Below are 902805 nucleotides of genomic sequence, written 5' to 3'. Positions count from 1 at the left end.
ATGTCAGATATGGATGGTTCAGGCGGGCGGGCGGACCCGGCGGGCCCGGTCAGGGGCTCGCTCGGTCCGGCTGCGGACTGCTCAGGCCCGGGTTTCCTGGTCGCTCACGAGCGTGCCGATCTTCTCACCCTTGACGGCGCGGGCGATATTGCCCTCGGCGAGGAGCTCGAAAACGAGGATCGGCAGCTTGTTGTCGCGGCAGAGCGTGATCGCGGTGGCGTCGGCGACCTTGAGGTCGCGGGAGAGGACCTCGCTGTACTCCAGCGCGTCGAACTTCACCGCGTCCGGGTTCTTCTTCGGGTCGGAGTCGTAGACCCCGTCGACACCGTTCTTGCCCATGAGCAGGGCCTCGGCGTCGATCTCCAGGGCGCGCTGGGCGGCCGTGGTGTCGGTGGAGAAGTAGGGCATGCCCATGCCGGCGCCGAAGATGACGACGCGGCCCTTCTCCAGGTGCCGGACGGCACGCAGCGGGATGTACGGTTCCGCGACCTGGCCCATGGTGATGGCGGTCTGCACGCGGGAGTCGATGCCCTCCTTCTCCAGGAAGTCCTGGAGTGCGAGGCAGTTCATGACGGTTCCGAGCATGCCCATGTAGTCGGACCGGGCCCGGTCCATGCCGCGCTGCTGGAGTTCGGCGCCGCGGAAGAAGTTGCCGCCGCCGATCACGACGGCGATCTCCGCGCCGTCGCGGACCACCGCGGCGATCTCACGCGCGATGGCGTGGACGACGTCGGGGTCGACGCCCAGTCCTCCGCCACCGGAGAAGGCCTCGCCCGACAGCTTCAGCATGAAGCGGCGGCCCTTCTTGTCCTGGTCGCTCTTGTCGTCGGATGCGGTGTGGGGGTCCACGCCCTGATTCATGGAGATCTCCTCGTGCACATACGAAGAAGGCCATTGCCGGTGGGTCCTTGCGGTTCCCTCTACGGCAATGGCCTCCTCGTCAGATCTGCGGTCGCCTCGCGCAAGCGCGGACGACTGCCTCAGACCCTACCGGGGTCCGGTGTCCGTCGCGTACGGACGGACTCAGATGCCGACCTTGATGCGGGTGAAGCGCTTCAGGGTGACACCGGCCTCGTCCAGAACCTTCTGGACGGACTTCTTGTTGTCCAGGGCGTAGGCCTGGCCGAGCAGCGTGGCGTCCTTGAAGAAGCCGTTGACGCGACCCTCGACGATCTTCGCGATGGCAGCCTCGGGCTTGCCCTCCGCGCGGGTGACCTCTTCGGCGATGCGACGCTCGGACTCGACCTTCTCGGCCGGGACGTCCTCGGCGGACAGCCACTGCGGGGCGAACGCGGCGATGTGCTGCGCGACGCCGCGGGCGACCTCGGCGTTCTCCTTGTCGAGCTCGACCAGGACGCCGATCTGGAACGGCAGGTCGGGCATCGTGCGGTGCATGTACGCAGCCACGTAGCCGCCGCTGAACTGCGCGAAGCGGTCCAGGACGATCTTCTCGCCGAGGTTGGCGTTGGCCTCGTCGACGAAGGCGGTGACGGTCTGGCCCGGCTTGATCTCGGACGCGAGCAGCGCCTCGATGTCGGCCGGGGAGGTGGCGGCGACGTGCGCGGCCAGCTCGTTGGCGACGGCCAGGAACTTCTCGCCCTTGGCGACGAAGTCGGTCTCGCACTTCAGCTCGACGATGACACCGGAGGTGTTGTCGTCGGCGATGAGGGAGACGACGGCGCCGTTCTCGGCAGAACGGCCCTCGCGCTTGGCGACGCCCTTCTGACCCTTGATGCGGAGGGCTTCCTGGGCCTTGTCGACGTCACCGTCGGCGTCCACGAGCGCGTTCTTGCAGTCCAGCATGCCGGCGCCGGTGAGCTCGCGGAGCTTCTTGACGTCAGCGGCGGTGTAGTTCGCCATGAGTCTGTGATTCTCTCTCGAAGTCGTAGATCTACGGGTGAACGGCGGAGGCGCCGCGCCCTGGGCGCGGCTCCCCCGCCGTCATCGTCCGTGCTGTGAGTGCCCGGCGCGTGAACGCCGGGCGCTCTCAGTGGGTCAGGCCTGCTCGGCGTCGGCGGCCGGGGCCTCGACAGCCTCGGCGGCCGGGGCGGCAGCGGCCTCGGCCGGGGCGGCCTCGGCGTCGTCGGCCTTCTTCTCGCCCTCGAGCAGGTCGCGCTCCCACTCGGCGAGCGGCTCGGCGGCGGCCTTCTCGCCCGGCTTCGAGTCACCGGTCGCAGCGCCGGAGCGGGCGATGAGGCCCTCGGCGACGGCGTCGGCGATCACGCGGGTGAGCAGGGTGACGGAACGGATCGCGTCGTCGTTGCCCGGGATCTTGTAGTCGACCTCGTCGGGGTCGCAGTTGGTGTCGAGGATCGCGACGACCGGGATGTGGAGCTTGCGCGCCTCACCGACGGCGATGTGCTCCTTCTTGGTGTCGACGATCCAGACGGCGCTGGGAACCTTCGACATCTCGCGGATACCACCGAGGGTCTTCTCCAGCTTGGTCTTCTCGCGGGAGAGGACCAGGAGCTCCTTCTTGGTGAGACCCGAGGCGGCGACGTCCTCGAAGTCGATCGCCTCAAGCTCCTTCAGACGCTGGAGGCGCTTGTAGACGGTGGAGAAGTTGGTGAGCATGCCACCCAGCCAGCGCTGGTTGACGTACGGCATACCAACGCGCGTCGCCTGCTCGGCGATGGCCTCCTGGGCCTGCTTCTTGGTACCGACGAACATGATGGAGCCACCGTGCGCGACGGTCTCCTTCACGAACTCGTAGGCGCGGTCGATGTACGACAGCGACTGCAGCAGGTCGATGATGTAGATGCCGTTGCGCTCCGTGAAGATGAAGCGCTTCATCTTCGGGTTCCAACGGCGGGTCTGGTGACCGAAGTGGACGCCGCTTTCCAGCAGCTCCCGCATCGTGACGACGGCCATGGCCATCTCCTTGGTTTCTCGGTTTGGTTCCTGACGCCCCACCGCGCCCTGCCCCCATGAGGGACCGAGAGACGCTGCCACCTGGCCGTTTCAGCCTGGTGTTGGGGCGTGCGAAGTCGACCCGGTGACCCGGATCGCCACAAGAAGTGTACGGGACCCGGCGGTATGCCGGGTGACGCCGTTGTCCACAGTGCCCCGGCCGTCCACAGGCCGGGGCGGCGGCCCGGGCGTGCGCGGGACGCTGGGTCCCATGACGACCTTGCTGCTCAGCCTGCTCCTGGCCCTGACCCAGGCGACCCTTCCCGGGGTCCGCCCGCTGCCCGCTCCGCTGTCGGTGGCCCGCTGGTGGGACCCGCCGCCGACCCCCTACGCGGCCGGTCACCGCGGTGTGGACCTGTCCGCGCCGGTGGGCGCGGAGCTCCGGGCGGTGGCGGCCGGCCGGGTCCACCACGCCGGGCCCGTCGCCGGGCGCGGAGTGCTCTCGCTGGCCCTGCCGAACGGGCTGCGCACCACCTACGAGCCGGTGCGGCCCCTGGTCGCGGAGGGCGAGCAGGTGGTTGCGGGCCAGGTGGTGGCGGTTCTGACGGACGGCTCGCACTGCCCGGCGTCATGCCTGCACTGGGGCCTCTTGGCGGGCGAGGCGTACCTCAACCCGCTCACCCTCCTCCCGCGCCCGACACCACGCCTCCTACCGGCCGGGCACCCGGCCGACGATTGAGGTACGGGGCCGCGGGTGCTGCCCCTGGGGCCTCAGCCCCGGACGCCCCGCAGGGCCATGGCGACGGCGGCCTCCGTCACGACGGCGGGATCCTCCGCCGCGCCGAGCTCGATCCGCCGCACGGCGGCGTCCACGACCCCCTGCAACAGCATGGCGGCCAGTCGCGGCTCGGCGTGTCCCAGCCCGCCCAGCGCCTCGACGATCATCGCCACCAGCCCGCCGTGGGCCGCGCGGATCTTCTCGCGGGCCCCCGCATCCAGCTCGCTGGCCGAGATGGCCACGACCGCCCGGTGCCGCCGGTCGCCCACCAGCCCCAACTGGCTGCGCACGTAGGCCTCGATCTTCGCCTCCGGCGACTGCGCCTGCTCCATCGCCGCTTCGATCTCGGCGGCCCACACGGGGAAGTCCACGGCGCACAGTTCTTCGACCACGGCGGCACGGGAGCGGAAGTACTCGTACACGGACGACCGGGCGAGCCCGGTCCGCTCCGCGAGGGCGGGGAAGGTCAGCGCCTCCGTCCCGCCTTCGGACAGCAGGGAACGCGCGGCGTCCAAGAGGGCGCCGCGCTGCATCGACCGGTGCTCGGCCACGGAGGCCGCTCGAATCCTGGGCACGCATCCACTCTACGGAGGTAGCGCAAGCTCACCTCCCCACATCTGCCAACTTTGCGCGCAACTGCAAAACGGACTTGGTGTGGATCTGGCTGACCCGGCTCTCGGTGACGCCGAGGACGTTGCCGATCTCGGCCAGGGTGAGGCCCTCGTAGTAGTAGAGGGTCACCACGGTCTTCTCCCGCTCGGGCAGCGTGTTGATGGCCCGCGCCAACAGCCGCCGCAGCTCGCGGTCCTCGGCCACCGCCACCGGGTTGTCGGCGGCGGTGTCCTCCAGGGTGTCCATCAGCGAGAGGCGGTCGCCGCCCTCCCCGCCGACGTGCAGCAGCTCTTCCAGGGCGACCACGTTGGCCAGCGACAACTGGCTGAAGACGGTGTGGAGGTCCTCCACGCCGATCCCCATCTCCCCGGCGACCTCGCTCTCCGTCGGGGTGCGCCGCAGTTGGGCCTCCAGCGTGGCGTAGGCCCGTTCCACGGCGCGCGCCTTCTGCCGGACCGAGCGCGGGATCCAGTCCAGCGCCCGCAGCTCGTCGATCATCGCGCCGCGGATCCGGGTGATCGCGTACGTCTCGAACTTGATCGACCGGTCGATGTCGAACTTCTCGATGGCGTCGATCAGCCCGAAGACCCCGGAGGAGACGAAGTCGGCCTGTTCCACGTTGGGCGGCAGGCCCACGCTGACGCGGCCCGCCACGTACTTCACCAGGGGCGAGTAGTGCAGGATCAGCTGCTCCCGCAGCCGCTCGTCACCCGACTCCTTGTACGAGCGCCACAGCACCTCCAGGGACGAGGGCGCGGTGGACCGCACGCTGCCGCAGGCAGCGGGGGGCACCGCAGCGCGGTCGGACCCTGAGGTGTGCTGGGGCATGCTTCGCCTTTGCCGGAGCCGGATTCCTTGGGAGCGTAGCGTGACGAGATTGTCGCGGTGCGCGAAGAGTACGGGATGGCGCGGGGGCCGGAAGGCGCCCGAACTCGCGCGGGCGCCCCGGGACCGGCGCCTGGCGCTCGGTCCCGGCGACCGCCACCGGGAAGACCGCGTCTCTCATCGCTTTCACTCTTTCACCGGAACACCCCAGGTCAACGACCGCCTCGCCGGGCGGCTCCGGTTTGTGTGCCTCCTCCAGCCGTTTGTCTGCTCAACTGCCAGCCGTCGCCCTGCCGTTCGACGAACCCCAGAGAGTGAAGTTCGTACAGTCTGCCGATGACTTCATCGATGCCGGTGCCGGAGGCAAGTGCCAGCTCGGCCACGTCCGCCGGGCGGCCGGCGGGCAGCGCTTCGAGCACACGGGCGGCGTCCGGGTCCAGCAGGTCCCGGGCGAGCACCGGGCCGCGCCGCTCGGGAGCCAGCTCGCCCATGGCCCCGACCAGTTCGACCACCTCGGCCGCGTCGGTGACGACCACGGCCTCGCCCCGCAGCAGTTCGTGCACCCCGGCGGAGAGCCCGCTGGTGGCGGGCCCGGGGACGCCCATGGTGAACCGCCCCAGGCGCTGCGCCCGCCGGGCCGTGACCAGCGAGCCGCTGCGGTGCGCTGCCTCCACGACGACCGTGCCCCGGGTGAGGGCGGCGATGACCCGGTTGCGCAGGACGAACCGGCTGGGCGTCGGGTGGCTGCCCGGTGGCAGCTCCCCGAGGATCAGCCCCTGCCCGGCGATCCGGCCGAGCAGCCCGGCATGTCCGCGCGGGTAGGCGACGTCCACCCCGCAGGCCAGCACCGCCGCGGTCGCGCCGCCCGAGGCGAGGGCCCCCCGGTGGGCGGCGCCGTCGATCCCGAACGCGGCGCCGGACACCACGACCCAGCCCCGCTCGGCGAGTCCGGCGGCCAGGACCTGGGCCATGTGTGCGCCGTACGGGGTGCAGGCGCGGGCGCCGACCACGGAGACCGAACGCAGTGCCCAGGTGCGGAGGTTCGGCCGGCCCCGCAGCCACAGTCCGACGGGCCGCTCGTCGCCCAGGTCGTCGAGCTGGGTCGGCCACTGCGCCGATCCCGGATGGACGAACCGGCCTCCGGCCCCGGCGGCGTCCGCCAGGTCCCGCTCGGGTTCGGCCAGCTCGGCCCGTCTGCGGTACCCGGCGAGCCGCTCGGGCCCCACCCCGGACAGGACGTCGGGCTCCGCCCCGGGGGCGGTCAGCAGCTGCATCAGCCGCACCGCGCCGAACTCCCGCAGCCACCGCCCGCCGTGCGCATCGCCGGGCTCCAGCACCCGGGTGAGCGCCGCCCGCGCCAGCGTTTCCGCGTCCCCGGAGCCGGTCATGTCCGGGCCCCCGGCAGCGACATCGCCCCGCGGGCGATCCCGGTCCGCAGCTCCAGCGCCACGGCCACGTCCAGCGCCTCGGGCCGGTCCCGCCCCCGCAGGTCGGCCACCGTCCAGGCGACCCGCAACACCCGGTCCAGCCCGCGGGCGGTGAGCAGCCCGCGTTCCAGATCGCGCTCGGCGGGGGCCAGGGCGCCGGGCCCGGCCTGCCACCGGGTGCGCAGTTCCTGCCCGGGCACCTCGGAGTTGAGCCGCCACGGCGTGTCGGCGAGCCGGGCCGCGGCGCGCTCCCGGGCCTGACGCACCCGGTCGGCGACCACCGCGGTGGATTCCCCGCGGCCGCCCTGCCCGAGCAGGTCGCCGCGGGTCACCGGCTCGACCTCCACCCTCAGGTCGACCCGGTCGAGCAACGGCCCGGACAGCCGCGCCTGGTAACGGCGGATCACCGAAGGCGGGCATTCGCAGCCTGCTCCGTGCAGGGTGTGGCGCCCGCACGGGCACGGGTTGGCGGCGAGCACCATCAGGAACCGGGCGGGCAGCCTTACCACTCCGGCGGCGCGGGCGATGACCACGTGCCCCGATTCGAGGGGCTGCCGCAGCGCGTCCAGCGCCCGGCTGTGGAACTCCGCGGCCTCGTCCAAAAAGAGCACGCCGCGGTGGGCCAGGGAGACCGCCCCGGGCCGGGGGATCCCGGTCCCGCCGCCCACCAGCGACTGCATGGTCGCCGAATGGTGCGGCGCGCAGTAGGGCGGCCGGGCGACCAGCGGTTCGCCGGGCGGGAGGATTCCCGCGACCGAGTGGACGGCCGTGACCTCCACGGAATCCTGACGGGTGAGCTGCGGCAGGAGCCAGGGCAGCCGCTCGGCGAGCATGGTCTTGCCCGCTCCGGGCGGTCCGCTGAGGAAGAGGTGGTGCCCTCCGGCGGCCGCCACCTCCAGGGCGCGGCGCGCCGTGTGCTGCCCGGCCACGTCGGCGAGGTCGGGGAAGTCCGTGCCGTCCTCCCGGCCGGGCCGGCCCCGGGCGAGGCCCGTGCCCAGTCCCGCCCCGGGGACGAGCAGTCCGGCCAGCATCGGGTCCGGCCTGCCGGGCGGGTCGCCCGGCTCCTCTTCGGGCACCTCCCCGCCGGTCAGGACCGCGATGAGCTGGCGCAGGCTGCGTACGCCGAGGACCGAGACGTCCGGTACGAGCGCGGCCTCGGCCGCGCACTGCTGCGGCACCACCACCTGCCGGTAGCCGGCCTCCGCCGCTGCGAGGACAGCCGGCAGGATCCCGCGGACCGGGCGCACGCGCCCGTCCAGCCCCAGTTCCCCGATGAGGACGAGGTCGGCGATCGCGCCCGGGTCGACCACCTCGGCGGCCCCGAGCACGGCCGCCGCGACGGCCAGGTCGAAGCCGGCGCCGGATTTCGGTACGGAGGCCGGGCTCAGCCCGACCGTGAGCTTCTTCTGCGGCCAGGCCGCTCCCGAGTTGACCACGGCCGCCCGCACCCGGTCCCGGCTCTCGACCAGGGTCTTGTCCGGCAACCCGACCAGGGTGAAGGCCGCCACGCCGGGCTCCAGGTCGGCCTGTACCTCGACCACCACGCCGTCGACGCCGACCAGGGCCACCGAGCAGGCTCGCGCGAACCCCATCAGGCCACCCCCCTGACGTGTTCCACCTGGGGGGCGCCGCGCCGCGGCACCAGGACCCCGACGAGGTCGATGCGCACCCCGCCCGGGGGTGGTCCACCGTGGTCGGCGAGCCAGCGCCCGGCGAGGGTGCGCAAGCGCTCGGCCTTGGCGGGCCGCACGGCGGCCATCGGATGCTCGAACTCGCCCGCCCGGCGGGTCTTGACCTCGCACACGACGAGGGCGTCCCCGTCCCGGGCGACGATGTCGATCTCGCCGCCGCGGCACCGCCAGTTCCGCGCGATCACGGTCATCCCGGCCTCGGTCAGCCGCCGGGCCGCGAGTTCCTCGCCGTACCGCCCCAATGCCTGCTGTGCCACGCCCTTCGCGTTCATCCGGCACCACCTCCGGCACCGACGGTCCCGCACCCCCGCCCACCGTGTGGATCTTGGTGGACAGTCCGGCCGTTGTGGAAAACCGCCTCACCCTTGCGGGTGAGGCGGTTCGGCCGGTGCCGGCCCTCAGCTGCCGGGCAGTTCGAGATCGCTCTTGTTGAGCTCCTCGATGTTCACGTCCTTGAAGGTCAGCACCCGCACCTGCTTCACGAAGCGGGCCGGCCGGTACATGTCCCAGACCCAGGCGTCGGCCATGGAGACCTCGAAGAACACCTCCCCCTGAACCGAATGCACCTGCATCTCGTAGTCGTTCGTGAGGTAGAAACGGCGTTCCGTCTCGATCACATACTTGAACAGCCCGACGACGTCGCGGTACTCCCGATAGAGCTTCAGCTCCATCTCGGTCTCGTACTTTTCGAGGTCCTCGGCACTCATGGCATGTTCCCCTTCAGCCGTGCGTCCCCCTATTGTGCGCCAGGCCCCTGCGCCCCTAAACGATTTCCGGGGCCAGGGCCACCGGCTCACCCGGAGGACCGTCGTCGAGCAGCGTACGGAGCAGCTCGGCGAGTCTGGTCGGGTACACCGTCTCATGGGCCGCGAGAAGTTCCTCGGAGGTCCACCACCTGGCTCCGGTGACGCTGCGCCGCTCCAGCTCGGTGAGGCCGCCCATCTCGGTCTCGGTCTGGGCGGTCCGGGCGAGGAAGTACCACTCGTCCTGTTCCCAGCGCCGCCCGTCGAAGGGGAAGGAGCAGTAGCGGTGCCACAGCACCGGCCCCAGCTCCACCTCCGTGATCCCGGTCTCCTCCGCCAGCTCGCGCAGTGCGGCCTGCTCCCGGCTCTCGGTCCCCTCCAGTCCGCCGCCGGGGGTGAACCACCAGTCGTCGGAGGGGTCGGCCGGTTCGAAGCCGTGCAGCAGCAGGATCCGGTCCGCCGGGTCCAGCAGGATCACCCGCGACACCTTCCGGCGGCCGTGCCCGACCGCCGGGTCAGCGGACACCGGCCCGCTCCTGTCGCCGGCCGCGGGCGAGGACCCGTGCGACCGGCCCGTACAAGGCCCCCAGCCCCACCAGGACCGCCCCGGCCAGCACCGTCACCACCTGGAGGCGCAGCGGCCCGGGCCGCGAGATCCCGCCGGGCAGGGCGGCGTACGCGGCCGGCCGCTCCAGCATCGTCACGGAGGGCCAGGCCAGGGCGTCGACGCGGGCGCTGACGGCCGATCGGGGCACGGTCCCCTGCCCGGCCTCCTGCAGGTGGGCACGGGAGTCCAGGGAGGCGGCCCGCCGGTCGCCCAGCAGGAAGAGGTTGCCCTCGGGGACCGCCACCTCGAAGGGGGTCCCGGTGGGCGCGGCCTGTCCGGGCGGCATGGCCAGACCCGAATCCGGCTTGGTGGTGTCGGCGTACGGCTCGTCCAGCGGGGTGCCGTTGACCGTCAGCTCGCCGGCCGCTCCGCAGCACTTCACGACGTCGCCGCCGATGCCGACGACCCGCTTGACCATGGGCGAATCGCTCCACAGGGAATCGGTGAAGATGACCACGTCCCCGCGGTGCACGTCGGCGCCGTCGATGCGCTGGGCCAGCAGCCGGTCCCCGGGCCGCACCGTGGGCATCATCGAGTCCGTGGGGACCATGTAGGGCCGGTAGACGACCGCCCCCCACGCGAAGCCGCCCAGGAAGAGCGCAAAGCCGATGGCCACGGCGATTCCCGACAGCACGTTGCCGAGACCGCCGCGGCCATCCTTGCCACTGCGTATTGCTTGTGTTCCGCCCATTGCAGCGCCCCCACACTCCGGGATCGTCGACCTGGGCGGCACCCTACCCGCCGGTACGGCCCCTGGTCAGCTTCTGCCTGCGCCACATGACGAGCGGAACGGCTCCCACGAGCCCCAGCGCGGCCGGGCCGAGCCCGACGGGGGCCAGCCCGGCGGCCCCGAGGCCGAGCGCGGTCGCCGCGGCCTGGTTGCCGATGCCCGGCTGGTCGAAGGTGTCCGGGACCGGCAGGGTGGCCCAGCGGGTGACCGGCCACGCGACCACCACGGCCCGCCCGACGACCTTGTCCACCGGGACGAAGCCCTTGGTGGAGTCCTGCTGGTGGTAGCGGGAGTCCTCGGAGTTCTGCCGGTGGTCACCCATGACCCAGAGCTTGCCCTTGGGCACGGTGATCGGGCCGAACGGGGCGTCGTCGCAGGGGGTGTTGCCGGGGTAGATGTACGGCTCGTCCAGCTCCTTGCCGTTGACGACGACCGGTCCCCCCTTCTTGCACTCGACCGTGTCCCCGCCGATCGCGATGACCCGCTTGATCAGGTCCTTCTCGGAAGCGTCCGGCATCAGGCCGATCTTGCTGAGCACCTGCTGGAAGAGGTTCGGCTCGGGAGTGGGCTGGCCCGACAGCCAGTCCGCGGGGTCGTGGAAGACGACGACCTCGCCGCGCTCCGGCTCGGAGCCGAACCACGGGGTCAGCTTGTCCACCAGGACCCGGTCCCCCATCTGCAGGGTGTTCTGCATCGAGGCCGACGGGATCGAGAACGCCTGGAGCAGGAACGTCTTGATCAGCAGGGCCAGCAGCAGGGCGATGCCGATGAGGAGCGGGAGCTCCTTCCAGAAGGACCGGTGCGCATGCTCCTGGGCATCGCCGTCCTCCTCGGCCTCGCGCTCGACGGCGTCGTCCGGCCGCTCCTCGCCTTCGTCGCGTCCGGACCGTGCGCCTACCGCCACGTCCCCCACATCCACTCCTCACTCGCGATTGCCGCCCGCGCCCAACCCGGCACGGGCCCTCCCCTCCCTTAACGAGCGGGAGTTCCCTAAGGCGCGGGAGACCGAGGACACACTATGCGAACGGTGTGCCCCGACGGCGCCGTCGTCGCCCGCGTCCCTCGCGCCGTGCCTGATCGGGCACCATCCGGAAGGTCGCCGGCTGCTCCAGCTTGGCCCAGTGCCCGTAGGGCCAGGCGATCACGACGGCCTGCCCGACCACCCCGCTCTCGGGGATGGTGCCCTGAAAGCCCTCGTCCAGGTGGAACCGGGAATCGGACGAGTTCGCGCGGTGATCGCCCATCACGAAGAGCCGGCCCTCCGGCACCTGCACGTCGAACGTGATGTCCGAAGGAGTGTTTCCCGCGTTCACGTACGGCTCATCGAGGGGCGAGCCGTTGACGGTGACCCGGCCCCGGCTGTCACAGCATTTGACGGTGTCCCCGCCGACGCCGATGACCCGCTTGATCAGGTCCTGCTCGTCGGCCGAGGGCAGCAGGCCGATGAAGGTGAGTACTTGCTTGATCTGCTTGACGACGATCGGGTCCTTGGGAGGACGGGCCGCCTCGCCCTTGAGCCAGCCGCCGGGGTCCTTGAACACGACGACGTCGCCGCGCTTGATCTCGGAGCCGAACCACGGCGTCAGCTTGTCCACCAGGACGCGGTCGCCGATCCGGATCGTCTGCTCCATCGAGCCCGACGGAATGAAGAAGGCCTGCACCAGGAAGGTCTTCAGGAGCAGGGCGATGCACAGCGCCACGACCACCAGCAGCGGCACCTCGCCGGCCCGGCGCGTGCGGCGGCGCCGGCGCACCTTGCGGGCCGTCCGGCGCCGTTCGGCCCGGCCGCCTTCCAGCCGGCCCCCCACCAGGGGAGCCGGGGTGGGCTCCGGCTCGGGTTCGGGCTCGAAGTCGTCGAAGTCCCAGTCCCGTCCGCCCTTCTTCCGCCCTCGGCTACCCATGGCCACCGCCGACGCCGTCCCAGCGCGAGAGCGGCCAACCGATCCAGTCGGCCCGCCCGATCACGTTCTCCACCGGCACCATCCCCCCGCCCGGTTCCCCCAGGTGGTCCCGGGAGTCCCGGGACTGGGAACGATGATCACCCATGACCCAGAGGGTCCCCAGCGGTACGACGATCCGGAAGGGCACCGTCGAGGGCGCGTCACCGGGATGGAGGTACGGCTCCTCCAGCGGCACGCCGTTGACCGCAACCCGCCCCGCGGCGTCACAGCACACCACGTCGTCGCCGCCGACCCCCACGACCCGCTTCACGAAGTCAGTGTCGGACGGCTCGGCCAGCCCGAGCGCCGAGGCCGCGCCGTGCAGCACGGCGCCGATCGGATTGGCGTCGGGGCGTTCGCGCACGAACGAGCCCGTGCCGTCGAACACCACCACGTCCCCGCGCTGCGGCTGCCCGCCGAAGCGGTAGGCCAGCTTGTTGACCAGCACCCGGTCCCCGACCTGGAGCGTCGGCTCCATGGAGCGGCTCGGGATCAGGAAGGGCTGGACCACGAAGTTGCTGAACAGCAGCAGGAAGACGGTGCAGATCACACCGAGCACTCCGGCGCGGCGCCAGGTGAGGGGCCGCCCGCCGGCCGTCCGCCGGGGCCGGGAGAACGCAAATCGCGGCCTCCCGTCCCCCTCGAGGGGGGACGAGTGGCCGCGCTGCGTGTGAGGTGCTTCGGTGTCCATACGGGTGCGAGCCTATCCGGCCGCCCCCGGACTCCGGGAGTGACCTCAGCGGTCGCGCTTCTCCTTGATCTTCGCGGCCTTGCCGCGGAGCTCACGGAGGTAGTACAGCTTGGCGCGGCGAACGTCACCGCGGGTGACGAGCTCGATCTTCTCGAAGATCGGGGAGTGGACCGGGAAGGTACGCTCCACGCCGACGCTGAAGGAGACCTTGCGCACGGTGAAGGTCTCGGAGACGCCGGCGCCCTGGCGGCGGATGACTACGCCCTTGAACTGCTGGATACGGGAGCGGTTGCCCTCGATCACGCGGACGTGCACGTTGATCGTGTCACCCGGGCGGAAGGCCGGGACGTCGGAGCGGAGCGTGGCGGCGTTGACGCCATCGAGCAGGTGAGACATGTTCTTCGTCTGCTTTCTTCGCATGACGCCACAGGTCGCCAGTGCGGGTTTCCGTAGAGAATTCGGGAGCTGCGGGACCCGGCGGACGACGGTCCCCCTGTGGCAGGGGCGCCCGCGAGCACACAGCAGCCGCCTATTCTTCCACGGCCCGGGCCCTGCGCCAAAATCGGCCGTCGGCGGTCGGCTGCCAGCCCAGGACCGAGAGGATCTCCCGGTCCTTCTTGTCGAAGCCGGCGGCCTCGCAGCGCTCGATCAGGTCGGGGCGGTTCTGCGCGGTCCGGCGGAAGGCCTCGTCCCGACGCCACCGGGCGATCTTCCCGTGGTGTCCGCTGAGCAGGACCTCGGGGATGTCCCGGCCGCGCCACACCGGGGGCTTGGTGTAGACGGGCCCCTCCAGGAGGTTCGCCATCTCGCCCGGCGCGAAGGAGTCGTCGCGGTGCGATTCGGCGTTGCCGAGCACCCCGGGCAGCAGCCGGGCCACGGCCTCGGTGACCACCAGCACGGCGGCCTCGCCGCCCGCCAGGACGTAGTCGCCGATGGAGACCTCGTACACCGGCATGCGCGTGGCGTACTCGTCCATGACCCGGCGGTCGATGCCCTCGTACCGGGCCGGCGTGAAGATCAGCCACGGCCGCTCGGAGAGTTCGACGGCCAGTTCCTGGGTGAAGGGGCGACCACTGGGGGTGGGAACGACCATGACGGGACCGTGCGCGCCCGCCTCGTAGCCGTCGGCCAGCGCGGAGTCCAGAGCCTCGCCCCACGGCCCGGTCTTCATGACCATGCCGGGACCGCCGCCGTACGGGGTGTCGTCCACCGTGTTGTGCCGGTCGTACGTCCACTCCCGCAGGTCGTGCACGTGTACGTCGAGCTGCCCGCGGGCGCGCGCCTTGCCGACGAGGGAGACGTTCAGCGGCTCCAGGTACTCGGGGAAGATCGTGACGACGTCGAGTCGCATCAGGCGTCGTCCCCGGAATCCGCGGCGTCCTCGTCCCTGGTCGAGACGATGACGGCGTCACGCTCGTCGATCAGCCCGGGCGGCGGGGTGATGACGCAGCGCTGCTCCTCCAGGTCGATCTCAGCGACGATCTCCTCCACGAAGGGGATCATCACCTCGGAGCCGTCCGGCCGCTCGACGATGAAGAGGTCCTGGGAGGGCAGGTGAGAGATCTCGGTGATCCGGCCGATCTCGGTGCCGTCCTCCAGCACCACGTCCAGGTCCATCAGCTGGTGGTCGTAGTACTCGTCCTCCTCCTCCGGCAGCTCGGAGGGGTCCACCTCGGCGATCAGGAGGATGTTGCGCAGCGACTCGGCTCCGGTGCGGTCCTTGACGCCCGCGAAGCGGAGCAGCAGCCGCCCGCTGTGCACGCGGCCCGTCTCGATCGTCAGCGGTCCCGCCGTCGCGGGCTCCGTCTTGAGCACGGCGCCGGGACTCAGTCGCAGTTCCGGCTCGTCGGTGCGCACCTCGACGGTGACCTCACCCTTGATGCCGTGGGCGCGGCCGATCCGCGCGACTACCAACTCCACTGTGCTCTTCCCTTACTGCGGCGTGGTTGCTCACATCAATGGTCGCTCCTGCCCGGGGGCAGAAACGACACGGGCCGGGGCGGGCGAACTACGCCCTCCCCGGCCCGTGCCGGTGAATCAACTGCTCAGCGGACCTGGTCCACGTCGACGAGGTCGACGCGGATCCCCCGGCCGCCGATGGCGCCCACGACGGTACGCAGAGCACGTGCGGTGCGGCCGTTGCGGCCGATCACCTTGCCGAGGTCGTCGGGGTGGACCCGGACCTCGAGCACCTGCCCGCGGCGCAGGTTGCGCGAGGCGACCTGCACTTCGTCGGGGTTGTCCACAATGCCCTTTACGAGGTGCTCAAGAGCCTCCTCGAGCATGCTCAGGCCTCGGTCGACTCGGCGGCGGCGTCAGCCTCGTCCGCCTTCTTGTCGGCCTTCTTCTTCTGCGTGATGGCCTCGCCCTTGCCCTCGCCGATGCCCTCGAGGGCCTTGGCGAACTCGTCGAAGGAGCGACGCTTGCTCTCCTTCGTCGCCGGCTGCAGGAGCGGCGCGGGGGCGGGGAGACCCTTGTGGGCCTGCCAGTCACCGGTCAGCTTCAGGATGGCGAGCACAGCCTCGGTGGGCTGGGCGCCGACGGACAGCCAGTACTGCGCACGCTCGGCGTTGACCTCGATGCGCGACGGGTTGTAGGTCGGGTGGTAGATACCGATCTCTTCGATCGCGCGACCGTCCCGGCGGGTGCGGGCGTCGGCGACGACGATGCGGTAGTGCGGCTGGCGAATCTTGCCGAGGCGCTTGAGCTTGATCTTGACTGCCACTGGAGTGGTGTCTCCTGAACTTGACGTGGTTGGGCACATGAGATGCCACGTGGGGTTGCGGTACTCGGGTGCCCGATGGACGCGTCAGCCGGAGGAGAGAGGGGTCCTATGCGACTGTCGAGTACAGCTAGCCATTGTGCCATACGCCTGCGGCGCGCTCAGCCGGGCGGGTAGGACCGGTGCCCGCCGGCGGTACGGCGGTACGGGCCCCGTGCGTGCGCCGTCGGCGGCCGCCCCGGTGGGGGCGGTGGCCCGGCGCCCGCCTCGCGGCGGGGCGGTGACCCCGGCGCCGACGGAGAGGGCGGTCAGGAGGCCACCGCGATGGCCACGTCGGGGATGCGGAAGGGCTTCATGCAGCCACCGCACACGATCGGCGCTTGGGCCAGCACGGAAGGGACCACCCGGACGTTGCGCCCGCAGTCACAGACGGCCTTGACGCGCACGCCGCCACCGGAGGAGCCGTGCCGGGCGGCCGGTCCACGGAAGCTGCGCTTGGTGTCCGCCGCGGTGGCGGCCGTGTGCGCCTTCAGCGCGCGCTGTAGCCGCTCGATGGTGGGACGGTAGCGCCGCTTCGCCTCCGGATTGAGCGTGACCAGGGAGAAGCCACTGCTCGCGTGCGGCTCCTCGGAGTGGTCCAGCCCCATCTCCTCGGCGATCGCGAGGAATCTGCGGTTGTGGTAGCGGCCGGCGCGCGAAGTGTCGCGGACACCGCGGGCGGCGGCGATGCCGTGGACTGCCTCGTGCAGCAGTCGCTCGAAGGAGAGCTCGGCGCCACAGGCGGACGACGACTCTCCGATCAGGGACTCGGGCGCGGCAAGGTCAGGCAGCTCGGGGTGGTACCGCTGAATATCGGCCCACGCCTGCGCCAGCTCTGCGGCGAGAACAGGTGGTGTCGTGCTCACGTCGTGACAACGAGCCGAGGTGCCCGGGTGTTCCGATTCCGGGCCATTCCAAATTTTTTGCACGTACCAGTCAGTTCACTCTGATGCGTCCTGACGAGGACGGGTGCGCCGATCTCAGGAGGAGTCGGTACGTAACGTCGACCAAATCCTCCCGGTCGGCCGATGCGAACCGGCCCCGGCGCGCGGCACGAGCCGCACGCCGGGGCACGGGAGAGCCGGTCGGCCCGGTCAGTACGAGCGCGCGACGATCGCGAGCGTACCGGGGGCGTCGTCCGCCTCCGGGACCGACCCGTCCTCGGCGATCAGGCAGCGCACGGAGACGGCCTGCTCGGCCAGCTTCGCCTCGCCCTCCGGACCGAGGTCCGCCCACGGGATCCGCGCCCAGCCACCGGCGACGGCGGCCTCGGCGGCCTCGCCGATCGTCGTGACGTCGGACGTGCGGGCCAGGCGGCGCTCGCGGGACTCGCGCAGCAGCTGCGCCTGGTCCTCGTCCAGCACCTTGGGCAGCAGGTCGGCGAGGGCGTCGATCTGCACGGGGGTCTTCCCGCCCGGGATCCGGCGGGCGAGCATCGCGGTGCCGGCCTCCAGGTCACGGGGGCCGATCTCGATGCGGACCGGTACGCCCTTGAGCTCCCAGTCCACGGCGCGGCGGCCGAAGGGGGTGTCGACGCGGTCGTCGACCTGCACCCGCAGGCCGGCGGCCTTCAGCTGGGCACCCAGCTCACGGACCTTGGCCACGGCCTCGTCGCCCTTGATCGCCATGACGACGACCTGGACGTGCGCGAGGCGGGGCGGGACCCGCAGGCCGTTGTCGTCGCCGTGGGACATGATCAGGCCGCCGACCATGCGGGTCGAGACGCCCCACGAGGTCTGCCAGACGAGCTCCTGCTTGCCTTCCTTCGACAGGTACTGGGTGTTGAAGGCCTTGGCGAAGTTGGTGCCGAGCTCGTGGCTCGTGCCCAGCTGCAGGGCCTTGCCGTCGCCCATCATGCCCTCGAGGGTGAGGGTGTTGATGGCGCCGGCGAAGCGCTCCTTGGCGGTCTTGCGGCCGAGCACGACGTCGATGCCGAGCACGTTCGTCATGAAGTCGCCGTAGACGTCCGTGTGGATGCGGGCCGCGTAGTCGCGGGCGTCCTCGTACGTGGCGTGGGCGGTGTGGCCCTCCTGCCAGAGGAACTCGCTCGTACGGAGGAACACGCGCGGGCGCATCTCCCAGCGGACCACGTTGGCCCACTGGTTGATCAGCAGGGGCAGGTCGCGGTAGCTCTGGACCCACTTGGAGAAGTAGTCGTTGATGATCGTCTCGGACGTGGGCCGGACGACGACCGGCTCTTCCAGCTCCTTGCCGCCGCCGTGCGTGACGACCGCGAGCTCGGGGGCGAAGCCCTCGACGTGCTCGGCTTCCTTCGTCAGGTACGACTGCGGGATGAACAGCGGGAAGTACGCGTTCTGGGCGCCCGCGTCCTTGATGCGCGCGTCCATCTCCTGCTGCATCCGCTCCCACAGGCCGTAGCCGTACGGTCGGATGACCATGGTGCCTCGGACCGGACCGTTGTCGGCCAGCTCGGCCTTGTTGATCAGATCCTGGTACCAGCGGGGGAAATCCTCCGCCTGCGGGGTGAGAACGGGTGCCTTTGCCATGCCGCGAATCGTACGGCGCCCGGCACACGATGCGTGAATCGGGTGGCGCGCTCCTCTGGACGTCGGGGCGAATGGGGAGTTCTCTGGCAACGGGGGCAAGGGGGCGACACGGAATCAGGAGCGCTCTTTCGATGACACCGACGCCGACGGCCACGCTCGTCGCCCGGGACTGGGCGGAGATCCAGGAACGGATGCTCGTACCGCTGTACGAGGCGGTCTACGACCGGCTGGAGGTCGGGCCGGGCGACCGGCTGCTCGACCTGGACTGCGGAGCCGGGCTGCCCCTGCTGCTGGCGGCCGGGCGGGGAGCCGTGGCCACGGGCGTGGAGGCGGACCCGGCCCGGCGGGCGCTGGCCCGCGAGCGGCTGCTGGAGGTCCTGGCGGCTCCACCGGAGCCGCCGGCCCCGCCCCGCCCGTACGACGCCCTGCTCGCCTTCTCCCCGGCCCCCGCAGCCCTGGACGCGGCCCTGCCCGCGGTCCGCCGCGGCGGAGCGGTGGTCCTGGCGGACTGGGGGCCCGCGGAGCGCTGCACGGTGCCCTCGGTCCTCGGCGGCGGGCCCGCGCCGCGGGACCTGGACGCGCTGGTGGAGCGGGCCGGGCTGCGACCGGACGGTTCCGGGCGGGTGTTCTGCCCGTTCGGGTACGCGGACGTGGACAGCGCGGTGCGCGGACTGCTGTCGACGGGGCTCTACGACGCCGCCGACGCCGCCGACGGCACGGCCGATCCCGTGCTCGCGGAGAAGGAACTGGCCGAGGCGCTTCACCCGTTCGAGCGGTCCGACGGCGCCGTGTGGCTGCCGAACATCTTCCGGTACGTGATCGCCCGGGTGGACTGACGGCCGCGCCTCAGTCGGTGCCGTGCCCCTTCGTCAGCCGTGCGATCCCCGCGGCGGCGTAGGCGGCCGGTTCGTCCAGGGTCTCGTTGGCGAGGAGGGCCTGCGCGAGGGCGTCCAGCTGCGGGCGGTGCTCGCGCAGCAGGCGGCAGGCCTCCAGGTAGCACTCGTCCACGATGCGCCGCATCTCGTGGTCGACCGCGTCGAGGGTGGCGGGGGCGGCCGAGAGTCCGTAGGGGCCCTGCCCGTCGGAGGGGATCGCGGTGAGGCGGCCGATCCGCTCGCTCATGCCCCAGCGGCCGACCATGCCGCGGACGATGGCGGTCACCTGCTCCAGGTCGTTCTCGGCGCCGGTGGTGATGACGTCGTAGACGACGTGCTCGGCCGCCATGCCGCCGAGCGCGCCGATGATGCGGCCGCGCAGGTACGGCTCGGTGTAGGCGTACCGGTCCGCGTCCGGGGTCGAGAGGGTGACGCCCAGCGCGCGGCCGCGGGGCACGATCGTGATCTTGCGGACCGGGTCGGCGCCCGGCTGGAGCATGCCCAGCAGGGCGTGGCCGCTCTCGTGGTAGGCGGTGCGGCGGCGCTCCTCCTCCGGCATGATCAGCGACCTCTCGGCGCCGAGCTGGACCTTCTCCAGGGCGTCCGACAGGTCCGCCCGGGTCACCTGGGTCTGCTGGCGTTTGACGGCCAGCAGCGCGGCCTCGTTCGCCAGGTTGGCTAGGTCCGCTCCGGTCATCCCGGGGGTGGTACGGGCCACGTGTGCCAGGTCGACGCCCTCGGCGAGCGGGATGTCCCGGGTGTGGATGCGCAGGATGGCCTCGCGGCCGGCCCGGTCGGGCGGGGAGACGACCACCATGCGGTCGAAGCGGCCGGGGCGGGTGAGGGCGGGGTCGAGCACGTCCGCGCGGTTGGTGGCCGCGAGGACGATCACGCCCTCCGAGCCGGAGAAGCCGTCCATTTCGGTGAGGATCTGGTTGAGGGTCTGTTCGCGTTCGTCGTGGCCGCCCATGGCAGTGCCGCCGCCGCGGGCCCGTCCGATGGTGTCGATCTCGTCGATGAAGATGATCGCCGGGGCCACCTTGCGCGCCTCGGTGAACAGTTCGCGCACCCGGGAGGCGCCGACCCCGACGATCATTTCGATGAACTCGGAGGCGGAGGCGGAGAAGAAGGGCACCCCGGCCTCGCCCGCGACCGCGCGCGCCAGCAGGGTCTTGCCGGTACCGGGCGGGCCGGAGAGCAGGACTCCGCCGGGCATCCGGGCGCCCATCTTCCGGTACGCCTGCGGGTTCTTGAGGAAGTCGACGACGTCGTTGAGCTCCCCCTCGACCTCGTCGATGCCCGCCACGTCCTCGAAGGTGGTGCGGCGGGCGCCCGTCTCCAGCTCGACCGGCTTGGGCGGGGCCTTGCGGCCCAGCGCGCCCGCGCCGCCCATCCCGGAACCCATCCGGCGGGCGATGACCACCCACAGGAGGACCAGCAGCAGCATCGGGGCGAGGGAGAGCAGCAGGTTCGCGAGGAAGCTGCGCTGCACGACGACCGGGGAAGCCGTGACGGTCACGTTCTGCTTGGTGAGCTCGGCCCACAGCGCGTCGTCGGCGAAGGCGGGGCGCTGGGTGACGAACTTCGTGTAGTCGCCCTTGTCGCCGTCGGGCAGCGGCTGCTTGGCCTTGAGCTCGCCCTGGATGGCATCGCCCTTGGAGTAGATCTTCTCGACGTTGCCCGCGGCGACCTGCTTGCTGAACTCGGTGTACGAGATGGTCGGCTCGTCCCCCTCGTTGAAGAAGGACAGCACGAGGTTGGCCAGCAGGTAGACGATCAGCGCGGTGAGGATCAGCCCCCGCCAGCCGCCGGGCATCCTCCGCTTGGGCGGAGCGGCGGGCGGTGCGCCTTCCGACCGCCAGGGGGTGTCGGCCCTGTCGCGGGGAGGTACGGGGGTGGGGCTGGGCACGGGGCGCCTCCTTCTGCCATCCTCCCGGCCGACCATAAGGGATAAATCGGACCGTCGCCCCGGCGGAGAAACAGGAGGGCCCCGACCGTGCGAACACGGCCGGGGCCCTCCTCACCCACGTGCGCGGGTGCTACTTCATGAACTTCTTGAACTCGTCCGGAAGGTCGAAGTCCCCGCCGTCCTGGCCGCCCGCCGGCAGGCCGAAGGGGTTGCCGGCGGCCGCGGGCTCGATCGCCTGCGGGCCCTGCTCCCGGCGGGCCGCGGCTGCGGCCTCCTCTTCCTTGCGCTTCATCGGGTTGCCGCTCTTGCGCTTGCCCTTGGCCTGCTTGACCTGCTTCTTCTGCCGGCCGGGGCCGCCACCCATCCCGGGCATGCCCGGCATGCCCGGCATGCCGCCGCCCTGGGCCATGCGGGACATCATCTTGCGGGCGTCGAAGAACCGCTCGACCAGCGACTTGACCGCGCTGACCTCGGTGCCGGAGCCCTTGGCGATACGGGCACGGCGCGAGCCGTTGATGATCGTCGGGTCGTGGCGCTCGGCCGGGGTCATCGACTTGATGATCGCGGCGGTGCGGTCGACGTCACGCTCGTCGATGTTGTTGATCTGGTCCTTGATCTGACCCATGCCGGGCAGCATGCCGAGCAGCTTGGAGATGGAGCCCATTTTGCGGACCTGCTCCATCTGGGCCAGGAAGTCGTCGAGCGTGAACTCCTTGGGGCCCTTGGCGAGCTTGGCCGCCATCTTCTCGGCCTCGGCCTGCGAGAAGGTCTTCTCGGCCTGCTCGATGAGGGTGAGCATGTCACCCATGTCGAGGATCCGGCCCGCCATGCGGTCGGGGTGGAAGGCGTCGAACTCGTCGAGCTTCTCGCCGTTCGAGGCGAACATGATCTGCTTGCCGGTGACGTGCGCGATGGAGAGCGCGGCACCGCCTCGGGCGTCACCGTCGAGCTTGGAGAGCACGACGCCGTCGAAGCCGACGCCGTCGCGGAAGGCCTCGGCGGTGTTGACCGCGTCCTGGCCGATCATGGCGTCGACGACGAAGAGGATCTCGTCGGGGCTGACGGCGTCGCGGATGTCCGCGGCCTGCTGCATCAGCTCGGCGTCGATGCCGAGGCGGCCGGCGGTGTCGACGATGACGATGTCGTACTGCTTGGTCCGCGCGTACTCGACGGAGTCCTTCGCGACCTGGACCGGGTCGCCGACGCCGTTGCCCGGCTGGGGCGCGTACACGGCCACGCCGGCGCGCTCGGCGACGACGCTCAGCTGGTTGACGGCGTTGGGGCGCTGGAGGTCGCACGCGACCAGCAGCGGGGCGTGGCCCTGCCCCTTCAGCCAGAGACCGAGCTTTCCGGCGAGGGTGGTCTTACCGGCACCCTGGAGACCGGCCAGCATGATCACGGTGGGGGCGGTCTTGGCGAAGCGCAGCCGCCGGGTCTCGCCGCCGAGGATGGTGACGAGCTCGTCGTTGACGATCTTCAGGACCTGCTGGCCCGGGTTCAGGGCCTTGCTGACCTCTTCACCGCGCGCGCGTTCCTTGACGTTCGCGATGAAGGAGCGGACGACGGGCAGGGCGACGTCGGCCTCGAGGAGAGCGATACGGATTTCCCGGGCCGCTGCGTCGATGTCAGCCTCGGACAGCCGGCCTTTGCCGCGCAGCCCCTTGAAGGTATTCGCCAAGCGGTCGGAGAGCGTATCGAACACGGTGGTCGCGATTCCTCGGGTCGGGGGCGTTGTGGTCGTCCCCCAGGGTATCCGCCCCCGCCGCCCATCCGGCCCTGTGGTCACCTTTCCCCGGGGCTCCGCCCCCCGCACCCCGCCCCTCAAACGCCGGGGAGGCTGGATTTCGCCCGGCCCTGTACCCGCGTGCGGCTTGCAAGACCGGGGCTCCGCCCCGGACCCCGGCCCCCAAACGCCGGGCGGGCTGGATGTGCGCAGCAAATTCCAGCCCCGCCGGCGTTTGAGGCGCGGGGCGCGGGGCCGAGCCCCGGGGAACGGCGGAGGGGTGGGTGGGGGAACGCTCCGCGCAGCGGCCGCCCGCACTACGACAGGGCGGCAGCCACCAGGCCGGCCAGGGCCGCTGCCTCCGCGGGGTCGAGGGGCTTGCCCTCGGGGGTGGTCACGTACAGCGTGTCCACCGCGTTCGCGCCCAGGGTGGAGACGTGTGCGCTGCGGACCCGGACGCCCCGGGACTCCAGTGCCCGGCCGATCCGGTGGAGCAGGCCCACCGCGTCCGGCGCGCGCACCTCCAGGACCGTGGCCAGGGAGGACACGTCCGGGACCACCGTGACCCGGGGCGGCGGCGGGACCACCCCGCGCCGGCGCGGATAGGCCGCCTCGCGGTCCGCCAGCTTCGCCGGGACGTCCAGCGAGCCGTCCAGCGCGCGGACCAGGTCGGTACGGAGCCGGGCGGCCTGCGGCAGCGCGCCGTACTCCGCCGCCACCCGCCAGCGCAGCACCAGGACCTCGCCCAGCCGGTCCGGGAGCTCCATGGAGCGCAGGTCGGCCGCCCGTACGGTGAGCCGGTGCAGGGCCAGGACCCCGGCCACCGCCGGGAGGACCCCTGGCTGGTCGGGGACGGCGACGACGAGGTCCACGCCGACCGCGTCGTCCTCCTGACGGGCCTGGAGCGCCAGGACCGGCTCCCCGGTGCGCAGGGCCTCCACCGCCAGGCGTTCCTGTTCGGTGGTCGCGATCTCCGGCTCTCCGGCCACCGGGGCCGTGCCGCGCAGTACGGCGGCGACCCGCGCGACGAGGTCCGCCACGAGCGATCCCCGCCACGCGCTCCACGCCGCCGGCCCGGTGGCCAGGGCGTCCGCCTCGGTCAGGGCGTGCAGTATTTCCAGCGTGCCCACCGAGCCCACGGCGTCGGCGACCGTGCGGACCGTGGCCGGGTCGTCCAGGTCGCGCCGGGTGGCGGTGTCGATCAGCAGCAGGTGGTGCCGTACGAGCGCCCCGAGCACGACGACGTCGTGCGGGTCGAAGCCGACGCGGGCGGCGACGTCGCGGGCGATGGTCTCCCCCGCCACCGAGTGGTCTCCCGGCCAGCCCTTGCCGATGTCGTGCAGGAGCGCGGCCATCAACAGCAGGTCGGGGCGGCCGACCCGGCGGGTGAGGGCGGAGGCCCGCACCGCCGTCTCGATCAGGTGCCGGTCCACCGTCCAGGTGTGGACGGGATTGCGCTGGGGGCGACAGCGCACCCGCTCCCAGTCCGGGAGCAGCCGGGTGATGAGGCCCTCGGCCTCCAGGGCCTCCCACACGGCCACCGTCGGCTCCCCCGCGCCCAGCAGGGTCAACAGCTGCTCGCGGGCCTCGGCCGGCCAGGGCACCGGGAGCGGTTTCCCCTGCGCCGCGAGCCTGCGTACGGCGTGCAGGGAGACGGGCAGGCCCGCCTGCGCGGCGGCCGCGGCGAACCGCAGGGCGAGTACGGGATCGCGGTCGGGGCGCGCGGCCAGGGCCAGTACGGCCTCGCCGTCGGACTCCACCACGCCCTCGGCCAGGGGGGCCCGCGCGGCCGCCCGGTCCCCGCGGGTGCCGAGCAGTCCGCGCAGCCTGGGCCGGGCGGCGCGCGCCCGCAGGACCCGTCCGACCTCCCGCCAGGTCACGTCCGCGGCGTAGGCGACGACGCGCGCGGCCTCGTACACCTCGCGCAGCAGCGCGTCCGCGTCGAGGAGTCCGAGCTGGGCCGCGACCTGGTCCTGTTCCTGGAGGGAGAGCCGGTCGGTGGCCCGGCCGGTGACCAGGTGCAGGGCGTCCCGGGCGTCCAGGAGCCGCCGCCGGGCCTCGGCGAGGCCCTCGCGCGGGGCGTCGGCCAGCCAGGACGCGGCGACCGCCCGCAGCGCGGTGACGTCGCGCAGGCCCCCGCGGGCCTCCTTGAGGTCGGGTTCGAGCAGGAAGCGCAGTTCCCCGGCCCGCTCAGCCCGCTCGCGGCACAGGGCGTCCAGTTCAGGGAGCCTCTCGGCCGCCTGGTTGCGCCAGTCGGCCAGTACGGAGGTGCGCAGGCCGGCGAGGAGTCCGGCGTCACCGGCGACGGTGCGGGCGTCCAGCAGGCCGAGGTGCACCTTGAGGTCCTCGGCAGCGGTCCGGCGGGCCTCGCCGGGGGTCCGTACCGAGTGGTCGAGGGCGAGGCCGAGGTCCCAGACCGGATACCAGATGCGGTCGGCCAGCGCGCCCAGCGCCCGCGGCTCGGCCTTGCCGTCGTGCAGCAGCACCAGGTCGAGGTCGCTGCGCGGGGAGAGTTCGGCGCGTCCGTAGCCGCCGACGGCCACCAGCGTGGCGCCGCGGACGCCCGTCTCCCGTACGGCGGTCGTGAACAGGTCGTTCAGCCATGTGTCGGTCAGCCCGGCCAGGGCGGAACGGCGCGAAGGCCCGGACTGCGACTCCTCCTGGAGGAGTCGCAGCCGGGCCGCGGCGTATCCGCTGGCTCCCGGGTCGGCCGTGTGGTCCGTGTTCTCTTCGACGCTCGTCACCCGGGAGCTCCCGTCACCTAGAGCGCGTCAGCGCCGCGCTCGCCGGTGCGGACCCGTACGACCGAGTCCACGGGGACGCTCCACACCTTGCCGTCACCGATCTTTCCGGTGGCCGCCGCGCTCACGATCACCCGGATCAGTTCCTCGGCGTCGGAGTCGTCGACCAGTACCTCGATGCGGATCTTGGGGACGAGGTCGACCTGGTACTCGGCACCGCGGTAGACCTCGGTGTGGCCGCGCTGGCGGCCGTAGCCGCTGGCCTCGGTGACGGTCAGGCCCTGCACTCCGAAGGCCTGGAGGGCTTCCTTGATCTCGTCCAGCTTGTGCGGCTTGACGATCGCGGTGATCAGCTTCATGCGTCAACCTTCTTGGTCGCGGCGGAGGGGGCGGGTGCGGCGGTGCTCCGCGAGGCGGCTCCGCCGCCGGCTCCGCTGAAGTCGTAGGCCGTCTCGGCGTGCTCGACCTGGTCGATACCGGCGACCTCGTCGTCCTCGGACACCCGCATCCCGATCGTCTTGTCGAGGAGGAGGGCGAGGAGCGCCGATGCCACCAGAGAGTAGGCGAGGACGGCGAAGACTCCGATGGCCTGCTTGCCGAGCTGTTCCAGACCGCCGCCGTAGAAGAGGCCGGCCACGTCGGACTGGACCCCGCCGGTGGCGAAGAGGCCGACGAGCAGGGAGCCGACCACGCCGCCGACGAGGTGGACGCCGATCACGTCGAGGGAGTCGTCGTAGCCGAACTTGTACTTGAGGCCGACGGCCATGGCGCAGAGCAGACCGGCGATGACACCGATGGCGATCGCGCCGAGCGGGCTGACCGCACCGCCCGAGGGGGTGATGGCGACGAGGCCGGCGACCGCGCCGGAGGCGGCGCCCAGGGTGGTGAAGGAGCCGTGGCGCAGCTTCTCGTAACCGAGCCAGGCGAGCATGGCGGCGGCGGTGGCGACCTGGGTGTTGACGAACATGACCGCGCCGACGCCGTCGTCGTTGCCGAGCCAGGAGCCCGCGTTGAAGCCGAACCAGCCGAACCACAGGAGGCCGGCGCCGAGCATCACGAGGGGGAGGCTGTGCGGGCGCATCGGGTCCTTCTTGAAGCCGACGCGCTTGCCGATGACGAGGATCACGCCGAGGGCGGCGGCGCCGGCGTTGATGTGGACGGCGGTGCCGCCCGCGAAGTCAATGACGCCGAGCTCGAAGAGCCAGCCGCCGGCGCCCCAGACCCAGTGGGCGACGGGGAAGTAGACGACGGTGACCCACAGCGCGGTGAACAGGACCCAGGCGCCGAACTTCACGCGGTCGGCCAGCGCACCGCTGATCAGGGCGGGGGTGATCACGGCGAACATCAGTTGGAAGACGGCGAAGACGTAGACCGGGATGGTGTAGCCGTCCCACAGCTCGGTAATCCCGATGCCGCTGAGGCCGACGTAGTCGGAGTTCCAGCCGATGAGGGAGCCGGAGTCGGTGCCGAAGGCGAGGCTGAAGCCGTAGAGGACCCACAGGATCGTGACGATCCCGAGGCTGATGAAGCTCATCATCAGCATGTTGAGGCTGCTCTTGACGCGGACCATGCCTCCGTAGAAGAAGGCGAGTCCCGGGGTCATCAGCATGACCAGGGCGGAGCAGATGAGCATGAACCCGGTGTTCGCGGCAGACAGCGTCGGGGCGTCTGCCGCGAGGGTCGTGATGGCTGATGCCATCGGCGTCTCCTCGTCGTCGGTACGTTCGCGTGCGGGCGATCGTGAAAACCTGAGCGGCGTAAAAGGGGTGTCCGGCCGGGCTGGGGAGGCTGGCCGGTTAATGACCCCGAGATTCGCGCAGGCCGGTTTCCGGCGGCGCCGCTCGGTGTTTCGCGCCCGTGACGAAGAGGGCGGGCGTGTTACGCGTCAATGAACAGGTGGATCACGAAAGCCGGCCGCGGCAGTACCCGGATGTCCTGGCTGGGGGAGCCTGATCGGGCTTCACGGGGTGACTGCCGCGGCCGGGGCCTCGGGGGTGGCCGGGGGGCCGTCAGACGGCCTCCGCGGCTTCGGGGAGCCGGGAAGCCAGGTGGTCGGTGAGCCGGACCACCTCGGCGACGTCGCCGTACTCACGGGCGGCGGTGTCTACGGTCTTGCGCAGGCGGGTGTTCACCCGTTCGGACCGCACCCTTCCCGCCACGTCGAGCGCGCGGTCGACGAGGGCCGCGGCCTGCTCGGGCTCGCGCTGGAGCAGGTGCACGGTGGCCATGCCGATGAGGTTGAGGGCGTAGGAGCGCTGGTGCTCCTCGTCCTTCTCGAAGAGCTCGACGGCCCGTTCCATGACGGGCTCGGCGAGGGAGGCGTACATGGGGCTGCGCCCGGCCACGTAGGCCAGGTCCCGGTACGAGTGGGAGTTCTCGCCGTTCAGCTCCGCCTCGGAGAAGAAGCGGATCCAGTCGGGTTCGGGCTCGCCCGCGAAGCCGACGTCGGAGAAGGTGTCCTCGGCCATCCGCACGGCCCGCTTGCACCGGCTGGGCTGGCCCATGTTGGCGTACGCGCGGGCCTCCATCGCATACAGCATGGCCTGGGTGCGCGGGCCGGCGCAGTCGCGGCTGCCGTACTGCGCGAGGTGGATGAGTTCCAGGGCGTCCTCGGGGCGCCCCAGGTGGATCATCTGACGGCTCATGCTGGAGAGGATGTACGAGCCGAGCGGCTTATCTCCGCCCTCCTTGGCGGCGTGCAGCGCGAGCACGAAGTACTTCTGCGCGGTGGGGTGCAGGCCGATGTCGTAGCTCATCCAGCCGGCCAGTTCGGCCAGTTCGGCGGCGACCTTGAAGAGCCGCTTCATGACCGGCGCCGGATGGTTCTCCTGGAGCAGGTCGGTGACCTCGTGGAGCTGGCCCACGACGGCCTTGCGGCGCAGTCCCCCGCCGCACTGGGCGTCCCACTGGCGGAACATGACGGTGGTGGCGTCGAGGAGGTCGAGTTCCGGTTCGGAGAGCCGGGGCGGGCGGTGGCCGCCGAGGGCCCCCGTCGGCCCCGCCCCGCGCGGTCCCGGGTCGGCGGCCGGTACCGGGACGAGCCAGCGCTGCATGGGCTCGATGAGGGCGGGGCCGGCGGAGAGGGCGAGCGAGGTCCCGAGGAAGCCGCGGCGCGCCAGCATCAGGTCGCTGCGGGAGAACTCGCCGAGCAGTTCGACGGTCTGCGGGCCGGCCCAGGGCAGGTCGACCCCGGAGACGGAGGGGGTCTGGTGGGCGGTGCGCAGGCCGAGCTGCTCGATGGCGACGACGGAGCCGAAGCGCTCGGAGAACAGCTCGGACAGGATGCGCGGGACGGGTTCGCGGGGCTGTTCACCGTCGAGCCAGCGACGCACCCGGGAGGTGTCCGTGCTGATGTGGTGGGCGCCCATCTGGCGCGCCCGACGGTTGACTTGCCGGGCGAGTTCGCCCTTGGACCAGCCGCTGCGGACGAACCACGAGGTCAGCTGTTCGTTGCGCGCAGCAGCATCCTCGATCGTTCCGCTTGCGCCGTTGCCGCTCACTGGAACGCCCCCATCCGCTCAGCATCTTCCACACGAAACCTTGGCCGGGGCGCCGGGCGCCGCCACGGACCTTCACAGGTCCTTCACATATTGCCTCCGGCATACCCACGGATGGGTCGCCTTCAGGTTTCGCCTACCGAAAGTAATCCTACGATCACCCCTGCGGCGAGGTTGATTCCAGAAACGCCACCATTCGCCACCCCTTCGAATGAACTAGCCACCGGCCAGGCGCGATTCACTTGACACCGAGGTGAAAGCGGATCGGTTGGACTGGAGTGCGCTCGGGGCGCGCGCGGCGAGGAGTGCGCCGGGCGGCATCGGAGGACACCCCGCGGCGGGACGGCCGGCGAAGGTCCCGTCGAGGTCGTCGCACCGGCTTCGTAACCACCGGCACGTCCGACCCGTTGGAGGGGGCATGGGCATGGGCTTCACGATCGGCGGCAGCCGCAGCACCAAGGAGTTCCGCTCCGGCACCCGGCGCCGCGGCCGGACCTCGGAGTGCACGGCGGTGGCGGAGTACACCGGACTGTGGGGGTGGGACGTGGTCCCCGGCGCCCGCGCTGCGGCCCCCGCCCGCGACTGCTCCTGCGGGGACAGGACGTGCCCCGAACCCGGGGCCCATCCCCTGGCCTTCGCCCCCACGGTCCCGGCCGGGGCCACCCTGGACGAGGTCACCGAGGCCTGGAGCGAGTACCCGGGCGCCGCCGTGCTGCTCCCCGTGGGCCGCGCCTTCGACGTCATCGAGGTCTCCGAGGAGGCCGGGCGGCGCGCGCTGGTGCGGCTGGAGCGGATGGGCCTGCCGCTCGGCCCGGTCATCGCCACCGCCGACGGTCGGACGCAGTTCTTCGTGGCCCCGGGAGCGGCTGCCGAACTGCCGCAGTTGCTGTACCGGATGGGCTGGGACGACGCCGACCTCGACCTGCGGGCCCTGGGTCACGGCGCGTTCGTGACGGCCCCGCCCTCGGACCGCGCCGGGCTCGGTCAGGTCGGCTGGCTGCGGCCGCCAGCGCTCGACTCCGCCGGCGGCCCGCCACAGGCCAGGCTCCTGCTGGGGACCCTCGCGTACATCTGCCACCGCTTCCGGCGGTAGTCGCGTTCCGGAGGTACGCCGGAGCCGCACGTGACGGTGCCCCCGCGTTCCGGTGGAACGCGGGGGCACCGGTGTCCGTGCGGGACGGCGGTCAGTCGCCGATCAGGGCGTCCACGAACGCCTCCGGCTCGAAGGGCGCCAGGTCGTCCGGACCCTCACCGAGGCCGATGAGCTTCACCGGTACGCCCAGTTCGCGCTGGACGGCGACGACGATGCCGCCCTTGGCCGTGCCGTCGAGCTTGGTCAGCACGATGCCGGTGATGTCCACGACCTCGGCGAAGACACGGGCCTGGGTCAGGCCGTTCTGCCCGGTGGTGGCGTCCAGGACCAGCAGGATCTCGTCCAGCGGGCCGTGCTTCTCCACGACGCGCTTGACCTTGCCGAGCTCGTCCATCAGGCCGGTCTTGGTGTGCAGGCGGCCCGCGGTGTCGATGAGTACCACGTCGGCGCCCTCGGCGATGCCCTCCTTGACCGCGTCGTAGGCGATCGAGGCCGGGTCGCCGCCCTCGGGGCCGCGTACGGTACGGGCGCCGACGCGCTCGCCCCAGGTCTGGAGCTGGTCGGCGGCGGCGGCGCGGAAGGTGTCGGCCGCGCCGAGCACCACGCTGCGGCCGTCGGCGACGAGCACCCGGGCCAGCTTGCCGGTGGTGGTGGTCTTGCCGGTGCCGTTGACGCCGACGACCATGATCACACCGGGGGTGTCCTCGCCGCTCTCCGTCTTCACGACGCGGTCGAAGTCGGTGCCGACCAGGGTCAGCAGCTCCTCCTTGAGCAGGGCGCGCAGGTCCGCCGGGGTCCGGGTGCCGAGCACCTTGACCCGCTCGCGGAGCCGGTCCACGAGCTCCTGGGTCGGCACGACACCGACGTCGGCGACGAGGAGGGTCTCCTCGATCTCCTCCCAGGTGTCCTCGTCGAGGTGCTCCCGGGAGAGCAGCGTGAGCAGCCCCTTGCCGAGGGAGTTCTGCGACCGGGCCAGGCGGGCGCGCAGCCGGACCAGGCGCCCGGCGGTGGGCTCGGGCACCTCGATCTCGGGCGCGGCCGGGGCCGCGGGCACGGGTTCGGCTACCGGCGCCGGGGCGGGAGCTGCGGCCTCCGGGAGTCCGACCTCCTCGATCGTGCGGCGCGGCTCTTCCGCCGTCTCTACGGCGTCCTCCCCCACCTGCGGCTCGGCAGGCGGGGCAGTGATGGTCGGCGTGCTCGGCGGTGCCGGCGGCGGCAGCTGCTTCTTCTTGCGGCTGCTGACCACGAGCCCGCTGATCACACCGACCGCGACCAGGGCGATGACTACAGCAAGGATGAGGATGTCCATAACCCCACCAGTATCGGACACCGCCGCCCCGGAGCCGGGAACCCGGGCGTGCGGACCGGGACGTAAGCCGCGGTTTGTGGTTTTAGCAGCAAATCCATGATGATGAACGACTTCCCCTCATACCCTCCCCAACGGAGCAATCGCATGCCTGCCGAGCCCGCCGACGGCGCTGCCGAAACCGCGATCGAGACCCGCGGCCTGGAACCCGTCCCGGACAGCGAGCGCGGCGGACGGGTCCGCGAGCTCGTACCCACCTGGGTCGCCGCCAACATCAGCGTGCTGCTGCTGACCATGGGTGCGGGGCTGGTGATCTTCAACGAGCTCAACATCTGGCAGGTGCTCGTCGTCGCGGTGGCCGCACCGGTCGTCTCGTACGGGATCGTCGGCCTGATATCCATCGCGGGCAAGCGCGGCGGCGCCCCGGGCATGGCCCTGTCGCGGGCGGTGTTCGGGCAGCGCGGCAACCTCTTCCCGGGCGCCTTGATCTGGGTGGCCCGCTGGGGCTGGGAGACCATCAACGCGGTCAGCGGCGCCTACGCCGTACTGACCGTGCTCGACCTGCTGTTCGGGGTCCGCAGCAGCACCCCGCTCATCGTCGTCACCCTGCTGTTCTTCGTGGGCTGCACCTTCGTGGTCTCGGGCCTCGGCATCAACGCCCTGCGCGTCTGCTCCACGTGGTCTACGTACCTCTTCGGCGCGTTCAGCGTGCTCGTCCTCGGGTACCTGGTCTTCACGACCGACTGGTCCGCCGTCTTCGACAAGCCGGCCGGCTCCAGCGCGATGATGATCGCGGGCATCGGTACGATCGCGGCCGGCGGCATCAGCTGGGTGCCCTCGGGCCCCGACTTCACCCGCTACCTGCCGCGCACCGCCTCCTCCAAGGGCATGGTCGGCGCGACGATCGGCGGCGCCGGCGTGGTCGTGCTCCCGATGGTCCTGATGGGCGCGGTGATGGCCGTCGGCACGCCGGACCTGGCCACGGCCCAGGACCCGGTGTCCTTCATCGGCGAGCTGCTCCCGACCTGGATCGCGGTCCCGTACCTGCTCATCGCACTCGTCGGCATGCTGCTGATCAACTCGATGTCGATGTACTCGGCCGGGTTCACCGCGCAGACCCTGGGCATCAAGGTCCCGCGGGCCGCCGCCGTCAGCGTCAACGCGATCATCAGCCTGGTCTTCGGGTTCCTGCTGATGGTGGTTGCCACCAGCTTCTTCGGCTCGTTCATCTCCTTCCTGACCCTGCTGGCCGTGGCGTTCTCCGCATGGATCGGCGTCTTCGGCGTGGACATGCTGCACCGCACGACCTACGACGGCCCCGCCCTGCTGGACACCACGCGGACCAGCGCCTACTGGTACAAGGGCGGCTTCGCCTGGCAGGCGATGACCGCTTGGGCCCTCGCGCTCGTCGTGGGCCTGTTGTTCACCAAGGTGGACTGGTTCGCCGGACCGCTCGCCTCCACCTGGATCGGAGAGAACGGCCTGGGCTGGGCGGCGGGGATCCTCACCTCGGCCGCGCTGTACGCCGTACTGCCGCGCACGGCGCCGGTGGAGCCGGTGGAGCCGGCTGCGGCCGGGGAGCGCGAGCCCGCCGGATCCCTGTCCAACTGACGCAACGTCAGCTAACGTCCCCCTGCGCCCGCCCACCCACATCCGGCGAAGGGGTACTCCTCCATGCCCATCACCGTGGCCCGGTTCAATCTCGTCGACCCGAACGGCACCCCCGAGTCCCTCTCCGCCCGCTACAAGGCGGCGCTGGAGATGGCCCGGTACGCGGACGACCGCGGGATCGACACCGTCCAGACCGAGGAGCACCACGGCACCGACAACAACTGGCTGCCCTCCCCCTTCGCCTTCGCGGGCGCGGTCTTCGGCGCGACCCGCCGGATCGCGGTCACCGTCTCGGCGATCATCGGCCCGCTGTACGACCCGCTGAAGGTCGCCGAGGACATCGCCGTCCTCGACCTCTTGAGCGGGGGCCGCCTGGTGACGGTCGCGGGCATCGGCTACCGGCCCGCGGAGTACGAGCAGCACGGCGTGGAGTGGGGCCGGCGCGGCAGGCTCCAGGACGAGCTGCTGGAGACCCTGCTGAAGGCATGGACCGGTGAGCCCTTCGAGTTCCGCGGCCGCACGGTACGGGTCACCCCGACGCCGTTCACCCGGCCGCACCCGCTGCTGCTGGTCGGCGGCAGCTCCGAGGCCGCGGCCCGCCGCGCCGCCCGGCTGGGGCTGCCCTTCTTCCCCAGCGCGCACCTGCCGGAGCTGGAGGCGTACTACACCGCGCGGCTGGCGGAGTACGGCACGGAGGGCTTCTGCATGATGCCGGCGGCCGAGACCCCGCTGCTGCACGTCGCGGAGGACCCGGACCGGGTCTGGGCCGAGCACGGCGAGCGCTTCCTGCACGAGGCGGGCACGTACGCGTCCTGGCAGTCCAAGGACATCCGCAGCGCCGTACGGTCGACCGCGCGCTCGGTGGCGGAGCTGCGCGCGGAGGGCGTGTACCGCATCCTCACCCCGGACGAGGCGGTCGCGTACGGCCGGGCCGCGGGCGAGGCGGGGAACCTGGTCCTGCACCCGCTGTGCGGCGGGATGCCGCTGGACGAGGGCTGGCGGAGCCTGCACCTGCTCTGCGAACAGGTACTGCCCCGGCTCAAGGACTGAGCCGGGGCAGTATCGAGGAGAAGGGGCGTTGGCGGGGGTGGTTACCCCATCTCCTCCAGCGCCTTGCCCTTGGTCTCCGGCACCCACTTGAGGATGAACGGGATCGAGAGCAGGGCGAAGCCGGTGTAGATCATGTACGCGCCGGACAGGTTCCAGTCCGAGAGCGTCGGGAAGCTGACGGTGATGACCCAGTTGGCGATCCACTGGGCGGCGGCGGCCACGCCGAGGGCGGCGGCCCGGATGCGGCCCGGGAACATCTCGCCGAGCAGCACCCAGACGACCACGCCCCAGGAGAGGGCGAAGAAGAGGACGAAGCAGTTGGCGGCGATCAGGGCCACGATGCCCTGGGCGTGCGGCAGGGAGATGTCGTCGCCGACCCCGGACTTGTAACTGAAGGCCCAGGCGGCCAGGCCCAGCGAGATCGACATGCCGACGGAGCCGATGAGGGCGAGCGGCTTGCGGCCGATCCGGTCGACGAAGATCATCGCGATCACCGTGCCGATGATGTTCACGACCGAGGTCTCGAAGGAGTACAGGAACGAGGCGCTCGGGTCGATGCCGACCGACTGCCACAGCGAGGAGCTGTAGTAGAAGATCACGTTGATGCCGACGAGCTGCTGGAAGAGCGAGAGGCCGATACCGACCCAGACGATGGGCAGGAAGCCGAAGCGGCCGCCGAGCAGGTCCTTGAAGGTGGACTTGTGCTCGGAGCGCATCGCGTGCTCGATCTCGGCGACCCGTTCGTCCAGGTCGATCTTCGAACCCTCGACCTCGGTCAGCACCTTCCTGGCCTCGTCGTTGCGGCCGACGGAGATCAGGAAGCGGGGGGACTCCGGGATGACGAAGGACATCAGCCCGTAGAGGGCGGCCGGGACGACCATGACGCCCAGCATCCACTGCCAGGCCTCCAGGCCGGCGATGTTGCCGCGCTGGTCCCCGTCGGCGAGGTTCAGGATGGCCCAGTTCACGAGCTGGGAGACGGCGATGCCGATGACGATGGCGGCCTGCTGGAAGGAGGCGAGGCGGCCGCGGTAGGCGGCCGGGGACACCTCGGCGATGTAGGCGGGGCCGATGACGGAGGCCATGCCGATGCCGATGCCGCCGATCACGCGCCACATGGCGAGGTCCCACAACGCGAACGGGAGGGCCGAACCCAGGGCGCTCGCGGTGAACAGGACGGCGGCGATCTGCATGCAGCGGATTCGGCCGATCCGGTCAGCGATGCGGCCCGCGGTGGCGGCACCGAACGCGCAGCCGATCAGTGCGGCGGCGATCACCTGGGCGAGCGCCGCGGACCCGACGTCGAACCGTTCGCGGATGGCGACGACGGCGCCGTTGATGACGGAACTGTCGTACCCGAAGAGGAAGCCGCCCATCGCCGCGGCCGCGGCGATGAAGATGACGTGGCCGAGGTGCTCGGGGTGCGGCGACGATCCGCCGCCCGGTGCCGAGGCCCGCGATGTGCTGCTGGTCAAGGTGTGCTCCGTGGGGGGTTTTGTCCGTCCTCACAGTGGCGCACAGTTCAAGATCGGGCACCACTCGAAGGCGGGAGACAGCGGAGCGAGCCTATGCGTTCAGTTTCTGAAGTCAATACTTGGCTTGAAGTTCACGTGTCCGGAAGATTGCCGACTTTGGATTCATTTCTTGAATCTACGGGCTCAGCGGAGCCGTTGACTGATGACCTTGGAGACGCCGTCCCCCTGCATCGAGACGCCGTAGAGCGCGTCCGCGACCTCCATCGTCCGCTTCTGGTGCGTGATGACGATCAGCTGTGAGCTCTCCTGGAGCTCCTCCATGATCCGGATGAGCCGCTGCAGATTGGTGTCGTCGAGCGCGGCCTCGACCTCGTCCATCACGTAGAACGGGCTGGGGCGCGCCTTGAAGATGGACACCAGCAGTGCCACGGCGGTCAGCGAGCGCTCGCCGCCGGAGAGCAGCGACAGCCGCTTGACCTTCTTGCCCGGCGGACGGGCCTCCACGTCGACGCCGGTGGTCAGCATGTTGTCGGGGTCGGTGAGGATCAGCCGGCCCTCGCCGCCGGGGAACAGGCGCGAGAACACCCCCTCGAACTCCCGGGCCGTGTCCCGGTAGGCCTCGGTGAAGACCTGCTCGACGCGCTGGTCGACCTCCTTCACGACTTGAAGGAGATCGGCCCTCGTCTTCCGGAGATCCTCCAGCTGCTCGCTGAGGAACTGGTGGCGCTCCTCCAGTGCCGCGAACTCCTCCAGCGCGAGCGGGTTGACCTTGCCGAGCTGCTGGTAGGCGCGCTCGGCGACCTTGAGCCGTTTCTCCTGCTGCGCCCGGACGAAGGGGCCGGGCCGGTTGCGCGGGTCCTGCGGGTCCTCCGGCAACACCTCGCCCTCGGCGGCCGGGGACGGGGGCACCGGCTGGTCGGGGCCGTACTCCGCGACCAGCCCGGCGGGCGCCATGCCGAACTCCTCCAGCGACTTGGCCTCCAGCGCCTCGATGCGCAGCCGCTGTTCGGCTCCGAGCACCTCGCCGCGGTGGACCGAGTCGGTGAGCTTGTCCAGCTCCCCCTTCAGCTCCCGGCCGCGGTTGCGCGCCTCGCCGAGCTCCCGCTCGGCGAGGCCCTTCGCCCGTTCGGCCGCCACCCGCTCCTCGTCGGCCCTGCCGAGCGACACCTCCACGTGCGCGAGGAGCTGCCGGGACCCGTCGGCCACTGCGCGGGCCACCTCCGCCTCGTGGCGCAGCCGGGCCCGGCGCCGCTCGGCGCGGGTCCGGGCCTCGCGTTCCGCACGGGCCGCGCGGTCGAGCGAATCCGCCCGTCCGGCCAGCCCCTTGACCCGCTCCTCAAGGGTCCTCAGCTGCAGCCGGGCTTCCATCTCGGTCTGCCGGGCGTTGGCCCCGTCGGCCGCGAGCCGGTCCCGCCGGGAGCCGTCCGGCTCCTCGTCCACCGGCATCTCCTCGGCGGTCGCGAGCCGCTCGGCGCACTCCTCCACCTCGGCCAGCGCCTGCTCGAGGGCGTCCTGGGCCCTGGCCGCGGCTGCAGCGCTGCGTTCGGCCTCGCCCGCGGCGCCCTTCGCCTGTCCGGCGAGCCGCCCGAGCTGCTGGGCGACCCCGGCCCGGGCCGCTTCCGCGGCGCGCCGCCGCTCGGCGAGCTCCTCGACCAGGGCGGCCGCGTCCCGGCGGCGCGCCTCGGCGGCCGCCCGGGCCCCGGCGAGCTCCTCGCACCGCACCCCCAGCCTGGCCAGCTCGCCCGCGGCCTCGTCGACGGCCGCCTGCACCTCGATCAGGCTGGGCGCCCCGGCGGAGCCACCGTGGGCGAGGTGCGCCCCGAGCACATCGCCGTCGAGGGTCACGGCCACCGCGTCCGGCCGCTCCGCGACCAGGGCCTCGGCCTCGTCGAGGGTTCCGACCACGACGTGGTCCCGCAGCACCCACTCCACGGCCCGCCGCACCTGCGCGTCCCCGCCGACCAGCCCGGCAGCGGGTACGGGGGCGCCTGCCGGTCCGCCGCCCGCGGGCGGCTCCGGAGCGGGCGCCGCGGCGGACGTACCCACGCTGGCCGACAGGTGCGGTGCGGGTGCGCGGGCGGGCAGATCTCCGTCCCGGGAGGGGGCCGGGTGGGGGACCGCTCCCCCGGATCCGGCTGCCCCGACGCCGTCCGCAGGTCCGTCCCCGGCGATGTCGGCGGGTCCGACCGCGGCCTGACCCGGGAGGGCGGGTGCCACCGGGGCGATCAGCAGGGTGGCGCGGCCCGCGTCCGCCTCGCGGAGGTGGCGGATCGCCTCCGCCGCCGCCCCCGGGGAAGCCACCGCCAGCGCGTCGGCGGCCGAGCCCAGTGCGGCGGCCACGGCGACCTCGTACCCCGGGGCCACCGACAGCCGCTGCGCCGCCGGTCCCAGCAGCCCGGCCAGCCGCTCCCGCGCCGCGAGCAGTGCGCCCGTACCGTCCTTGCGGCGCAGCCCCAGCGCCAGCGCGTCCCGGCGCGCCGAGACGGCCGCCCGCGAGCGCTCCGCCCCGGACAGGTCCTCCCGGGCGGCGGACAGTTCCGCCTCCGCCCGCGCCAGCCGTTCCCGCGCGCTCTCGTGGTCCCTGTCGGCCGACGGGTCGTCGAGCCCGCCGACCTCCTCGGCCAGCGCTTCGTACTCCTCCTGCGCGGCGGCGGCCCGGGACTGCGCCGCGTCCCGCGCCGCGACGAGCCGGTCGATCTCGGCCTGCGCCGCGCCCGCACGGGAGCGGGCCGCGCCGAGCCGCCCGGTCAGCCGGGCCAGTCCCTCGCGCCGGTCGGCGATGGCCCGCGCGGCGTCCCGCAGTCGGCGTTCTTCCTCGGCCAGCGCCCGCTCCAGCTCCGCCCGGTGCTCGGACGTGTCCTCCAGCGCCCGCGAGGCCGCCTCCAGAGCCGCCGTCAGTTCCGCCTCCTGCTCGCGGATCCGCGCGGCCTCCCGCTCCAACTCCTCGGGATCGCGGCCGCGCCTCTCCTCTTCGGCCGGAGCCGAGGCGCTCTTGACCCGCGCGTCCGCCAGGGAGGCGGTCCCCCGGACGCGTTCGGCGAGCTGCGACAGCTCGTACCAGGTCTGCTGCGCCCGCTGCAACCGCGGTACGAGCTCCCGTACCGCCTCCTCCAGCTCCGCCTCGCGCCGCACGGCGCCCGCGAGCTGGGCCTCTGCGGCCTCCTTGCGCTCCTTGAGCGCCGCCTCGTCCGCGATCTCCGCGTCGAGGGCGCGCCGCAGTACGACCAGGTCGTCGGCGAGCAGCCGCAGCCGCGCGTCGCGCAGGTCCGCCTGGATCACGGCCGCGCGCCGGGCTACCGCCGCCTGCCGTCCCAGGGGCTTGAGCTGGCGCCGCAGCTCGTCGCCCAAGTCCTGCACGCGCGCGAGGTTGGCCTGCATCGCGTCCAGTTTCCGCAGCGCCTTCTCCTTGCGCTTGCGGTGCTTGAGCACACCGGCCGCCTCCTCGATGAAGGCGCGGCGGCCCATGGGATCGGCGTGCAGTACGGAGTCCAGCTGGCCCTGCCCGACGATGACGTGCATCTCGCGGCCGATGCCGGAGTCGGAGAGCAGTTCCTGGATGTCGAGCAGGCGGCAGGTGTCGCCGTTGATCTGGTACTCGCTGCTGCCGCCGCGGAACATGATCCGGGTGATGGTGACTTCGGCGTAGTCGATGGGCAGCGCGCCGTCGGAGTTGTCGATCGTCAGGGACACCTCCGCCCGTCCGAGCGGCGGACGCCCGGTGGTCCCGGCGAAGATGACGTCTTCCATCTTCCCGCCGCGCAGGGACTTGGCCCCCTGTTCGCCCATGACCCAGGACAGCGCGTCCACCACATTGGACTTGCCGGAGCCGTTGGGGCCCACGACACAGGTGATTCCGGGCTCGAAGCGCAGGGTGGTGGCGGACGCGAAGGATTTGAAGCCACGCAGGGTCAGGGACTTGAGGTGCACGCCGCCGGACTCTACCTTTCGCGTTCGGTTTCGCCCATGAAGGTGGTGGGCACAACTGACGCCAATGGGATCAGGCCCCCCACCTGGCCCTGTGGTCCGTGGCGCGGCGGGCAGGAAAAGGCGGGGGGAGCGGCGGGGGAAGAGGACCGAGGAAAGAAAGAAGGGACGCCGGAACGTCCCTTGCAGATCATGCGGGGCTGGAGTCGAGCAACGAGTGAAGCGCGGGTCAGGTGAGCGCAGGCTCCGCCTGGGGTACGTCGATGTCGATGCTGCCGAGCAGCGAGTCTCCGTCGTGCTGAGCGGCGGCCGCGTTCAGCGCGTCATTTTCGGACTGAATCCGTACGAGCTCGGACTCGAGGTCCTGGACGCGCTGCTGAAGCCGTCGCATCTCGGCGAGGAGTCGCGGGTCGGAACCGCCGACGTAACCGAGAAGCGCCTTTGCCATGATGGATGGTCCTCCACACTGAGTGACCGACCGAAGCGGTGTGGGTCGTGAGGGAATCGCACCCGCGGATGTCCGGCAGCAACTGACAGTCACTGCGCTTGCTACTGCCAACACTGCCAAACAGCTCAGGTGCGCGGGGCTTCCAGCGTCTCACCAAAAAGTTTGACGGTCAACACGATCACGCCCCGTATCGGCGGGCGCCCCGGTCGCCGCAAGGGGTGTGGAGATCATCCTCATCTTCGAGCCTTCCACGGATCGCCCCCGTCGGCAACGCGTCGACGACGAATGCGCAGTTCCGACCGTGTGCGGACGATCAGAGATGTGATGAGTGCATGATCAGCCGATCGGTCATCGCATCCCGAATCCGTCGTAGCCACCGCGCGGTGTGCCCCAGATCTCTGTCACTCCGTCCACCCGGCCGGGCGTGTCGGAGGAGCGCAACCAGTCGAGCAGCCGGTGGCAATTCTCACGTTGACCTTCGGCGACCACCTGCACTCGCCCGTCGTCGAGGTTGAGCGCGAAGCCGACGACCCCACCGATCTCCAGGGCGTTCTCCCTGGTGAACCAGCGGAAGCCCACTCCCTGCACACGGCCGCGCACCCAGGCGGTCAGACGGACGTCTTCATTCATGCGTGAACGCTAACCGGGCGAGCACTTTCGGGACACATCGCCCCCCTGGCCCCATGGCGTACAGTCGCGCAGCAATGAACTCACCCATTTGGGTGGGTAAGGGATGATCTTGACCCGGCAAGGAAGGCACGCTCCGATGGGCCGTCACCGACTCCCCGCCGCGCCGCACAGCGGCGGCAAGCGCGGCACCGCCCTGCGCACCGGCCTGCTGGGCATCTCGGTGGCCGTCGCCCTCGGCACCGCGGCCGTCACCACCGGCATGGTGCCCGTCGGCGGCTCCTTCCCCTATGTGGGTGTCAGCGGTACGGACGCCCCGACCACGGAGGCCGGCGCCAAGGCCTCGACCGTCCCCGACACGGCCCTGCACCAGCCGAACGGCCTCGTGAACCTGTCCGGCCGCACCTCCGCCGGAACCGGAGCGGGCAGCGCGTCCCCGAAGCCGTCGGCCCCGGCCGCCCCGTCGGCGTCCGCTTCCCCGAGCCCCTCGCCGAGCGGCTCCCCGAGCGCCTCGCCCTCGCCGTCCGCATCGGCGTCCGTCTCGCCGTCCGCCGCGCGGAGCACCTCCCCCTCCCCGTCGGCGACGCCGGCCCCGTCGACCAAGGCCCCGTCCACGAAGGCCCCGTCGGCCAAGGCTCCGTCGACCAAGGCCCCGCGCACGAGCCCGGCCTCGCCCACCGCGCCGGCAGCGCCGACCGCCCCGGCACCCACCACGAGCCGGGCCCCGGCCCCGGCGCCGTCGAAGTCGGCCACCCCCGAGCCCCGCCCGCCCCTGGACGGCCACTCCGCGGAGGAGGCCGCCGTCGTCGACCTGGTGAACCAGGAGCGCGCGCTGGCCGGGTGCGGCCCGGTCCGGGCCAATCCGCCGCTCGCCTCGCTGGCCGGGGCCTTCAGCCTGGACATGGCCACCCGCGGCTTCTTCAGCCACGAGGACCCCGAGGGCAACACCCCCTGGGACCGCGCCACCAAGGCCGGCATCTCGGGCCTCGGCGGCGAGAACATAGCCCGCGGCCAGGGTGATGCCGAGGCCGTGATGAAGGCCTGGATGAACAGCCCGGACCACAAGGCGAACATCCTCAACTGCGAGTTCCGCACGCTGGGCGTCGGTGTCCACCTCGCCGCCGGCGGCCCCTGGTGGACCCAGGACTTCGGCTTCTGAGTCGAGCCCGCGAGGGCTCAGACCGCGGCGGCGGCCAGGGCTGCGCGGCCCGCGATGACGATGCGGGTCTGCTCGGTGACGCGGCGGCCGAGGTGCTCGGCGGTCGCGATGTCGGCCTTGTGGACCGCGTCCGCGCCCTCGTCGGAGTTGGTCTGGGCAGCGGCGCCGGCGAAGAAGCCGAGACGGTTCAGGTCGTTCTCGGAGGCCGTGCTGGAGTTCCAGCCCGGCTTCAGACCCAGGTTGACCCAGCTCATGCCGTGCTGCGCGGCCAGGATCTGGAAGAACTGCAGGGTGTGCAGCTTGTCGCCGCTCTTGGACGCGGAGTTCGTGAAGCCGGCCGCCACCTTGTCCTGCCAGGTGTCGCCGAACCAGCGCTTCGAGGAGGCCTCGGCGAAGACGTGGAAGGCGCCGGAGGCGGTGCCCATGTACGTCGGGGACCCGAAGACGATCGCGTCGGAGGCGTCGAGCAGCTCCCACTGGGCGTCGTCGATCTCGTCGACCTTGATCAGGTGGACGGTCGCCCCGGCGTCCACGGCGCCGCTGCGGACCGCCTCGGCAACGACGGCGGTGTGGCCGTAGCCGGAGTGGTAGGCGATCGAGACGACGGGGGTGTGCGTGATTGCGGACAAGGCTGATCTCTCCCTCGGGAAAACCCTCGTCGCGGCACAGGACGTGGCGCGACGAGAGAAAGAGAATCACTAACTTTTAGAAAGCGCAACCCACGAGTTAGCGCTGCTGAGGAGTACGCTCATCCGCATGGAGACCTCCACCTGCGTCGATGCCGCCGAGACAGAACAACCGTTCGATGTCTTCGCGCGTGCCTGCCCGTCCCGGGAAACGCTCGAACACGTCACCGGCCGCTGGGGCAGCCTCACCGTGGGTGCCCTCCGCGAGGGCCCGTGCCGCTTCAACGAGCTGCGCCGCCGGGTGGAGGGCGTGAGCGAGAAGATGCTCGCCCAGACGCTGCACGCGCTGGAGCGCGACGGCATCGTCCACCGCGAGGCGCAGCCCACGAACCCGCCGCGCGTCGACTACGAACTGACCCCGCTCGGCGTCGAGGTCGCGGACCGGCTGCTCGCCCTCATCCACTGCCTGGAAGGGAACATGCCGGCGGTACTGGGCGCCCGGCAGTCCTACGACGCCACGCGCGGCGGCCGCTGACAGCGCGGGCAGAAGTAGCTCGACCGGTTCATCCACGGCCGGCGCCGTATCGGCGTGCCGCAGCGCCGGCAGGGTTCGTCCTCGCGCCCGTAGGCGTCGAGCGAACGGTCGAAGTAGCCCGACTCCCCGTTCACGTTGACGTAGAGGCTGTCGAAGCTGGTGCCGCCGACCGCGAGGGCGGCGTTCATGACGTCCCTGGCATGGCCGAGGAGTTCCGCGCTCCGCTGGCGCGTGAGGCCCGCGGTCGGGCGCTCGTAGTGCAGCCTGGCGCGCCACAGCGCCTCGTCCGCATAGATGTTGCCGACCCCGCTGATCAGGGACTGGTCCAGCAGCGCCCGCTTGATGGTGGTCCGCTTGGCGCGCAGCGCGAGGTGGTAGGCGCCCTCGTCGAACAACGGGTCCAGGGGGTCGCGCGCGATGTGCGCGATCACGTCGGGCAGCCCGTCGGTGCTGCCGGCGGCGACCTCGTGCAGCGAGAGGCCGCCGAAGGTCCGCTGGTCCACGAAGCGCAGCTCCGTCCCGGCGGCGCCCGCGGCGGAGCCGCTGTCGGAATCAGTGAAGCGCACCCGGATCCGCAAGTGCTTCTCGTCGGGGGCGTCCTGCGGCTGCACCAGCAGCTGCCCGCTCATCCCGAGATGCCCGAGCACGGACAGGTCGCGGCCCTCCAGCGGCAGCCACAGGTACTTCCCGCGCCGCTGCGCCGCCCCGATGGTCTCCCCGCGCAGTCGCGCCGCGAAGTCGGCCCCGCCGCCCGGATGACGCCGGACGGCCCGCGGATGCAGGACCTCGACGGCCTCGACGGTCCGCCCCGCCACCCAGCGCTCCAGCCCCCGCCGCACGACTTCGACTTCGGGCAACTCGGGCACGGGGCACCTCCGGTGGGAGTGGATCTGATGCTCCCGGCGAGCGTACCGGCCCGCCCGGAAACGACGACCGCCCGCCCCTGCGAGGCAGGAGCGGGCGGTCACGTCCCGAAGGAAGGGTCAGGCGTCCGGCGCCGAGTCGGCGGGCGTCGGCACCCCGCCGTTCTCGTTCCCGGCCGAAGCCGGGACCCCGGCCGGACCGGCGGTCGCGGCGGCTGCCGCGGCGGCGGTCCGCTCGTCCGCGGCGGCACGGATCCCGCGCCATGCGGACTCCGCGGCCTGCTGTTCCGCTTCCTTCTTGCTGCGGCCGGTGCCGGTGCCGTACGAGACACCACCGACGCGGGCGGCAGCAGTGAAGGTCTTCTCGTGGTCCGGACCGGTCTCGGAGACCAGGTACTCGGGCACGCCAAGGCCTTCGGCCGCCGTGAGTTCCTGGAGACTGGTCTTCCAGTCCAGGCCGGCCCCGAGGTTCGAGGACTTCTCGATGAGCGGGTCGAAGAGCCGGTGAACCAGCTCCGAGGCCGCGTCGAGGCCCTGATCGAGATAGACCGCGCCGATCACCGCTTCAAGGGTGTCGGCGAGGATGGAGGCCTTGTCCCGGCCTCCCGTGCCCTCTTCGCCCCGGCCGAGCCGGATGAAGGAGCCGAGTTCGAGGCCGCGTCCGACCTCCGCCAGTGCACGCGAGTTGACCACCGCGGCCCGAAGCTTGGCCAGCTGGCCTTCGGGGAGATCCGGGTGGGTCGTGTACAGCGTGTCCGTGACCACCAGGCCCAGCACGGAGTCCCCGAGGAACTCCAGGCGTTCGTTGGTGGGCAGACCGCCGTTCTCGTACGCGTACGAGCGGTGGGTCAGCGCACGCACCAGAAGGGCGGACTCGAGTTGATACCCGAGCCGCCCTTCCAGAAGCGTGTGGGACGAGGCCGCGTTGTTACTGTCTGCCTGCTTCTCAGCGTTGGACAGCTCAGACATTGCGCCTCTCACCAGCCGCTCAGACCTCGAGGACCTGGCGCTTGTTGTAGGTGCCGCAGCTCGGGCACGCAATGTGCTGGAGCTTCGGCTCCTGGCAACGCTCGCACGAAACCAGGGTGGGGACCGCAGCCTTCCACTGCGACCGGCGGTGGCGCGTGTTGCTGCGCGACATCTTCCGCTTCGGAACAGCCACGGCTACTTCTCCTGCTTCTCGGCGGCGCCCTGAACTCCGTCAGAGGCAGTGCCGCTCATGTTGTCCTTCTCGCCGTCCTGATCGGTCACGACGAGTCCTTGCAATGCCGCCCAACGGATGTCGACGGCGTCATGGTGGTGGTCCGGGTCGTCGTTCAGGCTGAGCCCGCAATCGGGGCACAGTCCGAGACAGTCCTCCCGGCACACCGGCTGCATGGGCAGTGCGAGCACCACCACATCCCGCAGCACGGGTTCGAGGTCGAACAAACCGTCCTCGAGGAAGAGCGTGTCCTCGTCGTCCTCGGCGTCGTCGGCCGGTTCCGCCTTGGAGCGGCTCCGGTCGTCGGCGTCAGGGTACGAGAACATCTCCTGGAAGTCCGCCTTGAGCTCGCGCTCGACGGACTCCAGACACCTTACGCACTCCCCTACGGCCGACGCACGGGCGGTGCCTGTGACGAGCACCCCTTCCATGACCGACTCCAGGCGGAGGTTGAGCTTCACCGGGGCGCCTTCCGGCACTCCGATGACGCCGACGAGACCGAAGTCCGCCGGTGCCGCGATCTCACGGGACAGCCGCTGCATGGCACCAGGACGCCGGCCCAGCTCGTGCGTGTCGAACACGAGGGGGTTGCGGTGGTCGAGGCGGGTATTCAGGGCCGTTCCTGCTTTCACAGATCGCTGAAGATCAAAGATTCCGCCGCACTAGGGCAGCATGGATCGCGGTGCATACGCGCGACCGAACAGCCAGGATACCCGCAGCGGCGCCCAGCGCCCAATCCGGTCCTAGCGACCCTGTTCGTACTGGCGCAGCTGGTCCAGGTTGATCATGCTCGTGTCGAAGAGGCTGGTCTCGTCGAGCGAGGGCTGCTGGGCCTGCGGCTGCTGGTACGCGGCATAGGGGTCGGGCTGCTGCGCGTCGTAGTGCGCGGCGTAGGCCGCCCCGGTGGAGCCGCCGCCCGCCATGGAGTACGGGTCCGGCTGCTGCTGGTAGCCGCCGTACGGGTCCTGGTAGGAGTAGGCGTCCTGTTGCTGGGCGGCGGGCTGGGCGGGCTGCGGGTAGCCGTACGTGTCGTACACGGGCTCCGCCTGCGCCGGGATCGGCGCCTGCGGGTGCAGCGGCTCCGGCTCCGCCAGGCCCGCCAGGAAGTCCGAGTCGCTCGCCGAGCGGGACTGCTGTCCGCCCGCCGCGTCCTGGGCGGCCATGTGCACGCCCAGGTCGTCCGTCGGGACCCGGCCCAGGAGCTTCTGGCGGCCGCGGCCCACGGCTTCCAGGGTCTTGGAGAGCACCGCCTCGAAGGTCGCCAGCTTGGTGTCCACGTAGGCGTCCGCCTGCTGCCGCTGCGTCTCGGGGTCGTGGCTGCGCTCGGGCGCGTCCATGTCCGGGTAGCCGTGCTCGTCCAGACCCGGGCCGCGGCCCAGGAGCTTCTCCCGGCCCCGGTCCACCGAACCGATGGTCTTGGTCAGCACGACCTCGAAGTTCGCGAGCTTGCTGTCGACGTAGTCGTCGGCCTCGGCCCGGATCTCCTCTGCCTCCCGGCGGGCTTCCTCCAGGATCCGGTCCGCCTCGGCCTGGGAGCGCCGCGCGATCTCGGTGTCGGAGATCAGCGAACCGCGCTGGTTGTGGGCCGCGTCGATGATCCGCTCCGCCTCCCGGCGGGCCTCCTCGACCATCTGCTCGCGGCCGCCGATGAGCTCCTGAGCCTGCGCGAGCGAGCCGGGCAGCGCCTGGCGCACCTCTTCGAGCTGCTCCAGGAGCTCGGCGCGGTTGATCACGCAGGAGGCCGACATGGGCATGGACCGGGCGCCGCCGACGGCCGCGACGATCTCGTCGAGCTTCTTCTGCACGTCCATGGGGGCTCGCACTCTCTCGGCCTCAGGCGGTTCCTGAGACGGACGGGACGACTGTACGGCCACCGGGTGGGCCCCCGACACTGCCTGACGCTCCGTCAGGCGGTCAGCGGTTGCGCAGTCGCTCCCGGAGCGCCGCGTGGACGTTCGCCGGCAGCAGGTGGGCGACGTCGCCGCCCCAGGCCGCGACCTCCTTGACCAGCGTGGAGGACAGGAAGCTGTAGGTGGGGTTGGTCGGGACGAACAGCGTCTCGACGCCCGACAGGCCCATGTTCATCTGGGCCATCTGGAGCTCGTAGTCGAAGTCGCTGACCGCGCGCAGGCCCTTGACGATGGCCGGGATGTCCCGCTGCTTGCAGAAGTCGACGAGCAGCCCGTGGAAGGCCTCGACCTCGATGTTGCCGTAGTCGGCCGTCGCCTCGCGGATCAGCTCGAGCCGCTCTTCGACGGTGAACAGGCCCTGCTTCGACGGGTTGATCATCACGGCGACGTGTACGACGTCGTAGAGCCTGGAGGCGCGTCCGATGATGTCGAGGTGTCCGTTGGTGATGGGGTCGAAGGACCCCGGACAGACGGCGCGTCGCAACTGAACTCCCTCGTTCATGATTCTTCGCTGGTGAAGGCGGCGCGGCCGTACCAAAGGGTGCCCTCGCCGTACTTGCGCGACCGGAGCGGCTCGAAGCCCTCGGGCCACGGGAAGGCGCCGCTCCTGGTACTGCGCTCCACGGTGACGAGCGCATCGTCCGTGATCCAGCCATTGGACCGGAGTGTGAGGAGGATCTCCCGCAGTTCCGCGCTGTCCACGGCGTACGGCGGATCCAGGAAGACGATGTCGTACGGGTCCCCCGCGGCCCGGGCCGCCACGATCTGTTCGGCCTTGCCCGCGCGGAATTCCGCGCCGGGCAGGCCCAGCGTCCGGATGTTGTCCCGGATCGCCTTGGCGGCCTTGGCGTCGGCCTCGACGAGCAGGGTGTGGGCCGCGCCCCGGGAAAGGGATTCCAGGCCGACGGCGCCGGAGCCGCCGTACAGGTCGAGCACCCGGGCCCCTTCGACGCCGTGCAGCGACTCCCAGGTCGAGAAGAGGCCTTCGCGCATCCGGTCCGAGGTCGGCCGGGTGCCGGTGCCGGGGGGCACGGCCAGCCGTCGCCCGCCGGCGCTGCCGGCGATCACGCGGGTCATCTGGGGTCCTTCGGTACGGCGGTAGGGGCATGCCCCGGCGCTGCCGCGGCACTCCAACGATAGGTCGTGCCGCTCAACCCTTCTCCAGGTACTGCTCGCGCTCGGTGTCCAGCAGGGCGTCCAGTGCGGTCCGCAGACCCGGCAGGTGTTCCAGCGCGGGGTCCTCGGCGACGACGCGGGTGGCCTCCTCCCGCGCCTGGGCGATGACCTCCTCGTCCTCGATGACGGCGAGCATGCGCAGCGACGAGCGGACTCCGGACTGGGCCTGACCGAGCACATCGCCCTCGCGGCGCTGTTCCAGGTCGATCCGGGAGAGTTCGAAGCCGTCGAGGGTGGCGGCGACGGCGGCCAGCCGGGACCGGGCGGGGCTGGCCTCGTGCATTTCGCTGACCAGCAGGCACAGACCGGGCGCGGAGCCCCGGCCGACGCGGCCGCGGAGCTGGTGGAGCTGGGAGACGCCGAACCGGTCCGCGTCCATGATCACCATGACCGTGGAGTTGGGGACGTTCACCCCGACCTCGATGACGGTGGTGGCGACCAGCACCTTGACCTCGCCGGCGGCGAACCGGCGCATGACGTCGTCCTTGTCGGCGGGGTCCATCCGGCCGTGCAGCACCTCGACGGCCAGTCCCGCCAGCGGTCCGCGCGTGAGCTGCTCGGCGATCTCCACGACCGCGAGGGGCGGCCTCTTGTCGCCGTCGTCCTCGGCGGACTTCTTCTTGGGATCGTCCTCGCCGTCCCCGATGCGGGGGCAGACCACGTACGCCTGGTGCCCCTTCTCAACCTCCTCGCGGACCCGTTCCCAGGCCCGCGCGAGGAAGTGCGGCTTGTCCTTCGAGGGCACCACGTGGGTGGCGATCGGGGAGCGCCCGGCCGGCAGCTGGTCGAGGACGGAGGTCTCCAGGTCGCCGAAGACGGTCATGGCGACCGTGCGCGGGATCGGGGTCGCCGTCATCACCAGCAGGTGCGGGGGCTGCTTGCCCTTGGACCGCAGCGCGTCGCGCTGCTCCACCCCGAAACGGTGCTGCTCGTCCACGACGACCAGGCCGAGGTCGTGGAACTGCACCTTGTCCTCGATCAGCGCGTGCGTGCCGATCACGATCCCGGCCTCACCGGTGACCAGGTCGAGCAGGGCCTGGCGGCGCGCGGGCATCCCCATGGAGCCGGTGAGCAGCACCACCTTGGTGCCCTGGTCGGAGCCGCCGAGTATGCCCCCCTCGGCGAGCTCGCCCATCATCTCGGTGATGGAGCGGTGGTGCTGCTGGGCGAGCACCTCGGTGGGCGCGAGCATGGCCGCCTGCCCGCCGCTGTCCACGACGGCGAGCATCGCCCGCAGCGCGACCAGGGTCTTGCCCGAGCCGACCTCTCCCTGGAGGAGGCGGTGCATGGGGTGTTCGGTGGCCAGGTCGTCGAAGATCTCCTTCGAGACGGTCTGCTGGCCCTGGGTGAGGGTGAAGGGCAGTTTCGCGTCGAAGGAGTCGAGCAGGCCGCCGGGGAGCGGGCGGCGCGGGACGGCCGGGAGTTGGGAGTCGGCGTGCCGGCGGCGGGCCAGGGCGACCTGGAGGACGAAGGCCTCGTCCCACTTCAGGCGCTGGCGGGCGTCCTCGATGTCGGCCTTGGTGCCCGGGCGGTGGATCTTCAGCAGGGCCTCGGTGAGCGGGACCAGTGCGCGGCCCTCGCGCAGGGCGGGCGGCAGCGGGTCCACGGCGTCCTGGGCGCTCGGCAGCACCGCGTCCACGCACTTGGCGATCTTCCAGGACTCCATCTTCGCGCAGGCGGGGTAGATCGGGATGAGCTGGTTGGCGAAGGCGGTCGCGGCGTCCCGGTCCGAGGCGTCCGCGCCCAGCGGCTCGTAGGCGGGGTGGGAGAGCTGGAGCTTGCGGTTGAACATGCCGACCTTGCCCGCGAACATGGCGCGGGTCCCCGGCAGCAGGTCCTTGTGCGGCTTGTGGACCCCGGCGCCGAAGAAGACCAGCTGGAGGCGGCCGCTGCCGTCGGTGATGGTCACCTCCAGACGCTTGCCCCGGCCCCCGTTGAAGGTCAGGATCCGGGCGTCGGCGACCTGCGCGACAACGGTCACGTGCTCGTCGATCTGGTCGGCGAGCTCGGCCAGCGAGGTCAGCTCACCGCGCTCGGCGTACCGCCGCGGGTAGTGGTGGAGCAGGTCCAGGGCCGTGTGCAGGCCGAGCTGCTCGGCCAGCACCTTGGCGGTGGCGGGACCGAGCGTCTTCTTGAGGTCTTCGTCGAGCGCGGGCACGTGTTCCATTGCACACCATGGCGCTGACAAGCCCGTTATTCCACCCCGATGAGGAGCGGCGCCGAGTACCGGCCGCCCCGGTAGGTGACGGTGTCCACGGCGAGGTGGCCTTGCTGGACGTAGGCCTCCAGGCGCTCGGCGACGGCGTCCGGTACGTCGGGTCCCAGGACCAGGGTGACGAGTTCGCCGCCGGAGCCCAGCATCCGGTCCAGGACGGCTTCGGCGGTCTCGGCCAGGCCCGAGCCGATCACCGCGACGTCCCCGTCGATGAGGCCGAGCACGTCGCCGGCCTGGCAGATGCCGGCCGAGGTGAAGGACTGCCGTTCGGCGAACGCCAGTTCCCCGTACCGGGTGGCGCCGGCGGCCGCCGTCATGGCGACCACGTCCTCGTCGAAGCTGCCCTCCGGGTCGTGCACGGCGAGGGCGGCCAGGCCCTGGACCGCGGACCGGGTGGGGATCACGGCCACCCGTACGCCCTCGGCGCGGGCCTGTTCGGCCGCCGCGGCCGCGGCGGCGCGCAGTTCGGCGCCGCCCGGCAGCAGCACCACCTCGCGGGCGTGGGCCCGGCGAACGGCGTCGAGCAGTTCGGCCACGGCCGGCGGCTCCCCGGGGCGTACGAGGACGGTGGTCGCTCCCGCCTCCCCGCACAGCCCGGCCAGTCCCTCGCCGGGGACGACGGCGACCACGGCCCGCTGGGCGCGCTCGCCCCGTGCCCGGCGGCGCTCGTCCCCGAAGTGGGTGATCCGTATCCGGTAGGGCCGTCCGGCCACGACTCCGGCCTCCACGGCCGCGCCGGGGTCGTCGACGTGGACGTGGACGTTCCACAGTCCGTCGCCGCCGACCACGACCAGGGAGTCGCCGAGTCCGTCGAGGCGTTCGCGCAGTTCGCCGACGGCCGCTTCGGAGGCCTCCAGCAGGTAGATCACCTCGTACGCGGGCCCGTCCTCCTCCTGCGCGCAGGGGTCCGACGACGGCGGGACGGGCACCGCGCGGCCGCGTACCGGTTCGGCGGCCGGTTCCTGGCCGGACAGGGCCTGCCACAGGGCGCCGAAGACGACGACCAGCCCGCAGCCCCCGGCGTCGACCACTCCCGCCCGCCCCAGCGCGGCGAGCTGCCCGGGGGTCTCGGCGAGGGCGGCGCGGGCCCCGTCGTAGGCGGCCCGGGCCACCTCTGTCGCGGTCCCGGCGGCGGCTCCGGCCGCCTCGCCGGCCCGGGCGGCGGCGCCGGCGACGGTGAGCATGGTGCCCTCCACCGGGTGCGCGACGGCCGCGTACGCCTCCTCCGCGGCCCGGGTGAGCGCGCGGGCCAGCAGCCCGCCGGGGCCCCGTCCGGCCTGTCCCGCCGGTTCGGCGGGCTCGTCGCCGAGTACGTCGGCCACTCCGCGCAGCAGCTGCGCCAGGATCGTCCCGGAGTTCCCGCGGGCGCCCACCAGGGCTCCGTGCGCCCAGGCCCGTACGGCCTCGGCCAGGGAGGTCCGCCCTGTGCCGTCGGTCACCTCGGGGAAGGCCTCGGCGAGGCCGCGGTCGGCCGATTCGGCGGTGAGGTAGAGGTTGGTGCCGGTGTCGGCGTCGGCGACCGGGTAGACGTTGATCGCGTCGATGTCCTCGCGGGCCCGGCCCAGGGCGGCCAGGGCCAGCGAGCTCCAGGTGCGCACCGCTTCGGCGTCGAGCTCGTCAGGGGACTGCGGCTGCGGCTCGTGCGGCACCGGGCGTTCCTCCTCGTGCGGGCCAGGGTTCACCGCAGGGTAACGAAGGACCGCCCGTGCTTCGGGACCGCGGGGCGGGGGCAGCGGCGGCCATGGTAGTTTTCTTGGACGGACGCAGTCGTTGTATGCTGCTCCGGTTGCCCGGCGAGAGTCGGGCCATTCCCCCGGCAAACCACTTCAGACCTCTGAATCCGGTGCGCCGGTTTCACTGTAATTGCATCTGAAGTCTTGGAGTGACCTGTGGCTGCCAACTGCGACGTTTGCGCCAAGGGGCCGAGCTTCGGCAACAACATCTCCCACTCGCACCGCCGCACCTCGCGTCGCTGGAACCCGAACATCCAGCGCGTCCGTGCCGTGGTCAATGGGACGCCGAAGCGCCTCAACGCCTGCACCTCGTGCATCAAGGCCGGCAAGGTCTCGCGCTGACGCCTCCCGTCGTAGCGCAGCCCTTTCCGGTTGCCAAAAAGGCCGGTTCACCTCTGGTGAGCCGGCCTTTTGCCTTGTCCGGGGGCCGGGTCGGGGGCCGCTGCGGCGGCCCGGCCGGGCCGTCGCAGCGGGTTCAGCGCCACTGCCAGGCGTGATCCACCGGGCCGATGCCCCCGCCGAGCGCGAAGCCGGTGGCGATGGCGCCCGTGACGTACTCCTTGGCGGCCGTGACCGCCTCCGGGACGGCCAGTCCCTTCGCCAGGCCCGCCGCGATCGCGCTCGCGAGGGTGCAGCCGGTGCCGTGGGTGTGCCGGTTGTCGTGACGCGGGGCGCGCAGCCACCGCTCCTCGGTGCCGTCGGTGAGCAGGTCCACCGCCTCGTGGCCGTGCGCCGCGAGGTGTCCGCCCTTGATCAGCGCCCAGTGCGGCCCGTGCCCGAGGACCGCGTCGGCGGCCCGCCGCATGTCGTCCTCGGTCTCCACCACCACACCCGTCAGCTGGGCCACCTCGTCCAGGTTGGGGGTGGCCACCGTGGCCCGCGGCAGCAGCTCCTTGCGTACGGCGGCCAGCGCCGAAGCGGCGAGCAGTGCGTCCCCGTGCTTGGAGACCCCGACGGGGTCCACGACGGCCGGGGCCCGGGTGTCCGCGAGCAGCGCGGCCACCGTTTCCACCAGGACGGCGGAGGAGAGCATCCCGGTCTTCACGGCCCGGACCCCGATGTCGTCCGCGACGGCCCGGTACTGGGCCGTGACGGCCTCGGCGGGCAGTTCCCAGACCCCGCGTACCCCGAGCGAGTTCTGCGCCGTCACGGCGGTCACCACGCTCATGCCGTGCACCCCGAGCGCCAGCATGGTCTTCAGGTCGGCCTGGATGCCGGCGCCGCCGCCGGAGTCGGATCCGGCGACGGTCAGGCACAGCGGCGGGGCGGTGCTCACAGCGCGCCGTCCTGGGCGGCCGGGTCGGCCCCGAAGTGGTCCCAGCCGCCGGTGCTGGTCCAGGGCGCGCCGTCGACGGTCACCTGGGGCAGCGCGGAGCGGTTGAGCACCTCGCCGATGACCTTCCAGCGGGCGGGGAGCTTCACGTCGGGCGGGAAGGTCGCCACGATCGCGTGGTCCTCTCCCCCGGTGAGCACCCACTGCAGCGGGTCCACGCCGACGGCCTGTCCGATGTCGTGCATCTGGGTCGGGATGTCGACGGCCGCCGAGCGCAGGTCGATCCGTACCTTGCTGGCTTCGGCGATGTGCCCGAGGTCGGCGATCAGGCCGTCGCTGACGTCGGTCATGGCGGTGGCGCCGAGTCCGGCGGCCGCGGGGCCCGCGTGGTACGGCGGCTCGGGGCGTCGGTGCGCCTCGACGAAGGCCCGCGGGGAGCGGAAGCCGCGCGAGAGCACGGCGAAGCCGGCCGCGGACCAGCCGAGCCAGCCGGTGACGGCGACGACGTCGCCGGGCTGGGCGCCGGAGCGCAGGACGGGCTCGTGGTTGCGCAGGTCGCCGAGGGCGGTGATGGCGACGGTGATGACGTCGCCGCGGACGACGTCCCCGCCGACCACGGCCGCGCCGGCGACCTGGCACTCGTCGCGGATGCCGTCCATCAGCTCGGTGGGCCAGGTGACCGGCAGTTCGGCGGGGACGACGAGGCCAAGCAGCAGCGCGGTCGGCACCGCGCCCATGGCGGCGATGTCGGCGAGGTTCTGCGCGGCGGCCTTGCGGCCGACGTCGTAGGCCGTGGACCAGTCGCGCCGGAAGTGCCGGCCCTCCAGCAGGATGTCGGTGCTCGCCACGACCCGCCGGTCGGGGGCGGACACCACCGCGGCGTCGTCGCCCGGTCCGAGCCGGACCGCCGGGGTGGTGGTGAGCCGTGAGGTGAGCTCCCTGATCAGCCCGAACTCCCCCAGCTCGCCGACAGTGCCCTTCATCGCTGTGCCCCTTCTTGCCCAGTCCGCTTGCGGTCGCGAGCCGTCTCAGCTCTGGGTACCGTCAACAGATACGTCAACTTCTGCTCTCCGTACGCCCCGCTGTGCGTGGCGCCGGGCCCGCGGGTCTCCCCGCAGCGCACGGCGACGCGGTACCGTGGCGTCCCTTCTTCCCCCGGCCCGTTCAATCGTGTGGGGCCCACCCGAAGGTTAGGGGAAATGATCCTCGTGGCCGCCCTGGAGGTTCCGTGGTACAGGCGTACATCCTTATCCAGACCGAAGTGGGCAAGGCGTCGTTCGTCGCCGAGTCCATCGGCCAGATCCCGGGAGTGATCCAGGCCGAAGACGTGACGGGCCCGTACGACGTGATCGTGCGCGCCCAGGCCGACACCGTGGACGACCTCGGCCGCATGGTGGTCGCCAAGGTCCAGCAGGTGGAGGGGATCACCCGCACCTTGACCTGCCCGGTGGTCCATCTGTAGCCCCCGTCTACTCTAGGCCGGTGATGTCCCTCCACCGCCGGCCCCTGCGTGTCCGCGCCCTGTCCGCCGTGCCCGCCTCGATGGCCGTCCTGGCCGCCGCGGCGTGCTCCCCGGGCGGATCCGACGAAGCCCGGGTGGACCCACCGCCGACGCCGCCCGCCGCCGTCGCGGGACTCTGTGCGGCACTGCACGAGAAGCTCCCGGAGACGGTGGCCGGCCTGGCGCGGACCAGAACCGAACCGGAGTCCGATCTGACCGCCGCGTGGGGCGGTTCGGCGATCGTACTGCGGTGCGGTATCCCCAAACCCCGCACGATGCTCGATCCGAAGCAGGAGGGCGTCCACGTGAACGGAGTGGCCTGGCTGCTGGAAAAGCTCGACGACGGTTCCGGCGGCGGGTTCCGGTTCACCACCGGGATGCGGCTGGCCTACACCGAGGTCCAGGTCGACAAGGAGCATGCCACGGATGCGGGCATGCTGGTCGGCCTGTCCACGGCGATCACCGCGACCGTGCCCGAGGGCATCTCCTCCTACTGAGTACCGCGCTCCGCCCACCGGGCACCGAGCACACCGCCGCCCGCCGACCGCCTTCGAAGGCGGTCGGCGGGCGGTCGGCTTTTCGGACGACGGTCAGCGCAGGCCGGTGGAGCGGCGCAGGGCCGCCTGGATCAACCTGTCCACCAGCTCCGGGTACTCGATGCCCGTCTTCTGCCACATCAACGGGTACATGGAGATCGGCGTGAAGCCCGGCATCGTGTTGATCTCGTTGATGACGAACTCGCCGTCCTCGGTGAGGAAGAAGTCGGCGCGCACCAGGCCCTCGCAGGACGCGGCCTCGAAGGCCTCGATCGCGAGCCGCTGCACCTCGGCGGTCTGCTCCGGGGTGAGCGGGGCGGGCACGATCCCGGAGGCGGAGTCGATGTACTTCGCCTCGAAGTCGTAGAAGTCGTGGCTGGACACCGGCGGGATCTCGGCGGGGACGCTCGCGCGCGGCCCGTCCTCGAACTCCAGGACCCCGCACTCGATCTCGCGGCCGCGCAGCAGCGCCTCCACGATGATCTTCGGGTCGTGGCGCCGGGCCTCCTTGACCGCGGCGTCCAGACCGGAGGGGTCGTCGACCTTGGTGATGCCGATGGAGGAGCCGGCCCGGGCGGGCTTGATGAACAGCGGCCAGCCGTGCTCGGCGGCGAAGTCCAAGATCTTGCCCGTGGCGGCGTCCCGGTCGGCTTCCCACTCGCGGGGGCGGATGGTCACGTACGGGCCGACGCTCAGCCCGAAGGAGGTGAACACCCGCTTCATGTAGTCCTTGTCCTGGCCGACGGCCGAGGCGAGGACGCCGGAGCCGACGTACGGGATGCCGGAGAGCTCCAGGAGGCCCTGGAGGGTGCCGTCCTCGCCGTAGGGGCCGTGCAGCACGGGGAAGACGACGTCGACCTCGCCCAGTGCCTTCGGAACGGCGCCGGGCTCGGTGTAGACGACCTGGCGGCTGGCCGGGTCGACCGAGAGCACGACGGCGCCGTCCTCGGACTCGGCGAGCTCCTCGACGCTCGGGAGCCTGCGGTCTGCGATGGCCATCCGCGCGGGCTCGTCGGCGGTCAGCGCCCATCGGCCGTCCGTGGTGATGCCGATGGGCAGCACCTCGTACTTGGAGCGGTCGATGGAGCGCAGCACGGCGCCCGCCGTGACGACCGAGATGGCGTGTTCCGAGCTGCGGCCGCCGAACACGACGGCCACGCGGGGCTTGCGGCCCTGCTGCTCAGGGGTCTGGGGGAGGTTCTCGCTGCTCATATCGCCACGAGAGTACCCGCTCATGCGTCCGGAAAGGAGTTAGCGACGTTCCGGTTTGGCGCTGCGGCCCATCAGGTCCTTGAGCGCAACCAGGGTCGGCTTGCCGTGGTGGACGATGTCCACCACCGTGTCGGTGATCGGCATGTCCACCCCGTGGCGGCGCGCCAGATCCGCCACCGACTGGCAGGACTTGACGCCCTCGGCGGTCTGCTTGGTGACCGCGATGGTCTCCTCCAGGGTCATCCCGCGGCCGAGGTTGGTACCGAAGGTGTGGTTCCGGGAGAGCGGCGAGGAGCAGGTGGCGACCAGGTCGCCGAGGCCCGCGAGGCCGGAGAAGGTGAGCGGGTCGGCCCCCATCGCCACGCCGAGGCGGGTGGCTTCGGCGAGTCCGCGGGTGATGAGCGAGCCCTTGGTGTTGTCGCCCAGGCCCATGCCGTCCGCGATGCCGACGGCGAGGCCGATGACGTTCTTGACTGCGCCGCCGAGCTCGCAGCCGGTGACGTCGGTGCTCGTGTACGGGCGGAAGTACGCGGTGTGGCAGGCGGCCTGGAGGCGCTGGGCCACGCCCTCGTCCACGCAGGCGACGACGGAGGCGGCGGGCTGGCGGGCGGCGATCTCGGCGGCCAGGTTGGGGCCGGTGACCACGGCGATGCGCTCTGCGGGGACCTTGGCCACCTCCTCGATGACCTCGCTCATCCGCTTGGCGGTGCCGAGTTCGATGCCCTTCATCAGCGAGACGAGCACGGTGTCGGGGGCCAGTAGGGGCGCCCACGCGGCGAGGTTCTCGCGCAGGGTCTGGGACGGGACGGCGAGGACGGTGAAGTCCGCGCCGGCCGCGGCCTCGGCCGGGTCGGTGGTGGCCCGGAGGTTCGCGGGGAGTTCGACGCCGGGGAAGTAGTCCGGGTTGGTCCGGCCGGTGTTGATGGCGTCGACCACCTGCTGGCGGCGGCCCCACAGGGTCACCTCGCAGCCGGCGTCGGCGAGCACGATGGCGAAGGCCGTGCCCCAGGAGCCTGTTCCGAAGACGGTCGCCTTCACGGGACGTGTCACTTCTTGCCCTCCCCTGCGGCCTTGCGCCGCTGTTCCGCCCTGGCGTTGCGATGGTCGTACGGCTGCTCGGGCGCGGTCTCGCCGCGCACCTCCTCCAGCAACGCGGTGATGGCCGCCATGATGACCTCGGTGACCTCCCGGAGGACCTCCGGGGTGGGTTCCCGGTCGTAGAAGGCGGAGAGGTCCACCGGCGGTCCGGCGAGCACCTGGAGGGTCTTGCGCGGGAAGAGCCGGACCTTGTTCTCCTTGGCGTAGGGCGGCATCGCGAGGTTCGCGCCCCACTGGGCCACCGGGATGACCGGCGCCCTGGTGATCAGCGCCACGCGGGCGGCGCCGGTCTTGCCGGCCATCGGCCACATGTCGGGGTCGCGGGTGAGGGTGCCCTCCGGGTAGAAGGCCACGCATTCGCCCCGCTCGATGGCGTCCACTGCGGCCCGGAACGCGTCCAGGGCGTTGGTGGACTCCCGGTAGACGGGGATCTGTCCGCTGCCGCGCAGGATGGACCCGACCACGGGGACCTTGAAGAGGGCGGCCTTGGCGAGCAATCGGGGCACCCGGCCGGTGTTGTACTGGAAGTGCGCGTACGAGAGCGGGTCCAGATACGAGTTGTGATTGACGGCAGTGATAAAACCGCCCTCGGCCGGAATGTGCTCGATTCCCCGCCAGTCCCGCTTGAAGAGCACTACCAGCGGCGGTTTTGCGATGACCGCCGCCAGGCGGTACCAGAAGCCGATTCTGCGGCGGGACACTCGGACACCTTCCTCTAGGACCGGTGCGCGGCTTGGGCACCTCGTCGGCCGGACAAGTGTCACCCCACGCCCGGTCTCTGTCGAGAACACCGTACGCCCCGCTCACCCCGCCGGACTCCCGGGTTGCCCGGGCGGAGGCGACAATGGGCCGACACATGACCCGGCCATGACCTGACCATGGCCGAAGTACGTGCCGGAGCGCACCGGAGGGAAGGGGTCCGTCACGAACGCCGTCTGGAGCCTGGTGGTCCCGCTCAAGCCCCTGGCGGTGGCGAAGAGCCGTCTCGCCCGGGCGGTGGGCGCCTCTCGTCCGGGCCTCGCCCTGGCCTTCGCCCAGGACACCGTCGAGGGGGCCCTGGCCTGCACGGCGGTCGCGGATGTGGTGGTCGTCACGGACGATGCCGCGGCCGGTGCGGAACTGGCGCGGCTCGGGGCGCGGATCGTCCCGGACGCCCCGGCGGCCGGGCTCAACGCGGCCCTGCACCACGGGGCGCGGACGGTGCGGTCGGGGCGGCCGGGTGCCGCGTTGGCCGCGCTGAACGCCGATCTGCCGGCGCTGCGACCCCGGGAATTGCAACGCGTGCTCGAAAACGCTTCGGTATTTCCGCGGGCATTTCTGGCGGATGCGTCCGGAATCGGGACGACCCTGCTTTCTGCCGCGCCGGACGTGGAATTGACCCCTTCCTTCGGTGGGCCTTCACGGGCCAGGCATTCTGCCTCGGGGGCGGTGGAAATCGCCCTGGCGGACGTCGACAGCGTGCGCCGGGACGTGGACACCGCGGCCGATCTGCGCACCGCTCTCACCCTCGGCGTGGGGCGCCACACCGCCCGATACAGTGCCCGTATGCAGGCGACCGCGTACGCGTACGACTCCCAGACCCGCAGCGGCAGCGTGCTGCTGGACGACGGCACTCCGGTGCCCTTCGAGGCCCCGGCCTTCGACGCGGGCGGCCTGCGGCTGCTGCGGCCCGGGCAGCGGGTCCGGATCGAGACGGACGGCGCGGGTGCGAGCCTGCGGATCACCCTCGTGACGCTGCAGACGTTCTGAAGGGACGGCCGCCCGCGACCTTGACCGGTCGCCGGTGCGGCGGACGCACCGCGGGCCGGCTCCCCCGCACGGGGAAAGCCGGCCCGGCCTGTGTGACGCGTGCCCCTACTTCTTGCGGGCGGTGGTCTTCTTCGCGGTGGCCTTGCGCGTCGCCGTCTTCTTGGCGGGCGCCTTCGTCGCTGCGGTGACCTTCTTGGCCGCCGGCGCGGTCTTCTTGGCCGCGGCGGTGGTCTTCTTCGCGGCGGCGGTGGTCTTCTTGGCCGCGGCGGTGGTCTTCTTGGCGGCCGCGGTGGCCTTCTTGGCCGTGGCGGTGCTCTTCACCGCCGCCTTCTTGGCGGTCGCCGTGGCCTTCTTGGCCACGACCTTCTTTGCGACCGTGGTCTTTGCCGCGGCCTTCTTGGCGGTGGTGGCCTTCTTCGCCGCGGCCTTCTTGACCGTCGCGGAGGCACCACCCGTGAGGCTGCCCTTGGGCGCCTTCTTCACCGACACCTCGCCACCCTTGGGGAGCTTCTTGGTGCCGCTGACCAGGTCTTTGAAGCCCTGGCCGGCACGGAAGCGGGGCACAGAGGTCTTCTTGACCCGGACGCGCTCACCCGTCTGCGGGTTGCGGGCGTAACGGGCCGGACGGTCGACCTTCTCGAACGAGCCGAAGCCCGTGACCGAGACCCGGTCGCCCGCGACGGTAGCGCGGACGATCGCGTCCAGTACCGCGTCGACAGCGTCCGCGGCCTGCTGGCGGCCGCCCAGCTTGTCGGCAATCGCTTCTACGAGCTGCGCCTTGTTCACGTCTTCCCCTTCGGAGACTTCGCCAGAACGAATGTGTTCAAGCTTATTTCGCACGTTAGGCGGATATATACCGCAAATCAAACACGAAACGGGCTAATCACCCTAGTGCCGCAACGCTGTAGGCCGTTACGGAGTTCCTTCGCATCAGTCGCCTTCAGGGAATCGACCCTCGTCGAGGTCCTTCATCAACCTGTCCAGGCGCCTTGCCGCATCGGCGAGATCATGCTTCGCCGCGGCCGTGACGACCAACAGCTTCCGGGACAGCGCCATCCTTACGCCCTCCGGGACTTGCAGTGAGCGCACCCGTGTGTGTGCTTCTTTCAGCCGGTCCGCGACGAGTTCGTAGAGCTCGAGTTGACTGTCGCGTTCCATGCACAGATTGTGCCATCTGGGGCGAGTTGTCGCCTCACGGGGCCTCAACAAACGGCTGTGCCCCCCGCCGGAGGGCGGGGGGCACGGTGTTGTCGATGTGATCACCCGAAGGCGAATAAGCGCTGATCAGGCAGGAATCAGGCCTGAATCGTGCGCGGCTTGAAGGCGGGTCGGGCGCTTTCGTACGTGGCGATGTCCGCTTCGTTCTGAAGGGTGAGCGAGATGTCGTCCAGGCCCTCCAGCAGACGCCAGCGGGCGTTGTCGTCGAGTTCGAACTCCGCGACGACGCCTTCCGCTCGCACCTGGCGGTCGACCAGGTCGACCGTGATCTCGGCGGTCGGGTCGGCCTCCGTCAGCTCCCACAGCCGCTCGACGGTCTCCTGCGGGAGGACGACGGTCAGCAGACCGTTCTTCAGGGAGTTCCCGCGGAAGATGTCGGCGAAGCGGGAGGAGATGACCGTCTTGAAGCCGAAGTTCTGCAGGGCCCAGACGGCATGCTCGCGCGAGGAACCCGTACCGAAGTCGAGGCCGGCGACCAGGACGGTCGCGCCGGCGCGCTCCGGGCGGTTCGTGACGAACTCGGGGTCCTTGCGCCAGGCCTCGAAGAGCCCGTCCTCGAACCCGTCGCGGGTGATCTTCTTCAGCCAGTGGGCCGGGATGATCTGGTCGGTGTCGACGTTGCTGCGGCGCAGCGGGACGGCCCGGCCGGTGTGGGTGGTGAAGGCTTCCATGGTTCAGACTCCGGCGGTCGCGTCGGCGGCGGACAGGTCGGCGGGCGAGGCCAGATGGCCCAGCACCGCGGTGGCGGCGGCCACCTGCGGGGAGACCAGGTGGGTGCGCCCGCCCTTGCCCTGCCGGCCCTCGAAGTTGCGGTTGGAGGTGGACGCGGAGCGTTCACCGGGCGCCAGTTGGTCGGGGTTCATGCCCAGACACATCGAACAGCCCGCGTGCCGCCACTCGGCGCCGGCCTCCTTGAAGACCTTGTCCAGGCCCTCTTCCACGGCCTGCAGGGCGACCCGGACCGAGCCCGGGACGACCAGCATCCGTACGCCGTCGGCGACTTTGCGGCCCTCGACGATGCCGGCGACGGCGCGCAGGTCCTCGATGCGGCCGTTGGTGCAGGAACCTACGAAGACGGTGTCGACCTTGATGTCCCGCAGCGGCTGTCCGGCGGTCAACCCCATGTACTCCAGGGCCTTTTCGGCAGCCAGGCGCTCCGAAGCGTCCTCGTACGAAGCCGGGTCGGGGACGTGCGCCGACAGCGGTGCGCCCTGGCCCGGGTTGGTGCCCCAGGTGACGAAGGGGGACAGCGCGGTGCCGTCGATGACGACCTCCGCGTCGAAGACCGCGTCGTCGTCCGTGCGCAGGGTCTTCCAGTACGCGACCGCCGCGTCCCAGTCCTTGCCCGTGGGGGCGTGGTCACGGCCCTGCAGGTAGTCGAAGGTGGTCTGATCAGGGGCGATCATGCCCGCACGGGCACCGGCCTCGATCGACATGTTGCAGATGGTCATGCGGGCTTCCATCGACAGCTGCTCGATGGCCTCGCCGCGGTACTCCAGGATGTAGCCCTGGCCGCCGCCGGTGCCGATCTTGGCAATGATCGCCAGGATCAGGTCCTTCGCGGTGACGCCCTCGGCCAGTGCGCCGGTGACGGTGATCGCCATCGTCTTCGGGCGGGCCAGCGGCAGCGTCTGGGTGGCCAGCACGTGCTCGACCTGGCTCGTGCCGATGCCGAAGGCCAGCGCGCCGAAGGCGCCGTGCGTGGAGGTGTGCGAGTCGCCGCAGACCACGGTGGTGCCGGGCTGGGTCAGACCCAGCTGCGGTCCCACGACGTGGACGACGCCCTGCTCGACGTCACCCAACGAGTGCAGGCGCACGCCGAACTCGGCGCAGTTCGCCCGCAGCGTCTCCAGCTGGGCGCGCGAGACCGGGTCGGCGATCGGCTTGTCGATGTCGAGGGTGGGGGTGTTGTGGTCCTCGGTCGCGATGGTGAGGTCGAGGCGTCGGACCTTGCGGCCGGCCTGACGCAGTCCTTCGAAGGCCTGCGGGCTGGTCACCTCGTGCAGCAGGTGCAGATCGATGAAGAGGAGGTCGGGCTCGCCTTCGGCGCGCCGGACGACATGGTCGTCCCAGACCTTCTCCGCGAGTGTCCTACCCATCGCTTTCCCTCCGGCCGGCCGGTTGTGCCGGCGCTTCATAGAGATCTCGTGCGCCGTGCCGCCCGTACCCCACGTCCCGGACGACGGCTCGGACCCAGTGGTTCGTGGACCCGCACATACAGACTCGCTGGTTCTTGGAAAAATTGAACTTGCGTTTCACAGTGTGAGACGCGAATATCGTTTCATGGACAACTCTAGCGGCGTCGGCGTTCTCGACAAGGCAGCTCTGGTATTGAGCGCACTGGAGTCCGGTCCGGCCACCCTCGCCGGGCTGGTCGCGGCGACAGGGCTCGCACGACCCACGGCACATCGCCTCGCCGTGGCACTGGAACACCACCGGATGGTGGCGAGGGACATGCAGGGCCGGTTCATCCTCGGACCGCGGCTGGCGGAGCTCGCCGCCGCGGCCGGCGAGGACCGTCTGCTGGCCACGGCGGGACCGGTACTCACCCACCTCCGTGACGTGACGGGCGAGAGCGCGCAGCTCTACCGCCGTCAGGGAGACATGCGCATCTGCGTGGCGGCCGCGGAGCGGCTGTCGGGTCTTCGGGACACCGTCCCGGTGGGCTCGACGCTTCCGATGAAGGCCGGTTCGGCCGCGCAGATCCTGATGGCCTGGGAAGAGCCCGAGCGGCTCCACCGCGGTCTTCAGGGCGCGCGCTTCACGGCGACGGCGCTCTCGGGCGTACGGCGTCGCGGCTGGGCGCAGTCGATCGGCGAGCGGGAGCCCGGTGTGGCTTCCGTCTCGGCGCCGGTGCGCGGGCCGTCGAACCGCGTGGTGGCTTCCGTATCGGTCTCCGGACCGATCGAGCGGCTGACCCGCCACCCGGGTCGGATGCACGCCCAGGCCGTCATCGACGCGGCCGCACGACTCTCGGAGGCCCTGCGCCGCTCCGGCTGAGCCCCTCCCCGGCCGCAGGGCCACTCCCCCGCCCATCTTCCGGGTCCGGGGGCGCGTACGACGCCGCACACGTCCAAACACGCGCCTCCGGGCCCGCACTTACCTGCGCGCCGGTACAACGCGAAAGAGGCCCTCCGCGATGAACGCGGAGGGCCTCTTCGATGCGTACCCCCGACCGGATTCGAACCGGCGCTACCGCCTTGAGAGGGCGGCGTGCTAGGCCGCTACACAACGGGGGCTAGCTGGTGCTGCTTTTACTGCGCTGGGCTACCAGGACTCGAACCTAGAATAAGGGAACCAGAAACCCTCGTGTTGCCAATTACACTATAGCCCAAAGTGGTCTAGACCAGACCAACAGTACCCCCGACCGGATTCGAACCGGCGCTACCGCCTTGAGAGGGCGGCGTGCTAGGCCGCTACACAACGGGGGCCCTAGCGATCCTGCATCAAGACGTCCGGGTGCGACCCTGGAGATCTCGCGGGAAGGATCTGTACCCCCGACCGGATTCGAACCGGCGCTACCGCCTTGAGAGGGCGGCGTGCTAGGCCGCTACACAACGGGGGCAAAGCACTGCGTTACTGCTGCACTGCGCTGGGGTACCAGGACTCGAACCTAGAATAAGGGAACCAGAAACCCTCGTGTTGCCAATTACACTATACCCCACCAAAAGTCAACCCCTTACCGGGGCTTTTCTTCGGGTGGCGCCTCCGTCCGGCCTTTCGGCCCGCTCCGGCGGCGCAGAAAGAACATTACCGGATGCCTGACCGTGCTCCAAAACGGGTATCCCGCGCCAACAGCTGAGGGAGCTGGTCAAGGCCCTCGATGCGGTGCGCGCCCTCGGGCCCGGGGCCCCGACCGCCGTCGCGGTCGATCCAGACGGCCGTCAATCCGGCGTCACGAGCTCCGCGTGCGTCGATCTCCGGCTGGTCCCCCACGTACGCCACCTCGCCGGGCGGCAGCCCGAGCGCCTCGCACGCGGCCAGGAAAGCCCCCGCCTCGGGCTTGCTGACCCCGAGTTCGACGGCACAGACCAGCACCTCGAAGCGGTCGCGCAGCCCGAGGTCGCGCAGCTTCGGGTCCTGGTTGGCGGTGGAGGAGTTGGAGAGCACCCCGTGGCGGTAGTCGGCCGCGAGGGCGTCGAGGGCGGGCACCACGTCGGGGAAGACGGTCCAGGCGGCCTTGTAGTGCTCCACGTACTGGTCGAACCAGGCGTCGGCCTCGTCCGCGGTCATCCCGGGCTCCTCCAGGAACTCCCGTACCCGCTCCTGCCGCTGCCCCTGGAAGGTTCCCTCGCCGGCCGCGAAGCGCGCCCAGTGCCGGTCGGTGATCTCCCGCCACAGCGCGAGCGCCTGCGCGGGGGTCCCGTACCGGCCCGCCAGGCCCGTGGCTTCCACCTGTCGCGCCAGCCCGACGGCATCGGCCCCCGTGTAGTCGAAGAGGGTGTCGTCGATGTCCCACAGCACGGCGCGGATCGGCATGTGCCCGAGCCTATGCCGAAGCGCCCTCCCGTGGGGGCACGACGAAGAAGTCCGTCAGGAAGCAGGTGACCCGGCCGGCCGCGTCCCGCCCCACCCAGGTCGGGTACGCCCCGTCGCCCCAGCCGGACTGGAAGACCGCCACTTGATGGCCCCCGGGGCCGGTGAGCACGTAGGGGCCGGGGTGCCGGTACCCGTCCGCGAGGAACGGGGCGCGCAGCAGCTCCCGGGTGGCCTCGCGGTCGGCGAAGTCCCGCCCGGCGGACGCGTCGTGGAAGGCCCCCACGCCGGCGTCCACGCCGTAGCCGTAGAGCTCGCCCGGCCCCAGGTCGTCCAGGCGCTGCTCGCCGCTGAGCGCGAGCTCCCAGGAGGCCGTCGGCTCCTGCGTGACCACCAGCCGCAGGGCGGCGAGATCCGGGCGGGGGGACCCCTGCGGCGGCGGCCCGTCGGCCGGGGACCAGGTGACGAGGGCGGCTTCCAGCCGGTAGTGACCCGGCGCCACCTCGACGTGGAACGCCGGCGTGGTGTCCAGCCCCAGGTAGGCCATGGGATCGCAGGCCACCAGCCGGCCGGTCGGCAGCCACAGCTCGCCCCCGTCCGCCACCGAAAGGGTTCCGAGGTCTCCCTCCTCGTCACGGAAGGCGTGGCCCGGCGTGAAGTGCCGGTCGAAGTCGGGAGCGGCGAGGGGCATGCGGGGCCTTCCGGATCGTGGGCGGGACGCCGCAGGGGGCGGCGGCCGGGGGTCCGGCCGCCGCCCCCTGCGGGACGGACGGGTGCTGCTGCGGGTGAGGTCCTGTCGTCAAAGCGGCGTCGGGGGCCCGACGGGACTTTGACGAGAGGGCCTAGGCGGAGAGCTTGGCCAGGGCCGCGTCGATGCGGGCCAGCGAGCGCTCCTTGCCCAGGATCTCCAGCGACTCGAAGAGCGGCAGGCCGACCGTGCGGCCGGTCACGGCCACGCGGACCGGGGCCTGAGCCTTGCCGAGCTTGAGGCCGTGGGCCTCACCGGCGGTCAGGACGGCCTGCTTGAGGGACTCGGGGTCGGTCCAGTCCGCCGACTCCAGGCCCGCGCGCGCCGTGGTGAGCAGCGCGGCCGGCTCGCCCTTCATCGCCTTGTCCCACGAGGCCTGGTCCTCGACCGGCTCCTTGAGGAACAGGAAGTCGACGTTGGCCGTGATCTCCGACAGGACGCCCACGCGCGTCTGCGCGTACGGCGCGATGCGCTCCCAGGCCTCGGCGTCGAAGTCCTCGGGGGCCCAGTTGGCGTGCGGGGCCCGCAGCCACGGGGCGCAGCGGTCCGCGAAGACCTTCGGGTCGAGCAGGCGGATGTGGTCGCCGTTGATCGACTCGGCCTTCTTGAGGTCGAAGCGGGCCGGGTTGGCGTTCACGCCGTCGATGTCGAACTTCGACACCATCTCCTCGATCGAGAAGACGTCCTGGTCCTTGGAGAAGGACCAGCCGAGGAGCGAGAGGTAGTTCAGCAGGCCCTCGGGGAGGAAGCCGCGCTCGCGGTACAGGTTGAGCGAAGCCTCGGGGTCGCGCTTGGAGAGCTTCTTGTTGCCCTCGCCCATCACGTAGGGCAGGTGACCGAAGGCGGGGGTGCTCTTGGCGACGCCCAGCTCGATCAGTGCGGCGTAGAGGGCGATCTGGCGCGGGGTCGAGGACAGCAGGTCCTCACCGCGCAGGACGTGCGTGATCTCCATCAGCGCGTCGTCGACCGGGTTGACCAGCGTGTACAGCGGGGCGCCGTTGGCCCGGACGATGCCGAAGTCCGGCACGTTGTCCGGGGTGAAGGTCAGCTCGCCGCGGACGAGGTCGGTGAAGGTGATCGGCTCGTCGGGCATCCGGAAGCGGACGATCGCCGGGCGGTGCTCGCCCTGGTACGCCTCGACCTGCACGGGGGTGAGCTCGCGGCAGTGGCCGTCGTACCCGGAGGGCTTGCCGGCTACGCGGGCGGCCGCGCGGCGGGCGTCGAGCTCTTCGGTGGAGCAGTAGCAGTGGTACGCGTAGCCGCCGTCGAGCAGCTTCTTCGCGACGTCCGCGTAGATGTCCATGCGCTCGGACTGGCGGTACGGGGCGTGCGGGCCGCCGACCTCGGGGCCCTCGTCCCAGGTGAAGCCGAGCCAGCGCAGCGAGTCGAGCAGCTGGTCGTAGGACTCCTCGGAGTCACGGGCCGCGTCGGTGTCCTCGATGCGGAAGACGAACGTACCGCCGTGGTGGCGGGCGAACGCCCAGTTGAAGAGTGCGGTCCGGACCAGGCCCACGTGGGGGTTGCCGGTCGGGGAGGGACAGAAACGTACGCGGACAGGTCCGTTAACCACGCTTGATCACCTTGTTGGTGAGAGTGCCGATGCCTTCGATGGTGACGGCGACCTCGTCGCCGACGTTGAGGGGGCCGACTCCGGCCGGGGTCCCCGTGAGGATGACGTCGCCGGGCAGCAGCGTCATGGCCTCGGAGATGTGGACGATCAGGTCCTCGATGGAGCGGACCATGTCACTGGTACGGCCGAGCTGGCGCTGTTCGCCGTTGACCGTGCACTGGATGGTCAGGTCGCTCGGGTCCAGGTCGGTCTCGATCCAGGGGCCGAGGGGGCAGGCACTGTCGAAGCCCTTGGCCCGGGCCCACTGCTTCTCCCGCTGCTGGACGTCGCGCGCGGTGACGTCGTTGGCGCAGGTGTAGCCGAGGATGACGTCCTTGACGCGCTCCTTCGGGACCTCGCGGCACATGCGGCCGATGACCACGGCGAGCTCCGCCTCGTGGTGGAGGTCCTGGGAGAAGGAGGGGTAGGTGATCGGGTCACCCGGGCCGACCACCGAGGTGGAGGGCTTGAAGAAGGTGATCGGGGCGTCGGGACGGCCTTGATCGTCAAAGATGGCGTTGCCGAGCTCCGCCGCGTGCTCCGCGTAGTTGCGGCCGATGGCCACGACCTTGTTCGGGAGCACGGGCGGCAGCAGCCGGACCTTGCTCATCGGGACCTTCGTGCCCGAGAGCTCGAAGTCCGCGAAGGGGATGCCCTTGATGATGTCGAGCACGAGCGTGGAGTCGTCGCCGGGGGCGCCGTCGCCCTCGACCGCGCCGAACGCGACGTTGCCGTCGATCGAGAACCTGGCGATGCGCACCGGTTGCGTCTGCCCCTCTGTATTTCCGCTGGCTGGAGTCTGCGGACCCCAGGCTAACGCGGCGGGCAGCGGCGCTTCACGTTCCTTTGCGGGGTGGCTACTCCGCGGCGGCGGCGACCGGCACGTTCATCAGGACGGTGCGGCGCGGGTTCGCGGTCTGCGTCGGCAGCTCGACGGCGTGCTCCGGGGTGGCCGGTGCCGCCTGCAGGTCCTCGGCGTCCTTGAGGTGCGCGAGGGTCGTGCGGCGGGGGTTGGCTATGTTGCGGAACATCGTCGTCGTCTTCATCTGAGTTCGGGGTCCTCGGTTCGATCTATGAGTGTCGGCTGTCGCATGCACCAACCCTGGCGCCAACCCTTTAAGGGGCAAGGCTAAACATCTGAATCCCCCGGCGAACCAGGAAGTAATGGCCACGGCTGTGTGAGTTTGCTCACCCCTGACCCGGCATTACCGGCATAACGGACAGCCAATTCCACCCCTCGAAACGGACATTGCGCCACTGAATGCTGCATTCCGCTCCTGATCATCTCGACTGGGACACCTTGGCAGCCCTGTTGTTTGGATGGCGTAAGTCCGATTTCTACCGAATGCAGTCGCACATCGCGTAGCCCATCCATCACAAGACGTAACCGACTCTCCGGGCCGACACTCGCACCTTGTTGGAGATCCGCCACTGTGCTGGAATTCGCGGGACCGCCGCGGGAATGAGCCGGCGCGCAGGTGGCGCGACACCGCGCCGAGCGCGGTGGCAAGGAGAGGAAGACGCGCCGGTCACCGACGACCACCATGGGGCGGCAAGTGCCCCACGACTCGACACCGTCCCACCGGTCGCCCGGCGGGACGCCTGGTCCAGAGGTTGCGACGCTAGTGCAGGGACGATTCAAGAGGGATGGCAGCGCTGCGGCGGAGCAGGAGCCGCGCGGCGGGACCGACCGTGGCTCCTCGCCCCAGCACGCCCAGAACCGCGGGCCGGCTGTCGAAGGCGCAGGCCCCGACACCTCCGCCGCGGTGAAGGCGAAGGGCCGTGGGAAGTCCGTGAAGGCCAGGGTCAAGGCGAAAGCCGGACCCCTCGCGCCTGCCGGACCGGCTGAGCAGGACGAGGCGATACCGAAGGCCCCCAACGGGCCCGGTTCACGCCTCGCCATGCAGAACTGGCGCATCAGCACGCGACTCGTGTCGCTGCTGACCCTGCCGGTCGTCGCCGCCACCACGCTCGGTGGTTTCCGTATCAACGACTCGCTCAACGACATCGCACAGCTGGAGCACATGCAGCTGCTGACGACGATGACGCGACAGGCCACCAACCTGGCCGCCATGCTCCAGGAGGAGCGCGACCTCTCCGCGGGTCCGCTGTCCCTCTCCAAGGGCAAGACCACCAGCAGTGTCGACGTGGTCCGGCAGCAGACCGACACCGCCGCCAAGGCCTTCGCCGCGGCGACCGACAAGGTCGACAGCACGGGCGAGAAGGACGACACGCTCAGGTCGATCCGCAACAACGTCCTGCAGATCGGTCGCCAGCTCACCAACATCGAGACGATCCGCAGCCGCGCCTACATCAACGGCGCCCAGCAGACCGTCAGTGAGTACAACGCGGTCATCGTCTCGCTGCTCTCGCTCTCCCAGGACATGGCGCAGGCCACGTCCAACCCGGAGATGATCAAGCGTACCCGTGCCCTGGCCGCGTTCTCCGCCGCCAAGGAGTACGCCTCCATCCAGCGCGCGATCATCGCCGCCTCGCTCCCCGACACCAACGAGCGCCAGGGCGAGCTGAAGGAGAACGACCGGCTCTACGCCCTCTCCGCCCAGAAGGGCGAGCAGCAGGCGAAGACGACCTTCGGACTCGTCTACCAGGGCCGGACCGAGGAGCTCCTCGCCGGTCTGGGCGACAGCAACTCCGAGATCTCGACCGCCGACGGCTACTCCCGCCGTGTCCTGGCCAGCCAGGACGCGTTCCTCCGGGAGAAGAACCGCTCCTGGCTCGACTGGTACGACGCCGACGGCACCAAGCTCCAGGCCATGAAGGTCATCGAGCTGACCCTGCTCGAGGAGATGGAGCAGAAGGCCCGTGAGCTGAAGAACGAGGCCCAGCAGGACGCCATCATCAACGGTGCCCTGATCCTCCTCGTCCTCGGTGTCTCCCTCGTCGGCGCCTTCGTCATGGCCCGCTCGATGATCCGCTCGCTGCGCCGCCTGCAGGACACCGCGACGCGCGTCGCCCAGGACCGACTGCCCGAGCTCGTCAAGCAGCTGTCCGAGTCCGACCCGCAGGACGTGGACACGTCCGTGGAGTCGGTCGGCGTGCACACCCGCGACGAGATCGGCCAGGTGGCCGCGGCCTTCGACGACGTGCACCGCGAGGCCGTCCGCCTCGCCGCCGAGCAGGCCCTCCTGCGAGGCAACGTCAACGCGATGTTCACCAACCTCTCGCGCCGCTCCCAGGGCCTCATCCAGCGTCAGCTCTCGCTCATCTCCGAACTGGAGTCGCGCGAGGCCGACCCGGACCAGCTCTCCTCGCTCTTCAAGCTCGACCACCTCGCGACCCGCATGCGCCGTAACGGCGAAAACCTCCTCGTCCTCGCGGGCGAGGAGCCGGGCCGCCGGTGGACCCGCCCCGTCCCGCTGGTCGACGTGCTCCGTGCCGCCGCCTCCGAGGTGGAGCAGTACGAGCGCGTCGAGCTGGCCTCGGTGCCCGGCACCGACGTCGCCGGCCGCGTGGTCAACGACCTCGTGCACGTCCTCGCCGAGCTGCTGGAGAACGCCACGTCGTTCTCCTCCCCGCAGACCAAGGTCAAGGTCACCGGCCACGCGCTGCCCGACGGCCGCGTGCTCGTCGAGATCCACGACACCGGTATCGGCCTCTCCCCCGAGGACCTCGCCGCGATCAACGAGCGACTCGCGTCGCCGCCGACCGTGGACGTCTCCGTCTCCCGACGCATGGGTCTGTTCGTGGTCGGCCGCCTGTCCCTGCGACACGGCATCCGCATCCAGCTGCGCCCCTCCGACTCGGGCGGTACGACGGCCCTCGTCATGCTGCCGGTGGACGTCGCCCAGGGCGGCAAGAAGCCGGCTCCGATGCCGGGCCAGGGCGGCCCCGGTGGCGCTCCCGGTGCGCAGGGTGCCGTGGGCGGCGCGGCCGCACGTCCGTCCGTGGGCTCGGGTCCGCAGCGCGGCCAGGTCGCCGGTGGCGGCCAGCGCGCCGCTCTGCCGGGCCGCGACGGCGCCGGCCAGCGTCCGCAGGGCGGTCGCCCGCAGCAGGGTGGTCCCGGTGGCCGTCCGCAGCAGGGTCCGACCACCGCGGGCCAGGGCCAGGGTGCCTTCGGTGCCGGTGCGCCGCTGCCGGCCCGCGGTCCGGTCCCCAGTCCCGGATTCGGTGGTGGCCCGCAGGCCCGTCCGGCTTCCGGTCCGACCGGATACCCGCAGGGCAACGCCTTCGAGCGGCCCCAGCAGCAACAGCCGCAGCAGTCGCAGCAGCAGCAGCCCCAGCAGCCGGCCGCTCCCGCGGCGCCGGCCCAGAACGGCCCCCGGCCGCAGCTGCCGCCGCGCGGTGGCGCTCCCCGTGCGGAGCTCCCCGGGCCGCAGACCACCAGTTGGGGCAGCGACCAGGCGCGCGGTCACGACGAGCTCTCGGGCCCCGGCTCGACGGCCGAGTTCGCCCGCCCGGACTTCAACGCCCCGATGCCCCAGGCGGACGGCGTCGCCAGTACGACCGGACAGTTCGAGCGTCCGGACGTGCGGGGCCCCGTGGACCCGTCCACCACCGGACAGTTCGAGCGCCCGGGCTACCAGCCCCAGCGTCCCGGCGGCCCCGGTGTCGGCGGCTACGCCCCGCAGCAGCCCCAGGCCCAGGCCCCGCAGGCCGGCAACGGGTACGCACCCGTACCGCCCGCGCGTCCCGAGACCCCGCGGCTGCCGCAGGCCCACCGGCCGGAGGCGCTGCCCCCGGCCCAGAGCCCCGGCGAGGCCCGCAGCCCGATCTTCGACACCCTGGAGTCGAACTGGTTCCGCGAGGAGGGGCAGCAGCCCCCCGCGCAGGGACCGGCCACGGCGATCCCCCAGCAGGGCCAGCAGTCCGCTCCGGCGGCCCCGGCGCCGCAGCAGCCGCTGCCGCAGCGCGGCCAGGAGCAGGCGGCCGAGCCCGCCGGCACGGCGACCGGCGCCATGCCGACCGTCAGCTGGAAGTCCTCGCCGAACGACGAGCTGATGCGGCAGGCCGAGCGCGTGCGCCAGCCCGCCGCCGGCGGCATCACGACCTCGGGGCTGCCCCGCCGGGTCCCGCGGGCGAACCTCGTGGCCGGCACTGCGCAGCAGCAGGCCGAGGCGCAGTCGGGTCCGCAGGTCTCGCGGGCGCCGGACGACGTCCGTGGCCGTCTGACCAACCTCCGACGCGGTATCCAGCAGGGCCGTCAGGCCGGCAACAACGGACCGGCGACCGGCAGTTACCACATCGACCCCACTTACCAGCAGGAGCGTTAGTTGAGTTCGATGAGCCAGGCGGCACAGAACCTGAACTGGTTGATCACCAACTTCGTGGACAACACCCCCGGGGTGTCCCACACGGTGGTGGTCTCCGCCGACGGCCTCCTTCTGGCGATGTCCGAAGGATTCCCCCGCGACCGCGCCGATCAGCTGGCGGCCGTGGCCTCCGGACTGACCTCGCTGACCGCCGGTGCCTCCCGTATCTTCGAGGGTGGCGCCGTCAACCAGACCGTGGTCGAGATGGACCGGGGATTCCTCTTCCTCATGTCCGTCTCGGACGGATCCTCGTTGGCCGTACTGGCGCACCCCGAGTGCGACATCGGCCTCGTGGGCTACGAGATGGCTCTTCTGGTGGATCGCGCGGGCAGTGTCCTCACCCCGGACCTGCGCGCCGAACTGCAGGGAAGTCTGCTCGGCTGACTTCCCACTCTCCCGGCCGGACGGTACTACCGGCCGGGAGATCGGGGCCCCGCCCCGGAATCCAGTACTCCCGCCAGGCCGTCATCCCGTCCCCCCACCGGCCGCCCCGTAAGACGGCACGCTGACCACTGCTGTCCAGCCCGGAGGATCAATGACCCCGCCCCCCGCCTACTCCGATTCGTACGGAGACTCGTACTCGGAAGGCGATCAGCCGCTGGTGCGTCCGTACGCGATGACCGGCGGCCGGACCCGGCCCCGCTACCAGCTCGCCATCGAGGCGCTGGTCAGCACCACCGCCGATCCGATGCACCTGTCCGGCCTGCTCCCCGAGCACCAGCGCATCTGCACCCTGTGCCGCGAGGTCAAGTCGGTCGCCGAGGTCTCCGCACTGCTGTCGATGCCGCTCGGTGTCGCCCGGATCCTCGTCGCCGACCTGGCGGAGGCCGGAATGGTGGCCATCCACCAGCCGGGCAATGGAGAGGCCGGCGGCACGCCGGATGTAACGCTGCTCGAAAGGGTGCTCAGTGGCCTTCGGAACATCTAGCGGAGCGGCTCCTGCTCGCTCCACCACCTCCGCGAAGATCGTGGTGGCGGGCGGGTTCGGCGTGGGCAAGACCACGTTCGTCGGAGCCGTGTCGGAGATCAACCCGCTGCGCACCGAAGCCGTGATGACCAGTGCCTCGGCCGGGATCGACGACCTCACCCACACCGGTGACAAGACGACCACCACGGTCGCCATGGACTTCGGCCGCATCACGCTCGACCAGGACCTGATCCTGTACCTCTTCGGTACCCCGGGCCAGGACCGCTTCTGGTTCATGTGGGACGACCTCGTCCGCGGCGCCATCGGCGCGATCGTGCTCGTGGACACGCGCCGCCTCGCCGACTGCTTCCCGGCGGTCGACTACTTCGAGAACAGCGGCCTGCCGTTCGTCGTGGCCCTCAACGGCTTCGAGGGGCACCAGCCCTACACGCCGGAGGAAGTCCGCGAGGCCCTGCAGATCGGCCCCGGTGCTCCGATCATCACCACCGACGCCCGCCACCGCGCGGACGCCAAGAGCGCGCTCATCACGCTCGTCGAGCACGCGCTGATGGCACGGCTCAAGTAACACGGTTTCAGTTGTCGCGCGGGAGGGGCGGGCTGTGTCTTACGACACGGCCCGCCCCTGTCGTTCATAACGTTTCGACAGAGAATTACGGCCACTTGGCAACGGGGTGCGGTCGTCTGGTACCACTGCGCGCACAACTGCCCCCGCTTTTGCCGCAGGACGCTCTTTATGTCCGGTTTATGTAGGGCATAAGCTTCTGGGTGCGGCCGGTTTCAACTGTTTGGAACACGGCCGTTAACCGTGCTGGAATTCAACGAACTAGCTAGTAGCACCGCCGAGAGGTTGTTGGTCGAGTGAGGCGAAGCATCGCAAGCCCCGCGGATGAACCCGCGCGCGGCAACTTCACCCCGCCGCCGCGAGCGGCCGCGTCGCCCGTCGACGTGCCCGTGGACCCGCCCGTGAGCAGCGGGAGCAGCAGCAGGTTCTCGCCCCGCAACTGGCGTGTGCCGACCCGTCTGAACGCCATCCTGCTCGTGCCGGCCCTCGTGGGCCTGGTCATGGGCGGCTTCCAGGTGAAGGGCTCCATCGACACCTGGAACGAGGCCAAGGACGCCGAGAAGATAGCCACGGTCGTCCAGGCGGCCTCGGGCTACAGCCAGGCACTGCTCAACGAGCGTGACCTGACCGCCGAGCCCCTCCTGAACGGCCAGACGAAGGACCCGAAGGTCCTCAAGGCCTACGAGGACACCACCGCGGCCAAGGAGAAGTTCGACAAGGCCGTCCAGGACATGCCGAAGAACCTCGGCCTGGAGCGACGCCTGGACCTCTTCCGCGCGGAGGAGCCCAAGCTGGACGCCGTGCGCGACAAGGCGTACCAGGCGGCCATCGAGAGCCCCAAGAAGGAACTGCCCAAGACGGCCGGGCCCATCCCGACCGAAGAGGGCTACGTGCTGGTCCAGCACTACCTCATGCAGTTCGCGAACGAGCTCGGTCTCGGCACCGGCAACGTGACCTCGTACGGCCGCATGGTCTACGCGATCCAGCTGGCCAAGGCGGCGAACTCGCTGCAGCGCGCCGTCGGTACGCACCTGCTGGTGCGCCCGAGCGCCGACGAGAACACCCGCAAGGCTCAGCTCGTCGCCTTCTCCTCCTACGCCTACCTCGAAGAGATCGCCATCGGCGAGTACGTCGCGGCGGGTACCGAGGACGACGTGAACCGCCTCAAGGCGGTCATGGCCAAGAAGTCCGAAGAGGGCAAGGCCAAGATCGCCGACGCGAAGCACCAGGCCGAGCAGGCCGGTGTCCGCTTCACGCCCCCTCCCACGATCGGCGACTCCGCGCTCGTCGGCATGACCGATGCGATCGCCAACAGCGAGAGCAAGAAGAAGCTCGCCGAGACCGGGGCGACCCCCGCGTTCTGGCAGGCCGCCGCCACCGCGAAGTTCGACGGTTACGACGAGGTCGAGAAGGAACTCCTCGACAAGGCCGTCAAGGACGCCGTCGCGGTCTCCGACGAGGCCCGCACCGACGCGATCGTCAACGGCGCCATCGTGGTCGTGGCCCTGCTCGCCGCCTTCATCCTCGCCGGCATGATGGCCCGCCAGATGGGCCGCGCGATGGCCCGCCTGCGCACCGCCGCCTTCGACATCGCCGAGCAGCGCCTGCCGATGCTCGTCGACCAGCTCTCGCGCACCGATCCCGGCAAGGTGGACACCCGTGTCCTCCCGATCCCCATCGACTCCCAGGACGAGATCGGCGAGGTCGCCCGCGCCTTCGACCAGGTCCACCGGGAAGCGGTACGGCTCGCGGCCGAGCAGGCCCTCCTGCGAGGGAACGTCAACGCGATCTTCACCAACCTCTCCATGCGCAACCAGTCGCTGATCGAGGGCCAGCTGACCCTCATCACCGACCTGGAGAACAACGAGGCCGACCCGGACCAGCTGGAGAACCTCTTCCGCCTGGACCACCTGGCCACCCGCATGCGCCGCAACGGCGAGAACCTCCTCATCCTCGCGGGCGAGGAGCCGGGCCGCCGCTGGGACCAACCGGTCCCGCTCGTCGACGTGCTGCGCGCCGCCTCCTCCGAGGTGGAGCAGTACGAGCGCATCGAGCTCTCCGGCGTCTCGGAGGCCGAGATCCACGGCCAGGCCGTGACCGACCTCGTGCACCTGCTCGCCGAGCTCCTGGAGAACGCCACCACGTTCTCCTCCCCGCAGACCAAGGTCCGCGTCAACGCCACGCGTCTGCCCGACGGCCGCGTGATGGTCGAGATCCACGACAAGGGCATCGGCCTCACCGCCGAGGACTTCGCGGACATCAACCACAAGCTGGCCAACCCGCCGACCGTGGACGCCGCGATCTCGCAGCGCATGGGTCTGTTCGTGGTCGGCCGGCTGGCGGACCGCCACAGCATCCGTGTCCAGCTGCGCCCCTCGGGCGAGGCTGCCGGTACCACCTCGCTGGTCATGCTCCCCGACGCCATCACCCACGGTGGCGGTGGCGAGGGCATTCCGGACGACGACTTCACGGTCTCGCAGATCATCCCGGAGCAGCAGGCCCAGCTGGCTCCCCCGCTGCGCACCGCCGCCGAGCTCGGCTTCGACGACTCGCGGTACGACCAGCAGGGCTCCGACGGCACCGCCGCCGACCCTGTCGGCCGGTCCCTGGGGCAGCAGGAGCGGAGGGCCGCTCTGGCGGCCCAGGTGGGTTACCCGCAGGAACAGCAGCAGTACCCCGCCCAGGACTATCCGGAACCTCAGCCGGAGCACGGGTACCAGGAGTACCAGGGCTACGAGCAGCAGTCCGAGCAGGCCTACGACACCTCCTACGAGGCACAGCAGGCACAGCAGGGCTACGAGGCGTACCCGCAGCAGGACTACGGCTATACGGAAGACGGTTACCCGGACCAGCAGCCGGCCACCCAGGGCTACGACAATGGCTTCGAAGCCCAGCAGGGACAGGCCGAATGGCCCGAACAGAACACGTATCCGGCTGCCTACCAGCAGGATTACGGGACTGAATCGGAATCCCAGGCCGTCCCCGAACCGGCTCCGGAGCGCGTAGGCTTCGACCGTCCGGGTGCCGCTGCCGACACCGGTCACGCGATGACCGGAGCGGGCCTGCCGCGACGCGGCAGCCAGCAGCAGTGGCCGTCCGGGAAGCAGCAAGCGGAGTCCACCGGATCCCTCTTCGAACAGCGGTCGCCGCGTCAGCAGCAGCCCGCCGAAACGGAGCAGGCGCCGGAGGGAACTGAAGGCACCGCTGCCTGGCGTTCGCGCAACGACGAACGCTGGCAGCAGGCCGGAAAGCTCCGTGAGCCGAAGGCGGGCGGGATCACCCCGTCCGGTCTCCCTCGGCGCGTACCCAAGGCCAACCTGGTCGAGGGTGCAGCGGAGACGACCCCGCAGGGCGGCCCCCAGGTCTCCCGCGCTCCGGAGGACGTCCGCGGCAGGTTGAGCAACCTGCGGCGCGGTGTCCAGCAGGGACGCAGCGCGGGTTCTGAGCAGTCAAGTAACAGCTATGACCAGGAGCGTTAGTGTGAGCCCGATGAGCCAGGCGGCACAGAACCTGAACTGGTTGATCACCAACTTCGTGGACAACACCCCCGGGGTGTCCCACACGGTGGTGGTCTCCGCCGACGGCCTTCTTCTGGCGATGTCCGACGGGTTCCCGCGCGACCGCGCCGATCAGCTGGCGGCCGTGGCCTCCGGACTGACCTCGCTGACCGCCGGTGCCTCTCGCATCTTCGAGGGTGGCGCCGTCAACCAGACCGTGGTCGAGATGGACCGGGGGTTCCTCTTCCTCATGTCCGTCTCGGACGGATCGTCCCTCGCGGTGCTCGCGCACCCGGAGTGCGACATCGGCCTCGTGGGCTACGAGATGGCTCTTCTGGTGGATCGCGCGGGCAGTGTCCTCACTCCGGATCTGCGTGCCGAGCTGCAAGGAAGTCTTCTCAACTAGCAGACAGGCAGTGCGTTTCGCGCCATCGCACCATAGGGTGCGGTGGCGCGGTTCCACAGGGAGTACTGCGTTCTTGGAGTCGGAGGAGGAAACGTGACAACACCCGGAGGACATCCTTATGGCGGCGCGCAGCAGCCGCAGGGTGGGCACGACCAGAACCGCTTCAACTTTCCCTCGGCGCCGAGCCGGCCCGTGCCGGAGCAGAACCCCTACCAGCAGCAGCCGTACGGACAGCCCCAGCAGCCCCAGTACCAGATGCCTCAGCAACAGCCTCCGCGCGCCGCGCGGCAGCCGGCGCCGAAGGCCCACAACCCGCTGGTGCGTCCGTACGCGATGACCGGCGGCCGTACTCGGCCGCGCTACCAGCTCGCCATCGAGGCGCTGGTCAGTACCACGGCGGATCCCGCGCGTCTGCAAGGGCAGTTGCCCGAGCACCAGCGCATCTGCCGCCTGTGCCAGGAGATCAAATCCGTCGCGGAGATCTCGGCACTTCTCTCCATTCCTCTTGGTGTCGCCCGCATCCTCGTCGCCGACCTGGCGGAGGCGGGCCTTGTCGCCATTCACCAGCCCGGCGGCGACGAGTCTGCCGGTGGCCAGCCAGACGTGACACTGCTCGAAAGGGTGCTCAGTGGACTTCGCAAGCTCTAACGGCGGAGCGGCTCCTGCTCGCTCCACCACCTCCGCGAAGATCGTGGTGGCGGGCGGCTTCGGCGTGGGCAAGACCACGTTCGTCGGCGCGGTCTCCGAGATCAACCCGCTGCGCACCGAAGCCGTGATGACCAGTGCCTCGGCCGGGATCGACGACCTCACCCACACCGGTGACAAGACGACCACCACGGTCGCCATGGACTTCGGCCGCATCACGCTCGACCAGGACCTGATCCTGTACCTCTTCGGTACCCCGGGCCAGGACCGCTTCTGGTTCATGTGGGACGACCTCGTCCGCGGCGCCATCGGCGCCGTCGTGCTCGTGGACACGCGCCGCCTCGCCGACTGCTTCCCGGCGGTCGACTACTTCGAGAACAGCGGCCTGCCGTTCGTCGTGGCCCTCAACGGCTTCGACGGGAACCAGGCCTACACCCCGGAGGAAGTCCGCGAGGCCCTGCAGATCGGCCCGGACGCCCCGATCATCACCACCGACGCCCGCCACCGCGCGGACGCCAAGAGCGCGCTCATCACGCTCGTCGAGCACGCGCTGATGGCGCGCCTGCGGTAGCAGCCCTGCCACACCCGATAGGCCCCTGTGTCACACGACGCGGGGGCCTTCGCCATGGGGGCGGGGGCACGCGACGGCTTTCCGGTCTCCCCGTCGACCCAGGGGCCCCGCGCGTGCGGCGTCCTCGACGGTGGTACGAGGAAGGCCCCACACCCTGGACGGGTGCGGGGCCTTCTGGGCTCGGGAACTCAGCCCTGCCAGCTGTGCGGGGCGCGGAAGCCGGGCGTGCGCTCCAGGCGGCGCCAGCCGGCCTGGCCGGGCACGCGCGCCGGGGTCTCCTCGGGCGTGGAGGCCGCGCGGGCGAGCAGGATCGCGGTGATCGCGGCCAGCTCCTCGGGCCGGGCGTTGCCCTTTTCGACGCGCAGCAGGGTGTCGGTGGCGGTGCTCATGTGGTGGCAGGTCTCCTTCGCGGTTACTGCGGCGGGTTGCCGTGCTTGCGGGACGGCAGATCGGCGTGCTTGTTGCGGAGCATCGCGAGGGCGCTGACGAGCACCTCGCGGGTCTCGGCGGGGTCGATGACGTCGTCGACGAGGCCGCGCTCGGCCGCGTAGTACGGGTGCATCAGTTCGGCCTTGTACTCCTTGACCATGCGCACGCGCATGGCCTCGGGGTCCTCGGCGTCCGCGATCTGCTTGCGGAAGATGACGTTGGCCGCGCCCTCGGCGCCCATGACGGCGATCTCGTTGGTCGGCCAGGCGTAGGTGATGTCGGCGCCGATGGACTGGGAGTCCATGACGATGTACGCGCCGCCGTAGGCCTTGCGCAGGATCAGCGAGATCCGCGGGACGGTGGCGTTGCAGTACGCGTACAGCAGCTTGGCGCCGTGGCGGATGATGCCGCCGTGCTCCTGGTCGACGCCCGGCAGGAAGCCGGGGACGTCCAGCAGGGTGATGATCGGGATGTTGAAGGCGTCGCACATCTGGACGAAGCGCGCGGCCTTCTCGGAGGCCTCGATGTCCAGGACACCGGCGAGGTGGCCGGGCTGGTTGGCGACGATGCCGACGACCTGGCCGTTCATCCGGGCCAGGGCGCAGATGATGTTGCGGGCCCAGCGCTCGTGGACCTCCAGGACGTCGCCTTCGTCGACGAGCTCCTCGATGACCTTGAGCATGTCGTACGGGCGGTTGCCGTCGGCGGGCACCAGGTCCAGCAGGACCTCGCTGCGGCGGTCGGCCGGGTCGCTCGTCTCGTGGACGGGCGGGTTCTCGCGGTTGTTGGAGGGCAGCATCGAGATGAGGTACCGGACCTCGGAGATGCAGGTCTCCTCGTCGTCGTACGCGAAGTGCGCGACGCCGGAGGTCTCGGCGTGCACGTCGGCGCCGCCGAGGCCGTTCTGGGTGATCTCCTCGCCGGTCACCGCGCGGACCACGTCCGGGCCGGTGATGAACATCTGCGAGGTCTCCCGGACCATGAACACGAAGTCCGTGAGGGCCGGGGAGTACGCGGCGCCACCGGCGCAGGGGCCCAGCATGACCGAGATCTGCGGGATGACGCCCGAGGCCTTGGTGTTGCGCTGGAAGATGCCGCCGTAGCCGGCCAGCGCCGATACGCCCTCCTGGATGCGGGCGCCGGCGCCGTCGTTCAGGGAGACCAGCGGGGCACCGGCCGCGATGGCCATGTCCATGATCTTGTGGATCTTCGTGGCGTGGGCCTCGCCCAGGGCGCCGCCGAAGATGCGGAAGTCGTGCGCGTAGACGAAGACCGTGCGGCCCTCGACCGTGCCCCAGCCGGTGATGACACCGTCGGTGTAGGGCTTCTTGTTCTCCAGGCCGAACCCGGTCGCCCGGTGCCGGCGGAGCTGCTCGACCTCCCGGAAGGAACCTTCGTCGAGCAGCAGCGCGATGCGCTCACGGGCGGTCAGCTTGCCCTTGGCGTGCTGGGTCTCGGTCGCGCGGTCGCTGGGGCCGCGCCTCGCCTGCTCGCGCAGGGAGTGCAGCTCGGCCACGCGCCCGCGGGCGTCCGTCGGCTCGCTCGGGGTCTGGTCCACAACGGTCATGTACCGACCTTACGAAGATCGCGATGAAAAACCTCCGTTCATTTCTCACAGTCTCGGAAGACTTCCGCTGTCCGGCCCGCACAGTACGCCCAGTGGATGTAGGGACTCCGCCAGACGGGGTGCTCGCCCGTTGTGGGACCTTCACAAAATGCCCTGACACACCGGCTAGATGTTGAAATTTGAACGGAATGGGTCTAGCGTCGTTTCCGTTGGAGTCGTTGAAGATTAAACAGAATCTTCAGACCGTGCAGAAACCACCGAGGAGCAAGTCATGGGTCTCTTCACCCGCCGCAGCCAGAACCTGAACGTCCAGGACGGCGCCGCCGTCGCCACCCTGGAAGTGGACCCGGCGCTCGCCGCGCTCACCGGCGACTACGTCATCGACCCCGCCCACAGCAGCATCGGCTTCACCGTCCGCCACGCCATGGTCACCAACGTCCGCGGAACCTTCACCGAGCACGAGGGAAGCCTGCACCTGGACGGCGCCGACCCGGCCCGCTCCACCGCATCCATCGACGTGAAGATCGCCTCCGTCGACACCGGCATCGCCGACCGCGACGGCCACCTGCGCAGCGGCGACTTCTTCGACGCCGAGGCCTTCCCGCTGATGACCTTCCGCTCCACCGAGGCGCGCCAGCTCGGCGGGGACGCGTACCGCATCACCGGTGAGCTGACCATCAAGGACGTCACGCGCCCGCTCTCCATCGACCTGGAGTTCAACGGCTCGGCCACCGACCCCTACGGCAACGAGCGCGTCGGCTTCGAGGGGTCAACCGAGATCCTGCGCTCCGACTGGGGCCTGACGTGGAACGCCGCCCTGGAGGCCGGCGGCGTGATGGTCAGCGACAAGGTGAAGCTGACCTTCGACATCTCGGCCATCAAGCAGGCCTGACGGACGGGCTCCCCCGACGCCCGGCACCGGGGGCGGCCGAACACCGCTCAGAAGCCGCCCCCGCCGTCGAAGCCGCCACCCCCGTCGAAGCCTCCGCCGCCGAAGTCCCCGCCGCCGAAGTCGGACGGGTCGAAGTCGGCCCCGGAGACGTCCCCGCCCTCGAAGCCACTGCCCGTGCCGCCGCCGAAGTCCGCGGCGTAGGCGGGGCTGGACATCATCGAACCGAGCATCGTGCCCACCAGCAGGCCGGGCAGGATGCCGCCGCCGAAGTACCCGCCGGCCCAGGGACCGTACGCCGGGCCGGCGTCGTAGTACGGTCGCGGCCCGCGCTCGGTGTCGACCGTGCGAACCGCCGGGTCCAGGCCGTCGCGCAGCCGTACGGCGTCCGCCGTGCAGACCGGCACGGTACGGGCCGCCCCGCCGGCCGGAGCCCAGGTGGCGTCCTCGCTGCTCGGTCCGTGGCGCGGGTCGAAGAAGCAGGGCGAGCGGCGCTCGGGAAGCGGCCTGCCCTGCCGGCGCGCGTCGAGCGTGGCCAGCGCGAAGCGGCCGTCCTCCAGCGCCTGAGTGACGCCCTTGACCTCGTCGGGCTGCTGGACCGAGGCCATGATCTGCTTGGCCTTCTCGTACGAGTCGAGCCCCTGCTCGTAGTCTCCCCGCATGGCATCGTCGGCGCCGGGCTCGCCGGGGTGGAAGTCGAGCCGTTCGAGCTCCTCGCCGAAGGCCGTGATGTCCTCGTCGACGACCACGGCCAGCCGGGCGATGGCCTCGCGCCGGGTCTCTTCCTTCTTCTTCCGGTTGCGACGGACCAGCACGTACGCACCGCCGCCGCCCACCACGGCCACCGCGCCGAGGGCGATCAGCCCGCCGACCGGGGCGCCCTGGTCGGCGCCGGTCGTACCCCAGGACGCGGGGGCGCCGCCCTTGACCTGGGTCAGGGCCTGGTCCACGAAGTTGTTGAGCTGCGTGTTCGCGTTCACCGGTGCGCCGGTCTTCACGGCCTCGGTGAGGTTGCGTACGGCATTGCGCGGCATGACCGCCTTGTCGGCGCCGGCGTCGAAGCCGTCGCCGAGCCGGACCGCGTAGAGCCCGGTGATCCCGGTCTCGGCCCGGACCGCGCCGAGCACCTTGTCGGCGGGGAACTCGGCGGTGGCCGGCAGCACGGCCACGAACACCGGCTTCCCGGCGTCCTCGATCTTCTTCGCGAGCGCGTCCGCCTGGGCGGTGGACAGCTGCGCCTCGGCCCCGGGAGCCACGTAGACCGGGCCCTTCTCGAGGGCCTCCCCGACAGCGGCGACCCCCTCGGCCGCCGAAGCCGTCGGCGCGGCGACGAGGGCGGTCGTCGCCAGCGCCAGCAGCAGACCGGAGAGCAGCGGTCCGAAGCGCACGGATATCAGCCTGGTCCTCATATCCTTGACGCTACCGGAACCGGTACTTTCCCGTGTGAGCTGGACATAAGGGCCTCACCGGGCGCCGGGCCGAAGTCCGGCGGACGCGGGCCCGGCGTGCTACTCGGGGGGTTCGACGCCCGCGTGCAGCAGGCCGTAGGTGAACGCGTCCTCCAGGGCCTGCCAGGAAGCGGCGATCACGTTCGGGGCCACGCCGACCGTGGACCAATCGCGTTCGCCGTCCGTCGTGGCGATCAGCACGCGGGTCGTGGACTCCGTGCCGTGCGTGCCCTCCAGGATGCGGACCTTGTAGTCGACGAGCTCGAACTTGGCGAGCTGCGGGTAGAACCGCTCCAGCGCCACCCGCAGCGCCCGGTCCAGCGCGTTGACCGGGCCGTTGCCCTCGGCCGTGGCGACGATCCGCTCGCCCCTGGCCCACAGCTTGACCGTGGCCTCGTTGGCGTGGGTGCCGTCCGGGCGGTCCTCGACGATGGCCCGCCACGACTCGATGCGGAAGTACTTGCGGGCGCGGCCCTCGGCCTCGGCGCGCAGCAGCAGCTCGAAGGAGGCGTCGGCCGCCTCGTAGGTGTAGCCCTGGAGCTCCCGCGCCTTGACCCGCTCCACGACCCGGGAGATGAGCGCGCGGTCCCCGCCGAGGTCGACGCCGAGCTCCTTGCCCTTGAGCTCGATGGAGGCGCGGCCGGCCATGTCGGAGACCAGCATCCGCATGGTGTTGCCGACCCGCTCGGGGTCGATGTGCTGGTAGAGGTCCGGGTCGACCTTGATGGCCGAGGCGTGCAGGCCCGCCTTGTGCGCGAAGGCGGAGACGCCGACGTAGGGCTGGTGCGTGGAAGGGGTGAGGTTCACGACCTCGGCGATGGCGTGCGAGATCCGGGTCATCTCGGCGAGCGCCCCGTCGGGGAGCACCGTGCGCCCGTACTTGATCTCCAGGGCGGCGACGACGGGGAAGAGGTTGGCGTTGCCGACGCGCTCGCCGTACCCGTTCGCCGTGCACTGGACGTGGGTGGCGCCCGCGTCCACCGCGGCCAGGGTGTTGGCGACGGCGCAGCCGGTGTCGTCCTGGGCGTGGATGCCCAGGCGGGCGCCGGTGTCGGCGAGGACGGTGGCGACGGTGGCGGTCACCTGGGCGGGCAGCATGCCGCCGTTGGTGTCGCAGAGGATGACCACGTCGGCGCCGGCCTCGTGGGCGGCGCGCACGACGGACTTGGCGTACTCCGGGTTGGCCCGGTAACCGTCGAAGAAGTGCTCGCAGTCGACGAAGACGCGGCGGCCCTGGGCGACCAGGTGGGAGACGGTGTCGCGGACCATCTCCAGGTTCTCGTCGAGGGTGGTGCGCAGGGCGAGTTCGACGTGGCGGTCGTGGGACTTGGCGACGAGCGTGATGACCGGGGCGCCGGATTCCAACAGGGCCCGCACCTGCGGGTCCTGGGCGGCCGAGCCGCCCGCGCGCCGGGTCGCACCGAAAGCGACCAGCTGGGCGTTCTTGAAGGCGATCTCCGCGCGGGCGCGGGAGAAGAACTCGGTGTCCCGGGGGTTGGCGCCGGGCCAACCGCCCTCGATGAAACCCACTCCGAAGTCGTCCAGGTGCCGGGCGATCGTCAGCTTGTCGGCGACGGTGAGGTTGATGCCCTCGCGCTGGGCGCCGTCGCGCAGGGTGGTGTCGAAGACGTGGAAGCTGTCGTCCAGGCCTTCTGACAGCACAGTGGCCGCCTCTGGTGTCGTCGTCATGCTGATCTGACTCCTGTCGGTGAGTGGTTCCGGATATGCCCGGGATCCACTGCCCCCATCATCGCGCGCGGTCCGGTCCCGGCAGGGATGGTCCGGGAAACGAAAAGACCTCTCGCGGGTAGCGAGAGGTCTGCGCGCGGGTCCGAGGCACGGTGGCCGCTTCCGCGAAGTTCTTCCACGGTTCAGCGGCCACTGGGGACCGGCGCGCTGCTGGCGATAATCATGAGCTGAGCAGGCACGCTGGCAGTGTGCCACACCGCTCGCCGCGGATGGACAGGCATCTCACCATGCGGGCAGCGGGCTCGCGCGTGCGTTCGGGGTGCTGAGCACCGTGGGCGGCTGCGGCGCCGTTGCGGGGCTCCGCCCCGAACCCCGCGCCTCAAACGCCGGCGAGGCTGAGATGGGCCAAGCTACGACGGGAGCGACAGGGTGTCCGTCAGGAATTCGCTCACGTGGGCCAGGATGGCCGGGCGGTCCAGGGTCGGCAGGCCCACCGCCAGCTGGATGCTGAATCCGTCGAGCAGGGCCCGGACGCGGGTCGCCACGCGCTCGGCGTCCACCGGGCGGAACTCCCCGCGCGAGATGCCCTCGGCGAGCAACGCGACCAGGTCGCGGTGCCAGGCACCTTCGATGGCCGCCTGCCGGTCGCGCTCCTGGGGGCCCGCGTTCTGGGAGCGGTTCCAGACCTCCAGCCACAGCGTCCAGTGCGGGTCGCGGGCGCGCGTGGGCACGTACAGGTCCACGTACGCCTGCAGGCGCTCGCCCACCGGACCGCGGCGGGCGAGCAGGGCCCGCCGCTCGCCGCCCAGTTCCGCCTCGCTCCACTCCAGCGTCTGCAGCAGCAGCTCGTCCTTGCTGCGGAAGTAGTAGAGGAGGTGGCCGCTGCTCATGCCGACCTCGCGGCCCAGTCCGGCCATGGTCAGGCCTTCCAGGCCGCGCTCGGCGATCGTGGCCATGGCGGCGACGAGTACGTCCTCGCGCGGGGGCGCGTTCTTCCGCGCCGCGCGTACCGGTACTCCACCCGCCACCATGGACCACTCCTCGTCGGTCGGCTGCCGGTCGTCTGCGGATCAGACCTTCGGCTGCTGCTGGGTGATGCAGTGGATACCGCCACCCCCGGCGAAAATCGTACGTGCGTCAACGAGGGTCACGGTCCGCTCGGGGAACAGTCCGCGGAAGATCTCTGCGGCCTCCTCGTCGCGCGGGTCGTCGAACGCGCACAGCACGACCCCGCCGTTGCACAGGTAGTGGTTGATGTACGAGTAGTCCACCCACTCCCCGTCCTCCTCCAGCACGGTCGGCGCCGGGACCTCCACGACCTCCAGTTGCCGCCCGCGGGCGTCGGTGGACGCGCGCAGGATGGCCGCGATGGTCTTGCAACGCTCGTGGTCCGGGTGGGCCGGGTCGGGCTGGGTGTGGACCATGACGACGCCGGGGCGGGCGAAGGCGGCGACGATGTCGACGTGGCCCTGGGTGCCGTAGGTGCCGTAGTCGCCGGCCAGGCCGTACGGCAGCCAGATCGCCTTGGTGGTGCCGAGGTGGGCGTGGATCTCGGCCTCCACCTGCTGGCGGGTCCAGCCGGGGTTGCGGCCCTCGCCCAGCTGGACGGTGTCGGTGAGCAGGACGGTGCCCTCGCCGTCGACGTGGATGGCGCCGCCCTCGTTGACGAGCTCGGTGCTGTACGTGCGGGTGCCGGCCACGTCCGAGACGTGCCGGGCGATCTTCGAGTCGTGCTCCCAGCGGGCCCACTCCTGGGCGCCCCAACCGTTGAAGGTCCAGTCGACGGCGGCGAGCTCGCCGGCGTCGTTGGTGACGAACGTCGGGCCGATGTCGCGCATCCACGCGTCGTCGAGCTCCTGCTCGACCAGCTGGACGTCGTCGCCGACGTGTCCGCGGGCGCTCTCGGCGTCACCGGGCGAGACCACGAGGGTCACCGGCTCGTACGCGCGGACCGCGCGGGCGACGGCGCCCCAGGCGGCGCGGGCCTCGGCGAGCTCCTGCGCGTTGGTGAAGGTCTGGTTGGGGCTGGGCCAGGCCATCCAGGTGCGCTCGTGGGGCGTCCACTCGGCGGGCATCCGGAATCCGGCGTCGACCGGCTTGGCGTGCTGATGGGCGGTCATGGCAGGCAGGTCCTTACGGGCTGTGCTGACTTACAGGAAGTACAGGCGGTTGAGGGAGACCGATTCGGCGGCTTCGGAGCGCAGCGGTTCCCCGTCGAGGGAGACCAGTCCGCTGCGCGCGTCCACATCGACCGCGCCCACCCGGGAGTTGAGCAGGAGGTCCCCGGGGCCGATCCCCCGGGTACCGCGGACGGCGACGCGGCGCCGGCGGGTCGGCATCGCGTCGCTGCCGAGGGCCGCGGCCGCGGTGGAGACGAAGGCGACGGAGATGTCGGCGGCCGTGGCCCCGTACGAGCCGAACTGCGGTCCGAGTACGAGCGGTTCGCAGGTGTCGGTGGCGGCGTTCGGGTCGCCGGTGACGCCGTAGGCGGGGAAGCCGGACTTCAGCACGAGTTGGGGCTTGGCACCGAAGAACTGCGGCCGCCACAGGACGACGTCGGCGAGCTTGCCGACTTCGATGGAGCCGATCTCGTGGGCGAGTCCGTGGGCGATGGCCGGGTTGATGGTGAGCTTGGCGATGTAGCGCAGGACGCGGGCGTTGTCGTCGCCCTCGCCGTCGCCGTCCATCGGGCCGAGCTCGCCCTTCATCTTGGCGGCCATCGCGAAGGTGCGGCGGATGGTCTCGCCCGCGCGGCCCATGCCCTGGGCGTCGGAGGAGGTGATGCCGATGGCCCCGAGGTCGTGGAGGACGTCCTCGGCGCCCATGGTGCCGGCCCGGATCCGGTCGCGGGCCATGGCGGCGTCGCCGGGCAGGTCGGGCTTGAGGTCGTGGACGGAGACGATCATGCCGTAGTGCTCGGCGACCGCGTCCCGGCCGAAGGGCAGCGTGGGATTGGTCGAGGAGCCGATGACGTTCGGCACGCCCGCCATCTTCAGGACGTTGGGGACGTGTCCGCCGCCGCAGCCCTCGATGTGGAAGGCGTGGATGGTCCGGCCGTCCAGGACCCGCAGGGTGTCCTCGACGGAAAGGCACTCGTTCAGGCCGTCGCTGTGCAGGGCGACCTGCACGTCGTGCTCCTCGGCCACCCGCAGTGCCGTGTCCAGGGCCCGGGTGTGCGCGCCCATGTCCTCGTGCACCTTGAAGCCGGACGCGCCGCCCTCGGCGAGCGCCTCGACCAGCGGGGCGGCGTCCGAGGAGGAGCCGCGGGCGAGGAAGCCGATGTTGACCGGCCAGGCGTCGAAGGCGTTGAAGGCGTGCTTCAGCGCCCACGGGGAGTTGACGCCGACGCCCCAGACGGGGCCGAACTCCTGGCCGATGATCGTGGTGACGCCCGCGGCGAGGGAGGCTTCCATGATCCGCGGGGAGAGCAGGTGGACGTGGGTGTCGACGGCTCCGGCGGTGGCGATCAGGCCTTCGCCGGACACGATCGAGGTGCCGGTGCCGACGACCACGTCGACGCCGTCGAGGGTGTCGGGGTTGCCGGCCCGGCCGATCGCGTGGATCCGGCCCTCGCGGATGCCGATCGACACCTTGCGGATCCCGAGGACGGCGTCGATGACCAGCACGTTGCTGATGACCACGTCGCAGGTCTCGCGGACGGCGGCGGCCTTCAGGTGCAGCCCGTCACGGGCCGTCTTGCCGAAACCGGCCAGGAACTCGTCACCCGGCTTCTGGGCGTCGTGCTCCACCCGGACGGTCAGCCCGCAGTCGCCGAGCCGTACCCGGTCCCCGGCGCGGGGGCCGAAGACGGACGCGTACTCGTGCGGATCGACGTGCCGGCTGCCCGGCGCGCAGTGGTCGCTGTGCGGGGTCTTCTTGCTCACGCCCGGTCTCCGTCCTCGTGTGCGGCGGTGACACCGAGGTAGCCGCAGGCCGCCGCGCGGCGCAGGGCCTCGTCCTTGGCTCCGGGTGCGTCCAGCGGCCCGTCGACCAGGCCCGCGAAGCCGATCGCGATCCGGTCTCCGCCGATGGGGACGAGGCCGACCTCGCCCTCGCCGTGGGGGTCGAACCGTACGGACGAGCCCGCCGGCACGCACAGCCGCATCCCGTAGGCCGCGGCCCGGTCGAAGTCGAGCCGCGGGTTCGCCTCGAAGAAGTGGAAGTGCGAGGTCACGCTCACCGGCACGGCGGCGGTGTTGCGGACGTGCAGGTGCAGGACCGGCTCCGGCTGGGGGACCCCGGGGCCGGGGACGACCGCGCCCGGGGCGTCGTCGCCGAGCGGGACCGCGCCCCGGATGGGGGACGGGACCACTGCGAGGCGGGATCCGTCGTCGAAGACGGCCTCCACGTGCACCTCGGCGACCACGTCGGCGACGCCCGGCAGGACGTCGCCCGGGCCCAGCACGCTGCGGGCCTCCTCGATGGCCTCCCCGAGCCGCTTGCCGTCGCGCGCCGCCTCGCAGACCGTGTCCGCGATCAGCGCGGTGGCCTCCGGAACGTTCAGTTTCAGGCCACGGGCCCGCCTGGCCCGGGCCAGCTCCGCAGCACTGCGGAGCAGCAGCCGGTCGCGCTCCGTAGGGGTCAGCCGCACGCCGATCCACCACCTCTTGAGTCGATGGGTTAGAGCATCACTCTAACTCTTCATTTCATTGGAGGGAATCATTGACCTGGGGGCAAGCCTTAAGCCACATTGAGTGTCGCTCAAACAAAGCGCAACCACCCCCCGCCCTGCCAAGGGAGTCCCCCATGCCCATCGAACAGCGCGGAGTCGACACCATCCCCGAGGACGAGCGGACGAGCGGTCCCCGTGACCTGGTCTCGATCCTTCTCGGCTCCAACCTCTGCCTCGGTGTGATCGTCTTCGGCTGGCTGCCCCCGTCCTTCGGACTGGGACTGTGGCCCTCGGTCACCGCCATCGTGACCGGCACGCTCGTCGGCATCGCCTTCACCGCGCCGCTGGCGCTCGTCTCCCTGCGCACCGGGACCAACCTCTCCACCTCCAGCGGCGCGCAGTTCGGCGTCCGCGGCCGGCTCGTGGGCTCGGTGGTGGGTCTGCTGCTCTCGCTCGGCTACACCGCCCTCACCCTGTGGATCGGCGGCGACGTGATGGTGGGCGTCCTTGCGCGGCTCACCGGGCTGCCCGACACCGGCGCCACGCGCGGCCTGATGTACGGCGTACTCGCCGCGTGCACCGTCGTCGCGGCCGTCTTCGGCTACCGGCTGCTGCTGCGCATGAGCAAGATCCTGGCGATCGGCATGGTGGTGCTGCTGGCCATCGGCGTCTTCGCCTACACGGGGGACTTCACCACCGCCGCGCCGCCGGAGACCGCGTACCTGCTCGGCTCCTTCTGGCCGACCTGGATCCTCGCCGCCGTCGCCGCCGGGCTCAGCGGCCCGGTCGCCTTCATCACCCTGCTCGGCGACTACACCCGCTACATCTCCCCGCGTCGGCACGGCTCCCGCAAGGTGCTCTGGGCGACCGGGTTCGGACTGCTCTTCGGCCTCCTGGTCCCGCAGCTGTTCGGCACCTACACGGCGCTCGCCGCCCGGGCCGGAGCCGAGTACGCCGGCCCGCTGGTGGCGGCCTCGCCCTTCTGGTACCTGGTCCCGCTGCTCGCCGCCGCCGCGGCCGGCTCGGTCGGCAACGCCGGGCTGATGCTCTACTCGATGGGCCTCGACCTCGACGCCATCGTGCCCAAGGCCACCCGGACCACGGCCACCCTCGTCGCCGCGGCGGTCGCCACGGCCTTCGTCTTCATCGGCTCCTTCGAGTGGGACGTGCAGTCCGCGATGACCTCGTTCGTGCTGGTGCTGACCGCGATCGGCACCCCGTGGGCCGTGATCACCCTCATCGGGTACGTGCGCTGCCGCGGGCGCTACGACGCCGACGCGCTCCAGGTCTTCAACCGCCGCTCGGTGGGCGGGATCTACTGGTACCGCTGCGGCTGGAACGTCGCCGCCACCGCCTCCTGGGCGATCGGCGCCGGCATCGGCCTGCTCGCCGTGACCACCCCCTTCTACGAGGGCCCGCTGCTCGCCCTCACCGGCGGTGTGGACTGCTCCTTCGTCCTGTCCGGCCTGACGGGCGGACTCGTGTACACCGCCCTCACCGCCCGCCGCTCCCCCGCCCCGATCCCGGTCCCGGCGGTCGCCGGCGCCGCCGAGGAGCCCGCGAACGCCTGAGCACCCCCGATCCCCCCGTACGTACGCAGGCCCGCGTCCCGGACGTTCCGGGGCGCGGGCCTGCGTACGTACGGGGGCCGGTCGGGACTAGCCCAGCGGGTGCATCCAGCCGTGGGTGTCGGCGCTGTGGCCGGTCTGGAGTTCCAGCAGTGCCTTGCGCAGGCGCATGGTGACCTGGCCCGGCTCACCGTCGCCCTGGGTCCAGTTGGCGCGCTCGGACTTGACCGAGCCGACCGGGGTGATGACGGCGGCGGTGCCGCAGGCGAACACCTCGGTGAGGGTGCCGTTCTCGTTGTCGCGCTGCCAGTCCTCGGTGGTCAGGCGGCCCTCTTCGGCGGTGTAGCCGAGGTCGCGGGCGATGGTGAGGAGGGAGTCACGGGTGATGCCGGGAAGGAGCGAGCCGGTGAGCTCCGGGGTGACGATGCGGTCGCCGTACACGAAGTACAGGTTCATCCCGCCCATCTCCTCGATCCAGCGGTGCTCGACGGCGTCGAGCCAGACCACCTGGTCGCAGCCATGCGAGGCCGCCTGGGCCTGCGCGACCAGCGAGGCCGCGTAGTTGCCGCCGGTCTTCGCGGCGCCCGTGCCGCCCTTGACCGCGCGGACGTAGTCCTCGGAGAGCCAGACGGAGACGGGCTTGACGCCACCGGGGAAGTACGCGCCGGCGGGCGAGGCGATGACGATGAAGAGGAACTCGTTCGCCGGGCGGACGCCGAGGCCGACCTCGGAGGCGAACATGAAGGGGCGCAGGTACAGGGAGGCCTCGCCGGAGTCCGGCACCCAGGCGCGGTCCTGCTTGATCAGCGCGTCGCAGGCCTCGATGAAGAGCTCGGTCGGCAGCTCCGGCATGGCCATGCGGCGCGCGGAGGACTGGAAGCGCGCGGCGTTGGCCTCGGGGCGGAAGGTGGCCACGGTGCCGTCGGGCTGGCGGTAGGCCTTGAGGCCCTCGAAGATCGTCTGCGCGTAGTGCAGCGTCATGTTCGCCGGGTCGATCGCGAGCGGCGCGTACGGGACCAGCTCGGCATCGTGCCAGCCGCGACCCTCGGTCCACTTGATCGTCACCATGTGGTCGGTGAAGTGGCGGCCGAAGCCGGGGCTGGCCAGGATCGCCTCGCGCTCCGCATCGGACAGCGGGTTCGAGGAGGGCTTGAGCTCGATCGTGGGCGTCGTCATGAGTGCTTGTCCTTCACCGGTTGTGTATGGCGGACCGCGCTCACGGCGCACTAGGACGTCCGAGCTTCCCCGCATTCCGCGGCCTCGCGTTCGATTATCGCGCGCGGGCAGGCTTCGGAGAAGCGGGGAGAGCGGCCCAGGGGAGATGGTGGCACCCGGGGCCGCACAGGAAAAGCCGCCGGGTCCCTTTGTGACCCGGCGGCTTCCTGAGGTGGAGCTACCGGGTCAGCCGGCTACCCGAGCGGCGAGGGCGTCGCCGATCGCGTCGGTGGAGCGGAAGGTTCCGTCGCGCTCCGCCAGGTCGGCGGAGACCGCGTCCTCGATGCGGACGGCCTGGGCCTCGTAGCCCAGGTGACGCAGCAGGAGGGCGACGGAGAGGATCGTCGCGGTCGGGTCGGCCTTGCCGGTGCCGGCGATGTCCGGGGCCGAGCCGTGGACGGGCTCGAACATGGACGGGAAGGCGCCGGTCGGGTTGATGTTCCCGGAGGCGGCGAGGCCGATTCCGCCGGTCACGGCGGCGGCCAGGTCGGTGAGGATGTCACCGAAGAGGTTGTCCGTGACGATGACGTCGAAGCGCTCGGGCTGGGTGACGAAGAAGATCGTCGCGGCGTCGACGTGCAGGTAGTCGGTGGTGACCTCGGGGTACTCCTGGCCGACCTTGTCGAAGATGTTCTTCCACATGTGGCCCGCGTACACGAGGACGTTGTTCTTGTGGACCAGCGTCAGCTTCTTGCGCGGACGGGCGTTGGCTCGCTCGTACGCGTCACGGACGACGCGCTCGACGCCGTACGCGGTGTTGATGCTGACCTCGGTGGCCACCTCGGCGGGGGTGCCGGTGCGCAGGCTGCCGCCGTTGCCGGTGTACGGGCCCTCGGTGCCCTCGCGGACCACGACGAAGTCGATCTCCGGGCGGCCGGCGAGCGGGGTGGCCGTGTTCGGGAACAGCTTCGACGGGCGCAGGTTGATGAAGTGGTCGAAGGCGAAGCGGAGCTTCAGCAGCAGACCGCGCTCCAGCACGCCGGACGGGACCGAGGGGTCGCCGATCGCGCCCAGCAGGATCGCGTCGTGGTGCTTCAGGGCTTCGAGCTCCGCGTCCGGGAGGGTCTCACCGGTGCGGTGCCAGCGCTGGGCGCCGAGATCGTATTGCTTGGTCTCCAGCTTCACATCCTGGGGCAGGACCGCGGTAAGGACCTTGAGTCCCTGAGCCACGACTTCCTGGCCGATGCCATCACCGGGGATCACTGCGAGATTGATGCTGGTCGACATGACGGAACCGTACTCCGTGTCCCAGCCCTCAGACATTCTGCGTCCATCATGTGGACCAATGTGGACCCAAGTGGACGCAGAACGTCTCGGGCGGCGCAGGTCAGTGGCCGGTCGACCCGCCGTTGTCACGGCGGTCGAGGGCGCGCTGGAGAGCGGCGGCGGCGTTCTTGCGGTCGTCGGCCGAGGCGGAGGTGTGGCGGACGCGGCGGGTGGCGGTGGAAGCGGTCATGGTGATCGACTCCTTGAGATCACGGCGTGGCGGGGCCACGGATGAGGGGTTCCTTCAAGGCGCCGGAAGAGGCGGGGAGCAGTGCGCCGCAGGGGTTGCCTGCCAGGGGCGCACGCTCTCGACCGCCATTCGCCTGATTGGCGAGACGTTCGGCTTCTACAAAGCTAGGCCAGGTCCCGTTGTATGTCTCGGCAATTACTCGGGCTTCCTACTATCTGAGACGCGCAGCCCCCTGGAAAGGCCCGTCCAGAGGGTCCGTTTCAGCCCTTCTCGGAGCGAAGTTCCCTGATCAGGGCACGTACGGCGAGAGTTGAGGCCGATTCCGACGTAGTGACGTATCCCACCTGCCTCACCGGCCCCTCAGGGCCCAAATCGGTGATGTCCACCGCCTCGGTCGCCTCCCTCAGGGACAGCTCGGGCATGATCGCCATCCCGAGCCCGCGGCCGACCATGGTCAGCACCATCGCGTCGTCCTCCGCCTTGACCGTCGCCCGCGGGATCCAGTCCTGGGCCCGCCACCAGGAGCGGGTGTAGGAACCGCAGTTCTCGTCCCAGTCCATCAGCGGCAGGCCCTTCGGGTCCGGGTGCCCGGCCGGGTGGACCAGCCGGTACGCCTCCTGCGCGAGCACCCCGGTCAGCAGGCCGGGGGCCAGGTCCTGCGCGCCGCCCAGCGTGGCGATGCCCAGGTCGGCGCGGCCCGCCGCCACCTCCCCGGCCGCTCCGGCGCCGATCTCGCGCACCACGCGGACCTCGGGGCGGATGCCCGGGTGCCGGGCCGTGAGCCGCTCCAGCGCGGGCGGCAACAGGTGCAGGGCCGCGCTGCGGAACGCGGCGATCCGCAGCACCCCTTCCACCGTGCCCCGGCCCGCGCCCCGGACCTCCGCACCGAGGACCTCGTACATCCGCAGGATCCGGCGGGCGAGGGCGACGGCCCGCTCCCCCGCCGGGGTGGGTGCTGCTCCGGCACGGCCCCGCTCGAAGAGCACCGTGCCGACCTTGGTCTCGCTGCCGCGCACCGAGTGGGAGACGGCCGACTGGGTGAGGCCGAGCGCGGCCGCGGCGGCGGAGAAGCCGCCGCGGTCGGCGACGGCGACCAGGATCCGCAGTTCCTGGGGCAGCAGGTCGGCCGTACTTCCCGCCATCGGCGCTTCCACCTCGTTCTATGAGCGGTGTTCATGGGTGTGGGGCTTCCATGAACGCAACCCCCTGCCCGGGCCGGCCATTCCTTCCTAGCGTCTGTCCCATGACCACGAACACCGCTCACGCCGTCCACCAGATCGCCCGCCCCACCGGCTTCCCCAGCGCCGGGGACTTCGCCTACGTCGCCTCCCCGGTCCCGGAGCCGACGCCCGGCACCGCGCTCGTCGAGAACCTCCTGCTCTCCGTGGACCCATACCACCGGGGCATGATGGACGGCGGCGAGGACGGCTTCGAGCTGAACACCCCGCTGGAGGGCCGCTCGGTGGGCCGGGTGCTCGCCTCCCGCGACCCGGGGCTGCGCGAGGGCGACCTGGTCTTCCACCGCGCGGGCTGGCGGACCCACGCCCTGGTCACCCTCGGCACGGACGGGACGCGGAAGCTGCGCGGCCACGACGGCGTCCCGCTGGAGGCGTACCTGAGCATCCTCGGCGGGACCGGCCTGACCGCGTACGCCGCGCTGACCCGGACCGCCACCCTGCGCGAGGGCGAGGACCTCTTCGTCTCCGCCGCCGCCGGCGGGGTCGGCACGGCCACCGGACACATCGCCCGACTGCTGGGTGCCCGGCGGATCATCGGCAGCGCGGGCTCGGCGGCCAAGGTCCGCCACCTCACCGGCGCACTCGGTTTCGACGCGGCCTTCGACTACCACGACGGGCCGGTCGGCAAGCAGCTCGCGCAGGCCGCCCCGGACGGCATCGACATCTACGTGGACAACGTCGGCGGGGACCACCTGGAGGGGGCGATCGACGCGTTGCGCGACTTCGGGCGGATCGCCTGGGTGGGTGCGATCTCGACGTACCACGGGGACCGCTCGCCGGCCGCGCCCCGCAACCTCTTCGAGGTCGTACACAAGTCCCTGCGCCTGGAAGGCGTATTGGTTCGCAATCACACCAATCTGCAGGATGAGTTGGAGGACTTCCTCGTCCCTCATCTGCGCAGCGGCCGGATCGGTACCGACACCACCGTTGTCCAGGGCTTTGACCGGACGGTGGAGGCCTTCCTGGGCATGCTCCGCGGGGAGAACCTGGGCAAGATGCTGGTCCGGATCGGCAACTGATTCCGGCCACCCTGTTGTTCACCGTTTTCTTACCGCACGGCTGTAGACCTTTGATCCCGGCGCCGCCACTCTTGCCGTCGATGTGCCAGCGGGGCACTTGAGTGGGAGGCGAGGGGCCAGTGACACCGATCAGCCGCAGAGGTTTCGTGGGAATCGGCGCCGGGCTCGTGGCGGGCGCCACCCTGCCCGCGGTCACGCCGACGACGGCGGCCGCGGCCGCTGCGACCGGCACCATCACCGATGTGAAGCACGTGGTGGTCCTGATGCAGGAGAACCGCAGCTTCGACCACTACTTCGGCAGGCTGAAGGGCGTCCGCGGGTTCGGCGACCGCGCCGCCGGCAACATCCCGGGCGGCTGGGGCACGTTCAACCAGCCCAACTGGGGCGGCCGCCAGTACCCGTGGAAGCTGTCGGCCACACCGCCGGCGGGCGGCGCGGACAGCGAGACCCTGGCCCAGTGCACCGGCGACCTCCCGCACAGCTGGACCTCGCAGCACGCCGCCTGGAACAAGGGCCGGATGGACAACTGGGTCACCGGCGTCGGCAACGTCCGCACCCTCGGTCACCTGGACCGGGGGGACATCCCCTTCCACTACGGCCTCGCCGACCACTACACGATCTGCGACGCGTACTTCTGCTCCGCCCTCAGCGCGACCGGCCCGAACCGCACCTTCCTGTGGAGCGGCAAGATCGACGCCACCAGCAAGGACGGCGGCGACGAGTCCGGGCTGACCTGGGAGACGTACGCGGAGGCCCTCCAGCGGGCCGGCATGAGCTGGAAGGTCTACCAGAACGCCCAGGACAACTACGGGGACAACGGGCTCGCCTACTTCAAGCGGTTCACGGACGCCGCCCCCGGCGATCCGCTGTGGGACCGGGGCATGGGCTCGGTCCCCAAGGTCACCGGCTCCACCCCGGACGACATCGCGGCCGCGATACGCGCCGACGTCATGGCGGGCACCCTCCCCCAGGTGTCCTGGGTCGTGGCCAGCGAGGCCTTCTCGGAGCACCCCTACGCCCCGCCCGGCGACGGAGCCCACTTCGTGGACCTGGTCTACCGGGCCCTGGCGGCCGACCCCGAGGTGTTCGACTCCACGGTCCTCTTCCTCAACTACGACGAGAACGACGGATTCTTCGACCACGTCCCACCGCCGGTCGCCCCGCCCGGCACCCCCGGCGAGTACATCGACGGCATCCCGATCGGCCTCGGCTTCCGCGTCCCGATGATCGTGATGTCCCCCTGGACCCGCGGCGGCTGGGTGAGCTCGGAGGTCTTCGACCACACCTCGGTGCTGCGGTTCATGGAGAAGTGGACGGCCGCCCTCGGCACCCCCGCCACCTGTCCGAACATCAGCGCCTGGCGCCGCAAGGTGGTCGGCGACCTGACCGGCGTCTTCGACTTCGGGCGCCCGGTCTACGGGGTCCCCGCGGGCCTCCCGTCCACCGCCAAGGTGATCGGCCAGGCGACCTGTGCCCCGCTCCCCAACCCGACGCCGCAGAACAACGCCCTCCCGGCGCAGGAGCCCGGCACCCGTCCGGCGCGGGCCCTGCCGTACCAGGCGAACGGCAACCTGGACCGCTTCGAGTTCGGGCCGACCGGTCAGATCACGGCCTGGTTCTCGATGACCAACCAGGGCGCCGAGGCGAAGCGGGCGGCGCACTTCTCGATCCACCCGCACCAGCACCGGGACACGACGGCCTGGCAGTACACCGTCGACCCGGGCGGCACCAGCAGCGACTACTTCCACATCGGCCTCGGCCACGGCTCGGGCAAGTACGACATCTCGATGCTCGGGCCGAACCGCTTCCTGCGCCGCTTCATCGGAGACGCGTCGAAGCCGGGCAAGGACATCGAGGTGGCGGCCCGTTTCGCGGTCGAGCCGGGCACCGGCAAGCCGGCGGTCTACTTCAAGATGAAGAACTCCTCCGGCTCCCCCGTCACGTTCACGATCCGCTCGAACGCCTACCGCACGGACGGCCCGTGGACCTACACGGTCCCGGCGAACTCCTCGCGCGAGGACTTCTTCAACGCCGTGGCCTACAGCAAGGGCTGGTACGACTTCACGATCCTCGCCGACTCCGACGGCACCTGGTCGCGCCGCTACACGGGCCACATCGAAACGGGCTCGGCCAGCGTCACGGGGTCGTAGCCGCCCCGACGGGGCCCGGGCCCGGGTCTAGAGGACGTCCCCGTCCCGCCAGTCGAAGTCGAGCCGCCCGGCCGAATCCAGCCGGATCCCGCCGGGCGGCGCCCACACGTAGGTGGAGCCCTCCTCCTCGGGGAGCCTCACCGGCCCGTCCGGCGAGAGGGCCCCCACCTGGCCCGGCCACACCGCCCAGCCGCGTCCGAGGTAGAGCCCGGCCCCTTCCTCCGACGCCGACAGCGCGCCCAGCACGTAGGCCCCCGCCACGACCTGCTCCAGCCGGGCCATGACCTGCCCGCCGAGGCCGCGGCGGCGCGCGTCGGCCCGTACGGCCACGGCCTCGACGTACCCGGTGCGCAGGGCCCGCCCCCGGTGCACGACCCGCCGCATGACCACGCTGCCGTGCGCGACGAGGTCCCCGCCCGCGTCCCGGACCAGCGCGTGCATCCCGCCGAGGGCGTGCTCGAAGTCCTCATCGGCGAAGTCACCGTCGAAGGCCCCATCGAGCAGGGCCCGGATCTCGCGCAGCTCCGTACCGGTCAGCTCCGCCGTGTGTCGTACGCGATTCTCCATCGGACGACCGTACCAACGCGCGCCGGCGGCCCGGTACGGCCGGAAAGGGCCGGAAACAGCCGGGGGTTCGAAACCCGGAGCGCTGCCGGGCGCAGGCCGTCCGTACCGCCCGCGGCCGCGCCCGGACGGACGTGCACCGCGCCGCCGGCGCGGGACCGTCCCGGTGGTCCACCTCGGTAGCGCCCGCACCGCCCAGTCCGCCGCGGGTACGTACGGTGGGCGGGGCCGGGGTGGTCCACCCGCGCCCGGTGCCCGCGGACGGCCGCCGGAGCGGGGGCCGCGGCGCTGCGCGCCGTCCGCGCCGGGTCCGTCGGCTCCAGGTCACACCGGTGGACGATGGTGTTCCGCAGGAGGAATCGACCGGTGACCACCGCCTCCGAAATCGCCCGCGCCCGTGCATACCGGGCGGGAGGTCCGCGTACGGCCCTGGCGGCGGGCGGCGCAGCGGCGTGAAGATCTGCTCCATGTCGCCTGAGACCACACCTGAGACCGCCTCCGGGACCGCTCCTGAGACCGGGCAGTGGACGCCCACCCACGGTGATCCGTACCGCCCGGTGGCCTACCGCCCCGCGCGGATGCCGCAGCCGCAATCCCTGGCGCGCGCCGCCGAGTTGCGGGCCCGGATGGACGAGCGACGGACCGTACGCCGCTTCTCCCCCGACCCCGTGCCCGAGCAGGTGGTCCGGGACGCCATCGCCTGCGCCGCGACCGCTCCCTCCGGGGCGCACCAGCAGCCGTGGACCTTCGTCCTGGTCAAGGACCCGGCCGTGCGGCAGCAGATCCGCGCGGCCGCCGAGCAGGAGGAACAGCTGTCCTACGACGGCCGGCTGGGCGACGAATGGCTCGCCGCCCTGCGTCCCCTCGGCACGGACGCCGTGAAGACCCACCTCACGGACGCCCCGGCGCTGATCGTGGTCTTCCAGCAGCGCTACTGGCTCGGCCCGGACGGCACCAAGCGCAAGCACTACTACGTGGACGAGTCGGTCGGCATCGCGGTCGGCATGCTCCTGTCCGCGCTCCACCTGTCCGGGCTGGCGGCGCTGATCCACACCCCCAGCCCCATGCGCTTCCTCAGCCACGTCCTGAACCGCCCGGAGAACGAGAAGGCCTTCGCCGTCATCCCGGTGGGCTACCCGGCGGACGACTGCGAGGTCCCCGACCTCCTGCGCAAGTCCCTGGACCAGGTCATCGTGGAGGTGTGACGACCTCCCCGGCGGGCGGCTCCGGAGCGGGCCCGGACTGCTGCCCGCCGCCGCCCAGCGCTTCCGCGAGCCGCATCCCGATCCGCACCCGGTCCTCCGGGGTTCCGGCGTCCATGGCGGCCCGCACCTGCCGCAGGATCAGCCAGTCCCGCGCCACCTTGGCCACCCCGAGCACGGCCGCCGTCACGACCACCGCGGTCAGCATGACAGCGCCTCCCCCGCCGGGGCGTCCGGCGCGTAACAGGGCCCGCGCCGCAGGGTGACGAAGGCTCCGCCCATCGCGATCTCACCGGGAAACCACGGCTGGTCCCGCAGCCGCTCGGCGATCCGGTCCGGCCGCTCCGCCAGGCCGCTGCGACGCAGCCGCCGCTCGAGTTCGTCCCGTTCCACGCCGCAGCACCACTCGACGACCACGTCCCCACCCCCGTGGGTGTACACGTTGGCCGATCCGTGCGCGGCTCCGGCTGCGCCCAGCAGCCCCGGACGCCGCAGCAGCCTGCTGTTCAGCCAGTCCTGCGCCATGACCGATCCGGGGTCGCCCCCCGCGCCGGCGCGCCCGCCGAGCTCCGCCGCCTCGACGGGGTGCAGGCGATGACGGTTGCGCCGCCACAGTTGCGTCAGTCCGTCACCGTGTTCCGGCAGCAGCGGGCGCCAGTCCTGGTCGGGGTGCACCACCGCCACCGTTGCCCGGCTCTGCAGTTGGTTCAGCACCCAGCTGCGGCCCATCGGGGCGATGCGCAACCCCGGCACCCCGCGCAGTCCGCCGTAGGCCTCGTCGATGCGCGGCAGCACCGTGGAAAGGACCTGGTCCGCCATGGCCGGATGCAGGACGAGTGCCAGACCGGCGCGGGCCGGCCGGGCGGCGGTGAAGCCGAACAGGGCCCCGTCACGGCGCTCGTGTTCCCGCAGCCCGTCGGCGAGCTCGGCCACCAGGAGCGATTCGAGGGTGCGCTGCGCCTCGTCCTCGGGTTCCGGAACCGGTTGGTGGCGGGTGATCAGGCCGGCTTCGGCCCAGCCGAGGCAGGTGTGGTGCGGCAGGCCGGTGGACTCACGGCAGATCGTGGCGACGCGGTGGCGGTTGTCGGTGCGCTTGGACATACGTCTCCCCGGGCTGCGCCCCGGCTCGGCAGCGTAGAGGTGTGCGTATCTCCCAGTGATGTGACCCCGCCCCGTACGGGAACTCGTCAGAGCCCTGCGCTCCCCCGGGAAGCCGGGCCCGGGTGCTGGAGCGTGTCGCCGTACACGACAACTACAGCCAGGCTAGCAGGAGTTGTCGGTGGGGGAAATGGATACCGCCCCCGCTCCGGACTTGGGGGTACCGGAGCGGGGGCGGGGTTCAGCGGGGGGCCGGGATCAGCCCATGTGCGGGTACGCGTAGTCGGTCGGCGCGACCAGCGTCTCCTTGATCGAGCGGGTGGAGGTCCAGCGCATCAGGTTCGACGCGGCGCCCGCCTTGTCGTTCGTCCCCGAGGCGCGGCCACCGCCGAACGGCTGCTGGCCGACGACGGCGCCGGTGGACTTGTCGTTGATGTAGAAGTTGCCCGCCGCGAAGCGGAGCTTCTCCATCGCGTCCGCGGCCGCGTACCGGTCCGCCGCGATGATCGAGCCGGTGAGGGCGTACGCCGAGACGGACTCCATCTGCGCGAGCATCGCGTGGAAGTCGGCGTCCTCGTAGACGTGCACGGCGAGGATCGGGCCGAAGTACTCGGTCGTGAAGACCTCGTTCTCCGGGTCGGTGCACGCGATGACGGTCGGGCGGACGAAGTAGCCCTCCGAGTCGTCGTAGGTGCCGCCGGCGATGATCTCGCAGGTCGGGTCGGCGATGGCGCGGTCGATCGCGGCCTTGTTCTTCGCGAAGGAACGCTCGTCGATGACGGCGCCGATGAAGTTGGTCAGGTCGCGGACGTCACCCATGGTGATGCCGTCGACCTCGGCCGCGAAGGCCTCCTTGAAGCCGTCGTTCCAGATCGAGGCCGGGACGTAGGCGCGCGAGGACGCGGAGCACTTCTGGCCCTGGAACTCGAAGGAACCGCGGGTCAGGGCGGTCTTCAGGACGGCGCGGTCCGCGGACGGGTGCGCGACGACGAAGTCCTTGCCACCGGTCTCGCCGACCAGGCGCGGGTAGGACTTGTACGTCTCGATGTTGTTGCCGACCGTCTTCCACAGGTACTGGAAGGTCTTGGTCGAGCCGGTGAAGTGGATGCCGGCCAGCTCGGGGTGGTTCAGGGCCACCTCCGACACCGCGATGCCGTCGCCGGTCACCAGGTTGATGACGCCCTTGGGCAGGCCGGCCTCCTCCAGGAGCTCCATGAGGAGGATCGCGGAGTGGGTCTGCGTGGGGGACGGCTTCCACAGGACCACGTTGCCCATGAGGGCGGGGGCGGTCGGCAGGTTGCCCGCGATGGCCGTGAAGTTGAACGGCGTGATCGCGTAGACGAAGCCTTCGAGCGGGCGGTGGTCGCTGCGGTTCCACACGCCGGCGGAGTTCGCGACCGGCTGCTCGGCCAGGATCTGGCGGGCGAAGTGGACGTTGAAGCGCCAGAAGTCGACGAGCTCGCACGGGGTGTCGATCTCGGCCTGCTGGGCGGTCTTCGACTGGCCCAGCATGGTCGAGGCGGCGAGCTTCTCGCGCCACGGACCGGACAGCAGCTCGGCGGCGCGCAGGATGATCGCGGCGCGGTCGTCGAAGGACATCGCGCGCCAGGCCGGGGCGGCGGCGAGGGCGGCGTCGATGGCCTCCTGCGCGTCGGCCTCGGTGGCGTTGGCGTAGGTGCCGAGCACCGACTTGTGGTCGTGCGGCTGGACCACGTCGAAGCGCTCGCCGCCGCCCATCCGCTTGACGCCGTTGATCGTCATCGGGAGGTCGATCGGGTTCTCGGACAGCTGCTTGAGCTGCGCTTCGAGCCGCGCGCGCTCCGGGGTGCCGGGGGCGTACGAGTGGACCGGCTCGTTGACCGGCGCGGGGACCTGGGTCACAGCATCCATGGGGCTGGTAACTCCTTGAGCTAGTGGGGTGCCTAGTTCTTGGTGATCATCGAGCGGAGGAAGAAGAGCAGGTTGGCCGGCTTCTCCGCGAGGCGGCGCATGAAGTAGCCGTACCAGTCCGTCCCGTACGCGGTGTAGACGCGCATCCGGTGGCCCTCGGCGGCGAGCCGCAGGTGCTCCTCGCTGCGGATGCCGTACAGCATCTGGAACTCGTACTCGTCCAGTTTGCGCCCGGCCGTGCGGGCGAGCTCCTGGCCGATGGCGATCAGCCGCGGGTCGTGCGACCCGATCATCGGGTAGCCCTCGCCGTCCATGAGGATCTTCAGGATCCGCACGTACGCCTTGTCGATCTCCGCCTTGTCCAGGTAGGCGACCTCGGCGGGCTCCTTGTAAGCGCCCTTCACGATGCGGACGCGGCTGCCGGCGGCGGCCAGGCGGCGGGCGTCGGCCTCCGTGCGGAAGAGGTACGCCTGGATCACGCAGCCGGTCTGCGGGAAGTCCCGGCGCAGCTCCTCGTGGATGGCGAACATCGAGTCGAGGGTGGTGTGGTCCTCGGCGTCGAGCGTGACGGTGGTGCCGATGGCGGCCGCGGCCTCGACGACCGGGCGGACGTTGGCGAGCGCCAGCTCGTGGCCGCCCTCCAGGGCCTGGCCGAACATCGACAGCTTGACGGACATCTCGGCCTTCTCGCCGAGACCGAGCTCCGCGAGGCGCTCGATGAGCTGGAGGTAGGCGTCCCGGGCGGCGTAGGACTGCTCGACCTCGGTGATGTCCTCGCCGACGACGTCGAGGGTGACCTCCAGGCCGCTCCGCGTGAGCTCCTCGACGATCGGGATGACCTGGTCGACGGTCTCGCCGGGGATGAACCGATTCACCACGGGCTTGGTCACCGGGGCGGCGGAGACGATGCGACGCATCTTGTCGCTGCGCGAAGCGGCGAGGATCACGGGACCCAGCACGGGGGCACCTCCAACGGGTGGCAGAAGAAATGCGCAAGTAAAACCACCGTGAAACCTAAGGATCGCTTTGATCCTCTGCCATCGACAGCTGTCACGCATCCGTGTCCCGGATCTCATACATCTGTCTGAAGGGTCCGCGCCGGGGTGGGAGAATGTCCGCGTGAAGGGCGATTACCAGGACCTGGTGGACGAGATCTCCGCGCTGCTCGGCGCCCCGGCGACCCTGGAGAACCGGGACTTCCGGCTGATCGCCTTCGGCGCCCACGACAGCGACGACGATCTGGCCATGGACCCGGTACGGACCCGCTCGATCCTGACGCGGCAGTCGACGGCGGACGTGCGGTCCTGGTTCGAGGGCTTCGGCATCGCCCGCGCCACCGGGCCGGTCCGGATCCCGGCGGCGCCCGACGCCGGGGTGTTCCGTGGACGGATCTGCCTGCCCGTGCGGTACCGGGGCATCGTGCAGGGCTACGTGTGGCTGCTGGACCAGGAGCCCGGCAAGCCCGGGCCGGAGCCGGCGGCGCTGGACGCGGCCATGGAGGTGGCCCAGCGCATCGGGGTGCTGCTCGCCGAGGAGGCGAAGGCCGGGGCCGACCTGTCGCGGGAGTTCCTGGCGGTGCTCACGGCCGGTCCGGGCTGGCCGCAGGACATGGCGGTGGCCGCACTGCGGGCCGCCCTCGGGCCGGGCGGGGACGGGCTGCACGCGGCGGTCTGCGTGGCGCCGTGGCCCGGAGAGGCTCCGGCATCGGTACCGGGCGCTGCGGCGGTGTGCGTCGTACCGCGGCGGGCCGGGGGCGAGCCGGGCGGCGCAGCCGGGTCCGGTGCGGCAGCGGGACCGGGGTCGGAGCCCGCGGGTGATCCGGCGCTGGCGGTACTGCTCCGGCTGCGCTCGACGGACGCACTGGCTCCGGCCCTGGCGGCGGTGGCCCGGCTGCTGCCGCGCGCGGCGGAGGCGACGGGAACGGGCGGAAGGGCCGCCGGCGGGGCGGGCGCGGGCGGGACGGGCACGGGCGGGGGCATCGGGGCCACCACCACGGCCGTCGCCCGCGGGGTGACCGCCGGCGTCGCCGACCCCGTACGGGGCCTCGCGGACCTGCCCGCCGCCTGGGAGCAGGCCGTCGCCGCCGCCCGGGCGGCCGCGGCCCAGCCCCGCTTCGGCCCGGTCGCCCAGTGGTCGGCGATCGGCCCGTACCGGCTGCTGGCGACGCTCGCCGCCGATCCGGTGGACGACCCCGCGGCGCGCACCCTGCTGACCCCGGCCAACCGCGAACTCGCCCGCACCGCCGAGGTCTTCCTGGACTGCGCGGGCCAGGCGGGCCGCGCGGCGGCCGCCCTGGGCATCCACCGCCAGACCCTCTACTACCGTCTGGCCCGGGTGGAGCAGCTGACCGGCCTCGACCTGGACGAGGGCGAGGACCGCCTGCTGCTCCACATGGCCCTCAAGGCCTCCCGCCTGGCCTGAGCGCCGTCCCTTCGATCAGGCGCGCATCGCCGCGCGCTCGAACCACACGGTGAGCAGGGTCGGTACCAGCGCCACCCAGAACAGCACCTGCGGGACGATCCGTTCGGACCACGGCACGGTCACGATGACCACGGCGGTGAGCGTGCACCACGCCGCCTGCCCAACGATCAGCCATGCCCAGCCGAGCCGCCGGAGCAGCGACCACAGGCTCATCCGGACCCCGCTGCGCATCGCCCGGTAGCGGCGCCAAGCACCGAAGCCCCAGACGGCGGCCATCAGGACGAGCGCGTAGAGCCGGATGCCGAGCGGCCCGGGCAGCGCCGTGGGATCGTCGCCGGTCGGGAAGGTCCGTCCGGCAAGGGCTGCGATCACCAGGCAGAGCAGCGCGAGCCAGCGGGTGCCGCGCAGCATCCGGAACACCGCCCCGTCCAGGCCCTTGCGCAGCCCGTGGTCCTGGGGGTCGACGGCGAGCGCGGTGGCGTACGCATCGGCAGCAGCCGGCAGCTTGGCGCCCGCGCCGGTCAGCGGCGGCGCGGCGGCGTCCCAGTCGGCGTACCCTGCCCGCTGGCTCAGGGCCCAGGCATCCTGGGGGTCGATGCGCAGGGTTTCGGAGACCGCCTGCCGCGCCACGTCCGAGCGGCCGTTCATCGCCGCGGCCTTCCACAGCGCGTAGTGCGCGCCGGCCGCGTCCGGGTCGAGCCGTACGGCGGTCGCCGCCGCGTCGAGCGCCTCGGGCCAGCGCGGCTGCCACGCGCCCAGGGCCTCCGAGAGGCCCGCGTAGCCCTTCCACTTCTGCGGGTCGATCCGGATCGTCTCATAGGCCTCGGCCAGCGCTTCGTCCCGCCGGCCGGTGCGACGCAGCGCGTACGTGCGTATGTGGTGGGCGCTGAAATTCTCCGGGTCGAGCGCCAGAGCTTCGCCGGTGGCGGTGAGCGCCTCCTCGAAATCCCGGACCGACTGGTGGCAGCTGGCGAGGTACACCCAGGCGTTCACGTCGGTCGGGTCCTCGGCGAGCCGCCGGCCGAGCAGCGCGCGGGCGTCGTCGTACCGTTCGAGGTCCATCAGGGCGGACGCCTGCTCGACGAGCGGGTGCAGTGCGGTCACAGCTTCCGTGCCTTCTTCAGATAGGCGAGCAGCTCGTCGTACACGCCGCCCTCGTTGGCGAACATCGCCACGTTGCGGGCGGCCGCGAACCACGGCTCGGTCGACGGCCGGATCGCCTTCGCGGCGCCCAGCACGTCCTTCGTGTTGATCATGCGTATGGTGCCGGTGCGCGCGGAGTCGAGCAGAGCCGTCTCGGCCGCGCTCTCGCAGACGTGTGCGAGGTCGGCGCCGGAGAAGCCTTCTGTGGCCTTGACGATCTTGCCGACGTCGACCGATTCGATGGGGCGGTCCCGCAGGTGGTAGCGGAGGATCGCGTCGCGGGCCGGGCCGTCGGGCGGCAGCACCAATAGGGTGCGGTCGAGCCGCCCGGGGCGGCGCAGCGCGATGTCCACGTCCCAGGGGACGTTGGTCGCGGCGAGCACGAACACCCCGTCGTTGACGTCGTCGACGCCGTCCAGCTCGGTCAGGAGCTGGTTGACGGTGTTGCGCATGCCGTTGTGCTGGGTGCGGCTGCGCTTCGCGCCGAGCGCGTCCAGTTCGTCGAGGAAGACCACGCACGGCGCCTGCCGGCGGGCGGTCTCGAACACTTGGTGCATGTTGCGCTCGGAGTTGCCGACCCACATGTCGAGCACGTCGTTGATCGACACGGAGATGAAGTTCGCGCCGAGTTCACCGGCGACGGCCCGGGCGATGAACGTCTTGCCGCAACCGGGCGGCCCGTACAGGAGCAGCCCACCGCGCAGGCTCTTGCCGTAGAGCTTGCGCAGCTCCGGATTGCGCATGGGCGCGAGGAAGGCGGCCTCCAGGCGGTCCTTGACCTCCTGCATCCCGCCGACGTCCGCGAGGCGCACCGAACCGGGCGCATCGGGCGCCTCCACGTCGTACGCGCTCGCGTCACCGGGGTCCCCACTGCCGTCGACGGCGAGCGGCGCCTCTTTGGTGTCGGGTGACGCGACGAACCGGGGCGGGAGGACGTCCCCGACCTCCTGCTCGGCGGCCGTCCAGTCGAAACCGCCGCCTTGCCGGGCGGGAGCCGCCGGCTGCTCGACGGGCACGGAGGGCGCCGGGCCGCCCAGGGCCCGCGCCATCAGGGCCCGTGCCTGCGGGTCACCGGGTGCGTGGCTGAGCGCGAACGCCGCTTCCGCCACCGCCGCGCCACCGTGCCCGGCGTCGAGCAGCAGCTCGGCGAGGTGCAGCCGCAGGGGTACGTCCGCGGGTGCTGCGGCAACGGCCGTACGCAGGCTGCCGATCAGCGGTGACTCGGCGGGTTCGGGGCGGCCGGAGGTGGCGGGGGCGTCTGGAGTCTCTGGAGTGTCGGGGGTGTTGGGGGTGTCGTCGGGCATGGCGCCACCCTACGAACCCGTCGCGCGCCCGCGTCAACCAGGTTCCGGCCGGCCGGGACCGCTCCTTCGCGGACGGCCCGGGTCGGGGGCGCCGGCGATCGGGCCGGTGTACGGACCGCGCGGTGATCGGCCGTCAGCCGCCCTGGCGCTGACCCCGGCCCCGGCGCTGGCCGTGTTCCAACGCCCGGCCCGTGGCCGCGTCGACGACGATCCGGTCCCCCACCGACCGGCTCAGCACGACCTCGACGGTCAGCGCGTGGAGCATCGCATCGCAGCCCGCGCCCGGTTCCGGGGCGGCGCCGGGCAGGATCCGGCCGAACAGCACCACCGTGCCGACGCTCTCCGGGACGTCCACGGCCACGCCGCCGTCACGGCTCCCGTGACCCGCCGTCACACCGACGGTGGTCGCGTCCGGGGCGCCCCGGAGGCCGAACAGCCGGGCCGTCCCGCCGTCGTTGCCCTCAACGGGCCGGACCGGTGGTGTCACCGCCTCCCCGGGGTCGACGGCGATCCGGGCGAGCGGGGCGTCGCGCGAGGTGCGTGCCAGGCGTCGCGGGGCAGGCGGGACTGCGGACGCGACCTAGGGCCGGGTCATCGCCTCGGCCGCCCGGCGCATGCCCTCGGTGAACTCCTCGGCGGTCGCGGCCGACTCCGGGTCGAAGAGCCACTGGATCATCAGGCCGTTCAGCAGGGCCTGGTAGAAGGCGCCCAGCGTCCGTACGTCCCGCTCGTCGAGCTGGTCCTCCGGGGTCCCGGTGAGCATCGAGATCAGCCCCCGGCGCCCCTCGGCCTGCGAGGCCGCGAGCATGGACCTCAACTCCGGCCGCTGGTCCCGGCCGAGCGCCACCTCCAGGCTGGCCGCCCAGATCGGGCCCGACTTCTCGTGCTGCTCCAGCACGCCCTCCCACAGGGAGCGGAAGCGCTCCAGCGATCCGCCCTCGCCGTCGAGCCCGTTCTGGAATACCGCGCCCCACTCTTCCATCAGGCCGATGAAGGCCTGGGCGAGGAGGGCATCCTTCGAGCCGTAGTGGTAGCCGATGGAGGCCAGGTTGGTCCCCGAGGCGCTGACGATGTCGCGCGCGGTCGTGCGCACGAACCCCTTCTCGACCAGGCACTTCTTGGCGCCTTCGAGCAGATCTTCGCGATGTCCCATGGCGACACGGTAGCAAGACAAGCGTCCCAGACAACAGTTCTAGACAGACGTCATAGACAAGCGTTTAAGACGTGTGTACATTCCTGCTCATGACAACTCCCGCTGCCACAGCGCGACGTGCCGGCCGCCGCGAATGGACCGCCTTCGCCGTCCTCCTGCTGCCCCTGCTCCTGGTCTCGATGGACGTCTCCGTCCTCTACTTCGCCATCCCGGCCATCACCGACCAGCTCGACCCGAGCTCCACCCAGCAGCTCTGGATCTTCGACAGCTACGCCTTCGCCCTCTCCGGCCTGCTGATCACGATGGGCTCGCTCGGCGACCGGATCGGCCGCCGCAAGCTGCTGCTGATCGGCGCGACCGCCTTCGGCCTCGCCTCGATCGGGGCCGGCTACGCCACCAGCGCCGAGATGCTCATCGCGGCCCGCATCCTGCTCGGCATCGGCGGCGCGACCCTGATGCCCTCCACGCTGGCCCTCGTACGGAACCTCTTCCAGGACGACAAGCAGCGCGGGCAGGCCATCGCCATCTGGTCCGGGGCCATGACCGGCGGCATCGCCCTCGGCTCGGTGCTCAGCGGGGTCATGCTGAACCACTTCTACTGGGGCTCCGTCTTCCTCATCAACGTGCCCGCCATGCTGCTCCTGCTGCTCCTGGTCCCGGTCCTGGTACCGGAGTTCAAGGACCCGAACCCCGGCCGCTTCGACCTGGCGAGCGTCCCGCTCTCCATGGCCGCCGTGCTGCCGGTCGTCTACGGACTCAAGGAGATCGCCGCCGAGGGCTTCGAACCCCGCTACCTGGGCTGCCTCGCCCTCGGTCTGGCCTTCGGATACGTCTTCGTCCGCCGCCAGCGCTCCCGTGACGACGCCATGGTGAGCCGGGCACTGTTCCGGGGCCGCGGTTTCGGGGCGGGCATCGCTCTGAACACCATCGCCGCCTTCGCCATGATGGGTTCGGCCTACTTCACCACCCAGTACCTCCAGTCGGTGCTCGGGATGGGCACCCTGGAAGCCGCGCTATGGAGCCTGGCCCCCTCCGTCGTCATCGGCGCCGCGGCCCCGGTCTCCGCCGCCCTGGCCCAGAAAGTGGACCGGGCCTACGTCATCGCCGGCGGGTTCGCCCTCGCCGCCGCCGGGTTCGTCCTGATCAGCCTGGTGGACACCGACTCCCTGTGGCTGATCCTCACCGGCGCCGGGGTACTGGCCTCGGGCATCGTCACCGTGCTGTCCCTGGTGGCCGACATGGCGCTCGCCTCGGCCCCCGCGGCGAAGGCCGGTTCCGCCGCCTCCCTGCTGGAGACCGGGACGGAGTTCGGCGGCGCCCTGGGCATGGCGCTCCTCGGCAGCCTGGGCACCGCGGTCTACCGCAGCGACCTGGCCGGCGCCGAGCCCGCGGTACGGGAGACCCTGGGCGGGGCCGTCGCCACCGCCCACCACATCGGCGGGCCGGCCGGGGAGCAGGTGCTGGCCGTGGCCCGGGAGGCCTTCGTCCACGGAATGCAGTACGCGGCCTGGGGCGGTACGGCGCTGCTGCTCGGGGCGGCCGTGCTCGCCGCGGCCCTGCTCCGCGGGATCGAAGCACCCGCCCCGCCCGCGGCGGAGCCCGCGACCGGGCCCGCAACCGGGCCCGCGGCCGGGCCCTCGGCCGGGCCCTCGGCCGGGCCCTCGACGGGTCCCGAAGTCCGCGTCCACGAGGCGACGCACCACTGAACCGCTCACCGCGGTGCGCAGCCGGCGGAACGCGGAAGGGCCCGGGGGCGTCCCCCGGGCCCTTCCTTCACGTCGTCACCCTGACGGGCTCAGGCGAGGCTGACCGTGCGCGCCGAAACGGCGCCGATCTCGGTGGCGATGTCCGCGAGGACATCTCCCGGAACCGGGGCGTCGACGGTGAGGACGGCGAGCGCCTCGCCGTGCTCCTCGGCCCGCGCGACCTGCATGCCCGCGATGTTCAGACCGCCCTCGCCGAGGACCCGGCCGACGGCGCCGACCACACCGGGGCGGTCGGTGTAGCGCAGCACGACCATGTGGTCGGCGAGCGCCAGGTCCACGTCGTACTCGCCGACGCCGACGATCTTCTGAAGGTGCTTCGGGCCCGCGAGCGTGCCGGAGACCGAGACCTCCTGGCCGTCCGACAGGGTGCCGCGGACGGTCACCACGTTGCGGTGGTCCGGGGACTCCGAGCTGGTGGTCAGTCGGACCTCGACACCGCGCTCCTGCGCGAACAGCGGGGCGTTGACGTAGGAGACCGTCTCGTCGACGACGTCCTCGAAGACACCCTTGAGGGCGGAGAGTTCCAGCACCTTGACGTCGTGCTGGGTGATCTCGCCGCAGACCTCGACGTCGAGGCGGACCGCGACCTCGCCCGCGAGGGCGGTGAAGATGCGGCCGAGCTTCTCGGCGAGCGGCAGACCCGGACGGACGTCCTCGGCGATGACACCGCCCTGGACGTTGACCGCGTCCGGCACGAGCTCACCGGCGAGCGCGAGGCGCACCGACTTGGCGACCGAGACACCGGCCTTCTCCTGGGCCTCGTCCGTGGACGCGCCGAGGTGCGGGGTGCAGACGACCTGGTCGAGCTCGAACAGCGGGGAGTCCGTGCAGGGCTCCTTCGCGTACACGTCGAGGCCGGCGCCGGCGACGCGGCCCTCCTTGATGGCCGTGTACAGCGCGGCCTCGTCGACGATCCCGCCGCGGGCGGCGTTGACGATGCGGACCGACGGCTTCACCTTGTGCAGGGCCTCGTCCCCGATGAGACCGAGGGTCTCGGGGGTCTTGGGCAGGTGCACGGTGATGAAGTCGGCGACCTCCAGGAGCTCGTCCAGCGCCAGCATCTTGACGCCCATCTGGGCGGCGCGCGCGGGCTGTACGTAGGGGTCGTACGCGACGATCTTCATTCCGAAGGCCGACATGCGCTGGGCGACCAGCACGCCGATGCGGCCGAGGCCCACGACGCCGAGGGTCTTCTCGCTGAGCTCGACACCCGTGTACTTGTTCCGCTTCCACTCGCCGTTCTTCAGGGCGGTGTTGGCCTGCGGAATGTTGCGGGCGGTGGCGACGAGCAGGCCGCAGGCGAGCTCGGCCGCGGTCACGATGTTCGAGGTCGGCGCGTTGACGACCATCACGCCGGCCTTGGTGGCGGCGGAGACGTCCACGTTGTCCAGACCGACACCGGCGCGCGCGACGACCCGCAGCTTCTTGGCCACGGCGATGGCCTCGGCGTCGACCTTGGTGGCGGAGCGGACGAGGATCGCGTCCACGTCGACGATCGCGGGCAGCAGCTCGGCGCGGTCCGCGCCGTTGCAGTGCCGGATCTCGAAGTCCGGGCCCAGCGCCTCGACGGTGGCGGGCGACAGCTCTTCGGCGATGAGTACGACAGGTTTCGAGCTCACGTGGGTCCTCACAAGTCCAGTGCGGACGGCCGTCCCGACGGCCGCAGGCGGTGGAGGGGGTAGCCGCGTGGAAGACGCACGACACTGTGGGCCTGACGCGTATGTGTTGAGCAGTGTAGTGGCGCTGACGGGCCGGATTTCCGCCTGTACGGAAGGATCACCCGTCCGTGGTTGGCCGGGGTGGACAAGCCGCGCCCGCGAGGGGCGGATTCCCGGCACCCCGGATCCCTTGCGGCCCGCCCGTTCGGACGAGCGGGTTCCTGCGCCGACGCGCGACGGGGCCGGGACCTCACGCGTCCCGGCCCCACCACCACGAGATCAGCTCTCGTCGCTGTCGACCCAGCTCATCAGCTTGCGCAGCTTCTTGCCGGTGGTCTCCAGCAGGTGCTCCTCGTCGGCCTTCTTGTACTCGTTGTACTTCGGCAGACCGGCCTTGTACTCGGCCATCCAGGTGTTGGCGAACTCGCCGCTCTGGATCTCCGCGAGGACCTTCTTCATCTCGGCCTTGGTGGCGTCGGTGATGACGCGCGGACCGGTGATGTAGTCGCCCCACTCAGCGGTCTCGGAGACCGACCAGCGCATCTTCTCCAGGCCGCCCTCGTACATGAGGTCCACGATGAGCTTCAGCTCGTGCAGGCACTCGAAGTACGCGATCTCCGGCTGGTAGCCGGCCTCGGTCAGGGTCTCGAAACCGGCCTTGACCAGGGCGGAGGCGCCACCGCAGAGGACGGCCTGCTCACCGAACAGGTCGGTCTCGGTCTCCTCGGTGAAGGTGGTCTTGATGACGCCGGCGCGGGTGCCGCCGATGCCGGCCGCGTACGAGAGCGCGAGCGCGAAGGCGGAACCGGTGAAGTCCTGCTCGACGGCGGCGATGCACGGAACGCCGCGGCCCTCCTCGTACTGACGGCGGACCAGGTGGCCCGGGCCCTTGGGGGCGACGAGGGCGACGTCCACGTTGGCCGGGGGCTTGATGAAGCCGTAGCGGACGTTGAAGCCGTGGCCGAAGAAGAGCGCGTCGCCCTCCTGGAGGTGCTCCTTGATGGACTCCTCGTAGATCTCGGCCTGCAGCGGGTCCGGGGTGAGGATCATGATCACGTTCGCCCAGGCGGCGGCCTCGGCCACGGGGACGACCTTCAGACCCTGCTCCTCGGCCTTGGCCTTGGACTTCGAGCCCTCCTTCAGACCGACGACGACGTCGACGCCGGAGTCACGGAGCGACAGCGCGTGGGCGTGGCCCTGGCTGCCGTAACCGATGACCGCGACCTTGCGGCCCTGGATGATGGACAGGTCGGCGTCGTTCTCGTAGAACAGCTCGGCCACTGGGATATCTCCTTGGTGCGCTGGTGTTGCTCCCACCGTACGGCGGGGAACGGAATCTGAGTTTCTCGGTCTCGCTATGCGAGCAGGGCGTGTCTGACCCGGCTCACGTGTCCGCGGCGGCGGGCCGGGCGGGTCAGGCGCTGCGGTCGAGCGCGCGCAGGCTGCGGTCCGTGATGGACCGGCCGCCACGCCCTATGGCGATCGTGCCGGACTGGACGAGCTCCTTGATGCCGAACGGCTCCAGCATCTTGAGCATCGCGCCGAGCTTGTCGGAGCCGCCGGTGGCCTCGATAGTGACGGCCTCCGGGGAGACGTCGACCGTCTTGGCGCGGAAGAGCTGGACGATCTCGACGATCTGCGAACGGGTCTCGTTGTCGGCGCGGACCTTCACCAGGACGAGCTCGCGCTCGATGGCGTTGTGGGACTCCAGCTCGACGATCTTGAGCACGTTGACCAGCTTGTTCAGCTGCTTGGTCACCTGCTCCAGCGGGAGGTCCTCGACGTTGACGACGATGGTGATGCGGGAGATGTCGGGGTGCTCGGTGACACCGACCGCGAGGGAGTCGATGTTGAACCCGCGGCGGGAGAACAGGGCGGCGATCCGGGCGAGGATGCCGGGCGTGTTCTCGACCAGGACGGAGAGCGTGTGCTTGGACATGTGGGGCGTTCTCTCTCTCGGCTCTCTCGGCTCAGTCGTCTTCGTTGTCGCCGAAGTCGGGACGGACGCCCCGGGCTGCCATGACCTCGTCGTTGGAGGTGCCGGCGGCGACCATCGGCCACACCATGGCGTCCTCGTGGACGATGAAGTCGATCACGACGGTACGGTCGTTGATCGCGTTGGCCTCGGCGATGACCTTGTCCAGGTCGGCCGGGTCCTCGCAGCGCAGCGCCACGCAGCCCATGGCCTCCGACAGCTTGACGAAGTCCGGGACGCGCGTGCCCTTGCGGGGCGCGATGGACTCGCCGAGCTGGGAGCCGACCGTGTCGTGACCGGTCTCGTCGGCGTGCAGAACGGTGTTGGAGTACCGCTGGTTGTAGAACAGGGTCTGCCACTGGCGGACCATGCCCAGCGCGCCGTTGTTGATGATCGCGACCTTGATCGGGATGTTGTTCAGGGCGCAGGTGACCAGTTCCTGATTGGTCATCTGGAAGCAGCCGTCACCGTCGATCGCCCAGACCGTGCGCTCGGGCATGCCGACCTTGGCGCCCATCGCGGCCGGGACCGCGTAGCCCATGGTTCCGGCGCCGCCGGAGTTCAGCCAGGTGCGGGGCTCCTCGTACTTGACGAAGTGCGAGGCCCACATCTGGTGCTGGCCGACGCCGGCAGCGAAGATCGTGCTCTTCGGTGCCAGCGCACCGATCCGCTCGATGACCTGCTGCGGGGAGAGGCTGCCGTCGGCGGGCAGGTCGTAGCCCAGCGGGTAGGTGTCGCGCCAGCGGCTGAGGTCGTTCCACCAGGCGGTGTAGTCGCCGGCGTTGCCCTCGGTGTGCTCGGCCTGAACGGCCTGGATCAGGTCGGCGATGACCTCGCGGGCGTCTCCGACGATCGGGACGTCGACCGCGCGGTTCTTGCCGATCTCGGCGGGGTCGATGTCCGCGTGGATGATCTTGGCGAAGGGGGCGAAGCTGTCCAGCTTGCCGGTGACCCGGTCGTCGAAGCGGGTGCCCAGCGCGATCAGCAGGTCCGACTTCTGCAGCGAGGTGACGCCGGTGACGGAGCCGTGCATGCCCGGCATCCCGACGTGCAGCGGGTGGCTGTCGGGGAAGGAGCCCAGCGCCATCAGGGTGGTGCAGACCGGGACGCCGGTCAGCTCGGCGAGGACCTTCAGCTCGGCGGTCGCGCCGGACTTCATGACGCCGCCGCCGACGTACAGGACCGGGCGCTTGGCCTGGCAGATGAGCTTGGCGGCCTCGCGGATCTGCTTGGCGTGCGGCTTGGTGACCGGCCGGTAACCGGGGAGGTCCTGGGAGGGCGGCCACGAGAAGGTGGTCTTCGCCTGCAGGGCGTCCTTGGCGATGTCGACGAGGACGGGACCCGGACGACCGGTGGCCGCGATGTGGAACGCCTCGGCGATCGTCTTCGGGATGTCCTCGGCCCTGGTGACCAGGAAGTTGTGCTTGGTGATCGGCATGGTGATGCCGACGATGTCCGCCTCCTGGAAGGCGTCGGTGCCGATCGCCTTGGAGGAGACCTGACCGGTGATCGCGACGAGCGGAACGGAGTCCATGTGCGCGTCGGCGATCGGGGTGACGAGGTTCGTGGCGCCCGGTCCGGACGTGGCCATACATACGCCGACCTTGCCGGTGGCCTGCGCGTAGCCGGTGGCGGCGTGGCCGGCCCCCTGCTCGTGACGGACCAGGATGTGACGGACCTTCTTGGAGTCCATCATCGGGTCGTACGCAGGGAGGATGGCGCCGCCCGGAATACCGAAGACGGTGTCGCACCCCACCTCTTCGAGAGAGCGGATGAGGGACTGCGCACCCGTGACGTGCTCAACTGCGGCGGACTGCTGTCCGCCGGAACGGGGCCGCGGCTGCGGATGGTGGGCCCCGGTGGCCTGCTCGGTCATCGGCATTCTCTTCTCGAAGCTGAGGGTTTTACGCGGATTCGACTCTGTGCCAGTGCAACAAAAAACCCCTCGTGCCAGGAGGCAAGCGAGGGGAGCGCGTCGGGGGTGTTGAGCGGGGACATGCAAGTCCCAGCTTCAGCCGACGCGCTTTCCAAGTACGAGAATTCGGGTGCGCATGGCATTGACCCTCCCTCTGGCGGGAGGGTGATGTCAAGTAGGTGGGACGGGCGTCTCATTATGTGAGCCTCTGAGGATGGCCATCGAGCCCCCGGGGGACCCGCCGGCCAGTGCGGGTTGGGCCGCTCCGCCCGGTACTGGGAACGTACCGCGCACCAGCGCACGGCGCAGCCTGTACTCGTCGAGCGGGCCGGAAAAAGCCATTCCCTGGCCGTGCGTGCACCCCATCGCGCGCAGCGCCAGGACCTGCTCGGGCAGGTCCACCCCGTCCGCGACGGACCGCATGCCGAGGTCGTTTGCGATCCGCAAGAGACCCGCAGTGATCTTGTGCAGGCGGGCGGACTCGACCACCCCCTCCACCAGGCCCCGGTCCAGCTTGAGCATGTCCACGGGGAGGCGGCGCAGTGCGCTGATCGCCGCGTAGCCGCTGCCGAAGCCGTCCAGGGCGATGCCCACCCCGAGCCGGTGCAGGGCGGCCAGGCGGCGCTCCAGGTCGTCGAAGGGCACCCTGGGGTCGGATACCGCGAGCTCCAGCACCAGGGCCCCGGACGGCAGCCCGTGCCGGGTCAGCAGGGCTTCCACGGAGCCGAGCGGCATGGACCGGTCCAAGAGTCGCTGGGCGGTCATCCGCACGGCCACGGGTACGTCGTGCCCGGCCCGGTGCCGGTCGGCGGCCTGCTCCACGGCCTCCTCCAGCAGCCATCGCCCCAGCTCGGCGGTACGCGAGGCGTCGTGGCCGGCGGCGCCGGGGCCGCCGGCCCCGCCGGCACCGCCCTCGCTGTACTCGGCGACCCGGAGGAACTCCGCCGGGGTGAAGAGGATCCCCTGGGCGGAGCGCCAGCGGGCCTGCGCGGCGACGGCCGACACCTCACCGGTGGCCAGCGAAACCACGGGCTGGTGCAGCAGGGCGAACTCGCCCTCGTGCAGTGCCGTCCGCAGCCGGCCGGCCAGCTCGGCCTTGCGCACGACTTCGGCCTGCATCTGGGGGGCGTACATCTCGACGCGGTCCTTGCCGCCGGCCTTGGCCCGGTACATCGCGAGATCCGCGTTGCGCATCAGGTCCGAAGGGGTGATGCCGGGGTCGGCGAAGGCGGCTCCGATGCTCGCCGCGACCCGGACCTCGCTGCCGCCGATCCGGTACGGCTGGGAGAGGGTGGTGCGCAGCCGGTCGGCGATCTCGCGCACCTGGTACTCGCGGGCGCTGGGGTCGCGGTTGCCGTCGCCCAGGATCAGTGCGGCGAACTCGTCGCCGCCGAGTCGGGCCGCGGTGTCCCCGGCCCGGACCGAGTCCTGGAGCCTGCGCGCGGCTTCGACGAGCAGTTCGTCGCCGGCCTGGTGGCCGATGGTGTCGTTGACCGCCTTGAAGCCGTCGAGGTCGATGAAGAGCACGGCGGTGCTGTGGTCGCCCGCGCGCCGACCGGTCAGGGCCTGGCGGACGCGCCGGGTGAACAGGGCCCGGTTGGGCAGGTCGGTCAGCGGATCGTGTTCGGCGCTGTGCTGGAGCTGGGCCTGGAGCCGGACCCGCTCGGTGACGTCCCGGCTGTTGAGGATGAGCCCGCCCTGGTGGCGGTTGACGGTGGACTCCACGTTGAGCCACTCGCCGCCGCCCGATTTGAAGCGGCATTCGATGCGGGTGGTGGGCTCCTCGGTCGGCGGTGCGGCGAGGAAGCGGCGTACCTCGTGGACCACCCGACCGAGGTCGTCGGGGTGGATCAGGGTGGCGAGCTCGGTGCCGACCAGCTCCTCCGCCTCGCGGCCGTAGACCCCGGCGGCCGCGGGGCTGACGTAGCGCAGGGTTCCGGTGGGCGCGGCGATCATGATGACGTCGCTGGAGCCCTGGACCAGGGAGCGGAAGTGGTTCTCCTTCTGGGCCAGTTCCTGGGTCAGCGCGATGTTGTCGAGGAGCATGATGCCCTGCCGGATGACGAGGGCGAGCACGACCGTGCAGCCGGTGAAGACGACCATCCGGTCCACCTTCCTGCCGTCCACGACGTTGTACAGGATGCCGAGGGTGCACACGGCTGCCGCGAGGTACGGAGTGAGGGCGGGCAGCGAGCCGGTGATCGGGCGGCTGTGCGCCCGGTCCACGCGCGGGCGGCCGGCCGGCTCCGGGCCGGGGTGGAGGCGCCGGGCGCCCCAGGGCGCGTACGCGAGGAGCAGCGAGCCCGCGAACCAGCCTGCGTCGAGCAGCTGTCCGGACTGGTACTCGGCGCTCAGCAGGGGCGAGGTGAACAGGGCGTCGCTGAGCACGGTCAGGGCCAGTGCCGCGATGGCGGTGTTGACGGCGGAGCGGTTGGTCTCGCTGCGCCGGAAGTGCAGGACCAGGACCATCGAGACGAGCGCGATGTCCAGGAGCGGGTAGGCGAGGGAGAGTGCGGCGCGCGGGACGCTGCCGGGGGCGCCGGACTGGGCGGTCCGCGCCGCGTGGGCCAGGGCCAGGCTCCAGGAGAGCGTGAGCAGGGAACCGCCGATGAGCCAGGAGTCGAGTCCGAGGCACACCCAGCCGGCGCGGGTGACCGGGCGTTTGGCGAGGACGAGCAGGCCCACGATGGCGGGCGGGGCGAAGCAGAGGAAGGCGAAGTCGGCGAGCGAGGGTTTCGGTACTTCTTGGCCCAGGATCACCTCGTACCAGCCCCAGACCGCGTTGCCGCCGGCGCCCATGAGGGAGGAGAAGGCGAAGAGCAGCCAGGCGGGGCGTTCGCGGCTGTCGATCGCCCTCGCGTAGGAGTAGCAGGAGACCGCGGCGAGTAAGCCGGCCGCGCTGAGCCCGAAGTCGCCCATGATCTCGGCGACTTCCTCCGAGCCCCAGTTGAGGGCGGCGCCGACGGCGTACCCGCCGCTGACCACCGCGAGGAGCAGCTGCATCGCCAGGCCCTTGCCTCCGCCCGAGACGGACGGCCGGTCCAGGAGGGCCGCCCCGGGGGTACTCACCGGCCCCCCTCGCCAGCTGGTTCCGGTGCAGCCCAGTCTCGGCAGCGTCGCCTCCGGCGGCCGTGCCGCATCGGATCCTTCGTCCATTGGCCGTACATCGCCCGTCGCCCCCCAAAGTGTCCGATCACTCCCCAGCGCCAGACGTTCGTGGCGCAGCCCCTTCTTCCGGACGATACACCACTTTCGTCACTCAGGGACATAGTCGCTCTACTCTCCGTTACCGATCGGGGAGTTGTTCCCACTCAGAGCATTCGGGTGATTGCGGAGCGTGCGCATCACGCACCACACGTCACTCGGTGATCAACACCGTGTGTTCCAGCGGCTCTCCGGCCGCGAACCGGGCGAGCTGGCGGGCCAGCAGGCGCTTGGCCCGCGGCTCGAACGCCGAACTGCTGCCGCCGACATGAGGGGTGATCAGGACGTTCGGAGCGTGCCAGAGCGGGTGGCCCGCGGGCAGCGGCTCCGGGTCGGTGACGTCGAGTGCCGCGCGCAGCCGGCCCGACTCCACCTCCGCCAGCAGGGACTTGGTGTCGACGACGGGACCGCGCGCCACGTTCACGAGCAGGGCGCCGTCCTTCATCCGGCTGAGGAAGTCGGCGCCGACCAGGCCCCGGGTGGCGTCGGTCAGCGGTGTCACGAGGATCACCACGTCGGCCCGGGGCAGGAGCCCGGGCAGGTCGGCGAGGGTGTGCACGGGCCCGCGTCCGGTGGTCCTGGCCGTACGCGCGACCCGTGCGACCGGGCCGCACTCGAAGGCCACCAACCGGTCCTCGATCGCGGAGCCGATCGATCCGTAGCCGATGATCAGAACCGACTTGTCGGCGAGGGCGTCGTAGAACCCGGAACGCCATTCCTCGCGGTCCTGGCCGCGGACCATGCCGGGGATGCCGCGCAGGGAGGCGAGGGTCAGCGCGAGGGCGAGTTCGGCGGTGCTGGCCGTGTGGACCCCCGCGGCGTTGCACAGCCGTACGCCGGGGCGCAGGTCACCGAGGCGGCCCAGCACGTCGTCGATGCCGGCGGTCAGGGTCTGGACGACCCGGACCGCGGGCATCGACGCCAGCGGGCGCACGGTGACCTCGGGGGACTTCATGTAGGGCGTCACGTAGAAGACGCAGTCGGCCGGATCGGCCGGGAAGGCGTCCTCGCCGTCCCAGAGGCGGTACCGGAAGGCGTCGGGGAGGCCCTCGATCTCCTCGGCGGGGAACGGGAGCCAGACATCCGGGGTCATTGCAGTCATGATCACGAGGCTATGCCAAGGCATCCGGATCAAGCCGTTAGTTTGATGGCCGGAGCCGGAGGGGGACGCAGGGGTGGAGCGCAGGGCGATCGGGGCGGGGGCGCTGACGGTGGGCGCCGTCGGCCTCGGCTGTATGCCGATGAGCTGGGCGTACGCGCCTTCGCGGCGGCGGGGGCAGGAGTCTCTGGCCGCCGTGCACACGGCGCTGGACCTGGGGTCGAACCTGCTGGACACGGCCGACGTGTACGGGCCGTTCACCAATGAGCTGCTGCTCGGGCGGGTGCTGCGGGAGCGGCGGTCCGAGGCGTTCGTCTCGGCCAAGGTGGGACTGCGGGCGGGGGACCAGCACGTGGTCGCCGACGGGCGGCCCGGCTATCTGCGGCGGGCCTGCGACGCCTCGCTGCGGCGGCTGCGGACCGATGTCATAGACCTCTACCAGCTGCACCGGGTGGATCCGGACGTGCCCGTGGAGGAGACCTGGGGGGCCATGGCCGAGCTGGTGGGCGCGGGCAAGGTGCGGGCGCTCGGGTACTGCGCGCTGGGCGCCGGGGCCGGGCCCGGGGCCGGGCGGAGCGGGGACCGCGGGTACCGGACGACCCTGCGGCACCTGGAGCGGCTCCAGCAGGTGTTCCCGGTGAGCGCGGTGCAGGCGGAGCTGTCGGTGTGGTCGCCGCAGGCGGCGTGGCAACTGCTGCCGTGGTGCGCGGCGCGCGGGGTGGGGTTCCTGGCGGCGATGCCGCTGGGCAGCGGGTTCCTCACGGGGACCCTCACGCCGGGTGAGGGGTTCGAGCCGCAGGACGTGCGGGCCCGACATCCGCGGTTCACGGCGGAGGCGATGGCGTCGAACCAGGTGCTGCTGGCGGGGCTGCGGCAGGTCGCCCGGCGGCACGGCCCCGGGGTGACGGTCGCGCAGGTGGCCCTGGCGTGGGTGTTGGCGCAGGGGCCGCAGGTGGTTCCGGTGCCGGGGGCCGACCGGGCGCCGTGGGCGGCGGAGAACGCGCGGGCGGCGGAGGTCCGGCTCTCGGCCGGGGACCTGGCCGAGATCGCGGCCCTTCCGGTCGAAGTGGGAGCCTGGGACTGATCCGGCACCGGCGGGGGCCGGGGTCGATCCGGGGACGGTCGGACAACCACTCGATCGAGTGTACGAGTGGTGGAACTTCGTGAACTGCCGGAGCTGTTGAGAGGGATGAAGGGCACGATCGGAGGACCGGAAGGGAGCAGGGCGATGCGATACGGAAGTTCTCCCGGGCAGTCGGGATCCGCGGGCGCGGGCGGGCGGAGCCGGGGTGTGGTGGCGGCGCTCGCGCTGGCCGGCTGCGGCGCCCTGCTGGCGACGGGGTGCGCGCCGGAGGGCGCACCGGGCACGGGGCCGGGCGGCTCCCCACCGAGCACGGCCGCGGCGGGCTCCGGGTCGCCGGGGCCGTCGGGGAGTCCGTCCGCGTCGCCGGAGGCCGTCGGCCCACCGGCGAAGGGGACCGTGACGGTGACCGGCGAGGTGGCCAAGGGTCTGGAGTCGCCGTGGGGCGTGGCCCCGCTGCCGGGCGGGGACCTCCTGGTGGCCTCGCGGGACAAGGGGACGATCAGCAGGGTCGCGACGGGTTCGGGCACGGTGACCCAGATCGGCAAGGTGCCGGGGGTGGCTCCGGGCGGGGAGGGCGGGCTCCTGGGCCTCGCGCTGTCGCCCACCTTCGCGTCGGACCGGCTGGTGTACGTGTACTTCACGACCGAGTCCGACAACCGCATCGCCCGACTGCGGTACGACGAACAGAGACCTCCCGGACAGCAACTGGGGGCTCCGGACACGGTGTTCCGGGGCATTCCCAAGGGCCTCATCCACAACGGCGGCCGGATCGCCTTCGGCCCGGACAAGATGCTCTACGCGGGGACGGGTGAGACCGGTGACACCGGGCTCGCCCAGGACAAGAAGTCGCTGGGCGGCAAGATCTTGCGGATGACCCCGGACGGGGATCCGGTGCACGGCAATCCGGAGGCGGATTCCGTCGTCTACTCCTACGGGCACCGCAATGTGCAGGGCCTCGCCTGGGACAAGGACAAACGGCTGTGGGCGGCCGAGTTCGGCCAGAACACCTGGGACGAGCTGAACCTGATCGAGCCCGGCGCCAACTACGGGTGGCCCGAGGCCGAGGGAAAGGCGGGGAAGCCCGGCTTCCGAGATCCGGTGGCCGTGTGGAAGACCGACGAGGCCTCGCCGAGCGGGATCGCGTGGGCGGAGGGTTCGGTGTGGATGGCCGGGCTGAGGGGCAAGCGGCTGTGGCGGATCCCGCTGGCCGGGACGGAGCTGGTGGCGGATCCCGAGCCCTTCCTGGAGGGCGAGTACGGGCGGCTGCGGACGGTGGTGCCCCTCGGCGGGGACCGGATGCTGCTGGTCACGAGCGAGACGGACGGACGCGGGTCCCCCGAGACGGGCGACGACAGGATCTTGACCCTGACGGTGCGGTAACCAGCGGCTTCCCAGCAGGGGACGAAGGGTGTGGTGGGCACGGTGTTCAACATGATCGACCAGCTGTTCAACCCGGGACGCAAGCACACGGACGAGGAGAAGAAGCGCCTGGAGCTGTCCCGGACCGACGTCAATGACAACGATCCGGGACGGGGTCCGATAGACCTCGACTCCGGCAAGGTGCTCATACGCCTGGACGAGCAGCGTCCGGACGGGGACTGACCGGGGCCGGCGCGGCGAAGAGATGCAGCCGGTGGGCGAGGGCGGCCGCCTCGCCACGGCTGGCGACGCCCAACTTCGCCAGGATGTTCGAGACGTGCACGCTCGCCGTCTTCGGTGAGATGAAGAGCTCCTCGGCGATCTTCCGGTTGGTGCTGCCGGCCGCCACCAGGCGCAGTACGTCCCGCTCGCGATTGGTCAGCCCGAGCGCCTCGACCGGATCGGTCTCCGGGACCGGCGGGGCGGCGGCGCTGTCGGCGTCGGTCAGCGGGAGTCGGGCGCGCTGGGCCAGCAGGGCCAGGTCCTCGCGCAGGGTGCGTGCGCCGATCCGCTCGGCGGTGGCGTAGGCCTCGCGGAGCAGGGCGGCCGCGGGCTCCCGGTCGCCGGCGACCAGCAGGGCCTCCGCGAGCCGGTGGCAGGCCCTGGCCAGCAGGTACGGGCGCTCCAAGGGACGGACGGCCTTCTCGACGGCGGTCCAGTCGGCGAGGGTGTCCCGGGCCTCGGCCCGGAGCAGCTCGGCCCGGACGTACTCGGCGTGGGCGGTCCACACCGGGACCGGGGTGGCGAGCGGGCGGGCGGCGGTGCGCAGCACGTCCAGGGCCGCGTCCCGGCCGGCCTCCGCGGCCGGGAGCCCCCGGGCGTCCGCTTCCGCGGTGGCGGCGGCGAGCAGCAGCGGCCAGGCGTAGCGGTGCTGCCCGAGCGGGAATCCGTAGGCGACGGCAGCGGATGCCTCGGTGCGGACGTCGGCGATCCGGCCCTCCGCCGCAGCCACGCCGATCGCCAGGCGGTAGAGCGGGATCCGCTGCTGGGGCTGGGGGCGGTTTCCGTGGCTGCCGAAGTGGACGTGGGCGGCGGCCAACTGGTGGGCGGCTTCGGTCAACTCGCCGCGGGCCAGGGCCAGGTGGGCCAGCCGTGCGGAGGCGCAGCCGCGCGGGCCTGCGCTCTGGCCGACGAGCAGGGCACGCCGGGCCGCTTCGGCGGCCTCGTCCCAGCGGCCGAGGCTGTACAGGCTCTCGGCCTTGTTCCCGCAGACCCAGGCCTCGCTGTCCATGAGCCGGGATCTGCGGACCAGTTCGGCCCCTTGTTCGGCCAGTTCCACGGCTTCGCGGGACCGGCCCAGACTTTCCAACTGAGAGGTGAGATTGATATGCGCACGCCCTGCCAGCATGGTGAGCCCGAGTTCGGTGGCCCGTTCCCGGACCGCGTGCATCTCGGCCAGACCGCCCGGAGCGTCGCCGGAGTCGGTGAGCAGAGATCCGACCGTGATCCTCGCGTTGAGCTCGGTCTCCGCGGCGCCGACCATCCGCGCGTACTCGACGGCGCGTTCGGCGGCGGCGAGGTTGCCGGGGCCCGGCTTGTGGAACATGCCCCAGTTCGCGGCCCGGACCAGGACCTCGGCGTGCACCTGGGACGGGGGCAGCCCCCGGACGAGGTCCTGCGCCTTGGCTATCTCCTCCCAGCCGTCGCCGCGCCCGAGGCCGGCGATCAGCCGGGAGCGCTCGGTCCAGAACCAGGCGGCCCGCAGCGGGTCGCGGTCGTCCTCCAGCAGGCGCAGCGCCGTCTTCGTGATCTTCAGGGCACGGTCGCGCTCGCCGCCGTAGCGCGCCGCCACGGTGGCCTCGGCCAGCAGGTCGAGCCGCTGGAGCGCGGTGGTGGCCGGGTCGCAGCCGCACGGAGGGTACACCTCGGTGTAGTCCGCCGGGCGGAGCGCCTCGATGACGTCCTCCGGAGCGCTGTCCCACAGGTCCATGGCCCGCTCCAGCAGGCGCAGTTGCTCCGAGTAGGCGTGCCGGCGGCGGGCCGCCACGGAGGCGGCGAGCACGGCGGGCAGCGCTTTGGCGGGATCGTTCGCGTGGTACCAGTAACTGGCCAACCGGATGACCCGCTCCTCGGCCCGGACGAGCGTGCCGTCGGCCTCCATCGCCTCGGCGTAGCGGCGGTTGACGCGGGCCCGCTCCCCGGGCAGCAGGTCGTCGCTGACGGCCTCGCGGACCAGGGAGTGCCGGAAGCGGTAGCCGTCGCCGTCGGGGGTGGCGAGCAGGATGTTGGCCCCGACGGCGGCTCGCAGCGCCTCGATCAGCTCGTCCTCGGTCAGCCCGGCGACGGCGCGCAGCAGCGGGTACTCCACGGTGGAGCCGCCCTCGGCGACGATGCGCACCAACCGCTGGGTCTCGTCGGGGAGCACCTCGACGCGGACGAGGAGCAGGTCGCGCAGGGATTCGGTGAGTCCGGTGCGGCAGCCGCTCTCCCTGCAGGCGACGAGTTCCTCGACGAAGAAGGCGTTGCCGTCCGACCGGTCGAAGACGGAGTCCACGAAGTCCTCGTCGGGCTGTGCGGCGAGGATGCCGGTGAGCTGGCGGCGTACCTCGGCCCGGTTGAAGCGGGACAGCTCGACGCGGTGGACGGTGCGGAGCCGGTCGAGTTCGGCGAGGAGCGGGCGCAGCGGGTGACGCCGGTGCACGTCGTCCGCACGGTAGGTGGCGACGATGACGAGCCGGCCGCTGATGAGGGTGCGGAAGAGGTAGGAGAGCAGGTGCCGGGTGGAGGTGTCCGCCCAGTGCAGGTCCTCCAAGACGAGGACGACGGTGCGGTCGGCGGCGAGGCGCTCCAGCATCCGGGCGGTCAGCTCGAAGAGGCGGGCGGTGCTCTCCTCGTCGTGCGGGCCGCGCGGGGTGTCGCCGAGTTCGGGGAGGATGCGGGCGAGTTCGTCCTCCTGGCCGGCGGCAGCGGCGGCCAGTTCCCCGGGCAGCAGCCGGTGCAGGGTGCGCAGGGCCGTCGAGAACGGGGCGAAGGGAAGACCCTCCGCCCCGATCTCCACACAGCCTCCGACGGCGACGACCGCGCCGCGGCGGTCCGCCTCGCAGAGGAACTCCTCGGTGAGGCGGGTCTTGCCGACTCCGGCCTCTCCCCCGATGAGCATCGCCTGCGGGTCCCGGCCGGCGGCCCGGGTCAATGCGTCGGTGAGCACGGCCAGTTCATCGGCTCGGCCGACGAACACCGGGCTGACAGATCTGGTCTCCACGCCGCCGAGCATCGCACAGACGTCCTGCTCGGCGGCACTCGCCGCCGGTGCGCTCCTCATCACGTGTCAGTTCACGCGGTGTGCGGCGCGGAGCACGCGGAGCGGGCGGCACGGGCCGAGCGGGTGAACCGGCTCCGGAACGATCTCACCCGCCTCCGGTGTTCCTGGTCCGGCGAGGAGGCGCGGTGCGCCCGCCGCGCCGCCCGGGCCGTGCGGTACTCGGCCGCCTCACGGATGAGGTCGGCGCTGCGGGCGGCGGTGGCGATCTCGTACTCGTGCATCTCTGCTCCCTGGTCGCATTGCTCGGGCACCTCGTTCGGTGTGATCCAAGATTCGCGCCCCAGGGGGTACCGGCACATCGGTCGCATGCCGCATCTGTCGGGGACAGGGGGCCTTAGTCCGGGGCGGGGAGCCCCGGGCCGGTCCGTGCGGGACCTAAGGAACTGCCTAGGCGCCGGCTCCGGCCGCCTTGGGAATGGCGAGGAGGAGGTCGAAGTACATGAGGACGAAGAGCAGTACGCCGAGGGCGCCCAGTCCGATGCCCGCCCAGGAGACGGACCGTACCCAGGTGGGGAGGGTGCGCTCGGGGCTGCTGAAGGCCGGAAGGGCCAGCACGAAGGTGGCGATGATCAGGGCGAGGGCGGAGAAGATGCCGTTCACCATCGCGGTGGTGTGCCACGGGTCGACGAACTGGGCGGCGATCTGCGCGTTGGCGTCGGCGGCCTGGGTCAGCTCCAGCCGGGCGGCGACGCTCGCACGCTCGGACACGATGCCCGCGACCCAGCTACCACTGAGGGCGACGACACCGAGGCCCGCGGCGACGATCGCGAAGGCCGCGGATCCGACCTGGCTCGGCTCCCCGTCCTCGGCCTGGTCGTCGGCGAACGCCTCGTCGTCCAGGTCCGTGTCGGTGACCTCGTCGGTGACCGCGGAGTCTGCCTCGGCCGGCAGGGGGGTCTCGGCCTTTTCGAGGTCGGCCGGGGTGGTGTCCGCCTCGGCGGCGTTCGGGGCGGGGGTCTTCGTGGTGTCCATGCGGGGCACCGTAGGCGGCCTGTCTGAGAGTTTTCTGAGAATCCGCTGGTTCCGGCCGTGGGGGGTTCCGCGGTCGGCGGAACCCGCGTGCGGGCGCGCCCGGACGGGGCCCGGAACGGGCTCAGGCGGACCGGGTCGCAGCCCACTCGTGGGAGAGGATCGACCAGACCTCGGTGTCCTGGCGGACTCCGCGGTGGAGGTAGTTCTCCCGCATGACGCCTTCGCGGGTCATCCCCAGGCGCGCGGCCACGGCGAGGCTCTTCTTGTTGCCGGAGGCCGCGTGCCACTCGACGCGGTGCATGCCGCGCTCGCCGAAGGCGTAGTCGATCAGGACCTGGCAGGCCTTGGTGATCAGGCCTCGGCCGGCCGCGGCAGGCTCCAGCCAGCAGCCGATCTCGCAGTTGCCGTAGTGCGCCTCGAACCTGGGGAAGAGGACCCCGCCCACCAGGGTGCCGTCGAGCCGGATGCCGAAGAACCGGGCGCCGTCCTCCCCCGCCGTCACCGCGTACTTGGCGAGCAGGGCCCGGGCGGAGTCGAGGTCGGTGGCCCGGTCGGGGAAGCCGACGTACTGCCCGATGAATTCGCGTCCGCGCTCGATGTGCGCGAAGAACTCATGGGCGTGCCGGGCCTCCAGCGGGAACATCTGGGCGTCTTCGGCCAGGTCCATCGAGAACATGCTCGGTCTTCCTTGGGTCTCGGGCGGCGGGTGGCCGGATCACCGGGAGGTGGCGGCGGGCTCGGCGCTGTCCTCGCTCGTGGCGAGGTCCTCGGCGGGCCGCTGCTTCGGAAGTTTCGCATGCGGTCGGTGTTCGGGGGGCTCGATGCTGATCCGGGGCAGGCGCCGATCGAGCCAGGCGGGCAGCCACCAGTTGGCCCCGCCGAGCATGTGCATCAGGGCCGGGACGAGGAGGGTGCGCAGCACGAAGGCGTCGAGGGCCACGGCCGCGGCGAGCGCGATCCCGAACATCGCGATGATCCGGTCGCCGCTGAGCACGAAGGCCAGGAAGACGGAGATCATGATGACGGCCGCCGAGTTGATGACCCGGCTGGTCTCGGCGAGGCCCACGCGCACGGCCCGCCGGTTGTCGCCCGTCTCCAGCCACTCCTCGTACATCCGGCTGACGAGGAAGACCTGATAGTCCATCGACAGTCCGAAGAGGACGGACACCATGATCACGGGCAGGAAGGGTTCGATGGGGCCGGCGCTGCCCAGGCCCAGCAGCTCGCTCCCCCAGCCCCACTGGAAGATCGCGACCACGACGCCGAAGGAAGAGGCGACGGCGGCGACGTTCATGGCCGCCGCCTTGAGCGGGATGCCGATGGACCGGAAGGCCAGCAACAGGAGTACGCAGCCGAGGGCGATGACCACGCCGACGAAGAGCGGCAGCTTCCCGATGATGACCTCGGCGAAGTCGTCGTAGGCGGCCGTCACACCGCCGACGTGGACCTCCATGGAGTTGCCGTGCCCGGCGGCCGGGATGACGTCCTGGCGGAGCCTGTCGACGAGGTCGCTCGTGGCCCGGGACTGCGGGGCGGAGTCCGGTACGACGGTCAGTACGGCGGTGTCGCCGCTGCGGTTGAGGACGGCGGGGCCGGTGGAGGCGACGCCCTCGGTCGCGCGCAGTGCCTGCGCCAGCTGGTCCACGGCGAGCCGGTCTCCGGCGCCGTCCAGCCGGGCGACGACGGTGAGCGGGCCGTTGGTTCCGGGGCCGAAGCCCTCCGCCAGCAGGTCGTAGGCCTGCCGGGTGGTGGAGGTGGCCGGGTTGTTGCCCTGGTCGGACGTGCCCAGATGGAGGAAGAAGGTGGGCAGTGCCAGCACCAGCATGACCGCGGTGGCGATGACACCCAGCAGCTTGGGGTGCCGCTCGACGAAGACGGACCAGCGGACGGCGAAGCTGGAGGTCTGTTCGGGGCGCGGCCCCTCGGCGGCGAGCTTGCGGCGCTCGCGGCGCGAGAGGGCGCGCACGCCTATGTACGAGAGGAGGGCGGGCAGCAGGGTGACCGAGGCGGCGACCGTCAGGACCACCGTCACGGAGGCCGCTATCGCGACGCCGTTCAGGAAGTTCAGCCGCAGCACCAACATGCCGAGCAGCGCGATGCAGACGGTGGCACCGGCGAAGACGACGGCCCGGCCGGTGGTGGCGACGGCGTTCGCGGCCGCCTCCTCGACCGTGCTGCCCCGCGCCAGGCCCTTGCGGTGCCGGGTGACGATGAACAGCGCGTAGTCGATGCCCACGCCGAGGCCGATGAGGGTGCCGAGCATCGGGGCGAAGTCGGCTACCGGCATCGCGTGGCCGAGCAGGGTGATGCCGAAATAGGCGGTGCCCACGCTGACCAGGGCGGTCGCGATGGGCAGCAGGCTCGCGGCGAGCGAGCCGAAGGCGAGGAAGAGGACCAGGGCCGCTACGGCGACACCGATGACCTCGGCGAGGTGCGCGGTGGGGGCCTCGGTGAGCTGGATGGCGCGGCCGCCCAGTTCGACCTGGAGACCGCCGGCCTCGGTGGTGGGGTTCTTCGCCGCGTCGACGACCGCCCTGGCCTGGGCCTTGGGTACGGAGTCGGCCTGCTGGTCGAAGGTCACCACCGCGTAGGCGGTGCGCCCGTCGGGGCTGATCCGGGCGGCGCTCTCGGGGGCGGGGTCGTAGGGTCCGGCGACCGATCCGACGCCGGGGAGCCCGGCGACGGCCTCCAGTGCCGCGGTCATGCGCTGCTCGATGTCCGGGGTGCGCACGTTCTGCCGGTCCGGGGCCCGCCACACGATGGTGTCGGTGTCGCCGCCCTGGCCGTGGAAGGCCTCGCGCAGGAGGGCGTTCGCCTTGCCGGACTCGGTGCCGGGGACCTCGTAGTCGTTGGAGAACGCCGACCCGGTGGTCACTGCGGCCGCCGCGGTCCCACCGAGCGCGAGCAGCCAGATCAGGACGGCGAGGAGGCGGTGGCGCATGCACCAGCGTGCGATTACAGCCAACGGACGTGCTCCCTGGTGGTTCGGATCTTTACCGGGAGGCAGCCCGTCGCAAAGAACGCATGAACGCGTGGAGGCCCGGCCGAGGGGACCACCGGGGGATCACCCCGGGAAGGTTCGGCGCAGAGGGTCTACACCCTCCACGATCTCAGCGTTTCGTGATCGTTGGCCCCTTTCGTGTGCATCGTCACAGTGCGGGGGACCCGACCTCCAGCTCGGTTTCGGGCTCGTCCACCCGGTAGCCCGGAATCGAGGGCCACCGGACGGTGAGGACGACGGCGTCCTCCTCCGCGTACCAGGAGTGGTCGACGCCGCGCCCCCAGAGCACGTAGTCCCCCTGCTCGGCGAGGACGACGGTGCGCCCGGGGAACTCCAGCCGGAAACGTCCGCTGATCAGCACCAGCAGTGCGGTGCGCTTCTCGGCGGTCGCCCACCGCTCCCGCTCGTCGCCCTTCGGGTGGACTCCCCATTTGATCTCCACGTCCTCGCTGTGGCGGGGATCGGCGGGGTCCTTGAAGTGGCCGAGGAGCCAGCCGCGGTCGGCGGCGGCGTCGGGGGTGGCCTTACCGGTGTAGATGGTGGAGTCGTGGTTCACGAGGTGAGGCTAATGCAGTTGTGGCACCCGCCCGACACTGGTGAGCTGGGACGATGACGATCGATCTTGATGAACTGATGAAGGTGCGCGCCCGCTTCGATGCCGAGGTGCGCGAAGGCGCGCAGGCCGACGCCCCGCACGCGAGGGTGGAGCGGGCGGGTGCCGTCGTACGGCACGTCGCGCCCGCGCTCGGGTGGAACGGCGTGCTCTGGTCGGACCTGGACGAGGGGACGGCGGACGCGGAGATCGCGGCGCAGGTGGCGTTCTTCGCGGGGCGCGGCTGTCCGGAGTTCGAGTGGAAGCTGTACGACTACGACCGGCCCGCGGACCTCGGGGACCGGCTGCGGGCGGCGGGCCTGGTGCCGGAGCCGCCCGAGACCCTGATGGTGGGCCTGGTGTCCGAGCTCGCGAAGCTGCCGGTGGAGCCGCCGGAGGGGATCACCCTGCGGGTGGTGACGGACGAGGAGGGCGTCGACCTGATGATGCAGGTCCACGCCGGAGCCTTCGGGACGGAGCGGCCGCGGATCCGGGAGCAGCTGCTCAGCAAGCTGCGGGAGGAGCCGGAGACGATCGCCGCGGTGCTCGCGATGGCGGGCGGGACCCCGGTGAGCGCGGCCCGGATGGAGATGCGGCCCGGGCTGGCCTTCGCGGGCCTCTGGGGCGGCGGCACGATCCCCGAGTGGCGCGGCCGGGGCATCTACCGCCTGCTGGTCGCCCACCGCGCCCGCCTGGCGGCGCAACTCGGCATCACCTACCTCCAGGTGGACGCGTCGAACGACAGCCGTCCGATCCTGGAGCGGCTCGGCTTCGGGGTCCTGGGCGTGACGGTGCCGTACATGTGGACCGGCGCCGCCTCCTAGGGGTGTCTTGTCGATCGGGGCGGATCAGGGAGCGGTGCCGGGGCCCCAAAATCCGACATGATCGGCAGGATGCCCCCTAGGCCGGTGCTGGAGCAGCGGGCAAGATCACTGCCATGGAACGCATCAGCCCGCCCCTGACCGGGGACGAACGCGAGACCCTCCGAACCTACCTCGACTACCACCGGGCCACCCTCGCCTGGAAGTGCGAAGGCCTCGACGACGAGCAGCTGCGCCTCGCCTCGATGCCCCCGTCCACGCTGTCCCTGCTGGGGCTGGTCCGGCACATGGCCGAGGTCGAAAGGCACTGGTTCCGCCGCGTCCTCGACGGCCAGGACCTCCCGCACCGGTGGTCGGACAGCCACGACTTCCAGGCCGCGTACGACGCCTCGGGATCCAGTCGCGCGGAGGCGTTCACCGCCTGGCAGGAGGAGATCGCCCACGCCCGCCGGATCGAGGCCGCGGCCGAGTCCCTGGACGTGACGGCGTACGTGCCGAGCTGGGAGGAGGAGGCCTCGCTGCGTCTGGTGATGCTCCACCTCATCCACGAGTACGCCCGCCACAACGGCCACGCCGACTTCCTCCGCGAGGGGATCGACGGCACCACCGGCGCCTGACCGGGGGAAAGGCAGCTGCGGGTGCGTGCGGCAGGAGGCTGCTCTAGCGTCGGACGGAGGAGGGGATTCCCTGCCGAGCCGGTCCGGGCCGGGGACCCGGGCCCCTGTGGCCGGTACCCGGCCGCGCGAGCTCGGCGCTGTTCCTGCGCGGATCCGGCACCTACGGGCACCGGGCCGCGCGACGATCCCGGAGAGCAGGTGCGTCCCATGCGCACGTCGACCCGTATCGCAGGTGTCCTCAGCGGCCTGACCCTCGTACTCGGTGGTGCGGCCTTCGCGGCCCCCGCCGCCCACGCGGACGTCTCGGCCTGCATCAACCAGGTCGAGCGGGAGCTGCAGGGCGGCGAAGCTCCGGAGTCCGTCCGGTCGGCGTGTTCCGCCGGGTACTCCGGTGAGCAGGAGCAGTGCGTGAGCGGACTGACCAAGGGCGGTGTGACCAACGGGACCGCGGTGAGCGCCTGCAAGGCGTCCGCCGAGTAGCCGGTCCGGCCACCTCCGCGGTCCGACCACCTCCCCGGTCCGGCCACCTCCGCGACCCGTCCACCTCCGCGACCCGTCCGCTCCACCGGGTGCCGGACGGGCCGGCGGGCCGCAGGACGACTCAGGCCCCCGGCCGCCAGTAGCCCAGCGCGTTCACCCGGTGCTTGGGCAGCGCGAGTTCCTTGCGCAGGTACGCCGTCAGGGCGCGCGTCGTCACCGTGTCGCAGGCCAGCCAGACGTACGCGGCCTCCGGGTCCCCGACCAGCTCGGGAAGGTCGGCGCGCACCCGGTCGGCGAGGTCCGTACCGTTGCGCCGCACCCGGCGGATGTCGTGCCGGCCCGGCTCCACCCGCATCGGCAGCCGCTCGTCCGAGTCGTGCTGCGTCTCGAACCAGATGGTCGCCGGGGTCTTCGGGTACGTGTCCAACAGCGAGTTGATCGCCGGGAGGGACGCGGGGTCCCCGATGACGAGCAGCCGCTCCGGGGCCGGCGCCGGGGCCGTGAATCCGGTGCCCTGGACGGTGGCCTCGACCGTGTCGCCCGGCTTGGCGCCGCGCGCCCAGGCGCTGGCGACCCCGTCGTGCAGGGCGAACTCGAAGCTGAAGGTGCCCGCTTGCGGATCCGCGTCCACCAGCGTGTACGCCCGCTGGTGCGGCTTGCCGGCGCCCTGGAACCAGACGCGCACCCACATCGTCGGGTGCAGCGATTCACCGGCGGCCGCGAGCAGCCCGCCGTCCGTGAAGCTCACGCGGCGGTAGTTCTCCGTGAGGTCTTCCGCTCCCGTGACCGTGAACGTGAAGTCCTTGCCCCGCATGAGTTTGAGGACCACGCCCTCCCAGCCCTTGCCGACAGCCATGTCCAACCCCTCCCCTGGCACCCCTATAGTTAGGTCAGCCTAACCTAAACGCACGTCGGGGAAGAGTGTGAGCAGCGTGAGCAGTGCCAGCAGCGAGAGCGGCGACGCCCGGTCGTACGGAGCGGACCGGGGCGAGCCCCCCGTGGAGACCCCGGAATCCTACGGGGTCTTCCGCGACCGGTGGGGCATCCCCCACCTCCGCGCATCCGACGAACTCCGGCTCGTCCACGCCCAGGGCCGCGTCACCGCCTTCGACCGCGCCTGGCAGTTGGAGGTCGAACGGCACCGCTCCGAGGGCTCCAGCGCCTCCTTCCTCGGCGCGGAAGCCGTCACCTGGGACCGCTTCGCCCGCCAGTCCCGGCTCGCCGACACGGCCCGCCGCTGCTACGAGGCCATGGAGGCCGACGACCCCGGCACCGCCGCCTGGGTGCGCGCGTACGTGGACGGCGTCAACGACGGGCTCGCCGCCGGCGCCGCCCGAGACGAACGCTTCGCGCGCACGGGCCTGACCCCCACCCCTTGGGAGCCGTGGGTCCCGCTGGCCATCTGGATCGCGACGCACATCCTGTTCGCCGGTTTCGCCACCAAGCTGTGGCGCGAGCGCGTGGCCCGCGCCCTCGGCGACGAGGCGGTCACCCTCTTCGCCACCGACGGCCCCGGCACCGCCGGTAGCAACGGCTGGTTGGTGCCGGGCGACCGCACCACCACCGGCTCGGCGATCATCGCGGGCGACCCGCACCGCTTCATCGAGGACCCGGGCGTCTACCAGCAGATACGCCTCTCCTGCCCCGAATACGACGTGCTGGGCCTCGCCGTCCCCGGAGTCCCCGGCCTCGGCCACTTCGGGCACACCGGCACCGCCGCCTGGGCGATCACCAACGCGATGTCCGACTACCAGGACCTGTACGTCGAGCAGTTGCGCCGCGGTGACGACGGCGCCACCTGGGCCCTCGGTGCGGACGGTGCCTGGGAGCCCGTCTCCCGCCACGTCGAGACCATCACCGTGGCCGACGGCGACGACGTCGAGGTGGAGGTCCTGGAGACGCCCCGCGGCCCGGTGATCATCCACGCGGACGGCGACCTCGGCGCCGACCCCGATGCCGAGGCACACGCCGACGGCAGCGCCCAGACCCTCTCCCTGCGCTACCCGCCGAGGGTCCGCCTGGACCTCGGCTTCGCCGCCCTCCCCGCGCTGCTGCGCGCCCGCACCGTCGCCGACATCGACCGCGCCTTCGACGGTTGGGCCGAGCCGGTCAACGTCGTCCACGCCGCCGACTCCGAGGGCGGGCTGCTGCACCGCGTCGCGGGTGCCGTGCCGCTGCGCCACCGCACCAACCGGCTGCGCCCCGTGCCCGCCTGGGACCCGCAGCACACCTGGCAGGGCTGGGCCCCGACCCCGGCGGAGCCGGTACAGGGCTTCGCCGTGATGGCGAACGCGCGCGGGATCGCCTCCCCGCTCGGCGTGGAGTTCGCGCCCCCGCACCGCGCCAACCGCATCCGCGAGCTGCTCAGCGGCTCCGCGGACTGGTCCCCGAAGGCGATGGCCGACGTACACCGGGACACGCACCTGGCCTCGGCCGCACCCCTGCTCGCCCTGCTGCCCGGCTTCGAGGACCTGACGCCGGCGGCGCAGTCCCTGCGGACCCGGCTGCTGGCCTGGGACCGGCACATGGCGGCCGACAGCACCGACGCCACCGTCTTCTCGGCCTTCCGCAGCGCGACCGTACGCCGCTTCGCCGCCGACCCCGTCTTCGAGGGCCTGTGGGGGGCGCCCACCGGCCCGGCGGTCTTCCACCCGTGGCTGTACCTGGTCCCGCGGATCGGCTACGCCCTCGAGGGCCTGCTCACCACCTCCCTCGTCCCCGGACTCGACCGTGCGGCGCACGTCCGGGCCGCCCTGGAGGAGACGGCCGCGGCCCAGACCCCCGACACCCCCTGGTCGCAGGTGCACCGCCTCACCCCCTGGCAGGCCGTGCCCGACCAGGAGGCCACGGACTGGCCCGGCCTCGGCGGCGACCACGACTGCGTGAACGCCACCTCCACCGTCCCCGGATTCACCGACCTCACCGCCCGTGCATCGGCGGCCCGTTACGTCTGGGACCTCGCCCGCCGCGAGGACAGCCTCTGGGCGGTCCCGCTGGGCGCGGACGGCGTTACCGGCTCGCCCCACCACCGCGACCAGCTGCCCCTGTGGGCACGGTGCGAACTCGTCCCCGTCGTCACCGACTGGGCCCAGCTCACCAAGGAATCGGCATGACCTCCGCCATCTCCCTCCGGCAGCCCGTGCACACCCAGGTCATCGAGGGCTTCGGCACCGTCACCATCACGCCCGTCGACCCGGCGGCCGACTCCACGCTCATCCACAGCTGGGTCACGCAGGAGCGGGCCCGCTTCTGGGGCATGGGCGAGGCCAGCCGCGAACTGGTCCAGGAGATCTACGAGGACGTCGACCGCCGCACCACCCATCACGCCTTCATGGTGAGCCGGGACGGCGAGCAGGTCGCGCTGTTCCAGACGTACGACTGCGCCGAGGACCGGGTCAGCGAGTGCTACGACGTCCAGCCCGGGGACGTCGGCATGCACCTGCTGATCGGCCCGACCTCGGGCGCGGCCGAGCGCGGCTTCACCGGCTCCCTGATGACGACCTTCATCGCGTTCGTGTTCTCCGACGACGCCGCGCGGCGCATGGTCGTCGAACCGGACACCCGCAACGCCAAGGCCATCTCCCTCATGGAGCGCACCGGTTTCGTGCTCGGACCGCAGGTCGTGCTCCCGGAGATCGACCTGCCCGAGGTCTACCTCCCGGCCAAGCCGGCGCAGCTGGCCTTCCTCACCGCTCCGGGGGCCGCGCCGGCGGCAGGCTGACCGGAACCGCCCCTTCGACCGGGCGCCCGGCGAACGACGGCCGCCCGTGGGGCGGTTGCGGGAGCCGGGCGCCCGGCGGCATGTCCGGGCACCGGCGTTCGCCACCGGTCGCCGACGGCCAGCCCGGGGCCCGCCCGGGGCCCGCCCGGGGCCCGCTGGGCCGTGGAAGGGTGAACCCCGACGGGGATTCCCCATTCCGATTGACCCCGTGCGCTTCCCGGCAGGAAGCTGATGACCTCTCAAAGCGCGTTGAGGTGGGGGACATTGACCAGTCAGAACCTGCACATCGGTCCGGACGCGGCGGCCGACCGGTACCGTCTGCTCCGCTCGATCGGCCGCGGCGGGGAGGCCGTGCTCTATCTCGCCGAGATCGAACTCGCCGGCGGATCCGAACCCGTGGTCGTCAAAGTGCTCGACTCCAAGACGACCATCACGCCGGACGTCTTCGACCGGATCAGCCAGAAGTGGAACGAGCAGGCCGAGCTGCTGCGGTTCGTCCACCGGCCCGGTGTCGTGGGCGTGCGCGAGCACTTCGAGGGGCCGCCGATCCACCGGCCCGGGGAGTCCTCGACCCTGAGCGGGCGGGCGCTCGTCCTCGTCATGAACCACGTGGACGGGCTCGACCTGCGCGACTGGCGGGCCGAGCGGACGCTGGCCACCGCCGCCGAGCGGCGCGAGGTGATGCGCACCCTGGAGCAGCTGGCCGACGTCCTGGACTGGCTGCACTCGGGGAAGGCCACCCCGTCCGGGCGCCAGGTCGTCCACGGCGACCTCTCCCCCGGCAACGTGATGGTCGACGCGCACGGGCAGGCCACCCTGGTGGACTTCGGCCTCAGCAAGCTGACCGCCGACCACCAGACGGCCGAGGTCTGGTTCACCCCGGGCTACGCGGCGCCCGAGGTCTTCGACGGCAAGCGGACCCCGGGCACGGACCGGTACGCCTTCGGGGCGATCGCGTACTTCCTGCTGAGCGGGGAGTCCCCGCCCGCCACGCCCGAGCAGCTGGCGCAGGCACTGACCGCACTTCCGCAGATCGCCGTGCTGGACGCCGAGCAGCGGGCGCGGATCACCGCGATCTACTCGGCCGACCCGGGAAAGCGGCCGGTGAACCTGGCCGGCTGGATGAAGGACGTCCGTCACGCGGTGGTGTCCACGACCACCGCGACCTCGCAGCGGGCCGCCCAGGAGGCTCCGCCCAGGCCGGCCGCCCCGCCACCGCCCGTGCTCCCGCCGCAGCCCGTCACCGCGCCGTCGGTGGCGGCGCCGCCCCCGTACGCGCCCACGGCGCAGTCCGTGCAGCCCGTGCAGCCCGAGCCGGCCACGGCCGCGGCTCCTGAACCCGCGCCCGCGCCCGTTCCGCAACCGGAGCCGCAGCCGGAGCCGGTGCAGGCCCAGGTGCCCGCCGGGTACGGGCCCACGTACAACCTGACCCCGGCCCCCGCTCCCGTCCCCGAGCCGCCGCGTCCCGCCAAGAAGCGGCGGACCGGGCTGATCCTCGGCTCGGTGGCCGCAGTGCTGGTACTGGCCTCCCTCGCCGTCGTCGGCGTACGGCTCTTGGGCGACAAGGACAAGGAGAACACCGCGGGGGGCGAGAAGCCCGGCGGCGCGAGCGCACCCCAGGCGCCGGCGTCGACCTCCTCGCCGTCGACGCGGGCGACCGAGACCGAATCCGCCGCCCCCACGCCCTCCGAGGCCTCCCCGGGAGGATCCACCGCTCCGGAGGCCTCGTCGAGCCCCGGAACACCGGGTTCGGTGAAGGACAGCAACGTGGCCGACCTGACCGTGCTGTCGTCGGTCGGAGCGGTCCGGCACTTCGAGGTGGGCTCCGCCAAGCTGAACACGAAGGAGTACGGAGCCGCCCTCCTCGGCAGCTGCTACTACGGCGCGACGATCGAGTACGACGTGAACCGCGCCTGGTCCACGCTGGAGTTCACCGTGGGCGTCGACGACGGCTCGACCATGGAACAGGCCCGCGTGACCATCTCCGTGGACGACAAGCCCGCCCTCTTCTCCGAGGCCGTCCACCTGGGCAAGCCGGTCACCAAGTCCCTGGACATCAAGGGGGCCCTGCGCCTGCGCCTGAAGGTGGAAGAGGGCTGCCGCAACAGCGGCAACGCCGTCATCGCCGCCCCGGTCCTCAAGCGCTGACGGCAGCGGCGCCGCGGTCCCCGACGGGAACCCGCTGACCGGCGCCCCCCGTTCGGCCGGGCGCTCGGCGAACGGAACCTGCCCGGTGGGCAGTTCCGCGGCCCGCGCGCCCGGCCGTGCGAGGCGGCCGGACGGGTGGAGCGGGCGGCCCCCGTTGTCAGGGGCGCCGGGCAGAATGGCCCTCATGACAGACGGAACGACCTGGCTCGCCGAACCCCGGTCGATCGCGTTCGGGGGCTACTACGTGGTGCTGGCCCGCGGGCTCACCCCGGACGAACTCGTGGGCCGACTCGTGGAGTCCGTGAACGGCTGGACGTGCAAGGCCGTGGCGGTCGGGGAGCACACCGGGGACGGCCTCCTGGAGTTCATGGACGACACGTACGGCGGCTGCTACGTGGAGATCGGCCTGAGGCTCGGCCGCGCCGGGGACTGGACGTACGCGGTCGCGTACGGCGGCTGGCAGGGCGAGTTCGGCTCCCTGACCCCCCTCTCGCGAGACGGCGCGCACATCTGCGTCCTGCAGTTCGAGGAGGAGAACGGCGAGCCGGTCCCGCCGCTGTTCGAGTACGCGCACGACGGCCGGCTCCTGAGCGCCTGCAATCTGCACCTGGACGGCTCGTGGGGCTCCGAGGAGGTCGAGGGCGACCCGGCGACGGCGCCGCGCCTGCAAGAGCTGCTGACCGCCGCCGGGCTCCCGAACGAGGAGCTGGACGACCGGGAGGTGCAGCGGACCGCGCTGGGGGTCATCGAGCGGTTCTTCGGGCTCTCGCTGCCGAAGGAAGAGATCGTGCACGGCGCCCTGCCGGCCGTCGTGCTGGAATCGGGGTTCCCGAAGCCGGCCGGGGACTGATCCGGCCTCAGCCCACACCGAGGTCGGCGCGCATGGCCGCCCGCATCTCCCGGAGCGGGTCCCAGATCCCCTGCTGTGCCTCCACCGCCGACTCCATCGACTCCCCCGCCTCCGGCGCGCCCCGCTCCAGGCGCTTCACCTGCCCGTAGACGGCCGTCAGGGCGTGGTGGACCACTGTTGCGGGCTCCAGGACCGGGTCGGGGGCGATCATCTGCGCCTCGGAGTACCGGTCGCGGAAGGCGTTCTTCGCGGCGTCGAGCGCGGCCCGATCGGTGTCCTCGACCCCGCGTTCCCGCAGGGTGTGCAGATGCTGGTTGAGTGCGGTGGTGAACTGCCGGGCGTCCCGGTTGAGGTCCGCGTAGCACGTGCGCCGCAGCGCCCGGTTCTCGCGTTTCTCCTCGTGGGCGCGCACGAGTTCGATCTCACGGCGCTTCGTGCGCTCCGCACCCCGCTGGGTGAGCAGCGCGCCGCCCAGCGTGCCCGCGACGCCCGCCACCGCGATGACCATCGCACCGATCTCCACCGGCGCACCCCCCGACTCCACCGACCGCGCGCCCGTCGTGCGCGATCACCCCGTACCCAGTCTGAACGACAGCGGCCCCGCACCGGGACGTCCGGTGCGGGGCCGTCGTACGCGGAGGGACTACTCCGAGACGCCCAGGCGCTCGAGGATGAGTTCCTTGACGCGCGCGGCGTCGGCCTGGCCACGGGTGGTCTTCATGACCGCTCCGACCAGCGCGCCGACAGCGGCGATCTTGCCGCCACGGATCTTGTCCGCGATGGCCGCGTTGCCCGCGATGGCCTCGTCCACGGCCGCGCCGAGCGCGCCCTCGTCCGAGACGACCTTCAGGCCGCGCTGCTCGACGACCTCGTCCGGGGTGCCCTCACCGGCGAGGACGCCTTCGAGGACCTTGCGGGCCAGCTTGTCGTTGAGCGAACCGTCGGCCACCAGGGCCGCGACCCGGGCCACCTGGACCGGGGTGATCGGCAGCTCGTCGACGACGACGCCCTGCTCGTTGGCGTTGCGGGCCAGCTCGCCCATCCACCACTTGCGTGCGGCGGTCGAGTCGGCACCGGCCTCGATGGTGGCGACGATGGAGTCCACCGCGCCCGCGTTGAGGATCGACTGCATGTCGTGCTCGGTGACGTCCCACTCCTCGCGGAGCCGGTTGCGGCGCACGCGCGGCATCTCGGGCAGACCGGCGCGCAGCTCCTCGACCCAGTCGCGGGCCGGGGCGACGGGGACCAGGTCGGGCTCCGGGAAGTAGCGGTAGTCCTCGGCGTTGTCCTTGATGCGGCCGGCCGTGGTGGAGCCGTCCTCCTCGTGGAAGTGCCGGGTCTCCTGCACGATCGAGCCGCCCGACGAGAGCACCGCCGCGTGGCGCTGGATCTCGAAGCGGGCCGCGCGCTCCACGGAACGCAGGGAGTTGACGTTCTTGGTCTCCGAGCGGGTGCCGAACTCGGACTCAGGGGTCGGGCGCAGCGACAGGTTCACGTCGCAGCGCATCTGGCCCTTGTCCATGCGGGCCTCGGAGACGCCGAGCGCCTTGATGACCTCGCGCAGCTCGGCGACGTACGCCTTGGCGACCTCGGGGGCCCGCTCGCCCGCGCCCTCGATGGGCTTGGTGACGATCTCGATGAGCGGGATGCCGGCGCGGTTGTAGTCCAGCAGGGAGTGGGACGCGCCGTGGATACGGCCGGTGGCGCCGCCGACGTGCAGCGACTTGCCGGTGTCCTCCTCCATGTGGGCGCGCTCGATCTCCACGCGGAAGATCTCGCCGTCCTCCAGCTGGACGTCCAGGAAGCCGTTGAAGGCGATGGGCTCGTCGTACTGGGAGGTCTGGAAGTTCTTCGGCATGTCCGGATAGAAGTAGTTCTTCCGGGCGAAGCGGCACCATTCGGCGATCTCGCAGTTCAGCGCGAGGCCGATCTTGATGGCCGACTCGACGCCGATCGCGTTGACGACCGGCAGGGAGCCGGGCAGACCGAGGCAGGTCGGGCAGGTCTGCGAGTTGGGCTCCGCGCCCAGCTCGGTGGAGCAGCCGCAGAACATCTTGGTCTTGGTGCCGAGCTCGACATGGACCTCGAGGCCCATGACGGGGTCGTACGAGGCGAGAGCGTCCTCGTACGAGAGCAGTTCGGTGAAGGTGGTCACGGTGAAACTTTCCCTCTCAGCCCAGCAGGACGTCGTCGTCGCCCAGGCGCTTCAGCTCGCGGTACAGGATCGCGAGGCCGGTGACGATGGCGGCGGCGGACACGGCGGCGTCGACCAGCTTCAGCACGTCGTGCTCGCTGCGGGCCTTCTTGACCTGCTTGATCACGCTGATCGCGCCGAAGGCGGTGGTGCCGATCGACAGATAGGTGCCGGTCTTGGACTTCTTGAAGCCCTTGGCCTTGGTCAGTGCACTGGTGCTCACAGGGACGGTGCCTCCTCAAGCAGCGGGTGACCCCAGCGTGCGACGAAGGCCGCTTCGACGGCGGCACCGACCTTGTAGAGCCGGTCGTCCTTCATCGCCGGGGCGATGATCTGGAGCCCGACCGGGAGACCGTCCTCCGGTGCCAGGCCGCAGGGGAGCGACATGGCGGAGTTGCCGGCCAGGTTGGTCGGGATGGTGCACAGGTCCGCGAGGTACATGGCGAGGGGGTCGTCGGTGCGCTCGCCGATGGGGAAGGCGGTGGTCGGGGTCGTCGGGGAGACGATCACGTCGACCTGCTCGAAGGACTTCTCGAAGTCCTGCGTGATGAGCGTGCGGACCTTCTGGGCGGAGCCGTAGTACGCGTCGTAGTAGCCGGAGCTGAGCGCGTACGTGCCGAGGATGATGCGGCGCTTGACCTCGTCGCCGAAGCCGGCTTCGCGGGTCAGGGCGGTGACGTCCTCGGCGGACTTCGTGCCGTCGTCGCCGACGCGCAGGCCGTAGCGCATGGCGTCGAAGCGGGCCAGGTTGGAGGAGCACTCGGACGGCGCGATCAGGTAGTACGCGGCCATCGCGAGGTCGAAGGAGGGGCAGTCCAGCTCGACGATCTCGGCGCCGAGCTCCTTGAGGAGCTCCACCGACTCGTTGAAGCGCTGGACGACGCCGGCCTGGTAGCCCTCGCCGGCGAACTGCTTGACGACACCGACGCGCATGCCGGCGACGGAGCCGCTCCGGGCCGCCTCGACGACCGGCGGGACCGGCGCGTCGATGGAGGTGGAGTCGAGCGGGTCGTGGCCGGCGATCACCTCGTGCAGCAGGGCCGCGTCCAGGACCGTACGGGCGCAGGGCCCGCCCTGGTCGAGGGAGGAGGAGAAGGCGACCATGCCGTAGCGGGAGACACCGCCGTACGTGGGCTTCACGCCGACCGTGCCCGTGACGGCGGCGGGCTGGCGGATGGAGCCGCCGGTGTCCGTGCCGATCGCGAGCGGGGCCTGGAAGGCGGCGAGGGCCGCCGCGGAGCCGCCGCCGGAGCCGCCGGGGATCCGGGTGAGGTCCCAGGGGTTGCCGGTGGGGCCGTAGGCGCTGTTCTCGGTGGAGGACCCCATGGCGAACTCGTCCATGTTGGTCTTGCCGAGGATGACGACGTCGGCTTCCTTCAGCTTGCGCGTCAGGGTGGCGTCGTAGGGCGGGATCCAGCCTTCGAGGATCTTCGAACCGACGGTCGTCGGGACCCCGACGGTGGTGAAGATGTCCTTGAGGGCGAGGGGTACGCCGGCCAGCGGGCCGAGCTTCTCGCCGGCCTCGCGCTTGGCGTCGACGGCGCGGGCCTGGGCGAGCGCGCCCTCGCGGTCCACGTGCAGGAAGGCGTTGACCTTCTCGTCGGTGGCGTCGATGCGGGCCAGGTGGGCCTCGGTCACCTCGACGGCCGTGAGCTCGCCGGAGGCGATCTTCTCGGCGGTCTGGGCGGCCGTGAGCTTGATGATGTCGACCATGGTTGTTAGTCCTCCCCCAGGATCTGCGGCACCTTGAAACGCTGCTGCTCCTGGGCGGGAGCACCGGAGAGCGCCTGCTCGGGGGTGAGCGACGGACGGACCTCGTCCGCGCGCATGACGTTCGTCAGCGGCAGCGGGTGGGAGGTCGGCGGGACGTCTTGGTCGGCGACCTCGGAAACGCGGGCGACCGCGCCGATGATGTCGCCGAGCTGTCCGGCGAAGTGATCCAGCTCGTTGCTGGACAGCTCAAGGCGCGCCAGCCGAGCGAGGTGGACGACCTCCTCGCGCGTAATGCCAGGCATGCAGCGATCCTCTGGGGGTGGGTGGATGTGTAGTTTCGGTCCCAATCCTATGGGGCCGGGCCCTCGGCCCGCGAAACGGTTTGGACCGGTGCCGGGACGGGACCGGGCGAGGGCCGCTGCACGGGGCCTCCCGGGCGCCGCCCGGACCCGCGCCTCAATCGCCGGCGGGGCTGAAGGCACGGGGCCTCCCGGGCGGCGCCCGGACCCGCGCCTCCATCGCCGGCGGGGCCGAAAGATCCGGGGCTCCGCCCCGAACCCCGCGCCTCAATCGCCGGCGGGGCTGGATGGTGCCGGCGTTTGAGGCGCGGGGGTCCAAGGGCAGGCCCCCGGCGGCGCGGCCGGTCGGGCCGCCGGCGGTCAGACCGCGTCGGCCTCCGCGGCGGCGAGCTCCGCCGTGATGTCCGCCGGGCGGCGCCAGCCGCGCTCGCCGCGGGCCAGCAGCCAGGCGGTGGCCTCCTGCGGCGGCATGGCGGCGGCGACCAGCCAGCCCTGGACGGCGTCGCAGCCCAGGTCCCGCAGCCGCTCCCACGTCTCGTCGTCCTCCACGCCCTCCGCCACGACCAGCAGGCCCAGCGAGTGCGCGAGGTCCACCGTGCACCGGACGATCTCCGCGTCCTGCGTGTCGACCGCCAGCCGGCCGACGAACGACCGGTCGATCTTCAGCTCGCTGACCGGCAGGCGGCGCAGGTGGACGAGCGAGGAGTAGCCGGTGCCGAAGTCGTCCAGGGACATCTTCACGCCGTGACCGGTGAGTCCGGCCATGGTGTCGGCCGCCCGCTGGGGGTCCTCCAGCAGGACGTGTTCCGTTATCTCCAGCTGCAGCCCGCTCGCCGGGACCCCGTGGCGGGCCAGTCGCGCGGCGACCGCGCCCGCGAAGCCCGGGGTGTGGACGTCGCGGGGCGATACGTTGACGGCCACCGGGACCTTGAGGCCCTGGGCCCGCCACCGCGCCACCTGGGCGAGGGCCGTCTCCAGTACGTACTCCGTCAGGTGCGGCATCAGCCCGGAGGTCTCGGCGATCGCGATGAACTCGTCCGGGGACACCCTGCCGCGCTCCGGGTGCACCCATCGCACCAGGGCTTCGAGCCCGGCGACCTGGCCGTCGAAGCGGACCTTCGGCTGGTAGTGGAGTTCCACTTCCCCGGCGTCGAGGGCCCTGCGGAGGTCGCCGAGCAGACCCAGGCGGTCGGGGGTGTTGCTGTCCCGCTTGGACTCGTACACCTCCACGCCCGTGCGGTCGCGCTTGGCCTGGTACATCGCCACGTCCGCGCGCCGCAGCAGCCCCTCCGCGTCGAGCGCGTGGTCGGGGAAGACGGCGAGGCCCGCGCTGGCCTCCAGGACGAGCGTGAGGCCGTCCAGGTCGAGGGGGGAGCTGAGCTCCGCGACCAGGTGACGGGCGATGCGCTGGGCGCTGGTGGTGGAGTCGGCGAAGGGGAGCAGGACGGCGAACTCGTCGCCGCCGAGCCGGGCCGCCTCGGCGTCCTCGGGCAGCGCCTGGCGCAGCCGTTCGGCGATCTGGAGCAGCAGCCGGTCGCCCGCCAGGTGCCCCAGGGTGTCGTTGACCGCCCGGAACCGGTCCAGGTCGATGAGGACCAGGGCGGCCCGGGTGCCGGAACGTTCGGCCTCGTCCAGGGCGGACCAGGCCCGCTCCAGCAGCCACTGCCGGTTGGGCAGCCCGGTCAGCGGGTCCCGCAGCTGTTCCTCGGCACGGGCCCGTGCGATCCACAGGGTGGAGTCCAGTGCGATCAGCGGTACGGCGAACAGCGGCAGCAGGACCGGCTGGCTGATGGCCACGACGCAGATCAGGGGGGCGATGCCGAGCAGCGCCACTGCTACTAAGGCCTGCCGGAGCAGGGCGGTGCGGGCGACGGTGGGCAGCCCGTCCCCGCGCGGGGCCAGCGCGATCCAGAGCAGGAACCGGGTGGCGAGCAGGTAGGCGACGGCGACGAAGACGATCTCGGGGACCGCCTCCAGCCCCCAGGAGGTGGGGAGCCAGGGGGTCTCGACGGAGGGCACCTCGCCGAAGGCGGCGAGGACGAGGGCCCCGGCACCGATGCCGAGGATGTCCACGGAGCCGTGCAGCAGCCCCTGGCGCCAGCGGTGCCGGCGCGCGGCCCCGACCAGGGAGACCACTGCCAGCGAGACCAGTCCGGCGGGGACCCAGCCGTAGAGGATGAGCACGCCGAGGGTGAGGGCCGCGCCCGATCCGGTGCCGCCCCACCAGCGATCGCGGCCGAGGGCGACGAGGTGGCCGACGATGATGCCGGTGAGGAGGGCCAGTGCCCAGCCGACCGGCCCGCCGGGGAACAGCGCATGACGGCCGCTCAGCGCGGAGACGATGCCGATGGTGAGCACCGTGACGGCGAGGCCCACGACGAGGAAGGGCAGCACACCGCGCCGCCCCTGCCCGCCCGCACCGGTGGGGACCGGTCGGGTCTCCGGTGTCCTGGCACCCAGGACACCGGGCCTGCCCGCCCGGCCCGCCCGCATGGACGGGAGTTCCCCGCCGAATTCAGGTGACGGGTCGGCGCTTTCGGTGGGTTTCATGCCCGTACCTCTCACAGCCGGCGATGCCGATGTCACGCGATGGCCCCGATGTCATGCCACCACGGCCGAAATCGCATCCTGCAGCCGTGCACGACAGGCGCACCCCTCAACAGTAGGACGCGCGAGGCTCCCAGGGGCAGCGGTCGGCAGTGGTTGCCCGAATGCGACCCAGCCATCCTCATCAGTACGGTATCCGCCGAACGGGTGAGTTTGGACCGGGGCCCCCCGTCACCCATCCGATGATCCGACAGCTCACCGCCCTGCGACCAGCCTTGTACCGGCCGTTTACCACCGTTCGCCGCGCCTGGCGTGCGCCCGCCCGTACGGCCGCACGCCACGCATCCGTTCGCCTTCGCTACTCCCCCTCGGCGATTCCCCCGCCGGTACTACTGCGTTTCGCCCCCGCCGTCCACCGGGAGCGCGGCCTCCCGTGCCGCGTCCGGCCCCTGCTCCAGCAGTACGGCGAACCCGGCGTCGTCGAGGATCGCGAGCTTGAGCTGAACGGCCTTGTCGTACTTCGAGCCGGGGTTGTCCCCGACCACGACGAAGGAGGTCTTCTTCGACACGGATCCGGTGACCTTGGCGCCGCGGCTCTGCAGGGCCTCCTTCGCGCCGTCCCGCGTGTGGCTCTGCAAAGTTCCGGTGACGACGACGGTCAGCCCCTCCAGCGGCCGCGGCCCCTCCTCCTCGGCGGAACCTTCCTCCTCCATCCGGACCCCGGCCTCCCGCCACTTGCGCAGGATCTCCTGGTGCCAGTCGACGGCGAACCACTCCTTGAGCGAGGCGGCGATGATCGCGCCGACGCCCTCGGTGGCGGTCAGCTCCTCCTCGGTGGCCTGCTCGATGCGCTCGATCGAGCGGAACTCGCGGGCGAGGGCCTCGGCCGCGACCGGTCCCACGTGACGGATCGACAGGCCGTTGATGATGCGGGCGAGCGGGCGGTCCTTGGCGGCGGCGATGTGCTCCAGCATGGCCAGGGCGTTCTTCTTCGGTTCGCCCTTCTGGTTGGCGAAGACCGTGACGATCTTCTCCTCGCCCGTCTTCGGGTCCCGCTTGGGCAGTCCGCTGTCCGGGTCGAGGACGTACGCCTTGATGGGCAGCAGTTGCTCGATGGTCAGGCCGAAGAGGTCGCCCTCGTCCAACAGCGGCGGCTCGGCCGGTTCCAACGGGCCGGTCAGCGCGGCCGCCGCCACCATGCCGAAGTTCTCGATGTCCAGGGACTGCCGGCCGCCCAGGTAGAAGAGCCGCTCGCGCAACTGCGCCGGGCAGGTCTGGGCGTTGGGGCACCGGACGTCGATGTCCCCCTCCTTCATCGGCCGCAGCTCCGTCCCGCACGCGGGACAGCCGGCCGGCATCACGAACTCCCGCTCGGTGCCGTCGCGCAGGTCCACCACCGGGCCGAGGATCTCGGGGATGACGTCGCCCGCCTTGCGCAGGACGACGGTGTCCCCGATGAGGACGCCCTTGGCCTTGACGACTTCCTGGTTGTGCAGGGTGGCGAACTCCACCTCGGAGCCCGCCACCTTCACCGGTTCCACCTGCGCGTACGGGGTTACGCGGCCGGTGCGGCCGACGCCGACCTTGATGTCGATCAGCTTGGTGTTGACCTCTTCGGGCGCGTACTTCCAGGCGATCGCCCAGCGCGGGGCGCGCGCGGTGGAGCCGAGCCGGCCCTGGAGGGAGATCTCGTCGAGCTTGACGACCACGCCGTCGATCTCGTGCTCCACCGAGTGCCGGTTCACGCCGTAGTCCGCGATGAACTCCCGGACCTCGGCGAGCGTGGCGACCACCTTGTTGTGCTGCGCGGTCGGCAGACCCCACTCGTGCAGCAGCTCGTACGCCTGCGACTGGCGCTCGATCTCGAAGCCCTCGCGGGCGCCGATGCCGTGGACGACCATGTGCAGCGGGCGGCTCGCGGTGACCTTGGGGTCCTTCTGCCGCAGCGAACCGGCGGCCGCGTTGCGCGGGTTGGCGAAGGGCTTGCCCTCCGCCTCCACCAGCCGGGCGTTGAGCTCCTCGAACTTCTCCATCGGGAAGTAGACCTCGCCGCGGATCTCGACGAGGGCCGGGATCCGGTCTCCCTTGAGGCGGTCCGGGATCTCGGCGATGGTGCGGACGTTGGGCGTGATGTCCTCACCGGTGCGGCCGTCGCCGCGGGTGGCCGCCCGGGTCAGGCGGCCGTTCTCGTAGGTGAGGTTGACGGCGAGGCCGTCCACCTTGAGCTCGCACAGGTAGTGGTAGTCCGAGGTGTTCACGTCCCGGGCCACCCGCTCGGCCCAGGCCGCCAGTTCCTCGTCGTCGAAGGCGTTGTCGAGGGAGAGCATGCGCTCGCGGTGCTCGACGGAGGCGAAGTCCGTCTCGTACGCCCCGGCCACCTTCTGGGTGGGCGAATCGGGCGTGCGCAGCTCCGGGTACTGCTCCTCCAGTGCCTCCAGCGAGCGCAGCAGCTGGTCGAACTCGGCGTCGCTGACGACCGGCTGGTCGTTCACGTAGTACCGGAAGCGGTGCTCCTCGACCTGCTCCGCCAGCAGCGCGTGCTGATCGCGCACCGCCGTCGGTACTGCCGTGTCCTGCTGTTCGGCTGCCATGCCGTGTCCTCCCGTGGCCCGTCTTCGACCGTCACTCAGGGTTGTCGGCGAGCGACCTCGCCGCCCTGACGCAATGCGCCTGCACCGCGCGGGCGTAGGCGGGCGAAGCGCCCGCCAGACCGCACGACGGGGTGACCACGACGGACTCCGCCAGAGTCCCCGGGGCCAGCCCCAGCCTGCGCCAAAGCTTCCTGACACCCATGACGCTACCGCCCGGGTCCGACAACGGGGCGTCCGTGCCGGGCACCACTCCGGCGAAGAGTTTCGTGCCGCCTTCGACCGCCTCCCCGATGGCGTCGTCCTCGCGCTCGGTGAGCAGGGAGAAATCGAACGACACCCCCGTGGCACCGGCCCTGCGGAGCAGGCCGAAGGGGACCTCGGGCGCGCAGGAGTGCACGACGACCTCCCCGTCGTGGACGGCGAACAGGTCGCGCAGCGCGCCCTCGACCACCTGCCGGTCGACGGCGCGGTAGGTGCGGTAGCCGCTCGCCGAGCGGACCCGGCCGAGCAGGACGGCCGTCAGGGAGGGCTCGTCGAGCTGGAGCACGACGTCGGCGCCGGGGATGCGCTTGCGCACGTCGGCCAGGTGCTCGCGCAGGCCCTCGGCCAGCGATCCGGCCAGGTCCCGGCAGGCCCCCGGGTCCTGGAGCATGGCCTCGCCGCCGTGCAGTTCCAGGGCGGCGGCCAGCGTCCACGGTCCGACGGCCTGGACCTTGAGCTTCCCCGCGTACCCCTGGGTGAACTCCTCGAGCGCGTCGAGGTCCTCCCCCAGCCAGGACCGGGCCCGCTTCGAGTCCCGTCCCGGGCGGTCGCTGATCCGCCAGCCGCTGGGCTCGACGTGGGCGTACATGTCGACGAGCAGTCCGAGGGACCGGCCGATCATGTCCGCGCCGGGCCCGCGGGCGGGCAGCTCGGCGAGGTAGGGGAACTCTTCGAAGGACCCGGTGACGGTCTTCGCTGCCTCGCGGGCGTCGCCGCCGGGCAGCGATCCGACGCCGGTGGCGCCGGCGCTCATCGGCCCGGCCGGACGCTCAGGTCGTTGACCTCGGCGTCGCGGGGCAGGTCGACGGCCATGACGATCGTGGTCGCGACGGACTCGGGGTCGATCCAGGCGGCCGGGTCGTACTCCTTGCCCTCCTGCGAGTGCACCTTGGCCTGCATGGGGCTGGCGGTGCGGCCCGGGTAGACGGAGGTGACGCGGATGCCGTTGGCCCGCTCCTCGCCGCGCAGCGAGTCGGCGAGGGCCTTGAGCCCGTGCTTGGAGGCGGCGTACGCGCTCCAGTCGGCGTGGGCGGTCAGGCCGGCGCCGGAGTTCACGAAGACGACGGTGGCCTTGGAGGCGCGCAGGGTGGGCAGCAGCAGCCGGGTGACCTCGGCGGGGGCGATCAGGTTCACGTTGAGCTGCTGGTGCCAGGTCTTGGGCCGGAGCTCGCCGACCGGTCCGAGGTCGACGATCCCGGCGATGTGCAGCAGGGAGTCGATCCGCTCCGGGATGGCCTGCTTGGAGAACGCCCACGACAGCCGGTCGGGGTCGGCCAGGTCGCCGACGAGGGACGTGGCGCCGGGGTAACGGTCGACGAGCTCGCGGGCCCGGCCGGCGTCCCGGGCGAGGAGGACGAGGTCGTCGCCGCGGGCGTGCAGCCGGGCCGCGACGGCGGCGCCGATGCCGGAACCGGCGCCGGTGATCAAGTGAGTAGCCATACCGCCCATGCTCGCACCCCCGGGCGGGCGCGTGGGCCGAAGGCCGAGGTCAGGTGCCGACGGCCGCCGCTCGGTCCCGCTCGCCGGCCGCCCGGCGCCGGCCGCGCGCCCCTGCCTGACGGCGAGGCCGGAACCCTCGGTGACGGTGGGGCCGGAGGCCTGGACGATCATGGTGTGCGCGAGCGCCGGGCCGGGCCGGCCCGCACGTCGCCCGGGGCTCCCGGTCCGGGCGGCCCGGCCGCGCGCCGGATGCTCAGCCGGCTGCGGCGGCCCGCCGGGACCGTTCGACGACCGCCCGTGCCAGGGCCGCCCGCTGCCCGGTGACCGCGGGCGGGAAGCCGGTGCCGATGACGATGTGCGGGTGCGCGGCGGCGAGCTGTGCCCGCTGGTCGGCACGTGGCCCGGCCCAGCGCTCCAGCGCCTCGTCGCGCACGGCGTCCAGCGCGGCCGCCGGGTCGCCCGCGGGCGGGGTGAACAGGCCGGGGGCCGACCGGGCGTGCTCGCTCCAGCGGTCGGCCCAGAACTCCACGGTCCAGCCGGGCCAGCGCGCGGCCGTGCGTCCGGCGTGGGGCACGATTCCGGTCAGCCACCAGCCGACCCTGCGGGCCCCGGGATCGACATGGACGCCGGCTTCGGCGCGGCCCGCGTACGCGGCGTGGCCGGGGGCGGCCGAGAGCCGGTCGAGGAGCGCCGGGCCCTCGACCACCGGATGGTCGTCGATGTGGGCGAGGACGTGGCAGCGGCCGGATCCGACCGTGACGACGGCGACCATCGGGTCGGCGTCGGCCAGCTCCTCGTCGTCGGCCTCCAGGGGCGGGCCGGGGTACGGGCTGTCGCGTACGTACCCCGGGTCCAGGCCGACGTGGGTGCGCAGGCCGCTCTGGCCGTCGTACGCCCAGCGGATCTCCCATCCGGGCCAGGCGAGCCCGAGGAGCAGCCACCAGGCCGCGCGGGTGCGCATGGCCACCGACGGGCCTTCCTGGGCGAAGACCAGGAGCAGTCTGCGCGAGGAGTCGATCAGGGCGCCCGCTTCGCACATGTCGTCGTCGTACCAGGGGCCTTCCTCGAGCCGGTGGCCGAGGACGAAGGGCAGGACCGCCTCCGGGCCACCGAGCAGGTCGAGATCGAGGCCGACGGCGCCGAAGGAGGAACCCCGGCGCTCGTACCCCTCGGCGCCCGCGATCACGAAGGTGGCCCGGTTGCCCATCAGAGGCCGGCTTCGGCGCGCAGGGCGGCGGCCGTCTTCGAGGCGTCGTAGTCGGCGGGGACGCCCTCGACGAGGATGACCTCTCCCGCGATGTGGTCGGTGCGCAGCGGCAGGATCGCCTGGTAGGCGTCGGAGGCGTACCAGGCGCGGGCGCTGTCGATGTCCGGGAAGCCGATCATGACGACGGTGCCGGGGAAGGGGCCCTCCAGGACCTCGACCTCCTTGCCGTGCACGAGGAAGCGGCCGCCGAAGGGGTCCAGCGTCGACTGCATGGTCTCGATGTAGGTGAGGACGTCCTCGTTCATCGTCTCGGGGCGGATGTGGGCGATGGCGTACGCGGTCATGGTCTGCTCCCCTGTCAGCCGGCCCGTCGCTCCGGGCCCGTTGGTCCGATCCTGTCAGCGCGCGGCCTCGACGGCGATTACTTTGCGGGTCACGCCGGGGCGGGCTGGAAGGTGCGCCGGTAGGCGATCGGGGAGACGCCGAGCGTGGAACGCATGTGCTGGCGCAGGGAGTTGGCCGAGCCGAAGCCGGCGCGGTGGGCGACGAGGTCGACCGGCAGGTCGCTGGACTCCAGCAAGTGGCGGGCCAGTTCGAGGCGTTGCGCGGTGAGCCACTGCACCGGGGTCATGCCGACCTCGTCGCGGAACCGGCGGGTGAAGGTGCGCAGGCTCATCCGGGCGTGCGCGGCCAGTTCGGCGAGGGTGACCGGTTCGGCGAGGCGTTCCAGGGCCCACGCGCGGGTGGCGGTGGTGGTGGCGACGGTGGGCTCGGGGACGGGGCGGTCGATGTACTGGACCTGGCCGCCGTCGCGCCAGGGCGGGACCACGCACAGTCGCGCGGCCCGGTTGGCCACGCCCGTGCCGTGGTCCTGGCGGATCAGGTAGAGGCAGAGGTCGATGCCGGCGGCCACGCCGGCCGAGGTCAGGATGTCGCCGTCGTCGACGAAGAGGACCTCCTCGTCGAGGCGGACGCGCGGGAAGCCCCGCTGGAACTCGGGCGCGTGCAGCCAGTGCGTGGTGGCCGGCCGGCCGTCGAGCAGTCCGGCGGCGGCCAGGACGTACGAGCCAGTGCACAGGGAGACCAGCCGGGTGCCGGGTCGGATCGCCGCGAGGGCGTCGGTCAGCGGCTGCGGCAGGGGGGCGCCGTGCGCGAGCTCGTCCATGGCGTGGGTGGGCGTGACGATCACGGTGTCGGCGGCGGCGAGGGCCTCGGGGCCGGCCGAGACGCCGACGGTGAAGCCCGCGTCGCTGGCCACGGGCAGTCCGTCGGCGGTGCAGACGGTCACCTCGTAGAGCGGGTCCCCGGCCTCGTCGTGGGCGTTGCCGAAGACGCGGGAGGGGATGCCGAGCTCGAACGGAGGGACCCCTTCGAGGGCGAGTACGGCAATTCGGTGCATGGCCAGATCCTGACACATGGTGGCCGTACGGCCAACACTGCGAGGGGCGGCGAGCGGGGAGGGTGAGGTCATCGGCCGGGCCACCGGCCGGCAAGAACCCAGCAAGGAGACAAGTCATGCGTGCCGTCGTCATCAGCAAGTGGGGCGGACCCGAGGTCCTCGTCGAGACCGAGGCCGAGCGTCCGGAGCCCGGTATGGGCGAGGTCCTGGTCCGGGTCCACGCCGCCGGGGTCAACCCGGTGGACTGGAAGACGCGCGAGAGCGGCGCCCTGATCCCCTGGGGCCCGGTGCCGGCGGTCGGCTGGGACGTGTCCGGCACCGTCGAGGCCGTGGGACCGGGCGTGACCCTGTACCGGGTGGGCGACGAGGTCTACGGGATGCCCCGCTTCCCGCAGCAGGCCGGCGCGTACGCCGAGTACGTGACGGCCCCCGCCCGGCACTTCGCCCCCAAGCCGGCTGCGCTGGACCACGTACAGGCCGCGGCGCTGCCGCTGGCCGCGCTGACCGCCTGGCAGGCCCTGGTGGACACCGCGGGGGTGAGCGCCGGACAGCGGGTGCTGGTGCACGCGGCGGCCGGCGGGGTGGGCCACCTGGCGGTGCAGATCGCCAAGGCCCGCGGCGCGTACGTGATCGGCACCGCGAGCGCGGGCAAGCACGCGCTGCTGCGCGAGCTCGGCGCCGACGAGGTGATCGACTACCGCACCACGGACTTCGAGGACGCCGTCGCCGACGTGGACGTGGTGATCGACGCCATCGGCGGGGACTACACGCGGCGCTCGCTGAAGGTCCTCAAGGCCGGCGGCCACCTGGTGACCCTGCCCGGCCCCGACTCCCTCCCGGCCGATCCGCAGGGGGTGCACGCCTCCTGGGTCCTGGTGGAGCCGGACCTGGGCGGCCTGCGGGAGATCGCGGCGCTCGTCGAGCAGGGCCTGCTGAAGCCGCTGGTCGACACGGTGTTGCCGTTGGAGCAGGCCGCGAAGGCCCACGAGATCGGCGAGCAGGGCCGCACCACCGGCAAGATCGTCCTGACGGTCGCCTGAGCGCGGTCCACACCTACCTGACGGCCCCACGCCACAGGAACGGTTCGTCCCGCTCGAACCATGCCTCACGCCGTTCGAAGTCGGGGAGGGCGAGACTCATCGCCCGCCGGAAGGCCGGGCCGTGCCCCGGCTGCTTCACATGGCAGAGTTCGTGGATGAGCACGAAGTCCACCAGGTCGGCGGGCATCTGCAGGACCGCCCAGTGAACCGTGATGAAGCCGTCCGGGGTGCAGGATCCCCACCGCTGGCCGAGGTCGCCCACTGTGATGCCTGTAGGTCGCACCCCGATGCGCAGGGCGACCGCGGGAGCGCGGGGGGCGAGCCACCGCCTTCCCCGATCCGTGTACCACTCGGCGAGGGCCTCCGACCCTGCCGCCGGTGTGCCGTACTGAGGTAGCTCCAGCCACCCCGCACGCAGCCGCACGCGCGCCCCCGGGCCCGCCGGTACCGGCCTGAGCCGGTACCGGCGCCCGAGGTAGGCGAAGCTGCTGCCGCCGACGAGCTCCTTGACCGGCTCGGCGGGACGGGCGTGGCGGCGCCCGACCTCATCCGCCAGCCGCGGCAGCCGGGACCGGACGGCGGCGGCCACCGCTCGTGGGTCCGCGTCCGCCGGGACGGCGAAGAGCACCTCCCCGTCCGGCGTGATCTCGATCCCCAGGGTCCGGCGCCGGGGCCGGGACTCGACGCGCCAGCTCCACCCGTCGGGGAGGGGAAGGGAGGCGATCGCCTGCTGGACTGAGGTACTCACCCGGCATTCCTACCACCCGGCTCGGACAGTGGGACGACACCCGCTCAGCGGTCGTGGCGCGTCGGGTAGCGCAAGAAGTCGTCATGCCGGTGCAACGCGAGCTCGACCAGCAGGTTCGCAATCGGCCCGGTATCAGTCCAGTCGATGTGCAGTTCGGCCTCCAGATAGTTCCGAAGCTCCTTGCGTACCCGTTCCCGGGCATCGGTCAGGGTGGTGAAGTTCGGCGAGCGCACCAGCCCGGCGATCTTCCAGGTCACATCTCGCGCAGCCTGGTAAAGGTCGATTCCATCCGGAACCACCGGGCCGCCTTCGGAGTCCGCCTTCCGGGCCAGCACGGCGTACACCGGCCCCTCGGTCCACCGGTCCAGCCCCGTGCCGGACTCCTGCCCCCCGTCCTGCTCCGAGGCGATGATGTCGCCTGCAAGCACGGAGAGAGCGGCGACGGCCTCCTCGAATTCCGTACCCATCCGCTGGATGACGGCCTCCAAGCGCTGGCTGAACTGCTCGTACTGGCTCAGGCCCGTCTCCAGCCGCGCAGTGATGTGGGTGTGGATCCGGCTGGTGAGGTACGAGATCCGCGCCCGCGGATCGGTGTTGGCGTCGACCCGTTCCATGAAGTCGGGCGCGCTGAGCTCCACCTGCGGGACGCGTTCCACGATCCGGGTCGCCTTGAGGTGCGCGGCGATCAGCGCACGCACCTTGGCCCCGTAGCGGCGTGGGCTGAACTGGTCCCGGCCGTCGAGGTAGCGCACGCGGGCGAGGTACTGCACCTCGCCGAGCAGGCCGGCGAACGCCTCGTACCGGAGCGCGAGCGGCCGGGGCAGTACGGCGTTGAGCGCGTTGAAGAAGTCGCGGGCCAGTTCGTCGAACTCGCCCCGCAGGTACGGGTCCTCCAGAGCGGCGAGCAGGTCCTCGCGCTGCCGCTCGTCGCTGAGATCACCGGCGCCCCGGATGCCCAGGAAGTCGGCGAGCCGCTTGTAAAGATCGGCGAGGAGGGCGTCGGCCGCCGCGTCGGTCTGGAGCCACATCCTGCCCGTGGCCGGCTGCTCCCCGTCGGCGTGGGTGTCGGGGTCCAGGTGGTCGAACGACACGTCCTGGTATCCGAGCACCTCGCGCAGATCCGCCTCCTCGTACTCGGCCATCGACTTCGCCAGTTCGGGTCCTACACCGACGTAGTCGACGACTTGGCCCCACTCCTTCTTCGCGTAGGGGCGGTTGGTACGGGCGATCGCCTGGAGCAGGCCGGCACCGAAGAGCGGGCGGTCGAGGTAGAGGACCTGTTCCACAGGGGCGTCGAAACCGGTGAGCAGCATGGACGTGACCACCAGGAATCCCAGGGGCCGTTCGGTGTCCTTGCCGCCCGGCCGCCGCTGCCCGTCGCCGTGGTCCTCCCCGCCCCCACCGTGCCATGGGTCATGAGCCGAGCCATCCGACCCCGAGTGCACACCGCTGTGTGGCTTCCCGTGCGTCTGGGCCGTCCAGGACGGATCGTCGCCCACGTCGAAGGGGTCGGGCACCGGAACGCCACGCCGGAACCGGTCGATGTTCGCCTTCTGGCTGTTCGGCCGGGTCCACGGGTCCCAGTCCTTGGGGTCCTTGCCCGCTCCGTGCTTCTGTGATTTCGAGATGACCACGGCGGCGTCGATGGAGGCGAGAACGTTCCGGTAGCGGAGAAGGCCGGTGAGGTCGACTTCCCCCTCAAGGACGGGCGCCGGGTCGTGGGCATCGCCGCCCAGCCCGTCCAGGTCCGCCACCAGGCGGCTCAGCGCTTTCGCGATGGCCTCGTGGTACGCCACGGCGGCGCGCCGGGACACGGCCACGACCTGGGCCCCGAACCCGTCCGGCATGGCGCCCGAGGCCCAGTGCCGCACCATGTGGTCGGCCTTCGCGGCGATCACCGAGGGCGATTCGAGGACCTCCTTCCTACGGCCGAACGTCCGCAGCACCCGGCGCCGCTTCTCGGGGTCGCTGGGGACCTGCTTGTCGAAACCAGCGTCCAGCCCAGCCTTCTCGATGACCTCCAAGTCGACCTGGTGGGCCTCGTAGCGGACGGGGACGACGGCGCCGTCGACCTCGGCGTCCCGAAGGGTGTAGGTGTCCGCGAACCCGCCGAAGATGTCCTCGGTGCTCTTGCGGGCCCCGCTGAGGATCGGAGTACCGGTGAAGCCGACCATGGCAGCGTTGGGAAGCATGGCGCGCAGGCGGGCGTGCTGCCAGGCGCTCTGGCCCCGGTGCGCCTCGTCGATCAGGACGACGATGTCGGAGCTCGCGTTCGCCACCCGGTTGTGGAGCCGGTCCTGTCCGTCAGGGGAGTCAGCCAGCACCTCGTCCCGGCCGTCGAAGGCGGTGTCGTCCCGGCGGGCCTTCTGCAGCATGACCAGGACGACGTCCGGTACGTCGACCCCCAGGTAGCTGCGGGCGGATTCCACCGACCCTGGGTGGTAGATCTTCTCGTCGGCAGCGGCCAGACTCTGGCTGATCTGCTGTTCTAGATCCCTCCGGTCGGTTACGACGACGACCTTGTGGCGGGCCAGGTCGCTGCTGCTGCGCAGGTAGCGGACGAGGAAGGCCATGGTGAGGGACTTGCCCGAGCCCTGGGTGTGCCAGGTGACTCCGCCGCGCTGGTCGACGTCCCGGCCCTCGGCGATGGCTCGTCGCCGGTCCCGCAACCGTTTCGCGATCTTGTGTACGGCGCGGAACTGCTGGTAGCGGCCGATCACCTTGACCGTGCGGGGGCCGCGCCCGGCCTCGGTGGTGAAGTCCCTGACCAGGGCCAGCAGGTGCGCCGGGCGGAGCACGCCGCCGACCAGGGTCTCCTGGGCGTGGAGTTCCCGGCGACTCTCGGGCACGGCGGCCTCGGCCCGTACTTTCCCCTGCGGTGCTGGGTACACGGTCCGCCACGGCGCGAAGTGCTCCGGCTCCGCGCTCACGGTGCCGAGCTCGGCGTGGTCCCGGTCGGTGGCCACCAGCACCTGCGCGAAGCGGACGAACTCGGCGACGGCCTCGTCCTCGTCGGCGCCGGCGTAACCGATCACGTCCTCGACGGCCCAGTCGATGGCGAACCGCTTGTCAGCAAGGCTCGCCAGCGGAGCCTTGCACTCTATGACCACCCAGGGCAGGCCGTTGACGAACAGGGCGAGGTCGGGGGTCACGTCAGGGGCCCCGCGCCGCTGCACCTTGAACTGGGAAACCGCGAGCAGGTCATTGCCGGTTCCGGCGTCGCCCAGTTCGGGGAACTCCCCGTTCCAGTCGACCAGTCGGACATGCTCCGGGTCGCCCTTGCTCCACCCGGGGAGCGTGCGCGCGTTGATCCCCTCGCGCAGCATCCGGGTGACGTGGAGGTTACCGGCCACTCCGCGCTCGGCCGGGCCCTGGCCCGGCGCGGTGCCGAGGAGGAGTGCGAGGAGGTGGTCCAGCTGGGCGTCGGTGAGCCAGGTCTCGCAGTCCCGTCCAGGGTTGATACGGGCCACGGCGGCGCGGAACAGGTCGGCGTACACGACCTCCTCGAACGAGTCCCGCCCGGACCGAGCAGGGTCGTTCGCCGGCTCTCCCGCAGGCGCGCCCTCCAGATGGCGCCACCCCATGGCGACCAGCTGACCGATGAGCGGCCCTTCGACCTTGTCGTACTCCGGCTGCGCCATTCCTGGTCTCCCCGCCCCGTGGTCGTACGTCGCCCCACCCCTGTCGCTGTCGAACAGGGGTAGGAGCCACTTTACCTACGGGCTGGACAGGCCCGGGGGGACGCGGAGTTCAGGCCGCGAGGGCGGCGACGGCCGGGGGCGGGGACCCGTCGTCGGCCGCCCGGAGTTCGAACCAGATGGTCTTGCCGCCGACCCCGAACAGGGTCTCGTCCGGACAGCAGCCGCCCCACTGGTCCGCGATGAGTTCGAGTATCACCAGCCCCCGTCCGCCTTCGGCGTCCCCGTCAGGCGCCGGGAACTCCATCGGGAACACCGGACTGCTGTCGGACACACTGACCCTCAGCACGGGGTGCGCCCAGCGCAGCCGTACGGAGGCGGGCCCCTTGGTGTGCCGGACGGAGTTGGTGGCGAGTTCGGAGGTCAAGAGCTCGGCGCGGTCGGCGAGTTCGTCCAGCCCGTGCGCGTCGAGCACGGCACGGAGGGTGGTGCGAGCGATCCAGGGCGCCCGGGGATCGCGGGGGAAGCGGAGCTCGTACTCCCAGGGTTCGGCGTACGGAATCGGCGACGGGGTCGGACTGTGCGCTGGGCTTCCTTCTACTTCCGGTTCCACGCGGGCACCTCCATGTGCGGCGTGACGGGCCATTGCGTCGGCCACGCGTCGCGTTAGCAACGTCCACTCCGTGCCGGTGGCTTGCCGGTGCCGACCCCTTGACGGGCCGGGCATCCGGTGCGCTTCCGGCGACTCGGGCGGTGGGATTGTTGTGGCTTGCCTCACACCGTAGCCACGTTCTGCATAACGGTGCTACCCATCTCGCTTTAACGAGTGAATATTTACGTTCCAGTGGACTGGCACCACCCGCATCGGCAAACTGTGCGCGAGCAAGGAGAGTTGAATGGCCCCCAGGCATGCCCCCACCATCCGCCAACGTCGGTTCGGCGCCGAACTTCGACGGCTTCGCAAGGCCGCAGACATGACGGCGCCCACAGCTGCGAGCCTCCTCGGAACCGACCGCACCGTGATCTCCAACATCGAGGCCGGGCGCTTCGGTATCAGCGAGGAGCGTCTTCGCCGGCTCGCAAGCATCTACGAGTGCGACGACGCCGGCTTGATCGAGGCTCTTGCCTCCATGACGGGTGGACGCAAGGGCGTGTGGTGGGAGGAGTACCGAGGGAAGATCCCTACCGGGTTTCTGGACGTCTCTGAACTTGAGCAGGACGCGATCCGACTGCGAACGGTACAGACGACACATCTCCCAGGCCTGTTTCAGACCGAGGATCACTCCCGAGCGATCTTCGAACTCTTCACCCCGCCTCTACCGCGCCTGGAGGTGGAACTGCGTGTCGCTCATCGTCTGGCCCGCCAGGGCGTGGTGACTGGAGACGGCACCACCCCGTACGTCGGCGTGATCCACGAGGCCGCCCTGCGGATGCAACTCGGCGGCAGAGCGGTGGCTCAGGCTCAGCTCAACCATCTCGCCGAGTCGAGCGAGCGCGCCAACGTGACCTTCCTCGTCATCCCGTTCGCGGCAGAAGGGTTCCCGCTCATGGGGGACTCGTCAGTCCTCTACGCGGAGGCCACCAACCAGCATCTGGACACAGTCCACATGGATTCCCCGACCGGGGCAGTCTTCATCGACGCGCCCACACAGTTGGCTCACTTCCGTACCCGGCTGGACTTGGTGGAGAAAAAGGCGTTGACTCCGAAGGCGTCAAGGGACTTCATCCGTGCGATTGCCAGAGAACTGTAAGAGGTAGCGCTCTTGTCCGAGCTGGTCTGGTTCAAGTCGTCGTACTCCGACGCTGGAGGCAACAACTGCGTCGAGGTGGCAGTCTGCGAGGGCGATGGTGTGGCGATCCGGGACAGCGTCTTCCCCACCCGCGTCATCACGACCAACAGGACTGCACTCGCAGCGCTGATTACCAGTGCCGCGCGGACGAGCAGCTGAGCCGTTCCGGACGTCAGCCCAACGGCACGCGCACTCGGCCACTCAGCAGGTCCTCAACGAGCCCCTGCTGCACCACATGTAGCTTCTCAATCTGCCTTCCCAGAACTTCGACTTGCTTCCTGCTCCACAGCAACGCGTCGGATACGCGCCTTTGCTCATGAACTGGAACGTCCGGCACGGCCAGTCGCTCAATAGCTGCCTGACCGATGTTCTTCATGCTGCCACTCGTACCTGTCGCCGCCGCCTTGATCTGTACACGGACTTCCGAGCTCGCCAAGACGGCCTCGACGTATGCGGCGACCGCAACCGACTCATCAAGCACAAGCCTCAGGGTCTTGTCGCTCATCATGAGTCTGGGTGGCGGTTGATGCGCCACACACGCGAGGCCGACAAGGTCCTCGGTGTTGGCGCGAGTCATCAGCAGGTCTCCCTCCCTGACTTCATACTGCGGGCTGATCAGGGAAGGATCGCGGAGGACCTTGTTCTCACGTGCGACAAAGCGACCGGCTTGCACCGCGCTGACCCTGAGCACCCCCCACTCACCGGGTCCGGCCGGGAAACCTTCAGCAAGAGGGCTCTTGCCAGCCTCGATCCGCTGGAGCCACGACTTGAGCGGGATCCTACGGTTCCCAGGAACGGATGACCGGGCGATCAGAGCACTCTGCACTGTTCGACGCTTGTCACATACACGCTCCAGCACGGCGATGCGACGCTCGATCGCCTCGTAGGCGGCCACGATTCGGCGCTGTTCAGCGAGTGAGATATCCGGCACTGGTAGCCGCCGGATCTGTTCTTGGCCGATGTTCTTCATGCTGCCGCTTGTCCCAGTGGCCAGCGACCGGATCCGCTGCCGGAGAGACGGTTGCGCCAGCACGAGGGCCAAGAAAGCCGGATCAGCTAGCGATTCGTTCACGACGAGGCGCAAGGTCTTGTCACTGAGCATGAGGCGCGGAGGAGGAGCAACGGCAACGCAGGCGAGGCCAACGAGTTCCTCGGTGTTGGCACGCGTCATCAGCAGATCGCCGGGCCGCACCTCGTACAGCGGTTGAATCAGCGACGCGTCGCGAACGGCTTTATTCTCTCTCGCTACGAACCGGCCCCCCTGGATCGCGCTAACCTTGAGCACGCCCCACTCGCCATGGCCAGCAGGAACGTCATCAGCCATTGGGCTCTTGCCGGCCTCGATACGGCAGAGCAGATCGTCGAGTTCGACGAAACTACCGCGCATAGCCAAGCTCCTTCAGCCAAGTGCCGAACTCGCCCGCCGCGCCGATACTCTCCGTCTCAAGGTCCTCGAGCGAGACGGCGTACTTCTTCGCCCACCGCTGTACGGACGCGACCAGTTCGCGGCGGCCCGCGGCGACTGCCGCGTCAAGGCGGGTAAACACGGCGGTGTCCAGCACGGACAGGACCACGCTCTGCGCGCCGCCGTCCTCTTCCTTCGCGAGCTTGGCGGCGGCCTTCAAGGCAGAGAGGAAGCGCGCGTCCAGTGCCGAGCGCTTCTTCGATGCCGCCGTGCGGTCCTTGCGGCAGCGGGCGACCACAGCCTCCAACCGAGCCAGCTCCTCGGGGGCGACCGGGGTTCGCTCCTCCGCGTCCTCTTCGGCGTCCCCATCAGGGTCTGCGGTGGGGGGCTGGGCGGTGGCCAGTTCTTCCACTGCCGTCTTGCAGGCCGCATCAGCCGCAGCCAAGGCCTCATCCGCGCGGGACACCTCGGCCAGGAACTCCGGGATCAGCACCCGGACCACCGGCTCGTCCATCGCGCGGCGGCGATCCGCAGCCGAGACGGAGGTCTTCGTACGGCCCCGGCCACGTCCGGCGCCGGAACCGGTGCTGGGCTCGTCCGTCTCCGGTACGACCGGTTCGATCATCGTCTCTACCGAGTCGACCCAGCCGTCGAGTACGCGCTCGTACCCGCCTGCCGCAAGCGCCTTCAGGTCGTAGCGCGTGACCGTCCACCAGTCGGCCATGATGCCGGCCGTCGTGTACTCGTCCAACACTCCGGGCTTGCCGATGGCCTTGGTGAAGTCGGAAACCAACTGATCACGCAGCTTCATCAGGCGCTGGTTCGCGATCAACGCCGAGAAGTGGGCGCTCTGCTCCGACCACCACTTCTCGTACGTCTCCCGCAGCGCCGCTTCCTTCGCCGCTGTCAGCGCGGGGACTCGGGCAGCCGTCGCCTCCGGGCCCTCCGGGAGGAAGTCGACGTACTCCTCGTCGTCGGCACGCGGAGCGAAGAGCGCCGCCGAGTCGACGCCGTACGCCGCGAACAGCTTCGCCTTCGCCTCGATCTCGGACTTCGGCACCCCGCCGTACAGGTGCGCGCGGACATCCTGGGGCTCCGCGGGCGGGGAGTTGTCCACCCAGCGGCGGATGTTCAGATTGGCGTCGGCGGCGAGCAGGTCCTCGACGCTCACCGCGCGCGAGTAGCCCGGCTCCTCCCGCCAGTGCTTGAAGACCGTCGCGATCTTCTCGACGTGCTCGGGGCCGAGTTCGTTCTGGTTGCGCACGGCCCGGAAGTCGCGGTCCGCGTTGATGAAGAGGACATGCCCCTCCCGCTGGCCGCGCTTGCGGTGCGGAGGCCGCAGGACCAGGATGCAGGCCGGGATGCCCGTCCCGTAGAAGAGGTTGGGGCCGAGACCGATCACGGCCTCGATGCAGTCGTCCTCCAGCAGCTTGACGCGGATGTCCCGCTCCTTGCCGCTGCGGAACAGCACACCGTGCGGCATGACCGTGGCAGCCGTGCCCCGCGCCTCCAGCACGGAGATCATGTGCTGGACGAACATGAGGTCGGCCTTCTTGCCGTTCTCCGGGGTGTCGCCCCACTTCATCCGCCAGCCGTGCTTGTCGTCGGCCTTGGCGACGAGCTCGGCGTCGTAGTTCAGCGAGAACGGCGGGTTCGACAGCACCTTGGTGAAGGTACGCAGGCGCCCGGCCGGGGTCAGGTGCAGGGGCTCGGTCAGGGTGTCGCCGTGTTGGAGATCGAACTCACGGATGCCGTGGAGGACCATGTTCATGCTGGCCATGGACCAGGAGGGGCCGTTCTTGTCCTGACCGTTGATCGACAGGTCGTCCGGCGATCCGCCGTGTTCCTCCACGTGCTCATGCGCCGCGATCAGCATGCCGCCCGATCCCGCGCAGGGGTCGTAGACGCTGTCCCCGGGCTGCGGGTCGACAAGGCGGACCATCATCCGCACGACCTCGCGCGGGGTGTAGAACTCACCACCGCGCTGGCCCGCCGAGTCGGCGAACCGGGCGAGCAGGTACTCGTACGCCGCGCCCAGCATGTCGGGGAACTCGAAGTCCTCGTTGCGCAGGCGGTACAGGCTGAAATGGCGGATGAGCGAGCGCAGCTCGGCGCTCGTGAAGCGCGGCTTGGTGCCGACGATCTCGTTGAAGGAGATGTGCGAGGCCACGCCCGCCAGCCGGCTGTGGCTGCCCTGCAGGGCCACCAGCGCCTGGTCCAGGCTCTCTCCGACCTTGTCGACCAGCATGGAGAGGCCGGGCAGCGGGTGCTCGGGCTGCTCCGGGTTCTCGTGCGGGCCCTTCCACCAGCGGGCCCGGGGCGGGACGTAGAAGACTCGCGGGTACTTGTCCGGGTCGTTGGCCCGCTCCAGAGCCTTCGCCCGGTCTTTGGTCTGCTCCATGGCCTGCTTGTAGACACGCTCCCACTCCGGCTGGAACTCGTCGGAGGAGCGCTTCAGGAACAGCATCCCGAAGATGTAGTCGCGGTACTCCGAGGCGTCCATCCGGCCACGCAGGATGTCCGCGGCCGAGAAGAGGTGCCGTTCCAGCTGGGGCAGTGTGATACGAGCCACGCACCGGTCCTTCGTAAGCCGTGGGAGTTTCGGGAGAACTCCGGCAGCGTAGTCGGGCTGGGGTGCCTGACGGAAACCGTCCGCTCAATGTCGGCGGATGTTCGGCCCGGGCTTCTGCGTCCCGATGCCCAGCGAGGCGAGCAGACGCCACAGGTCGGTGGACGGGTCGCGCTTGAGCGGGTCGCAGCCGTCGGCGTGGCCCGAGCGGCGGTTCCACTGCTCGTACGTCTCAGTACCCGGACCGGGGATCTTGTCGAGGTTGAGGTTCTTCGCGGAGCAGCTGCCGTGCGGGCACATGTCGACAAGCTTGCGCGCGTTGTCGACCGCCGTCTTTTCTTTTCCGATGAGGGACTGTCCGCGCTGGCCCGCCAGTCCCTTGCCCCGGCCGCCCGACTTCGTGTCGTACTCGGCGAAGCCCTCGGCCTTCGGATGCTTGCGCAGCCGGTCCTTGATCACACCGCTGCGGCCCTCCTCCTGGCTGGTGAACTGCTGGAAGTGCAGCAGCAGCCACAGCTCGATGGACGGGTGCGACAGCGCTACCTGCACGCCCTTCTGAGCGGCATCGCGCATGGCGTCACGGATGGCGTCGTCGCGGTTGTCCTCGGTGTCCCGGTCGAAGAGTGCCCACTTCTCGTCCTGCGGGCTCGATGCCTGAGAGATCACGTGGTCGACGACCTGGTCCGGGCGCAGCCCCTTCCTGACGGGGGAGAAGCGCAGGAAGAACTTCTCCCCGGGACCGTCGCGGTAGGTGTCGTTGAGGAGCTTGATGTAGTCGTCCTCGGTCCGCTCCCCCTCGGCCGCGACATAGACGATCCGGGATGACTCATCCGAATAGGAGCCAAGGTCGCGCCGCATCGGCCGAGGCGCATCGTGCCGATTCTTCCGCCGGTTGACGCGCCGGCTCTCCGCGGGTGGTCTGCTCACGCTGTCGTCGTCGCCTTCGACTCCGGTTCCGATTCCGTCTGCTGCGCCAGGCGCCTTTCCAGCACGGAGAGCTGGCGAGCGACCTCACCCGTGGCCAGGCGCGGCACCCCGCCGTAGTGGCCGTGCAGGTACCGGCGCTCCAGGTTCTCGTCGTTGCGTGCCTTGCGGGCGGCGAGGAGCGGGTAGAGGGAGGACTCTCCACTTCCCTCCTTGACCGCGATCCAGACCTGATCCCGGTCGAGGGGGCGCTCCACGACGGACGGGCCGAGCAGGGTGGCGTCATGCGTGGTGAAGACCAGCTGCGCGAGCCCCGGGTTGGCGTCCTCGTCCTGGAAGAGACGGACGACCTCCGCCGCGAGCAGCGGGTGCAGGCTGGAGTCCAGCTCGTCGGCGAGCAGCACGCCACCGCCCTTCCTGGTCAGCATGGTCAGCAGGGGCCCGAGGAAGGCGAACCACGCGTGTGTGCCCAGAGACTCCTGCTTCCAGAAGTCCAGCGGCCGTACGGAGCCGGCCGCGCCACGGTGCAGCAACTGTACGTCCCCGGTTTCGGGGTCGACCTCGACTCCCGTGACACCGAGGTCAGCCGATGTGAGCATCGTGACGAGGCGGTCGCGCATCTCCGCCGCGTGACTGCCGGTCAGCCGCTCACGGGTCCATGCCGTGCGCTCCACCACGTCCTTGCCGGTGGTCACCAGCCAGAGGTTGTCGCGGAACCAGCGGTGGACGGCGGAGAGCTGGGGGTGGTTCAGGGCCGCACCGACGGTCAGGAAGAGGGCGTTCGACCGCGTGGTGGCGACGAGGAGGTCCTTGAGATCCTTGCGGCCGGTCAGTCCGGTGCCCGGGAACCGGAACTCGCCCCCGTCCGCCTCCGGCCTGTCGGCTTCGCGGTCGAACCACACCTGGCGGCGGCCAGCCGGGTACGCGTGGAGCCACTCGCTCTCGACCCGGTCGTCCGAGAGCTCGAAGCCGTAGGTGTACCGGATCTTCTCGTCGCGGCCAAGCAGAAGCTCGACTTCGAAGAGGCTGGTGTCCTCGGATGCTTCGTCGGCGAGTTCGAAGGGCTCCCGCGGGACTCCTGGGCCCCGGTCCCAGTCAGCCAGCGATTCAAGGATCGCGGACCGCATGAAGCGCATGGCACTGAGGATGTTGGACTTGCCCGACGCGTTGGCCCCGAAGATTCCGACCGCGGGAAGCACCGACACGGGCTTGCCGTCCGAGCGGGTGCCCGTTCCCCGACCGGTTCTCTCGTTGAATTCCGTCGCGACGAGCGAGAGCTCTTGCTCGTCTCGGATGGACCGGTGATTAGCCACCCGGAAGCTGAGCAACATGACCGACCTCCCAGTGCGGCGGGCTAGCGATTCGCCGCCTTAGGCGCTTTCGTACGGGTAATCCGTACTGGGCAGCCTAAGACCTACCGCAGCAATGCGCCAGCGTGCCGTCAGGCCACCTTGACGGGGGTCGTGAGGGCGGAGGGGCAAAGCAGGCGGCCCACTCAGACGGTGGCGGCGGCCCGCGTCGTGGTCGCGATGGTGGCCGAGCCGACCACGCGGGTGCCGTCGTAGAGCACGATCGCCTGGCCGGGGGCCACGCCGCGGACCGGCTCGGTGAAGGAGACGCGCAGCTCGCCGTCCACGACCTCGGCGAAGACCTCGGTCTCGCCGCCGTGGGCGCGCAGCTGGGCGGTGTAGGTGCCCGGGGCGGCGGCCACGGCTCCGCACCAGCGGGGGCGGATCGCGGTGAGCGCGGTGACGTCGAGGGCCTCGACGGGGCCGACGGTGACGGTGTTGTTCACCGGGGAGATGTCGAGGACGTAGCGCGGCTTGCCGTCGGGGGCGGGGTGGCCGATGCGCAGGCCCTTGCGCTGGCCGATGGTGAAGCCGAAGGCGCCGTCGTGGGTGCCGACCTTCTCGCCGGTCGCCCCGTCGACGATGTCGCCCTCGGCCTTGCCGAGGCGGTTCGCGAGGAAGCCCTGGGTGTCGCCGTCGGCGATGAAGCAGATGTCGTGGCTGTCGGGCTTCTTCGCGACGGCCAGCCCCCGCTCCTCGGCCTCGGCGCGGATCTCTTCCTTGGTGGTGAGGGTGTCACCGAGCGGGAAGAGGGCGTGGGCGAGCTGCTTCTCGTCGAGGACCCCGAGGACGTACGACTGGTCCTTGGCCATGTCGGAGGCGCGGTGCAGCTCGCGGGAGCCGTCCTCGGTGAGCACGACGGTCGCGTAGTGACCGGTGCAGACGGCGTCGAAGCCGAGCGCGAGGGCCTTGTCGAGCAGCGCCGCGAACTTGATCTTCTCGTTGCAGCGCAGGCACGGGTTCGGGGTGCGCCCGGCCTCGTACTCGGAGATGAAGTCCTCGACGACGTCCTCGCGGAAGCGCTCGGCGAGGTCCCAGACGTAGAACGGGATGCCGATGACGTCGGCGGCCCGGCGGGCGTCGCGGGAGTCCTCGATGGTGCAGCAGCCGCGGGCGCCGGTCCGGAAGGACTGCGGGTTCGCGGAGAGCGCGAGGTGGACGCCGGTCACGTCGTGCCCGGCTTCGACGGCGCGGGCGGCGGCAACGGCGGAGTCCACGCCCCCGGACATGGCGGCCAGGACGCGAAGGGGACGGTCGGTGCGCGGCAGGTTCTCAGTCATAGCACCGTCCAGGGTACGGGGGAACCGAGCGGGGTCACAGCGCGTTGTCGGGGTACGGGGGGTGGATCACATCGTCGAGCAGGGGAACAAGGGCAAGAAGTCGCCGGGGCGGACCCGCAGGGCCGTGCTCTTCGGCGGGCTCGGGGTCTTCGCGGTGGCGGCGGTGGCCGGCCGGGAGGAGATCGGCCGTGCCTGGTGGCTGATACCGGGTGTGGACAAGCCGCGCAAGGAGGGCGAGCTCGACCACGCGGGCGCGAGCTGGACGTCGGCCTCGCCGGCGAACTGGCGCAAGGCGGACCGCCCGGCCGACTACCGGGTGGACCGGATCGTCGTGCACGTCACACAGGGCGGCTTCGAGTCCTCGGTGGACGCCTTCAAGAACCCGTGGCACAAGGCGTCGGCGCACTACATAGTGCGCGGGGACGGGCACGTGGAGCAGATGGTGCGCGAGCTGGACGTGGCCTTCCACGCGGGGAACCGCTCGATGAACGAGCGCAGTGTCGGCATCGAGCACGTGGGCTTCGTGGACCGCCCGCAGGACTTCACGGACGCCATGTACGCGGCTTCGGCCCGGCTCGCGGCCGACGTCTGCCGCCGGTACGACATACCGGCGGACCGCACGCACATAGTCGGCCACTCCGAGGTCCCGGGCGCCGACCACACCGATCCCGGCCGCCACTGGGACTGGAACCGCTACATCGGCCTGGTCCGGGCGGCCCTTGAGGCTCCGGCTCCTAGCTGAGGCCCGCCGTGCGGGCGCGCTCGACCGCCGGGCCGATGGCCGCGGCCAGGGCCGCGACGTCCTCCTTGGTGGAGGTGTGGCCGAGGGAGAAGCGCAGGGTGCCGCGGGCCAGCTGCGGATCGGTCCCGGCGGCCAGCAGGACGTGACTGGGCTGGGCCACGCCGGCGGTGCAGGCGGAGCCGGTGGAGCACTCGATGCCCTGGGCGTCGAGCAGGAGCAGCAGGGAGTCGCCCTCGCAGCCGGGGAAGCTGAAGTGGGCATTGGCGGGAAGGCGCTCGTCGGGGTCTCCCCCGAGGACGGCGTCGGGCACGGCCGCGCGGACGGCGGCGACCAGCTCGTCGCGCAGGGCGCCGATCTCGGTGGCGAACCGCTCGCGCCGTTCGACGGCGAGGACGGCGGCCACGGCGAAGGCGGCGACGGCCGGGACGTCGAGGGTGCCGGAGCGGACGTGCCGCTCCTGGCCGCCGCCGTGCAGGACGGGTACGGGGCTCTGGTCGCGGCCGAGCAGCAGTGCGCCGATGCCGTAGGGGCCGCCGATCTTGTGGCCGCTGACGGTCATGGCTGCGAGGCCGCTGTCGGCGAAGTGGACGTCGAGCTGACCGAGGGCCTGGACGGCGTCGGAGTGCAGCGGGATCCCGGACTCGCGGGCGATGGCGGCCAGTTCGCGGACCGGCATGACGGTCCCGATCTCGTTGTTGGCCCACATGACGGTGGCCAGGGCCACGTCGTCGGGGTTGCGCTCCACGGCCTCGCGGAAGGCGTCGGCGTGGACGCGCCCGTAGCGGTCCACGGGCAGGTACTCGACCTGCGCGCCCTCGTGCTCGGCGAGCCAGTGGACGGCGTCGAGCACGGCGTGGTGCTCGACGGGGCTGGCGATGACCCGGTTCCGGGCGGGGTCGGCGTCGCGGCGGGCCCAGTAGAGGCCCTTGACGGCGAGGTTGTCGGCCTCCGTGCCGCCGGCGGTGAAGACCACCTCGCTGGGGCGGGCGCCGACCGCCTCGGCGAAGGCCTCGCGGGCCTCCTCCACGGTACGGCGGGCCCGGCGGCCGGCGGCGTGCAGGGAGGAGGCGTTCCCCGTGGCGGCGAACTGCGCGGTCATCGCCGCGGCGGCCTCCGGCAGCATCGGGGTGGTGGCGGCGTGGTCGAGGTAGGCCATGATCCCCCGATTCTACGAGTGCGCCGGTGGCCGCTTGCGCCGCGGGACCCCGTGGTGGCCGGCGGGGCACCCCCGGCGCTGCCGGATCCCCCGGCCGGACCCGGGCCGAGGTCAGGTCGGGGCCAAGCCGGAGAGTCCTGGGCCAGCCGGGGTCAGGCCGGTGTCAGGCCGGGCGCAGGGCGCGGGCCAGTTGGCGGGACTGCGCGACGAGGTGGTCCGACGAGTCCCAGACCTCGGCGTCTTCCTCCAGGAAGCCGCCGGCCAGGTTGCGGGTGGTGATGGAGACCCGGAGCGGGCCGGGCGCCGGGCGGCGGCGGACGTGCGTGGTGAGTTCCACGGTCGGGGTCCAGGCCACCAGGCCCATGTCGAAGGCGGTCGGCGGGAGCGCGTCGACGGCCAGGAGCATGGAGAGCGGGTCGGCGTCGCGGCCGTCGGCCAGCTCGAACCAGGCCCGCATCTCGCCCTTGCCGGAGGGCGCGCCGACGGCCCATCCGGCGGTCGCCGGGTCCAGCCGGAGCCGGAGCCGGTCCACGATGGCGGAGCTGCCGGGGATCGGGGCCGGGCCGGCCTCGGGGCCGATGCAGTCCTCGTAGGCGGGGATGGCGGGCGGCACGGCGACGGTGCGCACGTCGTCCGGCAGGGCCGCGAGGTCGCCGTAGGAGGCGAGGACGCGGATGCGTTCGATCTCGGCGCCGCTCTCGTCGTACTGGAACAGCGAGGCCTGGCCGGTGGACAGGGTGCGGCCGACGCGGACGACCTGGGTGCGGATCACGGCGGGGCCGGGCACGGAGGAGGTCAGGTAGTGCGCGGAGACGGTGAACGGGTCCGGGTGCGGGAGGGCCGCCGACAGGGCCCGGCCGACCAGGGCCAGCAGGTATCCGCCGTTCACGGCGGCGATGATCGTCCAGCCGGCGGAGAGTTCCGCGTCGTACACCCCGGGCTCGCCCGCGCGTGCGGTGATGGCGGTGTCGCGGTCGAACTCACTGTCGCCGATGGAGGCCTTGGCAGCTGCGTGTGACATGTAAACGACGGTACACGGGCTTGCTACTAAGCGGTAGCTTTCTTTTGTTACGGCTCTTCGGCCACCGACGAGCGCCTGTTCCAGGCCAGTGGAGCCCGCCAGTGGTAGCGCATGGCGAGGAGGCGCAGGACGAAGGTGGTGACGATCGCGAGGCCGGTGGTGATGCCGTTGAGGGCGTGCATGCTGATGAAGACGGCGACCATCGAGGCGCCGACCAGCGCGGGGACGGCGTACATCTCGCGGTCGCGCAGCAGCGAGGGCACCTCGTTGACCAGCACGTCGCGCAGGACGCCGCCGCCGACGGCCGTGGTCACGCCGAGCGCCGCGGAGGCGGTGAGGCCGAGGCCGTACTCGTAGGCCTTGGTCGTGCCCGTCACGCAGAACAGCCCGAGGCCGGCCGCGTCGAAGACGTTGATGGCGCGGTTGATCCGCTGGACCTCGGGGTGGAGGAAGTAGACGATCGCGGCGGCGACCAGCGGGGTCACGAAGAAGCTGAGCTCGCCGAAGGCGGCGGGGGGCACGGCGCCGATGACGATGTCCCGAAAGAGACCGCCGCCCAGGGCCGTGACGAGCGCGAGGACGGCAATGCCGAAGACGTCGAAGTTCTTGCGGACGGCGAGCAGGGCGCCTGCGGTGGCGAAGACGAAGATGCCGGCGAGGTCCAGGGCATGCTGGATCCCGGGCGGGAAGAGATCGTGGAGCACCGGGCCATTGTCACCTGCGGCGAGCTCGGCGGAATCCGTGGCTCCGCCGACGCCGGGTGTGCCCGGCGTGCCAGGTGTGCCGTGCGGCGCCGTTGCGGTGGCGCTGCCCCCGAACCCCCGCGCCTCACACTCCCCCCACTACCGCGGGGAGGGGCCCCGGGCGGGGCTGCGATGGGGCCGGAGTCGTCCGGTGGGGCCGGAACCGCATCGAAGGCGGTTTCGGCCCCACCGGGTGGTCACTCCGCGGCCTTGGCCACCGCGTCCGCCGCGCCCGGCAGGGGCTGGTCGCCCGGTGCCTGGTCGGGGGCGTTCTCCGGGTGGTGGCAGGCCACCTGGTGGCCCGGCTTCAGCGCCAGCAGCGGCGGCTCCTGCGTCGCGCAGATCTGCGTGGCCTTCCAGCACCGGGTGTGGAAGCGGCAGCCGCTCGGCGGCGAGATCGGCGACGGGACGTCGCCCTTGAGCAGGATGCGGCCGCTCTTGGCACCGCGCCGCCTCGGGTCGGGCACCGGCACGGCCGACATCAGGGCCGTGGTGTACGGGTGCATGGGCGCCCCGTACAGCCCCTTGTTGTCCGCCAGCTCGACGATCTTGCCGAGGTACATCACGGCGATGCGGTCCGAGACGTGCCGGATGACCGACAGGTCGTGCGCGATGATCACGTAGGTGAGGCCGAGCTCGTCCTGGAGGTCGTCCAGCAGGTTCACCACCTGCGCCTGGATCGACACGTCCAGCGCCGAGACGGGCTCGTCCGCGACCACCAGCTTCGGCTTCAGCGCCAGGGCCCGCGCGATGCCGATGCGCTGGCGCTGGCCGCCGGAGAACTCGTGCGGGTAGCGGTTGTAGTGCTCGGGGTTGAGGCCCACGAGCGAGAGCAGTCGCTGGACCTCCGCCTTGAGCCCACCCTCCGGGGTGACCTTCTGGAGCTTGAACGGCGCGCTGACGATGGTGCCCACCGTGTGGCGGGGGTTCAGCGAGCCGTACGGGTCCTGGAAGATCATCTGCACGTCACGGCGCAGCGGGCGCATGCCCGACACCCCGAGGTGCGTGATGTCCTGGCCCTCGAACTCGATGGAGCCGCCGGTCGGCTCCAGCAGCCGCGTGATCAGCCGGCCCATGGTCGACTTCCCGCAGCCGGACTCGCCGACGATGCCGAGGGTCTCCCCGCGCCGGACGTCGAAGTCGAGGCCGTCGACGGCCTTGACCGCGCCCACCTGGCGCCGGATCAGCCCCTTGGTGATCGGGAAGTGCTTCGCCAGGCCGGTGACCTTGAGCAGGACCTCGGGAGAGTCCGTGGCCTGCGCGGGAATGACCGCCGTTTCCGGCTTCTTCGTCTCAGGCGTTTCGGTCACAGCTTCGGCGCAATCTCTTCGGTCCAGATCCGGGTCCGCTCTTCCTGCGACATGTGGCAGGCGGACCAGTGACGGCTGTCGTCCTGGGTGAGCTCGGGCCGGACCGTACGCGTCACGTTGCCCTTGGGCACGTCGGCGTACGGGCAGCGCGGGTTGAAGGCGCAGCCGTCGGGGATGTTGATGAGGCTGGGCGGGGAGCCCTTGACCGGGATGAGGCGTTCGCTCTGCTCCCGGTCGATGCGCGGCATCGAGCCCAGCAGGCCCCAGGTGTAGGGGTGGCGGGGCTCGTAGAACACCTTCTCGGCGGTGCCCCGCTCGACGCACCGGCCGCCGTACATCACGAGGATCTCGTCGGCCATCTCCGCGACCACGCCGAGGTCGTGCGTGATCATGATGACGGCGGAGCCGAACTCCTTCTGCAGATCCCGGATCAGGTCCAGGATCTGCGCCTGCACGGTGACGTCCAGCGCCGTGGTCGGCTCGTCCGCGATCAGCAGGTCGGGGTTGTTGACCAGCGACATCGCGATCATCGCGCGCTGGCGCATGCCGCCGGAGAACTGGTGCGGGTAGTCGTTGACGCGCTTGCCCGGCTCGGGGATGCCCACCCGGTCGAGCATCTCGACGGCCCGCTTGCGCGCCGTCTTCTTGTCCACGTCGTTGTGGACGCGGTACGCCTCCACGATCTGGGAGCCGATCGTGTAGTACGGGTGCAGCGCGCTGAGCGGGTCCTGGAAGATCATCGCCATGTCGCGGCCCCGCAGCCGGCGCACTTCCTCGGGGTCGGCGGAGAGCAGTTCCTTGCCCCCGAGCCAGATCTCGCCGGACATCTCGACCTTGGAGCGGTCGGCGTTGCCCGCCCGGTGCAGGCCCATGACGGCCAGCGAGGTGACCGACTTGCCGGAGCCGGACTCGCCCACGATGCCGAGGGTCCGACCCTTCTCCAGCTGGAAGGAGAGCCCGTCGACGGACTTCACGAGGCCGTCGTCGGTGGGGAAGTGGACCTTGAGGTCGCGTACGTCGAGGAAGGCCTCGGAGGGAGGGCCGTCGCCCGGTCCCGCCGCGAGCGCCGTGGCGGTGGCGGTGTGCGCGGCGCGGTCGGCGGCGGCCTCGCCGGCCTCGTTCCCCTTCGGAGTCGGATCGGTCACGACAGCCTCACCCTCGGGTCGATGATGGCGTAGACGAGGTCCACCACCAGGTTGCACAGCACGATGAAGGCTCCGGCGAAGAGGGTCACCCCGAGGATCTTCGGCAGGTCGTTCACCGCGATGGCGTGGTACGCGTACTCACCGATGCCGTGGTACGAGAAGACCGTCTCGGTGACGATGGCGCCGCCGAGGAGCAGCCCGAAGTCCATGCCGAAGATGGTCACGATCGGGGTCAGCGCGGAGCGCAGCCCGTGGCGGGTGATGACCACCCGTTCGCGCAGGCCCTTGGCGCGCGCGGTGCGGATGTAGTCCTCGCTCATGGTCTCCAGCATTCCGGCCCGGGTGAGCCGGGCGTAGAGCGCGGAGTAGAGGAAGGCCAGTGTGCTCCAGGGCAGGACCAGCCCCTGGAACCAGGCGGCGGGATCCTCGGAGAAGTCCACGTACACGTTGGTGAACACGGGCCAGTTGAAGACGAAGACGGCCAGCGAGAGCGTGCCGGTGAAGAACATCGGCAGCGAGACGCCGGCGAGGGCCACGCCCATCGCGAGCCGGTCGAAGAGCGAGCCCGGGCGCAGGGCCGAAATCACGCCCGTGGTCACACCGGTGATCAGCCAGATGACGGCTGCTCCCAGGGTGAGGGAGGCGGTGATGGGGAGCCGGTTGACGATGTCGGGCCAGACCTCGACGTGGTCCTTGAAGGAGTAGCCGAGGCAGGGGGCGTTGCACTGCGAGGGGTCGGGGCCGTAGTTGAACTCGCGGCCCGCGAAGATGCCCTGCAGGAAGTCCCAGTACTGCGCGTACAGGGGCTGGTCGAAACCGAGGTTCTTCTTGACCGCGGCGATGGACTCGGGCGAGGGGTTCTTGCCCACGTACTGGGTGGCCAGCGAGTCGGCCGTGCCGCCGGCCAGCCGGGGCAGCAGGAAGAAGATCGCGAAGGTGATCGCGCTGACAACGAGCAGCAGGAACACCGCGGCGAACAGCCGCCGGACGATGTACACAAACACGGGGGTCGGCTTCGGCGTCCGCCGGTCCGCCCCGCACCCCGGTCGGGGGCGCGGGACGGACCGGCGCGCGCACTGCTGCCTTCACCTGCCTTCCACGGTTCTGGCAGATCTGGCTGAGAGGGTCGAACTGCCTGAGGACTTGACGTCCGGGGTTACTTCAGGCCGATGTTGAGGTAGTCGTACTGACCGCTCCACGCCGGGTTGGAGACCACGTTGGAGATCTTGGGCGAGCGGTAGTGCAGGACCTTGAAGTAGGTCAGGGGCACGATGACCGCCTGGTCCATGACCTTCTTGTCGATCTCGCCGTAGACCTTCTCGCGGGCGGCGGAGTCGGTGTTGGCGATGTTGTCGTTCAGCATCTTGTTGATCTCGGGGTCGTTCAGCTGCGACAGGTTGGTGTTGCCCGTCTTGCTGATCGCGTCACCGTGGACGACCTGCTGGAGGAAGCCGAAGCCGCTCGGCCAGTCGGCGCCCCACTGCATCATCATGAGGCCGATCTTGTTGTCCTCGGTGAACTTCGGGACGCCCGCGTAGTCGCTGAAGTACTTGCCGGCCGGGAACTGCTCGATCTTGACCGTGATCCCGATCTTCTTCAGGGACGCCTGGATGGCCGTGGCCATGTCGACCTCGCCGGCGCGGTCGTTGCGCGCGGTGATGGTGGTCTCGAAGCCGTTCGGCTGGCCGCAGGCGGTCAGCGCGGCCTTGGCCTTCGCCTCGTCGCCCTTGTCGTCCGGGGTCTTGTAGGTGTTGAAGTCCACGTGACCCGGGATGTCGGTCGGCAGGACGGTGCTGGCGATCGCGCCGCGGATGGGGCCGCCGAAGGCGGTCTGCACCGAGACCTTGTCGATCGCGTACTGGACCGCCTTGCGGCACTCCACGTTGTCGAAGGGGGCCACCTTGGTGTTCATCGCCATGTAGACCAGGCGACCACCCTCGGCGTTGTCGGTGTTGGGGTCCTTCGAGGTCAGCAGCTCGGTCTGGGTCTGCTGGGCCACACCGTTGCCGACGATGTCGATGTGGGTGTTGCCGGCCTTCAGGTTGGAGTCGATCGTCTCCTGGTTGACCTTCAGCTTGACGACGATCTTCTCCGGGAGCTGCTTGCGCAGCGGGTCCGTGGAAGCGTCCCAGTTCGGGTTGCGGACCAGGACGGCCTGCTTGTCGTGCTCGTAGCTCTCGAACATGTACGAGCCCGAGGAGACGATGTTCTTCACGTAGTCCGCGCCGTTGTCCTTCGCCTTCGGCACGGGGGCCGACTGCGGGTTGGCCAGCAGGTAGTCGAACTCGGCGAAGGGCTGCTTCAGCTTGAAGACGATCGTCTGGTCGTCGGGGGTCTCGATGGACTGCAGTCCCGTGTCGGACTTGTCCTTGTACGGGCCCTCGTACGGGGTCTCGTTGTTCTTGAGGTACTGCGCGAGGTAGTTCGGGCCGTTGGAGTGCACGTCACGCGCGAAGTTGCTGCGCTCGACCGCGTACTTGACGTCCTTGGAGGTGACCGTCGAGCCGTCGCTGTACTTGACGCCCTTGCGCAGCTTGTACGTCCAGGTGGCGCCGCCGTCGGTCGGCACGCCGAGGCTCTCGGCGAGGTCCGGGACCACCTTGTTGCCCTCGGCGCCCGGGGCGGGCGCGAAGGTGGTCAGCGGACGGGCGTACAGGCGGCTGAAGTTGAAGACGAAGCCGTAGTACGTGTTGCCGGGGTCGAAGGAGTCGGGGGTGTCGGACGCCTCGTAGACGACCGTCCCGCCCTTCTTGTCCGAGGCGTTGACCACGGCCTTGACGGCGGCGTTGGCGCCGGCCGACTTGTCGTCACCGCCGGTCTTGTCACCACCATTGCAGGCGGAGGCGGTGAGGGCGACGGTGATGGCGGCGGCAAGCACCGCGGCTGTTCTCGACCTGCTTCTCATGGCGGAGTGATGCCCCCTGATTCGGAGTGGTGGTGGGTACTGGCGGAGCCTCGGCCGGGTGCCCGAGGAGCGGGAGGGTCAGCGCGAGCTCTTGGGGTCCAGGGCGTCGCGCAGACCGTCGCCGAGGAGGTTGAAGGCGAGCACGGTGACGAAGATCGCCATGCCCGGGACGACCATGAACATCGGGTCGACCTTGTAGTAGGCGACGGCGGAGCTGAGCATTCCGCCCCATGAGGCCTGCGGCGGCTGGATGCCCACGCCGAGGAAGCTCAGGGAGGCCTCGAAGAGGATGTTGGTCGGGATGAGCAGCGTGGAGTAGACGAGGATCGGCGCCATCAGGTTCGGCAGCAGCTCGCGGAAGACGATGAAGGGGCCGCGGGCTCCGAGGCTGCGGGCCGCGTCGACGAACTCACGCTCGCGCAGCGAGAGGGTCTGGCCGCGCACGATGCGTCCGATGTAGGGCCAGCTGAAGAAGCCGATCACGAAGATCAGCACGCTGATGTGCAGCGGCAGTCCTTCGAGGCCGAAGGCCCCGCCCTGGAGGGCGGCCGAGATGGAGATCGCGAAGAGCAGCAGCGGGAAGGCGAGGAAGGTGTCCATCATGCGGCTGATCACCGTGTCGGCCCAGCCTCCGTAGTACCCGGCGATGACGCCCAGCACGGAGCCGATGAACACCGAGACCACGGTCGATCCGAAGGCGACCAGCAGGGAGACCCAGGAGCCCTCCAGGATGCGGGTGGCGATGTCGCGGCCGAACTTCGGCTCCACGCCCAGCGGATGGTCCCAGCTGATGCCGCCAAAGGAGCCGATGGGGGTGGCCAGGGAGGGATCGATGAGGTCCTGGTGCAGGGCGTCCGGGTCCAGCCCGAACATCCACTGGATCGGCTGCGAGAGCGTGGCCAGGACCACCAGCAGCAGCACGACCAGGCCGCCGGCCATCGCCACCTTGTCGCGCTTGAGTCTGGTCCACGCGATCCGTCCGAGCGAACGTCCCTCGATCGCCTTGCGCGGAACCTCGGAGGTGGCCACGGCTGCGGGTTCGGCCGCGCTGGTGTCCTGCAGTGGTGCCGTCATCGTGGTGGGACCCCTCTCGGCCGACATCGGTCGGCCCATGCCCGCCGCTGCGGCGGCTTGGTTCAATCGGCGTCGCTGGTGGTGCGATTGACACGAAATGTGCCGGAAGTGCACGTGAAGGGCTGGTGTTTGCGAGATGGACCGGCCTTCGGTGGGGTGGAGTCTTCAACGCCCTCTCGAGCGCCCGCCAGACCCCCCGGGGATGTGATGCGCAACCGTGATCTACGCCTACACCTTCCGTTATCCGAACCCCGGGATCTATTGAGCGGTGAAACACCGCCCGTTCGGCACGGAACGGACATGCCGCCCAACTGCCTTTTCGGGCACGGATCTTGGGCGGAACCACCGGATACGCCGAAGGCCGCACCGATGGGGATCGGTGCGGCCTTCGAGAGGGATGCCCCCATGTCCGGACATCACGGAACGCGGATGCCGGGTGCGTACGCCGGGTCGCTGCGCGGGTCGGTAGGCAGGGTCGGTACGCCGGGTCAGTATGCCGGCGCCTGGCCCTCGCGGTCGTAGAAGGGGCGGGTCTGCGCGCGCAGCCACATGGCGACGGGGTCGTGCTCGTCCCCGAGTGCGACCGTGCACACCGGGACGCCCTCGGGGACCACCCCGACCGACTGCCGCATCATCTCCCGTACGGATTCCAGCGCGGGCGCGGAGGCGTCGTACAGGTCGAGCCCCACCGCGAGGTACGGGGAGCCGAGCGCGGGCTGCACCCACGCGCGGCGCAGCGACCGCACCGCCGGGGTGCGGTGCGCGTGCTGGGTCAGCAGCCCGTAGAACTGCGGGAGCTCGATCGCGGGCTCGGAGAGGCGCAGCGGGCCCGCCGGCATCCGGTCCAGGCCGGTGGCGATCCGGCGCAGGTCGGCCCAGGGCACGCCGAGGCCACCGCCCTGGGCGTGCGGGTTGAGCCACAGGCCCCAGCGGTCCGGGTACAGCGCGCGGGCGATGTCCCGCCCGGTGACCACCTCGTAGCCCCGGTTCCAGCCGCTGGCGGCCAGCTCCTGGGGGGAGGTGACGCAGGGCGCGTAGCCGAGGCTCTCGACCTCCATGCCGCCGTACTGGGCGTCCGGGGAGCCCGGCTGCCCCTGCCAGAGCAGCATCCACAGCCGGCCCTCGGCGAGGGCGTGCAGGAGTGACTCGTAACTCTCGTAGCGCCCGGGAGTCACCTGGCGCATCATGTGCTCGACCTGCCCGGCCGCGGCCGTGCCTGACGCACTCACCCGGAACCCCTCTTCGTCCGCCCGTCGCTCCACGCGTGTCCTCCGAACCGGCAGTCGCGCGTGCGGCCAGGAGATGTAACCAGCTTAAGCGGCCCTACGGCAGGTAGAAGGGGCGTACGCGCTCACGAATCCAGTCCGTGACCGGGTCCTGGACGGCGTCCAGCAGGATCAACTGCACGGGCCACGGCGGCGGGACGCGGGTCAGGGCCCGTCCGAGGGCCTCCATCGGCGCGCTCTGCATCTCGGGTTCCCATCCCACCAGGCGGACACCGACGAACAGCTGGGGCTCCCCGCCCTCGACGCTGGCGAGGCAGCGGTGCGCGGCGGCGACCACCCCGGTGGCCCGGAACTCCTCGGTGGCGGCGGCCAGGAAGTCCACCGGATCGTCCTGCCAGTCGGGCTCGAAGAGCCGGACCCGGCCGCCGGTGGCCGGCCCGTCGAGCGCGGTCCGGCCGCTGCGGCAGAGCTCCGCGACGGCGGGCGGCGGGAGCGGTACGCCGACGGCGCCCTCGGGGTTGAGGGCGATGCCGAGCTGCGGGGGCAGGCCGCGGGCGAACTCGACGGCGGGAGCCACCGTGAAGTCCATGCCGGGGCCGACGCAGGCGAGGAACTGGGCCTCGGAGCTGTAGACGGGGACGTACGCCGCCCCGCCGATGTCCATGGTGGGCAGGTCGAGGCCGGCCGCCGTGGGGCCACCACCGCCGGGCAGGGGCACCCACACCTGGCTGCGTCCGAGGACCTCCAGGATCCGCCCGCCGGCGTCCGGCTGCCCGAGCGCCGCCCCGAGCACCTGCTCCAGCTCATTCCCCGGCCAGCCGCTGCCCTGCATCTGCCCCTGCCTCTGTCTTGTTTCCCGCGCGTGTCGCCCCGCAGGGTACCGGGCCCGTGCGCGGCCGCGCCGCCGGGGTTCGGCCGGCGCCGAAAAGACCGGGGCTCCGCCCCGAACCCCGCGCCTCACACGCCGGCGCGGCTTGATTCGGTCCGGGCAGGGCCCGGCAGCGACGCCGCACCCGGCGGGTCATGCGGTGAAGGCGATCCGGGTCACCGTCGCGGCGGAGGCTCGGTCCAGCAGGGTCACCGAGGCGCAGCCCACGGGCGGCCGGCCGGCTTCGGCCTCGCGCAGCAGCCGGGTCACCGCGCCGCGGTGGCGGGCGAAGGCGTAGGCGGAGACGCGGCGGCCGCGCGCGGCCTGTCCGGAGAGGGCCTCCTCGGGGCTGCTGTCCAGCAGCAGCAGGTGCAGCGCCCGGCCCCGGCGGCGCGCGGCGGCCGCGAGCAGGCCGCGCACCCAGGACTGCGTACCGCAGTCGTGGACGACCACGGAGGCCCCGGAGCGCAGGATCCGCCACAGCCCCCAGTAGTGCGCGGCACGCACCAACGGTCGGTACACCGCGTACGGCAGCGGCGCGGGCATGCGGCGCTCCCAGCGCTCACGGGTGTCCTGGGAGTCCACGGCCCCGCCCTCGGCGGCTGCCCGCTTGATCAACGTGCTCTTGCCGCCGCCGGGCAGGCCGGACACCACGACGATGTCCCCGGCCGCGAAGCCGAGCGGGCTGGGGGCGCGCAGGGCCGGTCCGCGCAGGTCGCGTACGAGGCCCAGCCCGGTTCCGGCCGCCTTCTCGCGCCCGCGCGCCCCGCGCTGCGCCGGCACCGCCTCCACGGTTCCCGTCGTCGTCACCACTCCGAATCTCCGCACAGTGTTCGCCTCCCCCGAATCGGGTCACCAGGACCCTTGCCCACTGAGTGTAAAGAGACGGTAATCCGGCGGGCCTGGTTCCGGTCCGACTCTTCGGAGGGCCGTACGAACTTTCGGACCCCGCCGCCCGATCTCGGGCATGGCGTGCAATGATGTGCGCCATCTGGACCAACTGCATACCGGCCGCTTGAATCCGCGCGGGAGAGTCCCGGCACGCCGCAAGGCCGTGCGCGGGCGCCGAAGGAGCAAGAACCTCCCTTGAATCTCTCAGGCCCCGTACCGCGTGGATGAGGCAGATCTGAAAAGCGAGCTGCTGCGCAGCTCCACCCAAGGTGCAAGTCGATGAGAAGAACCGGCGATCGCGCGATCGGCGGAACTCTCGGCGAACCTCTCAGGTTCCGATGACAGATGGGGAGGAACGTCCTCGTCATGTCATGTCGATGCCCTGGGACCCGGGAGCCACACCCATGAGCACTGCCCCCCGCCTGACCGCCCTCGATGCGCTGCACCGCTCGCTCGGTGCGACCATGACCGACTTCGCGGGCTGGGACATGCCGCTGCGGTACGCCAGCGAGCGCGACGAGCACAACGCCGTACGCACCAAGGCCGGTCTCTTCGACCTGTCCCACATGGGCGAGATCACGCTGACCGGCCCGGAGGCCGTCAAGGCCCTCGACTACGCCCTGGTCGGCAACATCTCCACCGTCGGCGTCGGCCGCGCCCGCTACACGCACATCTGTCAGGAGGACGGCGGGATCGTCGACGACCTGATCGTCTACCGCCTCGGCGAGACCGAGTACATGGTCGTCGCCAACGCCTCCAACGCCCAGGTCGTCCTGGACGCCCTGACCGAGCGCGCCGCCGGCTTCGCCGCCGTGGTCCGCGACGACCGCGACGCGTACGCGCTGCTCGCCGTGCAGGGCCCGGAGTCCCCCGGCATCCTGGCTTCCCTGACCGACGCCGACCTGGACGGCCTGAAGTACTACGCCGGCCTGCCGGGCACCGTCGCGGGCGTGCCCGCGCTGATCGCGCGCACCGGCTACACGGGCGAGGACGGCTTCGAGCTGTTCGTCGCCCCCGAGCACGCCGTGGAGCTGTGGCAGGCGCTGACCAAGGCGGGCGAGGGCGTCGGCCTGGTGCCGGCCGGTCTGTCCTGCCGCGACACGCTGCGCCTGGAAGCGGGCATGCCGCTGTACGGGCACGAGCTGACCACCGCCCTCACGCCGTTCGACGCGGGCCTGGGCCGGGTCGTGAAGTTCGAGAAGGAGGGGGACTTCGTCGGCCGCGCCGCGCTGGAGGCCGCCGCCGAGCGCGCCGCCACCGCCCCGCCGCGCAAGCTGGTCGGTCTGATCGCCGAGGGCCGCCGCGTCCCGCGCGCCGGTTTCCCGGTCGTCGCCGACGGTCAGGTCATCGGCGAGGTCACCTCCGGCGCCCCGTCCCCGACGCTGGGCAAGCCGCTCGCGATGGCGTACGTGGACGCGGCGCACGCCGCGCCCGGAACGTCCGGCGTCGGCGTCGACATTCGCGGTACGCATGAGCCGTACGAGGTCGTGGCGCTGCCGTTCTACAAGCGGCAGAAGTAGCCCCACGCACCACGTCCGCCGTCCGGGAACCCGTACGGCGCCGTCTCAGTACCCAAGACCGCAGTTCGTATCCACTCCCCCGCATCCAGGAGAATCAGGTCATGAGCAACCCCCAGCAGCTGCGTTTCAGCAAGGAGCACGAGTGGCTGTCGGCCGCCGAGGACGGCGTCGCGACGGTCGGCATCACGGAGTTCGCGGCCAACGCGCTCGGTGACGTCGTCTACGCCCAGCTCCCCGAGGTCGGCGACACGGTGACCGCGGGCGAGACCTGTGGCGAGCTGGAGTCGACCAAGTCGGTCAGCGACCTGTACTCCCCCGTCACCGGCGAGGTCGTCGAGGCCAACCAGGACGTCGTGGACGACCCGGCGCTCGTCAACACCGCCCCGTTCGAGGGTGGCTGGCTGTTCAAGGTGCGCATCGCGGAGGAGCCGGCCGACCTGCTCTCCGCCGAGGAGTACGCCGCGCTCACCCACTCCGACAACTGACACCCCAGGGGATCCTGATGTCTGTTCTCAACACCCCGCTGCACGAGCTCGACCCGGACGTCGCCGCCGCCGTCGACGCCGAGCTCGTGCGCCAGCAGTCCACCCTGGAAATGATCGCGTCGGAGAACTTCGCTCCGGTCGCCGTCATGGAGGCCCAGGGCTCGGTCCTGACCAACAAGTACGCCGAGGGCTACCCGGGCCGCCGCTACTACGGTGGCTGCGAGCACGTCGACGTCGTCGAGCAGATCGCGATCGACCGCATCAAGGCGCTGTTCGGCGCCGAGGCCGCGAACGTCCAGCCGCACTCCGGGGCGCAGGCCAACGCCGCCGCGATGTTCGCGCTGCTGAAGCCGGGCGACACGATCATGGGCCTCAACCTGGCCCACGGCGGTCACCTGACCCACGGCATGAAGATCAACTTCTCCGGCAAGCTCTACAACGTGGTCCCGTACCACGTCGACGAGACCGGCGAGGTGGACATGGCCGAGGTCGAGCGCCTCGCCAAGGAGTCCAAGCCGCAGCTGATCGTCGCCGGCTGGTCCGCCTACCCGCGCCAGCTGGACTTCGCCGCCTTCCGCCGCATCGCGGACGAGGTCGGCGCGTACCTGATGGTCGACATGGCGCACTTCGCCGGCCTGGTCGCCGCGGGTCTGCACCCGAACCCGGTGCCGCACGCCCACGTCGTGACCACCACCACGCACAAGACCCTCGGCGGTCCGCGCGGCGGTGTCATCCTGTCGACGCAGGAGCTGGCCAAGAAGATCAACTCCGCGGTCTTCCCGGGCCAGCAGGGCGGCCCGCTGGAGCACGTGATCGCGGCCAAGGCGGTCTCCTTCAAGGTCGCGGCCTCGCCCGAGTTCAAGGAGCGCCAGGAGCGCACCCTGGAAGGTGCGAAGATCCTCGCCGCCCGCCTGGTCCAGGACGACGTCAAGGCCGTGGGCGTGGACGTCCTCACCGGTGGCACCGACGTGCACCTGGTCCTGGTCGACCTGCGCAACTCCGAGCTGGACGGTCAGCAGGCCGAGGACCGCCTCCACGAGGTCGGCATCACGGTCAACCGCAACGCCATCCCGAACGACCCGCGGCCGCCGATGGTCACCTCGGGCCTGCGGATCGGTACGCCGGCCCTGGCCACCCGCGGTTTCGACGCCGAGGCCTTCACCGAGGTCGCCGAGATCATCGCGCAGGCGCTGAAGCCCGCGTACGACAGCGAGGCCCTGAAGGCTCGCGTCTCCGCGCTCGCCGCGAAGTTCCCGCTGTACCCGACGCTCTAACCGGCGTCCGGCCAACGGCCACGGAAGGGCCCGGCCTTGTTCCCGCACAGGCCGGGCCCTTCTCATGACCGGGGCCCGGCGCCGCTCGGCCCGGTCGCGGCGGGCGCCCGCCCCCGCCCCCGCGCCTGCCGGCCCGCGCGCCGTACCGCACCGGCGCGCACCTCGCCAGGCGCTCCGCACCGCCCCGGTGGATCACCCGGGACCACGGGCCGACACCCGGCCGACCCGTCCACGTAATCCTTCCCACCTCGTCCGACAGCCGAGACGTTCACTTCGCCGCGTTAAGCTCGTCTGCCGGACAAAATCCGAATAATCCACTTCTCCTCTCCTGCCCCCTCCCACCCCACGAGCAGACAAGGGAGTCCGCCACCGTGGCCATCTCCGTCTTCGATCTCTTCTCCATCGGTATCGGTCCCTCCTCCTCCCACACGGTCGGTCCGATGCGGGCCGCGCGCATGTTCGTGACGCGGCTGAAGAAGGACGGCGTGCTGGCCCAGACCACGTCCGTCCGGGCCGAGCTCTTCGGATCCCTCGGCGCGACCGGCCACGGGCACGGCACCCCCAAGGCGGTGCTGCTCGGTCTGGAGGGCCACTCCCCCCGCACGGTGAACGTCGAGACCGCCGACGACGAGGTCGAGCGCATCCGCAAGAGCGGCCGGCTGCGGCTGCTGGGCGCGGAGATAGGCGATGTGCACGAGATCGCCTTCGACGAGCCGAACCAGCTGATCCTGCACCGCCGCCGCTCCCTGCCGTACCACGCGAACGGCATGACGCTCTTCGCGTACGACAGCGCCGGCACCCCGCTGCTGGAGAAGACCTACTACTCGGTCGGCGGCGGCTTCGTCGTGGACGAGGACGCGGTCGGCGAGGATCGGATCAAGCTCGACGACACGGTGCTGAAGTACCCCTTCCGCTCCGGCGACGAGATGCTGCGCCTCGCGAACGAGACCGGCCTGTCGATCTCCTCCCTGATGCTGGAGAACGAGAAGGCCTGGCGCACGGAGGAGGAGATCCGCGACGGCCTCCTGGAGATCTGGCGCGTCATGCAGTCCTGCGTCTCGCGCGGCATGTCCCGCGAGGGCATCCTCCCCGGCGGCCTGCGGGTCAAGCGCCGGGCCGCCGCCACGGCGCGCCAGCTGCGCACCGAGGGCGACCCGATGCTGCACCGCAGCGAGTGGGCGACGATCTACGCGATGGCGGTCAACGAGGAGAACGCGGCGGGCGGCCGGGTCGTGACCGCGCCGACCAACGGCGCCGCGGGCGTCCTGCCGGCCGTGCTGCACTACTACATGAACTTCGTGCCGGGCGCGGACGAGGACGGCGTGGTCCGCTTCCTCCTCGCCGCGGGCGCGATCGGCATGCTCTTCAAGGAGAACGCCTCGATCTCCGGCGCCGAGGTCGGCTGCCAGGGCGAGGTGGGCTCCGCCTGCTCGATGGCGGCCGGCGCCCTCGCCGAGGTCCTCGGCGGCACCCCGGAGCAGGTCGAGAACGCGGCCGAGATCGGCATGGAGCACAACCTCGGCCTGACCTGCGACCCGGTCGGCGGCCTGGTGCAGATCCCCTGCATCGAGCGCAACGGCATGGCGGCGGTCAAGGCCGTCACCGCGGCCCGGATGGCGATGCGCGGCGACGGCAGCCACAAGGTGTCCCTCGACAAGGTCATCAAGACCATGAAGGAGACCGGCGCCGACATGAAGGTGAAGTACAAGGAGACCGCCCGCGGCGGCCTCGCCGTCAACGTCATCGAGTGCTGACGCGCACCGCGTGACGCGAGAGGGGCCCGGCGCGTGCGCCGGGCCCCTCTCGCGTCCGCGATCCCGGGAACGGGAAGCGAGCGGAACCGCAACCGCGCCGTCCCCCGGGGCGTCCTAGGCAGTGCCACCGGTCCCCGTCTCTCGAGAATCGAGGGGACGTCATGATCCACGCCCGTCTCCGGCAGTTCACGGCCCTGGCAACCGGCGCCCTGCTCGCCGCCTGCCTCTCCTTCGCCGCACCTGCCTCGGCCGCCACCACCGTCGCCACTACTGCCCAGGCCCAGACCCCGCTCGTCGTCAACGCCCGCTGGGCCGGGCACCCCACGTACGACCGCATCGTCATCGACCTCCAGGGCTACGGCCCCGCGGTCACCGTCACCCCCGTCCCGCACCTCGTCTACGACGGGTCCGGCAAGCCCGTGCCGCTGCCCGGAAAGCACTTCCTGGAGATCCGCCTCCACCCCGCCGCCGCGCACGACGACGCGGGGCAGAGCGTCTACCACGGGCCCAAGCTGCAGAAGATCAACCTCAGCAAGCTCAAGGGCATCGCCCTGACCGGCGACTACGAGGGGTACGTGACCTTCGGCGCCGCCTTCGACACCCTGCCGTACTACCGCGCGTTCGCCCTGCACTCGCCGGAGCGGTTCGTCGTGGACATCGCGCACTGAACCGGCCCGTGTCACCTGCGCCAGAACAGGTGGTGCGTGACACCGCTCGGACTGGGCACGACATCGAGGTGGAACCGGTCGAGCAGCTCCTCGGGCGACTCCCAGAGCCTGACCCCGGATCCGAACTCCACCGGCGCGACGGCCACGTGCAGGGTGTCGACGAGGTCGGCGTCGAGGAACTCCCGGATGGTGGTGGCCCCGCCGCCGAGCCGGACGTCCTTGCCCCGCGCGGCTTCCCGCGCCCGGTCCAAGACCGTGGCCGGGTCGGCGTCGACGAAGTGGAAGGTGGTGTCGGAGAGCGTGAACGAAGGGCGCACGTGGTGGGTCATGACGAACACGGGCGTGTGGAACGGGGGCTCCTCACCCCACCAGCCGCGCCACTCCTGGTCGACCCAGGGCCCGCGCTGGGGACCGAACTTGTTGCGGCCCATGATCTCGGCCCCGATGTTGTGCGCGAAGTCCCGGGTGAGGTAGTCGTCGAGACCCCGGCTCCCTCCCGGGTCGGTGCGGTTGGGCCAGCTCGCGGTCGCTCCGGCCCAGGCGAACAGTTCGCCCGGATCCGCGTCGCCGAACGGCCGCGCGAGACTCTGGTGCTCACCGGCACCGAATCCGTCGCGCGACACGCTGAAGTTCTGGACCCTCAGCAGTTGCTCCATGGGCTTCCTCCGGTCTGGTCGTCCACCATGAGACCGCCCCGGCGCGGAGAACTCATCGGTGCTCGGGGTTGGGGAAGTCGAAGCGGCAGCCCGCGTCCCACTGCGAGCGCTGGTTCCCGTACGGCGGGATGCCTCCCGAGCGCTTGAGCAGGGCGGCCAGGTGCATGAGGTTCCAGGACATGAAGGCGGTGTTGCGGTTGGTGAAGTCGTTCTCGGGGCCGCCCGAGCCGGGGTCCAGGTAGGAGGGTCCGGGCCCGGCCTCGCCGATCCAGCCCGCGTCGGCCTGCGGCGGAATCGCGTAACCGAGGTGCTGGAGGCTGTAGAGGACGTTCATGGCACAGTGCTTGACGCCGTCTTCGTTGCCGGTGATCAGCGCGCCGCCGACCCGCCCGTAGTAGGCGTACTGGCCCCGCTCGTTCAGCAGCGAGGAGCAGGCGTAGAGCCGCTCGATGACCTGCTTCATCACGGAGCTGTTGTCGCCGAGCCAGATGGGGCCGCACAGGACGAGGATGTCGGCGTCCATGATCTGGCTGTAGAGGACCGGCCACTGGTCGCTCTCCCAGCCGTGCTCGGTCATGTCGGGCCAGACCCCGGTCGCGATGTCGTGGTCGACGGCGCGGATGAGGGAGGTGCGGGTGCCGGTCCCTTCCATGACCCTGCGGCTCCTGTCGATCAGGCCCTCGGTGTTGCTGGTCTCGGGTGAGCGTTTGAGCGTGCAGTTCACGTAGAGGGCGGTCAGGTCCGAGTAGTCGTATGCGGCAGCCACACCCCCAGCCTCGCCACGTCACCCGGGCGCCGCCAGCGGGCCGCGCCCGTCCGGGGACGGCCCCGCGGACGCGGCCGTACGCAGGAGGCGTCGGGGCCGGCGCCGGCGCAAACCTAGGATGGCGCCATGTCGCTGCCGCACGCCATCCTCACCGCCCTGCTGGAGAAGCCCTCGTCCGGGCTGGAGCTGACCCGGCGGTTCGACAAGTCGATCGGGTACTTCTGGTCGGCGACGCACCAGCAGATCTACCGCGAGCTGGGGCGGCTTGAGGAGTCCGGGCTGATCCGGGAGCTGCCGAGCGAGGTGCCGGTGCGCGGGCAGAAGAAGGAGTACGAGGTGCTGCCCGCCGGCGGCGCGGAGCTGGCCCGATGGGTCGGCGAGAGCCAGGACCCCAAGCCGATGCGCGACCCGCTGCTGCTGCGGATCCGCGCGGCGGGTGTCGTGGGGCCGCAGGGGCTCGGTCCCGAGCTGCGGCGCCATCTGGAGCTGCACCGACGTCAGCTCGCACAGTACGAGGCCATCGAGGAGAAGGACTTCCCGCCGGAGCGGGACGCCGTGGAGGACCGGCTGCGGCGGCTCGTGCTGCACGGCGGGATCGCCCTGGAGACGTTCTGGCTGCACTGGCTGGAGGAGGCCCTGGGCGAGGTCGAGGACATGTCCGGACCGGGGGCCTGACGCGCGGGGCCCGGTGCCCGTGGCCCGGCGCAGAACGCACGCTGCCGCCCCGCTCCGGAGGTCCGGGGCAGGGCGGCAGCGGAGGGACTACTTGTTCAGGGAGGCCCAGAACTCGTCGAAGCTCAGCAGGCCGTCGCCGTTCGCGTCCTTGGCGGCGATCACGGCGTCCGCGACGGGGCCGGTGACGAACGGGTCGCCCATGGCCGCCATGGCCGCCTTGAACTCGTCGGCCGTGACGAAGCCGTCACCGTTCACGTCGAACTTGCCGAACGTCGTCCGTGCGCTCTCGATGTCCGCCACTGGGTCCACTCCTTCTTGATGCCTTGTTGACCGGCTCAGGGTAGCGGCCTGCCCGGTCCGCCCCCGCCCCGGGTCCCGTTCGAGCGGCAGAAACCATTTCAATTACCGACCCGTAATACGGAATCGATAATTCCGACCAAACAAACGAAGATTCCACTTGCCACACTCCGGCACCCCGGCATAACGTACTGACATTGCCGCCACACCAGGAGCGCAGGGCTCCCAGGGACACGTGGCAACAAGGGCGATCAATCAGATGACGATCACGGCTGACGCATCATTCGAAGTTCTGCCCTTCACCCGCACCTGCCGACACATCTGGGAAGACGGCGACCATGTGCTCATCGGCGTGAGCCCCGGAAACAGCTATTTCAGCGCCGACCGCATCGCCGGCCTGGCCCGCTGGGCCACGACCCGGTTCGCACAGGTCGACTTCGTCTACGCGGACCTCCACGTGGACCGGATGTTCGCCGCCTTCGGTCACACCCGGGAGCACGCGGAGAAGCGCGCGGCGAAAGAGATCAAGGCGGTCCGGCGGCGGATCCTCAAGGGCGTGACGGAATCAGGCCCGCCAGAGGCGGAGATACGCGTCCGGGCACTGTCCGAATTCCAGTCGAACCCCGTCTACCAACTACTGCACCGACGCGTCCTGCATTTCCTGGAGACCGACGAAGAATTCCGCAAGGGCTGTGAGGAAATGGTCCTGCATTTCGTCGGATCAAAATTGCCGGAAGGCGTATCGGTCACGGACGAGCAGTTGCGGGTCTGTTTCGATTACATGGCGGCCGAGCTGCCGTTCTTCGTGGACACCCCGAGCATTCTCGACGTGCCGTCCTCGGTGGCGGCCTACCACGTCAGGATGCCGCTGACCGATGTCCTCTTCGCCCGCGGCGGGGGTCTGCGCGCGACCCGCAACCAGGCGTACGCCGTCGTACGGCCCGAGGCCACCGCACCCGGGAACGCCGCGGACCACGCACCGCCCGAAAGGACCGTCGATGGGCGTCGAGCAGCTTGAGGGGCCGGGGACCGGGCAGCGGCCGCTCCTGGACTTCCCGCTCTCCCGGCGCGGTGACGTGCTCCCGCAGGAGTGCGCCTGGCTGCGCGAGAAGGCGCCGGTCGCCCGGGTGGGACTCCGGGACCTGCTGCGGGCCCGGGCCGGCGAGCTCCTCGACGCGCTCGTGGCGGAGGGCGGCCCGGCCGACCTCCGGGCGGGCTTCGCCGACCCCTTCTCGGCGGCGCTGCACTGCCAGGTGCTGGGGGTGCCGTTCGAAGACCGGCGCCGGTTGATGTCGGGCCTGGACGTCGCGTTCATGACCGCGCGCGAACCGTTCGCCGACTCCGCCCTCAACTGGTACAAGGACGTGGGCTACTTCGCCGACCGGCTGCACGACCAGCTCGCCCTGGCCCCCGAGGAGCGTACGGGGCTCCTCGGGAGGTTCGCCGGGCTGAAGGAGGCGGATCCGGAGTCGGCGCACCTGACCGACGAGATGTTCGCGACGGTCGCCGTTTCCCTCTTCGGCGCGGGCGCGGTCTCCACCTCCGCGTTCCTCACGCTCGCGGTGCTCGCGCTGCTCCAACGGCCCGAGCTGATCGGGTACCTGCGCCGGCACCCGGAGCGCATGGCCGGGGCGGTGGAGGAACTGCTGCGCTGGAACCTGTCCGTCGGGGACGGCCTGCCGTGCATCGCCCTGGAGGTGCTGGTCGAGCGGCTGCCCGGACTGCGGCTCGCGGTGCCCTCCGAGAACCTCGTCTGGCGCACGGGTTTCATCAAGCGGCTTCCGGAGCGCCTTCCGGTCGCTTGGTAGTCCGTCGTCCGGCGACCGGACCGCGGTGTCCCGGGAGCTGTGCGAGCTTCCGGGGCACCGCCCCGGCGTTTCTAGCGACCTAGCGGAAGATGCCGGTGTGGCCGAGCGAGTAGCGGCCGGGCTGCGGGTACACGGCGAGTCCGTGCGGTCCGCCGCCCACCGGGATCCGGGCGAGCTGCTGGCCGGTCTGCGTGTCGAGCGCGTAGACCTCGGAGTTGTAACGGCCCGACAGCCACAGCACCTTGCCGTCGGCGGAGACCCCGCCCATGTCGGGGCTGCCGCCGTCCGGCAGCGTCCACTTCTTGGTGAGCTTGTTCTCGGGGAAGTTGAAGACCGAGATGGTGCCCTCGCCCCGGTTGGAGACGTACATCTCCTTGGAGTCGCGGCTCACGTAGAGGCCGTGGCAGCCCTTCCCGGTGGGCAGCAGTTTGGGGGTCTCGAACGTGTCCCCGCCGAGCACCCACATGCCGTGCGCCATCATGTCGGCGACGTAGAAGGTCTTCCCGTCCGGGGAGACCTTGACGTCCTGCGGCATCGCGCCCTCGAACGGCAGTTTCTGCTGGCCGACGACCTCCATGCGCTCGGTGTCGACCTTGAGGAGTTCGCCGGAGAACTCGCAGCTCACGATGAAGTAGCGGCCGTCGGCGGAGAAGTCCGCGTGGTTGACCCCGTAGCAGGTCACGGGCACCGTCTTGACCCGGTCCATCGTGTGCGGGTCGCGGAAGACCAGCTCCTTGTCCATCGAGGCCATGACGATGGCGTACTTGCCGTTCGGCGTGAAGTACAGGTTGTACGGGTCGTGCACCTCCACGGGCTTTCCGGCCTCGCCGGTGGCCGGGTTGATCGGGGTGAGGGTGTGACCGCGGTTGTTGTTGACCCACAGGGTCTTCAGGTCCCAGGAGGGGACCACGTGTTGGGGCTGGACCCCGACCGGGATGGTGTCGATGACCCGGTAGGTCGTCGGGTCGATGACGGACACCGTGTTGGAGTTGGTGTTCGGCACGTAGACGCGGGGCGGGAAGTCCTTGACCACGGGGGAGAGCTTGTTCGGCCGGTTCGCCGCGTAGACGTCGTTCGGATCGAGCACGGGCGGCATGCCGGGCAGACCGGGCGGGACGGCCGGCGCGGCCTTGACGGGCTTGGCCGGGCCCTTGGTGCCGAGCGCCTCGGCGGGTTCCTTGCCGGCCGATCCGCAGCCGGCAAGGGCGGCGAGGACCAGACCTGCCAGCAGCGCGCCGGCAGTCCGGGGAAGGCGGGTGGTCGTCATGGGGTCAGCAGCTCCGTGGTGGTCACCGCGCGCAGGTTGCGGCGCGCGAGTTCTTCGAGGAGGGGAGGCATCGCGTCGACCGTGTCCGCGTAGCCGAAGTGCAGGCTCACCACCGATCCGGGCCGGATCGTCCCGGTGACGGTGCGGATGACGGCCGCGGCACCGGGCGAGGTGAAGTCGAGGGAGTCCACGTCGTACGAAAGGACGTGCGGGTAGCCCGCCCGCTGGGCCAGTTCCTGGACGAGGGGGGTCGCGTACTGGGTTTGGGAGGGCCGGAACCAGGTGCCGATGGAACCGGTGAGCCGCTTGAGCCGCTGGGCGCAGCCGGTGATCTCGGCGTAGGCCTGCGCCTCGGGCATGTCGTTGATCGCGAGGTGGCGCTGGGTGTGGTTGCCGAGCTCGTGACCGCCGTCGAGGATGCGCCGGGCCAGCTCCGGGTGCGCGTCGAGCCAGGATCCGATGGCCAGTACGGTGACCCGCGCGCCCCCCTTCTCGGCCGCGGCCAGCACCGCCCGGGCGAGGGCGGGGTCCCCGTTGCCGTGGAAGGTGAGGGCGACCCGGGGGCGGTCGCGCGGACCGTGGCCGATCTCGACGGGCTGCCCGGCGAACCGGCGCGGGGCGGCGGCCGGAGCCGCCTGCGCCGGGCGGGCCGACCGGGCCGGACCCGGCGGCGGGCCGGAGGGCGCGGTGGCCGGCCGACCCGGCCCGCAGGCGGCGGTGAGGCCAGCCGCGGCGGCGCCGGCCGACCCGAGAGCGGCCGCGCGCAGGGCCACGCGCAGGGCCGCGCGGCGGCCTGGTTGTGAGAGCACCTGCCCATTTAAGGGGCGGATGACCCGGAACGTAATGATTGACCCAATTCAGGACGGTCGTCAAAAGGGGCCAACCGGGTGGCCGGGTCGCTACGTGATCAACGATTCACACAGAGCAGTCGATACTTATTCATGGATTGCGAGGTGAGTGGCCGACCTCACCTAGGATTTAGCTAGAAACTCTTGCGATTTGCACACTTATGTCCAAGTAGGGACTTTTGGCGTTCAGGCCCTCGTCTGCCATAGTCGGAACCATGACTTCCCATTGACCCGAGCGAAGTCTGCACGCCGAGGATCACACCCCCTCAGATCCTCGGCGCACCCATGAAGCCCCCACACCGCCCCACACGGCGCACGGGGGCTTCAGGCGCTCTGGGGGCTTCAGGCGTTCCGGGGGGCGGGCGCTCCGGGAGGGTCAGGGGTTCTGCCGGTCGGCGACCCGCATCTCGAACCAGGTGATCTTCCCGCGCGGCAGCAAGTCCGCGCCCCACCGGTCGGACAGCTTGTCGACGAGGAAGAGGCCCCGGCCGGTGGTGTCCAGCTCGTGGACCGGCATCAGGCAGGGCAGTCCGCGCGAGGGGTCGCGCACCTCCACCCGGATCCAACCGCGGCGCCGCAGCATGCGTAAACCGAAGGAGCGGGCCCCGGTGTGCCGGACCGCATTGCCGACGAGCTCCGAGACCAGCAGGACGGCGTGCTCGGCGATCTGCGGCGAGAGGCCCCAGAGGCGGACCACCACGCACTGGGTGAGCCGGCGCGCGGTGCTCGCCGACTCGGGCATGGACGGCAGTGTCACTTCGGCTTCGGCCGGATTTCCATACAACTCCAGCCCCTTGAGGCCCTGTTCGTCCTCAACGGCCGCCGTGAGCCGTACCGCCGAAGCGCTGCCGCGTTGCCGCGGCTGTTCCACACCCTCCAGGCCCGCCATGCACCCATCATGGACGGCCGACCCTCCCTCCCGGGCCGTTCCACACGAAAACACCCCCCGGATTCAACAACTCCAAGGGGGTGTTCCGTCATATGCGAGAGGCAATCGGAGGGCCGCCGCGCGCACCTTGACCTGCAATGACACGTCACACGAAAGTGACCACGGCGAGTGGATCACTCACTCGCCTTAAGGCTGGCTTAAGGCCTGGCTAATCCACCCACAGGGAGGACCGGGGTCCCCGGCCGAGCTCCCGGCTCAGACGAACTTCGCCTTGCCCGGGCCCTCTTCGACGAAACTGCGCATCCCGCGCTCGCGGTCCTCGGTGGCGAACAGGCCCGCGAACCAATTGCGTTCGATGGTGAGACCGGTGTCGATGTCGGCCTCCAGACCCGCGTCCACACACTCCTTGGCGGCGCGCAGCGCGATCGCCGGACCCTGCGCCAGCTTGGCGGCCCAGGCGTGCGCCTGCTCGTACACCTCGGCGGCGGGCACCACCCGGTCGACCAGGCCGAGGGTCAGCGCCTCGTCGGCCTTGACCATGCGCCCGGTGAAGATCAGGTCCTTGGCCTTGGACGGACCGATCAGCCGGGAGAGCCGCTGGGTGCCGCCCGCGCCCGGGATCAGGCCGAGCAGGATCTCGGGCTGGCCGAGCTTGGCGTTGTCGGCGGCGATCCGGTAGTCGGCGCACAGGGCGAGTTCGCACCCGCCGCCCAGCGCGTAGCCGGTGATGGCCGCGACGACGGGCTTGGGGATCCGGGCGACGGCGGTGAAGGCGTCCTGGAGCGCGCGGGACCGGGCGACCATCGCCGCGTGGTCCATCGTCTGCATCTCCTTGATGTCCGCGCCCGCCGCGAACACCTTCTCGCCGCCGTAGATGATGACCGCGCGGACGTCCGCCCGGTCGGTCGCCTCCACCGCGAGCTCGCGCAGCCGGTCCTGGGTGGCGATGTCCAGGGCGTTCATGGGCGGCCGGTCCAGGCGGATGGTGCCGACGCCTTCGGAGACTTCGAGAGAGAGGGTCATACGGGCCAGGTTAGCGCCGGTTAACGCGGAGTGGCCCGGTGCTGTGGGTCACAGCACCGGGCCACTCCGACCGCGCGGGCGGCGTACTTACTTGATCCACTCCGCCCACGGCATGTTCCAGCCGTTGAGGCCGTTGTCCGGGGCGATCTGCTTGTCCTTCGAGTTCTTCACGACGACCACGTCGCCGATCAGCGACTCGTTGAAGAACCAGGCCGCGGGTGCGTTGGGGTCGCCGCCGCCGCGCTGGTCGCGCAGGCCCACGCAGCCGTGGCTGACGTTCGACGAGCCGAAGGTGCCGGAGGAGGCCCAGTAGTTGCCGTGCACGAAGGTGCCCGACTGCGACAGGCGCATGGCGTGCGGGACGTCGGCGATGTCGTACTCGCCGCCGAAGCCGACGGTCGCGCCGTTCATCCGGGTCACCTCGTACTTCTCGCTGATGACCATCTGACCGTTGTACGTGGTGGTCGACGGGGCGCCCGCGGTGATCGGGACGTTCTTGAGCACCTGGCCGTCACGGACGACCTCCATTTGCTTGGTGCTCGCGTCGACCGTGGAGACCTGGGAGCGGCCGATGGTGAAGGTGACCGTACGGGTCTGCTTGCCGTAGACGCCGGGGCGGCCTTCGACCCCGTCGAGGGCGAGCTTCACGGTGACCTTGGTGCCCGCGGCCCAGTAGTTCTCGGGACGGAAGTCGAGGCGGTCGTTGCCGAACCAGTGGCCCTCGATCTGGACGGCCGGCTCGGCCGTGACCGTGATGGCCTTCTCGACGGCCTCGGGGTTGGTGATTCCCCGGGTGAAGTTGATCGAGACCGGCATCCCCACGCCGACGGTGGCGCCGTCCTCGGGCGTGTAGTGGCCCACGAAGGTGTTGGTCGGGGTCAGGGTGGTGAAGGTGGTGTCCTTGGCGGACTCCCGGCCGGCCTCGTCCTTGGCGACCGCGTGCACCTTGTATTCGGTGGCGGAGGCCAGGTGGCGGGCCGGCTCCCAGGAGGCGCCGTCGTCGGCGATCTTGCCCTCGACCGCGTTGCCCTTGGTGTCCGCCACGGCCACCGTGCTGAGCTTGCCGCCCGTGCTCGATATCTTCAGGACGCCGCTCGTGGCGACCTCCTTGGCCCCGTCGTCGGGCTTGACGCTGACGACCGCCTTGGATGCCTCGGTACCGGTCTTGGCGCCGCCCCCGGCGTTGTCGCCACCGCTGCCGCCGCTGTTGCTGCCGCCACCGCCACCGCACGCGGTGGTGAACAGCAGGGCCGCCCCCAGCAACAGGGCCGGCAGGCCGGTGCGGGCGCGGCCGAGTATCGGCTGCACGTTCACTCGTGTTCTCCCCATGTCCCCCGCGCGCGGACTGTCGCGCGCTTGTTGACAGGTAATCACACGGAGGGATCACGATGAGCCACGGTCTTGTCACCGTTCCGTCCCAACTGCCCGGAGAAGTACTGCGGCGGCCGCCCCGGTGGGCCGGGACGCGGTAGGTGATCAGGCCAATCCCGAGGGGGCGGCCGCCGAGGGGTCAGGCCCGGGGGCCCTTGGAGTGCTTGGAGTGCTTCGGGTTCTTCGGGTTCTTCGGGGGCTTCGGGTTCTTGGAGTGCTGGGGGTGCTTGCCCTTGCCGTGGTCACCCTTCGCGTACTTCGGCGGCTGGGGGTGCTTGCCCTTCCCGTGGTCACCCTTCGCATGCTTCGGCGGCTGGGGGTGCTTGCCCTTGCCGTGGTCGACCGGCTTGTTCCGCAGCGTCACCACGATGCGCTGTTTCGGGGTGCCGATGTCGAGGCGCAGCGGGCCGGTGACCCGGTCGGCGGGCAGGACGTAGCCCGCGGGGACCGCCGTCTCGACCAGGTAGTACCAGCCCTCGGGGAGCGGGCCGAAGGTGCAGACTCCGGTCCGGTCGGTGGTGCAGCCGGGGGCGACCCTGCGGTCGGCGTTGCTGCCGCGCGTCTGCAGGCCCGGGGTGTTGTTGGTCTCCTGCCACAGTTCGAAGACCGCGCCGCGCAGCGGTCGCTCGGTCCTGGCGTCCTGCTTCACGACCCGGATCGAGCCCTCGTACTCCTCGCTCACCGGGGTGTTCGCGACGTCGACGACGATGCCGTCCGCCGCGTCACCCCGGTCCAGGTCGAACCGGGTGGCCGGGTCGGCCGGGGTCGCGTACCCGGTGGGGGCGGCGGTCTCCCGCCAGTAGTAGGTGTGCCCGATCGGCAGCTCCACCGTGCAGGTGCCCCGGGTGTCCGTCGTGCAGGCCCCGTCGAGACGGGTGTCGCCGCCCGCCGGGTCCGTCTGGAGGCCGGTGGAGCCGTTGCTCTCCCGCCAGAGGTCGAACCGCGCGCCCGCCAGCGGGCGGCCGGTGGCCCGGTCGGTCTTGCGCAGCACCACCCGGGCGGTGTCCGGCGGCTCGGGGGTGCGCTCGTTGTCCGCCTCGTACCGGACCCCGGCCGCGGCGTTCTCGGCGGTGAGGGTCAGCTCGTGGACGGTGTCGTCCAGGTCGTAGCCGAGCGGCGCCCGTGTCTCGCGCCAGTAGTACGTACCGGGCTCGGTGGTCCGCTCGCAGATGCCGCTCGCCGGCGTGACGCACTCGGCGACCAGGGTGTCGGCCCGCGGCGCGGTGTCCTGCAACCCGTCGGTCCCGTTCGTCTCGCGCCACAGTTCGAAGTGCGCCCCCTCCAGGGCCGCGCCCGTCCCCGCGTCCCGCTTGAGCACCGAGACCGTGCCGGTCACCGGCCCCGGGCCGCCGCACTCGGGCAGGTCGCCGTTGAAGGGGTAGGCGTGGAACTCCTGACCGCCGCCCCCGGTCGTGCTGCTGCCGTGGGTGACGGAGCCGGTGGTGAAGAAGCGCCCGTTGATGCCGGGCAGGGTGACGGTGGTCTCCGAGGACTGCTGCCCCATGAGGAAGCTGCCCTGGAACTGGCCGCCGCCGGTCAGGTTCACGGTCGTGGCGTCGGGGAAGTTCCACAGCAGCCGGTCGCGGTAGGCGTTGAGGGGGTCGGTGTCCTGGATGCCGCCGCTGTACGTGCTGATCGTGCGGGTGGTGCCCAGGACGTTCACCAGCACGGTGGCCGTGGCCGGGATGCGGGTGAAGCGGACGCCCTGCTGGCCGCCCCCGTTGCCGACGAGGTTCGCGTCGACGTTGAAGACCTGGAGCGCGGAGGAGCCGTCGCCGGTGAAGAGCGTCTCGTAGCCGTTGTTGACGGCCGTCCCGGTGGCCGGGCGGGGCTGCCCGTCGACCCGCGCGTAGCACTGGCTGGCGGCGCTGAGCCGGTCGCGCAGCTCCGCGTACGGGGTGGCGGCGGGGTCGCGGACGGGGCGGCCCGTCACCGTGCCCTCGACGGATCCGGCGTACCGAACGACGCCGCCGTCGGCGAGCAGGCGTTCGCCCGACGCGACGGTGACCGATCCGCCGGTGGTGAGGAAGTCCGCGCCGACGGGCGGGGGCACCCTCGATCCGGCGCCGACGATGCCCACGTTGTAGCGGCTGTCCCCGCCCGCCTGCTTGTCCTGGTCGAAGTCGCCGAGGACGACGAGGCGGCCCTCGGCCTCGGAGGCCCGGCCCCGGACGCGGAAGTCACCCCCGGCGAAGATGGTGATGCCGTTGTCGCGGCCCTGCGGGACGCCGTCGGTGCCGATGGCCGGGTACGGGTCGGGGCAGTCTCCCGGGACGCAGGGCCCCAGCCCCCCGGGGAGCGGAGCTCTGACGACCGCCGTCGGGCGGTCGCCGCCGGGACCCTCCGCGAAGGCCGCGGGCGCGGCGGAGGCCAGTACGGCCCCGATCGCGAGCCCGAGGGTCCAGTTCCTTGCTGACATGACGCTCCGTCCGTTGCCTGCTGCCCTCATGTGCCCTGACAGGCTGGGGGCGGGCTTCGGCGGGGCGCGGCGGGGACACTCTCCGCTACGGCATTTCGATCATAGTGATCACTCTCCCGGGCGGGCGGGCGCCCGAGGCCAGGCGGTGGCAGGTCAGGGCGCTGGCGGGCCGGGCGATGGCGGGTCAGGCGATGGCGGAGCCGGCGACCCAGTCCGCCCAGGACATGTTCCAGCCGCCCAGCCCGTTGTCCGGGGCGACCGTCTTGTCCTGCGAGTTCACGACCTCCACCACGTCCCCGATGAGGGTCCGGTCGAAGAACCAGCCGGCCGGGGTGTCGGAGCCGCCGCCCTTGTCGTCGCGCAGGCCCACGCAGCCGTGGCTCACGTTGGTGGTGCCGAAGGTGTCGGGGCTGGACCAGTAGTTGCCGTGCAGGAAGGTTCCGGAGGAGGTGAGCCGCATGGCGTGCGGGACGTCGGGGATGTCGTACTCGCCGCCGAAGCCGACGGTCTGGCCGTTCATGCGGGTGACGTCGAACATCTCCATCACCACCATCTTGCCGTTGTAGGTGGTGGTCTTGGGCGCCCCGGCGCTGATCGGGACGGTCGACACCAGCTGCCCGCCCCGCCGGACCTCCATGGTGTGCGCGGCCGCGTCCACGGTGGAGATCTGGGAGCGGCCCACGGTGAAGCTGATGGTCTTGTCCTGGATGCCGTACGCGCCGGGCGCGCCCTCGATGTCGCGCAGGTCCATCTTCACGGTGACCTTGGTGCCGGGCTTCCAGTACTCCTTGGGCCGGAAGTCGAGCCGCTCCCGCCCGAACCAGTGGCCGACGACCTGCACGCCCGGATCCGACGTGACGGAAATGGCCCGCTCCACTTCGGCGCGGCGCTCGATCGCCTGACTGAACCGGAAGGAGACGATCATCCCGGTGCCGACGGTCGAGCGGTTCTCGGGCTTGAAGTAGCCGATGAACCGCTCCTCGGGAACGTAGGTGGTGAAGGTGGTGTGGCGGGCCTGACGGCGGTCGTGTCCGTCGAGGGCGACGGCGTCCACGGTGTACTTGGCCGCGAGAGCGAGCCGTCCGAACTCGGGGTCGGGGCTCCAGCTGAGCCCGTCGTCGGCGATGGCGCCGGGGACCTGTTCCTGCTGCGCGTCCTCCACCTTGGTGACGACGACCCGCTCCAGGCGGCCCTCGGGCACGGTGACCGACAGCCTTCCGTCCGCGGGGACCCCCTTCGCGTTGTCGTCGGGGGTGATGCGGATGGCCTCGTCCGGCGAGCGGGGTTTGCCGGGCAGCTGGATCTCGACGGGGGCCTTGCCGTCCTGGGTGCATCCGGCCAGCCCGCCCAGCAGGCCCGCCCATGCCGCCACGGCGGCCAAGCCCGCCCCTGCCCGCCTCGTCAGAAGTGTCACGATCCCTCCAACGACCGGGCGCTGCGGGGGAAACGTGAGCGCGGGCCACGTTCCGGGCAGAACTGTCCGGGCAGAACAGTGTGAAGGACCAGACGGGGGCGGGCCCAGGCCGGGACGCCGGGGCCGCACTCTCCCCTACCCCCGCCGGTACCCAGGAGCCGTGGAGGCGGGCAGTGTCGAGCGCAGCCGAGCAGGAGGCGGTGGAAGCCGTCAGCAATGCCGCGGAAGCGGTGCGGAGCGGCCGGGCCGTGCCCGTACCGCAGATCGACGGCCGAGTGAAGGAGCGGCCGAACGGCCAGGTCAGGGGCCAGGTGTTACGGGTGCACGCGCGCCCGGGGGCACCGGTGTGGCCGGGGTCCTCGCATCCGCTGGGGGCCCGGTTCCATCACGGTCCGGACGGGACGGCGGGCACCAATTTCGCCCTGTGGGCGCAGGGCGCGGAGGCGGTGGAGGTGTGTCTGTTCGACGAGGCCGGCGCCGAGACCCGCTGCACCCTGACGGAGCACACGCACGAGATCTGGCACGGGTTCGTGCCGGGCGTACGCCCGGGGCAGCGGTACGGATTTCGGGTGCACGGCCGCTGGGATCCTTGGACGGGCGCCCGCTACAACCCGGCGAAGCTGCTCCTGGACCCGTACGCGCGGGCCGTGGACGGGGACTTCACGCTGCCCCCGGAGGTGTACGCGCACGTCCGGGACTGGCCGCAGCAGTACATCGCGGACACCGTGCGCGACGACCGGGACTCGGCGCCGTTCGTCCCCAAGGGCGTGGTCGTCCACGACGACGACGACTGGGCGGACGACGTCCGGCCGAAGACGCCGTGGGCCGATTCGGTGATCTACGAGCTGCACGTGCGCGGCTTCACGATGCGCCATCCGGGTATTCCCGAGGAGCTGCGCGGAACCTACGCGGGCCTGGCCCACCCGGCGGCGATCGAGCACCTGACGAGGTTGGGCGTGACGGCGGTCGAGCTGCTGCCGGTGCACCAGTTCGCGCACGAGGACCACCTGCTGCGCCGGGGGCTGCGCAACTACTGGGGCTACAACTCGATCGGCTACTTCGCCCCGCACGCGGCGTACTCGGCGAGCGGGACGGCCGGGCAGCAGGTCGGGGAGTTCAAGCGGATGGTCCGGGCCCTGCACGCGGCCGGGATCGAGGTCATCCTCGACGTGGTCTACAACCACACGGCGGAGGCGGGCGAGCTGGGCCCGACGCTGTCACTGCGCGGGATCGACAACCGGGGCTACTACCGCCTCCAGTCCGACCAGCGGCGCTACGCCGACTACACGGGCTGCGGGAACACCCTGCACGCGGGGCGCCCGCACGTGCTGCGGCTGATCACCGACTCGCTGCGCTACTGGGTCACCGAGATGGGGGTGGACGGCTTCCGCTTCGACCTGGCGGCGGCGCTGGCCCGGTCGATGCACGACGTGGACATGCTGTCGCCGTTCCTCGCGGTGATCGCCCAGGACCCGGTGCTGCGGCGGGTGAAACTCATCGCCGAGCCGTGGGACGTGGGCTCGGGCGGTTACCAGGTGGGGGCGTTCCCCCCGCTGTGGACGGAGTGGAACGACCGTTACCGCGACGCCGTACGGGACTTCTGGCGGGGCGCGCTGCCCGACGTACGGGACCTCGGCTACCGACTGTCGGGCTCCAGCGACCTGTACGCGTGGGGCGGGCGGCGGCCGTACGCGTCGGTGAACTTCGTGACCGCGCACGACGGTTTCACCTTGCGCGACCTGGTGAGTTACGAGCGCAAGCACAACGAGGCGAACGGGGAGGCGAACCGGGACGGGACCCATGACAACCGGTCCTGGAACTGCGGGGCGGAGGGCGAGAGCGACGATCCCCGGATCGGCGTGCTGCGCCGCCGCCAGCTGCGCAACCTGCTCACCACGCTGCTCCTGTCCACGGGCGTGCCGATGCTGGTGGCCGGGGACGAGTTCGGGCGGACGCAGCACGGCAACAACAACGCGTACTGCCAGGACAACGAGACGGGCTGGGTGGACTGGTCGCTGCTGGAGGATCCGGCCTGGCAGTCGCTCTTCGCCCTGGCCTCCCGGCTGATCGGGCTGCGCCACGCCCATCCGGTGCTGCGGCGGCGGGCGTTCTTCTCCGGGCGTTCGCAGGGCGCGGACGGGCTGCGGGACCTGGCCTGGTTCACCCCGGCGGGTGCGGAGATGACGGAGCGGGACTGGTACGCGCCGGCCGCCGCGCTGGGGATGTACCTGTCGGGGCGGGACATCCCGGGCCGTGACGAGCGGGGCCGGCAGGTGACGGACGACAGCTTCCTCGCGCTGTTGCACACCGGGGACCGGCCGGTGGCGTGGGCCTTGCCGGGGGCGCCCTGGGCGGAGTCGTACGAGGTGGTCCTGGACACCTCCCTGGAGGCCCAGGCCGACCCGCCCCGGACCCGGCACCGCGGCGGGCAGACCCTGACGGTCCCGGCGCGGTCGGTGCTGCTGCTGAAGGTGGTGGGCTGAGCGGCGGCCCGGACCGGTCCGTGACTCTGGTTCCGGACGTACCCGACATCCGGAACCAGCCTCCTCGTTCGTACTGCGATGATGTGTTCGACATCGTCTCGGAGGGGGGCCCTGCATGGGCAGAGTCACGACCGCGCTGCAAGAACTGCGCGGGGCGCAGAAGTCGGCGAAGGGGGTGTCGCTCTACTCCCGGTTCCTCAACCGGCCGGCCGGGCGGTACCTGGCCGCCGGTTCGTACGCGCTGGGGCTCACCCCGAACCAGGTGACGCTGATCAGTGCCGCCTTCAGCTTCGCCGCCGTGGCCGCGGTCGCGCTGACCGCTCCCTCGTGGGGGCTGGGGATCGCGGTGTGGGCCGCCCTCGCCGTCGGTTTCGCCTTCGACTCCGCCGACGGGCAGCTCGCCCGGCTGCGCGGCGGCGGCAGCGCGGCCGGCGAATGGCTCGACCACGTGGTGGACGCCGCCAAGCTCACCGCCCTGCACTCCTGCGTGCTGATCGCCTTCTACCGCTTCCCCGACGCGTACGGGACGGGCGCGGACGGTTGGCTGCTGGTGCCGCTGGGCTTCCAGTTCGCCGCGGTGGTGACCTTCTTCGGCGGGCTGCTGACGGAGAAGCTGAAGCCCAAGCCGGCTCCCGGCAGCCCGGCGGCCGCGCCGTCGACCGCGCGCGCGGTGGCCCTGCTGCCCGTGGACTACGGGGTGTTCTGCCTGGTGTTCCTGCTGCTCGGCGGCGGGAAGCTGTTCGTGTGGGCGTACGCGGGACTGGGCGCGGTCGCCGCGCTGTTCCTGCTGGCGTTCCTCGCGAAGTGGTTCCGGGAGCTCAGCGCCGTTCGCCGGTGACCTGGCCCGGCGCGGGGGCCGGTTCGGCGAGCGCGTCCAGTGCCCGGCGCAGCTGGGTGCTGGACGTGTGCACGGTGTAGGGGAAGTAGACGACGTCGACGCCGTGGGCGGCGAAGTCCTTCTCCAGCCGGTCGCCCTTGGGCGTGCCGCGCCAGTCGTCGCCCTTGAAGATGACGTCGAAGCGGACCTGCTTCCAGGTCTCCACCTTGTCGGGGACCGTCTCGACGAAGGCCGCGTCGACGTACTTCACGCTGCGCACGATCTCCAGCCGCTCGACGAGCGGGATCATCGGGCGGCGTCCCTTGGCGAGCTCGGCCATCTCGTCCGAGACGACTCCGGCGACCAGGTAGTCGCACTGGCTCCGGGCGTGCCGAAGGATGTTGAGGTGTCCGATGTGGAACAGATCGTAGGCGCCGGGCGCGTAGCCGACTCGATACGGTCGACGCGCAGGCGCGCCAAGGTCGGACATGTCGTGCTCCGTCATCTTTACCCCCAGCAGCCACACCCCCCGGTGTAGCGGATTAGCAGACAATAGCGTGCACGTTCCGCAGCACGCGGGTGAACGAATAGGGTGACGTGCGCATCATCCAGGGGAAGAGGGGACGCACGGTGTCGAGATCCGGTCAGCGGCGCATGCTGCTGGTTTCCACCAATTACGCTCCGGAGCACGCGGGGATCGGCCCGTATGCGACCCAGATCGCGGAGCACTGGGCGGATCTCGGTCACGAGACCCACGTGCTGGCCGGCATGCCGCACTACCCGGCCTGGTCGCTCGAACCGGAGTACAAGGGTGCGTTCCAGCGCACGGAGCAGCGCGCGGGGGTCACCGTGCACCGGCGTGCGCACACCGTGCCGCCGCGTCAGACCGCCGTGAAGCGGGCCCTTTTTGAAGGATCGATTCTGCTGCACGGCGCCGTGGCCCCGCCGAAGATGCCCAGGCCGGACGCGGTACTCGCCCAGATGCCCAGCCTGGCCGGCGGCGTGCTCGCCGCCCGGCTCGCGGCGCGCTGGAAGGTCCCGTACATCCCGGTGGTCCAGGACCTGATGGGCGCCGCCGCCGCACAGAGCGGGATCAGCGGCGGCGACAAGGCCGCCGCGATCGCCGGCCGCGCCGAGGCCTACGCCCTCAAGCGCGCCACCCTCGTCGGCGTCATCCACGAGACCTTCGTGGACCGGGTCGTCGGCATGGGAGTGGACCCGGCGAAGATCCGCCTCGTCCCCAACTGGTCCCACGTGCCGGTGCCCACCAAGCCGCGCGGCGAGACCCGGCACCACCTCGGCTGGGCCCCCGGCGAGACCGTCGTCCTGCACTCCGGGAACATGGGCCTCAAGCAGGGTCTCGAGGTCCTCGTCGGCGCCGCCCGGCTCGATCCGAGCGTCCGGTTCGTCCTGATGGGCGACGGCAGCCAGCGGGCGGCCCTGTCCGATCTCGCTGCGGATGTACCGAATCTGGACATCATCCCCCCTGCCGCTGACGGCGAGTTCCCGGATATCCTCGCGGCGGCGGACGTTCTCGCGGTCACGCAGCACGCCGCCGTGCTGGACATGAGCGTCCCGTCGAAGCTGACCTCGTACTTCCAGACCGGTCGGCCCGTCGTGGCCTCCGTGGCCGCGGAGGGCGGAACCGCCCAGGAAGTGGAACGCTCGGGCGCAGGGGTGCTCGTACCGCCGGAGGACCCCGAAGCCCTGCTGAAGGCCGTACGGGCCCTGGCCGAGGACCCTGAAGGCGCGGACGCACTGGGAGCGGCCGGACCCCGCCACGTGGCGGCCCACCTGAGCCGCGAAGCGGGCCTGGCCCGCATCGACGCACTGATAGACGAAGCACTTGGGGGACCCCGGCCGTGATCGAGACGAACCGCCCTGCAGCGGCACCGGTCGACGACGAACCCGATCTCCTCAGAGATCAGTTCCGGCAGCTCCTGCGCTACCGCAGGCTCATCGGCGCGGGCATCGGGATCGGCCTGCTGGGCGGCGTCTACCTCGGCATCTCCACGGCCGACACCTACGTCGCGACCGCCGACGTCGTCCTGCGCGCCCCCACCGACGACCCGTTCAACCCGAGCCTCGCCCCGGACAAGGCGATCAACATCGGCTCGGAGCGCCAGGTCGCGCTCAGCTCCTCCATAGCCAACGAGGCGGCGAAGAAGCTCGGCGTGGGCGCGTCCGGCTTCGCCGCCCTGCGCAGCGGGCTCCAGGTCACCAACCCTCCGCAGACCATGGTGCTGCGCTTCACGTACACCGCGGACTCCGCCAAGGAGGCCGCCAAGCGCGCCAACGCGATGACCGAGGCCTACCTGACGAAGCGGCAGGAGGCCCTCGACGCCACCCGCGACAAGATGGTCAAGGGCTACAAGGAGCAGCGCGACCCGATCGCCAAGCAGCTCGACGAGCTGTCGAAGGAGATCGCCCGGATGCCGGCCGGCTCCGGACGCGACGCCGCCAGCTCCTCCAAGACCGACCTGCAGAGCGAGGTCGGCGGCTACAACACCAAGATCACCAAGCTCGAGGCCCTGGACATGACCCCGGGCCGCGTCACCAGCGCGGCGACCGCGCCCACCGCCACCGACGGCCCCGGCATCGTCATGTCGCTCGCGCTCGGTGCGGCCGTCGGCCTCGCACTCGGCCTGCTGGCCGCCTGGGTCCGCCTCGTCTTCGATCCGGCCCCGCGCTCCGAGGGCGATGTGGCCCGGGCCCTGCGCGCACCCGTCCTGGGCTACCTGCCCCGGGACCGGACGGGCGGCGGACCGCTGCTCGCCGCCGGTGAGGCCGATCCCCGGCTCGCCGAGGAGTACCGCTCGGTGGCCTTCCGCCTCGCCTACGACTCCCGCTTCGCCGACCGGCGCCGCCTGCTCGTCGTCGCCCCGCGCGGCAGCAGCGAGACCGCGGCCGCGGTGGCCGTGAACCTGGCCGCCTCCTTCGCGGAGACCGGCAAGGACGTCCTCCTCATCGAGGCCGACCTGCGCACCCCGGTCCTGGCCAGCCAGCTGCCGACGGACGCCGGCGGCAGGCCGCGCTGGAGCCAGACCCCGGGCAGCCCGAACTCGGGCGGCCGTCACTCGGACACCGAATGGCCCGACGGGCGCCAGCTCGTCGTGGACGCCGGGGAGTCCGGCTCCTTCGACCTCATCCCGGGCGAGCGGGCGCGCAACGTCCCGCGCTCGCTGACCTCGGCCCGCGCCACCCGGCTGATCTCCGAGGCCGACTCCCCCAACTCCACGGTCGTCGTGCTCGCTCCGCCCGTGCTCTCCTACGCCGACGCCCTGGCCCTCGTCGACCGCGTCGACGGCGTCCTGGTCGTCTGCGACCCGCGCGCCGTGCACCGCACCGACCTGTCCCGGATCCGCGAGCTGATCAGCGGCGCCGGCGGCACCGTGCTCGGCGCGGTGCTGCACGCACCGCTGCCCGGCGAGAAGCGCGGCCGCGGCAAGGACAAGGCCGGCCCGGCCCCCACCGGCCCCGCCGGGGGTTCCGGGACCTCCCCGAAGCCCGGGCGGTCCGCGCCGCAGCCGATCCCGTACGAAGTGGCCGAGCCCGAACAGCACATCCCCGGTGACGGCACCGACACCGTCGCGCTGCGCACCGTCCGCATGGGCCGCAGATGAGCCGACGCGGCCTCGCCGCCGTCGCCTCGGTCCTGGACCAGGCGGCGTCCAGCGCCACGAACATCCTGGTGCTGGTGCTGGCCGCCCGGCTGTCCTCGGCGTCCGGGTTCGCCGACTTCTCGATGGTGTACGTGACCTTCAGCGTGCTCCTCGGACTGAACATGGCCTACGTCGGCCAGAGCCTGGTGCTGGAGAAGGGCGAGGGGCTCGGCGCCGCGTGCCGCTCGGCGCTGGGCTTCACCGCCGCCGCGTCGGCCGCCGTGGGCGCGCTGCTGCTGGTGGTGGGCCTCGCGCTGGCCGGGGCCGCCGGGACCGCCTTCCTCGCACTGGGCCTCGTACTGCCACTGGTGCTCCTCCAGGACGGCCTGCGGTACTGCTTCTCCGCACTGCGCGCCCCCGAGCGGGCGCTGGCCGCGGACGCGCTGCGGCTGGTGTGCGTGGTCGCGGCGCTGGCCGTGCAGCCCGAAGGGGCCTCGGCGGGGCGGCTGGTGCTGGTGTGGGGCCTGTCCGCACTGCCCGCGCTGGCGGTGGGACTGTGGCTGCTGCGGCCGTACGTACGCGGCTCCCGCACGAACCTGCGGCCGTACCTGCGACGGGGGCACCTGGGGCAGCGGTTCGTGGTCGAGTTCGCGGTGGGCAACGGCTCCAGCCAGCTCGCCGTACTGGGCCTCGGCGTCTTCGCGACGCCGCTGGCCGTCGGCGCGCTGCGGGGTGCGACCACGCTCTTCGGGCCGCTGAACGTGTTGTTCAACTCGGCGAACGCCTTCGGTCCGCCGGTGCTCGGCCGGCTCGGCGGCAAGCGGGCCACGGTGCGGGCCACGGCCGCGCTGGGACTCGTGCTCGCCGCGGTCGGCGCGGGCTGGGCCACGGCCCTGTACCTGTTGCCGGACCGGCTGGGCCGGGAACTGCTCGGCGACACCTGGGCGGGCGCGTCCGCGCTACTGCCGGCCACGGGGGCGCAGTACGCCGTGATGGGGCTGGGCACGTGCGCGCTGCTGACCCTGCGGGTGCTCGCCCCGAAGGCCACGCTGTCGTTGCAGGTGGTCTTCTCGCTGCTGTCCGTGGGGCTGCTGCTCGGCGGGTACGCGGTGTGGGGTGTGGCGGGTGCCGCGTGGGGCCTGGCGGCCGGCTCGGCCCTCAAGGCCCTGGCCGCCTGGTGGCGCGTCGCCCGCCTGCGAGTCCCTGCTGCGCAGGACCGCGAGCCCCTGCCGGCCTCCGCGGCCTGACCGCTGTCCCGGGCTCCGCCCGGACCCGGTCCTCAAACGCCGGACGGGCTGAAAATGCAGCCTCGCCGGCGATTGAGGCGCGGGGGTTCGGGGGCAGCGCCCCCGCAACGGCAGCGCGTCAGCGCAAGGTGGTGGACTTGTCCGTGCGGTGGGTCGCGACCAGCGCAAGGCAGAGGGCCGCGATCGCCACACGCCCCGAGGCCTGCAACAGCGGCCCGCGCAGCAGGATGAACGAGTAGCCCGCGACCAGCGGGACCACCACCGAGATCAGGCTCCCCGGCGGACTCCGCCGCGTGGCCCGCTTCGCGTAGCGCCGGTCGACGCGGGCCGAGGCGTACCCCATGCCCAGCAGCCCCGCCCCCATGCCCAGCGGTCCGAAGTCCAGCCACAGCTCCGCCCAGATCGGGGAGGAGAGGTTGGTGTTGACCGTGCCCATCCACTGGCCGACCATCACGCCCGTGTCCCGCGGCTTGCCGGGCCACACCGCGCGCGGCACCGCGAAGAAGACCGATCCCGCGAGCTGGCGGCCGTAGAAGTGGCCGGGGCCGGAGTTGGAGAAGGTGATGGTGTTCGCGAACATGCCGATCTGGTCGTAGTCCTTGAGGGCCATGGGCTCCAGGAAGGACGTGGTCTCGACCGGCCGGTAGTTCTTCTCGTCGTAGCGGAAGCGGTCCGCGAACGGGAAGATCAGGAGCGCGACGACCACCGCCATGGACAGCGCCACCCGGTACATCGCCGCGCTCACCGGGAAGACGGTGAACAGCAGCGCGAACATGACCGTCAGGAACCAGTACCGAGGGTTCGAGATCGGGTTGTTGACGATCAGGTTGAGACCGGCGAGCGCCGCCCACGTGACGATGATCGACACCTTGCGGCGGGCGAACTTCGAGGTGATCAGCCAGCGGGTGTAAAGGAGCAGCGCGAGCAGTGCCGGTACGGTGCCGAAGCCGCGCAACAGGGCCTGGCCGGCCTGGCCGTCGCCGTTGGAGACGCCCGCCTCCTCGATGCCGGCGATGATCTCCTGGCGGCTGGAGAAGAAGACCGCCGGGCCGCCCAGCTTCATGATGAAGACGGCGCTGCAGAGGAACGACAGGATCGTCAGGAGCTGGAGTCGGCGCCGGTGCGCCATGACGGGCTTCGACTGCTTCTGGGAGCCGCCCGCGCGCCCGGCCGGCCGGTGCCGGGCCAGCAGCACGCCGACGTCGAAGGCCGTGCAGCCGAGCAGGACGAGCCCGATGGCGACGGTCAGGTCGGAGCGCGGGCCGACGACCGGCGTGGGGACCTGGCCGAGCACGGCCTGCGCGAGGGGGGCCACGCCCATGGCCATGTAGACGAAGAGCCAGAACGAGCCCTGCAGCAGCTTGCGGCGGCTGGTGAGCACCATCGCCGAGAGCCGGGCGCCCGCGTACATGGTGAGCAGCAGTTGGAGCCAGAAGGCCGCGTCGCGGACGCCGGCGCCCGTCTGGACGGCGACGAACAGCGGCAGGAAGACGGTGAATCCGAGCGCGAGCGGGACGGACAGTGCGCGCGAGAGGAGCGTGCGCGGGAGGGTGGCCCGGCCCCACAGGCTCTCGTCCTCGAAGGGGGACGGAACGGGCTGCTTCGCGGGCGTCGCGGGGGGCTTGCGTATGTCCGTCGTCACTGCCGCCCCCACCCGATGTGCCTGGTCCGCGGGCAGTCTAGTCTGAGCGGGCCACGCCCGGGGAGGCGGCGGCGCAGGACACATGGGGGCGACAGTTGCGGGATCTTCCTTCCTTCACGCTGGCCGGGTACGACAAGGGCCGCGGGCTGCTGACGCAGGCGCTCTGGTTCGCCGTGATGAACACGCTGTTCATGAGCTGGTTCTGTCCGGCGCGGGTGCGGGTGTCGCTGCTGCGGGCCTTCGGCGCGAAGATCGGCGAGGGCGTGCTGATCCGGCACCGGGTGCGGGTGCTGTGGCCGTGGAAGCTCGACATCGGGGACCACACCTGGATAGGTGAGGGCGCCTGGCTGCTGAACTTGGAGCCGGTGACCATCGGGGCGAACGTGTGCGTCTCGCAGGAAGCCATGCTGTGCACCGGCTCGCACGACCACCGGGCCGCCGACTTCCGCTACCGCAACGCCCCGATCGTGATCGAGGACGGCGCGTGGGTGGCGGTACGGGCGACCGTGCTCGCCGGGGTCACGGTGGGCCGCTGCGCGGTCGCCGGGGCCGGCGCCGTGGTCCACAAGGACCTGCCCGAACTGACCCTGCAGACCCAGGACGGGCACCGCCGCCCGGTGGAGGAGCCCAAGTGAGTGCCGCGATGAGAGTCCTGCACGCCGTCACGCTCCACTCCCCCTCGCACGCCTTCGGCGGACCGGTACGGGTCGCGCTGAACCTGGCGAAGGGGCTGCGGGCCCGGGGCCACGAGGCGCGGCTGCTCGCGCTCGGCGAGGGCTTCGATCCGTGGCCGACCTCCGTGGAGGGCGTTCCGGCGCAGCTGTTCCCGGCCCGCCGGCTGCTGCCCCTCGGCTTCAGCGGGATGACCTCGCCCGCCCTGCTGGCCTCGGCCGGCCGGCTGGTGCGGGACGCCGACGTCGTCCACGTCCACCTGGCCCGGGACCTGGTGACGCTGCCGGTCGCCCTGGCGGCGCTGCGGGCGGGAAAGCCTCTGGTGCTGCAGACCCACGGCATGGTGGACCCGAGCGAGAAGCTACTGGCCAAGGTGCTGGACGCGGTGGCGGTACGCCGGCTGCTGCGCGGCGCGGACGCGGTGCTGTACCTGACCCCGCACGAGCGGGAGGGACTGGACGCGGTGGTCGGCGCGCCGCCCTTGGCACAGGCGGTCCGCCTGGTCAACGGGACCCCGGCGCAAGAGGAACGGCCGCCGCTGAGCGGCCCGCCGCGCATCCTGTACTCGGCGCGCCTCCAGGCCCGCAAGCGGCCGGTGGACTTCGTGGACGCGGCCCCGGCGGTCCTCGCCGCCCACCCGGACGCGCACTTCGTGGTCGCCGGACCGGACGAGGGCGAGCTGGGAGCCGTACGGGAGCGGATCGGGGCGCTGGGCCTGACCGACCGGTTCACGGTCCCGGGGGCGCTCTCCAGCGCGGAGGTCCTGGCCGAGCTGCGCCGCGCCCACGTCTACGTACTGCCGTCGGTGGACGAACCGTTCCCCATGTCGGTGCTGGAAGCCCTCGCGGTGGGCGTCCCCACGGTGGTGACGCACTCCAACGGCCTGGCCCGCGACATCGCCCGCACCGGCGCCGGCCGCGCCGTCGACCCCGGCCCGGATTCCGTCGCCACCGCCGTCCTGGACCTCCTCGACCCGAGCGCCAACCACGGGGCCTCCCGGTCGGCCCGCAAGCTGGCCGCGGAATCCTTCTCCATGGACGCGGTCCTGGACACCCTCCTCCCGGTCTACGAGGGCGTCCGCCACTGAGCACGGCGGCCCACATCGGTACGGTGTGGACCATGCCTTCATCCGCACCGGAATCCCCACTGGAATCCCCGCGAGGTGCGGCCAGGCTGGCGCGGTCCCTGCTGCCTCCGCTGGGTGACCGCTGGCTGCACACCCAGGGCGTCGCGGAGCGGGCCCGGGAGCTGTCCCGATCCGTGCCGGATGCGGACAGGGAGCTGCTGGTCGCGGCGGCATGGCTGCACGACATCGGCTATGCCCCGCAGCTCCGCGACAGCGGCTTCCACCCCCTGGACGGGGCCCGCTACCTGGCATCACTCGGCGCCGACGGACGACTCGTACGCCTGGTCGCCCACCACTCCGGAGCCGCGTACGAGGCCGAGCAGCGCGGCCTGTCGGCCGAGCTCGCCGTGTACGAGCGCGAGGAATCGGCTGCCCTGGACGCGCTGACGTGTGCCGACATGACCACGGGGCCGGCCGGTCAGCGGCTCAGCTTCCCCGAACGCATCGACGAGATCCTGACCCGCTACGCACCGGGCAGCGAGGTCCACACGGCGATCAGCGCAGCTCTCCCGTACCTGGCGGCAGCGGTCGCCCGCGCCGACGCCGGGAGCACGGATCAGCCGATGTAGGGCTCGGACCGGTGGGCGAGCCCGTGATCGATGCGCAGCCGCATCGACGGATGGATCCGCATCCCGTTCAGCTCGTCCGGAGCCAGGAAGGCCACTTCCTTGCTCTCACCGCTCGTTCGACGTTCCCCTCCCACGATGCGCGCCGAAAAGCAGATCGAGAACTGCTGGCGGACCTCTCCGTCGTCATACGCGATGACGTGCCGCGGGTCGGTGTACAGCCCGACGAGCCCGGTCACCTCGATGTCGAACCCGGTCTCTTCGCGCGTCTCGCGTACGGCCGCATCGGCGGCGGACTCCCCCGTGTCCACGCCTCCTCCGGGCAGGGCCCACAGGTCGTTGTCGGTTCTGTGGATCAGCAGGACGCGGCCGTCGTCGTCCAGAGCGACCGCGGTCACGGACGGAACGATGCTGTTCGCCTCGGGCGCGTTCGGGTCGTTGAAGTAGTCCACTCGGGCCATGACCGTCAGCCTAGGTGTATTGATCACGAGCGTTGTTAACGGTGTCGGGTCTTGATCATGGCGAAGACCTCCGGTGTGGTGGAGGTGTCTAGTAGGGCTTGGTCAGGTTGGGGCTGGCGTTGCGTGTCCTAAGGGCTCGGTGTGTCGTTCTAGACGTGTGACGCCGGAGGAAATTGCATCTGTACGTGGCGAGTTGGAGGACTTTGCGGCGGAGGTTTTCGAGCCGTTCGCGCGGAAGGATCAGCGTCGGTGGGGGCGGGTTTACCTGCGGGGCCTGCTCACGGACGGGCAGCGCAAGTCGGTCGAGCCGATGGCCGCCAGGCTGGGCGAGGACGGGAACCGTCAGGCCCTGGCCCACTTCATCACCACCAGCCCGTGGGATCCGGCGCATGTGCGGGCCCGGCTGGCCTGGAAGATGGAAAAGGCGATCCGGCCCACCGTGCTGGTCTTCGATGACACCGGCTTCCTCAAAGACGGCAATGCCTCGGCGTGTGTGTCGCGGCAGTACACCGGCACCGCGGGCAAGGTCACCAACTGCCAGGTGGGAGTCTCGCTGCACCTGGCCTCGGATCACGCCTCGGCGGCGGTCGACTGGCGGCTGTTCCAGCCCGAGACCTGGGACCCCGCCTCGCCGAAGGCAGACCCCGACAAGGTCGCCCGACGCACCGCCTGCCAGATCCCCGACGACATCGGGCACGTGGAGAAATGGCAGCTCGCACTCGACATGCTCGACGAGACCCGTTCCTGGGGCATCGAGGTGCCGGTGGCCATTGCGGACGCCGGTTACGGAGACGCGGCCGCCTTCCGGCACGGCCTGCAGGCCCGGAGCCTGAACTACGTCGTGGGAATCTCCACCACCCTCTCGGCCCAGCCCGGCCACGCGGTGCCCGTGGCTGACCCGTACTCCGGGATCGGGCGCCGGCCGGTGGCGAAGTACCCGGACAAGTCGCAGTCGGTGAAACAGCTGGTCATCGCGGCCGGCCGGAAAACAGCGAAGCCGGTGCAATGGCGTGAGGGCTCCCGGCCCGGCACCGGCCGCAGCGGCTTCAAGCGGATCTACTCGCGGTTCGTGACCCTGCGGATCCGGCCCGCCGGCCGCGAGGTCCGCCAGGCGGCCGACGGCCCGGAGCTGCCCGAGTGCTGGCTCCTGGCCGAATGGCCCGCCGACCAGGCCGAACCCGTCCAGTTCTGGCTGTCCGACCTGCCCGCCGACACCCCGCTGACCACCCTGGTCCGCCTGGCCAAGCTCCGCTGGCGCATCGAGCACGACTACCGCGAGATGAAACAGGCCCTGGGCCTGGCCCACTTCGAGGGCCGCACCTTCAACGGCTGGCACCACCACGTCACCCTCGTCTCCGTCGCGCACGCCTTCTGCACCTTGCAACGACTGGCCAGAGCCCCAAAAGACACGGCGCCGGCCTGAGCCTCTACCGCATCGTTCGCGAGCTACAGACCCTCCTCGCGACATGGACCGGCGTCTGCCCCACCTGCCACCGCGGCATACCCACACCAACACCAACCTGACCAAGCACTACTAGGCTCCACACCACACACGGAGGTCTTCGTGTCCCACCGTAATGCCCGGCTGACCGTGCACGGCAGGCGGATCCTGGTCGAACGTGTTCTGGCCGGGCGTCCGGTCGCGCACGTGGCCGCGGAGATGGGGATATCGCGTCCCACGGCCCACAAGTGGGTCCGCCGCTGGCGTGCCGAGGGCGAAGCGGGCCTTGCGGACCGCTCCAGCAGGCCCCGCACGACGCCGCACCGCACCCCGGCCACGGTCGAGGACCATGTGTGCCGGCTGCGGACCGACCGCAAGCTCGGCCCGGCCCGCATCGGCCCGATCCTGGGCCTGCCCGCCTCCACAGTGCACCGGATCCTCGTCCGGCACCGCCTGAACCGCCTGGCCTGGCTCGACCGGCCCACCGGCGAGCCGGTCCGCCGCTACGAGCGGACCCGGCCCGGTGAACTGGTCCACGTGGACATCAAGAAGCTCGGCAACATCCCCGACGGCGGCGGATGGCGCGTCGTGGGCCGGTCAGCCGGCGACCGCAACCGCCAGGCCACCACCGGCCAGCGCAAGAGCAACACACCGGTGATCGGCTACTCCTACGTCCATTCCGCGGTCGACGACCACTCCCGCCTGGCCTACAGCGAGGTCCTGACCGACGAACGCAAAGAGACCGCCATCGGCTTCTGGGAGCGGGCGAACGCATTCTTCGCCGACCACGCGATCACCGTCGAACGCGTCCTGACCGACAACGGCTCCTGCTACAAGTCGAAGCTGTTCACCCAGACCCTGACCAAGGCCGGGATCACCCACAAACGAACCCGGCCCTACCGGCCGCAGACCAACGGCAAGGTCGAACGCTTCAACCGCACCCTGCTGGACGAGTGGGCCTATCTCCGGCCCTACACCAGCAACACCGAGCGGACAGCAGCCCTGGCAGACTTCCTCCACACCTACAACCACCACCGCTGCCACACCGCACTCGGCGGACACCCACCCATCAGCCGAGTCAACAACGCTGCGGGTCAATACACCTAGGCCGAAGTGCCACGCCCCCAGGCGTAGTCGAAGCTCTTCATGTAGTGCCTGAAGCTCCGGCCACCCGGGATGTAGCGAAAGTGCAGGACCGGATTCTGGCCGGCGGGCGCACCCAGCACGTGAGGGTTGACGAGTACGTCGTCGTCGAATCGGTACAGCGAGTTGTAGAGGATGGTCTCGTGCAGCCGGACCTCCACCCCCGGGGTCGTCATGGCGGGCTCGAGGTAGCGGCGTGTCATGCGCGCCCGGGCCGCGAGATCCGCCCCGATGCCCTCTTCCTCGCCTCGGTGCCGGACCACCTCGGAGGCCGGATTGCCCAGCAAGATGCGTACCTGGGCACCCGCCCGCGCCTTCCTGGAGAGCCGTTCGGCGAGTTCCGGATGTCCGTCGAAGAGGAACAGGCCGGCGTAGACGAGGACCTCGACGTGACTCACGGCGTTGTCGATCAGGGATGACCACAGATCGGCGGGCACGACACCTCGGTGCGGGTAGTACGTCACCAGCTCGGAAGCACTCGCCGTCTCGGTCTGCCGGGCGATCGACGGCCAGAGATAGACCTCGTCCACACCGAGGAAGGTGGCGGTCTTCCATCGATGGGTGCGGTGCGGAGTCCGGTCGGTCGTGATCCAGCGCTCCACTGTCTTGGGATCCACCCCGACCTGCGCAGCAACCGACTGGATGGTGGCGGAGTTCGCCGAAATCGAGGCGCGCAGGCGCTCGTTCGTCATGAAGCCGGCCTTCCCCGTGGGACGTCGGGACGTTTCAACGGTATCCCCGGACGTCCCCGAACGTCCACACAGACCGTGATGCGTCCGCTACCCAGCGCGGTTTCCTGCTCAGTGTCCGGACACCCTCCGGCTCCGCACCCTCCTGGAGTCCGAACCATGAGTCAGACATGCACGAGCACGGCCCGCAAGGCAGTGCTGCCCGAACCCCCGCCGGGCCCGAGTCCACGTCTCCTCGCCCTCGCCGCACGCGGTTGGACCCGCTTCCTTGCAACAGCGGCCACCCGCCACGGCAGCTGGGGGCAGACCAGGTGACCGGTGGCAACTCGTTCGGGCACGAGCAGCACCCGTGGATCGGGCATGCCGTGGAAGACATCGCGTCCAAGGGAAGGGGCCGGTTGATGGCCGTCGTGTGCGAGAGCGTCCTCAATCACGAAGGGCAAGAGCGCTGGGTCCGGCTCGCCTACATCCGGCCCGCCTCCGGCATCGAGTGGTCCACGGCCGTCGGCAACATCTCGCTCGCCCCCTAACTGGAGCGCGCACAGGCATCCGCGGCGTCAGATGACGTCCCGGCGGTGGTCGTCCACCACCGGGATCGCGGCGCCCGGGGTGCGGCGGCGTTTGTAGATGCTCGTGTAGACGGCGAGGCCGATGCCGCCGACCGCCATCATGATCAGGCCGACCAGGTCGAGGTTGACGCTCTCCAGCTCCCAGTCGCTGGCGAAGGTGAGGACGGCCCCCACCACGATCAGGACGATGCATCCGCCGATGCCCATGGGTCCGCCTTCCGCTGTCGGGACTGTGACCGCGCGGGTACCCCGCTTCGGGGTACGAAAACGCCCCCGGGGGCCGGGAGTCCGGTCCTCGGGGGCGTTGTCGGTCGGCTACGCGGGGATCCAGGCGTAGCAGCCCGAGGAGTTGAACTCCGCCGTGCCGGCCGGGATCGTCGCCGTGATCTTGTCGCCCGCCTTGGGCGGGGTCTCGGGGCCCGAGGCGAGGGTGGCGCCGTCCTTGCCCTTGGCCTCCCAGGTGCAGTTCGTGGCCTGGGTGAGCGCCCGGTAGTTGCCCGCCGCGGGCGAGGGCCGGGGGCCTTCGGGGAAGCCCTTCTCCGCCGCGGCGAGGATCGGCTTCTGGTCCGGGCACAGGAGGGTGATCGCGTCCTTGGCGCCCGGGATCTCGCCGGTGATGACGGCTCCGGTCGCCGCGTCCTTGTCGCGCTTCGAGGTGCGCTGCACCCGCTGGCAGGCGTCCTGGCCGCCCTGCAGCACGGACGCCGGGTCCACCTTGTCGGGGACCCGCCCGCTCAGGTACTTCTTCTCCTCCGCCGTGAAACTGCCCGTCTTCGGGGTGATCTTCGCGTCCGGCAGGACGGGGCCGGTCGGCTTCGCGTTCGGGTCGGTCGACGGCTGCGGAGCGTCCGCCGGGTCGGGGGCCGACGACGCGGCCGGGGGCTTCGGCTTGGCGCCGGAGTCGGCCTCGTCCCCGCCCGAACTGCAGGCGGTCAGCGTCAGGGCGGCGGCCAGCAGGACAGCAGCCGCTGCGGAGCGTCGGTACATCGGAAGGCTCCCGTACTCAAGGGGGTGTGCAGCGGGGCCCGGCCACGAAGGGCCGGACCCCGCACGCCGTCAGGCGGTTGTTTCGGTTCTCGTCGCTTACTTCGCGCCGAAGGTGAGGACGAGCTGCGGAGTGCCCTCCGCCGCCGTGGCCTCGGAGGACCAGATCCACAGCGGGTCGGTGCCCGTGCTCGTCAGGCCCAGGCCGTAGCTGGTGCCCAGCGCCGCGGAGACCGCGGCGGTGTCCAGCTCCACGTTGTGGACCGCGGAGCCCTCCGGCACGCCCGCGATGGTGCCGAGCGGGGTGGTGCCGAGGGTGGGCTTGGTGTTGAAGGTCGTACCCGCGCCCGTCCAGTTACCGGTGACCGGGAGCACCTTGACGGTGTCGGTGGTGCCGGAGTTCGCCTGCGTGCTGGTCTTGATCTGCAGCGAGGCGGACTTCAGGACCTGGCCGGCCGGGGCGGCCGGCAGGTTGAAGCGCATGTACGTCTCGTACAGCGAGCCGCTGCCGCGCACCGCGAGCGAGGTGGACGTGCCGTAGACGGTGCTCGGGGCGCCCTGGTTGATGTAGGTGTCCTCGGTCGTCTTGACCGCGGAGACCGTGTCGGTGGGCGCCTTGGCCAGGTCGAAGTGGCTCTTGACCTGGGCCTGGGTGAGCGCCGACGGGTAGACGGCCGTCTCGTCGAGCTGCCCCGCGAAGAAGTTGCTCGTCGGACGGGTCGGCCAGTTGTTGAGGTTGTCACCGCCGACGTGCCAGTAGCCCGCGTAGGTGGTGTTGCTCGTGGCGTTCAGCGAGCCCTTGTTCTGGCCGTCGACGTACAGCGTGATGCCGCCGGGGCCCTGGGTGCCGACCACGTGGTGCCACTGGTTGTCGTTGTACGTCTCGAACAGGCCCGTGGAGACGGTCCGGGCCGAGCCGTTGTAGACGCCGAAGACCAGGCGACCGGTGTTGGTCATGTACAGCTGGCGGTCGTACGAGCCGCTGTTGCGCACGGTGTTGTTGCCGAAGCCGATGAGCTTGCCGCCGCGCGTGGTGTTCGTCTTGAACCAGGTCTCGAGGGTGAACGTGTTGCCGACCGTCTGACGGCGGTCGCTGTACACCTGCTGGCTGGTCCCGTTGAAGCCCATCGCCGTGCTGCCGGCGACGGCGCCGGGCGACTGCTTCAGGGCGGGGGCGTTGAGCTGGACGCCGCTGCGGTTGCCGGACACCGAGGAGTCGGCGACGTAGGGGCTGACCGCGTCGTCGAAGCGCCAGTACAGCTCCGCGCCGTCGGTGCGGACCTGGTTCGGGTAGGACTGGACCGAGGTCGGGACGGTCACCGAGGCGACGGCCGACAGGGCGCTGGTGTTACCGGCGGCGTCGGTCGCGGTCACCCGGTAGGTGTAGCTCTGACCGGCCTTGACCGTGGTGTCGTTCCAGGAGGCCTGGGGGCGCTCCCACTCCAGCGAGCTGGCGGTGACGGTGGCGGCCGGGGTGGCCGAGCCGTTGCGGTAGATGCGGTACGTCAGCTTGCTGTCGTCCGCGTCGTAGCTGGTGCGCCAGCGGACCTGGACCTCTCCGGGCTTGACGCTGGAGGCGCTGGCCACCGGGGTGGTCGGGGCGCCGACGTCGCCCTTGGAGGCGAAGCGGGTCAGGCCCCACTGCGGCTTGCCGTTGATGAGGGTGAACTCACCGCCGACCCACATGTACTTGACGTCGTTCTTCTCGGCCACGGCCATGACGCGCGGGCCGATGCCCTCGGTGCCGTCCATGCCGTCGTTGGCCGTGGGGTGCCAGCCGAGCTTGCCGGGACCGCGCACGAAGCCGTCCACGGGCGCGGGGGCGGCGCCTTCGTGGTTGGTCGGCTGGGCCAGCAGGAAGTTCCGCTTGCCGTCGGGGAACTCCAGCTCGGTGGAGCAGTCGTGCGCGTGCGAGGAGCTGTAGAGCACTCCCTCGTACGGCAGGACGAACTGGGTGGCGCCGAGGCAGCGGTCGCGCCACTTCTCGGTGAAGTCGCTCAGGCGCAGGCCGATGCGGCCGTCGAAGACGCCGCCGCCGGAGCCCTCGTGGCCCGTGTAGAAGCCGGTGTCGTCGGTGGAGATGTCCTTGACGACCGAGTTCGACGGGATGTTGGAGTACGTCTTGGTGACCGCGCCCGTGGTGGCGTTGACCACGGCGAGGGCGTGGCTGTTGGAGCCGTTGACGGTGAAGAAGTCGCCGCCGAGGAGCACGTTCTTGCCGTCGGGGGTGACCTCGACGGCACGGCCCGGCTCGTCGACGTTGGCGACGAAGGGCTTCAGCGCACCGGAGGAGGCGTCCACGGCGGCGAACCGCTCGCGGGTCTGGCCCTCGACGGTGCCGAAGTCGCCACCCGCGTAGAGGGTGTCGTCGGTGACGGCGAGCGCGCGCACGGTGGCGGGGAAGCTCGGGTGGAACGATGCCTTGGGGGAGCAGCTCGCGATGTCGATCGCGGCGAGGCTGGAGACCGGGGTGCCGTTGACGGCGCCGAAGGACCCGCCCGCGTAGAGGGTCTTCTTGTCCTTCGAGACGACCAGCGTACGCACGGTCGCAGTGCCTTCGCCGATGGTGAAGGCCAGCTTGCAGGAGGTGGGATTGCCGGTCGCGGCGTCGAGCGCCACGAAGTTCACGGCGTTCTGCTCCGCGCCTGCCACGCCCTCGGGCGGACGGACGGCCGAGAAGGTACCGCCGGCGAAGACGGTGCCGTTGGCCTGGGCCATCGCCCAGACGACGCCGTTCGTCTGCCAGGTCGGCAGCTCGTCGGCGGTGAATGCCACCGGCGCCGTGATGGCGGACGCCTGAGGCATCAGCACCAGGCCTATGCCGGTGCCCGCACCGGCCAGTGACAGTACGAGGGCGGCAGTCAGCCCTCTGGATCTACGCATGAGCCCCCCAGGGCAATTGCCCGGTTTGATGGCTGGAACTATCCGAACAGCCATATGTACTGGCGCAGACTAGGGCTCAGTTGCAGGCCTGGTCACCTCTCTTGACCCATTGCATACCAACTTGGAATCAACAGGTTCAGCCTGGAGGGTGCACAAGGGACATACGGCAGGTTTACCCCGGCCACACCCCCGTAGAGCTGCGGAGTATGGCCGGAACACGGCAAACCGTAGGGGAAATATAAGGCCTCAGCGGTCGATGCGGACCGTCACGCCCGCCAGTTGGTCCTCGACCTGACGGATATCGGCGTCCACCATGATCTGCGCCAGCTCGGCCACCAGGACCGTCGGCTTCCAGCCAAGCAGGTCATGAGCCTTGGACGCGTCGCCGATGAGGGCGTCGACCTCGCTCGGGCGCTCGTACTTGGGGTCGTAGCGCACGTGCTCGGTCCAGTCGAGACCGGCGTGCGTGAAGGAGGACTCGACGAACTCGCGGACGGTCGCCGCCACCCCGGTGGCGACGACGTAGTCGGTGGGCTCGTCCTGCTGGAGCATCCGCCACATGGCGTCCACGTACTCGGGGGCGTAGCCCCAGTCGCGCACCGCGTCGAGGTTGCCGAGGTAGAGGTGGTCCTGGAGACCGGCCTTGATGCGGGCCACCGCGCGGGTGATCTTGCGGGTCACGAAGGTCTCGCCGCGGCGCGGGGACTCGTGGTTGAAGAGGATCCCGTTGACGGCGAACATGTCGTACGCCTCGCGGTAGTTCACCGTGGTCCAGTACGCGAACACCTTCGCGGCGCCGTACGGGCTGCGCGGGTGGAACGGGGTGGCCTCGTTCTGCGGGGGCGGGGTGGCGCCGAACATCTCGGAGGACGAGGCCTGGTAGATGCGGGTGTCGACACCGCTGGCCCGGATGGCCTCGAGCAGTCGCAGCGCGCCGAGGCCGGTCACGTCGCCCGTGTAGAGCGGGGCGTCGAAGGAGACGCGGACGTGGGACTGGGCGCCGAGGTTGTAGACCTCGTCGGGGCGTATGTCGCGGAGCAGGTTCACGAGGGCGACGCCGTCGGAGAGGTCGGCGTGGTGCAGGACGAAGGACCGGTTGGCGGTCTGCGGGTCCTGGTAGATGTGGTCGACCCGCTCCGTGTTGAAGCTGGAGGACCGCCGCACCAGCCCGTGCACCGTGTAGCCCTTGGAGAGCAGGAGTTCGGCGAGGTACGAGCCGTCCTGTCCGGTGACTCCGGTGATCAGTGCGGTCTTGCCCATGGGGTCCCCTTGCTGGTTGTTTCTGTCGGTCGTGGTGAGGCGGTGCCTCGAGGTGGGTGCGGAGCCGGGCCCTGCGGGGCGGCGCGCGGAAGGGTCGGGTCGCGGGCAGGGGGCTGGATGCGTACCGTACACGGCCGCCCCGGCCGCCCCTTGCGGGGCGCCCGCCGTCTCGTGGTCCTGACGCCGCCCGGCACGCCCCCGGTTCCGGAGCCGGCCGAGATCCCGACCGACCCGACGGCCGGGTGCCGGCCGTCGGCCGCTGCTGGCACCGTTTGGCCCGCCGGATGCGGGTCGACGACGGGTTCTGGGCCGCGGGGCGTGTCCCGCGCGGCCGGGCGCGCGCCGGCCGCCTGGACCGTGAGGTCCGCCGCGGTCGGGGCCGCGCCGGTGGCGCGGGCTCGGGCCGTGGACCCCTGCGGCCCCCGCGGCAGCGGACTGGCATCATCGGCGGTATGACAAGTTCGCTGCCGCTCCTGCCCCCGAACGCCCGCGTCTTCGTCGCGGGCCACCGCGGCCTCGTGGGGTCCGCGGTCGCCCGGCGGCTCACCGCCGACGGCCACGAGGTGCTCACCCGGGGCCGCGCCGACCTCGACCTGCGCGACGCCGCCGCAACCGCCGCGTACCTGAGGGACGTCCGCCCGGACGCCGTGGTGCTGGCCGCCGCCAAGGTCGGCGGGATCATGGCCAACAGCACGTACCCGGTGCAGTTCTTGGAGGAGAACCTGCAGATCCAGCTCAGCGTGATCGGCGGCGCCCACGCCGCCGGCGTGGGCCGGCTGCTGTTCCTGGGCTCGTCCTGCATCTACCCCAAGCTGGCCCCGCAGCCGATCCACGAGGACGCCCTGCTGACCGGCCCGCTGGAGCCGACCAACGAGGCCTACGCCCTCGCCAAGATCGCCGGCATCGTCCAGGTCCAGTCCTACCGCAAGCAGTACGGGGCCTCGTACATCTCCGCCATGCCGACGAACCTCTACGGCCCGGGCGACAACTTCGACCTGGAGTCCTCGCACGTCCTGCCGGCCCTCGTCCGGCGCTTCCACGAGGCCGCCGCCGAAGGCCGTGACGAGGTCACGCTGTGGGGCTCGGGCACCCCGCGCCGGGAGTTCCTGCACGTGGACGACCTGGCCGCGGCCTGCGCCGTGCTGCTGAACACCTACGACGGCGACGAGCCCGTCAACATCGGCTGCGGCGAGGACCTGACCATCAAGGAGCTGGCCGAGACGGTCGCCGAGGTGACCGGCTTCCGCGGGCGGCTCGCCTGGGACACGTCCAAGCCGGACGGGACCCCGCGCAAGCTGCTGGACGTGAGCCGCCTGACGTCGCTCGGATGGAAGCCCGGCATCCCGCTGCGGGACGGCATCGCCGCCACGTACCAGTGGTGGCGCGAGCAGAGCTGATCGCACAGGCGGCCCAGGCCCCTCAGTACGCTCCGCGACCGTCTACGACGGCGCGGAGCGTGCGGCCCATGACGTCGACGTCGCTGGTGAAGGACCAGTTGTCGACGTACTGCAGGTCGAGTTGGATGGTTTCGTCCCAGGACAGGTCGGACCTCCCGCTGATCTGCCACAGTCCCGTCATCCCGGGCCGTACGGTGAGCCGGCGCAGCTCGACCTCGTCGTACTTCGCCACCTCCTCCGGAAGCGGCGGGCGCGGGCCGACCAGCGACATGTTGCCGATCAGTACGTTGATCAGCTGCGGGAGCTCGTCCAGCGAAGTGCGGCGCAACAGCCGGCCCACCCGGGTGACCCGGGGGTCGCGGCGCATCTTGAACATCAGGCCGTCGTTCTCGTTGGACCCGGACAGCTCGGCCTTCAGGGCGTCGGCGTCCACGACCATCGTGCGGAACTTCCACATGACGAACGGGACCCCGTCGCGACCGATCCGCCGCTGACGGTAGAAGGCCGGACCGCGCGAGCCGAACCGTATGGCCAGGACGATCCCCAGGAAGAACGGGGAGAGCAGCAGCAGTCCGGCCGCGGCGCCGACCCGGTCCAGGGCCGACTTGAGCAGGGTCTGCACCCCGCGACTGACGGGCGGCGCGACGCGCAGCACCGCGAGCCCGCCCGCGGACAGGGTCTCCAGCCGCTTGACGGACACCTCCACCAGACCGGGGAAGACGGCGAGTTCGAGGCCCGCGTCGTGCAGGGCCCAGGCGATCCGGCGCAGCCGCTCCCCCGTGATCCGCACGCCGGGGGCCACGAGCACCAGGTCGGCGTGGTGGCTGGCGACGGCGCCGAGCACGGCCGCCGAGTCGCCGTTCGGGGTCTCGGCGGCGCCTCCGTCGAGCCGCGCCGCCACGGGTACGCCGCTGGCGAGGGGCCCGGCACCGACCGGGACCACGCCGACGACGACGTACGGGTGGTCGGTGCGGGCGGCGAGGTGCGCGATGACGTCCTCGGCCGCGTCGGGCTCGCCGACGACCAGGACCCGGCTGACGGCTTGGGCCTCGCGGCGGGCGGCCGAGAGGTGGCGGTAGGTCAGTTTGTGGACGGCGACGGTGATGAGCAGGGCGGGCAGCAGGGCCCCGAGGGCGGACAGTCGGGGGGTGGCCTCTTCGGTCACCACGCGCGCCACGGCCAGCACGCCGATCAGAATCAGCCAGTCGTGCAGGACGGGCAGGACACCGCGGGACTCGCCGAGCGCCCGGGTCGCGTAGCGCCGGCGCAGCGCCTGGACCCCGGTCCACGCCACGGCGGCGGCCAGGGCGCAGTAGACGGGTCGGACCTGCTGCGCGGCGTCGAAAACGAGCCCTACCGGGATGGCGGCGCCGAGGAAATCGGCGGCGATGGCGGCCGGGCGGTACCAACGGGCCTTGTCCCCGAGGCGCCGTGCGGGCGCAAGGGACTCCCGGGCCGCTCGGGCCACTCTTTGCGCAGGAATATGGACATGCCTCATGGGCCCCCCTGGCACGTGGTCTATGACAGTGGCGGGTGCCCATCGCTTCCCCTGGCAACGAACATCTGCCGCACCGGGAAACAGTACGACAAACACCCGTACGGTAAATGCCGTTTGGGTCAACGCAGCCCCTTGTTGCGCAAGTGTTAGCAAGCGGTATCAGGCATTCCGCATGCTGGATGGCCTGGTGAAGCACATGAAGGTGAATGGTCCGGATACCGGATACGTATCTTCGAACAACGAACCTTTTCCGGCCAACCTTTTGACGCGGCCCTGACATCTGCCGTCGTGAGTGGCAATCTTCGACCGTTCATCGCACCAGCCCTGCTCTGCCCGGAGGCCCACCCAGCCATCCGGAACCCCCCTTGCAGAAGGAGTCTGCGTTGAGGTCCACCCCCCAGAGGCGTGCCACCGCGGCCGGCGCTCTCGTTGCTGCGGCAGCCCTGCTCGCCGTCGGCATCCAGACCGGCACCGCAACCGCCGACGCCACCGCGTCACAGGCACCCACGGCCTCCCAGCCCAACCCGGGCGCGGCCAACCGCGCACTCAGCGCCTCGGAGCGTGCGACGCTCCTGGCCGAGGCCAACTCGACCACCGTGCAGGCCGCCAAGGCGCTCGGCCTCGGCAGCGGCGAGAAGCTCGTCGTCCGCGACGTGGTCCAGGACGCGGACGGCACCACGCACACGACCTACGAGCGCACCTACGACGGACTCCCGGTCCTCGGTGGTGACCTCACCGTCCACGCCAAGGACGGCGTCACCAAGAGCGTGACCAAGGCGACCAACCACGAGATCAAGGTCGCCGACACCAGCGCCACCGTCACCCCGGCGGCCGCCGAGAGCCAGGCCGTCTCCGCCGCGAACGCCGAGGGCTCCAAGGAGGCCAAGGCCTCCAAGGGCGCCCGCAAGGTGATCTGGGCGGCCGAAGGCGCGCCGGTCCTCGCGTTCGAGACCGTCGTCGGCGGCCTCCAGCACGACGGCACGCCGAACGAGCTCCACGTGGTGACCAACGCCAAGACCGGCGCCAAGATCACCGAGTGGCAGGCCATCGAGACCGGCACCGGCAACACGATGTACAGCGGCCAGGTGACCCTCGGGACCACCCAGTCGGGCAGCACCTGGAACCTGACCGACGCCGCGCGCGGCAACCACAAGACGTACAACCTGAACCGTGGCACCGGCTCCGGCACCGGCACGCTGTTCTCCGGCCCGGACGACACCTGGGGCAACAACCTGCCGTCCAACCTGGAGACGGCCGGCGCGGACGCGCACTACGGCGCCGCCGTCACGTGGGACTACTACAAGAACGTGCACGGCCGCAACGGCCTGCGCAACGACGGCGTGGCCCCGTACACCCGGGTCCACTACGGCAACGCCTACGTCAACGCGTTCTGGAGCGACTCCTGCTTCTGCATGACGTACGGCGACGGCGAGGGCAACAACAAGCCGCTCACCTCCACCGACGTGGCCGCGCACGAGATGACCCACGGTCTGACCTCGGTCACCGGCAACATGACCTACAGCGGTGAGCCCGGCGGTCTGAACGAGGCGACCTCCGACATCATGGCGGCGGCCGTCGAGTTCTACGCCAACAACCCGCAGGACGTCGGCGACTACCTGGTCGGCGAGAAGATCGACATCAACGGCGACGGCACCCCGCTGCGCTACATGGACAAGCCGAGCAAGGACGGCTCGTCCAAGGACAGCTGGTACTCGGGCCTCGGCGGCATCGACGTCCACTACTCCTCGGGCCCGGCCAACCACTGGTACTACCTGGCTTCCGAGGGCTCGGGCGCCAAGGTCATCAACGGCGTGAGCTACAACTCGCCGACCGCGGACGGCCTGCCCGTCACCGCGATCGGCCGGGACGCCGCCTCGAAGATCTGGTTCCGCGCGCTGACGGTCGGCTACTTCAAGTCGAACACCAACTACGCCGACGCCCGCGTCCAGACCCTGAAGGCCGCCGCCGACCTCTACGGCCAGGGCTCGACGATCTACAACAACGTCGCCAACGCATGGGCCGGCGTCGCCGTCGGATCCCGCATCTCCAACGGCGTCACGGTCACCCCGATCGCCAACCAGAACACCGTCACGGGCAGCGCCGTGAGCCTGCAGGTCCAGGCCACGAGCACGAACCCGGGTGCGCTGAGCTACGCGGCGACCGGCCTGCCGGCCGGCCTGTCGATCAACTCCTCCAACGGCCTGATCTCGGGCACGGCCTCCACCGCGGGCACGTCCAACGTGACCGTCACGGTGACCGACTCGCAGAACCAGACCGGTACCGCGGCGTTCACCTGGACGGTCGGCACCACGCAGCCGAGCGTCTTCGAGAACACCACGGACTACCAGATCGCGGACAACGCGACCGTCGAGTCCCCGATCAACGTGACGCGCACGGGCAACGCCCCGAGCGCCCTCAAGGTGGACGTGAACATCGTCCACACCTACGTCGGTGACCTGGTGGTCGACCTGGTCGCCCCCGACGGCAGCGTCTACAACCTGCGCAACCGCACCGGCGGCAGCGCGGACAACATCGTCCAGCAGTTCACCGTGAACGCCTCCTCCGAGGTCGCCAACGGCACCTGGAAGCTCCGTGTCAGGGACGCCGCCAGCCTGGACACCGGCTACATCAACAGCTGGAAGCTCACCTTCTGACCCCACCGGGGCAGGGTGAACGACGGCTGAGCAGATAGACCACGGGGCCGCCCGGGAGGATTCCTCCCCGGGCGGCCCTGTTCCATTGCGTACGTCAGCCCAGCGTGCGGAAGATGGCGGTGAGGAGGTCTTCCTCCTCGTCTTCCTCGTCGTCGCGGTTCTGGTTCTGGTCGCTCTGGTCGCTCTGGTCGTCGCGCGACTGGTCGTCCCGGCCCGGCCAGGTGCCGGTGCCGCCGTTCCCACCGGTGCCGCCGGTGCTCCCGTTGTCGCCGGTACCGCCGTTGCCGCCGGTGCTCCCGTTGTCGCCGGTGCCGCCGGTGTTGCCGGTGTTGCCGGTGCTGCCGTCGGTCAGGTCCTGGTCGGCCTCGTCGTCCCGGGGCCGGTCGTCCCGGCCCGGCCAGGTGCCGTTCCCACCGTTCCCACCGGTGCCGCCGTTCCCGCCGGTCACCGCGTCCTGCTCGGTCACCGGCTTGAAGTAGACGGAGACGACCTCCACCCGCTTCGCCTTCTCCCCCGGCTTCAGCACCTTCTCCGCCTCGCCGTCACAGCTGCGGTTGTCGAAGAGCACCGCCAGCGACTCGGTCTCGTTGCGCACCTCGATGGCGGGCTCGTCGCGGGAGGTGCGCGTCAGCAGGTAGCAGGTGTCGTTGTCGGCGGGTCGGATCTGGCCCCTTCTCTCGGATCCGGCCGCGTCCAGGTACTGGTAGTGCAGCGTGCCGAGGGCGCGTTCGCCGTGGTCATCGGCCACCGACGGGCCGGCGGTGGGCAGGGCGAGCGCGAGAGCGCCGACGAACACGGCGGCGGTCGAGCGAAGACGCATGGGGGGAGTCCGTTCCTCGGGTTCCGCGGATACCGGTCCGGTGGCATCCTCGGGCAGCGTAGGAGCGGGGCACTCCGCAAAAACGTTTCGGCAGACCCGGCGCGAGCGTGGTTCACCCATGAGGCCGGGCGGCGCGCACCGACGGCGCACCGCCCGGCCCCCGCGAGGTCAGCGCAGGAGCACCCCGCCCCCGGCGTCCGTCTCCACCGGGGCCGCGACCAGGCCCAGTTCCGCGGGGGTCGCCAGCAGCGGGTGTGCGGGCAAGATGCGCACCGTGTAGCCGAAGGCTCCCGTACGGTCGAGGGCGAGCGGGCCCTCGTACACCCAACGACCCTCCAGATCGGGCCCCGCGGCCGGCTTGAGCGGGAAGCTCCGCCCGTCCCGGATCACGTCCTGCGGGTCCACCCGGCCCGCGAAGGCCTGTACCTCCACGTCCTCGGGGGTGAGGGCGTCCAGCGCCACCTGCACGCGCAGGGTGAGGGTGGCACCCAGTTCGGCGGTGCCGCCCACCGGAGCCGCGGCCAGCGTCTCCACGTGCTCGACGGAGACCCGCGGCCAGGCCGCCCGGGCCCGCCCCTTCCACCAGGCGAGGTCACGGGCCGCCCCGGCGTCCAGGGCCCGGTGCGCGAGCGCGGCCGGGGTGTAGAGCCGCTCCACGTACTCCCGGACCATCCGCCCGGCGAGCACCTTCGGCCCCAGCGAGACGAGCGTGCGCCGGACCATCTCGATCCACCGCACCGGGAGTCCGCTGCGCCCGGCCCGGTCGTAGAACCGGGGCGCGACCCGGTTCTCGATCAGCTCGTAGAGGGCGCTCGCCTCCAGGTGGTCGCGCCGGTCCTCGTCCGCGCCGAGCCCGTCGGCGGTCGGGATGGCCCAGCCGAAGTCCGGCTCGAACCACTCGTCCCACCAGCCGTCCAGCACGGACAGGTTGAGGCAGCCGTTCAGCGCGGCCTTCATCCCGCTCGTGCCGCACGCCTCCAGGGGCCGCAGCGGGTTGTTCAGCCAGACGTCGCAGCCCGGGTAGAGCTTCTGCGCCATGGCCATGCCGTAGTCGGGCAGGAAGACGATCCGGTGCCGGACCCGCGGGTCATCCGCGAAGCGGACCAGTTCCTGCACGAGCCGCTTCCCGCCGTCGTCGGCCGGGTGCGCCTTGCCCGCCACCACGATCTGCACCGGCCGCTCCGGGTCCAGCAGCAGCCTGCGCAGCCGGTCCGGGTCGCGCAGCATCAGCGTCAGTCGCTTGTACGAGGGCACGCGCCGGGCGAAGCCGATGGTCAGCACGTCGGGGTCGAGCACGGAGTCGACCCAGCCCAGCTCGGCCGCGGCGGCCCCGCGCTGGCGCCACGAGGCGCGCAGCCGGTCCCGTACCTCCTGCACCAGTTGCTCGCGCAGCACCCGCCGCAGGTCCCACACGTCCTGGTCCGGGATCTCGGCGACCGCGTCCCAGCGCGGGGAGCCGCCGACCGACAGGGCGTCCTCGGTACGGCCCGCGCCGATCTGCCGGGCACCGAGCCGGACCACCTCGGGAGCCACCCAGGTGGGGGCGTGCACCCCGTTGGTCACGGAGGTGATGGGCACGTCGACCGGGTCGAAGCCGGGCCACAGCCCGGCGAACATCTCCCGGCTGACCGCGCCGTGCAGGGTGGACACCCCGTTGGCCCGCTGGGCCAGGCGCAGGCCCATGACGGCCATGTTGAACACGCCGGGGTCGCCGCCGGGGTAGGTCTCGGCGCCCAGTTCCAGGATCCGCTCGACCGGTACGCCGGACAGCTCCCCGCCCTCCCCGAAGTGCCGGGCGACCAGGGCCCGCTCGAAGCGGTCGATCCCGGCCGGGACGGGGGTGTGCGTGGTGAACACGGTTCCGGCGCGCACCGCCTCGACGGCGGCGTCGAAGCCGAGGCCCTGCTCCCGCTCCAGTTCCCTTATGCGTTCGAGCCCGAGGAAGCCGGCGTGCCCCTCGTTGGTGTGGAAGACCTCGGGATCGGGGTGGCCGGTGATCCGGCAGTACGCGCGCACCGCGCGCACGCCGCCGATGCCGAGCAACATCTCCTGGAGCAGCCGGTGGTCGCTGCCGCCGCCGTAGAGCCGGTCGGTCACCTCGCGGGCCGCGGCGTCGTTGTCCTCGACGTCGGAGTCCAGGAGCAGCAGCGGTACGCGGCCGACGCGGGCCTGCCAGACGTGGGCCTGCAGGGTGCGTCCGCCGGGCAGGGTCAGGCAGACGCGGGCGGGGGTGCCGTCGTCCTGGCGGAGCAGGCCGAGCGGGAGTTCGTTGGGGTCGAGGACGGGATAGTGCTCCTGCTGCCAGCCGTCGCGGGAGAGCGACTGGCGGAAGTAGCCGTGGCGGTAGAGCAGGCCCACCCCGATGAGCGGGACGCCGAGGTCGCTGGCGGCCTTCAGGTGGTCCCCGGCGAGGATGCCGAGGCCGCCGGAGTACTGCGGTAGGGCGGCGGTGATGCCGAATTCGGGGGAGAAGTAGGCGATGGCGGCCGGCAGTTCCGCGCCGTTCTCCTGGCTCTGGTACCACCTCCCGCCGTTCACGTAGTCATCGAGGTCGGCCGCGGCGACGGCGAGCCGGCGCAGGAAGCGGCGGTCCGCGGCCAGTTCGGCGAGCCGGGTCGCGGAGACCGCGCCGAGCAGCCGGACGGGATCGCCGCCGGCGGCCTGCCAGCCCTCGGGGTCGACGGATTGGAAGAGTTCACGGGTCTCGGAATGCCACGACCAGCGCAGGTTGCGCGCGAGCTCGGTCAGCTGTAGCAGGGGTTCCGGGAGGACGGGGCGCACGGTGAATCGACGGATAGCCTTCACGTGTTCCACCTTCGCAGGGGATTACGGATCGGAGCGGCCGCACCACGCTGTGCACCCGCGCATCACCCCGGGAAGGCTAGCGGCGCCCGTGCGTTCCGGCCATGGGCCCTCGGGCGGGGCCCGTCGGCCCGTACGGGACCGGTCCTCCTCCAACAGGTCGTCCGGATACGGCCGCAGCACCTCCGGCTGGGCAGCGGGGTCCAACTGCGCGCCGATCAATGCGGGTGGCGCCCGCGCGTCCATGTGGCAGTGTCCCCCGTATGGACGACGAGGTGGGTGCGGCGCGGGACAGCCTAAAAGGGCTGGTGCTCGGGGACGCCTTCGGGCAGAGCTGGTTCGTACGGGACGCCGAGGCCGGTGCGCGGTGGCTGGCCGGGCGCGAGCTGCGTCCGGGGCCGTGGACGTGGACGGACGACGGGGCGATGGGGCTCGTGCTGCACGCGCACCTGGTCCGGTACGGGGAGGTGCGCCCGGCGGAGCTGGCCGCGGCCTTCGCCGCCGAGTACGCGCGGGACGCGTACCGGCAGTACGGGGCCTCGATGCACGAGGTGCTGGAGCGGATCGGGGCCGGGGAGGACTGGCGGGCCGTCACCGGCGGGCAGTTCGGCGGCCAGGGCTCGTGGGGCAACGGGGCGGCGATGCGGGTGGCTCCGCTCGGGGCCTTCTTCCACGGGGACATGGACGCGGTGGTCGAGCAGGCGCGCCGTTCGGCGTTGGCCACGCACGCGCACCCGGAGGCGGTGGCGGGTGCGGTCGCCGTGGCGGTGGCGGCGGCGCTGGCGGCCGCGGGCCGGGGCGGTCCGGCGCCGCGGCGCCCGGAGTTCCTGCGGGAGGTCGCCGATCGGGTGCCGCCGGGGCAGGTGCGGGACCTGCTGCTGACGGCGGCCGCGCTGCCGGCCGCGGCGACCGTGCGGGAGGCCGCGGAGCTGCTCGGTTCGGGCTGGCGGATCTCGGCGCCGGACACGGTGCCGTTCGCGCTGTGGTGCGCCGCCGGGCAGCCGGACGACGTGGCCGAGGCGCTGTGGCGCACGCTGGAGGGCTGGGGCGACCGCGACACCACGTGCGCGATCGTCGGCGGTGTGGTGGCCGCCCGCGCGGGCCTGTCGGGCGTTCCGGCCGACTGGTGGTCGCGGGCCGAACCGGCCCGGATCCCCGACGGAGCCGCGTAGCGGCCTGCGCCCGGCCTAGGCGCGGGCGCGCCGTTCGGTGGGGCTGGTGCCGTACGCCTCGCGGAAGGCGCGGCTGAAGACGGCGGCGCTGCTGAAGCCCCAGCGGGCGGCGATGGCGTGGATGGGCCGGTCGAGCAGTTCGGGCCGGGCGAGGTCGGCGTGGCAGTGTTCCAGCCTGCGTCGGCGGATGGTGGCCGCGACGCCCTCCCCCCGCTCGTGGAACATCAGGTGCAGCCGGCGCACCGAGATGTGGTGGCGGTCGGCAACGGACTGCGGGGTCAGTGCCGGGTCGCCGAGGTTGTGGTCGATGAAGGTGTCGATCCGTTCCAGCAGTGCGCGGGGGCCCGGACCGGCCCCGGGTTCGTCTCCGGTGCGCCCGCCCGCGCCCTCGTGCTGCTCGGCCAGGCAGGCGGCGATCAGGTCGGCCGCGACCCGTCCCAGCCGGTCCAGATCCCTGGGCGCGCATTCGGCTCCGTGCGCTCCCAGGGTGTTCAGGAACCGGCCGACGATCGCCCCCATGCCCGTCTCGCCGGAGATCCGCTGCGCGAGCAGCCGCTGCGCCTCGTCGATCGGCACGGGTGACGCGCTCCCGGGCAGCCGGACCGCGACCGTCGTCTTCGACCGCATCGTTCAATACCCCCGAATCACCGGTCACTCGCGCCTCTCGGCAGGACGGGCCATTGTCTCCCGGCGCGGCCCTCGCCGGCCCTCCGGGCGGGGCTCGCGGGACCCGTGGGGCAGGTGGTTCCCGCGCCGCCCGCGCCCGGGCACCGCAGCGCGTCCGCCCCTACGTCACCTAGTTCCGGCCGACTTGACGGAGAGCCGGCGGATGTCGACCCGGGCCTTGGTATCGGCCGTGCCACTACGTACGAGTAGTTAACCGAGCGCGCGGATTGGGCGGAGCGAGAGTGGGAAGGGCTCCCCGGGTACACGTTCGTACACGCACGGCGCACCCGCCCACAAACCCTCTCCCCGCCACCCGAGTGAACGCGGACAGGAGCGGCCATGCCCGCAGCCCAGCCGTCCACTGAGCGGCTAGAAACAGAGCGAACAGAGCGTGCACTACCAGCCGTGCTCACGGCTGGCCTGTTGTCACCGAGCCCCGCGAACTGCCCCCAGGTGATCCCATCATGATCGGTCGCATTCCCGTGCTGGACGTCCGCCCCGCCGTCGACTGCGGCGCCAGACCCGCAAAGGCGGTCGTGGACGAGGTCTTCGAGATCTCCGCCACCGTGTTCCGCGAAGGACACGACGCCGTCGCCGCCCACCTCGTCCTGCGTGATCCGGGCGGGCGGCTGCGGGTCCCCGTGCCGTTGAGCGAACTCGCCCCCGGTACCGACCGGTGGGGGGCCAAGGTCTCCGTCGAGGTCGAGGGGAGGTGGACGTACACCGTCGAGGCGTGGAGCGATCCGGTGGCCACTTGGCGGGCCCATGCCGCGATCAAGATTCCCGCCGGGATCGACACCGGGCTGATGCTGTGGGAGGGCGCGGAGCTCTACGAGCGGGCCGGGGCCCGGATCCCCAAGCGCGACGGGCGCGAAGCCGTCCTGGCCGCCGCCGCGACCATGCGCGACGAGGACCTGCCCGTCGCCGAACGCTACGGGGCCGCCCTCGACCCGGCCGTGGACGCCGCGTTCGCCAGGCGCCCGTACCGGGAGCTGGTCACCGCCTCCAAGCCCCTGCCGCTGCTGGTGGAGCGCAAGCGGGCCCTCTTCGGCTCCTGGTACGAGATGTTCCCGCGCTCCGAGGGAGCGGTGCTGGAGCCCGGCGAGGCCCCGGTCAGCGGGACCTTCCGGACCGCCGCCGAACGGCTGCCCGCGATCGCGGCGATGGGTTTCGACGTGGTCTACCTGCCGCCCATCCACCCGATCGGGTCCACTTATCGCAAGGGTCCGAACAACACTCTTTCTGCTGGAAGTTGGGACCCGGGGGTGCCGTGGGCCATCGGCTCCACCGAGGGCGGGCACGACGCGGTCCACCCGGAGCTCGGCACCATCGAGGACTTCGACGCCTTCGTCGGGCGCGCGCGCGAACTGGGCATGGAGATCGCGCTGGACTTCGCCCTCCAGTGCTCCCCCGACCACCCGTGGGTGGAGAAGAACCCGCAGTGGTTCCGCCACCGGGCCGACGGGACGATCGCGTACGCCGAGAACCCGCCGAAGAAGTACCAGGACATCTATCCGATCCACTTCGACACCGACATGGCCGGCATCGTCGAGGAGACCTGCCGGATCCTGCGGCACTGGATGGACCACGGGGTGCGCATCTTCCGGGTCGACAACCCGCACACCAAGCCGGTCGTCTTCTGGCAGAAGGTGATCGCGGACATCAACAAGTCCGACCCGGACGTGATCTTCCTGGCCGAGGCGTTCACCCGGCCCGCGATGATGCGGGCGCTGGCCGCCGTCGGCTTCCAGCAGTCGTACACGTACTTCACGTGGCGCAACACCAAGGCCGAGCTGACCGAATACCTGACCGAGCTGGCGGACACCCCCTCCGCCTCGGTCATGCGGCCGAACTTCTTCGTCAACACGCCGGACATCCTGCACGAGTACCTACAGCACGGCGGCCGTCCCGCCTTCGAGGTACGGGCCGTGCTGGCCGCCACCCTCTCGCCCGCCTGGGGGGTCTACGCCGGCTACGAGCTCTGCGAGAACACCCCGGTGCGCGAGGGCAGCGAGGAGTACCAGAACTCCGAGAAGTACGAGTTCCGGCCGCGCGACTGGGCCGCCGCCGACCGCGAGGGCCGCACCATCGCCCCGCTGATCACCGCCCTGAACCGGCTGCGCCGCCGCAACCCCGCGCTCCAGCAGTTGCGCGACATCCACTTCCACTCGACCGACAACGAACAGGTGATCGCCTATTCGAAGCACGCCGGACCCAATTCCGTACTGGTGGTCGTCAACCTCGATCCGCACCACACCCAGGAGGCGACAGTGTCGTTGGACATGCCGGTACTCGGCCTCGACTGGCACGGGTCCCTCGCGGTGCGCGACGAGCTCACCGGCGAGACCTATCACTGGGGCAGGGCGAACTACGTGCGCCTAGAGCCGGGCCGCACGCCCGCGCACGTACTGGCCGCTCTGCGACCGTCCCCGCCCACCGGAGGGTCACCCACCACATGATGATCAACGATCCCGTCCACGACACCTTCGAGGACACCCCCGCCAAGGACCGCGATCCCGACTGGTTCAAGCGGGCGGTGTTCTACGAGGTCCTCGTCCGCTCCTTCCACGACAGCAACGGCGACGGCGTCGGGGACCTCAAGGGGCTCACCAGCAAACTGGACTACCTCCAGTGGCTCGGTGTCGACTGCCTCTGGCTGCCGCCGTTCTTCGCCTCCCCCCTGCGCGACGGGGGTTACGACGTCGCCGACTACACCTCCGTGCTGCCCGAATTCGGCGACCTCGCCGACTTCGTGGAGTTCGTGGACGCCGCACACACCCGCGGCATGCGGGTGATCATCGACTTCGTCATGAACCACACCAGCGATCAGCACGAGTGGTTCCAGCAGTCGCGCAAGGACCCGGACGGCCCGTACGGCGACTACTACATGTGGGCCGACAACGACAAGCAGTACCAGGACGCCCGCATCATCTTCGTCGACACCGAGACCTCCAACTGGACGTACGACCCCGTACGCAAGCAGTACTACTGGCACAGATTCTTCTCCCACCAGCCGGACCTCAACTACGAGAACCCGGCCGTAGTGGAGGAGATCGTCTCCGCCCTGCGCTTCTGGCTCGACCTCGGCATCGACGGGTTCCGTCTCGACGCCGTGCCCTACCTGTACGCCGAGGAGGGCACCAACTGCGAGAACCTGCCCCGCACCCACCAGCTCCTCAAGCGGGTCCGGGCCGAGATCGACGCGCACTACCCGGACACCGTGCTGCTTGCCGAGGCCAACCAGTGGCCCGAGGACGTCGTCGACTACTTCGGCGACTACGAGAAGGGCGGGGACGAGTGCCACATGGCCTTCCACTTCCCCGTCATGCCGCGCATCTTCATGGCCGTGCGAAGAGAGTCCCGCTACCCGGTCTCCGAAATCCTGGCCAAGACCCCGGCGATCCCGGACCGCTGCCAGTGGGGCATCTTCCTGCGCAACCACGACGAGCTCACCCTCGAAATGGTCACGGACGAAGAGCGTGACTACATGTACGCCGAGTACGCCAAGGACCCGCGGATGCGGGCCAACATCGGCATCCGGCGCCGGCTCGCCCCCCTCCTGGACAACGACCGCAACCAGATGGAGCTGTTCACGGCCCTGCTGCTGTCGCTGCCCGGCTCGCCGGTGCTCTACTACGGCGACGAGATCGGCATGGGCGACAACATCTGGCTGGGCGACCGCGACGGCGTCCGCACGCCGATGCAGTGGACCCCGGACCGCAACGCCGGTTTCTCCTCGTGCGATCCGGGCAGGCTGAACCTGCCGGTCATCATGGATCCCGTCTACGGGTACCGGGTCACCAACGTCGAGGCCGCGATGTCCTCGCCCTCCTCGCTGCTGCACTGGACCCGTCGGCTGATCGAGGTCCGCAAGGCGAACCCGGCCTTCGGACTCGGCTCGTACACCGAACTGCCGTCGTCGAACCCGGCGGTGCTCGCGTTCCTGCGCGAACACGGGGACGACCTGGTGCTGTGCGTGCACAACTTCTCGCGCTTCGCGCAGCCCACCGAGCTCGATCTGCGGTCGTTCAACGGACGGGTCCCGGTGGAACTCACGGGTGACGTGCGCTTCCCGCCGATCGGCGAGTGGCCGTACCTGCTGACCCTGGCGGGCCACGGCTTCTACTGGTTCCGGCTGCGGAAGGAACAGCGCGTCGAGCGACGCGCCACGTAGCCGGGAGCCGGTCCAGGGCCGGGTGAGCCGAAGGAGCGCGACCTGTGGGTCAGGTTCAAGGCGCTCCGGAGGCGAACCGAGCCTTCGCACAAGGGGGCGGGCAGCTCGAACGGGTCAATCGCCCGCCCCTGTACGGACCATCCTGACCCGACACTCGCACATGCCGGAGAAGCAACTGCCGCGCATCCGGGACACTCTGCGCATTCTGTGACGGCCCGGGGAAAGGACGCGACGCCATGTCGGAGGCTGCATCCGCCCGGAGCCGGCTGACGGCCGACCGGGCCGCCGGGATCGCTCCACTGGAGCCGATGCTGAAGGCCTGGCTGCCCGCACAGCGCTGGTTCGCGGGCAAGGGCCGCACCATCAGCAGGCTCAGGACCGTCTCGGCGGCCGAACTGCTGCCGCCGGGATCCACCCCCGGACTGCTGCACCTGCTCCTCGACGTCGACGGGGACTGCTACCAACTGCTGCTGGGCATCCGCCCGTCCCTGCCGCCCGCCCTCGCGCCCACCCTGATCGGCCATGCCGAGGACGGACCGTACGCGGGCCGGGCGGTCTACGAGGCGCTGGGCGATCCCCGGCTCGCAGCCATGCTGCTGGAACGGCTGCGCTCCCCCGGGGCCCTCGGCCCGCTGCGCTTCGACCGGGACCCGGCCACGCCGATCCCGGCGGGTCTCACCCCCCGGCCGCTGTCCGGTGAACAGACCAACTCCTCGCTGATTTACGGAGATTCGTTCATCCTGAAGGTGTTCCGCCGGGTCGGCCCCGGGGTCAATCCGGACCTGGAGCTGCCCAGGGCGCTGGCCGCCGCCGGCTGCACCCGGGTCCCGGCCCCCGTCGCCTGGTACGAGGCCGAGCCGCCCGGCAGCGAACCGCTGACGCTGGGCGTGCTCCAGCCGTACCTGCGCGGTTCCGACGACGGTTGGCAGCTCGCGCTGCGCCGGCTCGACGTCGGGGCCGACTTCACCGCCGAGGCGCACGCGCTCGGTCGGGCCACCGCCGAGGTGCACAGCGCGCTGGCCGCGGCGCTGCCCACGGTCGCGCTCGGCCCGGAGCAGACCGCCCGGCTCGCGGCGGGGATGACGGCCCGGCTGGCCGCCACCGCGCGGGAGGTACCGGCGCTGCGGCCCTACGAGGCGGGGCTGCGGGGCGCCTTCGACGCGTTGGCGGCCTCCCGGGGGGCGGGGGTGCCCGCCCAGCGGATCCACGGGGACCTCCATTTGGGTCAGACCCTGCGCACCCTCGACGGCAGCTGGTCGTTGATCGACTTCGAGGGCGAGCCGGCCCGGCCCCTGGCCGACCGGCGCCGTCCCGAACCGGCGGTGCGCGACATCGCCGGGATACTGCGCTCCTTCGACTACGCCGCCCGCTCGCACCGGCCGTTCGCCCCCGCCTGGGCGGACGACTGCCGGGCCGCCTTCTGCGAGGGCTACGCCCGCACCACCGGTCGGGACCCCCGCGAGGACCCCGTACTGCTGCGCGCGTACGAGACCGACAAGGCGGTGTACGAGGCCCGGTACGAGTCCCGGCACCGCCCCGACTGGCTGCACGTCCCGATGGCCGCGATCCGGCGGCTCTCGGAGCCCGTACGGCCCGCCCACCGCGTGCCGCCGACCCCGTCCGCCCCCGGCTCCATCTCCCCCCACCCCCACCCCCGCCCGAAGCCCCCGAGGAGGCCGCTCGCGTGAGCGCCGCACGACAGCCGTCACCGACCGTCCGCGAGGAAGCCGCACCCGTCCCGGCGGCGGCGAAGAAGGCCCGGACGCCCCGGGCCCGCCGCGCCGCCCCTCCGCACGGCGTCCGGCCGGCGCCCGCACTGGCCGCCGACGAACGGGCCCGGCTGCTGGAGGGCCGCCACCACGATCCGCACGCGGTGCTCGGGGCCCGTACCCAGCGGGGCGGGGTGGCCTTCCGGGTGCTGCGCCCCCACGCCAAGGCGGTCACGATCGTCGCCAAGGGGCTGCGGGCCGAGCTCTTCGACGACGGCGACGGACTGTTCTCGGGGCTGCTGCCGCTGACCGGCGTGCCGGAGTACCGGCTGCTGGTCACGTACGACAGCGACGAGATCGAGGTCCACGACCCCTACCGGTTCCTGCCCGCCCTCGGCGAGCTGGACCTGCACCTGATCGGCGAGGGCCGCCACGAGCAGCTGTGGAAGGCGCTCGGTGCCGAGCCGATGGAGCACCAGGGGGTGGCCGGGACCCGCTTCACGGTATGGGCGCCGAACGCCCAGGGGGTCCGGGTCACCGGGGACTTCTCGTACTGGGACTCCGTCGCCTACCCGATGCGCTCGTTGGGCTCGACGGGGGTGTGGGAGCTGTTCCTGCCCGGGGTGGGCGTCGGAACGCTCTACAAGTACGACATCACCCGCCCGGACGGCAGCCACACCCTGCGCGCCGACCCGATGGCCCGGTCGGCGGAGGTCCCCCCGGCGAACGCCTCGGTGGTCACCTCGTCCCGGTACGAGTGGCAGGACGCGGCGTGGATGGCCGGGCGCGGCGCCCGACCCCCGCACCAGGCCCCCTTCTCGGTGTACGAGCTGCACCTGGCGTCCTGGCGGCCCGGGCTGTCCTACCGGCAGCTCGCCGAGCAGCTCCCCGCGTACGTCAAGGATCTGGGCTTCACGCACGTGGAGCTGATGCCGGTCGCCGAGCACCCCTTCGGCGGCTCGTGGGGGTACCAGGTCACCGGCTTCTACGCGCCGACCTCGCGGATGGGCACCCCGGACGACTTCCGCTTCCTCGTGGACGCGCTGCACCGGGCCGGGATCGGGGTGATCGTCGACTGGGTGCCGGCGCACTTCCCGCGCGACGACTGGGCCCTCGCGGAGTTCGACGGGCGGCCGCTGTACGAGCACCAGGACCCGCGGCGGGCCGCGCACCCGGACTGGGGGACGCTGGAGTTCGACTACGGCCGCAAGGAGGTCCGCAACTTCCTCGTCGCCAACGCCGTGTACTGGTGCGAGGAGTTCCACGTGGACGGCCTGCGCGTGGACGCGGTGGCCTCGATGCTCTACCTCGACTACTCGCGCAAGGAGGGCGAGTGGTCGCCCAACGAGCACGGCGGGCGGGAGAACCTGGACGCGGTCGGCTTCCTCCAGGAGATGAACGCGACGGTGTACCGGCGCTGCCCGGGGGTCGTGACGATCGCGGAGGAGTCCACGGCCTGGACGGGGGTGACCCGGCCGACGGACTCGGGCGGGCTCGGCTTCGGCCTGAAGTGGAACATGGGCTGGATGCACGACACCCTGCGCTACATGTCGAAGGAGCCGGTGCACCGCAAGTACCACCACCACGACATGACCTTCGGGATGATCTACGCCTTCAGCGAGAACTACGTGCTGCCGATCTCGCACGACGAGGTGGTGCACGGCAAGGCCTCGCTGGTGTCCAAGATGCCCGGGGACGACTGGTGGCAGAAGCGGGCCGCGCACCGGGCCTACTTGGGCTTCATGTGGGCCCATCCGGGCAAGCAACTGCTCTTCATGGGGCAGGAGTTCGCCCAGGGGTCGGAGTGGTCGGAGGTGTACGGGCCGGACTGGTGGGTGCTGGACGACTCCTATGCGGCGGCCGGCGACCACCGGGGCGTACGGAACCTGGTGCGCGACCTGAACCGCACGTACGCGGTGGCGCCCGCCCTGTGGGAGCGGGACACCGTGCCGGAGGGCTTCGCCTGGGTGGAGGCGGACGCCGCGGAGGACAACGTCTTCGCGTTCCTGCGGTACGCGCAGGACGGCTCGCAGCTCCTGGCGGTGTCGAACTTCTCGCCCGTGGTCCGGCACGGCTACCGGCTCGGGGTGCCCGAGGAGGTGCCGCTGTGGCAGGAGGTGCTCAACACCGACCTGGAGGTCTACGGCGGCAGCGGCATCCACCACACGCAGCCGATGCGGCCGGAGCCGGTGCCGGCGCAGGGCCGACCCGCGAGCCTGCGCATGACCCTCCCGCCGCTGGCGACGGTCTGGTTCCGGCCACAGGGCTGATGCGGCGGGGCTCAGGCCGTGGCGAGCTGCTCCTCCAGCTCCTGGAGGAGCCGGCGCTTGGCCCGGGCCCCGACGATCTGCTGGACGGGCTCGCCGTCACGGAAGACGAGCAGGGTCGGCATGGACAGCACCCCGTACCGGGTGACGGCCCCGGGGTTGCTGTCCGCGTCGATCTGCACGACCTTGAGCCGGTCGGCCTCCTCGGCCGCGATCGAGGAGAGGACGGGGGCGAGCTGGCGGCAGGGGCCGCACCAGTCCGCCGTGAACTCCACGAGGACGGGCCGTCCCCGCTCCCCGAGCACCTCGGCCTCGAAATCCGCGTCGGTCACCTGTGCCACGCCGTGGGCCTTCATGCCACCGTCCCTCTCGTCCGTCCGGTCGTTCATCCGGTCATCTCGCACTTCGGCACGGCCGCTTCGCCGGCCGCCCGTTCCGCGTCGGCCAACTGCCGCCCGAGCTGCTCGCGCACGTCGGCCAGCTGGCCGATCAGGCCGTCCAGCTCGGCGAGCTTGCGCCGGTAGACGGCGAGCGAGGCGGGGCAGGAGTCCCCGGCCGGGTGGCCGGCCCGCAGGCAGTCCACGAAGGGCCGGGTCTCCTCCAGTTCGAAGCCGAAGTCCTGGAGCGTGCGGATCTGGCTCAGCAGCCGCAGGTCGTCCTCGTCGTAGGTCCGGTAGCCGTTTCCGGCCCGCCGCGCGGGGAGCAGCCCGCGCGACTCGTAGTACCTGAGCGTCCGGGTGCTGGTCCCCGCCCGCTCCGCCAGTTCGCCGATGCGCATGGGACGACCGTATTCCTTGACGCCGACGTCAAGGCAAGGGAAGGAAGGGAAGGGAGAAACGGGGGGGCGGGGCCCTCGCCACCCCCGTGGGCGAGGGCCCCTGAAAAGGATCACGCAGGAAATCGCCGATCGGTTCACATTGTGCGAAGAGTGTGAGAGGTATTGCATCGACGGACGTTGGCTGGAACCGTACACACGGAAAAAATCTTCCGGCTCACCGATTACCGGACAGTCGCCCGGAAACCCGACGAAAGGCCTTAACTTCATAGGACGTTCCTACGAGGTATGGGCTTGTTTGTTTGGTCTGTAGGCGCCACAGCCTGGCCACTTCTACGGTGTGCGGTGTGCACTCCAGCCCACCTTTCAATGCCCCCGCCGCGCGTCGCCTGCGCGCGGCCCTGGGCATGGCTCCCGGACATGTCGCCTACGGCCTGCGCGCCCAGTACGGACTCGTCGTCGCGCCCGAGACCGTGATGGCCTGGGAGCGCGGCGAGATATCACCTTCCTCCGCCGAGCTCACGGCGCTCGCGGGCGTCCTGTGGTGTGCGCCCGGCGAACTGCTCGCCGAACCGGTCACCCTGCGGGAGCACCGGGTCGCCCGGGGGCTCGCAGCGGACGACCTGGCCCGTCGGATCGGCCTGGAAACGGGCTCGTACCAGAAGATGGAGGACACCGGGCGCTGGAAGGGCAACGAACGGCAGTCCGCCGCCCTGGCCACGGTGCTGGGTCTGACGCTGGCCCAGTTCGTGACGGCGACCGGCAAGCACGAGGAACTCGCCGACCTGCTGCGCAGTGCGGTGACCACGCGCTGGCAGGCGTACGTGAAGCCGCTGGGCAAGCTGCTGCCGATCCCCAAGCACCACCTGGAGACGGTGCTGGAGCGGCTGCACGGCGACTACCAGTCGCGGATGGTGGCGACGCTCAGCTGGGGCGGCGGCCAGGGCGAGGCCGGCAGCGGGGACGCGGGCCGGGAGTTCCTCGCCGAGATCGTGGACCGGTTCTGGCACCTCGCGGGCGGTGCGGCGTAGGACGAGCGCCCCGGGGTCGCAGGTCCCGCCCGGGTCGTGGTCAGAAGACCGATTCGGCCTCGTACATGCGCTCCTCGGGGACGGTCTTCAGCTCGGTGACCGCCTCGGCGAGCGGGGCCATCACGACGTCGGTGCCGCGCAGGGCGGTCATGTTGCCGAATGCGCCGCGGTGGACGGCCTCGACGGCGTGCCAGCCGAACCGGGTCGCGAGCACCCGGTCGTACGCGGTCGGGGTGCCGCCGCGCTGGACGTGGCCGAGGATGACCGGGCGGGCCTCCTTGCCGAGGCGGTGCTCCAGTTCGATCGCGAGGCGGTTGCCGATGCCGGCGAAGCGCTCGTGACCGTACTGGTCGATCGCGCCCTTCTCGTACGGCATGGAGCCCTCGGCCGGGTGTGCGCCCTCGGCCACGCAGATCACGGCGAACTTCTTGCCGCGGGCGAATCGCTCTTCGACCATCTTCACCAGGGCGTCCACCTCGAAGGGGCGCTCCGGCAGGCAGATGCCGTGCGCACCGCCGGCCATGCCGGACTCCAGCGCGATCCAGCCCGCGTGGCGGCCCATGACCTCGACGACCATCACGCGCTGGTGCGATTCGGCGGTGGTCTTGAGGCGGTCGATGGCCTCGGTGGCGACCATGACGGCGGTGTCGAAACCGAAGGTGCGGTCGGTGGAGGAGATGTCGTTGTCGATGGTCTTCGGTACGCCGACGACCGGCATCCCGGCGTCCGACAGCATCCGGGAGGCGGTCAGGGTGCCTTCGCCGCCGATCGGGATGAGGGCGTCGATGCCGTAGCGCGTCGCCAGCTCCTGGGCGTTCTCGGCGGCTTCGTGGAGACGGGCGCGTTCCATGCGCGCCGAACCGAGGATCGTGCCGCCGCGGGCGAGGATGCCACTGACGGCATTGATGTCGAGGGGGCGGAAGTGACCGTCGAGGAGACCTTTGAAGCCGTCCTCGAAACCGATGACCTCATCTCCGTGCCCTACCAGGGCGCGGTGTACGACCGACCGGATGACAGCGTTGAGGCCCGGACAGTCGCCGCCTGCGGTGAGAACTCCGATACGCATCGTGCCGTGTCTCCTGCCGTACATATGAAGGGCGTAATGGTGCAGCCCGTCCGATTGTTCCACGGGCCCGGGACGCCGCACGTTTTCGGCGACCGCGCCCCGAAGGTCCTGCGGCCCTCCCGGCCAGGCCTTTTCCCCGGGGGCGCCCTATCCATTGACAGAGGTATTGTCAAGAGGTCGAGCCAGAGCGAAGTGACATTCACAGCATGACATTCACAGCATGGGACGGAGAGCGGGCGTGACGCGCAGCGTGTACGTGACCGGTATCGAGCGGGGGGACGGCCGGCAGGTCGTCGAGCTGGGAATCATGGAGCTGCTGACCCGGCAGACGGGCCGGGTCGGCGTCTACCGTCCGCTGCTCCACGACGCACCCGACCGGCTCTTCGACCTCCTCAAGGCCCGCTACCGGATCGATCAGGACGCCGCGGCGGCCTACGGCATGTCCTACCAGGAGGCCTCGGCGATCCTGGCCGAGAAGGGCACCGACGAGCTGGTCTCGCGGCTGGTCGACCGCTACCACCGGGTGGCCCGCGACTACGAGGTCATGCTCGTGCTCGGCACCGACTACGCGGAGACCAACCTCCCCGACGAGCTGGCGCTCAACGCCCGCCTCGCCAACGAGCTGGGCGCGGTCGTCGTGCCCGTGGTGGGCGGTACCAAGCACCACGCCGAGGCCGTGCGCGCCGAGGCCCGCAACGCCTACCGCGCCTACGAGACCCTGGGCTGCCACGTCGTGGCGATGGTCGTGAACCGGGTGGCCGCGGAGGACCGCGACGTCATAGCCGAGCGGCTGGCCGCCCGGCTGCCCGTGCCCTGCTACGTGCTGCCGGACGACAAGTCGCTCTCCGCACCGACCGTCGCCCAGATCACCCGGGCGCTCGGCGGCGAGGTGCTCCTCGGCGACGAGGCCGGGCTGGCCCGCGACGCCCTGGACTTCGTCTTCGGCGGCGCGATGCTGCCGAACTTCCTGAACGCCCTGACCCCCGGCTGCCTGGTCGTCACCCCGGGGGACCGCTCCGACCTGGTCATCGGCGCTCTGGCGGCGCACACCTCCGGCACCCCGCCGATCGCCGGTGTGCTGCTCACCTTGAACGAGCGTCCGACCCCGGACATCTTGACGCTGGCCTCGAAGCTGGCGCCGGGCACGCCCGTGGTGTCGGTGGCCGGCAACAGCTTCCCCACCGCCGCCGAACTCTTCTCGCTGCAGAGCCGGCTGAACTCCGCGACTCCGCGCAAGCTGGAGACCGCGCTCGGCCTGTTCGAGCGGCACGTGGACACCGGCGAGCTGCGCGACCTGCTGTCGGTGGCCCGCTCGGAGCGCGTCACCCCGATGATGTTCGAGCACGAGCTGCTGGAGCGGGCCCGCTCGGACCGCCGCCGCGTCGTGCTGCCCGAGGGCACCGAGGAGCGCGTGCTGCGCGCCGCGGACGTGGTGCTGCGCCGGGGGGTCTGCGACCTGACCCTGCTGGGCGACGAGCAGGCGATCCTGAAGAAGGCCGCCGACCTCGGCGTGGACATCTCCGGCGCGCAGCTCATCGACCCGGCGACCTCCCCGCTGCGGGAAGGTTTCTCCGAGTACTACGCCCAGGTCCGCGCCCACAAGGGGATGACCGTCGAGCTGGCGGGCGACGTGGTCACCGACGTCAACTACTTCGGCACCCTGATGGTCCAGCGGGGCCTGGCCGACGGCATGGTCTCCGGTTCGGTGCACTCCACCGCGGCGACCATCCGCCCGGCCTTCGAGATCATCAAGACGAAGCCGGAGGCGTCCATCGTCTCCTCGGTCTTCTTCATGTGCCTGGCCGACCGGGTCCTGGTCTACGGCGACTGCGCGGTCAACCCGGACCCGAACGCCGAGCAGCTCGCCGACATCGCCGTGCAGTCGGCGACCACCGCGGCCGCCTTCGGCGTCGAGCCGCGGATCGCGATGCTCTCGTACTCCACCGGCACCTCCGGCAGCGGCGCGGACGTCGACAAGGTCCGCAAGGCCACCGAGCTCGTCCGCGAGCAGCGCCCGGACCTGCAGATCGAGGGGCCGATCCAGTACGACGCGGCCGTGGAGCCCTCGGTCGCGGCGACCAAGCTGCCCGGGTCGCAGGTGGCCGGCCGCGCGACGGTGCTGATCTTCCCCGACCTCAACACCGGCAACAACACGTACAAGGCCGTGCAGCGTTCGGCGGGCGCGGTGGCGGTCGGACCGGTGCTCCAGGGTCTGCGCAAGCCGGTCAACGACCTCTCGCGCGGTGCGCTCGTCCAGGACATCGTCACCACCGTGGCCATCACCGCGATCCAGGCGCAGGGCGCGCCGTCGCCCTCGGCCACGGCCACGGCCTGATCCCCCGCCCTCCCCCACCGCCCGCGACAAGGAAAGACCCTCATCGTGACCGCATCGCGCGTACTCGTCCTCAACTCCGGCTCCTCGTCGGTCAAGTACCAGCTCCTCGACATGGCGGACCGGTCCCGGCTCGCCGCCGGCCTGGTGGAGCGCATCGGCGAGGAGACCTCCCGGCTGGTGCACGAGCCGCTCTCGGGTCCGGGCGCGGCCGCCGGCCGACGGGAGCGGCTCGGCCCGATCGCGGACCACGGGGCCGCGCTGAAGGCCGTGGCCGCGGAGCTCGCCGCGGACGGGATGGGCCTGGACTCGCCCGAACTTGCGGCGGTGGGACACCGGGTGGTGCACGGCGGAACGCGGTTCACCACGCCGACCGTGATCGACGACGAGGTGCTGGCGGAGATCCGGAGCCTGATCCCGCTCGCCCCGCTGCACAACCCGGCGAACGTGACGGGCATCGAGGTGGCGCGCTCGCTGCGCGCGGACCTTCCGCAGGTCGCCGTCTTCGACACGGCCTTCCACTCGACGATGCCGGAGCACGTGGCGCGGTACGCGATCGACGCCCAGGTCGCCGACGCGTACTCCATCCGGCGGTACGGCTTCCACGGCACCTCCCACGCCTACGTCTCGCGCGCGACGGCCCGGCTGCTCGGCAAGCCGGTGGAGGACGTGAACGTGATCGTGCTGCACCTCGGCAACGGCGCCTCCGCCTCGGCCGTGCGGGGCGGGGTGTGCGTGGAGACGTCCATGGGCCTGACCCCGCTGGAGGGGCTGGTCATGGGGACCCGTTCGGGCGATGTCGATCCGGCGGTCGTCTTCCACCTGGCGCGGGTGGGCGGCTTCTCGGTGGATGAGATCGATTCGCTCCTGAACAAGAAGAGCGGTCTGCTGGGCATGTGCGGCGACAACGACATGCGCGAGGTGCTGCGGCGCGCGGGCGAGGGCGACGGGGCGGCGAGCCTCGCCTTCGCCGCGTACGTCCACCGGCTGAAGAAGTACATCGGGGCCTACGCGGCGGTGCTCGGGCGGGTGGACGCGGTGACGTTCACGGCCGGGGTCGGCGAGAACGCCCACCAGGTCCGCGAGGCCGCCATCGACGGCCTGGCCGCGCTGGGCCTGGTGCTGGATCCGCAGGCCAACGCCGTGCGCTCCGCCGAGGCGCGGCTGGTCTCGGCGGAGGACGCCCGGGTGGCGGTGGCGGTGGTCCCGACGGATGAAGAACTGGAGATCGCCACCCAGGCGTACGCGCTGGTTACCGAGTAGTCACTTGGACTTTCCACCAGCCGGAATATTCCGCTACGAAACAAACCGATAGGATCCAGTCATGCGCCGTTCCAAAATTGTCTGCACGCTGGGCCCCGCCGTCGACTCGTATGAGCAGCTGAAAGCGCTCATCGAGGCAGGTATGAACGTGGCCCGATTCAACTTCAGCCACGGGTCCCAGGCAGAACACCAGGAGCGGTACGACCGCGTCCGGCAGGTCTCCGAAGACACCGGGCGCGCCGTCGGCGTCCTCGCCGACCTCCAGGGCCCGAAGATCCGTCTGGAGACCTTCGCCGAGGGTCCCGTCGAGCTGGTGCGCGGTGACGAGTTCACCATCACCACCGAGGACGTCCCGGGTGACAAGTCCATCTGCGGCACCACCTACAAGGGCCTCCCGGGCGACGTCGCCAAGGGTGACCAGATCCTGATCAACGACGGGAACGTCGAGCTCCGGGTGACCGAGGTCGAGGGCCCGCGGGTGCGGACCATCGTCATCGAGGGCGGTGTCATCTCGGACCACAAGGGCATCAACCTGCCGGGTGCCGCCGTGAACGTCCCCGCCCTGTCGGAGAAGGACGTCGACGACCTCCGCTTCGCCCTGCGGATGGGCTGCGACATGGTCGCCCTGTCCTTCGTCCGCGACGCCAACGACGTCAAGGACGTCCACAAGGTGATGGACGAGGAGGGCCGCCGGGTCCCCGTCATCGCCAAGGTGGAGAAGCCGCAGGCCGTCGAGAACATGGCGGCCGTGGTCGACGCCTTCGACGCGGTCATGGTGGCCCGCGGTGACCTCGCCGTCGAGTATCCGCTCGAAAAGGTCCCGATGGTCCAGAAGCGGCTCATCGAGATGTGCCGCCGCAACGCCAAGCCGGTGATCGTCGCGACCCAGATGATGGAGTCGATGATCACCAACTCCCGCCCGACGCGCGCGGAGGCCTCCGACGTCGCCAACGCCATCCTCGACGGCGCGGACGCGGTCATGCTGTCGGCCGAGTCCTCGGTCGGCGCCTACCCGATCGAGACCGTCAAGACGATGTCGAAGATCGTCACGGCGGCCGAGGAGGAGCTCCTGTCCAAGGGCCTCCAGCCGCTGGTCCCGGGCAAGAAGCCGCGCACCCAGGGCGGCTCCGTGGCCCGCGCGGCCTGCGAGATCGCCGACTTCCTGGACGGCCAGGCGCTGATCGCCTTCACCCAGTCCGGCGACACCGCCCGCCGCCTGTCGCGCTACCGCGTGACCCAGCCGATCCTGGCCTTCACCACCGACGTCAACACCCGCAACCAGCTCACGCTGAGCTGGGGCGTCGAGTCCTACATCGTCCCGCACGTGGACACCACGGACGCGATGGTCGACCTGGTGGACGGCGAGCTGCTCAAGCTGAACCGCTACAACCAGGGCGACACCATGGTCATCACCGCCGGCTCGCCCCCCGGTGTCCCCGGCACCACGAACATGGTCCGCGTCCACCACCTGGGCGGCGACACCCGCGCCTGACGGTCGCCGGCCCGCTTGAACTCTGCCGCACAGAGACCGAGGGCGGTGCCCCGATCCCGACAGGGATCCGGGGCACCGCCCTCGGTGCGTGGGCAAACGGCCCGCCCCCGCGAAGGGGACGGGCCGTCGCAGCGCGTGCGATCGGGTGCTACTCCGGCGGGCCGATGTAGTTCTTGAGGCCCGGAACGGTGAGCGTGCCGCCGAACTGACCGGCCTGGACGACCTTGACGTCCGTGAAGAACGCGAACGGGACGTTCAGGGGCGGCGGGCTGTTCGGGGTGAACTCGATCGGGATCAGACCGAACAGGTTCCCCTTGAGGCTCTCGGTGTACATCGTCACCGTGCCGCCGCGGATCTTGGACGTGGAGCCCGGACGCGACTTCAGGTGGGCAACGTTCCCCGACTTGCCGACCGTCTGGTACAGGTCCTTGATGTCCAGCGAGTCCGCGGTGAACTTCAGGACCTTCTTGGTCTTGCCGCCGGCCGTCTTCACCTCGACGATGCCGTGGTAGTCCAGGCCGTAGAGGGTCAGCAGGGAGCTGTCGAGGTACCAGGGCTCGTCCGGCAGGAGCGGGACGCCCTGCTCCAGCTCGGCGTCGGCCAGCGCCTTGGCGTCGTAGGTCGGGCACGGGAAGGGCTGCTTCCCGTCCGGGTCCTTCGTCTCCTCGTCCTTGGCCTTGTCCTTGTCCTCGTCCTCGGACTTCTCCTCGTCCTCGGCTTTGGACTTGTCGTCCTTGGCCTTGTCCGCGGCGTCGTCCTTGGCCTTGTCCTCGCCCGTCTCGTTCTTGGGGTCCTTCTCGGTCTTCTTGACCTCCTCGGACAGCTCCTTGACGTCGACACCGGCCTTCTTCGCCGCTTCGCGGATCGCGTCCGCGGACGGGTCAGGGGCCGGGGCCGTCGTGGCGGCGCCCGACGGGGTGGGCGCGGGCGTCGGGGTCGCCTTCGCCGTCGCGTCCTTGAGGGGCCTGCCGAGTTCGTCGACGAGGTCCTTGAGCGCGTCGCCGACGCCCAGCGGGTCCAGCGGGTTCGTGGCCTTGGTCGGGTCCGGAGCCGGCGTGGTGGCCGGGGCCGGGGCCTTCTCGTTCGTCACCGGAGGCTTGGCCGCCGACGGAGACGTGCTCGGCTTCGCCTTCTCCTTCACGGACGCCGATGCCGACGCGGACGGAGAGGGCGTCGCGCTGGGCGACGTGCTCGCCGAAGGCGTCGTCGAGGGCGTGGGCGTGGGCGACGGGGACTTCGACTCGGTCTCCGCAGGTTCGTCGGACCGCGTCACACACGGCCCGGGCGCGAAGGGGATCTCCTTGTCGTCGGCCACGGCCAACTTCGGCGCCATGCCCATCCCGACGAACACGGCCGTCGGCATCGCCGCGAGCGCCATCGTCTTGCCGACGGGTATCTGGATCTTGTTCAGCAGCGACTTCCTGGGCGCCGCGTGGCGCGGCCCCTTCACTACACGGGACTCTGCGCCTGGGACCACGCCCCGCTGCGTCTCGTCACCCCGCACTGTTCCTCCCGCCATCGGCGTGGGCAGTCGTCTCGCTCGCGTGTGCCGTTTCCGTCGTACGGGGACCGGGAACACCCTGGGATCCCTGGGCGCCCATGTCCGCCATCGCGTCCGCCTTGCTCAGGCCTACGACGCCCGGCTGCTGCTCGCCCGCCGGCTGCTCGCCCTCCTCCACCGGCTTCCCCGGCGCCCAGGCCAGGGCGAGGGCGCCGCCGACCATGGAGAAGGCGAAGCCGACGAAGAAGCCACCGAGGTTGGACACCGGGATCGAGACCAGGGCGAGCAGGATCGCGGCCACGCCGGCGAAGACGCGGATGGCTTCCTGGAACCAGAGGGCCAGACCGAGCGTGATGAGCAGTACACCGATAATCAGCGCGCCCGCGCCGCCCGTGGTGGCCATCGCGAGACTGACGTTGCCCAGCCGGAGGTCCGCGTAAGGGAAGTAGGCGATCGGGAAGCCGCCGAGGAGCGTGAACAGCCCGGCCCAGAAGGGACGGCGGCCGCGCCAGGCATGGAAGTGGTAGTACACCACGGTGAGCCAGGCGTCGTCTTCTGCGCGAACGTAAACCGGGGCCTGGGGGTTCATGGACAACAGCTCCCTGGAAACGGTGGTACTTGAGAACTCTGTGGAGCCCGAACGGGCGGGGGCAACGGCTGTCACCACCCGCCCGTCCGGTCAGTCAGTCAGTCAGTCACCGGGACGTATCAGTCCTTGACGTCCTGGTAGCACGGCTGGTCGCCGCCCATCAGGCGCAGCTTCAGGTTGGGCAGCTTGAAGGTGCCCGCCGTGGTCGCCCACGCCTTCTGCTTCACGTTCGTCAGGACGGCCCGGTCGGCGCGCTGCGAGAACGCGTACGGGCTGGAGACCGTACCGGCCTGCGGCTTGGTCTTGTGGCTCGAGTCGCCGACCGCGACACCGATGTCCAGGTTGGTGAACTCGGCGTCGGTGTCGAGCTCGGCCACATCCAGGTAGATGTTGGACGCCTCGGCCGGCGTGCCCTTGTGACCGGTCTTCAGCTGGAGCGTGATCGGGCCCAGCGGAGTCGGGGTGACCAGGGACTGGCACATGTTGGTGATCTTGGCGTTGCTGAAGCCGGAGATGGTGACCGGGTGGTCGACCTCCTTGCCCGTCTTCAGGTCGTGACCCTTGGCGATGCCGCCGTACTGGATCAGGTTTTCACCGTCGAGCTTGTCGGCCGAGACCTTGAAGTCCTGGCCGGAGACGCTGAACGACGCCGCGAGGGCGCCCTGCGCCAGACCCACACCGACCGCGGCCGTGGCCGCGATGCTCGGCACCATGACGAGCGCGAAGCGCTTCCATCTGGTCCCGCCACGAACCTGAGAACTCATTTCGTTCCTCCTTCTCGGACGTACATCTCCGGTCCGGGCCGTGCCCGTCCTGGGATGGGAGAAGTGCTACGTCCTCGGGAAGGAGCGCAGGCGGCCGGGCCGCGGCTGTGCCACGTCCGATACACCGGCGATCACCCCCGAGCGACAACCACTGGGCCACGCGTTCGCGCAACCTGGAGGACAGGCCCCGCCGGTGTGGCAGAGACCCCCCTGTCCCACGGCCGGTGCCACTGCCACAGGCCGACTCGGTGGGGACCCTCCACCGCGGCTCCGAGTGAGCGGCTCTGCGGGAAGGACCGAGCGTCGCCGATCGTGGTCCATTCCAGGCCGGGGCACAAGGGGGTTCGTTACTGGCGGGTAACGGCCAGATAACCTAGGTGCGACCCGCCGCCGTCGGGCAGCAACACAGGGTGTCACCCAGGGCCACGACAGAACGGGCGAATGACGAACACACCGGACAGTTCACGGGGTTCGGCTTACTGCGAGTAACAGCGGCCGCGATTGCCAAGTTTTGGCAAAGCGCGGCCGCTGTTTATCTACGTGTCAACAAATCGCCGGTGGCCCGGCGAGGTACGGGCGGCGCGCGGCGGGCGGCCCCGGAGCGACCCCGGAACGGCCGCTGAGCCGGTCCGGACGCGGCCTAGAAGAGCACCCGCGCGAGCGCCGTACGCGCCGCGGAGACCCGCGGGTCGTCCGCGCCGATGACCTCGAACAGCTCCAGCAGCCGCAGTCGTACGGTGTCCCGGTCCTCACCGAACGTGACGCGGACGGTGTCCACCAGGCGCCCGAAGGCGTCCTCCACGTGGCCGCCGACCAGGTCGAGGTCGGCAGCGGCGATCTGCGCCGCCGGGTCGCGCGGGTTCTCGGCCGCCGCGGTCCGCACCGCCTGCGGGTTCATGTGCTGGACCCGGGCGAGGAGCTCGGCCTGGGCCAGGCCCAGCTTGGCCTCGGTGTTGCCCGGGTCGTCCGCGAGCACGTTCTTGTACGCCTGGACCGCGCCGCCGAGGTCACCGGCGTCGAGCGCGACGACGGCCGCCTCCAGCAGGGCGTCGTGCGGGCCGGCCGGGATCTCGCCCGCGTCCGGGGCGGCCGCGGCGGCCCCCTCCGCATCCGGGTCCACCTCGATGCCGATGATCCCGAAGCGGTCCTCGGCGACCTGGACCAGCTGGGCGAAGGTCTCGCGGATCTGCTGCTCCGGAACCACGCCCTGGAACAGCGGCAGGACCTGACCGGCGACCACGGCGAAGACGGCCGGGATGCCCTGGATCTGGAACTGCTGCATGAGCATTTGGTTGGCGTCGACGTCGATCTTGGCGAGCACGAGGCGACCGTTGGCCTCGGTGATCAGGCGCTCCAGCAGCGGACTGAGCTGCTTGCACGGCTGGCACCACTCGGCCCAGAAGTCCAGGACGACCGGAACTTCTGCGGAGAGCTGGAGCACATCGCGTTCAAAACCGGCCTCGTCTACGTCGATGACGAGCGCCGACGGCGGCACGGCACCGGCGGACGGACCCGCCCCGCCGGACTCGGCGGCCCGGCTCGCCGCTTCGGCGCGGGCCTGCTCGGCCTTGGCCTTGGCCTCACCGGCCGCCTTCACCGCGGCGAGGTCGACGACGCCGCTCATGGACATGTTTCTGGGCTGCATGCGTACATCCTCCCCCGTGTGCGCGCGCCGACGAAAAAGATCGCGTGAATTGGCCGTGCCGCCGTACCGTCGCGATCGTGATGTTGAACGGCGCCGGGTCCCCACCTGGCGCCAGTAGCTCTTCGCGTGGTTGTCGCTCTTACGCTACGAGCCGTAGCGTAACTCCCCCGACGGCTCCCCGCGCCCCTTCCGGCCCCGTGATCTGAACCACAGCGGCCCTTTTGCCTACCGGCGGGTATGGTCTCGGCCATGCGCAACCCCAGCCCCGGCCGCACCGGTCGTCCCCGCAGTGCCGCAGCGGACGCCGCGATCCTCGCCGCGACCCGGGACGCGCTCGTCGAGCTGGGCTGGTCGAAGCTGACGATGGGGGACGTGTCCGCCCGCGCGGGGGTCGCCAAGACCACCCTCTACCGGCGCTGGGCGGGCAAGAACGAGTTGGTCGTGGACGCGGTCGCGGAGCTCTTCGACGCGCTCGAACTCCCGGACCGGGGCTCCCTCGAAGCGGACATCGAAAACGTGGTGCTGCAGTTCGCGGAGCTGCTGCGGCGCCCGGAGGCCCGTACCGCCCTGATGGCGGTCGTCGCCGAGTCCACCCGGGACAAGGCCCTGCGCGACCGGATCCGGTCGGCGATCGTCGACCGGCAGAAACGTCTCGTCGTACTGGGTCGCGAACGGGCCCAGGCCCGCGGCGAACTCCCGTACGAGGAGGACGAGACCCTCACGGGCCGCACCACGGACCTGATCTTCGACGTGATCGCGGGCACGGTGGTGCACCGCGCCCTGGTGAGCTCCGAACCGGTGGACGAGCTCTGGGTGGCCACCTTCACGGCCCTCCTGATGCACGGCCTGCGCGGCCCGGCCGTCGCCTGAGCCCGGGCCGCCGCCCGAGCCCGCCCGGCCGCCCGCCGCCGCCGCGCCGTCAGAAGGTCCGCGCCCCCGAGCGGCGCCGGGATTCCAGGACCTGCTCCGCCAGCGCCGCGGCCCGCGGGTTCTCCCCCGGCCAGGGCCGCCGACGGCCCGGCCAGCTCGCCCAGCGCAGCGCGTCGGCCTCCTCCTCGGGCCGCAGACCGGCCGCGACGAGCGCGCCCCGGGCTGCTTGGGCCCCGGCCGTGCGGTACCCGATGTCGCGGGCGTCCGGCCAGTAGACGCCGCCGTCGGTGATCAGGACCGCGGCCTCGACCTCGTCCAGCCCCAGCTCGATGCCGTCCCGCACCGCCGCCAGGAACTCGGCGGGCAGCCGGTCCTCCCGCGCCAGGTTCAGGATCTCCGTCCCGGCCGGCCCCGGCGGCTCGAAGTCGGCGACGACGTGGGCGTAGTGGCCGCCGCAGCCGCCCTTGTTCATCACCACGCGCGCGCTCACGCCCCGTACGGGCACAGGAAGGCCGGTCATGCCCCCACCGTACGGGGGCACGACCGGCCGCTGCGGGCCTGCTGGCCTACGGGTCTGCGGGACTGGGGCCCAGGGCCTAGAAGCCCGGGGGCTCGGTGTAGGTGCCCCACTCGTCGCGCAGGACGTTGCAGATCTCGCCCATCGTGGCCTCGGCCCGCACCGCGTCCAGCATGGCCGGGATCATGTTCGACCCGTCCCGGGCGGCGTCCAGCATCGCCTTGAGCGCCGCGTCGACCTTGGCGTCGTCGCGGCGGGCCTTGCGGGCCGCCAGCTCCCGCACCTGGACGGTCTCCACCTCGTGGCTGACCCGGAGGATCTCCAGGTCCCCGGTGACCGACCCGTGGTGCACGTTGACGCCGACGACGCGCTTGTCGCCCTTCTCCAGCGACCGCTGGTACTGGAACGCCGACTCGGCGATCTCCCCGGTGAACCAGCCGTCCTCGATGCCGCGCAGGATGCCCGAGGTGATCGGCCCGATCGGGTGCTGCCCGTCGGGGTGGGCGCGCAGGCCGCGCTCCTTGATCTGCTCGAAGATCTTCTCGGCCTCGGCCTCGATGCGGTCGGTGAGCTGCTCCACGAACCAGGAGCCGCCCAGCGGGTCCGCCACGTTGGCGACGCCGGTCTCCTCCATCAGCACCTGCTGCGTGCGCAGGGCGATCTCGGCCGCCTGCTCGCTCGGCAGGGCGAGGGTCTCGTCGAGGGCGTTGGTGTGCAGCGAGTTCGTGCCGCCGAGCACGGCCGCGAGGGCCTCCACGGCGGTGCGCACGACGTTGTTGTACGGCTGCTGCGCGGTCAGCGAGACACCGGCGGTCTGGGTGTGGAAGCGCAGCCACATGGACTTCTCGCTCTTCGCCCCGTAGACCTCCTTCATCCAGCGGGCCCAGATCCGGCGTGCGGCGCGGAACTTGGCGATCTCCTCGAAGAAGTCGAGGTGCGCGTCGAAGAAGAAGGAGAGGCCGGGCGCGAAGGCGTCGACGTCCATCCCGCGCGAGAGGCCCAGCTCGACGTAGCCGAAGCCGTCGGCGAGGGTGTACGCGAGCTCCTGCGCGGCCGTGGCCCCGGCCTCACGGATGTGGTAGCCGGAGACGGACAGCGGCTTGTAGGCCGGGATGCCCTTCGTGCAGTACTCCATGAGGTCGCCGATGAGGCGCAGGTGCGGCTCCGGTTCGAAGAGCCACTCCTTCTGGGCGATGTACTCCTTGAAGATGTCGGTCTGGAGCGTGCCGTTGAGGACGGCGGGGTCCACGCCCTGCCGCTCGGCGGCGACCAGGTACATGCAGAAGGCGGGGACGGCCGGGCCGGAGATCGTCATCGAGGTCGTGACGTCGCCGAGCGGGATGTCCTTGAACAGGACCTCCATGTCGGCGGCGGAGTCGATGGCGACCCCGCAGTGCCCCACCTCGCCCAGGGAGCGGGGGTCGTCGGAGTCGCGCCCCATGAGGGTCGGCATGTCGAACGCGACCGAGAGCCCGCCGCCGCCGGCGGCGAGGATCATCTTGTAGCGCTCGTTGGTCTGCTCGGCGTTCCCGAACCCGGCGAACTGCCGGATGGTCCAGGTCCGCCCGCGGTAGCCGGTGGCGTGGAGCCCGCGGGTGTACGGGTACTCGCCCGGCCACCCGATGCGCTCGAAGCCCTCGTACGCGTCGCCGGGCCGGGGTCCGTAGACCGGCTCGACCTCGTCGCCGGAGAGCGTGGTGAAGTCTGCCTCGCGCTTGCGGGCCTTGTCATAGCGGGCCTGCCAGCGACGGCGGCCTTCCTCGATGGCGTCAGCGTCCATACCCACGAATTTACTAGGACGTCCTAGTAAATGTCGATGGCAAACCCCCGGGGACTCGCCCCGGGGGTGGGTGACGCTCGCCTCGTACGGAGCGGCGATCAGGCCTTGGCGGTCGCGACCGAGTCGTTGACCAGCGGCTCGACCTCGGCGCGGACCGTGCGCTCGACGAAGAAGGCGGCCAACGGAATCGTTCCGCTGAGCATGACCCAGAGCATCTTGCCGAAGGGCCACCTGGCCTTGGAGCTCAGGTCGAAGGCGAAGACCAGATAGATCATGAAGAGCACACCGTGGGCCTGCGAGACCACGAAGGTCAGGTCGGCGCCGGTGTCGAAGCCGTACTTCGCCACCATGCAGGCACAGAGGATCAGGAGCATGACCGCGGTCACGTAGGCCATGGCGCGGTAGCGGGTCAGCACGCTTCGTTTCATGCCGACGAGCCTAGCCGTCCGTTTTGCTCGATCTTGACGCGGCCCCGGGCCCCGGCCGCCGGCCCCGGCTACTCCTGGAAGTCCGCCGCGGCCACCCGCAGCGGGCGCAGCAGCGCGAAGATCTCCCCGCACTCCTCGGCGTCGTAGGCGCCCAGGCCGAAGTCGACGGCCATCAGGTCCTTCGTGGCGGCTTCGACGACCTCGCGGCCCTTCTCCGTGATGGAGGCGAGGGTGCCGCGGCCGTCGTTCGGGTTGGGCCGCTTGGCGACCAGTCCGGACCTCACCAGCCGGTCCACGGTGTTGGTCACCGAGGTCGGGTGGACCATCAGCCTCTCGCCGATCTTGGACATCGGCAGTTCGCCGGCCTTGGAGAAGGTGAGCAGCACCAGTGCCTCGTAGCGGGCGAAGGTCAGCCCGTACGGCTTGACGACCGCGTCGACCTCACCGAGCAGGATCTGGTGCGCGCGCATGATCGAGGTGATCGCGGCCATCGAGGGCACGGGCCCCCAGCGCTGCTGCCAGAGCTCGTCGGCGCGGGCGATGGGGTCGAAGGGAAGGCTGAGCGGCTTGGGCACGCGTCCGACCCTACCGGGAGGTCACTTCACCGCGGGGGCCGTCTCATCCCTCAGTCGTTCCTCCTGCCGGGCGGCCGCCCGGAGTTCGGCCAGGAGCAGCAGCACGACCCCCGTGCCGAGGACCCCGGCGCCGGTGACGACCTCGTGCACCGGGCGGAATTCGGCGGCGAGGCCGGCCAGGGCCATGCCGACCCCCTGGAGGGTCATCAGACCGGTGCTGAGCAGCGTCATCGCCCGGCCGCGCAGCTCGTCGGGTACGGCTTCGACGTACCACTGGTCCAGCCCGAGGGTGTGGGCGTGGGCCAGCCCGGCGAGCAGCAGGGCGGCGAGGACCACGGGCAGGCCCGGCCGGACGGCGAAGAGCAGGAGCGGCAGCAGCCCGGCGGCCGCGAGCGGCACCACGATCCGCGACCGCGTCCGGGCGGTGAGGGCCGAGCCGGCCCAGAGCTCCCCGGCGATGGTGCCGACGGGCAGGGCGCACATCATCAGGCCGAGAGCGGCGGTGCCGACGCCGATGCCGTCCGCGTACGGGGCGAGCAGCGCCTCCGGGGCGACGAGGAAGACGGGCGGCAGCCAGAACAACAGCATCAGCGCACGCAGCCGGCGCCGGCCGAGGACGGCGCGCAGTCCGGCGAGCGGGGAGGTGCGGGCGCCGCTGCGGGCGGGGCGGCTGCGCGTGCCCAGCCGCAGCAGCAGTGCGGAGCCGAGGAAGCCGGCGGCGGTGAGGCCGATGGCCGCGCGCGGCGCGAGCACGGTGAGCAGCAGCCCGCCGAGGCCGAAGCCGATGAGCTGGGCGCTCTGGGCCACCATGCGCAGCAGCGAGCGGCCCAGGACGAAGGCGTCGCCGGTGCCGAGGACGTCGGCGAGGGAGGCGTTGCGCGTGCCCTGGAACAGCGGCGCCACGAAGGCCATCGCGCAGCGCAGTACGAGGAGCACGGCGACGGGCGTGCCCGGCGCCACCATGGCGGCCGCGCAGAACGCGCAGACGAGGTCGCAGGCGACGAGCACCCGGCGGGCAGGACGGCGGTCGGCGATCCCGGCGAGCAGGGTGCCGCCGAGGGCGTACGGGAGGAAGCCGACGGCGAAGGTCAGCGCGCTCATCAGGGGCGAGCCGGTGGTGCGGTAGACGAGGACGGACAGCGAGATCTCGGCGACGACCACGCCGAACACGGACAGCAGGTGGGCGGCGAAGACGGTCCGGAACTCACGGACCCGGAACACGGAGCGGTAGCCCGGTGGCGGTGCGGACCGCCCGGGCGCCTGGGTATCGGCTGGCATGGGCCCAGCCTCCCGGGCCCGGGGCCGGCGCCCCAGAGATTCGGCTGGGGCCGAATGGTGGGGCAGAGTCTTCACGTCGTCGGCACCATCGTCGGCGTCATCGACATCGCGCGGGACGAGGAAGGGGAGGGAGCGCCGGGATGGGGTTGCACCACTATTTCGGGCACGAGGACCTGCTGCGGTGCCGCTTCGCGCTCTCGCCCGCGTGGGAGACGCAGGAGGCGGTCCGCACCCTGAAGCTCGCGGAACGGCAGGGCTACCACCTGCCCTGGCTGCGGCAGATCCGCGCCGCCGCCGCCGGGCTGGACCTGCGGCCGCTGTGGCTGCTGATGCCGCACCGCGGACACAGTGCGGACTTCATCGGCCCGCCGCCCAGCGGACCCGGGGTCTCCTTCGGGGAGGAGATCGCGCTGATCCGCGGGGCGGATCCGGCCGTGGCGCGCGAGGACATCCGCAAGTCGCTGGCCAGTACGCCCGGCGCCCTCGACAGCGACCTGGGCCGGTCCCTGCTGGCCGATCCGGCCCGGGCCGTGCGGGACCTGGCCGATCTGATGGAACGGGCCTGGAGCGTGCTGATCGAGCCGCACTGGCCGCGGCTGCGGGCCCTGCTGGAGGCGGACGTCCTTTTCCACTCGCGCCGCCTCGCCGCCGGCGGTCTCCAGTCCCTCTTCGACGGGCTGCACCCGAGCCTGGCTTGGGACGCCGCCTCCCTCACCCTGACCATCGACCGGCCCACCAGTCACCACGAGCGCGTCCTGGGCGGCCGGGGACTGCTCCTGATGCCGAGCGCCTTCATCTGGCCGGGGATCGCGGGCGGCTTCGACCCGCCCTGGCAGCCCACCATCGTCTACCCGGCCCGCGGCATCGGCGGCCTGTGGACCCCGGCCCAGGAGAACACCCCGGACGTGCTCGCCCAGCTGCTGGGCCGAGCCCGGGCCGAGGTGCTGTGCGCGCTGGAGGAACCGGCCTCCACCACGGCGCTGGCCCACCGGCTCGCCCTCGCCCCCTCCACGGTCTCGGCCCACCTGGGGGTCCTGCGGGCGGCGGGGCTGCTCATCTCCTCGCGCCACGGCCGCCAGGTCCGCTACGAGCGCACCCCGCTGGCGATCGCGCTCACCACGGGCGCCCCCACCCCCTGATCCCGGCCGGCCCGGCCCGCTCGGCCCTGCCGCCCGGTGTCGCACAGCCATGCCAACTGTCCGACATGTCAACATGTGCCGGTATCTCGCTCCGCTGCCCGACCCTTCGTCCCGAGGAAGCCGGATGCCCCCCGCCGCTCGCAGGCCGCGTTTTCGCACCACCGCCCCCGTCCTCGGCCTCCTCGCGCTCCTCGCCGCGGCCCCCGCCTGCGGCGGCGAGCCCGCGCCCGAGCCGGGGACCCCCGCCGCCACGCCCGCGGCGCCCTCCCCCATCGTCGCGGCCGAGGAGTCCCCGTTCTGGGTGGACCCGCACAGCGACGCCGCCCGGCAGGTCGCGGCCTGGGAGGCGGCGGGCCGCAACAGCGACGCCCAGGTGTTGCGCAGGATCGCGGACCGGCCGCTCACCCTGTGGGGACCCGGCGACGACCCCGGCCCCGAGATCCGCCGGGCCAGGGCGGGAGCCCGGGCCACCGGGCGGACCCTGCTGCTCGCCGCGTACAACATCCCCTACCGGGACTGCGGTCAGCACTCGGCCGGCGGCGCCCCCGACGCCCGGGCCTACCGCAGTTGGATCGGCGCCTTCGCCGACAACATCGAGGACACCAAGGCCGTCGTCGTCCTGGAGCCGGACGCCATCGCGCACATCATCGACGGCTGCACCCGACCCGAGCACCACGCCGAGCGCTACCAGCTGCTCTCTGAGGCCGTCGACCGGCTGAAGAAGAACCCCAACACCAAGGTCTATCTGGACGCCGGCAACCCGGCCTGGATCCCCAACCCCATGGACCTGGTCGACCCCCTCTTCAAGGCGGGCCTCGCCCGGGCCGACGGCTTCGCCCTCAACGTCTCCAACTTCCAGCCCGACGCGGCCGCCCGGGCCTACGGCGCCAAGATCTCCCAGGGCACCAGCGGCAAGCACTTCGTCATCGACACCAGCCGCAACGGCGACGGGCCGCTGCCCGGCAACCGCTCCCAGGCCTGGTGCAATCCGCCGGGCCGCGCCCTCGGGGCACCGCCGACCGACCGGACGGGCGACCCGCTCGTGGACGCGTACCTCTGGGTCAAGCGGCCCGGCGAGTCCGACGGGACCTGCCGCGGCGGCCCGTCGGCCGGCACCTGGTGGCCTGACTACGCCCTGGGCCTGGCCCGCCGCGCCAGGCAATGACCGGGGAGTGCACCACGGCCCCGCCCGACCCGACCGGCCGGACCCCTACGGGGCCGCCGGCTGCGGGGCCTTGACCTGGAGCCACTTCGCCACCGAGGGCGTCCCGTCGGCGTCGGTCACGAACAGCATGTACCAGCCGGGCGGCACCAGCGTCGGGTCCTGCGGCACCTCGACCGTGACCGAGTCGTCCGTCCTGGTCAGCCCGAGTTCGATCGAGCGCTGTTCCACGTCCGTGGTGTGCGTGACCGCGCTCGGCCGCATCAGTCGGGCCCGCTCGATCCGCTCCGGGTGCGCGGCGGCGAAGGTGGCCCGCCCCTTCGCGTCGAACTCCTCGGGCCCCTCGCCGAGGACGGGCCGCCGGTCCGCGCCGCGGTAGAGGTACGGGGGCGAGTACACCTCCAGCCGGTGCTCGAACTTGCCGAGCCTGGTGTTGTCCTTGTCGGCGAAGAGCGGGTCCGAGCCGAAGGTCGCCACCCGCCCGTCCGGCAGCAGCAGCGCCTCGGAGTGGTAGTTGCGGCCCACGGTCGGATCGGCGGCGGCCGCGAAGGAGTCGGTGCGCGGGTAGTAGAACTGCGCCTTGTGGATGTCGCTGGCGCTGCGGCCGCGGTAGTCGGCGGAGCCGCCCGTGGTGAAGACCGAGTCGTCCGGCAACAGCACGCTGCTCAGGTAGCGGGTGGCGCGCGGCAGCCGCGCCGAGGACCGGAAGACCGGGTTCTCCTCCTTCAGGTCCACGATCGCGGTCCGGCTGGACGAGAGCTTGGACTCGCCGACCCCGCCACCGCCGAGGACCATCACCTTCTGGTCCTGGGCGGGCGGCAGCAGGAGCGAGGCGGAAGTCTCCAGCCGGTCCGGCTCCGCGAGCCCGCCCACCTTCTTGAACTCGTTGGTCGCAAGGTCCCACACGCCCGGCTCGCGCCCCTTGGTCTTCGGGCCGTAGCCCGCGTTGGAGCCGGTGTAGAGGAGCTTGCCGCCCTGCATGAGGAAGAGCGCGGGATAGGTCGGGAAGTAGTGGAAGGGGGCCTTGGACCACTTCTTCGTCCGCGGGTCGTAGTACTCGTTGTCGCCGGGCACCACGTCGCCCACGTCGTTGAGCCCGGAGACCGCGAGCACCCGCCCGTCCTCCAGGGTCACGAGCGTCGGGTACCAGCGGGCGTCGCTCATCGGGTCGACGCGCAGGTACTTCTCCGCCACCGGGTCGAACTCGTACGCCGACTTGATGCCCTGGAAGTCCTGCTTGTCGGCGCTCAGCCGTTCCGCGAGCCCGTAGACGTTGTCGGCGTCCTTGCCGGTCAGCCCAACCACCTCGTACTGCGCGGCCTCCGTCGTCAGCCCCTCGGCGCCGGGTTTCACCGCCTCCACGAAGACCCGCGACTCGGCGGCGACCACGGTGGTCCGCCACGGCATGACCTGCCCGCCGCGCCCGTAGGTGATCTCGAAGTCCTTCCTGGCCTTCGGCACGACCACGTCGAACTTCGCCTCGTACTCCACCCCGGACGGAGAGCGGAACCGGGTGCCCTTGCGCAGCTTGACGGCCTTGTCGGGGTTCTCGTTCTTGACCCGCATCCGCCCGCCCGCCCGGGTGACCTTCCCGCGGAGGACCTCGTACCGGGCGGTGCCGCCGGCCACCAACAGCCGCCCGTCGGGCAGCTGGCTGTGCCCGGCGCAGAAGAAGTCCTCCGGTGTCGGGATCTTCTTGAAGCTGTCGTCCTTCGGGTCCCACAGGACGGTGTCGAAGGTGCCCTTGTCGAAGTTCTTCTGGTCGTTGCCGCTGCCGGCGATCAGCAGCACCTTGCCCGTGTGCAGCAGGGCCGCGTGCATGGCGTTGATCCGGTACTCCTCGGGGAGCCCGATGAGGCCCCACGACCCGTACTGGATCCGGTAACTGGTCTGCCCGATCTTGTATGCGTGGTACTTGTCCTCGGCGAAGGAGATCGCGGCGGGTGCGTTGAGCGCGACCAGCACCAGCACGGCGCCGGCGCCCAGGGCGGTCTTCTTGAACTTCTTCGACGGCCGGTAGTCCATGCTCAGTTCCCTCCTGTCGCCCGCACGTACGCCGGCTCCTCACCCGGCTCGGAGCCCCCGTTCGCCCCGCCCCCGGATCCCGCCCGGCCGCGCGTCAGGCACCACACGGCGACCGGGGCGAGCGCGATGGCCAGGGCCAGCACCGCCCAGACGCGCATGGCGACGTGCGTGTGGTCGAAGCGGACGGACGCCAGCAGCGAGACGATGAGGACGGCGGCCCAGAAGAGGTGGATGCGGAAGGTCATCAGCCGGTCGGGGCTGGCGTCACCGCCCTTGGGGGTGACGACGAAACGGCCCTCGGTGCGCAGCAGCGCCGAGCCGAGCGACCTGAGGTAGACGGGCGCGCAGACCGCGGACAGGGCCATGCCCGCGACACCGCCGGAGCCGGCCGGTTCGTGGGGCGAGACGTTGTGGCGGCGGTTCCACAGGTAGAGGCCCACCTGGAGGGCGGCCGCGTCGGCGTAGAGCATCAGCCAGACCTTGGAGGAGACCTGGGTGCCGGAGGCGCCGAACCACAGGAAGAGGGCGCAGCTGAGGACGCCGAGCAGCCAGTTCACGGCGGTCATCGGGTAGTAGACGAGCATCAGCGTGTAGTTGAGCCGGCGCCCGGCGGGCATCGTGAAGAGGCCCTTGCGGTACTGCTTGAACAGGGTCTCGTAGGTGCCCCTGGACCAGCGCAGCTGCTGGGTGAAGAGGTCGGTCCAGGAGGCGGGGCCCTCGCCGACGGCCAGCACGTCGGGGGTGTAGACGGAACGCCAGAACCGGCCCGTGGCCGGGTTCCTGCGGCGGTGGAGTTCGAAGCCGGTGGCCATGTCCTCGGTGATGGAATCGTAGAGTCCGCCGATCTGCCGCAGGGCGCCGATCCGTACGGTGTTGTTGGTGCCGACGAACATGGGGGCGCCGTACCGGTTGCCGGCGCGCTGGATCAGGGCGTGGAAGAGGTACTGCTGGGACTCGGCGGCCTTGGTGACGGCCTCCGTGTAGTTGCCGTAGACCTGCGGGCCGACGACGAAGGCGACGTCGGGGTCGCGGAAGAATCCGAGCATCCGCTCCAGGTAGTTCGGGAGCGGGACGTGGTCGGTGTCGACGGAGGCGAAGAACTCGTAGTCGTCGCCGTGCCGCTCCAGCCAGGCGTTGTAGTTGCCGTGCTTGGTCTTCGCCCGGTGGGAGCCCTTCGCCGTGTTCCACTCGGGCACCCCCTTGCGGGTGAAGTGCCGTACGCCGAGCTTCGCGCACAGCGCCCGGGCCTCGGGGTCGTCGCCCTCGTCCAGCAGCCATACGTCCAGCGACCCGTCGTGGCGGACGCGCCGCGCGCCCCGGAGGGTGGCCCGCACCATGGCGAGGGGCTCCTTGCCGGGGACGTAGGTCGTCAGGAACGCGACGCGGGTGCCGGGCTCGGGCGGTACGGGGACGGGGTCGCAGGCGGCCATCGTGGCGTGGGCGATCGACACCACGTTGACCAGCGTGAACAGCATGATCAACGCGATGGAGCAGAGCATCATGGCATCGCAGACGATCAGCCAGCGGGCGGCGCCCTCCCGGACGGTCCAGTGGGTGGGCCAGACCAGGTAGAGCAGCAGTCCGGCCGCGGCCACCGGGGCGAGCGTCATGAGGGCGATCGCCCGTATTCGGGTGCGGACCTCCTCGCGCGAGAGCAGGGAGCGGTACTCCACCCGGTGGACGCCGTCGGGGCCGGGAGCCGGCTGCGCGAACGGACCGGCGAGGCGGCTGTGCGTCTCGTAGTCGAAGCCTTCCGGCGCCACGGTCCCTCCCGGTGCTCGATCCCGAGGCCTGTACCCCCACGAAAGGTGACGAACTCGGTCGTGTCGAACGGGGATCGGCCGACCGGGCGGTCCTTCCTCAGGTCCGGGCCACAGGGCCGTACGGGTGACGCGTGCGGCCGGCGGGGGCGGCGCGGCCAGCGGACGCCCTGTCGGTGAGGCCGGATCAGGGAGCGGTGCCGGCCACCGCGGGCCCGACCTGATCGGCCAGGCACCCCCGGGTCAGCGGGTGCCGCGCCGCAGGCCGTGCCGCACCACGCGCTGGCTCAGGGAGCCGAGGCCTTCCAGCACGGCGGCCAGCCCGGCGAGCTGTTCCAGCGCGGCGAGCGCGCTGCCGGCGCCCCCCGGGTCCACCCCTTCGTACAGCTCGATGCCGATGAACGAGGCGGCCGTGGCCCGGGCCAGCCCGGCCGGGTCGGCGTACCCCTCCAGCGGGGTCGCCGACAGCAGCCGGGTGAGGACCTTCTCCAGCTCCTCGATCCACAGCCCGAGCCCGTCGGCGGTGGCGGCGGCCAGGACGGGCGAGGTCTGCCCGGCGGCCAGCAGCTGCCCGAGCAGGGCGACGTTTCCGGCGGCCCGCTCCTCCTCGTGCATGGCGCGGGCGAACTCCAGCAGTTCGGCGAGGCTGCCCAGGGCGGCGAGCCGGTCGCGGTAGCGGGCCACCCGCTGCTCGGCGCCGTACCGGCAGGCCGCGGCGAGCAGTTCGTCCACGGAGCCGAAGTGGTAGAAGATCAGGCCCTGCCCCACCCCGGCGGTGGCCGCGACGGTGCGGGCGGAGGCCTTGGCGATGCCCTGCTCGGCCACGGTGCGCAGGGCCCCTTCGAGCAGCTTCTCCTTGGTGGCGGCGCTCATGCCCGGACCTCCTCGCGGACCGGGCGCAGGTCGCCGCAGAGCCCGCTCGCCCATCGGTCGCGGGCGTCGACGTACTGCGCGGTGAAGGTGCCCTCGTAGCCGAAGAGCGGTCCGAAGCGGCGGTTGACCACCCGTACCCGGATCCGGAACCGGCCGGTGGCCTCGTCGAAGGACTCGCGGACCTCGGCCTCGCCGCCGATGAGGTCGGGGACGCGGACGTCGAGGGGGCCCTCGCGGAAGCGGTGTTCGCCGGAGCGGATGAGCAGCGAGCCGTCGGGCTCGGCGCTCATGTGGAGGTCGCTGGCGAGGTGCTGGTGCGTGCCCAGGTAGTCCAGGACGCAGTCGCGTTCGGGGCTGTGGACCATCGTGGCGTCGAAGCGGTGGGCTCCGCCGGGCAGCTGGAAGGTCCGTACGAAGGTGACGGTCTCGCGCCCGAAGGAGTCGAGGTAGGGGAGGTTCTCGATGACGAAGGGGACGTTCCGTCCCTCGTGCGGCACCAGGATGTTCCGTACGCCGCCGAGCCGGAGGAAGGGCTTCACGTAAGCGGGGCCGTGCCAGATCCGTTCCATGGTGCCGCGGCCGATGCAGCCCTCGCCGCTCGCGAGCCCCACCGAGAAGCGGCGCTGGATCTGCGGGTGCAGACGATCGAACGCGGCGCCCATGTGGGCCCGGAAGATGGAGGTCACGACGGCTCCAGGGTGCTCAGCAGGCGGGGTGCGCGGGCGGGGGTGCGGCCGGGCGGGGTGCGCAGGCAGCGGCGGGCGGCGGGGGTGCCGGGCAGCGGCGGCAGCAGTAGGGCGGCGGCCAGGACGAGCAGGGCGGCCGGCAGCGGCGCGTACAGCAGGGCGGCCACGGACAGCAGGACGCGCAGGGCGCCCTCGCCGATCGCGCGGGCGAGGGCGAGGGCCGGGGTGGTCCCGCGCTCGCACCACAGCCGCAGCCGGTCGAAGGACCAGGCGGTGGCCCAGCCCATGAGCGGGCGGAACACCAGCCGGTCGGCGAGGGCGCCGAAGCGGCCCCAACGCGGGCGGTAGTCGTAGCCGGTGAGGAAGCGGATCCCGTCGGGGCCCGGGACGTAGCGCCAGTACCCGCTGCCCTCGGCGAGCAGCGACAGCGGGTGCTCCGAGGCGAACCGCAGGGCCGACACCCGGGTGCCGTCGGACCGGTGGCGTTCTCCGGCGGAGATCCCGGTCCCGTCGACGGAGAGGAACGGAAGCACGCGGGTCGCGTACCGGAACCGTTGGGGTTCGCCCTCGGCGCACGGGAGGTAGCCGATGGAGGTGAAGCGCAGGTCCCAGCGCTGGTGCTGCGCCGGATCCTGGCTGCGCTCCCACAGCTCGTCCATGCCGACCCGGATCCGCGTCTCGACGTACAGGCCCATCGCCACCCCCCGTTCCGTGAATTGAGCGATCGCTCAACCGGCACCTTAGGGGAACTTGAGCGATCGCTCAAGACTGTGTGCGACCGGCCGGCCGGGGCAGCCGGGGCATGCGAAAGCGCCCCCGGCCAGCAGGCCGGGGGCGCTTTCGGACATACCAGTGGAACGCGGACCGGTGAGGGCGGCTCAGCCCTCGGCGAGGTGCCGCTCCACCGTCTCGACCTTGGAGGTGATCCCGTCGTGGACCCCGGGGCGGATGTCGGCCTTCAAGATGAAGGAGACGCGCGGCGCCCGCTCCTCGACGACCGCCACCGCGCGCCGGACCACGTCCATGACCTCGTCCCACTCGCCTTCCACGGTGGTGAACATCGCATCGGTGCGGTTCGGCAGCCCGGACTCGCGGACCACCCGGACCGCGTCGGCGACGTACTCGCCGACTTCTTCGCCGACCCCCAGCGGGGTCACCGAGAACGCGACGATCACGCGTCGGCCGCCTGGCGCGCGCGGGCCGCGACGACGCTGTCGGCCTCTTCCCGCTTGAGCAGCTTGTCCCCGTACAGCCCGCCGAAGGGCACCACCGCGAGGGCGAAGAACAGCAGGACCTTCTTGAAGGGCCACTTGGCCCGGTTCCAGACGTCCAGCAGGAAGACCGAGTAGATGAGGAAGAGGATGCCGTGCAGCATGCCCAGCGGCATCTTCAGGTAGTCGATGTCGGTGAGCCAGCTGAGCAGCGTCCCGAAGATCAGCAGGGCCGGGAACGACAGCGCCTCCGGAACGGAGACGAGGCGCAGGCGGTGCAGGGCGGAGGCGGTCTTGATGTCCACGTGGAACCTTCGGGGTGGAGGCCAGGGTCCTTCCCAGTGTCTCAGCCGCTTTACGGGATCTTGACCCGGCCCCTCCCCCGCCACGGCCTCCGCGGGCCGGCCGGGGCCCCGCGCGGTCGCACCCATATCTCCCGGGTGTGGCATATATCAGCCACGAGGCCCTGTTCGGGGTCGCCCGCTGCCGATAACGTCTTCCCGTGGCTCAGTTCCGACTCCAAGGCAGCAAGGTGCTGGCCGTCGACCTGACCGGGGATGCCGTGAAAGCGAAGAACGGCTCCATGGTCGCGTACGACGGGCAGATGGCCTTCAAGAAGATGACCGGCGGCGGCGAAGGCCTCCGCGGCATGGTGACCCGCCGACTGACCGGCGAACAGATGACAGTGATGGAAGTGCAGGGGCACGGCACCTGCTTCTTCGCCGACCGTGCGAGCGAGATCAACCTGGTCAACCTGCGCGGCGAGAAGCTCTACGTCGAGTCCAGCAACCTGCTGTGCACCGACGCCGGTCTGCGCACCGGCACCACCTTCACCGGCCTGCGCGGCGGGGCGTCAGGCAACGGCCTGTTCACCACCACCGTCGAGGGCTCGGGCCAGGCCGCGATCATGTCCGACGGACCGGCCGTGGTGCTGCGCGTGAGCGCCCAGTACCCGCTGTCCGTCGACCCCGGCGCGTACGTCGCGCACACCGGCAACCTCCAGCAGTCCTTCCAGTCCGGTGTGAACTTCCGCACACTCATCGGCGAGGGCTCCGGCGAGGCGTTCCAGATCCGCTTCGAGGGCGAGGGCCTGGTCTACGTGCAGCCCAGCGAGCGCAACACCGTCGGGGGCGACATCTGATGCCGTTCCGCGAGATCAACTCGAAGATGGTCGAGGCCCAGGTGATCCCGGGTCAGAAGATGTACAGCCAGCGCGGCGCCATGCTCGCGTACCGCGGCGAGGTCTCCTTCACCCCGAGCCTGACGGGCGGTCAGGGCGGGGTCATGGGCATGATCGGGCGCCGGGTGGCGAACGAGCAGACCCCGCTGATGGCGGTCGAGGGCAGCGGCACCGTGATGTTCGGCCACGGCGGCCACCACATCCAGGTCATCAACCTGACCGGCGAGACCCTCTACGTCGAGGCCGACCGGCTGCTCGCCTTCGACGGCACCCTCCAGCAGGGCACGATGTTCATGGGCTCCCAGGGCGGGGTCATGGGCATGGTCCGCGGCCAGGTGACCGGCCAGGGCCTCTTCACCACCACCCTCAAGGGCCACGGCTCCGTCGCCGTGATGGCCCACGGCGGGGTCATAGAACTGCCGATCACCCCGCAGCGCCCGATCCACGTGGACCCGCAGGCGTACGTCGCCCACCACGGTGACGTGCGCAACAAGCTCTCCACCGCGCTCGGCTGGCGGGACATGGTGGGGCGCGGCTCGGGCGAGGCGTTCCAGCTGGAGCTGTCCGGCCAGGGCGCGGTGTACGTACAGGCCTCCGAGGAGAAGCTGTGAACTTTGGCCCCGTGACCGGCGGACCGGGCGGCCCGACGGTCTACGACCCGTACACGCTGCCCTCCGACGACAACGTGAACGCGTACACCTTCTGCGTGGAGCTCAAAGGGAGCCAGTGGTTCCTGCAGAAGGGCAAGATGATCTCGTACTACGGGCACATCGAGTTCAACGGCATCGGCAACGGACGCTTCGACCGCCTGCTGCGCACCAGTTTCCACTCGCCGCTGCACGCCAGTGACTGGGTGGTGGCCGAGGGCTCGGGCAAGATGCTGCTGGCCGACCGGGCCTTCGACGTGAACTCGTACGACCTGGACGAGGGCAACCTGACGATCCGTTCGGGCAACCTGCTCGCGTACCAGCCCTCGCTCGCCCTGAAGCAGTCGATCGTCCCGGGCTTCCTGACGCTGATCGGAACCGGGAAGTTCGTGGCAGCGTCCAACGGACCGGTGGTGTTCATGGAACCGCCGCTGCGCGTGGACCCGCAGGCGCTGGTGGGCTGGGCGGACTGCCCCTCGCCGTGCCACCACTACGACCACGGCTACATGACGGGCGTCATGGGCGGACTGCGCTCGCTGACCGGCATAGGGGGCAGCTCGGGCGAGGAGCACCAGTTCGAGTTCGTCGGTGCGGGGACGGTGCTGCTCCAGTCGTCGGAGATGCTGATGGCGGAGCAGGCGATCGGCGCGGTCGGCGCCGGGGCGGCCACGGGCAACGCGCAGGGCGTTCCGGGGGCCGGTCAGGGGCCGATGGGGCAGCTGGGCGTGCCGCGGATGCCGGGACAGCTGGGTGATCTCCAGCGCCGCCTCGGACTGTGACCGCCTGACCTGAGATTTTTGTACGCAATTCAACTTTTTAGGTAGAGTTCATTCATGGAGACCATGGAGACCGAGACGGCCCCCCTCCCCCAGACTCCGTCCGGGGGGACCCACTGGCTGACCGACGCCGAGCAGTGCGCCTGGCGCACCCACCTGGACGTCAGCAGGCTGCTGATGCACCAGCTGGAAAAGGATCTCCAGCCCTTCGGACTCACCAACAACGACTACGAGATCCTCGTGAACCTCTCGGAGTCGCAGGACCACCGGATGCGGATGAGCGATCTCGCGACCGCCACGCTGCAGTCCAAGAGCCGGCTGTCGCACCAGATCACGCGTATGGAGACGGCCGGTCTGGTCCGCCGGGTGAACTGCGAGTCCGACCGCCGCGGCCTGTACGCGGTGCTCACGGACGAGGGCATGGAAACGATGCGACGCGTCGCCCCGCACCACGTGGCGTCCGTCCGCAAGCACTTCATCGACCTGCTGCCGCCGGAGGCCCTGGCGGCGCTGCGCGCCTCGCTGACCCCGGTCGCGGAGCACCTGCGCGACAACCGCGGCAAGGTCTGAGGCCGGGGCCGTCCGGGCAGCGCGGGCCTCACGGGCTCGCCGCGCCCCGGACGGCCATCGGCCCCACAATGGCTGGGAACGCTCGCTGCCGGCCCTGTGTCCGTGGGCCGGCCTGAGGAGGTCCAGCCTATGAAGCGCAACGTGTTCGTCTCAGCGGCCGCGTCCGTGGCCCTGCTGGTCGCGGGCCCCGCGGCGACCGCCGCCGCGGTCTCCGCCGACCTGGCGGGAACCGCCCCCGCGACCGCCGCCGCCAAGGTCGACGTCACGGCCGAGCAGGCCCTCGCCGCCGCCCTGAAGGACTACCCGGGCGTGGTCGAGTCCCTCGACCGGGACGGCAACGTCTGGCACGTGGACGTGATCACCAAGGACGGCAAGGGCCACGCCGAGCTGGAGGTCGACGCCGCCACCGGCAAGGTCTCCCGGCAGAACGTGGACACCGACGAGGACCCCGGCGAGCACAAGGGGCTGCTCGCGGCCAAGATCACCGCGGGGCAGGCCGCCAAGGCCGCCGTGGCCGCGCACCCGGGCACGGCGTGGACCGTCGAATGGGACGCCGGTGACAACGGCCAGGCCCCGTACTGGCACGTCGAGGTCAAGAGCTCCGACGGCACGACGTGGAACGCCTCCGTGGACCCCACGACCGGCAAGGTCACCGCGCAGTCGGACTCCGACTCCGATTCGGACTCGGACGAGAACTCCTGACGCACCCGGGCCGGGCCCCGGCAGCGGCGCCGCACGCGCCCTGCCGGGGCCCGGCCCGGGTGCGAAGGCCCTACGCCTCCGTCAGCGTCGTCAGCAGCGCGTCCGCCGCCGCGTACGGGTCCAGCTCGCCCACGGCCACCCTGGCGGCCAGGGCGTCGAGGTGCGCGTCCCCGTGCACGTCCGCCATCCGCGCCCGCAGCGCCGTCACGGCGATCGTCTCGACCTCCCGGGCCGCCCGGGCCGCCCGGCGCTGGGCCAGCACGCCGCGCTCGTCCATCCACGCCCGGTGCTTCTCCAGCGCCTCGACCAACTCGTCGATGCCCTGGCCGCGGGCCGCGACCGTCTTCACGATCGGCGGCCGCCAGTCGTCCCGGCCCCGGGCTTCGCCCAGGCCCAGCATGTGGTTGAGTTCCCGGGCGGTGGCGTCCGCGCCGTCCCGGTCCGCCTTGTTGACCACGTACACGTCGCCGATCTCCAGGATTCCCGCCTTGGCGGCCTGGATCCCGTCCCCCATCCCGGGGGCCAGCAGCACCACCGAGGTGTCGGCCTGCGAGGCGATCTCCACCTCCGACTGCCCGACCCCGACCGTCTCGACCAGGATCACCTCGCAGCCGGCCGCGTCCAGCACCCGGATCGCCTGCGGGGCGGCCCAGGCGAGCCCGCCCAGGTGGCCGCGGGTGGCCATGGAGCGGATGTAGACCCCCGGGTCCGAGGCGTGGTCCGACATCCGCACCCGGTCGCCGAGCAGCGCCCCGCCCGAGAAGGGCGAGGACGGGTCGACGGCGAGGACGCCGACCCGCTTGCCAGCCTTGCGGTACGCGGACACGAGGGCCGAGGTCGAGGTCGACTTGCCGACGCCCGGCGACCCCGTCAGCCCCACCACGTACGCCCCGCCCGTCAGCGGGGCCAGTGCCGCCATCACCTCGCGCAGCTGCGGGGACGCTCCCTCGACCAGCGAGATCAGCCGGGCCACCGCTCTCGGCCGGCCCTCACGGGCCTGGGCCACCAGCTGGGGGACGTCCACCGTCATACGTGCTGCGCTCCTCGGTTCTCGTACGGGTTCCTGCGGGTTGCCGGGCCCCGCATCGGGGGGCCCGGCGTCCCGGCGCTGCCTACTTGGCGACGCGGACGATCAGCGCGTCGCCCTGACCGCCGCCGCCGCACAGGGCGGCCGCGCCGACGCCGCCGCCGCGGCGCTTCAGCTCCAGCGCCAGGTGCAGCACCACACGGGCACCGGACATGCCGATCGGGTGTCCCAGCGCAATGGCGCCACCGTTGACGTTCACCTTTTCCGGCGTCACGCCGAGGTCCTTCATTGACTGCACGGCGACCGCAGCGAAGGCCTCGTTGATCTCGATGAGGTCCAGGTCGGAGACCTCGAGGCCCTCCTTCTTCAGCGCGTGCAGGATCGCGTTCGACGGCTGCGACTGGAGCGAGTTGTCGGGACCGGCCACGTTGCCGTGGGCGCCGATCTCGGCGATCCACTCCAGGCCGAGCTCCTCGGCCTTCGCCTTGCTCATCACGACCACGGCGGCGGCGCCGTCGCTGATCTGCGAGGAGGTGCCGGCGGTGATCGTGCCGTCCTTGGCGAAGGCCGGACGCAGCTTGCCGAGGGACTCCACGGTGGTCTCGGGACGGATGCCCTCGTCGGTCGAGAAGATCACCGGGTCGCCCTTGCGCTGCGGGATCTCCACAGGGACGATCTCGGCCTCGAAGACACCGTTCTTCTGCGCGGCCGCGGCCCGCTGGTGCGAGGCGGCGGCGAACTCGTCCTGCGGGGCGCGCTCGATGCCCAGGCGGGTGTTGTGCTTCTCGGTGGACTCGCCCATCGCGATGTTCTCGAAGGCGTCGGTGAGACCGTCGTAGGCCATCGCGTCCAGCATCTCGACGGCGCCGTACTTGTAGCCCTCGCGGGTCTTGGGCAGCAGGTGCGGGGCGTTGGTCATGGACTCCTGACCGCCCGCGACCACGATGTCGAACTCACCGGCGCGGATCAGCTGGTCGGCCAGCGCGATCGCGTCCAGGCCCGAGAGGCACACCTTGTTGATCGTGAGCGCGGGCACGTTCATCGGGATGCCGGCCTTGACCGCCGCCTGGCGGGCGGGGATCTGGCCCGCGCCGGCCTGCAGCACCTGGCCCATGATCACGTACTGCACCTGGTCGCCGGAGATCCCGGCCCGGTCCAGCGCGGACTTGATGGCGAAGCCGCCGAGGTCGGCACCCGAGAAGGACTTCAGCGAGCCGAGCAGCCGCCCCATGGGCGTGCGGGCCCCGGCGACGATCACAGAAGTGGTGTTGTTCGATCCGGACATGAGGCACAGCCCCTTGGATGAGGAGTGAACGAGGGTTTACGTGAATGTACTGGGCGGTACCGCAGCGGTCACCGGGCTGCCGGTGTGATCGCGCGCACGTTGCGTGACGACCCCCTTCAGCGGTGCACTATCACCATGCTGACAAGAATCGACCACATCGGGATCGCCTGCTTCGACCTGGACAAGACTGTCGAGTTCTACCGTGCCACGTACGGCTTCGAGGTGTTCCACTCCGAGGTCAACGAGGAGCAGGGTGTCCGCGAGGCCATGTTGAAGATCAACGAGACGTCCGACGGCGGCGCCTCGTACCTCCAGCTCCTGGAGCCCACCCGCGAGGACTCCGCCGTTGGCAAATGGCTGGCCAAGAACGGCGAGGGGGTCCACCACATCGCCTTCGGCACCGAGGACGTCCAGGGGGACTCCGAAGCCATCCGCGGCAAGGGCGTCCGCGTCCTCTACGACCAGCCCCGCACCGGCTCCATGGGCTCCTCCATCACCTTCCTACACCCCAAGGATTGCCACGGCGTCCTCACCGAACTGGTCACCTCGAACCCCGAGCACTGACGGACCACTGATGGCCCGATTCCCCGGCCGGTAGAGTGGCCATGGCTCGGCCGGGGTTCGGTGCGGAGACGGGGTCGGGGCCTGTGACCCCTGCCCCGGTATCTGACACCATTCCCCCGGGGGCGTCGTTCAGCGGGCGAGCGATGCTCATTGGGAGTGAGCTTGCGACCAGGGGACGGATGGGACCGCGCTGTGCGGGGCTACGAAAGCCAGGAGAGCCATCAGGCCGAAGCCGACCATCTCTCGCGCTTCGAGGCCGAGATGGAGCGGCTGAAGAAGGAGCGCGGGAAGGCCGTCCAGCACGCTGAAGACCTGGGATACCAGGTCGAGGTGCTGCGCGCCAAGCTTCACGAGGTACGACGCGCTCTTGCGTCCCGCCCCGCCTACGACGGCGCGGACATGGGGTACCAAGCGGAGCAGCTGCTCCGCAATGCCCAGATCCAGGCCGACCAGATGCGTTCGGACGCCGAGCGCGAGCTCCGTGACGCCCGGGCGCAGACCCAGCGCATCCTCCAGGAGCACGCCGAGCACCAGGCGCGCCTGCAGGCCGAGCTGCACGCCGAGGCCGTCAACCGCCGCCAGCGCCTGGACCAGGAGCTGGGCGAGCGGCGCCAGACCGTCGAGGCCCACGTCAACGAGAACGTGGCCTGGGCCGAGCAGTTGCGCGCCCGCACCGAGTCCCAGGCGCGCCGGCTCATGGAGGAGTCCCGCGCCGAGGCCGAGCAGTCGCTGAACGCCGCCCGCGCCGAAGCCGCCCGGGTCGCCGAGGAGACCCGGCGCCGGATGGCCGCGGACGCCGAGACCGCCCGCGCGGAGGCCGAAGCCACGCTGCTGCGCGCCCGCAAGGAGGCCGAGCGGCTGCTGACCGCCGCGTCCACGCAGGCCCAGGAGGCCAGCGAGCACGCGGAGCGGCTGCGCTCCACCACCACCGCCGAGGCCGAGCACACCCGCCAGCAGACCCTGGACCTGGGTCGGCTGGCCGAATCCCGCGTGCAGGAAGCCGATTCCGCGCTGCGCGTGGCGCGCGCCGAGGCGGAGAAGGTCCTCGCGGAGGCGAAGGAGAGCGCGACCCGGCAGCTGACGTCGGCGGAGTCCGTCAACGAGCAGCGCACCCGCACCGCCAAGGAGCAGGTCGCCCGGCTGGTCGGCGAGGCCACCAAGGAGGCCGAGGCCCTCAAGGCGGAGGCCGAGCAGGTCCTGGCCGACGCCCGTGCGGACGCCGAGCGGCAGCGCACCGAGGCCGGCGAGCAGGCCCGTACGGCCGCGGCCGAGGACATGGCGGCGCAGCTGGCGAAGGCCGCCCGCACCGCCGAGGACGTACTGAACAAGGCCTCGGAGGACGCCCGGGCCACCACCCGGGCCGCGTCCGAGGAGGCCGAGCGGATCCGCCGCGAGGCCGAGACCGAGGCCGACCGGCTGCGCTTGCAGGCGGCGGCCACGGCCGACGAGCTCAAGGGCGCGGCGAAGGACGACACCGAGGAGTACCGGGCCCGTACGGTCGAGCTCCAGTCGGAGGCCCGGCGGCTGCGCGGCGAGGCCGAGCAGCTGCGCGCCGAGGCCGTCGCCGAGGGCGAGCGGATCCGCGGCGAGGCCCGCCGCGAGGCCGTCCAGCAGATCGAGGAGGCGGCCCGGACCGCCGAGGAACTGCTGGGCAAGGCCAAGGCGGACGCGGACGAGCTGCGCGGCGGCGCGACCGCCGAGAGCGAGCGGGTGCGCGCCGAGGCCGTGGAGCGGGCCGGCATGCTGCGCAAGCAGGCCGAGGAGACCCTGGAGCGGACCCGCGCCGAGGCCGAGCGGCTGCGCGCCGAGGCCGAGGAGCAGGCCGAGGGCGTACGGGCCGAGGCGGACGCGGCGGCCGCCGCCCGGCGCCAGGAGACCGAACAGGCGCTGGCCGCCAAGCGGGCGGAGGCCGACGAGGAGCTCGTACGGCTGCACACGGAGGCCGAGACCCGGCTGACGACGGCCGAGCAGACGCTGCGCGACGCCCGCGGTGCGGCGGAGAACATCCGCCGGGAGACCACGGAGGAGAACGACCGGCTGCGCGCCGAGTCGGCGGAGCGGATCCGCACCCTGCAGACGCAGGCGGAGGCCGAGGCCGACCAGCTGCGCACCGAGGCGGCGCAGGACGCCGGCCGGGTGCGCGCCGAGGCCGAGCAGTCCGCCGTGCGGCTGCGCGGTGAGGCCGAGGCCGAGGCGGAGCGGGTGCGCTCCGAGGCCCAGGAGACCGCGGACCGGCTGCGCGCGGAGGCGAAGGCCGCCGCCGAGCGGGTCGCCGAGGAGGCCGCGGAGGCGCTGGCCGCCGCACAGGAGGAGGCCGCCCGGCGCCGCCGGGAGTCCGAGGAGACCCTGGCGTCGGCGCGCACGGATGCGGACAGCGAGCGGGCGCAGGCCCGCGAGCAGAGCGAGGAACTGCTGGCGCAGGCCCGCAAGCGCTCCGAGGAGGCGCAGGCCGAGGCGGTCTGGCTGACCGAGGAGGCCGAGCGGCGCGCGTCGGAGGTCGTGTCGGCGGCGGAGGCCACCGCCCAGCAGGTGCGGGACTCCGTGGCCGGGCTGCACGAGCAGGCCGAGGAGGAGATCGCCGGGCTGCGCAACGCCGCCGAGCACGCGGCGGAGCGTACGAAGACGGAGGCCGAGGAAGAGGCCGGCCGGGTCCGCAGCGACGCCTACGCGGAGCGGGAGCGGGCCACCGAGGACGCCAACCGGGTCCGCAGCGAAGCGCGGGCCGAGACGGACGCGGCGAAGGCACTGGCGGAGCGTACGGTCGCCGAGGCCATCGCCGAGGCGGAGCAGCTGCGCAGCGACACCGCCGAGTACGCGCAGCGGGTGCGTACGGAGGCCACGGACGCGCTGGCCGCCTCCGAGCGGGACGCGTCCCGGACCCGGGCCGACGCCCGGGCCGACGCGAACCGCATCCGCGGCGAGGCCGCGGAGTCCCTGGAGGCCTCGCGCGCCGAGGGCGCCCGGATCACGGCCGAGGCGACGGCGGAGGCCGAGCGGCTCACCGAGGAGACCCGCGCCGCGAACGCGGTCACCGTCGGCGACGCCGAGGCGCAGGCCGAGCGGATCACCGCCGAGGCGGCCGAGGCCGCCGAGGCCGTCCGCACCGAGGCCGCGAACGCCCTGGACGAGGCACGGGCCGAGGGCAACCGGCTGCGGACCGAGGCCGCGGAGCAGGTCGACCGGCTCATCACCGAGGCCGCGGCGGAGGCCGACCGGCTCACCGACGAGACCCGCGCCGCGAACGCGGCGACCGTGGGCGAGGCGACGCTGGAGGCCGAGCGGCTCACCACCGCGGCGACCCGGCTCAAGGCGCAGGCGGCCGAGACCCTCGCGGGCGCCGAGCGCGACGCCGCGCGGATCATGGTCGACTCGCGTGCTGAGGGCGACCGGCTCATCGACGAGACCCGCGTGGCCAACGAGGCCACCGTCGGCGAGGCCGCGGCGGAGGCCGACCGGCTGCGCGCCGAGGCGGCCCAGGTGCTGGACGAAGCCCGTGCGGAGGGCGGCCGGATCGTCGGCGAGGCCACCGCGGAGGCGGAGCGGGTCACGGCCGCGGCGAACGAGACCCTGGCGGGCGCCGAGCGCGATGCCGAGCAGACGCTGGACGAGGCGCGCGCCGAGGCGAACCGGCTGCGCACCGAGGCGGCCGAGCAGGCGGACCGGCTCGTCACCGAGGCCATCTCCGAGACGGAGAAGCTCACCGAGCAGACCCGCAAGGACAACGAGCGCACGGTCGGCGAGGCGGCCGGCGAGGCCGAGCGGCTGCGCGCGGACGCGTCGGAGGCGCTGTCCTCGGCGCAGGAGCACGCGACCCGCACCCGGTCGGAGGCCGAGCGGGTCAAGGCCCGGGCTGCGGCCGAGGCGGAGCGCACCCGCAGCGAGGCCCGTACCGAGTCCGAGCGACTGCTCGACGAGGCGCGCGAGGCGGCCAACAAGCGCCGCACCGAGGCCGCGGAGCAGGTCGACCGGCTCATCACCGAGGCCGCGGCGGAAGCCGACAAGCTCACGACCGATGCGCAGAAGCAGGCCCTCGCCGCCACCACGGCGGCCGAGGAGCAGGCCGACGCGATGGTCGACGCGGCCCGCACGGAGGCCGTGCGGATCACCTCCGAGGCGACCGTCGAGGGCAACTCCATGGTGGAGAAGGCCCGTACGGACGCGAACGAGCTGCTGGTCGGCGCGCGCACGGACGCGGCTGCCATAAGGGAACGGGCGGAGGAGCTGCGCGGCCGCGTCGAGGGCGAGGTCGAGGAGCTGCACGAGCGGGCCCGCCGGGAGTCGGCGGAGCAGATGAAGTCGGCCGGCGAGCGCGTGGACAAGCTGGTGCGCGCGGCGACGGAGCAGAGCGTCGAGGCCGAGGCGAAGGCCAAGGAGCTGGTGTCGGACGCGAGCAGCGAGGCGAGCAAGGTGCGCATCGCTGCGGTCCGCAAGGCGGAGGCGCTCCTCAAGGAGGCTGAGCAGAAGAAGGCGGAGCTGGCCCGGGAGGCCGAGAGCGCGCTCGCGCAGGCCAAGGCGGAGGCGGAGCAGCTCGTCGAGGAGGGCCGCCGCGAGCTGGAGGTCCTGGTGCGCCGTCGCGAGGACATTCAGGCGGAGATCTCCCGTGTCCAGGACGTTCTTGAGGCGTTGGAATCATTCGAGGCGCCTTCGGGCGGCGGAAAGCCGGCGATCGGCAGCCAGGGCACGGGGGGCGTGAAGGCCGGAGTGACTGCGGGATCCACTCGTTCGGGTGGCAAGGCGTCGGAGGGGTAGCCAAATGCTCTGGGGTGTGTGCACCTGATGAAGGTTCAGGCGAACGGGTGACAAGCATTCTGCCGCCTTGCCACTCAAAAGGGGTGTCATTGTCCAGATCAAACGCGGATTGACTCGATGACACGCCGTCTGGGCGCCTAGGATTCCCCTAACACCTCACGTAGCACCTCATCGGTCTCATTCGACAGGAACCCCATGAGCGACACTTCCTCCCCCTTCGGCTTCGAGCTCGTGCGGCGTGGTTACGACCGTGGTCAGGTGGACGACCGCATTACCAAGCTGGTCTCCGACCGCGACAGCGCCCTTGGACGTATCAACTCTCTGGAAAAGCGGATCGAGGAGTTGCACCTCGAAACGCAGAACGCCCAGGCCCAGGTGACCGACGCGGAGCCGTCGTACGCCGGTCTCGGCGCCCGGGTCGAGAAGATCCTGCGCCTGGCCGAGGAGGAGGCGAAGGACCTGCGCGAGGAGGCCCGTCGTGCGGCCGAGCAGCACCGCGAGCTCGCCGAGTCGGCCGCCCAGCAGGTGCGCAACGACGCCGAGTCGTTCGCGGCCGACCGCAAGTCGAAGGCGGAGGACGAGGGCGTCCGCATCGTGGAGAAGGCCAAGGGCGACGCCGCCACCCTGCGCGCCGAGGCCCAGAAGGACGCGGCCTCCAAGCGCGAGGAGGCCGACGCCCTCTTCGAGGAGACCCGCGCCAAGGCCGCCCAGGCCGCCGCGGACTTCGAGACCAACCTGGCCAAGCGCCGCGAGCAGTCCGAGCGCGACCTGGCCTCCCGTCAGGCCAAGGCGGAGAAGCGCCTCGCGGAGATCGAGCACCGCGCCGAGCAGCTGCGCCTGGAGGCCGAGAAACTGCGTACGGACGCGGAGCGCCGGGCCCGCCAGACCGTGGAGACCGCGCAGCGCCAGGCCGAGGACATCGTGGCCGACGCCAACGCCAAGGCGGACCGTATCCGCAGCGAGTCGGAGCGCGAGCTGGCGGCGCTCACCAACCGCCGCGACTCGATCAACGCGCAGCTGACCAACGTCCGCGAGATGCTGGCGACGCTCACCGGTGCGGCCGTCGCGGCGGCCAACCCGATCGTGGACGACGAGCCCGTCACCCGCGGCGTGCCGGCGCAGCAGAGCCGCTGATTACCGGCGGGTAGCACGCAACACCCGTCGTGCGCCCGATCGAGGGCCCTATGTCACCCTTTTGAGGTGGCGTAGGGCCCTCGGGCGTTCTAGCGTGGCCGCATGATCGAGCTCGAGGGCCTTACGAAACGATTCGGCACGACGACTGCCGTGGACCACCTCAGCTTCCAGATCCGACCGGGGGTGGTGACCGGCTTCCTGGGCCCGAACGGCGCGGGCAAGTCCACGACCATGCGCATGATGCTCGACCTCGACAACCCGACCAGCGGCACGGTCCGGGTCTACGGGAAGCACTACCGCGACTTGTCGGAACCCCTGAAGCACGTCGGGGCACTGCTGGACGCGAAGGCCATGCACGGTGGCCGAAGTGCATACAACAACCTTCTCTGCCTGGCCCAGTCGAACCGCATCCCGCGACAGCGGGTCGACGAGGTGCTGGATCTGGTCGGCCTGACGGCCGTGGCGAAGAAGAAGTCCAAAGGTTTTTCGCTCGGAATGAGCCAACGGCTGGGAATCGCCTCTGCATTGCTGGGCGATCCGGAAATCCTGATGTTCGACGAGCCGGTCAACGGCCTGGATCCCGAGGGAATTCTCTGGATCCGCAATCTGATGAAGGGCCTGGCGGCCGAGGGAAGGACGATCTTCGTCTCGTCCCACCTGATGAGCGAAATGGCGCTGACGGCAGATCACCTGGTCGTCATCGGACAGGGAAAGCTGCTGGCTGACCTGCCGATGGCCGATTTCATCCAGCAGAACTCGCGCAGCTACGTACGGCTGCGCACGCCGCAGCAGGAGCGGCTGAAAGACGTCCTGCACGAGGCCGGGATCAACGCCGTCAGCGTTCCCGCCACCGGCACCCTGGAGATCGACGGCGCGAGTGCGGAGCAGCTCGGCGAGCTGGCCGCCCAGCACCAGATCGTGCTCCACGAACTCAGCCCGCAACGGGCTTCACTGGAGGAAGCGTTCATGCGCATGACGGCGGACTCCGTCGAGTACCACGCCCACGCACCGGGCATGGCTGCCGACAACCCGGCCCGGCCGGCCGACGTCCCCGCCTGGGGCGCCGGCTTCCAGGCGACGCGCAAGGCCGGTGAGTGAGCATGGCCTTCACCGCCGTCCTCCAGTCCGAGTGGACCAAGATCCGCACGGTCGCCTCCACCAGCTGGACCCTCGCGCTCGTCTTCCTGGTCACCGTCGGGTTCGCCGCCCTGTTCAGCGCCACGTTCGACCCCGACGGCCTGCCGGCCGCCCAGCGGGCCACCTTCGACCCCACCGCGATGAGTCTGGGGTCGATGCAGCTCGGACAGCTGGCCATGATCGTCTTCGGTGTGCTCGTCGTGAGCACCGAGTACAGCACGGGCATGATCCGCACCTCGCTGGCCGCCGTACCCCGCCGGGAGCACTTCCTGCTCGGCAAGATGGCGGTGGCGACGGGGCTGGCCCTGGTCGTGGGGCTGGCGACCAGCTTCGTCTCGTTCTTCCTCACCCAGGCGCTCCTCGGCGACCTCGGCATCGGCATCGGTGAGGAGCACGTGCTGCGCGCGGTGACCGGCGCCGGGCTGTACCTGGCGCTGCTGGCCCTGTTCTGCATGGGCGTGGCGGCCATGCTGCGCAGCTCCGTCGCCGCCATCAGCGTTCTGGTCCCGTTCTTCCTGATCGTCTCGAACCTGCTCGTCAGTTTCGACGCGACCCGTACGATCGGCCAGTACCTGCCGAGCAACGCCGGCGGGCGGATCATGCAGGTCGTGCCCAACGCCTTCGATGCCCCCGAGACCCCCTACGGCCCGTGGGGCGGCTTCGGGATCATGGTGCTCTGGACGCTGGCCGCGGTACTCGGGGGCTACGCCATCCTCCGCAAGAGGGACGCCTGACCTCCTGCCCGCGTACTACGGGTCATGCCCGGGTCGGTCTCAGGGGCAGCTCAGGGATCCGGCCCGGGACGGAACCGCAGGAACCTCGTTATCCTCTTAATCCTTACGCGGGCGAAAGTCGTCCCGGCCTGGTAAGGGGCAGCAAGATGATCGAGGCAGTCGGCCTGACCAAGCGCTTCGGCGCCAAGACCGCCGTCGACCAGCTGTCCTTCCAGGTCAAGCCGGGTCACGTCACCGGATTCCTGGGGCCCAACGGCTCCGGGAAGTCCACCACCATGCGCATGATCGTCGGCCTGGACCGGCCCACGTCCGGTCATGTCACGATCAACGGCCGGCCCTTCCGGGAGCTGCCGAACGCCCAGCGGCACGTCGGGGCCCTGCTCGACGCCAAGGCCGTGCACGGCGGCCGCCGGGCCCGTACCCACCTGCTGTCCATCGCCCAGCTCTCCGGGATCCCGGAGAAGCGGGTGGACGAGGTACTGGCCGTGGTCGGCCTGCAGGACGCCGCCAAGCAGCGCACGAAGGGCTTCTCGCTCGGCATGGGCCAGCGGCTCGGCATCGCCACCGCCCTGCTCGGCGACCCGCAGGTGCTCCTGTTCGACGAGCCGGTCAACGGGCTCGACCCCGAAGGCATCCTCTGGGTCCGCAACCTCATGCGCCGCCTCGCCTCCGAGGGCCGCACCGTCTTCGTCTCCTCGCACCTGATGAGCGAGATGGCGCTGACCGCCGACCACCTGATCGTGATCGGTCGGGGGCGGCTGCTGGCCGACATGGGTACCCAGGAGTTCATCGCGCACAACTCGGCCGGATTCGCTCGGGTGCGCACGGCCGACACTGATCCCGATGGCTGGGACACGCTGGGTACGGCCCTCGCCAAGGCGGGCGGCCGGGTCCTCCAGGAGCCCGACGGAGCACTGCGCGTGACCGGCCTGGAGCTGTCGCGCATCTCCGACCTCGCGCACGAGGCCGGCGTACGGCTGTGGGAGCTGTCGCCGCACCGGGCCTCGCTGGAAGAGGCGTACATGCGGATGACCCAGGCCACCGTCGAGTACACCTCCACCGACGACCCGCGGGCCGAGCTGTGGGAACCCGAGCCGCCCTCCGTCCCGGCCTGGGAGGAGGAGAGGGAGGCGGCGGCCCCCGAGGTCCCGCAGACCGGCTTCTTCGCGCCCCCGCCGCCCGGGGCGGGCGGGCAGCCCTTCCTGATGCCCAGCAAGCCGGGCGAGCTCGCCGGCGCCGCCAGGGACACCACCGCGCACACCCCCGAGGACACCCGATGACCCCGACGACCACGACGGCGGACCAGCCCGGGAGCTACAGCTCCCCCCTCGCCACGCCGCGGCCGCACCTGGGGCACGCCATGGCCTCGGAGTGGACCAAGCTGGTCTCGCTCCGCTCCACCCTGTGGACGCTGGGCTCGCTCGTGCTGATCGTGGTCGGCGTCGGCCTGACCGTCGTCGCGGAGACCGCGGACGGGGACTACACGGAGATCAACTTCACCACGCCCGCCCTCTTCGGCCTGCTGGTCGGCCAGCTCGCGGTGATCGTCCTCGGGGTGCTGACCATCAGCTCGGAGCACGGCACCGGGCTGGTGCGGACCACGTTCACGGCGGCCCCGGACCGGTACCGGGTGCTCACCGCGAAGTACCTCGTCTTCAGCATGGCGGCCTTCGCCACCACCGCGTTGTCGGTCTTCGTGGTCGGGATCACCGCGGCGGTCGTGCGCGGCGGCACCGCCTCCGGCCCGCACGCGGCCAGCGAGTGGTTCGGGGCGCTGCTCGGCTGCGGCTACGTCACCCTGCTCGGCGTGCTCGCGCTCGCCATCGGCGCGCTCGTGCGGCACTCCGCCGGGGGGATCGCCGTGATGCTGGGCCTGGTCACGCTGCCGCCGGTGATAGGGGCCATGCTCTCCGTCTGGGAGGCCGTCGCGCCCACCGGCCGGATGATCCTGCAGCACAACGTGCCGGTGGCGCTGATGACGCTGTTCGGCCTGCCCGGCGGCGGCGACCTGGGCCCGGATCCGAGCAGCCTCGCGCACGTGACGCTCATCGTGCTGGTCACCGGCAGCGCGGTGGCCGCCTCGTACGTGTTCGTCGGCCGCCGGGACGTCTAGGCCGGGCGTCAGTACCGCGGCGCGTTGCGGGACCGCTGCACCTTCGAGGTGCGGCGGTCCTTCGCGTTCCAGCAGGCCTTGTGCCAGTGCCGGCGGTCGTCCACGCCGCCGTACTCGGGCCAGGCCACCAGGTGCGGGGTGCCGGAGGGGATCTCCTGGTCGCAGCCGGGGCAGCGGTAGCGCTTGCCCGCCGCGCTCGCGCCGGCCACGTGCCGGACCTTCCAGTCCTCGCCCTGGTACTCCTCCGTGCGCTCCAGCCCGTAGCGGTCGAGGCCGGTGCTGGGGCGTTCGTCCGGGGTCTCGCCGCCCCTGGGACGGTTGTTGCGCGGTGACACGTATACCTCACGGATGGGCGGACGGCAGTGACTTTCTCCCAGACTACGCGCAGCGAGGCCGGGTACCCGCAGGGTTGCTGGGGAAGCCGGCCGCGCGAAGAGGAATGGCCCGACAATCCCAATAACTTTCGTGTCAGCCCGTGCCTTTGGCACGTGTCAGACGTTGTTGCCATAGGAAGAACCGGTCCACCTGGGGGAGGCCGCGTCAGCCGCGAGGAGGATAAAGGCGATGCGCGTAGGAGCGTTTGTACTGGCGGCCCAGTTCCCGGGCCAGGGACAGGGAGAGGCACTGCACCGGGCGGTGCGGACCGCCGAGGTGGCCGAGGAGGCCGGGCTCGACTCGGTCTGGCTCGCCGAGCACCACTTCGTCCCGTACGGGGTCTGCCCCTCGGCGGTGACCCTGGCGGCCCTGCTGCTGGGCCGGACCCGACGGCTGCGGGTGGGCACGGCGGTGAGCGTGCTGCCGAGCACGCACCCGGTGGCGCTCGGGGAGCAGGCGGCCCTGCTGCACATGACCTCGGGCGGCCGGTTCACCCTCGGGGTGGGCCGCGGTGGACCGTGGGTCGACCTGGAGGTCTTCGGGGGCGGCCTGGACCGTTACGAGAACGGCTTCCCGGAGGCCCTGGACCTGCTGCGGCGCTGGCTGACGGAGGCGCGGGTGGGCGCCGCCGGCGAGCGGTACGGGTTCCGCGAGGTGGCCGTCGTACCGCGGCCCTCGGAGGCCCTGGACGGCGACGCGGCGGGGCCCGAGGTCATCGTGGCCTGCACCTCGCCGGCGTCGGTGCGGATGGCCGCGGAGCGCGGACTGCCGATGCTCCTCGGAATGCACTGCGGGGACGACACCAAGGCCGAGATGGTCGCACTGTGGCGCAGCACGGCGCTGGCGGCGGGCCACTCGCGCGAGCGCGTCGCTGACGCGGGGCACGTCTCCGCCGGGGTCTGCCAGATCGCGGACCGTACGGCGGACGCGCGCGAGACCCTGCTGAAGGCGATGCCGGGCTGGCTCAAGCAGGGCCTCGACGCGCATGTGACGGTGGACGGTCGGGCGCGCGCGATGCGGGATCCGGTCGCCTACACGGAACTGCTGTGCGACCTGCACCCGGTGGGCACCCCGCAGGTGGCGGCGGACCGGCTGGCGGCCACGTCGGCACGGACGGGCATCACGCGCTTCGCCCTCCTGACGGAGGGCTCGGGCGATCTTGCCGCGACGGAGGAGAACGTACGCCGGCTCGGCGTCGAAGTCCTTCCCCGCCTCGGCTGAGAGCTACCGGCCCCGTCTGGGCCGTTTCCTTCGGATCACGCCCGGGCGGCATGATCCGAAAGAGGCGGCCTGGACACGGCCCGCAGGGCCTAGCAGTCGCGCAGCTCGGGCGACTGGTTGAGCAGCTGACCGCGGATCGAAGTGAACTTGGCCAGCCGGTCGTCCACCGAGGGATCCAGCGGGAACACCGCCACCCGGTGACAGTTCTGGAATGCCAGGCGCACTCCGAAGTGCCGCTGCAGCGCACCGCGTATCGCGTCACTCGCGAGGGCGCGCAGCAGCTGCCCCCGCGCCTGCTCGTCCGGCGGCGGCGTCTGGTTGTCGGCGAACTCTCCGCCGTCCACCTTCAGCTGAGCCACCAGCGAGCTGATCATCTCCCAGGCGAAGGGCAGGGAGGTCCGGACGCAGTCGACGAAAGCGGCTTCGTCGACCTCGCCTCGCTCGGCCTGTTCGAGTAGGGCCGGTGAGACGTCGAGCGACATGGGTTCTCCTCTCGCGACCCCGGCTGTTTGGGTTGCCGGAGTCTTACGGGCAGGGAAGGAGGTCGCGACGCAGCGTGCACGCTCGACAACCTCCCGCTCACCACGGTAGGCGTCCCATCGGTGACGCACCAGGAGAATGCGCATACAACGCGCCATCGGCGAACGGGGCTTTCAGGGGCGAATCGCGTGAAGGCCTTCTCGTCGAGTAGCGTTGCCGACCATGCGTCTCGTCATTGCCCGCTGCTCCGTCGACTACGCGGGCCGGCTCACCGCCCATCTGCCCTCGGCACCCCGTCTGATCCTCGTGAAGGCCGACGGCAGTGTCTCGATCCACGCGGACGACCGAGCGTACAAACCGCTCAACTGGATGTCGCCGCCGTGCACCCTCAAGGAGGGGAGCGGCGATGACACCAACATCTGGACGGTCATCAACAAGGCGGGCGAGAAGCTCATCATCACCATGGAGGAAGTCCTCCACGACTCCTCCCACGAGCTCGGCACCGACCCGGGTCTCATCAAGGACGGCGTCGAGGCACACCTCCAGGAACTCCTCGCGGACCGCATCGAAACGCTGGGCGAGGGCTACACGCTCATCCGGCGCGAGTACATGACGGCGATCGGCCCGGTGGACATCCTGTGCCGGGACGCCTCGGGCGCGACGGTGGCCGTGGAGATCAAGCGCCGCGGCGAGATCGACGGTGTCGAGCAGCTGACCCGTTACCTCGAACTCCTCAACCGCGACCCGCACCTGGCCCCGGTCCGGGGCGTCTTCGCGGCCCAGGAGATCAAGCCGCAGGCGAAGGTCCTGGCGACGGACCGCGGCATGGACTGCGTGGTGCTGGACTACGACGCGCTGCGCGGCATCGAGGACGACAAGCTCCGCCTGTTCTGATCCCCCGCTGCTCCGCGCACGACGGCTCCGTCCCGAGGGACGGAGCCGTCGTCGTTCACCGGTCCGTGACCGGTGAGACGGACGTGGTCGTACCCGTCTGGGTGGTGGTCGTCGTCGGCGTGGGCTCGCCGGTCACCGTCGGGGTGGGCGAGGGGTCCGCGGTGGTCGGCGCGGGCGAAACGGGCGTCGTCGACGGGGACTTCGGCGGCGTCGGGGACGGGCGGCGCGACGGGGTCCGGGCGGGGCTGCGGCCCGGGGTCGGGGCGGCGCTCTGCCCGGGCGCGGAGGTCTCCACCGGTGGGGCCGATACGGGCGGCTCTGGTGCAGGATCGATCCCGCTGTTGACCGTGGTCGTGGCGGACTCCGTGACCGCGGGGGTGGAGGACACCGCCGGTCCCTGCTCCGGCGGCGCGCTGTCCGAGGAGCTCAGCGCGAGGCTCACGACCGTACCCAGCGCCACCACGGCCAGCGCGCCCGCGCCGGCCAGCAGCACGAGCCGGCGACCGCCGGGGCGACGGCCGGGGGCCGGGGCCGGTGTGGTGGCGGGCCGGGGCGCGGCGGGCGGGGCGGGCTTCGGATTCAGCGGGAAGGCGTCCTCGAAGACCTCGGACAGCGTCGTGGGCGCGTCCGAGCGGCCGGTCACCGGAACGACGGGGGTCATCCGGGTCACCGCCTCGGCGGACACCGGAACGACAGGGGCGACCCGGGCCCCGGGAGCCACGGGGGCCACCTTGGTCGTGGGCGCCTCGGAGGCCACGGGGGCCGCCTTGGCCACGGGGGCGGCCTTGGCCAGGGGGGCCGCCTTGGCCAGGGGGGCGGCCTTGGGCGCCGCCGCGGCCGGCGTGGCCACCGTCACGGCCTCCCCGGCCGCGGCAACACCTGACGGCGCCTCCAGTCGCAGCGGGGGCGACGCGGCCGCCCCTGCCGTCTCCCCGTCGACGACGAGCGCCAGCGCCCGCCGCCCCGCGACCGTGCCCCGCTTGTCGGCCAGGGCGCCCCGCAGCCCGATCGAGGTCTCCAGCTCGGCCCGCGCCCGGTCCAGGCGTTCCTCGCACAGGGCCAGCACCCCGAGCTCGTGGTGGAAGTACGCCTGCTCGGCGACCTCTCCGGCCTTGCGCGCGGCCTCCGCTCCCGAGCGCAGCACCCGCTCCCAGGCCTCCCAGTGCAGCGAGGCCGCGAGCGCCGGAGCCGCCGTGCGCGCCAGCAGCACCGCCGCGACCACGTCCGCGCCGGCCAGCGCCGCCAGCACCGCGTCCGCCTCCGCGGCGACCCGCTCCGGGACCACCGAGGCGTGCCCGGTCCACCAGGCGTAGTGCCGGGCGGCCGTACGGGCCTCCTCCGAGGCGGTGTCCCCGTAGCCGACCTCCTCCAGCGCTCGCGCGACGCCCGGCGCCAGCCGGTACCGCGTCCCGACGGGCGTCAGCAGCCCGCAGGCCAGCAGCTCCGCCACCGCCGTGTCGGCGTGGGTGTCCCCCACGAGCGCGGGCAGGTGCGCGTGGTGCGGGAGTTCGCCGCCGAGCGCGCACGCGATCCGCAGGGCCGCGCGCGCCGACTCGCTGACCCGCGAGGCCAGCAGCTCCGCCGGGGCGGCGCCCTCGGCGAGGGTCGGCAGCGGTACGTGCACGGCGTCGCGCGGGCGCTCCTCGAAGACGCCGGGCTCCTCCTCCTCGTCGTCCTCGGCGTGGTGGTTGAGCTCGTCCCGCTGCCGCAGCAGCGCGGCGGCCTGTACGAAGCGCAGGGGCAGCCCCTCGGAGGCGAAGCGCAGGTCCCCCGCCCAGGCGGTCTCCTCGTCCGTCAGCGCTCGTCCGACGCCCGCTTCCAGCAGTTCCAGGCAGTCGGCTTTGCCCAGTCCGCCGAGGAAGACCTCCTCGACGTGCGATTCGTCGGAGGGGGCCCGGGTGTCGGGGGTCGCGGCCAGCAGGTAGGCGCATTCGGGGGTGGCGCGCATGAGCTCGTCGAGGGCGCTCCCGCCCATCTCCAGGTCGTCCAGGAGGACGACGGCGCCTATCTCCCGCACGCGGGCCAGGAGCTCGGCCCGTCCGGGGCGCTGCTGGTCGGCCTCGTACACGGCCGCGTAGAGGGCGTGGAGCAGTTCCCCGGGCTGCTGCTGCCCGTATCCGCTGAGCCGTACGACGCCGTCGGGCGCGAGGCCCTCGCACCGGTCGGCGACCGCGTCGAGCAGTGCGCTGCGGCCGGATCCCGAGGGCCCGGTCAGGCGTACGGACCGGCCCCGGCCCAGCAGCCGCACCAGCCGCTCGCGCTCCTCCTCGCGCTCCAGCAGCGGGCGGGCGGGGGCGGCGGGGCCCGGCAGTACGGGCGGCCGTGCTGCGGCGGCGCGGGCGGCACGGTCGGCCGCGGCGCGCTTGGCGGGTCGGGCCGGCTCGGTGCCGGGGCGCAGCGGTTCGATCTCGCTGCCGTCGACCGGGTTGACGGTCAGTGCGAACCCGCCCGCGGTCAGGCTGACGACCCGTGCGGGCCCGGCCGCCGCGGGCGTCGCGGCGGCGGTGGGCGCCGTGGGCGCGGAGCCGCCCGTGGGCTGCTCGTGCCGTTCGGTCTGCCCGTGTGTACGGTCCATGACCCAGTCCCCCGATCGCGGGCCGCGCGCCTCGCCGTCGTACCGCCCGGCCTTCGCGCACCCGCTGTCGCCACCGGTCCGGTTTCCGCCCGAACCCTAGACCGTGGCCGGTCGTGCGGGAAACCGCAGGGGTGCGATCACCACCGGACCGTTACGTTTCCGCAGGAAAAATGCGGAGGTCAGCGGCCTGCCGGTCAGACGCGGGGCAGGGACTCGGCTTCCAGGCCGCCTTCGATCGCGAGGATCCGGTGCAGCCGGGTCGCGACGAGCAGCCGCTGCATCTGCGGCGGCACGCCGCGCAGGACCAGGCGCCGGCCGGTCCGGCCGGCCCGGCGGTGCGCTCCCATGATCACGCCGAGGCCGGTCGCGTCCCAGGAGTCGAGCCCGGTGAGGTCGAGGACGAGATCGCCCTGGCCGTCGTCGAGGGCGGAGTGGAGGGCCGTACGGGCGTCCGCCGCGCTGCGCACGTCGAGGCGGCCCCCGACAGCGAGTTCGGCGTGGTCGCCCCTGATGTGCATGTGTACTCCCGGCGGTACTGCGTACGTATGGTCCGACTGGTCCGTGGTCGGCAACTCTCACTGCAACTGACTGCCGCGCGGGCAGGGAAGTTGCCGACCGTGAGCGAACCGATACCTAAACCACCCTGACGGGTGAAGGCATTCGAACGGTGATGCTCCGTGGCGGGCCAGTCCTCAGTGCTTGTAGAAGCCCTGGCCGCTCTTGCGGCCGAAGTCCCCGGCGTCCACCATCCGGCGCATGAGCTCCGGCGGGGCGAACTTCTCGTCCTGGGACTCGGTGTAGATGTTGCTGGTGGCGTGCAGCAGGATGTCGACGCCGGTGAGGTCGGCGGTGGCCAGGGGGCCCATCGCGTGACCGAAGCCGAGCTTGCAGGCGATGTCGATGTCCTCGGCGGAGGCCACGCCCGACTCGTACAGCTTGGCGGCCTCGACGACCAGCGCGGAGATCAGACGGGTCGTCACGAAGCCGGCGACGTCGCGGTTGACGACGATGCAGGTCTTGCCGACGGACTCGGCGAACGCGCGGGTGGTGGCGAGGGTTTCGTCGCTCGTCTTGTAGCCGCGCACGAGCTCGCACAGCTGCATCATCGGGACGGGCGAGAAGAAGTGGGCGCCGACGACCCGCTCCGGACGCTCCGTCACGGCCGCGATCTTCGTGATCGGGATGGCGGAGGTGTTGGAGGCGAGGATCGCGTCCTCGCGGACGATCTTGTCCAGGGCGCGGAAGATCTCGTGCTTGATCTCGATCTTCTCGAAGGCCGCCTCCACCACGATGTCGACGTCGGCGACCGCGTCGAGGTCCGTGGTGGTGGTGATGCGCGCGAGCGCCGCCTCGGCGTCCTCGGCCGTCAGCTTCCCCTTGGAGACGAACTTGTCGTAGGAGGCCTTGATTCCGTCCGTGCCACGGGTCAGCGCGGCTTCGGTGACGTCACGGAGCACGACGTCCCAACCCGCCTGAGCGGAGACCTGCGCGATTCCTGAACCCATGAGTCCGGCACCGATGACGGCGAGCTTCCCAGCCACTACACACCCCTCGTTTCCCTACGGCACAGTCACGTAGTCACTCCGGCGGAGACTAGCGCCCGGGCGGTGCGGTGTGACCGTGAAGTAACACGCGTCACGTCTCAGATGACGGACATCACACCAGTACGGCCCAGCAGCCCTGCCCGGCCGTCCAGTTCACGCGCCGTCGGCCACGGCGTACTTCCCGGCCAGTGCGCGCAGCCGCCGCAGCTCCCTGCGGGCGGCGCCCGGCCGGCCGAGTTCGACGGCCATGGCGCCGCGGCCCGCGAGGTAGTGCGCATCCGCCCTGGCCTGCGCGTCCGCCTGCGGCAGCGCGCAGATCTCCCGTTGCAGGAGGCGGAGCCGCTGGAGGAGGTCGCGGGTCGCGGCCAGGGGCACCTGCCCCGGCCCGTGCTCCGCGCGCAGCATGTCCTTCGCGTAATCCCAGACCCGCGCGTCGTGCTCGGCGGCGCCCGGTTCGCCCGGATGGTGCGGGTGCCCGGCCCAGGGAGCGGCGTGCTCGCGCAGCTCGTCGATCCGGTCCAGGGCCTCCTCCAGGCGCCCGGCGGCGACGGCCGCGCGCCCGGCCCCGGCGCACTGCGCCGGTTCCGCGAGGTGGTCCGGGCCCGGTGCGTGCCGGGTCGCGAGGAAACCCGCCAGGAGGTCGATCTGCTGGGCGGCCTCGGCGAGCCGCCAGACGTAGTACGCGTCGGCCATGTGGCCGCTCCCCCGTTCCCGGGGCTCCCGCGGCCCCACCGGACCGTACCCGGGCAGCGGCGACCGCGCCCGGAATTTCCCCGGCGGGCCCGTCTACCCTGGCCGCATGGTGAACCTCACGCGCATCTACACCCGTACTGGCGACAAGGGCACGACCGCCCTGGGCGACATGAGCCGCACCGCCAAGACCGACCTGCGGATCTCCGCGTACGCCGACGCCAACGAGGCCAACGCAGCCATCGGGACGGCGATCGCGCTCGGCGGACTGTCGGCGGACGTGGTGAAGGTCCTGGTCCGCGTGCAGAACGACCTGTTCGACGTCGGTGCGGACCTGTGCACCCCGGTGGTCGAGAACCCGGAGTACCCGCCGCTGCGCGTGGAGCAGTTCTACGTGGACAAGCTGGAGGCGGACTGCGACCTCTTCCTGGAGCAGGTGGAGAAGCTGCGCAGCTTCATCCTCCCCGGCGGCACCCCCGGCGCGGCCCTGCTCCACCAGGCCTGCACCGTGGTCCGGCGCGCCGAGCGGTCGACCTGGGCGGCGCTGGAGGTCCACGGCGAGGTGATGAACCCGCTGACCGCCACCTACCTGAACCGGCTCTCCGACCTCCTGTTCATCCTGGCCCGGGTGGCCAACAAGGAGGTCGGCGACGTGCTGTGGGTGCCGGGCGGCGAGCGCTGAGCGGCGGTCGTGCCGGTCACCCCGGGCCTGCGGCCCGGCCGGCACGACACCCCTGCGGACACTCCCTAACGCTCGGACCGGGCGGGCTCGCGCTCCTCGGCGGCGTCCGGGACGGCCGGGGCCTTGCTCGGCCAGATCGTGTACGCCGCGGCGACCAGGGCGTGGATCCCGACCACCCGCAGGGCGGCGAACTGCCAGCCCTGCAGCGAGCTGACGTCGCCCGTGTCGCCCACGTACCAGATGGCCGCCTGGAGCAGGCCGAGGGCGACGGCCGCGGCGAGGACGGTGCGGGCCCAGAGCTTCCACTCGTGGACGGCCCGCGCCTTTCCGTAGCCGGCGCCGGCCGGCTTGGGACCGCCGGCCAGGCGGTACGCGGCGTGCCCGTCGAGCCACTTGATCGTGTAGTGGCCGTAGGCCACCGTGTAGCCGATGTAGAGCGCCGCGAGACCGTGCTTCCAGTCCGGTTCCGCGCCGTTCTTGAGGTCGACCGTGGTGACGACCAGCAGGACCAGCTCCATCAGCGGCTCGCACAGCAGGACCGCCGCGCCCAGCCGGGGCATCTTCGCGAGGTAGCGCAGGGCCAGACCGGCCGCCAGCAGTACCCAGAAGCCGACCTCGCAGGCGATGATCAGCGCGACGATCATGGGACTCTCCGTCCGTTCGGGTTCTCCGTTCCTCATCCAGGCTCCCGTCCGGCCGGGCCCGATACGTCGTCGTCATTGACCATGTGGGCCTGCATCGTTCGATGTACCCGCACCTCGGCCTCTCCGCCGAGGTGCGGGGCCCGCACACCCTGTTGGATGGGACCGTGATCGAGAAGAGCCTGCGCCCCCACCGTGACGACGTCTTCCTCGCGGTGGTCAGCACGGCCGCGGGCCTGGCCTTCTGGTCGCTCGGCGTCTACAGCAGCCCCGGTCGGGGCTTCCTGCCGGCCTGGGCGGCCCTGGTACCGCTCGTGGCCCTCGGCGCGATGGAGCTGCTGCGCCGCACCAAGCCGAACCTGACCCTGGCCGTCGGCACCGTCGGGGTGATCGCCGACCAGTTCACGGTCGGCAGCCTCGCCACCGTCGTGATCTTCACCGACCTGATGTACGCCGCCGTCGTGTACGGAAAACCGGCCATGGCCCGGCGGCTCCCGGTCTCCACCGGTCTGATCACCATCGTGGTCACCATCGCCTCGCTGGCCTGGCTGCGCACCCCGCAGGCCCTGCTGATCGGCGCGGTCACCGGCATCGTGAGCTTCGGCCCGGCCCTGACCGGCGCCACCCTGCGCAACCACCGCGAGGCCGCCGAGGCGGCCCGGCTGCGCGCCGAGCAGACCGCGCTGCTGGCCGAGATGGACCGCAGCCAGGCCGTGGCCGCCGAGCGCGCCCGGATGGCCCGGGAGCTGCACGACATGGTGGCCAACCACCTGTCCGCCATCGCCATCCACTCCACCGCCGCGCTCTCCATCGACACCGCCGCGACCAGCCGGGACGCGCTCGGGGTGATCCGCGAGAACAGCGTGCAGGGGCTGGCCGAAATGCGTCGCCTGATCGGGCTGCTGCGGGACGCCGGCGGCGACAAGGAACCGGTCGCGGTGCCCTCGCTAGACGGCTTGGAGGCCCTGCTCGGGCAGGCCAGGACCAACGGCTCGGCGAGCGGGCTGACCTTCGTACTGCACGACGAGCGGCCCTCGGGGGAGCCGGCTGCGGCCCCCGTGGAGCTGGCGGCGTACCGGATCGTCCAGGAGTCCTTGACCAATGCCCTCAAGCACGCCGCCCCGGGCACCGTCACGGTCCGCGTGGCGCACGCCGACGGGCTGCTGACCGTAGGGGTGGACTCGCCCTACGGGGACCGCCCCGGGCCGCGCGCGCCCGGATCGGGCGCCGGGCTGATCGGCATGCGGGAGCGGACGGAGCTGCTGGGCGGGGAGTTCACGGCGGGGCGGTCCGGTGCGGTGTGGCAGGTACGGGCAACACTGCCCGCGGAGGAGAAAGCGGTGGAGGCATGACCATTCGGGTGGTGGTGGCGGAGGATCAGCGCGCGGTCCGGGCCGGGCTGGTGCTCATCCTGCGCAGCGCGGGCGACGTGGAGGTGGTGGGCGAGGCGGGCGACGGTGAGGAAGCGGTGCGCCTGGCCCGGGAGCTACGGCCGGATCTCGTCCTCATGGACGTGCAGATGCCCCGGCTCGACGGGGTGTCCGCGACCCGTCAGGTGGTCTCGGAGGGCCTGGCCGACGTCCTGGTGCTGACCACCTTCGACCTCGACGAGTACGTCTTCGGGGCGCTGCGGGCGGGGGCCGCGGGCTTCCTGCTGAAGAACGCGGACGCCGCGGAACTGATCGCGGCGGTACGGACCGTCGCGCGCGGGGAGGGCCTGATCGCCCCGGCGGTGACCAGGCGGCTGATCGCGGAGTTCGCGGCGCCCCGTCCGGCGCGGCCCGCCCCGGCACCGGAGCGGGCCGCGGCGGTCGCCTCCCTCACCCGACGGGAGCGGGAGGTGCTGAGCGCGCTGGGCGAGGGACTGTCGAACGCGGAGATCGCCGAGCGGCTGGAGATGGCGGAGGCGACGGCCAAGACGCACGTCAGCAGGTTGCTGGGCAAGCTGGAGCTGCGCAGCAGACTCCAAGCGGCGGTTCTCGCACAGGAGTTGGGGATATAGGCGGGCAGGCGCGCACCGGTCTGGACCTCTTGACGGTTGGTCCAGACCTTTCTACGCTCGCCGCAACACTGTGGTGAGCGTGCCATGACAAAGCGTGCTCACGGGCGGCGCAGGTCCCACCCCCATGTCGTAGTCGGCCCCACGACCGCGACGGACCTACGGAGGATCACCCTTGAGCACAGCATCCCCACCCCGCACCAGGCGCACCCGGTTCTTCCACCGCGTCGCGGCGATCGCGGCCGCGCTCGCCCTGCCCGTCACCGGCCTCGTCGCGCTGGCCGGACCGGCCCAGGCGGCCGCCTCCGCGACGGCGACGTACACCAAGGTCTCCGACTGGGGATCCGGCTTCGAGGGCAAGTGGGTGGTGAAGAACACCGGCACCACCACCCTCAGCAGCTGGACCGTGGAGTGGGACTACCCGGCGGGCACCTCGGTCACCTCCGCCTGGGACGCCACCGTCACCGGCTCGGGCACCCACTGGACCGCCAAGAACCTCGGCTGGAACGGCACGCTCGCCCCCGGCGCGAGCGCCAGCTTCGGCTTCAACGGCGCCGGCGGCGGCGCCCCGAGCGGCTGCAAGATCAACGGCGCCTCCTGCGATGGCGGCACCCAGCCCGGCGACAATCCCCCCACCGCTCCCGGCGCCCCCACCGCGAGCAACGTCGCCGACACCTCGCTCACCTTGACCTGGACCCCGGCCACCGACGACAAGGGCGTCAAGAACTACGACGTCTACCGGGGCTCCGCCAAGATCGCCACGGTCACCGGGACCAGCTACGCCGACTCCGGCCTGGCCAAGGGCACGACGTACGCGTACAGCGTCACCGCCCGCGACACCGTCGACCAGACGGGCCCCTCCTCCGGCTCCACCACGGTCACCACGACCGGCGGGGTCATCCCCCCGGACCCGGGCGGCAAGGTCAAGCTCGGCTACTTCACCAACTGGGGCGTCTACGGCCGCAACTACCACGTGAAGAACCTGGTCACCTCCGGCACCGCGGGCAAGATCACCCACATCAACTACGCCTTCGGCAACGTCCAGAACGGCCAGTGCACCATCGGTGACGCCTACGCCGACTACGACAAGGCCTACACCGCCGACCAGAGCGTCGACGGCGTCGCCGACACCTGGGACCAACCGTTGCGCGGCAACTTCAACCAGCTGCGCAAGCTGAAGAAGGCCCACCCGAACATCAAGATCCTCTGGTCCTTCGGCGGCTGGACCTGGTCCGGCGGCTTCCCGCAGGCCGCCGCCAACCCGACGGCCTTCGCCCAGTCCTGCTACAACCTGGTCGAGGACCCGCGCTGGGCCGACGTCTTCGACGGCATCGACCTGGACTGGGAGTACCCGAACGCCTGCGGCCTGTCCTGCGACACCAGCGGAGCGGCCGCCTTCAAGAACCTGATGCAGGCGACCCGGGCCAAGTTCGGCGCGAACAACCTGGTCACCGCGGCCATCACCGCCGACGCCTCCAGCGGCGGCAAGATCGACGCGGCCGACTACGGCGGCGCCGCGCAGTACGTCGACTTCTACAACGTCATGACCTACGACTTCTTCGGCGCCTGGGCGGCCCAGGGCCCGACGGCCCCGCACTCCCCGCTCACCTCCTACGCGGGCATCCCCCAGGCCGGCTTCAATTCGGCCGACGCCATCGCCAAGCTCAAGGCCAAGGGCGTCGCCGGCGCCAAGCTCAACCTCGGCATCGGCTTCTACGGCCGCGGCTGGACCGGAGTGACCCAGGCGGCCCCCGGCGGCACCGCCACCGGGCCCGCGCCGGGCACGTACGAGCAGGGCATCGAGGACTACAAGGTGCTCAAGACCAGCTGCCCGGCCACCGGCACCGTCGCCGGCACGGCCTACGCCAAGTGCGGCAGCAACTGGTGGAGCTACGACACCCCCGCCACGATCGCCGGGAAGATGACCTGGGCCAAGCAGCAGGGCCTGCGGGGAGCCTTCTTCTGGGAGTTCAGCGGCGACACCACGAACGGTGAACTCGCGAACGCGATCCACACCGGGCTCCAGTAAGGACCGAAGCCGGGGAGACGGGTCCGCCCCCGTCTCCCCGGCTTCTCGATGTCCTGACTAGGCCACGTTCACCCTTTGCCCCGGAGGCGCTGCCTCCAGCCACGCGAGGAAACCGGTCAGCGCGTCCTCGCTCATCGCCAGCTCCAGGCGGGTCCCCCGGTGGAGACAGCCGAGCACGACGGCGTCGGAGAGCAGGGCCAGCTCCTCCTCACCCTCCGGCGCACGGCGGGCGATGACCTCGATGGAGGACCGCTCCAGCAGCCGGCGCGGGCGCGGGGAGTACGAGAACACGCGGAACCACTCGATCCGGTCACCGCTGTAGCGCGCGACCCCGTACACCCAGCCCTTGCCGGAGATGTCCGGCTCCTCGGACACACCCCAGCGCATGCTGCAGTCGAAGGTGCCGCCGGACCGCTGGATGAGTCTGCGGCGCAGTCCGAAGACAAACAGCCCGATCACCACCAGGATGACGACCAGGCCGCTCACAAGCAGAGCGAGGAGCATCTTCACCGACCTCCTCGCTCATCGAATACACATGAGAAACGGGGGCCCCTCCCAGACGGAGTCTGGGGGAGGACCTGCATCGCCTCAGCCGCGACCCGGTCTGGAAAATTCCAGCACGGACCGCGGCTGAGGTCTGCTGAGTCCCGGAGGTCGCCCCCTGGGACTCAAACGATCAAACTCCGACGGGCGTTCAGCCCGTTACGGCGCGCAGCCGGACATCAGCGCGACGCTCGGCGGCCGCATCGGCCTCCGCCTTCGCGCGCTCCAGTGCCCGCTCCGCACGCTGGACGTCAATCTCGTCCGCGAGCTCGGCGATCTCGGCCAGCAGGGACAGCTTGTTGTCCGCGAACGAGATGAAACCGCCGTGCACCGCGGCGACGACGGTGTTGCCGTCGCTGGTACGGATGGTCACCGGGCCCGATTCCAGCACACCGAGAAGCGGCTGGTGACCGGGCATGACGCCGATGTCGCCGGACGTGGTGCGGGCGACAACAAGGGTGGCCTCGCCGGACCATACATTGCGGTCCGCCGCGACCAGCTCGACGTGCAGCTCAGCAGCCAAGGTGGCTCCTCGGGTCACCACCCGGCGGGTCGGCCGGGTGTTGGGTCAAATTCTAATGGGCGTGGGGAGAGGGACGGGACACACCCGCCCCTCTCCTGCGAGACACCTGCCGGCGAGCCGGCGGGCCTGCGAACCGGATGCGCTCCGTGAGGAGCGCGCCGGATCAGGAGACGCCCAGCTCCTTGGCGTTGGCCTTCAGGTCCTCGATGCCACCGCACAGGAAGAACGCCTGCTCGGGGAAGTGGTCGTAGTCACCGTCGCAGATCGCGTTGAACGCGGTGATCGACTCGTCGAGCGGAACGTCCGAACCGTCCACGCCGGTGAACTGCTTCGCCACGTGGGTGTTCTGCGACAGGAAGCGCTCGACGCGACGGGCACGGTGGACAACGAGCTTGTCCTCCTCGCCCAGCTCGTCGATACCGAGGATCGCGATGATGTCCTGGAGGTCCTTGTACTTCTGCAGGATCCCCTTGACGCGCATCGCCGTGGCGTAGTGGTCCGCCGCGATGTACCGCGGGTCGAGGATGCGGGACGTCGAGTCCAGCGGGTCCACGGCCGGGTAGATGCCCTTCTCGGAGATCGGACGGGAGAGAACCGTCGTCGCGTCGAGGTGGGCGAAGGTGGTCGCCGGCGCCGGGTCGGTCAGGTCGTCCGCGGGGACGTAGATCGCCTGCATCGAGGTGATCGAGTGACCACGGGTCGAGGTGATGCGCTCCTGGAGGAGACCCATCTCGTCGGCCAGGTTCGGCTGGTAACCCACCGCGGAAGGCATGCGGCCGAGCAGGGTCGACACCTCGGAACCCGCCTGGGTGTACCGGAAGATGTTGTCGATGAAGAAGAGCACGTCCTGCTTCTGCACATCGCGGAAGTACTCCGCCATGGTCAGACCGGCGAGCGCGACGCGAAGACGCGTGCCCGGCGGCTCGTCCATCTGGCCGAAGACGAGCGCCGTCTTGTCGATGACGCCGGAGTCGGCCATTTCCTCGATGAGGTCGTTGCCCTCACGGGTACGCTCACCGACGCCCGCGAACACCGACACACCGTCGTGGTTGTTGGCGACGCGGTAGATCATTTCCTGGATCAGAACGGTCTTGCCGACACCGGCACCACCGAACAGACCGATCTTTCCACCCTTGACGTACGGGGTGAGAAGGTCGATGACCTTGACGCCGGTCTCGAACATCTCGGTCTTCGACTCGAGCTCGTCGAAGCGGGGCGCCTTGCGGTGGATCGGCCAGCGCTCGGTGACGTTGGCGTTCTCCTCCGGGTAGTTCAGCACCTCACCGAGGGTGTTGAACACCTTGCCCTTGGTGAAGTCACCGACGGGGACGGTGATGCCCTCGCCCGTGTCGGTCACCGGGGCCTGGCGGACCAGACCGTCGGTCGGCTGCATCGAGATGGTACGGACGACGCCGTCACCCAGGTGCTGCGCGACCTCGAGGGTCAGGGTCTTCAGCGCGCCGTCCTCGGCCGGGTCGGCGACCTGGACCTTGAGGGCGTTGTAGATGTCGGGCATGGCGTCGACGGGGAACTCCACGTCGACGACCGGGCCGATGACCCGGGCGACGCGGCCCGTGGCGGCGGCCGTCTCAACAGTGGTCGTCATTACTTGTCACTCCCCGCGGTCGCGTCAGCCATGGCGCTCGCGCCACCGACGATCTCGCTGATTTCCTGGGTGATTTCGGCCTGGCGGGCCGCGTTGGCAAGCCGGGAGAGGCTCTTGATGAGGTCTCCGGCGTTATCGGTCGCCGCCTTCATCGCGCGGCGGCGGGCGGCGTGCTCGGAAGCGGCCGACTGCAGCAGTGCGTTGTAGATGCGGCTTTCGACGTAGCGCGGCAGAAGGGCGTCGAGGACGTCCTCCGCCGACGGCTCGAAGTCGAACAGCGGAAGGATCTCGCCCTTCGTGCTGGTCTCCTCCGGAGCCTTGTCGAGGCTGAGCGGCAGCATCCGGCCGTCGACCGGGTTCTGCGTCATCATCGACACGAATTCCGTGTAGACGATGTGCAGCTCGTCGACGCCACCCTCGGCCGTCTCCGTCTGGATGGCCTCGATCAGCGGCCCCGCGACGCGCTTGGCGTCGGCGTAGGCCGGGCTGTCGGTGAAGCCGGTCCACGAATCCGCGACCTTGCGCTCGCGGAAGGCGTAGTAGGCCAGACCCTTACGGCCGACGATGTAGGTGTCGACCTCCTTGCCCTCGCCGCGCAGCCGCTCGGTGAGCCGCTCCGCCTGCTTGATGGCGTTGGAGGAGTAGCCGCCGGCCAGACCGCGGTCGCTCGTGATGAGCACGATCGCGGCACGGCTCGGCTGCTCGACCTCGGTCGTCAGGGGGTGCTTGGTGTTCGAACCGGTCGCCACCGCGGTCACCGCACGGGTGAGCTCGGTCGCGTACGGCATCGACGCCGCCACCTTGCGCTGCGCCTTGACGATGCGCGAGGCGGCGATCATCTCCATCGCCTTGGTGATCTTCTTGGTCGCCGTGATGGCACGGATGCGACGCTTGTAGACCCGGAGCTGCGCTCCCATGAGTCAGGTCCCTTCCGTCGTCACTTGGAGACGTTGACGGCCGGTGCGTCCTCGCCCAGGAGCTTGCCGTCCGAGGTCTCGAACTGGCGCTTGAAGCCGGCGATGGCGTCCGCGATGGAGGACAGGGTGTCGTCCGACATCTTGCCGCCGTCCGCGATGGAGGTCAGGAGGTCCTTGCGCTCGCGGCGCAGGTGCTCCAGCAGCTCCGACTCGAAGCGACGGATGTCGCCCACCGGGACGTCGTCCATCTTGCCGGTGGTGCCGGCCCAGACGGAGATGACCTGCTCCTCGACGGGCATCGGCTGGTACTGGCCCTGCTTGAGCAGCTCGACCAGACGCTTGCCGCGCTCCAGCGAAGCCTTCGACGCGGCGTCCAGGTCGGAACCGAAGGCGGCGAACGCCTCCAGCTCGCGGTACTGGGCCAGGTCCAGGCGCAGACGGCCGGAAACCTGCTTCATGGCCTTGTGCTGGGCGGAGCCACCGACGCGGGAGACCGAGATACCGACGTTCAGCGCCGGGCGCTGGCCCGCGTTGAACAGGTCGGACTCGAGGAAGCACTGGCCGTCGGTGATGGAGATGACGTTGGTCGGGATGAACGCCGACACGTCGTTCGCCTTGGTCTCGACGATCGGCAGACCGGTCATCGAACCGGCACCCATGTCGTCGGACAGCTTCGCGCAGCGCTCCAGCAGACGGGAGTGCAGGTAGAAGACGTCACCCGGGTAGGCCTCGCGGCCCGGCGGGCGGCGCAGCAGCAGCGACACGGCGCGGTAGGCGTCGGCCTGCTTCGACAGGTCGTCGAAGATGATCAGGACGTGCTTGCCGGCGTACATCCAGTGCTGGCCGATGGCGGAACCGGTGTACGGCGCCAGGTACTTGAAGCCGGCCGGGTCGGACGCCGGGGCGGCGACGATCGTCGTGTACTCGAGCGCACCGGCGTCTTCCAGGGCGCCGCGAACGGACGCGATGGTCGAGCCCTTCTGGCCGATGGCGACGTAGATGCAGCGAACCTGCTTGTTCACGTCGCCCGAGCGCCAGTTGTCGCGCTGGTTGATGATCGTGTCGACGGCCAGAGCGGTCTTACCCGTCTGACGGTCACCGATGATCAGCTGACGCTGGCCACGGCCGACGGGCACCATGGCGTCGATGGCCTTGTAGCCGGTCTGCATCGGCTCGTGGACCGACTTGCGGACCATGACGCCCGGAGCCTGCAGCTCCAGGGCGCGACGGCCTTCGGTCGCGATCTCGCCGAGACCGTCGATCGGGTTGCCGAGCGGGTCGACGACGCGGCCGAGGTAGCCCTCGCCGACGCCGACCGAGAGCACCTCACCGGTGCGCTGCACCGGCTGGCCCTCCTCGATACCGCTGAACTCGCCGAGGACAACCGCACCGATCTCGCGCTCCTCGAGGTTGAGGGCGAGACCGAGGGTGCCGTCCTCGAACTTCAGCAGCTCGTTCGCCATGGCGGAGGGCAGGCCCTCCACCTTCGCGATGCCGTCGCCGGCAACGCTGACCGTTCCGACCTCCTCGCGCGAGGCCGCGTCCGGCTGGTACGACTGGACAAAGTTCTCCAGTGCGTCCCGGATCTCCTCCGGCCGGATCGTGAGCTCCGCCATCTGGGTTCCCTGCTCTCCTTGTTGGGCCTGAAGCTTCTTAGGGGTCTGGGGGCGACCCCCAGGAATCTTCTGCAAGTTCTGCACGGCCCAACCGGGCCGCTAGGAATGCTTCTGTTCTATTGGTGGCTGGTCAGCCGGCCATGCGGCGCGACGCCTCGGCGAGGCGGTCCGCGATGGTGCCGTCGATGACCTCGTCGCCGACTCGCACCGAGATCCCGCCGAGGACCTCGGGGTCCACGTCGAGGTTCAGGTGCATCTGTCGGCCGTACAGCTTGGCCAGCACCGCGCCAAGACGCGCCTTCTGGACGTCGCTGAGCGGAACCGCGCTGGTCACGGTGGCGACCATGCGGTCACGGCGCTCGGCGGCGAGCTTGGAAAGGGACTCGAGTCCCGCTTCCAGGCTACGTCCACGCGGGTGCGTGACAAGACGGATCACCAGGCGCTCGGTGACGGCGTTCGCCTTGCCGCCGAGCAGGCTGCGCAGCAGCTCGCTCTTGGCGGAGGCGGAGGCCGCACGGTCGGTCAGCGCGGCACGCAGCTCGGTGTTCGAGGAGACGATCCGGCCGAAGCGGAAGATCTCGTCCTCGACGTTGTCGAGCGCGCCCGTCCGCTGGGCCGCCGTGAGGTCGGCGGTGGCCGCCAGCTCCTCCAGCGCGTCCACCAGGTCGCGGGACTGCGACCAGCGGGACCGGACCATGCCGGACACCAGGTCGAGGGTTTCCCCGCCGACCTGGCCGCCGAGCAGCCGACCGGCCAGCTCGGCCTTGGCCTCGCCGGACTGCGCCGGGTCCGTGACGACCCGACGCAGCGAGACCTCACGGTCGAGCAGCGCGGTGACGGCAGCCAGCTCGCCGGCGAGCTTCGCCGCGTCGACGGACGTGTTGTCCGTCAGCGCGTCGAGACGCTCACGCGCGGAGGCCAGCGCCTCGCGGCTCGCTCCGTTCATCGGGCCGCCTCGGCCTTCTCCTCAAGCTCGCTGAGGAAGCGGTCGATGGTGCGGCTCTGCCGGGCGTGGTCCTCGAGGGACTCGCCGACGAGCTTTCCGGCCAGGTCGGTGGCGAGCTTGCCAACGTCCTGACGCAGCGCCTGAGAGGCGGCCTTACGGTCCGCCGCGATCTGGGCGTGGCCGGCAGCGATGATCTCCTCACGCTGCCGCTGGCCCTCTGCGCGCAGTTCTTCCTTGAGCGCAGTGCCCTGCTCCAGCGCTTCCTGGCGCAGGCGCGCGGCCTCGTGCCGGGCTTCGGCGAGCTGGGCCTTGTACTGCTCCAGCACGCTCTGGGCCTCGGTCTGAGCGGCCTCAGCCTTCTCGATACCGCCCTCGATGGCCTCGCGACGCTCGTCCAGAACCTTGTTGATGTTCGGGAGGAGCTTCTTCGCGAGGAAACCGAAGACGATGACGAAGGCGATCAGACCGATGACGAGCTCGGGGATCGGCGGGATGAGGGGGTTTTCCGCCTCTTCGGCCGCGAGCTGAACCAGAGGGTTCACATCAGTGCCTTCCGACTAAAGGGTCTGTTCGCTACCGGGATCAGGAGGTCGGGTAGACGAACGGCATGACCAGACCGATGAGGGCGAGCGCCTCACAGAAGGCGAAGCCGAGGATCTGGTTGGCGCGGATCAGGCCGGCGGCCTCGGGCTGGCGGGCCAGGGCCTGGGTGCCGTTACCGAAGATGATGCCGACGCCGACGCCGGGGCCGATGGCCGCGAGGCCGTAACCGATGGAGCCGAGGTTGCCCTTGATTTCGACGCCAGCAGCGAGGGTCTGGAGAGCGGACATGCCGGTTCTTCCTTCTCTTTCATGGACCGGTGGGGGTTGGCCACCGGACGACTGGTGGTTTGGGGGTGGGGCGGTCAGTGGTGCTCGGCGACGGCGCCCTGGAGGAAGCTGCAGGCCAGCAGCACGAAGACGTAGGCCTGGACAGCCTGGATGAAGAGCTCGAACGCGGTCATCACGATGACCATCACGAAGGACACGCCCGCGTAGGCGATGCCGATGCCGTTCAGCAGGTACCAGCTGGCGATCGTGAAGAGCAGCAGCAGGGTGTGACCCGCGAACATGTTCGCGAAGAGACGGACCGCGTGGGTGAAGGGGCGGACGATCACGTTCGAGAAGAACTCGATCAGCATGACCAGCGGCAGGATCCCGCCGAGCGACTTGTCGTAGCCCGTGAGGTTCTTCAGGCCGCCGACGAAGCCGTGGCGCTTGAAGGTGACCGACATCCACATGACGTAGATGACCAGGGCCAGACCGGCCGGGTACGCGATGACCGAGGTCACCGGGAACTGGGCGAGCGGAATGATCGACCAGAGGTTCAGGATCCAGACGAAGAAGAACGTCGCGACCATGAAGGGGACGTACTTCTCGCCCTCCTTCTTGCCCATCGTTTCGTAGACGATCCCGCGGCGGACGAAGTCGTAGCCGGCTTCGGCGACCATCTGGAGCTTCCCCGGAACCAGCTTCGGCTTGGCGAAGGCGGCCCAGAAGAATCCGACGATGATGACGGACCCGAGCAGGGCCAGGAGCATCGTCTTGTTGAAGTAGACGGCTCCGTCCATGTCGCCGAAGATCGGCTCGAACAGGAACGAGTGCAGGCCAGGAGCCGGGAAACCACAGCCGTCGAAGATGTGGCAATCGGTCTCGAAGGCGAGCACCTGCGTCGGGTCAGCACTCACCGCGGGCTCCTTCAGCGTGGCGCATAGGTACGGCAACCTCGTTGTGTCGGCGCGGCGCACAGCCGCGGTTCGGCACGGGACTGGTCTTACGGATGTGGGGGCGGCTTGCAGGCAGTGAGCCTCGCGATTGAGCAGGCGTCAGCTCAGATGCCTGCGCCCGCGATGCCGCATATGGCACCGGACGATAGCAGCATCTCGAACGCGCACTTATTCCGCCCCTACCGTTCACGACGAGGGCCCCGTGTTTTCAGGCTTCTCACCCTTGCCACGCTTGGTGGTGGACTCGGGCTCGACGTAAAGGATCTTGGCCTTCATGTGCGCGCGCGTCTGCGCGGCGATCCAAGCAAGGGTCGCCGCGACGATGGTGATCGCGAATGCCCTGGGATTGAACAGCGTCGTGTTCTTGAACACGGCGACGAAGACGAAGAGCAGCAGGATCTGGGTCGTGTAGAGCGCCAGACCCATCATCTGGAACAGATGCGGCAGCGATCGTGCCGTCCGCTGCAGGATGACGAATCCGATACCCATGAACAGAATCACGACGACCGTGGCCGCGAGCGCCCCGATCGCTCCCTTACCGCCCGCAACCACGCCACTGATGATGGCGGCGACGACGCCGACGGCAGCGGTGGGTACGGCGGTGTGCAGAAGGGTTCGGGCGTCATCGGACAGCATGGCGCATGGCTCCGCGTGATGGTGGGGGTAACGGGACTCGTACGGGACGAGCGTAAGCCCGGTCCGAGAGAGGACCTCGGGCCAAGGGACCGTCGCACTACGGTCCTTCGGCTCTGTCGCCGGGTTTAGTGAACGGTATCACAAACTATTTGATGAGAGCTTTACCTGTCGGGTGTGCCGACTGTCACACATGAGAGTGACCCTGCCCGTGTGTGCGCGACAGGGGGGCAGCTTGTCTGGTAAAGGCCATCCATGTCCGACATGCGAATCGACCGTCAGCGGGCGGATTCAGCCTTACGCCGGTCGGGAAAGCGCGAACGGGGGCCCACGGCGGTCGCTCCGTTGACGCCGGAGACACCCGCGGCGACGGGCCGTGCGGGCTCCGGCTCCGCGCCTGAGGCATCCTGCGCCGCCGCCTCCGCGGCGGCTTCGGCCGCACGTTCGGCGTGGCGGTAACGCGGCGGAACCAGACCCTCCGCCCAGCGCGGGGCGCGCGGGGTGAAGCGCGGCAGGAGCAGCAGGATCAGTCCGACCGCGCTCAGCGCGACGATCGCCAGCACGATCCACATCGTGGCGGAATGCACGGAATAGGCCACCGTGCCGAAGGCGATCAGTCCCGACCAGAAGTACATGATCATGACCGCACGGCTGTGCGAATGCCCGAGTTCCAGCAGCCGGTGGTGGAGGTGCCCGCGGTCGGCCGCGAAGGGCGACTGGCCCTTCCACGTACGCCGGACGATGGCCAGGACCAGGTCCGCCATCGGGATCGCGATGACCGTCAGCGGCAGGATCAGCGGGATGTAGGCGGGGAGCATCGCGTGCGTCGCGTTGCGCTCACCACCCGCGAAGAGGGCCAGCGCGTCCGGGTCCACCTGCCCGGTCAGGGAGATCGCGGAGGCGGCCAGCACCAGGCCGATGAGCATCGATCCCGAGTCGCCCATGAAGATCCGGGCGGGGTGCATGTTGTGCGGCAGGAAGCCCAGGCACATGCCCATCAAGATCGCGGCGAAGAGGGTCGCGGGCGCGGCCGACTCGATGCCGTAGCCGAACCAGATCCGGTACGCGTAGAGGAAGAGCGCGGCGGCGGCGATGCAGACCATGCCGGCGGCCAGGCCGTCCAGACCGTCGACGAAGTTCACGGCGTTGATGGTGATCACGACGAGGGCGACGGTGAGCAGGTTGCCCTGCCACTGGGTGAGCGGAACCGTCCCGATGCCCGGGACGGGGATCCACAGGATGGTCAGACCCTGCATGACCATCACACCGGCGGAGATCATCTGCGCGCCGAGCTTGATCAGGGCGTCGAGCTCGAACTTGTCGTCGAGGACGCCGACCAGCCAGATCAGCGCCGCGCCGGAGAGCAGCGCGCGCGGCTCGTTCGACAGCTCGAAGACGCCGTTGAGGTTGCGCAGGTGGTCGGCGACCAGCAGGCCCGCGCACAGACCGCCGAACATGGCGATGCCGCCCAGTCGCGGTGTGGGCTCGCGGTGCACGTCGCGGGCGCGGATCTCCGGCATGGCCCCGGCCGCGATCGCGAACTTCCGCACGGGCCCGGTCAGCAGGTAGGTCACCGCGACCGTGACGCAAAGCGTCAGCAGATATTCACGCACGGGCTGCCCCAGATGTATCGCCGGCCATCTCAGCCCCACACATTAGCTGCGATGTCACCTCCATCGAGGACGCGAGGGGGCCGCATCACGGTTCCAGTACACCCTGTTCGTGCCGCTTACTCCCCGTAAGGGGGAAATCCTGCCGTGAGCTCGCCGACCTCCGTACGTGTTTTCACGCCGTCTCCGTCCAGCGCCGCGGCGAACAGCGCCGCGATCCGGACCATCTCCGCCTCCCCCATCCCCTGGGTGGTCACGGCGGCCGTTCCCAGCCGGATGCCGCGCTGGTCCCTGTACGGGAGGGCACAGGTGTCCAGCACGATCCCGGCGGCGGCCATCCGGCCGCGGGCGGTCGGGCCGTCCACGCCCAGCGGCGCCGGATCGGCGGTGATCAGATGGGTGTCGGTGCCGCCCGTCGTGAGGGTGAACCCGTGCTCCTGGAGCTCGCCCGCCAGCACCCGGGCATTGGCGACGACCCGGTGCGCGTACGTGGTGAAGGCCGGCCGGGCCGCCTCGCCGAAGGCCACGGCCTTGGCGGCGATGGTGTGCATCTGGGCCCCGCCCTGGGTGAACGGGAACACCGCCCGGTCGATGCGCTCCGCGTACTCGGCGCCGCACAGCACCATGCCCCCGCGCGGGCCGCGCAGCACCTTGTGCGTGGTCGCGCAGACGACGTCGGCGTACGGGACGGGGCTGGGCGCGGCCCCGCCGGCCACCAGCCCGATCGGATGGGCGGCGTCCACGATGAGGTAGGCGCCGACCTCGTCGGCGATCTCCCGGAAGGCCGAGTACTCGGGGTGGCGGGGGTAGGAGATGGAGCCGCACACGATCGCCTTGGGGCGGTGCGCGTGGGCCAGGCGCTGGACCTGCCGGTAGTCGATGAGCCCCGTCCCGGCGTCGACGCCGTAGCCGACGAAGTCGAACCACCGCCCGGAGAAGTTGGCGGGCGACCCGTGGGTGAGGTGTCCGCCGTACGGGAGACCCATCGCCAGCACGGTGTCCCCCGGCCGCAGCAGGGCGGCGTACGCGGCCAGGACCGCGGAGGAGCCGGAGTGCGGCTGCACGTTGGCGTGCTCGGCCCCGAAGAGCGCCTTGGCCCGCTCCACGGCGGTCCGCTCGGCCAGATCGGCGTACTCGCACCCGCCGTGGTGCCGGGCGCCGGGGTACCCCTCGGCGTACTTGTTGGCGAGTGCGGACCCGAGCGCGGCGAGCACGGCGGTCGAGGTGAAGTTCTCCGCGGCGATCATCTGCAACGTCTCGGACTGCCGCTGCCGCTCCCCGGCCAGTACGTCGGCCATCTGCGGGTCCTGCGCGCGCAGCAGGTCCGTGGGCTGGGTGATGACGCTCATGGCGGCGCTCCAGGGGTACCGGGTACCAGCCACTGTAGGCCCGCGGACCCCACGGTGCCCGGTCAGCGCGCGGCAGCCCCTCCCCGACGCGGCACTCACACCGCTCGGCCCGCGGGGCCTCCCGGGCTTCGTACCGCTGCGCCAGCCTCCGGCCGACGCACGCTCAACGCGCCGCGGTCACACCCGTCAGCGCCGTCACCACGGGATCCAGCGCCTGGTTGATCTCGTCGCCGATGGAGCGGAAGAAGGTGATGGGGGCCCCGTACGGGTCGTACACCTCGTCCGCGTCGGGCGACGGCGCCAGCAGCCAGCCGCGCAGGGCCGCGGCGGCCCGTACGAGCGCCCGCGCCCGCTCCGCCATGCCGTCGTCCAGCGGCGGCAGCGTGGCCGGATCTATCGCCCGCACCAGTCGGGTGAACTCCTTCAGCGTGAAGGTGCGCAGCCCCGCCGAGTGGCCCATCGAGATGACCTGGGCCCGGTGGTCGCGGGTGGCGGTCAGCACCAGGTCGGCGCGTATGACGTGCTCGTCCAGCAGCTCCCGCCCGGTGAACCCGGACGCGTCGGCCCCGAAGTCCGCCAGCACGGCGGCCGCGTTCGCCTCCATCGGGGCGCCCTCGTGGCCCCAGGTGCCGGCGCTCTCCACGATGAGGTCGCCGGTGACGAGGCCGCCGAGGCGGTGCGAGAGGGCATGGCGCGTCAGCCGCTCGGTGATGGGCGAGCGGCACACGTTCCCGGTGCTGACGTGGAGTATGCGGAAAGTGGATCCTCCGGCTACCGCCGGCCGGTACCCCCCTGCTATGCCACGCCCCTCAGGGCTCACGGGGCGACCTCGAGGTCGGGTACGACCTCCCGCAGCTGGTCTGCGGTGAGTGCCCCCTCGCGCAGTAGGACGGGAACCTTCCCGGTGACGTCGACGATCGACGACGGCTGGATGCCGGGCGTCGGGCCGCCGTCCAGGTACACGGACACGGAGTCCCCGAGCATCTCGCGCGCGGCGTCGCAGTCCTCGGGCGCCGGGTGACCGGACAGGTTGGCCGAGGAGACCGCCATCGGGCCGACCTCGGTCAGCAGCTCGATCGCAACGGGGTGCAGGGGCATGCGCACGGCGACGGTGCCCTGGGTGTCCCCGAGGTCCCACGCGAGCGAGGGCTGGTGCTTGGCGACCAGGGTCAGCGCGCCGGGCCAGAAGGCGTCGACGAGCTCCCAGGCCTGCTCGGAGAAGTCCGTGACGAGGCCGTGGAGCGTGTTCGGGGAGCCGATGAGCACCGGGGTGGGCATGCCGCGCCCCCGGCCCTTGGCGGCGAGCAGGTCGTGGACGGCCTCCGGGCTGAAGGCGTCCGCGCCGATCCCGTACAGGGTGTCGGTGGGCAGCACGACGAGCTCTCCGCGGCGCACGGCGGATGCGGCTTCACGCAGACCGGTCTTACGGTCCGTCGCGTCGTTGCAGTCGTATCGCCGGGCCATCAGCGGGCCTCCTCGTGCAGCAGGGGGGTGGCGGGAATCGTCGCGCCCGTCACGGCAGGGCCTTGCGGGCCGTGGCGAAGCGCGGGCGGTTGTTGAGGTCCGGGTGGTCGGCCGCGTCGGCCCAGCCCTGCTCCTCGGCGAAGATCCACGGCACCTGGCCGCCCTGGGTGTCGGCGTGCTCGATGACGACGATGCCGCCGGGCCGCAGCAGCCGGTGGGCGGTCCGCTCGATGCCGCGGATGGTGTCGAGGCCGTCCTCGCCGGAGAAGAGCGCCATCTCCGGATCGTGGTCGCGGGCCTCGGGGGCGACGTACTCCCACTCGGTCAGCGGGATGTACGGCGGGTTGGAGATGACGAGGTCGACCTGGCCGTCGAGCTCGGGCAGGGCGCTCAGGGCGTCGCCCTGGTGGACGGTGACCCGGGAGCCCTCGGCGTTCTTGCGGGTCCACCGCAGGGCGTCCTCGGACAGCTCGACGGCGTGCACGCGCGAGCGCGGCACCTCCTGGGCCATGGCCAGCGCGATGGCGCCGGAGCCGGTGCACAGGTCCACGATGAGCGGCTCGACGACGTCCATCGCGCGCACGGCGTGTATGGCCCAGTCCACGACCGACTCGGTCTCGGGCCGGGGCACGAAGACCCCGGGCCCGACCTGGAGCTCCAGGTACCGGAAGAAGGCGCGGCCGGTGATGTGCTGGAGCGGCTCGCGCGCCTCGCGGCGGGCGACGGCCTCCCAGTAGCGGGCGTCGAAGTCCGCGTCCTTGACGTGGTGCAGTTCCCCCCGTTTGACGCCGTGCACGAAGGCGGCGAGCTCCTCCGCGTCGAAGCGCGGTGAGGGCACGCCGGCGGCGGCCAGCCGCTGGGTGGCCTGGGCCACCTCGGCAAGCAGCAAGTTCACGCTGGTCCTCCGGGCTGCTGTCGTACGGGGGTGATGCGGGGGTCGGGTCAGTGCGCGGCCGCGAGCTTGGCCGCGGAGTCCGTGTCGACGCAGGCCTGGATGACCGCGTCGAGGTCACCGTCGAGCACCTGGTCCAAGTTGTACGCCTTGAAACCGGTCCGGTGGTCCGAGATCCGGTTTTCCGGGTAGTTGTACGTACGGATCTTCTCGGAACGGTCCACGGAGCGCACCTGGCTGCGGCGCACGTCCGAGGCCTCCTGCTCGGCGGCTTCCTGGGCCGCGGCCAGGAGCCGCGAGCGCAGGATGCGCATGGCCTGCTCCTTGTTCTGGAGCTGGCTCTTCTCGTTCTGACAGGAGGCGACCACACCGGTGGGGATGTGCGTGATGCGCACGGCCGAGTCGGTGGTGTTGACGGACTGGCCGCCGGGGCCGGACGAGCGGTACACGTCGATGCGGAGGTCGTTCATGTTGATCTCGACCTCGACCTCCTCGGCCTCCGGGGTGACGAGCACGCCGGCGGCGGAGGTGTGGATGCGGCCCTGGGACTCGGTGGCCGGAACCCGCTGGACGCGGTGCACGCCGCCCTCGTACTTCAGGCGGGCCCAGACGCCCTGGCCGGGCTCGGTGGCGCCGTTGCCGCCCTTGGTGCGCACGGAGACCTGGACGTCCTTGTAGCCGCCGAGCTCGGACTCGGTGGCGTCGATGATCTCGGTCTTCCAGCCCACGCGCTCGGCGTAGCGCAGGTACATGCGCAGCAGGTCGCCGGCGAACAGCGCCGACTCGTCGCCGCCCGCGCCCGCCTTGACCTCGAGGAGCACGTCCTTGTCGTCGCTGGGGTCGCGCGGAACGAGCAGCAGGCGGAGCTTCTCGGTGAGCTCTTCGCGCTGTGCGGTCAGTTCCTTGGCCTCGGCGGCGAAGTCGGGGTCGTCGGCCGCGAACTCCTTGGCCGTCTCGATGTCCTCGGCGGACTGCTTCCAGGCACGGAAGGTCGCGACGATCGGGGTCAGTTCCGCGTAGCGCTTGTTCAGCTTGCGCGCGTTGGCCTGATCCGAGTGGACCGAAGGGTCGGCGAGCTTCTTCTCAAGATCGGCGTGCTCGCCGACCAATTCCTCGACCGCTTCGAACATCGGGGGACTCCTGGGGTGAAAGGTGCGAAGGACTGCGGAGGGGACGTGCCGGAACGACGACAAAGGCGCCGGTCCGGCCGCCCCCGAGTGGACAGGGGGCGGCCGGAGACCGGCGCCTGGGTCGCGCTACTTCTTGGCCGCACCCTTGCCGAAGCGCGCCTCGAAGCGGGCCACGCGGCCACCGGTGTCGAGGATCTTCTGCTTGCCCGTGTAGAACGGGTGGCACTCGGAGCAGACCTCGGCACGGATGGTGCCCTCGGTCAGGGTGCTACGGGTGGTGAACGACGCGCCGCAGGTGCAGCTGACCGCGGTCTCGACGTACTCGGGGTGAACATCGCGCTTCAAGGTGTCTCCTAGATTCGGGAGGGCGCCGGGTCGCAGGAGCCGAATTGCGTACTGCGTGAACCGGGGCCGACAGACCAGTCTGCCAGGACCGGGCCGCCTGTCAAAATTCTGAGGACGCCTCCCTCAACGGCAGGGGGTCGCCATCTATTCCGCACCGGTCCGGGGGCCCTGCGCGCACGGGTCCTACTGGACGATCGACCCTGCGGCGCTCTTGTCCCCGGAGGAGTTCACGGTGGCCTCGGCCGGGATCGGCCGGTCCGCCAGCAGGGCGTCCCAGACCATTTTCGTCTCCTTGGTGAGCGGGGCCACGCGGTTCGGGTCGCGGGGGTCCGTGGTCACCGGCAGCGTGATCATCTGCATGTCCTGGGCGTCGATGCCCTGGAGCCCCTGGGCGAAGCCCATGAGGGACTTCACGTCGCCGAGGGGCTTGTCGGTGGTGATCGCCTTGGTCGCGGAATCGGCGATGCCGAGCAGTTTCTTGGGGTTGTCGAAGACCCCGATGCCCTTCACCTGCTTGATGAGCGCCTTGATGAAGGCCTGCTGGAGCTGTATTCGGCCCAGGTCGCTGCCGTCGCCGACGCTCTTGCGGGTGCGTACGAGGCCGAGTGCCTGCTCCCCGTCGAGCTTGTTGGTGCCGGCCGCGAGGTCGAGGTGGCTGGCACCGTCCTTGATCGGCTTGGTGGTGGTCACCTCGACGCCGCCGAGGTTGTCGATGATCTTCTTGAAGCCGGTGAAGTCGACCTCGATGTAGTGGTCCATGCGGATCCCCGACATCTTCTCGACGGTCTTGACCGCGCAGGCGGCCCCGCCGACGGTGAACGCCTCGTTGAACTGGGTGCGCTGGCCGCCGGGGTCGGTCTTCCCGCCCGACGTCGGGCAGGAGGGCCGGGAAATCATGGTGTCGCGGGGTATCGACACGACGCTGGCCTTCTCGTGGCCCTCGTAGAGGTGGATGATCATCGCCGTGTCGGAGCGGGCGGAGCCGCCGTCGTCCTGGCCGTACTCGCCGTTGGCGCCGCCGCGGGAGTCGGAGCCGAGGACGAGGATGTCCATCGAGCCGTTGTCGACGTTCTGCGGGCGGTCGGTGCCGAGGGCCTGGTCGATGTCGACGGTCTTCAGGTTGCCGTTGAACTTGAAGTAGACGTAGCCGAGGCCGGCTCCCCCCAGCAGGACCACCCCCGCGGCGCTCCAGGCGGCGACGGTGACGGCCCTGCGGCGCCTCGCCGGCTTGCGACGGCGCCGGGCCGCGGCACGGCCGCCGTGGTCCTTGCTCTCCTCGGTCATGCTCTCCTCAGTCCTGTGTCCGGTCCCCTGGTCGTTCGGCCCGCCGTCCACCCCGCGGTTCCTCTGACACAGACGGGCGTACGCCGCGCAGGGTTCCATTCCGGCCCGAACCGCCCCGCGGGGGCGCAGCCGCCCCGCTGGGGCGCCCGTACCCCGAAAACCCGCCCGTACGCGCGACAGCCCCCGCCGCGGGTGCGGCGGGGGCTGTCGCGGTGATGCGCGTGCCGGACGTCAGTCGTCGTTCTTGCCCGACGGGGTCGTCTTCGCGATCTGCATCAGGAACTCGGCGTTCGACTTCGTCTGCTTCATCTTGTCGAGCAGCAGCTCGATCGCCTGCTGCGAGTCGAGCGCGTGCAGCACCCGGCGCAGCTTCCAGACGATGGCGAGCTCCTCCGCGTTGAGGAGGATCTCCTCCTTGCGGGTGCCCGACGGGTCGACGTCGACGGCCGGGAAGATGCGCTTGTCGGCGAGCTTCCGGTCGAGCTTGAGCTCCATGTTGCCGGTGCCCTTGAACTCCTCGAAGATCACCTCGTCCATGCGCGAGCCGGTGTCGACGAGCGCGGTGGCCAGGATGGTCAGCGAGCCGCCGTCCTCGATGTTGCGCGCGGCACCGAAGAAGCGCTTCGGCGGGTACAGCGCGGTCGAGTCGACACCACCGGACAGGATGCGGCCGGAGGCGGGCGCCGCGAGGTTGTACGCGCGGCCCAGACGGGTGATGGAGTCCAGCAGGACGACCACGTCGTGACCCAGCTCGACGAGACGCTTGGCGCGCTCGATGGCCAGCTCGGCGACGGTGGTGTGGTCCTCGGCCGGGCGGTCGAAGGTCGAGGAGATGACCTCGCCCTTGACCGACCGCTGCATGTCGGTGACCTCTTCCGGACGCTCGTCGACCAGGACGACCATCAGGTGGCACTCGGGGTTGTTGGTGGTGATCGCGTTGGCGATCGCCTGCATGATCATGGTCTTACCGGTCTTCGGCGGGGCCACGATCAGGCCTCGCTGACCCTTGCCGATCGGCGACACGAGGTCGATGATGCGGGTGGTCAGCACGCCCGGGTCGGTCTCCAGGCGGAGCCGGTCCTGGGGGTACAGCGGGGTGAGCTTCTGGAACTCCGGTCGGCCGCGGCCGGATTCGGGCGCCATGCCGTTCACCGAGTCCAGACGCACGAGGGCGTTGAACTTCTCGCGGCGCTCGCCGTCCTTGGGCTGGCGCACGGCACCGGTGGTGTGGTCACCCTTGCGCAGGCCGGCCTTGCGGACCTGGGCGAGGGAGACGTACACGTCGTTGGGGCCGGGCAGGTAGCCCGAGGTCCGGATGAACGCGTAGTTGTCCAGGATGTCGAGGATGCCCGCGACGGGGATCAGCACGTCGTCGTCGGCGACCTGCGGCTCGCTCGGCGCGAACTCGTCGCGGCCACGGCGGCCACGGCGGTCGCGGTAGCGGCCGCGACGGCCGCGACGGCCGTCCTCACCGTCGAAGTCGTCCTGGGGACCGTTGTCCTGGCGGTCCTGACGGCCCTGCTGCTGGCCCTGGCTGCGGCCGCCCTGCTGCTGACGGTCGGCGCGCTCCTGACGGCCGCCGCCCTGTCCGCCCTGCGCGCCCTGGCCCTGACCCTGGCCGCCCTGGCCCTGGTCGTCGGCCTTGGCGCCGCGGTCACGGCGGTCGCGCTGACGGTCGGTGCGCTCGGCGCGGTCACCGCGGTCACGGCGGTCGCGACGGCCACGGCCTTCGCCGTCCTGGCCCTGCGCCTGACCGGCGGAGACCGCGGTGGCGGCTTCGGCCTTGGTCTCGGACGGGGCGGTGGCGGCGGGCGCGGTCTCGGTCTTCTGCTCGACCTGTACGGCGACGGGGGCCGAGGCCTCCGGGCTGCCGGAGGGGGCCGTGGCACGACGACGGCGGCGCTCGCCGACCGGGGCGTCGTCTCCCCCACTCTCGGCTGCGCTCGAGCGGGAGGGACCCCCTGCAGGCTGGCCCGGGATCTCGATCTGCGCCTGCACTGCGGGCTTCTCGGCGGGCGCCTCGGCGGCGGCCTCACCCGTGCGGGCCTTGCTGGTGGCGCGGCGCTTCGGCTTGGCCTCGGCGGTGGCTGCGGCAGTGGAGGCGGCGGCCTTGGGGGCACCGCTGCCCGCCTGCGCCTCCTTGATGACCTCGATCAGCTGGCTCTTGCGCATCCGCGCGGTGCCCCTGATCCCGAGGCCCGACGCGACCTGCTGCAGCTCGGCCAGGACCATGCCGTCAAGGCCGGTGCCGGTGCGTCGACGCTTGGGTGCGGCGCCCGCGGCGGGGGCACTGGTGTCGACAGAGGTGTCGGCAGCGCCCATCAGATCGGTGGTGTCGCTCACGAAGGGTCCTTCCCTGGAGCGGACGTCGGCCTGTCTGGCTCGGCGACCGGTTGTGCTGTCCGACAGCAGTCCTTGGTGTGGACCGTGCCGGGGCGGTGGTCCGCCGGTAGAAGTACGGCGGAAGAAACGTGCATGGCTGGTTCCGGCGAGAAGCCCCCGAGCTGAAAGCGTGGGAATGTCACGCCGATTCCGGAGCGTGCTCGAAACTGCTGGAGGTGATCAAAGCAGTCGGGGAGGCTCCCGGAAGAAATGTGGTCCCGAATGGGGACACTGAGCACCGAGCCATGACGGCTTCCGATGCGCACTTGAGACTAACACTACCGGATCCAATAGATATTCCCCCTCTCAATCACCGGCAATCGCGCCCTTCCGTGCGGGCGGCCTGCCCTGGCCACCCGCCCCTGACCGGCTGTGCACTCCGGGAAGGCGGATCTAGCCGCCCTGGGTGCCCAGCGGAAGTACGCTCGCGCCCGCGGCGTCGAGGGCGAGCCGGTTGGCCGCCCACCCCTCGCCCGCGAGCTGCGCGACCTTGTCGGCCGCGCCGTTGTCGACCAGCGCGAGGACCGTGGGTCCCGCGCCGGAGATGACCGCGGGGATCCCGTCCGCCCGCAGCCTGTTGACGAGTGCCACGCTCTCTGGCATCGCCGGGGACCGGTACTCCTGGTGGAGCCGGTCTTCGGTGGCCGGCAGGAGGAGCTCGGGACGCCTGGTCAGGGCTTCCACGAGCAGGCCCGCGCGGCCCGCGTTGGCGGCCGCGTCCACGTGCGGGACGGTGCGCGGCAGCAGGCCGCGCGCCGTCTCCGTGAGGACCGGCTTGGAGGGTACGAAGACCACCGGAACGATGGATTCTGCGGGCTCCATCCGGATCGCCTTGGCGCTGCCGCCGTCCATCCAGGCGAGGGTGAAGCCGCCGAGCAGACAGGCGGCGACGTTGTCCGGGTGCCCCTCGATCTCGGTGGCGAGCTCCAGCAGCGCCGCGTCGTCGAGCTTGGTCTCGCCGCCTATGGTCACGGCGCGGGCGGCGACGATGCCGGCGCAGATGGCGGCGGAGGAGGAGCCGAGTCCACGGCCGTGCGGGATGCGGTTGGCGCAGACGACCTCCAGGCCGCGCGGCTGGCCGCCCAGCAGGTCGAAGGCGGTGCGCATGGAGCGTACGAGCAGGTGGCTCTCGTCCCGCGGGAGGGTGTCGGCGCCCTCACCCGCGATGTCGATGTTCAGGCCGGAGTCGGCCACCCGGACGACTACGTCGTCGTAGAGCCCCAGGGCCAGGCCCAGGGCGTCGAAGCCCGGACCGAGGTTGGCACTGCTGGCGGGGACGCGCACCCGTACGGCGGCGGCGCGGAACGCTGGACCGGCCATCGTCCGATGACACTCCTTGTGACTGTGCGAGATCTTCGCTCTTCGCTGGCTCGCTGCGAATGTACTGGAGAACGTACGACACCCGAAGGCCCTCGGGGCAGCACCGCAGTCATATGCGCGGTGGCGGATGTAGGTACAGCGTATCGAAGGAAGGTTCTCTCGCGACATAGGGCGCACAGGAGGCGCACGATGCGTGTCGCGGACTTCGACCGTCTTCGACCGACTTCAGCCGTATTTTTGTTGCCGTACGGGTGAGTTGCCGGGTTCCGAAGGATCTCGGGAAGGCCCCTGCGGGACCTCACGAGCCCTCCGGAACCCGGCTCACACGGTGGTGCTGCGGTACTGCGGTACTGCGGGTGCCGCTCCATTCCTGCGGTGCGGCTACGGCGCTGCCGTCAGACCAGGCCGAGGCGCACGGCGGCGGCTTCGGCGTCCACCGGAACGGTGACCGGCTGCGGAGCGCCGGCGATCGCCCAGTCGGGGTCCTTCAGGCCGTTGCCGGTGACGGTGCACACGATCTTCTGGCCGGGGTCGACCAGGCCCAGCTCGGCAGCCTTGAGCAGGCCGGCCACCGAGGCGGCCGAGGCCGGCTCGACGAAGACGCCCTCCTGCGAGGCCAACAGCCGGTAGGCGGCGAGGATCTGGCGGTCCGTCACCTCGTCGATGAAGCCGCCCGACTCGTCACGCGCGGCCAGCGCGTAGTCCCAGGAGGCCGGGTTGCCGATCCGGATCGCGGTGGCGATGGTGTGCGGCTCCTTGACGACCTCGCCGCGCACGATGGGCGCGGAACCGGAGGCCTGGAAACCCCACACGCGGGGCGTACGGGTGGACAGGCCGTCGGCCTTGTACTCCTTGAAGCCCTTCCAGTACGCGGTGATGTTGCCCGCGTTGCCGACCGGCAGCACGTGGATGTCGGGGGCGTCACCGAGCGCGTCGACGATCTCGAACGCGGCCGTCTTCTGGCCCTCGATACGCACCGGGTTGACCGAATTGACCAGCGCGACCGGGTAGTTGTCGGAGAGCGCGCGGGCCAGGTTCAGGCAGTCGTCGAAGTTGCCGTCCACCTGCAGGATCTTGGCCCCGTGCACCAGGGCCTGGCCCATCTTGCCGAGCGCGATCTTGCCGCGGGGCACGAGCACCGCGCAGACCATCCCGGCGCGCACCGCGTACGCGGCGGCGGAGGCCGAGGTGTTGCCGGTGGAGGCGCAGATGACCGCCTTCGCGCCCTCTTCCTTGGCCTTGGTGATCGCCATGGTCATGCCGCGGTCCTTGAAGGACCCGGTGGGGTTCGCCCCCTCGACCTTCAGGTGCACCTCGCAACCGGTGCGCTCGGAGAGCACCTGGGCGGGGACGAGGGGAGTGCCACCCTCGCGGAGCGTCACTACGGGAGTCGTGTCCGTCACCGGCAGGCGGTCCCGGTACTCCTCGATGATGCCGCGCCACTGGTGGGTGCGATTGCTGCTCATGGGCCCTTACTCCCCTTCAACACGCATGATGCTGGCGACACCGCGGACGGTGTCCAGCTTCCGCAGCGCCTCGACGGTCCCGGAGAGGGCGGCGTCGGGTGCGCGGTGGGTGACGACGACGAGGGAGGCCTCGGTGCCGCCCCCGTCCTGACGACCTTGCTGCCGTACGGTGTCGATCGACACGCCGTGCTCCGCGAAGGTGGTCGCCACCTGGGCGAGGACGCCCGGCTTGTCCGCCACATCGAGGCTGATGTGGTAGCGGGTGACGACGTCCCCCATGGGGCTGACCGGCAGCTGGGTGTACGCCGACTCGCCGGGCCCCGTTGCCTCGGCGAGCTTGTTGCGGGCGACGGCGACGAGGTCGCCGAGGACCGCGGACGCGGTCGGCGCGCCGCCCGCGCCGGGCCCGTAGAACATGAGCTGCCCGGCGGCCTCCGCCTCGACGAAGACGGCGTTGTACGCCTCGCGGACGGAGGCGAGCGGGTGGCTGAGCGGGATCATCGCCGGGTGGACCCGGGCGGTGACGGACTCGCCGTCGGCGGCGCGCTCCAGGATGGCGAGGAGCTTGATGGTGCAGCCCATGCGCTTGGCGGAGGCGAAGTCGGCGGCGCTGACCTCCGTCATGCCCTCGCGGTACACGTCGTCGAGACGGACGCGGGTGTGGAAGGCGATGCCGGCCAGGATCGCGGCCTTGGCGGCGGCGTCGTAGCCCTCGACGTCGGCGGTCGGGTCGGCCTCGGCGTACCCGAGGGCCGTGGCCTCGTCGAGCGCCTCCTGGTACCCGGCGCCGGTGGAGTCCATCTTGTCGAGGATGAAGTTCGTCGTGCCGTTGACGATGCCCATCACGCGGTTGATCTTGTCGCCCGCGAGCGACTCGCGCATCGGGCGGACCAGCGGAATGGCGCCGGCGACCGCGGCCTCGTAGTAGAGGTCGAGGCCGTGCTGCTCCGCGGCGGCGTGCAGCGCGGCGCCGTCCTGGGCGAGCAGCGCCTTGTTCGCGGAGACCACGGAGATGCCGTGCTCGAAGGCGGTGGTGATGAGGGTGCGGGCGGGCTCGATGCCGCCGATGACCTCGATCGCGATGTCGATGTCACCGCGTTTGAGCAGGGCGGTCGCATCGGTGGTGATCAGCGCCGGGTCGATGCCCTCGCGGACCTTGGAAGGGCGGCGCACGGCCACGCCGGCGAGCTCCACGGGCGCGCCGATCCTCTGCGTGAGGTCGTCGGCGTGCGTCGTCATGATGCGAGCCACCTCTGAGCCGACCACTCCACAGCCCAGCAGCGCCACCTTCAGCGGACGCGTACGCATCATTCGACCTACGCCTTTCGATCTTCCATCAGTCCCCGTGCGGGCGGTTTGCCCGCCGGGTGGAACAAGTCTCACTCAATGGACAGCAGTTTCCATCCTCGGTCCATTGAGTGAGACATCTATTTCATCATCCGAGGTCGAGGCGCAGGAGATCTTCCTCCGTCTCGCGGCGGACGATCACGCGGGCCTGTCCGTCACGCACGGCGACGACGGGCGGGCGCAGCGCGTGGTTGTAGTTGCTGGCCATGGAACGGCAGTACGCGCCGGTGGCCGGGACGGCCAGGAGGTCACCGGGCGCGAGGTCGGCGGGCAGGAACGCGTCCTTCACGACGATGTCGCCGCTCTCGCAGTGCTTGCCGACGACGCGTACGAGCATGGGCTCGGCGGTGGAGGTGCGGGAGACGAGCGCGATGGAGTACTCGGCGTCGTACAGGGCCGTCCGGATGTTGTCGGACATCCCGCCGTCGACGCTCACGTAGGTCCGCAGGCCTTCGAGCGGCTTGATCGTCCCCACCTCGTACAGCGTGAACGCGGTCGGGCCGACGATGGCGCGGCCGGGCTCCACGGAGATCCGCGGGGCGCGCAGTCCGGCGCTCTCGCACTCCCGGGCCACGATCTCGTGCAGGGCCTTGGCGATCTCGTGGGGCTCGCGCGGGTCGTCGTTCGCGGTGTACGCGATGCCGAGGCCGCCGCCGAGGTCGATCTCGGGCAGCTCCACCCCGTGCTCGTCCCGTACCGCGGCCAGCAGCCGCACGACGCGCTTGGCGGAGACCTCGAAGCCGGCCATGTCGAAGATCTGCGAACCGATGTGGGAGTGGACGCCGAGCAGCTCCAGCGAGTCGTGCCCGAGCGCCCGGCGCACGGCCTCGGCGGCGGAGCCGTCGGCGACCGCGATGCCGAACTTCTGGTCCTCGTGCGCGGTGGCGATGAACTCGTGGGTGTGCGCCTCGACGCCGACCGTCACGCGGATCTGGACGGGCTGGCGGACGCCCAGCTCACGGGCGATGTGCGCGACGCGGGCGATCTCCTGGAAGGAGTCGAGCACGATGCGTCCGACGCCGGCCTCGACGGCCCGGCGGATCTCGCCCTCGGACTTGTTGTTCCCGTGGAAGGCGATCCGCGCGGCGGGCATCCCGGCGGCGAGCGCGGTGGTCAGCTCCCCGCCGGAGCACACGTCGACGTTCAGCCCCTCTTCCTTCAGCCACTTCACGACGGCCTTGGAGAGGAACGCCTTGCCGGCGTAGAACACGTCGGCGTCCTTGCCGAAGGCGGTCGCCCAGGCCCGGCAGCGGGCCCGGAAGTCCTCCTCGTCGAGGAAGTAGGCGGGGGTGCCGAACTCCTCGGCGAGCTTGGTGACTTCGATGCCGCCCACGGCGACGACCCCGTCGGCCGAACGCTCGACGGTGCGGGCCCAGACCTTCTCGTCGAGCGCGTTCAGGTCGGCGGGCGGCGGGGAGTAGTGCCCCTCGGGCAGGACGTCGGCGTGGCGGGGCCCGGCGGGGTGCGCGGAACGGCTCATCGGTATCTCTCTTCGCGGGTCACAAGCGTGTCGGTGCGTCTATGCCGAGCAGGGCCAGGCCGCCGGCCAGCACCGTCCCGGCGGCTTCGGCAAGAGCCAGCCGGGCACGGTGGGCGGCCGAGGGTTTCTCGTCGCCCTTGGGCAGGACGCGGTGCTGGAAGTCGAGCAGCGCGTCGGCCAGCTCGACGAGGTGCCGGGCGAGCCGCTCGGGTGCACGGTGGTGCGCGGCGGCTTCGAGGACGAGGGGGTGGTCGGCGAGGACGCGCAGCAGGGCGGGCGCGTCGACCTCACCGGGCTCGGGGCGGAACCCGAGCTGCTCGGCATTGCGCACGAGCGCGTGGGCGCGGGCGTGGGCGTACCGGACCCGGAAGAGCTCGTTGCTCTCCCCCTGGACGAGCAGCGCGTCGCAGAACTCCGGGGTCTCGCGCGGGGGGGTGGTGAGCACGGCCCAGGCGACGGCGTCGGCCCCGTACCGCGCGAGCACGTCCCCGTCGCGGCGGGCGACGGGCGCGACGCTCACGGCCGGACCGGGCTGGACCCCCTGCGCGGCCGCGATCCGCGCGACGGCGGCCCGTACGAGGCGCTCGCGCAGCTCGCCGGACGACGGATCCGGGACCTCGACCGCCGCCGCCGCCCCCGCCACCGGGCGCAGGTCACGGACCAGCTGGGCGGCGGAGACGGAAGCCAGCGAGAAGTTCAGGAACCCGGCCCCGGTGATCTCGACGCGCTCGATCCCGGCTACGGCGCCCAGCCGGCGGGCCAGCACCTCGGCGACCTCGGCCGGCCGTACTCCGGCGCCCTTCGCGATCTGGAAGGCGACGGGAGTGGCGTACTCCCCCACCCCACCGGGCCGGGTCCGCTCGACCACCACCCGCGCGGGCACCGCCCCGCCCAGCTCACCGTCCTCGACGGCGCAGCGCACGGCGCTCACGACGCAACGGGAGAGGTCTGCGGGGGTCACGGGACCCAGCCTAGGGGAGACGCACCGTCATCAGTCGAAGGGTTTCGCCATGTGAACAGAGCGCTGGACGCTCTACTGGAGGGGACCGCCCCTCCCCCTCCCGGCGGGCGTCCCTTTCCTGCCGTCACTGCGGTCGCTGCGGTCACCCCGGTCACTGCGGTCAGCGCGGTCCTTGCGCTCGATCAGCCGGCGCACGACCCGTACCAGCTCGGTGGGCTCGAACGGCTTCGCGAGGAAGGCGTCCACCCCGGCCGCGATCCCGGCCTCCACTTCTTGCTGCGTGCAGGCGCTGACGATGGCGACGGGCACGTCCCTGGTCCGCGGATCGGCCCGCAACTGCGCGGCCGCCCCGAACCCGTCCAACCGCGGCATGACCACATCAAGGGTGATCGCATCGGGACACACCCGGTGCACGATGTCCAGGCACTCGGCACCATCGTTCGCGGTCACGACCTCGAAGCCCTCCAGCTCGAGATTGACCTTGATCAGCTGCCGGATGACCTTGTTGTCGTCGACAACAAGCACCCGACCCGAGACGCCTGGCACAACTCGAGAGTAGGTCCGCCCGGGCCCCCGCGTCCGGGTTTTCGCCACTTCCACCCCCTGCGGGCGAACCACTCCCTCCTCCCCCGCAAAGCAGTTCCTGATCACCCCACGGAAGCTGGTAGTGTTCAACCCGTCGCCGCAACACCAACGACGCGCCCCCGTAGCTCAGGGGATAGAGCAACGGCCTCCGGAGCCGTGTGCGCAGGTTCGAATCCTGCCGGGGGCACTTCGCAGGAAGTGCCAAAGAGACCCTCCAAACAGTGTCATTACTGTTCGGAGGGTCTTCTTGTGTTTCGCACCATGGATACCCGCAGACCAGCATTCGGGGGGACCGACACCGTGGACGACAGGCTTCGCGATTTCGCGAAGGGATCACCGAACTTCGGGGTCCTGTACCAACACCAGCCGCTGCTCTCCCTTTACGGCGCTTCGGCGGAAGCCACGGTATTCACGCACCCGAACTCGTCCCTGGTCCAGGCCGGCCAGTTCGGTGAGGTCCTCGCCGAGGAGCTGATCACCCGCATCGGTATGCGGATCGAGGGCGACCGGCAGGTCGACCGGCTGACCACGCTGACGCGTGCCGGGGTACTCGTCCCCGAGATCCGTGACGATTTCGACCGGCTGCGCCGCGACCGGAACAAGGCCGCGCACAGCCACCTGTTCGACACGGCACGGGCCCTGGCCGCCGTACGCGTCTGCTACAAGCTCGGCCTCTGGTTCCACGACGCCATCGAGGGCCGGCGGACGGTAGCGGAGTTCGTACCGCCCACGGACCCCGGTGACACCGCGCAGGTTACGGACCCTGCCGAGCTGGCCGAGCTGCGGGAGGCCCTCGACGGCCACCGCCAGGCGCTCACTCAGGCCCGGACCCGGCTCGCCGAGTCCAGCGACGCTCTCGAAGCCGAGCGCAGGGCACGGGCCGAGGCCGAGCACCTCATCGCCAGCGCCGACGCGAACAAGAGCGAGCTGCTGGCCCGCGTCGAGCAGCTGACCTCGCAGATCGATGAGCTGCGCACCACTCAGCAGGCGAAGTACGAGGCTGCCCGTCAGCAGCCCCGGCAGGTGGACGCCAAGCGCCGCGAGGCGATCATCCACCGTGCGCAGCGGCCGGCCCCGCTCAACGAGGTACAGGCGCGCGACGCCATCGACGGGATGCTGCGCGCATCCGGCTGGGTCGTGCAGGACCGCGACCGGGTCAACCCGGAAGCGGGTCAGGGCGTGGCGGTCCGCGAGTTCACCCTCGCGACCGGCCGCGCGGACTACGTCCTGTTCGTCGACGGGCACATCGTCGGCGTGGTGGAGGCCAAGCGCGAGGGCGACCACCTGTCCAGCGCCGTCGAGCAGAACGACCGTTACGCGTCCGGAGTCCTGAAGGAGCACCGCCTCGCGGTCTGGCGCGAGGCGGAGCCCTTCGCGTTCCGGTACGCGACGACCGGTACCGAGACGTACTTCATCAATCGCCTCGACCCCGACGCCCGCTCCCGCGAGGTCTTCTCGTTCCACCGGCCCGAGACGGTGGCCGCGTGGATGCGGCGCGCGGAGGAGAACCCGGACGCCCTCACGTTCCGCGCGGCTCTGCGCCAACTGCCCGTGCTGGAGGCCAACGGCCTGCGCCTCGCCCAGATCGACGCGATCACCGGTCTGGAGAAGTCCCTGGGCGAGGACCGCGCACGAGCGCTGATCCAGATGGCGACGGGTGCCGGCAAGACGTTCACGGCCGTGGCGCAGACGTACCGGCTGCTCAAGCACGCCAAGGCGCGCCGGGTCCTGTTCCTCGTGGACCGCAACAACCTGGGCAGGCAGGCGTACGACGAGTTCCGGAAGTTCACGACGCCCGACGACGGCCGCAAGCTCTCCGACATCTACAACGTCGACCGCCTGGGCGCTGCCGGACTCCAGGACACCTCGTCGGTCACCATCTGCACGATCCAGAAGATGTACTCGCTCCTGCGCGGGGAAACCCTCGCCGAGGACGAGCAGGCGGACGAGGCCGCGGACAGCGAGGCGTACGAGGACACGTATGCGACCGACCAGCCGATCGATGTCTCCTACAACCCCGATGTGCCGATCGAGTCCTTCGACCTGATCATCGTGGACGAGTGCCACCGGTCGATCTACGGGCTGTGGCGCGGGGTCCTGGAGTACTTCGACGCGCATCTGGTCGGCCTGACCGCGACGCCCACCCTCCAGACCCTCGGGTTCTTCGGACGCAACCTGGTCTCGGAGTACACCTATCCGCAGGCGGTCGCGGACGGGGTGAACGTCGACTTCGACGTCGTACGGATGCGGACCGATCTGCGCGAGAACGGCGGCGCGAAGATCGAGTCGGGTACGACGGTACGGATCAAGGACCGCAAGACCCGGCGCCAGCGCTACCAGGAGCTGGACGACGACTTCACGTACACGACCGGGCAGATCGGCCGGTCGGTGGTGACGGTGGACGAGATCCGGGCGGTCCTGACGGCGTACCGGGACAACTGGCAGCGCTGGTTCCCGGGCCGGAGCGAGCTGCCGAAGACGCTGATCTTCGCGGTCGGTGAGGACCATGCCGAGGACGTCCTGGCCCAGGTCAAGGAGATCTTCGGGCGTGGGGACGACTTCGCGAAGAAGATCACCTACAAGAGCCGCCAGGCCGGCGAGGACCCGGACGAACTGATCCGCGCCCTGCGGACCTCGCCCCGGATGCGGGTCGCCGTCACCGTCGACATGATCGCGACGGGCACGGACGTGAAGGCCCTGGAGTGCGTCATCTTCCTGCGCGAGGTGCGCAGCGCGGTCCTCTTCGAGCAGATGAAGGGACGCGGCGCCCGGACCATCGACGCGACGGAGCTCCAGGAGGTCACGCCGGACGCGGACGCGTCGGTGCGCAAGGACCGCTTCGTGCTGGTGGACGCGGTGGGCGTGACGGACTCGCCGCTGGTGGACGCCCGACCGCTGGTTCCGGCGGGTGAGCGCCAGGTGTCGCTGGCGAAGCTGCTCGACAAGGCCGGCACGAAGTCCATCAGCGCGAACGAGGCCGAGATCCTGGCGGGCCGGCTGGCGCGCCTGAACCAGCAGCTGACGACTGAGGAACGCGACCAGCTGACTCGGGCTGCGGGCGGGCAGACCCTGTCCGAGATCGCGGGCGCGATCGTCAAGGCGGTCGACCCGGACCGGCAGGAGCGCGCGCTGGACGAGGGCGGCCAGGCGGCGGCCAGGCGGCTGATCGAGAACGCGATCGCGCCGCTGACGGAGCGGCCGGAGCTGCGGCGGCACATCATCGAGATCCGCCGGGACAAGGACTACGTCTTCGACGAGTTCACGCCCGTCGCGGTGACGGATCTGAACGAGATCCCGCGCGAGGAGCGGGCGAAGGAGCAGGTCGACCGCTGGAGCCGACTCCTGAAGGAGGAGCGCGACCGCATCGCGGCGGTCAGCATCGCCCTGACGAGCCCGCGATCGGTCTCCCCGGCGGAGACGTACGCGGCGCTCCAGGAGCTGGCGCTGGAGATCCGCCGTCCGCACTTCGGGTGGACGCCGAAGGCTCTCTGGACGTACTACGAGGACTTGGGCGTGGCAGCCCACTCCCCCGGCCGCGAGGCGGGCGTGCCGGATCTGATCTCCCTGATCCGGTACGAGCTGGGCGTGGACGAGGAGCTGCGGCCGTACCGGGATACCGTGGAGGAGCGCTTCGAGGCGTGGCTGCTGAAGCAGAGCCAGGCCGGGGCGGACTTCTCGGAGGAGCAGCTGTGGTGGCTGCGGTCCATACGGGACGTGGTGGCGAGCGACGTCGGCATCAGTACCAAGGAATTCAACGCGGAGCCCTTCAAGGGGAAGGGTGGGGGCCGCGGTTTCCAGCACGCTTTCCCGGGGCGGGATGTGCGGTCTCTGTTGAGTGAGTTGAATCGAGAATTGGCTTGATTGGGTTGAGTGACGCGGCACTTCCGGCGGGGTGGGTTAGCACGACCCTGGGCGATGTGGCTGAATGGGGTAGTGGTGGAACTCCCAAGAGCGGCGTCTCCCACTACTACGGCGGGGATATCCCGTGGGTGGTCAGCGGTGACCTGAACGACAAGACGATCCATTCAGCCACATCGACCATCACCTCCGATGGCCTGGACTCAAGCTCGGCAAAATGGGTTCCCGAAGGCTCCGTGCTGGTCGCCATGTATGGGGCGACGATCGGCAAACTAGGAATCACCGGGCGGCCGCTAACCACAAATCAGGCCGTAGCGTTTGCAACCCCATACCAGAACCTGATCGATAAGCGGTTCCTGTTCTGGTATCTGCGGTCTCAGCGTGACGCCCTCCGGAAGACCGGAAAAGGCGGAGCCCAGCCGAACATCAGCCAGACGATCCTGAAAGCATGGCCAATCGCGGTACCGCCGCTCGCTGAGCAGCATCACATCGTCGAAGCCCTCGAAGACCACCTCTCCCGCCTCGACGCAGCTGACGCCCTCATCAATTCCTGCGCTGAGCGGGCCAAGACGCTACTTCCCCGGGTAATGCGTTCTGAGCTCTGCAAACCCGGCACACCAATGGTTCGACTGGATGCCGCTGCCGAAGTAAGGCTCGGTCGGCAACGATCCCCGAAGAACCACTCCGGAGAGCAAATGCGCCCCTACCTCCGGGCCGCCAACGTAGGCTGGCAAGGCCTACTGCTCGATGACGTAAAGAGCATGAACTTCACGGACAGAGAAACCGAGGTATACCGACTACGCGCGGGAGACATTATCCTCAGCGAGGCATCCGGGAGCCCCGGAGAAGTAGGAAAGCCGGCCATATGGAGTAACGAGATCGAGGAATGCTGTTTCCAGAACACATTGATCCGCGTCCGACCAAATAGCCACCTTGAGCCTAAATTCCTACTATATTTCCTGCGAAGCGAAGCCCTCAGCGGGAGTTTCCGCAAAGGCGCGCGTGGAGTAGGCATCCACCATCTGGGCGCCGCAAAACTCTCCGCATGGAATGTGCCTCTACCTCCCCGTAAGGAACAAGTTCGAATCGTTGAGAGCCTGGAGGAGAAGGTGTCCAGCCTGGAAAACGCACGTGCACTCCTGCAGGGGCCCAACGGCACATCGGCTCGGGCCAACGCACTGCGCACAGCTCTGCTCGCCCGCGCCTTCAGCGGCAAGCTCGTCTCGCCAGACCCCTCCGACGAGCCCGCCTCCGTGCTGCTCGACCGGATCCGGGCCGAGCGCGAAGCTCAGGGCGGCAAGGTCAAGCGGGGCACCCGTCGGCCCCGTAAGGCGGCCGCACCGCCTCCGGCCCCCGCCTCAACCCCCTCCCCCGCCACCGCCGTTCAGCAGGAGCTTCCGCTGTGACCCCCGCATCCCCCGCCCTGGCGCACGCTCAGACCAACACCCTGGTCGCCAAGCTCTGGAACTACTGCAACGTCCTGCGGGACAACGGCCTGTCCACCATCGAGTACGTCGAGCAGCTCTCGTACCTGCTCTTCCTGAAGATGGCCGACGAGATTGCCTCCGACCCGTTCACCGAGGCCGAGGCCCGGACCGTCGTACCCGCCACGTACGACTGGCAGTCGCTCGCCTCCAAGAAGGGCATCGAGCTCGAAGTCCACTACCGCGAGATCCTGGCCGCGCTCGGCAAGAGCCCTGGCACCACCCTCGGCAGGATCTTCGCCAAGGCGCAGAACCGCATCACCGAGCCCGCTCTCCTCGAAAAGCTCGTGGTCGAGCTGATCGGCAAGGAAGACTGGACGATCCAGGGCACGGACCTCAAGGGCGACGCCTACGAGGGCCTGCTCGCCAAGGGCGCCGAGGACACCAAGACCGGCGCCGGCCAGTACTTCACGCCCCGCGCGCTCATCGACGCCATGGTCGACGTGATGCAGCCCCAGCCGGGTGACACCATCACCGACCCCGCCTGCGGAACCGCCGGCTTCCTCATCGCCGCGCACGCCTACATCCGCAAGCACCACATGCAGAACCTCTCCCGCGAGGAGCGGCTCGCGCTCGGGGACGGCAAGATCTGGGGCAACGAGCTGGTCACCGGCACCGCCCGCCTCGCCGCGATGAACATGCTGCTCCACGGCATCGGAGACGCCGACGGCAAGTCCCTCATCACCGAGGGGGACGCACTCGCCGAACAGCCCAAGCAGCACGCTTCCCTGGTCCTCGCCAACCCGCCCTTCGGCAAGAAGTCCGCGATCACCATCGTCGGCACGGATGGGAAAGCTGACAAGCAGGACATCTCCTACGACCGAGATGACTTCCGCGCCACCACCACCAACAAGCAGCTGAACTTCCTCCAGCACATCATGTCGCTCATGGAGATGGACGGCCGCGCGGCGGTGGTCCTCCCCGACAACGTGCTTTTCGAGGGTGGGGCCGGCGAAAAGATCCGGCGTCGCCTGCTCGAAGACTTCGACCTCCACACGATCCTTCGTCTGCCCACCGGAATCTTCTACGCGGGCGGCGTCAAGGCCAACGTCCTCTTCTTCGAGAAGAAGCCTCCCCGCAGCGGAGGCGCGCACAACACCTCCAAGCTCTGGGTCTACGACTTCCGCACCGCCCAGCACTTCACCCTCAAGCAGCACCCGCTCACTCGCGCTGCCCTGGAGGAGTTCGTCGAGGCCTACCTGCCGGGCAAGGACCGAAGTGAGCGTGTCGAGACCGAGCGCTTCAAGTGCTTCGACTACGACGAACTCATCGCCCGCGACAAGGTGAACCTCGACATCACCTGGATGAAGGACCCGGCCCTCGACGACGCCGACAGCCTGCTGCCGCCCGAGGTGATCGCGCAGGAGATCGTGGAGGACTTGCAGGCCGCGCTCAGCGAGTTCGCCGCGATCGCGGAGGCGCTCGGTGGCGAGATCTCGGCTGATACTGACGAGATCCAGCCAGGCGAAGGCGCGTGACCCGCAACTGAGTTGACCCGTCCCCGTCTCGCCGGAAGTCTTGATCTCGATCAATCAGCGAGACGGGGGCATCCCATGGCAGTTCCGCAGCCACAGACGCGCGAGTTCCAGGCGTTCAAGACCAACATCGAGTACGCCCGGAAGATGGTCCTCGCCGGCCAGAGCCTGGCCGCCTTCCAGTCCCCTGTCTTCGACATCGGCGACTTCTACCGTGCCGCGTGGGTGCAGGCGGTCAGCGCCATCGACCACTGGTTCCACGAGGAGCTGTACCGCCGGGTGGCCGACCTCGCCGCCGCGGACAGTCCTGGCATGCCGTACCAGCTGACGAAGTTCGAGCTGCCGCTGGAGAAGGTCGAGGAGGTCCGGCGGGGCACCACCACACTCGCCGACGCCGTGTCCGAGCACGTCAAGGCGAAGTGGGCCAACGCCTCCCTCCAGAACCCGCGCAAGATCAGCGAGGCGCTGAAGCTGGTCACGGAGGAGAACATCTGGGCCAAGGCTGCGGTCCAGCTCAACGAGTGGAACCACGGCCGCACGGGGATGACGGACCAGACGCTGAAGAAGCAGTACGTCTCCATCACCGACCGCCGCAACAAGATCGCCCATGACGCGGACCTGCTGGACGGCGACCTCAAGCGGCGCCGCCCCATCTCCGACGCCGACGTGACGGACGCGATCGACTGGATCGAGCGGATCGCCCTCGCCATCGCCAAGGTGCTGGGCTGACGCTCAGCCGAGGTCAAGTCAGCTGACTTCTGAGGCGCAGGAGGCCGCAGTTGCTCGCCGTCGCACTGGTGCACAGCACCGCGTTGATGCTGGAACGGTTGCCAGAGAGGCCTCCGGCATGGTTGACGCGGGGCGAGCGCACCTTCGCATACCCACACCACGAGTGGCGGAAGCCTCGCGTCTGGTGTCTCACCTTCTTCACCGATCGGCATCCTCGCTACGAGCAGCGCTCGATCATCGGCGTAGGCACCGTCTTCCCGGGCAGGCGATCGGGAACGTACGAGCGCGCACTGATCGCGCGGGACTTCACCGCACTCGAGCGACCGTTGCGGCTTGTCGATCTTGAGACCCCCATGGGGCCCAGTCGCCGGTTCTTGAAGGACGACGGCCACATGCCGCCGGCGGCGGGGCGCAACTTGCTCAGCGCCGTGCGGAACCTACGGCGGGAATTGGGCGACGTACTGGACGGCTTGGAGGCCGGTCTGGGAGCCCATGCCCCTACGGGGGAGGTCGGCGAGCGGCTGAGCCTTGAGAAGGATGCCGTGGGAACCCTTCTCGAGGCGACCGGAATGGACCGCGATCCCCTCGAAGCGTGGCAGCCGCCGCCGGGTGAGGACGGCCCTCGCTCCCGCTCCGTCCCGTTCCTCGAAGGGCTGCCCTCTCTCCGGCAGATCGAGGACCAGCAGATTGTCCACGACTACATGCGCTTTCCCGGCATGGATGGAGAGGACGCCGTACAGGTGGGCTGGCGCATCTACCGTCGCAGCACCGAGTCGTCCCACCGGCTGTTCGTGTTCAATGCAAACCGCACTCAGGCCGAGGCCGCCATGGGCGTCGACATGATCTACGTGAACGAGCACGCGCACAGCGTGGCGATGGTCCAGTACAAGCGCATGCGACAGAGCGGGCGCAACTGGGTGTATTGGCACGACGGCACCGGCGAGCGCGAGCTGAAGCGGATGGAGGCCGTCGATGCCGAATGCGATCCAGCGTGGAACGAGACCGGCCGCCCCGGCGCGGGGACGCCGGGCGATCCGCGCCTGGTCACCACGCCAAGCATGGTCAAGCTATGCCGGACCACACCCTTCATGATGAACTCCGCCGCGCTCATCCCCGGTATGTACCTCACGCGAGAGCACTTCTCCGAATTGCTACAGCGCCCGGAGGCCACGGGGCCGTCGGGTGGGACACGGATCGTCGAGCACTCAATCCCCCGGTATCTGAACAACACCACCTTCACCACACTGCTCAGGGATGGGTGGCTCGGAACCCGCGGCACCAGTTCGGATTACGTCATTGAACTAATCCGGAGGAGTCTGTCCTCGGAAGGCCCCGGTTCCGTCGTCGTGGGTATACACCGAAGCGAGGTCCCACCCGGTAACCGCCGAATCAACTGAGGACCGCCCACGGCGCGAGTGCGCTGAGCTGGGACGTGGCCACCCTCCGGAGGGGCCTCGGCGCTCGCACGGCGGCATTCCCCTTACGGCAGCCCACGTACGGCCACTGGCTCCGCCGGTGGGAGGTGAAGGGGTGGGCCCTCGGTCAGGGCGAGGACGACCGACAGTCCGCCGGTGGCGTGGTGTGCCGTTCGCACACTGCGGACCGCGCGCCAGGTACCCCAGACGCGGATGTGCTGGCCGGGGCGGACGGCGATCGCCGCGATCTCCCTCGCTGAGGAGGTGGGGACAAGGTCCGGGGCTTTCAGCTCGGACCAGACGGTCTTGCCGATGCCGCCCGCGCGTGCGGTGACGCCCCAGCGGTGGCTGAGGGCGTCCACGAGCCGTAGCCCCCGGCCGCGTTCGTCGTCCGCGGCCGGGTGGCGGAGTTCCGGCCGGCCGGATCCGGCGTCGCTCACCTCCAGGCGCAGCAGCCCGTCCGTCGAGGAGTGCGCGATCCGTACGCCGATCTGGCGGTCGCTGGGTGCGGGTGCGCGCAGGGCGTTGGTCACGAGTTCGGAGAGGACGAGTTCGGCGGTCTGGAGGAGGTCGTCCCCCGCGCCCCAGTCCCCGAGTAGGGCGTGCAGTGCCGCGCGGGCCCTTGGCGCGCTGCGGGGTCGGCGTGAGAGCCGGAAAGTGACGTCGATCAACCCAGTCATGATGCAACCCCCTGAGGGTCGGCGATCCACCAGCGCTAGACGGCCGGTGCCGTGTCCATGAGCATGGTCGAGCACCTCGCCAACTTGCAACGTTGCTAGTAGATTTATGAGCTAGTTTCGCTCCTTCGAGTTACGGCAGACCCCTTAGGCGTCACGCTCTGCTAGAGGTGTTGACATGGAAGCCAAGAGCACCACCACTCCCTCAACGGTCCTTGGGCGCCAACTTGGCGATGAGCTGAGGCGTTTGCGCGAGGCAGCCAACCTGACGACCGCAGATGCGGCCGAAGCGCTCGACTGCACGAAGGGCAAGATCAGCCGCATCGAGAACGGCCGGGTCACGGTTCGACTGCCGGACCTCACCGCCATGCTGCAGGCGTACGGGGCGACCGACGGAGAAGTGCTGCCCCGGCTAAGTACGCTCGCCAAGAAGGCCAACCGCCGCCGTAGGGAGAGCTGGTGGAACCAGTACGGTCCGGTTCTCGCCGACACATATCGCGACTTCATCGCGCTGGAAGCGATCGCCGGATCCATCCGCACTTTCCAGGCGCAGCTCATCCCGGGGCTCCTTCAAACCCCCGACTACGTCCGCGCGGTAACTGTCGCCTCCCAGCAATGGCAAACCGGCGACGAGATCGAGAAGTTCGTTCAGGTACGACTCGCACGACAGGACAGGTTGACTGACGAGTCACCTCTTCAGCTCTGGGCTGTGCTTTCGGAATCCGTACTCCTTCAACAGGTCGGCGGCCCGCACGTGATGCATGCGCAGTTGGAGCACTTGCTGACCGCATCCGAGTTGCCCAACGTCACCGTCCAAGTGCTGCCATTCTCACGCGGGGCGCATGCGAGTATGTTCGGCCCGTACGTAGTGCTGGGGTTCCGCGAGGAGGGGGCACTCGACGTGGTGCTGGCGGACAACCCGACCGGATCCATCTGGTTCGAACGGGAAGCGGAAGTTGCCCGTTACCAAGATCTGTTCGACGCTGCACGCACGTCCGCGCTGTCACCCGTCGAGTCCCGCACTGTCATTCAGCGCAGGGCCAAGGAGCACAGAACATGAACAGCGAACGCCATGGGACGCCGGATCTGACGGGCGCGATGTGGCGCAGCAGCACGTTCAGCGGTGGCAACAACGAGTGCGTCGAGGTCGCCGACAACATCCCCGGCATCGTCCCCGTCCGCGACAGCAAGCGGCCCGCCGGGCCTGTGATCGGGTTCGGGGCCGGCGCCTGGCAGGCGTTCGTCACGCAGGTGCGCTGACCGGGCGGCCCGGGGACAGGATCCGGGCGGGCGCGGGCCCCGGCTCCGCGCGGCCCCGGCCCGGCGTTCACGTCGGTCAGCGCCGCTTGCGTTTTCCGCCGGCACGCTTGGCGGGCTTCTTCCTGCCCGGGGGGCGGGTCGTGCCGCTGGTCTGGAAGGCCCGCCAGGCTCGACGGGCCTGTTCGGCGGTGGTGCGGTCGGGGTGGTGTGAGAGCTGCTCCGCCAGGAAGGCGGACGTATACGGGTCCGCCGCCGTGAGGGCGGTGACCAGGGCCGGGCCGCCGCCGGGCCAGACTGCGGCGGCCTTGTCGTAGGCGGCGTGGACCTCGGCGAACAGTTCGGGCTCCTCCTCGTCCGGAGCCGCCGTCATGCGGTGGTCGAGGGATGCGGCGCTCCGTACGGCTTCGAGCGCGTCGACCAGGTACACCGCGCGGGCCGACAGCGGAACGGCTGAGGGGTCGGGCGCCTGGCTGCGTGCGTGCAGGGTGTGCTCGGCCCAGCCGCCCAGGGCCGGGTCGGCCAGCAGTGCGTACAGGGCCTTGTCGGGTACGGCCGTCGCGTCGAGAGTGGCGAGCAGCGCTCGCCGCCTGGCGGGCTCGTCCTCGGGGCAGGCGGCGGAGATCGCCGCGAACAGAGGGGTCCATCCGTCGGTGCGCTGCGCGGCCAGCCAGTCGCCGACGGCCGGGCGGGCGGCCCGCTTCGGCCACCACTGGGCTGCCGCGACGAGCCGTTCCGCGTCCCAGGCGAGCATCTGCTGCCGAGTGGGGAAGACATCGGCGGCTTCGCCTCCGAGGCCCAGGAGGAGGGCGTCGCGGAGCAGGGCGGAGCCGAGTGGGGTGAGGCTGAGTGCGTCTCCGGTCCGTGCGGTGACACCCAGAGCGGCCAGGCGGTCCATCAGGCGCACGAGGCGGGCAGCGGACGGGATCAGATCCGTACGGTCGGACGCGGTGAGTGCCGGGAGTCCCAGGACCGCGGACAGGGCCTGGGGGTCGGGCAGCTCGTACTCTCCGGTGGCCGGGACGGATACGTCGGGGTAGCTCTCGTAGCCCGGCGGCACGAACCACATGTCGTTCAGGGCGGCCACGCGGGCCACGGACTGCGCCATCCCCGCCTGCTCGCACAGGAGGTAGAGGGTGATCAGGTGCTCACCGTCGTACTCCTCGGCGGTCTCCTCCCCCTCGGCCGACTGCGCCAGTAGGGCACCGAGCAGGTTCAGGGCCAGTCCGGTCAGCTCGGCGGGGCCACCCTCACGCCAGGCCTCGGCCGATGGCCCCGCGCTCAGCGCGCCGCCCTGCTCCCGCACCAGGAAGCCGCTCGCCAGCGCCAGTTCGCGCGTTCGCTCGTCCGCGCCCTGCGGGTCGGCGGCGGCTCGCGCCAGGAGCTGGGGCAGCGGGGCGGAACGCAGCAGCGCGGCCTGTTCCTCCGGGGAGGCCGGCAACGGGGCCGGTGGCAGCGGCGCGAAGGCGTCGCCGTACATCTCCAGGTGCTGACCGGCCATGGCTTCGACGAGGGCGAGGAGAGGAGTAGGAGCGCTGCCGCCGCCCGACGCCAGGTGCGCGAAGGGTCCGCGTAGCAGGGTGTCGAGCCCGGCTGCGGTCCAGCGATCGGCGAGCACGCCCGCCTGCTCGTCGTACCAGTCGGCCCTCTCGTCGTCCGGCTTGCCTACAGGGGCATCGGCGACCAGCAGGCCCTCGCCGGGGCGGGGCCGCACCTGCTGGGCCAGCGCCACGGACTCCAGCCGTGCGGCGAGCAGCGGACGGGCCTGCCGGGAGCGTTCCGCGCACAGCGCCTCCGCGTATGCCGCTTCGGCGAGCGGTCCGTTCGGAGAGGAGGAGGCGGAGGAGGCGAAGCCGAGCGCGGCGTTCCGCTCGGCCTGCGGGCGCGCGGCGAACCCCTCCAGCCAGTCGCGCACAGCCCGGGGATCGGTGGCGTCCACGCCCGCGGCGCGCAGCAGGTTTCCGTACAGCCGCGGCCAGGCGAGGCGGCGGGCGCTCGTCATCGCCTGGGTGAAGCCCTCGGCCAGCTCGTGCACCCGCGACACGAGCCTCGCCTGCCGCTTGGCATTGAGGCGGCCGACCTCGTGGGTGTGGTCGACCAGCGCGACCAGCACGGCGACGAAGCCTGGCAGCTCTTCCTCGGTGGCGCTGACGTACAGCGGGAGCAGGATGTGCAGCAGTTCCTCGGCCAGCTCCTCGGTGGGCTCGGGCAAGCCGGTCCGGCGGCGTGCCTCGCCCAGCGCGAGCAGACCGAGGACGGCCTCGGCCGCCCGCGCGTCCAGCGGAGCGCCTCGCTCTTCGGCCCGGGCGAGGAACGAGTCCAGATCAAGGAGAAGTGGCGTGGCGGTGGTCATCCCGGCAGCCTAGCGACGCGGCACGGCCGCCCGTTCCCATCGGCGAAATCCGGGACGGCGAACGGGACGGCGGCGCGCGAAAGCGCATGTACGCCATCGATGCCATGCACAGCGCCACCGCGACCGCCCCTCAGCTCGCCCGGCCCTGTCACCGTGCTCACCTCCACGCCGATGGACCTGACGGCACTGTGCGGCGGTCGGGTCACCGTCATCGGGGTCTGACCCACGCCTCCTAGCCGGCCGAGGTGAGTGCGGAGGCCAGCGCGCGGGCGCTCGCGGGGACGCCGCGGACCGGCTTGCCGTACACGGGGTGGGTCTGGTCCAGGGTGGGCAGGAGGCTCGGTGCGCGGTCGGTGGGGGCGCGGTCGAGGAGCGTGGTGCCGGTCTCGGCTTCCTGGGTGGGGGCGTAGCCGGCCGTGCGGAGGGCTGACAACGTCTCCTCCGGCGGGGCTGTGGAGATCAGGACGGTGGGGGCGATCCGGCGCAGGCGGAGCTTGGTCAGGCCGCGGCACTGGGCCACCTCGGCGATCAGAGCGGTGTCGTCGGAGCGGATGCAGCAGGCGGAGCGGACGACCTTGAGCTGTCCGTGGGTCCGGGCGGTGTCCTTGATCGTGTAGGCCAGTGGTTGGGGCAGGGGGGTGCCGCGCTCGCTCGCGGTGCTGAGACAGTCGAGGAGTTCGTCCGCGCTCCAGCCGGCGTCCAGGGCCCGGCGGATGGAGGGTGCCGTGATGCGCCAGACCACCGCGTGGCCCTCGGACTCGATGTCGCCGACGGCGGAGAGCAGGTCGGCGAGGGCGGGCGCGGGCGCGCCGGTGACGGTGGCGGTCAGGTCGCTCTGGAACCGGGCCGTGTCGCTGGGGGCGGGCAGGGTGGCGTACAGCGCCTCGCGCAGCGCGGTCACCGTCTGGGCCAGGGCGGGGCGGGTGGTGAGGTCCTCGCCCAGGCCCTCGGAGCCGCGGGCGGCCGGGTCGGCGCCCGCTCCGGGCACGGCGGGGTAGTGGTGGGCGGCGCCCGCCTCCAGCAGGCGGCACAGGGCCCGCCCGACGGGGGTGAGGGCACCGTGGGCGACCACGCCGAGCAGGGCCGCCTCCTCCAGGGTGGCGGCCAGCCGGTCGAGCAGTTCGTCCGCGCCGGTCAGTGTTCCGGTGCCGTCTCCGACCAGGTGGGCGCGCAGGGCGGGCCGGAACCATGCGGCCAGAGCGAGGAGTTCGGCATGTCCCTGCGCCTCCCCGGTGAGGCCTTGTCCGTCGGGGAGGACGGCGAGCGCTCGCAGTACCCCGGTGCGCAGGGTGACCGCCTCCTCGTCCTGCGGGCTGATCAGCGCGACGGGGGTCTCGTCCGGGTCCGGCCAGTGGCTGAGGACCTCGGGGACCACCGCCCAGGCGGCCAGCAGCGGCAGCAGTTTGCCCGCGGGCGGTGCGGCGGCCCAGGCGTCGTAGCGGTCGCTGGGCAGCAGCCGGGCCGAGGGCTTGGGGGCCTTCGAGTTGCGGCGCCCCCGGGCGGCGGGGGCCGGTTCCTCGTCCTGGGGTGCGGCGAGCCCGGCGTTCACGGCGAGGTCGAGCCACAGCCGGGTGTCGGCCTCATCGGCCCCGGCCGCCTTGGCCAGCCGGCGGGTGTCCCGGACTGCGATCCCGCCCGCCTTGCGGATCGCGACCGGCTCGGCGGCCAGCGCCCGCAGGACCAGTTCAGCCCTCCAGACGGCCGCCGCTGCGGCCGTGCCACCCTCGCCCTCCCAGCCGGACGGCAGCGGCGCGGTGGCGGTGAACGGCTCTGGTTCCAGCCTGGGGCGGGGAGCCGCGCCCCCATCGCGGAGCGCGCGGGCGACCTCGTAGGGAAGCTCCACCAGGTCGAGACCGACGGGGACCAGTAGTCCGCGCACGGCCAGCCAGTCGGTGCCCTCGTCGCCGCTGCCGCCCTCCCGGAAGACGTACTTGGCGTCCGGGCCCGCGTACTGCGCCCCGTACCGGCCCACGAAGCAGTGGGTCCGCAGCAGCGGCGGGCCGGGTACCAGGTGGTCCAACAGTTCCAGCGCCCGGACCGGGGCGTCCGCCACCAGTGCCCGCACCCGGGCGGGATCGGCGAGCAGAGCGGTGATCAGCTCCTGGGCCTGGTCGCGGGTGCGGGCCGCGCCCTCGCCGAAGAGGTTCGCGGCGATCCGCTTGACCTCGGGGGCGTTGTAGGCGCTGGTCAGCAGCCGGTCGGCCGTACGCCCGTATCCGTCGAACCCGGCGGCGCGGACGTGCAGCAGTGGTGGGAGCGCCAGTCGGCCCTTGGGCGCGGGGAGCAGCAGCGCGCGCTCCCGCAGTCGGGTGAGTGTGCGTTCCGCCCGCTGCCGCTTCTCCCCCGGCTCGAACCAGGACAGTACGTCCCGCTCAGGCACCAATCGGTCCGCGGGTTCCACCGGGGGAACGGGCTTCCGCTGTTGCCAGGGATACCGGGGCCCGTCCTCGACCTCACCACCGGCTACGGGGCCGTGCCGCTCCAGGGCAAGGGCGGCGATGGAAGCGAGCAATTCCAGTTCTCCGGCGGTGCCCGCCATCAGGCCCTGGCCCACCGACTCGTCGGTGAGCAAGTGTTCGGCGAGCTCGCGGAGGGTGGTGATCCGTCGGTACCCGGCGGCGAGCGGCAGATCCCGCTCCTCCAGCAACGCGGTCAGCCTCTGAGGATCCAGGGGCCCCAGCCATTTCACAAGGGCGGTACGCGTATTCACCCGGCCAGGCTAGCGCCGTCCGGTCACCCCGCGGGGGTGAACCGGGCCCGTCACCTCGCCGCCGCGCAAACGGGCTTCGATGTCCGGAGGGTTCTGCGAATGCGGTCGACGTCTCCCGCCACTGGGCGCCCGAGGCAGGTACATCACCATGACCACCCTGGCGGTTTCCCTGGCTACCGCCAGGCACCGACAAGGTCCTCCGGACCCCAGTGCGCCGCAAGAGGGAGATCGTCCTCGACACCGCAACGGGACACCGCAACCAGCGCCGTGTCCGGCTCGGCACCGGGCACGGCGAGCATGTCCCGTGCCAGGGCGTCGTACTCACGTCGGCCGAACGGCTGCGACTCCAGCCACTTCACCGAGCCGATGAAGTGAACCTGCCCTGCCAAGGGTTCGCGGTCGGCTCCGATCAGGTCGATCTCCGGATTGTTCTGCCGGTTCCACCAGCCCCCGACCGCCTCCGTCTGCGGCCACATCTCGTCGGGCAGCAGCCGCAGCAGCGACTCGCGGACGATCGGCTCGACAGCCCGGCCCCGCCATGTCGTCCACGACCGCTCGATGCGCTCCAGCGCCAGATCACCACGACCGCGCTCGATGAGCGGGATACCGCGTTGCAGGAAAGCCAGCCAGAACCGCAGGTACGGATCAGCGATGCGATAGCGCTTGTTCTTGCTGTCCGCCTTGACCGAGAGCGGCAGGTCAGCGGCCAGGACTCGCTTGGCCAGCAGCGTGTTCAGCAGCGGAGACAGCGTGCCCGAGGGCAGCGCACCGGCACCACCGGCTTGTGCGGCAATGGTGGAGAAGGTCCGCTCGCCATTGCCGACCGCTTCCAGGATCGCGCGCGAGTGGGACGCCTCGGGAAACTCCCCCAGCAGCGACAGTTCGCCCGCCACCAACAGCGGGGCGAGCGGGTTGGACACAGCCTCGCGCAGAAAGTCTCGGCGGCCCATCCCCGGCCGCCAGGACTGAACGATCTCCGGGAACCCACCGGTGATCAGCAGTGCGTCCACCGCTTCCGCCGCGTCAAGGCCGGTCATCGCCTGCACATCGGCCAGATGCAGCGGCTGTACGGTCATCTTGGCCGCCCGGCCGAAGAAGGGGCGACCATAGGACTGCAGCGCCTCCATCACCGACATGTCACTGCCGACCAGGATCAACAGGACGGGCTTGGCGGACAAGTGCCGGTCCCAGACCGTCTGCAGCGCCCCCTCGAACTCCCCGTCCTGTTCGACCAGCCACGGCACCTCGTCGACCACCGCAATGCTCGGTGCATCGTCCGGAATCGCGACTGCGAGGGAGCGAAGTGCCTGGTTCCAGTCAGCGGCCTGCAGCCCGGCCACCAGCTCAGCCCCGGGCAGAGGGGAATGCGCCAGCGTCGCGGCGAAGTCCGCTCGCTCGGCCACCGCGTTGCGTCCCCGGGTCGCCTGGAAGACCACGTACGGAAGCCCGGAACGGTCGCAGAACTCCTGGACCAGACGAGACTTGCCCACCCGGCGCCGGCCCGTCACGATCACAGCCTGACCACGCGTGGCCCCCGTACCGCCGACTACCAGGCCCAGCTGCCGAGCCAGCTGATCCAGGTCGGCAGACCTGCCCTTGAACTCCATCAGCACCCCACCCTCAGCCTTCATGAAACATAGATTCGATATTACGTAGATGGAATCTTACTTAGATTCTAGATGCGTGCGACGCCCTCGTCGGCAGCCCCGCCGAGACGGCGACGAGGGAATCCGCACGCCAGCACCTCGGCCATCGAGGCCCCCACTTTGAGGATTCTGTGACGTTCGGCGCATTTCCGCGTCGTGGGACATGCACGGGACGGCGACCCTGACGATTCATCAGCTGCACATCTGACCTGGGCAAACGTCTGGGTGCGACCCGGCCTTCGGAGCCGTGTGCGCAGGTTCGAATCCTGCCGGGGGCACTCCAGCAGAGACAGCGCGATCACGCCGCTGACCAGCTGAAGTGCCAAGCATGAAGGCCCGAACTCAGTCCCACTGAGTCCGGGCCTTTGTCGTTGTCGCACTGATCGCGGTAGACCTGCGATAGACGCTCGTGCCGCTCGGCGAGCGCTCGGCGCACTCCCCTAGTACGGCTCATGCGATCGGCAGCCTCGCTGGTGGGCGGTGGGTGGGCTGAGCGTCTGACTGGAGTACCGCCGCGGCGAACAGCCACGAATGCTCGGGCCCCCTTAGCAGGCCAGCGCTACCGTCTAGGCCCCGAATTGCCTTCGGAGTGAAGCGGCCCCCTCATGAAGGGGGCCGCTTTCTTCGTGGGCCTTAGGGGTGCGCCAGTGTGTTGAGGTTGGCTGTCACCACTGCCAGGTGATGCGAGGTTGCCCATGCACGCCACTCCGCGCCGGTGCCGGCCTTCCCCCTCTGTCGCATCGCGCACTCCTTGAGTCGTGCGTCGCCCCATGACGTTCGGGCCCCTGTCACGGGCCAGTACGGGGATGCGACCAGATCCGCGCTCAGGGTGAAGAAGTCATCGTTGCCGGGGCGGACCCGCGGATAGACAAAGACCTGCCATTCTTCCGGAGTCGTGTACCGCATGTTGGGGTGCGGAGTTCCACGTGACTTCGTAGGTATACGAGGATGCGTCACACCGAAGTCACCGAAGTCTGGCGCCTTTCCATGGCACCCGCTCACGACGCGCCGCCAGAGCTGCGCCTCGCGCCTCGCCACCGGCGTAGCTTGGCCCCTGGGGAACCCTGTCAAGTTGACCGGGAAGGCGCCGGCGGCAACACACACTCGCGCCGCCATCGCCACGGAGAAAGTGCCTCAAGGGTGGCCAACGCGCGGTCGGCCAATCGGTCTCTCGTGACATTGGAATGCACCGGCCCGGCGTCAATGAGCAGGTCCACCTCTTCCGGTTCGAGGCGGAGCACCTTGAGCAGCCCGCGGATCTGTCCGTGATCCGGCAGGGGTTCAAGGATGTCGTCCGCAACGGACACACGGAGGCAGACGCCGCTCTGGTGCACGACCACCGCTTGTGCGGCCTCGACGAGGACGTCTCGCGGATCCGTGCAACGCACGACCGGGCACATCAGCACACCGCGAAGATCGAGCGACTCACTGAGTCGGGCAATCGGACCACCAACGTCGCCCTCGAGGACTCGTGCTGTCGGTAAGGCGCCGGTATCGACCGTCAGGACCGTGCCGTGCGGCACTGCGTCCATCGCGCGGTTGCAGAAGGTCTCCAGCGCATCCCGCACGTCTGGGTCAGGGATCAACTCCATGACGGGGCGGATGCACGAGCGGACCGCCGGCGTGACGTGCTCGAGGGCCGAGAACTCCCCCACCTTGCCCTTGAGTATCGGAACGTAGGCCAACGGCTTTCCCCCAGCGCACTCAGCACCAAGCCAATGGATGTCTCGCTCACTCCCCTCAGAGTGTGACGAGAAAGCGCCGTCCCAGATAGGGGCATGGACCGGCCAAGAGGCTGGTTCTCGCCAAAGTCGGATGCCGCCCCTCCGCCACGTCCGGCCTTCGTGTCCCGGCGCCGGGAGGGAGGGAGGGAGGGAGGGAGGGAGGGAGGAGGGGGCGGAGGTCGGGTACGGCAGGGTCGTTCTGCAACCGCCAGTGGGCCGGCGGCTCGTGGAGCAGCCGGTACGGCAGCCGCCGGCGCCAGCCCCCTGACCGGCGAGTCGGCCTGGGGGCTGGTGGGGGCGTTACTCCTCCCCGTCGCCCCCCTTGCCTCCCCTGCGGTCAGGGGGGAGGACCGCGACGACCGCGGCGGCGACCCCCAAGGCCGAGCCGGCCGCCGGCGCGATCATGGCGAGTCCGAACGCGACGGCCCCGGCCGCGACGAGCGCCATCGTCTTGCGGGTGGGGCGGCGGCGGCGCTCGCCAACCGGCTGGGTTCGTCGTACTTTCATGTGGACGCCTCCTGGAGTGATGAACGAGGTGTTTCAAGGGCGGCCCCCGCTGCAACGGGTGGCCGCCTGCTCCATGTGCAGGGGCCGAAGCCGCATCTCTAGGCCGTCAAGCGCCCCGCGAGGCCCTGTCCGGCATCCAACGGACCACTTCTTCCTCAGCTCGCCCCGATCAAGCCCCCTCCCCCTACCTGCACCCTCCCGACCTGCCGCATGTCCGATTTGGATGCGATTTTCACTGGTCGGATTCCGTCATCTGATTCCTGCATTGCATCAGCAGAGTACACTACGACTAGCGGTAGTAGATCGACACGGACCAAAAGGAGGGCTGCACGTGACGGAGGTGAACGTCTCGGATCCAGCGGGCGTGAAGTGGGGTCTCGAACCCGGCGACCCGATCGAGCGCAAGCAACTGCACGCCGAGTACGGCGGCCGCACACAGGGGGGCATCGGCCCGTCGGCGAAGACGCCGAACGTCATGGTCTTCACGGACCCGATCGCCGGCGAGAAGCACGGCTACTACGACGGGTGGATGCCGGACGGGCTGTTCCACTACAGCGGGGAAGGGCAGTACGGCGACCAGCGGATGCTGTCCGGCAACGCCAGCATCCTGAACCACCGGGCCGAAGGCCGCGCGCTGCGCGTCTTCCAGGGAGCCCGCGGGGTCGTCACCTACCTCGGCGAGTTCGAGGTGGACAGCTGGTACGAGGCGGACGCTCCGGAGACCGGCGACGGCCCCCTCCGCAAGGTGATCGTCTTCAAGCTGCGGCCGGTGGACACCCCCGTGCAGGAGCCGGAGACGAAGCTGGGCCGGGTGCTGCGCAGCCAGCCCGAGCCCGTCGTGCGCGTCGACATCGAGCAGCAGGAGACCGAGAAGGCCTTCGTCGACCCGAGCCGCGAGCCGTACGAAGCGGAGCGGCGCGAAGCGAAGCTCGTGCTCCAGTTCAGCGACTACCTCCGGTCGAAGGGGCAGCAGGTCCACCGGCACCGGATCCTCCCCGAAGGCGAGACCCGCCCACTGCTGACCGACCTCTACGCGCCGGGGCTCGGCTTGCTCGTCGAGGCGAAGGGGAGCGTCACGCGCGAGAACGTGCGCATGGCCATCGGACAGCTGGCCGACTACAGCCGCTTCGTACGGCCGGTCACGTGCGCAATCCTCCTCCCGTCCCAGCCGCGCAAGGACCTGATCGAGCTCGCCGCGAGCCAGGAGTGCGTGACCCTGTGGCCGGCCGGCAAGTCGTTCGAGAGCAGCAGCCCGGACGTACTGCCGTAGCGCACTGCCCCTGGCCGACCCGTCCGCGGACCCGTCGCGGACCCGTCGCGGACCCGTCCGACGATGTTGCATCACCAAGTGATGAAGCATCATTTATGGTCGTGTCGTGGGTTGAGACCGTTGGCCGACGAGGCCCTCGTCATCGGGCCGGTGCTCGCAGGAAGCTCCCCGCCGAGCCGCCGTCGCCCGGTTCAGACGGCACAGCGCGGCGGGGTGTCAGCCGGGCGGGCGGCCATTACGTGCGGGCCCGGGGGCGGGCGGACAGACTGGGCGCATGCCCGAAAAGGCGCAGCAGCCTGCGGCGGACCCTCCCGAGAGGTCGTTCCTGGACAAGTTGGCGTACATCGCGGCGCCCGGGACCGTCGTCCTCGGACTGCTGTACTACTTCGGCAACCAGTACAACGAGGCCTACTACCGCGCCTTCGGCGTCCCGCTCAGCGACTTGCCCTTCTCCATCCAGGCCGTCCTCGCGCGCAGCCCGGAGGCCCTCTTCTTCCCGGTGTGGATACTGCTCGTCTGCGGACTCGTCGTCCTGCTCGTGCTCGGCCGGCTCGGGCACGCCCTGGCCCGCCCGGAGAACGAGGGGCGGCGTCGTACGGCGTACCGCACGCTGCTGGCGGTGGGCCTGCTCCTGGGAGTGATCGGGGGCTACCCCGTCTTCTTCCGGGACGACCTGCTCACCTTCCTCCCCGCGGGTTTGCTCCGCGGGCTGCTGCCCAGCCTCGTGGTGGCCCTGGGAGCCAGCCTGGCCTTCTTCGCCATCCAGGTGCGCCTCGGTCAGCATGACCCCGGGCGGCGGAGCCCTCCGGTCCGCGACGCCGACCGGTTGTGGCTCGTGGCCGGGGCGTTGCTCCTGGGGATGCTGACGTTGAGCCTGTTCTACGGCGTGTCCCGGTACGCGGCGATGGCGGGCGAGGCGCAGGCGGTGGCGGACGCGAACGGCGGCATGCAGCGGAACCCGGCCGTGGAGGTCCTCTCCCGCCTGCCGCTCGTCCACCACGCCAAGGACATCGAGTTCAAGGACCTGGGGGCCGGGGCCGGGCCCTACCGGTACCAGTACAGGGGTTTTCGCCTCCTGGTGAAGACCCCGACCCGCTTCTACCTCGTCCCCTACTACGGGGGGTACGAGAACACCGTGACCGTGGTGCTCCCGGACGACGACGGCACGGTCCGGGTGCAGATGAAGGGCTCCGTCAGGTGAGCGCGGGCTCGGGCGTGGGGATCCCGGTCTCGTCAGGGGTTTCCGGGGTGCCGGTCTCGTCGGGGGTCGCCGGGGTGCCGGTCTCCTCGGGGGTCTCCGGTGTCCCGTCGGGCTCCGGTGTCGGGGTTTCGGCGGTCGTCTCCGGTGCGGCCTCGACGGCCTCACCGGTCAGCGTCACCGAGAAGACGGGCCCCTCCGCGGTCGGGGCGGTGACCGTCCCCGTCCACGTGCCCGGTACGTGGGCGACGTGACTGACCTGGACGCTGCACGTCTCCTGGGGTTGGAGGGTGACGCCGGTGCAGCCGTCCTTGACGATGGAGAGCTCTCCGCTTTCCGCGGTGGCCGTCAGGGGTTGGACGGTCAGGGGCACCTGCTGGTCGTTGGCGAGCTCCATGGTCCCTCCGGCCGGCTCGTCCAACTGCGCCCTCGGCACGGCGACCGTCGAGCTGCTGCCGGAGCCTGCGCGCGTGCCGGGGAAGACCTTGCCCAGGTCCTCGTTCGCCGTCCCCGTGGGGGACGTTCCGGTGTGCGTGTCGGTGGTCGTGGCGGGTGGGGTCGGGACGGGGTCGGGGTCGGGGTCGGAGCACGCCGACGCCGTCGTGGTCAGGGCCGTCAGCAGTGCCACCGTGGCGAGGCCGCGTCTGATGTCCGGCATCACGGTGTCGGTCCCCTCCGCTCCGGCTCTGGTCGGCTCCCAACGTTGCACGGCAACTCGCCGTCAGCACGGAACCGGGAGCGGTGACACAGGGTTATCACCCGGGCGGCGTGCTGCTGGAGCCCGCGCACCACGGCCTCCGCCCAGGACGGGAAGGCTCAGCGATTGTGGACGTCGACCGTCACCGGAGCCTCCCCCTGGTGCGCGAATCGGAAAAGATCGCTCCAACAACGCGCGTGCGAGCGGTTGTTCGGCGCGACGGGGCCCGCTCGGCGACGTCGGTCCGGGATGCGCGCCGGGGCGGGCGCTTCCGGTGGTCCGTACGAGGGAGGTGGGGCGGGGTCTGTGGGATCCGGGGGGTGGGTAGGGGCGGGGTGCGTGCGTACGTTGGGGGGTGAGGCCGCATGGCGCCGCTGGCCAGGTGCCCTGTGGCGGGCTCTGACGATCGAGAAGGGGCGGCACGGATGCGTGAGCTGGTGGAGACGGCGCGGCGGTGGGTGGCCGAGGGGCGGGTCGGGTATCTGGCCCGGCCCGTGACCGAGCAGGGGTTCGGGCCGCGGGATCCGGCCGGGGCCGTGCTCATCGACGCGCGGGGGGAGTGCGTCGGCACGCTCTACCGCGGGGTCTTCGACGCCGAGCTCGCCGCCGAGGTCGCGGCCCTGCCGGCCGGGGTCACGGCGCGGGTGTGCGAGGTGTCCGTGCGGGCGTCCGAGGCCGTGGCCGCGAGGCTGACCTGCGGCGGGCAGGCCGAGGTGCTGCTGCAGCCGCTCTCGACGATCCCGGCCCAGTGGTGGGAGCTGCTCGGCGACGGGGTCGGGGTGGCGTTGGTGACCCGACTCAACGAGGCTGCGGACCGGGCCGTCAGCGAGGTCGTACGGGCCACGGACGCGCCCGATGACGATGCCGGGCGGCGGGCGGGCGAGCTGCTGGCGACCCGGCGGGCCGGGCGGGACGCGCTGTACGCGGAGTCGGGGCTGGTGCTGGTCGAGGCGTTCCCGTCGGCCCCGTACGTGGTCATCGGTGGCGGCGGTGAGCTCGCCGAGATCATCGAGCGGCAGGCGTTGCTGCTGGGCTGGGAGGCCGTTCTGGTCGCCGGCCCGGAGGAGGCCGGCAAGGTGCTGGAGGAACGCCGGGACGCCGCGTGCCTGGTCATGCTGAGCCACGAGGAGTCGTTCGACGTGCCGACGCTGCGGGTGGCGCTGACCCAGCAGGTGCCGTACGTCGGTGCACTGGGCTCGCGCAAGACCACGGCCCGGCGGCGCGAGGGGCTGCTCGCGGCCGGGGTCAGCGAGGCCCAACTGGCGCGGGTGCACGGACCGATCGGCCTGGACCTCGGCGCCCGCACCCCGGCGGAGACCGCGCTGGCGATCTGCGCCGAGATCCTGGGGGCGCTCGGGGAGCGCAAGGCCGCCGGCGCCCTGCGGGACGCCGACGGCCCCATCAGCTCCTGAAGGAAATGGGGGCCGGAAGGGCCGGAAGAGCCGAAAGGGCCGAAAGGGCCGGAGCGGGCTTCACTTCTCCAGGGCCCGCTTGAGCTGTGTCTTGTTCATGTCCGAGCGGCCGTGGACGTTGCGGCGCCGGGCCTCGGCGTAGAGCTGTTCGTACGTGGGGCCCTGTGCGCCCGAGTGGGAGTGCAGGCCCCCGCGCCGCGACGAGGAGATGTCCTCGACGGATTCCTTGCTAGCGGTCCGGGATTCGCCGGCCCGGGCGCGTTCCTTGTTCACCGTCCGGGCCGCGATCTCCTTCGCCTTCTCCTCGGGCTCGCCGCGCCGCTCCAGGCCTTCCTTGATGTGCTCGTACTGTCGTTCGCGCTTCGGGGACGATCCGCGGGGCATGGCCGGCCTCCTTCTGGTTCGGCGGGTGGGCACACCGGGCGCGTACCCCGGATGGCCCAAGGTATCCAGGGCATAGCAGAGCATTTCGGACTTGAGTGCGGGAACATGGTCGGTATGGACACGACTCTGAGCGTGGACGCGACCCTCGCCGACATCGCATGGTTCCTGGTCGTCGGCATCCTCGTCGCCGGCTTCCTGCTGGGCGGCTTCCTGCTGGGCAAGCGGGTACGGGCCAAGGAACCACCCCCGCCCACCCCCGAGAGTCAGCCGCACCTGCCCGAGGGCGGCGCGGTCTACGAGGTCCGCGAGGAGCGGGACCAGGTGGAGATCCCGGAGGGCGGCCTACGGCCGCACGAGATGCAGGGCTACGGGAACTTCGGCTCCACGACCTCCAGCCATCCCGAAGAGGCCCGCGCCGAAAGGGAGTCCGGCTACAAACTCCCGGAGGGGCCGGGACCGCACCCACAGCCGGGGGCTCCGCCGGACGCAGGACGGGGCGCACACGCCTGACCGGACCGACCCGTCCGCTCCGTCGCACCCACGCACTCCGTCACGCCCACACCGTCACGCCCACACCGCCACACCGTCACGCCCGCACGCCCACACGCCCTCTGACCCGCGCCTCCCGCGCGGGTCAGAGGTCCGTCCGCAGCCGCAGCACCTCCGGCGGCGGGTGTCGGGTCGAGGCGTGCCGGACCTCGGCCGTGAGCGGTGGGTCGAGCGCCCGGAAGGGGACCTCCCCGAGCCCGATCGCCGTGACCGTGGCCAGGGCCGACGGGGCCGCCCCGCGGGCGGCCACTTCGGCCGCCACCTGCGCACGCAGCGCCGCGCTCAGCGGGCTCGACACCAGCGGGCTCTCGTCCCCGACCGGCAGGACGAGCACCAGTGCGAGCGGGCGGCGCGGGGTGCCGGTGTAGCCGACCACCGCCGCGTCCCGGACGTCGGTGTGCCGCAGCTTCTGCCAGCCGCGCCGCCCGGCCGGGTAGGCCTGGTCCAGCCGTTTCACGACGAGGCCCTCGATCCCGCTGGCGGGCAGGGTCTCGTACCAGGTGGCGGCCAGTTCCGGATCGGTCGTCATCGGCACCGGTTGCAGCGGCGGCCCCAGCGGCAGCAGCAGGTCGACGAGGAGGGCCCGGCGGCGCTCGTACGGGCGGCCGCGCAGGTCCAGTCCGGCCAGTTCCAGCACGTCGAAGGCGGCGTACGAGGCGGGCAGGCGCTGCGCGAGTACGGCGGCCCGGGCCGCGGTGGCCGCCGCCCGCCGCTGCACCAGGGCGAAGTCCGTACGCCCCGCGTGCCAGACCACCACCTCACCGTCCAGGACCGTGTCGGCGGGCAGCAGCAGCGCGGCCGCGGCCAGGTCGGGGAAGGCGCTGGTCACGATCCGGCCGGAGCGCGCCTGGAGCGTCACGTCGGTCGCCGTGCGCAGCACGACGAGCCGGTGGCCGTCGAACTTCGGCTCGTACGCCAGTCCCGCCCCGCGCGGCAGGGTGCTTACGGCGGCGGCCAGCGCGACGCGGATCACGGCCGGGTCCCGGGGGGCCCGGGGAGCGGGCGGGCCCGCGCGGGGTCGGTCAGCGGGCCGAAGAGGTCCCCGTCGCGGGCGAGCCTCGGGGCGATGTCGTCGGCGAGGAAGACGAGCCCGGCGGCGGTCCGGCAGGCTTCGACCTCTTCCCAGGACACGGGCGCGGACACGGCCGGCCGGGCCCGCGCGCGCAGGGTGTAGGGGGCCGCGGTGGTCTTGGCAGCGGCGTTCTGACTGTGGTCGACGAACACCTTGCCGGGGCGCAGGGCCTTGGCCATGCGGTGGACGACCAGGTCGGGGAGCTCGCGCTCGGCCTCCTGGGCGAGCCGCTTCGCGTACGCGGAGACCTGATCGGACGGGGTCGGCTCCAGCGGCACGGCCAGGTGCATGCCCTTGGAGCCGGAGGTCTTGGCGTAGGCGTGCAGGCCGTCGGCGGCGAGCCGCCCGCGCAGCCAGAGCGCGGCGGTGCAGCACTCGACGACGGTGGCGGGCGGGCCGGGGTCGAGGTCGAGGACCATGCGGTCGGCGAGGGCGGGGTGGCCGGCGGTCCACTGGGGGGTGTGGAACTCCACGACGAGGTTGGCGGACCACATGAGGGTGGCCATGTCGGCGACGACCACCTGGGCGGCGGAGAGGTCCTCGGAGCGCGGCACGGGGGTGGTCCTCACCCAGTCGGGCGTGCCGGGCGGCGGGTTCTTGGTGAAGAAGAGCTGCCCGTCCGGTCCGTCGGGATAGCGCAGGAAGGACACCGGTCGGTCGTGGATGTGGGCGAGCAGCGGGCCCGCGACGGTGGCGTAGTAGTGCAACACCTCGCCCTTGGTGAAGCCGGTCTCCGGGTACAGGACCTTGTCGAGATTGCTGAGCGCGATGCGACGGCCCTCCACCAATATGATCGGCGTCATACGATGAGACTGCCACGAAACAGGAGGAACCGTGCGATCCATATGGAACGGGGCGATCTCCTTCGGCCTGGTCAGCATCCCGATCAAGCTCGTGAACGCCACCGAGAGCCACTCGATCTCCTTCCGCCAGATCCATGTGAGTGACGGCGGGCGCGTCCGGTACCGCAAGGTGTGCGAGCTGGACGGCGAGGAAGTGCCGAGCGCCGAGATCGGCAAGGGGTACGAGGAGGCCGACGGGTCGATCGTCCCGATCACGGACGAGGACCTGGCGCAGCTGCCGCTGGCGACCGCGAAGACGATCGAGATCATGTCGTTCGTACCGGCGGAAGAGATCGATCCGCTACAGCTGGACGCGGCGTACTACCTCGCGGCGAACGGTGCGACGGCGGCGAAGCCGTACACGCTGCTCCGGGAGGCGCTCAAGCGGAGCCGGAAGGTCGCGATCGCCAAGTACGCGCTGCGGGGGCGGGAGCGGCTGGGCATGCTGCGCGTCGTGGACGACGTGATCGCGATGCACGGGCTGCTCTGGCCGGACGAGATCCGGGCGCCGGAGGGGGTGGCGCCGGAGGTCGCGGTGTCCGTACGGGACGCCGAACTCGACCTGGCGGACGCGCTGATGGCGACGCTGGGAGAGGTGGAGATGGCCTCGCTACACGATGACTACCGGGAGGCCGTGGAGGCGCTGATCGTGGCGAAGTCGGGCGGGGCGTTCGAGCCGACGGAGGCCGTGGTGGAGCCGGCCGGCGGGCAAGTGATCGACCTGATGGCGGCGTTGGAGAAGAGCGTGCGGGCGGCGAAGGCTTCCCGGGGGGAGGCGGGGGCGGCTGGCGGGGCGGAGGCGGAGGCGCAGGTCACGCCGATTCGGCGGAAGGCCGGTGCGGGTGCCGGTGCGGGTGCGGGTGCGGCTGCGGTTGCGCCGAAGGCGGTCGGCGGGAAGAAGTCGACGGCGGCTTCGGCCAAGAAGACGGCGGCTTCGGCTGCGACAAAGAAGAAGGCGACGACCACGGGCAAGGCGGCTGCCGGCAAGTCCACTTCGGGTGCGGCGGCGACCAAGAGCACGACCAAGAGCACGGCGAAGAGCACGGCGAAGAGCACGGCGAAGAAGACCGGTGCGGCGGCTGCGAAGAAGGCTGCGACGCCGCGGAAGCGGACCTCCGCCTGAGCCTGAGCCGGAGTTGTGGCGGGGGCGGGGCGGGCCTGCGGCGCTTTCCCCTACCCGCCCCTTCCCGAAACCGGGGCTCCGCCCCAGACCCCGCGCCTCAAACGCCGGCGAGGCTGGGAAGCGCCCGGAACGCGCGGCGGAAGGGCAAGGGGGGGCCCCGAACGCCGGCGGGGCTGGAAGGCGCCCGGAGCGCGCGGCGGAAGGGCGAGGGTGGGGCGGCTCGAACGCCGGCGGGGCTGGATTACGTGTGCGCGGGGCTCAGAGTGTGGTGGGGGTGAGCCAGGTGGTGGTGTCGCGGGCGCGGGCGAAGAGGGCCTCGGCTTCCGGGGGTTTGAGCGTCGTGGGGGATGCCACGAGGCTCGAGGTCGCCGTCGGGGACTGGAGGATGCGGATGTCGCGCACGGTGGGGGCCGTCTCGACCCGCGCGGCGTCGACCAGCGCCAGCGCCGGGGTGACCTTGGCGGCCAGGGCCGCCGTGGCGAAGGCCGCCGCGCGGCGGATCCAGCGGGGGTCCGGGCGGGGTTCCGTGCGGCCCACCGTGAGCAGGAGGTCGCCGATCACCGCGCGTTGGCGGCGGCCCGGGACCGTACGCACGCAGAAGATCCCCGCCGGGCCGATGAGCAGGTGGTCGATGCGGCCCAAGCCCGGGAGCGGTACGCAGTGCAGGGTCCGCCAGCCTTCGGGTTCCAGGGCGTCGAAGGCGTCGCCCATCCGCTGCTGCGCGGTCAGGTCCTGGCGCAGCCGGTGCCGGGCCCTGGTGCCCGCCGGGCCGTGTTCCAGTTCGCCCAGCAGGGTCTCCCCCGGGCGGTTGGGGGCCAGGTCCGCGTCCGGCGGCAGCACGAGGCGTCGCAGGTCGGAGGCGGTGGGGACCGGGGGCGGGCCGATCGAGACCGTCCCGCTCAAGTAGGGGCGGAGCGCCGCCAGGATCGCCTCGCGGTGGTCGTCCGCGAGGACGCTGATCCGGTTGGCCTGCCGGTCGTACCAGGCCACCGCCTGCCCGTCGGGCAGATTGACGTACAGCCGGCCGCGGCCGGGCCGGCCGCTCGGCAGTACCTTGAGTCCGCGCATCGCCCTCACCCCCGCCGTCCATGGGAGCAGCCGGGGCGCCGCAGGGCAATCCCTCGGATGTGTAACGACTCCGACGGAACGTTGCGACCCCGCTGTTACACGAACGGGGCGCTGCCGCAACGGCCGGGCCCTAGGTTTGACGCACCTGGATGGCCCAGGCCCTGACCGGCACCGAAGGACTTCTCCGTGAGCACCGTCAGCCGCCGCACTCTCGTTCGCGCCGCCGCCGTGACCGCATGCGCCGGAAGTCTGCTGGCCCTGCCCACCGCCGCCGCCCTGGCCGAGGGAGTCCCCGCGGCCTCGTCCGCGCACTCCGCGGCCCCGCAGTCGATCCTCGTCAAGAGCCTCTCGCTCGCGGACGGGGTCTCCACGGCGAAGGTCTACCGCACGGCGAACGGGGGCTACCAGGCCGAGATCCTGGCGGCCGACGGCACCAAGGCGGCCACCTTGACCAGCCGTGACGGGGTCACCGCCTTCGGCGGTCACGGGGACCTGCACGCGGCACTGGACTCCTCCGGGCGGCTGACCTCCTGGGTGGGCGACGTCCCGGCCCAGGGCGGCGACCACACCGTGGCGGGCGACGGTCACAAGACCGGGACCCGCAACGAGACCCGAGACGAGACCCGAGACGACGCCCGCGGCGGGCAGGTCGTCCCGGCCTCCGTTCCGCGGAAGGCGTCCACCGGGGACACCCACGTCGTCGCCGACGGCTCCGGCAGTGGGCGGCGGCTGAGTACGCTGGCGGACGGGCCGGGCGACGGTGTGCTGCTGCTCGGCGCCGCCGGCGGGATCGCAGCCGTCGGCGCCGCGGGGCTGGGCTTCGCGATGCTGCGCCGAGGGCGCACGGACAGCTGACACCGCCGGGTAAAACGGCTGTACCTCCGCATATGGTTGGCGGGATCGACCGTCGGGCTATCGCGGGCAGAAGGGCACAAGGGTTGTGAACAGGTTGCGCTTGCGTATCTCCGCGCGCCCGCTGCTCCCCTTCCTCGCACTGGTCCCGCTGCTGGCGGGCTGCGGGGACACGGGCGGGCTGGTGAGCGCCGGTTCCACGCCGACCGCGAGCGGACCCGTACACCTGTGGCCCGACCGCCGCGGGGCGTCCGTACCGCCCGCCGATCCGGGTGGGGCCCCGCCCGAGTACGTCAAGGGGATCCCGCCGGTCCGCAACCAGGACGTGCACGCCGTCGACCCGGTGGCCCTCGTCCAGGCCGAACTGCGCGCGCATCCGGACACCGAGGTCGGCGCGGACGGGATGCCGGCCCGCACGGTGGCCGCGATCCAGGAGTGCCCGAAGGACGAGGACGTGAAGGAGCCGGAGGCGTGCCCGGTGCTGAAGCCGTACTACCGGGACCTCACGGGCAACGGCAAGGACGAGCTGATCGTCGGCATCGAGTTCCCGGACAAGATGATGTCCGTACGGGTGTACACGGCCGACCCGGACGGGCGGCTCAACCGGATCATGGCGACCACGGAGACCGTCATCACGGTGGAGCTGGCCGGGCGTGACGTGATCCTGCGGGTGCCCAGCGGCAACCGCGGCTACGAGCTGATCACCGCCTGGTCCTGGGACGAGAGGCAGCTCACCATGCTGCCGACGCGCGAGCAGATCGTACGGGTGCCCGGCAATCAGGGGCCTCCGGGCAGCCGGGAGCCCGCTCCCGTGCCGGGCCGGCCGTGAGACCCGTGCGGCTGCCCTCCTGGACGGCCACGCTGACCTGGAAGTCGGCGTGCTTCATCGTGGTGATGTGCTGCTCTCTGGCGGCCGTGCTGGGCGCCCTCGTGCACGTGGAGGTGACCCGGCAGACGGTGGCCACGGCGCGGGAGAAGGCGCTCGCCAAACTGCTGGAGGTCTCGCGCGCGTACGAGGCGGGCGAGCCCCTTCCGCGCGGTTCCTGGCTGGACCCCGTCGGCCTGCCGCCCGAGCTGCGGACGCTCGCCGTCAGCGGGCGCCGGGGCACGCTGGTGGCGGACCACCGGGGCCGCCCGACCATGTGGGCGGCGGGCCCGGCGGACGGCCGCGCCCTGGCGACCACCGTCGACTACGGGCAGAGCGCGCGCACGATCAGCGGGCTGGACAACGCGATCATCGGCTCCTCGCTGCTGGCGATCGGCGGCACGCTGCTGGTCGGCGCCTTTGCGGTGACCCGGGTGACCCGGCGCCTGCACCTGACGGCGGCCGTGGCCCGGCGGATCACCCAGGGCGACCTCGACGCGCGGGTGGACGACTCGCGGACGAGGACCCCCTCGCGGCACCAGGACGAGGTGGCGACGGTGGCCGCGGCGCTGGACACCATGGCCGGGAGCCTGCAGTCGAAGCTGGAGAGCGAGCGGCGGTTCACGGCGGACGTGGCGCACGAGCTGCGCACCCCGCTGACGGGCCTGCAGGCGGCGTCGGAGCTGTTGCCCGAGGGGCGGCCGACGGAGCTGGTGCGCGAGCGGGTACGGACGATGCGGCAGCTGACGGAGGACCTGCTGGAGATCTCCCTGCTGGACTCGGGCAGCGAGGTGGTGGAGAGCGATCTGCACCAGCTGGGGCGGCTGGTACGCCGGGTGGTGCGGGCGTCCGGGACGGACTCGGAGGTGGTGGTCGTCCGCGACGCGCACGTGGAGACGGACCGGCGGAGGCTGGAACGGGTGCTCGGGAACCTGGTGGCCAACGCCCACAAGCACGGGCGGCCACCGGTGGTGCTGACGGTGGACGGGCCGGTGGTGACCGTACGGGACCACGGGGACGGGTTCCCCGAGTACCTGACGGCGCACGGCCCGCAGCGCTTCCGCAGCGGGGGCAAGGGCCACGGGCTGGGGCTGACCATCGCCGTGGGGCAGGCGGGGGTGATCGGGGCGCGGCTGGAGTTCCGGGTGGCGGAGGGCGGCGGCGGGCTGGCGGTCCTGACCCTCCCCCACGAGGTACCGGCGCAGGCGCCGTAGCCCCCTCCGCCCGAAGCACCCGCCGGCGGGACGCGCGGCGGGAAGCGCCGGCGGGGTCCGGTGGGTGCCAGGGACGTCAGGGACGTCAGGGAGGCGGCACCTTCGTCCAGGGCCAGCGGATCTTGGGCTTGGTGCCCGCGGGGCGGAAGTCGTACTTCCACCCCTTCTGCAGGCCGAGCCGCTTGGAGTACCCCGCGGGGACGCGTTCGTACAGCAGCACCGTCGGCGGGCCGCCGTCCGGTGCCGGGACGGGGATCTCGTACCACTTCGGGGGGTGTCCGGTCGGGCCGAGGAGGACGGGGAGGACCCGGCCGTCCATCGGGCCGCCCTCGAACGGGGTCGGTTGGCTTCTCACCCCATCAGTGTCACAGCAGGTGGGCGGCCTCGGACACCACCGGGATCACGCGGCGGGCCAGGACCCCGACCGGGCCGTCCGCCGTTTCCAGGGCGAGGGCGGCCCGGGCGGCCGCGGCCGTCTCCGGGTCCGTGGCGGCGGTGGCCGTCAGCAGGGCGATGAACTGGTCCAGCAGCCAGTCCCGGAGCTGTTCGACCTCGGGCTGCTTGCCCTCGTCGATCCAGATGAGGGAGGCCCCCTCGACGGCCGTGATCCACGTACGGACCATCATGCGCAGCCGGGGGCCGGGGTCCGGTACGCCCAGGTGGAAGAGGATCTGCTCGGCGGCGGCCCGCCGGATGCCGTCGACCGTCGCCGTGGTGCGGGAGGTCTCCACGACGCTGCCGCCCTGCAGGAGGGCGGCGAAACCGGCGTCGTGTTCGTCGACGAAGGCGAGGTAGCGGTCCAGGGCCCGGGACAGACGCCGGGTCAGGGGCCCTTGCTGGGGTTCGGCGAAGCACAGTTCGAGGACGTCGGCGGCCGAGCGGAGGGCGGCCTCGTAGAGCTGCTGCTTGCCGCCCGGGAAGTAGCGGTAGACGAGCGGGCGGGACACCCCGGCGGCCTCGGCGACGTCGTCGAGCGAGACCTCTTCCGGCGCCCGGTGCGCGAACAGCGAGAGGGCGGCGTCGAGGAGTTGGGCCCGCCGCTCCTCGACGCTCAGCCTGCGGTACGCGCGTACGGTCATGTCCGCAGGGTAGCCCCGCGGCCGCCGGACGCGTGGGTGTCCGGACGATCAGCCCCGTTCCGGACCCGCGTCCGTGTTCCGTCCACGTCCATGTCCGCACCCATGTCCGCGTCCACGTCCGCACCCATGTCCATGTCCGCGTCCATGGCCGCGTCCGCGTCCCGGTCGAGTTCGGTCCCCGCCCGAGTGCGCTTCTTGTCCGGCCACGGGTGCGGGGCTCGTCCGGTCCCCAGTGCTGTCCGGTTCCGGTCCCGCCCCGGTGCGGGTCGTGTGCCGGTCACGGCCCCGGGTCGGCCGGTCCCGCCCCGGCCCGGTGAGGGCCAGCCCCAGTGAGGGCCAGACCCTGTGCGGTCCGGTGCCGGCCGACGCGTCCGGCCCGCCGACCCCCGCAGCTACGCCAGCAGCCCCGAGCTCTGCCAGAGCCTGCGACCGACCCCGCGCAGCACACCGATGTCGTCGAGGAAGTCGGTGAGCCGCTTCGCTCCGCTCTGCATGACCTCGCGGCGGTGGCCGCTCGCCTTCACCTGGGCGACGGCCTCACGGCGGTCCAGACCGACGTTGTCGTAGACGGCCGGGTTCACGAAGGCCAGCGAGAAGACGCGGGCGGCCTCGCCGCAGCTGATCCGGGTGAGTTCCTGTTCCCAGCGCGGGGCCGTCAGCATCTGGCGGCGCAGTTCCTCGCGGGCGTACCGGACGTGCCGGGCCTCCTCGATGACGTGGATCCGGGTGACGCCGCGGACCAGCGGCTGGACGCGCTCGTCGGGGAAGGTCAGGCGCTGCATCCAGTCGAGGATCTCCTCGCCGAGGAGGGTGCAGGCGAAGGAGCCGGGGGTGGTGGAGACGGTCTTCAGGATCCGCGCGAGGTTGTGGTTGAGGCGGGAGACCGGGTACTCGGGGGCGCCGGCCTTCTGGATCATGCGGGCGAACATCATCGAGTGGCGGCACTCGTCGGCGATCTCGGTGAGCGCGTAGCGGACGTGCTTGCTGGTCAGGGACTTGTCGTAGATGTGCCGGACCATGAGCTGCATGAGGATGATCTCGAACCAGATGCCGAGCGAGCCGAGCGCCGCCGCCTCGTGGCGGGAGAGGTCGATGCGCTGCTCCTCCCCCATCTTCTTCCACAGCGGGGTGTCGTAGAGGGAGAGGAGTTCCGGCGGCCAGTAGTACTTGCCCTCGATCGCCGGGGCGTCCCAGTCGAGTTCCTTGTCGGGGTCGAAGGAGTGCTTGGCCGAGGATTCGAGCAGTCGCTCGGCTATCTGCTCGCGGTCCTTGAGCAGGCCGAGGGCGTCCCGCAGCGCAGCTCGTTCGGTCACGGTCGTCATGGGTTCGGACACCTCGTCGTCGAGTTACCGGCGGTCACTTCTTATGAGACTGCTTGTCAGCAAGGTCGTCAATCCCTCGCGCACGACTTGTTGACCCCGTGTCTACGAACGTGTGACGCTGCCAACTGTCCGGTCCCACACGGCAGTACGTGAGACGAAGGGGCGTCAGTGTCGACGCACGAGCTCTACACCGGGAACCCGGGCGAGCCGGTCTGGCAGGTTCCCGCCGCCGGCTCCGCCCGCTTCAGCTGGGAGTACGCCGACGGCCGCGAGCGGCTCCTGGCGCTCTACCAGAAGGGCAAGGACAAGCAGTGGGACGGCGCCAAGCGCATCGACTGGGGCATCGAGGTGGACCCCTACGACCCGCTGGGCACCCCCGACGAGGCCCTGCCGCTGTACGGGACGCGGCACTGGGACAAGCTCACCGCGAAGGACCGGGGCGAGCTGCGCCGGCACTACGCCTCCTGGAACTTCAGCCAGTTCCTGCACGGCGAACAGGGCGCGATGGTGTGCGCGGCGCGCATCGTGGAGTCGGTGCCGGACCTGGACGCGAAGTTCTACTCCGCCACGCAGACCATGGACGAGGCCCGGCACGCCGAGGTCTTCGGGCGCTTCCTGCACGACAAGGTCGGGATGCTGTACCCGATCAACGACAGCCTCCAAGGGCTGCTCGGCGACACCCTGCGCGACTCCCGCTGGGACATGCCGTACCTGGGCATGCAGGTGCTCATCGAGGGGCTGGCGCTGGCCGCCTTCGGCATGATCCGCGACACGACCACCAAGCCGCTGCCCAAGCAGCTCCTGGCGTACGTGATGCAGGACGAGGCCCGGCACGTGGCCTTCGGGCGGATGGCGCTGCGCGACTACTACAAGCAGCTGACGGACGCCGAGCTGCGCGAGCGCGAGGAGTTCGTGATCGAGGGCTGCTACCTGATGCGGGACCGGCTGCTCGGGGTGGAGGTGCTGGAGAACTTCGGGATCGCGGCCAAGGAAGCGGCGCTGATCAGTGAGCAGTCGGGGTTCCTGCACCTGTTCCGCAAGCTGTTGTTCAGCAGGATCGTGCCGTGCGTCAAGGACATCGGGCTGTGGGGCGAGCGGTTGCAGCGGGCCTATCTCGACCTCGGCGTCTTCGACCTGGGCGACTCGAACCTGGACCTGCTGATGAGCCAGGACGAGGAGATCGCCGAGGCCCTCGACCGCGAGCGGTTCGCGGCCGAGGAGTCGGCGCGGGTGGCGGAGGTCGAGGCCACCATCGCCGACGGGTCGGCCGCCTCCTGAGTCGTGTCACGGCGCCGCCCCCGACGCGCCCGGGCGGCGGGGGCGGGTGTCAGCCGGTGGCCAGCGCCGCCTCCATCACCGCCCGCGCGATCGGCGCCGCCGCGCCGTTGCCGCTGATGTCACCCCGGTCCGCCGACGCGTCCTCGACCACCACCGCGACCGCCACCCGGGGCAGCGCCGCACCCTCGGCCCTGGCCCAGGAGATGAACCAGGCGTACGGGGTGCCCGCGTTGCCGACCCCGTGCTGAGCGGTGCCCGTCTTGCCGCCGACCACCGCGCCCCGGATCGCGGCGTTGCGGCCCGTCCCGTTCTCTACCACCTTGACCATCAGCTCCTGCAGCCGGACGGCGGTGGCCGGGTTCATCGCCCGGCCCAGGCTGCGCTGGTCGCCGCGCCGGACCTGGGAACCGTCGTTCTGGGTCGTCCGTTCCACCAGGTAGGGGTACTTGAGCTCGCCGCCGTTCGCGACGGCCGCGGCCACCATCGCCATCTGTAGCGGTGTCGCCGTGGTGTTGAACTGTCCGATCGAGGAAAGGGCCAGCTGGTCCTGGCTCATGTCGGTGTCGAAGTTCGACCGGGACACCCACGAGGGCACGCGCAGCCCCCCGTCGTTGAAGCCGAAGCGGCGCGCCGCCTCCACCATCCCGCGCAGCCCGACCTGTACCCCGATCTTCGCCATCACCGTGTTGCAGGACCACTGCACCGCGTCCGCCATCGAGGCGTCCTCGCAGCCGGTGCCCGCGTTCGGCAGCAGGGTGCTGGTCCCGGGCAGCCGGTAGGGGTCGGGGGTCCGGGTCGGCGCGTCCACGTCGGTGACCACGCCCGCGTCGAGGGCGGCCGCAGCCGTCACGATCTTGAAGGTGGAGCCGGGCGGGTACGTCTCGCGCAGCGCCCGGTTGAGCATCGGCCGGGCGGGGTCCGCGTTCAGGGCGGACCAGGCCTCCTTGGCCTTCGTACCCGTACCGGAGAGCGCGGCGGGATCGTACGAGGGGCTGCTGACCAGCGCGAGGATCTTCCCGGTGGCCGGCTCGACGGCGGCCACCGCGCCGCGCTTGCCCGCGAGCCCGGCGTACGCGGCGAGCTGCATGCCGGAACGGACGGTGGTGGCGGCATTCCCGCCGGCGGGGCGGCCGCGGGCCAGTTCGTACCAGAGCGGGAAGGCGGAGAGCCCGGGGTCGGTGCCCGACAGGATCGCGTCCTCGGCGCGCTCGACGAAGCTGGTCCCGTAGGTCTGGGAGGAGAAGCCGGTGACCGGCGCGTAGAGCGGACCGTTCGCGTACGTCCTTTCGTAGCGCAGCAACTGGCCGCTGTCGCGGGAGCCGGTGACGGGGCGCCCGTCGACCAGGATGTCTCCCCGGGGTTCGGCGTAGCGCTCGATGGCGGGGCGTTTGTTGGCCGGGTTCGCGCCGTAGGCGGCGGACTCCCAGACCTGCACGCGGGCGATGTTGACCAGCAGGGCGACCAGCAGGAGGGCGCAGAAGTACGCGCACCAGCGGATGTAGCGGATCACTCGGCCGGCTCCTTCGCGGGGCGGGGGCTGCGGGCGCTGTCGCTGAGCCGGACCAGCAGGGCGACGATGATCCAGTTGGTGACGACGGAGGAGCCGCCCTGCGCGAGGAAGGGCATGGCCATGCCGGTGAGCGGGATCAGGCCGGTGACGCCGCCCGCGATGACGAACACCTGGAGCGCGACGATCGAGGCGAGCCCGGTGGCGAGCAGCCGCCCGAAGGGGTCGCGCAGGGCGAGCCCGGCGCGGAAGCCGCGGGCGACGAGCAGCCCGTAGAGGAGCAGGATCGCGGCGAGGCCGACGAACCCGAGCTCCTCGCCGGCGGTGGCGAGGACGAAGTCCGACTTGGCGGCGAAGCCGATGAGGAAGGACTGGCCGTGGCCGAGGCCGGCGCCGAGCAGGCCGCCGGCACCGAAGGCGAAGAGGGACTGGGCGAGCTGGCCCGGGCCCTCGCCACGTTCGATGGAGGCGAAGGGGTTCAGCCAGTCGTCCACCCGGCCGTGCACGTGCGGTTCGAAGGTCCCGACGGCGTACGCGCCGAGGGCGGCGAGCAGCAGCCCGATCGCGATCCAGCCGATCCGCCCGGTGGCGGTGAACAGCATGATCACGAACAGTCCGAAGAACAGCAGCGAGGTGCCCAGGTCCCGCTCCAGGACCAGCACGCCGACGCTGAGCAGCCAGATCGCCAGGATCGGGCCGAGGACGCGGCCGGGGAGGAGCCGGAGCTTCCAGAAGAGCCGGCGGCCGGTGAGGGCGAGCGCGGTGCGGTTCGCGGCGAGGTAGGCGGCGAAGAACACCGCGAGCAGGATCTTGGCGAACTCCCCCGGCTGGAAGGAGAGCCCGGCGAACCGGATCCAGATGTGCGCGCCGTTGACCGCCGGGAAGAAGACGGGGACCAGCATCAGGGCGAGGGCCACCGCGACGGAGAGGTACGCGTAGCGCTGGAGCACCCGGTGGTCGCCGAGCAGCGCGACGACCAGCACGAAGAGCGCCACGCCCAGGGCGGACCACAGGAGCTGGTCCCCGGCGGTGAGGTGCCCGGGGGTGGTCACGTCGAGGCGCTGGATGAGGACGAGGCCGAGGCCGTTGAGGAGGGCGGCGATGGGGAGCAGGAGGGGATCGGCGTACGGGGCCCGCAGGCGGACGGCGAGGTGCGCGAGCAGGGCGGCGACGCACAGACCGGTGGCGTAGCGGGCGGCGGGGCCGGGGACGTGGCCGGTGGTCGCGAGGCCGACGTAGAGGTGACCGAGGACGGAGATCAGGACGGCTCCGGCGAGGAGGGTCAGCTCGATGCCGCGCCGTTTGGGGGCGCCGGCGCCCGGGGGCGGGGGCGGGGCGGGCTCCGCCACCTTTGCCGTCAGAGCGGTCATACACCGAAACGTAGCAAGCGGGCGGATGATATGTCCGCTTATGTCATAGTGTGCCGAAGAGTCGTCATAAACGGTCGGAAACATCGCACGTCGCACGTGAGGAGCCGAGGCGCATGGGACCTGTGGAATTCATCGTCCTCGCCTTCCCGGAGGAACAGCTGCGGGCCCCGGCGGTCGAGGCCGTGATGGGGCTGCGCAAGACCGGGGTGGTCCGGCTGATCGACGGGATCGTGGCGACGAGGACGGCGTCGGGGGACGTCCTGGCGGCCGAGTTCGACGAGTTCGTGGAGCTGCACGGCCTGCTGACGGGCCGGGACGTGGCGCGGCTGATCGGGCCGGAGGACATCCAGGAGGCGGCGGGGCTGCTGGAACGCGGGAGCTGCGCCCTGCTGCTCGTCGTCGAACACCTGTGGGCCGAGGACGCGGCGATCGCCGTACGGGCCGCGGGCGGCCGGATCGTCGGCTCGGTCCGCATCCCGCCGGACCGGGTGCCTGCGGACCCGCGGGCGGGGGTGGCCTGATGTTCATCCGCCCGATGGGAGTGACGGTCCGCCCGGCGAACCGCCCGCCGGGGCACCCGCTGCTGCGGGGGCTGCTGGCGCGGGCGTCGGGAGCGGCGGAGCCGACGGCCGGCTCGGTGGGGGCCGCGGGGCCGGCGGCTGCGGGCCCGGCCGAACCGCCGCCCGGGGCGCCGCCGGAATTCCCCCAGCCGGCCGAACGGGGGCAGGAGCCGGAGCCGGGGTGGGAGTCGGGGTGGGAGTCGGAGCCGGGGCCCGGGTGGGAGCCGGGGCCGGTGGCGGCGATTGCTCCGGACCACACCGCAGCGGGCGGGCCGGTCCCCTCGACCGGCCTGGTGGCGGAGCTCACCCAGCTGGCCGACCTGGCCCGCGAGGGCCTGCTGACCCCCCAGGAGTTCACGACGGCCAAGGCCCGCCTGCTGCGCGGCTGAGTAGGGCGCGGGCCGGCCCCGCCCTCCGGCCGGGGCTCACCGCCCCGGCCGGAGGGGGGCCAGTGGTTGACTGCCCCGAATGAACCTCGCACCGGGGGACACACCCCCTTTGGACCCCGAACTCCCGCCGGCCTTCATCGACGTGGGGTCGGCCGAGACCTTCCGGGACGAGGACGTGGCCTACGCCGACGCGATCTGGCGCGCCGGCGGCCGGGCCGAACTGCACGTGTGGCCGGGCGCCTTCCACGGCTTCGACGGCCTGGCCCCCGAGGCGGCCCTCAGCCAGGACGCGCGCAACGCCCGCACCCGCTGGCTCCGGCGCATCCTCGCGCAGCCCCCGAAGCAGGAGACGTAGGTCACACGCACCCGTGTCACAGGCGGTCGGGCTGCCTCGTCTCAGGGACGTAGCCAACGACGACGACCACCGAGGAGCACACCATGGACGCGCGACTGAACCTCTTCGCCGGCCCGACCACCGGGAAGGCCCTCAAGCACCTCATGTCGGCGGGCAAGGTGATCAAGGACTCGCCGCTGCCCGCCGCGACCCAGGAGCTGGTGTCGCTGCGGGTGAGCCAGATCAACGGCTGCGCCGTCTGCATCGACATGCACACCAAGGAGGCCACCGCCGCCGGCGAGACCCCGGTACGGCTGCACCTGGTGGCGGCGTGGCGGGAGGCCACGGTCTTCACCGACGCCGAGCGCGCCGCGCTGGAACTGGCGGAGGAAGGGACCCGGACCGCGGACGGGGCCGGCGGAGTGGCCGACGAGGTGTGGGCACGGGCCGCCAAGCACTACGACGAGGAGGAACTCAACGCCCTGGTGCTGCTGATCGCCCTCATGAACCTGGCGAACCGGATCAACGTGATCACCCAGCAGCCGGCCGGCACCTACGTGGCGGGGCAGTTCCGCTGAGCGGTCCGGCAAAGGCTTGCCCTCCCCCGCGCGCCACCTTGATGATCGTTCAAGACCGTCCGGGGGAGGAGAGCCGCATGAGCAAGGTCGAGGAGTTCGAAGATCTGCGGTCGCTGCTGTTCTCGATCGCGTACCGGATTCTGGGCAGTGTGAGCGAGGCCGAGGACGCGGTGCAGGAGACCTGGCTGCGTTTCGACGCCTCGGCGACCCGGCCCGCGTCCACCAAGGCCTTCCTGTCGACGACGGTGACCCGGCTGTCGATCGACGTACTGCGTTCCGCGCGGGTGCGGCGCGAGGAGTACGTCGGGCCGTGGTTCCCCGAGCCCCTGCTCGACGATCCGTACACCGACCCGGCCCGGTCGGTGGAGCTGGCGGACTCGGTGTCGATGGCCGCGCTGCTGCTCCTGGAGCGGCTCAGCCCGCTGGAGCGCTCGGTGTTCGTCCTGCGGGAGGTCTTCGCCTTCGGCTTCGACGAGGTCGCCACCGCGGTGGGCCGGTCCGAGGCCGCCTGCCGACAGCTGCTGGTACGGGCGCGGCAGCACATGGCGGCCGGGCAGCCGCGGTTCCAGGCGGACCGCGAGGAACGACGGGAACTGGCGACGCGGTTCCTGGACGCGATGAAGGACGGCGACGTCGGCGGACTGCAGCAGCTGCTCGCGGCCGACGTCCAACTGGTCGGGGACGGCGGCGGCAAGGCCCCGCAGCTGGCCAGGGCCATCACCGGCGCGGAGAACGTGGCCCGTCTGCTCGCCTCGGTCTTCCCCCAACTGCTGCGGATCGGCGTGACGTCCGAGCCCCACGACGTGAACGGCGAGCCGGGCGCGATCGTCCGCACCCCCGACGGCAAGGTGCTCCACGTCCTGGCCTTCGAGATGCTCGACGGCCGGATCCGGACCATCCGCTCGGTGGTCAACCCCGACAAGCTCGCCCACCTGGGCCCGGTCGCCGACGCCTGGGCGATCAACCGCGAGATCCGCAAGACGCGCCGCGCGTCGAGATGACGCAAGCCCGCGGCTCCGGGGCCGGGGCTCCGCGACCGGGGCGGGGGGCCGGTACGGCACGGGTTCTCCTACGTCGGCGAGAGGATTCCGTCGACCTGGTGAGGAGCCGTCCCAGCAAAACGTTCCCTCGGAATACGTGAATTCTTCCGTGAGCGCGATCAACGGGGTTCTGCTTCCAACGACTGCCGGACTATGTGCTCGACCGGCGGGCTCGACCAGCTGTTTCTTGTAGCTTGCGAGCTCGTTCGGCCGGGTGGTAGTTCGGCCCGACACCTTCGATCAGCAGCAGGTCGCCTTCGATGTGGTCGGTGCGCAGGTGCAGGATGCTCCGGTAGGCGGGAGAGTCGTACCAGGCACGGGCTTCGGTCAGACTGGGGAACTCGATCAGCACCATGCTGCCGGGCCAACTCCCCTCTACGACTTCGGCCGGCGGGCCGTGGATGACGAAGCGGCCGGCGAAGGGGTCGAGAGTCGCCTGGATCCTCTCCAGGTACTCGATGACGTCGGAGTGGTTCCGGCGGCTGCGGAGATGGGCGAAGCCGTAAGCAGGCACCACGGGGCTCCTTCGTTCCTGGGGTGCGTGATGACCGAGAGAACGTAGCTGAGGGCCCTTGGGCGGTGCGATTACCCCGGAGGTAATGGAGGCACTCCTCTTGGGAAGCACCTGACGGGTTGGGAAGCGCCTGACGGGTGACCTGGGTGAAGAAGCTGGGGACAGCGGCAATTTCGTCGTGGATGCGGGTCAGCGAGCTCTCACCCCGGACGGCCGTCGGACGCTAAAGGACAAAAAGCGTGTAGCGATCGGCCGCGCTCCCCCGACCCGGGGCCCGGGCCTGGATGGGCCCGTCTCTCGGTCGTGGCTGGCTGTTCGCGCCCGACAGGGATGGGTGTCTCCGACCGCCCGTCCCTGGAAAGGAAAGCCCGGCCCGTTCTTTTGGGGGGTTCCCGGCGGTCTTCGGTTCTCCGGGGCGGGACGGTCGGTCAAGGGTGGCCGGAGGCCATCGCGAAGCGACGCGACGAAGGAGCGCCCTTGAGGGACCGGCCCGAACCGGAGGGACGATGAGACTGACGGGAAACCCCCATACCCATCCCTGATGCCCCCCGAGAGGCTCCCGCCCCCGAAGCCCCCACCCCACCCCGCCCCACCCCACCCCCAACCGGGTGAGGTCCGGCGACCGGCCGACTCCGCAGGGGGATTTGTCATACCGGGCGTGGCAGCATCGGCCGCCTCGGAGGTGATCCCATGTCACATCGGCCGTCATGTCGACCGCTTCGCGCCGTCTGCGTCGCCGCACTGCTCGTCGTCGCCGGGCCGGTTCCCGGGGCCGGGGCCGAGCCGGGGGTTCCCGAGGGGGAGTCCGTCGGGGTGCTGCTCACCCGCCTACAGGGCCTGTACCAGAAGGCCGAGGAGGCCAGCGAGGCCTACAACGCCACCGACGTGGCCCTCCGGGCCGGCCAAGCCGAGGAGCGGCGGCGCGCCACCGAACTCGGCAAGGCCCGTACGGCGCTCGACTCCGCGCGGGCCCTCGCCGGACGGCTCGCCCGGGAGCAGTACCAGGGCGGCCAAGGGCTGTCCCCGTACGCACGGATGCTGCTCGCCGGGAACCCGCAGGCCGCCCTGGACCAACACCGGCTCGCCGCCCGCGAGGGCGCCCGGCGGGCGGGCGTACTGGCCCGGCTCGCCCGGGGCGAGAAGAAGGCCGACGCGCTCGCCGTCCGGGCCCGCGAGGCCCTGGACACCCGGCAGGCCCTGGCCGCGCAGCAGAAGCTCCACAAGGACGAGGTCGCGGCGCAGCTCAAGGAGGTCGAGCGGCTGCTCGCCGCCCTGACCCCGGACCAGCTCGACCGGCTCGGCGCGCAGGAGGCCGAGAACACCGCCGCCGCGCAGCGGGACCTGGTCGGTTCGGGCCGGCTGCCCGCCCGTACGGGCACCCCCACGGCGGCCGGTGGCGCCGCCCTCACCTACGCGGCGGCCCAGATCGGCAAGCCGTACGTCTGGGGCGCCGAGGGGCCGGGGGCCTTCGACTGCTCCGGGCTGACCTCGCAGGCCTGGGCGCACGCGGGGCGCACCATCCCGCGAACGAGTCAGGAGCAGTGGGCCCAGCTGCCGAAGGTGCCGCTGAACCGGCTGCGCCCCGGGGACCTGGTGGTCTACTTCCCCAAGGCCACCCATGTGGGCCTGTACGTCGGCGACGGCAAGGTGATCCAGGCGCCGCGGCCGGGGGCCCTGGTCAAGGTGTCGCCGATCGCCGCGAACCCGCTGCTGGGCGCCGTCCGGCCGGACCCGGACGGCGCGCCGCTCGCGGAGTTCACCCCGCCCGAACTGCCCGAGCTGCCCAAGCTGCCCAAGGCGGCGACGGGCGGGGCGGGGGCCGATGCCGGCTACTCCGCCGAGGAAGCCCCGGACGCCGCGGACACCGACGACGCCACGGACGCCGCCGACGCCGCGACCTCCGCCAGGTAGTCGGCGGTGTCCTCGGGGTCGTAGAAGTACGCGTCGAAGTCGGCCGGGTTGTCGAAGCCGTTGGCGAATCGATTCGCCACCGGCTGGAGCTGCCCGGCCGCGCCGATCAGGTTCAGTACGTGCTCCGGCGGGACGCCCAGCATCGCGTTCGTCCACTGGGTCACCGGCTTGCCCGTGGTGAACCAGTACTTGTCGAAGGTGGCCTTCATCCAGGCCTCGTCGAACGGCTTGTCCCCGTGCATCAGGATCGACGACAGGTACGAGGCGGCGCACTTCGCGGCCGAGTTCGAGCCCTGACCGGTGATCGGGTCGTTCGCGACGACCACGTCCGCGACGCCCAGCACCAGGCCTCCGCCGGGGAGACGTCCGATCGGGTTGCGGACGATCGGCGCGTAGCGCCCGGCGAGCGTGGCGCCCGCGTCCGTCAGCTCCACCTTCGTCGCCCGGGAGTACTCCCACGGCACGAACTTCTCCATCAGCTCCAGCGTGAGCGCCAGGTGCTCCGCCGGGTCCTTGACGCCGTTGAAGACGTCCAGCGGACCGCCCGGGATGCCCTCCCAGAACAGGATGTCCGCCCGGCCCGAGGTGGTCAGGGTGGGCATGACGAACAGCTCGCCGACGCCCGGGACCAGGTTGCAGCGGACCGCTTCGGTCTCCGGGTGCTCCGGGCGCGGGCCCAGGCCGTGCACGTAGGCGACGGCCAGCGCGCGCTGCGGGGCGTCGTACGGGGAACGCGCCGCGTCCCGCCCGAACATCGAGACGAGCTCGCCCTTGCCGGCGGCGACCAGCACCAGGTCGTACGTGCGGGAGAAGAAGTCGAGGTCGGCGACCGAGGCGCCGTGGATGACGAGCTGCCCGCCCCGCTGCACGAACGTGTCGAGCCAGCCGGCCATCTTCACGCGCTGGTCGACGGACTGCGCGTACCCCTTGAGCCTGCCGAGCCAGTCGATGGCGCGGCCGGCGTCGGGGGTGGCGACGGAGACGCCGAGGCCCTCGATCTTCGGGGCCTGCTGCTCCCAGAAGTTGATCTGGAGGTCGCGCTCGTGCTGTAGGGCCGTGTCGAACATGCACTGGGTGGACATCACCCGCCCGGTGCGGATCTCGTCCGCCGTCCGGTTGGACATGAGGGTGACCTCGTACCCCTTCGACTGGAGTCCGAGGGCGAGCTGGAGACCGGACTGACCGGCTCCCACGACAAGTATCTTGCGCATCTCTCACGCTCTCCGTTCGGGGTGCTCTATTCGGGGGTGGTGTCGAGGGCGTGGCCCACCAGGGCGAGGAGGGATTCGACCACCGTGTCGCGGCGCCGCGCGTCCATGATCACGACGGGTACGTGGGGCGGGACGCTGAGCGCCTCGCGCACGTCCTCGGGCTCGTACGACTGCGAGCCGTCGAAGTGGTTGACGGCGACGGCGTACGGGAGCCCGCAGGTCTCGAAGTAGTCGAGGGCCGGGAAGCAGTCGCGCAGGCGGCGGGTGTCGGCGAGGACGAGACCGCCGATGGCGCCGCGCACCAGGTCGTCCCACATGAACCAGAACCGCTTCTGGCCGGGGGTCCCGTACACGTAGAGGACGAGGTCGTCGTCGAGGGTGACGCGGCCGAAGTCCATGGCGACGGTGGTGGTGTTCTTGTCGGGGGTGCCGGACAGGTCGTCGGTCGGGGCGCTCGCCTGGGTCATCACCGCCTCGGTACGCAGCGGGGTGATCTCGGAGACGGAGGAGACGAAGGTGGTCTTCCCGACGCCGAAACCGCCCGCGACCAGCACCTTGACGGCGACGGGTGCGCGGGAGCGGTCGTACTGCCAGGGCTGGGCCGGCTCGTCGTCCGACTGCGGCAGGGACACCGGATTGTCAGAGACGGCGAAGACCACTGAGCACCCTTTCCAGCAGCGCGCGTTCGGGACGGCCGCTGCCGTGGCCCGTTGCGTAGACGCGGACCCGTCCCTGGTCGGCGAGGTCGCTGACCAGCACCCGGACCACGCCGAGCGGGAGCTTCAGTAGCGCGGCTATCTCGGCGATCGTCCGCATGCGGCGGCAGACCTCGACGATGGCCGGCATCTCGGGCATGCGGTCGGGCTTCTGCGGCTCGGAGACCTTCGTGTCCAGGGTGGCGACGAACGTTTCCACGTGCAGGACCTGCGTGAAGCGGGTGCGGCCGCCCGTGAGGGAGTACGGGCGGACGCGGGCGGGGCGGCGGTCGGCGCCGCGTATCGGCAGCCGCTCGGAGGCCGTACTCCTCACGGGGTGTTCTCCATCGACTGGCGCAGCTCGCTGCGGACTTCGGGGGTCAGGACGTGGCCGGCGCGGCCGACGAACAGGGCCATGTGGTACGCGACGACGCTCATGTCGCAATCGGGGGTGGCGTGCACGCCCAACAGTGAGCCGTCGCTGATCGCCATGACGAAGACCGAGCCGTGCTCCATCGCCACCATGGTCTGCTTGACCGAGCCGCACTCCATGAGGGCGGCGGCGCCGGTGGTGAGGCTGCCGAGGCCGGAGACGATGGTGGCGAGGTCGGCGGACGCGCCGCGCGGGCCCCTGGGCCGCGGCCGGTCGGCCGGTTCGGCCGCGCCCGCACCCGGGTCGGAGGACAGGAGCAGCAGTCCGTCCGAGGAGACGACGGCGACGGAGTTGACGCCGGGCACCTCCTCGACCAGGTCGGTCAGCAGCCACTGCAGGTTGCGGGCCTGAGTGCTCAGTCCGTACGTACTGGGCGCGGTCATGTGCGTGCCTCCTGTGCGGTGTCCCCCCGGTCGGTCTTGCTCTGGCCCTGCCGCTCCGTCGGCCCCTGGTCGAGGGCCTGGTCGAGCGCCGGGTCAGGGGCGTGGTCGGGCCCCTGGTCCTGGGCGAGTTCGGCGGCGACGACGCGCCGTCCGTCCTGGGCTCCCTGGTAGAAGCCTCCGAGCCGGCGCCGCAGCTCCTCGGCGTCGACCCGGCGTGGCGGCTCGGACCGTACGTCGTCACGGGCCGCACGCTTGGCGGGGACGGTGCGCGGGGTCCGCTTGGGCAGGCCCTTGTCGGTGACGGCGCCTTCGCCCTCCGCCTGGTCGGCCGGGTGGCTGCCCTGGCGGGGGAGCCAGTTGCCCTCGGCCGGGGCGTGGGTGTGCGGCTCCGCCTCCGGTTCGGCTTCGGGTACGTCGGCCACGGGCGCGGCGGGGTGCGCCGCGGTCGGGACCTCCCCGGCGGGGTCCGCCGCACCGGGGGCGGCCGGCTCGACGTCGGGGACGACCCGCGCGAGCAGCTGTTCCTCGGGGGTGGGCCCGTCCCCTGCCGGGGGCTCGGCCACGAACACCTGGTCGGCGGGGACCGGCTCCGGCTCCGCCGGGGCCTCGGCGACGACGGCGGGGCCCGCCAGGGCTTCGGCCAGGGTGATCGGGACCGCCGCGACGGCGGGCTCCGTGGCCGGCTCCGGTTCCGGCTCTGGCTCCGGCTCCGTGGCCGGTTCCGGCTCGACGGCGACCGGGACGACCGGCTCCTCGGCGAGGCCTTCGACGGCGACCGCGGCCTCGGCCTTGGTCTCGGCCTTGGTCTCGACCTCGGGCTCGACCTCGGGCTCGACCTCGGGCTCTACTTCCGCAGCCGCCTCCGTGGCGACATCCGCATCCGCATCCGCATCCGCATGCGGGTCCGCATCCGCGCGCGGGTCCGCATCCGCGCGCGGGTCCGCATCCGCGTCCGGGTCCGGAGCGGCATGCGTCCCCCGCCGCCGTGCCGGCAGCGTGTTCTCGTTCGCCTCCGCTATCACTCCCGGCAGCCGCAGCGCGGGCCCGCCCGGCATGGCCAGGGTGTGCACCGGTGAGACCACCGGGGTGGTGGGAAGCAGCGCCACCGGGATGACCACCAGGGCCTCGGTCCCGCCGTGCCGCGGGGTGCGCAGCTCGGCGGTGACCCCGTGCCGTGCCGCGAGCCGTCCGGCCACGTACAGGCCCAGGCCGAGCCCGTGTTCCGCCTCGGTTTCCTCGTCGTAGGCCTCGGGCGTGGACAGCCGGGTGTTCAGCGACTCCAGGCGGTCCTCGGTGATGCCGATGCCCTCGTCCACGACGGACAGCACCACGTCGCCGGCGCCCTCCTGCCAGCAGGACACCTTCACCTTGACCTCCGGCGGGGAGAAGGTGGTCGCGTTCTCCAGCAGCTCGGCCAGTACGTGCGAGATGTCGTCGGCGGCGTGCCCCGCGACCTGGGTGTACGAGGGCAGCACGGCGAGGTCGACGCGCTCGTAGCGCTCGATCTCGCTGACGGCGGCCCGCATCACGTCGACCAGCGGCACCGGCAGGCCCTGCCCGTGTCCGTGTTCCTGCCCGGCGAGGACCAGCAGGTTCTCGTTGTGGCGGCGCATCACGGTCGCGAGGTGGTCCAGCTTGAAGAGGGTCGCCAGCCGGTCGGGGTCCTGTTCCTTGGACTCCAGTTCCTCGATGACCGCGAGCTGGCGCTCCACCAGGCCCAGGGTCCGCAGCGACAGCGAGACGGAGGTCGTCGACATGATGCGCCGGTGCTCCTCCAGCCCCGCCCGCAGCTTCGTCAGCTCCTCTTCCAGCACGTCCCGGCCGGCGGCCAACGCCTCGCTGCGACCGATGATCCGGCGCCGGTCGGCGTCGAGCCCGGCGATCCGGGTGTGCAGGGAGACCGTCTGGTCGCGCACCGCGTTCAGGTGGCGCACGACCTCGGCGAACTCGTCGTTGCGGCCGGTGAACCGCACCGGTTCGACCGAGCCCTCCGGCGTGGCCAGCCGCTCCGCGCCGCGGCGCAGGACCGACAGCGGCCGGGTCAGCGACCGCGCCACGGCGGTCGAGACGCCGACGACGAGCAGGAACAGCACGCCCATGAAAGCGATCACGAGTTCGAGCCGGGTCACGTCGTCGTCGCGCAGCGCGGCCAGGGCGGAGGCCCGTTCACTCGCGAGGGTGGCCTCCACGGTGCGCATGCGGTCGATGCGGGCGGTCAACGCGGTGCCGACGGTGGGCCCGTCCGTCTTGCGGTCGGCGGGCGTCAGCGTGGGCCGGTCGGTGAGCCGTTTGAGGAAGTCGTCGGCCGTCTTGACCTCGGGGCCGGTGACGGTGGCGGCCAGGGTCTGGCGCACGTCGGGCCGCGCGGCCCGCGCGAAGTCGTCGAGGGCGGCCTGCTCGCGTACGCGCGTCCGCTGGGCGGCGGTGGTGAGTTCGTCGACCACGGCCGCGTTGGGGGGCTGGTCGCCGCGGGGGACGGCCAGCGCGGCGAGCAGCAGCCCGCGGGTGGCCGAGGCCTGTTCCACGGCCTGGCTCAGCGGGGCCAGCGGGCGGGTGGTGGTGAGGGCGGCCTCGGCGCGCGGCGGGGTCAGCTCGGCGAGCCGGTCGTTCGGGGCGAGGAGTTCCGCGATGACCCCGGCGTAGGCCTGGTGGACGGCGAGGGCGCTGCCCTTGCCGTCGACGGCCTCGGCGCGGACGGTCCGTACGCGGGCGAGGGCCTGGGCGGTCGCTTCGTCGGCCTCGGCCTGGACCTCGGCGAGCTGCCGGTCGGTCCCGGCGATGCGTTCCTGGACGGGCCCCTTGGCCGCGCCGGGCCGACCCTTGGCGGCGTACTCGACGACCGCGTCACGCTCGTCACCGAGGAGGTGCGTGAGGGTGAGGGTCTGCCGGGTCTGTTCCGCGAGGGTGACCAGGTGCTGGGAGTCGTTCAGTTCCCTCGAGGCGGAGACGACGGCGGGCGCGCCTGCCGCGAGGACGGTGAGGCCGGCGACGGCAACGCCGATGACCAGCCTGCGGCGCACGCGGACGCGGCGTCCTGCGGGGGCCGGGCCGTCGGCGGCGGTGCCGTTCTTCCGAGACCGCTTCTTCTGCACCGGTGCTCGCAATCCTGTACGTGTGCTCTTGATCGTCTACTCGTGTGGCCGAGGTAACGGCCGGTCAACAAGTAAACGCCCCCTGCTCCCTCGTACCGCCTCAGACCTTTGCAGCGTGCTGGGGAGAGAGCCGCACATCGCCCAACCGGCCACCCGAACGAGTGAACATCACGGATGAGTTGCCGACCAACTCGGGCACCCCGTGCCGGGGCGCCTCCATGGACAGGTGGTTGAAAGATCGATACGGGCTTTGGCAGGATGCCCGCCCACACGACCGACCCGCCGGCGCGACCCCCTCTGCCCGCCCCGTGCGGCCGGCGTGCGGAGCCGCCCCGGCGCGGCCGATTTGGTACGGACCTACCCGCGCCCACCGCCTCCCGCGCGGCAGAATGCGGGCATGCGCATCGACCTCGCCTCGGCCCCCGGCCACCAGGAACGCCCCAATGAGGACTGGGTGTCGGCCGCGATCCCCGCTTCGGGAGGCGGCGTCCTGGTGCTCCTGGACGGGGTCACCCCGCCGCGCGGCGACGACGGATGCGTGCACGGAGTGCCCTGGTTCGCGGCCCGCCTCGGCGGCCGATTGACCGAACTGTCCGGATCGCGGCGGGACATGCCGCTCGATCAGGTTCTGGCCGAGTCCGTCCGCGCCACGGCCGACGCCCACCGTGACACCTGTGACCTTTCTCACGTGCGCACCCCGCAGGCGACGGTCGTCGTGGTCCGCTGGGACGCGGAGTACGTGGAACACCTCGTCCTCTCGGACTCCGTACTGCTCCTACAGGCGCCCGACGGCGAGGTGACGGCGGTGCTCGACGACCGACTGGACCGGATCCCGCCGGAGGTGCTGCGCTCGGTGGCCGCGACGGACGCCCTGCGCAACGCGGAGGGCGGCTTCTTCACGGCGGCCGCGGACCCGGCGGTGGCGGCCCGGGCGGTGACGGGGCGCACCCCGCGCGGGCGGGTGCGGGCGCTGGCCGCGCTCACGGACGGGGCGAGCCGGTGGACCGACACCTTCGGGCAGGGCGACTGGGCGGACTGCCTGGCGGTGCTGCGGAAGGAGGGCGCTCAGGGTCTGATCGGCCGGGTGCGCGCCATCGAGTCCGACGCGGCCCGCCCGTCGGCGGCCCGGTCCAAGCGGCACGACGACGCGTCGGCGGTCTACGCGGAGCTCTGAACGGTCCCACCCCTGTGCGGCGCACCCCGAGCGGTCCCGAGTCCGAGCGGTCCCGCGTCCGAGCGGTCCCGACTGCGAGCGGCCCCGCCTGGGCGCGGCCGTTGCGACGCCCTATTCCCCGCCCGCGTTCAACTGGTTCAGCAGCCGGGCCAGTTCCGCCACCTCGCCGCGGTCCCAGTCCGCGAGCTTGCGCATGTACTGCTCGCGGCGCGCCCCGCGGACCCGCAGGAACCGTTCCCGGCCCTCCTCCGTGAGGCCGACCAGGGAGGCCCGGCCGTCGGCGGGGTCCGGCTCGCGGGCCACCAGGCCGAGCACCTCCAGGGCCCGCAGCTGCCGGCTCATGGTGGCCTTGCCGACCCCGAAGTAGGCGGCGAGCTCGGTGGCCCGCTGCCGGCCGGCCGCCTCCAGGCGTACGAGGAGCCCGTACGCGGCGGGCTCCAGCTCGGGGTGGAGCTCGCGGGCCATCTCGCCCGAGGAGGCGCGGGCCCGCCGGAGGAAGACGGACAGCTCCCGCTCCAGGGCAAGGAACTCCTGGTCTTCACTCCCGTGCACGTCCCGCTCCTTCGATGATGTGTGGCACCCCACGTGGGTCCGGGCCCAGTATTTCGCAGCGGGCGCGCCGACGGCCCGGTACCCCGCCGGAGCGGGACACCGGGCCGTGTTCACGGGTCAGGCCGCTGCGACGACCGCAGCCTCCGCCCGGGCCAGGGCGAGCTCCAGGACCTGACGCACATCGGTCACCGGGTGCACTTCCAGCTTCTCCAGCACCTCCGTCGGGACGTCGTCCAGGTCGGCCTCGTTGCGCTTGGGGATGATGACGGTGGTCAGTCCGGCCCGGTGCGCGGCCAGCAGCTTCTGCTTCACCCCGCCGATGGGCAGGACCCGCCCGGTCAGCGAGACCTCGCCGGTCATGGCCACGTCCGTGCGCACCTGCCGCCCGGAGAGCAGTGAGGCGAGGGCGGTGGTCATGGTGATGCCCGCGCTCGGGCCGTCCTTGGGCACGGCGCCCGCCGGGAAGTGGATGTGCACGCCCCGGTCCTTCAGGTCGGCGACCGGGAGCTCCAGTTCGGCGCCGTGGGAGCGCAGGAAGCTCAGGGCGATCTGCGCCGACTCCTTCATGACGTCGCCGAGCTGGCCGGTGAGGGTCAGGCCGGCCCCGCCCGTTTCCGGGTCGGCCAGCGAGGCCTCCACGAACAGCACGTCGCCGCCCGCTCCGGTCACCGCGAGGCCGGTGGCCACGCCGGGGACTGCGGTGCGCCGCTCGGCCGGGTCCTGGGCGGACTCCGGTACGTGGTGCGGGCGCCCGATCAGGGCCCGCAGGTCGTCGGCGCCGATGCTCAGGGGCAGCTCCCGCTCCCCCAGTTCGTGCTGCGAGGCGACCTTGCGCAGCAGGCGGGCGAGGGACCGCTCCAGGGTGCGTACGCCCGCCTCGCGGGTGTACTCCCCGGCCAGCTTGCGCAGGGCGTCCTCCTCCAGGACCACCTCGTCGGAGCCGAGCCCGGCCCGCTCCAGCTGGCGCGGCAGCAGGTGGTCGCGGGCGATGACGACCTTCTCGTCCTCGGTGTAGCCGTCGAGTCGGACGAGCTCCATCCGGTCGGCCAGGGCCTCGGGGATGGCCTCCAGGACGTTGGCGGTGGCCAGGAAGACGACGTCGCTGAGGTCCAGTTCCACCTCCAGGTAGTGGTCGCGGAAGGTGTGGTTCTGCGCCGGGTCGAGGACCTCCAGCAGGGCGGCTGCCGGGTCGCCGCGGAAGTCGGAGCCCACCTTGTCGATCTCGTCGAGGAGGACGACCGGGTTCATCGAGCCGGCCTCCTTGATCGCCCGGACGATCCGGCCGGGCAGGGCGCCCACGTAGGTCCGGCGGTGGCCGCGGATCTCGGCCTCGTCGCGGACGCCGCCGAGGGCGACGCGGACGAACTTGCGGCCCATGGCGTGGGCCACGCTCTCACCGAGCGAGGTCTTTCCGACACCGGGCGGGCCCACGAGCGCGAGCACGGCGCCCCCTCGCCGGCCCCCGATGACGCCCATGCCGCGCTCGCCGCGCCGCTTGCGGACGGCGAGGTACTCCGTGATGCGGTCCTTCACGTCGCCGAGGCCCGCGTGCTCGGCGTCGAGCACGGCCCTGGCCCCCCGGATGTCGTACGCGTCCTCGGTGCGCTCGTTCCAGGGCAGTTCCAGCACGGTGTCCAGCCAGGTCCGGATCCAGGACCCCTCCGGGCTCTGGTCGCTGGCCCGCTCCAGCTTCTCGACCTCCTTGAGCGCGGCTTCCCGGACCTTCTCGGGGAGGTCGGCGGCCTCGACGCGGGCGCGGTAGTCGTCGGACTCCTCGCCGTCCTTCTCGCCGTTCAGCTCGCGCAGTTCCTTGCGCACGGCCTCCAACTGCCGGCGGAGCAGGAACTCGCGCTGCTGCTTGTCGACGCCGTCCTGGACGTCCTTGGCGATGGACTCGGCCACGTCCTGCTCGGCGAGGTGGTCGCTGAGCGCCTTGACGGCGAGCCTGAGGCGGGCGACCGGGTCGGCGGTCTCCAGCAGTTCGACCTTCTGCTCGACCGTCAGGAAGGGCGAGTACCCCGAGTTGTCCGCGAGTGCGGAGACGCCTTCGATCTGCTGGACCCGGTCCACGACCTGCCAGGCGCCGCGCTTCTTGAGCCAGCTGGTGGCGAGCGCCTTGTACTCCTTGACGAGCTCGGTGACCGCCCCGGGCAGCGGATCGGGCACCGTTTCGTCGACGGTTTCGCCCTCGACCCAGAGCGCGGCCCCGGGGCCGGTGGTCCCGGCCCCGATGCGGACCCGGCCGAGGCCGCGGATGAGCGCCCCGGGATCCCCGCCGGAGAGTCGGCCGACCTGCTCGACGGTGCCGAGCACACCGGTCCCCGCGTACGTCCCGTCGATGCGCGGCACGAGCAAGACCCGGGGCTTGCCGTTGCCGCTCTTCCCGGCGGCGGCCTGCGCCGCCTCCACGGCGGCGCGCACCTCGGCGTCGGACAGGTCCAGCGGTACGACCATTCCGGGCAGCACGACCTCGTCGTCGAGCGGCAGCACGGGCAGGGTGAGTGTGACGGACGTCGAAGCCATGATCTTCCCTCCGGCAGTGAAGTTGAGCTCTGCCGACTCAATGCATCTGCGCCTCCCGATGTTCCCCAAGGCCCGTTCGCCCGGGGCGAACGCAGCTGTCCCCCTCCCGTGGTGGTGGTTCGACAGACGAACGGGAGGTGCAGGTGGAGGTGGAGGCGGAGGTGGGCCATCGTCCGCGCCACCACCGCACGTGTCCTACGGGGGGCACGGCAAATCGGACATCAGACCGCGGAGATGTGGATGTCGCCCGAAGAGGTCTCCACCGAGATGCGGGAGGAGGCGGAGGCCTCGTCGGCGAGGGTGACGTCGCGGTCGCCGGAGTCGGTGGAGACCTTGATCCGGTACGGGGCCTGCGGGACCTTCAGGGCGACTTCGCCCGAGGTGGTCTCGGCGAGCACCGTTGACGGGGCCTTCGTGAAGTCCAGGCGGGTGTTGCCCGAGGACGAGCGGATCTCGGCGCTCGGGCCGGTCAGGCCGGTGGCGGTGATCTCGCCCGAGGAGGTTCGGACCTTCAGGGGGCCGCTGATCCGGTCGGCCGTGACCGCCCCGGAGTCGGCCTCCACCTCGGCCCCCGCGACCCCCGTCACCGCGATGGCGCCGCTGGAGCTCTCCAGCTCGACGGTGGCCGCGGCCGGTACCTCCAGTCGGTAGTCGATGTAGCAGTTCCCGGAGCAGCTGTTGCTGAAGGTCAGGACGCCTCCGGTGACCTTCTGGCCGGTCGCCGGAACGGTGTCCCCGCGGTAGTGGACGGTGCGGTGGACCGTGACTCCGGGGCCGGCCCCGGGGGTGACTTCGATCGAGCCGGACCGGGCACCCGTCACCTTCACCGCTGTGACCGCCTCGGTGACCGTGGCATCGGCGGCCGCCGTCTTGTAGGCGTCGTCCGCTAAGGCGCCGCCCGAGAAGGAGCAGCCGGCCAGGAGGAGGCCGGCTCCGAGGGCGGCGATCGTGGTGCGGGCCGTGCGGGCCGTGCGGGCCGTGCGGGCCGTGCGGGCCGTGCGGGCGGACGTGGTGTGAGAGGTCATGGACCGATTCTGGGTCGGGAGCGCGTCCCGGCCGATGGGGCACGTACCCGAACCCCCGGTGGGGCTAACCCCCCGTTCCCCGTCCGCTACGGGCCGGTGGTCACGGGGAATTCCGAGGGCGTGCCGGGCATGCCCCACTCGCTCCAGGAGCCGTCGTACACGGCGATCTCCTCGTACCCGGCGAGGTCGGCGGCCAGGGCCAGTACGCAGGCGGTCACCCCGGAGCCGCAACTGAAGTAGAGCCGGTCCCGTTCCCCCGTCAGCGCCCGGAAGACCGCGCGCAGTTCCCCGACCGGCCTCATCCGACCGGTCGGGTCCTGGAGTTCGGTGAACGGCAGGTTGACCGCGCCCGGCATGTGGCCGCCGCGCAGGCCCGGGCGGGGTTCGGGGGCGGTACCGGCGAAGCGTTCCCGCGTGCGGGCGTCGAGGACGGCCGCGGCCGGGTCGGCCAGGGCCCGCGCGACGGTGGCGCCGTCGACCAGCAGCCCCGTCCGGGGCCGGGCGGTGAACGAGCCGCGCGGGCCCCGGCCCCCCGCTACCCCTGCCGGGCCGGTGGTCGAGGTCGGCAGGCCGGCGGCGGTCCAGGCGGGCAGTCCGCCGTCGAGGACGGCGGCCCGGTCGAAGCCCATGGCGCGCAGCATCCACCAGGCGCGGGCGCTGGAGTAGACGCCGGCGCCGTCGTAGACGACGACGGTGTCCGAGTCCTCGACGCCGAGGGCGCGCATCGCCTCGGTGAATTCCGGGGCCCCGGGCATGGTGTGCGGGACGGGTGCGGTGTGGTCGGACAGGGGCCCGTCGAGGTCGAAGGGGCGGGCGCCCGGGATCCGGTCGGACGCGGCGCGGTGGGCACCGACCGAGGCGTCGAAGACGACCAGGCCGGGCGCACCCAGCCGTCCGGCGAGCCAGTCGACCCCGACGAGCGGTCCGGGAAGGGGCCCGACGGGCGCTTGCGACCGTGCCCCGGGCTCTGCCCCGGGCTCTGCCCCGGGCTCTGCCCCGGGCTCTGCCCCGGGCCGTATTGCAGGCTGTATTGCGGGCCGTGCTTCGGACGCGGCGTCCTGGGGCTGGGTCATGCGGCACCTCCGGCTGTACGACACGGGTCGCCCCATCCTCCGCCGCGGCCCGCCCCGGCTCCCCGTCCGGGGTCAGTCGCAGCCGCCCGGCCGGGCGTAGACCGCCACCCGGGCGCCGCGCACCCCGGTCATCGAGCACAGGTCGAAGCGGGCGGCCAGCTCCTCCCGCTTGACCACCTCCCGCGGGTACGGGTCCAGCGGCTGACCGGCCGGGTCCAGCAGCACGATCACCCGGGGCGAGGCCAGCAGCGCCGCACGGATCCGGTCCGGGGGCAGCTCGGTGCCCTGGAGGCTGCGCGAGGCCGCCGGGGTGCGGTCCAGGGCCACGTCGCGCAGTTCTCCGTAGAGCTCGGGCGAGGACAGCAGCCACTCGCGCCTGCGCGAGGGCGTGAACAGCACCGCGTCCCCCGGCCGGGCCCGCTCCCGGACCGCGGCGGCCACCGCGAGCACGTCGTCCTTGCGGCTCTCCGGCGTGCGCAGCCACACCGACCAGATGCCGAACGGCACCAGGAGCGCGCCCGCCAGCACCCACGGCCACCACCCGCGGGCCCGCGCGAGCCGGACCCCCGCCAGCAGGGCGAGCCCGGCCAGCGCGTAGATCACGTACCGGTCGACGTACCAGGGGTTGAACAGGGAGATCACCATCAACACCCCGGGCGGCAGCAGGACGAGCGGGAGCGCCACCCGTACGAGGTCGGGCGGAGCGCCCCGGGCGAGCAGCAGGGCCGCGGCGCCCACCACCGCGTACGCCACCCAGTCCTGCCAGCTCGGCCGCCCGAGCCAGCCGAGCTGCTGTTCGGCCTGCCGGGCGCTCACCACGGCCAGCGGCAGCAGCAGGACCACGAGGACCGCGGCGCTGCGGCGCCAGCCGCGCGAGCGCCACGCGGTGAAGGCGTGGGCGAGCAGGGCGAGCGCGGCGAACTCGTGCAGCCAGCAGCCGATCAGCAGCACCACCGTGTACGCCGGCCACCGCTCGCACAGCATCAGGTACGTCGCCCACACCACGGCGGCCGCGACCAGGGCGTACGAGCGCCCCTCCTGGGCGTACATCTGCACGGGGGGCAGTACGGCGTACGCGCAGCCCGCGAGGAGCGCGGCCCGCTCCCCCGCGAGCCGGTGGGCGACGGCGGCCACCCCGGCGGCGGCGAGGGCGGTGGCGGCGACGGAGGGCAGCCGCAGCGCCCACAGGCCGCCCTCCCACACCTGGAACACCCCGTGCACGAGTACGTAGTGCAGGCCGTGGACGGCGTCGACCCGGCCCAGCAGCTCCACGATCCCGCCGAGCGGCCGGTGGGCCACCTGCCAGGTGACGGACTCGTCGCGCCACATGCTGCCGCCCCGTTCCAGGCCCCACAGGCCGAGGAGCACGGCCAGCAGCGGCGGGAGCAGGCGCCAGGGGGCGATCCGGCTGATGTCGGCCTCCGCGTGCGGTCGGGACGGGACGGACAGGTGTCGCAACGGGTGTGCGGACTCCATACTCGGGGGTGGACCCGAGTCACTGCGGAGGTGGGTGTGCACGCGTTGAGAGCGGTGGCGGTGGCGGTGCTGAGCGCAGTGGTCCTGGCGGGCTGCGGGCCCTCGGGTGCCGCGGGCGGGGACGACCGGGCCCCGAAGCCCTCCACGGAGCCGGGCACGAGCGCGAGCGCGTCCGTGGACCCGAGCGCGGGCGCGCGTACGAGCCCGGGCGCGACCACGAGCCCGGGCGCGACCACGAGCCCGGGCGCGACCACGGGCGCGCCGGCCGACCCGACCACGAGCCCCACGGCCGGCCGGGTCCCCGCCCCCGGCGAGACCCTGCTCCGGGTCACCCGGACCGGCGGCTTCGCCGGGCAGACCCACACCCTCGTCATCAAGGGCGACGGCTCCTTCACCCGGCTAGACGCGGGGGCGGAGCCGACGGGCACCGGCAAGTTGTCCGGGGCGGAGCTCACCCGCCTGCGCACCGCCCTCCGGGAGGCCGACTTCGCCCGGCTGCCCCGGGTCGCGACCGGCGGCCCCACGATCTACGACGGCTACTCCTACGCCTTCGTCCACGACGGCCACGAGGTGGCGAGCGACCAGGGGTCCCTGCCGGAGGTCCTGACGAAGGTGCTGGACGCGCTGCCCCCGTTCACCGGCGGCACGGACGCCCCCTAAGGGCTGTCCCAAAATCCCCGGCGGGCGCACGACGACAGCTACGGCACCTCACTGCGTTGTCGGAACGCCCGAATACGCCCAGTATGAGGACGCCCCTCCGCCTTGCGATGCACCGCATCTGACGCCGTGCGCTGATCCGCCGGGGATTACGGGACAGCCCTTAGGTCGTCTCTTTTGGATCGTGTCGGCCGAGCCCGCGGCGTCCGGCGCCGTGCAGGGCAAGGCGGAGGGGCGCCCGTGTACTGGACGTACGCGGGCGCCCCGACAACCTGGGGGTCCCCCCGGACGGAGTCTGGGGGATCAGGTGCGGTGCCGGGCGTCGCGGGCCCGGCAAGACCTGAAAGAGACGACCTAGCCCGGGTCGACCCGGGGCGTGGCCGAGATGTCGCGCAGCAGCCGGTCCAGGAATCCGCGCAGCCGGGCCGGCATGTCCACGCTTCCGGGCGCCAGCACCCACTGGATCTGTAGGCCGTCCATGACGGCGAGGGTCTCCCGGCCGACGGCCTCGCAGTCGGTGTCCGGGCGCAGTTCGCCGCGTGCGACGCCCGCCTCCAGCAGTTCGACGGTGTAGCCGAGCACCCGGGCGTAGCGCTGGGTGAAGTACGCGTGGGCCGGGTGCTCCGGGTTGCCGGATTCGCCGACCAGGGTGTGGAACATCCGGACGATGCCGGGCCGCCGCTCGTTGTCGGCGGCGAGCTCCACGACGGTGGCGAAGTGGGCGGCGACCGACTCGGCGGGCGCGCTGAACAGCCGCTCGACGTCGTGCTGCTCGCTCTGGGCCAGGACCGAGAGCAGCAGGTCCTCCTTGCCGCGGAAGTGGTGCAGCAGTCCGCCCTGGGTGATCCCGCAGTCGGCGGCGATGCGGGCCAGTGAGGAGGCGTTGAAGCCCCACTGCGCGAAGTGCTCGACGGCGGTGTCGAGGATCTTCTGCCGCCGGGCGTCGCCCACCGCGTAGGTCCCCCGGGCCGAGCCCTTCGAGGCCTTCGCCCCCTTCGGCCCCGTCGGTCCCTTCGGGGCCGTCCGCCCCGTCCGCCCCGTGTCCTGTGCCATGCCGAACAGCCTAAGCCGCGGCCGTTTCCGGCCGTCCGGCCCGTGTGACCCGGCTCACTTTTCAAAAACCTAGCAGGTACGCGGTTTTCGGCCCTACCGTGGCCGTGCCGATCCGCCCGGTCACGTGCTCCAGGAGCCCCGCCATGAACGCGACGCCCGATTACCGAGACGCTGCGCTGCCCGTGGGCCGCCGCGTGGAGGACCTGCTCTCCCGGATGACCCTGGAGGAGAAGGCCGGCCAGCTCTTCCACTCGATGCTGATGATGAACGCGGACGGCACCCCGGTCACCGAGACCGACGGCTCGATGCTCCCCTTCACCACGCCCGAGCTGGTCGAGGACCGCTTCCTCACCCACTTCAACCTGCTCGGCACCTACGGGCCCCGCGAGATGGCCCGGTGGCAGAACGCCGTCCAGGAGATGGCCGCGGCCACCCGCCTCGGCATCCCGGTGACCTTCTCCACCGACCCGCGCCACGCCTTCACCGACAACGTCGGCGCGTCCTTCAACTCCGGCGCCTTCTCCGCCTGGCCGGAGGCCCTGGGCCTGGCCGCCATCGGCGACCCCGAGCTCGTCCACCGGTTCGCCGACACCGTCCGCCGCGAGTACCTCGCGGTCGGCTTCCGCGTCGCCCTGCACCCGCAGATCGACCTGGCCAGCGAGCCCCGCTGGGCCCGCCAGTCCGGCACGTTCGGCTCCGACGCCCGGCTGACGGGCGAGCTCGTGGCGGCGTACGTACGCGGCTTGCAGGGCCCGACCCTCGGGCCCGGGTCGGTGTCCGCGATGGTCAAGCACTTCCCCGGCGGCGGCCCCCAGAAGGACGGCGAGGACCCGCACTTCGCGCACGGCAAGGAGCAGGTCTATCCGGGCGGCATGCGCGAGCACCACCTGGAGCCGTTCAGGGCGGCGATCGCCGCCGGGTGCGCGCAGATGATGCCGTACTACGGCCAGCCGATCGGCACGGACTGGGAGGAGGTCGGCTTCGGCTTCAACAAGGGCGTGGTCACCGGCCTGCTCCGCGAGGAACTCGGCTTCGAGGGCATCGTCTGCGCCGACTGGGGGCTGCTCAACGACGCGACGATCTTCGGGCAGGTCCACCCGGCGCGCGCCTGGGGCCTGGAGCACCTGGGCGTGGCCGAGCGGGCGGCCCGCGCCCTGGAGGCCGGCTGCGACCAGTTCGGCGGCGAGCAGTGCCCCGAGGTGATCGTGGAGCTGGTCCGCTCGGGCCGCGTCCCGGAGTCCCGGATCGACGACTCGGTACGCCGCCTGCTGCGGGAGAAGTTCACGCTCGGCCTGTTCGAGGACCCGTACGTGGATCCGGACGCGGCGGCCGAGATCGTCGGCCGGTCCGACTTCACGGCCCTGGGGGCCGCGGCCCAGCGCCGCTCCCTCACCGTCCTGACCAACCCGGACGGCCTGCTCCCGCTCACCACGGGGCCGAAGCTGTACGTGCGGAACGTGGACCCGGCCGTCGCCGCCGGATACGGCGAGGTCGTCGACGACCCGGCCGAGGCGGATCTCGCGGTGCTGCGGCTGCGGACCCCGTACGAGCCCCGCGAGAACGTCTTCGAGTCCTACTTCCACTCGGGTTCGCTGGCCTTCCCCGAGCCCGAGCTGACCCGGATCCTGGCCCTCCTGGACCAGGTCCCGACCCTGGTCTGCATCAACCTGGAGCGGGCCGCCGTCATCCCGGAGATCGCCGGGCGCGCGGCGGCCCTGATCGCCGACTACGGGGCCTGCGACGCGGCCCTGCTGGACGTGGCCTTCGGCCGCGCCACCCCGCAGGGCCGCCTCCCCTTCGAGCTCCCGCGCTCGATGGAGGCCGTCGAGGCCTCCAGTCCCGATGTGCCGAACGACACGCTCGACCCGGTCTTCCCGCACGGCCACGGGCTGACCCTCTAGGGCACCCCGGCCACCCTCCGGGCATCCTCCGAGCACCCGCCCGGGTGCCCCGCGGAGGGCAAGAACGGCGAGGCACCTGACCGGTCTCGCCCGCCGGGTGCCGGTCCCGTGGGGGGACCGGCACCCGGTACCACACATTCCGCTTACTCCGGTCCAGCACATATGCCATGTCCGAACCCCACGTAGCCGCAGGCCGACGCCTCCTCTACGCTGCACCCCATTCACGCGGGATCTTCAGGGGCGGACATGGAACAGACACACACCACCCATCAGAGCGCCGCGGCGACACCAGGCGCCCAACGGCGTGTGCTGGTCGTCGAGGACGACCACACCATCGCCGAGGCCATCGCGGCCCGCCTGCGCGCGGAGGGCTTCCAGGTGCAGACCGCGGGCGACGGCCCCTCTGCCGTCGCGGCGGCCGAGAGCTGGCTGCCCGAGCTACTGGTCCTCGACATCATGCTGCCCGGCTTCGACGGCCTGGAGGTCTGCCGCCGGGTCCAGGCCCAGCGGCCCGTGCCGGTCCTCATGCTCACCGCGCGCGACGACGAGACCGACCTGCTGGTCGGGCTCGGGGTCGGGGCGGACGACTACATGACCAAGCCGTTCTCGATGCGCGAGCTGGCCGCCCGGGTCCACGTCCTGCTGCGGCGCGTGGAGCGGGCCACCATGGCCGCGCACACCCCGCGCGGGGCCACCCTGCGCCTGGGCGACCTGGAGATCGACCACGCGCAGCGCCGGGTCCGGGTGCACACCGAGGACGTGCACCTGACCCCCACCGAGTTCGACCTGCTGGTGTGCCTGGCCGGGACCCCGCGGGCGGTGCTCTCCCGGGAGCAGCTGCTGGCCGAGGTCTGGGACTGGGCCGACGCCTCCGGGACCCGTACCGTGGACAGCCACATCAAGGCCCTGCGCCGCAAGATCGGCGCGGAGCGGATCCGCACCGTCCACGGCGTCGGGTACGCCCTGGAGACCCCGGCCCAGGCATGAGCGGCCCGCCGAACCGGCTGCGGCAACGGCAACGGCCTCCCGTGGGGCTGCGGCCCTTCTCGCCCTTCTCGATCAAGACCAAGCTGGGCACGCTCGTCGTGGTCTCGGTCTTCATCACGACGGGCCTGCTGCTCGTGGCCCTGCGGACCGACACCGAGCTGCGGTTCATCACGGTCTTCTCGGTGATCGCCTCGATGTTGATCACCCAGTTCGTGGCGCACAGCCTGACGGCGCCGCTGGACGACATGACGACGGTGGCCCGGGCGATATCCCACGGCGACTTCACCCGGCGCGTGCGCGGGGCGGGGCGCCGCGACGAGCTGGGCGACCTGGCCTCCACCATCAATCTGATGGCGGACGACCTGGAGGCCGTGGACCGGCACCGCAAGGAGCTCGTCGCCAACGTCTCGCACGAGCTGCGCACGCCCATCGCGGCGCTGCGGGCCGTGCTGGAGAACGTGGTGGACGGGGTCTCGGCCGCCGATCCCGAGACCATGCGCACGATGCTGAAGCAGACCGAGCGGCTCGGCGGGCTCGTGGAGACCCTGCTGGACCTGTCCCGGGTGGACAACGGCGTGGTCCCGCTGCGCGCCCGCCGCTTCGAGGTGTGGCCGTACCTGTCGGGCGTGCTGAAGGAATCGCGGCTGGCGGCCGCCGGCCGACCGGGGCTCCTCTCCGGTTCGGGCGGGCACAGCCGCAACGACGTGCACCTGCACCTGGACGTCTTCCCGCCCGAGCTGTGGGCGCACGCGGACGCCGAACGGCTTCACCAGGTGGTCGCAAATCTGATCGACAACGCGGTCAAGCACAGCCCTCCGCACGGCCGGGTCACGGTCCGCGCCCGGACCGGCGACGCGCCCGGAAGCCTGGTGCTGGAGGTGCGGGACGAGGGCCCGGGCATCCCCGAGGCGGAGCGCCACCGCGTCTTCGAGCGGTTCAACCGGGGCAGCGCGCGCGGCGGCGACGGAGGCACCGGACTGGGCCTGGCGATCGCCCGCTGGGCCGTGGAGCTGCACGGAGGCCGGATCGGAGTGGCCGAATCGTCACGCGGCTGCCGCATCCTCGTCACGCTTCCGGGCAGCTCATAGGCGCCGTGTTGACGTAGGGTTCGAGTGGGAAGGACATGATCTCGGCCACACGTACCCGGGGTCCGTCAGGGGTGCGAAGCCAGGGGGCCGCAACCTCGGTGCCCCCTACCCGAACCAGGCTGGTTTCCCGCCATTCCACGTGCCGAAACCCGCCGTTCGATGTGACCTGCGCGACGTAAGTCCCGCCCGGCCTGCATGCAGCGCCCGAGGAGGCGTAGCCTTTATTCCCGCTGTCCATACCTTGTGAAGCGGAAGAGGGCGGTTGCCGCCGTGTCGCCACAGTCCCCCAGTAACTCGAGCACCACGACCGAAGCAGCAGAGGGCGGGAAGAACCCTGCCTCAGGCTTCGGCGCCAATGAGTGGCTCGTCGACGAGATCTATCAGCAGTACCTCCAGGACCCGAACTCGGTCGACCGGGCCTGGTGGGACTTTTTCGCCGACTACAAGCCGGGGGGCGCCGTCGCTCCGGTGAAGTCGGACGGTCCCCAGAAGCCCGCGACGACGGACGGCGCCTCCGCACAGGCCGCCACCACCGTCACCGCGGCGCCGCAGGTCACCGACGCCGCCGCCACGGGGGCGGCGCGCGCCGCAGCCCCTGCCCCGACACCCGGTGCGAGCGCCGGCTCCACTGGAGCGGCTGCCGCCGCGCCAGCTGCTGCGCCCGTGTCAGCTCCTGCCCCTGCTCCTGCCACCCCCTCTGGTGCCCCTGCTGTGACTGTCACCTCCCAGGCCCCGGCCGCCGCACCGGCCGCGCCCGCCCCCTCCTCCGTAGCCCCGCAGAAGGCCGCGCCCGCCACCGAGGCCCCCGAGGGCCCCCAGCTGGTGACGCTCCGCGGCCCGGCGGCTGCCGTCGCCAAGAACATGAACGCCTCCCTCGACGTGCCGACGGCCACCTCCGTCCGCGCCGTCCCGGTGAAGCTGCTGTTCGACAACCGCATCGTCATCAACAACCACCTCAAGCGCGCCCGGGGCGGGAAGATCTCCTTCACGCACCTGATCGGCTACGCGATGGTGCAGGCGATCAAGGCCATGCCGGCCATGAACTACTCCTTCGCGGAGAAGGACGGCAAGCCGACCCTGGTCAAGCCCGAGCACATCAACTTCGGTCTCGCGATCGACCTGGTGAAGCCCAACGGCGACCGCCAGCTCGTCGTCGCCGGCATCAAGAAGGCCGAGACCCTCAACTTCTTCGAGTTCTGGCAGGCCTACGAGGACATCGTCCGCCGCGCCCGCGTCGGCAAGCTGACGATGGACGACTTCACCGGCGTCACCGTCTCGCTGACCAACCCCGGCGGCCTGGGCACCGTGCACTCCGTGCCCCGCCTGATGCCCGGACAGTCGGTCATCATGGGCGTCGGCTCCATGGACTACCCCGCCGAGTTCCAGGGCACCTCGCAGGACACCCTGAACAAGCTGGGCATCTCCAAGGTCATGACCCTGACCTCGACCTACGACCACCGGGTCATCCAGGGTGCGGCCTCCGGCGAGTTCCTGCGCATCGTCGCGAACCTGCTGCTCGGCGAGAGCGACTTCTACGACTCCGTCTTCGAGTCGCTGCGCATCCCGTACGAGCCGGTCCGCTGGAACCGCGACATCGACGCCTCGCACGACGACGACGTCACGAAGGCCGCCCGCGTCTTCGAGCTGATCCACTCCTACCGGGTCCGCGGCCACGTCATGGCCGACACCGACCCGCTGGAGTACAAGCAGCGCAAGCACCCCGACCTCGACATCACCGAGCACGGCCTCACCCTGTGGGACCTGGAGCGCGAGTTCGCGGTCGGCGGCTTCTCCGGCAAGTCGATGATGAAGCTCCGCGACATCCTCGGCGTGCTGCGCGACTCGTACTGCCGCACCACCGGCGTCGAGTTCATGCACATCCAGGACCCGAAGCAGCGCCGCTGGATCCAGGACCGCATCGAGCGCCCGCACTCCAAGCCGGAGCGCGAGGAGCAGCTGCGCATCCTGCGCCGCCTGAACGCGGCGGAGGCCTTCGAGACCTTCCTGCAGACGAAGTACGTCGGCCAGAAGCGCTTCTCCCTGGAGGGCGGCGAGTCCGTCATCCCGCTGCTCGACGCCGTCATCGACTCGGCCGCCGAGGCCCGCCTCGAAGAGGTCGTCATCGGCATGGCCCACCGCGGCCGCCTGAACGTCCTGGCGAACATCGTCGGCAAGTCGTACGCGCAGATCTTCCGCGAGTTCGAGGGCAACCTCGACCCGAAGTCCATGCACGGCTCCGGCGACGTCAAGTACCACCTGGGCGCCGAGGGCACCTTCACCGGCCTGGACGGCGAGCAGATCAAGGTCTCGCTCGTCGCGAACCCCTCGCACCTGGAGGCGGTCGACCCGGTCCTGGAGGGTGTCGCCCGCGCCAAGCAGGACGTCATCAACAAGGGCGGCACGGACTTCACGGTCCTGCCCCTCGCGCTCCACGGCGACGCGGCCTTCGCGGGCCAGGGCGTCGTCGCCGAGACGCTGAACATGTCGCAGCTGCGCGGCTACCGCACCGGCGGCACCGTGCACGTGGTCATCAACAACCAGGTCGGCTTCACCGCCGCCCCGGAGTCCTCGCGTTCCTCGATGTACGCGACCGACGTGGCCCGCATGATCGAGGCGCCGATCTTCCACGTGAACGGCGACGACCCCGAGGCCGTCGTCCGGGTTGCCCGTCTGGCCTTCGAGTTCCGCCAGGCGTTCAACAAGGACGTGGTCATCGACCTCATCTGCTACCGCCGCCGCGGTCACAACGAGTCGGACAACCCGGCGTTCACGCAGCCGCTGATGTACGACCTGATCGACAAGAAGCGCTCGGTGCGCAAGCTCTACACCGAGTCCCTCATCGGTCGCGGCGACATCACGCTGGAAGAGGCCGAGCAGGCGCTCCAGGACTTCCAGGGCCAGCTGGAGAAGGTCTTCGCGGAGGTCCGCGAGGCCGCCACGCAGCCCGCGGTCGCCGCACCGGCCGCCCCGGCCCCGTCGGCCGACTTCCCGGTCGCGGTGAACACCGCGATCTCCCAGGACGTCGTCAAGCGGATCGCCGAGTCCCAGGTCACCATCCCCGAGGGCGTCACCGTCCACCCGCGCCTGCTGCCGCAGCTGCAGCGCCGCGCGGCGATGATCGACGAGGGCACCATCGACTGGGGCATGGGCGAGACCCTCGCCTTCGGCTCGCTGCTGATGGAGGGCACCCCGGTCCGACTGTCCGGCCAGGACTCCCGCCGCGGCACCTTCGGCCAGCGCCACGCGGTCCTCATCGACCGGGAGACGGGCGAGGACTACACCCCGCTCCTCTACCTGTCGGAGGACCAGGCCCGCTACAACGTCTACGACTCGCTGCTCTCCGAGTACGCGGCCATGGGCTTCGAGTACGGCTACTCGCTGGCCCGTCCGGACGCGCTGGTCCTGTGGGAGGCCCAGTTCGGTGACTTCGTCAACGGCGCGCAGACCGTCGTCGACGAGTTCATCTCCTCGGCCGAGCAGAAGTGGGGCCAGACCTCCGGCGTCACGCTGCTCCTCCCGCACGGCTACGAGGGCCAGGGCCCGGACCACTCGTCCGCGCGTCCCGAGCGCTTCCTCCAGATGTGCGCCCAGGACAACATGACGGTCGCCATGCCCACCCTCCCCTCCAACTACTTCCACCTGCTGCGCTGGCAGGTCCACAACCCGCACCACAAGCCGCTCATCGTCTTCACCCCGAAGTCGATGCTGCGTCTGAAGGCTGCGGCGTCGAAGGCGGAGGAGTTCACCAGCGGTTCGTTCCGTCCGGTCATCGGTGACAGCACCGTGGACCCGAACGCGGTCCGCAAGGTCGTCTTCTGCGCCGGCAAGGTCTACTACGACCTGGAGGCCGAGCGCGAGAAGCGCGGCATCACGGACACCGCGATCATCCGCATCGAGCGGCTGTACCCGCTCGCCGGTGCGGAGCTCCAGGCGGAGATCGCGAAGTTCCCGAACGCGGCCAAGTACATCTGGGCGCAGGAGGAGCCGGCGAACCAGGGTGCGTGGCCGTTCATCGCGCTTAACCTGATCGACCACCTCGACCTGGCGGTCGGCGCGGACGTCCCGGCGGGCGAGCGCCTGCGGCGCATCTCGCGCCCGCACGGCTCGTCCCCGGCGGTGGGCTCCGCGAAGCGCCACCAGGCGGAGCAGCAGCTGCTGCTGAACGAGGTCTTCGAGGCGTAACCCCGCCCCGATCCCAGCAGTACCGAAGGCCCGGCCCCTCATGGGGGCCGGGCCTTCCGGCTGTCATGGCCCCGGACGGCCGATGATCTTACCGATTCATGACGCCCTCCTCGTGGGACGCCCACGACTCCCCTGCTGCCCCTAGCGTGTTCGTACATCACCGAGTGCGACCGGACGGCGCGAGCCGCATCAGACACTGGTCGTCTCCGACGAACCCGAAATCTCATGAGAAAGCAGGACGATGACGGTCGAGACGCTTCCCCTCTGCGCCTACCCGGAGTGCACCAACCACCCCGAGGCGCCGACGCCCGACAACCCCCGGCCCACGTACTGCGCCCACCCGGATCACAACGCGCTGGGGGCGTTCCGCAGGTTCCGGGCGAAGCGGCAGCAGCGCAAGGACGAGAAACGTCGGGTGGCCGAGGTCAAGAAGGCGGGCAAGGACGGGTCCGGCGCTCGCGCCGACCTCGTGGCGCTCATCTCCCAGCTGTCCACGGACCTGCCTGGCTACATCGAGGAGCTCGCGATCATCACGGACTCGGCCGCGGCCGAGGAGCGCATCAAGGCCGTGACCGAGGCCGCGGCCCAGCGGGCCCTGGACGCCGAACGGCGCACCGCGCTGGCTGAGGAGGCCGCGGACATGGCCGTCGCCCAACTGGACGTGGCCAGGCACCGGTTCGAGATGGAGACGGACAAGATCCGCCAGGAGTCCGCACAGCAAGTGGCCGACGTGCAGTTCGTGCGGGCCGAGTTGGAGCGCTACCGCGAGCGGGTCGCCCAGCTGGAGGAGCGACTCGACACGATGCGCGAGGAGGCGGACGCGGCCCGCCGGGAGCGCGGCGAGCTCGCACGGCAGCCGTGAACGCCGGGTTCCGATCTCACCGTACGCAGTTCCACCTATGGCGATCTCATTTCTGCGGGCGGGGGCATCGCCCGACAACTCCGGCCGGACGGTCGCGGATTGCGACGCCATAAGGCCTCGTCCGAAATCGCGCGCACCCTTCTGGACCATTGACGGATCGATGCGACGATTCACCAAAGATGCACCGATGCACGCACGGACCAATCCATTCATCTATTGCAGCACAGAATTACGACAACTGGAGGAAACATGTCTCGAACCATCAAGCGGAGCACCAAGTTGGCCACGGTAGCCGGGATGGTGACGGCCATCAGTGCGGGGATGTTCGTGACCGCACCTGCGAGCCAGGCGGCACCGGTCGCGGCCTTCCGCCTCAGCAATTTCTCGGCGACCATCGCGAACATCTGCGTCCACACGGACATCGCAACGCAATGCTCCGGGAACATGGCGGCAGGAAAGAGCGAGGTGTGGAAGGTGGCCTACAAGGGGCCGCGCAAGTGGTACTGCACTTCGACTGCAAAGGGACTGACCGGCACCGCCAGCACCCCTTACTTCAGCCGCGATGACGTCAAGGAATGCGCGGAGGTCGGCAACATATTCGGAGCCAGCATCCAGCTCAAGTAACGGAATCCCCCGTAACCCCTGAGGGTTGTTCCCGTCCACCGGCCGGGAACAACCCCGCCACCCGTACGCTGGCGGACTGGCTCGACGTGCCCCGACACACCCTTTCCGCGCTGGTGGGTGCCGTGGTCGTGGACGGCCGGGACAACGCGGACGCGATCCGCCTCCTGCGCCCGGGACGCCGCGGGCCGCGGCGAGCGGCTCGACGAGAGCGACCTCTACGAGGACGTCCGTCCGGCCCTGACAGCACTCCGAGCCGCCGGGGTACGGGTGGTCGTCGCGGGCAATCAGAGCCCCCGCGCCGGTGATCTGCTGCGCGCGCTGGGCCTTCCCGCAGACCTCGTCGTCACGTCGGGCGAGTGGGGCGCGTCCAAGCCGGCGCGCGCCTTCTTCGCACAGGTGCTGGCGGTGTCCGGCAGCCCCGCCGACGAAACCCTGTACGTGGGCGACCACCCGGCCAACGACATCCATCCCGCGCGAGCCGCAGGGCTGCGCACGGCCCACATCCGGCGCGGCCCCTGGGGCCACTGGTGGGCAGACGCCCCGAGGTCCGGGCCGCCGCGGACTGGTCGATCGATTCCCTCACCGAACTTCCGAACATCGTCCACCAGTAGCGCCCTGCCCATGCGGACTGCCGTCCTCGCTGCACGGGCAGGCAGCGCGGACGCCGCGTACGCCCATCTGAACGAGGCACGGACACTCGCGCAGGGCCTCCCCGAGGGCATCTACCTCGGCACCTCGTTCGGGCCTTCCACTGTCCGCATCCACGAGGTGGGCATCTCGGTGAACCTCGGCCGCGACCACATCGGCCGCGCCCTGGACGTCGCGCAGGCATGGAGTCCGGGCCAGGAGATCCCGGCAGAGCGCCGATCCGGATTCTGGATTCTGGATCGAGGTGGCACGTGCACAGCTGTGGTCCGGCAACCCCGACACAGCCTTCGGCTGCCTCAAGGAAGCCCGCATGCACGCGCCGCAACATGTGCGCGAGCACCCGTGGGCCCGAGCGGACATCGGGAACATCCGCCGCCTCAAGCGGGCTGACGCCAACTCACTGACGTCCTACGCCGAGTGGATCGGAGCGATCTGAGCAACTCCTGGCAGGGATACGGACTGCATCCCTTGCGGCACTCGTAGCGGAACACCATCTGTCTGCCCGCACACCGTCAGATGGGAGGGTCCGGGACTCAGCATGTCGAACGCCCTGAGCTGGACCACCCTGAGCTGGACCACCCTCAGCAGATCACGCACTCCCCTCGCCGCCTCGGCGGACAGGAGGGTCGCCCATGTCGAGCCCGCCGACTGAGGTCAACCCCGCGAAGACCGCGATCAGCCCGGGACGGCCGCCGGACGCGGTCATGGAGAGGCGCGTAGCGATCAGAGGCGGCCCATGCCCGACCCAAGACGGTCGTCGGACGCTGAGGGGTGAGGAGCGCGTAGCGATGTGGTGCGCCCACTGACCCGGACCCGGGCCCGGGTCTGGACGGCCCCGTCTCTCGGTCGCGGCTCTTCGCGCCCGACCGGGCCGGGCATCTCCGACCGCCCCGTCCTGGTCCCTCGTCCCCCGGCCCGTTCCTTCGGGGGCTTCCCGGCAGTCTTCGTATCTCCGGGGCGGGACGGTCGGTCAAGGGTGGCCGCAGGCCATCGCGAAGCGACGCGACGACGAAGGAGGAGCGCCCTTGAGGGACCGGCCCGACACGGAAGGACGATGGGACTGACGGGAAACCCCCGTACGCATCCCTGATACCGCCTGCTCAGCTCCTGCTCGGCGAAGCCCCACCCTCGCAGGACGGCTGCGGAAGGTGGAAGTTGTGGCCGGTGGTTGCAGGTTCAGGGCCTTTCCTGTTCGGGAGGCGGGTAAGACAGGTAGTAGGTATCGGTGAGGGCGTCGAAGATGAGGGGACCCGTGGTACTGGCTGACGTGTGGTCTTCCCGGAGGACGTCAATGGTGTGGGTCTCGGCCAACATCGCACCGGCATGCTTGGGTCCAACGTTGAGGTCGTTCTCGATGGTGGTCGACTGCATTTCCGTGACCGCCGTGGAGGACTGGTAGCCCAGATTCACCGTCAGCGATGCGGATACCTTGGCCTCTGCCACGAAGATGTCCACTCCGGCTTCGAAGCCGACGGTGACTCCAACGGAGGCGCTGAAGGTTTCGGATTGCGTATCCGTCACCCCGTACGACACTGAATACTTTTTTGATTCGGGGTCGGTGCCGAACTGGTTGTCCAGATATCCGATCTTGCTGAAACCGCGTTTGCGGATGACTGTGTAGTACGGCGAATTTTCCAGTTTCCATTCGATGGGCATGCCGTCCTCGATGGCCGAGCACGGGACGAGGACCCTCCGGTCGGTTGACGGAGGGGGAAGATCCGGCATCTCGTAGCTGTCCATGACCGGCAGGATCGGAGGAGGGCCCTCCACAACGGACGGCGGCAGATTCAGGAGATTCTGAACGGGAGTGTCCACGGGTTCACCATGGGGCGAGTAGATTACTGATTGCCCGCCTGAAAGCAGGATGCCGTCGACGTCGCCGACGTACTGAGGGACCGCGACAATCCAACAGCCCTCGTAGAACCCGACCATTTTCTCGACCGGCGCGTCGGCGTAGACATAGGTGTGGCCATCACTCTGCTGCCCCTCCCGCACGCACGCTGTCCAGCGGAATGCCGAGGGGTTGTCGTTCGGATCCCCGTACGCGCCGACGAGATCGGTGAAGGCCCGGTACCCATCCGGAGCCACCGGCCTCCAGACGTTTCCGTAACTCTGCGTCCCAATGTAGGCGAAGCTGACGGGAGGCTTCAGCAGGGGGGTGTCGGCCGGGTGGGTCTCCTTGACGCCCAGGTACGCGACATCATAGTTGCCGTAATTGGGCCTGATCGCGGAATTGAGAAGGTACCAACTATCGTCCGGGTAGTCATCATCCATGAGACACACCGTGAGTGCTCCGAACTGCCACGCGTAGATGCGCCCGACCGGGGACGAACACCGCTTCTCCATCTGGCGGAGATCACTGGGTGCGCCACCGAGTGCCACCAGCCGTCGTTACGTCGATGGCGTTGGACCGAACGGGTGAATTCCCGTGGCGGATTTTACAATCGCCTTGGCTGCGCAGAGAATATGCGCCCGGCCCGGCGTCCCCCTACGGCTGTGGCTCGAAGTCCCAGTACGGCCTGGTCTGTTGCTTCGCCGAGATCGTGTGGACGTGTTGCGGGCCCAGGGTGCGGGTCAGGCCCTTGATGCCCGCGTCCTCGTGCTTCGCCGCCTCCTCGTACTCCCGTACCGACCGGAGGTCCGCGGCCAGGGCGATCTGGGCGCTCAGGGCCATCGGGTGGTCCGGGCCCAGGACCCGCTCGGCCGTGCGCAGCGTGTCCCGGCTCAGGTCCAGCGCGTCCTCCAGCCGCCCCGTGATGTTGCGGTGCCCGGTGGCGTTCAGGGCGCAGCCCAGCGTCCAGGGGTGCCGGTCGCCGAGCGCGCCCCGCATGCCCACGAGCGCCTGCTCCGCCAGCGAGAGGGCCGCCGCGCGCTCCCCCTGGGCCCGCAGCACGAGGCCGAGGTTGCCGACCGTGCCGATGCTGTACGGGTGGGCGAGGCCGAGCTGGGACTGGTAGCCGCGGACCACGTCCTCGGAGATCCGGCGGGCCTCGCCGATGTCCCCGTACTCCCTGAGGTAGGTGGCGTAGTCGGAGGCGACCATCAGGGTCCACGGGTAGTCGACGCCGAAGACCCGGGTGGCCCGCTCCCACACGGTCCGCAGCCGCAGGCCCGCGCCGGGGATGTCGCCGGAGCGGCGCAGGCACATCCCGAGGTTGTGCTCGGCGCGCAGGGTCTGGGGGTGTTCCAGGCCCAGCACCTGAGTGTTGATCTTCACGCCCTGTTCCTGCCGGGTCTGGGCCTCGTGGTAGCGGCCCATCAGCCGCAGTCCCATGGCGCAGGCGATCCCGGAGGACAGGGTGGAGATGTGGTGGGTTCTGAGGACCCGTTCGCGGCGGCGCAGGGTGTCCAGGTCGAGGTCGTAGGCGTCCTGGTAGCGGCCGAGCAGGCGGTAGGTGGCGGCGAGGTTGTTCTGGGCGGCGAGGGTGGTGGAGTCGTCCTCGCCGAGCAGTTCGCGGTAGGTGGCCAGGCAGTGCTCGAAGATCTCCCGGGCCGGTTCGAAGCGGGCGATGCACAGCAGGACCCCGCCGTACGAGCTGGTGGCGCGCAGGGTTTCCAGGTCGCGGTCGCCGCGTTCCTCGGTGAGCTGGGCGGCGCGGGCGCGGGTGAGGGTCTCGGCGCGCCGGAACAGCCCGAGGTTGCGCAGGGCTCCGCCGTAGTGGTAGCTGAGTTCGCGGACCTTGGGGTGGTCCTCGCCGAGCAGGGCGCGCCAGATCAGGTCGGTCTCCTCGGAGAGCCGCAGGCAGGTGCGGTACTCCCCGGCGAGGATCAGGTAGCGCAGGCAGTGCAGCAGGAAGTTCTGGATGCGCGGGTTGCTGCTGGTGAGCACCCCGGAGGTGGCCAGGTGCGGGATGAGTTCGGCGTACCGGGGCCACAGGCGGGAGTCGGAGGGCCGGCCCGGGTCGGCCGCGGCGAGGACCTGGCGCACGGCGCGTGCCAGCGGTTCGGCCTCGTCCTCGGACAGGTCCTCGCGGACGATGCCGTGGACCATGCGGTGCAGCTGTACGGTCTCCAGCCCGCCGCCGCCCTCCTCCACGGCCAGGTCGGAGTACTCCAGCCGGACGACGGAGAACTGGACGAGTTTGTTGAGGGCGGCGTTCCACCGGATCTGGTCGTTGATCAGCCCGGCGAGCTGTTCGGGCACGTCGTCGGCGGGGAATTCGCGCAGCAGGCGCAGCGGCACCGGGCCGGGGGCGAAGAAGACGAACAGCCGGAGCAGGGCGAGGGCGTCGGGGAAGTTCTCCCGGACGTTGTTGAGCAGTATGGCGAGGGCGGTCGGGAAGGGCAGGGGGTAGTCCTCGGAGACCGTGACGGCCTCGCGGGAGTCCATCCGGTGCTGGAGCAGCACGAGGTAGTCGCCGACCGGCAGCGGGGAGTCGGCGAGCCAGCCGGCGGTCTGGTCGAGGGCGAGCGGGTAGTCCTCCAGGGCCTCGGCGAGCTGGTCGGCCTCGTCGGCGGTCAGGCGCAGGGCCCGGCGGCGGATGAAGGTGATCGACTCGGGGCGGGCGTAGAGGGGGACCTCGACCAGGCTGGTGTGCCGGGCGGCCCACTCGCGGTTGCGCGAGGTGATGATGACGTCGCCCGCGCCGGAGGGCAGCAGGTCGATCAGGTCGTCGGGGTTGTCGCAGCCGTCGAAGACCAGCAGCCAGCGGCCGTACGGGTTCCCGCGCCGCAGCGCTTCGAGGACGGCCCGGATCTGCTCGCCGTAGCTGCCCGCGCCGCGCGGCAGCCCGAGCGCGGGAGCCAGGTCGGCGAGGCGTTCGCGCAGGGTGGGCCGGTCCTCGGCGGGGACCCACCACACCACGTCGTACTCGGAGGCGAAGCGGTAGGCGTACTCGGTGGCGACCTGGGTCTTGCCAACGCCGGAGAGCCCGAGGAGGGTGACGGTGGACGCGCCGGGCGGGGCTTCGGTCAGCGCCTCGCGCAGGGTGCCGATGACGTCGTTGCGGCCGGTGAAGCGCGGGTTGCGTCGCGGGACGCGGCCCCAGATCTCCGGCGGGTCGTTGGGGAAGCGCGGCCCGCGGCGTCCGGTCTCGGTGCCGATCCGGTCGGTGGGCAGCTCCAGGCGGCGCAGCACGCGGTACTCGGCCTCGTACGCGTCCAGGCCCCACAGGTCGGTCTTCTCCAGTACGGCGACGGCGCTGGGCAGCGGGGCGTCGGTGAGGCAGACCGCCGCGAACCGGTCGGGATGGCGGTCGGTGACGGCGCGCAGGGCGGTGTTCCACTGCTCGTCGGTGTGGGTGCCGGCGGAGAAGTAGCGCTCGCTGAGGACGAGGAGGACCCGGCTGCCGGACCGGGCCAGGTCGTCGAGGGCCTGGTCGATGCCGGGGCTGTTCTGCGGGTCCCAGCGCTGGAGGGCTACGCGGTGGCCGTGCTCCTCCAGGCGGTGCGCGATCCACACCGCCCAGGGGCGGTTGAAGCCGGCGAAGCTGATGACGAATCGCTGCGGCTGGGGCGGCTGGGGCGGCTGCTGCGCCGCCGGTTCACGGTCCTGGCGACTACCGGTGGTCATCGGGCCGTCTCCCTGGAATCCGGGCGGTGGACGGGCTTGAAAGGTACCGCAGCGGACGGTCCGTCAGCCGTGTGCGAACGGGGCGAGTTCGGGATGTGCCTCGCACCAGGCGCGGCGTTCGCGGTCGACGGCCCGGCGGGCCGCGGTGTGCTGGTCGCCGGGCGGCGGCAGGTCGTCCATGGCGCGTTCGGCGGCCCCCATCGCATCGGTGAACTCCCGTCCCGCGGTGGTCAGTCGCTCGTGCGCCCGCAGAGCGGGCAGGACGGCGGCCACCTGTGCGCGGATCCGGGCGTGCTGGGCCCAGGCGCCGCGGGCCCCGTAGAGGGCGGCGCGCTGCCAGTACCCGGCGAGGGCCAGGTGGGCGTAGGCGCCGTGCAGCAGGCCCTCCAGGGGGCGGGGATCGCTGCGCCAGGGGGCCCAGTGGCGGGGCGTGTGGTCGGCCGTGTGCAGGATCAGGACGTCGGTGAGGGCGGTCAGTTTGCCGTGCTGGACCTCGTGGACGAGGGTCGCGGCGAGCGCGGGCGGAGCCTGGGCGCGGGCGAGTACGGAGCCGGCGGCCGCGGGGAGGGTGGCACCGCTGGAGCGGGAGCCGCCGGCCAGCGGTACGACGGAGCGCAGCAGTTGGACGGTCTCCTCGGCGCGGATGGTGTCGTAGCGCTGGAGCAGGGTGAGCGCGCCGGACCACTGGGTGTCCCACCGCTTGTGCCCCTTGGGGGTGAGCCGGCGGGCGGGGCGGACCGGGGCCGGCTGCGCGGGGCCGGGTGCGCGGTAGGGGTCGAGGTCGTCGAGGGCGGTCCGGCCGCCGGGCAGGGCGTGCAGGGGCACGGTGGCCGGATCGTCGGGGTCCCAGGAGCGTTCGGAGAGGGCGAGCGGGCCGGGGCGGTCCGGGCGCAGCAGCCCGAGGGTGGGGAGCACGAGCCGGCCGTGCAGGGGCCGCAGGGTGTGGCTGAAGGGGATCCCGGCGCGCAGGGCGGCGGCGACGGCGAGGGCCCCGAGGTGCCCGAGGTCGGGCGGGGGGCCGCACGGGGCGTGCAGCCGGCGCAGGGTCTCCTCGGCCCACACCCCGGTGGCCGGATAGTGCAGTACGTCGCGCACGGCGCCCGCGTCACGGCGCTCGGCCTCTTCCAGCAGGGCCCAGTGGTCGGCGGTCTCCCCGGACCGGCCGCCGGGGGCGGCGTCGAGGACCGCGCGCAGCAGGAGCAGGCGTTTGGAGCGGCGTACGTCGCGGACCAGGCGGGTGCCCTCCATGGAGGGTTCGGTGGAGGCGAGGGCGCGCAGGGTGGGCGAGGAGACGGTGAAGGCGGTGAGGGCGTCGGTCATGAGGCGACCGCCGGGGGGTGGACGGCGGGGGCTTCGGCGCCGCGGGCTCGGGTCGCGGGGGCTTCGGTGGCGGTCCGGGCGCTCTGCGCGGCCCGTTGGACGGCGGCGGCGATGTGCCGGATCAGCGGCTGGAGGTCGGTGCAGTACACGGACGGCTGGCGGAAGCCCTCGCCGGCGCGGTAGCGGTGCGGGTAGTGCCCTCCGCCGCACACCTCGACCAGTTCGCAGGCGCGGCACCGGGCGGCGAGCGCGTCCCGGCCGAGCTGGCGGGCGGCGAATCCGGGGTGGTCGAGGAGCTGGTCGAAGCTGTGGGTGTCGAGGGTCATCCCGGTCGCGGCGGCCCCCTCGTACGCGGATTTCAGTGAGTCGGCCTGTTCGATGGAGCCGTCGGTCTCGATCACGGCGGTGGCGGCGGGCGTGAGCCCGAGGGTCTCGGTGGTGGTGGGCAGGCCGAGCAACAGGGCGATGATCTCCTCGAAGAGCCGGATCCGGGTGCGCCGTACGTCGTCGTGCCACCAGCGCTCGAAGACGGCGAGGAGCCAGTCCGCGTACGGGGTCCGGTCCGGGTGGTGGCCGGGGGGCGGGGCGCTCCAGTTCGCGAGCGGCAGGAGCAGCCCGATGCTGGGCGGGGCGAAGGCGAGCAGGGACTCGTAGGTCTCCACCGGGTCGTGGTCGAGATCGACGACGCAGAGCACCCCGGCGTAGCTCTGCGGATGGCGGGCCAGCAGCCGCAGGCCGCGGGCGGCGGACGCGAAGCCGGGCCGTCCGGCGTGGTCCACCCGACGGGTGTTGTGCACGGGCAGGCCGCCGTCGAGGCTGACGCCGACGCGGATCCCGGCGGCGGCCAGGGCGGCGAGGCGGCCGCGGGTGAGCAGGGTGCCGTTGGTCTGGACGGTGGCGGTGACCCGGGTGCGGGGGGCGGCCGCGGCGAGGGCGGCCCGTACGGCGTCGACGGGCGCGGCCAGTTGGGCGGGGGCGGTGAGCAGCGGCTCGCCGCCGTGCAGGACGAGGTCGACGCGGGGCAGGTCGTGGGCGGCGGCGTGCTCGGCGATCCGCTGCGCGGCGCGGGCGGTGGTGGCGGGGGTCATGGCGGTCGGCTGGTCGCGCCAGCCCTGGTCGGCCATCTCGTAGACGTAGCAGTAGGTGCAGGCGAGGTTGCAGCGGCTGCGGGTCTTGAGGACGAACTGGCGTATCGGGTGCGGCCGGTGACCGGCGGCCCGCGCGGCGGCCACGTCGAGCCGGGTATAGGGCCAGGGCGCGTACCGGGCGTGGACCAGCCACTGGCCGACCACCGCGTCGCCGTGCGGGGCGGGCGCGGCGTGCGCGGCCGGCTCGGCGTGCCCAGCGGGATCGGCGTGCCCGACCGGCTCGGGGAGCCCGACCGGCTCGGCGTGCGCGGCCGGCTCGGCGTGCCCTGCGGGACGCGCGTCGGCGTGCCCGGACGGCTCGGGGAGCCCAGCGGGACGCGCGTCGGCGTGGGGGGCGGGGTCAGCGTGCGCGGACGGCTCGGCGTGCCCCGCAGTATCGGCGTCGGCGTGTGCGGTGGGGTCGGGGGCGGGCAGCGGGGTTCCGCTCGGGTCCGCTCGCCGCATCGCCGCACCTCCCTCCCCCGGCAAGAACCGCCCGGGGACACCCCGGCGGACGGTCCATCCCTGCCCTGGGGACGGTCCCGGCTAACGGCGGAAAGTGGTCAACTCGGTTTCAAGGTGGGACGGATCAGGCATGGTGCGATCAGGCCACGCTGGAGTCGAAGGCGTTGAGGATCTCCGCGGGATGGGTCACCCGCTCGACCATGCCCTCGATCACCCCGGCCAGCACGGGATGGTCGATCCCGCGCAGCGCCGCCAGGTCCAGCCCGGAGAGATCCGGCAACCGCCCCGGACAGCCCGGGGTCGCCGCCGCCACTTCCTGCTGCTTCGTCACCATGTGCCGCCGGGCCCCCTGTCGCGTCGCACACCGGATGGTCCACTTCCTTTTCCCATCGGCTTCCTTTTCCCGTCGGCCGGTCCGTGGAAACAGCGGTACCCGGCCCGGCCCCGCCCTCGGGGCGGGCGTCAGAGCCCGGCCTCCAGGGCCAGGATCCGCACGCGGACCGCCTCCGAGCGCCCCGCGGCGCCCTCGTGGGTCCGCGTCCACAGCTCCAGTGCCGAGCGGTACGCGTCCAGGGCCGCGCGGGGCCGGGCCAGGCGTTCCAGCACGTCCCCGCGCAACTGCTGGACGCGGGCGGCCAGCTGGACGGCGGTGTCCGCGCGGTCCTCCACGTCGGCCTCCAGGGCGGCCCGCCAGGCGCGCCGGTAGGAGTCCGCGGCCCGGTCGAGGCGCTCCAGCGCCCGGGTGTGGCCGTGGATCTCCTGCTGGACGTCGCCGTGGTCCCGCCAGATGCGGGCCTGTTCCAGCGGGTTGCGGCTGTGCCGGACGGCCAGCTCCAGCAGGTACTCGGCCTCCCGCAGGTCCACCGGGTCGCCCTCGTACGCGTGCCGCAGCCGGAGCCCGGTGGCCAGCCGCAGCAGCCGGTGGGCCGCACCGGGGTCGGACTGCGGGACCGCGGCCCGGCTCTCGCGCAGGACGCGTACGGCGGCCCCGGTGAACCGCCGCCCGTCGGTGGCCCGGGCCCGGTCCAGGAGTACGTCGCCCCACTCGGGCAGCAGTTCCCCGAAGGCCTCCGCGTCGCGGGGGATCAGCCGCCGGGCCCGGCCGTACGCCTCGGCCGCGTCCTCCAGTGCCATCGGGTCGGCGTCCCGCGCGTGCCGCTCCCGGTGCACGCGCGCCAGGCACACCAGGGCGGCCACCCGCAGTTCCGGGTCCCCGCCCGCTTCCGCCAGGGCTGCGTCCAGCTGCCCGACGGCCTCCTCCAGCCGGCCGGGGAGGTGGCGCAGCGTCTCGGCGAGCTCCACCCGCACCTGTGCGGTGCCCGGGCCGGCGCGACCGGTGTGGCCGGCGCGACCGGTGTGGCCGGAGGCGGCGGGCAGGGCGGTCAGGGAGGTCAGGGCCGCGGCCAGGCGGGCGGCGGCCTGTTCGGCCAGGGCCGTGCGCTCGGCCGGGTCCGGGGTGCGGGGCAGCAGGGCCAGCAGGACGCGGCCGAGGGCCAGGTGCAGTTCGGGGTACGGGGCCGGGCCGCCGTCCCCGCCACCGCCGTCCTCCCCGCAGCCGTCCGTACCGGCGGTCGGGTCCGCGCCCGGCGCCCGGCCCGCCAGGGGTTCGAGGGCCGCCCGGGCCTCGCGGAGCGCGCCCGCCTCGTCCCGCAGCCCGCTCAGCCGGACCAGCGTCTCCGCCCGCCGCACCGCGCAGTCCCGCCGCAGTTCCGGGTCGGCCGCGGCGCCGGCCGCCGCGAATTCCATGTCCGCGGCCGCCAGCAGCTCCGCGTCCGGTCCGGCGGCCAGTGCCCGCTCGTAGAGCACCCGGCCGAGCACCGCCCCCGCCCGCGCCGTCCGCAGCCCGGTCACGGCCCGTTCCGCCTCGGCCAACAGCTCCGGGTCCCGCTGGGCCGCCCAGAGCCGCAGCAGCGCCCCCGCCAGCTCGGTCTCCGCCTCCTCCGGCGGATCGCCCGGCCCCGGCGGGGCCGTCACCGCCCGCCGGAGCACCGCCACGGCCTCGTACAGCGCCCGCGCGCCGCCGTCCCCGTCGGCGTCGGCGTCCGCCAGCCGGTCCCGGGCGGCGCGCACCGCCCCGGCCCGGGTGGGTACGGGGGCCGCGGGGGGCCGGCGTACCGCGGGGCCCTCCTGCGGCATCCCGGGCAGGTAGCGCCGTACGACTTTGGCCGAAACCTGCGCGAAGGCCTGCGGGAGCCGCCCCTCCGGCGCCCGCTCGTCCTCCTCGGGTCCGGGATCGGCGACCGCCGGCGGCGTCCCGGTCAGCTGGGAGACCGCGAGCGCGGGGAAGTTCCGTACGCCCCGGCCGAAGTGCGCCAACACGTACTCCGAGCAGTGCTTGAGCACCAGCGCGGCTTCGTCCCGCCCCAGCGGCCCCAGCAGTACGTCCTGCACCCCGGGGGCGAACTCGTACCAGTGCTCCGGCCCCGCGCCGCTGCGCCGCAGCAGCCCGCTCAGCAGCACCTCCGCCAGGTCGGAGGGCTCGGAGTCCGGCAACATCGTGCGTTGCACCAGCCGCATCACGGGCAGCGTCAGCGGCGCCGCCGACAGGTACACCGCGAGCTGTACGGCCCGGGGCGCGGCCGAGGACCGGAACCGTGCCACGAGCTCGCGCGGCGGGCGCACCGCACGCGGCGGCGGCAGGGGCGCGGCCGGGTGGTCGGCCAACACCCGGCCCACCTCGGCCGGTACGGGCCCGGCCGTGAGCCCGGCCAGCAGCCGGGCCCACGCACCGAGGGCGGTGGCGCTCGGCGGCAGCACGGGCACCGTCAGCCCGCCCGTGGGTCGCCCGGGCAGCGGCGGCCGGTCCGGCCGGAACGTGAGCTTCTGCCCGCCGCCCTCCGGCCGGGTGAGCGTGCCCCGCTCGGTGGGCAGCCAGCTGCGCCCCCACAGCCGCTGCGGCAGCGGCTGGACGACCATGCACGGGGTGCACTCGGCCCACCGGTGCAGCAGCCGCTGCGCCGTGCCCTCGCGCCACAGCGGGCCGGCGCAGTCGGAGACCACCATGGTCAGGGCCCGGCCGGTCGGGTCCCGCAACTGGTCACCGGAGCGCAGGCCGGAGGCGCGTACGCAGCCGGGTGCGGGGCTGCGGCCGAACGCGGCCGTGCCGTCGGCGAGGCGGTGCAGGTAGTGCACCTGGACGTCCCGGAAGGCGCCCAACCGCTCGCACACGGAACGCAGTTCCTCGAACATGTCCTGCCAGACGGCCATCGACGGGGAGGCGTCCATCACGAGCCGTACGGTCGCCTCGCGCCGGCTTTCGGGCCGGAGCACCGGGATGACCAGTCCGAGGGCGCGGGCGCTGGCCTCGGCGGTGGCCCCCTCGTCGATCACCAGCCGGGTCGGCGGGCCGGGCGGGCGGTGCCGCTGGAGGGCGCGCAGGGCCCGCTGGATGTCCAGGATGCGGGGCAGCGCGGCGGCCCCGGGCACCCGTACGGGCACTCCGTACTCCTCGGGCGACTCCCCCGGTCGTTGCCCGTCGGCGCCGTCGGCCCGCGCCGCCCCGGGCGCGTAGAGCCCGACCGGGGCGTCGGCCTCCGGCTCTGCGCGTACGGGCCCGGCGGGCTCCCCGCCCGGATCCTCGGGTGCGCTCTCCGGGCCGCCCGGCGCCGGCCCGCCCGGGGCGGCCTGCCCGGGCCCACCGATGTGCCCGGCCAGCCACAGGGCGTCGGCCAGTTCCCCGGCGGACGGATCGAGCCCGGCCGCGAGGAGCAGCGCGGCCAGTTCACGGACGCCGGGTGCGCCGGCGGATGCCACGGCCCGTCACCTCGGGCGGTCGAGGCGCTGGATGAGCAGGTCCGCGAGGTCCTCCCGGGTGGGCGGGGCGGCGTAGTGGGTCAGGTACAAGGCGTTGAGCAGCTGGTCGGCAGCGACCAGCTCGGACTGGGAGCGGCTGAGGAACTCCCGGATCAGGTCGGCTCCGAGGCGGGCCGCCTCCTCGCCGAGGTGGGCGCGGACCATGGTGGCGAGCCGCTTCTCGCCGGGCTGACCGAGCTTCAGCTGGATGCAGCGGCGCAGCAGGGCGGCCGGGAAGTCCCGTTCCCCGTTGCTGGTCAGGATGATGAACGGGAAGGCCCGGCAGCGCACGCGGCCGCCGCGGACGGTGACCTTGGTCCCGTCGTCGGTGAGCACCTGGACCTCGGGCTCGCTGTCGGCGACCCGTTCCAGCTCGGGGAGGGCGAACTCCCCTTCCTCCAGCACGTTCAGCAGGTCGTTGGGGAGGTCTATGTCGCTCTTGTCGAGCTCGTCGATGAGCAGGACGCGGGGCCGGGCGGTGGGCAGCAGGGCGGTGCCGAGCGGCCCGAGCCGGATGTACTTCCCGATGCCGGGCGCCCCGGAGACCGCGGCGGCGGCCGGGGCGCCCCCGCCGCTCGCGGCGATCTGGACGTCCTGCAGCCGGGCCAGGGCGTCGTACCGGTAGAGGCCGTCCTGGAGCACGGTCCGGGACACCACGGGCCACCGGAGCACCCGCCCCAGCTTCAGTTCGTGGGCGACGGCGTGCGCGAGGGTGGACTTCCCGGTGCCGGGGAAGCCGGTCACGAGCAGCGGCCGCCGTAAGTAGAGGGCCGCGTTGATGGCCTCCAGCTCCTCCGGTTCCGGCCGGTGCAGCTCGGCGGCCTGCCGGTGCGCCCCGAGCCGCCGGGCCACGTTGCCGTCGGCGACCTGGGCCGGACCGCCCGGTTCCGCCACGGGACCGCCGTCGAAGTCCCGCCAGGGCGGCGGGTCGGGCAGGGCGTCGATCCCGTCGTGGGGCTCGCCCACCCCGCGGTATATGAGCCACTCGTCATTCATGGTGCTCCTGCTCCCTCCCTCGCGTCGTCCGCGGCGGCCCCCGTCACAGGTCGCCCTGGAGCGGCTCCTCTTCCGGCAGCGGCCGCGCCGGGTCCTCCCACACCAGCCCCGTCCCGGCCGCCCAGTAGGCGTCGGGATCCGCCCCGTACGCCCGCCCCCGCAGGTTCTGCAGGCGGACCGGGAGCACCTCCGCCCGCCCGGCGTCGGCCAGTTCCTCCCGCAGCCCGCGGTGGAAGGGCGCGCAGGAGGCCCCCGGGTCCGGCGGCGGTCGCCGGGTCACCACCACCCCGTACCCGGCGTCCCGTACGGCGTGCAGCGACCCGAGCGTGGGCTCCTGGTCGGCCGCCCGGCAGTGCACCGGCACGGTGTTGTCGGGGAGTCCCGTCAGCCACTCGGTGGCGGGGCTGCGCGGACGCCCCCGTATGCAGTCGGCGCGTTCGTCCTGGAGGGGGCCCGCCTGGACCCGCGCCCAGCGGGCGGACGCGTCGGTGCCCTCGCGGTCGGCGGGGTGCTCCCTGGCGCCGCCCGGGTTCGCGGCGGCGGGATGCACGACGGCCGGGTTCGCCCCGCCCGGGTTCGCGGCGGCGGGGTTCGCCCCGGCGGGGTGGCGCAGGACCACCGGCCGCTGCACGCCGAGCGGTACGCCGCCCACCACCACCCATTCGTCCACCGCGAGCCCGAACAGCGCGGGCGCCACGGCCACTTCGAGCAGGGCCGCGGCCTCGTGGGTGTCGCAGCGCCGGAAGCCCTCGGCGAGCGGGGCCCGCAGGGCGTCCGGCAGGCCCGCCAGGGTGGCCCGTACGCCCGAGTCCACGGGCGTCACCCGCCCGGCGTGTGCGGGACCGGCCAGGACCGAGACCCGCCAGTCGTAGAGGTCCTCCCAGCCGTGCGCCCACACCTCCAGCAGCACCGAGGCCCCGGGCGGCAGCCCGCCGGACCGCCGCGCCGGGCCGTGTACCGCCCGCCCGGCCGACGCCCGGCGGCGCCGCTCGCGCTCGGCGAGGCCCCGCTCGTGGCGCTCGCCCAGCTCGCGCCGCAGCGGCCGCCACAGCCGCTCGGCCGTGGCCCGTACCCAGTCCCACAGTTCCTCGTCCGCGCCCGGCGTGACCGGCTCCCGGTACTCGGCCACGCTCACGTCGGTCGCGTACCGGAGCATCGCCGCGGCCTCCGCGGTCCCGCCCGGCGGGTCGTGCAGCAGCCCCAGCCCGTCGCGCCAGCTCAGCGGGGCCGGCGGCAGCGGGTCCGGTTCCTCGCCGCGCGCCTCCTCGACCAGGGCGCGTACGACCTCGGAGGAGCCCGGCGGGGGCAGCTCGGCCAGCAGCCCGAACAGGGTGGTGCGCTCGCCGGGGGTGAGCCGGCCCCGGCCGGCGTACGGGTCGCCCTCCTCCGGCGGGAGCTCGCCGTGCACGTCCGTCCAGGTCCGCCGGTTGTCGAGATCGCTGAGGTGCTGGTCGTAGTGGTACAGGTCGTGGGCCTGCATGATCCGGCGGTAGAGCCCGACCTGGCCCCGCGCGGCCATCGGCAGGGTGCGCAGCTGTACGACGGAGACGGCGAGCCCGCCGCCCCCCGTCTGCCGCCGTGCCTTGAGCACGCCGACGACCTCGCCGCGGACGAGGTCCACCACGGGCCCGCCGGACATGCCGGGCTCGATCTCGTCGTCGTCGCCGAGCCGGATGGCCGCGCCGTTCCCGGCGGTCCCGCGCAGCCGGGTGGTGCGGCCGGTGATCTCGGGGGTGCCGAGGTCCTCGGTGCAGCCGAAGTAGGCGACCTCGTCGAAGCGCGGCCTGGAGCGGTCGGTCAGCCACACGCAGGCGTGCGAGACGGGAGCCAGCACCCTGATCAGCGCCAGGTCGGGCAGGTCCCACAGCGCGTGCCGGCCGGGCCGCCGCTCCTCCAGCCGCTCGGGCAGTACGCACTCCACGCGCCCGGTGACCGTGCCGGTGATGCTCCCGGCGGAAAAGGTGATGCCGACCTCGCGTCCCGTCAGACGCATCGCAGCACCCCCTTCGCCGACCACGTGCGCGCACGTCAGGACCCAGCCGGGGGCGATGAAGAAGCCGCTCCCCCACGTGGGACCGGTCCGATGACTGCGAGGGGTGTCATACCCGCCCGGCGGGGCGTGAACGCGTACGGTCGCCGCCTGGACGAGGGGCTCCAGAAGCTCGAAGGCGCGCGCGGACCCGGTCGTGCGCCCGTCCGTCATCCGCACCCCCCGCTCGTTGGGCATCCAGGCTAGACCCGGGGACGACGCGTGCGGGAGGTGTCGCCGATAGGCGGATTATCCTGGCGGGAAACACCCCCTGCACACCCCCATCACGGCACGGAGCCCGACTTGTACTTCACCGATCGCGGCATCGAGGAGCTGGAGAAGCGGCGCGGCGAGGAGGAGGTCACCTTCGAGTGGCTCGCCGAGCAGCTGCGCACGTTCGTCGACCTGAACCCGGACTTCGAGGTGCCGGTGGAACGCCTGGCCACCTGGCTGGCCCGGCTGGACGACGAGGACGAGGACGAGGAGTGATCCTCCGGGTCCGGGCACCGGCCTGCCGGCCCTGCCCGGACCCGCCCCGTACTGGCCGGTTCCGTCCGCCGCCGCGGCGGGTTCACGGGCGGCGGGTGATCTCGTCGAGCAGGGCCCGGGCGGCGACGAGGAGCGGGGCCGCCTCGCGGATCCGGGCGATCAGGCCCTCGTCCGTGGCGGTCCGCCGCCAGCAGATCACCGGGTCGTGGTGGACGCCCCACGCGTAGTGGCAGTGGCGGCAGTCGGCCATGGGGCCGCCGTACAGGGTCACGACCGGTGCCGGCAGCCCGCAGCCGGAGCACCGTACGTGCGCCCGCGCGCACGCGCCGTCGGGGTGGTCCCTCACGTGGCCGCCTCCGGCTCGGCGAGCCGTGCCTCGCCCACGCGGACGAGCAGCCGCACGGCGCCGACGCGGCAGAAGTACGCCCCCGGGCCGGGGGCCGCGGCCCAGTAGAGGGACCGGCCGGGCGCGGCCCGGTCCCGGCCCGGGTCGGGCACCCCGAGGTGGGTCCCGTGTCCGAGGCACTCGACCGCGTCCCGGGAGCGCCACCGCTGCGCGGTCCCCGGTTCGACGAGCGCGTAGTGGTTCCGGCCGCGCACGTCGTGGATGACGGGCCCCTCCAGGGCGAGGGCCAGCGCGAGGTCCACGACCCGGTCGTCGGCGCTCTGCACGGCCGCGTGGGCGAGCGGGTCGGGGATCCGTACGGCCTCGAAGCGAGCGCCGAGCGGCAGTACGGCGACACCGTGCTCCCGCCACGCGGCATGCGCCGCCGCGGGATCGGCAAGGCTCCGCGCGTACCAGTCGGCCGTCTTCTTCCAGGACACGGCGGCTCCCTACGGTCGTCAGCGGGTAAGAAGCCCAGACTGGCGAGCGGTAAGGAGCGGAACACTCACATCCGTGTGAGCGTGTGAGCGCCTACTTTTCCACCCAGGCAGCAAGGTGGTTGAGGGCCTCCGGGGTCCGCCGAGCCAGATGGACCAGGCCTCGGATCGTCTCCCGGGTGTTCGGGTGGTAGCGGGTCTGCTCGGGCGCCACGCGGCGGGCCTCGGACAACGAGGCCAGGGCCCTCGCCGCGTTCCCCGTCTCCATCTCGGCTCGCGCGCGGTAGATCAGGAAGTGGGCGCGACGGCTCGTTGCGAAGGCCGCCGGCGGCCTGATCTTTCGGGCGGCCGTAAGGGCGTCGTCGTACTGCCTCATCTGCGTGAGTGCCGACATCGCGTGCACCGCGACGTTCATGGGCCCGAAGGAAAGCCAGTGCACCGCTGAGGCGTCACCCGTTCGTCTGGCCAGCGTGCGCGCTTCGGCGATGTGCCCTTCCACGGCGGCACGATCCTCCGCACGAGCCGCGATGACGGAAGCACCGAGATGCAACTGACCTGTCACCGCCAGGCGTTCGCGGCTCTCCTCCGCTTGTTGGAGGATCCGGAGTCCCGCCTCGATCAGCCTCTCGCCTGTGCGGTACTCGCCGCTCTTCGAGTGGACGAGGGCCCGCTTGTACTGCCGCACCGCCGCCAGGCACGGGTCGGAGGCACGCTCGGCGGCCCAGTCCATGCGATCGAGCGCGACCGCCGAGAGGTCGTAGAACCCCAGCTTGACGGCGACGTCGTGGGCGCTTCGGTAGGCCGAGGCCAACGCCCGCCAGACTTCGGTGGACGGGGCGGACCACGCCGTCGAGGTCAGCTCGGCGATCACGCCGGGAAGGGCCCGGGAGGCTTCCCGCAGCTTGGTCGCGCGGACGGTCGCACACAACTGGTCGGCCGCAATCACGAGATCGCCCACCGGGCGGGCTGTCACGTCCCGGTCGTACCCGAGGTCGTAGAGGGCGAGTGCGTCACGGATCGGCCGCACGAGGGCCTCTCGGCGATCCTGCTGGATGGTGCTGACAGGGGGTTGTCCCGTCAGCACGGAGGGGTCGATCCGCAGGGCCTTGGCAACCGCGGTGAGGAAGGCCTCCGTGGCGGGCCGGGCACCGCACTCAACCTGGTTCAGCAGGCTGTAGGAGTACGGGAGCAGCGCGGCCAGCTGCTTCTGGGTGAGGCGGGCCAGCCGCCGCTGTGCGCGGATGCGAGATCCCGGGTGGTCGTCGTCGAAAGTGCGCATGCCGGACGCTCCCGTTTCTGATTCGTCGCCGGGAACGGTACCCACTCCGCTCCCGGGCCACCTGCGATCGACTATGGGGGCCTGTGGTCAACTGGGAGCCATGACGCGCACCTTGTACCTCTTCGGGTCGGCGGCTCCGCCCGTGTTCGATGTCGCCCACGTGATCGAGGACGCGCAGTCTCGCGGGTGGGACGTGTGCCTCGGCCTGACGCCGACAGCCGCGGACTGGCTCACGGAAGGGCTCGACGGCCTGGCCGCACTCACCGGGCACCCGGTACGCAGCCGCTACAAGCGGCCGGGAGAGGCCGACGTGTGGCCGGCGGCGGACGCGATCCTCGTCGCCCCCGCCACGTTCAATACGATCAACGGCTGGGCGCTCGGGCTCACCGACCGGTTCGTCGTCGGCGTGGTCGCGGAGGGCATCGGCAAGGAGATCCCGCTGGCCGTCATGCCGTGCGTGAACGCGGCCTACGTCCGACACCCGCAGTTCGAGCAGAGCATCGCCACGCTCCGCGGCGCCGGTGTGCGCGTGCTCTACGGCGAGGGTGGGTTCGTACCCAACCTGCCCGGGCAGGGCCGCGCGGAGGCCTACCCGTGGGGCTTGGCGCTGGACGCCGTCGACGGCCTGGTGCCGACGGCGGACGCCTAGCAGCTGCAGCTGCGCACGACAGCGGCCCGGCCGCGCGGGGCGGTCGGGCCGGTGTCGGTGCGCCGGTGGACGGCGCGGGGAGATACGGGGGCGCCGGATCAGGCGGCCTTGGTCTCCCAGAAGATGCGGTCGATCTCGGCGATGAGCTCGAGGGCCTTCGCGCCGGTCGCCGGGTCGTTCGACGCCTTGGCGGCCGAGAGGGCCTTCAGGGTGTCGTTGACCAGGGTGTGCAGCTGCGGGTACTTCTCGAAGTGCGGGGGCTTGAAGTAGTCGCTCCACAGCACCGAGACGTGGTGCTTGGCGAGCTCGGCGCGCTGCTCCTTGATGGTGATGGCGCGCGCGCGGAAGTCGGCGTCTTCGTTGGCCTGGTACTTCTCCTGCACGGCCTTGACGGACTCGGCCTCGATGCGGGCCTGGGCAGGGTCGTACACGCCGCACGGAAGATCGCAGTGGGCGGAGACCTTCGCCTTGGGGGCGAAGAGGCGGGAAAGCATGGAGTGTGTCCTCCTCGTGATCGTCTTCTCAAGGGGGAGGTTACTCGCTGAACAACCGGATTTCGCGGGCGCCCCCATGGGCTTGGGACAAAAGTCCAGGGGCGCGGCCGGACCGGTGAGCGAATGTACGGACCCGTGCGGCAGCATGCGGGGGTGACGAGGAGGACACGCATGGTGGAGATCGGGCGCCCGCGCAGGCGGTTCGAGGTGGTGGAGGTGACGGGGCCTTCGATGGTGCCCACGCTGCTGAACGGGGACCGGCTCGTGGTCCGGTACGGGGCTGCCGTACGGCCGGGCGACGTGGTCGTGCTGCGGCATCCGCTCCAGCAGGACCTGCTGCTGGTCAAGCGCGCGGTGGAGCGGCGGCCGGGTGGCAGTTGGTGGGTGCTCGGCGACAACCCGTACAACGAGACCGGCGACAGCACCGTCTTCGGGCCGGTGCCCGCGGAGCTGGTGCTGGCGACGGCGGTGCTGCGCTTTCGGCCGCGCGAGGAGGATCAGCGTTCGCTGAGGGCCCGGCTGTCCTGGGCGGCCTCGGCGCTGCGTCCGCTGCGGGCGGACTCCTCGGCTTCGAGCCGCTTGCGGGCCCGGTAGGCGGCCACGTTCGCCCGGGTGGCGCAGCGGTCGGAGCAGTAGCGCCGGGAGCGGTTGGTGGAGGTGTCCAGGTAGGCGTTGCGGCAGGGTGCGGCCTGGCACACGCCGAGGCGGTCGGGGCCGTGCTCGGTGAGGGCGAAGGCCAGGCCCATGGCCGCCATGGCGGCGTAGCCGGCGGAGGCGTTCGAGGGGTGCTCGGCGAGGTGGATGTGCCAGTCGGGGCGGCCGTCGTCGTCGAGGGTCTCGTGGCCGGACACCTGGGGGCTGACGGGGAACTCCATGAGCAACGAGTTCAGCAGGTCGACCGCGAGGACGTGGTCGCCGCCGTCGGCGGCCTCGAAGACCGAGCGCAGGCGGCCGCGGACGTTGCGGAAGCGGGTGACGTCACCGTCGGTGACGCGGCGCGCCATCTGCTGACTTGCGCCGAACAGGGCGCGGACGGCGTCCACCGAGGTGAGCGCGTCCTTGTTGCGGGCCGGCTCCTCGGTGTTGACCAGGCGCACGGCGAAGTCCGAGTAATGGGCCAGTTCCACTTGTAGTCCTTACGGCTGCGGATTAGTGTCTCCGGTAACGGCTGAGACGTATTCGAGGGTATTACGTATGGAGGGGTTCGGGATGACGGATACGACGGATGCGACCGGAGCGGCGGGCACGACCGACTGGCAGTCCTGACAGGACAGCTGGGACCGGCAGCAGGAGTGGTACATGCCCGACCGCGAGGAGCGGTTCCGCGTGATGCTGGACATGGTCGAGGCACTGGTGGGACCCGCCCCCCGGGTGCTGGATCTCGCATGCGGTACGGGAAGTATTACGGACCGCGTCCTCAAGCGGTTCCCGGAAGCCACCAGTACGGGCGTCGATCTCGACCCCGCCCTGTTGACCATCGCCGAAGGGCACTTCGCGGGCGACGCACGCGTCACCTTCGTGACCGCCGACCTCAAGGACCCCGACTGGCGCGCCGCGCTCCCCCACGACTCGTTCGACGCGGTCCTGACGGCCACCGCCCTGCACTGGCTGCCGAGCGCGGACCTGGCCGTCCTGTACGGGCAGCTCGCACCGCTCCTGGCCCCGGGCGGGGTGTTCATGAACGCCGACCACATGCCCGACCCGACCACCCCGCGCATCGACGCCGCAGAGCACGCCCACCGGCACGCCGGCATGGACCGGGCCAAGACGGCCGGGGCGGTGGACTGGCGCGAGTGGTGGGCACTGGCGGGTGCCGAACCGGCACTGGCCGAGCAGGTCAAGCAGCGCTTCGAGATCTACGGGGAGCACGCGGACGGCGACACCCCCTCCGAGGCCTGGCACATCGAGACCCTGCGCGCCGCGGGCTTCGCGGAGGCCCGCACGGTCTGGCGCTCCCCCTCGGACGGGCTGGTCCTGGGTCTGAAGTAGGGGACCCGAAACGACGGAGGGGCGGTACGGGATCCCGTACCGCCCCTCGTCCGTCCGCGGGTGCGGGCCACTGCACCTCGGACTCACAACATCTCGGAGTAACCGCACCTCGGAGCTACAGCACCTTGGAGAGGAACGCCTTCGTCCGGTCGTGCTGGGGGTTGCCCAGGACCTCGCGGGGGTGGCCCGACTCGACGACGACGCCGCCGTCCATGAAGACGAGGTTGTCGCCGACCTCGCGGGCGAAGCCCATCTCGTGGGTGACCACGATCATGGTCATGCCCGACTCGGCGAGGTCCCGCATGACGTCCAGGACGTCACCGACCAGCTCGGGGTCGAGGGCCGAGGTGGGCTCGTCGAAGAGCATCAGCTTCGGCTCCATGGCCAGCGCGCGCGCGATCGCCACGCGCTGCTGCTGGCCGCCGGAGAGCTGGGTGGGGTAGTTCCCGCCCTTGTCACCGAGACCGACGCGGTCCAGGAGCTTCACGGCGCGCTCGCGCGCCACCGCCTTGGACTCGCCCTTGACCATGACCGGGGCTTCCATCACGTTCTCGATGGCCGTCATGTGCGGGAAGAGGTTGAAGCGCTGGAAGACCATGCCGATGTCCCGGCGCTGGGCCGCGACCTCGCTGTCCTTCAGCTCGTAGAGCTTGTCGCCCTTCTGGCGGTAGCCCACCAGCTGCCCGTCGACGTAGAGCCGTCCCGCGTTGACCTGCTCCAGGTGGTTGATGCACCGCAGGAAGGTCGACTTGCCGGAGCCGGACGGGCCGACCAGGCAGAAGACCTCACGCGGGGCGACCTCCAGGTCGATGCCCTTGAGGATGTGCGCCGCACCGTAGGACTTGTGGACGCCCTCGGCCTTCACCATGGCAGTCGTCATCAGGCCACCGCCTTGCGGTTCGAGAAGCTGGACAGTTTCGCCTTGATCTTCTGCAGCGGTGTCGGCGGCAGCGAGCGGAGCGCACCACGGGCGTAGCGGCGCTCCAGGTAGTACTGGCCGACGCTGAACACGCTGGTCAGGGCGAGGTACCAGATCGAGGCGACGAAGAACATCTCCATCACCGCGAACGAGGTCGAGGCGATGTCCTGGGCGGCGCGCAGCAGGTCGAAGTACTGCACGGCGACCACGAGGGAGGAGGTCTTGAGCATGTTGATGAACTCGTTGCCCGACGGCGGCACGATCACCCGCATGGCCTGCGGCAGCACGACGCGGCGCATCGTCTGCGTGCGGGTCATGCCGAGCGCGTGCGAGGCCTCGGTCTGGCCCTCGTCGACCGACTGGATGCCGGCGCGGACGATCTCCGCCATGTACGCGCCCTCGTTCAGGCCCAGGCCCAGCAGGGCGGCCAGGAACGGGGTCATGACCTGGGTCATCTCGTCCTTGTAGAACCCGAGGTTCAGGATCGGGAAGATCAGGGCGAGGTTGAACCAGATCAGCAGCTGCACGTACACCGGGGTGCCGCGGAACAGCCAGATGTAGAACCAGGCGATGGTGCTGGTCACCGGGTTCTTCGAGAGCCGCATGACGGCGAAGAGAACACCGAGGACCAGGCCCAGGGCCATCGAGGTGATGCTGATCCAGACCGTGTTGACGACACCGCGCAGGATCGTCGGGTCGAACAGCTTCTCCGGCACGGTCGCCCAGCGCACGTTGCCCTGCGAGAAGGCGACGGCGAGCGCCACGACGAGGCCGATGACGACCACGGCGCTGATCCAGCGGCCGTAGTGGCGCACCGGGATGGCCTTGATGGCCTCGGGGGGGACGGCCCCGGCCGGCGGGTTGTCCGCCGGGCCCGGGACCTTGTCGAGCTTGTCAGTCACAGTGACTGCCCTTCAGTGTGCTGCGGTGGTACGCGGAGGTCAGGAACCGGCGTTGATCTTGGCCTCGGTCACGGCGCCGGAGCCCGCGTTCCACTTGTCCAGGGCGGCCTTGTAGGTGCCGTCCTTGATGACCGCGTCAAGGGCTTCCTTGAGCGCGTCGCGCAGCTCGGTGTTCTTCTTGTCCACCGCGATGCCGAAGAGACCGGCGTCGGTCGGGTTGGCGATGGCCTCGAAGTCGTTGCCGCCGCCGGCGGTCTGCGCGATGTACGCGGCGACCGGGGAGTCGTTCAGGTCGGCGGCGGCGCCGCCGGCCTTCACTCGGGTCTGGGCCTCGGCGTCGGTCGGGAAGGACTCGATCTTGAGCTCGCCCTTGCCGTCCGTCTTGCACTTCTCGGCCTGGGCCTTGGCGGACTCCTCGTACGTGGTGCCGCGCTGCACGGCGACCGTCTTGCCGCACAGGTCGTCGAGGGTCTTGATGCCCTGGGGGTTGCCCTTCTTGACCAGGATGCCGGTCGAGGAGGAGAAGTAGTCGACGAAGTCGACACCGGCACCGGTCTTGGCGCCCTTCTCGTCCAGGCCCTCCTGACGGGCCTTGGTGTCGGTGAGCGAGGACATGACCAGGTCGCTGCGGCCCGTCTGCATGCTGCCGATCAGCGTGTCGAAGGTGCCGGACTCGAACTTGAACTGCACGCCGAGCTGCTTCGCCATGGCCGCCGCGATATCGGGGTCGACGCCGACGATCTTGCCGCCCTCGGTGAACTCCATCGGCGCGTAGGTGGCGTCCGTGCCGACCTTGATGACACCGGCGTCCTGGATCTTCTTCGGGAGCTTGGAGAAGAGCGGGGCGCTGCTGTTGTTCGTCGCGCCCGACGGGGTGCTGGAGCCCTTGTCGGTCTGGTCACCACAGCCGGTGAGGATCAGGGTGCCCGCGACCGCGATCGCGCCGACCGCGGCGATCCGGGACCGTGCAGCGGTCGTACGACGGGTGGTGCTAGCGGTCATGGCTTGGTTCCTCCGGCGCTGGTGGAAAAGCAACGAAAAACGGTCGGACACGCACCATCGAGTGTCGCGACCTTGTGTGATTACGGCATCTTGCCATTCGGACTGAGACATTCAGGGTGCCCGTCAGGTCAAAATCGCATAACGGGCGCCCGAGGTAGCCCAACAGGACTGCGGAGAACGGGGTTCGAGGCCGCAGATACTGCTGTGACCTGCTGTTTTTGCCGCAGTTTCTACGGGGCGTCTCGCCCACTGGACGGCAAGGTTTGGACTTTTCGCCAAAAGACGGGCAGCGGGCCTACAGTTGAGCAGGAATCGACTCGTCTGGGCGAGCGTTCTTCGGGTAGAACAGATCCTTACACCCCTCATCCGGGGCTCAGGGCGCGCGTGCGGCGCGCCCGCGCGTACGAACCTCCCCTTCGCGGAGACGGGCCAACCGTTGACGCGGAGTACGGACGCGGTGCCCGCCCACCCCTTAACCAGGAGTGGCCACCCTCAACGAACAAAAGGAATTAAGGGGTCACACGAAGTGGCAGCGGAGATCGTCAACCCTCGCAGCGACAGCGCGACGGACAACAACCCCGACGCGGTGTTCGCACTGCACCGGGGCGGCAAGATGGCCATCCAGGCCACGGTTCCGGTGAACGACAAGGACGACCTGTCCCTGGCGTACACGCCGGGCGTGGCGAAGGTGTGCACCGCCATCGCCGAGCAGCCGGAGCTGGTGAACGAGTACACCTGGAAGTCCAACGTGGTCGCCGTCGTCACCGACGGTACGGCCGTGCTCGGCCTCGGTGACATCGGCCCGGAAGCCTCCCTCCCCGTGATGGAGGGCAAGGCCATCCTCTTCAAGCAGTTCGGTGGTGTGGACGCGGTTCCGATCGCGCTCGCCACCAAGGACACGGACGAGATCGTCGAGACGGTCATCCGTCTGGCCCCGTCCTTCGGCGGGGTCAACCTGGAGGACATCTCGGCGCCCCGCTGCTTCGAGATCGAGCGCCGCCTCCAGGAGGCGCTGGACATCCCGATCTTCCACGACGACCAGCACGGCACGGCCATCGTGACGCTGGCCGCGCTGCGCAACGCCGCCAAGCTCACGGGTCGCACCCTCGGCGACCTGCGCGCCGTGATCTCGGGCGCGGGCGCGGCGGGCATCGCCATCGCCAAGATCCTGGTGGACGCGGGCATCGGCGACGTCTGCGTCACCGACCGCAAGGGCGTCGTGTCCGCGGACCGCTCCGACCTGACGGACGTCAAGGCGGAGATCGCGGGCCTGACCAACAAGACCGGTCAGACGGGCTCCCTGGAGACCGCGCTGAACGGCGCGGACGTCTTCATCGGCGTCTCCGGCGGCTCCGTCGCCGAGGAGGCGGTGGCCACCATGGCGAAGGACGCGTTCGTCTTCGCCATGGCCAACCCGAACCCGGAGGTCCACCCGGACGTCGCGCACAAGTACGCGGCGGTCGTGGCCACGGGCCGTTCGGACTTCCCGAACCAGATCAACAACGTGCTGGCGTTCCCGGGCATCTTCGCGGGCGCCTTCAAGGTGCGCGCCACCCGGATCACCGAGGGCATGAAGATCGCCGCCGCCGACGCCATCGCCGGTGTCGTGGGTGACGAGCTCGCCGCCGACTACGTGATCCCGTCGCCGTTCGACGCGCGCGTGGCCGAGGCCGTCGCCGCGGCCGTGGCCGCCGCGGCCAAGGTCGACGGTGTGGCCCGTCTCGTCTGAGACCGGACCTGAGCAGTACGCCAAGAGGCCCGACCGGATCCCCTCCGGCCGGGCCTCTGCTGTTTCACGCGCCGCTCGCGCGGTGCGGCCCTGGCGGGCCTTACCGGCTTCGCGCCGCTGCGACGGACTCCGTCCGTCGGCTCCGGGACCGGCCGGGTGCGACGAAGGCCTCACCCGTGCGGTGGCGGGAGGTCTGGAACCCGGCCCTACTGAGCGGTAGCGTCGCCGCATGTTCGCTGCCTACGCCGCCCGAATCGACCGTGACCAGCCGCTGAACGGCCTCGTGCTGGGCGACCGCCCGGCCCCCGAGGCCAGGCCCGGCTGGGTGACCGTGAACGTCAAGGCCGCCTCCCTCAACCACCACGACCTGTGGTCGCTGCGCGGGGTCGGCCTCGGCGAGGAAAGACTCCCGATGATCCTCGGCTGCGACGCCGCCGGGATCGACCAGGACGGCAACGAGGTCGTCCTGCACTCCGTGATCGGCCAGAGCGGCCACGGGGTCGGCCCGGACGAGCCCCGCTCGATCCTGACCGAGCGCTACCAGGGGACCTTCGCCGAGCAGGTGACCGTCCCCGCCTGGAACGTGCTGCGCAAGCCCGCCGAGCTCTCCTTCGAGGAGGCCGCCTGCCTTCCGACGGCCTGGCTGACGGCGTACCGGATGCTGTTCACCAACGCCGGGGTCCGCCCCGGGGACTCCGTCCTGGTGCAGGGGGCCGGCGGCGGTGTCGCGACGGCCGCGATCGCCCTCGGCAAGGCGGCCGGCCTGCGGGTGTTCGCCACCAGCCGGGACGAGGCCAAGCGCAAGCGGGCCGTGGAGCTGGGCGCCGTGGAGGCGTTCGAGCCGGGCGCGCGGCTGCCGCAGCGGGTGGACGCGGTGATCGAGACGGTGGGCGCCGCCACCTGGTCGCACTCCGTGAAGTCCCTGCGCCCGGGCGGGACCCTGGTGATCTCCGGCGCCACGAGCGGCGACCGCCCCGCGCACGCGGAGCTGACCCGGATCTTCTTCCTGGAGCTGAAGGTGGTCGGCTCGACGATGGGCTCGAAGGACGAGCTGGAGGACCTCCTCGCCTTCTGCGCGACCACCGGGCTGCGGCCGGTCATCGACGAGGTGCTGCCGCTGGACAGGGCGCGGGAGGGATTCGAGAAGCTCGCGGCGGGCGACCTCTTCGGCAAGATCGTCCTCACCCCCTGACCACCCCCGGCGTCAACTGGGGTTGACGATACTCCCGCGTCAACCTACATTGACACCCATGACCGAAGCCACTGATCTCGCCGAGCGGGCCGGTGACCGCGACCCGCGCGTGGGCCTGCGTGCCGTGGCCGCCCTCCGGAGGCTGCTGGAGCAGCTGGAGGCCGTGCAGGTACGCAGCGCCCGCGCGCAGGGCTGGTCCTGGCAGGAGATCGCGGCCGAGCTGGGCGTCAGCCGGCAGGCCGTGCATAAGAAATACGGGAGGCTCTGATGTTCGAACGCTTCACCCGCGACGCCCGGTCGACCGTGACCGGGGCGGTGACCGAGGCCCGGCAGGCCGGGGCCCCCACCGTCACCGAGGAGCACCTGCTGCTCTCCCTGCTGGCCCTGGGCGCCCTGGACCCGCTCGGCGTGGACCGCGCGGCGGTGGCCGCCGACCTCACGGCGGCCCGCCGCCGGGGCGGCATGTCCAGGGCGGACGAGGAGGCGCTGGCCGGACTCGGCATCGACCTCACCGAGATCGTCTCCCGCATCGAGGAGACCCACGGCGAGGGCGCCCTCGCGACCCCCGCGCCCCGCAGGCGGACCCTGGGCGCCTCGATCCGCTCCGCCCTCGGCCGTGAGGTCGCAGACGACCGCACCGGCAGCTACCGGGTCCCCTTCACCGAGGGCGCGAAGAAGGTGCTGGAACAGTCCCTGCGCATCGCACTGGGCCGCAAGGACAACCACATCGGCACCCTGCACCTGCTGCTGGCCCTGATCTCCCGCCCCGGCACCGTCGCCGAGGTCCTGTCGGACCACGGCGTCACCTACGGCACGACCGAAACAACCCTGGCAGCCTGACCACCCCTCCCACCCCGCCAGGGGGGCGTTCGAAACGCCGGGCCCGGGCACCCGCCAGCGATTGAGGCACGGGACCCGGGGGCGGAGCCCCGCTCATTCAGCCCCGCTGGCGCTTGAGGCACGGGGGGGCGGAGCCCCGCACTCTCAGCCCCGCCGGCGTTTGAGGCGCGGGACCCGGGGCAGCGCCCCACACCCTTCAGCCCCGCCGGCGTTTGAGGCGCGGGACCCGGGGCAGCGCCCCGGCAGCGGTGCCGCGGGCGAGCTACGATCCGGCCCCGAACGTGGTTCCCAGCCGGCCGCAGGCCGCCTTCAGGTGCCCGCGGGCCTCGACCACCTGGGCCGCGGTCACCCCGCGGTCCCGCGCCGCATCGCGGACCTCGTCGCGGAAACGGTCCAGCAGCCGGTCCAGGTCTCGGGCCGGGTCGCCGGTAGGCACGAGGTCGGCGGCCCAGTCCGCACCCGCCGCCGCGTCGGACGCCGCCGCCTCCCCCGCCGAGGACGTGGCCTGCGTACCGCCCCCGAGCCAGGCTCCGGCCAGGCTGCCCAGGACGCCGCCGGACTTGGCGAACTGCTCCTGGAGCTGGCCCGCGATGCGCTGGACCTCCTCGCGGGCCCGCTCCTGGGCCTCCTTGGCCTGGCGGCGGGCCTGCTGCGCCTCCTCGCGGGCGCGACGGCTCTCGTCCTTCGCCCGGCGCGCCTGTTCCTTCCATTCCTGCCGCGCCTTGCGCAGGTCCTCCTTGGCGGCCTTCCAGGACTCGTCCTCGACCTGGGTCGCCGATGCCGACGCCGCGGCCCGCATCTCGCGGCGCAGGTCACCCGCCGCGCCCCGGACGTCGTCGCGGATCTCGGCGGCGAGCTCGGTGACCGAGTCGCGGATCTCCAGCTCCAGGTCGGCCAGTTCGCCGCCGCGGTCGGCCAGTTCGGCCCGGCCGGCGTCCGTGATCGAGTACACCTTGCGCCCGCCCTCGGTGGCGTGCGTGACCAGGCCCTCGGCCTCCAGCTTCGCCAGCCGCGGGTACACGGTGCCCGCGGAGGGCGCGTACAGGCCCTGGAAGCGCTCCTCCAGCAGGCGGATCACCTCGTACCCGTGGCGCGGGGCCTCGTCCAGCAGCTTGAGGAGGTACAGGCGGAGTCGGCCGTGGGCGAAGACGGGCGGCATGTCAGAGCACCTTCTTGTCGAGCGCGAGGGGGGCGGCGGGACGGTCCGCGTCGCCCTGCGGGCGGCGCAGCAGTGCGATCGAGCCGGAGACCGTGGTCGCCCGCAGGGTGCCGGCGCCGGAGCCGAGGGTTCCGGTGATCCGCTTGGCGCCCATCTGGCCGGAGACCCGCAGGTCCTCGAAGGCGTTGGAGACGCGACCGGTGGCGGTGTTGGCCTCGACCTTGGCGTCCGCGGGGTGCGGGAGGCGGATCGCGACCTGCCCGGAGACGGAGTTGAGGAAGATGTCCACCGGCTTCGGGTCGGCGGGGTCCGCGGCGAGGTCGATGAGCATGTCGCCGCTGACCGAGTCCGCCCGCACGTTGCCGCCGGAGCCGTCGACCACCGTCAGGCCGCCGGAGACGGAGTGGAAGCCGAACTCGCCGGAGACGGACTGGGCCTCGACGCTGCCGGAGACGGTGTGCGCCTTGACCCGTCCGGACAGCCCGACCAGCGTGGCGTCGCCGGAGACCCCGTTGACGTCGGTGCCGCCGGAGATGCCGGAGACGAAGACGGCTGCGCCGACCGCGGCCACGTGGACCTGGGTGGCGGCGGGCACGGTGAGGGTGATCGCGACGCTGCGCTCCCACGCCTTGCGGCCGGAGGCGGAACCGGCCCAGGCCTTCCAGGGCTTGGTCTCGAACCACTGCTTGAGGCCCTGGGAGCCGTTCCAGGGCAGGTCCTCGTAGGACACGGTGAGCGTGCCGCCGTCCTGCACGACGTACAGCGGCGGTCCGTCCACCTCGGTCACCTCCAGGCGGGCCGGGCCCTCCTCGGCGGCGACCACGTTCACCGTGCCGCTCACGAGGCGGACGCGGAGCTCGGTCACCGGCTCCTCGAAGGTGAGCTTCTGCGGTTCGTCGAAGTGCCATGTCGAAGGCGACGACGACTCGGGCGACTGCTCTGCCATGGTGCTGATCCTCCTCGTGCGTTCACGGACCGGGCTCGACGCACGCAACATATCGCGTCTTCCGTTAACACGATATATCGCGGATGGACGAAGTCAAGCGCCCTTCCGGAACCCTACGGTTCGAGGTGTTTTGCACTATTGTGTGGGCATGTCAATATCCAGGGCCGCGACCGGCGGAATGCTGCTCTGCCGCGCCGAACCCCTTGCCGTCCGGCCCCCGGCACACCTGTTGCGCGTACGACTGCTGCTCGCCCCGGCGGGCGCGTGGAGCGTGCTCGTCCCCGAGGACAAGCCGTGGCGGGACGGCCCGGAGACGGTGGCGGAGGTCCTCTCCGGCTGGGGCTCGGCCCTCGCGATCGGCACCGACCGGCCGGTGCTGAGCCTGTGGTGGGAGGGCGGCCGGACCGGATTCGCCCTGGCCGGCGGGTTCCGGCGGACCGTCTCCTACGCGTGGGACGCGGCCGGGCGCCCGGCCGGCGAGCCCGATGCCATGCGCACCCTGTCGGCGCGGCTCGGCCTGGACCCCGTACTCGACCTGGAGGAGCTGGAGCGCCTCACCCGCGCCGGCGGCGATCCCGCCGTGGACGGGGAGGCCCGACTGCTCGCGCTGGTCGCCCTGCTCGCGCGCACGGGACTCGCCCTGCCGCCCGGGCTCGCCCCGGGCGAATCGGCCGACCGGCTGCGGGGTGCGGCCCGGGTGGCTCCCGGCGCGGAGACGCTGGAGTGGTCCGGCTGGCGCGACGCGGTACGGGCCGAGCTCGACGCGGTGGAACGGGGCCCGCTCGGCCCGTGGGTCCGCGGCCCCAGGGCCCGACTGCTGGGCGCGGCCCACGTGGCGGCCGGCGCACCCCTGCTGGCCTGGGCGGCCCACCGCCGCAGCCCGGGCTGGGCGACGGCGGGTGCGGTCCTCCTGGCGCACGGCGCCGCCTCCCTGGCGTACGACCGGGCCCGGGCACGACACCCGGCCTAGGCATGGTGCCGGGCGGGCTCAGGGGGCCGTGGGCGGCAGCTCCTTGATCCCGTCGACGACCGTCCGGGTCATGACGGCGCTGGTGTACACGACCGTGCCGGGCTTGATCAGGCCCTGTTCGCCGGACTCGCCCTGCACCTGGACGCTGCGCTCGCCGAGGAACGTGAGGGTCTGCCGGTCGAAGATCCACTCCACGCGCTGGCCGGAGTGCTCGTCGAGCCGGGCGACCGCGACGCCGCTGCGGCCCGCGGCGTCGACCGCCTCGTCGACCGTCACCACGCCGGGGATCTTCGCCGCAGCCTTGTAGAGCGCGGTCGTGAGCTCGGCCGGCGGGTAGCTGGAGCGCAGCAGGTCGCCGATCGTGGTGAAGGCCTCCTGGTCGGGGCCGTTGCCCATGCCCTTGGTCTCCTCGTAGATCCGCCGGAGCAACACGTCGGGATCGGTGGGCAGCGCGGCGAGGTAGTCGTAGGTGGGCGCGTTCAGGTACGGCGTGGGGGTGTTGCCCTTTTCGTCGGGGCCCGCCAGGGTCACGCCCTCCGGTCCGGTGTTGCCGGGCTCGATCAGCCAGCCCTTGGTGCCGTCCGGGGAGTTCCACTGGTGGCGCACGTGCAGCGGCAGGCTGACCAGGGTGCTCTTGTTGCCCACAGTCTTCACGTAGGTGTTGGCCGCCTTGCTGCCGATGTAGATGAACTGGTCCGCGCGCACGGCCGGGCCGGATACGGAAGCGGAGGCCAGCGAGATCCGGTCCAGGAGCTGCGGCGCCCCCTTGGGGTCGGCGGTGCCGATCCGGGTGGTCAGCGCCGGGCCCGTGGCGACGGTGGAGCCGGGTCCGTCCGCGGCGCCCCGGTCCGCGTAGGAGAGGAAGCCGACGGCGAGCGCTCCGGCCAGCGCGAAGGCGGCCGCGGGCACGAAGACCGCGCGGCGCAGGAACGGGTTGCGCGACCCGGCGACACGGGCGGGGGCGGCCTGGGCGGGGGCCCGGGCGGCGGTGTCGGCGGCTCGGAGGTCTTCGTGGATCTGGGCCATCAGGCGCTCCTTGTGGAACTGGTGGCGGCCCGCGGGCAGGTCCCGTTCGGCGAACGGCGGAAGGAGCGGGTGCTCCTCCCGGCCGGCCGGGCGGGGCCGGGAGAGGTCGGGGTTCATCGGGTTCCTTCCTGTGCGGACCGGACCGTGTTCGTGCGGTCGCCATATGTCTGTCGGGGCCGGGCCGCGAGTTCCCGCTTTTTCTTCTTCATTTCCGTTTCAGCGAGTTTGCGTAGCTTCGTACGGGCGCGGGACAGCCTGGAACGGACGGTTCCGACCGGGATGTCGAGGACTCGGGCGACCTCCGCGTACTCCAGTCCCTCGCCCAGGCACAGCAGCAGGACTTCGCGCTCGGGTCCGCGCAGCGCACTCAACTGCCCCAGCGTGGCCGCGATCTGCCGCCGGTCGTCCAGCCGGCCGGCCACCTCGTCGGCGTGGTCGGGCACGGCCGCGGCACCGGCCGCCGCCGTGGCGGCGGCAGCGGCGGCCCGGTAGCGCCGGTTGCTGCGGCAGTGGTTGCGGGCGAGGTTGGTGGCGACGCCCAGGAGCCAGGGCCGCAGCGAGCCGCCCTCGGGGTCGATCGTGCCGCGCAGCCGCCACGCCTCCAGGAAGGCGGCGGACATGACGTCCTCCGCGGCGGCCCAGTCGCCGGTCATCCGGAAGGCGTGGTTGTAGAGGGTGCGGGCGTAGCTGTCGAACAGCTCCGCATAGGCGTCCGGATCCCCGGACCGCACCCGGGTTCGCATCTCTGTGGTCACTCCTGTCGGCTGTCCGGCACCCGGGGCGGAGTTCCCGTGACCTGTGTCACGTCCGCCGGGGAGCGGCCGGCCGCCACCGGCCCGGCCCCGGCCCCGGTCGGGCATCGACCCGGCCCGGAGGGGACAGCCTAGGAGAGGGCCTAGGGGGCCCCTGGTTCAGGCCGCCTCCAGCAGTGGGCTCGCGTGGTGGTGGAGCCAGGCCCGGTACGGGGGCGTCCGCAGGGCGGCCTCGCGGTAGGCGGCGCGCAGGTCCTCGTAGACCTCCGCGTGCGCGCCCGGCCTGGTGGCCAGCAGCAGGCGCACGGCGAGGGGGTCCCCGCAGAGCGGCCGGATCGCCATGTCCTCGCGCGGCCCGGAGGTCGGCTGGCACGGGGCGACCGCCTCGCCGGAGATGATCAGCGAGGTCGCCGTGTGGTAGTCGGCGTGGAGCACCGGCGGGTCGAGTCCGGCCCCGGCGAAGACCCGGCGCAGGCCGTCCCACTCGCCGTCGACCGAGGGGTCGACCATCCAGCGGTCGGCGGCCAGGTCCCGTAAGGAGACCACCGCCTGCCCGGCGGCCGGATGGTCCCGGGACATCGAGACGAACTGCGGTTCCCGTTCCATCAGTACGTGCATCTGCAGCCCGGGCGGCACCCGCAGCGGACTGCCCTCCACCTCGTGCACGAACGCCACGTCCAACTGTCCCGCGGCGACCATCCGCAGCAGCGCATTGGCCGAGACGTCGACCACGAGCGAGGTTTCGGTGTCCGGAAGCCGCCGGTGGATCCGCCGCAACCAGCCCGGCAGCGCACTGCTGGCGGTGGAACCGATGCGCAGCCGCGAGGCGTGGGCCAGTTCGCGGGCCTCCGCCACCAGCGCGGCCATCTCGGCGAGCAGCGGGCGGGCCCGGCCCAGTACGGTCCGGCCGAAGGGGGTGGGCCGGCAGCCGGTCCGCTCGCGCAGGAACAGCTCGCCGTCGAGGGCCCGTTCGATGCGGCGCAGCTGGGTCGTCAGGGAGGGCTGGCTCACGCCGAGCTGCCGGGCGGCCTTGTGCAGGCTTCCGGCGTCGGCGATGGCGCACAGCGCGCGCAGGTGCCTGACCTCAAGCTCCATCCTCCGAGGGTAGGCCGGTCCCTACTGACCGCACCAGTCACCGATAGCCCCCCGAATCCCGCCATTCTCACGCTAGTTGGGCTGCCGAAATCTCCCCGATAGGTTCGCACTATCGGGGAGTGACATCATCCGCCGGGCACTTCCCCTCCCGCAGACTCCGGTTCGAAAGACCACCCCCCACCGCACCGGACGAGTAGGAGCTCCCCCACATGCGCCACTCCCGTAAGGCCGTGCTGGCCACGACCGTCGGCCTCGGCCTCGCCGCCGCCCTTGGCGTCGTCCCCACCGCCACCGCCGCGCCCGCCCCCGTCGGAAACGCCGTGAGCTACGCCGCGTACGAGCGTTCGCCGGAGAACGAGGCCGCCAACGCGGCCTTCTTCGAGGCCGTGCAGCGCTCGGTCGCCGAGCAGCGCGCCGCCAATCCGGGCGCCCTGGCCGTGACCGTCACGTACAACACCCGCAGCGCCCCGAGCTTCCGCAGCCAGATAGCCCGCTCCACGCAGATCTGGAACAGCTCGGTGTCCAACGTCAAGCTGCGGGAGGTGTCCTCGGGCGGGAACTTCTCGTACCGCGAGGGCAACGACTCACGCGGCTCGTACGCGAGCACGGACGGGCACGGCCGGGGTTACATCTTCCTCGACTACCGGCAGAACCAGCAGTACAACTCCACCCGGGTGACGGCGCACGAGACCGGCCACGTGCTGGGTCTGCCGGACCACTACTCGGGTCCGTGCAGCGAGCTGATGTCGGGTGGCGGCCCGGGCACCTCGTGCACGAACGCCAACCCGAACTCCGCCGAGCGGGCACGGGTCAACCAGCTCTGGGCCAACGGCTTCGCCTCCGGTCTGGGTGCGAAGGACCTCGCCGCCAAGGGCTGAGTCACCGCTCCTCGGGAGCCACGTGATCGGGGCAGTCGGGGTTCCGGCAGGGACCCCGACCCCACACGGGGATGAAGATCCCGAGGGACTTGCGCCGCCTGACCACCGTGTCGACGCGGCGCCCGCACGCCGGGCACGTCTGCTGTTCGTGCCCGGCCTGCGGGGCCACCGTCTCGTGCGCGTGGTGCTGCTGTTCACCGGCCATACCTCCACGGTAGGCCGGTTCCTCGCGTTCGGCGGGTCAGCGCTTGCGCGAGTAGGTGGTCACGACCTGCCCGCCACCGAAGGCCTTGACCCCGGTCAGCTCCAGGTCGCGCCGGGCGAAGCCGGCCCGCGCGAGGGTGATCCCGGTCCCGGTGAAGACCGGGTAGGTCTTGATCACGAACTCGTCGATCTCTTCGACCACCTGGCCGGCGAGGTCCGCACCTCCGCAGAGGTAGATGCCGAGCCCCTCCCGGGCCTTCAGCTCCCGCACCCGCGCCGCCACGTCCCCGCCGATCAGCTCGACCGCCGGGTCGGGGGTGACCGCGATCGAGCGCGTGGCCACGTACTGCTTCAGGTGGGCGTACGGGCTCGTGACGCCCGTCTTGAGGGCCGGGTCGTAGGTGCCGCGCCCCATGACGACCGCGTCGAAGTGCCGGGCCGTCGAGATGTCGACGCCCAGCATCTCGTGGGCGTGGGTCGGCAGGGTCTCCGGGTACTCGGTCGTGAGGTATCCGAGGTACTCGGGGTCCAGGTAGTCGTTGAAGAAGTCGCCGTCGCCGTCCGGGTCCGCCATGAACCCGTCGACGCTCGTGGCGATGAAGTACGTGAGCTTGCGCAAGCGATTCTCTTCCACTGGGCAGTGCCGCCGCACCGGGGCACGTCGCATAAAGTACTTCGCCTGAAGTGGTTACGCAAGGACCATGACCCCGGGGCGGGACGACCTCGGCTCTCAGCCGCGCGGCTTGCGCCACATCGGCCACATCAGCGGCCCGTCCGGAAGCTGCACCGCCTCGCCCGTGAACTCCCAGCCCAGCCGTTCGTACAGCCCCTTGCTGCGCTCGCTGCTCGCCTCCAGGTACGCCGGCACGCCCTCGCGGTCGCAGCGCTCCAGCACCGGCCGGATCAGCTCGCTCCCCAGCCCCTGCCCCTGCCGGCCCGGGGCGACCGCGATCATCAGCAGGTACTCGTGCTCCTCCGCCGTCGGGTGCACCGCGCCCGTGAGGCGCCCGACCAGCTCGCACCGCTCGTTGTCCGGGTCCGCCACGGCCCGCATCCGTGCCGGGACCTCATCCTCACCCTCGGGCTCGCCGGCCGGGATCCGCAGCCACAGCGCGGCGGCCGAGCCGTCCACGGCGTAGTCGATCCGGCCCTCCTCCAACGCCACGTCCACGAAGACGCCCAGGAACTTCCCGTGCACCGCGGCCCGGTGCTCCGGGTCCGGGAAGACCCAGCTGCTCACCGGGTCGGTGCGGAAGGCCTCGTCGAGCAATCGCGCCACCGCGTCCCGGTCCGACTGATCCGCCTGACGTATCTCCAGCGCCACTGGTCACACCCTTCACTCACGTGTCAACAACCGTGAGCGATCCTAGAGTTGGCGCAGACATGCGGTAAGGCCCGTTCCGGCACCGTGCGGTACCGGAACGGGCCTTACCCCCCCCTCGGGCCCCAGCCCCCCTCGGCCCCTGCCCCCTCGGGCCTCTCCCCTTCGGGCCCCAACCCCCCCGAGCCTCGCCCCCTCGGCCCCGGGGTCTACTCGCGCCCCCGCGCGCTCACCGCGTACGGCGCGTCACGAACTCCGCGAGCGCCAGCAGCCCGCCCGCTGCCCCGAGGTCCGGAACGGCCCGGGACAGCTGCTGGACCGCCCGCCCCATCCGGTCCGCGGCCTCGGCCTGCGCCCAGTCGCGCCCGCCGGCCCGGTCCACCGCGTCGGCCGCCCTGCGCACGTCATCCCCGGCCATGGGGCCGTCGTACAGCGCGGCCAGCTCCTTCCCCGCCGCGGTGTCCGAGGTGAGGGCGGCCACGACCGGGAGGGACTTCTTGCGGGCGATCAGGTCCGCCCCGGCGGGCTTGCCGGTGTGCCCCGGGTCCCCCCAGATGCCGATCAGGTCGTCGATCAGCTGGAAGGCCAGCCCGGCCTCCCGCCCGAAGGCGTCCATGGCGTCGACCTCGTCCGGCCCGGCCCCCGCGTACAGGGCGCCCAGCGCGCACGCGCAGCCCAGGAGCGCCCCGGTCTTGGCCGTGGCCATGGCCAGGCACTCGTCGAGCGTGACCTGCGGACGCTGCTCGAAGGCGCAGTCCGCCTGCTGGCCCGCGCACAGCTCGATGACACAGGCCGCGAGCCGGGCCGAGGCCTCCGCAGCGGCCGGGTGCGGGTCCTCCGCGAGCAGCCGCAGCGCGAGCGCCATCATCGCGTCGCCCGTGATGATGGCGTCCGGCGTCCCGAAGACGGTCCAGGCCGTGGGCCGGCCCCGCCGTCGGACATCCTTGTCGATGATGTCGTCGTGCAGCAGCGTGAAGTTGTGCGCCAACTCCACGGCCGCCGCCGCCCGTACGGCCTCATCCGCCGGACCGGCCCCGGTGCCGCGCAGGGCCTGGGCGGACGCCAGCACCAGGGCCGGCCGGATGGCCTTCCCGGCCCCGCCCGAGGCGGGGCTGCCGTCCTCGTGCACCCAGCCGAAGTGGTACATCGCCACGCGCCGCATCGAACCCGGCAGGCTCTCGACCGTGCGGCGCAGCTGCGGGTCGACCGCTTCTCTCGTCCGTTCCAGCAGGGCCGCGGCGTCCTGGCCCTCACCGGTCGCGATGGCGTTCACGGCGGTCAGCGCCAACGGCCGATCTCGACGTTCTCCAACACCCCGAGCGCGTCCGGCACCAACACCGCGGCCGAGAAGTAGGCGGTGACCAGGTAGGAGATGATCGCCTGCTCGCTGATCCCCATGAAGCGGACCGACAGGCTCGGCTCGATCTCGTCCGGGATGCCCGGCTGGTGGAGCCCGATCACGCCCTGCTCGTCCTCGCCGGTGCGCATGCACAGGATGGACGTGGTGCGGGCGTCGCTGATCGGGATCTTGTTGCTCGGGAAGATCGGCACCCCGCGCCAGGCCGGCACCCGGTTGCCGCCGACGTCCACCGACTCCGGGTAGATGCCGCGCTTGTTGCACTCGCGGCCGAAGGCGGCGATCGCCTTGGGGTGCGCCAGGAACAGCTTGGAGCCGCGCCGCATGCTGAGGAGCTGGTCCATGTCGTCGGGGCTGGGCGCGCCGTCGTGCGGCTGGATGCGCTGGTCGTAGTCGGCGTTGTGGAGCAGGCCGAAGTCGCGGTTGTTGAGCATCTCGTGCTCCTGGCGCTCGCGCAGCGCCTCGACCGTGAGCCGCAACTGCTGCTCGGTCTGGTTCATCGGGTGGTTGTAGAGGTCGGCGACGCGGCTGTGCACCCGCAGGACCGTTTGTGCAAGGGAGAGTTCGTACTCGCGCGGCCGGGCCTCGTAGTCCACGAAGGTGCCGGGGAGGACGGCCTCGCCCCGGTGGCCGGCGGAGAGCTCGATCGCGGCCTCGCCGTACGTGTTGGTCTCCCGGCCGGGCCGGGTCCGTACGTCCTCCACGTGCTCGCGCAGCGACTCGACCCGGTCGGCGAGGAGCTGGAAGTCCTGCCGGGACAGGGTGAGGACGGTGCCGGAGGTGGCGGCGCGGGCGGTGTACTCCCAAATCGATTCTTCATCGACGAGGGAGTCGTCGCCGAAGTACGCGCCGTCGGCGACGGTCCGCAGGACGGCGTCCTCCCCGTAGGGGCCGGGGCCGATCTGCTCGATGCGGCCGTGGGCGAGCAGGAAGACCTGGTCGGCGGGGCTGCCGAAGGAGGTCAGCTCCTGGCCGACCTCGAAGTCGATCTGCCGGCACCGCTGGGCGAGTTCACCGAGGACGTCGAGGTCCTCGTAGTCGCGCAGCAGCGGGAGCTCGCCGAGCTCGGCCGGGATCACCTGGACCTGGGTGCCGGTCTTGATGAACTCCACGACGCCGTTGCCGACCGAGTAGCTCAGCCGGCGGTTGACGCGGTACGTGCCGCCCTGCACGGACACCCACGGCAGCATCTTCAGGAGCCACCGCGAAGTGATCTCCTGCATCTGCGGCGCGGACTTGGTCGTGGTTGCCAAGTTCCGTGCGGCCGCCGTCCCCAGACTGCGCTGCGGTGCCTGGGCCTCGGACTCGGAACCTGCCTGGACCGACATGTCTTTCCCTTTCGATCACTCCATGGATCTTCGGCAGCAGCCTTTCAGCACGGAACGTGGTGGGACCATTACACAAAAGGGTGGGACTACTCCGTCCGGGCGCGGGCACCCTTTGGGGTCACCCACCTCCCCCATGAGCCTCTTCAGCCCCACAAACCCCATCGGTTTCGGCCAAGCGCGGGCCTCGCGGGACCTCGCGGGACCTCGCGGAGTCAAGCGCGGGCCTAACTTGCATCAGGGATGCAAGTTTGCCTACGGTGACCCCATGCGGCTGACCCGATTCACCGACCTGGCGCTGCGCGTCCTGATGCGCCTGGCCGTCGAGGAAACGGACCTCCCGACCACCCGTGACGTGGCGGCGACCATGGAGGTCCCCTACACGCACACCGCCAAGGTGGTCGCCAGGCTGCAGCACCTCGGCCTGGTCGAGGCCCGGCGCGGCCGTGGCGGCGGGCTCGCCCTGACCGCCGCCGGGCGCGCCGCGCCGGTCGGCGCGGTGGTGCGCGAACTGGAGGGCGAGGGCGACGTCGTGGAGTGCGAGGGCACCTCGCCCTGCCCGCTGCGCGGCGCCTGCGTACTGCGCGGCGCCCTGCGCCGGGCCCAGGAGGCCTTCTTCGCCGCACTGGACCCGCTCACGGTGAACGACCTGGTGGCGTCCCCGACCGGACCGCTCCTGCTGGGCATTTCGAGCAGGGCGCCGACCGGATCCGGGGGTCCCTGACCCCTCGGGCCGCATGGCCGGTTAGCACCGCCGGACCGGACCGGGCCGGCGGGAGTTCGAACGAAAGTCCGCACCGAGGCGGTCTTTCTTCGATCAAAAATACGCATCTTAAATGCAAATTCACACAGTCACGTCCATCACGCGAGGAGTTCCGCATGCTGTCCGAGAAGTCGAGCGCGACCGTACGAGCCACCCTGCCCGCCGTCGGGGCGGCGATCGGCGACATAGCCGAGCTCTTCTACACCAAGCTCTTCGCGGCCCACCCGGCACTGATCCGCGACCTCTTCAACCGGGGCAACCAGCGGGCCGGCCTCCAGCAGCAGGCCCTCGCGGGCTCCATCGCCGCCTTCGCCACCCACCTCCTCGCCCACCCGGACACCCGGCCCGACGTGATGCTCGGCCGCATCGCCCACAAGCACGCCAGCCTCGGCGTCACCCGCGCCCAGTACGCGGTCGTCCACCAGCACCTCTTCGAGGCGATCGCCGAGGTCCTCGGCGAGGCCGTCACCCCCGAGGTCGCCGAGGCCTGGGACGAGGTCTACTGGCTGATGGCGAACGCCCTGATCGCCCTGGAAGAGCGCCTCTACGCCGAGCAGCGGGTCGTCGCCGGCGACGTGTGGCGCGAGTGGACCGTCACCGAGCGGGTGGCCGAGACCGTGGACTGCACCACCTTCCGGATCACCCCCGCGGACGGCGCCCCGGCGCCCGCCCACCGGCCCGGCCAGTACGTCTCGGTCCAGGTCGAACTCCCCGACGGCGCCCGCCAGATCCGCCAGTACAGCCTGATCACCTCCCCGGGCTCCGCGGTCCGGGCGATCACCGTCAAGCGGGTCCACGGCCCGGCCGCCGCGGGCCCCGACGGCGAGGTCTCCAACCACCTGCACGCCCGGGTCCACGCCGGAGCCACCCTGCGGGTCTCGGCTCCCTACGGCGACCTGGTCCTGGCGGACTCGGCCGCCCCGGTGCTGCTCGCCTCGGCCGGCATCGGCTGCACCCCGATGCTCTCGATGCTGGAGCACCTGGCCGACACCGGGCACGCCGCCCCGGTGACCGTGTTGCACGCCGACCGCTCCCCCGCCGACCACCCGCTGCGGGGCGACCACCGGGCACTGACGCACAAGCTGCCCGACGCCTCGGCCCGGTTCTGGTACGAGGAGTCGGCCGAGCCGGGCGACGGCGAGGGTCTCATGGACCTCTCGACCGTCCCCCTCGCCCCGGGCACCAGGGCCTACCTGTGCGGGCCGCTCCCCTTCATGCGGGCCGTGCGCGAGCAGCTGATCGCCAAGGGGCTGCCGGCCGCCGACATCCACTACGAGGTCTTCGGCCCGGACCTGTGGCTCGCATCGGCCTGATCCCTGGCTGGATCGGATCGCTCACCGTACGAATGCACTAGCCGCGGAAGGGTCGCCTCCACTAAACCGGAGGGTGACGAGGCGGGCACAGAGGGTGCCCGTCGCGCACCGCAACGAAGGAGGCGGCCATGGCCGCACCCATGTCCGCGGACCGTTTCATCAACGCACTGCGCAACGAGGGCCTGACCGTCGTCGAAGTGGGCGCCTGGCGCACCCACAACCGCAACCACAAGGGCCCGTGGGGGCCCGTGCACGGGGTGATGATCCACCACACCGTCACCCGCGGCACCCCGTACACGGTCGAGCTCTGCCGGCAGGGCTACAGCGCCCTGCCCGGCCCGCTCTGCCACGGAGTGATCGCCAAGGACGGCCGCGTCCACCTCGTGGGCTACGGCCGCGCCAACCACGCGGGCGCCGGCGACTCCGACGTGCTCGCGGCGGTGATCGCGGAAAAGCGGCTGCCGCCGGACAACGAGACGGACACCGACGGCAACCGCCACTTCTACGGCTTCGAGTGCGAGAACCTCGGCGACGGCGAGGACCCCTGGCCGACGGTCCAGCTCGACGCCATAGCCCGCGCCGCGGCTGCCATCTGCCGGTACCACCGCTGGACGGCCCGCTCGGTGATCGGCCACCGCGAATGGCAGCCGGGCAAGGTCGACCCCCGGGGCTTCACGATGGATTCCATGCGCGACCGCATCGCCGAGCGCCTGAAGTGAGCCCACCCGTTGCCGAACACCAACAGGATCAGCCGAGGTACGGGGTCGGGCGCCGCTCGACGTAGTGCTGGATCCGCAGGCGCTGGGTGTGGTGCATCGGCAGCGCGCCGAGGTCGGACGGGGCCACGAAACGGATTTCCGTGCTCTCGTCCGACGTGGCCACCGTGCCGCCTGTGACCCGCGCCGTAAAACAGACGTTGAACTGGCGGCGGACCTCGCCGTCGCTGTACTCGCTGATGTGCCGGGGGTCCGAGTACGTGCCGACCAGTCCCGTGATCTCCACGTCCAGCCCGGTCTCCTCCTTGACCTCACGCACGGCCGTCCCGGGCAGGGAGTCCGAGAAGTCCATGCCTCCGCCGGTGACCACAGCCGACGCGGCCACGACCGCCCGTTCCGGCGCGTGGTCACCGATCACGCGCGCGTCACCCGCGCTGCCGGGGCCGAGGTCGCTCGCTCCGGCCCCGGTACGCGGCATCGGGGGCCGGAGCGGCCCACAATGGACGGGTGAACCGCCCCCCGAACGTTGACGCCCTCCTGCGGCCGCGACCGCCGTCGCCGTTGACGGAGATCCGCGACGACGGGTTCGAGCGGCACGGCGTACGGCTGCTGCTCAAGCGCGACGACCTCGTGCATCCCGAGCTGCCCGGCAACAAGTGGCGCAAACTCGCGCCCAACCTGCGCGCGGCCGTGGACGGCGGCCACGACGGCCTCGTCACCTTCGGCGGGGCGTACTCCAACCACCTGCGGGCCACCGCGGCCGCCGGGCGGCTGCTCGGGCTGCGGACGGTCGGCATCGTGCGCGGGGACGAGCTGGCCGGGCGCCCCCTGAACGACTCGCTCGCCCGGTGCGCCGCCGACGGGATGCGGCTGCACTTCGTGTCCCGGTCGGAGTACCGGCGCAAGGCCGAGCCGCACGAGCTGGCCCGGCTGGTGGACGCGGCGGGCGCGGGCGGCGCGTACGTGGTCCCCGAGGGCGGCAGCAACGCCCTCGCCCTGCACGGCTGCGCCGAGCTCGGCCGTGAACTGCGCGGTGCCGCGGATGTGGTGGCGGTGGCCTGCGGTACCGGCGGGACGCTGGCGGGCCTCGCGGCCGGGCTGGCCCCCGGGCAGCGGGCGCTCGGGGTTCCGGTCCTGGCGGGCGGTTTCCTGACCGCGGAGATACGTTCCCTCCAGGCCGCCGCCTTCGGGGGGCCGGCCGGTGCGTGGACCCTGGCCGAGGACTTCCACCACGGCGGCTACGCCCGGGTCCCGGCCGAGCTGGAGGCCTTCGCCGCCGACTTCGGGTCCCGCCACGGTCTCCCGGTGGAGCGGATCTACGTGGCCAAGTTGCTCTGGGCCCTGACCGAGCTCACCGCCGCCGGCGCCTTCCCGCGCGGCACGGTCCTCGCCGCCGTCGTCACGGGCCGGCCGTAGGGGGCGTCTTGCCGATCATGCCGGGTGCTCGCTGGCCCTGGTACCGCGCCTCGCCTCCTTCGTCCGCCTCGCGAAACGCGGCACCAGACCCCGCCCCTGATGCGGCCTGACCGACAAGACACCCCCCGAGCCGCGCTCAGCTCTCCTCGCGGTAGGCCGCGGCCTCCTCCAGGTCCAGCCTGCGCAGGAGCGCCCGCAGCATCTCGTCGTCGATCCGCCGGTCGTCCCGCAGCGTCACGAAGACCTCCCGTTCGGCCCCGATCATCTCCCGCGCGAGCCGCCGGTAGACGTCGTCCGCCGACTCCCCCGTCTCCGGGTTGACCTCGCCCAGCCGCTCCCACACCGCGTTGCGCCGGCGCTCCATCACCGTCCGCAGCCGGTCCGCCAGCGGCGGTGGCAGCGTGCTGTTCTCCGGTTCCTCCAGCAGCTCCGCCAGCCGCTCCTCGGCCGCCCGCGAGGCCTCGCTCTGCGCCTGCGCCTCCGCGAGGGTCTCGGCCTGCACGTCCTTCGGCGGCAGCTTCAGCGCCCGGATCAGCGGCGGCAGCGTCAGCCCCTGCACCACCAGCGTCCCGATGACGGTGGTGAAGGTCAGGAAGAGGATCAGGTTCCGGTGCGGCACGTCCACCGGCACGGAGAAGGCGATGGCCAGCGAGACCACGCCCCGCATCCCGGCCCATCCCACGATCACCGGGGCCTTCCAGTCGGTCTCCGTCTCCCGGTCCCGGATCCGCGGCGACAGCCAGCGGGGCACGAAGGTCGCCGGGAACACCCACAGGAACCGGGCCACCACCACCGCGAGGAACACGGCGGTCGCGTAGGTGGCCGCGTGCAGGCCGTCGTACTCCCCCAGCCCCGTGAGGACCACCGGCAGCTGGAGCCCGATCAGCGCGAAGACCACCGACTCCAGCACGAAGGCGACCACCTTCCACACCGCCTCCTCCTGGAGCCGGGTGGCGAAGTCGACCTGCCAGTTGCGGTGTCCGAGGTACAGCGCGACCACGACCACCGCGAGCACCCCGGAGGCGTGCACCCGCTCGGCGGCCGCGTACGCCACGAAGGGGATCAGCAACGACAGGGTGTTCTGGAGCAGCGGCTCCTTCAGCCGCGTGCGCAGGTGGTGGATCGGCACCATCAGCAGCAGGCCGACGCCGATCCCGCCGACCGAGGCCAGCAGGAACTCCGCGATGCCGCCCGCCCAGCCGGCGCTCACCCCCACGGCCGCGGCCAGCGCCACCTTGTACGCGGTGATCGCGGTGGCGTCGTTGACCAGGGACTCGCCCTGCAGGATGGTCGTGATGCGGTTCGGCAGCCGCAGCTTGCGGGCGATGGCGGTGGCGGCGACGGCGTCCGGCGGGGCGATCACCGCGCCGAGCACCAGCGCCACCGGCAGGGAGAGCCCCGGCACCAGCAGGTACGTCGCGTACCCGACGGCCACCGTCGCGAAGAGCACGTAGCCCACCGACAGCATGGCGATCGGCCGGACGTTCGCGCGCAGGTCCAGGTACGAGCTGTCCACGGCGGCCGTGTACAGCAGCGGCGGGAGCAGCAACGGCAGCACGATGTGCGGGTCGAGGGCGTAGGCGGGCACCCCCGGGACGTAGGCGGCCAGCAGACCGGCGGCGACCAGCAGCAGCGGCGCGGGCACCGGGGTGCGGCGCGCCAGCCCCGCGACGGCCGCACTGCCGGCGACCAGCGCCACCAGCGGCAATACCTCCATCGAAGATCCACCTCAATCGTCGGCCGCTCGCCCCGAACGCGCGGGCTTGGCCGAGGAGATCCCCATGACTCGCACGGCGGGAACGTATTCTGTACGAGATCAAGCTCCGGTCAAAGCGTGACGCATCGACACTCCGCTGCATCGCAGCTCCGGCCCGTGCGCGCGGTTCGCCCCAAGACTGAAGGCCGGGGTTCCGGTACAAGGAGAATGCGATGAGCGAGTGCACCCACGTTGCCGACCTGCCGCGTCCCGAACCGGTGCCCTCCCACCACACCTGCCCCGAATGCCTGGCCCTCGGCAGCCACCCCGTGCAACTGCGGATGTGCCTGTCGTGCGGGTACGTGGCCTGCTGTGATTCCTCGCCCCACCGGCACGCCACCGCACACCACCAGGAGACCGGCCACCCGGTGATGCGGAGCTTCGAACCGGGTGAGACCTGGCGTTGGTGTTTTGTCGACGGTTCGATCGTCTGAAGCGGGGTAGTTCAACCCTCCGCCGGTTCCCCTGATTTGGGCCCCGCAGACCCCTAGCCACTGTGCGTACCCATGGGCTTACCATCAGTCACTGGCTCGCAGGCGGGGTGCGCGGGTGCCTAGAGGGGTGCCGCGACACGATCGCCCGGATCGCGATAGCGTCACCGGCGAACAGAGCTCGTACCACCTTGGAGGTGAGGGTGTCCCAGATCGCAGGCGAGCCCGGGACTCAGGACTTCGTGGAAGTCCGGCTGCCCGCTGCGGGTGCCTACCTGTCGGTGCTGCGGACGGCCACGGCCGGCCTCGCGGCACGTTTGGACTTCACCCTCGACGAGATCGAGGACCTCCGCATCGCGGTGGACGAGGCCTGCGCGATCCTGCTCCAGCAGGCCGTGCCGGGCTCCGTCCTCAGTTGCGTGTTCCGGCTGATCGACGATTCGCTGGAAGTGACCGTCTCGGCGCCGACCACCGACGGGCGCGCACCGGAGCGCGACACGTTCGCGTGGACGGTCCTGTCGGCGCTGGCCGGCAAGGTCGAGGCCACGGTCGAGGAGAACCGGACGGTGAGCATCAGCCTCTACAAACAGCGCGGCGCGGGACCAGGCCCGGCGTGAGCGGCGGGGAGGTCCCGGTGCGGGGCGGGGATCGGCCCCGGGTACGACACGAGGTCGACGGCGGCATCCCGGAGCAGCAGCACGCCCGGCCGCACCCGGCTGACGCGGATGCGGAAGACGGCTTTTTGGACTCGGCGGAGCGACGGGCGGGCCCTATGAGCGAGAACCAGCAGGAACAACCACAACCATCCCAGCCGAACGGGACGGGAGCCGGGGCCGAGGCCCCGGCCCCGGTGGTTCCCTCGGCGGTGCCGGTGCCGGCGTTCCCGGTGACCCCGGCGCTGCCGGATCCGCGCGACCGCAGCGGCGCGCGGGCCCTGTTCATCGAGCTGCGGGCGCTGCCCGACGGGTCGGTGGAGAAGGCCGAGCTGCGCAACCGGCTGGTACGGATGCACCTGCCGCTGGTGGAACACCTGGCGCGGCGCTTCCGCAACCGCGGTGAGCCGCTCGACGACCTGACCCAGGTCGCGACGATCGGCCTCATCAAGTCGGTGGACCGGTTCGACCCGGACCGCGGGGTCGAGTTCTCCACGTACGCGACGCCCACGGTGGTCGGCGAGATCAAGCGCCACTTCCGTGACAAGGGCTGGGCGGTGCGGGTACCGCGCCGTCTGCAGGAGCTGCGCCTCTCGCTGACGACGGCCACGGCCGAACTGTCACAGCAGCACGGCCGCTCCCCGACGGTGCACGAACTGGCCGAGCGGCTGGGGATCTCCGAGGAGGAGGTGCTGGAGGGGCTGGAATCGGCCAATGCCTACAGCACGCTCTCCCTCGACGTCCCGGACACCGACGACGAGTCGCCGGCGGTCGCGGACACCCTGGGCGCGGAGGACGAGGCCCTGGAGGGCGTCGAGTACCGCGAGTCCCTCAAGCCGCTGCTGGAGGGGCTGCCGCCGCGGGAGAAGCGGATCCTGCTGCTTCGCTTCTTCGGCAACATGACCCAGTCACAGATCGCCCAGGAGGTCGGCATCTCCCAGATGCACGTCTCCCGACTGCTGGCCCGCACCCTGGCCCAGCTCCGCGAGAAGCTCCTCGTCGAGGAGTAGGCGAGGAAGAACCGGACGACCGGTTATCGGGCCTGTTCCCCGGGCCCGATACCCAGGGCCTCGGTCGCCGTCGGATTCACCAGGAGGGCGACGACGGCCACCGCGGCCGCGGCCAGCGCCACGGCGGCGGCGATCATGGCGCCGCCGGTGCTGTAGAGGGTCCAGGCCACCGGCAGCGCCATCAGCTGGGTGATCAGGGCCGGGCCGCGGCTCCAGCGGCGGCCCAGGCGCAGCCCGCGGGCCGCGACCAGCGGCAGCGCGGCGAGCGCGAGCAGGGTGATCCCGCCCGTCTCGGCCTGCTGCGGGGAATCGGGGTCACCGGCGATCCCCACGAACAGCATGTAGAGCCCGAGGCCGGCCAGCGCCAGGCCCTCCAGGGCGGTGAGCGCGGCGGCCGCGGTCAGCCGGCCGGGCAGCGCGGCGGTCGGGACGGCGGCGGGGGCGGGTGCGTTCGCGGGCTGCTTCTTACTCACTCCAGCAGGGTAACGGCGCGTCCCGGACCCCGGAGGGGACGGGCAGTAGGGTCGGCGTCCGAAGGGGTGGGTAGTCTGGCGCTCATGCGTGCACTTCTCGTGGCCAACCCAGCAGCGACGACCACCAGTGCGCGCACGCGCGACGTCCTGACCCATGCCCTGGCCAGCGAGATGAAGCTGGAGGCGGTCACCACCGAGTACCGCGGGCACGCCCGGGACCTGGGGCGCAAGGCCGCGCACGAGGGGCTCGACCTCGTCGTCGCCCTCGGTGGCGACGGCACGGTCAACGAGGTGGTCAACGGACTCCTGCACAACGGGCCCGATCCGGAGCGGCTGCCGCGGCTGGCGGTGGTTCCCGGCGGCTCCACCAATGTGTTCGCGCGCGCCCTGGGACTGCCCAACGACGCGGTCGAGGCGACCGGCGCACTGCTGGACGCGCTGCGGGAGCAGCGCGAGCGGACGGTGGGTCTGGGCCTGGCGGCCGGCACTCCGGGCACGGAGGACGAGTCGGTTCCGGCCCGCTGGTTCACCTTCTGCGCGGGCTTCGGCTTCGACGCGGGCGTGGTGGGTCGGGTGGAGCAGCAGCGCGAGCGCGGCAAGCGTTCGACGCACGCCCTGTACGTGCGACAGCTGATGCGCCAGTTCTGGGAGGAGCCGAACCGGCGCCACGGCACGGTCACGCTGGAGCGCCCCGGCGCGGACCCGGTGACCGATCTGGTGCTGTCGATAGTGTGCAATACGTCACCGTGGACGTATCTGGGGAATCGTCCGCTTTACGCCTCCCCCGAAGCCTCGTTCGATACTGCGCTTGACGTATTGGCACTGAACCGTTTGTCAACTCCAGCGGTCGCGCGGTACGCGACACAGCTCCTGACCTCCACTCCTGAGCGGGGTCCGCACGGCAAGCACGCGGTGTCTCTGCACGATCTGACCGACTTCACCTTGCATTCGAAGGTTCCGCTTCCCTTTCAGATGGACGGCGATCACCTCGGACTGCGGACCAGCGTTCGGTTCACAGGCGTACGCCGGGCACTGCGTGTGATTGTGTGAGTAGAAGGGCCTCAGGGCCTTTCACTCGAACGTTTACACGTCGGTCCACCCTCAAGATGTAGGGCTGTGACCTAGTAGACACCGACGAATCAAAAAAAACTTTCCGGAAGGGGTTGTATCCCCGTCCGAGGTTTGCGAATCTCTTCATGGCGATCGGGACAGCCCGCAACACCCGGCACCCACACAGACCGCCAGAACCCCTCCACGAATCTCTGATTGATCACCCGCGTGAAACCGGGCGGTCGCGCTTCCCTCGCGGGGGGATTCGTGAAAGCGTTCACATTCACAAGCAACTTGCCCGCAATACAAGGAGATGGAGCAGCCATGGACTGGCGTCACAACGCCGTTTGTCGTGAGGAAGACCCGGAACTCTTCTTCCCCATCGGCAACACCGGTCCTGCGCTGCTGCAGATCGAGGAAGCCAAGGCCGTCTGCCGCCGTTGCCCCGTCATGGAGCAGTGCCTGCAGTGGGCGCTCGAGTCCGGTCAGGACTCCGGTGTCTGGGGCGGTCTCAGCGAGGACGAGCGCCGCGCCATGAAGCGCCGCGCCGCTCGCAACCGGGCGCGCAACGCCAGCGCCTGACAACGACTTTCGAGCCTCGACGCGCAGCGCGTAGCAACCGAACAAGCGCTCAGCACCGTGCTCTTGAGCCCCGGACCGAATCATTCGGTCCGGGGCTCAGTGCTGTTCGGGACCCGGTTCCGGTCGACCGGGTGAGGAGGGCGGGCCGTCACGCTGAGTCACGGCCCGGCTGCTACTTCTGCGGGCTGGACGGGATGTCGAGGACGACCTTGGTGCCGCGCGGTTCGGCCCGGAGCATGTCGAACGTGCCGCCGAGCTCCCCCTCCACGAGGGTCCGTACGATCTGCAGCCCGAGATTGCCGGCGCGCTGGGGGTCGAATCCCTCGGGCAGACCGCTGCCGTCGTCGAGCACGGTGATCAGCAGCCGGCCATCGGTGCGACCGGTTCCGGTGCGGATCGCGGCCACCTCCACGGTGCCCCCCTCCCCCTGGGTGAAGGCGTGCTCCAGGGCGTTCTGCAAGATCTCCGTCAGCACCATCGACAGCGGAGTGGCGACCTCCGCGTCCAGGATCCCGAACCTGCCGGTGCGCCGGCAGTCGACCTTCCCCGGTGAGATCTCCGAGACCATCGCGATGACGCGGTCGGCGATCTCGTCGAACTCGACCCGCTCGTCGAGGTTCTGAGACAGCGTCTCGTGCACGATCGCGATCGATCCGACACGGCGCACGGCCTCGTTCAACGCCTCGCGGCCCTGCGGCGAATCCATCCGGCGGGACTGGAGCCGCAACAGTGCGGCCACGGTCTGGAGGTTGTTCTTCACCCGGTGGTGGATCTCCCGGATGGTCGCGTCCTTGGTGATCAATTCACGTTCGCGACGACGCAGTTCCGTGACGTCACGGCACAGCACCAGGGAGCCGATCCGGGTGCCCTTCGGCTTGAGCGGGATGGCGCGGAGCTGGATGACCCCGCCGTTGCCGTCGACCTCGGTCTCCCGCGGGGCCCAGCCGCTGGCGAGCTTGACCAGGGCCTCGTCCACCGGTCCGCGGGAGGGGGCGAGTTCGGCCGTGATGGTGCCCAGGTGCTGACCCACGAGGTCGGAGGCGAGGCCGAGCCGGTGGTAGGCGGAGAGCGCGTTCGGCGAGGCGTAGGTGACGACGCCGTCGGCGTCGAGGCGGATCAGGCCGTCCCCGACCCGCGGGGAGGCGTCCATGTCGACCTGCTGGCCGGGGAACGGGAAGGAGCCCGCCGCGATCATCTGCGCGAGGTCGGAGGCGGACTGGAGGTAGGTCAGCTCCAGTCGGCTCGGTGTACGCACAGTGAGCAGATTGGTATTGCGCGCGATCACTCCCAGTACCCGCCCCTCGCGGCGGACGGGGATCGACTCGACGCGGACCGGTACCTCCTCGCGCCACTCGGGGTCGCCCTCGCGCACGATCCGGCCCTCGTCGAGCGCGGCGTCCAGCAGCGGGCGGCGGCCGCGCGGCACCAGGTGGCCGACCATGTCGTCCTGGTACGAGGTGGGGCCGGTGTTCGGGCGCATCTGGGCGACCGAGACGTACCGCGTGCCGTCGAGGGTCGGAACCCACAGGACGAGGTCGGCGAAGGACAGGTCGGAGAGCAGCTGCCACTCCGAAACCAGCAGGTGGAGCCACTCCAGGTCTGTTTCACCAAGAGCGGTGTGCTGGCGTACGAGGTCGTTCATGGAGGGCACGTTGCGAGCGTACCCCGGGTATGCGCCATGACTTTCCCACGACGGTACTCAGGAGTATCCAAGGGGGGCGCGAGCCGCGTACTGTTGGAGGAAGTGACGGGTTTCCAGGCCCTGTCATTGGATGGACAGAACAGAATGGTCTAGTCCACAATTGATTTCAGAACCTCCGCCCTCCCCGCACAGGAGGACGGATCGAGGTAAGCCGCGCGCTCTGCCCTGACCGCGCAGGCACCTCCACCGGCCGTCGGGAACCGCACACCTGTCGGCCGTAAGTACTCCGGGCTACGGTGCCGGGCGGGTCGAGGGTCCCGTCCTGCACCGTGGCCCAGAGGAACTCCTCCGCGGAACGCGCCCCGGCCGGTCAGGCCGCGGGCCAGGCCAGCAGGGCCCGCTCCGCCACCGCCTCCAGTTCTTCCCGGCTCGCCCCGTCGCGCGACTGCTGGGACATCCCCTGGAGCACCGCTCCGGCGTACCGGGCCAGCGCCCGCGCGTCCGTGTCCGCGGGCAGCACGCCCGCCGCCACGTCGGCCCGGATCCGGCTCTCGAACAGCATCAGGTTGGCGTTGCGGCGCTCGCGCAGCGCCTGCGCCACCTCGTCCGAGGTGGTGTTGATCGCGGCACTGATCACCATGCAACCCCGCGGGTGGGCCGGGTCGGTGTAGACCTCGGCGGCCTCGCGCAGGATGCGGGCGACGGCCGCCCGGGCGGTGGGCTCCTCGGCGAGCGCCACGCCCGCGAAGTCCCCGTACCGGCCGCCGTACACCACCACGACCTCGTCGAAGAGCTTGCGCTTGTCACCGAAGGCCGCGTAGAGGCTGGGCGCACTGATGCCGATCGAGGCGGTCAGGTCGGAGATGGAGGTCGCCTCGTAGCCGCGCTCCCAGAAGGCGAGCATCGCCTTGTCGAGGGCGGCGTCGCGGTCGAAGGAACGGGGTCTGCCGCGCTGTCCGGTCACCATGCCCGCATTCTATAGCGGTCGCTAGGAAATCTGATACGTTCATTTCTGTAGCGACCACTAGCGATTACCGGAGGGGGGCGCGTCATGGGCGTGCTCAAGGGAAAGACGGCACTGGTCACCGGCGGTAGCCGGGGCATCGGACGGGCCGTGGCCGAGCGGTTGGCGCGGGACGGGGCACTCGTCGCGGTGCACTACGGGCGCAACGGGGCAGCGGCGCAGGAGACCGTCGCGGCGATCGGGGCGGCCGGCGGACGAGCCTTCGCCATCGGGGCGGAGCTCGGCGTCCCCGGCGACGCCAAGGCCCTCTGGGCGGCGTACGCAGCCCATCCCGACCACACCGAGGGCGTGGACATCCTGGTCAACAACGCCGGGGCGGCGGCCTTCGCGGGGATCGCAGACACGGACGAGGAGATGTACGACCGGGCGCACGCGCTCAACGCCAAGGCGCCGTTCTTCGTGATCAAGTACGGGCTGGAGCGGCTGCGCGACGGGGGCCGGATCGTGAACGTGACCGGCACCCCGGACATCGCCCTGCCGGCCATCCTGGCCACGGTCACGGCCAAGGGCGCCGCGAACGCGCTGACCCGGTCACTGGCCGCCGAACTGGCCCCGCGCGGGATCACTGTGAACTCGGTCGGCCCCGGCATCACCGAGACCGACCTCAATGCGGACCTCCTCGCGGACGGGGCGACCCGGTCCCACCTGGCCGCCCGCTCGGTCTTCCACCGGGTGGGCACGGCCCAGGAGGTCGCCGACGTGGTGGCCTTCCTGGCCTCGCCGGACTCCCGCTGGGTGACGGGCCAGCACCTGGACGCGACGGGCGGCCTCCAGCTGGCGCTGATCTAGGCACCGTCGGGGCGTCCGACGCCGAGGGCGCTGGGGCGCGGTGTACGGCCCCAGTGCCCTCGGGCCCTTCAGGGCCGGTCGGCGGGGATGCTGCTGGGGACGGTCGGGAGCATGACGCCCCGCTGCGTGACGGACTCCGCGCCGCCGGCCAGGGCGATGGCGAAGGGGTCGGGGAGTTCGTAGGGCTCCGCGGCGTCGAGGTCGACCTGGTACCCGAGGTCACCGAGGCTCGCCGCGGTCAGCCTGCTCAGGGGATTGCCGGGGCCCCCGATGGTCGGCGACATCAGCTCGTTGCCGAAGACCCGCTCCCGCCAGTGACCGCCCGCGCTCCCCGCGCCGCCGACGTTCGCGACCGGTACGGGAGTGGGCTGCCCGACCCCGATGAGCTCGCCGAACTCCTTCATGGCGCCGGGACCTACGAAGGTGGGGTTGGGGCCGGGGAAGTCCTTCAGCAGACCGAAGACGCCCCAGATCGTCCCGATCCCCAGCACGTGTCCCATCTCGTGCGTGATGACGTCGAGGAGCGAGCCGTCGTCCTCCATCTGTCCGAGGTCGGCCTTGTCGAACCGCATCACGCCCGTGGCGGGCAGGCGCGCTCCGGTGACCGCCGTCTCACGCCGGAAGCGGGTCGGCCCCGCCTTCCCGAGCGTGCCGAAGACCCCGTCGATCGCCACTCCTTCGGCATCGATCAAGAGGTCGTCGATGACGACGTCGCCGGTGAAGTCGCGAACGATCGCGGTCTCCAGGTCGCCGACGATGACCCTGGCCCAGCGCTCGGCCGCCTCGGCGAAGACGTCCCGCTGGCCGCTCGTCAGCCCTCCGATGAACCGCACCTCGATCTGGAACGGGGAGGTGGTCGCGGCGAGCAGCTCGGCGCGACCGGCATCCGCGACAGCTCTGTAGGTCTCGAAGGCGTAGCTGGTGTGCCTGCCCATGACGACCACTCCAATCGCATATACCATGATTTACCTACATAAACCACCGTAGAGGGGAACGGAGTTGTAGACAGGGCAATCAAAAGGTTGAAGGTTCTCCCGCCCCTCTCCCTCCCCTCCCGACCTCTCCCAGCCCCTTCCGCATCGCGACGGATCGCGGCAAGACCCCCGCCGTGCGCGGCAGCCTCTGCTAGATTGGTCTATACCACCTCACCCACTCCAGATCGGCAGGCCCCGCGTGGAAGTTGTCATCGTCCCGGACGCCAAGGCAGGCGGCGAGCTCATCGCGGAGGCCATGGCCGCCCTGGTGCGGCGCAAGCCCGACGCCCTGCTCGGCGTGGCGACCGGCTCTACCCCGCTGCCCATCTACGAGGCCCTCGCGCGCAAGGTCGGGGCGGGTGAGGTCGACGCCTCCAGGGCCCGGATCTGCCAGCTCGACGAGTACGTCGGCCTGCCGGCCGGGCACCCCGAGTCCTACCGCGCGGTCGTGCTCCGCGAGGTCGTGGAGCCGCTCGGCCTGTCCGAGGCCTCCTTCATGGGCCCCGACGGTTCGGCCGAGGACATCGTCAGCGCGTGCGAGGCCTACGACCGCGCCCTGGCCGAGGCCGGCGGCGTCGACCTCCAGCTGCTCGGCATCGGCACGGACGGCCACATCGGCTTCAACGAGCCCTGCTCCTCCCTCGCCTCCCGCACCCGCATCAAGACGCTGACGGAGCAGACCCGCGTGGACAACGCGCGCTTCTTCGACGACGACCTGGAGCAGGTGCCGCACCACGTCATCACCCAGGGCATCGGCACCATCCTCGACGCCCGCCACCTGGTCCTCCTGGCCACGGGTGAGGGCAAGGCCGAGGCCGTCGCGCAGACCGTCGAGGGTCCGCTGTCCGCGCTGGTCCCGGCCTCCGCGCTGCAGCTGCACCGGCACGCCACCGTGATCGTGGACGAGGCCGCCGCCTCGAAGCTGAAGCTGGCCGACTACTTCCGCCACACCTACGCCAACAAGCCCGCCTGGCAGGGCCTTTAGCCGCACGGGCACGACAGGAGGGCCGGACTCCCGCCGAGGGAGTCCGGCCCTTCGTGTCGCGTGCGGGCATCCGCTGCGCGGAGCCTTCCGGGCGCTGCCCGGACGCCGGACGGGCTGAAGATTCAGCCTCGCCGGCGTTTGAGGCGCGGGTCCGGGCAGAGCCCGGGAAACGGTGAAAGGGCGGGGCGGGGAGCAGCTCCGCGCAGCGGCAACCGCAGGGCTACGCCCCCGCGATGATCTCGGCCGCGGCCCGCCCGCAGACGCGGGACGCGCCATGGGTGGCGATGTACACCGCACCCCGCGGCGCAGCCATCGGCAGGCCCATCTCGACCACCACCGTGTCCGGCCGCGCAGCGACCAGCGCGTCGAGGACCTCGGTCATCCACGGGTGCCGGTGCGCGTCACGGACCACCACGACGACGGTACGGTCCCCGGCCGCCGCCATGACGTCCCCGGCGGAGGAGCCCTCGGGGTAGACGCCCGCCGCGGTGCCCGGGAGCAGCTCGGCGAGTTCCGCCGCCACGCCCCACGGGGTCTCGTCCCCCACCGCGATGTTCGCGACGGGCGCGAGCGTGGCGACGTAGGGCTCCGTGAGCGGCTTCGCCGAGCCGGTGACGACCACGGCGCGGCGGGCGGCGGTCAGCCCGATGCCGGACGCGCGGCTCCCCTCCGGCTGCGCGTCCGGCCGGGCTCCGCGGGTCCATGCGGCGAGGGCGCGGACGCGGGCGGCGGCATCGGCGAGGCGCTCCTCGGGCAGTGCCCCCTCGCGGACGGCCGCGACCAGCGCGTCGCGCAGCCGCAGGACGGTGGCTTCGTCGGCGAGTCCGCCGCCGACGCAGATGGCGTCGGCGCCGGCCGCGATGGCCAGGACCGAACCGCGCTCGATCCCGTACGTCCCGGCGATGGCGTTCATCTCCATGCCGTCGGTGACGATGAGGCCCTCGTAGCCGAGCTCCCCCCGCAGCAGGCCGGTCAGGATCTGCGGGCTGAGCGTGGCCGGGCGGGTCGGGTCGAGGGCGGGCACCAGGATGTGCGCGCTCATCACGGCCTTGGTACCGGCCTCGATCGCGGCCTTGAACGGGACGAGTTCCCGTGCGGCGAGGGTGTCCAGGTCCACGTCGATGCGCGGCAGGGCGTGGTGCGAGTCGACGTTGGTGTCGCCGTGGCCCGGGAAGTGCTTGGTGCACGCGGCCACTCCGGCGGCCTGGAGGCCCTGGACGTAGGCGGCGGTGTGCCGGGCGGCGAGGTGGGTGTCGGCGCCGAAGGACCGTACGCCGATCACCGGGTTGTCCGGGTTGGAGTTGACGTCGGCGGAGGGGGCCCAGTTGAGGTTGACCCCGCACTCGGCGAGGCGCCGACCCAGTTCGCGGGCGACGTCCCGGGTGAGGTCGGTGTCGTCGACGGCTCCGAGGGCCAGGTTGCCGGGGAAGGACGAACCGCCCCGGACCTCCAGGCGGGTGACGTCGCCGCCCTCCTCGTCGATGGCGACCAGGACGTCGTCGCGCTCGGTGCGCAGCTGCGCGGTCAGCGCGGCGAGCTGCTCGGGCGAGGCGATGTTGCGGCCGAACAGGCCGACGGCGGTGAGGCCTTCGCCGACCCGGCGGAGCAGCCAGGCGGGGGCGGTGGTGCCCTCGAAGCCGGGCTGGAGGACGGCGAGGGCGTCGCGGGTGAGCGTATCGGTGCGGTGCGCAAGGACAGTCATGACGGCGTCATCCCTTCACGGCGCCGGCGGTCATGCCGCCGACGGCCTTGCGCTGGAGGAAGATGAAGATCAGCAGGACCGGGACGGCGAAGAGCGAGGAAGCGGCCATGGTGGCGCCCCAGTCGTTGCCGAAGGCGGACATGAACTCGGTCAGCCACAGCGGCAGGGTCTGCGCGCTCTTGTCCTTGTTGAGGATCAGGACCATGGCGAACTCGTTCCAGGCCGTGATGAAGCCGAAGAGCGAGGTGGACATCAGGCCGGGGGCCAGCAGCGGGAAGATCACCTTGCGGAAGGCCTGGCCGCGCGTGCAGCCGTCGATCTGGGCCGCCTCCTCCAAGGTCACCGGGACGGCGGCGATGAAGCCGCGCAGGGTCCAGATGGTGAAGGGGAGGATCATCACGAAGTAGATCGCGGTGAGCAGCGGGAGGCTGTTCAGCATCTCGCTGTCGCGGGCGATCATGTACATCGCGATGACCATGACCTCCCAGGGGGCCATCTGGGCCATCATCACGGTGAGGACCAGGCCCTTGCGGCCCTTGAACTTCATTCGGGCGATGGCGAAGCTCGCGGCGAGGGCGACGAGCAGGGCCAGCAGGACGGCGCCGACGGTGACCAGGACGCTGTTGGTGACGTACGTCCAGAAGTTCTCGACCCCGGTGGCCTTGACGAAGTTGTCCGTCGTCGGCGTGAAGACGAAGACGGGGTCCTTCGTGAGCATCTGGTCGGCCGGCTTGAGGGCCGAGGAGAACATCCAGTACACGGGGAAGACGAAGACCAGGGCCAGCAGGAGTGCGCCGAGGTTCTTGGCCACGGCTGCGGGGCGTACCGGGCGGCGGGTCCGGAGCTGTTGTGCGGGCCTCTGGGGAGCCGCGGGCTTCGGGGCGGTGGTCGTGCTCGTGCTCACTGCTCCTCCTCCTGCTTCAGGATCAGGCGGAAGTAGACGGACATGACGATCACGAGGATCACGATCGTCAGGACGGAGATCGCGGCGGCGAGACCGTAGTGGGCCTGGCTCTGGCCCTCGACGTAGGCGAAGACCGGCAGGATCTCGGAGGCGCGGTCCGGTCCGCCCTTGTTCATCGCGTAGACCTGGGTGAAGGCCTTGAACACCCAGATCACCTCGAGGAAGGTGGTGATGAGGAAGAAGGGCTTCAGATTCGGGAAGACGATCTTCCAGAAGGTCTGCCAGCCGTTGGCCCCGTCCATGCGGGCGGCCTCGTACAGCTCGGCGCCGACCGTGGTGAGACCGGCGTACATGTTGAGTGCGACGAAGGGGATGGAGCCCCAGACCACCAGGATCGTGACGATCACCATGGTGGAGAGGCCGGTCTCCATCCAGTTGTGCTGCTCGTAGCCGGAGAAGCCGGCGGTGCGCATGACCCAGTTCATGACGCCGAACTGCTCGTCGAACAGCCAGCGGAAGACCTGTACCGAGGCGACGATGGGCATGGCCCAGGCCATCACCAGGGCCATCGAGAGGACCAGTCGCATCTTCGTGCCGAGCTTGTTCAGCAGGATGCCGATGAGGCTTCCCAACACCATGATCAGCGCGACGTTGGCCAGGGTGAAGCCGAAGCTGCGGACGACGACGGTCCAGAAGTTCGCGTCACCGAGCAGCTCGGTGTAGTTGTCGAGTCCCGCGAAGGGGTACTTCCGCTGGATGAACTCGATCTTGTTGATGTCCTGGAGGGACAGGATCACGTTCTTGATCAGCGGGTACAGCAGGAGCGTCGCGAGGGCGAGCACCGCGGGCGCGACCAGCAGATAGGGCAGCCACCCCGAGGGGAGCGACTTTCTGCCTCCGCGAGGCGGCGTATGGCTGGCGCCGGTTGCTGGGGCCGGCGTCTCGGGCCGTCCGGCGGACTTCGGTGGTGCGTCCTGTGGAGCGCTGGTCACCGCTCCCTGGGAGTGCACGGTCATGGCTTGGCTTCCTCGCGGTTGACTGTGGAGTCAAATGCGCGACCGGGGGCGCGGCGGGTGTCCGGGCACCTGCCGCACGCCCCGGTGCGTTCACACTGCACTGCTGGGTCGTGCGGGTACTGCGCGGCGGGACTACTTGTTGATGCGCTTCGCGATCTCCGCGTCCGCGTCCGCGCCCGCCTTGGCGGCGTCCTCACCCTTCAGGACCTTGGTCATGAACTCCTTGATGGGGTTCGGCTCGGTCTCGACGTTCGCCCAGCCCGCGGTGACCGGGGTGATCTTGCCGTTGGCGCCGGCCTTGCCCATGGCCTCGGCGAAGGAGCCCGCGGCGGGGGTGAAGTTGGCACCGGCCTGGTTCGGGAGCAGCGCGCCCTTGGTCTCGGCGGCGTACTTGGTCATCTGCTCCTTGCCGGCGGCCAGCGCCAGCCACTCCTTGGCGAGCTCCTTGTTCTTGGAGCGCTCGGCGATGGCGAGGTTCGAGCCGCCGAGGAAGACGGTGCCGGACTTGTCGGCGGTCTTGCCCGGGATCGGGAAGTAGCCGAAGTCGGCTTCCTTGCCCGCGTCCTTCAGGGCCTTCTCGGCGCCACCGGCCTCCCAGCCGAGACCGATCCAGGAGGCGACGCCGCCCTTGGGAACGATGTCGGTGGACTGCTGCGGGGTGGCCTCGTCCTTGTCCTTGGGGGCGGTGGAGAAGGACTGGAGCTTCTTGTAGAAGTCCATGGCGGAGGCGGCCTGCGGGGTGCCCAGTCCACCCTTCCACTTGCTGCCGTCCTTGACGGCGAGGTCGCCGCCCTCGTCCCAGATCAGGCCCGCGAGGACGTACCAGCTCTGGCCGGGCAGGTAGATCGGCTGCGAGGCCGGGTCGGCCGCCTTCAGCTTCTCCAGGCCGGCGACCCACTCGTCGCGGGTGGTGGGCGGGGTGACGCCGGCCTTCGCGAAGGCCTTCTTGTCGTAGATGACGACGCGGTTGGCGGCGTACCACGGGGCGGAGTAGAGCTTGCCCTCGACCTCGGCCGAGGCGAGCATGCTCTTCTGCCAGGCGTCGGCGCCGAGCTGGGCCTTGTCCTTCGTCAGGTCGGCGAGACCGCCGGTGACCGCGTAGCCCGCGGTCTGGGTGTTGCCGAGCTCAAGAACGTCCGGAGGGTTGTTCTCGGAGAGGGCCGTGGTGACCTTCTCCTGGATGCCGGTCCACTTCTGCTCCTCGACCTTGACCGTCACACCGGGGTGCTTGGCCGAGAACTCCTTGTTGACCTCTTCGATCCAGGCCTTCGGCGCGGAGCCGTCCATGACCCAGACGGTGATCTCCTTGGGACCCGCATCGGCCTTGGCCTTGTCGTCGTCCCCGTTCCCACAAGCCGCGAGGCCGATAACCATGCCCGCGACTCCAACCGCCGCGATGAGCTTGCGCTTCACGCCACCCTCCTCAGGGATGCCTGCCTGCACTTCCCTTGCCCGCCGCGGTGACATACGCGAAGTACTGCCGTGGGGCCGGGATCTGATCCATATTGGTTTAGACCAGTAGCTGGAGCTTGGCCTAGACCTTTAGGGGTGTCAAGGGTCTAATGAGCGGGTGCCCGGTCCGTTATCGGACCGACACCTGGGGAGAGAGAAGGCCCGTCCCCCCTTACGTGTCACGATGTGACCGCACATATCGGAGGAGCCGGTGACGGCAGCGAAACTGGAGTCGGGAAGGCGGGCGGCGATGGCCACCGAAGGGGCGACCACGGAGCCGGAAGGCGGGGCAGCCACTCGCACGGCGCGTGTGCCCAAGTACTACCGACTCAAGCGGCACTTGCTCGACATGACCGAGACGCTGCCGCCCGGCACGCCGGTGCCGCCCGAGCGCACGCTCGCGGCCGAGTTCGACACCTCGCGGACCACCGTCCGCCAAGCCCTCCAGGAACTGGTCGTAGAGGGGCGACTGGAGCGGATCCAGGGCAAGGGCACCTTCGTCGCCAAGCCCAAGGTCTCCCAGGCCCTGCAACTGACCTCGTACACGGAGGACATGCGGGCCCAGGGTCTGGAACCGACGTCCCAGCTCCTCGACATCGGCTACGTGACGGCCGACGACACCCTCGCCGGGCTGCTCAAGATCACCACCGGCGGACGGGTGCTGCGCATCGAGCGGCTGCGCCTGGCCAGCGGTGAGCCGATGGCCATCGAGACCACCCACCTCTCGGCCAAGCGCTTCCCCGCACTGCGCCGGTCGCTGGCCAAGTACACCTCCCTCTACACCGCGCTCGCCGAGGTGTACGACGTGCACCTGGCCGAGGCCGAGGAGACCATCGAGACCTCACTGGCCACCCCGCGCGAGGCCGGCCTGCTCGGCACCGACGTCGGACTGCCGATGCTGATGCTCTCCCGGCACTCCCTGGACGCCGACGGCGAACCGGTGGAGTGGGTGCGGTCGGTGTACCGCGGCGACCGGTACAAGTTCGTCGCCCGGCTCAAGCGCCCGGCCGTCTGACCTCGCCCGTCGGGCTCCACGTACCGAATTCCTTCACATACCGGAATACGGACGGGGTCTTACGCTCAGCGGGCAATCCCCCGTAGATTCCCTGCGCTTACGCAGATGATCGACGAGGGGACGAGGTCATGCCTGAACCGGAAGCAACAGGGACAGAACGGGACGCGGCGAGTCCGGGAAGCACGCCGGGCTCGCCCTCCCCCAAGTCCGTCGCCGCGTGGGTGCTCGTCGGACTCGTCGGCGCCATCGGCTGGGGCGTACTCGCGCTCTCGCGCGGCGAGGAGATCTCCGCCGCCTGGCTGCTCGCGGCCGCACTGGGCTCGTACGCGATCGCCTACCGCTTCTACGCGCGCTTCATCGCGGACCGCGTACTGAAGGTGGACGCCACCCGGGCCACGCCCGCCGAACGCCTTGACAACGGTGTTGACTTCCACCCGACCGACCGCCGGGTGCTCTTCGGCCACCACTTCGCGGCCGTGGCCGGCGCCGGCCCGCTCGTCGGCCCCGTGCTCGCCGCGCAGATGGGCTATCTGCCGGGCACCATCTGGATCGTCGCCGGCGTCATCTTCGCCGGGGCCGTCCAGGACATGGTCACGCTGTTCTTCTCCACCCGCCGCGACGGACGTTCGCTCGGCCAGATGGCCCGGGACGAGATCGGACCCGTCGGCGGGGCCGCCGCCCTGGTCGCCGTGTTCGCCATCATGATCATCCTGCTGGCGGTGCTGGCCCTGGTCATCGTCAACGCCCTGGCGCACTCGCCCTGGGGCGTCTTCTCCATCGGCATGACCATCCCGATCGCCGTCTTCATGGGCTTCTACCTGCGCGTGCTGCGGCCCGGCCGGGTCACCGAGGTCTCCGTCATCGGCGTCGCACTGCTGCTGCTCGCCATCGTCGCGGGCGGCTGGGTCGCCGAGTCCTCCTTCGCCAGCACCTTCACCCTGGAGAAGGAGACGCTGGTCATCTGGATGGTGGTCTACGGCTTCCTGGCGTCGGTGCTGCCGGTGTGGATGCTGCTCGCGCCCCGCGACTACCTCTCCACCTTCATGAAGGTCGGCACGATCGCGCTCCTCGCGCTCGGCGTGGTCATCGCGATGCCCACCCTGAAGATGCCCTCGGTCACCGACTTCGCGGCGAGCGGCGACGGACCGGTCTTCGCCGGGTCGATGTTCCCCTTCGTCTTCATCACCATCGCCTGTGGCGCCCTCTCCGGCTTCCACGCCCTGGTCTCCTCGGGAACCACCCCGAAGATGATCCAGAAGGAGACCCAGGTCCGCATGATCGGCTACGGCGCCATGCTGACCGAGTCGTTCGTCGCCGTCATGGCGATCATCGCGGCCTGCATCATCGAGCCCGGCCTCTTCTTCGCGGTCAACTCCCCTCCCGGGATCATCGGCACCACGGTCGAGTCCGCCTCCCAGGCGGTGACCAACTTCGGCTTCGCGATCTCCCCCGAGGCGCTCGCCCAGGCCGCCAAGGACGTCGAGGAAGCCAGTCTGCTCTCGCGCACGGGCGGCGCGCCGACCTTCGCACTCGGAATGTCGGAGATCTTCTCCGCCGTGGTCGGCGGCGCCGGCATGAAGGCCTTCTGGTACCACTTCGCCATCATGTTCGAGGCGCTCTTCATCCTGACGACGCTCGACGCGGGCACCCGCGTGGGCCGGTTCATGCTCCAGGACACCCTCGGCAACGTGCACAAGTCCTTCAAGGACGTCAGCTGGAAGCCCGGCGTGTGGTTCGCGAGCGCGATCGTCGTCGGCGGCTGGGGCTACTTCCTGTGGGTCGGCATCAAGGACCCGCTCGGCGGCATCAACCAGCTCTTCCCGCTCTTCGGCATCGCCAACCAGCTGCTCGCCGCGGTCGCGCTGGCCGTCTGCACCACGCTGCTGGTCAAGTCCGGCCGGCTCAAGTGGGCCTGGGTGACGGGTGTTCCGCTGGTCTGGGACGCCACGGTGACCCTCACCGCGAGCTACCAGAAGATCTTCTCCGAGGACGTGAAGGTCGGCTTCTTCGCCCAGCGCGACAAGTACCAGGCCGGAATCGACGCCGACAAGGTGCTGGCGCCCGCCAAGAACATGGACGACATGCACACCGTGGTCACCAACGCCACGGTCGACGGCGTGCTGTGCGCCTTCTTCGCCCTCCTGATCATCGTCGTCCTCGCGGACGCGGCCCGGACCTGCCTCAAGGCCGTCCGCGACCCGGGGTCGGCGGTCCTCTCCGAGACCCCGTGGACCAAGTCGAAGATCGTCGCCCCGGCCGGCCTGATCGCGACCGCCGAGGAACGCGCGGAGCTCGCCGCGGCGGGCCCCCAGGCGGGCGGCGGACACGTCAAGGAGCCGGTGGCGTGAGCACCGTACGGAGCGCTCTGGCCAAGGCCCGGTTCTACGTGCGGGAGTTCTCCGGGGAGGCCGCGTACGACCGGTACGTGGCCCACGCCCGCTCCCACGACCCGGACGCGGAGGTCCTCACCCGCCGCGCCTTCGAACGCGCCCGTACGGACGCCCGCGAGGCGGACCCCCGCGAGGGCTTCCGCTGCTGCTGAGCGATACGAAGGGCCCCGCCGCATCCCGCGGCGGGGCCCTTCTGCGCTCCTCAGCGCACCCAATCCTTGAGGGGCTCGGTCTGAAGGGTGATACCGACGGGGTCGGGGAGATGAACGTCCTTGCCGAAGGGAACGGTGCGGACTGTCTCGTACCGCCGCCCGTCCGGCTCGCTGTGGACAGAGACCTCACAGCTGTCCCTGTCGATCAAGAGGTAGATCGGAATGCCGGTCTCGGCGAAAGCCCGAGGCTTCTCGACGCGGTCGCGCCGGTCGGTGTCGGAATCGTAGGAGGTGATCTCGACGACCATCAGGACAGGGTCCGGGGCGACCCATTCGCCTTGCGCCTTCATAAAACCACTCGGCGCCAGAACGCCATCAGGCCTGGCGCGCCCTTCGCGATACTGCTGCACTCTCAATCCCTGCTCGCCGTAAAGGAACAGGTCGGGCCGGTGCTGGATGCAGATACGCAAGAGCCACTCGATGATCAGTCCGTGGTCCCCGTCCGGCACTGCCTTGACCCCCAGCTTCCCGTCGATGAATTCCAACCGCAGCCCCTCCACTTCTCTGGCGCCTATACGCGCGAGGGTCTCGAACTCCTCGGTCAGCATGTGGGGGCGGTCAGTCATCACGGTCATGCCTCGCTCACCTTCCTCGACGGTGCTGTCTCCGACGATAGCGCCGCCCGCCGCCAGGCGTCCTGCACACTCGACCGCATGGAGATGGTGATCAGAACGGCGCTGCCCGCCGATTACGCGGAGCTGGGCGAGATCACGGCGCAGGCCTACCTCGCCGACGGACATCTGGACTTCAACGAGGACGACGCCTACCTGAACGTGCTGCGCGACGTGGCCGGCCGGGCCGCCCGGGCCGAGGTGCTCGTCGCCGAGCGGGACGGATCGCTGCTCGGCGGTGTGACCTTCGCCGCTCCGGGCAGTCCGCTCGCCGACGTCGCGGCCCCCGACGAGGCGGAGTTCCGGATGCTCGCGGTGGCCCACGAGGCGCGCGGCCAGGGCGCCGGCGAGGCCCTGGTGCGGGCCTGCATCGAGCGGGCGCGGGCCGTGGAGGGCGTGACCGGCCTGGTCCTGTCCACCCAGCGCAGCATGGCCGGGGCCCATCGGATCTACGCGCGCCTGGGCTTCGTACGCACTCCGGAGCGGGATTGGGCGCCGATCGAGGGCCTGACACTCCTCACTTACCGGCTCAAGCTGTAGCCACGCCGACACTACATGTGGGGGTTACCGCACAGGGCCGCCCCCACATGTATGCTCATGCCTGCTGTCGCCGCAGGGGAATCCGGTGCGAATCCGGAACTGTCCCGCAACGGTATGAAGTGTCCGGCTACCGGACGCCAAGTCCGATGACCTGCCGACAGCGCGCCCGGCTCGACCGAACCGGGTGCCGATTCGTCCGGGCCTCGCGGTTGGGCCGGTGGATGCCATGCGGGGTACGCGTTTTCGTCGCGCCCGCGTGCGCCCGCTCGCGCCCCGCCTCGCCGATGACCGGGCCGAGCGAGGGAGAGCTCCCGCCGTGACCATCGCGCCTTCCGCACCGCGCGCCGAGTCCACTTCTGGCGACAACACCGAGGGCCCGGGGGCCACGCTGCTGCGTACCCTCACCGAACTTACGGCGGACCTCCCCGACACCGACCCCGGCCGGGTCGCCGCCTCCGCGCTGCGCGGCCGCAGCTCCGCCGCCGACGACGCCGAACTGCGCGGCTTGGCCACGGAGGCCGCCGCCGGTCTGATCTCCGAGGACCCGGCCTACTCCCGGCTCGCTGCCCGCCTGCTGACGCTGGCCGTGCGCGACGAGGCCGCGAGCCAGGGCTCCACCTCCTTCTCGGCCTCCGTCGAGGTCGGCCACCGCGAGGGCCTCATCGCCGACCGCACGGCCGAGTTCGTCCGCACCCACGCGGCCCGGCTCGACTCGCTGGTCGAGCTGACCCTCGCCGAGGGCGCCGACGACCGCTTCGGCTTCTTCGGCCTGCGCACCCTGCACAGCCGCTACCTGCTGCGCCACCCGATCACCCGTCAGGTCATCGAGACCCCGCAGTACTTCATGCTGCGCGTGGCCTGCGGCCTGGCCGCCGACGAGAGCGTCCAGGCCGTGGAGGAAGTGGCCTCCCTGTACCGGCTGATGAGCCGGCTGGACTACCTGCCGTCCTCCCCCACGCTCTTCAACTCCGGCACCCGGCACCCGCAGATGTCCTCCTGCTACCTGCTGGACTCCCCGCTGGACGAGCTCGACTCGATCTACGACCGCTACCACCAGGTCGCCCGCCTCTCCAAGCACGCCGGCGGCATCGGCCTCTCGTACTCCCGCATCCGCGCCCGCGGTTCGCTGATCCGCGGCACCAACGGCCACTCCAACGGCATCGTGCCGTTCCTGAAGACCCTCGACGCCTCCGTCGCCGCCGTGAACCAGGGTGGCCGCCGCAAGGGCGCCGCCGCCGTCTACCTGGAGACCTGGCACGCGGACATCGAGGAGTTCCTGGAGCTCCGCGACAACACCGGTGAGGACCAGCGCCGCACCCACAACCTGAACCTCGCCCACTGGGTGCCGGACGAGTTCATGCGCCGCGTGAACGCCGACGCCGACTGGTCGCTGTTCTCCCCGGCCGACGTGCCCGAGCTGGTCGACCTGTGGGGCGACGACTTCGACGCCGCCTACCGCAAGGCCGAGGCGGACGGCCTGGCCCGCAAGACCATGCCCGCCCGCGACCTGTACGGCCGGATGATGCGCACCCTCGCGCAGACCGGCCAGGGCTGGATGACGTTCAAGGACGCCTCCAACCGCACGGCGAACCAGACCGCCGAGCCGGGCACCGTCGTGCACTCCTCGAACCTGTGCACCGAGATCATCGAGGTCACCAACGACGGCGAGACGGCCGTCTGCAACCTCGGCTCGGTCAACCTGGGCGCCTTCGTCGTGGACGGCGAGATCGACTGGGAGCGGATCGACGAGACCGTCCGCACCGCCGTCACCTTCCTCGACCGCGTGGTGGACATCAACTTCTACCCGACCGAGCAGGCCGGCCGCTCCAACGCCCGCTGGCGCCCGGTGGGCCTGGGCGCGATGGGTCTCCAGGACGTCTTCTTCAAGCTGAAGCTGCCCTTCGACTCCCCCGAGGCGAAGGCCCTGTCCACCAAGCTCTCCGAGCGCATCATGCTGGCCGCCTACGAGGCCTCCTGCGACCTCGCCGAGCGCAGCGGCCCGCTCCCGGCCTGGGAGCAGACCCGTACCGCCCGCGGCGTCCTGCACCCGGACCACTACGACGTCGAGCTGAACTGGCCGGAGCGCTGGGACGCGCTGCGCACCCGCGTCGCCGAGACCGGCATGCGCAACTCCCTGCTCCTCGCCATCGCCCCGACGGCCACGATCGCCTCGATCGCCGGCGTGTACGAGTGCATCGAGCCGCAGGTCTCCAACCTCTTCAAGCGCGAGACGCTCAGCGGTGAGTTCCTCCAGGTGAACGGCTACCTGGTGGAGGAGCTGAAGCAGCTCGGCGTGTGGGACGCCCAGACCCGCGAGGCGCTGCGCGACTCCTCCGGCTCGGTCCAGGGCTTCGGCTGGATCCCGGCCGAGGTCCGCGAGCTGTACCGCACGGCGTGGGAGATCCCGCAGCGCGGTCTGATCGACATGGCGGCCGCCCGTACGCCGTTCCTGGACCAGTCGCAGTCGCTGAACCTGTTCCTGGAGACGCCCACCATCGGCAAGCTCAGCTCGATGTACGCGTACGCCTGGAAGCAGGGTCTGAAGACCACCTACTACCTGCGCTCGCGCCCGGCGACGAAGATCGCCCGTGCCGCGCAGGCGGCCACCCCCGTCGAGCTGCCGCAGGCGGTCGCCGACGCCGAGGCGCTGGCCTGCTCCCTTGAGAACCCCGAGTCCTGCGAGGCCTGCCAGTAATGAGCTCCAACGACAACAAGAACCTCCTGGACCCGGGCTTCGAGCTCACGCTCCGCCCGATGCGCTACCCCGACTTCTACGAGCGCTACCGGGACGCGATCAAGAACACCTGGACCGTCGAGGAGGTCGACCTCCACTCGGACGTCGCGGACCTCGCGAAGCTGACGCCGTCCGAGCAGCACATGATCGGCCGACTGGTCGCGTTCTTCGCGACGGGCGACTCGATCGTCTCGAACAACCTGGTGCTGACGCTCTACAAGCACATCAACTCCCCGGAGGCGCGCCTGTACCTGTCGCGCCAGCTGTTCGAGGAGGCCGTGCACGTCCAGTTCTACCTGACGCTGCTCGACACCTACCTGCCCGACCCGGACGACCGGGCGGCCGCCTTCGACGCGGTCGAGGAGATCCCCTCCATCCGCGAGAAGGCGCAGTTCTGCTTCAAGTGGATGGACTCGGTCGAGAAGATCGACCGGCTGGAGACGGCCGCCGACCGCCGCCGCTTCCTGCTGAACCTGATCTGCTTCGCGGCGTGCATCGAGGGCCTGTTCTTCTACGGCGCCTTCGCCTACGTGTACTGGTTCCGCTCGCGCGGTCTGCTGCACGGCCTGGCCACCGGCACCAACTGGGTCTTCCGCGACGAGACCATGCACATGAACTTCGCCTTCGAGGTCGTGGACACGGTCCGCAAGGAGGAGCCGGAGCTCTTCGACGACGCCCTCCAGCAGCAGGTCACCGACATGCTCAAGGAGGCCGTGGAGGCGGAGCTGCAGTTCGGCCGCGACCTGTGCGGTGACGGCCTGCCGGGCATGAACACCGAGTCGATGCGCGAGTATCTGGAGTGCGTCGCGGACCAGCGCCTGGTCCGTCTGGGCTTCCCGCCGGTGTACGGCTCGCAGAACCCGTTCTCCTTCATGGAGCTGCAGGGCGTGCAGGAGCTGACGAACTTCTTCGAGCGCCGTCCGTCGGCCTACCAGGTCGCGGTCGAGGGCACCGTGGACCTGGACGAGGACTTCTAGTACGTCACGTACTCCGAGGAGTTCCGGGGAGTGACCGGGGAGCCGGGATGCGGGAGTTTCCGTGTCCCGGCTTCTCGCGTTCCCCGGTGTTCAGTGGGCGATGGGGCCCCAGTACCGCCGGGCGGAGGGACGGAACGTACGCCGGCGCGGGGTGGGCGGGAGGCCGCCCGCACGCTGGCGGGGGAGCCACACGAGCCGGGTCGCGACGGCCCGCAGCTGCTGGTCGATCCGCCGGTCGCGCAGGATCCCGTACAGGCTGGGCCCGAGCAGGAGGGCGGCGATGGCGAGGACGGCGAGGTAGTTCACGAAGGTGTTCATAGCTCTACTGTCCGCCTGATCGCCCATGATCGACAGTGGCAGTACTGTCATAGAAGACCGAATTACTGCCACACTGGGGTCATGCTGACCAACGTGGCCGTGGCCCTCGTCGACGGAGTCGCCCCCTTCGAGCTGGGGATCTTCTGCGAGGTGTTCGGAATCGATCGCAGTGACATGGGCGTACCGGTGTACGACTTCGCCGTGTGCGCGGCGGAGGAGGGCCCCCTGAGCGTGGGCGGGGGCGCCTTCGGCATCACCCCTGCGCACGGGCTGGAGCGGCTGGAGGAGGCCGACCTCGTCTGTCTACCGGCCGCCAGTGACGCCGGCGTGCGCATCTACCCCGAGCCCCTGCTGGCGGCCCTGCGCCGGGCCGTGGACCGGGGCGCGCGGGTCCTCAGCGTGTGCAGCGGGGCCTACATCCTCGGCGCCGCCGGGCTGCTGGACGGCCGCCGGTGCACCACGCACTGGATGCACGCCGCGGCCCTGACCCGCCGCTTCCCGCGGGCCGTCGTCGACCCGGACGTGCTCTACGTGGACGAGGGCGCGGTGATCACGGCCGCCGGCACGGCCTCCGGCATCGACGCGTGCCTGCACGTGGTCCGCCAGGAACACGGGGCCGAGGTGGCCAACATCATCGCGCGCAGGATGGTCGTACCGCCGCACCGGGACGGCGGGCAGGCCCAGTTCATCCAGCGACCGTTGCCGCGCACGGCCTGTGACACGGTGGGCGAGGTGATCGAGTGGATGGCCCGCCACCTGGGCGAGGAGATCACCGTCGAGCAGCTCGCGGAGCGCGCGCACATGTCCCCGCGGACCTTCGCCCGCCGCTTCCTCCAGGAGACCGGCACCACCCCGTACAAGTGGGTGCTGCGCCAGCGGGTCCTGCTGGCGCAGGAACTGCTGGAGTCGACCGGCGAGACGGTGGACGCGATCGCCGGCCGCTGCGGATTCGGCAACGCGGCCGCCCTGCGCCACCACTTCCTGCGGACCCTGGGCACCACCCCGAACTCGTTCCGGCGCGCTTTCCGGGGCCCGCAGGCCGCCTAGGACGGCCCGGGCCGTCTTGGGCCCCGTCGTCAAAGTCCCGTCGGACCCGCGACGCCCGGCACCGCACCCGATCCCCCAGACTCCGTCCGGGGGGACCCCCAGGTTCTCGGGGCGCCCGAGCACGCGGCGTTACCGACGCCACTTTGACGACAGGACCTGGGCGGATCAGGCGTTGGGGACGGTCTCGTAGCGCGGGGTGCCCTCTTCCATCTGCCGCAGGGCGTCCTTGCGGTCGCGCTTGGAGAGGCGGTCGATGTAGAGGTAGCCGTACAGGTGGTCGGTCTCGTGCTGCAGGCAGCGGGCGAAGTAGCCGGTGCCGCGCACCTTGATCGGGTTGCCCTGCGCGTCCTGGCCCTCGACCTCGGCGTAGTCCGGGCGGGCCAGCGAGGCGTACGCGGTCGGGACCGACAGGCAGCCCTCGTTCGAGTCGTCCAGCACCCGCGCGCCGGCCGGCAGCTCGATCAGCTTCGGGTTGACGACGACACCGGTGTGCCGCTTGCCGTCGTCGTCCGGGCAGTCGTAGACGAAGACCTTGGCGTCCACGCCGATCTGGTTCGCGGCCAGGCCCACGCCCTCGGCGGCCTTCTGGCTGGCGAACATGTCGTCGATCAGCTGCGCCAGCTCGTCGCCGAACTCGGTGACGTCCTTGCACTCCCGGTGCAGGACCGGGTTGCCGACCACCGTGATCGGACGGGCCGTACCGCGCTGACGGTGGGCGAGCTCGCGCGCCTCACAGTCCTCGGTGTCCACGACGTACCCGTCGTTCACGCTCTCGACAACCTCGTTCTCCTGCTGCGCCATGTCCGCCGTACGCCTTCCGTAAGTCCCGGTCACCGATGGTCGTGGTGGCCACCGATGTGCCCGTACAGCCTACGGCCCCGGGTCAGCAGACTTCTTCGAGATCCCGCCACTCCCTGGTGCCCGGACTGTCCGCGACCCAGCCGTCGAGCAGTCCGCGCACCAGACCGGCCGGTGCCGCGATGCCGCACTCGCGCTCGGGGACCCACAGGGAGCCGGAGCCGGCCGTACGGTGCCCGAGCGGTCCGGGGTGGCCCGGCTCGCTGTGGTCGTGCGGATCGAGGTGCTGCTCGCCGTCGCCCTCGTCGCTCGGCATTTCGCTCTCCGAGCAGGTCCGGCACAGCAGCCGCACCGACGAGGACCAGTCCTCGGCGGCGAATCCGGCGTCCGAAGCCAGCTGCTCCAGCGCGTCGCGGTCCGCCTCGGTGGCCGCCTCCAGCAGCACCACCCAGGTCGGCACCGGGGACGGCGCCCACAGCTCGATCTCGTCGAACACGGGGTACGAGGGCCCGGCGGCGGTCACCCGCTCGCCGTGCGGAACCCCGTCGTGGAGCACGACCTCGCCCCAGCGCCGCCCCGAGGAGGGCAGCGGGATCGACAGGACCTCCAGCCGGGCCGGGTCCAGCCGGCGGCCCCACACCACCTCGGCCTCGCCCTCGGGCGAGAGCCGCACGGCGGCGCTGCCGAGCTCCATCCCGACCGGCTCGCCCGCCCCGGCCGCGTCCCCGGGCACCTTCAGCCCGTACGCCTGCCAGGCCCGCCGGGCCAGCGGCCAGTCCTGCAGCGCGGTGGCGGCGATCCCCACGTTCCACCAGTCCGGGGCGCCCGTCTCACGGTCCAGCAGGGCCACGGCGCGCAACCCGGCGGCCCGCGCCTGCTCCCAGTCGTGCCGGAACTTGTGGAGCAGCGCCAGATTGAACCAGGACTCGGACAGCCAGGGCTCCAGGTCCGCCGCTCTGGTCAGGAGCGCGCCCGCGTCCTCGTACCGCCCGTCGCCGATCAGCGTGAACGCGCGGTCGGTGGCCTGCCGCCACGAGGCGGAGGGCCGATGCCGTACCTTCCCGAAGATCCTCACGATTCCCGCCTGCCTGGGGGCACCTCCCAGCGGTTGCTGGGGGACAACGGTGCAGCCTTGCGGACACTCCTACGGTCCCTCTTACTGGCATCCAACCATGCCCACTCGGACGGCCGCTCATTACCCATGGGTTACCCAGGTGGGACGGGCACCACTCTGCCACGTCCGCCCCTGGCCAGAACCCTTGCCAGGCACTCCACGACCTCCGGCTGGTAATCGTGGCCGGTGCCCAGGCGGAGCCGCTCCAGGGCGGCCAGTGAGCCGCCCGGGTGACGGCTCCCGCCGACCAGATCGTCGTACGCGTTCACCGTACGCACGATCCGGGCCGCCGTGGGCTGCTCGCGGTACGGATCCGCCTGGCGCTCCACCACCACGGCGACCTCGGCGGGCACCCCGGTCTGCCGGGCCACCTCCCCGCCCAGCTCGGCGATCCGGCGGGCCTCCCCGTCGGGCAGCCCGGCCGTGGCCCCGTCCGGGACCGGGTCGACGAGGGAGAGCTGCCCGATGTCGTGCATCAGGGCCGCGTACTCCAGCACCGTGAGCTCCCGCTCCGACAGGCCCAGCTCCCGGCCGACGGCGCAGCTCAGGGCGGCCACCCTGCGGGAGTGGCCCGGCCTGGTGCAGCCGGCGATCTCGGTGGCGCGGGCGAGGGAGGTGATGGTCTGGCGGTAGGTGGTGCGGATCGCGGTGATCCGGTGGAAGGACAGCTGGGTCAACAGCAGGGGCCCGCTGAAGACGGTGACGGCCCACAGGCCCGCGACGGCCGCGCCGAGGGCCATCACGACCCCGGTGGCGCAGATCGCCGAGCCGACGCCGAGCTGGGCGCGCAGTTCGTCGTGCAGCAGCGGGCCGTACGGCCGCCCGGTCCGGGCCCCGGCGAGGGCGGCGGCGAGCACGGCGTCGCACAGGGCGGTGAGGCCGAGGAGGGAGAGCAGGTAGCCGACGAGGTACGGGCCCTGGCCGACCCACTGCTCCAGCCGGCCCGAGTTGTAGAGCGGCTGGAAACAGGCGGCGGCGAAGGCGACCGTGAGCACCCGGCGGGACAGGTGGTCGAGGGCGGGTCCGCGGCCGCGGGCGATGTGCGGGACGATCCCGGCGAGGACGGCCGCGACGACGACCGCGACGGTCTGGAGCACCCCGTGGTGGGTGGGCTGCCCGGCGTTCTGGCCGAGCAGGGCGTAGGCGAGGGCTCCGGCGGAGCCGAGCGGTGCGGGGTGGCGGCCGAGGGGGTCCCGGCGGGCGAGCTCCCCGACGGTGATCAGGGTGGCGAAGGCCAGGGCGGCGCCGGGCTCGGCGAGGCCGTTCCACAGGGTGTGGCCGAGCGCGGCGCCGATGAGCACCCCGGCGGCTCCCCGCACGGTCCACGCGACCGGGGCCCTCATCCGCCCGCCCCGGCACCGGCCGCGTCCGGCCCGGCCCCGCCGGCGGGGCCGGGCACCGCGGGGACCCTGTCCGGCGGCGGGGCCGCTGCGACCGGACGGGAGCCCTGGTCCGGCATCCCGACCAGGACCGAGGGCCCCGGCACCGGCCCCACCGCGGCACTCGCCGGGACCACCTGGAGGTCCTCGTCCGAGGTCACCACCGGGTGCCAGCCGGTCCGGCCGATCGCGTCGACCAGCGCCCGCACCATCGACGGGTCGAACTGCGCCCCCGCACAGCGTTCCAGCTCCGCCAGGGCGACCGGCACCGGCCGGGCCCGGCTGTACGAGCGGGTCGAGGTCATCGCGTCGAAGGCATCGGCCACGGCCACCACCCGGGCCAGTACCGGGATCTGCTCACCGGTCAGCCCGTACGGATAGCCGGAGCCGTCGACGCGCTCGTGGTGGTGCAGGATCGCGGAGCGGGCCTCGCCGAGGAAGCCGATGCCGCGCACCATCTCGTGCCCGTACTCGGGGTGCAGCTCGATGATCCGGCGCTCCTGCGGGGTGAGCGGCCCGTCCTTGCGCAGCAGCCGAGTGGGGACGCCGAGTTTGCCCACGTCGTGCAGGATCCCGGCGATGCGCACCGTCTCCAGCCGGTCCTCCGTCATGCCCAGCTCCCGGGCGATCATCGTGGAGGCCTGGCCGACCCGTTCGCTGTGGCCGCGCGTGTAGCGGTCCTTGATGTCGACGGCCTGGACGAGGGCGCGAATGGTCGCCTGGTGGGCGGTGCGCTCGCGGTGGTACTGGGCGAAGACCCAGCAGGAGATGTACATCGGCAGCAGGACGAGCAGCGCGGCCGGGGGCCCGTAGGGGCTGCGCCACATGACGGCCATCATCAGGCCGGCGAGGCCGTGGACGCAGTGCGGGGCGAGGGAGGAGGCCAGGAGCCCGCGCCAGGCGGTGGCGGCCGGGCGGCGTTCGGCGGCGGCCAGGATGCCGCCGTCGAGGGCGGTGAGCACCAGGCAGAAGGCGACGGCCGCGGCCGTCGCGGGAAGCAGCACGGAGGGGAAGTCGGCCGCTCCTGCGGGGAGCCCGGAGTCGGTGGGGAGCCCGCCGCCGAGGGTGGCCGGGCCGCGCAGCAGCCCGTAGACCCGGCCGGCGACCCAGGCCGCCGTCGCCTGCTGCGCGCCGTGCCACAGGCGGCGCACCCGGGCGGGCCGCTGGATCACGGTGCCCGCGAGTCCTCCGGGCAGCGCCACGAGCGCGGCGGCGGCGGGCGGCAGCAGGAAGACGGCGGCGAGCACCACGGGGAAGAAGGAGCCGATGCCCTCGGGCACCCGGCTGCCCAGCGGCGGGCAGACCTTGAGGAGTTCGGAGCCGAGGTAGAGCACGGAGAGCAGGGCCACGGCCGCCCAGGGCGTACCGGAATCCGTGAAGGCGGGGAGGACGCACGCGACGGCCGCGAGAACGGCGCACAGGATGAATCCGCGCGCCCCCGGCGGAAGTGCCCGCATGGCGCTCTCCTCCCCCTGTGCCGTGCACACCGGGTGCCGGATCGAGCCGGCACCGAATGGGGAGAATAGGTGGGGCCGGGAGCGAGGTGGGCCACATTTCCGCATTGGGCCATGCGGACGCCCCCGGATTAGCACATTCGGGTGAATGAACTGCTCTTCCGGGGGCGGGTGTTCCCTCGTCTAGCCGGTCGGCGTCGCGGGTCAGCCGGGCGCGGGATTGTCGGCGGTGACGTCGTGGTCGGGCACCGACTGGCCGGACCTGATCAGTTCGATCCGGCCCATCACCTTCGACCGCAGGTCGGTCGGCACGTCGTCAGACCCGCAGCAGCGCTTTACCAGCTTCTTCACGGCCTGTTCGAGTCCGTACTTCTCCAGGCAGGGATTGCACTCGCCGAAATGCGTCTCGAACTTCGTGCAGTCACTGTCCGGCATCTCCTGGTCGAGGAACTCGTACAGGTGGTCCAGGACCTCAGAGCACTCTGTCTCGTGCGGCTCTCCGCAACTCATGAGTCCGAGCCTTTCCGGTCGTTCGACTCTCCCGCGCCCGCGGGAACCAGCCCGCGCTCACGGGCATAGTCCTCCAGCATTCCGCGGAGTTGACGGCGGCCACGGTGCAGTCGCGACATGACCGTACCGATGGGTGTACCCATGATGTCCGCGATCTCCTTGTACGCAAAGCCCTCTACGTCGGCAAGGTAGACCGCGATGCGGAACTCCTCCGGAATGGCCTGCAGGGCTTCCTTCACGTCCGAATCCGGCAGGTGGTCGAGCGCCTGCGACTCGGCGGAACGCAGTCCGGTCGACATGTGCGACTCGGCGCGCGCCAGCTGCCAGTCCTCGATCTCCTCCGCGGCGCTGCGCTGGGGCTCGCGCTGCTTCTTGCGGTAGGAGTTGATGAAGGTGTTGGTCAGAATGCGGTAGAGCCACGCCTTCAGGTTGGTGCCCTCGCGGAACTGGTGGAAGGACGCGTACGCCTTCGCGTACGTCTCCTGGACCAGGTCCTCGGCGTCGGCCGGATTGCGCGTCATGCGCAGCGCGGCCGAGTACATCTGGTCGAGGTAGCCGAGGGCGTCCCGTTCGAAGCGCGCGTTGCGCTCCAGGGTCGTCTCCTCCGCGTGGCCTTCGTCGGTCCCAGCGACAGGACCCACCTCCTCCGACAGCGTGGCGGCTCCGAAAGCGGATCCGCTCGAATCGGAGAATAGTCGACCTTCCTGGCCCTCCGCCGCCCGAAGCGAGCCGCGCTTCGGTGCCGGCAGCACGGTCCAGTCCAGGTCAGCGGCCTGCCGACGGTTCTGGCTGATGACCTGGGTCATGCGCTCCCTCTCCTCCGACGAGTTCCCCTACGTTCCGACATCCGAGACAACAGAAGGGGCGGGCGGCGCATTCCCGGGCGTCCGGCGGGTTTCCGGCTTTCTCCGGGACGCGGCCGGCGGGCCTCAGACGGAGAGCCGGGCGAGCCACTCCCCCACGGCTTCGGTGATCGTCCGGAGCGCTTCCTCCTGGGTGGTGTCCGCCTTCTTCGGCACCGCGAAGCCGTGATCGGCGTACGCCACCTCCACGAGCTCGTACGGGTCCTGCCCGCCCGGTGGCGGGAATTCCTCGGGCCGCCCGAAGGGGTCCCGGCCGCCCTGGACCACGAGGGCGGGCCGGCCGGCCCCGGTGAGTTCTTCGGCGCGGGACTTCTCCGGCCGGCCCGGCGGGTGCAGCGGGAAGGCCAGCGCCAGCACCCCGGCGGCTCCCAGTTCGGCGGCGGTCCGGCAGGCCACCCGGGCCCCGGCGCTGCGCCCGCCGGCGACCACGGGCAGCCCGGGCTCCGTGAGCGCCGGCCACAGCCCGCGCCAGCCCTCGTCCAGCACCTTGGGCGCGGCGGCGACCTTCTTCCCGGCGACCCGCCAGGGCTGTTCGACCAGGGCCACCGTGATGCCGCGGGCGGGCAGGGCGGCGGCCAGCGCCCCAAGGTCCCGGGCCTCGATGCCGCCGCCGGCGCCGTGGCTCACGGCGAGCACGAGCCTCGGCTCCGGCGCCGGGTGCCAGGTGATGCGGGCTTCGCCCGCCGTGGTGTCGACGCTCTCGGTACGCGTGGTCATGCGTCCCATCCTGCCCGGGTCAAAAGAGGGTGCCCTCCTCCGGCGCGGCCAGTTCCGTCAACAGCTCCGGGCCGTTGTTGCGCACGTTGCTCACGGCGGTCGACACCGGGTAGGCCCGCATCAGCCCGCCGGGCGGCGGGGCGAGCAGCTCCCTCAGCGAGCCCTCGGTGTCGGTGTTCGCCGGGTCCAGCCAGGCGTCCCAGCGGTCCGGGGCCAGCATCAGCGGCATCCGCGGGTGGATGTCGGCGAGCGAGCGCGGCCCTTCGGCGGGGGCCACTGCCAGGGGGCCGGCCTCGGCCTCCGTGGTGATCACCGAGCAGGTGACCCACCAGGAGAGCGGGTGTTCGTCGGGCAGGGTCCGGTCGCGCCAGAACTCGTATATCCCGGCCATGGCGAAGACGGAGCCGTCGGAGGGGAGCACGAAGTAGGGCTGCTTGCGGGCCCGCTTCTTCTTGCCCTCCACCTCCAGCTGCCGCTCGTCGTGGGCGGTGACCCACTCGTAGTAGCCGTCGGCGGGGACGATGCAGCGGCGCTGTGCGAAGGGCCGGCGGAAGGAGGGCTTCTCGTGCAGGGTCTCGGACCGGGCGTTGATCATCCGGGCGGCGCCGTCGGGGTTCTGGGCCCAGGAGGGGACCAGCCCCCATTTCAGGACGCGCAGCTGGCGAACCGGACGCGGGTGCGGGGCGTCTTTGAGGGGACGGTCGAGGACCACGTGGACCTCTTTCGTCGGCGCCACGTTGAAATCGGGGGCCAGGGCCTCCTCCGGCTCCCACTTCTCGATGCCGAAGGCCTCCACCAGGTCCTCGGGCCTACGACTCGCCGCATACCGTCCACACATGGCTGCCACACTGCCATGTCGCCCCCAGCTACCGCTGGGAGGTGCCCCCGGTACACCACCGCAAGGAGTCCGCCACCTTATGGACAGCAGCACGACGGCCGGTCTGTGGGACCGGCTCACGGGCATACAGACCTCGCCCGACCTGTGGTTGGTGATCGTGACGGGGCTCGTCGCAGTGGCTGCGGTGGGTCCCCGCCCGCTGTGGCGGCTTTCGCGCAACGCCGTCACCATCGCGCACGAGGGCGGGCACGGGCTGCTGGCACTGCTGACCGGGCGGCGTCTGAGCGGGATACGGCTGCACTCCGACACCAGCGGGGTCACCGTCAGCCGGGGCCGGCCGACCGGGCTGGGGATGATCTTGACCGCCGCGGGCGGGTACACGGCGCCCTCGCTGCTCGGGCTGGGCGGGGCGGCGCTGCTGTCCGCGCACCGGATCACGCTGCTGCTGTGGGTGGCCACCGCCCTGCTCCTGGCGATGCTGGTGATGATCCGGAACGCGTACGGGGCGCTGACGGTGGTACTGACCGGCGGAACCTTCCTGCTGGTGTCCTGGCTGGCCCCGGCCGAGGTGCAGGCCGGTTTCGCGTACCTGGTGGTGTGGTTCCTGCTGTTCGGCGGGGTCCGGCCGGTCTTCGAGCTGGGGGCCAAGCGCCGGGGCGGCGGGGCCCCCGATTCCGACGCCGACCAGCTCGGCCGGCTCACCCACCTGCACCCGGTGGTGTGGCTGCTCTTCTTCCACGTCGTCGCACTGTGCTCGCTGATCGGCGGGGCCCGCTGGCTGCTCGCCCTGTGACCGCTCCCCGAGACGGGACCGGGATCAAGATCTGGGGTCGGGGAAGCCACTAAAGTGGTGGCCATGACCGAGACCCCCGCGCTCCCCGCCCTCTGGCCCGCTCCGCTCGCCGACGGGACCGTCCGCGCCACCGTCACGGTGCCGGGCTCCAAATCGGTCACCAACCGGGCCCTCGTGCTCGCCGCGCTCGCCGCCGAGCCCGGCTGGGTGCGCCGCCCGCTGCGCTCGCGCGACTCGCAGCTGATGTCCGACGCGCTGCGTGCGCTGGGCGTCGGCATCGAGGAGACCGTCTCGTCGAGCTCCGCCGGTGACGGTGCGGGCGGCGAGGCCTGGCGGATCATCCCGGCGGCCCTGCACGGCCCGACGACCGTGGACGTCGGCAACGCGGGCACGGTCATGCGCTTCCTACCGCCCGTCGCCACCCTCGCCGACGGCGACATCCGCTTCGACGGCGACCCGCGCTCCTACGAGCGCCCGCTCGGCCCGGTCATCACCGCCCTGCGCACGCTCGGTGCCCGGATCGACGACGACGGCCGGGGCGCGCTGCCCATGACCGTCCAGGGCGGCGGGGCCCTGGAGGGCGGCACCGTCGAGATCGACGCCAGCAACTCCTCGCAGTTCGTCTCCGCCCTGCTGCTGTCCGCCCCGCGGTTCAACCAGGGCGTCGAGGTCCGGCACGTGGGCGGCAAGCTGCCGTCGATGCCGCACATCCGGATGACCGTGGAGATGCTGCGCGCGGCGGGCGCCCAGGTCGACACCCCCGAGGCCGGCGGTGAGAAGGACGTCTGGCGGGTCGCCCCCAGCGCACTGCTGGGCCGCGACATGGTCGTGGAGCCGGACCTCTCCAACGCGCAGCCCTTCCTGGCCGCGGCCCTGATCACCGGCGGCACGGTGACCATCCCCGACTGGCCGCGCCGCACCACCCAGCCGGGCGACGCGCTGCGCCGGATCTTCACCGAGATGGGCGGCTCCTGCGAGCTGACCGACGCGGGCCTGGTCTTCACCGGCACCGGCAAGATCCACGGCATCGACGTGGACCTGAGCGAGGTCGGCGAGCTCACCCCGGGCATCGCGGCGGTGGCCGCCCTGGCCGACTCCGATTCGGTGCTGCGCGGCGTCGCGCACCTGCGGCTGCACGAGACGGACCGGCTGGCCGCGCTGACCAAGGAGATCAACGCGCTCGGCGGCGACGTCACCGAGACCGCCGACGGCCTGCGCATCCGGCCGCGCCGGATGCACGGCGGCACCTTCCACACGTACGACGACCACCGGATGGCCACCGCGGGCGCGGTGATCGGCCTGGCGGTGGAGGGCGTACGGATCGAGAACGTGGCGACGACCGCGAAGACCCTGCCGGACTTCCCGAAGATGTGGACGGACATGCTCGCCGGGGACGCCGGTGGCTCCGGGGCTCCCGGAGCGGGTGCGGGAGCGTAGGGCCCGTCATGCGCAGGTACGGCAAGCACACCGACGAGGACGACATCCGCCAGCGCCCAAACCCCAAGGGCAACCGGCCGCGGACCAGCATCCGGCCCAAGCACGAGGACGCGGCCGAGGGCTTCGTCCTCACCGTGGACCGCGGCCGGCTGACCTGCCTGGTCGAGGGCCGCTCGGTGCACGCGATGAAGGCCCGCGAGCTGGGCCGCAAGGCCGCGGTGGTCGGCGACCGGGTCTGGATCGTCGGTGACCTGTCCGGCAAGAAGGACACCCTCGCCCGCATCGTGCGGATCGAGGAGCGCAAGTCCGTCCTGCGGCGCACCGCCGACGACGACGACCCGTACGAGCGGGTGGTCGTCGCCAACGCCGACCAGCTGGCCATCGTCACGGCCCTGGCCGACCCGGAGCCGCGGCCCCGGATGATCGACCGCTGCCTGGTGGCGGCGTACGACGCCGGGCTGGAACCGCTGCTCGTGCTCACCAAGTCCGACCTGACCTCCGCGGACAAGATCCTGGAGATCTACGCGACGCTCGGCGTGAACTACGTGGTGACCAACCGCGAGGAGCTGGCCACGGGCGACGCGGCGGACCGGGTGCGCGAGCGGCTCGACGGCCGCATCACGGCCTTCGTCGGACACTCGGGCGTCGGCAAGACCACCTTGGTGAACTCGCTGGTCGCCGAGGGCCGCCAGCGCGCCACCGGGCACGTCAACGCGGTGACCGGCCGCGGCCGGCACACCACCACCTCGGCGCTCGCGCTGCCGCTGCCGAGCGGCGACGGCTGGGTCATCGACACCCCGGGCGTGCGCTCCTTCGGCCTGCACCACGTGGACCCGTCCCGGGTGATCCTGGCCTTCCCGGACCTGGTGCCGGGCACCGAGGAGTGCCCGCGCGCGTGCAGCCACGACGAGCCGGACTGCGCGCTCGACACGTGGGTGGAGGACGGCCACGCGGACCCGGCGCGGCTGTATTCGCTGCGCCGGCTGCTGGAGACACGCGAGCGGCGCGAGGGCGACTGACCGTCCGGCGAAGGTCCGGCCGCGTTTGTCGAGGGCCCTGTCTGGATAAATGCATAATCGCACCAAGTGACGCGATGTCACGTGACGCGGGGAGGCATTCGACATGGCGTGGCTGCTGGTCGTGGTCGCGGGACTCCTGGAAACCGGATTTGCGGTCTGCCTCAAGCTCTCCCACGGATTCACCCGGCTGTGGCCGACCGTCGCCTTCGCCTGCTTCGCCCTCGGCAGCTTCGGTCTGCTGACCCTGGCGCTCAAGAAGCTGGACGTGGGACCGGCGTACGCGGTGTGGACGGGCATCGGCGCCGCCGGTACGGCGATCTACGGCATGGTCTTCCTCGGCGACCTGGTCTCCACCCTCAAACTCGTCTCGATCTCGCTGGTCATCCTGGGCGTCATCGGGCTCCAGTTGTCCGGGTCGGCGCACTGAGCAGCCTGCGCAGCTCGCCCGACCCCGACTCCTCCCCCGGGGCGATCACGTAGGAGAGGGCGAGGCGCACGGCGAGTTCGCAGCGCTGCGGGCCCTCCCCCGGCGTCAGCGCGGCGGCCGCCCGGTCCCGGACGGCCCGGGCCAGCTCGCCGGGCCCGGGTGCCCGGCCGCCCGCCGCGGGCAGGCCCGCGTCCCAGGCACCGGTGAGCAGGGCCCGTACGAGGGGCTGCGCGCGGGCCGCCCGTACGGTCCACTCCGCGACGGCGGCGAGCCGCTCGGCGGCCTGGGCCGGAACAGACAGGGCCCGGTCGACCCCGTCGAGATAGCGGTCGGCCTCGCGGCGGACCAGGGCGCGCCCCAGGCCCGCCTTGCCGCCGAACTCGTTGTAGAGGGTCTGCCGGGACACCCCCGCCGCGGCGGCCACGTCGACCATGCGCACGTCCGGCCAGGGGCGCGCCGAGAGCGCCGCTCCCGCCGCCTCCAGCAAGGACTCCCGGGCTGCCGGCATCCGCGCCTCCCCGTTCGGCTCTGTCCGGTCAGAGTTGACGGGCCGCCAGATCCTGTCAAGGGCGCATCGGGGCCGCACTGTGGACAGCGTTGGTCGGGCTCCGGGAGTCTCGATACTGTTCGGGCATGCCCGAGTATGACGATGACCTGCGCCTTGCCCTCGAACTCGCCGACGCGGCGGACGCCGCCACGATGGAGCGCTTCCGCGCCCTCGACCTGAAGGTCGAGACGAAGCCGGACATGACCCCGGTGAGCGAGGCGGACAAGGCGGCCGAGGAGATCATCCGGGCCGGCATCGCGGCCGCGCGGCCGGACGACGCCATCCTGGGCGAGGAGTACGGGCTCAAGGGCAGCGGTCCGCGCCGCTGGGTGGTGGACCCGATCGACGGCACGAAGAACTACGTGCGCGGGGTCCCCGTCTGGGCGACGCTGATCTCCCTGATGGCCCAGGACCCCGACGGCGAGTTCCGTCCGGTGGTCGGCGTGGTGTCCGCGCCGGCTCTGGGCCGCCGCTGGTGGGCGACCAGGGGCGGGGGCGCGTACGCGGGCGGCGCGCTCGGCGGGACGAACGCCATCGGCGTGTCCGAGGTGGGCGGGCTGGGCGACGCCTCGTTCGCGTACTCCTCGCTGAGCGGCTGGGAGGAGCAGGGCCGACTGCCCGGGTTCCTGGACCTGACCCGGGCGTGCTGGCGGACCCGCGGCTACGGGGACTTCTGGCCGTACATGATGGTCGCGGAGGGCTCGCTGGACCTGTGCGCCGAGCCCGAACTCAACCTCTGGGACATGGCTGCCATCGCGGTCGTGGTCCAGGAGGCGGGCGGCCGCTTCACCAGCCTGGACGGCGTGGACGGGGTGCACGGCGGGAACGCCGCGGCCTCGAACGGACTGCTCCACGAGGAGATGCTGGACCTGCTCCGCCCGCGCGCCTGAGCCCTCCGCGCGCTGTTCGCACTCCGGTGCGCGCCTTCTTGTCGGCCCTGCGGGTCCGTGGGAATCTGATAGTCCCCCCGCTTGTGCGCTTGTGAACCGTTTCTCTAGAGGCGGCTCCGCAGGCGCACCCACCCAGGCGGGGGGATTCACCCCAGGAGGTGGCTCTCTTCATGCTCGTCCGTGACGCCATGAGCACCGTGATCCTCACCCTCGGACCCGCGCACACCCTCCGACAGGCGGCTTGCCTGATGTCCGGCCGGCGCGTCGGCGCGGCCGTCGTCCTCGACCCCGACCACAGCGGAATCGGCATCCTGACCGAGCGCGACATCCTCAACTCGCTCGGCGCGGGGCACGACCCGGACCGGGAGTCCGTGGGCGCGCACACCACCAACAACGTCGTGTTCTGCACCCCGGAGGCCACCGTGCAGGAAGCCGCCGAGGCCATGGTCCACGGCGGCTTCCGGCACCTGATCGTGCTGGAGCACGGCGGACCCGTCGGCATCGTGTCCGTGCGCGACGTCATCCGCTGCTGGGTCCCGGCGCGGCGGACGGTCGCCGCCTGAAACGACGCCGGGCCGCAGTCCTCCGAGGAGGGCTGCGGCCCGGCGTCCTGCTCCGGCAAGCGCTCCGTGTCAGCCGCGGAGGGCCTGGACCGCGGCTTCGAGCCGCTTGCCGAAGTCACCGTCCGCCTGGCGGAAGTTGTTGATCGCGCGCTCGACGATGTCGTCGCGGGAGACCTTGGCGATGAAGCCGGACAGGTTCTCGATCAGACGGGACTTCTCGTCCTCCGAGTACAGGCGGTAGAGGTTGCCCGCCTGGACGAAGTCGTTGTCCTCGCTGTGGACGGCGGCGGCGTGGTTGCCCGTGCCGCCGGTCACGTCGATGGGCTGCCACAGCGGGCGGTCGCTCTGGTGCGGGCCCCCGAAGCTGTTCGGCTCGTAGTTCTTCGCGCCCTTGTGGCGGCCGTCGTACAGGTAGCCGTCACGGGAGTTGGTGCGGGCCTCGGTGGCGTGCGGGCGGTTCACCGGCAGGTGGTCGGCGTTGATGCCGACGCGGTAGCGGTGGGCGTCGCCGTAGCCGAAGAGGCGGCCCTGGAGCATCTTGTCCGGGGACGGACCGATGCCGGGGACGAAGTGCGCCGGGCTGAAGATGCTCTGCTCGACCTCGGCGAAGACGTTCTCCGGGTTGCGGTTGAGCTCCAGCTTGCCGATCTCGATCGGCGGGTAGTCCTCGTGCGGCCACACCTTGGTGAGGTCGAACGGGTTGAAGCGGTACTGGGCCGCCTCGGCCGCGGGCATGATCTGGACCTGCACGGTCCAGGTCGGGAAGTCGCCGCGCTCGATGGACTCGCGCAGGTCGCGCTGGTGCGAGTCGGGGTCCTCGCCGGCGAGCTGGTTGGCCTCGGCCTGGGTGAGGTTCTTGATGCCCTGGTCGGTCTTGAAGTGGTACTTGACCCAGAAGACCTCGCCGGCCTCGTTGTTCCACTGGAACGTGTGCGAGCCGTAGCCGTTCATGTGGCGGTAGGACGCCGGGATGCCGCGGTCACCGAACAGCCAGGTCACCTGGTGGGTCGACTCGGGCGACAGACCCCAGAAGTCCCAGACGTTGTCCGCCTCCTGCGAGCCCGTGTACGGGTCGCGCTTCTGGGTGTGGATGAAGTCGGGGAACTTGATGGCGTCCTTGATGAAGAACACCGGGGTGTTGTTGCCGACGAGGTCGTAGTTGCCCTCTTCGGTGTAGAACTTCAGGGCCCAGCCGCGGGGGTCGCGGACCGCGTCGGCGCTGCCGAGGTTGCCGGCGACGGTGGAGAAGCGCAGGAAGGTCTCGGTCTCCTTGCCGACCTCGGACAGGAACGCGGCCCGGGTCCACTGCGAGACGTCGCGGGTCAGCGTGAAGGTGCCGTACGCACCGGCGCCGCGGGCGTGCACCACGCGCTCCGGGATGCGCTCGCGGTTGAAGTGCGCGAGCTTCTCGAGCAGCAGCTGGTCCTGGACCAGAACGGGGCCGCCGACGCCGGCGGTCTCGCTGTTCTGGTTGTCGGCGACCGGTGCTCCAGCCTCCGTGGTGAGCGGTCCCTGCGTCACGTGCGCCTCCTGCGTCGTCCCTGCATGTCCTGTCCTTGGCGTTTGCCGTAACCGATCCTACGATGGACTTTGTCTAAGTCAAGTAAGCATCCAAGTCCGCATCGGTTCGGGAGTTACACCGAATCCCCTCGCTGTTAGGCTGATGTCCATGAGTGACCTGCTGGATCGACTTCGCGGACGCGGCTGGCGCATGACGGCGCAGCGGCGTGTCGTGGCCGAGGTGCTCGACGGTGACCACGTGCACCTGACGGCCGACGAGGTGCACGCGCTCGCGGTGGCCAAGCTGCCCGAGATCTCCCGTGCGACCGTCTACAACACCCTGGGCGAACTCGTCACCCTCGGCGAGGTACTGGAGGTCTCCACGGACCGCCGCGCCAAGCGGTACGACCCGAACGCCCACCGGCCCCACCAGCACCTGGTCTGCGCCCAGTGCGGCGCGATCCGCGACGTGCACCCGGCGGGCAACCCGCTGGCCGACCTGCCGGACGCCGAACGCTTCGGGTTCATCGTGTCGGCGGTCGAGGTGACCTACCGCGGCGTCTGCCCGAACTGCGCGGCCGCCTGAACACACGCACACGAAAGGGCTCGGACCCCCCGGGGGTCCGAGCCCTTCGCGTTCGCCTTCTTGCAGGCGGAAATGATCCGGGAACGACTCAGGGCCCGGATCCATGGGATCCGGGCCCTGAGCCTTCAGTAGCGGGGACAGGATTTGAACCTGCGACCTCTGGGTTATGAGCCCAGCGAGCTACCGAGCTGCTCCACCCCGCGTCGGTAAACCCAACGTTACGTGAAGGCCCACGGCAGATGCAAATCGGTTAACCGGCCAGCCCCCGATGCAGGAGTGCGGTCAGCGTCTCCACCACCTCGTCGTCGTCGGGTCCGGCCCCGCCGGTCATGGCGGCGTACCCCAGCATCGAGATCATCGCCCCCATCGCCGCGGCGACCAGTTCGGGGTCCCCGGGCAGGTCACACCCCTGTTCGCGCATGTACGCGAGGTGCTCGCGCAGCGGCGCGGTGTCTGCGAGCAGACGCCGCCAGACCTGCCCCGAGCCGGGCGGTTCGGCCATGGACTTCTGGAAGAGGGCGACCACGACGGGCAGGTGGTCCCGGAAGGCGCTCCAGGCGACCGCCACGTGCGTCCGCAGCTGCGCCCGGTCGGCGAGGTCGTGCTCGCGGGGGTGGTCGTGGGCGCCGACCTCCAGGTCCACCTGGGCCCCCATGTCCGCGAGCAGCGCGTCCAGCAGCTCGTCCTTGCCCGCGAAGTGCTCGTAGAAGGACCCGGTGGACCGACCGGCGGCCTTGGTGATGTCGGTGATCTTCGTCTGGGCGTAGCCGCGCTCCAGGAAGAGCGCCCGCGCCGCCTCCTTGAGCGCCGCCTCCGTGCCGGCCGCCCGCTCCTTGCGCACTCCCACCGCGATCCCCGCTCCCACTTGACGCCGTCTTCTCGGCCTCATCATACTGAATCGAGTTTCACCGAATCAAAGTTCAGTGAATGTGGATTCAGCGAGAGGGGTCGGGCATGCGTGTGTCAGTCATCGGGGGCGGAGTCGCCGGAGCGGCGAGCGCGATCGCCCTGCGCCGGGCGACCGGCGCGGAGGTCACGATCCACGAGGCGTACGAGGACCCGGCCGGGCAAGTGGGCTCGTTCCTCAGCCTCGCCGTCAACGGGCTGCGGGGGCTGGAGGCCCTGGGCTGCCTCCCGCAGGTACAGGCCGCCGGGTTCCAGGTCGCCCTGCAGCGGATGTGGTCCTCCTCGGGCAAGCTCCTCGGGGAGGTGCCGCGCGGCCGGCTCGCCTCGGACGACCTGCACAGCACGACGCTGATGCGCGGGCGGCTGGTGGAAGTGCTGCGCGCCGAGGCGGCTTCGGCCGGGGCCCGGATCGAGACGGGGCGGCGGGTGGAACCGGCGGACCTGGACGCGGACCTGGTGGTGGCGGCCGACGGCATCTGGTCCGCCACCCGCTCGACGCTGGACCCGGCGGCGCCCCAGGTGCAGTACGCCGGGCTCTACTGCGTGTCGGGGGTCTCCGAAGGCGTTCACCTCCCGCCGGGCATCTACCACTTCGTCTTCGGCCGGCGGGGAGCCTTCCTCTGCGTCCCGGCGGCGGACGGCACGGTCTGGTGGTCGGCCCAGGTGCCCGCCCCGGAGCCCCCGGACCCGGCGGAGGTCACCCGGGCCCGACTGGCGGAGCTGTACGCCAAGGAGGAGCTTCCGCTGTCCGTGATCCGGGCGGCCACCCGCGTCGACCGCTCGATGCCGATGCACCGTCTGGCGGACGTACCCGTCTGGCACGACGGGCGCACCGTCCTGATCGGCGACGCGGCCCATCCGGTCGGGGCCGGGCAGGGCGCGTCGATGGCGATCGAGGACGCGATGGCCCTGGCCCGGTGCGTGGCATCGGTTCCGGGCGTGGACCGGGCCCTGACCGAGTACACCCGGCTGCGCCGCCCGCGGGTGGCCCGGATGACCCGGTCCGCGGCGACGAACCGCGACGCGAAGACCCCGGGCACGGTGCGGCGCCGGGTCAACGACCTGCTGATGCCGATCGCCTTCCGGCACGTCTACGCCCGCTCCACCTCCTGGATCTACCGCTAGGAACCGGAGCGGGCGCACCGCCGGGGCTCAGGCCGAGAGTTCCTCAGCCAGGGCCTCGCGCAGCCGGGCCGCCCGCTGCGAGACCTCAGCCGGACCCAGCTCCATGGCGCGCACGCACCACTTCTGGCCCTCCGCGAGGTCCCCGTGGCGGGCCGCCAGCAGGCCGAGGCGCAGGGCGGCGCGGCCGTGGCCCGCCACCGCCGCGCGGGTCCACCACAGGGCGGCCTCCGGCTCGTTCCCCTCGCGGGCCAGCAGCAGCCCGAGGTTGAAGGCGCCGTTGCGGGAGCCGGCCTCGGCCGCCTCCCGGTACCAGCGCGCGGCGACGGCCAGGTCGCCGCGTGCGGCGGCCAACATGCCGACCCGCACCTGGGCCCGGCGGTGCCCCAGCTCGGCGGCCCGCTCGTACCACTCCTCGCTCTCGGTGCGCGGGGCGCCGCCCACGGGCTCGCCCAGGGCCACCGGCTCCGGCGGCGGGGCCAGCGACTCCAGCAGCGCGGCCAGGCGGAACGCCGCCTCCGCGCTGCCGCCGCCCGCCGCGCAGCGCAGGTGCCGCTCGGCCGCCCGGTCCTCGCCGTCCCGCACCAGCGCGATGCCGACCTGCAGCGCCGCGTCGGTGTGGCCGGCCGAAGCGGCCCGCTCGTACCACTTCAGTGCCGTCCGGTCCTCGTCGCGGCTGGCGAACAGGATCCCGAGGTTGAACGCGGCGTCGACGCTGCCCGCCTCGGCGGCCTTCGAGAACCACGGCTCGGCGCCCGCCGCGTCCCCGACCTGGAGCAGCATGATCGCCAGCGCGTTGGCCGCCTCGCGGTGCCCGGCGTAGGCGGCCCGCCGGTACCACTGCTCGGCCTGCGCGGTCCGGTCCTGTGCGACGCACAGCAGAGCAAGGTTGTACGCCCCGTTTTGGTCGCCGGCGTCCATGGCGGTCCGGTACCAGCGCTCCGCGGTCTGGGTCTCGCCGCGTGCGGCGTGCAGTGCGCCCAGTGCGTTGGCGGCGTTGCCGTCGCCGTCCTGCGCCGCCCGGTGCCACCACACGGCGGCGCTCTCCTCGTCACCGGCATCGCGCAGCAGGAAGCCGAGCGCGCACGCCGCCCGGGCCTCCCCCTGCTTGGCGGAGGTCAGGTACCAGCGCCCGGCTTCCTTGAGCTCGCCGCGCGCCTCCAGCAGGGCGCCCAGGTGCAGGGCGGCGCGCCGGTGCCCGCGCGCGGCCGCCTGCCGGTACCACTGCTCGGCCTCGGTGGGGTCGCCCTTGCGCAGGTGCCTCGCCAGCCGGTACGCGGCTTCGCGGTGCCCCTGTTCGGCGGCGGCGCGGAACCACCGCTCGACGCCCTTGTCCCCGCGGTGCTCCAGCAGGTCGGCCAGCCCGTACGCGCCCAGCGCGTGGCCGGACTCGGCCGCCTGCCGCATCCAGTACTCGGCGGCGGGCTCGTCCCCGCGCTCGCGGAAGTAGCGGCCGAGGGCGTGCGCGGCGGGGGCGGATCCGGCGACGGCGGCGACCCGCCACCAGCCGGCCGCGTCTTCCGGGTAGCCCCGCTGGTGGAGCAGCACGCCGAGGTTGTTCGCGGCGGCGCGGTCCCCTTCGCCGGTGGCTCCCCTCAGGTACGGTTCGGCGCCGTCGAGGTCGCCGCGGCGCAGCAGCAGCGCGCCGAGCACGCTCATGGCTCCGGGGTCGCCCTTGTCGGCGGCCACCCGGTGCCGTGCTTCGAGCTCGGCGTCACTTGCCGCGTCGGTCTCGGCGAACATCTCCTCCGCGCCGTGCTTGTCCAAGAAATCCGCATCGGTCAGTGCGGTCTGCGCGTCGACGACCGGAGCCGCCCCCTCGGCCTCTGTGTCCGTCCCGGACTCCGCCCTCACAAACCGCCCTGTCTCCAGCAGAGTTGACCTGTCCCCCATAAATCCCATCGTCGCATCACCTGCTACCCGCGTACACCTGCTATGTCGCAGCCAGTGAGGTCACTACAGCGTTTTGTCGACATGCCCACAGTGAGGTAAGTCAAACACGCTCCACCCACAAGTCACCCTCCCCGGCTACCGCGTGTCCGTCCCGGACATGACGAAGGCCCGGATCCCATGGATCCGGGCCTTCATCTTCAGTAGCGGGGACAGGATTTGAACCTGCGACCTCTGGGTTATGAGCCCAGCGAGCTACCGAGCTGCTCCACCCCGCGTCGGTGAAACCACAGTATCACGACGCGGGGTGGAACCATTACCGATTGATCACTGGCCGGACGGAGCGGGCGGCGTCGACAGCTTCGCCTCGGCCTCGATCGCCCGCTTCAGTGCCGCCTTGATCTCCTCCTGGGCCTTGCCGAAGGCCGCCCAGTCGCCGGCCTGCCGGGCCTTCTCGGCATCCTCGATGGCCTTCTGCGCATCACCGAGGGCCGCCTTGACCGTCGGGTCCTGGATGGTCGGCGGCGTGACGGTGCCCTGACCCGGCGGCTGCTCCGGGGGTACCGGAACGGTCGGCGCCTCGGCCCCGAAGACCACGTTCAGCGCCTTCTCCAGGTTGTCCTCGAAGGCGGTCTGGTTGCCGTAGGTCACCAGCACCTTGCGCAGCAGCGGGTACTTCAGGCCGGAGCTACGGACGTAGACCGGCTCGACGTAGAGCATCCCGCCGTCCAGCGGCACCGCGAGCAGGTTGCCGTACTCGATCTCCGAGTCACCACCGCGCAGCAGGCGGATGGATTCGGCGATCTTCGGCTCCGACTGGAACTTGCTCTGCACCTGACCGGGCCCGTCCGGCGGCTTGCTCGTCGGCATCTTCAGAATTCGGATCTTGCCGTAGTCCGGGGTGCCCGGATCGGCGTTGACCGCCATGAAGGCACTCAGGTTGGGCCGCTCGTTCGGCGTGAACGTCGTGGTGAGCGAGAAGACCTGGTCCTTCTCCTTCTGGCCCGGCATCTTCATCGACAGGTAGTACGGCGGAACGGCCGTACCGGCCTTGGTCGTCGGGTCGTCCGGGACCGCCCACGCCTCACTGCCGCTGAGGAAGGTCTGCGGGTCGGTGACGTGGTACCGGGTCAGCAGCTCGCGCTGGACCTTGAAGAGGTCCTGCGGGTACCGGAGGTGTTCCATGAGCGGCTTGGCGATGTCGGCCTTGGGCTTCACCGTGCCCGGGAACGCCTTCATCCAGGTCTTCAGGACCGGGTCCGCGGTGTCCCACTGGTACAGGTCGACCGAGCCGTCGTACGCGTCGACGGTGGCCTTGACCGAGTTGCGGATGTAGTTGACCTGGTTCTCCTGGGCGACCACCGCGCGCTGGCTGTTGGTCAGCGAGTCCGCGGTGCTCTGGCCCAGCGTGGTGCGCGAGGCGTACGGGTAACCGTTGGTGGTCGTGTACGCGTCGACGATCCACTTGATCCGGCCGTCGATCACGGCCGGGTAGGGCGCGCCGTCGATGGTCAGCCACGGGGCGACGGCCTCGACGCGCTGCTTGGGCGTGCGGTTGTAGAGGATCCGCGAGCCGTCGCCGATGGCGCCCGAGTAGAGGATCTGCGGCTCGTTGAAGGTGAGCGCGTAGGCGGCCCGGTTGACCGGGTTGTCGAGGTTGACGCCGGAGTCGCCCTTGTAGCTCGTCTCCTTCTCGCCCTTGTCGTCCGAGTAGTCGAGCTCCTTCTGCGGACCGCCGACGATCGAGTACTGCTTCGTCTGCTCGCCGTAGTAGATGCGCTGCTCGAAGTCCGTGCCGAACACGCCCTTGGAGGGCAGGTCGGACTGGGTGAAGTCGGGAGCGCCCTCCTTCACGGAGGTGCCCTTGGCCGCGACCACGCCGTAACCGTGCGTGTACTTGAAGTGGTCGTTGATCCAGTTGTTCTTCGGGATGCCGCCGATGTTCAGCTCGCGCAGCCCGATGACCGTGTCCTGGCCGCTGTACCGGTCCACGGCGAGCGTGGACGGGAAGGCGTAGTAGCCCTTGACCTGCTGGAGCTGCTGGAAGGCCGGCGAGACGATGTTCGGGTCGAGGATGCGGATGCTGGCCGTGCTGTCGGCCTGCGGCCGCAGCTTGCCCCGGTCCTCCGTCTGCGGGACGCCCGGGTAGTCCGTGACCTCCGAGCCGGCGATGCCGTAGGCGTCGCGCGTGGCCTTGATGTTCTTCTGGACGTACGGGGATTCCTTGGCCTGCTCGTTCGGCTGGACCTGGAACTTCTGCACGATCGCCGGGTAGAGCCCGCCGATCAGGATCGCCGAGAGCACCATCAGGCCGAAGCCGATGACCGGCAGCTGCCAGGTGCGGCGCCACAGCGTCGCGAAGAACAGCACGGCGCAGATCGCGGCGATGGCGACGAGGATCGTCTTCGCCGGCAGGTAGGCGTTGGCGTCGACGTAGCGCAGGCCCGTCCAGTTGTCGGCGGCCTTGAAGTCGCTGGACTTCACGGCGAGCCCGTACCGGTCGAGCCAGTAGGCGACCGCCTTGAGCGTGACGAAGAGGCCGAGCAGCACCGACAGGTGCCCGGTGGCGGCGGCGGTGGCCCGCGCACCCGGGCTCGTCACGCGCAGTCCGCCGTACAGGTAGTGCACGGCGGCCGCAGCGATGACCGACAGCACGACGGCGGCGAAGCCGAAGCCGAGCAGGAAGCGGTACCAGGGCAGGTCGAAGGTGTAGAAGGACACGTCCATGTGGAACTGCGGGTCCTTCGAACCGAAGGGCACGCCGTTCACGTACATGAGCCAGGTCTTCCACTGGCCGGCCGCCGAAGCGCCCGCGATCAGGCCGACGAGCACCGCGATGCCCAGGAGCAGCCACTTCTTGTACGGGGCGATGCTCATCCGGTAGCGGTCGAGGCTCTGCTGCTCCATCGACATCGCGCTGAGCGGCGGCCGCAGCCGGTGTGCCAGCCAGATGTTCAGCCCGACCGCACCGGCCATCAGCAGACCGAAGACGGCGAAGAGGCCGACCTTGGTCCACAGGGTGGTGGTGAAGACGGTGGAGTACTTCACGGAGCGGAACCAGAGCCAGTCAGTCCAGAAGCCCGCGAACATGATGAAGAGCATGGCCAGGACGGCCAACACGCCCAGGGTCATGAGGAGAGTTCTCGCCCGCCGGGAGGGGCGGCCGACTCTCATCCGTGGCCCGGAAGGGCCTCCGCCGCGGTCCGGCATCTGGAAAGCCAAGGTGCGCACCTCGAAAGCTAAGTCTGGTAATGAACGGGCCCCCGATCGTAGGGCCCACTCATGCAACTTACTGAGGCTTCGGTCAGTTCCCGGTAATCGATGGAAAGGAGGCAGGATGTTGTCCATGTCCAACCTTTCGCCTTCCCCCGGCACCCCCATGGCGGCCAGCCCGCTGACCCGCGCCTGCCTCGAGATCGACGAGTACGCGGCCGGCCTCGGCTGGGACAAGCCCGCGCGGCTCTTCGCCCTCGTCGACACCGCCCGGCTCAAGAAGCAGGAGCCGCGGCTGGCGGGCCAGCTCGGTCTCGACCAGGACGACGCCGGCAAGTCCTCCCTCACCCCCATCGAGCAGGACGAGGTCCCGAAGGGGACGCCGCTCGACAAGTTCCTCGGCACCATCGCCTGGCCCGACGCCGTCGTCGGCTGCGCGCTGACGGTGGAGCGCCTGATGCTGCCGCCGTCCGCGGAGTCCTCCGTACCGGAGGGACTGAACGACAAGCAGCTGTCGAAGTGGGTCGCCGGGCACCCGGAGCGGCAGGAGGTGCGCCTCACCGTGGCCGTGCTGCGCGACGGATCGCGCGAGTCGGCCGTGCGGCTGCGCGAGAAGGACTCCTCGACGGAGGTCCTCACCGGTGCGGGCCTGGTGCCCGGCCTGGCGGAGGCCCTGGCGGCGACCTTCTCGTAGGTCCCGCCCGGCCCTGCCCGGCCCCGTCCTGCCCGTCCTGCCCGTCCTGCCCCCGTCAGGGGGACGGAGCGGTCGGGGCTAGCGCGTGCACTGCGGCAGGCCGGCCTTGTCCCCCTTGCTGATCTTCTGCAGCGCCTTCGCGGCGTCGTCGATGGTGGACACCTTGACCAGGGTCAGCCCGTCGGGGACGTTGGAGGCCGCCGAGGCGCAGTTCTCGGCGGGCGTCAGGAAGTACTCGGCGCCGGCCTTGCGGGCGCCGATGGTCTTCATCTGGATGCCGCCGATGGGGCCGACCTTGCCCGCGTCGTCTATCGTGCCGGTGCCCGCGACGAACTTCCCGCCGGTCAGGTCCTCCGGGGTCAGCTTGTCGACGATGCCGAGGGCGAACATCAGCCCGGCGCTCGGGCCGCCGACGTCGGCCAGCTTGATGTCGATCGTGAACGGGAAGGTGTGGTCGGTACCGGCCCGGATGCCGACGATGGCGTGACCGTCGCCCTCCGCCTTGCCCGCGGTGATCGTCAGCTTCGAGGTGGCGGGGTCGTTGTTGCCGGCCTTCGCCGCCTCGGTCGCCTCCTTGGCGGGCACGATGGTGAACTCCACCGGCTCGCCCGGCTTGTGCTTGGTGACGAGCTTGGCGACGTCCTCGGGGGCGGTGACGGCGGCGCCGTCCACGGCCTTGATCACGTCCCCGGCGTGCAGCCGTCCCTCGGCGGGGCTGTCCTTGACCACGGTGGAGACGATCACCCGGGCGGTGACCGGGATGCCGAGCTGCTTCAGGGCCGCCACCTTGGCGCTCTGCTGCGACTGGCTGAACTCCTCGGCGTTCTCCTGGGTGGACTCCGCCTCCGTCTTCCCGTTCGGGTAGAGGTTCTCGTGCGGGACGACGATGTTGTCGCCGGCCAGCCAGCCGTAGACCGCTTCCACCAGGCTCATCTCGTAGTCCGCACCGGTGACGCGGACCGTGGTCATGTTGAGGTGACCGCTGGTCGGGTACGTCGTGCGCCCCGCGATGTTGAGGACGGGCGCGCCGTGCGAGTCCCCGAGCGTGTTCACCGTCGGGCCGGGGCTCATCTCGGAGTACGGGACCTTGATGAACACCCCTGCGCAGAGCAGCGCGAACAGCACCAGGGTGGAAGCGAGCATCGTCGCGGTGCGGCGTGGCATGGATCCGACAGTACGGGACGGCCCTGACGGGCGACCCTCGGGGCCGGTCCGTACGGGGTCCGCACGCGAAACTCTCAGCGGAATCTCACCGAAGGCGGCGGACCGGAGCGGAACGGACGCGGAGCGTCGAACGGCCGCGGAGGGCGGTGGACGGCGACGGACGGCGACGGACGCGTCAGGCGGCGTCGGAGGCGGAGTGGGCGGACGGCGAGGAATGGGCGTCGGCCTTCACCCTGACCTGATCTGCGTTGGCCATGGCTTCCCGGAATCGGGCGTATCCCGCGAGCTCGGATATGTCCCCCTGTGTGCGGTCGCGCGCCGCCCAGCTGCCCCATATCGCCGCTCCGATCGCGGCGAACAGCGGAATCAGCAACCACGCCAAAGACGCCATGGGCGTGCCTCCCTACCCCGAAGTACGTTTCGTTGGTGGCTTCAACGCTCGTGCCCGTGGTGGGGTTACGCAAATCGAGGGCGTGTTGCGCGGCCGAACGGGTGCGAGGCTACCGCCTTCCGGGTGGCGTTCCGCGACCGGGGGTTCAGCAGGCGCCGACCCACTCCTCGGTGCCGTCGCTGAACGTTTGGTGCTTCCAGATCGGGACCTCGTGCTTGAGGTCGTCGATCAGCATCCGGGCGGCCTCGAAGGCCTCGCCGCGGTGCGGGCAGGACACGGCGACGACGACGGCCAGGTCGCCCACGACCAGGTCACCGACGCGGTGCACGGCCGCCAGGGCGCGGACCGGGAACTTGGCGACGACGCGCTCGGCGACGCGGCGCATCTCGGCCTCGGCGGTCGGGTGGCAGGAGTAACCGAGCGAATCGACGTCCGCCCCGCCGTCGTGGTTGCGCACCGTGCCGACGAAGAGCGTCGTACCGCCCGACGCGTCGTCGCCGACGGCCTGGAAGACCTCGTCGATCGACAGGGCGGTCTCGCGGATCTGGAGCAGCCGGATCGGGTCCGAAGCGGCCTGCTCACCGGGGTGGTCGAAGTGCGGTGCCATGCCTTCATCGTGCCCTAGCCGCTGACACGGCGAAATAGCAGATTCGCCCGGGGCGGGGGCGCCGCCTTGGGAGCCTCCTACCAATCCGGGCACCGGCACGATCCGGCCCCGCCGGCGGTCCGGGCGCGGGGGTCCGGGGGCGGGGGTCCGGGGGCGGGGGTCCGGGGGCGGGGGTCCGGGGGCGGCGCCCCCGGCAACCGCTCCGCACCGGGCGGGCGGCCCGACCCGCAGGGTCAGATCCCGCGCCGCTTGCGCGCCAGGCGGACCGCCGCGGCCGCGCCCAGCAGGGCCACCGTCGCACCGGCCGCACCGGCGGCCGTGGCGGCGTCCCTGCGGCCCAGCCGGCGGCCCGCGACCGTGTGACGGCCCGAGACCTCCTGGAGGAGCTCGGCGAGCACTTCCTCGTTGGTCCAGCGCGGCCGCCAGCCCGCCGCGTGCAGCCCGCTGACGCTGACCACCCACGGGTGCATCGTGTAGGCGAGGTCCCCGGCCGGGGACGGGGTCAGGCCGATCCGGTGCAGCCGGGCCGCCGCTCCCAGGGCGACCGCCGACGGGAGCTCCATGCGGCGGATGCCGCTCAGCTCCTCGACCTCCTCCTGCTCCAGCCACCCCTCGCAGCCCACGGCCAGCTCGCCCTCGACCTTCTCCAGGGCCGCGTACTCCAGGGCGCTGACCAAGTCGTCCACGTGACAGAACTGCCAGGTGGGGCGGGATCCCGCCACCACGAGCAGCCGCGGGGACTCGAAGTACCGGGTCAGGGCGGTGTCCGTGCCGCCGACCAGGACGGCCGGGCGGATCACGGTGACGTTCAGTCCGGGGTGCGCGCGGGGGGCCCGGCGGCCGAGGCGCTCGATCTCCAGCAGGTCGCCGACGCCGGTCGCCTCGGCGGTGGCCCGCAGCTCGGAGTCCTCGGACAGCGGGATGTCGTTGTCCGGCAGGGCTCCGTAGACCATCGCGGAGGTGCAGAGCACCACCCGGTGCACGCCGGCCGCGGCGGCGGCCGTCAGGACGGTCTGGGTGCCGCGCACGTTGTACGCCGTGCGGGCGGCCGGGTCGGTCTCCAGGTCGAGGTCCAGCGCGAGGTGGACCACGACGTCCGCGCCACGCAGCTTCTCGGCGATCGCGGGGTCCCGTACGTCGAGGACGTGCCACTGCGCGGCGGCGCAGTCCCCGCGCCGCTCGTCGATGGCGACGACCTGCTTGACCTCGTCGGAGGCGGCCAGACGGCTCACCAGGGCCGCGCCGACCCCCGAGGCGGCGCCGGTCACGGCGATCACCGGGCTGCGCCGGCGGATTCCCTCCGGGTTTCGCGGCTGGCGAACGCCGGGGGCGCCGTCGCCGTGCTCGGAGCTGTTTTCGTCGTCGTGCGTCGCGCGAAACTGCGGATCTGGGGAACTCACCGGGCGTCTCCAGCGGTTGTCTTCAGTAGGGACGCGTCGTGACGCGTACCCACCAGGTGATGTCCATCCTGCCGCAGCCCCGGAGTCGGCGGAGCACCGAGCCCGGATGCGGCCGCGGTGTCTACGCTGGGTGGTGTTGTCTGTCCATTGCCCGTCGGCTCCCGCCGGCGGCCCTACGAGCCGAGGAAACCCGTGAGCGACACCCCATTCGGATTCGGCCTTCCGCCGGAGGAGCCGGAGAACGGCGACGATGGCAAGAAGAAGGGCAACCAGGGCGGTCAGGGCGGCCCGGCGAATCCCTTCGGGTTCCCCGGCATGGGTCTGCCGGGCGGGGCGGGCGCTCCCGGAGCGGACAACCCGTTCGCCGCGATGTTCGGTTCGATGAACCCGAACGACCTCGGTGCCGCCTTCCAGCAGCTCGGCCAGATGCTCAGCTACGAGGGCGGTCCCGTGAACTGGGACATGGCCAAGGACATCGCCCGCCAGACCGTCGCGCAGGGCACCGCGGACGGCGTGAAGGACACGAGCGTCGGCGTCGCGGAGAAGTCCGCCGTCGAGGAGGCCGTGCGCCTCGCCGACCACTGGCTGGACGGCGTGACCTCGCTGCCCTCGGGCGCCACCACGGCCGTGGCCTGGAGCCGCGCCGAGTGGGTCGAGGCGACCCTCCCGGTGTGGAAGGAGCTCGTGGACCCGGTCGCGGAGCGGGTCGGCGCGGCCATGGGCGGCGTGCTGCCGGAGGAGATGCAGGCCATGGCGGGCCCGCTGCTCGGCATGATGCGCTCCATGGGCGGCGCCATGTTCGGCCAGCAGATCGGCCAGGCCGTCGGCACCCTCGCGGGCGAGGTCGTCGGCTCGACGGACATCGGTCTGCCGCTGGGCCCGGCCGGCAAGGCCGCGCTGCTGCCGCTGAACATCGAGAGCTTCGGCAAGGACCTGGGCGTGCCCTCGGACGAGGTGCGGCTCTACCTGGCCCTGCGCGAGGCGGCCCACGCCCGGCTCTTCGCCCACGTGCCGTGGCTGCGCTCGCACCTGTTCGGCGCGGTCGAGGGCTACGCCCGCGGCATCAAGGTCGACACCTCCAAGCTGGAGGACGTCGTCGGCCAGCTGGACCCGTCCAACCCGGAGCAGCTGCAGGAAGCGCTCCAGGGCGGAATGTTCCAGCCGCAGGACACCCCCGAGCAGAAGGCCGCCCTGGCCCGTCTGGAGACGGCGCTGGCGCTGGTCGAGGGCTGGGTCGACGCGGTGGTGCACGAGGCCGCCAAGCCCCGGCTGACCTCGGCGGACGCGATGCGCGAGACCATGCGGCGGCGGCGCGCCTCCGGCGGCCCGGCGGAGCAGACCTTCGCGACGCTGATCGGCCTGGAGCTGCGCCCGCGCCGGCTGCGCGACGCCTCGCGGCTGTGGGCCTCCCTCACGGACGCGCGCGGGGTGGACGGCCGCGACGGGCTCTGGGAGCACCCGGACATGCTGCCGACGGCCTCCGACCTGGACGACCCGGACGGCTTCGTGCACCGCGAGCAGCTGGACTTCTCCGAGATCGACAAGATGCTCGGCGAGGCCGCCGAGAAGCGCGAACAGGACGGCGACGAGAAGAAGTGAGCCTGCACGAAGACGCGGTCCTCGTCCTGAAGGCGTACGAGGACCAGCCGGAGCTGCGCGACCTGTACCTGGAGCACCTGGCGGCCCACCCGGACGGGGTCTACAAGCCCTGCGGGGCCGGGCACGTCACGGGCAGCGCGCTGGTGATCGACCCGGTGCGGGGGCGGGTCCTGCTGACCCTGCACAAGAAGCTCGGCATGTGGCTCCAGATGGGCGGCCACTGCGAGCCCGGTGACCGGACCCTCGCCGAGGTGGCGCTGCGCGAGGCCCGTGAGGAGTCGGGCATCGCGTCGGGGCTGACCCTGGTCGAAGGCGGGCCGGTGCGCTTGGACCGGCATGCGATCCCGGCGCCCTGCAACTGGCACCTGGACGTGCAGTACGCGGCGCTGGCTCCGGCCGGCGCGGTGGCGGAGATCAGCGAGGAGTCCCTGGACCTGCGCTGGTTCCCGTACGAGGAGGTGGCGGCGGTGGCCGACGCGTCCGTCGTACGGCTGCTGGAGGCGACCTTGGCCCGGCTGGCCGGCTGAGCCGCACCGCGGCGCGAGCCCGGATGCGGCGCGGACGCGGCGCGGACCCGGACGCGGCGAAGGGGCGGTCCCCGGCGGGACCGCCCCTTCGCCGTGCCGGGAACCGTCAGTTCCAGGCGTTGTTCTGGTTCTGCGCGTGCGAGCCGTGCTGGCCCATGCCGAACTGCGCGGCGGCGCCCTGGCCGAGCTGGGCGTTCTGCGGCGGCAGCACCTCGCTGGGCTGCACCAGCGCGAAGCCGGTGCCCAGGAAGCTCAGCTCCCAGCCCTCACCGGTGTTGCCGCGCCGCCGCCACACCCCGCTGGAGTGCGTCTGGGCCTGCATCTGCACCCGCAGCGAGGTGGACCACGCCACGATCGCGTCGGCGTCGACGTTGACGTACTTGTCGGGCGTGACGTGCATCATCAGCGGCTGCCCGGAGGTCATCAGCGCGACCTTGCCGCGGCCGGAGATGTTGAGCTGGTACTTGCCCGAGCCGGAGATCCCGTACTGGCTGTCCACCGCGATGACTTCGGTGTGCAGGGTGGAGTCCAGGGCCAGCACGTAGCTGCTGTCGACCGTGAGGCCGTCCTGGTCCACGTCCACGACGTGCACGTACTGGGCCAGGTTGGCCAGGTAGACCGTGCCCTGCCCGGAACAGCGCATGAGGTCCAGGCCCTCGCCGGTGCGGCGGCGGGCGCCCCGCTGGCCGGTGGTCTGGTACTCGCCGTCGAAGTCGATGAGTCCCTGGTAGGCGACCATGGCGCCCTTGCGGGCGAGTACGTCGTCGGAGCCGGTCAGCGAGACCCGCAGCAGCTGCGGGTTCTGGACGGCGTACCGCTCCTGGGACTGCGCCTCGGCGTGGGCGAAAAGTGCGCTCTGCATGATGTGTCCGCTCCCCCTCAGCCCCGGGCCCGGAGCCGGTCGGTGCTGTCCTCGCTGGGCTGTACGACGACGATGCCCTGGCCGGAGAAGGCCATCTGGTAGGCCTCCCCGCTGCCCCGGCCGATCATCGACGAGGCCTTGAAGCTGCGCTTGCCCTTGACTTTGAGATTCGGCGACCAGGCGACGAGCGCGTCGGGGTCGACGTACGTCTCGTCGTCCCCGCGGCCGCAGTCGACCACGATCGGGGTGCCGCGGGAGGTCAGGGCGACCCACCCGGTGCCCGCGATCTGCACGTTGAACAGGCCCTGGCCGGCGAACTTGGCGAGACCCTTGACCCGCTCGACGCCCCACTGCAGGTGTGCGTCGAAGGCGAGCAGGTTGGTGCCGTTGACCGAGAGCGAGTCGTTGTTGAGGTTGATGACGACCACGTCGGCGCCGTAGTCGGCCAGGTAGAGCAGGCCGTCGCCGGTGCACTTCATCAGCGGCGCGCCTTCGCCGGTGATCCACTGCGAGGCCATCTGACGGACGGCCGGCGGGTTGGGCTCGTACTGGACGAAGCCCTCGTAGGCGACCATCGAGCCGGTACGGGCGAAGAGGTCCTGGCCGCTCTGCATGGCGACCTTGAGCATGGCCCGGCCGTGGTTCTCCATGCGGGCCGTGACGGGGGTCGGGGCGAAGCCCGCGAGTTGCTGGTTCATTGCGTTCATGTCGGGCTCCCTCAGACCTCGTACGGCTGGACGACGATGAAGTTGCCGGGAGCGCCGCGGAACTGGAGGTTCACGGTCTCCCCGCTGTGGCCGGGGTAGGCGTTGCGCCGCAGCCGGACCTGACTGGAGATGATCACCTGCGAGGCGGAGGACCACGCGACGATGGCGTTGCTGTCCGCGAAGGTGGTCGGGGTGACGGGCAGGACCACCGGGACGCCGTGGGTCTTGACGATGACCGTGCCGGTGCCCTGGAACTGCATGGTGAACAGCGCGCCGCCGGGGATGCCGTGGCCCTCGATGCGGCGGACCTCGTGCTGGAGCGACTCGTCGAAGGCGAGGACGGCCTCGGCGGAGACGCAGATCCCGTCGCCCTGGAGCTCGATGGCGTGCAGGTGGGCGCCGTTCTCCGCGAGGAAGACCTGACCGCGGCCGGTGCAGCGCATGAGCTGCATCTCCTGACCGGTGGCGTTGCCGACGATGCGGCCGGCGAAGCCCGCGCCCTTGTAGCTGAAGTCGACCTTGCCCTGGTAGAGGACCATGCTGCCCTGGCGGGCGAGGACGGCCTGGCCGCCCATCGACAGGTCGACGCGCATGAGCTGCTGGTTCTGCGGGGTCCAGCGGGCGCCGGTGGGGGCCTCCTTGTACGGCTGGAGCGCGGCCGCGAGGCCCGCTCCGGCGGCCGCCTGCTGCGGCTGCTGCGCGTACTGCGGCGGCTGCTGGCCGAAGGCGGGCTGCTGCTGCCCGTACGGGGGCGGCTGCTGGCCGGGAACCTGGCCGTAGGAGGGCTGCTGCGGCGGCTGCCCGTAGGGCGCGGGGGCCGGCGCGGGCGGCGGCACCTGACCGTAGGACGGCTGGGGCGGCTGCGGCGGCTGGCCGTACGGGGCGGGGGCCGGCGGGGCGAGCGGCGCGGCCATGGTGGGCGCGGCGTGCACCGGGGCCGGGGCCGCGGGCTGCTGGTACTGCGGCTGCGGGACGGCGCCGGGTGCGGGCACGGGCGCGCCGAAGGACGGCGCGGGGGCCGGGGCCTGCTGGGCGGGGGCCGGGGCACCGAAGGCCGGGGCCGGGGCGGCCGCCTGTGGCGGCGGGGCGAACCCGGGCGAGGCGGCGGCCGGGGCCTGCTGCGCCGGCTCCGGGTCCTCGGCGACCTCGCCGCCGAAGTTCCGCAGCAGCGCGTCGAGCCCGCCGTCGAAGCCCTGGCCGACGGCGGCGAAGCGCCACACGTCCTTCAGGTAGAAGTCACCGAGCATCACGGCCCGCTCGGTGGTGAACTCCGAACCGGTGAACGCGTACCGGACGACCTCTTCGCCGCCGGCCACGATCCGGATGTAGCCGGGGCCGATCTGCGACATCTGTCCGGCACCGTCGATGGTGGCGGTGAAGGACAGCTTGTGGATGGACGCCGGAATGCGGTCCAGCGTCACCCGGAAGGATTCGGTGTCACCGGACTGCGCACCGAGTTGCTGAATGGACTCTTCCGGCGACTTCGGCTGATTGAAGAAGACGAAGTAACGGTCGTCCGACAGCTGCTCGTTGGCGTCGAGGCCGAAACAGCTGATGTCGAAGGCGAGTCCGGATCCGGCGATCTGGACGCCTACGTACAGATCGGTGCCCGCGGTGAGATCACTGATCTTGGCCTTGTGGCCGCGTTGGAATTCCCTGGCCATACGTACGACCGTCCCCCATCCCGACTGTGAATGCGTGGCGCTCAGGCTAACGGCAATTGCCGACATCCGGCCAAGCCGGTACCGACCCGGTACAAAACCCTGCGTGCGGCACGAGGGGCGATCGGCGGGTCGACGGGTGGGCGCGCGGGTGGGCCGGGGGGTGGGCCCGGGGGCTCACTCCTCGCGGGCGGCGGGGACCTTCGGAAGCCGCTCGGCGGCGACCACGCCCTCCAGGTAACCGCGGGCCCGCTCGGTGCGCGGGTACGCCTCCAGCAGTTCCCAGAAGCGGGGTCCGTGGCCGGGTACGAGCAGGTGGGCCAGCTCGTGCAGGAGGACGTAGTCGACGACGTACTCGGGCATCCCCTGGAGCCGGTGCGAGAGCCGGATGCTGCCTTCGGCGGGGGTGCAGGAGCCCCAGCGGGTGTTCTGGTTGGTGACCCAGCGGACCGTGCGGGGGCGGGCGCGGCCGTCGAAGTACTGCTCGGACAGCTGCGCGGCGCGCTCGGTGAGTTCCGCGTCCCCGAAGGTGCGCCGGCTCTCCTGGGCGGCCAGTTTGTCGAGCATGACCCCCACCCAGCGCTGCTCCTCCGCCTCGGACATCCGGGCAGGGATGAGCACGACCGTACGGTCACCCTCGCGATAGGCGGATACGGTCCTGCGGCGGCGCGCGCTCCGGCGGACTTCGACGGCGCGCTGCGGTGGGTCGGCGGACACGCCACGACGGTACCCGGTCGTGGTGGCGGAAGTCCCACCCGTCGGCGGTTCGAACACGAGGGATTCGCGGCCGATTTCCGGAACCCCATTTCCCTTCATCTCATATGCCTAATACCTCGCACCTGTGGACAAAGTTCGGCAGGGATTCCCGCGGGCGGGCACTGTTACGGAAGAACGGGAAACGGGCGGCGCACGTGCGCACGAGTGCCCACGAGTACGCACCAGTACGCATGAGTACGCACGGGATATCGAGGGGGACGGGACATGTATCCGAAGGTGAAGCCGGCGCTGGCACGGGCGTGGCGGGATCTGCAGACGGTCCAGTTCGGGGTGACGCCCGCCCACGCGGTGGTGTTCGGCCCCGTGGACACGGCGACGGGCACGCTGATCGACCGGATCGACGGGACCCGGGGGATGGAACTGCTGCGGGCCGAGGCCTCGGGCATGGGGCTGCCGGACGGCCGGGCCGACGATGTGGTCAGGACGCTGGCGGGGGCCGGCCTGCTCGACGACGCCACGGCGGGCGGCCCGCGGGCCCAAGCCCTGCGGGGGCATCCGCAGACCGTGGAGCGGCTGGGGCCCGACCTGGGTTCGCTGTCCCTGGTCCACCGGGAACCGGGCGGGGACTTACGGGGGATCGCCGCCCGCCGGGCGATACGGGTCCGGGTGCGCGGGAGCGGCCGGGTCGGGGCCGTGATCGCCGCGGTGCTGGCGGGAGCTGGCGTGGGTCGGGTGGAGGTGCTCGACGGGGGCCTGGTGGAGCCGGCGGACGTGGCGCCGGGCGGGCTGGACCCCGGGAGCGTGGGCCGGCCGCGGGCCGAGTCCGCGGGCAGGCTGGTGCGCGAGTCGGCCCCGGGGCGCGCCCCGCGGGCCGGGGAGGACGCGGGGGCGGAGCCGGGGCTGGCCCTGGTGGTGGTCGCACCCCGGGACGGGCTGCACGCCTGGGCCCCGGATCCGGACACCGCGGCCGACTGGATCGCCTCGGGCATCCCCCACCTGTACGCGGGGGTGTTGGAGGGGACGGGGCTGGTGGGGCCGCTGGTGCTGCCGGGGTCGACGGCCTGCGCGGGGTGCATGGAGCGCGACCGCGTGGACCGGGACGCGGCCTGGCCGAGGATGCTCGTGCAGTGGCGTTCGGCCCACCGCCGCCGCGCGGGTGCGGCCTGCGACCTGGGCCTGTCCACGGCGGTGGCCGGGCTGGCCGCGGCCCATGCGCTGGCCTTCCTCGACGGACAACTCCCCGCTTCCACGGCAGCCCGCTGGGAGGCCGCCCTCCCCGCGCTGCACTGGGAATCCACACCGGTCGCCCCGCATCCCGACTGCCCCTGCGGGGCGGGTGGGTCACCGGAGGCGGATCGGGCGGGGAGCGGCCGGGAGGGCCATGACAGGATGCGCTGAGAGTGCCGGGGCGACGGAGCCCTTCCTGAGTCCGTCGTTCGCGGCGCAGCGGTCTGGGACATGGAGGGGCGTATGTCTGATCTTCCCCGGAAGGCGGTCACCCGTACGGTCAAGCTGGCCGCGTTGCCGCTCGGCATAGCGGGCCGGGCCACGTGGGGGCTGGGCAAGCGGATCGGGGGCAAGTCCGCGGAGATCGTGGCGCGCGAGCTCCAACAGCGCACCGCAGAGCAGTTGTTCCGCACGCTCGGGGAGCTGAAGGGCGGTGCCATGAAGTTCGGGCAGGCCCTGTCGGTCTTCGAGTCGGCCCTGCCCGAGGAGGTCGCGGGGCCCTACCGGGCGGCGCTGACCAAGCTTCAGGAGGCGGCTCCGCCGCTGCCCGCGGCGACGGTGCACCAAGTGCTGACGGACCGTCTCGGCGCGGACTGGCGGGACCTGTTCGAGGAGTTCGACGACCGGCCGGCCGCGGCGGCCTCCATCGGGCAGGTGCACCGGGCGGTGTGGCACGACGGTCGGCAGGTGGCCGTCAAGGTCCAGTACCCGGGGGCCGGTGAGGCGCTGCTGTCGGACCTGAAGCAACTGGGCAGGTTCGCGGGGCTGTTGAAGCCGCTGATCCCCGGGATGGAAATCAAGCCACTGATCAAGGAGTTGCGCGACCGGGTCGCGGAGGAACTCGACTACGAGCTGGAGGCCGAGGCCCAACGAACGCACGCGGACGCCTTCGTGGACGACCCGGACGTGGTCGTGCCGGACGTCGTGCACCAGGGCGACCAGGTGCTGGTGACCGAGTGGATGGAGGGGACCCCCCTATCGGAGGTGATAGCCGACGGCACCCCGGAGGAGCGCGATCGTGCCGGACAGCTGCTGGCCGGGTTCCTGTTCTCCGGTCCGGCGCGCACGGGCCTGCTGCACGCGGACCCGCACCCGGGCAACTTCCGGTTGATATCGGGGGCGGACGGCCGGACGCGGCTGGGAGTCCTGGACTTCGGCACGGTCGACCGGCTGCCCGGAGGCTGGCCCAAACCCATCGGCAGGTCGCTGCGGATGACGCTGGACGGTGACGCCGAGGGGGTCTACGGGCACCTGCGCGCCGAGGGGTTCGTGAAGGAGTCCGTCGAGCTCGACCCCGACGCGGTGCTGGAGTACCTGAAGCCGATCATCGCGCCCGCCGAGGCCGAGGAGTTCACCTTCACCCGGCCGTGGCTGCGCGGCCAGGCGGCGCGGATCGCCGATCCCCGCTCCCCCGCGCACCAGTTGGGCCGGCAGATCAACCTGCCGCCGTCCTACCTGCTGATCCACCGCGTGACGTTGAGCACGATCGGGGTGCTGTGCCAGCTGGGCGCGACGGTGCGGCTGCGGGACGAACTGGACACCTGGCTGCCGGGGTTCGCCTCCGCCGAGTGACTGCGTAGGCGCGTCACCACCAGGACGAGTCGAGCCTTCCCTCGATCGCCCGGAGGTTGGCGCGCGCACAGTCGACGCAGAAGTACTGTCTGGTCCCGTTCTCCACCGAGCAGGTCCAGGTGGGTGGGATCTCGCCCGGGGCCTTCGCGCCACAGCCCGCACAGACGACGGGCTGGGCCTCGGATCCCGACGGGCCGGGATGGGGAGTCGGCTGGTCCACCTCCAGACGATATCCCCGTCCGGGCCGGACGGGCCCGCGCAACGCACCGACGGCCGCGGCGAGCCTGCGGTTTCCGTCGACGACGGGTGCGGGCGTGGCGGGAGCGGTCGGGCCGGGAAGGGACGGGATGCGGACGGGCGTCGGCCCCCACCGCCCGGTGGTCCGGGTGATGGGGGCCGACGCCCGCTGTCTTTTCAGCTCTTACTGCATGACGGCCATGGCCAGCGCACGCCGGGCACGCATGGAGACGCGCTCGGCACGCCGCTGCATGCGGCGGGCGGCGACCAGGCGCACGGCGTGACGCTCGGCGTCCACCTCACGCATGCGCTCGTCCATATGGGCACGAGCCAGGGCTTCTGGGATGAGTTGCATTTCGCGGGTCCTGTTCTGACGCGAGGTGATCGCGCCGGCGGTGATGAAGTCTGCGTGGGCGGCGCCGTGGGGCTGCTCGCTCGTGATGTAGGAGGTCATGGGGGCCTGCTTCAAGGGGTCGTGCGTCAGGGGGCGGTCGATGGTTCCGATGGCGGTCATGCCGTGACAACCGGGTTCTTGCGCGGACGGCCACGGGGACGCTTGCGGGCGACGACGACACCCTGGACGAAGAGCTCGCCACCCCAAACACCCCAGGGCTCGCGGCGCTCGACCGCTCCGGCGAGGCAGGCCTCGACCAGCGGGCAGGTGCGGCAGAGGGACTTGGCGTACTCGACGTCGGCCGGGGACTCGGCGAAGAAGACCTCGGGGTCGAAGGTGCGGCAGGGGACGGGCACGCCGAGGTTCTCGATGGCGTCGTCGAGCGCGGTCAGCGCGGTGAGCGGGGTCAAGGTGTGGTCCTCCGGGACTGCGGGCGGGGAGATCATTTGGGTCTGCGGTACGGACGGGGCGTGCGCTTCGAGTTGCACGGTGTTTTCTTCCTCGTCTTGTTCGGCTAGTCGTTCCGGCCGGTCGGCCGGGTTCGGCTGGTACCTGGCTGCCAGTCCCGAGGCCCCTTCGCTCCGTCGTCCCTGTTCGGGACAAACAGAAGGGCCGCGGATCCCGGGTGGGGTTCCGCGGCCCTGAAGGCGCCGGCCTGATCATGCGATCAGGCTGGATCACTCCAGGGTTCGAGCCCGCGGAAGGCCCACATCAGGTGGTGCTGCTGCTTCGTCTGCTTCTTCTGGGATCCGGCACCGGCTGCGGCAGCGAATCCATAGGCGCCATGCGTCTGCGCTTCTGCTGCGAGTACTGCCACCGGTGCCTTGGTCGGTCGCTCATTGCGCTCACTGACCGGAAGGGTCGCCAGCAGGGCGGGGCGGTCGGCGGAAATCGCGGACGCACCGGTACCCAGGAGGGAGACGGAACCGAGCAGGCAGGAAGCGTCGACCGAGCGATCGGTCATTTTGGTGAAGGTCATGAAGCTGGTCACTGGTCTCGCCTCCTCTCGGCGTCTCGGGGACTCGGCCCGGGGGCCTGTCCCATACGTATTCGGATAAGTACAGCACGGATCCCGGGCTTCGGAGAAGCCACCGTTTCCGTTGCTAAGAACCTATGGGTCTTCGCTGGGCATGTGCAAACTATTTTTCCGACGAGTTTCTACGCGTCGTCAAGATGCCCGGCCCCAACCTCTTGACCTGCGCAGATGGCCAGGACATCGGCTCCGTACCGGTCAAGCTTACGGCCGCCCACTCCGGAGATCATCGAGAGCTCCCCCTCCGCGGACGGCGCGGCCTCCGCGATGGCCATCAGCGTCTTGTCCGTGAAGACGCAGTAGGCGGGCAGGCCTTGCTCCTTCGACTGGGCCGCGCGCCACTCCCGCAGCCGCTCGTAGAGGCCTTCGTCCATGTCGGACGGGCAGTCCTCACAGCGCATCAGCTTCAGCTCGCCGGCTTCGGTCAGGGTCTTGCCGCAGACCCGGCACAGGGCCGGACCGCGGCGCACGCGCCCCCGCGCCCCTCGCTCGGCCGCGGAGCCCGCTGCGGCACCCGGGGCCGCGGAGCCCGGCCGCAGGCCGTTCAGGAAGCGGCTGGGTCGTCTGGAGGCCCGGCCACCGGGGGCGCGGGAGAGCCCCCACGACAGGCCCAGGTGGATCCGCGCCCGGGTGACGCCGACGTAGAGCAGTCGCCGTTCCTCCTCGACCTGCTCGTCGGTCTTCGCATAGGTGATCGGCATCATGCCGTCGGTGAGGCCGACGAGGAACACGGCGTCCCACTCCAGACCCTTCGCCGCGTGCAGCGAGGCCAGGGTGACGCCCTGCACGGTCGGGGCGTGCTGGGCGACCTTGCGCTCCTCCAGCTCGATCGTGAGGTCCGCCAGGGTCGCTGCGGGCCGGGCCCGGGCGAAGTCCTCGGCGAGTCGGACCAGCGCGGCCAGCGATTCCCACTGGTCGCGCACGGCACCGGAGCCGGCGGGCGGCTCGGTGCTCCAGCCGGTGGAGCTGAGCACCGCCCGGACCTGGGAGCCCAGCTCCACGACGTCGTCGAGCAGCGGATCGTTCCCGCCGGAGCGGGCGGCGCCGCGCAGCGCGAGGATCGCCCTCTGGACCTCCTGGCGCTCGAAGAACCGCTCGGCTCCGCGCAGCTGGTAGGGGACCCCGGCGTCGGCGAGGGCCTGCTCGTAGACCTCGGACTGGGCGTTGATGCGGTAGAGCACGGCGATCTCGCCCGCCGGGACGCCCGCGGCGATCAGGTCCCGGATCCGGCGGGCGACGCCCTCGGCCTCGGCGGGCTCGTCGGCGTACTCGGCGTAGACGGGGTCGGGGCCGGTCTCGCGCTGCGAGATCAGCTCCAGCCGGTGCTCGGCGGCCCGGCCCTTGGCCTGGTTCAGGAGCCCGTTGGCCAGATGGACCACCTGGGGGGTGGAGCGGTAGTCGCGGACCAGCTTGACCACCGTGGCCTGCGGGTAGCGGGTGCGGAAGTTCAGCAGGTGGTCGGGGGTGGCACCGGTGAAGGAGTAGATGGTCTGGCTGGCGTCACCGACGACGCACAGGCTGTCGCGCTCGCCGAGCCACAGGTCCAGCAGCCGCTGCTGGAGCGGGCTGACGTCCTGGTACTCGTCGACGACGAAGTGCTGGTACTGGGTGCGGATCTGCTCGGCGATGTCGTGGCGGTCCTGGAGGATGCCGACGGTCAGGAGCAGCACGTCCTCGAAGTCGATCATGCCGCGGTCGCGCTTGAGCTGTTCGTACGTCCCGTAGATCTGGGCGATCTCGGCCAGGTCCCGGGGGGCCTCGCGGCCCGACTTGAGGGCGGCCACCGAGTAGTCGGCGGGCACGGTCTGGGTGACCTTCGCCCATTCGATCTCGCCCGTGACGTCGCGCAACTCGTTGCGGTCGAGACGGATGCGGCAGCGCGCGCCGGCCTCGGCGACGAACTGGATCTTGCGCTCCAGCAGCCGGGGCAGCTCGCCGCCGACCGCTTTCGGCCAAAAGTACTGGAGCTGGCGCAGGGCGGCGGAGTGGAAGGTGCGGGCCTGGACCCCGCCCGCGCCCAGGGTGCGCAGGCGTCCGCGCATCTCGCCCGCGGCACGGTTGGTGAAGGTGACGGCCAGCACGCTGGCCGGCATGAGCTGCCCGGACCGGACGCCGTAGGCGATGCGGTGGGTGATCGCGCGGGTCTTGCCGGTACCGGCACCCGCCAGCACGCACACCGGCCCGCGCAGGGTCGTGGCGACCTCGCGCTGCTCCGGGTCGAGGCCCAGGAGCACCGCGTCGGCCGAGTCGGCGGAGGCGGGGCCACCCGGGAACGATGAGGAGTGCGTTGCTGCTGTCACCCCGCCATGCTGCCAGGTCTCGTGAGTCGGGCGGGAAAGTTGTCCACAGGGAGCACGTATCGGTCGTATCGGTCACACCGGGTGCGCGGGCGCGACCGTACGGGAATGGCCGCAGGGTCCCGTACGTTCGAGTACTCGGACCACCGAGCCCTCACGAAGGAGAGCAGCAGCATGCAGGACACGGGCACCGTCACGATGTACAGCACGACCTGGTGCGGCTACTGCCGTCGGCTGAAGACCCAGCTGGACCGGGAAGGCATCGCGTACAACGAGATCAACATCGAGCTCGACCCCGAGTCCGCCGCGTTCGTGGAGAAGGCCAACGGCGGCAACCAGACGGTTCCCACCGTCCTCGTGACGTCCGCCGCGGGCAACGAGTCCGTCATGACGAACCCGAGCCTGGCCCAGGTCAAGCAGGCCCTCGCCGTCTGATCGGCCGCAGGAGCGACACACAGCGGAGGGCCCCCGCCGAGGCGGGGGCCCTCCGCTGTGTCCGGACCCGTCACGGGCCGGGGAAGTGACGAAGGTTACGCGGCCGCCTTCGGCAGCGGCTCGCCGTACCAGAGCTCGACCAGCCGGGCGGCGATGGAGATGCCCGACGGGGGCAGCACCTCGCCCGACGCGAACGCCGCGCGCAGCTCCTCGCGGGAGAACCAGCGGGCCTCCTCGATCTCCTCGCCGTCCACCGTGATCTCCGAGGTGGTGGCGCGAGCCCTGAAGCCCAGCATCAGGCTGTACGGGAAGGGCCACGGCTGGCTGGCCACGTACTCGACCTCGCCGACCCGGACGCCCGCCTCCTCCCACACCTCGCGGATGACGGACTGCTCTATCGACTCGCCCGGCTCCACGAACCCCGCCAGCGTGGAGAAGCGGCCCTCCGGCCAGTGCACCTGGCGGCCCAGCAGCGCACGGTCGTGCTCGTCCGTGACCAGCATGATCACGGCCGGGTCGGTGCGCGGGTAGTGCTCTGCGCCGCAGCCCGGGCAGCGGCGGATGTGCCCGGCGGCCGCGACCACCGTGCGTTCGCCGCAGCGCGAGCAGAAGCGGTGCATCCGCTGCCAGTTCTCCAGCGCGACCGCGTGCACCATCAGCCCGGCGTCGCGCGGGGACAGCAGCAGGCCGGCCTCGCGCAGGCCGGCCGGGCGGGCCGACTGGTCCATGCGGCCGGGCAGCGCGTCCTTCTGCAGAGCGAAGTACCGTACGCCGTCCTCGTCGGTGCCCAGGAAGTAGCGGTGGGTCTCGGTGACCGGGGCCTCGAAGGCCGGGGTCATCACGATGCCGGTACCGCCGTCGGGGGTGTCGTCGATCAGGACCTGGCCGCCGGAGACGACGAAGACCCGGGTCGTGGGGTGGCTCCAGGCCGCGGCGAGCCACGCCTCGTCGAGCCGGTGGTGCGCGGCGCGGTCGATCCCGCTGGGCGCGGCGAGCGAAAGAGGGCGCTCGGCGGGAGGGCGCTCGGTATGGGTGCTCACAGGTACTTCCATCTCCCCCGGTGGTGGGACAGGCAGGCTCGGTACGGCAGGTGCGTGCGTCGGGTGTCAGGCGGTGGTTCGGTGGTGGGCGGCCAGGTCTCCCCAGAGGTACGCGGTCGTCTCGACGCCCTTGAGCAGGAGGTCCAACTCGACCTTCTCGTTCGGCGAGTGCCAGCCGTCGGACGGTACCGAGATGCCGAGGAAGAGGACGGGTGCGTCCAGGACGTCCTGGAGGTCCGCCGCGGGGCCGGAACCGCCCTCCCGCGTGAAGCGGATCTTCTCGCCGAAGGCGCGGCCCATGGCCCGGACGACCGACTGGAGGGCCGGGTGGTCCAGCGGGGTCAGGCACGGGCGGGTCGGTGCGCCGAAGGTGATGGAGTGGCGGATCCCGTCCGGGATCCCGGCCGCGACCCAGTCCCTGACGGCCGCCTCGACCTCGTACGGGTCCTGCCCGGACACCAGCCGGAACGACAGCTTCAGGTGGGCGGAGGCGGGCACGATGGTCTTGCCGCCGGGGCCCTGGTAGCCGCCGCCGATGCCGTTGACCTCGGCCGTGGGGCGGGCCCAGACGCGCTCCAGGGTGGAGTACCCGGCCTCGCCCGCGGCCGCGTGGGACTTGGCCGTGCGCAGCCACTCGGACTCGTCGAAGGGCAGCTCGGCGATGAGCGCGCGCTCCGCGTCCGTCAGCTCGGCGATGTTGTCGTAGAAGCCGGGGATCGTGACCCGTCCGTCGGCGTCGTGCAGGGCGGCGACCAGGCGGGCAGCGACGGTGGCCGGATTGGGCACGGCCCCGCCGAAGGCGCCGGAGTGGATGTCCTGGTCCGGGCCGTGGAAGTCGATCTCGCAGTCGGCGACGCCGCGCATGCCGGTGCAGACGGTGGGGGTGGTCTCGGACCACATGCCGGTGTCGGAGACGATCACGACGTCGGCGGCGAGCTCGGCGGCGCGCGCCTCGACGAGGGCACGGAAGTTCGGCGAGCCGGACTCCTCCTCGCCCTCGATGAGGAGCTTGAGGTGCACGGCGGGAGCGGCGGCGCCGGTGGCCGCCAGGTGCGCCCGTACCCCGAGGGTGTGGAAGAATACCTGCCCCTTGTCGTCGGCGGCGCCGCGCCCGTACATGCGGCCGCCCCGGACCACCGGCTCGAACGGGTCGGTGTGCCAGCCGTCGGCGAGGGCGGCGGGCTGTACGTCGTGGTGCCCGTACACGAGGACGGTCGGGGCGTGCGGGTCCTCGCTCGGCCAGTGCGCGAAGACGGCGGGCGCGCCGGGGGTCTCCCAGACCTCGGCGACCGGGAAGCCGGTCTCCTTGAACCTGGCCGCGAGCCATTCGGCGCTGCGGCGTACGTCGTCCGCGTGCTCGGGCTGGGCCGAGACGGAGGGAATGCGGAGCCACTCGGCGAGGTCGTCGAGGAAGGCGGCGCGGTGGGTGTCGATGTACGTGCGGACGACGCTGTCCGGCGGGGTGTCGCTCATGCCCCGAGCCTAGCCGTCCGCCTGGTGGTCACCGTCCGGGTCCGATTCGCCTTGGAGGATCCGCTCAAGGCGGGCGCGGTCCGGGAGGTTGCGGGGGCGGATCACGCGGCCGCTGCGGACGTGCAGGAAGGCGGCGGAGACCCGGTCGAGCGGGGTGTTGGTGGCCTCGGCCCAGGCCACGCGGTAGACGGCGAGCTGGAGCGGGTCGGCCTCGGTGGTGCGGCCGGTCTTCCAGTCGACGATCTCGTACGAGCCGTCCGGGTTGCGGTAGACGGCGTCGATCCGGCCGCGCACGACCCGGCCGGCGAGGGTGAGCTGGACCGGGGCCTCCATGCGGTGGGGGGGCCGGTCCGCGTACGGGCTGCGTTCGAAGGCGGCCTTGAGGGAGTCGAGGTCGGCCTCGTCGACGATCTCCTGGTCGGAGCCTGCGCCGGGGAGGTCGGCGACGGGGTCGAGGACGTCGAGGAACGGCAGCGGCAGCTCGTCGAACCGGGACTCGACCCAGGCGTGGAACCGGGTGCCCTGGCGGGCGGCGGGCTGCGGGGGCCGCGGCATGGGCCGGGCGAGGTCGCGCACGAAGCCCTGCTCGTCGGCGGCGAGCCGGAGCAGCTGGCTGGCGGACAGGGAGGACGGCAGCTCGACGTCGCGGACGGCCGCGCGGGCACGGCGGAGCTCGCCCTCGAGGGCGTCGAGGTCGCGGTCCCAGGAGGCGACGGCGCGGGCCTCTTCGGGAACGAGGTCGCCTCCGGCGGGGTCGGCCGTCACGGGACGCGGATGCGGCACGGCGGCGCCGACGCCGCCGATGGCCTCCCCGGCCCACAGGTCGTCCTCCTCCGGTACGGACGCCCCCCGGCCGGGGGCGTCCCCGCCGGCCCACAGGTCGTCGCCCCCGGCGGGTACGCCCGCCCCCGCACGAGGGGCCGGCGCGGTTGCGCTCGCAGCCGGAGCCGTACCGGAGCTGTCGGCTCGGCCCGGGGCTCTGGGCTGCGTCGTCGCCGGAGGCGTACCGGCGGCGTCGGCCGGGGCCTCCTGGGGCCAGGGGCCGTCCGCGGGGTCCGGTTCCCAGGGGTCTTCGTCCGGCCACGGCTCCTCGCAGTCCGGGGGCCAGAGGTACGCGTCCTCCTCCGGGGGCGGGGCCGCGAGGTAGGACTCCACCAGGGCGGCCGCCGCGCGGCGCAGGGTGAGGGAGTACGGGTCGAGCGGGAGGGGCCAGGAGTGGTCCGGGGTGGATTCGCCGGACAGCGCCGGGTTCTCGGCGGTGGGGTCGGGCTCGTCCGCCCAGGCCTCGATCTCGCCGAAACCGGCCGCGCAGTGCTCGTACAGGGCTTCGAGGAACGGCGACGGGCCGCGGCGCTTCTTCTGGCTCGGGCCCCACCAGTGGCCCGAGGCCAGCAGCAGGGAGCGCGGCCGCGTGAAGGTCACGTAGCCGAGGCGGAGCTCCTCCACCGACTTGTGGTCCTTGAGCGCGACCTTGAAGGCCTTCAACCCCGCCGAGGTCCAGGCCGGGTCACCGGGCAGGGTGGGCGCGTCGCCGCGCAGCGCGTACGGGAGCACCTTCGCGTACGAGGTCCAGGCCTCCGGCGGCTTCTCCTTCGGGAAGGCGCCCGCGCACAGGTCAGGGACCACCACCACGTCCCACTCCAGGCCCTTGGACTTGTGGGCGGTGAGCACCTTGACCGTGTTCTCGCCGCCGGGCAGCGCGTGGTCCAGGCCCTTCTCGTACTGGGCGGCCGTGCGCAGGAACGCCAGGAAGGCCAGCAGCGTGGCTTCGCCGTCGAGGGCCGCGAAACCGGCCGCGACGTCCATGAAGTTCGACAGCGTCTCGCGGCGGCGGGCCGCCAGCGCGTGCGGGGAGGCCGACAGCTCCACCTCCAGGCCGGTGGCGGTCAGCACCCGGTGCAGGACGTCCATCAGCGGGTCCGCGAGGGAGCGCCGCAGGTCGCGCAGTTCCTGGGCGAGGTGCGCGAAGCGGACCCGGGCCTCCGCCGAGAAGGGGAGGTCGTCCGGGGCCTGTCCGGCGCCGTCGAGGAAGGTCTCCAGGGCGTCGGCCAGCGACACGATCTCCGCCGGGTCCACGCCCTCCACGGCCGCCGCGAGGCGTTCGTCCGGGTCGGACCCGGCGGGCGCGCGGCTCACGAGGAGCCGCGCCCGGCGCCCCAGCAGGGCCAGGTCGCGCGCGCCGATCCGCCAGCGCGGGCCGATCAGGAGCCGCACCAGGGAGGCGTTGGCGCCCGGGTCCTGGAGGACCTCGCAGACGGCGACGAGGTCGGCGACCTCGGGCAGGTGCAGCAACCCCGAGAGGCCGACGACCTCGACGGGCACGTCCCGGTCCACCAGCACGGCCTGGATCTGCGCGAAGTCTCCGGCGGAGCGGCACAGTACGGCGATCTCCCGCGGCTCCGTCCCGGTGCGGACCAGGTGGGCGACGGAGTCGGCGAGCCAGTCGAGCTCCTGCGCGTGGGTCTCCAGCAGGGCGCAGCGGACCTGTCCGGCGGCCTCCGCACCCGGCGCCGGGCGCAGCGCCTCCACGCCCTCGTGCATGGCGCGCAGCGGGGCGGCGAGCCCGTTGGCCAGGTCCAGCAGGCGGCCGCCGCTGCGCCGGTTCTCGCTGAGGGAGAGCCGGGTGGCCGGGGTCCCGTCGGCGTGCGGGAAGTGCTCCGGAAAGTCGTCGAGGTTGGCGACGGAGGCACCGCGCCAACCGTAGATCGCCTGGCAGGGGTCGCCGACGGCGGTCACGGCGTGGCCGGAGCCCGCACCGAAGAGGCCGGACAGCAGCAGTCGCTGTGCGACGGAGGTGTCCTGGTACTCGTCGAGCAGGACCACCCGGAACTCCTCGCGCAGCAGCGCCCCCACCTCGGGCCGGGTGGTGGCGAGCTGCGCGGAGAGGGCTATCTGGTCGCTGAAGTCGAAGAGGTCGCGGGAGCGTTTGGCGGCGCGGTAGCGGACGACCAGTTCCAGCAGCTCGAGGCGGCCGCGCACGGCCTCCGGGACCTTGCGGAGGTCCTCGTTGGTGAGCTTGGTGCCGGCGAGCACATCGAGCAGTCCGGTGTCGTACAGGCGCAGCTGCTCGGGCTCGACCAGGTGCTCGGAGAGTTCCCCGTCGAGCGCGAGGAGGTCGCCGACCAGGTCGGGGACCGATTTGGTGAGCGAGGGGTACGGACCGGGCGCCTCGCTCAGCACCTTCGCCGCGAGCTGGAAGCGGGTGGCGTCGGCGAGCAGCCGGGAGCTGGGCTCCAGGCCGATGCGCAGCCCGTGGTCCTTCAGGAGCTGACCGGCGAAGGCGTGGTAGGTGGAGATGCGGGGCTCGCCACCGGCGGCGTCCGCGTCGGTCGGGGATGGGTCCGGGTCGGTGATGCCGGCCCGCGCGAGGGCCTTGCGCACGCGCTCGGACAGTTCGCCGGCGGCCTTGTTGGTGAAGGTCAGGCCGAGCACCTGCTCGGGCGCGACCGCGCCCGTCCCGACGAGCCAGACGACGCGGGCGGCCATGACGGTGGTCTTGCCGGAGCCGGCGCCCGCGACGACGACCTGCGGGGCGGGCGGGGCGGTCACACAGGCCATCTGCTCGGGCGTGAAGGGGATCCCGAGGAGCTCCTTGAGCTGCTCGGGGTCGGAGAGGGCGGGCGGACGCGCGGGCACCCGAAAAGGCTAGCCGTCCCCACCGACAGCCCCGACCGCCGAGCCCCGACGCCGACGCCGACCACCGAGCCGACCGCCGAGCGCCGAGCGCCGAGCTCACTCGACCGTCTGGCGGCCCTCCGGGCGGGCGCTGCACGAGCTGCGGAAGGAGCAGTGATCGCAGTGGCGGCCCGCGGCGGGCGCGAACCGCTCGTCCAGGACCCGGCCCGCGGCGGTGGCCAGCAGGTCACCGACCCACTCCCCGTCGAGCGGCTGCTGGGCCTGCACCTTGGGGACCGCGTCGCCGCCCTCGCGGATCGCGGCGCCCTGGCGGAGCTGGACGAGCTCGGCGCCGCCGGAAGCGGGGCGCAGGCCGTCGAAGACCTCGTCGACGGCGCCCTCGCGCACGGCGAGCTGGTAGACGGCGAGCTGGGGGTGGCGGGCGACCTCGTCCCTGGTGGGCGCCGACTTGCCGGTCTTGAAGTCGACGACGTACGCACGCCCCTGCGGGTCCGATTCGACCCGGTCCATGGAACCCCGGATGCGGACGGCGACCTCACCTGCTTCGAGCGTGACGTCGAACTCGTGCTCCGTGGCCACGGCCGCGCGGCCGCCGCGGTCGGTGGTGTGCCAGCGCAGGAAGCGCTCCAGGGCGGCGCGGGCGTTGTCCTTCTCCTGGCGGGACTTCCAGGGGGCGTCGAAGGCGAGGGCGTCCCACACCGAGTCGAGGCGTTCCATGAGTACGGCCAGGTCGGCAGGGGTGCGGCCGGAGGCGACCTCGTCGGCGAGGACGTGGACGACGTTGCCGAAGCCCTGGGCGGCGGTGGAGGGGGTGTCGGCCTTGACCTCGCGGCCCAGGAACCACTGGAGGGAGCAGGTGTTGGCGAGCTGCTCCAGGGCGCTGCCGGACAGGGCAACGGGCCGGTCCCGGTCGCGGAGGGGGACGCTGCTGCGGGTGGGCTCGTACAGGCCCCACCAGCGCTGCGGGTGCGCGGCGGGGACCAGCGGGCGGTCCTCGTCGTCGGTGAGCGCGGCGAGGCGGGCGAGGCGGCGGGCGGCCGCGTCGCGCAGGGCGGGCGAGGCGTCGGGGTCGACGGTGGTGGCGCGCAGCTCGGCGACGAGCGCGGCGACGGCGAGGGGGCGGCGGGGGCGGCCGGTGACGTCCCGCGGGGGGACGCCGAGCTCGGTGAGGAAGCGGGAGGGCTGGTCGCCGTCGTCGGCGGGTGCCTTGACGGCGGTGACGACGAGGCGGTCGCGGGCGCGGGTGGCGGCGACGTAGAAGAGCCGGCGCTCCTCGGCGAGCAGGGCGCCGGGGGTGAGGGGCTCGGCGAGGCCGTCGCGGCCGATGCGGTCGGCCTCCAGGAGGGAACCGCGGCGGCGGAGGTCGGGCCACAGGCCCTCCTGGACGCCGGCGACGACGACGAGGGACCACTCCAGTCCCTTGGAGCGGTGGGCGGTCATCAGCCGGACGGCGTCGGAGCGGGTGGCGCGGGCCGTCAACGTGTCGGCGGCGATGTCCTCCGCCTCCAGTTGTTCGAGGAAGTTGAGCGCGCCGCGGCCGCCGGTGCGTTCCTCGGCGCGGGCGGCGGTGTCGAAGAGGGCGCAGACCGCGTCGAGGTCGCGGTCGGCGTTGCGGCCGGCCGCGCCGCCGCGGCGGGCGCTGCGCTCCAGCCGCTGCGGCCAGGGCGTGCCGTCCCACAGGACCCACAGGGCCTCCTCGGCGGTGCCGCCGCCCTGGAGCAGTTCGCGGGCCTTGCGCAGGAGCAGTCCGAGGCGCTGGGCGCCACGGGCGTATGCGGGGTCGTGGGCGGTGAGCCGCTCGGGCTCGGCGAGGGCGCGGGCGAGGAGTACGTCGGAGGGTGCGGGCACCTTGACGCCGGCGGCGCGCTCCTCGTCACGCAGGGCGCGGCCGAGCCGCCGGAGGTCGGCGGCGTCCATCCCGCCGAGGGGGGAGGCGAGCAGGGTGAGGGCGGCCTCGACGCCGATGCCTCCGGCGTGGTCAGCGGAGCCCTCGGGGCCCGACCCGGCTCCGACGGCGTCGGGCTCGCCACCGGCGGGGTCCGCGGCCTGCGCGGGGCCCTCTGCGACGGCGTCGGGGTCGCCTCCGGCAGGGGATGTTTCCCGCCCACCCACCCCGACAGCGCGAGCGAGCTCGCCCGCCTGGTCGCCTCCGGCGGGGTCGCCGGCACCGGGCTCGGCGTCGGCAGATCCCGGCTCGACGGTGTCGGGGGCGGCTCCCGAGGGGCTCGCGCCCGGCGCCGTGGCGCCGGAGCCGGTGATGGCCCCGGCGTCGGCCGGCGTCGGGGCGGAGGCCGTTCCGGGCTCGACCGCGTCGGACTGGTCCTGCGGACCGGACGGCGACACGTCGGCAGAGCCGGAGGCGGCTTCGGGGCCCTGCCCCGAGCCGGGCTCGACGGCGTCGGGGGCGCCAGGGTCCGCGGCCTGCGCCGGGCCGCCCGCGGGCGCGGCGGGGCTGCGCCCCGGGCCCGGCTCGACGGCGTCGGGGGCGGCTCCCGAGGGGCTCGCGCCCGGCGCCGTGGCGCCGGAGCCGGTGATGGCCCCGGCGTCGGCCGGCGTCGGAGCGGAGGCCGTTCCGGGCTCGACCGCGTCGGACAGGTCCTGCGGACCGGACCCGGCGGCCGGGGACGTGCCGGTGGGGGCGTCGGCCGGCAGCGGGCCGTCGGAGTGCGCCACATCCGGGGCGTGCGATGGCGCGGGTTCGGCGGCGGTGGCTGCGACGCGGAGGGCCGTCAGGAGGGGGGAGACCGCCGGTTCGTGGCGCAGGGGCGTGTCCGCGCCGTCCGTTTCGACCGGCACTCCCGCCGAGATCAGGGCGCGGCGCATCGCCGGGAGGGTGCGACCGCCCGCGCGGACCAGGACGGCCATGTCCTGCCAGGGCACCCCGTCCTCCAGGTGGGCCCGCCGCAGGACGTCGGCGATGTTGTCCAGCTCGGCGCCCGCCGTCGGGTACGTGAACACCTCCACCCGGCCGCCCGCCCGCACCGGCGCGAGGTTCCGGTGGGCGCGGACCGCCTCGGCCGGCAGTCGCGGGACGGGCATCCGGGTGGTGAGCAGCCGGGTGGCCGCCAGGAGGGCCGCGCCGGAGCGGCGGCCGACGGTGAGGGCCTTGACCTGCGCGCCGGGAAAGGCCGACCCGAAGTCCAGGACGTTGTTGATGTCGGCACCGCGGAAGGCGTAGATCGACTGGTCGGGATCGCCGAAGGCGACCAGCGTGCCGCCCGGGCCGGTGAGGGCGCGCAGCAGCCGCAGCTGCGAGGCGTCCGTGTCCTGGTACTCGTCGACGAAGATCGCGTCGTAGGCGGAGGCGAGGGACGGCGTGCGTTCCGCGAGGAGCACCGCCCGGTGCAGGAGTTCCGCGTAGTCCAGCGTGCCCTGCATGTCGAGGACGTCGAGGTACTCGGAGAGGAAGGCCGCCGCCGCCTTCCAGTCCGGGCGGCCGATGCGGTCGGCGAACGAGGACAGGGCCTGCGGCCCGAGGCCCAGTTCGCGGGCGCGGGCGAGCACCGCCCGGACCTCGTCGGCGAACCCGCGCGTGGTCAGCGCGGCGCGCAGGTCGTCCGGCCAGCGGATGGAGCGGATCCGGCGCTGGCCCTCGAGGAGGGTGCGGACCATCACGTCCTGCTCGGGGCCGGACAGCAGCCGCAGCGGGTCGGCGAAGAGGTCGGTGTCCTGGTGGGCGCGGACCAGTCCGTAGCAGAAGGAGTGGAAGGTGGTGGCCTGCGGGGCGCGCGCGCCGCCGAGGCGCAGGGCGGCCCGGTCGCGCAGTTCCACCGCCGCCTTGCGGCTGAAGGTGAGGATGAGGATCCGGGCGGGGTCGGCGCCCGCTTCCACCTGGGCGGTGACGGCTTCGACCAGCGTGGTCGTCTTCCCGGTGCCCGGTCCGGCGAGGACCAGCAGTGGTCCGCCGGTGTGGTCAACCACCGCGCGCTGCGCTGCGTCCAGCACAGGGGGATCCACCCGTTCCGGCCCGGTGCGCACGAGGCGGTACGCGTCGGGGGTCCGCGTACGCCGCCGTTCGGTGCGGTCCGAGGAAGAGGTGATCACGTGGGGTGCCGGTCCTGGTGGGTCTGCGGGGTGTGGCGGTGTTGCCGTGACGGCTCGCGCGGAAGCCGCCGCGGAAGCCGAAGAGGCAACGCTACGGCAACCGGCCGACGCCGCGCAGTCCCCCCGAGTACCCCGGACGGGCGTTCGGGCCGTCGCCCGATCGCCCGTCCGGGCCCCGCATGGCCGAAGCTGTCAGGTGTGAGACTCGTCGCGCGAGCCGTCCTCTCCGCCGTCCTGTCCGGGGGCCCCGTCCCAGCGCGCCCGGCGCATGTCCAGCCGCGGCTCGCCGCCCGCCGTCAGGCGCAGCGGGGTGGCCTCGGTCCGGTAGTGCTCCAGGGCGCGCACCTCGTGACCGGGCAGCGGCAGGCCGTCCGCCCGCACCACGCGCCACCAGGGCACGGCTCCCCCGTAAAGGGCCATGACACGCCCGACCTGGCGCGGTCCTCCCTCGCCGAGCCACTCGGCGACGTCCCCGTACGTCATCACCCGGCCGGGCGGAATACGCTCGGCCACCTCCAGTACGCGCTCCGCGTACGCGGGCAGCTCCTCACTCATTCAGCACATGGTGCAGTACGTCGGCCGCGCTCGGGCGGAGGTCTCGCTTCCGCACCGGCGCGCACCCTGATGCCCCGCTGGCCCGTCGGTCCGTGCCACCATCTTCCGGGCGGTGACTGGTGATACGTGATCAAGAAGAGACGGACGTGACGACGAAGGAGCAGGGTGTGAGCCCTCCGGACGGCGCGGCGACCGACGACGGCGCACGCCCTGACGACGGCCGCTCCGCCCGCCCCGAACCCGTCCCGGAGCCCCGTCCGGAGCCCCCGCGCCCCGACGGCCGGACCGACCGTAAGGGCGGATCCGAAGCGGCCGGGGCCAAGCCAGGCAGGGCCAAGGCCGGCGAAGCCAAGGCGGCCGAAGCCAAGGCCGGCAGGGCCAAGGCCGCCGGAGCCAAGGCGGCCGGAGCCGGGGCCGGCGCGGCCGCCGAGGGCCCGCACGGTCACTCCGCCACGGACGCCGACCGGGTCGAGGTCGACGAACCGCTGCTCGCCGCCCGCGTGCACCGGCCGTCCGACCTCGTACGCCTGCTCGTCGGCATCCTCGGCATCGCCGTCCTCCTCGCCATCGCCGCCTTCGCCCACGGCACCACCGTGGGTCTGGAGGAGGACATCAGCAAGGGCACCGGCCAGGCGCCCGACCTGCTGATCAAGGTCGCCGCGCTGGTGTCCAGCATCGCGGTGCTGCTGCTGCCCGTCGCCTTCGCCATCGAGCGGCTGATCAAACGCGACGGGCTGCGCATCGCCGACGGCGTCCTCGCGGCCGTCCTCGCGCACGGCGTCACCCTCGCCACGGACCTGTGGGTCTCGCAGGCCGCCCCCGAAACCATCCAGGACGCCCTCACCCGCCCCGCGGCCGGCGGGACCCTCACCGACCCCGTCCACGGCTACCTCGCGCCCGTCATCGCGTACATGACCGCGGTCGGGATGACCCGCAGACCCCACTGGCGGGTCGCCCTGTGGGTGGTCCTGCTGCTCAACGCCCTGGCCATGCTGGTCAACGGGTACACCACCCCCTTCTCGATCATCCTCACCGTGCTGATCGGTTGGAGCGTCGCCTACGGCACCCTGTACGCGGTCGGCTCGCCCAACGTGCGCCCCACCGGCCAGCACCTCCTCGCCGGACTGCGCCGGGTCGGCTTCCAGCCGGTCAGCGCGATGCGCGCCGAGATGCCCGAGGGCCCCGAGCCCTCCGAGGCCAACGACCGGGGGCGCCGCTACCACGTGACCCTGGAGGACGGGCCGCCGCTCGACGTCACGATCGTCGACCGCGAGCAGCAGGCCCACGGCTTCTTCTACCGGGTCTGGCGCCGGCTCACCCTGCGCGGCATCACCACGGGGCGCAGCCTGCAGTCGCTGCGCCAGGCGCTGGAGCAGGAGGCGCTCCTCGCGTACGCGGCCATCGCGGCCGGGGCGAACGCGCCGAAGCTGATCGCCACCTCCGAGCTCGGCCCGGACGCGGTGATGCTCGTGTACGAGCACCTGGACGTGCGGGCGCTGGACGCGCTCTCCGACGAGGAGATCACCGACGAGCTGATCCACCACACGTGGGAGCAGGTACGGGCCCTCCAGTCGCGGCGGATCGCACACCGCCGGCTCACCGGGGACGCCCTTGTGGTGGATCGTTCCGGCAACGTCATCCTGACCGACCTGCGCGGCGGCGAGATCGCCGCCGGCGACCTGGTGCTGCGGATGGACATCGCCCAGCTGCTGACCACGATCGGCCTGCGGGTCGGCGCCGAGCGCGCGGTGGCCTCCGCCGTGTCGGTGCTCGGCCCGGACGCGGTGGCGGACTGTCTGCCGCTGCTCCAGCCGATCGCGCTGAGCCGCTCCACCCGGGCGACGCTGCGCAAGCTGGCCCGGGAGCGGGCGGAGCGGCAGCGGGAGGCCGTACTGGAGTCCTCGCGGGCGGCGAAGGCGGCGCGCGAGGCGGAGTCCGCGGCCTCCGCGACCCCGGTCTCCGCCTCGGCCGCCGCCGACCGCAAGGCCGAGAAGAAGGCCCTGGAAGATGCGCTGGACGGGGCCCGCGAGGAGGATCTGCTGACCCAGATCCGCCATCAGGTGCTGCTCATCCGGCCGCAGGCCCCGGTGGAGCCGGCCCGGCTGGAGCGGATCCGGCCGCGCACGCTGGTCTCGTTCATCGCGGGCGCGTTCGGTGCGTACTTCCTGCTCACGCAGCTCGCCCATGTCGACTTCGCGACGATCATCGGCCAGGCGCAGTGGGGCTGGGTCGGGGCGGCGCTCGCCTTCTCGGCGCTGACGTACTTCGCGGCGGCGATGAGCCTGCTGGGCTTCGTCCCGGAGCGGGTGCCGTTCCTACGGACCGTGGTCGCGCAGGTGGCCGGGTCGTTCGTGAAGTTGGTGGCTCCGGCGGCCGTCGGCGGTGTCGCGTTGAACACGCGGTTCCTCCAGCGGGCGGGGGTCCGGCCGGGGCTGGCGGTCGCGAGCGTGGGCGCCTCCCAGTTGTTCGGGCTGGCCAGCCACATCGTGCTGCTGCTGTCCTTCGGCTATCTGACCGGGACCGAGAAGACCCCGGAGATGACCCCGTCCCGGGCCGTCATCGCGGGTCTGCTGACGGTGGCCGTGCTGGTGCTGGTGGTGACGGCGGTCCCGTTCCTGCGGAAGTTCGTGGTGACGCGGGTCCGGGCGCTGTTCGCGGGCGTGGTGCCGCGCATGCTGGACGTGCTCCAGCGGCCGAAGAAGCTGCTGACCGGCATCGGCGGGATGTTGCTGCTGACGGGCTGCTTCGTGATGTGCCTGGACGCGTCGATCCGCGCGTTCGGGGGCGGCGAGGCCATCAGCTACGCGAGCATCGCGGTGGTGTTCCTGGCGGGCAACGCGCTGGGGTCGGCGGCGCCGACGCCGGGCGGTATGGGCGCGGTGGAGACCACGCTGACCCTCGGGCTGATCGCGGCGGGTCTGGAGAAGGAGGTCGCAATCTCCGCGGTGCTGCTGTTCCGCCTGATGACCTTCTGGCTGCCGGTGCTGCCGGGGTGGATCTCGTTCAACTTCCTGACCCGCAAGGAAGCCATCTAGCCTCCGGCTCCGGTCGGCGGATCAGGCTCCGGCTCCGGCTCCGGCTCCGGTCGGCGGATTCGGCACCGGGGCGCTCCCGTATCCGCTACGGCGCTTCGCGCCCGCGCCTCGGACGCCGGCGTGGCTGGACGTTCCGGCCGGCGGGGGCGATGTCCGAGGCGGGTGGCAGCATGCGTCCATGAGTGAAGACCGGGACGGCCGTTGCCCGTTCGACGATCCGGCCGCGGTGCTGCGCGCGGACCGGGTGGCCCTGCGGGGCGGGGCCGCGGGCGAAGGGGGCATCGGGCGGGAGGTGTTCACGCAGGCCGAGGCCGTCTTCGGACGGGCCGAGGTGGGGCGGGCGGAGTTCGCCTCGTGGCTGCACTTCGCCGCGACCGTGCTCGGGCACCACGACTACGCCGCCCGCGTCGCCGAGGCCGAACCGGGGCTGCCCTGGCGGACGGTGTGGGCCTGGTGGCGGCCCGTCGGCGGCTACGAAGCGGAGCCGAACCTCAGCGGGGACCGCACCGCCGAGGTGTACGACCTCGACGGGGACGCGGGCGCGGCCGTGAAGGTGTGGGCCCTGTGGTGCGAGGACGCCTGGTTCGACCTGGAAACGGGACGCCGGCTGCCCGCACCGGCCGATGGTGGGGCCGTGGAGCGGGACGTGGCGGAGCCGGACGGCCCTCGGCTGTTCGACACGGACGAGGAGGGCTGGGCGCTGAACTGCCCCGGCACCTGGGAGGAACCGGTTCCGCTCGGCGGCGGCCGCTACCTGTACGCGGAGGCGCGCGGGGTCGTGGTGGTGGAGGGGAACGCCGCGGCGCTCGCCGACTGGCCCCGGGGCGCCGCCGACTCCTCGTCCTGGGCGTCCGCCGAGGACACCCCGTGGTTCCGCCCGGGCACGCGCGGCTCCGGTCCGCTCACCGCGGCCGGGCTCGCCCGGACCTTCGGCGACGCGTGGGTCACGCGCGTCCCCGGCGACGGGCTCCCGGACACGCTGGAGCACCCGGCCACCCGGGAGTTCCTGAGCGGGGTGGGGCTGCCGCGCCACTGGGCCGCGGGCGTCAGCTCGTTCGAGGTCGCCCCGCAGTTGCTGCGGCCGCTGACCGAGCAGGCACCGGAAGCCGGCGACGACGACCTGCTGCACCTCGGGACCTTCGACTTCGGGTACACGGACCCGGGCCTGGTGGGCGTCCACCGCGTCACCGGAGCGGTCCACATGCACCAGGAGTCCGTCATCCCGCTGGCCCGGGACGTGGCGACCTTCGTCGGGCTCCTCGACGGCGTGCGCCGGTACATGGGCGCCTGCTGGTCCTCGTACCCGGCCGAGAACGGCATCGGGGCCTTCGGCGAGGCGATGGAGGCCCTGGATCCCGGGGCGCTGGCCGACGGCTCGCCCTCCGCAGCGACCTGGCAGCACCTGTTCGCCGCGATCACCGAGCTGAGCGTGTACGGCTACTGAGGGGAGGGAGGTCGGTCAGGCGGGCGGGCCGGCGCGCCCCCCGTTCGGGTCAGCGCACGGGCGGGGTCACCGCGGGGCCCACAGGATGGGGACATGCCCACACACGCCTGGCGGGTCACCGCCGCCGCCACGCTCGCCGCCGGGGTGCTCTCCACGGCCGCCTGCTCGTCAGACGGCGACGGGAAGAAGCCGACGGCCGACGGCTCCCCCGAGGTCAAGCCCCTGAAATGGGGCGACTGCGAGGCCCCGACCGCCGCCCAGGGCGGTGGCCAGGCCCCGCCCAAGGACTGGCAGTGCGCCACCCTCGACGTCCCGCTCGACTACGCGAAGCCCGAGGGCGAGACGATCCCGATCGCCCTGATCCGGGCCAAGGCGCGGGACCAGAAGAACCGGCTGGGCTCGCTGGTCTTCAACTTCGGCGGCCCCGGCGGCTCGGGCATCAGTACGCTGCCGGGCGCCGCGAAGGAGTACGAGGCCCTGCGCGCCCGGTACGACCTGGTGAGCTTCGACCCGCGCGGGGTGGGCGGCAGCGATCCGGTCCTGTGCGAGAACGACAAGCAGTTGGACCAGTACTTCAGCGAGGACTCCTCCCCCGAAACCCCGGAGGAGGAGAAGGCCTTCGTCGAGAACATCCGCACGTACCAGGAGGCCTGCGAGAAGAACTCCGCCGCGCTGCTCCCCCGCGTCGGCACCGAGAACGCCGCCCGCGACCTGGACCGCATCCGCCAGGCCCTCGGCGACGAGAAGCTGAACTACTTCGGCATCTCCTACGGCACCGAGCTCGGCGGGGTCTACGCCCACCTCTTCCCCAAGAACGTCGGCCGGGCCGTCTTCGACGCCGTCGTGGACCCCACCAAGACCGCCGAGCAGAGCGCCCTCGGCCAGGCCAAGGGCTTCCAGCTCGCGCTCGGCAACTTCGCCCAGGACTGCGTGGACCGCGGCGACGAGTGCCGTCTCCGGGGCAGCACGCCCAAGGAGATCGAGGCCGACGTCATCAAGCTGCAGAAGGCGCTGGCCGCCAAGCCGATCCCGGGCATCGGGGACCGGATGCTCACCGAGACCCAGGCGACCAACGGCATCGCGCAGGCCCTGTACTCGAAGGAGCTGTGGCCGCTGCTGGAACAGGGCCTCGACGAGGCGGAGGGCGGTCAGGGGCAGTTGCTGATGGCCCTGTCCGACGCGCTCAACGGCCGTGACCAGCAAGGGCGTTACAGCAACATCGGTGCGGCCAACACCGCCATCAACTGCGTGGACGACAAGGAGCGCTACACCCTGGAGCAGACGAAGGCCAAGCTGGCGGAGTTCCGTGCCGCCTCGCCGGTCTTCGGGGACCTCCTCGGCTGGGGCATGTTGACGTGCACCGGCTGGCCGGTCCCCGGCACCTGGGAGACCCCCGACGTCTCGGCGCCGGGCGCCGACCCGATCCTGGTCATCGGCAACACCGGCGACCCGGCCACCCCGTACGAGGGCGCCCGGAACATGGTGGAGCGGCTCGGCCCGGGCGTGGGCGTGGAGCTCACCTACAAGGGCGAGGGGCACGGCGCGTACAACAGCGGCGACCCGTGCGTGCAGAAGGCGGTCAACGGCTACTTGCTGGACGGGAAGACGCCGGCCGAGGGCACCGTCTGCACCGCGGCCCCGAACCCGACGCCACCGCCGCCGCCCGAGGTGCCGGAGTCGTCGGCCGCCTGATCCGGTCCGCGGGACGCATGCCGAAGGGGCCGTACCCCGATCGCGGGGTACGGCCCCTTCGGACCACTGCTGGTGGACCGGCCCGCCGGACCGGCCTAGTGGAAGGCCTAGTAGACCGGCTTCTCGGGCTCGATCTGGTGGACCCAGCCGATCACGCCGCCGCCGACGTGCACCGCGTCCGCGAAGCCCGCGGACTTCAGGACCGCGAGGACTTCCGCACTGCGGACACCCGTCTTGCAGTGCAGGACGATGCGCTTGTCCTGCGGCAGGTCCTGGAGGGCGGTGCCCATCAGGAACTCGCCCTTGGGGATCAGCTTCGCGCCGGGGATCGAGACGATCTCGTACTCGTTGACCTCGCGGACGTCGATGATCTCGATGGGCTCGTCGGTGTCGATCCACTCCTTGAGCTGCTTGGGAGTGATCGTCGAACCGGCGGCCGCCTCCTGGGCCTCCTCCGACACGACGCCGCAGAAGGCCTCGTAGTCGATGAGCTCGGTGACGGTTGCGTTCGGACCGCAGACCGCGCAGTCGGGGTCCTTGCGGACCTTGACCTGGCGGTACTGCATCTCCAGGGCGTCGTAGATCATCAGGCGGCCGACGAGCGGCTCGCCGACGCCCGTGAGGACCTTGATGGCCTCGGTGACCTGGATCGACCCGATGGACGCGCAGAGCACGCCCAGCACGCCGCCCTCGGCGCAGCTCGGGACCATGCCCGGCGGCGGGGGCTCCGGGTAGAGGCAGCGGTAGCAGGGGCCGTGCTCGGACCAGAAGACCGAGGCCTGGCCGTCGAAGCGGTAGATCGAGCCCCACACGTACGGCTTGTTCAGCAGCACGCAGGCGTCGTTCACCAGGTAGCGCGTGGCGAAGTTGTCCGTGCCGTCGACGATGAGGTCGTACTGGCTGAAGATCTCCATCACGTTCTCGGCTTCGAGCCGCTCTTCGTGAAGGACCACGTTCACGTACGGGTTGATGCCCAGCACGCTGTCGCGGGCCGACTCGGCCTTGGAACGGCCGATGTCCGCCTGGCTGTGGATGATCTGGCGCTGCAGGTTCGACTCGTCGACCTCGTCGAACTCCACGATGCCCAGCGTGCCGACGCCGGCCGCGGCCAGGTACATGAGGGCGGGCGAACCGAGACCGCCGGCACCCACGGCCAGCACCTTGGCGTTCTTCAGGCGCTTCTGGCCGTCCATCCCGACGTCCGGGATGATCAGGTGCCGCGAATACCGACGGACCTCGTCAACGGTGAGCTCAGCTGCTGGCTCGACCAGCGGTGGCAGCGACACGGGCACTCCGAAGATGGGAGCATCCCCGCAGGTGCAGGGAGCAAACTGATGGTTGTTCTCCCAGTAACACTGCCACGCCCGTCTTCATTCCAAGACACCTGTCCCGACCCTTGAGACGATTTCGTCCCAGTACGCGGGCATGGAGGCCCAGGGGTCGCTGCCGCGCGTCCCGAGCCGGTCGGTGAACCAGATCGTGCCCGCCCCCTGCCAGCGGGCGATCCTCATCGCCTCCTCCAGATGCGCCCGCGGCACCCCGTGGACAAGGTGGCAGAAGCGCTCCGCCGGATGGTCCGCGGTCCACTCGGCCACCTGCGACCAGCGGTAGTCGGACCAGGCCCCGGAGAAGGTGACCAGCTGGTCCGCGGCCTCGGCGTAGCCCTCGTACGGGTGCGTGCCGTGCCCGAGCACGATCCGCAGGTCCTCGCCGAGGCCCCGCAGGGTGTCCACGACCCGGCTCACCGAGGCGAACTCCGCCTTGCCGGCCGGGGTCCCGGCCAGGTAGAAACCGCCGACCCCGTACCAGTCGCGGAAGCGGTGGGCATCGGAGACCAGCTCCCCGAAGGACCGCGCTCCGTCTCGCATCGCGAGATGACCGAGGATCATGCCGCCCGCGCGACGCAGCTTGGCGGCCGCTTCCGTGCAGTGCGGATCGGGCCGCCCGCCCGGGCCGTCCGCCACGTTCAGCACGGCCCAGTGCAGCGGGGTGCCGGGGCGGGTCAGTTCGGCCCACTCGACGGGGGCGAGCAGCGGGTGCGCGTAACCGGGGATGCCGAGACCGAGGCGGCCGGCCCCGGTCGCGGCGGCGGTCACGGCCCCGGGCGGCGTCGTCAGATGCGGCACGCCGCCTCCATCCAGATGTCCGCGAGGGATTCCTCCAGGTTGATCCGGGGCCGCCAGCCGAGCCGGTCGCGCGCGGTACGGACGTCCGCCTGCTGCCAGGCCCCGCACCCGTCCGGGTACGGGTACGGCTGGGGGGCCACGGCAGTCATCTGCTCGGTGGTGGCCTCGGAGCGGGGCGAGCCGATGGCGGCGAGTCCGGCCGGGCGGCCGGGGTGCCCGTGCCCCTGCTGGGGGCCGCCGTGCGGGACGTCCAGCTCGTGCAGGGCGCCTCCGTACCCGGCGACGCGGGCGAGGACCGCGGCCGCGTCGCGCAGCCGGACCGCGCGGCCGGTGCCGATGTTGACCACGCCCTGGGCGGCGGACAGCGAGGCGGCGTGCACGGCCCGCGCCACGTCCCGTACGTCCACGAAGTCGCGCTGCACGCCGAGCCCGCTGAGCTTCAGCTCGCCGTCGCCCGCCTGCATGGCGCGGCGCATGGCCTCGGCGAGCCGGCCGAGCGGGGATCCGGCGGGGGTGCCGGGGCCGACGGGCGAGAAGATCCGCAGGACGACGGCGTCGAGTCCGGAGCCCAGGACCAGCTCGGTGGCGGCCAGTTTGCTCACCCCGTACGGTCCACCCGGTCTCGGGACGGCGTCCTCGGCCGTGGACGATCCGGGCTGACTGGGCCCGTACTCGGCGGCGCAGCCGAGCTGCACCAGCCGGGCCCCGCAGCCGCTGCGGCGCAGCGACTCGCAGATCGTCGCGACGGCGACGGTGTTGTGCCGGGTGAGTTCCCGGGCGCCGCCCCGGGTCGCTCCGGCGCAGTTGATGACGACGCCCGGGTGGACGGCGTCGAGGAAGCGGGTGAGCGCGCCGGGGCTGCCGGTGGCGAGGTCGAAGCGGACGTCGGCGTCGTCGCCGCGGCCGAGCGCGGTGAGCTGGACGGCGGGGTCGGCGAGCAGCCGGTCGGCGACGTAGCGGCCGAGGTATCCGTTGGCTCCGATCAGCAGCACCCTCATCGCGTGACCCCTTGGTTGGTTGGCTGGCCGGTCATGTCTGTGTCTCCTTGCGGACGGATGGACGGATGGGTGGGGCGGGGTACGGGTAGAGCGCTTCGGCGTCGGCTCCGAAGGTCTGGGGACGTCCCGGGGACGTCAGGGCCGCGCATGCGCGCAGGCGCGGGCCAGGGCGAGCACGGCGTGTACGAGGAGTCCGGCCGCGGCGGCGAGGAGCGCCGCCGGAACGGGGACCAGCGCGAGGGCGAGGGCCGCGCCGACGGGCGCGCGGTGGGCTCCGTGCCGCAGCAGGAGCCGGGTCAGGAAGAGCAGCAGGGCGAGGGGCACGGCCACCGGGAGCGGCGTTCCGGCGAGCACGGCGGCCGCGGCGGCGGCCCCGGTGAACAGGGCGACGGCCGCCAGCAACAGCGGACGCACCCGGTCGGCGAAGTCCTCCAGGGCCCGGCTCCCGTCGAGCCGGGACCGCGCCCCGGCGGCGAAGGCGACGGCGACCAGGTGCCCGGGGACGACGGCCAGCGCGAGACCGACGGCGAGGGCGGCGCCGTGCCGGTACACGGCCCATCCGGCGACGGCCGCGGCCAATGCGTGCGCCACGTAGGGGAACCGGCCCCCGGCCGCCCGCCCCGGCCACACCAGGGCGGTGGCGACGGCGACCACGGCGGCGGCCCCGGCCCACGCCTGCCCGGCGGCGGCCGCGGCGCAGGCGAGGGCGGCGGGCAGCAGCGCGTAGCCGAAGCCGCGGAACGCAGCGGGGCCGGCCGGGACCGGGGCGGGCGCGGCGGCGGTGACCTCCTCGTGGGGGCTGCGCGCGTACAGCTCCTCGGCGAGCGAGAAGACGTCCCGGTGCCGGAACCGTGCGGCGGTGCGGTCGGTGATGCCGTGGGCTTCCAGCCCGGCGGCGATCTCCAGCGGGTCCACGGCGCGCTCGCACAGCTCTCGGTGCCGGTGCAGCAGGGCCTTGACGGGGTCCCCGCCGGCCCGCCGCCGAGCCGGCGGCGCGGCCGGTTCAGCCCCGCCGGGGGCAATTCCAGCCTTGCCGGCGTTTGAGGGTAACGCCGGCGGGGCTGAATTTGGCAGGGCTGAAGGTGCTGGCGGAGTGGTGATGCGGGGGTCGGCGGTGGTCATACGGCGGCCTCCGGGGACGGTTCCGGGGCGGGAGCCCAGGTCGGGCTGGTCCAGTGGCCGGGCACCCGGGCCTCCGGGGGCCGGGCGAAGGGGACCTCGCCGTCCGGCCGCACGGAGCCCTTGGCCAGCATCCGCAGGTAGATCTCCTGGAAGGCGGCCACGTTCTGCTCGACGGTGAAGAGCTCCAGGGCCCGCGCCCGGGCGGCGGCGCCGAGCCGCTGCGCCCGCTCGGGGTCCTGCAGCAGGGACAGGCAGGCTTCGGCGAGCGCCCGCGGATTGCGCGGCGGGACGACGAGCCCGGTGCCCCCGATGACCTCGCGGACCGCGCCCACGTCGGTGGAGACGGTGGCGCGCCCGCAGAGCATCGCCTCGGCGAGGGTGACCGGGAAGCCCTCGATCACGGAGGACAGGACGACGACGCGCCCGGCGCCGTACGCCTCGGCCGCGGTGGGGACTTCGGGTCCGCCGATCTCCTCGAAGGTGACCGGGTTCTCCCCGACGGTGACCGAGTCGGCGGCCTCGTCGGGGAAGAGCTGGGCGGCCAGGGAACGGCAGTCGGCGAGGTAGCCGGGGACCGTGGCCGTGGCGAAGATCCGCAGCCGGGTGCCGGGCGCGGCGCGGCGGACCTCGGCGAAGGCGTGCAGCAGGGCGATGAGGTCCTTGGCGGGCTCCATCCGGCCGACCCACACCAGGGTGTCGGGGTCCCCGTGGTCGGCGGCCTCGCCGACGGTGGCGAATCGGTCCGCCTCCATCCCGGGGTAGACGGTCCGCAGGCGTTCCCGGGTGGCCCCGCACCGCTCCTGCCAGCGCCGGGCGTGCGCGTTCCCGGGGGTCAGGAAGTCGGCCCGGGCGTAGATCTCGGTGGCCAGCCGTAGCTGGAAGGCCGCGAGCAGGGCCCGTACGGCGGGGCGGGTCTCCGGCTCGCCGCGGGTGCCGAGCTGGGCCAGGTAGTGGGCCCGGAGCTGGACCCCGTACTCGGTGACCAGCAGCGGGACCCCGAAGAAGCGTTTGGCCAGGAGTCCGGGGAGCGCGGCCGCGCCGCCCGCGGCCGCGTGGCAGATGTCGACGTCGCCGAGACCGCCCCCGGCCCGGGCGTCCTCCCCGTACCAGTCCAGGGACAACGGCCGTAGCATGACCTCCAGTTCGTCCACGAACTCCAGCAGGTCGGCCACCTGCACGGCCTGTACGGTGCGCGCGGCGCCCGGCGCCCGGCAGGCGGACTCCAGGGCCCGCACCGCGGACTCGGAGCGCAGGGCCGCGTACATCCCGCCCTGTTCGCGGGCGAGTCCGGCGAGCCCGTACAGCCCGGTCGCGAAGGGCTGCTCCGCACCGGCGCAGATCCCGTGGACCAGCTCCTCGAAGCAGTCCACGAACCGTCGGCGCTCCCGCCGGGAGTAGGTCCGCCCGTCGTCGGCGGGGGCCCACAGGGGGGCCGTCCGGACCCGGGTGACGTGCTCGGGCAGTGGCACCCGGGCGCGTTCCTGCTCGGCGCTGCGGCTCAGTGCGTAGATCTCGAACTCGTGCTGCGGGAGACCGCGCACGAGCCGGTCGCACCACAGCCTCGCCTCTCCCGTCGCATACGGATAACCACCTTCGGTGAGCAGTCCGATCCGCACGAGTCGCACCCCCGATCTCCCGTTCAGGCGGTCGCCGTTCGGTCGGGCGACCCGCTGCGGGAGAACTCAAGCGGATATGCCGAAGGCGCGACGGACGGTTGTCCGTCGCGCCACCGGAAGGGGTGAAGAGTCGTAACTTTCCCGTACGGTTCGCGTTCGAGCACGCTAGAAGTACAGCCTCGGAACCGGCCCGGACGGGACCGCTCCCCGGACCGTTCCCGGGACCGCCGCCGCCCAGCACCCGCCACCCGGCACCGGGCACCCGGCACCCGACTACGCGAAGACCTCCTGCCGCGTTCTGCGGCGGCCGGCCGCCAGCGCGGGGTCCAGGGCCGGTACGGCGGCCAGCAGCTGCCGGGTGTAGGGGTGGGCCGGGCGGTCGTAGACCTCGTCCACCGGACCCTCCTCGACGATCTCCCCGGCCCGCATGACGGCCACCCGGTCGCTGACCTGCCGGACCACCGCCAGGTCGTGCGCGATGAAGACCAGCGCGATGCCCAGCTCCCGCTGGAGCTCCGCCAACAGGGCGGTGACCTGCGCCTGGGTGGTCACGTCGAGGGCGGAGACCGGCTCGTCGCAGACGATCAGCCGGGGCCGGGGCGCGAGCGCCCGCGCGATGCCCACCCGCTGGCGCTGGCCGCCGCTGAACTCGTGCGGGTAGCGGTCGTAGTGCTCGGCCTCCAGCCCGACGCGTTGCAGCAGCTCCTCCACCCGGGCCCGGACGACCGCCCCGTCCCGCTCCCCGGCCGCGCGCAGCGGGTCGGCGATGGACTCGCCGACGGAACGGCGCGGGTTGAGGGAGGACACCGGGTCCTGGAAGACCATCTGCACCCCGCTCGCGATGCCGGTGACCGGGACGCCGTCCCGGCGCACCTGCCCGGAGCCGGGCTCCAGCAGTCCGACGAGCATCCGCCCGAGCGTGCTCTTGCCGGAGCCGCTCTCGCCGACGATCCCGAGGGTCTCCCCGGCGTGCACGGCGAGGGACACCCCGGCGACGGCGGCGACCTTGCGCCGACCCCGCCCGAACTCCCGCCGCAGAGAGAAAGCCTCGACGACGGGCGGCCCCTCCGCCAATTCCGACCCCCCATCCAGCCCCGCCGGCGTCACTCCCAGCCCCGCCGGGGACCCTTCCAGCCCCGCCGGCGTTTGAGGCGCGGGGTCCGGGGCGGAGCCCCGGGAACGGCGCGGCGCGTCCAGCCTCGGTACGGCGGCCAGCAGCGCACGCGTGTACGGCTCTGCCGGTGCGGCCAGCACCGAAGCCACCGGACCCCGCTCGACGGCGTAGCCACCCCGCATGACCAGCACCTCGTCCACGCTCTCCGCCGCCACCCCCACGTCGTGGGTGACCAGCAGCAGCCCGAGCCCGCGCTCCTCGCGCAGCCCGTGCAGCAGGTCGAGGATCTGGGCCTGGACGGTGACGTCCAGCGCGGTGGTCGGCTCGTCGGCGATCAGCAGCTGCGGCTCGCACGCCAACGCCATGGCGATGAGGGCCCGTTGCCGCATGCCGCCGCTGAACTCGTGCGGCCGCGCGCGGGAGCGGCGTACCGCGTCCGGGATGCCCACCCGGTCGAGCACCTCGACGGCGCGGGCCCGGGCGGCCCGCCGGGAGACGTCCGCGTGGATCCGGTGGACCTCGGCGATCTGGTCGCCGATGGCGTAGTACGGGTCCAGGGAGCTCAGCGGGTCCTGGAAGACCATGGCGGCGGTCCCGCCGCGCAACCGGCGCAGTTCGGCCGCCGAGGCCGTGGCCACGTCCGTGCCGCCGACCCGGACGGTGCCGCCGAGGCGGGCGCCCGTACCGCGGTGCAGCCCCAGCAGGGCCGCGGCGACGGTGGACTTGCCGCTGCCCGACTCGCCCACGACGCCCAGGGCCCGGCCCGCCTCCAGGGTGAAGGAGACCCCGGCCACGGCCCGTACGTGCTCCCCCGCCCCGCCGACCGGGAAGTCGACGACGAGGTCGGTGACCTCCACCAGTGAGTGCGTCATGCGAGGGTCACCCTTCGGTCCGCGGCGGCGTACAGCAGGTCGGCGATCGCGCCCGCGAGGACCACGGCCGTGCCGATCGCGAGGACGACGCCGACGACGACGGGCAGGTCCACGACCCGTACGCCGTCGATGAGGGTCTTGCCGAGGCCGGGGATCCCGAACAGCGACTCCGTCAGCACCGCGCCGCCGATCATCGTGCCGAAGTCCACGGCGCTGAGCGCGATCACGGGGGCCACGGCGCCGCGCAGCGCGTGCCGCGTGACCACGGCCCGCTCCCCCACCCCGTAGGCGCGGAAGGTCCGGATGTGGTCCTCGGCGAGCGTCTCCAGGGTCGAACTGCGCGTGAGGCGGGCGTACTTGGCGCTCTCGAAGAAGCCGAGGGTCACCCACGGCAGGAGCAGGTTCCAGGCCCACTGCTCGGGGTCCTCGGTCAGCGGCACGTACGTCGGGAACGGCAGCCACTGGAGGTAGGCGCAGACGGTCATGAGCAGCAGCAGCCCGAGGATGAAGACGGGGGTGCCGGTCCCGGCGAGGGTCAGGACGGTCAGGGCCCGCTCGGTGATCCCGCCGCGGCGCAGCGCGGACAGCAGTCCGGTGCCGACGCCGACCACCAGCCAGATCGCCAGCGCGCCCAGGGCCAGGGACAAGGTGGCGGGCAGCCGGTCCAGGATCAGCCCGGTGACCTGCTGGTCGTTCTGGTACGAGAAGCCCAGGCAGGGCGCGTCGCAGTGCAGGATGAGCCCGGCGCCGCCGGAGTAGTCCCGGCCGGCCAGCAGTCCCTGGAGGAAGTGCAGGTACTGGGTGGGGGCGGACTCGTTCAGCCCGAGCTGTTCGCGGACCTGGGCGATCTGCGCCGGGTTGCAGCGCTCTCCGCAGGCCAGGCGCGCCGGGTCGCCGGGGGCGAGGTAGAAGAGGGCGTAGACGATCACGGACAGGGTGAGCAGCACGAGCAGTGCGCCGCCGGTCCGTTTGAGCACGAAGCGGGTCACGCCGTGCGCTCCTTTCTGGTGCCGACCCGCAGGCGGGAGCCTTCGCGCGGGTCGAGGGCCGTGCGGACGGCGTCGCCCAGCACGGTGGAGGCGAGCACGGTGACGAAGAGCAGCCCGGCGGGGAGCAGGACGTAGGCCGGGTCGGCGCGGAACCAGGTCTGCGCGCTGGAGAGCATCTGCCCCCAGGAGGGCGTGGGCGGTTTGACGCCGACGCCGAGGAAGGACAGCGAGGCCTCGGCCACGATGGCGGTGGGCACCTTGATCGCTGCGTAGGTGATGACGGGCGCGGCCAGCGAGGGCAGCAGTTCGCGGCGGGCGATGCCGAACGTGCCCCGGCCCGAGAGGCGGGCGGCGTCGACGAAGTCGAGGCCGCGCAGGGCGAGGGCCTGGGCGCGGACCATCCGGGCGGTGCCGCCCCAGTCGAGCAGTCCGATGATGAGGATCAGCAGCAGCGGGCGCGGGAAGTCGGGCGGGACGACGGCGGTGAGGGCGATGCCGATCACCAGCATCGGCAGCGCGATCATCACGTCGGTGAACCGGCCGATGAGCTGGCCCGCGAACCGGCCGCCGAGCGCGGCGGCGAGTCCGACGCAGACACCGACGAGCGTTTGCACGACGACGGCGCCGAGGGCGACGAGCAGCGAGATCCGCCCCCCGTACAGCAGCCGGGTCAGCAGGTCGCGGCCGGTGCCCGGCTCGACGCCGAGCCAGTGGTCGGCGGAGATCCCGCCGAAGGAGCCGAGCGGTACCCCGCCGCGCGCGGAGTCCACGAGGTCGTCGTGGTACGCGTTCGGGTCCTGGCCGGTGAGCTGGGCGACCAGTGGTGCGGCGAGGGCGAGGAGGACGAGCAGGGCGATGACCCCGGCGGCCGCGAGGGCCGCGGGCCGGCGGCGCAGGCGCCGCCAGACCTGGCGCGCGGTGCCCGCGCCCGGGGCGGGGGCCCCGGGCGCGGGCGCCGACTGCTGCGCCGCCGACTGCTTGAGGGCGACGCTCACTTGACGGAGACCTGCGAGACGTCGAGGACGCCGGTCCAGTCGCTGATCACGACGTTCTTGATGTCCTTGCCGACGAGCCGCTTGTAGACCGGGTGGAAGAGCGGCACGTCCAGGGCCTGCTCACCGATCTTCTTGTCGAGTGCGCCCCAGCGCTTGCCGGCCGCCGCGAGGTCGGTCAGCTTGGCGATCTCGTCGATCTCGGCGTTCACGGCAGGGTCGTTGAGCTGGGCGTGGTTGTAGTTGGAGCCGTTGGTGACGATCTGCCGGCCGTCGAAGATCGGCGCGAGGAAGGGGGCGCCGGACGGCCAGTCGGCGCCCCAGCGGGAGAGGAAGAAGCCGGGGGTGTTCTGGGCGTCCCAGCGCTTCTCGTTGAAGGCGTTGTTCTCCAGGCCCTCCAGCTTGACGGTGATCCCGGCGGCGGCGAGGGCCTGCTGCACGGCGGTGGCGACCTCGGGGCTGGTCTGGCGGTTCTGCGCGGTGGAGTGGGTCAGCGTGACGGTGAGGCCGTCGGGGAAGCCCGCCTCCGCCAGCAGCTGCTTGGCCTTGGCCGGGTCGCCGGTCTTGCCCGCCGGGAAGTGGTCGTACGGGGTGAAGCCGAAGGCCTCGCGCTCGGGCAGGAAGGTGGTGGCCGGTTCGGCGAGCGCGGACCCGCCGGCGGCGTTGATCACGCTGGTGCGGTTGATCGCGTGGGAGATGGCCTGGCGCACCTTCGGGTTGTCGAAGGGGGCCACCTTCGGGTTGAAGGCCAGGTAGTTGACGTAGCCGAAGTGGCCGGTGCCGACGCGGCCCGCGAGCTCCTTGTTGTCGCCGATCTGGGCGAGTTCGGCAGGTCCCAGGTTGGTGTCGGTGGTGACGGCGGCGGCGTCGGGGCCGGAGCTTGTGGTCAGGCGCTGGTTGATGACGGCGGCGTCCAGACCGGAGCGGACGTCGATCTTGTCCGGGTAGGCCTTGCGCTCCTCGTCGGTCTTCTCGTCCCAGTGCTCGTTGCGCTCCAGGGTGAGGTGCTCGCCGTCGTTGTCGTTCTTGACGACCTTGTACGGGCCGGAGGAGACGGGGTGCTCCTCGTACTTGACCCCGGTGTCCTTGGCCTTGGGAACGGGCGCGAACTGGGTCTGCGTGGCGACGAAGGGGAACTCGCCCTCGGGCTTGCGGAGTTTGAAGACGATCGTCTTCGGGTCGGGCACGACGATCGAGTCGAGCCCCTTGCCGCCGTCCTTGTACGGGCCTTCGTACGCCTCCCCGCCGACCAGCCAGTCCCGCAGGTACGGGGCGCCGCCGGACAGTTCGGCGGCGAAGGACCGCTCGATGCCGTACTTGATGTCGGCGCTGGTGATCGGGGAGCCGTCCTCGTACTTCAGCCCGTCCTTGAGCGTGTACGTCCACTCGGTGGCGTCGGCGTTGGGCCTTCCGGTGTCGGTGGCCAGGTCGGGCACGACCTTGGTGCCGGCCGCGCCGTCCTCGCGGTTGCGGGTGGTCAGCGTGCGGAAGACCAGCGAGGGAACGTTTCCGCCGCCCGAGGTGTAGAGCCGGGCCGGGTCGAAGTCGCTCTGCGGCTCGGAGTTGAGGACGGTCAGGGTGCCGCCGCTCTGCGGCGCGCCCGCGGCGCCCGGCTTGTCGCCCGAACCGGCCATACCCGCAGCGTCCTCGGGGCCGCAGGCCACGGCGCCCCCGGCCAGGACGAGGCTGACGGTGACGGCGGCCACACGGCGCGCTATGAGATGACGGTCGGGTCCGGCGGAAGACATGGGTGTGTTGACCTCTCGGCGTGAAGGAAGGGCGGAAGGGCCACGCGAGGGGCAGCGGTCGACAGCGGTGCCGATGGGGTACCGGAGCATGAAGGAGCCGCGCCTGCGGGCGTGCGTACGCCCGGGCGCGGCGAAGGAACTCGAAAAGTGTCGCGGCGCTTGCGGGCAGGCGTCAGCGACAGAGGATGTCGGCCACGCTGTGCGCGGTCACACCAAGCAGCGCCAGCTCAATGGCGGCGCTCGCGGTCATGGTGTGGTGGTGCGACATGCGGAGAACGATCGCCGATGATCGGACGGGTTGTCAACGCGGATCCCCGCCCGACCACCGGGCGGGGCCGCGGCCCCCTCGGTCAACTGTCCGGGAACACCCAGGGGTTGGGCTTGCACTGGATGCCGTCGATGTTCAGGGACTTGGTCTGTTGCTGCATGATCGGCGCGAGCGCGCCGGGTGTGCGGCAGTTCACGTGGTCCTTCCCGAGCCGGTGTCCGACCTCGTGGTTGATGAGCATCTGCCGGTAGATGAACATCTGGTCCGGTCCGTACGTCGCGGAGCCCTGCGCCCAGCGGAACGCGTTGATCATCACCCGCTCGGTGCGCGCGGAGTCGCAGGAGACGTTGTCGACGGTGATGTCCAGGTCGGACTTGTCGCACCAGACGCCGGTGGTCCCGGGACTGGCCAGGGTGATCACGAAGTCCGCCTGGCCGCCCGGTACCCGCTCGAAGGTCCGCTCACCGTTGTGGGCCCAGCTGCGCGGGTCGTTGAGGGTGCGGTGGACGGCCTCGGCGAAGAGCTGCGGGTCCATGCCGAGGCCCTGCTCGACGTCGACCCGGTAGCGCACGAGCTTGCCCTTGCCGGGGGCCTTGGCCACACCGGGCACGGTGTCGAAGGTCCCGGGTCCGGCGAGTTTCGGGTCGATCGGCAGCTGCTGGGCCATCTTCTGCTCGTAGGTCAGCTCCGGCGCTGCGGCGGACGGCGCCGCGGGCGCGGCCGCCGCCGGGGGCGTCGCGCGGTCGTCCGAACGGGAGGCGGCCGCGTCGGTCCGGCTGCCGTCGGAGGCGGCCCGCGCAGCCGACTTCGCGTCGTCCCCGTCCGAGGCCATCTGGCCGGCGACGACGACGGCGAGGACGGTCGTGACGGCCACGGCGGCGATGCCGGTGTACGTACGGACCTTCCGGCCGCGGCCGGAGCCGGTCGGCTCGAGGGCGGGATCCACCGGGTCCACGGGATCGACCGGACCGGCCGGATCCGCCGGATCAGCCGCGGTCACGGGACCGACGGGACCGACAGGACCGACCGGGTCCACCGGCTTGCGCGGCCCGGGCACCCGGCGGGGCGAACCGGTGGAGGTGAAGGGGTCGAAGTCGGGGTCGGGGTCGAATGCGGCCGGCGGCACCACGGTGACCTGCGGGAAGCCCACCGCGGGGGTGCCGAAGGCCGGGGTGCCGGAATCCAGGTGGGCAGCGGGTGCCGGTGCGGCCGGCGCGGTGGCGGTGTCCTCGTACGGGCGCCGCACCCCGTGCCAGTCCCCGTACACGGAGTCGGGGCGGGCCCCCCAGGCGTCGCCGGACTCGTACTGCTGGGGGTGGCCCCCGGTCCGGGCGTCGGCGAAGGACCGGTCCTGGGACACGTACCCCTGGTGGGTGACGGTCGGTTCGGGCCAGGGCGCGGCGGTCGGTTCCTCGTAGGGCAGCGGCTCCGGCTGCGGCCGGACGGGTGCCGCAGCGGCGGCCGGAGCCGGAGCTGGGGCAGGGCCCTTGCGACTATGTCGTCCCACGGTCCTCAGCCTCTGCCGTCTTCGATGTATCGGTCACTCTCGCCCGTTCCGGTGTCGCTCAGCAGCTCGCGGAAGGCTGCGGCCACCGCGTCGGGGTGCTCCATCATCGCCACGTGTCCGGCCTCGGGCATGCACAGCAGCCGCGAACCGCGGAAGGCCGCGGCCGCCTTGTGCGCCATGCGGTACGAGACCAGTTGGTCACGGCCACCGTAGACCAGCAACGAGGGTGCGAGTACCCGCTGCGCCTGCCGCCACAGTCCGTGCTGGCCACCGAGGGTGTAGGCGTCGACGATGCCGCGCGAGGAGCGCGTCATCGCCTCCCAGAAGTACGGCAGGGCCATCCGCCGCTCCATCTCCTCCACGGCGTTGCGGAATCCCTCGGGCGTCACCCGGGAGGGGTCCCCGTAACAGAGCTCCGTCACTCCGCGGGTGCGCTGCTCGGCGCTGAGCCCCTGCGCCAGCCGGCCGAAGAGCGCGGCCACCCCGGGCACGGCGAGCAGCGCGGTCGGCACGGCCGATCTCTGCACGCGCAGCTCGGGCAGGGCGGGCGAGACCAGGGTCAGGGTGCGCACCAGGTCGGGCCGGACGGCCGCGACGCGGGTGGAGACGGCGCCGCCGAGGGAGTTGCCGAACAGGTGGACCGGGCCGCGCCCGGCGGCGTCGAGGTGCCGGATGACGGCGCGGGCGAAAGCGGTGACGGAGTAGTCCCGGTCGGCGGGTGGTGGGGACCAGCCGAAGCCCGGCAGGTCGACGGCCTCGCCGTCGACGGTGTCGGCCAGCCGCGCCATCAGCTCCGACCAGTTCTGCGAGGAACCGCCGAGTCCGTGCACGAACAGAGCGGGCGGCAGTCCCGTGCGCAGGGGCGGGCGGACCCGGACGGCCAGTTCCAAGCCGGGCAGCACGGCGGTGCGCAGCTGCTCCCCTTCGGCCACGCGAGCGGCTCCCGCCTGGGAGGACGGCTCGGCGGTGGACCGCAGGCCCGGCAGCTCGGTCGAAGACATGCGGGCAATGTTACGAGACGATCACGTTCCTCTTCCTGTGTTCGCCGTCACAGACACGGGCCGGATCCATATAGCGGTGCCTCCGCGATCCTCCTAGGCTCGTAAGTGAGCACAAGGAAGCGAGGGGAGCGGCATGACTGTCGACCCTGCGGAGCCGGACACCTTCCGGGAGCAGTTTCCGGAATCCCTCGATCCTGAGGCGCCCGAGGCGGATGTGGCGGAGCAGCTCGCCGATCTCCGGCCGGACGAGGACGACCCGATCACCACGCGCGCGGTGGACGGGGTCACGGACGGCGATGCCGTCGAGCAGGCGCGGGTGGTGCCGCTGGACGAGGACGACTACCGCTGAACCACAGCTGACCGAGCACCGACCAAACCGCTGATCAAACCGCTGACCAGCGCCTCCGGGCCGTCCGTACCGCGAGAAAACTCGGCTTGAACCCTCCAGATTCGGTTACCGAAAAGTACGATGGCGGCGCGGCGCAGAGCGCACTGTGTTCTTAGAGAAAGTGGGAGGCGGCGTGACAGCCATCGAGCAGACCGAGGCAGCGCGTCCGCGGGGCACGCGACTGCCGCGCCGAGCCCGGCGCAACCAGCTGCTGGGCGCGGCCCAGGAGGTGTTCGTCGCGCAGGGGTACCACGCGGCGGCCATGGACGACATCGCCGAGCGGGCCGGCGTGAGCAAGCCGGTGCTGTACCAGCACTTCCCCGGCAAGCTCGACCTGTACCTGGCCCTGCTGGACCAGCACTGCGAGGCCCTGTTGCTGGCCGTGCGCACCGCCCTCGCGTCGACGACGGACAACAAGCTGCGCGTGGCGGCCACGATGGACGCCTACTTCGCGTACGTGGAGGAGGAGGGCGGCGCCTTCCGGCTGGTCTTCGAGTCCGACCTGACGAACGAGCCGGCGGTGCGCGAGCGCGTCGACCGCGTCTCGCTCCAGTGCGCCGAGGCCATCTCCGACGTCATCGCCGAGGACACCGGCCTGTCCAAGGACGAGTCGATGCTGCTGGCCGTGGGCCTGGGCGGGGTCTCGCAGGTCGTGGCCCGCTACTGGCTCTCCAGCGAGAGCCCGGTCGCCCGCGAGACGGCGGTCGGCCTGCTGACCTCGCTCGCCTGGCGCGGTATCGCCGGCTTCCCGCTGCACGGCACGGAGTCCTGAGGGGCCGCCTTCGGGGAGCACTCGTCGGCCGCTGTTCGCTGCGAGCGTGTCCGCTCTGCGCGGTCCGCGTCCCCTCACCGGGCTAATGTGGACCGCGTACGGCGCGGCTGATCGCGCGAACCGGATCGTCGGAGGGACAAAGCCGTGGAGGTCAAGATCGGCGTGCAGCACGCACCCCGGGAGATCGTGCTGGAGAGCGACCTGAGCGCCGAGGAGCTGGAGAGCATCGTCACCGCCGCTCTGTCCGGCACCGCGCCGCTGCTGAGCCTCACCGACAACAAGGGCCGCAAGGTCCTGGTGCCGTCCGACCGCCTGTCGTATGTCGACCTGGGCGAGCCGAGCGTGCGCAAGGTGGGCTTCGGCGCGCTCTGAAGAACTGTTGGAAACGGCCCGGTGGTTGATCCCACCGGGCCGTTTCTGTTTCTTCCGCTTCGGGTAGGACCGCAGTGACCCGGTTTGCCCTGACGTATGGGAGAGACCTCATGCTGCTGATGGAAGTGCTCGGCTCCGCACTCCTGGGCCTCGCCTTGTCCGCGACGGCCGCCCGGGGACTCACGCGCCGGTTGCCTTCCCTCAAAGTGGTGCTGGTCAGCGGGGTGCTGGGGGCGCTGTTCGGGGCGTACCTCACGCACTTCGCGCTCGGGCCCGGGCACAACACCCTGACCGCGACGCTCATCGGCTCGGTGTTGGTGTCGGCCGTGGTCCTGTCCCTGCTGCTCCGTCCGGCCTCGGGGCCCCGCAGGCCGTCCCACAGGACTCCGTTTTCACTTCCGTCGCGGGGATGAGGATGACCCGGACGCCTGAACCACGCCCCTGAACCACGTACGTCGGCCCCGGCGCGCCATGTGCGCGCCGGGGCCGACGTGTGGAGCGGAACGGAGCCCCGCCGGCCGCCTTGCGGCTGTCGGGTGGCTGCCGCGGGGTCAGGCGGCGAGGCCGAGGGCCGCCATCCGCTTGGTGTGCGCCTTGGTGATGCGGGTGAACATCTCGCCGACGGCCGCCAGGTCGAAGCCGGCCTCCATTCCGTCGACGCCGCCGACCAGCATGGTCGAGAGCGCGTCGCGCTCGGCGACCACGCGCTGGGCCTGCGAGAGGGCCTCGCCCATCAGCCGGCGGGCCCACAGCGCGAGCCGGCCGCCGCAGCGCGGGTCCGCCTCGATCGCCGCGCGCACCTTCTCGACGGCGAAGTTGCCGTGGCCGGTGTCGTCGAGCACGCCGAGCACGAGGGCGCGGGTGTCGGTGTCCAGGTGGGAGGCGACTTCACGGTAGAAGTCACTGGCGATGGAGTCGCCGACGTAGGCCTTGACCAGGCCCTCCAGCCAGTCCGACGGCGCGGTCTGGCGGTGGAAGTCGTCGACGCCCTTCGCGAAGGGCTCCATGGCGGCGGTGGGCTCGACCTCGATCGCCGCGAGCCGGTCCCGCAGCCGCTCGAAGTGGTGGAACTCGGCGGAGGCCATCGCGGCGAGCTCGGCCTTGTCGTCCAGGGTGGGCGCGAGCTTCGCGTCCTCCGCGAGGCGCTCGAAGGCTGCGAGCTCTCCGTAGGCGAGCGCGCCGAGCAGGTCCACGACGGCGGCCCGGTACTGCGGCGAGGCAGAGGCGGCGGCCCAGTCCTGGGAGGCGATGCCCTCGGCTCCGGAGGGGGCGCTGTCGTCGGCGGGCGAGGCGTTTTCTACGGTCGACATGCTCCGCACAATAGCCCGCCGAATGGCCCTCCAAGTCACCACGCCGGTTCCTTGCCTGTCCAGCTAAACGCGCCTACCCGGTGAATTCACCCGACACACCTGCGCGATTCCGGGGTACAGTGGTAATGCGCCTGCCGAATACTCGGCGGGCCATCCGAATGAGGATGCCCGGTCGGTGGCCCGATCGGCTCCAACCGACCGCCCTCGGTGTGGTGCGTACGTTCATGCGTACCGCCTACCACGAGGGGCCCCCTCAGCGGCAGATGCGCTTGAGCGAAGGCTAGTGGTCCCGCGCAGCTTCGTACGTAGCAGTACTGCAAGCACGGCACGGTACGACCCCCCTCGCCGCCTCGCGCCGCGTCTCACAGAAGAGGCAGCACCCTGACTACGTTCCGAGACCTCGGGATCTTTCCCGAGACGGCCGAGGCCCTTGAGGCCGTCGGCATCGTGTCCCCCTTCCCGATCCAGGAGATGACCCTCCCCGTCGCCCTTTCCGGCACGGACGTCATCGGCCAGGCCAAGACCGGAACCGGCAAGACGCTCGGTTTCGGCCTTCCCCTGCTGGAGCGGGTCGTCGTCCCGGCGGACGTCGAGGCCGGCCGCGCCACCCCGGCGCAGCTGACCGACGCACCGCAGGCCCTCGTGGTGGTTCCGACCCGCGAGCTGTGCACCCAGGTCACCAACGACCTCCTGACCGCGGGCAAGGTCCGCAACGTCCGCGTCCTCGCCATATACGGCGGTCGCGCGTACGAGCCCCAGGTCGAGGCGCTCAAGAAGGGCGTCGACGTGATCGTCGGCACCCCGGGCCGCCTGCTCGACCTGGCCGGGCAGAAGAAGCTCGACCTCTCGCACGTCAAGGCCCTCGTCCTGGACGAGGCCGACGAGATGCTCGACCTCGGCTTCCTGCCCGACGTCGAGAAGATCATGGCGTACCTGCCCGCGAAGCGTCAGACGATGCTGTTCTCGGCGACCATGCCGGGTGCGGTCATCGGCCTGGCCCGCCGGTACATGACGCAGCCGACCCACATCCGCGCCGTCTCCGAGGACGGCGAGGGCGCGACCGTCGCCAACATCACGCAGCACGTCTTCCGTGCGCACAACATGGACAAGCCGGAGCTCGTCTCCCGCATCCTGCAGGCCGAGGGCCGTGGCCTGGCCATGATCTTCTGCCGTACCAAGCGCACGGCGGCCGACATCGCCGAGCAGCTGGAGAAGCGCGGCTTCGCGTCCGGCGCCGTCCACGGCGACCTGGGCCAGGGTGCGCGCGAGCAGGCGCTGCGCGCGTTCCGCAACGGCAAGGTCGACGTGCTGGTGTGCACCGACGTCGCCGCGCGCGGCATCGATGTCGAGGGTGTGACCCACGTCATCAATTACCAGACGCCGGAGGACGAGAAGACCTTCCTGCACCGCGTGGGCCGCACCGGCCGCGCGGGCAACAAGGGCATCGCCGTCACCCTCGTCGACTGGGACGACATCCCGCGCTGGCAGCTGATCAACAAGGCGCTGGAGCTGGACTTCCACGACCCGGTCGAGACGTACTCCACGTCGCCGCACCTGTTCGAGCAGCTGAACATCCCGGCCGGCACCAAGGGCATCCTGCCGCGCGCCGAGCGCACGCGGGCCGGCCTGAAGGCCGAGAACCTCGAGGACCTGGGCGAGACCGGCGGCCGCGGTGGCCGTGGCGGCCGCTCCGGTCCCGCGGCTGCCGCCGTGGTGACCGAGGAGCGTCCGGCCCGTACCCGTACGCCGCGCCAGCGCCGCCGTACGCGGGGCGGGGCGGAGCTCGCCGAGGGCGCCGAGGCCACCGCAGCGGTGACCCCGGCCCAGGCTCCGGAGGCCCCCGCGGCCCCGGCCGCCGACGAGCCGCGCCGTCCGCGCCGCCGCCGCACCCGTGTGGCCGCGGTACCGGTCCAGGCCGCCGTGGCCGCACCGGTCGCCGAGGCTCCGGTCGTCGACGCTCCGGTCGTCGAGGCTCCGGCCGCTCCGGTGACCCCGGTGACCCCGGTCGTCGAGGAGGCTCCGGTCCGTCCGAAGCGCGTCCCGACCCGCAAGACCACCGCGGCCGCCGCGGTGACCCCGATCACCGAGGTTCCCGCCGAGGAGGCTCCGGCCCGTCCCAAGCGCGTCCGTACCCGCAAGGTCACCCCGGCCGAGCCGGAGCCGGACTTCCAGATGCCGCCGCTGGTCGAGCCCGTCCGGGCCCGGCGCACCACCCGCAAGGCAGCCCCGGCCGCCGCGGTGACCCCGGTCACCGAGGTTCCCGCCGAGGAGGCTCCGGTCAAGCCGAAGCGCACCCGCACCCGCAAGGTCGCGGAGGCCGCCGCGGTCGCCACCGAGACCGCCGCCGTGGCCGAGGAGGCTCCGGTCAAGCCGAAGCGCACCCGCACCCGCAAGGTCGCGGAGGCCGCCCCGGTCGCCACCGAGACCGCCGCCGTGGCCGAGGAGGCTCCGGCCAAGCCGAAGCGCACCCGCACCCGCAAGGTCGCGGCCGCGCCGGAGGCGTAAGCCTCGCGCAGCACCCCGCCGATGGCCCCGATCCCCTTCCGAGGGGGCCGGGGCCATCGGCCTGCCCGGGCCTGCCGGGAACCCGTACGGGCCGGTAACCTCGGGCCATGAGCAAGCCGCCGCGTCTCACCCTGCCCTCCGCCGCCCGCGCGTACCTCCTCACCACCGACCGCGGAGGGTTCGCCGTGCACGAAGCCGGCGAGCCCGTGCACGGCACCGCCCTGCTGGTCCCCGGGTTCACGGGCAGCAAGGAGGACTTCATCGGCCTCCTGGAGCCGCTGGCGGCGGCCGGGTACCGGGTCGTCGCCGTGGACGGCCGCGGCCAGTACGAGACCCCGGGCCCGCGCGAGGAGGCCCCGTACGCCCTGGAGGAGCTGGCGCAGGACGTGCTCGCGCAGGTCCGCGCCCTGGGCGCGGACCGCGTCCATCTGGTCGGCCACTCGCTCGGCGGGCTGATCTCCCGCGCCGCCGTGCTCCGCGACCCCTCGCCCTTCGCCTCCCTCACCCTGATGAGCAGCGGTCCGGCCGCGATCTCCGAGGAGCAGCAGGCCCGCACGAAGTTGCTGGTCGCCGCGCTGGAGGCGATGGGCGACGACATGCCCGGGATCTGGGCGGCGATGCGGGCCCACGATCCCGAGGACGCGGCCGCGGACTCCCCCGAGCTCGCGGACTTCCTGCGCGGGCGGTGGCTGGCCACCGTCCCCGAGCAGCTGATCGTCACCGGCCGGACGTTGATCTCCGAGCCGGACCGGGTGGCGGAGCTGAGCCGCGTCGACCTCCCGAAGCTGGTCCTGTCCGGGGCCGTGGACCAGGCCTGGCCGGTGCCGCTGCTGGACGAGACGGCCCGGCGCCTGGCCGCGCGGCGGGTGATCGTGCCCGGGACGGACCACTCCCCGAACGCCGAGGACCCGGCCACGACGGCGCGCGAGCTGGCCGCGTTCTGGGACTCCTGCGCGGTGCGTAGTTAGCCAGTGAAAAAATTTCCTTAGCGTAGGGAATGATTGCGGCCTACACTTCGTTGGACCAGTGCAAGGAGAAACACTGACGAAGGGAGAAGCCCGTGCGCTTCGAGATTCTGCGCCTGGACGACGTCGACGGATCCGCCGTGGACCGCACCGTCGTCGACGCGGCCTCCGTCAACCGGATCGTGCAGCAGGCCGCAGCCGTGGGCCAGCGCATCCTGATCCGACCGGCCGAGAGTGCGTCCTGCTGACGCATCGCACGAAAAACGTTCGCGCCCCCGCACCGATCCCGGTGCGGGGGCGTTCGCACGTGCCGGCCGCGCGCGGCGGGCACGGGGCGGGCGGGGCGGGGCCTCAGGCTGCGCCGACCACCTGGAGCACGCCGTTGATGATCTGCTGGACGGCGATCGCCGAGAGCATCATGCCGGCGAGCCGGGTGACGAGGACGACGCCGCCGTCCTTGATGACCCGGATGATCACCAGCGAGTAGCGCATGGTGATCCACAGCACGACGTGCATGGCCACGATCGCGGCCCAGACGGAGACCTGCCCGGCGGCGCCGTCGACCTTCTGGACGGCCAGGATCACGGACACGATCGCGCCGGGCCCGGCCAGCAGCGGCATGCCCAGCGGGACCAGGGCCACGTTCACGTCCTTGGTCTGCTTCGGCTCGTCGTTCTTGCCGGTGAGCAGGTCCAACGCGATGAGCAGGAGCAGCAGACCACCGGCGATCATCAGCGCCGGGACGGAGACGTGCAGGTAGTCCAGGATCTGCTGGCCGCAGATGCCGAAGACCGCGATGACGCCGAAGGCCACGCAGACGGCCTGCCAGGCCATGCGGCGCTGCACCTTGACGGGGCGGCCGGAGGTCAGCGCCAGGAAGATCGGCGTGATCCCCGGCGGGTCCATAATCACAAAAAGGGTGAGAAAAAGGGATCCGAAGACGGCGAAATCAAACACAGTGATGCCTTGCAGAAGAGAGGGGTGTCGCGAAGAAGAAGTGTGGGACGGGTGGAGCGGGCCGGATCCGGCCGGTCAGCGCTCGCGTCCGCCGGCGCCCGGCACCGGGAAGGCCCCCGTCGCGCGGCGCGTGATCTCGCCGTAGATCTCGGGGTCGGTCGTGTACTCCCCGAGGCGACAGGTCTTGCGGCTGCCGTGGTAGTCGCTGGAGCCCGTGGTCAGCAGGCCGAGGTCGGCCGCCAGGCCGCGCAGTCGCGCACGGGTGTCGGCGTCGTGGTCCATGTGGTCCACCTCGATGCCGTCCAGGCCCGCGGTCGCCAGCTCGGCCATCGCGGACTCCGAGACGCACCGGCCGCGCTTGACGGCGGCGGGGTGCGCGAGGACGGTGACCCCGCCGGCCGCCTTGACCAGGCGCACGGCCTCGAACGGGTCGAGCTCGTGCTTCTCGGCGTACGCGCGGCCGCCGTCGGCGAGCCACTCGGGCGTGAAGGCGTCCGAGACGGTGGGGACGACGCCCAGCTCGACGAGGGCGGTGGCGATGTGCGGCCGCCCGACCGAGCCGTCACCGGCGATCCTGGCCACCTGCTCCCAGGTGACGTCGACGCCGAGGTCCTGAAGCTTGCCGATCATGGCCTGTGCGCGCGGGGTGCGGTCGTCGCGGACGAGCTCCCGCTCCCGGGCCAGCTCGGGCTCCTCGGGGTCGAAGAGGTACGCGAGCATGTGCACGCCGACCCCGTCGAGGCGGCAGGACAGCTCGGCCCCGGTCACCAGCGTCAGCCCGGCGGGCAGGGCCGCGAGGGCCTCGCCGTATCCGCGCACGGTGTCGTGGTCGGTCAGCGCCACCACGTCCAGCCCGGCACCGGCGGCATTGCGCACAAGCTCGGCGGGGGTGTCCGTACCGTCGGAGGCCGTGGAGTGGGCGTGCAGGTCGATGCGCACAGCCTGGCTCCATGGGTCGTACGTACGGGGGACGCTCCAGGATAACCGGGCCGCTGACCCCCCTCGGCCTCAGGCGGGGCCCAGGATGCGGGGACTCAGGGCCCCGCACGGAACGAGCTCGACCTCGGCTCCCGCGTCGCGCAGGTCGGTGAGGACGAGCTCGTCGTACATCAGCAGGCCGGACTGCTCCGGCCAGACGATGGCCCAGAGCCACAGGCCGCGCGCCTCGCCGGCGAAGACGGCCCGGTCGTCGGGGCCGCCGCCCACGTGCCACAACGGTGTCGGGCGGCCCGCCGCGACCACCTTGGCGTGGGGCGGCGCCGATACGTTGATGGACGAGCCGGGGTCGACGCCGTCGATGCCCGCGTACCGGGCGCCGAGGCCCACGCCCAGCTCCTCCGCGATCAGCAACAGCTCGCCGATCCCGCCCAGTGGCCCGGGTCCGGAACACGCCACCGCGGTCGCCCGGCCACCGCCCCGGTCGTCACCGGCGGACGCCACCCCGGTGAACAGCCACCCCACCGGCAGCGGCCACGGCATCCACACCGGCACCCGTGCCCGGTGCACGACCACGCTCAGGCCTTCGACGCTCGGCGGGATGACGGGTTGCAGGGGGTGGACGGCGCCGTGCACCGCGCACTGCCAGGAGTCGGAGAAGAGTCCGGGCGCCCTGACCCGGCCGCCGCACTTCGGGCAACTTGGTTCACCCCTCATAAGAAGCCACGCTCCTCCCCGCCCGGCCCCCAGTCAAGGCACGCTCACCCGTCCGGGCCCTCAGTCCAGTGCGACGGCGCTACGCAAAGGGTCCCGCAGGTCCGTCCCGCGCGCGAGCCAGCGTTCCTGGAGCGCGGCCGCTCCGTGCACGCGCTTCCAGGCGGCCTCGTTCGCCGTCATCGGCAGCAAGGGGAGGAAGTGGACCGGGTCCATGGGCTCGTCGAGCTCCAGGTCCTCGACCAGACCGCCCGGTTCCGCCACGAGGACGGAGCTGAAGGGGGCCCCGTCCCAGAGCGGTTCGCCCACGTCCAGCGAGGCCCCCGGTGCCACGATCAGCCCCTCGACCTGGGGGGACGCGGCCAGCACCGCGAGCGGCCGCAGGAGTTTGTCGGTGGCCGCGAGGCCCGCCCGTACGGTCAGCACGAGCTCGGCGCGCGGGCCCCGTACGGGGTCGGCGACCACGGCGGTCGGATCGGTCATCGGGTGCGCGGACATCCCGAGGGTCGCGTACCGCACGAGGTCGCCCTCGGCGAAACGGAGTACCTCGATGCGGTCGGTGCCCAGGAAGGTGACGGCGGCGCGTGCGTCGGGTTCACCGAACGCCGTCCGCAGCCGGGCCTCCACGAGAGCCAGAATTTCTGCCATGAAGCGAGCATAGAACTCGTATCAGGCGGGTAAAGGGCGGGTCTTGACCATCCGTCGGCTGATAGTGTTGACAGCTGTTCGGGGCCGCACGCAGAAGCGGTGTTTCAGTGCCCCGGCAACAGGACGTCCCTCACGGGGGACCGGCCGGAGGAGGTGGGGCTGCGGTGGACCGAAGTCGATCGTGCAGTACCAATCGCTCTTCCACTTCTGTGACGGGCGCATCCCGCCCCCTTTGATCTGCTCGATCCGTCTGATCCGCTGATCAGTAGAAGAGCGACGGCAGAACGTTTGTCCTCCCGTCCTGTTCCCTCCCCCGCCCGGGCCTGCCCGCCCGTCTCCGGTGGAGGGTCTCCCACCCGTACGGTCCGCAGCCGTGCGCGAGAAGGAGCCTGCCATGTCGATGCTGCCCTACCTGCGTGCGGCCGTACGTCCGTCCCTGCGCAGGGCCACCCCCGTCCAGCCCGGCTACGACACCACGCGCGACCCGTCGGCGAGCAGCGCGGTGGTCGACTGCGCCGTGTACCGCGACGGGCGGCGGATGCTGGGTCCGGTATGTCTGACGCCCCGTGAGGCGATCCGCCGGGTCCGCGAGGACGGCGGGTTCGCCTGGATCGGCCTGCACGAGCCGACGGAGGCCGAGTTCGCGGGGATCGCCGCGACCTTCGGACTGCACCCGCTGGCCGTGGAGGACGCGGTGCACGCGCACCAGCGGCCGAAGCTGGAGCGCTACGACGACACCCTCTTCACCGTCTTCAAGACGATCCACTACATCGACCACGCCGAACTGACCGCCACCAGCGAGGTGGTGGAGACCGGCGAAGTGATGTGCTTCACAGGCCCCGACTTCGTCATCACCGTCCGGCACGGCGGGCAGGGCTCCCTCAAGGGACTGCGCCACCGCCTCCAGGACGACCCGGACCTGCTCGCCAAGGGCCCCTCGTCGGTCCTGCACTCCATCGCCGACCACGTGGTCGACGGGTACATCGCGGTCGCGGCGGCGGTGCAGGACGACATCGACGAGGTGGAGAGCGAGGTCTTCGCCGCCCCCGCCAAGGGCAGTGCGCGCGGCGGCGACGCGGGCCGCATCTACCAACTCAAGCGCGAGGTGCTGGAGTTCAAGCGGGCGGTCTCCCCGCTGCTGCGTCCGATGGAGCTGCTGAGCGAGCGGCCGATGCGGTTGGTGGACCCGGACATCCAGAAGTACTTCCGCGACGTCGCCGACCACCTGGCGCGGGTCCACGAGCAGGTGGTGGGCTTCGACGAGCTGCTGAACTCGATCCTCCAGGCCAATCTCGCGCAGGCGACGGTCGCCCAGAACGAGGACATGCGCAAGATCACCTCCTGGGCGGCGATCATCGCCGTGCCGACGATGATCTGCGGCGTGTACGGGATGAACTTCGATCACATGCCGGAACTCCACTGGCGGTACGGCTATCCGATGGTGATGGCCGCGATCGTCGCCTCCTGCTTCACCATCCACCGCGCGCTGCGCCGCAACGGCTGGCTCTGAGCCGGGCCCGGTGCGGGTCCCGCGGGCCGGGACGCCGGCTCGCGCGCGGGGGGCGACCCCCTACCCTGTCGGCATGACTCTCAGCACGCTCGACCTGGCCCTCGTCGAGGAGGCCACCAAGAAGTCCGGCCTGATCTGGGTGCGCGGCGACGGGGCCGACCGCGCCCTGTGGCACGCCTGGGTGGACGGCGCGGCCCATGTGCTGGGCGACGGGCCCGGCGAGCAGCCGTTCCCCGGGCTGGCGAACGGCTCGAGTGCCGAGGTGACCGTACGGAGCAAGGACAAGGGCGGCCGGCTGGTGGCCTGGACGGCGACGGTACGGGAGCTGGCGCCCCGCGGCGAGGAGTGGGCGGCGGCGGTCGCCGAGCTCAAGGGCAAGCGGCTGAACGCGTCCGACTCGGAAGACATGACCGAGCGGTGGGCGCGGGAGTGCCGGCTGCTGCGGTTGGAGCCGGAATCGGTCCGGTCGCAGCTCCCGGACGGCTCGCTCGTCGCGGTTCCGCTGCCGTCCCCGGCGACGACCCGCAGGGCCGTTCCGGCGGGCCTGCCGAAGCTGCTGCTGAAGCGCAAGAAGGCCGCCCGGGGGTGACCCTGCCGTAGGACGCCCCGGCATGCGCCCGGCCCCGGCCGCCACCCGATCCGCCCGTGGCACCCGCGGCCCGGCGAAGCGTTACGGCTTCGTCGGGTTCGCGCCCTGGCCGGAGCCCTTGGAGGGGGCTGGGGCGGGGGCGCCGCCCTGGTCCTTGGTCGTCGGCAGCTGGGACCCGTAGTCGACCGTCTGGTCCTGCGCGGGCGCCTCCAGCGGGAACGTCTTGCCCCACTCGGCGAGTTCCACCCGCCCGGCGCCGCCCGCCCGCTCCATCATCAACGGGTACGGGGTGCCCTCCAGCGAGACCGACAGCTTGCCGCCCTTGCCCTCGTTCGCCGTGACCTGGACCGCGCGCGTGTGCCCGACCTGGGTGTACGCGCCCTTGGCGAGCTTGCCCTCCAGCCCGAGCAGCCCGTCCAGCAGTACGTCCATGTCGGTGAAGCCGCGGAACTGCTTGTACGAGGGGTCGCCCTCGGGCACCTTCACGAACTTGTCGCCGAGCTTGCCGGCCGAGTCGGACTGGCCCCAGAACGCCGCGCTCGCCTTCAGGTACAGCTGCTCGCCCACGCGCAGCAGCTGGAAGGTGTCCTCGTTGGACTTCACCTCGCCGGAGCCGCCGTCCGCCTTCAGCCGCATGTCGAGGGTGAAGGACTTGCCGCCGCTCACCAGCGTGCCGGACAGGTGCACCGAGTCGGCCTCCGTCGCGGCCGCCTTCGCCTTCGCCTCGATCTTGTCGGCGGACAGCTTGCCGACGCCGTTCGTGCCCTTGTCGGGATCCTCCCCGCAGCCCGTACCGGTGACGGCGAGGCCCGCGCACAACACACCGATGAAGGCGGCCCGGCGCAGCCGCGCGGCAGGGAAGTAGGCGGTCACGGGCGGGTGCCTCTCGTCGGTCGTCTGCGAGCAGCAGGCAGCGTACCCGCCCGTACCTCGCGCCCCGCGACCGCGCCCCGGTGTTCGCCCGCCCCCGGCCGGACCGCCCCACCAGGACGCTTTCGGGCGGCACGGGCTAGCCTGAGGGGCGGCACGACTCTTGATCGACGCACTAGGAGGCGCTCGGATGGTTGCAGGCGCCCCGCGGATCTTCGTCTCGCATCTGTCGGGTGTGCCCGTCTTCGATCCCAACGGCGACCAGGTCGGCCGGGTCCGCGACCTCGTGGCGATGCTCCGGGTCGGCGGGCGCCCGCCGCGGCTGCTGGGCCTGGTGGTCGAGGTCGTCAGCCGGCGGCGGATCTTCCTGCCGATGACCCGGGTCACCGGCGTGGAGTCCGGCCAGGTCATCACCACCGGTGTGATCAACATGCGGCGGTTCGAGCAGCGCCCGACCGAACGCCTGGTCCTGGGCGAGCTGCTGGACCGGCGGGTGACGCTGGTCGCGAGCGGCGAGGAGGTCACCGTCCTGGACGTGGCCATCCAGCAGCTGCCGGCCCGCCGGGACTGGGAGATCGACCGGATCTTCGTACGGAAGGGCAAGTCGGGGGCGCTGCGCCGGCGCGGCGAGGCCCTGACGGTGGAGTGGTCGGCGGTGACGGGCTTCTCGCTCGAGGAGCACGGGCAGGGCGCCGAGAACCTGGTCGCCACCTTCGAGCAGATGCGCCCGGCGGACGTGGCGAACGTGCTGCACCACCTGACGCCGAAGCGGCGCGCCGAGGTGGCCAACGCCCTCGACGACGACCGGCTCGCGGACGTGCTGGAGGAGCTCCCGGAAGACGAGCAGGTGGAGATCCTCGGCAAGCTGAAGGAGGAGCGCGCCGCGGACGTCCTGGAGGCGATGGACCCGGACGACGCGGCCGACCTGCTCTCGGAGCTGCCGGAGGACGACAAGGAGCGGCTGCTGACGCTGATGCAGCCGGACGACGCGGCCGACGTGCGCCGCCTGCTGTCCTACGAGGAGAACACCGCGGGCGGTCTGATGACCACCGAGCCGATCGTGCTGCGGCCGGACGCGACGGTCGCGGACGCGCTGGCCCGCGTACGGCAGGCGGACCTGTCGCCGGCGCTGGCGGCGCAGGTGTACGTGTGCCGGCCGCCGGACGAGACGCCGACGGGCAAGTACCTGGGCACGGTGCACTTCCAGCGGCTGCTGCGGGACCCTCCGTTCACGCTGGTCAGCTCGATCGTGGACACGGACCTCCCGCCGCTGCGGCCGAACGCCTCGCTGCCCGCGGTGACCACGCACCTGGCCGCCTACAACATGGTGGCGGTGCCGGTGGTCGACGAGAGCGGCTCGCTGCTGGGCGCGGTGACCGTGGACGACGTGCTGGACCACCTGCTGCCGGACGACTGGCGGGAGACGGACTTCCATTCCGAGGAGGCCCTCGGTGGCCGCTGAGCGAGGACGCTTCGAACGGGGGCGGGGCGAGCAGGCCCGCGAGCGGCGCCGGGAGCAGATCCGGGAGCGCCGCGAGCAGGCCCGGACGCAGGCGCGCGAGCACGGGCTGGCGGTGGAGGCCGCGGAACGTTCCGGCGAGCGTGCGGGGAGGTCCTCGGGCACCGGGTCGAGCGCGCTGACGCGCTCGCGGGTGCGCCTGGACCTGCCGCGCGCGCCGCGCCGGTCGCTGCTGCCCGAGTACGACCCGGAGGCCTTCGGGCGGTTGTCGGAGCGGGTGGCGCGGTTCCTGGGCACCGGCCGGTTCATCGTCTGGATGACGCTGGTCATCATCGTCTGGGTGCTGTGGAACATCTTCGCGCCGGACGGCCTGCGGTTCGACCCGTACCCGTTCATCTTCCTGACGCTGATGCTGTCGCTCCAGGCCTCCTACGCGGCTCCGCTGATCCTGCTCGCGCAGAACCGGCAGGACGACCGCGACCGGGTCACCCACGAGCAGGACCGCAAGCAGAACGAGCGGTCCATCGCCGATACCGAGTACCTGACGCGGGAAATCGCCGCCCTGCGGATGGGCCTGGGCGAGGTCGCGACCCGCGACTGGATCAGGTCCGAGTTCCAGGACCTGATCAAGGAGATGGACGAGCGCCGTCTATTCCCCGCCGAACGTGATGAAGGCGACCGCTGACGGGCTTTCCTGCGGCCTGCTACCGGGCCGTACCATCGGGTACATGGCTACCGACACAAGCTCCGCCGCCGTGCCTGAGCAGGACGCGATCCTGGACGCGCTGGCGACGGTGAACGACCCCGAGATCCACCGGCCGATCACCGAACTCGGCATGGTCAAATCGGTGGAGATCGGTGAGGGCGGCGAGGTCGCCGTCACGGTCTACCTCACGGTGTCCGGCTGTCCCATGCGCGAGACCATCACGAAGAACGTCACCGAGGCCGTCGAGAAGGTCGCCGGCGTCACCTCCGTCGCCGTCTCCCTCGACGTGATGAGCGACGAGCAGCGCAAGGACCTGGCGGCCACGCTGCGCGGCGGCACCGCCGAGCGCGAGGTGCCCTTCGCCAAGCCGGGCTCGCTGACCCGTGTGTACGCGGTCGCGTCCGGCAAGGGCGGCGTCGGCAAGTCCTCCGTCACGGTGAACCTGGCCGCGGCGATGGCGGCGGACGGCCTGAAGGTCGGCGTGGTCGACGCGGACATCTACGGCCACAGCGTGCCGCGCATGCTGGGCGTGGACGGCCGTCCGACCCAGGTCGAGAACATGATCATGCCGCCGTCGGCGCACGGCGTGAAGGTCATCTCCATCGGCATGTTCACCCCGGGCAACGCCCCGGTGGTGTGGCGCGGGCCCATGCTGCACCGCGCGCTCCAGCAGTTCCTGGCCGACGTGTTCTGGGGCGACCTGGACGTGCTGCTGCTGGACCTGCCGCCGGGTACGGGTGACATCGCCATCTCCGTGGCCCAGCTGGTGCCGAACGCGGAGATCCTCGTCGTCACCACCCCGCAGCAGGCCGCGGCCGAGGTCGCGGAGCGGGCCGGCTCCATCGCCGTGCAGACCCACCAGAAGATCGTCGGCGTGGTCGAGAACATGTCGGGCCTGCCGTGCCCGCACTGCGACGAGATGGTGGACGTCTTCGGCTCCGGCGGCGGCCAGAAGGTCGCCGACGGCCTGACCAAGACGGTCGGCGCGACGGTGCCGGTGCTGGGTTCGATCCCGATCGACGTCCGGCTGCGCGAGGGCGGCGACGAGGGCAAGCCCGTCGTCCTGTCCGACCCGGACTCGCCGGCCGGCGCGGCCCTGCGCGCGATCGCGGGCAAGCTGGGCGGCCGTGCGCGCGGCCTGTCGGGCATGTCCCTGGGCATCACCCCGCGCAACAAGTTCTGACCCGACCCACCACGAGCGGCCCGCACCGGCCGCACGGGGCGCACAGCGCGAAGGGCACCGCCGGTCCGGCGGTGCCCTTTCCCGTAGCCGTACCCGTGCCCGTACGGCTACTCGTACGTGGCCAGGTCCCCGATCGCGGAGAAGCCGAGCCCGTACGCGCTCATCCCGCGGCCGTACGCGCCCAGGTGGACGCCGCTCCCCGTGGAGCCGGCCAGCACCCACCCGAACTCCGACTCGCGATAGTGGAACGGCGTCGGCTCCCCGTCCACCGGCAGCGACAGCGTGGACCAGTCCTCACCGTCCAGGTCGTCCGCCAGCTCCCACGCGGCCTCGGTCTGCTGGTCCAGCCAGTCGTTGCGCAGCGAGTGGTCCATCTGTCCGGGCCAGCTGTACGCCAAAAGTCCGGAGCCGGCCAGCCAGGCCGCCGAAGCGACCGAGGTGGCCTCCAGGACGCCGGTGCCGTCGCCGCTGCGGCGCAGCGGGTTGCTCGCCACGGTGATCACCACCGCGAAGCGCTCCTTCTCACCGGTGGCGATCTCGCCCCGGGCGGAGGGCTCGTCGCCGTGACCGGTGGATCCGTGCTCCACCGTGCCGTCGGCGGCCACGGCGACCTGCATGAGCCAGCGGGGGCCGGTGAAGGCCCCGTCCAGCCCGTACCAGGGGAAGTCGGCCGCCAGGAACCCCTCGGCCGTCCGGCGGGCCGCCGGTACGGGCGCGGGGGCTTCCTGTGGCTGTGTATCGCTGTGTGGGCCGGTATCCGGCTCCTGGGCGGGTGCGCCTGCGGCGGCGGGGGCCTCCGCGGTCTGCGCCCCTACCCGGCTGCTGCTCGTCGTCTCCATCTGGGCGGCCTCTCGTTCCGTGGGGTCCGGAACGGCCCTCCCCCTCGCTGTGCTGGGGGGACCCCCTCCCTCGGGCGTCCTGCGATCCGGACAGATGGAGGATAGCCATCCGACCGCGGATCGCCGGGAAGGCCGCGCGTCAGGTGGCGTCGGCGTCGAAGCGCGCGCGCACGTCCGGGGCCGGGGCGGCGGGCTTCTTCAGCAGGTCCGGGCCGGTCACGGCGGGCGTGGCGGAGGCGGCGGGCGTGGCCGAGGAGGTCGGGGCGGCGCCCGCCTCCGAGCTCTTCACGGCGTCGGAGACGTCGCTGAGCTCCTTGCGGAGATCGAAGCTGGTGCGGATCTCCTTGAGGTCCTCGTTCTCCGTCAGCTGCTTGCGGATGAAGGTCTTCGGGTTCAGGTCCTCGAACTCGAAGTCCTTGAAGTCCGGGCCGAGTTCGGATCGGATGTCGTGCTTGGCGCTGTCCGAGAACGCCCGGACCTTCCGGATGAAGCCCGTCACGTCCTGAATGACCTTGGGCAGCTTGTCCGGTCCGAAGACGAGGATGCCGAGCACCACGATCGTGACGAGTTCGAGTGCGCCTATGTCGTTGAACACCTTGCCGCTCCTCGGCTCTGTATCACTTCGGGCCCCGACACACGGTACCCGTCGTTGTCCACGGGCCCATACCTGCGTACCACCTCCGCGGCGGTTTCTCCCTAGCCGTCATCCCGCGCTCATGAGCCGTTCGCCGATCCGAGGACCACCTTCAGTGTGCTTTCGCGGCCGCCGCGGAGCACGGTGAGGGTCAGCGTGTCGCCCGGGCGGTGGGCCCGGATCTTGACGATCAGCTCGTCGCCGCCGCGGACCCGCTGGCCGTCCACCTTGGTGATCACGTCCCCGGCCCGGATCCCGGCGCGCGCGCCCGGCCCGTCGGCGACGACGGACGGCTTGCCGTCCTCGCCCTTGTCCCCGACCCGGGCCCCGTCACCCGCGTAGTCCATGTCGAGGGTCACCCCGATGACCGGGTGCGTGGCGCGGCCCGTGCGGATGAGCTCCTCGGCGACGCGCTTGCCCTGGTTGACGGGGATGGCGAAGCCGAGCCCGATGGAGCCGCCCTGCCGGGTGGCATCCTCCTTGTCGGCCCCGCGGATCGCACTGTTGATGCCGACCACGTGGGCCTTCGCGTCGAGGAGCGGGCCGCCGGAGTTCCCCGGGTTGATGGGGGCGTCGGTCTGTAGCGCGTCGACGTAGCTGATGTCGCTGCCGTCGCCCTTGTCACCACCCGCGGTGACGGGCCGGCCGGTGGCGCTGATGATGCCGGCGGTGACGGTGTTCGACAGGTCGAAGGGCGCGCCGATGGCCACCACCGGGTCGCCGACCTGCACGTTCTCGGAGTTCCCCAGGCTCAGCGGATGGAGCCCGCGCACCCCGCTGACCTTGACCACGGCCAGGTCGTAGCCGGAGTCGCGGCCGACCAGCTGGGCGGTGACGCTCTCGCCGGTGCTGAAGGTGACCGTTATCTCCTGGGAGTCGGCCACCACGTGGCTGTTGGTGAGGATGTGCCCCTGTTGGTCGAGCACGAAGCCGGTGCCCGTACCGCTGCCCTTCGTGCCCCGCACGTGCAGGGTCACCACGCCGGGCAGTGCGGTGGCCGCGATCCCGGCCACGCTCTCGGGGGCCCTGCCCCGGTCGGCGGCGCCGGCCGCCTGGGGGAGCTCCAGCCGGGTGCTGCTCCGCCGCTCGGCGAGCACGCCGAGGTAGCCGCCGATCCCGCCGGCGAGCAGGGCCGTTCCGAGGCTGAGGGCCACCACCTGCCACAGCCCGATCCCGCGCGGCGTCCGGCCCCGGTCCACGACCTGCAACGGCTCGGCTCCCCAGGGGTCGTACCGCACCGCGGGGACAGCGGCCGGCACGTCCGGGGTCAGGTCCGACACGCCCGGGGCGGGTACGTCCTGGGCGGGCACGTCCTGGGTCGGCACGTCCTGAGGCGGCACGTCCTGGGTCGGGGCCGCGTCCTGTACGTGGTCCGCGCCCCCGGTGTCGGGCCGTGGCGCGGGAACCCCGTCGCGGCGACCGGCCTCGGCCGTCCCCTCGGGCCGGCTCCACCACTGTGGAGCCGGGTCGGTCTGCTGCTTGTCGGCCATGGGCGCTCCCCGCGTACCTATGCGCATGTGCCGAAGATTCAACCAGGTCCCGTGTCAGCGCAGCAGGGAGACCGGGCGTGCCGGGTACGGCGGGGAGGGCTGGAGCGGCGGCAGCGGGGTCGCCACGGCCGACAGGAGGGTCGGGACGACCTCGGGGGCGGGCGGGCGCTCACGGGCCCCCGGATCGGCCACGGGCAGGGCGGGCCCGGGCCTGGAGGCCGGGGCCGGGGAATCACCCCGCAGGTTCGGATCCACCTCCAACGGCAGGGCACCGCCGAGCGCGAGCGCGGCCAGCGAGACGGCCCCGGCGGCGACGAAGGCGAACCTGCGGCGCGGACGGCCGACCTCGTGGATGCGGAAGCCCTCCTGCGGCCGCGGCCGGGCGGCGACCGGCAGCCCGTAGGCGAACGTGTCGAAGGGGTCGCCCCCCGCGGGACCCGAGGGGTCGCTGGAACGGCCGGGACCGGCGGGGTCCAGGGGACCCGACGGATCGTCGAGGCCGCCGCCAGGCAGCCCCTGTAGCCGCGCCAGCAGCCCCGCGGACAGCGGCGGCGGAGCGCTCTCCACGAACATGGTCTTCAGACGTCGCTGGGCATCGGCTTCGGCCTTGCACCGGGCACAGGTCGCCAGGTGGGCCAGGACCCGATCGCGCGCGTCGTGTTTCAGCTCCCCGTCCACGAGGGCGGCAAGCCGGTCGCCCAGATGCTGTTCGGCGGGTGACGGACTGACTTCACTCACTCGGCTCCGCCCTCTCCCCCGGCGCCGGGGGCGCCCATCGCCACTCCCGCCAGCGCGCGCTGCTCGGCACGGGCCTGCGGGGACCGGTGCTTGAGTGCCTTACGCAGGTGCGAACGGCCCCGGTGGATACGACTGCGCACGGTGCCGAGCTTCACGCCGAGCGTCGCGGCGATCTCCTCGTACGACAGGCCCTCGATGTCGCACAGCACCACGGCGGCGCGGAACTCGGGGGCGAGGGTGTCCAGTGCCTGCTGCACGTCCGCGTCGAAGTGGGTGTCGTGCAGGACCTGCTGCGGGGACGGCTCACGGCTCGGCAGCCGGTCGGCGGCGTCGTCGCCGAGCGCGTCGAAGCGGATCCGCTGCTTGCGGCGCACCATGTCCAGGAACAGGTTGGTCGTGATGCGGTGCAGCCAGCCCTCGAAGGTGCCGGGGGTGTACGTGGACAGCGAGCGGAAGACGCGGACGAAGACTTCCTGCGTCAGGTCCTCGGCGTCGTGCTGGTTACCCGTCAGACGGTAGGCAAGGCGGTAGACCCGCGCGCTGTGCGTGCTGACGATCTCCTCCCATGAAGGAGGGGTCCACGCCTGGGAGCCCGCATCGGCGGCAAAGGTCGCGGTGGTTGCGGCGTCGGCGGTGTGGAAGCGGTCAGCAATGTAGGTCACGGATTTCGGCTCACCCGCCGACCAGAAGAGGCGTCTCAGGACGCCGCCACGATCCACAGGCGCAGCCGCACCTCCCCTATCGGCTCTGGTGGTGTCCAGTGGAGTCCCTACCATAGCCACCCCCTCTGTCAGCTCCGGATAAGTGTTTTTGCAGTATCTTTACGCGAGACTTAAGCGTGGGAGCGGTCCTGGCCGTCGATCTGCCCGGCACCGTCCCTTCTTATCCCGCCTCCACCCCTCACAACGCCCGGTCCCATCTGCGGGTTCCCGACGTCAACGGATACAGTCACCGTTGCGCCAACTATGGGGACAGGAGAGGGTCATTACCGGCAACCGGCAGACGAGCTGGGCGTTCGCCGACGCGTTTGTCGCCGAGGACGACGCTCTGCGATGGGCCCGCGACCGGTCCAGGGAAGCGGGCCTGCGGTCCGTCTCCCCCGGGACCGGTGCTGCGCTGCGCCTGCTGGCCGCCACCGCGGACGCCAAGGCGGTCGCCGAGATCGGCACCGGAACCGGCGTCTCCGGCATCCACCTGCTGCACGGCATGCGCCCCGACGGGGTACTGACCACGGTGGATCCCGAAGCGGACCGGCAGGCTTTCGCCCGCCAGGCCTTCCGCGCCGCCGGCTTCGCCGGCAACCGGGCCCGCTTCATCCCCGGCCGCGCCCTCGACGTGCTCCCGCGACTCGCCGACGGCGGATACGACCTCGTCTTCTGCGACGGGGACCCCTCCGAATCCCTCGACTACCTCGCCGAATCGTTGCGGCTGCTGCGCCCCGGCGGACTGGTGTGCTTCGAGGGGGTCTTCTCCGACGGCCGCACGGTCGACTCCGCGGCCCAGCCGGTGGAGGTGCTGCGCGTCCGCGAGCTGCTGCGCAGCGTCCGCGAGAGCCCCGCACTGGAGGCCGCGCTGCTCCCGGTGGGCGACGGGCTGCTGTGCGCCGTGCGCCGCTGAACCCCCGGGCCCGCCCGCGGCCCGCGTGATCAAGGCCCGCCGGACCGCGGGAGATCGGCCCCGCGGGTCAGCCGAGGAGCGCGAAGGTCAGGGCCGCCGTACCGCCCAGCGCCGTGCCGGCGAGGAGCTGCGCCGGGGTGTGCGCCTTCAGCACCAGCCGGGACCAGGCGACGGCGACGGCGATCAGCACCGCGGGGAGCACCCGGGGGCCGAGGACGAGCAGCAGGATCATCACGGCGCCGCCGGCCACCGACATGTGGATCGATATCTGCCAGACCACCGTGACCAGCAGCGAGGACACGAGGCCCACCAGCATCGCGACGACGAGCGCGAACACCTCCCGGGGAGCGCCCAGGAGGTGCAGGAGGGTGACCCCGGCGAGGACGGAGAGCAGGCTCAGGGCCATCGGGACGAGCCGCTGGCGCCGCACCCGGACGTGTTGGTCGGTCAGCGCGCCCCGGCGGACGCCGAGGGCGATGATCCCGATCGGGACCACCCCGCAGAAGCAGGCGGCGAACAGACCCCAGCCGAGCCCGGTCCACGCCGTGCTGCCGTGCCATCCGACGAACAGGAGCAGCGCGACCACCAGATGGGCCGGGGCCAGCACGTCGGAGAGGATCCGGGCGACCTTTTGGCGGGGCGTGCAGTCGGCGAAGGCGGGTGGCGCGGGCGGGGTGAAGGTCACGGCGCGGCTCCGGAGGGCTCGGGTCCAGGGAGGACGACGCAACACTGCCCCGGCCGCGGGATCGCGGTCGGGGCAGTGCAGAGAATGCGGAAAAGCAGAAGGTGGAAGTGCTGTCGGTGTCCCCGTGGGGTCAGCCGACGACCTTCTTCAGGGCGTCACCCAGGGCGTCCGCCTCATCAGGGGTCAGCTCGACGACAAGCCGACCGCCGCCCTCGAGCGGTACGCGCATGACGATGCCCCGCCCCTCCTTGGTGACCTCGAGCGGGCCGTCGCCCGTCCGCGGCTTCATGGCCGCCATGCTCGTTCCCCTTCCTGAAACCAGCTCATCGTCAGCCGACGGCCCCGTTCAGGCGCCTAATACCCGGCATCGAACACATTGCTTCCCAGCCATTATCCCGCATGTCAGGACCCGATGACCAACATCGCAGGGGAACGCTTGGGCAACGCGCTCGACCAAAACCACTCATTTCGGGGATCCGCCTGCGATACTTCGCCGCCGCACCCGGGAACCGGCGTCGGCTTTCTTTGACGCACATCACATGTGCGCGCCACGTCCGGTCCGCCATGCTGACCTTTGTACCGGACAGTACCGACCGGTAGCCAAGCCCGCGACGAAGGGGGACCCCCTGCCATGGCCGACAGCGTGCTCTACGAAGTGACCGACGGACTCGCGACCATCACGATCAACCGTCCGGACGCGATGAACGCGATGAACACCGAGGCCAAGGTCGCCCTGCGCGACGCGGTCCAGGCGGCGGCCGCCGACACCGCCGTACGGGCCGTGCTGCTCACCGCGGCCGGCAACCGGGCCTTCTGCGTGGGCCAGGACCTCAAGGAACACATCGGGAACCTCGCCTCGGACCGCGAGACCGGCACCTCGCTGACCATGACCACGGTGGCCGACCACTACAACCCCATCGTGCGGGCGCTCACCGAGATGCCGAAGCCCGTGGTGGCCGGCGTGAACGGCGTCGCGGCCGGGGCGGGCTTCGGCTTCGCGCTGGCGGCGGACTTCCGGGTCGTCGCCGACACCGCCTCCTTCAACACCTCGTTCGCCGGGGTGGCGCTGACCGCCGACTCCGGGGTCTCCTGGACCCTCCCCCGCCTGATCGGTGCCTCCCGCGCCTCGGACCTGCTGCTGTTCCCGCGTTCGATCAAGGCCCAGGAGGCGTACGAGCTCGGCATCGTCAACCGCCTCGTGCCCGCGGACTCCCTGCACGCCGAGGCGGAGGCGGTGGCCCGCACGCTGGCCGCCGGCCCGACGGTCGCGTACGCCGCGCTGAAGGAGTCCCTGGCCTACGGGGCCTCCCACACGCTCTCCGAGGCCCTGGCCCACGAGGACGTCCTCCAGACCCGTGCGGGGGCCTCCGAGGACCACGCCATCGCCGTCCAGGCCTTCCTCGCGAAGCAGCCGCCGAAGTACCTGGGCCGCTGAGACCCCTCCCGCGATCCGGCCCGGCCCGACCGGACTCAGGCCGGGTCGCGGGAGACGCAGTCGGCCAGGTGGTCGTTGACGAGCCCGCAGGCCTGCATCAGGGCGTAGGCCGTCGTGGGGCCGACGAAGCGGATGCCGGCCTTCTTCAGGGCCTTGGCCAGGGCGGTGGACTCCGGCGTGACCGCCGGGACCTCGTCGACCGTCAGCGGGGCCGGTCCCGGCTCCTCGGGGGCGTGGGACCAGATCAAGGTGTCCAGTTCGCCCGGCTCCCACCCGGCGAGGACCTTCGCGTTGGCCAGGGTCGCCTCGATCTTGGCCCGGTTGCGGATGATCCCCTCGTCGGCCAGCAGCCGCTCCGCGTCGCGTGCGTCGAACTCCGCGACCGCCGCGATCGAGAAGTCTGCGAAGGCCTTGCGGAACCCCTCGCGCCGCCGCAGGATCGTGATCCAGGACAGCCCCGACTGGAACGCCTCCAGGCACAACCGCTCGTAGAGGGCGTCGTCCCCGTGCACCGCACGGCCCCACTCGGTGTCGTGGTAGTCGACGTAGTCCGGCGTGGACAGCCCCCACGGGCAGCGCAGCAGCCCGTCCGCACCCGCCACCGAACCGCTCACTGCTCGCCGCCCTTGCGGAGGTCGACGTGCCCGGGCGCGTCCGACGGGGCCGCTGCGGGCGCCGCCGCGGCCGTCAGCTGCGCGATCCGCGCGTCCCGCTCGGCCAGTTCGGCCGCGAGCCGTTCCAGTACGTCGTCCACCTCGGCCATGCGGTAGCCGCGCGGGGCGACCGGCAGCCGCAGCGCGTCGATGTCGGCCCGTACGACGGGCCGGGTCTCCGGCAGCCCGTCCGCGACCCGGTCCGGCTCCGCTTCCGGCAGGACGGCCTCCGAGCCGCCGCCGATCACCGCCAGGGTGACCGCTGCCACGACCACGACCAGCGCGATCATCAAGAAGAAGAACACGATCAACTCCCCTGAGAGACTCCGGCCACCAGGTTAAGGTCGCAGGCGAGGCGCGAGGGCCGCCGAAGGAGGAAAGAGCAGGATGCTGCGACTGGGCAGGCGCGAGTTCGACACCCACGAGCCGGTGATCATGGCCATCGTGAACCGGACGCCGGACTCCTTCTACGACCAGGGCGCGACGTTCCGCGACGAGCCGGCGCTGGACCGGGTCGAGCACGCGATCGCCGAAGGCGCCGCGATCATCGACATCGGCGGGGTAAAGGCGGGCCCGGGCGAGCACGTGGACGCGGCCGAGGAGGCACGGCGCACGGTCGGCTTCGTGGCCGAGGTCCGGCGCCGCCACCCGGACGTGGTGATCAGCGTGGACACCTGGCGGCACGAGGTCGGCGAGGCCGTGTGCGAGGCCGGGGCGGACGTCCTCAACGACGCCTGGGGCGGGGTGGACCACAAGCTCGCGGAGGTCGCCGCGCGCTACGGCGCGGGCCTGGTCTGCACCCACGCGGGCGGTGCGCAGCCGCGCACCCGGCCGCACCGGGTCGCGTACGAGGACGTCGTGGAGGACGTGCTGCGCGTGACGGTGGGGCTGGCGGAGCGGGCGGCGGCGCTGGGCGTCCGCCGGGACGCGATCATGATCGACCCGGGACACGACTTCGGGAAGAACACCCGGCACTCGCTGGAGGCCACGCGCCGGCTGGACGAGATGACGGCGACGGGCTGGCCGGTCCTGGTCTCCCTGTCCAACAAGGACTTCGTCGGCGAGACCCTCGACAAGCCGGTCAAGGAACGCCTGCTGGGCACCTTGGCCACGACGGCCGTCTCCGCCTGGCTGGGCGCACAGGTCTACCGCGTCCACGAGGTCGCGGAAACCCGGCAGATCCTGGACATGGTCCGGTCCATCCAGGGCCACCGGCCCCCGGCGGTCGCCCGCCGCGGCCTCGCCTGAGGCACCGACGGCCGGAGGCCGACGCAGCCGCCCGAAGCCGGCGAGGCGCCCGCGCCGAACCGCGCGAGAGCGGCGTCCCAAAGGAGCATGGTCCGGTCCATCCAGGGCCACCGGCCCCCGGCGGTCGCCCGTCGCGGCCTCGCCTGACGTGGTCGGGCCCGGGCCGTACGGCCCGGGCCCGGCGGGTTACTTGCCGACTTCCTTCGTCACCAGTGCGATCGCCTCGTCCACGTCGTCGGTGACGTGGAACAGGTAGAGGTCCTTCTCCGAGGCCTTGCCCTGGGCGATCACGGTGCCCCGCAGCCAGTCGATCAGACCGCTCCAGTACTCCGTGCCGAACAGCACGATCGGGAAGCGGGTGATCTTCTGGGTCTGGACCAGGGTCAGCGCCTCGAACAGCTCGTCCAGCGTGCCCAGGCCGCCCGGCAGGACGACGAAGCCCTGGCTGTACTTCACGAACATCGTCTTGCGGACGAAGAAGTACCGGAAGTTCAGGCCGAGATCGACGTGCTGGTTGAGCCCCTGCTCGAAGGGGAGCTCGATGCCGAGGCCGACCGAGACGCCGTTCGCCTCGCGGGCGCCCTTGTTGGCCGCCTCCATCGCTCCCGGACCGCCGCCGGTGATCACCGCGAAGCCGGCCTCGACCAGCGCGCTGCCGATCCGCACGCCCGCGTCGTACTCGGGCGAGCCCTCCGGCGTACGGGCCGATCCGAACACGCTGATCGCGGGCGGCAGCTCGGCCAGCGTGCCGAAGCCCTCGATGAACTCCGACTGGATGCGCAGGACCCGCCAGGGATCGGTGTGCACCCACTCGGAGGGCCCGGCCGAATCCAGCAGCCGCTGGTCCGTCGTACTGCCCGCCTGCACCTGGCTCCGCCTCCTCAGCACCGGCCCGAGCTGCTGCTCCTCGGGCCGACGACGAGCGGAACCCTCGGGACTGCCGTGGTTGCCCATGCTGTGCTCCCTCCTGCTGATCGTTGGATCAGGGTAGGCGCACAAAGGTGACGAGAAGCGGAATTCAGGAGGTCAGCCAGGCGCGGAGTCGTTCCTCGCAGTGCAAGATCGCCTTCGTCTCGACGCGTTCGTCGACCTTGTGCGCCAGCAGGGCGTCGCCCGGGCCGTAGTTGACCGCCGGGACCCCGAGGGCGCTGAAGCGGGAGACGTCCGTCCAGCCGAACTTGGGCATCGCACGACCGCCGACCGCCTCCATGAAGGCCTCGGCGGCCGGGTGGGAGAGGCCGGGGAGGGCGCCGGGCGAGGAGTCGTCGACCACGAACTCGGCGATGTCGCAGTCCGCGAACACCTCCCGTACGTGGGCCAGCGCGTCGGCCTCGGTGCGGTCCGGGGCGTAGCGGAAGTTGACGGTCACCGTGCACGCGTCGGGGATGACGTTGTTGGCGACGCCGCCCTCGATGCGGACCGCGTTGAGGCCCTCGTGGTACTCCAGGCCGTCGATGACCGGCTTGCGGGGCTCGTAGGCCGCGAGGCGGGCGAGGATCGGGCTCGCGGAGTGGATGGCGTTGGAGCCCATCCAGCTGCGGGCGGAGTGCGCGCGCTCGCCGGCGGTGCGGAGCAGGACGCGCAGGGTGCCCTGGCAGCCGCCCTCGACCTCGGCGTTGGAGGGTTCCAGCAGGACCGCGAAGTCGCCCGTCAGCCAGTCGGGGTGGGCGTCCGCGACCTTGCCGAGGCCGTTGAGGTCGCTGGCGACCTCCTCCTGGTCGTAGAAGACGAAGGTGAGGTCGCGGTTCGGCTCGGGCACGGTCGCGGCGATGCGCAGCTGCACGGCGACACCGGACTTCATGTCGGTGGTGCCGCAGCCCCACAGCACGTCGTTCTCGTCGAGGCGGGAGGGGACGTTGTCGGCGATCGGCACGGTGTCGAGGTGGCCGGCCAGTACGACGCGCTCGGCGCGGCCGAGGTTCGTGCGGGCGACGACGTTGTTGCCGAAGCGGTCCACGGTGAGGTGCGCCAGGCCGCGCAACGCGTGTTCCACGAGGTCGGCGAGTACCTTCTCGTCGCCGCTCACGGAAGGGATGTCGACGAGCCGGGCGGTCAGCTCGGCGGCGTCCAGGGTGAGGTCCAGCTCGGATTCGGACATGGAACTGACCCTAACGCCCCGGGATGCGACGAAGCCCCGTACGTCCGGCCGGTGGACGCGTCATATGCCTCAAGTACGGTGGGCCGCGTGTCCGAGACCCGTGATCCCCGTCCTCGTCGCCGCCGACTGCTCCGGGCGGCCGTCGGCATGCTCGTTCTCCTCGCGGTGATCGGGTACTTCGCCGTGCAGCACGATTCGAACGGTGGCGGCGGCGCCCCGTTCTGCGTGGCCAGCGCGGACCCGGTCGGGGGCGAAGAAACCTCTGAAACGTACGAAATGTCGCCGGAGCAGGCGGCGAACGCGGCGACGATAGCCGCCGTCGGCGTCGCCAAGGGCCTGCCGGACCGGGCGGTGACCATCGCGCTGGCGACCGCCATGCAGGAGTCCGCGCTGCGCAACCTCGATCACGGCGACCGGGACTCGCTCGGCCTCTTCCAGCAGCGGCCGTCGATGGGCTGGGGAACTCCGGCGCAGATCACGAACCCGGTCTACTCGGCCGGGATCTTCTACGACCACCTCGTCGACGTGCCGGGGTACTCGCGCCTGCCGCTGACGGTGGCCGCGCAGAAGGTGCAGCGCAGCGGGTTCCCGCAGGCGTACGCGAAGCACGAGCCCGACGCGACCGTGCTGACGGCGGCCTTCGCCGGCGGCGGCACCCTGAACTGCGGCGGGCCCGCGCCCACCGGGCCGGGCAACCCCGAGGAGGTACAGGCCGACCTGATCCGGATCTTCGGCAAGGACGGGACGCACACCATGTCCGCGCAGGGCGGCCAGGCCGGCCGGAACACCGGCGGCGGGCAGGTCGCCGCGGAGGCCGAGGTCACCCTGACGGAGAAGAAGAACGGCGGCGAGGACGCGACGCGCCGCAGCCGGGCGATGGCCCACTGGGCGGTGGCCCACTCGAAGGCGATGGGCATCTCCCGGGTGTCGTACGGCCGGCACGGCTGGATCGCGGGCAAGGACCGCGGCCGGTGGCAGGACAAGGGCGGCACGGGGACGAAGGACGGCGCCAAGGACGCCCACTACGCGGGGCCGGGCGAGGTACGGATCTTCATGGCCCGCTGACCGGCTCCGGCGCGGGGCACGCGCCGGGGGCGCCCGGGCTCACGTACGAGTGATCACCCCTGCGGGGGGATCCGTGTAGCGGGCCGCCGATCCCGGATCGGGGCGGAAGCCCAGGTCGGCGCGCATCCAATGCGTTTTTCCCGGAAGCCGATTAAACGATGCGTTACCGATCCTTTACCCATCGGCACCGCAACTCCACCCGCCCCGGGAGCGGTTAGCAGGGCGTACTCAGCCGCTACCGCTTAGGAGCAACATGTCTCTCCCCCTGACCCGTCGGATCGCCCGTGCCGCGCTGCTCATCGCAGCCGGGACAGCGCCCGTGGTCGGTGCGGCCGGCGCGGCCAGTGCCGCCGGCCTGGAGTCCGTGCCCCAGCTGGGCGCGCTCACCGCCCCCGACGCCGCCACGACGACGGACGCGGCCGCGGACGCCGTCGGCACCGCCGCCAGCGCCACCAAGGCCCTGCCGGCCCCGGCCGCCGACGTGGCCGGTACCGCGCAGGGCCTGCTCGGCGGACTGCCCGCGACGCAGGAGCTGCCGGTCTCCTCCCTGCCGACGTCCTCGCTGCCGACCTCCGGCGTCCTGCCGGGGGGACTCCCCGGTGGCCTGCCGCTGGGCGGCTGATGCCGTAGGAACCGCCGAGGGGGCCGGGAGTGCGAACTCCCGGCCCCCTCGGGCGTCTGCGTCGTGGAACCCGGCGGTCAGCCGAGGCGCTTGACCGCCGCCTCGACCCGCTCGTCGGTGGCGGTGAAGGCGACGCGCACGAACCGCGCGCCCGCCTCGCCGTAGAAGTCGCCCGGCGCGACCAGGATGCCCAGGCCCGCGAGGTGGGCGACGGTGTCCCAGCAGGGCTCGTCGCGGGTCACCCACAGGTACAGGCTCGCCTCGCTGTGCTCGACCCGGAAGCCGTGCCCCTCCAGGGCCGTGCGCAGCGCCGTACGGCGGGCCGCGTAGCGCTCGCGCTGCTCCTCGACGTGCGCGTCGTCGCCGAGCGCGGCGACCGTGGCCGCCTGCACGGGGGCGGGGGTCATCATGCCGCCGTGCTTGCGGATCTCCAGCAGTTCGCCGAGCACGTCCGCGTCACCGGCGACGAAGGCCGCCCGGTAGCCCGCCAGGTTGGAGCGCTTGGAGAGGGAGTGGACGGCGACGACGCCCTCGTACGAGCCGCCGCAGACGTCGTCGTGGAGGACGGAGACGGGCTCGGCCTCCCAGCCCAGCTCCAGGTAGCACTCGTCGCTGAAGAGCAGGATCCCGTGCTCGCGCGCCCAGGCCACGATCCGAACGAGGTCCTCCTTGGCGAGGACCTTGCCGGTGGGGTTGGACGGGGAGTTGAGCCACAGCAGCTTCACACCGGCCGGGTCGAGCTCGGTGGGGTCGTCGTAGACGACCGGCTCGGCGCCGCACAGCCGCGCGCCGACCTCGTAGGTGGGGTAGGCGAGCCGCGGGTAGGCGACCTTGTCCCCGGCGCCCAGGCCCAGCTGGGTCGGCAGCCAGGCCACCAGCTCCTTGGAACCGACGACCGGCAGCACGTTGCGGTGTTCGGCGGCGCTCGCGCCGAGGCGGCCGCGCACCCAGCCGGTGATCGCGTCGCGCAGGGCGACGGTGCCCCACACGGTCGGGTAGCCCGGAGAGTCGGCGGCCTCGATCAGGGCGCGCTGGATCAGCTGCGGGACCGGGTCCACGGGCGTGCCGACCGACAGGTCGACGATGCCGTCCGCGTGGGCCGCCGCCGTCTTCTTGTACGGCTCCAGCTTGTCCCAGGGGAAGGCGGGAAGACGGTCGGATACTGCGGCCACGGTGGTCTCTGCTCTCTCTGAGTGCTGGTGTGTGCGGGTCGGAAAACACATCGGTCCCGTGCGGCGGGAAGGCCGTACGGGACCGAGGGGCGCGTCTGCCTGGAAGGTCAGTGCTCGCCGTTGATACCGGCGGGCAGCGCCGCGACGAAGGGGTGGTCGCGCTCGATCAGGCCCAGCTTGGAGGCACCACCGGGCGAACCGAGCTCGTCGAAGAACTCGACGTTCGCCTTGTAGTAGTCCTTCCACTCCTCCGGGGTGTCGTCCTCGTAGAAGATGGCCTCGACCGGGCAGACCGGCTCACACGCACCACAGTCGACGCATTCGTCCGGGTGGATGTACAAGGACCGCTGGCCCTCGTAGATGCAGTCGACGGGGCACTCTTCGATGCATGCCTTGTCCTTGACGTCGACACAAGGCTCCGCGATGACGTAGGTCACGCTCTCGTTCCTCCTCGGTAGGGCTTTCCATATCGCGCGGGAGCGCGGCGTCGTCGATGCCCGCACCTAGTATCTCCGTTCCCGGGCACGATCCGAACAGGAGGGGCGGACAGAGCTGTGGAAATCACTGCCGGTGGACTGCTGGAGGTCCGAATTACCCCGGCTGACGTGGGTAAACGAGTCTCTGTACGACGGGTGGAGGCCGTAGTGAGCGGATCACCCGAGTTCACGGACACGGTCGGGGTTCTCACATCCTGGGACCAGGGTGTGCTGCTGATCACAAAGAAGGACGGTCAATCCGTCCGCATCTCGGAATCGTCGCTGGTGGCGGGCAAGATCGTGCCTCCGGCGCCGGCCCGGCGGCGGGGTCCCGCGGCCTCCTTCGAGGAGCTCTCGCGGGTCACCGCGCGGGCCTGGCAGCCGCTGGAGAGCGAGCAGCTGGGCGGGTGGACGCTGCGGGCGGCCGCCGGATTCACCCGGCGGGCCAATTCCGTGCTGCCGCTCGGCGACCCGGGGATGCCGCTGGACGATGCACTCGCGCGAGTGACCTCCTGGTACGCGGAGCGGTCGCTTCCGGCCTATGTGCAGGTCGCGACGGGGGCCGCGGGCACCCAGGAGATGCTCGGTGCGGAGCTGGAGCGGCGCGGGTGGGCGTCGGAGGTGTCGGCGGAGGTACGGATCGGGGCGCTGGCCCCGGTGGCCGACGTGGACGCGCCCGCGGCCGGGGACCTGCGCCTGACCCGGGTCCCGGACGAGGAGTGGCTCGGGCGCTACGGGAAGGTCAGCGACCCGGACCTGGCCCGGCGGATGCTGGTGGAAGGGCCGTCGGTGTGGTTCGCGACGCTGCCCGGGGGCCGGGCCATCGGGCGCTGCGTGGTGGATGGCCGCTGGGCCGGCTTCGCGGCAGTGACCGTGGATCCCGCGCACCGGCGGGAGGGCCTGGCGACGGCGGTGATGGCCGCGCTGGCCCGGCGGGCGCTTGAGGAGGGGGCGTCGGCGGCCTGGCTGCAGGTCGAGACGGACAATCCGGGGGCACGGGCGCTGTACGACGGGCTGGGCTTCGCGACGCACCACGCGTACCACCACTACCGGGCGGCCTCGTGAGTCCGGCGGCCTGGCGGGAGCAGTTCGCGGCCGAGGCCCGGGCGGAGCGGCCGGACCTGGCGCTGCTGTGCCTGCTGCTGGCCACCGAGGGGGACCCGGAGCTGGACGAACGCGCCATGGACCGGGCGCAGATCGAGCTGGACCGGCTGGCCGGGATGCTGCCGTACGGGCTGCGCGGCGGGCGGGCGTGGGCGAACGCGGTGACGGAACTGCTGGGCGGGCGCCTCGGTTTCCACGGCACCCCGGCGGACTACGACCGGCTGTCGTCCTCGCTGCTGCACGAGGTGCTGAGGCGGCGGCGCGGGCTGCCGATCCTGCTGTCGGTGGTGTGGCTGGAGGTGGCCCGGCGGGCCGGGGCGCCGGTGTACGGGCTGGGGCTGCCGGGGCACTTCGTGGTGGGCTTCGGGGACCCGGAGGAGGGCGTGGTGGTGGATCCCTTCGCGGGCGGCGCGTCCCTGGGCACGGGGCCGGCGGAGCTGGCGTCGGGGCCGCGCGAGCCCGCCCGGACGCTGGACATCGTGCAGCGGATCCTGGCGAACGTTCGGGCCTGGGCCTCGGCCCGCCCGGAGCAGTCGGCAGTGGCCCTGTGGGCGGTGGAGCTGTCGCTGCTGCTGCCGTCGCATCCGGCGGCGCTGCGGTACGAGCGGGCGCGGCTGTTGGTGGAGCGGGGCTCCTTCCAGGAGGGGGCGGCCGAGCTCGACGCGTACGCGGGGGTGGTCTCCGCGGTGGACGCCGACGCGGCGGCCCGGATCCGCGCGGAGGCCGCCTCCGCCCGCGCCCTCCTGAACTAACCGCCCCGGCGCCGTTGGGGCCGAGGAGCGCGACGGTCACGCCCGGGTGGAGCGTGAGGGAGGGGCCGTCGACCGCCCGGACCGTGCCGTAGCTCTTGGTCACGTTCTCGAAGCTGACCACCTGGTCGGTGGCGGGCTTCGCGGTGCGTGTCGCGGTCGTCGTCGTCATGGGGAGGGGTTCGCCCGTACGGGGTCCCGCGCGGCAGTGTCGGGCGTCGTGCGTGCCGGATGACGGATGTCATGCGGCGGACGTGACGGTGCCCCCGCCCGGGGTACGGGCGGGGGCACCGGTCGGCCGGTCCGGAACGGGCTAGCTCGGGTTGGTGTCGACGACCACGGTGCGTTCGGCCGTGGTCTTGCCGCGCAGGGCCTTGCCGAGGGCGCCGGCGACGTCCTGCGGGGTGACGGCCGTCTTCTCGCCGTTGCCGCGGGTGATCAGGATCCCGTCGAAGGTGTTCCCGTAGGTCGCCTTGAGCGCCTCCAGGTCGAACCTCTCGGTCAGGCGGCCGTCGACGGGCTGCATGCTGAGGATCTTGGGCAGGGACCTGGCGCCGAAGGCGATGGACTTGGCGCCGACCTTGACGGTGGCGTTCGCGGACATCGCGGGCTCGGCGAACTCCTTCATGGCCCGGTCCAGCTCGGCCTGGCCGATGGCCGGCGCCTTGGTGGTGGTCGGCAGTTCGGCCACGGCCGCCTTGCCGGTGGCGACCTGGTCCTTGAAAGCCTTGGCCACCAGCTGGACGGAGGCGTCCACGTCGAGGGTGGTGCCGGGGGTGCCGGGGACGGCGACGGCCTTGCCGGTGTCGAACTTGATCGTGCCCTCGGTGGCCGTGCCGGAGGTGCCCGCGAGTTCCTGCAGCGCGACCTGGAGCTTCTCCTCGTCGATCGGCATCACGGGGTCGGCGACCCGCTCGTTGCCGAGGAGCGAGCCGATGACCGTGATCGGGTTGTAGTCGCTGCCGGCCGCGTTGCGGACGGTGGTCTGGGCGTCCAGCGTCAGGCCGGCCTTCTCGGGCTTCAGCTCGACCGTCTTGCCGCCGACGCTGAGCTGGATCGGGGCGGCGGCGCGGGTGCCGAAGGCGGTCTGGAGCTTGGAGACGGCCTCGTCACGGCTGCCGCTGATGTCGACGTCGAGGACGGTGGTGCCCTTGGGGACGTCGGAGTGGTTCAGGAGCAGCCCGCCGCCGTAGGCCAGGCCGATGAGGGCGATGACACCGCCGCCGAGCAGGACCAGCTTGGAGCGGCCCTTCTTGGCGGGCTTGTCGGTGGCCTTGGGCTGCGCGGCCGCGGGGCGGGGGGCGGCCGGCGCGGGGGTCGGTACCGGGGTCGGCAGCGGGCCGTCCAGGTCGGGTCCGGGCCACTGCGGGGCCTCGTCGAAGGCGGCCGCGCCGGCCGGGCCGCCGACGGGGCCGCCGACGGGTCCGCTGCCGAAGCCGGGGCCGCCGGTGGGTCCGGCGGGGCCGCCGCCGTAGGCCGGGAACGCCTCGGTGACGGGGCCGGTGTCACCCTGGTCGCCCCCGTACGCGGGGAAGCCCTGGGTCGTCCCGACGCCCGGACCGCCGGGCATCGGGGCGGCGGGGGCGGGCGCGGAGGCCCGGTCGAAGCCCTGGCCGTAGTCCGTCACGGGCGGCGGCGGGGTGCGCGGCGGTGCGAAGGCGGCGTCCGGGCCGGGCACCGGCGGGGCCTGGGTGCGCTGCGGCGGGGGGAAGCCCCCGCCCGGGACGACCGGCGGAGTGGGCGTCGGAGTCGGCGTCGGGGACGGCGTCCGGGTGGGCAACGGCCGCTGCGCGAGCGGCGGGGCGGCCGCGGCCGGCGGCATCTGGGCCGCTGCGGGGGCCGGTGCGGATGCCGGGGCCGGGGCGGCCGGCTTGCGGGGGGCGAACCAGTTGCTGGCCGGCTCCTCGGCTTCGGCCGCCGGGGCGGGCGCGGGCGCCGGGGCGCCGGCCGGCTCCGGGGCGGCCTCGATGCGGGTGGGCTGCGGCCCGCGCCGCTGCGCGAGCGGCGGCGGGGAGGCCTGCCCGGGCGTCGCCTCGGGCCCGGTCTGCTCACTGGCGCCGGCCGAGCCGGAGCCGTTGCCCATCGCCTTGCGCACGACCACCGGCGGGATCGGCCGCGAACCCGGGATGTTGATCCGGATCCGGGTCGTCAGGGTCGTCTCGGTCTTGGGCCCGTCAGCATCGGGCGTGGACGGCTTCGAGGTCACAGCGTTCTCCTCCGGAGCGGTCGCCGCAGCGTCCGTGGACGGGTACTGGCCGGTTCCGTACGGCGGTGTACCCGAGGGGTAAGCGGCTCCACCGTGCCCCTTGGGCCCGGAGGACGAACTGTCGGTTTCACGACTCAAGGCAGGTTCTCCCGGTTGGCTCCGCCGCCCGTCATACCGTGCGCGGGCAGCTCGGCGGCCCGTCCACCATACTGGCCGCCGCCCGCACGCAACTGACGGGCGGGAATCAGGGGTTCCTGACAGGGCCCGTCAAACCCCTCTGAAGTGCCCGGGAAGCACCTGCGCGCGCCCCGCGGCGAACCTCCCTACGAGGTCCGACACCACGTCACTTGGCAGGCCGGGCGGCCGAAACCGGCCGATCCAGCGGACCGCGCATCGTGGCACACATCACAGCGAGAACGGTTCCACCCAAAAGGTAGACGTACACGCCGATTCCAGACGAATCGAGGAGGAAGTCACCCTCGGGGCGCGGAACGCTGAGCATCATGTACGAGAGGAACCAGCCGACCGCGGCGCCGCCCACCCCGAAGCCGGTCCCGAGGGCGATCCGGCCCCCGAGGAACAGTCCGAAGACGGCCAGCAGGGCGAGCAGCAGACCGCCGGGGAACCAGAGGCCGACCACCAGCCAGCCGGCCGCGCCGGTCAGCGCGCCCGCGACGAGCATGCCCAGGCAGCCGGCGATCCGGCCGGCCGTGACCGTGCCGCTCATGCCTCCACCCCCGCGAAGAGGTCGTGTTCGCGCTCGCCCGCCGGGGCGCCCGGCCGGCCTTCGACGAGTTCGTAGTACTCGCGGGTGAACAGCGGCTGTGCCAGGTCGTTGGAGAGGGCGAAGAAATGCCCGTCCACGGCGATCTGGGTGGCGTGGGCCCGCATGGCGGCCGCCTTCGCCGCCACGAAGGCGTCCTTGGCGTCGATCTCGGTGGTGATCCGCTCGTCGGCGACGACCCCCGGCACGTCTGCGGGCGAGCCCACCGCGGGGAAGGGCATCTCGCCCCCGGCCGCGCGCAGCCGGGCGAAGCCCTCCTCGACCACCGAGCGCGGGACGCGGTTCCAGTAGATCTTCCCGACCGCGTGGGGCGCGCCGAGGTCGCGCCGGTACGCGGTCTCCGCGGCCAGTTCGGCGGCGCGCATGGCGACCCGGTGGGCCTGGATGTGGTCGGGGTGCCCGTATCCGCCGTCCGGGTCGTAGGTGACGAGCACCTGCGGCCGCAGCTCCCGGATGACCTCCACGAGGTACGCGGCGGCCCCGTCCACGTCGGCGGCCCAGAAGGCCTCCGGGCGGTGGTTCTGCGGGGCGCCCATCATCCCGGAGTCCCGGAAGCGGCCGGGGCCGCCGAGGAACCGGTGGTCGTGGACGCCCAGTTCCGCCATGGCCGCGGCGAGCTCGCCGATGCGGTGCTCGCCGAGGGCGTCGTCGCGGTCGGCCGCCAGGTGGGCGAGCCCGGGCGGGATGACCTCACCCTCCTCGCCCAGGGTGCAGGTCACCAACGCGACGTGGGCGCCCTCGGCCGCGTACTTGGCCATGGTGACGCCGTTGTTGATCGACTCGTCGTCGGGGTGCGCGTGCACGAAGAGCAGACGACGGGCGGGAAGACCGTTCATGGGGCCTAGCCTACGAGGCGGGGCCTAGAACTTGAGGCCACTGATCATGCTCGCCACGTTCGAGGTGAGCTGGCTGAGGGTCGGGGCGATGGTGGAACTCGCCAGGTAGAAGCCGAGCAGTACGCAGACCACCGCATGTCCCGCCTTCAGGCCCGCCCTTCGGACCAGCAGGAAGACGATGATCGCCAGCAGCACCACGGCGGAGATCGAGAGTGCCACGGCGTTTCACCTCCACGTCGAGCGGACATCGGTACGCGCATTCGTGCTCGGCAGGACTCATACCCACCGTGCGCTACGGATCATAACTATCCGTACCAGCGCATCGATCGAAATCCGGCAGCACGAGGGGCGCATGCCGCGCATGAGTGGGGTCACGGGGAGGCCGGCCGGCGAGGCCGTACGCCTCCCCGGCCGGCTGTCGGCACCCGCACGGCCGCACGACATCCAGGTTGCATGCCCCAGATCTCGGGGCAGAAACGGTCAAGTTGCCCCCACGTAAACGAAGTTGTCGGAGCATCTACCGTTTCCCCACCTGACGCACAGGGGTGGCCGGAAATGATCGGTCAGCGCCTACTCCTTCGTCAGTGGATCCGTCGGCGGCGGGGACGACGGAGGAGGTGGCGGCGCTGACGGGGGCGGCTGGTCCGACGGCGGGACCACCTGTTTCTCCGCCGCGAAGTGGCAGGCCGACGGATGTGCCGCCGGGCCCGAGGGGAAGACCTGCGGGATCGCGAGCAGCGGGACCTCCGCCGTGCAGCGCGGCTCGGCCTTCCAGCACCGGGTGCGGAAGGGGCAGCCGGAGGGCGGGTTGGCCGGGGACGGGACGTCGCCCGTGAGGATGATCCGCTCGCGGCGGGCGCGGGCCTGCGGGTCCGGGACCGGGACGGCGGAGAGCAGCGCCTGGGTGTACGGGTGCGTCGGGTGGTCGTAGATCTGGCTGTCGGTGCCGATCTCGACGATCCGGCCCAGGTACATGACGCCGACCCGGTCGGAGATGTGCCGGACGATCGAGAGGTCGTGCGCGATGAAGACGTAGGACAGGTCGAAGTCGCTCTGCAGCCGGTCCAGCAGGTTGATGACCTGGGCCTGGACGGAGACGTCCAGCGCGGAGACGGGCTCGTCGGCGACGATGATCTCCGGTTGCAGGGCGAGGCCGCGGGCGATGCCGATGCGCTGGCGTTGGCCGCCGGAGAACTGGTGCGGGTACCGGTTGATGTACTCCGGGTTCAGGCCGACGACGTCCAGGAGCTCCTGGACGCGCTGCCGGCGCGAGCCCTTGGGCGCCACCTCGGGGTGGATCTCGTAGGGCTCCCCGATGATGTCGCCGACCGTCATGCGCGGGTTCAGCGACGTGTACGGGTCCTGGAAGACCATCTGGATGTTGCGGCGCACGGCCTTCAGGGCGCGCCCCGACAGTGTGGTGATGTCCTCGCCCTTGTACGAGATCGCGCCCGCCGTCGGCCGCTCCAGATGGACCAGCATCTTGGCCACGGTGGACTTCCCGCACCCGGACTCGCCCACGATGCCGAGCGTCTCGCCGGCGCGCAGGTCGAAGGAGACCCCGTCGACCGCTTTGACCGCGCCGACCTGCTTGCGGAAGAGGACGCCCCGGGTCAGCGGGTAGTGCTTGACCAGGTCCTTCACTTCCAGCAGGGACTCAGCCATGGAGGCATTCCTTCCAGAAGTGGCAGGCGCTGGTGCGCTCCACCGGGGACTCGGTCACCCGGTACAGCGGCGGGACCTCGGTGCGGCACACCGCCTGCGCCATCGGGCAGCGCGGGTTGAAGGCGCAGCCGGGCGGGATGGCCACCAGGTTCGGCGGCAGGCCCTTGATGGCGTACAGCTCCTGGCCCTTCTGGTCCAGGCGCGGGATGGAGTCCAGCAGGCCGCGCGTGTACGGGTGCGCGGGCGCCTTGTAGATCTCGTGGACCGGAGCCGCCTCGACGATCCGGCCCGCGTACATGACCGCGATCTTGTCGGCCACGTCCGCGACCACCCCCAGGTCGTGGGTGATCAGGATGAGGCCCATGTTCAGCTCGCGCTGGAGCTCGGCCAACAGGTCCATCACCTGGGCCTGGACGGTGACGTCCAGGGCCGTCGTCGGCTCGTCCGCGATGATCAGCGAGGGCTCCAGGGCCAGCGCCATCGCGATCATGATGCGCTGGCGCATGCCGCCCGAGAACTGGTGCGGGTAGTCCCCCACCCGCTCCTTCGCCGCCGGGATCTTGACCCGTTCCATCAGCTCGACGGCCTTGCCCTTGGCGTCCTTGCGGGACATCCCGCGGTGCACCTCGTACATCTCGCCGAGTTGCGCGCCCACGCTCAGGACCGGGTTCAGGGAGGAGAGGGCGTCCTGGAAGATCATCGCCATCTCGGCGCCCCGGATCTTCCTCCGCTCCTCCTCCTTCATCGTCAGGAGGTCCTTGCCCTTGAAGAGGATCTCGCCGCCCGCGATCCGGCCCGGCGGCATGTCGAGGATGCCCATCACGGCCTGGGCGGTGACCGACTTGCCGGAGCCCGACTCGCCGAGCACGGCCAGCGTCTCGCCCTCGGCCACCGAGTAGTTGACGCCGTTGACGGCCTTGGCGACTCCGTCGCGCGTCTTGAATTCCACGTGCAGGTCGCGGACTTCGAGCAGCATGTGCGGGGCTCCTCAGCGCAGCTTGGGGTCGAGGGCGTCGCGCACCGCGTCGCCGAGCATGATGAAGGCGAGCACGGTCAGGCTCAGCGCGCCGGCCGGCCAGAGCAGCATGTGCGGGGCGTTGCGGATCTGCGAGGCCGCGTTGGAGATGTCGATGCCCCAGGAGACGGTGGGCGGACGCAGGCCGACGCCGAGGAAGGACAGGGTGGCTTCCAGGGCGATGTAGGTGCCGAGCGCGATGGTGGCGACGACGATGACGGGGGCGATGGCGTTGGGCGCCACGTGGCGGAGCATCATCCGGCCGTTGCCGGCGCCGAGGGCCCGGGCGGCCTGGACGTAGTCGTTCTGTTTGGCGGTGATGACGGAGCCGCGGCCGATGCGGGCGATCTGCGGCCAGCCGAGGAGCACGATGAAGCCGACCACCGGCCAGACGGTGGTGCTGGTGACCACGGACAGGAAGACCAGGCCGCCGAGGACGACGGGGATGCCGAAGAAGATGTCGGCGACCCGGGAGAGCAGCGCGTCGCCCCAGCCGCCGAAGAACCCGGCGAGCCCGCCGAGCAGCGAGCCGAGGAAGGCGGCGCCGAGGGTGGCGCAGACGCCCACGGTGATGGAGGCGCGGGCCCCGTAGACGGTACGGGTGTACACGTCGCAGCCCTGGGTGTCGTAGCCGAAGGGGTGGCCCGGGGAGGAGCCCTGCTGCGATTTGGACAGGTCGCACTGGAGCGGGTCGCCGCTCGCGATGAGCTGCGGCCAGATCGAGATGATCACGAGGAAGAGGATCATCAGCGAGGAGATGATGAAGACGGGGTTGCGGCGCAGCTGGTGCCAGGCGTCCGACCACAGGGAGCGGGGCTTCTCGCCGGGCCCGGTCCCGCCCGGCGGGCCGTCCTTCTCGATGCCCTCGACGCTTTCGGCCTCTTCCAGGGCGAGATCCATGGGGCCTCCCTGACCCGTCGGGGAGACCGCCTCGTGCGGGCGGGGGCCGACGGGATCGTAGCCGCCGGGCCCTTCTGGACGCTCGGGGTCAGGCATAACGGATCCTCGGGTCCAGGACCGCGTAGAGCAGGTCGACGAGCAGGTTCGCCAGGAGGAAGACGATGACGAGGATGGTCACGAAGCCGACCACCGTCGGGGAGTTGTTGCGCAGGATCCCCTGGTAGAGCTGGTAGCCGACGCCGTGGATGTTGAAGATCCGCTCGGTGACGATGGCGCCGCCCATCAGGGCGCCGATGTCGGTGCCGATGAAGGTGACGACGGGGATGAGCGAGTTGCGCAGCAGGTGGCGGGTGACGACCCGGCGGCGCGGCAGGCCCTTGGCGACGGCGGTGCGCACGTAGTCGGCCTTGACGTTCTCGGCGATGGAGGTGCGCGAGAGTCGGGTGACGTAGGCGAGGGAGACCAGCGCGAGCACGATGCCGGGCAGGATCAGCTCGTTGAGGGGAGCGTCCGGGGAGACGGTGGGTCGCACCCAGCCCCATTTGACGCCGAAGAGGTACTGGAGCAGATAGCCCGTCACGAACGTCGGTACGGAGATGACGACGAGGGTGAGCACCAGCACGGTGGTGTCGACGGACTTGCCGCGGCGCAGGCCGCTGATCACGCCGAGGGTGATGCCGATGACGACCTCGAAGAAGATCGCGACCAGGGTCAGGCGCAGGGTGACGGGGAAGGCCGAGGCCATCAGCTCGGTGACCGGCTGTCCGTTGAAGGCCGTGCCGAAGTCGCCCTGGAAGATCTGGCCCATGTAGTGCAGGTACTGCTTCCACAGGGGCTGGTCGAGGTAGAGGTCCTTGCGGATGCGCGCGGCGGTGGCGGGGTCGGGCGCCTTGTCGCCGAAGAGGGCCGCGACCGGGTCACCGAGCGCGTACACCATGAAGAAGATCAGGAACGTGCTGCCGATGAACACCGGGATCATCTGGAGCAGCCGCCGGATCACATAACGTCCCATGGACTGCTCCAGGATCGATCCGAAACGCGGGTCAGCTGACCTTGATCTGGTCGTACACCGGGACGCTGAACTGGTTGAGCGCCACGTCCGAGAGCCGCTCGGCGTAGCCCGCGCTGCCGTTCTGGTACCAGAGCGGGATGGCCGGCATCTGCGCGGCGAGGATCTTCTCGGAGTCCTGGAACTTCGTGACGGCCTTGGCCTGGTCGCTCTCCTGGTTGGCCTCGTCGACGAGCTTGTCGAAGTCCGCGTTGCTGAACTTCCCGTAGTTGGAGGAGGCCCCGGTGTAGTAGAGGGGCTGGAGGAAGTTCTGGATCAGGGGGTAGTCGGCCTGCCAGCCGGAGCGGAAGGGGCCGGTCAGCTTGAAGCTGCTCTGCTGGTTGCGGAAGTCGGCGAAAGTGCCGATCGGGTTGACCGTGCAGACCGGACCCTCGCCCAGCGCGTTGTTGATGCTGTTGCAGACGGCGTCCATCCAGTCGCGGTGCGAGCCGGTGTCCACGTTGGAGGTCAGCGTGACCTTGCCGCCGGGGAGCCCGCCGGCGTCGGTGATGAGCTTCTTGGCCGCGACCGGGTCGTAGACGCAGGCGTCGCCGCAGACGGTGGAGGAGAAGCCGCCCTTCTCGCCGAGGGCCGGGGAGGTCCAGTCCTTGGCCGGGGTGCGGGTCTCCCGGAAGATCTGCTTGGTGATCTCGTCGCGGTTGATGGCCATCGAGATCCCGCGGCGGACGTTCTCCATGCCCTCCTTGCTCCACTGCGGGTCGTACAGCGGGAAGGTGAGCGTCTGGATGATGAGGGCCGGCTGGTTGATGTACCGGTCCCCCAGGTCGTTCTTGACGTTCTTCAGCTGCTGCGCGGGCACGTCGTCGACGAGGTCGAGGTTGCCGGAGATCAGGTCGGTGTAGGCGGTGTTGTTGTCGGTGTAGACCTTCAGGTCCACACCGCCGTTCTGCGCCTTGTCCGGACCGGGGTAGGTGTCCCACGCGCGCAGCTTCATGCCGGTGCCCTTGGTGTACGAGTCCACCGTGTACGGGCCGTTGCCGATCGGCTTGTCCAGCCAGCCGGCGTGGTCGGTGAAGAAGGCCTTGGGCAGCGGGGAGAAGGCCTGGTAACCGAGGGTCTCGGGCCAGGTGGAGAACTTGTTCTTCAGGGCGACCGTGAAGGTCTTGTCGTCCTTGACGACCAGTCCCGACATCGTCTTGGCCTTGGGCTCGCCGGAGGCGGGGTGGACGTCCGCGTAACCGACGATGTCGGAGAAGAACGGCGAGTTGTTCTGCTTGTTGCGCACGTCCGCGCCGTAGTTCCAGGCGTCGACGAAGGACTGCGCGGTGACCGGCTCGTCGTTGCTGAACTTCCAGCCGTCCTTCAGCGTGATGGTGAAGTTCTGACTGTCCGTCGTCTCGATCTTCTCGGCGACCATGTCGAGGGCCTCGCCCGTCTTCGGGTCATAGCGCTTGAGGCCCCGGAAGAGCATGTCGAGCACCTTGCCGCCCTGCACCTCGTTGGTGTTGGCGGGCTCCAGCGGGTTCTGCGGGTCGCCCCAGGAGGAGCTGACGATTCCCGCCTCGCCGCCTCCGCCGCTGTCGCTGCCGCCGCCGCAGGCCGTCGCCACGAGGGCGACGGCCACCGCACCAGCGGCCCACTGGGCGTGGGTGGCTCCGCGCATGGAGTGCCTCCTAGGGGTCCCGAGACTCGCTTAGGGGCCTATGTCACCCTATGTGGGGCCCTGCACACTCCTGGTTGGACCGATTGCACCCGCGCGTCACGCCCCTGTCACCCCTGGGGGTGCAAGGGGAGCTCCCACGAGTCGACCGCGTAGGGCAGACCCATGCCGTGCGCCTCGTACAGCGCGAGCGCGCCCGTTTCGTTGTGGGTGTCCACGCCGAGGCCCACGGAGTCGCGGCCGCGCTCCGCGTAGACGGCGAAGGTCCGCTCGATCAGGGCGTGGGCCCGGTGGCGGTCGGCCTCGTCGCCGCCGCAGTGCCGCAGGGTGAGTCCGGCCAGCGGGGTCGGCGGTCGGGGACAGGGGGCGGGTCATGACGTGGTAGCGGCGGACGGTGCGGTAGCCGCGCCCGTGAGGAGGGAGAGGTCGAGGGTGGGCTTCACGTTGAGCTGGAGCCTCAGGACGCCCTGACCGCCGGTCAGCTCCCGGACCCGGGCCTCCATGCGCTCGAGCAGCAGGACGGCCGCCTCGTGGTGGCCGGGCAGCACGTAGTGGTCCGCGTCGACGCGGCCCGGGCCGGAGTCCGCCCAGACGAGGGCGTGGGCGACGAGCCTGCCGTCCTGGAAGGCGAGCCAGGAATCGGTGGACAGGTCCACGTCGGGGGCGTTGAGGTCGGACTCGACGGCGCCCAGATCGGTCTCCGGGCGGCCGATCTCGATCAGGTCGACGGCATTGAGGAGGGCGCAGACGTCGGACGCGTCCCCGGGCCCGGCGGGCCGTACGGTGAGGCTCGTGCCGTCGCTCTCCGTCCCGGCTCCCGGGTGCGCAACCGGATTCCCGAGCGCCCGGACCGGCAACGAAAACGGCTGGTCCCCGGCGCCGTGGGGCACCGGAGACCAGCCGTTCGCGGACAACGCGTCGGTCAGACGGCCAGGATGGCCTTCTCCTCGGCGAAGTGGCACGCGGACTCGTGCGCGGCCAGGGTGTTCACGCCCTTGAAGCGCTCCGGGATCGCCAGCAGCGGCTCCTCGGTGGAGCACTTGTCCTGGGCCTTCCAGCAGCGGGTGCGGAAGCGGCAGCCCGACGGCGGGTTGGCCGGGGACGGGACGTCACCGGTGAGGATGATCCGCTCACGGCCCTCGCGCGCGTCCGGGTCCGGGACCGGGACGGCGGAGAGCAGCGCCTGGGTGTACGGGTGGGTCGGGTGCTCGTAGATCTCGGCGTCGGAGCCGATCTCCGCCATCTTGCCCAGGTACATGACGCCCACGCGGTCCGAGATGTGCCGGACGATCGAGAGGTCGTGCGCGATGAAGAGGTAGGAGAGGTTGAACTCGTCCTGCAGCTTCTCCATCAGGTTGATGACCTGGGCCTGCACCGACACGTCGAGCGCGGAGACCGGCTCGTCGCAGATGATGATCTCCGGCTGCAGGGCGAGGCCGCGGGCGATGCCGATGCGCTGGCGCTGGCCGCCGGAGAACTGGTGCGGGTACCGGTTGATGTACTCCGGGTTCAGGCCCACGACGTCCAGGAGCTCCTGGACCTTGCGGCGCCGGTCGCCCTTCGGAGCCACCTCGGGGTGGATCTCGTAGGGCTCCCCGATGATGTCGCCGACCGTCATGCGCGGGTTCAGCGACGTGTACGGGTCCTGGAAGACCATCTGGATGTTGCGGCGCACGGCCTTCAGGGCCCGGCCGGACAGCTTGCTGATGTCCTGGCCCTTGTAGAAGACCTCGCCGGCGGTCGCCCGCTCCAGGTTCATCAGGAGCTTGGCGACCGTGGACTTGCCACAGCCGGACTCGCCGACGATGCCGAGGGTCTCGCCCTGGTAGAGGTCGAAGGAGACCCCGTCGACCGCCTTGACCGCGCCGACCTGCTTCTTGAACAGGATTCCCTGGGTCAGCGGGAAGTGCTTGACCAGGTTACGGACCTGGAGGATCGGCTCGCGCTCGGTGGCGTTCTTGGTGAGCTCAGCCATGGATCTGGTCCTTCCAGAAGTGGCACGCGCTGCCGCGGCCGGGCAGTTCGGTGCCGTCCTGCTCGGTGACCGGGTGCAGCACCGGGATCTCGGTGCGGCAGATGTCCTGCGCCTTGGGGCAGCGGGGACTGAAGGCGCAACCCGTCGGGATGCGGAGCAGGTTGGGCGGCAGACCCTTGATCGCGTAGAGCTCCTGGCCCTTCTGGTCCAGGCGCGGGATCGAGTCCAGCAGGCCGCGGGTGTACGGGTGGGACGGGCGCTTGTAGATCTCGTGGACCGGGGCGGTCTCGACGATCCGGCCCGCGTACATGACCGCGATCTTGTCCGCGACGTCGGCGACGACGCCGAGGTCGTGGGTGATCAGGATCAGGCCCATGTTCATTTCGCGCTGGAGTTCCGCGAGCAGGTCCATGACCTGTGCCTGGACCGTCACGTCGAGGGCCGTGGTCGGCTCGTCGGCGATGATCAGGTCGGGCTCCAGGGCCAGCGCCATGGCGATCATGATGCGCTGGCGCATGCCGCCCGAGAACTGGTGCGGGTAGTCGCCCACGCGCGCCTTGGCGGCGGGGATCTTCACGCGGTCCATGAGCTCGATGGCCTTGACCTTCGAGTCCTTCTTGGACATGCCGCGGTGGACCCGGAACATCTCGCCGAGCTGGTCGCCCACCGAGTAGACCGGGTTCAGGGAGGACAGCGCGTCCTGGAAGATCATCGCCATCTTGTTGCCGCGGAGCTTGCGGCGCTCCTCGTCGGACATCTTGAGGATGTCCTTGCCGTGGAAGCGCACCTCGCCGCCGGCGATCCGTCCGGGCGGGCTGTCGAGAATGCCCATGATCGCCTGTGCGGTGACGGACTTGCCGGAGCCGGACTCGCCGAGCACGGCGAGGGTCTCGCCGGCGCTCACGCTGTAGCTCACGCCGTTGACGGCCTTGGCGACCCCGTCACGGGTCTTGAACTCGACCTGGAGGTTGTCCACCTCCAGCAGCGGCACGGCGGATCCGCCGCCCGTCTCCGCAACGCTGAGAATCTCCGACGTGGTCACGCCGCCACCTTCGTCCTGCTTGCTGATGTTGTCTCGGGGCATCGAGCGGCCCTACCGGAGCTTCGGGTCGAGTGCGTCACGCAGGCCGTCGCCGACGAAGGCGAAGCCGAGCACGGTGACGACGACGAACAGGCTGGGGAACACCCAGAGGTAGTCACTGACGCCGATGAACGCCTGACCGGCCGCCAGCATGTTGCCCCACTCCGGCACGTCGACCGGGACACCGGCGCCGAGGAAGGAGAGCGCCGCAACGCCGACGATCGTGGTGCCCACGTTGAACGTCGCGTAGACCAGCACGGCGGTCAGCGAGTTGGGCAGGATGTGGGTGCGGACGATCCGCCAGCCGCTGGCGCCGAGCGCCTTGGCCGCGTGGACGTAGTCCATCTCGCGCACCGACAGGATCGAGCTGCGCAGGAGCCTGGACACGGTGGCCCAGGAGAAGATCGCCAGCGAGATGATCACCGGGGTGATACCGCGGCCGGTGACCAGGATGATCACGATCGCGCCGATCATCAGCGGGAACGCGAGGAAGACGTCCGCGATGCGCATGACCAGGGTGTCGGCGAAGCCGGCGAAGTAACCGGCGATGGCGCCGAGGGCGACACCGATCAGCACCGCGAAGAAGATCGAGGCGAGGCCGACGAACATGGCGACGCGGGTACCGGCTATGAGGCGCGAGAACATGTCGCGGCCCAGGGCGTCGGTACCCATCCAGTGCGTGCCGTTGGGCGAGGCGAGGGTGTTCTCCAGGTCCTGCGCACTGGGGTCGAACGGGGCGAACATCTCGCCGAACGCCGCCGTCAGGAAGAGCAGGGTGATGATCACCAGACCGACGACGGCCAGCTTGTTCTGGACGAAGCGGTGACGGATCTCGCCCCACTGGCTCAGTTGCTTGGGTGCGGGTTCGGCGGTGGCCGAAACGGACGACACGGGGTTCTCGTCCCCGATCGCCGGGCTCGTTGCGAGCTCAGACATGAGGAAATCCTCCTTGGGGGCGGTCAGCTGAGGCGGATACGCGGGTCGAGGGCCGCGTACAGCAGGTCCACGATGAGGCTGAGGACGACGAAGATGGCGACGCTGTACGTCACGACGCCGATCACGATCGGGTTGTTCTGCTGCTGAATCGCCTGAACCAGTGCCAGACCGACACCGTCCCAGTTGAAGATCGCCTCAGTGATGAGCGCACCACCGAGGAGTCCGCCGAACGAGATGCCCAGGTAGGTGACCACGGGGATGGACGAGTTGCGGAGCACGTGCTTGAACAGCACACGGCGGCGCGGAAGTCCCTTGGCCACGGCCGTCTTCACGTAGTCCGCGCGCAGCACCTCGAGCATCGTGCCGCGGGTGAGGCGGGCGACGAAGGCGATGTCGGTGATCGCCAGGGTGATCGCGGGAAGGACCATGCCGATGGCCTTGTCGCCACTCAGCTGCGGGAACCACTGGAGTTCCACCGCGAAGTACTTCGTGAGGAGCATGCCGATCACGAAGGTCGGGAAGCCGACGGCCATGGTCGTAAAGAATGTCGTGGCCATGTCCAAGATGCTGTATCTGTAGAGGGCGGCGATGATGCCCACGCCCATACCGAACACCGTGACGAGAGCGATGGCCAGCAGGGCCAGCTTCGCGGTGTTCTGCAGCTTGGGACCGAGGATTTCGGACACCTCGCGGCGCTGCACGAAGTCCTCGCCGAGGTCGCCGGTGGCAACCTTCGCGACGTAGTTCACGTACTGCTCGGGCAGCGACTTGTCGAGCCCGTAACGCGCCTTCAGTTCCGCGACCACTGCAGGGTCGCGTGCCTTGTCGCTGCCCGCGATCGAACCCACGGGATCACCGGGGAGAACGAACAGACACGCGAACAGAACCATGGTCGCGCCGATGAGGACTATGACCATCTGCCCGAGGCGACGGGCGACGTACCTTCCCATGTTTTGCCTCTCTACCTGGCCGCTTCTGGGAGCAGCGGCCTCCGACCCAAGGAACGGGTCGGCTCTCGGCCTGCGGGGATTGCCCGCGGATGTGAGGGGTGCCGAAGTAAGAACGGCCTGCGGAGCGAGGCCGCGGCCCACCGGTCACCGGGGGGCCGCGGCACGTTCGCTCCTGACGGATATACCGTCCGAACCGATTACTTCTTGAGCGAGATCTTCTCGAGGATCGGGTCCTCGTTGAAGTTGATGTCGTCCAGACCGTTGAACTTGTCGGTCGCCATCAGGCGGAACTGGGAACGGTTGAAGGTCGGGATGAGGGCCATGTCCTCCATGGCCATCTTCTCGGCCTGCTTGTACATCGCCAGTCGCGCGGCCTCGTCCTTGGTGGCGCGGGCCGTGTCGATCAGCTTGTCGAACTCGGGGTTGTTGTAACGGGCGCGGTTGTCACCGGTCACGTTGCCCTCGGCGTCCTTGGACATCGAGGTCGAGTGCAGCAGCGGGAACAGGAAGTTCTCCGGCGTCGGGTAGTCGGCGCCCCACGCGAAGCGGTAGAGGCCCGAACCCGCGGAGCTCTGCTGCTCCTTGAGCATGCCGGGGAAGTCCTTGCCGTCCAGCTTGACCTTGAGGCCGAGAACGTCCTCGAGCTGCTTCGCGATGGCCTGGACCCACTCTTCGTGGCCCGCACCGGTGTTGAAGCTGAACTTGATCTCGGTACCCGGCTTCAGGCCGCCCTTCTCGGCGTGCTCCTTGGCCTTGGCGACGTCCTGCTTGATGCAGGAGGTGCACAGGTCCTTCTGGTACGCCTTCGGGAACGACGGCGGCACGATGCTGGTCGACGCGGTCTGGAAGCCCTGGTAGACACCCTTGACGATGGCCTGACGGTCGATCGCGTAGGAGATCGCCAGACGGGCGTCCTTGTTGTTCGTCGGACCGTTGTCACCGATCGGCAGAACGAAGTTCATGCCGCTGGTGTCCTTGGCGAACCACTTGTTCTGCGCCTTGTACTTCGCCTCGGCCGTCTTGAGCATCGGCACCGGGATGTGCGCGTAGTCGAAGGTGCCGGCCTGGAAGCCGTCGTACTCGAGCTGGTGCGCGGTCTTGTCGTTGAGGAGGGTGACCTGGACCTTGCCCAGGGACGCCTTCTCGAGCCCGTAGGTGTCGTTGCGGACGAGGTTGATCGCCTTGTTGTGCTCCCACGTGCCGTCCATCTTGAACGGACCGTTGCCGATGGGGGCCTCGCCGAACGCCTTGTCCTCTTCGCCGACCTTGGCGACCTTCGGGACCGGGCTGTAGGCGTTGTGCGCCGTCTTCAGGACGAACTCGCAGTCCGCCTTGGAGAGGTCCACCTTGATGGTGGTCGGGTCCGGGGTGGTGACACCGGAGAAGGTCTTGGCGGAGCCGTCCTGCAGCTCGGCGTAACCCTTGATGCCGGCGAAGTGGTACGCCACGTCGGACGCGGCGGCCTTGTGCGCGGCACGGGCCCAACCACGGGCGAACGACTCGGCGTCGACGGCCTCGCCGTTGGAGAACTTGGTGTCCGGCTTGATCTTGAAGGTCCAGGACGTGCAGCTGTCGTCCGACGTCGCCGACTCGGCGAGCGCGGGCTCGGCCAGGCCGTCCGGCGTGTTGCCGTACAGGCCGGTGAACAGGGCGTTGGCCAGCAGGACGCCGGTGGACTCGTGGGCACGCCCCGGGTCGATGGTGTCCGGCTCGGTGCTACCGAGACGGAACACGCCACCGTTGGCGCTGCCCTTGTCCTTGTCACCGTCACCGCCGCCACAGGCGGTAGCGGCCAGGGCGACGACAACCGCGCCCACGACCCACTTGGCGCTCTTGGCACCGCGCATGGGTTTCCTCCTCATGAGTCCACTGATCGACTTGAGGGGCAAAAAAACCTCGCCGACACCCCTGACGGCGAGCATTTCCGTGCCCATAGTGTGCTCGTGAGTCGGCGCGATCCCCACATCGCGTGACCCATTGACCCGAGCTCAATGGAGCCATCCTCAGGGACGGTCAGGCCGTAAACCACACTTAAGTGGTCTCGTTTTCACAACATCGATCCGCGTCAGAAACCCGAAATCCGGACAAACGGATAGGAGACAGACACGTGCGAAACGGACGGTTAGCTCATCTTCCGGAGTGTCACGGTCGGTATGCGGACACCTGAACGCAAAAATCCGATTGACAAAAGCGAACAGCCCCTCCCTTCACGGACTCCGTGAAGGGAGGGGCTGTTGCACGACCAGGGCCCTACGGCCGGCTACGCCGGTCGTGGCCGCGGCCCGAGCAAACGCGGGCGAACGGCCGTACGGCTGTTGCTACTTGGCGGACTTGGCGCGCGACGCGGTGCGCGAGCGGTCCTTCTGGTCCAGGACGACCTTGCGGATGCGGACGGCCTCCGGGGTCACCTCGACGCACTCGTCGTCGCGGCAGAACTCCAGGGACTGCTCCAGGGAGAGCTTGCGCGGCGGCACCACGTTCTCGGTGTTGTCCGCGGAAGCCGCACGCATGTTGGTGAGCTTCTTCTCCTTGGTGATGTTCACGTCCATGTCGTCGGAGCGCGAGTTCTCACCGACGATCATGCCCTCGTACACCTCGGTGCCGGGCTCGGTGAACAGGACGCCGCGCTCCTGCAGGTTGATCATCGCGAACGGCGTCACGGAGCCGGCGCGGTCGGCGACCAGGGAGCCGTTGTTACGGGTCACCAGCGGGCCGAACCACGGCTCGTGGCCCTCGTGGATCGAGTGGGCGATACCGGTACCGCGGGTGTTCGTCAGGAACTCCGTACGGAAACCGATGAGACCGCGCGACGGGACGACGAACTCCATGCGGACCCAGCCGGAACCGTGGTTCGACATGTTGTCCATGCGGCCCTTGCGGACGCCCATGAGCTGCGTGACCGCACCCATGTGCTCCTCGGGGACGTCGACGGTCATGCGCTCGACCGGCTCGTGCACCTTGCCGTCGATCTCCTGCGTGACGACCTGCGGCTTGCCGATGGTCAGCTCGAAGCCCTCGCGGCGCATCTGCTCGACCAGGATGGCGAGCGCGAGCTCACCGCGGCCCTGGACCTCCCAGGCGTCCGGGCGCTCGGTGTCGAGGACGCGGAGCGAGACGTTACCGATCAGCTCGCGGTCCAGACGGTCCTTGACCTGGCGCGCGGTGACCTTGCGGTCCTTGACCGCGGACTTGGCGTCCGCGCCCTTGCCGCTGCCGCCGCGGCCGACCATCGGGGAGGTGTTCGTACCGATGGTCATGGAGATCGCCGGCTCGTCGACCGAGATCAGCGGGAGCGCGATCGGGTTCTCCGGGTCGGCCAGGGTCTCACCGATCATGATGTCGGGGATACCGGCGACCGCGCAGATGTCACCCGGGCCCGCCACCTCGGCCGGCTTGCGGGTGAGCGCCTCGGTCATCATCAGCTCGGTGATGCGGACGTTCGACTGGGTGCCGTCGCGCTTGATCCAGGTGACGGTCTGACCCTTGCGCAGCTCGCCCTGCTCGACGCGGAGCAGCGCGATGCGGCCGAGGAAGTTGTCGGCGTCCAGGTTGGTGACGTGGGCCTGCAGCGGGGCCTCGTCGTCGTACACCGGGGCGGGGACGTGCTCCAGGATGGTGGAGAAGAACGGCTCCAGGCTGTCGCTGTCCGCGGGGACGGTGCCGTCCTCCGGCTTGGTCAGCGAGGCGATGCCGTCACGGCCGCAGGCGTAGACGATCGGGAACTCGATCTGCTCCTCGGTGGCGTCCAGGTCCAGGAACAGGTCGTAGGTGTCGTTGACGACCTCGTCGATCCGGGAGTCCGGGCGGTCCGTCTTGTTGATGCAGAGGATGACCGGCATGTTCGCCTGCAGGGCCTTGCGCAGGACGAAGCGGGTCTGGGGCAGCGGACCCTCGGAGGCGTCCACCAGCAGGACGACGGCGTCCACCATCGACAGACCGCGCTCGACCTCACCACCGAAGTCGGCGTGGCCGGGGGTGTCGATGATGTTGATCGTGATCGGGGCCCCGCCGTCCTTGGGGTGATACTTCACCGCCGTGTTCTTGGCGAGGATCGTGATGCCCTTCTCACGCTCCAGGTCGTTCGAGTCCATCATGCGGTCGTCGAGGTGCTGGTGGGCGGCGAAGGCACCGGCCTGCTTGAGCATGGCATCGACGATGGTCGTCTTGCCATGGTCGACGTGGGCGACGATGGCGACGTTACGGATGTCGTGGCGCGTGGGCACTTCGGCGCTTCTCCCGGGATCGTGGATGGCGACGCGTACGGTCCGGCACGCGCGCCTCGGCCGGGCGAAAACCTGCCACGGCCTTACCCCATGGTACGTCGCGTGGCGGGAACCGCCTGCCGGGGGGTCTGTCAAGAGGCCGGATGTATGAGTGCGGCCGAGTGCTGCGTGGGGTGCCTCGACCGCCGTTCCTGCTGGTGAGCACACGGGTCAACGGGTACGCACGACCTTGCCCGCCGGGGGATCCGGCGGGCAAGGGACTTGAGTCACATCTGAGCTTGTGACCCTGCGGTCAACCAGACAGGCACCGCTTTGTCACCACTTCTTCGCCCCCGCTACTTCTTCTTGCCCTTCGCGGTCAGCGCCTTCTTCCAGCCGATGTCCTGGTAGCGGGGGGCGCCGAGGCCGAAGGCGCCGGCGTTGGCGAGGCCCGGCTTGACCGCCACCAGCTCCGGGCGCTGGAAGAGGGGGATGGAGCCGGCCGCGGCCCAGATCCGGGCGTCGGCCTTGCGCATCAGCTCACGGGACTGCTCCTCGTCCAGTTCGCCGACCGCCTGGTCGAAGAGCTGGTCGATGTGGTCGGTGCCGACCCGCGTGTAGTTCTGTTCGACGAGGAGCGAGCCGTCCGCGGCCGGCTCCGGCTTGGCGAAGATGGGCCGGGCGTCGGTGGCCGGGTAGGCCGTGGCGGGCCAGGAGTACAGGGCCAGGTCGTACTGGCCGGAGGCGATGTGGTCCTTGAAGAAGCTGGCGTCGGCCACCTTGATCGTCTCGGTGTTCACGCCGACCTTGCGGAGCATCCCGGCGATCCGCTCGCCGACCGTGCGCAGGGACTCCGAGCCGGGGCCCGCCGGGAGGACGAAGCGCAGGCTGAGCGCCTTGCCGTCCTTGGCGAGCATGTTGCCGGAGGTGCGGACGGGCTGCTTGGCGGGGGCCGGGGCCGGGGAGGCCTTGTCGGGGTCCGCCTCCTCGCCGTCGCGGGCCGGGGCCCCCTTGCCGTCGTCCTCGGCGTCCTCGGCGTCCTCCGCCCGGGCGGCGCGGGCGACCCGGGCCGCCTGGGCGAGCAGGGACGCCCGCTGCTGGGCCCCGAAGGGGGCGGGGGCGAGCACCGGGGACGGCTCCGGGGCCTGCGCCGGGACGGTGTCGGCCTTCGGGCGGTCGGCGGTCGCCGACCGCGGCTCGCCGCCCTCCCCGTCGTCCTGGCCCACGATGTAGAGCCCGTCGTTTCCGGTGCCCGGGCCCGACGGGGTCTTCGAGTCGTCCTGCGGCGCGCTCTCCGGGCCGGCCTTGGCGCCCGCGGGCTCGGTGATCTTGCCGCCCTTGCGCCAGCCCGCGTCGGCGAACAGGGCCTGGGCCGCGCGGGGGTCCAGGCCGCCGAGCGCGTCGCTGTTGTCGGCGTACGCCCGCTGCCCGGCCAGGGCCAGGTGGCTGCCGACCGGCTTCGCGGGCAGCCCGAGCGGCCCCAGCACGACCTTCGCCAGCGCCTGGCGGTCCAGGGCCCGGGCCACCGCCCGGCGCACCCGCTCGTCCGCCAGCGGGCCGGAGGCCCCGTTCATGGCGAGCTGGGTGTAGGCCGGCTCCAGGGACTTCCGCACGGTGAAGGCCTTCAGCGCCGTCTGCTCGGCCGCGTACTGCTTGACCGAGGCGAGGTGCTTCTGGCGGCTCTCCGTCTCCGCCGCCGCCTTCTCCTCGTCCGCCCCGAAGGCGGTCGCCCAGGACAGCGTGGCCTGCGCCGGCGTCAGCGCGGCCCCCGGGCCGTGGGCCGGGGCGCCGCCCGCGCCCGGGCCCTTCTTGGCGGCCGCGTCCCGGCGGGCCAGTGCGATCCGGTCGGCCCCGGCCCGGTCGATCTCCGCCAGATCGAGCTTCCCGGCGGCCAGCGCCGCCGGGCGCTCGGCCCGCGGGACCGCCGTCAGGACCAACGCGTCCAGCTTGGCCTGACGGCCCCACCAGCGCGCGTTGCGGGTCAGGGCGGCGGTCCCGGCCTTCTTGTCGATCGTGCCCAGCCCGAAGGGTCCGGCGGTGATCTTCAGGGCGCCGCGGGCGCCCTCGTTGAAGGCCTCCGGGGTGCCGGTGACCTGCTTGGGGTAGAGCGGGGTGAACAGGGAGCGCCAGTCGGCGTACGGCTTGTTGAAGGTGACCCTGACCTCCAGGTCGGTCTTGCCCTTCTCGATCTTCTCGATCCGGTCGTAGCCGGCGTTGCGCGCCGTCCAGTACGCCGAGTCCTTGCCGTTCAGGGCCCGCCACTGCGCCACGAAGTCGGCGGCGCCGATCTCGCGCCCGTCGCTCCACACCGCCTTCTGGTTCAGCTTGTACTGGACGACCTGCTTCGGCTCCCGCTCGAGGACCTCGGCCTTCTCCAGGTAGTCCGGGTTGACCACCGGCCGCCCCTTGGCGTCCAGCACGAAGAGCTGCGGCAACACCGCGCCGGCGATCCTGTTGGTGGTGGCGTCCGCGTCGGCCTGGAAGGTGTTGAGGGTGTCCGGGAGCGCGTCGACCGCCCAGCGCAGGACGCCCCCGTCCACGACCTTGTCGCGGGTGGTCGTGGCGATGTCCTGTTCCGCGGCGGCCTGACCGCCCTCGTCGTCACCCGCGCCGCAGCCCGTGAGCAGCGGCAGTGCGAGGACTCCCGAGGTCAGGAGCGCCAAGGACCTGCGCCTTCTCTGGGACATGGGTGGTACCTCCGGGGCGGGGCGTGGGGGAAGCATGATCACGTTCGGCGGTATATGGAGCTGATCACACCGGTTGCCGGAACCCACTGAAATGGACGGTCCGCCGCACCCCTCGCAGCCGCCTCTCGCCACGCCGCGAACCCCACCCGTGCGGACCAATCCCGCTTGCGCCGCAGGAGGCGTTCCCCCGGGAGAGGGATGAGAATGGGGGGCAGGGAGGGGCGCACGGTTCGCGCCTGCGCGCCCGCAATCGCTGCACGTCCCTTCACAACGGGGGACGGGAAGCGCGACACTCGCAGGCGCACATGAGCGTTGCCACCGCACCTGGCGGAAGTGAGGGCAAATCATGTCCCTGCAAGACGATCTGAGTGCCGTACGGCGCAACCTGGACGAGCTGACGCGCAAGGTCGAGCGGCTGGAACAGCAGGCCGCCCGGCAGAAGCCGTCGACGACGGCGGCCGGTCCGGACCCGTCCCGGATGGTGACGGTCCCGGACACCCCCTACGACAGCTCCCTGTGGACGGACTCCGACGACGAGGGCCTGGGCGCCCGCGACCGCCGCGCCCCCTGAGGCAGCCCGTCACGGACCCGCATCCACCCGCGCCCCGTCCGGTCCGGCCGTCCGCGGCCGGGCCGCCCGGGGCACCCCTCATCACTCCTCCCGGAGTCTTCTTTGGCCACAGGCACGGAACGACCCCAGCAGCGGCCCGGCGGCGTCCACGACGCCTCACGGGCCGCGATCGCGGCCCGGCACCTGCGGACCGACCGGTGGTGGCTGGCCCCCGCCGGCACCGCGGCCGGGCTGTTCGCCTTCATCGTCTACTCGACCTGGCGGGCCTTCGCGAACGCCGACTACTACGCGGCCCCGTACGTCTCCCCCTTCTACTCCCCGTGTCTCGCGGAGAACTGCGTCCCGATGAAGGGCGGGCCCAACTGGGAGGTCTTCGGCAGCTGGTGGGGCCTCTCCCCCGCCCTGCTGATCCTGATCTTCCCGCTCGGCTTCCGGCTGACCTGCTACTACTACCGCAAGGCCTACTACCGGGGCTTCTGGGCCTCGCCGCCCGCCTGCGCCGTCGCCGAACCGCACGCGAGGTACACCGGCGAGACCCGTTTCCCGCTGATCCTCCAGAACGCGCACCGGTACTTCTTCTACGCGGCGGTCCCCGTCGCGGGCATCCTCACGTACGACACGGTGCTGACCTTCCGCGACGAGCACTACGACTGGGGCCACATGGGCCTCGGGACCCTGCTGTTCCTGGTCAACATCACGCTGATCTGGGCCTACACCCTGTCCTGCCACTCCTGCCGCCACATCATGGGCGGCCGGCTCAAGCACTTCTCGAAGCACCCGGTGCGCTACCGGCTCTGGGGCTGGATCAGCCGGCTCAACGCCCGCCACATGCAACTGGCGTGGGCCTCGCTGATCAGCGTGGCCCTGTGCGACTTCTACGTGTACCTGCTGGCCAGCGGCGCCTTCACCGACCCGAGGATCTTCTGAGATGGCTCAAGTGGAACGGCAGCAGTGGGACGTGGTCGTGGTCGGCGCCGGGGGCGCCGGGCTGCGGGCCGCGATCGAGGCCCGCGAGCGCGGCGTCCGTACGGCCGTGATCTGCAAGTCCCTCTTCGGCAAGGCCCATACGGTGATGGCGGAGGGCGGGATCGCCGCCTCCATGGGCAACGTCAACGAGGGCGACAACTGGCAGGTGCACTTCCGCGACACCATGCGCGGGGGCAAGTTCCTCAACCAGTGGCGGATGGCGGAACTCCACGCGAAGGAGGCGCCCGACCGGGTCTGGGAACTGGAGACCTGGGGGGCGCTCTTCGACCGGACGCCCGACGGGAAGATCTCCCAGCGCAACTTCGGCGGGCACGAGTACCCGCGCCTCGCGCACGTCGGCGACCGCACCGGCCTGGAGCTGATCCGCACGCTCCAGCAGAAGATCGTCCAGCTCCAGCAGGAGGACTTCAAGGAGTACGGGGACTACGAGGCCCGCCTCAAGGTCTTCCAGGAATGCACGGTCACCAGGGTCCTGAAGGACGGGCCGAGGGTTTCGGGGACCTTCTGCTACGAGCGCGAGTCCGGCCGCTTCTTCGTGCTGGAGGCCCCGGCGGTCGTCCTCGCCACGGGCGGGATCGGCAAGTCCTTCAAGACCACCTCCAACTCCTGGGAGTACACGGGCGACGGCCACGCGCTGGCCCTGCTCGCGGGCGCGCCCCTGCTCAACATGGAGTTCGTGCAGTTCCACCCGACCGGCATGGTCTGGCCGCCGTCGGTCAAGGGCATCCTCGTGACCGAATCCGTGCGCGGTGACGGCGGGGTGCTGCGCAACTCCGAGGGCAAGCGGTTCATGTTCGACTACGTCCCCGACGTCTTCAAGGAGAAGTACGCCGAGTCGGAGGCGGAGGGCGACCGCTGGTACGAGGACCCGGACCACAACCGGCGCCCGCCCGAACTGCTGCCGCGCGACGAGGTGGCACGGGCGATCAACTCCGAGGTGAAGGCGGGCCGCGGCTCCCCGCACGGCGGGGTCTTCCTCGACGTGTCCACCCGGATGCCGGCCGAACGGATCAAGCGGCGGCTCCCGTCGATGTACCACCAGTTCAAGGAGCTGGCGGACGTGGACATCACGGCGGAGCCGATGGAGGTGGGTCCGACCTGCCACTACGTGATGGGCGGGATCGCGGTCGACTCGGAGTCCGCCGCCACCGTCGGGGTGCCGGGGCTGTTCGCGGCGGGTGAGGTCGCGGGCGGGATGCACGGCTCGAACCGGCTCGGCGGCAACTCCCTCTCCGACCTGCTGGTCTTCGGACGGCGGGCCGGGCTGCACGCGGCGCAGTACGCCGCGGCCGCCGCCGGACGCCCGGCGGTCGCCCAGTCGGAGATCGACGCGGCGGCGACGGAGGCGCTGGCCCCCTTCCACGCCGCCGAGGGCGCGGAGAACCCGTACACGCTCCACCAGGAACTGCAGACGACGATGAACGACCTCGTCGGCATCATCCGGCGCGCGGGCGAGATGGCCGAGGCGCTGGAGAAGCTCGCGACCCTGCGCGCACGGGCCTCCCGGGCCGGTGTCGAGGGGCACCGGCAGTTCAACCCCGGCTGGCACCTCGCCCTGGACCTGAGGAACATGCTGCTGGTCAGCGAGTGCGTGGCCCGCGCGGCCCTGGAGCGCACCGAGAGCCGGGGCGGGCACACCCGCGAGGACTGCCCGTCGATGGAGCGCAGCTGGCGCCCGGTGAACCTGCTGTGCCGGCCGGTCGACCCGGTGCCGGCGGATCCGGCGGCCGACCGGATCGCCCTGGTCCGCGAGCGCACCGAGCCCATCCGCCCCGACCTGCTCGCGCTCTTCGAGAAGGAAGAGCTGGTCAAGTACCTCGCCGAAGAGGAGCTGTACGAATGAGTACGTACGACGCGAGCTTCCGGATCTGGCGGGGCGACGCGGAGGGCGGGGAGCTGCGCGACTTCACCGTCGAGGTGCACGACGGGGAGGTGGTCCTGGACATCGTCCACCGGCTCCAGGCCACCCAGGCCTCGGACCTGGCGGTGCGCTGGAACTGCAAGGCGGGCAAGTGCGGCTCGTGCAGTGCGGAGGTCAACGGCCGGCCGCGGCTGATGTGCATGACGCGCATGTCGACCTTCGAGCGGTCCGAGACGATCACCGTCACCCCGCTGCGCGCCTTCCCGGTCGTCCGGGACCTGGTCACGGACGTGTCCTTCAACTACGCCAAGGCGCGGGAGGTCCCGGCCTTCGTGCCGCCGGAGGGGGTGGCCCCGGGCGCGTACCGGATGCAGCAGATCGACGTGGAGCGCTCACAGGAGTTCCGCAAGTGCATCGAGTGCTTCCTGTGCCAGGACACCTGTCACGTGGTGCGTGACCACGAGGAGAACAAGGGCGCCTTCGCCGGTCCGCGCTTCCTGATGCGGGTGGCGGAGCTGGACATGCACCCGCTGGACGCGGCGCAGGAGGTGGGCCTGGACCGCAAGCGCACCGCGCAGGAGGAGCACGGGCTCGGCTACTGCAACATCACCAAGTGCTGTACGGAGGTCTGCCCGGAGGGCATCAAGATCACCGACAATGCGCTGATCCCGCTGAAGGAGCGGGCGGTGGACCGCAAGTACGACCCGCTGGTGTGGCTGGGGAACAAGATCGGCCGCCGACAGGGCTGACGGCCGGGCCCGGGCTCCCTCGGCAGGGCCCGGGCCGGCGGCCGCCGGCCCGACTCCGCATGCGAGGCCGGGAAACCCCCCATAACCTCCCAATTGTGATTTCGCCGAGAAGCAGGCCGCGCCGCAGGACGTTCGTACGGGCCGGGCTCGCCCTGGCGGCCGTGCTGCTCGCGGTCGGCGGCTGGGGCGCCGCCGGGGCGGTGCCCGCGCGGGCCGAGGATCCCGTCACCCTGTCCCAGCAGGGGCAGATCACCGACCTCGTGGGGGCCCTGGGCGACCGGCAGGGCGCCGTCACCGCCGCGCTCGACGAGCTGTACGCCGACCGGAAGATCCAGCTCTTCGTCGTCTACGTACGGGACTTCTCCGGGCGCTCCGCCCAGAGCTGGGCCGACGCCACCGCGCAGCGCAACGGCCTCGGCCAGAACGACGTCCTGCTGGCCGTGGCGACCGGGGCCCGCCAGTACGCCTATTCGGCCGATGTCGACTCCGGTTTCACCGAGCAGCAGCTGGCCACCGTCGCGCAGACCGCCATCGAGCCCGCCCTGAAGCAGAACGACTGGGCGGGCGCCGCCATCGGCGCGGCCAACGGCTACGACGCCGTCCTCGGTGGTCAGCCGGTCCCGGTGCCCACCATCACCCCCGGCCCGGCGGACCCCGGCGGCAACGGGAGCGGCGAGAGCGGGGCCGGGGACTTCGTGCTCCCGGTGGTCGCCGTCGGCGCGGCCGGGGCGCTCGCGGTGTACACGTACACCCGCCGCAGGCGCAAGGACGCGGCCGCGGGCGGGCGCGGTACGACGACCGGGCCGGGCTGGCCCGAAGGGGCGCCGGACCGGCTCCCGCTGCCGGAGCTGGACGCCGAGGCCAAGACCCTGCTGGTGGAGACCGACGATGCGGTCCGCACCAGCACGGAGGAACTCGGTTTCGCATCGGCCCAGTTCGGCGAGGAGGCGACCCGCCCCTTCGTCGCGGCCGTCCAGTACGCCAAGGACGAGCTGACGCACGCCTTCCGGCTGCGCCAGCAGCTCGACGACGCCTACCCGGAGGACGACGCGACCCGGCGCCGGATGCTGGACGAGATCGTCGCCCGGTGCACCGGGGCGAACCGGCGGCTGGACGCCGAGTCGGCGGACTTCGACCGGCTGCGGGACCTGGAGAAGAACGCCCCGCAGGCCCTGGCGTCCGTGGAGGAGCGCTACCTGGAGCTGACCGGCCGCACCACCACCGCCGAGGCGACGCTGACCGCGCTGGCCCGGCGGTACGCGGACTCGGCGTCCGCACCCGTCGCCTCCAACGCCGAACAGGCCAAGGACCGGCTGCTGTTCGCGGCGACCAACCTGGGTCTGGCCCACGCGGCCGTCGACGCCGCCGAGAACGGCACGGCGGCCGTGCACGTACGGTCCGCCGAGGGCGCGGTGGACCAGGCGGCGACCTTGATGGACGCGATCGAGCGGCGGGCGCAGGAACTGGCGGAGGCGGCCGGGAAGCTGCCGGGCGCGCTGACCGAGACGGACACCGACCTCGCGGACGCCCACGGGCTGCTCACCGGCACCGCGGAGGGCACCTCGACGGCGGACCTGCGCGGGCGGATCGGCCGGGCCGAGGCCGTACTGGCCGACGTACGGCGGGAGGAGGCGGCCGGCCGGTACGACCCGATCGACGCCCTGCGCCGGGTCGAGGAGGCCGACGCGGCCCTCGACGAGGCGCTGGCCGGGGCGCGGGAACGGGAGTCGGGGCGGCAGCGGGCGGTGGCCCTGCTCGACCAGGCCCTGCTGGCGGCGCGCAGCTCGATCGGTGCGGCGACGGACTACGTCACCACCACGCGGGGCGCGGTGGGCAGCCGGGCCCGCACCCGGCTGGCGGAAGCGGGCCGGCACCTGGAACGGGCGGTGGCGGTGGCGGCGGCCGACCCGGCGGGGGCGCTGGCCGAGGCCCAGCGGGCGGACGGGCTGGCGCGGGAGGCGCAGCAGCTGGCGGAGCAGGACGTACGGGCGTACGAGGACCCGTACGCGGGCCGGCGGCCCGGCGGCGGCCAGGGCGGTGCCGTACTGGGCGGGATCATCCTCGGCGAGATCCTGCGGGGCGGCCGGGGCGGCGGCTTCGGGGGCGGGGGCTTCGGCGGCGGTTTCGGGGGCGGGGGCGGCGGCAGCGGTCCCGGCTCCTTCGGCGGCGGCGGAACGCGCGGCCGCATGGGCGGCGGCGGCCGCTTCTGAACGGCACACCACATCGGCCCTGACCAGGAGGGACCCACCATGAGCAAGCAGACCATCCTCGGCCGCGTCACCCAGCTCGCCAAGGCGAACATCAACGCGCTGCTGGACCAGGCGGAGGACCCGCAGAAGATGCTGGACCAGCTGATCCGCGACTACTCGAACAACATCTCGGAGGCGGAGCAGGCGGTCGCGACGACGATCGGCAACCTGCGGATGCTGGAGGCGGACCACAAGGAGGACGTGGAGGCGGCCGCCGAGTGGGGCGGCAAGGCCCTGGCGGCGAGCAAGAAGGCGGACGAGCTGCGGGCGTCGGGGGCGACGGCGGACGCCGACACGTTCGACAACCTCGCGAAGGTGGCGCTGGGCCGGCAGATCCGGTCCGAGAAGGAGGCGGCCGTGGCGGAGCCGACGATCGCCGCCCAGACGGAGGTCGTCGACAAGCTCAAGTCGGGCCTGGACGCGATGCGGAACAAGCTGACGGAGCTCCAGGCGAAGCGTGACGAACTGGTGGCCCGGGCGAAGACGGCCCAGGCGCAGAACACGATGCTGGACGCGGTGAAGAACATCGACGTCATGGACCCGACGAGCGACCTGGCGCGCTTCGAGGACAAGGTGCGGCGGGAGGAGGCGAGGGCGCTGGGCCGGCAGGAGCTCGCCGCGTCCTCCCTGGACGCCCAGTTCGAAGCCCTGGACGACCTGGGCAAGACCTCGGAGATCGAGGCCCGGCTCGCCGCCCTCAAATCCCGCAAGGCCGCCTAGGGTCGCCGGGGCCGGCTAAGCCGGGAATCCCGCCGCCCGCTCCGCCGCGGCCGCCCGGACCTCCGGCTCCTCCATCAGGTCGTCGCGCAGCGCGGTGATCCGCTCCCGGACCCCGGGGCCTGCGGGCACGGCGGCGACCGCGAGCAGGCGGGTGCGCGCCTCGCAGTCCTGGAGGCACTCGGCGTACAGGTCCAGCTCCGCGCCCGGGTCGATGGCGGCGATCGCCTCCAGGTAGTCGGCCCGCTCGTAGGTGTGGGGCGTCTGAAGGACGAGGGCGCGCAGCAGCGGGACCGCCGCGGCGGCGACGGACCCGAGGCCGGTCAGGCGCCGCGCGGTGTCGTCGGGCCCGCACCATTCACCCGCCTCCAGCTGGCCGGCGAGTTCCTCGAGCAGCCGCGGCAGCGCCTCGGGGCCCGGGTGGTCGGCCAGGACCTCCTCGCCGAGCCGGGCCAGCCACTCCCGCTCGTCGCGGGCCCAGCCGCGGGCGGCGGGGACGGCCAGGGGGCCGAGCCGCCTGAGTGCTGCGCGCACCCCGGGCAGCACCCGCCCGGGGCACGGGTGGCCGAGCAGCGGCACGAGCGGGAGCAGACCGGGCTGCGGACCGCGCGGGGCCAGCGCACGCAGTACGGCCACCTTGTCGCCCCCGGTCGTGTCGGGGGCGGCGATCAGGGCGAGCAGCTGCTCCGTGCCGAGGTGCTCGTAGGCGCGGTCGGGCCGCGAGGGCCCGGGGAGGCGCTCGACGCCGAAGAGCTCCCACGGAACGCGGGGCCCGGGAGGGTCCTCCTCCCCGGCGATCCGTTCCCGGGCCACGTCCCCGAGCTCCTCCCACCAGGCCTGCGGCCACGCGTCCGCGATCGACTCCAGGACGTGGACCCAGTGTTCGCCTTCGCGGACGTATCCCCGCAGCCCTTCCGCGGCCTCGGCCGAACCGGCCAGGGCGAGCAGTTCCAGCACGGAGGTGGCCCGCCACACGGCTTCCTCGTCCTCGGCCTCGGCCAACTGGCCGAGGATCGGGCCGAGCGGCAGGTCGAGGTCGCGGACCAGCCGGGCGTGGTACAGGGAGCGCCGGTCGCACTGACTGTCCCAGCGCTGTTCCCTGCGGATGCAGTCGTACACGAACGGAGCCGCTGCCGCGGGGTCCTGGAGGGCGCGGACGTGGCCGAGGCCGCGCCCTCGTTGCAGGAGCCCCTGGAGGGAGTCGGACGGCGCGTACGCCGGGAAGTCTGCTGCCATCCCGGGGCACGATGCCGTACGACTCCGCCCGCGACCAGTGGTTTTCCTCCGCGGGCCGCCCGCTACCCGTACATGCTCAGCAACTGCTCCGCCGACAGTTCGGTGACGGCCTCCGATGCCGAGCCGGGCAGCGGGAGTTCGAACCAGACCGTCTTGCCGCGGTGGGTGCGGCGCGTGCCCCAACCCGCCGACAGCAGGCCGACCAACTGGAGGCCGCGGCCGCCCTCGTCGGTGTCGCGGGCGCGCCGGCGGCGGGGCTGGACCAGGTTCGCGTCCCAGACCTCGCAGACCAGCGTGCGGTCCAGCAGCAGCCGCAGCCGGATCTCGCCCTCCCCGTACCGCAGGGCGTTGGTGACCAGTTCGCTGACCAGCAGTTCGGTCGTGTCCAGCAAGCCCTCCAGGCCCCAGGCCGGGAGCTTGGCCCGGGCCAGTTCCCGGGCCCGGCCCACCGAGCGGGCCTCGCGCGGCAGTTGCCAGTCACCGACCGCGTCCAGCGGCAGGCCCTGCACCCGTGCCATGAGCAGGGCGATGTCGTCCTCTCCGTGCCGGGTGTCGAGGGTGTTCAGCACGTGGTCGCAGACGTCCTCCAGCGGCCGGACCGGATCCGCGAGGGCCGCGCGCAGCCCGCGCAGCCCCTCTTCCAGGGGATGGTCGCGGGATTCCACGAGCCCGTCCGTGTAGAGGGCCAGCAGTGCGCCCTCCGGCAGGTCGACCTCGACCTCCTCGAAGGGTTCGCCGCCCACGCCCAGCGGCATCCCGGGCGGCACCTCGAGGAGCAGAGCGGGCCGCGGGACGCCGGCCTCGTCCGGGGGTTCGACCAGTACGGGCGGCATGTGGCCCGCGTTGGCGATCGTGCAGCGCCGCGTCACCGGGTCGTAGACCGCGTACACGCAGGTGGCCAGGTAGACCTCGGAGCGGTCCGCGTCCCGCGAGTGCAGGGCGGCCCGGGAGGCCTGTTGGGAGCCGCCGGGGGCGCCGAGGCCGCGGGCGATCTCGTCGAGCGCGGTCAGCACCTCCGCCGGTTCGAGGTCCAGCAGGGCCAGGGTCCGTACGGCGGTCCGCAGTTCTCCCATGGCCACGGCCGCCCGCAGGCCGCGGCCCATGACGTCGCCGACGACCAGCGCGGTGCGGTGCCCGGGGAGTTCGATGACGTCGAACCAGTCCCCGCCGACCTCGGTGGCCGCATTGCCGGGCAGGTACCGGCAGGCGATGTCGAGGCCGGCCGCCTCCGGGTCGCCGGGGGGCAGCAGGCTGCGCTGCAGGATCAGCGCCCGCTCGTGCTCGCGCCGGTACAGCCGTGCGTTGTCTATGCAGACGGCGGCCCGTGCGGCGAGTTCCACGGCCACGGCCCGGTCCCGTTCGCCGAAGGGTTCGCTGCCCTTGGTGCGGGAGAACTGGGCGAGCCCGACGACCGTGTCGTGGGCGACCATCGGCACGACCAGCGTGGACTGGACGAGGTCCTCGGGTCCGCCGCCCTCGATCAGCCGCGGGCGCGCCGTGCGCAGGGCCAGCGCGCCCGGCGACGCGGCCGGGTAGCGGTGCACGTCGCCCACGGAGACCAGTGCGCCGGGTCCCGACAGCGGGGCGTCGGAGACGGCGGAGGAGAAGGCCACCCGGCGCAGGGCGGCCGAGGGCGTCCGCGCCGGTCCCTGGCCGGGCAGGCTGGGCACGCCCGGGCCCTGCGGGCGGGCGGGCCGGTCGTCGTCGCCGAGCAGCAGGCCCTGGTAGAGGTCGACGGCGGCCAGGTCGCAGAAGCCGGGGACGGTGACGTCGAGGAGTTCGCGGGCGGTGGTCTCCAGGTCGAGGGAGTTGCCGATGCGGTGCCCGGCCTCGTTGAGGAGGGCCAGGTTGCGCCGGACCCCGGCGGCCTCGCGGGCGGCGAGGTGGCGGCGGGTGACGTCGGTGCCGATCCCGGCGACACCGATGGGGCGGCCGCTGCCGCCGTGGACGCGGTAGAGGTTGATGGACCAGTGGCGGTTCTCCCGGCTGCGGGGCGTGGCGCCGGTGATCCGCAGATCGGTGACCGACTCCCCGGTGTCCAGCACCCGGTGCAGGGCTTCGGTCATCCGGTCGGCCTCGTGCGCCGGCAGGTAGTCGTGCACGGTCCGGCCGCGGTGCTCCTCGACGGCGCCCCCGAAGACGGTGGCGAAGCGGCGGTTGGCCCGCTGCACGGTGAGGTCCGTGCCGAAGAGCAGGAACCCGAAGGGAGATTGGCCGAATATCGCTTGTGAAGCCGCGAGGTCGGATTCGATCCGGCGCAGCGCGCGTACGTCGACGACGACGCACAGTGCGGCCCGCTCGGCGGTCTCGGTCTGGGTGGGCATCACATAGATCTCGGCCACGCCGTGCGCGCCGTTCCCACCCGGGATCCGGAAGGGGATCAGGCCCGTCCATTCCTTGCCGTCGAGGATCTCGGCGACCTTGCGGTGCGCGTCGGGACGCAGCTCGGGCGGCATGAAGGCGTCGACCGGGTCGCGTCCCACGACCTGGGAGGCGCTCAGCCCGAACAGTTCCTCGGCGCGCAGGCTCCATTGGTCGATGAGACCGTCGGGTCCGATCGAGAAGGATGCAACCTTTATGTAGTCATATATCGAGCCAGGCGGACTGCTGTGCCACAGGGCGTCGTGCCATGTCTCTCGCGGCACGTCGGTCTGATGTGCCTGCGCAGGTATCTCGCTCACGCGACCGTCCCCTCCAGCTCACCGCAACCGGACCGGCCATGACCGAAGTATTCAGCACCACGGCCCCGGACGGCACGGCGTTCACGATCACAGCACGGTCTCGATGATTTCGAGCCATGTCGCGCGATCCCCTCCGAGCACCTCCCCCCGGCTGCCGCCGGGAGGCGTTCCCGAATGGTCACGCACCACCGTTCACCTTGTTACTCACCAGGAAGAGCCAATTCGAACCACACAGTCTTGCCCGATTTCCCGTGCCGGGTCCCCCAGCGCTGCGAGGAGACGGCGACGAGGTGCAGGCCACGGCCCCCCTCGTCGTCGTGATCGGCGACCCGTTCGCGGGGCGGATCCGGAAGCGGATCTGAAACCTCCACGAGCAGCGCGGGGCCGCCCGCGGGGCTGCCGGCGGCTGGATTGCGCCGTTCCAAACGGACTCCGATGGGGCCGGAGGCGTAGCGCAGGGAATTGGTGACGAGCTCGCTGACCAGCAGGACGGTCACATCGCCGACGGCCTCCAGGCCCCAGTCGTGCAAGGTGCCGCGGACGGCGTGGCGGGCAGTGCGGACGGCACCGGGCTCGGCGGGGAAGGCCCACTCGGCGCACTCACCGTCTGTGTCGATCACGCCGATCACTTCCCGGGCCAGCAGCGACCCCAGTCCGGTTCGTCGGGGACGAAAGGGGGACGAGATAGGGATTAATAGCGACATACCCGATATTTGGGGCGTCGTACCACTCGATCCCCGCCCACCGGCGCACTGTGGCGCAGACGGCCTAGACCGCGAGCGTCACGCGCCCCCGCCGCCGCCGTGGCGCAGCCGGCGTCCGGCCTCGGCCACCGCGGGCCGGTCCTGGTCCAGCCAGTCCACCGATTCCAGCTCTTCCGGCCCGAGCCAGCGCAGCTCGTCGTGGTCCTCCAGCGGGGCGGGCACTCCGGACAGCAGCCGGGCCGTCCACACGTGCAGGACGAGCCCGGGGCGCAGTGGCCACTCGCCCGGGATCCGCTCCAGCGGCTCGGCCTCCACGCCGAGCTCCTCGCGCAGTTCGCGCACCAGCGCGTCGGGGACGGACTCACCCGGTTCGGCCTTGCCGCCCGGCAGCTCCCAGCGTCCGGCGAGCTCGGGGGGTGCGCTGCGGCGGGCGGCCAGCAGGCGACCCTCATGACAAAGGGCTCCGCCCACGACCACTCGTACCGTCATGGGCGGAGCCTATGCCAGCGTCGCGGGGCGCTGCGACGCTCAGTTCATCGTGGCGGTCTGACCGATCCGCTCGACCCAGTAGAGCTGCTTGTGTCCTCGGTCTTCGAGGCTGTCGGCGACCTTCTGGGCCTCGGCCCGGGTGGCGTACCGACCCACCCGGTAGCGGTTGCCGTTGTCGTCCTCGCGTATGACCAGCCACGGAAGCAGGGCCCCGCTGTCGTTCATTGCGTTTCACCCTCCGCCGACGTATCTGTCCGGGAAACCGCATTGCGCATATGCCCGAGCTTACGCCCGACCTTTACGGAGCGGATACGGTTTTTCACGAAGAGGTACCTCACGGGCGTACGCATCCGGCCATGCGTACGAGCGGGCCGTGCGCGCCGGTCCGAACGGGGCGCGCAGGAGGCCCGGGCGGGGTCGCCGCGCCGCCGTACGGCGGGCATCCGCGCAGGTGGCGCCGAGGGAGCGGCGGAGCGTCCGGAGCGCTGCCGGCCGGGGCGCGGGAGGCGGGGGTCCCGACATGCGGACCGAACGGTCCGGGGACGGCGGGGAGCGGGTGGGCGCGGGCGTCCACCATCGCGCCGAAATCCGCCGGGTCGCGGGCGTTGCACCGGGCGGCACTCGAACCCCCGAGCGGCGCCCGGGGGTTCACACTGCTGCGGAGCCGCTAGGTCCTGTCGTCACAGTGGCGTCGGCAAGGCCCGCGGCGTCCGGCGCCACGGGGTCTCCCCGGGCGCGCAGGGCCGAGGGGAAGCATCGCGACCCGGGGCCCCCGGACGGAGTCTGGGGATGAGGTGCGGTGCCGGGCGTCGCGGGGCAGGCGGGTCTTTGCGGACACGACTAGCGCACCGGGAGGTGGTACGCCAGGCGGTAGCGGTCCGCCGGGACCACCACGTCGGCCGTCTCCACGGCGCGGCCGGAGGCGTAGTAGGTGCGGCCGATCACCAGCACCACGTGCCCCGGCACCCCGCCGAGGAGCAGGTTCTCCTCCGCCAGACCGGGCCGTGCGCCGACCTCCTCGACCACGTTGTCCACGACGACGTCGATCGCGGCCATCCGGTCGACCACTCCGGAGCCGCCCAGCGGCCCTTCCTCCGGCAGCATCACAGGGGTCCGGCCGGTCACGGCCAGCGGTTCCCAGGAGGTCGACAGCATCATCGCCTCCCCCGCGTCGCGGAAGACGTACCGCGTCCGCATCACGCGCTCGCCCGGCTCGATGCCGAGCCGCTTCGCGATCTCCGCGGGCGCGCCCGTCTGCTCGCTGCTCGACTCCCACGTGCCGCGCGCCTCGGCGTCGGCCTGCTCCTGCCGGAACGGCGTCGAGGCACCGCCCGTGCGGTAGCCGGCGCGGGCGACCCGCCGCGGGACCGGCTGTTCCCGTACGTACGTGCCGGATCCGGACCGGCCCTCGACCAGCCCCTCCGCCATGAGGACCTTGCGCGCCTCCAGGGCCACGGTGTCGGAGACCCCGTACTCCTCGCGGATGCGTGCCTGAGAGGGGAGCCGGGCGTGCGGGGGCAGAGAACCGTCGACGATCTTCCGTCGCAGATCCCCGGCCACGCGCAGATAGGCCGGCTGCTCACCGAAAGTCACTGGCCACTCCCATCAGGTTGACAGACAGCTACACCCTGGCAACCGACGGTTGAAGACCGCAAGCAAGGGCCAGAGTTTCACTCGAAGTGATGAAGCCAGGTCACTCAAACCCGTTACCCTGCGTTACTCGTGCGACGTCACACCGACTCCGACGAGGGCCCCCCGTCGGTCCCGCCGTCCGGGTCCCCCGGGCCGCTCTGGCTGTCCCACATCCACTGCGGAACCACCGTCGAAAGCCCGTACGCACCGCGCAGCGCCCGCTCCGTCTCCAGGGACATCGCGGCCCGCGCCCGGTCCCACTGCTCGTCGAACTCCTCCGGCGACCCGGCCTGCGAGGCGCGCTGCCACTGCGCACGCGCCGCCTCCACTTCCGCCAGCTGCGCCGGAACGGCCTTCTCCCGTCCCGCCCCGGCCCCTTCCCCCTGGAGGAACTTCGCCTCGACGCCCAGGGCCGCGTGCACCTCGCGCGCCCACGCCTGGTACTCGGGCAACACGTCCTCCACATCGCTGTCGGGAGGCCGGCTCATGACGAACTCGGCGGCGTTGGCGGCCCGGAGGAAGGCCACCTGCTCGGGCCCCAGCATTCCGGCGTCCTTGCGCAGGCTGCCCCGCCACTCCTCCTCGGTCGTACCGATCACGCAGAGCAGCGTCCGGTCCCCCTCGCGCCAGGACCGGCGCGAGGGCGCGTAGTAGAACATCTCCGCGTACTCGGGCAGCGCCCACGTGTCCATCGCGTACTCGTCCTGGGCCTTCCAGCACGCGTCCTCGGACGCACGGTCGGCCTCGCGCGACTCGGGAGCCCCCGGCACGTCCAGCGTCTTCGACGCGGTGACCTCACCGTGGTGCACCCGCGCGCAGTCGATCCGGTACGTCACGGGCCGCTCGTCGATCAGGTCCCCGCCGGGGACGTTGAAGCAGTCGCCCGCCCGCAGGTCGCCGAGGTCCGTGAGATCGCCCTCGACGTCGGCGTACTCGCTCAGCGACGGGAGCCGGTCGCCTGCGGCGCTCAGGACCCGCCCGGCGGTGAAGACCAGTGCGCCGGTCATCACCACGGACACCACCAGGCCCACGATCGCCAGGGCCTTGCCCCGGTCCCCCCGCTTCGCGATCTGCACGAGGGCCGCGATGCCGAACGCCACGCCGAGCGGCGGGAAGCACAGCAGCCCGGACAGCAACGAGGCCAGGGCGAAGCCGTTGAGTGCCGGCGGCTGCTGCCCGTAACCCGGCGGCGGACCCCAGCCCCAGCCCTGGTGCGGCGGCGGCGGGGGCCAGGAGTGGCCCGGTCCGGGAGGAGGACTCGGCGGGGTGCTCACGGGGCGGACTCCATCGCAGGGTGCCGTCGCAGGACGACATCGCAGGGCGGCATGGCGGGGCGGCATGGCCGGGCGCGCCGCGGAAGGCGCGAACGAATGCGCGAAATAGTACGCAGCGGGGCGTCCGGCGGGTCGGTCGCCCCCACACCTCGCGCACGGCCCGGTCGGCGCCCGCGGCTCCCGCGCAACGGCGCGAATCACCGACCCGATGATGATCATCGGCGCGTAGCATCCTTGCTGTACACCGGCCATGACCGAGCAAAGGTGTTCCCCACATGACGCACGCACTCCCCGGCTACATCTGTTCCGAGGACGGCACCCGCGCAGACGTCCGGACCGCCCCGTGGGCGTGCCCGGTCTGCGGCGGACCCTGGGACCTCGATTTCACCCCGGACCCGGCCGCAGTACTGGAACCGGCCGCGGGACCGAATTCGCTGTGGCGGTACGGGGCCGTGCTGCCGCTGCCCGGGGCGTTCTCCGTATCGCTGGCCGAGGGGCACACTCCGCTCGTCCCGCTGGCGGAACGGATCCACGCCAAGCTCGACTTCCTGATGCCCACGCGGTCGTTCAAGGACCGGGGCGCGGTGATGCTCGCGGAGCTCGCCCGACGGCTCGCGCCGCAGCGGGTCGTGGCGGACAGCAGTGGCAACGCCGGTACGGCGGTGGCCGCGTACTGCGCACGGGCCGGACTGACCTGCGAAGTCTTCGTACCCGAGGGCACGTCGGAGAAGAAGACGGCACGGATGCGGGCGCACGGCGCGGCCGTCCGCGTGATCCCCGGTGGCCGCGAGGACGCCGCGGAGGCCGCCCGGGCGGCGGCGGACGCGCCCGGGGTCTTCTACGCGAGCCACGTGTTCAACCCGTACTTCCTGCACGGGACCAAGACGTACGTGTACGAGGTGTGGGAGGAGCTGGGCGGCCGGCTCCCGGAGGCCCTGGTGGTCCCCGTGGGCAACGGCACCCTGCTGCTCGGGGCCGCCCTGGCCGTGGAGGAACTGGCGCGGCGCGGGGTCAAGCCGCCCGTCCTGATCGCGGTCCAGGCGGAGGCGGTGTCCCCGCTGGCGCAGGCCTTCGCGGCGGGCGCCGAGGAAGCCTCTCCGGTGGAACAGCGGCCGACCCTGGCCGAGGGGATCGCGATCCCGGCGCCGCCCCGCGCCCGCCAGATCCTGGCGGCGGTGCGCAAGTCCGGCGGCACCGTGCTGACCGTCCCGGACGACCGGCTGCACGAGGCCCAGCAGGACCTGGCCCGCCGCGGGCTCTCCGTGGAGCCGACCGCGGCGGCCTGTTGGGCCGCGGTGGGCCCGTCGGCCCCCGGGGATCCCCTACAGGGCCGCACCGCGGTAATCCCCCTGTGCGGCGCGGGCGGATAGGCGGCCGGCGGACGGGCTGCGGGCGAACAGGCGGCAGGCGGATAGGCGGCGGGCGGACAGACGGCAGGCGGACGGGCTGCGGGCGAACAGGCGGCAGGCGGATAGGCGGCGGGCGGACAGACGGCAGGCGGACGGGCTGCGGGCGAACAGGCGGCGGGCGGACGGGCTGCGGGTGGCGGGTGGACGGGCCATCCGGCAGGGCGGCATCCGCGTCGCCCCGCCCGATCCCGCCCAGCCCCGCCCGGCCCCGCGTCCATGTCGGAATTCCGCGAGCCCGGACGCGCCCGGTCTGGTGAACTGACCCCATGACCACCCATGTTGATCTCGCCGCCAAGGCCGCCGCGTTCGCGGCCCTGCACACCCCCGCCGCCCCGCTCGCCCTCGCCAACGCCTGGGACGTGGCAAGCGCCCGCATCGTCGCGGCCGCCGGCGCCCCCGCCGTCGCCACCACCAGCGCCGGCGTCGCCTGGTCCCTCGGGTCCCCCGACGGCGACGCGCTCGCCCGGGACCGGGCCCTCGACCTCATCGCCCGCGTGGTCGCCGCCGTCCCCGTGCCGGTCACGGCCGACATCGAGGGCGGCTTCGGCGCCGACGCGGCCGCCGTGGGCGAGACCGTGACCGGGGTGCTCGCCGCCGGCGCGGTCGGCATCAACATCGAGGACGGTCACCGCGACCCCGCCGAGCAGATCGAGCGCCTGGCCGCGGCCCGCGCCGCGGCCGACGCCGCCGGGGTCCCGCTCTACATCAACGCCCGCATCGACACCTACCTGCGGGGCTTCGGCGAGGACGCCACCCGCCTGGACGACACCCTCGCCCGCGCCGCCGCGTACCTGCGGGCGGGAGCCACCGGCGTCTTCGTGCCCGGCGTCCTCGACCCGGACACCGTCGCCGAGCTCGCCAAGGGCATCGACGCGCCCCTCAACGTCCTGCTCGGTCCGGACGCCCCGACCGTCGCCGCCCTCGGCGCCCTCGGCGTCTCCCGCGTCAGCCTCGGCTCCTGGGTCGCCGAGGCCGCGTACGCCGTGGTCCGCCGTGCCGCCGAAGAGCTGATCTCGGAGGGCACCTACGGAGCACTCGCGCACTCCCTCCCCTACGGCGAGCTGAACGACCTGCTCAAGGGGTGAGATATCCGGAAGCGTGCATGGGCCAACGACCTTAGGATCCGGGCATGAGCACCTCAACACCGGTCGACGGCAAGGCCGCCGGGCCGGCCACCACCCCCCGTAGCAGGATCTCGGGCGCGGTCTGGGCCGCCCTCGCCCTCGTCTACGTGGTCTGGGGCTCGACCTACCTCGGCATCCGGATCGTCGTCGAGACCATGCCGCCCTTCCTCTCCGCCGGAGCCCGGTTCATCACCGCCGGCCTGCTGCTGTCCGCCGTCGTCGCCTGGCGGTACGGTCCGGCCGCGCTGCGGGCCACCCGCGCGCAGCTCGCCTCGGCGGCCCTGGTCGGGCTGCTGCTGGTGCTCGGCGGGAACGGGCTGGTGGTCCTCGCCGAGACCTCGGTGCCGTCGGGCCTCGCCGCGCTGCTGGTGGCGGCGGTGCCGATGTGGGTGGTGGTACTCCGGGCGAGCAGCGGGGACCGGCCCCCGCTGCGCACCCTGGCCGGGGTGCTGGTGGGTCTGTGCGGGCTCGCGGTGCTGACCAGCCCGGGGCTCAGCGGCTCGGTGCGGCTGTCGGGGGTGCTGATGGTCCTGGCGGCTTCGGTCCTGTGGTCGCTGGGCTCGTTCTCGGCGCCGCGGCTGAAGCTGCCGGACAACCCCCTCACGGGCAGCGCCTACCAGATGTTCGTGGGCGGGGCCGGCGCCGTGGTCGTCGGCCTGGTGCGCGGCGAGCAGCACGGCCTGGACCCGGCGGCGTTCTCCACCGCCTCCTGGCTGGCCCTCGGCTATCTGACGGTCGTCGGCTCGCTCGTCGGTTTCACGGCGTACGTGTGGCTGCTCCAGGCCGCGCCGCTGTCGCTGGTGTCCACGTACGCGTACGTCAATCCGGTCGTCGCCGTGGCGCTCGGCACGCTGATCCTCGACGAGGCCCTGACCTGGCCGATCCTGGTCGGCGGTGCGATCGTCGTGGCGGCGGTGGGCGTGATCGTCAGTACCGAGCGGAAGAAGTAGCGGCAGCAGGGGCGGTGCGGGCGCGCTCAGCCCCGCGCGGCCGCCTCGAACAGGGCCTTGGCGTGCTCGTCGAACAGCGCGGCCGTGGAGTCCACGTCCGTGTCCCCGCCGCTCAGTACCCCGATCAGGTGCCCGGCCCGGTCCGGCCCGCCCCGGTCCGCGATCCAGGGGCTGCCGCTGGTCCCCGTCCAGAACCCGGCGCAGCTCATGTAGAGCATGTCGGGGTCGTCCTCGTCGTGGCGGGTCTGGGTGGTGCAGGAGACGGGCTTGTTCTGCGGGTTGTGCTCGGACTCCGGGTAGCCGACGACGGTCACGTCCCGCTCGTACCCCGAGGTCCACTCGGGCTTCGGGGCCTCGGCGCCGCCGCCGACCGCGTCCTGGATGCTGCGTCCGTCCTCGTCCGGCTCGATGGTGAGGAAGGCGAAGTCGGCGGTGTCCTCGCCCCATTTCGTCCAGCGGTCGTCCACGTGGATCGACTTGACCTTCCAGACGCCCAGCGGCTGGGTGCCGGCGCCCTCGCCGGAGAAGGCCGGGGCGAAGGAGAGCTCGCCGATGGCCAGCCCGTCGTGGGCCACCTCGCCCGGCTGCCCGTCCTCGCCCGCGGGGGCCACGCAGTGCGCGGCGGTGGCGACGACGTTGCCCCCGGGGCTGTCGACGACGCTCGCCGTGCACCAGTGCTCGCCGCCCGCCATGAGCACTCCGACGGTGGGGAAGGGGAGCACCGGGCGCTCGCCGGGCGCCTTGAGGAACGCGACGGCGAACACCGCCAGGGCCCCCGCCGCCGCGGCCGCCGACGCCCCCTTCACCACCGTGCTCATCGCACGCCGGGATCGGGTGTCGGTGCCTTCATCACCTTGCTGATCCACTCCAGGCAGCCCTCCCTCATGCCGCGCACGTACGACTTTCCGTTGTGCTCACCATCCTGGATCACCTGGAGCGAGGTGTGCACGGGGCCCTTCCCGAAGTCGTTCATGAACTTCTCGGCCTTGTCGCGGCCGCTCTCCGCGGTGCCGATCTGGAAGTTGATGTAGACGTCCGGACCGCCCGCCGCGATCAGCTTCGCGGCGAGCTTCTCCGGGTTGTCGGCGTCCATGGCCTGCTTGTTCCCCTGCCACAGCGGGGAGTCGGGGACGATGTCGACCCCGCTCGCGATGGCCGCCTTGAACCGGTCGGGATGCTTGAGGACGTGCTTGAAGGCGCCGAATCCGCCCGCGGAGGAGCCCATGAAGGCCCAGCCGTCGCGGGAGGTGAAGGTCCGGAAATTGGCCTTCGTGAAATCCGGGATGTCTTCGACCATCCAGGTGCCCATCTTGGGCTGGCCGGGGATGTCCGAGGCGTCGAAGTGGTGCTTGGTGTCCGCGTTGTGCACCGGCATGATCAAGATGAAGGGCAGGCTGGTACCGGCCTTGGCCCCGTCGCTCACGGCCTTCTGGAGTCCGAGGCCGGGACCCGTGCCCCAGTAATTGGTGGGGTAGCCGCGGCCGCCCGGCAGGGAGATCAGGACCGGGAAGCCGCTCTTGGCGTACTTGGGGTCGTCGTACTCCTTGGGCACCCACACCCACACGTCACCCGTGAAGCCGGACTTCTTGCCGGTGAGGGTGGTGCGGCCGATCTGGGTGCCGTCCGGCAGCCGGGAGGTGCGGACGAACGAGGCCTTCGGCCCGGTCGGCATCTGCACTTCGGGCGGCAGCTCGGCGGCCGCGCCGGCCTTCTCCTGGACCTTTCCGAAGGAGACCGGATCCCCTATGTCCGAGAAGAGGCCGAACTTGTACGCCGCGGCTCCGCCTCCGGCGAGGGTGAGCGCGAGCCCGCCGCTGATCAGGATCATGCGCAGGCGGTGGGGGCGACGGCCGCCCTCGGTCATGGGGCTGCCGTCGCCTTGCTGGTCATGCTGCACGGTTTTTGTCCCGTTCCTTCTCCGGCGCCCACCAGGAGCGCGGGCCGGACCGATCGGTCCCCCTTACACCCTTTACAGAGGTATGAACGACGGGATGGGTTGCCTGGGACGGGGGTGACGTGGCGAGCACCACGCGGCCGGTCGGGACGGGCGGCTCCGGCACGGCCGGGCAGGTCAGCCGGCTTCGGGCTTGGGCCCCTTCAGGACCTTGCTGACCCACTCCAGGGAGCCTTCCTTCATGCCCCGGACGTAGTGCCAGCCGTTGTGCTCGCCGTTCTGGATGTCGCGGATGGTCATCTTGACCGGTCCCTTGCCGTACTGCTGCTGGAACTTCGTCATCCGCTCCTTCCCGCTCTCCTTGGTGCCGATCTGGAAGTTGATGTAGACCTCGGGACCCTTGGTGTCGATCAGCTTCTGGGCGAGCTTCTCCGGGTTGTTCGCGTCCATCTCGGCCTGGTGGCCCTTCCAGAGCGGGGAGTCCGGGACGATCTCGCCGCCGCTGGCGATCACGGCCTTGAACCGGTCCGGGTGCTGTAGGACGGTCTTCATGCCGACGAAGGCGCCGGAGGAGGAGCCCATGAAGGCCCAGCCGTCACGGGACTTGTAGGTACGGAAGTTGGCCTTGACGAAGTCCGGTACGTCCTCGGCGATCCACGTGCCCATCTTGGCCTGGCCGGGGATGTCGGAGCCGTCGTAGTAGTACTTGGCGTCCGGGTTGAGCACCGGCATGATCACGACGAACGGCAGGCTGGTGCCGGCCTTGGCGCCGTCGCTGATGGCCTTCTGGAGGCCGAGGCTGCGGTCGGACCAGTAGTTGTCCGGGAAGCCGTTGCCGCCGGGGAGCGCGATGAGGACCGGGAAGCCGCTCTTGGCGTACTTGGGGTCGTCGTACTCCTTGGGCGCCCACACCCATACGTCGCCCTCGAAGCCGGACTTCGCGCCGGCGAGGCGGGTCTTGGCGATGATCGTGCCGTCGTCGAGCTTGGTGGTCTGCTTGAAGCCGGACTTGGGGCCTGCCGGCATGAGGACGTCCGGGTCGCCGGAGGGCGTGGCGGCGGTCGCCGGGGCGCTCGGGTCCGCTTTGCCCGTGGCCGGGGGCGGGGTGTTCTTCCCGAAGCTCACCTCCTCGCCGTTGCCGGAGAACCAGTCGAGCTTCCAGGACGCGAACCCGCCGCCGCCGAGCAGGAGCGCGAGGGCGACCCCCGCGCCGATCCATATTCGGCGCCGGGAGCGCTTCGGCTCCGGGGGCCGGGGGGAGGTGGGCTGCTCGCCGTACGGCTGGTGCTGCTGCGCCGGGCCCGGGTATCCGGGGAAGTCCTGGTGCCCCCGGTACTGCTCCTGGGGCGGGTACTCCTGGTGCGGCTGTTCATCAGGCCGCGGGCGCTGCGGGTACTGGTGCACGGACTTCGCTCCGAACGGTCATGCTGCCCCCGAGGGCAGAACGGCTGGGCATCCCCGAGGGGGCGTCGTGCCGGTCGGGCCGCCCCTAGTTCTGATGTACGGAACCCCAGCACAGTTCCAAGACGGAGCAAAATCCTGCCGGGGATCCCGGTCGGCCGGCCGTCTCAGCGCTGGGCTTCGAGCGCCTCCGCGCACCGCCCGAGCAGCTGGATCAGCAGCTCCCGCTCCTCGCGGGTGAATGCGGCGGCGAGCGCTCGCTCCACCCGCACCGCGCCGGAGTCCGCCAGCTCCATCGCCGCACGCCCCTCGTCCGTGAGCCGGGTCTCCAGCACGTTGCGGTGCCATTCGTGCGGGGTCCGCTCGATGAGCCCGCGCTCCTGGAGGTTCTTCAGCACGGTGTTCATGGTCGGCGGCGTCACCCCGCACAGGCGGGCGAGCGCAGCGGCCGAAAGGCCGGGCTTCTCGGCCAGCCACAGCAGCGCGGCGTACTGCGGAACCGTTACTGCGGCCGGCTTGCACGCCGTGTTCTTCGCCGCGAGGAGCGCCTGCTCAGCACGCTTGAGGTGAGAGCCGATCCGCTCCTCGGGGGCCATGGAGGTCATGTCCGCATCTTACGACCAGCCTTGCAAGCATTAGAGCTCTAACATACATTCGCCTTCACCTACTCACTAGAGGACACACGTGAAGACGAAGTCGTTCCTTCTCGCCGCCCTGCCCGCCGCCCTGACTCCTGCCCTGGCCCCCGCCGCGACCGCGGCCCTGGCGGCCGCCGTGGCCGTGACCCTCACGCTGGGAGCGGCCCCGGCGCAGGCGCACGCCCCGGCGGGCGACGCCCGGATATCCACGGCCTTCGCCCTGCCCGGTGGGAAGGTCTATCCGGAGGGCATCGCCACCGATCCCCGCACCCACACCGTCTACGTCGGCTCGTACGCGGACGGCACCGTCTACCGGGCCCGCCCCGGCCGGCCCGAGGCCGAGGTGTTCCTGCCCTCCGGCACCGACGGCCGCCGCACGGCGAACGGTCTGCGCGTCGACGCGCTCGGCCGCCTGTGGGTCACCGACTCCACCGCGGGCGTGGCGGTCTACGACACCACCAGCGGGGCCCGCCTGGCCCATTTCGAGGTGGCTCGGGGCGCCGGAACCCCCGCCCGCTTCGTCAACGACCTGGCCCTCACCCCGGACGGCACGGCCTACCTCACGGACAGCATCCGCGGCGTGATCTACCGGGTGACCCCCGAGCAGCTGGCCGCCGGGAGCGGCACCCTGACCGAGGCCTACGACCTCTCCGCGGCCCTGCGCCCCCGGCCGGCGGGCGGCTTCAGCCTCAACGGCATCGTCGCCGACCGGACCGGCCGCTACCTCCTCACCGTCGACATGCCGGAGGGCGACCTCTACCGCGTGGACCTGCGCACCGGCGCCGTCCGCCGCGTCGACCTCGACGGCGGCGACCTGAAGGCCGCCGACGGCCTCGACCTCTCCCCCGACGGCACCCTGCGCGTGGCGCACAACGTCACCAACACGCTGACCCGCTGGCAGGTCTGCGCGGACGGCACCCGCGCCCGCCTGACCCGCACGATCACGGACCCGTCCCTACAGATCCCCACGACCCTCGCGCACACCCCGGGCCGCACGCTCGTGGTCCGCTCCCAGTTCGACCAGGGCGGCCCCATGTCCCCGGACTCGGGCACCCCCACCACGTTCACGGTCGCTGCGGTCCGCGGCCTGTGACCGGCGGCGATACGGCGTGAGCGTGCCGGCGGTCGCGATGGCTATGGCCGCGGCCCCGGTGGATGGGTGCGCGGAACGGCCGCGGGCTCGGACGTACCGTCACACCGTCGTCAGCACGGCTGGGTTGCGCCGCCCTTGGCCTTCCGGCGGGCCCGCACGTCGGCGAACGCGTACGGCAGCCCGGGCAGCAGCAGCAACGTCGCGACCCACAGCGGGAGCGTGAACAGCACCCCGTCTCCGGTCAGCCACTTGGTGAGGACCATCACGGGCAGACCGACGGCGAAGGAGAGCAGCCAGTGCTGGTGCATGGGCATGCTGCCCCGTCGCAGCTCCCAGGCGACCGTGATCGAGCCGATGGCCGCCCAGAAGGCGAGGTAGTCGGCGGTCACGGCCAGGTGGGCGGTCCACCGGATCAGGTGCGAGAAGACCGGCAGGATACCGAGGATGAAGCAGGCGATGGCCGTCGTGCGCAGGGCCCGCTGGGCGAACGGGGCGCGCTCGCGCGCCCAGGCCGCGGCGAAGGCCCGTACGTCCGGACCGACGACGTCCTGCGCGGTGCGACCGGCGGCCTCCGCGTCCTCCAGGTGCGCGGAGAGCTCGTCGAGCATCTCCCGCGCGGCGGCTTCGCCGACGCCGCGGTACTCCCAGTTGCTGCGGCAGGCCGCGAGTATCTGCTCGTTGGTCATGGTGTGGCTTCCCCCGTGGAGTGCGTACCGGCGCTCAGGATCCGACCGACGGGCCCGGCGAAGGCCTGCCAGTCGGCCCGCCCCCCGGTCAGCTCGGCGTGCCCGGCCTCGGTCGGTCGGTAGTACTTGCGCGGGGCGCCGCCGCTGGGGGACGGGGCACGGTACGAGGAGATGAGCCCCGCCCGTTCCATCCGTGCGAGCAGCGGATAGATGCTGCCTTCGCTGACGAGGTCGAGCCCGTGATCGGCGAGCGCCTCGGCGAACTCGAAGCCGTACCTGGGCCGTTCGGCGATGAGGGACAGCAGGCAGAGGTCAAGCACTCCGCGCAGGAGCTGGCTGCGCCGTTGGTCGGCGGTCGCGTTCGGCTCCTTTGTCATGCGGTACAAGATAGTCACCGATTCCCTTGCACCGCAAGACAATCGCCCGATTTCCTTGCACCGCAAGACAATCTCGCCCGCTCACGCCGGTCCGACGCCCTGCCGGCCGACCGTGCCCAGCCGACCGACCGTGCCCAGCCGCGCCTGCTCCTCCTCGACGATCTGGCGGGCCATCGCGACGTCCGACACGTCGACCGCGTCCGGCGTGGACTCGGCGACGGCACTGCGCCGTGCGTACGCGTCGAACAGGCGGCTCTTGTTCTTCAGCATCCGCACCATCCGCTCGTCCACTCCGCGCGTGGCGAGCAGCCGGTGCACCCGGACCGGACGCACCTGCCCCATCCGGTGGGCCCGCGCCACCGCCTGGTTCTCGACGGTCGGCTTGACCTGGGGCTCGCAGATGATCACGACGGAGGCGGCCTGCACGTTGAGCCCCACTCCCGCCGCCTCGATCTGCGCCACCAGCACCGCGTGCCCCGGCGCGGCGGCGAACTCGTCCACCACCTGCTGGCGGCGGGCGGGCGGCACGCTCCCCGAGAGCGGACCGAACACCCGGCCGCCGACGGGACCCGGCGCCGCCTCCAGGGAGTCCTTCACCACCCCCAGCACCTGCCGGAAGTTGGAGAACACGACCACCTTCAGCCCGTTCTCGGCGGCGTCCTCGACGATCTCGCGCAGCCGGTTCAGCTTCGCCGACCTCTCGGGGTGCGCGTACGCCGCCCTGCGCATCGCCATGAAGTTGCCGGAGCGCACCGCCTCGCGGTAGGCGGACTCGTCGGAGGCGCTCAACTCCTCCCACTCGTCCGTGTGCTGGAGCGCGGGCAGTTCGGTCAGGACGTCCTGCTGGTTGCGGCGCAGATAGACCGGGGCGACGGCCTTGCGGAAGGCCTTGGAGCCGGCCACGCCGTCCCGGTCACCGGCCGCGGCCAGGTCGGGCCGGAGGATGTTCACCAGGCTGCGGAACTCGGCGACCCGGTTCTCCATCGGCGTCCCGGTCATGAACAGGACCCGGTCGCAGCGCCCGGACCATTCGGTCACGGCCTGGGCCCGCCGGGTCTTCGGGTTCTTCACGTAGTGCGCCTCGTCCACGACCAACATCCCGATCTCGCCGCCTCCGGGCGCGGGAAACCCGCGCAAGGCGTCGAAGGTGGTCACCGCCACCCCGCCCCGGCCCTTCCAGTCGGCGAAGGCCTCCAACCGGTCCGGGCCGTGCAGGCACATCACGCGCAACGTGCTGCGGGCCTCGATCTCACGCGTCCAGTTGATCAGGACGCTGGCCGGGCAGACGACCACGAAGTGGCTCTGGCCTTCGGCAGCGAGGTGGGACAGGACGGCGATGGCCTGGATGGTCTTCCCGAGCCCCATCTCGTCCCCGAGGATCACCTTGCGCTGCGCCAGGGCGAACCGCGCCCCGAAGGACTGGTAACCGCGGAGCGACACCCTGCGGTGCGTGTCGTCGAGCAGCTGGCGGCGGACCCGCTCGGCGACCTCGTCGGGCAGGAACCCTTCGACGGCGGCCGCGTCGGGACTACTGCCGTCGATCTCCGCGAGGAGGCCGTAGTACTCGGCGGACCGCAGCTCGAAGTCGACCCAGGCCGCCACCTCGGTCGAAGGACCGCGCAGCAGGTCCACCGAAGCCTGCGCGAGCAGCTCGGGCACCGCCCCCTGCACCGCCTCCTCGGTCAGGCCGCGGACCTCGGCGACGGCGCCGAGCGCCCGCTCCCGCTTGGCCCGCCCCGCCAGCAGCATCCGCAGCCGCCCGGCGGCCGGCTTGGCCTCGGCGAGCAGCGGGCCGAGCCGTTCCGCGAGCTCCGCGGCCGCGTCGAGGGCGCGCTGCGCGTCGGGGCCCGCCTCCACCAGGACGTGCAGGGCCGTGACGAGCGCGGTGGTCCGGGGCTCCGGCCGCTCCACGTCGATGTGGACGGCGATGGTCTCGCGCACGGCTTCGGAGATCTGGCGGGCCGCCGCGATGACCTGATCGGCGGTCCGCTGCCCCACACCGGGAATCTGGCGCAGCCGGTACGACCCGGCGTCGAGCACCTGCCCGACCGAACGCAGCCCGCTCCGCTCGACCTCCCCGAGTCTGAGGCGACCCTCGGTGACCTCCTTCAGCCGGGCCACGGGGATGGCTTCCAGAGCCTGCTCCGCCGCCGCGTCGCGGATCGGCTTCAGGGCCTCCCGAACCGCGTCGACGGCCTGCCGGTGGTCACCGACCACCGCCTGCGCGGCCGCGTACAGCCGCTCTCCTCCGGCGACCGCCTCCCGCTCCCTGCGCCCCATCCGGCCCCGGCCTCTCTCTCCGTTTCCCGCATCCTCCCACCGCCGTCCCGCCACGTTGGACGAGCCGGTCCCGGCCGGACGCGACGGTGACCGGTCACCGCGACCGCCGGGGCGGACGGGGTGACCGGTCACCGTCGGGCGTCACTCGCCCAGGAGCCGGGCGGTGCGGGCGTCGAGCTCCTCGCGGACCATGCGGGCGTGCTCGGTGCGCGCCTTGTAGTGGTCGTGCCCCAGCCGGGCCTTGTCCTCCTCGGCCCACACCTCGGCCGCGTACTGCCGGACCTCGTGGTCGATGGCGTCGACCCGGCGCTGCGCCTCCTGGTCCTCCAGGTGGATGCGCTTGTTGGCCTCGCGCCGCTCACCGAGCCTGCGGTCGTACTCGGACGGGCCGCTCATCAGCTTGGCGAGCACCGGCATGGCGTCGACCAGCAACAGCACGGCGTGCAGCAGGAACATCATGAAGAGCGCGAAACCGTCGGACCACGCCACGGTGGACAGCGCGTCGGCGCGCATCAGCAGCCCGTCGTGCGCTTGCGACTTCTGCCTCTCGGCGACCTTGTCGTCGATCGCCTCCTTGACGTCCGTGCGGTAGGCGGTGCCGGTCGTGATCAACTGCTCGGACAGGAGGTTGGCCTTGCCGACGAGCTCGGCGCGCTTCGCCTCGTACTCGGCGACCTTGCTCGTGTCCTTGTACGCGCCGGTGTCCGCGCGGGCGCGCTCACAGGTCTCGGTGGTGTCCCAGCCGCTGCCGCGCCGGATCCAGCGGTCCTTGGCGCACTCGCGGCGCTCGGTCTCCAGCTTCCCGCCGAGGGTGTCGTTGTAGGTCTTGATCTGGCCGTCGAGGCGGGCGGTGGCCGCGGTGTTGTCGGCGATGTCCTCCTTGATCGAGGCCGGCGCTCCCGGCACCGTCAGATGGAAGTCGCCGCACTCGTCGCGGTCCGTCGTGTCCTGGCCGTCGAGGGGATTGCAGGCGGTGAGGTCGCCGCGGAAGTCGGCGAGGTCGCGCTCCCTGCTGACCGCCATCTCCTGACGTATCTCCCGGTCGAAGATCTGAAACAACAGCGGCTCGGCGATGGTGAGCCCGAGCACCACGGAGAGGAACAGCCGGGGCACCAGCATGCGGACCGCCCGACCGCCGGTGTAGCCGTGGGTGCTGGAGACCAGCCAGCTGTCCAGGGCCAGCACGATCCACGCCCACACCAGGCCGACCACGACGGCCACCGCGACCGGCGTGCCCTCTCGGATCGTGCAGATCGCCATGGCCATGGAGGCGCCGCCGAGCAGCGCGGTGTTGAGCACGATGGCCCCGTACCACGTGTAGCGGGCGCGCTCGGCGCTCTCGCGGTCGAGGATCTCCTCGCGGATGCCGATCAGACGGCGCAGGAGCGCGGCGGGGCTGCCGCTGCGGCCTCCCCGGGCGCGGTGGGCGCGGTGGGCGGGCCGGGGCTCGGCCGCCCACGCGTCGTACTCCTCGTCGGGCGGGCGTACGGGGGTGTCAGCGGCCACGCTCCTCCCTCCCCGCTTCACCGAGGTCGTCGTCGGCGATCAGGGGTCGGCGCGCGGAGCGGGCGCCGTCGCCGTCGCCCGCTCCGTCGCGGTCCTGGTCCGTGCCGCCGGCGCGGGAGGACCGGTCGGAGCGCTCGCCCCCGTCGCCGTAACGGTCTTCGCCGTAACGGTCGTTCCCGTACCGGTCGTCCCCGTACGGGTCTTCGTGCCGGGCGTCGCGCGGACCGTTCTCCCGTCCGTACTCCCCCTTCCCGTACGGATCCTCCTGGCCGTAGGACCGTCCGCGGCGCTCGTCGGAACGGTCCCGGGACGACGTGCCGGTGCCCTCCTTCAGCTGCGGGGTGTCGGCGGCTCCGGCCACCTGCGCGGCGGCGGGGGGATCCTGGTCGAGGAGGCCCTGTCCGGTGCTGAGCCGCTCGACGAAGGCACGCGCGTCGAGCGGCGCGTTGTCGAGGAGGCCGCGGTTGATCATCTGGCGGCCCAGTTCCTGGTTGACGTTGTCGCGCCGGTCGGCCCGGTGCCGCCGCTCGGCCCGGTCGGCCAGCACGTCCTCGCGCTGCTCGGCACGCTTCCGCAGCCGGTCGTCGCGGTCCGCGGCCCGCTGCTCGCGCTGCTCCTCCCGGGCGGCGTCGAGCGCGGCGCGCTGGTCCTGGCGGTCGACCTCGCGGTGGCGGTCCTCGCGCTCCAGGCTGTAGCGGAGGTCCTCCCGCTCTGCGTGGCGCCGCCGTTCGGCGTTCTCCCAGTGGCGCTCCTCGTCCTCGCGCTGCCGCTCGCGCCGCACCCGGTCGCTCTCGCGCTGCCGCTCGGACAGCTCGGAGTACCCGATCTCGCCCCGGCGCTGGGCGAGGACGTCGGTGTTGGCGGGGTCGGTGCCGAAGTCTTCGAGGTCCTTGAGCGCCTCCGTGCGCTCGAACTCGAAGTCCTTGCGCTTGAGGTTGTGGGTGTAGTGCTGGTCCTCGGCGTCGGTCCGCTGGGCGTAGGACCGCTTGAGGTCTTCCAGTTCCTGCTGGTGCCGCATTTCGAGCGACTTGCGCTCGGCTTCCATCGCCTTGCGTTCCTTCTCGCGCTCGTGCTCCATCTGCTCGCGCTCGCGGCGCACCGCCTCCTTCACGCGGTCGTGCTCGCGTTCGCGCCGCTCCTCGTCGGCGCGGCGCTGCTGGTCGGCGAACTCCTGCGGGGTGAGCACCGTCAGGTACGGGTCGCCGACGGAGAGCCCGGCGATCCGCGGAGGTTCCATCTCCAGGTACGAGATCAGGCGCGCGGTCAGCCTCCGGGACACCTCCTTGCCCGCTTCGAGCGGCCATTCCTGGGTGACGTCGGTGAGTCCGGGCAGCGCCCGGAGGTAGCCGAGCAGCCGGGACTCCACGTCGACGACGCCCTCGCGGACGACGGCCACGGGGTCGGTGACCGTGCAGTGGAAGGCGACCTGGACGGTGAAGCCGTCGGTCTCGGCGGACGGTACGTCGGTGCCGACCGTGACCGGCACGGCGGTACGGCAGTCGACGACGGTGACCGAGCCGGCGTTCAGGACGGTCTCGTCGCCGGGCCCGCGGACGCCGTGGTCGGTGAGGTACTGGTCCCCGGTGCGGTAGACGAGGACCTGGTGGGCGGAGACGCGGGGCAGTTCGTCGTGCGAGCGGGTCGGTTGGTTCCAGAAGCGGCGACCGGTGCGGGGTGCGGGTGCCAACACCCGCTCCTCGACCAGGGGATAGGTCCTGCGGATCGTGGTCATCGTGGTTCGGTGTCCTTCACACGGTTCAAGGCGCCGAGCAGGGCCGCGACGCAGTCGGGACCAGTGGCGCGGGTGGGACCAGTGGTGCGGGTGGGACGGGAGACCGCGAGTCGGCCCAGCTCGCTCGTCAGCAAGGGGTGCTCGACCTGCGGAAGCGCGGCGGCGAGGGCGTGACCGAGTCGCGCGGCCGCAGCGGTGGGGTCGGAGGTAACGGCGTGCAGGCCGCGGACCGCGCCGAGCAGCGCGGACAGGGCGCTGCGGCGCAGCGGCCGGTAGCAGAGGACCGCCGCCCACAACTCGGCGACGACGTCGGCCTCCTCGGGCCGGTCGGCGACGTAGCGTGCGACGGCGGGGCGGCCCGAGAGCCGCTCGGTGGCGGTGAAGATCCAGAGGGTGGTCTCGAGGACGAGCAGGCCGGTCGCCGAGTAGGCGGCGGACCGGGTGCGCCGTTCCTTCCTGATCCGGTGCGCCAGGGCGTCGAGCACGATGCCGGCGTCCTCCTGGCAGTCGACGAGCGTCAGGAACAGCTGCGCCCAGGCCCGCAGCCCGTGTTCGCGTTCCTCCCGCTTTTCGAGGGCGCTGGTGCGCAGCACCGCCCAGAGCCACTTCACCGCGTCGGTGGGGAAGGTGACGCCGAGCTGGCCGCTGAAGGCGATCAGCGCGGTGCCCCGCAGGGTGGGGTGGAGGGACTGGGCCCAAGTGCGGGCCAGGGTGAGCGCGGCGGCCGCCTGGGTCTCCTCCAGGCACATGTACCAGAGCACGTACACCGCGAGGGTCTGCCCGATCTCGCCGCTCTCCCCGCGCGCCCACGGGTCGAGGTAGCTCTGCACGACCTCGTCGAAGGCGATGTGCCCGAGCAGTGTGAGTCCGGAGGCGATGGAGAGCTGGAGGGCGGGGTCGGGGTCGGCGTCGACGAGCGCGTCCAGCCAGTGGCGGACCGCGTCCCAGTATTCGGTGGGGTGATCGCGCCACAGCGCCTGTAGCACCCAGCGGCGCAGCTCGGAGTCGGCGAAGACCATGACCTCACGGGTGGTCGCGCCGTAGACCTGCATCTCGGTGGTGATCAGGGCGTTGCGGGAGAGCGAGCGGCGCCGGTCCACGGGGCGGGCGCGGCGGCGCTGCTGCGGGTCGGTGCCTTCGGGGGCGGCCGCCTGCCCCGTGGCGTCGGGGGCTGCCGCACCGTCGGCGGCGGCCCCGGCCCCGGCCCCGGTCCCGGCCCCGGACGCGGTCCCGTACGCGGTCCCGTACGCGGCTTCCGGTGTGAAGTAGACCGGTCCGAGGAGCCGTTCGAGGAGGTCCTGGAGCGATTCGAAGGCGCGCCGTCCGATGCCGGGGGCGAAGGCGAGGGTGGTGACCTCGGCGATCTCGCGCAGGCTCCGCTCCTCCTCGGCGCCGAACCACTCCTGGACCGCCTGCGGGGCGCTGCCGCTGTGCTCCTTCCACGCCTGGTCGGGGTCGGCGCCGGCCGCGATCCGCTGGGCCGCGTCGGCGACGACCGCGATGGGGCAGCCGGGCGGGATGCCGGCCACGGCGCGGTCGACCACCTCCTGCGGGACGCGGGCCTGGACCAGCCGGGCCCGTACCACCTTGTCCAGGGCCGGGGGCCGCCACGCCAGATGACGTACGGCCTTGGGGGAGCGGCCGGCCACGCCGTGCACGGTGGTGATCACCAGATGGGCGCGGTGGCGGCGCAGCTGGTCGCGCACGCGGCGCCAGTCGAAGTCGGAGGACGGTCCGGGGGCGTCCGCGGGGGTCGCGGCGGATCCGGCGGATCCGGCAGCTCCCGCGGCTCCCGCAGCGGCGGCGGTTCCGGTGCGGTCGAGGACGACGTAGCCGACGCCCGCGTCGAAGGTCCGCTCCGCGAGCTGGTCGAGGCCGATGTCGGGCGAGAGCACCACGTAGTCGGCGGAGGGGCCGACGGTCTCCCGGAGCAGGGCGACCGCACCGGAGCGCTTGCCCGTGCCCTGGGGGCCGGTCAGGACGACGATGCCGGTACGGGACAGCTCGCCGGCCGCGTCGTCGAAGCAGTCGGGGCGGATGTACGAGCGCAGCAGCGCGTCGATCTCGTCGCCGTCGAGGAGGCCGGTGGCGCGGGCCCGCCCGGGCCGCTCGGCGGTGGCGATGCCGAAGTGGGCGCGGCCGTGGTACTGCGGGCCGTAGAAGTTGTTGTAGACGCGGTAGTCGCCCTCGGAGGAACCGGGATCGGCTCCGGAATCCGCCCTGGAGTCCGCCCGGGAATCCGTTTCGGAATTCACTCGTGCGGGTGACGGGGATGGGGGTGTGGACGGGGTCGGGGTCGGGGTCGCCGGCGGGGTCGGGCTCGCTGGCGGCTCGGGGGCGGGGCGCGGATCGGCGGCGCCGTTCGTCGCCTCGTCGGCTAACTGCCGGGGTTCGCCGGACACCCCGTCTCCTTCCCCACTGTTTCCGTGGTTCTCCGTGGGTCGGTCCGTGGATCTCACGTGTGCACCCCGTCTCCCCGTCCGCTCAACTCACTTGGAGATGCCGAAGACGACGTTCCCGTTGATGGCGGTTCCGTACAGGTTGGTGGTGACCGAGTCGCCTCGGCCTGCGGCGGCCGCCGTAGAAGCGGAATCCGAACCGGAGGGCTGCCCAAGGCCCTTATTAGATTCAGAGACAGTGCTGGTGTCGGATCCGGAACCAGAAGCGGAGTCAGAAACGGAATCAGATCCGGCGGTTGAGTTGGAGGCCGAGACGGAGGTGGGGCCGGAGGTGGGGCCGGGGTCACCGAGGTCCAGCGCGTGGACGTCGTACCCCGACGACGACCTCGCGGAACTCCTCCGGCCGGAAGTTGGTGTACCCCTGGGCGACGAGCTCGGTGAAGACCGGCGCGGTCAGCGCGACGGCGAGCGCGGCGTCCGGGGCCGCGGCGAGGGCCCGGCGCAGGGGGTCGCTCTCCAGGATCCGGGACACCTCGACGGGGCCGGGGCCCACGAAGCCGTTGGGGGCCTCGGACGCCGGACCGAAGTGCACGGCAGCGCGCAGCGCGACCCGCGCGCCGGGCACCCGGTCGCGGTTGTGGGCCCGCAGCCCTGCGTCGAGGCGGCGCATGAACGGCTCGACGAGCGCCTGCTCGTCGGAGCCGGCCGGCAGCACGGCGAACTCGGAATCCCCGCCTGCCTGCCGTACCCAGGAGGCCCGGTCGAGCCCGGCGGCCTCGGCGGCCTCGGAGAGGAGCCGGGGCAACACCGTCTGGATCTCGCGCTGTCGCGCGGTGTCCGCGCTGCCGTAACCTCGCGCGTCGACGGCGAGCAGGAGCCGCCTGTCGAACACACCCATCGCACCTACGGACATCCCGTCCTCCTCGTCCGCGCCATCGGGAAGGACAGCATGCCGCACCTCCAACTCACTCGCGAACCAAGGAAGTTACGAGATGCAGGGCGATGCGGCATGCCGCTCCCGGACCAGTGCCCACCCCCCGTGGAGCGCCGGTCACCCTGCCAGTCGTACACCGGAACCAGCTACTCGCACCCCGTGGAAATACGGGATCCGGCGTAGTCGCCCGATCCCGTAGAAGTGCCTGGTCCGCTCAGCGCGCGGGCGGCTCAATGGAAGTCCATCCGAGTCGCGTTGGAGGTTCCGTGACATCCACCCCGCCCACCGCACGCACGGCGGCGCCCGCCTCCGCCGAGGACGCGCCCGGCCCCGCCCCGCGCACGATGCTGACCGTCCTGCAGACGACGCACCAGCACGCCGACGCCAAGGCCGGCATCCTCTCCGCCGTACAGGCGGCACTCGTGGGGACGGCGGGCTCGTGGAGCGAGGCGGCGCTCGACGGCTGGCGGCGCGGCGGCCTGCTCGGCGCCCTGGCGGGGGTGCTGCTGGTGCTCTTCGCCTGCGGCCTCTTCGGCGGCGCGGCCTCGCTCGCGCTGGCCCTCCGGCCGCGCATCTGGCGGCCCACCGGCCCCAACGACTACAGCTTCGTGCGACTGGCCGCCGCCTCGGACCCGTCGCCGTCCACCACCACCGCCGAGGACGAGCGGCAGCTGCACGCGATGATCCGCTTCCTCTCCGCCGTGGCCCTGCGGAAGTACCGCTGCGTCACCGCCGCCGTGGTGTGCACCGCGGTGATGGGCACCACCGCCGGCCTGTGCCTGCTGTTACGACCCCTGCTCGGCTGACCCCGGGGGCCGGCGCGGGGCGGGCGGCGCCACGGGCTCGGCGAGTTCGGCCACCCGGGCGAGCCGGGCCAGGTCGTGCACGGTGGTCGTCCGGTATCCGGTGCCGAGCAGCCCCTCGTCCCGCAGCTCGCGCAGCCCCTTGTGCACGGTGGTCTCCGCGGCGCCGGTGAGCGCGGCGAGTTCGGGCTGGGTGAGCTGGAAGCCGATCACATGGCCACCACCCGCCTCGGGCCGCCCGTACGCCACGGCGAGCTCCACCAGCAGCCGCGCGAGGCGCACCTTGACCGGATACCCGCGGAACTCCAGCCGCCGCCGGTTGGCCCAGCGCAGCCGGTCGGCCACGATCCGGGTCAGCGCCATCGCGACCTCGGGCCGCCGCAGCATGAGCCCATGCAGGGCCCCGGGCCCGATCACCCGCGCCCGCAACGGCCCGCAGGCCACCACCCCGGCCGACCGCGGCGCACCGTCGAGGGCGGCCATCTCGCCCACGCTGTCCCCGCCGACCCGAACGGCGAGCAGCGACTCCTGCCCGTTCTCGACGGTCGCGGTGACCTTGGCGAACCCCCTGAGGATCACGTACAGATGCCGATCGGTGGCGCCCTCGGTGAGCAGCACGCCGCCGGAGCCGAGCGTCAACTCCGAACCCAGCCCGAGCAATTCCGCCCGCGCGGGGGCGGACAACACCCCGAGCAGGCTCCGACCCGGCCATTCCCACTGCTCCCCCGGCCCCACGTCCACCCTCCGCCCGCCGCACCCACGTCCCGCGCCCGCCCAGGCTAGGCCCTCCCCCGCCGAATGCACCCGCCCGCGCCCGGAAGGCCACCTCAGGGAAGCGCCATTGCATCCACCCAGACCTTGAAGCGGAATGCCTACGGACTGACTGCGGACTGACTGCGGACTGGTCGGGTACGCCGAGGCAGAGAAATCCATGGCACGACGGCGGGACCTGCAACGAGACTGCGCAGGTGAGCGGCTCCTACCCCTGTCCCTGCTGCGGGCAACGCGTGCTCGACGCCATGCCCGGCTCCTACGAGATCTGCCCCGTCTGCTTCTGGGAGGACGACGGGGTCCAGTTCCGCTGGCCGACCATGTCCGGCGGAGCGAACAGGATCTCCCTGATCGAGGCCCAGCTCAACTACCAGGACTTCGGCGCCTGCGACCAGCACGGACGTCAGTACGTCCGCCCTCCGGCCGAGGACGAGCCGCTCGATCCCGCGTGGCGCCCCATCGACCTGACGCGCGACTCCTTCGAGGACTGGGACGCGGACGAACACACCCCGTGGCCCGACGACCGCTCGGTCCTCATCTGGTGGCTCCCCACCTTCTGGCGCCGCGACCACCCGGCAGCACCATGACCTCCCCCATCGAGGCCCTCGTCCAACGGCTCGACGGTGACGACGACGCCTCGTACGGCGCTCGCGCGCGGCTGATCGGCATCGGCCGTGACGCGACCCTCCCGATCACCGATGGACTGCCCGCCCTGGGCCGCTTCGGCCGACTGACCGCCATCGAAGTCTTCGAAGCGGTCGCGGATCCCCGCTGCGGCCCCACCCTGATCGCCCTCCTGGACGACGACGAGCCCACCGTCAGGGAATGGGCGGCGATCGCCCTGGCGAACCTGGAGATCGACGATGCCGTGGAGCCCCTGCGCCGCGCCTACCGCGCCTGCCTGGAACGGGCGACCCCACCGGACTGGACCGAGCCCGTCGGCATCCGTTGGGCCCTCACCGAACTCGGCGCCCGCACCCCCGTCGTCCCCCCGCTCACCGCGCGCCTACGAGCCACCACTGCGGATGACGGCCCCGGCTGGCCTTCGGCCCACTTCACCGCGCTCATCGACGACCTGGCCGACCACGCCCAGGTGATCCTCTACTCCCCGTTCTGGCGGGTGGACGCCGGCCGCTCGTACGACGTCTGCGGCACCGCCCTGGACTGGGAACTCGACTGGACCGCCCCCTGGGAGCATCTCGTCGAAGAGTCCCGCACCTGGTCCCTGCTGGAAGCCTCCGAAGCCCCCGTCGACGACAACGTCTTCGTCGCTCCCACCTGGATCGACCGTAGCGACCTGGACCCGGAGAGATGACCGATGTCGTTCCAACACCCCGAGACGACCGGCCACGGCACGAGGAAGGACTCGGACCACCCGCGCCACCTCGAAAGGAACGGCGCACGCGTCCTGCGGCCGGGGTGACCGCACGCCAAACGCTTCGCCCGGCACCCGATCGCCGACGCCACCACCATCACCGACGCCGAACTGGAATCGTTCCGCGAGCGCATCGGCGACCTGCTCCTGGCCAGCGAGGTCTGCTACTCCGGCGGCGCCTACTGCTTCGCCCTGGCCCACTTCGGCACACACGCGGGAGCCACTCCGTCGCAGGTCAGACGACCCTTCGCCGAAAGTACGAAACGTTGAAGCGGAACTCCACCACAACGACTCTGACCTGCGAATATGTGGGCACATCCCAGCGCCATCCCAGCACGGGATTTTCGACAAAGTACAAGAAGATCCGACGCCAAGGACGCTACACAACGCCTGCGAGCTCCGGTGCGCGTTTCCGACTCAATCGGCCGTGCCTGGCTCCACGACCCACTCGGCTTGCAGACCACTCACCGAAGCGATCATGTCGAAGTCGCCGTCGTAGTGCAGGACCGTGGCCCGATGTCGCTCGGCGATTGCCGCGATGAGGACGTCGGCCAGCGACAGCGCCCGGTGAAAGCCGGCGTTCAGGGCCAGGGCCTGGATCTCGAGCGCCCGCTCGAACTCTTCGTCGTTGCAGGGCAGGTAGTCGAACCCACGAAGCAGGGTGCGCAGCCGTAGCGCCTCGGGCCTGCCGCGCGCCGAGTACAGAACCTCGTACTCGGTCGGAGCGCACACCGCCAGAAGCCCATCGCGGTCCAGCGCTTCCAGCCGCGCCCGCACCGCCGGTTTGCCCAGGCGGGCCAGCGCGGACTTGTCGATCAGGTAGCGCCCCTTCACGCTGCCGAGGCTCCACCTTCGCGCTTCAGGGAGCCGTCCGGATTCCGCGGCCCCGTCTGCGAGCGGATCTCCGCGAACACATCCTCGAACTCACCGTCATCCATGGCGTCGAACAGCTCCCGGCGCAGCCGTAGCTTCACCCCCTCCTCCATGGCCGCCCGCACTGCGGCGGCCTTGGTCTTCACGCCATACACCCGCATCGCCTGCTCGACGATCTCTTCGTCCAGATCGATCACAGTCCTGGCCATCAGTTACCCCTTCACAGCCCGACGACCCAACAACGATATCAATCGAGTCGCGAAAATGACATCAAAATGCTGAGGTGTGCCGGGGACGCCCTGCTGCGGGCGGTGACACGCCCCGGCCGGTAGACCACCAGCCGGACCGTTCGACTTGCGGCTCGGCGCCTCCTTGAGACTCCGAGCCAAGCGTCCACCTGCTGATCGACTGCTGCTTCGTAGAAGGCGTCCGCGAGAGCGATGATGATCGAGTTGATGGCCGGCCCGTCGGTGAAGAAGTAGTCGGCCATCGCGTTGTGGGCGTCCTGGTTGTCTGCGACCGCCTCCGTAACGGCGGCTTGGAAGTCCGGTGACGTACTTCGGATCCTTCTTCGCACCCGTGCCGGCGGCGCCGATGCCCCTCAGCTGCCCGTCGCCCACGTGATGAGATGTCGACCGGGATCGCCTTGCTGTGCTCTCACGAGAATCGTCTAGCAGTGCCGATCACTTCGCCAGAACCAGCAGCCACCGTCCCACGGTTCAGCCGCTCACCGAAGTGCAGGCCCATCCACGTCCCAGCGCAATCCCAACATCCAGCACGCACGAGCGCGACGAACGCCGGCCACCCGCGACGCGTTGTGTACACATGGGACACTCGGTACCCTTGGGCGCATGACGCGGCCGCTGCCCATTGAGTCCATCCGCGATGTGCGTGCTCACCTCGCCGAGGTCGTGGAGCGCGCCGATCGCGACGACGTACCCACGGTGATCACGCGCCGGGGCAAGGAAGTCGCCGCCGTCGTCTCCATCGAGGTACTGCGCAAGTACCAGGAATGGGAAGAGCGCGAGATCAATCGGATCATCGACGAGCGCATGGCCAACCCAGCACCCGGCATCCCGATCGAGGACATCATGAGGGAGACGCTGGCGCGCAGTGAGTGAGTACCGAACCGTCTTCCGCCCAGAGGCGCAGGCCGAACTTCGGAAGATCCCTCGCGATATGGCGCTGCGCATCCTGGCCAAGCTGACCGAGCTGGAGAGCGATCCCCTCGGTTTCGACACCATCGCACTCGTGTCACAGCCCGACCGCCGTCGCCTACGGGTCGGCGACTACCGCGTCGTCTACACGATCGACAACGGAGAGCTGGTGGTGTGGGTCGTGCACGTCGGACACCGCTCCACCGTCTACGACACCTGATGCCGGCTGACCCGGCGTCAGAATATCCAGCGCCCATCCAGCACGGTGACGAAGAAGGGGCCGACTCCCGGAGGAGTCGACCCCTTCTGAACTGCACGTTGCCGGATCAGCGACGTGGCGCTACGTGATGCGTCACACGTTGAAGCGGAACTCGACCACGTCGCCGTCCTGCATGACGTAGTCCTTGCCCTCCATGCGGGCCTTGCCCTTGGCGCGGGCCTCGGCTACCGAGCCGCAGTCGACCAGGTCCGCGAAGGAGATGACCTCGGCCTTGATGAAGCCGCGCTGGAAGTCGGTGTGGATCACGCCGGCCGCCTCGGGGGCCGTGGCGCCCTTCTTGATCGTCCAGGCGCGGGTTTCCTTCGGGCCGGCCGTCAGGTACGTCTGCAGGCCCAGCGTGTCGAAGCCGACGCGGCCGAGGGTGGCGAGGCCGGGCTCGTCCTGGCCGACCGACTGGAGGAGCTCCAGGGCCTCCTCGTCGTCCAGCTCGGAGAGGTCCTGCTCCAGCTTGGCGTTGAGGAAGATCGCCTCGGCCGGGGCGACGAGCGCGCTCTGCTCCGCCTTGAAGGCGTCGTCCGTCAGCTCGTCCTCGTCCACGTTGAAGACGTAGAGGAAGGGCTTCGTCGTGAGCAGGTGGAGCTCGTGGAGGAGGTCGCCCTGCTCCGTGCCCTTGGTGATGCCCTTGGAGAAGAGCGTGTCGCCCGCTTCGAGGATCTTCTTGGCCTCGACGACGGCCGCGAGGACCGCGACCTTCTCCTTCTGGAGGCGGGACTCCTTCGTCAGGCGCGGTTCGGCCTTCTCGATCGACTGCAGGTCGGCGAGGATCAGCTCGGTGTTGATCGTCTCGATGTCGTCCTTCGGCGAGACCTTGCCGTCGACGTGGACGACGTTCTCGTCCTTGAAGGCGCGGATGACCTGGCAGATGGCGTCCGACTCGCGGATGTTCGCCAGGAACTTGTTGCCCAGGCCCTCACCCTCCGAGGCGCCGCGCACGATGCCCGCGATGTCGACGAAGTCGACCGTCGCCGGGAGGACGCGCTGCGATCCGAAGATGCCCGCGAGGACGGCCAGACGCTGGTCCGGGACACCGACGACGCCGACGTTCGGCTCGATGGTGGCGAACGGGTAGTTGGCCGCCAGCACGTCGTTCTTGGTCAGGGCGTTGAACAGGGTCGACTTGCCGACATTCGGCAGGCCGACGATTCCGATCGTGAGCGACACGTTGGCGACTTCCCGTAGCTGGAGGGGGCGGCGGCCCGGGAGTGGGCCACCGGACAGTTTACTTTCCGATGAGTGGCGGTGGATGTACGCGTGTCCGGGGCCCGATCCGACCCGCTCCCCGCCTACTTTGGTGGGGTGGAGCAATACAGGACGCGATCGGCCCCTCACCAGCAGCGACCGCCGGCCCAGCGCCAGGGGCCCCGGCCCGCCGCGGTGCCCGCCCAGGCCGGCGGCGGTCCGCGGCGTTCCGCGCTCGCGCGGCGGATGCCCCGGCCCCGGCTGACCGGGCTCGGCGGCGGGCTGTTCGCGTGCGCCGCCATGGTGCTGGTGGGCGGGATCTGCTGGCTGCTGTTCGGTTCCTCGCTGTTCGTCTACGGGCTGCTCTTCCTGCCCGTCGCGGCCGCCACCGCGCTCTGGGTACGGCCCGCCGACCTGATCACCGCACCGATCGGCGTGCCCATCGCCTTCGCCGCCGGAGTGTGGCCCATCTCGGGCGGCTCCGGCGGCATCGGCGGGCAGCTGATGGGGCTGGTGTCCGCGCTGTCCCTGCACGCCGGCTGGCTGTACGCCGGGACGCTGGTCGCCGCGCTGATCGCCGTCGTGCGCAAGGCCGTGCTGATCGGCAGGCGGCGGGTGCCCCGCCGCCTCACCCAGTGAACCGGCCCCCTACTTCTTCGCCGCCTTCACTGCCTTCACCGGCTTCGCCGCCTTCGCCGCCATCGCCGCTCCCACGATGCCCGCGTTGTTCTGCAGCGTCGCCGGGACGATCTCGGCCCGCACGCCCTCGATCAGCGGCAGGAACTTCTCCGGCTTGCGGCTGACCCCGCCACCGATGATGAAGAGGTCCGGGGAGAACAGCATCTCCACGTGCTGGAGGTACCTCTGCACGCGGTGCGCCCAGCGCTCCCACGTGAGGTCGTGGTCCTCCTTCGCCTTCACCGACGCCCGCGTCTCCGCGTCGTGGCCCTTCAGCTCCAGGTGTCCGAGCTCCGAGTTCGCAACCAGCCGCCCGTCCGTGAACAGGGCGCTCCCGATGCCCGTCCCCAGGGTGAGCAGGAGGACGGTGCCCTGCCGCCCGCGCCCGGCCCCGTACGTCATCTCGGCGACGCCCGCCGCGTCCGCGTCGTTCAGCACCGTGACCGGCATGCCGCCCAGCTCGCGCGCGATCAGCGACGCCGCGTCGACGCCGATCCAGGACTTGTCCATGTTGGCCGCCGATCGGATGACGCCGCCCGTGACCACGCCCGGGAAGGTGACCCCGAGCGGCCCGTCCCACTCGAAGTGGCGCACCACCTCGCCGACGCAGCCGGCCACCCCCTCGGGGGTGGCCGGCTGCGGTGTCAGTACTTTGTGGCGCTCCTGAACCAGGTCGCCGCGCTCCAGGTCCACGGGAGCGCCCTTGATCCCGGTTCCGCCGATGTCCACGCCGAAGATCTGCATGGACATACCGTACGAAAGGAGTTACTTGTCGGCGACCAGTTCGGCGGCCTCGGCTCGCAGGTCGCGGCGGAGTTCCTTCGGCAGCGAGAAGACGATCGACTCCTCGGCGGTCTTGACGATCTCCACGTCCGCGTAGCCGCGCACCGTCAGCCACTCCAGGACCTCTTCGACCAGGACCTCCGGCACCGAGGCGCCCGAGGTGAGGCCGACCGTGGTGACGCCCTCCAGCCAGGCCTCGTCGATCTCACTGGCGAAGTCGACCAGGTACGCGGCCTTGGCGCCGGCGTCCTTGGCGACCTCGACGAGCCGGATCGAGTTCGAGGAGTTCTTCGAACCGACCACGATGACCAGGTCGGAGTCGGCGCCCATCACCTTGACGGCGGCCTGCCGGTTCGAGGTGGCGTAGCAGATGTCGTCGCTCGGCGGCGAGACCAGCAGCGGGAACTTGGTCTTCAGCGCGTCGACCGTCTCCATCGTCTCGTCGACCGAGAGGGTGGTCTGGGAGAGCCAGACGACCTTGGACTCGTCACGGACGGTGACCTTGTCCACGTCGTGCGGGCCGTCGACGATCGTGATGTGGTCCGGGGCCTCGCCGGAGGTGCCGATGACCTCCTCGTGGCCCTCGTGGCCGATGAGGAGGATGTCGAAGTCCTCGTTCGCGTACCGGATGGCTTCCTTGTGCACCTTGGTGACCAGCGGGCAGGTCGCGTCGATCGTCGCGAGCTTGCCGCGCGCGGCCTCCTCGTGCACCACCGGCGCCACGCCGTGCGCGGAGAACATCACGATGGAGCCCTCGGGCACCTCCTCCGTCCGCTCGACAAAGATGGCCCCCTTCTTCTCCAGGGTCTGGACGACGTACTTGTTGTGCACGATCTCGTGGCGGACGTACACCGGCGCACCGTACTGCTCAAGGGCTTTCTCGACGGCGATCACGGCTCGGTCCACGCCCGCGCAGTAGCCGCGGGGCGCGGCGAGCAGGACACGGCGGGAAGCAGGAGCGGGGGCGGGAGCAGTCATGTGCTCCATCGTACGGGGGTCTCCAGGAGGCCGGGCGTCCCCCGTACGGCACACACTGACCCGAAAGCCCTTACCGCGCACACCGCGCGCACCTGCACCTACCCCGGAGGACGGATGGCTTCCGTTACGGATCCCAGCGCGGCGGCGCCCACGGCGCTGCGGCGGAGCCTCGGCTTCCGGGATCTGGTCGTCTACGGCCTGCTGTTCATCGCCCCCATGGCCCCGGTCGGGGTCTTCGGCACGCTCGACGCTAAGTCGCACGGCGCCGTCGCCCTCGTCTACCTCTGCGCGACCGTCGCGATGGCCTTCACGGCCTTCAGCTACGCGCAGATGGTGCGGGTCGCCCCGCAGGCCGGGTCGGTCTTCACGTACGCCCGGAAGGGTCTGGGCGAGGGTGCGGGGCTGATCGCCGGGTGGATGGCGATGCTCGACTACCTGCTGATCCCGGCGGTCGCGTACCTCTTCTCGGGGATCGCGATGAACGCGCTGGTCCCGGAGGTCTCCCGGTGGGTGTGGACGGCCCTGGCCGTGGTGATCACCACCCTGCTGAACCTGTGGGGCGTACGGGCGGCCGCCCGCGTGGGTTTCGCCGTGCTGGCCATGGAGCTCGTGGTCCTGCTCGTCTTCGTGGTCGCCGCGGTGACCGTGCTGGTCCAGGGCGGGGCGCGGCGCGGCTGGCTGTCCCCGCTGACCGGCGACGGCTCGCTCGGCTTCAGCACGGCGGCGGTGCTTGGCGCGGTGTCGATCGCGGTCCTGTCCTACCTCGGCTTCGACGCCATCGCCTCCTTCGCCGAGGAGGTGACGGGCGGATCGGAGCGGGTGGCGCGGGCGGTGCTGTGCTGCCTGGCGCTGGCCGGGGCGCTGTTCCTCGCCCAGAGCTATCTGGCGGCGCTGCTCGTGCCCGTGTCCGCGGCGGAGCTGGCGGCCGAGCCGGCGCTGCAGGGACCGGCCTTCTACGACGCGGTGGAGTCCGCGGTCGGCTCCTGGCTGCACGACCTGGTGGCGGTCAGCAAGGCGATCGGGGCGGCCTTCGCGGCGCTGGCCGGACAGGCGGCGGCCGGCCGGCTGGTGTTCGCGATGGCCCGGGAGCGGCGGCTGCCGCGGATGCTCGCCCGGACCTCGGAGGGCACCCCGCGGCCCGCGTTGCTGGTGGCGGCGGCCATCACGCTGGTCGCGGCCGTGTGGGCGGCCCGGCGGGACGACGGGCTCGACCAGCTGGTGTCGGTCGTGGACGTCGGGGCGCTGGTGGCCTTCACCCTGCTGCACGCCTCCGTGGTGGGCTGGTTCGTGGTCAAGGGGCGCGGGGGCCCGCCGAACTGGTGGAAGCACCTGGTGATGCCGGTGCTGGGCGCGGCCGTGACCATCGCGGTGATCTTCGCGGCCTCTTGGACGGCGCAAGGGGTGGGGGCGGTGTGGCTGGCGATCGGCCTGGGCGTACTGCTCGTCCAGCGCGGCCGCCGGGAGGCGCCCCACGACACCGGCGCCGGAGCCTGACGCACTGTCGGCGGCGCCGGATAGCCTGCGTGCATGGGTCTGAATACGTCGGCCGAGGCGCCGCTGCCGGTAGGCCAGGTGTCCCGGCTCATCGGGGGCTGGATCGAGCGGCTCGGCCAGGTGTGGGTGGAGGGGCAGATCACGCAGCTCTCGCGGCGGCCGGGAGCGGGGGTGGTCTTCCTGACGCTGCGCGACCCCTCGCACGACATCTCCGTCAGCGTGACCTGCTTCCGCCAGGTCTTCGACGAGGTCGCGGACGTGGTCTCCGAGGGTGCCCGGGTCGTGCTGCTGGCCAAGCCCGAGTGGTACGCCCCGCGCGGGCAGCTGTCCCTGCGGGCCACGGAGATACGGCCGGTCGGCATCGGAGAGCTCCTCGCCCGGCTGGAGCGCCTCAAGCGGTCCCTGGCCTCCGAGGGGCTCTTCGCGCTGGAGCGCAAGAAGCCGCTGCCCTTCCTGCCGCAGCTGATCGGGCTGGTGGTCGGGCGGGCCTCGGCGGCCGAGCGCGACGTCCTGGAGAACGCCCGGCGCCGCTGGCCGGCGGTCCGCTTCGAGGTGCGCAACGTAGCCGTCCAGGGGGTGCACGCGGTGCCCCAGGTGGTCCAGGCGGTCAAGGAGCTCGACGCCCTGGACGAGGTCGACGTGATCATCGTCGCGCGGGGCGGCGGCAGCGTGGAGGACCTGCTGCCGTTCTCCGACGAGGAGGTGGTGCGGACGGTCGGGGCGGCCCGCACCCCGGTGGTCTCGGCGATCGGCCACGAGCCGGACTCCCCGCTGCTGGACCTGGTCGCGGACGTACGGGCCTCCACGCCCACGGACGCGGCGAAGAAGGTGGTGCCGGACGTCGGCGAGGAGCTGGAGCGCGTACGCCAGCTACAGGCCCGGGGGCTGCGCGCGGTCAGCGGGCTGCTCGACCGGGAGGAGCGGGGTCTCGCGCACGCCCTGGCCCGGCCGGTCTTCGTCCACCCCCAGCGGATGGTGGAGATCCGCGAGGACGAGCTGGACGCCCTGCTGGCCCGGGCCCGGCGCACGCTGGGGCACTTGCTGGACCGGGCCGACTCGGAACTGGCGCACACCCTCGCCCGGGTGGTGGCGCTGTCCCCGGCGGCGACCCTGGAACGGGGGTACGCCGTGCTCCAGCGGGCCGACGGCCATGTGGTGCGCTCGCCGCAGGAGGTGGCTCCCCACGACGTGCTGCGCGCGCGGGTGGCGGAGGGCACGTTCTCCGTGGAGGTCTCCTCGCCGCACGCCCCCGAGGCTCCTGAGGCTCCTGAGGCTCCTGAGGACGCAACGGTCGCTTCGGAATAGCGACACACGGCCGCAATCGCGCGGTCGCACGACACGCAGAGGATGGATACGGGAATGACAGAGGCCGGAACGGCGCTGGGGTACGAGCAGGCCCGCGACGAGCTCATCGAGGTCGTCCGCAAGCTGGAGGCCGGCGGGACCTCGTTGGAGGACTCCCTGGCGCTCTGGGAGCGCGGCGAGGAGCTGGCGAAGGTGTGCCGGCACTGGCTGGAGGGGGCCCGGGCCCGGCTGGACTCGGCGCTGGCGGCGCGCGAGCCGGCCGAGGAGGAGTGACCGGGGAGGAGTGACCGGGGAGGAGTGGCCGGGGGGACCGGCCGGAGAGTGATCCCGATCACCCGGACGCGGATTTAGTTGAAATTTCATCTAACTCCGCCGTAGAGTCTGGGACATCGCTTCACCTCCGTATGGAAGAAGGCTTTCCGATGTCTCTCGTTCTTGACTCCGCCGCGCAGGACCTGCTGTTCCGCGAGGCCCGCACGGCCAACTCGTTCACCGACGAGCCGGTCACCGAGGAGCAGGTCCAGGCGATATACGACCTGGTGAAGTTCGGCCCCACCGCCTTCAACCAGACCCCGCTGCGCATCACCCTGGTCCGCTCCCCCGAGGCCCGCGAGCGCCTCGTGCAGCACATGGCCAAGGGCAACGACGCCAAGACCGCCACCGCCCCGCTGGTCGCGATCCTCTCCGCGGACAACGAGTTCCACGAGGAGCTCCCGCAGCTGCTGCCGCACTTCCCGCAGGCCAAGGACGCGTTCTTCTCCGAGCGCCCGGTCCGCGAGCAGTCCGCGCTGCTGAACTCCGCGCTGCAGGCCGCCTACTTCATCATCGGCATCCGCGCCGCCGGCCTGGCCGCGGGCCCGATGACCGGCGCCGACTTCGCCGGCATCCAGAAGGAGTTCCTGGACGCCGACCACACCCCGATCATGGTCATCAACATCGGCAGGCCGGCCGCCGAGGGCGCCTGGTTCGACCGCTCCCCGCGCCTGGGCTTCGACGAGGTCATCACCACCGTCTGACCGGCGCCGCCGCAGCAGCACGCACAGAAGGGCCGTGCGCCCCGGGATCCCGGGGCGCACGGCCCTTCTCGCGCACACGTGCCGCGCAGGTGCGCGAGGGGCTCCTCGCCCCGCGCGCCCGACTCGCCCACGCGCCCTACTTGCCCTACTTGCCCTGCTTGAACTCCAGCGCGGCCGCGAGCGCACCGAGCTGCTCGAAGGAGGCGGTGCCGGTCACCACCGTGACGTAGCCCTGCTCCTGCCGCACGAGGGCGTCGTACTTCTCGCCGTCCCAGCGCTCCCAGCTCAGGTCGCCGACCTGCTGCGTCTGCCCGGTGGCCGTCGCGTGCTGGGTGACCTTGGCGAGGTACTTCGCCGAGGTGTCCGTGGACTGCTCCACCGCCGCGTACTGGCGCTCCGGGTCGAGGAAGCCCAGGTGCCAGGCGCTGGCGTTCTTGCGCTCGTACGTCACCGAGGTCGCCCGCCACTGCTCCGGGAGCCCCACGGGGGCCGCCACCGGATACGGGGCCGCGCGCCGGGCCGTCAGGGTTTCCACCCGGTAGTCGACCGTCCGCGTCGGGTCGGCCTCCTCGTCATGCGGGACGAAGAGGTAGATCCCGGCGACGACGATGCCGATCACCCCCAGCGACCGGACCATGTCCCAGACCGTCTGCTTGCCTTTCATACCTGCCACGGGACCCATCGTCCCGCATCGCGGGCCGGCGATCACCGCCGGGGTCGCGGTGCGGCGCGCGTCGGCGGACCCTGGAGAGTCCCGGAAAGTACAAGAAGGTCCCGGAAGGCCCGGGAAGTCCTGGAGGACCGCAAGACGTCCGCTCAGGACAATCGACTGACCGATATGCCGCTCATACGTGACCCGCCCTGCTCAATATGTCGACGTACCGATAGAGTTCCAGCACCCTCACTTCCCGGCCGTCGCCGTACAGAAAGGTGCGCTCCGATGACCGAGCACAACCTGCCGCCCCAGCTCGAAGTCTCTCCGGAGGCCCCCGACCGCAACCTCGCACTGGAACTCGTACGGGTCACCGAGGCCGCGGCCATGGCCGCGGGCCGGTGGGTCGGACGCGGCGACAAGATCGGCGCGGACGCCGCCGCGGTCAACGCGATGCGCACCCTGATCTCCACCGTCTCGATGAACGGCGTCGTCGTCATCGGCGAGGGGGAGAAGGACGAGGCCCCCATGCTCTTCAACGGCGAGCGGGTCGGCGACGGCACGGGCGCCGAGGTCGACATCGCGGTCGACCCGATCGACGGCACCACCCTGAACGCCAAGGGCATGCCGAACGCCATCGCCGTCCTGGCCGCCGCCGACCGCGGCACCATGTTCGACCCGTCCGCGGTCTTCTACATGGACAAGCTGGTCACCGGCCCCGAGGCCGCCGACTTCGTCGACATCAACGCCCCCGTCTCGGTCAACATCCGCCGCGTCGCCAAGGCCAAGAACATGGCCGTCGAGGACGTCACCGTCGTCATCCTGGACCGCCCCCGTCACGAGGGCATCGTCAAGGAGATCCGCGAGACCGGCGCCCGGATCAAGTTCATCTCCGACGGCGACGTCGCGGGCTCGGTCATGGCGGTGCGCGAGGGCACCGGCGTGGACCTGCTCCTCGGCATCGGCGGCACCCCCGAGGGCATCATCTCGGCGTGCGCCATAAAGTGCCTCGGCGGCACCATCCAGGGCAAGCTGTGGCCGAAGGACGACGCCGAGCGCCAGCGCGCGCTGGACGCCGGTCACGACCTGGACCGCGTCCTGTCCACGAACGACCTGGTGTCCGGCGAGAACGTCTTCTTCGTCGCCACCGGCATCACCGACGGCGAGCTGCTGCGCGGCGTGCACTACCGCTCGGAGACCGCGACGACGTCCTCGCTGGTCATGCGCTCGAAGTCGGGCACGATCCGACGGATCGACTCCACGCACCGTCTGTCGAAGCTGCGCGCGTACAGCGCGATCGACTTCGACCGCGCGCACTAGTCACCGGCGTGAGGAAGCGAGAGGGGCGGTCACCGCGTGCGGCGGGACCGCCCCTCTCGCACACCCACGTCCGGCGTCCGGTGTCCGATGTCCGGCGTCCTGGCGGTCGATCACGCGCGACCCGCGACCCGCGACCGGCGACCCGCGACCGGCTCAGCCCGCCGCGGCGATCGGCCCGGCCCCCGGGGCCTGGCGCAGCTCGGCGGCCCTGCGCCGCATCCGCGCCAGCACCACGCGGCGCTCGGCCGCGGTGAGCCCGCCCCACACCCCGTACGGCTCGGGCTGGAGCAGTGCGTGCTCCCGGCAGGCGACCATCACCGGGCAGCGGGCGCAGACGCGCTTGGCGGCCTCCTCGCGGGAGAGCCGGGCCGCGGTCGGCTCCTTGGACGGCGCGAAGAAGAGCCCCGCCTCGTCGCGGCGGCACACCGCCTCCGCATGCCATGGGCCGTCCTCCGCCCTCGCCGGCACCCGCGGCTTCGGCACGGCTGCCGCACGCCCCGGAAAACTCTGGACGGCGGCTACCTGCAAGGACTGATGCGGCGGATGCGGCACGGTCTACTCCTGACGACGTATACGTGAGCGAGAGACGACGCACCTGTCCCTACCCGCTGTACGCGCCCCTATGCACCGTGCGCCACGGGCCGCCGGGGGTTCGTCCGAAACGAGACCCCGCCGGCGACCGTCACGCCGCGGGTGCGGCCCAGTCGGGATCCCGCCCGAGGAGGGCCAGCAAGCGGGCGGCCGCGCCGTCGTCCGCGCCGGGCGCGAGGGAGCGGACCGGGCCGTAGGCGAAGCCGCGCAGGGGCTCGACGAGGACGTCGGCGGCCGGGCGCAGGGCGGCGGCCAGCGCGTCGGTCAGGCCCGGCGGGCGGCCCGTGGCGACGGCGATGTCCCAGGCGTGCACGGCGGCGTCGAGGGCGGCCGCGCCGACGGCCGTCTCGGCCGGTACGGAGAAGGGCGGCAGCGGCACGGCCACCTCCACGTCGCCGGGGGCGACCCCGGCGAAGGCCGCGGCCGCGGCCGCGAGCGCCGGGTCCAGCAGGCCCGCCGACGTGCCGGCCAGGGCTCCGGAGGGCGCGAAGGGGTCCTCGGTGGGGCCGGGCCCGCCGGTCAGGCGGGCGGCGTAGGCCAGCTGGTCGCCCGCGGCGTGCTGGAGGACCTGGGTCACGTTCCACTGCGCGCAGGGGGTCGGACGGTCCCAGCCGTCGGCGGGTACCCCCAGGGCGGCCTCGCGCAGCGTCGCGTACGCCTGGTCGAGCAGTTCCCACTCGGTCGTCGTCATGGTCCGGACCCTAGGCCGTGCGCGGGCGGACCGTCGGCCGAATTTCGTCGGATCCGCGGCCCCGTCAGGCCCTGCGACCTCAGCCGTCCAGGCGCTTGCGCAGCTTGCGGGCCAGGTCCACCAGTCGGGCACCGAGCTTGGGCCGCGCCTCGATGTTGCCCAGCAGGGCGAAGCCCCTCACGATCACCACCGGCGCCTGCGGATCGGTCTCGCCGCGACCCTCGCCGCGCACGTCGAAGTTGCCGAGGACCCCGCTGCCGTAGCCGCGCAGGGTGACGTTCTCCGGGACCAGGACCTCGACGTTGCCGAGGACACAGGTCACGTTGATCTCGGTGACCTGCTGTTCGAAGACCGCCTCGGTGAGGTCGATGTTGATGTCGCCCATGACCGAGATCGCGCGGGTGTGCGCGCCCGGCCGCCAGCGGCCCTTGCGGGCGGAGCTGCTGCACACGGCCACTATGGTCTCGGCGGGGCCGCCCGGGGCGGTCGCGGGGGCCGCGTAGGCGGGCGGGGCATGGACGCCGCCGGGCGCGGGCAGGTCCCGTACGAGCGCTTCCAGCTCGCCGACGGTCTTGACCGCGTAGAGCGTGTCCAGGCGGTCGGAATGCTCCTCGGCCGTCAGCCGGCCTTCGGCGAGGGCGTCGCCGAGGATCTGCGCGATCCGGTCCCGGTCCGCGTCGGAGGCGCGCAGCTCGGTGGGGGCGGCGGTCGCGGGAGCGGGTGCGGGTGCGGCGGGGTGCTTTTCCAGGTCCACGACGCCCAGCATAGCCAGACACGATAGATCGCGATACTGCCGAGTGAGCCTTACCTCACAGACACGCCCCCGACGAGAGGTCCTACGCTGGTTAACCGCGCTGCCAATTGGTCGCCAGCGCCGTCTGCCGAGTGAGGAATGACTGCCGTCATGCCAGAGTTTGCGTACACCGACCTGCTGCCCCTGGGCGAGGACACCACCCCGTACCGGCTGGTGACCGCCGAGGGCGTGTCCACCTTCGAGGCGGACGGCCGTACGTTCCTCAAGGTGGAGCCGGAGGCGCTGCGCAAGCTCGCCGAAGAGGCCATCCACGACATCCAGCACTTCCTGCGCCCCGCGCACCTCGCGCAGCTGCGCCGCATCATCGACGACCCCGAGGCCTCCTCGAACGACAAGTTCGTCGCGCTCGACCTGCTCAAGAACGCGAACATCGCGGCGGCCGGCGTCCTGCCGATGTGCCAGGACACGGGCACGGCGATCGTCATGGGCAAGCGCGGCCAGAACGTCCTCACCGAGGGCGGTGACGAGGCGGCCCTCTCCCGCGGCATCTACGACGCCTACACCCGCCTGAACCTGCGCTACTCGCAGATGGCGCCCCTCACCATGTGGGAGGAGAAGAACACCGGCTCGAACCTGCCCGCGCAGATCGAGCTGTACGCGACCGACGGCGGCGCGTACAAGTTCCTCTTCATGGCCAAGGGCGGCGGCTCGGCCAACAAGTCCTTCCTCTACCAGGAGACCAAGGCGGTCCTCAACGAGGCCTCCATGATGAAGTTCCTGGAGGAGAAGATCCGCTCGCTCGGTACGGCGGCCTGCCCGCCCTACCACCTGGCGATCGTGGTCGGCGGCACCTCCGCCGAGCACGCGCTGAAGACCGCCAAGTACGCCTCGGCGCACTACCTGGACGAGCTGCCCCGCGAGGGCTCCCCGCTGGGCCACGGCTTCCGCGACGAGGCCCTGGAGCAGCAGGTCTTCGAGCTGACCCAGAAGATCGGCATCGGCGCGCAGTTCGGCGGCAAGTACTTCTGCCACGACGTCCGCGTCGTGCGCCTCCCCCGGCACGGCGCGTCCCTGCCGGTCGCCATCGCCGTGTCCTGCTCGGCGGACCGCCAGGCCACCGCGAAGATCACCGCCGAGGGCGTCTTCCTGGAGCAGCTGGAGCGGGACCCGGCGCGCTTCCTGCCGGAGACCACGGACGAGCACCTGAACGAGGCCTCGGACGTCGTCTCCATCGACCTGAACCAGCCGATGGACGACATCCTGGCGACGCTGACCGAGCACCCGGTCAAGACCCGGCTGTCGCTGACCGGCCCGCTGGTCGTGGCGCGCGACATCGCGCACGCCAAGATCAAAGAGCTGCTGGACTCGGGCGCCGAGATGCCCCAGTACCTGAAGGACCACCCGGTCTACTACGCCGGTCCCGCGAAGACCCCCGAGGGCTACGCGTCGGGCTCCTTCGGCCCGACCACGGCCGGCCGCATGGACTCCTACGTCGAGCAGTTCCAGGCGGCGGGCGGTTCCAAGGTCATGCTGGCCAAGGGCAACCGCTCCCAGCAGGTGACGGACGCGTGCGGCCGGCACGGCGGCTTCTACCTGGGCTCGATCGGCGGCCCGGCGGCGCGTTTGGCACAAGACTGCATCAAGAAGGTCGAGGTCCTGGAGTACGAGGAGCTCGGCATGGAGGCGGTCTGGAAGATCGAGGTCGAGGACTTCCCGGCCTTCATCGTGGTCGACGACAAGGGCAACGACTTCTTCCAAAACCCGGCCCCGGAGCCGACGTTCACCCACATCCCGGTCCGCGGTCCGGGCCTGTAGCACGACGGCCGGGGGGCCCGGGGCGTTGCGACGTCACCGGGCCCACGGCTCCCCCGAGGACCGGCTCCGACCCCAAGCCGTCCGACAGCCGGGGGAATTCGAATGTATAGGCTGCCGTGCAGGACGTGATCGACGCACGGCGGGGGAACGGCATGTTGACGTACCAGGAAGTGATGACCACCGACTACGGACGCCTCCTGACGGCCGCCGACAAATGGCAGTCGATGGCTGAGGAGCTCCGCAAGGTCGAAGGGCGCTATCGGGACAGCGTCCAGAAGGTCCACATGAGCGGCAACTGGCTCGGAGTCAGTGCGAGCGTCTCGTACACGAACTTCGCCGCGACCCAGTACGAGTACCAGGCCGCCCAGACCCAGGCGAAGGCGACCGCCACGCTGCTGCGCAACGCGCACCAGGAGCTGACCGAGCTCAAGAAGACCCTGGAGAACGCGCGCGCCGACGCCATCAAGGCGGGGATGAGCGTCTCGGGGACGGGTGAGGTGGCCTTCGACACCGCGAAGCTCAGCGCCGCCGAGAAGAACGCCATGCATCACGACCCGGACTACATGACGAGCGTGCGGACCGCCGAGCAGTCCTGGCGCGACTACATCAAGGAGTGCGTCAAGGCGGTCGACGAGGCCGACCAGGACCTGCGCAAGGACCTGGAGGCGGTCGTCAAGGACGGCCAGGGCGGCAAGGGCGACGGCACGCTGGGCACCGGCTTCAACGGGCAGGCCGGGGAGGTCGCGAAGGCCGACGACGCCCAGAAGCAAGAGCGCATGGACCTCGCCTGGTTGAAGAAGCGGGACAACGAGACCCTCGACGACTACATCGAGCGGCTCCAGAAGGAGGGCGTGACCCGCCTCACGGGCAACCCGAAGCTGGCGGAACTGGTCTCCAACGTCAGCAAGTCCACAGTGACGGCCGGTGCCTTCGCCGCCTCGCTGACGGCGGTCGGCATGAACTCCTTCAAGCTGGCCGGCTACTTCAAGGACCTGAAGGCCGGCGAGTTCCCGAGGGCCTTCAACGCACCGGGCACCCTGATGGAGCGGAACGTCAACGCGCGGCTGGCGGGCGCGGCCCCGGGCGGCCTGTTGAGCAAACTGCCCCCGGGCGTCGCCAGCGCACTCACCGGCTCCGACGAGGCGGCCATGTGGGGCGCCAAAATGAGGAACAGCCGCTTCTTCATCCCGGTGGCGTCCGAGGCGAACCTCATCACGGTCGCCCGGCAGGGCAGCCTGGCGAACGCCGCGAAGGCGGCCGGTGCGCTGCGCGGGCTGGGCGTGGTGGGCGGCGTCGCGTCCACCGCGTACGGCATAGCGAACCTGGCCACGTACGACACCGACATGATCAAGAAGGACCCGGCGAAGTTCGCCACCGACCTCACGGGTACGGCGTTCAGTGCTTCGATGACCGCGCTGACCATAGCCCCCACTCCGGTGACCGCCGCATTCGCCGTGGGAACCGGCGTCGCCTACGGCGCAGCGCTGATCTGGGACAACCACGAAGCCATCGGCAAGGGCCTGGAGAAGGTCGGAGACGGCATCGCCGACGGCGCCAGGAAGCTCGGCAGCGCGCTAAACCCGTTCGACTAGGAGGGCAGAGACATGCACACCCAGAGCACCCCGTTCCAGTTGCGAACGTGGCAGGGCGGCGAGAAGCGTCCGGTTCGCCGGGTCATTTGGGAGGGGGAGTCCCCGGAGTGGGGCGAGATCACGGTTGCCGCGCTGCCCCCCGTGCACGACAACGTCCGCGCCACCGAGGTCACCGGCGGCCACGTCCCGACGGTCGTCTTCGAGTCCCGCGGCATGCAGGTGACGATCACCGAACGTCCGACGCTCAACGGGCCGTCGCTGCGCGTCGGGGACGCCGTGGTGTACCTCAAGCGGAACCGATGGGGGGCCACGCACCGGGGCCGCGCCCTGCACATGAAGTTCGGCGGCGACAAGTACCGGCTCTGGGCGGTCAACAAGCGGGAGTACGTCCTCATGCGCGAGGCGGACAACGAGGACCGCGGGGTCACCATCAAGGTCAAGGAATCCGGCATCGCCAAGTGGAAGCGCATCGATGTGAGCGCGACGGGCCGCGCCCTCGGGTCCGACATCGCGCTCGCCCTCGTCTTCTCCGGGGTGGACCGGTCCGTACTCACCCGGCGAGGTGCCGTGCGCGCGGGCTTCTCGCGGATCTTCCACGTGGCGTTGGACTCCTCCATGGGGTGATCGCCGACCGACCGACCCGACGAACCGACCGATCGATGGAGCGAGTGAGCGTTGCCTTCCTATGACCTTTCCCGAGCCCGGTTCCGCCTGGCCGACGAGCACGTCTTCGTCCTCGTCCAGATGGCGGCCGGCGAGCCCCTGTCCGACGAGTTGCTCGCCGCGCGCGAGGAACTGCGGGCATGCGGGCTGATCGACGAGAACGGGCTGCTGGCCCATGTGCTGCTGCCCCTGCTCGACACGTTGATGGCTCCGACCGTGGTGATCTCGCTGGAAGCGGCCGGCCGGCAGGGCGAGTTGAACCACGGGCTGCTCATCGGGCAGGACCATGCCATCGCCCACCAGGCATGGCCGGGTGCGAGCGAGTCGGAGTACTCCTCAGTCGAGCCGAAGATGCTGGTGTGGGCGCTGGCGAACATGGTCAACCTGCAGCAAACGGGTCCCGAAGGCGGGGCGGTTCCCGCCGCGCACCCGGGTGCGGTGATCAAGACCCGGCTCGAGACGCTCGACGCGGGGCTCGCCGCCCTGGAAGGCCCCTCCGGCGCCGGGGCCCCGGGCTCCGAACGTGAGTACATCCGCAAGGCCCTGGCGCAGGACGAGGCTCTCGGCGAGGCCCAGGCGGGGCTGCTCGCCGACCTGATCGCCGAACTGCGGTCGAGTTGGCGGATGACCGCCGCGTGGCGGGGCCGCGAGGAGGGCCAGGACGGAGTGGCCGGGCGCGGCCTCGCGATCTGGGACTGCGGCCCGCTGGGGTACTGGCACCGGGAGCTGCCCGCGGAGCCGGTGGCCGCGAGCGCGCTGGGTCCGGACAGCGCCGTTCGGCTGGTCCGGGTGGCGCCGAAGAAGGTCTGGGACCTGATCGCGGAACTACTGCCCGAGGAAGCCGAGCTGCGGCACGTCTGAGCTCGGTGCACCGGGCGCGGTGCACAGGGCTCGCGCGATGGCCGGACGTACGATCGACAACGGATGAGGGGGAGGCCGAAACATGTCGCACGTGGACATGCGGTTGAACAGCACTGACGGTGGTGTCGCGGGGCCGGTGGCGCCCGGCGGGTCGGGGGGCTTCGGTTCCACTCCGGCCGAGAAGAAGGCTGCGGCGAACACGATCGAGACCGAGCTGGAGCCGAACACCAAGAAGGCCGCGGAGCACGCGGACGAGGCGACGAACAGCGCGATCACGGGTTTCGACGGGTGGGCCACCGCTGCGGGCCTGAAGAAGGTGTCGGACACCTGGGACGCGCAGGTCAAGAATCTGATGGGCCGGCTCTCGTCCGAGAAGACCGCACTGCGGGGCGCCTCGGGTCTCTTCGTGAGCAATGACGTCGGCCTCGGCAACCAGTTCCGGCCGATCGGCACCCAGTCGAAGCTGAACGGCCTCTAGGCCGCACCGCGGTCCGGGTCCCCAGCGCGACGGCCTGAGGGCCCCTCCCCCGTTCGGGGGAGGGGCCCTCAGGCATGTCCGCCCATCGGTAGATGGCAGGCCGGCGGGCTCCCGACGAGGCTGTTCCCGTAGTCGAACGGGTCACCTTTCACAGGGAGTTCACGATGAAGAACCGCAAGCGCGCCCTCGTCCTGGTCGGAACCGCCGCCGCTCTGGCGGCGACGCTGATCGCCGCGGCTCCGGCGCCGGCCGCGCCGACCGCCTCTGCCGCGCCGACCGCCTCTGCCGCACCGACCGCCCCGAAGCTCGCCTCGGTGCACGGCGGCGGGACGGTGGCCTACCCCTACGCTCCGAAGGAGCACGTCATCCGGTTCACCGTCGACGCCGACGCCGCCCCGTGGAGCAGGCCCTTCCCGGCCCGGGGCGGGGAGCAGGGCATGCCGGTCGACGCGCGCGGCAAGGTGACCGTCTACCACTCCAAGCCCGAAGAGAACTTCACCGCCGTCGCCGAGGCGGAGGTGGACTGCCTGGTCACCGGCGGCCGGACGGCCACGGTCACCGCCGTGGTCACGTCCTCGAACGTCGGCTGGGAGGGCAAGCGGATCGGGATCAGCGTCCAGGACGGGGAGCGCGGCGCGCCCGACCGGGTGGGCTTCTCGTGGGGCATCGCCAACGTCGACGTGCAGCCCGACGGCTCGGTGTCCGAGCCCCGCGTGGGCACGTGCATGGCCCCGGCCCCCTTCACCCAGGTCACCAAGGGTGGCTTCAAGGTCACCCCGGCGCCCTTGGCCCCGCGGCCGAAGCAGTAGTCACGGCGTCGGACCCGACAGGTACCGGGCCTCAACGGGGGTGGCCCGGTACCCCGCCTTCCGCGCGGCCACCAGCTCGGCGACCGTCAGCCCGTAGACCCGGCGCAACACGGCGATCGGCACCCCGCCGAAGCCGCCGACCGGCAGGTGGACCGTGCCCTCCCGCTCCACGATGCGGTCCCGGATCCACGGCGGCGGCACGCCCCGGCCGCGGTCGCACCACCGGACGTCGTACCGCGTGCACGCGGAGGACGACTCCCAGGACAGCTGCCCGTCCTCGACGGACTGCCGGTCCTCGTGGACGCACTCCTCGCAGGGCTCGCAGTGCAGGACGGCGTACATCTCCTGTTCCGGCATCCGGGCAGCATGCGGCACCGGGCCGGTCACCGCATCCGGATAACGTCTGTCCCATGAACCGGCAGTCCATGCTCCCCGCCACCGCCCGCGCCGTCCGGGTGGTCGCCCACCGCGGGGCCTCCCACGAGCACCCCGAGCACACCCTCGCCGCCTACCGGCAGGCCATCGCAGACGGGGCCGACGCGCTCGAATGCGACGTGCGCCTCACCGCCGACCACAAGCTGGTGTGCGTGCACGACCGGCGGGTGGAGCGGACCTCCGACGGGCGCGGGGTGGTCTCCGAGATGACCTACGCGCAGCTGTCCGCGCTCGACTTCGGGGCGTGGAAGGGGGCCGGGCACGCCGGGGCCCGGGTGCTGCTCTTCGAGGACCTGCTCCGGGAGGCGCTGGCCGCGCCCCGGCCCGTGGGGCTCGCCGTCGAGACCAAGCACCCGACCCGGGCCGGCGGCCGGCTGGAGGTCGAGCTGGTGCGGATGCTCCGGGAGTACGGGCTGGCCGACGGCGCGTCCGGGCTGGTCGAGGTGATGAGCTTCTCGCGCAGCGCCCTGACCCGGCTGCACCGGCTCGTGCCCGGCCTGCCCGCCGTCTACCTCATGGAACGGCGGCTGCGCCCGGTGCGCCCGCCCTACGCGACCCACGCGGGCCCGGGCATCGACCTCGTACGCCGGGACCCCGGGCTGGTGGCCCGGCTGAAGGCGAAGGGCCTGTCGGTGCGGGTGTGGACGGTGGACGAGCCGCAGGACGTGGAGCTGTGCCTGCGGCTCGGCGTGGACACGATCATCACCAACCGGCCCGGGCAGGTGCGGGAGCAGCTGGAGGGCCGCTGACGCGCGGCACGGAAACACCCGGCCGGGGTGCGCCGGCCGGGTGTGGGGGGTCTGCGGGTGCGGGGCGGTTACACGAAGCGCTGGTTGGCGGACCCGTTGCAGGTCTGCAGGCGCAGCGGCTCGTGGGCGGCGGCCACCGTCAGGCACATGCCCGGGGCGGCGGCGGGGCGGAAGGTGGCGCCGTCGCGGACGAACTGCTGGTTCGCGCCGCCGTGGCAGTTCCAGATGATCAGGCCGGTGCCGGAGCCGTAGCGGGCGCCGGGGGCGTCGAGGCAGCGGTCCTGGGTCAGCTCGATGTGGACGGACTTGCGGGCGCCGTCGTACCACCAGCCCTGGTTGCGGCCGCCGTGGCAGTCCCATCCGACGATCTTGGTCTCATTGGTGCTGGAGCCGCCGAAGGAGTCGAGGCAGTTGCCGGTCGCCTCGTTCTTGAGGGCCTTGAACTTGTCGTCCCAGGCCCCGGCCTGTAGGACGGGCGTCCCGGTGCTCGCGGGGTCGGCGCAGGAGGCCTCGCGCAGGCCCGAGTCGTAGAGCTGGGTCAGGCACGACGCGAAGGCGCCGTGGCCGCGGTAGTTGGGGTGGAAGGACTGGCGGGCGGTGTTCTCGTCCCACGGGAAGTGGTCCCCGAGGTCCAGGTAGAGGCCGCGGGCCCAGGTGTCCTCCATGCAGACCTCGTGGCCGTGGAAGAGCCGCGAGTTGTCGAGGTAGATCGCGCCGGAGGCGAGGGCCGCCGCGCGCACGCCCTTCTCGAAGGCGGGCACCGCGTAGTTGCGGCCCCAGGCGGCGTCGGAGTCGTAGCCGGCGCAGCCGCCGGGCAGCTTGCCGGGGAAGTTCGGGTTGTCGTAGAAGTCGGGCCCGATGGGGCTGGGGTAGCCCATCACCACGAGCTTGTAGTCGGAGTCGGCGTATCCGGCGTCGCGCATGACGGTCTTGAGGTCCGCGACCGTGGCCTCCACCTTGGGCTTCAGGCCGTCGACGCGCGCCTGCCAGCCAGGCCCGTACGTGGGCTCGCAGGTGCCCTGGATGAGCACCCAGCGGGTCACGCAGTCGGTCATGACCGGGCCGAACTGGAGGTCGTCGTTGGCCCCGGCGACCAGCAGGACCATCTTGATCTTCGTGTTGCGCGCCTTGACGGCCAGGTTGTCGCTCTGCACCAGCTCGTCGGCGTACTGCTTGCTGCCGCCGATCCGGATGTTGCCGGTGTAGCCGCCAGAGCAGGCGACGTTGAAGGTCAGGTCGGCCGGTATGCCGGTGCGGTGGATCGCCGAGTCGGGCGAGCGGTGGCACTGGTTGTTCGGCGTGTTGGTCGCGGGGTCGTAGGTGCCGACACCTTCGCCCGAAATCTCGCTGTCGCCCAGCGAGATCAAGCCGATTTTGCGCTCGTTCAGCGGACGTACGGCAGGATCGCCGTAGATCTTGGTGGCCTCCGCGGCCCGGATGGCCTCCAGCTCGGGCGACAGCGGTACGGCGACGGCCCCGGGAGCGGGCGCCGCCTGGGCCATGGGGGTGACGGCGGTGACACCCCCCAGGGCGGCCGCGATCGCCGCTACGGCGGCGAAGGTAGATCTGAGCATGGGTCTCGTACGGGCACGTGCCATGGGACGCCTCCCCAGATATGGGTGTTACCCCCGGTATTTACTGGCCGGTAGGGGAGTTGGGAACACTTCGAACAAGACAATTGCTCAAGTTTTTGAGGAGGTCACAGACATGACGGATGACCAGCAGACCGACGCGTTCCGGACCGAGCACGACTCCATGGGCGAGGTACGGGTGCCCCGGCACGCCAAATGGCGGGCCCAGACCCAGCGCGCGGTGGAGAACTTCCCCGTCTCCGGGCAGCGGTTGGAGCGCGCCCACATCGAGGCGCTCGCCCGGATCAAGGCCGCCGCGGCCGTGGTGAACGCCAAGCTCGGCGTGGTGGACCAGGACCTCGCCGATGCGATCCGCTCCGCCGCCGTCGAGGTCGCGGACGGCCGCTGGGACGAGCACTTCCCCGTGGACGTCTTCCAGACCGGCTCCGGAACCTCGTCCAACATGAACGCCAACGAGGTGATCGCCACCCTCGCCACCGAGCGCCTGGGCCGCGAGGTCCACCCCAACGACCACGTCAACGCCTCACAGAGCTCCAACGACGTGTTCCCGTCCTCCATCCACATCGCCGCCACCGCCGCCGTCACCGGCGAGCTGATCCCGGCGCTGGAGCACCTGGCGGCGGCACTGGAGCGCAAGGCCGGCGAGTTCGCCCAGGTCGTCAAGGCCGGGCGGACCCATCTGATGGACGCCACCCCGGTCACGCTCGGCCAGGAGTTCGGCGGGTACGCCGCCCAGATCCGCTACGGCGTCGAGCGGCTGCGGGCGGCCCTGCCGCGACTGGCCGAGCTGCCGCTGGGCGGCACCGCGGTGGGCACCGGCATCAACACCCCGCCCGGCTTCTCCGCCGCGGTGATCGCCGAAGTCGCCGCCACGACCGGGCTGCCGCTGACGGAGGCCCGCGACCACTTCGAGGCGCAGGGGGCCCGGGACGCCCTCGTGGAAACCTCCGGAATGCTCCGCACGATCGCCGTCTCGCTCACCAAGATCTCCAACGACCTCCGCTGGATGGCTTCCGGACCGCGCACCGGTTTGGCCGAAATCAATCTCCCGGATCTCCAGCCGGGCTCCTCGATCATGCCCGGCAAGGTCAACCCGGTGGTCCCGGAGGCCGTCCTGATGGTCGCCGCACAGGTCATGGGGAACGATGCGACCGTCGCCGTGGCGGGCGCGGCCGGCAATTTCGAGCTCAACGTGATGCTCCCGGTGATGGCCAGGAACCTCCTCGAATCGATCCGGCTGCTCGGCAGCGCGAGCCGCCTGCTGGCCGACCGCACGATCGACGGGATCACCGCCAACGAGGCCCGTGCCAGGGAATACGCCGAGTCCTCGCCCTCGGTGGTCACCCCGCTCAACCGCTACATCGGCTACGAGGAGGCCGCCAAGGTCGCCAAGAGGTCCCTCGCCGAACGCAAGACGATCAGGGAGGTGGTCCTGGAGTCCGGTTACGTGGAGCGCGGCGCCCTCACCCTGGAGCAGCTCGACGAGGCCCTCGACGTGCTGCGCATGACCCGTCCCTGACCCGTCCGGGCGCACCCGCGGGCGGGGGCCGGATCCGGTCGATCGTCACCGCCGAACCCCCCGGTGACCTGCGCCGCAGCGGGCACGAGGACCCCCGCCCTAAGATCTGCGCATGACAGGTACTTTCAAGCCGGGGAACTCCGCGGCGCGGAGCGCGTCGCGGAGCCCCGCCCAGGGCCCGCGCTGGGCACCCGGGGAGCAGATCCTCTGGCGCTACCGCGATCACGCCCCGGGGCTGAAGGGCCCGGTCCACATCTGCCGCCCGGTGACCGTGGTGCAGGACACGGACGAGCTGCTGGCGGTGTGGATGGCTCCCGGCACCGAGTGCGTCAAGCCGGTCCTCGCCGACGGCACCTCGGTCCACGAGGAGCCGCTCGCCACCCGCTACACGGCGCCGCGGACGACCGCGCGGTCGCGCTGGTTCGGCGGCGGTGTCCTGAAGCTGGCCCGGCCCGGGGAATCCTGGTCGGTGTGGCTGTTCTGGGGCCCCGGCTGGCAGTTCAAGAACTGGTACGTGAACCTGGAGGAGCCGCGTTCGCGCTGGGCCGGCGGGGTGGACTCCGTGGACCACTTCCTGGACATCGCCGTCTACCCTGACCGCAGTTGGAAGTGGCTGGACGAGGACGAGTTCGCCCAGGCGCAGCGGTGCGGCCTGATGGACCGTGAGCAGGCCGACCGGGTACGGCAGTCCGGCCGCGCGGCGGTCGAGGTGATCGAGGAATGGGGAGCCCCGTTCTCCGGCGGCTGGGAGGACTGGCGGCCGGATCCGGCCTGGAGGATTCCGGCCCTTCCGGATGACTGGGACACCACCCCGGCGCATATGACCTCATGAGACCCTTGATGCGCCCCCAGGGTTCAAACGTAGGATCGTCCTCCACGAGGTCACGCGCGCGGGACGGTGCGGCCGCTGCGCCGTTGCGCAAGTGCCGCTCCGCACACGGGATCTGACCGGAGGTCGGACGCACGACGACAGGCGACGAGGGGGCGGGGGTCCGTCAGGGGCACCTCCCGGCCGGAGGTTGGGAGAGAAGTTTGGGGCAGGAACCTCGGGGTGATGGTGCCCCGGCCGCTGAGCGGGTATACCGCGACTGACCGAGTTGAGTGCAGCGCACATCGAGCGCAAACGGACGGAAATCCACGCGTGACGGAGTACCCCACCTCCCAGGAGGGCCCGCAGCCCGTCGCCTCCGGCGGAGGTACGGACGAGGCCGGCCACGGCAAGGCGCCCATCGCCGCCACCGAGGCCGTACGCACGCATGCCGCGGGCGCCGGTGCCGGCGCGGCGGCGGAGCCGGACGGCGCGGCCGCCGCGGCGGCCACCGACGCGCGCGCGGCCCGCTCGGCGGCGGGCGCGGGCGGCGGCGCCGGGCTCCCCCGGCCCCGCCGCAAACCGGCCGCCGCCGGCGAGGTACCGGCCGAGCCCGGCCGCGGCGCGGCCCGTCCCCGGCCCGGTGCGAGCGCCCTCGACGCGTCGGTCGGCGCGGACGGGCACGGTGGTCCCGCCGAGGCCCCGCGCCCGCGCGGCGGGAGTGACGACATGAGCGATGACGGCGACGGCCCCGCGGCGGGCACGATCACGAGCGGTGACGGCGGGGCCGGACGCCACGGGGGCGGCGGGGGCGCCGTACCGGTCGGAGAGGCGACCGTCGCCCGCCGCGAGGGGGACCGGCTGCGCTTCGTCGGCGCCGCGACGAGGCGGATCGCCCGCGGCATCGACCTCGACGAGATCGTGCTCGGCCTGTGCCGGGCCACCGTGCCGACCTTCTCCGACGCCATCCTCGTCTACCTGCGCGACCCGCTCCCGGTCGGCGACGAGCGGCCCGTCGGGCCGGTCGTTTTAAGGCTTCGGCGCACCGATCGGCTCCGACCGATCGACGACCTGACCGACATCAGCAGCACCATCGGCGCGGGGATGGACCTCGCCGGGGCCGCGGGGGCCACCGGCGAGCTCGACTTCAGCCAGTTGCCGCTGGTCGGTCCGCAGGGTGACCTGCCCGCGGCCGAGCTGTGCGAGATCCGGACCGGCGGCGCGCTCGCCGAGGTGCTGCGCGGCGTACGGCCCGTCTTCGGGTCCTCCGCCGCCGCTCGGGCCGCACTGCCCGAGCTGCTCGGCGTGGACCACCCGCTGCCGCGCGGGAACCGGGCCGTCCTCGCGCCGCTGCGCGGCCGCCGCCGGGTGATCGGCGCCGCCGTCTTCCTGCGCAGCCCCGAGCGTCCCGCGTTCGAGCAGAACGACCTCCTGGTCGCCGCCCAGCTGGCCACCCACACCGCGCTCGGCATCGACAAGGCGGTCCTGTACGGCCGTGAGGCGTACATCGCCGACGAGTTGCAGCGCACCATGCTGCCCGACGGCCTCCCGCAGCCCACCGGGGTGCGGCTGGCCTCCCGCTACCTGCCCGCCGCCGAGACCGCACGGGTCGGCGGCGACTGGTACGACGCCATACCGCTGCCCGGCAGTCGCGTCGCGCTCGTCGTCGGCGACGTCATGGGCCACTCCATGACCTCCGCCGCGATCATGGGTCAGCTGCGCACCACCGCGCAGACCCTCGCGCAGCTGGACCTGCCGCCCGCCGAGGTCCTGCACCACCTGGACGAGCAGGCGCAGCGCCTCGGCTCCGACCGCATGGCCACCTGCCTGTACGCCGTCTACGATCCCGTCGCGCACCGGATCACCATCGCCAACGCGGGCCATCCGCCGCCGGTGCTGCTGCACCTGGGCGGCCGCGCGGAGGTGCTGCGCGTACCCCCCGGCGCCCCCATCGGCGTCGGCGGCGTCGACTTCGAGGCCGTGGAACTGGACGCACCCGCCGGGGGCACCCTGCTGCTCTACACCGACGGCCTGGTGGAATCGCGCCTGCGGGACGTGTGGACCGGCATCGAGCAGCTCCGCGAGCGCCTCGCCACCACCGCCCAGCTGACCGGCCTGGACCACCCGCCGCCGCTGGAGGCGCTCTGCGACGACGTCCTGGACATGCTCGGCCCCGGCGACCGGGACGACGACATCGCGCTGCTCGCGGCCCGGTTCGACGGGATCGCGCCCAGCGACGTCGCGTACTGGTTCCTGGACCCGGAGGAGACCGCCCCGGGCCGGGCCCGCCGGTTCGCCCGCCGTGCCCTGACCCGGTGGGGCCTGGAGGAGCTGAGCGACTCGCTGGAGCTGCTGGTCAGCGAGGTGGTCACCAATGCCGTTCGGTACGCGGAGCGGCCCGTGACCCTGCGCCTGCTGCGTACGGACGTACTGCGCTGCGAAGTCGGCGACGACTCGCCGCAGCTGCCGCGCCAGCGGCGGGCGCGGGACACCGACGAGGGCGGCCGCGGCCTGTTCCTGGTCAACCGGATGGCCCGGCGCTGGGGTGCGACGCGGCTCAGCAGCGGAAAGGTCGTCTGGTTCGAGCTGTCGCTGCCGGCGACGCCCGAGCCGCGCTGATCCAGCGACGACGGGAAGACCGCCGCCCCGCAGCCTCGGAAGGCTGCGGGGCGGCGGTCTGTGGTCTGCCGGTGGGGTCTAGCGCTCGGGCACCAGCGGCGGGTCCGGCGGCTTGGGACCGCCGCTCTTGGTCGCCGTGGGCGTCGGGGTCGGCGTCGTCGGAGCCGGCGACGTCGGAGCCGTCTTGGTCGCCGTGGGCGTCGGGGACGTCGTCGGGGACTGCGTCGGGCTGGTGCTGGCCGTCGGGGAGCTGGAGGACGGCGACGTCGACGGCGTCGGCGAGGCGCTGCGGGACGGCGTCTGCACGGCGCCCATCTCCGCCTCGCTCAGCTGGAACTTGCCCGCGTTGCCCTTGAGGACGGCGAGCGTGTACGCCTTCCAGATCGAGGCCGGGAAGCTGGAACCGCCCAGTCGGCCGAGGCCGGCCGTACCGGTCAGGGTGACCTGCTTGGCGGTGACGGGCTCCTCGCCGAAGATCGCGACGACGGTGACCAGCTCGGGGGTGAACCCGGAGAACCAGCCGGAGACGTTGTTCTCGGTGGTACCGGTCTTGCCGGCGGCCTCGTAGGAGCTGCTGCGGACCTTGTTGCCGGAGGCGCCGTCGTCGTTGACGACGCCCGTGAGCACCTTGGTGACGGTGTCGGCGGTCTTGCGGCTGATGGCCTGGGAACCGACGGCCTGGGCCGGCTCGACCTCGCGGTCCTTGTGCTCGGCCTTCTTGATGATGGTCGGCGTGACCTTCTTGCCGTGGTTGTCGAACGTGGCGTAGACGCCCGCCATCTCCACGGTGTTGGCGCTCATGGTGCCCAGCGACATGGCCGGCTTGTCCTCGGGCCAGCCCTCGCGGTCCTTCATGCCGAGGGCCAGGGCCGTCTTCTTCACGTTGCGCGGCTTGACGTCCACGATCATCTGCGCGTAGACGGAGTTGACCGAGAAGTTGGTCGCCTCCTGGACCGTCATCATCGGGGTGCCGAAGTCGCGGTCCTCCTGGTTCTGCGGGGCGAACGGGATGTCGCTGCCGAGGACCGCGCGCTTGCTGGTGCCGTCGTAGAGCGTGTTCGGCGTGATCGGCTTGTCGTCCTGCGTCTTCGCCCCGTTCTCCAGCGCGGAGGCGAGCACGATCGGCTTGAAGGTCGAGCCCGGCTGGTAGTCCTTGCGCAGGGCGTTGCTCGACCAGTGGTCCTTCAGGCTCGTACCGCCGTACATCGCGACGATCGCGCCGGTCTTCGGGTCCACGGAGGTGGCACCGGCCTGCACGCTCTGGTCCTGGGGCTTGCCCTTGGTGTCCTTGCGGTCGAGCTTGGACTCCAGCTCGTCCTGGACGGCCTTCTCGAGCGCTTCCTGCTTCTTGGCGTCGATGTTCAGCGTGAACGTCCAGCCACCGGCGTCGATCAGCTTCCGCTCGACGCCCTGGGCGTTGAGCTCGGCTTCGGCCGCCTGGACCAGGTAGCCCTTCTGGCCGTCCATGCCCATCGGCGGCTGCGGCGGGATCGGGTCGGCGAACTTCGTCGCCTTGCGCTTGGCCTCGTCCAGCTTGCCGTTCTCGACCATGTTCACGAGGGTGGCCTCGTAGCGGATCATGATCCGCTTCTTGGTTTCATCGCTGGCGGTCGACCAGTCGTACTGGCTGGGCGCCTGGACGAGGGTGGCGAGGTAGGCGCCCTGCTCCAGCGTCAACTGGCCGGCGTCGACTCCGTAGTAGGCCTGGGAGGCCGCCTGGATGCCGTACGCGCCGCGCCCGAAGTAGCTGGTGTTCAGGTAGCCCGCGAGGATCTCGGGCTTCTCCTTGCTCTGGTCGACCTTGAGGGAGATCACCAGCTCCTTGAGCTTGCGGCTCACCGTCTGGTCCTGCGTCAAGTAGTAGTTCTTGACGTACTGCTGGGTGATCGTGGAACCACCGGCCTTGCCGCGCCCGGTCGCCGTGTTCCACAGACCGCGGGCCAGACCCTTGAAGTCGACGCCCTGGTCGCTGCGGAAGGACTTGTTCTCGATCGCAATGAACGCCTCCTGCACGTCCATCGGGATCTTGTCGATCGGCAGGATCTCGCGGTTGACCTTGCCCTTGCTGGCCATGATCGTGCCGTCTGCGTACTTGTAGACGTTGCTCTGCTGGAGCGCCTGGTTGTTGGGGTCCGGCTCGTCCACGTAGATGTACAGGGCGACCAGCGCGCCCATGCCGAGCAGGGCCAGCCCGAAGAACGTGCCCAGGATCTTCTTCCAGGTGAAGAAGCGGCGTATGCCGGTGCGTTTGCCGGCACTTCCGCTTCCCTCGGTGCCCTGCGCGCGTCCGCTCGGCGCACGCCGCGCACCGCGCTGCTGCTGCGCCTTACGCACTTCTGCTCGGCCCATCGCTCCCGCTCCGCTCGATTTCCCCCCCGACGTCAGCTCAGAAAGCTAACACCGCAGGCTGTGACAAAAGTTGGCCAACCATGACTATTTACGGTCATTTCGGACGTGAGAATCAGCACCCGCGTCATGGGAACCGACGCTCACCTAAGCCGAAGGGTTGCCGTAGCGCAAAAAAGTGATATCACTTTGCTACACGGCCCGACCGGCCGTGAGCTGAGAAACGGGGCAAACCATGACGAACCAAAACGCCACCCCTAACGGAGTACGGGAGTTCACCGCGCGCAGCGTCGGCGGCGGCCTGGCACTGCTGCTCGGTCTGCTGGGCCTACTGGCGGGTGCGGGCCTGATCGCGGCCGGCGCGGTGCTCGCGGCCGTCGCGGCCAAGGTGACCCTGATAGCCCTCGGCGTACTCCTGGGCCTCGCCTCCGTGTTCGCCATGAGCGGGCTGAACACGGTGGCGCCGGGCGAGGCCCGGGTCGTCCAGCTGTTCGGCCGCTACAAGGGCACCATCCGCGCCGACGGGCTGCGCTGGGTGAACCCGCTGACCTCCCGCGAGAAGATCTCCACCCGGGTGCGCAACCACGAGACGGCCGTCCTGAAGGTCAACGACGCCTACGGCAACCCGATCGAGCTGGCGGCGGTCGTGGTGTGGCGGGTCGAGGACACGGCCCGGGCCACCTTCGAGGTCGAGGACTTCACGGAGTTCGTCGAAACCCAGACCGAGGCGGCGGTCCGGCACATCGCCATCGAGTACCCCTACGACGCGCACGAGGAAGGCGGCCTGTCGCTGCGCGGCAACGCCGAGGAGATCACCGAGAAGCTGGCGGTCGAACTGCGCGACCGCGTCGACGCGGCCGGTGTGCACATCATCGAGTCCCGCTTCACGCACCTCGCGTACGCTCCGGAGATCGCCTCCGCGATGCTCCAGCGCCAGCAGGCGGGCGCGGTCGTGGCGGCCCGCAAGCAGATCGTGGAGGGCGCGGTGGGCATGGTCGAACTGGCACTGACCCGACTGGCGGAACAGGACATCGTGGACCTCGATCCGGAGCGCAAGGCGGCCATGGTCTCGAACCTGATGGTCGTCCTGTGCGGCGACCGCGCCGCACAGCCGGTGGTCAACACGGGGACCCTCTACCAGTGACCCCCGGCGGCGAGGAGAAGCCGGCGGGCCGGCAGGCGCGCAAGCAGGTGCTGCTACGGCTCGACCCGCAGGTGTACGACGCGCTGGCCCGCTGGGCCGGCGAGGAACTGCGCAGCGCCAACGCGCAGATCGAGTTCCTGCTCCGCCGGGCCCTCGCCGAGGCCGGCCGCCTCCCCTCGGCCCCCGGCCCCATCCCGCGCCGGGGACGCCCCCCGAAGTCCGCAGAATGACCCGTACGCCCGACGGGGCCGGCACTGCGGCCCCCACCGGTCAAGCGCAAGGCGGCCGAACGCACCGCCCTGCACCGGATGGATCAGCTCCAGGTGGAGGGCCTCGGCGCCAAGCGGCCCGGCGAGGTATCCGGCGGCCAGGGGCAGCGCGTGGCCGTCGCCCGCGCCCTCGTCACCGACCCCCGGGGGATCTTCGCCGACGAGCCCACCGGAGCCCTCGGCTCCCTGAACGGCGAACTCGTCATGCAGCTGCTCACCGAGACCTCCCGGTCCGCGAACGCCGCCGTCGTGCTCGTGACGCACGAGACGCGCGTGGCCGCCCACTCCGACCGCGAGATCGTCGTACGCGACGGCAAATCCCGCGACATGGAGCGCCTCGTAGGAGCCGGCTCCGGGCCTGGACCCGCGACCTGGGCATGGCCGCCCAGCCCGTCCGGATCGACCGGGCGTCGGTGCTCGGGATGACGGCGACCGGCGCGGGTGTGGTGGTCGCCGTGACCCTGCTCGGCCTACCGCCGCTGCTGCGGCTGATGCGCCCGGACGGCCTGCGGACGCGACCTAGTCGGTGGGCCAGACCGGGAGCGGGCGTACGGCTTCGCGCAGCGCGGCGGCGATGGCCCTGAACTCCTGCTGCCGGGCGGTCCCGGTGCGCATGGCCAGGGCGATCCGCCGGGAGGGGGCGGGCTCGGCGAAGTACCCGGTGGACAGGTACTCGTTGCGGGCGGTCTCCAGCCGCAGCGCGGTGCGCGGCAACAGCGTCACCCCCAGTCCCCCGGCGACCAGTTGTACGAGGGTGGACAGGCCGGCGGCGGTCGTCGTGACGTCCGCCCCGGTCGTCCGGCCCGCTTCCCGGCAGATGTCGAGGGCCTGGTCCCGCAGGCAGTGCCCCTCGTCGAGCAGCAGCAGCTGTAGTCCGCGCAGTTCCTCCAGCGGGATGTCCCGGCGCCCGGCCAGCGCGTGCTCCCGGGGTGCGAGCAGGACGAAGTCCTCGTCGAAGACGGGCAGTTCGGTCACTCCGGGAACCCCGAGCGGCACCGCCAGCAGGAGCAGGTCCAGGCGCCCGCCGCCGAGGCCCTCCAGCAGCGAGGCGGTCTGCTCCTCGTGCACCTGGAGGTCCATCCGCGGATAGCGCCGGTGGAACAGCCCGAGCACGGTCGGCAGCAGGTACGGCGCCACCGTGGGGATCACCCCGAGCCGCAGCACCCCGGTGAAGGGTGCCCGTACCGCCTCGGCCTCCTCCAGCAGCCCGCCCATGGCGTCCAGGACCGTCTGGGCCCGTGCCGCGATCCGCTCGCCCGCCGGGGAGAGCAGCACCTTGCGGGTGGTGCGCTCCAGCAGCTGCACCCCGAGGGCCTCCTCCAGGGCGGAGACGGCTCCGGAGAGCGCGGGCTGGCTCATGCCGATGGCCGCGGCGGCGTCCCGGAAGTGCAGGTGCTCGGCGACCGCCGCGAAGGCGCGCAGCTGCGCGAGCGTCGCTTGCTTCGCTCCCCTACTACTGGCAGCCACTGATAGGTACCTCCGATCACCCGACACAAGAGTAGCTATTTCTGTAATCAATGCAGGTGTGTCAGCATGTGAGATACGTCCAACCCCATCGGAAAACCCCCAAAAGGGTGCATTTTCCACTTCACAAGGAGAGCGCGTGCTCACTGTTGGTGACAAGTTCCCGGCTTTCGACCTGACCGCCTGTGTCTCGCTCGAGGCCGGATCCGAGTTCGCGCAGATCGACCACAAGACCTACGAGGGCAAGTGGAAGGTCATCTTCGCGTGGCCGCTGGACTTCACCTTCGTGTGCCCCACCGAGATCGCCGCCTTCGGCAAGCTGAACGAGGAGTTCGCCGACCGCGACGCGCAGGTCCTCGGCTTCTCGCTCGACTCCGAGTACGTGCACCACGCCTGGCGCAAGGACCACGCCGACCTGCGTGACCTGCCCTTCCCGATGATGTCCGACATCAAGCGCGAGCTGTCGGCCGAGCTGGGCATCCTGGGCGAGGACGGCCTCCCGATGCGCGCCGTCTTCATCGTGGACCCGAACAACGAGATCCAGTTCTCGATGGTGACCGCCGGTTCCGTGGGCCGTAACCCCAAGGAGGTCCTGCGGGTCCTCGACGCCCTGCAGACCGACGAGCTGTGCCCGTGCAACTGGAACAAGGGTGAGGCCACCATCGACGCCGGCGCGCTGCTGGCCGGTGAGTGACGGATGTCCCTCGACTCCCTGAAGTCGGCCATACCGGACTTCGCCAAGGACCTGAAGCTGAACCTCGGTTCGGTCATCGGCAACAGCGACCTCCCGCAGCAGCAGCTGTGGGGCACGGTCCTGTCCTGCGCGATCGCCGCCCGCTCGGCCATCGTCCTGCGTGAGCTGGAGCCCGAGGCGAAGGCGAACCTCGCGCCGGAGGCGTACACCGCCGCCAAGTCCGCCGCCGCGGTCATGGGGATGAACAACGTCTTCTACCGCACCCGGCACCTGCTCTCCGACCCGGAGTACGGCACGCTGCGCGCGGGCCTGCGGATGAACGTCATCGGCAACCCGGGCGTGGAGAAGATCGACTTCGAGCTGTGGTCGCTCGCGGTCTCCGCGATCAACGGCTGCGGCCAGTGCCTGGACTCGCACGAGCAGGTCCTGCGCAAGGCGGGCGTCGACCGCGAGACGATCCAGGAGGCCTTCAAGATCGCCTCCGTGATCCAGGCCGTCGCCGTCACCCTCGACGCCGAGGCCGCCCTCGCCGCCGAGTAACGGCACCGCGTACGACGACACGGGGCCCCGTGGCCGGAAACGGTCGCGGGGCCCCGTGCGTTCAGCTCGTGCGCAGTGCGGCCATCAGCGCCCGCGCGTCCTCGACCGCCGCGGCCACCAGGGCCTCCCGGTCGGGCGGCGGCGGGGGCACGGCCCGGGGTTCGGGGCCGCCCTCGCCGGTCGCGACGAAGTCCGACACGTCGATCGTGAACACCGCGCCGCCGTCACGGACCCGCAGCCGGAGGCCGCCACCGGTCTCGATCCCGTCCGGGGGACGGGTGACGAGGGCTTCCTCTCCGAGACCGGGAACCGACTCCCACGTGCCGCCCTCGTATACGTACGCCCGGCTGACAGGGGTGTCGAGCGCGAACTCGGCTCCGGGATCGGTCTTCTTGTGCAGTTCGACCTCGGCCTTCGCGTCGAAGGCCCTGATGGACGCCCGGCTGTCGCTGCCGCGGGTGCACGCCGCCCAGTCCAGCGCCGGATGCCGGCTGCCCACCTCCGGCACGGCATTCGGGAGGCCGCCCAGCAGCCCTTCCAGGGCCGGGGCCTTGAACTGGCCGCAGAGGTCGTCCGTGACCCGGTAGCGGATCTCCGGCTCGGCCGTGCGGTCCGAGAAGGCGTACAGCCCGCCCGCCCACAGCGCGGAGGTGGCCACCACCGCCGCCGCCACCCACGGCCAGGGCCGGCGCGGCGCCCGTGCCCCCGGCACCACGGTGTCCTGCACGACCTCGGCCGGCCGCGCCGGCTCCCAGCCCCCGTCCAACTCCGGATCCGTGATCATCCCCGCCCCCTACTCCTTCAACACCGACAGCAGCTCACGCATGTCCTCGATCATCGCCGCCTGGACCGCGTCGACGTCAGTGGCAGGTCGGCCGTTCGTCTCCGCGAAGGTGCTCGCGCCCGCTTCGACGGTGAACACCACGCCACCGTCCAGCACTTTGAGGATCAGCCAGGTGTCGCCGGACATCACGTTCATCACGGCACGCTCCCCGAGGTCCGGCACCGCTGCCGTGCGCACGCCGCCCGTGTAGGCGAGGGTGCGCAGGTCCGGTGCGTCGAACTCGGCCGCGGGATCGGTCTTCTTGTGCAGGGCGACCTGGGCCACCACGTAGAAGTCCGAGGCCACCCCGTCCTTCCCGGCGTTCTCCAGGCCGCACCGCGCCGCGTAGACGGCCGGGTGGTCGCTTTCGAGGTTCACCGGCTTCTTCTTGTGCATGTCACCGGTGATCCCGCTCAGCGCCCGGGCCTTGAAGTCCTGGCACAGGTTCTTCGACGCCCGGTAGGAGGTCTCCGGCTCGATCGTCGGGGCCCCGAAGGCGTAGAGCCCGCCACCCCACACCGCGGACGCGACCACGGCACCGGCCAGCGCCCACAGCCACGACCGCGGGCCCGGACCGCCCGTCGCCCGCTCGCGCACGGGGGCCCGGTCCGCCGACCGGGCCGGCTCCAAGGCCTCGGTCTGCCATTCCCCGCCGAGCTCCGGATCGGTGATCATGCCTGTCCCCCCGTGTCCCTGTTCCCCCGCGCTGTCGTCGGCGCGCGGATCAGTTCGATCATCGCAGCCCCGATCGCCGGAATGTCTGGTTCCGGGGGGAGGGTCAGGGTGTGACGTGCCCCTCGCCCTCGGGGACCACGCTCAGGGCCGTCGAACCGTGCGGGGCGGGGCCGATCATTTCGGATCCGAGGTGGTGCTGCTCGCGCGAGTACGCCTTCAAGTAGCCCACCACCGTGTTGGTCACGGCCACCAGCGGCACCGCGACGACCGCTCCGCCGATGCCCGCGATCATGCCGCCGGCGGCCACCGAGAGCACCACCGCGAGCGGGTGCACCCGGACGGCCCGGCCGAGGATGAAGGGCTGGAGCACGTGGCCCTCGATCTGCTGCACCGCCAGTACCACCAGCAGCACCATCAGGGCGGTGAACACGCCCTGGGTCACCAGCGCCACGACCACCGCGAGGGCGCCCGACACCACGGCGCCGACCAGCGGGATGAAGGCGAACAGGAAGATGAAGACGGCCAGCGGCACCGCCATCGGCACGTCCAGGAAGTAGATGCCGAGGCCGATGAAGATGGCGTCGATGAGGGCGACGATGACCGTGCCGCGCACGTACGCGGTCAGCGTGCGCCAGGCGCGCGGACCGGCGCCGGCGACACCGGCGCGGGCATCGGCCGGGACCAGGCCCAGCGCCCAGTTCCAGATGCGCTTGCCGTCGTAGAGCAGGAAGAGCGTGGAGAACATCGCGAGCAAGATGCCCGTGAGGACCTCGACGAGCACCGTCACGCCCTGAAGTCCGGCGGAGGTGATCTGCTCGGTGTTGGTGCCGATGGTCTCGCTGAGGTTCTTCGCGATGTCGTTGATCTGCTTCTCGGTCACGTGGAACGGACTGTCCAGTGCCCAGAGCTTGAGCTCGTTGATGCCGTCGCGGACCCGGTCGGAGAGGTCGTCGAGGTTCTCCATGACCTGCCAGACCACGAACCAGCCGACGAGCCCGATGACCACGAAGCCGAGGATCGCCGTGACGGCCGTGGCCAGTCCGCGCGGCAGGCCCAGTCTGCGCAGCCGGACCACGAAGGGCTGGAGCATCGCGGTGACGAGCATGGCGGCGGCGAACGCGAGGACGACCAGGCGGACTTCGCTGATCACCTTCATCAGCACCCAGAGCATCCCGGCGAGCAGCAGCAGCCGCCAGCTGGCTTCGGCGGCGACGCGCATCCCCCAGGGGACGACGCTCGCCGGGTCGGGGCGCACGGGCGCGGCCGGGGCGGCGAGGTGGGGCGCGGGGACCACGGGCGGGTACGAGGGCGGCGCGGGAACGGTCGCGACCGCCGCGGCGGCGGGCGCCTCGGCGGCCCCCGCCTCCGGTGTCCGCCCGGGCCCGCCGGGGAGCGGCAGGTCGCCGCTGGTCTCGGCTTCGACCTCGGCGCGCCGCTCGTTGAGCCGCGCCTCCATCCGGTTCAGCTTGTTCCCGAGCCGGCCGAGCCAGCCTTCCCTCTTCGCCATGTCGCTTCCTTCCCCCGCCCCCGGTCTACGGGCTCACCTCGAAGACCGTACACGCGAGGAGCCCCGCACCGTAGGACGGTGCGGGGCTCCCCCGGGTTGAGCAGTGCTGCGGCGCTCGCGGCGGCGCGGGCCGCTCTAGTACCAGCCGTTGGCCTGGTGGAAGCTCCAGGCGCTGCACGGGCTGCCGTAGCGGTCTTCCATGTAGTTCAGACCCCACTTGATCTGCGTGGCGGGGTTGGTGCGCCAGTCCGCACCGGCCGAAGCCATCTTCGTTCCGGGCAGCGCCTGGACCAGACCGTAGGCGCCCGAGGACGAGTTGACGGCCTTGTAGTTCCAGGTGGATTCCTGGTTGATGATGTTCGAGAAGCACTGGAACTGCCCGGCCGGGACCATCTGCTGGGCAATGGCCTTGACCTGGGCGACCGTGTAGGAGCTCTGGGGAGCGAAGTCCCCGGCGTCGCGGGCGGCGGAGCGGCTCGCGACCTGTTCCTTCTCGTCGCGTTCCTTCTTCAGCTTGGCCTCGGCCTCGGCGTCGGCCTTCTCCTTCGCCTTCTCGGCCTCCGCCTTCTTGGCCTTGGCGTCCTCGGCGGCCTGGACGCGCGCGGCCTCCTCGACCGAACGCTTGCTGTCGGCATCCGCGGCGTGGGCGATGGCATCGGCCTGCTGCGTCAGGGACGCGGTCTGGACCTCTGCCTGGTCGCCGACCGGGATGTCTGCAAGGAGAGTCGCGCCGGACGCGGTCGTCTCGAGATCGTTCGTGGGGTCGCCGGTGGCAACGCCTACGACTGCGCCGACGGTGGTGACCGCGGTGGCCGAAGCCACGGCGAACCCCCGGACCGAGATCCGGCTCACACGGTGTCCTTCCAGCAGCGTCCGCAGTGACCGCGCGGGCGCAAAAGTGCCCTCGACTCTGGCCTCCGTGGTTCTACGGTCACTGGAGGCGCGGGCCCGTGGGCAACCCCCTTGCGGGGGCCGCCGCGTGAAACTCCGGGCGGCATACGGCGATCGGCTGTGGAGTTGTGGTGCTGCGCGTACCTCACGAGAGATACAGGTGTGCCGTATGCGGGGCCTGACGGAAACCAGACTCTGCCGGAACGCGACACCGCAAGGCAATTCTCCATTGCGTGTGAAAGATCACACCTGGGGTGTCGTCGCCGATTCAAGAAAAGACCTGTGCAACACGGCGCCGCCCGGCTAGGCTCTGGGGCCTTTGCCGGGCGGCGCCAACTCACCGTCCCACTATGGGGTTTTTGACCGGTACGACCGTCAGAGGTTCTCGAGCATCTCGGTCACCAGCGCGGCGATCGGGGAGCGCTCCGAGCGCGTCAGCGTGATGTGGGCGAAGAGCGGGTGGCCCTTCAACTTCTCGACCACGGCGACCACTCCGTCGTACCGACCGACCCGCAGGTTGTCCCGCTGGGCGACATCGTGGGTCAGAACGACCCGCGAATTGGCCCCGATTCGGGACAGAACGGTCAGCAGGACATTGCGCTCCAGCGACTGCGCCTCGTCCACGATCACGAAGGCGTCGTGCAGCGAGCGGCCGCGGATGTGCGTGAGCGGCAGGACCTCCAGCATCCCGCGGTTCAGCACCTCCTCGATGACCTCGCGCCCGGCGACCGCCGAGAGGGTGTCGAAGACCGCCTGCGCCCAGGGGCTCATCTTCTCGGAGGCGTCCCCGGGCAGGTAGCCCAGGTCCTGACCGCCCACCGCGTACAGCGGCCGGAAGACCATCACCTTCTGGTGCTGCCTGCGTTCCAGGACCGCTTCCAGACCCGCGCAGAGCGCCAGCGCCGACTTTCCGGTGCCGGCCCGGCCGCCCATCGAGATGATCCCGATCTCGGGGTCGAGGAGGAGGTCCAGCGCGATGCGCTGCTCGGCGCTGCGACCGTGCAGCCCGAAGGCCTCGCGGTCGCCGCGCACGAGCCGCACGTTGCCGTCCGCCGTGACCCGGCCGAGGGCCTTGCCGCGCTCGGACTGCAGGACCAGTCCGGTGTGCACGGGCAGTTCCGCGGCCTCCGGCACGTAGAGCCGGTCCTCCGAGTAGAGGAGGTCCACCTGTTCCCCGGAGAGGGCGAGGTCGCTCATGCCCGTCCAGCCGGCGTCGGTGATCGCGAGCTCCGCGCGGTACTCCTCGGCGATCAGCCCCACGGAGGAGGCCTTGATGCGCAGTGGGAGATCCTTCGAGACCACCGTGACGTCGTAGCCCTCGGCCTGGAGGTTGCGGGCGACCGCGAGGATCCGCGAGTCGTTGTCTCCCAACCTGAAGCCGGCGGGCAGGACGCTCGTGTCGGAGTGGTTGAGCTCGACGCGCAGGGTGCCGCCCAGATCGCCCAGCGGGATGGGGGCGTCCAGGCGACCGTTGCGAACCCGGAAGTCGTCGAGCAGGCGCAGGGCCTGGCGAGCGAAGTAACCGAGTTCGGGATGGTGCCTCTTTGCCTCCAGCTCGGTGATCACCACGATCGGGAGCACGACCTCGTGCTCGTCGAAGCGGGAGATCGCATTGGGGTCTGCCAGCAGGACGCTGGTGTCGAGGACGTAGGTCCGCCTGTCGGGCAGGCGGCTCTTTGTGCTGGTCACCACGGAAGGACGTACCCCCTCGGAAGAGGTCGGGCCATGAAGACCGGACCGGTCATCGGCACCCATGCCAGGGCCGATTTCCGGCCCTCCACTCCGTCCGTGCGAACCGCACGTGCGTCCTGGTGCAAAGGGCCTCCCGGGCGGACGACCCCATGCCGTCCGCTGAGACTCGACACCCGTGGATCGGGCATCGACCTGAAAGGGATATTCCCCGAACAAGCCAGGCCATGCCATGGCATATGACGGACGCTCGGTGAATCCCTGGTGAAGGCTTCGAGGGGAGGGGGTGGCGGGGCTCAGGGCCCCCTACGGTGACTCAGGTGCCGTAGCGCCGGTGACGTGCCGCGTAGTCGCGCAGGGCCCGCAGGAAGTCGACCTTGCGGAAGGCCGGCCAGAAGACGTCGCAGAAGTAGTACTCGCTGTGCGCGCTCTGCCAGAGCATGAATCCGGACAGCCGCTGCTCGCCGCTGGTGCGGATGACGAGGTCCGGGTCCGGCTGGCCGCGCGTGTAGAGGTGCTCGGCGATGTGGTCGATGTCGAGGATCTCGGCGAGCTCCTCGAAGGAGGTGCCCTTGCGCGCGTGCTCGAGGAGCAGCGAGCGCACCGCATCGGCGATCTCCTGGCGGCCGCCGTAGCCGACGGCGACGTTGACGAGTATCCCGTCGACGTCGTGGGTGGCCTGCTCGGCCTCCTTGAGCACGTTCTGCGTCCGGGCGGGCAGGATGTCGAGGTTGCCCACGTGGTGGACGCGCCAGCGGCCGTCCGCGGCGAGGCCCCGCACGGTGTTCTCGATGATGTTCAGCAGCGGGCGGAGCTCGACCTCCGGCCGGTCCAGGTTGTCCGTGGAGAGCATCCACAGGGTGACGACCTCGACGTCCGTCTCGGTGCACCAGCCCAGCATCTCGGAGATCTTGTCGGCGCCGGCCTGGTGGCCCTGCTCCGTCGTCCCTCCGGACGCCTTCGCCCAGCGGCGGTTTCCGTCCAGGATGACGCCGATGTGCTTGGGCGCCGCGTCATGGTCGAGGCGGCCTTCCACCCGGCGTGCGTAAAGCCTGTACACCAGGTCGCGCAACTTCACGATCTTCCAGCCCCTCCGTGCCTTGCCCCCGTGCGAAAAGCGGTCCCTCCCCCGAGTCCGCCACATTACTGCTCGGTGGGATCGGGTACCCAACTCGGTCTGTCACAAGTCCGTGATAGGGAGGACAACGTGACTGATACCAATCCCTATCGGGCAGAGCCCTCGCGCTACGACTCCATGGAGTACCGGCGCACCGGCCACAGCGGCCTCAAGCTCCCCGCCATCTCCCTCGGCCTCTGGCACAACTTCGGCGACGACAGGTCCCTGGAGTCCCAGCGGGCGATCCTCCGCCGGGCCTTCGACCTCGGCATCACCCACTTCGACCTGGCGAACAACTACGGCCCGCCGCCCGGCTCGGCCGAGCTGAATTTCGGCAAGATCTTTTCGCAGGACTTCGCGTCCTACCGGGACGAGCTGATCCTGTCGACCAAGGCCGGCTACCTGATGCACGCCGGGCCGTACGGCGAGTGGGGCAGCCGCAAGTACCTGCTCAGCTCGCTCGACGCCTCGCTGAAGCGGATGGGCGTGGACTACGTCGACGTCTTCTACTCGCACCGCTTCGACCCGGACACCCCGCTGGAGGAGACCATGGGCGCCCTCGCGTCCGCGGTCCAGCAGGGCAAGGCCCTGTACGTGGGCGTCTCCTCCTACACGGCGGAGCAGACGGCCGAGGCCGTGCGGATCCTGCGCGGGATGGGCGTGCGCCCGCTCATCCACCAGCCCTCCTACTCCATGATCAATCGCTGGACGGAGGAGGACGGGCTGCTGGACACCCTGGAGGACGCCGGCATGGGCTGCATCTCCTTCGCGCCGCTCGCGCAGGGCATGCTGACCGGCAAGTACCTGAAGGGCATCCCGGCGGACTCGCGGGCCGCGCAGGGCAAGTCCCTGAACCCGGACCTGCTCTCGGACGAGGTGCTCCGCCGGCTGACCGGTCTGAACGAGATCGCGGCCCGCCGCGGGCAGTCCCTCGCCCAGCTGGCCCTCAAGTGGGTGCTCCGCGACGACCGCATGACCTCGGCCCTGATCGGTGCGTCGAGCGTGCCGCAGCTGGAGGAGAACGTGGCCGCACTGGCGTCCGCGCCGCTCGGGGAGGACGAGTTGAAGGAGATCGACTCCCTCGCCGTCTCCACCCCCGGCACCAACATCTGGGCCCAACGCGGCTGACCTGCGCTTTTATCGCGCAGCGCGGCCGAGGAGCCGGAAAACAAAAAACGGGCCGGTCCGTGGGGGGGATACGGACCGGCCCGAGGGGGGGGTTCCACCATAACCCTTCGTAAAGCATGCTGCGTGCATTGGCGCACGATGATTACGCTCCGAAACCACCCAGCAGCACTCCGGTGAGTGCTCCGGCCCCCATGAAGGGGCCGAACGCGTAGCCCTGATTCCGCTCGTCGGGGCCGCGCAGCAACAGGACCAGCCCGTACAGGGCCCCGTAGAGCAGGCCGAGGAAGGCCCCGGCGGACCATACCCCCCACCCGTACCACCCAAGAGCGACCCCCAGCGAGAGCGCCAGCTTGACGTCGCCGAAGCCCATGCCGGCGGGGTTGATCAGATGGAGCAGCAGGTACGCCGCCGACAGCGCGCCGCCGCCCAGCAGGGCGAGCCGCCAGTCGCCTCCGGCGCGGGGCAGGAGGGCGGCCGCACCGAGTCCGGCGGCGACCGCGACGGCGAGCGGCAGGGTCAGCACGTCCGGCAGCCGGTGCACGGCGCGGTCCACGAGCGAGAGCAGTACGAGCACCGGGGCGAGCCCCACGTAGGGCAGTACCTCGGGCCGCGCCCCGACGGCGGCCCCGAGCGCGGCACAGAGCGCCCCGACGAGGGCGGCGAGGGGGACGGCGCGCCTCCCGTAGGCGTGCGGCGCCGCGGACTCGGGGGGCCGGCCGCCCGGACCCTGCACGACGGCCCCCGCGGGAACCCGGCAGCGGGCCGGTCCGAGCCAGCCGCGCACCCGGTGCCCCTGCGGGCAGCGGTCGCGCCAGGGCTCCCCCGGCTCGACGGAGAACCGGTACGCGGCACGCGGCAGCAGCCATCCCGCGGCGGCGCCGTATCCGGCGGCAAGAACGATCAGGGCGACACCCATGCGGCGACGGTAGCGCCGACGGGTGCGGCTGCGCGGGGCGGGGAGCAGCTCCGCGCCGCGGCGCCCCGCCCCCGGGCCCCTCTTTCGGATCTTGCCGGGTCAGGAAGCGGGGTCTGGCGCCATGGGGTCTCCCAGGGCCCGCAGGGCCGAGGGGGAGCGTCGCGAGGCGGACGGGGGAGTCCGTACGGAGCACCGACGACCGCGGACGACCCGGCGAGGCGCGGTGCCGGGACCGGCGGGCCCGACGTGATCGGCAGGACGCCCTAGGCTGGCCGCCATGGCGAATTGGCGTGACGGCAACGGCACCCTGCTGGTCGGCGCGGACCCTGAGGAGATCCCGCTGGAGGTCGCCGCCTCGTACGGGGCGCGGACCCGGGGCCTGCTCGGGCGGGACGGGATCGACGGCGCGATGCTGCTGACCCCCGCGGCGAGCGTGCACACCTTCCGGATGCGCTTCGCGATCGACGTGGCGTACCTCGACCGCGACCTGGGCGTGCTCGCCGTGGTCACCATGGCGCCGGGCCGGCTCGGGCTGCCGCGACTGCGCTCCCGGCACGTCCTGGAGTCGGCGGCCGGTGCCATGGCGGGCTGGGGCCTGCGGGCCGGAACCACGATCAAGGTGGACGTACCGGGGCGTCTCGCTCCCCGCTAGGCGAGGCCCCTCGCTGGCAGTAGGTTGGGGCGGTTGAGCTGGGGCATCAGGGGAGCGGCATGACGGAGAACGCGCGGATCAAGGCGCTGGAGCAGATCATGCCGGCGACGCACGGCGCCGACGAGGACATCGACTGGCCGGCGGTGGAGGCCGTCTGGGGCACCCGGTTCCCGGCCGATTTCATCGCGTTCATGGGCCGCTTCGGCGCGGGCTCCATCAACGGCGAGGCCAGCATCCTGTTGCCGCTGCCCAAGCCCGGACTCCAGTGGGACCCGACCGGAATGGTCGAGGAGACCGACAACGCCCGTCAGACCTGGGAGGCGGAGGGCGGCCGCTCCGCCTTCGACGTGGACCCCGAGTCGATCATCGCCTGGGGCGTCACCGGCGGGTCGGACATCCTGTGCTGGCTCACCTCCGATCCCGATCCGGACCGGTGGCCGGTCCTGGTCTGCGGGCGGCACACCGCCGATTCCTTCGCGGTGTACCCGTACGGCATGGCCGAGTTCCTCTACCGGCTGTGCTCCGACGAGTTCGACGTGAGTCCCGTCAGCATCACCTTCTGGGACGGCGGCCACCTCAGCTTCGTGCACTGGCGCAAGGCCCAGCGGCGCTGGCAGGAGGGCCGCAACCCGGAGACGGGCGAGCCCGACCCGTACGCGGGCGAGTTCGCCGACTAGCCCACACCCGCACCCGCACCCGTAGAGCCCGTTCCGAAACCGGAAACGGGCTTTTCGTCATGTCTACGCGCGTCCAGTATTCGGATCGCATATCGGAAAACACCATCAAGAAAAGCCCCAGTTGGAGCATTGACCACAAGTACGCCCCCCATGGAATCAACCACCCTCCCTCAGGAGAGAATTCCGGCCAACGGGCCATCGAGGGACACCCCAGCCCGGGAGCAACTCATAAGTAATAACTGGATCCAAAAGAAAATCAGGGGAATACACCCGTGCGACGAAGAATTTCCGGCACGACCGCCACCACGGCCGTGCTCGGTCTGCTGATACCGCTGGCCGGATGCGGTGGCGACGGAGACGGTGCAGGTGACAGCGGTACGCTGCATCTGGTCGCCGCCGAATACGGCGACAGTCCGACCACCAGTTCCAAGCCCTACTGGGAGAAGATGGCGGCCGATTTCACCGAGGCGAACCCCGGAATCAAGCTCGACGTCAAACTCCTGCCGTGGGCCGACATCGACCGCGAAGTCTCCCGTATGGTCAAGGCCGGCAAGGCGCCGGACATGGCGCTCATGGGGTCTTACTCGGACTTCGCGGCCCAGGGGAAGCTGTATCCCGCGGACGAACTCCTCTCGGTCACCGCCGAGGCGAATTTCCTCCAGCCGCTCGCCGACGCGGGCTCCGTCGGCAACACCCTCTACGGCCTGCCCTTCGTGGCGAGCAGCCGTCTCCTCTTCTACAACGAGGCGCTCTTCGCCAAGGCCGGCATCAAGGAGCCCCCCAAGACCTGGTCCGACCTCAAGTCCGACGCCAAGGCGCTCAAGGACAAGGGCGTGAAGTACCCCTACGCCCTGCCGCTCGGCCCGGAGGAGGCGCACGCCGAGGCGCTGATCTGGGAGCTGAGCAACGGCGGCGGCTACGCCGACAGCAGCGGCAACTACAGCCTGGCCTCCGACCAGAACATCGCGACCTGGGACTGGGTCAAGAAGGAGATGGTCGGTGCCGGGTTCACCGGCCCGACCCCGCCGTCCGAGCTGAACCGCGCCGACGCCTTCGCCGCCTTCCTGCGCGGCGAGGTCGGCATGGTCAACGGCTATCCCTCGCTCGCCCACGAGGCGCGCGCCAAGGGCATCAGCGTCTCGACCACTTCCATGCCGGTCTCGGACAACCTGGGCACCGGGGTGCTCCCGCCGACCGTCGGTGTCGCCGACTGGATGATGGCCTTCAAGCAGAACGGCAAGCGCGCGGAGATCGGCAGGTTCCTGGAGTTCATCTACCAGGACGAGAACCTCTCGGACTTCGCCGACCGGTACCACCTGCTGCCGTCCACCGTCACGGCCTCGCGCACCCCGGCCGGGGGCGGCCTGGACAAGAACGACACGCAGTTCCTCAACGCGCTGCGCGGCGCCCAGCTCTACCCGGTCAACGACCCGTCGTGGCTGACGGTCAGCGACACCATCAAGCGCAACATCGGACGCGCCGTGGAACCGACCGGCAACCCCAAGGCCGTGCTGGAGGACATCGCCGGACAGGCCGCCCAAGCCTCCAAGAAACACTGAGAAGTTCCTCGACACGGGACCTTCGACCCATGCCGCAGACCACCCCGTGCGGCACTATAGCCCCTACGGCACTTGATCCAAGGCCTCGGCCCAGTCGCCCGACGAGCACCCACAAGGTGCACGGGGCGGCCGGCCTCCACCCGGACCCTCAGCGCTGCTGCCCGTGGTTCGAGGCGAACGCCGTCCGGTACTGCTCGCAGCTGGAGTCCCAGCGCAGCGTCCCGACCAACGTTCCGTAGCCCGAGCGGGTGACCGACCACTCCACCGTGTACTCCCCGGTGTCGCACGCGATCCGCTGGTCTCCCGCGACCTTCTCCCGCCCGGTCGCCGGCTTCCCGGTCAGTTCCTTGTGCACCTCCGCGACCTTGGCCCGGTCGGCGGAGCGCAGTACGGCGTGCACGACGATCGGGTGCTCGCCCTCCTTCACCGTCAGCGCCTTCTTCACCACCGTCGAGTCCGACACCGACCAGGCGAACTCGTAACCGGGCAGCCACGCCAGGGTCTTGGGGTCGGCGACCTTGCGCTCGAAGTCCGGCGCGCCCGAGGGGCCGGGGCGGGTGACCGTCCGGTACTGGACCCCGGGGTGGAAGCGGAACTGCGCCTCCACCTTGTGCATCTCGTCCTTGGTCCACATCGACTTCATGGCCTTCTCGCCGCCTGCCGGGTCCTGGAGGTACGCCGTGCCCTCCGCGGCGGTGGCGGCCTGGCCCAGGAGGGGCGCGAGGGCCGCGGAGGCGGTGGCGAGGGCGAGAGCGGCGATGCGGGTGCGCTTCATGCCCGGCCCAACGGGCCCCTGCGGCGGGCCGGAACGACGCCGGGCGCGCTTTCACCCGTACGGGAGCGCCCGGAGCCCGCCAGGAGTCCGCTCAGGCCTGACCGGTCTCGAAGCGGCTGATCCGGCCGCCACCGGGGGCGATCACGAAGCGCCACGTGGTGCGCATCTCGCCCCAGGTGTCGTTGCGGTAGTTGACGAGCAGGGTGCGGCCGCCGTCGGACTCGGACTGGACGTCCATGTGGCCGCCGGAGTCGAAGATCTCCCGGTCGATCCAGTCGTGCAGATCGCGGTCGGAGCCGTCGTCGGACATGGTCGCGTCGGCGGTCAGGACCGCGAGGAAGGCGTCCCTGTCGTGCGCGTTGACGGCGGCGACGAGGGCGCCGACCACCGGGTCGGACAGTCTGGCGGGGGCGATGGCCACAGGAGCCTCCTGATCGGGCGTACGTTCGTCCGTGCCCGACCAGGGAACAACGCGGGCGGGTCAGCGTCGTCGACCGTCACCCGTTCGCCCGGCGGACGGCGTGTCAGGGGGCGGCGGGCGCGTCAGGAGGAGCCGGCCGCGGCGGACGCGTCCGCGGCGCGGGTGTCCGGGGTGTCCGGGGCGGTGCGGACGGGGAAGCCGGTGGGCCGGCCCTGCTCCTTGAGCCAGGTCAGCACCTGGTCGAGGGCGTCGACGGTCTGGGCGCGGTTGCCGCCGCCGTCGTGGAAGAGCATCGTCGGGCCGTTGCCGACCTCGCGCTTGACTGCGTTCACGATGGCGGCGGTACCCGGCTTGTCGAAGTCCTTGGTGTCGACGTTCCAGCCGAGCGGCCGCATGCCGTGCGCGGCGGCGATGCGCCGGCTGTCCGGGGTGAACGCGCCGCCGGGGGCCCGGTAGTACTCGACCTTCGCGCCGCCGCCCGCGGCTTCCTCGATCAGCTTCTTCGCCTCCAGGATCTGCTGTTCCTGGTAGGCGACGGGCTTCTTGTCCATGGCCGTGTCGTGGTTCATGGTGTGGTCGCAGAGCCGGTGCCCGGCCGCGACCACCTTCTTCACCAGGTCTGGATGGGCCTTGGCCTGCGGCCCGACCATGCAGAAGGTCGCCTTGACGTCGTGCCGGCGCAGTACGTCCAGCACCTTCGGGGTCCAGCGGGGGTCGGGGCCGTCGTCGATGGTGATGTTGACGGCGTTGCCGCCGCCCTCGGACGCGTGGGCTATGCCCTCGGGTATCCCCTGTGGCTGCTCCCCGGGCCGGCCGTCGTCGCCGCGACCGGAGTGGTCGGTGGCGCCCGGGCGGGCCGCGTTCTGCCGGGAGGCGGCGGTGCCGTCCGGTCCGAACAGGGCCGCCGCGCCCCACACGGTCGCCGCCACGGCGGTGGCCGAGGCCACGACGGCGACACCGGCCCGGACACCCTTGTTGTGCGCACGCGCCGAGAAGCTCATGAGCTGTCCCCTCCCCATCCGCTGTGTGAGCGTTCTGTGGATCAGGACGTTCGTCACCGCCGGGGAGTTCCAGCCAAATAGCCCATAAATTCCCAGTTATGGGACTGTTGGGACCGATGGGACTTTAGTCCTGCATGGAGTTGCAACCTGCCCGCACGAACGCACCCGAAACGGACAGATCTTCGACAACATCCGTTCCGCATCTCAAGTCGTCCCGCCCGTAAGGCGGTTCGCCAGTCGGGCACTCGACCAGAATGGAGTCCATGGACTCACCGGACTCACCGGACTCACCGGACTCGCCGGACTCGCCGGACTCACCGCACGACCGATCCGACTGGCCGGTGGACAAGCTGACCGCGCTCCGCCTCGGCCGGAGACTGGTGACGGAGGTCCCGGCGTCCCGCCCGGGCCGCCGCGCGTTCGTGGACGTGACCCCCGCCCGCAGCCGGGCCGACGACCGGGCACGGGACGAGGGCTGGGCGCGCGGCGACACGGGCCGCCGCTTCCGGCTGAAGCACTGGGAGTACGACGGCGAACGCCTCGACGGCTTCGACTACGACGTCGGCGCGGTCCTCGTCGCGTCCGCCGAGGCTACGGACGAGGCCGGCCTGCTCGCCGCGCTCACCGCGTGGGGCCTGCGCCCCGGAGCCTTCGCGCACCCCTGGCAGACGGACGACCCCAGGTAGCGGCGCCCGGAGGCGCCGGGAGGCGGCACCCCCGGTCGTCCCGGCGGTGCCGCCTCCCTGGCGGCGCGTACTCGGTGTCAGTGTGCGAGCGACGCCTGGGTGGCCGGGGCCGCCTTCTCCGACTTCTCCGCGTTCTCAGCGCTCTCCGCGTTCTCCGCGTTCTCGTTCTTCTCGCCGTCCGCGGCGCCGGCCGGGGCGGTCGGGCCCGCACCGCGGAGGGGGACCTCCTTGACGAACCAGGCCGCCGCGAAGCCCAGTACGGCGATGGCCGCGCCGAGCAGGAACGCGGAGTGCGTACCGGCGGCCACCGCGTGCTGGTAGGCGTCGCGCACCGCTTCGGGCAGCTTGGCCAGGCTCGCGGCGTCCAGCTGGGCGGCGCCCGCGGCTCCGGCGGCCTCCGGGCCCAGGCGCTCGACCATGCTGTCCGCGACCCGGCTGGTGAAGAGGGAGCCCATCAGGGCCACGCCGAAGGAGCCGCCGAGCGTACGGAAGAGGGTCGCCGAGGAGGAGGCGACGCCCATGTCCTTCGTCTCGACGCTGTTCTGCGCGACCAGCATGGTGATCTGCATCAGGAAGCCGAGACCGGCGCCGAGGACGGCCATGTAGAGGCCCGAGACGAGGCGGGTGGTGCCGGTGTCCATGGTCGCGAGCAGGAACATCCCGACGACCATGAGCGCGCCGCCGACGATCGGGAAGATCTTGTACTTGCCACTGTTGGTCGTGACGCGGCCCGCGATCAGCGAGACGAGCATCATCGAGAGCAGCATGGGCAGGAGCAGCAGGCCCGAGTTGGTGGCGGAGGCGCCCTGCACCGACTGCTGGAACAGCGGGAGGTAGAGCACGCCGCCGAACATCGCGAAGCCGACGAGGAAGCCGATCACCGACATGAGGGTGAAGTTGCGGCTGCGGAAGATGTGCAGCGGCATGACCGGCTCGGCGGCCTTGGTCTCCACGTAGAGGAACGCGGCGGTCGACAGGACGCCGACGGCGATGAGGGCGAGGATCTCGACGGAGCCCCACGCGTACTGGGTGCCGCCCCAGGTCGTCACGAGGACAGTGGAGGTGATCGCGACGGTCAGCAGTGCGGCGCCGAGGTAGTCGATCTTGCCTTGCGACCGCTTCTTCGGCAGGTGCAGGACGGCGGTGACCATGGCCAGTGCGATCGCGCCGAGCGGCAGGTTGATGTAGAAGGACCAGCGCCAGCCCATGTGGTCGGTGATGGTGCCGCCGACCAGCGGGCCGCCGATCATGGCGAGGGCCATCACGCCGGCCATCATGCCCTGGTACTTGCCGCGCTCACGGGGCGGGATCAGGTCGCCGATGATCGCCATGACGCCGACCATCAGACCGCCGGCGCCGAGGCCCTGGATCGCGCGGAAGCCGATCAGCTGGCCCATGTCCTGGGCCATGCCGCTGAGCGCGGAGCCGATGAGGAAGATGACGATGGCGGTGAGGAAGGAGCCCTTCCGCCCGTACATGTCGCCGATCTTGCCCCAGATGGGGGTGGAGGCCGCGGTGGCCAGCGTGTAGGCGGTGACCACCCACGACAGGTGCTCCAGGTCGCCGAGCTCGCCGAGCTCGCCGACGATCGTGGGCATCGCGGTACCGATGATCATGTTGTCGAGCATGGCCAACAGCATCGCGATCATGAGCGCCATGAGGACGACCCGCACGCTGCGCGGCTTCACCTCCTCCGAGGTCCCCGCGGGCTTGACTTTGTCCACCATGTCCACTCCCCTGGTCCTACTGCTCGCACTACGTCCCGCACCGGAACTTACTTGCCGCCCGGCTAGTTCATTACAATGGGGACGGTAGACCCGCAACTAGCCGGGCGTCAAGTAAGTAATTGGGGAGAGCCATGTCCAGCAGTCCGCAGCGACGTCGTGGCGACACGCGTCAGCGCATCCAGGACGTCGCACTGGAGCTCTTCGCAGAGCAGGGGTACGAGAAGACGTCGCTGCGCGAGATCGCGGAGCGGCTGGAGGTCACGAAGGCGGCGCTGTACTACCACTTCAAGACCAAGGAAGACATCATCATCAGCATCTTCGAGGACCTGACCCGGCCCATCGACGAGCTGATCACGTGGGCGGAGGGCCAGCCGCGCACCCTGGAGACGAAGCGCGAGGTGCTGCGCCGCTACAGCGAGGCGATGGCGGGTGGCGCCGTGCTGTACCGCTTCATGCAGGAGAACCAGGCGACGATGCGCGAGCTCACCATCGGCGAGACGGTGAAGAAGCGGCTCTTCACTCTGGTGGAACTGCTCCGCACGCAGGACGGCCCGCTGACGGACCAGGTCCGCTGCGTCAGCGCGCTGTTCACGCTGCACGCCGGGATGATGTTCCTCCAGCACATCGAGGGCAACCCGGAGGAGACCCGCCTGGCGGCCCTGGAGGTCGCCACGGACCTCATCACCCAGGCCCACCACGAGCACTCCTGACCCGCCGCCTGCACCCGCCGCCCCGCCGTACGGGCCGGCCGGGCGGCGGTTCGGCTCCTACCCGGCGCCGCGCGTCACGCCGTCGTGCCGGTGAACCGGCTCAGCCGATGCGGCGGTCCTCGGCGGCGATCGGGACGTCGTTGATGCTCGCCTCGCGGCGCCCCATCAGGCCGTCGTCGTCGAACTCCCACTGCTCGTTGCCGTGGCTGCGGAACCACTGCCCGCCGGCGTCGTGCCACTCGTACTCGAAGCGGACCGAGATGCGGTTGCCGGTGAAGGCCCACAGCTCCTTGCGGAGCCGGTAGTCGAGCTCGCGCTCCCACTTGTCGGCGAGGAACGCGCGGATCTCGGCGCGGCCGGTGAGGAAGCGGTCGCGGTTGCGCCAGACCGAGTCCTCCGTGTACGCGAGGGCGACGCGTTCGGGATCGCGGCTGTTCCAGGCGTCCTCGGCGGCCTGGACCTTGGCGCGCGCGGACTCCTCGGTGAAGGGCGGCAGGGGCGGACGTGTCACGGCGGAACCTCCGGAGGGAAAGGGCGAGAACGATCGTTCTCCTCACCGCCCACCGTAAGAGAACGACCGTTCTCACCGCAAGGGGAAACGGGCTACCCTGCCCTCATGGACGATGAAGAGGCGCGGACCCGACTGCTGGACACGGCGGAGGAGCTGTTCTACCGGCACGGCATCCAGGCCGTCGGCATGGACCGCATCCGCACCGCCTCCGGGGTTCCCCTCAAACGCCTCTACCGCCTCTTCCCCGCGAAGGAATCCCTGGTCACGGCCTACCTGGAACGTCGCGACCGGCGCTGGTTGGACTCCCTGCGCACCGCAGCCCTCGCCCCGGCCGAGCCGCGGGCGCGCGTGCTCGCGGTCTTCGACTGGCTGGCGGACTGGTTCACCGAGCCCGACTTCCGGGGCTGCGCGTTCCTCAACGCGTACGGGGAGCTGGGGGCGGCGGCCCCAGAAATCGTCCGCATCCACAAGGCCGAACTCCACGCCCTGCTGGTCGACCTGACCGCCGACCCCGCCCTCGCCGACCGACTCCTGATCCTGACCGAGGGGGCGACGACGGTGGCCGCCCTCGCCCCCGGCCCGGAGCCGGCCCGCCGGGCCCGGGAGATCGCAGAGCTCCTCCCGGGAATATGACGCAGGTCACATCGCTGTGTCTCGTGGGGCTGTCACATCCGGGCCGCGCTTTCCGTCAAAGCTGTGTAACCGTCGACACGGCAAGGAGATCACGATGGAAGCGCGTCTCAACATCTTCGGCAACGCGGTCGCGACCAAGTTCGCCCGGTACATCAACTCCGCGGGCAAGGTCATCTCGGACTCCACCCTGCCGCACGCCACGCAGGAGCTCGTGAAACTCCGGGCCAGCCAGATCAACGGCTGCGGGTTCTGCACCGACATGCACTTCAAGGACGCCTCGCACGCCGGGGAGGACCCGCTGCGGCTGAACCTGGTCGCGGCCTGGCGCGAGGCGAAGGTGTTCACCGACGCCGAGCGGGCCGCCCTGGAACTGACCGAACAGGGCACCCGCATCGCCGATGCGGCCGGCGGCGTCACGGACGAGGCGTGGGCCGACGCCGCCAAGTACTACGACGAGGACCAGCTGGCCGCACTGGTCACCCTCATCGCACTGATCAACGCGTACAACCGGATGAACGTGATCGTCCAGCAGCCGGCGGGCGACTACCAGCCGGGCCAGTTCGGCTGATCCCGCACACGGGTCCGGCTCCCACAGGGGAGGGGCCGGACCCCGGGCGCCGCTCCTCCCATGGAGGGAGTCCACACGCTCCTGGGGGAACCGATGACCGCTCGCACGCTCGTCCGCCTGCAGTCATGCCGGACATCACCTGGGAAGAGCCGTACTGCGCCGAAGGGAGCGCCTGCTACCGCATAGGTGTGGACGGGGGCGTGGACGGGGACGGCAACAGCTACATCGCCGTCGCCGGCGCGGAGGCCGCGTACCTCACCAACACCACGGACGCCCTGCGCCAGCTGGTCCGGGACGTCAAGGCGGGCAAGGCCGACCACCTGCTGACGGACTGAGGCCGCCTCTGCGACCGCCCTCCGGGGTGTCCGTGGGCGTCAGCCGCCCGAGGTCCGGGGGAAGGTGATCTCGACCCGGCGGTTCTTCTTGCGGCCCTCCTCCGTGCCGTTGTCCGCGATCGGGTAGTCCTCGCTGTAGCCGCGGACGTCGAAGACGACACTGGGGTTGGTCACGGTCTTGGCCAGCTCGGCCTGCACGGCATCGGCCCTCTTCTTGGAGAGCTCCTTGCCGTGCTCGTAGCTGCCCTGGTCGTCGGTGAACCCGAAGACGCGGATGCGGGTGGCCTTCTGCTGGTTGATCTCCTGCGCGATGGCCTGGATCCGGGCGGCGGCCTGCGCGTTGAACACGGCACTGTCCTCGGGGAACAACACCTCGGACTGCAGCGCCATCATGACGGTCTGATTGGTCTCCTGCCGCCGCTGCTCCCCCCCGAGATCCTCGACGACCTCGACCAGGTCGAGCACCTTGGAGGGTGCAAGAGTCCCCCCTTGGGGCAGCTTCAGCCCCGAGGCATTGGGGTCGACCGGCAAGGGAGCCGACGCCGATGGCTCAGTGCCAGGGGGTACGGACGGCTGAACGTCGTCGGCGGCCGCGGCGGTGGCCCCAAGGAGATGCACCCCTGCGACAACGAGTCCTGCCACTGCCGTGGCGGCCGCCATACGATGGCGGCGGGTCAGTGCGGTCATGGCGTCACCCGGAAATCTTGATGGTTGCCGTGGCGAAGGTGGGGATGGTGAAGTCAACCTCGGTGGCGCTCGTCGGCGGTGCGGGGAACTGAGCAAAGAACGGGATGGACTCCCCTGGCCCGATGCGAGTAATACCAATCGTGCAAGAGCATCGACCCTCGGTGTCCCGAAGCACGTAGTAGCGCTTCTTTCCCTGCTTATCGACCACAGTGGCACCTGCGACCGAGGCCGCGCTTGCAGTTTTTTCATCGCCTCGCCAGGCGGCCGTCTCGACGTACGCCTCGGTACCGTCGTTCTTGATCTGCCCGCTGACCGTCACGAAGTTTCCGGCTTCCCGCACAGCAGAGTTAATGTTCAAAACGATACTGGACGGGCCCTTCACGGTAGCGATGACTTCTGCGGGCACAGCACTCTTACTCCCGGTGGGACCGGGAGCCTGCGAGTTACCTCCCTGGCTTTGCGCAGCTGATGGCGACTTCGCGCTCTTCGGCTTCTCGTCACTGCCACCACACCCGGCCAACATGAGGACCATGGCCGCCATACCCGCAACAGCCATTCCCCCACGAACCTTCACCATGCGCCGAATGCTCATCTATGAAAGCTTCCTTGTCTCTCGTTCCCTGTCAGCCGTCGAGTCGCACGCTGAACAGCTTTCTGGTCAGTGCACTGAGATTGCCCGGATTCAGCGGGTCGAGCCTTACCAGCTCCCCGCCACAAGTGAAGTTCACCGTGGCAGGAGTTGGCGTAGGGGCCGCCGAGCTGTCCCCGGGCGGTGTCGTGGGAGTCGGGCTCGGAGTGGGAACGGCGCCCAGCTGACACCTCGACTCGATCAGAGCCGTAGCAGTTGCCCTTCCCCGCACGGCTCCGGTGCCAGGGACAACCGAATCCCCCACCGTCCCGTTGGTCTCCACCTCTACGGTGAATCGCGGGAGAACCGGCTGGCACAGCGTTGCCTTCGCGTCGTTCCTCGCCGCGAAGGCTTCTGCCGCGGCACAGGCTTCGCCTGGCTTGAAGAAATCCCCGTCGACGATCTTCTTCCACTCCGCAGGCTTCACTGCGGCAAGATCAAGGTCGAGCAGCACCCCATCCCTGGCTTCGCGGCCGGCCGCCAATGCCGCAGCGTCCGCGGCACCCTGGGCGTCACTTCGCGAGACGGAAGCTCGGCCGACAACGAAGAAAGCGAGTGCTGCAAAGAGCAGGCCCGCCACGACCACGACGTAAATGGGAAAGGCCTGCCCTCGGTCGCCACGGCGACCTGAGGTCATTTCTTTCCGCCACCAGCCGAGATTTCCTCGACCGCCTTCGCGATCTTGTTCGTGATCGCCGTACCGATACCCGTGCCGACGATCGCGCCGATGATCACCACGACCACCAGGATGATGCCCAGGTATTCGAAGGCCGTTTGGCCGCGGTCGGGGTGCGCGTGGCGTTGGCGGAGCCTGGTCACGGCCGTGTCCGTCCAGCCGTTCACCCTGATCCGTGCCTCCACGGCGGCCTTCAGCAGCGTGTTCTGTGACATGGGGGTTCCCTCCCGGGCCGGTACCGGTGTCGATCTGCGGACGGTACGGCGAGTCACCAGTCGTCACCAAGGGTCCCGGGACCCAATTACGGACCCACTGCGCACTCTGTCTACCCATGACCGGTCACTCCTGGACGGGCGGTTCCCAGCCAGCGGGCGATCGCCTCGCTGCGCGTGGCGCTCTGGAGCTTCGCGAAGATGCGGTTGATGTGGTTCTTGACGGTCTTCTCGCTGATGAAGCAGGCCGCCGCGATCCGCTGGTTGCTCATCCCGGACGCGATCAGATCCATGATCTCCACCTCTCGGGAACTCAGCCCGAAGACAACAGAGTTGTGCATCCGCTCAGAAGACTGTGCCACAGTTCGTTGCGGATGCGAAGAGGCCCGGAGCTCCGCGAGGAGGGCGCTCGCCGCTGTCGGGGTGAAGTGGGGGCGGCCCTGCGGGGCGTCGCGCACCGCCCTCAGCAGGTCGTCCGTCGTGAACTCTCCGTGGACGAGGTAGCCGCCGGCTCCCAACGACAGGGCCTCACAGATGATTTCGGCTTCCCTGCTGTACGTCAGCATCAGTACGGGAGCCAGCTGCACCAGGTGCGGCAGCGCGGAGATCCCGTCCACCCCCGGCATCCGGACGTCCAGCAGGATCACGTCCGGGGCGTGCCGGCGGGTCAGGCTCAGGGCTTCGCGCCCGTCCGCCGCCTGGGCGATGACGTCGAGGTCCTCGGCCGTGCACAGGATGGCCGCCAGGCCCGCCCTGATGACCGGGTTGCCGTCCGCAATGAGCACGCTCAGCCGGGCCATGGCTCAGCCACCCCCGAACAGCGCGTCGAAGTCGACGTTCGCGCCGTAGACGAAGCCGCAGACCAGGAGGATCAGCGTGCCGGGGAGCATGAACATGGTCACCGCGAACGTCGCCTTCGGGACGGCCCGGGCCGCGCGGCGCCGGGCGTTCTGGGCGTCCGTGCGGCGCATGTCCTCGGCGATCGCGATCAGGGTCTCGACGATCGGCGAGCCGAGCTCCTCGCCCTGCTGCAGGGCCGTGACGAACTGCGCGACCTGCTCGCTGTCATTGCGGCGGCGCAGTTCGTCGAAGGCCTGACGGCGGCTGACGCCCATGTTCATCTGCTGGAGGGTGATGCGGATTTCGTCGGCCCACGGGCCCTCGTACTTGCCCGCCACCCGCTCCAGCGCCTGCCGGAAGCCCAGCCCGGCGCTGACGACGACCGCGAGTACGTCCAAGAAGTCCGGCAGGGTCCGCTCGATGTGGTCGCGGCGGACCCGGATCGCCGACCACAGACCGGCCTCGATCCAGAACAGACCGAAGGCCACCATGAGCAGTGCGGCCACCAGTTGGCCGTTGATCAGCATCGAGAAGGCGCCGAGGGCGCCCAGGGCGCCGTACACCGCGCGCCGTGCAGCGTAGCGGTCGATCGTCAGGCCCGCCGGGTTGCCGGCCATGTCGATCTGGCGGCGCTTGCGGGCCACCCGTGCCGGCCCCATCAGGCGCAGCACCGCCGGGGCCCAGCGGATGCCCATCCGGTCCACCAGGGAGCCGACCGCCGTCGTACGGGTGGCCCCGACCTCCAGGGCGAGCGCGAGGTCCGTGGGCAGCTTCACGTCCGCGCGGTAGAGGCGGATGCCGTGGAACGCGCCGAGGACCGACAGGGCCACGGCCAGTGCGAGAAGGAATCCGGTCATCGTCCCGTCCGCCCCCTCACACGTCGATCTTCGACAGGCGGCGGATGAGGACGAAGCCCAGGGCGAAGAGGCCGAGGGCGATGAGCACGGCCGTCTGGCCGAGGAAGGCGCCCGTCATCCGGTCGAGCGCGCCGGGCATCATCAGGTCGACCAGCAGCAGGGATCCGAGGCCGATGGCGGGGACCAGGTACGCCGTCACCGTCACCTGTGACAGCTGGGTACGGATCTCCCTGCGGGTCTCCTTGCGCTGCTCCAGCGTCACGGTGAGGTTGCGCAGGCTGTCCACGATCGCGCCGCCCGCGCGGGCCGACAGGACGAGGGTGGAGACGAGGACGACCAGTTCCCGGGACGGCAGGCGCTCGGTGAGCTCGCCGAGGGACTCGTCGATCGAGTGGCCGACGGCGAGGCGGTCGGCGACGCGCGCCAGTTCCTCGCCCGCCGGTGCCTCCAGTTCCTCGGCCGCGATGCCGATGGCCGTGCGCAGCGCCAGCCCGGCCTGGGTGGCGTTGGCGAGGATGCGGGCCAGGTCGGGGAGCTGGTTGATGAACCGTTCCGTACGCCGTGCCCGCTGCCAGTTGAGGAAGGCGTTCGCCGCCCAGATGCCGATGGCACCGGCCACCGGGCCGAAGAATGGCGCGAGGAGGGAGGACGCGATGAGCCAGACCCCCGCGATCGAGCCCAGCATGTAGACGAAGAACTCGCCGGGAGTGAGGTCCAGGCCGGTGGTCGCCAGCTTCACCTCGATACGGCGGCCGAGCTTCGTCTTGCGCAGCCGCCGGTCGACCGTCGGGAAGCGGCGCCGGCGGCCGACCGGCTCCGGTGCGCCGCTCGCCGAGAGGCGCTCGAGGAGGGCGGCGCGCTGGGCGCGGCCGGCCATGTACGCCTGGAGGCCTGCGACGACCAGTACGCACGCCAGCAGCGTGGCGCCGAGGGTGGCGAGGATGAGTGGGTTCACAGGGCGGTCCGGGTGATGCGGGCGGTCAGGGGGTCCTCCGGCGCGACGCCGAAGGCCTGCGGGATGGGCTGGTTGTTCATGTAGAGGCGTTCCGCGATCTGGCGGGGCAGCGGGTAGTACTCGAAGTAGCCGTGGACGCGCCCGTCCACCCCCATCGGCTGTGCCCCGAAGCGGCAGACCGTGGTGATCCGGAAGGGTTCGCGGCCGTGCGATTCGAGGACGGAGATCTCGGTGATGCGGCGCGAACCGTCGCCGAAGCGGGTCAGTTGGACGATGACGTTGACGGCGCTGTTGATCTGGTCCTGCAGCGCCTCGAAGGGGATCTCGACCTCCGACATGGAGGCGAGGGTCTGCAGGCGCATCAGGGCGTCCGAGGAGCTGTTGGCGTGGACGGTGGCCAGGGAGCCGTCGTGGCCGGTGGACATCGCCTGGAGCATGTCGAGGGTCTCGCCGCCGCGGACCTCGCCGACGATGATGCGGTCGGGGCGCATGCGCAGGGAGTTGCGCACGAGGTCGCGGATGGTGATCTGGCCCTTGCCCTCGACGTTCGCGGGGCGGGATTCGAGGCGGATGACGTGGGCCTGCTGGAGCTGGAGTTCGGCCGAGTCCTCGATGGTGATGATGCGTTCGCCCTCCGGGATCAGCCCGGAGAGGGCGTTGAGGAGGGTGGTCTTCCCGGTGCCGGTGGCGCCGGAGACGATCACGTTCATCTTCGCTCCGACGAGGCCGGAGAGCAGTATCAGCATCTGCTCGTCGAGCGAGCCGAGGGCGATCATCTCGTGCAGGGTGAAGGCGCGCGGGAAGCGGCGGATGGTGAGGGTGGCGCCGGTCAGGGAGAGCGGCGGGATGATGACGTTGACGCGCTCTCCGCTGGGGAGGCGGGCGTCGACCATCGGATTGGCCTCGTCCACGCGGCGGTTGACGGTGGAGACGATGCGCTCGATGGTTTGCATCAGCTGCTCGTGCGAGGCGAAGCGGATGGGGAGCTGCTCGACCCGGCCGGCACGCTCCACGTAGATGTGGTCGGGGCCGTTGACCATGATTTCGGAGATCGAGGCGTCTTCGAGGAGCGGTTCGAGCACGCCAAGTCCGAGGGCCTCGTCGACGACGCGGCGGATCAGCTGGGCGCGCTCGACCGTGGAGAGGACGGGCCCTTCGCGGCTGATGATGTGGCCGAGTACGCGCTCCAGGCGCGCCCGGCGCTCGGCGGGCGCGAGCGCGGACATCTCGGCGAGGTCGATCTCCTCCAGCAGCTTGGCGCGGTAGGAGGAGACGAGCCGTCCGTCCTCGCGCGGGCTGTGTCGGTCGTCGGGGGTGTTGACCCGGGAACGCAGGCTCATGGTCCGGTCACCTTCGGGTCGTCGTTGGGCATGACCGCCGTCGCCTTCGCCGGTTCGGGCTTCAGCCCGGGAATGATCGAGTTGATCCGGATGGTCACGGTCGCCGTCACCGCGTCTGCTCCGGTGTCCACACTGACGGTCGCCGGGAGCCCTTCACGGATGGCGGCGTATCCGGCGGCCTTTCCCCGGCCCTGGTGCTGGGCCTCCACCCGGGCCGCCGTACGGGCGGCCGTGTCCGCCTGCTCGTGGACGTACGCGACCCAGCCGAGCTGGATCCCGCAGAGGGCGACGAACAGCAGGATGGGCACGAAGCCGATGTACTCCAGGGCCACTTGACCCCGGTCGGAACGGATGCGTCGCCGCCTCATGTCACTTCGCCTCCTTCTCCAATGCCGCGCCGCCGGTACCGTCGATCTCGCCGAAGTCGAGGCCCGGGAAGAAGACCGGGACCCCCAGGGTGACCTTCGCCCGGTAGATGTCCCCGGACTTCTCACACTTCACCCGGGGCTTCCACGCCTCCCCGATGTGCTCCTTCGCCGCCGCCTCGCAGAGGCTGGATTTCCCGCTCACCGCCCCCGCCCGCGCCGCCTCGTCCGCCGCGTTGCCCGCCAGCGAGAAGGCGTACCCGATCAGTACGCACTCCCACACCGCCGCCACGAGCAGCAGGATCAGCGGCACCGTGCCCACGAACTCGATCGCCACCTGGCCCCGGTCCCCGCGCCCCGGTCTGCGGGCGGGCATGGGTCAGCCCTCCCGGCCGCGGCGCAGCCGGGCCACCGGGCCGCTCGCGCGGACCGCCAGGGAGGCGCCCGGGGCGGCCGCCGAGGAGGACGTGGACGACGTCGACGGGGCGGAGTCGGGGGTCGCCAGGAGGCCGAGTTCGCCGGCCAGGGTCCACAGGGCCTGTTTGACCGTCGAGCGGTTGTCGAGGTCCTGGACGCGGCCCGCGTCGACCACGGCCTGGAGTTCCTTGAAGGCGGCCGGGACCGGGGTGCGGGTGGCGCGGGTTTTGGTGATCTTCTCGATCAGGGCGGGCTGGATCTCGGTGTGCTTGCTCCAGCGGTTCACGACCATCGCCGTGTCCTCCGCCTTGCGGACCTGGAGCCGTTCCCACATCCGGACCATGCGCTTGGCCGCCCGTACCGCGACCACGTCCGGCGTGGTGACCAGCACCGCCACGTCCGCCATCTCCACGGCCGCCGCGTTGGCTCCGGTGACCTGGGTGCCGCAGTCGATGACGACGAGTTCGTAGCGGCTGCGCAGGGCTCCGACGATGTGCCGGGCGGCCCGGTCGTCGACCTCCTCGCCCCGCTCCCCGTCCGCCGGTGCCAGGAGCAGCGCGAGGCCCGAGGCGTCGTCGTAGACGGCGTCCTGGAGGACCCGCGGGGAGATGTCCTGGATCCCGGCGAGGTCGGCGATGGAGCGCCGGAACTGCACGTCGAGGTACGAGCCCACGTCGCCGGCCTGGAGGTCCAGGTCGACCAGTGCGGTACGCCGTCCCGAGGCGGCCGCGGCCAGCGCGAACTGCACGGCGGTGAAGGTGGTGCCCACCCCGCCCTTGGCTCCGGTCACGGTGACCACCCGGCCGCCCGGGCCCGTGAACACGTCGGCGGCGGCGCCCCCGCCCAGGTGGCGGCGTACGCCCACGGACCACTGGGCGGCGGCCTGGACGCGGGCGGCAAGTTCCTCGTAGGAGAGCGGGAGGCCGATCAGACCGCGCGCACCCGAGTCCATGGCGGCGGAGAACAGCCCCGGGCCGGCGTCCGAGGAGACCAGGACGACGCCCACGGCCGGGAAGCGCAGGGCGACCTCCCGGATGAGCTCCAGGGCGGGCACCGGCCCGATCCGCTCGTGGACGAGGACGACCTCGGGGAGTTCGTCGATGGAGTCGGCGGCCAACCGGGCGAGGGTGTCCAGGAGCGTGGTCGCGTCCGGGACGGGGGCCGCCGGCTCGGCGGCCGGGAGCTGGCTGAGCAGGGTCACGATGGCGCGCGCGGCGTCCGGGTCGCCGACCGCGGGGAGGATTCGGGTGGTCATCCGGGCCTCACCTGTCCCCGTCGAGGGTGTACGTGCGGTCGCCCGGGGCGGGCGCCGAGTCGGTGCCGGGGGCCACCAGGGCCAGGCGTACGTGCTCCGCGAAGGACTCGGCGTACGCGACGCGCTGGGTGTCCTTGGTGCTCAGGGCGAAGGTGATCGGAACGGCCTCGGCGGGGCCCTTGCGGTCGCTGTCCTTGTCCAGGGCGGTGAGCTTGCCGACGCCCAGGACCCGGGCGTTGGCGACGATGATCACCGATCGCGAGGGGTCGCCGTCCTTGGCGCCCTTGAAGGTGGCGAGGATGTTGACCTTGGCACCGGAGGTGATCTTGCCGGCCACGCCGGTGGCGGCGTCGATCATGATGGCGATCTCCTGCTCACCGGGCTGGAGCTGCGGCCGGTCGACGAACATGTCCGCCTGGAGCAGCGAGCCCTTCTTGAGCGTGGTGAGGGCGATCTTGTCCTTGAGCGCGCCGAGGTCGGTGACGGCGGTTCCGGAGAGCCACCGCTTGGGAATCCTGACCTCCTCGAACTGCCCTGCCGCCAGCGGGCTGTACGGGGCTATGTCGCCCTTGGCCCGGTACGCGACGACCTCGGCGCCGACCTTGGAGTTGACGTCGCCGATCACCACGAGGACTCCGGCGAAGGCCCCCAGTGCGCACAGGACCGACAGGAGCAGCAGGATGACGCCGCGGCGCTGGCGTGAGTTCATGGGCCTTACCTACCTCGCCGTTCTTCATTCATTCGTGCGTTCGAGTGATCAGGGTCTGGAACGGGCGCTGCTCGCGGGCGGCGGCGGTGCGGTGAGCGGTGCCGCGCAGAAGCCGCAGCGGTCGCCGATGAGTTCGAGGCCGCACCAGCGGCACTCCTCCCGGCGGACCGAGGCGACGAGTTGGTAGAGCACGGACAGGTCCGGGATGCCGGCGGCGAACTCGACGAGTTTCGGGGTGCCCCACCAGCCGGGGGACGCGGCGGGCAGCGGGTTCTCCAGGACTCCCTGGACCTGCCAGGCGGGGGCCAGTTCGGCCGTGACCCAGTCGGAGGTGAGCTGGCCGCGGGCGAAGGTGAGGTGCGTGGCGAACTCGGGACCGGCCGGCAGCAGCGCGCCGCGGGAACCGTGGGCGCCGCGGGGGCCGTGCGCGCCCTGGGATCCGCGGGCGCCCTGGGATCCGCCGCCCAGTTTGGCCAGGTGCGGTTTCGGGTGGGCCATGACGGCGAACTGCGCGCTCGGCGACCAGGACCTGGCGTGCGCCCCGAGTCCGACCGGGACCCGGACCCGGTCGAGTTTGGCGACCGAGCCCAGCAGGGCGCCCGCGTAGATGTAGTGGGACAGCAGCCGGGCCGCGGAGGCGATGATTCCGGGGCTGAAGTCGCAGACGCTGAGCTGGCGCAGCTGACGTACCAGCAGGGCCGTGCCCAGCGGCGGCAGATCGATGCCGAGGAGCGCGATCCGGTCGGTTTCCAGGATGGCGCGTACGGTGTGCAGGCGTTGGACGGTGGAGCGCGGGAGCCACGGCGGCACGAGGGCCACGAGGTGGCCGTGCCGCTCCAGCAGGGCGCCCGTCTCGGCGAGCGCGGACTCCAGGTCGAGCTGCTCGGGCGGGTGGAGTAAGGCGGCCCCGGGCGTGTGCCGGTCAGGGGCCGGAAGCACCAGATCGGCACTGGTGACAGCGATGGCGGTCGGCACGCGCATTCCCCCGTTCCCCCACGTACACCCCGTACGCCCGTACGTCGCGGGCGCTTCGCGTGCCCGACGCGCGCTCCACACGGACTCGACCCGGATCTGACGCGGACTCGACGCGGATTCGACACGGACTTCCCGCGTCCGCGCCCGCACCGCGCGACCGCATCCGATCGACCCGCTCCCCCTTGCCCCAGCACCATATCCGCGTCACCCCTGGCGGGGCAGGGCCTTGAAGATTCCCGTGCTACCAGCACCTGTCACAGGGGGCGGAAACCCGGACAACAGGGATCGCATAGCGGGCCATTTCAAGCCACATCGCGAAGACCCTTGACAGGAGGATTGGTCTGGACCAACTTGGCAGCCAACGCCGTGAGTCGGACCCACCCCACTCGGCCCGCCTCCGTCCACACCCCTCTCCCTCCCCCCACCGGAGCCCACGTGAACCGCATACGCTCCCTCGCCCTGCCCATCGCCGTCACCCTGACCGCGGGCGCCCTGTCCGCCCTCGCCGCCGGCACCGCACGGGCCGCCGACGTGAACGTCGTCCGCAACGGCGGCTTCGAAGCGGGTCTCGCCAACTGGTCCTGCACCGGCGGAACCGGCACTTCCGTCTCCTCGCCCGTCTACGCCGGATCCGGCGCCCTGAAGGCCACCCCGGCGGGCCAGGACCATGCGCGCTGCAGCCAGACCGTCACGGTCAAGCCGAACTCGACCTACACGCTGAGCACGCAGGTCCAGGGCAGCTACGTCTACCTCGGCGCGACCGGGACCGGCACCCAGGACGTCTCCACCTGGACGCCCGGGTCGGGCGCCGGCTGGCAGAAGCTCTCCACCACCTTCACCACCGGCCCCAGCACCACCCAGGTCACCGTCTACACGCACGGCTGGTACGGCCAGCCGGCCTACGTCGTGGACGAGTTCAGCGTCTTCGGCCCGGACGGCGGGGGCGGCACCGACCCCGGTCCGTCGGTCCCCGGAGCCCCGGCCGGGACGGCCGTTTCCGGTCAGAGCGCGAACGCCCTCACCCTTTCGTGGAACGCGGTCAGTTCGGCCACCGGCTACTACGTGTACCAGGACGGCGTCCGCGTCAAGACCGTGACCGGTGGCGCCGCCTCCACCCAGATCACCGGGCTCGCGGCCGCGACCTCGTACTCCTTCCAGGTGAGCGCGTACAACGCGGCGGGCGAGGGCCCGAAGTCCGCCCCGGTGACCGGCACCACCACCGGCACCGACCCGGGTCCGGGCCCCGGGCCCGCCGTCCCCAAGCACGCCCTGACCGGCTACTGGCAGAACTTCAACAACGGCGCGACCGTCCAGAAGATCTCCGACGTCTCGGCGCAGTACGACATCATCGCCGTCTCCTTCGCCGACGCCACCACCACGCCCGGCGCCATCGCCTTCAACCTCGACTCGGCCGGCCTCGGCGGCTACACGGTCGCCCAGTTCAAGGCCGACATCGCCGCGAAGAAGGCGGCCGGCAAGTCGGTCATCCTCTCCATCGGCGGCGAGAAGGGGACCATTGCGGTCAATGACTCGACCTCCGCCAACAACCTCGCGAACTCCGCGTACGCCCTGATGCAGGAGTACGGGTTCACCGGCATCGACATCGACCTCGAGAACGGCCTGAACCCCACCTACATGACGCAGGCCCTGCGCTCGCTGTCATCCAAGGCGGGCCCCTCGCTCGTCATCACCATGGCCCCGCAGACGATCGACATGCAGTCCACGCAGGGCGGCTACTTCAAGACGGCGCTGAACATCAAGGACATCCTCACCGTCGTCAACATGCAGTACTACAACAGCGGCTCGATGAACGGCTGCGACGGCAAGGTCTACTCCCAGGGATCGGTGGACTTCCTCACCGCGCTCGCCTGCATCCAGTTGGAGGGCGGCCTCGACCCCTCGCAGGTGGGCATCGGCGTGCCGGCCTCGCCCAGCGGCGCGGGCAGCGGCTACGTCTCCCCGACGGTCGTCAACAACGCCCTGGACTGCTTGACCCGGGGAACGAACTGCGGCTCCTTCAAGCCGTCGAAGACCTACCCGGGGCTGCGCGGCGCGATGACCTGGTCGACCAACTGGGACGCCAAGGCGGGTAGTGCTTGGTCGAACTCGGTGGGTCCGAAGGTCCACGGGCTCCCGTAGGCGGTACCAGTGGGGGTGGCCGGATCGGCACGGCCTGCACAGCTTGTCCTTGACCGGGACATGCCACGAGAGCACGCTGTGCGCGTCCGCACGGCTATCCCCACACTCCCGACCCAGGAGAACGCATGCGGCTCCATACCCGCCGGAGGGCCGCCCTCACGGCGGCCCTGCTGGCGCTCGCGCTGGGCGCACCCGCCTACGGCATGAGCGCGACGGCTTCCCCTCCGCCCACCCCTTCGACCGCCACCCAGGACGAGGCGATCGTCCAGTACCGGATCCACGGCCCCTCCACCGCCGCCGACCGGACCGCCCTGCTCCGTACGGGCGTCTCGATCGACGAGGTGGACGACCACACCGTCGTGGTCAGCGCCGACACCATGCAGGCCAAGAAGCTCAAGGAGCTCGGCTACAAGCTGACCGCCCTGCCCGGACCCCCGGACCGCTCGCTGCCCGGCATCGCGGCGACCCCGATGGACTTCCCCTCGGCGGACTCGAAGTACCACAACTACGCCGAGGCGACGGCGGAGATCAACCAGCTCGTCGCGCAGTACCCCGCGATCGCGAGCAAGCGGGTGATCGGAAAGTCGTACCAAGGCCGGGACATGTTCGCCATCAAGATCAGCGACAACGTCGCGACGGACGAGGCCGAGCCCGAGGTGCTCTTCACCGCCCACCAGCACGCGCGCGAGCACCTGACCGTCGAGATGGCCCTGTACCTCCTCAAGGAGTTCACCTCCAAGTACGGGAGCGACTCCCGGGTCACGGGCGCCGTCAACGGCCGCGAGATCTGGATCGTCCCGGACCTCAACCCGGACGGCGGCGAGTACGACATCGCCACCGGCTCCTACCGCTCCTGGCGCAAGAACCGGCAGCCGAACTCCGGCTCCTCCTACGTCGGCACGGACGAGAACCGCAACTGGAACTACAAGTGGGGCTGCTGCGGCGGCTCCAGCAGCAGCAAGAGCTCCGAGACCTACCGGGGAGCCGCCGCCGAGTCGGCGCCCGAGGTGAAGGTCGTCGCGGACTTCGTCCGCAGCCGGGTGATCGGCGGCAAGCAGCAGATCAAGGCCGCCATCGACTTCCACACCTACAGCGAGCTCGTCCTGTGGCCCTTCGGCTACACCTACAACGACACCGCCCCGGGCCTGACCGCCGACGACCTCGCCGTCTACAAGAAGATCGGCACCAGCATGGCGGCGAGCAACGGCTACACGCCGGAGCAGTCGAGCGACCTGTACATCACGGACGGAACGATCGACGACTGGCTGTGGGGCAACCAGAAGATCTTCTCCTACACCTTCGAGATGTACCCGGAGAGCGGTGGCGGCGGCTTCTACCCGCCGGACGAGGTCATCGACCGCGAGACCGCGCGCAACAAGGACGCGGTGCTCCAGCTGTTGGAGAACGCGGACTGCATGTACCGCTCGATCGGCAAGGAAGCCCAGTACTGCGCGGCGCCGTGACCGGCTGACCGCGTGAAAGGGGGCGCCCCACCGCCAGGGGGGCGCCCCGCCCGCGCGTCCGGCGGCGGACCCGACTCAGCCGAGGACGGCGAGGGCGTCGATCTCGATGAGCAGCCCGGCCGGCAGGCCCACGTACACGGTGGTGCGGGCGGCGGGGGCCTCCTTCAGGCCCTGCTCCTCGAAGTAGGCGTTGTAGAGGGCGTTCATCTCGGCGAAGTGCCCGGTGTCGGTGAGGTAGACGCGGATCATCATCACGTCGTCCCAGCCCGCTCCGCCGGCCTCCAGGACGGAGCGGACGTTCTCCAGCGTCTGGAGGGTCTGCTCGCGCAGGGCCGGACCGGCGGGCGTGGGCGGCTGTCCCTCCACGTGCGGGAGGAAGCCGACCTGACCGGCGACCTGGAGGATGTTCCCCTTCCGCACGCCGTGCGAGAACTTCGCGGGCGGGGCGGTGTGGGTGGCGGGCGTGATGGCGACCTTCTCGCTCACGTGCTCTCCTGTGCTCCTGAGTAGTCCTGGCTGATGGCTTCGGCGGTGCGCAGCACCTGCGGCAGCAGTGCGAGCAGTCCCTCGGCGGTGATGACCACACCGGGCGCGGAGACCGACAGCGCCGCGACGACCCGCCCGTCCGGCCCGTGCACGGGCGCCCCGAGGCAGTTGATGGACTCCTCGTGCCCACCGAGATCGGTGGCCCAGCCCTGCTCCCGTACGAGGTCCAGTTCGCGCAGGAAGGCCGCCGCGTCCGGGGTGGAGCGGGCGGTGTAGCGGGGGTACTCGATCCGGGCGACGAGGGCCCGGAGCTCGGCCTCGGGCAGGTCGGCGAGGAGCAGCTTGGCCACGGCGGCGACCGTGAGGGGCACGGGCCTGCCGATGCGGGAGTACATGCGGACCGGGTAGCGGCTGTCGACCTTGTCGACGTACACGACCTCGTCGTCCTGGTGGAGGGCGAGGTGAACGGTGTGCCCGGTGGCCCGGTTCAGCTCGACGAGGTGGGGGTGCGCGATCTCCCGGACGTCCAGGTTCTCGATGGCCTCGGCGGCGAGCGCGAAGAGCTGCGCGCCGAGCCGGTAGCGGCCGTCGGGCCGGCGGTAGACGAAGCCGCGCTCGTTCAGGGTGCGCAGGAGCCGCAGCGCGGTGCTCTTGTGCACGCCGAGCTCGTCCGCGACCTCTCCGAGGCCTGCGGGGCCCTTCGCGAGCAGCGGCAGCACCGCGAGCGCCCGCTCCACCGACTGGCTCATGCCGCGTCCTTTCGTGACCGTCACCGCCAACACCGGCTCCGCCGGCGGGGCCGGACGTTTCAGCCCCGCCGGCGTTTGAGGCGCGGGGGTTCGGGGGCGGAGCCCCCGCAGCGGCGCCGCACGTTGACCCGGCGTCACACGGATGTTAGACAGCATGCAGCGGCCCACGCAACGACCGTTGCAGCCCACGCAACACAACCGGAAGGCATCCGCATGGCCAGCGACAGCGACCCCGTCAAGGACCTCGCCGACGAGCCGGTCGACCACCGGTTCAAGGGCCTCCCCCCGGACGCCCAGGCGCACGGCCTCACCGTCGGCCGGCTCGCCGCCGAGCGCCGCGACCTGTACACCGGCGGCTTCACCACCCCCGTCCTGACCCTCGACGCGGACGCGCTGGAGCACAACCTCGCCGCGCTCGGCACCTACGCCGCCCGTCACGACCTGGCCTTCGCCCCGCACGGCAAGACCTGCATGGCCCCGCAGCTCTTCCGTCGCCAGCTGGAGCACGGCGCGTGGGGCATCACCGTCGCCATGCCCCACCAGGCCCGCGTCTGCCGCGCCTTCGGCATCCGGACGATCTTCCTGGCCAACGAGCTGGTCGATGCTCCCGCCCTCCGCTGGGTCGCCGACGAGCTCGCCGCCGACCCCGGCTTCCGGTTCGTCTGTTACGTCGACTCCGTCCGCGGGGTCGAGCTGATGGACGCCGCCCTGCACGGCCACGGCGCCACCCTCGACGTCGTCCTCGAACTCGGCGCCGGCGCCGAGGGGCGCACGGGACTCCGTACCGACGACGAATGCCAGGCCGTCGCCGAGGCCGTCGCCGCGTCCCCCTCCCTGCGCCTGGCGGGTGTGGCCGGCTACGAGGCCACCATGCCCGGCGCCGACGCCGACAGCGTCCGCGCCTGGCTGCGCCGCCTCACCGCGCTCGCCGCCGATCTCGACAAGCAGGGCCTCTTCACCGGCACCGGCCTGGACGAGGTCATCGTCAGCGCCGGCGGCAGCGAATGGTTCGACGCCGTCGCCGAGGTCTTCGCCGGGATCCCGGAGCTGTCGCTGCCCGTCCTGCCGTTGCTGCGCTCCGGCGCGTACGTCTCCCACGACCACGGCTGGTACTCGGGCCTGACCCCCTTCAACCGCGTTCCCGAGGAGGGCGGCCTGCTCCCCGCCTTCCGGCTGTGGACCCAGGTGGTCTCCCGCCCCACGCCGGGCCAGGCCTTCGTCAACGCCGGCAAGCGCGACATCGCCTACGACCTCGGCCTGCCCGAAGTGCTCGCCGTGCGCAGCGCCCGTGACGGCGTCGAGCGCGCCGCGACCGGAATCCGGGTGACCAAGCTGTCCGACCAGCACGCCTGGGTCGAGACGGACGCCGACGCCACCCCGCTGGAGGTCGGCGACTGGGTCTCCCTCGGCATGGCCCACCCCTGCACGATCTTCGAGAAGTGGCCGCTGATCCCGGTCGTGCAGGCCGACGGCGCCGTCACCGACTACGTCCGCACGTTCTTCTAAGCGCGGGCCGGTGGACCTGGTCATCCGGGGGGCCCGCGTCGTCGACGGCACGGGCGGGCCCTCGTACACCGCCGACGTCGGCGTCCACGAGGGCCGGATCGCCGAGATCGGCAGGCTGCCGGGCGGCCGGCTCCCGGGCGGCGGGCGCCGGACCCTCGACGCCCGCGGCCTCGCCCTCGCCCCGGGCTTCGTCGACATGCACGCCCACAGCGACCTCGCCCTGCTCCGCGACCCGGACCACAGTGCGAAGGCCGCGCAGGGCGTGACGCTCGAAGTCCTCGGCCAGGACGGACTGTCGTACGCGCCCGTCGACGACCGCACCCTCGGCGAGGTGCGGGCCGCGATCGCCGGCTGGAACGGGACCGGCGACGACGTCGACTTCGACTGGCGCACGGTCGGCGGGTACCTCGACCGGCTGAACCGGGCCCACGGCGGCCGGGGCGTGGCCGTCAACGCCGCCTACCTGGTCCCCCAGGGCACGGTCCGCGCGTACGCCCTCGGCTGGGACGACCGCCCGGCGACCGCGGCCGAGCTGGACCGGATGCGGCAGCTCGTCGCCGAGGGCCTCGACCAGGGCGCCGTCGGCCTGTCCTCCGGGCTCACCTACACCCCCGGCATGTACGCCACCGGGGCCGAACTGACCGAGCTGTGCCGGGTCGTGGCCCGGTACGGCGGCTACTACTGCCCGCACCACCGCAGTTACGGCCGCGACGCGCTGGCCGCCTACGCCGAGGTGGTCGCGCTCGCCCGGGACGCCGGCTGCGCCCTGCACCTCGCGCACGCCACCATGAACTTCGACGAGAACCGGGGCCGGGCCGGCGAGCTGCTCGCCCTGCTCGACGCGGCCCTGGACGGGGGCGCCGACATCACCCTCGACAGCTACCCGTACACCCCCGGCTGCACCACCCTCGTCGCGCTCCTGCCCGGTTGGGCGAACGAGGGCGGCCCGGAGGCGGTGCTGGCCCGGCTGCGCGACGGCACCCAGGCCGAGCGGATCCGCCGCGCGCTGGAGGTCGAGGGCTCCGACGGCTGCCACGGGGTCCCCGTCGACTGGTCGACGATCGAGATCTCGGGCACCGCCGATCCCGCCTACGGCCCGTACGTGGGCAGGCGCCTGGACGGCTGGGAGACCGCCCGCGGGCTCCTGCTCAGCGACCGGCTCGCGCCGACGGTCCTCCAACACGTCGGCCACGAGGAGAACGTCCGGGCGATCATGCGTCACCGGGTCCACACCGGCGGCTCCGACGGCATCCTCCAGGGCGCGAAACCGCACCCGCGCGCCTACGGCACCTTCCCCCACTACCTCGGCCACTACGTCCGCGAACTCGGCCTGCTCTCCCTGGAGGAGTGCGTGGCGCACCTGGCCGGCCGGCCCGCGGCGCGCCTGCGACTGCCCGACCGGGGCCTGGTCCGCGCGGGGTACCGCGCCGACCTCGTCCTCTTCGACCCGGAGACGGTCGCGGCCGGGTCCACGTACGAGCGGCCGCGCGCACTGCCGACCGGGATCCCGCACGTCCTGATCGACGGGCGTTTCGTGATGCGCGACGGGCGGCGGACGGACGTGCTGGCCGGGCGCGCGGTGCGCCGAACCGCCGGCGATCTTCGGTAAATCGGACATCTACGATGGCGGCATGGTCGCCTTCGCGCTCGCCGCCGCGCTCTTCCTCGCCTTCTGCATCAGTGTCCGGCAGGACCGGCGCCGTTTCAGCAACGCCGTGCTCCTGGGGCTGACTTTCCTCAGCGCGTTCTCCGCACTGTTCCTCCAGGTCGTCAAACTGCCCACCTGGGCGGCCGTCACGGTCCTCGTGCTCGTCTTCGCCTCGCCCGTGTTCGCGGCCCTGGCCCTGGGCGTCTTCCTCGTCCGCAACGGCATGGTCATGATCCGCAAGGAGGGTTTCCGGCCGGCCAACCTGCTGTCGATGCTCGCGGGCCTCACGATCTTCGGCCTGATCGCGCTGCTGGTGCTCGTCGGCGTGGTCGGTTCGCCCCTCCTCGGGGGCATCGCGGGAACGGTCACCGTGGTCGCCGGCTACGTCTCCTTCGTCTTCTTCTGCTTCCTCGGCTACGCCTTCCTCTACGGCCGGATCAAGGTGCGCGGCGACGTCGACCACGTGGTCATGCTGGGCTCGGGCCTGATCGGCGGCGACCGCGTGCCGCCGCTGCTGGCCTCCCGCCTGCGCAAGGGGCAGCAGATCTACGAGGCCCAGCTGGCCCGGAGCGGCCGGCCGCCGGTGCTCCTGGTCTCGGGCGGCAAGGGCTCGGACGAGAAGGTCTCCGAGGCCCGGGCGATGGCGGACTGGCTGATCGCGCAGGGCGTGCCCGAGCAGCACGTCGCACTGGAGGACCGCTCCACCACGACCGAGGAGAACATGCTCTTCAGCCGGGACATCATGACGGCGCACGACCCGGCCTACCGGTGCGTGGTGGTCACCAACAACTTCCACGCCTTCAGGGCGGCGATGCTGGCCCGCAAGACCGGCGTCAACGGGCAGGTGCTGGGCTCCCCCACCGCGAAGTACTACTGGCCGAGCGCCACCATCCGCGAGTTCGTCGCGGTCTTCTGGGAGCACCGGATCGTGAACCTGTCGATCTGCGCCCTGCTCACCGTCCTCGGCGCGCTCGGCACGCTGGCCGCGGTCCTCGTCTGACCCGGGCCCGGCGTGCCGTCGTCGCGCACGCTGTGGTGCCGTGACTCCCCCCTTGGCAGTCACGGCACCGGTTCCCGGCCTCGCGGAGGTCGGTCAGACCCGCTGCCAGAGCGCCGGGACGTTCGGCGGCTCCCAGCCCGGCTGGGCCTGGTGCCCCTGGAGGCAGCGGTAGGTCGAGCCGCCGTGGGTGACGGTGGCGCCGGTCGCGTAGACGGTGCCCGCCTTCCAGGTGCCGCCCGGCTCGGGGTCGCCCGGGCCGGGGCCCGGTCCGGGGTCGCTGCCGCTGACCTTGAGGGTCAGCCCGTACGCGGACAGGATCGGGTTCAGCGGCTGGAAGAAGGTGGTCCCGCCGCTGGAGCAGTTGCCGGAGCCGCCCGAGGTGACGCCCTGGGCCTGGCTCCCGGAGAGGTAGGAGCCGCCCGAGTCGCCGGGCTCGGCGCAGACCGTCGTACGGGTCACGCCGGAGATGGTGCCCTCGGGGTAGGTGACGCTGGTGTCGTGCTGCTGGATCGTGCCGCAGTGCCATCCGGTGGTCGATCCGGAACGGCATACCGAGGCGCCGACGGGCTGTAGCACCGAGCCGGTGACCTGCACGTTCGCCCCGCCGCTGCCCTTCACGTAGGGGGTCGCGGTCCACTGGGCGTTCGCGGCCACCCAGGCCATGTCGTTGCCGGGGAAGGCCGAGGCCTGGAAGGAGCCCTGGGCCACCTGGTTGAAGCCGCTGGTGGTGGTTCCGGCGCGCCCGCAGTGCCCGGCGGTGGCGAAGCCGTTCACGGACCCCTTGGTGACGGGGAAGCCGACGGAGCAGCGGCCGCTGCCGTTCATGTAGTACGCGTCCCCGCCGCGCAGGTCGTACAGCGGGCGCGGGGCCCCGGCCGTACGGACCACCGTGACGGCGGCCGGGTCGGTCCCGGTGGCGGCCAGCAGCGCGGCCGCCGCCCCCGCCTCGGTCTCCTCGACGACGAGGCCGTTGGAGCGCGGGTCGACGTAGCGGACCGGGGTCGCGGGGCCGGCGGCCCGGTCCAGGGCGGCCCGGTCGGCGTCCAGGTCGGCCAGGGTGCGGGCGACCAGCTTCGCCCGGGCCCCGGTGGCCCGTATCGCGGCGGTGTCGGCGGCCCGGGTGGTGGCCACGGTGAGGGTGCCCGCGTCGGCCCCGTCCACCCAGGCCCCGGCGAAGGCGGCGCCGAGCCGGTCGCGCAGCCGGGCGGCGGTGGCCCCCGCCTCGGCCTCGTGGGCGAGTCGTGCCTTGGCCTGCGTGGGGGTCAGGCCGAGGTCGCGCTGCATCGCGGCGAGCAGCTCGGGCGGGGCGTCGGCGGTGCGCAGGGTGGCCGCCGCGGAGGGCGCGGCGGGGGTGGGATCGGCGGTGGCGCCGCCGGTCCCGGCCAGCAGCAGCCCGGCGGCGGCCAGGGCGGTACACGCCGCGCGGGCGTGTCGCTTGAGCATGGGGGATCTCCTCGGTTTCCGGTGGGGGTCTGCGGAAACCGTAGAAATCCGAACCGTCGTGCGGGAGCTGCCAGTTGGCCCCTGTCCCGGTGTTATGCCCGGGGCCGTCCGGCGGCCCGCGGGCGGTCGAGGTGCGTTCATGGGGCGGCGGCCGGAGGATGGGGCCAGGGGTAAACCGTAGGAGGTACGCGATGGTCAGTGAACCCGACGAGCAGCCCACACGGTCGGACCGGCTCTTCACGGGCGGGGAACGGCCGTACGACCCCGAGGACCTCGTGATGGTGACCGGCCACGACCCGACTCCGGAGCGGATCGAGAAGGCCCGGAAGCTCATGGAGAAGGAGGGCCCGCAGGTCATCGAGCGCTACCTGCCGTAACCACGGCACGGCGCCCGAGCGCTGCCGCAACCGCCCCCGGCCCCGCCGGGGGCGTCCCTTGCCGCTCGAGGCACCCACCCCACGGCGAAGCCCCGCTCTTCCAGCCCCGCCGGCGTTTGAGGCGCGGGGGCCCGCGGCGGAGCCCCGCTCTTCCAGCCCCGCCGGCGTTTGAGGCGCGGGGGCCCGGGGGCAGCGCCCCCGCAGCGGCGCCGCACCCGCCCGGTGCCCGGCTAAGCCGCCGGCAAGGCAACGGCTCCGGCCGACCTGACCAGCGCCCCCGCATGCGCAGCCCTCGCATGGCCGAGCACCTCGGCAGCCCGCGCAGCGACCCGCGCGGCCGGGTGCCAGCCCAGCAGGTGCCGCCACATGAGCGGGGTCCCGGCGAGGGGCCGCGTGACCACCCCCGGGGTCACCGGGAACGTGGCCCGGCACAGTCCGACCGCCCGCCCCACCTGCACCAGGTGCACGCAGGAGGCGGTGTCGGTCTCGTAGACGCAGGCGGGCGTGAACCCGGCCCGCACGCAGGCCGCGGCGAAGCAGTCGCCGAAGCACCCGTCGCCAGGGACGTCCGTCCACGCCTCGGCGGCCAGCTCGGCCAGTTCGATCTCGGTGCGCGGGGCCAGGGCGAGGGGATGGTCCTCGGCCAGCATCACGTACACGGGGTCGCGCGCCACCTCCCTCCACGCGAGGCGCCCCGGCTCGGGCGGCGCGCTCTCCCCGCAGACCCCCACCAGCGCGAAGTCCAGGCGGCCGTCGGCGACGCCGGCAGCGACCTCCTTCTCCGACCAGGAGGTGTACGTCGTCACCGGCGCGCCCGGCTCCGCATCCGCGAGCCGGTCCACGAGCCCGCCGAGCAGCGGTCCGTGCGTGCCGCCGAGCCGGTAGCCGTGCGCCCCCTGGCGGGCGAACCGCTGGACGTCCTCCTGGAGCTCGCACACCGCGGGCAGCAGCACCCTGGCCCGCTCCAGCACCAGCTCACCGAGCGCGGTGGCCCGTACGCCGTCGCGCCCCCGCAGGAACAGCGTCCCGCCCAACGCCCGCTCGATGCGCTTGAGCTGCGTACTGAGCGCGGGCTGCGCGAGGCCGAGCGCGGTGGCGGCCCGCGTCAGGCTCCCGGCGTCGGCGACGGCCCGGACGATCTTGAGGTGCCTCAGCTCCAGATCCATACGACGAGCTTGGTCCAGACCTGTGGCCGTGCGCTACGGGTCGGGCGCATCCAGAATCGTTAATGCTCGTTAGCCGCAAGGGGGACACGACCCTAAGGACAGGAAAATGCACGCACTCGACGTCGACTGGGACCACCCCACCGACCCGCGACCCGGCCCACGGCTCGACCACGTACGCGCCTACGTGAGCACCGCGGGAGCCGACGGGCACCTCTGGCACGGAGTCCGCACCCTCCTGCTGACCACGCTCGACCGCGCCACCGGCCGCGCCGTCCGCACCCCGCTGATCTACGGCGAGGACGCCGGTCGGCACATCGTCCTGGCCTCCGCCTACGGCGCCCCGGACCACCCCCACTGGTACCGGAACCTCACCGACCACCCGGAGGTCCGCCTCCAGGTCGGCTCCGCCACTTCCACGGCGCGGGCGCGCACCGCCACGCCCCAGGAACGCGAGGTGTACTGGGAGATGATGACGGCCCTGTGGCCCCCGTTCGAGGACGACCGCGCCGCGGCCCGACCCCGCGAGATCCCGCTGGTGATCCTGGAGCCCGTGGGCTGAGCACCCCACCCGCCACGGTCAGAGCGTCGCCGCGGCGACCGCGCTGTACGTGCGCCCGCCCGCGACGAACTCGCCCAGCAGGACCATGCCGAAGCCGTCGACGTGCACCTTCCAGGACGGCACGTTCCCGGCTTCGATGAAGGCGACCACGGCTTCGGCGCGCTCCGAGGCCGCCGCCACGGCCATGGTGAACAGCGCCCGGGCCACACCACGCCCCCGGTACGCGGCGGCGACCACCACGGGCCCGTAGAGCAGCCACCGCGCCTCGGCCAGCGGGCGCCCCTGCCACTCCAGGACCTCCTGGGCCTGGAGCAGGCCCGCGACCGGCGGCGACGGGTCGACCAGAGTCGCCGGCGCCGACAGCGCGAGCAGCCCGACGACCTTGCCCCCGTCGTCCGCGACCAGCAGCTCCCGCGCACCGGCCATCGCCCGCAGCACGTCGACGTCGAACCGGCCCTGGACGAAACCCTGCTCCGCCCGCTGCCGTTCCGTCAGCGCGTCGTGGTGGTGGGCGGCGAAGAGCTCAGCCATGGCGGGCGCATCGGCCTCGGCGGCGTACCGGTACTCCATCCCGCGATCGTGCCACGCCGCCGCGTCCGGACCACGCTGCCGACACCGGGGCCTACGGGTGACACCGGGGTGGTGTTGAACGCGTTCAACACTCTGGCAGTATGGCCTCCGGTGAACCTGCCGGAACAGCGGGAAGGCACATCCGCCTGCCCTCGCGACGGGTTGCCACGAGACCGGAGGTGGCCACGACATGGGCCTCGTACTGATGCTCCTCGCCCTGCTACTCGCCCTCACGCTCGCCCTCGTGGGCCTGGCCGTGATCCTCACGGTGAGCGCGGGCCTGGGCCTCGCGACCGCCGCGGTGAGCCGCAAGCTGCCGCTCTGGGCCAGGATCACGCTGCTGCTGACCCTTGCCGCCGCTCCGGCGGCGACGCTGGTGAGCACCCTAGACGTCGCAACCGCCTGGCAGCTGGCCGCTTGGGCGCTGCCGTTCCTCACGACGGTCGCCTCAGGAGCCGCCTGGCTCGCCTTCGAAGCCGTCGGGCGCCGCACGCCCAGGCTCCCGAAGCCGGCATGGCCCGTCCGCCACCTGCCGGCCGCCGGCCGCTGAGGACGCGCGACTCACCCGTGGTCGTACACGGTCACTTCCACGTCGCGCGCGCACAACGCCCCGGTGATCAGCGGCTCGATGCGCGCCCACTTGCCGCCCGCGAGCCCGCACCCGATGCGCGGCATGTGAACGCTCGCCCCGAGCTCGACGGCACGATCGGCGAGCGCGGCGAGGCACCGCTCCACGGCGTCGTACCGAACGGGCGGCCCCCCGCTCCCGGTCCGAATGCCGCGCTGACCGACCATGTTGGCCACCCACACGTCGGACTTCACCTGCACCAACTGCACGGCGCCCAGCCCGAAGTCGTTCCCGCTGCGCCCCCGGTGCCAGGCCCGGTACGCGGCCTCCGGCTCGGCCCACCGGCGCGAAACGGCCACGACGAAGCCCTTCCCCCACCCCCCGAGGTCGTTGCAGACGTGCGCGATGACCTTGGGCCCCTTGGCCTGGGGACTCGTCGCATCCCCGGCAATGATCCTGAGCGGCTTCATGGGGTCACCGTATGCGGGAGTAATGACAGCCGGGGGTGGGGTGCACCGTGGGCTCCGGCGTAACCCTCAGTAGGAATCAGCCAGTTTGCTGACTGAATGTGATTCTCATAAGATCAACTTCGCTTCGGGGGGCGGGCTTTAGTTGCCGCACATCCTCCGCGCGCCATCTTGTTGAGCCATAAACAAGACGCGATCTTGTTGAGCGGTGAACAACAAGTGACTGGTGGGTCCCGGCGCTGGAACGCCGGGACCCGTTCTCCATCACTACACCGACTGAAGGTAAACGGCAGTGACGAAGTTCTTCTCTTCTGCGTTCAAACGCATCACATACAACGGTACCAAGGCAGTCACAGTCGGCGTCCTGGCGGCTGCCGCGGTCGCCACGGTGGCGCCGACGGCCAGCGCCAGTTCAGAGCTCAGCTCGACCATGGGCTGCAAGGGCTACTGGTACAACACGGCTTTCCACGGTTACTGCTCTTCCGTGACTTCCGCAGGGAAGTTCCGCCTCGGCGCGAAGTGCAACTACGAATCGGACTATTCGGGTAAGTGGGTCAACCTCTCTCGCGGATACTCCGGCAAGTTCGACTACGACGAGTGCACCTTCAAGGTGACCTACGCCTACATCAGCTACTACGCCTGAGTTCTCCCGGGCGGGCGACATTCGATTTCGAATGAGTGCGCGTAGTCCACACCTTCCTTCTTTCCCTGCACAGACACAAAGGGCATGACGTTGACCAACGTAATATCGTCTTCGCTGAAGCGTTCGACTTCCATGGCCGGCCGGGTTCTCGCCGTGTGCGCCCTGTCCGCTGCCGCCGTGGCCATCGTGGCTCCTTCCGCCGGGGCAGCCGGCACCAGCAACAATGTGAACGGCTGCAAGGGCTACTGGTACAACACCTCCTTCCACGGCTACTGCGGTTCGACGACCACGACCGGGGACTACAAGCTCATCGCGCTCTGCGACTACGAGATCGATTACCACGGCAAGTGGCACGAGCTCCCGAAGGGTTACGCAGGCAAGTTCGACTACGACGAGTGCACCTTCAAGGCGACCAAGGCGTACGTCAACTACACCAGGTAATTCCTGATACCGCGTGACCACACCTCCAAAAGGTTGCAACAATGACAAAGTCTTCCCCCCGCGCGATGAAGCGCATGGTGTCCAACGTCTCCAAGGCGCTCGCCGTGGGTGCCCTCTCGGTTGCTGCCATCGCAGTCGTCACCCCGGCCGCCAGCGCCGCTTCGAGTAATTCCGTCTTCGGCTGCAAGGGCTACTGGTACAACACCTCCTTCCACGGGTACTGCGGGTCGGTGACCCAGGGCGGTAAGTTCCAGCTCGTAGCAGGGTGCAACTACGAAGCCAATTACATGGGCAAGTGGCGCGAACTGTCCCACGGGTATTCCGGGAAGTTCGACTACGACGAGTGCACTTTCAAGGTCAACCAGAGTCACGTCCGATACGGCGGCTGACAGCAGGGCGGGAATGAGCTGACCCGGCCCCCGCCCGCCGGCTCGCAGAATCACACAAAGGGCGCCTCCTGTCTCATGGGGGCGCCCTTCTTGAACATGGAGAATGCAATGCCTCCGATTGTCAGCGCGTCTGCGCTGGTCCAGGGCTACGGGAAACGTCCCGTCATCAACGGGATCGATCTCGAGATCGAAACCGGCGCATTGGGGCTGCTCGGCCCGAACGGAGCAGGCAAGACGACCCTGCTTCGCACGCTGGCAACCGTGGCTCCCCCGCTCGGCGGCCGCCTCGAGATCCTCGGCGAACCGATCGATTCGGAGCGCTCGGCCCGGCAGGCCCGCCGCGACATCGGCTACCTCCCGCAGGATTTCGGCTACTATCCGAATTTCTCGGTCTATGACTTCGTCCGCTACTGTGCCTGGCTGCGCGATGTGCCCAAGAAGCTGGCGCACCAGGAGACTCTGGATGCAATCGAATCCGTCGGCCTGCAGGGTCAGATCGACGACAAGATGAAGTCCCTTTCGGGCGGCATGCTGCGTCGAGCGGGTATTGCGACCGCCATCGTCGGGTCTCCGAGGCTGATTCTCCTCGACGAACCCACGGTCGGTCTGGATCCGGCGCAACGCTTCGAATTCCGTGAGCTGATCCGCTCCCTGGACCACGCTGCCGTCATCCTCAGCACTCATCTCGTGGAAGATGTCTCCTCCATCTGTGAGGACGTCGCCGTGCTGAATCAGGGGAGCATCCTCTTCCGGGGCGCTCCCGCAGACCTCGCGGCGGCAGCGGATCCGGATGCCCCCGGCGACAGCCCGTTGGAACGCGGATACATGAGCGTTCTCAATGAAGGGGCGGTATCGGCATGATGAAGATCTACTGGATCGAAGTACGGCGTTCCCCGCTGCTTTGGTGCCTTCCCCTGCTGATTGCGGTGGACATGGCCGCAGTGTTCGGCAGGAGCCACTACTGGATCGGTGTCTGGCCTCAGGCCAGCGCAGCAGCCCAGATTCCTGCACTTTTCTTTGCACCGGCCTTCTCCGCGGCAGCAGCCTGGGCGGTCGGCAGGTCACTGCGCCGCGGAATCGCGGAACAGCGGGGCGCGGCAGCACGGCCGGCCTGGCACATGGAAGCGGCACAGTTCATGGCCACCGTCACGTACGGGGTTCTGGCCTATGGGCTGGGTGCGGCCGCAGCCGCAGCCGTCAGTGTGCCGGACGCCGGACCCGGCTTCCTCTGGCCGAGTTACCTGCTCCTGGGCATTTCGGTCATCATCGCCTGTTCCGCAGTCGGCCATGCAGTGGGCCGCCTGGCTCGATCGACGGTTGCCGCTCCCGTCATCTGCGGATTGGCGTGTTTCGTCGCCGTCGGGGGTGCCGGCAGCCCGCGGAATCTCGGCTTCTACGTGCTGTCCGGAGACCCCGGGATCGAGATCAACGGGGCGGCGCTCGCCGTGCGTCTCGCCCTTGCCGCTGCACTTGTCGCCGCCGCCGTGTGCGTTCCCGCTCTCCTGCGCCGCGGCCGGACCGGCTGGGCTCCGGGTATCGGGTATCGGGCCATGGGACTGGGGGCTCTCCTCGCGGTGGTGACAGCTGTCGGATCGCTGCCCGCCGCCGGCTCCATTCGCGCGGACCGTGCGGCTCCGAAGGAACCACTGTGCTCGAACGGGTCTCCGCGGGTCTGCCTCTGGCCTGAGGACCGGAAGTATCTTCAGCAGACGTCCGCCATGGCGGAACGGCTCGGCGCGATACCCCAGGACTGGATCCGCACGCCGGATACGTTCTACGAACTCGGAGTACGCCCTGACGGCCCGGAGACGGCGAACGACTTTTCCATAGTCGAGGGCAACTTGTGGTTCGCGGCGCCGAACATGGCGGGTTCGATCATTCAGCTCTCCATACCTCCCCGCTGCGAGGAGCTGAGCCCGGAGAACGCGAACAAGGTCGGCACAGCCATAGCCCAGATCGAGATGTGGCTCGAATTCAGGGCCATGGGAACGTCTGACACGCCGAACGTGCAAAGCGACATGCCCGGCGAGGACCTCGGGGCAGCCCAGAGCGCCACCCGCCTGCCCGAGGCAAAGCAAGCGGATTGGGTGAACCAGCGGTTGAAGGTCATTCACGAGGCGCCTTGTGCGTGAGAGCGCATCCGATATCCGACGCTATCTCCAAGCGCACGACACCGTGCGACTGTCCGCAGTTCTGATCGTCCTGGCCATGTGCAATGCAGCCTTCGGCTGGATTCACATCGCCTTGCCCTCGGCCCAGGCTCCGGGGGGGATGGTCAGCGTGCCGTTCCGCAAGGAAGTACCGGTAATTTTCGCCTCCCTTGCGGTGGGAAGCCTTTCAAGTCACATGGACAGCTTCGAGCGTTCAGCCTCCGCGGCACTCGGCCGGGCCAGATGGATTCATCCCGGCGCAGCGATCCTCGCCGTCACGCTGCTCGTCGCGGTATCCGAACTGCTGGCTTCCTCGCCGGGGCAGGCAGCCGTCTTCATACGGGCCGTGCTCCTCTGGGCCGGCATGGCCCTCGTGTCAGGGTCGCTGCTGGAGTGGAAACTCGCCTGGGTACTGCCCGTAGCCTCCATTTTTCCGGTTGTCTACTACGGCCGTGGGCCATCCGGTGAAGTCCGCTGGTGGGACTGGACCAGCCTGCCTGCATCCGATCCGGTTTGCTGGGGGCTGGCGGCCCTGAGCCTCGGGGTGGGGTTCGGCCTCATCGCCGCTTCTCCGTGGCGACTCCGCAGGGCCAAACGCGCAGCCCGACTCCTCGGCTTGCGCCCGTAACAGACCCCGGACGGCCGTCGGCCGCCGTCATCGAGGAGCCCGTGGCGATCTGACGCACCTACCGGCTCCCGATGGGGATCCGCCCGCTGTTCGGGGCGGGTTGGCCGGCCGGGCCAGGCCTGCGCAAGGCGAGCCGCGCAGGGCGGGCCGGGCTGGGCTGGGCGGGCCGGCCAGAGCGGGGCGGGCCAAGCCCACCCGCCGGGCCGGCCGGGCGGGCGGGCCGAGCCGCGTCCGCCCTGCCCACCCCACCGGCCTCAGAGGTACTCGCGGGCGAACTCCACCGCCCATTCCACCGCCGCCAGCGGGACGCTGCCCGAGTGGGGGTCGATGGCGAGTCGGGCCGATTCCCAGTCCTGGTCGTGTTCGCGGAAGATCGCGAAGCGGGCCTCCTCCAGGACTCCTTCCGGCCTGACCAGGAACTCGATCGCCCGGTCGTCGCCGTCCGTGCCGACCGTGGCGATCTCCATGTCACCGACTACGAAAACCACTGTCCCGCGCTCCTCAGTTGCCGCTGTACACGTACACCAGCAGGAAGAACGCGATGAAGAGCGCTCCTGCCGTCACGAGGGCGCCCGCCACGGCGACGATGGCCGTGGCGACCCGTTCGGTGCGTCGGCGGTGGTCCGCCGGCTTCCACTCGCCCTGGTTCATGCGCCCAGCCTCCACTGCGGCACGGGCGCCCACATGAGTGTGCGTACTCATCCGGGGTACTCATGCGGCCTACCCGGTCGTCCCCGATCTACCCGGCCACCTGGGGTGACGAGCGCAACACCATGCGCTCGCGCAGGCCCGCGCCCCACTCATTCCGCAGGTCGGAACGCAGGCGCGGCCCCGGATTCCAAGGGGGGACCACGTCCCCACCCACCCATTGCCCGAAGTGGGACAAACCACCCTTCGGGCTTCTCTTCGAAAACACGCGTCAAGCGCGCACCCGGGCCCGTAAGCTCCCGTCATGCAGGTGATCCAGTCAACCAAACTCGCCAATGTCTGTTACGAGATCCGCGGCCCCGTGCTCGAAGAGGCGATGCGGCTCGAAGCAGCAGGTCATCGCATCCTCAAGCTCAACACGGGCAACCCCGCAGCCTTCGGCTTCGAGTGCCCTCCGGAGATCCTCGAGGACATGCTCCGCAACCTGGGCACCGCCCACGGTTACGGCGACGCGAAGGGGCTGCTCTCCGCGCGCCGCGCGGTCATGCAGCACTACCAGACCAAGGGCATCGAGCTGGACGTCGAGGACATCTACCTCGGCAACGGCGTCTCCGAGCTGATCCAGATGTCGATGCAGGCGCTGCTCGACGACGGCGACGAGGTCCTGGTCCCCGCGCCGGACTACCCGCTGTGGACCGCCTCCGTGTCCCTCGCCGGCGGCACGGCCGTGCACTACCGCTGCGACGAGCAGGCCGACTGGATGCCCGACCTCGCCGACATCGAGCGCAAGGTCACCGATCGCACCAAGGCGATCGTCATCATCAACCCGAACAACCCGACCGGTGCCGTCTACGACGAAGAGATGCTGCGCGGGCTCACGGACATCGCGCGCCGCCACAACCTGGTCGTCTGCTCGGACGAGATCTACGACCGGATCCTCTACGACGGCGCCGTGCACCACAACACCGCCGCCATCGCCCCGGACCTGCTGACGCTGACCTTCAACGGGCTCTCGAAGAACTACCGCGTCGCCGGCTACCGGGCCGGCTGGATGGCGGTCTGCGGCCCCAAGAAGCACGCCGCCTGCTACATCGAGGGCCTCACCGTCCTGGCCAACATGCGCCTGTGCGCGAACATGCCCTCGCAGCACGCCGTGGCCACCGCGCTCGGCGGCCGGCAGTCGATCGAGGACCTGGTCCTGCCCGGCGGGCGGATCCTGGAGCAGCGCAACGTCGCGTACGACCTGCTCACCCAGATCCCGGGCGTCACCTGCGTGAAGCCGAAGGGCGCGCTGTACGCCTTCCCGCGGCTGGACCCGTCCGTCTACAAGATCAAGGACGACCGGCAGATGGTCCTGGACCTGCTGCGGGCCGAGAAGATCATGGTGGTGCACGGTACGGGCTTCAACTGGCCCGAGCCCGACCACTTCCGGATCGTGACCCTGCCGAACGCCAAGGACCTGGCCGACGCCGTGACCCGGATCGGGAACTTCCTCGACGGCTACAGCCAGCTGTAGTGGCGCACGGTGCGTCTCGTCGGCGTCCAGCCGGCGAGACGCACCCCCCAACGGCAGGATTCAGCTCAACTTTAGAACGGATCCAATGTAGGATGGCTTCCTGACCACGCAGGAGGCCACCTCATGTACGAGCCGATCCGCACGAAGCCGGTCGTCCACCGCATGGGCGCCACTCCGGCCGACTACCCGCACAGCAGCCGCGGCGAAGCGCTGGACATCCAGCTCGCAGGCCACCTCGCGGCCCTGCTCGCCGTCACCGACGAGCTCGGGCTCGACGAGGGCGCCGCCGAGATCGCCGCCCAGGTCGCACGACTGCGCGGCGTCCAGCCCGCCCGTGCGCCGCGCCACTCCGCCGAGGACATCGCCGCGCTGCACCAGCGCGCCCACGACCTCGCCGCCCGCGCGCTCCTCGTCGCCGCGTCCCGCGCCGACACCACCGTCGCGATCCTCGCCGCCGAGCGCATGGACGCGCACGCCGCCGCCCTGAAGTCCTCGGACCTGGCCGGCGCCCTCTAGACGGCCCCGGTCCGGGGCCGCGGAGGCTCCGGACCGGGCGCCATGCTCGATGCGCGAGGGCCTGCGGCATGGGCGGGAATTGGACAGAATCCGTTGCTCCGAACACGATGATGGCTGAAAGATCGCGGTTGCCCGGGGGAGGCCGCTCACATGCTCCATCTCCTCCACTCCGCTTCGTCCCCGTTCGAGCATTCTGGAGAGATTCGCGCATGAGCTTCGGCGACCCGAACAATCCCTACGGTCAGCAGCCCCCGCAGGGTCAGCCCGGCCAGCAGGCCCCGCAGGGCGTGCCCCCGCAGTACGGCTACCCGCAGCAGCCGCCGCAGGGCGCCGCCCCGCAGTACGGCTACCCGCAGCAGACCCCGCCGCCGTACGGCGCCTACCCGCCGCCGGGGATGCACGCGCCGGGCATGCCGGGCACGGGGATGCCGCCGCTGGCCCACTGGGGTCTGCGCGTGGGTTCGACCCTGCTCGACGGACTGATCATCGTGGGCCCGATGTACGCCCTGATCGGTCTCGGCGCGGCCGTCGCCAGCGACGAGTCGACCGAGGCGATCGCCGGCATCCTCAGCCTGATCGGCGTGCTGTACACGCTCGGCATGTTCCTCTTCCAGAAGTACCGGGAAGGCACCACCGGCCAGACGATCGGCAAGAAGATCGTCGGCATCAGCGTGCACCGCGAGGCCGACGGGGCCACGCTCGGCTTCGGCATGGCGCTCGTCCGCTGGCTGGCGCACATCCTCGACGGCATCCCCTGCTACATCGGCTACCTGTGGCCGCTGTGGGACGAGAAGAAGCAGACCTTCGCCGACAAGGTGTGCGGCACCGTCGTCGTCAAGGCGAACAACGGCTGATCGCCCCGCGGTGAGGACCGGTGGCGACCGACCGTGCCGTGCCCGTCAGGCCGCCCGCGCGAACTCCGCGCCGGCGACCCCGCACCAGGGCACCGTCGCCACCGGCCACACCGGGCCGACCGCCTCCCCGTACTCGGTCGCGCCCGGTGCCACGCCCGGGATCTTCACCAGCGCCTGCGCGGCCCGCCCCTGCGGGTCCGCTTCGGCGCCGTCGCGGAACTCCACCGTGACGACGTACGCGCCGGGGCCCTCGACCCGCCCGGTCGCCTCCACCGCGGCCACCACGCGGCGGCTGGCCGGATCGATTCGGCATCCGGTGACCCGTACGTCCTCCACCGCCGCCCGCGGCGGCGGCTGCGGCGGATCGCCGCCGCTCGCCCACACGTACAGACCCAGCGGGGCGAACACCAGCAGCCCGGCCACCGTCACCAGGCCGACCAGCCAGCCCTGCCATTTCAACGTGCTCACGCCCATGCCCCGATCCTCCCGGGCCACCGCCCCGCCCACCAGCACCCGAGGGCCCACACAGCATTTCGAAGTGGGACCGCCTGGACACCTGACGTTCATTCAACTCGTCACGGAATGTGGGTTTCCGCGAGCACGCTGCACCCGTGAGACGCATCCTAGGAATCGTCCTGGGCCTCCTCCTGATCGGCGGCGTGCTCTACGTCGTCGCGTTCCAGGGGCAGGATCACCCAGAAACCACGGCAACGAAGACCGTGCGTGGCGTCATCGGCTCGGAGAAGTCCGAATTCTTCCGCGACCCCGACGTCGTCAAGGCCCTTGCCGCCAAGGGCTACACCGTCAAGACGGAGACCTCGGGCTCCTGGGCGATGGACCAACTCGCCCTCAAGGAATTCGACTTCGCCTTCCCCAGCAGCAGTGAACCCGCCAAGGAGGTCGCGGCCGCCGCCGGGCTCAAGGGGGTCCAGGAGACCAAGCCGTTCTTCTCCCCCCTCGTCGTCATCGCCCGCCCCGGCGCGGCCGAGGTACTGGCCGCCAACGGCCTCGCCAAGATGGCCGGCAAGAACTCCGGGACCCTGCTCATGGGGCCCTTCCTCAAGGCCGCCGGCGAGGACCGCACCTGGCAGCAGCTACCCGGCTCCGCGGCCCACGCCGAGCTGACCGGCACGGTGTTCATCAAGACCACCGACCCGTCCTCCTCCAACTCCGGCGCCCTCTTCCTCGCCGCCACGTCCAACGTGGCGAACGGCAACACCGTGGTCGCCGACGACGCCGGCATCGCCCGCACCGCGCCGCTGATGCGCAAGCTGATCTCCGTCCAGGGCGCGCTGGAGCCCAGCACAGACGACCCCTTCCGGGCCTTCATCAGCGGCAGCGGCGAACCGCTGATCCTGGTGTACGAGTCGCAGGTGGCCTCGCTGCTGATGCAGAAGCAGGATCCGGGCGACATGGTCGTGCTCTACCCGGACACCACCGTCAACTCGGCGCACACCTTCGTGCCGCTGACCGAGCGGGCGAGGGAGCTGGGCGCCCTCCTCGCCACCGATCCGAAGCTGCGCGAACTGGCCGTGCTCCGCGGGTTCCGCCCGCAGGAGGGCGTGGCCGAGTTCGCCGCCGCGACGGCTCCGCACACCGCCCACCTCAACACGGGGCTGGCCGGCATCCGCCAGGTCGGCACGCCCACCGTCAAGATCCTGATGGCGCTGGCCCAGCGCGCCAAGGGCCAGGGGGACACGCCATGACACTGACACCGCCCGAGGACACGTCCTTCCACCTGAGTCCTCCGGAACCCGTCGCCCCCGTGCGCAAGGAGCAGGCCGCCGGGCTGGTCCCGCTCCAGGACGGCGTCCGCGAGGAGATGGCCCGCCGGGCCGGGGAGTACGTCGGCTCGCTCGCCGCGATCGACGCCCGCTCCCCCGAGTTCGCCCAGCGCATCGGCGAGATAGCCGCCCTGGGCCAGGCCGACATCCGCAGCGCCGCCCAGCAGTCCAACCGGATGCTGGAGCGGGCCGTGCGCTCGCTCGGCTCCGACGGCGGCGGTGACGCCCAGGCCCGGGTCGCCGGCTCCCTCGTGGAACTGCGGCGCACGGTCGAGGACCTCGACCCGCGGGACACGCCCGCCAAGGGCGCCCGCAAGCTGCTCGCGAAGCTGCCGGGCGGCAACAAGTTCCGCGACCACGTGGCGAAGTACGCCTCCTCGCAGGCCACCCTCAACAAGATCGTGGGCTCGCTCCGCAGCGGTCAGGACGAACTGCGCCGCGACAACGCGGCCCTGCACACCGAGCGCGCGCGCCTGTGGGAAACGATGGGCAAGCTCCAGGAGTACGCGGTCCTGACCGAGGCCCTGGACGGCGCCGTCGAGCAGCGGGTCGCCGAGGCGGAGCACACCGATCCGGGTACGGCCGACACGATGCGCGCGGACGTGCTCTTCCCGGTCCGGCAGAAGCACCAGGACCTGCTGACGCAGCTGGCCGTCTGCGCCCAGGGATACCTGGCGATGGACGTGGTCCGGCGCAGCAACGACGAGTTGATCAAGGGTGTCGACCGGGCCGCCACCACCACCGTGTCCGCGCTGCGGATCGCCGTGATGCTGGCCTCGGCCCTCGACCGCCAGCGCACGGTGATCGAGCAGGTCAACGCCCTGAAGGGGACCACCGAGGAGCTGATCCGGGGCAACGCGGAGATGCTGTCCACACAGAGCGGCGAGATCCAGCGGATCGCGGCCGATCCGGCGGTGGGGGCGGAGACGCTGCGGACGGCGTTCACGCAGATCTACAAGACGCTGGACGCGATCGACGCCTTCAAGGTGCAGGCGACGCAGAACATGGCGGCGACGGTGGAGTCGCTGGCCGGCGAGCTGCACGGTGCGTCGGCGTACCTCGCGCGGACGCGGACCGCCGGTGCGCTCGAGGGCGGTGACCGGTGAGCGCGGCCGGGCGGGTACGCGCGGCGGCGGGGGCTCCGCCCCGGCCCCCGCACCCCGGGCGTCGGCGGGGCCGGACGGGCTTCGCGCTCGCCCTCGTCGTGCTCGCGGCGGCGACGGCCTGCACCTCCGGGGGTACGGCCGGGCCGACGGAGACGGCCTACAAGGAGGGCACGCTGCGGGTGCTGGCCTCCAGTGAGCTCGCGGACATGGAGCCGGTGCTGGAGCAGGCCCGCAAAGCGACCGGGGTCACCGTGAAGCTGACCTGGTCCGGGACGCTGGACGCCGCCGAGCAGGTCGCCTCCGGGAAGGCCGACGGCGCGTACGACGCGATCTGGCTCTCCTCCAACGACTACCTGCGGCTACGGCCCGAGGCCGCCGGGAAGCTCTCCAGCGAGACCCCGGTGATGTCCTCGCCCGTCGCCCTCGGCGTGAAGCCGGAGGCGCTGGCCCGGCTCGGCTGGAAGCCCGAGGAGGTCACCTGGCCGGCGGTGCACGAGGCCGTCGCCGCCGGGAAGCTGACCTACGGGATGACCGACCCGGTGCGCTCCAACTCGGGTTTCTCCGCGCTGGTCTCGGTGGCCTCGGGGCTGTCGGGCGCACAGGCGGCGCTGAGCGACGCGGACGTGAGGGCGGCCACGCCCCGCCTGAAGGAGTTCTTCGCCGGGCAGAAGCTGACGTCGGGCTCCTCGGGCTGGCTCGTCACCGCGTACGGCAAGCGCGGGGACGTGGACGCGCTGGTGAACTACGAGTCGGTGCTGCTGTCCATGAACCGGGACGCGAAGGGGGCCGGAGCTCCGCTGACGGTGGTCCGGCCGCGCGACGGTGTGGTCACCGCCCACTACCCGCTCACCCTGCTGACCTCGGCCCCGGCCGGGGCCCGTGATGCGGGGCGGGCGCTGACGGACTACCTGCGGGGCCCGGAGGCGCAGCAGGCGATCACCGACCGGACCTTGCGCCGCCCGGTCGCGGCCGGGGTGGCCCCGGCCGCCGGGCTGGACCAGGAGAAGCGGCGCGAACTGCCCTTCCCCGGTTCGCGCGTCGTAGCCGACGGGCTGCTCGCCTCGTACGAGAACGAGCTGCGCCGGCCCTCGCGGACGGTCTACGTCCTGGACACCTCGGGTTCGATGAGCGAGGAGGACCGGATCGGGCGGCTGAAGTCGGCGCTCACCGATCTGACGGGCTCGGGGAGCTCGGGCACCGGGCAGCGGTTCCGGGACCGCGAGGAGGTGACGCTGCTGCCCTTCGGGTCGAAGGTGAAGGAGGTGAACACGCACGTGGTGGAGCCGGGCAATCCCGGGCCGGCCCTGGACGCGATCCGCCGCGACGTGAAGTCGCTGGAACCGGAGGGCGGGACTGCGGTCTACGGCAGCCTGGAGGCGGCGTACCAGCAGCTGGGCAAGGGCCCCGCGGACGCCTTCACCTCGATCGTGCTGATGACGGACGGCGAGAACACCGAGGGCGTCGGGGCCAAGCACTTCGACTCCTTCTACGCGGGGCTGCCGGAGGCGCAGCAGCGGACGCCGGTCTTCGCCGTGCTGTTCGGCGACTCGGACCGCAAGGAGCTCACCCACATCACCGAACTGACCGGCGGCCGGCTCTTCGACGCCACCGGCGGGAACGGCTCGCTGGCCGGAGCCTTCGAGGAGATCCGTGGCTACCAGTAGGGCGACCGGGGTCCTGACGTACCTGGAGTCGAAGAAGAACCTGGCCGGCTCCGCCTGCGGCCTGGCCGGCCTGGCCCTCACCCTCGCCGGGGTGGCCGGTGCGTACTGGCCGGTGGTGATCGCGGGGCTGTACGGGGCGGGCGCGCTGATCGCCCCGCCGGAGCGGACGGCGCCGCCGCCCTTCGACCCGCGTGAGGAGCTCGACGTCCTGCGCGAGGACCTCGGGCGGCTGCGGGCGTACGTCGCCGAGGTGGAGCTGCCCCCGGGGGCCGAGGAGGCGCTCGCCGAGCTGCTGGAGCTGTACGGGGCGCTGCTGGAGCCGGGGTGGGTGGCCGATGTGCTGGTCACCGAGCCGGAGGCGGTGCACGCGGTGTCCCGGGCGGTCCGGCAGGACGTCCCGGAGAGCGTGGACGCGTACAACCGGACCCGCTGGTGGAGCCGGATGACGCCGGGCGGGGAGTCGCCGGAGCGGCACCTGGAGCGGCAGCTGGGGCTGCTGCACGAGGAGGCGCAACGCGTAACGGCGGGCCTCCACGAGGTGGAGGCCCGCCGTCAACAGACGCACACGGCCTACCTGGAGGAGCGCGGACGCTCCTGAGGTCGGTCATGTGCTGCGGTGGGCGCCGCTTGGTCGGGGGCTCCCACAGCGGTGGGCGCCGCTTGGTCGGGGGCTCCCACGTTCATCGGCCCTTCTTCAGGGCGCGTCCTGGCTCAGCCCAGGCGCTCCACGAGTGCGTGGTACTGGTCCCACAGCTCCTTGGGAGTGTGGTCGCCGTAGGTGTTGAGGTGCTCGGGGACCAGGGCGGCCTCCTCGCGCCAGACCTCCTTGTCCACGGTGAGGAGGAAGTCGAGGTCCTCGGCCGGGAGGTCCAGGCCGTCGAGGTCGAGGGAGTCCTTGGTCGGCAGGATGCCGATGGGGGTCTCCACGCCTTCGGCGGTGCCGTCGAGGCGGCCGACGATCCACTTCAGGACGCGGCTGTTCTCGCCGAAGCCGGGCCACACGAACTTGCCCGCGTCGTTCTTGCGGAACCAGTTCACGTAGTAGATCTTCGGGAGCTTGGCCTGGTCCTTGTCGGCGCCGACCTTGACCCAGTGGCCCATGTAGTCGCCCATGTTGTAGCCGCAGAACGGCAGCATGGCGAAGGGGTCGCGGCGCAGCTCGCCGACCTTGCCCTCGGCGGCGGCGGTCTTCTCGGAGGCGATGTTCGAGCCGATGAAGACGCCGTGGTTCCAGTCGAAGGACTCGGTGACCAGCGGGACGGCGGAGGCGCGGCGGCCGCCGAAGAGGATCGCGGAGATCGGGACGCCCTTGGGGTCCTCCCACTCGGCGGCGATCGTCGGGCACTGGGAGGCCGGGACGGCGAAGCGGGCGTTGGGGTGGGCGGCCGGGGTCTCCGAGGCCGGAGTCCAGTCGTTGCCCTTCCAGTCGATGAGGTGCGCGGGCGCCTCTTCGGTCATGCCCTCCCACCACACGTCGCCGTCGTCGGTGAGCGCGACGTTGGTGAAGACGGTGTTCGCGTACATGGTCTTCATGGCGTTGGCGTTGGTGTGCTCGCCGGTGCCGGGGGCGACGCCGAAGAAGCCGGCCTCGGGGTTGATCGCGTAGAGGCGACCGTCCTCGCCGAAGCGCATCCAGGCGATGTCGTCGCCGATGGTCTCGACGGTCCAGCCGGAGATCGTGGGCTCCAGCATGGCCAGGTTGGTCTTGCCGCACGCGGACGGGAAGGCGGCCGCAACGTACTTCGTCTCGCCCTCGCCGGCCGGCGGGGTGAGCTTGAGGATCAGCATGTGCTCGGCGAGCCAGCCCTCGTCGCGGGCCATGACGGACGCGATGCGCAGGGCGTAGCACTTCTTGCCGAGGAGGGCGTTGCCGCCGTAGCCGGATCCGTAGGACCAGATCTCGCGGGTCTCCGGGAAGTGCGAGATGTACTTGGTGGTGTTGCAGGGCCACGGCACGTCGGCCTCGCCCTCGGCGAGCGGAGCGCCGAGGGTGTGGACGGCCTTGACGAAGAACCCGTCGGTGCCGAGCTCGTCGAGGACGGGCTTGCCCATGCGGGTCATGGTGCGCATGGCGACGGCGACGTAGGCGGAGTCGGTGATCTCGACGCCGATCGCGGAGAGCTCGGAGCCGAGGGGGCCCATGCAGAACGGGACGACGTACATCGTCCGGCCCTTCATGGAGCCGCGGAAGATACCTTCCTGCCCGGCGAAGATCTCCTTCATCTCCGCGGGGGCCTTCCAGTGGTTGGTCGGGCCCGCGTCCTCCTCCTTCTCGGAGCAGATGAAGGTCCGGTCCTCGACGCGCGCGACGTCGGACGGGTCGGAGGCGGCGTAGTACGAGTTCGGGCGCTTCGTCTCGTCGAGCTTCTTGAACGTGCCCTTGGCGACGAGCTCCTCGCACAGGCGCTCGTACTCGGACTCGGAGCCGTCGCACCAGACGACGCGGTCCGGCTGGGTGAGGGCAGCGATCTCGTCCACCCAGGAAATGAGCTCTGCATGATTGGTGGGAAGAGTCGAACTGGTGGGAGCCGCGTTGTCGCGCGCCACGATTGCTCCTTGTTGAGGGGTTTGTTTGGTGTAGGCCCCGTGGGGGCTGCGACCCGGACGCTTCGCGCTCCGCTCATCCGGTGTCGACCGCACTCATCTGATCATCCGGTGGATGTGCGCATATGTCCAGAGGGCCTCTCACGTGAGCATTGCCACGTCCGTCAATCTTCCGTAAAGACCACTAACGGAAACCTACGGACCCGTAGGTAGCATGGCGCGCATGACTTCTGATGCCGCCGCCGTCCCGGCCGCCGAGGCCACACCGGTAGTCGAGGCCCTGGAGGCGGCGGAGACCGCCCTGGAGGAGAAGCCGCTGATGCGCGGCTGGCTGCACCTCGGGATGTTCCCCGCCGTGATCATCGCGGGCCTGGCGCTGATGGCCTTCACCGACTCGACGAAAGCACGGGTCGCCTGCGGGGTCTACATCCTCACCGCCTGCCTGCTCTTCGGCGTCAGCGCGGTCTACCACCGCGGCACCTGGGGGCCGCGCGGCGAGGCCATCCTGCGACGGCTGGACCACGCCAACATCTTCCTGATCATCGCGGGCACCTACACCCCGCTGACCGTCCTGCTGCTGCCGCCCTCCACCGGGCGGACCCTGCTGTGGGCGGTGTGGATCGCGGCCGCCGCCGGCATCGCCTTCCGGGTCTTCTGGGTCGGCGCCCCGCGCTGGCTCTACACCCCCTGCTACATCGCCATGGGCTGGGCGGCGGTCTTCTTCCTGCCCGACTTCATGCGCACCGGCGGCATCGCCGTCCTGGTCCTGGTGATCGTCGGCGGCCTCCTCTACAGCGTGGGCGGGGTCATCTACGGCATGAAGCGCCCGAACCCCTCCCCGCGGTTCTTCGGCTTCCACGAGGTCTTCCACTCGCTGACCCTGGCGGCCTTCGTGGCCCATTACGTCGGCATCTCGCTCGCCGCGTACCAGCACTGAGCGGTGCGGGCCGGGACCCGCATTCCGGTGGCCGGGGGCGGCGCACCGGGATGCGGGATGCGGGATGCGGAATGCGGAATGCGGGTGGCCCGGTTACGCGCCGTCCCGCAGGACCCGTTCGACCAGCTCCTCCTGTTCGTCAGTGATCTTCGGGTCGGCGAAGGCGACCGTACGGTCGTCCACGGTCACGGAGTACTGGTAGCCGTCCGGTACGCCTGCGGCGGGCCCCGGCCCCGCCTGGGCGAGGACCGCCGTCGCGAGGCGCTCCAGCTCGGCCGCGTCGGGCCGACCGGTCGTCTCCAGCTCCGCCGTGGCCGGGAAACCGGCGAAGCCGCCGCTCCTCGTCACGCGGATGCGCACGGCTCAGCCATGGTTGTTGCCGTTCACGCCGACGTGGGCCCACGCCTTGAGGACCGTCTCCAGTTCCAGCCCCTGCCCGAACCGCTTCTTCGTGGCCTCGGCCGTGGCCTGGGCGAACTGCCGGAAGGTGGCGCGCTGGGGCAGCTCGCCGGAGGTGAGGGTGTCGTACCAGATCTGTCCCGCCCTCTCCCAGGCGAAGCCCCCGATCTCGGTCGCGATCAGGTAGAAGGCGTGGTTCGGGATGCCGGAGTTGATGTGGACGCCGCCCCCGTCGAGGTCGGTTTCCACGAACCCGTCCATGTGGGCCGGCTGCGGATCCCCGCCCCGCCAGACGCGGTCGTCGGTGAAGGCGGTACCGGGCGCCCTCAAAGAGCGCAGGGCCTGCCCCCGCACCAGGGGGGTGAAGAGGCCGGCACCGATCAGCCAGTCGGCCTCTTCCGCGGTCTGACCGCGGGCGAACTGCTTGACCAGGCTGCCGAAGACGTCGGAGACCGACTCGTTGAGGGCGCCGGACTGGTCCTCGTAGACCAGGTCCGCGGTGAACTGCGTGATTCCGTGGGTCATCTCGTGGGCGATGACGGCGGTATCGAGCGTGAAGTCGTTCCAGACCAAGCCGTCTCCGTCGCCGAAGATCATGGATTGGCCGTCCCAGAGGGCGTTGTTGTACTTGCGGCGGTAGTGGACGGTCGCGTCCAGCGGCAGGTTGGCGTCGTCGATCGAACGACGGCCGTACACCTCCTCGAAGAAGGTGAAGGTGAGGCCGAGGATGTTGTAGGCCCGGTTGACCGTGCCGTCCAGCACCGGGTCTTCGCCCTCGGCCCTGACCTGCTCGCCGGGCAGCTGCCTGGTGTTGTGCGTGTCGAAGATCGTCCGCTGGAGGACGGCCGCGCCCGCCGGCACGGCCCCCTCCACCTCTCTGGGCGCGTCCTTTCGCTTCTGTCGGAGCTCGGCGTCGACCGAGAGGGTCTTCTCGGCGGCCTCGCGGACCCTGGGGTCGTCGTCTTCGGTCAGTCTCTCGAGCACGAAGGGGGGCAGGATGCCGCAGACGCAGCGCTCGGATTCCGGTGCCCTGTGTTCCCCGCTGACGGGGATGTGAGTGGTGTCCACAGCGAACGAAGGTGTCGCCCCCGGACGGCCGGGGTCACGCATCGCCCCGGAATCTCACCCGCACGCCCCGCCCGATTGGTCCGAACAGCCCTGTACGCCGGGGCCCGGCCGCCGTGCGCGGCCGGGCCCCGTCCTGCGCGAGCGGCTACGGCCTAGCAGGCGTAGCCGTCGCGGTCGGGGTCCAGGCGCAGCGGATCGCTGCCGTTGACCTTGAGGCGCTTCGGGTACGTGTGGGAGGCCAGCCAGTCGCAGCGGGCCTTCGTCGTCTCCCGCACCTCGGCCGGGAAGCGGGTCGGTACGCACACGTTGGCCGTGCCGTAGTGCCGGTCGCAGCCGGCCGCGCTCGGCGCGACCGGGGCGGAGTCCCGCTTCGCCGGGTTGTCCTTGGCGGGACCCAGCGCGTCGGCGAAGGTGTGCTCGTGCGCGGAGGGCTGCTCCTGGGTGGCGGCGAGCGCGGACGGGCCGCCGAGGTGCACCCAGGTCGCGATCGACGGGACGCCGTTCGCGTCGACCGCGAAGAGCATGTACCAGCCGGGCGGCGCCAGGTTGGGGTTGCTCGTGACGTTCAGGTCGATGGTGGTGCCGTCGACGGTCATGGGCAGGTCCACGAACCGCTGGTTCGGGTCCGAGGAGTGGGTGACCGCCGCCGGACGGATCAGCTCCGCCTTGGCGACCGGCCGGTTGACGGTGATCCGCTGCGTGTCCCCGTACACCCACTGCGTGTCGATCACCGAGGTGATCTGCGGGCGGGCGCCCTTGAAGAGGTAGGGCGGGGTGTAGATCGACACGTTGTGGTTGTAGGTCCCGTTGCCCGGGTTGTCGCCGACGGACATGACCCGGCCGTCCGGCATCAGGAACGACGCCGAGTGGTAGGTCCGCGGGATCGGGTCGGTGGCGAGACCCGCCTGGTAGGTGTTGGTCGTCGGGTCGAAGAAGGAGGCCTCGAAGACCGGGTCGGCCCGGTCGTGCAGTCCGCCGCCGGTCTCCAGCACCTTGCCGTCCGGCAGCAGCACCGCCGACACGAACATCTTGCCCTCGGCGCCGGTCTGCGGCCGCTTGCCCTGGCCCTGGTCGACCAGGCCCTGCGGGATCGGCGGGCCGGCCGTGTAGGCGGGGCTGGGCTGCTTGAGGTCGATGATGTCGGTGAGCCGGTTGGCCGCCGGATTGCGCTCGTTGTTGCCGCCGCCGATGGTGAGCACCCGCTGGTCCTGGGCCGGGGGCAGCAGTACGCTCGCCGACTCGTCCCGCTCGTCCTTGTTCCGCAGGCCCGGCACGTCGGTGATGGTGTTGGCGTCGTAGTCGTAGATCGACGCCCCGGTGCCCGGGGTGCCGTTGCCGAAGGTGTGGCTGCCCGAGTAGAAGAGCCGGCCGTCCTGCATCAGGATCATCGACGGATACAGGCCCCAGTACGACCAGGTCTGGTTGACCTCGTTCATCGGCAGCCACTTGTTCTGCGCCGCCGAGAACTTCTCCGCCGTCACGTTGCCCGTGGAGTCCTCCTTCAGCCCGCCGAAGGAGATCACGTCACCGTTGCCGAGGATCGTCGCCGACGGGTACCAGTGCCCGCCGTTCATGTCGTTCGTCCTCGTGTACGTCTCGGTGGTCGGGTCGAAGGTGTACGAGTCCTTCAGCCCCTGGTAGCCGATCTTGCCGTCGGCCGACGGGTACCCCTTGTTGCCGCTCATCACCAACACCCGGCCGTCCGCCAGCTGCACGTGGCCCGCGCAGAACATGTCGACGGGGGTCGGGATCGTCTTGAAGGACCCGTTCGCCGGGTCGTAGACGGCGGAGGTGAAGGTGCCCGCGTTGAACTGGGCGATGTCGTTGCCCGAGCCCGCGATCAGCAGCACCTTTCCGCCCCCAGAGCCTCCGGCCTGGGAGGTGCCCCCGTTCAGTACCACCGCGTGCATCGAACGCACCGGGTTCTGCGCCGGGATGACCTGCCACTTGCCCTTGGCGCACTCCTCCGCGGTCCCCGAACAGGCCGGTTGCGGCGGGACGGCGCCCACCTCCTCCAGCGCGTAGTCGTCGGTGGTGAGCGTGCCCACCCCGTAGACCGACAGACCCCACGCGATCTTGTCGGTGCCCGGCGGAACGGCCGGCGTACGGACCTCCGTACGCGCCCAGGCCGCGCTGACGGGCGGGTTCTGCAGGTCGGTCCAGTACTGCCAGCCCGCCGTCGTGTCACGGCGGAAGACGGTCACCGACACGTCCGGGGTGTTCGACTTGTACCAGGCGGACAGGTCGTACTGCTTGCCCGGCGTGACGGTCGGGGCGCAGGTGCTGTTCTCGGTGACCAGCGCCTTGCGGTCGCCGTTCACGCGGCGGGTGAGCGAGACCTTCATCGCCTTGGTGCCGCCGTGCGCGTCGGCGACGGTGGAGAAGGTGAAGTCGTTGTCGCCCCAGCCGGACTTGGACCAGCAGGACGGCATGTCGGAGCCGGCGGCGCCGGCGGTCTCGAAACCGGGGTTGGAGAGCAGGTTGGGCGGACCGGCCGTGGCTTGCTGCGGTGCGGTGAGCAGCAGGCTCGCGGTCATCGCCCCGACGGCGAGCAGGGCGGCCCGCCGCCCCGCTCGCCGTCGGATCGTCAGACGCATGGAAAGGTCCTTTCTGTGCGGCTCAACTCCTGGTGTGGCGCGGCAGATAGACGAGGGCCTCGGTGGCCGCGAACCGCAGGACGAAGGTGGTCACCAGCGCGAGGGCGGTGGCGGGCAGCACCTCCATCCCGAGCTCGGCGACGAACACCGCGATCAGTGGAATGCGCAGCAGCAGATCGGCGTTGGCGAGCAGCGCGAAGCGCCCGACCCGGTCCGCCCAGTGCCGGTGCCGGCGCCGGTCGCGGAAGAGCAGGGTCTCGATGAGCAGGAAGTTCCACAGGACCCCCGCCTGGTTGGCGACGATCTCGGCCGGCAGGTAGTGCATCCCCGCACGGGTGAGCAGCCAGAGCGCGGCCAGGTTCGGGACGAAGCCGGAGAGCCCGATCAGCCCGAAGCCGATCATGCGGGCCAGGGGGGCGGCCGAGCGCAGCGAGGCGAGGTGGGCGAGGAAGCGCATGCCCTCGCGGGCGGTGGACTTCGACTCCCCCGCGTAGCGGTCCTGGAAGACGAACGGCACCTCCGCGACCTTGCCGGGGCGGCAGCGCACCGCCAGCTCCAGCAGGATCTTGTAGCCCAGCGGCTTGAGGGCCTCCGCGGTGACGACGGAGCGGCGCATCGCGAAGAAGCCGCTCATGGGGTCGCTGATCCCGCGCAGCGCGCGCGGGAAGAGCCCCTTCGTCAGCCAGGTCGCGGCGCGGGAGACGGCGACGCGGTAGCTCCCGGCGAGCCCGGCCCGGCTGCCGCCGCTGATGTAGCGGGAGGCGACGACGAGGTCGGCGCCGGTGCGCACGCCCTCGCCGACGAGTTCGGGGACCAGGCGGGGCGGGTGTTGGAGGTCGGCGTCCATGACGACGATCCAGTCGGTGTCCGCGCGCTTGACCCCTTCGACGACGGCGCCGCCGAGCCCGCCGTCGGCCGTCTCCCGGTGCAGGACGGACACCGGGAAGGGGTGGTCGGCGGCGGCCTTCTCAATGACGGCCGGGGTGTCGTCCGTGGAGTCGTCCACGAACAGCACTTCGCAGGGCAGGTGTGCGGGGTCGGGCAGTGCGTCAGCGAGCCGGCGCAGCAACTCGGCGATGTTCCCCGCCTCGTTGAAGGTCGGGATGATGAGGGTGACGCTGCCGGTCACCACCTGCGGAAGGGTGAGGTCCGGATCGATCGGGGCACGGAGGGGCCACAGGTCCTCGCTCATGCGCGCTCAGCTCCCACTCGTTCGGTCGGTCCGGCGTATCTCGATGCGGTCCTCGCCCGACCCGAAGACCGCCACCACCGTCGAATGCTCCAGGGCCGCCTGCACCCGGGGCAGGTTCACCGCGTCACGGCGCACGGTGGGCGAGGAGACCACGTAGTCGATGTCCTGCCAGCCCCGCGGCAGGGTCTTGGTGACGGCCGGGTCGAGGTCCGCCTTGTAGAACCAGATCGCGCCGAGGCCGGGCTGGAAGCCGTGGTGCACCGCGTCCAGCCAGAGCGCGTCGTCCAGCAGCACCCGCGTGTTCGCCGGATCGGCGACCTCGCTGCCGAGCCAGGCCGCGGCCTGCCGGTACGGGGCGTTCGCGTCCACCGTCAGCGCGGTGCGGTTGCCGTCGTACCAGCGCGGCAGCACGTACGCCGCGGCCGATGCGGCGAGCACGCCGAGCAGGGCCCAGCGCGCCCACACCAGCGGCCTGCGCTCCCCGGGGCCGCGGCGGCGGTGCAGCACGGCGTGCGCGGTGCTGGCCGCGCCCCCGGCCAGGACGAGCGCGAGGAACGGCAGCGCCTGGATCACGTACATCGCCGGCAGGTAGCCGGAGGGGCGCATCGCCACGGCGGCGAGGATCACGGCGGCGAGCGCGGGGCCGGCCAGCGCCCGGGCGGTGACGGACGTGGGGGTCCCCCCTGCGCGAGCGAAGCCGAGAGCTCGGGGGAGGGTGGTGGCCAGCAGCAGGACGGCGCCGGCCAGCCCGCCGAGCGGCAGGACGGTGTCGTAGTAGAGCCAGGACCGGAACACACCGTTCGAGCCGGAGCCGGGAGTGAGGATGAAGCCGGAGCCCTCGCGGCCCATCTGGTAGGTGATGCCGTCGATGAGCGAGACGTGCCCGGAGCCGGGCAGCAGCTCGCCGTTGAGCAGGGCGTACAGCGGGTACGACAGCCCGATCAGCACGCAGGCGGTGATCGCTCCGGTGACCGCGAACTTGCGGGTGTCGCGGTGGCTGTGGCGCCACATCGTCACCAGCAGGGCCGGAAGCACCACCAGCATCGTCTCCTTGGTCAGGACGGCGGTGGCGGCCGCCAGTCCGGAGCCGAAGTGGTGCCACAGGTGGCGGTTCGGGGACGCGGCGAGGCAGAAGGCCAGCAGCATCCACATCACGGCGAGGTTGTCGAGGAAGATCTCCCGCTGGAGGACCACGGAGAGCGGCGACAGCCCGAAGAGGGCCATCGCGAGCCCGGCCGCCCAGCGCGGCAGCCACAGCCTGCGCGCCAGGACGTAGAGCAGCACGGAGCTGGTGGCGGAGACGGCGAGCATCGAGAACCGCATCGGCGCGACGGTCATCGAGTCGGGCACGAAGAGCGACGGCAGGTACGTCAGGCCCGCGACCTGGATCCAGCCGAGCGGCGGATGGTCGTACCAGTACGTGTAGTGGGCGAGGCCGTCGCCCTGCTGGACGGCCCAGGCCTGCGCGAGGTAGGTGCCCTCGTCGTCGCTCAGGGTCGGGAAGTTCGTGATGTTCCAGCCTTGGACCAGCACGATCACCAGCAGCAGGGCGCCGCACAGCAGCAGGTCCGGGCGGGAGGAGCGGAAGCGCACGAGCGGCCGGGCGGGCGCGGCCGGGCGCACCCCGAGGCCACCGGCGGCGGGCGTCCGCCGGGCCGGGGCGGTGACGGTCTCGGTCTCGGGCTCGGTCTCGGTCTCGGGCTGGGGATCCGTGGCCGTGGGCAGGGTGGCGGTCACTGGCGGCCGTCCTCTCGGATCGCGGTGGAGGCGGAGACGACACCGGATGCGGCGGTGGCGGGGACGGGCGCGGGCGCGGCGGCAGGCGCGGTGGCGACGGCCGTGGCGGTCGCCGTGGCCGTGGCGGTGGCCGTCAGGTGGGCGCCGGTGTGGCTGGTCAGCTCCCACTCGTTGCGGCCGCGCTGCTCGCGCCAGACCGCACGGATCGCGGCGCCCGCGAGCATCACCTGGTAGAACGGGCCGCCGACGACGAGCTTGACGTAGTGCACGAGACGGACGCGCAGACCGTACTGGCGGCCGAAGTCGTGCAGGCCGACGATCTCGAACACGAAGGTCACCATCGCCGTGATCATGGGGAGGAAGGTGATGATCGCGATGCCGACGGGCACGTCGAGGAGGACCGCGACGGCGAAGTTGAGCGGAATGATCACTCCGGACGCGGCCTGCATGAAGGGCGTCATCAGCGTGTAGCGGGCCAGCCAGCGCTGTCCGCGCCCGGGCAGCTGCTGCCAGTCCTTCTTCCGGTACACCTGAAGGAACCCCTGGTTCCAGCGGGTGCGCTGCTTGAGCAGGCTCACCAGCGAGCCGGGCGTCTCCTCGCGGGTGACCATGTCGGAGTCGTAGGCAACGACGACCTTCTTGCCGACCGACGACAGCCGCACCCCGAGGTCGCAGTCCTCGGCGAGACAGTTCTGGTCCCAGCCGCCGGCCTCGCGCAACACCTCGGTGCGCACGAAGACGGTGTTGCCGCCCAGCGGAATGAAGCCCTTCTCGGCGTGCAGGTGCAGCCGGGAGCGGAACCAGAAGAAGTACTCCAGGCAGTTGCGCAGGCTGTACCAGCTGGAGTGGAAGTTGATCAGCTGGACCCCGCCCTGGACCACGTCGGCTCCGGTGGAGCGGAAGGCGTGGTCGACGTGGGCGAGCAGCTCGGGGTGGACCTGGTCCTCGGCGTCGAAGACTCCGACGATGTCACCGCGGCAGGACGGGAGGGCGGTGTTGAGGGCCTTCGGCTTGTTCTTCGTCTCGTGGTGGTCGACGACGACCCGGACGCGGGCCGGCGCGCGGGCGGCGGCCCGTTCGGCGACGGCGGCCGTCCCGGGGTCGTCGTGTCCGACGATCACGATGATCTCGTAGTCGGTGTGGCTCGACTCCAGCAGCCGGTCGATGGTGTGCTCCAGGACCGCCTGCTCGTGACGGGCGGGCAGTAGCAGCGAGAACGCGAGGCGGCCCTCCCCGTCGGGGCGGTCGAACCGCGTGGAGGCGAGCACCTCGGGGGTCCGCCACGCGTGCATCTGCCACCAGAGCGTGAACGCGGCCATCCAGAAGAGCGCCAGGGAAATGACAGCGATGAACACAGATGTGTACAAAAGGTCCCCCACAGACCCGCCGCCCCCCGGCGGCGATCAGCAAACCCCCCGGGGGCCCACGGCGGGCCCCCCGGCCCGCCGCCCCCGCTTCCCCCGTGCGCGCACCCCCCAGTGCGCCGTCTCGGTGACTCCCGAAGCTAAGAGATTAGGCAGTGAACATGACACTCAGCCGCATCGCCGATAAAGAGCACGTTTCTCAACTCACCTGTAAGCAACCGGAATTGACGCTACTCCGGTAGCTTCAGGGGCGAATCACGCCCAACTGCTCGGCCAACTCGACCGGATCCGTCGTAGGCCGCGCGCAGACGAAATGTCGACACACATACGCCGTCGGAAGGTCGCGCACGAGTGTGCGCTCGGCAAGAAGGGGGAACTCGCCGCCGTCGCCGTCCGCCGCACGCGGCAGACCGACCGCCACCACCGCCCCGGGAGCCGTCCCCAGCAACGCGGTCCGGTGCAGCAGCGCCAGCGCCGGATCCTCCGGATGGCCGACGACCGCCACCTCACGCGGCCCGTCGAGGAGCGCCTCGGCCACCGACAGCCCGTGCCCGATGAAGCGCGGCACCCGCGGCCCGAGCGCGTGCACCACCCCGAGCGCCCGCTCCGCCGCCGTGCGGTGCGCCTGCGATCCGGTGTGCGCCGCGTACGAGAGCAACGCGCCCGCGGCGGCCGTCCACCCCGACGGGGCGGCCGTGTCCGTCGGATCCTGCGGCCTGCAGATGAGCTTCTCCGCGTCGTGCGCCGTGTCGTACAGCGACCCGTCCTCCGCGGCGAACCGGTCCAGGACCAGGTCGACGAGGAACCCGGCGAACTCCAGCCAGACCCCCTCGCCGGTCACGGACGCCAGCGCGAGGAAGCCCTCCGCCACATCGCCGTAGTCCTCCAGCACCCCGTCGTTGCTGCCGACCCGCCCGTCCTTGCTGGTGCGCGAGAGCCGCGCCCGGCCGTCCATGTGCACGCGCACCAGCAGATCGGCCGCCTCGGTCGCCCGCTCCACCAGGTCGGGCCGCTCGAAGTACGCCCCGCACTCGGCGAGCGCGGCGATCGCCAGCCCGTTCCATGCGGCGACGATCTTGTCGTCCCGCCCGGGCGCGGGCCGCCGGCCCCGCGCGGCCAGCAGCCGCTCCTTGATCCCGGCGAGCCCGTCCGCCTCCACCGCGGGACCGTCCTGGGGCAGCTGCAGCACGGACGTCCCGTGCTCGAAGGTCCCCTCCTCGGTCACCCCGAAGTAGCCGGCGGCCAGATCCCCGTCGGCCTCCCCCAGCACGTCGCGCAACTGGGCGGGCGTCCAGGCGTAGTAGGCCCCCTCCACGTGCTCCCCGGTCAGCGGATCCTCGCTGTCGGCGTCGAGCGCGGAGGCGAAGCCGCCCTGGTCGGTGCGCAGCTCCCGGACCATGAAATCGGCGGTCTCCAGCGCGACCCGGCGCGCGAGATCGGACCCGGTGGCGCGCCACAGGTGTGCGTACACCCGGCAGAGCAGCGCGTTGTCGTAGAGCATCTTCTCGAAATGCGGAACCACCCACTCCCGATCCACGGAGTACCGCGCGAACCCGCCCCCGAGCTGGTCGTAGATCCCGCCGCGCGCCATCGCCTCGCACGTCTCCGCGGCCATCTGGAGCGCGCCCTCGGACCCGGTGCGCGCGTGGTGGCGCAGCAGGAACTCCAACACCATGGACGGCGGGAACTTCGGCGCCCCGCCGAATCCGCCGTGCGCGGCGTCGTACTCCCGCGCCAGCCCGAGCAAGGCCCGCGCGAGCTCTTCGGGCCCGGGCGTCCCGGCCTTCCCGTAGTCCAACTCCCGCCCAGCCAGGTCCCGTACGATCCGCTGCGCGACCTCGGCGACCTCCTCGGGCCGCCCCACCCAGGCGGTCCGCACCCCTTCGAGCACCTGCATGAAGGAGGGCATCCCCTGCCGGGGCTCGGGCGGGAAGTAGGTGCCGAAGTAGAAGGGCTCGGCGTCGGCGGTCATGAAGACGGTCATGGGCCATCCGCCCTGCCCGGTGGCGGCCTGCACGGCTTCCATGTAGACGGCGTCGACGTCGGGGCGCTCCTCGCGGTCCACCTTGATGTTGACGAAGTGTTCGTTCATATAGGTGGCGGTCAGTTCGTCCTCGAAGCTCTCGCTGGCGAGCACATGACACCAGTGGCAACTCGCATAGCCGACGCTGAGGTGCACGGGCACCCCGCGCTCACGTGCCTCGGCGAAGGCCTCGGGCGACCACGGCCACCAGTCGACGGGATTGTCGGCGTGCTGGAGGAGGTAGGGGGAGGTCTCGTTCGCGAGGCGGTTCGGCATGGGGCCATCCTGCCGCAAACGCCTCAGGACAGCTGGTGCGGCTCGTCGTAGCCGTTGGCGAGGAACAGGGCCTTCGCCACCAGGCTGAGGCTCCCCTGGGAGAGGTACTCGCAGGTGTAGCGGAGCGAGATGGGGTAATTCCCCCACAGGCTGAGGATGATCCTCAGCACCGCGATGTCCTCGTCCCACTCCTCACCGAACGCGCCCGCTTCGATCGCGTCCCCGACGCGCCGGAAGGGGAGGCCGGCCCACACGGTGCCGTCGTCCTCGACCCCGCCTTCGACGTAGGGCCGCAGCCGCGGGTCCTGCAGCCAGACGCCGTGCCGTTCCAGCAGCCAGACGGCTGCTTCCACGGACCACACTCCGTCCGTGCCCTGCTTCAGGGCCTTGAGGAAATCGGCGGAAGAAGTCTGGGAGAAATCGATCATTCGGCCATGTTATGCGGCCGGGGGCGGGGGAAATCTTCCCCCGCCCCCGGCCTGGCTGTCCGCGCGTCAGCGCCTTGTGCGGGCCCTCACGAGGAACTCCGCGATCTTTCCGGCCGTGCTCGTAGGCACCCTGCCCCCGAGCGTGGGGTTCGGGTTTCCTGCCATCGGTGTCCGGAAGGCCCCGTCCTTCCCCAGGCCCTGCGCCTGGACCTTCAGGTAGGGACCCCTGTGCACCGGGTCAGGGCTGTTCTTGTCCCCCACCTCGTACATGGCCATGACCGACTTGTCATCGGTCGAGAAGAATCGCACTCCCCAGCCACCGGTCGCCGAGGTGGGCTTCATCTGCGCGCTCGACAGTCCGGCCTTCTGCGCAAGGGCGGAGATATAGGAGAACCGCTGCCCGCGCATGTGCTCGGGATCCAGGAACAGGGCGAGCGCGGCGGCCGCCGTGAGGCTCGCTGTGGATGTCGCGTCGTCCTGCACCACCAGCGAATCGCCCACGACGCGCAGCTCGAAGTCCTCGACGGACGTGGCATCCGGTCGTTCCTTCGGACATTCCTCCGGTGCTCCTGCGCAGAACTCCTTCCAGAACAACTCACTCACGTTGGGCAGGCCCTTGGGCGTGCCGGCCCCAGCGCCGAAGAAGTTGCGCTTGGACCGGACCTTCTCGATCGCCGCCTTCCAGGCCTTCTTGCCCTTCTCGGAGAGCAACTCCGGCGGCTGCGGCCGGATGGTGAGCCTGGTGGTGGCACCGTGGGACGCCGAGTCGCCGTGGTAGTAGTACTCGATCTTCCCGTCTTCGCCGTAGCAGCCCTCGGTGGTGCAGCCGGGCCCGTGGTCCGGAGCCCAGGCACTGTTGTCGTTGTTGGCGCTGCAGCCGTCACAGAAGAGGCCCGACGGGTCGGAACCGGTGACCGGGTTGCCGTTGGAGTAGGTGTACCCGTTCATCTGGAGCGGGTCGGCCACGTCGATCACGGGGTCGACGGAGATGAAACGGCCGGTGGACGGTTCGTACTCGCGGGCGCCGATGTGGGTCAGGCCCGTGGTGTTGTCGTCGTTGCCGGTGCCGAGGAAAGTGCGGCTGCCGGGCCAGTTGTTGACCACCGGGCCGCGCTGGTTGCCGTACGGATCGGCCTTACGGCGGGTGACCGGCTGACCGGCCTTCGCCTCGACCGCGGTGGTGGCGGTGTTGTGGTGGTCGGCCAGCAGGACCGTCAGAATGTGGCCGGTGGCCTTGCCTCCGGTCTGGCGCGTGGTGGTGACACCGCCGGGGCCGCTGTAGTAACGGACGGCGTCGATGGCCTGGCCGGCCTTGTTGACGGTGATCTCGGCTTCGCCGAGGTAGAGGGTGCGCGAGCTGCCGGTTTCCTCGATGAGGCGGTTGCCGTCGGCGTCGTAGACGTAGGTGGTGGTGTTGTCGGCCGGCGTCCACTGCTGGTTGGGGCCGCCGGCGCAGGCGTATACCAGCAGGTCGGAGCCGTCCGTGTCGTTGCCGTTGGGGAGGTCCAAGCAGCCGCCCGCGGCGGCGTTGTAGAGGGTCTTGTCGGCGGCACGGTGGATGAACTTCTGCTGTGCGCTGCCGTCACAGGTGCCCAGGACGGCCTTGCCGTTCTGGGCAGTGAGGCACTTGTCCAGCGCACGGACGGTGTCGCCGGTCAGGCGCCATTGCTGCGCCTTGGTCTCGTTGCACGAGTACAACTGGACGGGCGTGCCGTCGGCGGTCTTGCCGCCTTCGACGTCGATGCACTTGCCCGCCATGCCGGTGACGGCCACGGCGCCGATGCCCGGGCTGCTCGCCGAGGTGAGCTTGTTGCGGCGGTCCCAGGTCAGGGTCTGGGTGTCGGCGTCGATCTTCCGGCTCGTGGTGTTGCCGGAAGAGTCGTACGCGTAGGTGGAGAGGGAGTTGACCGTGGACGTGGCCGTCCGGACGGTCTTCTCCGCCTTGGACAGGGCGTGGGGCTTGGTCTTGACCGGGGGCTGGCCGCCGGCCGAGATGTCGACGCCGTAGGTGTAGTTCGTCTCGTCGTCGAGAGCGCCGTTGGCCAGGTCGCGGTTGATCAGCTTGGTGCGGTTGCCGATCTTGTCGAACTGGTACTCCTGCCAGTAGCCGTCGCCGTCCGGGCCGGCGGTCACGTCGGCGATCGAAGGTCCGGTGCACGCGGCGGTCTTGCCCGTCCACGCCTTGCTGAGCTGACCCAACGCGTCGTACGCGTAGCACTGCCGGTCGACCTTGCCGCCGGTCTGTGTGTCCGTGACGGAGGTCGGGTTGCCGATCGCGTCGTAGGTGTAGGAGATGGCCGAGATGCGGTTCGGACTGGCCGTCTCGCGGTCGCTGATCGCCTGGGAGAGCAGACCGGTCGACGGGTCGTAGAGGTTCGTCGACCACACCCGGTTCGGGGCGTTGCCCGACGTGGTGCGCAGGACGTCGCCGAAGGGGCTGTAGACGGCCTCGGCGGTGTACCAGGACAGCCCCGACACGGTCTGTGCCATGCCGTCGGCGTTGTAGCGCGTGATCAGCTTCTCGGCCGCCAGGCCACCCGGGAGGGCGGGCAGGGAGGTCGACTGGATCTGCCCCGTGGGGGTGTAGGCCGTGCTGTAGGCGTAGGTGCCGGCGAGGCCCTTCGCGCCGGGCACGTCCGGGATCGTGATCTTCGTACCGGTCGCCCGGTACTCGGCGTCGTAGCCGGTCACCTCGGTCTTGAACGCGGCGGCGCCCTCGAACCGGGTGGCGGCGACGGGCTGGCCCTTCGCGCCGGTCAGCGTGTCGTAGGTCCAGGACGCCACCAGGGGGCCGTCCGCCGCGTTGTTCCGCAACTCGGTCCTGCGGCCGAGGACGTCGTACGTGGTGTACTGCGCCCGGTTCGCCGAGTCCTTGGTCCACACCGTGCGGCCGAGGACGTCGTACCCGAAGGAGGCCTTGCCCATGTCAGGGTCGTCGGACGAGACCATGCGGCCGCGGGCGTCGTAGGTGTACGCCCACTTGTTGCCGGCCGGGTCGGAGACCTGGGCGAGCTTGCCCTTCGCGTCGTACCCGTAGGAGGTGTCGTTCCAGGTGGTGAGGTCCGCCGCGGTGTACTGCTGCACCAACGTGGTGCGGCCCAGTGCGTCCCTCCACGTCTTGGAAGAGCGGCTGCCCGCCAGCGGAGCAGATCCGTCCGCGGACATTCCGGTCCGCGTCAGGGTCCAGTCGCCCTCATAGCGCATGACGGTCGAACTCTTCGCCACATCGGCGTGCAGTTCCGTGGTGCGGACGGGGCGGCCGGTGCCGTCGTAGGCCGTCTTCGTGGAGTTCGGAACGTGGAAGACGGTCTCCGGGACGAAGATGTCCTGGGCCGGGGCGCCCTCGGCGTAGTAGCCGTTGTTGGTCCGGGTGACCGTGCCGTTCGCGCTGTGAAAAGTGTCCGTGACCAGGCGGCCGCCGCCCAGGGCGTCGGTCTGGGTCTGGCGCGGGCGCAGCAGTCCGTCGGAGATCTCGACCGTGGTGGCGTAGGTGCCGTTGTCGCGCAGGGTGCGTGACACCACGGTCGGAGGCTCGTGCTCGGAGACCTGGTAGCTGAAGGTGAGCGCCGCCTTGTCGGTGGCGGGCTTCTGCGAGGCCGTCCAGACCGCGGTGCTGCGGCCCAGTTCGTCGTAGGCCAGGGTGGTCTTGCGGCTGTTGGCGTCGGCGACCTCCAGGGGGAGGCCGCGGGCGGGGTCGACCTTGGTGGTCTCCGTGTGCCCGGCCTCGTTGGTGACCTTGGTGCTGAACACCGGGCCGGTGGCCGGGGTGTAGGCCGTGGTCTTGGACTGCCCCAGCGCGTTGATGATCTTGCTGGGGCGGCCCAACGCGTCGTACTCGGTGCGTCGGTCGTTGATCCAGCCCGTGCCCGCCGCGTCGTTGGTGTCGACCTGGAAGGTGAGTCCCTTGACGGGGGCGGCACCGAAGGCGTTCAGGGCGTCGTAGGAGGTACGGGTGTCCGAGATCAGGGCGCCGGTCGCAGCCTGCGCGCAGTCACCGACGGTCGCCCGCATCCTCTGGGGCAGACCCACCAGGTTCTTCGCCGCGTTCTCGACGTAGGTGGTGGTGGCGCACGTCGTCGCCACAGCGGTCCAGCCCGTGCCGTTCGAGGTGAAGGCCTCGTTCTGCGTCGTGAGCGGAAGGCCGTTTGCGGGATCGAAGGTGCCCTTGGTCCGGATCAGGTTCGTCCGGCCGCCGCTGATCGACTGGTACGCGTCGGAGCGGATGGTGCCCGTACGGAAGGCCTCCAGTGGCGTGGTGCCGGCGCGGGGGCGTGTCGCGGTCTTCTGGTTCCACGGCCAGGTGACCACGCGCTCGACGACGCTGCCGCCGGCCTTGGAGTACGTCATGGTCTCGGCCGTCTGCCCCTGGTAGACGGGCAGGTCCTCGCCCAGCTCCTCCGCGCCGGTGGAGTCCTTGATCGTGATCTTCGGCCGCCCGGCGTCGCCGGACATGCCCCGGAAGTACCAGGTCCGGCTCTGGGACTGCTCGGTCGCGTCGGCCTTGCCCGCATTGGCGGTCACGCCGCGCTGCGTCACGACGGACGCGTAGCCGCGCCACTGGCTGTAGGTGCGCAGCTCGGGCTTGAGGAACTCGTCGTCGTCCTTGGCCCAGGCGGCGTCGCCCTCGTAGGTGTAGCTGGTGGTGACGTCGGGCTGGCGGGCGACGCGGTCCTTCTCGACGACCTTGTCGACGACGTACTTGTTGAACCACTCGATCGGCGGAGTCTCGAGCTCACCGTCCGGGGACCAGTGGACCGGGTAGCAGCGGCCCTTGTTCTCCTCTGGCTTCGGGTGAGTGGCGCCCACCGCGCACGGGGCGGAATAGTCGACGTAGGTCTCGCTGCCGGTCTCCGTGCGGATGGTCTCCACGCGGAGGCGGTCGAAGTCGGGGGTCGCGTCGGTGGCGCTCTTCGCGACGCGGTTGGGCATGTCCTGGACGTTGGCCAGGAAGGACACCGGCGGCAGCGGCATGCTGAGCTGGTTGCCGTTCGTGTCCTTCGCCGTCCCGTAACCGGTACGGGTGATCGACTCGAGCCACAGCGGCGGGTGGGTGTCGGTGCGCTGCTTCGGGAAGGACTGGGTGAGGGTCCACCGGTCCACGAGGGACAGGTCCGTGGAACCCTCGGTGCGCTGGCCGTGGGTGGTGACCGCGGTCAGGCGCTTGCGGGTCCAGAAGGTGGGCGAAGTGACGTAGCAGTCCGACGTGTCGGCCTTGCAGTGCAGGGTAGAGGGGGTGTCCCACCACGGCTGCTTGTCACCGAAGTTCTTCGACTCGAACTCGGCGTCCGTGCACTTGGCCGAGCCCTCCTTGATGCACCGTTCGTCGACGGTGAACCCGACCTTGCCCGCCGGGGCGCCGCCCAGGTTGCCGGCGCGCAGGCCGTAGAGGATCTGCGTGGGGTAGCCGCCCCGGTCGTAGGCGACCTTCTCCTTGAACTTCTCGTTCTTGGCGTAGCGGTTGGTCTCCTTGGCCCAGTCGACGACGACCGCGTTGCCGTGGACGTCCTCGACGTAGTCGAGGTTCCAGCGCCAGCCCTGGTTGCAGGAGGAGTTCGCGAAGGCCGTCTGGTAGCAGGGCTCGCCCGGGTGGTTGCCGAACACGGGCACCGAGAAGACGGAGTGCGTCACCGCGCGGGTGCCGGCGCCGTCGACGTCGTGGCGGCCGAAGAAGTAGCGCGTACCGTCGCGGGTGGTGACCACCCAGTACTCGCCGTCCTTGGCCCCGTTCGCGACGGACGTGTCGGTCTTCTGCTCGACCTTGGCACCATCGTCGTTCGCGGGGGTCCACTGACCGGTGGTGGCATCGCGGACGAGCTCGGTGGTGCTGCCGCCGAGGGACATCACGACGTTGTCGCCCGCCCAGCAGAGGTCGCTCTTCTTCTTGTCCGTGCTGTTGTCGTTGTTCGGCGCACTCGGCGTGGCCTTGCGGTCGTCGGAACAGGTGCGGTACCTGCGCTCGATGAATCCGGGCTCGTACGACCACCCGTCACCGATCCATGACGCCTGACCGTTCGCGACGGAGGTCTTGCCGTCCACCGTCTGCGAGGAGTAGCTGAAGGCGACCTTGGGGGCCGTGCCCGCCGGAGGGGCCGGAACCGTCAGCGGGTAGGACCAGGAGAACCCGCCGCCGCTGCCACCCGCCGTCCAGGAGCCGGACGGCTGCAGCGGGGTGGCCTTGTAGGTGCCGCCCGCGCCGGACGCGGAGTCCGTGGCCGCCAGCACCGTCGGGCCGGAACCACCGCTGAGCGCCATCGTGCGCAGGCCCTGGCCCGGCGCGGTGGCCGGGTCCACGGTTGCGCGGACCGTACCCGTCGCAGGGTCGTTGGTGCTCGGGACGTGCTTTGCGGTGCTGCACTCGGGAAGGGCCGGCGTGGTCAGGAAGCACTCGGGGAGCTGCTTGATCTCCAGCCGGGAAGCCCATTCGGTGCCGTAGAGGTCCTCGAACTGCTTGTAGTCCAGCTGCACGTCGACCGGGGTCGAGCCCTCGGCCGGAGGCGTGACCTTGATGATCGCGCCATCGAAGCCGGCCGCCTCGGTTTTGGTACGGGCCTCGACGGCCACCGACCAGGTGCCCGACGGAGCCGGCGGAGTCGGGTCGGACTCGGTGGGCGAGGCCTTGCCGATACTGACGGGCAGCGCGCCCGCCTGGACCAGCTGCGTCCCGCTGTCCGGAGTCAGCGGGACCGGCGCCGAGCCCCCAGCGGGAGGAGTGACCTTGGAAGGCTCGTACGCAGCCGGAGGCTGAACCGGTGTGCCCGCCCAGCCCACCAGCTTCGCGGCCTCGACCTTGTCCAGTTTGGCCTTCATGTCCTGCTGGAGGCCCGGAAGTTGAACGCCACTACGGTCACCCGGTGGCGCCGCCCAGGCTTGCAGGGGCAGGAGAGTTGCGACCAACACCACCGACAGGGTGATGCCGGTGCGCCCGGCGAGGCGCGCGCTCACGGCGCGCGTCCTCCTGTTTCCGGGCAGGCGGAAATTGCGCGCCGACAACGGCGACATGCGGAACCCCCCACGATCTGCCCCCGCCTACTGGCCAGGCGGAGACAGGAAACTGATAAATAGCCAGCTGATTGTGCGGCCAGGATGGCTGAAAATCTACAAACCAATAGCCGTTGTGGGCTTTGTCACTTACGGACCTCAGAGCTCGGTGCAATCGACGCAAAGCCTAATCAAATGGCCAGTCGGGTTACGGATGCAAGGGCTGATGATTCGCCCGGATGGTTCATGCTCTGCTCGCGCCTTCCGTGTGAAAGGCGGGCCGGGGGCGAGCCTCCCGGGTTCGGGGCCGATGGCCGAAAGACATTTGTGAGTGCCGAGGGCCGTGGAAGCACGAGCCCGAGGGGGGAGAAGTACGACCATGGCTGTCAGTGAGTCCGTGGACCCCAGTCCGCCAACACCCGCTACAGAAGCTCGAGCCGTCGCACCGGAACGTCCTTGGTTCAGGCGTCAGAAGGCCATAGGCGGCCTGGCCGCTCTGCTGGCGCTGGCTGTTGCGGTGCCGGTCGGCGTGCGACTGGGAGGGGACGGGAAGCCGCAGAAGAAGGCTTCGGAAGAGGCGAACGGCCGGGTGACCGCCACGCAGGCGCGGAAGCTGGCCGCCGAGACGGGCAAGGACGTCGAGGTAACGGCCGACCGGAGTGCGAACACGACGACATGGGCCCGGCCTGACGGTCTGTTCAAGAAGCAGATTTCCAGCTCCGCCGTCCGGGCCAAGGTCGGCGATCAGTGGAAGCCGGTCGACACCGACCTGGAGCAGACCTCGGGTGGTTTCGCGGCGAAGGCGGTGAACGGGGCTGTCGTCTTCAGTGCGGGAACGCCGGGTGCCGAGCGGTCTTCGCGTGGTGTGGTGCGGTCCGCTCTGGCGGTGGATGTGCCGGGTCAGGTGTGGACCGAGCTGGTGCGTCTGAATGTCGACGGGCATGACATGTCGGTGAGTTGGCCGGGTGTGCTGCCCGTGCCGGTGATCGACGGTCCGCGGGCGTTGTACGAGAATGTGCGGCCGGGCATAGATTTGCTGATGACTGCTCAAGACAGTGGCTATTCGCACCTGTTGGTGGTGAAGGACAAGCAGGCGGCCGCGGATCCGTTGCTGGCTGAGATCAATTACCGTCTCGCTTCACCCGATCTGCAGTTCCAGCTCGATGCCGAGTCCGGTGCGATGTCGGCCCGGGACGCGAAGGGCGAGGAGGTGGCCGGTTCTCCCTCGCCGCTGATGTGGGACTCGTCGGGCAAGGTCGCCACGACCGACGACGTGCCCGCCTGGAAGGCCCCCGCGGCCGCGAAGGAGCACCCCACGCTGGGCCTGACGGGCCTGGCCGGCGCGGAGCGCGCTCACCTGTCGGTCGCCGCGGCCTCCCTCAAGGACAGCACCCTGTCCCTGAAGGCGGATGCCGCATGGCTGAACGCCGCGGACACGGTGTATCCGGTGTTCGTCGACCCTTCCTTCAAGGGTCACAAGCATGCCTGGTCGCTGCTCTACAAGACGGCCGGTAATTCGAGTTTCTACAACGGCCAGAACTACAACGCGTCGGGCACGAACGAGGCCCGTGTCGGATACGAATCGGATTCCGGCGGTACTTCCCGTTCGGTGTTCAATTTCTATTTCGGGTCCGAGCTGTACGGTGCGGGTATCCAGTCGGCGAGTGTTCGCGCCTTGCAGACGTATTCGTGGTCGTGCAGTGAGAAGGCCATGGACATCTACTCCACCCCGTTCGTGTCCTCGTCCTCGACGTGGAACAACACCACGGGCTGGTGGGGAAACAAGGTCGGCACCGAGATGGCCGGCTACGGCTACAACTCCTCCTGCCCCGACAACTGGGTCGCCCCCGACATCAAGGGTCTGGTCACCCAGGCCGCCGGCGCCAACTGGGGTGCGCTGTCGCTGGGCTTCAAGGCGCCGAACGAGTCGGACTCCTACTACTGGAAGAAGCTCCTCGCCAACGGTGAGAGCGCCCCGTACATCGAGGTCGTCTACAACACCCGGCCCGACATCCCGGTCGCGTCGAACATGAACACCTCTCCGGGCGGCCCGTGCCTGACCAGCGGCACCGGAACCAGCATCGGCAAGACGGACGTGTCCTTCCAGGCCAAGGGCAGTGACCGGGACGGCAACCTCAAGCAGGTCCAGATCGAGGTCTGGGACGCCGAGTCCGGAACCAACATCGCCAACGAGTGGCTGTGGCCCAACAGCGACGGAGTGGTCACCAAATCCGTCCCGTGGGCCTCCTTCACCTCCGGCCGCAAGTACTTCTGGCTCTCACGGACCCAAGACTGGGACGGCTGGTGGTCCGCGGGCTCCGGCCCCGCCGACTCCGGCGGCGGCGGATGGTGCACCTTCACCGTCGACCACTCCGCGCCCGCCAACCCGGCGGTCAGCTCCGCACACTTCCCGCCGCCCGGCCCCGACGCCGCCGACTGGAGCATGAACCCGGCCTCCACCCCCGACCAGGTCATCGAGATCCGCGGCAACGGCACCGCGGCCGGCACCATCCGCGAGTACCAGTGGTCCCTGAACAAGCCGTCCTGGGAGAACAAGGCCGCCCCCACCAACGGTGACCTCGCCTCCATCAAGCTCCAGGTCGACACCGCCGGACCCAACGTCCTGTACGTCCGCACCGCCAACCACGCCGGGAACGTCTCCGTTCCCACCGAATACCTCTTCTACGTCAGCCCCCGCACCGGCACCGACAAGCCCGGCGACGTCACCGGCGACCAGTTCCCCGACCTCCTGGCCATCGACAAGGACGGCAACCTGCGCACCTACGCCGGTGACCGCCAGGGCGACACCGACGCGTTCATCCCCGGCGCCGTCCAGGACGGCAAGCCCGTCGCACCCGGCCACTTCAAGGACCCGGCCTCCACCGTCCCGGCCCTGATCGGGCATGCCACCGACTGGCACCCGGGCGACGGCATCACCGACATGATCGCCCGGATGCCTGACGGGAAGCTGTACATCTACCCCGGCACCGGCACCGGCCAGTTCGACGCCGGCCGCCGCATCGAGATGCAGCTGCCCGCGTCCGCACCCGACCCGGCGACGTTCCGGCAGATCGTCGTCTCCGAGGACGTCGACGGCGACGGCCTGCCCGACCTGTTCGCACTGGACGCGGACGGCTTCTGGGCGTTCTCCGGCTACACCGGATCCAGCTTCGCCTCCTACCGCAAGATGGCCACCGGCTGGGCCGCCCGCGACATCGTCGGCGTCCGCGACGTTTCCGGCGACAACATCCCCGACCTCCTCTTCCGCGACAACTCCAACGCCAACCGCACCATGGCCCTGCGCAAGGGCAAGGCCGGCACCAACGCAGGCGCGGACCTGACCTCCCTGCAATACGCGGCGAACGCGGAAGGCGGCGTCGACTACACCTACGCCACGACCGCCTGGAACCGTACCGACTGGCCCATGGTGCTCGGCACCGAGGACAACACCGGCGACGGCATCCCCGACATCTGGGGCGTGCGCAACGACGGAATGCAGTACTACTTCCAAGGCGGCACCACCACCTACGGCAACGCCACCGGACGCGACGAAGACGGCTGGAGCACCTTCCTCACCATCGGATAACCGACAGCATCACCACCCCATGCATGACACAGGCGCCCTCCCCGAACAACACCGGGGAGGGCGCCTGTGTCGTCACCGGGCGGTGGTACGAGCGCCACCGACGGAGGCCTCAGAGACCTTCCTGGTCCCGGTCGTGGTCCTCGTGGTCCGGATGCCCGTCGGCGTCCTGCTCCGGGCCGGAGGGGCGGCCGAGGACGCCGGAGACCGCCGGCGGGCTGGGCATGGACCTGCCGGCGATCACGCAGCACCTGATGCAGGCCGCACTGGAGGCCGAGATGGAGTCCGAGATGGAGCATCTGACCGCCGGGGCCGGGCGGGCGGCCGGCCGAGGTGCGCGCTCGGGCGTCAGCGGCGCAGCAGCGGGGTCAGGTCACGGACCCAGGCGTCACGGGTGGTGGACCAGGTCGCGGGGCAGTGGGCGCGGGCCGGGGTCGCGAGGTCCGGGTGGCGGGCCGGGTCGTGGCCGTAGGCCGCGCAACGGTGGGATTCCGCGCGGGCCGAATCCGGGGCGTGTTCGTCGTCGGGGGCCGGGGCGGGGTCGGCCGCGGCGGCGAGGTCGTAGGCGCGGGCGGCGGTCAGCAGGGCCCGGTCGCCCTCCGGGTCGCGCAGGAGCATCAGCTGGGCGAAGCGGTCGGCGGCGTCCTCCTCGGCGCGCCCCCCGTCGCGCACGGGGAGGTCGAGGGCGTCGATGAGGGCGTGGCCCGCCTCGTGGTGGAGGGTCTCCCGGACGACCTCGGAGAGGGGTTCGTCCGCCGGGCGGCGGTCGGCCTCCTCGAACCGTTTCCGGTCCTCCGTCAGGTCGTCGTAGCAGAGCTCGATCCGCTGGTTCACGGGGTCGTAGCCGCTGCCCTCGCCCGCGCAGGAACGGGCGACGACCGTGATCCGGTCGGGGACGTCGAGATAGGCGTTGAGGTCGTCGGTGACGCGTTCGAGGAGCTTCCACCGCTGGAGGAAGTCGGCGCTGTCGCGGTCGGCCGCGGCCGGTTCCTCGTGGCGGGGTGCGAATCCTTCTGCGGGTGGCGGGGGTTCGCAGCCGGACAGCGCCGGCAGCAGCACCGTCGCGCACAGGGTCGACAGCAGCGCCGTACGTAAGCGATGTAGCGTCATATTGCCCTCCGGATATGCCAGTTGACTGATTTCGACCCGACTGTAGGAGAGAGTGCACACTTCCCTCTGAAGTAGCTCAGATTCCCTCGCGCTCGGAGGAGTCCCGCAGGACACTTGGGGCTCGTTGCCGGAGCTCTCTGAGGGGGATGCCGATGCGGGACAGCCATCGCGGTGAGGCCGAGCGGCTGTTGGAGCGGGCCGTGGACGACGCGGCGCAGCGGGGACCGGGTACGGGCATCGACCGGGCGACGCTGCTGGCTCGCGGCCGGGAGGCGTTGGACGCGCTCGCCGCGAGTGCGGCGCCGGAGTACGAGGCGTACGTGCGGGCTCTGGACGAGTCGGCGGCCGGGGACCAGTCGCTCGGCGAGGCCTTCCGGCGGGGCGACCATTCCACGGCGTTGCTGGTGACGGCGGTCGCGGCGGCCACGGCCGTGGGCGCTGACCTGTCGCTGGGTGTCGCGGCCGGTACGGCGCTGACCGCGGGGGCCGTGGTGGGGATCTCGGGTGCGGTCGCGACGGCGGTGAAGGTGACGGCGCTGCACCTGCCGGCCGCGAACCGGCGGGCCGGGGAGCGGGGCCGGCCGGGCGGGCCGGAACAGTTGAGGCTCCAGTGGCTGTCGGCGCTGGAGGTGCGCGGGATACGGCCGTTCCTGGAGCAGCAGCGGGCGGTGGCCGCGGCGGCCCGGGCGGCCCGGCCCGCTGCGGCCCGGCCGGCCGCGCGGCCCGCTCCGCGGTTGCGGGGTACGGACCGCAGCGCGGAGGCGCGCCGGCGCAATGCGCTGGAGCACTCCTTCGGGCAGCTGCCGGCTCCGGCGGAGGTGTTCGTGGGGCGCCGGTCCGAGCTGACGCGGATCGCGCAGTGGGTGCAGGCGGCCCGGGCGAGTACGGAGACCCGGCCGGTGGTGGTGGTGCTGCACGGTGAGCCGGGGGTGGGCCGCACGACGCTGGCGCTGCGGGCGGCGCACGGTCTGCGGGACCAGTTCCGGGGCGCGTGCGTGGTGGACCTGCGGGGCGGTTCGGCCGGGGAGGCGTCCGGGGAGGCGCCGCTGGCCACCCGGGAGGCGCTGCTGCACCTGATGAACCGGCTGGGTGCGCCCCGCGAGCAGTTGCTGTTCCGTGAGGGCGCGTCGGCGGAGCAGCAGGTGCGGCGCCTGGGCGAGCTGTACCACCAGCACCTACAGGGGCTGCCGGTGACGGTGCTGCTGGACGACGCGGTGGACGCGGCGCAGGTGCGGATGCTGGTTCCGGAGCGTTCCGAGAGCCTGGTGCTGGTGACGGCACGGGAGCCGTTGGAGCTGCCGGCGGATCTGGCGGCGTGGGTGTACCAGCTGCCGGTGGAGCGGTTGGCGCCGCAGGAGGCGGCGGAGCTGCTCCGGGCGCCGCAGCCGGGTGTGGCGGGGCTCGCGGGTGTGGCCGAGGAGGACGTGGCCGCGGTGGTGGAGCGGAGCGGCGGGCTGCCGCTCGCCCTGCGGTTGCTGGCTCCGCTGGCGGGCGGGGGCCGGGCCCCGGCCGGCGGCGAGGCGGCGCATCCGGTGGAGGTGGCGCACGCGGTGGAGGCGGCGCTGCGTGCGGCGGACGCGGGGCTGGCCGAGCCGGCCCGGCAGCTGCTGCGGCGGTTGCCGCTGGCCGGGCGGGCGTCGCTGGGTGGTGCGGCGGCGGCCGCGCTGGCGGACGTACCGGAGGCGGCGGCGCTGCGCACGCTGGAGGAGCTGTGGGAGGCCGGGCTGATCGAGCGGGTGCGCGGCCAGCGGTTCCGGATGCACGACGCGGTGCGTGCGTACGCGGCGGCGCGGTCGGTGGCGGACGAGGACCGGGCGCAGGCCGCGGCGGCGCACGAGCGGCTGATCCGCGATTACGCGCGGCTCGCGGACTCGGTGATCCGGATGGTCGACGGGAAGATGTCGACGCGGGCGAACACGTTCCTCAAGGGGCCCGTCGGGGGGCACGGTTTCACCTCGCTGGATGCGGCGCTGCGCTGGCTGGACGACGAGTCGAGCTTCATCACGGCGGCGCTGCGGCATTCGGAGGGGGTCGATCAGCAGGCGGTGCTGGACCTGCTGGGCGCGCTGTGCGATTTCTGCCTGCTGCGCGGGGACCTGTACCGGCTCGGTGAGATCGATGAGCTGACGCAGGTGGTGGCGGCGGGGCAGAACGGGCTGAAGGGGCAGCAGGGGCGGCTGGTGCGGTCGGTGCAGTGGCGTACGGGCATCGCGGCGCGCCAGCTGGGCGAGCTGGACAAGGCCCGCACCACGCTGGCCTCGGTGGTGGACCAGTACATGGAGGCCGATCAGGAGGCGGCGGCCGCGATGGCCCTGGTCTCGCTCGGGATCACGCTGCACCACCAGGGCAATCTTCCGGAGGCGGCGATCCGCATCCGGGAGGCGCTGGTGCTACAGGAGCCGCCGGAGCTGGCGGGTGACCGGGCGTGGGGGCTGCACGCGCTGGCGGCGGTGGAACGGGACCGGGCGCGGTTGGCGGAGGCGGCGCGGCTGCTGGAGACCTCCCTGGCCCTGCACCGGGAGAGCGAGAGCGTGCACGGGGAGGCCTGGGCGCATTTCCAGCTGGGTCAGGTGCACCTGCGGTTCGGGGACGTGGAGCGGGCGGAGGTCGAGCTGCGGCTGGCTCTGGACCTGTACGGGCGCACCCGCGACGACCGTGGTGAGGCCTGGGCGCTGACGCAGCTGGGCCGGGCCCGGGTGGTGGACGGTGATCCTGGGCCGGCGGTCGACGGGCTGCGGGAGGCGCTGGCGCGGCACCGGGAGGCGGAGGACGTGCGCGGGGAGGCGTGGACGCAGTACTACCTCGGGCAGGCGCTGGAGGTGGGCGGCGAGCGCGACGAGGCGGTGCGGGAGCTGGAGCGGGCGCGGACGATGTTCTCGCGGATGCGGGACGTGTACGGGCTGGCGTACGCCCGCCACCATTCGGGCCGGGTGACGCGGGACCAGCGGGCGGCGCAGACGGGGAACCTGCGGAACTCCGGCTTCGCCCGTCAGCTGCTGGTGGACGCGCGGGCGGACTTCCGGCGGATCGGGCTGGCCCACGGCGAGGCGTGGACGTGTCTGGAGCTGGCGGTGATCGACGCGGGCAACGGCCGGCTGTCGCAGGCGCTGGGTCTGTGCGAGGAGGCGGTGCGGCTGTTCATCGCGTACGGGGACCGGCGCGGGGAGGACTGGGCGCGGTTCCTGCGGTGCACGATGCTGCCGTACGCGGTGCCGGCGGCGCCGGAGGAGGCGCGGGCGGAGCTGGCGCGCCTGGCGCAGGCGCCGCATCCGGCGCGGGACGGGCGGCTGGAGGACTGCCTGGAGACCTACGGGGTGGTCCTGGGCCGGGGGGTGGATCCGGCGGAGGGCTGGCAGGCGTGGCGGCTCGGCCTGGTCCCGAACCTGCACTCGCGTGAGGTCATGGGGGTCCCCCGGCCCTGACGCGGAAACCGCGGCACGCCCCGACCCCACCAGCACCCCGGGCCAGGTGGACCAGCGGCCCCCTGCCCGCCGCGAAAAGCCGGAGCCCACCGGACAAAGCCAAAGGCCACCGGGCCACCAGCCGCGAGGCCACGCCCCGGAAGGCCGGAGCCCACCGGCGAAGCCGAAGCCCGCTGGGCGAAGCCGAAGGCCGTCAGGCGGCTGGACCGTCAGGCCGCCAGGCCAGAGGGCAAGAGGCCGACAGGCCGGAAGGCCGACAGGGGGCCTGAGGTGGAGGGAAGCGGCGGGAAGCGCCCCGAGGCGGACTCGGTGGACGGCTCGCGGTGAAATCGCGCGCGTGCGAAGCCCCAGCCCCACCGGGTTCCCGGTCGGGGCGGGGGCGCGCACGCGAAAATCCTGCGGGCCCGAACCGGCCCCGGCCCCGCCGGAGGCAGCCGGCACGCATACGCGAAGGTCCTACCGGACCGTCCCTACGTGGTGCCCGGTGCCGTCCCCGCCAGAAGCGGCCGGCGCGCCGGCACGCACGCGAAGACCCTGCCGGACCCGCCCTACGGGACCCGATGCCGGCCCCGCCGGAGGCAGCCGGCACGCACGCGAAGACCCCGCCGGACCAGCCCTACAGGGCCCGATGGCGTCCCCGCCGGAGGCGGCCGGCGGGGACGCGGAGGTCCTGCCGGGCCGGCCCTACGGGGCCCGGGTGCCGTCCGCGCCGGAGGCGGCCGGCTCCGGGGCCTCCTCGAAGTCCACCCGGCCCATGTGCCGGTTCATGGACTTCATCAGGGCCCACACGCCGACGGCGAGGGCCGCGAACACGAGGAAGCCGAGGAGGCCGGGCGTCACCTTGTTCTTGTCGAAGGTGTCACCCGCCAGCGGAAGGAGCTGGGTCAGTGCTGCCTGCGTAGCGCTCATAGCTACGCATTCTCCCGGATGCCCGCGAAGAGGTCGGACTCGGGGAGGGAAGTGTCGACGAGCGACTTCGCGAGCTCGTACTCCTCCGTGGGCCAGACCTCCTTCTGGATGTCCATCGGGACGCGGAACCAGCCGCCGTCCGGGTCGATCTGGGTGGCGTGCGCGATGAGCGCCTTGTCACGGATCTCGAAGAAGTCGGCGCAGGGCACGTGGGTGGTCAGGGTCCGCTCCTTGCGCTCGAACTCCTTCCACCGCTCCAGCCACTCCCCGTAGGGGGACTCCAGGCCGCGCGCGAGCAGCGCCTCGTGGAGGGCGATGGTGCGCGGCTTGTTGAAGCCCTGGTTGTAGTAGAGCTTCTGCGGCTGGTAGGCCGGGCCGTACTCGCCCTCCGGGTACTTCTCGGTGTCGGCCGCGCTCTCGAAGGCCAGCATGGAGATCGTGTGGGTCATGATGTGGTCGGGGTGCGGGTAGCCCCCGTTCTCGTCGTAGGTGGTGATGACCTGCGGCTTGAAGGCGCGGATCTTCTTCACTAGCTCGCCGGCGGCCTCGTGGACGTCCGCCAGCGCGAAGCAGCCCTCGGGCAGCGGGGGCAGCGGGTCGCCCTCGGGGAGGCCGGAGTCCACGTAGCCGAGCCATTCCTGCTCGATGCCGAGGATGTCGCGCGCCTCGTCCATCTCCTTGGCGCGGACCTCGTGGATGTTCTCCTCGATGTACTTGTCGCCCTGGAGCTTGGGGTTCAGGATCGAGCCGCGCTCGCCACCGGTGCAGGTGACGACCAGCACGGGAATCCCCTCGGACACGTACTTGGCCATGGTGGCCGCGCCCTTGCTCGACTCGTCGTCGGGGTGGGCGTGGACGGCCATCAGTCGAAGCTGCTCGGTCAAAACAGGATCCTCTGCGATTCGGCGCGACACTCAGCTCCTATAGTGACCGAACCGGGGGGCGGAAAATTCCAGGGGTGACCCAGCCGTCCCCGGCGAGAGGAACGATCATGAGCGCGGTGCGCGAGGGACTGCCCGAGGGCCGGTACGGCCGGTCGGCGGACGAGCGTGCGGACCGGAAGCTCAAGATCATCGGATCGCTGCTGGGTGCGGTGCTGCTGGGCGTGATCGGCTGGATCGGCTGGGGCTACATCACGGGACAGAGCGTGAGCGCCGAAGTGATCAAGTTCCAGGTGATTTCGGACACCGAGGTGAAGGTGCACCTGGAGGTCCGCAAGGAGGCCTCGGTCACCGGGGTCTGCTCCCTGAGCTCCCAGGACGAGGAACACGCCGAGGTGGGACGCGCGGACTTCACCTTCGCGCAGGACCGGTCGCGGGTGGACGAGATCGTCACCCTGAAGACCACGAGCCGGGCGACGATGATCGAGCTGATCGGCTGCCAGCCGGCGCCTTCCGCCCGCTGAGGTCCTAAGAGATCCGAAGGGGTCCGAAGAGGATTGAAGTCGCGTCCCACGAGGCAATGAGCCTCTGGGGTCCTCCCCCTTTTCTTCCCGAATTGTTAGGCTCGTGGTTTCGTCCGCCGCTGGCGGCCAGTAGTCCCCTGTACCGACGAGGAGCACCCGTGACCCAGACGAGCGAGAGCGTCACCTGGCTGACCCAGGCGGCGTACGACCAGCTGAAGGCGGAGCTGGACTACCTCTCTGGTCCCGCCCGCACGGAGATCGCCACGAAGATCGCAGCCGCCCGCGAGGAGGGCGACCTGCGCGAGAACGGTGGTTACCACGCGGCGAAGGAGGAGCAGGGCAAGCAGGAGCTCCGGGTCCGCCAGCTCACGCAGCTCCTGGAGAACGCCAAGGTCGGCACCGCGCCCGCGTCCGACGGCGTGGTGGCCCCCGGCACGCTCGTCAAGATCGCCTTCGACGGCGACGAGGACGACACCATGGAGTTCCTGCTCGCCTCGCGCGAGTACGCGTCCTCGGACTTCGAGACGTACTCCCCCCAGTCCCCGCTGGGCAGCGGCGTGCTGGGCAAGGCGATCGGCGAGGACGCCGAATACGAGCTGCCGAACGGCAAGAAGGCCTCGGTCAAGATCCTGGACGTCAAGCCCTTCACGGGCTGATCACCCTCGGTCACCGCTTTCTTCGTAACCTGACCGACAATGCGCGATGCCCGACCGGATCCTTCCGGTCGGGCATCGCGCATTCCTGCTGGTACCGGCGTCCGACGTCCGGCGTCCCGCGTCCCTACGGGCCCTACGCGGTCGCCGAGCGGTACTTGCGCACCGATAGGGACCGGAAGACCACGACGATCAGCACCGACCAGAGGATGGACGCCGTGATCGGGTGCTGCATGGGCCAGGCGTCCGGGACCGGATAGCCCTCCGGAAGGTTCCCGAAGAGCTCGCGGGCCGCCTGCACGGTGGCGCTGAACGGGTTCCACTCCGCGATGGTGCGCAGGAAGGGCGGCATGTTCTCGGCGGGGACGAAGGCGTTCGAGATGAACGTCAGCGGGAAGAGCCAGATCAGCCCGCCCGAGGTGGCCGCCTCGGGGGTGCGCACCGACAGCCCAATCAGGGCGCCGATCCAGGAGAAGGCGTAGCCGAGCAGGAGCAGCAGGCCGAAGCCGGCGAGGACCTCGCCGAAGCTGGTGTGGGTGCGCCAGCCGACGAGGAGGGCCACGATCGCCAGGATGATCAGGGTGAACGTGGTCTGGACGAGGTCGGCGAGGGTGCGGCCGGTGAGGACCGCGCCGCGCGCCATGGGCAGGGAGCGGAAGCGGTCGATCAGGCCCTTGTGCATGTCGTCCGCGATGCCCGCGCCCGCGCCGGCGGTGGCGAAGGTGACGGTCTGGGCGAAGATGCCGGCCATCAGGAACTCGCGGTAGGCGGCGGGTGAGGTGTTGCCGCCGACGCTGATCGAGCCGCCGAAGACGTAGCTGAACAGGACGACGAACATGACCGGCTGGATCACGCCGAAGATGATCATCTCGGGGATCCGTGACATCCGGATCAGGTTGCGCTTGGCGATCACGAGGGAGTCGTTCACGCTCTGGACGACGCCGCCGCGCGGACGGGGCGCCGCGAGTTCGCGGTGCGGAGAGGCGCCCGGGGTCGGGGAGGTGAGGGTCACTTCGCCACCTCCTTGCGGGCCGCCCTGCGGCCCTTGGTCCCGGGACCGGCCGCCCCGTCGCCGTTCTCCTCGCCGTTCTCGTCGGCGTCCCGTTCGGCGGCGTGCCCGGTCAGGGAGATGAACACGTCGTCGAGGGTCGGGCGGCGCAGGCCTATGTCGTCGATCTCGATGCCCCGGCCGTCGAGTTCGCGGATGACCTCGGCGAGCAGCTTGGCGCCGCCGGACACGGGCACGGTCAGTTTGCGGGTGTGCTCCTCGACCGTGGTCTCGCCCTTGCCGAAGCCGGCGAGCACCTCGCGCGCGGTGGCGATGTGCTGCCGCTCGTGGACGACGACCTCCACGCGCTCGCCGCCGGTACGGGCCTTGAGCTGGTCGGAGGTGCCGCGGGCGATGACCTTGCCGTGGTCGACCACGCAGATGTCGTGCGCGAGGTGGTCGGCCTCCTCCAGGTACTGGGTGGTGAGGAGCAGGGTGGTGCCGCCGGCGACCAGTTCCTGGATGATGCCCCACAACTGCTGGCGGTTGCGGGGGTCGAGCCCGGTGGTCGGCTCGTCCATGAACATCACGGGCGGGCTGACGACGAGGGCGGCCGCGAGGTCCAGGCGCCTGCGCATGCCGCCGGAGTACGTCTTGGCCGTGCGGTCCGCGGCGTCGGAGAGGTTGAAGCGTTCGAGGAGTTCGGTGGCCCGGGCTTTGGCCGCCCTGGCCTTCATCTGGTAGAGCTGGCCGACCATCTGGAGGTTCTCGCGGCCGGTCAGGTACTCGTCGACGGCCGCGAACTGGCCGGAGAGGCCGATGGCGCGGCGGACTTCGTTGGGGTGCCTGAGCACGTCTATGCCGGCGACGACGGCCTTGCCGCTGTCGGGCCGCAGGAGGGTGGTCAGCACGCGTACGGTCGTGGTCTTGCCCGCACCGTTCGGGCCGAGCAGACCCAGGACGGTGCCTTCGGGGACGTCGAGGTCCACGCCGTCGAGAGCCCGTACATCGCCGAAGGTCTTGACCAGACCTTCGGCGTAGATAGCGCCTGGCATATGGATTCTCCCAGTGAATCGGGCCAGTAGAATCAGGATATTCAGGGCATTTCTACGCAAATCCTATGAGTGCCGGGCAGGTCCTGCTCGGCCGAACGGGGGATGTCCGGGCGGTCGGATACGGCAGGGCAGTACAAGGCACGGCCGCGGAGGCTGCGGACGGCCGCGCACGCCGTGGACGGCCGCGGACGGCCGCGGACGTTCGGGGACGCCTCCCTAGCTCATCACCTTGTATCCCGCGCCGTGCAGGGAACGCGCGACTTCCGCGCAGTGCTCCGGTCCCTTCGTCTCCAGCTGTAGCTCCACCTCCACCTCCGTGAGCCCCAGCCGCGGGTCCGTCCGCACGTGGCTCACGTCCAACACGTTCGCATCCACCACTGACAACACCGCCAGGAGCCCGGCCAGGGCCCCCGGCCGGTCGGCCACGCGCAGCCGCAGGGAGAGGTAGCGGCCCGCCGCCGCCATGCCGTGCCGCAGGATCCGCTGGAGCAGCAGGGGATCGACGTTGCCGCCGGACAGAACGGCCACCACCGGGCCACCGCCGTACAGTTCGGGCTCGCTGAGCAGGGCCGCGACCGTGCTGCACCCGGCCGGTTCGACCACCAGCTTGGCCCGCTCCAGGCAGAGCAGCAGGGCACTGGAAAGGGCGTCCTCGGAGACCGTGCGCACGTCGTCGACGAGCTCGCCGATGATGTGGAAGGGGACGTCCCCGGGGCGGCCGACCTTGATCCCGTCGGCCATCGTGTTCGGCTCGTCGATCGAGATCGGATGTCCGGCCTTGAGCGAGGGCGGGTAGGCGGCCGCGCCCGCCGCCTGCACCCCGATGACCCGCACGTCCGGCCGCAGCGCCTTCACGGCGACGGCGACACCGGCCGCGAGACCGCCGCCGCCGATCCCGACGAGGATGGTCCGCACCTCCGGGCACTGCTCCAGGACCTCCAGGCCGACCGTGCCCTGGCCCGCGATGATGTCGCGGTGGTCGAAGGGGTGGATGAACACCGCGCCGGTGCGGTCCGCGTACTCCTGGGCGGCCAGGAAGGTCTCGTCGACGACCTGCCCGTGCAGGCGCACGTCGGCGCCGTACTCCTGGGTCGCGGCCACCTTCGGCAGCGGCGCCCCGACCGGCATGAACACGGTCGAGCGGACCCCGAGGAGGGAGGAGGCCAGCGCCACGCCCTGCGCGTGGTTGCCCGCGCTCGCGGCGACGACACCGGCGGCCCGCTGCTCGGGGCGCAGGCCGGCGATGCGCACGTAGGCGCCGCGGAGCTTGAAGGAGCCGGTGCGCTGGAGGTTCTCGCACTTGAGGTGGACCGGGGAGCCGGTGAGTGCGGAGAGGTACCGGCTGCCCTCCATGGCGGTGACCCGCGAGACGCCGGACAGCATCTTCTGGGCCCCCCGGACGTCGTCGAGGATGACCTGGGGGACGGGCTGGGGCACGCGGTAGTTCATGCCGCCAGTCTCGCAGGGTGCAGGAGGGGCGATATCTCGCCATCCGGGACACCCGCGGGGCGGGAGCCCCAACCGGCCGTACCAGTTCTCGTACGAGGCGTACGAGCCGCCGCACGGCCGCGTACTCTGTCCCCCATCCTTGTCGGACCCACGCGAAGAGAGCCCACGGCCATGCCTTCCACCCCGGCCAATTCCGATCTGCCCGCGGCGCCGGACGCGCCCGCCGGAGCCGGTCTCCTCGACGCGCTCCAGCACCAGGTGGCGGTCTTCGCCCGTCGTGCCGAGCAGACCCGTCTGGGCGGTGTGGGCCAGGCCCGCAACTCGATGGACCGCGCCGCCTACCTGCTGCTGAACCGGCTCGACCTGGAGGGCCCGATGGGCGTGAAGGCGCTCGCCGGCGGCATGGGGATCGACTCCTCGACGGTGACCCGACAGGTCGCGCCGCTGGTCGACAGCGGTCTGGTCAAGCGGACCTCGCACCCCGAGGACGGGCGGGCCGTGGTGCTCGCGCTGTCCCCGCGGGGGCTGGCCCGGCTGGAGGAGGTCCGCTCCTCGCGGCGCGAGCTGATGGCGCGGGTGACGGAGGGCTGGAGCGAGGGCGAGCGGGAGTCCTTCACCGGTCTGCTGACGCGCTTCAACCTGTCGCTGTCGGAACTCATGGCGGCCGTGGCCGAAGCCGGTCCCGCCTCCTGAGCGGAGTCCGTCCGGCCTCTTGACCTGAGCGGCCCCGCTGCCCGCACTATGTGGACTATGCGGGTGGTTGATCAACAGGCGGGCTCCTACGCGGAGTTCGAAGCCTTCGTCGCGGGCGCGGCCGGGCGTCTCCTGCACGTCGCGCTCCTACTGACCGGTGAACCGGATTCGTCCCGGCGGCTGTTGGCGGGCGCGCTGGCCCGTACGTACGCGAACTGGCGGCGCCTGCGCGGGGACGACCCGTACGACTTCACCCGCCGGGAACTGTGCACGGCCTTCGCCCGGACTGCCTGGCGCCATCACGGTGGCGCCGGGGTGCTGGCGCGGCTGAGCCCGCCGGAGCGGCTCGTCCTCGTCCTGCGGCTCTACGAAGGGGTCGCGGAGGAGGTCGCTGCGGCGCAGCTCGGGATGCCGGTGGATCGGGTGCGGGTGCTGTGCAATCGGGCCGTGGCCGCGCTGAGGAACCGGGAGGCGGTGTGAGCGGGCTCCCCGACCGGAAGGAAGCCCAGGTCAAACGGCTCCTGGAGGGCCCGTACCCGCCGGTGCCGGCGGGGCTCGCGGCGGGGGCCGCGGCTCGGGGCGACCGGCTGTTGCGGCGGCGGCGGGCGCTGCGCGGGTTCGGCTGGGCCGTGCTCTTCGCTGCCGCGGTGGCCTTCGTGGTGTGGGCCTCCCTGACCCGCCCCTGGCTCACCCCGCCGAGCGGAGTCTCCCCACCCCTCCAGGGCTGGTAACCCCTCCCAACTCCGGCCGAACCCCTCCCGGCTGCACCGAGCCCACCCGGCTCCGCCGGACCCACCCCAGCCGCACCTGAACCCACCCGGCTCCGGCGAGGCTGGAACTGGCCCAGCCGAGGCTGAAATCGAGCCCACACAACTAACTGCGGCTCGGCGCAGCCGGAGTCGGTGCGGCAGAGCCGGAAAGGGCACGGCGGAGCCGGAATCGGTCGGCAGAGCCGGAAGCGGTGCGGCGGAGCCGGGAAAGGGCCGCCGGGCCCGGGTGGGGCCCGGCGGGGGTGGGCTAGCCCAGGGCCTGGGTCAGGTCCGCCACGAGGTCATCGGCGTTCTCGATGCCGACCGACAGGCGGATCAGGTCCGCCGGGACCTCCAGCGCCGAGCCGGCCACCGACGCGTGCGTCATGCGGCCCGGGTGCTCGATCAGGGACTCGACGCCACCCAGGGACTCGGCCAGGGTGAAGATCTTGGTGCGGCCGCAGACCGCGACCGCCTCTTCCTCGCCACCGGCGACCTGGAAGGAGATCATGCCGCCGAAGTTGCGCATCTGCTTGGCCGCGACCTCGTGCCCCGGGTGCTCGGGCAGGCCCGGGTACAGGACCTTGGTGACCTTCGGGTGGCGCTTGAGCAGCTCGACGATCTTGCCCGCGTTCTCCGCGTGCCGGTCCATGCGCACGGCCAGGGTCTTGATGCCCCGCAGCACGACCCAGGAGTCGAACGGCCCGGCCACCGCACCCATCGCGTTCTGGTGGTAGGCCAGCTCCTCGCCCAGCGCCGCGTCCGCGGCGACCAGCGCGCCGCCGACCACGTCGGAGTGCCCGCCCATGTACTTGGTCAGCGAGTGCACGACGACGTCCGCGCCCAGCGCCAGGGGCTGCTGGAGGTACGGCGAGGCGAAGGTGTTGTCCACGACCAGCTTGGCGCCGGCCGAGCGCGCAATGTCGGCGACCACGGCGATGTCGGTGATGCCGAGCAGCGGGTTGGAGGGGGTCTCGACCCAGATGACCTTCGTCTTCGGGGTGAGGGCCGCCCGTACCGACTCGGGGTCGGAGGTGTCGGCCACCGACCACTCGACGCCCCAGCGGGAGACGACCTTCGCGAAGAGGCGGAAGGTTCCGCCATAGGCGTCGTTCGGGATGACCACGTGGTCGCCCGGGGCGAGCAGCGTGCGCAGCAGGCAGTCCTCGGCGGCGAGTCCGGACGCGAAGGCGAGACCGCGACGGCCGCCCTCCAGCGCCGCGAGGTTCTCCTCCAGCGCGGTCCGGGTCGGGTTGGCGCTGCGGCTGTACTCGTAGCCGCCGCGGAGCCCTCCGACACCGTCCTGCTTGTAGGTGGAAACCTGGTAGATCGGGGGCACGACCGCGCCGGTCAGCGGGTCCGCCGTATTGCCCGCGTGGATCGCGCGGGTCTCGAAGCTCTGGTGCTCGTGGCTGTCGTCGCTCATGGTCCGATGCTATGCCCGCCCGGTACCGGGCCCCCTATTGGCCTGCTCCCCCCTCGGTCTGGTTCGCTGGAGGCATGGAGATTTTGTGGTTGGTGTTCGGGACGCTCGTGATCGTGCTCGTTCTCAGTCCGTACCTACGGCGCCGGCACGATGGCATCCGCCTGGTCTCGCCGAGCAGCCCCGACGCCGCCGACCCGGCGAACTACGGATTCGACCGGGAGGAAGAGCTGGACATCCGCATCCCCGGGCCCGACCAGGACCTGATGGCCGCCCTCGACAACGTGCGCCGCACCGGCGGGTGGCAGGCGGCCTCGCAGCTGCTCGCCGGGACCCCGCAGGAGGGCGAGCGGCGCTGGCAGCGCGTGCAGGCCTTCGGCGGGGCCGCGGCCCTCGAGTTGATGGCGCAGCCCGGGACGGGCGCGCAGTGGCTGAGGGCGTGGCGGCAGGAGGCGGAGGAGGACCCGGGCGGCGCGCAGGTGCACGCGGAGCTGCTGGTGCAGCAGGCGTGGCGGCACTCGGGCGGGGTCGGCTCGGCGGACCACCGGATCATCCTGGAGGAGGCCCGGGAAGCGTGCCGCAAGGCCGCGCTGCTGGCCCCGGGGGACCCGGTCCCGTACATCACGGAGCTGGCGATCGCGCGCGGACTGGCCTACCCGGAGGCGGAGTTCGACGAGCTGTGGGCGAAGGTCATCGACCGGGCCCCGAACCACATGGGCGCCCATCTCGCGGCGCTGCACTACTGGGGTGCGCAGTGGCACGGCTCGCGGGAGCAGGCCGACGCCTTCGCGCACGCGGCCGCGGCGCGCGCCCCGCAGGGATCGCTGCTGGCGGCCCTGCCGATGTTCGCGCTGCGCGAGAACCAGCCGGACATCGTGCTGAGCCCGAGCTTCTACCGGGGCGCGGTCGCCACGCGGGCGGTGGAGGGCGCGCTGTACGCGGTGCACACGGCGCGGCAGGACGACCCGATGGTGGCGCACGTGCGGCACATGCTGCTGATGTTCCTGGTCTGCATGGAGCGGTGGGCGGAGGCCATGGAGCAGGTGCGGCACGTGGACGGGTACGTGGGCGCGCTGCCGTGGTCGGAGGCGGCGAACCCGGCCGCCTCGTACGCGGTGTACCGGGCGATGGCGGTGGCGGGGTACGAGGCGAACGGCGGGTCGCCGGCGACGCTGGCGCAGTAGCGTCCGGCCGGGTCGCGGAGTGCCCCGCCGCGCCCCCACCCCACGGGATGGGCCGAAGCTTCGGCCAATAAAGTTGCCGTAAGTAATCACAGGCCGCATGATGCGGCGGTGGCGGCCTTCTGCCCCGCCACCTGCTTCAGCACCATCTTCATCCCGTGGGGGGATCTGTCCATATGGGCGCTTCACTGCGCGCCTTGCGCGCTCTCGTCCTGCTCGCAGGCTTCTACCTGCTCGGCGTGTTCCTGTTGGCCGCCCTCGGCGGCATCGACTACGCCGTCGTCACCACGCTGCACGGCCCGATCGCGGGCAAGCTGCTGCTGGTCTCCGTCGTCCTCGCCATCCCGATCGTGCGCGGCCTGTTCATGCTGCGCACGCCCAAGAGCGAGCCCCTGGCCGGTATCACGGTCAGCGAGGCGCAGGAGCCCGAACTGTGGGCGGTCGTGCGCGACATCGCACAGCAGGTCGGCACCCGCGCTCCCGACGAGATCGTGCTGATCGACGAGGTGAACGCGGCCGTCGAAGAGGACGCCAAGCTGCTGGGCCTGCTGCCCGGCACCCGCCGCCTCTACATCGGCCTGCCGCTGATGACGGGCCTGGACGAGATGCAGCTGCGCGCGGTGCTCGCCCACGAGATGGGCCACTACGCCAACTTCGATACGCGCCTGACCCCGCTGATCGCCCGCGGCCGCGGCCAGCTGATCCGCACCATCGGCTACTTCCACGACCGCGCCGACAAGAAGGTGGCCAAGGAGCGCGCGAAGCAGGAGCGCAAGGACGAGAAGCGGATCGCCAAGGGCAAGAAGGCCAAGGGCGTCGACACCACGGGCGAGGGTGCGATGTACCGCGCCATGGCCAAGATCTACATCGCGTACGGCAACTTCTACATGCGCGCCACCCTCTCCACCTCCCGCCGCCAGGAGCTCGCCGCCGACCTCGCCTCGGTCCGGGTCGCCGGCCGCGACTCGGCCGCGTCCGCGCTGCGCGAGCTGAACGCCCTCGGCTCGGCGCACGACTTCTACATGGGCTCCTACGCCACCCTCGGCGTGGGCGCCGGCCTGCTGCCCCAGCCGGGCGAGGTCTTCGGCGGCCTGCGCCGGCTCCTGGCCGCGCGCTCGGGCGACCTGGACGAGCTGCGCGAGGAACTGTCGACCGAGCCCGCCTCCCCCTACGACTCCCACCCTGCGCTCGCCGAGCGCGTGGCCCGCATCGAGGCCCTGCCCGACGACGGCCGCGGCGGTCAGGCCACCCGGCCGGCCCTGGAGCTGCTGGCCGACGCCGACGCGTCGCTGGCCGCGCTGGAGCCGGTCGTCCTCACCCCGGAGGCGCTCGCGCTCAAGCGGGTCGACTGGGAGGACCTCGTCCACGAGTCCATGACCAAGTACGTCGGCGAGGGCGCGCAGGACATCCGCGAGGCCTTCGTCGCCGAGGGCGCCGGCCCCGGGCTCGACGCCGTGCTCGACGCGTTCGACGCCGACCCGGCGGTGCGCTGGCGCATCGCCGACCGTTTCCCGAAGTCCGAGGAGGCGGCGGCCGCCACCGGCCGCACGGCCCGCGAGTTCGCCCGCCCCGTCGTCCGGCGCGCGCTGAACCAGCTGGTCACCGTCGAGCTGACGGCCCGCGGCACCGCCCGCTGGCAGCTGTCCTGGTCCGACTCGGCCTCGCTGAGCTACCCGGCCGACGGCTTCCAGGACCGCCTGGGCGCTGCCCTGGACGCGGCCGTCGCCGACCTCCCCGACACCGAATCCCTGCGAAAGCTGGTGCTTGCCCCGTGATCGGCCTCTACATCCTGGGCGCCATTCTGCTGTTCGGCGCGTTCAAGGTGCTGCGCGGCGTCTACTACATCCGCAAGGCGAAGCGGCTGGAGGCGGAGATCGCCCTCATCGAGGGCCGGACCGAGGCCATGAACTCCGAGACGGCCGCCATCAAGGCGGAGCGGAAGTCGGAGCAGGCCGCGGCGGTCGTCGCGCTGGGCTTCGTGCCGGAGGACCAGCTCGACACGGACAACGCGCTGCCGGTGTCGCCCGAGCAGACCGCCGCCGTCGCCGCCGTCAAGGCCGGCGACTGGGAAGCGGCCGCGGCCTACATCGAGGCGGCCGGGCAGGACTGGGAGGAGCGCTGGCAGCGCGTGCGCCCCCTGTCCGAGCTCGCCGCCGAGGACGACGCCTGGCTGCTGGCCTGGCGCGCGGCCAGGCCGTCGGACCCGTCCGCGGCACTGGTGAACGCGGACACGGGCGTCATCGTCGCGTGGAACGTGCGGGGCTCCGCGCGGGCCAGCCACACCACCCAGGAGCAGTTCCGGATCTTCCGCGAGCTGCTGCTCAAGGCGCAGGAGCAGGCGCGGGAGGCCCAACGACTGGCGGACCCCGCGGACCCGGTTCCGTACATGGTGGAGCAGTCCATCAGCCAGGGCCTGGGCTACGCGCACGAGGAGTACCAGCAGCTGTGGTCGCAGATCACGAAGCGTGACCCGAAGAACCTGTCGGCCCACACGAACGCCATGCAGTACTGGAGCCAGAAGTGGCGCGGCTCGCACGAGATGGCGCTCGCCTTCGCCCGCGAGTGCGCGGCCGGGGCCGAGCCGGGTGAGCTGCTGTCCGTGCTGCCGCTCATCGCCTACATCGAGCAGGAACTGCACGAGTCGGACCTCAAGCCGGAGACCTTCTTCAAGGAGCCGGAGGTCATCGCGGCGGTCGATGCCGCCCTCGTCGACCTGGCGGCGGCCGATCCCGAGGACTGGCGGTCGATCCGGCTGCGCCACCCGCTCGCGTGGTTCCTGTTCTGGCAGGACCGGGACGCGGAGGCGGTCGAGCAGTTCCGCCACATCGACGGACACATCGGGGCGATGCCCTGGTACTACTGGCCGAAGTCCCGCTACGTGCACGCGCGGGACTGGGCGGTGCGCGTGGTCACGCCGGGTCTGGAGCCGTAACGGCGGAGGAGGGCGGGTCGGGGAATCCCGGCCCGCCCTCCGCACGTTGTCACTCCCACAAGGAGGGAATCCATGTTCTCGTACCGCCGTACGCCCGAGCTCCCCACCCGCGAGGAGGCCCTGACGGGCCGCGCGGAGCCGCTGTTCGCCGTGCCCGACCGGCACACCGTGCTGGGCAACCCGCTGTCCGGCCCCTACCCCGCGCACCTGGAAGTCGCCGATTTCGGTCTGGGCTGTTTCTGGGGTGCGGAGCGCAAGTTCTGGCAGACCCCCGGGGTGTGGACCACGCTGGCCGGCTACCAGGGCGGCTTCACCGAGAATCCGACCTACGAGGAGGTCTGCTCGGGGCTGACCGGCCACACCGAGGTGGTCCGCATTGTCTTCGACCCGTCGCAGGTCTCCTACGCCGCGCTGCTGAAGCTGTTCTGGGAGTCCCACGACCCCACCCAGGGCTTCCGCCAGGGCAACGACGTCGGCACCCAGTACCGCTCGGCGGTCTACACCCACTCCCCCGACCAGCAGGCCACGGCGGAGGCCTCCCGCACGGCCTACCAGCAGGTCCTGGCCTCCTCGGGCTACGGCCCGATCACCACGGCGGTGCTGCCGGCGGCGGAGCGCCCCTTCTGGCCCGCGGAGGCGCACCACCAGCAGTACCTGGACAAGAACCCGGGCGGCTACTGCGGCATCGGCGGCACGGGCGTGTCCTGCCCGATCGGTGTGGCCGGGGCCCCGGGGGCGTGACCGCCCCCGTCGTCGATCCCGCGCACGAGGGGCTGACCCGTCTGTGGCAGCAGCACAGGCCTCCCGGCCCGCTGCTGCCGCACGAACTGAAGACGGTATACCGCCACCGGTGGGTGCGTTCCACAGCCTGCCGGAGTCGAAGCGCTACCCGGACGGCGAGGCGGAGTACGCGGTGCTCCTGGACCGGTACAACACGGTCCTGGACGAGCTCTTCGCGGGCGACGACGTGTACGTGGTGACCACGGGTTGGTCCGAGGTGTCCGAACACGCCGAACGCCCGGACACGACGGTGGAGCGGCGCGCCCTCCACCCGGAGGGCACGCTCTGGACCACCGTGGACGACACCTCCGACCCGGACCCGGACTTCCACCTGCGCTGGTACTTCTACGCCGACCGCCGCCGCTGGCAGCGGGGCTGCCTCGACCGGCTGCTGCGCGCGGTGGCCGACGACACCCTGTCGGGCGCCTTGGTCACGGACCCCGGGCTCACCCGGATGTACCACCCGTACGACGGCGGCGCCGATGTCGTCCTCCCCACGACGCAGGAGCGGGACCGGATGCGCGAGCGGTACGCCGGCTGGCTGTCCGCGCATCCCCGGGGGTACTGAGGCCGGCCGGGGCGGGTCGGACGACCGTCACGTACGGGCGGGCCCAGGAGGTGCGGTCGTAGGAGGAGCGGGCGTTCGCGTCCTCGACCAGCAGGTGGAAGGGGCGGACGCCGGCCACGTCGAGGTCGATGGCGGTGGGGCCGGTGGCCCCGGTCAGGGGGGCGCCGGCCGGCGCCTGGAGGCCGTGCACGCGGCATGAAGAACGTGTGACGCCCGCCGCCGACCGCCGGTCCTGCCCCGGGGTCAGATCGTCGACGCGTCGATCACGAAGCGGTAGCGCACGTCGCTCGCCAGCACCCGCTCGTAGGCCTCGTTGATCTGCCCGGCGGCGATCAGTTCGATCTCCGCGCCCAGTCCGTGCTCGGCGCAGAAGTCCAGCATCTCCTGGGTCTCGGCGATCCCGCCGATCATCGATCCGGCGAGGGTCTTGCGGCCGCCGATGACGGAGAAGAGGTTGAGCGCGACGGGCTCCTCCGGGGCGCCGACGTTCACCAGCGCGCCGTCGACCTTCAGCAGACCCAGGTAGGCGTCCAGGCCGAGCGGCGCGGAGACGGTGGACAGGATCAGGTCGAAGCGGCCGGCCAGTTCCTCGAAGGTGGCCTCGTCCCCGGTGGCGTAGAAGTGGGAGGCGCCCAGCTTCAGGCCGTCCTCCTTCTTGCGCAGGGTCTGCGACAGGACGGTGACCTCCGCGCCGAGCGCGTGCGCGATCTTCACACCGATGTGGCCGAGGCCGCCGAGGCCGACGACCGCGACCTGCTTGCCGGGGCCCGCCTGCCAGTGCTTGAGCGGGGAGTAGAGGGTGATGCCGGCGCACAGCAGCGGGGCGGCGACGTCGAGGGCGAGGCCGTCGGGGATCCGGACGGTGTACTTCTCGTCGACGACGAGGTGGGTGGAGTAGCCGCCGTACGTGGGCTCGCCGCCCCGGTCGAGGGCGTTGTAGGTGCCGGTCATGCCCTCGGTGCAGTACTGCTCCTGACCGCGCAGGCAGTACGCGCAGGTGCGGCAGGAGTCGACGAAGCAGCCGACGCCCACCCGGTCCCCGACGGCGAACCGGGTGACGGCCGGGCCGACTTCGGAGACGACACCGGCGATCTCGTGGCCGGGGACCATCGGGTAGATGCCCTCGCCCCAGCCGTCGCGCACCTGGTGGATGTCGGAGTGGCAGATGCCGGAGTACTTGATGTCGATGAGGACGTCGTGCGCGCCGACGGCACGGCGCGTGATGGTGGTGCGTTCCAGCGGGGCCTTGGCTGCGGGGGCGGCGTACGCGGCGACCTCCGTGCCCTGGGTGGCGTGCGTGGCGTGCATGGCGTGCGTGCCCTGGGTGGCCTGGGTGACGGACATGGGGGTGCTCCTCGAACGGGGTCGTGCCTCTGCGGTGGTCCCCACGCTGCCGGTCCGTCCGGCGGGCAGCCATCCCCCTGTCCTGCCTACGACCGGCGAACCTACCCCTGGCGGGGTCAGGCTCACGACTGCACCGCGGCGCGCCGCCCGGGGATACTTGCGGGATGGACCAGCTTGATCAGCGAGCCTGCCTCGGCGAGTTCCTCCGCTCCCGCCGTGCGCGGCTGCGCCCCGAGGACGTGGGCCTGCCCGACCACGGGCGCCGCCGGCGCGTGCCCGGGCTGCGCCGGGAGGAGCTGGCGCAGCTGGCGGGGGTGTCGGTCGCGTACTACACGCGGCTGGAACAGCGCGACGGGCACAACGTGTCGGTGGAGGTCCTGGACGCGCTCGCGCGGGCCCTGCGCCTCGACGGGAGCGAGCGGGCGCACCTGATGGACCTGGCGCGGCCGAAGGCGCACCGGCGCCGCCACAGCCGGCGCCCGCAGCAGGTGCGGCCGGAGCTGCGCACGCTGATGGACGCGATGTGCGGCGTACCGGCGTACCTGGTGGGGCACCGGCAGGACGTCATCGGCTGGAACCGGCTGGCGGCCGCGGTCTTCGGGGACTTCGGGGCGCTGCCGGCCGCCGAGCGGAACCTCGTGCGCCTGGTGTTCCTGGACCCGGCGACGGCGGAGCTGTACGGGGAGTGGGAGTGCCGGGCGTGCGAGGTGGTGAGCAACCTGCGGATGTACGCGGGCCAGCACCCGGACGACGAGCAGCTGTCGGCGCTGGTCGGGGAGTTGTCGGTGAAGAACGAGGAGTTCCGGCGACTGTGGGCGGCGCACACGGTGGCGGAAAAGACGCACGGGGAGAAGGTGCTGCGGCACCCGCTCGTGGGTGAGCTGCGACTGTCCTTCGAGACGCTGAAGCTCCCGGACGACCCGGCGCAGTCGCTGGTCACCTTCCACGCCGCCCCCGGCTCCCCGTCGGCGGACGCCCTGCGTCTGCTGGCGTCGTGGTCGGCCCCGTCGGCCCCGTCGGCCGTGCCGCCGGCCGCGCAGGCGCCCGGGCAGAAGCCCGGACAGGCACCCGCGCGCTCGGCGTGACCGGCGGCCGGGTCGACGCGGCCGGTGCCCCGGATCCGGCTACAGCTTGATCTGGAAGATGCCCGCCTCCCGCCCCCGCCGGTAGCCGATGGACTCGTTCACCGCCCGCATGTGGGTGTTCGCGTCGGCCACCGTCGTGGCGATGTGGCGCAGCTCCGGGTGGCGTGCGGCGGCTTCGGCCGCCATGCGCAGTTTCACGGCCCGGCCGAGGCCGTGGCCGCGGTGGCCGGGGACGACCACCGTGTCGTACTGGAGGGCGCGCGGGCCGGAGGGGTCCGGCAGGACGAGTTCGGTGTACGCCGCCACCTCGCCGGTGTCGGTCACGGCTGCGACCGTGATCAGCTCCCCGCCCCGGTCGACGATCACCTGCTGCACGGCGTGCAGCCACTGCGCCGTCCAGACCGGGATCCGCTCGTCCATCTCTCCGCTCGGCGCGTCCTCCATCGCCTCGTGGGCCGCGGCGGCGGCCGGCGCCCAGGCGTCGGGGACCAGTCCGCGCCAGGTCAGGAGCTCGTACCCGGGGGTGGCCGGGACCTGCACGGCCCCGTCGGCGGGGAGTTCCTGTTCGTACCAGGCCATCGGCAGGACGTTCTCGAACCCCAGCGACTGCGCGAACTCCTGACCCGGGCCGCCCAGGTCCACCAGGGTGGCGACCGAGGTCCGGCCCTGCGCGAGCAGTTCCTCGCGGACCCGCTCCCACAGGGCGGTGCCCACGCCCCGGCGCCGCTCCTGCGGCCGTACGGTCAGCACGTCCAGGAACGCGGTGTGCGTGTTGCCCTCGTCCGTGAACAGGACCAGGGCCGCTACGCCCGCGCCCCCGTCCGTCGCCCAGAGCACGGGCCGGCCGCGCGCCGGCCTGACGCACAGCCGCCCGGCGACCTCCCTGCGGGACGGTACGGGCTGCTGCGGCAGATCGGCGGCCCCGGCGTCGGTCAGGACCGCCAGCCAGGCGTCGATCGCGGCGTCGGACGGAGGAAGGTCGAGGGAGTGGATCATCATGTCGCCGACACTAGACGCGCCCCGGGCCCGTCACTGAGCGGTTTTCGGCCAGCGTGACGCGTCGAAAACGAACGGCGGGGACCCCGTGGGGGGTCCCCGCCGTTCGGCGTGCGCGGTGCTGGAGGTCAGGCGGCCGAGCCGGCCTTCCACTCCGCCCAGCCCATGTTCCAGCCGTTGAGGCCGTTCTCGGGCTTGATGGTCTTGTCCGGGGAGTTGATCACCTCGACCACGTCGCCGATGAGCGAGTTGTCGTAGAACCAGGCGGCGGGCTGGTTCGGGTCGCCCGCGCCCTTGACGTCGTTCAGGCCGACGCAGCCGTGACTGGTGTTCGCGCTGCCGAAGATCGAGTCGGCGCCCCAGTAGTTGCCGTGGAGGAAGGTGCCGGACTGGGACAGGCGCATGGCGTGCGGAACGTCCTTGATGTCGTACTCGCCCTTGCCCTCACTGTCCTTGAAGCCGACGGTGGAGCCGTCCATCCGGGTCTCCTTGAACTTCTCGGAGATCACCATCTGACCGTTGTAGGTCGGGGTCTCCGGGGAGCCCGCCGAGATCGGGATGGTCTTGATGACCGCGCCGTCCCGGGTGACCGTCATCTTCTTGCTCTTCACGTCGACCTGGGAGGTCTGGCTGCGGCCGATCTTGAAGGTGACGGTCTTGTTCTGCACGCCCTGGACGCCGGGAGCGCCCTGGACGCCCTCCAGCGCCAGCTTCATCGTGACGGTGGAGTTCGCCTGCCAGTACTTCTCCGGGCGGAAGTCCAGGCGCTGCGCGCCGAACCAGTGACCCACGACTTCCTGGCCGCTGCTGGAGCTGACCGAGATCGCCGCCTGGACGGCCTTCTTGTCCTGGATCGGCTTGTTGAAGGTGATCGAGACCGGCATGCCCACGCCGACGGTCTGGCCCTCGTCCGGGATGAACGAGCCGACGAAGCTGTTCTCCGGGGAGATGGTGGTGAAGGAGGCGTTCTCGTGCGCCTCGCGGCCGTCCGCGTCCTTGGCGGTCGCCGCCAGGGCGTACTTCGTGGAGCGCTTCAGCGCGGCGTCCGGCTTCCAGCTCTTGCCGTCGGCGGCGATCTTGCCGGCCACGGCCGTGCCCTCGCTGGTCTTCAGCTCGACCAGGGTGAGGGTGCCGTCGGCGACGGCCACGTTGGCCGCGTCGTTGAGGCCGACGTTCGTGGCCCCGTCCTTCGGCGTGATGGTTATTTTGGCCTTGGAGGTGTCCTTGGCGGCCGCGGCGTCGACATCCGCCTGGGCCTTGCTCGCCTCGGAGCCCTTCGGCTTCGCGTCGTCCCCGCCGCCGCACGCCGTGAGCATCAGTACCCCACCGAGCACGGCGGATATGGCCACCAGGGACCTGCTCCGCCGCATACTGTCCGTCCTCACACGCCACTCCATCGTTGCCGGATCCCCCGGAGGCTGGCCGTCCCCGGGGTGGGCCGGGCAGGGGGCGCACCCCCTGCCTGGTCATGACAACGCGTTAACGGCGCCGGCCGGTTCCACATTCCGTTCGGATGTGGTCCACCACACGGTCAGGCGTTGTCGGGTTCCTCGTCGAAGTCCCCATCTTCCTCGTCCAGGTCCCACTCCATGGACTCGGGGTCGTATTCGACGGGCTCGCTGCTCCAGGAGGCCTGGGCGAGCTCCACCCCGGGGATGTCCACGACCAGGTCAGTGGGGTCGACGAGGTAGGCGAGGGCCTCCGACTCGTCCTCGCGGACGGCGGACTCGGCGTGGCCGCGCTCCTCGTCCGGCATGAACTCGTCGGCCTTGATGTGCGCGAGCGCGGCTCCGGTGAGTGCCTGCACGTCGGGCACCTCGAGCACCAAATCCACCCGAAGTCGTACGTAACGTGATGTCTCAGAAGAGTTCATACGACGGAGAGTAAGCCCGCGGAAGCCCCGACTTTCCCACGACCCGCCCCTTTCCGTAGCATCACCGCACACGGCCAATTCGCTGCTGCCACAAGGGGGATCGCACCGTGTCCGCACGCCGACCGCTGCTCACCGCTCTCGGAGCGACCACCCTCCTCGCCGCCCTGTGGTTCGTACCATCGGCGGGCGCCACCTCGGCCGATGTCGAGGAGAGCCGTTCCGGCGTGCCCACGGGCGCGAACGCCGCCCAGACGGCCACCGACCCGACCGGCGCCGCCGACTCCGGTTCCGCTTCCGACGCCCCCGGGACGGTCACCGGAACGGCCGCCGGACCGGCCTCGCGACCGCAGCCCCTGCTCGCCGCCACCGGGTCCGTGGACACCACCCCCTACCTCCTGGGCGGCACCCTGTTCCTCGGCGTCGGGGCCGGCTTCGTGGCCTTCTCGGTCCGCCGCTCGCACGCCCTGTAGACACGGCGAAGGGCCGCCCCGGGACCTGGTCCCGGGGCGGCCCTTCGCCGCGCGTGCGATCTGCCGTCAGGCGAGCGGACCCGTCACCGGCTCCACCGCGGCCAGGAGGCCTCCCGTACGGACGAACTCGTCGGCGGCGGCCAGGTCGGGGGCGAGGAAACGATCCGGCCCGGGGCCCTGCACGCCCGCCGCGCGGGCGCCCGCGATCGCGGCCTGGCTGGCCGGGGCCGGGGTCAGCCCGTGGCGCAGCTCGATGGCGCGGGTGGCGGCGTAGAGCTCGATGGCGATGATCCGCGTCAGGTTGTCGACGGCGGTACGGAGCTTGCGCGCGGCCGACCAGCCCATCGAGACGTGGTCCTCCTGCATGGCGGAGGAGGGGATCGAGTCGGCCGAGGCCGGCACCGCGAGCCGCTTCATCTCGCTGACCAGGGCGGCCTGCGTGTACTGGGCGATCATCAGACCGGAGTCCACGCCGGCGTCGTCCGCGAGGAACGGCGGCAGGCCGTGCGAGCGGTTCTTGTCGAGCAGCCGGTCGGTGCGGCGCTCGGCGATGGAACCGAGGTCGGCGGCCGCGATGGCGAGGAAGTCCAGCACATAGGCGACAGGGGCCCCGTGGAAGTTGCCGTTGGACTCCACGCGCCCGTCGGGCAGCACCACCGGGTTGTCGACGGCGGCGGCCAGCTCGCGGGAGGCCACCAGGGCGGCGTGCGCCATGGTGTCGCGGCCGGCGCCGGCGACCTGCGGGGCGCAGCGCACGGAGTAGGCGTCCTGCACGCGCGGGGCGGTCTCCTCCTGGTAGTGGCGGACGAGCCCGGAGCCCTTCAGGACGGCGGCCATGTTCGCGGCGGAGGCGCCCTGCCCCGGGTGCGGGCGGATGGCGTGCAGCTCGGGCTGGAGCACCTTCTCCGTGCCGAGCAGCGCCTCCAGGGTGAGGGCGGCGGTGATGTCGGCGGAGGTGTAGAGCCTGCCGAGGTCGGCGAGGGCCATGATCAGCATGCCGAGCATGCCGTCGGTGCCGTTGAGGAGGGCGAGGCCCTCCTTCTCGCGGAGCACGACCGGCTCGATGCCGGCTTCGGCGAGCAGCTCACCGGCGGGGCGGACGGTGCCGTCCGGGCCCTCGGCGTCACCCTCGCCCATGAGGGCGAGCGCGCAGTGGGACAGCGGGGCGAGGTCGCCGGAGCAGCCCAGGGAGCCGTACTCGTGGACGACGGGGGTGATCCCGGCGTTGAGCACGTCGGCCATGGTCTGCGCGACGGAGGGACGCACGCCGGTGTGACCGGAGGCGACGGTCTTGAGGCGGAGGAACATCAGCGCGCGGACGACCTCCCGCTCGACGCGCGGGCCCATGCCGGCGGCGTGCGAGCGGACGATGTTGCGCTGGAGCTGGGCACGCAGCTCGGGGCTGATGTGCCGGGAGGCGAGCGCACCGAACCCGGTGGACACGCCGTAGACGGGCTCGGGCTTGGCGGCAAGGGCGTCGACGATCTCGCGGGCCCGGGCCAGTGCGCCCAGCGCCTCCGCGGAGAGCTCGACGCGTGCGTTGCCGCGGGCTACGGCGATGACGTCCTCGGCGGTGGTCCCGGACGTCCCCACCACGACAGTGTGCATATCCATATTCAGCACCCTACGGATTGAATCGCTTCATGTCACTAGGCGAAGTTGTCACGATCGCGACGCGGGTGGGCCCCTTACCCATCGGTACCGCGAGCCGCTGGTCACTGACGGCCCCGGAAGCGGCGCCGCTCTCCGGGAGCCTCCTCTGCGGCGGCGTCCGCGAGCCGGACCACCGCGGTGTCCCGGCCCGCCACGACGGGCTTCGGCGAGCGCGCGGCCTTCGCCTTGTACTGGGCGGCGTCCGCGAGCCGGAAGAGCCGCCGGGAGGACTTCACCAGCCCGATCGGGTCCCCGGTGGAGGCCACGCCGCAGGCCACCCCTTCGCCCAGCTCCAGCTCGGCCGCCCGGGTGCACACCTCCTCGGTGACGCGCACGATCTCGTCCGCCGTCGGGCCGACCCCGACCAGGCAGAACTCGTCGCCGCCGAGGCGGGCCACCAGCGATCCGGGCAGCATCGCCCCGCACAGGCTCAGGACCGACCCGAACCGCTCCAGGAGCCGGTCCCCCATGGCGTGGCCGAGGGTGTCGTTGACCGACTTGAGCCCGTTCAGGTCGCAGACGACGAGGCTGACGACCACCCCGGTCCGCCGGTGCTCCTCCAGGGCCTCGTCGAGCCGCATGTCGACCGCCCGCCGGTTCGCGAGCCCGGTCAGCGGGTCGGTGAAGGCGAGCCGCCGGGCCTCCTCCAGCCGTTCGTTCTGCGCGAGCCCGGCCGCGACCACGGCGGCGAGCACGGTGGCGAAGTCGGCGTCGTCCTCGTCGAAGTCGGGCAGCCCCTCGTCCCGGGCGACGTACAGCTCGCCCCAGGCGCGGCCGCTGAGCACGATGGGCGCGACCACACAGGTTCCCCGGCCGCGTCGGCGCAGGGCTTCCCCGCGCCGCCCCGGCCGGTCGCCGACGGCGCTCTCGACCCAGGCGTGCGGGCCGCCGCCGCCCACCCAGAGCTCGTGCAGGAACTCGGTGATCTCGGGGAAGTCGTGCACGGGGTAGGACTCGTCCTCGGGGAACTCCTCCTCGCCCGCCCGCCGCTCGCCCTCGTTCACGAGCACCCGCAGGCACCCCCGCTCGCGCTCCCACGCGGAGATCGCGGCGAACGAGCCGTCCAGCGCCACGCGCGCGCCACGCGCGGCCGCCCGCACGCTGTCCCGCGGCGCGCAGGCCGCGGCCATCGCCTGAGCGAGTCCCACAACGGCTCGTAGCCGCCCGTCAACTCCCATCACCCCAGGCTAGGGACTTTTGTCAGATTTTGGAGACAATTGGCACGACTTTCGGTACCGCTGCCCCTCACCAAGCGTGATCGGGGCGCCGGGACGCGGGCGGCATCCGAACGCCGCCCGGTACCGCCCGGGCGCCGCCCCTGCGACTACTCCCCCGGCCAGTTCGGCTTGCGCTTCTCGTTGAACGCCGCGACGCCCTCCACCCGGTCGCCCGAGAACGCCACGGTCCGCCAGGCCGCGTCCTCGATCTCCAGACCGGCCTCCAGGTCCATCCCGTGCCCCAGCCGCAGCGCCCGCTTGGCCGCCCGCAGACCCACCGGGGAGTTCGCCGCCATCCGGGACGCCAGCGCCAGCGCCTGCGCCGTGTCCTGGCCGGCCGGGACCAACGAGTCCACCAGTCCCAGGGACAGCGCCTCGGCCGCCTCCACCCGGCGCGCCGTGAAGATCAGCTCCGCGGCCCGTGCCGCACCCACCCGGCGCGGCAGCAGCTGCGTGCCCCCGCCGCCGGGGATCACGCCGACCGAAACCTCGGGCAGGCCCACCACCGCGGTCTCGTCGGCGACGATCACGTCGCAGGCCAGGGCCAGCTCGAAGCCGCCGCCCAGGGCGAACCCGTGCACCGCCGCCACCGTGGGCATCGGCAGCGCCAGCACGCCCCCGTACGCCCCCCGCGTGGTCGGCCGCTGCCGGACCAGCTCGGCGTCCGAGAAGGAGTTCCGCTCCTTGAGGTCCGCGCCGACGCAGAAGGCCCGCTCGGACGTCGAGGAGAGCACGACCACGCGCACGGACCGGTCGGCGGCCAGCTCGGCACAGGCCGCCCCGAGGGCGCGGGCCATCGCGGTCGACACCGCGTTCATCGCCTTGGGGCGGTCCAGGGCCAGCTCCGCGACCCCGCCCTCGTGGCGGCGCACCGCCACGAACTCCGACTCGAATGCGGACTCGGACGCCATAGGAACCCTCCCGGTTAACGAACGTTACCGGGGGATCTTAGGCTTCCGGCGCGTCAGCGACCAGGGCTCCACGACGCCGAGGCCGCGCACCGGCCGCTGCCACATCGGCTGGAGCGCGAACCGGTAGGACGCACCCTCCTCGGGCGCCGTCTCGGCCTCCTTCTCCGACACCGGGGCGGCCCCGGTCCGGGAGAGCTCCTCGGCCATCGCCCCGTCCACCAGCACCGCGTCCTTGGGGGCTATGGACGTCAGCCGGCTGGCCAGGTTCACGGTGGTCCCGAAGACATCGCCCATCCGGGTGGTCACCGTGCCGAAGGCGATCCCGACCCGCAGCTCGGGCATCTGCGCGTCGAGCTCCATCGTCTCGATCAGCCGCAGCGCGATCTCCGCCGCCGTCGCCGCGTCGTCGGCGCAGTACAGCACCTCGTCGCCGAGGGTCTTGATCAGCCGGCCGCCGTACGCGGCCACCAGGTCCGCCGCGGTCGTCTCGAAGGACTCGACCAGCTCGCCGAGCTCCTCCTCCTCCAGCCGCCGGGTCAGGCGCGTGAAGCCCACCAGGTCGGCGAAGCCCACCGCGAGCCGCCGGTCGACCATCTCGTCGTCGTCGGCCACCTGCACCACGCGCCCGGTCGCAGCAGCCAGCTGGCGCCGCCACACGTAGACGAGGAACTCCTCCAGCTCGGGCAGCAGCAGCTCGACCAGGGGGTACGTGACCTCCGTACGGGTCATGCCCGGCTCCGGCGGCTCCGTCAGCCCCTCCAGGAACGAGTCGATCTGCCACTCCGCCAACCGGGCGGTGGTCTGCCCGGTGGACCGCGCCACCTGCACGGCCATCGGCTCGGACAGCAGCCCGGCCTCCACCAGGCCGGCGAGCCGGCGCAGGGCCAGCACGTCGGCCTCGGTCAGCGCCCGGGCCTGCCCGATGTCGGCGAAGCCCATGGCCCGCCAGAAGCGCGAAGCCAGCTCCATGGACACGCCCGCGCTCCGGGCGGCCTGGAACGGGGTGTACCGGCGCTCGGCACCGAGGATCAGCTGCTCCAGCCGGATGGCGAGCGGATCCGCCGTCGGCTGGACCGTGTGGTCGACCTCGTGGTGCGGCGTGTGCTGGTCACGGCCGATCGGGGTGCCCGGGCCGGAAGCGGAGCCGCCACCGGCGGACGCGCTGGACGTAGGGTCGTCGACGGTCAAGGGCCGCCTCCTGTCCATTCCGTGCGCACTGCCCTGCGAACCGGTTGATCACCACGAGCACCGGGATCGCCTAAACCATACGGCAGGTGTGCCGTAGCTCACTCCCCCTCCCCACTTCCGGCCCGCCCGCGACCTGGGTGCGGGGTCCGGGGCGGCGGCCCCGGTACGGCGCCGCACCCGGCACCCGCTCCCCTGTCAGTGCACGGAACGCAGGTGGATGACGTCACCCGCGCCCACCGTCTCGTGCCGGTCCTCGGCCGTACGGATCACCAGGCGGCCATCGGTGTCCACCGCTTCGGCCGTTCCGGTGAGGGTGCGCCCGCCGGGCAGTTCCGCGCGGACGTGCCGGCCGAGGGTCGCGCAGCCCGCCGCGTAGGTCTCCTGGAGGCCGCTGGCCGCGGGGTCGCCACCGGCCGCGCGCCACCTGCCGTACCACTCCTCCAGCGACCGCAGGACGGTCCGCAGCAGCGGGTCCCGGTCGGTCACGGAGGCCTTGGCCAGCGCCAGCGACCCCGCGGTCGGCACCGGCAGCTCGTCCTCGGTGAGGGTGACGTTGAGCCCGATCCCGAGGACCACGCCGTCCTCGACCCGCTCGGCGAGGATCCCGCCGGTCTTGCGCTCCTCGCCGTCCACGGTGACCAGCAGGTCGTTGGGCCATTTGAGGGCGGTGTCCACGCCGGCCGCCCGGGACAGCCCGGTCGCGGTGGCCACACCCGCCAGCAGGGTCAGCCACCCCCACCGCTCCTGCGGCACCGCGTCGCCCGGCTTGAGCAGGACGGAGAAGAACAGGCCCGACCGCGCGGGCGCCACCCAGCTCCGGTCCAGCCGCCCGCGCCCGGCACTCTGCTCCTCGGCGACGAGCACGGCTCCCTCGGGCAGCTGCGCCGCCCGGGTGGCAAGGTCGGTATTGGTGGACCCGGTACTGGCGACGACCTCCACGGAGGTCCACAGCCCGTCCCCGGTGACGAGGGCCCTCTGAAGGGCGGCGGCATTGAGGGGCGGCCGGTCCAGGCTCGACCAGCGACCGGAGGAAGCTCCTGCTGAGGCATCTGATGGCGTCATGCAACCCAATGTAGGTGTGTCAAACGCCGCACTGCCGAGCGCCATGCCCGCCGATACGCTACGCACCAGTAGCCAGCAGTAGTCAATCAATTGACCAGGCAGTTGACACCATGCAGGGAGCCGCGACCCCGATGTCACATCCGTCAGAGCCGATCGACATGCACACCACCGCGGGCAAGATCGCGGATCTGCAGCGCCGCATCGACGAAGCCACCCACGCCGGTTCCGCGCGTGCCGTGGAGAAGCAGCACGCCAAGGGCAAGCTGACGGCGCGTGAGCGGGTTGCCCTACTGCTGGACGAGGGATCCTTCGTCGAGCTCGACGAGTTCGCCCGGCACCGTTCCACCAACTTCGGGCTGGAGAAGACCCGGCCCTACGGCGACGGCGTCGTCACCGGCTACGGCACGGTGGACGGCCGCCCGGTGGCCGTGTTCTCGCAGGACTTCACCGTCTTCGGCGGGGCCCTCGGCGAGACCTACGGCCAGAAGATCATGAAGGTCATGGACTTCGCGCTGAAGACCGGATGCCCCCTCGTCGGCATCAACGACTCCGGCGGTGCCCGCATCCAGGAGGGCGTCAGCGCGCTGGGCATGTACGGCGAGATCTTCCGCCGCAACGTCCACGCCTCCGGCGTGATCCCGCAGATCAGCCTGATCGTCGGGCCCTGCGCGGGCGGCGCCGTGTACTCCCCCGCGATCACCGACTTCACGGTCATGGTCGACCAGACCTCGCACATGTTCATCACCGGCCCGGACGTCATCAAGACGGTCACCGGCGAGGACGTCGGCTTCGAGGAGCTGGGCGGGGCGCGCACGCACAACAGCACGTCCGGCGTCGCGCACCACATGGCGGGCGACGAGAAGGACGCCATCGAGTACGTGAAGTCACTGCTCGCGTACCTGCCGTCGAACAACCTCTCCGAGCCGCCCTCCTTCCCGGAGGAGGCGGACACCGAGGTCTCCGACGCCGACCGCGAGCTCGACGTACTGATCCCGGACAGCGCCAACCAGCCGTACGACATGCACACCGTGATCGAGCACGTGCTCGACGACGCGGAGTTCCTGGAGACGCAGGCGCTCTTCGCGCCGAACATCCTGACCGGCTTCGGCCGGGTCGAGGGCCACCCGGTGGGCATCGTCGCCAACCAGCCGATGCAGTTCGCCGGCTGCCTGGACATCGACGCCTCCGAGAAGGCGGCGCGGTTCGTGCGGACCTGCGACGCCTTCAACGTCCCGGTGCTGACCTTCGTGGACGTCCCGGGCTTCCTTCCGGGCACCGACCAGGAGTACAACGGAATCATCCGGCGCGGCGCGAAGCTGATCTACGCGTACGCCGAGGCCACCGTTCCGCTGATCACCGTCATCACCCGCAAGGCCTTCGGCGGTGCGTACGACGTCATGGGCTCCAAGCACCTCGGCGCGGACCTGAACCTGGCCTGGCCGACCGCGCAGATCGCCGTCATGGGGGCGCAGGGCGCCGTGAACATCCTGCACCGCCGCACGATCGCGGAAGCCGCTCCCGAGGAGGTGGAGGAGACCCGGGCCCGGCTCATCGCCGAGTACGAGGACGCGCTGCTCAACCCGTACACGGCGGCCGAGCGCGGGTACATCGACGCGGTGACCATGCCGTCCGAGACCCGGGCGCACGTGGTGAAGGGGCTGCGGCAGCTGCGTACCAAGCGGGAGTCCCTGCCCCCGAAGAAGCACGGCAACATCCCGCTCTAGCCCCTCCAGGAGGACTCTGTGGTGATCAAGGTCGTCAAGGGCAACCCGACCCCGGAGGAGCTGGCCGCCGCACTGGCGGTGGTCCAAGCGCGCGCGGCGGTGCTGGCCATGGCCCCGTCGGGCGCTCCGCAGGTCGCGGACGAGTGGTCGGCGCCGGCCCGGGTGGCCCGGCGGCGGGTTCCGCATCCGGGGCCGCGGGCCTGGGGGCGTACGTACTGGCCCGCGTAGCCCGATCGATATGAACGGACGGTGGCGCCTGAGTACCCGTACTCAGGCGCCACCGCCGTTCCCGCGCCAGGATCGGGACATGCTCTGGTCCGACCCGAAGAACGAGCCGCCCAAGGACATGCGCGACGCGCAGGCGATGATCCGGCGGCTGACCCTGGTGCTCGCCCTCGCCATGCTCGTGGTGGTGTACGTCCTGGGCGTGGGCCACTTCTAGGCCGTCCGGGGGTCCTGGCCGCGCCTACGATGGCCTCCATGACTGCGACACCTGAGCCCCGGACGACCGGGCGCAAGCTCGTCCTCGCCTCCGCTTCCCCCGCCCGGCTGAACCTGCTGCGGCAGGCCGGGCTCGCCCCGCACGTGATCGTCAGCGGTTTCGACGAGGACACCCTGAACCACGACGAGCCGGCCGCCCTGGCGCTGGCCCTGGCCGAGGCGAAGGCCGCCGTCGTGGCGGGGCTGGACGAGGCCGCGGGCGCCCTGGTGATCGGCTGCGACTCGGTGCTGGAGCTGGACGGCGAGGCCCTGGGCAAGCCTGCGGACGCCGAGGAGGCCACCGCGCGCTGGAAGTCGATGCGCGGACGGGCGGGCGTGCTGCGCACCGGGCACTGCGTGATCGACACGGCGGACGGCCGTCAGGTCTCGGCCACGGCGTCGACGACGGTCCGGTTCGGTGAGCCCACGGACGCGGAGGTGGCGGCGTACGTGGCGAGCGGGGAACCCCTCCACGTGGCCGGGGCGTTCACCCTGGACGGGCTGTCGGCGCCGTTCATCGACGGCATCGACGGGGACCACAGCAACGTCATCGGGCTGTCGTTGCCGCTGCTGCGTTCCCTGCTGGGCGAACTGGACGTGTCCATCACGGACTTGTGGGCTTGAGCTCCCCGAACGGCGGCGGTGGCGGTGGCGGCAGCAGCGGCGGGGCGTCCCCGCCCGCACCGCCCTCGCCGCTGCCGTTCCCGCCGGGTCGGGCGGGCCGGGCGGCGTAGGACGTCAGGGTCAGTACGAGCAGACACAGGATCAGCATCATCGTCGCGAAGGCGGCCCAGCCGACCAGGGCGACGCAGAGGATGCCGAGCACCCCGTGGGCGACGGCGCCGCTGATGAGCACGACGCGGCCGAAGCGGCCCGGGGAGCGGTCGCGGAGCGCGGCGGTGGCGGCGAGCACGGCGCACAGGACGAGGAAGGCGCCCATGCCCGCCCCCATGACATAAGTCGCCTTGGACATGACATCCGGATCGCTGCCCGCGATCGACATCGACTGGTTCGCCGTGGTCCGGCCCAGCACGATGTGGACGAGCACGAGCACCGCCGCTTCCACGACGAGCACGATCGCGGCCAGTCCGGCCACGAGTCTTCGCAGCACGACGCCCCACCCCCCACGTGTCACAAGCCCGTTCGACGCCCTGGAGGCTACTAACGGGTAGCCCGGCGGGCAAGGGATCCGCACACCCGGCTTGCGGACGCCCCCGCCCCACGGCACGCCCCGCGCCACGCCGTACGGCGGGACTACGCCGACGACTTCGGCTTCTTCTCCCGCGGCCAGACGGTGTACGACCAGGACCAGATGGTGTCGATCACCCAGATGGTCAGCCAGATCCGACCGACCCAGACCAGCGGTCCGCGCTGGTCGTCGGGCACGCTGCCGTCCGTGATCTGCCAGACGAGCCAGCTGGAGTCCAGGGCCCAGAGGACCAACTGCCCCAGCGCGAACGCGACCGTGTGGAGGTACCAGTCCCGCCGCTCCTTGCGGGCGTGCGCCTTCGGCCCGAGGCCGGCCTCCGCCGCCGGCCGCGCCGCTTCCCGCTCGCTCATGTCCGTGTCCCCGCCCTTGTCCGTGTCCGTGTCGACGTCCGTGCCCGTGTCGACGTCCGTGTCGATGTCCATGTCCTCTCGGTCCGCTCCCCCGTCGCCGGTCCGCGGATCGGACCCCTTCCCCTGCCGCGCCAGGCCCAGGGTGCGGACCGCGTACGGCACCACGAGCGCCCCCAGGACGGAGGTGGCCGCGGCCGCCGCGCAGGCGGCGACCCAGCCGGCCTCCTCGTAGAGCAGGCCCATCACCAGGGGGCCGACCACCACACCGGCCAGGCGGGCGCTCTCGTACAGGCCCATGGCCCGACCGATCCGCCCCCCGGAGGCGGCGGCCACGGTCGCCTGTTCCACCGGGATCTGCGCGGCGAAGCAGGCTGCGGCCACGGTCCACAGGACGGCGATGGCCGGCGGCGCGGAGACCACCGCGAGGCCCGCGGCGAACAGCCCGCTCGCCGCGAACGAGGCGACCATGGTCGGGGTACGGCCCAGCCGGTCGGTGAGGCGGTGCGCGTGCGTCGGCAGCAGGACGAACACCACGAAGCCGGGGGCGAAGACCAGCGCGATCGCGTTCGGCGACAGTCCGAGGTCCCCCTGCAGCCGGAGCAGCAGGAGCATCCACAGCCCCGCCTCGGCCGCGGCCGTCACCGCGGACACCACCATCAGCGGCAGCAGCCGGCGCTCCGCCGCACCCCGTCGTTCCCGGCGCTCGGTCGCGGCGCGGACCCGCTCCTGGCGGGGCCCGCGCAGCAGCGAGCCCGCGGCCACCGCGCAGGCGGCGCTGCCCAGCCAGAACAGCAGTGGATAGCCGCCGCGTTCCAGCAGGGAGAACGCCACCAGGTAGCCGACGAAGGCGCCCTGGCCCTCCGCCGACAGCAACTTGCCGTACGCGGCGGTACCGTCGCCGTCCTGCGCCCGCTGCCCGGTCCAGGCCCGCAGGGCGACCCAGAACAGGGCGCCTCCGGCGCCGCCCAGGCCCGCCGCGACGAAGGCCACCACCAGCGAGTCGGCGAGCGCGTAGCCCGCGAACGACAGGGCGTACAGCCCCGCACCGGCCGCGGCCACCCGCCGCTGGTCGAAGCGGTCGGCCAGCTCCCCGGCCAGCGGGCGCACGAGCAGCGACAGCGCCGCCTCGAAGGCGATCAGCGCGCCGACCACGGAGGCCCCGGCGCTCAGGGTCGAGCCCGCCCACAGCGGCAGCAGGAAGTCGAGCACCTCCGCCGGGGCGCTGGCGAACAGCGCCGCCGACAGGACCCGGCGCCCGGCCGGATCCGTGGGCGCCCGCGTCCCGGCGCTCACGCTTCGGCGGCCGGTGGGCAGCACCCGGCCCCTGCTGCGCCGGATCGGATGGGAGCGGGCCCCGGGACGGAGTCCTCTAACGCCATGTGCTTGGTCCTCGTCTCACCCTCGTCGTTTCCATGCCGTCCGTAAGACGCCGTTCGGCCCGCCCGGGTTGTCAACTCGCCGTTACCGCCGGCGCGCGGTCGCGGGCTCCGCTGTCGTCCATCCGTAGGACACGCCCGGCGCGCTGCCGACCGCCCGGGCCCGTGAGGGCCGCATCGCTGTGGGTACGGTGTTGTCCCTGTTCGCCCTGCGGGACGACCGGGCTACCAATCAGTAAACAAGGGGACAACTCCGCTCACGACCGCAAAGAAACTGTGGGCGTTCGTAGGGACTCGACAAAGAATCACCCGGGGCCGCTGACCGGGGGGACAGAGACCTTGGCTACATGACGGGGTTACTGTGCAGTCGGGGATCCCCCTGACCTGGGGCGCCACAAGGGTTTCCCGGCGGATCGACCCTCGCATCACACTCTGTGTGGGCAAGGTCACCACCGGGGAAGGGTCGAAAGGCCGTGTGGGCTGTCCCTAAACTCAGCTTGTTTCAAGGAGGGAGCCATCGTGCGCAAGGTGCTCATCGCCAACCGTGGCGAAATCGCTGTCCGCGTTGCTCGGGCCTGCCGGGACGCCGGGATCGGGAGCGTAGCCGTCTACGCAGATCCGGACCGGGACGCCCTGCACGTCCGCGCGGCCGACGAAGCTTTCGCGTTGGGCGGTGACACCCCGGCCGCCAGCTACCTGGACATCTCCAAGGTCCTCCAGGCCGCAGCCGACTCCGGTGCGGACGCCATCCATCCCGGATACGGCTTCCTCTCCGAGAACGCCGACTTCGCCCAGGCCGTGATCGACGCCGGCCTGACCTGGATCGGTCCCCCGCCGCAGGCCATCCGTGACCTCGGCGACAAGGTGGCCGCCCGTCACATCGCCCAGCGCGCCGGGGCGCCGCTGGTCGCCGGTACGCCGGACCCGGTCTCCGGATCCGAGGAGGTCGTCGCCTTCGCCAAGGAGCACGGCCTGCCGATCGCCATCAAGGCGGCCTTCGGTGGTGGCGGTCGCGGCCTCAAGGTCGCCCGCACCCTCGAAGAGGTGCCGGAGCTCTACGAATCCGCCGTCCGTGAGGCCGTCGCCGCCTTCGGCCGCGGCGAGTGCTTCGTCGAGCGCTACCTCGACAAGCCGCGCCACGTCGAGACCCAGTGCCTGGCCGACTCGCACGGCAACGTCGTCGTCGTGTCGACCCGTGACTGCTCCCTCCAGCGCCGCCACCAGAAGCTCGTGGAGGAGGCCCCGGCGCCGTTCCTGACCGAGGCTCAGAACGCGGAGCTGTACGCCGCTTCCAAGGCGATCCTGAAGGAAGCCGGCTACGTCGGCGCCGGCACGGTCGAGTTCCTCGTCTCCGCCGACGGCCTGATCTCCTTCCTGGAGGTCAACACCCGCCTCCAGGTCGAGCACCCGGTCACCGAAGAGGTCTCCGGCATCGACCTGGTCCGCGAGATGTTCCGCATCGCCGACGGCGAGGAGCTCGGCTACGGCGACCCGGTCCTGCGCGGTCACTCCATCGAGTTCCGCATCAACGGCGAGGACCCGGGCCGTGGCTTCCTCCCGGCGCCCGGCACGGTGACGAAGTTCGCCGCGCCGTCGGGCCCGGGCGTCCGCCTCGACGCGGGCGTGGAGTCCGGCTCCGTGATCGGCCCGGCCTGGGACTCGCTCCTGGCCAAGCTGATCGTCACCGGTGCCACCCGCGAGCAGGCCCTGCAGCGCGCCGCCCGCGCGCTCGCCGAGTTCGAGGTCGAGGGCATGGCCACGGCCATCCCCTTCCACCGTGCGGTCGTCGCCGACCCGGCGTTCGCCCCCACCGACGGCAGCCCCTTCACCGTCTTCACCCGGTGGATCGAGACCGAGTTCGTCAACGAGATCCCGGCGTTCACGGCTCCGGCCGCGGAGGACACCGAGGACGAGCCGGGCCGCGAGACGGTGGTCGTCGAGGTCGGCGGCAAGCGCCTCGAAGTCTCGCTCCCGTCGTCCCTGGGCATGACCCTGGCCCGCACGGCCGCCGCCGGTGGCGCGAAGCCGAAGCGCCGCGCGGCCAAGAAGTCCGGCCCGGCCGCCTCCGGCGACACCCTCGCCTCCCCGATGCAGGGCACGATCGTCAAGGTCGCGGTCGAGGAGGGCCAGCAGGTCAACGAGGGCGACCTGGTCGTCGTACTCGAGGCCATGAAGATGGAGCAGCCGCTGAACGCGCACCGCTCCGGCACCGTCGTCGGCCTCAGCGCCGAGGTCGGCGGCTCCGTCACCTCGGGCGCCACGATCTGCGAGATCAAGGACTGACGTCCCGCTACGGGGTTCCCGGGGCTTTCCGCCCCGGGGGCCCCGTTTCGCATGTGCGGCGCCGTTCCGGGGGCTCCGCCCCCGCACCCCCCGCACCTCGAACGCCGGCGAGGCTGAATGATCAGCCTCGCCGGCGTGTGAGGGGCGGGGTCCGGGGCGGAGCCCCGGCACACGATCCCGCGGGGGTCAGCGGCGGCGCATGTCGGCCACGCGCGCCCGTTCCGCCTGCGGCTCCAGCATCCCGCCGGCCGCACTGCGGAGCTGGGCCGTGGGGCCGCCCCGCCGCTGGACCGGCAACGGCGACTCGCGACGCGGCCGCCGGCCCTGCATCCCGTCCATACCGCCGGAGGCCACGGCCCCGCCGGCCACGGTGATCTGCACGCCCTGGTCCGCGAGCGCCTGGAGCTCCGTACCCGCCCGGTCGTCGTGCGGCGGCGGCTCGTCCGTCACCAGCCGCGTCATCACGTCGGTGGGCACGGTCTGGAACATGGTGTCGGTACCGAGCTTCGTGTGGTCGGCCAGCACCACCACCTCCGCCGCCGCCTGCACCAGCGCCCGGTCCACGCTGGCGGACAGCATGTTGGACGTGGACAGCCCGCGCTCGGCGGTCAGACCGCTGCCCGACAGGAAGGCCCGCGAGACCCGCAGCCCCTGGAGGGACTGTTCGGCTCCGCTGCCCACGAGGGCGTAGTTGGACCCGCGCAGGGTGCCGCCGGTCATGACCACCTCCACCCGGTTCGCGTGGGCCAGGGCCTGGGCGACGAGCAGCGAGTTGGTGACGACGGTCAGTCCGGGCACGCGGGCGAGCCGGCGGGCCAGCTCCTGGGTCGTGGTGCCCGCGCCGACGACGACGGCCTCGCCCTCTTCGACGAGGGAGGCCGCGACATCGGCAATGGCGGTCTTCTCCGCCGTCGCGAGATGGGACTTTTGTGGAAAGCCGGACTCCCGCGTGAAACCGCCCGGCAAGACCGCACCGCCGTGTCGGCGGTCGAGGAGTCCTTCTGCCTCCAGTGCCCGCACGTCCCGCCGTACGGTCACTTCGGAGGTCTGGACGACGCGGGCGAGCTCCCGGAGCGATACCGCTCCGTTGGCCCGCACCATTTCGAGGATCAATTGGCGACGTTCTGCAGCGAACACGAAACTGACAGTAACGCCAACGACCGTCTGCTTTCAGCTCTTTGCGCCGGAATACCGAAGTTGTCCATAAGGTGGGGCGACTAGTGGTATACGCGGCTCGAGAGTTGCGTGAACATCTCGCCACGAAACCGCGCCCCGCCCCAAACCCCTTACGGCGTGCGGCGGTTAGCGGGACTCACGCCTCGCCCGCGGCCTTCCGCGTGTGCAGCTGGCGGGCCACCTCGGCGATCGAGCCCGAGAGCGAGGGGTACACGGTGAACGCTTTTGCGATCTGCTCGACCGTCAGATTGTTGTCGACGGCGATCGAGATGGGGTGGATCAGCTCGCTCGCACGCGGGGAGACGACCACGCCGCCGACGACGATGCCGGTGCCCGGACGGCAGAACAGCTTCACGAAGCCGTCCCGGATGCCCTGCATCTTGGCGCGCGGGTTGCGCAGCAGCGGGAGCTTCACCACGCGGGCGTCGATCTTGCCGGCGTCCACGTCCGCCTGGGTGTAGCCGACGGTGGCGATCTCGGGGTCGGTGAAGACGTTCGAGGAAACCGTCTTGAGGTTCAGCGGGGCCACCGCGTCACCGAGGAAGTGGTACATCGCGATGCGACCCTGCATCGCCGCGACCGACGCGAGCGCGAAGACGCCCGTGACGTCGCCGGCGGCGTACACGCCGGGCGCGGAGGTGCGCGAGACCTTGTCGGTCCAGATGTGCCCGGAGTCCTTGAGCCGGACCCCGGACTCCTCCAGGTTCATGTTCTTGGTGTTGGGGATGGCGCCGACCGCCATCAGGCAGTGCGTGCCGGTCAGCACGCGGCCGTCGGAGAGGGTGACCTCGACCCGGTCGCCCACCCGCTTGGCGGATTCGGCGCGCGAGCGTCCGACGACGTTCATGCCGCGGCGCCGGAAGACGTCCTCCAGCACGGCGGCGGCGTCCGGGTCCTCGCCGGGCAGCACGCGGTCGCGGGAGGACACGAGGGTCACCCGGGAGCCGAGGGCCTGGTACGCGCCGGCGAACTCGGCGCCGGTCACGCCGGAGCCGACCACGATGAGCTCCTCGGGGAGTTCGTCGAGGTCGTAGACCTGGGTCCAGTTCAGGATCCGCTCGCCGTCGGGCATGGCGTCGGGGATCTCGCGGGGGGTACCGCCGGTCGCGATCAGGACCGCGTCCGCGGTCAGGATCGTCTCGGACCCGTCGGCGGCGGTGACGATGACGTCCCGGGTGCCGTCGATGCCCTGCGGCCCGCCGAGCTTGCCGCGGCCGCGCACCACGCGGGCGCCGGCCCGGGTGACGGAGGCGGTGATGTCGTGCGACTGGGCGAGCGCGAGGCGCTTGACGCGCCGGTTCACCTTGCCGAGGTCCACGCCGACGACGCGCGCGGCCTGCTCGATGTGCGGGGTGTCGTCCGCGACGACGATGCCGAGCTCCTCGTACGAGGAGTCGAAGGTCGTCATCACCTCGGCGGTCGCGATCAAAGTCTTGGAAGGTACGCAGTCGGTCAGGACCGAGGCCCCACCCAGACCGTCGCAGTCGACGACGGTCACCTCCGCGCCGAGCTGGGCCCCCACCAGGGCTGCCTCATACCCGCCGGGTCCGCCGCCGATGATCACGATCCGGGTCACGAAAAGTCCGCCTCACGTCTACCCGGCCGGCTGCCGCCCCGGCCGGTGTTCCGGGGGGTCTCCCCGGGGGATGCATTCCGTGCTCCATTGTCCCGCACGGTTCGAGGTGCTTCGCGCCCGGTCCCTCCATCCGGGCACGCGTGCACCGGCACCCCTCCCGTACTCTCGACTCCATGTCGCTCTACGCCGCGTACGCCGGCAACCTCGACCCGCGGCTGATGACGCGCCGCGCTCCGCATTCGCCGCTGCGCGGCACGGGCTGGATCAACGACTGGCGGCTGACCTTCGGCGGCGAACAGATGGGCTGGGAGGGCGCTCTCGCCACGATCGTCGAAGCCCCGCGCCAGCAGGTCTTCGTCGCGCTGTACGACATCGCGCCGCTGGACGAGGACTCGATGGACCGCTGGGAAGGCGTCGGACTCGACATCTACCGCCGGATGCGGGTGCGCGTGCACACGCTGGACGGCGAGGATGCGGCCTGGGTGTACGTCCTGAACGGCTACGAGGGCGGTCTGCCCTCGGCCCGCTACCTGGGCGAGATCGCGGATGCCGCCGAGTCCGCGGGCGCTCCCCACGACTACGTGATGGAAATCCGCAAGCGCCCCTGCTGACCCCCTGCGGGGCCGCCCAACCGATCCACCCCCACCGCGCCCCGCTTTTCCAGCCCGCCGGCGCCCTGCTTTCCCACCCCCGCCGGCGCCCTGCTTTCCCAGCCCCGCCGGCGTTTGAGGCGCGGGGTCCGGGGCGGAGCCCCGATCCCTCGGCCCCGCCACCCCGCGGGGACGTTTGGGCGGAAACGACAAGGCAACGATCCGAACACCGTGAGCTGTGCCATCTACGCGCGTAGCCAGAAAACGGTTACGCTCGTCCGCGTGAACGCATCTGTTACCGACCCCTTCGCCGCCGCCGACGCCGCAGCCGCTCGCCTGCGTGAGCTGACCGGCGTGGACACCCACGATGTCGCCCTCGTCATGGGCTCCGGATGGGCCCCCGCCGCAGAGGCGCTCGGCGCCCCCGAGGCCGAGTTCCTCGTCACCGAGCTGCCCGGCTTCCCGCCCGCCGCCGTCGAAGGCCACGGCGGCAAGATCCGCTCGTACAAGATCGGCGACAAGCGCGCGCTGGTCTTCCTCGGCCGGACCCACTTCTACGAGGGCCGCGGCGTCGCCGCCGTCGCCCACGGCGTGCGCACCGCCGTCGCCGCAGGCTGCAAGACCGTCGTGCTGACCAACGGCTGCGGCGGTCTGCGCGAGGGCATGAAGCCCGGCCAGCCCGTCCTGATCAGCGACCACCTCAACCTGACGGCCACCTCGCCGATCGTCGGCGCGAACTTCGTCGACCTCACCGACCTGTACTCGCCGCGCCTGCGCGCGATGTGCAAGGAGATCGACGCGAGCCTCGAAGAGGGCGTCTACGTCCAGTTCCCCGGCCCGCACTACGAGACCCCGGCCGAGATCAACATGATCCGCGTCATGGGCGCCGACCTGGTCGGCATGTCCACCGTTCTGGAGGCCATCGCCGCCCGTGAGGCCGGCGCCGAGGTGCTCGGCATCTCCCTGGTCACCAACCTGGCGGCGGGCCTGTCCGGCGAGCCGCTGAACCACGAAGAGGTCCTCCAGGCCGGCCGTGACTCGGCCGCCCGCATGGGCACGCTGCTGACGCAGGTCCTCGCCCGCATCTGATCGACGTACGAGAGCTAAGGCGGAAGCAGTGCAGGAACAGGCACAGGCACAGGACGACCTGATCATCCGGGCGCAGGCCTGGCTGGCCGAGGACCCGGACCCGGAGACGGCCGCGGAACTGTCCGCGCTCATCGAGGCCGGCGACACCGCGGAGCTCGCGGACCGTTTCTCGGGCACCCTGCAGTTCGGCACCGCCGGACTGCGCGGTGAGATCGGCGCCGGCCCGATGCGGATGAACCGCGGCGTGGTCATCCGGGCCGCGGCGGGCCTCGCGGCCTACCTGAAGGCCCAGGGCCACGACGGCGGCCTGGTCGTCGTCGGTTACGACGCCCGCTACAAGTCGGCGGACTTCGCCCGCGACACCGCGGCCGTCATGACCGGTGCCGGGCTGCGCGCGGCCCTCCTGCCCCGCCCGCTGCCGACGCCCGTCCTCGCGTACGCGATAAGGCACCTCGGCGCCGTCGCCGGCGTCGAGGTGACCGCGAGCCACAACCCGCCCCGGGACAACGGCTACAAGGTCTACCTCGGCGACGGCTCGCAGATCGTCTCCCCGGCCGACACCGAGATCGCGGCGCAGATCGCGGCGGTCGAGAAGCTGGCCGACGTACCGCGTCCGGAGTCCGGCTGGCAGGAGCTCGGCGACGAGGTCCTGGAGGCGTACCTGGCGCGCACGGACGCCGTCCTGACCCCCGGCTCCCCCCGGGGCGTGCGGACCGTCTACACGGCGATGCACGGCGTCGGCAAGGACGTCGTCATGGCGGCCTTCGCCCGGCACGGCTTCCCGGAGCCGGTGCTCGTCGCCGAGCAGGCCGAGCCCGACCCGGCCTTCCCGACCGTGGCGTTCCCGAACCCGGAGGAGCCGGGCGCGATGGACCTGGCCTTCGCGAAGGCCGCCGAGGTCCAGCCCGACATCGTGATCGCCAACGACCCGGACGCGGACCGCTGCGCCGTGGCCGTGCCCACCGCGGACGGCTGGCGGATGCTGCGCGGCGACGAGGTCGGCGCGCTGCTGGCGGCCCACCTGGTCCACAAGGGCGCACGCGGCGTCTTCGCCGAGTCCATCGTCTCCTCCAGCCTCCTGGGCCGGATCGCGGAGGCGGCGGGCGTCGGCTACGAGGAGACCCTCACCGGCTTCAAGTGGATCGCCCGCGTCGAGGGCCTGCGCTACGGCTACGAGGAGGCGCTCGGCTACTGCGTGGACCCCGAGGGCGTCCGCGACAAGGACGGCGTCACCGCCGCCCTGCTGGTGGCGGAGCTGGCCTCGGTGCTCAAGGAGCAGGGCCGCACCCTGACCGACCTGCTGGACGACCTGGCGATGGCCCACGGCCTGCACGCCACGGACCAGCTGTCGGTGCGCGTCTCGGACCTGTCGATCATCGCCGACGCGATGGCGGCGCTGCGCGCGCAGCCGCCGGTGTCGCTGGCGGGTCTGCGGGTGGTCTCGGCGGAGGACCTGTCCAAGGGCACGGAGAGCCTCCCGCCCACGGACGGCCTGCGCTACTACCTGGACGGCGCGTACAAGGCCCGGGTCATCGCCCGCCCGTCGGGTACCGAGCCGAAGCTGAAGTGCTACCTGGAGGTCGTGGTCCCCGTGGCCGAGGCCTCCGACCTGGCGGCGGCCCGCGTCCGCGGCCAGGAGGTCCTGGACGCGATCAAGAAGGACCTCTCCGCGGCCATGGGCATCTGATCCCGCCGGCACGTTCCGCGCGCCACGGCCCCGGGGGGCCTCACCGGCTTCGCGCCGCCGTGCCGGACTCCGTCCGTCGGGCACGGGGCCGGGGCTTCGGCCCCCTGCCCGGCCCGGTCCCGCCCCGTCCGGCGGGACCGGGCCCTTTTTCTCCCTTCGGCCCCCTTGAGCTCCGGCTCGGGGGCCGTCGGCGTTCTCGGACGGGCCCGGCCGGCCCGAACGTCGACCGCACCACACAACAACGCGCCGGCCCCCGCAACCAAAGCCGCCGCAGCACCGCGAAACCTCCCCGCGACCAGGGCCCACCACATGCCAGCCGGAAGCCACCGCAACAGCGCAAAGCCTCCCCGCGACCGGGGCCGACCGCACGCCGGTCGGAGGCCGGCCCAGCGACGCGAAGCCGGTGAGGCGCCCCGGCGCCGAGCCGCGCGAGCGGCGCGTCAAGGAGCAGTGCGGCGCGTCAAGGAGGAGTGCGGCGCGCACGCCGGTCGGAGGCCGGCGCCGCGCCCGCCCGAACCGACCGGAACCTGCGGCGCGTCAGGAAGGCGTAGGCGTCGGGCGGACCAGTTCGCCCAGCGTTGGTACCGACTCCGGCCGCGAACGGACCGCCTCCGTGCATTCCCACGCCCGCGGCGGATCCACGTCCGGCCCGCCCAGGATCACCGGGCCCGGGGTCGCCTTCAGGGCCTCGCTGCCCGCGAGCGTGCACACGATCTGCGAGAGCGCCACCGGCGGCAGGTCCTCCGGCCTGCGGCTGAGCCGCACCGTGCCCGCCGGGTCGCCCGCCCTCGGCACTCCCGCCGACAGCCCGACCGGGACCTCGCTCGTGAAGCCGGCGTCCCGCTCCTCCGTGCTCGGCGTCCGCTCCAGCGCTTCCAGCAGCGCCTGCGCGACCAGCGCGAGGGGGTCGCGTACGGGCTTCTTCTCGGGCACCGGAACCACTCGTTCCACGCCCACCAGCTGCGATCCGCACACCAGTTCCACGGTGGCCCGGAAGCCCTGCACCCCGCTCGGCTGCTCCTGCGTGTCGCACGACACCCGCGACGGTGCCGGGCCCACGTCCACCGGCACGGTCGTCGCCCTGATCCCGCACGCCGACGTCGCGAGCAGCGCTACCGCGACGAACGGGACCAGCACCACCGGTACCCCCGGCCGAACCGGCAGCGCCCTACGCATCCTCGTCACCCGCGATCACCTTTCCCACGTCCACCGGCAGCCGCAGCGTGAACAGCGCCCCGCCGCCCGCCACGTTGGCGGCCGTGATGTCGCCGCCGTGGATGTGCGCGTTCTCCATGGCGATCGACAGGCCGAGCCCGCTGCCGTCCGACTTCGGCCGCGACGCGCTCGCCTTGTAGAACCGGTCGAAGACGTGCGGCAGGACCTCCTCGGGGATGCCCGGACCGTTGTCCTGCACCGCGATCACCAGCCACTCCCCCTCCACCGTCACCGACACCCGTACCGGCGAGCCGCCGTGCTTGAGGGCGTTGCCGATCAGGTTGGCGAGGATGACGTCGAGGCGGCGCGGGTCGAGGCGGACCACGATGCCCCGCTCGGCGTCGAGTTCGACCGCGTCGAGCCAGGCCCGGGCGTCGATGCAGGCCGTGACCTGGTCGGCGACGTTCACGTCGTCCAGCACCAGCCTGGCCGTACCCGCGTCGAAGCGGGTGACCTCCATCAGGTTCTCCACCAGGTCGTTGAGGCGGCGCGTCTCGCTGACGACGAGGGCCACGGCCGGCGCGATCATCGGATCGAGGTCGTCGACCTCTTCCTCCAGCACCTCGGCCACCGCCGTCAGCGCGGTCAGCGGCGTCCGCAGCTCGTGCGACATGTCGGCGACGAAGCGCCGGCTCGACTCCTCCCGCGCGCTCATGTCGGCGACCTTCTTCTCCAGCGCTTCGGCCGTCTTGTTGAAGGTGTGCGACAGGTCGGCGAGTTCGTCCGTGCCCGACACGTCGAGGCGGTGGTCCAGCTCGCCCTCGCCGAGCCGCCGCGCCGCGTCCCCGAGCCGTTGCACGGGCTTGAGCACGGTACGGGCCGCGGCCTGTGCCAGCAGGGCGGAGCCGAGCAGCGCGAGACCGGTGGCGATGGTCAGCGACCAGCCGAGCGCGTTCAGGTCGTCCCGCTCCTGCGCCAGGGACTTGGACATGTAGCCGGTGAGCCCGCCACCGACGATCCGCGTCCCGCCGATCAGGTACGGATTGCCGCGCGGCTTCGTCCGCTGCCAGTACACGTGGTACTCGGAGTCGTTCGCGGCGGTGGTCTTCTGCCGGTCGTTGACCGCGTTCTGCAGGGACTTCGGTACGTTGGCCAGCCCGAAGGAGTCGGGCCCCGCCGCGCCGAAGACCTGCCGGTTGTCCTTGCCCACCTGCACCAGCAGCACGCTGTACCCGGGGCTGCTGCCCGCCATCAGTTCGGCGGTGCGCTGCAGCTCCTCGGCGGTGGGGTCGGCGGGCAGCGCGGCGGCACGGTTCTGCATCTCCTGCCGGAAGTCGCCGAGTGCCGCGTCCTGGACGCGGGTGAGGACGGCCTCCCGGTTGAGCCAGTAGGCGATGCCGGAGGCCGAGACCGCGGCCGTGAGCGCGACCAGGGAGAACACCATGAGGAGCCGCAGCCGCAGGCTGGTCCAGCGCCGGCCCGCGAGCAACGCCCGGATCACTGTGGGGAGTCCAGGCGGTAGCCGACGCCCCGGACGGTACGGATCAGGGTGGGCGAGGACGGCACGTCCTCGACCTTGGCGCGCAGCCGCTGTACGCAGGCGTCGACGAGCCGCGAGTCACCGAGGTAGTCGTGCTCCCAGACCAGCCTCAGCAGCTGCTGGCGCGAGAGCGCCTGCCCGGGCCGGCGGCTCAGTTCGAGCAGCAGCCGCAGCTCGGTCGGCGTGAGCTGGAGGTCCTCGCCGTTCTTCGTCACGGTCATGGCGGCCCGGTCGATGACCAGGGAGCCGAAGCTCGCCGAATCGCTCGACTCGCGCTCGCCGCGGCGCAGTACGGCCCGGATCCGGGCGTCGAGGACCCGGCCCTGGACGGGCTTGACCACGTAGTCGTCGGCTCCGGACTCCAAGCCGACGACCACGTCGATGTCATCGCTGCGCGCGGTGAGCAGGATGATCGGCAGCTGGTCGGTGCGGCGGATCCGCCGGCACACCTCGAAGCCGTCGATCCCGGGCAGCATCACGTCCAGCACGATCAGATCCGGCCGCTGCTCGCGCAGCAGTTTCAGGCCGTCCTCGCCCGTCGCCGCAGTGGCCACACGGTGGCCCTGGCGAGACAGGGAGAGTTCGAGGGCCGTGCGGATGGCGTCGTCGTCCTCGATCAGCAACAGGAAAGGCACGGGCTCATTCTGTCCCATCGGCCGTCGGGAGTTCGACCGTCGTGCGACGTGATCCTGTCGGGGTCCTGTCAGAAGTCGCTGTGACACGGCTGTGACAGTCGACGGACACCGCGGTTAAGTCGGCCGGGCAATCTTTTCATCAACGCACGACGGACCGAAGCAGAGACACTCCACGACGGGGGGCGCGAGATGAACACGCTGCACAGCACCACGACCAGCGCGGTCGTCACGCGGCTGCACGATGTGAACCGCCGGGCGGGTGTCCGTACGGTGGCGGTCGCCCGTCCCCGGCCGGCCCACGTCGTAGCCATTGACGCGAACCAGTACCAGGCGGTTCCCGCCGCCGAGCAGACTCCTTCCTCCACCTCGGAGGCGGAGTTCACGGCGTACGTCCAGGAGCGGCGCGCCGCCCTGTACGCGACGGCCTTCCACCTCACCGGCGACCGGTACGAGGCCGAGGACCTGCTGCAGAGCGCACTGTTCTCCACCTACCGCGCCTGGGACCGGATCAGCGACAAGGCGGCCGTCGGCGGGTACCTGCGCCGCACGATGACGAACCTGCACATCAGTGCGTGGCGTCGGCGGAAGCTGAACGAGTACCCGACGGAGGAGCTGCCGGAGACGGCCTCCGACACGGACGCGATGCGCGGTACGGAGCTGCGCGCGGTGCTGTGGCAGGCCCTGACCCGGATCCCGGAGCCGCAGCGCACGATGCTGGTGCTCCGCTACTACGAGGGCCGCACGGACCCGGAGATCGCGGAGATCCTCGGCATCAGCGTCGGCACGGTGAAGTCGAGCATCTGGCGCTCGCTGCGCCGCCTGCGGGAGGACGAGGCGCTCAGCTTCGGCCGTGACGAGGCGGAGTCCTTCGAGGAGCTCGTCGCGTAACGCGGCACACACAAAAGCCATCGGGCCGGGGGGCCCGTCCTACGGGGGTGGGACGGGGGTCGCGGGGGGAAAAGGCGGGATCAAGCGGACGGGGGTCCGCTTGATCCCGCCTTTTCGCATGTCCGTGCGCGCGCGGGCCGCACGGACGGCCGGGTCACAGGCGCTTGGCGCTGCGCAGGGCGGCGGCGTAGTAGCCGTTGCCGTCGAGGCGGGAGGCGCCGCCCTTGTCGCCGATGGTGGGGCCGTTGGCCTCTTCACGGCTCGATATGAAGATCTTGTGCCCCTCGCTGTCGTTGCCGAGGTACATGCCGGTGTGGTCCAGACGGTCGCCGGTGCGCGCGTCGAGCTTGAAGAACACCAGGTCGCCCGGCTGGAGGACGTCGACGGAGGCCGGCCGGTCCTGCGGGCCGACGCCCCCCAGCGCCAGGATGTCCACGCCGGTCTTCGAGCGGGCCATTCCGTTGGCGGTGCGCGGCAGTCCGTTGCCGCCGGTGTCGGAGGCCATGAGGGGGAAGCGGCCGCGGTAGCCGAAGACCGTGCGGATGAAGCCGGAGCAGTCCAGGGCCCGGTGCTTGGCCTTCTCCGGCGCTTCCGTGGTGCCGTTGCGGAAGGTGTACGGGATGCCGAGGTAGTCGTAGAAGTCCGACTGCTCCAGGCGCAGGTCGTTGCCCTCGGAGCCCTTCGGGTTGAGCGGCCCGAAGGCCGCGTCGCCCGCGTACTGGACGCCGGCCGCGTCCTTCTTGACCGGCGCCTGGTCCCCGTACTGGAAGGCGAAGGCGAACAGGTCGTCCTCCTCGCTCCCGTAGTACTTCTTGAACCAGTCCTGGAACCACTGCTCGCGCTCCGCGCCGCTGCGCCAGCTCTCCGGCAGCAGGCGGACCCAGTTGTCGGTGACGACGCGGGTCTTGGTGGTGGCCGGCTCGGTGAAGGTGCGGCTCTTGCCGGTGAGGGACGCGGTGCGCGCGCCGTCCGTGAAGGTGGCGAGGACGGCGCCGTCGGCGCCCCGCAGGACCGAGCGCTCCGGGTTCTTCAGCCGCTCCCACTTCTGGGCGCCCTGCTGGGCGCCGGCCTGCTGCGCCTGGTCGGTGACGCGCAGCACGGCGGGGGCCTTGGACTGCTCCTCCTTGCGCAGCTCGTAGGTGAAGTACGCGCTGCCGGCCAGCAGGATCCCCACGACGGCGGCGTGCAGGACGGGGTGGGTGCGGCGGGCGGGCTTGGCGGTCATCGGTGCGCTCCGGGCGGTGCGGGTGGTCGGGCTGGCGTCGGTCAGGCGTGCGGCATGAAGCCGAGCAGGATGCCCGAGGTCAGGACGACGTACGTCATGAGGGTCGCGGAGCCGGTGGCGAGCAGCGTGGCGCCCTTGGGCTGGCGGACGAGCTGATAGGCGATCAGTCCGGGGACGATGAAGCCGAGGGTCTGGTTCGCGTACAGCAGGGGGAACTTCATCTGGAGCACGATCACGACCGTGGCCTGGAGGAGCACTCCGATGAGGACGACGGCCGCGAACAGGCGCTTGCCGTAGAGGATGACGAACTTCTGGGTGACGAGGGTGAGCGCGTACGTCAGGGCGGTGATGCCGACGACGAGCGCGGCGCGCTGCAGGTCCTCGATGAGGGTGAGCGCGAGCCAGCCGGGGGTGATCATGCCGCCGGGCGAGAGGTTCGTCGTCAGGTAGCACAGCAGGGAGAACAGCAGGCCCAGCGCGATGCCGATCGCGGCGATCTCGGGGGTGAGGACTGCGGGGATCAACGGGGGTCTCCTGGGCTCTGCCACTGCGGGTTCGGGTGGGGCTCGTACGGGCGGGGCGGCCAGGGCTCCCCGTACTGCGGCTGCGGGTGGGGGCCCTGGTGCCACTGCCCGTCCGGCTGCGGCGGGTGGACGTACTGCCGCGGCACGGGGGGCTGCGCGAACCGGGCTTCCTGGGCGGCGCTGAGGTCGGCGTACGGGTCGAGGTGCGGTACGTACAGCGGCGCCACGGGGGCTTCCCGCCGGGGTACGGGGGGCTCGCGGTCCGGGGCCGTCGCGGGCGGCTCCTCCCGGTCGGGCTCGTCCTCGAAGCCGGGGAGCTCCGCCAGGTGTTCCAGGAGGATCTCGCCCTGGCCGTGGATGTTGCCGATGGCGACCAGGGAGGAGCTCTCGCCCAAGTGGCCGAGCAGCTCGTTCATGAACTCCTCGCCGTCGCGCTGGTCGCCGCCGAGGTCGACGGCGCGCCCGCGCCACTCGGCGGGGATGGCGTCGATGGCGCTCTTGGCCGGGTGCCCGATCACGAAGACCTTGTCGGGCATCAGGTCCGGGACGATCGCGCCCATCTGGCCGTTGCGCTCGACGCGGTCCGGGCGGCAGTTGATCACGACGTTGAGGGGGCGGTCGACGGCGCCGAGGTCGAGGAGCTGGTTGATGTTCATCAGCGTCGATTCGGGGTCGTTCGCGGCGAAGACGTTGGCGAAGCGCACCCGCTTGCCGCCGGGGGCCACGTACCGCTCGACGGAGAGCACGCCGGGGTCCGGCGGGGCGTCGTACATCCCCTGGAGGGCGGTCTCGCGGTCGACGCCGAGGAGCTCGGCGACGGTGAGCGCGATGGCGACGTTCTCCTTGAAGGTGAACCAGCTGAAGCCGCGCAGCTCGTCGTCGCTGACCGTGTCGGGGTCGGCGTAGACGAGCGTGCAGTTGCGCGCGTCGGCCTCCTCCTGGAGCACGTGGAAGCGCTCCTTCTCGGCGGTGACGCAGATCCCGCCGTGCGGCATCGAGCGCGACAGGGAGCGTGCGATGTCGTCGAGGGTGGGTCCCATCTCGGCGACGTGGTCCTCGCGGACGTTGCACAGGACGCCGATGGTCGACTGGATCAGCTTCGACTGGTTGATCTCCTGGAGTGCGGGCATGACCGCCATGCACTCCATGACCAGTGCGTGCGGCCGGTAGGCGGCGGCGCGCCGGACGATGCCGATCTGTTCGACGACGTTGGCGATGCCGAACTTCCGGTAGACGGGCTCCTCGGTGGCGTCCGGGTGGATGAAGCGGGCCGCGGTGCCGGTGGTCTTGGCGACCGTCAGCAGGCCGCCGCCGCGCAGGGCTCCCGCGCACAGCCGGGTGATGGAGCTCTTGCCGCGGATGCCGTTGACCAGCACCCGGTTCGGTATCTGGGCGAGGTTGGCGTAGTGCCGGCGCTGCTCGACGACGCCCGCGACGAGCATGACCAGGCAGCAGAAGAGCAGCACGCAGTAGAGGAAGAGCACGGGATCAGTTCCTTCCGGCCGGGGTGGCACGGCCCGGCGTCCGGCCGGTGGTGCCGCCGGCGGCGTCCCGCTTGCGCTGCTCCAGCAGCTGTAGGCGGATAACTTCGAGGCTGCGGGTGACGGCGCCGACCTCGTCGTGGTGGGTCGGGTAGACGACGGTGCGGCGGTCGCCGTCGGCCATGGCCTCCGCGCGCCGGGCGAGGTCGCGCAGCGGACGCACCACGATGATGTGGATCCAGCCGAGGCAGGCCACGGCGCCCGTGAGGCCGAGCAGTCCGGCCAGGACGGTGCGGTTCTGGGTGGTGTACGCGGGGATCTCCAGGCCCTTGGCCGGCTGCCAGGTGACGACGGTCCAGTTCAGGGGCTGGGCCACGCCGCCGCCGGTCATCGGCGCCGCGGCGGCGATGACGACGCCGCCGTCGCGGAGCAGTGCGCTCTTGGCGCGCGGTCCCTTGTCCGACTTCTCGTCGGCGGCGCTCTTGCCGTCCGCGCCGCTCTTGTCGTTGGCGGAGCTCACGAGGGCGTCGAGCTTGGCATCGGAGAGCGACGTGAAGGCCCGGTAGCCGTTGTTGCCGCCGATCACCCGGCGCTCCGCGTCCACGACGCGGACCTCGCCCAGGCCGGGCCGCTTGAGCAGGGCGTTGAGGAAGTCGATGCGCAGCTCGCCGACCACGGCGGCGCCGGCCAGGCCGGGAGCCTCGGCGTACTCGGTGATGACCGGCCGGTTGCCGCTGTCGACGAGGGTGACGGGCTGCTTCGAGGGGCCCTTGCCGGCGGGGTGGTGGGGCGTGCCGCCGGCGCGGGCCAGGACGGTGCCGGCGGCATTCAGGACGTAGAGGGATTCGTAGCGTCCATGCTGGGTCCGGGTACGTTCCAGCAGTTTGGTCAGCTCGGCCGGGGTGGTCCCGTCGCTGATGACGGAGGCGACGGAGGTGAGGTCGGCGTGTCCTTCGTTGAGGGCGCGGCGTACCCGGTCGGCCAGGGTGTCGGTGCGTTCGCGCTGGTCCTCAACGATCGTCTTGGGTACGGCGACGGAGGCGCCCGCGCGGTTGAGCGTCAGCAGGAGCGGCGCCGACCACACCAGGAGCAGGATCCCGCACACCGCGAGGAGGGCGCGGGTCCCGATCCGGGCGCGGCGGCCCCGGCGGGGGCCCTCGGTTTCCGCTACGGGCTCGCCGCGGAGCTGCCGGCGCAGCCGGTCGAGGGCGGCGCCGATGCGGGCGGCCTCGCCGTACTTCGGCACGGTGACCGGCCGGTGCAGGTCGCCGCGGCCGATCCGGCGGCTCTCCAGGAACAGCCGGAGCAGCGGGCGCTGCACGGTGGTCACGAGCAGGGCCACGGCCAGTGCTCCGAGCACCAGGAGGGCGGCGGACGCGGCGATCCAGAAGAAGGAGTCGACGGCGGCGGAGCGTTCCTCGGCGACGGAGACGAAGGAGACGACGGTGAGGCCGAGGGCGGTCGCGTCGGTGCCCACGCCGGGCTGCGAGCCGGTGAGCTTCGCGTAGCCGGCCACGGAGCGGTGACCGTCCTTGGAGTCCCCGAGCAGGCTGCCGCTGACGCCCGCGAAGCCGCCGGAGCCGGGCTCCTTGGCCTGGAGGGGGTGCTGCCCGGCCTTCTGGGCGACGGTCTTCGCGAACTTCCCGAGCTGCTTCTTCTCCTGCGCGGAACCACCGATGCCGTCGCTGCCGAGGACCTGGCCAAAGGAGTCGAGGACGGCGATGGCGCGGGACCGGCCCAGGCTGATGCCCGGGACCTTCAGGCTGCTGGAGGCGACCAGGAGCTGCTGGGGGCGGTCGGGCCAGGACAGCAGGGCGAGGGTGAGCAGGCGGGTCTCGCCGTTCTCCAGCCGGACCATGCGGGGGGCGAGGCCGGACTCCCCGTCGAGCGCGGTCAGGTCGAGGGCGGTCAGCGGGAGGTTCTCGCCGCGCTGCGCCTCCAGACGGCCCGACTTGATCTCGATCACGGCCGTGCCGCGCCACTTCTGGTAGACGCTGCCGAGCTTGTCGAGCACGGAGTCGGGCGAGACCGGTTCGCCGGAGCTGAACAGGGAGGCGGTCCTGCCGATGTCCGTGATGCTCTCGTCCAGGGAGGCGCGCAGGGCGATGGCGCCGTCCTCGGCGAAGTACTGCTGGGAGGTGAGGACGGCCGGCGGTACGGGCTCCCGGCCCACGTGTCCGAGTTGGAACGCGGTGAGGGCGGCGAGGGCCAGCAGCAGGGCGGACAGGGCTGCGATGGGCGGACGGATGCCGCCCAGCAGCGACATGTCAGCCCGATGGCGGGTCCGGTGCCGCCTCGATCGCGACGCGGCCAACGCGGGCTCCTCTTCGTTCTGTCCTGGAGCCGGTGCGGCCTAGGGAGTGTGATGATCTGGGCTTGCGGGGCGCGCGGGGACTGCCGCGCGGGCCTCGGTGCGTCCGGTCAGCGTGAGCCGGTCCGTCGGCGGGGCTCGGTGGCGGGCGATCCGGAACGAAGAGCGGAGGGGCGGGAAGCGGAGCTCATCACTCCGTTATTTTCGTATGACTATGAGCGCTCCACTGACCAAGCGGGTAACGATTGCGGTTCTGTGCGGCGCTTTCATTGCCCTTTGTGCCGGTTTGACGCTTTGGGTGGCGAGTTCAGGAAGCGCACCGCCGACCCGCCCGACCGGCCCCGCTCCACAGCGCACCGCCGACATCGACCTGGAACAGCGGATCGCCCGCTTCACCGCCGGCTTCAGCGAGCGCGGGGGCTACCGCACCCCCACGGACCAGGAACGACTCGCGTTCACCAGGGCGTTCGCCCGCCTGCTCGACGGCGATCCGGAAGCGGCCCGGACCGGCCTGTCCGAGATCGACTTCACCCTCCGCACCGTCACGGACGCCGCCAGCGGACGCCGGTACGCCGAGGTGGCGGACGGGGTGAGTGAATCGGGCCACACCAGCCGCGGCTGGGGCCGGGTGTACGTCGATCTCGACCTGCCCGCACGCTGGTCGGTCCAGGTCCCCCACCCCGTCGCCGACACCCGCACCGAGCTCCTGGGCGCGCGGGTGCTGCGCGGCGCACCCGGCGGGGTGCTGGTGCTCGCGGGCGCCCACCGCGATGCGGGCGAGGACGGGGCGGCGGACGTGGCGCACCGTGACGACTCGGTCTTCCACGGCGTGGTGGAGGAGCTGGCACGGCGGAACCTACCGGGGGTCCAGCTGCACGGGTTCGCCGACGAGTCGTTCCGCGGGCGCGACGCGGTGGTCTCCACGGGCGCCGGCGACAGCGCCGCCGCGGACGCGGAACGGCTGACCGCCGCGCTGCGGAGCGACGGCCTGGAGGTCTGCACGGCGTACTCCGCGCGCTGCAAGCTCGCCGGCCGGGAGAACGAACAGGGCCGGACCGCCGCCGACCGGCAGTCCCGCTTCCTGCACGTCGAACTGAACAAGACGCTGCGCGGCGACGACCGCGGCCTCGACCGGGCCGCCGCCGCGATCACCACCCTGACGGACCGCTGGTCCCGCCGCTGAGGGGTTCCCGGCGGCTACGCCGGGGTCGCCGTGCGGTGCCGGCCCGCCGCGGCCGCCGCCAGGCGGCCGAGAGCCTCGTCGCCGGCGCAGGCGTGCGCGCCCAGGGCGACGTGGCGGGCCACGATGCCGCGTTCGGCGCGCATCAACCGCAGGCCCCTGCGCAGCAGGAACGGCACCGACTTGCGGCCTTCCCGCAGGTCGCGGACCAGCCGGCGGCGGAAGGTCGTCGAGGGGCGCCCCCGCAGGCAGATGGCGTCCGCGAGGAGGCCGAGCTGCTGGCAGCGGGCGACCACGTCGGCGGCGAAGATGCCCTCCGCGATGAACAGCGGGGTGCGGGCGATGTCGAGGCTCTCGGTGCCCGTGCGAGAGCTCGTCGCGATGTCGTAGACGGGAACGTCGGTCCGCCCCGCCGCGCACAGTTCGGCGATCGCGGCGACCGCCGCGTCCGCGTCCCAGGACAGCGGGGAGTCCCAGTCGATGTCGGAACTGCCCTCCACCAGCGGAAGGGTGGGGTCGTCGGCTTCCTTGTAGAAGTCGTCGAGGCGCAGCACGGGCAGCCCCGAGCGGGCGGCCAGCGAGGATTTTCCGGAGCCCGACGGACCGGTCAGCAGGACGACGCGGGTCGGTGCAGTAGAGGGGGAGCTCACGGGACACCAGTCTGAACCATTCCCCCGGGTAGGGGATCCTCCCGGTGACCGGTTGGTGTCCAGGAACACACCTCAACTACGCTGCGTGCGCACGCGACCACGACCTCAGGCGGGATCTCCATGGCACGTCACGCAGCCCCTTCCCTTCCGAACCGGCTCCGCACCGCCGGACTGACCGTCTCGATGGCCGGCGCGGCCCTGGCGATGGCGGCGGGCGGCGCCCACGCCGGCGAGCTCGACCTTCCGGCCGCCGTGGCCGGGGTCACCGACCCGATCGCGAACCTCAAGGTGAACCCGCTCGCCCACACCGGCGTGGACCCGCTGGACAACGGCGTCGCCACCAAGGTCGCGGACTTCCCCGCGGTGGGCACCACGGCGGTCACGGGGATCCTCACCCAGGGCCCGTCGGTGGGTGAACTCCCCGAGGCGGCGGTCTCGTCCCTCCTGGGCCCGCTGGCCCCCCGCTGACCCCCTGGCCCCCTGCCCCCGGCGAGTGAGCCGAAGGCGGCGCGTCGGCGAAGGCGGGCGAGCGCCCGGAGGAACCGCGAGGCACGAGCGGTTTCGAGGACGCACGCACGCCTGGAGCCGACAACAGCGCCGCCGGAGGCGAACCGAGCCCCCGATAAAGAGGGAGGCCCCGGCAGCGCGGGGGACGCTGCCGGGGCCGGTCTCGTACGGGGGTCGTCCCGGGACTAGTAGGACGAGCCGCCCGCGCCCAGCGACCCGGTCGGGTGCCAGACGGTCTTGGTCTCCAGGAACGCCGTCATGCGGGAGGTGCCCGGGTCGGCGCTCCAGTCGTCCACAGGCTGTGGACGAAGGACGCGCTTGAGGTTGTCGGCCGCCGCGACCTCCAGCTCCTTGGCCAGCGCCGCGTCGGCCCCGGCCAGGTCGATCGCGTTGACGTCCTGGTGCGACGCCAGGTGCGGGCCCATCTCGCCGGCCTTGCCGGACAGGATGTTGACCACGCCGCCGGGCAGATCGGAGGTGGCGAGCACCTCGCCCAGCGACAGGGCCGGCAGCGGGGACTTCTCGCTGGCGATGACGACGACGGTGTTGCCCGTCGCGATCACCGGGGCGATCACCGAGACCAGACCCAGGAAGGACGAGTCCTGCGGGGCGACGACCGTGACCACACCGGTCGGCTCCGGGGTGGAGAGGTTGAAGAACGGGCCCGCGACCGGGTTGGCCCCGCCCACGATCTGGCCGATCTTGTCGGTCCAGCCCGCGTACCAGACCCAGCGGTCGATGGCCGCGTCCACGACCGCGCCCGCCTTGGACTTGGACAGGCCCTCGGCCTCGCCGACCTCGCGGACGAACTGCTCGCGGCGGCCCTCCAGCATCTCGGCGATGCGGTAGAGGATCTGGCCGCGGTTGTACGCGGTCGCGCCCGACCAGCCGCCGAAGGCCTTGCGGGCCGCGACGACCGCGTCACGCGCGTCCTTGCGGGAGGACAGGGGCGCGTTGGCCAGCCACTTGCCCTTGGAGTCCGTCACTTCGTACACCCGGCCGCTCTCGGAGCGGGGGAACTTGCCCCCGACGTACAGCTTGTAGGTCTTGAAGACATGCAGGCGGGACGCCGCTGACTGATCAGACATCGAGGTAGCCCTCCAGGCCGTGGCGGCCGCCCTCGCGGCCGAAGCCCGACTCCTTGTAGCCGCCGAAGGGCGAGGTCGGGTCGAACTTGTTGAACGTGTTGGCCCAGACGACTCCGGCGCGGAGCTGGTTCGCGACCGCGAGGATGCGCGAGCCCTTCTCCGTCCAGATGCCGGCGGACAGGCCGTACTGGCTGTTGTTGGCCTTGGCGACGGCCTCGTCGGGCGTACGGAAGGTCAGCACGGACAGCACCGGGCCGAAGATCTCGTCGCGGGCGACGGTGTGCGCCTGGGTGACGTTCGTGAAGAGCGTCGGGGCGAACCAGTAGCCGGAGGACGGCAGCTCGCACGCCGGGGACCAGCGCTCGGCGCCCTCGGCCTCGCCGGTCTCCGCGAGCGCGGTGATCCGGGCGAGCTGCTCGGCGGAGTTGATCGCGCCGATGTCGGTGTTCTTGTCGAGCGGGTCGCCCAGGCGCAGCGTGGAGAGGCGGCGCTTGAGGGAGTCCAGCAGCTCGTCGTGGATCGACTCCTGGACCAGCAGGCGGGAGCCCGCGCAGCAGACCTGGCCCTGGTTGAAGAAGATGCCGTTGACGATGCCCTCGACGGCCTGGTCGATGGGGGCGTCGTCGAAGACGATGTTGGCGCCCTTGCCGCCCAGCTCCAGGGTGACCTTCTTGTCGGTGCCGGCGACGTGGCGGGCGATCTTCTTGCCCACGGCGGTCGAGCCGGTGAAGGCGACCTTGTTGACGTCCGGGTGCTCGACGAGGGCCGCGCCCGCGTCGCCGTAGCCGGTGAGGATGTTGACGACGCCCTTGGGCAGGCCCGCCTGGCGGCAGATGTCCGCGAAGAACAGCGCGGAGAGGGGGGTCGTCTCGGCGGGCTTCAGCACGACGGTGTTGCCGGTGGCGAGCGCCGGGGCGATCTTCCAGGCCAGCATCAGCAGCGGGAAGTTCCACGGGATGACCTGGCCGGCCACGCCGAGCGGGCGCGGGTTCGGGCCGTAGCCCGCGTGGTCGAGCTTGTCGGCCCAGCCCGCGTAGTAGAAGAAGTGCGCGGCGACCAGGGGGAGGTCCGCGTCGCGGGTCTCCTTGATCGGCTTTCCGTTGTCCAGGGTCTCCAGGACGGCGAGCTCGCGGCTGCGCTCCTGGATGATCCGGGCGATGCGGAAGAGGTACTTGGCGCGCTCGGAGCCCGGCAGCGCGGACCAGGAGGCGAAGGCCTTGCGGGCGGCCTTGACGGCGCGGTCCACGTCGGCGGCGCCCGCCTGGGCGACCTCGGCGAGGACCTCTTCGCTGCTCGGCGAGACGGTCTTGAAGACCTTGCCGTCGGCGGCGTCGGTGAACTCACCGTCGATGAAGAGCCCGTAGGAAGGGGCGATGTCGACGACCGAGCGGGACTCGGGAGCCGGTGCGTACTCGAATGCAGATGCCATGGTGATCAGTCCACCGTCACGTAGTCGGGACCGGAGTAACGGCCGGTGCTCAGCTTCTGGCGCTGCATCAACAGGTCGTTGAGCAGGCTGGAGGCGCCGAAGCGGAACCAGTGGTTGCTCAGCCAGTCCTCGCCCACGGTCTCGTTGACCAGGACCAGGAACTTGATCGCGTCCTTGGTGGTGCGGATGCCGCCGGCCGGCTTCACGCCGATCTGGATTCCAGTCTGCGCGCGGAAGTCGCGTACGGCTTCGAGCATGAGCAGGGTGTTCGCCGGAGTGGCGTTGACCCCGACCTTGCCGGTCGACGTCTTGATGAAGTCGGCGCCCGCCAGCATGCCGATCCAGGAGGCGCGGCGGATGTTGTCGTAGGTCGACAGCTCACCGGTCTCGAAGATGACCTTCAGGCGCGCGGCGCTGCCGTCCTCGCGGACGCAGGCCTCCTTGATGGCCTTGATCAGCTCGTACGTCTCCAGGTAGCGGCCTGCGAGGAAGGCGCCACGGTCGATGACCATGTCGATCTCGTCGGCGCCGGCGGCGACGGCGTCACGGGTGTCCGCGAGCTTGACGGGCAGGGCGGCGCGGCCGGCCGGGAAGGCGGTCGCGACGGAGGCGATCTTGACGTCGGCACCGTTCAGCGCGGCCTTCGCCGTGGCCACCATGTCGGGGTAGACACAGACGGCGGCCGTCATCGGGGTCGTACGGTCGGTCGGATCGGGATTGACGGCCTTGGCGGAGAGCGCCCGGACCTTGCCCGGGGTGTCCGCGCCTTCCAGCGTCGTCAGGTCGATCATCGAGATAGCCAGGTCGATGGCGTACGCCTTGGCCGTCGTCTTGATCGAACGGGTGCCGAGGGAGGCCGCGCGGGCCTCCAGGCCGACAGCGTCGACGCCGGGCAGCCCGTGCAGGAAGCGGCGCAGCGCACTGTCGGACGTCGTCACGTCAGCGAATGCGGTGAGGGTGGTGGGCATGGTCACCAGATGAGCATATCTACGCGCGTAGCGACCTGTCACCCCCGCCTCCGGATCCGCTATGGAATCGACACCTCCACTCTCTGTTACGAGGCGATGACAGGAGCAAGATCTTCCGCGCGAACAAGATCCGTAACTTTGTTCTCAGCAGCCCGCCAGACACTCAACCGGCTCTCACCGAAAGAGAAAACCGCGGCATGCGACTCTCCTCCACCTTCCCGAGACAACGCTTCCAGGAGTCGTTATGCGTACCGCCCTCCGTGCCTCCATCGCCACCGCCGTCCTCGCCGGTGCCCTCCTCGCCCCGATCGCGGGCACCGCGTACGCGGCCACCGCCCCGCAGGCCGGACCCGCCGCGTCCGTCGCGGGCAACGACCACGGAACGGGCACGCGGATCAACATCGCACCCGGGTTCGCCGCGATGGTGCGGCACACCGCCGACGGCCCGGAGGCCGAGATCCTGGCCCTGGGTTCGGGGGAGCCGAACACCTTCCCGACGCGCTCCCTCGGGATCCTGACCCCGGGCGGGCCCTCCATCTCGGCCAACGGGCTGGAGCTGAAGCTGGTCAAGAGCGGCAAGGGCCACGTCATCACCGCGACCAAGGACGGCAAGACCCAGTCCTTCCCGCTGCCGGAGGGGACGCCGGGCCCGGCCGACTGCGTCTCCAAGGTCAAGCAGATCGACCTCGGCGCCGGCATGCAGGCGGACCTGAACATGTCCCCCAAGGGCCCCAAGGTCGTCATGCACGGCAGCGACCCCGCCGACACCTGGACCCAGACTCTCACCCGCACCAACCCCAAGGGTTCGCCGGACTACTTCTCCCGCATCAACAACCCGAGCGGCGCCAAGCCCGTCTTCGAATGGAAGACCCAGGGCGGCGACAACGTCCCCTCCGGCTACGAGACCTTCCCCGCGCTCCCCAAGGGCTGCACCCCCGAGTACCCGGTCCACGACGACGCGTCCACGTCCTGCGTCTCCAAGGTGAAGCAGATCGATCTCGGCGCCGGCCTGCAGGCCGACCTGACCATGTCCCCCAAGGGCCCCAAGGTCGTCATGCACGGCAGCGACCCCGCCGACACCTGGACCCAGACCCTCACCCGCACCAACCCCAAGGGTTCGCCGGACTACTTCTCCCGCATCAACAACCCGAGCGGCGCCAAGCCCGTCTTCGAATGGAAGACCCAGGGCGGCGACAACGTCCCCTCCGGCTACGAGACCTTCCCCGCGCTCCCCAAGGGCTGCACCCTCGAGTACCCGGTCACGGAGGAGACCCCGGCCTCGAAGCCCGAGCCCTCCGCCGCGAAGCCCGAGCCCTCCACCGCGAAGCCGGTGACCGCCACGAACGTCTCCGCCCAGACCGTGGGCCAGACCACCGTCGTCCCCCAGGGATCCGTCGCCGCGGGCGCCGAGATCGCCTCCGAGGACACCGACAACAGCACCACCGTCGCGGCCGGCGCCGGCCTCCTCGCGGTCTTCGCCGCGCTCGGTGCGACCATCCTGCGCCGTCGCCGCAGCCACGGCTGACCAACGGCCGCCCCGCGCGGCCCCCGCGTCACCCGACCCTTCACGGGGTGTCTTGCCGGTCAGGCCGGACACCCCCTCGGCGGGCCATCCTCGTGGTGGCCCGCCGGTCCCCGTTCAGGAGCCCCGCATGTCCCGCGCCGCCCTCCGCGCCACCGCACTGCTCGCCCCGCTCGCCCTCGCCGCCCTGACCGGCTGCGGCGGCGCCCCCGCCGCGGGCCCGACACCCGCCCCGCACGTCACCCCGGCCTCCGCCGCTCCGGCCGAGGCCCCGGCCGCGGGCCCGATGCCCGCCTCCGAGCCCGTCCGCGTACGGATCCCCTCGGCCGGGGTGGACGCCTCCCCGGTGCTGGGGTTGGGGCTGGCCGCCGACGGCACCGTCGAGGTGCCCTCGGTGACCGACGCCGACAAGATCGGCTGGTACACGAAGGGCGTCACGCCCGGCCAGACCGGTCCCGCCGTGCTCATCGGCCACTTCGACACCGCACGCGGCCCGGCCGTGCTGGGGGACGTCGCGCGCGTGCGCACCGGCGAGGAGATCACCGTCTCCCGGGCGGACGGCACCACCGCCGTCTTCCGCGTCCGGGAGCTGGAGCAGGTCGGGAAGAAGGAGTTCCCGACCGCCAAGGTGTACGGGGACACCGCCCGCCCTGAACTGCGCGTCATCACGTGCGGCGGCGAGCTCACCGACGGCCACCGGCCCGACAACATCATCCTGTACGCCGATCTCGTGGGCTGAGGGGGCGTGGGGCAGAATCGACCCCATGAGCAGCCAGCAGCCGACCGACGAACCGGTGTACGCAGACCGGGTCTACCGATCCTCCATGGGCATCGTCTCGGGGGGACTGCTGCTCGCGCTGATCGCCTGGCTCTGCGGCGACGCGGTACTGCGGGGCTCCGGCAACACCCCGTGGATCGGACTGGCGGTGGCGCTGTGCGCCGTACCGCTGATCGTCGCGTTCACGATCCGCCCGGCCGTCTTCGCCAACGAGAACCGGATGCGCGTGCGGAACCCCTTCCGGATCATCGAGTTGCCCTGGGCGGCCGTGGACGCGGTGCGCGCCGGCTACTCGGCCGAGGTGCTGGCCGAGGGGTCGAAGTACCAGCTCTGGTCCGTGCCGGTCTCGCTGCGGGAACGGAAGAAGGCCCACCGGCAGCAGATGCGCCGCAACGCGATCGACCGCCGCGACCCGGGCAGCTCGGGCGGCCCCGCCGCGCGGTCCCGCACCTCCTCCGCCGCCTCCGAACCGATGCGGGCCAACGCCGACCGGATCGTCGACGAGCTCCAGGGGCTGGCCGAGCTGAACGCCGCGCGCCCGGGCGCGCAGGGCAGTGTGCGCGTGCGCTGGTCGTACGAGATCATCGCGCCCGCCCTGGTCGGTGCGCTGCTCCTGATCGTCCTCATCGCCACGCGCTGACCTGCCCGGACGCCGGGTCCGCAGCCCGTCGGGTGCGGTCGGGTGCTCCCCGCCACACCCCCCTCCGGGCCGGAACCGGGGCTACCGGGTGATGCGTCCTCGCAGGTGTGCAGCGTCAAGAGGGCGGCGAAAGCGCCGCCACCGCGATCCACCTCCGTCTCCGACTCCTGGCCGGGGTCCTGCTCGCCGCCCATTTCGTGGTCGTCGGCTGGTTGACTCTGCGGCCGCTGGACGTGCCCTGGGCCGCTGCGGCCAATCTGAGTCCGCTGGAGGGGATCACGGCGGACCTGGCCCTCGGCCCGCTGGAGGCCGCCCGGCAGATCGGCGAAGGGCTCGCGCTGCTGGCCCCGCTCGGTGTGTTGGTGCCGTTGATCAGCGGACGGCTCGCGCCGTCGGCCCTGTCCGCGTGGTCCTCGCTGGTCCGGACGGCTGCCGCGGGTGCGCTGGTCTCGGTGTGCATCGAGATGCTTCAGACCGCGGTTCCGGGGCAGGTCGTGGACGTGGACTCGGTACTGCTGAACACCGTCGGCGTGGTGCTCGCGCACGTGGCCGTCGTACCGGCGCTGCGGTCCCGGCTGAGGCGCTCACACACCGTTTATCAGGGGGATACCCCGAAGATTTCCAGGGTCGGGCTCGGCCCCTGGACCGACGTCCTGTCGGCGGTCCAGCGGGAGTATTGAGTCATCGCAGAAAGCGGTACCGACGAAGGAGAGTCTTATGAGCGCCCTGGTCCGCCCCCGTGACGGCCGCTGGATCGGCGGAGTCTGCGCCGGACTGGCGCGGCGTTTCGGAATTTCCACGAACGCGATGCGCGCCATTTTCGTCGTCTCGTGCCTGCTGCCCGGCCCGCAGTTCCTGATCTACATCGCGCTGTGGGTCCTGCTGCCGAACGAGAAGTCCGCTTCGGCCGCCTGGTAGTCCGGCGGCCGGCGGGTCGTCCGGTCGTCCGGTCGACCGGTCAGCCGGCCTGCTGGACCTTGTGGATCTTCTCCAGCTGCTTGTCGGCCACTTCCTGCGGCACCTGCGCCTTCTGCTGGGCCGCCGCGACGTTGAGGGCCATCAGTCGCACGACGGTGTCGCCCTCGCGTACGACGACCAGGTGGACCTGCGCCGACACGCCCTCGGCGGCGGCGGTCATGGTCCAGCTGACGCTCTCGTCGCCGCCCGCGCGGAAGTCGGCGGGGCGCACCTCGCGGTAGGCGCCGGTCTGCTTCTCGATCTTGGCGGAGAAGCCCGTACCGCAGGCGGCGACGGCGGCCTTGAGCCGGGCGATCAGCGCCTTGGCGTCGCTGGCGGAGTAGGAGCTGACGGAGGCGGAGACGGCCAGCCCGACCTGCTTCTGGGAGCCGATGCCACGGCTGAGGGTCTCGCGCGCGGACGGGTCCGGCTCGTCGCCCATGATGTCGGCCAGCGGCTGGCAGGCCTTCTTGTCGGCCTGCGGCTGGCCGTCCGGGGCATTGGGGTTCTTGCCCTGGGCGGACACCTGGTAGCCGGGCAGGTCGCCCTGTGCCAGCGCGGACCGCTCAAGCCTGCTGCCACCGGTCTTCGGCGCGGCCGCTCCCGTCGCCGTGCCGGCCGGCGCGGGGGCTACGGGCGCGGCGGAGGCGCTGCCGGCGGAGCCCTGGGGATCGGGGGCCTTGTCCGTCGCGGGGGTGTGCGTACTGCTGCACCCCACGGCCGCGAACAGCAGGGTGGGGACCAGCGCGACCATCGTCGCTCGTGCCTTCATGCGCATGACCGAGAACCTCATACCCAAGACGTCGGCGGGCAGTTGGTGGCGATCGTGGCACACGGCGCGGCGGGACACATACCCGGTCGAAAGGGCATGCACCCACCGCACACGTGTACGCGTCGCAGCGGCAGCAGTCTCAGCTGCCGAGGCCGTTCAGGGCGCCGGTCAGCGGGGTCAGGGCTCCGGTGATCTGGCTGGTGGGGTCGCTCGACTGCTGAGCCTCGCCGCCCACCTGCTGCTGGCTGGTGGCGCCCTGGAGCATGCCCGCGGCGGAGCCCAGCGCGTCGGTGAGGCCGACCGCCGGAACGGCGGCGGAGGCGGTACCGGCGGCGACCGCAGCGAACGCGACACCGAGAACGGCGGTACCGAGGGTCTTGGCAGCTGACTTCTTCATGAAGAGTTGTCCTTGCGACGGGGAATTGAGCGGCTCCGCAAACTAGTCACTTCAAACCCCCGTCCGCAAACATCCTTAAATACGAGAAAGCGCCCGGGAATTCTCCCTCCCGGGCGCTCTCGCTAGGTCAAGCCGTGGCCTAGGCCGAGACGGAACCGCTGGTGGAAGCGGTCTGCTGGAACAGCCATTCCGACTTCAGCTCCGCATAACCGGGCTTGATCACTTCATTGATCATGGCCAGTCGTTCATCGAAAGGAATGAACGCGGACTTCATCGCATTGACGGTGAACCACTGCATGTCGTCGAGGGTGTAGCCGAAGGTGTCGACCAGGTGCTCGAACTCGCGGCTCATGCTGGTGCCGCTCATCAGGCGGTTGTCCGTGTTGACCGTGAGCCTGAAGTGCAGCTTGCGCAGCAGACCGATCGGGTGCTCGGCATACGAGGCGGCCGCGGCGGTCTGCAGGTTCGAGGTCGGGCACATCTCCAGGGGGATGCGCTTGTCCCGGACGTACGAGGCCAGGCGACCCAGGGTCACGGAACCGTCCTCGGCGACCTCGATGTCGTCGATGATCTTCACGCCGTGACCGAGGCGGTCGGCGCCGCACCACTGCAGGGCCTGCCAGATCGACGGCAGGCCGAAGGCCTCGCCCGCGTGGATGGTGAAGTGGTTGTTCTCGCGCTTGAGGTACTCGAAGGCGTCGAGGTGGCGGGTGGGAGGGAACCCGGCCTCGGCGCCGGCGATGTCGAAGCCGACCACGCCGTTGTCGCGGTAGCGGTTGGCCAGTTCGGCGATCTCCAGCGCGCGGGCGGCGTGGCGCATCGCGGTCAGCAGGGCGCCGACGCGGATGCGGTGGCCGTTGGCCTTCGCGCGGCGCTCGCCCTCACGGAAGCCGTCGTTCACGGCCTCGACGACCTCTTCGAGGGTCAGGCCGGCTTCCAGGTGCTGCTCGGGCGCGTAGCGGATCTCGGCGTACACGACGCCGTCCTCGGCCAGGTCCTCGGCGCACTCGGCGGCGACCCGGAAGAGGGCGGCCTTCGTCTGCATGACCGCGCAGGTGTGCGCGAAGGTCTCCAGGTAGCGCGGCAGGGAACCGGAGTCGGCGGCCTCGCGGAACCAGATGCCGAGCTTGTCGGCGTCGGTCTCGGGGAGGTTCTCGTAGCCGACCTCGCGGGCCAGCTCGATGATGGTCCCGGGACGCAGTCCACCGTCGAGGTGATCGTGCAGCAGCACCTTCGGGGAACGACGGATCTGATCCGGGGTCGGCAGGTTGGGGGTCTCGCTCGTCATCTGCGCACTCTACTCCTACGCGCGTAGAGCGGAATGTCCCCGGCGGGCGTCGATATGTAACAGAGACCGCGCGGACGGATGGCGTACACCTGAAGGTCTGAGACTGTTCCGCCATGGCACAGCATGCGCCGCCGGCGCGCGGGGCCCGCCTGGGGCGGGCGGCCGGCGCGAGAACCGGCTCGGGTTCGTCGGAAAGCACGGTCAACGGGGTGGTGCTCCTGCTTCCCGGGGCCTCCAGGTTCTCGCCGGGTCCCGTGCGTCCGCTCGCGCGGGCGCTGGCCCGGGCGGGCGGGGCGGAGGGGCTGGTCACGCACCTGGTCATCCACGGCGGGGACGCCGCCCGGGAGGAGCAGGCCGGGTGGGCCGCGGACGAGGCGGTGCGGCGGTACGGGGACGTGCCGGTGTGCCTGGTCGGCTATGACGCGGGGGGCCTGGCCGCCCTGCGGGCGGCGGGACACGGGGCCGTCAACTCGGTCGTAGCGATCGCCCCTTGCTTAGGAGCGGTGGCCCGGGTCGACTGCCCCGAACCGGTGAAACAGCTGTCGGGGCGGCAGGTGTTGATCGTGCACGGCACCAACGACGCGCGCAGCGACCCGGAGGCCTCCTTTCGGCTGGCGGCGCGCGCGAAGAAGGCGAACCGGTCGACGTGCCGCTTCGAGGTGCATTCGGACGGGCACGGACTGCGCGAGCACCAGCCGGAAGTGGTGGCGCTGGCCGTGGACTTCGTCCTGGGCGCGGTCTGTTCCGGACGGTACTCGCGGCCGGTGACGGACGCCCTGGCCGCGCCCCCGCCACTGGGGTTGCGGATGCCGCTGGCCTCGGGCTTCGGGAGGTCGCTGAGGCGGTGATCCACGGGCGCGGCGCGGCGCGGCACGCGTATCGTGGGAAGTGGACTCGGGGCGCTGCTCGACTCCCGGAGGCGACCGGTCATGGGCGGATTGCTCCACAGGAACTTCGACGAGCCCGACGAGACGCGGCCCTTCGAGGCCGGCACCGGCAGGCTGGACCTGTTCAACACCGAGGGCGGGGCGGTCGGGCGCGCGGTCTTCGAGCCCGGCTGGCGCTGGTCGCTGCACATCAAGCCGCTGGCCGGCACGGACAGCTGCCTCTCCGCCCACACCGGGTACGTCGTGAGCGGCCGGATGAAGATCGTCATGGATGACGGGGAGAGCGGCGAGATCGGCCCGGGCGACTTCATCCAGATCGCCCCCGGGCACGACGCCTGGGTCCTGGGTGACGAGCCGTGCGTTGCGCTGGACTGGACCGGCTACAGCGACTACGCGAAGCCGGCCGCCGGCTGACGGGCCCGCACGCTTCGAGGTCGCACGCTCGATCTCGCACGCTTCGAGGTCGCGTCCTTCGAGGTCGCGCCAGACCGTCCGTACCCGCCGCTCCGCCCCCTCACGGTCGGATGGCACCGACGGATCCGGCGCGACCACTACGGCGGGCCGCGGGCTCAGCAGGACACGGGCCCCCGTCCTCGCCTGGGTGTCCGCTGCCGCATACCGCGCTTCCCCCTCACGCCGTGCTGACCACTGTGCCGCTTCGGCATATGCCGACGGCGGCCGTCCAGGCGTCGTCTTGCCGCCTTGCGGGAACACGAGGGGTTTATAAACATGGATATCTCGGGACGCATACGCATATGCCTGCCGAGGAATCCGGGCCGGCCGCAGCGACCGGGGAGTTGAGCCCCGCCGCCCGGCGCCTGTACGCGTACGCCGTCGAGCGGCACGCCTTTGACCTGTGCGAGGCCACCGGGGCCCTGGGCGTGCGCGCGGCCGCGGCGATCACCGAGCTGGCCGCCGCGCACCTGCTCCAGCGGGCCCCGGGCGACGCACCGGACCGCTGGAGCGCAGTGGCCCCCCGCGCCGCGGCCGCCCGGGCCCTGGCCCCGCTGGCCCTGCTCGTACGGGAGACCCACGACGAAATGGACCGGCTGCGCGGGCGGCTGGAGGCCCTGGTGCCCGCGTACGAGGCGGGGACCGCGCAGCGGGACCTCAGTGGATCGGGCCGGCTGGAGCTGGTCACGGACCTCGGGGCGGTAAGGGGACTGATCGCGGAGCTGGTCGCGGCGTGCGGGCGGGAGCTGCTGACCTCGCAGCCGGGCGGGGGCCGCCCGCTGGAGACGCTGGAGGAGTCGATCGGGCGGGACGAGTCGCTGCTGACCCGCGGGGTCCGGATGCGCACGATCTACCAGCACACGGCACGCTACTCACGGCCCACGGCGGCGTACGTCGAGCGGGTGACGGCGCTGGGCGCCCAGGTGCGGACCCTGGGCGACGGGCTGATGCGGATGCTGATCTTCGACGAACACACGGGCGTGATGGCGGTGCCGGACCGCAACGGGGCGGCCCTGGTGGTGCGGGAGCCGAGCGTCGTGCACTTCATGACGACGGCCTTCGAGCGCTCCTGGGTGGGTGCGGAGCCCTTCCCCACGTCGGTGAGCCCGGAGGCGGCCCGGTCGATCTCGGACGAGCTGCGGCAGACGATCGTCCGGCTGCTGTCGGAGGGACTGGAGGACAAGGTGATCGCGCGTCGCCTGGGCATGTCGGAGCGGACCTGCCAGCGCCACATCGCCGAGATCATGCGCGCGGTCGGCGCCAAGTCCCGCTTCCAGGCGGGCTACTTGCTCTCCACACCCCCCGCCCCACCCACACCCCCGCCCCCGGCCCCGCCGGACCCGGGCGGCCCCAGCTAGGTCCTGGCGTACCGGTCGTAGTAGGCGCGCAGCTCCGGGCGGCGGATGCCGGGGAGGCGCGCCAGGGTGTCCTGGAAGGCTCGGCCGTGGGGCAGGAACCCGCCCCGCGGGTGCAGCGGCAGGGGGTAGTCGTCACGCAGGACGCCTTCCGGCAGCGTGCCGGACGCGGGCAGCGGCGAAGTCTCGCCCGGGAGGACGAGCCGGGCCCAGACCGCGATGTCCAGCGGGACCATCGGCGCCGTGCCGTTCGGGGGCCGCCACGGCTCCCCCGTGATCGGATGGCGGGGCACGAGGAGGACGTCACCGCCGCGGCGGTGCGCGGGCGTCCCGGGCCCGGCGAGGCGCGCGGTGAGGACCGGGGGCCCGGCGGGCAGGTAGCCGGCGACGGCGTCGCCGAGCAACTCGGCGAGGGGGCCGGGCAGCGCCACCGGGCGGCCTTCGCAGGCCACCACCAGGTGCGCGAGGGCGACCGGGACCGCGGCCTCCCAGCGGCGGCTCCAGGAACCGTCGAGTTCGACGGGCGCCACGGCGTACGACTCCAGGTCCAGCTCGTCCCAGTCGGGGACCGGGACCGCGGGGCTGCCCGAGGGGAGGCGGCGGACCGCGTCGGGCTCCAGCCACACCGTCTGCCACAGCCCGCAGTCGTCCATCCGCGTCGCCACCGCGCGCCCGCAGTGCTCGCACGCCAGGTTGGGGCCGTCACGCCCGTCGATGCCCATGCAGTAGCCCGCACACTTCTCGGGGACGAAGACCATGCGCCGGGAGTCGCCGGGCGCGAGGACGATCCTGCCCCGCGACCCGAACGACACCGACTGCGGCAGGAACACCCCCTGCTCGGCCGCCCGTTCCTCCCCGACCTCGCCCCACGACCGCCAGGGCGGTCCGGTGGGCCAGGGTTCGACGGCGTACGTCGCCGGCTCCATCAGCGGGGGATGCAGTTCCTCCCACGCCCCGTAGTAGGTGTGGACGGGAAGGGCGACCCTGGAGACCGGCGCCGTCAGCTCCGCACCGCACCCGGCGCACGCGAACACGTCCACACAACCTCCCCCTCGACCCCGACGGTCCCGCAATCCTGCGCGCCGCAGCCGCGGCCTGCCATCAGTTTTCGGGCGGTGGCCCGGCCGGGCCGTCCGCCCGGTGCTCGTCGGCTCGGGCCGTCGTGACACCATCCCGTCGTGGTTGATCGCACGGAAGACGTGGACTGGTCCGGACTGTTCCATGCCCTCGGGCCCGCCTGCGATACGCCGCGGCATCTGGCAGCGCTCCTTGACGACGATGCAGCGGCTTTCGTCGAGGGGTACGCGCACCTCTGGTCGACGACGCTCCGCCGCGAGGGCAAGGCCTGGCCGTCGACGGCGCCCACCGCGCTGCTCGTCGCCGAACTGCTGGACGATCCGTTGCCGTGGCCCGACGATCCCTCCATGCCGGACGCCATGCTCGCCTACCTGCATGCGGTCGGCGTCGCCGCCGACCTCGGCGACCGGGCTGCGGAGATCCGCGCTCGGGTCGAGAACCGTGCCCCGGAGCTGCGGGCCTGGACCACCCGATACCTGTCAGCCGATGTCGATGCCCGGGACCGGATGTGGCAGGACTGCACGGAGCTGGGCGAACTCGTCCTCGATCAGGCGGCACTCGCCTGTTTCGACCTGGCTCCCTCGCTTCTGCGGCGGACGCTGCCACACCTCGCCTCGGAACGTGGCAACCGCAGGGCCTGTGCGGCGGCCGCCGTCGGGGCGCTGGCCCGGCACCCCTCGACCTCGTCGCAACGTCCGGCGCTGCTGGTGCAGTTGACGTCGATGGCCCGGGCCGCCGCCGCATGCTCGCACGAGCTGGCAACCATTCTGATCACCATCGGCCGCCTCGGCGGCGACACGCGCCCATGGCTGACCGACCCGCACGAAGGCGTTCGGGTCTGCGCAGCCCTGGCGCCCGGCCTCGGCGGCGACGGCGCAGCGGACCGGGTACTGCGGGAACTGGCACGGTCTCCACGGGCGTTCGCCGCGTCCTTCGACGACATGGCGCCACCGCTGCAGCTCCAGTACAAGCCGTACCAGGACCTGCTCACGTACGCGCTGCTCAGGCGGGTCGACGACGCAGAAGCGCGTGACCGGGCAGCCTCCGGGAAGCTCGACGGCAAGCCGCTCCTTTCGGATTCCCTGGCTGACCAGATGTGGATGGCACCGAGGTTCGGTCCTGCCAGCTAGACGGTGGCGATCTGGTAGGCCGGCTGAATGCCCGTGCGTACCCGGCCTGGCCGGGAGCGGCAGGTCCGTTCACGGCGTGGCGGTGCGGTGCCGGGCGTCGCGGGGCAGGCGGGACTTTGCGGACCCGTCTTAGGGCAGGGGTTCCAGTTCGGGGATCAGGCGGCCGCGGCGGGAGAGGAGGAAGCGCTTGAACTCCGCCACCGGCGGGGTGTCGGGGTGGCCGTCGAGCCAGGCGAGGCCGATCTCGCGGACGGCGCGCGGGGCGGTGACCGTCAGCTCGACCACGCCGGGGCGGGCCACGGCCGGGGGCGGCAGGAGGGCCACGCCGAGACCGGCGGCGACCAGGCCGCGCAGGGTCTCGGCCTCCTCGCCCTCGAAGGCGATCTTCGGGGTGAACCCGGCCTCCGCGCACAGGGCGTCGGTGATGCGGCGCATGCCGTAGCCGGGCTCCAGGGTGACGAAGGTTTCCTCGGCGGCCTCGGCGAGGCGGATGCGCTTGCGGGTCGCGAGCCGGTGGTCGTCCGGGACCACCAGCCGCAACCGCTGTTCGTCGAGGCGCCGGGCGACCAGGTCGGGGGCGTCCGGCAGCGGCGAGGTCAGGCACAGGTCGAGTTCGCCGGCCCGCAGCTTCTCCAACATGGCCTCGCCGTAGTTCTGGACGAGGGAGAAGCGGATGCGCGGGTGGTCGGCGCGGAAGGCGCGGATGAGGCCGGGTACCGTCTCGGACCCGAGGGTGTGCAGGAAGCCGAAGGCCACCTTGCCGGCCGCCGGATCGGCGTCCTGCTGTACGGATTCGGCGGCGCGGTCGATCTCCGTGAGGGCCTGCTCGGCCGAGGCCAGGAAGGTGCGGCCGGCCGTGGTGAGGGCGACCGTACGGCCCTTGCGGGCGAACAGCGTGACGCCGAGGTCCTGTTCGAGGCGGACCATGGCCCGGGACAGGGTGGACTGCGGGACGCCCAGTTCGTGGGCGGCCCGGGTGACGTGCTCGTGGCGGGCGACGGCGACGAAATACGCCAGCCGCGGCGCGAGCAAAGTTGTCACAGCCATGTCTTCTACGTAACGGTTCATCGACATCCACGCCTCTGAGCTGGGTTGATGCATCAGTGGATCGATTATCGCGATTCCATGCATTGGACGCATGAAAACGACAGGCCTACCGTCGAAGCATGCCTCCCGTTCATACCGGGGCACCCGTCATCCCGGGTGCCTCCACCCCGTCGTCCCTCGCACCGCAGCCCCTCTCCCCCGGCCGCCCCGGCTACCGCCGGATGAGCCTCGCGCTCTTCGCCGCCGGACTCGCGACGTTCGCCCTCCTCTACTCCACCCAGGCGCTGTTGCCCGCGATCTCCGCCGACTTCGGGGTGACGGCGGGCCGGGCCAGTTGGACGGTGTCCGCGGCCACCGGCGCGCTCGCACTGTTCGTCCTCCCGCTGAGCGCACTGTCCGAGCGGTTCGGCCGCACCCGGATGATGACGTACTCGATGGTGATCGCCGTCGGCGTCGGCCTGCTGGTGCCGTTCGCGCCGAACGTGGAGTGGCTGGTGGCGCTGCGCGCCGTCCAGGGCGCGGCGATCGCCGGGATCCCGGCCTCCGCGATGGCGTACCTGGCGGAGGAGGTCAAGCCGAAGGCCCTGGTGGCCGCGATCGGCCTGTTCGTGGCGGGCAACTCCATCGGCGGCATGAGCGGCCGGCTCGTCACCGGCTGGGCCGCGCAGCTGTGGGGCTGGCGGGTGGGCCTGCTGGCCGTCGCCCTGATGGCGCTGGCGTGCGCCGTGGCCTTCCTGGTGCTGCTGCCCCGGGCGCGGTTCTTCCGCCCGGCGTCGCTGAACCCGCGCGCGGTGGGCCGTACCGTCGCCGGTCATCTGCGCGATCCGCTGCTGCTGCGCCTGTACGGGATCGGCGCACTGTTCATGACGGTCTTCGGCGCGGTCTACACCGTGATCGGCTACCGGCTGGTGGACGAGCCGTTCTCGCTCGGCCAGGGCGTGGTCGGGTCGATCTTCCTGATCTACCTGGTCGGTACGGTCTCCTCGGCCGCCGCCGGCAAGCTGGTCGCCCGCGCCGGGCGGCGCGGCGCGCTGTACCTGGCCGTGACGACCACGGCGCTCGGGCTGCTGCTGTCGCTGTCCGACTCCCTGGCACTGATCGTGCCCGGGCTGGTCCTGATCACCGCTGGCTTCTTCGCGGGGCACGCGGTGGCCTCCGCCGCGGTGAGCCGGACGGCGAAGACGGGCCGGGCGCAGGCTTCCGCGCTCTACCAGTCGGCGTACTACCTCGGCTCCAGCGCGGGCGGCACCCTGGGCGCCCTGGCCTACCACGGGGCCGGATGGGCGGCCACGGTCGGCATCGCGCTGTTGGCGGTGCTCGGGGTCGTGTCGATCACCCTGTACGGGTCCCACGCGGCGCGCGCGGAGCGGCGGATGCCGGCTTCGGCCATGGGCGCACGCTGACGAAAACTACGCCCCCGCCGTAGGCAACCCCTGCTTGTTTTCCGGGCATTCAACACGGAGGACGTGCTGTGCGAGCAGGGGAGGACCGGATGGGTACGAGGTTCGGGGCGCGGGCGGCGGTGTTGGGCGGGGCGGTCGCGCTCGCGCTGCCGGTGGTGGTCACGGGAGGTGGGGCGGCGCAGGCCGCCGCCTCCTGCAACCTCACCACCGGGCCGTACCAGCGGCAGGTCGAGCAGTTCCTCGGCCGGCCGGTGGACGGGAAGCAGTCGGCGGCCGACTGCACGGCGATCCGCTCCTTCCAGGCGACCCACGGGATCACCCCGACCCAGGGCTACGCCGGGCCGCTGACCTGGCAGACGATGAGCACGATGCTGGCCCAACGGGCGGCCGGCACCACCCCGAACAGGGCGGGTGACTGCCCGGTGAACCGGGGGCGGATCGCCTGCGTGGACCTGACGCGGCAGCTCAGCTGGATCCAGGACGGCGCCACCCTGAAGTACGGGCCCGTCCCGGTCCGCACCGGCAAGGACGGCACGGAGACCCGCACCGGCCTGAAGAAGATCTACTACCGGAACATCGATCACTGGTCGACGCTCTACAACGTCTCGATGCCGTACGCGCAGTTCTTCGACGGCGGCATCGCGTTCCACTCGACCACCAAGAGCATGTGGAACCCGCCCGGTTCGGGCGGGTGCGTGAACATGCGCTCCGCCGACGCCAAGGCGTACTGGAACCTGCTGGGGCAGGGCGAGGACGTCTACGTGTACGGGCGCAAGCCCGGCACCTAGGCCGTCACGGACTCGGGTGCGGCACTCAGGCGGTCCAACCGCCTGAGGGAAGCGCGGCGTTGGACGAGGGACAGGCCCGCCACCCCCGCTCCGAGGGCCAGCCAGCCGACCGGGCCGGCCGCCATCACCGCGCCGGTGAGCAGCAGCGGACCCGCGGATTTCTGGACGGACTGGGCCATGCCGGCCGCCCCGAGGTACGAGGCGCGCGCCTCCCGGGGCGCGAGGGAGACCGCCAGTTCCCAGGAGCTCACCGAGCGCATCAGCTCGGCCGCGGTGGCCAGCACGGCCGCGGCGAGCAGGACCACCGAGGCGGCCCAGGCCCCGCCGGCGGGGGCGGCGGCCAGGCAGACGCAGCAGGCGAGCGTCGTCAGGCCGTACAGGGCGACCGCGCCCGCCGCCTGGCGGGCGTCCCGGACCCGCGCCGACACCCGTAGCTGCAGGGCGACGACGAGCACGGTGTTGATGACCAGGAAGGCCGGGATCAGGGCGTGCGGGGCCGTGGTGTGGCCGACGAGCCACAGCGGCACCCCGACGCCGAGGATCGAGTCGTCCAGGTTCATCGGGATGTCCAGCAGGACGAACCGCAGGTAGCCGCGGTCCCGCCAGGGGCTGGGCCCGGCCGCCGGTGCGCCCTCCTGCGCTCCGGGCCTGGCGACCACGAGCCCGCGGCCGTCCGGCTCCCGGGTGCGCCAGACCAGGGCCGCGGCCACGAGGAACGACAGGGCGTTGGCCAGGATCAGCACCTGGTAGGCGCCGCGGGTGCCGACGGCCAGTCCGATGGCGGCGAGGCCCGCGCCGAGGGCGTATCCGGCGTTCGCCGAACTGCGCGACAGGGCCTGGTAGGTGGAGCGCCGCTCGCCCGCGACGCGGGTGGCGAAGAGCATCTCCAGCGTCTTGGCGGCCCGGTCCCCGAGGTGGGTGACGGCGAACAGGAGCAGCAGCGGGCCGAAGTCGGTGACCACCAGCAGCACGCAGAGGGCCCCGAGGCGGACGAGGTGGCAGCCGATCAGCAGGGTGCGCACCTGGAAGCGGTCGGCGAGGTGGCCCGCCAGCGGCGATCCGGCGATGCCCGCCACCCCGGCCGCACCCAGCAGCAGGCCCAGCTGCCCGGCGTCGAGGCCGACGACGAAGGTGAAGTAGAGGACGGAGGACGCGGCCCACACGCCGGTGCCCGCTCGGTCCAGCGCCTGGGTGAGCAGCATGATCCGCGCGTCACGGCCGCCGGGCGGCCGGCGCAGTTGCGCCAGCAGACCGCCGTCCCCCTGCCGCGCCTTCCGGATCCGCCCGCCGCGCCGCATCCCAGTCCCCCGTCTTCGACCGCGTCCACCGTCCATGTATCTCGACGTCGAGATACATGACGGAAGCCTGCCGCACATCAATCTTGACGTCAAGAAACTTGACGGCGAGATATACGGGTGCTCCGGCGCTTCCGGCTCTGCTTCCGGCGGCCGTTGCCAGCCCCCTCCGGTAGAGGTCCAGCCAAGGTGAGCCCAAGCCGCCACCGGATGCCCGTCCGACTACTGCGGCCACACGAACGTGCCGCTCGTACCAGTCCGACTGGTACGAGCGGCACAGGGGCAGGGCCGGACGCGGAGTGCGGGAGAGATACGTGACGAGTGATCCAGTTGCTCGCGGTGTCGAACAGGACCGATACGGCCGGGCAGACGCAAGCCCGGCTGGACGGGGGTACCAGCCGGGCTTGGGCTTTGGGGCGGTAAGCACGTCACCGCGCGACTGGCCTGTCAGTGGTGTCCGTGAGCGGTAGCGATTGCTCCGCCGATGGTTCGAAGAACGTCTGCGATTGCCCTCAACACGGTGGGCCTCCGCCGTCCTCCGACACAGAGCGCCGGATCTTGCCTGCCGCTGCACGGCCGATCACAGGGCAGATGCCCGGGGACCGGCTGAGGCAACAGCCGCGGTGACGGTGAACAGAGCGCCGTCCAGGTCAACGGTTAGCACCATGTCGTGCGTTGCTGACGTGTGGGGGGATGGTCAGCAGGGGGCGGAAATGACCGGCCGGGTAGTGCTCGCCGATGGGCTGGCCATCGACTTCGACCCAGGCATGGGCGGCGAAGGGATTCGTCCGTACGCCAGTACACCATGTGGGCCACACCCCCCTGGCGCGGCACAGTAGCGCAACCGCGATTGATCGCTGCAGGCATCCCTGCCCGGCACACCGCACACTCACGGCCGTGACGGTATTCCGGGCACGAAGGGCCTGTTCCGCTGTGGCCCCCGTCGCACCCCGCCTCAGAAACCGCATGATCGATCGCAGTCGGGCCGGGCTCAACTTGGCCAGGATCCGGGCGCAGCCTACGGCAGTCAAGGGGACAAGGCACCGGCGCACAGGAAGCCTCTGTCGTTCGGGCATCGCCACTGGCGAGCTCATGGCGCCTCCACCAGTCGGGCAGTGCGGAGTTGGTCTATCAGTGTGGTGATGTCGTTGTGCACTCGTTCGCGGCTGAGCCCGTGACGGGCTGCCAGCTCCGAGGCCACATTGCCGGCGTGTTCCCCGGCAAGAAGCCGGGTCAGGACGCCGGCCCCGGTGCGGTTGAGCTGCCAGTACCGTCCGGTGCGCTGCTGCAGCAGCACCACCCCGTCGTCGGTGTCGGTCAACGCCACGTCACGATGCAGGAACACGGACATCGGCACTCCTCCGAGACTTCATCGTGGTCACCCCGCGGAGCCATGTTTCGCAGCCCACCAGGCGCTCCAGCGCGAGGTGACGAGACGAGTCGGGCTGCGGGGCGAGCAGCGTCCGTTGCAGTACGTCAACGTTGATCAAGCCGCGATCGGCCAGGGCTGAATCGTCGAACATTCTCAGCATGGCGGGCAGATGGCGGCGCAGCCCTACGCGTACGTCCTCACTGAATTCCCCCTTGGTCTGGCGGCCGAGGATCTTGTCCGGCACGATCCCGCGCATCGATGCCGCCAGCAGGGGCTTGTACTGCCAAGGGGTGATCCGCTCGTGCAGGCGCACGCTCAGTGCCGCCTCGACCGTGCGGTCGTCCAGGTAGGGGACGTGCAGTTGTACTCCGGCCTCGGCGTATACGCGGGCCAACTGTGCATACGCAGGGCCGCTTGATCGCAGGGCGTGCAGGAACTGGTGTTGGCCGCGGTCTGGAGCCAGGGGCTGGGCGGTCTGTGCGGTGCGGCTCAGCACTGCGCGTGTTGCGCTCACGGCTTCTTCTGAGACCCATTCCGGGGCCCTCAGTGGCACGAACCCCCATTCCAGGGGAGGAAATCGCGTGGGGAGCGCGGCGTTGGTGATCCCGTCGGCCTGATCGTGCCACCAGCGCGTGATGCTGCTCGAGCGAAGCAACTCGCCGGCTGTCGCAGCCAGTGGCCAGCGGCTCAAGGCTCGATGTGCGCGAAGGTGGCGCACGGCCGTCACTGGGTGGCGCCGTAGCAGACGGTGCAGATAGCCGGGGAACTTGTAGAACAGTTCGTCGGCTCCGTGGCCGGCCAGATGCCATCGTGCCCCGTGTCGGGCGAGGAGTTGGGCACTGTAGCGGGTTCGGGCGAGTGTGCGACTGAACAGGTAGGGCTGTTCGGTGTCCGCCTCACTGTCGTGGTCGGCGAAAATGTCGGGAAGGTCACTCTGCGGCACCACCAGATGTTCTGCATGCGGCAACGACTGGGCCGCGTGGGCGGCGAACGATGAGTCGTCGTTGCCTGCTTCGGCCTCGGCCCACCTGAAGGTGAGGAGGTCCGAGGTGCTGCGGGCCGCCAGGAAACACAGGGACGTTGAGTCCATCCCTCCGGACAGGTCGGAACTCAGCCGCCCGTGCGTGGGATGCCGGTCGGCGGTGCCGGCCAGCAGCGCTTCGCGTACCAGCAGGGCCCCATGCTCAAGCGGCACATCCGGGGCAGGTGGGTGCCACCAGCGGGTCTCCCGCGCGGAATGGTTCTCTTGCGCCACATAGTGGTCCGGGGGAACGGCGCGCACACCCACCCACATGCTCTGCTCGCTCACGGGCGGAGGCAGCGCGGCGCCACAGACCACACGCACGGCAAGGGCTTCCTCGTCGATGTCGGCGGCGGTCATACACGCCAGCGCGTCGGCGCGGTCCGCAACGAGCGGGACGTCTCCAAGACGTGCGTGATAAACACGGCGAAAACCGGCCAGGCTTCCCTGAACGCGGGTTCGCCCATTGACGGAGACGATGAGGTGGAAGCTGCCGTGAAGGGATTCGGTGAGCCGGTCGACGTCCACCAGTTCCCGGACCCGCTTGGCCAAGTCGGAGAGCCTGGCGGTGGTGACCGTGCAATAGCCGATCACCACCACCCGCACCGGGCCCGCTTGCGCAGACACGACGTCGCCGGAATGCCAATTCCCCACCACCCACGGCCGGCCCGAAGGATGAGAAATTACCTTCGGGGATACGAAGGGGTGAGACTTGCTGGCCAGTTCCGCCTCAGCAGTGTCGGGTACCACTACGAACCCGGTGCGCACGACTACTCTCCTCAGGTGTTATACATGAGGAAGTTGTCCCAGATGGATCCCTTGTATCCCAGGGTGTCCTCGGAGAACTCGCCGACCTCCACGAGGGAAGGCGTCTCGTAGAACTCTTCCGTTTGCTCTTCCATATCATCCTCCGTTGGGGGAATTGAATGACGATGAAATCGTAGCTCAGTGCGCGCCACGCGGAAAGGTTTTCGGGGTTTCGTATTGCGGGGAATTCGAATCCACTAGAGAGGGGCGCGAAGAAAGCACCCATCGGCCGCCATGCAGAGTGTTTATGCATGAAAGAAATAGTCGCCGCTCTCGCGTCGGCGGGGAAAGATGCTGGTGAATGATCGCGCTAAGTTTCCTGAAAGGCGTGCATCAGGTGACCGTCGAGCATGATCACGATGCATCCGCATTCCGCGGCGCAGTACTCCACCTGTCCCTGTGAAGTCTGATGCTGGGAGAGCAGCACCCAACGGGTCTCGTCACCTGCCCCCCGCCCGCAAACGGAACAGCGGTCGGTGGTCTGGTGGTTGTCACCTAACCGGTCAACGGCCATGGAGCCAGCGTGCCGCCATGCCCTAGAACAGTTCAACCATTACATCCGGGCTGAGTGGGCACCGGCGCCCATGCCGGCGAAGGTGGTCAGATGATCGGCCACGTCGGTCAGTTCCCTGCGCCGCGGCGCCGACCGCGACTCGGGGGTGCCGATGTACAGCCATCCGAGTAGACGCTCGGTGCTGTCCAGTCCCAGGGTTTCCCGCACGCCGACGTCCTCGGTGAGAGGACCGGTCCGCCAGATGCTGCCGAACCCACGGGAGTGCAGCAGCAGCATCAGCGAATGCGACATAGCGCTGGTCGCCGCGAGCTGCTCCCATTCGGGAACCTTGGGGTTGGGGCGCGGTGTGAAGACCAGCGTGGCCAGCAACGGGGCCCGCATGGCCTTGGCTGCTGTCTTGGCCCTGTTCTCGGGTGCCGCGGTGGTGGCAAAACTTGCCCCCAGCGTGTGCCGGTCCTCCCCCCTGACCGTGATCCACCTCCACGGGCGCAGCACCCCGTGGTCGGGGGCCAGGGCGGCAGCCCGCAAGAGGTAGGAGAACTCCTCGTCGCTTGGTGCCGGTGCGGTGAGGCGGTGCGTGCTCCGGCGGGTCATCACGGCTGTCATCACGTCCATGAGAAATCCTTTCTTCGTCGGGCCCGGCTCATTGGCGCGACGGCGCACAGGCTCCGGTCACCAACCGGGCGCGGCCGGCGTCGCCGGCGGGGCCCGGAGCTTGGTCCGCGGTGAGCACGCGCATCTTTGGTGGCAGCTAGACGGGCGGCTTGTGCCGTTCGTCGACGCTTGGCGTGCTGTCCGAGGACGAGATCGGGGCGGCGGAAGGCTGGACCACAACCGCCCACGCGGTAGAGATCATGATCAGAGCGATCGCGCATACCTGGCGCAGTGTCAAATGCTCGTCAAGCAGGAAGAACCCCACGCCGACCGCGACAGCGGGACTGAGCGCGAGAAGGACGCCGAAGGCGCGCACGTCGATGCGCCGCAGCGTGACCATGTCCAGTGAATACGGAATGAGAGACGACAACAGCGCCACGAACAGGCCGGTGACGAGGACTTTCGGATGCGCGGCCACCTCGGCGCCGTCGGTGACGCCGGCGATGGGAGCCACGATGCAAGCGCCGATGACCAGAGCAACCGTCAAGCCCGTCCAGTCGGCGAAAAGCGCGCCCACACGCCGACTCAGCACCACATAGGCCGCCCTGCACAGGGCGGCCAGCAGACCGAGACAGATCCCGAGCGCCGAGAGCTCGCCCCCGGGAGCAGTCAACAGCAACACGGACGCAACAGCGAGCATCCCTGACAACAGGTGCTGGAGCCGACGTGAGAGAGCCACCGACAGCAGGAGGGGGCCCAACAGTTCGAGCGTGGAGGCCACCCCCAGGGGCAGATGGCGAATGGCCTGGAAGTAGGCCATGTTCATTCCGGCGAAGACCACCCCGAGCAGAATCACAGCCCGCCACTGCTGGACTGTGATCTGCCGAAGCCGGGGGCGAACGAGCAGGCAGAGCAGCCCGGCCGAGAACACCAGGCGCATGCCGGCCAGAGCGGTCGGACTGATCACACCGTACGTATGTTTGGCGACTGCCGAGCCGACCTGGAGGCTGGAAGCCTGGAGCAGTACCAGAGAAGGCGCCACGACCAGCGAAAGCTTGGAAGGCCGTACCGGATCGGGTTGTTCGACTCCCATGCGTGGGTCTACCGTCCTACCACTCGCTTGTCCGAGGTCCCGGTGCCGAAAAGGTCAGCCCGCTCGGCGCATCTCGTTGGCGACACCCTGCCAGTAGTCGGTGGTCAGCGAGATGAACCCGTCGAACCCCTCGCGAACCGCCTTGAGGTCTTCTTCTCCCCGGCACACAGCGGCCGCTGAGATGACCGCTTGGGCCTTGTGGTCCTTCTCGGCCTCTCCGATGTGGATGTAGAAGTACTCGCATGCCTCGTGGAAGTCGTCGTCGGTGTCATAGACGCTCTTGTAGTTGCGGACTCCCTCGTACAGCCGAGTCAGCATGGAGTACGCAAGGTGTTCCTGCGCGAGCAGTGCCCCCTGGACGACGCGCTGGTCCTCGGAGGTGAAGAGCTCCCGCTGGCCCTTGCTGAAAGCCGTGGTCGTAGGCAGGGCCGCAGCCGCTGCCTTACGGACTTCCTCGACGGAGACGGGAGTCCCCTTGAGCCTTGAGAGCAGGTCGCTCAGGAAAGACTCAAGCAGAACGAGGTGGGCCTTGCTCGGGTCGCCGTTTCCGTACTCGGAGTACAGGTTCTTCACGCACTCTATGCGGGCGTTGAGGTCTTCGGTGTTTATGACAGACAGTGCCACCATGACACTGGTGTTTACGGTGCGAGCCAGATACTGGGCGGCGAAGACACTGACCTCGGGGTAGGACAGGGGGCCGGCCATCCAGCGCGTATAGAACTCGTTGTTCAGCGCGGCGCTTTCATGCACCGATGCGGCCAGGCTGTGGATCTGCTGGTCGATACCGCTTTCATGCGCAATGGCAGTCATGGTGTTTGTTCCCTCGTTGCGGTGCGGGCACGGATGAGACACCGGCCGGTGGTAATAAAACCAGTCGGCGTGATCACCAAACCATGGTTACCTGGCCCTATGCACTTCAACCATTACGGCGGCGAAGCCGCGCTGTTGGCAGCGGATTTGGTCAATCTCCCGACGCCGCACACCCCTCAAGCCCTTGAGGCCGTACTCACACGACGCGGGATACAACGGACATCGCTCACGCCACGGGAAGCCGAGAGTGTTCAGCACTGGAGCAGCAGGCTGGAGGCATGTTTCGGCCCGCAGTCCCTCGACGATCGCCGCGACACGATCAACGAGTTACTGGCATCCGCCGCTAGCAGTCCCTACATATCCACCCACGACGGGCACCCGCACCTGCACTACAGCACCACCGACCAGGGGCCCGTCGCCCAGATCAAGGCCGTCACAGCGACGGGACTCGCCTACGTCGTCTGCTTCGCCAGCCCCGGCCGTCTCGGTAGGTGTTCACGAACCGGCTGCGACCTGGCCTTTGTCGACACCTCCCGCAATGGTCGACGTGCCTACTGCACCGTGCGGTGTTCCAACAACGACGCCGTCGCCCGGCACCGCGTCCGCGCATAGTGATCAATGGCTCAAAAGCTAGGTCTCAGCGCGAGGACCTGTTGTGTCGTGGACCGCAATGTGCAACTCGCCAGGGGCACTTGCCCCTGGCGATGACCCCGCGGATCCGCTCGATGCGGACCAGGCGAAGCTGCTGGAGCGGTACCTCTCCGCCTTCGAGGCCTACGACATCTCGCGGCTCGGACATCGCGGCCTGGCACCTGAACCAGGGCATCGGCTGCAAGGACTCCCGGCTCGTCCCGACCACGGCGAACGGCCTGCCCGCCTTCGGCCAGTACCGTCCGCGCGAGGACGGGCGGCCGGGCCACACCCCGTGGGCGCTCCAGTTGCTGGAGATCTCAGACGGCAAGATCGTCGGGCTCAACGCCTTCCTGGACACCGCGCGGTGGTTCCCGCTGTTCGGCCTCCCCGAGCAGCTCGACGAGGCCCACGAGGTCCAGTAGGGCCCGGAGGGCGGGCGCGGCCCCGGTCACCCGCAGCGGCCGCCCCCGGGCGGTCAGCCGGAGCCGGGCCAGCACCTCGACGGTGCCCAGGCCCGGCGCGGTGACGGCCCGCGCGTCGCACTCCACGGCGCGCGCCCCGTCCTCGTACAGCCGGGCCAGGCGCGCGCACAGCAGCGCGGTGTCCTGCGGGTCGGCCGGTGCGGGGCCGGGCCGCACGAGTCGTCGGATCGTCACGAGGAGGTGACTCCCCCGCCCGCCGGAACTCATCGGCGGCCGCGCACAATGACGCGATGAAGCCTGCCTACTGGGATCCGCTCCCCACCGCCCGCCGACTCGCCGAGACCGGGTCCCCCCTGCGGGCCGAGACGTTCCGGGGGGTGTGGGAGGAACGGAACTGGCGCAACGTGCCCGGCCCGTTCTACGCCGGCGAGACCGACGAGATGGCCCTCGGGCGGATGGACGCCCCCGACCACATCTGTTACGACGACGATCACGGCGGCGGCTTCGGCGGGGTGTTCGTCTTCCGCCAGCCGACGGACGAGGCCCAGGTCCTCGACCTGCTGTGCGGGGCCTCGCTGGATCTCTGCGAGGGCTACAACTGGGACGGCGACGACCACTGGACCGTGGAGTCCGTCCGCACCTGGTGGGCGGACCGGGGTCGGGTCCGTGCATGGGCCGTGGCGATAGCCGCCGACTGGGGCGCGGACACCCACCCCCACTGGGGCTACAACAACGACCCGAAGTACCTCGGGCACTACCACGACGCCGCACAGGGCCACCGGGACTTCGTCGCCTACATCGACGACGGGCTGGAGGCCTACCTGCGGGGCTATCTGTTCTGGCTGGAACAGCGCCGGGAGCCGAAGCCGGGCGAGGCCCTGCCGCGGCTCTGAGACCGGGGACCGGGGGTCCCCAGATGCCGAACGGGACCGGTGGGGGTCCACCGGTCCCGTTCGCGCGAAACGAAAGCCGCAGGTCAGGCGATGCGGTCCAGGACGATCGGGGTGGCGGAGAAGGCCGTGCCCGCCGGAGCGATGTCGTACGTGCCCGCCAGGGAGGCGAGGGCGTAGTCGAACTTCTCCGGGGTGTCCGTGTGCAGGGTCATCAGCGGCTGGCCCGCCGTCACCGTGTCGCCGGGCTTCGCGTGGAGCTCGACGCCCGCGCCCGCCTGCACCGGGTCCTCCTTGCGTGCGCGGCCGGCGCCCAGGCGCCAGGCGGCGACGCCGACCCCGTACGCGTCCAGGCGGGTCAGGACGCCCGACTCGGGGGCGGTGACCACGTGCTGCTCGCGGGCGACCGGGAGGGTCGCGTCCGGGTCGCCGCCCTGGGCCGCGATCATCCGGCGCCAGTGGTCCATCGCGGAGCCGTCGGCCAGGGCCTTCGCCGGGTCGGCGTCCTTGATGCCCGCCGCGTCCAGCATCTCCTTGGCGAGCGCGATGGTCAGCTCGACCACGTCGGCGGGGCCGCCGCCGGCCAGCACCTCGACGGACTCGCGGACTTCGAGGGCGTTTCCGGCGGTCAGGCCCAGCGGGGTGGACATGTCGGTGAGGAGCGCGACGGTCTTGACGCCCGAGTCGGTGCCGAGGCCGACCATGGTGCGGGCCAGCTCGCGGGCGTCCTCGATGTTCTTCATGAAGGCGCCGGTACCGACCTTGACGTCCAGGACGAGCGAGCCGGTGCCCTCGGCGATCTTCTTCGACATGATCGAGGAGGCGATCAGCGGGATGGCCTCGACCGTGCCGGTGACGTCGCGCAGCGCGTAGAGCTTCTTGTCCGCCGGGGCCAGGCCGTCGCCGGCCGCACAGATGACGGCGCCGGTGGTGTCCAGGACGTGCAGCATCTCCTCGTTGGAGAGCAGCGCGCGCCAGCCGGGGATGGACTCCAGCTTGTCGAGGGTGCCGCCGGTGTGGCCGAGGCCGCGGCCGGACAGCTGGGGCACGGCCGCGCCGCACGCGGCGACGAGCGGGGCGAGCGGGAGGGTGATCTTGTCGCCGACGCCGCCCGTGGAGTGCTTGTCGGCGGTCGGGCGGGAGAGGGAGTCGAAGTTCATGCGCTCGCCGGAGGCGATCATCGCCGCGGTCCAGCGGGCGATCTCGGTCCGGTTCATGCCGTTGAGCAGGATGGCCATCGCCAGCGCCGACATCTGCTCGTCGGCCACGACACCGCGGGTGTACGCATCGATGACCCAGTCGATCTGCTCGGGGCTCAGCTCACCGCGGTCCCGCTTGGTCCGGATGACGGAGATGACGTCCATGAGGTGCTTCCTTCTACGCGCATAGAGAGGGGGAGGTGAGGGGTTCAGGAACGGAAGTACGACGGCCCTCCGCCCCGGCAGGGGCGAAGGGCCGTCGGCACGGCTATCTCAGGTGGTCGGGCCCGAAGGCCTGCGGCAGCATCGCCGCCAGCGGGAGGACCCCGTCCGGGGTCTCCACCAGCAGCTCGTCGCCGCCGAATTCGTAGAGCAGCTGGCGGCAGCGGCCGCACGGGACGAGGATCTCGCCCTTGCCGTCCACGCACGTGAAGTGCGTGAGGCGGCCGCCGCCGGTGGCCTGGAGGGAAGAGACCAGCCCGCACTCGGCGCACAGGCCCAGCCCGTAGCTGGCGTTCTCGACGTTGCAGCCGGTCACGACGCGGCCGTTGTCCACCAGGGCGGCGACCCCGACCGGGAAGCCCGAGTACGGGGCGTACGCCCGGGACATCGCGTCCCGGGCCGCCGTACGCAGTGCTTCCCAGTCCACCGACGGGCCGGACGTCACTTGCCCTGACCCTTGCGGTACGGCATGCCGTCCGCCTTGGGCATGCGCAGGCGCTGCGCCGAGAGCGACAGCACCAGCAGCGTGACCACGTAGGGCGTGGCGCTGACGAACTCGACCGGGACGGTCTCCGTGCCCAGGTACCAGATGAACACGCCGACACCGATGACGATGGCGATCGAGGAGGTGATCCAGCGCTTCCGGTACGCCTTCCAGGCCGCGATCGCGACGAGGATCGCGAACAGCAGCAGGAGCAGCGCGTGCACGGACTCACCGCCGCCGCGCAGCTGGAGCGCGTCGGCGAAGCCGAACAGGCCCGCGCCCATCGCGAGGCCGCCCGGCCGCCAGTTACCGAAGATCATCGCCGCGAGGCCGATGTAACCGCGACCACCGGTCTGGCCCTCGTTGTAGATGTGCGAGGTGACCAGCGAGAGGAACGCGCCGCCGAGACCGGCGAGGCCGCCGGAGACGATCACGGCGATGTACTTGTACTTGTAGACGTTGACGCCCAGCGACTCCGCCGCGATCGGGTTCTCACCGCAGGAGCGCAGCCGCAGACCGAACGCGGTCTTCCACAGCACGAAGAACGTGCCGACGAGCAGCAGCACGGCGACGATCGTCAGCAGCGAGAGGTTGGTGACCAGGCCGCCGAGGACGCCCGCGAGGTCCGAGACCAGGAACCAGTGGTGCTTCTCGATGTCGGCCAACCAGTCGGACAGGCCGGGGATGCTGATCGAGGTGATGTCCTCGGCCGGCGGGGACTGCTTGGGGCTGCCGCCCTTGGCCGCCGCCTCACCGGTGTTGAACCACAGCTTGGCGAAGTAGGTGGTGACACCGACCGCCAGGATGTTGATCGCGATGCCGGAGATGATGTGGTCGACGCCGAACGTGACGGTGGCGACCGCGTGCAGCAGACCGCCGAACATGCCGCCCAGGATGCCGGCGAGGACGCCGATCCAGGGGCTGGTCTGCCAGCCGGCCCAGGCACCGAAGAAGGTGCCGAGGATCATCATGCCTTCGAGGCCGATGTTGACCACGCCCGCCCGCTCGGCCCACAGACCACCGAGACCGGCGAGGCCGATCGGTACGGCGAGCGAGAGCGCGGCGCTGATCTGGCCGGCCGAGGTGAGGTCCTGCGCGCCGGTGAGGGCCCGCACGGCGGACAGGGCGATGAACCCGCCCGCGACGATCAGCAGGATCCAGGGCAGGGAGAGGCGGGTGCGACCGCCCTTGCCGCCGGCCACCTTGGGGGCCGCGGGCGGCGGGGTGGAATTCGCGGTGACGGTCACGCCGACACCTCCGTCGTGTCGTTGGAACGGGCCTGGGCGGCGAGCTTCTCGCCGACCTGGCGCTGCTGACGCTTGAGGCCGTACCGGCGGACGACCTCGTAGGCGATGACGACGCAGAGGACGATCACGCCCTGCATGACGCCGACGATCTCCCTGTCGTAGTTCTCGAACTCCAGCTGCTGGCCGCCGCGCTCCAGGAAGCTCCACAGGATCGCGGCGAGCGCGATGCCGATCGGGTGGTTGCGGCCGAGCAGGGCGATGGCGATACCGGTGAAGCCGATGCCGACGGGGAAGTCGCCGCCGAACTCGTGCGAGTCGTTGAGCAGGGTCGGCATGCCGATCAGACCGGCGATGGCGCCGGAGATCAGCATGGAGGTGACGACCATCTTCTTGACGTTGACACCGCTGGCGGCGGCGGCCGTGTCGGACTGGCCGACGGTGCGCAGGTCGAAGCCGAAACGGGTGCGGGAGAGCGTGAACCAGTACGCGACACCCGCGAGGGCCGCGATCACGACGAAGCCGTAGATCGGGGTCGGCGTGGTCGGGAACTCGAAGAAGTGCGAGGACTCCGGCAGCGGGCTCGTGGCGATCTTGGTGCCGGCCGCGTCCAGGTGACCGAGGCGGCCGGGCTGGAGCAGGTAGGCGATGATCGAGGTCGCGATGAAGTTCAGCATGATCGTGGAGACGACCTCGCTGACACCGCGGGTGGTCTTCAGGACACCGGCGATGCCCGCCCACATGGCGCCGACGATCATCCCGATGATGATGATCAGCGGGATCTGGACGATGCCCGGCAGCGTCAGCGCGCCACCGACGGCGGCGGCGAAGAAGGCGGCGAGACGGTACTGGCCGTCGACACCGATGTTGAACAGGTTCATGCGGAAGCCGATGGCCACCGCGACGCCCGCCAGGTAGTACGTCGTCGACTTGTTGATGATGTAGACCTGGCTGTCCGACTTGACGCCGTAGTCGAACATGATCCCGAAGGCGCTGAACGGCTCCTTGCCGGTGACCGCGAGCACCAGGGCGGTGATCAGAAACGCGGCGACGATCGCGAGCAGCGGGGCCGCGACGCCCAGGAGCAGCCGCTCCTTGTCGATCTTCTTCATCGGGCCTCGTCCTCCGGGCCGTCGGTGCCCTCAGGGCTCTCTTCGTGCTCAAGGTGTCCGGCGGCGGCACCGGTCATGGCCGAGCCGAGCTCCTCCGGGGTGATGGTGGCCGGGTCGGCGTCCGCGACCAGTCGGCCGCGGTACATCACGCGCAGGGTGTCGGAGAGGCCGATCAGCTCGTCCAGGTCTGCGGAGATCAGCAGCACCGCCAGGCCTTCGCGGCGCGCCTCGCGGATCTGGTCCCAGATCTGCGCCTGCGCGCCGACGTCCACGCCCCGGGTGGGGTGCGCGGCGATCAGCAGCTTGGGGTTGTGGCTCATCTCCCGGCCGACGATCAGCTTCTGCTGGTTGCCGCCGGAGAGCGAGGCCGCGGTGACCTCGATGCCGGGCGTGCGGACGTCGTACTCGCGCACGATCCGCTCGGTGTCCTTGCGGGCGGCCTTCAGGTCGAGGATCGGGCCCCGGGAGTTCGGCGTCTCGGTGACGTGGCCGAGGATGCGGTTCTCCCAGAGGGGGGCCTCCAGGAGCAGGCCGTGCCGGTGGCGGTCCTCGGGGATGCAGCCGATGCCGTCCTCGCGACGCTTGCGGGTCGGCGCGGTGGAGATGTCCTTGCCGTCGAGGGTGACCACGCCGGTGTCCGGGTGGCGCATGCCCATGACGGCGTCCACGAGCTCGGACTGGCCGTTGCCCTCCACGCCGGCGATGCCCAGGACCTCGCCCTTGTGGATGGTGAAGGTGATGCCGTCGAGGACCGCACGGACGGCGCCGTCGGGGTCGACGGCGCTCAGCGACAGACCGTCGACCGTGAGCATCGGGACGTCCGTCACCGTCGACTCGCGGGTCTCCGGGGAGGGCAGCTCGGAGCCGACCATCAGCTCGGCGAGCTGCTTGGTCGTGATGTGCGCCGGGTCCGCCGTGCCGACCGTCGTGCCGCGCCGGATGACGGTGATGTCGTCGGCGACCGACAGGACCTCGCCCAACTTGTGCGAGATGAAGATGACGGTGAGGCCTTCGGCCTTCAGCTCGCGGAGGTTGTCGAAGAGCGCGTTGACCTCTTGCGGGACCAGGACCGCGGTGGGCTCGTCGAGGATCAGCGTGCGGGCGCCGCGGAAGAGGACCTTGAGGATCTCCACCCGCTGCCTTTCGGCCACGCCGAGGTCCTCGACGAGGACGTCCGGGCGGATGCCGAGTCCGTACGCGTCCGAGATCTCCTTGATCTTGGCGCGGGCCTTGTCGCCGATGCCGTACAGCTTCTCGGAGCCGAGGACGACGTTCTCGAGGACGGTGAGGTAGTCCGCGAGCATGAAGTGCTGGTGCACCATGCCGACGCCGCGGTCGATGGCGTCACCGGGGTCGTGGAAGACCACCTGCTCGCCATCGACCGTGATGGTCCCCTCGTCCGGCTTCTGCATGCCGTAGAGGATCTTCATCAGGGTCGACTTGCCCGCGCCGTTCTCGCCCACGAGGGCGTGCACGGTGCCGCGGCGCACGGTGATGTCGATGTCGTGGTTGGCCACGACTCCGGGGAAACGCTTGGTGATGCCGCGGAGTTCTACGGCGTTGGGACTGGAGGCTTTGATGGCGCACTCTCCAAGGACGGGAGCGTGGGAGGACGAGGCTGGGACGGGCTCGGACGGGGCGAGGAACGGGCGGGAACGCGGGCGCTGGTGGCGAAAGCTACCGTGCGACCAGACATGCTACGCGCGTAGCATTGGCAAAAATGTTCAACTGCCCGCATGCGTACACGGAAAGGGGCCCGGAGTGTCGGCCGAAGCCGTTCCGGGCCCCCAGTGTGACCCGTGTTAGAGGGTCGTGGCGACCTTGATCTGGCCGTCGACGATCTTCTTCTTGGCCTCGTCCAGCTGGGCCTGGATGTCCTTGAGGTGGTCACCCGTGGTCGTCAGCGAGACACCGTTCTCGGCGAGCGAGTAGGAGTGGGTGCCGGTCATCGGCTTGCCGTCCTGGACGGACTTGACGAGCTCGAAGACACCGGTGTCGACGTTCTTGACGACCGAGGTCAGGATGGAGCCGGCGTACTTGGACAGGGCCGGGTCCTTGGCCTGGTCCGAGTCGACACCGATCGCCCACGCGCCCGGCTTGGCGGCGACGGCCTCGATGGCGCCGGCGCCGGAGCCGCCCGCGGCCGAGTAGACGACGTCGATGCCCTTGTCGAGCATGCCCTTGGCAGCGGCCTTGCCCTTGTCCGGGGCACCGAAACCAGACATGTCCGTACCGGTGGACAGGTACTGGATCTGGACGTTGGCACCCGGCTTGGTGTCCTTGACGCCCTGCTGGAAGCCGGCGGCGAACTTCTTGATCAGGGGGATGTCCACCCCACCGATGAAGCCGATCTGGCCGTCCTTGGACTTCAGCGCGGCAGCGACACCGGCGAGGTAAGAGCCCTGCTCCTCGGTGAAGACGATCGAGGAGACGTTCGGCTTCTCGGAGACGGAGTCCACGAGGCCGAAGGTGGTCTTCGGGTACTTGGCCGCGGCCTTGTCGAGCGCGTCCTTGTAGGCGAAGCCGACACCGATGACGGGGTTGTAGCCGCCCTCGGCGAGGGAGGCGAGACGCTGCTCGCGGTCGGCCGGGGTCTCACCGGTCTTGGCGGTGAGCTCCTTGGTCTCGACACCGAGGTCCGCCTTGGCCTTGTCCAGGCCACGCGCGGCGGAGTCGTTGAAGGAGTTGTCGCCGCGGCCGCCGACGTCGTAGGCCATGCCGACCTTGATTTTGCCGTCGCTGGAGCCGGAGCTCTCGGTGGACGACTCACCGCAGGCGGTGGCGGTGAGGGCGAGTGCCGCAGTCGCGATGGACGCGGAGAGGATCTTGGATACCCGGCGCAAGAGGAGGGTCCCTTCGAGACTGACCGAAAGCGCCTCTTCCGGCGCTGGTTTCGCGGCGATCGTAACGCGCGTAGATGTCAGTTAAAGGCCCGTTCATCAGTCGTTATCGGATCGTCGCGAACCGGACAGTGACCGATCAGTAACTCTCGCACGCCCAGCCCTTGCGTCCCAAGGGCTGGACTCGCCTGCGCGACAGAACGTCGACGGTGTACCGCACCGGACCGCTGCGCCGCGGCCACCCCCTCCCGACCCCCGCCGACCCGACCGCGCACACCGGTGCGGCACGACCACTTCCGGACGCCGCGGCCCGACGGAACGGGCCGGGCGCGTACGGGTGACGGGGGCCGAGCAGGCGTCGGGCGCAGGGTGCGCAATGGAACGCCCCGGTGGCCGGAATCCAACCAAGTAAAGCGCTACCCATTTCGCGACCTGGGTCACATGCGAAATATTTCAGGTGAATCCTCCGCGCAGGCGCGTGTTCAGACGATCTTCGCGAGGGAAGATGGCCGCAGATAAACCGCGCGGCCGGGTTTCTCACATGAGCGGATTCCATCGATTTTCGGGGGAAGTAGAAAAAATGAAGAACAGGCTTATTGCGAGCATGGGCGGATTCGCACTCGCCGCCGCGTCCTTGACCCTCGCGACGCCGGCCGTCGCCGCCACTTCGGCGCCGTCCGGCGACATGGGCAAGTGCGACGCCTGGAAGTCGCACACCGCGCCCTGGGGCGGTTCCGCGAAGTGCACCGGCATGGCCAGGGCCGACAGCTTCCGCGTGGAGCTGACGTGCATCAACTCGCGCGGTTCGCAGTACACGGTGCTCGGGCCCTGGAAGAAGAACGACCAGACGTCCAGCGCCGTGTGCTCGTCGGACCCCGACGTCGGCGTCCTGCACGTCGGCGTCGTCCAGAGCGCCTGAGCATCCGCCCCGCCCGCACACGGAGGAAGAACAGTGAAGAAGGTCAAGCTCGCCAGCATGCTCGGGGTCGCCATCGCGGCAGGCTCCCTCATCACTGCGCCCGCGGCATCCGCCGCGCAGAGCGCCCCGTCCGCCGTCAGCTGCAAGACCTGGTCTTCGGGCAAGACCGGGTACGTCAGGTGCACCGGAATGCTTCCGCTCATCGAACGAGTGCGGGTGAACGTCACCTGTATCGATTCGCGGGGGTCGAAGGCCGTGGTCCACGGATCCGGAAAGGGTAACGGAGACACGTCTTCGGCTACGTGCCCCGACAATCCGAATGTCGGCCTTTATCAGGTCGGCTATGACCGCTGGCGGGTCGACGGCTCCTGAGCGCCGGCCGAATGATCCGAATGACGAGCGCCGAATAGATAAGGAGCGGGCCGATTTCGGCCCGCTCCTTTCCCTGCCCTGCTCGGGCCCCGGTCAGCGCCCGGTCGGGCTCAGCGCGCGGACGGGGTCAGCGCGCGGACGGGGTCAGCGCGCGACGTCCGTCCAGCAGCGCGGCGGCCGTGAAGAACTCCACGCCGACGCCGATCGCGGACTCGTCCACGTCGAAGTCGCCCCGGTGCAGATCGCGCTTGGCGGTGTCACCGGGCGCACGGACCCCCAGCCGGGCCATCGCGCCCGGAACGTGCTCCAGGTACCAGGAGAAGTCCTCGCCGCCCAGGCTCTGCTCGGTGTCCTCGACCGACTCCGCTCCGCGGCGGACCCCCATCGCCTCGCGCAGCAGCTCGGTAATCACCGGGTCGTTGACCACCGGGGGCACCCCGCGCACGTGGTTGATCTCGAACTTGGCCCCGTGCATGGTCGCGATCTCGTCGATCGCCGCGTGGATCATGTCCGGCGCCTCGTGCCAGGCGTTCAGGTCCAGGCAGCGCACCGTTCCCGAGAGCTCGGCGTGCATCGGGATGACGTTGCAGGCGTGCCCGGCCTCGATCCGGCCCCAGGTGACGGACATGCCCGAGCGGGCATCCATCCGGCGGGCCAGCAGGGCCGGGGCGTCGACGGCCACCCGGGCGGCGGCCGTCACCAGGTCGGTGGTCAGGTGCGGCCGGGCGGTGTGCCCGCCGGAGCCGGAGAGGGTGACCTCCAGCCGGTCGCAGGCGGAGGTGATGGGGCCGGCCCGCAGCCCGATGCGCCCCGCGTCGACCCGGGGGTCGCAGTGCACGGCGACGATCCGGCCGACCCCGTCCAGGACCCCGGACTCGATGGCGTCGGTGGCCCCGCCCGGGAGCACCTCCTCGGCGGGCTGGAAGAGCAGCCGCACGGGGCGGGGCAGGAGCCCCTGCCGGTCGAGCTCGGCGAGGACCAGGCCGGCGCCGAGGACGACCGTGGTGTGCACGTCATGGCCGCAGGCGTGGGCGCGGTCCGCGAAGGTCGAGCGGTACGGGACGTGCGTCTTGGCATCGGGAATGGGCAGGGCGTCGATGTCCGCGCGCAGGGCCAGCATCGGCCGGCCCCCGTCCCAGGTGCCCACGTCACAGATCAGGCCCGTACCGGACTTCAGCACCCGTGGTCGCAGGCCGGCTTTCTCCAACCGGGCCTTGATCGCCGCGGTGGTACGGAATTCCTGGTGTCCGAGCTCCGGGTGCATGTGCAAGTCCCGGCGGAAGGCGATCAGTTCGGTACGCAGGTGGTCCGGAAGCTTGCCGGGCAGCTCGGGCCGGTCGGACGCGGCGGGCTGGGCGGTCTGGGACTCGCGGGACATCAACTGGTTCACCCGTTGAAGGGTAGGCCCACGGACGGGTCAACTGGCCGGGGATCTCGAAAAGTTCATGCCGTTAGGGGAAAGAAACCCGACCTCTGGACGCATGACCGGATGCACCCGGGGGTAAACTCGCGCGCTCATCCGGCCGTGGGAGCCGCCTGGGCGGGCAGTCTGCGCACATCACGGGCGGTGTCGGTGACCCCCGCGAGGAAGCTGCGGGCGCGCGGGGAGGCGGACCCGGTGAGCCAGGCGGGGTCCACGTCACATACGGCGACGGTGACACCGGTACCGGTCAGTGCGTACGGCAGCGTGTGGACGACGGTGGACGGAAAGCTGACGATCGTCCGACCGACCGGACCGCGCCGGGCGATCAGCTCCAGCGGCAGGTCCGGGCGCACGATCTCCAGCCCCGTCGCCCGGCTCAGGGCGCGCAGCTTCTCCGGGGACTCGCGGCGGTGGGCGAAGTAACGGGTGGCTCCGTGTTCCAGGGTGAGGGCGCGTACCGCGTCCAGATAGCGGTCCGGGTCCACCACCCCGGTCTCCACGAGCGAGGTGCCGACCAGGTCGGTGCCCTTGGTCAGCCGGGGCGGGCCGAACCGGGCGCGGGTCCAGGCGAAGTCGTTGACCCGCAGCGTCATCCCGCCGTGGGCGGTGACGGGCATCGAGCTGAACACCTCGACGCGGTGGCCGCGGTGCGCGGCCGGGGTGAAGCGGCGGCGAGCGGTCGCCGAGACGGGTGCGTACGCCAGCTCGCGGACCCGGCCGGGCAGTCCGCCGCCGCCGACCCGGTGCCACCGTACGAGGCGTTCGCCGCGGGCGGTCTGGGCCATGAACTCCATGGTGGCGGTGCCGTCGTCGACCACCACGAGCTCCTCGGCGCGCACGAGGGTGAGCAGCAGCTGGACGTAGCGCGAGAAGGGGTCTCCGACGACGACCGTACGCGCGGCGCGCACGTCGCGCGCCAGCGCGGCGAGTGCCTTCAGCGGCGCGAACCGGCTGCCGCGCGCTTCCTGCCACCGGACCTCGTGCCCCTCGTCCCGCGCCAGCGCGGCCACCCGGCGCAGCTGACCGCGGGACATCGGGTCGGTGGGCGGCAGGACGACGATCCGCAGCGGCGGCGCGGCGCCCGCCGGCCGGGGGGCGGGGCCGGGCAGGTCCCCGCCGTCGGTGCGCCGCCCCCGCTGGCGCGGCACCCCGTCCAGCTGTGACTGCTCTCCGGGGCGTGCGTACGCCCACTCCAGCACGTTGAGGAGCTGGACCGGACTCTCGACGAACGCCAGGGTGGAGGCGGAGGGGCTGGAGGGGGTCACCACGTGCTCCTTGTCGGGGGACGGAACGCGTACGCGCCGGGCGGGCGTCAGACGGCTGCGAGCTCGCCCCGGACGCGGCGGAGCTTCTTCATGGGGGCGAGCTCGGACTCGTAGACGCGCTTGACGCCGTCGCCGAGGGCGGTCTCGATGGTGCGGATGTCGCGGACCAGACGGGTGAGGCCGCCGGGCTCGACGGAGGCGGCCTGGTCGGAGCCCCACATCGCGCGGTCGAGGGTGATGTGGCGCTCGACGAAGGTGGCGCCCAGGGCGACGGCGGCGAGGGTGGTCTGCAGGCCCGTCTCGTGGCCGGAGTAGCCGATCGGGACATTCGGGTACTCCTCCCGCAGGGTGTTGATCACCCGCAGGTTGAGCTCCTCGGCCTTGGCCGGGTAGGTCGAAGTCGCGTGGCAGAGGAGGATGTTGGCGCTGCCGAGCACCTCCACCGCGTGGCGGATCTGCTGCGGGGTGGACATGCCGGTGGACAGGACGACGGTGCGGCCGGTGGCGCGCAGGGCGCGCAGCAGCTCGTCGTCGGTCAGGGAGGCGGAGGCCACCTTGTGGGCGGGGACGTCGAACTTCTCCAGGAAGGCGACGGCCTCGGTGTCCCACGGGGAGGCGAACCAGTCGATGCCGCGCTTGGCGCAGTGGTCGTCGATGGCGCGGTACTCGTCCTCGCCGAACTCGACCTTGTGGCGGTAGTCGATGTAGGTCATCCGGCCCCAGGGGGTGTCGCGTTCGATGTCCCACTGGTCGCGCGGGGTGCAGATCTCCGGGGTGCGCTTTTGGAACTTCACGGCGTCGCAGCCGGCTTCGGCGGCGGCGTCGATGAGGGCGAAGGCGTTGCCGAGGTCGCCGTTGTGGTTGATGCCGATCTCACCGACGACGTAGACGGGGCGGCCGGGGCCCGCGGTGCGGGAGCCGAAGGTGCGCAGGCGGGAGTCGGGGGTGGTCGTCATGGCAGGGGGCGTCCTTCGGTGCGGGGGCGTACGGGGTGTGGGCTGCGGGTCGGGGTGCGGGTCGGGGTGAGCGCCCGGGTCCGGAGCGGGCGGTGCGGGGTGTGCTCCGGGGCGCGGGTCGAGCAGGGGTGCGAGCAGCCGGGCGCGGGCCAGGTCGTGCGGGTCGTCGATCTCCAGGACCCGCGCGGGATCGGTGGCGACGGGGAGGGTGCGGCCGAAGAACCGGTGCCGGGCGGTGCGGAAGCCCGCGGCGTCCATGGCGTAGGCGGCGCCCGTCTCCAGCAGGTCCTGCGGCCGGTCCTGGCGCCGGGGGCGGTACGCCGCGTCGTGGTTGACGCCGGCCCCGCAGCCGTCGGTCTCCTCCCGCCAGAGGAACCCGTGGAACGGGGCCACGGTCAGGGCCGAGTCGGCCGCCCCGGAGGCGACGGCCACGGCGACCGACTCGACGTCGGAGGTGGCGAGGAAGGGGCTGGTGCACTGGACGAGGAGGACCACGTCCACGGCGAGGGAGTGCAGTTCCTCGAAGGCCGAGAGGGCGTGCAGGGCGGCGGCTTCGCTGCTCGCGGTGTCGCCGGAGATCGCGGTGGGGCGGGCGATGACGTCGGCCCCGGCGGTGCGGGCGGCGGCGGCGATGGCCTCGGAGTCGGTGGAGACCACCACGTCGGTGACGGTCGGTGCGGCCCGGCAGGCCAGGACGGCGCGGGCGACGAGCGGGGTGCCGGCGACCTCGGCGAGGTTCTTGCCGGGGACTCCCTTGGAGCCGCCGCGGGCCGGGATGACGGCGAGGACCCTCACAGCTCCCCCAGCCTGCGGATCACCGGGGCCACGCGCTGGACGCCGTGCCGGTAGGCCCCGCGGGCGGCCTCGCGCAGGTGGGCGCGGAGCCGGCGGCGCAGCCGGGACTCCCCCGCGGCCGGGCGCACGGCGCCGGGCAGCGGGGTGCCGTCGGGCGCGAGGTGGTGGCGGGCGAGGATCCCGGGGAGGTATCCGGGTGCGGTGGTGCGCGTGTAGTACGGGGCGGGCGGGGGCAGCCGGGTGGCGGCGAGCAGTCCGGCGACCTTGGCCCGGGCGACGGCGTAGGCGTCCGCGCCGGTGTCCGCTGCGGTGTCTGCGCCCGTGGCCGCGCCGATGCCCGTGTCCGCGGCGGGCAGGACGCCCTGCGCCGCCAGCCAGGCCGGGTCGCCCACCGGGAGGAGACCGGAGTCGATCTGGTCCCAGGAGGCCAGGCAGCCGGAGCCGAGGAAGTGGTGGTTGCCGAGGGCCTCGCGGATGCCGAGGTCGGTGAGGACCGCCGTCGGGATGGACCGGTGCAGGGACTCCAGGGCGGCCGTGGAGGAAACGGTGACGAGCAGGTCGGCGCCGTCCAGGACCTCGCCCATGTTCCCGTACACCAGACGGCAGTTGGCGGGCAGTCCGCCCGGGATCTTCTCGGCGAGCCGCTGGTACGGCTGCTCCTCCAGGTGCGTGGTGTGTTCCCCGGGCTTGCTGCGCAGCTTGATCAGCACTTCCCGCCCGGGGTGCAGCCGGGCGTGTCCGGCGGCCCGTTCCAGCAGGTAGGCGCGGTCGGCGCGGCTGTCGGGCACGGAGGGCTGGACGGCGAAGACCACCGTGTGGGCGCGGCTCCCGGCCGGCTCGTACGGCGCTCCGCCCAGGAAGGGCAGGGCGGTCTCGGTGACGGCGGCGGCGTCCGCGCCGACGCCCTCGTACACGGCGCGGAAGCGCTGCGCGTCGTGACGGGAGTTGGCGAGGACGACGTCGGCGCCGTGGCGCAGCAGCAGCCCGTCGGCGAGCTTCTCGTATACGACGCCCACGTAGCCGGTGACGAGTACGGGGCGCCGGGCCGGGGCGGGCCACAGGGCGCGGGCCCCGTGCAGGACGGCCTGGATGGCCCCGCCGACGAGCGCGAGGACAATCACGTCGTAGCGCTCGCGTTCGATCTCGGCGAGGAACTCGGCGCAGGTCACCTCGGACAGCCGGTCGGCCCGCACCCCCACCTCGCCGAGCTGGCGCGCGGTGGGCGTGGCCCGGCCGCGCAGCAGGAATCCGGTGAGCTGGTGGTCGGGTACGAGACGGCGGGCGGTGAGTGCACCCCATTTCCATCTCGTATCGGAATCGGCGAGTACGGCGACGCGTTTGCGTTCTGGCACGCGGCAGAAGCTATTCCGCAATTTCGGTGATCGGCCCAACGACCGCACAACAGCGGGTTAACAACGCGTCGACGAAATGCGAATGCGCACGGGTTAACCCGTCCGCCCCGCGCCGTTCACATGGATTCCGCATACGGGCCACAGTGAATGACGGGAGGCGCCCTAATGTCTCGCAGGTGCCCAAGCTCTCTGTTGTCGTGCCGTTCTACAACGTGCAGACGTACGCACCGGACGCCCTGAAGAGTCTCGAACTCAACGCCCGGGAGGATTTCGAGTTCCTGCTCGTCGACGACTGCTCGACGGACGGGACGCCCGCCCTGCTGGAACGGGCGGCGCGCGAGCTGCCGGGGGCGGTGCACCTCAGACACGAGCGCAACGGCGGCCTGGCCACCGCCCGGAACACCGGTCTGGACGCGGCCCGCGGCGAGTACCTGACCTTCCTGGACGGGGACGACTGGCTGGCGCCCGGCCACCTGGCCCGAACCTTGGCCGCCATAGAGGCCCTGAGCTGCGATTTCGTCCGCACCGACCATGTGCGCTGCACCGGCCGGTCGCGGAGCGTGCAGCGCGTCCCCTTCGGCCCGCAAGCGGTGGTCGCCGCGCCGCGCACCGCGATCCTGCCCGCCGACCGGGCCACGTCGGTGGACTATCCGTACGCCTGGGCCGGGATGTACCACCGGCGGCTGCTGGACCGCGGGGTGCTGCACTTCACCGACGGGCTGCGGACAGCGGAGGACCGGCCGTGGATCTGGCGGCTGCACCGGGAGGCGGAGTCGTTCGCCGCGGTCGGACTTCCCGGCATCTTCTACCGGCGCGGGGTTTCCACCTCATTGACGCAGGTCGGAGACGAACGGCAGCTCGATTTCATCCGCGCATTCGATCAGGTGCTCGCGGAGGTCATCGCCGACCGGGAATGCGATCGACTGCTCCCGAAAGCCGTCCGAACCTATTGTGCAATTATCGCCCACCATTTCGGGTCCATCGAAAGGTTCGAGCCGGACGTGGCCAAAAAACTCCGTCTCATGAGCTCGGCCGCGCTCGGCCGCATGCCGCAGGACGTACTGGACCAGGTCCTGGACTCGATGGACGTCGAACGCTCCGCCGTGCTGCGCCGCCTGCGCACCGGCCGCCGCCCCGCCCCGTCGGGAGCGGGTGCCTGATGCCCACCCAGATCTTCCTGGCCTCCACCCTCTACGGTGCGGCCACGCTCGCGGCGGGCATCGACGCGGGCTCCTTCCCGCCCGCCGGCCGCCGCATCCTGCTGACCAGCAACCACGCCGTCACGGCCGAGGTCGCCCCGGGCGTCACGGACATGCCGGGCTTCGCCGCCCTGCGCTCCCGCTTCGACGAGGTCCTCGACTGGAACCGCGTCATCGAGCCGCAGCACCCGAGCACCTGGGCCCCGCGCGCGGAGGACGTCCCGATCTGGGAGCGGCAGCTGCGCGCGCTGTGGAACCTGGGCGAGGACCGGGTCGAACTGATCGTGGAGTCCCTCCAGGTCCCGCCGGCCCAGAGCCTGTGCCGGCTCTTCCCGGGCGCGGCCGTCGACGTCTACGCCGACGGGCTGATGAGCTACGGACCCACCCGCTTCCGCCTCGACCCGCAGCTCGGGATGCGGGTACGGCGGGTGCTCCACCTGGACCTGGTGCCCGGTCTGGAGCCCCTGCTGCTGACGGAGTTCGGGGTGCGGGTGGAACTGGTGCCGACGGAGCCGTTCCTCAAGGTCCTCGCGGAGCTCGCCGAGGCCACCGCGGACGAGGCGCCCGAGCCCGCCGGGCCCCCGGCCCTCCTGCTGGGCCAGTACCTCTCCGCGCTCGACCTGATGACCCTGGCCGAGGAAGAGGAACTGCACGTGTCGATGGTCCGGGGCGCGCACGCCCTGGGCCACCGGGAGCTGGTCTTCAAACCGCACCCCGGCGCCCCGGCCGCGTACTGGCGCCGGGCCGAGGAGGAGGCCGAGCGGCTCGGCGCCCGGCTGACGGTGATCGCCGCCCCGGTCCTGGCCGAGACCCTCTACCAGCGGCTGCGCCCCGCGCTGGTCGTCGGCTGCTTCTCCACCGGGCTGCTCACCGCCGCCACGCTGTACGGGCTCCCGGTGGCCCGGACCGGCACCGACGCGGTGCTGGCCGCCCTGACCCCGTACCCGAACAGCAACCGGGTCCCGCTGGCCCTGGTGGACGCGCTGCTCCCGGACCTCGCCGACGCCGAGGCCGTCCGCGCCTGGACGCCCCCGACCCCCGAGCAGGTCCGGGCGGAACCGGCCGCACTGCTCACCGCCGTCGGGTTCACCATGCAGCCGCAGATCCTGGCCGCGCGGCGCCCGGCGGCCGAGGCCTACCTGGCCAAGCGCCTGACCCCGCACACCTGGCGGTACTTCACGCGCCGCCGACTGACCTCGCTCGGCCTGCCGGGCGGCATCCCGGCGCAGCTGTCGTTCCTGCCGCGCAGCCGGGCGGTGCGCCGGGCCGTGCGGCGGATGGGATGGCTGCGCCGCGTCGTCAGCTGAGGGGCCTCAGCTGACGGCGAGCTTGGCCGCGAAGCCGAGGAAGAGTACGCCCGCCGCCGAGGTGGCCCCGGCCGACAGGCGCTTGCGGCGCCGGAAGGCCGCCGACAGGCGGGTCCCGCCGAAGATCAGCATCGTCAGGTACAGGAAGCTGCCGGTCTGGAGCAGACCGCCCAGCAGCAGGAAGGACAGCGCCGGGTAGGCGTACGACGGGTCCACGAACTGCACGAAGAAGGACATCAGGAAGAGGATGGCCTTCGGGTTGAGGAGGCTGATCAGCAGCGCCCTCCGGTAGGGCCGCTCGTTCTCGGCCGGGTCGGCGGGAACGGCGGACTCCGCCTCGGCCCGCTCCGCGCGCGTGCGCCACAGCGCCCAGGCGCCCCGCATCATCCCCACGGCCAGCCACGCCAGGTAGCCGGCCCCGAGGAACTTCACCACGGTGAACACCAGCGGGCTCGCCCGCAGCAGCGCCCCGGCGCCCACGGCGGTCAGCAGCATGAGCACGGCGTCGCCGGTGAACACCCCGGCGGCGGCCTTGTACCCGGTGCGCACCCCGCGGCGGGCGGCCACGGAGAGCACGTAGAGGGAGTTCGGCCCCGGCAGCAGAATGATCAGCACCAGGCCGGCGAGATAAGTCGGAAGATCTGTCACACCCAGCATGCGCAGGAGTGTCCCACAAGGTTGCACCTGTCGCGCCAGTGTGTTTCACCAGGTGGAACCGGTGGGCTCGTAGGTGCCCCACACCTCCCGCAGCGCCCCGCACACCTCCCCCACCGTGGCCCGGGAGCGCAGCGCCTCCTTCATCGGGTACAGCACGTTCGCCGTCCCCGCCGCCGCCTCCCGCAGGGCCGCGAGTGCCGCCGTCACCGCCGCCCCGTCGCGCTCCGCCCGCAGCCGGGTCAGTGCCGCGCACTGCCGCGCCTCGATCGCCGGGTCCACGCGCAGCGGCTCGTACGGTTCCTCGCGCTCCAGCGCGAAGCGGTTGACCCCGACCACCACCCGCTCCCCGTTCTCGGTCTCCTGCGCGATGCGGTAGGCGTTCCGCTCGATCTCGGCCTTCTGGAACCCGGCCTCGATCGCGGCCACCGCCCCGCCCTGGTCCTCGATCCGGCGCATCAGCGCGAGCGCCGCCGCCTCCAGTTCGTCCGTCATCCGCTCCACCGCGTACGACCCGGCGAAGGGGTCCACGGTGTGCGGCACGTCCGTCTCGTACGCGAGGACCTGCTGGGTGCGCAGCGCGAGGCGGGCGGACTTCTCGGTCGGGAGCGCGATCGCCTCGTCGAAGGAGTTGGTGTGCAGCGACTGCGTGCCGCCGAGGACGGCGGCCAGGGCCTGCACGGCCACCCGTACGAGGTTCAGTTCCGGCTGCTGCGCGGTGAGCTGGACCCCCGCGGTCTGGGTGTGGAAGCGCAGCATCAGCGATTTCGGGTCCCGGGCCCCGAACTCCTCCCGCATGACGCGGGCCCAGATCCGCCGGGCCGCGCGGAACTTCGCGACCTCCTCCAGCAGGGTGGTGCGGGCGACGAAGAAGAAGGAGAGCCGGGGTGCGAACGCGTCGACCGCCATCCCGGCCGCCAGGGCCGTACGGACGTAGGCGATGCCGTCGGCGAGGGTGAAGGCCACCTCCTGCGCGGGCGAGGCACCGGCTTCGGCCATGTGGTAGCCGGAGATGGAGATGGTGTTCCACCGGGGGATCTCGGCGCGGCAGTAGCGGAAGGTGTCGGCCGTCAGCCGTAGCGAGGGGCCGGGCGGGAAGATGTAGGTCCCGCGCGCGATGTACTCCTTCAGTACGTCGTTCTGGACCGTCCCCGTCAGTTGCGTGCCCGAGATGCCCTGTTCCTCCGCCACCAGCTGGTAGAGCAGCAGGAGCAGCGCGGCGGGCGCGTTGATCGTCATCGAGGTGGAGACCCGGTCGAGGGGGATCCCGTCGAACAGCGTCCGCATGTCGTCGAGCGAGTCGACGGCGACGCCGACCTTGCCGACCTCGCCCTGCGCGAGGGGGGCGTCGGAGTCGTGTCCCATCTGGGTCGGCAGGTCGAAGGCGACGGAGAGCCCGGTGCCGCCGCCCTCGATGAGCTGCCGGTAGCGGGCGTTGGACTCGGCGGCCGTGCCGAAGCCGGCGTACTGCCGCATCGTCCACGGCCGACCGGTGTACATGTTCGGATAAATCCCCCGCGTGTAGGGGAAGTCGCCCGGCTGCCCGAGCTCGGCCGTCGGATCCCACCCCGTCAGGTCATCGGGCCCGTAGACGGGTTCGATGGGGATTCCGCTCTCGGTATGTGCCATGTGACGCAGTCCTCCGTCGAGCAAGCGGGCCCGGGACTGGTGGGACCTCCCCGAGCCACCGCTGGGGCGCCCCCAGCCGCGCATCGCTTCGTAAGGCTGCGGACGACTGCCGGTCACAATGGCGCAACATCCCGGAGCCGAGCGCAACTGTCCACGCACGCGGAGCATCACCTAGATACACGACGTAGAAACCGGGGGGACTGCAATGCAGCGCCAGAGAGTCATAATCCGCACGATCGGGGTGGCAACCGCCGTCGCACTCGCCGCGACCGCCTGCGGACCGCAGAAGACGGAGCCCGTCGCCTCCGCCTCCTCGGTTTCGTCCTCGCCCACGGCGGGCAGCTCCCCCGAAGCGTCCCCCTCCACCGACAACAAGCCCGGCGAGGCCTCGGCGTCGCCGTCCGCCTTCGCCTCCGCTTCCGCCTCCGCGTCGGCTTCCTCCTCGTCCTCCCCTTCGCCGTCGGTGAAGCAGATCATGGCCAACGGCGACGAGAGCGAGCAGGTGCGCGAGCTCCAGGCCCGGCTGCGCCAGCTCAAGCTGATGTCGGTCGCACCGACCGGCTTCTACGGCTCCAAGACGACCGCCGCGGTCAAGTCCTTCCAGTCGAAGCACGGGCTGAACGCGACCGGCTCGGTCGACGAGGCCACCTGGAAGAAGATCCAGAGCGACAGCAAGAAGCCCACCGCCGACGAGCTGCGTCCGTCGACCGTCAACGAGGTCGCCGCCCCGGACCCGCGGTGCATGCAGGGCCGCGTCATGTGCATCAGCAAGGAGAGCCGCACGCTCGCCTGGATGATCGACGGCAAGGTCGTCTCGACGATGGACGTGCGCTTCGGCTCCGAGAACACCCCGACCCGCGAGGGCGTGTTCGACGTGGGCTGGAAGGCCAAGGAGTGGACGTCGACGATCTACCACACGCCGATGCCGTACGCGATGTTCTTCAGCGGCGGCCAGGCCGTGCACTTCTCGGCCGACTTCGCGGCACGCGGCTACAACGGGGCCTCGCACGGCTGCGTGAACGTCCGGGACAAGGGGAAGCTCTCGGCGCTGTTCGACCAGGTGAAGGTCGGCGACAAGGTCGTCGTCTACTGGTGAGGCCCGCCGGGCCGGGGGGAAGCAAGCGAGAAGCCCGAGGCATCGCCTCGGGCTTCTTCCGTTCCCGGTCCGAACGTCATGGGCGCGGGCAGGGCCGGGGGAACGTGCCCCGCCCGCGCCGGTTGCGCAGAGCCCAGGGGTACGGGGGGAACCCCGGCTCATGCGCGGCCGATGACCAGTCGGCTCGATATGTACTGCGCCGCAGGTTCGAAAAGTGTTACAGGCAGCTCAGCACACGTTTCAGCGGCCGGTGCGCAGGTCGACCGAACCCCGCGGAATCGTCGGCGTCAGGGTCGGCGCCCTGAGCGTCCCGCCCAGCTGGGAGCCGCTGCGCTTACCGCCGGAGCCCCCGTCGTCGAGCACCGACTTGCAGTAGTCCGGGATCCGGGTGAGGCCGTTGGCCAGGCGCGAGAGCCGCTCACGGCGGGCCTCGTCGAGCCGGCCCGCCTTGAACTCCGTGCAGAGGTCGGCGACCTTGAGACGGTTCTCGCCGTCGCGGTCGCGGTCCTTGCCGGCCGTGTCGCCGCCCCCGAAGGTGTCCCGGGTGTCGTCCTTGCTGCCCGTGCCGCCCGTGACGCCCGTGGCTCCCGTGCCGCTCTGGACGTCCTTGCCCGAGCCGGCGGTCGCCGACGAGCCCGAGGAGGTGCCGGCGCCCGCGCCGGTCCCGGGTGTCGCGGCGCGCCCGTCCGTACCGGGCGGCTGTGCCGTCCCCGGGGCGGACGTCGGATTCGAGCCACTCGGCACCGGGGTGGGCGTGGGCTTCGGGCTGACGCTCGGCGCCCCGCTGCCGATGCCCGGGGCCGGGTCCTCGCCGGCGCTCACGGACATCGCCGGACCGGGTCCCGCGGTGTCGTGCCGGGACCGCTCCAGCAACCCGGCGCCCGCCGCAGCGGCCAGTCCGCCGACGGCGACACTGGCCAGGGCCGCCGCCAGGCCGAAGCTCACGGCCCGGCCGCGCCGGGGCGCGGGCGCGGGGACGATGCGGCCGAGGTCGACCAGGGGTTCGACGGACGCGGCCGCCACGGGAGACACCGCGGCGGGAACCGCGGCAGGGCGCGCGCCACCGCGCGCCGTACGGAAGGCGGCCACCGCCGCGGCCTCACCGGGCAGTTCCGTGCCCGCGGGCAGCGGACCGTTCACGCCGCCCAGGGCGTCCAGGGCAGCACGCAGCCGGGCGGCCTCGTTGCGGGCGCGCTGATCGGCGGCCGGCCCCACAGGTTCCACCGGTTCGCCGCGCAGCAGTTTTTCCGCAGCGGCTTCGTCCAGCCACCTGTTGCGCTCGTCGGCCATCACATGTCCTTCTGCGTCCGCCAACGTGAATCCGTCACACCGGTTTGTTCTACGAAGCCCCCGCTCCGGCCACGCTGCGCGGGTACGGCGTCGAGATCCCTCCCGCCCCCGCCGCCCCATGCCTGGCCACGGGCATTATGGCCGACCGTCGGAGCCGGATCCGATCCGGTGTCCGGGTCCGGCTCGGAGCCGCCCTCCGGGCCGAGCAGCTCGGCCAGCTTCTTCAGGCCCCGGTGGGCCGCGGTGCGTACGGCGCCGGGCCGCTTGCCCAGGGTCTCGGCCGCGCTCTTGGCGTCCAGCCCGACCACGACGCGCAGGACGACGGCCTCGGCCTGGTCCTGCGGCAACTGGGCGATGAGCGCCATGGTGCGCCCGGTGTCGAGGGACTCCATGGCCGCGCCGGCGGTGTCGCACTCGGCGGCCCAGCTCGTCAGCTCGGTGTCGTCGCCGCCGATGGCGGGGCGTCGGCCGCGCATGCGGATGTGGTCGAGGGCGCGGTTGCGGGCGATGCGGGCCGCCCAGCCGCGGAAGCGGTCGGCGTCGCCCGTGAAGGAGTCGAGGTCGCGGGCGATCTGCAACCAGGCTTCCGAGGTCACGTCCTCCGCATCGCCGTCCCCGACGAGCGTGCGTACGTACCCCAGCAGCCGTGGGTGCACGGCGCGGTACACAGCACGGAACGCGTTCTCGTCGCCGTCCTGTGCCGCGAGCACCGCGGCGGTCAGCTCCGCGTCGTCCCCCAGCAAAGTCCCCAACCCGTTCACTGTCCTGTACGTGTGGCGCAAATCAGCACGTTACGGCTTTCAAGCACCTCTCGTCCACGAGTGATACAACGCGCAACCAATCCTGTGCGGAGCGAGGTGTGACACAAAACGCACCCGAGGCGCTGACAGGGGTACGGGCTTGTCGCACGAGCCCGTGACGGATGGCGACCGGGGCCTCTCCTGTGGGGGGTGGCGGCCTCGGTCGCCCTCCCCTTCCCCGGGCCCTCACCATGCCCGTCCGTGGCGCTCACGTCATCCTTTCGACTCACTTCCGGGTGAAATCCCCGAATCGGTACGACACACCCTGCCCTGCGTCGATAGCGTGGCGGTACACCCCCGCCGCGCCCCGAGGAGCCCCCTGCTGTCCAGCCACCTTCCGGCACAGGCCCCAGGGCGCACCTCCCGGACCGGACCCGGAGGAAGCTCCGCCCCTCCTCACGGCTTCGGACTGGCTCGGTTCAACGCCCTGTCCCCCGAAGCCGCCCGGGCCGTCCTGCTGCACTGCTGCGGAAGCCGGCGCTGGGCGCACCGGGTGGCGGTGCACCGCCCCTACTCGGATGCCGCGACCCTGCTCGCCGCCGCGGACGAGGCCTCGTACGACCTCTCGCAGGGCGACCTGACCGAGGCCCTGGCCGCGGAGTGCTCGGCGGAACTGGACCACGGTGCTCCGTACGCCGCACTGCTGGCCCTCGACGCGGCCCGTGCGGAGTACGAACGGAAGTTCGGCCACGCCTTCGTGATCTGCCTCGACGGGCACCCGCCGGAGGAGCAGGCCGACCAGCTGCTGGGCGCGATCCGCCGGAGGATGGGCCACGAGGTCGACGAGGAGCGCTCGATCTCCGCGGACGAGCTGCGCCGTGTCGCGCGGGCCCGGCTCTTGGATCTGACACGCTGGCTGACCTCGCCGGATGGGCTGACTGCCACGGAAATCGGGCTATTCGCCCCTGTGGGATAGCCCGTACGTGCCTGTTTGATCACACCGATGGCCCCCGCGCAAGGGAACCGACAAAGCGTCGCTACGATGTCCGGGGCCGGAGGACCGTACCCGGCCGGGCCCGACCGACAAAGAAGCCGGCTGGCCCCCGCCCCGCTTCCGGAGGGTTTTCCGTGCCGGCTGGAACGTTGTACCGCGGCCGGGAAGGAATGTGGTCCTGGGTGGCTCATCGAGTCACCGGCGTCCTCATCTTCTTCTTCCTGTTCGTACACGTCCTCGACACCGCTCTCGTCCGCGTCTCCCCCGAGGCGTACGACGATGTCGTGGCTACCTACAAGACTCCGATCGTCGCGCTGCTGGAGTACGGCCTCGTCGCCGCCATCCTGTTCCACGCGCTCAACGGTCTCCGTGTCATCGCCGTGGACTTCTGGTCCAAGGGCCCCCGCTACCAGAAGCAGATGCTCTGGACCGTCGTGGGCATCTGGGTCGTGATGATGGCCATGGCCCTGTACCCCGTACTGGGCCACGCCTACCTTGAACTGTTCGGGAAGTGACACGCATGTCTTCTGACACTTCTTTCGAAAAGGGCGTCGGCGACGTGGAGGGCGTTTCCCTCTACGACGTGGACAACCCGGCGCCTTACATCGAGGCCCCGCGCAAGCGGACCGGCAAGACCCCGCGCTCGACCCGCGGGAACTTCGAGATGGTCGCGTGGCTCTTCATGCGCCTCTCGGGCATCGTGCTCGTCGTCCTGGTCATCGGCCACCTCGTGATCCAGCTGGTGCTCGACGGCGGCGTGTCCAAGATCGGCTTCGCCTTCGTGGCCGGCCGCTGGGCTTCCCCGTTCTGGCAGGTCTGGGACCTGCTGATGCTGTGGCTGGCCATGCTGCACGGCGCCAACGGCCTGCGTACCGTCATCAACGACTACGCGGAGCGTGCCAACACGCGGCTGTGGCTGAAGGGCCTGCTCTACACCGCCACGGTGTTCACCATCCTTCTGGGCACGCTGGTGATCTTCACCTTCGACCCGAACATCCGCTAGGCAACGGGGCTGAGGCGAAACCAATGAAGATCCACAAGTACGACACCGTCATCGTCGGCGCGGGTGGCGCGGGCATGCGCGCCGCCATCGAGTCGACGAAGCGCAGCCGCACCGCGGTGCTGACGAAGCTCTACCCCACCCGCTCCCACACGGGCGCCGCGCAGGGCGGCATGGCCGCCGCGCTGGCCAACGTGGAAGAGGACAACTGGGAGTGGCACACCTTCGACACGGTCAAGGGTGGTGACTACCTGGTCGACCAGGACGCCGCCGAGATCCTGGCGAAGGAGGCCATCGACGCCGTCCTCGACCTGGAGAAGATGGGCCTGCCGTTCAACCGCACCCCGGACGGCACCATCGACCAGCGCCGCTTCGGCGGTCACTCGCGCAACCACGGCGAGGCCCCGGTCCGCCGGTCCTGCTACGCCGCGGACCGCACCGGTCACATGATCCTCCAGACGCTGTACCAGAACTGCGTCAAGGAGGGCGTGGAGTTCTTCAACGAGTTCTACGTCCTGGACCAGCTCCTGGTCGAGGAGGACGGCGTCAAGAAGTCGGCCGGTGTGGTCGCGTACGAGCTCGCCACCGGCGAGATCCACGTGTTCCAGGCCAAGGCCGTCATCTACGCCTCCGGCGGCACCGGCAAGTTCTTCAAGGTGACCTCCAACGCGCACACCCTCACGGGTGACGGCCAGGCGGCCTGCTACCGCCGCGGCCTGCCGCTGGAGGACATGGAGTTCTTCCAGTTCCACCCGACGGGCATCTGGCGCATGGGCATCCTGCTGACGGAGGGCGCCCGCGGTGAGGGCGGCATCCTCCGCAACAAGGACGGCGAGCGCTTCATGGAGAAGTACGCGCCGGTCATGAAGGACCTCGCGTCCCGTGACGTCGTCTCGCGCTCCATCTACACCGAGATCCGTGAGGGCCGCGGCTGCGGTCCGGCCGGTGACCACGTGTACCTGGACCTGACGCACCTGCCGCCGGAGCAGCTCGACGCGAAGCTCCCGGACATCACCGAGTTCGCGCGCACCTACCTGGGCATCGAGCCGTACACGGACCCGATCCCGATCCAGCCCACCGCGCACTACGCCATGGGCGGCATCCCGACCAACGTCGAGGGTGAGGTCCTGGCGGACAACACCACCGTCGTCCCGGGCCTGTACGCGGCCGGCGAGGTCGCGTGCGTGTCGGTGCACGGCGCGAACCGCCTCGGCACCAACTCGCTGCTGGACATCAACGTCTTCGGCAAGCGCTCCGGCATCGCCGCCGCGAAGTACTCCCAGGAGAACGACTACGTCGAGCTCCCGGAGAACCCGGCGCAGCAGGTCGCCGACCTCGTCGAGCACCTGCGCAACTCCACGGGCAACGAGCGGGTCGCCGAGCTGCGTCTGGAGCTCCAGGAGACGATGGACGCGTGCGTGATGGTGTTCCGCACGGAGCAGACCATCAAGACCGCGGTCGAGAAGATCGCGGAGCTGCGCGAGCGCTACAAGAACGTGTCCGTCCAGGACAAGGGCAAGCGCTTCAACACGGACCTGCTGGAGGCCATCGAGCTGGGCAACCTGCTCGACCTGGCCGAGGTCATGGCCGTGTCCGCGCTGGCGCGCAAGGAGTCCCGCGGCGGTCACTACCGCGAGGACTACCCGAACCGCGACGACGTCAACTTCATGCGCCACACCATGGCGTACCGCGAGGTCGGCGACGACGGCAAGGATTCCGTCCGGCTGGACTACAAGCCCGTCGTCGTCACCCGCTACCAGCCGATGGAGCGTAAGTACTGATGGCCACTCCCACCCTGGACAAGATGGAGGCGGCGTCCGCCGCCTCGCCGTTCATCACGGTCACCTTCCGGATCCGCCGGTTCAACCCGGAGATCTCGGAAGAGTCGGTCTGGCAGGACTTCCAGGTCGAGATCGACCCGAAGGAGCGCGTGCTCGACGGTCTCCACAAGATCAAGTGGGACCTCGACGGCACGCTGACCTTCCGTCGCTCGTGCGCGCACGGCATCTGCGGCTCCGACGCGATGCGGATCAACGGCAAGAACAGGCTCGCCTGCAAGACGCTGATCAAGGACATCAACCCGGAGAAGCCAATCACCGTCGAGGCCATCAAGGGCCTCACGGTGATGAAGGACCTCGTCGTCGACATGGAGCCCTTCTTCCAGGCGTACCGCGACGTCATGCCGTTCCTGGTCACCAAGGGCAACGAGCCGACGCGCGAGCGCCTGCAGTCCGCCGAGGACCGCGAGCGCTTCGACGACACCACCAAGTGCATCCTGTGCGCCGCGTGCACGTCCTCGTGCCCGGTGTTCTGGAACGACGGCCAGTACTTCGGCCCGGCGGCGATCGTCAACGCGCACCGCTTCATCTTCGACTCGCGTGACGAGGCCGGCGAGCAGCGGCTGGAGATCCTGAACGACAAGGACGGCGTGTGGCGCTGCCGCACGACCTTCAACTGCACCGACGCGTGCCCCCGTGGCATCGAGGTCACGAAGGCGATCCAGGAAGTCAAGCGTGCGCTGATCACGCGCCGCTTCTAGCCTTCTCGACGCGCGACTCCGTCCGTCGGTCTCGGCTGAGACCGGCGGACCGCGAGGGCCCCGTCCCCGGTTCGTCCGGGGGCGGGGCCCTCGTCGTTCCCCCGGGACCTCAGCGGCGGAGCTGGCCGGTGATCGTCGGATCGGTGATCTCCGTGTCCTTCGCGAGGAGCATCGCCTTGGAGAGGACGACCGCGAGGGTCCGGTCGCCCTCGAAGGGCAGATAGCCGGTCTCGGGGGCACGGGAGGCACCCGGAACGATGCACAGGTACTGGTCGTTCGGCGTCATCAGGACGTTGCCCGAGCCGAGATGGATCTTGTACGTGCGCAGCTCGCCCCGCACGTGCAGGAAACGGCCCGCGACGGTGCAGCGGTCGGCGATGGCCAGCCGCGGCACCAGCCGCTCCAGCAGCACCCGCCGGGTCTCGGCGCTCTGGTTCAGCTCACCGAAGCCGTACGAGGTCCAGTACGCGCGCAAGCGCCCCTCGGGCCCGCCGTCGGACCAGGCCGGATCGTTGCCGATGCTGGCCACGCCCACGAAGAGGTCGACGTCCCGCAGCACCTCGCTCAGCACCAGCGCCGGTATCTCCGCCAGCGGCAGCGGGTCGACGGGGTCCCGGCCGTCGCGCGCCCCCGTCGCGTGGTCGCCGCCGTACGTGCCCTCCTCGTTCTGCGGGGCATCGATCGGGTAGAAGCGCACCTGGTCGGTCCGCAGCCGCAGGTAGCTCCCGGACTCGGTGGTGTCGACCCCGTACTCCTGCCCGTCGCCCTCGATCCAGTACTCGGCGCGCAGCCCCCAGTGCGGCATCTCCCGGACGGCCGGCGGGGCGCCGTCGCCCACGCACAGGCGCAGCCTGTTGCGCCAGCCCCGGGCCGCTGCCAGCGCGTGGAACTGGTGCTGGCGCAGGACGTGCGCGGCGAAGCGGTTGGAGTAGTTGCCCGTGTTCCGCTCGGCGTCGGTCAGCAGGTACACCTCGCGGTGGGCCTGCTTGAAGGGCTGCGTCACGGCGTACCGCTCCAGCCAGTGCCGCCAGGCGACCACCTCGGCGGGCTCCCTGCCGACGGGGTGCCACAGCTCGACGGTGGCCCGCGCGGTGTCCTGGTCCAGGGGGGCGCCCGTGAGGGTGCGCAACTCTCCGTCCGCGAAGCCGACGGCCGTGCCGTCCACGGTCCAGATCAGCCGCCGCGCCAGGGTCCCGACCAGCGGGTGGTCCAGGTACCGCTCGCGCCAGTGCCCGTACGCCCACCGGCGCAGGGCCAGGAACTGCCCGTCCAGCCGCTCCGCCTGCGCGGACAGTGCCTTGTCGATGTCCTTGACCGTGGCCTTGAGCTCCTTGAGCTCCTCCGCGTGGTCCCGGCGCACGGTGGCGGGGACGCTCTTGAGCTGCTTGCCGGCGGCGTTGCGCCAGCCGACGGCGACCCTGCTTCCGCGCACCTCCAGCAGCGCGGTGGCCTCTCCCAGCCGGAACTCGGCCCGGCCCACCCCGGTCAACCCGTGTGCGGATACGGCGAGTTCCTCGATCTCCTCGCGGCTCAGGCCGAGCGCGGCGGCCCGCGCACCCAGGGCGGTGTCGATGAACCTGGCCGTGCCCTTGTACGTCACCCGGGTTCCCAGGCGGGCCAGTTCGGCTAGGGCGGCGTCACCCTCGATCCTGGCCAGGGCGTTGACGGCGGCGTTGGCGACCTTCGGGTTGCGCGGCCCCATCCCGGCGACCTTGCGCAGCGCGCTCTGCGCCAGTGCGCCGAGCGCACGGACGGTGTCGGGGTGCGGCGGGAGGAAGGACAGCAGCCAGGCCAGGCCGCGCAGGGCGTTGGCGTTGAAGGGGTCGAAGGCGTGGTTGACGTCCGGTTCGTACGGGCCGCGCTCCAGCTCGATGGTCCGGGGCCGCCCGACGAGGGCCAGCCAGGCCACCACGGCCTCGCGCACGGCGTCGCCGCCGAGGCGGGCCAGGAGCGCCCGGCCGCCCTTCTCCCACGCGGCGGAGGGCTTGGCGGCCTTGGCGGTCAGCGCGTACGCGAGCAGCTCGTGCCACCGCTCGTCCGCCATCGCCCGCTCCGCCCATTCCTCACCGGCGTTGAGTACGGGCGCGGTGAGCTGTGCGGCGAACCCGGCGAGGGTGCCGGCGCCGTCCGCGCTCATGGCGCTGCGCCGGACGGCCGCGATGACGGCCGGGGCGAGCGTGCGCCCGGCGGCGACCTCGGCCTGGGCGAAGGCCTCGCACCGGTCCGCGTACCAGAAGCAGTGGGTCCGGGAGATGCGCTCCAGCTGGGCGGCCCGCTCGTCCGGCAGCGGCAGACCGTCCAGGCCCTGGCCGACGAGCACGATCTGCGTCAGCAGCTTCGCCTGCACCGGCTCGGTGTCGCACTGTCGCCGGTAGCGGTCGGCGAACTCCTCCACCAGCAGGCGCCGGTCCCGCTCCGGAAGCCGCCGCAGCGCGTCGAGCTGCTCCTGGTAGACGTGGTTCGGGGTCGAGCGGGCCAGGGCCGCGCGGAGGAACCTGCGCGCCGCCACCGCGACGTCCCGCGTCATCAGCCACCCACCAGCGCGACGAGCTTCAGGAACGTGACCTCGACACCGGGCGGAAGGGCGATCTCCTCGTCCAGAGAGACGATCTGACGGTCCCCCACCAGCACCAGGAAGCCGTTGCGCTCGAACGCCTTCAGGGCCAGTTCGGTCTGCTTCTGCGGATCGATGCGGCGCGGCGTCCGCAGGGCGTACCCGTTCAGGGCCCGCTCAGCCCCCTCCGGCCGCACCAGCCCCTGGAAGACCTCGGAGCGCTGCGCGTGGTACTCCGCGACCTCCTGGAAGACCCTGCGCCGGATCAGCTCGCGCAGCGCGAGCCGCTCCTCGGCCATATCGAGCGCCCAGCCGTCGCCGCGGCTGCCGGCGGTCGTCTCGTCGACGAAGGTCACCATTCCCATGCGCTCGACCGTAGGGGTGAGCACTGACAACGGGCCGTGCGGTCCCGCAGCGGCGGTCAGGGGCCGCTCGGGGGGGGCGGCCAGGGGGCTTCACCCATGGTCGGTGGATCTTCCCCGCAGCAGGCTCTCGGACACGACGAAGACCCTGTACGCCGCTCCCGCCACCGCCCGCCCGACCCGCTGGACCGCCCTGGTCCTCGCGGGCGCGGCCCTCGTGCCCGTCACCGCCGGCACCGTCCGCCCGCACGCACCAGACGGTCGACACCGCCGCACTGACCGCGCTGATGAAGCCCGGCACCGTCGTCCGGGGCAGGACCGGCTCCATGGGCCGCTCCACGAGCAGGGTGTTCGCCACCGGGGGCGGCCGCCACACGGTCGTCCATTCCCTCCTTCCGGTGGGCGAGGACCGCGAGTTGATGCGGAAGCACGTCACGGCCCTGGTCGGCGCGGCGCTCTGACCTGGGTTGCGGGACAGGGGGTACGGGGCGGAGGTCCCTGTGGAAGGATCGGCTGCATGAGCGAGCAGCAGCCGAATCCGTACACGAGCGACCCCGCCGGCCAGGGCGGTCAGCCGGGCATGCCCGCCACGCCCGGTCAGGGTGACTACAAGTGGGGTCCGGGCGAGGCCAGTTACGGCTACCCGCAGCCCTACCCGGGCCCGCCGGCCTACCAGCCGACCATCGGCGGCGCCGGCATCCCGACCCCCGCCTACCACCCCGCCGCTCCGGTCGGCGGCGCGGGTCTGTCCCTCGGTGACATCACCATCGCCGGGGACCAGATCATCACCCCCTCGGGCAACATGCCGCTCAGGGGCGCGATGTGGAACGCGACCGACTTCTCGCGCACCGAGGAGAAGATCCCGCCGCACGCGATCGTGCTCGCGATCGTCTTCTTCATCTTCTGCCTGCTCGGCCTGCTCTTCCTGCTGATGAAGGAGAAGACCACCACCGGCTACATCCAGGTCACGGTCACCAGCGGTGGCCGCCACCACTCCACGATGATCCCGGCGGTGGACGCGTACACCTACCAGTGGGTGATGGGCCAGGTGAACTACGCGCGGTCGCTGAGCATGTGAGGCGCGCGCTCCGCCGCGCGGTGCCTGAGCCGGCCCAGCGTGTAGCCGGCGGCCGCCGGATCCAGGGACCTGGTGGCCTCTTTGAAGAGGTACTCGGCCCGCTCATAGGAGAGGCGGCGCCGGCCCGTGTCCGGGCAGAGGTCGGCCGGTGCGGGCGTCCGGCCCGGTCCGGGCCGCCGGTCGGAGAGGAACACCGGGCCCCGGGTCCGGCCGGCCAGCAGCCCGGGCAGGAGACGGGCGGTCTCCGAGCGCCAGCTCACCCAGGTACGGCCGGCCGGAGCCCGGCGGTCCGCCAGGTCCAGGTCCTCGACGTTCAGTGAGAGGACCGCCTTCACCCCGGCCCCCGACTCGTACAGGAGCCGCCACAGCGTCCGTTCGCGCAGCGGCAGGTCCGGGCGGCCGCAGAGCACGTCGAGCTGGGCGGGGCCCAGCGTCGGCGCCCGGGAGCCGGTCTTCTCCGCACGCCGCTCCAGCCCGGCCGCGAGATCGGCCAGGTGGGCCCAGGAGCCGAAGGACCGCACGGCCGAGCGGTGCCGGTTCCAGGTCCTGGCCGCCGCCCCGCCCCAGGCCGTCGCGAAGACGCCGGCCACCTGGTCGGCCGTCAGGGAGGCCAGCGGTCGCCGGTCGCCGAGGGCCAGGCGCAGCCTGCGGAGGGTCTGTCCGTAGGAGCGGACCGTCGCCGGGTCCAGCTCGCCGCGGGCGAGGAAAGCGCGTGCGGCCGCCCCGAGCGTGGGACCGGTCGGGTCCGCGTCGACGATCGCGTCCGCGCGCCGCTCCAGGAAGGCGCGCTCGGCGGCGTTGCGGGTGAGGGCTGCCGCCCGGTGGAACTCCAGCCGCGCTTCCTGGTGCCGGTCGAGGCGCGCCAGCAGGTCTCCCCTGACGCTCGGCAGGAGGTGGTAGTCGCGCAGTGCGGGATCGGCGGCAAGGGAGTCGACCAGGTCCAGGCCGGCCTGGGGGCCGTGGGCCATCCCGAGCGACACGGCCCGGTTGAGCTGGACGACCGGCGTCGGCAGCAGCTGCGCCAGGGCCCCGTACAGGCCGGCTATCCGGGCCCAGTCGGTGTCCTCGGCGGTGGCGGCCTGCGCATGGCACACGGCTATCGCCGCCTGGAGGAGGTACGGGCCGGGCGACGTACCGCCGACCTGTCGGGCGCGCAGCATCGCGGTGAACCCGCGGCGGATGAGCAGCTGGTCCCAGCGTCCGCGGTTCTGCTCGTGCAGCTGTACGGGCTCGCCCGCCGGGCCGGTGCGCGCGGCCGAGCGGGAGGCCTGGATCTCCATCAGGGCCACGAGTGCGTGCACCTCGGCCTCATGGGGCGCCAGTTCCGCCAGCAGCCGGCCCAGCCGCAGGGCTTCGAGGCAGAGCCCGGGCCGCATCAGGTCGTCGCCCGAGGTCGCCGAGTAACCCTCGTTGAAGATCAGGTAGATGACCTCCAGGACGGACGAGAGGCGTTCGGTCAGCTCGGCTTCCTCCGGCAGGTCGAAGGGCACGCGTTGCTCGGCCAGCGTCCGCTTGGCGGCGGCGATGCGCCGGTCGATCGCGGCCCCGGTGACGAGGAAGGCGCGGGCGATCTCCGCGGTCGTCAGGCCGCCGAGCAGCCGGAGCGTCAGTGCGGCCCTGGCCCCGGTCGGCAGTACGGGGTGGCAGGAGATGAGCATCAGCCGCAGGACGTCGTCCTGTTCGGGTTCCCGTTGCCGTTCCAGCTCGTGGGCGAGCTGTTCCTGCTTGTGCGTCAGCCGCCGGTCGCGCCGGATGTGGTCGACCGCCCGCCGCTTGGCCGTGGTCGTCAGCCAGGCGCCGGGGTTGTCGGGGATGCCCGCGACGGGCCACTGTTCGAGTGCGGCGACGAGCGCGTCCTGGGCCAGTTCCTCGGCGAGGCCGACGTCGTGGACCATCCGCGTGAGCCCGGCGATGATCTTCGCGGACTCCAGCTTCCATACGGCGTCGATCGTGCGATGGGTGTCCGGCACGGGCACGATCACAGCACCGGCCCCGGCTCGCACGCAAGCCGGGGCCGGACGCGGGGCGCGGCAGCGCCGGCGGTTCAGGGACCGAAGACCTGCTGCACCACGCTCTCGCCGTCGCCGACGATCCGGCGGAAGCGGCGGGCCAGTTCGATCGCCTCCTCCTTGGAGCGGACCTCGATCAGGGCGAAACCGGCCACGGCCTCCTTGGCCTCGGCGAACGGCCCGTCCGTCACGGTGATCTCGTTCCCGAGCGACGTCACCAGGACGCCGCCCGGCTCCAGGCCGCCGGTCGCCAGTAGGACACCGGCCGCCGACAGTTCCTCGATGAACCGGCCCATCTCGGCGTACAGGTTCTCGTCGGGGGCGGTGTCGGAAGGCCGGGTCGTCATCAGGTAGCGCATGGGGTCCCTCTTCTCGGTCGTGCGGTGCTTCTCGACCACACGTCGAACGGGGCGGTGTGACAGGGAACGGTCGCCGTTCCCCGTCACATTGCCGGATCGACGTGTCGGCGAGAACCGGAAACGACCGAGGAGAGAGGCACCCGCCATGACCACCACCACCTCCGCCCCCGAGACCCGCACCCGCACCCGGGCCGCCACCCGCTCCCTGCTCACCTGCGCGGTCGTGGCGACCCCCCTGTGGGCCGCCGTCGCCCTGCCCCAGGCCGCCCTCCGCGAGGGCTTCGACATCACCCGCCACCCCCTGAGCGCCCTGAGCAACGGCTCCCTGGGATGGCTCCAGATCACCAACTTCCTGATCGTCGGAGTCCTGCTCGCCGTGGGAGCGACCGGCCTGCGCCGGGCCCTGCACGGCGAGCCCGGTGGCACCTGGGCGCCGCGCCTGGTGCGCGTCGCCGGCGTCGGCATGATCGCCGCGGGGGTGTTCGTCATGGACCCGGCCGGCGGCTTCCCCGCGGGCACCCCCTACGGGCAGCCCGCCACCCTCACCTGGCACAGCTACGCCCACTTCGCCGCGGGATCGATCACCTTCCTCTCGCTGATCGCCGCCTGCTTCGTCCTGGGCCGCCGCTTGGGCCGCGCCGGCGAGCGTCGGTACGCCCTGCTCGCCCGCGCCGGCGGCACCGCCCTCCTGCTCGGCAACGGCTGGGCCATGGGCGGCGGCAGGGCCGGCACGCTCACCCTGGCCGTCGGCGTCATCACCGCGATGCTCTCGATCTCCTTGATCGCGAACCGCTTCCGCAGTGCCCACTGACCATCACTTGAACTTGTTCAAAAAGGGGTCTACAGTCAGCCCTGTCAGCAGTTTGAACACGTTCAAAGGGGCCGAAGGCCATGGACCTGACCGTCGTCACGTACGTCATCTACCTGCTCATCAGCATCGCCCTGACCATCTGGGTGGCCCGCACGCTCAGCCGCAACGGCCGTGTCTTCATCGGTGACGTCCTGCACGGGAACGAGAAGCTCGCGGACGCCGTCAACCAGCTCCTCGTGGTCGGCTTCTACCTCGTGAACATCGGCTTCGTGACCCTCTACCTCCGCTCGAGCGAGGAGGTCCAGACCCCCCGCGCCCTCTTCGAGGCGCTCTCGGTCAAGCTCGGCGTCGTCCTCCTGGTCCTCGGCGTCATGCACCTCGGGAACGTGTGGGTGCTGAACAAGATGCGCCGCCGCGGGATCATGGAGCGCCAGCAGACCCCGCCCGTCCCCCCGCAGGCGTGGACCGCACCGGTCGGGGCCTGAGCCGTGACGACCGCCGCCGCGCCCGTGCGGAAACTGACCGTCCTCTACGACGCCGGCTGCCCGCTCTGCGTGCACATCCGGCACTGGCTGCTCGCGCAGCGGTGGCTGGTCCCGCTCGCCCTGGTCCCCGCCGCCTCCTGGGAGGCGCGGCGGCGGTTCCCCCGCCTCGACCACGCGTCGACGCTGCGGGAGATCACCGTCGTCGGGGACACGGGGCAGGTGTGGACCGGGACCGACGCCTTCATCGTGTGCCTGTGGGCGCTGGTCGAGCACCGGCCGAAGGCCAACTGGCTGGCCACCCCGGCCGGCCGGCCCTTCGCCCGGGCGGCCATGCACACCGCCTCCGCCTGGCGGCAGGCCGTGCGCACCGAGGGTTACCCGGAGTCCGCCGAGGGGCCGGCCTGTGACGACGAGTGCTCCGTCCCCCGATAGGCTCATACACCGTGACTGATCAGAAGGCTCCCAAGAGCGAGCAGACCCGCACGCTCATCCTCGAAACCGCGCTCCGCCTCTTCCAGGAACGCGGCTTCGACAAGACGACGATGCGGGGTATCGCGAAGGAGGCCGGCGTCTCGGTCGGCAACGCCTACTACTACTTCGAGTCGAAGGAACACCTGGTCCAGGGGTTCTACGACCGGATCGGCGCCGCCCACCAGGCCGCGGTCCGGCCCATCCTGGACAACGAGACCGATCTGCAGAAGCGGTACGCGGGCGTGTTGACGGCCTGGCTGGACATCGCCGCCCCATACCACGAGTTCGCCTCCCAGTTCTTCAAGAACGCGGCTGACCCGGAGAGTCCGCTCAGCCCGTTCTCGCCGGAATCGGAAGCGGCGCGCAAGGCTGCGATCGACATCCACCGCGAAGTGCTGGCCGGCGCGAAGACCAAGGTGCCGGCCGAGCTGGCCGACGTCCTGCCCGAGCTGATGTGGCTCGCGCAGATGGGCCTGGTCCTGTACTGGGTCTTCGACCGCTCGCCGAACAGCGAGAAGACGCGGCGGCTCGCCGAGCGCGGTGCGCAGCTGACGACGCGGGGCATCGTGCTGGCCCGCTTCCGGGTGCTGCGGCCGCTGGTGCGGGAAGTCCACGAGCTGTTCGCGGACTTCCTGCCGGGCATGGCCCAGACGGCCACGGCGGGGGCCCGGCGCAGGGCCTCGGACCCGTATCCGGACCCGGAGAAGGACCCGGATCCGCAGGAGGACCCCGCGTAGCCGCCGGGAACGCGACGGCTACAGCCAGTCGAGTTCCCACAGGCGCCAGACGCCGGTGCCGTCGGACAGGTACTGGGCTCCGGTGACGTCCTCGCGGGACATCACGTAGTCCTTCTTCTGCCAGATCGGCACCATCGGGGCCTGCTGGGCGACCAGCTTCTGGAGGTCGCGGAACTCGGTGGCCGCCTCGCTCCGCTCCGCGTGGGACTGGGTGCGGGCGATCAGCTCGTCGACCTGCTTGTCGGAGAAGCCGTTGTTCATGGACGAATCGGCACCGACGAGCGGGGCGAGGAAGTTGTCCGCGTCGGGGAAGTCCGCGATCCAGCCGATGGTGTAGACGTCGAACTCGCCCGCCGCGTACGCCTTCTGGAAATCGCTCCACACCTCGACCGGCTTGATCGTCACCTGGAAGAGGCCGGTGGACTCCAGCTGGCGCTTGAGCTCCTCGGCCTCGGGCAGGTTCGCGCCGCGCACGTTCACGCCGAGGTTGAGGCGGACGGGTCCGGTGATCCCGGCGTCCTTGAAGAGCTTCTTGGCGGTGGCGAGGTTCGGGGCCGGGTAGGCGTCGAAGAACGGCGTGCTGTGGCCGGCGATGCCCGCCGGGACCAGGGAGTACAACGGGGTGACGGTCCCCAGGTGGACCTCTGCGGCCACCTTGGCGCGGTCGAGGACGGCGGCGACGGCCTGGCGGACGGCGAGCGGGGCCGCGGTGGAGCCGGGGCGGACGTTGAAGACGATGGAGCGGGTCTCGCTGCCGCCGGAGGCCTGGTAGCGGGTGTCCTTCAGGCCCGGGTTGAGGCCGGCGAGCACGGCGGGCGGCATGTCCCGGTGCGCGACGTCGATCTGGTGGGCCTTCCAGGCCCGGTCGAGCTGCTCGGAGTCCTTGAAGTACTTGACGGTGACGGGCGTGTGGGCCGGCTTGCCCTGGCCCTTGTACGAGCCGTTGGGCTTGAGTTCGACGCTCGTACCGGCCTTGTAGCCGCCCAGCGTGTACGGGCCGGAGCCGTCCGCCTTGCCGTCCTCGCGCAGGGACTTCGCCGGGTACTCGTCCTTGTCGACGATCGAGGCGGCGCCCGTCGCGATCTTGAAGGGGAAGGTGGAGTCGCCGGCGGAGAGGTTGAAGGTGACCGTGCGCCCCTCCGCCTTGACCGACTCCAGGGTGTTGAAGAGCGGAGCCGGCCCCTGGTCGGAGTTGATCGCCTTGATGCGGTCGAAGGAGTGCTTGACGTCCTCGGCGGTGATGGTGCGGCCGCCCGCGAACTTCACGTCGGGGCGGAGCTCGCACGTGTAGGTGGTGAGCTTCTGGCCCACGAACCCGCAGGAGGCGGCGGCGTCCGGCACGGGGGCGTCGGAGCCGGGCTTGATGGTCAGCAGCGACTGGTAGATGTTGCTGAACAGGGCCCAGGAACCGGCGTCGTACGCCCCGGCGGGGTCGAGGGAGGAGACGACGTCACTCGTACCGACCCGGACGGCACCGCGGCCGCTCCCGTCCTCGGGCAACAACTGCCAGACACCCACGCCGACCACGCCGAGGACCAGCCCGGCCGCGATTATCTTCGAGCGGACAGACCGCATCCCCTGAACCCCACCCCATGACCGAAGACAGCGACGCGCTGTCCGATTAACGGTCATCCCATCACGGAATTTTGGCCTCCGGAAGGCTAGTTGGGGTGAAGGCGCCGGGTGCTTGGCGCGGATCAGGCCTGAAATGAGGCGAGTTCGACGACGGTGATGTCGGACGGTGCCCCCACCCGGACCGGGGGACCCCACGCTCCGGCCCCGCGGGACACGTAGAGCTGGGTGTCTCCGTAGCGCTCCAGACCGGCGACGGTGGGATTGGCGAGCTCCGCGAGGTAGTTGCCGGGCCAGAGCTGGCCGCCGTGGGTGTGGCCGGAGAGCTGGAGGTCGACGCCGTGTCGGACGGCGTCGTGGATGACGACGGGCTGGTGCGCGAGGAGCACGGCGGCCCGCGTCCGGTCCCGGTCGCCGAGGGCCGCCCGGAAGTCGGGGCCGCTCCCCTCCCGCTCCCCCTGGATGTCGTTGACCCCGGCGAGGTCGAAGTGCGGCAGCTCGCGGCGGGCGTTCTCCAGCGGGTTCAGCCCCAGCTCGCGGACGTGGTCGATCCACTGCTGGGCGCCCGAGAAGTACTCGTGGTTCCCGGTCACGAAGTACGAGCCGTGGCGGGCGGCGAGCCGGCGCAGCGGCTCCGCGGCGGGCCCGAGGTCGGGGACGCTGCCGTCGACGAGGTCGCCGACGATGGCGATGAGGTCGGGCTGGGTGCGGTTGACGGTGTCCACGATGCGCTGGGTGTGGGCGCGGCCGAGCACCGGGCCGAGGTGGACGTCGCTGACGACGGCGATCCGGAAGCCGTGTGCCGCGCGCGGCAGTTTGGCGAGGGGGACCCGCACCCGCTTCACGCTCGGCCCGCGCAGGACCCCGTGGGTACCGGCCCCGACCGTGCCGAGGGCCACGGCGGCGGCCGTCCCGCCGACCGTACGGGCGACGAACCGGCGACGGCTCAGCCCGGCGCCCGCGGCGGGCCGCTCGGCGGTGGCCGGGACGGCCGCGGGCGCCGCCGCGGCGGGCACCTCCACGGGCTCGGGCCGGTCGGCCACCGGTCGGGCGGTATCACGGTGGGCCAGACGGCGCAGCCACAGCGCGCGGATCGGCTCCGCGACCAGCATCGTCAGGGTCAGGTACAGGAGTACCGCGAGCCAGAGGTACCCGGGCCAGGCCACCGTCTGCTGGAGCCAGAAGGGGGCGCCCGCGCGGCCCGTGGTGAGCGCGGCCACGGAGAGGAGGGGCAGGCCGATGGCCAAGGCCGTACCGATGCGCCGGGTCCGGCCGCCGGGGGCGGTGGTGTCGCGGACCAGGCGGATCCAGAGCCAGCGGTGGACCAGGACCAGCAGGGCGCAGACCGCCAGGGCGACGAGTGCGAAGACCAGGACCGTCATGCCGAGGTGCCCCGGTCCGGACGGTCCGCCCCGCCCGCCCCGCCCGCACCGTCCGTACGTGACGAACGCCGCAGGGCGAGGACGCTGCGCAACCCGATCAGACCGACCGCCGTCCCCAGGAGAAAGGACGTCACCGCGAGCGTCAGGTGCACCCAGAAGTAGGAAGTGGGATCGCCGGCCGCATCGAAGGCAAGACCACTGCCGTTCTTCCACAGGTTCCGGACGAAAGACACCCAGATGAACCAGCTCCACACGCCGAAGGCGAGCAGGAACCAGGAGGCGGTACGACTGAGTCTCATGCCTTCAGTATCGGATTCGTCCCCAGGACGGACGCGCCGGGGTGGGCTGTCCCGGGGTTGGTTGCCTGGAAATGGCCGGTCCGCTGCGCTCTCCAGCTCATCGGGATGTACTTTCACCTGGGTGTCTGCCAAGACGACCGCGCTGACGGTCCTTTCCGCCGCGTTGCTGGCGCCCGCCCTGCTGGTGGCCCCCGCGCACGCCGCGCCGACCCCGCCGGCCGACGCAAAGGGCCAGCCGGCCCCGGCACCGCCCGTCTCGATGTCCACGGTCGGCGGCTCCCTGCTCGGCCAGCCGGGGACCCAGGTGAACCTGCTGCCGGGCGCTCCGGCGCTGCCGGCGAACCTCACCGGGCGGTCGTGGATCGTGGCGGACGCCGAGTCCGGCGAGGTGCTGGCCGCGCACAACGCGCACTGGCGGCTGCCCCCGGCCTCGACCATGAAGATGCTCTTCGCGGACACCGTGCTGCCGGGCCTGCCGAAGGACCAGGTCCACAAGGTCACCGACAAGGACATGGAGGGCGTGGGCCCGGGCAGCAGTCTGGTCGGCGTCAAGGAGGACCTCGAGTACTCCGTCCACGACCTGTGGCTCGGGGTCTTCCTGCGGTCGGGGAACGACGCCGTGCACGTGCTTTCGGCCATGAACGGCGGCGTCGAGAAGACCGTCAAGGACATGCAGGCCCACGCCGAGGAGCTACAGGCCCTGGACACCCACGTCGTGTCCCCCGACGGGTACGACGCCCCGGAGCAGGTGTCGAGCGCGTACGACCTGACGCTGGTCGCCCGCTCCGGACTACAGAAGCAGGACTTCAGGGAGTACTGCGGCACGGTGAGCGCGAAGTTCCCCGGACTCCAGGAGGCCGGGAAGCCGCGGGACTACTTCGAGATCCAGAACACCAACCGGCTGATGACGGGTGCCGGCGGCATCGCCCCCTACAAGGGCATCGCCGGAGTGAAGAACGGCAACACCACCATGGCCGGCTCCACCTTCACCGGCGCCGCCCAGCAGGGTTCGAGGAAGCTGCTGGTCACGGTGATGAATCCGGGAGCGGGCGGCGCGAACTCGGTCTACGAGGAGACGGCCGCGCTCTTCGACTGGGGTTTCGCGGCGGCCGGGAAGGTCAAGCCGGTGGGTGAGCTGGTGCCGCCGAAGAGCGCGGACACCTCCTCGCACGGCTCTCCAGCGCAGTCGCACGAGAACGACCCGGCGGCGGCCGGCAAGGAGCCGGGCGGCGGCGCGGGCACCGCACTGGCCGTCGCGGGCGGTGTGCTGGCCGTACTGGCGGGCGGCGCCTTCGTCGTCAACCGCCGCTGGCCCCGCGGACGCCGCGGCCGGGGCGAAGAGCTGATCTGAGACCGCAGGAGCCGGACCCGGACCCCGCACCCCGCACCGCCCCGACCGCCCCCCGACCGCTCCTGCGGTCGGGGGGCGGTCGGGCGTCATGGCCCCGGAGCCGCGCTAGCCGGGTTCCCGCAACCGCACCACCTATCAACTCACAGGTTCACCAGAGGACTTCGGCAGGGTTTGCTCGCTCACGTCGGCATGAAGCCGTCGGGAAGGGGGTCCTCCCATGCGGAGGAGATGGTCGGCCGTCGTCATGGTGGCCTGTGCGGTCGTGGTGGCCTGCGGCGCGCTGCTGGCCGTGGCAGCCCGGACCGACCTCCCGGCCGACGGCGCCGGGCGGCGGACCCCGGCGCGCGCCCTGGAGACCGCCGAGCTGAACGTGCTCCACACCGCGGGAGAACTGCTCGTACAGGACTGCATGCGGGCGCAGGGATTCTCGTACTGGCCGGTCCCGCGCGTGCCGCACCCGGACTGGCGGGACTTCCCGTACGGCGTGGACGACGTGGACTGGGCCCGCGGCCACGGGTTCGGGCGCCGGATCGAGCGGCAACTGGACGAGGAGGCGGCGGCGGGCCCGCGCGGCCGGTACCAGAGCGGGCTCTCCGCAGAGCGGCTGGAGGCTCTGGGGGTGGCCCTCATGGGACCCGATGCGAAGGGGCTGGCGGTCGAGAACCCGGGCGGGGGCACGCTGAGCCACAGCGACCGGGGCTGCATCACCGCGTCGTGGCGGCAGCTCTACGGGGACGTGCGCCTCTGGTACGGCTCCAGCGAGACCGTGAAGCAGCTCGGCGCGGTGCGCACCGGCCGGGTCAACCAGGACCCGGCCTTCCGAACGGCGGTGGCCGGGTGGAGCGAGTGCGTCGGACGGCGCGGTTTCCCGGCCGTGCACCCGGTCCAGCAGCGCGACGAACAACTGGCACGGACCGGTCCGGCCGCCGAGGCCGACGACGTACCGATGGCCACCGCCCAGGCCGAATGCGCCCGCTCGACCGGCCTCGCCGACACCGCACAGGACCTGCACCGGCGCTATTCGGACATGATCCGCGCCGAGAACGGGGCCGCCTTCGACGCCATGCGGCGGTTGCAGGTGGCGGCCCTGCCCACAGCTCGCGATGTGGTCGCCCGGCACGCCGGGAGCTGACATCGCGTACCGCCGACCGGCGGTGAACCATGTACGGCACTCATTGGGAGGGACCCCAGATGAACAAGCTCAGGACGCTCCTCGCGGGGCTCGCGATCGCCGGTGCGGCGGTGGTGGCCGTTCCGACCGCGGCGCAGGCCGACGGCGGCTGCGGATACACGAACTTCTGTGCCTACTCGGACGATTACAACTACCTCTACCAGAACGCCGGCAACTCCAACGACTGGCCCTACCAGGTCAAGAACAAGGTCGACTGGGTCCGCAACAGCGGCAGCGCCGGCGGCCGCGACCACGTCAACATCTACTACAACGAGAACAACACCGGCGCCTACGCCTGCATCGGCTACGGCACCGAATGGAACCTGCGGGGCAACGCACAGTTGTTCAACTGGACCCGCAACGGCGACGCCAGCGGTCAGTGGAAGGCCGTCCACGACAACGCCGCCTCGCACCGGTGGGTGTACGGCTGCGGCAACGGCACCTGGTAGAGCGTCCCTCCGGCACCACCCGGTGGCGCACCGGGCCCCACACCGGTGCGCCACCGGCACGCGCCTCCCCTACGCCGTCTTCTTCTCCTCGACGGCCGGGGGGTCTTCCGCGCCGTCGCCGTCCGCGTCGTCGCCGTCCGCGTCGTCGCGCGTGGCCGTCCAGGACGAGACGTACAGCAGCAGTTTCGCCGTGAAGTTGATCCAGAGCAGCAGGGCGATCGGTACGCCGAAGGCCCCGTACATGCTCTTCGCGGCGACCTCCCGCATATAGCCGCTGAGCAGCAGTTTCAGCAGTTCGAAGCCGGCCGCGCCGATGAGGGCCGCCTGGATCAGGCGGCCGCGCGGCGGTTCGACGCCCGGGAGCAGGGTCAGGACGTAGAGCAGCAGCAGGAAGGCGGCCACGACGCCGACGAGGAAGGCGAGGGAGCGCAGCAGCGCGCCGCCCGCGCCCTCGCGGGGGATGTCCAGCCATTCGGCGGTCTTCCCGACCGCGCTGGATCCGAGGATGGAGGCGGCGGCGGAGGCCAGGCCCACGCCGCCGAGGCCGATGAGGACGAGCGCGTCCTTGCCCTTGCGGGCGATCGGGTTGCCGTCGTCCTCGTCGTCCTTCTCCCACACCGCGCGCAGGCAGTCCCGCATCGAGCCCACCCAGCTGACACCGGTCAGGAGCAGGAGGGCGCCGGCGACGAGCCCGACCGTGCCGGCGTTGGCGACGAGCCCCTCGATGTTGAGCTGTTCGGAGATGCCGGGGACCTGTTCGGAGAGGTTCTTCTCCAGCTTGTCCAGCTGCTCCGGGCTGAGCAGCGCCGCGCCGATCGCGGCGGCCACGGTGATCAGCGGGAAGAGCGCGAGGAAACTGATGAAGGTGATCGCGGCGGCGAGGCGGGTCCAGTGCACCCGGTCGAGGCGTTCGTACGAACGCCACGCGTGCGTGCGCATCAGCCGGGCCGCGAGCGGCCCGATCACCGGGAGTTTCGTCAGCCAGTCCATGGGGTCACCGTAATTCAGCTGCCGGAAATAGCCGGGATTGTCGGTTCCGGCCGCTACGGTCGTCGATTGTGACTTTTCCCGAAACGCGCCCTACGGGTCGCCCGTTCCACACCCTGGTCCTGCGAAGGCTGAGATTCCGTGCCCGGCGCATCGCCCGGCTCCCCCTGACCCTGCGCCCGCCCCTGGCCCCGCGCCCGCTGCGTCAGGACGGCCCTGCGGTCGCTCCGGCGGCCCCGGCCGTTCCTGCTGCGGCCTCGGCGGCCTGGTCGGCGGGTGAGCCGGCCTGCGCCGGGACGCCGTTCGGCCCGCTCCCGAACGGGTACTCGCGCAGCTTGCGCCAGACCCCGTCCGAGCCCTGCTCGTAGAGGGCGAAGCCCTCGCAGACCCACTCGGCGGCGTACTCGGCGAGGGTCGTGAACGCCAGGTCCATCGCCTCCTCGGAGATCCCGTGGGCGACCGTGACGTGCGGGTGGTACGGGAACGCCAGCTCCCGGTCGAGCGGCCCCTGGGGGTCGCGGACCTCGCTCTGGAGGCGGGTGCAGCCCGACACCCCTTCGGCGATCTTGACGAAAACCACCGGCGAGAGGGGGCGGAAGGTTCCCGTGCCCGCCAGCCGCATCCGGAAGGCCCGGAAGGCGGCCGCGACCTCGACCAGGTGGGCCCTGATCGCGGGGAGCCGGTCCGCCTCCACCTCGGTGGGCGGGACGAGGGTGACGTGCGTGGGGATGCCGTGCGCGGCAGCGTCCCCGAAGCCCGCGCGCAGCTCCTGGAGCTGGCTGCCGTACGGCTCCGGGACCGCGATCGAAACGCCGAGCGTTACGGTCCCCACGTATCTCTCCTCCGCTTGTCGCTGTGGACTGCTGCCGCCCCAGTGTGGCGGCAGCACCCCCGTTCGTGCCAGGTCTCTCTGTCCGTAGTTGCGTTCGTCAGTGCTTGGCGGGCAGCAGACCGAGGCGGTCGTAGGCCTGTGCGAGCGTCTCGGCGGCGACCGCGCGGGCCTTCTCCGCGCCCTTGGCCAGGAGGGAGTCCAGCGTCTCCGGGTCGTCCAGGTATTCCTGGGTCCGCTTCTTGAACGGTGTGACGAAATCGACCATCACGCCGGCCAGGTCGGTCTTCAGCGCGCCGTAGCCCTTGCCCTCGTACTTGCCCTCCAGCTCGGCGATGGTCTCGCCCGTGAGGGTGGAGTAGATCGTGAGCAGGTTGCTGACGCCGGGCTTCTTCTCGGGGTCGAAGCGGATCTCGGCCTCGGTGTCGGTGACCGCGCTCTTGATCTTCTTCTCGGTGACCTTGGGCTCGTCGAGGAGGTTGATCAGGCCCTTGGGGGACGACGCGGACTTCGACATCTTGATCGCCGGGTCCTGGAGGTCGTAGATCTTCGCGACCTCCTTGACGATGTGCGCGGCGGGCAGGGTGAAGGTCCGGCCGTAGCGCTGGTTGAAGCGCTCCGCCAGGTCGCGGGTCAGCTCGATGTGCTGGCGCTGGTCCTCGCCGACGGGGACGGCGTTCGCCTGGTAGAGCAGGATGTCGGCGACCTGGAGGATCGGGTACGTGAACAGGCCGACGCTGGCGCTGTTGACCCCGCCCTTGGCGGACTTGTCCTTGAACTGGGTCATCCGGCTGGCCTCGCCGAAACCGGTGATGCAGTTCATGACCCAGCCGAGCTGCGCGTGCTCGGGCACGTGGCTCTGGACGAAGAGCGTGCAGCGCTCGGGGTCCAGGCCGGCGGCCAGCAGCTGGGCGGCGGAGAGGCGGGTGTTCGCGCGCAGATCCTTCGGATCCTGCGGCATGGTGATCGCGTGCAGGTCGACCACCATGTAGAAGGCGTCGTGCGTCTCCTGCAGGGCGACGTACTGGCGGATGGCTCCGAGGTAGTTCCCGAGGTGGAACGAACCGGAGGTGGGCTGGATGCCGGAGAGCGCGCGAGGACGATCAGAAGCCATGGCTTCATTCTCTCAGGTGCGGGGGCGGGCCCGTGCCCGCCGCCGGCCGGATCCCTCCGGGTCGCGGCGACCCCGTCCCTACGGCGCCGGGGTACCGGGCGGTAGCGGTGCGTCCGGATCCGGCCCCGGCCGAGCGACCGATTTCCGGGCCGGACCGGACCGGACCGGACCAACCCCGCTGCGCGGGACTCCGCTGGCGCCGCCCACACCCGCGCCTCACACGCCGGCGAGGCTGAACGGTGCGGCGGTGGTACCTGCCCGCACCCCGCGCCTCCGGCCGAGGGACGCCCTCACACGCCGGGCGGGCTGGAAAATCCAGCCCGCCCGGGGGCACCTCCCAGCGGTAGCCGGGGGAGTTTGGGGCGCGGGGTCTGGGGCGGAGCCCAGCAGCCGGGCCGCAGGTCAGGACAGCGGGAGCCCGGGGGCCGGGAAGGCGGCCATGAGGTCCGTCACCTCGGCACGGATCACGGCCAGCGCCTGCTCGTCCCCCTTCGCGGCGGCGTCCACGGACCGGGTGATCCAGTCGGCGACCTGTGGCATGTGGGCGACGCCCAGCCCCCGCGACGTCAGCGACGGCGTACCGATCCGCACCCCCGAAGGATCGAACGGCTTGCGCGGGTCGAACGGCACCGTGTTGTAGTTCACGACGATCCCCGCCCGGTCCAGGGCCTTCGCCGCGATCTTGCCCGGCACGTCCTTGCCCGTCAGGTCGATCAGGATCAGGTGGTTGTCCGTACCGCCCGAGACCAGGTCGAAGCCCCGCTCCAGCAGCGCCGCCGCCAGCGCCTTGGCATTGGCGACGACCGCGTGGGCGTACGACACGAAGGACGGCTGCGCGGCCTCGTGCAGCGCCACCGCGATACCGGCCGTCGTCTGGTTGTGCGGGCCGCCCTGCAGGCCCGGGAAGACCGCCTTGTCGATGGCCTTCGCGTGCTCCTCCCGACACATCAGCATCGCGCCCCGCGGACCGCGCAGGGTCTTGTGCGTGGTGGTGGAGATGACGTCGACGTGGTCCGCCGGGGACGGGTGCGCGCCGCCCGCGATCAGGCCCGCGATGTGGGCCACGTCCGCGACCAGGATCGAGCCCGCCTCGCGGGCGATCTCGGCGAAGGCGGCGAAGTCGATGGTCCTCGGCAGGGCGGTACCGCCGCAGAAGATCACCTTGGGCCGCTCGGCGAGGGCGAGGTCGCGCACCGCGTCGTAGTCGATGAGCCCGGTGTCGGCCCGGACGCCGTACTGCACGCCCCGGAACCAGGAGCCGGTCGCCGAGACGCCCCAGCCGTGGGTGAGGTGCCCGCCCATCGGCAGGGCCATGCCCATCACCGTGTCGCCCGGCTTCGCGAAGGCCAGGTACACGGCCAGGTTGGCCGGCGAGCCGGAGTACGGCTGCACGTTGGCGTGGTCCACGCCGAACAGGCCCTTGGCCCGCTCGATCGCCAGCGCCTCGACGCGGTCGATGTTCTGCTGGCCCTCGTAGTAGCGGCGGCCGGGGTAGCCCTCGCTGTACTTGTTCTGCAGCACGGTGCCGGAGGCTTCGAGGACGGCCGCGGACACGTAGTTCTCACTGGGGATCAGGCGCAGGGTCTGCGCCTGGAGCACTTCCTCCGCCGCGACGAACGAGGCCAGCTCGGGGTCGGCGGCGAACAGGGCGGGATGGCGGCTCGCGGACATGGCGGGCTCCTCCGGGGTCGATGTGATCGGTACCCCGCGAGGCCCAGGCGAGCGGCCCTGTATGCGGTCGAGCGCGCACGACTCCCCCGGAGTTGGTTCTCCGTACGCCAGTCGCCGTGCGTACCGCACACCTTAGCGGGCGCGCCGGAAGAGAGGTTTCTGCGTCCGCGATACGAGCGACGATAAGAAGGTGACGCCACCCTCGTCACTGTTTCACCCGGCGCTTCATCCCGCCCGGACGGACGATCGGAGACCCCGTGTCGACAACTGCTGATGCCATCCGCTCCGCCGACGCGCACAGCGCGCACAATTACCACCCGCTGCCCCTGGTCGTCGCGTCAGCGGAAGGCGCCTGGATGACCGATGTCGAGGGCCGCAGATACCTCGACATGCTCGCCGGGTACTCGGCCCTCAACTTCGGGCACGGCAACCGCCGTCTGATCGACGCGGCCCACGCCCAGCTGGAGCGGGTCACGCTCACCTCGCGCGCCTTCCACCACGACCGCTTCGCCGCGTTCTGTACCGAGCTCGCCGCGCTGTGCGGCAAGGAAATGGTGCTCCCCATGAACACGGGGGCGGAGGCCGTGGAGACGGCGGTGAAGACCGCCCGCAAGTGGGGCTACGAGGTCAAGGGCGTCCCGGACGGGCACGCCAAGATCGTGGTCGCCGCCGACAACTTCCACGGGCGCACCACGACCGTCGTCTCCTTCTCCACGGACCACGACGCCCGCGACCACTTCGGCCCGTACACGCCGGGCTTCGAGATCGTCCCGTACGGGGACCTCACCGCACTGGCCCGCGCCGTCACCGAGAACACGGTGGCCGTGCTGCTGGAGCCGATCCAGGGCGAGGCGGGGGTGCTGGTGCCGCCCGCCGGGTACCTGAGCGGCGTACGGGAGTTGACCCGCGAGCGGAACGTCCTGTTCATGGCGGACGAGATCCAGTCGGGGCTGGGGCGCACCGGCCGGACCTTCGCGTGCGAGCACGAGGGCGTCGTCCCGGACGTCTACATCCTCGGCAAGGCGCTCGGCGGCGGCGTGGTGCCGGTGTCGGCCGTGGTCGCCGACCGGGACGTGCTCGGGGTGTTCCGGCCCGGGCAGCACGGGTCCACCTTCGGCGGGAACCCGCTCGCGTGCGCGGTCGCGCTGGAGGTGATCGCGATGCTGCGGACCGGCGAGTTCCAGGGCCGCGCGACCGAGCTGGGCGAGCACCTGCACCGGCAGCTGAACCTGCTGGTCGGCGGGGGCGCGGTGACCGCCGTGCGCGGCCGCGGGCTGTGGGCGGGCGTCGACATCGACCCGTCGCGGGGCACCGGCCGGGAGATCTCCGAGAAGCTGATGGAGCTCGGAGTGCTGGTGAAGGACACCCACGGGTCGACGATCCGGATCGCCCCGCCGCTGGTGATCAGCAAGGAGGACCTGGACTGGGGCCTCGACCAGCTCCGGTCGGTGCTCGGCGCCTAGGACGGACCGCGTACGGATCGGCTGGACACCTCTAGAGGATGACGTGGGGCAGGAAGCGGGCGTACTCGTCCGTGACCGGCCCCGCCGATTCGCGGATGCCCAGCCCCGCCGCCTCGTCCTCGACGACCCATGCGCCGAGCACCACCCGGTTGCCGTCGAAGTCGGGCAGCGGGGCCAGGCCCTGGAAGCAGTACCGCTCCCCCTCCTGCGGTACGAACGGCTCGCCGCCCCCGCCCGGCCCGTGCAGGGTGACCCCCGCACCCTCACGGCCGAGGAGGGGTTTGGCCACGTAGCCGGCGGACCCGGGCTCGGCGAGCTCGCGCGGGCCGTCGAGGTAGGCGGGCAGCAGGTTGGGGTGCTCCGGGAAGAGCTCCCACAGGATCGCGAGCAGCGCCTTGTTGGACAGCAGCATCTTCCACAGCGGCTCGATCCAGCAGGTGGAGCCGGTGCCGCCACCGTGGTCGTACGTGCCGAGGACGTGCGGGCCGAACTCGTCCGTGGCCAGCCACTCCCACGGGTAGAGCTTGAAGCAGGAGCGGATGAAGCGGAGCTTCTCGTCCACGAACCGGCCGGACAGACTGTCCCAGCCGATCTGCTCGACGGACAGGGCCTGGGTCTCCAGACCGGCCTGCTCGGCGGTCTCCTGGAGGTAGGCGACCGTCATCAGGTCCTCGCCGAGCTCGTCAGCCTCGGAGTGCGCGAAGTGCAGCGGGCCGGGCGGGAGCAACTCGGCCTGGCGCCGCCAGGCGTCGACGAGGCGCTCGTGGAGGGAGTTCCACTGGTCGGCGCCGGGGAAGCGCTCCTCCATCCAGAACCACTGCGGGCTGGCCGCCTCCACCAGGGACGTGGGGGTGTCGGCGTTGTACTCCAGCATCTTGGCCGGGCTGCCGCTGCCGTCGTAGCGCAGGTCGAAACGGCCGTAGAGGGAGGGCTGTTCGGCGCGGCGCCGCCAGGACTCGGCGATCAGCGCTGCCAGTTTCGGGTCGGTGATGCCGAGGTCGGCGAAGCGGTCGTGCTCGACGATGTGCGCGGCCGCGGCCAGGCACATGGCGTGCAGCTCCTCGACGACGTTCTCCAGGGCCTCGACCTCGGGGAGCGAGAAGGAGTAGTAGGCGCTCTCGTCCCAGTAGGGGCGCAGGGAGTCGTCGGGGTAGCGGGTCAGGGGATAGATCAGCCCCTGCTCCTCGACGGTCTTCTGCCAGTCCGGACGGGGCTCGATGGTGTGCCGCTCCATGGTGCGATCAGCCGCCGCTGGAGCCGGAGGTGTTCCCGCCGATGCCGTTGCGGGTGACGGCGGACTTCTCGAAGCTGCCGCCGGCGACCTTGCCGGCGGCCACGTAGCCGCCGTAGTAGTACGAGCCGGTGCCGCCGCTCTTGCACTCCTTGTTGTTCAGGTGCTGCAGCGTGGAGCGGGAGGCGCAGCGCTTGTCCGGTTCGTCGCTGCTGCCGCAGGCCACGAGGGTGGCCGCGAGCAGGCCCATGCCGCCGAGGGCGACGGCGCCGGAGCGCATGCGGCGTTGATTGGTGCTGCTGCTGTCCATGTCTGCTGCTCCCCCTGGGGCCTCGCGTGCTGCCGACAGAGTAGAGCGGGGTCACCGGCCGATGGAATCCGGCCGCTGTGAGATCCGTGACCTAGAGTCAGTTCGTGCTGATTGGGATGATTTGTGCGCTCGGTGCGGCGGTCTGCTTCGGTACGGCCTCGGTTCTGCAGGCGGTCGCGGCGCGGGCGGCGGAGCCCGGCAGCGGGTCCGGAGTGGACACGGCGCTGTTCCTGCGGGCCGTGCGGCAGTGGCGGTACTTGGCGGGTCTGGGCCTCGACGGAGCGGGTTTCGTGCTCCAGATCATCGCCCTGCGACACGTCCCGATCTACGCGGTGGGGGCGGCGCTGGCGGCCAGCCTGGCGGTGACGGCGGTGGTCGCGGCGCGGTTGCTGAAGGTGCGGTTGTCCCGGACCGAGTGGGGCGCGGTGGCGGTGGTGTGCGCGGGGCTGCTCATGCTCGGGCTCTCCGCCGGCGAGGAGGGCACGGGGACCGGGTCGACGGCGCTGGAACTGGGAATGCTGGCGGTGGCCGGGCTGGTACTGCTGGTCGGCGTGGTCGCGGGCCGGCTCCCGGACGGGCCGCGGGCGCTGGTCCTCGGCCTCGCGGCGGGGACGGGCTTCGGGGTGGTGGAGGTCTCGGTGCGGCTCATCGACTCGCCGTGGGACCTGCGCAACCCGGCCCTGTACGCCCTCCTGCTGGGCGGCGGCGCGGCCTTCCTGCTCCTCACCTCGGCCCTGGCGCGCGGCTCGGTGACGGTGGCGACGGCGGGCATGGTCATCGGCGAGACGATCGGCCCGGCGGTGGTGGGCGTGGTCTGGCTCGGCGACAGCACCCGCGAGGGCTTGGCCTGGCTGGCGGTGACGGGCTTCGTGGTGGCGGTGGCCGGCTCCCTGGCCCTGGCCCGCTTCGGCGAACCCCCACCCCCGACCAAATCCAACCCCACGGGCTGACCCCTTTCAGCCCCACCGGCGGACCACTTTCAGCCCCGCCGGCGTTTGAGGCGCGGGGTTCGGGGCGGAGCCCCGGGTCTTCCAGCCCCGCCGGCGTTTGAGGCGCGGGGGTCCGGGGGCGGCGCCCCCCGGCAACGGCGCCGCAGGTCACGGCAGGGCCGCCGACAGGGCCGCCAGCGTCGGGGCCCACGCACTGTCCGACGGAGTCCCGTAGCCGACGACCAGCGCGTCACGCCCCGGCAGCCCGGACTCCGGATGCCGGAACCGTCCCAGCCCGTGCAACGCCAGGTCCTGCCACGCCGCCGACTGCAGGACCGACCGCTCCAGCCCCTCCGGGAGGTCCAGCACCGCGTGCAGCCCCGCCGCGATCCCCGACACGCCCACCCGGTCCCCCACCGCCGCCACCAGCTCGTCCCGGCGCCGCCGGTACCGCAGCCGCATCCCGCGCACGTGCCGGTCGTACGCCCCGGAGGTGATGAACTCCGCCAGCGTCAGCTGATCCAGCGCGCCGCACGCCCAGTCCGTGGGCCGCTTGGCGGCCAGCACCTCCTCCAGCAGCCCCGGCGGGACCACCATCCAGCCCATCCGCAGCCCGGGTGCCAGTGACTTGCTGGCCGTCCCGAGGTACACCACCCGGTCCGGGTCCAGGCCCTGCAACGCTCCGACCTGCTGACGGTCGTAGCGGAACTCCCCGTCGTAGTCGTCCTCCAGGATGAGCCCGCCCGTGGTCCGGGCCCAGTCGACCGCGGCCGCCCGCCGGGCCGGGGTCAGGGCGACGCCCGTCGGGAACTGGTGCGCCGGGGTCAGCAGCACCGCGCCCGCCGCCGCGGTCAGCTCCCCCGTCCCGGCCCCCTCCCCGTCCACGCCGAGCGGGCGCGTCCGCAGCCCCGCCCGCACCAGCAGGTCCCGGTGGAAGTCCAGGCCGTACCCCTCCACCGCCACGTCCCGCACCCGCCGGGCCCGCAGTACGCCCGCCAGCAGCGCCAGCCCGTGCAGGAAGCCCGCGCACAGCACGATCCGTTCGGGGTCCGCGTACACCCCGCGCGCCCGCGCCAGGTATCCGGCCAGCGCCTGCCGCAGCTCGATGCGGCCGCGCGGGTCGGCCGCGTACCCGAAGGCCTCGTTCGGCGCGTCGGTCAGCGCCCGCCGGGCCGCCGACAGCCAGGCCGCGCGCGGGAAGCCGCCCAGGTCCGGGGAGCCGGGGATCAGGCTGTACGCGGGCCCCTTGCGCGCGGGGCGCCGTACGGGGGCGGCGGCCGCGGACCGGCGCGGGCGGGCCCGTTCGGCGACGCGGGTGCCGGAGCCCTGGCGGGCCGTCAGCCAGCCCTCGGCGACGAGCTCGGCGTACGCCTCGGCGACCGTGTTCCGGGCGATGCCCAGGTCGGCGGCGAGGGTGCGGGACGACGGCAGTCGGGTGCCGGCCGCCAGCCGCCCGCTGCGCGCGGCCTCGCGCAGGGCCTCGGCAAGCCCGGCCCGCAGGCCGCGTCTGCTGCTCAGGTCCAGGTGCAGGTGCAGGTCGGCGCCGAAAGTGGCCCACGATTCCGTCATGGATATGGACCATATCGGTGGGCCGCCTGCCTCCTAGGGTGGATCACATGACGACCACACACGAACACGCCCCCGAGCACGCCCCGCGCATGCACATGGCCAAGCTCGCCCCCGAGGTCTACAAGGCCGTCCTCGCCCTGGAGCTCGCCTCCAAGAAGGGTCTGGATCCCTCCCTGGTCGAGCTGGTCAAGATCCGGGCCTCCCAGCTCAACCACTGCGCCTTCTGCCTCGACATGCACACCAAGGACGCGATCGCCGCCGGTGAGAGCGTCGAGCGCATCGTCCAGCTGGGCGCCTGGGAGGAGTCGCGGCACTTCTACACGGAGAAGGAGCTCGCCGCGATCGAGTTCACCGAGGCCGTCACCGTCCTGACGGACGGCTTCGTGCCCGACGAGGTCTATGAGAAGGCCGCCGGGCAGTTCGAGGAGCGCGAGCTCGCCCAGCTGATCGCCGTCATCGCGACGATCAACGTCTGGAACCGCATCGGCGTCACCACCCGGATGGTGCCGGGCCACTACACCCCGGGCATGTACAAGTAGGACCGGTCCTTGCGGACGGGTCATTCCGGCCTGAACGACTCCACGGCCGCCGTCAGGTTCGCGCGCACCGCCGTGCCGTCGGCGGCCGGACCGGCCGCCAGCAGTGCCCAGCGCCTCCCGTCCGGGGCGACGGTGATCCGCTCGATCGCGCGGCGACGTCCGTGCGACTCCTGGTTGTCGTACTCGTACACCAGCTCGCAGGACCCGCCGGACACCGGATCGAGGGAGACCTCCTGGTAGCCGGGACGGTTTCCGAGGGCCTGCGAGGACGTCCGCAGCAGCTCGCACGTTCCGACCGCGTCCGACTCGGTGACGCGGAAGATCTGGACCAGTGCGCTGCGGTCCCCGGGCCGCCGGTAGAAGGAACCACTGCCGGTCTCGTCGTGGCTGCGCTCCCAGCCCGTGGGGACGGCGACCGAGAAGCCTCCGTCGTCGCGCACCACCGTGTACGCCGGCGGGACCGAGGGCGACGCGGAGGCGGAGGCGGACGCGGAGGCGGTGGCGGTGGCGGTCGGGGACGCGTCCGGGCCCGTACCGGACGGCGGGACCGGGGTACCCGGAGCCGACGGGGCCGCGGCGGGTGCCTTCGGCTCCCCGTCGCCCAGTACGAACCATCCCGCCACGGCGCAGCTGCCCACCACCGCCGCCCCGAGGGCCACCAGCAGCGGGACCCTCCACGACCGCTCCCGGCCCTGGCCGCCCGGGCCGCCCTGGCCGCCCGGACCGCCCTGGCCGCCCCCTGGCGGGCGGGGCGGGTACGACGGCGGGGGCGGGGGCGGTGGGGGCTGCTCCGCCCACTCCCAGCGCTGCGACTGCGGATTCCAGTGGGCACCGCCACCCGTGGCCACCCGTCAGCTCCCTAGCAGGGCGAGCAGACCGCCGAGCGCGGCGGCCGCGTTCACCGAGTCCACCAACGGCGCCCAGCGCTGGAGCGCACCCCTGAGCCGGGCGGGCAGGCCGGGCCGGATCTCCCCGGCCTCCTCCAGCTCGCCGGCGGCCTCGTCCAGTTCGGCGTCGAGCGCCGACCGGTCGGCGCTGCGGGGCAGGCGGACGAGGGCGATGCGCAGCTCCCGTACGGCCTCCAGCAGTTCCGCCGCCCCCGGGGCGGCCGCCCCCGTACCACCGTGGTGGATCGTGGTGTTGGTGTTGTTGCTGCCGCCGATGCTGAAGGCGCTGCCTTCGATGCGGTCGATCCGCACTTCCCCGGCTCCCCCGTCTTGCGTCACTGCCGGTCTCCCCTGTCCGTGTGGTGGCTCGTCTGGTTGTGGTGCCCGCTGCCGCCCACGCTGAACGCGCTGTGGCTCACGGACTGGATGTACACCCCGCCCTCCGCGACGGTGACGGCGCGCTGCGCGAACTCCTCCGTGTGCCAGCCCGCTTCGTGCAGGGCCAGGGTCACGCCGGCGACGATCCGGTCCTGGATGGTCTTCAGGTACCGGTCCAGGTCCATCAGCTGGAACAGGGAGGCGTCCTCCTGCGCCGCCAGCTCGCGCACGGACGCGGCCGGACCGGCCGGGAGCGCGCCGCCGTGGCCCTCCGTGGCGATCTGCCAGGGGCCGCGGCTGCCCCCCGAGAGGGTGGTGAGCGCCTTGGAGAGCGAGCGCGGGGCGTGGCTCAGCGCCCAGACCGTCTTGGCGAAGGGGTTGTTCCGCAGGTGGCGCCGGGCCACGTCGTCGGCCTCCTGGAACTGGGGCCGTACGGGCAGCAGCACGTGCGGCGCCACCTCCAGCATCAGCATCCCGCCCTGGGTGTGGACGCGCACGAAGACGGTGATGACGAGGTTCTCGTCCCAGCCGCCGACCCGTACCCGCAGGAAGTGGCGGCGGCGCTCGCCGCCTTCCTCCACCGCTGCGGCCCGGTGCGCGTCGAACGCCCGGTCCGAGAGGTCCGGCTCGTGCGCCACGGGCAGCCCGGAGGCCGGCAGGAACACGCACTCGTCGATGACCAGTTCCCGCAGCCGGTCCAGTACGGCCCGCTCGGCCTCCGGTGAGCCGTGCGGCGACGGAACGCGCAGGGCCTCCAGCCGGGGCCGGATCCGGGCCACGATCCGCTCGTTGTCCAGCGCTTCGGGATCGACCCCGTCCGTGCGCGGGCGCAGCTCGACCGACAGGTGCCAGGGGCGGTAGGCCGCGCCGGCGCCGCAGAACGGATCGTCGACGTTGTAGATGACCAGGCGGCTGTGTTGGGTGCGCAGGATCCGGTCGCGGATCCTGGCGAAGCGGCGGCCGGCGGCGGGGTCGGCGTTCGGGTCGGCGTACTGCGTCCGGCTGAGCGAGGTGCTGATGACGCGGGCGAAGTGGCCCCGCTGGAGGCCGACGACCAGGGTCAACAGGGCGAAGACGATCAGGGCCGTCCAGGCGTACCTGCCCGCGATCGCGTAGCCGAGTTGGGGCAGCCCGAAGAGGAGGGCGAACGGCTCCCGCTCGAGCTCGCGCAGGATGTCCTCGTAGATCGCGAGCGAGTCGTCGCCCCCTCCGACGTTCGTCTCGCCCTGGAACGCGCCCTGCACGATGCCGATGCCGACGCCGATGAGCAGCACGTAGCCGCAGCCGCGCAGCAGGAGTTCGAGGAAGCGGCTGCCGCGCGACGTCGCCGCCCGGCGTCGGGCGATCCGCCCGGCGCCGCTCAGGAAGGCGGCCGGGAGGAGCAGGAAGAGCAGGAGCGGCTGGGCCAGCACCAGCCCGAGGCCCCACACGGCCAGGACGGCCGAGGCCCAGGCCACTTCGGCGCGGCGGGCCTGGAGCGCGTGGGCGAGGACGCGGGCGGCGTCGAAGCCGTAGGAGGGCGCCACGAAGCGCTCCTCGTGGACGTAGAGCTCCTGGATCACCCGGTCGCGGTACGCGGCGTCGAGATAGCTGCCGGCACACAACAGTCGGCCCGCTTCGCTGAGCGAAGGGTGCACCGGAGTTCTGTCATCCGCGGTGCTTGTCACCGAATCCCCCTTTCGGTGTGCGGAGGGAAACGATAGGGCGATCACCGGGAGCGCGACAGGCGCGATCACGCCAAAAGGCCCCGGCGCATTGCGCCGGGGCCTTTCGAACGTGCGGATCGGGTCGGGTGACCGGATCAGATCAGGCCGAGCTCGCGAACCGCGTCGCGCTCCTCCGCCAGCTCCTGGACGGAGGCGTCGATGCGGGTGCGGGAGAACTCGTTGATGTCCAGGCCCTGGACGATCTCGTACTTGCCGTCCTTGCAGGTGACGGGGAAGGAGGAGATCAGACCGGCCGGGACGCCGTAGGAGCCGTCCGACGGGATGCCCATCGAGGTCCAGTCGCCCTCGGCGGTGCCGTTGACCCAGGTGTGCACGTGGTCGATGGCGGCGTTGGCGGCCGAGGCGGCCGAGGACGCGCCGCGGGCCTCGATGATCGCGGCGCCGCGCTTGGCGACGGTCGGGATGAAGGTGTCGGCCAACCACAGCTCGTCGTTGACGACCTCGGCGGCGTTCTTGCCGGCGATCTCCGCGTGGAAGACGTCCGGGTACTGGGTCGCCGAGTGGTTGCCCCAGATGGTCAGGCGCTTGATGTCGGAGACGGCGCTGCCGGTCTTGGCGGCCAGCTGCGAGATCGCGCGGTTGTGGTCCAGGCGGGTCATCGCGGTGAAGCGCTCGGCCGGTACGTCCGGGGCGGCGGCCTGCGCGATGAGCGCGTTGGTGTTGGCCGGGTTGCCCACGACCAGGACCTTGATGTCGTCCGCGGCGTGCGCGTTGATGGCCTGGCCCTGCGGCTTGAAGATGCCGCCGTTGGCGGCGAGCAGGTCGCCGCGCTCCATGCCCTTGGTGCGCGGGCGGGCGCCCACGAGCAGCGCGACGTTCGCACCGTCGAAGCCCTGGTTCGGGTCGTCGAAGATGTCGATGCCGGCGAGCAGCGGGAAGGCGCAGTCGTCGAGCTCCATGGCGGTGCCCTCAGCGGCCTTCATGCCCTGGGGAATCTCCAGAAGACGGAGCTTGACCGGCACGTCCGCGCCGAGCAGGTGACCGGAAGCGATGCGGAAGAGCAGCGCGTAGCCGATCTGGCCGGCGGCGCCGGTGACGGTGACATTCACGGGAGTGCGGGTCATGGCCTTCTCCGTTAGACAGCTGGCGGTGGGGCGTCCCTGCCCCATGTGCTGGAGGACGCCGCTCCCCAGTAAATCTTGACGTGAAGAGACATCCGCGGTCAGGCTATCCGACCCGGGACCGGGCTAACCCCCGGGACCGTGTGGTGCACGGCACACGGACCCCGGTGTTCGAAGGTCCGACCGGCCCCCGGACCACTATTCGACCAGGAAGACCTGGCCCGTCCGGTGCCCTTCGATCGACTTGACGTAGGCGTTCGCCGCGCGGGCCACGGGCACGGCGTCGAATCCCGCGAAGGTGTCCCCGTACGCGTCGAGGGACTCCTCGAAGACGGTGGGGCTCACGGCGTTGATCCGCTGGCGGCCGGGCAGTTCGACGGCGGCGGCGCGCACGAAGGCCTCGACGGCACCGTTGACCAGGGCGGCGACCGATCCGGTGAGCAGGGGCTCGCGGGCGAGGATTCCGGTGACCAGCGTGTACGAGGCGTGCGCGGGGAGATGGGCGACGCCCTGGCGGACCAGTTCGATCTGGCTGACGGCCTTGCCTTCGAGGCCGCCGCGGACGTCGTCCGTGGTCAGCTCGCCGAGCGGGCGCCACGGCACGCTGCCGGCCGCGCACGCCACCGCGTCGATCTCACCCACCTGCTGCGCCACTTGGGCGTACATGGCGCGGATGGACTCCGGGTCGGTGATGTCGACGTGGACGTCGGCGCCCTTGCGGGAGGCGGTGACGACCTGGTGGCCGCGCTCGCGCAGGGCCTCGTGGACCGCGCGGCCGAGGGTTCCGTGCGCGCCGATCAGTACGACCTTCTTCGTCTTCGCGTTCATGGCACGAGCATCGGCGGGCGCTGACCGTTAAGTCCAGCTACCTCAGCTACAGGCATCCTTAAGATGAACTCATGCTTGATGTGAAGCGCATGGTCATCCTGCGGGACCTGGCGGAGCACACCCGGGTGACCGCCGTCGCCGACTTGCACGGAGTGACCCCCTCCGCCGTCTCCCAGCAGCTGCGCGCCCTGGAGGCCGAGGCCGGGGCCGCCCTGGTCGAGCGGGACGGGCGCGGGCTGCGCCTCACCCCCGCCGGCGTGGCACTGGCCGCCGCGTGCGAACCGGTGCTCGCGGCCCTGGAGCGGGCCGAGGGGGCCGTACGCGCCCTCGACGCCGAGTTGAGCGGGGAGCTGGCCATCGGCTGCGCCCCCAGCGCCCTGGCCACGGTGGCCGCCCCGCTCGTCGCCGAGCTCGCCGTACGCCACCCCCGGCTGCGCCCGCGCATCGTGCAGGCCGACCCCGAGGAAGCCGTGCCGCGGCTGCGGCAGCGCCGCCTGGACCTGGCGGTGACCTACGCCTACCCGCTGCTCGGGGCCCCGCCCGCGGCCGGGACCACCGCGGTGCCGCTCTTCGACGACCCGCTGTGCCTGGCACTGCCGCAGGACCTGCTCCCCGCCTACGAGCGGGACGGGCTCGCCGCCCTGCGGGAGAGCGCCTGGGTCTCGGCCCCGGCACCGAGCAGCTGCCGCGAGATGCTGCTCCACGCCTGCCGGAACGCCGGATTCACCCCGCGCATCGCGCACGAGTGCGCGGACCTGCGGTCCGGGCTGTGGCTCGTCGCCACCGGACAGGCCGTGTCGATCCTGCCGAAGCTGCTGTGCGACGCCCCGCCGCCCGGCGCCGCCGTACGGGAGCTGCCGGGCCCGGGGCGGACGCTGGACGTCCTGGTCCGGGCGGGTACGGAGACCCAGCCGGCCGTCGCGGCCACCCTGGCCGCGCTCACTGCGCTCGCGCCGCCCGCAGCACGCGCCCCGCTCACCGCACGGTGAAGCGGACCGCACTCTCCATGAACGGGAGCACCAGCCACGGCTTGGGCGCCGCCATCACCAGCGCGAGCAGCGTGATCGCCACGCCCAGGAGCCCGTAGGTGATCATGTCCGTGAAGCGGGAGCGCACCGCGAGCATCCCCACCGAGGGCAGCACGCGCCGCATCACCGAGGCCGCGATCAGGGCCAAGCCGATGGCCAGGCAACCGACCCGCGGGTGACCGAAGGCGGTGGCCAGCAGCCCGACCGCGGTCGCGGTGAGCACACTGAGCATCGGCCACTGACGGGCCGGCGTGGACACGGCCCCGGGAACGGCACGGCCGCTGCCCTCGGGGCGCGCGGTGTCCCGGGTGATGGAAGGGAAGCGACGGGACTTGACCGGCGCCCCGGCCCCGGCCTTGGCGGGACCGGCCGCGACGGGACCGGCCTTGGCGGGACCGGCCTTGGCGGGACCGGCCGCGACGGGCGTCGCGGGCCCGACCGGAGCGACGGGGGTGCCGTTCGCCCGGGCCGCGCCGCCGCCCGTCGCGTTCTCCGCGTCCGATTCAGCCTGCACTGGTGGTCCGCTCCGCCGCCTCGACGACGTTGACGAGCAGCTGGGCCCGGGTCATCGGGCCGACCCCGCCCGGGTTCGGCGAGATCCACGCGGCCACCTCGGCCACGCCGGGGTGCACATCGCCGACGATCTTCCCTTCCCCGTCACGGCTCACGCCCACGTCGAGCACGGCCGCGCCCGGCTTCACGTCCTCCGGCTTGACCAGGTGCGGAACACCGGCCGCCGCGACGATGATGTCCGCCTGGCGCAGCTGCGCGGAGAGGTCGCGCGTACCGGTGTGGCAGAGCGTCACGGTGGCGTTCTCGGACTTGCGGGTCAGCAACAGGCCGATGGAGCGCCCGACGGTGATCCCGCGGCCGAGGACGACGACGTGCGCGCCGTTGATGCCGACGCCGTGGTGGCGCAGCAGTTCGACGATCCCGTACGGGGTGCAGGGCAGCGGTCCCGGCTCGTTCAGCACCAGTCGGCCGAGCGACATGGGGTGCAGGCCGTCGGCGTCCTTGAGCGGATCCATCAGCTCCAGGACCCGGTTGGTGTCGATGCCCTTGGGGAGCGGGAGTTGGACGATGTAGCCGGTGCAGTCCGGGTTGGCGTTGAGCTCCCGGACGACCGCCTCGATGTCCTCCTGGGAGGCCGTCCCGGGCAGTTCGCGCTGGATGGAGGCGATGCCGACCTCGGCACAGTCCTTGTGCTTGCCGTTCACGTACCAGCGGCTGCCCGGATCGTCACCGACCAGGAGGGTGCCGAGGCCGGGGGTGATGCCCCGGGCCTTCAGGGCCGCCACACGGGCGGTCAGTTCGGACTTGATCGCTGCGGCGGTGGCCTTGCCATCGAGAATCTGGGCGGTCATGACCCCATCCTCCCGGATGAGGTGGCCCCGGTTCCAGTCAAGGCACTCGCAGGGGCACAGGGTTCATTGCACTTGCACAACAAGTCACCGGCCGCACCCCAACCAACTGGACAAGCCCGGGCCCGTCGGACCACGATGAAACGACTGATGTGCCGCGGGCAGTGCCGGGGGGCGGGACCGCACCGTGCAGGATTCCTCCGTGCTCATGCCGTGCGTCCCCGCACTTCCACGGAGGAACACCCCAACATGAGCTTCGGCGAACCGCACAATCCGTACGGACAGCAGCAGCCCCAGGCCCCGCAGGGCCAGCCCGGCTACGGCTACCCCCAGCAGGCACCCCAGGGCATCCCGCCGCAGGGCGGCTACGCCTACCCGCAGCAGGCCCCGCAGGCCTACCCGGTCGGTCCCGGCGGCTACCCGGGCGCTCCGTTCTACGAGATGCCCGGCGGGGCGAAGGCCGCCCGCGTCATCCTCTTCATCATCGGCGGCCTGCAGGTGCTGGGCGGCCTGTTCTTCATCATCGGCGGCGCCGTGTTCGCCGCGGCGCTCTCGGACTCCGGCTCCTCCACTGAGGACGCAGGGGCCATCGCCGGCGGCGTGGGCGTCGTCCTCGGCATCTTCTTCATCGGCCTGTCCCTGTGGCCCATCCTGACCGCGGCCAAGATGGGCAAGGGCCGGGGCGGCGTCCGCGTCTCCGGCATCATCTACGGATCGCTGCAGATCCTCTTCGCCGTTCTCGGCGTCCTGGGGAACCTGGCCGCGCTCGGCTCCGACGACACCACCCCCGCCGGATTCGGCGTGATCGCCGTACTGCCGTCCCTGGTCTCCCTCGCCCTCGGCCTCACCGTCGTCATCGGCCTCGCCAAGGCCGGCGACTACTTCCGCCGTCCGCAGTACTGACCCTGCCGAAGGCCGAAGGCCGAAGGCCGAAGGCCGTACGCACACGGCGAAGGCCGCGTCCCGCAGTGCGGGGCGCGGCCTTCGCCGTGTGTCAGGCGTACCGGACTCAGTGGAAGAAGTGCCGGGTCCCGGTGAAGTACATGGTGACGCCGGCCTTCTGCGCGGCCTCGACGACCTGCTCGTCACGGACCGAACCGCCCGGCTGGACCACGGCCTTGATGCCCGCGGCCGTCAGGATCTCCAGCCCGTCCGGGAACGGGAAGAAGGCGTCGGACGCGGCGTACGAGCCCTGCGCGCGCTCGGCGCCCGCCCGCTCGACGGCGAGCTTCGCCGAGTCGACACGGTTGACCTGGCCCATGCCGACGCCGACCGAGGCGCCGTCCTTGGCGAGCAGGATCGCGTTGGACTTGACGGCCCGGCAGGCCTTCCAGGCGAAGGCCAGCTCGGCGAGCTCCGCCGGGGACAGGGCGTCGCCGGTGGCCAGGGTCCAGTTGGCCGGGTCGTCGCCCTCGGCCTGGAAGAGGTCGCTCTGCTGGAGCAGCGCACCGCCGGAGATGGGCTTGAGGTCGCCCGGCTGGTGCGGGGTGCCGTCCACCTTCAGGACGCGGATGTTCTTCTTCTTGGCCAGGATCTCGACCGCGCCGTCCTCGTAGGCGGGGGCGGCGATGACCTCGGTGAAGATCTCCGCGACCTGCTCGGCGAGCTCCACGGTCACCGGGCGGTTGACGGCGATGACGCCGCCGAAGGCCGACAGCGGGTCGCAGGCGTGCGCCTTGCGGTGGGCCGCGGCGACGTCCGTGTCGACCGCGATGCCGCACGGGTTGGCGTGCTTGATGATCGCGACGCAGGGCTCGTCGTGGTCGTAGGCGGCGCGGCGCGCGGCCTCGGTGTCCACGTAGTTGTTGAAGGACATCTCCTTGCCGTGCAGCTGCTCGGCGTTGGCGAGTCCACCCGGCTGTCCGTCCGTGTAGAGGGCGGCGGCCTGGTGCGGGTTCTCGCCGTAGCGCAGGGTCGACTTCCGCTCCCAGGCGCCGGCCAGGAACTCGGGCAGCGCAGCGGCGTCGTCCTCGGGGGCCTCCGGGGCGTACGCGTTCGTGAACCAGGAGGCCACGGCCACGTCGTAGGCGGCGGTGTGCTGGAAGGCCTCGGCCGCGAGCCGCTTGCGGGCGGTGAGGTCGAAGCCGCCGCCCTGGGCCGCCGCGATGACGTCGGCGTAGCGGGCCGGGCTGGTGACGACCGCGACCGAGGGGTGGTTCTTGGCGGCGGCGCGGACCATCGACGGGCCGCCGATGTCGATCTGCTCCACGCACTCGTCGGGCGTGGCGCCCGACTGGACGGTCGCCAGGAAGGGGTAGAGGTTGACGACCACCAGGTCGAAGGGCTCGACGCCCAGCTCGGCGAGCTGGTTGCGGTGGTCCTCCAGGCGCAGGTCGGCGAGGATGCCGGCGTGCACGCGCGGGTGCAGGGTCTTGACCCGGCCGTCCAGGCACTCGGGGAAGCCGGTCAGCTCCTCCACCTTGGTGACGGGCACCCCGGCGGCGGCGATCTTCGAGGCGGTGGAGCCGGTGGAGACGAGCGCGACGCCCGCCCCGTGCAGCCCGAGGGCCAGCTCTTCCAGTCCCGTCTTGTCGTAGACGCTGATGAGCGCACGACGGATCGGCCGCTGGGTCGTGGTCGGGTCGTTGCTCGCTGCGGTGTCTGCGGCGGTCACTGGATTGTTACCTTTCGTCCCTCAATGCGGTAGCCGTGCCGGGCCAGGCGCCCCACGACATCGACGAGCAACTGGCGCTCGACTTCCTTGATGCGCTCATGGAGAGCGGCTTCGTCGTCCTCGTCCCGGACCTCGACCACACCCTGGGCGATGATCGGACCGGTGTCCACGCCGCTGTCCACGAAGTGGACCGTGCAGCCGGTGACCTTCGCGCCGTAGGCGAGGGCGTCCCGTACGCCGTGCGCGCCCGGGAAGGCGGGGAGGAGGGCGGGGTGGGTGTTGATGAACCGGCCGCCGAAGCGGTCGATGAACACCTTGCCCACGATCTTCATGAATCCGGCGGACACGACGAGGTCCGGCGCGTACGCGTCGGTCGCCTCGGTGAGGGCGACGTCCCACTCCGCACGGCTGTCGTAGCCCTTGACCGGGCAGACGAAGGTGGGGATCCCCGCCTTCTCCGCCCGCTCCAGGCCGGCGATGTTCTCGCGGTCGGCCCCCACGGCGACGACTTCGGCGCCGAAGCCCTCGGATCCGCCGGGGTGGGCGTCGATGGCATCGAGCAGGGCCTGGAGGTTGGTGCCGGAACCGGAGACCAGCACGACCAGGCGGGAGGCGGCCATGGGAGGCCCTTTCTCGCGGGATTGCGGTGTTCGTTTTGTGTGGTCATACGAAACTCCGGGGTACCGATATATGGGGAACCCTACGAAGCCACCGACCGCCTGCAACGATACCGGTACACCGGACAGCCCCCGAGGGACGGGGGGACGGCCGGGCGGTAGCGTCTGGCGTACGAGCCACGAACTGGCCTCACCTCGCCACGACGTCCCCGCGACGTCCATGACACAGGGGAAGAAACACACCCGATGCCGGACCGCCGTCAGCCCGACTCCCCCACCGACGACAACCCCTTCGCGGCTCCGCCGGAAGGCCGGCCCGACCAGCCGTGGCAGCCGCGCAACGGCGGTGGCGGCGGGAACGGCGACGGCCAGAAGGACTCGGACGGCCAGCGGGGTCCGGCGCGCTGGGACCCGACGGACCCGATCCAGCGCCGTGCGCGCTACGCGCTGCTGGCCGGCATGTGGGGCTTCTTCTTCGGGATCTTCGGGATCCCGTCGGTCGGGCTGCTGCTCGGGGCGCTCGCCCTCTACTGGGGCATCAGCGCGCTGCGCGGCAAGCCCGCACCGGCGACCGCCGAGGGCGCCCCGGCGGCACCGACCGGCCTGGACGCCCTGGGCCCCGCGGCCCGCCCCCAGCGCACCGCGGCGGTGAGCGGCCTGGTCACGGCCTCCCTGGCGATCCTGCTGGCGTTCAGTACGTACGCCCTGCAGCTCACCTACAAGGACTTCTACGTCTGCCGCGACGACGCCCTCACCAAGTCGGCGGAACTCCAGTGCAACACCCTCCTCCCGGACAACCTGGTGGGCGACGTCCTAAAGGTCCGCCAGTAGCCCCAACCCCGCCCAGCCCCGCCGGCGCTTGAGGCGCTCTTTCAGCCCGCCGGCGTTTGAGGCGCGGGGTCTGGGGCGGAGCCCCAGCGGCGGGGCCGCACCCGAACGGCCTACTCCGGCGGCGGCTTCCGCCGGGCCAACACCCGCGCCCCAACCACCGGCGGAGCCAACGGCACTGACACCGCCTCGGCCACTTCGGCCACCCCGACCAGCAGCCCCGGATCCAGATCCAGCCCGGCCACCACGGTCACGGCCCGCCGCGCCCGCACCCCGGGCACACTCACCGGAGCCTCCTGGTCCGCCGGAACCGCCGGAACCGCCGGAACCGCCGGAGGCACAGGTACAGACGGGACCGCGATATCCGGAATCAGCGCCCCCGCAGCCTTCCGCATCGCCGCCCACCGAATCTCCCGCACCCCGCTGTCGTGCCACCCGTCGTCCACGGCCACCGCCTCATCGCCCTCCAGGGCGTCCGGCCCGATCGCCGGGCGGGTCCGCCACGCGTGCACCGCCACCGCAACCGGCACGGCCAGTACCGCCGTCCAGGCGAAGGCCGCCACTCCGATGGCCCACCACACCGGCCCGAATTCCGACAGCCGCCGCGAGCCCAGCGGCCCCGCCGAGGCCGCCGCGAGCCCGGTCATCGCCAGGCCGCACACCACCGCACCGAGGGCCGCCGTGAGCGCGGTCTCCCCGTACGAGACCTCGCGCGCCCGGCGTACCGCGAACCAGCCCACCGCGAGCCCGGCGACCACCGGAACCGCGACGACCGCCCAGGTCAGCGGGGTTCCCGGCCCCTCGGCCGGAAGCGCCTCCAGCAACGGAAAGCGGGGCAGTCCCGGCGCGCCCGGGAAACCGAGCGGGGTGGCCGTCGCGTCGGCGCCCAGGGCGAAGCCGGGCCCGAGCGCGTAGGCCGCTCCCCAGACCATGGCGTTGGGGATCAGGGTGAGCGCGAGCAGCAGGACGGCGAAGCGGCCCGACCAGACCCCGGTCAGCGACAGGAAGGAGGACTGGACCTCGGCGCCGTGCCACGCGAGCGAGGCGCCGACGACGAGCGCGCCGCCGCCCAGGAGCACCAGGGCGCCGCCCGCGCCCGCCCGGAGCGCCAGCGCGTAGCGGGGGCGCACGACAGCCTTCCGTACGCCCCTGGGCAGCCAGGACGGCAGCGGCCCGAGCGGACGCCCCCGGGCCCCCCACACCCCGGTCGCGGCGGCGAGTACGGCCACCAGCGGGATGTGCCAGGCCGCACTGATGGGGTCGGCCGACAGCGGGCCGCCGGCGGCGTACACCGTGGCGAGGGCCCCGACGGCGAGATATCCGCAGAGGACGGCCGAGAACACGGCTCCGGCCGGCAGCACCTCCTCGTCGTCCTCTTCGGCGACGCTCCCCAGCCGGGCGGCCCGCCGCATGAGCAGCACGGGCAGCACGACGAGGAGCAGGGGCGTCATTCCGACGGGCGCGGGGACGCCGGACAGGGTGTCGTAGCGCACCAGCTCCGTGCCGTGGGCGAGCAGCCACAGCCCGGCGGCCAGGTGCAGGGCCCCGCCGGGGCCGCTGTCGGGGTAGGGGGAACTGATCCACAGCACGATGACGAGCACGGCGAGGAAGCCGAGCCCGAGTCCGGCCGCCACGGCGCCGCCCACGACGCATGCGGCGGCGGCCGGTGAACGGCGCCGCACGCCGGCTCGCGGGGCCGCTGACAACGGGGTCCCGCGTTCGGTCACTTGGGTCACCCCGCCATGGTGCCAACGACACGCGCTATGGACGGGTAACAGGCGAATATCCGTGGTGTCGCTCAATATACGTTTATGTACTTTTTCGCCCAGATCGTCCAGTTCGCGGGGAGTGTGGCATGACACCAAGCGTCGAGACGACCTCCTCAGAGGACTCGGAGCTGAGCCTGCCCGCCCCCAAGGAGCGCCGCAGACTGCGCGAGGCGGCGGAACTGACACACGATGAGGTCGCGGCGGCCGTGGGCGTCACCGCGGCGACCATCCGCTCCTGGGAATCGGGCCGCACGGCCCCCCGCGGGCGCAAGCGCGAGCTGTACATGCAGTTCCTGGCGCGCCTGGCCGACCTGCCGCAGGAGTCCGGTCCCGGCGGGGCGCCCGGGGAGACGAAGACGGCCAGGGCGGCCGAGGAACCCGCTGCCGACCCACCCGCCCCGGACGCACCGGCACCGGACGCACCTACCGCGGGCGGAGCGGCCGCGGACGCGCGGACCGAGCCCGACGAAGTCCCCGACGAGGTCCCTGGCGAGGTCCGTGACGAGATCCCCGTCGAGGTCCCGGCACCGGGCCCCGCCGAGGCCTTCGACTCCCTCTACGCCCACGCCGCCCACGACCTCGCCCGGCAGGCCTACCTGCTCACCGGCCGCCGGTCACTCGCCCTGGAGGCCGTGGAGAAGGCCTTCGTCCAGGCCTGGGACCGGTGGCCCGAGGTCGTCGCCGACCCGGACCCGGTGGGCTGGGTGCGCGCGATCGCGTACGAGTACGCGCTCTCCCCCTGGCACCGGTTCCGGCGCGCCCACCGCCAGCTGGACAAGCCGCCCGCCGAGCCCGCCGACCGGATCCTGCTCGACGCCCTGCTCTCGCTCTCCCCCGCGAACCGCCGTACGGTCCTGCTCTACGACGGCGTCGGTCTCGACCTCCCCGACACCGCCGCCGAGACCGAGGCCACCACGCCCACCGCGGGCAACCGGCTCGTGCACGCGCACGCCGACCTCGCCGACCGGATCCCCGAACTGGCCGACGTACCGCTCGAAAAGCAGTCGGCGCTGCTGCGCGAGCTGCTCACCGCGCTACGACCGGCCGTCGACCTCGACCCGCGCCCAGCGGTCGTCGTCCGCGGCGGCGGCGAACGGCGCACCCGGATGTGGACCCGCGCGACCCTCAGCCTGACGGCGATGATCGCCGTCTCGACGGCCTACACGGTCATGACCGCACCCACCCACTACGAGCCCCCGCTGGCGCCCGGCGAGAGCGTCTCCGGAGTGCCCCCGCTCGCCGGCCCCCAGCAGCTCACCGAGCGGAGCAGGAAGCTCCACGACAAGTTGCTCGCCGACCCGGAGGCCGGATCGGCGCGGATCGCCCCGCAGGTCGAATGAGCCGGTGAGAACGGGCGTGGCCCGCACCCCCCGAGGGGTGCGGGCCACGCCCGTGCAGTGTCGCGCTTACTTGGCGGAGAGGATCTCGCGCGCCAGCTTCGCGGTCTCGGTCGGCGTCTTGCCGACCTTCACGCCGGCGGCCTCGAGGGCCTCCTTCTTGGCCTGCGCCGTGCCGGAGGAGCCGGAGACGATGGCGCCCGCGTGGCCCATGGTCTTGCCCTCGGGGGCGGTGAAGCCCGCGACGTAACCGACGACCGGCTTGGTGACGTTCTTCGCGATGAAGTCCGCCGCACGCTCCTCGGCGTCGCCGCCGATCTCGCCGATCATGACGATCAGCTCGGTCTCCGGGTCGGCCTCGAAGGCCTCCAGGGCGTCGATGTGCGTGGTACCGATGACCGGGTCGCCACCGATGCCGACGGCGGAGGTGAAGCCGATGTCACGGAGCTCGTACATCATCTGGTAGGTCAGCGTGCCGGACTTGGACACGAGACCGATCTTGCCGGGCTTGGTGATGTCGCCCGGGATGATGCCGGCGTTGGACTGGCCGGGGGTGATCAGACCCGGGCAGTTCGGGCCGATGATCCGGGTCTTGTTGCCCTTGGCGGTCGCGTACGCCCAGAAGGCGGCGGAGTCGTGCACCGCGATGCCCTCGGTGATGACGACGGCCAGCGGGATCTCGGCGTCGATCGCCTCGACCACGGCGGCCTTGGCGAAGGCCGGCGGGACGAAGAGGACGGAGACGTTGGCGCCCGTCTTCTCCATCGCTTCGGCGACGGAGCCGAAGACCGGGACCTCGGTGCCGTCGAAGTCGACGGTGGTGCCGGCCTTGCGCGGGTTCACGCCGCCGACGATGTTGGTGCCGTCAGCCAGCATCAGCTTGGTGTGCTTCATGCCCGTGGCACCGGTCATGCCCTGGACGATGACCTTGCTGTCCTTGTTGAGGAAGATAGCCATGTGAGTCTGTGACCTCTGCCCTTACTTCGCAGCCGCGAGCTCGGCGGCCTTGTCGGCCGCGCCGTCCATGGTGTCCACGCGCTGCACCAGCGGGTGGTTGGCGTCCGAGAGGATCTTGCGACCCAGCTCGGCGTTGTTGCCGTCGAGACGGACGACCAGCGGCTTGGTGACCGCCTCGCCCCTGTCCGCGAGCAGCTGCAGCGCCTGGACGATGCCGTTGGCGACCTCGTCACAGGCGGTGATGCCACCGAAGACGTTGACGAAGACGGACTTGACGTCCGGGTCGCCGAGGATGATCTCGAGACCGTTGGCCATGACGGCGGCGGAGGCGCCACCGCCGATGTCCAGGAAGTTGGCGGGCTTGACGCCGCCGTGGTTCTCGCCGGCGTAGGCGACGACGTCGAGGGTGCTCATGACGAGACCCGCGCCGTTGCCGATGATGCCGACCTCACCGTCGAGCTTGACGTAGTTGAGGTTCTTCGCCTTGGCGGCGGCCTCGAGCGGGTTCGCGGCCGCGTGGTCCACGAACTCCTCGTGACCCGGCTGGCGGAACTCGGCGTTCTCGTCGAGCGAGACCTTGCCGTCGAGCGCGATGACGTCGCCGCTGGCGACCTTCGCGAGCGGGTTGACCTCGACGAGGAGCGCGTCCTCGGCGATGAAGGTCACCCACAGGGTGACGAGGACCTCGGCGACCTGCTCGGCGACCTCGGCCGGGAACTGCGCCAGCGCGACGATCTCGCGGGCCTTCTCGATGGTCACGCCCTCGTTGGCGTTCACCGGGACCTTGGCGAGCTTCTCCGGGGTCTCCTCGGCGACCTGCTCGATGTCCATGCCGCCCGCGACGGACGCCATGGCGAGGAAGGTGCGGTTGGTCCGGTCGAGGAGGTACGAGACGTAGTACTCCTCCAGGATCTCCGGAGCCGTCTCGGCGATCATCACCTTGTGGACCGTGTGGCCCTTGATGTCCATGCCGAGGATGTCCGTCGCCCGGGCGACTGCCTCGTCCGGGGTGGCGGCCAGCTTCACGCCACCGGCCTTGCCGCGGCCGCCGACCTTCACCTGCGCCTTGACGACCGACTTGCCGCCCAGCCGCTCGGTGGCCTCGCGAGCCGCCTCAGGCGTGTCGATGACTTCACCGGCCAGCACCGGTACACCGTGCTTGGCGAAGAGGTCCCTCGCCTGGTACTCGAACAGGTCCACGCGCGTCCGTCCCTTGTCTTTTTAAAGATTCGCAGTGATTCGCGGTTGTCTGCTATCTGCGTGGGCGTGCCGCGGAGGGCAACGTGACGGCGCTGTCACAAGGAAGGCGCACACGGTGACCGTGGACGCGGCATGTCCGTCCCGCAGGTTATCCCCGAGGGACGTGGGACCCTAAATCGCAGATCACACCTGAGCGGTGATACCTGTCACAGAACGCCTCACGGTTGAACTGGAAGTTCGTGTGATTCACCGATTCACAGCAAAGGCCGGGCCTGGGCCGTCAAGGGGTCGGCAGGGGGCGTTTCTTCAGCGCCGCGGCCATCACCTCCGGGAACAGGTCGGGGGTGCAGGCGAAGGCCGGCGCCCCGAGCGCCGCCAGCGCCGCGGCGTGTTCGCGGTCGTAGGCGGGGGCTCCCTCGTCGGACAGGGCCAGCAGGGTCACGAACTCGACGCCCGCCGCCTTCATCGCGGCGACCCGCTTCAGCATCTCGTTGCGGATACCGCCCTCGTAGAGGTCGCTGATCAGGACGACGACGGTGTCGGCGGGCCGGGTGATCTTCGACTGGCAGTAGGCGAGAGCGCGGTTGATGTCGGTACCGCCGCCCAATTGGGTGCCGAAGAGGACGTCGACCGGGTCGTCGAGCTGGTCGGTCAGATCGACGACCGCGGTGTCGAAGACGACCAGCCGGGTGGCGATCGAGCGCATCGAGGCGAGGACCGCACCGAAGACGGAGGCGTAGACGACGGAGGCCGCCATCGAACCCGACTGGTCGATGCAGAGGATCACCTCCTTCTTCACCGATTGCGCCGCCCGGCCGTAGCCGATCAGCCGCTCGGGGACGACGGTGCGGTACTCGGGCAGGTAGTTCTTGAGGTTGGCCCGGATCGTGCGGTCCCAGTCGATGTCGTGGTGGCGCGGGCGACTGATCCGCGCGGACCGGTCCAGGGCGCCGGTCAGGGTCGCCCGGGTCCGCGCCGCGAGCTTCTTCTCCAGCTGCTCGACCACCTTGCGGACCACGGCCCGCGCCGTCTCCTTCGTCGTCTCGGGCATCGCCTTGTTCAGGGAGAGCAGGGTGCCGACCAGGTGCACGTCCGGTTCGACGGCCTCCAGCATCTCCGGTTCCAGCAGGAGGGCGGCCAGGCCCAGCCGCTCGATGGCATCGCGCTGCATGACCTGGACCACGGAGCTCGGGAAGTACGTACGGATGTCCCCGAGCCAGCGCGCCACGTTCGGCGCGGACCCGCCGAGCCCCGCCGACCGTGCCCCCGAGGTCCTGCGGGACCCCGCCTCGCCGCCCCCGCCGTACAGCGCGCCGAGCGCAGCGTCCATCGCCGCGTCCCGCCCGGTCAGCGCGCAGCCGGTGCCATCGGCTTCTCCCCCGCCGAGCACCATCCGCCACCGCCTGAGCCGCTCGCCTCCGGCCGTGCCCATGTCCGTACCGCCCATTCGTCAGTCCCCCTGCACTCGTCGTGTCCACCTGTTCCAGCCCCGCCGGCTGACCTCTTTCAGCCTCGCCGGCCGCGGGGGTCCGGGGACAGCGCCCCCGAAAACGGCGCCGCAGCTCAACCGGCGAGCAGCATCCGCACCAGCCCGACCACCGCGTCCGCCCGCTCCGGATCCAGCTCGGGCGCGAAGCCCGCCGGGGCCGAGCCACCCGCCACCGCGGCAGCCGCACCGCCCGGCCCCCTCCGCACCAGCTCGCCCAGGGACCGCTTCACGCCCGGTTCGTACGCCCCGAACGTCCGTCGCAGGAGCGGGAGTACGTCGGTGAACGCGCGCTCCGGGACCCCCACCAGCCAGGTGTCGATCAGGCCCAGCAGCCGGTCGTCGTGGAGCAACAGCGTGCCCCCGCCCGAACTCCCTCCCGCGAAGCCCTCGATCCAGCCGGCCGCGTCGGCCGGGGAGGACGCCGGGGACAGGGCGAGGCCCATCAGCCGGGCCGTCTCCTCGGCCGGCAGCCGCCCGTCGTCCAGGAGCAGCCGGGCCGCCCGGCCGCGGATCAGGCCGGGCACGGTGTCCCGACCGGCCAGCGTGGCGAGCACCGCGGACCAGCGCTCCCGCAGCCCTGCGTCGGCGTCCGCCAACAGGCCGATCGCGCCGTGCACCCCGTCCACGTGACCGCGCATCTCCGCCGCCGCGTCGGCGTCCAGTCCGGCCGTACAGGCCGAGGGCAGCGCCACGCATATCCGCTCGGCGAGCCCGGCCGCGACGGTGGCGAGCGCCGTCGCGTCGGTGCCCCGGACGTCCCCGTACCGCAGCGAACGGGCCAGGGCCGGCAGGGCCTTGGCGAGCTTCGCCACGTCGGTGTCCAGCGCGGCCCGGTCCGCGAGGGCCCGCAGTACGGCCGGCAGCGCCTGTGCGAGCCCGGCCAGCAGGCACTGTTCGGCCAGGGCCGTCACCTCGCCGAGCTCCTCGGCCCCGGCGGCGTCCGCCTCGGCCTTGGCGGTGGCCGCGCCGAGGACGGTGGTCCCCCATATGCCGGCCTCGGCGATCCGCACCGACAGCTCCGGCTCCCACCGCAGCCGCCAGGTCTCCCGGAAGGTTCCGGTGCCGGCCCGGGAGGCGGTCGGTGTGCCCCAGCCGATGCCGAGCAGCCGCAGCCGGTGCAGCAGCAGGGACTTCGCGGTGTCGGTGTCCTTGCGCAGGTCCAGTTCCAGCTCGCGGTCCTGCGCCTCGGCCTTGAGCCGCAGCGTGCGCTGCTGTCGTGTCAGGTCGCGCTGGAGGGGTACGACGGGGGCTCCGTCCGGGACCTCGCCGAGCACGTCACCGACGACGAGCCGGTCCTCGATCAGTGCGAGCGGTACGTCGGAGCCGTCGCACATCACCGCCCGGACCGCTTCCAGGGTCTCCGTCAGGCCGGGCAGCGGCCGGCCCCGCATCGCGGCGAGGGTCTCGGCCAGCCGGACCGCCTCGATGACGTGCGCCGAGGAGACCTGCCGGTCCTCCTCGCGCAGCAGGCCGGCGACCTTGGTCAGCCACCGCTCGACGGGCCGGTCCCGGGCCGAGAAGAGGTGGGCGTACCAGCCGGGCGAGGTGATCCCCGCGCCGTACCCGCCGGCCCGGGCGAGCCGGCGGTGGGTCCAGGGCACCCAGGTGGTCTCCACCTTGACCTTGGGCAAGCCGCTCAGCAGGGCCTTGTCGGAGGCCACGGTGGTCCTGGCCCGCAGCGCGGGAACGTGCCAGGCTCCGCACACCACGGCGTAGGCGTCGCCGAACTCCCGGCGGGCGGCCCGCATCCGCTGGCGCATGTGCGCCTCGCGCACCAGGTCGCGCTGGTGGCCGCCGTCGCCGTACGCCTCGCGCAGGGCTCCCATGGCCTCCCCGAGCGCCTCGAAGGCGCCGAGCACGTCCTCCCGTACGCCCCCGGCGCCGCGGTGCTCGACCACGTCCTCCCACCAGCGCTCGGGGTCGTCGTACCCGGCGGTCTCGGCCAGCACGGCGAGCGGGTCCAGCCGGACGGTGTCGGGTCCGGCCCCTTCCGGTCCGTCCCCTTCCGGTCCGTCCCCTCCGGCGGCGAGCGAGTGCGCCGCCGGGAGGTCGATGAACCGGACCGGTACGTCGTGCTCCTGGGCCCAGCGGATGGCCACCCACTCGGGTGAGAACCCGGCCAGCGGCCAGAACGCGGCCCGGCCCGGATCGTCCGCCGCGTGCGCGAGGAGCGCGACGGGCGGCCGCATCCCCTCCTCGGCGGCGAGCGGCAACAGCGCGTCCCCCTCGGGCGGGCCCTCGATCAGCACCGCCTCGGGTCGCGCCGCCTCCAGGGCCGCCCGGACGGCGCGGGCCGATCCCGGCCCGTGGTGCCGTACGCCCAGCAGCAGCGGCCCCTTCGTCGGGCTCGGGCTCATACGGTCACCTCCCGGCAGGCCCGGTAGAAGTCCTTCCAGCCGTCGCGCTCGCGGACCACTGCCTCCAGGTACTCCTGCCAGACCACCTTGTCGGCCGCCGGGTCTCGGACCACGGCCCCGAGGATCCCGGCGGCCACGTCGGAGGGGCGCAGCACGCCGTCCCCGAAGTGGGCGGCCAGGGCCAGGCCGCCAGTGACGACGGAGATGGCCTCTGCGGTGGACAGCGTGCCGCTGGGCGACTTCACCTTCGTACGGCCGTCGTCGGTGACGCCGTCGCGCAGCTCGCGGAAGACGGTGACGACGCGGCGGATCTCCTCCAGGCCTTCGGGCGCGGCCGGCAGGTCGAGGGCGCGACCCATCTGGTCGACGCGGCGGGCGACGATGTCGACCTCGGCGTCGGCGGTGGCGGGCAGGGGCAGCACCACGGTGTTGAAGCGGCGGCGCAGCGCGCTGGAGAGCTCGTTCACCCCGCGGTCGCGGTCGTTGGCGGTGGCGATGAGGTTGAAGCCGCGCACGGCCTGCACCTCTTCGCCGAGCTCCGGTATCGGGAGGGTCTTCTCGGACAGGACGGTGATGAGGGTGTCCTGGACGTCGGCGGGGATGCGGGTGAGCTCTTCGACGCGGGCGGTCATGCCGTCGGCCATCGCCCGCATGACGGGGCTGGGGACGAGCGCCTCGCGGCTGGGGCCGTGGGCGAGCAGCCGGGCGTAGTTCCAGCCGTACCGGATGGCTTCCTCGGGGGTGCCGGCGGTGCCCTGGACGAGGAGGGTGGAGTCTCCGCTGACGGCGGCCGCGAGGTGTTCGGACACCCAGGTCTTGGCGGTGCCGGGGACGCCCAGGAGGAGCAGGGCGCGGTCGGTGGCCAGGGTGGTGACGGCCACTTCGACGATGCGGCGCGGCCCCACGTACTTGGGGGTGATCACCGTGCCGTCGTCGAGCGTGCCGCCGAGCAGGTACGTGGCGACGGCCCACGGGGAGAGCTTCCAGCGGGTCGGGCGGGGCCGGTCGTCGGCGGCCGCCAGGGCTTTCAGTTCGTGTGCGAAGGCGTCTTCGGCGTGCGGTCGCAGAGCCTCTGCTCGCTGCTCGTTCTCGGGCATGGTCATGGTCCCCCTCCAAAGCTCGGCAGCCGCTCCCGACTGCTGACCCCACGGTGCACCACGCCACTGACAACGGACCCTGCCGACAGCGTTGTTGCTGGTCAGAGCGATTGTCAGTGGCGGTCTCTACGGTTGTTCACATGACTGATCAGGGGGACCGCTGGACAGCGGAACAGGTACTGGATCTGGCTCCTGACGATGCCTCGCGCAAGGCGGGGGGCAGACTCGGCGGGGCGGGACCGTGGTCGCAGATCGGAGGTTCCGCTTCCGGTTCGGTGTGGGGGTTGTGCAAGGGCAGCGGCAGCAAGCCGTACCGCACGGTCGTGGACCTGAAGGGCCCCGCGTACAAGTGCTCCTGCCCGAGCAGGAAGTTCCCCTGCAAGCACGCTCTCGGGCTGTTGCTGCTCTGGTCGGCGGAGGGGGTCGGCGAGCCGGGCGAGGCTCCCGAGTGGGCCGCGCAGTGGCTGGCGGACCGGGCGGCCAAGGCCGCGCGGCCGCCCGGCGGGAGGGCCGCGCCGGTCGACGAGGAGGGGGCCCGGAAGCGGGCCGAGCGGCGGGCGGCGCGCGTCGGCGCGGGCGTCACCGAGCTGGAACAGCGGCTGGCCGATCTGCTGCGCGGCGGCCTCGCGGGCCAGGAGCAGGCGGGATACGCGGGGTGGGAGGAGACGGCGGCCCGCATGGTCGACGCCCAGGCACCCGGACTGGCGTCCCGGGTAAGGGAGTTGGGGACGATACCCAGTTGCGGCCCCGGCTGGCCGGCCCGGATGCTGGAGGAGGCGGCGCTGCTGCACCTGCTCGACCGGGCGTGGTTGGGGGCGGCCGGGCTGCCGGAAGAGCTGGCGGCGACGGTGCGCAGCCGCGTGGGACTGCCGGCCTCCGGGGAGGGGGAGGCCGTACGGGACCGGTGGCTGGTGCTCGCCCAGTACGACACGGTGTCGCCGGACGGCCGGCTCACCACCCGCCGGATATGGCTGCGCGGGCTGGCGGACGGGCGGCCCGCCCTGGTGCTGGACTTCGGACCGCCGGGGCGGCCACCGGGGCTGGCACTGCCGGTGGGGCGGGTGCTGGAGGCGGAGATGCGCTTCCGGCCCGGGTCGGCTGGGCTGCGGGCGGACCTCGGTGAGAGGTTCGCGGCACCTGCGCCGTGCACGGAGGTTCCGGCCGGGGTGAGCACGGGGGCGGCCCTGGAAGCGTACGGGGAGGCCCTGCGGCAGGACCCGTGGTTGGAGTCCTGGCCGGTGGTGCTCGGTCCGGTGGTTCCGATACCGGGAGAGCTCGGCTGGCAGCTGGCGGACGCGGAGGGCACCTCCGCCCTGCCGGTGCCCCTGACCGGGGGCGGCCGCTCCCGCGGGGGGCTCTGGCAGCTGGCGGCGTTGTCGGGCGGAGGCCCGGTGACGGTGTTCGGCGAGTGCGGCCACCGCGGCTTCACCCCTCTGACGGCCTGGCAGCCGGACTCGACCGAGCCCGTCGCCCTGTCCTGATCAGGGGCGGAAACAAGGAACACAGAGCAGGGGGCCTGGGGGGTCCTGTGCCGTCACACGGGGGCGGCGAGGAAACGTACGGCGCCGGGGGGGCGCCGTACGGGAAACGACGACGAGCCGGGGGGCTTGCATGAACGACAACCACGCCAGCTGAACGCGAGCGGCAGACGGGGACATCGACAGCTCCGGTCCCGTGGAGGGGGCGGGACCGGAGCCCATGACGCGACGGACGACCGACGACGAGCGACGAGGGACGAGGGAGGGGCCCGATGGACAAGAGTGACGAGGGGTACGGGGAGTGGGAGGAGCTGGTCGCCGCCGCGCTGCTGGGCACCGAGCGGCGCCGGGACGGGGGCCCGGCGGGCTCACCGGAGGCACTGCTGGACGCGGCGGCCGTGCACGCCGTACGGCGCCGGGCCGGGCTGCGTCCGGCCGAGGCCGGTCCGCGCCCGGAGCCCGCGCCCCGGGACCCCCGGCCGGCGCCACCGGAGCCGGCCGGCCGCAGGCTCGCGCAGTTGCTGGCCGGCCGCAGCGGCCCGGTCAACGGCGGCGGGCGGCGCGGGACCGCCCCGGACCTGACGGAGCTGCTGCCCCAGTGGCTGGCCGCCGCCGCGCGGCACGGCTACCGCTCGCCGGCCGCGCTCGTACCGGCGCTGCTGGACGCGGCCCGGGCCCGTACGGACCTGCGGCCGCAGGCCCTGGCCCTGGCGGGGACGCGGGGACTGTGGCTGGCGCGGATGAATCCGGACTGGCGGTTCGCCCTGCGCGGCGGTTCGGGCGGCACGGGGGAACTGCCGGAGGTGACGGACCGGGCAGCGGTGGAACGGCTGTGGCAGGAGGGACTGTTCGCGGAGCGGGTGGCCCTGCTCGGGGCCGTTCGGGCCCACGAGGCGGCGGCCGGGCCGCGGCTGCTGATGACGACCTGGGCCACCGAACGGGCCGAGGACCGGCTGATGTTCCTCGATTCGCTGAGGGCGGGGCTGTCGGAGAGCGACGAACCCTTCCTGGAGGCGGCGCTGGGTGACCGCAGCCGCAATGTCCGCGCCACGGCCGCCGAATTGCTGTCGGCGCTGCCCACCTCGGCCCTGGCCGGGCGGATGGCCGAGCGCGCGCTGGCCTGCGTGGGCCCCGAAGGAGTGACGCCGCCGGCCGAGTGCGACGCGGGGATGCTCCGCGACGGGGTGGTCAAGCGGCCGCCCGCCGGACGCGGGGAACGGGCCTGGTGGCTCGGCCAGTTGGTGGAGGCGGCGCCGCTGTCGTGCTGGCCGGAGCGGTTCGGGGGACTCGGCCCGGCGGAGATAGTGGCGCTGCCGGTGGCCGCGGGCGACGGTTGGACGGAAGAGCTGCACGCGGCGTGGTGCCGGGCCGCCGTGCGCCAGCGCGACGCGCCGTGGTCGCGGGCCCTGCTCGGCCCGGCGTCCGCGCCGCCCGCGGCGGGCCCGGGCACGGCCTCGCTCGCGGAGCGGGCCAAGCTGCTGGAGACCCTCCCGCACGCGGAACGGGCGGAGTGGGTCGCGGAGTTCATAGGGGCCCACGGGCTGTCGGAAGCGTTCCAACTGCTCGGGGTGTGCGTCGTGCCGTGGGCGGGCGCGCTGGGCCGGGCGGTCGTGGACGCGCTGGACAACGCCCGCGACGCCGGCAGCTACCCGTGGAGCTTCAGCGGGGTGATGGGCCTCGCGGAGCGCTGCCTCGACCCCGCGGAAGCGAGCCGGTTGGAGGCCCTGACCACGGCCGCGGAGGACCTGCCGGACGCGGCCCCCGGCGCGGCCGCGTACTGGGCCGAGGCGTTCCAGCGACTCGTCTCGACCCTTCGCCTCCGCGCGACGATGCTGGCCGAACTGGCTCCGGCCTAGCCCCTGCGGGGAGCTCGGCCGTCTCCTTCTGATCTCGCCGGATGAGCCCGGGGCGCCCGGGGCGATGCATCTCCCCCGGCTACCACGGGGAGGGGCCCGGGCGGAAGGGCGCCCGAGTACTGCACGTACTCAGGTGCCCCGCAACCTGGGGGTCCCCCGGACGGAGTCGGGGGATGAGGTGCGGCGCCGGGCGGGCCGGCCCCGGCGGGGAAGGAGGTCCTGCGCCGTAGGACCCTAAAGCCCTGGCTCCGCCCAGGAGCCCGCGCCCCGAACGCCGGTAAGGCTGGATTCGCCGGGGGCTACGAACCGCCGGAGGCTACTGGCGGACGTGGCCGCGGACCCACTCCACGATGGCGGTCGTCGTCGCGCCCGGCGTGAAGATCTCGGCCACGCCCTTCTCCTTCAGGGGGGCGATGTCGTCCTCCGGGATGATGCCGCCGCCGAAGACCTTGATGTCCTCCGCGTCGCGCTCCTTGAGGAGTTCCAGCACGCGCGCGAAGAGCGTGTTGTGGGCGCCGGAGAGGATCGAGAGGCCGATCGCGTCGGCGTCCTCCTGGATGGCGGTGTCCACGATCTGCTCGGGGGTCTGGTGGAGGCCGGTGTAGATGACCTCCATGCCCGCGTCCCGCAGCGCCCGCGCGATCACCTTGGCCCCGCGGTCGTGGCCGTCGAGACCCGGCTTGGCCACCACCACACGGATCGGACCGGTCACACCCATCGCACTGCCTCCCGAGTGAACGAACGTTAAGTACAGCATCGCGCACGCCGCCGTTTCGCGGTCAATCACGAGGGGGAAATCACACGTGGGACGGCGTTGCGCCACCGTGCCGGCAGCCGCACGGCACGGTGGTGCGAGCGCCGCGGTCCCACAAAGGCTCAGGGGAGGCCGTCGATGGGGCTGTCCATACCCATGTCCATGTCCATGCCCTTGTCCGGCGCCGCGCTGCGGGCCGGCGCCCTCGAGGTGGTGGTGCTCGGCGGGCACCTCCTGCTGTATCCCACCGGAGTGTGCCAGGAGAAGGTCACCACCCGTCCACCCGCGACACGACCGCCGGTCCTTCTCCTCCACGGGTTCACCGACAACCGGTCCGTCTTCGTCCTGCTGCGCCGCGCCCTCGGGGCGGGAGGCCGGCACGTGGAGGCGTACAACTACTCGCCCTTCACCCTCGACCTGCGCGTCACCGCCCGCCATCTCGCCCGGCGCGTCGAGGAGCTGTGCGAGCGCACCGGACAGGAGCGGGTGGATCTGGTGGGGCACAGCCTGGGCGGGCTCGTCGGTCGGTACTACGTGCAGCGACTCGGCGGCGACACGCGGGTCCGGACCCTCGTCACCCTCGGCACCCCGCATTCCGGCACCCGGGTCGCCCCCTTCATGGACGCGCACCCGCTGATCCGGCAGATCCGCCCGGACTCCGAGGTGCTGACCGAGCTCGCCGCGCCCGCGCCCGGCTGCGCCACCCGGTGCGTGGCGTTCTGGAGCGAGTTCGACACGATCATGACCCCGGTCGCGACCGCGCGAATCGAACACCCGGATCTGTGTGTGGAGAACGTGCAGGTCACCGGTATCGGACATCTCGCACTAGCCGTCCATCCCGCCGTCATCGCGGCGGTCCGGCGC

824 protein-coding genes, 8 tRNA genes, 11 pseudogenes and 3 riboswitches (1 of these 846 only partly in view) are annotated in these 902805 nt (G+C 71.5%); of the genes and pseudogenes, 326 read left to right on the top strand and 517 right to left on the bottom strand.

Annotated elements, in window-relative coordinates; genetic code table 11:
- Positions 1-81 precede the first annotated feature (81 nt).
- The 3 genes from pyrH to rpsB form a co-directional block, all read right to left on the bottom strand.
- Positions 82-861: a UMP kinase gene (gene pyrH, locus OG594_RS31285; protein ID WP_030016384.1), complete on the bottom strand. Its 780-nt coding sequence runs from the start codon at positions 859-861 to the stop codon at positions 82-84.
- 162 nt (positions 862-1023) lie between these two features.
- On the bottom strand, positions 1024-1860 hold the full coding sequence (gene tsf, locus OG594_RS31280; RefSeq protein ID WP_030016382.1) for a translation elongation factor Ts: 837 nt from the start codon (positions 1858-1860) through the stop codon (positions 1024-1026).
- A gap of 135 nt (positions 1861-1995) precedes the next feature.
- Positions 1996-2871 carry a 30S ribosomal protein S2 gene (gene rpsB, locus OG594_RS31275; protein ID WP_266605433.1) on the bottom strand — a complete coding sequence of 292 codons (876 nt, stop codon included), beginning with the start codon at positions 2869-2871 and terminating at the stop codon, positions 1996-1998.
- 250 nt (positions 2872-3121) lie between these two features.
- Here rpsB and OG594_RS31270 point away from each other — a divergent pair, with 250 nt between their 5' ends.
- A complete protein-coding gene (locus tag OG594_RS31270) occupies positions 3122-3589 on the top strand; it encodes a M23 family metallopeptidase (RefSeq protein ID WP_266605431.1) in 468 nt (155 codons plus the stop codon).
- A gap of 32 nt (positions 3590-3621) precedes the next feature.
- On the opposite strand, the gene OG594_RS31265 is transcribed toward OG594_RS31270, so the two are convergent.
- The 18 genes and pseudogenes from OG594_RS31265 to proS form a co-directional block, all read right to left on the bottom strand.
- Positions 3622-4179 (bottom strand): TetR/AcrR family transcriptional regulator, encoded by a 558-nt coding sequence (locus OG594_RS31265; protein WP_030012407.1) that lies wholly within the window; start codon positions 4177-4179, stop codon positions 3622-3624.
- 52 nt (positions 4180-4231) lie between these two features.
- Complete coding sequence (gene whiG / locus OG594_RS31260; RefSeq protein ID WP_266605429.1) at positions 4232-5068, bottom strand: RNA polymerase sigma factor WhiG; 837 nt, start codon at positions 5066-5068, stop codon at positions 4232-4234.
- A 209-nt stretch (positions 5069-5277) separates the two neighbouring features.
- A complete protein-coding gene (dprA, locus tag OG594_RS31255; RefSeq protein ID WP_266605427.1) occupies positions 5278-6453 on the bottom strand; it encodes a DNA-processing protein DprA in 1176 nt (391 codons plus the stop codon).
- The gene (locus OG594_RS31250; RefSeq protein ID WP_266605421.1) at positions 6450-8084 is read right to left on the bottom strand and encodes a YifB family Mg chelatase-like AAA ATPase; all 1635 of its coding nucleotides are present in this window, start codon (positions 8082-8084) and stop codon (positions 6450-6452) included. Before OG594_RS31250 ends, dprA begins: the two co-directional genes overlap by 4 nt.
- Positions 8084-8455, bottom strand: coding sequence for a YraN family protein (locus OG594_RS31245; RefSeq protein WP_266605419.1), 372 nt, complete (start codon positions 8453-8455; stop codon positions 8084-8086). Before OG594_RS31245 ends, OG594_RS31250 begins: the two co-directional genes overlap by 1 nt.
- 126 nt (positions 8456-8581) lie before the next feature.
- A complete protein-coding gene (locus OG594_RS31240; RefSeq protein ID WP_005311352.1) occupies positions 8582-8890 on the bottom strand; it encodes a DUF2469 domain-containing protein in 309 nt (102 codons plus the stop codon).
- Positions 8891-8945: 55 nt separating this feature from the next.
- Entirely contained in the window at positions 8946-9452 is a 507-nt protein-coding gene (locus OG594_RS31235; protein ID WP_266605417.1) for an NUDIX hydrolase, read from the bottom strand.
- Positions 9442-10224 carry a signal peptidase I gene (gene lepB, locus OG594_RS31230; RefSeq protein ID WP_266605415.1) on the bottom strand — a complete coding sequence of 261 codons (783 nt, stop codon included), beginning with the start codon at positions 10222-10224 and terminating at the stop codon, positions 9442-9444. The genes OG594_RS31235 and lepB (OG594_RS31230) overlap by 11 nt, the downstream gene beginning before the upstream one ends.
- Before the next feature lie 43 nt (positions 10225-10267).
- Entirely contained in the window at positions 10268-11167 is a 900-nt protein-coding gene (lepB, locus tag OG594_RS31225; protein ID WP_266605413.1) for a signal peptidase I, read from the bottom strand.
- Positions 11121-12164, bottom strand: a pseudogene (gene lepB / locus OG594_RS31220) (signal peptidase I); the annotation flags it as partial. The pseudogene lepB (OG594_RS31220) and the gene lepB (OG594_RS31225), both read right to left, overlap by 47 nt.
- Positions 12157-12894: a signal peptidase I gene (gene lepB, locus OG594_RS31215; protein ID WP_266605411.1), complete on the bottom strand. Its 738-nt coding sequence runs from the start codon at positions 12892-12894 to the stop codon at positions 12157-12159. The gene lepB (OG594_RS31215) and the pseudogene lepB (OG594_RS31220), both read right to left, overlap by 8 nt.
- A 45-nt stretch (positions 12895-12939) precedes the next feature.
- A complete protein-coding gene (rplS, locus tag OG594_RS31210; protein ID WP_030011886.1) occupies positions 12940-13290 on the bottom strand; it encodes a 50S ribosomal protein L19 in 351 nt (116 codons plus the stop codon).
- Positions 13291-13423: 133 nt separating this feature from the next.
- A complete protein-coding gene (gene trmD / locus OG594_RS31205) occupies positions 13424-14245 on the bottom strand; it encodes a tRNA (guanosine(37)-N1)-methyltransferase TrmD (RefSeq protein WP_266605408.1) in 822 nt (273 codons plus the stop codon).
- Complete coding sequence (gene rimM / locus OG594_RS31200; RefSeq protein WP_266605406.1) at positions 14245-14814, bottom strand: ribosome maturation factor RimM; 570 nt, start codon at positions 14812-14814, stop codon at positions 14245-14247. The genes trmD and rimM overlap by 1 nt, the downstream gene beginning before the upstream one ends.
- A 125-nt stretch (positions 14815-14939) precedes the next feature.
- On the bottom strand, positions 14940-15179 hold the full coding sequence (locus tag OG594_RS31195) for an RNA-binding protein (protein ID WP_030011889.1): 240 nt from the start codon (positions 15177-15179) through the stop codon (positions 14940-14942).
- 2 nt (positions 15180-15181) lie between these two features.
- Positions 15182-15619 (bottom strand): 30S ribosomal protein S16, encoded by a 438-nt coding sequence (gene rpsP, locus OG594_RS31190; protein ID WP_266605403.1) that lies wholly within the window; start codon positions 15617-15619, stop codon positions 15182-15184.
- Positions 15620-15924: 305 nt separating this feature from the next.
- A complete protein-coding gene (locus tag OG594_RS31185; RefSeq protein WP_266605401.1) occupies positions 15925-16521 on the bottom strand; it encodes a hypothetical protein in 597 nt (198 codons plus the stop codon).
- A 228-nt stretch (positions 16522-16749) separates the two neighbouring features.
- Complete coding sequence (gene proS, locus OG594_RS31180) at positions 16750-18162, bottom strand: proline--tRNA ligase (protein ID WP_266605399.1); 1413 nt, start codon at positions 18160-18162, stop codon at positions 16750-16752.
- 131 nt (positions 18163-18293) lie between these two features.
- Here proS and OG594_RS31175 point away from each other — a divergent pair, with 131 nt between their 5' ends.
- A complete protein-coding gene (locus tag OG594_RS31175) occupies positions 18294-18998 on the top strand; it encodes a cyclopropane-fatty-acyl-phospholipid synthase family protein (RefSeq protein WP_266605397.1) in 705 nt (234 codons plus the stop codon).
- Between the two features lie 10 nt (positions 18999-19008).
- Here OG594_RS31175 and ftsH read toward each other — a convergent pair whose 3' ends face one another.
- The 6 genes from ftsH to OG594_RS31145 form a co-directional block, all read right to left on the bottom strand.
- Positions 19009-20946, bottom strand: coding sequence for an ATP-dependent zinc metalloprotease FtsH (ftsH, locus tag OG594_RS31170; protein ID WP_266605395.1), 1938 nt, complete (start codon positions 20944-20946; stop codon positions 19009-19011).
- Positions 20947-21076: 130 nt separating this feature from the next.
- Positions 21077-22648, bottom strand: coding sequence for a signal recognition particle protein (gene ffh, locus OG594_RS31165; protein ID WP_266605393.1), 1572 nt, complete (start codon positions 22646-22648; stop codon positions 21077-21079).
- Between the two features lie 338 nt (positions 22649-22986).
- A complete protein-coding gene (locus OG594_RS31160; RefSeq protein WP_266605391.1) occupies positions 22987-25413 on the bottom strand; it encodes a [protein-PII] uridylyltransferase in 2427 nt (808 codons plus the stop codon).
- Between the two features lie 17 nt (positions 25414-25430).
- Positions 25431-25769 carry a P-II family nitrogen regulator gene (locus tag OG594_RS31155; protein ID WP_030009357.1) on the bottom strand — a complete coding sequence of 113 codons (339 nt, stop codon included), beginning with the start codon at positions 25767-25769 and terminating at the stop codon, positions 25431-25433.
- Entirely contained in the window at positions 25766-27109 is a 1344-nt protein-coding gene (locus OG594_RS31150) for an ammonium transporter (protein WP_266605389.1), read from the bottom strand. Before OG594_RS31150 ends, OG594_RS31155 begins: the two co-directional genes overlap by 4 nt.
- A 310-nt stretch (positions 27110-27419) precedes the next feature.
- On the bottom strand, positions 27420-28853 hold the full coding sequence (locus tag OG594_RS31145; protein ID WP_323185402.1) for a hypothetical protein: 1434 nt from the start codon (positions 28851-28853) through the stop codon (positions 27420-27422).
- A 478-nt stretch (positions 28854-29331) separates the two neighbouring features.
- Here OG594_RS31145 and OG594_RS31140 point away from each other — a divergent pair, with 478 nt between their 5' ends.
- On the top strand, positions 29332-30000 hold the full coding sequence (locus OG594_RS31140) for a bifunctional DNA primase/polymerase (RefSeq protein ID WP_266605385.1): 669 nt from the start codon (positions 29332-29334) through the stop codon (positions 29998-30000).
- A 91-nt stretch (positions 30001-30091) separates the two neighbouring features.
- Here the strand turns inward: OG594_RS31140 and ftsY are convergent, their stop codons facing one another.
- Complete coding sequence (ftsY, locus tag OG594_RS31135; protein ID WP_266605383.1) at positions 30092-31309, bottom strand: signal recognition particle-docking protein FtsY; 1218 nt, start codon at positions 31307-31309, stop codon at positions 30092-30094.
- Between the two features lie 144 nt (positions 31310-31453).
- On the opposite strand from ftsY, the gene OG594_RS31130 reads away from it, so the two are divergent.
- Complete coding sequence (locus tag OG594_RS31130; RefSeq protein WP_266605381.1) at positions 31454-32917, top strand: cytosine permease; 1464 nt, start codon at positions 31454-31456, stop codon at positions 32915-32917.
- Between the two features lie 63 nt (positions 32918-32980).
- Positions 32981-33967 (top strand): LLM class flavin-dependent oxidoreductase, encoded by a 987-nt coding sequence (locus OG594_RS31125; protein WP_266605379.1) that lies wholly within the window; start codon positions 32981-32983, stop codon positions 33965-33967.
- 41 nt (positions 33968-34008) lie between these two features.
- Here OG594_RS31125 and OG594_RS31120 read toward each other — a convergent pair whose 3' ends face one another.
- The 4 genes from OG594_RS31120 to OG594_RS31105 form a co-directional block, all read right to left on the bottom strand.
- Entirely contained in the window at positions 34009-35442 is a 1434-nt protein-coding gene (locus OG594_RS31120) for a sugar porter family MFS transporter (RefSeq protein ID WP_266605377.1), read from the bottom strand.
- Between the two features lie 183 nt (positions 35443-35625).
- On the bottom strand, positions 35626-39369 hold the full coding sequence (locus OG594_RS31115) for an AAA family ATPase (RefSeq protein WP_266605375.1): 3744 nt from the start codon (positions 39367-39369) through the stop codon (positions 35626-35628).
- A gap of 226 nt (positions 39370-39595) precedes the next feature.
- Entirely contained in the window at positions 39596-39814 is a 219-nt protein-coding gene (locus OG594_RS31110) for a hypothetical protein (RefSeq protein ID WP_030012524.1), read from the bottom strand.
- A 348-nt stretch (positions 39815-40162) separates the two neighbouring features.
- Positions 40163-40444 carry an acylphosphatase gene (locus tag OG594_RS31105; RefSeq protein ID WP_030012523.1) on the bottom strand — a complete coding sequence of 94 codons (282 nt, stop codon included), beginning with the start codon at positions 40442-40444 and terminating at the stop codon, positions 40163-40165.
- Between the two features lie 136 nt (positions 40445-40580).
- On the opposite strand from OG594_RS31105, the gene OG594_RS31100 reads away from it, so the two are divergent.
- Positions 40581-41600 carry a CAP domain-containing protein gene (locus tag OG594_RS31100; RefSeq protein ID WP_266605373.1) on the top strand — a complete coding sequence of 340 codons (1020 nt, stop codon included), beginning with the start codon at positions 40581-40583 and terminating at the stop codon, positions 41598-41600.
- 17 nt (positions 41601-41617) lie between these two features.
- Here OG594_RS31100 and OG594_RS31095 read toward each other — a convergent pair whose 3' ends face one another.
- Positions 41618-42229, bottom strand: a complete 612-nt coding sequence (locus tag OG594_RS31095; RefSeq protein WP_266605371.1) for a flavodoxin family protein — start codon at positions 42227-42229, stop codon at positions 41618-41620.
- A gap of 127 nt (positions 42230-42356) precedes the next feature.
- Between OG594_RS31095 and OG594_RS31090 the strand changes: the two genes are divergently transcribed.
- Positions 42357-42761, top strand: coding sequence for a helix-turn-helix domain-containing protein (locus OG594_RS31090; protein WP_266605369.1), 405 nt, complete (start codon positions 42357-42359; stop codon positions 42759-42761).
- Here the strand turns inward: OG594_RS31090 and mutM are convergent.
- From mutM to OG594_RS31045, 9 genes are all read right to left on the bottom strand, one after another.
- A complete protein-coding gene (gene mutM, locus OG594_RS31085) occupies positions 42734-43627 on the bottom strand; it encodes a bifunctional DNA-formamidopyrimidine glycosylase/DNA-(apurinic or apyrimidinic site) lyase (RefSeq protein ID WP_266605367.1) in 894 nt (297 codons plus the stop codon). The genes OG594_RS31090 and mutM overlap by 28 nt on opposite strands.
- Before the next feature lie 117 nt (positions 43628-43744).
- A complete protein-coding gene (gene rnc / locus OG594_RS31080) occupies positions 43745-44593 on the bottom strand; it encodes a ribonuclease III (RefSeq protein WP_266605364.1) in 849 nt (282 codons plus the stop codon).
- Between the two features lie 19 nt (positions 44594-44612).
- Positions 44613-44786, bottom strand: a complete 174-nt coding sequence (gene rpmF / locus OG594_RS31075; protein WP_003965982.1) for a 50S ribosomal protein L32 — start codon at positions 44784-44786, stop codon at positions 44613-44615.
- Between the two features lie 2 nt (positions 44787-44788).
- Complete coding sequence (locus tag OG594_RS31070) at positions 44789-45457, bottom strand: DUF177 domain-containing protein (protein WP_037713377.1); 669 nt, start codon at positions 45455-45457, stop codon at positions 44789-44791.
- Between the two features lie 111 nt (positions 45458-45568).
- A complete protein-coding gene (locus OG594_RS31065) occupies positions 45569-46636 on the bottom strand; it encodes a cell division initiation protein (protein WP_266605359.1) in 1068 nt (355 codons plus the stop codon).
- Between the two features lie 103 nt (positions 46637-46739).
- Positions 46740-47219, bottom strand: coding sequence for a pantetheine-phosphate adenylyltransferase (gene coaD, locus OG594_RS31060; RefSeq protein ID WP_266606647.1), 480 nt, complete (start codon positions 47217-47219; stop codon positions 46740-46742).
- Positions 47220-47233: 14 nt separating this feature from the next.
- A complete protein-coding gene (rsmD, locus tag OG594_RS31055; RefSeq protein ID WP_266605357.1) occupies positions 47234-47812 on the bottom strand; it encodes a 16S rRNA (guanine(966)-N(2))-methyltransferase RsmD in 579 nt (192 codons plus the stop codon).
- Between the two features lie 73 nt (positions 47813-47885).
- A complete protein-coding gene (recG, locus tag OG594_RS31050; protein WP_266605355.1) occupies positions 47886-50078 on the bottom strand; it encodes an ATP-dependent DNA helicase RecG in 2193 nt (730 codons plus the stop codon).
- A gap of 26 nt (positions 50079-50104) precedes the next feature.
- On the bottom strand, positions 50105-51775 hold the full coding sequence (locus tag OG594_RS31045) for a DAK2 domain-containing protein (RefSeq protein ID WP_266605353.1): 1671 nt from the start codon (positions 51773-51775) through the stop codon (positions 50105-50107).
- Between the two features lie 240 nt (positions 51776-52015).
- Between OG594_RS31045 and rpmB the strand changes: the two genes are divergently transcribed.
- On the top strand, positions 52016-52201 hold the full coding sequence (gene rpmB, locus OG594_RS31040; RefSeq protein ID WP_007266795.1) for a 50S ribosomal protein L28: 186 nt from the start codon (positions 52016-52018) through the stop codon (positions 52199-52201).
- 133 nt (positions 52202-52334) lie between these two features.
- Here rpmB and thiD read toward each other — a convergent pair whose 3' ends face one another.
- Positions 52335-53135, bottom strand: coding sequence for a bifunctional hydroxymethylpyrimidine kinase/phosphomethylpyrimidine kinase (gene thiD, locus OG594_RS31035; RefSeq protein WP_266605351.1), 801 nt, complete (start codon positions 53133-53135; stop codon positions 52335-52337).
- Positions 53132-54115 (bottom strand): thiamine-phosphate kinase, encoded by a 984-nt coding sequence (locus OG594_RS31030; protein WP_266605349.1) that lies wholly within the window; start codon positions 54113-54115, stop codon positions 53132-53134. Before OG594_RS31030 ends, thiD begins: the two co-directional genes overlap by 4 nt.
- Positions 54116-54360: 245 nt before the next feature.
- Here OG594_RS31030 and OG594_RS31025 point away from each other — a divergent pair, with 245 nt between their 5' ends.
- Both OG594_RS31025 and OG594_RS31020 read left to right on the top strand, forming a co-directional pair.
- Entirely contained in the window at positions 54361-54594 is a 234-nt protein-coding gene (locus tag OG594_RS31025) for an Lrp/AsnC family transcriptional regulator (protein WP_030011290.1), read from the top strand.
- A 23-nt stretch (positions 54595-54617) separates the two neighbouring features.
- A complete protein-coding gene (locus tag OG594_RS31020; RefSeq protein WP_266606646.1) occupies positions 54618-55130 on the top strand; it encodes a DUF3515 domain-containing protein in 513 nt (170 codons plus the stop codon).
- A 93-nt stretch (positions 55131-55223) separates the two neighbouring features.
- On the opposite strand, the gene OG594_RS31015 is transcribed toward OG594_RS31020, so the two are convergent.
- From OG594_RS31015 to OG594_RS31005, 3 genes are read right to left on the bottom strand one after another with little or no spacing between them, the layout of a single operon-like run.
- Positions 55224-56381, bottom strand: a complete 1158-nt coding sequence (locus OG594_RS31015; RefSeq protein ID WP_266605346.1) for a D-alanine--D-alanine ligase family protein — start codon at positions 56379-56381, stop codon at positions 55224-55226.
- A 39-nt stretch (positions 56382-56420) separates the two neighbouring features.
- Complete coding sequence (locus OG594_RS31010) at positions 56421-57431, bottom strand: NAD(P)H-dependent glycerol-3-phosphate dehydrogenase (RefSeq protein WP_266605344.1); 1011 nt, start codon at positions 57429-57431, stop codon at positions 56421-56423.
- The gene (locus OG594_RS31005; protein WP_266605342.1) at positions 57428-58180 is read right to left on the bottom strand and encodes a 1-acyl-sn-glycerol-3-phosphate acyltransferase; all 753 of its coding nucleotides are present in this window, start codon (positions 58178-58180) and stop codon (positions 57428-57430) included. Before OG594_RS31005 ends, OG594_RS31010 begins: the two co-directional genes overlap by 4 nt.
- 190 nt (positions 58181-58370) lie before the next feature.
- Between OG594_RS31005 and cofC the strand changes: the two are divergent.
- Positions 58371-59021: pseudogene (cofC, locus tag OG594_RS31000) on the top strand (2-phospho-L-lactate guanylyltransferase); the annotation flags it as partial.
- A 312-nt stretch (positions 59022-59333) separates the two neighbouring features.
- Here the strand turns inward: cofC and OG594_RS30995 are convergent.
- From OG594_RS30995 to leuC, 4 genes are all read right to left on the bottom strand, one after another.
- Positions 59334-60014, bottom strand: a complete 681-nt coding sequence (locus OG594_RS30995) for an HU family DNA-binding protein (protein WP_030009268.1) — start codon at positions 60012-60014, stop codon at positions 59334-59336.
- 144 nt (positions 60015-60158) lie between these two features.
- Positions 60159-60386, bottom strand: a complete 228-nt coding sequence (locus OG594_RS30990) for a hypothetical protein (protein WP_030009267.1) — start codon at positions 60384-60386, stop codon at positions 60159-60161.
- 137 nt (positions 60387-60523) lie between these two features.
- A complete protein-coding gene (gene leuD, locus OG594_RS30985) occupies positions 60524-61117 on the bottom strand; it encodes a 3-isopropylmalate dehydratase small subunit (RefSeq protein ID WP_266605339.1) in 594 nt (197 codons plus the stop codon).
- Positions 61118-61120: 3 nt separating this feature from the next.
- Positions 61121-62545, bottom strand: coding sequence for a 3-isopropylmalate dehydratase large subunit (gene leuC / locus OG594_RS30980; RefSeq protein ID WP_266605337.1), 1425 nt, complete (start codon positions 62543-62545; stop codon positions 61121-61123).
- 184 nt (positions 62546-62729) lie between these two features.
- Here leuC and ndgR point away from each other — a divergent pair, with 184 nt between their 5' ends.
- Positions 62730-63446, top strand: a complete 717-nt coding sequence (gene ndgR, locus OG594_RS30975) for an IclR family transcriptional regulator NdgR (RefSeq protein ID WP_073911130.1) — start codon at positions 62730-62732, stop codon at positions 63444-63446.
- A 166-nt stretch (positions 63447-63612) separates the two neighbouring features.
- Here ndgR and OG594_RS30970 read toward each other — a convergent pair.
- The 10 genes from OG594_RS30970 to OG594_RS30925 form a co-directional block, all read right to left on the bottom strand.
- Positions 63613-63685, bottom strand: a tRNA-Glu gene (locus OG594_RS30970).
- 23 nt (positions 63686-63708) lie between these two features.
- Positions 63709-63780: transfer RNA gene (locus tag OG594_RS30965), tRNA-Gln, on the bottom strand.
- A gap of 24 nt (positions 63781-63804) precedes the next feature.
- A tRNA-Glu gene (locus OG594_RS30960) sits at positions 63805-63877 on the bottom strand.
- A 61-nt stretch (positions 63878-63938) separates the two neighbouring features.
- Positions 63939-64011: transfer RNA gene (locus tag OG594_RS30955), tRNA-Glu, on the bottom strand.
- A gap of 27 nt (positions 64012-64038) precedes the next feature.
- Positions 64039-64110, bottom strand: a tRNA-Gln gene (locus OG594_RS30950).
- Between the two features lie 86 nt (positions 64111-64196).
- The gene (locus OG594_RS30945) at positions 64197-64925 is read right to left on the bottom strand and encodes an HAD family hydrolase (protein ID WP_266605333.1); all 729 of its coding nucleotides are present in this window, start codon (positions 64923-64925) and stop codon (positions 64197-64199) included.
- A gap of 10 nt (positions 64926-64935) precedes the next feature.
- On the bottom strand, positions 64936-65613 hold the full coding sequence (locus OG594_RS30940) for a DUF4241 domain-containing protein (RefSeq protein ID WP_266605331.1): 678 nt from the start codon (positions 65611-65613) through the stop codon (positions 64936-64938).
- A 151-nt stretch (positions 65614-65764) separates the two neighbouring features.
- Complete coding sequence (gene gltX, locus OG594_RS30935; protein WP_266605329.1) at positions 65765-67240, bottom strand: glutamate--tRNA ligase; 1476 nt, start codon at positions 67238-67240, stop codon at positions 65765-65767.
- Positions 67233-68039, bottom strand: coding sequence for a fumarylacetoacetate hydrolase family protein (locus OG594_RS30930; protein WP_189745462.1), 807 nt, complete (start codon positions 68037-68039; stop codon positions 67233-67235). Before OG594_RS30930 ends, gltX begins: the two co-directional genes overlap by 8 nt.
- A gap of 97 nt (positions 68040-68136) precedes the next feature.
- Positions 68137-68325, bottom strand: coding sequence for a hypothetical protein (locus OG594_RS30925; protein ID WP_030009260.1), 189 nt, complete (start codon positions 68323-68325; stop codon positions 68137-68139).
- 579 nt (positions 68326-68904) lie between these two features.
- Between OG594_RS30925 and OG594_RS30920 the strand changes: the two genes are divergently transcribed.
- The 8 genes from OG594_RS30920 (at position 68905) to OG594_RS30885 (ending at position 79158) form a co-directional block, all read left to right on the top strand.
- On the top strand, positions 68905-72510 hold the full coding sequence (locus OG594_RS30920; RefSeq protein ID WP_266605324.1) for a sensor histidine kinase: 3606 nt from the start codon (positions 68905-68907) through the stop codon (positions 72508-72510).
- Between the two features lie 9 nt (positions 72511-72519).
- Positions 72520-72933, top strand: coding sequence for a roadblock/LC7 domain-containing protein (locus OG594_RS30915; protein ID WP_030708442.1), 414 nt, complete (start codon positions 72520-72522; stop codon positions 72931-72933).
- A gap of 151 nt (positions 72934-73084) precedes the next feature.
- Complete coding sequence (locus OG594_RS30910) at positions 73085-73477, top strand: DUF742 domain-containing protein (protein WP_030014827.1); 393 nt, start codon at positions 73085-73087, stop codon at positions 73475-73477.
- Positions 73458-74042, top strand: coding sequence for an ATP/GTP-binding protein (locus OG594_RS30905; protein ID WP_266605322.1), 585 nt, complete (start codon positions 73458-73460; stop codon positions 74040-74042). The genes OG594_RS30910 and OG594_RS30905 overlap by 20 nt, the downstream gene beginning before the upstream one ends.
- A gap of 293 nt (positions 74043-74335) precedes the next feature.
- Positions 74336-77518: a nitrate- and nitrite sensing domain-containing protein gene (locus OG594_RS30900; protein WP_266605320.1), complete on the top strand. Its 3183-nt coding sequence runs from the start codon at positions 74336-74338 to the stop codon at positions 77516-77518.
- Between the two features lie 10 nt (positions 77519-77528).
- Positions 77529-77942: a roadblock/LC7 domain-containing protein gene (locus OG594_RS30895; RefSeq protein WP_030037347.1), complete on the top strand. Its 414-nt coding sequence runs from the start codon at positions 77529-77531 to the stop codon at positions 77940-77942.
- Positions 77943-78035: 93 nt separating this feature from the next.
- Positions 78036-78590, top strand: coding sequence for a DUF742 domain-containing protein (locus OG594_RS30890; RefSeq protein WP_030016788.1), 555 nt, complete (start codon positions 78036-78038; stop codon positions 78588-78590).
- Positions 78571-79158: an ATP/GTP-binding protein gene (locus OG594_RS30885; RefSeq protein ID WP_215149809.1), complete on the top strand. Its 588-nt coding sequence runs from the start codon at positions 78571-78573 to the stop codon at positions 79156-79158. The genes OG594_RS30890 and OG594_RS30885 overlap by 20 nt, the downstream gene beginning before the upstream one ends.
- Before the next feature lie 188 nt (positions 79159-79346).
- On the opposite strand, the gene OG594_RS30880 is transcribed toward OG594_RS30885, so the two are convergent.
- Positions 79347-79547, bottom strand: coding sequence for an acyl-CoA carboxylase subunit epsilon (locus OG594_RS30880; protein WP_266605316.1), 201 nt, complete (start codon positions 79545-79547; stop codon positions 79347-79349).
- A gap of 23 nt (positions 79548-79570) precedes the next feature.
- On the bottom strand, positions 79571-81154 hold the full coding sequence (locus tag OG594_RS30875; protein ID WP_266605314.1) for an acyl-CoA carboxylase subunit beta: 1584 nt from the start codon (positions 81152-81154) through the stop codon (positions 79571-79573).
- A gap of 271 nt (positions 81155-81425) precedes the next feature.
- Between OG594_RS30875 and OG594_RS30870 the strand changes: the two genes are divergently transcribed.
- A complete protein-coding gene (locus OG594_RS30870; protein WP_266605312.1) occupies positions 81426-82046 on the top strand; it encodes a YceI family protein in 621 nt (206 codons plus the stop codon).
- 47 nt (positions 82047-82093) lie between these two features.
- Here the strand turns inward: OG594_RS30870 and OG594_RS30865 are convergent, their stop codons facing one another.
- From OG594_RS30865 to ureA, 6 genes are all read right to left on the bottom strand, one after another.
- Positions 82094-83452, bottom strand: coding sequence for a hypothetical protein (locus OG594_RS30865; protein WP_266605310.1), 1359 nt, complete (start codon positions 83450-83452; stop codon positions 82094-82096).
- 99 nt (positions 83453-83551) lie between these two features.
- Complete coding sequence (cimA, locus tag OG594_RS30860; protein ID WP_266605308.1) at positions 83552-85180, bottom strand: citramalate synthase; 1629 nt, start codon at positions 85178-85180, stop codon at positions 83552-83554.
- 410 nt (positions 85181-85590) lie between these two features.
- Positions 85591-86211: a TetR/AcrR family transcriptional regulator gene (locus OG594_RS30855; RefSeq protein WP_266605306.1), complete on the bottom strand. Its 621-nt coding sequence runs from the start codon at positions 86209-86211 to the stop codon at positions 85591-85593.
- A gap of 39 nt (positions 86212-86250) precedes the next feature.
- Positions 86251-87300 (bottom strand): agmatine/peptidylarginine deiminase, encoded by a 1050-nt coding sequence (locus tag OG594_RS30850; RefSeq protein ID WP_266605304.1) that lies wholly within the window; start codon positions 87298-87300, stop codon positions 86251-86253.
- A gap of 30 nt (positions 87301-87330) precedes the next feature.
- A complete protein-coding gene (locus OG594_RS30845; protein ID WP_266605302.1) occupies positions 87331-89064 on the bottom strand; it encodes an urease subunit alpha in 1734 nt (577 codons plus the stop codon).
- The gene (gene ureA, locus OG594_RS30840) at positions 89061-89771 is read right to left on the bottom strand and encodes an urease subunit gamma (RefSeq protein ID WP_266605300.1); all 711 of its coding nucleotides are present in this window, start codon (positions 89769-89771) and stop codon (positions 89061-89063) included. The genes OG594_RS30845 and ureA overlap by 4 nt, the downstream gene beginning before the upstream one ends.
- Positions 89772-89926: 155 nt before the next feature.
- On the opposite strand from ureA, the gene OG594_RS30835 reads away from it, so the two are divergent.
- Positions 89927-91363 (top strand): cytosine permease, encoded by a 1437-nt coding sequence (locus OG594_RS30835; RefSeq protein ID WP_266605298.1) that lies wholly within the window; start codon positions 89927-89929, stop codon positions 91361-91363.
- 87 nt (positions 91364-91450) lie between these two features.
- Here the strand turns inward: OG594_RS30835 and OG594_RS30830 are convergent, their stop codons facing one another.
- The 4 genes from OG594_RS30830 to OG594_RS30815 form a co-directional block, all read right to left on the bottom strand.
- On the bottom strand, positions 91451-92536 hold the full coding sequence (locus tag OG594_RS30830; RefSeq protein WP_109781535.1) for a branched-chain amino acid aminotransferase: 1086 nt from the start codon (positions 92534-92536) through the stop codon (positions 91451-91453).
- Between the two features lie 225 nt (positions 92537-92761).
- The gene (locus tag OG594_RS30825) at positions 92762-93802 is read right to left on the bottom strand and encodes a 3-isopropylmalate dehydrogenase (RefSeq protein ID WP_252309876.1); all 1041 of its coding nucleotides are present in this window, start codon (positions 93800-93802) and stop codon (positions 92762-92764) included.
- 100 nt (positions 93803-93902) lie between these two features.
- A complete protein-coding gene (locus OG594_RS30820) occupies positions 93903-94031 on the bottom strand; it encodes a hypothetical protein (protein ID WP_266379422.1) in 129 nt (42 codons plus the stop codon).
- 260 nt (positions 94032-94291) lie between these two features.
- Positions 94292-95173, bottom strand: a complete 882-nt coding sequence (locus tag OG594_RS30815) for a LysR family transcriptional regulator (RefSeq protein WP_266605292.1) — start codon at positions 95171-95173, stop codon at positions 94292-94294.
- A 101-nt stretch (positions 95174-95274) separates the two neighbouring features.
- Here OG594_RS30815 and OG594_RS30810 point away from each other — a divergent pair, with 101 nt between their 5' ends.
- Entirely contained in the window at positions 95275-96288 is a 1014-nt protein-coding gene (locus OG594_RS30810; RefSeq protein ID WP_266605290.1) for an NADP-dependent oxidoreductase, read from the top strand.
- A 119-nt stretch (positions 96289-96407) separates the two neighbouring features.
- The gene (locus OG594_RS30805; RefSeq protein ID WP_266605288.1) at positions 96408-98438 is read left to right on the top strand and encodes a phosphocholine-specific phospholipase C; all 2031 of its coding nucleotides are present in this window, start codon (positions 96408-96410) and stop codon (positions 98436-98438) included.
- Positions 98439-98465: 27 nt separating this feature from the next.
- Here the strand turns inward: OG594_RS30805 and OG594_RS30800 are convergent, their stop codons facing one another.
- Positions 98466-99005, bottom strand: coding sequence for a GNAT family N-acetyltransferase (locus OG594_RS30800; RefSeq protein ID WP_266605286.1), 540 nt, complete (start codon positions 99003-99005; stop codon positions 98466-98468).
- Between the two features lie 464 nt (positions 99006-99469).
- On the opposite strand from OG594_RS30800, the gene OG594_RS30795 reads away from it, so the two are divergent.
- On the top strand, positions 99470-100207 hold the full coding sequence (locus tag OG594_RS30795) for a nitroreductase family protein (RefSeq protein WP_266605284.1): 738 nt from the start codon (positions 99470-99472) through the stop codon (positions 100205-100207).
- Here OG594_RS30795 and OG594_RS30790 read toward each other — a convergent pair.
- The 4 genes from OG594_RS30790 to OG594_RS30775 form a co-directional block, all read right to left on the bottom strand.
- Positions 100191-100412: a hypothetical protein gene (locus tag OG594_RS30790; RefSeq protein WP_266605282.1), complete on the bottom strand. Its 222-nt coding sequence runs from the start codon at positions 100410-100412 to the stop codon at positions 100191-100193. The two genes, OG594_RS30795 and OG594_RS30790, sit on opposite strands and share 17 nt — an antisense overlap.
- On the bottom strand, positions 100406-101305 hold the full coding sequence (locus OG594_RS30785) for a hypothetical protein (RefSeq protein WP_266605280.1): 900 nt from the start codon (positions 101303-101305) through the stop codon (positions 100406-100408). The genes OG594_RS30790 and OG594_RS30785 overlap by 7 nt, the downstream gene beginning before the upstream one ends.
- 255 nt (positions 101306-101560) lie before the next feature.
- Positions 101561-103192: an L-glutamate gamma-semialdehyde dehydrogenase gene (gene pruA, locus OG594_RS30780; protein WP_266605278.1), complete on the bottom strand. Its 1632-nt coding sequence runs from the start codon at positions 103190-103192 to the stop codon at positions 101561-101563.
- A gap of 32 nt (positions 103193-103224) precedes the next feature.
- Positions 103225-104151, bottom strand: a complete 927-nt coding sequence (locus OG594_RS30775; RefSeq protein WP_266605276.1) for a proline dehydrogenase family protein — start codon at positions 104149-104151, stop codon at positions 103225-103227.
- A gap of 160 nt (positions 104152-104311) precedes the next feature.
- On the opposite strand from OG594_RS30775, the gene OG594_RS30770 reads away from it, so the two are divergent.
- Positions 104312-105613: a CdaR family transcriptional regulator gene (locus OG594_RS30770; RefSeq protein ID WP_266605274.1), complete on the top strand. Its 1302-nt coding sequence runs from the start codon at positions 104312-104314 to the stop codon at positions 105611-105613.
- Between the two features lie 15 nt (positions 105614-105628).
- Here OG594_RS30770 and OG594_RS30765 read toward each other — a convergent pair whose 3' ends face one another.
- The 4 genes from OG594_RS30765 to OG594_RS30750 form a co-directional block, all read right to left on the bottom strand.
- The gene (locus OG594_RS30765) at positions 105629-106717 is read right to left on the bottom strand and encodes a tetratricopeptide repeat protein (protein ID WP_266605272.1); all 1089 of its coding nucleotides are present in this window, start codon (positions 106715-106717) and stop codon (positions 105629-105631) included.
- On the bottom strand, positions 106714-107970 hold the full coding sequence (locus OG594_RS30760) for a 26S protease regulatory subunit (RefSeq protein WP_266606645.1): 1257 nt from the start codon (positions 107968-107970) through the stop codon (positions 106714-106716). The genes OG594_RS30765 and OG594_RS30760 overlap by 4 nt, the downstream gene beginning before the upstream one ends.
- A gap of 223 nt (positions 107971-108193) precedes the next feature.
- Positions 108194-108547 carry a hypothetical protein gene (locus OG594_RS30755; protein WP_266605270.1) on the bottom strand — a complete coding sequence of 118 codons (354 nt, stop codon included), beginning with the start codon at positions 108545-108547 and terminating at the stop codon, positions 108194-108196.
- A gap of 93 nt (positions 108548-108640) precedes the next feature.
- Positions 108641-109213, bottom strand: a complete 573-nt coding sequence (locus OG594_RS30750; protein ID WP_266605268.1) for a TetR/AcrR family transcriptional regulator — start codon at positions 109211-109213, stop codon at positions 108641-108643.
- An 89-nt stretch (positions 109214-109302) separates the two neighbouring features.
- Between OG594_RS30750 and OG594_RS30745 the strand changes: the two genes are divergently transcribed.
- Complete coding sequence (locus tag OG594_RS30745; protein ID WP_266605266.1) at positions 109303-110919, top strand: MFS transporter; 1617 nt, start codon at positions 109303-109305, stop codon at positions 110917-110919.
- A gap of 89 nt (positions 110920-111008) precedes the next feature.
- On the opposite strand, the gene serA is transcribed toward OG594_RS30745, so the two are convergent.
- From serA to OG594_RS30715, 6 genes are all read right to left on the bottom strand, one after another.
- Positions 111009-112598, bottom strand: a complete 1590-nt coding sequence (gene serA, locus OG594_RS30740; RefSeq protein WP_266605264.1) for a phosphoglycerate dehydrogenase — start codon at positions 112596-112598, stop codon at positions 111009-111011.
- Positions 112599-112916: 318 nt separating this feature from the next.
- The gene (gene ilvC, locus OG594_RS30735; RefSeq protein ID WP_030010003.1) at positions 112917-113918 is read right to left on the bottom strand and encodes a ketol-acid reductoisomerase; all 1002 of its coding nucleotides are present in this window, start codon (positions 113916-113918) and stop codon (positions 112917-112919) included.
- A 133-nt stretch (positions 113919-114051) separates the two neighbouring features.
- The gene (gene ilvN / locus OG594_RS30730; protein WP_030010002.1) at positions 114052-114576 is read right to left on the bottom strand and encodes an acetolactate synthase small subunit; all 525 of its coding nucleotides are present in this window, start codon (positions 114574-114576) and stop codon (positions 114052-114054) included.
- A gap of 31 nt (positions 114577-114607) precedes the next feature.
- Positions 114608-116494 (bottom strand): acetolactate synthase large subunit, encoded by a 1887-nt coding sequence (locus tag OG594_RS30725; RefSeq protein WP_266605261.1) that lies wholly within the window; start codon positions 116492-116494, stop codon positions 114608-114610.
- Positions 116495-116698: 204 nt separating this feature from the next.
- Complete coding sequence (locus OG594_RS30720; RefSeq protein WP_266606644.1) at positions 116699-119530, bottom strand: bifunctional diguanylate cyclase/phosphodiesterase; 2832 nt, start codon at positions 119528-119530, stop codon at positions 116699-116701.
- Between the two features lie 355 nt (positions 119531-119885).
- Positions 119886-120833, bottom strand: a complete 948-nt coding sequence (locus OG594_RS30715; protein WP_266605259.1) for a 2-hydroxyacid dehydrogenase — start codon at positions 120831-120833, stop codon at positions 119886-119888.
- A 73-nt stretch (positions 120834-120906) separates the two neighbouring features.
- Here OG594_RS30715 and OG594_RS30710 point away from each other — a divergent pair, with 73 nt between their 5' ends.
- The 3 genes from OG594_RS30710 (at position 120907) to OG594_RS30700 (ending at position 123516) form a co-directional block, all read left to right on the top strand.
- Positions 120907-121914: an aldo/keto reductase gene (locus tag OG594_RS30710; RefSeq protein ID WP_266605257.1), complete on the top strand. Its 1008-nt coding sequence runs from the start codon at positions 120907-120909 to the stop codon at positions 121912-121914.
- A 144-nt stretch (positions 121915-122058) separates the two neighbouring features.
- On the top strand, positions 122059-123294 hold the full coding sequence (locus OG594_RS30705; RefSeq protein WP_266605254.1) for a sorbosone dehydrogenase family protein: 1236 nt from the start codon (positions 122059-122061) through the stop codon (positions 123292-123294).
- Positions 123295-123345: 51 nt separating this feature from the next.
- Positions 123346-123516, top strand: coding sequence for a DUF6191 domain-containing protein (locus OG594_RS30700; RefSeq protein ID WP_323185354.1), 171 nt, complete (start codon positions 123346-123348; stop codon positions 123514-123516).
- Here the strand turns inward: OG594_RS30700 and OG594_RS30695 are convergent.
- From OG594_RS30695 to OG594_RS30670, 6 genes are all read right to left on the bottom strand, one after another.
- The gene (locus OG594_RS30695) at positions 123479-126595 is read right to left on the bottom strand and encodes a helix-turn-helix transcriptional regulator (protein WP_266605252.1); all 3117 of its coding nucleotides are present in this window, start codon (positions 126593-126595) and stop codon (positions 123479-123481) included. The two genes, OG594_RS30700 and OG594_RS30695, sit on opposite strands and share 38 nt — an antisense overlap.
- A gap of 11 nt (positions 126596-126606) precedes the next feature.
- Positions 126607-126816: a hypothetical protein gene (locus tag OG594_RS30690; protein WP_266605250.1), complete on the bottom strand. Its 210-nt coding sequence runs from the start codon at positions 126814-126816 to the stop codon at positions 126607-126609.
- Positions 126817-126982: 166 nt separating this feature from the next.
- A complete protein-coding gene (locus OG594_RS30685) occupies positions 126983-127567 on the bottom strand; it encodes a hypothetical protein (protein WP_266605248.1) in 585 nt (194 codons plus the stop codon).
- 121 nt (positions 127568-127688) lie between these two features.
- Entirely contained in the window at positions 127689-128243 is a 555-nt protein-coding gene (locus OG594_RS30680) for a GNAT family N-acetyltransferase (RefSeq protein WP_266605246.1), read from the bottom strand.
- Between the two features lie 39 nt (positions 128244-128282).
- The gene (locus tag OG594_RS30675) at positions 128283-130532 is read right to left on the bottom strand and encodes an MMPL family transporter (RefSeq protein ID WP_266605241.1); all 2250 of its coding nucleotides are present in this window, start codon (positions 130530-130532) and stop codon (positions 128283-128285) included.
- A 184-nt stretch (positions 130533-130716) separates the two neighbouring features.
- A complete protein-coding gene (locus OG594_RS30670; protein WP_266605239.1) occupies positions 130717-131124 on the bottom strand; it encodes a signal peptidase I in 408 nt (135 codons plus the stop codon).
- 53 nt (positions 131125-131177) lie between these two features.
- On the opposite strand from OG594_RS30670, the gene OG594_RS30665 reads away from it, so the two are divergent.
- From OG594_RS30665 to OG594_RS30655, 3 genes are all read left to right on the top strand, one after another.
- Positions 131178-131984 carry a GNAT family N-acetyltransferase gene (locus tag OG594_RS30665; protein WP_266605237.1) on the top strand — a complete coding sequence of 269 codons (807 nt, stop codon included), beginning with the start codon at positions 131178-131180 and terminating at the stop codon, positions 131982-131984.
- Between the two features lie 113 nt (positions 131985-132097).
- Entirely contained in the window at positions 132098-132598 is a 501-nt protein-coding gene (locus OG594_RS30660; RefSeq protein ID WP_266605236.1) for a DinB family protein, read from the top strand.
- A gap of 207 nt (positions 132599-132805) precedes the next feature.
- Positions 132806-133078, top strand: a complete 273-nt coding sequence (locus OG594_RS30655; RefSeq protein WP_266605234.1) for a hypothetical protein — start codon at positions 132806-132808, stop codon at positions 133076-133078.
- A gap of 121 nt (positions 133079-133199) precedes the next feature.
- Here OG594_RS30655 and OG594_RS30650 read toward each other — a convergent pair whose 3' ends face one another.
- A complete protein-coding gene (locus OG594_RS30650) occupies positions 133200-133934 on the bottom strand; it encodes a siderophore-interacting protein (RefSeq protein WP_266605232.1) in 735 nt (244 codons plus the stop codon).
- 142 nt (positions 133935-134076) lie between these two features.
- Between OG594_RS30650 and OG594_RS30645 the strand changes: the two genes are divergently transcribed.
- The 4 genes from OG594_RS30645 (at position 134077) to OG594_RS30630 (ending at position 139797) form a co-directional block, all read left to right on the top strand.
- Positions 134077-136191 carry a penicillin acylase family protein gene (locus OG594_RS30645; RefSeq protein ID WP_266606642.1) on the top strand — a complete coding sequence of 705 codons (2115 nt, stop codon included), beginning with the start codon at positions 134077-134079 and terminating at the stop codon, positions 136189-136191.
- Positions 136188-136799, top strand: a complete 612-nt coding sequence (locus OG594_RS30640) for a GNAT family N-acetyltransferase (protein ID WP_266605230.1) — start codon at positions 136188-136190, stop codon at positions 136797-136799. Before OG594_RS30645 ends, OG594_RS30640 begins: the two co-directional genes overlap by 4 nt.
- A 264-nt stretch (positions 136800-137063) precedes the next feature.
- Positions 137064-138947: a protein kinase gene (locus OG594_RS30635; protein WP_266605228.1), complete on the top strand. Its 1884-nt coding sequence runs from the start codon at positions 137064-137066 to the stop codon at positions 138945-138947.
- Between the two features lie 184 nt (positions 138948-139131).
- On the top strand, positions 139132-139797 hold the full coding sequence (locus OG594_RS30630) for a hypothetical protein (protein WP_266605226.1): 666 nt from the start codon (positions 139132-139134) through the stop codon (positions 139795-139797).
- 7 nt (positions 139798-139804) lie between these two features.
- Here OG594_RS30630 and OG594_RS30625 read toward each other — a convergent pair whose 3' ends face one another.
- The 12 genes and pseudogenes from OG594_RS30625 to OG594_RS30570 all read right to left on the bottom strand — a co-directional run bounded on the left by OG594_RS30625 (position 139805) and on the right by OG594_RS30570 (position 153448).
- Positions 139805-140320 (bottom strand): hypothetical protein, encoded by a 516-nt coding sequence (locus OG594_RS30625; protein ID WP_266605224.1) that lies wholly within the window; start codon positions 140318-140320, stop codon positions 139805-139807.
- A gap of 120 nt (positions 140321-140440) precedes the next feature.
- A complete protein-coding gene (gene gatB, locus OG594_RS30620) occupies positions 140441-141952 on the bottom strand; it encodes an Asp-tRNA(Asn)/Glu-tRNA(Gln) amidotransferase subunit GatB (RefSeq protein WP_266605222.1) in 1512 nt (503 codons plus the stop codon).
- Between the two features lie 16 nt (positions 141953-141968).
- The gene (locus tag OG594_RS30615) at positions 141969-142214 is read right to left on the bottom strand and encodes a hypothetical protein (RefSeq protein ID WP_030010588.1); all 246 of its coding nucleotides are present in this window, start codon (positions 142212-142214) and stop codon (positions 141969-141971) included.
- The gene (gene gatA / locus OG594_RS30610; RefSeq protein WP_266605220.1) at positions 142211-143704 is read right to left on the bottom strand and encodes an Asp-tRNA(Asn)/Glu-tRNA(Gln) amidotransferase subunit GatA; all 1494 of its coding nucleotides are present in this window, start codon (positions 143702-143704) and stop codon (positions 142211-142213) included. The genes OG594_RS30615 and gatA overlap by 4 nt, the downstream gene beginning before the upstream one ends.
- 5 nt (positions 143705-143709) lie before the next feature.
- Positions 143710-144006 carry an Asp-tRNA(Asn)/Glu-tRNA(Gln) amidotransferase subunit GatC gene (gatC, locus tag OG594_RS30605; RefSeq protein ID WP_030010586.1) on the bottom strand — a complete coding sequence of 99 codons (297 nt, stop codon included), beginning with the start codon at positions 144004-144006 and terminating at the stop codon, positions 143710-143712.
- 357 nt (positions 144007-144363) lie between these two features.
- A pseudogene (locus tag OG594_RS30600) lies at positions 144364-146322 on the bottom strand (putative bifunctional diguanylate cyclase/phosphodiesterase); the annotation flags it as partial.
- Between the two features lie 617 nt (positions 146323-146939).
- Positions 146940-149141 carry an NAD-dependent DNA ligase LigA gene (gene ligA, locus OG594_RS30595; protein WP_266605215.1) on the bottom strand — a complete coding sequence of 734 codons (2202 nt, stop codon included), beginning with the start codon at positions 149139-149141 and terminating at the stop codon, positions 146940-146942.
- 31 nt (positions 149142-149172) lie between these two features.
- The gene (locus OG594_RS30590) at positions 149173-150156 is read right to left on the bottom strand and encodes a methionine synthase (protein WP_266605213.1); all 984 of its coding nucleotides are present in this window, start codon (positions 150154-150156) and stop codon (positions 149173-149175) included.
- On the bottom strand, positions 150153-150842 hold the full coding sequence (locus OG594_RS30585; RefSeq protein ID WP_266605211.1) for an SDR family oxidoreductase: 690 nt from the start codon (positions 150840-150842) through the stop codon (positions 150153-150155). The genes OG594_RS30590 and OG594_RS30585 overlap by 4 nt, the downstream gene beginning before the upstream one ends.
- A 253-nt stretch (positions 150843-151095) precedes the next feature.
- Entirely contained in the window at positions 151096-152049 is a 954-nt protein-coding gene (locus OG594_RS30580; RefSeq protein WP_266605209.1) for a hypothetical protein, read from the bottom strand.
- The gene (locus OG594_RS30575) at positions 152049-152393 is read right to left on the bottom strand and encodes a DUF1330 domain-containing protein (RefSeq protein WP_266605207.1); all 345 of its coding nucleotides are present in this window, start codon (positions 152391-152393) and stop codon (positions 152049-152051) included. The genes OG594_RS30580 and OG594_RS30575 overlap by 1 nt, the downstream gene beginning before the upstream one ends.
- Positions 152394-152482: 89 nt before the next feature.
- On the bottom strand, positions 152483-153448 hold the full coding sequence (locus tag OG594_RS30570; RefSeq protein ID WP_266605205.1) for a GlxA family transcriptional regulator: 966 nt from the start codon (positions 153446-153448) through the stop codon (positions 152483-152485).
- A 116-nt stretch (positions 153449-153564) separates the two neighbouring features.
- Between OG594_RS30570 and OG594_RS30565 the strand changes: the two genes are divergently transcribed.
- A complete protein-coding gene (locus tag OG594_RS30565) occupies positions 153565-154488 on the top strand; it encodes an NADP-dependent oxidoreductase (RefSeq protein ID WP_266605203.1) in 924 nt (307 codons plus the stop codon).
- 13 nt (positions 154489-154501) lie between these two features.
- Here the strand turns inward: OG594_RS30565 and OG594_RS30560 are convergent, their stop codons facing one another.
- From OG594_RS30560 to OG594_RS30550, 3 genes are all read right to left on the bottom strand, one after another.
- Entirely contained in the window at positions 154502-155236 is a 735-nt protein-coding gene (locus OG594_RS30560) for a M48 family metallopeptidase (protein ID WP_266605201.1), read from the bottom strand.
- A 44-nt stretch (positions 155237-155280) separates the two neighbouring features.
- A complete protein-coding gene (locus OG594_RS30555) occupies positions 155281-158877 on the bottom strand; it encodes a type I restriction endonuclease subunit R (RefSeq protein WP_266605199.1) in 3597 nt (1198 codons plus the stop codon).
- Between the two features lie 109 nt (positions 158878-158986).
- Entirely contained in the window at positions 158987-159436 is a 450-nt protein-coding gene (locus tag OG594_RS30550) for an ATP-binding protein (RefSeq protein WP_266606641.1), read from the bottom strand.
- Between the two features lie 334 nt (positions 159437-159770).
- On the opposite strand from OG594_RS30550, the gene OG594_RS30545 reads away from it, so the two are divergent.
- Positions 159771-160625, top strand: coding sequence for a helix-turn-helix transcriptional regulator (locus OG594_RS30545; protein WP_266605197.1), 855 nt, complete (start codon positions 159771-159773; stop codon positions 160623-160625).
- 12 nt (positions 160626-160637) lie between these two features.
- The gene (locus OG594_RS30540; RefSeq protein ID WP_266605195.1) at positions 160638-160823 is read left to right on the top strand and encodes a DUF397 domain-containing protein; all 186 of its coding nucleotides are present in this window, start codon (positions 160638-160640) and stop codon (positions 160821-160823) included.
- Between the two features lie 13 nt (positions 160824-160836).
- Here the strand turns inward: OG594_RS30540 and OG594_RS30535 are convergent, their stop codons facing one another.
- From OG594_RS30535 to mnmA, 5 genes are all read right to left on the bottom strand, one after another.
- Positions 160837-162051, bottom strand: a complete 1215-nt coding sequence (locus tag OG594_RS30535; protein WP_266605193.1) for a hypothetical protein — start codon at positions 162049-162051, stop codon at positions 160837-160839.
- The gene (locus OG594_RS30530) at positions 162041-164641 is read right to left on the bottom strand and encodes a type I restriction-modification system subunit M (protein WP_266605191.1); all 2601 of its coding nucleotides are present in this window, start codon (positions 164639-164641) and stop codon (positions 162041-162043) included. The genes OG594_RS30535 and OG594_RS30530 overlap by 11 nt, the downstream gene beginning before the upstream one ends.
- Positions 164642-164725: 84 nt before the next feature.
- Entirely contained in the window at positions 164726-165496 is a 771-nt protein-coding gene (locus OG594_RS30525; protein ID WP_266605189.1) for an RloB family protein, read from the bottom strand.
- Positions 165497-165561: 65 nt separating this feature from the next.
- Positions 165562-166767: an ATP/GTP-binding protein gene (locus OG594_RS30520; protein WP_266605187.1), complete on the bottom strand. Its 1206-nt coding sequence runs from the start codon at positions 166765-166767 to the stop codon at positions 165562-165564.
- A gap of 290 nt (positions 166768-167057) precedes the next feature.
- Positions 167058-168191, bottom strand: a complete 1134-nt coding sequence (mnmA, locus tag OG594_RS30515) for a tRNA 2-thiouridine(34) synthase MnmA (RefSeq protein ID WP_266605185.1) — start codon at positions 168189-168191, stop codon at positions 167058-167060.
- A gap of 61 nt (positions 168192-168252) precedes the next feature.
- Here mnmA and OG594_RS30510 point away from each other — a divergent pair, with 61 nt between their 5' ends.
- The gene (locus tag OG594_RS30510) at positions 168253-168933 is read left to right on the top strand and encodes an N-acetylmuramoyl-L-alanine amidase (RefSeq protein ID WP_266605183.1); all 681 of its coding nucleotides are present in this window, start codon (positions 168253-168255) and stop codon (positions 168931-168933) included.
- On the opposite strand, the gene OG594_RS30505 is transcribed toward OG594_RS30510, so the two are convergent.
- From OG594_RS30505 to OG594_RS30455, 11 genes are all read right to left on the bottom strand, one after another.
- Positions 168926-170089 carry a cysteine desulfurase family protein gene (locus OG594_RS30505; RefSeq protein ID WP_266605181.1) on the bottom strand — a complete coding sequence of 388 codons (1164 nt, stop codon included), beginning with the start codon at positions 170087-170089 and terminating at the stop codon, positions 168926-168928. The genes OG594_RS30510 and OG594_RS30505 overlap by 8 nt on opposite strands.
- A 163-nt stretch (positions 170090-170252) precedes the next feature.
- A complete protein-coding gene (locus tag OG594_RS30500; RefSeq protein WP_189742916.1) occupies positions 170253-171110 on the bottom strand; it encodes a thioesterase family protein in 858 nt (285 codons plus the stop codon).
- Between the two features lie 47 nt (positions 171111-171157).
- The gene (locus tag OG594_RS30495; protein WP_266605178.1) at positions 171158-171814 is read right to left on the bottom strand and encodes a trimeric intracellular cation channel family protein; all 657 of its coding nucleotides are present in this window, start codon (positions 171812-171814) and stop codon (positions 171158-171160) included.
- 236 nt (positions 171815-172050) lie between these two features.
- Positions 172051-173121: an ABC transporter ATP-binding protein gene (locus tag OG594_RS30490; protein ID WP_266606640.1), complete on the bottom strand. Its 1071-nt coding sequence runs from the start codon at positions 173119-173121 to the stop codon at positions 172051-172053.
- A gap of 38 nt (positions 173122-173159) precedes the next feature.
- Positions 173160-174308: an ABC transporter ATP-binding protein gene (locus tag OG594_RS30485; protein WP_266605176.1), complete on the bottom strand. Its 1149-nt coding sequence runs from the start codon at positions 174306-174308 to the stop codon at positions 173160-173162.
- Positions 174305-175312: an ABC transporter permease gene (locus OG594_RS30480; RefSeq protein ID WP_266605174.1), complete on the bottom strand. Its 1008-nt coding sequence runs from the start codon at positions 175310-175312 to the stop codon at positions 174305-174307. Before OG594_RS30480 ends, OG594_RS30485 begins: the two co-directional genes overlap by 4 nt.
- Positions 175313-175464: 152 nt before the next feature.
- Positions 175465-177213: an ABC transporter substrate-binding protein gene (locus OG594_RS30475; protein ID WP_266605172.1), complete on the bottom strand. Its 1749-nt coding sequence runs from the start codon at positions 177211-177213 to the stop codon at positions 175465-175467.
- Positions 177214-177291: 78 nt separating this feature from the next.
- On the bottom strand, positions 177292-178287 hold the full coding sequence (locus tag OG594_RS30470) for an ABC transporter permease (RefSeq protein WP_266605170.1): 996 nt from the start codon (positions 178285-178287) through the stop codon (positions 177292-177294).
- A 488-nt stretch (positions 178288-178775) separates the two neighbouring features.
- Positions 178776-179516, bottom strand: coding sequence for an enhanced serine sensitivity protein SseB C-terminal domain-containing protein (locus OG594_RS30465; RefSeq protein WP_202199624.1), 741 nt, complete (start codon positions 179514-179516; stop codon positions 178776-178778).
- Positions 179517-179610: 94 nt separating this feature from the next.
- Positions 179611-180345, bottom strand: a complete 735-nt coding sequence (locus tag OG594_RS30460) for an enhanced serine sensitivity protein SseB (RefSeq protein ID WP_266605167.1) — start codon at positions 180343-180345, stop codon at positions 179611-179613.
- A gap of 189 nt (positions 180346-180534) precedes the next feature.
- Positions 180535-181164, bottom strand: a complete 630-nt coding sequence (locus OG594_RS30455) for an AAA family ATPase (protein WP_266606639.1) — start codon at positions 181162-181164, stop codon at positions 180535-180537.
- 233 nt (positions 181165-181397) lie between these two features.
- A riboswitch (glycine riboswitch) is annotated at positions 181398-181501 on the top strand.
- Between the two features lie 175 nt (positions 181502-181676).
- On the opposite strand from OG594_RS30455, the gene gcvT reads away from it, so the two are divergent.
- From gcvT to OG594_RS30430, 5 genes are all read left to right on the top strand, one after another.
- Complete coding sequence (gene gcvT, locus OG594_RS30450) at positions 181677-182792, top strand: glycine cleavage system aminomethyltransferase GcvT (protein ID WP_266605165.1); 1116 nt, start codon at positions 181677-181679, stop codon at positions 182790-182792.
- Positions 182793-182893: 101 nt separating this feature from the next.
- Positions 182894-183277 (top strand): glycine cleavage system protein GcvH, encoded by a 384-nt coding sequence (gene gcvH, locus OG594_RS30445; protein WP_266605163.1) that lies wholly within the window; start codon positions 182894-182896, stop codon positions 183275-183277.
- A 17-nt stretch (positions 183278-183294) separates the two neighbouring features.
- Positions 183295-184551 carry a serine hydroxymethyltransferase gene (gene glyA, locus OG594_RS30440; RefSeq protein ID WP_030763890.1) on the top strand — a complete coding sequence of 419 codons (1257 nt, stop codon included), beginning with the start codon at positions 183295-183297 and terminating at the stop codon, positions 184549-184551.
- Positions 184552-184922: 371 nt separating this feature from the next.
- Positions 184923-186305, top strand: a complete 1383-nt coding sequence (locus OG594_RS30435) for an L-serine ammonia-lyase (RefSeq protein ID WP_266605156.1) — start codon at positions 184923-184925, stop codon at positions 186303-186305.
- Positions 186306-186466: 161 nt separating this feature from the next.
- Complete coding sequence (locus tag OG594_RS30430; protein WP_266605154.1) at positions 186467-186973, top strand: hypothetical protein; 507 nt, start codon at positions 186467-186469, stop codon at positions 186971-186973.
- An 11-nt stretch (positions 186974-186984) separates the two neighbouring features.
- Here OG594_RS30430 and OG594_RS30425 read toward each other — a convergent pair whose 3' ends face one another.
- Positions 186985-187629 (bottom strand): dihydrofolate reductase family protein, encoded by a 645-nt coding sequence (locus OG594_RS30425; RefSeq protein ID WP_266605152.1) that lies wholly within the window; start codon positions 187627-187629, stop codon positions 186985-186987.
- Between the two features lie 52 nt (positions 187630-187681).
- The gene (locus OG594_RS30420; protein ID WP_266605150.1) at positions 187682-188395 is read right to left on the bottom strand and encodes a flavodoxin family protein; all 714 of its coding nucleotides are present in this window, start codon (positions 188393-188395) and stop codon (positions 187682-187684) included.
- Positions 188396-188521: 126 nt separating this feature from the next.
- On the opposite strand from OG594_RS30420, the gene OG594_RS30415 reads away from it, so the two are divergent.
- Positions 188522-189070, top strand: a complete 549-nt coding sequence (locus OG594_RS30415) for a PadR family transcriptional regulator (protein ID WP_266605148.1) — start codon at positions 188522-188524, stop codon at positions 189068-189070.
- An 87-nt stretch (positions 189071-189157) separates the two neighbouring features.
- On the opposite strand, the gene OG594_RS30410 is transcribed toward OG594_RS30415, so the two are convergent.
- Complete coding sequence (locus OG594_RS30410) at positions 189158-189370, bottom strand: EF-hand domain-containing protein (protein WP_150259513.1); 213 nt, start codon at positions 189368-189370, stop codon at positions 189158-189160.
- A gap of 256 nt (positions 189371-189626) precedes the next feature.
- Between OG594_RS30410 and OG594_RS30405 the strand changes: the two genes are divergently transcribed.
- Both OG594_RS30405 and OG594_RS30400 read left to right on the top strand, forming a co-directional pair.
- Positions 189627-190385 (top strand): tRNA-dependent cyclodipeptide synthase, encoded by a 759-nt coding sequence (locus OG594_RS30405; RefSeq protein WP_266605144.1) that lies wholly within the window; start codon positions 189627-189629, stop codon positions 190383-190385.
- Positions 190366-191175, top strand: coding sequence for a hypothetical protein (locus OG594_RS30400; RefSeq protein WP_266605141.1), 810 nt, complete (start codon positions 190366-190368; stop codon positions 191173-191175). The genes OG594_RS30405 and OG594_RS30400 overlap by 20 nt, the downstream gene beginning before the upstream one ends.
- 79 nt (positions 191176-191254) lie before the next feature.
- Here the strand turns inward: OG594_RS30400 and OG594_RS30395 are convergent, their stop codons facing one another.
- The 7 genes from OG594_RS30395 to OG594_RS30365 form a co-directional block, all read right to left on the bottom strand.
- Positions 191255-192442, bottom strand: a complete 1188-nt coding sequence (locus tag OG594_RS30395; RefSeq protein WP_266605140.1) for a YncE family protein — start codon at positions 192440-192442, stop codon at positions 191255-191257.
- Positions 192439-193251, bottom strand: a complete 813-nt coding sequence (locus OG594_RS30390) for a polysaccharide deacetylase family protein (protein ID WP_266605138.1) — start codon at positions 193249-193251, stop codon at positions 192439-192441. The genes OG594_RS30395 and OG594_RS30390 overlap by 4 nt, the downstream gene beginning before the upstream one ends.
- A gap of 415 nt (positions 193252-193666) precedes the next feature.
- Positions 193667-194179 (bottom strand): ATP-binding protein, encoded by a 513-nt coding sequence (locus OG594_RS30385; protein WP_266605136.1) that lies wholly within the window; start codon positions 194177-194179, stop codon positions 193667-193669.
- 255 nt (positions 194180-194434) lie between these two features.
- The gene (locus OG594_RS30380) at positions 194435-195202 is read right to left on the bottom strand and encodes an enoyl-CoA hydratase/isomerase family protein (RefSeq protein WP_030009108.1); all 768 of its coding nucleotides are present in this window, start codon (positions 195200-195202) and stop codon (positions 194435-194437) included.
- 87 nt (positions 195203-195289) lie between these two features.
- A complete protein-coding gene (locus OG594_RS30375) occupies positions 195290-196510 on the bottom strand; it encodes an Ig-like domain-containing protein (protein ID WP_266606638.1) in 1221 nt (406 codons plus the stop codon).
- 202 nt (positions 196511-196712) lie between these two features.
- On the bottom strand, positions 196713-198992 hold the full coding sequence (locus OG594_RS30370) for a choice-of-anchor A family protein (RefSeq protein ID WP_266605133.1): 2280 nt from the start codon (positions 198990-198992) through the stop codon (positions 196713-196715).
- Positions 198993-199176: 184 nt separating this feature from the next.
- Positions 199177-200397: an Ig-like domain-containing protein gene (locus tag OG594_RS30365; RefSeq protein WP_266606637.1), complete on the bottom strand. Its 1221-nt coding sequence runs from the start codon at positions 200395-200397 to the stop codon at positions 199177-199179.
- 182 nt (positions 200398-200579) lie between these two features.
- On the opposite strand from OG594_RS30365, the gene glgX reads away from it, so the two are divergent.
- Together glgX and OG594_RS30355 are read left to right on the top strand one after the other, a co-directional pair.
- Positions 200580-202889, top strand: coding sequence for a glycogen debranching protein GlgX (gene glgX / locus OG594_RS30360; RefSeq protein WP_266605131.1), 2310 nt, complete (start codon positions 200580-200582; stop codon positions 202887-202889).
- Positions 202890-203004: 115 nt separating this feature from the next.
- Positions 203005-203727, top strand: a complete 723-nt coding sequence (locus OG594_RS30355) for a CDP-alcohol phosphatidyltransferase family protein (protein WP_266605129.1) — start codon at positions 203005-203007, stop codon at positions 203725-203727.
- On the opposite strand, the gene OG594_RS30350 is transcribed toward OG594_RS30355, so the two are convergent.
- Entirely contained in the window at positions 203708-204196 is a 489-nt protein-coding gene (locus OG594_RS30350; RefSeq protein ID WP_030009114.1) for an adenylyltransferase/cytidyltransferase family protein, read from the bottom strand. The two genes, OG594_RS30355 and OG594_RS30350, sit on opposite strands and share 20 nt — an antisense overlap.
- Before the next feature lie 164 nt (positions 204197-204360).
- On the opposite strand from OG594_RS30350, the gene OG594_RS30345 reads away from it, so the two are divergent.
- The 3 genes from OG594_RS30345 to OG594_RS30335 are packed head-to-tail and all read left to right on the top strand — an operon-like array spanning position 204361 to position 208555.
- The gene (locus OG594_RS30345; protein ID WP_266606636.1) at positions 204361-205572 is read left to right on the top strand and encodes a glycosyltransferase; all 1212 of its coding nucleotides are present in this window, start codon (positions 204361-204363) and stop codon (positions 205570-205572) included.
- Positions 205569-207329: a lipopolysaccharide biosynthesis protein gene (locus OG594_RS30340; protein WP_266605127.1), complete on the top strand. Its 1761-nt coding sequence runs from the start codon at positions 205569-205571 to the stop codon at positions 207327-207329. The genes OG594_RS30345 and OG594_RS30340 overlap by 4 nt, the downstream gene beginning before the upstream one ends.
- Positions 207326-208555: a hypothetical protein gene (locus OG594_RS30335; RefSeq protein ID WP_266605124.1), complete on the top strand. Its 1230-nt coding sequence runs from the start codon at positions 207326-207328 to the stop codon at positions 208553-208555. The genes OG594_RS30340 and OG594_RS30335 overlap by 4 nt, the downstream gene beginning before the upstream one ends.
- Before the next feature lie 118 nt (positions 208556-208673).
- Here the strand turns inward: OG594_RS30335 and OG594_RS30330 are convergent, their stop codons facing one another.
- The gene (locus OG594_RS30330; RefSeq protein WP_266605122.1) at positions 208674-210197 is read right to left on the bottom strand and encodes a hypothetical protein; all 1524 of its coding nucleotides are present in this window, start codon (positions 210195-210197) and stop codon (positions 208674-208676) included.
- 95 nt (positions 210198-210292) lie between these two features.
- Between OG594_RS30330 and OG594_RS30325 the strand changes: the two genes are divergently transcribed.
- From OG594_RS30325 to OG594_RS30315, 3 genes are read left to right on the top strand one after another with little or no spacing between them, the layout of a single operon-like run.
- Positions 210293-210832 (top strand): WcaF family extracellular polysaccharide biosynthesis acetyltransferase, encoded by a 540-nt coding sequence (locus OG594_RS30325; RefSeq protein ID WP_266605120.1) that lies wholly within the window; start codon positions 210293-210295, stop codon positions 210830-210832.
- Positions 210833-210840: 8 nt separating this feature from the next.
- Complete coding sequence (locus OG594_RS30320) at positions 210841-211956, top strand: glycosyltransferase (RefSeq protein WP_266606635.1); 1116 nt, start codon at positions 210841-210843, stop codon at positions 211954-211956.
- A gap of 32 nt (positions 211957-211988) precedes the next feature.
- On the top strand, positions 211989-212564 hold the full coding sequence (locus OG594_RS30315; RefSeq protein WP_266605118.1) for an HD domain-containing protein: 576 nt from the start codon (positions 211989-211991) through the stop codon (positions 212562-212564).
- On the opposite strand, the gene OG594_RS30310 is transcribed toward OG594_RS30315, so the two are convergent.
- Positions 212552-213022, bottom strand: a complete 471-nt coding sequence (locus tag OG594_RS30310) for an NUDIX domain-containing protein (protein WP_266605116.1) — start codon at positions 213020-213022, stop codon at positions 212552-212554. The two genes, OG594_RS30315 and OG594_RS30310, sit on opposite strands and share 13 nt — an antisense overlap.
- A 157-nt stretch (positions 213023-213179) precedes the next feature.
- Between OG594_RS30310 and OG594_RS30305 the strand changes: the two genes are divergently transcribed.
- Both OG594_RS30305 and OG594_RS30300 read left to right on the top strand, forming a co-directional pair.
- On the top strand, positions 213180-214445 hold the full coding sequence (locus OG594_RS30305; protein ID WP_266601835.1) for an IS701 family transposase: 1266 nt from the start codon (positions 213180-213182) through the stop codon (positions 214443-214445).
- 141 nt (positions 214446-214586) lie between these two features.
- The gene (locus OG594_RS30300; RefSeq protein ID WP_266605114.1) at positions 214587-215570 is read left to right on the top strand and encodes an IS481 family transposase; all 984 of its coding nucleotides are present in this window, start codon (positions 214587-214589) and stop codon (positions 215568-215570) included.
- Here the strand turns inward: OG594_RS30300 and OG594_RS30295 are convergent.
- On the bottom strand, positions 215567-216298 hold the full coding sequence (locus tag OG594_RS30295; protein ID WP_266605112.1) for an XRE family transcriptional regulator: 732 nt from the start codon (positions 216296-216298) through the stop codon (positions 215567-215569). The genes OG594_RS30300 and OG594_RS30295 overlap by 4 nt on opposite strands.
- A 362-nt stretch (positions 216299-216660) precedes the next feature.
- Here OG594_RS30295 and OG594_RS30290 point away from each other — a divergent pair, with 362 nt between their 5' ends.
- Entirely contained in the window at positions 216661-216825 is a 165-nt protein-coding gene (locus OG594_RS30290) for a hypothetical protein (RefSeq protein WP_323185352.1), read from the top strand.
- Between the two features lie 27 nt (positions 216826-216852).
- Here the strand turns inward: OG594_RS30290 and OG594_RS30285 are convergent, their stop codons facing one another.
- The 4 genes from OG594_RS30285 to gmd all read right to left on the bottom strand — a co-directional run bounded on the left by OG594_RS30285 (position 216853) and on the right by gmd (position 221991).
- On the bottom strand, positions 216853-217071 hold the full coding sequence (locus OG594_RS30285) for a DUF6458 family protein (RefSeq protein ID WP_266605108.1): 219 nt from the start codon (positions 217069-217071) through the stop codon (positions 216853-216855).
- 108 nt (positions 217072-217179) lie between these two features.
- Positions 217180-217851, bottom strand: coding sequence for a hypothetical protein (locus tag OG594_RS30280; RefSeq protein ID WP_266605106.1), 672 nt, complete (start codon positions 217849-217851; stop codon positions 217180-217182).
- A 96-nt stretch (positions 217852-217947) separates the two neighbouring features.
- Positions 217948-220731 carry a DNRLRE domain-containing protein gene (locus tag OG594_RS30275; RefSeq protein WP_266605104.1) on the bottom strand — a complete coding sequence of 928 codons (2784 nt, stop codon included), beginning with the start codon at positions 220729-220731 and terminating at the stop codon, positions 217948-217950.
- A 246-nt stretch (positions 220732-220977) separates the two neighbouring features.
- Positions 220978-221991, bottom strand: a complete 1014-nt coding sequence (gene gmd / locus OG594_RS30270) for a GDP-mannose 4,6-dehydratase (protein WP_266605102.1) — start codon at positions 221989-221991, stop codon at positions 220978-220980.
- Between the two features lie 452 nt (positions 221992-222443).
- Between gmd and OG594_RS30265 the strand changes: the two genes are divergently transcribed.
- Positions 222444-223388 carry a GDP-L-fucose synthase gene (locus OG594_RS30265; RefSeq protein ID WP_266605100.1) on the top strand — a complete coding sequence of 315 codons (945 nt, stop codon included), beginning with the start codon at positions 222444-222446 and terminating at the stop codon, positions 223386-223388.
- 22 nt (positions 223389-223410) lie between these two features.
- On the opposite strand, the gene OG594_RS30260 is transcribed toward OG594_RS30265, so the two are convergent.
- Positions 223411-224886: a sugar transferase gene (locus OG594_RS30260; RefSeq protein ID WP_266605098.1), complete on the bottom strand. Its 1476-nt coding sequence runs from the start codon at positions 224884-224886 to the stop codon at positions 223411-223413.
- A gap of 383 nt (positions 224887-225269) precedes the next feature.
- On the opposite strand from OG594_RS30260, the gene OG594_RS30255 reads away from it, so the two are divergent.
- Positions 225270-227540, top strand: coding sequence for a M4 family metallopeptidase (locus OG594_RS30255; protein WP_266605095.1), 2271 nt, complete (start codon positions 225270-225272; stop codon positions 227538-227540).
- A gap of 94 nt (positions 227541-227634) precedes the next feature.
- On the opposite strand, the gene OG594_RS30250 is transcribed toward OG594_RS30255, so the two are convergent.
- Both OG594_RS30250 and glgP read right to left on the bottom strand, forming a co-directional pair.
- Positions 227635-228360: a hypothetical protein gene (locus OG594_RS30250; RefSeq protein WP_266605093.1), complete on the bottom strand. Its 726-nt coding sequence runs from the start codon at positions 228358-228360 to the stop codon at positions 227635-227637.
- Positions 228361-228528: 168 nt separating this feature from the next.
- A complete protein-coding gene (glgP, locus tag OG594_RS30245; protein ID WP_266605091.1) occupies positions 228529-231165 on the bottom strand; it encodes an alpha-glucan family phosphorylase in 2637 nt (878 codons plus the stop codon).
- A gap of 260 nt (positions 231166-231425) precedes the next feature.
- Between glgP and OG594_RS30240 the strand changes: the two genes are divergently transcribed.
- Complete coding sequence (locus tag OG594_RS30240) at positions 231426-232334, top strand: ADP-ribosylglycohydrolase family protein (RefSeq protein ID WP_266605089.1); 909 nt, start codon at positions 231426-231428, stop codon at positions 232332-232334.
- A 15-nt stretch (positions 232335-232349) separates the two neighbouring features.
- Here the strand turns inward: OG594_RS30240 and OG594_RS30235 are convergent, their stop codons facing one another.
- A complete protein-coding gene (locus tag OG594_RS30235) occupies positions 232350-232961 on the bottom strand; it encodes a helix-turn-helix domain-containing protein (RefSeq protein WP_266605088.1) in 612 nt (203 codons plus the stop codon).
- Between the two features lie 503 nt (positions 232962-233464).
- On the opposite strand from OG594_RS30235, the gene OG594_RS30230 reads away from it, so the two are divergent.
- The 4 genes from OG594_RS30230 (at position 233465) to glgB (ending at position 241153) form a co-directional block, all read left to right on the top strand.
- The gene (locus OG594_RS30230; RefSeq protein ID WP_266605086.1) at positions 233465-235459 is read left to right on the top strand and encodes an alpha-1,4-glucan--maltose-1-phosphate maltosyltransferase; all 1995 of its coding nucleotides are present in this window, start codon (positions 233465-233467) and stop codon (positions 235457-235459) included.
- Complete coding sequence (gene treS, locus OG594_RS30225) at positions 235456-237174, top strand: maltose alpha-D-glucosyltransferase (RefSeq protein WP_266605084.1); 1719 nt, start codon at positions 235456-235458, stop codon at positions 237172-237174. The genes OG594_RS30230 and treS overlap by 4 nt, the downstream gene beginning before the upstream one ends.
- 236 nt (positions 237175-237410) lie before the next feature.
- Complete coding sequence (locus OG594_RS30220; protein WP_323185350.1) at positions 237411-238862, top strand: maltokinase; 1452 nt, start codon at positions 237411-237413, stop codon at positions 238860-238862.
- On the top strand, positions 238859-241153 hold the full coding sequence (glgB, locus tag OG594_RS30215; RefSeq protein ID WP_323185349.1) for a 1,4-alpha-glucan branching enzyme: 2295 nt from the start codon (positions 238859-238861) through the stop codon (positions 241151-241153). The genes OG594_RS30220 and glgB overlap by 4 nt, the downstream gene beginning before the upstream one ends.
- 11 nt (positions 241154-241164) lie before the next feature.
- On the opposite strand, the gene OG594_RS30210 is transcribed toward glgB, so the two are convergent.
- The gene (locus tag OG594_RS30210) at positions 241165-241539 is read right to left on the bottom strand and encodes a thioredoxin domain-containing protein (protein ID WP_323185348.1); all 375 of its coding nucleotides are present in this window, start codon (positions 241537-241539) and stop codon (positions 241165-241167) included.
- Positions 241536-241928, bottom strand: a complete 393-nt coding sequence (locus OG594_RS30205) for a MerR family transcriptional regulator (RefSeq protein WP_266605082.1) — start codon at positions 241926-241928, stop codon at positions 241536-241538. Before OG594_RS30205 ends, OG594_RS30210 begins: the two co-directional genes overlap by 4 nt.
- Positions 241929-242263: 335 nt before the next feature.
- Between OG594_RS30205 and OG594_RS30200 the strand changes: the two genes are divergently transcribed.
- The gene (locus tag OG594_RS30200) at positions 242264-242956 is read left to right on the top strand and encodes a helix-turn-helix domain-containing protein (RefSeq protein WP_266605080.1); all 693 of its coding nucleotides are present in this window, start codon (positions 242264-242266) and stop codon (positions 242954-242956) included.
- A gap of 40 nt (positions 242957-242996) precedes the next feature.
- On the opposite strand, the gene OG594_RS30195 is transcribed toward OG594_RS30200, so the two are convergent.
- On the bottom strand, positions 242997-244022 hold the full coding sequence (locus tag OG594_RS30195) for an ATP-dependent 6-phosphofructokinase (RefSeq protein WP_266605078.1): 1026 nt from the start codon (positions 244020-244022) through the stop codon (positions 242997-242999).
- A gap of 238 nt (positions 244023-244260) precedes the next feature.
- On the opposite strand from OG594_RS30195, the gene pta reads away from it, so the two are divergent.
- The 3 genes from pta to pyk all read left to right on the top strand — a co-directional run bounded on the left by pta (position 244261) and on the right by pyk (position 249109).
- The gene (pta, locus tag OG594_RS30190; protein ID WP_266605076.1) at positions 244261-246357 is read left to right on the top strand and encodes a phosphate acetyltransferase; all 2097 of its coding nucleotides are present in this window, start codon (positions 244261-244263) and stop codon (positions 246355-246357) included.
- Between the two features lie 45 nt (positions 246358-246402).
- Positions 246403-247617, top strand: coding sequence for an acetate kinase (locus OG594_RS30185; protein ID WP_266605074.1), 1215 nt, complete (start codon positions 246403-246405; stop codon positions 247615-247617).
- 61 nt (positions 247618-247678) lie between these two features.
- A complete protein-coding gene (gene pyk, locus OG594_RS30180; RefSeq protein ID WP_266605072.1) occupies positions 247679-249109 on the top strand; it encodes a pyruvate kinase in 1431 nt (476 codons plus the stop codon).
- 148 nt (positions 249110-249257) lie between these two features.
- Here pyk and OG594_RS30175 read toward each other — a convergent pair whose 3' ends face one another.
- The 4 genes from OG594_RS30175 to OG594_RS30160 all read right to left on the bottom strand — a co-directional run bounded on the left by OG594_RS30175 (position 249258) and on the right by OG594_RS30160 (position 253608).
- Positions 249258-250613: a hypothetical protein gene (locus OG594_RS30175; protein ID WP_266605070.1), complete on the bottom strand. Its 1356-nt coding sequence runs from the start codon at positions 250611-250613 to the stop codon at positions 249258-249260.
- Positions 250603-251199 carry a DUF6114 domain-containing protein gene (locus tag OG594_RS30170; protein ID WP_266605068.1) on the bottom strand — a complete coding sequence of 199 codons (597 nt, stop codon included), beginning with the start codon at positions 251197-251199 and terminating at the stop codon, positions 250603-250605. The genes OG594_RS30175 and OG594_RS30170 overlap by 11 nt, the downstream gene beginning before the upstream one ends.
- Positions 251200-251318: 119 nt before the next feature.
- A complete protein-coding gene (locus tag OG594_RS30165; RefSeq protein ID WP_266605066.1) occupies positions 251319-251963 on the bottom strand; it encodes a DUF6230 family protein in 645 nt (214 codons plus the stop codon).
- Positions 251964-252603: 640 nt separating this feature from the next.
- Positions 252604-253608, bottom strand: coding sequence for a tetratricopeptide repeat protein (locus OG594_RS30160; RefSeq protein WP_266605064.1), 1005 nt, complete (start codon positions 253606-253608; stop codon positions 252604-252606).
- 249 nt (positions 253609-253857) lie between these two features.
- On the opposite strand from OG594_RS30160, the gene OG594_RS30155 reads away from it, so the two are divergent.
- On the top strand, positions 253858-254478 hold the full coding sequence (locus OG594_RS30155) for a TetR/AcrR family transcriptional regulator (protein WP_266605062.1): 621 nt from the start codon (positions 253858-253860) through the stop codon (positions 254476-254478).
- 49 nt (positions 254479-254527) lie between these two features.
- Here the strand turns inward: OG594_RS30155 and OG594_RS30150 are convergent, their stop codons facing one another.
- From OG594_RS30150 to OG594_RS30130, 5 genes are all read right to left on the bottom strand, one after another.
- Entirely contained in the window at positions 254528-254998 is a 471-nt protein-coding gene (locus OG594_RS30150) for a hypothetical protein (protein WP_266605060.1), read from the bottom strand.
- A 76-nt stretch (positions 254999-255074) separates the two neighbouring features.
- Positions 255075-256775 (bottom strand): methylmalonyl-CoA mutase, encoded by a 1701-nt coding sequence (locus tag OG594_RS30145; protein WP_030011144.1) that lies wholly within the window; start codon positions 256773-256775, stop codon positions 255075-255077.
- Between the two features lie 98 nt (positions 256776-256873).
- Positions 256874-257203 (bottom strand): DUF3817 domain-containing protein, encoded by a 330-nt coding sequence (locus OG594_RS30140; RefSeq protein WP_266605057.1) that lies wholly within the window; start codon positions 257201-257203, stop codon positions 256874-256876.
- Between the two features lie 68 nt (positions 257204-257271).
- Complete coding sequence (locus OG594_RS30135) at positions 257272-257778, bottom strand: MarR family winged helix-turn-helix transcriptional regulator (protein ID WP_266605055.1); 507 nt, start codon at positions 257776-257778, stop codon at positions 257272-257274.
- Positions 257779-257799: 21 nt separating this feature from the next.
- Positions 257800-259056 carry an MFS transporter gene (locus OG594_RS30130; protein ID WP_266605053.1) on the bottom strand — a complete coding sequence of 419 codons (1257 nt, stop codon included), beginning with the start codon at positions 259054-259056 and terminating at the stop codon, positions 257800-257802.
- 140 nt (positions 259057-259196) lie between these two features.
- Here OG594_RS30130 and OG594_RS30125 point away from each other — a divergent pair, with 140 nt between their 5' ends.
- Together OG594_RS30125 and OG594_RS30120 are read left to right on the top strand one after the other, a co-directional pair.
- Positions 259197-260195, top strand: coding sequence for a DUF5937 family protein (locus tag OG594_RS30125; RefSeq protein WP_266605051.1), 999 nt, complete (start codon positions 259197-259199; stop codon positions 260193-260195).
- Between the two features lie 124 nt (positions 260196-260319).
- On the top strand, positions 260320-261360 hold the full coding sequence (locus tag OG594_RS30120) for a glycoside hydrolase family 6 protein (RefSeq protein ID WP_266605049.1): 1041 nt from the start codon (positions 260320-260322) through the stop codon (positions 261358-261360).
- A gap of 45 nt (positions 261361-261405) precedes the next feature.
- On the opposite strand, the gene OG594_RS30115 is transcribed toward OG594_RS30120, so the two are convergent.
- From OG594_RS30115 to OG594_RS30085, 7 genes are all read right to left on the bottom strand, one after another.
- Positions 261406-263382, bottom strand: a complete 1977-nt coding sequence (locus OG594_RS30115) for a kelch motif-containing protein (protein WP_266605047.1) — start codon at positions 263380-263382, stop codon at positions 261406-261408.
- A 2-nt stretch (positions 263383-263384) separates the two neighbouring features.
- Complete coding sequence (locus OG594_RS30110) at positions 263385-265145, bottom strand: glycosyltransferase family 2 protein (protein ID WP_266605045.1); 1761 nt, start codon at positions 265143-265145, stop codon at positions 263385-263387.
- Positions 265146-265385: 240 nt separating this feature from the next.
- The gene (locus OG594_RS30105) at positions 265386-266015 is read right to left on the bottom strand and encodes a TetR/AcrR family transcriptional regulator (protein WP_266605043.1); all 630 of its coding nucleotides are present in this window, start codon (positions 266013-266015) and stop codon (positions 265386-265388) included.
- A complete protein-coding gene (locus OG594_RS30100) occupies positions 266012-266701 on the bottom strand; it encodes a DUF4166 domain-containing protein (RefSeq protein ID WP_266605041.1) in 690 nt (229 codons plus the stop codon). Before OG594_RS30100 ends, OG594_RS30105 begins: the two co-directional genes overlap by 4 nt.
- Positions 266698-267396, bottom strand: a complete 699-nt coding sequence (locus tag OG594_RS30095; RefSeq protein WP_266606632.1) for a hypothetical protein — start codon at positions 267394-267396, stop codon at positions 266698-266700. The genes OG594_RS30100 and OG594_RS30095 overlap by 4 nt, the downstream gene beginning before the upstream one ends.
- Positions 267397-267579: 183 nt before the next feature.
- Positions 267580-267876, bottom strand: coding sequence for an MTH1187 family thiamine-binding protein (locus OG594_RS30090; protein ID WP_030720816.1), 297 nt, complete (start codon positions 267874-267876; stop codon positions 267580-267582).
- The gene (locus OG594_RS30085) at positions 267873-268217 is read right to left on the bottom strand and encodes a DUF3817 domain-containing protein (protein ID WP_266605039.1); all 345 of its coding nucleotides are present in this window, start codon (positions 268215-268217) and stop codon (positions 267873-267875) included. The genes OG594_RS30090 and OG594_RS30085 overlap by 4 nt, the downstream gene beginning before the upstream one ends.
- A 197-nt stretch (positions 268218-268414) precedes the next feature.
- Between OG594_RS30085 and OG594_RS30080 the strand changes: the two genes are divergently transcribed.
- The 5 genes from OG594_RS30080 (at position 268415) to OG594_RS30060 (ending at position 271787) form a co-directional block, all read left to right on the top strand.
- Positions 268415-269053, top strand: coding sequence for an AIM24 family protein (locus tag OG594_RS30080; protein ID WP_266605038.1), 639 nt, complete (start codon positions 268415-268417; stop codon positions 269051-269053).
- Complete coding sequence (locus tag OG594_RS30075) at positions 269053-269703, top strand: AIM24 family protein (RefSeq protein ID WP_030009699.1); 651 nt, start codon at positions 269053-269055, stop codon at positions 269701-269703. Before OG594_RS30080 ends, OG594_RS30075 begins: the two co-directional genes overlap by 1 nt.
- Before the next feature lie 11 nt (positions 269704-269714).
- On the top strand, positions 269715-270518 hold the full coding sequence (locus OG594_RS30070) for an AIM24 family protein (RefSeq protein WP_266606631.1): 804 nt from the start codon (positions 269715-269717) through the stop codon (positions 270516-270518).
- Positions 270519-270581: 63 nt separating this feature from the next.
- Entirely contained in the window at positions 270582-271085 is a 504-nt protein-coding gene (locus OG594_RS30065; protein WP_266606630.1) for a MarR family winged helix-turn-helix transcriptional regulator, read from the top strand.
- Positions 271086-271214: 129 nt separating this feature from the next.
- Entirely contained in the window at positions 271215-271787 is a 573-nt protein-coding gene (locus OG594_RS30060; protein ID WP_266605036.1) for a PepSY domain-containing protein, read from the top strand.
- Between the two features lie 70 nt (positions 271788-271857).
- Here OG594_RS30060 and meaB read toward each other — a convergent pair whose 3' ends face one another.
- Positions 271858-272817 carry a methylmalonyl Co-A mutase-associated GTPase MeaB gene (gene meaB / locus OG594_RS30055; protein WP_266605034.1) on the bottom strand — a complete coding sequence of 320 codons (960 nt, stop codon included), beginning with the start codon at positions 272815-272817 and terminating at the stop codon, positions 271858-271860.
- An 82-nt stretch (positions 272818-272899) separates the two neighbouring features.
- A complete protein-coding gene (locus OG594_RS30050; protein WP_033218877.1) occupies positions 272900-274099 on the bottom strand; it encodes an acetyl-CoA C-acetyltransferase in 1200 nt (399 codons plus the stop codon).
- Between the two features lie 135 nt (positions 274100-274234).
- On the opposite strand from OG594_RS30050, the gene mce reads away from it, so the two are divergent.
- The 7 genes from mce to OG594_RS30015 all read left to right on the top strand — a co-directional run bounded on the left by mce (position 274235) and on the right by OG594_RS30015 (position 284530).
- Positions 274235-274663, top strand: a complete 429-nt coding sequence (mce, locus tag OG594_RS30045) for a methylmalonyl-CoA epimerase (protein ID WP_008738238.1) — start codon at positions 274235-274237, stop codon at positions 274661-274663.
- A 192-nt stretch (positions 274664-274855) separates the two neighbouring features.
- Positions 274856-279412: a polarized growth protein Scy gene (gene scy / locus OG594_RS30040; RefSeq protein WP_266605031.1), complete on the top strand. Its 4557-nt coding sequence runs from the start codon at positions 274856-274858 to the stop codon at positions 279410-279412.
- Between the two features lie 195 nt (positions 279413-279607).
- Positions 279608-280546: a cellulose-binding protein gene (locus tag OG594_RS30035; RefSeq protein ID WP_266605029.1), complete on the top strand. Its 939-nt coding sequence runs from the start codon at positions 279608-279610 to the stop codon at positions 280544-280546.
- A 102-nt stretch (positions 280547-280648) separates the two neighbouring features.
- Positions 280649-281644 carry an ABC transporter ATP-binding protein gene (locus OG594_RS30030; protein WP_266605027.1) on the top strand — a complete coding sequence of 332 codons (996 nt, stop codon included), beginning with the start codon at positions 280649-280651 and terminating at the stop codon, positions 281642-281644.
- A 2-nt stretch (positions 281645-281646) separates the two neighbouring features.
- On the top strand, positions 281647-282417 hold the full coding sequence (locus OG594_RS30025) for an ABC transporter permease (protein WP_266605025.1): 771 nt from the start codon (positions 281647-281649) through the stop codon (positions 282415-282417).
- 146 nt (positions 282418-282563) lie between these two features.
- The gene (locus OG594_RS30020) at positions 282564-283697 is read left to right on the top strand and encodes an ABC transporter ATP-binding protein (protein WP_266605023.1); all 1134 of its coding nucleotides are present in this window, start codon (positions 282564-282566) and stop codon (positions 283695-283697) included.
- Positions 283694-284530, top strand: a complete 837-nt coding sequence (locus OG594_RS30015) for an ABC transporter permease (RefSeq protein ID WP_266605021.1) — start codon at positions 283694-283696, stop codon at positions 284528-284530. Before OG594_RS30020 ends, OG594_RS30015 begins: the two co-directional genes overlap by 4 nt.
- A gap of 8 nt (positions 284531-284538) precedes the next feature.
- On the opposite strand, the gene OG594_RS30010 is transcribed toward OG594_RS30015, so the two are convergent.
- The gene (locus OG594_RS30010) at positions 284539-284865 is read right to left on the bottom strand and encodes a hypothetical protein (protein ID WP_030009607.1); all 327 of its coding nucleotides are present in this window, start codon (positions 284863-284865) and stop codon (positions 284539-284541) included.
- Positions 284866-285094: 229 nt separating this feature from the next.
- Between OG594_RS30010 and OG594_RS30005 the strand changes: the two genes are divergently transcribed.
- Positions 285095-286126, top strand: a complete 1032-nt coding sequence (locus OG594_RS30005) for an LLM class flavin-dependent oxidoreductase (RefSeq protein WP_266605019.1) — start codon at positions 285095-285097, stop codon at positions 286124-286126.
- Between the two features lie 89 nt (positions 286127-286215).
- Here the strand turns inward: OG594_RS30005 and OG594_RS30000 are convergent, their stop codons facing one another.
- The gene (locus OG594_RS30000) at positions 286216-286608 is read right to left on the bottom strand and encodes an SCO5389 family protein (RefSeq protein WP_030009605.1); all 393 of its coding nucleotides are present in this window, start codon (positions 286606-286608) and stop codon (positions 286216-286218) included.
- 220 nt (positions 286609-286828) lie between these two features.
- Between OG594_RS30000 and nucS the strand changes: the two genes are divergently transcribed.
- A complete protein-coding gene (gene nucS / locus OG594_RS29995) occupies positions 286829-287500 on the top strand; it encodes an endonuclease NucS (RefSeq protein WP_266605017.1) in 672 nt (223 codons plus the stop codon).
- A 55-nt stretch (positions 287501-287555) separates the two neighbouring features.
- Here nucS and OG594_RS29990 read toward each other — a convergent pair whose 3' ends face one another.
- The 4 genes from OG594_RS29990 to OG594_RS29975 all read right to left on the bottom strand — a co-directional run bounded on the left by OG594_RS29990 (position 287556) and on the right by OG594_RS29975 (position 292312).
- Positions 287556-290075, bottom strand: coding sequence for an ATP-binding protein (locus OG594_RS29990; RefSeq protein WP_266605015.1), 2520 nt, complete (start codon positions 290073-290075; stop codon positions 287556-287558).
- 194 nt (positions 290076-290269) lie between these two features.
- Positions 290270-290593 carry an STAS domain-containing protein gene (locus OG594_RS29985; protein WP_030764081.1) on the bottom strand — a complete coding sequence of 108 codons (324 nt, stop codon included), beginning with the start codon at positions 290591-290593 and terminating at the stop codon, positions 290270-290272.
- 174 nt (positions 290594-290767) lie between these two features.
- Positions 290768-291616 carry a 3-hydroxyacyl-CoA dehydrogenase family protein gene (locus tag OG594_RS29980; RefSeq protein WP_266605012.1) on the bottom strand — a complete coding sequence of 283 codons (849 nt, stop codon included), beginning with the start codon at positions 291614-291616 and terminating at the stop codon, positions 290768-290770.
- A gap of 156 nt (positions 291617-291772) precedes the next feature.
- Positions 291773-292312: a hypothetical protein gene (locus OG594_RS29975; RefSeq protein WP_266605010.1), complete on the bottom strand. Its 540-nt coding sequence runs from the start codon at positions 292310-292312 to the stop codon at positions 291773-291775.
- 106 nt (positions 292313-292418) lie between these two features.
- On the opposite strand from OG594_RS29975, the gene OG594_RS29970 reads away from it, so the two are divergent.
- Complete coding sequence (locus OG594_RS29970; protein WP_030011212.1) at positions 292419-292991, top strand: cob(I)yrinic acid a,c-diamide adenosyltransferase; 573 nt, start codon at positions 292419-292421, stop codon at positions 292989-292991.
- A gap of 65 nt (positions 292992-293056) precedes the next feature.
- Here OG594_RS29970 and OG594_RS29965 read toward each other — a convergent pair whose 3' ends face one another.
- Entirely contained in the window at positions 293057-293635 is a 579-nt protein-coding gene (locus OG594_RS29965) for a hypothetical protein (protein ID WP_266605008.1), read from the bottom strand.
- Between the two features lie 101 nt (positions 293636-293736).
- On the opposite strand from OG594_RS29965, the gene OG594_RS29960 reads away from it, so the two are divergent.
- The 3 genes from OG594_RS29960 to OG594_RS29950 all read left to right on the top strand — a co-directional run bounded on the left by OG594_RS29960 (position 293737) and on the right by OG594_RS29950 (position 297660).
- Positions 293737-294984 carry a sensor histidine kinase gene (locus OG594_RS29960; protein ID WP_266605006.1) on the top strand — a complete coding sequence of 416 codons (1248 nt, stop codon included), beginning with the start codon at positions 293737-293739 and terminating at the stop codon, positions 294982-294984.
- Complete coding sequence (locus OG594_RS29955) at positions 294981-295634, top strand: response regulator transcription factor (protein WP_266605003.1); 654 nt, start codon at positions 294981-294983, stop codon at positions 295632-295634. The genes OG594_RS29960 and OG594_RS29955 overlap by 4 nt, the downstream gene beginning before the upstream one ends.
- Before the next feature lie 172 nt (positions 295635-295806).
- Positions 295807-297660 carry a glycoside hydrolase family 18 chitinase gene (locus OG594_RS29950; RefSeq protein WP_266605001.1) on the top strand — a complete coding sequence of 618 codons (1854 nt, stop codon included), beginning with the start codon at positions 295807-295809 and terminating at the stop codon, positions 297658-297660.
- 57 nt (positions 297661-297717) lie between these two features.
- Here OG594_RS29950 and OG594_RS29945 read toward each other — a convergent pair whose 3' ends face one another.
- From OG594_RS29945 to OG594_RS29825, 25 genes are all read right to left on the bottom strand, one after another.
- Complete coding sequence (locus OG594_RS29945) at positions 297718-298164, bottom strand: DUF2550 domain-containing protein (RefSeq protein WP_266604999.1); 447 nt, start codon at positions 298162-298164, stop codon at positions 297718-297720.
- Positions 298165-298354: 190 nt separating this feature from the next.
- Complete coding sequence (locus OG594_RS29940) at positions 298355-298726, bottom strand: F0F1 ATP synthase subunit epsilon (protein WP_030008701.1); 372 nt, start codon at positions 298724-298726, stop codon at positions 298355-298357.
- Between the two features lie 163 nt (positions 298727-298889).
- The gene (gene atpD / locus OG594_RS29935) at positions 298890-300332 is read right to left on the bottom strand and encodes a F0F1 ATP synthase subunit beta (RefSeq protein ID WP_266604997.1); all 1443 of its coding nucleotides are present in this window, start codon (positions 300330-300332) and stop codon (positions 298890-298892) included.
- A complete protein-coding gene (locus tag OG594_RS29930; protein ID WP_266604995.1) occupies positions 300332-301249 on the bottom strand; it encodes a F0F1 ATP synthase subunit gamma in 918 nt (305 codons plus the stop codon). Before OG594_RS29930 ends, atpD begins: the two co-directional genes overlap by 1 nt.
- 20 nt (positions 301250-301269) lie before the next feature.
- Positions 301270-302865 (bottom strand): F0F1 ATP synthase subunit alpha, encoded by a 1596-nt coding sequence (gene atpA, locus OG594_RS29925; protein ID WP_266604993.1) that lies wholly within the window; start codon positions 302863-302865, stop codon positions 301270-301272.
- Between the two features lie 130 nt (positions 302866-302995).
- On the bottom strand, positions 302996-303811 hold the full coding sequence (locus OG594_RS29920; protein ID WP_266604991.1) for a F0F1 ATP synthase subunit delta: 816 nt from the start codon (positions 303809-303811) through the stop codon (positions 302996-302998).
- Positions 303808-304353, bottom strand: a complete 546-nt coding sequence (locus OG594_RS29915; RefSeq protein WP_030008696.1) for a F0F1 ATP synthase subunit B — start codon at positions 304351-304353, stop codon at positions 303808-303810. The genes OG594_RS29920 and OG594_RS29915 overlap by 4 nt, the downstream gene beginning before the upstream one ends.
- Before the next feature lie 40 nt (positions 304354-304393).
- Positions 304394-304642: an ATP synthase subunit C gene (locus tag OG594_RS29910; RefSeq protein WP_030008695.1), complete on the bottom strand. Its 249-nt coding sequence runs from the start codon at positions 304640-304642 to the stop codon at positions 304394-304396.
- 74 nt (positions 304643-304716) lie between these two features.
- Positions 304717-305553 carry a F0F1 ATP synthase subunit A gene (atpB, locus tag OG594_RS29905; protein WP_266606629.1) on the bottom strand — a complete coding sequence of 279 codons (837 nt, stop codon included), beginning with the start codon at positions 305551-305553 and terminating at the stop codon, positions 304717-304719.
- 210 nt (positions 305554-305763) lie between these two features.
- Positions 305764-306213 carry a hypothetical protein gene (locus OG594_RS29900; RefSeq protein WP_266604989.1) on the bottom strand — a complete coding sequence of 150 codons (450 nt, stop codon included), beginning with the start codon at positions 306211-306213 and terminating at the stop codon, positions 305764-305766.
- A gap of 275 nt (positions 306214-306488) precedes the next feature.
- A complete protein-coding gene (locus OG594_RS29895; RefSeq protein ID WP_266604987.1) occupies positions 306489-307823 on the bottom strand; it encodes an MraY family glycosyltransferase in 1335 nt (444 codons plus the stop codon).
- A 116-nt stretch (positions 307824-307939) separates the two neighbouring features.
- Entirely contained in the window at positions 307940-309169 is a 1230-nt protein-coding gene (glyA, locus tag OG594_RS29890; protein WP_266604985.1) for a serine hydroxymethyltransferase, read from the bottom strand.
- Between the two features lie 163 nt (positions 309170-309332).
- Positions 309333-309989: a protein-tyrosine-phosphatase gene (locus tag OG594_RS29885; RefSeq protein WP_266604983.1), complete on the bottom strand. Its 657-nt coding sequence runs from the start codon at positions 309987-309989 to the stop codon at positions 309333-309335.
- Complete coding sequence (locus tag OG594_RS29880) at positions 309986-310633, bottom strand: L-threonylcarbamoyladenylate synthase (RefSeq protein ID WP_030720925.1); 648 nt, start codon at positions 310631-310633, stop codon at positions 309986-309988. The genes OG594_RS29885 and OG594_RS29880 overlap by 4 nt, the downstream gene beginning before the upstream one ends.
- 49 nt (positions 310634-310682) lie before the next feature.
- Entirely contained in the window at positions 310683-311528 is an 846-nt protein-coding gene (prmC, locus tag OG594_RS29875; protein ID WP_266604981.1) for a peptide chain release factor N(5)-glutamine methyltransferase, read from the bottom strand.
- A gap of 47 nt (positions 311529-311575) precedes the next feature.
- Entirely contained in the window at positions 311576-312655 is a 1080-nt protein-coding gene (gene prfA / locus OG594_RS29870; RefSeq protein ID WP_030008687.1) for a peptide chain release factor 1, read from the bottom strand.
- Between the two features lie 126 nt (positions 312656-312781).
- Positions 312782-313000: a 50S ribosomal protein L31 gene (gene rpmE / locus OG594_RS29865; RefSeq protein WP_030008686.1), complete on the bottom strand. Its 219-nt coding sequence runs from the start codon at positions 312998-313000 to the stop codon at positions 312782-312784.
- A 183-nt stretch (positions 313001-313183) separates the two neighbouring features.
- The gene (locus OG594_RS29860; protein ID WP_266604978.1) at positions 313184-314284 is read right to left on the bottom strand and encodes an LCP family protein; all 1101 of its coding nucleotides are present in this window, start codon (positions 314282-314284) and stop codon (positions 313184-313186) included.
- A gap of 231 nt (positions 314285-314515) precedes the next feature.
- A complete protein-coding gene (rho, locus tag OG594_RS29855; RefSeq protein ID WP_266604976.1) occupies positions 314516-316627 on the bottom strand; it encodes a transcription termination factor Rho in 2112 nt (703 codons plus the stop codon).
- A gap of 432 nt (positions 316628-317059) precedes the next feature.
- Entirely contained in the window at positions 317060-317986 is a 927-nt protein-coding gene (gene thrB / locus OG594_RS29850; RefSeq protein ID WP_266604974.1) for a homoserine kinase, read from the bottom strand.
- 395 nt (positions 317987-318381) lie between these two features.
- Entirely contained in the window at positions 318382-319452 is a 1071-nt protein-coding gene (gene thrC / locus OG594_RS29845) for a threonine synthase (protein WP_266604972.1), read from the bottom strand.
- 6 nt (positions 319453-319458) lie between these two features.
- Entirely contained in the window at positions 319459-320763 is a 1305-nt protein-coding gene (locus tag OG594_RS29840) for a homoserine dehydrogenase (protein WP_266604970.1), read from the bottom strand.
- A 124-nt stretch (positions 320764-320887) separates the two neighbouring features.
- Positions 320888-322279, bottom strand: coding sequence for a diaminopimelate decarboxylase (lysA, locus tag OG594_RS29835; protein WP_266604968.1), 1392 nt, complete (start codon positions 322277-322279; stop codon positions 320888-320890).
- A gap of 19 nt (positions 322280-322298) precedes the next feature.
- Positions 322299-323240 carry an ArgS-related anticodon-binding protein NrtL gene (gene nrtL, locus OG594_RS29830; protein ID WP_266604966.1) on the bottom strand — a complete coding sequence of 314 codons (942 nt, stop codon included), beginning with the start codon at positions 323238-323240 and terminating at the stop codon, positions 322299-322301.
- Between the two features lie 72 nt (positions 323241-323312).
- Positions 323313-323834: a response regulator gene (locus OG594_RS29825; protein ID WP_266606628.1), complete on the bottom strand. Its 522-nt coding sequence runs from the start codon at positions 323832-323834 to the stop codon at positions 323313-323315.
- Positions 323835-323940: 106 nt separating this feature from the next.
- On the opposite strand from OG594_RS29825, the gene OG594_RS29820 reads away from it, so the two are divergent.
- The 6 genes from OG594_RS29820 to OG594_RS29795 all read left to right on the top strand — a co-directional run bounded on the left by OG594_RS29820 (position 323941) and on the right by OG594_RS29795 (position 332768).
- Positions 323941-324012 (top strand) — tRNA-Arg (locus OG594_RS29820).
- 113 nt (positions 324013-324125) lie between these two features.
- Positions 324126-327686 (top strand): DEAD/DEAH box helicase family protein, encoded by a 3561-nt coding sequence (locus OG594_RS29815; RefSeq protein WP_266604964.1) that lies wholly within the window; start codon positions 324126-324128, stop codon positions 327684-327686.
- The gene (locus tag OG594_RS29810) at positions 327683-329089 is read left to right on the top strand and encodes a restriction endonuclease subunit S (protein ID WP_323185346.1); all 1407 of its coding nucleotides are present in this window, start codon (positions 327683-327685) and stop codon (positions 329087-329089) included. Before OG594_RS29815 ends, OG594_RS29810 begins: the two co-directional genes overlap by 4 nt.
- Positions 329086-330645, top strand: a complete 1560-nt coding sequence (locus OG594_RS29805; RefSeq protein ID WP_266604959.1) for a class I SAM-dependent DNA methyltransferase — start codon at positions 329086-329088, stop codon at positions 330643-330645. Before OG594_RS29810 ends, OG594_RS29805 begins: the two co-directional genes overlap by 4 nt.
- A 75-nt stretch (positions 330646-330720) precedes the next feature.
- Positions 330721-331371 (top strand): hypothetical protein, encoded by a 651-nt coding sequence (locus OG594_RS29800; RefSeq protein WP_078095086.1) that lies wholly within the window; start codon positions 330721-330723, stop codon positions 331369-331371.
- A gap of 50 nt (positions 331372-331421) precedes the next feature.
- Positions 331422-332768, top strand: coding sequence for a hypothetical protein (locus tag OG594_RS29795; RefSeq protein ID WP_266604953.1), 1347 nt, complete (start codon positions 331422-331424; stop codon positions 332766-332768).
- Between the two features lie 83 nt (positions 332769-332851).
- On the opposite strand, the gene OG594_RS29790 is transcribed toward OG594_RS29795, so the two are convergent.
- Positions 332852-333457 (bottom strand): ATP-binding protein, encoded by a 606-nt coding sequence (locus OG594_RS29790; RefSeq protein ID WP_266604950.1) that lies wholly within the window; start codon positions 333455-333457, stop codon positions 332852-332854.
- Between the two features lie 184 nt (positions 333458-333641).
- On the opposite strand from OG594_RS29790, the gene OG594_RS29785 reads away from it, so the two are divergent.
- The gene (locus tag OG594_RS29785; RefSeq protein ID WP_266604946.1) at positions 333642-334523 is read left to right on the top strand and encodes a helix-turn-helix transcriptional regulator; all 882 of its coding nucleotides are present in this window, start codon (positions 333642-333644) and stop codon (positions 334521-334523) included.
- Positions 334520-334723, top strand: a complete 204-nt coding sequence (locus OG594_RS29780) for a DUF397 domain-containing protein (protein ID WP_266604945.1) — start codon at positions 334520-334522, stop codon at positions 334721-334723. Before OG594_RS29785 ends, OG594_RS29780 begins: the two co-directional genes overlap by 4 nt.
- Before the next feature lie 76 nt (positions 334724-334799).
- On the opposite strand, the gene OG594_RS29775 is transcribed toward OG594_RS29780, so the two are convergent.
- Positions 334800-337073, bottom strand: coding sequence for a hypothetical protein (locus OG594_RS29775; RefSeq protein WP_266604944.1), 2274 nt, complete (start codon positions 337071-337073; stop codon positions 334800-334802).
- A gap of 89 nt (positions 337074-337162) precedes the next feature.
- Between OG594_RS29775 and OG594_RS29770 the strand changes: the two are divergent.
- Positions 337163-337295: pseudogene (locus OG594_RS29770) on the top strand (DNA-binding protein); the annotation flags it as partial.
- Positions 337296-337305: 10 nt separating this feature from the next.
- Here OG594_RS29770 and OG594_RS29765 read toward each other — a convergent pair.
- From OG594_RS29765 to OG594_RS29745, 5 genes are all read right to left on the bottom strand, one after another.
- Positions 337306-339783, bottom strand: coding sequence for a helicase-associated domain-containing protein (locus OG594_RS29765; protein ID WP_266604943.1), 2478 nt, complete (start codon positions 339781-339783; stop codon positions 337306-337308).
- A 173-nt stretch (positions 339784-339956) separates the two neighbouring features.
- On the bottom strand, positions 339957-341390 hold the full coding sequence (locus OG594_RS29760; RefSeq protein ID WP_266606627.1) for a DUF234 domain-containing protein: 1434 nt from the start codon (positions 341388-341390) through the stop codon (positions 339957-339959).
- A 672-nt stretch (positions 341391-342062) separates the two neighbouring features.
- A complete protein-coding gene (locus OG594_RS29755; RefSeq protein WP_266606626.1) occupies positions 342063-342545 on the bottom strand; it encodes a hypothetical protein in 483 nt (160 codons plus the stop codon).
- Complete coding sequence (locus OG594_RS29750) at positions 342497-343114, bottom strand: hypothetical protein (protein ID WP_266604942.1); 618 nt, start codon at positions 343112-343114, stop codon at positions 342497-342499. The genes OG594_RS29755 and OG594_RS29750 overlap by 49 nt, the downstream gene beginning before the upstream one ends.
- 339 nt (positions 343115-343453) lie before the next feature.
- The gene (locus OG594_RS29745; protein ID WP_266604941.1) at positions 343454-343660 is read right to left on the bottom strand and encodes a hypothetical protein; all 207 of its coding nucleotides are present in this window, start codon (positions 343658-343660) and stop codon (positions 343454-343456) included.
- A 331-nt stretch (positions 343661-343991) separates the two neighbouring features.
- Here OG594_RS29745 and OG594_RS29740 point away from each other — a divergent pair, with 331 nt between their 5' ends.
- Together OG594_RS29740 and OG594_RS29735 are read left to right on the top strand one after the other, a co-directional pair.
- A complete protein-coding gene (locus OG594_RS29740; RefSeq protein WP_266604940.1) occupies positions 343992-344930 on the top strand; it encodes a restriction endonuclease in 939 nt (312 codons plus the stop codon).
- Between the two features lie 274 nt (positions 344931-345204).
- The gene (locus OG594_RS29735) at positions 345205-346131 is read left to right on the top strand and encodes a hypothetical protein (RefSeq protein ID WP_266604939.1); all 927 of its coding nucleotides are present in this window, start codon (positions 345205-345207) and stop codon (positions 346129-346131) included.
- On the opposite strand, the gene OG594_RS29730 is transcribed toward OG594_RS29735, so the two are convergent.
- Entirely contained in the window at positions 346124-346786 is a 663-nt protein-coding gene (locus OG594_RS29730; RefSeq protein WP_266604938.1) for a hypothetical protein, read from the bottom strand. The genes OG594_RS29735 and OG594_RS29730 overlap by 8 nt on opposite strands.
- 464 nt (positions 346787-347250) lie before the next feature.
- On the opposite strand from OG594_RS29730, the gene OG594_RS29725 reads away from it, so the two are divergent.
- Positions 347251-348237: an XdhC family protein gene (locus tag OG594_RS29725; RefSeq protein WP_266604937.1), complete on the top strand. Its 987-nt coding sequence runs from the start codon at positions 347251-347253 to the stop codon at positions 348235-348237.
- A gap of 60 nt (positions 348238-348297) precedes the next feature.
- Here OG594_RS29725 and OG594_RS29720 read toward each other — a convergent pair whose 3' ends face one another.
- Entirely contained in the window at positions 348298-348621 is a 324-nt protein-coding gene (locus tag OG594_RS29720) for a plasmid stabilization protein (RefSeq protein ID WP_266604936.1), read from the bottom strand.
- Positions 348622-348735: 114 nt separating this feature from the next.
- Between OG594_RS29720 and OG594_RS29715 the strand changes: the two genes are divergently transcribed.
- Complete coding sequence (locus OG594_RS29715) at positions 348736-349131, top strand: DUF6479 family protein (RefSeq protein ID WP_266604935.1); 396 nt, start codon at positions 348736-348738, stop codon at positions 349129-349131.
- Positions 349132-349255: 124 nt separating this feature from the next.
- Here OG594_RS29715 and OG594_RS29710 read toward each other — a convergent pair whose 3' ends face one another.
- Positions 349256-350140 (bottom strand): ATP-dependent DNA ligase, encoded by an 885-nt coding sequence (locus OG594_RS29710; RefSeq protein ID WP_266606625.1) that lies wholly within the window; start codon positions 350138-350140, stop codon positions 349256-349258.
- Positions 350140-351045 carry a non-homologous end-joining DNA ligase gene (gene ligD / locus OG594_RS29705; RefSeq protein WP_266604934.1) on the bottom strand — a complete coding sequence of 302 codons (906 nt, stop codon included), beginning with the start codon at positions 351043-351045 and terminating at the stop codon, positions 350140-350142. Before ligD ends, OG594_RS29710 begins: the two co-directional genes overlap by 1 nt.
- A gap of 31 nt (positions 351046-351076) precedes the next feature.
- Between ligD and OG594_RS29700 the strand changes: the two genes are divergently transcribed.
- A complete protein-coding gene (locus OG594_RS29700) occupies positions 351077-352207 on the top strand; it encodes a Ku protein (RefSeq protein ID WP_266604933.1) in 1131 nt (376 codons plus the stop codon).
- A 258-nt stretch (positions 352208-352465) separates the two neighbouring features.
- Here the strand turns inward: OG594_RS29700 and OG594_RS29695 are convergent, their stop codons facing one another.
- Complete coding sequence (locus OG594_RS29695; RefSeq protein WP_266604932.1) at positions 352466-353275, bottom strand: nuclease-related domain-containing protein; 810 nt, start codon at positions 353273-353275, stop codon at positions 352466-352468.
- A 186-nt stretch (positions 353276-353461) separates the two neighbouring features.
- Here OG594_RS29695 and OG594_RS29690 point away from each other — a divergent pair, with 186 nt between their 5' ends.
- From OG594_RS29690 to OG594_RS29680, 3 genes are all read left to right on the top strand, one after another.
- Positions 353462-354130 (top strand): hypothetical protein, encoded by a 669-nt coding sequence (locus OG594_RS29690; protein WP_266604927.1) that lies wholly within the window; start codon positions 353462-353464, stop codon positions 354128-354130.
- Between the two features lie 100 nt (positions 354131-354230).
- Positions 354231-354956, top strand: coding sequence for a hypothetical protein (locus OG594_RS29685; RefSeq protein WP_266604925.1), 726 nt, complete (start codon positions 354231-354233; stop codon positions 354954-354956).
- Entirely contained in the window at positions 354953-356206 is a 1254-nt protein-coding gene (locus OG594_RS29680; RefSeq protein ID WP_266604923.1) for a HAMP domain-containing sensor histidine kinase, read from the top strand. Before OG594_RS29685 ends, OG594_RS29680 begins: the two co-directional genes overlap by 4 nt.
- Before the next feature lie 85 nt (positions 356207-356291).
- Here the strand turns inward: OG594_RS29680 and OG594_RS29675 are convergent, their stop codons facing one another.
- From OG594_RS29675 to OG594_RS29665, 3 genes are all read right to left on the bottom strand, one after another.
- The gene (locus OG594_RS29675) at positions 356292-356561 is read right to left on the bottom strand and encodes a hypothetical protein (protein ID WP_266604921.1); all 270 of its coding nucleotides are present in this window, start codon (positions 356559-356561) and stop codon (positions 356292-356294) included.
- A 10-nt stretch (positions 356562-356571) separates the two neighbouring features.
- Positions 356572-357285, bottom strand: coding sequence for a TetR/AcrR family transcriptional regulator (locus OG594_RS29670; RefSeq protein WP_266604919.1), 714 nt, complete (start codon positions 357283-357285; stop codon positions 356572-356574).
- Between the two features lie 392 nt (positions 357286-357677).
- Complete coding sequence (locus OG594_RS29665) at positions 357678-358607, bottom strand: diiron oxygenase (protein ID WP_266604917.1); 930 nt, start codon at positions 358605-358607, stop codon at positions 357678-357680.
- 168 nt (positions 358608-358775) lie between these two features.
- Here OG594_RS29665 and OG594_RS29660 point away from each other — a divergent pair, with 168 nt between their 5' ends.
- Positions 358776-359885 (top strand): ferritin-like domain-containing protein, encoded by a 1110-nt coding sequence (locus OG594_RS29660; protein WP_266604915.1) that lies wholly within the window; start codon positions 358776-358778, stop codon positions 359883-359885.
- 49 nt (positions 359886-359934) lie between these two features.
- Here the strand turns inward: OG594_RS29660 and OG594_RS29655 are convergent, their stop codons facing one another.
- On the bottom strand, positions 359935-361395 hold the full coding sequence (locus OG594_RS29655) for a penicillin-binding transpeptidase domain-containing protein (protein ID WP_266604913.1): 1461 nt from the start codon (positions 361393-361395) through the stop codon (positions 359935-359937).
- Positions 361392-362762 carry an FtsW/RodA/SpoVE family cell cycle protein gene (locus tag OG594_RS29650; protein ID WP_266604911.1) on the bottom strand — a complete coding sequence of 457 codons (1371 nt, stop codon included), beginning with the start codon at positions 362760-362762 and terminating at the stop codon, positions 361392-361394. The genes OG594_RS29655 and OG594_RS29650 overlap by 4 nt, the downstream gene beginning before the upstream one ends.
- A 113-nt stretch (positions 362763-362875) precedes the next feature.
- On the opposite strand from OG594_RS29650, the gene OG594_RS29645 reads away from it, so the two are divergent.
- The 5 genes and pseudogenes from OG594_RS29645 to OG594_RS29625 all read left to right on the top strand — a co-directional run bounded on the left by OG594_RS29645 (position 362876) and on the right by OG594_RS29625 (position 365624).
- Positions 362876-363283 carry a DUF6325 family protein gene (locus tag OG594_RS29645; RefSeq protein ID WP_150259270.1) on the top strand — a complete coding sequence of 136 codons (408 nt, stop codon included), beginning with the start codon at positions 362876-362878 and terminating at the stop codon, positions 363281-363283.
- Positions 363283-363711, top strand: a complete 429-nt coding sequence (locus tag OG594_RS29640; RefSeq protein ID WP_266604907.1) for an SHOCT domain-containing protein — start codon at positions 363283-363285, stop codon at positions 363709-363711. Before OG594_RS29645 ends, OG594_RS29640 begins: the two co-directional genes overlap by 1 nt.
- A gap of 121 nt (positions 363712-363832) precedes the next feature.
- Positions 363833-364066: pseudogene (locus OG594_RS29635) on the top strand (alpha/beta hydrolase); the annotation flags it as partial.
- Positions 364067-364149: 83 nt separating this feature from the next.
- Entirely contained in the window at positions 364150-364623 is a 474-nt protein-coding gene (locus OG594_RS29630; RefSeq protein WP_266604905.1) for a carboxymuconolactone decarboxylase family protein, read from the top strand.
- Between the two features lie 77 nt (positions 364624-364700).
- Complete coding sequence (locus OG594_RS29625) at positions 364701-365624, top strand: RNA polymerase sigma-70 factor (protein WP_266604903.1); 924 nt, start codon at positions 364701-364703, stop codon at positions 365622-365624.
- Positions 365625-365814: 190 nt separating this feature from the next.
- On the opposite strand, the gene OG594_RS29620 is transcribed toward OG594_RS29625, so the two are convergent.
- Entirely contained in the window at positions 365815-366177 is a 363-nt protein-coding gene (locus OG594_RS29620) for a DUF1330 domain-containing protein (protein WP_266604901.1), read from the bottom strand.
- 690 nt (positions 366178-366867) lie between these two features.
- Between OG594_RS29620 and OG594_RS29615 the strand changes: the two genes are divergently transcribed.
- The gene (locus tag OG594_RS29615) at positions 366868-368088 is read left to right on the top strand and encodes a C40 family peptidase (protein WP_266604899.1); all 1221 of its coding nucleotides are present in this window, start codon (positions 366868-366870) and stop codon (positions 368086-368088) included.
- Here OG594_RS29615 and OG594_RS29610 read toward each other — a convergent pair.
- From OG594_RS29610 to OG594_RS29590, 5 genes are read right to left on the bottom strand one after another with little or no spacing between them, the layout of a single operon-like run.
- Positions 368007-369299, bottom strand: coding sequence for a styrene monooxygenase/indole monooxygenase family protein (locus OG594_RS29610; RefSeq protein WP_266604897.1), 1293 nt, complete (start codon positions 369297-369299; stop codon positions 368007-368009). The two genes, OG594_RS29615 and OG594_RS29610, sit on opposite strands and share 82 nt — an antisense overlap.
- A 26-nt stretch (positions 369300-369325) precedes the next feature.
- Positions 369326-369931 (bottom strand): ATP/GTP-binding protein, encoded by a 606-nt coding sequence (locus OG594_RS29605; RefSeq protein ID WP_266604895.1) that lies wholly within the window; start codon positions 369929-369931, stop codon positions 369326-369328.
- A gap of 7 nt (positions 369932-369938) precedes the next feature.
- Positions 369939-370328, bottom strand: coding sequence for a DUF742 domain-containing protein (locus OG594_RS29600; protein WP_266604893.1), 390 nt, complete (start codon positions 370326-370328; stop codon positions 369939-369941).
- Positions 370325-370810 (bottom strand): roadblock/LC7 domain-containing protein, encoded by a 486-nt coding sequence (locus OG594_RS29595; RefSeq protein ID WP_266604891.1) that lies wholly within the window; start codon positions 370808-370810, stop codon positions 370325-370327. Before OG594_RS29595 ends, OG594_RS29600 begins: the two co-directional genes overlap by 4 nt.
- Positions 370807-373902 (bottom strand): nitrate- and nitrite sensing domain-containing protein, encoded by a 3096-nt coding sequence (locus OG594_RS29590; RefSeq protein WP_266604889.1) that lies wholly within the window; start codon positions 373900-373902, stop codon positions 370807-370809. The genes OG594_RS29595 and OG594_RS29590 overlap by 4 nt, the downstream gene beginning before the upstream one ends.
- Before the next feature lie 397 nt (positions 373903-374299).
- On the opposite strand from OG594_RS29590, the gene OG594_RS29585 reads away from it, so the two are divergent.
- Entirely contained in the window at positions 374300-375076 is a 777-nt protein-coding gene (locus OG594_RS29585) for a protein phosphatase 2C domain-containing protein (protein ID WP_266604887.1), read from the top strand.
- 111 nt (positions 375077-375187) lie between these two features.
- Here the strand turns inward: OG594_RS29585 and OG594_RS29580 are convergent, their stop codons facing one another.
- The 5 genes from OG594_RS29580 to OG594_RS29560 all read right to left on the bottom strand — a co-directional run bounded on the left by OG594_RS29580 (position 375188) and on the right by OG594_RS29560 (position 381725).
- Complete coding sequence (locus tag OG594_RS29580; RefSeq protein WP_033218751.1) at positions 375188-375628, bottom strand: MarR family winged helix-turn-helix transcriptional regulator; 441 nt, start codon at positions 375626-375628, stop codon at positions 375188-375190.
- A gap of 117 nt (positions 375629-375745) precedes the next feature.
- A complete protein-coding gene (gene lon, locus OG594_RS29575) occupies positions 375746-378151 on the bottom strand; it encodes an endopeptidase La (RefSeq protein WP_266604885.1) in 2406 nt (801 codons plus the stop codon).
- Between the two features lie 221 nt (positions 378152-378372).
- The gene (locus tag OG594_RS29570; RefSeq protein ID WP_266604883.1) at positions 378373-379176 is read right to left on the bottom strand and encodes a DUF4097 family beta strand repeat-containing protein; all 804 of its coding nucleotides are present in this window, start codon (positions 379174-379176) and stop codon (positions 378373-378375) included.
- An 86-nt stretch (positions 379177-379262) separates the two neighbouring features.
- On the bottom strand, positions 379263-380249 hold the full coding sequence (locus OG594_RS29565; RefSeq protein ID WP_266604880.1) for a sulfurtransferase: 987 nt from the start codon (positions 380247-380249) through the stop codon (positions 379263-379265).
- A gap of 72 nt (positions 380250-380321) precedes the next feature.
- On the bottom strand, positions 380322-381725 hold the full coding sequence (locus OG594_RS29560) for a hypothetical protein (RefSeq protein ID WP_266604878.1): 1404 nt from the start codon (positions 381723-381725) through the stop codon (positions 380322-380324).
- Positions 381726-381761: 36 nt separating this feature from the next.
- On the opposite strand from OG594_RS29560, the gene OG594_RS29555 reads away from it, so the two are divergent.
- A complete protein-coding gene (locus OG594_RS29555; RefSeq protein WP_266604876.1) occupies positions 381762-382385 on the top strand; it encodes a hypothetical protein in 624 nt (207 codons plus the stop codon).
- 351 nt (positions 382386-382736) lie between these two features.
- Here the strand turns inward: OG594_RS29555 and OG594_RS29550 are convergent, their stop codons facing one another.
- Complete coding sequence (locus OG594_RS29550) at positions 382737-383435, bottom strand: TetR/AcrR family transcriptional regulator (RefSeq protein ID WP_266604874.1); 699 nt, start codon at positions 383433-383435, stop codon at positions 382737-382739.
- A 143-nt stretch (positions 383436-383578) separates the two neighbouring features.
- Here OG594_RS29550 and OG594_RS29545 point away from each other — a divergent pair, with 143 nt between their 5' ends.
- From OG594_RS29545 to OG594_RS29510, 8 genes and pseudogenes are all read left to right on the top strand, one after another.
- Positions 383579-385336, top strand: a complete 1758-nt coding sequence (locus OG594_RS29545) for a glycoside hydrolase family 3 protein (RefSeq protein WP_266604872.1) — start codon at positions 383579-383581, stop codon at positions 385334-385336.
- Between the two features lie 246 nt (positions 385337-385582).
- Positions 385583-386323, top strand: coding sequence for a response regulator transcription factor (locus OG594_RS29540; protein WP_030011297.1), 741 nt, complete (start codon positions 385583-385585; stop codon positions 386321-386323).
- Positions 386320-387411, top strand: a complete 1092-nt coding sequence (locus OG594_RS29535) for a HAMP domain-containing sensor histidine kinase (protein WP_266604870.1) — start codon at positions 386320-386322, stop codon at positions 387409-387411. The genes OG594_RS29540 and OG594_RS29535 overlap by 4 nt, the downstream gene beginning before the upstream one ends.
- A 270-nt stretch (positions 387412-387681) precedes the next feature.
- Entirely contained in the window at positions 387682-391593 is a 3912-nt protein-coding gene (locus OG594_RS29530; protein WP_266604853.1) for a multifunctional oxoglutarate decarboxylase/oxoglutarate dehydrogenase thiamine pyrophosphate-binding subunit/dihydrolipoyllysine-residue succinyltransferase subunit, read from the top strand.
- A gap of 241 nt (positions 391594-391834) precedes the next feature.
- A complete protein-coding gene (locus OG594_RS29525; protein WP_266604851.1) occupies positions 391835-392455 on the top strand; it encodes a hypothetical protein in 621 nt (206 codons plus the stop codon).
- 249 nt (positions 392456-392704) lie between these two features.
- The gene (locus OG594_RS29520) at positions 392705-393079 is read left to right on the top strand and encodes a hypothetical protein (RefSeq protein ID WP_266604849.1); all 375 of its coding nucleotides are present in this window, start codon (positions 392705-392707) and stop codon (positions 393077-393079) included.
- 68 nt (positions 393080-393147) lie between these two features.
- Positions 393148-393690, top strand: a pseudogene (locus tag OG594_RS29515) (HAD family hydrolase).
- 281 nt (positions 393691-393971) lie between these two features.
- Positions 393972-394163 carry a hypothetical protein gene (locus tag OG594_RS29510; protein ID WP_266604847.1) on the top strand — a complete coding sequence of 64 codons (192 nt, stop codon included), beginning with the start codon at positions 393972-393974 and terminating at the stop codon, positions 394161-394163.
- Between the two features lie 740 nt (positions 394164-394903).
- On the opposite strand, the gene OG594_RS29505 is transcribed toward OG594_RS29510, so the two are convergent.
- From OG594_RS29505 to OG594_RS29470, 8 genes are all read right to left on the bottom strand, one after another.
- Entirely contained in the window at positions 394904-396001 is a 1098-nt protein-coding gene (locus OG594_RS29505) for a hypothetical protein (protein WP_266604845.1), read from the bottom strand.
- A 214-nt stretch (positions 396002-396215) separates the two neighbouring features.
- Entirely contained in the window at positions 396216-399239 is a 3024-nt protein-coding gene (gene fxsT / locus OG594_RS29500; protein WP_266604843.1) for an FxSxx-COOH system tetratricopeptide repeat protein, read from the bottom strand.
- 63 nt (positions 399240-399302) lie between these two features.
- Complete coding sequence (locus OG594_RS29495; protein ID WP_266604841.1) at positions 399303-400559, bottom strand: HEXXH motif-containing putative peptide modification protein; 1257 nt, start codon at positions 400557-400559, stop codon at positions 399303-399305.
- Positions 400556-401791: an FxsB family cyclophane-forming radical SAM/SPASM peptide maturase gene (locus tag OG594_RS29490; protein ID WP_266606624.1), complete on the bottom strand. Its 1236-nt coding sequence runs from the start codon at positions 401789-401791 to the stop codon at positions 400556-400558. Before OG594_RS29490 ends, OG594_RS29495 begins: the two co-directional genes overlap by 4 nt.
- Before the next feature lie 499 nt (positions 401792-402290).
- The gene (fxsA, locus tag OG594_RS29485) at positions 402291-402485 is read right to left on the bottom strand and encodes an FxSxx-COOH cyclophane-containing RiPP peptide (RefSeq protein WP_189732525.1); all 195 of its coding nucleotides are present in this window, start codon (positions 402483-402485) and stop codon (positions 402291-402293) included.
- A 128-nt stretch (positions 402486-402613) separates the two neighbouring features.
- Positions 402614-405904, bottom strand: a complete 3291-nt coding sequence (locus OG594_RS29480; protein ID WP_266604838.1) for an SAV_2336 N-terminal domain-related protein — start codon at positions 405902-405904, stop codon at positions 402614-402616.
- Between the two features lie 6 nt (positions 405905-405910).
- A complete protein-coding gene (locus OG594_RS29475) occupies positions 405911-406939 on the bottom strand; it encodes a MoxR family ATPase (protein WP_266604836.1) in 1029 nt (342 codons plus the stop codon).
- 43 nt (positions 406940-406982) lie between these two features.
- On the bottom strand, positions 406983-409166 hold the full coding sequence (locus tag OG594_RS29470) for a trypsin-like peptidase domain-containing protein (RefSeq protein ID WP_266604834.1): 2184 nt from the start codon (positions 409164-409166) through the stop codon (positions 406983-406985).
- 105 nt (positions 409167-409271) lie between these two features.
- On the opposite strand from OG594_RS29470, the gene OG594_RS29465 reads away from it, so the two are divergent.
- Positions 409272-409457 carry a DUF6104 family protein gene (locus tag OG594_RS29465; protein WP_030190019.1) on the top strand — a complete coding sequence of 62 codons (186 nt, stop codon included), beginning with the start codon at positions 409272-409274 and terminating at the stop codon, positions 409455-409457.
- A gap of 82 nt (positions 409458-409539) precedes the next feature.
- On the opposite strand, the gene OG594_RS29460 is transcribed toward OG594_RS29465, so the two are convergent.
- From OG594_RS29460 to OG594_RS29450, 3 genes are all read right to left on the bottom strand, one after another.
- Positions 409540-409803 carry a hypothetical protein gene (locus tag OG594_RS29460; RefSeq protein ID WP_266604832.1) on the bottom strand — a complete coding sequence of 88 codons (264 nt, stop codon included), beginning with the start codon at positions 409801-409803 and terminating at the stop codon, positions 409540-409542.
- Positions 409800-410282 (bottom strand): hypothetical protein, encoded by a 483-nt coding sequence (locus OG594_RS29455; RefSeq protein ID WP_266604830.1) that lies wholly within the window; start codon positions 410280-410282, stop codon positions 409800-409802. Before OG594_RS29455 ends, OG594_RS29460 begins: the two co-directional genes overlap by 4 nt.
- Positions 410283-410373: 91 nt before the next feature.
- Positions 410374-411558: a helix-turn-helix domain-containing protein gene (locus OG594_RS29450; protein WP_266604828.1), complete on the bottom strand. Its 1185-nt coding sequence runs from the start codon at positions 411556-411558 to the stop codon at positions 410374-410376.
- Between the two features lie 100 nt (positions 411559-411658).
- Between OG594_RS29450 and OG594_RS29445 the strand changes: the two genes are divergently transcribed.
- Positions 411659-412207 carry a flavoprotein gene (locus OG594_RS29445; RefSeq protein ID WP_266604826.1) on the top strand — a complete coding sequence of 183 codons (549 nt, stop codon included), beginning with the start codon at positions 411659-411661 and terminating at the stop codon, positions 412205-412207.
- A 98-nt stretch (positions 412208-412305) separates the two neighbouring features.
- Here OG594_RS29445 and sodN read toward each other — a convergent pair whose 3' ends face one another.
- Positions 412306-412701 (bottom strand): superoxide dismutase, Ni, encoded by a 396-nt coding sequence (gene sodN, locus OG594_RS29440; RefSeq protein WP_030009413.1) that lies wholly within the window; start codon positions 412699-412701, stop codon positions 412306-412308.
- 171 nt (positions 412702-412872) lie between these two features.
- Here sodN and sodX point away from each other — a divergent pair, with 171 nt between their 5' ends.
- The gene (gene sodX / locus OG594_RS29435) at positions 412873-413295 is read left to right on the top strand and encodes a nickel-type superoxide dismutase maturation protease (RefSeq protein WP_266604823.1); all 423 of its coding nucleotides are present in this window, start codon (positions 412873-412875) and stop codon (positions 413293-413295) included.
- Here sodX and OG594_RS29430 read toward each other — a convergent pair.
- Positions 413199-413828 (bottom strand): CGNR zinc finger domain-containing protein, encoded by a 630-nt coding sequence (locus OG594_RS29430; protein WP_266604821.1) that lies wholly within the window; start codon positions 413826-413828, stop codon positions 413199-413201. The genes sodX and OG594_RS29430 overlap by 97 nt on opposite strands.
- A 172-nt stretch (positions 413829-414000) precedes the next feature.
- Here OG594_RS29430 and OG594_RS29425 point away from each other — a divergent pair, with 172 nt between their 5' ends.
- Positions 414001-414690 carry a class I SAM-dependent methyltransferase gene (locus tag OG594_RS29425; protein ID WP_266604819.1) on the top strand — a complete coding sequence of 230 codons (690 nt, stop codon included), beginning with the start codon at positions 414001-414003 and terminating at the stop codon, positions 414688-414690.
- A 115-nt stretch (positions 414691-414805) separates the two neighbouring features.
- Here the strand turns inward: OG594_RS29425 and OG594_RS29420 are convergent, their stop codons facing one another.
- The 3 genes from OG594_RS29420 to OG594_RS29410 all read right to left on the bottom strand — a co-directional run bounded on the left by OG594_RS29420 (position 414806) and on the right by OG594_RS29410 (position 417513).
- Entirely contained in the window at positions 414806-415570 is a 765-nt protein-coding gene (locus OG594_RS29420; protein ID WP_030764406.1) for an amino acid ABC transporter ATP-binding protein, read from the bottom strand.
- Positions 415570-416439 carry an amino acid ABC transporter permease gene (locus OG594_RS29415; RefSeq protein ID WP_244290753.1) on the bottom strand — a complete coding sequence of 290 codons (870 nt, stop codon included), beginning with the start codon at positions 416437-416439 and terminating at the stop codon, positions 415570-415572. Before OG594_RS29415 ends, OG594_RS29420 begins: the two co-directional genes overlap by 1 nt.
- A gap of 111 nt (positions 416440-416550) precedes the next feature.
- Positions 416551-417513 (bottom strand): ABC transporter substrate-binding protein, encoded by a 963-nt coding sequence (locus tag OG594_RS29410; protein ID WP_266604817.1) that lies wholly within the window; start codon positions 417511-417513, stop codon positions 416551-416553.
- Positions 417514-418051: 538 nt separating this feature from the next.
- On the opposite strand from OG594_RS29410, the gene OG594_RS29405 reads away from it, so the two are divergent.
- The 4 genes from OG594_RS29405 to OG594_RS29390 all read left to right on the top strand — a co-directional run bounded on the left by OG594_RS29405 (position 418052) and on the right by OG594_RS29390 (position 421274).
- Positions 418052-419242 (top strand): NADP-dependent malic enzyme, encoded by a 1191-nt coding sequence (locus OG594_RS29405; protein WP_323185400.1) that lies wholly within the window; start codon positions 418052-418054, stop codon positions 419240-419242.
- Between the two features lie 229 nt (positions 419243-419471).
- Entirely contained in the window at positions 419472-420434 is a 963-nt protein-coding gene (locus OG594_RS29400; RefSeq protein ID WP_266604815.1) for a zinc-binding dehydrogenase, read from the top strand.
- Between the two features lie 58 nt (positions 420435-420492).
- Positions 420493-420702, top strand: coding sequence for a helix-turn-helix domain-containing protein (locus OG594_RS29395; protein WP_030013034.1), 210 nt, complete (start codon positions 420493-420495; stop codon positions 420700-420702).
- Positions 420702-421274, top strand: coding sequence for a Clp protease N-terminal domain-containing protein (locus OG594_RS29390; protein WP_266604813.1), 573 nt, complete (start codon positions 420702-420704; stop codon positions 421272-421274). Before OG594_RS29395 ends, OG594_RS29390 begins: the two co-directional genes overlap by 1 nt.
- A gap of 262 nt (positions 421275-421536) precedes the next feature.
- Here OG594_RS29390 and OG594_RS29385 read toward each other — a convergent pair whose 3' ends face one another.
- Entirely contained in the window at positions 421537-422433 is an 897-nt protein-coding gene (locus tag OG594_RS29385) for a PadR family transcriptional regulator (protein ID WP_266604811.1), read from the bottom strand.
- 1 nt (position 422434) lies between these two features.
- Positions 422435-423379 (bottom strand): DUF4097 family beta strand repeat-containing protein, encoded by a 945-nt coding sequence (locus OG594_RS29380; RefSeq protein ID WP_266604809.1) that lies wholly within the window; start codon positions 423377-423379, stop codon positions 422435-422437.
- A 154-nt stretch (positions 423380-423533) separates the two neighbouring features.
- Between OG594_RS29380 and OG594_RS29375 the strand changes: the two genes are divergently transcribed.
- The gene (locus OG594_RS29375) at positions 423534-424349 is read left to right on the top strand and encodes a hypothetical protein (RefSeq protein WP_266606622.1); all 816 of its coding nucleotides are present in this window, start codon (positions 423534-423536) and stop codon (positions 424347-424349) included.
- 18 nt (positions 424350-424367) lie between these two features.
- Here the strand turns inward: OG594_RS29375 and OG594_RS29370 are convergent, their stop codons facing one another.
- The 3 genes from OG594_RS29370 to OG594_RS29360 form a co-directional block, all read right to left on the bottom strand.
- The gene (locus OG594_RS29370; RefSeq protein WP_266604807.1) at positions 424368-425492 is read right to left on the bottom strand and encodes a CU044_5270 family protein; all 1125 of its coding nucleotides are present in this window, start codon (positions 425490-425492) and stop codon (positions 424368-424370) included.
- Positions 425489-426118: an RNA polymerase sigma factor gene (locus tag OG594_RS29365; RefSeq protein WP_266604800.1), complete on the bottom strand. Its 630-nt coding sequence runs from the start codon at positions 426116-426118 to the stop codon at positions 425489-425491. Before OG594_RS29365 ends, OG594_RS29370 begins: the two co-directional genes overlap by 4 nt.
- A gap of 168 nt (positions 426119-426286) precedes the next feature.
- The gene (locus OG594_RS29360) at positions 426287-427222 is read right to left on the bottom strand and encodes a LysR family transcriptional regulator (RefSeq protein WP_189732573.1); all 936 of its coding nucleotides are present in this window, start codon (positions 427220-427222) and stop codon (positions 426287-426289) included.
- Between the two features lie 209 nt (positions 427223-427431).
- Here OG594_RS29360 and snpA point away from each other — a divergent pair, with 209 nt between their 5' ends.
- Positions 427432-428100 carry a snapalysin gene (snpA, locus tag OG594_RS29355; RefSeq protein WP_266604796.1) on the top strand — a complete coding sequence of 223 codons (669 nt, stop codon included), beginning with the start codon at positions 427432-427434 and terminating at the stop codon, positions 428098-428100.
- Position 428101: 1 nt separating this feature from the next.
- Here snpA and OG594_RS29350 read toward each other — a convergent pair whose 3' ends face one another.
- The 5 genes from OG594_RS29350 to OG594_RS29330 all read right to left on the bottom strand — a co-directional run bounded on the left by OG594_RS29350 (position 428102) and on the right by OG594_RS29330 (position 432310).
- Positions 428102-428305, bottom strand: a complete 204-nt coding sequence (locus OG594_RS29350; RefSeq protein ID WP_266604794.1) for a hypothetical protein — start codon at positions 428303-428305, stop codon at positions 428102-428104.
- A 36-nt stretch (positions 428306-428341) separates the two neighbouring features.
- Positions 428342-428923 carry a dihydrofolate reductase family protein gene (locus OG594_RS29345; protein WP_266604792.1) on the bottom strand — a complete coding sequence of 194 codons (582 nt, stop codon included), beginning with the start codon at positions 428921-428923 and terminating at the stop codon, positions 428342-428344.
- 111 nt (positions 428924-429034) lie between these two features.
- Positions 429035-429628, bottom strand: coding sequence for a GNAT family N-acetyltransferase (locus OG594_RS29340; RefSeq protein ID WP_266604790.1), 594 nt, complete (start codon positions 429626-429628; stop codon positions 429035-429037).
- A gap of 226 nt (positions 429629-429854) precedes the next feature.
- Positions 429855-430907 (bottom strand): family 2 encapsulin nanocompartment cargo protein polyprenyl transferase, encoded by a 1053-nt coding sequence (locus OG594_RS29335; RefSeq protein WP_266606621.1) that lies wholly within the window; start codon positions 430905-430907, stop codon positions 429855-429857.
- Positions 430904-432310, bottom strand: coding sequence for a family 2B encapsulin nanocompartment shell protein (locus OG594_RS29330; protein WP_266604788.1), 1407 nt, complete (start codon positions 432308-432310; stop codon positions 430904-430906). The genes OG594_RS29335 and OG594_RS29330 overlap by 4 nt, the downstream gene beginning before the upstream one ends.
- A gap of 265 nt (positions 432311-432575) precedes the next feature.
- On the opposite strand from OG594_RS29330, the gene OG594_RS29325 reads away from it, so the two are divergent.
- The 3 genes from OG594_RS29325 to OG594_RS29315 all read left to right on the top strand — a co-directional run bounded on the left by OG594_RS29325 (position 432576) and on the right by OG594_RS29315 (position 435102).
- Positions 432576-433031, top strand: a complete 456-nt coding sequence (locus tag OG594_RS29325; protein ID WP_266604786.1) for an Rrf2 family transcriptional regulator — start codon at positions 432576-432578, stop codon at positions 433029-433031.
- Between the two features lie 155 nt (positions 433032-433186).
- Positions 433187-434383, top strand: coding sequence for a globin domain-containing protein (locus OG594_RS29320; protein WP_266604784.1), 1197 nt, complete (start codon positions 433187-433189; stop codon positions 434381-434383).
- Between the two features lie 128 nt (positions 434384-434511).
- Positions 434512-435102 carry an N-acetylmuramoyl-L-alanine amidase gene (locus tag OG594_RS29315; protein WP_266604782.1) on the top strand — a complete coding sequence of 197 codons (591 nt, stop codon included), beginning with the start codon at positions 434512-434514 and terminating at the stop codon, positions 435100-435102.
- Between the two features lie 28 nt (positions 435103-435130).
- On the opposite strand, the gene OG594_RS29310 is transcribed toward OG594_RS29315, so the two are convergent.
- Positions 435131-435577: an NUDIX hydrolase gene (locus OG594_RS29310; protein WP_266604780.1), complete on the bottom strand. Its 447-nt coding sequence runs from the start codon at positions 435575-435577 to the stop codon at positions 435131-435133.
- Between the two features lie 29 nt (positions 435578-435606).
- On the opposite strand from OG594_RS29310, the gene OG594_RS29305 reads away from it, so the two are divergent.
- Positions 435607-436515, top strand: coding sequence for a 1-aminocyclopropane-1-carboxylate deaminase/D-cysteine desulfhydrase (locus tag OG594_RS29305; RefSeq protein WP_266604778.1), 909 nt, complete (start codon positions 435607-435609; stop codon positions 436513-436515).
- Between the two features lie 136 nt (positions 436516-436651).
- On the opposite strand, the gene OG594_RS29300 is transcribed toward OG594_RS29305, so the two are convergent.
- Positions 436652-438232 (bottom strand): Na+/H+ antiporter, encoded by a 1581-nt coding sequence (locus tag OG594_RS29300; RefSeq protein WP_266604776.1) that lies wholly within the window; start codon positions 438230-438232, stop codon positions 436652-436654.
- A 212-nt stretch (positions 438233-438444) separates the two neighbouring features.
- Between OG594_RS29300 and OG594_RS29295 the strand changes: the two genes are divergently transcribed.
- The 3 genes from OG594_RS29295 to OG594_RS29285 all read left to right on the top strand — a co-directional run bounded on the left by OG594_RS29295 (position 438445) and on the right by OG594_RS29285 (position 440365).
- Positions 438445-438705, top strand: a complete 261-nt coding sequence (locus tag OG594_RS29295; protein ID WP_266604774.1) for a UBP-type zinc finger domain-containing protein — start codon at positions 438445-438447, stop codon at positions 438703-438705.
- Between the two features lie 200 nt (positions 438706-438905).
- Positions 438906-439319: an anti-sigma regulatory factor gene (locus OG594_RS29290; RefSeq protein ID WP_030012703.1), complete on the top strand. Its 414-nt coding sequence runs from the start codon at positions 438906-438908 to the stop codon at positions 439317-439319.
- A 17-nt stretch (positions 439320-439336) separates the two neighbouring features.
- On the top strand, positions 439337-440365 hold the full coding sequence (locus OG594_RS29285) for an RNA polymerase sigma factor SigF (RefSeq protein ID WP_266606620.1): 1029 nt from the start codon (positions 439337-439339) through the stop codon (positions 440363-440365).
- Positions 440366-440388: 23 nt separating this feature from the next.
- Here OG594_RS29285 and OG594_RS29280 read toward each other — a convergent pair whose 3' ends face one another.
- Positions 440389-440838, bottom strand: a complete 450-nt coding sequence (locus OG594_RS29280) for a hypothetical protein (protein ID WP_266604772.1) — start codon at positions 440836-440838, stop codon at positions 440389-440391.
- An 84-nt stretch (positions 440839-440922) separates the two neighbouring features.
- On the opposite strand from OG594_RS29280, the gene OG594_RS29275 reads away from it, so the two are divergent.
- Both OG594_RS29275 and OG594_RS29270 read left to right on the top strand, forming a co-directional pair.
- Entirely contained in the window at positions 440923-441888 is a 966-nt protein-coding gene (locus OG594_RS29275; RefSeq protein ID WP_030385973.1) for a diacylglycerol kinase family protein, read from the top strand.
- Between the two features lie 324 nt (positions 441889-442212).
- Positions 442213-442470, top strand: a complete 258-nt coding sequence (locus OG594_RS29270; RefSeq protein WP_003953983.1) for a WhiB family transcriptional regulator — start codon at positions 442213-442215, stop codon at positions 442468-442470.
- 172 nt (positions 442471-442642) lie between these two features.
- On the opposite strand, the gene OG594_RS29265 is transcribed toward OG594_RS29270, so the two are convergent.
- Together OG594_RS29265 and OG594_RS29260 are read right to left on the bottom strand one after the other, a co-directional pair.
- On the bottom strand, positions 442643-444112 hold the full coding sequence (locus tag OG594_RS29265; protein ID WP_266606619.1) for a sensor histidine kinase: 1470 nt from the start codon (positions 444110-444112) through the stop codon (positions 442643-442645).
- A 370-nt stretch (positions 444113-444482) separates the two neighbouring features.
- Entirely contained in the window at positions 444483-445079 is a 597-nt protein-coding gene (locus tag OG594_RS29260; RefSeq protein WP_266604768.1) for a TetR/AcrR family transcriptional regulator, read from the bottom strand.
- An 84-nt stretch (positions 445080-445163) separates the two neighbouring features.
- Between OG594_RS29260 and OG594_RS29255 the strand changes: the two genes are divergently transcribed.
- Positions 445164-445925 (top strand): SDR family oxidoreductase, encoded by a 762-nt coding sequence (locus tag OG594_RS29255; RefSeq protein ID WP_266604766.1) that lies wholly within the window; start codon positions 445164-445166, stop codon positions 445923-445925.
- A 68-nt stretch (positions 445926-445993) separates the two neighbouring features.
- On the opposite strand, the gene OG594_RS29250 is transcribed toward OG594_RS29255, so the two are convergent.
- Entirely contained in the window at positions 445994-446860 is an 867-nt protein-coding gene (locus OG594_RS29250) for a leishmanolysin-related zinc metalloendopeptidase (RefSeq protein WP_266604764.1), read from the bottom strand.
- A 238-nt stretch (positions 446861-447098) separates the two neighbouring features.
- Here OG594_RS29250 and nagB point away from each other — a divergent pair, with 238 nt between their 5' ends.
- Positions 447099-447884, top strand: coding sequence for a glucosamine-6-phosphate deaminase (gene nagB, locus OG594_RS29245; protein WP_266604762.1), 786 nt, complete (start codon positions 447099-447101; stop codon positions 447882-447884).
- Positions 447885-448104: 220 nt separating this feature from the next.
- Here the strand turns inward: nagB and OG594_RS29240 are convergent, their stop codons facing one another.
- From OG594_RS29240 to OG594_RS29225, 4 genes are all read right to left on the bottom strand, one after another.
- Positions 448105-449586, bottom strand: coding sequence for a glycoside hydrolase family 3 protein (locus OG594_RS29240; RefSeq protein ID WP_266604760.1), 1482 nt, complete (start codon positions 449584-449586; stop codon positions 448105-448107).
- Positions 449587-449593: 7 nt separating this feature from the next.
- Positions 449594-450397: a carbohydrate ABC transporter permease gene (locus OG594_RS29235; RefSeq protein WP_266606618.1), complete on the bottom strand. Its 804-nt coding sequence runs from the start codon at positions 450395-450397 to the stop codon at positions 449594-449596.
- An 89-nt stretch (positions 450398-450486) separates the two neighbouring features.
- Positions 450487-451506, bottom strand: coding sequence for a carbohydrate ABC transporter permease (locus tag OG594_RS29230; RefSeq protein WP_266604758.1), 1020 nt, complete (start codon positions 451504-451506; stop codon positions 450487-450489).
- Positions 451507-451638: 132 nt separating this feature from the next.
- Positions 451639-452919: an extracellular solute-binding protein gene (locus OG594_RS29225; RefSeq protein ID WP_266604756.1), complete on the bottom strand. Its 1281-nt coding sequence runs from the start codon at positions 452917-452919 to the stop codon at positions 451639-451641.
- Between the two features lie 289 nt (positions 452920-453208).
- On the opposite strand from OG594_RS29225, the gene OG594_RS29220 reads away from it, so the two are divergent.
- From OG594_RS29220 to OG594_RS29210, 3 genes are all read left to right on the top strand, one after another.
- Positions 453209-453973: a GntR family transcriptional regulator gene (locus tag OG594_RS29220; RefSeq protein ID WP_030016685.1), complete on the top strand. Its 765-nt coding sequence runs from the start codon at positions 453209-453211 to the stop codon at positions 453971-453973.
- Between the two features lie 128 nt (positions 453974-454101).
- Positions 454102-456321 (top strand): carbon starvation CstA family protein, encoded by a 2220-nt coding sequence (locus OG594_RS29215; RefSeq protein WP_266604754.1) that lies wholly within the window; start codon positions 454102-454104, stop codon positions 456319-456321.
- Positions 456318-456515 (top strand): YbdD/YjiX family protein, encoded by a 198-nt coding sequence (locus OG594_RS29210; protein ID WP_266604752.1) that lies wholly within the window; start codon positions 456318-456320, stop codon positions 456513-456515. Before OG594_RS29215 ends, OG594_RS29210 begins: the two co-directional genes overlap by 4 nt.
- Before the next feature lie 50 nt (positions 456516-456565).
- On the opposite strand, the gene OG594_RS29205 is transcribed toward OG594_RS29210, so the two are convergent.
- Positions 456566-457150 (bottom strand): Uma2 family endonuclease, encoded by a 585-nt coding sequence (locus tag OG594_RS29205; protein ID WP_266604750.1) that lies wholly within the window; start codon positions 457148-457150, stop codon positions 456566-456568.
- 78 nt (positions 457151-457228) lie between these two features.
- On the opposite strand from OG594_RS29205, the gene OG594_RS29200 reads away from it, so the two are divergent.
- From OG594_RS29200 to OG594_RS29190, 3 genes are all read left to right on the top strand, one after another.
- On the top strand, positions 457229-457726 hold the full coding sequence (locus OG594_RS29200) for a GNAT family N-acetyltransferase (RefSeq protein ID WP_266604748.1): 498 nt from the start codon (positions 457229-457231) through the stop codon (positions 457724-457726).
- A gap of 44 nt (positions 457727-457770) precedes the next feature.
- Positions 457771-457900: riboswitch (cobalamin riboswitch) on the top strand.
- Between the two features lie 142 nt (positions 457901-458042).
- Positions 458043-460421, top strand: a complete 2379-nt coding sequence (locus tag OG594_RS29195) for a ribonucleoside-diphosphate reductase subunit alpha (protein WP_030011779.1) — start codon at positions 458043-458045, stop codon at positions 460419-460421.
- Positions 460421-461437, top strand: a complete 1017-nt coding sequence (locus OG594_RS29190) for a ribonucleotide-diphosphate reductase subunit beta (RefSeq protein WP_030385960.1) — start codon at positions 460421-460423, stop codon at positions 461435-461437. The genes OG594_RS29195 and OG594_RS29190 overlap by 1 nt, the downstream gene beginning before the upstream one ends.
- Before the next feature lie 90 nt (positions 461438-461527).
- Here the strand turns inward: OG594_RS29190 and OG594_RS29185 are convergent, their stop codons facing one another.
- On the bottom strand, positions 461528-461755 hold the full coding sequence (locus OG594_RS29185; protein ID WP_266604744.1) for a hypothetical protein: 228 nt from the start codon (positions 461753-461755) through the stop codon (positions 461528-461530).
- Positions 461756-461836: 81 nt separating this feature from the next.
- Here OG594_RS29185 and OG594_RS29180 point away from each other — a divergent pair, with 81 nt between their 5' ends.
- Positions 461837-462802, top strand: coding sequence for a helix-turn-helix domain-containing protein (locus tag OG594_RS29180; protein WP_266604742.1), 966 nt, complete (start codon positions 461837-461839; stop codon positions 462800-462802).
- Between the two features lie 165 nt (positions 462803-462967).
- Here OG594_RS29180 and def read toward each other — a convergent pair whose 3' ends face one another.
- The 8 genes from def to OG594_RS29140 form a co-directional block, all read right to left on the bottom strand.
- On the bottom strand, positions 462968-463603 hold the full coding sequence (gene def, locus OG594_RS29175; RefSeq protein WP_266604740.1) for a peptide deformylase: 636 nt from the start codon (positions 463601-463603) through the stop codon (positions 462968-462970).
- 82 nt (positions 463604-463685) lie between these two features.
- The gene (locus OG594_RS29170; RefSeq protein WP_030011692.1) at positions 463686-464675 is read right to left on the bottom strand and encodes a hypothetical protein; all 990 of its coding nucleotides are present in this window, start codon (positions 464673-464675) and stop codon (positions 463686-463688) included.
- Positions 464676-464806: 131 nt separating this feature from the next.
- Positions 464807-466057: an HD-GYP domain-containing protein gene (locus OG594_RS29165; protein ID WP_266604737.1), complete on the bottom strand. Its 1251-nt coding sequence runs from the start codon at positions 466055-466057 to the stop codon at positions 464807-464809.
- Positions 466054-467550, bottom strand: a complete 1497-nt coding sequence (locus OG594_RS29160) for an HD-GYP domain-containing protein (RefSeq protein WP_266604735.1) — start codon at positions 467548-467550, stop codon at positions 466054-466056. Before OG594_RS29160 ends, OG594_RS29165 begins: the two co-directional genes overlap by 4 nt.
- A 201-nt stretch (positions 467551-467751) precedes the next feature.
- Positions 467752-468057, bottom strand: a complete 306-nt coding sequence (gene rsrA, locus OG594_RS29155) for a mycothiol system anti-sigma-R factor (protein ID WP_266604733.1) — start codon at positions 468055-468057, stop codon at positions 467752-467754.
- Positions 468054-468698 (bottom strand): sigma-70 family RNA polymerase sigma factor, encoded by a 645-nt coding sequence (locus OG594_RS29150; RefSeq protein ID WP_030012983.1) that lies wholly within the window; start codon positions 468696-468698, stop codon positions 468054-468056. Before OG594_RS29150 ends, rsrA begins: the two co-directional genes overlap by 4 nt.
- Before the next feature lie 288 nt (positions 468699-468986).
- Entirely contained in the window at positions 468987-469637 is a 651-nt protein-coding gene (locus tag OG594_RS29145) for an alpha/beta family hydrolase (protein WP_266604731.1), read from the bottom strand.
- Positions 469638-469656: 19 nt separating this feature from the next.
- Positions 469657-470475, bottom strand: coding sequence for an SOS response-associated peptidase (locus OG594_RS29140; protein WP_266604729.1), 819 nt, complete (start codon positions 470473-470475; stop codon positions 469657-469659).
- Positions 470476-470554: 79 nt separating this feature from the next.
- Between OG594_RS29140 and OG594_RS29135 the strand changes: the two genes are divergently transcribed.
- From OG594_RS29135 to OG594_RS29120, 4 genes are all read left to right on the top strand, one after another.
- Positions 470555-471268 (top strand): M50 family metallopeptidase, encoded by a 714-nt coding sequence (locus tag OG594_RS29135; protein ID WP_266604728.1) that lies wholly within the window; start codon positions 470555-470557, stop codon positions 471266-471268.
- 63 nt (positions 471269-471331) lie between these two features.
- Positions 471332-472705: a 3-phosphoshikimate 1-carboxyvinyltransferase gene (gene aroA / locus OG594_RS29130; protein WP_266604726.1), complete on the top strand. Its 1374-nt coding sequence runs from the start codon at positions 471332-471334 to the stop codon at positions 472703-472705.
- 8 nt (positions 472706-472713) lie between these two features.
- Positions 472714-473724 (top strand): ribosome small subunit-dependent GTPase A, encoded by a 1011-nt coding sequence (gene rsgA, locus OG594_RS29125; protein WP_266604724.1) that lies wholly within the window; start codon positions 472714-472716, stop codon positions 473722-473724.
- Positions 473725-473827: 103 nt separating this feature from the next.
- Entirely contained in the window at positions 473828-474151 is a 324-nt protein-coding gene (locus tag OG594_RS29120) for a multidrug efflux SMR transporter (RefSeq protein WP_030011402.1), read from the top strand.
- Here OG594_RS29120 and OG594_RS29115 read toward each other — a convergent pair.
- Positions 474117-474659: a TetR/AcrR family transcriptional regulator gene (locus OG594_RS29115; RefSeq protein ID WP_266604721.1), complete on the bottom strand. Its 543-nt coding sequence runs from the start codon at positions 474657-474659 to the stop codon at positions 474117-474119. The genes OG594_RS29120 and OG594_RS29115 overlap by 35 nt on opposite strands.
- Before the next feature lie 125 nt (positions 474660-474784).
- Between OG594_RS29115 and hisN the strand changes: the two genes are divergently transcribed.
- Together hisN and OG594_RS29105 are read left to right on the top strand one after the other, a co-directional pair.
- Positions 474785-475588 carry a histidinol-phosphatase gene (gene hisN, locus OG594_RS29110; protein WP_266604719.1) on the top strand — a complete coding sequence of 268 codons (804 nt, stop codon included), beginning with the start codon at positions 474785-474787 and terminating at the stop codon, positions 475586-475588.
- Positions 475589-475758: 170 nt separating this feature from the next.
- On the top strand, positions 475759-476151 hold the full coding sequence (locus tag OG594_RS29105; RefSeq protein ID WP_266604717.1) for a cyclic nucleotide-binding/CBS domain-containing protein: 393 nt from the start codon (positions 475759-475761) through the stop codon (positions 476149-476151).
- Between the two features lie 69 nt (positions 476152-476220).
- On the opposite strand, the gene OG594_RS29100 is transcribed toward OG594_RS29105, so the two are convergent.
- Complete coding sequence (locus tag OG594_RS29100) at positions 476221-477672, bottom strand: catalase (RefSeq protein ID WP_266604715.1); 1452 nt, start codon at positions 477670-477672, stop codon at positions 476221-476223.
- Between the two features lie 148 nt (positions 477673-477820).
- On the opposite strand from OG594_RS29100, the gene OG594_RS29095 reads away from it, so the two are divergent.
- Positions 477821-478237, top strand: coding sequence for a Fur family transcriptional regulator (locus tag OG594_RS29095; protein WP_266604713.1), 417 nt, complete (start codon positions 477821-477823; stop codon positions 478235-478237).
- A gap of 129 nt (positions 478238-478366) precedes the next feature.
- Here the strand turns inward: OG594_RS29095 and OG594_RS29090 are convergent.
- A tRNA-Met gene (locus OG594_RS29090) sits at positions 478367-478440 on the bottom strand.
- A gap of 47 nt (positions 478441-478487) precedes the next feature.
- Entirely contained in the window at positions 478488-479102 is a 615-nt protein-coding gene (locus tag OG594_RS29085; protein ID WP_266604711.1) for a TetR/AcrR family transcriptional regulator, read from the bottom strand.
- A gap of 89 nt (positions 479103-479191) precedes the next feature.
- Here OG594_RS29085 and OG594_RS29080 point away from each other — a divergent pair, with 89 nt between their 5' ends.
- Positions 479192-480268 (top strand): NAD(P)/FAD-dependent oxidoreductase, encoded by a 1077-nt coding sequence (locus OG594_RS29080; protein ID WP_266604709.1) that lies wholly within the window; start codon positions 479192-479194, stop codon positions 480266-480268.
- Between the two features lie 27 nt (positions 480269-480295).
- Here OG594_RS29080 and OG594_RS29075 read toward each other — a convergent pair whose 3' ends face one another.
- The 3 genes from OG594_RS29075 to OG594_RS29065 all read right to left on the bottom strand — a co-directional run bounded on the left by OG594_RS29075 (position 480296) and on the right by OG594_RS29065 (position 485365).
- Positions 480296-482167, bottom strand: coding sequence for a tetratricopeptide repeat protein (locus OG594_RS29075; protein WP_266604707.1), 1872 nt, complete (start codon positions 482165-482167; stop codon positions 480296-480298).
- Positions 482168-482359: 192 nt separating this feature from the next.
- A tRNA-Met gene (locus OG594_RS29070) sits at positions 482360-482433 on the bottom strand.
- 49 nt (positions 482434-482482) lie between these two features.
- A complete protein-coding gene (locus tag OG594_RS29065; protein ID WP_266606617.1) occupies positions 482483-485365 on the bottom strand; it encodes a UPF0182 family protein in 2883 nt (960 codons plus the stop codon).
- A 127-nt stretch (positions 485366-485492) separates the two neighbouring features.
- Between OG594_RS29065 and OG594_RS29060 the strand changes: the two genes are divergently transcribed.
- Positions 485493-486062 (top strand): PPA1309 family protein, encoded by a 570-nt coding sequence (locus tag OG594_RS29060; protein WP_266604705.1) that lies wholly within the window; start codon positions 485493-485495, stop codon positions 486060-486062.
- Positions 486063-486140: 78 nt separating this feature from the next.
- Here OG594_RS29060 and OG594_RS29055 read toward each other — a convergent pair whose 3' ends face one another.
- The 4 genes from OG594_RS29055 to OG594_RS29040 form a co-directional block, all read right to left on the bottom strand.
- On the bottom strand, positions 486141-487226 hold the full coding sequence (locus OG594_RS29055; RefSeq protein ID WP_266604703.1) for a PDZ domain-containing protein: 1086 nt from the start codon (positions 487224-487226) through the stop codon (positions 486141-486143).
- A 175-nt stretch (positions 487227-487401) separates the two neighbouring features.
- Positions 487402-487617 (bottom strand): hypothetical protein, encoded by a 216-nt coding sequence (locus OG594_RS29050; protein WP_266604701.1) that lies wholly within the window; start codon positions 487615-487617, stop codon positions 487402-487404.
- A 145-nt stretch (positions 487618-487762) separates the two neighbouring features.
- Positions 487763-488224: a molybdenum cofactor biosynthesis protein MoaE gene (locus OG594_RS29045; RefSeq protein WP_266604699.1), complete on the bottom strand. Its 462-nt coding sequence runs from the start codon at positions 488222-488224 to the stop codon at positions 487763-487765.
- Positions 488225-488457: 233 nt separating this feature from the next.
- Complete coding sequence (locus OG594_RS29040) at positions 488458-489624, bottom strand: SDR family oxidoreductase (RefSeq protein WP_266604697.1); 1167 nt, start codon at positions 489622-489624, stop codon at positions 488458-488460.
- Between the two features lie 192 nt (positions 489625-489816).
- On the opposite strand from OG594_RS29040, the gene OG594_RS29035 reads away from it, so the two are divergent.
- Together OG594_RS29035 and OG594_RS29030 are read left to right on the top strand one after the other, a co-directional pair.
- A complete protein-coding gene (locus tag OG594_RS29035; protein WP_266604695.1) occupies positions 489817-491223 on the top strand; it encodes a zinc-dependent metalloprotease in 1407 nt (468 codons plus the stop codon).
- Positions 491220-491750, top strand: a complete 531-nt coding sequence (locus tag OG594_RS29030) for an NUDIX hydrolase (protein WP_266604693.1) — start codon at positions 491220-491222, stop codon at positions 491748-491750. The genes OG594_RS29035 and OG594_RS29030 overlap by 4 nt, the downstream gene beginning before the upstream one ends.
- A gap of 106 nt (positions 491751-491856) precedes the next feature.
- On the opposite strand, the gene OG594_RS29025 is transcribed toward OG594_RS29030, so the two are convergent.
- The 4 genes from OG594_RS29025 to OG594_RS29010 form a co-directional block, all read right to left on the bottom strand.
- The gene (locus tag OG594_RS29025) at positions 491857-492612 is read right to left on the bottom strand and encodes an AIM24 family protein (protein WP_266604691.1); all 756 of its coding nucleotides are present in this window, start codon (positions 492610-492612) and stop codon (positions 491857-491859) included.
- Between the two features lie 17 nt (positions 492613-492629).
- The gene (locus tag OG594_RS29020; RefSeq protein ID WP_266606616.1) at positions 492630-493310 is read right to left on the bottom strand and encodes an AIM24 family protein; all 681 of its coding nucleotides are present in this window, start codon (positions 493308-493310) and stop codon (positions 492630-492632) included.
- 20 nt (positions 493311-493330) lie between these two features.
- Complete coding sequence (locus OG594_RS29015) at positions 493331-494983, bottom strand: TerD family protein (RefSeq protein ID WP_266604689.1); 1653 nt, start codon at positions 494981-494983, stop codon at positions 493331-493333.
- Between the two features lie 174 nt (positions 494984-495157).
- Positions 495158-495697: a M48 family metallopeptidase gene (locus OG594_RS29010; RefSeq protein WP_030385930.1), complete on the bottom strand. Its 540-nt coding sequence runs from the start codon at positions 495695-495697 to the stop codon at positions 495158-495160.
- 264 nt (positions 495698-495961) lie between these two features.
- On the opposite strand from OG594_RS29010, the gene OG594_RS29005 reads away from it, so the two are divergent.
- The gene (locus tag OG594_RS29005; protein ID WP_266604686.1) at positions 495962-497095 is read left to right on the top strand and encodes a ThiF family adenylyltransferase; all 1134 of its coding nucleotides are present in this window, start codon (positions 495962-495964) and stop codon (positions 497093-497095) included.
- Positions 497096-497167: 72 nt separating this feature from the next.
- Positions 497168-498496, top strand: a complete 1329-nt coding sequence (locus tag OG594_RS29000; RefSeq protein ID WP_266604684.1) for an AarF/ABC1/UbiB kinase family protein — start codon at positions 497168-497170, stop codon at positions 498494-498496.
- 13 nt (positions 498497-498509) lie between these two features.
- Here OG594_RS29000 and OG594_RS28995 read toward each other — a convergent pair whose 3' ends face one another.
- The 5 genes from OG594_RS28995 to OG594_RS28975 all read right to left on the bottom strand — a co-directional run bounded on the left by OG594_RS28995 (position 498510) and on the right by OG594_RS28975 (position 502460).
- Positions 498510-498716, bottom strand: coding sequence for a hypothetical protein (locus OG594_RS28995; RefSeq protein ID WP_189732681.1), 207 nt, complete (start codon positions 498714-498716; stop codon positions 498510-498512).
- Positions 498717-498917: 201 nt separating this feature from the next.
- Positions 498918-499247, bottom strand: coding sequence for a hypothetical protein (locus tag OG594_RS28990; RefSeq protein ID WP_266604682.1), 330 nt, complete (start codon positions 499245-499247; stop codon positions 498918-498920).
- Positions 499244-499615 carry a WhiB family transcriptional regulator gene (locus OG594_RS28985; RefSeq protein ID WP_030010480.1) on the bottom strand — a complete coding sequence of 124 codons (372 nt, stop codon included), beginning with the start codon at positions 499613-499615 and terminating at the stop codon, positions 499244-499246. Before OG594_RS28985 ends, OG594_RS28990 begins: the two co-directional genes overlap by 4 nt.
- Positions 499616-499794: 179 nt before the next feature.
- Positions 499795-500106: a hypothetical protein gene (locus tag OG594_RS28980; protein ID WP_266606615.1), complete on the bottom strand. Its 312-nt coding sequence runs from the start codon at positions 500104-500106 to the stop codon at positions 499795-499797.
- 179 nt (positions 500107-500285) lie between these two features.
- Positions 500286-502460, bottom strand: a complete 2175-nt coding sequence (locus tag OG594_RS28975) for an ATP-dependent DNA helicase UvrD2 (protein WP_266604679.1) — start codon at positions 502458-502460, stop codon at positions 500286-500288.
- Between the two features lie 171 nt (positions 502461-502631).
- On the opposite strand from OG594_RS28975, the gene OG594_RS28970 reads away from it, so the two are divergent.
- On the top strand, positions 502632-502892 hold the full coding sequence (locus OG594_RS28970; RefSeq protein WP_030850057.1) for a mycoredoxin: 261 nt from the start codon (positions 502632-502634) through the stop codon (positions 502890-502892).
- Positions 502893-502987: 95 nt separating this feature from the next.
- Here the strand turns inward: OG594_RS28970 and nudC are convergent, their stop codons facing one another.
- The 5 genes from nudC to OG594_RS28945 form a co-directional block, all read right to left on the bottom strand.
- The gene (nudC, locus tag OG594_RS28965; protein ID WP_266604676.1) at positions 502988-503944 is read right to left on the bottom strand and encodes an NAD(+) diphosphatase; all 957 of its coding nucleotides are present in this window, start codon (positions 503942-503944) and stop codon (positions 502988-502990) included.
- 54 nt (positions 503945-503998) lie between these two features.
- The gene (locus tag OG594_RS28960; protein WP_266604674.1) at positions 503999-505405 is read right to left on the bottom strand and encodes a dipeptidase; all 1407 of its coding nucleotides are present in this window, start codon (positions 505403-505405) and stop codon (positions 503999-504001) included.
- Between the two features lie 9 nt (positions 505406-505414).
- Positions 505415-509041: a UvrD-helicase domain-containing protein gene (locus OG594_RS28955; protein WP_266604672.1), complete on the bottom strand. Its 3627-nt coding sequence runs from the start codon at positions 509039-509041 to the stop codon at positions 505415-505417.
- Between the two features lie 96 nt (positions 509042-509137).
- Positions 509138-513085, bottom strand: a complete 3948-nt coding sequence (locus OG594_RS28950) for a UvrD-helicase domain-containing protein (RefSeq protein WP_266604670.1) — start codon at positions 513083-513085, stop codon at positions 509138-509140.
- Between the two features lie 192 nt (positions 513086-513277).
- A complete protein-coding gene (locus OG594_RS28945; protein WP_266604668.1) occupies positions 513278-513640 on the bottom strand; it encodes an MGMT family protein in 363 nt (120 codons plus the stop codon).
- Between the two features lie 167 nt (positions 513641-513807).
- On the opposite strand from OG594_RS28945, the gene OG594_RS28940 reads away from it, so the two are divergent.
- The 3 genes from OG594_RS28940 to OG594_RS28930 all read left to right on the top strand — a co-directional run bounded on the left by OG594_RS28940 (position 513808) and on the right by OG594_RS28930 (position 519811).
- Positions 513808-516675, top strand: coding sequence for a lysylphosphatidylglycerol synthase transmembrane domain-containing protein (locus tag OG594_RS28940; RefSeq protein ID WP_266606614.1), 2868 nt, complete (start codon positions 513808-513810; stop codon positions 516673-516675).
- Between the two features lie 178 nt (positions 516676-516853).
- Positions 516854-518119, top strand: a complete 1266-nt coding sequence (locus tag OG594_RS28935; protein ID WP_266604666.1) for an SUKH-4 family immunity protein — start codon at positions 516854-516856, stop codon at positions 518117-518119.
- Between the two features lie 93 nt (positions 518120-518212).
- Entirely contained in the window at positions 518213-519811 is a 1599-nt protein-coding gene (locus OG594_RS28930; RefSeq protein WP_266604664.1) for an alpha/beta hydrolase, read from the top strand.
- A 107-nt stretch (positions 519812-519918) separates the two neighbouring features.
- On the opposite strand, the gene moeZ is transcribed toward OG594_RS28930, so the two are convergent.
- The 12 genes from moeZ to OG594_RS28875 all read right to left on the bottom strand — a co-directional run bounded on the left by moeZ (position 519919) and on the right by OG594_RS28875 (position 534164).
- Positions 519919-521097 (bottom strand): adenylyltransferase/sulfurtransferase MoeZ, encoded by a 1179-nt coding sequence (gene moeZ / locus OG594_RS28925; protein WP_150259112.1) that lies wholly within the window; start codon positions 521095-521097, stop codon positions 519919-519921.
- An 84-nt stretch (positions 521098-521181) separates the two neighbouring features.
- Positions 521182-521937 (bottom strand): spherulation-specific family 4 protein, encoded by a 756-nt coding sequence (locus OG594_RS28920; protein ID WP_266604660.1) that lies wholly within the window; start codon positions 521935-521937, stop codon positions 521182-521184.
- Positions 521925-522935 carry an NAD-dependent epimerase/dehydratase gene (locus OG594_RS28915; RefSeq protein WP_266604658.1) on the bottom strand — a complete coding sequence of 337 codons (1011 nt, stop codon included), beginning with the start codon at positions 522933-522935 and terminating at the stop codon, positions 521925-521927. Before OG594_RS28915 ends, OG594_RS28920 begins: the two co-directional genes overlap by 13 nt.
- 135 nt (positions 522936-523070) lie before the next feature.
- Entirely contained in the window at positions 523071-523850 is a 780-nt protein-coding gene (locus OG594_RS28910; protein ID WP_266604656.1) for a hypothetical protein, read from the bottom strand.
- Positions 523851-524053: 203 nt separating this feature from the next.
- Complete coding sequence (pelF, locus tag OG594_RS28905) at positions 524054-525673, bottom strand: GT4 family glycosyltransferase PelF (RefSeq protein WP_266606613.1); 1620 nt, start codon at positions 525671-525673, stop codon at positions 524054-524056.
- 273 nt (positions 525674-525946) lie between these two features.
- Complete coding sequence (locus OG594_RS28900; RefSeq protein ID WP_266604654.1) at positions 525947-527659, bottom strand: ABC transporter ATP-binding protein; 1713 nt, start codon at positions 527657-527659, stop codon at positions 525947-525949.
- Complete coding sequence (locus OG594_RS28895; protein ID WP_266604652.1) at positions 527656-528648, bottom strand: ABC transporter permease; 993 nt, start codon at positions 528646-528648, stop codon at positions 527656-527658. Before OG594_RS28895 ends, OG594_RS28900 begins: the two co-directional genes overlap by 4 nt.
- Entirely contained in the window at positions 528645-529643 is a 999-nt protein-coding gene (locus OG594_RS28890; protein WP_266604650.1) for an ABC transporter permease, read from the bottom strand. Before OG594_RS28890 ends, OG594_RS28895 begins: the two co-directional genes overlap by 4 nt.
- On the bottom strand, positions 529640-531388 hold the full coding sequence (locus OG594_RS28885; protein ID WP_266604648.1) for an ABC transporter substrate-binding protein: 1749 nt from the start codon (positions 531386-531388) through the stop codon (positions 529640-529642). The genes OG594_RS28890 and OG594_RS28885 overlap by 4 nt, the downstream gene beginning before the upstream one ends.
- Positions 531389-531560: 172 nt before the next feature.
- Positions 531561-531656, bottom strand: a complete 96-nt coding sequence (locus OG594_RS47170) for an Ms4533A family Cys-rich leader peptide (RefSeq protein WP_323185344.1) — start codon at positions 531654-531656, stop codon at positions 531561-531563.
- Positions 531657-531738: 82 nt separating this feature from the next.
- Positions 531739-533163 (bottom strand): DUF3152 domain-containing protein, encoded by a 1425-nt coding sequence (locus OG594_RS28880; RefSeq protein ID WP_266604646.1) that lies wholly within the window; start codon positions 533161-533163, stop codon positions 531739-531741.
- 5 nt (positions 533164-533168) lie between these two features.
- Positions 533169-534164, bottom strand: coding sequence for an alpha/beta fold hydrolase (locus OG594_RS28875; protein ID WP_266604644.1), 996 nt, complete (start codon positions 534162-534164; stop codon positions 533169-533171).
- Positions 534165-534297: 133 nt separating this feature from the next.
- Between OG594_RS28875 and OG594_RS28870 the strand changes: the two genes are divergently transcribed.
- The 4 genes from OG594_RS28870 to OG594_RS28855 all read left to right on the top strand — a co-directional run bounded on the left by OG594_RS28870 (position 534298) and on the right by OG594_RS28855 (position 536109).
- Positions 534298-534513, top strand: coding sequence for a hypothetical protein (locus tag OG594_RS28870; protein ID WP_266604642.1), 216 nt, complete (start codon positions 534298-534300; stop codon positions 534511-534513).
- 172 nt (positions 534514-534685) lie between these two features.
- Positions 534686-535324 carry a TetR/AcrR family transcriptional regulator gene (locus tag OG594_RS28865; RefSeq protein WP_030011335.1) on the top strand — a complete coding sequence of 213 codons (639 nt, stop codon included), beginning with the start codon at positions 534686-534688 and terminating at the stop codon, positions 535322-535324.
- A 144-nt stretch (positions 535325-535468) separates the two neighbouring features.
- On the top strand, positions 535469-535696 hold the full coding sequence (locus OG594_RS28860; protein ID WP_030011334.1) for a DUF3107 domain-containing protein: 228 nt from the start codon (positions 535469-535471) through the stop codon (positions 535694-535696).
- A 110-nt stretch (positions 535697-535806) separates the two neighbouring features.
- On the top strand, positions 535807-536109 hold the full coding sequence (locus tag OG594_RS28855) for a hypothetical protein (protein ID WP_266604638.1): 303 nt from the start codon (positions 535807-535809) through the stop codon (positions 536107-536109).
- Between the two features lie 138 nt (positions 536110-536247).
- Here the strand turns inward: OG594_RS28855 and OG594_RS28850 are convergent, their stop codons facing one another.
- Positions 536248-537006, bottom strand: coding sequence for a ferritin-like fold-containing protein (locus tag OG594_RS28850; protein ID WP_266604636.1), 759 nt, complete (start codon positions 537004-537006; stop codon positions 536248-536250).
- A gap of 447 nt (positions 537007-537453) precedes the next feature.
- On the opposite strand from OG594_RS28850, the gene OG594_RS28845 reads away from it, so the two are divergent.
- The 3 genes from OG594_RS28845 to OG594_RS28835 all read left to right on the top strand — a co-directional run bounded on the left by OG594_RS28845 (position 537454) and on the right by OG594_RS28835 (position 540724).
- Complete coding sequence (locus OG594_RS28845; protein ID WP_266604634.1) at positions 537454-539511, top strand: DEAD/DEAH box helicase; 2058 nt, start codon at positions 537454-537456, stop codon at positions 539509-539511.
- A 107-nt stretch (positions 539512-539618) separates the two neighbouring features.
- Complete coding sequence (locus OG594_RS28840) at positions 539619-540479, top strand: alpha/beta fold hydrolase (protein WP_266604632.1); 861 nt, start codon at positions 539619-539621, stop codon at positions 540477-540479.
- 92 nt (positions 540480-540571) lie between these two features.
- On the top strand, positions 540572-540724 hold the full coding sequence (locus tag OG594_RS28835) for a hypothetical protein (protein ID WP_266604630.1): 153 nt from the start codon (positions 540572-540574) through the stop codon (positions 540722-540724).
- A gap of 103 nt (positions 540725-540827) precedes the next feature.
- Here OG594_RS28835 and OG594_RS28830 read toward each other — a convergent pair whose 3' ends face one another.
- The 4 genes from OG594_RS28830 to OG594_RS28815 all read right to left on the bottom strand — a co-directional run bounded on the left by OG594_RS28830 (position 540828) and on the right by OG594_RS28815 (position 543731).
- Positions 540828-541433, bottom strand: a complete 606-nt coding sequence (locus tag OG594_RS28830) for a MarC family protein (RefSeq protein WP_266604628.1) — start codon at positions 541431-541433, stop codon at positions 540828-540830.
- A 75-nt stretch (positions 541434-541508) separates the two neighbouring features.
- Entirely contained in the window at positions 541509-542372 is an 864-nt protein-coding gene (locus OG594_RS28825) for a PHP domain-containing protein (RefSeq protein ID WP_266604626.1), read from the bottom strand.
- A gap of 69 nt (positions 542373-542441) precedes the next feature.
- The gene (locus tag OG594_RS28820; protein WP_266604624.1) at positions 542442-543086 is read right to left on the bottom strand and encodes a DUF6758 family protein; all 645 of its coding nucleotides are present in this window, start codon (positions 543084-543086) and stop codon (positions 542442-542444) included.
- Positions 543087-543146: 60 nt separating this feature from the next.
- Positions 543147-543731, bottom strand: coding sequence for a suppressor of fused domain protein (locus tag OG594_RS28815; protein ID WP_030711795.1), 585 nt, complete (start codon positions 543729-543731; stop codon positions 543147-543149).
- 394 nt (positions 543732-544125) lie between these two features.
- Here OG594_RS28815 and OG594_RS28810 point away from each other — a divergent pair, with 394 nt between their 5' ends.
- Both OG594_RS28810 and OG594_RS28805 read left to right on the top strand, forming a co-directional pair.
- A complete protein-coding gene (locus OG594_RS28810) occupies positions 544126-545241 on the top strand; it encodes a magnesium and cobalt transport protein CorA (protein WP_266604622.1) in 1116 nt (371 codons plus the stop codon).
- Positions 545242-545314: 73 nt separating this feature from the next.
- The gene (locus OG594_RS28805; protein WP_266604620.1) at positions 545315-545830 is read left to right on the top strand and encodes a hypothetical protein; all 516 of its coding nucleotides are present in this window, start codon (positions 545315-545317) and stop codon (positions 545828-545830) included.
- A gap of 81 nt (positions 545831-545911) precedes the next feature.
- Here OG594_RS28805 and OG594_RS28800 read toward each other — a convergent pair whose 3' ends face one another.
- Positions 545912-546703: a hypothetical protein gene (locus tag OG594_RS28800; protein WP_266604618.1), complete on the bottom strand. Its 792-nt coding sequence runs from the start codon at positions 546701-546703 to the stop codon at positions 545912-545914.
- A gap of 187 nt (positions 546704-546890) precedes the next feature.
- Here OG594_RS28800 and OG594_RS28795 point away from each other — a divergent pair, with 187 nt between their 5' ends.
- The 3 genes from OG594_RS28795 to OG594_RS28785 all read left to right on the top strand — a co-directional run bounded on the left by OG594_RS28795 (position 546891) and on the right by OG594_RS28785 (position 550048).
- Positions 546891-548162 (top strand): CBS domain-containing protein, encoded by a 1272-nt coding sequence (locus tag OG594_RS28795; RefSeq protein WP_266604616.1) that lies wholly within the window; start codon positions 546891-546893, stop codon positions 548160-548162.
- A gap of 175 nt (positions 548163-548337) precedes the next feature.
- Positions 548338-548844 (top strand): DUF1003 domain-containing protein, encoded by a 507-nt coding sequence (locus OG594_RS28790; RefSeq protein ID WP_223836202.1) that lies wholly within the window; start codon positions 548338-548340, stop codon positions 548842-548844.
- A gap of 88 nt (positions 548845-548932) precedes the next feature.
- Positions 548933-550048 (top strand): Mrp/NBP35 family ATP-binding protein, encoded by a 1116-nt coding sequence (locus OG594_RS28785; protein WP_266606612.1) that lies wholly within the window; start codon positions 548933-548935, stop codon positions 550046-550048.
- Between the two features lie 107 nt (positions 550049-550155).
- Here the strand turns inward: OG594_RS28785 and OG594_RS28780 are convergent, their stop codons facing one another.
- The 5 genes from OG594_RS28780 to sigE all read right to left on the bottom strand — a co-directional run bounded on the left by OG594_RS28780 (position 550156) and on the right by sigE (position 554525).
- Positions 550156-550887: a hypothetical protein gene (locus OG594_RS28780; protein WP_266604614.1), complete on the bottom strand. Its 732-nt coding sequence runs from the start codon at positions 550885-550887 to the stop codon at positions 550156-550158.
- Positions 550888-551026: 139 nt separating this feature from the next.
- Positions 551027-551482: a sec-independent translocase gene (locus tag OG594_RS28775; protein ID WP_266604612.1), complete on the bottom strand. Its 456-nt coding sequence runs from the start codon at positions 551480-551482 to the stop codon at positions 551027-551029.
- Positions 551483-551601: 119 nt separating this feature from the next.
- Positions 551602-553011, bottom strand: a complete 1410-nt coding sequence (locus OG594_RS28770) for a trypsin-like peptidase domain-containing protein (RefSeq protein WP_323185343.1) — start codon at positions 553009-553011, stop codon at positions 551602-551604.
- A gap of 54 nt (positions 553012-553065) precedes the next feature.
- On the bottom strand, positions 553066-553749 hold the full coding sequence (locus OG594_RS28765) for an anti-sigma factor (RefSeq protein ID WP_266604608.1): 684 nt from the start codon (positions 553747-553749) through the stop codon (positions 553066-553068).
- Positions 553746-554525, bottom strand: a complete 780-nt coding sequence (sigE, locus tag OG594_RS28760) for an RNA polymerase sigma factor SigE (protein ID WP_199810289.1) — start codon at positions 554523-554525, stop codon at positions 553746-553748. The genes OG594_RS28765 and sigE overlap by 4 nt, the downstream gene beginning before the upstream one ends.
- 178 nt (positions 554526-554703) lie before the next feature.
- Here sigE and OG594_RS28755 point away from each other — a divergent pair, with 178 nt between their 5' ends.
- On the top strand, positions 554704-555366 hold the full coding sequence (locus OG594_RS28755) for an O-methyltransferase (RefSeq protein ID WP_030385883.1): 663 nt from the start codon (positions 554704-554706) through the stop codon (positions 555364-555366).
- A 67-nt stretch (positions 555367-555433) separates the two neighbouring features.
- Here OG594_RS28755 and OG594_RS28750 read toward each other — a convergent pair whose 3' ends face one another.
- Both OG594_RS28750 and OG594_RS28745 read right to left on the bottom strand, forming a co-directional pair.
- Positions 555434-556051, bottom strand: a complete 618-nt coding sequence (locus OG594_RS28750; protein ID WP_266604604.1) for a hypothetical protein — start codon at positions 556049-556051, stop codon at positions 555434-555436.
- A 130-nt stretch (positions 556052-556181) separates the two neighbouring features.
- Positions 556182-556349: a DUF3117 domain-containing protein gene (locus OG594_RS28745; protein ID WP_003966491.1), complete on the bottom strand. Its 168-nt coding sequence runs from the start codon at positions 556347-556349 to the stop codon at positions 556182-556184.
- Positions 556350-556682: 333 nt separating this feature from the next.
- Between OG594_RS28745 and OG594_RS28740 the strand changes: the two genes are divergently transcribed.
- Entirely contained in the window at positions 556683-557486 is an 804-nt protein-coding gene (locus tag OG594_RS28740) for an enoyl-CoA hydratase/isomerase family protein (protein WP_266604602.1), read from the top strand.
- A 35-nt stretch (positions 557487-557521) separates the two neighbouring features.
- Here the strand turns inward: OG594_RS28740 and OG594_RS28735 are convergent, their stop codons facing one another.
- Positions 557522-558100 (bottom strand): DNA-3-methyladenine glycosylase I, encoded by a 579-nt coding sequence (locus OG594_RS28735; protein WP_323185340.1) that lies wholly within the window; start codon positions 558098-558100, stop codon positions 557522-557524.
- Positions 558097-558450: a DivIVA domain-containing protein gene (locus OG594_RS28730; RefSeq protein ID WP_266604600.1), complete on the bottom strand. Its 354-nt coding sequence runs from the start codon at positions 558448-558450 to the stop codon at positions 558097-558099. The genes OG594_RS28735 and OG594_RS28730 overlap by 4 nt, the downstream gene beginning before the upstream one ends.
- 76 nt (positions 558451-558526) lie before the next feature.
- Here OG594_RS28730 and folP point away from each other — a divergent pair, with 76 nt between their 5' ends.
- Positions 558527-559387, top strand: a complete 861-nt coding sequence (folP, locus tag OG594_RS28725; RefSeq protein ID WP_266604598.1) for a dihydropteroate synthase — start codon at positions 558527-558529, stop codon at positions 559385-559387.
- Positions 559388-559573: 186 nt separating this feature from the next.
- Here folP and OG594_RS28720 read toward each other — a convergent pair whose 3' ends face one another.
- Both OG594_RS28720 and dapE read right to left on the bottom strand, forming a co-directional pair.
- Complete coding sequence (locus OG594_RS28720) at positions 559574-560341, bottom strand: TIGR00730 family Rossman fold protein (RefSeq protein ID WP_189732768.1); 768 nt, start codon at positions 560339-560341, stop codon at positions 559574-559576.
- Between the two features lie 64 nt (positions 560342-560405).
- Positions 560406-561485 (bottom strand): succinyl-diaminopimelate desuccinylase, encoded by a 1080-nt coding sequence (gene dapE / locus OG594_RS28715; protein WP_266604595.1) that lies wholly within the window; start codon positions 561483-561485, stop codon positions 560406-560408.
- 87 nt (positions 561486-561572) lie between these two features.
- On the opposite strand from dapE, the gene OG594_RS28710 reads away from it, so the two are divergent.
- Both OG594_RS28710 and OG594_RS28705 read left to right on the top strand, forming a co-directional pair.
- Complete coding sequence (locus OG594_RS28710) at positions 561573-562550, top strand: hypothetical protein (protein ID WP_266604593.1); 978 nt, start codon at positions 561573-561575, stop codon at positions 562548-562550.
- Positions 562551-562803: 253 nt separating this feature from the next.
- Complete coding sequence (locus tag OG594_RS28705) at positions 562804-563172, top strand: ATP-binding protein (RefSeq protein WP_266604591.1); 369 nt, start codon at positions 562804-562806, stop codon at positions 563170-563172.
- A 77-nt stretch (positions 563173-563249) separates the two neighbouring features.
- Here the strand turns inward: OG594_RS28705 and dapC are convergent, their stop codons facing one another.
- Together dapC and fdxA are read right to left on the bottom strand one after the other, a co-directional pair.
- Positions 563250-564344: a succinyldiaminopimelate transaminase gene (gene dapC, locus OG594_RS28700; RefSeq protein WP_266604589.1), complete on the bottom strand. Its 1095-nt coding sequence runs from the start codon at positions 564342-564344 to the stop codon at positions 563250-563252.
- Positions 564345-564451: 107 nt separating this feature from the next.
- Positions 564452-564781 carry a ferredoxin gene (gene fdxA, locus OG594_RS28695; RefSeq protein WP_030011906.1) on the bottom strand — a complete coding sequence of 110 codons (330 nt, stop codon included), beginning with the start codon at positions 564779-564781 and terminating at the stop codon, positions 564452-564454.
- Between the two features lie 117 nt (positions 564782-564898).
- Here fdxA and OG594_RS28690 point away from each other — a divergent pair, with 117 nt between their 5' ends.
- Both OG594_RS28690 and OG594_RS28685 read left to right on the top strand, forming a co-directional pair.
- Positions 564899-565885 carry a GNAT family N-acetyltransferase gene (locus OG594_RS28690; RefSeq protein WP_266604587.1) on the top strand — a complete coding sequence of 329 codons (987 nt, stop codon included), beginning with the start codon at positions 564899-564901 and terminating at the stop codon, positions 565883-565885.
- Complete coding sequence (locus tag OG594_RS28685; protein ID WP_266604585.1) at positions 565882-566676, top strand: transglutaminase-like domain-containing protein; 795 nt, start codon at positions 565882-565884, stop codon at positions 566674-566676. Before OG594_RS28690 ends, OG594_RS28685 begins: the two co-directional genes overlap by 4 nt.
- A gap of 310 nt (positions 566677-566986) precedes the next feature.
- Here the strand turns inward: OG594_RS28685 and OG594_RS28680 are convergent, their stop codons facing one another.
- From OG594_RS28680 to OG594_RS28600, 17 genes and pseudogenes are all read right to left on the bottom strand, one after another.
- Positions 566987-568879 (bottom strand): peptidoglycan binding domain-containing protein, encoded by a 1893-nt coding sequence (locus tag OG594_RS28680; RefSeq protein ID WP_323185339.1) that lies wholly within the window; start codon positions 568877-568879, stop codon positions 566987-566989.
- 343 nt (positions 568880-569222) lie between these two features.
- The gene (locus tag OG594_RS28675) at positions 569223-569606 is read right to left on the bottom strand and encodes a DUF6113 family protein (protein ID WP_266604581.1); all 384 of its coding nucleotides are present in this window, start codon (positions 569604-569606) and stop codon (positions 569223-569225) included.
- Positions 569603-570499, bottom strand: a complete 897-nt coding sequence (gene mshB / locus OG594_RS28670; protein ID WP_266604579.1) for an N-acetyl-1-D-myo-inositol-2-amino-2-deoxy-alpha-D-glucopyranoside deacetylase — start codon at positions 570497-570499, stop codon at positions 569603-569605. The genes OG594_RS28675 and mshB overlap by 4 nt, the downstream gene beginning before the upstream one ends.
- Positions 570500-570523: 24 nt before the next feature.
- The gene (locus tag OG594_RS28665) at positions 570524-570718 is read right to left on the bottom strand and encodes a hypothetical protein (RefSeq protein WP_030012369.1); all 195 of its coding nucleotides are present in this window, start codon (positions 570716-570718) and stop codon (positions 570524-570526) included.
- A gap of 351 nt (positions 570719-571069) precedes the next feature.
- A complete protein-coding gene (locus OG594_RS28660) occupies positions 571070-572164 on the bottom strand; it encodes an ABC transporter ATP-binding protein (protein ID WP_266604576.1) in 1095 nt (364 codons plus the stop codon).
- Positions 572157-573140: an ABC transporter ATP-binding protein gene (locus OG594_RS28655; protein WP_266604574.1), complete on the bottom strand. Its 984-nt coding sequence runs from the start codon at positions 573138-573140 to the stop codon at positions 572157-572159. The genes OG594_RS28660 and OG594_RS28655 overlap by 8 nt, the downstream gene beginning before the upstream one ends.
- Before the next feature lie 12 nt (positions 573141-573152).
- Entirely contained in the window at positions 573153-574079 is a 927-nt protein-coding gene (locus OG594_RS28650; RefSeq protein WP_266604572.1) for an ABC transporter permease, read from the bottom strand.
- A gap of 88 nt (positions 574080-574167) precedes the next feature.
- Positions 574168-575091: an ABC transporter permease gene (locus tag OG594_RS28645; protein WP_266604570.1), complete on the bottom strand. Its 924-nt coding sequence runs from the start codon at positions 575089-575091 to the stop codon at positions 574168-574170.
- Between the two features lie 31 nt (positions 575092-575122).
- Positions 575123-576751, bottom strand: a complete 1629-nt coding sequence (locus tag OG594_RS28640; protein ID WP_266604568.1) for an ABC transporter substrate-binding protein — start codon at positions 576749-576751, stop codon at positions 575123-575125.
- A 107-nt stretch (positions 576752-576858) separates the two neighbouring features.
- Positions 576859-577605: pseudogene (locus OG594_RS28635) on the bottom strand (hypothetical protein).
- A 65-nt stretch (positions 577606-577670) separates the two neighbouring features.
- Entirely contained in the window at positions 577671-578723 is a 1053-nt protein-coding gene (locus OG594_RS28630) for an ABC transporter ATP-binding protein (protein WP_266604566.1), read from the bottom strand.
- Positions 578716-579807 (bottom strand): ABC transporter ATP-binding protein, encoded by a 1092-nt coding sequence (locus OG594_RS28625; protein ID WP_266604564.1) that lies wholly within the window; start codon positions 579805-579807, stop codon positions 578716-578718. The genes OG594_RS28630 and OG594_RS28625 overlap by 8 nt, the downstream gene beginning before the upstream one ends.
- 9 nt (positions 579808-579816) lie before the next feature.
- A complete protein-coding gene (locus tag OG594_RS28620; protein ID WP_266604562.1) occupies positions 579817-580740 on the bottom strand; it encodes an ABC transporter permease in 924 nt (307 codons plus the stop codon).
- 23 nt (positions 580741-580763) lie between these two features.
- A complete protein-coding gene (locus OG594_RS28615) occupies positions 580764-581690 on the bottom strand; it encodes an ABC transporter permease (RefSeq protein ID WP_266604560.1) in 927 nt (308 codons plus the stop codon).
- Positions 581691-581887: 197 nt separating this feature from the next.
- Complete coding sequence (locus tag OG594_RS28610; protein WP_266604558.1) at positions 581888-583537, bottom strand: ABC transporter substrate-binding protein; 1650 nt, start codon at positions 583535-583537, stop codon at positions 581888-581890.
- Between the two features lie 471 nt (positions 583538-584008).
- Positions 584009-585913: a translational GTPase TypA gene (typA, locus tag OG594_RS28605; protein WP_266604556.1), complete on the bottom strand. Its 1905-nt coding sequence runs from the start codon at positions 585911-585913 to the stop codon at positions 584009-584011.
- Positions 585914-586248: 335 nt separating this feature from the next.
- Positions 586249-588579: an ABC transporter substrate-binding protein gene (locus OG594_RS28600; protein WP_266604554.1), complete on the bottom strand. Its 2331-nt coding sequence runs from the start codon at positions 588577-588579 to the stop codon at positions 586249-586251.
- Between the two features lie 346 nt (positions 588580-588925).
- Here OG594_RS28600 and OG594_RS28595 point away from each other — a divergent pair, with 346 nt between their 5' ends.
- The 6 genes from OG594_RS28595 (at position 588926) to OG594_RS28570 (ending at position 595716) form a co-directional block, all read left to right on the top strand.
- Positions 588926-589150: a hypothetical protein gene (locus OG594_RS28595; protein WP_030385851.1), complete on the top strand. Its 225-nt coding sequence runs from the start codon at positions 588926-588928 to the stop codon at positions 589148-589150.
- A gap of 102 nt (positions 589151-589252) precedes the next feature.
- Positions 589253-590077 (top strand): hypothetical protein, encoded by an 825-nt coding sequence (locus OG594_RS28590; RefSeq protein WP_266604551.1) that lies wholly within the window; start codon positions 589253-589255, stop codon positions 590075-590077.
- Between the two features lies 1 nt (position 590078).
- Positions 590079-591980 (top strand): fumarate reductase/succinate dehydrogenase flavoprotein subunit, encoded by a 1902-nt coding sequence (locus tag OG594_RS28585; protein ID WP_266604549.1) that lies wholly within the window; start codon positions 590079-590081, stop codon positions 591978-591980.
- A complete protein-coding gene (locus OG594_RS28580) occupies positions 591977-592747 on the top strand; it encodes a succinate dehydrogenase/fumarate reductase iron-sulfur subunit (protein ID WP_266604547.1) in 771 nt (256 codons plus the stop codon). The genes OG594_RS28585 and OG594_RS28580 overlap by 4 nt, the downstream gene beginning before the upstream one ends.
- A 161-nt stretch (positions 592748-592908) precedes the next feature.
- The gene (locus tag OG594_RS28575; protein ID WP_266606610.1) at positions 592909-594957 is read left to right on the top strand and encodes a TPM domain-containing protein; all 2049 of its coding nucleotides are present in this window, start codon (positions 592909-592911) and stop codon (positions 594955-594957) included.
- Between the two features lie 39 nt (positions 594958-594996).
- Positions 594997-595716: a PspA/IM30 family protein gene (locus OG594_RS28570; RefSeq protein ID WP_266604545.1), complete on the top strand. Its 720-nt coding sequence runs from the start codon at positions 594997-594999 to the stop codon at positions 595714-595716.
- 15 nt (positions 595717-595731) lie between these two features.
- On the opposite strand, the gene OG594_RS28565 is transcribed toward OG594_RS28570, so the two are convergent.
- The 7 genes from OG594_RS28565 to OG594_RS28535 form a co-directional block, all read right to left on the bottom strand.
- Positions 595732-596949: a hypothetical protein gene (locus OG594_RS28565; protein WP_266604543.1), complete on the bottom strand. Its 1218-nt coding sequence runs from the start codon at positions 596947-596949 to the stop codon at positions 595732-595734.
- A gap of 62 nt (positions 596950-597011) precedes the next feature.
- The gene (locus OG594_RS28560) at positions 597012-599621 is read right to left on the bottom strand and encodes a SpoIIE family protein phosphatase (protein ID WP_266606609.1); all 2610 of its coding nucleotides are present in this window, start codon (positions 599619-599621) and stop codon (positions 597012-597014) included.
- A gap of 209 nt (positions 599622-599830) precedes the next feature.
- On the bottom strand, positions 599831-600259 hold the full coding sequence (locus OG594_RS28555; protein WP_266604541.1) for an ATP-binding protein: 429 nt from the start codon (positions 600257-600259) through the stop codon (positions 599831-599833).
- Positions 600260-600412: 153 nt separating this feature from the next.
- On the bottom strand, positions 600413-600823 hold the full coding sequence (locus OG594_RS28550) for a (deoxy)nucleoside triphosphate pyrophosphohydrolase (protein WP_189732830.1): 411 nt from the start codon (positions 600821-600823) through the stop codon (positions 600413-600415).
- Between the two features lie 39 nt (positions 600824-600862).
- Complete coding sequence (locus OG594_RS28545; protein ID WP_030012541.1) at positions 600863-601048, bottom strand: SPOR domain-containing protein; 186 nt, start codon at positions 601046-601048, stop codon at positions 600863-600865.
- A 615-nt stretch (positions 601049-601663) separates the two neighbouring features.
- Positions 601664-602416, bottom strand: coding sequence for a GntR family transcriptional regulator (locus tag OG594_RS28540; protein ID WP_266604538.1), 753 nt, complete (start codon positions 602414-602416; stop codon positions 601664-601666).
- 137 nt (positions 602417-602553) lie between these two features.
- Positions 602554-603729 carry a DUF4190 domain-containing protein gene (locus tag OG594_RS28535; RefSeq protein ID WP_266604536.1) on the bottom strand — a complete coding sequence of 392 codons (1176 nt, stop codon included), beginning with the start codon at positions 603727-603729 and terminating at the stop codon, positions 602554-602556.
- 275 nt (positions 603730-604004) lie between these two features.
- Here OG594_RS28535 and OG594_RS28530 point away from each other — a divergent pair, with 275 nt between their 5' ends.
- The 3 genes from OG594_RS28530 to OG594_RS28520 all read left to right on the top strand — a co-directional run bounded on the left by OG594_RS28530 (position 604005) and on the right by OG594_RS28520 (position 607212).
- Complete coding sequence (locus OG594_RS28530) at positions 604005-605099, top strand: threonine synthase (RefSeq protein WP_266604530.1); 1095 nt, start codon at positions 604005-604007, stop codon at positions 605097-605099.
- Between the two features lie 305 nt (positions 605100-605404).
- Positions 605405-606223, top strand: a complete 819-nt coding sequence (locus OG594_RS28525) for an isocitrate lyase/phosphoenolpyruvate mutase family protein (protein ID WP_266604528.1) — start codon at positions 605405-605407, stop codon at positions 606221-606223.
- 44 nt (positions 606224-606267) lie between these two features.
- Entirely contained in the window at positions 606268-607212 is a 945-nt protein-coding gene (locus OG594_RS28520) for an EamA family transporter (protein WP_266604527.1), read from the top strand.
- 26 nt (positions 607213-607238) lie between these two features.
- Here OG594_RS28520 and OG594_RS28515 read toward each other — a convergent pair whose 3' ends face one another.
- The 4 genes from OG594_RS28515 to OG594_RS28500 form a co-directional block, all read right to left on the bottom strand.
- On the bottom strand, positions 607239-608030 hold the full coding sequence (locus OG594_RS28515) for a serine protease (protein WP_266604526.1): 792 nt from the start codon (positions 608028-608030) through the stop codon (positions 607239-607241).
- Entirely contained in the window at positions 608027-609109 is a 1083-nt protein-coding gene (locus tag OG594_RS28510; RefSeq protein WP_266604524.1) for an esterase family protein, read from the bottom strand. Before OG594_RS28510 ends, OG594_RS28515 begins: the two co-directional genes overlap by 4 nt.
- Before the next feature lie 174 nt (positions 609110-609283).
- On the bottom strand, positions 609284-610294 hold the full coding sequence (locus OG594_RS28505) for an esterase family protein (protein WP_266606608.1): 1011 nt from the start codon (positions 610292-610294) through the stop codon (positions 609284-609286).
- A 380-nt stretch (positions 610295-610674) separates the two neighbouring features.
- On the bottom strand, positions 610675-611112 hold the full coding sequence (locus tag OG594_RS28500) for a MarR family winged helix-turn-helix transcriptional regulator (RefSeq protein WP_266604522.1): 438 nt from the start codon (positions 611110-611112) through the stop codon (positions 610675-610677).
- Between the two features lie 79 nt (positions 611113-611191).
- Here OG594_RS28500 and OG594_RS28495 point away from each other — a divergent pair, with 79 nt between their 5' ends.
- Positions 611192-612238: an SMP-30/gluconolactonase/LRE family protein gene (locus OG594_RS28495; RefSeq protein WP_266604520.1), complete on the top strand. Its 1047-nt coding sequence runs from the start codon at positions 611192-611194 to the stop codon at positions 612236-612238.
- A gap of 110 nt (positions 612239-612348) precedes the next feature.
- On the opposite strand, the gene OG594_RS28490 is transcribed toward OG594_RS28495, so the two are convergent.
- From OG594_RS28490 to OG594_RS28460, 7 genes are all read right to left on the bottom strand, one after another.
- Positions 612349-612924 carry a hypothetical protein gene (locus OG594_RS28490; RefSeq protein WP_266604518.1) on the bottom strand — a complete coding sequence of 192 codons (576 nt, stop codon included), beginning with the start codon at positions 612922-612924 and terminating at the stop codon, positions 612349-612351.
- Positions 612921-613301, bottom strand: a complete 381-nt coding sequence (locus tag OG594_RS28485) for a PadR family transcriptional regulator (RefSeq protein ID WP_266604516.1) — start codon at positions 613299-613301, stop codon at positions 612921-612923. Before OG594_RS28485 ends, OG594_RS28490 begins: the two co-directional genes overlap by 4 nt.
- Before the next feature lie 81 nt (positions 613302-613382).
- Positions 613383-615581, bottom strand: coding sequence for a DEAD/DEAH box helicase (locus OG594_RS28480; RefSeq protein WP_266604514.1), 2199 nt, complete (start codon positions 615579-615581; stop codon positions 613383-613385).
- Positions 615582-615722: 141 nt separating this feature from the next.
- Positions 615723-617087, bottom strand: a complete 1365-nt coding sequence (locus tag OG594_RS28475; RefSeq protein WP_266604512.1) for a DUF4407 domain-containing protein — start codon at positions 617085-617087, stop codon at positions 615723-615725.
- Positions 617077-618819: a hypothetical protein gene (locus OG594_RS28470; protein WP_266604510.1), complete on the bottom strand. Its 1743-nt coding sequence runs from the start codon at positions 618817-618819 to the stop codon at positions 617077-617079. The genes OG594_RS28475 and OG594_RS28470 overlap by 11 nt, the downstream gene beginning before the upstream one ends.
- The gene (locus OG594_RS28465; protein WP_266604508.1) at positions 618816-621074 is read right to left on the bottom strand and encodes a hypothetical protein; all 2259 of its coding nucleotides are present in this window, start codon (positions 621072-621074) and stop codon (positions 618816-618818) included. The genes OG594_RS28470 and OG594_RS28465 overlap by 4 nt, the downstream gene beginning before the upstream one ends.
- Before the next feature lie 487 nt (positions 621075-621561).
- On the bottom strand, positions 621562-622131 hold the full coding sequence (locus tag OG594_RS28460; protein WP_266604506.1) for a hypothetical protein: 570 nt from the start codon (positions 622129-622131) through the stop codon (positions 621562-621564).
- Between the two features lie 287 nt (positions 622132-622418).
- Here OG594_RS28460 and OG594_RS28455 point away from each other — a divergent pair, with 287 nt between their 5' ends.
- Entirely contained in the window at positions 622419-622958 is a 540-nt protein-coding gene (locus OG594_RS28455) for a Pycsar system effector family protein (protein ID WP_266604504.1), read from the top strand.
- Here OG594_RS28455 and OG594_RS28450 read toward each other — a convergent pair.
- The gene (locus OG594_RS28450; RefSeq protein ID WP_266604502.1) at positions 622938-623642 is read right to left on the bottom strand and encodes a Crp/Fnr family transcriptional regulator; all 705 of its coding nucleotides are present in this window, start codon (positions 623640-623642) and stop codon (positions 622938-622940) included. The genes OG594_RS28455 and OG594_RS28450 overlap by 21 nt on opposite strands.
- 281 nt (positions 623643-623923) lie before the next feature.
- Here OG594_RS28450 and OG594_RS28445 point away from each other — a divergent pair, with 281 nt between their 5' ends.
- The 3 genes and pseudogenes from OG594_RS28445 to OG594_RS28435 form a co-directional block, all read left to right on the top strand.
- Entirely contained in the window at positions 623924-624313 is a 390-nt protein-coding gene (locus tag OG594_RS28445) for a CPCC family cysteine-rich protein (RefSeq protein WP_266604500.1), read from the top strand.
- On the top strand, positions 624310-625041 hold the full coding sequence (locus OG594_RS28440; RefSeq protein WP_266604498.1) for a HEAT repeat domain-containing protein: 732 nt from the start codon (positions 624310-624312) through the stop codon (positions 625039-625041). The genes OG594_RS28445 and OG594_RS28440 overlap by 4 nt, the downstream gene beginning before the upstream one ends.
- Positions 625042-625044: 3 nt before the next feature.
- Positions 625045-625314: pseudogene (locus OG594_RS28435) on the top strand (DUF6000 family protein); the annotation flags it as partial.
- A 204-nt stretch (positions 625315-625518) separates the two neighbouring features.
- On the opposite strand, the gene OG594_RS28430 reads toward OG594_RS28435, so the two are convergent.
- The 3 genes from OG594_RS28430 to OG594_RS28420 are packed head-to-tail and all read right to left on the bottom strand — an operon-like array spanning position 625519 to position 626464.
- Positions 625519-625935, bottom strand: a complete 417-nt coding sequence (locus OG594_RS28430) for a PIN domain nuclease (RefSeq protein WP_266604496.1) — start codon at positions 625933-625935, stop codon at positions 625519-625521.
- On the bottom strand, positions 625932-626183 hold the full coding sequence (locus tag OG594_RS28425; protein WP_125543856.1) for a type II toxin-antitoxin system VapB family antitoxin: 252 nt from the start codon (positions 626181-626183) through the stop codon (positions 625932-625934). Before OG594_RS28425 ends, OG594_RS28430 begins: the two co-directional genes overlap by 4 nt.
- 38 nt (positions 626184-626221) lie before the next feature.
- A complete protein-coding gene (locus tag OG594_RS28420) occupies positions 626222-626464 on the bottom strand; it encodes a hypothetical protein (RefSeq protein WP_266604491.1) in 243 nt (80 codons plus the stop codon).
- Between the two features lie 361 nt (positions 626465-626825).
- Here OG594_RS28420 and OG594_RS28415 point away from each other — a divergent pair, with 361 nt between their 5' ends.
- Both OG594_RS28415 and OG594_RS28410 read left to right on the top strand, forming a co-directional pair.
- Positions 626826-627095 carry a type II toxin-antitoxin system Phd/YefM family antitoxin gene (locus OG594_RS28415; protein WP_199892717.1) on the top strand — a complete coding sequence of 90 codons (270 nt, stop codon included), beginning with the start codon at positions 626826-626828 and terminating at the stop codon, positions 627093-627095.
- Positions 627088-627351, top strand: coding sequence for a type II toxin-antitoxin system RelE/ParE family toxin (locus tag OG594_RS28410; protein ID WP_266604486.1), 264 nt, complete (start codon positions 627088-627090; stop codon positions 627349-627351). Before OG594_RS28415 ends, OG594_RS28410 begins: the two co-directional genes overlap by 8 nt.
- A 132-nt stretch (positions 627352-627483) precedes the next feature.
- Here the strand turns inward: OG594_RS28410 and ychF are convergent, their stop codons facing one another.
- Entirely contained in the window at positions 627484-628572 is a 1089-nt protein-coding gene (gene ychF / locus OG594_RS28405) for a redox-regulated ATPase YchF (protein ID WP_266604484.1), read from the bottom strand.
- A 264-nt stretch (positions 628573-628836) separates the two neighbouring features.
- Between ychF and OG594_RS28400 the strand changes: the two genes are divergently transcribed.
- Entirely contained in the window at positions 628837-629229 is a 393-nt protein-coding gene (locus OG594_RS28400) for a DUF6542 domain-containing protein (protein WP_266606607.1), read from the top strand.
- Between the two features lie 9 nt (positions 629230-629238).
- Here OG594_RS28400 and ppgK read toward each other — a convergent pair whose 3' ends face one another.
- Both ppgK and OG594_RS28390 read right to left on the bottom strand, forming a co-directional pair.
- On the bottom strand, positions 629239-630012 hold the full coding sequence (gene ppgK, locus OG594_RS28395; protein ID WP_323185337.1) for a polyphosphate--glucose phosphotransferase: 774 nt from the start codon (positions 630010-630012) through the stop codon (positions 629239-629241).
- 21 nt (positions 630013-630033) lie between these two features.
- On the bottom strand, positions 630034-631029 hold the full coding sequence (locus OG594_RS28390; RefSeq protein ID WP_189732877.1) for a 4-hydroxy-3-methylbut-2-enyl diphosphate reductase: 996 nt from the start codon (positions 631027-631029) through the stop codon (positions 630034-630036).
- 114 nt (positions 631030-631143) lie between these two features.
- Here OG594_RS28390 and OG594_RS28385 point away from each other — a divergent pair, with 114 nt between their 5' ends.
- The 4 genes from OG594_RS28385 to OG594_RS28370 all read left to right on the top strand — a co-directional run bounded on the left by OG594_RS28385 (position 631144) and on the right by OG594_RS28370 (position 634844).
- The gene (locus tag OG594_RS28385) at positions 631144-632523 is read left to right on the top strand and encodes an APC family permease (protein WP_266604474.1); all 1380 of its coding nucleotides are present in this window, start codon (positions 631144-631146) and stop codon (positions 632521-632523) included.
- 33 nt (positions 632524-632556) lie between these two features.
- Positions 632557-633828, top strand: coding sequence for an exodeoxyribonuclease VII large subunit (xseA, locus tag OG594_RS28380; RefSeq protein ID WP_266604472.1), 1272 nt, complete (start codon positions 632557-632559; stop codon positions 633826-633828).
- Positions 633829-633882: 54 nt separating this feature from the next.
- Positions 633883-634101, top strand: coding sequence for an exodeoxyribonuclease VII small subunit (locus OG594_RS28375; RefSeq protein WP_030385819.1), 219 nt, complete (start codon positions 633883-633885; stop codon positions 634099-634101).
- A 149-nt stretch (positions 634102-634250) separates the two neighbouring features.
- On the top strand, positions 634251-634844 hold the full coding sequence (locus OG594_RS28370) for a malonic semialdehyde reductase (protein WP_266604470.1): 594 nt from the start codon (positions 634251-634253) through the stop codon (positions 634842-634844).
- 145 nt (positions 634845-634989) lie between these two features.
- Here OG594_RS28370 and OG594_RS28365 read toward each other — a convergent pair whose 3' ends face one another.
- On the bottom strand, positions 634990-635508 hold the full coding sequence (locus tag OG594_RS28365; protein ID WP_266606606.1) for a DUF4245 domain-containing protein: 519 nt from the start codon (positions 635506-635508) through the stop codon (positions 634990-634992).
- A 276-nt stretch (positions 635509-635784) separates the two neighbouring features.
- Here OG594_RS28365 and glpX point away from each other — a divergent pair, with 276 nt between their 5' ends.
- On the top strand, positions 635785-636816 hold the full coding sequence (gene glpX, locus OG594_RS28360) for a class II fructose-bisphosphatase (RefSeq protein WP_266604468.1): 1032 nt from the start codon (positions 635785-635787) through the stop codon (positions 636814-636816).
- A 153-nt stretch (positions 636817-636969) separates the two neighbouring features.
- On the opposite strand, the gene OG594_RS28355 is transcribed toward glpX, so the two are convergent.
- The 3 genes from OG594_RS28355 to OG594_RS28345 all read right to left on the bottom strand — a co-directional run bounded on the left by OG594_RS28355 (position 636970) and on the right by OG594_RS28345 (position 638852).
- The gene (locus OG594_RS28355) at positions 636970-637344 is read right to left on the bottom strand and encodes a WhiB family transcriptional regulator (RefSeq protein ID WP_078909204.1); all 375 of its coding nucleotides are present in this window, start codon (positions 637342-637344) and stop codon (positions 636970-636972) included.
- A gap of 154 nt (positions 637345-637498) precedes the next feature.
- On the bottom strand, positions 637499-638098 hold the full coding sequence (locus OG594_RS28350; protein WP_266604466.1) for a TIGR03086 family metal-binding protein: 600 nt from the start codon (positions 638096-638098) through the stop codon (positions 637499-637501).
- A 79-nt stretch (positions 638099-638177) separates the two neighbouring features.
- Positions 638178-638852, bottom strand: coding sequence for a DUF1707 domain-containing protein (locus OG594_RS28345; protein ID WP_266604465.1), 675 nt, complete (start codon positions 638850-638852; stop codon positions 638178-638180).
- A 150-nt stretch (positions 638853-639002) separates the two neighbouring features.
- On the opposite strand from OG594_RS28345, the gene OG594_RS28340 reads away from it, so the two are divergent.
- From OG594_RS28340 to OG594_RS28315, 6 genes are all read left to right on the top strand, one after another.
- Positions 639003-640667: a fumarate hydratase gene (locus OG594_RS28340; RefSeq protein ID WP_266604464.1), complete on the top strand. Its 1665-nt coding sequence runs from the start codon at positions 639003-639005 to the stop codon at positions 640665-640667.
- A 125-nt stretch (positions 640668-640792) separates the two neighbouring features.
- Positions 640793-642259: a hypothetical protein gene (locus tag OG594_RS28335; RefSeq protein WP_266604463.1), complete on the top strand. Its 1467-nt coding sequence runs from the start codon at positions 640793-640795 to the stop codon at positions 642257-642259.
- 12 nt (positions 642260-642271) lie between these two features.
- Positions 642272-642883, top strand: coding sequence for a hypothetical protein (locus tag OG594_RS28330; protein WP_266604462.1), 612 nt, complete (start codon positions 642272-642274; stop codon positions 642881-642883).
- 51 nt (positions 642884-642934) lie between these two features.
- Positions 642935-643783, top strand: coding sequence for a histidine kinase (locus OG594_RS28325; protein WP_266604461.1), 849 nt, complete (start codon positions 642935-642937; stop codon positions 643781-643783).
- A gap of 82 nt (positions 643784-643865) precedes the next feature.
- Positions 643866-644261, top strand: coding sequence for a hypothetical protein (locus OG594_RS28320; protein ID WP_266604460.1), 396 nt, complete (start codon positions 643866-643868; stop codon positions 644259-644261).
- A gap of 164 nt (positions 644262-644425) precedes the next feature.
- Positions 644426-645070, top strand: a complete 645-nt coding sequence (locus OG594_RS28315; RefSeq protein ID WP_266604459.1) for a hypothetical protein — start codon at positions 644426-644428, stop codon at positions 645068-645070.
- On the opposite strand, the gene OG594_RS28310 is transcribed toward OG594_RS28315, so the two are convergent.
- On the bottom strand, positions 645071-645427 hold the full coding sequence (locus tag OG594_RS28310) for a hypothetical protein (protein WP_266604458.1): 357 nt from the start codon (positions 645425-645427) through the stop codon (positions 645071-645073).
- Between the two features lie 53 nt (positions 645428-645480).
- Between OG594_RS28310 and OG594_RS28305 the strand changes: the two genes are divergently transcribed.
- The gene (locus OG594_RS28305) at positions 645481-646254 is read left to right on the top strand and encodes a glycerophosphodiester phosphodiesterase family protein (protein ID WP_266604457.1); all 774 of its coding nucleotides are present in this window, start codon (positions 645481-645483) and stop codon (positions 646252-646254) included.
- 68 nt (positions 646255-646322) lie between these two features.
- Here OG594_RS28305 and OG594_RS28300 read toward each other — a convergent pair whose 3' ends face one another.
- On the bottom strand, positions 646323-647852 hold the full coding sequence (locus OG594_RS28300) for a ricin-type beta-trefoil lectin domain protein (RefSeq protein ID WP_266604456.1): 1530 nt from the start codon (positions 647850-647852) through the stop codon (positions 646323-646325).
- Between the two features lie 109 nt (positions 647853-647961).
- On the opposite strand from OG594_RS28300, the gene OG594_RS28295 reads away from it, so the two are divergent.
- From OG594_RS28295 to OG594_RS28285, 3 genes are all read left to right on the top strand, one after another.
- On the top strand, positions 647962-649365 hold the full coding sequence (locus OG594_RS28295) for an aspartate ammonia-lyase (RefSeq protein ID WP_266604455.1): 1404 nt from the start codon (positions 647962-647964) through the stop codon (positions 649363-649365).
- A 112-nt stretch (positions 649366-649477) separates the two neighbouring features.
- Positions 649478-650197 (top strand): DUF402 domain-containing protein, encoded by a 720-nt coding sequence (locus tag OG594_RS28290; protein ID WP_266604454.1) that lies wholly within the window; start codon positions 649478-649480, stop codon positions 650195-650197.
- A gap of 309 nt (positions 650198-650506) precedes the next feature.
- Positions 650507-652792 carry an ATP-binding SpoIIE family protein phosphatase gene (locus tag OG594_RS28285; protein WP_266604453.1) on the top strand — a complete coding sequence of 762 codons (2286 nt, stop codon included), beginning with the start codon at positions 650507-650509 and terminating at the stop codon, positions 652790-652792.
- 78 nt (positions 652793-652870) lie between these two features.
- Here the strand turns inward: OG594_RS28285 and OG594_RS28280 are convergent, their stop codons facing one another.
- The gene (locus OG594_RS28280) at positions 652871-655141 is read right to left on the bottom strand and encodes a transglycosylase domain-containing protein (protein WP_266604452.1); all 2271 of its coding nucleotides are present in this window, start codon (positions 655139-655141) and stop codon (positions 652871-652873) included.
- Between the two features lie 232 nt (positions 655142-655373).
- On the opposite strand from OG594_RS28280, the gene OG594_RS28275 reads away from it, so the two are divergent.
- From OG594_RS28275 to OG594_RS28265, 3 genes and pseudogenes are all read left to right on the top strand, one after another.
- The gene (locus OG594_RS28275) at positions 655374-656282 is read left to right on the top strand and encodes an SPFH domain-containing protein (RefSeq protein WP_266604451.1); all 909 of its coding nucleotides are present in this window, start codon (positions 655374-655376) and stop codon (positions 656280-656282) included.
- The gene (locus tag OG594_RS28270) at positions 656279-656512 is read left to right on the top strand and encodes a hypothetical protein (protein ID WP_266604450.1); all 234 of its coding nucleotides are present in this window, start codon (positions 656279-656281) and stop codon (positions 656510-656512) included. The genes OG594_RS28275 and OG594_RS28270 overlap by 4 nt, the downstream gene beginning before the upstream one ends.
- A 45-nt stretch (positions 656513-656557) precedes the next feature.
- Positions 656558-656893: pseudogene (locus tag OG594_RS28265) on the top strand (ATP-binding cassette domain-containing protein); the annotation flags it as partial.
- A gap of 177 nt (positions 656894-657070) precedes the next feature.
- Here the strand turns inward: OG594_RS28265 and OG594_RS28260 are convergent.
- Positions 657071-658018: a hydrogen peroxide-inducible genes activator gene (locus OG594_RS28260; protein WP_266604449.1), complete on the bottom strand. Its 948-nt coding sequence runs from the start codon at positions 658016-658018 to the stop codon at positions 657071-657073.
- Between the two features lie 136 nt (positions 658019-658154).
- Between OG594_RS28260 and OG594_RS28255 the strand changes: the two genes are divergently transcribed.
- Together OG594_RS28255 and OG594_RS28250 are read left to right on the top strand one after the other, a co-directional pair.
- Positions 658155-658709 (top strand): peroxiredoxin, encoded by a 555-nt coding sequence (locus OG594_RS28255; protein ID WP_266604448.1) that lies wholly within the window; start codon positions 658155-658157, stop codon positions 658707-658709.
- A 3-nt stretch (positions 658710-658712) separates the two neighbouring features.
- The gene (locus OG594_RS28250) at positions 658713-659249 is read left to right on the top strand and encodes an alkyl hydroperoxide reductase (RefSeq protein WP_266604447.1); all 537 of its coding nucleotides are present in this window, start codon (positions 658713-658715) and stop codon (positions 659247-659249) included.
- Positions 659250-659310: 61 nt separating this feature from the next.
- Here the strand turns inward: OG594_RS28250 and OG594_RS28245 are convergent, their stop codons facing one another.
- The 6 genes from OG594_RS28245 to OG594_RS28220 all read right to left on the bottom strand — a co-directional run bounded on the left by OG594_RS28245 (position 659311) and on the right by OG594_RS28220 (position 665912).
- Positions 659311-660033, bottom strand: coding sequence for a hypothetical protein (locus OG594_RS28245; protein WP_266604446.1), 723 nt, complete (start codon positions 660031-660033; stop codon positions 659311-659313).
- Positions 660034-660042: 9 nt separating this feature from the next.
- Positions 660043-660747: a hypothetical protein gene (locus OG594_RS28240; protein ID WP_266604444.1), complete on the bottom strand. Its 705-nt coding sequence runs from the start codon at positions 660745-660747 to the stop codon at positions 660043-660045.
- 103 nt (positions 660748-660850) lie between these two features.
- The gene (locus OG594_RS28235) at positions 660851-662254 is read right to left on the bottom strand and encodes an AI-2E family transporter (protein WP_266604442.1); all 1404 of its coding nucleotides are present in this window, start codon (positions 662252-662254) and stop codon (positions 660851-660853) included.
- A 135-nt stretch (positions 662255-662389) separates the two neighbouring features.
- Positions 662390-663106, bottom strand: coding sequence for a lytic transglycosylase domain-containing protein (locus OG594_RS28230; protein WP_266604440.1), 717 nt, complete (start codon positions 663104-663106; stop codon positions 662390-662392).
- A gap of 414 nt (positions 663107-663520) precedes the next feature.
- Positions 663521-664837: a PhoH family protein gene (locus OG594_RS28225; RefSeq protein WP_030011185.1), complete on the bottom strand. Its 1317-nt coding sequence runs from the start codon at positions 664835-664837 to the stop codon at positions 663521-663523.
- Positions 664838-665150: 313 nt separating this feature from the next.
- Positions 665151-665912, bottom strand: coding sequence for an isoprenyl transferase (locus OG594_RS28220; RefSeq protein ID WP_266604437.1), 762 nt, complete (start codon positions 665910-665912; stop codon positions 665151-665153).
- A gap of 129 nt (positions 665913-666041) precedes the next feature.
- On the opposite strand from OG594_RS28220, the gene mgrA reads away from it, so the two are divergent.
- Complete coding sequence (gene mgrA / locus OG594_RS28215) at positions 666042-667079, top strand: L-glyceraldehyde 3-phosphate reductase (protein ID WP_266604435.1); 1038 nt, start codon at positions 666042-666044, stop codon at positions 667077-667079.
- 142 nt (positions 667080-667221) lie between these two features.
- Here mgrA and OG594_RS28210 read toward each other — a convergent pair whose 3' ends face one another.
- Complete coding sequence (locus OG594_RS28210) at positions 667222-667995, bottom strand: A24 family peptidase (RefSeq protein ID WP_266604433.1); 774 nt, start codon at positions 667993-667995, stop codon at positions 667222-667224.
- A 277-nt stretch (positions 667996-668272) separates the two neighbouring features.
- Here OG594_RS28210 and OG594_RS28205 point away from each other — a divergent pair, with 277 nt between their 5' ends.
- The 3 genes from OG594_RS28205 (at position 668273) to OG594_RS28195 (ending at position 670883) form a co-directional block, all read left to right on the top strand.
- Positions 668273-668647, top strand: a complete 375-nt coding sequence (locus OG594_RS28205; RefSeq protein ID WP_266604431.1) for a DUF192 domain-containing protein — start codon at positions 668273-668275, stop codon at positions 668645-668647.
- 59 nt (positions 668648-668706) lie between these two features.
- Positions 668707-669324, top strand: coding sequence for an SMI1/KNR4 family protein (locus OG594_RS28200; protein ID WP_266604429.1), 618 nt, complete (start codon positions 668707-668709; stop codon positions 669322-669324).
- 272 nt (positions 669325-669596) lie between these two features.
- Entirely contained in the window at positions 669597-670883 is a 1287-nt protein-coding gene (locus OG594_RS28195; RefSeq protein WP_266604427.1) for an extracellular solute-binding protein, read from the top strand.
- Between the two features lie 148 nt (positions 670884-671031).
- Here the strand turns inward: OG594_RS28195 and OG594_RS28190 are convergent, their stop codons facing one another.
- The 3 genes from OG594_RS28190 to OG594_RS28180 all read right to left on the bottom strand — a co-directional run bounded on the left by OG594_RS28190 (position 671032) and on the right by OG594_RS28180 (position 673080).
- A complete protein-coding gene (locus tag OG594_RS28190) occupies positions 671032-671658 on the bottom strand; it encodes a hypothetical protein (protein ID WP_266604425.1) in 627 nt (208 codons plus the stop codon).
- A 91-nt stretch (positions 671659-671749) separates the two neighbouring features.
- Complete coding sequence (locus OG594_RS28185; protein ID WP_266604423.1) at positions 671750-672079, bottom strand: nuclear transport factor 2 family protein; 330 nt, start codon at positions 672077-672079, stop codon at positions 671750-671752.
- Between the two features lie 122 nt (positions 672080-672201).
- Positions 672202-673080 (bottom strand): polysaccharide deacetylase family protein, encoded by an 879-nt coding sequence (locus OG594_RS28180; protein ID WP_266604421.1) that lies wholly within the window; start codon positions 673078-673080, stop codon positions 672202-672204.
- Positions 673081-673343: 263 nt separating this feature from the next.
- Between OG594_RS28180 and OG594_RS28175 the strand changes: the two genes are divergently transcribed.
- Complete coding sequence (locus tag OG594_RS28175; RefSeq protein ID WP_266604419.1) at positions 673344-673766, top strand: hypothetical protein; 423 nt, start codon at positions 673344-673346, stop codon at positions 673764-673766.
- 77 nt (positions 673767-673843) lie between these two features.
- On the opposite strand, the gene OG594_RS28170 is transcribed toward OG594_RS28175, so the two are convergent.
- Positions 673844-675493, bottom strand: coding sequence for an MDR family MFS transporter (locus OG594_RS28170; RefSeq protein WP_266604417.1), 1650 nt, complete (start codon positions 675491-675493; stop codon positions 673844-673846).
- Between the two features lie 131 nt (positions 675494-675624).
- On the opposite strand from OG594_RS28170, the gene OG594_RS28165 reads away from it, so the two are divergent.
- A complete protein-coding gene (locus tag OG594_RS28165) occupies positions 675625-676203 on the top strand; it encodes a TetR/AcrR family transcriptional regulator (protein WP_266604415.1) in 579 nt (192 codons plus the stop codon).
- A gap of 100 nt (positions 676204-676303) precedes the next feature.
- On the opposite strand, the gene OG594_RS28160 is transcribed toward OG594_RS28165, so the two are convergent.
- Positions 676304-676714, bottom strand: coding sequence for a nuclear transport factor 2 family protein (locus OG594_RS28160; protein WP_266604413.1), 411 nt, complete (start codon positions 676712-676714; stop codon positions 676304-676306).
- Between the two features lie 105 nt (positions 676715-676819).
- Between OG594_RS28160 and OG594_RS28155 the strand changes: the two genes are divergently transcribed.
- From OG594_RS28155 to OG594_RS28145, 3 genes are all read left to right on the top strand, one after another.
- Positions 676820-677347, top strand: coding sequence for a TetR/AcrR family transcriptional regulator (locus tag OG594_RS28155; RefSeq protein ID WP_266604411.1), 528 nt, complete (start codon positions 676820-676822; stop codon positions 677345-677347).
- Positions 677348-677441: 94 nt separating this feature from the next.
- Positions 677442-677915, top strand: a complete 474-nt coding sequence (locus OG594_RS28150) for a carboxymuconolactone decarboxylase family protein (protein ID WP_266604409.1) — start codon at positions 677442-677444, stop codon at positions 677913-677915.
- 125 nt (positions 677916-678040) lie between these two features.
- Positions 678041-678250 carry a hypothetical protein gene (locus OG594_RS28145; protein ID WP_266604407.1) on the top strand — a complete coding sequence of 70 codons (210 nt, stop codon included), beginning with the start codon at positions 678041-678043 and terminating at the stop codon, positions 678248-678250.
- A gap of 39 nt (positions 678251-678289) precedes the next feature.
- Here OG594_RS28145 and OG594_RS28140 read toward each other — a convergent pair whose 3' ends face one another.
- The 13 genes from OG594_RS28140 to OG594_RS28080 form a co-directional block, all read right to left on the bottom strand.
- Positions 678290-678910, bottom strand: a complete 621-nt coding sequence (locus OG594_RS28140; RefSeq protein ID WP_266606605.1) for an OmpA family protein — start codon at positions 678908-678910, stop codon at positions 678290-678292.
- A 31-nt stretch (positions 678911-678941) separates the two neighbouring features.
- Positions 678942-679529 carry a hypothetical protein gene (locus OG594_RS28135; RefSeq protein WP_266604405.1) on the bottom strand — a complete coding sequence of 196 codons (588 nt, stop codon included), beginning with the start codon at positions 679527-679529 and terminating at the stop codon, positions 678942-678944.
- Between the two features lie 31 nt (positions 679530-679560).
- Entirely contained in the window at positions 679561-680202 is a 642-nt protein-coding gene (locus OG594_RS28130) for a pilus assembly protein TadG-related protein (protein ID WP_266604403.1), read from the bottom strand.
- On the bottom strand, positions 680199-680456 hold the full coding sequence (locus tag OG594_RS28125) for a hypothetical protein (RefSeq protein WP_266604401.1): 258 nt from the start codon (positions 680454-680456) through the stop codon (positions 680199-680201). The genes OG594_RS28130 and OG594_RS28125 overlap by 4 nt, the downstream gene beginning before the upstream one ends.
- Positions 680457-680566: 110 nt before the next feature.
- Positions 680567-681253 (bottom strand): response regulator transcription factor, encoded by a 687-nt coding sequence (locus OG594_RS28120; RefSeq protein ID WP_266604399.1) that lies wholly within the window; start codon positions 681251-681253, stop codon positions 680567-680569.
- Positions 681254-681256: 3 nt separating this feature from the next.
- Positions 681257-682150 (bottom strand): DUF5936 domain-containing protein, encoded by an 894-nt coding sequence (locus OG594_RS28115; protein WP_266604397.1) that lies wholly within the window; start codon positions 682148-682150, stop codon positions 681257-681259.
- 16 nt (positions 682151-682166) lie between these two features.
- Positions 682167-683105 carry a type II secretion system F family protein gene (locus OG594_RS28110; RefSeq protein ID WP_266604396.1) on the bottom strand — a complete coding sequence of 313 codons (939 nt, stop codon included), beginning with the start codon at positions 683103-683105 and terminating at the stop codon, positions 682167-682169.
- Entirely contained in the window at positions 683102-684445 is a 1344-nt protein-coding gene (locus tag OG594_RS28105) for a CpaF family protein (protein ID WP_266604394.1), read from the bottom strand. The genes OG594_RS28110 and OG594_RS28105 overlap by 4 nt, the downstream gene beginning before the upstream one ends.
- Entirely contained in the window at positions 684442-684813 is a 372-nt protein-coding gene (locus tag OG594_RS28100) for a TadE/TadG family type IV pilus assembly protein (protein WP_266604392.1), read from the bottom strand. Before OG594_RS28100 ends, OG594_RS28105 begins: the two co-directional genes overlap by 4 nt.
- Before the next feature lies 1 nt (position 684814).
- Positions 684815-685186 carry a TadE/TadG family type IV pilus assembly protein gene (locus OG594_RS28095; RefSeq protein ID WP_266604390.1) on the bottom strand — a complete coding sequence of 124 codons (372 nt, stop codon included), beginning with the start codon at positions 685184-685186 and terminating at the stop codon, positions 684815-684817.
- A gap of 3 nt (positions 685187-685189) precedes the next feature.
- Positions 685190-686482 (bottom strand): AAA family ATPase, encoded by a 1293-nt coding sequence (locus OG594_RS28090; RefSeq protein ID WP_266604388.1) that lies wholly within the window; start codon positions 686480-686482, stop codon positions 685190-685192.
- 7 nt (positions 686483-686489) lie between these two features.
- The gene (gene cpaB, locus OG594_RS28085) at positions 686490-687191 is read right to left on the bottom strand and encodes a Flp pilus assembly protein CpaB (RefSeq protein ID WP_266604386.1); all 702 of its coding nucleotides are present in this window, start codon (positions 687189-687191) and stop codon (positions 686490-686492) included.
- A gap of 48 nt (positions 687192-687239) precedes the next feature.
- Positions 687240-688172 (bottom strand): hypothetical protein, encoded by a 933-nt coding sequence (locus OG594_RS28080; protein WP_266604384.1) that lies wholly within the window; start codon positions 688170-688172, stop codon positions 687240-687242.
- A 429-nt stretch (positions 688173-688601) separates the two neighbouring features.
- Here OG594_RS28080 and OG594_RS28075 point away from each other — a divergent pair, with 429 nt between their 5' ends.
- Positions 688602-690305, top strand: a complete 1704-nt coding sequence (locus OG594_RS28075; RefSeq protein ID WP_323185336.1) for a glycoside hydrolase family 18 protein — start codon at positions 688602-688604, stop codon at positions 690303-690305.
- Positions 690306-690430: 125 nt separating this feature from the next.
- On the top strand, positions 690431-691768 hold the full coding sequence (locus OG594_RS28070; protein WP_266604382.1) for a M14 family metallopeptidase: 1338 nt from the start codon (positions 690431-690433) through the stop codon (positions 691766-691768).
- A 75-nt stretch (positions 691769-691843) separates the two neighbouring features.
- Here the strand turns inward: OG594_RS28070 and OG594_RS28065 are convergent, their stop codons facing one another.
- Positions 691844-692254: a RidA family protein gene (locus OG594_RS28065; RefSeq protein ID WP_266604380.1), complete on the bottom strand. Its 411-nt coding sequence runs from the start codon at positions 692252-692254 to the stop codon at positions 691844-691846.
- Positions 692251-693003, bottom strand: a complete 753-nt coding sequence (locus OG594_RS28060; protein WP_266604378.1) for an IclR family transcriptional regulator — start codon at positions 693001-693003, stop codon at positions 692251-692253. The genes OG594_RS28065 and OG594_RS28060 overlap by 4 nt, the downstream gene beginning before the upstream one ends.
- A gap of 213 nt (positions 693004-693216) precedes the next feature.
- Here OG594_RS28060 and OG594_RS28055 point away from each other — a divergent pair, with 213 nt between their 5' ends.
- The 3 genes from OG594_RS28055 to OG594_RS28045 are packed head-to-tail and all read left to right on the top strand — an operon-like array spanning position 693217 to position 697157.
- A complete protein-coding gene (locus OG594_RS28055; RefSeq protein ID WP_266604376.1) occupies positions 693217-694509 on the top strand; it encodes an amino acid deaminase in 1293 nt (430 codons plus the stop codon).
- A 10-nt stretch (positions 694510-694519) separates the two neighbouring features.
- Complete coding sequence (locus tag OG594_RS28050) at positions 694520-696118, top strand: amidohydrolase family protein (protein ID WP_266604374.1); 1599 nt, start codon at positions 694520-694522, stop codon at positions 696116-696118.
- Between the two features lie 22 nt (positions 696119-696140).
- Positions 696141-697157, top strand: coding sequence for a YdcF family protein (locus OG594_RS28045; RefSeq protein ID WP_266604372.1), 1017 nt, complete (start codon positions 696141-696143; stop codon positions 697155-697157).
- 93 nt (positions 697158-697250) lie between these two features.
- Here the strand turns inward: OG594_RS28045 and OG594_RS28040 are convergent, their stop codons facing one another.
- Positions 697251-698600 (bottom strand): carbohydrate-binding protein, encoded by a 1350-nt coding sequence (locus OG594_RS28040; RefSeq protein ID WP_266604370.1) that lies wholly within the window; start codon positions 698598-698600, stop codon positions 697251-697253.
- A 191-nt stretch (positions 698601-698791) separates the two neighbouring features.
- On the opposite strand from OG594_RS28040, the gene OG594_RS28035 reads away from it, so the two are divergent.
- Positions 698792-698977 (top strand): hypothetical protein, encoded by a 186-nt coding sequence (locus OG594_RS28035; RefSeq protein ID WP_030013293.1) that lies wholly within the window; start codon positions 698792-698794, stop codon positions 698975-698977.
- 230 nt (positions 698978-699207) lie between these two features.
- Here OG594_RS28035 and OG594_RS28030 read toward each other — a convergent pair whose 3' ends face one another.
- The gene (locus OG594_RS28030) at positions 699208-700143 is read right to left on the bottom strand and encodes a LysR family transcriptional regulator (RefSeq protein WP_266604366.1); all 936 of its coding nucleotides are present in this window, start codon (positions 700141-700143) and stop codon (positions 699208-699210) included.
- 106 nt (positions 700144-700249) lie between these two features.
- Between OG594_RS28030 and OG594_RS28025 the strand changes: the two genes are divergently transcribed.
- Positions 700250-700702 (top strand): nitroreductase/quinone reductase family protein, encoded by a 453-nt coding sequence (locus OG594_RS28025; protein ID WP_266604364.1) that lies wholly within the window; start codon positions 700250-700252, stop codon positions 700700-700702.
- A gap of 18 nt (positions 700703-700720) precedes the next feature.
- Here the strand turns inward: OG594_RS28025 and OG594_RS28020 are convergent, their stop codons facing one another.
- Positions 700721-701272 carry a GNAT family N-acetyltransferase gene (locus OG594_RS28020; protein ID WP_266604362.1) on the bottom strand — a complete coding sequence of 184 codons (552 nt, stop codon included), beginning with the start codon at positions 701270-701272 and terminating at the stop codon, positions 700721-700723.
- A gap of 190 nt (positions 701273-701462) precedes the next feature.
- Here OG594_RS28020 and OG594_RS28015 point away from each other — a divergent pair, with 190 nt between their 5' ends.
- On the top strand, positions 701463-701822 hold the full coding sequence (locus tag OG594_RS28015; protein ID WP_266604360.1) for a hypothetical protein: 360 nt from the start codon (positions 701463-701465) through the stop codon (positions 701820-701822).
- A gap of 11 nt (positions 701823-701833) precedes the next feature.
- On the opposite strand, the gene OG594_RS28010 is transcribed toward OG594_RS28015, so the two are convergent.
- Positions 701834-702310, bottom strand: a complete 477-nt coding sequence (locus OG594_RS28010) for a macro domain-containing protein (protein ID WP_266604358.1) — start codon at positions 702308-702310, stop codon at positions 701834-701836.
- 289 nt (positions 702311-702599) lie between these two features.
- Between OG594_RS28010 and OG594_RS28005 the strand changes: the two genes are divergently transcribed.
- The 6 genes from OG594_RS28005 to OG594_RS27980 all read left to right on the top strand — a co-directional run bounded on the left by OG594_RS28005 (position 702600) and on the right by OG594_RS27980 (position 706558).
- Entirely contained in the window at positions 702600-702950 is a 351-nt protein-coding gene (locus tag OG594_RS28005) for a hypothetical protein (RefSeq protein ID WP_266604356.1), read from the top strand.
- A 132-nt stretch (positions 702951-703082) separates the two neighbouring features.
- The gene (locus OG594_RS28000; protein ID WP_266604354.1) at positions 703083-703391 is read left to right on the top strand and encodes a hypothetical protein; all 309 of its coding nucleotides are present in this window, start codon (positions 703083-703085) and stop codon (positions 703389-703391) included.
- A gap of 41 nt (positions 703392-703432) precedes the next feature.
- A complete protein-coding gene (locus tag OG594_RS27995; RefSeq protein ID WP_266604352.1) occupies positions 703433-703780 on the top strand; it encodes a hypothetical protein in 348 nt (115 codons plus the stop codon).
- Between the two features lie 108 nt (positions 703781-703888).
- Positions 703889-704641 carry an ATP-binding cassette domain-containing protein gene (locus OG594_RS27990; protein WP_266604350.1) on the top strand — a complete coding sequence of 251 codons (753 nt, stop codon included), beginning with the start codon at positions 703889-703891 and terminating at the stop codon, positions 704639-704641.
- The gene (locus OG594_RS27985) at positions 704638-705912 is read left to right on the top strand and encodes an ABC transporter permease (RefSeq protein ID WP_266604348.1); all 1275 of its coding nucleotides are present in this window, start codon (positions 704638-704640) and stop codon (positions 705910-705912) included. The genes OG594_RS27990 and OG594_RS27985 overlap by 4 nt, the downstream gene beginning before the upstream one ends.
- Positions 705905-706558, top strand: a complete 654-nt coding sequence (locus tag OG594_RS27980; protein WP_266604346.1) for a hypothetical protein — start codon at positions 705905-705907, stop codon at positions 706556-706558. The genes OG594_RS27985 and OG594_RS27980 overlap by 8 nt, the downstream gene beginning before the upstream one ends.
- Before the next feature lie 254 nt (positions 706559-706812).
- Here the strand turns inward: OG594_RS27980 and OG594_RS27975 are convergent, their stop codons facing one another.
- Both OG594_RS27975 and OG594_RS27970 read right to left on the bottom strand, forming a co-directional pair.
- Positions 706813-707046 (bottom strand): hypothetical protein, encoded by a 234-nt coding sequence (locus OG594_RS27975; protein ID WP_266353139.1) that lies wholly within the window; start codon positions 707044-707046, stop codon positions 706813-706815.
- Positions 707047-707059: 13 nt separating this feature from the next.
- Positions 707060-707209, bottom strand: coding sequence for a hypothetical protein (locus OG594_RS27970; protein WP_266604343.1), 150 nt, complete (start codon positions 707207-707209; stop codon positions 707060-707062).
- A 301-nt stretch (positions 707210-707510) separates the two neighbouring features.
- Here OG594_RS27970 and OG594_RS27965 point away from each other — a divergent pair, with 301 nt between their 5' ends.
- From OG594_RS27965 to OG594_RS27955, 3 genes are all read left to right on the top strand, one after another.
- A complete protein-coding gene (locus OG594_RS27965; protein WP_266604341.1) occupies positions 707511-708722 on the top strand; it encodes a pyridoxal phosphate-dependent aminotransferase in 1212 nt (403 codons plus the stop codon).
- 123 nt (positions 708723-708845) lie between these two features.
- Positions 708846-709238 carry a hypothetical protein gene (locus OG594_RS27960; RefSeq protein ID WP_266604339.1) on the top strand — a complete coding sequence of 131 codons (393 nt, stop codon included), beginning with the start codon at positions 708846-708848 and terminating at the stop codon, positions 709236-709238.
- A 209-nt stretch (positions 709239-709447) separates the two neighbouring features.
- Complete coding sequence (locus OG594_RS27955) at positions 709448-710092, top strand: RDD family protein (protein WP_266604337.1); 645 nt, start codon at positions 709448-709450, stop codon at positions 710090-710092.
- A 45-nt stretch (positions 710093-710137) separates the two neighbouring features.
- On the opposite strand, the gene OG594_RS27950 is transcribed toward OG594_RS27955, so the two are convergent.
- Entirely contained in the window at positions 710138-710560 is a 423-nt protein-coding gene (locus OG594_RS27950; RefSeq protein ID WP_266604335.1) for a hypothetical protein, read from the bottom strand.
- Positions 710561-710703: 143 nt separating this feature from the next.
- On the opposite strand from OG594_RS27950, the gene OG594_RS27945 reads away from it, so the two are divergent.
- The 4 genes from OG594_RS27945 to OG594_RS27930 all read left to right on the top strand — a co-directional run bounded on the left by OG594_RS27945 (position 710704) and on the right by OG594_RS27930 (position 715244).
- Entirely contained in the window at positions 710704-711798 is a 1095-nt protein-coding gene (locus OG594_RS27945) for a substrate-binding domain-containing protein (RefSeq protein WP_266604333.1), read from the top strand.
- Positions 711795-712982 (top strand): toxic anion resistance protein, encoded by a 1188-nt coding sequence (locus OG594_RS27940; RefSeq protein WP_266604331.1) that lies wholly within the window; start codon positions 711795-711797, stop codon positions 712980-712982. Before OG594_RS27945 ends, OG594_RS27940 begins: the two co-directional genes overlap by 4 nt.
- Before the next feature lie 98 nt (positions 712983-713080).
- Positions 713081-714646, top strand: a complete 1566-nt coding sequence (locus OG594_RS27935; RefSeq protein WP_266606603.1) for a substrate-binding and VWA domain-containing protein — start codon at positions 713081-713083, stop codon at positions 714644-714646.
- Entirely contained in the window at positions 714633-715244 is a 612-nt protein-coding gene (locus OG594_RS27930; RefSeq protein WP_266604329.1) for a hypothetical protein, read from the top strand. Before OG594_RS27935 ends, OG594_RS27930 begins: the two co-directional genes overlap by 14 nt.
- Positions 715245-715357: 113 nt before the next feature.
- Here OG594_RS27930 and OG594_RS27925 read toward each other — a convergent pair whose 3' ends face one another.
- Positions 715358-717193: a phosphoenolpyruvate carboxykinase (GTP) gene (locus OG594_RS27925; RefSeq protein WP_266604327.1), complete on the bottom strand. Its 1836-nt coding sequence runs from the start codon at positions 717191-717193 to the stop codon at positions 715358-715360.
- A 316-nt stretch (positions 717194-717509) separates the two neighbouring features.
- Between OG594_RS27925 and OG594_RS27920 the strand changes: the two genes are divergently transcribed.
- Positions 717510-718127: a hemolysin III family protein gene (locus OG594_RS27920; protein WP_266606602.1), complete on the top strand. Its 618-nt coding sequence runs from the start codon at positions 717510-717512 to the stop codon at positions 718125-718127.
- 93 nt (positions 718128-718220) lie between these two features.
- Here OG594_RS27920 and OG594_RS27915 read toward each other — a convergent pair whose 3' ends face one another.
- The 9 genes from OG594_RS27915 to OG594_RS27875 form a co-directional block, all read right to left on the bottom strand.
- Positions 718221-718487, bottom strand: a complete 267-nt coding sequence (locus tag OG594_RS27915) for a protealysin inhibitor emfourin (protein WP_266604325.1) — start codon at positions 718485-718487, stop codon at positions 718221-718223.
- A 3-nt stretch (positions 718488-718490) separates the two neighbouring features.
- Positions 718491-719510, bottom strand: a complete 1020-nt coding sequence (locus OG594_RS27910) for a M4 family metallopeptidase (RefSeq protein WP_266604323.1) — start codon at positions 719508-719510, stop codon at positions 718491-718493.
- Between the two features lie 236 nt (positions 719511-719746).
- On the bottom strand, positions 719747-722191 hold the full coding sequence (locus tag OG594_RS27905) for a galactose oxidase-like domain-containing protein (RefSeq protein ID WP_266604321.1): 2445 nt from the start codon (positions 722189-722191) through the stop codon (positions 719747-719749).
- Positions 722192-722213: 22 nt separating this feature from the next.
- The gene (locus OG594_RS27900; RefSeq protein WP_266604319.1) at positions 722214-723383 is read right to left on the bottom strand and encodes a glycosyltransferase family 2 protein; all 1170 of its coding nucleotides are present in this window, start codon (positions 723381-723383) and stop codon (positions 722214-722216) included.
- Positions 723384-723389: 6 nt separating this feature from the next.
- Complete coding sequence (locus OG594_RS27895; protein ID WP_266606601.1) at positions 723390-725006, bottom strand: glycosyltransferase family 39 protein; 1617 nt, start codon at positions 725004-725006, stop codon at positions 723390-723392.
- 110 nt (positions 725007-725116) lie between these two features.
- Positions 725117-726487, bottom strand: a complete 1371-nt coding sequence (locus tag OG594_RS27890; RefSeq protein WP_266604317.1) for a glycosyltransferase — start codon at positions 726485-726487, stop codon at positions 725117-725119.
- A 241-nt stretch (positions 726488-726728) separates the two neighbouring features.
- Positions 726729-728783, bottom strand: a complete 2055-nt coding sequence (locus tag OG594_RS27885) for a thioredoxin domain-containing protein (RefSeq protein WP_266604315.1) — start codon at positions 728781-728783, stop codon at positions 726729-726731.
- Between the two features lie 23 nt (positions 728784-728806).
- Positions 728807-729211: a hypothetical protein gene (locus tag OG594_RS27880; protein WP_266604312.1), complete on the bottom strand. Its 405-nt coding sequence runs from the start codon at positions 729209-729211 to the stop codon at positions 728807-728809.
- A gap of 66 nt (positions 729212-729277) precedes the next feature.
- Entirely contained in the window at positions 729278-736153 is a 6876-nt protein-coding gene (locus tag OG594_RS27875; protein ID WP_266604310.1) for a ricin-type beta-trefoil lectin domain protein, read from the bottom strand.
- Positions 736154-736718: 565 nt separating this feature from the next.
- Here OG594_RS27875 and OG594_RS27870 point away from each other — a divergent pair.
- Entirely contained in the window at positions 736719-739775 is a 3057-nt protein-coding gene (locus OG594_RS27870) for an FG-GAP-like repeat-containing protein (protein ID WP_266604308.1), read from the top strand.
- Positions 739776-739884: 109 nt separating this feature from the next.
- Here the strand turns inward: OG594_RS27870 and OG594_RS27865 are convergent, their stop codons facing one another.
- Both OG594_RS27865 and OG594_RS27860 read right to left on the bottom strand, forming a co-directional pair.
- Positions 739885-740016 (bottom strand): hypothetical protein, encoded by a 132-nt coding sequence (locus tag OG594_RS27865; protein WP_266604306.1) that lies wholly within the window; start codon positions 740014-740016, stop codon positions 739885-739887.
- Positions 740017-740120: 104 nt separating this feature from the next.
- Entirely contained in the window at positions 740121-740882 is a 762-nt protein-coding gene (locus OG594_RS27860) for a DUF4344 domain-containing metallopeptidase (protein ID WP_266604304.1), read from the bottom strand.
- A gap of 152 nt (positions 740883-741034) precedes the next feature.
- Between OG594_RS27860 and OG594_RS27855 the strand changes: the two genes are divergently transcribed.
- Entirely contained in the window at positions 741035-744304 is a 3270-nt protein-coding gene (locus OG594_RS27855; RefSeq protein WP_266604302.1) for a tetratricopeptide repeat protein, read from the top strand.
- A 684-nt stretch (positions 744305-744988) separates the two neighbouring features.
- Here OG594_RS27855 and OG594_RS27850 read toward each other — a convergent pair.
- Both OG594_RS27850 and mca read right to left on the bottom strand, forming a co-directional pair.
- Positions 744989-745213, bottom strand: a complete 225-nt coding sequence (locus tag OG594_RS27850; protein ID WP_266604300.1) for a hypothetical protein — start codon at positions 745211-745213, stop codon at positions 744989-744991.
- A 2-nt stretch (positions 745214-745215) separates the two neighbouring features.
- Positions 745216-746097 (bottom strand): mycothiol conjugate amidase Mca, encoded by an 882-nt coding sequence (gene mca / locus OG594_RS27845; RefSeq protein WP_266604298.1) that lies wholly within the window; start codon positions 746095-746097, stop codon positions 745216-745218.
- Between the two features lie 107 nt (positions 746098-746204).
- Here mca and OG594_RS27840 point away from each other — a divergent pair, with 107 nt between their 5' ends.
- Entirely contained in the window at positions 746205-746618 is a 414-nt protein-coding gene (locus OG594_RS27840; RefSeq protein ID WP_266604296.1) for a DUF4307 domain-containing protein, read from the top strand.
- Positions 746619-746776: 158 nt separating this feature from the next.
- Positions 746777-747274, top strand: a complete 498-nt coding sequence (greA, locus tag OG594_RS27835) for a transcription elongation factor GreA (RefSeq protein WP_030009952.1) — start codon at positions 746777-746779, stop codon at positions 747272-747274.
- A gap of 133 nt (positions 747275-747407) precedes the next feature.
- On the opposite strand, the gene OG594_RS27830 is transcribed toward greA, so the two are convergent.
- The 3 genes from OG594_RS27830 to ilvA form a co-directional block, all read right to left on the bottom strand.
- On the bottom strand, positions 747408-748283 hold the full coding sequence (locus OG594_RS27830; protein ID WP_266604293.1) for an ABC transporter permease: 876 nt from the start codon (positions 748281-748283) through the stop codon (positions 747408-747410).
- The gene (locus tag OG594_RS27825; protein ID WP_266604291.1) at positions 748280-749314 is read right to left on the bottom strand and encodes an ATP-binding cassette domain-containing protein; all 1035 of its coding nucleotides are present in this window, start codon (positions 749312-749314) and stop codon (positions 748280-748282) included. The genes OG594_RS27830 and OG594_RS27825 overlap by 4 nt, the downstream gene beginning before the upstream one ends.
- Positions 749315-749530: 216 nt before the next feature.
- Positions 749531-750763 carry a threonine ammonia-lyase gene (gene ilvA / locus OG594_RS27820; protein WP_266604289.1) on the bottom strand — a complete coding sequence of 411 codons (1233 nt, stop codon included), beginning with the start codon at positions 750761-750763 and terminating at the stop codon, positions 749531-749533.
- 171 nt (positions 750764-750934) lie between these two features.
- On the opposite strand from ilvA, the gene OG594_RS27815 reads away from it, so the two are divergent.
- The 3 genes from OG594_RS27815 (at position 750935) to OG594_RS27805 (ending at position 752187) form a co-directional block, all read left to right on the top strand.
- Positions 750935-751456, top strand: coding sequence for a MarR family winged helix-turn-helix transcriptional regulator (locus tag OG594_RS27815; RefSeq protein WP_030009956.1), 522 nt, complete (start codon positions 750935-750937; stop codon positions 751454-751456).
- A 63-nt stretch (positions 751457-751519) separates the two neighbouring features.
- Complete coding sequence (locus OG594_RS27810; protein ID WP_266604285.1) at positions 751520-751936, top strand: sigma factor-like helix-turn-helix DNA-binding protein; 417 nt, start codon at positions 751520-751522, stop codon at positions 751934-751936.
- A complete protein-coding gene (locus OG594_RS27805; protein ID WP_266604283.1) occupies positions 751933-752187 on the top strand; it encodes a hypothetical protein in 255 nt (84 codons plus the stop codon). Before OG594_RS27810 ends, OG594_RS27805 begins: the two co-directional genes overlap by 4 nt.
- Before the next feature lie 286 nt (positions 752188-752473).
- On the opposite strand, the gene OG594_RS27800 is transcribed toward OG594_RS27805, so the two are convergent.
- On the bottom strand, positions 752474-753631 hold the full coding sequence (locus OG594_RS27800) for a cystathionine gamma-synthase (RefSeq protein ID WP_189733055.1): 1158 nt from the start codon (positions 753629-753631) through the stop codon (positions 752474-752476).
- Positions 753632-753705: 74 nt separating this feature from the next.
- Between OG594_RS27800 and OG594_RS27795 the strand changes: the two genes are divergently transcribed.
- The 5 genes from OG594_RS27795 (at position 753706) to OG594_RS27775 (ending at position 759089) form a co-directional block, all read left to right on the top strand.
- The gene (locus OG594_RS27795) at positions 753706-754812 is read left to right on the top strand and encodes a hypothetical protein (RefSeq protein WP_266604279.1); all 1107 of its coding nucleotides are present in this window, start codon (positions 753706-753708) and stop codon (positions 754810-754812) included.
- A gap of 173 nt (positions 754813-754985) precedes the next feature.
- The gene (locus tag OG594_RS27790) at positions 754986-756584 is read left to right on the top strand and encodes a M48 family metallopeptidase (protein ID WP_266604277.1); all 1599 of its coding nucleotides are present in this window, start codon (positions 754986-754988) and stop codon (positions 756582-756584) included.
- The gene (locus tag OG594_RS27785) at positions 756581-757741 is read left to right on the top strand and encodes a hypothetical protein (RefSeq protein ID WP_266604275.1); all 1161 of its coding nucleotides are present in this window, start codon (positions 756581-756583) and stop codon (positions 757739-757741) included. The genes OG594_RS27790 and OG594_RS27785 overlap by 4 nt, the downstream gene beginning before the upstream one ends.
- Positions 757742-757813: 72 nt before the next feature.
- On the top strand, positions 757814-758482 hold the full coding sequence (msrA, locus tag OG594_RS27780) for a peptide-methionine (S)-S-oxide reductase MsrA (RefSeq protein ID WP_266604273.1): 669 nt from the start codon (positions 757814-757816) through the stop codon (positions 758480-758482).
- A 109-nt stretch (positions 758483-758591) separates the two neighbouring features.
- The gene (locus tag OG594_RS27775) at positions 758592-759089 is read left to right on the top strand and encodes a hypothetical protein (protein ID WP_266604271.1); all 498 of its coding nucleotides are present in this window, start codon (positions 758592-758594) and stop codon (positions 759087-759089) included.
- Positions 759090-759332: 243 nt separating this feature from the next.
- Here OG594_RS27775 and OG594_RS27770 read toward each other — a convergent pair whose 3' ends face one another.
- The gene (locus OG594_RS27770) at positions 759333-760397 is read right to left on the bottom strand and encodes an NAD(P)-dependent alcohol dehydrogenase (protein ID WP_266606600.1); all 1065 of its coding nucleotides are present in this window, start codon (positions 760395-760397) and stop codon (positions 759333-759335) included.
- A gap of 200 nt (positions 760398-760597) precedes the next feature.
- On the opposite strand from OG594_RS27770, the gene OG594_RS27765 reads away from it, so the two are divergent.
- Entirely contained in the window at positions 760598-761518 is a 921-nt protein-coding gene (locus OG594_RS27765; protein ID WP_266604269.1) for a helix-turn-helix transcriptional regulator, read from the top strand.
- A gap of 39 nt (positions 761519-761557) precedes the next feature.
- Here the strand turns inward: OG594_RS27765 and OG594_RS27760 are convergent, their stop codons facing one another.
- The 3 genes from OG594_RS27760 to OG594_RS27750 all read right to left on the bottom strand — a co-directional run bounded on the left by OG594_RS27760 (position 761558) and on the right by OG594_RS27750 (position 764339).
- Positions 761558-762517, bottom strand: coding sequence for a GNAT family N-acetyltransferase (locus OG594_RS27760; protein ID WP_266604267.1), 960 nt, complete (start codon positions 762515-762517; stop codon positions 761558-761560).
- Positions 762518-762642: 125 nt separating this feature from the next.
- Positions 762643-763911, bottom strand: a complete 1269-nt coding sequence (locus tag OG594_RS27755) for an Ig-like domain-containing protein (RefSeq protein WP_266604265.1) — start codon at positions 763909-763911, stop codon at positions 762643-762645.
- Positions 763912-764045: 134 nt separating this feature from the next.
- Complete coding sequence (locus OG594_RS27750; protein ID WP_030012477.1) at positions 764046-764339, bottom strand: hypothetical protein; 294 nt, start codon at positions 764337-764339, stop codon at positions 764046-764048.
- 155 nt (positions 764340-764494) lie between these two features.
- Between OG594_RS27750 and OG594_RS27745 the strand changes: the two genes are divergently transcribed.
- Complete coding sequence (locus OG594_RS27745) at positions 764495-764857, top strand: hypothetical protein (RefSeq protein WP_266604261.1); 363 nt, start codon at positions 764495-764497, stop codon at positions 764855-764857.
- 66 nt (positions 764858-764923) lie between these two features.
- Here OG594_RS27745 and hutH read toward each other — a convergent pair whose 3' ends face one another.
- The 5 genes from hutH to OG594_RS27720 form a co-directional block, all read right to left on the bottom strand.
- Positions 764924-766465: a histidine ammonia-lyase gene (gene hutH / locus OG594_RS27740; RefSeq protein ID WP_266606599.1), complete on the bottom strand. Its 1542-nt coding sequence runs from the start codon at positions 766463-766465 to the stop codon at positions 764924-764926.
- 107 nt (positions 766466-766572) lie between these two features.
- Complete coding sequence (locus OG594_RS27735; protein ID WP_266604259.1) at positions 766573-767688, bottom strand: GGDEF domain-containing protein; 1116 nt, start codon at positions 767686-767688, stop codon at positions 766573-766575.
- A gap of 146 nt (positions 767689-767834) precedes the next feature.
- Positions 767835-768638 carry an enoyl-CoA hydratase/isomerase family protein gene (locus OG594_RS27730; protein WP_266604257.1) on the bottom strand — a complete coding sequence of 268 codons (804 nt, stop codon included), beginning with the start codon at positions 768636-768638 and terminating at the stop codon, positions 767835-767837.
- A 24-nt stretch (positions 768639-768662) separates the two neighbouring features.
- Positions 768663-769826 (bottom strand): adenylate/guanylate cyclase domain-containing protein, encoded by a 1164-nt coding sequence (locus OG594_RS27725; protein WP_266604256.1) that lies wholly within the window; start codon positions 769824-769826, stop codon positions 768663-768665.
- 195 nt (positions 769827-770021) lie between these two features.
- Complete coding sequence (locus OG594_RS27720; protein WP_266604254.1) at positions 770022-770888, bottom strand: biotin--[acetyl-CoA-carboxylase] ligase; 867 nt, start codon at positions 770886-770888, stop codon at positions 770022-770024.
- Positions 770889-771019: 131 nt separating this feature from the next.
- Here OG594_RS27720 and OG594_RS27715 point away from each other — a divergent pair, with 131 nt between their 5' ends.
- The 4 genes from OG594_RS27715 to OG594_RS27700 all read left to right on the top strand — a co-directional run bounded on the left by OG594_RS27715 (position 771020) and on the right by OG594_RS27700 (position 773716).
- Entirely contained in the window at positions 771020-772612 is a 1593-nt protein-coding gene (locus OG594_RS27715; RefSeq protein ID WP_266604252.1) for an acyl-CoA carboxylase subunit beta, read from the top strand.
- Between the two features lie 21 nt (positions 772613-772633).
- Positions 772634-772840, top strand: coding sequence for an acyl-CoA carboxylase epsilon subunit (locus OG594_RS27710; protein WP_266606598.1), 207 nt, complete (start codon positions 772634-772636; stop codon positions 772838-772840).
- Between the two features lie 79 nt (positions 772841-772919).
- Complete coding sequence (gene mmpB, locus OG594_RS27705) at positions 772920-773054, top strand: morphogenic membrane protein MmpB (protein WP_263411711.1); 135 nt, start codon at positions 772920-772922, stop codon at positions 773052-773054.
- A gap of 38 nt (positions 773055-773092) precedes the next feature.
- Entirely contained in the window at positions 773093-773716 is a 624-nt protein-coding gene (locus OG594_RS27700) for a nucleoside triphosphate pyrophosphatase (protein WP_266604247.1), read from the top strand.
- Here the strand turns inward: OG594_RS27700 and OG594_RS27695 are convergent.
- Together OG594_RS27695 and OG594_RS27690 are read right to left on the bottom strand one after the other, a co-directional pair.
- Positions 773697-774203, bottom strand: coding sequence for a hypothetical protein (locus OG594_RS27695; RefSeq protein ID WP_266604245.1), 507 nt, complete (start codon positions 774201-774203; stop codon positions 773697-773699). The genes OG594_RS27700 and OG594_RS27695 overlap by 20 nt on opposite strands.
- Before the next feature lie 143 nt (positions 774204-774346).
- Positions 774347-775945 carry an MFS transporter gene (locus tag OG594_RS27690; RefSeq protein ID WP_266604243.1) on the bottom strand — a complete coding sequence of 533 codons (1599 nt, stop codon included), beginning with the start codon at positions 775943-775945 and terminating at the stop codon, positions 774347-774349.
- A gap of 602 nt (positions 775946-776547) precedes the next feature.
- On the opposite strand from OG594_RS27690, the gene OG594_RS27685 reads away from it, so the two are divergent.
- Complete coding sequence (locus tag OG594_RS27685; RefSeq protein WP_266604241.1) at positions 776548-778311, top strand: biotin carboxylase N-terminal domain-containing protein; 1764 nt, start codon at positions 776548-776550, stop codon at positions 778309-778311.
- A gap of 186 nt (positions 778312-778497) precedes the next feature.
- Here the strand turns inward: OG594_RS27685 and OG594_RS27680 are convergent, their stop codons facing one another.
- Positions 778498-779448, bottom strand: coding sequence for a DeoR/GlpR family DNA-binding transcription regulator (locus tag OG594_RS27680; RefSeq protein WP_266604239.1), 951 nt, complete (start codon positions 779446-779448; stop codon positions 778498-778500).
- Positions 779449-779623: 175 nt separating this feature from the next.
- Positions 779624-781063 (bottom strand): NAD(P)H-quinone dehydrogenase, encoded by a 1440-nt coding sequence (locus OG594_RS27675; protein WP_030012229.1) that lies wholly within the window; start codon positions 781061-781063, stop codon positions 779624-779626.
- 173 nt (positions 781064-781236) lie between these two features.
- Here OG594_RS27675 and OG594_RS27670 point away from each other — a divergent pair, with 173 nt between their 5' ends.
- The 3 genes from OG594_RS27670 (at position 781237) to OG594_RS27660 (ending at position 784429) form a co-directional block, all read left to right on the top strand.
- A complete protein-coding gene (locus OG594_RS27670) occupies positions 781237-781674 on the top strand; it encodes a gamma-glutamylcyclotransferase (protein ID WP_266604236.1) in 438 nt (145 codons plus the stop codon).
- Positions 781675-781935: 261 nt separating this feature from the next.
- Complete coding sequence (locus tag OG594_RS27665) at positions 781936-782742, top strand: purine-nucleoside phosphorylase (RefSeq protein ID WP_150258917.1); 807 nt, start codon at positions 781936-781938, stop codon at positions 782740-782742.
- Between the two features lie 28 nt (positions 782743-782770).
- Positions 782771-784429 carry a phospho-sugar mutase gene (locus tag OG594_RS27660; protein ID WP_266604233.1) on the top strand — a complete coding sequence of 553 codons (1659 nt, stop codon included), beginning with the start codon at positions 782771-782773 and terminating at the stop codon, positions 784427-784429.
- 537 nt (positions 784430-784966) lie between these two features.
- Here OG594_RS27660 and OG594_RS27655 read toward each other — a convergent pair.
- Genes OG594_RS27655 through afsQ1 form a run of 3 tightly spaced genes read right to left on the bottom strand, consistent with a single transcriptional unit; the run spans position 784967 to position 787759 of the window.
- Positions 784967-785605 (bottom strand): hypothetical protein, encoded by a 639-nt coding sequence (locus OG594_RS27655; RefSeq protein WP_266606597.1) that lies wholly within the window; start codon positions 785603-785605, stop codon positions 784967-784969.
- Positions 785598-787028, bottom strand: coding sequence for a HAMP domain-containing sensor histidine kinase (locus OG594_RS27650; RefSeq protein ID WP_266606596.1), 1431 nt, complete (start codon positions 787026-787028; stop codon positions 785598-785600). Before OG594_RS27650 ends, OG594_RS27655 begins: the two co-directional genes overlap by 8 nt.
- A gap of 53 nt (positions 787029-787081) precedes the next feature.
- Positions 787082-787759, bottom strand: coding sequence for a two-component system response regulator AfsQ1 (afsQ1, locus tag OG594_RS27645; protein ID WP_063754818.1), 678 nt, complete (start codon positions 787757-787759; stop codon positions 787082-787084).
- A gap of 189 nt (positions 787760-787948) precedes the next feature.
- Between afsQ1 and OG594_RS27640 the strand changes: the two genes are divergently transcribed.
- The gene (locus OG594_RS27640) at positions 787949-788647 is read left to right on the top strand and encodes a SigE family RNA polymerase sigma factor (RefSeq protein WP_053705143.1); all 699 of its coding nucleotides are present in this window, start codon (positions 787949-787951) and stop codon (positions 788645-788647) included.
- Positions 788648-788801: 154 nt separating this feature from the next.
- On the opposite strand, the gene OG594_RS27635 is transcribed toward OG594_RS27640, so the two are convergent.
- From OG594_RS27635 to OG594_RS27620, 4 genes are read right to left on the bottom strand one after another with little or no spacing between them, the layout of a single operon-like run.
- Positions 788802-789872, bottom strand: a complete 1071-nt coding sequence (locus OG594_RS27635) for a C40 family peptidase (protein ID WP_266604227.1) — start codon at positions 789870-789872, stop codon at positions 788802-788804.
- A gap of 41 nt (positions 789873-789913) precedes the next feature.
- Complete coding sequence (locus tag OG594_RS27630) at positions 789914-790396, bottom strand: poly-gamma-glutamate biosynthesis protein PgsC/CapC (RefSeq protein ID WP_030009641.1); 483 nt, start codon at positions 790394-790396, stop codon at positions 789914-789916.
- The gene (gene pgsB / locus OG594_RS27625; RefSeq protein ID WP_266604220.1) at positions 790393-791880 is read right to left on the bottom strand and encodes a poly-gamma-glutamate synthase PgsB; all 1488 of its coding nucleotides are present in this window, start codon (positions 791878-791880) and stop codon (positions 790393-790395) included. Before pgsB ends, OG594_RS27630 begins: the two co-directional genes overlap by 4 nt.
- A 4-nt stretch (positions 791881-791884) precedes the next feature.
- Positions 791885-794143: a HAMP domain-containing protein gene (locus OG594_RS27620; protein WP_266604218.1), complete on the bottom strand. Its 2259-nt coding sequence runs from the start codon at positions 794141-794143 to the stop codon at positions 791885-791887.
- A gap of 343 nt (positions 794144-794486) precedes the next feature.
- Here OG594_RS27620 and OG594_RS27615 point away from each other — a divergent pair, with 343 nt between their 5' ends.
- Entirely contained in the window at positions 794487-795371 is an 885-nt protein-coding gene (locus tag OG594_RS27615) for a hypothetical protein (RefSeq protein ID WP_266604216.1), read from the top strand.
- Between the two features lie 14 nt (positions 795372-795385).
- Here the strand turns inward: OG594_RS27615 and OG594_RS27610 are convergent, their stop codons facing one another.
- On the bottom strand, positions 795386-796087 hold the full coding sequence (locus OG594_RS27610; RefSeq protein WP_266604214.1) for a uridine kinase: 702 nt from the start codon (positions 796085-796087) through the stop codon (positions 795386-795388).
- 51 nt (positions 796088-796138) lie between these two features.
- On the opposite strand from OG594_RS27610, the gene OG594_RS27605 reads away from it, so the two are divergent.
- Positions 796139-796486 carry a hypothetical protein gene (locus OG594_RS27605; RefSeq protein ID WP_266604212.1) on the top strand — a complete coding sequence of 116 codons (348 nt, stop codon included), beginning with the start codon at positions 796139-796141 and terminating at the stop codon, positions 796484-796486.
- A gap of 224 nt (positions 796487-796710) precedes the next feature.
- On the opposite strand, the gene OG594_RS27600 is transcribed toward OG594_RS27605, so the two are convergent.
- The 3 genes from OG594_RS27600 to deoC are packed head-to-tail and all read right to left on the bottom strand — an operon-like array spanning position 796711 to position 800010.
- Positions 796711-797613, bottom strand: a complete 903-nt coding sequence (locus OG594_RS27600; protein ID WP_266604210.1) for an aldehyde dehydrogenase family protein — start codon at positions 797611-797613, stop codon at positions 796711-796713.
- On the bottom strand, positions 797606-799042 hold the full coding sequence (locus OG594_RS27595; protein ID WP_030010884.1) for an aldehyde dehydrogenase family protein: 1437 nt from the start codon (positions 799040-799042) through the stop codon (positions 797606-797608). Before OG594_RS27595 ends, OG594_RS27600 begins: the two co-directional genes overlap by 8 nt.
- A gap of 5 nt (positions 799043-799047) precedes the next feature.
- On the bottom strand, positions 799048-800010 hold the full coding sequence (gene deoC / locus OG594_RS27590; RefSeq protein WP_030712471.1) for a deoxyribose-phosphate aldolase: 963 nt from the start codon (positions 800008-800010) through the stop codon (positions 799048-799050).
- Positions 800011-800254: 244 nt separating this feature from the next.
- Here deoC and OG594_RS27585 point away from each other — a divergent pair, with 244 nt between their 5' ends.
- The 5 genes from OG594_RS27585 to OG594_RS27565 all read left to right on the top strand — a co-directional run bounded on the left by OG594_RS27585 (position 800255) and on the right by OG594_RS27565 (position 803868).
- Positions 800255-801535, top strand: a complete 1281-nt coding sequence (locus tag OG594_RS27585) for a hypothetical protein (protein ID WP_266604207.1) — start codon at positions 800255-800257, stop codon at positions 801533-801535.
- A gap of 127 nt (positions 801536-801662) precedes the next feature.
- Entirely contained in the window at positions 801663-802271 is a 609-nt protein-coding gene (locus OG594_RS27580) for a class F sortase (RefSeq protein WP_266604205.1), read from the top strand.
- 25 nt (positions 802272-802296) lie between these two features.
- Positions 802297-802950 carry a PH domain-containing protein gene (locus tag OG594_RS27575; RefSeq protein ID WP_266604203.1) on the top strand — a complete coding sequence of 218 codons (654 nt, stop codon included), beginning with the start codon at positions 802297-802299 and terminating at the stop codon, positions 802948-802950.
- Positions 802951-803057: 107 nt separating this feature from the next.
- Entirely contained in the window at positions 803058-803630 is a 573-nt protein-coding gene (locus OG594_RS27570) for a VanZ family protein (RefSeq protein ID WP_266604201.1), read from the top strand.
- 37 nt (positions 803631-803667) lie between these two features.
- Positions 803668-803868, top strand: a complete 201-nt coding sequence (locus tag OG594_RS27565; RefSeq protein WP_030012491.1) for a PspC domain-containing protein — start codon at positions 803668-803670, stop codon at positions 803866-803868.
- A 40-nt stretch (positions 803869-803908) separates the two neighbouring features.
- Here the strand turns inward: OG594_RS27565 and OG594_RS27560 are convergent, their stop codons facing one another.
- The 3 genes from OG594_RS27560 to OG594_RS27550 form a co-directional block, all read right to left on the bottom strand.
- Positions 803909-804685, bottom strand: coding sequence for a hypothetical protein (locus tag OG594_RS27560; RefSeq protein ID WP_266604199.1), 777 nt, complete (start codon positions 804683-804685; stop codon positions 803909-803911).
- A gap of 133 nt (positions 804686-804818) precedes the next feature.
- A complete protein-coding gene (locus tag OG594_RS27555; RefSeq protein ID WP_266604197.1) occupies positions 804819-805076 on the bottom strand; it encodes a hypothetical protein in 258 nt (85 codons plus the stop codon).
- Between the two features lie 139 nt (positions 805077-805215).
- Positions 805216-806364: an adenosine deaminase gene (locus OG594_RS27550; RefSeq protein WP_030012057.1), complete on the bottom strand. Its 1149-nt coding sequence runs from the start codon at positions 806362-806364 to the stop codon at positions 805216-805218.
- A gap of 113 nt (positions 806365-806477) precedes the next feature.
- Between OG594_RS27550 and OG594_RS27545 the strand changes: the two genes are divergently transcribed.
- From OG594_RS27545 to OG594_RS27535, 3 genes are all read left to right on the top strand, one after another.
- On the top strand, positions 806478-807212 hold the full coding sequence (locus OG594_RS27545; RefSeq protein ID WP_266604195.1) for an alpha/beta hydrolase: 735 nt from the start codon (positions 806478-806480) through the stop codon (positions 807210-807212).
- Positions 807213-807293: 81 nt separating this feature from the next.
- A complete protein-coding gene (locus tag OG594_RS27540; RefSeq protein WP_266604193.1) occupies positions 807294-807665 on the top strand; it encodes a cupin domain-containing protein in 372 nt (123 codons plus the stop codon).
- A 341-nt stretch (positions 807666-808006) separates the two neighbouring features.
- Complete coding sequence (locus OG594_RS27535) at positions 808007-809062, top strand: helix-turn-helix transcriptional regulator (protein ID WP_266604191.1); 1056 nt, start codon at positions 808007-808009, stop codon at positions 809060-809062.
- On the opposite strand, the gene OG594_RS27530 is transcribed toward OG594_RS27535, so the two are convergent.
- Positions 809059-810099 (bottom strand): hypothetical protein, encoded by a 1041-nt coding sequence (locus tag OG594_RS27530; protein WP_266604189.1) that lies wholly within the window; start codon positions 810097-810099, stop codon positions 809059-809061. The genes OG594_RS27535 and OG594_RS27530 overlap by 4 nt on opposite strands.
- Before the next feature lie 138 nt (positions 810100-810237).
- Here OG594_RS27530 and OG594_RS27525 point away from each other — a divergent pair, with 138 nt between their 5' ends.
- Positions 810238-811266 (top strand): hypothetical protein, encoded by a 1029-nt coding sequence (locus OG594_RS27525; RefSeq protein ID WP_266604187.1) that lies wholly within the window; start codon positions 810238-810240, stop codon positions 811264-811266.
- A gap of 129 nt (positions 811267-811395) precedes the next feature.
- On the opposite strand, the gene OG594_RS27520 is transcribed toward OG594_RS27525, so the two are convergent.
- Positions 811396-812370, bottom strand: a complete 975-nt coding sequence (locus tag OG594_RS27520; protein WP_266606595.1) for a LysR family transcriptional regulator — start codon at positions 812368-812370, stop codon at positions 811396-811398.
- A 62-nt stretch (positions 812371-812432) separates the two neighbouring features.
- Between OG594_RS27520 and OG594_RS27515 the strand changes: the two genes are divergently transcribed.
- Both OG594_RS27515 and OG594_RS27510 read left to right on the top strand, forming a co-directional pair.
- A complete protein-coding gene (locus OG594_RS27515; protein WP_266604185.1) occupies positions 812433-813716 on the top strand; it encodes an MFS transporter in 1284 nt (427 codons plus the stop codon).
- Between the two features lie 89 nt (positions 813717-813805).
- Positions 813806-814504, top strand: a complete 699-nt coding sequence (locus tag OG594_RS27510; RefSeq protein ID WP_266604183.1) for a L,D-transpeptidase family protein — start codon at positions 813806-813808, stop codon at positions 814502-814504.
- Here the strand turns inward: OG594_RS27510 and OG594_RS27505 are convergent.
- The 8 genes from OG594_RS27505 to OG594_RS27470 all read right to left on the bottom strand — a co-directional run bounded on the left by OG594_RS27505 (position 814501) and on the right by OG594_RS27470 (position 822010).
- Positions 814501-815802: an MFS transporter gene (locus OG594_RS27505; protein WP_266604181.1), complete on the bottom strand. Its 1302-nt coding sequence runs from the start codon at positions 815800-815802 to the stop codon at positions 814501-814503. The genes OG594_RS27510 and OG594_RS27505 overlap by 4 nt on opposite strands.
- 647 nt (positions 815803-816449) lie before the next feature.
- Positions 816450-816875: a lasso peptide biosynthesis B2 protein gene (locus tag OG594_RS27500; RefSeq protein ID WP_323185399.1), complete on the bottom strand. Its 426-nt coding sequence runs from the start codon at positions 816873-816875 to the stop codon at positions 816450-816452.
- Between the two features lie 14 nt (positions 816876-816889).
- The gene (locus tag OG594_RS27495) at positions 816890-817150 is read right to left on the bottom strand and encodes a lasso peptide biosynthesis PqqD family chaperone (protein WP_266604176.1); all 261 of its coding nucleotides are present in this window, start codon (positions 817148-817150) and stop codon (positions 816890-816892) included.
- The gene (locus tag OG594_RS27490) at positions 817128-818960 is read right to left on the bottom strand and encodes an asparagine synthase-related protein (RefSeq protein ID WP_266604174.1); all 1833 of its coding nucleotides are present in this window, start codon (positions 818958-818960) and stop codon (positions 817128-817130) included. The genes OG594_RS27495 and OG594_RS27490 overlap by 23 nt, the downstream gene beginning before the upstream one ends.
- A gap of 11 nt (positions 818961-818971) precedes the next feature.
- On the bottom strand, positions 818972-819094 hold the full coding sequence (locus OG594_RS27485; RefSeq protein ID WP_266604172.1) for a lasso RiPP family leader peptide-containing protein: 123 nt from the start codon (positions 819092-819094) through the stop codon (positions 818972-818974).
- Positions 819095-819552: 458 nt separating this feature from the next.
- Complete coding sequence (locus OG594_RS27480; RefSeq protein WP_266604171.1) at positions 819553-820128, bottom strand: nitroreductase; 576 nt, start codon at positions 820126-820128, stop codon at positions 819553-819555.
- Positions 820129-820264: 136 nt separating this feature from the next.
- Complete coding sequence (locus tag OG594_RS27475; RefSeq protein WP_266604170.1) at positions 820265-821200, bottom strand: DMT family transporter; 936 nt, start codon at positions 821198-821200, stop codon at positions 820265-820267.
- Positions 821201-821254: 54 nt separating this feature from the next.
- A complete protein-coding gene (locus OG594_RS27470; protein WP_266604169.1) occupies positions 821255-822010 on the bottom strand; it encodes an iron-containing redox enzyme family protein in 756 nt (251 codons plus the stop codon).
- Positions 822011-822109: 99 nt separating this feature from the next.
- Between OG594_RS27470 and OG594_RS27465 the strand changes: the two genes are divergently transcribed.
- Entirely contained in the window at positions 822110-822622 is a 513-nt protein-coding gene (locus OG594_RS27465; protein ID WP_266604168.1) for a CGNR zinc finger domain-containing protein, read from the top strand.
- 94 nt (positions 822623-822716) lie between these two features.
- Positions 822717-823065 (top strand): annotated as a pseudogene (locus OG594_RS27460) (RNA polymerase subunit sigma-70); the annotation flags it as partial.
- Here the strand turns inward: OG594_RS27460 and OG594_RS27455 are convergent.
- Positions 822961-823299: an STAS domain-containing protein gene (locus OG594_RS27455; RefSeq protein ID WP_266604167.1), complete on the bottom strand. Its 339-nt coding sequence runs from the start codon at positions 823297-823299 to the stop codon at positions 822961-822963. The pseudogene OG594_RS27460 and the gene OG594_RS27455 overlap by 105 nt on opposite strands.
- Before the next feature lie 56 nt (positions 823300-823355).
- On the opposite strand from OG594_RS27455, the gene OG594_RS27450 reads away from it, so the two are divergent.
- Positions 823356-823958, top strand: a complete 603-nt coding sequence (locus tag OG594_RS27450; RefSeq protein ID WP_266604166.1) for a hypothetical protein — start codon at positions 823356-823358, stop codon at positions 823956-823958.
- Between the two features lie 83 nt (positions 823959-824041).
- Here OG594_RS27450 and OG594_RS27445 read toward each other — a convergent pair whose 3' ends face one another.
- The 6 genes from OG594_RS27445 to OG594_RS27420 form a co-directional block, all read right to left on the bottom strand.
- On the bottom strand, positions 824042-825319 hold the full coding sequence (locus tag OG594_RS27445) for a thymidine phosphorylase (RefSeq protein ID WP_030009876.1): 1278 nt from the start codon (positions 825317-825319) through the stop codon (positions 824042-824044).
- A gap of 103 nt (positions 825320-825422) precedes the next feature.
- Entirely contained in the window at positions 825423-825821 is a 399-nt protein-coding gene (locus OG594_RS27440) for a cytidine deaminase (RefSeq protein ID WP_266604165.1), read from the bottom strand.
- Positions 825818-827107, bottom strand: a complete 1290-nt coding sequence (locus OG594_RS27435) for an ABC transporter permease (protein ID WP_266604164.1) — start codon at positions 827105-827107, stop codon at positions 825818-825820. Before OG594_RS27435 ends, OG594_RS27440 begins: the two co-directional genes overlap by 4 nt.
- A complete protein-coding gene (locus tag OG594_RS27430) occupies positions 827104-828216 on the bottom strand; it encodes an ABC transporter permease (protein ID WP_266604163.1) in 1113 nt (370 codons plus the stop codon). Before OG594_RS27430 ends, OG594_RS27435 begins: the two co-directional genes overlap by 4 nt.
- Complete coding sequence (locus OG594_RS27425; protein ID WP_266606594.1) at positions 828213-829796, bottom strand: ABC transporter ATP-binding protein; 1584 nt, start codon at positions 829794-829796, stop codon at positions 828213-828215. The genes OG594_RS27430 and OG594_RS27425 overlap by 4 nt, the downstream gene beginning before the upstream one ends.
- A 222-nt stretch (positions 829797-830018) precedes the next feature.
- Entirely contained in the window at positions 830019-831059 is a 1041-nt protein-coding gene (locus OG594_RS27420) for a BMP family protein (RefSeq protein ID WP_266604162.1), read from the bottom strand.
- A 577-nt stretch (positions 831060-831636) separates the two neighbouring features.
- Between OG594_RS27420 and OG594_RS27415 the strand changes: the two genes are divergently transcribed.
- Positions 831637-831975 carry a hypothetical protein gene (locus OG594_RS27415; protein WP_266604161.1) on the top strand — a complete coding sequence of 113 codons (339 nt, stop codon included), beginning with the start codon at positions 831637-831639 and terminating at the stop codon, positions 831973-831975.
- A 33-nt stretch (positions 831976-832008) separates the two neighbouring features.
- Positions 832009-832347 (top strand): hypothetical protein, encoded by a 339-nt coding sequence (locus tag OG594_RS27410; protein ID WP_266604160.1) that lies wholly within the window; start codon positions 832009-832011, stop codon positions 832345-832347.
- Between the two features lie 127 nt (positions 832348-832474).
- On the opposite strand, the gene OG594_RS27405 is transcribed toward OG594_RS27410, so the two are convergent.
- The 5 genes and pseudogenes from OG594_RS27405 to OG594_RS27385 all read right to left on the bottom strand — a co-directional run bounded on the left by OG594_RS27405 (position 832475) and on the right by OG594_RS27385 (position 838138).
- Positions 832475-833725: an amidohydrolase gene (locus OG594_RS27405; protein ID WP_266606593.1), complete on the bottom strand. Its 1251-nt coding sequence runs from the start codon at positions 833723-833725 to the stop codon at positions 832475-832477.
- Positions 833726-833862: 137 nt separating this feature from the next.
- Positions 833863-835035, bottom strand: a complete 1173-nt coding sequence (locus OG594_RS27400; protein WP_266604159.1) for a hypothetical protein — start codon at positions 835033-835035, stop codon at positions 833863-833865.
- A 47-nt stretch (positions 835036-835082) separates the two neighbouring features.
- On the bottom strand, positions 835083-835991 hold the full coding sequence (locus OG594_RS27395) for an N-acetylneuraminate synthase family protein (RefSeq protein WP_266606592.1): 909 nt from the start codon (positions 835989-835991) through the stop codon (positions 835083-835085).
- Positions 835992-836417: 426 nt separating this feature from the next.
- A pseudogene (locus OG594_RS27390) lies at positions 836418-836786 on the bottom strand (NTP transferase domain-containing protein); the annotation flags it as partial.
- Positions 836783-838138, bottom strand: a complete 1356-nt coding sequence (locus tag OG594_RS27385; protein ID WP_266604158.1) for a DUF6716 putative glycosyltransferase — start codon at positions 838136-838138, stop codon at positions 836783-836785. The gene OG594_RS27385 and the pseudogene OG594_RS27390, both read right to left, overlap by 4 nt.
- A gap of 176 nt (positions 838139-838314) precedes the next feature.
- On the opposite strand from OG594_RS27385, the gene OG594_RS27380 reads away from it, so the two are divergent.
- Together OG594_RS27380 and OG594_RS27375 are read left to right on the top strand one after the other, a co-directional pair.
- Positions 838315-839298 (top strand): glycosyltransferase family 2 protein, encoded by a 984-nt coding sequence (locus OG594_RS27380; protein WP_266604157.1) that lies wholly within the window; start codon positions 838315-838317, stop codon positions 839296-839298.
- A complete protein-coding gene (locus OG594_RS27375; RefSeq protein ID WP_266604156.1) occupies positions 839298-840644 on the top strand; it encodes a polysialyltransferase family glycosyltransferase in 1347 nt (448 codons plus the stop codon). Before OG594_RS27380 ends, OG594_RS27375 begins: the two co-directional genes overlap by 1 nt.
- 6 nt (positions 840645-840650) lie before the next feature.
- Here the strand turns inward: OG594_RS27375 and leuE are convergent, their stop codons facing one another.
- Together leuE and OG594_RS27365 are read right to left on the bottom strand one after the other, a co-directional pair.
- Positions 840651-841301: a leucine efflux protein LeuE gene (leuE, locus tag OG594_RS27370; protein ID WP_266604155.1), complete on the bottom strand. Its 651-nt coding sequence runs from the start codon at positions 841299-841301 to the stop codon at positions 840651-840653.
- A gap of 45 nt (positions 841302-841346) precedes the next feature.
- The gene (locus OG594_RS27365; RefSeq protein ID WP_266604154.1) at positions 841347-842927 is read right to left on the bottom strand and encodes a methylmalonyl-CoA mutase; all 1581 of its coding nucleotides are present in this window, start codon (positions 842925-842927) and stop codon (positions 841347-841349) included.
- A gap of 241 nt (positions 842928-843168) precedes the next feature.
- Here OG594_RS27365 and OG594_RS27360 point away from each other — a divergent pair, with 241 nt between their 5' ends.
- Positions 843169-844023 carry a L,D-transpeptidase family protein gene (locus OG594_RS27360; protein ID WP_266604153.1) on the top strand — a complete coding sequence of 285 codons (855 nt, stop codon included), beginning with the start codon at positions 843169-843171 and terminating at the stop codon, positions 844021-844023.
- 240 nt (positions 844024-844263) lie between these two features.
- Here OG594_RS27360 and OG594_RS27355 read toward each other — a convergent pair whose 3' ends face one another.
- Together OG594_RS27355 and OG594_RS27350 are read right to left on the bottom strand one after the other, a co-directional pair.
- Positions 844264-845313, bottom strand: coding sequence for a hypothetical protein (locus tag OG594_RS27355; protein ID WP_266604152.1), 1050 nt, complete (start codon positions 845311-845313; stop codon positions 844264-844266).
- Positions 845313-846056 carry an RNA polymerase sigma factor gene (locus tag OG594_RS27350; protein WP_266606591.1) on the bottom strand — a complete coding sequence of 248 codons (744 nt, stop codon included), beginning with the start codon at positions 846054-846056 and terminating at the stop codon, positions 845313-845315. Before OG594_RS27350 ends, OG594_RS27355 begins: the two co-directional genes overlap by 1 nt.
- A 340-nt stretch (positions 846057-846396) precedes the next feature.
- Here OG594_RS27350 and OG594_RS27345 point away from each other — a divergent pair, with 340 nt between their 5' ends.
- From OG594_RS27345 to OG594_RS27325, 5 genes are all read left to right on the top strand, one after another.
- Positions 846397-847029 carry a 2-oxo-4-hydroxy-4-carboxy-5-ureidoimidazoline decarboxylase gene (locus OG594_RS27345; protein ID WP_266604151.1) on the top strand — a complete coding sequence of 211 codons (633 nt, stop codon included), beginning with the start codon at positions 846397-846399 and terminating at the stop codon, positions 847027-847029.
- 152 nt (positions 847030-847181) lie between these two features.
- The gene (sdhC, locus tag OG594_RS27340; RefSeq protein WP_030010306.1) at positions 847182-847562 is read left to right on the top strand and encodes a succinate dehydrogenase, cytochrome b556 subunit; all 381 of its coding nucleotides are present in this window, start codon (positions 847182-847184) and stop codon (positions 847560-847562) included.
- A gap of 5 nt (positions 847563-847567) precedes the next feature.
- Positions 847568-848050, top strand: coding sequence for a succinate dehydrogenase hydrophobic membrane anchor subunit (locus OG594_RS27335; RefSeq protein ID WP_030010307.1), 483 nt, complete (start codon positions 847568-847570; stop codon positions 848048-848050).
- Between the two features lie 23 nt (positions 848051-848073).
- The gene (gene sdhA, locus OG594_RS27330) at positions 848074-849828 is read left to right on the top strand and encodes a succinate dehydrogenase flavoprotein subunit (protein WP_266604148.1); all 1755 of its coding nucleotides are present in this window, start codon (positions 848074-848076) and stop codon (positions 849826-849828) included.
- The gene (locus OG594_RS27325; protein ID WP_266604146.1) at positions 849828-850586 is read left to right on the top strand and encodes a succinate dehydrogenase iron-sulfur subunit; all 759 of its coding nucleotides are present in this window, start codon (positions 849828-849830) and stop codon (positions 850584-850586) included. Before sdhA ends, OG594_RS27325 begins: the two co-directional genes overlap by 1 nt.
- Positions 850587-850695: 109 nt before the next feature.
- Here OG594_RS27325 and OG594_RS27320 read toward each other — a convergent pair whose 3' ends face one another.
- Together OG594_RS27320 and OG594_RS27315 are read right to left on the bottom strand one after the other, a co-directional pair.
- Positions 850696-853113 (bottom strand): DUF4132 domain-containing protein, encoded by a 2418-nt coding sequence (locus OG594_RS27320; RefSeq protein WP_266604144.1) that lies wholly within the window; start codon positions 853111-853113, stop codon positions 850696-850698.
- Complete coding sequence (locus OG594_RS27315; RefSeq protein ID WP_266604142.1) at positions 853113-853505, bottom strand: hypothetical protein; 393 nt, start codon at positions 853503-853505, stop codon at positions 853113-853115. Before OG594_RS27315 ends, OG594_RS27320 begins: the two co-directional genes overlap by 1 nt.
- Positions 853506-853789: 284 nt before the next feature.
- Between OG594_RS27315 and OG594_RS27310 the strand changes: the two genes are divergently transcribed.
- Together OG594_RS27310 and OG594_RS27305 are read left to right on the top strand one after the other, a co-directional pair.
- Positions 853790-853963 carry a hypothetical protein gene (locus OG594_RS27310; RefSeq protein ID WP_266604140.1) on the top strand — a complete coding sequence of 58 codons (174 nt, stop codon included), beginning with the start codon at positions 853790-853792 and terminating at the stop codon, positions 853961-853963.
- 56 nt (positions 853964-854019) lie between these two features.
- Positions 854020-854580, top strand: a complete 561-nt coding sequence (locus tag OG594_RS27305; protein WP_266604138.1) for a hypothetical protein — start codon at positions 854020-854022, stop codon at positions 854578-854580.
- Here OG594_RS27305 and OG594_RS27300 read toward each other — a convergent pair.
- Together OG594_RS27300 and OG594_RS27295 are read right to left on the bottom strand one after the other, a co-directional pair.
- On the bottom strand, positions 854556-856550 hold the full coding sequence (locus OG594_RS27300; protein ID WP_266604136.1) for a sigma-70 family RNA polymerase sigma factor: 1995 nt from the start codon (positions 856548-856550) through the stop codon (positions 854556-854558). The genes OG594_RS27305 and OG594_RS27300 overlap by 25 nt on opposite strands.
- A 74-nt stretch (positions 856551-856624) precedes the next feature.
- A complete protein-coding gene (locus tag OG594_RS27295) occupies positions 856625-856948 on the bottom strand; it encodes a YciI family protein (protein ID WP_266606590.1) in 324 nt (107 codons plus the stop codon).
- A 145-nt stretch (positions 856949-857093) separates the two neighbouring features.
- Here OG594_RS27295 and OG594_RS27290 point away from each other — a divergent pair, with 145 nt between their 5' ends.
- From OG594_RS27290 to OG594_RS27275, 4 genes are all read left to right on the top strand, one after another.
- A complete protein-coding gene (locus OG594_RS27290; protein ID WP_266604134.1) occupies positions 857094-857759 on the top strand; it encodes a DUF998 domain-containing protein in 666 nt (221 codons plus the stop codon).
- An 80-nt stretch (positions 857760-857839) separates the two neighbouring features.
- Positions 857840-858244, top strand: coding sequence for a hypothetical protein (locus OG594_RS27285; RefSeq protein ID WP_266604132.1), 405 nt, complete (start codon positions 857840-857842; stop codon positions 858242-858244).
- 3 nt (positions 858245-858247) lie between these two features.
- The gene (locus OG594_RS27280; protein ID WP_266604125.1) at positions 858248-858676 is read left to right on the top strand and encodes a thiol-disulfide oxidoreductase DCC family protein; all 429 of its coding nucleotides are present in this window, start codon (positions 858248-858250) and stop codon (positions 858674-858676) included.
- Positions 858677-858687: 11 nt separating this feature from the next.
- Positions 858688-859452, top strand: coding sequence for a TetR/AcrR family transcriptional regulator (locus tag OG594_RS27275; RefSeq protein WP_266604123.1), 765 nt, complete (start codon positions 858688-858690; stop codon positions 859450-859452).
- A gap of 18 nt (positions 859453-859470) precedes the next feature.
- On the opposite strand, the gene OG594_RS27270 is transcribed toward OG594_RS27275, so the two are convergent.
- The 3 genes from OG594_RS27270 to OG594_RS27260 all read right to left on the bottom strand — a co-directional run bounded on the left by OG594_RS27270 (position 859471) and on the right by OG594_RS27260 (position 862705).
- Entirely contained in the window at positions 859471-861027 is a 1557-nt protein-coding gene (locus tag OG594_RS27270; RefSeq protein WP_266604121.1) for an ABC transporter substrate-binding protein, read from the bottom strand.
- A 122-nt stretch (positions 861028-861149) separates the two neighbouring features.
- Positions 861150-862406 carry a metallophosphoesterase gene (locus OG594_RS27265; RefSeq protein WP_266604119.1) on the bottom strand — a complete coding sequence of 419 codons (1257 nt, stop codon included), beginning with the start codon at positions 862404-862406 and terminating at the stop codon, positions 861150-861152.
- Positions 862403-862705, bottom strand: coding sequence for an SCO4848 family membrane protein (locus OG594_RS27260; protein WP_266604117.1), 303 nt, complete (start codon positions 862703-862705; stop codon positions 862403-862405). Before OG594_RS27260 ends, OG594_RS27265 begins: the two co-directional genes overlap by 4 nt.
- Before the next feature lie 121 nt (positions 862706-862826).
- Between OG594_RS27260 and OG594_RS27255 the strand changes: the two genes are divergently transcribed.
- From OG594_RS27255 to OG594_RS27245, 3 genes are all read left to right on the top strand, one after another.
- Positions 862827-864056, top strand: a complete 1230-nt coding sequence (locus OG594_RS27255; RefSeq protein WP_266604115.1) for a D-alanyl-D-alanine carboxypeptidase family protein — start codon at positions 862827-862829, stop codon at positions 864054-864056.
- A 217-nt stretch (positions 864057-864273) separates the two neighbouring features.
- The gene (locus OG594_RS27250; protein WP_266604113.1) at positions 864274-865188 is read left to right on the top strand and encodes a hypothetical protein; all 915 of its coding nucleotides are present in this window, start codon (positions 864274-864276) and stop codon (positions 865186-865188) included.
- Positions 865189-865247: 59 nt separating this feature from the next.
- Complete coding sequence (locus tag OG594_RS27245) at positions 865248-865676, top strand: hypothetical protein (protein WP_266604111.1); 429 nt, start codon at positions 865248-865250, stop codon at positions 865674-865676.
- Between the two features lie 69 nt (positions 865677-865745).
- Here the strand turns inward: OG594_RS27245 and OG594_RS27240 are convergent, their stop codons facing one another.
- From OG594_RS27240 to glyA (OG594_RS27225), 4 genes are all read right to left on the bottom strand, one after another.
- Positions 865746-866666, bottom strand: a complete 921-nt coding sequence (locus OG594_RS27240) for a YihY/virulence factor BrkB family protein (protein WP_266604109.1) — start codon at positions 866664-866666, stop codon at positions 865746-865748.
- A 202-nt stretch (positions 866667-866868) separates the two neighbouring features.
- Positions 866869-867495, bottom strand: a complete 627-nt coding sequence (locus OG594_RS27235) for a 2'-5' RNA ligase family protein (protein ID WP_266604107.1) — start codon at positions 867493-867495, stop codon at positions 866869-866871.
- A 97-nt stretch (positions 867496-867592) separates the two neighbouring features.
- Complete coding sequence (gene trpS / locus OG594_RS27230) at positions 867593-868606, bottom strand: tryptophan--tRNA ligase (RefSeq protein WP_266604106.1); 1014 nt, start codon at positions 868604-868606, stop codon at positions 867593-867595.
- Positions 868607-869008: 402 nt separating this feature from the next.
- Entirely contained in the window at positions 869009-870277 is a 1269-nt protein-coding gene (glyA, locus tag OG594_RS27225) for a serine hydroxymethyltransferase (protein WP_266604104.1), read from the bottom strand.
- 34 nt (positions 870278-870311) lie between these two features.
- Positions 870312-870402: riboswitch (ZMP/ZTP riboswitch) on the bottom strand.
- A 132-nt stretch (positions 870403-870534) separates the two neighbouring features.
- On the opposite strand from glyA (OG594_RS27225), the gene rocD reads away from it, so the two are divergent.
- Entirely contained in the window at positions 870535-871740 is a 1206-nt protein-coding gene (rocD, locus tag OG594_RS27220; RefSeq protein WP_266604102.1) for an ornithine--oxo-acid transaminase, read from the top strand.
- Between the two features lie 31 nt (positions 871741-871771).
- Here the strand turns inward: rocD and OG594_RS27215 are convergent, their stop codons facing one another.
- Together OG594_RS27215 and OG594_RS27210 are read right to left on the bottom strand one after the other, a co-directional pair.
- Entirely contained in the window at positions 871772-872974 is a 1203-nt protein-coding gene (locus OG594_RS27215; protein ID WP_266604100.1) for a glutathionylspermidine synthase family protein, read from the bottom strand.
- A 7-nt stretch (positions 872975-872981) separates the two neighbouring features.
- Entirely contained in the window at positions 872982-873281 is a 300-nt protein-coding gene (locus OG594_RS27210; protein WP_266604098.1) for a hypothetical protein, read from the bottom strand.
- A 116-nt stretch (positions 873282-873397) separates the two neighbouring features.
- On the opposite strand from OG594_RS27210, the gene OG594_RS27205 reads away from it, so the two are divergent.
- Complete coding sequence (locus OG594_RS27205) at positions 873398-874231, top strand: hypothetical protein (RefSeq protein ID WP_266606589.1); 834 nt, start codon at positions 873398-873400, stop codon at positions 874229-874231.
- 147 nt (positions 874232-874378) lie between these two features.
- Here OG594_RS27205 and OG594_RS27200 read toward each other — a convergent pair whose 3' ends face one another.
- Entirely contained in the window at positions 874379-875779 is a 1401-nt protein-coding gene (locus OG594_RS27200; protein WP_266604096.1) for a PLP-dependent aminotransferase family protein, read from the bottom strand.
- A gap of 47 nt (positions 875780-875826) precedes the next feature.
- Between OG594_RS27200 and OG594_RS27195 the strand changes: the two genes are divergently transcribed.
- On the top strand, positions 875827-876318 hold the full coding sequence (locus OG594_RS27195; protein WP_266604094.1) for a carboxymuconolactone decarboxylase family protein: 492 nt from the start codon (positions 875827-875829) through the stop codon (positions 876316-876318).
- Positions 876319-876338: 20 nt separating this feature from the next.
- Here OG594_RS27195 and OG594_RS27190 read toward each other — a convergent pair whose 3' ends face one another.
- From OG594_RS27190 to OG594_RS27170, 5 genes are all read right to left on the bottom strand, one after another.
- Complete coding sequence (locus tag OG594_RS27190; RefSeq protein ID WP_266604092.1) at positions 876339-877166, bottom strand: hypothetical protein; 828 nt, start codon at positions 877164-877166, stop codon at positions 876339-876341.
- Positions 877167-877169: 3 nt separating this feature from the next.
- Positions 877170-877544, bottom strand: a complete 375-nt coding sequence (locus tag OG594_RS27185; RefSeq protein ID WP_266604090.1) for a hypothetical protein — start codon at positions 877542-877544, stop codon at positions 877170-877172.
- On the bottom strand, positions 877541-879250 hold the full coding sequence (locus OG594_RS27180; RefSeq protein WP_266604088.1) for a hypothetical protein: 1710 nt from the start codon (positions 879248-879250) through the stop codon (positions 877541-877543). Before OG594_RS27180 ends, OG594_RS27185 begins: the two co-directional genes overlap by 4 nt.
- Before the next feature lie 134 nt (positions 879251-879384).
- Entirely contained in the window at positions 879385-880374 is a 990-nt protein-coding gene (locus tag OG594_RS27175) for a malate dehydrogenase (protein ID WP_266604086.1), read from the bottom strand.
- 195 nt (positions 880375-880569) lie between these two features.
- On the bottom strand, positions 880570-881199 hold the full coding sequence (locus OG594_RS27170; RefSeq protein WP_266604084.1) for a short chain dehydrogenase: 630 nt from the start codon (positions 881197-881199) through the stop codon (positions 880570-880572).
- 71 nt (positions 881200-881270) lie between these two features.
- Here OG594_RS27170 and OG594_RS27165 point away from each other — a divergent pair, with 71 nt between their 5' ends.
- Entirely contained in the window at positions 881271-882188 is a 918-nt protein-coding gene (locus tag OG594_RS27165) for a LysR substrate-binding domain-containing protein (RefSeq protein WP_266604082.1), read from the top strand.
- Here OG594_RS27165 and OG594_RS27160 read toward each other — a convergent pair.
- Together OG594_RS27160 and OG594_RS27155 are read right to left on the bottom strand one after the other, a co-directional pair.
- Positions 882175-882741 carry a DUF3017 domain-containing protein gene (locus OG594_RS27160; RefSeq protein ID WP_266604080.1) on the bottom strand — a complete coding sequence of 189 codons (567 nt, stop codon included), beginning with the start codon at positions 882739-882741 and terminating at the stop codon, positions 882175-882177. The two genes, OG594_RS27165 and OG594_RS27160, sit on opposite strands and share 14 nt — an antisense overlap.
- Positions 882731-883591, bottom strand: a complete 861-nt coding sequence (locus OG594_RS27155) for a bifunctional methylenetetrahydrofolate dehydrogenase/methenyltetrahydrofolate cyclohydrolase (RefSeq protein ID WP_266604078.1) — start codon at positions 883589-883591, stop codon at positions 882731-882733. Before OG594_RS27155 ends, OG594_RS27160 begins: the two co-directional genes overlap by 11 nt.
- Before the next feature lie 246 nt (positions 883592-883837).
- Between OG594_RS27155 and OG594_RS27150 the strand changes: the two genes are divergently transcribed.
- The gene (locus OG594_RS27150) at positions 883838-884491 is read left to right on the top strand and encodes a hypothetical protein (RefSeq protein ID WP_266604076.1); all 654 of its coding nucleotides are present in this window, start codon (positions 883838-883840) and stop codon (positions 884489-884491) included.
- A 106-nt stretch (positions 884492-884597) separates the two neighbouring features.
- Here OG594_RS27150 and purH read toward each other — a convergent pair whose 3' ends face one another.
- Entirely contained in the window at positions 884598-886202 is a 1605-nt protein-coding gene (gene purH / locus OG594_RS27145; protein ID WP_266604074.1) for a bifunctional phosphoribosylaminoimidazolecarboxamide formyltransferase/IMP cyclohydrolase, read from the bottom strand.
- Positions 886199-886822, bottom strand: coding sequence for a phosphoribosylglycinamide formyltransferase (purN, locus tag OG594_RS27140; protein ID WP_030012097.1), 624 nt, complete (start codon positions 886820-886822; stop codon positions 886199-886201). Before purN ends, purH begins: the two co-directional genes overlap by 4 nt.
- A 243-nt stretch (positions 886823-887065) precedes the next feature.
- Between purN and OG594_RS27135 the strand changes: the two genes are divergently transcribed.
- Entirely contained in the window at positions 887066-887650 is a 585-nt protein-coding gene (locus OG594_RS27135; protein ID WP_266604071.1) for a hypothetical protein, read from the top strand.
- Positions 887651-887760: 110 nt separating this feature from the next.
- Here OG594_RS27135 and OG594_RS27130 read toward each other — a convergent pair whose 3' ends face one another.
- On the bottom strand, positions 887761-889383 hold the full coding sequence (locus OG594_RS27130; RefSeq protein ID WP_266604069.1) for a DUF6350 family protein: 1623 nt from the start codon (positions 889381-889383) through the stop codon (positions 887761-887763).
- A gap of 119 nt (positions 889384-889502) precedes the next feature.
- Here OG594_RS27130 and OG594_RS27125 point away from each other — a divergent pair, with 119 nt between their 5' ends.
- Positions 889503-890756: a helix-turn-helix domain-containing protein gene (locus OG594_RS27125; protein WP_266604067.1), complete on the top strand. Its 1254-nt coding sequence runs from the start codon at positions 889503-889505 to the stop codon at positions 890754-890756.
- Positions 890757-890822: 66 nt separating this feature from the next.
- Here the strand turns inward: OG594_RS27125 and sucD are convergent, their stop codons facing one another.
- The 5 genes from sucD to OG594_RS27100 all read right to left on the bottom strand — a co-directional run bounded on the left by sucD (position 890823) and on the right by OG594_RS27100 (position 897859).
- Positions 890823-891710, bottom strand: a complete 888-nt coding sequence (gene sucD / locus OG594_RS27120) for a succinate--CoA ligase subunit alpha (RefSeq protein ID WP_150258840.1) — start codon at positions 891708-891710, stop codon at positions 890823-890825.
- 21 nt (positions 891711-891731) lie between these two features.
- Complete coding sequence (gene sucC, locus OG594_RS27115) at positions 891732-892910, bottom strand: ADP-forming succinate--CoA ligase subunit beta (RefSeq protein WP_266604063.1); 1179 nt, start codon at positions 892908-892910, stop codon at positions 891732-891734.
- 280 nt (positions 892911-893190) lie between these two features.
- On the bottom strand, positions 893191-894357 hold the full coding sequence (locus OG594_RS27110; RefSeq protein ID WP_266604061.1) for a VWA domain-containing protein: 1167 nt from the start codon (positions 894355-894357) through the stop codon (positions 893191-893193).
- A 116-nt stretch (positions 894358-894473) separates the two neighbouring features.
- The gene (locus tag OG594_RS27105) at positions 894474-896756 is read right to left on the bottom strand and encodes a DUF5682 family protein (protein WP_266604059.1); all 2283 of its coding nucleotides are present in this window, start codon (positions 896754-896756) and stop codon (positions 894474-894476) included.
- Complete coding sequence (locus OG594_RS27100) at positions 896753-897859, bottom strand: AAA family ATPase (protein ID WP_030013145.1); 1107 nt, start codon at positions 897857-897859, stop codon at positions 896753-896755. The genes OG594_RS27105 and OG594_RS27100 overlap by 4 nt, the downstream gene beginning before the upstream one ends.
- A gap of 134 nt (positions 897860-897993) precedes the next feature.
- Between OG594_RS27100 and OG594_RS27095 the strand changes: the two genes are divergently transcribed.
- Positions 897994-899334 (top strand): SWIM zinc finger family protein, encoded by a 1341-nt coding sequence (locus OG594_RS27095; RefSeq protein WP_266604056.1) that lies wholly within the window; start codon positions 897994-897996, stop codon positions 899332-899334.
- A 269-nt stretch (positions 899335-899603) separates the two neighbouring features.
- The gene (locus OG594_RS27090; protein WP_266604054.1) at positions 899604-901187 is read left to right on the top strand and encodes a DUF5691 domain-containing protein; all 1584 of its coding nucleotides are present in this window, start codon (positions 899604-899606) and stop codon (positions 901185-901187) included.
- Positions 901188-901503: 316 nt separating this feature from the next.
- Here the strand turns inward: OG594_RS27090 and OG594_RS27085 are convergent, their stop codons facing one another.
- Positions 901504-901905, bottom strand: a complete 402-nt coding sequence (locus tag OG594_RS27085) for a cobalamin B12-binding domain-containing protein (protein WP_266604052.1) — start codon at positions 901903-901905, stop codon at positions 901504-901506.
- A 174-nt stretch (positions 901906-902079) separates the two neighbouring features.
- Here OG594_RS27085 and OG594_RS27080 point away from each other — a divergent pair, with 174 nt between their 5' ends.
- Positions 902080-902805 carry the 5' portion of a triacylglycerol lipase gene (locus tag OG594_RS27080; RefSeq protein WP_266604049.1) on the top strand. Its footprint extends 60 nt past the window's final position, so the window shows 726 of its 786 coding nt (coding positions 1-726); it begins with the start codon at positions 902080-902082; the stop codon falls past the right edge of the window.

The sequence above is a fragment of the Streptomyces sp. NBC_01214 genome (assembly GCF_026340975.1).
Taxonomy (GTDB): domain Bacteria; phylum Actinomycetota; class Actinomycetes; order Streptomycetales; family Streptomycetaceae; genus Streptomyces.
This window is presented reverse-complemented; position numbering and strand designations above follow the sequence as displayed.

What these genes read in the sequence shown, in the direction of transcription:
- OG594_RS30355 (WP_266605129.1), top strand. Translation starts at nt 203,005, where the DNA reads ATGGGCAGAGTCACGACCGCGCTGCAAGAACTGCGCGGGGCGCAGAAG.
- OG594_RS27355 (WP_266604152.1), bottom strand. Translation starts at nt 845,313, where the DNA reads ATGGCCGACGAGCGCAACAGGTGGCTGGACGAAGCCGCTGCGGAAAAA.
- OG594_RS31125 (WP_266605379.1), top strand. Translation starts at nt 32,981, where the DNA reads ATGCCCATCACCGTGGCCCGGTTCAATCTCGTCGACCCGAACGGCACC.
- OG594_RS31110 (WP_030012524.1), bottom strand. Translation starts at nt 39,814, where the DNA reads ATGGCAAAGGCGCTTCTCGGTTACGTCGGCGGTTCCGACCCGCGACTC.
- OG594_RS27880 (WP_266604312.1), bottom strand. Translation starts at nt 729,211, where the DNA reads ATGATCGATTTCTCCCAGACTTCTTCCGCCGATTTCCTCAAGGCCCTG.
- OG594_RS28820 (WP_266604624.1), bottom strand. Translation starts at nt 543,086, where the DNA reads ATGAGGGGTGAACCAAGTTGCCCGAAGTGCGGCGGCCGGGTCAGGGCG.
- ilvA (WP_266604289.1), bottom strand. Translation starts at nt 750,763, where the DNA reads ATGAACTACCGCGTGCCCCAGCCCGTCCCCCAGGTCATCCTCGACGAC.
- OG594_RS27085 (WP_266604052.1), bottom strand. Translation starts at nt 901,905, where the DNA reads ATGGGTGTGACCGGTCCGATCCGTGTGGTGGTGGCCAAGCCGGGTCTC.
- purN (WP_030012097.1), bottom strand. Translation starts at nt 886,822, where the DNA reads ATGGCCGCCTCCCGCCTGGTCGTGCTGGTCTCCGGTTCCGGCACCAAC.
- OG594_RS27550 (WP_030012057.1), bottom strand. Translation starts at nt 806,364, where the DNA reads ATGACGAGCGAGACCCCCAACCTGCCGACCCCGGATCAGATCCGTCGT.
- OG594_RS28210 (WP_266604433.1), bottom strand. Translation starts at nt 667,995, where the DNA reads ATGGGTGTCGCCCTGATCGTTCTTGCCGCCGGATACGGCGCCGCCGCG.
- OG594_RS27765 (WP_266604269.1), top strand. Translation starts at nt 760,598, where the DNA reads ATGGACCAGCTTGATCAGCGAGCCTGCCTCGGCGAGTTCCTCCGCTCC.
- OG594_RS27375 (WP_266604156.1), top strand. Translation starts at nt 839,298, where the DNA reads ATGCCCACCCAGATCTTCCTGGCCTCCACCCTCTACGGTGCGGCCACG.
- OG594_RS29930 (WP_266604995.1), bottom strand. Translation starts at nt 301,249, where the DNA reads ATGGGAGCGCAGCTCCGGGTCTACAAGCGTCGCATCCGTGCCATCACG.
- OG594_RS28010 (WP_266604358.1), bottom strand. Translation starts at nt 702,310, where the DNA reads ATGAAGCCGCTCAGGATCATTGCCGGGGATGCGACGAGTCCCCAGGCC.
- fxsA (WP_189732525.1), bottom strand. Translation starts at nt 402,485, where the DNA reads ATGGTGACGAAGCAGCAGGAAGTGGCGGCGGCGACCCCGGGCTGTCCG.
- OG594_RS27755 (WP_266604265.1), bottom strand. Translation starts at nt 763,911, where the DNA reads ATGGAGTGGCGTGTGAGGACGGACAGTATGCGGCGGAGCAGGTCCCTG.
- mmpB (WP_263411711.1), top strand. Translation starts at nt 772,920, where the DNA reads ATGCTCTGGTCCGACCCGAAGAACGAGCCGCCCAAGGACATGCGCGAC.
- OG594_RS28530 (WP_266604530.1), top strand. Translation starts at nt 604,005, where the DNA reads ATGACGCACGCACTCCCCGGCTACATCTGTTCCGAGGACGGCACCCGC.
- OG594_RS29525 (WP_266604851.1), top strand. Translation starts at nt 391,835, where the DNA reads ATGACGGTCGAGACGCTTCCCCTCTGCGCCTACCCGGAGTGCACCAAC.
- OG594_RS29050 (WP_266604701.1), bottom strand. Translation starts at nt 487,617, where the DNA reads ATGGCGTCTTTGGCGTGGTTGCTGATTCCGCTGTTCGCCGCGATCGGA.
- OG594_RS28145 (WP_266604407.1), top strand. Translation starts at nt 678,041, where the DNA reads ATGCCGGACATCACCTGGGAAGAGCCGTACTGCGCCGAAGGGAGCGCC.
- OG594_RS29270 (WP_003953983.1), top strand. Translation starts at nt 442,213, where the DNA reads ATGGACTGGCGTCACAACGCCGTTTGTCGTGAGGAAGACCCGGAACTC.
- OG594_RS28140 (WP_266606605.1), bottom strand. Translation starts at nt 678,910, where the DNA reads ATGGCGGCCGCCACGGCAGTGGCAGGACTCGTTGTCGCAGGGGTGCAT.
- rsrA (WP_266604733.1), bottom strand. Translation starts at nt 468,057, where the DNA reads ATGAGTTGCGGAGAGCCGCACGAGACAGAGTGCTCTGAGGTCCTGGAC.
- OG594_RS27150 (WP_266604076.1), top strand. Translation starts at nt 883,838, where the DNA reads ATGAGCTTCGGCGAACCGCACAATCCGTACGGACAGCAGCAGCCCCAG.
- OG594_RS30850 (WP_266605304.1), bottom strand. Translation starts at nt 87,300, where the DNA reads ATGACCGCCCATCAGCACGCCAAGCCGGTCGACGCCGGATTCCGGATG.
- OG594_RS30060 (WP_266605036.1), top strand. Translation starts at nt 271,215, where the DNA reads ATGAAGCGCAACGTGTTCGTCTCAGCGGCCGCGTCCGTGGCCCTGCTG.
- OG594_RS27640 (WP_053705143.1), top strand. Translation starts at nt 787,949, where the DNA reads ATGAACACGCTGCACAGCACCACGACCAGCGCGGTCGTCACGCGGCTG.
- OG594_RS27480 (WP_266604171.1), bottom strand. Translation starts at nt 820,128, where the DNA reads ATGGACGTGATGACAGCCGTGATGACCCGCCGGAGCACGCACCGCCTC.
- OG594_RS29350 (WP_266604794.1), bottom strand. Translation starts at nt 428,305, where the DNA reads ATGGCCGGTGAACAGCAGCACCACGCGCACGAGACGGTGGCCCCGCAG.
- OG594_RS30165 (WP_266605066.1), bottom strand. Translation starts at nt 251,963, where the DNA reads ATGAGTTCTCAGGTTCGTGGCGGGACCAGATGGAAGCGCTTCGCGCTC.
- OG594_RS28095 (WP_266604390.1), bottom strand. Translation starts at nt 685,186, where the DNA reads ATGCCCGCCCGCAGACCGGGGCGCGGGGACCGGGGCCAGGTGGCGATC.
- OG594_RS27735 (WP_266604259.1), bottom strand. Translation starts at nt 767,688, where the DNA reads ATGGGAGTTGACGGGCGGCTACGAGCCGTTGTGGGACTCGCTCAGGCG.
- OG594_RS29755 (WP_266606626.1), bottom strand. Translation starts at nt 342,545, where the DNA reads ATGGCGGCGCGAGTGTGTGTTGCCGCCGGCGCCTTCCCGGTCAACTTG.
- OG594_RS29985 (WP_030764081.1), bottom strand. Translation starts at nt 290,593, where the DNA reads ATGCACATCAGGGGCGACCACGCCGAACTCGCTGTCGGGGGCCGCCTC.
- glpX (WP_266604468.1), top strand. Translation starts at nt 635,785, where the DNA reads ATGACCGAGCACAACCTGCCGCCCCAGCTCGAAGTCTCTCCGGAGGCC.
- OG594_RS27310 (WP_266604140.1), top strand. Translation starts at nt 853,790, where the DNA reads ATGAAGCCCGGCACCGTCGTCCGGGGCAGGACCGGCTCCATGGGCCGC.
- OG594_RS29615 (WP_266604899.1), top strand. Translation starts at nt 366,868, where the DNA reads ATGTCACATCGGCCGTCATGTCGACCGCTTCGCGCCGTCTGCGTCGCC.
- OG594_RS30575 (WP_266605207.1), bottom strand. Translation starts at nt 152,393, where the DNA reads ATGACCGCGTACGCCATCGCCCACATCCGCCCCGAGACGATGAACGAG.
- OG594_RS29390 (WP_266604813.1), top strand. Translation starts at nt 420,702, where the DNA reads ATGTTCGAACGCTTCACCCGCGACGCCCGGTCGACCGTGACCGGGGCG.
- OG594_RS28045 (WP_266604372.1), top strand. Translation starts at nt 696,141, where the DNA reads ATGGTCGCCTTCGCGCTCGCCGCCGCGCTCTTCCTCGCCTTCTGCATC.
- OG594_RS27500 (WP_323185399.1), bottom strand. Translation starts at nt 816,875, where the DNA reads ATGCCCGAACGACAGAGGCTTCCTGTGCGCCGGTGCCTTGTCCCCTTG.
- OG594_RS30880 (WP_266605316.1), bottom strand. Translation starts at nt 79,547, where the DNA reads ATGAGCACCGCCACCGACACCCTGCTGCGCGTCGAAAAGGGCAACGCC.
- OG594_RS28720 (WP_189732768.1), bottom strand. Translation starts at nt 560,341, where the DNA reads ATGGGCAACCACGGCAGTCCCGAGGGTTCCGCTCGTCGTCGGCCCGAG.
- OG594_RS28850 (WP_266604636.1), bottom strand. Translation starts at nt 537,006, where the DNA reads ATGTCGACCGTAGAAAACGCCTCGCCCGCCGACGACAGCGCCCCCTCC.
- OG594_RS27485 (WP_266604172.1), bottom strand. Translation starts at nt 819,094, where the DNA reads ATGGAAGAGCAAACGGAAGAGTTCTACGAGACGCCTTCCCTCGTGGAG.
- ftsY (WP_266605383.1), bottom strand. Translation starts at nt 31,309, where the DNA reads ATGGACATCCTCATCCTTGCTGTAGTCATCGCCCTGGTCGCGGTCGGT.
- OG594_RS28000 (WP_266604354.1), top strand. Translation starts at nt 703,083, where the DNA reads ATGGCCGGCCGGGTTCTCGCCGTGTGCGCCCTGTCCGCTGCCGCCGTG.
- aroA (WP_266604726.1), top strand. Translation starts at nt 471,332, where the DNA reads ATGACCGAGACCCCCGCGCTCCCCGCCCTCTGGCCCGCTCCGCTCGCC.
- proS (WP_266605399.1), bottom strand. Translation starts at nt 18,162, where the DNA reads ATGGCAAAGGCACCCGTTCTCACCCCGCAGGCGGAGGATTTCCCCCGC.
- OG594_RS30565 (WP_266605203.1), top strand. Translation starts at nt 153,565, where the DNA reads ATGCGTGCCGTCGTCATCAGCAAGTGGGGCGGACCCGAGGTCCTCGTC.
- OG594_RS29920 (WP_266604991.1), bottom strand. Translation starts at nt 303,811, where the DNA reads ATGAACGGAGCGAGCCGCGAGGCGCTGGCCTCCGCGCGTGAGCGTCTC.
- OG594_RS30295 (WP_266605112.1), bottom strand. Translation starts at nt 216,298, where the DNA reads ATGACGAACGAGCGCCTGCGCGCCTCGATTTCGGCGAACTCCGCCACC.
- OG594_RS30685 (WP_266605248.1), bottom strand. Translation starts at nt 127,567, where the DNA reads ATGGACACCACGAAGACCCCCGCCCCGAACGCCGCCGAGGCGGACACC.
- OG594_RS27295 (WP_266606590.1), bottom strand. Translation starts at nt 856,948, where the DNA reads ATGCGCTACCTGATGACGACCCGGCCTTCCGACACCGCCCCCGACGAG.
- OG594_RS28645 (WP_266604570.1), bottom strand. Translation starts at nt 575,091, where the DNA reads ATGGGACGTTATGTGATCCGGCGGCTGCTCCAGATGATCCCGGTGTTC.
- OG594_RS29840 (WP_266604970.1), bottom strand. Translation starts at nt 320,763, where the DNA reads ATGATGCGTACGCGTCCGCTGAAGGTGGCGCTGCTGGGCTGTGGAGTG.
- OG594_RS30210 (WP_323185348.1), bottom strand. Translation starts at nt 241,539, where the DNA reads ATGAACGACCGGACGGACGAGAGGGACGGTGGCATGAAGGCCCACGGC.
- OG594_RS31195 (WP_030011889.1), bottom strand. Translation starts at nt 15,179, where the DNA reads ATGCTCGAGGAGGCTCTTGAGCACCTCGTAAAGGGCATTGTGGACAAC.
- OG594_RS30265 (WP_266605100.1), top strand. Translation starts at nt 222,444, where the DNA reads ATGACAAGTTCGCTGCCGCTCCTGCCCCCGAACGCCCGCGTCTTCGTC.
- sdhA (WP_266604148.1), top strand. Translation starts at nt 848,074, where the DNA reads ATGAAGATCCACAAGTACGACACCGTCATCGTCGGCGCGGGTGGCGCG.
- OG594_RS27100 (WP_030013145.1), bottom strand. Translation starts at nt 897,859, where the DNA reads ATGACCATGCCCGAGAACGAGCAGCGAGCAGAGGCTCTGCGACCGCAC.
- OG594_RS27395 (WP_266606592.1), bottom strand. Translation starts at nt 835,991, where the DNA reads ATGACGACCACCCCCGACTCCCGCCTGCGCACCTTCGGCTCCCGCACC.
- OG594_RS28625 (WP_266604564.1), bottom strand. Translation starts at nt 579,807, where the DNA reads ATGCCCCGAGACAACATCAGCAAGCAGGACGAAGGTGGCGGCGTGACC.
- OG594_RS29360 (WP_189732573.1), bottom strand. Translation starts at nt 427,222, where the DNA reads ATGGAGCTTGAGGTCAGGCACCTGCGCGCGCTGTGCGCCATCGCCGAC.
- OG594_RS28070 (WP_266604382.1), top strand. Translation starts at nt 690,431, where the DNA reads ATGCGGCTCCATACCCGCCGGAGGGCCGCCCTCACGGCGGCCCTGCTG.
- OG594_RS27090 (WP_266604054.1), top strand. Translation starts at nt 899,604, where the DNA reads ATGGACAAGAGTGACGAGGGGTACGGGGAGTGGGAGGAGCTGGTCGCC.
- OG594_RS29785 (WP_266604946.1), top strand. Translation starts at nt 333,642, where the DNA reads ATGGAAGCCAAGAGCACCACCACTCCCTCAACGGTCCTTGGGCGCCAA.
- OG594_RS28350 (WP_266604466.1), bottom strand. Translation starts at nt 638,098, where the DNA reads ATGACGACGACCGAGTGGGAACTGCTCGACCAGGCGTACGCGACGCTG.
- OG594_RS28420 (WP_266604491.1), bottom strand. Translation starts at nt 626,464, where the DNA reads ATGGCCGACTACTTCTTCACCGACGGGCCGGCCATCAACTCGATCATC.
- OG594_RS29800 (WP_078095086.1), top strand. Translation starts at nt 330,721, where the DNA reads ATGGCAGTTCCGCAGCCACAGACGCGCGAGTTCCAGGCGTTCAAGACC.
- OG594_RS28945 (WP_266604668.1), bottom strand. Translation starts at nt 513,640, where the DNA reads ATGAGTGAGGAGCTGCCCGCGTACGCGGAGCGCGTACTGGAGGTGGCC.
- sodX (WP_266604823.1), top strand. Translation starts at nt 412,873, where the DNA reads ATGGTGGAGATCGGGCGCCCGCGCAGGCGGTTCGAGGTGGTGGAGGTG.
- OG594_RS28585 (WP_266604549.1), top strand. Translation starts at nt 590,079, where the DNA reads ATGGCTCAAGTGGAACGGCAGCAGTGGGACGTGGTCGTGGTCGGCGCC.
- OG594_RS27905 (WP_266604321.1), bottom strand. Translation starts at nt 722,191, where the DNA reads ATGCGTCTGACGATCCGACGGCGAGCGGGGCGGCGGGCCGCCCTGCTC.
- OG594_RS27965 (WP_266604341.1), top strand. Translation starts at nt 707,511, where the DNA reads ATGCAGGTGATCCAGTCAACCAAACTCGCCAATGTCTGTTACGAGATC.
- OG594_RS30115 (WP_266605047.1), bottom strand. Translation starts at nt 263,382, where the DNA reads ATGGACTACCGGCCGTCGAAGAAGTTCAAGAAGACCGCCCTGGGCGCC.
- OG594_RS28650 (WP_266604572.1), bottom strand. Translation starts at nt 574,079, where the DNA reads ATGGATCTCGCCCTGGAAGAGGCCGAAAGCGTCGAGGGCATCGAGAAG.
- OG594_RS29725 (WP_266604937.1), top strand. Translation starts at nt 347,251, where the DNA reads ATGCGTGAGCTGGTGGAGACGGCGCGGCGGTGGGTGGCCGAGGGGCGG.
- OG594_RS29385 (WP_266604811.1), bottom strand. Translation starts at nt 422,433, where the DNA reads ATGCCGCCCGTCTTCGCCCACGGCCGACTCCGCCTGTACCTCCTCAAG.
- OG594_RS28025 (WP_266604364.1), top strand. Translation starts at nt 700,250, where the DNA reads ATGCACGCACTCGACGTCGACTGGGACCACCCCACCGACCCGCGACCC.
- OG594_RS29215 (WP_266604754.1), top strand. Translation starts at nt 454,102, where the DNA reads ATGCCTGAACCGGAAGCAACAGGGACAGAACGGGACGCGGCGAGTCCG.
- OG594_RS30035 (WP_266605029.1), top strand. Translation starts at nt 279,608, where the DNA reads ATGAGCGACACTTCCTCCCCCTTCGGCTTCGAGCTCGTGCGGCGTGGT.
- OG594_RS29975 (WP_266605010.1), bottom strand. Translation starts at nt 292,312, where the DNA reads ATGGCCGACGCGTACTACGTCTGGCGGCTCGCCGAGGCCGCCCAGCAG.
- OG594_RS30425 (WP_266605152.1), bottom strand. Translation starts at nt 187,629, where the DNA reads ATGGAGCAACTGCTGAGGGTCCAGAACTTCAGCGTGTCGCGCGACGGA.
- OG594_RS29315 (WP_266604782.1), top strand. Translation starts at nt 434,512, where the DNA reads ATGGCCGCACCCATGTCCGCGGACCGTTTCATCAACGCACTGCGCAAC.
- OG594_RS30865 (WP_266605310.1), bottom strand. Translation starts at nt 83,452, where the DNA reads ATGAGGACCAGGCTGATATCCGTGCGCTTCGGACCGCTGCTCTCCGGT.
- OG594_RS30320 (WP_266606635.1), top strand. Translation starts at nt 210,841, where the DNA reads ATGAGAGTCCTGCACGCCGTCACGCTCCACTCCCCCTCGCACGCCTTC.
- OG594_RS29565 (WP_266604880.1), bottom strand. Translation starts at nt 380,249, where the DNA reads ATGACCCAGCCCCAGGACGCCGCGTCCGAAGCACGGCCCGCAATACAG.
- rsgA (WP_266604724.1), top strand. Translation starts at nt 472,714, where the DNA reads ATGCGCAGGTACGGCAAGCACACCGACGAGGACGACATCCGCCAGCGC.
- OG594_RS27970 (WP_266604343.1), bottom strand. Translation starts at nt 707,209, where the DNA reads ATGAACCAGGGCGAGTGGAAGCCGGCGGACCACCGCCGACGCACCGAA.
- OG594_RS27565 (WP_030012491.1), top strand. Translation starts at nt 803,668, where the DNA reads ATGAGCGCCCTGGTCCGCCCCCGTGACGGCCGCTGGATCGGCGGAGTC.
- OG594_RS27430 (WP_266604163.1), bottom strand. Translation starts at nt 828,216, where the DNA reads ATGAAGAAGATCGACAAGGAGCGGCTGCTCCTGGGCGTCGCGGCCCCG.
- OG594_RS29445 (WP_266604826.1), top strand. Translation starts at nt 411,659, where the DNA reads ATGACGCGCACCTTGTACCTCTTCGGGTCGGCGGCTCCGCCCGTGTTC.
- OG594_RS30335 (WP_266605124.1), top strand. Translation starts at nt 207,326, where the DNA reads ATGAGCCGACGCGGCCTCGCCGCCGTCGCCTCGGTCCTGGACCAGGCG.
- ligA (WP_266605215.1), bottom strand. Translation starts at nt 149,141, where the DNA reads ATGGCAGCCGAACAGCAGGACACGGCAGTACCGACGGCGGTGCGCGAT.
- OG594_RS27800 (WP_189733055.1), bottom strand. Translation starts at nt 753,631, where the DNA reads ATGAGCGACGACAGCCACGAGCACCAGAGCTTCGAGACCCGCGCGATC.
- OG594_RS30895 (WP_030037347.1), top strand. Translation starts at nt 77,529, where the DNA reads ATGAGCCAGGCGGCACAGAACCTGAACTGGTTGATCACCAACTTCGTG.
- OG594_RS29570 (WP_266604883.1), bottom strand. Translation starts at nt 379,176, where the DNA reads ATGACCTCTCACACCACGTCCGCCCGCACGGCCCGCACGGCCCGCACG.
- OG594_RS30875 (WP_266605314.1), bottom strand. Translation starts at nt 81,154, where the DNA reads ATGACCGTTGTGGACCAGACCCCGAGCGAGCCGACGGACGCCCGCGGG.
- OG594_RS28205 (WP_266604431.1), top strand. Translation starts at nt 668,273, where the DNA reads ATGGCGAATTGGCGTGACGGCAACGGCACCCTGCTGGTCGGCGCGGAC.
- OG594_RS27210 (WP_266604098.1), bottom strand. Translation starts at nt 873,281, where the DNA reads ATGGACAGCAGCAGCACCAATCAACGCCGCATGCGCTCCGGCGCCGTC.
- OG594_RS29205 (WP_266604750.1), bottom strand. Translation starts at nt 457,150, where the DNA reads ATGACCGTGATGACTGACCGCCCCCACATGCTGACCGAGGAGTTCGAG.
- OG594_RS29505 (WP_266604845.1), bottom strand. Translation starts at nt 396,001, where the DNA reads ATGGATGATGACTACCCGGACGATAGTTGGTACCTTCTCAATTCCGCG.
- OG594_RS29470 (WP_266604834.1), bottom strand. Translation starts at nt 409,166, where the DNA reads ATGCCCAACGAGCGGGGGGTGCGGATGACGGACGGGCGCACGACCGGG.
- OG594_RS29970 (WP_030011212.1), top strand. Translation starts at nt 292,419, where the DNA reads ATGGTGAACCTCACGCGCATCTACACCCGTACTGGCGACAAGGGCACG.
- OG594_RS29495 (WP_266604841.1), bottom strand. Translation starts at nt 400,559, where the DNA reads ATGACCGACGCCCTCACCGCCTTCACCGTCTCCTCGCCCACCCTGCGC.
- OG594_RS28640 (WP_266604568.1), bottom strand. Translation starts at nt 576,751, where the DNA reads ATGCGCGGAGCCACCCACGCCCAGTGGGCCGCTGGTGCGGTGGCCGTC.
- trpS (WP_266604106.1), bottom strand. Translation starts at nt 868,606, where the DNA reads ATGGCTTCTGATCGTCCTCGCGCGCTCTCCGGCATCCAGCCCACCTCC.
- OG594_RS30240 (WP_266605089.1), top strand. Translation starts at nt 231,426, where the DNA reads ATGGACGACGAGGTGGGTGCGGCGCGGGACAGCCTAAAAGGGCTGGTG.
- OG594_RS29115 (WP_266604721.1), bottom strand. Translation starts at nt 474,659, where the DNA reads ATGCCGGCAGCCCGGGAGTCCTTGCTGGAGGCGGCGGGAGCGGCGCTC.
- OG594_RS30460 (WP_266605167.1), bottom strand. Translation starts at nt 180,345, where the DNA reads ATGCAGGGCAGCGGCTGGCCGGGGAATGAGCTGGAGCAGGTGCTCGGG.
- OG594_RS28115 (WP_266604397.1), bottom strand. Translation starts at nt 682,150, where the DNA reads ATGACCGGATTCCTTCTCGCACTGGCCGTGGCCCTGTCGGTCCTCGGC.
- OG594_RS30230 (WP_266605086.1), top strand. Translation starts at nt 233,465, where the DNA reads ATGATCGGTCGCATTCCCGTGCTGGACGTCCGCCCCGCCGTCGACTGC.
- hutH (WP_266606599.1), bottom strand. Translation starts at nt 766,465, where the DNA reads ATGCACACTGTCGTGGTGGGGACGTCCGGGACCACCGCCGAGGACGTC.
- treS (WP_266605084.1), top strand. Translation starts at nt 235,456, where the DNA reads ATGATGATCAACGATCCCGTCCACGACACCTTCGAGGACACCCCCGCC.
- OG594_RS28105 (WP_266604394.1), bottom strand. Translation starts at nt 684,445, where the DNA reads ATGAGCCTGCGTTCCCGGGTCAACACCCCCGACGACCGACACAGCCCG.
- meaB (WP_266605034.1), bottom strand. Translation starts at nt 272,817, where the DNA reads ATGACGGTGGACGTCCCCCAGCTGGTGGCCCAGGCCCGTGAGGGCCGG.
- OG594_RS29410 (WP_266604817.1), bottom strand. Translation starts at nt 417,513, where the DNA reads ATGACCGCTAGCACCACCCGTCGTACGACCGCTGCACGGTCCCGGATC.
- OG594_RS27200 (WP_266604096.1), bottom strand. Translation starts at nt 875,779, where the DNA reads ATGACGGAATCGTGGGCCACTTTCGGCGCCGACCTGCACCTGCACCTG.
- OG594_RS27260 (WP_266604117.1), bottom strand. Translation starts at nt 862,705, where the DNA reads ATGAGACTCAGTCGTACCGCCTCCTGGTTCCTGCTCGCCTTCGGCGTG.
- OG594_RS29715 (WP_266604935.1), top strand. Translation starts at nt 348,736, where the DNA reads ATGGACACGACTCTGAGCGTGGACGCGACCCTCGCCGACATCGCATGG.
- OG594_RS29450 (WP_266604828.1), bottom strand. Translation starts at nt 411,558, where the DNA reads ATGCGCACTTTCGACGACGACCACCCGGGATCTCGCATCCGCGCACAG.
- OG594_RS30800 (WP_266605286.1), bottom strand. Translation starts at nt 99,005, where the DNA reads ATGGAGAATCGCGTACGACACACGGCGGAGCTGACCGGTACGGAGCTG.
- OG594_RS29165 (WP_266604737.1), bottom strand. Translation starts at nt 466,057, where the DNA reads ATGAGGGCCCCGGTCGCGTGGACCGTGCGGGGAGCCGCCGGGGTGCTC.
- OG594_RS30385 (WP_266605136.1), bottom strand. Translation starts at nt 194,179, where the DNA reads ATGGCGGGCCTGGAGGGTGTGGAACAGCCGCGGCAACGCGGCAGCGCT.
- OG594_RS30825 (WP_252309876.1), bottom strand. Translation starts at nt 93,802, where the DNA reads ATGTCGACCAGCATCAATCTCGCAGTGATCCCCGGTGATGGCATCGGC.
- gcvT (WP_266605165.1), top strand. Translation starts at nt 181,677, where the DNA reads ATGAGCACTGCCCCCCGCCTGACCGCCCTCGATGCGCTGCACCGCTCG.
- OG594_RS29585 (WP_266604887.1), top strand. Translation starts at nt 374,300, where the DNA reads ATGCGCATCGACCTCGCCTCGGCCCCCGGCCACCAGGAACGCCCCAAT.
- thrB (WP_266604974.1), bottom strand. Translation starts at nt 317,986, where the DNA reads ATGGCCGGTCCAGCGTTCCGCGCCGCCGCCGTACGGGTGCGCGTCCCC.
- OG594_RS30030 (WP_266605027.1), top strand. Translation starts at nt 280,649, where the DNA reads ATGATCGAGCTCGAGGGCCTTACGAAACGATTCGGCACGACGACTGCC.
- rnc (WP_266605364.1), bottom strand. Translation starts at nt 44,593, where the DNA reads ATGTCTGAGCTGTCCAACGCTGAGAAGCAGGCAGACAGTAACAACGCG.
- OG594_RS28545 (WP_030012541.1), bottom strand. Translation starts at nt 601,048, where the DNA reads ATGAACGACAGCGGGGCCCTGCTTCCGTGGCTGGTCATACGCGAGGAC.
- OG594_RS27540 (WP_266604193.1), top strand. Translation starts at nt 807,294, where the DNA reads ATGGGCGGATTGCTCCACAGGAACTTCGACGAGCCCGACGAGACGCGG.
- ndgR (WP_073911130.1), top strand. Translation starts at nt 62,730, where the DNA reads ATGGACAACTCTAGCGGCGTCGGCGTTCTCGACAAGGCAGCTCTGGTA.
- OG594_RS30315 (WP_266605118.1), top strand. Translation starts at nt 211,989, where the DNA reads ATGCCTTCATCCGCACCGGAATCCCCACTGGAATCCCCGCGAGGTGCG.
- OG594_RS27985 (WP_266604348.1), top strand. Translation starts at nt 704,638, where the DNA reads ATGATGAAGATCTACTGGATCGAAGTACGGCGTTCCCCGCTGCTTTGG.
- lon (WP_266604885.1), bottom strand. Translation starts at nt 378,151, where the DNA reads ATGGCTTCGACGTCCGTCACACTCACCCTGCCCGTGCTGCCGCTCGAC.
- OG594_RS29370 (WP_266604807.1), bottom strand. Translation starts at nt 425,492, where the DNA reads ATGAACCCCGACCTCTCCCGGCCCCGCCCGGCCGGCCGGGAGGAGCAC.
- OG594_RS29325 (WP_266604786.1), top strand. Translation starts at nt 432,576, where the DNA reads ATGCGGCTGACCCGATTCACCGACCTGGCGCTGCGCGTCCTGATGCGC.
- OG594_RS31245 (WP_266605419.1), bottom strand. Translation starts at nt 8,455, where the DNA reads ATGAACGCGAAGGGCGTGGCACAGCAGGCATTGGGGCGGTACGGCGAG.
- OG594_RS28655 (WP_266604574.1), bottom strand. Translation starts at nt 573,140, where the DNA reads ATGCTGCTCGAAGTCCGCGACCTGCACGTGGAATTCAAGACGCGCGAC.
- OG594_RS29120 (WP_030011402.1), top strand. Translation starts at nt 473,828, where the DNA reads ATGGCGTGGCTGCTGGTCGTGGTCGCGGGACTCCTGGAAACCGGATTT.
- OG594_RS28300 (WP_266604456.1), bottom strand. Translation starts at nt 647,852, where the DNA reads ATGGCACGTGCCCGTACGAGACCCATGCTCAGATCTACCTTCGCCGCC.
- OG594_RS30285 (WP_266605108.1), bottom strand. Translation starts at nt 217,071, where the DNA reads ATGGGCATCGGCGGATGCATCGTCCTGATCGTGGTGGGGGCCGTCCTC.
- OG594_RS29420 (WP_030764406.1), bottom strand. Translation starts at nt 415,570, where the DNA reads ATGACGACTGCCATGGTGAAGGCCGAGGGCGTCCACAAGTCCTACGGT.
- OG594_RS28280 (WP_266604452.1), bottom strand. Translation starts at nt 655,141, where the DNA reads ATGGGCCGAGCAGAAGTGCGTAAGGCGCAGCAGCAGCGCGGTGCGCGG.
- OG594_RS28385 (WP_266604474.1), top strand. Translation starts at nt 631,144, where the DNA reads ATGGCTTCCGTTACGGATCCCAGCGCGGCGGCGCCCACGGCGCTGCGG.
- OG594_RS30470 (WP_266605170.1), bottom strand. Translation starts at nt 178,287, where the DNA reads ATGACGGCACCACTGCAGGACACCAGCGCGGCCGAACCCGCAGCCGTG.
- sodN (WP_030009413.1), bottom strand. Translation starts at nt 412,701, where the DNA reads ATGCTTTCCCGCCTCTTCGCCCCCAAGGCGAAGGTCTCCGCCCACTGC.
- OG594_RS30545 (WP_266605197.1), top strand. Translation starts at nt 159,771, where the DNA reads ATGGCCCCCAGGCATGCCCCCACCATCCGCCAACGTCGGTTCGGCGCC.
- OG594_RS30910 (WP_030014827.1), top strand. Translation starts at nt 73,085, where the DNA reads ATGACCCCGCCCCCCGCCTACTCCGATTCGTACGGAGACTCGTACTCG.
- OG594_RS28815 (WP_030711795.1), bottom strand. Translation starts at nt 543,731, where the DNA reads ATGGCAGAAATTCTGGCTCTCGTGGAGGCCCGGCTGCGGACGGCGTTC.
- OG594_RS27850 (WP_266604300.1), bottom strand. Translation starts at nt 745,213, where the DNA reads ATGAGCGCTACGCAGGCAGCACTGACCCAGCTCCTTCCGCTGGCGGGT.
- OG594_RS27415 (WP_266604161.1), top strand. Translation starts at nt 831,637, where the DNA reads ATGAAGAACAGGCTTATTGCGAGCATGGGCGGATTCGCACTCGCCGCC.
- OG594_RS29020 (WP_266606616.1), bottom strand. Translation starts at nt 493,310, where the DNA reads ATGAACCAGCAACTCGCGGGCTTCGCCCCGACCCCCGTCACGGCCCGC.
- OG594_RS29945 (WP_266604999.1), bottom strand. Translation starts at nt 298,164, where the DNA reads ATGCTCCTCGCTCTGCTTGTGAGCGGCCTGGTCGTCATCCTGGTGGTG.
- OG594_RS30050 (WP_033218877.1), bottom strand. Translation starts at nt 274,099, where the DNA reads ATGTCCGGATCGAACAACACCACTTCTGTGATCGTCGCCGGGGCCCGC.
- OG594_RS29425 (WP_266604819.1), top strand. Translation starts at nt 414,001, where the DNA reads ATGCCCGACCGCGAGGAGCGGTTCCGCGTGATGCTGGACATGGTCGAG.
- OG594_RS28135 (WP_266604405.1), bottom strand. Translation starts at nt 679,529, where the DNA reads ATGAGCATTCGGCGCATGGTGAAGGTTCGTGGGGGAATGGCTGTTGCG.
- OG594_RS30660 (WP_266605236.1), top strand. Translation starts at nt 132,098, where the DNA reads ATGGAACGCATCAGCCCGCCCCTGACCGGGGACGAACGCGAGACCCTC.
- OG594_RS30870 (WP_266605312.1), top strand. Translation starts at nt 81,426, where the DNA reads ATGGGTCTCTTCACCCGCCGCAGCCAGAACCTGAACGTCCAGGACGGC.
- OG594_RS29075 (WP_266604707.1), bottom strand. Translation starts at nt 482,167, where the DNA reads ATGGGATTTATGGGGGACAGGTCAACTCTGCTGGAGACAGGGCGGTTT.
- OG594_RS29295 (WP_266604774.1), top strand. Translation starts at nt 438,445, where the DNA reads ATGAGCGAGTGCACCCACGTTGCCGACCTGCCGCGTCCCGAACCGGTG.
- OG594_RS30170 (WP_266605068.1), bottom strand. Translation starts at nt 251,199, where the DNA reads ATGAACCCCCAGGCCCCGGTTTACGTTCGCGCAGAAGACGACGCCTGG.
- OG594_RS28165 (WP_266604415.1), top strand. Translation starts at nt 675,625, where the DNA reads ATGTCCAGCAGTCCGCAGCGACGTCGTGGCGACACGCGTCAGCGCATC.
- OG594_RS27135 (WP_266604071.1), top strand. Translation starts at nt 887,066, where the DNA reads ATGCCGGACCGCCGTCAGCCCGACTCCCCCACCGACGACAACCCCTTC.
- OG594_RS28235 (WP_266604442.1), bottom strand. Translation starts at nt 662,254, where the DNA reads ATGGCGAAGAGGGAAGGCTGGCTCGGCCGGCTCGGGAACAAGCTGAAC.
- OG594_RS29625 (WP_266604903.1), top strand. Translation starts at nt 364,701, where the DNA reads ATGAGCAAGGTCGAGGAGTTCGAAGATCTGCGGTCGCTGCTGTTCTCG.
- glyA (WP_266604985.1), bottom strand. Translation starts at nt 309,169, where the DNA reads ATGAGCGTCATCACCCAGCCCACGGACCTGCTGCGCGCGCAGGACCCG.
- prfA (WP_030008687.1), bottom strand. Translation starts at nt 312,655, where the DNA reads ATGTTCGAAGCGGTCGAGGAATTGGTCGGCGAGCACGCCGATCTTGAG.
- OG594_RS27635 (WP_266604227.1), bottom strand. Translation starts at nt 789,872, where the DNA reads ATGACCGCCAAGCCCGCCCGCCGCACCCACCCCGTCCTGCACGCCGCC.
- OG594_RS28520 (WP_266604527.1), top strand. Translation starts at nt 606,268, where the DNA reads ATGAGCACCTCAACACCGGTCGACGGCAAGGCCGCCGGGCCGGCCACC.
- OG594_RS29005 (WP_266604686.1), top strand. Translation starts at nt 495,962, where the DNA reads ATGTATCCGAAGGTGAAGCCGGCGCTGGCACGGGCGTGGCGGGATCTG.
- OG594_RS30280 (WP_266605106.1), bottom strand. Translation starts at nt 217,851, where the DNA reads ATGTACCGACGCTCCGCAGCGGCTGCTGTCCTGCTGGCCGCCGCCCTG.
- OG594_RS28770 (WP_323185343.1), bottom strand. Translation starts at nt 553,011, where the DNA reads ATGGCCGACAAGCAGCAGACCGACCCGGCTCCACAGTGGTGGAGCCGG.
- OG594_RS30310 (WP_266605116.1), bottom strand. Translation starts at nt 213,022, where the DNA reads ATGGCCCGAGTGGACTACTTCAACGACCCGAACGCGCCCGAGGCGAAC.
- OG594_RS28290 (WP_266604454.1), top strand. Translation starts at nt 649,478, where the DNA reads ATGACAGGTACTTTCAAGCCGGGGAACTCCGCGGCGCGGAGCGCGTCG.
- OG594_RS30005 (WP_266605019.1), top strand. Translation starts at nt 285,095, where the DNA reads ATGCGCGTAGGAGCGTTTGTACTGGCGGCCCAGTTCCCGGGCCAGGGA.
- pyk (WP_266605072.1), top strand. Translation starts at nt 247,679, where the DNA reads ATGCGCCGTTCCAAAATTGTCTGCACGCTGGGCCCCGCCGTCGACTCG.
- OG594_RS30500 (WP_189742916.1), bottom strand. Translation starts at nt 171,110, where the DNA reads ATGTCACACGCAGCTGCCAAGGCCTCCATCGGCGACAGTGAGTTCGAC.
- OG594_RS28415 (WP_199892717.1), top strand. Translation starts at nt 626,826, where the DNA reads ATGACGCGGCCGCTGCCCATTGAGTCCATCCGCGATGTGCGTGCTCAC.
- OG594_RS27495 (WP_266604176.1), bottom strand. Translation starts at nt 817,150, where the DNA reads ATGTCCGTGTTCCTGCATCGTGACGTGGCGTTGACCGACACCGACGAC.
- OG594_RS29220 (WP_030016685.1), top strand. Translation starts at nt 453,209, where the DNA reads ATGGCCACCGAAGGGGCGACCACGGAGCCGGAAGGCGGGGCAGCCACT.
- OG594_RS27815 (WP_030009956.1), top strand. Translation starts at nt 750,935, where the DNA reads ATGCCTTCCACCCCGGCCAATTCCGATCTGCCCGCGGCGCCGGACGCG.
- OG594_RS30725 (WP_266605261.1), bottom strand. Translation starts at nt 116,494, where the DNA reads ATGCCGATGACCGAGCAGGCCACCGGGGCCCACCATCCGCAGCCGCGG.
- mce (WP_008738238.1), top strand. Translation starts at nt 274,235, where the DNA reads ATGCTGACAAGAATCGACCACATCGGGATCGCCTGCTTCGACCTGGAC.
- OG594_RS30570 (WP_266605205.1), bottom strand. Translation starts at nt 153,448, where the DNA reads ATGCACCGAATTGCCGTACTCGCCCTCGAAGGGGTCCCTCCGTTCGAG.
- OG594_RS28960 (WP_266604674.1), bottom strand. Translation starts at nt 505,405, where the DNA reads ATGAGCGACACCCCGCCGGACAGCGTCGTCCGCACGTACATCGACACC.
- gcvH (WP_266605163.1), top strand. Translation starts at nt 182,894, where the DNA reads ATGAGCAACCCCCAGCAGCTGCGTTTCAGCAAGGAGCACGAGTGGCTG.
- OG594_RS27920 (WP_266606602.1), top strand. Translation starts at nt 717,510, where the DNA reads ATGCGCGGCTGGCTGCACCTCGGGATGTTCCCCGCCGTGATCATCGCG.
- OG594_RS28745 (WP_003966491.1), bottom strand. Translation starts at nt 556,349, where the DNA reads ATGGCGGCCATGAAGCCGCGGACGGGCGACGGCCCGCTCGAGGTCACC.
- OG594_RS29965 (WP_266605008.1), bottom strand. Translation starts at nt 293,635, where the DNA reads ATGATCGTCGCGCTGATCATCGCCTGCGAGGTCGGCTTCTGGGTACTG.
- OG594_RS29990 (WP_266605015.1), bottom strand. Translation starts at nt 290,075, where the DNA reads ATGGACCGTACACACGGGCAGACCGAACGGCACGAGCAGCCCACGGGC.
- OG594_RS28795 (WP_266604616.1), top strand. Translation starts at nt 546,891, where the DNA reads ATGGTTGCAGGCGCCCCGCGGATCTTCGTCTCGCATCTGTCGGGTGTG.
- OG594_RS30275 (WP_266605104.1), bottom strand. Translation starts at nt 220,731, where the DNA reads ATGCGTAGATCCAGAGGGCTGACTGCCGCCCTCGTACTGTCACTGGCC.
- OG594_RS30475 (WP_266605172.1), bottom strand. Translation starts at nt 177,213, where the DNA reads ATGAGAAGCAGGTCGAGAACAGCCGCGGTGCTTGCCGCCGCCATCACC.
- OG594_RS30535 (WP_266605193.1), bottom strand. Translation starts at nt 162,051, where the DNA reads ATGCGCGGTAGTTTCGTCGAACTCGACGATCTGCTCTGCCGTATCGAG.
- rpsB (WP_266605433.1), bottom strand. Translation starts at nt 2,871, where the DNA reads ATGGCCGTCGTCACGATGCGGGAGCTGCTGGAAAGCGGCGTCCACTTC.
- OG594_RS28595 (WP_030385851.1), top strand. Translation starts at nt 588,926, where the DNA reads ATGTCCCTGCAAGACGATCTGAGTGCCGTACGGCGCAACCTGGACGAG.
- OG594_RS27505 (WP_266604181.1), bottom strand. Translation starts at nt 815,802, where the DNA reads ATGCGGCGCGGCGGGCGGATCCGGAAGGCGCGGCAGGGGGACGGCGGT.
- OG594_RS27215 (WP_266604100.1), bottom strand. Translation starts at nt 872,974, where the DNA reads ATGGAGCGGCACACCATCGAGCCCCGTCCGGACTGGCAGAAGACCGTC.
- OG594_RS28250 (WP_266604447.1), top strand. Translation starts at nt 658,713, where the DNA reads ATGTCCCTCGACTCCCTGAAGTCGGCCATACCGGACTTCGCCAAGGAC.
- OG594_RS28440 (WP_266604498.1), top strand. Translation starts at nt 624,310, where the DNA reads ATGACCTCCCCCATCGAGGCCCTCGTCCAACGGCTCGACGGTGACGAC.
- OG594_RS29540 (WP_030011297.1), top strand. Translation starts at nt 385,583, where the DNA reads ATGGAACAGACACACACCACCCATCAGAGCGCCGCGGCGACACCAGGC.
- OG594_RS27445 (WP_030009876.1), bottom strand. Translation starts at nt 825,319, where the DNA reads ATGGACGTCATCTCCGTCATCCGGACCAAGCGGGACCGCGGTGAGCTG.
- OG594_RS28610 (WP_266604558.1), bottom strand. Translation starts at nt 583,537, where the DNA reads ATGCGCGGTGCCAAGAGCGCCAAGTGGGTCGTGGGCGCGGTTGTCGTC.
- OG594_RS29230 (WP_266604758.1), bottom strand. Translation starts at nt 451,506, where the DNA reads ATGACCGTGCACTCCCAGGGAGCGGTGACCAGCGCTCCACAGGACGCA.
- OG594_RS29015 (WP_266604689.1), bottom strand. Translation starts at nt 494,983, where the DNA reads ATGGCCAGGGAATTCCAACGCGGCCACAAGGCCAAGATCAGTGATCTC.
- gatA (WP_266605220.1), bottom strand. Translation starts at nt 143,704, where the DNA reads ATGGTCGACATCATCAAGCTCACGGCCGCCCAGACCGCCGAGAAGATC.
- OG594_RS27855 (WP_266604302.1), top strand. Translation starts at nt 741,035, where the DNA reads ATGCGGGACAGCCATCGCGGTGAGGCCGAGCGGCTGTTGGAGCGGGCC.
- OG594_RS30120 (WP_266605049.1), top strand. Translation starts at nt 260,320, where the DNA reads ATGCCCCCCGCCGCTCGCAGGCCGCGTTTTCGCACCACCGCCCCCGTC.
- OG594_RS30630 (WP_266605226.1), top strand. Translation starts at nt 139,132, where the DNA reads ATGACAGACGGAACGACCTGGCTCGCCGAACCCCGGTCGATCGCGTTC.
- OG594_RS27095 (WP_266604056.1), top strand. Translation starts at nt 897,994, where the DNA reads ATGACTGATCAGGGGGACCGCTGGACAGCGGAACAGGTACTGGATCTG.
- OG594_RS30555 (WP_266605199.1), bottom strand. Translation starts at nt 158,877, where the DNA reads ATGGCGCAGCCGGAGTACGACAAGGTCGAAGGGCCGCTCATCGGTCAG.
- OG594_RS29735 (WP_266604939.1), top strand. Translation starts at nt 345,205, where the DNA reads ATGCCCGAAAAGGCGCAGCAGCCTGCGGCGGACCCTCCCGAGAGGTCG.
- OG594_RS30940 (WP_266605331.1), bottom strand. Translation starts at nt 65,613, where the DNA reads ATGCCCCTCGCCGCTCCCGACTTCGACCGGCACTTCACGCCGGGCCAC.
- OG594_RS30990 (WP_030009267.1), bottom strand. Translation starts at nt 60,386, where the DNA reads ATGGAACGCGACAGTCAACTCGAGCTCTACGAACTCGTCGCGGACCGG.
- OG594_RS28705 (WP_266604591.1), top strand. Translation starts at nt 562,804, where the DNA reads ATGTCTCTCCCCCTGACCCGTCGGATCGCCCGTGCCGCGCTGCTCATC.
- ppgK (WP_323185337.1), bottom strand. Translation starts at nt 630,012, where the DNA reads ATGCAGATCTTCGGCGTGGACATCGGCGGAACCGGGATCAAGGGCGCT.
- OG594_RS27940 (WP_266604331.1), top strand. Translation starts at nt 711,795, where the DNA reads ATGACACTGACACCGCCCGAGGACACGTCCTTCCACCTGAGTCCTCCG.
- OG594_RS29160 (WP_266604735.1), bottom strand. Translation starts at nt 467,550, where the DNA reads ATGCGGGCACTTCCGCCGGGGGCGCGCGGATTCATCCTGTGCGCCGTT.
- OG594_RS30680 (WP_266605246.1), bottom strand. Translation starts at nt 128,243, where the DNA reads ATGTTCTCGATGGACCTGGCCGAAGACGCCCAGATGTTCCCGCTGGAG.
- OG594_RS27545 (WP_266604195.1), top strand. Translation starts at nt 806,478, where the DNA reads ATGGCACAGCATGCGCCGCCGGCGCGCGGGGCCCGCCTGGGGCGGGCG.
- OG594_RS30720 (WP_266606644.1), bottom strand. Translation starts at nt 119,530, where the DNA reads ATGCAGCTGCTCCTCGCGGTGGTCAGCGGCGGGTACGCCGTCGGCGCC.
- OG594_RS27175 (WP_266604086.1), bottom strand. Translation starts at nt 880,374, where the DNA reads ATGACCCGCACTCCCGTGAATGTCACCGTCACCGGCGCCGCCGGCCAG.
- OG594_RS30000 (WP_030009605.1), bottom strand. Translation starts at nt 286,608, where the DNA reads ATGTCGCTCGACGTCTCACCGGCCCTACTCGAACAGGCCGAGCGAGGC.
- OG594_RS30025 (WP_266605025.1), top strand. Translation starts at nt 281,647, where the DNA reads ATGGCCTTCACCGCCGTCCTCCAGTCCGAGTGGACCAAGATCCGCACG.
- OG594_RS28180 (WP_266604421.1), bottom strand. Translation starts at nt 673,080, where the DNA reads ATGAGCTTCTCGGCGCGTGCGCACAACAAGGGTGTCCGGGCCGGTGTC.
- OG594_RS30125 (WP_266605051.1), top strand. Translation starts at nt 259,197, where the DNA reads ATGGGGTTGCACCACTATTTCGGGCACGAGGACCTGCTGCGGTGCCGC.
- OG594_RS28630 (WP_266604566.1), bottom strand. Translation starts at nt 578,723, where the DNA reads ATGGCTGAGCTCACCAAGAACGCCACCGAGCGCGAGCCGATCCTCCAG.
- OG594_RS29310 (WP_266604780.1), bottom strand. Translation starts at nt 435,577, where the DNA reads ATGCCGCGTACCGGGGCCGGAGCGAGCGACCTCGGCCCCGGCAGCGCG.
- OG594_RS30705 (WP_266605254.1), top strand. Translation starts at nt 122,059, where the DNA reads ATGCGATACGGAAGTTCTCCCGGGCAGTCGGGATCCGCGGGCGCGGGC.
- OG594_RS30345 (WP_266606636.1), top strand. Translation starts at nt 204,361, where the DNA reads ATGCTGCTGGTTTCCACCAATTACGCTCCGGAGCACGCGGGGATCGGC.
- OG594_RS29055 (WP_266604703.1), bottom strand. Translation starts at nt 487,226, where the DNA reads ATGCCACGCCGCACCGCGACGATGCTCGCTTCCACCCTGGTGCTGTTC.
- OG594_RS29520 (WP_266604849.1), top strand. Translation starts at nt 392,705, where the DNA reads ATGTCTCGAACCATCAAGCGGAGCACCAAGTTGGCCACGGTAGCCGGG.
- hisN (WP_266604719.1), top strand. Translation starts at nt 474,785, where the DNA reads ATGCCCGAGTATGACGATGACCTGCGCCTTGCCCTCGAACTCGCCGAC.
- OG594_RS27105 (WP_266604059.1), bottom strand. Translation starts at nt 896,756, where the DNA reads ATGAGCCCGAGCCCGACGAAGGGGCCGCTGCTGCTGGGCGTACGGCAC.
- OG594_RS30820 (WP_266379422.1), bottom strand. Translation starts at nt 94,031, where the DNA reads ATGACCGCTTCCACCGCCACCCGCCGCGTCCGCCACACCTCCGCCTCG.
- OG594_RS27825 (WP_266604291.1), bottom strand. Translation starts at nt 749,314, where the DNA reads ATGCCAGGCGCTATCTACGCCGAAGGTCTGGTCAAGACCTTCGGCGAT.
- OG594_RS28125 (WP_266604401.1), bottom strand. Translation starts at nt 680,456, where the DNA reads ATGTCACAGAACACGCTGCTGAAGGCCGCCGTGGAGGCACGGATCAGG.
- OG594_RS27790 (WP_266604277.1), top strand. Translation starts at nt 754,986, where the DNA reads ATGGGCGCTTCACTGCGCGCCTTGCGCGCTCTCGTCCTGCTCGCAGGC.
- OG594_RS30160 (WP_266605064.1), bottom strand. Translation starts at nt 253,608, where the DNA reads ATGCAGCCCAGAAACATGTCCATGAGCGGCGTCGTCGACCTCGCCGCG.
- OG594_RS27795 (WP_266604279.1), top strand. Translation starts at nt 753,706, where the DNA reads ATGGAGATTTTGTGGTTGGTGTTCGGGACGCTCGTGATCGTGCTCGTT.
- OG594_RS30795 (WP_266605284.1), top strand. Translation starts at nt 99,470, where the DNA reads ATGTCGCCTGAGACCACACCTGAGACCGCCTCCGGGACCGCTCCTGAG.
- OG594_RS27315 (WP_266604142.1), bottom strand. Translation starts at nt 853,505, where the DNA reads ATGGGAATGGTGACCTTCGTCGACGAGACGACCGCCGGCAGCCGCGGC.
- OG594_RS28915 (WP_266604658.1), bottom strand. Translation starts at nt 522,935, where the DNA reads ATGAGGGTGCTGCTGATCGGAGCCAACGGATACCTCGGCCGCTACGTC.
- OG594_RS30205 (WP_266605082.1), bottom strand. Translation starts at nt 241,928, where the DNA reads ATGCGCATCGGCGAACTGGCGGAGCGGGCGGGGACCAGCACCCGGACG.
- OG594_RS30260 (WP_266605098.1), bottom strand. Translation starts at nt 224,886, where the DNA reads ATGAGGCATGTCCATATTCCTGCGCAAAGAGTGGCCCGAGCGGCCCGG.
- OG594_RS31240 (WP_005311352.1), bottom strand. Translation starts at nt 8,890, where the DNA reads ATGAGTGCCGAGGACCTCGAAAAGTACGAGACCGAGATGGAGCTGAAG.
- OG594_RS28810 (WP_266604622.1), top strand. Translation starts at nt 544,126, where the DNA reads ATGTCGATGCTGCCCTACCTGCGTGCGGCCGTACGTCCGTCCCTGCGC.
- OG594_RS29670 (WP_266604919.1), bottom strand. Translation starts at nt 357,285, where the DNA reads ATGACCGTACGCGCGTACCGCAGGCTGAGCGTCGAGGAGCGGCGGGCC.
- OG594_RS30095 (WP_266606632.1), bottom strand. Translation starts at nt 267,396, where the DNA reads ATGGGCCTGTACGTCGAGACGCGGATCCGGGTCGGCATGGACGAGCTG.
- OG594_RS30155 (WP_266605062.1), top strand. Translation starts at nt 253,858, where the DNA reads ATGCGCAACCCCAGCCCCGGCCGCACCGGTCGTCCCCGCAGTGCCGCA.
- OG594_RS28150 (WP_266604409.1), top strand. Translation starts at nt 677,442, where the DNA reads ATGGAAGCGCGTCTCAACATCTTCGGCAACGCGGTCGCGACCAAGTTC.
- leuC (WP_266605337.1), bottom strand. Translation starts at nt 62,545, where the DNA reads ATGGGTAGGACACTCGCGGAGAAGGTCTGGGACGACCATGTCGTCCGG.
- OG594_RS28470 (WP_266604510.1), bottom strand. Translation starts at nt 618,819, where the DNA reads ATGACCACGATCCGCAGGACCTATCCCCTGGTCGAGGAGCGGGTGTTG.
- OG594_RS29080 (WP_266604709.1), top strand. Translation starts at nt 479,192, where the DNA reads ATGCGTGTGTCAGTCATCGGGGGCGGAGTCGCCGGAGCGGCGAGCGCG.
- OG594_RS28580 (WP_266604547.1), top strand. Translation starts at nt 591,977, where the DNA reads ATGAGTACGTACGACGCGAGCTTCCGGATCTGGCGGGGCGACGCGGAG.
- OG594_RS28275 (WP_266604451.1), top strand. Translation starts at nt 655,374, where the DNA reads ATGACGAACCAAAACGCCACCCCTAACGGAGTACGGGAGTTCACCGCG.
- msrA (WP_266604273.1), top strand. Translation starts at nt 757,814, where the DNA reads ATGTTCTCGTACCGCCGTACGCCCGAGCTCCCCACCCGCGAGGAGGCC.
- OG594_RS30815 (WP_266605292.1), bottom strand. Translation starts at nt 95,173, where the DNA reads ATGGCGGGAAGTACGGCCGACCTGCTGCCCCAGGAACTGCGGATCCTG.
- OG594_RS27465 (WP_266604168.1), top strand. Translation starts at nt 822,110, where the DNA reads ATGCACTTCAACCATTACGGCGGCGAAGCCGCGCTGTTGGCAGCGGAT.
- OG594_RS30715 (WP_266605259.1), bottom strand. Translation starts at nt 120,833, where the DNA reads ATGACTGCAATGACCCCGGATGTCTGGCTCCCGTTCCCCGCCGAGGAG.
- OG594_RS29960 (WP_266605006.1), top strand. Translation starts at nt 293,737, where the DNA reads ATGTACCCGCACCTCGGCCTCTCCGCCGAGGTGCGGGGCCCGCACACC.
- OG594_RS30195 (WP_266605078.1), bottom strand. Translation starts at nt 244,022, where the DNA reads ATGCGTATCGGAGTTCTCACCGCAGGCGGCGACTGTCCGGGCCTCAAC.
- OG594_RS30525 (WP_266605189.1), bottom strand. Translation starts at nt 165,496, where the DNA reads ATGCGGCGCGACCTTGGCTCCTATTCGGATGAGTCATCCCGGATCGTC.
- glyA (WP_266604104.1), bottom strand. Translation starts at nt 870,277, where the DNA reads ATGTCCGCGAGCCGCCATCCCGCCCTGTTCGCCGCCGACCCCGAGCTG.
- OG594_RS27955 (WP_266604337.1), top strand. Translation starts at nt 709,448, where the DNA reads ATGAGCTTCGGCGACCCGAACAATCCCTACGGTCAGCAGCCCCCGCAG.
- OG594_RS28055 (WP_266604376.1), top strand. Translation starts at nt 693,217, where the DNA reads ATGGCCAGCGACAGCGACCCCGTCAAGGACCTCGCCGACGAGCCGGTC.
- OG594_RS31090 (WP_266605369.1), top strand. Translation starts at nt 42,357, where the DNA reads ATGGAGACCTCCACCTGCGTCGATGCCGCCGAGACAGAACAACCGTTC.
- OG594_RS28090 (WP_266604388.1), bottom strand. Translation starts at nt 686,482, where the DNA reads ATGACCACCCGAATCCTCCCCGCGGTCGGCGACCCGGACGCCGCGCGC.
- OG594_RS27110 (WP_266604061.1), bottom strand. Translation starts at nt 894,357, where the DNA reads ATGGGCGGTACGGACATGGGCACGGCCGGAGGCGAGCGGCTCAGGCGG.
- OG594_RS30235 (WP_266605088.1), bottom strand. Translation starts at nt 232,961, where the DNA reads ATGCGGTCGAAGACGACGGTCGCGGTCCGGCTGCCCGGGAGCGCGTCA.
- OG594_RS29910 (WP_030008695.1), bottom strand. Translation starts at nt 304,642, where the DNA reads ATGTCCGCTCTCCAGACCCTCGCTGCTGGCGTCGAAATCAAGGGCAAC.
- OG594_RS31140 (WP_266605385.1), top strand. Translation starts at nt 29,332, where the DNA reads ATGGGCTTCACGATCGGCGGCAGCCGCAGCACCAAGGAGTTCCGCTCC.
- OG594_RS29105 (WP_266604717.1), top strand. Translation starts at nt 475,759, where the DNA reads ATGCTCGTCCGTGACGCCATGAGCACCGTGATCCTCACCCTCGGACCC.
- OG594_RS27555 (WP_266604197.1), bottom strand. Translation starts at nt 805,076, where the DNA reads ATGAAGAAGTCAGCTGCCAAGACCCTCGGTACCGCCGTTCTCGGTGTC.
- OG594_RS30785 (WP_266605280.1), bottom strand. Translation starts at nt 101,305, where the DNA reads ATGTCCAAGCGCACCGACAACCGCCACCGCGTCGCCACGATCTGCCGT.
- OG594_RS28870 (WP_266604642.1), top strand. Translation starts at nt 534,298, where the DNA reads ATGACTGTCGACCCTGCGGAGCCGGACACCTTCCGGGAGCAGTTTCCG.
- OG594_RS30945 (WP_266605333.1), bottom strand. Translation starts at nt 64,925, where the DNA reads ATGCCGATCCGCGCCGTGCTGTGGGACATCGACGACACCCTCTTCGAC.
- OG594_RS30835 (WP_266605298.1), top strand. Translation starts at nt 89,927, where the DNA reads ATGCCCATCGAACAGCGCGGAGTCGACACCATCCCCGAGGACGAGCGG.
- OG594_RS30810 (WP_266605290.1), top strand. Translation starts at nt 95,275, where the DNA reads ATGACCACGAACACCGCTCACGCCGTCCACCAGATCGCCCGCCCCACC.
- OG594_RS29610 (WP_266604897.1), bottom strand. Translation starts at nt 369,299, where the DNA reads ATGCGCAAGATACTTGTCGTGGGAGCCGGTCAGTCCGGTCTCCAGCTC.
- OG594_RS29265 (WP_266606619.1), bottom strand. Translation starts at nt 444,112, where the DNA reads ATGAACGACCTCGTACGCCAGCACACCGCTCTTGGTGAAACAGACCTG.
- OG594_RS28040 (WP_266604370.1), bottom strand. Translation starts at nt 698,600, where the DNA reads ATGCTCAAGCGACACGCCCGCGCGGCGTGTACCGCCCTGGCCGCCGCC.
- OG594_RS31150 (WP_266605389.1), bottom strand. Translation starts at nt 27,109, where the DNA reads ATGGCATCAGCCATCACGACCCTCGCGGCAGACGCCCCGACGCTGTCT.
- rsmD (WP_266605357.1), bottom strand. Translation starts at nt 47,812, where the DNA reads ATGACCCGCGTGATCGCCGGCAGCGCCGGCGGGCGACGGCTGGCCGTG.
- OG594_RS28900 (WP_266604654.1), bottom strand. Translation starts at nt 527,659, where the DNA reads ATGACGCACTCACTGGTGGAGGTCACCGACCTCGTCGTCGACTTCCCG.
- pruA (WP_266605278.1), bottom strand. Translation starts at nt 103,192, where the DNA reads ATGGATGCTGTGACCCAGGTCCCCGCGCCGGTCAACGAGCCGGTCCAC.
- OG594_RS29860 (WP_266604978.1), bottom strand. Translation starts at nt 314,284, where the DNA reads ATGACCGAGGAGAGCAAGGACCACGGCGGCCGTGCCGCGGCCCGGCGC.
- OG594_RS29145 (WP_266604731.1), bottom strand. Translation starts at nt 469,637, where the DNA reads ATGACCACGCGTACCGAGAGCGTCGACACCACGGCGGGCGAAGCCCGC.
- gatC (WP_030010586.1), bottom strand. Translation starts at nt 144,006, where the DNA reads ATGCCTGGCATTACGCGCGAGGAGGTCGTCCACCTCGCTCGGCTGGCG.
- OG594_RS28315 (WP_266604459.1), top strand. Translation starts at nt 644,426, where the DNA reads ATGAAGAACCGCAAGCGCGCCCTCGTCCTGGTCGGAACCGCCGCCGCT.
- OG594_RS28615 (WP_266604560.1), bottom strand. Translation starts at nt 581,690, where the DNA reads ATGGGAAGGTACGTCGCCCGTCGCCTCGGGCAGATGGTCATAGTCCTC.
- OG594_RS27990 (WP_266604350.1), top strand. Translation starts at nt 703,889, where the DNA reads ATGCCTCCGATTGTCAGCGCGTCTGCGCTGGTCCAGGGCTACGGGAAA.
- OG594_RS29065 (WP_266606617.1), bottom strand. Translation starts at nt 485,365, where the DNA reads ATGCCGGACCGCGGCGGAGGCCCTTCCGGGCCACGGATGAGAGTCGGC.
- OG594_RS28500 (WP_266604522.1), bottom strand. Translation starts at nt 611,112, where the DNA reads ATGACCTCCATGGCCCCCGAGGAGCGGATCGGCTCTCACCTCAAGCGT.
- ligD (WP_266604934.1), bottom strand. Translation starts at nt 351,045, where the DNA reads ATGACGCCGATCATATTGGTGGAGGGCCGTCGCATCGCGCTCAGCAAT.
- OG594_RS27605 (WP_266604212.1), top strand. Translation starts at nt 796,139, where the DNA reads ATGGCACGTCACGCAGCCCCTTCCCTTCCGAACCGGCTCCGCACCGCC.
- thrC (WP_266604972.1), bottom strand. Translation starts at nt 319,452, where the DNA reads ATGAGCAGCAATCGCACCCACCAGTGGCGCGGCATCATCGAGGAGTAC.
- OG594_RS28295 (WP_266604455.1), top strand. Translation starts at nt 647,962, where the DNA reads ATGACGGATGACCAGCAGACCGACGCGTTCCGGACCGAGCACGACTCC.
- OG594_RS30150 (WP_266605060.1), bottom strand. Translation starts at nt 254,998, where the DNA reads ATGACCGGCCTTCCTGTGCCCGTACGGGGCGTGAGCGCGCGCGTGGTG.
- OG594_RS31155 (WP_030009357.1), bottom strand. Translation starts at nt 25,769, where the DNA reads ATGAAGCTGATCACCGCGATCGTCAAGCCGCACAAGCTGGACGAGATC.
- OG594_RS28990 (WP_266604682.1), bottom strand. Translation starts at nt 499,247, where the DNA reads ATGACCGCCATCGGAACCATCGACCGCCCCCTGACGCACGACCCCTTG.
- OG594_RS28460 (WP_266604506.1), bottom strand. Translation starts at nt 622,131, where the DNA reads ATGTCCGTAGGTGCGATGGGTGTGTTCGACAGGCGGCTCCTGCTCGCC.
- OG594_RS28330 (WP_266604462.1), top strand. Translation starts at nt 642,272, where the DNA reads ATGCACACCCAGAGCACCCCGTTCCAGTTGCGAACGTGGCAGGGCGGC.
- OG594_RS28550 (WP_189732830.1), bottom strand. Translation starts at nt 600,823, where the DNA reads ATGACGGTACGAGTGGTCGTGGGCGGAGCCCTTTGTCATGAGGGTCGC.
- sigE (WP_199810289.1), bottom strand. Translation starts at nt 554,525, where the DNA reads ATGGTAGGGACTCCACTGGACACCACCAGAGCCGATAGGGGAGGTGCG.
- fxsT (WP_266604843.1), bottom strand. Translation starts at nt 399,239, where the DNA reads ATGACCACCGGTAGTCGCCAGGACCGTGAACCGGCGGCGCAGCAGCCG.
- OG594_RS29380 (WP_266604809.1), bottom strand. Translation starts at nt 423,379, where the DNA reads ATGGCAGAGCAGTCGCCCGAGTCGTCGTCGCCTTCGACATGGCACTTC.
- OG594_RS28840 (WP_266604632.1), top strand. Translation starts at nt 539,619, where the DNA reads ATGAGCAAGCCGCCGCGTCTCACCCTGCCCTCCGCCGCCCGCGCGTAC.
- OG594_RS29650 (WP_266604911.1), bottom strand. Translation starts at nt 362,762, where the DNA reads ATGACCGCTCTGACGGCAAAGGTGGCGGAGCCCGCCCCGCCCCCGCCC.
- OG594_RS27195 (WP_266604094.1), top strand. Translation starts at nt 875,827, where the DNA reads ATGACGACCACACACGAACACGCCCCCGAGCACGCCCCGCGCATGCAC.
- sucD (WP_150258840.1), bottom strand. Translation starts at nt 891,710, where the DNA reads ATGGCTATCTTCCTCAACAAGGACAGCAAGGTCATCGTCCAGGGCATG.
- OG594_RS27760 (WP_266604267.1), bottom strand. Translation starts at nt 762,517, where the DNA reads ATGATGATCCACTCCCTCGACCTTCCTCCGTCCGACGCCGCGATCGAC.
- OG594_RS29545 (WP_266604872.1), top strand. Translation starts at nt 383,579, where the DNA reads ATGAACGCGACGCCCGATTACCGAGACGCTGCGCTGCCCGTGGGCCGC.
- OG594_RS28100 (WP_266604392.1), bottom strand. Translation starts at nt 684,813, where the DNA reads ATGAGGCGGCGACGCATCCGTTCCGACCGGGGTCAAGTGGCCCTGGAG.
- dprA (WP_266605427.1), bottom strand. Translation starts at nt 6,453, where the DNA reads ATGACCGGCTCCGGGGACGCGGAAACGCTGGCGCGGGCGGCGCTCACC.
- OG594_RS28245 (WP_266604446.1), bottom strand. Translation starts at nt 660,033, where the DNA reads ATGATCACGGATCCGGAGTTGGACGGGGGCTGGGAGCCGGCGCGGCCG.
- rplS (WP_030011886.1), bottom strand. Translation starts at nt 13,290, where the DNA reads ATGTCTCACCTGCTCGATGGCGTCAACGCCGCCACGCTCCGCTCCGAC.
- pyrH (WP_030016384.1), bottom strand. Translation starts at nt 861, where the DNA reads ATGAATCAGGGCGTGGACCCCCACACCGCATCCGACGACAAGAGCGAC.
- OG594_RS31130 (WP_266605381.1), top strand. Translation starts at nt 31,454, where the DNA reads ATGCCTGCCGAGCCCGCCGACGGCGCTGCCGAAACCGCGATCGAGACC.
- OG594_RS29140 (WP_266604729.1), bottom strand. Translation starts at nt 470,475, where the DNA reads ATGTGTGGACGGTATGCGGCGAGTCGTAGGCCCGAGGACCTGGTGGAG.
- OG594_RS30690 (WP_266605250.1), bottom strand. Translation starts at nt 126,816, where the DNA reads ATGCACGAGTACGAGATCGCCACCGCCGCCCGCAGCGCCGACCTCATC.
- OG594_RS27585 (WP_266604207.1), top strand. Translation starts at nt 800,255, where the DNA reads ATGCGTACCGCCCTCCGTGCCTCCATCGCCACCGCCGTCCTCGCCGGT.
- OG594_RS28515 (WP_266604526.1), bottom strand. Translation starts at nt 608,030, where the DNA reads ATGAGCACGGTGGTGAAGGGGGCGTCGGCGGCCGCGGCGGCGGGGGCC.
- OG594_RS28620 (WP_266604562.1), bottom strand. Translation starts at nt 580,740, where the DNA reads ATGTCTGAGCTCGCAACGAGCCCGGCGATCGGGGACGAGAACCCCGTG.
- OG594_RS30855 (WP_266605306.1), bottom strand. Translation starts at nt 86,211, where the DNA reads ATGGTGGCGGGTGGAGTACCGGTACGCGCGGCGCGGAAGAACGCGCCC.
- OG594_RS31105 (WP_030012523.1), bottom strand. Translation starts at nt 40,444, where the DNA reads ATGAATGAAGACGTCCGTCTGACCGCCTGGGTGCGCGGCCGTGTGCAG.
- atpA (WP_266604993.1), bottom strand. Translation starts at nt 302,865, where the DNA reads ATGGCGGAGCTCACGATCCGGCCGGAGGAGATCCGGGACGCACTGGAG.
- OG594_RS30640 (WP_266605230.1), top strand. Translation starts at nt 136,188, where the DNA reads ATGACCTCCGCCATCTCCCTCCGGCAGCCCGTGCACACCCAGGTCATC.
- OG594_RS30590 (WP_266605213.1), bottom strand. Translation starts at nt 150,156, where the DNA reads ATGAGCGCCGGCGCCACCGGCGTCGGATCGCTGCCCGGCGGCGACGCC.
- leuD (WP_266605339.1), bottom strand. Translation starts at nt 61,117, where the DNA reads ATGGAAGCCTTCACCACCCACACCGGCCGGGCCGTCCCGCTGCGCCGC.
- mshB (WP_266604579.1), bottom strand. Translation starts at nt 570,499, where the DNA reads ATGAACGGTCTTCCCGCCCGTCGTCTGCTCTTCGTGCACGCGCACCCC.
- OG594_RS27240 (WP_266604109.1), bottom strand. Translation starts at nt 866,666, where the DNA reads ATGGACTGGCTGACGAAACTCCCGGTGATCGGGCCGCTCGCGGCCCGG.
- OG594_RS28970 (WP_030850057.1), top strand. Translation starts at nt 502,632, where the DNA reads ATGCAGGACACGGGCACCGTCACGATGTACAGCACGACCTGGTGCGGC.
- OG594_RS28375 (WP_030385819.1), top strand. Translation starts at nt 633,883, where the DNA reads ATGACAGAGGCCGGAACGGCGCTGGGGTACGAGCAGGCCCGCGACGAG.
- OG594_RS30650 (WP_266605232.1), bottom strand. Translation starts at nt 133,934, where the DNA reads ATGGCTGTCGGCAAGGGCTGGGAGGGCGTGGTCCTCAAACTCATGCGG.
- OG594_RS27515 (WP_266604185.1), top strand. Translation starts at nt 812,433, where the DNA reads ATGCCTCCCGTTCATACCGGGGCACCCGTCATCCCGGGTGCCTCCACC.
- OG594_RS28200 (WP_266604429.1), top strand. Translation starts at nt 668,707, where the DNA reads ATGACGGAGAACGCGCGGATCAAGGCGCTGGAGCAGATCATGCCGGCG.
- OG594_RS30830 (WP_109781535.1), bottom strand. Translation starts at nt 92,536, where the DNA reads ATGACGACGCCCACGATCGAGCTCAAGCCCTCCTCGAACCCGCTGTCC.
- OG594_RS30250 (WP_266605093.1), bottom strand. Translation starts at nt 228,360, where the DNA reads ATGCGTCTTCGCTCGACCGCCGCCGTGTTCGTCGGCGCTCTCGCGCTC.
- lysA (WP_266604968.1), bottom strand. Translation starts at nt 322,279, where the DNA reads ATGAGCCGTTCCGCGCACCCCGCCGGGCCCCGCCACGCCGACGTCCTG.
- OG594_RS27285 (WP_266604132.1), top strand. Translation starts at nt 857,840, where the DNA reads ATGGACCTGACCGTCGTCACGTACGTCATCTACCTGCTCATCAGCATC.
- OG594_RS31100 (WP_266605373.1), top strand. Translation starts at nt 40,581, where the DNA reads ATGGGCCGTCACCGACTCCCCGCCGCGCCGCACAGCGGCGGCAAGCGC.
- OG594_RS27320 (WP_266604144.1), bottom strand. Translation starts at nt 853,113, where the DNA reads ATGACGCGGGACGTCGCGGTGGCGGCGCGCAGGTTCCTCCGCGCGGCC.
- OG594_RS28675 (WP_266604581.1), bottom strand. Translation starts at nt 569,606, where the DNA reads ATGAGCGGCACGGTCACGGCCGGCCGGATCGCCGGCTGCCTGGGCATG.
- OG594_RS29720 (WP_266604936.1), bottom strand. Translation starts at nt 348,621, where the DNA reads ATGCCCCGCGGATCGTCCCCGAAGCGCGAACGACAGTACGAGCACATC.
- OG594_RS27860 (WP_266604304.1), bottom strand. Translation starts at nt 740,882, where the DNA reads ATGACGCTACATCGCTTACGTACGGCGCTGCTGTCGACCCTGTGCGCG.
- OG594_RS30505 (WP_266605181.1), bottom strand. Translation starts at nt 170,089, where the DNA reads ATGGCCTACCTCGACCACGCCGCCACCACCCCGATGCTGCCGGAGGCC.
- OG594_RS30405 (WP_266605144.1), top strand. Translation starts at nt 189,627, where the DNA reads ATGACGATCACGGCTGACGCATCATTCGAAGTTCTGCCCTTCACCCGC.
- OG594_RS28400 (WP_266606607.1), top strand. Translation starts at nt 628,837, where the DNA reads ATGCCCCGGCCCCGGCTGACCGGGCTCGGCGGCGGGCTGTTCGCGTGC.
- OG594_RS28930 (WP_266604664.1), top strand. Translation starts at nt 518,213, where the DNA reads ATGCCCACACACGCCTGGCGGGTCACCGCCGCCGCCACGCTCGCCGCC.
- OG594_RS29730 (WP_266604938.1), bottom strand. Translation starts at nt 346,786, where the DNA reads ATGCCGGACATCAGACGCGGCCTCGCCACGGTGGCACTGCTGACGGCC.
- OG594_RS28565 (WP_266604543.1), bottom strand. Translation starts at nt 596,949, where the DNA reads ATGGCAGCAGACTTCCCGGCGTACGCGCCGTCCGACTCCCTCCAGGGG.
- OG594_RS31270 (WP_266605431.1), top strand. Translation starts at nt 3,122, where the DNA reads ATGACGACCTTGCTGCTCAGCCTGCTCCTGGCCCTGACCCAGGCGACC.
- OG594_RS27205 (WP_266606589.1), top strand. Translation starts at nt 873,398, where the DNA reads ATGATTTGTGCGCTCGGTGCGGCGGTCTGCTTCGGTACGGCCTCGGTT.
- OG594_RS30350 (WP_030009114.1), bottom strand. Translation starts at nt 204,196, where the DNA reads ATGTCCGACCTTGGCGCGCCTGCGCGTCGACCGTATCGAGTCGGCTAC.
- OG594_RS31015 (WP_266605346.1), bottom strand. Translation starts at nt 56,381, where the DNA reads ATGAGCAGCGAGAACCTCCCCCAGACCCCTGAGCAGCAGGGCCGCAAG.
- OG594_RS28310 (WP_266604458.1), bottom strand. Translation starts at nt 645,427, where the DNA reads ATGCCGGAACAGGAGATGTACGCCGTCCTGCACTGCGAGCCCTGCGAG.
- OG594_RS28320 (WP_266604460.1), top strand. Translation starts at nt 643,866, where the DNA reads ATGTCGCACGTGGACATGCGGTTGAACAGCACTGACGGTGGTGTCGCG.
- ilvN (WP_030010002.1), bottom strand. Translation starts at nt 114,576, where the DNA reads ATGTCCAAGCACACGCTCTCCGTCCTGGTCGAGAACACGCCCGGCATC.
- OG594_RS27600 (WP_266604210.1), bottom strand. Translation starts at nt 797,613, where the DNA reads ATGTCTGATCAGTCAGCGGCGTCCCGCCTGCATGTCTTCAAGACCTAC.
- OG594_RS28035 (WP_030013293.1), top strand. Translation starts at nt 698,792, where the DNA reads ATGGTCAGTGAACCCGACGAGCAGCCCACACGGTCGGACCGGCTCTTC.
- OG594_RS27620 (WP_266604218.1), bottom strand. Translation starts at nt 794,143, where the DNA reads ATGTCGCTGCTGGGCGGCATCCGTCCGCCCATCGCAGCCCTGTCCGCC.
- OG594_RS30220 (WP_323185350.1), top strand. Translation starts at nt 237,411, where the DNA reads ATGTCGGAGGCTGCATCCGCCCGGAGCCGGCTGACGGCCGACCGGGCC.
- OG594_RS28030 (WP_266604366.1), bottom strand. Translation starts at nt 700,143, where the DNA reads ATGGATCTGGAGCTGAGGCACCTCAAGATCGTCCGGGCCGTCGCCGAC.
- OG594_RS28490 (WP_266604518.1), bottom strand. Translation starts at nt 612,924, where the DNA reads ATGACCAACGAGCAGATACTCGCGGCCTGCCGCAGCAACTGGGAGTAC.
- OG594_RS29395 (WP_030013034.1), top strand. Translation starts at nt 420,493, where the DNA reads ATGACCGAAGCCACTGATCTCGCCGAGCGGGCCGGTGACCGCGACCCG.
- OG594_RS27840 (WP_266604296.1), top strand. Translation starts at nt 746,205, where the DNA reads ATGAGCGCGGTGCGCGAGGGACTGCCCGAGGGCCGGTACGGCCGGTCG.
- OG594_RS28060 (WP_266604378.1), bottom strand. Translation starts at nt 693,003, where the DNA reads ATGAGCCAGTCGGTGGAGCGGGCGCTCGCGGTGCTGCCGCTGCTCGCG.
- OG594_RS27270 (WP_266604121.1), bottom strand. Translation starts at nt 861,027, where the DNA reads ATGCGGTCTGTCCGCTCGAAGATAATCGCGGCCGGGCTGGTCCTCGGC.
- OG594_RS27885 (WP_266604315.1), bottom strand. Translation starts at nt 728,783, where the DNA reads ATGCCGAACCGCCTCGCGAACGAGACCTCCCCCTACCTCCTCCAGCAC.
- OG594_RS28120 (WP_266604399.1), bottom strand. Translation starts at nt 681,253, where the DNA reads ATGGCCCGGCTGAGCGTGCTCATTGCGGACGGCAACCCGGTCATCAGG.
- OG594_RS30075 (WP_030009699.1), top strand. Translation starts at nt 269,053, where the DNA reads ATGCCGTTCCGCGAGATCAACTCGAAGATGGTCGAGGCCCAGGTGATC.
- OG594_RS30585 (WP_266605211.1), bottom strand. Translation starts at nt 150,842, where the DNA reads ATGGCTACTCACTTGATCACCGGCGCCGGTTCCGGCATCGGCGCCGCC.
- OG594_RS28525 (WP_266604528.1), top strand. Translation starts at nt 605,405, where the DNA reads ATGACCACCCATGTTGATCTCGCCGCCAAGGCCGCCGCGTTCGCGGCC.
- OG594_RS28155 (WP_266604411.1), top strand. Translation starts at nt 676,820, where the DNA reads ATGGACGATGAAGAGGCGCGGACCCGACTGCTGGACACGGCGGAGGAG.
- OG594_RS29320 (WP_266604784.1), top strand. Translation starts at nt 433,187, where the DNA reads ATGCTGTCCGAGAAGTCGAGCGCGACCGTACGAGCCACCCTGCCCGCC.
- OG594_RS30580 (WP_266605209.1), bottom strand. Translation starts at nt 152,049, where the DNA reads ATGGGCAACCGGGCCACCTTCGTGATCGCGGGCGCCGAGGGGTACGAG.
- OG594_RS28130 (WP_266604403.1), bottom strand. Translation starts at nt 680,202, where the DNA reads ATGACCTCAGGTCGCCGTGGCGACCGAGGGCAGGCCTTTCCCATTTAC.
- OG594_RS31030 (WP_266605349.1), bottom strand. Translation starts at nt 54,115, where the DNA reads ATGAAGGGCACTGTCGGCGAGCTGGGGGAGTTCGGGCTGATCAGGGAG.
- OG594_RS28855 (WP_266604638.1), top strand. Translation starts at nt 535,807, where the DNA reads ATGCTGCTGATGGAAGTGCTCGGCTCCGCACTCCTGGGCCTCGCCTTG.
- def (WP_266604740.1), bottom strand. Translation starts at nt 463,603, where the DNA reads ATGGCGCAGCAGGAGAACGAGGTTGTCGAGAGCGTGAACGACGGGTAC.
- OG594_RS27700 (WP_266604247.1), top strand. Translation starts at nt 773,093, where the DNA reads ATGACTGCGACACCTGAGCCCCGGACGACCGGGCGCAAGCTCGTCCTC.
- OG594_RS27720 (WP_266604254.1), bottom strand. Translation starts at nt 770,888, where the DNA reads ATGACGCCATCAGATGCCTCAGCAGGAGCTTCCTCCGGTCGCTGGTCG.
- OG594_RS29300 (WP_266604776.1), bottom strand. Translation starts at nt 438,232, where the DNA reads ATGGAGGTATTGCCGCTGGTGGCGCTGGTCGCCGGCAGTGCGGCCGTC.
- leuE (WP_266604155.1), bottom strand. Translation starts at nt 841,301, where the DNA reads ATGCTGGGTGTGACAGATCTTCCGACTTATCTCGCCGGCCTGGTGCTG.
- OG594_RS28600 (WP_266604554.1), bottom strand. Translation starts at nt 588,579, where the DNA reads ATGTCCCAGAGAAGGCGCAGGTCCTTGGCGCTCCTGACCTCGGGAGTC.
- OG594_RS30140 (WP_266605057.1), bottom strand. Translation starts at nt 257,203, where the DNA reads ATGAAACGAAGCGTGCTGACCCGCTACCGCGCCATGGCCTACGTGACC.
- OG594_RS27475 (WP_266604170.1), bottom strand. Translation starts at nt 821,200, where the DNA reads ATGGGAGTCGAACAACCCGATCCGGTACGGCCTTCCAAGCTTTCGCTG.
- OG594_RS27535 (WP_266604191.1), top strand. Translation starts at nt 808,007, where the DNA reads ATGCCTGCCGAGGAATCCGGGCCGGCCGCAGCGACCGGGGAGTTGAGC.
- OG594_RS28305 (WP_266604457.1), top strand. Translation starts at nt 645,481, where the DNA reads ATGAACCGGCAGTCCATGCTCCCCGCCACCGCCCGCGCCGTCCGGGTG.
- OG594_RS27655 (WP_266606597.1), bottom strand. Translation starts at nt 785,605, where the DNA reads ATGCGTAGGGCGCTGCCGGTTCGGCCGGGGGTACCGGTGGTGCTGGTC.
- OG594_RS30750 (WP_266605268.1), bottom strand. Translation starts at nt 109,213, where the DNA reads ATGGGACATCGCGAAGATCTGCTCGAAGGCGCCAAGAAGTGCCTGGTC.
- OG594_RS29240 (WP_266604760.1), bottom strand. Translation starts at nt 449,586, where the DNA reads ATGACTGTCCTTGCGCACCGCACCGATACGCTCACCCGCGACGCCCTC.
- OG594_RS27510 (WP_266604183.1), top strand. Translation starts at nt 813,806, where the DNA reads ATGGGTACGAGGTTCGGGGCGCGGGCGGCGGTGTTGGGCGGGGCGGTC.
- OG594_RS27715 (WP_266604252.1), top strand. Translation starts at nt 771,020, where the DNA reads ATGTCACATCCGTCAGAGCCGATCGACATGCACACCACCGCGGGCAAG.
- OG594_RS29535 (WP_266604870.1), top strand. Translation starts at nt 386,320, where the DNA reads ATGAGCGGCCCGCCGAACCGGCTGCGGCAACGGCAACGGCCTCCCGTG.
- folP (WP_266604598.1), top strand. Translation starts at nt 558,527, where the DNA reads ATGCTGCGACTGGGCAGGCGCGAGTTCGACACCCACGAGCCGGTGATC.
- OG594_RS29135 (WP_266604728.1), top strand. Translation starts at nt 470,555, where the DNA reads ATGGACAGCAGCACGACGGCCGGTCTGTGGGACCGGCTCACGGGCATA.
- OG594_RS28885 (WP_266604648.1), bottom strand. Translation starts at nt 531,388, where the DNA reads ATGTCTTCCGCCGGACCCGACCGTCATCTCATAGCGCGCCGTGTGGCC.
- OG594_RS29475 (WP_266604836.1), bottom strand. Translation starts at nt 406,939, where the DNA reads ATGAATGACGAGTGGCTCATATACCGCGGGGTGGGCGAGCCCCACGAC.
- OG594_RS29760 (WP_266606627.1), bottom strand. Translation starts at nt 341,390, where the DNA reads ATGGAGTTCAAGGGCAGGTCTGCCGACCTGGATCAGCTGGCTCGGCAG.
- OG594_RS30665 (WP_266605237.1), top strand. Translation starts at nt 131,178, where the DNA reads ATGACGATCGATCTTGATGAACTGATGAAGGTGCGCGCCCGCTTCGAT.
- OG594_RS28170 (WP_266604417.1), bottom strand. Translation starts at nt 675,493, where the DNA reads ATGGTGGACAAAGTCAAGCCCGCGGGGACCTCGGAGGAGGTGAAGCCG.
- OG594_RS29775 (WP_266604944.1), bottom strand. Translation starts at nt 337,073, where the DNA reads ATGACCACCGCCACGCCACTTCTCCTTGATCTGGACTCGTTCCTCGCC.
- OG594_RS29560 (WP_266604878.1), bottom strand. Translation starts at nt 381,725, where the DNA reads ATGGAGTCCGCACACCCGTTGCGACACCTGTCCGTCCCGTCCCGACCG.
- OG594_RS27155 (WP_266604078.1), bottom strand. Translation starts at nt 883,591, where the DNA reads ATGACCGCCCAGATTCTCGATGGCAAGGCCACCGCCGCAGCGATCAAG.
- OG594_RS29780 (WP_266604945.1), top strand. Translation starts at nt 334,520, where the DNA reads ATGAACAGCGAACGCCATGGGACGCCGGATCTGACGGGCGCGATGTGG.
- OG594_RS29880 (WP_030720925.1), bottom strand. Translation starts at nt 310,633, where the DNA reads ATGGCCCGGCGATACGACTGCAACGACGCGACGGACCGTAAGACCGGT.
- OG594_RS29255 (WP_266604766.1), top strand. Translation starts at nt 445,164, where the DNA reads ATGGGCGTGCTCAAGGGAAAGACGGCACTGGTCACCGGCGGTAGCCGG.
- gmd (WP_266605102.1), bottom strand. Translation starts at nt 221,991, where the DNA reads ATGGGCAAGACCGCACTGATCACCGGAGTCACCGGACAGGACGGCTCG.
- OG594_RS27165 (WP_266604082.1), top strand. Translation starts at nt 881,271, where the DNA reads ATGCTTGATGTGAAGCGCATGGTCATCCTGCGGGACCTGGCGGAGCAC.
- OG594_RS30380 (WP_030009108.1), bottom strand. Translation starts at nt 195,202, where the DNA reads ATGACCCTCTCTCTCGAAGTCTCCGAAGGCGTCGGCACCATCCGCCTG.
- OG594_RS28020 (WP_266604362.1), bottom strand. Translation starts at nt 701,272, where the DNA reads ATGGAGTACCGGTACGCCGCCGAGGCCGATGCGCCCGCCATGGCTGAG.
- OG594_RS28480 (WP_266604514.1), bottom strand. Translation starts at nt 615,581, where the DNA reads ATGGGGCGCAGGGAGCGGGAGGCGGTCGCCGGAGGAGAGCGGCTGTAC.
- whiG (WP_266605429.1), bottom strand. Translation starts at nt 5,068, where the DNA reads ATGCCCCAGCACACCTCAGGGTCCGACCGCGCTGCGGTGCCCCCCGCT.
- OG594_RS28570 (WP_266604545.1), top strand. Translation starts at nt 594,997, where the DNA reads ATGAGCAAGCAGACCATCCTCGGCCGCGTCACCCAGCTCGCCAAGGCG.
- lepB (WP_266605415.1), bottom strand. Translation starts at nt 10,224, where the DNA reads ATGGGCGGAACACAAGCAATACGCAGTGGCAAGGATGGCCGCGGCGGT.
- OG594_RS29180 (WP_266604742.1), top strand. Translation starts at nt 461,837, where the DNA reads ATGCTGACCAACGTGGCCGTGGCCCTCGTCGACGGAGTCGCCCCCTTC.
- OG594_RS29640 (WP_266604907.1), top strand. Translation starts at nt 363,283, where the DNA reads ATGTTCATCCGCCCGATGGGAGTGACGGTCCGCCCGGCGAACCGCCCG.
- trmD (WP_266605408.1), bottom strand. Translation starts at nt 14,245, where the DNA reads ATGCGACTCGACGTCGTCACGATCTTCCCCGAGTACCTGGAGCCGCTG.
- OG594_RS29060 (WP_266604705.1), top strand. Translation starts at nt 485,493, where the DNA reads ATGTTGTCCATGTCCAACCTTTCGCCTTCCCCCGGCACCCCCATGGCG.
- OG594_RS27365 (WP_266604154.1), bottom strand. Translation starts at nt 842,927, where the DNA reads ATGGCACATACCGAGAGCGGAATCCCCATCGAACCCGTCTACGGGCCC.
- glyA (WP_030763890.1), top strand. Translation starts at nt 183,295, where the DNA reads ATGTCTGTTCTCAACACCCCGCTGCACGAGCTCGACCCGGACGTCGCC.
- OG594_RS29275 (WP_030385973.1), top strand. Translation starts at nt 440,923, where the DNA reads ATGCGTGCACTTCTCGTGGCCAACCCAGCAGCGACGACCACCAGTGCG.
- OG594_RS30430 (WP_266605154.1), top strand. Translation starts at nt 186,467, where the DNA reads ATGATCCACGCCCGTCTCCGGCAGTTCACGGCCCTGGCAACCGGCGCC.
- OG594_RS31250 (WP_266605421.1), bottom strand. Translation starts at nt 8,084, where the DNA reads ATGGGGTTCGCGCGAGCCTGCTCGGTGGCCCTGGTCGGCGTCGACGGC.
- OG594_RS27265 (WP_266604119.1), bottom strand. Translation starts at nt 862,406, where the DNA reads ATGACGGTCCTGGTCTTCGCACTCGTCGCCCTGGCGGTCTGCGCCCTG.
- OG594_RS29250 (WP_266604764.1), bottom strand. Translation starts at nt 446,860, where the DNA reads ATGGGCAGGCACACCAGCTACGCCTTCGAGACCTACAGAGCTGTCGCG.
- OG594_RS28875 (WP_266604644.1), bottom strand. Translation starts at nt 534,164, where the DNA reads ATGTCTTCGACCGAGCTGCCGGGCCTGCGGTCCACCGCCGAGCCGTCC.
- OG594_RS28485 (WP_266604516.1), bottom strand. Translation starts at nt 613,301, where the DNA reads ATGACAAAGGAGCCGAACGCGACCGCCGACCAACGGCGCAGCCAGCTC.
- nucS (WP_266605017.1), top strand. Translation starts at nt 286,829, where the DNA reads ATGCGTCTCGTCATTGCCCGCTGCTCCGTCGACTACGCGGGCCGGCTC.
- OG594_RS27770 (WP_266606600.1), bottom strand. Translation starts at nt 760,397, where the DNA reads ATGCACGCCACGCACGCCACCCAGGGCACGGAGGTCGCCGCGTACGCC.
- OG594_RS31020 (WP_266606646.1), top strand. Translation starts at nt 54,618, where the DNA reads ATGTCCCTCCACCGCCGGCCCCTGCGTGTCCGCGCCCTGTCCGCCGTG.
- OG594_RS27650 (WP_266606596.1), bottom strand. Translation starts at nt 787,028, where the DNA reads ATGGTGTTCTCCCTGGTCGCGCTCACGGCCGCGGTCTCGGCCTCCGGC.
- OG594_RS29630 (WP_266604905.1), top strand. Translation starts at nt 364,150, where the DNA reads ATGGACGCGCGACTGAACCTCTTCGCCGGCCCGACCACCGGGAAGGCC.
- OG594_RS30925 (WP_030009260.1), bottom strand. Translation starts at nt 68,325, where the DNA reads ATGAAGACGACGACGATGTTCCGCAACATAGCCAACCCCCGCCGCACG.
- OG594_RS27125 (WP_266604067.1), top strand. Translation starts at nt 889,503, where the DNA reads ATGACACCAAGCGTCGAGACGACCTCCTCAGAGGACTCGGAGCTGAGC.
- OG594_RS30105 (WP_266605043.1), bottom strand. Translation starts at nt 266,015, where the DNA reads ATGAGCGCCGCCACCAAGGAGAAGCTGCTCGAAGGGGCCCTGCGCACC.
- OG594_RS28340 (WP_266604464.1), top strand. Translation starts at nt 639,003, where the DNA reads ATGCCAGAGTTTGCGTACACCGACCTGCTGCCCCTGGGCGAGGACACC.
- OG594_RS28740 (WP_266604602.1), top strand. Translation starts at nt 556,683, where the DNA reads ATGGCCGACAGCGTGCTCTACGAAGTGACCGACGGACTCGCGACCATC.
- OG594_RS30395 (WP_266605140.1), bottom strand. Translation starts at nt 192,442, where the DNA reads ATGACGACCACCCGCCTTCCCCGGACTGCCGGCGCGCTGCTGGCAGGT.
- OG594_RS27560 (WP_266604199.1), bottom strand. Translation starts at nt 804,685, where the DNA reads ATGCGCATGAAGGCACGAGCGACGATGGTCGCGCTGGTCCCCACCCTG.
- OG594_RS28175 (WP_266604419.1), top strand. Translation starts at nt 673,344, where the DNA reads ATGGACTCACCGGACTCACCGGACTCACCGGACTCGCCGGACTCGCCG.
- OG594_RS30790 (WP_266605282.1), bottom strand. Translation starts at nt 100,412, where the DNA reads ATGCTGACCGCGGTGGTCGTGACGGCGGCCGTGCTCGGGGTGGCCAAG.
- OG594_RS27450 (WP_266604166.1), top strand. Translation starts at nt 823,356, where the DNA reads ATGAAGCCTGCCTACTGGGATCCGCTCCCCACCGCCCGCCGACTCGCC.
- cimA (WP_266605308.1), bottom strand. Translation starts at nt 85,180, where the DNA reads ATGACGACGACACCAGAGGCGGCCACTGTGCTGTCAGAAGGCCTGGAC.
- OG594_RS28370 (WP_266604470.1), top strand. Translation starts at nt 634,251, where the DNA reads ATGTCTCTCGTTCTTGACTCCGCCGCGCAGGACCTGCTGTTCCGCGAG.
- OG594_RS28365 (WP_266606606.1), bottom strand. Translation starts at nt 635,508, where the DNA reads ATGAAAGGCAAGCAGACGGTCTGGGACATGGTCCGGTCGCTGGGGGTG.
- snpA (WP_266604796.1), top strand. Translation starts at nt 427,432, where the DNA reads ATGCGCCACTCCCGTAAGGCCGTGCTGGCCACGACCGTCGGCCTCGGC.
- cpaB (WP_266604386.1), bottom strand. Translation starts at nt 687,191, where the DNA reads ATGAACTCACGCCAGCGCCGCGGCGTCATCCTGCTGCTCCTGTCGGTC.
- xseA (WP_266604472.1), top strand. Translation starts at nt 632,557, where the DNA reads ATGGGTCTGAATACGTCGGCCGAGGCGCCGCTGCCGGTAGGCCAGGTG.
- OG594_RS31065 (WP_266605359.1), bottom strand. Translation starts at nt 46,636, where the DNA reads ATGGACGTGCAGAAGAAGCTCGACGAGATCGTCGCGGCCGTCGGCGGC.
- OG594_RS27900 (WP_266604319.1), bottom strand. Translation starts at nt 723,383, where the DNA reads ATGAGCGAGGACCTGTGGCCCCTCCGTGCCCCGATCGATCCGGACCTC.
- OG594_RS27580 (WP_266604205.1), top strand. Translation starts at nt 801,663, where the DNA reads ATGTCCCGCGCCGCCCTCCGCGCCACCGCACTGCTCGCCCCGCTCGCC.
- lepB (WP_266605411.1), bottom strand. Translation starts at nt 12,894, where the DNA reads ATGGACACCGAAGCACCTCACACGCAGCGCGGCCACTCGTCCCCCCTC.
- recG (WP_266605355.1), bottom strand. Translation starts at nt 50,078, where the DNA reads ATGGAACACGTGCCCGCGCTCGACGAAGACCTCAAGAAGACGCTCGGT.
- OG594_RS30370 (WP_266605133.1), bottom strand. Translation starts at nt 198,992, where the DNA reads ATGTCAGCAAGGAACTGGACCCTCGGGCTCGCGATCGGGGCCGTACTG.
- OG594_RS29400 (WP_266604815.1), top strand. Translation starts at nt 419,472, where the DNA reads ATGTTCGCTGCCTACGCCGCCCGAATCGACCGTGACCAGCCGCTGAAC.
- OG594_RS30065 (WP_266606630.1), top strand. Translation starts at nt 270,582, where the DNA reads ATGGAGACCGAGACGGCCCCCCTCCCCCAGACTCCGTCCGGGGGGACC.
- OG594_RS30020 (WP_266605023.1), top strand. Translation starts at nt 282,564, where the DNA reads ATGATCGAGGCAGTCGGCCTGACCAAGCGCTTCGGCGCCAAGACCGCC.
- OG594_RS30695 (WP_266605252.1), bottom strand. Translation starts at nt 126,595, where the DNA reads ATGAGGAGCGCACCGGCGGCGAGTGCCGCCGAGCAGGACGTCTGTGCG.
- OG594_RS29190 (WP_030385960.1), top strand. Translation starts at nt 460,421, where the DNA reads ATGAGCTCCAACGACAACAAGAACCTCCTGGACCCGGGCTTCGAGCTC.
- OG594_RS29695 (WP_266604932.1), bottom strand. Translation starts at nt 353,275, where the DNA reads ATGCGCGGACTCAAGGTACTGCCGAGCGGCCGGCCCGGCCGCGGCCGG.
- OG594_RS28805 (WP_266604620.1), top strand. Translation starts at nt 545,315, where the DNA reads ATGACTCTCAGCACGCTCGACCTGGCCCTCGTCGAGGAGGCCACCAAG.
- OG594_RS28425 (WP_125543856.1), bottom strand. Translation starts at nt 626,183, where the DNA reads ATGGCCAGGACTGTGATCGATCTGGACGAAGAGATCGTCGAGCAGGCG.
- OG594_RS29665 (WP_266604917.1), bottom strand. Translation starts at nt 358,607, where the DNA reads ATGACGACCGTGACCGAACGAGCTGCGCTGCGGGACGCCCTCGGCCTG.
- OG594_RS30700 (WP_323185354.1), top strand. Translation starts at nt 123,346, where the DNA reads ATGATCGACCAGCTGTTCAACCCGGGACGCAAGCACACGGACGAGGAG.
- OG594_RS27245 (WP_266604111.1), top strand. Translation starts at nt 865,248, where the DNA reads ATGAACAAGCTCAGGACGCTCCTCGCGGGGCTCGCGATCGCCGGTGCG.
- OG594_RS29000 (WP_266604684.1), top strand. Translation starts at nt 497,168, where the DNA reads ATGTCTGATCTTCCCCGGAAGGCGGTCACCCGTACGGTCAAGCTGGCC.
- atpD (WP_266604997.1), bottom strand. Translation starts at nt 300,332, where the DNA reads ATGACGACCACTGTTGAGACGGCCGCCGCCACGGGCCGCGTCGCCCGG.
- OG594_RS30400 (WP_266605141.1), top strand. Translation starts at nt 190,366, where the DNA reads ATGGGCGTCGAGCAGCTTGAGGGGCCGGGGACCGGGCAGCGGCCGCTC.
- tsf (WP_030016382.1), bottom strand. Translation starts at nt 1,860, where the DNA reads ATGGCGAACTACACCGCCGCTGACGTCAAGAAGCTCCGCGAGCTCACC.
- OG594_RS30915 (WP_030708442.1), top strand. Translation starts at nt 72,520, where the DNA reads ATGAGCCAGGCGGCACAGAACCTGAACTGGTTGATCACCAACTTCGTG.
- OG594_RS28660 (WP_266604576.1), bottom strand. Translation starts at nt 572,164, where the DNA reads ATGGCTGAGTCCCTGCTGGAAGTGAAGGACCTGGTCAAGCACTACCCG.
- OG594_RS27960 (WP_266604339.1), top strand. Translation starts at nt 708,846, where the DNA reads ATGTACGAGCCGATCCGCACGAAGCCGGTCGTCCACCGCATGGGCGCC.
- OG594_RS29595 (WP_266604891.1), bottom strand. Translation starts at nt 370,810, where the DNA reads ATGACCGCGCCCAGTACGTACGGACTGAGCACTCAGGCCCGCAACCTG.
- OG594_RS29260 (WP_266604768.1), bottom strand. Translation starts at nt 445,079, where the DNA reads ATGGTGACCGGACAGCGCGGCAGACCCCGTTCCTTCGACCGCGACGCC.
- OG594_RS29025 (WP_266604691.1), bottom strand. Translation starts at nt 492,612, where the DNA reads ATGCAGAGCGCACTTTTCGCCCACGCCGAGGCGCAGTCCCAGGAGCGG.
- OG594_RS29045 (WP_266604699.1), bottom strand. Translation starts at nt 488,224, where the DNA reads ATGGCACCGCACTTCGACCACCCCGGTGAGCAGGCCGCTTCGGACCCG.
- OG594_RS27405 (WP_266606593.1), bottom strand. Translation starts at nt 833,725, where the DNA reads ATGTCCCGCGAGTCCCAGACCGCCCAGCCCGCCGCGTCCGACCGGCCC.
- OG594_RS27470 (WP_266604169.1), bottom strand. Translation starts at nt 822,010, where the DNA reads ATGACTGCCATTGCGCATGAAAGCGGTATCGACCAGCAGATCCACAGC.
- OG594_RS29900 (WP_266604989.1), bottom strand. Translation starts at nt 306,213, where the DNA reads ATGCTGTCCGATGACGCCCGAACCCTTCTGCACACCGCCGTACCCACC.
- OG594_RS31175 (WP_266605397.1), top strand. Translation starts at nt 18,294, where the DNA reads ATGACACCGACGCCGACGGCCACGCTCGTCGCCCGGGACTGGGCGGAG.
- OG594_RS27250 (WP_266604113.1), top strand. Translation starts at nt 864,274, where the DNA reads ATGCGGAGGAGATGGTCGGCCGTCGTCATGGTGGCCTGTGCGGTCGTG.
- OG594_RS28980 (WP_266606615.1), bottom strand. Translation starts at nt 500,106, where the DNA reads ATGACCTTCACCAAAATGACCGATCGCTCGGTCGACGCTTCCTGCCTG.
- OG594_RS29550 (WP_266604874.1), bottom strand. Translation starts at nt 383,435, where the DNA reads ATGGCACAGGACACGGGGCGGACGGGGCGGACGGCCCCGAAGGGACCG.
- OG594_RS28015 (WP_266604360.1), top strand. Translation starts at nt 701,463, where the DNA reads ATGGGCCTCGTACTGATGCTCCTCGCCCTGCTACTCGCCCTCACGCTC.
- OG594_RS47170 (WP_323185344.1), bottom strand. Translation starts at nt 531,656, where the DNA reads ATGTCGCACCACCACACCATGACCGCGAGCGCCGCCATTGAGCTGGCG.
- OG594_RS30145 (WP_030011144.1), bottom strand. Translation starts at nt 256,775, where the DNA reads ATGGACGCTGACGCCATCGAGGAAGGCCGCCGTCGCTGGCAGGCCCGC.
- OG594_RS27670 (WP_266604236.1), top strand. Translation starts at nt 781,237, where the DNA reads ATGTCGCTCTACGCCGCGTACGCCGGCAACCTCGACCCGCGGCTGATG.
- deoC (WP_030712471.1), bottom strand. Translation starts at nt 800,010, where the DNA reads ATGCCCACCACCCTCACCGCATTCGCTGACGTGACGACGTCCGACAGT.
- OG594_RS29365 (WP_266604800.1), bottom strand. Translation starts at nt 426,118, where the DNA reads ATGCGAACCCGGGTGCGGTCCGGGGATCCGGACGCCTATGCGGAGCTG.
- OG594_RS29645 (WP_150259270.1), top strand. Translation starts at nt 362,876, where the DNA reads ATGGGACCTGTGGAATTCATCGTCCTCGCCTTCCCGGAGGAACAGCTG.
- OG594_RS29200 (WP_266604748.1), top strand. Translation starts at nt 457,229, where the DNA reads ATGGAGATGGTGATCAGAACGGCGCTGCCCGCCGATTACGCGGAGCTG.
- OG594_RS30415 (WP_266605148.1), top strand. Translation starts at nt 188,522, where the DNA reads ATGTCGCTGCCGCACGCCATCCTCACCGCCCTGCTGGAGAAGCCCTCG.
- OG594_RS28390 (WP_189732877.1), bottom strand. Translation starts at nt 631,029, where the DNA reads ATGACTGCTCCCGCCCCCGCTCCTGCTTCCCGCCGTGTCCTGCTCGCC.
- dapE (WP_266604595.1), bottom strand. Translation starts at nt 561,485, where the DNA reads ATGTCCGAATCCGAGCTGGACCTCACCCTGGACGCCGCCGAGCTGACC.
- OG594_RS27730 (WP_266604257.1), bottom strand. Translation starts at nt 768,638, where the DNA reads ATGGCGTCCGAGTCCGCATTCGAGTCGGAGTTCGTGGCGGTGCGCCGC.
- OG594_RS28780 (WP_266604614.1), bottom strand. Translation starts at nt 550,887, where the DNA reads ATGGAGACGACGAGCAGCAGCCGGGTAGGGGCGCAGACCGCGGAGGCC.
- OG594_RS27325 (WP_266604146.1), top strand. Translation starts at nt 849,828, where the DNA reads ATGGCCACTCCCACCCTGGACAAGATGGAGGCGGCGTCCGCCGCCTCG.
- OG594_RS29185 (WP_266604744.1), bottom strand. Translation starts at nt 461,755, where the DNA reads ATGAACACCTTCGTGAACTACCTCGCCGTCCTCGCCATCGCCGCCCTC.
- OG594_RS30015 (WP_266605021.1), top strand. Translation starts at nt 283,694, where the DNA reads ATGACCCCGACGACCACGACGGCGGACCAGCCCGGGAGCTACAGCTCC.
- OG594_RS30745 (WP_266605266.1), top strand. Translation starts at nt 109,303, where the DNA reads ATGACAACTCCCGCTGCCACAGCGCGACGTGCCGGCCGCCGCGAATGG.
- OG594_RS29095 (WP_266604713.1), top strand. Translation starts at nt 477,821, where the DNA reads ATGAGTGACCTGCTGGATCGACTTCGCGGACGCGGCTGGCGCATGACG.
- OG594_RS29330 (WP_266604788.1), bottom strand. Translation starts at nt 432,310, where the DNA reads ATGTCGGTCCAGGCAGGTTCCGAGTCCGAGGCCCAGGCACCGCAGCGC.
- OG594_RS27305 (WP_266604138.1), top strand. Translation starts at nt 854,020, where the DNA reads ATGAGCGAGCAGCAGCCGAATCCGTACACGAGCGACCCCGCCGGCCAG.
- OG594_RS28240 (WP_266604444.1), bottom strand. Translation starts at nt 660,747, where the DNA reads ATGATCACCGATCCGGAGCTCGGCGGGGAATGGCAGACCGAGGCCTTG.
- mnmA (WP_266605185.1), bottom strand. Translation starts at nt 168,191, where the DNA reads ATGACTGAGAACCTGCCGCGCACCGACCGTCCCCTTCGCGTCCTGGCC.
- OG594_RS29745 (WP_266604941.1), bottom strand. Translation starts at nt 343,660, where the DNA reads ATGAAAGTACGACGAACCCAGCCGGTTGGCGAGCGCCGCCGCCGCCCC.
- OG594_RS27575 (WP_266604203.1), top strand. Translation starts at nt 802,297, where the DNA reads ATGAGCAGCCAGCAGCCGACCGACGAACCGGTGTACGCAGACCGGGTC.
- nudC (WP_266604676.1), bottom strand. Translation starts at nt 503,944, where the DNA reads ATGGAAGTACCTGTGAGCACCCATACCGAGCGCCCTCCCGCCGAGCGC.
- OG594_RS28190 (WP_266604425.1), bottom strand. Translation starts at nt 671,658, where the DNA reads ATGAAGCGCACCCGCATCGCCGCTCTCGCCCTCGCCACCGCCTCCGCG.
- OG594_RS27290 (WP_266604134.1), top strand. Translation starts at nt 857,094, where the DNA reads ATGACCACCACCACCTCCGCCCCCGAGACCCGCACCCGCACCCGGGCC.
- OG594_RS28080 (WP_266604384.1), bottom strand. Translation starts at nt 688,172, where the DNA reads ATGCGCGTGCCGACCGCCATCGCTGTCACCAGTGCCGATCTGGTGCTT.
- OG594_RS27170 (WP_266604084.1), bottom strand. Translation starts at nt 881,199, where the DNA reads ATGAACGCGAAGACGAAGAAGGTCGTACTGATCGGCGCGCACGGAACC.
- OG594_RS27335 (WP_030010307.1), top strand. Translation starts at nt 847,568, where the DNA reads ATGTCTTCTGACACTTCTTTCGAAAAGGGCGTCGGCGACGTGGAGGGC.
- OG594_RS30130 (WP_266605053.1), bottom strand. Translation starts at nt 259,056, where the DNA reads ATGCCAGCCGATACCCAGGCGCCCGGGCGGTCCGCACCGCCACCGGGC.
- OG594_RS27995 (WP_266604352.1), top strand. Translation starts at nt 703,433, where the DNA reads ATGACAAAGTCTTCCCCCCGCGCGATGAAGCGCATGGTGTCCAACGTC.
- OG594_RS28935 (WP_266604666.1), top strand. Translation starts at nt 516,854, where the DNA reads ATGAGTGAAGACCGGGACGGCCGTTGCCCGTTCGACGATCCGGCCGCG.
- OG594_RS27595 (WP_030010884.1), bottom strand. Translation starts at nt 799,042, where the DNA reads ATGGCATCTGCATTCGAGTACGCACCGGCTCCCGAGTCCCGCTCGGTC.
- OG594_RS30655 (WP_266605234.1), top strand. Translation starts at nt 132,806, where the DNA reads ATGCGCACGTCGACCCGTATCGCAGGTGTCCTCAGCGGCCTGACCCTC.
- OG594_RS29955 (WP_266605003.1), top strand. Translation starts at nt 294,981, where the DNA reads ATGACCATTCGGGTGGTGGTGGCGGAGGATCAGCGCGCGGTCCGGGCC.